This is a genomic window from Oxalobacteraceae bacterium OTU3CINTB1 (assembly GCA_024123955.1).
GTDB lineage: Bacteria > Pseudomonadota > Gammaproteobacteria > Burkholderiales > Burkholderiaceae_D > Rugamonas.
The window spans coordinates 2,016,636-2,939,381 of record CP099652.1; the positions used below are offsets into that span (position 1 = coordinate 2,016,636).

Annotated in this window: 796 protein-coding genes, 20 tRNA genes, 11 pseudogenes and 3 riboswitches (2 of these 830 running past the window's edge); of the genes and pseudogenes, 545 read left to right on the forward strand and 282 right to left on the reverse strand. The window is 64.0% G+C overall.

All coding sequences use genetic code 11. From position 1 onward, the window contains the following. Nucleotides 1-1,425: the 3' portion of a TonB-dependent receptor gene (locus NHH73_08745; GenBank protein ID USX28355.1), read on the forward strand. 927 nt of this gene lie to the left of the window's left edge; 1,425 of the gene's 2,352 nt are visible here — the last part of the coding sequence; its start codon lies beyond the left edge, outside the window; its stop codon occupies nt 1,423-1,425. Nucleotides 1,426-1,443: 18 nt separating this feature from the next. Next, nucleotides 1,444-2,625, forward strand: a complete 1,182-nt coding sequence (locus NHH73_08750) for a hemin-degrading factor (GenBank protein USX28356.1) — start codon at nt 1,444-1,446, stop codon at nt 2,623-2,625. Between the two features lie 98 nt (nt 2,626-2,723). Here the strand turns inward: NHH73_08750 and NHH73_08755 are convergent, their stop codons facing one another. Continuing rightward, nucleotides 2,724-3,917, reverse strand: a complete 1,194-nt coding sequence (locus NHH73_08755) for a glycerophosphodiester phosphodiesterase (protein ID USX28357.1) — start codon at nt 3,915-3,917, stop codon at nt 2,724-2,726. Next, nucleotides 3,917-6,325: a TonB-dependent receptor plug domain-containing protein gene (locus NHH73_08760; GenBank protein USX28358.1), complete on the reverse strand. Its 2,409-nt coding sequence runs from the start codon at nt 6,323-6,325 to the stop codon at nt 3,917-3,919. The genes NHH73_08755 and NHH73_08760 overlap by 1 nt, the downstream gene beginning before the upstream one ends. 130 nt (nt 6,326-6,455) lie before the next feature. Here NHH73_08760 and NHH73_08765 point away from each other — a divergent pair, with 130 nt between their 5' ends. Together NHH73_08765 and NHH73_08770 are read left to right on the forward strand one after the other, a co-directional pair. Continuing rightward, nucleotides 6,456-6,779: a hypothetical protein gene (locus NHH73_08765; GenBank protein ID USX28359.1), complete on the forward strand. Its 324-nt coding sequence runs from the start codon at nt 6,456-6,458 to the stop codon at nt 6,777-6,779. Nucleotides 6,780-6,786: 7 nt separating this feature from the next. Then, on the forward strand, nt 6,787-7,758 hold the full coding sequence (locus tag NHH73_08770) for a bile acid:sodium symporter (GenBank protein USX28360.1): 972 nt from the start codon (nt 6,787-6,789) through the stop codon (nt 7,756-7,758). Between the two features lie 71 nt (nt 7,759-7,829). Here NHH73_08770 and hslO read toward each other — a convergent pair whose 3' ends face one another. Together hslO and NHH73_08780 are read right to left on the reverse strand one after the other, a co-directional pair. Further along, nucleotides 7,830-8,783, reverse strand: coding sequence for an Hsp33 family molecular chaperone HslO (gene hslO, locus NHH73_08775; protein USX28361.1), 954 nt, complete (start codon nt 8,781-8,783; stop codon nt 7,830-7,832). Nucleotides 8,784-8,786: 3 nt separating this feature from the next. Further along, the gene (locus NHH73_08780; GenBank protein USX28362.1) at nt 8,787-9,311 is read right to left on the reverse strand and encodes a gamma carbonic anhydrase family protein; all 525 of its coding nucleotides are present in this window, start codon (nt 9,309-9,311) and stop codon (nt 8,787-8,789) included. A 160-nt stretch (nt 9,312-9,471) separates the two neighbouring features. On the opposite strand from NHH73_08780, the gene NHH73_08785 reads away from it, so the two are divergent. From NHH73_08785 to bamC, 10 genes are all read left to right on the forward strand, one after another. Next, the gene (locus NHH73_08785) at nt 9,472-10,356 is read left to right on the forward strand and encodes an alpha/beta hydrolase (GenBank protein ID USX28363.1); all 885 of its coding nucleotides are present in this window, start codon (nt 9,472-9,474) and stop codon (nt 10,354-10,356) included. A gap of 263 nt (nt 10,357-10,619) precedes the next feature. After that, nucleotides 10,620-11,633 (forward strand): threonine/serine dehydratase, encoded by a 1,014-nt coding sequence (locus NHH73_08790; protein USX28364.1) that lies wholly within the window; start codon nt 10,620-10,622, stop codon nt 11,631-11,633. Next, nucleotides 11,627-12,460, forward strand: coding sequence for a PHP domain-containing protein (locus NHH73_08795; protein USX28365.1), 834 nt, complete (start codon nt 11,627-11,629; stop codon nt 12,458-12,460). The genes NHH73_08790 and NHH73_08795 overlap by 7 nt, the downstream gene beginning before the upstream one ends. Before the next feature lie 120 nt (nt 12,461-12,580). Then, on the forward strand, nt 12,581-13,456 hold the full coding sequence (htpX, locus tag NHH73_08800; protein USX28366.1) for a protease HtpX: 876 nt from the start codon (nt 12,581-12,583) through the stop codon (nt 13,454-13,456). 73 nt (nt 13,457-13,529) lie between these two features. Further along, entirely contained in the window at nt 13,530-14,153 is a 624-nt protein-coding gene (locus NHH73_08805) for an L-threonylcarbamoyladenylate synthase (protein ID USX28367.1), read from the forward strand. A gap of 80 nt (nt 14,154-14,233) precedes the next feature. Continuing rightward, a complete protein-coding gene (locus tag NHH73_08810; protein ID USX29589.1) occupies nt 14,234-14,911 on the forward strand; it encodes a site-2 protease family protein in 678 nt (225 codons plus the stop codon). 7 nt (nt 14,912-14,918) lie between these two features. Next, a complete protein-coding gene (locus NHH73_08815) occupies nt 14,919-16,121 on the forward strand; it encodes a tryptophan--tRNA ligase (protein ID USX28368.1) in 1,203 nt (400 codons plus the stop codon). Between the two features lie 44 nt (nt 16,122-16,165). Further along, on the forward strand, nt 16,166-16,714 hold the full coding sequence (locus tag NHH73_08820) for a class I SAM-dependent methyltransferase (protein ID USX28369.1): 549 nt from the start codon (nt 16,166-16,168) through the stop codon (nt 16,712-16,714). Between the two features lie 84 nt (nt 16,715-16,798). Further along, nucleotides 16,799-17,674, forward strand: a complete 876-nt coding sequence (gene dapA, locus NHH73_08825; protein USX28370.1) for a 4-hydroxy-tetrahydrodipicolinate synthase — start codon at nt 16,799-16,801, stop codon at nt 17,672-17,674. Between the two features lie 121 nt (nt 17,675-17,795). Continuing rightward, a complete protein-coding gene (gene bamC / locus NHH73_08830; GenBank protein USX28371.1) occupies nt 17,796-18,986 on the forward strand; it encodes an outer membrane protein assembly factor BamC in 1,191 nt (396 codons plus the stop codon). 196 nt (nt 18,987-19,182) lie between these two features. On the opposite strand, the gene NHH73_08835 is transcribed toward bamC, so the two are convergent. The 9 genes from NHH73_08835 to NHH73_08875 form a co-directional block, all read right to left on the reverse strand. Next, nucleotides 19,183-19,431: a hypothetical protein gene (locus NHH73_08835; GenBank protein USX28372.1), complete on the reverse strand. Its 249-nt coding sequence runs from the start codon at nt 19,429-19,431 to the stop codon at nt 19,183-19,185. Between the two features lie 290 nt (nt 19,432-19,721). Then, entirely contained in the window at nt 19,722-20,198 is a 477-nt protein-coding gene (locus NHH73_08840; GenBank protein USX28373.1) for a hypothetical protein, read from the reverse strand. A gap of 19 nt (nt 20,199-20,217) precedes the next feature. Beyond that, nucleotides 20,218-21,339 carry a cupin domain-containing protein gene (locus NHH73_08845; protein USX28374.1) on the reverse strand — a complete coding sequence of 374 codons (1,122 nt, stop codon included), beginning with the start codon at nt 21,337-21,339 and terminating at the stop codon, nt 20,218-20,220. 90 nt (nt 21,340-21,429) lie between these two features. Beyond that, nucleotides 21,430-22,188, reverse strand: a complete 759-nt coding sequence (locus NHH73_08850) for an ABC transporter permease (protein USX28375.1) — start codon at nt 22,186-22,188, stop codon at nt 21,430-21,432. Between the two features lie 3 nt (nt 22,189-22,191). Beyond that, nucleotides 22,192-23,424, reverse strand: a complete 1,233-nt coding sequence (locus tag NHH73_08855; protein ID USX28376.1) for an ABC transporter substrate-binding protein — start codon at nt 23,422-23,424, stop codon at nt 22,192-22,194. A gap of 31 nt (nt 23,425-23,455) precedes the next feature. Then, on the reverse strand, nt 23,456-24,292 hold the full coding sequence (locus NHH73_08860) for an ABC transporter ATP-binding protein (protein USX28377.1): 837 nt from the start codon (nt 24,290-24,292) through the stop codon (nt 23,456-23,458). Further along, nucleotides 24,289-25,365, reverse strand: coding sequence for an acyl-CoA/acyl-ACP dehydrogenase (locus tag NHH73_08865; protein USX28378.1), 1,077 nt, complete (start codon nt 25,363-25,365; stop codon nt 24,289-24,291). The genes NHH73_08860 and NHH73_08865 overlap by 4 nt, the downstream gene beginning before the upstream one ends. A gap of 2 nt (nt 25,366-25,367) precedes the next feature. Next, complete coding sequence (locus NHH73_08870; protein USX29590.1) at nt 25,368-25,913, reverse strand: carboxymuconolactone decarboxylase family protein; 546 nt, start codon at nt 25,911-25,913, stop codon at nt 25,368-25,370. Between the two features lie 117 nt (nt 25,914-26,030). Continuing rightward, the gene (locus NHH73_08875; GenBank protein ID USX28379.1) at nt 26,031-26,969 is read right to left on the reverse strand and encodes an AraC family transcriptional regulator; all 939 of its coding nucleotides are present in this window, start codon (nt 26,967-26,969) and stop codon (nt 26,031-26,033) included. A gap of 147 nt (nt 26,970-27,116) precedes the next feature. Here NHH73_08875 and NHH73_08880 point away from each other — a divergent pair, with 147 nt between their 5' ends. Beyond that, nucleotides 27,117-27,659 carry a peptidylprolyl isomerase gene (locus tag NHH73_08880; GenBank protein ID USX28380.1) on the forward strand — a complete coding sequence of 181 codons (543 nt, stop codon included), beginning with the start codon at nt 27,117-27,119 and terminating at the stop codon, nt 27,657-27,659. A 9-nt stretch (nt 27,660-27,668) separates the two neighbouring features. Here the strand turns inward: NHH73_08880 and NHH73_08885 are convergent, their stop codons facing one another. From NHH73_08885 to NHH73_08900, 4 genes are all read right to left on the reverse strand, one after another. After that, nucleotides 27,669-28,661 carry a hypothetical protein gene (locus tag NHH73_08885; protein ID USX28381.1) on the reverse strand — a complete coding sequence of 331 codons (993 nt, stop codon included), beginning with the start codon at nt 28,659-28,661 and terminating at the stop codon, nt 27,669-27,671. Then, complete coding sequence (gene mutS / locus NHH73_08890) at nt 28,658-31,369, reverse strand: DNA mismatch repair protein MutS (GenBank protein USX28382.1); 2,712 nt, start codon at nt 31,367-31,369, stop codon at nt 28,658-28,660. Before mutS ends, NHH73_08885 begins: the two co-directional genes overlap by 4 nt. Nucleotides 31,370-31,513: 144 nt before the next feature. Beyond that, nucleotides 31,514-31,837 (reverse strand): type II toxin-antitoxin system RelE/ParE family toxin, encoded by a 324-nt coding sequence (locus NHH73_08895; GenBank protein ID USX28383.1) that lies wholly within the window; start codon nt 31,835-31,837, stop codon nt 31,514-31,516. Further along, on the reverse strand, nt 31,834-32,118 hold the full coding sequence (locus tag NHH73_08900; protein ID USX28384.1) for a type II toxin-antitoxin system Phd/YefM family antitoxin: 285 nt from the start codon (nt 32,116-32,118) through the stop codon (nt 31,834-31,836). The genes NHH73_08895 and NHH73_08900 overlap by 4 nt, the downstream gene beginning before the upstream one ends. A 172-nt stretch (nt 32,119-32,290) precedes the next feature. Between NHH73_08900 and NHH73_08905 the strand changes: the two genes are divergently transcribed. Beyond that, nucleotides 32,291-32,905: a glutathione S-transferase gene (locus NHH73_08905; protein USX28385.1), complete on the forward strand. Its 615-nt coding sequence runs from the start codon at nt 32,291-32,293 to the stop codon at nt 32,903-32,905. Nucleotides 32,906-32,921: 16 nt separating this feature from the next. Here the strand turns inward: NHH73_08905 and NHH73_08910 are convergent, their stop codons facing one another. After that, nucleotides 32,922-33,584 carry a TetR family transcriptional regulator gene (locus tag NHH73_08910; GenBank protein USX28386.1) on the reverse strand — a complete coding sequence of 221 codons (663 nt, stop codon included), beginning with the start codon at nt 33,582-33,584 and terminating at the stop codon, nt 32,922-32,924. A 125-nt stretch (nt 33,585-33,709) separates the two neighbouring features. Here NHH73_08910 and NHH73_08915 point away from each other — a divergent pair, with 125 nt between their 5' ends. Then, the gene (locus NHH73_08915; protein ID USX28387.1) at nt 33,710-34,666 is read left to right on the forward strand and encodes an SDR family oxidoreductase; all 957 of its coding nucleotides are present in this window, start codon (nt 33,710-33,712) and stop codon (nt 34,664-34,666) included. Nucleotides 34,667-34,689: 23 nt separating this feature from the next. Here the strand turns inward: NHH73_08915 and NHH73_08920 are convergent, their stop codons facing one another. Continuing rightward, on the reverse strand, nt 34,690-35,433 hold the full coding sequence (locus NHH73_08920) for an SDR family oxidoreductase (protein ID USX28388.1): 744 nt from the start codon (nt 35,431-35,433) through the stop codon (nt 34,690-34,692). Nucleotides 35,434-35,576: 143 nt separating this feature from the next. Here NHH73_08920 and NHH73_08925 point away from each other — a divergent pair, with 143 nt between their 5' ends. From NHH73_08925 to NHH73_08935, 3 genes are all read left to right on the forward strand, one after another. After that, nucleotides 35,577-36,494: an AraC family transcriptional regulator gene (locus NHH73_08925; GenBank protein USX28389.1), complete on the forward strand. Its 918-nt coding sequence runs from the start codon at nt 35,577-35,579 to the stop codon at nt 36,492-36,494. Between the two features lie 104 nt (nt 36,495-36,598). Continuing rightward, nucleotides 36,599-36,913 (forward strand): type II toxin-antitoxin system RelB/DinJ family antitoxin, encoded by a 315-nt coding sequence (locus NHH73_08930; protein ID USX28390.1) that lies wholly within the window; start codon nt 36,599-36,601, stop codon nt 36,911-36,913. Then, nucleotides 36,849-37,235, forward strand: a complete 387-nt coding sequence (locus tag NHH73_08935) for a type II toxin-antitoxin system YafQ family toxin (protein USX28391.1) — start codon at nt 36,849-36,851, stop codon at nt 37,233-37,235. Before NHH73_08930 ends, NHH73_08935 begins: the two co-directional genes overlap by 65 nt. 13 nt (nt 37,236-37,248) lie before the next feature. Here the strand turns inward: NHH73_08935 and NHH73_08940 are convergent, their stop codons facing one another. Then, nucleotides 37,249-38,163 carry a LysR family transcriptional regulator gene (locus tag NHH73_08940; GenBank protein ID USX28392.1) on the reverse strand — a complete coding sequence of 305 codons (915 nt, stop codon included), beginning with the start codon at nt 38,161-38,163 and terminating at the stop codon, nt 37,249-37,251. Between the two features lie 116 nt (nt 38,164-38,279). Between NHH73_08940 and NHH73_08945 the strand changes: the two genes are divergently transcribed. The 8 genes and pseudogenes from NHH73_08945 to NHH73_08980 all read left to right on the forward strand — a co-directional run bounded on the left by NHH73_08945 (nt 38,280) and on the right by NHH73_08980 (nt 49,046). Then, entirely contained in the window at nt 38,280-39,146 is an 867-nt protein-coding gene (locus tag NHH73_08945; protein ID USX28393.1) for an aldo/keto reductase family oxidoreductase, read from the forward strand. Nucleotides 39,147-39,265: 119 nt separating this feature from the next. Further along, complete coding sequence (locus NHH73_08950; GenBank protein USX28394.1) at nt 39,266-40,915, forward strand: sensor domain-containing diguanylate cyclase; 1,650 nt, start codon at nt 39,266-39,268, stop codon at nt 40,913-40,915. A gap of 214 nt (nt 40,916-41,129) precedes the next feature. Beyond that, nucleotides 41,130-41,600, forward strand: a complete 471-nt coding sequence (locus NHH73_08955) for a rhodanese-like domain-containing protein (GenBank protein USX28395.1) — start codon at nt 41,130-41,132, stop codon at nt 41,598-41,600. Nucleotides 41,601-41,646: 46 nt separating this feature from the next. Then, the gene (locus tag NHH73_08960; GenBank protein ID USX28396.1) at nt 41,647-42,594 is read left to right on the forward strand and encodes a serine acetyltransferase; all 948 of its coding nucleotides are present in this window, start codon (nt 41,647-41,649) and stop codon (nt 42,592-42,594) included. 16 nt (nt 42,595-42,610) lie between these two features. Next, nucleotides 42,611-42,909 (forward strand): annotated as a pseudogene (locus NHH73_08965) (helix-turn-helix transcriptional regulator). Between the two features lie 150 nt (nt 42,910-43,059). Then, entirely contained in the window at nt 43,060-43,992 is a 933-nt protein-coding gene (locus tag NHH73_08970) for a hypothetical protein (GenBank protein ID USX28397.1), read from the forward strand. A gap of 36 nt (nt 43,993-44,028) precedes the next feature. After that, entirely contained in the window at nt 44,029-46,008 is a 1,980-nt protein-coding gene (locus tag NHH73_08975) for a SufS family cysteine desulfurase (GenBank protein ID USX29591.1), read from the forward strand. Between the two features lie 98 nt (nt 46,009-46,106). Next, nucleotides 46,107-49,046: an EAL domain-containing protein gene (locus tag NHH73_08980; protein USX28398.1), complete on the forward strand. Its 2,940-nt coding sequence runs from the start codon at nt 46,107-46,109 to the stop codon at nt 49,044-49,046. Here the strand turns inward: NHH73_08980 and NHH73_08985 are convergent, their stop codons facing one another. Further along, nucleotides 49,047-49,802 carry an SDR family oxidoreductase gene (locus NHH73_08985; GenBank protein USX28399.1) on the reverse strand — a complete coding sequence of 252 codons (756 nt, stop codon included), beginning with the start codon at nt 49,800-49,802 and terminating at the stop codon, nt 49,047-49,049. A 138-nt stretch (nt 49,803-49,940) separates the two neighbouring features. On the opposite strand from NHH73_08985, the gene NHH73_08990 reads away from it, so the two are divergent. From NHH73_08990 to NHH73_09025, 8 genes are all read left to right on the forward strand, one after another. After that, nucleotides 49,941-50,846, forward strand: coding sequence for a LysR family transcriptional regulator (locus tag NHH73_08990; protein USX28400.1), 906 nt, complete (start codon nt 49,941-49,943; stop codon nt 50,844-50,846). A gap of 82 nt (nt 50,847-50,928) precedes the next feature. Then, the gene (locus NHH73_08995) at nt 50,929-51,984 is read left to right on the forward strand and encodes an alpha/beta hydrolase (protein USX28401.1); all 1,056 of its coding nucleotides are present in this window, start codon (nt 50,929-50,931) and stop codon (nt 51,982-51,984) included. Nucleotides 51,985-52,104: 120 nt separating this feature from the next. Further along, entirely contained in the window at nt 52,105-52,776 is a 672-nt protein-coding gene (locus tag NHH73_09000; protein ID USX28402.1) for a heavy metal response regulator transcription factor, read from the forward strand. Beyond that, entirely contained in the window at nt 52,773-54,212 is a 1,440-nt protein-coding gene (locus NHH73_09005) for a heavy metal sensor histidine kinase (protein USX28403.1), read from the forward strand. The genes NHH73_09000 and NHH73_09005 overlap by 4 nt, the downstream gene beginning before the upstream one ends. A gap of 87 nt (nt 54,213-54,299) precedes the next feature. Then, a complete protein-coding gene (locus NHH73_09010; protein USX28404.1) occupies nt 54,300-54,782 on the forward strand; it encodes a VOC family protein in 483 nt (160 codons plus the stop codon). After that, the gene (locus tag NHH73_09015; GenBank protein ID USX28405.1) at nt 54,779-55,192 is read left to right on the forward strand and encodes a YciI family protein; all 414 of its coding nucleotides are present in this window, start codon (nt 54,779-54,781) and stop codon (nt 55,190-55,192) included. The genes NHH73_09010 and NHH73_09015 overlap by 4 nt, the downstream gene beginning before the upstream one ends. Nucleotides 55,193-55,242: 50 nt before the next feature. Continuing rightward, nucleotides 55,243-56,055, forward strand: coding sequence for a YciI family protein (locus NHH73_09020; protein USX28406.1), 813 nt, complete (start codon nt 55,243-55,245; stop codon nt 56,053-56,055). Nucleotides 56,056-56,086: 31 nt separating this feature from the next. Then, complete coding sequence (locus NHH73_09025) at nt 56,087-57,343, forward strand: RNA polymerase sigma factor (GenBank protein ID USX29592.1); 1,257 nt, start codon at nt 56,087-56,089, stop codon at nt 57,341-57,343. Nucleotides 57,344-57,457: 114 nt separating this feature from the next. Here the strand turns inward: NHH73_09025 and NHH73_09030 are convergent, their stop codons facing one another. Further along, entirely contained in the window at nt 57,458-57,970 is a 513-nt protein-coding gene (locus NHH73_09030; GenBank protein USX28407.1) for a GAF domain-containing protein, read from the reverse strand. Nucleotides 57,971-58,196: 226 nt separating this feature from the next. On the opposite strand from NHH73_09030, the gene NHH73_09035 reads away from it, so the two are divergent. The 6 genes from NHH73_09035 (at nt 58,197) to NHH73_09060 (ending at nt 65,094) form a co-directional block, all read left to right on the forward strand. Beyond that, nucleotides 58,197-58,448: a hypothetical protein gene (locus NHH73_09035; GenBank protein ID USX28408.1), complete on the forward strand. Its 252-nt coding sequence runs from the start codon at nt 58,197-58,199 to the stop codon at nt 58,446-58,448. A gap of 84 nt (nt 58,449-58,532) precedes the next feature. Further along, nucleotides 58,533-59,639, forward strand: coding sequence for a ligase-associated DNA damage response exonuclease (locus NHH73_09040; protein USX28409.1), 1,107 nt, complete (start codon nt 58,533-58,535; stop codon nt 59,637-59,639). Beyond that, nucleotides 59,632-61,275 carry an ATP-dependent DNA ligase gene (locus NHH73_09045; protein ID USX28410.1) on the forward strand — a complete coding sequence of 548 codons (1,644 nt, stop codon included), beginning with the start codon at nt 59,632-59,634 and terminating at the stop codon, nt 61,273-61,275. The genes NHH73_09040 and NHH73_09045 overlap by 8 nt, the downstream gene beginning before the upstream one ends. After that, nucleotides 61,272-63,782, forward strand: a complete 2,511-nt coding sequence (locus NHH73_09050; GenBank protein ID USX28411.1) for a ligase-associated DNA damage response DEXH box helicase — start codon at nt 61,272-61,274, stop codon at nt 63,780-63,782. The genes NHH73_09045 and NHH73_09050 overlap by 4 nt, the downstream gene beginning before the upstream one ends. Before the next feature lie 50 nt (nt 63,783-63,832). After that, nucleotides 63,833-64,510, forward strand: coding sequence for a ligase-associated DNA damage response endonuclease PdeM (gene pdeM, locus NHH73_09055; GenBank protein ID USX29593.1), 678 nt, complete (start codon nt 63,833-63,835; stop codon nt 64,508-64,510). 158 nt (nt 64,511-64,668) lie between these two features. Then, complete coding sequence (locus tag NHH73_09060) at nt 64,669-65,094, forward strand: hypothetical protein (GenBank protein ID USX28412.1); 426 nt, start codon at nt 64,669-64,671, stop codon at nt 65,092-65,094. 93 nt (nt 65,095-65,187) lie between these two features. On the opposite strand, the gene NHH73_09065 is transcribed toward NHH73_09060, so the two are convergent. Beyond that, nucleotides 65,188-65,685 (reverse strand): pyridoxamine 5'-phosphate oxidase family protein, encoded by a 498-nt coding sequence (locus NHH73_09065; protein USX28413.1) that lies wholly within the window; start codon nt 65,683-65,685, stop codon nt 65,188-65,190. 213 nt (nt 65,686-65,898) lie between these two features. Here NHH73_09065 and NHH73_09070 point away from each other — a divergent pair, with 213 nt between their 5' ends. From NHH73_09070 to NHH73_09095, 6 genes are all read left to right on the forward strand, one after another. Next, the gene (locus tag NHH73_09070) at nt 65,899-66,537 is read left to right on the forward strand and encodes a PepSY-associated TM helix domain-containing protein (GenBank protein USX28414.1); all 639 of its coding nucleotides are present in this window, start codon (nt 65,899-65,901) and stop codon (nt 66,535-66,537) included. Between the two features lie 34 nt (nt 66,538-66,571). Beyond that, nucleotides 66,572-67,087 carry a DUF2271 domain-containing protein gene (locus NHH73_09075; GenBank protein USX28415.1) on the forward strand — a complete coding sequence of 172 codons (516 nt, stop codon included), beginning with the start codon at nt 66,572-66,574 and terminating at the stop codon, nt 67,085-67,087. A gap of 13 nt (nt 67,088-67,100) precedes the next feature. Continuing rightward, nucleotides 67,101-67,925, forward strand: a complete 825-nt coding sequence (locus tag NHH73_09080) for a DUF4198 domain-containing protein (GenBank protein USX28416.1) — start codon at nt 67,101-67,103, stop codon at nt 67,923-67,925. Nucleotides 67,926-67,965: 40 nt separating this feature from the next. Next, complete coding sequence (locus NHH73_09085; GenBank protein USX28417.1) at nt 67,966-69,003, forward strand: FAD:protein FMN transferase; 1,038 nt, start codon at nt 67,966-67,968, stop codon at nt 69,001-69,003. A 5-nt stretch (nt 69,004-69,008) separates the two neighbouring features. Next, nucleotides 69,009-70,370, forward strand: a complete 1,362-nt coding sequence (locus tag NHH73_09090) for a sulfite reductase subunit alpha (GenBank protein USX28418.1) — start codon at nt 69,009-69,011, stop codon at nt 70,368-70,370. 506 nt (nt 70,371-70,876) lie between these two features. Next, the gene (locus tag NHH73_09095) at nt 70,877-73,645 is read left to right on the forward strand and encodes a TonB-dependent receptor (protein USX28419.1); all 2,769 of its coding nucleotides are present in this window, start codon (nt 70,877-70,879) and stop codon (nt 73,643-73,645) included. Between the two features lie 105 nt (nt 73,646-73,750). Here NHH73_09095 and NHH73_09100 read toward each other — a convergent pair whose 3' ends face one another. The 6 genes from NHH73_09100 to NHH73_09125 all read right to left on the reverse strand — a co-directional run bounded on the left by NHH73_09100 (nt 73,751) and on the right by NHH73_09125 (nt 78,164). After that, nucleotides 73,751-75,058: a DUF2325 domain-containing protein gene (locus NHH73_09100; protein USX28420.1), complete on the reverse strand. Its 1,308-nt coding sequence runs from the start codon at nt 75,056-75,058 to the stop codon at nt 73,751-73,753. Between the two features lie 12 nt (nt 75,059-75,070). After that, nucleotides 75,071-75,403 (reverse strand): hypothetical protein, encoded by a 333-nt coding sequence (locus NHH73_09105; GenBank protein USX28421.1) that lies wholly within the window; start codon nt 75,401-75,403, stop codon nt 75,071-75,073. A gap of 93 nt (nt 75,404-75,496) precedes the next feature. Next, a complete protein-coding gene (locus NHH73_09110) occupies nt 75,497-75,694 on the reverse strand; it encodes a hemin uptake protein HemP (protein USX28422.1) in 198 nt (65 codons plus the stop codon). 171 nt (nt 75,695-75,865) lie between these two features. Next, nucleotides 75,866-76,663, reverse strand: coding sequence for a helix-turn-helix domain-containing protein (locus NHH73_09115; GenBank protein USX29594.1), 798 nt, complete (start codon nt 76,661-76,663; stop codon nt 75,866-75,868). Between the two features lie 297 nt (nt 76,664-76,960). After that, nucleotides 76,961-77,605, reverse strand: a complete 645-nt coding sequence (locus NHH73_09120; protein ID USX28423.1) for a response regulator transcription factor — start codon at nt 77,603-77,605, stop codon at nt 76,961-76,963. 91 nt (nt 77,606-77,696) lie between these two features. Beyond that, nucleotides 77,697-78,164 (reverse strand): universal stress protein, encoded by a 468-nt coding sequence (locus NHH73_09125; protein USX28424.1) that lies wholly within the window; start codon nt 78,162-78,164, stop codon nt 77,697-77,699. A gap of 406 nt (nt 78,165-78,570) precedes the next feature. On the opposite strand from NHH73_09125, the gene NHH73_09130 reads away from it, so the two are divergent. The 21 genes from NHH73_09130 to NHH73_09230 all read left to right on the forward strand — a co-directional run bounded on the left by NHH73_09130 (nt 78,571) and on the right by NHH73_09230 (nt 101,373). Continuing rightward, entirely contained in the window at nt 78,571-79,407 is an 837-nt protein-coding gene (locus NHH73_09130) for a protein phosphatase CheZ (protein USX28425.1), read from the forward strand. Continuing rightward, complete coding sequence (locus tag NHH73_09135) at nt 79,407-81,314, forward strand: chemotaxis protein CheA (GenBank protein ID USX28426.1); 1,908 nt, start codon at nt 79,407-79,409, stop codon at nt 81,312-81,314. The genes NHH73_09130 and NHH73_09135 overlap by 1 nt, the downstream gene beginning before the upstream one ends. Before the next feature lie 225 nt (nt 81,315-81,539). Continuing rightward, nucleotides 81,540-82,943 (forward strand): 3-isopropylmalate dehydratase large subunit, encoded by a 1,404-nt coding sequence (leuC, locus tag NHH73_09140; protein ID USX28427.1) that lies wholly within the window; start codon nt 81,540-81,542, stop codon nt 82,941-82,943. A gap of 32 nt (nt 82,944-82,975) precedes the next feature. Next, the gene (locus NHH73_09145) at nt 82,976-83,101 is read left to right on the forward strand and encodes an entericidin A/B family lipoprotein (protein ID USX28428.1); all 126 of its coding nucleotides are present in this window, start codon (nt 82,976-82,978) and stop codon (nt 83,099-83,101) included. A gap of 52 nt (nt 83,102-83,153) precedes the next feature. Continuing rightward, the gene (leuD, locus tag NHH73_09150) at nt 83,154-83,801 is read left to right on the forward strand and encodes a 3-isopropylmalate dehydratase small subunit (protein ID USX28429.1); all 648 of its coding nucleotides are present in this window, start codon (nt 83,154-83,156) and stop codon (nt 83,799-83,801) included. Between the two features lie 14 nt (nt 83,802-83,815). Next, nucleotides 83,816-84,886 carry a 3-isopropylmalate dehydrogenase gene (leuB, locus tag NHH73_09155; GenBank protein ID USX28430.1) on the forward strand — a complete coding sequence of 357 codons (1,071 nt, stop codon included), beginning with the start codon at nt 83,816-83,818 and terminating at the stop codon, nt 84,884-84,886. A 24-nt stretch (nt 84,887-84,910) separates the two neighbouring features. Then, entirely contained in the window at nt 84,911-86,038 is a 1,128-nt protein-coding gene (asd, locus tag NHH73_09160) for an aspartate-semialdehyde dehydrogenase (protein USX28431.1), read from the forward strand. Between the two features lie 215 nt (nt 86,039-86,253). Continuing rightward, the gene (locus tag NHH73_09165; GenBank protein USX28432.1) at nt 86,254-89,097 is read left to right on the forward strand and encodes a LysM peptidoglycan-binding domain-containing protein; all 2,844 of its coding nucleotides are present in this window, start codon (nt 86,254-86,256) and stop codon (nt 89,095-89,097) included. Between the two features lie 67 nt (nt 89,098-89,164). Further along, nucleotides 89,165-89,968, forward strand: a complete 804-nt coding sequence (gene truA / locus NHH73_09170; protein USX28433.1) for a tRNA pseudouridine(38-40) synthase TruA — start codon at nt 89,165-89,167, stop codon at nt 89,966-89,968. Nucleotides 89,969-89,982: 14 nt separating this feature from the next. Further along, a complete protein-coding gene (locus NHH73_09175) occupies nt 89,983-90,675 on the forward strand; it encodes a phosphoribosylanthranilate isomerase (protein USX28434.1) in 693 nt (230 codons plus the stop codon). Beyond that, nucleotides 90,659-91,906 (forward strand): tryptophan synthase subunit beta, encoded by a 1,248-nt coding sequence (gene trpB, locus NHH73_09180; GenBank protein ID USX28435.1) that lies wholly within the window; start codon nt 90,659-90,661, stop codon nt 91,904-91,906. The genes NHH73_09175 and trpB overlap by 17 nt, the downstream gene beginning before the upstream one ends. A gap of 29 nt (nt 91,907-91,935) precedes the next feature. Beyond that, nucleotides 91,936-92,733 (forward strand): tryptophan synthase subunit alpha, encoded by a 798-nt coding sequence (trpA, locus tag NHH73_09185; GenBank protein ID USX28436.1) that lies wholly within the window; start codon nt 91,936-91,938, stop codon nt 92,731-92,733. A 107-nt stretch (nt 92,734-92,840) separates the two neighbouring features. After that, nucleotides 92,841-93,107: a BrnT family toxin gene (locus NHH73_09190; GenBank protein USX28437.1), complete on the forward strand. Its 267-nt coding sequence runs from the start codon at nt 92,841-92,843 to the stop codon at nt 93,105-93,107. 10 nt (nt 93,108-93,117) lie between these two features. After that, nucleotides 93,118-93,384, forward strand: a complete 267-nt coding sequence (locus NHH73_09195; GenBank protein USX28438.1) for an antitoxin — start codon at nt 93,118-93,120, stop codon at nt 93,382-93,384. A gap of 140 nt (nt 93,385-93,524) precedes the next feature. Then, nucleotides 93,525-94,397 carry an acetyl-CoA carboxylase, carboxyltransferase subunit beta gene (accD, locus tag NHH73_09200; GenBank protein USX28439.1) on the forward strand — a complete coding sequence of 291 codons (873 nt, stop codon included), beginning with the start codon at nt 93,525-93,527 and terminating at the stop codon, nt 94,395-94,397. Between the two features lie 101 nt (nt 94,398-94,498). After that, on the forward strand, nt 94,499-95,788 hold the full coding sequence (gene folC, locus NHH73_09205; protein ID USX28440.1) for a bifunctional tetrahydrofolate synthase/dihydrofolate synthase: 1,290 nt from the start codon (nt 94,499-94,501) through the stop codon (nt 95,786-95,788). A 22-nt stretch (nt 95,789-95,810) separates the two neighbouring features. Further along, nucleotides 95,811-96,857: an SPOR domain-containing protein gene (locus NHH73_09210; GenBank protein ID USX28441.1), complete on the forward strand. Its 1,047-nt coding sequence runs from the start codon at nt 95,811-95,813 to the stop codon at nt 96,855-96,857. A gap of 15 nt (nt 96,858-96,872) precedes the next feature. After that, nucleotides 96,873-97,361 carry a CvpA family protein gene (locus NHH73_09215; GenBank protein USX28442.1) on the forward strand — a complete coding sequence of 163 codons (489 nt, stop codon included), beginning with the start codon at nt 96,873-96,875 and terminating at the stop codon, nt 97,359-97,361. Nucleotides 97,362-97,435: 74 nt separating this feature from the next. Then, nucleotides 97,436-98,962: an amidophosphoribosyltransferase gene (gene purF / locus NHH73_09220; protein USX28443.1), complete on the forward strand. Its 1,527-nt coding sequence runs from the start codon at nt 97,436-97,438 to the stop codon at nt 98,960-98,962. 56 nt (nt 98,963-99,018) lie between these two features. Then, entirely contained in the window at nt 99,019-100,263 is a 1,245-nt protein-coding gene (locus NHH73_09225) for a cystathionine gamma-synthase family protein (GenBank protein ID USX28444.1), read from the forward strand. Nucleotides 100,264-100,368: 105 nt separating this feature from the next. Beyond that, on the forward strand, nt 100,369-101,373 hold the full coding sequence (locus tag NHH73_09230; GenBank protein ID USX28445.1) for a beta-lactamase family protein: 1,005 nt from the start codon (nt 100,369-100,371) through the stop codon (nt 101,371-101,373). A gap of 175 nt (nt 101,374-101,548) precedes the next feature. Here NHH73_09230 and lexA read toward each other — a convergent pair whose 3' ends face one another. Then, complete coding sequence (gene lexA, locus NHH73_09235; GenBank protein USX28446.1) at nt 101,549-102,187, reverse strand: transcriptional repressor LexA; 639 nt, start codon at nt 102,185-102,187, stop codon at nt 101,549-101,551. Nucleotides 102,188-102,304: 117 nt separating this feature from the next. Beyond that, nucleotides 102,305-105,010, reverse strand: coding sequence for a DUF5695 domain-containing protein (locus NHH73_09240; GenBank protein ID USX28447.1), 2,706 nt, complete (start codon nt 105,008-105,010; stop codon nt 102,305-102,307). A gap of 160 nt (nt 105,011-105,170) precedes the next feature. Here NHH73_09240 and rpsF point away from each other — a divergent pair, with 160 nt between their 5' ends. From rpsF to NHH73_09275, 7 genes and pseudogenes are all read left to right on the forward strand, one after another. Next, nucleotides 105,171-105,563 (forward strand): 30S ribosomal protein S6, encoded by a 393-nt coding sequence (gene rpsF, locus NHH73_09245; GenBank protein USX28448.1) that lies wholly within the window; start codon nt 105,171-105,173, stop codon nt 105,561-105,563. Nucleotides 105,564-105,593: 30 nt separating this feature from the next. Beyond that, nucleotides 105,594-105,928: pseudogene (gene priB, locus NHH73_09250) on the forward strand (primosomal replication protein N). After that, nucleotides 105,915-106,205, forward strand: a complete 291-nt coding sequence (rpsR, locus tag NHH73_09255; GenBank protein ID USX28449.1) for a 30S ribosomal protein S18 — start codon at nt 105,915-105,917, stop codon at nt 106,203-106,205. Before priB ends, rpsR begins: the two are co-directional and overlap by 14 nt. Before the next feature lie 28 nt (nt 106,206-106,233). Then, nucleotides 106,234-106,686: a 50S ribosomal protein L9 gene (gene rplI / locus NHH73_09260; GenBank protein USX28450.1), complete on the forward strand. Its 453-nt coding sequence runs from the start codon at nt 106,234-106,236 to the stop codon at nt 106,684-106,686. Nucleotides 106,687-106,839: 153 nt separating this feature from the next. After that, nucleotides 106,840-108,225, forward strand: a complete 1,386-nt coding sequence (locus tag NHH73_09265) for a replicative DNA helicase (protein ID USX28451.1) — start codon at nt 106,840-106,842, stop codon at nt 108,223-108,225. Between the two features lie 116 nt (nt 108,226-108,341). Continuing rightward, nucleotides 108,342-108,968 (forward strand): DUF47 domain-containing protein, encoded by a 627-nt coding sequence (locus NHH73_09270; GenBank protein USX28452.1) that lies wholly within the window; start codon nt 108,342-108,344, stop codon nt 108,966-108,968. Nucleotides 108,969-108,986: 18 nt separating this feature from the next. Beyond that, nucleotides 108,987-110,000, forward strand: a complete 1,014-nt coding sequence (locus NHH73_09275; GenBank protein USX28453.1) for an inorganic phosphate transporter — start codon at nt 108,987-108,989, stop codon at nt 109,998-110,000. A gap of 27 nt (nt 110,001-110,027) precedes the next feature. Here NHH73_09275 and NHH73_09280 read toward each other — a convergent pair whose 3' ends face one another. Both NHH73_09280 and NHH73_09285 read right to left on the reverse strand, forming a co-directional pair. After that, nucleotides 110,028-110,522, reverse strand: coding sequence for a hypothetical protein (locus tag NHH73_09280; GenBank protein ID USX29777.1), 495 nt, complete (start codon nt 110,520-110,522; stop codon nt 110,028-110,030). After that, on the reverse strand, nt 110,519-110,929 hold the full coding sequence (locus tag NHH73_09285; GenBank protein ID USX28454.1) for a hypothetical protein: 411 nt from the start codon (nt 110,927-110,929) through the stop codon (nt 110,519-110,521). Before NHH73_09285 ends, NHH73_09280 begins: the two co-directional genes overlap by 4 nt. 101 nt (nt 110,930-111,030) lie before the next feature. Between NHH73_09285 and NHH73_09290 the strand changes: the two genes are divergently transcribed. After that, nucleotides 111,031-111,420, forward strand: coding sequence for a hypothetical protein (locus tag NHH73_09290; GenBank protein USX28455.1), 390 nt, complete (start codon nt 111,031-111,033; stop codon nt 111,418-111,420). Nucleotides 111,421-111,428: 8 nt separating this feature from the next. On the opposite strand, the gene NHH73_09295 is transcribed toward NHH73_09290, so the two are convergent. The 3 genes and pseudogenes from NHH73_09295 to ycaO form a co-directional block, all read right to left on the reverse strand. Continuing rightward, nucleotides 111,429-111,674 (reverse strand): hypothetical protein, encoded by a 246-nt coding sequence (locus tag NHH73_09295; protein USX28456.1) that lies wholly within the window; start codon nt 111,672-111,674, stop codon nt 111,429-111,431. 8 nt (nt 111,675-111,682) lie between these two features. Next, nucleotides 111,683-111,790 (reverse strand): annotated as a pseudogene (locus tag NHH73_09300) (AbrB family transcriptional regulator). A gap of 32 nt (nt 111,791-111,822) precedes the next feature. After that, the gene (ycaO, locus tag NHH73_09305; protein ID USX28457.1) at nt 111,823-113,547 is read right to left on the reverse strand and encodes a 30S ribosomal protein S12 methylthiotransferase accessory factor YcaO; all 1,725 of its coding nucleotides are present in this window, start codon (nt 113,545-113,547) and stop codon (nt 111,823-111,825) included. A gap of 156 nt (nt 113,548-113,703) precedes the next feature. On the opposite strand from ycaO, the gene NHH73_09310 reads away from it, so the two are divergent. The 3 genes from NHH73_09310 to NHH73_09320 all read left to right on the forward strand — a co-directional run bounded on the left by NHH73_09310 (nt 113,704) and on the right by NHH73_09320 (nt 115,660). After that, entirely contained in the window at nt 113,704-114,570 is an 867-nt protein-coding gene (locus NHH73_09310; GenBank protein ID USX28458.1) for a metallophosphoesterase, read from the forward strand. A gap of 8 nt (nt 114,571-114,578) precedes the next feature. Next, nucleotides 114,579-115,049 carry a GNAT family N-acetyltransferase gene (locus NHH73_09315; protein ID USX28459.1) on the forward strand — a complete coding sequence of 157 codons (471 nt, stop codon included), beginning with the start codon at nt 114,579-114,581 and terminating at the stop codon, nt 115,047-115,049. Between the two features lie 131 nt (nt 115,050-115,180). Then, nucleotides 115,181-115,660 carry a hypothetical protein gene (locus tag NHH73_09320; GenBank protein USX28460.1) on the forward strand — a complete coding sequence of 160 codons (480 nt, stop codon included), beginning with the start codon at nt 115,181-115,183 and terminating at the stop codon, nt 115,658-115,660. Between the two features lie 93 nt (nt 115,661-115,753). Here NHH73_09320 and NHH73_09325 read toward each other — a convergent pair whose 3' ends face one another. Then, nucleotides 115,754-116,659 carry an MBL fold metallo-hydrolase gene (locus tag NHH73_09325; GenBank protein USX28461.1) on the reverse strand — a complete coding sequence of 302 codons (906 nt, stop codon included), beginning with the start codon at nt 116,657-116,659 and terminating at the stop codon, nt 115,754-115,756. A gap of 243 nt (nt 116,660-116,902) precedes the next feature. On the opposite strand from NHH73_09325, the gene NHH73_09330 reads away from it, so the two are divergent. Next, complete coding sequence (locus NHH73_09330; protein USX28462.1) at nt 116,903-118,537, forward strand: GAF domain-containing protein; 1,635 nt, start codon at nt 116,903-116,905, stop codon at nt 118,535-118,537. 86 nt (nt 118,538-118,623) lie between these two features. Continuing rightward, nucleotides 118,624-120,834: an adenylate/guanylate cyclase domain-containing protein gene (locus tag NHH73_09335; GenBank protein ID USX29595.1), complete on the forward strand. Its 2,211-nt coding sequence runs from the start codon at nt 118,624-118,626 to the stop codon at nt 120,832-120,834. 131 nt (nt 120,835-120,965) lie between these two features. Here the strand turns inward: NHH73_09335 and NHH73_09340 are convergent, their stop codons facing one another. Next, the gene (locus NHH73_09340; protein USX28463.1) at nt 120,966-121,121 is read right to left on the reverse strand and encodes a hypothetical protein; all 156 of its coding nucleotides are present in this window, start codon (nt 121,119-121,121) and stop codon (nt 120,966-120,968) included. Here NHH73_09340 and NHH73_09345 point away from each other — a divergent pair. The 4 genes from NHH73_09345 to NHH73_09360 all read left to right on the forward strand — a co-directional run bounded on the left by NHH73_09345 (nt 121,120) and on the right by NHH73_09360 (nt 133,792). Next, the gene (locus tag NHH73_09345) at nt 121,120-127,173 is read left to right on the forward strand and encodes a YDG domain-containing protein (GenBank protein USX28464.1); all 6,054 of its coding nucleotides are present in this window, start codon (nt 121,120-121,122) and stop codon (nt 127,171-127,173) included. The two genes, NHH73_09340 and NHH73_09345, sit on opposite strands and share 2 nt — an antisense overlap. A 168-nt stretch (nt 127,174-127,341) precedes the next feature. Then, nucleotides 127,342-128,937 (forward strand): BamA/TamA family outer membrane protein, encoded by a 1,596-nt coding sequence (locus NHH73_09350; GenBank protein USX28465.1) that lies wholly within the window; start codon nt 127,342-127,344, stop codon nt 128,935-128,937. A gap of 18 nt (nt 128,938-128,955) precedes the next feature. Next, nucleotides 128,956-132,942 (forward strand): filamentous hemagglutinin N-terminal domain-containing protein, encoded by a 3,987-nt coding sequence (locus NHH73_09355; protein ID USX28466.1) that lies wholly within the window; start codon nt 128,956-128,958, stop codon nt 132,940-132,942. A 34-nt stretch (nt 132,943-132,976) separates the two neighbouring features. Continuing rightward, the gene (locus NHH73_09360; protein ID USX28467.1) at nt 132,977-133,792 is read left to right on the forward strand and encodes a FecR family protein; all 816 of its coding nucleotides are present in this window, start codon (nt 132,977-132,979) and stop codon (nt 133,790-133,792) included. Nucleotides 133,793-133,822: 30 nt separating this feature from the next. On the opposite strand, the gene NHH73_09365 is transcribed toward NHH73_09360, so the two are convergent. The 6 genes from NHH73_09365 to NHH73_09390 form a co-directional block, all read right to left on the reverse strand. Then, the gene (locus NHH73_09365; protein USX28468.1) at nt 133,823-135,097 is read right to left on the reverse strand and encodes an MFS transporter; all 1,275 of its coding nucleotides are present in this window, start codon (nt 135,095-135,097) and stop codon (nt 133,823-133,825) included. After that, nucleotides 135,094-136,302, reverse strand: a complete 1,209-nt coding sequence (locus NHH73_09370) for an SLC13 family permease (protein ID USX29596.1) — start codon at nt 136,300-136,302, stop codon at nt 135,094-135,096. The genes NHH73_09365 and NHH73_09370 overlap by 4 nt, the downstream gene beginning before the upstream one ends. A 58-nt stretch (nt 136,303-136,360) precedes the next feature. Then, nucleotides 136,361-137,062 carry a hypothetical protein gene (locus NHH73_09375; GenBank protein ID USX28469.1) on the reverse strand — a complete coding sequence of 234 codons (702 nt, stop codon included), beginning with the start codon at nt 137,060-137,062 and terminating at the stop codon, nt 136,361-136,363. 13 nt (nt 137,063-137,075) lie between these two features. Then, complete coding sequence (locus NHH73_09380) at nt 137,076-137,426, reverse strand: hypothetical protein (GenBank protein ID USX29778.1); 351 nt, start codon at nt 137,424-137,426, stop codon at nt 137,076-137,078. 152 nt (nt 137,427-137,578) lie between these two features. Further along, entirely contained in the window at nt 137,579-138,946 is a 1,368-nt protein-coding gene (locus NHH73_09385) for a sigma-54 dependent transcriptional regulator (protein USX28470.1), read from the reverse strand. After that, entirely contained in the window at nt 138,937-140,283 is a 1,347-nt protein-coding gene (locus NHH73_09390; protein ID USX28471.1) for a HAMP domain-containing histidine kinase, read from the reverse strand. The genes NHH73_09385 and NHH73_09390 overlap by 10 nt, the downstream gene beginning before the upstream one ends. 135 nt (nt 140,284-140,418) lie before the next feature. Here NHH73_09390 and NHH73_09395 point away from each other — a divergent pair, with 135 nt between their 5' ends. From NHH73_09395 to NHH73_09415, 5 genes are all read left to right on the forward strand, one after another. Continuing rightward, nucleotides 140,419-142,650 carry a heavy metal translocating P-type ATPase gene (locus NHH73_09395; protein USX28472.1) on the forward strand — a complete coding sequence of 744 codons (2,232 nt, stop codon included), beginning with the start codon at nt 140,419-140,421 and terminating at the stop codon, nt 142,648-142,650. Next, a complete protein-coding gene (gene cueR, locus NHH73_09400) occupies nt 142,647-143,039 on the forward strand; it encodes a Cu(I)-responsive transcriptional regulator (protein USX28473.1) in 393 nt (130 codons plus the stop codon). Before NHH73_09395 ends, cueR begins: the two co-directional genes overlap by 4 nt. A 42-nt stretch (nt 143,040-143,081) precedes the next feature. Further along, a riboswitch (cobalamin riboswitch) is annotated at nt 143,082-143,302 on the forward strand. 65 nt (nt 143,303-143,367) lie between these two features. Continuing rightward, nucleotides 143,368-143,964: a MotA/TolQ/ExbB proton channel family protein gene (locus NHH73_09405; protein USX28474.1), complete on the forward strand. Its 597-nt coding sequence runs from the start codon at nt 143,368-143,370 to the stop codon at nt 143,962-143,964. Between the two features lies 1 nt (nt 143,965). Beyond that, nucleotides 143,966-144,307: a DUF2149 domain-containing protein gene (locus tag NHH73_09410; protein ID USX28475.1), complete on the forward strand. Its 342-nt coding sequence runs from the start codon at nt 143,966-143,968 to the stop codon at nt 144,305-144,307. Beyond that, nucleotides 144,294-148,403, forward strand: a complete 4,110-nt coding sequence (locus NHH73_09415; GenBank protein ID USX28476.1) for a cobaltochelatase subunit CobN — start codon at nt 144,294-144,296, stop codon at nt 148,401-148,403. Before NHH73_09410 ends, NHH73_09415 begins: the two co-directional genes overlap by 14 nt. Nucleotides 148,404-148,422: 19 nt before the next feature. On the opposite strand, the gene NHH73_09420 is transcribed toward NHH73_09415, so the two are convergent. Then, nucleotides 148,423-149,184, reverse strand: coding sequence for a sulfite exporter TauE/SafE family protein (locus tag NHH73_09420; GenBank protein USX28477.1), 762 nt, complete (start codon nt 149,182-149,184; stop codon nt 148,423-148,425). Between the two features lie 136 nt (nt 149,185-149,320). Here NHH73_09420 and NHH73_09425 point away from each other — a divergent pair, with 136 nt between their 5' ends. After that, nucleotides 149,321-150,040 (forward strand): glutathione S-transferase, encoded by a 720-nt coding sequence (locus NHH73_09425; protein USX28478.1) that lies wholly within the window; start codon nt 149,321-149,323, stop codon nt 150,038-150,040. 25 nt (nt 150,041-150,065) lie between these two features. On the opposite strand, the gene NHH73_09430 is transcribed toward NHH73_09425, so the two are convergent. The 6 genes from NHH73_09430 to NHH73_09455 all read right to left on the reverse strand — a co-directional run bounded on the left by NHH73_09430 (nt 150,066) and on the right by NHH73_09455 (nt 155,060). Further along, nucleotides 150,066-150,266, reverse strand: coding sequence for a cation transporter (locus tag NHH73_09430; protein ID USX29597.1), 201 nt, complete (start codon nt 150,264-150,266; stop codon nt 150,066-150,068). 161 nt (nt 150,267-150,427) lie between these two features. Continuing rightward, nucleotides 150,428-150,712: a type II toxin-antitoxin system HicB family antitoxin gene (locus NHH73_09435; GenBank protein ID USX28479.1), complete on the reverse strand. Its 285-nt coding sequence runs from the start codon at nt 150,710-150,712 to the stop codon at nt 150,428-150,430. A 219-nt stretch (nt 150,713-150,931) separates the two neighbouring features. Beyond that, nucleotides 150,932-152,824 (reverse strand): PhoH family protein, encoded by a 1,893-nt coding sequence (locus NHH73_09440; protein ID USX28480.1) that lies wholly within the window; start codon nt 152,822-152,824, stop codon nt 150,932-150,934. A gap of 284 nt (nt 152,825-153,108) precedes the next feature. Beyond that, complete coding sequence (locus NHH73_09445; GenBank protein USX29598.1) at nt 153,109-153,531, reverse strand: peroxiredoxin; 423 nt, start codon at nt 153,529-153,531, stop codon at nt 153,109-153,111. A gap of 133 nt (nt 153,532-153,664) precedes the next feature. Beyond that, nucleotides 153,665-154,630, reverse strand: coding sequence for a formyltransferase (locus NHH73_09450; protein ID USX28481.1), 966 nt, complete (start codon nt 154,628-154,630; stop codon nt 153,665-153,667). A 28-nt stretch (nt 154,631-154,658) separates the two neighbouring features. Beyond that, nucleotides 154,659-155,060: an Mth938-like domain-containing protein gene (locus NHH73_09455; GenBank protein ID USX28482.1), complete on the reverse strand. Its 402-nt coding sequence runs from the start codon at nt 155,058-155,060 to the stop codon at nt 154,659-154,661. 205 nt (nt 155,061-155,265) lie between these two features. Between NHH73_09455 and NHH73_09460 the strand changes: the two genes are divergently transcribed. Then, nucleotides 155,266-156,498 (forward strand): pyridoxal phosphate-dependent aminotransferase, encoded by a 1,233-nt coding sequence (locus NHH73_09460; GenBank protein ID USX28483.1) that lies wholly within the window; start codon nt 155,266-155,268, stop codon nt 156,496-156,498. Between the two features lie 43 nt (nt 156,499-156,541). Beyond that, nucleotides 156,542-157,864 (forward strand): homoserine dehydrogenase, encoded by a 1,323-nt coding sequence (locus NHH73_09465; protein ID USX28484.1) that lies wholly within the window; start codon nt 156,542-156,544, stop codon nt 157,862-157,864. A gap of 207 nt (nt 157,865-158,071) precedes the next feature. On the opposite strand, the gene NHH73_09470 is transcribed toward NHH73_09465, so the two are convergent. The 10 genes from NHH73_09470 to NHH73_09515 form a co-directional block, all read right to left on the reverse strand. After that, nucleotides 158,072-158,404: a BON domain-containing protein gene (locus NHH73_09470; protein ID USX28485.1), complete on the reverse strand. Its 333-nt coding sequence runs from the start codon at nt 158,402-158,404 to the stop codon at nt 158,072-158,074. Nucleotides 158,405-158,611: 207 nt separating this feature from the next. Beyond that, on the reverse strand, nt 158,612-160,060 hold the full coding sequence (locus tag NHH73_09475) for a sigma 54-interacting transcriptional regulator (protein ID USX28486.1): 1,449 nt from the start codon (nt 160,058-160,060) through the stop codon (nt 158,612-158,614). Then, nucleotides 160,057-160,656 (reverse strand): hypothetical protein, encoded by a 600-nt coding sequence (locus tag NHH73_09480; protein ID USX28487.1) that lies wholly within the window; start codon nt 160,654-160,656, stop codon nt 160,057-160,059. Before NHH73_09480 ends, NHH73_09475 begins: the two co-directional genes overlap by 4 nt. A gap of 21 nt (nt 160,657-160,677) precedes the next feature. Further along, nucleotides 160,678-162,096: a HAMP domain-containing histidine kinase gene (locus NHH73_09485; GenBank protein USX28488.1), complete on the reverse strand. Its 1,419-nt coding sequence runs from the start codon at nt 162,094-162,096 to the stop codon at nt 160,678-160,680. 111 nt (nt 162,097-162,207) lie between these two features. Continuing rightward, nucleotides 162,208-162,765, reverse strand: coding sequence for a GNAT family N-acetyltransferase (locus NHH73_09490; GenBank protein ID USX28489.1), 558 nt, complete (start codon nt 162,763-162,765; stop codon nt 162,208-162,210). Then, the gene (locus NHH73_09495) at nt 162,762-163,103 is read right to left on the reverse strand and encodes a ribonuclease E inhibitor RraB (protein ID USX28490.1); all 342 of its coding nucleotides are present in this window, start codon (nt 163,101-163,103) and stop codon (nt 162,762-162,764) included. Before NHH73_09495 ends, NHH73_09490 begins: the two co-directional genes overlap by 4 nt. Nucleotides 163,104-163,113: 10 nt before the next feature. Then, the gene (locus tag NHH73_09500; protein ID USX28491.1) at nt 163,114-163,437 is read right to left on the reverse strand and encodes a nucleotidyltransferase domain-containing protein; all 324 of its coding nucleotides are present in this window, start codon (nt 163,435-163,437) and stop codon (nt 163,114-163,116) included. Further along, nucleotides 163,427-163,837, reverse strand: a complete 411-nt coding sequence (locus tag NHH73_09505) for a nucleotidyltransferase substrate binding protein (GenBank protein USX28492.1) — start codon at nt 163,835-163,837, stop codon at nt 163,427-163,429. Before NHH73_09505 ends, NHH73_09500 begins: the two co-directional genes overlap by 11 nt. Nucleotides 163,838-163,922: 85 nt before the next feature. Continuing rightward, nucleotides 163,923-165,407 carry a sensor histidine kinase N-terminal domain-containing protein gene (locus tag NHH73_09510; protein USX28493.1) on the reverse strand — a complete coding sequence of 495 codons (1,485 nt, stop codon included), beginning with the start codon at nt 165,405-165,407 and terminating at the stop codon, nt 163,923-163,925. 19 nt (nt 165,408-165,426) lie between these two features. After that, nucleotides 165,427-166,128, reverse strand: coding sequence for a response regulator (locus NHH73_09515; protein USX28494.1), 702 nt, complete (start codon nt 166,126-166,128; stop codon nt 165,427-165,429). A 227-nt stretch (nt 166,129-166,355) separates the two neighbouring features. On the opposite strand from NHH73_09515, the gene NHH73_09520 reads away from it, so the two are divergent. From NHH73_09520 to NHH73_09640, 25 genes are all read left to right on the forward strand, one after another. Then, a complete protein-coding gene (locus NHH73_09520) occupies nt 166,356-167,423 on the forward strand; it encodes a porin (protein ID USX28495.1) in 1,068 nt (355 codons plus the stop codon). Nucleotides 167,424-167,525: 102 nt separating this feature from the next. Continuing rightward, nucleotides 167,526-168,512, forward strand: a complete 987-nt coding sequence (locus NHH73_09525; protein ID USX28496.1) for a tripartite tricarboxylate transporter substrate-binding protein — start codon at nt 167,526-167,528, stop codon at nt 168,510-168,512. A 37-nt stretch (nt 168,513-168,549) separates the two neighbouring features. Continuing rightward, entirely contained in the window at nt 168,550-169,656 is a 1,107-nt protein-coding gene (locus NHH73_09530; GenBank protein USX28497.1) for an ABC transporter substrate-binding protein, read from the forward strand. Nucleotides 169,657-169,758: 102 nt separating this feature from the next. Then, nucleotides 169,759-171,534, forward strand: coding sequence for an iron ABC transporter permease (locus NHH73_09535; GenBank protein USX28498.1), 1,776 nt, complete (start codon nt 169,759-169,761; stop codon nt 171,532-171,534). Between the two features lie 27 nt (nt 171,535-171,561). Beyond that, nucleotides 171,562-172,635, forward strand: a complete 1,074-nt coding sequence (locus NHH73_09540; protein ID USX28499.1) for an ABC transporter ATP-binding protein — start codon at nt 171,562-171,564, stop codon at nt 172,633-172,635. A gap of 294 nt (nt 172,636-172,929) precedes the next feature. Further along, nucleotides 172,930-173,694: a beta-ketoacyl synthase chain length factor gene (locus tag NHH73_09545; protein USX28500.1), complete on the forward strand. Its 765-nt coding sequence runs from the start codon at nt 172,930-172,932 to the stop codon at nt 173,692-173,694. After that, nucleotides 173,687-174,472 (forward strand): 1-acyl-sn-glycerol-3-phosphate acyltransferase, encoded by a 786-nt coding sequence (locus NHH73_09550; protein ID USX28501.1) that lies wholly within the window; start codon nt 173,687-173,689, stop codon nt 174,470-174,472. Before NHH73_09545 ends, NHH73_09550 begins: the two co-directional genes overlap by 8 nt. Next, the gene (locus NHH73_09555) at nt 174,465-174,719 is read left to right on the forward strand and encodes a phosphopantetheine-binding protein (GenBank protein ID USX28502.1); all 255 of its coding nucleotides are present in this window, start codon (nt 174,465-174,467) and stop codon (nt 174,717-174,719) included. The genes NHH73_09550 and NHH73_09555 overlap by 8 nt, the downstream gene beginning before the upstream one ends. An 11-nt stretch (nt 174,720-174,730) precedes the next feature. Then, complete coding sequence (locus NHH73_09560) at nt 174,731-175,000, forward strand: acyl carrier protein (protein ID USX28503.1); 270 nt, start codon at nt 174,731-174,733, stop codon at nt 174,998-175,000. 5 nt (nt 175,001-175,005) lie between these two features. Then, nucleotides 175,006-175,551, forward strand: a complete 546-nt coding sequence (locus tag NHH73_09565; GenBank protein USX28504.1) for a hypothetical protein — start codon at nt 175,006-175,008, stop codon at nt 175,549-175,551. Next, nucleotides 175,544-177,313, forward strand: a complete 1,770-nt coding sequence (locus NHH73_09570) for an AMP-binding protein (protein ID USX28505.1) — start codon at nt 175,544-175,546, stop codon at nt 177,311-177,313. Before NHH73_09565 ends, NHH73_09570 begins: the two co-directional genes overlap by 8 nt. 1 nt (nt 177,314) lies before the next feature. Next, nucleotides 177,315-178,064, forward strand: a complete 750-nt coding sequence (locus tag NHH73_09575; protein ID USX28506.1) for a glycosyltransferase family 2 protein — start codon at nt 177,315-177,317, stop codon at nt 178,062-178,064. Continuing rightward, the gene (locus NHH73_09580) at nt 178,061-179,002 is read left to right on the forward strand and encodes an acyltransferase (GenBank protein ID USX28507.1); all 942 of its coding nucleotides are present in this window, start codon (nt 178,061-178,063) and stop codon (nt 179,000-179,002) included. Before NHH73_09575 ends, NHH73_09580 begins: the two co-directional genes overlap by 4 nt. After that, the gene (locus NHH73_09585; GenBank protein USX28508.1) at nt 178,989-180,554 is read left to right on the forward strand and encodes an aromatic amino acid ammonia-lyase; all 1,566 of its coding nucleotides are present in this window, start codon (nt 178,989-178,991) and stop codon (nt 180,552-180,554) included. Before NHH73_09580 ends, NHH73_09585 begins: the two co-directional genes overlap by 14 nt. Then, nucleotides 180,547-180,978: an acyl-CoA thioesterase gene (locus NHH73_09590; GenBank protein USX28509.1), complete on the forward strand. Its 432-nt coding sequence runs from the start codon at nt 180,547-180,549 to the stop codon at nt 180,976-180,978. Before NHH73_09585 ends, NHH73_09590 begins: the two co-directional genes overlap by 8 nt. Continuing rightward, entirely contained in the window at nt 180,975-181,583 is a 609-nt protein-coding gene (locus NHH73_09595; protein ID USX28510.1) for an outer membrane lipoprotein carrier protein LolA, read from the forward strand. The genes NHH73_09590 and NHH73_09595 overlap by 4 nt, the downstream gene beginning before the upstream one ends. Then, entirely contained in the window at nt 181,580-183,931 is a 2,352-nt protein-coding gene (locus tag NHH73_09600; GenBank protein ID USX28511.1) for an MMPL family transporter, read from the forward strand. Before NHH73_09595 ends, NHH73_09600 begins: the two co-directional genes overlap by 4 nt. Before the next feature lie 4 nt (nt 183,932-183,935). After that, nucleotides 183,936-185,171 (forward strand): tryptophan 7-halogenase, encoded by a 1,236-nt coding sequence (locus NHH73_09605; GenBank protein USX29599.1) that lies wholly within the window; start codon nt 183,936-183,938, stop codon nt 185,169-185,171. Further along, nucleotides 185,156-185,734, forward strand: a complete 579-nt coding sequence (locus NHH73_09610; protein USX28512.1) for a DUF3261 domain-containing protein — start codon at nt 185,156-185,158, stop codon at nt 185,732-185,734. The genes NHH73_09605 and NHH73_09610 overlap by 16 nt, the downstream gene beginning before the upstream one ends. A gap of 36 nt (nt 185,735-185,770) precedes the next feature. Continuing rightward, entirely contained in the window at nt 185,771-186,973 is a 1,203-nt protein-coding gene (locus NHH73_09615; GenBank protein USX28513.1) for a beta-ketoacyl-ACP synthase, read from the forward strand. Further along, a complete protein-coding gene (locus NHH73_09620) occupies nt 186,973-187,452 on the forward strand; it encodes a hotdog family protein (GenBank protein ID USX29600.1) in 480 nt (159 codons plus the stop codon). The genes NHH73_09615 and NHH73_09620 overlap by 1 nt, the downstream gene beginning before the upstream one ends. Then, complete coding sequence (locus NHH73_09625; protein ID USX28514.1) at nt 187,449-188,186, forward strand: 3-ketoacyl-ACP reductase FabG2; 738 nt, start codon at nt 187,449-187,451, stop codon at nt 188,184-188,186. Before NHH73_09620 ends, NHH73_09625 begins: the two co-directional genes overlap by 4 nt. Further along, a complete protein-coding gene (locus NHH73_09630) occupies nt 188,183-189,415 on the forward strand; it encodes a beta-ketoacyl-ACP synthase (GenBank protein USX28515.1) in 1,233 nt (410 codons plus the stop codon). The genes NHH73_09625 and NHH73_09630 overlap by 4 nt, the downstream gene beginning before the upstream one ends. Nucleotides 189,416-189,425: 10 nt before the next feature. Continuing rightward, nucleotides 189,426-189,872 (forward strand): excinuclease ATPase subunit, encoded by a 447-nt coding sequence (locus NHH73_09635; protein USX28516.1) that lies wholly within the window; start codon nt 189,426-189,428, stop codon nt 189,870-189,872. 12 nt (nt 189,873-189,884) lie between these two features. After that, the gene (locus NHH73_09640) at nt 189,885-190,493 is read left to right on the forward strand and encodes a 4'-phosphopantetheinyl transferase superfamily protein (GenBank protein ID USX28517.1); all 609 of its coding nucleotides are present in this window, start codon (nt 189,885-189,887) and stop codon (nt 190,491-190,493) included. Here NHH73_09640 and NHH73_09645 read toward each other — a convergent pair whose 3' ends face one another. Further along, nucleotides 190,494-191,381 (reverse strand): polysaccharide deacetylase family protein, encoded by an 888-nt coding sequence (locus NHH73_09645; GenBank protein ID USX28518.1) that lies wholly within the window; start codon nt 191,379-191,381, stop codon nt 190,494-190,496. 117 nt (nt 191,382-191,498) lie between these two features. On the opposite strand from NHH73_09645, the gene NHH73_09650 reads away from it, so the two are divergent. From NHH73_09650 to NHH73_09675, 6 genes are all read left to right on the forward strand, one after another. Beyond that, the gene (locus tag NHH73_09650; protein ID USX28519.1) at nt 191,499-192,221 is read left to right on the forward strand and encodes a class I SAM-dependent methyltransferase; all 723 of its coding nucleotides are present in this window, start codon (nt 191,499-191,501) and stop codon (nt 192,219-192,221) included. Nucleotides 192,222-192,361: 140 nt separating this feature from the next. Then, on the forward strand, nt 192,362-194,521 hold the full coding sequence (locus NHH73_09655; GenBank protein ID USX28520.1) for a TonB-dependent receptor: 2,160 nt from the start codon (nt 192,362-192,364) through the stop codon (nt 194,519-194,521). 9 nt (nt 194,522-194,530) lie between these two features. Continuing rightward, nucleotides 194,531-194,830, forward strand: a complete 300-nt coding sequence (locus tag NHH73_09660; protein USX28521.1) for a hypothetical protein — start codon at nt 194,531-194,533, stop codon at nt 194,828-194,830. Further along, a complete protein-coding gene (locus tag NHH73_09665; GenBank protein USX28522.1) occupies nt 194,820-195,089 on the forward strand; it encodes a hypothetical protein in 270 nt (89 codons plus the stop codon). Before NHH73_09660 ends, NHH73_09665 begins: the two co-directional genes overlap by 11 nt. Next, nucleotides 195,086-196,657, forward strand: a complete 1,572-nt coding sequence (locus NHH73_09670; protein USX28523.1) for a PepSY domain-containing protein — start codon at nt 195,086-195,088, stop codon at nt 196,655-196,657. Before NHH73_09665 ends, NHH73_09670 begins: the two co-directional genes overlap by 4 nt. A gap of 135 nt (nt 196,658-196,792) precedes the next feature. After that, the gene (locus NHH73_09675; GenBank protein USX28524.1) at nt 196,793-198,700 is read left to right on the forward strand and encodes an MFS transporter; all 1,908 of its coding nucleotides are present in this window, start codon (nt 196,793-196,795) and stop codon (nt 198,698-198,700) included. Nucleotides 198,701-198,781: 81 nt separating this feature from the next. Here the strand turns inward: NHH73_09675 and NHH73_09680 are convergent, their stop codons facing one another. The 4 genes from NHH73_09680 to NHH73_09695 all read right to left on the reverse strand — a co-directional run bounded on the left by NHH73_09680 (nt 198,782) and on the right by NHH73_09695 (nt 205,204). Continuing rightward, on the reverse strand, nt 198,782-199,750 hold the full coding sequence (locus NHH73_09680) for a lysophospholipase (GenBank protein USX28525.1): 969 nt from the start codon (nt 199,748-199,750) through the stop codon (nt 198,782-198,784). Between the two features lie 99 nt (nt 199,751-199,849). Further along, complete coding sequence (locus tag NHH73_09685; protein USX28526.1) at nt 199,850-201,418, reverse strand: response regulator; 1,569 nt, start codon at nt 201,416-201,418, stop codon at nt 199,850-199,852. After that, the gene (locus NHH73_09690) at nt 201,387-202,901 is read right to left on the reverse strand and encodes an AAA family ATPase (protein USX28527.1); all 1,515 of its coding nucleotides are present in this window, start codon (nt 202,899-202,901) and stop codon (nt 201,387-201,389) included. Before NHH73_09690 ends, NHH73_09685 begins: the two co-directional genes overlap by 32 nt. A 116-nt stretch (nt 202,902-203,017) precedes the next feature. Next, nucleotides 203,018-205,204 carry a diguanylate cyclase gene (locus tag NHH73_09695; protein USX28528.1) on the reverse strand — a complete coding sequence of 729 codons (2,187 nt, stop codon included), beginning with the start codon at nt 205,202-205,204 and terminating at the stop codon, nt 203,018-203,020. A 252-nt stretch (nt 205,205-205,456) separates the two neighbouring features. Between NHH73_09695 and NHH73_09700 the strand changes: the two genes are divergently transcribed. The 7 genes from NHH73_09700 (at nt 205,457) to NHH73_09730 (ending at nt 216,264) form a co-directional block, all read left to right on the forward strand. Next, entirely contained in the window at nt 205,457-206,671 is a 1,215-nt protein-coding gene (locus NHH73_09700; GenBank protein ID USX28529.1) for an efflux RND transporter periplasmic adaptor subunit, read from the forward strand. Nucleotides 206,672-206,686: 15 nt separating this feature from the next. Beyond that, nucleotides 206,687-209,830: an efflux RND transporter permease subunit gene (locus tag NHH73_09705; GenBank protein ID USX28530.1), complete on the forward strand. Its 3,144-nt coding sequence runs from the start codon at nt 206,687-206,689 to the stop codon at nt 209,828-209,830. A gap of 11 nt (nt 209,831-209,841) precedes the next feature. Next, a complete protein-coding gene (adeC, locus tag NHH73_09710) occupies nt 209,842-211,290 on the forward strand; it encodes an AdeC/AdeK/OprM family multidrug efflux complex outer membrane factor (protein ID USX28531.1) in 1,449 nt (482 codons plus the stop codon). A gap of 144 nt (nt 211,291-211,434) precedes the next feature. Continuing rightward, a complete protein-coding gene (locus tag NHH73_09715; GenBank protein USX28532.1) occupies nt 211,435-212,046 on the forward strand; it encodes a TetR/AcrR family transcriptional regulator in 612 nt (203 codons plus the stop codon). 98 nt (nt 212,047-212,144) lie between these two features. Then, entirely contained in the window at nt 212,145-212,852 is a 708-nt protein-coding gene (locus NHH73_09720; protein ID USX28533.1) for a fumarylacetoacetate hydrolase family protein, read from the forward strand. A 151-nt stretch (nt 212,853-213,003) separates the two neighbouring features. Beyond that, nucleotides 213,004-213,080 (forward strand) — tRNA-Pro (locus tag NHH73_09725). A gap of 181 nt (nt 213,081-213,261) precedes the next feature. Further along, nucleotides 213,262-216,264: a histidine kinase gene (locus tag NHH73_09730; protein USX28534.1), complete on the forward strand. Its 3,003-nt coding sequence runs from the start codon at nt 213,262-213,264 to the stop codon at nt 216,262-216,264. Between the two features lie 29 nt (nt 216,265-216,293). Here the strand turns inward: NHH73_09730 and NHH73_09735 are convergent, their stop codons facing one another. The 4 genes from NHH73_09735 to NHH73_09750 form a co-directional block, all read right to left on the reverse strand. Then, entirely contained in the window at nt 216,294-216,644 is a 351-nt protein-coding gene (locus tag NHH73_09735) for a BrnA antitoxin family protein (protein ID USX28535.1), read from the reverse strand. After that, nucleotides 216,628-216,897, reverse strand: a complete 270-nt coding sequence (locus NHH73_09740; protein USX28536.1) for a BrnT family toxin — start codon at nt 216,895-216,897, stop codon at nt 216,628-216,630. The genes NHH73_09735 and NHH73_09740 overlap by 17 nt, the downstream gene beginning before the upstream one ends. Nucleotides 216,898-217,236: 339 nt before the next feature. After that, entirely contained in the window at nt 217,237-217,953 is a 717-nt protein-coding gene (locus NHH73_09745; protein USX28537.1) for a PEP-CTERM sorting domain-containing protein, read from the reverse strand. A gap of 524 nt (nt 217,954-218,477) precedes the next feature. After that, a complete protein-coding gene (locus NHH73_09750) occupies nt 218,478-219,047 on the reverse strand; it encodes a PEP-CTERM sorting domain-containing protein (GenBank protein USX28538.1) in 570 nt (189 codons plus the stop codon). A gap of 265 nt (nt 219,048-219,312) precedes the next feature. On the opposite strand from NHH73_09750, the gene NHH73_09755 reads away from it, so the two are divergent. After that, nucleotides 219,313-219,492, forward strand: a complete 180-nt coding sequence (locus tag NHH73_09755) for a DUF3606 domain-containing protein (protein ID USX28539.1) — start codon at nt 219,313-219,315, stop codon at nt 219,490-219,492. A gap of 143 nt (nt 219,493-219,635) precedes the next feature. On the opposite strand, the gene NHH73_09760 is transcribed toward NHH73_09755, so the two are convergent. Together NHH73_09760 and NHH73_09765 are read right to left on the reverse strand one after the other, a co-directional pair. Then, complete coding sequence (locus tag NHH73_09760) at nt 219,636-220,049, reverse strand: type II toxin-antitoxin system HicB family antitoxin (protein ID USX28540.1); 414 nt, start codon at nt 220,047-220,049, stop codon at nt 219,636-219,638. 67 nt (nt 220,050-220,116) lie between these two features. After that, nucleotides 220,117-220,293: a type II toxin-antitoxin system HicA family toxin gene (locus NHH73_09765; protein ID USX28541.1), complete on the reverse strand. Its 177-nt coding sequence runs from the start codon at nt 220,291-220,293 to the stop codon at nt 220,117-220,119. Between the two features lie 227 nt (nt 220,294-220,520). On the opposite strand from NHH73_09765, the gene NHH73_09770 reads away from it, so the two are divergent. From NHH73_09770 to NHH73_09795, 6 genes are all read left to right on the forward strand, one after another. After that, entirely contained in the window at nt 220,521-221,477 is a 957-nt protein-coding gene (locus tag NHH73_09770) for a cupin-like domain-containing protein (protein USX28542.1), read from the forward strand. Nucleotides 221,478-221,642: 165 nt separating this feature from the next. Then, entirely contained in the window at nt 221,643-222,854 is a 1,212-nt protein-coding gene (locus tag NHH73_09775) for an ABC transporter substrate-binding protein (GenBank protein ID USX29601.1), read from the forward strand. 87 nt (nt 222,855-222,941) lie between these two features. Then, nucleotides 222,942-223,967: a LacI family DNA-binding transcriptional regulator gene (locus tag NHH73_09780; GenBank protein ID USX28543.1), complete on the forward strand. Its 1,026-nt coding sequence runs from the start codon at nt 222,942-222,944 to the stop codon at nt 223,965-223,967. A 77-nt stretch (nt 223,968-224,044) separates the two neighbouring features. Further along, on the forward strand, nt 224,045-225,412 hold the full coding sequence (locus NHH73_09785; GenBank protein ID USX28544.1) for a GH1 family beta-glucosidase: 1,368 nt from the start codon (nt 224,045-224,047) through the stop codon (nt 225,410-225,412). Nucleotides 225,413-225,436: 24 nt separating this feature from the next. Further along, nucleotides 225,437-227,974, forward strand: a complete 2,538-nt coding sequence (locus NHH73_09790; GenBank protein USX28545.1) for a glycoside hydrolase family 3 C-terminal domain-containing protein — start codon at nt 225,437-225,439, stop codon at nt 227,972-227,974. A 29-nt stretch (nt 227,975-228,003) separates the two neighbouring features. Next, nucleotides 228,004-229,335: a sugar MFS transporter gene (locus NHH73_09795; GenBank protein USX28546.1), complete on the forward strand. Its 1,332-nt coding sequence runs from the start codon at nt 228,004-228,006 to the stop codon at nt 229,333-229,335. Here the strand turns inward: NHH73_09795 and NHH73_09800 are convergent. From NHH73_09800 to NHH73_09810, 3 genes are all read right to left on the reverse strand, one after another. Further along, a complete protein-coding gene (locus NHH73_09800) occupies nt 229,332-229,796 on the reverse strand; it encodes a hypothetical protein (GenBank protein ID USX28547.1) in 465 nt (154 codons plus the stop codon). The genes NHH73_09795 and NHH73_09800 overlap by 4 nt on opposite strands. Nucleotides 229,797-230,201: 405 nt before the next feature. Continuing rightward, nucleotides 230,202-230,672, reverse strand: coding sequence for a DUF1854 domain-containing protein (locus NHH73_09805; GenBank protein USX28548.1), 471 nt, complete (start codon nt 230,670-230,672; stop codon nt 230,202-230,204). A 10-nt stretch (nt 230,673-230,682) separates the two neighbouring features. Next, nucleotides 230,683-232,956, reverse strand: a complete 2,274-nt coding sequence (locus NHH73_09810) for an ABC transporter ATP-binding protein/permease (GenBank protein USX28549.1) — start codon at nt 232,954-232,956, stop codon at nt 230,683-230,685. 332 nt (nt 232,957-233,288) lie between these two features. Between NHH73_09810 and cphA (NHH73_09815) the strand changes: the two genes are divergently transcribed. The 6 genes from cphA (NHH73_09815) (at nt 233,289) to NHH73_09840 (ending at nt 241,689) form a co-directional block, all read left to right on the forward strand. Continuing rightward, nucleotides 233,289-235,454, forward strand: coding sequence for a cyanophycin synthetase (gene cphA, locus NHH73_09815; GenBank protein USX28550.1), 2,166 nt, complete (start codon nt 233,289-233,291; stop codon nt 235,452-235,454). Between the two features lie 28 nt (nt 235,455-235,482). Continuing rightward, a complete protein-coding gene (gene cphA / locus NHH73_09820) occupies nt 235,483-238,053 on the forward strand; it encodes a cyanophycin synthetase (GenBank protein USX28551.1) in 2,571 nt (856 codons plus the stop codon). 105 nt (nt 238,054-238,158) lie between these two features. Then, the gene (locus NHH73_09825) at nt 238,159-239,622 is read left to right on the forward strand and encodes a catalase (protein ID USX28552.1); all 1,464 of its coding nucleotides are present in this window, start codon (nt 238,159-238,161) and stop codon (nt 239,620-239,622) included. A gap of 135 nt (nt 239,623-239,757) precedes the next feature. Next, the gene (locus NHH73_09830) at nt 239,758-240,885 is read left to right on the forward strand and encodes a M14-type cytosolic carboxypeptidase (GenBank protein USX28553.1); all 1,128 of its coding nucleotides are present in this window, start codon (nt 239,758-239,760) and stop codon (nt 240,883-240,885) included. Nucleotides 240,886-240,887: 2 nt separating this feature from the next. Continuing rightward, a complete protein-coding gene (locus NHH73_09835) occupies nt 240,888-241,352 on the forward strand; it encodes a CYTH domain-containing protein (GenBank protein ID USX28554.1) in 465 nt (154 codons plus the stop codon). 28 nt (nt 241,353-241,380) lie between these two features. After that, nucleotides 241,381-241,689: a hypothetical protein gene (locus NHH73_09840; protein USX28555.1), complete on the forward strand. Its 309-nt coding sequence runs from the start codon at nt 241,381-241,383 to the stop codon at nt 241,687-241,689. A gap of 21 nt (nt 241,690-241,710) precedes the next feature. On the opposite strand, the gene NHH73_09845 is transcribed toward NHH73_09840, so the two are convergent. Further along, the gene (locus tag NHH73_09845) at nt 241,711-242,982 is read right to left on the reverse strand and encodes a DUF2863 family protein (GenBank protein USX28556.1); all 1,272 of its coding nucleotides are present in this window, start codon (nt 242,980-242,982) and stop codon (nt 241,711-241,713) included. Nucleotides 242,983-243,210: 228 nt separating this feature from the next. Between NHH73_09845 and NHH73_09850 the strand changes: the two genes are divergently transcribed. After that, entirely contained in the window at nt 243,211-244,002 is a 792-nt protein-coding gene (locus NHH73_09850) for a hypothetical protein (GenBank protein USX28557.1), read from the forward strand. Nucleotides 244,003-244,071: 69 nt separating this feature from the next. On the opposite strand, the gene NHH73_09855 is transcribed toward NHH73_09850, so the two are convergent. The 9 genes from NHH73_09855 to NHH73_09895 all read right to left on the reverse strand — a co-directional run bounded on the left by NHH73_09855 (nt 244,072) and on the right by NHH73_09895 (nt 254,977). Further along, nucleotides 244,072-244,314, reverse strand: coding sequence for a LamG domain-containing protein (locus tag NHH73_09855; GenBank protein USX28558.1), 243 nt, complete (start codon nt 244,312-244,314; stop codon nt 244,072-244,074). Between the two features lie 218 nt (nt 244,315-244,532). Then, nucleotides 244,533-246,236 carry a DUF87 domain-containing protein gene (locus tag NHH73_09860; GenBank protein ID USX28559.1) on the reverse strand — a complete coding sequence of 568 codons (1,704 nt, stop codon included), beginning with the start codon at nt 246,234-246,236 and terminating at the stop codon, nt 244,533-244,535. Between the two features lie 15 nt (nt 246,237-246,251). Next, complete coding sequence (locus NHH73_09865) at nt 246,252-247,286, reverse strand: SIR2 family protein (protein ID USX28560.1); 1,035 nt, start codon at nt 247,284-247,286, stop codon at nt 246,252-246,254. 196 nt (nt 247,287-247,482) lie between these two features. Then, nucleotides 247,483-248,310, reverse strand: a complete 828-nt coding sequence (locus NHH73_09870) for an FRG domain-containing protein (GenBank protein USX28561.1) — start codon at nt 248,308-248,310, stop codon at nt 247,483-247,485. Nucleotides 248,311-248,506: 196 nt separating this feature from the next. Continuing rightward, nucleotides 248,507-249,211, reverse strand: coding sequence for a hypothetical protein (locus tag NHH73_09875; GenBank protein USX28562.1), 705 nt, complete (start codon nt 249,209-249,211; stop codon nt 248,507-248,509). Between the two features lie 305 nt (nt 249,212-249,516). After that, a complete protein-coding gene (gene acnA / locus NHH73_09880; GenBank protein USX28563.1) occupies nt 249,517-252,225 on the reverse strand; it encodes an aconitate hydratase AcnA in 2,709 nt (902 codons plus the stop codon). Between the two features lie 87 nt (nt 252,226-252,312). Next, nucleotides 252,313-252,831 carry a hypothetical protein gene (locus NHH73_09885; protein USX28564.1) on the reverse strand — a complete coding sequence of 173 codons (519 nt, stop codon included), beginning with the start codon at nt 252,829-252,831 and terminating at the stop codon, nt 252,313-252,315. Continuing rightward, nucleotides 252,831-253,829 carry an aldolase/citrate lyase family protein gene (locus tag NHH73_09890; protein USX28565.1) on the reverse strand — a complete coding sequence of 333 codons (999 nt, stop codon included), beginning with the start codon at nt 253,827-253,829 and terminating at the stop codon, nt 252,831-252,833. Before NHH73_09890 ends, NHH73_09885 begins: the two co-directional genes overlap by 1 nt. Before the next feature lie 158 nt (nt 253,830-253,987). Beyond that, nucleotides 253,988-254,977, reverse strand: a complete 990-nt coding sequence (locus tag NHH73_09895) for a malate dehydrogenase (GenBank protein ID USX28566.1) — start codon at nt 254,975-254,977, stop codon at nt 253,988-253,990. A gap of 248 nt (nt 254,978-255,225) precedes the next feature. Here NHH73_09895 and NHH73_09900 point away from each other — a divergent pair, with 248 nt between their 5' ends. The 7 genes from NHH73_09900 (at nt 255,226) to gltA (ending at nt 261,390) form a co-directional block, all read left to right on the forward strand. After that, nucleotides 255,226-256,089 carry a GntR family transcriptional regulator gene (locus tag NHH73_09900; protein USX28567.1) on the forward strand — a complete coding sequence of 288 codons (864 nt, stop codon included), beginning with the start codon at nt 255,226-255,228 and terminating at the stop codon, nt 256,087-256,089. 256 nt (nt 256,090-256,345) lie between these two features. Beyond that, complete coding sequence (gene sdhC / locus NHH73_09905) at nt 256,346-256,768, forward strand: succinate dehydrogenase, cytochrome b556 subunit (protein USX28568.1); 423 nt, start codon at nt 256,346-256,348, stop codon at nt 256,766-256,768. 1 nt (nt 256,769) lies between these two features. Beyond that, nucleotides 256,770-257,135, forward strand: coding sequence for a succinate dehydrogenase, hydrophobic membrane anchor protein (gene sdhD, locus NHH73_09910; protein ID USX28569.1), 366 nt, complete (start codon nt 256,770-256,772; stop codon nt 257,133-257,135). Between the two features lie 2 nt (nt 257,136-257,137). Next, the gene (gene sdhA, locus NHH73_09915) at nt 257,138-258,916 is read left to right on the forward strand and encodes a succinate dehydrogenase flavoprotein subunit (GenBank protein USX28570.1); all 1,779 of its coding nucleotides are present in this window, start codon (nt 257,138-257,140) and stop codon (nt 258,914-258,916) included. Nucleotides 258,917-258,925: 9 nt separating this feature from the next. Then, entirely contained in the window at nt 258,926-259,636 is a 711-nt protein-coding gene (locus NHH73_09920) for a succinate dehydrogenase iron-sulfur subunit (GenBank protein USX28571.1), read from the forward strand. Nucleotides 259,637-259,740: 104 nt separating this feature from the next. After that, on the forward strand, nt 259,741-260,022 hold the full coding sequence (locus NHH73_09925; protein ID USX28572.1) for a succinate dehydrogenase assembly factor 2: 282 nt from the start codon (nt 259,741-259,743) through the stop codon (nt 260,020-260,022). Between the two features lie 66 nt (nt 260,023-260,088). After that, on the forward strand, nt 260,089-261,390 hold the full coding sequence (gltA, locus tag NHH73_09930) for a citrate synthase (protein USX28573.1): 1,302 nt from the start codon (nt 260,089-260,091) through the stop codon (nt 261,388-261,390). A 58-nt stretch (nt 261,391-261,448) separates the two neighbouring features. Here the strand turns inward: gltA and NHH73_09935 are convergent, their stop codons facing one another. The 4 genes from NHH73_09935 to NHH73_09950 form a co-directional block, all read right to left on the reverse strand. Beyond that, nucleotides 261,449-261,637, reverse strand: a complete 189-nt coding sequence (locus NHH73_09935) for a helix-turn-helix transcriptional regulator (protein USX28574.1) — start codon at nt 261,635-261,637, stop codon at nt 261,449-261,451. Continuing rightward, nucleotides 261,634-262,053, reverse strand: a complete 420-nt coding sequence (locus NHH73_09940) for a hypothetical protein (GenBank protein ID USX28575.1) — start codon at nt 262,051-262,053, stop codon at nt 261,634-261,636. The genes NHH73_09935 and NHH73_09940 overlap by 4 nt, the downstream gene beginning before the upstream one ends. 88 nt (nt 262,054-262,141) lie before the next feature. Beyond that, the gene (locus tag NHH73_09945) at nt 262,142-262,474 is read right to left on the reverse strand and encodes a PilZ domain-containing protein (GenBank protein USX28576.1); all 333 of its coding nucleotides are present in this window, start codon (nt 262,472-262,474) and stop codon (nt 262,142-262,144) included. A 123-nt stretch (nt 262,475-262,597) separates the two neighbouring features. Beyond that, complete coding sequence (locus NHH73_09950; GenBank protein USX28577.1) at nt 262,598-263,005, reverse strand: hypothetical protein; 408 nt, start codon at nt 263,003-263,005, stop codon at nt 262,598-262,600. A 182-nt stretch (nt 263,006-263,187) separates the two neighbouring features. Here NHH73_09950 and NHH73_09955 point away from each other — a divergent pair, with 182 nt between their 5' ends. Together NHH73_09955 and NHH73_09960 are read left to right on the forward strand one after the other, a co-directional pair. Beyond that, nucleotides 263,188-263,583 (forward strand): hypothetical protein, encoded by a 396-nt coding sequence (locus NHH73_09955; protein ID USX28578.1) that lies wholly within the window; start codon nt 263,188-263,190, stop codon nt 263,581-263,583. A gap of 2 nt (nt 263,584-263,585) precedes the next feature. Continuing rightward, the gene (locus tag NHH73_09960) at nt 263,586-264,050 is read left to right on the forward strand and encodes a hypothetical protein (GenBank protein ID USX28579.1); all 465 of its coding nucleotides are present in this window, start codon (nt 263,586-263,588) and stop codon (nt 264,048-264,050) included. A 39-nt stretch (nt 264,051-264,089) separates the two neighbouring features. On the opposite strand, the gene NHH73_09965 is transcribed toward NHH73_09960, so the two are convergent. The 3 genes from NHH73_09965 to NHH73_09975 form a co-directional block, all read right to left on the reverse strand. Next, nucleotides 264,090-264,470 carry a BlaI/MecI/CopY family transcriptional regulator gene (locus NHH73_09965; protein USX28580.1) on the reverse strand — a complete coding sequence of 127 codons (381 nt, stop codon included), beginning with the start codon at nt 264,468-264,470 and terminating at the stop codon, nt 264,090-264,092. Between the two features lie 32 nt (nt 264,471-264,502). Further along, entirely contained in the window at nt 264,503-265,825 is a 1,323-nt protein-coding gene (locus NHH73_09970) for a leucine-rich repeat-containing serine/threonine-protein kinase (GenBank protein USX28581.1), read from the reverse strand. Between the two features lie 73 nt (nt 265,826-265,898). Beyond that, nucleotides 265,899-266,777, reverse strand: coding sequence for an MBL fold metallo-hydrolase (locus NHH73_09975; GenBank protein USX28582.1), 879 nt, complete (start codon nt 266,775-266,777; stop codon nt 265,899-265,901). A gap of 102 nt (nt 266,778-266,879) precedes the next feature. On the opposite strand from NHH73_09975, the gene NHH73_09980 reads away from it, so the two are divergent. The 7 genes from NHH73_09980 to NHH73_10010 all read left to right on the forward strand — a co-directional run bounded on the left by NHH73_09980 (nt 266,880) and on the right by NHH73_10010 (nt 276,045). Next, nucleotides 266,880-267,779 carry a LysR family transcriptional regulator gene (locus NHH73_09980; GenBank protein ID USX28583.1) on the forward strand — a complete coding sequence of 300 codons (900 nt, stop codon included), beginning with the start codon at nt 266,880-266,882 and terminating at the stop codon, nt 267,777-267,779. A gap of 266 nt (nt 267,780-268,045) precedes the next feature. Continuing rightward, complete coding sequence (locus tag NHH73_09985) at nt 268,046-270,898, forward strand: 2-oxoglutarate dehydrogenase E1 component (GenBank protein ID USX28584.1); 2,853 nt, start codon at nt 268,046-268,048, stop codon at nt 270,896-270,898. Nucleotides 270,899-271,009: 111 nt separating this feature from the next. Further along, nucleotides 271,010-272,269: a 2-oxoglutarate dehydrogenase complex dihydrolipoyllysine-residue succinyltransferase gene (odhB, locus tag NHH73_09990; protein USX28585.1), complete on the forward strand. Its 1,260-nt coding sequence runs from the start codon at nt 271,010-271,012 to the stop codon at nt 272,267-272,269. A 98-nt stretch (nt 272,270-272,367) separates the two neighbouring features. Beyond that, complete coding sequence (locus NHH73_09995) at nt 272,368-272,700, forward strand: PspC domain-containing protein (protein ID USX28586.1); 333 nt, start codon at nt 272,368-272,370, stop codon at nt 272,698-272,700. A gap of 3 nt (nt 272,701-272,703) precedes the next feature. Continuing rightward, nucleotides 272,704-274,134 (forward strand): dihydrolipoyl dehydrogenase, encoded by a 1,431-nt coding sequence (lpdA, locus tag NHH73_10000; GenBank protein ID USX28587.1) that lies wholly within the window; start codon nt 272,704-272,706, stop codon nt 274,132-274,134. 77 nt (nt 274,135-274,211) lie between these two features. Next, nucleotides 274,212-275,309 carry a cell division protein ZapE gene (zapE, locus tag NHH73_10005; protein ID USX28588.1) on the forward strand — a complete coding sequence of 366 codons (1,098 nt, stop codon included), beginning with the start codon at nt 274,212-274,214 and terminating at the stop codon, nt 275,307-275,309. Nucleotides 275,310-275,325: 16 nt separating this feature from the next. Continuing rightward, the gene (locus tag NHH73_10010; protein ID USX28589.1) at nt 275,326-276,045 is read left to right on the forward strand and encodes a hypothetical protein; all 720 of its coding nucleotides are present in this window, start codon (nt 275,326-275,328) and stop codon (nt 276,043-276,045) included. Nucleotides 276,046-276,073: 28 nt separating this feature from the next. Here the strand turns inward: NHH73_10010 and NHH73_10015 are convergent, their stop codons facing one another. Then, nucleotides 276,074-276,847 (reverse strand): serine/threonine-protein phosphatase, encoded by a 774-nt coding sequence (locus tag NHH73_10015; protein ID USX28590.1) that lies wholly within the window; start codon nt 276,845-276,847, stop codon nt 276,074-276,076. A 158-nt stretch (nt 276,848-277,005) separates the two neighbouring features. On the opposite strand from NHH73_10015, the gene NHH73_10020 reads away from it, so the two are divergent. From NHH73_10020 to pbpC, 11 genes are all read left to right on the forward strand, one after another. Then, nucleotides 277,006-277,206 carry a DUF465 domain-containing protein gene (locus tag NHH73_10020; GenBank protein USX28591.1) on the forward strand — a complete coding sequence of 67 codons (201 nt, stop codon included), beginning with the start codon at nt 277,006-277,008 and terminating at the stop codon, nt 277,204-277,206. A gap of 124 nt (nt 277,207-277,330) precedes the next feature. After that, nucleotides 277,331-279,304 (forward strand): ATP-dependent DNA helicase, encoded by a 1,974-nt coding sequence (locus NHH73_10025; GenBank protein ID USX29602.1) that lies wholly within the window; start codon nt 277,331-277,333, stop codon nt 279,302-279,304. Between the two features lie 387 nt (nt 279,305-279,691). Beyond that, complete coding sequence (locus NHH73_10030) at nt 279,692-280,297, forward strand: toll/interleukin-1 receptor domain-containing protein (GenBank protein USX28592.1); 606 nt, start codon at nt 279,692-279,694, stop codon at nt 280,295-280,297. A gap of 99 nt (nt 280,298-280,396) precedes the next feature. Beyond that, entirely contained in the window at nt 280,397-282,298 is a 1,902-nt protein-coding gene (locus NHH73_10035) for a tetratricopeptide repeat protein (GenBank protein ID USX28593.1), read from the forward strand. Between the two features lie 69 nt (nt 282,299-282,367). Further along, nucleotides 282,368-283,105, forward strand: coding sequence for a 5'/3'-nucleotidase SurE (gene surE, locus NHH73_10040; GenBank protein ID USX28594.1), 738 nt, complete (start codon nt 282,368-282,370; stop codon nt 283,103-283,105). Beyond that, complete coding sequence (locus NHH73_10045) at nt 283,102-283,977, forward strand: protein-L-isoaspartate(D-aspartate) O-methyltransferase (protein USX28595.1); 876 nt, start codon at nt 283,102-283,104, stop codon at nt 283,975-283,977. Before surE ends, NHH73_10045 begins: the two co-directional genes overlap by 4 nt. A gap of 99 nt (nt 283,978-284,076) precedes the next feature. Next, nucleotides 284,077-285,039 (forward strand): peptidoglycan DD-metalloendopeptidase family protein, encoded by a 963-nt coding sequence (locus NHH73_10050; protein ID USX28596.1) that lies wholly within the window; start codon nt 284,077-284,079, stop codon nt 285,037-285,039. Nucleotides 285,040-285,046: 7 nt separating this feature from the next. After that, nucleotides 285,047-286,069 (forward strand): RNA polymerase sigma factor RpoS, encoded by a 1,023-nt coding sequence (gene rpoS, locus NHH73_10055; GenBank protein USX28597.1) that lies wholly within the window; start codon nt 285,047-285,049, stop codon nt 286,067-286,069. Between the two features lie 131 nt (nt 286,070-286,200). Beyond that, nucleotides 286,201-287,538: a 23S rRNA (uracil(1939)-C(5))-methyltransferase RlmD gene (gene rlmD / locus NHH73_10060; protein ID USX28598.1), complete on the forward strand. Its 1,338-nt coding sequence runs from the start codon at nt 286,201-286,203 to the stop codon at nt 287,536-287,538. 99 nt (nt 287,539-287,637) lie between these two features. Then, nucleotides 287,638-293,400: an MG2 domain-containing protein gene (locus NHH73_10065; protein USX28599.1), complete on the forward strand. Its 5,763-nt coding sequence runs from the start codon at nt 287,638-287,640 to the stop codon at nt 293,398-293,400. Continuing rightward, nucleotides 293,397-295,562: a penicillin-binding protein 1C gene (pbpC, locus tag NHH73_10070; GenBank protein USX28600.1), complete on the forward strand. Its 2,166-nt coding sequence runs from the start codon at nt 293,397-293,399 to the stop codon at nt 295,560-295,562. The genes NHH73_10065 and pbpC overlap by 4 nt, the downstream gene beginning before the upstream one ends. Before the next feature lie 181 nt (nt 295,563-295,743). Here the strand turns inward: pbpC and NHH73_10075 are convergent, their stop codons facing one another. Further along, nucleotides 295,744-296,427 (reverse strand): Bax inhibitor-1/YccA family protein, encoded by a 684-nt coding sequence (locus tag NHH73_10075; protein USX28601.1) that lies wholly within the window; start codon nt 296,425-296,427, stop codon nt 295,744-295,746. Between the two features lie 279 nt (nt 296,428-296,706). On the opposite strand from NHH73_10075, the gene ndk reads away from it, so the two are divergent. From ndk to NHH73_10225, 30 genes and pseudogenes are all read left to right on the forward strand, one after another. Continuing rightward, entirely contained in the window at nt 296,707-297,114 is a 408-nt protein-coding gene (ndk, locus tag NHH73_10080; protein ID USX28602.1) for a nucleoside-diphosphate kinase, read from the forward strand. Between the two features lie 82 nt (nt 297,115-297,196). Next, nucleotides 297,197-298,369 (forward strand): 23S rRNA (adenine(2503)-C(2))-methyltransferase RlmN, encoded by a 1,173-nt coding sequence (gene rlmN / locus NHH73_10085; GenBank protein USX28603.1) that lies wholly within the window; start codon nt 297,197-297,199, stop codon nt 298,367-298,369. After that, nucleotides 298,369-299,196, forward strand: coding sequence for a type IV pilus biogenesis/stability protein PilW (gene pilW / locus NHH73_10090; GenBank protein USX28604.1), 828 nt, complete (start codon nt 298,369-298,371; stop codon nt 299,194-299,196). Before rlmN ends, pilW begins: the two co-directional genes overlap by 1 nt. A 13-nt stretch (nt 299,197-299,209) precedes the next feature. After that, on the forward strand, nt 299,210-300,229 hold the full coding sequence (locus tag NHH73_10095) for a DUF4115 domain-containing protein (protein ID USX28605.1): 1,020 nt from the start codon (nt 299,210-299,212) through the stop codon (nt 300,227-300,229). A 36-nt stretch (nt 300,230-300,265) separates the two neighbouring features. Beyond that, the gene (ispG, locus tag NHH73_10100; protein USX28606.1) at nt 300,266-301,537 is read left to right on the forward strand and encodes a flavodoxin-dependent (E)-4-hydroxy-3-methylbut-2-enyl-diphosphate synthase; all 1,272 of its coding nucleotides are present in this window, start codon (nt 300,266-300,268) and stop codon (nt 301,535-301,537) included. Nucleotides 301,538-301,558: 21 nt separating this feature from the next. After that, nucleotides 301,559-302,911 (forward strand): histidine--tRNA ligase, encoded by a 1,353-nt coding sequence (hisS, locus tag NHH73_10105; protein USX28607.1) that lies wholly within the window; start codon nt 301,559-301,561, stop codon nt 302,909-302,911. A gap of 61 nt (nt 302,912-302,972) precedes the next feature. Next, nucleotides 302,973-303,638, forward strand: a complete 666-nt coding sequence (locus tag NHH73_10110) for a tetratricopeptide repeat protein (protein ID USX28608.1) — start codon at nt 302,973-302,975, stop codon at nt 303,636-303,638. Nucleotides 303,639-303,698: 60 nt separating this feature from the next. Continuing rightward, complete coding sequence (gene bamB, locus NHH73_10115) at nt 303,699-304,835, forward strand: outer membrane protein assembly factor BamB (protein USX28609.1); 1,137 nt, start codon at nt 303,699-303,701, stop codon at nt 304,833-304,835. Nucleotides 304,836-304,839: 4 nt separating this feature from the next. Beyond that, nucleotides 304,840-306,186 (forward strand): ribosome biogenesis GTPase Der, encoded by a 1,347-nt coding sequence (gene der, locus NHH73_10120; GenBank protein ID USX28610.1) that lies wholly within the window; start codon nt 304,840-304,842, stop codon nt 306,184-306,186. Nucleotides 306,187-306,400: 214 nt separating this feature from the next. Then, entirely contained in the window at nt 306,401-306,637 is a 237-nt protein-coding gene (hfq, locus tag NHH73_10125) for an RNA chaperone Hfq (GenBank protein ID USX28611.1), read from the forward strand. A gap of 42 nt (nt 306,638-306,679) precedes the next feature. Continuing rightward, nucleotides 306,680-307,909 carry a GTPase HflX gene (hflX, locus tag NHH73_10130; protein ID USX28612.1) on the forward strand — a complete coding sequence of 410 codons (1,230 nt, stop codon included), beginning with the start codon at nt 306,680-306,682 and terminating at the stop codon, nt 307,907-307,909. Between the two features lie 17 nt (nt 307,910-307,926). Further along, nucleotides 307,927-309,213 carry an FtsH protease activity modulator HflK gene (gene hflK / locus NHH73_10135; protein USX28613.1) on the forward strand — a complete coding sequence of 429 codons (1,287 nt, stop codon included), beginning with the start codon at nt 307,927-307,929 and terminating at the stop codon, nt 309,211-309,213. Continuing rightward, nucleotides 309,213-310,130, forward strand: coding sequence for a protease modulator HflC (hflC, locus tag NHH73_10140; GenBank protein ID USX28614.1), 918 nt, complete (start codon nt 309,213-309,215; stop codon nt 310,128-310,130). The genes hflK and hflC overlap by 1 nt, the downstream gene beginning before the upstream one ends. Before the next feature lie 229 nt (nt 310,131-310,359). Next, on the forward strand, nt 310,360-311,520 hold the full coding sequence (locus tag NHH73_10145) for an ATP phosphoribosyltransferase regulatory subunit (protein USX28615.1): 1,161 nt from the start codon (nt 310,360-310,362) through the stop codon (nt 311,518-311,520). A gap of 4 nt (nt 311,521-311,524) precedes the next feature. Next, a complete protein-coding gene (locus NHH73_10150; GenBank protein USX28616.1) occupies nt 311,525-312,835 on the forward strand; it encodes an adenylosuccinate synthase in 1,311 nt (436 codons plus the stop codon). A gap of 12 nt (nt 312,836-312,847) precedes the next feature. Then, nucleotides 312,848-313,393, forward strand: a complete 546-nt coding sequence (locus NHH73_10155; protein USX28617.1) for a phosphoribosyltransferase — start codon at nt 312,848-312,850, stop codon at nt 313,391-313,393. Nucleotides 313,394-313,446: 53 nt separating this feature from the next. Beyond that, nucleotides 313,447-314,043, forward strand: a complete 597-nt coding sequence (locus NHH73_10160) for a MarC family protein (protein ID USX28618.1) — start codon at nt 313,447-313,449, stop codon at nt 314,041-314,043. Nucleotides 314,044-314,232: 189 nt separating this feature from the next. After that, nucleotides 314,233-314,697: pseudogene (locus tag NHH73_10165) on the forward strand (MCP four helix bundle domain-containing protein). Nucleotides 314,698-314,892: 195 nt separating this feature from the next. Next, a pseudogene (locus NHH73_10170) lies at nt 314,893-315,843 on the forward strand (methyl-accepting chemotaxis protein). A gap of 224 nt (nt 315,844-316,067) precedes the next feature. Continuing rightward, nucleotides 316,068-317,075, forward strand: coding sequence for a LacI family transcriptional regulator (locus NHH73_10175; protein USX28619.1), 1,008 nt, complete (start codon nt 316,068-316,070; stop codon nt 317,073-317,075). A 59-nt stretch (nt 317,076-317,134) separates the two neighbouring features. Further along, nucleotides 317,135-319,987, forward strand: a complete 2,853-nt coding sequence (locus NHH73_10180; GenBank protein USX28620.1) for a TonB-dependent receptor — start codon at nt 317,135-317,137, stop codon at nt 319,985-319,987. A 14-nt stretch (nt 319,988-320,001) separates the two neighbouring features. Further along, the gene (locus NHH73_10185) at nt 320,002-321,474 is read left to right on the forward strand and encodes a hypothetical protein (protein USX28621.1); all 1,473 of its coding nucleotides are present in this window, start codon (nt 320,002-320,004) and stop codon (nt 321,472-321,474) included. Next, the gene (locus tag NHH73_10190) at nt 321,471-322,757 is read left to right on the forward strand and encodes a sugar ABC transporter substrate-binding protein (protein ID USX28622.1); all 1,287 of its coding nucleotides are present in this window, start codon (nt 321,471-321,473) and stop codon (nt 322,755-322,757) included. Before NHH73_10185 ends, NHH73_10190 begins: the two co-directional genes overlap by 4 nt. After that, entirely contained in the window at nt 322,754-323,629 is an 876-nt protein-coding gene (locus tag NHH73_10195; protein ID USX28623.1) for a sugar ABC transporter permease, read from the forward strand. Before NHH73_10190 ends, NHH73_10195 begins: the two co-directional genes overlap by 4 nt. Next, nucleotides 323,626-324,456 (forward strand): carbohydrate ABC transporter permease, encoded by an 831-nt coding sequence (locus tag NHH73_10200; protein USX28624.1) that lies wholly within the window; start codon nt 323,626-323,628, stop codon nt 324,454-324,456. The genes NHH73_10195 and NHH73_10200 overlap by 4 nt, the downstream gene beginning before the upstream one ends. Nucleotides 324,457-324,530: 74 nt before the next feature. After that, the gene (locus tag NHH73_10205) at nt 324,531-327,617 is read left to right on the forward strand and encodes a discoidin domain-containing protein (protein ID USX28625.1); all 3,087 of its coding nucleotides are present in this window, start codon (nt 324,531-324,533) and stop codon (nt 327,615-327,617) included. 24 nt (nt 327,618-327,641) lie between these two features. After that, nucleotides 327,642-329,015 (forward strand): GH1 family beta-glucosidase, encoded by a 1,374-nt coding sequence (locus NHH73_10210; protein ID USX28626.1) that lies wholly within the window; start codon nt 327,642-327,644, stop codon nt 329,013-329,015. Further along, the gene (locus NHH73_10215; protein USX28627.1) at nt 329,008-332,808 is read left to right on the forward strand and encodes a hypothetical protein; all 3,801 of its coding nucleotides are present in this window, start codon (nt 329,008-329,010) and stop codon (nt 332,806-332,808) included. Before NHH73_10210 ends, NHH73_10215 begins: the two co-directional genes overlap by 8 nt. Before the next feature lie 9 nt (nt 332,809-332,817). Then, on the forward strand, nt 332,818-333,915 hold the full coding sequence (ugpC, locus tag NHH73_10220; protein USX28628.1) for a sn-glycerol-3-phosphate ABC transporter ATP-binding protein UgpC: 1,098 nt from the start codon (nt 332,818-332,820) through the stop codon (nt 333,913-333,915). A 72-nt stretch (nt 333,916-333,987) separates the two neighbouring features. Further along, complete coding sequence (locus NHH73_10225) at nt 333,988-334,935, forward strand: lysophospholipase (GenBank protein USX28629.1); 948 nt, start codon at nt 333,988-333,990, stop codon at nt 334,933-334,935. Nucleotides 334,936-334,941: 6 nt separating this feature from the next. Here NHH73_10225 and NHH73_10230 read toward each other — a convergent pair whose 3' ends face one another. Continuing rightward, nucleotides 334,942-335,967 carry a pirin family protein gene (locus NHH73_10230; protein ID USX28630.1) on the reverse strand — a complete coding sequence of 342 codons (1,026 nt, stop codon included), beginning with the start codon at nt 335,965-335,967 and terminating at the stop codon, nt 334,942-334,944. A gap of 9 nt (nt 335,968-335,976) precedes the next feature. Next, entirely contained in the window at nt 335,977-338,058 is a 2,082-nt protein-coding gene (gene uvrB / locus NHH73_10235) for an excinuclease ABC subunit UvrB (GenBank protein ID USX28631.1), read from the reverse strand. 114 nt (nt 338,059-338,172) lie between these two features. On the opposite strand from uvrB, the gene NHH73_10240 reads away from it, so the two are divergent. The 8 genes from NHH73_10240 to NHH73_10275 all read left to right on the forward strand — a co-directional run bounded on the left by NHH73_10240 (nt 338,173) and on the right by NHH73_10275 (nt 345,106). Continuing rightward, a complete protein-coding gene (locus tag NHH73_10240) occupies nt 338,173-339,375 on the forward strand; it encodes an aspartate/tyrosine/aromatic aminotransferase (protein USX28632.1) in 1,203 nt (400 codons plus the stop codon). 125 nt (nt 339,376-339,500) lie between these two features. Beyond that, nucleotides 339,501-339,576: transfer RNA gene (locus NHH73_10245), tRNA-Asn, on the forward strand. Nucleotides 339,577-339,738: 162 nt separating this feature from the next. After that, nucleotides 339,739-339,814: transfer RNA gene (locus tag NHH73_10250), tRNA-Asn, on the forward strand. A 178-nt stretch (nt 339,815-339,992) separates the two neighbouring features. Next, nucleotides 339,993-340,439 (forward strand): hypothetical protein, encoded by a 447-nt coding sequence (locus NHH73_10255; GenBank protein ID USX28633.1) that lies wholly within the window; start codon nt 339,993-339,995, stop codon nt 340,437-340,439. 444 nt (nt 340,440-340,883) lie between these two features. Then, a complete protein-coding gene (locus NHH73_10260) occupies nt 340,884-341,567 on the forward strand; it encodes a DUF3334 family protein (GenBank protein ID USX28634.1) in 684 nt (227 codons plus the stop codon). Nucleotides 341,568-342,031: 464 nt separating this feature from the next. Continuing rightward, nucleotides 342,032-344,221 (forward strand): TonB-dependent receptor, encoded by a 2,190-nt coding sequence (locus NHH73_10265; protein ID USX28635.1) that lies wholly within the window; start codon nt 342,032-342,034, stop codon nt 344,219-344,221. 143 nt (nt 344,222-344,364) lie between these two features. Then, nucleotides 344,365-344,440: transfer RNA gene (locus NHH73_10270), tRNA-Asn, on the forward strand. A 201-nt stretch (nt 344,441-344,641) separates the two neighbouring features. After that, complete coding sequence (locus NHH73_10275) at nt 344,642-345,106, forward strand: Hsp20/alpha crystallin family protein (protein USX28636.1); 465 nt, start codon at nt 344,642-344,644, stop codon at nt 345,104-345,106. A gap of 24 nt (nt 345,107-345,130) precedes the next feature. On the opposite strand, the gene NHH73_10280 is transcribed toward NHH73_10275, so the two are convergent. After that, on the reverse strand, nt 345,131-346,045 hold the full coding sequence (locus NHH73_10280) for a hypothetical protein (GenBank protein USX28637.1): 915 nt from the start codon (nt 346,043-346,045) through the stop codon (nt 345,131-345,133). A 128-nt stretch (nt 346,046-346,173) separates the two neighbouring features. Between NHH73_10280 and NHH73_10285 the strand changes: the two genes are divergently transcribed. The 4 genes from NHH73_10285 to NHH73_10300 all read left to right on the forward strand — a co-directional run bounded on the left by NHH73_10285 (nt 346,174) and on the right by NHH73_10300 (nt 352,682). Continuing rightward, nucleotides 346,174-347,013 carry a M15 family metallopeptidase gene (locus NHH73_10285; protein ID USX28638.1) on the forward strand — a complete coding sequence of 280 codons (840 nt, stop codon included), beginning with the start codon at nt 346,174-346,176 and terminating at the stop codon, nt 347,011-347,013. A 114-nt stretch (nt 347,014-347,127) separates the two neighbouring features. Continuing rightward, a complete protein-coding gene (tssM, locus tag NHH73_10290) occupies nt 347,128-350,889 on the forward strand; it encodes a type VI secretion system membrane subunit TssM (GenBank protein ID USX29603.1) in 3,762 nt (1,253 codons plus the stop codon). Beyond that, on the forward strand, nt 350,886-351,854 hold the full coding sequence (gene tagF, locus NHH73_10295) for a type VI secretion system-associated protein TagF (GenBank protein USX28639.1): 969 nt from the start codon (nt 350,886-350,888) through the stop codon (nt 351,852-351,854). The genes tssM and tagF overlap by 4 nt, the downstream gene beginning before the upstream one ends. A 39-nt stretch (nt 351,855-351,893) precedes the next feature. After that, entirely contained in the window at nt 351,894-352,682 is a 789-nt protein-coding gene (locus NHH73_10300) for an OmpA family protein (GenBank protein USX28640.1), read from the forward strand. A 14-nt stretch (nt 352,683-352,696) separates the two neighbouring features. On the opposite strand, the gene NHH73_10305 is transcribed toward NHH73_10300, so the two are convergent. From NHH73_10305 to tssJ, 3 genes are read right to left on the reverse strand one after another with little or no spacing between them, the layout of a single operon-like run. Beyond that, nucleotides 352,697-353,479: a DotU family type IV/VI secretion system protein gene (locus NHH73_10305; protein USX28641.1), complete on the reverse strand. Its 783-nt coding sequence runs from the start codon at nt 353,477-353,479 to the stop codon at nt 352,697-352,699. Then, nucleotides 353,476-354,834, reverse strand: a complete 1,359-nt coding sequence (tssK, locus tag NHH73_10310; GenBank protein ID USX28642.1) for a type VI secretion system baseplate subunit TssK — start codon at nt 354,832-354,834, stop codon at nt 353,476-353,478. The genes NHH73_10305 and tssK overlap by 4 nt, the downstream gene beginning before the upstream one ends. Before the next feature lie 15 nt (nt 354,835-354,849). Beyond that, complete coding sequence (gene tssJ, locus NHH73_10315; GenBank protein USX28643.1) at nt 354,850-355,434, reverse strand: type VI secretion system lipoprotein TssJ; 585 nt, start codon at nt 355,432-355,434, stop codon at nt 354,850-354,852. 167 nt (nt 355,435-355,601) lie between these two features. On the opposite strand from tssJ, the gene NHH73_10320 reads away from it, so the two are divergent. The 9 genes from NHH73_10320 to NHH73_10360 all read left to right on the forward strand — a co-directional run bounded on the left by NHH73_10320 (nt 355,602) and on the right by NHH73_10360 (nt 365,356). Next, entirely contained in the window at nt 355,602-356,186 is a 585-nt protein-coding gene (locus tag NHH73_10320; GenBank protein ID USX28644.1) for a hypothetical protein, read from the forward strand. A gap of 36 nt (nt 356,187-356,222) precedes the next feature. Continuing rightward, the gene (gene tssB / locus NHH73_10325) at nt 356,223-356,732 is read left to right on the forward strand and encodes a type VI secretion system contractile sheath small subunit (protein ID USX28645.1); all 510 of its coding nucleotides are present in this window, start codon (nt 356,223-356,225) and stop codon (nt 356,730-356,732) included. A 1-nt stretch (nt 356,733) separates the two neighbouring features. Further along, nucleotides 356,734-358,221, forward strand: a complete 1,488-nt coding sequence (gene tssC, locus NHH73_10330; GenBank protein ID USX28646.1) for a type VI secretion system contractile sheath large subunit — start codon at nt 356,734-356,736, stop codon at nt 358,219-358,221. A 33-nt stretch (nt 358,222-358,254) separates the two neighbouring features. Next, nucleotides 358,255-358,746 (forward strand): type VI secretion system tube protein Hcp, encoded by a 492-nt coding sequence (locus tag NHH73_10335; GenBank protein USX28647.1) that lies wholly within the window; start codon nt 358,255-358,257, stop codon nt 358,744-358,746. Nucleotides 358,747-358,838: 92 nt separating this feature from the next. Continuing rightward, entirely contained in the window at nt 358,839-359,318 is a 480-nt protein-coding gene (tssE, locus tag NHH73_10340; protein USX28648.1) for a type VI secretion system baseplate subunit TssE, read from the forward strand. Beyond that, nucleotides 359,315-361,939: a type VI secretion system ATPase TssH gene (gene tssH, locus NHH73_10345; protein USX28649.1), complete on the forward strand. Its 2,625-nt coding sequence runs from the start codon at nt 359,315-359,317 to the stop codon at nt 361,937-361,939. The genes tssE and tssH overlap by 4 nt, the downstream gene beginning before the upstream one ends. Before the next feature lie 12 nt (nt 361,940-361,951). Next, the gene (gene tssA, locus NHH73_10350; protein ID USX28650.1) at nt 361,952-362,830 is read left to right on the forward strand and encodes a type VI secretion system protein TssA; all 879 of its coding nucleotides are present in this window, start codon (nt 361,952-361,954) and stop codon (nt 362,828-362,830) included. Nucleotides 362,831-362,958: 128 nt separating this feature from the next. Next, on the forward strand, nt 362,959-364,689 hold the full coding sequence (locus NHH73_10355; protein ID USX28651.1) for a methyl-accepting chemotaxis protein: 1,731 nt from the start codon (nt 362,959-362,961) through the stop codon (nt 364,687-364,689). 28 nt (nt 364,690-364,717) lie between these two features. Next, nucleotides 364,718-365,356 carry a DTW domain-containing protein gene (locus NHH73_10360; protein ID USX28652.1) on the forward strand — a complete coding sequence of 213 codons (639 nt, stop codon included), beginning with the start codon at nt 364,718-364,720 and terminating at the stop codon, nt 365,354-365,356. On the opposite strand, the gene NHH73_10365 is transcribed toward NHH73_10360, so the two are convergent. From NHH73_10365 to NHH73_10375, 3 genes are read right to left on the reverse strand one after another with little or no spacing between them, the layout of a single operon-like run. Continuing rightward, on the reverse strand, nt 365,357-368,248 hold the full coding sequence (locus NHH73_10365) for a hsp70 family protein (GenBank protein USX28653.1): 2,892 nt from the start codon (nt 368,246-368,248) through the stop codon (nt 365,357-365,359). A 2-nt stretch (nt 368,249-368,250) separates the two neighbouring features. Next, entirely contained in the window at nt 368,251-370,116 is a 1,866-nt protein-coding gene (locus NHH73_10370; protein ID USX28654.1) for an Hsp70 family protein, read from the reverse strand. Further along, complete coding sequence (locus NHH73_10375) at nt 370,113-370,709, reverse strand: DUF2760 domain-containing protein (protein ID USX28655.1); 597 nt, start codon at nt 370,707-370,709, stop codon at nt 370,113-370,115. Before NHH73_10375 ends, NHH73_10370 begins: the two co-directional genes overlap by 4 nt. A 262-nt stretch (nt 370,710-370,971) precedes the next feature. Here NHH73_10375 and NHH73_10380 point away from each other — a divergent pair, with 262 nt between their 5' ends. After that, nucleotides 370,972-372,126 carry a PA0069 family radical SAM protein gene (locus NHH73_10380; GenBank protein ID USX28656.1) on the forward strand — a complete coding sequence of 385 codons (1,155 nt, stop codon included), beginning with the start codon at nt 370,972-370,974 and terminating at the stop codon, nt 372,124-372,126. Here NHH73_10380 and NHH73_10385 read toward each other — a convergent pair. Then, nucleotides 372,118-372,768 carry a gamma-glutamylcyclotransferase gene (locus tag NHH73_10385; GenBank protein USX28657.1) on the reverse strand — a complete coding sequence of 217 codons (651 nt, stop codon included), beginning with the start codon at nt 372,766-372,768 and terminating at the stop codon, nt 372,118-372,120. The two genes, NHH73_10380 and NHH73_10385, sit on opposite strands and share 9 nt — an antisense overlap. Nucleotides 372,769-372,880: 112 nt before the next feature. Next, nucleotides 372,881-373,795: a LysR family transcriptional regulator gene (locus NHH73_10390; protein ID USX28658.1), complete on the reverse strand. Its 915-nt coding sequence runs from the start codon at nt 373,793-373,795 to the stop codon at nt 372,881-372,883. Nucleotides 373,796-373,919: 124 nt separating this feature from the next. Here NHH73_10390 and NHH73_10395 point away from each other — a divergent pair, with 124 nt between their 5' ends. Both NHH73_10395 and maiA read left to right on the forward strand, forming a co-directional pair. Further along, a complete protein-coding gene (locus tag NHH73_10395) occupies nt 373,920-374,945 on the forward strand; it encodes a fumarylacetoacetate hydrolase family protein (protein ID USX28659.1) in 1,026 nt (341 codons plus the stop codon). Continuing rightward, the gene (gene maiA, locus NHH73_10400) at nt 374,942-375,589 is read left to right on the forward strand and encodes a maleylacetoacetate isomerase (protein ID USX28660.1); all 648 of its coding nucleotides are present in this window, start codon (nt 374,942-374,944) and stop codon (nt 375,587-375,589) included. Before NHH73_10395 ends, maiA begins: the two co-directional genes overlap by 4 nt. 26 nt (nt 375,590-375,615) lie before the next feature. Here maiA and NHH73_10405 read toward each other — a convergent pair whose 3' ends face one another. Genes NHH73_10405 through NHH73_10420 form a run of 4 tightly spaced genes read right to left on the reverse strand, consistent with a single transcriptional unit; the run spans nt 375,616 to nt 379,878 of the window. Beyond that, nucleotides 375,616-376,782: an ABC transporter permease gene (locus NHH73_10405; GenBank protein ID USX28661.1), complete on the reverse strand. Its 1,167-nt coding sequence runs from the start codon at nt 376,780-376,782 to the stop codon at nt 375,616-375,618. A 7-nt stretch (nt 376,783-376,789) separates the two neighbouring features. Next, nucleotides 376,790-377,947, reverse strand: a complete 1,158-nt coding sequence (locus NHH73_10410; GenBank protein ID USX28662.1) for an ABC transporter permease — start codon at nt 377,945-377,947, stop codon at nt 376,790-376,792. 27 nt (nt 377,948-377,974) lie between these two features. Further along, a complete protein-coding gene (locus tag NHH73_10415; GenBank protein USX28663.1) occupies nt 377,975-378,670 on the reverse strand; it encodes an ABC transporter ATP-binding protein in 696 nt (231 codons plus the stop codon). Next, nucleotides 378,667-379,878 carry an efflux RND transporter periplasmic adaptor subunit gene (locus NHH73_10420; GenBank protein USX29604.1) on the reverse strand — a complete coding sequence of 404 codons (1,212 nt, stop codon included), beginning with the start codon at nt 379,876-379,878 and terminating at the stop codon, nt 378,667-378,669. The genes NHH73_10415 and NHH73_10420 overlap by 4 nt, the downstream gene beginning before the upstream one ends. Before the next feature lie 191 nt (nt 379,879-380,069). On the opposite strand from NHH73_10420, the gene NHH73_10425 reads away from it, so the two are divergent. The 15 genes from NHH73_10425 to NHH73_10495 all read left to right on the forward strand — a co-directional run bounded on the left by NHH73_10425 (nt 380,070) and on the right by NHH73_10495 (nt 391,616). Beyond that, nucleotides 380,070-381,407: a hypothetical protein gene (locus NHH73_10425; protein USX29605.1), complete on the forward strand. Its 1,338-nt coding sequence runs from the start codon at nt 380,070-380,072 to the stop codon at nt 381,405-381,407. Between the two features lie 119 nt (nt 381,408-381,526). Beyond that, nucleotides 381,527-382,306, forward strand: a complete 780-nt coding sequence (locus tag NHH73_10430; protein USX28664.1) for a uracil-DNA glycosylase — start codon at nt 381,527-381,529, stop codon at nt 382,304-382,306. Nucleotides 382,307-382,447: 141 nt separating this feature from the next. Continuing rightward, the gene (gene iscR, locus NHH73_10435) at nt 382,448-382,924 is read left to right on the forward strand and encodes a Fe-S cluster assembly transcriptional regulator IscR (GenBank protein USX28665.1); all 477 of its coding nucleotides are present in this window, start codon (nt 382,448-382,450) and stop codon (nt 382,922-382,924) included. A 55-nt stretch (nt 382,925-382,979) separates the two neighbouring features. Further along, the gene (locus NHH73_10440) at nt 382,980-384,236 is read left to right on the forward strand and encodes an IscS subfamily cysteine desulfurase (GenBank protein USX28666.1); all 1,257 of its coding nucleotides are present in this window, start codon (nt 382,980-382,982) and stop codon (nt 384,234-384,236) included. 24 nt (nt 384,237-384,260) lie between these two features. Beyond that, entirely contained in the window at nt 384,261-384,650 is a 390-nt protein-coding gene (iscU, locus tag NHH73_10445; GenBank protein ID USX28667.1) for a Fe-S cluster assembly scaffold IscU, read from the forward strand. Between the two features lie 59 nt (nt 384,651-384,709). After that, nucleotides 384,710-385,030, forward strand: coding sequence for an iron-sulfur cluster assembly protein IscA (gene iscA, locus NHH73_10450; GenBank protein ID USX28668.1), 321 nt, complete (start codon nt 384,710-384,712; stop codon nt 385,028-385,030). Nucleotides 385,031-385,036: 6 nt separating this feature from the next. Next, a complete protein-coding gene (gene hscB / locus NHH73_10455; GenBank protein ID USX28669.1) occupies nt 385,037-385,555 on the forward strand; it encodes a Fe-S protein assembly co-chaperone HscB in 519 nt (172 codons plus the stop codon). Nucleotides 385,556-385,770: 215 nt separating this feature from the next. Continuing rightward, nucleotides 385,771-386,067 (forward strand): hypothetical protein, encoded by a 297-nt coding sequence (locus NHH73_10460; GenBank protein ID USX28670.1) that lies wholly within the window; start codon nt 385,771-385,773, stop codon nt 386,065-386,067. After that, nucleotides 386,064-386,474 carry a hypothetical protein gene (locus NHH73_10465; protein ID USX28671.1) on the forward strand — a complete coding sequence of 137 codons (411 nt, stop codon included), beginning with the start codon at nt 386,064-386,066 and terminating at the stop codon, nt 386,472-386,474. Before NHH73_10460 ends, NHH73_10465 begins: the two co-directional genes overlap by 4 nt. A gap of 13 nt (nt 386,475-386,487) precedes the next feature. Continuing rightward, complete coding sequence (gene hscA, locus NHH73_10470) at nt 386,488-388,368, forward strand: Fe-S protein assembly chaperone HscA (protein ID USX28672.1); 1,881 nt, start codon at nt 386,488-386,490, stop codon at nt 388,366-388,368. Between the two features lie 25 nt (nt 388,369-388,393). Continuing rightward, on the forward strand, nt 388,394-388,735 hold the full coding sequence (fdx, locus tag NHH73_10475) for an ISC system 2Fe-2S type ferredoxin (GenBank protein USX28673.1): 342 nt from the start codon (nt 388,394-388,396) through the stop codon (nt 388,733-388,735). Between the two features lies 1 nt (nt 388,736). Beyond that, complete coding sequence (gene iscX, locus NHH73_10480) at nt 388,737-388,931, forward strand: Fe-S cluster assembly protein IscX (protein USX28674.1); 195 nt, start codon at nt 388,737-388,739, stop codon at nt 388,929-388,931. Beyond that, nucleotides 388,918-389,829 carry an SAM-dependent methyltransferase gene (locus NHH73_10485; protein USX28675.1) on the forward strand — a complete coding sequence of 304 codons (912 nt, stop codon included), beginning with the start codon at nt 388,918-388,920 and terminating at the stop codon, nt 389,827-389,829. The genes iscX and NHH73_10485 overlap by 14 nt, the downstream gene beginning before the upstream one ends. A 24-nt stretch (nt 389,830-389,853) precedes the next feature. Beyond that, on the forward strand, nt 389,854-390,876 hold the full coding sequence (ltaE, locus tag NHH73_10490) for a low-specificity L-threonine aldolase (protein USX28676.1): 1,023 nt from the start codon (nt 389,854-389,856) through the stop codon (nt 390,874-390,876). Beyond that, nucleotides 390,873-391,616 (forward strand): rRNA pseudouridine synthase, encoded by a 744-nt coding sequence (locus tag NHH73_10495; GenBank protein USX28677.1) that lies wholly within the window; start codon nt 390,873-390,875, stop codon nt 391,614-391,616. The genes ltaE and NHH73_10495 overlap by 4 nt, the downstream gene beginning before the upstream one ends. A 27-nt stretch (nt 391,617-391,643) precedes the next feature. Here NHH73_10495 and NHH73_10500 read toward each other — a convergent pair whose 3' ends face one another. The 6 genes from NHH73_10500 to NHH73_10525 all read right to left on the reverse strand — a co-directional run bounded on the left by NHH73_10500 (nt 391,644) and on the right by NHH73_10525 (nt 396,837). Next, nucleotides 391,644-392,189: a DUF2721 domain-containing protein gene (locus NHH73_10500; protein USX28678.1), complete on the reverse strand. Its 546-nt coding sequence runs from the start codon at nt 392,187-392,189 to the stop codon at nt 391,644-391,646. 186 nt (nt 392,190-392,375) lie between these two features. After that, on the reverse strand, nt 392,376-394,520 hold the full coding sequence (locus NHH73_10505) for a prolyl oligopeptidase family serine peptidase (protein USX28679.1): 2,145 nt from the start codon (nt 394,518-394,520) through the stop codon (nt 392,376-392,378). 50 nt (nt 394,521-394,570) lie between these two features. Next, on the reverse strand, nt 394,571-395,089 hold the full coding sequence (locus NHH73_10510; protein USX28680.1) for an RDD family protein: 519 nt from the start codon (nt 395,087-395,089) through the stop codon (nt 394,571-394,573). Continuing rightward, a complete protein-coding gene (locus tag NHH73_10515) occupies nt 395,079-395,861 on the reverse strand; it encodes a DUF3106 domain-containing protein (protein ID USX28681.1) in 783 nt (260 codons plus the stop codon). Before NHH73_10515 ends, NHH73_10510 begins: the two co-directional genes overlap by 11 nt. Nucleotides 395,862-395,863: 2 nt before the next feature. Then, on the reverse strand, nt 395,864-396,271 hold the full coding sequence (locus NHH73_10520) for a DUF3619 family protein (protein USX28682.1): 408 nt from the start codon (nt 396,269-396,271) through the stop codon (nt 395,864-395,866). After that, nucleotides 396,268-396,837: an RNA polymerase sigma factor gene (locus NHH73_10525; protein ID USX28683.1), complete on the reverse strand. Its 570-nt coding sequence runs from the start codon at nt 396,835-396,837 to the stop codon at nt 396,268-396,270. Before NHH73_10525 ends, NHH73_10520 begins: the two co-directional genes overlap by 4 nt. A 549-nt stretch (nt 396,838-397,386) precedes the next feature. On the opposite strand from NHH73_10525, the gene NHH73_10530 reads away from it, so the two are divergent. From NHH73_10530 to NHH73_10545, 4 genes are all read left to right on the forward strand, one after another. Then, nucleotides 397,387-399,138 carry an acetolactate synthase 3 catalytic subunit gene (locus tag NHH73_10530; GenBank protein USX28684.1) on the forward strand — a complete coding sequence of 584 codons (1,752 nt, stop codon included), beginning with the start codon at nt 397,387-397,389 and terminating at the stop codon, nt 399,136-399,138. Nucleotide 399,139: 1 nt separating this feature from the next. Next, nucleotides 399,140-399,631 (forward strand): acetolactate synthase small subunit, encoded by a 492-nt coding sequence (gene ilvN, locus NHH73_10535; protein ID USX28685.1) that lies wholly within the window; start codon nt 399,140-399,142, stop codon nt 399,629-399,631. Between the two features lie 55 nt (nt 399,632-399,686). Continuing rightward, entirely contained in the window at nt 399,687-400,703 is a 1,017-nt protein-coding gene (ilvC, locus tag NHH73_10540; protein ID USX28686.1) for a ketol-acid reductoisomerase, read from the forward strand. A gap of 215 nt (nt 400,704-400,918) precedes the next feature. Next, nucleotides 400,919-401,614, forward strand: a complete 696-nt coding sequence (locus NHH73_10545; GenBank protein ID USX28687.1) for a PEP-CTERM sorting domain-containing protein — start codon at nt 400,919-400,921, stop codon at nt 401,612-401,614. Nucleotides 401,615-401,690: 76 nt separating this feature from the next. Here the strand turns inward: NHH73_10545 and NHH73_10550 are convergent, their stop codons facing one another. The 4 genes from NHH73_10550 to NHH73_10565 form a co-directional block, all read right to left on the reverse strand. After that, nucleotides 401,691-401,909 (reverse strand): hypothetical protein, encoded by a 219-nt coding sequence (locus NHH73_10550; GenBank protein ID USX28688.1) that lies wholly within the window; start codon nt 401,907-401,909, stop codon nt 401,691-401,693. Between the two features lie 208 nt (nt 401,910-402,117). Next, nucleotides 402,118-402,375, reverse strand: coding sequence for a hypothetical protein (locus NHH73_10555; protein USX28689.1), 258 nt, complete (start codon nt 402,373-402,375; stop codon nt 402,118-402,120). Nucleotides 402,376-402,377: 2 nt separating this feature from the next. Then, a complete protein-coding gene (locus NHH73_10560; protein USX28690.1) occupies nt 402,378-402,893 on the reverse strand; it encodes a YcxB family protein in 516 nt (171 codons plus the stop codon). Nucleotides 402,894-402,908: 15 nt separating this feature from the next. Next, complete coding sequence (locus NHH73_10565) at nt 402,909-403,802, reverse strand: prolipoprotein diacylglyceryl transferase (protein USX28691.1); 894 nt, start codon at nt 403,800-403,802, stop codon at nt 402,909-402,911. A 188-nt stretch (nt 403,803-403,990) separates the two neighbouring features. On the opposite strand from NHH73_10565, the gene NHH73_10570 reads away from it, so the two are divergent. The 4 genes from NHH73_10570 (at nt 403,991) to NHH73_10585 (ending at nt 408,292) form a co-directional block, all read left to right on the forward strand. Then, nucleotides 403,991-404,752, forward strand: a complete 762-nt coding sequence (locus NHH73_10570) for an SIMPL domain-containing protein (GenBank protein USX28692.1) — start codon at nt 403,991-403,993, stop codon at nt 404,750-404,752. 104 nt (nt 404,753-404,856) lie between these two features. Then, nucleotides 404,857-405,729 (forward strand): CDP-diacylglycerol--serine O-phosphatidyltransferase, encoded by an 873-nt coding sequence (gene pssA / locus NHH73_10575; protein ID USX28693.1) that lies wholly within the window; start codon nt 404,857-404,859, stop codon nt 405,727-405,729. Nucleotides 405,730-405,800: 71 nt separating this feature from the next. Continuing rightward, nucleotides 405,801-407,348, forward strand: a complete 1,548-nt coding sequence (locus NHH73_10580) for a 2-isopropylmalate synthase (GenBank protein ID USX28694.1) — start codon at nt 405,801-405,803, stop codon at nt 407,346-407,348. Between the two features lie 59 nt (nt 407,349-407,407). Beyond that, nucleotides 407,408-408,292, forward strand: a complete 885-nt coding sequence (locus NHH73_10585; GenBank protein USX29606.1) for a sugar kinase — start codon at nt 407,408-407,410, stop codon at nt 408,290-408,292. A 154-nt stretch (nt 408,293-408,446) separates the two neighbouring features. Here the strand turns inward: NHH73_10585 and NHH73_10590 are convergent, their stop codons facing one another. Both NHH73_10590 and bamE read right to left on the reverse strand, forming a co-directional pair. After that, nucleotides 408,447-409,259 (reverse strand): hypothetical protein, encoded by an 813-nt coding sequence (locus tag NHH73_10590; protein USX28695.1) that lies wholly within the window; start codon nt 409,257-409,259, stop codon nt 408,447-408,449. A 112-nt stretch (nt 409,260-409,371) separates the two neighbouring features. Further along, nucleotides 409,372-409,860, reverse strand: coding sequence for an outer membrane protein assembly factor BamE (gene bamE, locus NHH73_10595; GenBank protein USX28696.1), 489 nt, complete (start codon nt 409,858-409,860; stop codon nt 409,372-409,374). 167 nt (nt 409,861-410,027) lie between these two features. Here bamE and rpsO point away from each other — a divergent pair, with 167 nt between their 5' ends. From rpsO to udk, 6 genes are all read left to right on the forward strand, one after another. Then, nucleotides 410,028-410,297: a 30S ribosomal protein S15 gene (gene rpsO, locus NHH73_10600; GenBank protein ID USX28697.1), complete on the forward strand. Its 270-nt coding sequence runs from the start codon at nt 410,028-410,030 to the stop codon at nt 410,295-410,297. A 224-nt stretch (nt 410,298-410,521) separates the two neighbouring features. Continuing rightward, entirely contained in the window at nt 410,522-412,642 is a 2,121-nt protein-coding gene (gene pnp / locus NHH73_10605; GenBank protein USX28698.1) for a polyribonucleotide nucleotidyltransferase, read from the forward strand. A gap of 118 nt (nt 412,643-412,760) precedes the next feature. Then, complete coding sequence (locus NHH73_10610; GenBank protein USX28699.1) at nt 412,761-413,180, forward strand: DUF29 domain-containing protein; 420 nt, start codon at nt 412,761-412,763, stop codon at nt 413,178-413,180. Between the two features lie 2 nt (nt 413,181-413,182). Next, nucleotides 413,183-413,656 (forward strand): DUF29 domain-containing protein, encoded by a 474-nt coding sequence (locus tag NHH73_10615; GenBank protein USX28700.1) that lies wholly within the window; start codon nt 413,183-413,185, stop codon nt 413,654-413,656. Further along, nucleotides 413,653-414,096: a DUF29 domain-containing protein gene (locus tag NHH73_10620; GenBank protein ID USX28701.1), complete on the forward strand. Its 444-nt coding sequence runs from the start codon at nt 413,653-413,655 to the stop codon at nt 414,094-414,096. The genes NHH73_10615 and NHH73_10620 overlap by 4 nt, the downstream gene beginning before the upstream one ends. A gap of 209 nt (nt 414,097-414,305) precedes the next feature. Further along, a complete protein-coding gene (gene udk, locus NHH73_10625) occupies nt 414,306-414,947 on the forward strand; it encodes a uridine kinase (protein ID USX28702.1) in 642 nt (213 codons plus the stop codon). Between the two features lie 95 nt (nt 414,948-415,042). Here udk and NHH73_10630 read toward each other — a convergent pair whose 3' ends face one another. Next, on the reverse strand, nt 415,043-416,398 hold the full coding sequence (locus NHH73_10630; GenBank protein ID USX28703.1) for a PQQ-dependent sugar dehydrogenase: 1,356 nt from the start codon (nt 416,396-416,398) through the stop codon (nt 415,043-415,045). A 275-nt stretch (nt 416,399-416,673) separates the two neighbouring features. Here NHH73_10630 and NHH73_10635 point away from each other — a divergent pair, with 275 nt between their 5' ends. Then, a complete protein-coding gene (locus NHH73_10635) occupies nt 416,674-416,952 on the forward strand; it encodes a type II toxin-antitoxin system RelE/ParE family toxin (protein ID USX28704.1) in 279 nt (92 codons plus the stop codon). A 9-nt stretch (nt 416,953-416,961) separates the two neighbouring features. Further along, a complete protein-coding gene (locus NHH73_10640) occupies nt 416,962-417,228 on the forward strand; it encodes a HigA family addiction module antitoxin (protein ID USX28705.1) in 267 nt (88 codons plus the stop codon). 23 nt (nt 417,229-417,251) lie between these two features. On the opposite strand, the pseudogene NHH73_10645 reads toward NHH73_10640, so the two are convergent. From NHH73_10645 to NHH73_10695, 11 genes and pseudogenes are all read right to left on the reverse strand, one after another. Next, nucleotides 417,252-418,814, reverse strand: a pseudogene (locus tag NHH73_10645) (methyl-accepting chemotaxis protein). 177 nt (nt 418,815-418,991) lie between these two features. After that, a tRNA-Sec gene (locus tag NHH73_10650) sits at nt 418,992-419,087 on the reverse strand. A gap of 26 nt (nt 419,088-419,113) precedes the next feature. After that, entirely contained in the window at nt 419,114-421,069 is a 1,956-nt protein-coding gene (gene selB / locus NHH73_10655; protein USX28706.1) for a selenocysteine-specific translation elongation factor, read from the reverse strand. Continuing rightward, nucleotides 421,066-422,523, reverse strand: coding sequence for an L-seryl-tRNA(Sec) selenium transferase (selA, locus tag NHH73_10660; protein USX28707.1), 1,458 nt, complete (start codon nt 422,521-422,523; stop codon nt 421,066-421,068). The genes selB and selA overlap by 4 nt, the downstream gene beginning before the upstream one ends. Further along, complete coding sequence (gene fdhE, locus NHH73_10665) at nt 422,520-423,533, reverse strand: formate dehydrogenase accessory protein FdhE (protein ID USX28708.1); 1,014 nt, start codon at nt 423,531-423,533, stop codon at nt 422,520-422,522. The genes selA and fdhE overlap by 4 nt, the downstream gene beginning before the upstream one ends. Nucleotides 423,534-423,612: 79 nt before the next feature. After that, complete coding sequence (locus NHH73_10670; GenBank protein ID USX28709.1) at nt 423,613-424,287, reverse strand: formate dehydrogenase subunit gamma; 675 nt, start codon at nt 424,285-424,287, stop codon at nt 423,613-423,615. Further along, nucleotides 424,274-425,197, reverse strand: a complete 924-nt coding sequence (fdxH, locus tag NHH73_10675; protein USX28710.1) for a formate dehydrogenase subunit beta — start codon at nt 425,195-425,197, stop codon at nt 424,274-424,276. Before fdxH ends, NHH73_10670 begins: the two co-directional genes overlap by 14 nt. A 20-nt stretch (nt 425,198-425,217) precedes the next feature. Then, entirely contained in the window at nt 425,218-428,289 is a 3,072-nt protein-coding gene (gene fdnG, locus NHH73_10680; GenBank protein ID USX28711.1) for a formate dehydrogenase-N subunit alpha, read from the reverse strand. 231 nt (nt 428,290-428,520) lie between these two features. Beyond that, the gene (locus NHH73_10685; protein ID USX28712.1) at nt 428,521-429,453 is read right to left on the reverse strand and encodes a carbohydrate kinase; all 933 of its coding nucleotides are present in this window, start codon (nt 429,451-429,453) and stop codon (nt 428,521-428,523) included. A gap of 1 nt (nt 429,454) precedes the next feature. Next, nucleotides 429,455-430,666 carry an AGE family epimerase/isomerase gene (locus tag NHH73_10690; GenBank protein USX28713.1) on the reverse strand — a complete coding sequence of 404 codons (1,212 nt, stop codon included), beginning with the start codon at nt 430,664-430,666 and terminating at the stop codon, nt 429,455-429,457. Nucleotides 430,667-430,813: 147 nt separating this feature from the next. Next, the gene (locus tag NHH73_10695) at nt 430,814-431,878 is read right to left on the reverse strand and encodes a LacI family transcriptional regulator (protein USX28714.1); all 1,065 of its coding nucleotides are present in this window, start codon (nt 431,876-431,878) and stop codon (nt 430,814-430,816) included. Nucleotides 431,879-432,189: 311 nt separating this feature from the next. Between NHH73_10695 and NHH73_10700 the strand changes: the two genes are divergently transcribed. Genes NHH73_10700 through NHH73_10730 form a run of 7 tightly spaced genes read left to right on the forward strand, consistent with a single transcriptional unit; the run spans nt 432,190 to nt 443,705 of the window. Next, nucleotides 432,190-433,455 carry a sugar MFS transporter gene (locus tag NHH73_10700; protein USX28715.1) on the forward strand — a complete coding sequence of 422 codons (1,266 nt, stop codon included), beginning with the start codon at nt 432,190-432,192 and terminating at the stop codon, nt 433,453-433,455. Between the two features lie 37 nt (nt 433,456-433,492). Continuing rightward, complete coding sequence (locus NHH73_10705; protein ID USX28716.1) at nt 433,493-435,787, forward strand: glycoside hydrolase family 3 C-terminal domain-containing protein; 2,295 nt, start codon at nt 433,493-433,495, stop codon at nt 435,785-435,787. Between the two features lie 25 nt (nt 435,788-435,812). After that, nucleotides 435,813-437,144 (forward strand): mannanase, encoded by a 1,332-nt coding sequence (locus tag NHH73_10710; protein ID USX28717.1) that lies wholly within the window; start codon nt 435,813-435,815, stop codon nt 437,142-437,144. A gap of 10 nt (nt 437,145-437,154) precedes the next feature. Then, nucleotides 437,155-438,369, forward strand: coding sequence for a glycoside hydrolase family 27 protein (locus NHH73_10715; GenBank protein ID USX28718.1), 1,215 nt, complete (start codon nt 437,155-437,157; stop codon nt 438,367-438,369). 1 nt (nt 438,370) lies between these two features. Next, a complete protein-coding gene (locus tag NHH73_10720) occupies nt 438,371-441,883 on the forward strand; it encodes a hypothetical protein (protein ID USX28719.1) in 3,513 nt (1,170 codons plus the stop codon). Between the two features lie 11 nt (nt 441,884-441,894). Continuing rightward, a complete protein-coding gene (locus tag NHH73_10725; GenBank protein USX28720.1) occupies nt 441,895-442,641 on the forward strand; it encodes a GDSL-type esterase/lipase family protein in 747 nt (248 codons plus the stop codon). After that, nucleotides 442,641-443,705 carry a GDSL-type esterase/lipase family protein gene (locus tag NHH73_10730; GenBank protein ID USX28721.1) on the forward strand — a complete coding sequence of 355 codons (1,065 nt, stop codon included), beginning with the start codon at nt 442,641-442,643 and terminating at the stop codon, nt 443,703-443,705. Before NHH73_10725 ends, NHH73_10730 begins: the two co-directional genes overlap by 1 nt. Before the next feature lie 137 nt (nt 443,706-443,842). Here NHH73_10730 and NHH73_10735 read toward each other — a convergent pair whose 3' ends face one another. Further along, nucleotides 443,843-446,509 (reverse strand): TonB-dependent receptor, encoded by a 2,667-nt coding sequence (locus NHH73_10735; protein ID USX28722.1) that lies wholly within the window; start codon nt 446,507-446,509, stop codon nt 443,843-443,845. A 469-nt stretch (nt 446,510-446,978) separates the two neighbouring features. On the opposite strand from NHH73_10735, the gene NHH73_10740 reads away from it, so the two are divergent. The 31 genes from NHH73_10740 to ispF all read left to right on the forward strand — a co-directional run bounded on the left by NHH73_10740 (nt 446,979) and on the right by ispF (nt 479,348). Next, the gene (locus tag NHH73_10740; protein USX28723.1) at nt 446,979-448,316 is read left to right on the forward strand and encodes a sugar MFS transporter; all 1,338 of its coding nucleotides are present in this window, start codon (nt 446,979-446,981) and stop codon (nt 448,314-448,316) included. A 53-nt stretch (nt 448,317-448,369) separates the two neighbouring features. Then, a complete protein-coding gene (locus tag NHH73_10745) occupies nt 448,370-451,006 on the forward strand; it encodes a TonB-dependent receptor (protein USX28724.1) in 2,637 nt (878 codons plus the stop codon). A 27-nt stretch (nt 451,007-451,033) separates the two neighbouring features. Then, on the forward strand, nt 451,034-453,658 hold the full coding sequence (locus tag NHH73_10750) for a carbohydate-binding domain-containing protein (protein ID USX28725.1): 2,625 nt from the start codon (nt 451,034-451,036) through the stop codon (nt 453,656-453,658). Nucleotides 453,659-453,746: 88 nt separating this feature from the next. Beyond that, nucleotides 453,747-455,132, forward strand: coding sequence for an ABC transporter substrate-binding protein (locus tag NHH73_10755; GenBank protein USX28726.1), 1,386 nt, complete (start codon nt 453,747-453,749; stop codon nt 455,130-455,132). Continuing rightward, entirely contained in the window at nt 455,125-455,832 is a 708-nt protein-coding gene (locus tag NHH73_10760; protein ID USX28727.1) for a response regulator transcription factor, read from the forward strand. The genes NHH73_10755 and NHH73_10760 overlap by 8 nt, the downstream gene beginning before the upstream one ends. Beyond that, nucleotides 455,825-457,288 (forward strand): ATP-binding protein, encoded by a 1,464-nt coding sequence (locus NHH73_10765; GenBank protein ID USX28728.1) that lies wholly within the window; start codon nt 455,825-455,827, stop codon nt 457,286-457,288. The genes NHH73_10760 and NHH73_10765 overlap by 8 nt, the downstream gene beginning before the upstream one ends. Nucleotides 457,289-457,489: 201 nt before the next feature. Beyond that, a complete protein-coding gene (locus NHH73_10770) occupies nt 457,490-458,257 on the forward strand; it encodes a DUF2807 domain-containing protein (GenBank protein USX28729.1) in 768 nt (255 codons plus the stop codon). A gap of 31 nt (nt 458,258-458,288) precedes the next feature. Then, complete coding sequence (locus NHH73_10775; GenBank protein ID USX28730.1) at nt 458,289-458,897, forward strand: sel1 repeat family protein; 609 nt, start codon at nt 458,289-458,291, stop codon at nt 458,895-458,897. A 63-nt stretch (nt 458,898-458,960) separates the two neighbouring features. Next, entirely contained in the window at nt 458,961-459,941 is a 981-nt protein-coding gene (locus NHH73_10780; GenBank protein ID USX28731.1) for an NAD(P)H-quinone oxidoreductase, read from the forward strand. Nucleotides 459,942-460,049: 108 nt separating this feature from the next. Then, nucleotides 460,050-460,805, forward strand: coding sequence for a triose-phosphate isomerase (gene tpiA, locus NHH73_10785; protein USX28732.1), 756 nt, complete (start codon nt 460,050-460,052; stop codon nt 460,803-460,805). Nucleotides 460,806-460,960: 155 nt separating this feature from the next. Next, entirely contained in the window at nt 460,961-461,374 is a 414-nt protein-coding gene (secG, locus tag NHH73_10790) for a preprotein translocase subunit SecG (GenBank protein ID USX28733.1), read from the forward strand. 216 nt (nt 461,375-461,590) lie between these two features. Next, nucleotides 461,591-461,675 (forward strand) — tRNA-Leu (locus NHH73_10795). A gap of 174 nt (nt 461,676-461,849) precedes the next feature. Continuing rightward, nucleotides 461,850-462,209, forward strand: coding sequence for an NADH-quinone oxidoreductase subunit A (locus tag NHH73_10800; GenBank protein ID USX28734.1), 360 nt, complete (start codon nt 461,850-461,852; stop codon nt 462,207-462,209). A 3-nt stretch (nt 462,210-462,212) separates the two neighbouring features. Continuing rightward, nucleotides 462,213-462,689 carry an NADH-quinone oxidoreductase subunit B gene (locus NHH73_10805; GenBank protein USX28735.1) on the forward strand — a complete coding sequence of 159 codons (477 nt, stop codon included), beginning with the start codon at nt 462,213-462,215 and terminating at the stop codon, nt 462,687-462,689. A gap of 18 nt (nt 462,690-462,707) precedes the next feature. After that, nucleotides 462,708-463,298, forward strand: a complete 591-nt coding sequence (locus NHH73_10810) for an NADH-quinone oxidoreductase subunit C (protein USX28736.1) — start codon at nt 462,708-462,710, stop codon at nt 463,296-463,298. Between the two features lie 3 nt (nt 463,299-463,301). Further along, nucleotides 463,302-464,555 carry an NADH-quinone oxidoreductase subunit D gene (locus tag NHH73_10815; GenBank protein USX28737.1) on the forward strand — a complete coding sequence of 418 codons (1,254 nt, stop codon included), beginning with the start codon at nt 463,302-463,304 and terminating at the stop codon, nt 464,553-464,555. An 11-nt stretch (nt 464,556-464,566) separates the two neighbouring features. Beyond that, nucleotides 464,567-465,058: an NADH-quinone oxidoreductase subunit NuoE gene (nuoE, locus tag NHH73_10820; GenBank protein USX28738.1), complete on the forward strand. Its 492-nt coding sequence runs from the start codon at nt 464,567-464,569 to the stop codon at nt 465,056-465,058. Further along, nucleotides 465,055-466,350 carry an NADH-quinone oxidoreductase subunit NuoF gene (nuoF, locus tag NHH73_10825; GenBank protein USX28739.1) on the forward strand — a complete coding sequence of 432 codons (1,296 nt, stop codon included), beginning with the start codon at nt 465,055-465,057 and terminating at the stop codon, nt 466,348-466,350. Before nuoE ends, nuoF begins: the two co-directional genes overlap by 4 nt. A 22-nt stretch (nt 466,351-466,372) precedes the next feature. After that, entirely contained in the window at nt 466,373-468,697 is a 2,325-nt protein-coding gene (nuoG, locus tag NHH73_10830; protein USX28740.1) for an NADH-quinone oxidoreductase subunit NuoG, read from the forward strand. Further along, complete coding sequence (gene nuoH / locus NHH73_10835) at nt 468,697-469,782, forward strand: NADH-quinone oxidoreductase subunit NuoH (protein ID USX28741.1); 1,086 nt, start codon at nt 468,697-468,699, stop codon at nt 469,780-469,782. The genes nuoG and nuoH overlap by 1 nt, the downstream gene beginning before the upstream one ends. Before the next feature lie 12 nt (nt 469,783-469,794). Next, on the forward strand, nt 469,795-470,283 hold the full coding sequence (nuoI, locus tag NHH73_10840) for an NADH-quinone oxidoreductase subunit NuoI (protein USX28742.1): 489 nt from the start codon (nt 469,795-469,797) through the stop codon (nt 470,281-470,283). A gap of 82 nt (nt 470,284-470,365) precedes the next feature. Beyond that, nucleotides 470,366-471,010, forward strand: a complete 645-nt coding sequence (locus tag NHH73_10845; protein ID USX28743.1) for an NADH-quinone oxidoreductase subunit J — start codon at nt 470,366-470,368, stop codon at nt 471,008-471,010. After that, nucleotides 471,007-471,315: an NADH-quinone oxidoreductase subunit NuoK gene (gene nuoK / locus NHH73_10850; GenBank protein USX28744.1), complete on the forward strand. Its 309-nt coding sequence runs from the start codon at nt 471,007-471,009 to the stop codon at nt 471,313-471,315. The genes NHH73_10845 and nuoK overlap by 4 nt, the downstream gene beginning before the upstream one ends. 48 nt (nt 471,316-471,363) lie before the next feature. Next, a complete protein-coding gene (gene nuoL / locus NHH73_10855) occupies nt 471,364-473,490 on the forward strand; it encodes an NADH-quinone oxidoreductase subunit L (GenBank protein ID USX28745.1) in 2,127 nt (708 codons plus the stop codon). Nucleotides 473,491-473,521: 31 nt separating this feature from the next. Next, entirely contained in the window at nt 473,522-475,021 is a 1,500-nt protein-coding gene (locus tag NHH73_10860; protein ID USX28746.1) for an NADH-quinone oxidoreductase subunit M, read from the forward strand. A 19-nt stretch (nt 475,022-475,040) separates the two neighbouring features. After that, nucleotides 475,041-476,546, forward strand: a complete 1,506-nt coding sequence (nuoN, locus tag NHH73_10865; protein USX28747.1) for an NADH-quinone oxidoreductase subunit NuoN — start codon at nt 475,041-475,043, stop codon at nt 476,544-476,546. After that, entirely contained in the window at nt 476,546-476,851 is a 306-nt protein-coding gene (locus NHH73_10870) for a DUF2818 family protein (protein USX28748.1), read from the forward strand. The genes nuoN and NHH73_10870 overlap by 1 nt, the downstream gene beginning before the upstream one ends. 30 nt (nt 476,852-476,881) lie before the next feature. Continuing rightward, a complete protein-coding gene (locus tag NHH73_10875) occupies nt 476,882-477,436 on the forward strand; it encodes an NUDIX hydrolase (protein ID USX28749.1) in 555 nt (184 codons plus the stop codon). Between the two features lie 4 nt (nt 477,437-477,440). Continuing rightward, a complete protein-coding gene (locus NHH73_10880) occupies nt 477,441-478,136 on the forward strand; it encodes a hypothetical protein (protein USX28750.1) in 696 nt (231 codons plus the stop codon). Nucleotides 478,137-478,141: 5 nt separating this feature from the next. After that, a complete protein-coding gene (gene ispD, locus NHH73_10885; GenBank protein USX28751.1) occupies nt 478,142-478,846 on the forward strand; it encodes a 2-C-methyl-D-erythritol 4-phosphate cytidylyltransferase in 705 nt (234 codons plus the stop codon). 13 nt (nt 478,847-478,859) lie between these two features. Next, nucleotides 478,860-479,348, forward strand: coding sequence for a 2-C-methyl-D-erythritol 2,4-cyclodiphosphate synthase (gene ispF, locus NHH73_10890; protein ID USX28752.1), 489 nt, complete (start codon nt 478,860-478,862; stop codon nt 479,346-479,348). On the opposite strand, the gene NHH73_10895 is transcribed toward ispF, so the two are convergent. Then, the gene (locus tag NHH73_10895; protein ID USX28753.1) at nt 479,288-479,788 is read right to left on the reverse strand and encodes a DUF433 domain-containing protein; all 501 of its coding nucleotides are present in this window, start codon (nt 479,786-479,788) and stop codon (nt 479,288-479,290) included. The genes ispF and NHH73_10895 overlap by 61 nt on opposite strands. Nucleotides 479,789-480,179: 391 nt before the next feature. Here NHH73_10895 and NHH73_10900 point away from each other — a divergent pair, with 391 nt between their 5' ends. Then, entirely contained in the window at nt 480,180-480,482 is a 303-nt protein-coding gene (locus tag NHH73_10900) for a hypothetical protein (protein ID USX28754.1), read from the forward strand. Nucleotides 480,483-480,580: 98 nt separating this feature from the next. Here NHH73_10900 and NHH73_10905 read toward each other — a convergent pair whose 3' ends face one another. Continuing rightward, on the reverse strand, nt 480,581-481,834 hold the full coding sequence (locus NHH73_10905; GenBank protein USX28755.1) for an MFS transporter: 1,254 nt from the start codon (nt 481,832-481,834) through the stop codon (nt 480,581-480,583). A 102-nt stretch (nt 481,835-481,936) separates the two neighbouring features. Between NHH73_10905 and NHH73_10910 the strand changes: the two genes are divergently transcribed. Continuing rightward, entirely contained in the window at nt 481,937-482,545 is a 609-nt protein-coding gene (locus tag NHH73_10910; GenBank protein USX28756.1) for a TetR/AcrR family transcriptional regulator, read from the forward strand. Between the two features lie 114 nt (nt 482,546-482,659). Here NHH73_10910 and NHH73_10915 read toward each other — a convergent pair whose 3' ends face one another. The 5 genes from NHH73_10915 to NHH73_10935 form a co-directional block, all read right to left on the reverse strand. After that, the gene (locus NHH73_10915; protein ID USX28757.1) at nt 482,660-483,793 is read right to left on the reverse strand and encodes an IS481 family transposase; all 1,134 of its coding nucleotides are present in this window, start codon (nt 483,791-483,793) and stop codon (nt 482,660-482,662) included. 130 nt (nt 483,794-483,923) lie between these two features. Next, on the reverse strand, nt 483,924-484,925 hold the full coding sequence (locus NHH73_10920) for an FHA domain-containing protein (GenBank protein ID USX28758.1): 1,002 nt from the start codon (nt 484,923-484,925) through the stop codon (nt 483,924-483,926). After that, complete coding sequence (locus NHH73_10925) at nt 484,922-486,565, reverse strand: serine protease (GenBank protein ID USX28759.1); 1,644 nt, start codon at nt 486,563-486,565, stop codon at nt 484,922-484,924. The genes NHH73_10920 and NHH73_10925 overlap by 4 nt, the downstream gene beginning before the upstream one ends. A gap of 30 nt (nt 486,566-486,595) precedes the next feature. Beyond that, a complete protein-coding gene (gene ribA, locus NHH73_10930) occupies nt 486,596-487,249 on the reverse strand; it encodes a GTP cyclohydrolase II (GenBank protein USX28760.1) in 654 nt (217 codons plus the stop codon). A 137-nt stretch (nt 487,250-487,386) separates the two neighbouring features. Next, complete coding sequence (locus NHH73_10935) at nt 487,387-488,088, reverse strand: pirin family protein (protein ID USX28761.1); 702 nt, start codon at nt 488,086-488,088, stop codon at nt 487,387-487,389. Nucleotides 488,089-488,261: 173 nt separating this feature from the next. Here NHH73_10935 and NHH73_10940 point away from each other — a divergent pair, with 173 nt between their 5' ends. The 6 genes from NHH73_10940 to NHH73_10965 all read left to right on the forward strand — a co-directional run bounded on the left by NHH73_10940 (nt 488,262) and on the right by NHH73_10965 (nt 494,054). Then, the gene (locus tag NHH73_10940) at nt 488,262-489,194 is read left to right on the forward strand and encodes a LysR family transcriptional regulator (GenBank protein ID USX28762.1); all 933 of its coding nucleotides are present in this window, start codon (nt 488,262-488,264) and stop codon (nt 489,192-489,194) included. Between the two features lie 112 nt (nt 489,195-489,306). Then, nucleotides 489,307-490,317, forward strand: coding sequence for an HDOD domain-containing protein (locus NHH73_10945; GenBank protein ID USX28763.1), 1,011 nt, complete (start codon nt 489,307-489,309; stop codon nt 490,315-490,317). Next, on the forward strand, nt 490,310-492,481 hold the full coding sequence (locus tag NHH73_10950) for an EAL domain-containing protein (GenBank protein ID USX28764.1): 2,172 nt from the start codon (nt 490,310-490,312) through the stop codon (nt 492,479-492,481). The genes NHH73_10945 and NHH73_10950 overlap by 8 nt, the downstream gene beginning before the upstream one ends. 108 nt (nt 492,482-492,589) lie before the next feature. Further along, complete coding sequence (locus NHH73_10955) at nt 492,590-493,171, forward strand: YSC84-related protein (GenBank protein USX28765.1); 582 nt, start codon at nt 492,590-492,592, stop codon at nt 493,169-493,171. A 128-nt stretch (nt 493,172-493,299) separates the two neighbouring features. After that, nucleotides 493,300-493,665 carry a glutaredoxin gene (locus tag NHH73_10960; protein ID USX28766.1) on the forward strand — a complete coding sequence of 122 codons (366 nt, stop codon included), beginning with the start codon at nt 493,300-493,302 and terminating at the stop codon, nt 493,663-493,665. Next, nucleotides 493,665-494,054 (forward strand): DNA-binding protein, encoded by a 390-nt coding sequence (locus tag NHH73_10965; protein ID USX29607.1) that lies wholly within the window; start codon nt 493,665-493,667, stop codon nt 494,052-494,054. The genes NHH73_10960 and NHH73_10965 overlap by 1 nt, the downstream gene beginning before the upstream one ends. On the opposite strand, the gene NHH73_10970 is transcribed toward NHH73_10965, so the two are convergent. The 3 genes from NHH73_10970 to NHH73_10980 all read right to left on the reverse strand — a co-directional run bounded on the left by NHH73_10970 (nt 494,051) and on the right by NHH73_10980 (nt 495,698). Beyond that, complete coding sequence (locus tag NHH73_10970; GenBank protein ID USX28767.1) at nt 494,051-494,350, reverse strand: hypothetical protein; 300 nt, start codon at nt 494,348-494,350, stop codon at nt 494,051-494,053. The genes NHH73_10965 and NHH73_10970 overlap by 4 nt on opposite strands. A 17-nt stretch (nt 494,351-494,367) precedes the next feature. Continuing rightward, on the reverse strand, nt 494,368-495,399 hold the full coding sequence (locus NHH73_10975; GenBank protein USX28768.1) for a M4 family metallopeptidase: 1,032 nt from the start codon (nt 495,397-495,399) through the stop codon (nt 494,368-494,370). An 89-nt stretch (nt 495,400-495,488) separates the two neighbouring features. Continuing rightward, nucleotides 495,489-495,698, reverse strand: coding sequence for a DUF3820 family protein (locus NHH73_10980; protein USX28769.1), 210 nt, complete (start codon nt 495,696-495,698; stop codon nt 495,489-495,491). Between the two features lie 194 nt (nt 495,699-495,892). Here NHH73_10980 and NHH73_10985 point away from each other — a divergent pair. Both NHH73_10985 and NHH73_10990 read left to right on the forward strand, forming a co-directional pair. Next, nucleotides 495,893-496,669 (forward strand): annotated as a pseudogene (locus tag NHH73_10985) (MFS transporter). A 262-nt stretch (nt 496,670-496,931) separates the two neighbouring features. After that, complete coding sequence (locus tag NHH73_10990; GenBank protein ID USX28770.1) at nt 496,932-498,566, forward strand: ATP-binding domain-containing protein; 1,635 nt, start codon at nt 496,932-496,934, stop codon at nt 498,564-498,566. Between the two features lie 13 nt (nt 498,567-498,579). Here the strand turns inward: NHH73_10990 and NHH73_10995 are convergent, their stop codons facing one another. Further along, entirely contained in the window at nt 498,580-499,134 is a 555-nt protein-coding gene (locus NHH73_10995; protein ID USX28771.1) for a sugar O-acetyltransferase, read from the reverse strand. A 160-nt stretch (nt 499,135-499,294) separates the two neighbouring features. On the opposite strand from NHH73_10995, the gene NHH73_11000 reads away from it, so the two are divergent. From NHH73_11000 to sppA, 3 genes are all read left to right on the forward strand, one after another. Beyond that, nucleotides 499,295-500,077: a DeoR/GlpR family DNA-binding transcription regulator gene (locus NHH73_11000; protein ID USX28772.1), complete on the forward strand. Its 783-nt coding sequence runs from the start codon at nt 499,295-499,297 to the stop codon at nt 500,075-500,077. Between the two features lie 89 nt (nt 500,078-500,166). Then, complete coding sequence (locus NHH73_11005) at nt 500,167-501,630, forward strand: sodium:solute symporter (protein USX28773.1); 1,464 nt, start codon at nt 500,167-500,169, stop codon at nt 501,628-501,630. Nucleotides 501,631-501,662: 32 nt separating this feature from the next. Next, entirely contained in the window at nt 501,663-503,537 is a 1,875-nt protein-coding gene (sppA, locus tag NHH73_11010) for a signal peptide peptidase SppA (protein USX28774.1), read from the forward strand. A 57-nt stretch (nt 503,538-503,594) separates the two neighbouring features. Here sppA and NHH73_11015 read toward each other — a convergent pair whose 3' ends face one another. Both NHH73_11015 and NHH73_11020 read right to left on the reverse strand, forming a co-directional pair. Continuing rightward, the gene (locus tag NHH73_11015; protein USX28775.1) at nt 503,595-504,872 is read right to left on the reverse strand and encodes an ATP-binding protein; all 1,278 of its coding nucleotides are present in this window, start codon (nt 504,870-504,872) and stop codon (nt 503,595-503,597) included. Further along, entirely contained in the window at nt 504,872-505,606 is a 735-nt protein-coding gene (locus NHH73_11020; protein ID USX28776.1) for a response regulator transcription factor, read from the reverse strand. Before NHH73_11020 ends, NHH73_11015 begins: the two co-directional genes overlap by 1 nt. Before the next feature lie 287 nt (nt 505,607-505,893). On the opposite strand from NHH73_11020, the gene NHH73_11025 reads away from it, so the two are divergent. The 9 genes from NHH73_11025 to NHH73_11065 all read left to right on the forward strand — a co-directional run bounded on the left by NHH73_11025 (nt 505,894) and on the right by NHH73_11065 (nt 523,071). Further along, nucleotides 505,894-507,264 (forward strand): MdtA/MuxA family multidrug efflux RND transporter periplasmic adaptor subunit, encoded by a 1,371-nt coding sequence (locus NHH73_11025; protein ID USX28777.1) that lies wholly within the window; start codon nt 505,894-505,896, stop codon nt 507,262-507,264. Beyond that, a complete protein-coding gene (locus NHH73_11030; GenBank protein USX28778.1) occupies nt 507,264-510,383 on the forward strand; it encodes an efflux RND transporter permease subunit in 3,120 nt (1,039 codons plus the stop codon). The genes NHH73_11025 and NHH73_11030 overlap by 1 nt, the downstream gene beginning before the upstream one ends. Further along, the gene (locus NHH73_11035) at nt 510,380-513,679 is read left to right on the forward strand and encodes an efflux RND transporter permease subunit (GenBank protein USX28779.1); all 3,300 of its coding nucleotides are present in this window, start codon (nt 510,380-510,382) and stop codon (nt 513,677-513,679) included. The genes NHH73_11030 and NHH73_11035 overlap by 4 nt, the downstream gene beginning before the upstream one ends. Beyond that, the gene (locus tag NHH73_11040; GenBank protein ID USX28780.1) at nt 513,676-515,133 is read left to right on the forward strand and encodes an efflux transporter outer membrane subunit; all 1,458 of its coding nucleotides are present in this window, start codon (nt 513,676-513,678) and stop codon (nt 515,131-515,133) included. The genes NHH73_11035 and NHH73_11040 overlap by 4 nt, the downstream gene beginning before the upstream one ends. Before the next feature lie 147 nt (nt 515,134-515,280). After that, nucleotides 515,281-517,881, forward strand: a complete 2,601-nt coding sequence (locus NHH73_11045; GenBank protein ID USX28781.1) for a PAS domain-containing protein — start codon at nt 515,281-515,283, stop codon at nt 517,879-517,881. Beyond that, nucleotides 517,878-519,632, forward strand: coding sequence for a PAS domain S-box protein (locus tag NHH73_11050; GenBank protein ID USX28782.1), 1,755 nt, complete (start codon nt 517,878-517,880; stop codon nt 519,630-519,632). The genes NHH73_11045 and NHH73_11050 overlap by 4 nt, the downstream gene beginning before the upstream one ends. Before the next feature lie 90 nt (nt 519,633-519,722). Further along, on the forward strand, nt 519,723-521,861 hold the full coding sequence (locus tag NHH73_11055; GenBank protein USX28783.1) for a S46 family peptidase: 2,139 nt from the start codon (nt 519,723-519,725) through the stop codon (nt 521,859-521,861). After that, the gene (pnuC, locus tag NHH73_11060) at nt 521,861-522,538 is read left to right on the forward strand and encodes a nicotinamide riboside transporter PnuC (GenBank protein ID USX28784.1); all 678 of its coding nucleotides are present in this window, start codon (nt 521,861-521,863) and stop codon (nt 522,536-522,538) included. Before NHH73_11055 ends, pnuC begins: the two co-directional genes overlap by 1 nt. Beyond that, the gene (locus NHH73_11065; protein ID USX28785.1) at nt 522,535-523,071 is read left to right on the forward strand and encodes an ATP-binding protein; all 537 of its coding nucleotides are present in this window, start codon (nt 522,535-522,537) and stop codon (nt 523,069-523,071) included. Before pnuC ends, NHH73_11065 begins: the two co-directional genes overlap by 4 nt. 34 nt (nt 523,072-523,105) lie before the next feature. On the opposite strand, the gene NHH73_11070 is transcribed toward NHH73_11065, so the two are convergent. Further along, complete coding sequence (locus tag NHH73_11070) at nt 523,106-525,274, reverse strand: TonB-dependent siderophore receptor (GenBank protein ID USX28786.1); 2,169 nt, start codon at nt 525,272-525,274, stop codon at nt 523,106-523,108. Nucleotides 525,275-525,330: 56 nt separating this feature from the next. Beyond that, nucleotides 525,331-525,429: riboswitch (TPP riboswitch) on the reverse strand. A gap of 197 nt (nt 525,430-525,626) precedes the next feature. Here NHH73_11070 and NHH73_11075 point away from each other — a divergent pair. Next, nucleotides 525,627-526,115, forward strand: a complete 489-nt coding sequence (locus NHH73_11075) for an immunity 26/phosphotriesterase HocA family protein (GenBank protein ID USX28787.1) — start codon at nt 525,627-525,629, stop codon at nt 526,113-526,115. Here the strand turns inward: NHH73_11075 and NHH73_11080 are convergent. From NHH73_11080 to ompR, 3 genes are read right to left on the reverse strand one after another with little or no spacing between them, the layout of a single operon-like run. After that, a complete protein-coding gene (locus NHH73_11080) occupies nt 526,099-526,848 on the reverse strand; it encodes a hypothetical protein (GenBank protein ID USX28788.1) in 750 nt (249 codons plus the stop codon). The genes NHH73_11075 and NHH73_11080 overlap by 17 nt on opposite strands. After that, nucleotides 526,845-528,212, reverse strand: coding sequence for an ATP-binding protein (locus NHH73_11085; GenBank protein USX28789.1), 1,368 nt, complete (start codon nt 528,210-528,212; stop codon nt 526,845-526,847). Before NHH73_11085 ends, NHH73_11080 begins: the two co-directional genes overlap by 4 nt. Before the next feature lie 24 nt (nt 528,213-528,236). Further along, a complete protein-coding gene (gene ompR / locus NHH73_11090) occupies nt 528,237-529,004 on the reverse strand; it encodes a two-component system response regulator OmpR (GenBank protein ID USX28790.1) in 768 nt (255 codons plus the stop codon). Between the two features lie 245 nt (nt 529,005-529,249). Between ompR and NHH73_11095 the strand changes: the two genes are divergently transcribed. The 3 genes from NHH73_11095 (at nt 529,250) to NHH73_11105 (ending at nt 533,748) form a co-directional block, all read left to right on the forward strand. Beyond that, on the forward strand, nt 529,250-529,585 hold the full coding sequence (locus NHH73_11095) for a hypothetical protein (protein USX29608.1): 336 nt from the start codon (nt 529,250-529,252) through the stop codon (nt 529,583-529,585). 253 nt (nt 529,586-529,838) lie between these two features. After that, a complete protein-coding gene (locus tag NHH73_11100; protein ID USX28791.1) occupies nt 529,839-531,749 on the forward strand; it encodes a FapA family protein in 1,911 nt (636 codons plus the stop codon). Between the two features lie 130 nt (nt 531,750-531,879). After that, complete coding sequence (locus NHH73_11105; GenBank protein ID USX28792.1) at nt 531,880-533,748, forward strand: FapA family protein; 1,869 nt, start codon at nt 531,880-531,882, stop codon at nt 533,746-533,748. Between the two features lie 73 nt (nt 533,749-533,821). On the opposite strand, the gene NHH73_11110 is transcribed toward NHH73_11105, so the two are convergent. Continuing rightward, the gene (locus NHH73_11110) at nt 533,822-534,730 is read right to left on the reverse strand and encodes a LysR substrate-binding domain-containing protein (GenBank protein ID USX28793.1); all 909 of its coding nucleotides are present in this window, start codon (nt 534,728-534,730) and stop codon (nt 533,822-533,824) included. 82 nt (nt 534,731-534,812) lie between these two features. On the opposite strand from NHH73_11110, the pseudogene NHH73_11115 reads away from it, so the two are divergent. Next, nucleotides 534,813-535,598 (forward strand): annotated as a pseudogene (locus tag NHH73_11115) (sulfite exporter TauE/SafE family protein). On the opposite strand, the gene arfB reads toward NHH73_11115, so the two are convergent. Then, nucleotides 535,588-535,986, reverse strand: a complete 399-nt coding sequence (arfB, locus tag NHH73_11120) for an aminoacyl-tRNA hydrolase (GenBank protein ID USX28794.1) — start codon at nt 535,984-535,986, stop codon at nt 535,588-535,590. The pseudogene NHH73_11115 and the gene arfB overlap by 11 nt on opposite strands. Nucleotides 535,987-536,169: 183 nt before the next feature. Here arfB and NHH73_11125 point away from each other — a divergent pair, with 183 nt between their 5' ends. Further along, nucleotides 536,170-536,670, forward strand: a complete 501-nt coding sequence (locus NHH73_11125) for a chemotaxis protein CheW (GenBank protein ID USX29609.1) — start codon at nt 536,170-536,172, stop codon at nt 536,668-536,670. 20 nt (nt 536,671-536,690) lie between these two features. On the opposite strand, the gene NHH73_11130 is transcribed toward NHH73_11125, so the two are convergent. Genes NHH73_11130 through NHH73_11145 form a run of 4 tightly spaced genes read right to left on the reverse strand, consistent with a single transcriptional unit; the run spans nt 536,691 to nt 541,172 of the window. After that, nucleotides 536,691-538,664, reverse strand: coding sequence for an ATP-binding cassette domain-containing protein (locus NHH73_11130; protein USX28795.1), 1,974 nt, complete (start codon nt 538,662-538,664; stop codon nt 536,691-536,693). Between the two features lie 52 nt (nt 538,665-538,716). Further along, the gene (gene prmB / locus NHH73_11135; GenBank protein USX28796.1) at nt 538,717-539,604 is read right to left on the reverse strand and encodes a 50S ribosomal protein L3 N(5)-glutamine methyltransferase; all 888 of its coding nucleotides are present in this window, start codon (nt 539,602-539,604) and stop codon (nt 538,717-538,719) included. A 60-nt stretch (nt 539,605-539,664) separates the two neighbouring features. Continuing rightward, complete coding sequence (dapE, locus tag NHH73_11140; protein USX28797.1) at nt 539,665-540,798, reverse strand: succinyl-diaminopimelate desuccinylase; 1,134 nt, start codon at nt 540,796-540,798, stop codon at nt 539,665-539,667. Between the two features lie 20 nt (nt 540,799-540,818). Continuing rightward, the gene (locus tag NHH73_11145; protein ID USX28798.1) at nt 540,819-541,172 is read right to left on the reverse strand and encodes an ArsC family reductase; all 354 of its coding nucleotides are present in this window, start codon (nt 541,170-541,172) and stop codon (nt 540,819-540,821) included. Between the two features lie 189 nt (nt 541,173-541,361). Here NHH73_11145 and NHH73_11150 point away from each other — a divergent pair, with 189 nt between their 5' ends. Then, nucleotides 541,362-541,535 carry a hypothetical protein gene (locus tag NHH73_11150; protein ID USX28799.1) on the forward strand — a complete coding sequence of 58 codons (174 nt, stop codon included), beginning with the start codon at nt 541,362-541,364 and terminating at the stop codon, nt 541,533-541,535. Nucleotides 541,536-541,550: 15 nt separating this feature from the next. Here the strand turns inward: NHH73_11150 and NHH73_11155 are convergent, their stop codons facing one another. From NHH73_11155 to dapC, 3 genes are all read right to left on the reverse strand, one after another. Further along, complete coding sequence (locus NHH73_11155; protein USX28800.1) at nt 541,551-542,693, reverse strand: PilT/PilU family type 4a pilus ATPase; 1,143 nt, start codon at nt 542,691-542,693, stop codon at nt 541,551-541,553. Between the two features lie 63 nt (nt 542,694-542,756). After that, entirely contained in the window at nt 542,757-543,584 is an 828-nt protein-coding gene (gene dapD / locus NHH73_11160; protein ID USX28801.1) for a 2,3,4,5-tetrahydropyridine-2,6-dicarboxylate N-succinyltransferase, read from the reverse strand. 22 nt (nt 543,585-543,606) lie between these two features. Further along, nucleotides 543,607-544,821 (reverse strand): succinyldiaminopimelate transaminase, encoded by a 1,215-nt coding sequence (dapC, locus tag NHH73_11165; GenBank protein ID USX29610.1) that lies wholly within the window; start codon nt 544,819-544,821, stop codon nt 543,607-543,609. A gap of 188 nt (nt 544,822-545,009) precedes the next feature. On the opposite strand from dapC, the gene NHH73_11170 reads away from it, so the two are divergent. Next, a complete protein-coding gene (locus tag NHH73_11170; protein ID USX28802.1) occupies nt 545,010-546,851 on the forward strand; it encodes a DUF4153 domain-containing protein in 1,842 nt (613 codons plus the stop codon). Nucleotides 546,852-546,885: 34 nt separating this feature from the next. On the opposite strand, the gene NHH73_11175 is transcribed toward NHH73_11170, so the two are convergent. Continuing rightward, the gene (locus NHH73_11175; GenBank protein ID USX28803.1) at nt 546,886-547,860 is read right to left on the reverse strand and encodes a dipeptidase; all 975 of its coding nucleotides are present in this window, start codon (nt 547,858-547,860) and stop codon (nt 546,886-546,888) included. A 117-nt stretch (nt 547,861-547,977) separates the two neighbouring features. On the opposite strand from NHH73_11175, the gene NHH73_11180 reads away from it, so the two are divergent. Next, on the forward strand, nt 547,978-549,231 hold the full coding sequence (locus NHH73_11180) for a DEAD/DEAH box helicase (protein USX28804.1): 1,254 nt from the start codon (nt 547,978-547,980) through the stop codon (nt 549,229-549,231). A gap of 124 nt (nt 549,232-549,355) precedes the next feature. Here the strand turns inward: NHH73_11180 and NHH73_11185 are convergent, their stop codons facing one another. From NHH73_11185 to NHH73_11210, 6 genes are read right to left on the reverse strand one after another with little or no spacing between them, the layout of a single operon-like run. After that, complete coding sequence (locus NHH73_11185) at nt 549,356-549,706, reverse strand: translation initiation factor Sui1 (GenBank protein USX28805.1); 351 nt, start codon at nt 549,704-549,706, stop codon at nt 549,356-549,358. Then, entirely contained in the window at nt 549,703-550,683 is a 981-nt protein-coding gene (locus tag NHH73_11190; GenBank protein ID USX28806.1) for a nucleoside hydrolase, read from the reverse strand. Before NHH73_11190 ends, NHH73_11185 begins: the two co-directional genes overlap by 4 nt. Nucleotides 550,684-550,689: 6 nt before the next feature. Next, nucleotides 550,690-551,361 (reverse strand): hypothetical protein, encoded by a 672-nt coding sequence (locus NHH73_11195; GenBank protein USX28807.1) that lies wholly within the window; start codon nt 551,359-551,361, stop codon nt 550,690-550,692. Then, on the reverse strand, nt 551,358-552,338 hold the full coding sequence (locus tag NHH73_11200; GenBank protein ID USX28808.1) for an MlaD family protein: 981 nt from the start codon (nt 552,336-552,338) through the stop codon (nt 551,358-551,360). The genes NHH73_11195 and NHH73_11200 overlap by 4 nt, the downstream gene beginning before the upstream one ends. A gap of 21 nt (nt 552,339-552,359) precedes the next feature. Further along, nucleotides 552,360-553,148: an ABC transporter permease gene (locus NHH73_11205; protein USX28809.1), complete on the reverse strand. Its 789-nt coding sequence runs from the start codon at nt 553,146-553,148 to the stop codon at nt 552,360-552,362. Between the two features lie 52 nt (nt 553,149-553,200). Then, a complete protein-coding gene (locus NHH73_11210; protein ID USX28810.1) occupies nt 553,201-554,067 on the reverse strand; it encodes a LysR family transcriptional regulator in 867 nt (288 codons plus the stop codon). 115 nt (nt 554,068-554,182) lie between these two features. On the opposite strand from NHH73_11210, the gene NHH73_11215 reads away from it, so the two are divergent. After that, complete coding sequence (locus NHH73_11215; GenBank protein ID USX28811.1) at nt 554,183-555,586, forward strand: MFS transporter; 1,404 nt, start codon at nt 554,183-554,185, stop codon at nt 555,584-555,586. A gap of 122 nt (nt 555,587-555,708) precedes the next feature. Here the strand turns inward: NHH73_11215 and ribB are convergent, their stop codons facing one another. Continuing rightward, complete coding sequence (gene ribB / locus NHH73_11220; protein ID USX28812.1) at nt 555,709-556,371, reverse strand: 3,4-dihydroxy-2-butanone-4-phosphate synthase; 663 nt, start codon at nt 556,369-556,371, stop codon at nt 555,709-555,711. A gap of 95 nt (nt 556,372-556,466) precedes the next feature. Then, nucleotides 556,467-556,616, reverse strand: a riboswitch (FMN riboswitch). A gap of 98 nt (nt 556,617-556,714) precedes the next feature. Here ribB and NHH73_11225 point away from each other — a divergent pair. Both NHH73_11225 and NHH73_11230 read left to right on the forward strand, forming a co-directional pair. Then, nucleotides 556,715-559,561, forward strand: a complete 2,847-nt coding sequence (locus NHH73_11225; GenBank protein ID USX28813.1) for an insulinase family protein — start codon at nt 556,715-556,717, stop codon at nt 559,559-559,561. Nucleotides 559,562-559,614: 53 nt separating this feature from the next. Next, entirely contained in the window at nt 559,615-559,815 is a 201-nt protein-coding gene (locus NHH73_11230; protein USX28814.1) for a hypothetical protein, read from the forward strand. Nucleotides 559,816-559,825: 10 nt separating this feature from the next. Here NHH73_11230 and NHH73_11235 read toward each other — a convergent pair whose 3' ends face one another. Continuing rightward, complete coding sequence (locus tag NHH73_11235; protein USX28815.1) at nt 559,826-560,224, reverse strand: VOC family protein; 399 nt, start codon at nt 560,222-560,224, stop codon at nt 559,826-559,828. 135 nt (nt 560,225-560,359) lie between these two features. Here NHH73_11235 and NHH73_11240 point away from each other — a divergent pair, with 135 nt between their 5' ends. Then, the gene (locus NHH73_11240) at nt 560,360-560,815 is read left to right on the forward strand and encodes a hypothetical protein (GenBank protein ID USX28816.1); all 456 of its coding nucleotides are present in this window, start codon (nt 560,360-560,362) and stop codon (nt 560,813-560,815) included. Nucleotides 560,816-560,819: 4 nt separating this feature from the next. Here the strand turns inward: NHH73_11240 and NHH73_11245 are convergent, their stop codons facing one another. Continuing rightward, on the reverse strand, nt 560,820-563,258 hold the full coding sequence (locus NHH73_11245) for a TonB-dependent receptor (GenBank protein ID USX28817.1): 2,439 nt from the start codon (nt 563,256-563,258) through the stop codon (nt 560,820-560,822). Between the two features lie 275 nt (nt 563,259-563,533). Between NHH73_11245 and NHH73_11250 the strand changes: the two genes are divergently transcribed. From NHH73_11250 to NHH73_11260, 3 genes are read left to right on the forward strand one after another with little or no spacing between them, the layout of a single operon-like run. Beyond that, nucleotides 563,534-564,946: an NAD(P)-binding domain-containing protein gene (locus tag NHH73_11250; protein USX28818.1), complete on the forward strand. Its 1,413-nt coding sequence runs from the start codon at nt 563,534-563,536 to the stop codon at nt 564,944-564,946. 8 nt (nt 564,947-564,954) lie between these two features. Continuing rightward, on the forward strand, nt 564,955-566,472 hold the full coding sequence (locus NHH73_11255) for an aldehyde dehydrogenase (protein USX28819.1): 1,518 nt from the start codon (nt 564,955-564,957) through the stop codon (nt 566,470-566,472). A 19-nt stretch (nt 566,473-566,491) separates the two neighbouring features. Beyond that, nucleotides 566,492-567,367 carry an SDR family oxidoreductase gene (locus NHH73_11260; protein ID USX28820.1) on the forward strand — a complete coding sequence of 292 codons (876 nt, stop codon included), beginning with the start codon at nt 566,492-566,494 and terminating at the stop codon, nt 567,365-567,367. 18 nt (nt 567,368-567,385) lie between these two features. Here the strand turns inward: NHH73_11260 and NHH73_11265 are convergent, their stop codons facing one another. Further along, entirely contained in the window at nt 567,386-568,450 is a 1,065-nt protein-coding gene (locus NHH73_11265) for an AraC family transcriptional regulator (protein ID USX28821.1), read from the reverse strand. 176 nt (nt 568,451-568,626) lie between these two features. Here NHH73_11265 and NHH73_11270 point away from each other — a divergent pair, with 176 nt between their 5' ends. After that, nucleotides 568,627-569,826 carry a hypothetical protein gene (locus tag NHH73_11270; protein USX28822.1) on the forward strand — a complete coding sequence of 400 codons (1,200 nt, stop codon included), beginning with the start codon at nt 568,627-568,629 and terminating at the stop codon, nt 569,824-569,826. On the opposite strand, the gene NHH73_11275 is transcribed toward NHH73_11270, so the two are convergent. The 4 genes from NHH73_11275 to NHH73_11290 all read right to left on the reverse strand — a co-directional run bounded on the left by NHH73_11275 (nt 569,804) and on the right by NHH73_11290 (nt 574,240). After that, nucleotides 569,804-571,162: a diguanylate cyclase gene (locus NHH73_11275; protein ID USX28823.1), complete on the reverse strand. Its 1,359-nt coding sequence runs from the start codon at nt 571,160-571,162 to the stop codon at nt 569,804-569,806. The two genes, NHH73_11270 and NHH73_11275, sit on opposite strands and share 23 nt — an antisense overlap. 314 nt (nt 571,163-571,476) lie before the next feature. After that, nucleotides 571,477-572,670 carry a PLP-dependent aminotransferase family protein gene (locus tag NHH73_11280; GenBank protein USX28824.1) on the reverse strand — a complete coding sequence of 398 codons (1,194 nt, stop codon included), beginning with the start codon at nt 572,668-572,670 and terminating at the stop codon, nt 571,477-571,479. Between the two features lie 108 nt (nt 572,671-572,778). Then, complete coding sequence (locus NHH73_11285; GenBank protein USX28825.1) at nt 572,779-573,240, reverse strand: RidA family protein; 462 nt, start codon at nt 573,238-573,240, stop codon at nt 572,779-572,781. 112 nt (nt 573,241-573,352) lie between these two features. After that, nucleotides 573,353-574,240, reverse strand: coding sequence for a DMT family transporter (locus NHH73_11290; protein USX29611.1), 888 nt, complete (start codon nt 574,238-574,240; stop codon nt 573,353-573,355). A 217-nt stretch (nt 574,241-574,457) separates the two neighbouring features. Here NHH73_11290 and NHH73_11295 point away from each other — a divergent pair, with 217 nt between their 5' ends. Then, on the forward strand, nt 574,458-576,107 hold the full coding sequence (locus NHH73_11295) for a PLP-dependent aminotransferase family protein (GenBank protein ID USX28826.1): 1,650 nt from the start codon (nt 574,458-574,460) through the stop codon (nt 576,105-576,107). Nucleotides 576,108-576,200: 93 nt separating this feature from the next. Next, entirely contained in the window at nt 576,201-578,120 is a 1,920-nt protein-coding gene (gene htpG, locus NHH73_11300) for a molecular chaperone HtpG (protein USX28827.1), read from the forward strand. Between the two features lie 121 nt (nt 578,121-578,241). Here the strand turns inward: htpG and NHH73_11305 are convergent, their stop codons facing one another. From NHH73_11305 to kynU, 3 genes are all read right to left on the reverse strand, one after another. Further along, nucleotides 578,242-578,874 (reverse strand): CHRD domain-containing protein, encoded by a 633-nt coding sequence (locus NHH73_11305; GenBank protein USX28828.1) that lies wholly within the window; start codon nt 578,872-578,874, stop codon nt 578,242-578,244. 121 nt (nt 578,875-578,995) lie between these two features. Beyond that, nucleotides 578,996-579,880 carry a tryptophan 2,3-dioxygenase gene (gene kynA / locus NHH73_11310; GenBank protein ID USX28829.1) on the reverse strand — a complete coding sequence of 295 codons (885 nt, stop codon included), beginning with the start codon at nt 579,878-579,880 and terminating at the stop codon, nt 578,996-578,998. 10 nt (nt 579,881-579,890) lie between these two features. After that, nucleotides 579,891-581,141 (reverse strand): kynureninase, encoded by a 1,251-nt coding sequence (gene kynU / locus NHH73_11315; GenBank protein USX28830.1) that lies wholly within the window; start codon nt 581,139-581,141, stop codon nt 579,891-579,893. Nucleotides 581,142-581,770: 629 nt separating this feature from the next. On the opposite strand from kynU, the gene flhD reads away from it, so the two are divergent. The 17 genes from flhD to NHH73_11400 all read left to right on the forward strand — a co-directional run bounded on the left by flhD (nt 581,771) and on the right by NHH73_11400 (nt 596,566). Next, the gene (flhD, locus tag NHH73_11320) at nt 581,771-582,088 is read left to right on the forward strand and encodes a flagellar transcriptional regulator FlhD (protein ID USX28831.1); all 318 of its coding nucleotides are present in this window, start codon (nt 581,771-581,773) and stop codon (nt 582,086-582,088) included. Nucleotides 582,089-582,168: 80 nt separating this feature from the next. After that, nucleotides 582,169-582,714 (forward strand): flagellar transcriptional regulator FlhC, encoded by a 546-nt coding sequence (flhC, locus tag NHH73_11325; protein ID USX28832.1) that lies wholly within the window; start codon nt 582,169-582,171, stop codon nt 582,712-582,714. 62 nt (nt 582,715-582,776) lie between these two features. Continuing rightward, nucleotides 582,777-583,523 carry a class I SAM-dependent methyltransferase gene (locus tag NHH73_11330; protein USX29612.1) on the forward strand — a complete coding sequence of 249 codons (747 nt, stop codon included), beginning with the start codon at nt 582,777-582,779 and terminating at the stop codon, nt 583,521-583,523. 132 nt (nt 583,524-583,655) lie between these two features. Continuing rightward, nucleotides 583,656-584,516, forward strand: coding sequence for a flagellar motor stator protein MotA (motA, locus tag NHH73_11335; GenBank protein USX28833.1), 861 nt, complete (start codon nt 583,656-583,658; stop codon nt 584,514-584,516). Between the two features lie 53 nt (nt 584,517-584,569). Beyond that, nucleotides 584,570-585,529, forward strand: coding sequence for a flagellar motor protein MotB (motB, locus tag NHH73_11340; protein USX28834.1), 960 nt, complete (start codon nt 584,570-584,572; stop codon nt 585,527-585,529). A gap of 64 nt (nt 585,530-585,593) precedes the next feature. Further along, nucleotides 585,594-586,142: a chemotaxis protein gene (locus tag NHH73_11345; protein ID USX28835.1), complete on the forward strand. Its 549-nt coding sequence runs from the start codon at nt 585,594-585,596 to the stop codon at nt 586,140-586,142. A gap of 84 nt (nt 586,143-586,226) precedes the next feature. Next, nucleotides 586,227-586,592, forward strand: coding sequence for a response regulator (locus NHH73_11350; GenBank protein USX28836.1), 366 nt, complete (start codon nt 586,227-586,229; stop codon nt 586,590-586,592). A 39-nt stretch (nt 586,593-586,631) separates the two neighbouring features. Then, the gene (gene cheA / locus NHH73_11355) at nt 586,632-588,818 is read left to right on the forward strand and encodes a chemotaxis protein CheA (GenBank protein USX28837.1); all 2,187 of its coding nucleotides are present in this window, start codon (nt 586,632-586,634) and stop codon (nt 588,816-588,818) included. 32 nt (nt 588,819-588,850) lie between these two features. Beyond that, nucleotides 588,851-589,339, forward strand: a complete 489-nt coding sequence (locus tag NHH73_11360; GenBank protein USX28838.1) for a chemotaxis protein CheW — start codon at nt 588,851-588,853, stop codon at nt 589,337-589,339. 134 nt (nt 589,340-589,473) lie between these two features. Beyond that, nucleotides 589,474-591,210, forward strand: coding sequence for a methyl-accepting chemotaxis protein (locus NHH73_11365; GenBank protein USX28839.1), 1,737 nt, complete (start codon nt 589,474-589,476; stop codon nt 591,208-591,210). Between the two features lie 48 nt (nt 591,211-591,258). Beyond that, entirely contained in the window at nt 591,259-592,134 is an 876-nt protein-coding gene (locus NHH73_11370; GenBank protein USX28840.1) for a chemotaxis protein CheR, read from the forward strand. Between the two features lie 3 nt (nt 592,135-592,137). Beyond that, complete coding sequence (cheD, locus tag NHH73_11375) at nt 592,138-592,734, forward strand: chemoreceptor glutamine deamidase CheD (protein ID USX28841.1); 597 nt, start codon at nt 592,138-592,140, stop codon at nt 592,732-592,734. A 46-nt stretch (nt 592,735-592,780) separates the two neighbouring features. Continuing rightward, the gene (locus tag NHH73_11380) at nt 592,781-593,851 is read left to right on the forward strand and encodes a chemotaxis response regulator protein-glutamate methylesterase (protein USX28842.1); all 1,071 of its coding nucleotides are present in this window, start codon (nt 592,781-592,783) and stop codon (nt 593,849-593,851) included. Between the two features lie 144 nt (nt 593,852-593,995). Continuing rightward, complete coding sequence (cheY, locus tag NHH73_11385) at nt 593,996-594,385, forward strand: chemotaxis response regulator CheY (GenBank protein ID USX28843.1); 390 nt, start codon at nt 593,996-593,998, stop codon at nt 594,383-594,385. A 93-nt stretch (nt 594,386-594,478) separates the two neighbouring features. Next, nucleotides 594,479-595,696, forward strand: a complete 1,218-nt coding sequence (locus tag NHH73_11390; protein ID USX28844.1) for an HDOD domain-containing protein — start codon at nt 594,479-594,481, stop codon at nt 595,694-595,696. 54 nt (nt 595,697-595,750) lie between these two features. Continuing rightward, a complete protein-coding gene (locus tag NHH73_11395; protein ID USX28845.1) occupies nt 595,751-596,173 on the forward strand; it encodes a hypothetical protein in 423 nt (140 codons plus the stop codon). A 15-nt stretch (nt 596,174-596,188) separates the two neighbouring features. After that, a complete protein-coding gene (locus NHH73_11400) occupies nt 596,189-596,566 on the forward strand; it encodes a CCDC90 family protein (protein USX28846.1) in 378 nt (125 codons plus the stop codon). Here the strand turns inward: NHH73_11400 and panC are convergent. Genes panC through NHH73_11415 form a run of 3 tightly spaced genes read right to left on the reverse strand, consistent with a single transcriptional unit; the run spans nt 596,563 to nt 598,601 of the window. Next, nucleotides 596,563-597,402 carry a pantoate--beta-alanine ligase gene (panC, locus tag NHH73_11405; protein ID USX28847.1) on the reverse strand — a complete coding sequence of 280 codons (840 nt, stop codon included), beginning with the start codon at nt 597,400-597,402 and terminating at the stop codon, nt 596,563-596,565. The genes NHH73_11400 and panC overlap by 4 nt on opposite strands. Before the next feature lie 50 nt (nt 597,403-597,452). Further along, nucleotides 597,453-598,373: a segregation/condensation protein A gene (locus tag NHH73_11410; GenBank protein USX28848.1), complete on the reverse strand. Its 921-nt coding sequence runs from the start codon at nt 598,371-598,373 to the stop codon at nt 597,453-597,455. An 18-nt stretch (nt 598,374-598,391) separates the two neighbouring features. Continuing rightward, nucleotides 598,392-598,601, reverse strand: a complete 210-nt coding sequence (locus NHH73_11415) for a DUF3460 family protein (GenBank protein ID USX28849.1) — start codon at nt 598,599-598,601, stop codon at nt 598,392-598,394. 137 nt (nt 598,602-598,738) lie between these two features. On the opposite strand from NHH73_11415, the gene NHH73_11420 reads away from it, so the two are divergent. Next, a complete protein-coding gene (locus NHH73_11420; GenBank protein ID USX28850.1) occupies nt 598,739-599,641 on the forward strand; it encodes a DMT family transporter in 903 nt (300 codons plus the stop codon). A gap of 16 nt (nt 599,642-599,657) precedes the next feature. Here NHH73_11420 and NHH73_11425 read toward each other — a convergent pair whose 3' ends face one another. Further along, complete coding sequence (locus NHH73_11425; protein ID USX28851.1) at nt 599,658-600,593, reverse strand: LysR family transcriptional regulator; 936 nt, start codon at nt 600,591-600,593, stop codon at nt 599,658-599,660. Between the two features lie 153 nt (nt 600,594-600,746). Between NHH73_11425 and NHH73_11430 the strand changes: the two genes are divergently transcribed. The 4 genes from NHH73_11430 to NHH73_11445 all read left to right on the forward strand — a co-directional run bounded on the left by NHH73_11430 (nt 600,747) and on the right by NHH73_11445 (nt 607,637). Then, nucleotides 600,747-601,520 carry a putative hydro-lyase gene (locus NHH73_11430; GenBank protein ID USX28852.1) on the forward strand — a complete coding sequence of 258 codons (774 nt, stop codon included), beginning with the start codon at nt 600,747-600,749 and terminating at the stop codon, nt 601,518-601,520. Between the two features lie 82 nt (nt 601,521-601,602). After that, nucleotides 601,603-602,880 carry an MFS transporter gene (locus NHH73_11435; protein USX28853.1) on the forward strand — a complete coding sequence of 426 codons (1,278 nt, stop codon included), beginning with the start codon at nt 601,603-601,605 and terminating at the stop codon, nt 602,878-602,880. A gap of 44 nt (nt 602,881-602,924) precedes the next feature. Continuing rightward, nucleotides 602,925-606,548: a hydantoinase B/oxoprolinase family protein gene (locus NHH73_11440; protein ID USX28854.1), complete on the forward strand. Its 3,624-nt coding sequence runs from the start codon at nt 602,925-602,927 to the stop codon at nt 606,546-606,548. Nucleotides 606,549-606,572: 24 nt separating this feature from the next. Beyond that, nucleotides 606,573-607,637, forward strand: coding sequence for a porin (locus NHH73_11445; protein USX28855.1), 1,065 nt, complete (start codon nt 606,573-606,575; stop codon nt 607,635-607,637). A gap of 55 nt (nt 607,638-607,692) precedes the next feature. Here NHH73_11445 and NHH73_11450 read toward each other — a convergent pair whose 3' ends face one another. The 5 genes from NHH73_11450 to metG all read right to left on the reverse strand — a co-directional run bounded on the left by NHH73_11450 (nt 607,693) and on the right by metG (nt 613,843). Next, a complete protein-coding gene (locus NHH73_11450; protein ID USX28856.1) occupies nt 607,693-608,073 on the reverse strand; it encodes a hypothetical protein in 381 nt (126 codons plus the stop codon). A 146-nt stretch (nt 608,074-608,219) separates the two neighbouring features. Further along, a complete protein-coding gene (locus tag NHH73_11455) occupies nt 608,220-609,905 on the reverse strand; it encodes a PHB depolymerase family esterase (protein USX29613.1) in 1,686 nt (561 codons plus the stop codon). Nucleotides 609,906-610,533: 628 nt separating this feature from the next. Beyond that, the gene (locus NHH73_11460) at nt 610,534-611,043 is read right to left on the reverse strand and encodes a hypothetical protein (GenBank protein ID USX28857.1); all 510 of its coding nucleotides are present in this window, start codon (nt 611,041-611,043) and stop codon (nt 610,534-610,536) included. A 138-nt stretch (nt 611,044-611,181) separates the two neighbouring features. Next, nucleotides 611,182-611,661 (reverse strand): GNAT family N-acetyltransferase, encoded by a 480-nt coding sequence (locus NHH73_11465; GenBank protein ID USX28858.1) that lies wholly within the window; start codon nt 611,659-611,661, stop codon nt 611,182-611,184. Between the two features lie 13 nt (nt 611,662-611,674). Next, entirely contained in the window at nt 611,675-613,843 is a 2,169-nt protein-coding gene (gene metG / locus NHH73_11470; protein ID USX28859.1) for a methionine--tRNA ligase, read from the reverse strand. A gap of 133 nt (nt 613,844-613,976) precedes the next feature. Here metG and apbC point away from each other — a divergent pair, with 133 nt between their 5' ends. The 10 genes from apbC to NHH73_11520 all read left to right on the forward strand — a co-directional run bounded on the left by apbC (nt 613,977) and on the right by NHH73_11520 (nt 617,777). Further along, nucleotides 613,977-615,065 carry an iron-sulfur cluster carrier protein ApbC gene (apbC, locus tag NHH73_11475; protein ID USX28860.1) on the forward strand — a complete coding sequence of 363 codons (1,089 nt, stop codon included), beginning with the start codon at nt 613,977-613,979 and terminating at the stop codon, nt 615,063-615,065. 51 nt (nt 615,066-615,116) lie between these two features. Next, the gene (gene gltX / locus NHH73_11480) at nt 615,117-616,523 is read left to right on the forward strand and encodes a glutamate--tRNA ligase (GenBank protein ID USX28861.1); all 1,407 of its coding nucleotides are present in this window, start codon (nt 615,117-615,119) and stop codon (nt 616,521-616,523) included. Between the two features lie 83 nt (nt 616,524-616,606). Next, nucleotides 616,607-616,682: transfer RNA gene (locus NHH73_11485), tRNA-Ala, on the forward strand. 59 nt (nt 616,683-616,741) lie between these two features. After that, nucleotides 616,742-616,817, forward strand: a tRNA-Glu gene (locus tag NHH73_11490). A 129-nt stretch (nt 616,818-616,946) separates the two neighbouring features. After that, nucleotides 616,947-617,022: transfer RNA gene (locus NHH73_11495), tRNA-Ala, on the forward strand. Between the two features lie 44 nt (nt 617,023-617,066). Beyond that, nucleotides 617,067-617,142: transfer RNA gene (locus NHH73_11500), tRNA-Glu, on the forward strand. Between the two features lie 73 nt (nt 617,143-617,215). Next, nucleotides 617,216-617,291, forward strand: a tRNA-Ala gene (locus tag NHH73_11505). A gap of 22 nt (nt 617,292-617,313) precedes the next feature. Beyond that, nucleotides 617,314-617,389, forward strand: a tRNA-Glu gene (locus NHH73_11510). A gap of 184 nt (nt 617,390-617,573) precedes the next feature. Further along, nucleotides 617,574-617,649 (forward strand) — tRNA-Glu (locus tag NHH73_11515). Nucleotides 617,650-617,701: 52 nt separating this feature from the next. Next, nucleotides 617,702-617,777: transfer RNA gene (locus tag NHH73_11520), tRNA-Glu, on the forward strand. 65 nt (nt 617,778-617,842) lie between these two features. Here the strand turns inward: NHH73_11520 and NHH73_11525 are convergent. The 3 genes from NHH73_11525 to NHH73_11535 form a co-directional block, all read right to left on the reverse strand. After that, nucleotides 617,843-619,843 carry a S8 family serine peptidase gene (locus NHH73_11525; protein ID USX28862.1) on the reverse strand — a complete coding sequence of 667 codons (2,001 nt, stop codon included), beginning with the start codon at nt 619,841-619,843 and terminating at the stop codon, nt 617,843-617,845. 11 nt (nt 619,844-619,854) lie between these two features. Further along, a complete protein-coding gene (locus tag NHH73_11530; protein ID USX28863.1) occupies nt 619,855-620,145 on the reverse strand; it encodes a hypothetical protein in 291 nt (96 codons plus the stop codon). A gap of 93 nt (nt 620,146-620,238) precedes the next feature. Next, nucleotides 620,239-621,339 carry a hypothetical protein gene (locus NHH73_11535; protein ID USX28864.1) on the reverse strand — a complete coding sequence of 367 codons (1,101 nt, stop codon included), beginning with the start codon at nt 621,337-621,339 and terminating at the stop codon, nt 620,239-620,241. Nucleotides 621,340-621,568: 229 nt separating this feature from the next. On the opposite strand from NHH73_11535, the gene earP reads away from it, so the two are divergent. From earP to NHH73_11550, 3 genes are all read left to right on the forward strand, one after another. Further along, nucleotides 621,569-622,720 (forward strand): elongation factor P maturation arginine rhamnosyltransferase EarP, encoded by a 1,152-nt coding sequence (earP, locus tag NHH73_11540; protein USX28865.1) that lies wholly within the window; start codon nt 621,569-621,571, stop codon nt 622,718-622,720. Between the two features lie 130 nt (nt 622,721-622,850). After that, a complete protein-coding gene (locus tag NHH73_11545; protein USX28866.1) occupies nt 622,851-623,426 on the forward strand; it encodes an elongation factor P in 576 nt (191 codons plus the stop codon). A gap of 261 nt (nt 623,427-623,687) precedes the next feature. Next, nucleotides 623,688-625,286 (forward strand): amidase, encoded by a 1,599-nt coding sequence (locus tag NHH73_11550; GenBank protein USX28867.1) that lies wholly within the window; start codon nt 623,688-623,690, stop codon nt 625,284-625,286. Between the two features lie 12 nt (nt 625,287-625,298). On the opposite strand, the gene NHH73_11555 is transcribed toward NHH73_11550, so the two are convergent. Beyond that, nucleotides 625,299-626,048 (reverse strand): hypothetical protein, encoded by a 750-nt coding sequence (locus NHH73_11555; protein ID USX28868.1) that lies wholly within the window; start codon nt 626,046-626,048, stop codon nt 625,299-625,301. Nucleotides 626,049-626,277: 229 nt separating this feature from the next. Between NHH73_11555 and NHH73_11560 the strand changes: the two genes are divergently transcribed. The 4 genes from NHH73_11560 to NHH73_11575 all read left to right on the forward strand — a co-directional run bounded on the left by NHH73_11560 (nt 626,278) and on the right by NHH73_11575 (nt 631,459). After that, nucleotides 626,278-627,024, forward strand: a complete 747-nt coding sequence (locus tag NHH73_11560) for a gluconate 2-dehydrogenase subunit 3 family protein (protein ID USX28869.1) — start codon at nt 626,278-626,280, stop codon at nt 627,022-627,024. Continuing rightward, a complete protein-coding gene (locus NHH73_11565; protein ID USX28870.1) occupies nt 627,024-628,793 on the forward strand; it encodes a GMC family oxidoreductase in 1,770 nt (589 codons plus the stop codon). The genes NHH73_11560 and NHH73_11565 overlap by 1 nt, the downstream gene beginning before the upstream one ends. Continuing rightward, on the forward strand, nt 628,790-629,851 hold the full coding sequence (locus NHH73_11570; GenBank protein ID USX28871.1) for a c-type cytochrome: 1,062 nt from the start codon (nt 628,790-628,792) through the stop codon (nt 629,849-629,851). Before NHH73_11565 ends, NHH73_11570 begins: the two co-directional genes overlap by 4 nt. A gap of 309 nt (nt 629,852-630,160) precedes the next feature. After that, a complete protein-coding gene (locus tag NHH73_11575; protein ID USX28872.1) occupies nt 630,161-631,459 on the forward strand; it encodes a hypothetical protein in 1,299 nt (432 codons plus the stop codon). A 9-nt stretch (nt 631,460-631,468) separates the two neighbouring features. Here the strand turns inward: NHH73_11575 and dbpA are convergent, their stop codons facing one another. The 13 genes from dbpA to NHH73_11640 all read right to left on the reverse strand — a co-directional run bounded on the left by dbpA (nt 631,469) and on the right by NHH73_11640 (nt 648,993). Continuing rightward, nucleotides 631,469-632,908: an ATP-dependent RNA helicase DbpA gene (gene dbpA / locus NHH73_11580; protein ID USX28873.1), complete on the reverse strand. Its 1,440-nt coding sequence runs from the start codon at nt 632,906-632,908 to the stop codon at nt 631,469-631,471. Between the two features lie 90 nt (nt 632,909-632,998). Beyond that, complete coding sequence (locus NHH73_11585) at nt 632,999-633,223, reverse strand: hypothetical protein (protein USX28874.1); 225 nt, start codon at nt 633,221-633,223, stop codon at nt 632,999-633,001. 127 nt (nt 633,224-633,350) lie between these two features. Beyond that, on the reverse strand, nt 633,351-635,012 hold the full coding sequence (locus NHH73_11590) for an acid phosphatase (protein USX28875.1): 1,662 nt from the start codon (nt 635,010-635,012) through the stop codon (nt 633,351-633,353). Nucleotides 635,013-635,156: 144 nt separating this feature from the next. Beyond that, entirely contained in the window at nt 635,157-636,752 is a 1,596-nt protein-coding gene (locus NHH73_11595) for an ATP-binding protein (GenBank protein USX28876.1), read from the reverse strand. A gap of 4 nt (nt 636,753-636,756) precedes the next feature. Then, nucleotides 636,757-637,557: an alpha/beta hydrolase gene (locus NHH73_11600; GenBank protein ID USX28877.1), complete on the reverse strand. Its 801-nt coding sequence runs from the start codon at nt 637,555-637,557 to the stop codon at nt 636,757-636,759. Nucleotides 637,558-637,720: 163 nt separating this feature from the next. Beyond that, nucleotides 637,721-637,797: transfer RNA gene (locus NHH73_11605), tRNA-Met, on the reverse strand. A gap of 61 nt (nt 637,798-637,858) precedes the next feature. Further along, nucleotides 637,859-639,028 carry a class I SAM-dependent methyltransferase gene (locus NHH73_11610; GenBank protein USX28878.1) on the reverse strand — a complete coding sequence of 390 codons (1,170 nt, stop codon included), beginning with the start codon at nt 639,026-639,028 and terminating at the stop codon, nt 637,859-637,861. Between the two features lie 129 nt (nt 639,029-639,157). Next, nucleotides 639,158-640,174, reverse strand: a complete 1,017-nt coding sequence (locus NHH73_11615; GenBank protein ID USX28879.1) for a hypothetical protein — start codon at nt 640,172-640,174, stop codon at nt 639,158-639,160. A gap of 67 nt (nt 640,175-640,241) precedes the next feature. Further along, nucleotides 640,242-640,451 carry a hypothetical protein gene (locus NHH73_11620; protein ID USX28880.1) on the reverse strand — a complete coding sequence of 70 codons (210 nt, stop codon included), beginning with the start codon at nt 640,449-640,451 and terminating at the stop codon, nt 640,242-640,244. Nucleotides 640,452-640,506: 55 nt separating this feature from the next. After that, the gene (locus NHH73_11625; protein ID USX28881.1) at nt 640,507-641,094 is read right to left on the reverse strand and encodes a catalase; all 588 of its coding nucleotides are present in this window, start codon (nt 641,092-641,094) and stop codon (nt 640,507-640,509) included. 52 nt (nt 641,095-641,146) lie between these two features. Beyond that, nucleotides 641,147-645,001, reverse strand: coding sequence for an AAA family ATPase (locus NHH73_11630; protein ID USX28882.1), 3,855 nt, complete (start codon nt 644,999-645,001; stop codon nt 641,147-641,149). Continuing rightward, on the reverse strand, nt 644,998-646,236 hold the full coding sequence (locus NHH73_11635) for an exonuclease SbcCD subunit D C-terminal domain-containing protein (GenBank protein USX28883.1): 1,239 nt from the start codon (nt 646,234-646,236) through the stop codon (nt 644,998-645,000). The genes NHH73_11630 and NHH73_11635 overlap by 4 nt, the downstream gene beginning before the upstream one ends. 105 nt (nt 646,237-646,341) lie before the next feature. Further along, nucleotides 646,342-648,993 (reverse strand): diguanylate cyclase, encoded by a 2,652-nt coding sequence (locus NHH73_11640; protein ID USX28884.1) that lies wholly within the window; start codon nt 648,991-648,993, stop codon nt 646,342-646,344. 257 nt (nt 648,994-649,250) lie between these two features. Here NHH73_11640 and NHH73_11645 point away from each other — a divergent pair, with 257 nt between their 5' ends. The 6 genes and pseudogenes from NHH73_11645 (at nt 649,251) to clpB (ending at nt 659,507) form a co-directional block, all read left to right on the forward strand. Then, nucleotides 649,251-650,240 (forward strand): DUF2804 domain-containing protein, encoded by a 990-nt coding sequence (locus NHH73_11645; protein USX28885.1) that lies wholly within the window; start codon nt 649,251-649,253, stop codon nt 650,238-650,240. 40 nt (nt 650,241-650,280) lie between these two features. Beyond that, nucleotides 650,281-652,691: pseudogene (locus tag NHH73_11650) on the forward strand (acetate--CoA ligase family protein). Nucleotides 652,692-652,852: 161 nt separating this feature from the next. Beyond that, nucleotides 652,853-653,614, forward strand: coding sequence for a hemerythrin domain-containing protein (locus NHH73_11655; protein ID USX28886.1), 762 nt, complete (start codon nt 652,853-652,855; stop codon nt 653,612-653,614). A gap of 77 nt (nt 653,615-653,691) precedes the next feature. Continuing rightward, nucleotides 653,692-656,205, forward strand: coding sequence for a DUF349 domain-containing protein (locus tag NHH73_11660; GenBank protein ID USX28887.1), 2,514 nt, complete (start codon nt 653,692-653,694; stop codon nt 656,203-656,205). Beyond that, nucleotides 656,202-656,660: a molybdenum cofactor biosynthesis protein MoaE gene (locus tag NHH73_11665; GenBank protein USX28888.1), complete on the forward strand. Its 459-nt coding sequence runs from the start codon at nt 656,202-656,204 to the stop codon at nt 656,658-656,660. The genes NHH73_11660 and NHH73_11665 overlap by 4 nt, the downstream gene beginning before the upstream one ends. Before the next feature lie 246 nt (nt 656,661-656,906). Next, entirely contained in the window at nt 656,907-659,507 is a 2,601-nt protein-coding gene (gene clpB / locus NHH73_11670) for an ATP-dependent chaperone ClpB (GenBank protein USX28889.1), read from the forward strand. 154 nt (nt 659,508-659,661) lie between these two features. Here the strand turns inward: clpB and NHH73_11675 are convergent, their stop codons facing one another. Then, on the reverse strand, nt 659,662-660,453 hold the full coding sequence (locus NHH73_11675) for a helix-turn-helix transcriptional regulator (protein USX28890.1): 792 nt from the start codon (nt 660,451-660,453) through the stop codon (nt 659,662-659,664). A 106-nt stretch (nt 660,454-660,559) separates the two neighbouring features. Here NHH73_11675 and NHH73_11680 point away from each other — a divergent pair, with 106 nt between their 5' ends. Both NHH73_11680 and rraA read left to right on the forward strand, forming a co-directional pair. Continuing rightward, entirely contained in the window at nt 660,560-661,780 is a 1,221-nt protein-coding gene (locus tag NHH73_11680) for an MFS transporter (GenBank protein USX28891.1), read from the forward strand. Between the two features lie 37 nt (nt 661,781-661,817). After that, complete coding sequence (gene rraA / locus NHH73_11685; GenBank protein USX28892.1) at nt 661,818-662,312, forward strand: ribonuclease E activity regulator RraA; 495 nt, start codon at nt 661,818-661,820, stop codon at nt 662,310-662,312. Between the two features lie 68 nt (nt 662,313-662,380). Here rraA and NHH73_11690 read toward each other — a convergent pair whose 3' ends face one another. Together NHH73_11690 and NHH73_11695 are read right to left on the reverse strand one after the other, a co-directional pair. Beyond that, complete coding sequence (locus NHH73_11690; protein USX28893.1) at nt 662,381-662,617, reverse strand: hypothetical protein; 237 nt, start codon at nt 662,615-662,617, stop codon at nt 662,381-662,383. After that, nucleotides 662,614-662,871 (reverse strand): hypothetical protein, encoded by a 258-nt coding sequence (locus NHH73_11695; protein ID USX28894.1) that lies wholly within the window; start codon nt 662,869-662,871, stop codon nt 662,614-662,616. The genes NHH73_11690 and NHH73_11695 overlap by 4 nt, the downstream gene beginning before the upstream one ends. Nucleotides 662,872-663,047: 176 nt before the next feature. Here NHH73_11695 and rlmJ point away from each other — a divergent pair, with 176 nt between their 5' ends. Further along, the gene (gene rlmJ / locus NHH73_11700; GenBank protein USX28895.1) at nt 663,048-663,977 is read left to right on the forward strand and encodes a 23S rRNA (adenine(2030)-N(6))-methyltransferase RlmJ; all 930 of its coding nucleotides are present in this window, start codon (nt 663,048-663,050) and stop codon (nt 663,975-663,977) included. Between the two features lie 100 nt (nt 663,978-664,077). Further along, nucleotides 664,078-665,346 (forward strand): EAL domain-containing protein, encoded by a 1,269-nt coding sequence (locus tag NHH73_11705; GenBank protein USX28896.1) that lies wholly within the window; start codon nt 664,078-664,080, stop codon nt 665,344-665,346. Nucleotides 665,347-666,118: 772 nt separating this feature from the next. Here the strand turns inward: NHH73_11705 and NHH73_11710 are convergent. The 4 genes from NHH73_11710 to NHH73_11725 all read right to left on the reverse strand — a co-directional run bounded on the left by NHH73_11710 (nt 666,119) and on the right by NHH73_11725 (nt 668,413). Then, nucleotides 666,119-666,682 carry a helix-turn-helix domain-containing protein gene (locus tag NHH73_11710; protein USX28897.1) on the reverse strand — a complete coding sequence of 188 codons (564 nt, stop codon included), beginning with the start codon at nt 666,680-666,682 and terminating at the stop codon, nt 666,119-666,121. A gap of 9 nt (nt 666,683-666,691) precedes the next feature. Next, nucleotides 666,692-666,922 (reverse strand): hypothetical protein, encoded by a 231-nt coding sequence (locus NHH73_11715; GenBank protein ID USX28898.1) that lies wholly within the window; start codon nt 666,920-666,922, stop codon nt 666,692-666,694. Nucleotides 666,923-667,039: 117 nt separating this feature from the next. Then, entirely contained in the window at nt 667,040-667,765 is a 726-nt protein-coding gene (locus NHH73_11720) for an SAM-dependent methyltransferase (GenBank protein USX28899.1), read from the reverse strand. Between the two features lie 6 nt (nt 667,766-667,771). Beyond that, nucleotides 667,772-668,413 (reverse strand): Maf-like protein, encoded by a 642-nt coding sequence (locus NHH73_11725; GenBank protein ID USX28900.1) that lies wholly within the window; start codon nt 668,411-668,413, stop codon nt 667,772-667,774. A 136-nt stretch (nt 668,414-668,549) separates the two neighbouring features. Here NHH73_11725 and NHH73_11730 point away from each other — a divergent pair, with 136 nt between their 5' ends. Continuing rightward, complete coding sequence (locus tag NHH73_11730; GenBank protein USX28901.1) at nt 668,550-669,047, forward strand: YceD family protein; 498 nt, start codon at nt 668,550-668,552, stop codon at nt 669,045-669,047. Nucleotides 669,048-669,253: 206 nt separating this feature from the next. Further along, nucleotides 669,254-669,436, forward strand: coding sequence for a 50S ribosomal protein L32 (gene rpmF, locus NHH73_11735; protein USX28902.1), 183 nt, complete (start codon nt 669,254-669,256; stop codon nt 669,434-669,436). 39 nt (nt 669,437-669,475) lie between these two features. On the opposite strand, the gene NHH73_11740 is transcribed toward rpmF, so the two are convergent. After that, a complete protein-coding gene (locus NHH73_11740; GenBank protein USX29779.1) occupies nt 669,476-669,652 on the reverse strand; it encodes a hypothetical protein in 177 nt (58 codons plus the stop codon). Between NHH73_11740 and plsX the strand changes: the two genes are divergently transcribed. From plsX to NHH73_11870, 26 genes are all read left to right on the forward strand, one after another. Then, nucleotides 669,624-670,685, forward strand: a complete 1,062-nt coding sequence (gene plsX, locus NHH73_11745) for a phosphate acyltransferase PlsX (GenBank protein USX28903.1) — start codon at nt 669,624-669,626, stop codon at nt 670,683-670,685. The genes NHH73_11740 and plsX overlap by 29 nt on opposite strands. A 15-nt stretch (nt 670,686-670,700) precedes the next feature. After that, complete coding sequence (locus NHH73_11750) at nt 670,701-671,705, forward strand: ketoacyl-ACP synthase III (GenBank protein ID USX28904.1); 1,005 nt, start codon at nt 670,701-670,703, stop codon at nt 671,703-671,705. A gap of 129 nt (nt 671,706-671,834) precedes the next feature. Next, nucleotides 671,835-672,776, forward strand: a complete 942-nt coding sequence (gene fabD / locus NHH73_11755; GenBank protein ID USX28905.1) for an ACP S-malonyltransferase — start codon at nt 671,835-671,837, stop codon at nt 672,774-672,776. 48 nt (nt 672,777-672,824) lie between these two features. Beyond that, a complete protein-coding gene (gene fabG, locus NHH73_11760) occupies nt 672,825-673,571 on the forward strand; it encodes a 3-oxoacyl-ACP reductase FabG (protein USX28906.1) in 747 nt (248 codons plus the stop codon). Nucleotides 673,572-673,725: 154 nt separating this feature from the next. Continuing rightward, the gene (gene acpP / locus NHH73_11765) at nt 673,726-673,965 is read left to right on the forward strand and encodes an acyl carrier protein (protein USX28907.1); all 240 of its coding nucleotides are present in this window, start codon (nt 673,726-673,728) and stop codon (nt 673,963-673,965) included. A gap of 31 nt (nt 673,966-673,996) precedes the next feature. Then, nucleotides 673,997-675,244, forward strand: coding sequence for a beta-ketoacyl-ACP synthase II (gene fabF, locus NHH73_11770; protein USX28908.1), 1,248 nt, complete (start codon nt 673,997-673,999; stop codon nt 675,242-675,244). 173 nt (nt 675,245-675,417) lie between these two features. Continuing rightward, nucleotides 675,418-675,846, forward strand: coding sequence for a hypothetical protein (locus NHH73_11775; GenBank protein ID USX28909.1), 429 nt, complete (start codon nt 675,418-675,420; stop codon nt 675,844-675,846). Between the two features lie 106 nt (nt 675,847-675,952). Continuing rightward, nucleotides 675,953-676,528, forward strand: coding sequence for an RNA polymerase sigma factor RpoE (gene rpoE, locus NHH73_11780; GenBank protein USX29614.1), 576 nt, complete (start codon nt 675,953-675,955; stop codon nt 676,526-676,528). A gap of 90 nt (nt 676,529-676,618) precedes the next feature. Beyond that, nucleotides 676,619-676,957, forward strand: coding sequence for a sigma-E factor negative regulatory protein (locus tag NHH73_11785; protein ID USX28910.1), 339 nt, complete (start codon nt 676,619-676,621; stop codon nt 676,955-676,957). 233 nt (nt 676,958-677,190) lie between these two features. Continuing rightward, nucleotides 677,191-678,639 carry a Do family serine endopeptidase gene (locus tag NHH73_11790; GenBank protein USX29615.1) on the forward strand — a complete coding sequence of 483 codons (1,449 nt, stop codon included), beginning with the start codon at nt 677,191-677,193 and terminating at the stop codon, nt 678,637-678,639. A gap of 142 nt (nt 678,640-678,781) precedes the next feature. After that, nucleotides 678,782-679,030: a glutaredoxin family protein gene (locus NHH73_11795; protein USX28911.1), complete on the forward strand. Its 249-nt coding sequence runs from the start codon at nt 678,782-678,784 to the stop codon at nt 679,028-679,030. 184 nt (nt 679,031-679,214) lie between these two features. After that, nucleotides 679,215-681,008 (forward strand): translation elongation factor 4, encoded by a 1,794-nt coding sequence (lepA, locus tag NHH73_11800; protein ID USX28912.1) that lies wholly within the window; start codon nt 679,215-679,217, stop codon nt 681,006-681,008. Continuing rightward, the gene (gene lepB, locus NHH73_11805; GenBank protein USX28913.1) at nt 681,005-681,925 is read left to right on the forward strand and encodes a signal peptidase I; all 921 of its coding nucleotides are present in this window, start codon (nt 681,005-681,007) and stop codon (nt 681,923-681,925) included. Before lepA ends, lepB begins: the two co-directional genes overlap by 4 nt. Nucleotides 681,926-681,971: 46 nt before the next feature. Next, a complete protein-coding gene (locus NHH73_11810; GenBank protein USX28914.1) occupies nt 681,972-682,382 on the forward strand; it encodes a DUF4845 domain-containing protein in 411 nt (136 codons plus the stop codon). Between the two features lie 55 nt (nt 682,383-682,437). Next, a complete protein-coding gene (rnc, locus tag NHH73_11815; GenBank protein USX28915.1) occupies nt 682,438-683,247 on the forward strand; it encodes a ribonuclease III in 810 nt (269 codons plus the stop codon). A gap of 50 nt (nt 683,248-683,297) precedes the next feature. After that, on the forward strand, nt 683,298-684,200 hold the full coding sequence (gene era / locus NHH73_11820) for a GTPase Era (protein USX28916.1): 903 nt from the start codon (nt 683,298-683,300) through the stop codon (nt 684,198-684,200). 10 nt (nt 684,201-684,210) lie between these two features. Further along, nucleotides 684,211-685,113, forward strand: a complete 903-nt coding sequence (recO, locus tag NHH73_11825) for a DNA repair protein RecO (GenBank protein ID USX28917.1) — start codon at nt 684,211-684,213, stop codon at nt 685,111-685,113. Nucleotides 685,114-685,141: 28 nt separating this feature from the next. Continuing rightward, a complete protein-coding gene (pdxJ, locus tag NHH73_11830) occupies nt 685,142-685,900 on the forward strand; it encodes a pyridoxine 5'-phosphate synthase (GenBank protein USX28918.1) in 759 nt (252 codons plus the stop codon). Then, nucleotides 685,897-686,298, forward strand: a complete 402-nt coding sequence (gene acpS, locus NHH73_11835) for a holo-ACP synthase (GenBank protein ID USX28919.1) — start codon at nt 685,897-685,899, stop codon at nt 686,296-686,298. Before pdxJ ends, acpS begins: the two co-directional genes overlap by 4 nt. Nucleotides 686,299-686,450: 152 nt before the next feature. Continuing rightward, nucleotides 686,451-688,319: an excinuclease ABC subunit UvrC gene (gene uvrC, locus NHH73_11840; GenBank protein ID USX28920.1), complete on the forward strand. Its 1,869-nt coding sequence runs from the start codon at nt 686,451-686,453 to the stop codon at nt 688,317-688,319. 143 nt (nt 688,320-688,462) lie between these two features. Further along, nucleotides 688,463-689,044 carry a CDP-diacylglycerol--glycerol-3-phosphate 3-phosphatidyltransferase gene (pgsA, locus tag NHH73_11845; GenBank protein USX28921.1) on the forward strand — a complete coding sequence of 194 codons (582 nt, stop codon included), beginning with the start codon at nt 688,463-688,465 and terminating at the stop codon, nt 689,042-689,044. 115 nt (nt 689,045-689,159) lie between these two features. Continuing rightward, nucleotides 689,160-689,235 (forward strand) — tRNA-Gly (locus tag NHH73_11850). Nucleotides 689,236-689,314: 79 nt separating this feature from the next. Continuing rightward, nucleotides 689,315-689,390: transfer RNA gene (locus tag NHH73_11855), tRNA-Gly, on the forward strand. A gap of 53 nt (nt 689,391-689,443) precedes the next feature. Continuing rightward, nucleotides 689,444-689,519, forward strand: a tRNA-Gly gene (locus NHH73_11860). Nucleotides 689,520-689,573: 54 nt separating this feature from the next. After that, nucleotides 689,574-689,647 (forward strand) — tRNA-Cys (locus NHH73_11865). A gap of 17 nt (nt 689,648-689,664) precedes the next feature. Beyond that, nucleotides 689,665-689,740: transfer RNA gene (locus NHH73_11870), tRNA-Gly, on the forward strand. 73 nt (nt 689,741-689,813) lie between these two features. Here the strand turns inward: NHH73_11870 and NHH73_11875 are convergent. The 4 genes and pseudogenes from NHH73_11875 to NHH73_11890 all read right to left on the reverse strand — a co-directional run bounded on the left by NHH73_11875 (nt 689,814) and on the right by NHH73_11890 (nt 692,498). Next, a pseudogene (locus tag NHH73_11875) lies at nt 689,814-689,894 on the reverse strand (VapC toxin family PIN domain ribonuclease). Then, entirely contained in the window at nt 689,891-690,145 is a 255-nt protein-coding gene (locus NHH73_11880) for a type II toxin-antitoxin system Phd/YefM family antitoxin (protein ID USX28922.1), read from the reverse strand. Before NHH73_11880 ends, NHH73_11875 begins: the two are co-directional and overlap by 4 nt. A gap of 131 nt (nt 690,146-690,276) precedes the next feature. Further along, complete coding sequence (locus tag NHH73_11885) at nt 690,277-691,818, reverse strand: alpha-N-arabinofuranosidase (protein ID USX28923.1); 1,542 nt, start codon at nt 691,816-691,818, stop codon at nt 690,277-690,279. 395 nt (nt 691,819-692,213) lie between these two features. Next, complete coding sequence (locus NHH73_11890; protein USX28924.1) at nt 692,214-692,498, reverse strand: hypothetical protein; 285 nt, start codon at nt 692,496-692,498, stop codon at nt 692,214-692,216. A gap of 234 nt (nt 692,499-692,732) precedes the next feature. Here NHH73_11890 and NHH73_11895 point away from each other — a divergent pair, with 234 nt between their 5' ends. Then, nucleotides 692,733-693,179 (forward strand): hypothetical protein, encoded by a 447-nt coding sequence (locus NHH73_11895; GenBank protein USX28925.1) that lies wholly within the window; start codon nt 692,733-692,735, stop codon nt 693,177-693,179. On the opposite strand, the gene NHH73_11900 is transcribed toward NHH73_11895, so the two are convergent. Continuing rightward, nucleotides 693,107-694,159, reverse strand: coding sequence for a LysR family transcriptional regulator (locus NHH73_11900; GenBank protein USX28926.1), 1,053 nt, complete (start codon nt 694,157-694,159; stop codon nt 693,107-693,109). The genes NHH73_11895 and NHH73_11900 overlap by 73 nt on opposite strands. 141 nt (nt 694,160-694,300) lie before the next feature. Between NHH73_11900 and NHH73_11905 the strand changes: the two genes are divergently transcribed. Together NHH73_11905 and NHH73_11910 are read left to right on the forward strand one after the other, a co-directional pair. Further along, the gene (locus tag NHH73_11905; protein ID USX28927.1) at nt 694,301-694,741 is read left to right on the forward strand and encodes a MarR family winged helix-turn-helix transcriptional regulator; all 441 of its coding nucleotides are present in this window, start codon (nt 694,301-694,303) and stop codon (nt 694,739-694,741) included. 138 nt (nt 694,742-694,879) lie between these two features. Further along, nucleotides 694,880-695,851 carry an alpha/beta hydrolase gene (locus tag NHH73_11910; protein ID USX28928.1) on the forward strand — a complete coding sequence of 324 codons (972 nt, stop codon included), beginning with the start codon at nt 694,880-694,882 and terminating at the stop codon, nt 695,849-695,851. A gap of 2 nt (nt 695,852-695,853) precedes the next feature. Here the strand turns inward: NHH73_11910 and NHH73_11915 are convergent, their stop codons facing one another. Next, nucleotides 695,854-696,669: an alpha/beta hydrolase gene (locus NHH73_11915; protein ID USX28929.1), complete on the reverse strand. Its 816-nt coding sequence runs from the start codon at nt 696,667-696,669 to the stop codon at nt 695,854-695,856. A 92-nt stretch (nt 696,670-696,761) separates the two neighbouring features. Between NHH73_11915 and NHH73_11920 the strand changes: the two genes are divergently transcribed. After that, nucleotides 696,762-697,721, forward strand: coding sequence for an AraC family transcriptional regulator (locus NHH73_11920; GenBank protein ID USX28930.1), 960 nt, complete (start codon nt 696,762-696,764; stop codon nt 697,719-697,721). 103 nt (nt 697,722-697,824) lie between these two features. Next, complete coding sequence (locus NHH73_11925; GenBank protein ID USX28931.1) at nt 697,825-698,370, forward strand: nuclear transport factor 2 family protein; 546 nt, start codon at nt 697,825-697,827, stop codon at nt 698,368-698,370. Between the two features lie 67 nt (nt 698,371-698,437). On the opposite strand, the gene NHH73_11930 is transcribed toward NHH73_11925, so the two are convergent. Continuing rightward, nucleotides 698,438-699,088, reverse strand: a complete 651-nt coding sequence (locus NHH73_11930) for a glutathione S-transferase family protein (protein ID USX28932.1) — start codon at nt 699,086-699,088, stop codon at nt 698,438-698,440. Nucleotides 699,089-699,231: 143 nt separating this feature from the next. Here NHH73_11930 and NHH73_11935 point away from each other — a divergent pair, with 143 nt between their 5' ends. The 8 genes from NHH73_11935 (at nt 699,232) to NHH73_11970 (ending at nt 707,697) form a co-directional block, all read left to right on the forward strand. Next, entirely contained in the window at nt 699,232-699,795 is a 564-nt protein-coding gene (locus tag NHH73_11935) for a TetR/AcrR family transcriptional regulator (protein ID USX28933.1), read from the forward strand. A 468-nt stretch (nt 699,796-700,263) separates the two neighbouring features. Continuing rightward, nucleotides 700,264-700,518, forward strand: a complete 255-nt coding sequence (locus tag NHH73_11940; protein ID USX28934.1) for an AbrB/MazE/SpoVT family DNA-binding domain-containing protein — start codon at nt 700,264-700,266, stop codon at nt 700,516-700,518. A gap of 2 nt (nt 700,519-700,520) precedes the next feature. Then, nucleotides 700,521-700,883, forward strand: coding sequence for a type II toxin-antitoxin system PemK/MazF family toxin (locus tag NHH73_11945; GenBank protein USX29616.1), 363 nt, complete (start codon nt 700,521-700,523; stop codon nt 700,881-700,883). A 193-nt stretch (nt 700,884-701,076) separates the two neighbouring features. Beyond that, nucleotides 701,077-704,046, forward strand: a complete 2,970-nt coding sequence (locus tag NHH73_11950) for a histidine kinase (GenBank protein ID USX28935.1) — start codon at nt 701,077-701,079, stop codon at nt 704,044-704,046. Between the two features lie 47 nt (nt 704,047-704,093). After that, nucleotides 704,094-704,729, forward strand: a complete 636-nt coding sequence (locus tag NHH73_11955; GenBank protein USX28936.1) for a response regulator transcription factor — start codon at nt 704,094-704,096, stop codon at nt 704,727-704,729. Nucleotides 704,730-704,911: 182 nt separating this feature from the next. Then, complete coding sequence (locus tag NHH73_11960) at nt 704,912-705,820, forward strand: LysR family transcriptional regulator (protein ID USX28937.1); 909 nt, start codon at nt 704,912-704,914, stop codon at nt 705,818-705,820. Nucleotides 705,821-705,901: 81 nt separating this feature from the next. Next, a complete protein-coding gene (locus NHH73_11965; GenBank protein ID USX28938.1) occupies nt 705,902-706,858 on the forward strand; it encodes a sensor domain-containing diguanylate cyclase in 957 nt (318 codons plus the stop codon). A gap of 92 nt (nt 706,859-706,950) precedes the next feature. Further along, nucleotides 706,951-707,697, forward strand: a complete 747-nt coding sequence (locus NHH73_11970; GenBank protein USX28939.1) for an ABC transporter substrate-binding protein — start codon at nt 706,951-706,953, stop codon at nt 707,695-707,697. A 3-nt stretch (nt 707,698-707,700) separates the two neighbouring features. Here the strand turns inward: NHH73_11970 and NHH73_11975 are convergent, their stop codons facing one another. Then, nucleotides 707,701-708,789 (reverse strand): ionic transporter y4hA, encoded by a 1,089-nt coding sequence (locus NHH73_11975; protein ID USX28940.1) that lies wholly within the window; start codon nt 708,787-708,789, stop codon nt 707,701-707,703. Between the two features lie 233 nt (nt 708,790-709,022). Between NHH73_11975 and NHH73_11980 the strand changes: the two genes are divergently transcribed. Beyond that, on the forward strand, nt 709,023-710,237 hold the full coding sequence (locus NHH73_11980; protein ID USX28941.1) for an AraC family transcriptional regulator: 1,215 nt from the start codon (nt 709,023-709,025) through the stop codon (nt 710,235-710,237). Here the strand turns inward: NHH73_11980 and NHH73_11985 are convergent, their stop codons facing one another. Continuing rightward, entirely contained in the window at nt 710,238-712,364 is a 2,127-nt protein-coding gene (locus NHH73_11985; GenBank protein ID USX28942.1) for a beta-galactosidase, read from the reverse strand. It lies immediately after the preceding gene. Between the two features lie 528 nt (nt 712,365-712,892). Between NHH73_11985 and NHH73_11990 the strand changes: the two genes are divergently transcribed. The 3 genes from NHH73_11990 to NHH73_12000 all read left to right on the forward strand — a co-directional run bounded on the left by NHH73_11990 (nt 712,893) and on the right by NHH73_12000 (nt 717,411). Beyond that, nucleotides 712,893-714,083 (forward strand): DNA-binding transcriptional regulator, encoded by a 1,191-nt coding sequence (locus NHH73_11990; protein USX28943.1) that lies wholly within the window; start codon nt 712,893-712,895, stop codon nt 714,081-714,083. Nucleotides 714,084-714,216: 133 nt separating this feature from the next. Next, nucleotides 714,217-715,716, forward strand: a complete 1,500-nt coding sequence (locus NHH73_11995; protein ID USX28944.1) for a tryptophan 7-halogenase — start codon at nt 714,217-714,219, stop codon at nt 715,714-715,716. Between the two features lie 36 nt (nt 715,717-715,752). Continuing rightward, nucleotides 715,753-717,411 carry an alpha-L-fucosidase gene (locus NHH73_12000; protein USX28945.1) on the forward strand — a complete coding sequence of 553 codons (1,659 nt, stop codon included), beginning with the start codon at nt 715,753-715,755 and terminating at the stop codon, nt 717,409-717,411. Between the two features lie 12 nt (nt 717,412-717,423). Here NHH73_12000 and NHH73_12005 read toward each other — a convergent pair whose 3' ends face one another. Together NHH73_12005 and NHH73_12010 are read right to left on the reverse strand one after the other, a co-directional pair. Beyond that, nucleotides 717,424-718,269: a DUF1080 domain-containing protein gene (locus NHH73_12005; GenBank protein USX28946.1), complete on the reverse strand. Its 846-nt coding sequence runs from the start codon at nt 718,267-718,269 to the stop codon at nt 717,424-717,426. Nucleotides 718,270-718,396: 127 nt separating this feature from the next. Continuing rightward, on the reverse strand, nt 718,397-719,662 hold the full coding sequence (locus tag NHH73_12010) for an extracellular solute-binding protein (GenBank protein ID USX28947.1): 1,266 nt from the start codon (nt 719,660-719,662) through the stop codon (nt 718,397-718,399). 188 nt (nt 719,663-719,850) lie between these two features. Here NHH73_12010 and NHH73_12015 point away from each other — a divergent pair, with 188 nt between their 5' ends. Further along, nucleotides 719,851-720,177 carry an NIPSNAP family protein gene (locus NHH73_12015; protein ID USX28948.1) on the forward strand — a complete coding sequence of 109 codons (327 nt, stop codon included), beginning with the start codon at nt 719,851-719,853 and terminating at the stop codon, nt 720,175-720,177. Between the two features lie 207 nt (nt 720,178-720,384). Here NHH73_12015 and NHH73_12020 read toward each other — a convergent pair whose 3' ends face one another. Beyond that, the gene (locus NHH73_12020) at nt 720,385-722,616 is read right to left on the reverse strand and encodes an NADP-dependent isocitrate dehydrogenase (protein USX28949.1); all 2,232 of its coding nucleotides are present in this window, start codon (nt 722,614-722,616) and stop codon (nt 720,385-720,387) included. A 302-nt stretch (nt 722,617-722,918) separates the two neighbouring features. Between NHH73_12020 and NHH73_12025 the strand changes: the two genes are divergently transcribed. The 4 genes and pseudogenes from NHH73_12025 to NHH73_12040 all read left to right on the forward strand — a co-directional run bounded on the left by NHH73_12025 (nt 722,919) and on the right by NHH73_12040 (nt 726,503). Continuing rightward, complete coding sequence (locus NHH73_12025) at nt 722,919-723,647, forward strand: Crp/Fnr family transcriptional regulator (GenBank protein ID USX28950.1); 729 nt, start codon at nt 722,919-722,921, stop codon at nt 723,645-723,647. Further along, a complete protein-coding gene (locus NHH73_12030) occupies nt 723,644-725,341 on the forward strand; it encodes an ATP-binding protein (GenBank protein USX28951.1) in 1,698 nt (565 codons plus the stop codon). The genes NHH73_12025 and NHH73_12030 overlap by 4 nt, the downstream gene beginning before the upstream one ends. After that, a complete protein-coding gene (locus NHH73_12035; protein USX28952.1) occupies nt 725,334-726,155 on the forward strand; it encodes a response regulator in 822 nt (273 codons plus the stop codon). The genes NHH73_12030 and NHH73_12035 overlap by 8 nt, the downstream gene beginning before the upstream one ends. Before the next feature lie 168 nt (nt 726,156-726,323). Further along, nucleotides 726,324-726,503: pseudogene (locus tag NHH73_12040) on the forward strand (ornithine cyclodeaminase family protein). Nucleotides 726,504-726,513: 10 nt separating this feature from the next. Here the strand turns inward: NHH73_12040 and NHH73_12045 are convergent. Genes NHH73_12045 through NHH73_12075 form a run of 7 tightly spaced genes read right to left on the reverse strand, consistent with a single transcriptional unit; the run spans nt 726,514 to nt 731,523 of the window. Further along, nucleotides 726,514-727,479, reverse strand: a complete 966-nt coding sequence (locus NHH73_12045) for a hypothetical protein (protein USX28953.1) — start codon at nt 727,477-727,479, stop codon at nt 726,514-726,516. Nucleotides 727,480-727,525: 46 nt separating this feature from the next. After that, nucleotides 727,526-728,269 carry a hypothetical protein gene (locus NHH73_12050; GenBank protein USX28954.1) on the reverse strand — a complete coding sequence of 248 codons (744 nt, stop codon included), beginning with the start codon at nt 728,267-728,269 and terminating at the stop codon, nt 727,526-727,528. A 48-nt stretch (nt 728,270-728,317) separates the two neighbouring features. Further along, nucleotides 728,318-729,277, reverse strand: a complete 960-nt coding sequence (locus NHH73_12055) for a hypothetical protein (GenBank protein ID USX28955.1) — start codon at nt 729,275-729,277, stop codon at nt 728,318-728,320. Between the two features lie 60 nt (nt 729,278-729,337). Then, nucleotides 729,338-729,781 (reverse strand): hypothetical protein, encoded by a 444-nt coding sequence (locus tag NHH73_12060; protein ID USX28956.1) that lies wholly within the window; start codon nt 729,779-729,781, stop codon nt 729,338-729,340. After that, nucleotides 729,778-730,656, reverse strand: coding sequence for a curli production assembly/transport protein CsgG (locus NHH73_12065; protein ID USX28957.1), 879 nt, complete (start codon nt 730,654-730,656; stop codon nt 729,778-729,780). Before NHH73_12065 ends, NHH73_12060 begins: the two co-directional genes overlap by 4 nt. After that, nucleotides 730,653-731,090, reverse strand: coding sequence for a curli assembly protein CsgF (locus NHH73_12070; GenBank protein ID USX28958.1), 438 nt, complete (start codon nt 731,088-731,090; stop codon nt 730,653-730,655). The genes NHH73_12065 and NHH73_12070 overlap by 4 nt, the downstream gene beginning before the upstream one ends. Nucleotides 731,091-731,106: 16 nt before the next feature. Then, nucleotides 731,107-731,523, reverse strand: a complete 417-nt coding sequence (locus NHH73_12075; protein USX28959.1) for a curli production assembly/transport protein CsgE — start codon at nt 731,521-731,523, stop codon at nt 731,107-731,109. 226 nt (nt 731,524-731,749) lie between these two features. Here NHH73_12075 and NHH73_12080 point away from each other — a divergent pair, with 226 nt between their 5' ends. Then, nucleotides 731,750-732,082 (forward strand): SMR family transporter, encoded by a 333-nt coding sequence (locus NHH73_12080; GenBank protein USX28960.1) that lies wholly within the window; start codon nt 731,750-731,752, stop codon nt 732,080-732,082. A gap of 147 nt (nt 732,083-732,229) precedes the next feature. Here NHH73_12080 and NHH73_12085 read toward each other — a convergent pair whose 3' ends face one another. Then, nucleotides 732,230-733,252, reverse strand: coding sequence for a DJ-1/PfpI family protein (locus NHH73_12085; protein USX28961.1), 1,023 nt, complete (start codon nt 733,250-733,252; stop codon nt 732,230-732,232). A gap of 141 nt (nt 733,253-733,393) precedes the next feature. On the opposite strand from NHH73_12085, the gene NHH73_12090 reads away from it, so the two are divergent. The 9 genes from NHH73_12090 (at nt 733,394) to NHH73_12130 (ending at nt 742,430) form a co-directional block, all read left to right on the forward strand. Then, entirely contained in the window at nt 733,394-734,500 is a 1,107-nt protein-coding gene (locus NHH73_12090) for an S-(hydroxymethyl)glutathione dehydrogenase/class III alcohol dehydrogenase (protein ID USX28962.1), read from the forward strand. Between the two features lie 71 nt (nt 734,501-734,571). Further along, nucleotides 734,572-735,255: a transglycosylase domain-containing protein gene (locus NHH73_12095; protein USX29617.1), complete on the forward strand. Its 684-nt coding sequence runs from the start codon at nt 734,572-734,574 to the stop codon at nt 735,253-735,255. A gap of 153 nt (nt 735,256-735,408) precedes the next feature. After that, complete coding sequence (locus NHH73_12100; GenBank protein ID USX28963.1) at nt 735,409-735,984, forward strand: TerD family protein; 576 nt, start codon at nt 735,409-735,411, stop codon at nt 735,982-735,984. A gap of 150 nt (nt 735,985-736,134) precedes the next feature. Further along, nucleotides 736,135-737,193: an ATP-grasp domain-containing protein gene (locus NHH73_12105; GenBank protein ID USX28964.1), complete on the forward strand. Its 1,059-nt coding sequence runs from the start codon at nt 736,135-736,137 to the stop codon at nt 737,191-737,193. Beyond that, a complete protein-coding gene (locus NHH73_12110) occupies nt 737,190-738,380 on the forward strand; it encodes a phosphoribosyltransferase family protein (GenBank protein USX28965.1) in 1,191 nt (396 codons plus the stop codon). The genes NHH73_12105 and NHH73_12110 overlap by 4 nt, the downstream gene beginning before the upstream one ends. After that, nucleotides 738,358-739,110, forward strand: coding sequence for a hypothetical protein (locus tag NHH73_12115; GenBank protein USX28966.1), 753 nt, complete (start codon nt 738,358-738,360; stop codon nt 739,108-739,110). Before NHH73_12110 ends, NHH73_12115 begins: the two co-directional genes overlap by 23 nt. Then, the gene (locus NHH73_12120; protein ID USX28967.1) at nt 739,107-740,255 is read left to right on the forward strand and encodes a cysteine protease StiP family protein; all 1,149 of its coding nucleotides are present in this window, start codon (nt 739,107-739,109) and stop codon (nt 740,253-740,255) included. The genes NHH73_12115 and NHH73_12120 overlap by 4 nt, the downstream gene beginning before the upstream one ends. After that, nucleotides 740,248-741,201 carry an HpcH/HpaI aldolase/citrate lyase family protein gene (locus NHH73_12125; GenBank protein ID USX28968.1) on the forward strand — a complete coding sequence of 318 codons (954 nt, stop codon included), beginning with the start codon at nt 740,248-740,250 and terminating at the stop codon, nt 741,199-741,201. Before NHH73_12120 ends, NHH73_12125 begins: the two co-directional genes overlap by 8 nt. 5 nt (nt 741,202-741,206) lie before the next feature. Continuing rightward, entirely contained in the window at nt 741,207-742,430 is a 1,224-nt protein-coding gene (locus tag NHH73_12130; protein USX28969.1) for a TerD domain-containing protein, read from the forward strand. Nucleotides 742,431-742,434: 4 nt separating this feature from the next. On the opposite strand, the gene NHH73_12135 is transcribed toward NHH73_12130, so the two are convergent. From NHH73_12135 to NHH73_12145, 3 genes are all read right to left on the reverse strand, one after another. Beyond that, nucleotides 742,435-743,823, reverse strand: a complete 1,389-nt coding sequence (locus NHH73_12135) for a chemotaxis protein CheW (GenBank protein ID USX28970.1) — start codon at nt 743,821-743,823, stop codon at nt 742,435-742,437. A 3-nt stretch (nt 743,824-743,826) separates the two neighbouring features. Beyond that, nucleotides 743,827-745,914, reverse strand: coding sequence for a PAS domain-containing methyl-accepting chemotaxis protein (locus tag NHH73_12140; GenBank protein USX28971.1), 2,088 nt, complete (start codon nt 745,912-745,914; stop codon nt 743,827-743,829). Nucleotides 745,915-746,081: 167 nt separating this feature from the next. Then, the gene (locus tag NHH73_12145; GenBank protein ID USX28972.1) at nt 746,082-747,215 is read right to left on the reverse strand and encodes a DSD1 family PLP-dependent enzyme; all 1,134 of its coding nucleotides are present in this window, start codon (nt 747,213-747,215) and stop codon (nt 746,082-746,084) included. A gap of 96 nt (nt 747,216-747,311) precedes the next feature. Here NHH73_12145 and NHH73_12150 point away from each other — a divergent pair, with 96 nt between their 5' ends. Further along, entirely contained in the window at nt 747,312-748,223 is a 912-nt protein-coding gene (locus tag NHH73_12150; GenBank protein ID USX28973.1) for a LysR family transcriptional regulator, read from the forward strand. 9 nt (nt 748,224-748,232) lie between these two features. Here the strand turns inward: NHH73_12150 and NHH73_12155 are convergent, their stop codons facing one another. The 3 genes from NHH73_12155 to NHH73_12165 all read right to left on the reverse strand — a co-directional run bounded on the left by NHH73_12155 (nt 748,233) and on the right by NHH73_12165 (nt 750,123). After that, the gene (locus NHH73_12155) at nt 748,233-749,192 is read right to left on the reverse strand and encodes a sensor domain-containing diguanylate cyclase (protein ID USX28974.1); all 960 of its coding nucleotides are present in this window, start codon (nt 749,190-749,192) and stop codon (nt 748,233-748,235) included. Nucleotides 749,193-749,373: 181 nt separating this feature from the next. Beyond that, nucleotides 749,374-749,892, reverse strand: coding sequence for a hemerythrin domain-containing protein (locus tag NHH73_12160; protein USX28975.1), 519 nt, complete (start codon nt 749,890-749,892; stop codon nt 749,374-749,376). A 33-nt stretch (nt 749,893-749,925) separates the two neighbouring features. After that, on the reverse strand, nt 749,926-750,123 hold the full coding sequence (locus tag NHH73_12165; protein ID USX28976.1) for a hypothetical protein: 198 nt from the start codon (nt 750,121-750,123) through the stop codon (nt 749,926-749,928). Nucleotides 750,124-750,371: 248 nt separating this feature from the next. On the opposite strand from NHH73_12165, the gene NHH73_12170 reads away from it, so the two are divergent. The 5 genes from NHH73_12170 to NHH73_12190 all read left to right on the forward strand — a co-directional run bounded on the left by NHH73_12170 (nt 750,372) and on the right by NHH73_12190 (nt 758,194). Then, on the forward strand, nt 750,372-752,384 hold the full coding sequence (locus NHH73_12170; GenBank protein ID USX28977.1) for an ATP-binding protein: 2,013 nt from the start codon (nt 750,372-750,374) through the stop codon (nt 752,382-752,384). Between the two features lie 123 nt (nt 752,385-752,507). Continuing rightward, on the forward strand, nt 752,508-755,480 hold the full coding sequence (locus tag NHH73_12175; GenBank protein USX28978.1) for a DUF4982 domain-containing protein: 2,973 nt from the start codon (nt 752,508-752,510) through the stop codon (nt 755,478-755,480). 85 nt (nt 755,481-755,565) lie between these two features. Next, nucleotides 755,566-756,207, forward strand: a complete 642-nt coding sequence (locus NHH73_12180; GenBank protein USX28979.1) for a TetR/AcrR family transcriptional regulator — start codon at nt 755,566-755,568, stop codon at nt 756,205-756,207. A gap of 118 nt (nt 756,208-756,325) precedes the next feature. Then, nucleotides 756,326-757,171, forward strand: a complete 846-nt coding sequence (locus tag NHH73_12185; GenBank protein ID USX28980.1) for an oxidoreductase — start codon at nt 756,326-756,328, stop codon at nt 757,169-757,171. A gap of 21 nt (nt 757,172-757,192) precedes the next feature. Then, nucleotides 757,193-758,194, forward strand: a complete 1,002-nt coding sequence (locus tag NHH73_12190; GenBank protein USX28981.1) for an NADP-dependent oxidoreductase — start codon at nt 757,193-757,195, stop codon at nt 758,192-758,194. Nucleotides 758,195-758,201: 7 nt separating this feature from the next. Here NHH73_12190 and NHH73_12195 read toward each other — a convergent pair whose 3' ends face one another. The 3 genes from NHH73_12195 to NHH73_12205 are packed head-to-tail and all read right to left on the reverse strand — an operon-like array spanning nt 758,202 to nt 760,929. Beyond that, on the reverse strand, nt 758,202-759,536 hold the full coding sequence (locus NHH73_12195) for an MFS transporter (protein ID USX28982.1): 1,335 nt from the start codon (nt 759,534-759,536) through the stop codon (nt 758,202-758,204). A 40-nt stretch (nt 759,537-759,576) separates the two neighbouring features. Continuing rightward, nucleotides 759,577-760,233, reverse strand: coding sequence for a 4-carboxy-4-hydroxy-2-oxoadipate aldolase/oxaloacetate decarboxylase (locus NHH73_12200; protein USX28983.1), 657 nt, complete (start codon nt 760,231-760,233; stop codon nt 759,577-759,579). Nucleotides 760,234-760,257: 24 nt separating this feature from the next. Next, nucleotides 760,258-760,929, reverse strand: coding sequence for an RraA family protein (locus NHH73_12205; protein ID USX28984.1), 672 nt, complete (start codon nt 760,927-760,929; stop codon nt 760,258-760,260). An 87-nt stretch (nt 760,930-761,016) separates the two neighbouring features. Here NHH73_12205 and NHH73_12210 point away from each other — a divergent pair, with 87 nt between their 5' ends. Beyond that, nucleotides 761,017-761,913 (forward strand): LysR family transcriptional regulator, encoded by an 897-nt coding sequence (locus NHH73_12210; GenBank protein ID USX28985.1) that lies wholly within the window; start codon nt 761,017-761,019, stop codon nt 761,911-761,913. 23 nt (nt 761,914-761,936) lie between these two features. Here NHH73_12210 and NHH73_12215 read toward each other — a convergent pair whose 3' ends face one another. Both NHH73_12215 and NHH73_12220 read right to left on the reverse strand, forming a co-directional pair. Beyond that, nucleotides 761,937-762,683: a Crp/Fnr family transcriptional regulator gene (locus NHH73_12215; protein USX28986.1), complete on the reverse strand. Its 747-nt coding sequence runs from the start codon at nt 762,681-762,683 to the stop codon at nt 761,937-761,939. A gap of 91 nt (nt 762,684-762,774) precedes the next feature. Beyond that, on the reverse strand, nt 762,775-763,491 hold the full coding sequence (locus tag NHH73_12220; protein ID USX28987.1) for a succinate dehydrogenase iron-sulfur subunit: 717 nt from the start codon (nt 763,489-763,491) through the stop codon (nt 762,775-762,777). A gap of 311 nt (nt 763,492-763,802) precedes the next feature. On the opposite strand from NHH73_12220, the gene NHH73_12225 reads away from it, so the two are divergent. The 7 genes from NHH73_12225 to NHH73_12255 all read left to right on the forward strand — a co-directional run bounded on the left by NHH73_12225 (nt 763,803) and on the right by NHH73_12255 (nt 775,255). Beyond that, nucleotides 763,803-765,029 carry an efflux RND transporter periplasmic adaptor subunit gene (locus tag NHH73_12225; GenBank protein ID USX28988.1) on the forward strand — a complete coding sequence of 409 codons (1,227 nt, stop codon included), beginning with the start codon at nt 763,803-763,805 and terminating at the stop codon, nt 765,027-765,029. Nucleotides 765,030-765,040: 11 nt separating this feature from the next. Then, complete coding sequence (locus NHH73_12230; protein ID USX28989.1) at nt 765,041-768,373, forward strand: multidrug efflux RND transporter permease subunit; 3,333 nt, start codon at nt 765,041-765,043, stop codon at nt 768,371-768,373. Further along, entirely contained in the window at nt 768,370-769,794 is a 1,425-nt protein-coding gene (locus tag NHH73_12235) for an efflux transporter outer membrane subunit (protein USX28990.1), read from the forward strand. Before NHH73_12230 ends, NHH73_12235 begins: the two co-directional genes overlap by 4 nt. Nucleotides 769,795-769,949: 155 nt before the next feature. After that, nucleotides 769,950-770,504 (forward strand): PEP-CTERM sorting domain-containing protein, encoded by a 555-nt coding sequence (locus NHH73_12240; GenBank protein ID USX28991.1) that lies wholly within the window; start codon nt 769,950-769,952, stop codon nt 770,502-770,504. A gap of 81 nt (nt 770,505-770,585) precedes the next feature. Continuing rightward, on the forward strand, nt 770,586-771,821 hold the full coding sequence (locus tag NHH73_12245; GenBank protein ID USX28992.1) for a cyanophycinase: 1,236 nt from the start codon (nt 770,586-770,588) through the stop codon (nt 771,819-771,821). A 206-nt stretch (nt 771,822-772,027) separates the two neighbouring features. Beyond that, nucleotides 772,028-774,604 (forward strand): TonB-dependent receptor, encoded by a 2,577-nt coding sequence (locus NHH73_12250; protein USX28993.1) that lies wholly within the window; start codon nt 772,028-772,030, stop codon nt 774,602-774,604. A 105-nt stretch (nt 774,605-774,709) separates the two neighbouring features. Then, nucleotides 774,710-775,255 (forward strand): M23 family metallopeptidase, encoded by a 546-nt coding sequence (locus tag NHH73_12255; protein USX28994.1) that lies wholly within the window; start codon nt 774,710-774,712, stop codon nt 775,253-775,255. Between the two features lie 76 nt (nt 775,256-775,331). Here NHH73_12255 and NHH73_12260 read toward each other — a convergent pair whose 3' ends face one another. Beyond that, complete coding sequence (locus tag NHH73_12260; GenBank protein USX28995.1) at nt 775,332-775,838, reverse strand: MarR family transcriptional regulator; 507 nt, start codon at nt 775,836-775,838, stop codon at nt 775,332-775,334. A 22-nt stretch (nt 775,839-775,860) separates the two neighbouring features. Between NHH73_12260 and NHH73_12265 the strand changes: the two genes are divergently transcribed. Further along, nucleotides 775,861-776,583: a siderophore-interacting protein gene (locus tag NHH73_12265; GenBank protein ID USX28996.1), complete on the forward strand. Its 723-nt coding sequence runs from the start codon at nt 775,861-775,863 to the stop codon at nt 776,581-776,583. Nucleotides 776,584-776,591: 8 nt separating this feature from the next. Here NHH73_12265 and NHH73_12270 read toward each other — a convergent pair whose 3' ends face one another. Then, a complete protein-coding gene (locus NHH73_12270; protein ID USX28997.1) occupies nt 776,592-777,254 on the reverse strand; it encodes a DUF3313 domain-containing protein in 663 nt (220 codons plus the stop codon). A 173-nt stretch (nt 777,255-777,427) separates the two neighbouring features. On the opposite strand from NHH73_12270, the gene NHH73_12275 reads away from it, so the two are divergent. The 7 genes from NHH73_12275 (at nt 777,428) to NHH73_12305 (ending at nt 787,778) form a co-directional block, all read left to right on the forward strand. Then, nucleotides 777,428-778,045 (forward strand): TetR/AcrR family transcriptional regulator, encoded by a 618-nt coding sequence (locus NHH73_12275; protein USX28998.1) that lies wholly within the window; start codon nt 777,428-777,430, stop codon nt 778,043-778,045. Nucleotides 778,046-778,153: 108 nt separating this feature from the next. Beyond that, a complete protein-coding gene (locus tag NHH73_12280) occupies nt 778,154-778,399 on the forward strand; it encodes a hypothetical protein (GenBank protein ID USX28999.1) in 246 nt (81 codons plus the stop codon). Nucleotides 778,400-778,700: 301 nt separating this feature from the next. Continuing rightward, on the forward strand, nt 778,701-779,234 hold the full coding sequence (locus tag NHH73_12285) for a gluconokinase (GenBank protein USX29000.1): 534 nt from the start codon (nt 778,701-778,703) through the stop codon (nt 779,232-779,234). Nucleotides 779,235-779,324: 90 nt separating this feature from the next. Continuing rightward, nucleotides 779,325-782,414 carry a TonB-dependent receptor gene (locus NHH73_12290; GenBank protein ID USX29001.1) on the forward strand — a complete coding sequence of 1,030 codons (3,090 nt, stop codon included), beginning with the start codon at nt 779,325-779,327 and terminating at the stop codon, nt 782,412-782,414. Nucleotides 782,415-782,435: 21 nt separating this feature from the next. Next, nucleotides 782,436-783,800, forward strand: a complete 1,365-nt coding sequence (locus NHH73_12295; GenBank protein ID USX29002.1) for a GntP family permease — start codon at nt 782,436-782,438, stop codon at nt 783,798-783,800. A gap of 11 nt (nt 783,801-783,811) precedes the next feature. After that, a complete protein-coding gene (locus NHH73_12300; protein ID USX29003.1) occupies nt 783,812-786,859 on the forward strand; it encodes an SMP-30/gluconolactonase/LRE family protein in 3,048 nt (1,015 codons plus the stop codon). Beyond that, the gene (locus tag NHH73_12305) at nt 786,849-787,778 is read left to right on the forward strand and encodes an alpha/beta hydrolase (GenBank protein USX29004.1); all 930 of its coding nucleotides are present in this window, start codon (nt 786,849-786,851) and stop codon (nt 787,776-787,778) included. The genes NHH73_12300 and NHH73_12305 overlap by 11 nt, the downstream gene beginning before the upstream one ends. Nucleotides 787,779-787,803: 25 nt before the next feature. Here the strand turns inward: NHH73_12305 and NHH73_12310 are convergent, their stop codons facing one another. Beyond that, entirely contained in the window at nt 787,804-787,986 is a 183-nt protein-coding gene (locus NHH73_12310; GenBank protein ID USX29005.1) for a DUF3606 domain-containing protein, read from the reverse strand. A 268-nt stretch (nt 787,987-788,254) separates the two neighbouring features. Between NHH73_12310 and NHH73_12315 the strand changes: the two genes are divergently transcribed. Genes NHH73_12315 through NHH73_12330 form a run of 4 tightly spaced genes read left to right on the forward strand, consistent with a single transcriptional unit; the run spans nt 788,255 to nt 792,543 of the window. Continuing rightward, the gene (locus NHH73_12315) at nt 788,255-790,405 is read left to right on the forward strand and encodes a TonB-dependent receptor (GenBank protein ID USX29006.1); all 2,151 of its coding nucleotides are present in this window, start codon (nt 788,255-788,257) and stop codon (nt 790,403-790,405) included. 1 nt (nt 790,406) lies between these two features. Further along, complete coding sequence (locus NHH73_12320) at nt 790,407-790,703, forward strand: hypothetical protein (GenBank protein ID USX29007.1); 297 nt, start codon at nt 790,407-790,409, stop codon at nt 790,701-790,703. Nucleotides 790,704-790,712: 9 nt separating this feature from the next. Next, entirely contained in the window at nt 790,713-792,233 is a 1,521-nt protein-coding gene (locus NHH73_12325) for a PepSY domain-containing protein (protein USX29008.1), read from the forward strand. Next, nucleotides 792,226-792,543: a DUF3325 domain-containing protein gene (locus NHH73_12330; protein USX29009.1), complete on the forward strand. Its 318-nt coding sequence runs from the start codon at nt 792,226-792,228 to the stop codon at nt 792,541-792,543. The genes NHH73_12325 and NHH73_12330 overlap by 8 nt, the downstream gene beginning before the upstream one ends. A 16-nt stretch (nt 792,544-792,559) precedes the next feature. Here the strand turns inward: NHH73_12330 and NHH73_12335 are convergent, their stop codons facing one another. Next, a complete protein-coding gene (locus NHH73_12335; protein USX29010.1) occupies nt 792,560-792,742 on the reverse strand; it encodes a DUF3606 domain-containing protein in 183 nt (60 codons plus the stop codon). 170 nt (nt 792,743-792,912) lie between these two features. Next, complete coding sequence (locus tag NHH73_12340) at nt 792,913-794,082, reverse strand: ABC transporter substrate-binding protein (GenBank protein ID USX29618.1); 1,170 nt, start codon at nt 794,080-794,082, stop codon at nt 792,913-792,915. 212 nt (nt 794,083-794,294) lie between these two features. On the opposite strand from NHH73_12340, the gene NHH73_12345 reads away from it, so the two are divergent. Beyond that, nucleotides 794,295-795,386 (forward strand): porin, encoded by a 1,092-nt coding sequence (locus NHH73_12345; protein USX29011.1) that lies wholly within the window; start codon nt 794,295-794,297, stop codon nt 795,384-795,386. 181 nt (nt 795,387-795,567) lie between these two features. Here NHH73_12345 and NHH73_12350 read toward each other — a convergent pair whose 3' ends face one another. After that, the gene (locus NHH73_12350; GenBank protein USX29012.1) at nt 795,568-796,407 is read right to left on the reverse strand and encodes a helix-turn-helix domain-containing protein; all 840 of its coding nucleotides are present in this window, start codon (nt 796,405-796,407) and stop codon (nt 795,568-795,570) included. Between the two features lie 156 nt (nt 796,408-796,563). Between NHH73_12350 and NHH73_12355 the strand changes: the two genes are divergently transcribed. From NHH73_12355 to NHH73_12385, 7 genes are all read left to right on the forward strand, one after another. Next, nucleotides 796,564-797,229 carry a 3-oxoacid CoA-transferase subunit A gene (locus NHH73_12355; protein ID USX29013.1) on the forward strand — a complete coding sequence of 222 codons (666 nt, stop codon included), beginning with the start codon at nt 796,564-796,566 and terminating at the stop codon, nt 797,227-797,229. Next, complete coding sequence (locus tag NHH73_12360; protein USX29014.1) at nt 797,226-797,888, forward strand: CoA transferase subunit B; 663 nt, start codon at nt 797,226-797,228, stop codon at nt 797,886-797,888. The genes NHH73_12355 and NHH73_12360 overlap by 4 nt, the downstream gene beginning before the upstream one ends. Before the next feature lie 15 nt (nt 797,889-797,903). Then, a complete protein-coding gene (gene pcaF, locus NHH73_12365) occupies nt 797,904-799,106 on the forward strand; it encodes a 3-oxoadipyl-CoA thiolase (protein USX29015.1) in 1,203 nt (400 codons plus the stop codon). 97 nt (nt 799,107-799,203) lie between these two features. After that, nucleotides 799,204-800,070, forward strand: coding sequence for a branched-chain amino acid ABC transporter permease (locus NHH73_12370; GenBank protein USX29016.1), 867 nt, complete (start codon nt 799,204-799,206; stop codon nt 800,068-800,070). A 50-nt stretch (nt 800,071-800,120) separates the two neighbouring features. After that, complete coding sequence (locus NHH73_12375; GenBank protein ID USX29017.1) at nt 800,121-801,113, forward strand: branched-chain amino acid ABC transporter permease; 993 nt, start codon at nt 800,121-800,123, stop codon at nt 801,111-801,113. Beyond that, complete coding sequence (locus NHH73_12380; GenBank protein USX29018.1) at nt 801,110-801,868, forward strand: ABC transporter ATP-binding protein; 759 nt, start codon at nt 801,110-801,112, stop codon at nt 801,866-801,868. The genes NHH73_12375 and NHH73_12380 overlap by 4 nt, the downstream gene beginning before the upstream one ends. Next, the gene (locus NHH73_12385) at nt 801,861-802,562 is read left to right on the forward strand and encodes an ABC transporter ATP-binding protein (protein ID USX29019.1); all 702 of its coding nucleotides are present in this window, start codon (nt 801,861-801,863) and stop codon (nt 802,560-802,562) included. Before NHH73_12380 ends, NHH73_12385 begins: the two co-directional genes overlap by 8 nt. A 45-nt stretch (nt 802,563-802,607) precedes the next feature. Here the strand turns inward: NHH73_12385 and NHH73_12390 are convergent, their stop codons facing one another. Beyond that, a complete protein-coding gene (locus tag NHH73_12390; GenBank protein ID USX29020.1) occupies nt 802,608-803,129 on the reverse strand; it encodes a MarR family winged helix-turn-helix transcriptional regulator in 522 nt (173 codons plus the stop codon). 131 nt (nt 803,130-803,260) lie between these two features. Between NHH73_12390 and NHH73_12395 the strand changes: the two genes are divergently transcribed. The 3 genes from NHH73_12395 to NHH73_12405 are packed head-to-tail and all read left to right on the forward strand — an operon-like array spanning nt 803,261 to nt 806,476. Further along, nucleotides 803,261-804,313, forward strand: a complete 1,053-nt coding sequence (locus tag NHH73_12395; protein USX29021.1) for an aromatic ring-hydroxylating dioxygenase subunit alpha — start codon at nt 803,261-803,263, stop codon at nt 804,311-804,313. Further along, on the forward strand, nt 804,310-805,272 hold the full coding sequence (locus NHH73_12400) for a PDR/VanB family oxidoreductase (protein ID USX29022.1): 963 nt from the start codon (nt 804,310-804,312) through the stop codon (nt 805,270-805,272). The genes NHH73_12395 and NHH73_12400 overlap by 4 nt, the downstream gene beginning before the upstream one ends. Before the next feature lie 19 nt (nt 805,273-805,291). Then, nucleotides 805,292-806,476: an ABC transporter substrate-binding protein gene (locus tag NHH73_12405; GenBank protein USX29023.1), complete on the forward strand. Its 1,185-nt coding sequence runs from the start codon at nt 805,292-805,294 to the stop codon at nt 806,474-806,476. Nucleotides 806,477-806,539: 63 nt separating this feature from the next. Here the strand turns inward: NHH73_12405 and NHH73_12410 are convergent, their stop codons facing one another. After that, nucleotides 806,540-807,403: a MurR/RpiR family transcriptional regulator gene (locus NHH73_12410; GenBank protein USX29024.1), complete on the reverse strand. Its 864-nt coding sequence runs from the start codon at nt 807,401-807,403 to the stop codon at nt 806,540-806,542. 259 nt (nt 807,404-807,662) lie between these two features. Between NHH73_12410 and NHH73_12415 the strand changes: the two genes are divergently transcribed. Both NHH73_12415 and NHH73_12420 read left to right on the forward strand, forming a co-directional pair. Beyond that, complete coding sequence (locus NHH73_12415) at nt 807,663-808,928, forward strand: C4-dicarboxylate transporter DctA (protein ID USX29025.1); 1,266 nt, start codon at nt 807,663-807,665, stop codon at nt 808,926-808,928. Beyond that, nucleotides 808,925-809,956 (forward strand): porin, encoded by a 1,032-nt coding sequence (locus NHH73_12420; protein ID USX29026.1) that lies wholly within the window; start codon nt 808,925-808,927, stop codon nt 809,954-809,956. Before NHH73_12415 ends, NHH73_12420 begins: the two co-directional genes overlap by 4 nt. Before the next feature lie 18 nt (nt 809,957-809,974). Here NHH73_12420 and pcaD read toward each other — a convergent pair whose 3' ends face one another. Genes pcaD through pcaH form a run of 4 tightly spaced genes read right to left on the reverse strand, consistent with a single transcriptional unit; the run spans nt 809,975 to nt 813,868 of the window. After that, on the reverse strand, nt 809,975-811,237 hold the full coding sequence (gene pcaD, locus NHH73_12425) for a 3-oxoadipate enol-lactonase (GenBank protein USX29027.1): 1,263 nt from the start codon (nt 811,235-811,237) through the stop codon (nt 809,975-809,977). A 7-nt stretch (nt 811,238-811,244) separates the two neighbouring features. Next, entirely contained in the window at nt 811,245-812,624 is a 1,380-nt protein-coding gene (locus NHH73_12430; GenBank protein ID USX29028.1) for a lyase family protein, read from the reverse strand. Nucleotides 812,625-812,642: 18 nt separating this feature from the next. After that, nucleotides 812,643-813,164 (reverse strand): protocatechuate 3,4-dioxygenase, encoded by a 522-nt coding sequence (locus tag NHH73_12435; GenBank protein USX29029.1) that lies wholly within the window; start codon nt 813,162-813,164, stop codon nt 812,643-812,645. Between the two features lie 11 nt (nt 813,165-813,175). Continuing rightward, nucleotides 813,176-813,868, reverse strand: a complete 693-nt coding sequence (pcaH, locus tag NHH73_12440; GenBank protein USX29030.1) for a protocatechuate 3,4-dioxygenase subunit beta — start codon at nt 813,866-813,868, stop codon at nt 813,176-813,178. A gap of 145 nt (nt 813,869-814,013) precedes the next feature. Between pcaH and NHH73_12445 the strand changes: the two genes are divergently transcribed. Beyond that, nucleotides 814,014-814,787, forward strand: a complete 774-nt coding sequence (locus NHH73_12445; protein ID USX29031.1) for a helix-turn-helix domain-containing protein — start codon at nt 814,014-814,016, stop codon at nt 814,785-814,787. On the opposite strand, the gene NHH73_12450 is transcribed toward NHH73_12445, so the two are convergent. Then, a complete protein-coding gene (locus tag NHH73_12450) occupies nt 814,784-815,677 on the reverse strand; it encodes a helix-turn-helix domain-containing protein (GenBank protein ID USX29032.1) in 894 nt (297 codons plus the stop codon). The genes NHH73_12445 and NHH73_12450 overlap by 4 nt on opposite strands. Before the next feature lie 134 nt (nt 815,678-815,811). Between NHH73_12450 and NHH73_12455 the strand changes: the two genes are divergently transcribed. Both NHH73_12455 and NHH73_12460 read left to right on the forward strand, forming a co-directional pair. After that, on the forward strand, nt 815,812-816,981 hold the full coding sequence (locus tag NHH73_12455; GenBank protein USX29033.1) for a 4-hydroxybenzoate 3-monooxygenase: 1,170 nt from the start codon (nt 815,812-815,814) through the stop codon (nt 816,979-816,981). 223 nt (nt 816,982-817,204) lie between these two features. Further along, nucleotides 817,205-817,915 carry a Crp/Fnr family transcriptional regulator gene (locus NHH73_12460; GenBank protein USX29619.1) on the forward strand — a complete coding sequence of 237 codons (711 nt, stop codon included), beginning with the start codon at nt 817,205-817,207 and terminating at the stop codon, nt 817,913-817,915. 36 nt (nt 817,916-817,951) lie between these two features. Here NHH73_12460 and NHH73_12465 read toward each other — a convergent pair whose 3' ends face one another. Next, entirely contained in the window at nt 817,952-818,146 is a 195-nt protein-coding gene (locus tag NHH73_12465) for a hypothetical protein (protein ID USX29034.1), read from the reverse strand. A 204-nt stretch (nt 818,147-818,350) separates the two neighbouring features. Between NHH73_12465 and NHH73_12470 the strand changes: the two genes are divergently transcribed. Genes NHH73_12470 through NHH73_12480 form a run of 3 tightly spaced genes read left to right on the forward strand, consistent with a single transcriptional unit; the run spans nt 818,351 to nt 822,349 of the window. Further along, a complete protein-coding gene (locus tag NHH73_12470) occupies nt 818,351-820,594 on the forward strand; it encodes a TonB-dependent receptor (protein USX29035.1) in 2,244 nt (747 codons plus the stop codon). After that, nucleotides 820,594-821,556: a fatty acid desaturase gene (locus NHH73_12475; GenBank protein ID USX29036.1), complete on the forward strand. Its 963-nt coding sequence runs from the start codon at nt 820,594-820,596 to the stop codon at nt 821,554-821,556. The genes NHH73_12470 and NHH73_12475 overlap by 1 nt, the downstream gene beginning before the upstream one ends. A 4-nt stretch (nt 821,557-821,560) precedes the next feature. Then, nucleotides 821,561-822,349: a PhnD/SsuA/transferrin family substrate-binding protein gene (locus tag NHH73_12480; protein ID USX29037.1), complete on the forward strand. Its 789-nt coding sequence runs from the start codon at nt 821,561-821,563 to the stop codon at nt 822,347-822,349. A 129-nt stretch (nt 822,350-822,478) separates the two neighbouring features. Here NHH73_12480 and NHH73_12485 read toward each other — a convergent pair whose 3' ends face one another. Continuing rightward, nucleotides 822,479-823,444 carry an aliphatic sulfonate ABC transporter substrate-binding protein gene (locus NHH73_12485; GenBank protein ID USX29038.1) on the reverse strand — a complete coding sequence of 322 codons (966 nt, stop codon included), beginning with the start codon at nt 823,442-823,444 and terminating at the stop codon, nt 822,479-822,481. Between the two features lie 240 nt (nt 823,445-823,684). Here NHH73_12485 and NHH73_12490 point away from each other — a divergent pair, with 240 nt between their 5' ends. The 21 genes from NHH73_12490 (at nt 823,685) to NHH73_12590 (ending at nt 848,549) form a co-directional block, all read left to right on the forward strand. After that, nucleotides 823,685-825,247, forward strand: coding sequence for a flavin monoamine oxidase family protein (locus tag NHH73_12490; protein ID USX29039.1), 1,563 nt, complete (start codon nt 823,685-823,687; stop codon nt 825,245-825,247). Between the two features lie 27 nt (nt 825,248-825,274). Beyond that, nucleotides 825,275-825,775 (forward strand): RidA family protein, encoded by a 501-nt coding sequence (locus tag NHH73_12495; protein ID USX29040.1) that lies wholly within the window; start codon nt 825,275-825,277, stop codon nt 825,773-825,775. Nucleotides 825,776-825,804: 29 nt separating this feature from the next. Further along, nucleotides 825,805-828,192, forward strand: a complete 2,388-nt coding sequence (locus tag NHH73_12500; protein ID USX29041.1) for a TonB-dependent receptor — start codon at nt 825,805-825,807, stop codon at nt 828,190-828,192. 62 nt (nt 828,193-828,254) lie between these two features. Then, nucleotides 828,255-829,181, forward strand: coding sequence for a LysR family transcriptional regulator (locus NHH73_12505; GenBank protein USX29042.1), 927 nt, complete (start codon nt 828,255-828,257; stop codon nt 829,179-829,181). Between the two features lie 129 nt (nt 829,182-829,310). Then, entirely contained in the window at nt 829,311-830,153 is an 843-nt protein-coding gene (locus NHH73_12510; GenBank protein USX29043.1) for an ABC transporter permease, read from the forward strand. Between the two features lie 2 nt (nt 830,154-830,155). Then, on the forward strand, nt 830,156-831,019 hold the full coding sequence (locus tag NHH73_12515; GenBank protein ID USX29044.1) for an ABC transporter ATP-binding protein: 864 nt from the start codon (nt 830,156-830,158) through the stop codon (nt 831,017-831,019). 2 nt (nt 831,020-831,021) lie between these two features. Then, the gene (locus NHH73_12520; protein USX29045.1) at nt 831,022-832,260 is read left to right on the forward strand and encodes an acyl-CoA/acyl-ACP dehydrogenase; all 1,239 of its coding nucleotides are present in this window, start codon (nt 831,022-831,024) and stop codon (nt 832,258-832,260) included. Beyond that, the gene (locus tag NHH73_12525) at nt 832,257-833,372 is read left to right on the forward strand and encodes an LLM class flavin-dependent oxidoreductase (protein ID USX29046.1); all 1,116 of its coding nucleotides are present in this window, start codon (nt 832,257-832,259) and stop codon (nt 833,370-833,372) included. Before NHH73_12520 ends, NHH73_12525 begins: the two co-directional genes overlap by 4 nt. 13 nt (nt 833,373-833,385) lie before the next feature. After that, nucleotides 833,386-834,354, forward strand: coding sequence for a D-isomer specific 2-hydroxyacid dehydrogenase family protein (locus NHH73_12530; GenBank protein ID USX29047.1), 969 nt, complete (start codon nt 833,386-833,388; stop codon nt 834,352-834,354). Nucleotides 834,355-834,371: 17 nt separating this feature from the next. Beyond that, nucleotides 834,372-835,241 (forward strand): class II aldolase/adducin family protein, encoded by an 870-nt coding sequence (locus tag NHH73_12535; GenBank protein USX29048.1) that lies wholly within the window; start codon nt 834,372-834,374, stop codon nt 835,239-835,241. A 17-nt stretch (nt 835,242-835,258) separates the two neighbouring features. Continuing rightward, nucleotides 835,259-836,062, forward strand: a complete 804-nt coding sequence (locus NHH73_12540; protein USX29049.1) for a TonB family protein — start codon at nt 835,259-835,261, stop codon at nt 836,060-836,062. Between the two features lie 14 nt (nt 836,063-836,076). Then, nucleotides 836,077-836,880 carry a MotA/TolQ/ExbB proton channel family protein gene (locus NHH73_12545; protein ID USX29050.1) on the forward strand — a complete coding sequence of 268 codons (804 nt, stop codon included), beginning with the start codon at nt 836,077-836,079 and terminating at the stop codon, nt 836,878-836,880. A 1-nt stretch (nt 836,881) separates the two neighbouring features. Further along, nucleotides 836,882-837,304 carry a biopolymer transporter ExbD gene (locus NHH73_12550; protein USX29051.1) on the forward strand — a complete coding sequence of 141 codons (423 nt, stop codon included), beginning with the start codon at nt 836,882-836,884 and terminating at the stop codon, nt 837,302-837,304. 28 nt (nt 837,305-837,332) lie between these two features. Continuing rightward, nucleotides 837,333-838,346: an ABC transporter substrate-binding protein gene (locus NHH73_12555; protein USX29052.1), complete on the forward strand. Its 1,014-nt coding sequence runs from the start codon at nt 837,333-837,335 to the stop codon at nt 838,344-838,346. 33 nt (nt 838,347-838,379) lie between these two features. Then, nucleotides 838,380-840,884: a TonB-dependent receptor gene (locus tag NHH73_12560; protein USX29053.1), complete on the forward strand. Its 2,505-nt coding sequence runs from the start codon at nt 838,380-838,382 to the stop codon at nt 840,882-840,884. Beyond that, the gene (locus tag NHH73_12565) at nt 840,874-841,881 is read left to right on the forward strand and encodes an ABC transporter substrate-binding protein (GenBank protein USX29054.1); all 1,008 of its coding nucleotides are present in this window, start codon (nt 840,874-840,876) and stop codon (nt 841,879-841,881) included. The genes NHH73_12560 and NHH73_12565 overlap by 11 nt, the downstream gene beginning before the upstream one ends. A 32-nt stretch (nt 841,882-841,913) precedes the next feature. Further along, nucleotides 841,914-843,254, forward strand: a complete 1,341-nt coding sequence (locus NHH73_12570) for an LLM class flavin-dependent oxidoreductase (GenBank protein USX29055.1) — start codon at nt 841,914-841,916, stop codon at nt 843,252-843,254. 28 nt (nt 843,255-843,282) lie between these two features. Beyond that, nucleotides 843,283-843,864, forward strand: a complete 582-nt coding sequence (locus NHH73_12575) for a cysteine dioxygenase (protein USX29056.1) — start codon at nt 843,283-843,285, stop codon at nt 843,862-843,864. 32 nt (nt 843,865-843,896) lie between these two features. After that, nucleotides 843,897-845,516, forward strand: coding sequence for a rhodanese-like domain-containing protein (locus NHH73_12580; GenBank protein USX29057.1), 1,620 nt, complete (start codon nt 843,897-843,899; stop codon nt 845,514-845,516). A gap of 179 nt (nt 845,517-845,695) precedes the next feature. Then, complete coding sequence (locus NHH73_12585) at nt 845,696-847,414, forward strand: methyl-accepting chemotaxis protein (GenBank protein USX29058.1); 1,719 nt, start codon at nt 845,696-845,698, stop codon at nt 847,412-847,414. 109 nt (nt 847,415-847,523) lie between these two features. Then, the gene (locus NHH73_12590; protein ID USX29059.1) at nt 847,524-848,549 is read left to right on the forward strand and encodes an aldo/keto reductase; all 1,026 of its coding nucleotides are present in this window, start codon (nt 847,524-847,526) and stop codon (nt 848,547-848,549) included. Here NHH73_12590 and NHH73_12595 read toward each other — a convergent pair whose 3' ends face one another. The 4 genes from NHH73_12595 to NHH73_12610 form a co-directional block, all read right to left on the reverse strand. Then, nucleotides 848,550-850,637, reverse strand: a complete 2,088-nt coding sequence (locus NHH73_12595) for a TonB-dependent receptor (protein USX29060.1) — start codon at nt 850,635-850,637, stop codon at nt 848,550-848,552. After that, nucleotides 850,579-851,073: a hypothetical protein gene (locus NHH73_12600; protein USX29061.1), complete on the reverse strand. Its 495-nt coding sequence runs from the start codon at nt 851,071-851,073 to the stop codon at nt 850,579-850,581. The genes NHH73_12595 and NHH73_12600 overlap by 59 nt, the downstream gene beginning before the upstream one ends. Beyond that, nucleotides 851,070-853,469: a M1 family metallopeptidase gene (locus NHH73_12605; GenBank protein USX29062.1), complete on the reverse strand. Its 2,400-nt coding sequence runs from the start codon at nt 853,467-853,469 to the stop codon at nt 851,070-851,072. The genes NHH73_12600 and NHH73_12605 overlap by 4 nt, the downstream gene beginning before the upstream one ends. 144 nt (nt 853,470-853,613) lie before the next feature. After that, entirely contained in the window at nt 853,614-855,152 is a 1,539-nt protein-coding gene (locus NHH73_12610) for a carboxylesterase family protein (protein USX29063.1), read from the reverse strand. Nucleotides 855,153-855,335: 183 nt separating this feature from the next. Between NHH73_12610 and NHH73_12615 the strand changes: the two genes are divergently transcribed. Beyond that, nucleotides 855,336-855,704: a response regulator gene (locus tag NHH73_12615; protein ID USX29064.1), complete on the forward strand. Its 369-nt coding sequence runs from the start codon at nt 855,336-855,338 to the stop codon at nt 855,702-855,704. 61 nt (nt 855,705-855,765) lie between these two features. On the opposite strand, the gene NHH73_12620 is transcribed toward NHH73_12615, so the two are convergent. The 3 genes from NHH73_12620 to NHH73_12630 form a co-directional block, all read right to left on the reverse strand. Next, nucleotides 855,766-857,442, reverse strand: coding sequence for an alkaline phosphatase family protein (locus NHH73_12620; protein ID USX29065.1), 1,677 nt, complete (start codon nt 857,440-857,442; stop codon nt 855,766-855,768). A gap of 173 nt (nt 857,443-857,615) precedes the next feature. Further along, nucleotides 857,616-861,194, reverse strand: coding sequence for a pectinesterase family protein (locus NHH73_12625; protein USX29066.1), 3,579 nt, complete (start codon nt 861,192-861,194; stop codon nt 857,616-857,618). Nucleotides 861,195-861,222: 28 nt separating this feature from the next. Next, nucleotides 861,223-861,846, reverse strand: a complete 624-nt coding sequence (locus tag NHH73_12630; protein USX29067.1) for a VPLPA-CTERM sorting domain-containing protein — start codon at nt 861,844-861,846, stop codon at nt 861,223-861,225. Nucleotides 861,847-862,297: 451 nt separating this feature from the next. Here NHH73_12630 and NHH73_12635 point away from each other — a divergent pair, with 451 nt between their 5' ends. Beyond that, nucleotides 862,298-862,912 (forward strand): hypothetical protein, encoded by a 615-nt coding sequence (locus NHH73_12635; protein ID USX29068.1) that lies wholly within the window; start codon nt 862,298-862,300, stop codon nt 862,910-862,912. 246 nt (nt 862,913-863,158) lie between these two features. After that, the gene (locus tag NHH73_12640) at nt 863,159-864,205 is read left to right on the forward strand and encodes a GGDEF domain-containing protein (protein ID USX29069.1); all 1,047 of its coding nucleotides are present in this window, start codon (nt 863,159-863,161) and stop codon (nt 864,203-864,205) included. Nucleotides 864,206-864,219: 14 nt separating this feature from the next. Here the strand turns inward: NHH73_12640 and NHH73_12645 are convergent, their stop codons facing one another. Then, a complete protein-coding gene (locus tag NHH73_12645) occupies nt 864,220-864,963 on the reverse strand; it encodes a glucose 1-dehydrogenase (GenBank protein USX29070.1) in 744 nt (247 codons plus the stop codon). A 60-nt stretch (nt 864,964-865,023) separates the two neighbouring features. Between NHH73_12645 and NHH73_12650 the strand changes: the two genes are divergently transcribed. Next, the gene (locus tag NHH73_12650; protein ID USX29071.1) at nt 865,024-865,611 is read left to right on the forward strand and encodes a TetR/AcrR family transcriptional regulator; all 588 of its coding nucleotides are present in this window, start codon (nt 865,024-865,026) and stop codon (nt 865,609-865,611) included. Here the strand turns inward: NHH73_12650 and NHH73_12655 are convergent. The 5 genes from NHH73_12655 to NHH73_12675 form a co-directional block, all read right to left on the reverse strand. After that, nucleotides 865,608-867,065, reverse strand: a complete 1,458-nt coding sequence (locus tag NHH73_12655; protein ID USX29072.1) for a beta-lactamase family protein — start codon at nt 867,063-867,065, stop codon at nt 865,608-865,610. The two genes, NHH73_12650 and NHH73_12655, sit on opposite strands and share 4 nt — an antisense overlap. Before the next feature lie 206 nt (nt 867,066-867,271). Next, complete coding sequence (locus NHH73_12660) at nt 867,272-869,425, reverse strand: TonB-dependent receptor (protein USX29073.1); 2,154 nt, start codon at nt 869,423-869,425, stop codon at nt 867,272-867,274. Nucleotides 869,426-869,563: 138 nt separating this feature from the next. Further along, a complete protein-coding gene (locus tag NHH73_12665) occupies nt 869,564-869,884 on the reverse strand; it encodes a hypothetical protein (protein ID USX29074.1) in 321 nt (106 codons plus the stop codon). An 86-nt stretch (nt 869,885-869,970) separates the two neighbouring features. Continuing rightward, complete coding sequence (locus tag NHH73_12670) at nt 869,971-870,672, reverse strand: response regulator transcription factor (protein ID USX29075.1); 702 nt, start codon at nt 870,670-870,672, stop codon at nt 869,971-869,973. Nucleotides 870,673-870,698: 26 nt separating this feature from the next. Further along, entirely contained in the window at nt 870,699-871,106 is a 408-nt protein-coding gene (locus NHH73_12675; protein USX29076.1) for a hypothetical protein, read from the reverse strand. Between the two features lie 231 nt (nt 871,107-871,337). Between NHH73_12675 and NHH73_12680 the strand changes: the two genes are divergently transcribed. From NHH73_12680 to NHH73_12695, 4 genes are read left to right on the forward strand one after another with little or no spacing between them, the layout of a single operon-like run. Then, nucleotides 871,338-871,613 carry a XapX domain-containing protein gene (locus NHH73_12680; protein USX29077.1) on the forward strand — a complete coding sequence of 92 codons (276 nt, stop codon included), beginning with the start codon at nt 871,338-871,340 and terminating at the stop codon, nt 871,611-871,613. Next, nucleotides 871,613-873,541, forward strand: coding sequence for an amidohydrolase (locus tag NHH73_12685; GenBank protein USX29078.1), 1,929 nt, complete (start codon nt 871,613-871,615; stop codon nt 873,539-873,541). The genes NHH73_12680 and NHH73_12685 overlap by 1 nt, the downstream gene beginning before the upstream one ends. A 2-nt stretch (nt 873,542-873,543) precedes the next feature. Beyond that, complete coding sequence (locus NHH73_12690) at nt 873,544-873,954, forward strand: DoxX family protein (protein ID USX29079.1); 411 nt, start codon at nt 873,544-873,546, stop codon at nt 873,952-873,954. Then, nucleotides 873,941-874,597: a DUF1275 domain-containing protein gene (locus NHH73_12695; protein USX29080.1), complete on the forward strand. Its 657-nt coding sequence runs from the start codon at nt 873,941-873,943 to the stop codon at nt 874,595-874,597. The genes NHH73_12690 and NHH73_12695 overlap by 14 nt, the downstream gene beginning before the upstream one ends. On the opposite strand, the gene NHH73_12700 is transcribed toward NHH73_12695, so the two are convergent. Then, the gene (locus NHH73_12700) at nt 874,594-875,241 is read right to left on the reverse strand and encodes a response regulator transcription factor (protein ID USX29081.1); all 648 of its coding nucleotides are present in this window, start codon (nt 875,239-875,241) and stop codon (nt 874,594-874,596) included. The two genes, NHH73_12695 and NHH73_12700, sit on opposite strands and share 4 nt — an antisense overlap. Nucleotides 875,242-875,437: 196 nt before the next feature. On the opposite strand from NHH73_12700, the gene NHH73_12705 reads away from it, so the two are divergent. Continuing rightward, on the forward strand, nt 875,438-876,409 hold the full coding sequence (locus NHH73_12705) for a LysR family transcriptional regulator (GenBank protein ID USX29082.1): 972 nt from the start codon (nt 875,438-875,440) through the stop codon (nt 876,407-876,409). Between the two features lie 15 nt (nt 876,410-876,424). Here the strand turns inward: NHH73_12705 and NHH73_12710 are convergent, their stop codons facing one another. The 4 genes from NHH73_12710 to NHH73_12725 all read right to left on the reverse strand — a co-directional run bounded on the left by NHH73_12710 (nt 876,425) and on the right by NHH73_12725 (nt 882,327). Then, a complete protein-coding gene (locus tag NHH73_12710; GenBank protein ID USX29083.1) occupies nt 876,425-877,387 on the reverse strand; it encodes a tetratricopeptide repeat protein in 963 nt (320 codons plus the stop codon). 41 nt (nt 877,388-877,428) lie between these two features. After that, nucleotides 877,429-878,688 carry a D-amino acid dehydrogenase gene (locus tag NHH73_12715; protein ID USX29084.1) on the reverse strand — a complete coding sequence of 420 codons (1,260 nt, stop codon included), beginning with the start codon at nt 878,686-878,688 and terminating at the stop codon, nt 877,429-877,431. Nucleotides 878,689-878,696: 8 nt separating this feature from the next. Further along, nucleotides 878,697-880,589, reverse strand: coding sequence for a DUF885 family protein (locus NHH73_12720; GenBank protein USX29085.1), 1,893 nt, complete (start codon nt 880,587-880,589; stop codon nt 878,697-878,699). 160 nt (nt 880,590-880,749) lie between these two features. After that, on the reverse strand, nt 880,750-882,327 hold the full coding sequence (locus NHH73_12725; GenBank protein ID USX29086.1) for an FAD-dependent oxidoreductase: 1,578 nt from the start codon (nt 882,325-882,327) through the stop codon (nt 880,750-880,752). 116 nt (nt 882,328-882,443) lie between these two features. On the opposite strand from NHH73_12725, the gene bla reads away from it, so the two are divergent. After that, nucleotides 882,444-883,319 (forward strand): class A beta-lactamase, encoded by an 876-nt coding sequence (gene bla, locus NHH73_12730; protein USX29087.1) that lies wholly within the window; start codon nt 882,444-882,446, stop codon nt 883,317-883,319. Between the two features lie 30 nt (nt 883,320-883,349). Continuing rightward, nucleotides 883,350-883,895, forward strand: coding sequence for a hypothetical protein (locus NHH73_12735; GenBank protein USX29088.1), 546 nt, complete (start codon nt 883,350-883,352; stop codon nt 883,893-883,895). Nucleotides 883,896-883,926: 31 nt separating this feature from the next. On the opposite strand, the gene NHH73_12740 is transcribed toward NHH73_12735, so the two are convergent. The 3 genes from NHH73_12740 to NHH73_12750 all read right to left on the reverse strand — a co-directional run bounded on the left by NHH73_12740 (nt 883,927) and on the right by NHH73_12750 (nt 889,642). After that, the gene (locus tag NHH73_12740) at nt 883,927-884,652 is read right to left on the reverse strand and encodes a polysaccharide deacetylase family protein (GenBank protein ID USX29089.1); all 726 of its coding nucleotides are present in this window, start codon (nt 884,650-884,652) and stop codon (nt 883,927-883,929) included. Between the two features lie 20 nt (nt 884,653-884,672). Next, complete coding sequence (locus NHH73_12745; GenBank protein ID USX29090.1) at nt 884,673-885,308, reverse strand: PEP-CTERM sorting domain-containing protein; 636 nt, start codon at nt 885,306-885,308, stop codon at nt 884,673-884,675. Nucleotides 885,309-885,577: 269 nt separating this feature from the next. After that, nucleotides 885,578-889,642 (reverse strand): amino acid adenylation domain-containing protein, encoded by a 4,065-nt coding sequence (locus NHH73_12750; protein ID USX29091.1) that lies wholly within the window; start codon nt 889,640-889,642, stop codon nt 885,578-885,580. Nucleotides 889,643-889,783: 141 nt separating this feature from the next. Here NHH73_12750 and NHH73_12755 point away from each other — a divergent pair, with 141 nt between their 5' ends. Further along, nucleotides 889,784-891,283 (forward strand): AMP nucleosidase, encoded by a 1,500-nt coding sequence (locus NHH73_12755; protein USX29092.1) that lies wholly within the window; start codon nt 889,784-889,786, stop codon nt 891,281-891,283. Here NHH73_12755 and NHH73_12760 read toward each other — a convergent pair. After that, nucleotides 891,261-892,256: an SDR family oxidoreductase gene (locus NHH73_12760; protein USX29093.1), complete on the reverse strand. Its 996-nt coding sequence runs from the start codon at nt 892,254-892,256 to the stop codon at nt 891,261-891,263. The genes NHH73_12755 and NHH73_12760 overlap by 23 nt on opposite strands. A 180-nt stretch (nt 892,257-892,436) precedes the next feature. Here NHH73_12760 and NHH73_12765 point away from each other — a divergent pair, with 180 nt between their 5' ends. Then, the gene (locus tag NHH73_12765; GenBank protein USX29094.1) at nt 892,437-893,096 is read left to right on the forward strand and encodes a PEP-CTERM sorting domain-containing protein; all 660 of its coding nucleotides are present in this window, start codon (nt 892,437-892,439) and stop codon (nt 893,094-893,096) included. 47 nt (nt 893,097-893,143) lie between these two features. Here the strand turns inward: NHH73_12765 and NHH73_12770 are convergent, their stop codons facing one another. Continuing rightward, nucleotides 893,144-893,617: a hypothetical protein gene (locus NHH73_12770; GenBank protein USX29095.1), complete on the reverse strand. Its 474-nt coding sequence runs from the start codon at nt 893,615-893,617 to the stop codon at nt 893,144-893,146. Nucleotides 893,618-893,938: 321 nt separating this feature from the next. On the opposite strand from NHH73_12770, the gene NHH73_12775 reads away from it, so the two are divergent. From NHH73_12775 to NHH73_12860, 18 genes are all read left to right on the forward strand, one after another. Beyond that, nucleotides 893,939-896,644: a TonB-dependent receptor gene (locus NHH73_12775; GenBank protein USX29096.1), complete on the forward strand. Its 2,706-nt coding sequence runs from the start codon at nt 893,939-893,941 to the stop codon at nt 896,642-896,644. 79 nt (nt 896,645-896,723) lie between these two features. Next, a complete protein-coding gene (locus NHH73_12780; protein USX29097.1) occupies nt 896,724-898,079 on the forward strand; it encodes an MFS transporter in 1,356 nt (451 codons plus the stop codon). A 19-nt stretch (nt 898,080-898,098) separates the two neighbouring features. After that, the gene (locus tag NHH73_12785) at nt 898,099-899,052 is read left to right on the forward strand and encodes a glycoside hydrolase family 43 protein (GenBank protein ID USX29098.1); all 954 of its coding nucleotides are present in this window, start codon (nt 898,099-898,101) and stop codon (nt 899,050-899,052) included. 106 nt (nt 899,053-899,158) lie between these two features. After that, entirely contained in the window at nt 899,159-900,220 is a 1,062-nt protein-coding gene (locus NHH73_12790; protein USX29099.1) for a galactose mutarotase, read from the forward strand. Nucleotides 900,221-900,370: 150 nt separating this feature from the next. Continuing rightward, a complete protein-coding gene (locus tag NHH73_12795; GenBank protein USX29100.1) occupies nt 900,371-902,116 on the forward strand; it encodes a dihydroxy-acid dehydratase in 1,746 nt (581 codons plus the stop codon). 17 nt (nt 902,117-902,133) lie between these two features. Next, nucleotides 902,134-903,126 (forward strand): GguC family protein, encoded by a 993-nt coding sequence (gguC, locus tag NHH73_12800; GenBank protein ID USX29101.1) that lies wholly within the window; start codon nt 902,134-902,136, stop codon nt 903,124-903,126. Further along, nucleotides 903,123-904,691, forward strand: coding sequence for an aldehyde dehydrogenase (NADP(+)) (locus NHH73_12805; GenBank protein ID USX29102.1), 1,569 nt, complete (start codon nt 903,123-903,125; stop codon nt 904,689-904,691). Before gguC ends, NHH73_12805 begins: the two co-directional genes overlap by 4 nt. 63 nt (nt 904,692-904,754) lie before the next feature. Continuing rightward, nucleotides 904,755-905,522, forward strand: coding sequence for an SDR family oxidoreductase (locus NHH73_12810; protein ID USX29103.1), 768 nt, complete (start codon nt 904,755-904,757; stop codon nt 905,520-905,522). A 100-nt stretch (nt 905,523-905,622) separates the two neighbouring features. Continuing rightward, nucleotides 905,623-907,560, forward strand: coding sequence for a glycoside hydrolase family 97 protein (locus NHH73_12815; protein ID USX29104.1), 1,938 nt, complete (start codon nt 905,623-905,625; stop codon nt 907,558-907,560). 17 nt (nt 907,561-907,577) lie between these two features. Beyond that, a complete protein-coding gene (locus NHH73_12820) occupies nt 907,578-909,125 on the forward strand; it encodes an alpha-N-arabinofuranosidase (GenBank protein USX29105.1) in 1,548 nt (515 codons plus the stop codon). Between the two features lie 60 nt (nt 909,126-909,185). After that, entirely contained in the window at nt 909,186-910,211 is a 1,026-nt protein-coding gene (locus NHH73_12825; protein ID USX29106.1) for an arabinan endo-1,5-alpha-L-arabinosidase, read from the forward strand. Nucleotides 910,212-910,294: 83 nt separating this feature from the next. After that, on the forward strand, nt 910,295-912,646 hold the full coding sequence (locus tag NHH73_12830; protein ID USX29620.1) for a glycoside hydrolase family 127 protein: 2,352 nt from the start codon (nt 910,295-910,297) through the stop codon (nt 912,644-912,646). A 132-nt stretch (nt 912,647-912,778) separates the two neighbouring features. Next, entirely contained in the window at nt 912,779-913,753 is a 975-nt protein-coding gene (locus NHH73_12835) for an ABC transporter substrate-binding protein (protein ID USX29107.1), read from the forward strand. Nucleotides 913,754-913,765: 12 nt separating this feature from the next. Continuing rightward, entirely contained in the window at nt 913,766-915,331 is a 1,566-nt protein-coding gene (locus NHH73_12840) for a sugar ABC transporter ATP-binding protein (protein ID USX29108.1), read from the forward strand. Continuing rightward, the gene (locus NHH73_12845) at nt 915,328-916,383 is read left to right on the forward strand and encodes an ABC transporter permease (protein ID USX29109.1); all 1,056 of its coding nucleotides are present in this window, start codon (nt 915,328-915,330) and stop codon (nt 916,381-916,383) included. Before NHH73_12840 ends, NHH73_12845 begins: the two co-directional genes overlap by 4 nt. A gap of 11 nt (nt 916,384-916,394) precedes the next feature. Next, a complete protein-coding gene (gene yjfF, locus NHH73_12850) occupies nt 916,395-917,399 on the forward strand; it encodes a sugar ABC transporter permease YjfF (protein ID USX29621.1) in 1,005 nt (334 codons plus the stop codon). A 34-nt stretch (nt 917,400-917,433) separates the two neighbouring features. Continuing rightward, on the forward strand, nt 917,434-918,405 hold the full coding sequence (locus NHH73_12855) for a glycoside hydrolase family 43 protein (protein USX29110.1): 972 nt from the start codon (nt 917,434-917,436) through the stop codon (nt 918,403-918,405). A gap of 56 nt (nt 918,406-918,461) precedes the next feature. Then, a complete protein-coding gene (locus tag NHH73_12860) occupies nt 918,462-919,409 on the forward strand; it encodes a LysR family transcriptional regulator (protein USX29111.1) in 948 nt (315 codons plus the stop codon). Nucleotides 919,410-919,503: 94 nt separating this feature from the next. Here the strand turns inward: NHH73_12860 and NHH73_12865 are convergent, their stop codons facing one another. Then, nucleotides 919,504-919,842, reverse strand: coding sequence for a four-helix bundle copper-binding protein (locus NHH73_12865; GenBank protein USX29112.1), 339 nt, complete (start codon nt 919,840-919,842; stop codon nt 919,504-919,506). 188 nt (nt 919,843-920,030) lie between these two features. Between NHH73_12865 and NHH73_12870 the strand changes: the two genes are divergently transcribed. Continuing rightward, a complete protein-coding gene (locus NHH73_12870) occupies nt 920,031-922,451 on the forward strand; it encodes a penicillin acylase family protein (GenBank protein ID USX29113.1) in 2,421 nt (806 codons plus the stop codon). A gap of 84 nt (nt 922,452-922,535) precedes the next feature. Then, nucleotides 922,536-922,746: the start of a carbamoyltransferase gene (locus NHH73_12875; protein USX29114.1), read on the forward strand. The gene runs 1,490 nt beyond the window's last position; 211 of the gene's 1,701 nt are visible here — the first part of the coding sequence; its start codon is at nt 922,536-922,538; the stop codon falls past the right edge of the window.

Consider the following 922,746-nt stretch of genomic DNA (forward strand, 5'->3'; position numbering starts at 1 on the left):
CCGGCAGGCGCGACGCAGAACTCCAATACCGAGCGCACCCGCTACAGCGTCGAACACCGCTACACGCCGGCTAACAACCTGCTGTTCGACAAGCTCGAAACCAAACTGTATAAGCAAACCGCCTCGGTCGAGGACTTCACCAACGCCAACTACGTCACCGGCGGTCAGCCCTACATCCGCGACATCACCACCGGCTATTTCAACGATAGCAAGGGTCTCGCGTTTGACGCGGTGAAACAGTTGAACCCGTCGATCATGCTCGGCTACGGCGTGCTCTACGAGGAGCTGGAAAGCCGCCGTCCATGGCTGGAGGACCGCACGGTCGCGCGCACCGGCGCCCACCAGATCACGATGAAGAACCGCATGGCCGACATGGACACCGACAAGCTGGCCGCCTACGTGCGCGGCGAGTTCGGGTTCAACCTCGCCGGCCACCAGGCCACATTGACGCCGGGCCTGCGCGCCGAGCGCCGCGAGCTGACGCCTAAGAACCTGCAAAACTACCTCATCGCCGTGCCGAGCGCGGCGAAGGAAATCCGCGAGGAAAAGGACACCTTCGTCACGCCGAGCCTGAACTTTTCGGTCGAGCTGACCCCGCAGCTGAGCACCTACGCGCAATACACGCGCGGCACCCGCTTGCCGAGCGCGGCCGAGCGCACCGGCACCTACGACTCGTTCAGCTACACGGCCGCCGGCAACGCTTACGCCGTGCTGGGCAACCCCGACCTGAAAAAGGAAACCAGCAACGCCTTCGAGGTGGGACTGAAGGGCGCGCCGACGCCGGGTGTCGAGGTCAGCTTCTCGCTGTTCCACACCAGCTACGACAACTTCATCGAATACGCCGCGCAGGCGCCCGACCCGGTCAACTACCCGACCATCACGCAAGGCCTGTTCCGTCCGGAAAACGTCGGCAAGGCCAAGATCCGTGGCGGCGAAGTGAGCAGCCGCTTCGCGCTGGGCCAGTGGTGGCAACCGATGCAAGGCTACAGCCTGGCGCTGGCCGGCGGCATCTCGCGCGGCACGGCCGAAAACAAGGACAGCGGCAAAAAGGCCGAACTGGCCTCGGTGCAACCGTACAAGGCCAATGCCACGTTCGCCTATGACGACCCGGCCAAGCGCGGCGGCGGCGCCTTCATCGTCAGCACCGTGCGCGGCAAGCGCGCCGCCGCCGACGTGTTCACCAGCGCCACGACCGGCATGTTCGCCGTGCCCGGCTACACCGTCATGGACCTGACCGCGTACTGGCACATCAACCAGCACGCCACCGTCAGCGGCGGCCTGTACAACCTGGCCGACCGCAAGTACTGGGACTACGCCTCGTCGCGCAGCCTGGTCGCCGGCACCACGGCAGCCACCCTGGCCGACATCGAACGCCAGGCACGTCCGGGCCGCAACTTCGCCGTCAACCTCAAAGTCATCTACTAAACAACCCACGGAGCCAACATGAAACCTCACCATCGATTCACCCTGGCGCTGACCGGCGCCTTATTGTTCACCGCGTTGCCGGGCGGTGCCGCCAGCCTGGCCGAGCGCTGGGACAGCCTACGCGCCGAGCAGCCCAAGCTGGCCGCGCGCGACGCCGCCAAAACGCTCAGCGTCTCGGAAGCGGACCTGCTGGCGACGGGCATCGGCAAGACCGTCGTCCGCCTCAAGGAAGGCGACACCGTGCCGCGCGAAATCATGCGCCGCGCGCTGGACCTGGGCAAGGTGCTGGCGCTGACCCGCAACGAAAACGGCGTGCTCGAGCGCACCGGCGTCGCCAGCAAGCTCAAGTCTCAGGACGAGATTCTCGGTCTGGAAGAAGACAAGCAGAAGGAACGCGAAGCGCGCCTGCGCAACATCGCCGGCGGTTATCTGGGCGGCGAGATCGACCTGCGCTTCACCTTCGACAAATGGAAATACGCGTTCGCGGTGACGCAGCCGGGCAAGGACGGCGTCGTCTCGCGCAGCCTGCAATTCTTCGACGCCAGCGGCAACGCCGTGCACAAGCTGTACCTGAAAAACGACGCCGGCGTACCGGTGTTTGACAAGCTGGTCGCCGACTTCCGCGCGCCATCGCAAAGCGCCGACCTGAAGGTTGCCGCGCAACCGGTCAAGGCTGCCGAAAAGCCGGACAGCGCGATCGACGTCAAGGAATTCCAGCTGGCATGGAACGAAATCAACGACGTTCACCAGTTCAACCGTTTGTTGACGGAGTTCGGCGTCTCGCGCCAGCAAGCGATGCGCCTGGCGCCGGCCGGCGCCGCCACGCGCATCACGCCGCAAGCGGTACGCCAGCTGCTGGAAGAGACCGCAAAGCAAAAGATCGACATCATGGTCTTCCTCGGCAATGGCTCGACGATCCAGATCTTCAGCGGCAAGGTCGGCAAGGTCGCCGCCTCGCCGGGCTGGTTCAACGTGCTCGACCCGGAATTCAATTTGCACCTGCGTGACAGCGCCTTCGCCAGCGGCTGGGTGGTCAAGCGCGCCGGCATCACCTCGGTCGAATTCTACGACCACAACAGCGACCAGGTCGTCAGCTTCTTCGGCGTGCGCGAACCGAAGAAACCGCAGCCGGAAAGCTGGCTCAACATGACCGCCGCGTTGCCGAAAGCCGAAGACGCCGCCCGCCAAGCCAGCCGCTAACCCTGCGGGGGTCAAGTCTGTCATTCGGACACGGCCTCTACGGTGCGAGGGCTTTACAGTTAAGCTCGTGTCCGAATGTCAGACTTGACCCCGGGGTTTTAGGCACCGACGGCGGCGCGGCCCAGCGCGGGATCGTCGGTGAAGAAGCCGTCCAGACCGACGGCGATGTAGCGTTTCATTTCGGCGATCGAGCCGGCCTCGTTGCGCGCCTGCAAACTGCCGCCGTCGCGGAAATCGGCCGCCAGGAACTGGTTTTCGGGCCGGAATGTCCACGGTTCGACACGCAATCCTGCCTTGTGCGCATCGTCGACGAACGAGTTTGGCTCGGCCAGGCTGCCGTCCTTCTTCAGCGGGATGATCGAGCGCGTCGGCGGCGCCACGACGTCAGCGTATTGCGCGATGTCGCGCATGCCTGCCGGCGTGCACATCTGCGCGAAGGTGAGCTTGCCGCCGGCCGCCGCGACGTCCATCGGCCGCACGTCCTGGCCGATGACGAGCTGCATGATGCGCAGGTTGGCGCGCCGGCCCAGCTTGCCGCGCAGGTATTTCAGATTGGCGACCTCGAACGATTGGATCTCGACCGGGTTGCGGCGCGTGTAATCGTGCGCGTCCAGAATCGACAGGAAACGGTCCTCCAGCGGCAGGCCGACGCTGGCGAAATAGGTCGAGTGCTTCAGCTCCGGCACGATGCCGATGATGCGCCCGCGCGCCGCCGCCTCGGCCGCGACGAAGTCGATGATCTCCTCGAACGTGGCCACCTGGAACATGCCGTTGTACTGCGCGCTGCCCGGACGATAAGCCGGAATACGTTCGACCGCGCGCAGGGTCTTCAGTTCGGCCAGCGTGAAGTCGTCGACGAACCAGCCGTCGTGCGGCTCGCCGTCGATGGTCTTGCGCGTCTTGCGGCTGGCGAACTCGGGATGGCTGGCCACATCGGTGGTCTCGCTGAGATACGCCTCGTGCCGCGCCACCAGTACGCCGTCCTTGGTGCTGCACAGGTCCGGCTCGACATAGTCGGCGCCGTCCGCGATGGCCTTGGCGTACGATGCCAGCGTGTGTTCCGGCCGCAAGGCGCTGGCGCCACGGTGCGCGAACACCAGCGGCTTCTTGCCGCCGCCGATGCCGCCGGCGCCGACCGGCGCGATGCCCGGCAGGCCCGACTGGTCAGCCAGGCCGCCGCTCGCCGCCAGCGCCGACGATGCCGGCAACAGCAGCGAGGCGCCGGCCGTCAGCGCCGCCGTTTGGATAAAGCCCCGGCGCGACAGGCGCGAAGGTAAATAAAGTCTATTCATCAGAAGTCGGCCATCAAAGTCAGGAAGCCCTGACGCGGTGCGATCGGGAATGTATTGTAAGTCCCGCTGGCCGCGCCAACCACTACATTCAAGCTGCCTTCGCGGTCGGCCAGGTTGCTGATGTTGACGCGGTAGCGCGCGTTCTTGATCAAGCCGCCGTTGAGGAAGGGCAGCTTGCCCGACACGCCCAGGCTCATCAGGAAGTAGCTCGGCACCGACAGGTCGTTGGTGTAGGTCGCATAGCGCTTGCCGACATAGTCGCCGATCAGCTGGAACTCGGTGTCGGCGACAGTCAGCGTCGCGACCGTCTTGTTCATCCACTCCGGGCTGCCCGGCACGGCCTTGCCGGCGGTCGGCACGATGTCCTTGCCGTTGCGGTAGTTGTCCTGGTACTCCGAGCGGTTGTACGACAGTGCGTTGTACAAAGTGAACATGCGGCCGAAGTGCAAGGTGCCGGACAGGTCGATACCGTCGGTCTTGACGCTGCCGACGTTGGCCAGCACCGGATTGCCGCCGATGATGGACGAGATCACCGGCGTCGGGCTGATCTGCAGCAGGCGGTCCTTGAAGTTGACGTGGTAGACGTTGACCTGGCCGTCGATGGCGCTCAGCGCGCCGAGGTTAAGCTGGTGGCTGGTGCGCAGGCCCGCTTCATAGGTGATCGAGGTTTCCGGCTTGGCGGTGTCGCGGAACAGGTCGAACGCCTGCTGGCTCGCCAGGCTCCACGGCGACGCGCCGCCACCGCCATAGGTGACGAACTGGCGCATGTTCTTCTGCACGTTGACGAACAGTTGATCCTGCGCCGTGATGTCCCAGCGCGCGCCGATCTGCGGCAGCAGCCATTTCTTGGTGGTGATCTTGCCGACCGGCAGGGCGGTCGAGCCGTTGGCGATGGCGCCCACTTTAGGCTGCACCGGAAACTGGCCGTCGGCCCATTGCAGGCTCGACTTGAAGCCGGCTTGCAGCGCCAGGTCGTCGCGCACGCGCCATTCGTCCTGCACCGAAATCTGCGCGACCTTGTTGTCGATCTTGCTGCCGTATTGCGTGATCAGCGGATCGCTCGGACGGTCGTATGGCGAGCTTGGATTGTTGACGTCCAGCGCGTACCAGCGGCGGTAGGCCGACGAGCGGTTGCTTTCGAGCCAGAGGCTGGCCTGCAATTTGTGGTCGCCCAGTTCCGTGGTCAGACTCGACAGGTAGCCGCTGCGGTTGATGACGTATTCGGTGGTGCGCGTCGCGTAGCCGGAGTTGCCGAATACCTGTTTCAGGTTCTGGCCGGGGAAATACACCGCGAACAAGCCCGGCAGGCCGGCCACGCCGATCGGGCCGGCCACCACGCCGACGCCGTCGTCGTTGTGGTAGTAGATCTGGTTCGACCAGGTGGTCGATTCGCCCAGGTTCATGTCGAACTTGGCGTAGGTCAGCCAGTCGGTACGCTGGGCGTCGCTGTAGTAATTGCGGTAGTTGTTGCCTTCTGCGGCCGGGGTGGCGCCGGTTGGCGACAGGTAGGACACGGCTTGCTGGAAGTTCGGGTACAGGAAGGGACGGGTGTACGGCTGGAACTTCTCGGTGGCCGAGCGCACGGTGCTGTCCTCGTTCGGCTCGATCTTGTCCGAGTAGTTGACGAACAAGGTCAGCTTGCCCAGGCTCGACTGGTTGACGAACTTGGCGTTGAACTGGTCGCCACCCTGGCGGCCCTTGAAGTCCCAGGCGCGCTGCTCGTGGTGCACGCCGGAGATGTAGGCGCTGTTGCCTTCGCCGAAGGTGCCGGTGTCGTAGCGCAGGAAGGTGCGCGAGGTCTTGTAGCTGCCGACGGTCTGCTGCACCGCCAGGTTGCGCGTCTGCGAGGGATCGCTGGAGAAGGTCTCGATGGTGCCGCCCAGGTTGCTGGTCGACGCGGTCGACAGGTCGCCTGCGCCCGACGACAGAATCACGCTGCCGACGTTCTCGCTGATGACGGCGCGCTGCGGCGACAGGCCGTTGTAGTTGCCGTATTGCTGGTCGCCCAGCGGCACGCCGTCCATCGTGTAGCCCAGCTGCGGGCCGCTGAAGCCGTGGATGAACAGCGAGGTGTTTTGTTCGTTGTTGCCCCACGGGTCGGCGGTCTGGAAGCTCACGCCCGGCAGGGTTTGCAGCGCTTTCAATGGATTAATACCCGGCAGGATCTTCTGCATATCGCTCTTGGTCATCGCGACCGAGGAGCGGGTCTTGCGGGTGGCGATTTCCACGGTGGCCATCGGCGCGGCCGCTGCTGCGGCGGTGTCCACAGTATCGGCAGCGGCGGCGGTGGCTTCCGCGGCATTGGCCGGGGCGGCCATTTCAGCGACGGCGGCGGCAACGTTGGCGGCCATGGCCAGCATCGGGAAGCTCAGCGCGGCGAAGCACACTGCGGATAATTTCTTGTTCATGTTCTGCCTTGAAAACCGGTTAAAAGAGTTACAACAGGAATAGCAACGCTGCGCATGATAGTGATGGCGTGTTACCGGATGATGACCACCATGCGGTACACTGCCGTATGGAAATAAGAGGGAAGACACGATGCGCATACTTCTGATGCTGGCGTTGGCGTTGCCACTGGCCGGCTGTTACACGGTCAATCAGGCACGGCTGGGCAACTTCGTCACCGACACCGTCCAGCCCGGCATGCCGCTGGAGCAGGCAGTGGCGCGCATGCGGGTCGAGGGCTTTGCCTGCAACGCCAGCAGCGCCGGCACCGTGACGATCTGCACCCGCACGCAGGAACGGCTGATGCGCGGTGAGTGCGTCGAACGTGTCGATCTGATCCGCAGCCAGACGTCGGCCAAGACCTTGGGCGCGGTCGACATTCTGGAAGTCAAATGCGCCAAGCTCAAGATGTGGTAACCCAGCGATGACCCGTCCCAAATTCCTACCCGATAACTTTACCTTGGCGATGATCGTGACGATCGTCGCGGCCAGCCTGTTCCCGTGCACCGGCCAGGGCGCCGTCATCTTCAACGGCATCACCCATGCGGCGGTCAGCCTGCTGTTCTTCCTGCACGGGGCCAAGCTGTCGCGCGAGGCGGTGGTGGCCGGCATCACGCACTGGCGGTTGCATCTGCTGGTGTTGCTGTGTACGTTCGCGCTGTTCCCCTTGCTGGGATTCGCCCTCAAGCCGCTGCTGATGCCGCTGGTGACGCCGGACCTGTATCTGGGCATCCTGTTCCTGTGCATGCTGCCGTCGACAGTGCAATCGTCGATCGCCTTTACAGCGGCCGCGCGCGGCAATGTGCCGGCGGCGATATGCAGCGCGTCGGCGTCGAATTTGATCGGGATTTTCCTGACGCCGTTGATGGTCGGGTTGCTGACGGCGGCGCAGATGCAGGGTGGTTCGCCGTGGGAATCGGCGTTGCAGATCGCCTTGCAGCTGCTGTTGCCGTTTATCGCCGGGCAGGTCGCGCGGCGATGGATCGGCGCCTGGGTCGAGCGCAACAAGCCGCTGACGCGGATGGTCGATCAGGGCTCGATTCTGCTGGTGGTCTACACCGCGTTCAGCGAGGCGGTCGGGCAGGGGCTGTGGCACCAGCTGTCATGGGCGTCGCTGGGCGGGCTGATGTTGATTGACGTGGTGTTGCTGGGATCGGTGATGCTGATCGCCGCGCAGTTGGCCCGGCGTCTGGGATTCAGTCGCGAGGACCGGATCGCGATCGTGTTTTGCGGTTCGAAGAAGAGTTTGGCCAGCGGCGTGCCCATGGCCAAGGTGTTGTTCGCCGGCGGCGCGCTGGGCGCGGTGGTGTTGCCGTTGATGCTGTTCCATCAATTGCAATTGATGGTGTGCGCGGTGCTGGCGCAGAGATATGCCAGGGAGCCGGAAGTAAAGTAGGCTCCAACCCGCAAAGCCGGGCGGGGTCTGACCCCTTGGGGTCAGACCCCAGCACTGGGGTGCGGGTTTGACTAGTGCTTAACGTCGCTCGCCGGTATCAATGCCGCGACCGGCTCGTCACTGGCGAACAACTGCGCGCAATCGACCTTGTCGTAATCGTAATGCTGCCCGCAGAAATCGCAATTCACGCCAACGTGACCCTGTTCTTCCAGCACGCTGTCAACCTCCTCGCGCCCCAGCATCTTCAACATGTTGCCGACTTTTTCGCGCGTGCAGGTGCAATGGAACGACGGGCTCAACGGATCGAACACCCGAATCGTCTCTTCCCAGAACAAGCGCTGCATCAACACATCCACGGTCGTTTCCAGCAACTCCTGCTCCTTCAACGTCGAGCCCAGGATCACCGCCCGGTTCCACGTCTCCAGCGCATCTTCTTGCGTCAGCGGCTCGGCGCCGGCTTTGCCGCCATGGTCCGGCAGCTTTTGCAGCAGCAGCCCGCGCGAGACATTATCGTCGGCCGCCAGCCACAGCTTGGTATCCAGCTGTTCCGAGCGCAGCATGTAGTTTTCAATGACGGTCGCCACATCGTCGCCGTCCAGCGGCACGATGCCCTGGTACGGCTGCTGGCCCGGTACCTTGTCGGCCGGATCGAGCGTGATGATGAAGCGGCCCTTGCCGTTGGCGTTCAGCATAGCCGGCAACGTCGCGTCGTCGGCGATGACGGCGCCCTCGGCCAGCTTGGCGGTGGCGCGCAGACGCAGGTCGGCATCGCACTCGACCACCAGCAACTGCACCGGACCGTCGCCGTGGATTTGCATGATGATCGAGCCGTTGAATTTCAGGTTGGCCGACAGCAGCGCTCCGGCGGCGACCATCTGGCCCAACAGCTTCTTGACCGCAGGCGGGTAGTCGTGGCGCGACAACACCTCTCGCCACGTGGCCGAAATGTCGATGAACTCGCCGCGCACGGCGGCGTTCTCGAAGATGAATTTCTGCAGGACATCCGTAGTCAGGGTAATACTCATGTTTTATCCAATCTTTTTGAGTTGCGTCTTGAACAGCTGGCCGCGTTGCACATAGCTGTCGGCGCTGGCGAGCAGGCGCGCGGTATCCTCGGCGGTCAAGGTGCGCACGGCCTTGGCCGGCGAGCCGATGATCAGCGAATTGTCCGGAAATTCCTTGCCCTCGGTGACCAGCGCGCCGGCTCCGACCAGGCAACCGGCGCCAATCTTCGCGCCGTTCAGAATCACCGCCTGGATGCCGATCAGGGCGCCGTCGCCGATGGTGCAGCCGTGCAGCATGGCTTGGTGGCCGATGGTCACGTTCTTGCCCACGGTCAGCGGGTAGCCCATGTCCGTATGCATCACGGTGCCTTCCTGGACGTTGCTGTTCTCGCCGATGGTGATGCGTTCGTTATCGCCGCGCAAGGTCGCGCCAAACCACACCGAGGTGTTGGCCTTCAACGTGACTTTGCCCACCAGGGTCGCGCTGTCGGCGACAAATGACGATGCATCGATCTCTGGCGCGTGTTCGCCCAGTTGATAAATAGACATTGGAAACCTTCGGTTGAATGATGGGAACGGCGGGATGGCGCTATTTTACGCTTGCACCACCAGCGAACGGTCGTGCTATTATTTTGCTTTGCGGCCAGCAATGTACCGATATTGCGCCGACTCCGCCGTTTTCAAGCTGCCTGAGACAAGGACCAGAACCATGACGCTGACACCATCCCGCTCCGAATTCCTGACCATACGCGGTTTGCGCTGCCATTTGCATCACTGGGGCAGGGAAGGCGCGCCCAAGATCTTCATGCTGCACGGCTGGATGGACGTCGGCGCCTCGTTCCAGTTCGTCGTCGACGCCTTGAAGGGCGACTGGCACGTAATCGCGCCGGACTGGCGCGGCTTCGGCCTGTCCGACCGCAGCGGCGACGACACGTATTGGTTCCCCGACTATCTGGCCGACCTGGACGCGATCCTGCGCCATTATTCGCCGGACAAGGCGGTCGACATCGTCGGCCACAGCATGGGCGGCAACATTCTCGGCCTGTACGCTGGCGCGCGGCCGGAGCGCATCCGCAAGCTGGTCAATCTGGAGGGCGCCGGCCTGCGCGCCGCCAAGCCCGAGCAGGCGCCCGGCCGCTATGCCAAGTGGATGGATGGCCTGCTGGAAAAGCCGGAGCTGCGCACCTACCCGTCGCAACAGGCGGTGGCGGCGCGCTTGCAGAAGACCAATCCGCGCCTGAGCGACGAGCGCGCCGCTTTCCTGTCGCAGCACTGGTCTGCGCAGAACGAGCAGGGCGAGTGGGAAATCCTCGGCGACCCCGTACACAAGCAACAAGGCCCGCTGCCGTACAACGTCGACGAGGTGATGGCCTGCTGGAAGGCTATTACCGCACCGGTGCTGTGGGTCGAAGCCGATCAGACCAATATGTGGGACTGGCTCGGCTCGAAGCCGGGTGGGCAGGTCGAGCTGGAGCGCCGCCTCAGCTTTTTGCGCGACGTCACCCGCAAGATGGTGCACGATGCAGGCCATATGCTGCACCACGACCAGCCGGTCGAGCTTGCGGGGTACATCGAGGAATTCTTGACCACATGATCGGTAGTGCTTGCAAGCACATTGGTTCTTTGGCATGATTGACCGCATGAACCCGCATAACACCACCGTCACGAACCACCGCCACGTCGCCCCAGACGCTGGCCTGGCCGCGTTTGCCGGTTGCGGTCAGTCTTTCTCCATTATTCGAATTATTCAGGGTCGCTGAGCTGCGGCTGCGCCGGTGCTCGGCGCCCCAGTCCCAGCGCTTCCCCGCGCGCGGGCCGTGCCCGCGTCTTCCCCTGAATAGTTTAATGGAGCACCCAATGACGACATCCCACCCGTATCCCTCGCTGGCCCAGATCCGCGACACCGCCGCACGCCTGCACGGCAAAGTTCTGCATACGCCCGTCTGGCGCTGGCAAACCGGCGTCATCGAAGAACAATTCCCCTCCACCGAAGTCTGGCTCAAGCTGGAATTGTTTCAGAAAACCGGCACCTTCAAGCTGCGCGGCGCGCTCAATTGCATCGAGGCGCTGGACGCGGCGGCGCGTCAGCGCGGCGTGGTCGCCGTCAGCGCCGGCAACCATGCGATCGCCGTGTCGTACACGGCGCGGCTGGCCGGATGCAGCGCCAAGGTCGTCATGCCGGCCCACGCCAGCCCGGCGCGCATCGCTGCCTGCCGCGAGTTCGGCGCCGAAGTGCTGCTGATGCCGGACGTACACCAGGCGTTCGCGCGTGGACGCGAGATCGCGCGCGACGAGGGCCGCACCATGCTGCATCCCTACGACGGCGCGCTGACCGCTCAAGGCACCGGCACGGTCGGACTGGAACTGATGGCGCAGGTGCCCGATCTGGACGCAGTGGTGGTCCCGGTCGGTGGCGGCGGCTTGTGCGCCGGCATCGCCGCCGCAGTCAAGCAACTCAATCCGCGCTGCGCCGTCTACGGCGTCGAACCGTTCGGCGCCGACGCGTTGTACCGCAGCTTTGCCTCGGGCACGCCGGAGACCCTGGAACGGGTCGATACCGTCGCCGACAGCCTGGGCGCGCCGTATGCGATGGAATACAGCTTCAACGTCTGCCGCCGCTTCGTCGATGAGGTGGTGCGGGTTGACGACGACCAGATCTGCGAGGCTATGCTGTATCTGTTCCGCGACGCCAAGCTGGTGGCCGAGCCGGCGGCGGCGGTGGCGACGGCCGCGTTGTTCGGCCCGCTGCGCGAGCGGCTTGAGGGCAAGCGCGTGGCCTTGCTGGTGTGCGGATCGAATATCGATCCCGCGCGTTTTGCGCAGCTGCTATGCAGGGGCGCGCGCATCCGCGATACAATGACAGCATGTTAAAAGTCGATCTGCACTGCCATTCCAATGTCTCCGACGGCGTTCTCGCACCCGCCGCCGTGGCCGCCCACGCGCGCAAGGCCGGCGTCGACGTCTGGGCGCTGACCGACCACGACGAAGTCGGCGGCATTCCCGCCGCGCGCGCCGCCGCGAAAGAGCAGGGGATGCAATTTGTCTCCGGCGTCGAGATTTCGATCACCTGGGCCAATGAAACGGTGCATATCGTCGGTCTGCGCATCGACGAGACCAACGCTGCGCTGCTCAACGGCCTGGCGTGCACGCGCTCGGGCCGCGACAACCGGGGCCGTGAAATCGCGCGCCAGCTCGAAGCGGCCGGCATCAAGGGCGCCTACGAGGGCGCGCTGACCTATGTCGGCAATCCCGACCTGATGTCGCGCACGCACTTTGCCCGCTATCTTGTGGAAATCGGCGCCTGCGCCAATATTCCGGACGTGTTCAAGAAATACCTGTCCGAGGGCAAACCGGGCTATGTGCCGCATTGCTGGGCCAGCCTGGCCGATTCGGTCGAGTGGATACGCGGGGCAGGGGGCATCGCCGTCATCGCCCATCCGGGTCGTTATCGCTTCAGCCAGCTGGCCCAGGGCCAGTTGTTCGACGAGTTCAAGCAATTGGGCGGGCAGGCGATCGAGGTCGTCACCGGCAGCCATACGCCGGACCAGTATCCGGTGTATGCGCAGTTGGCGAATAGTTACGGTTTTCTCGCCTCGCGCGGGACCGATTTCCATGCGCCGGGCGAATCGCGTGTCGATTTTGCGTTGTTGCCGCCATTGCCCGCCAATGTCAAACCTGTTTGGCACGATTGGTTTTAGGCCTCGCCGGTAAAACCTACCGCTGATTACCGGCGGTAATTAATATTGCCATCTTGATTTTGCGTAAAGCCGGTCATACCTTATGATCTGGGCAAACTTGTCCGTACCGGAGAACAACCAATGAAACGCATCGTCCTGTTTATCGCCACCAACCTCGCCGTCATGCTGGTGCTGTCCATCGTGCTGTCGCTGCTGGGCATCGGCCGTCCGGGCGCGGGCGGCAACCTCGAAATGGGCAGCTTGCTGGCGTTTTCGCTGGTGGTCGGCTTCACCGGCGCGATCTTCTCGCTGCTGATCAGCAAGCCGATGGCCAAATGGTCGACCGGCGCGCGCGTGATCGAGACGCCGTCGTCGTCGACCGAGCTGTGGCTGGTCAACACCGTCAAGGCGCTGTCCGAACGCGCCGGCATCGGCATGCCCGAGGTCGCGGTCTACGACGGCGAGCCGAACGCCTTCGCCACCGGCGCCTTCAAGAACTCGGCGATGGTGGCCGTGTCGACCGGTTTGCTGGAAAACATGAACCGCGACGAGGTCGAGGCCGTGCTCGGCCACGAGGTGGCCCACATCGCCAACGGCGACATGGTCACCATGACGCTGATCCAGGGCGTGGTCAACACCTTCGTGGTGTTCCTGGCGCGCGTGGTCGGCTTCTTCGTCGACAAGGTGTTGCTCAAGAACGATCGCCAGGGCACCGGCATCGGCTACATGGCCACCGTGTTCGTCTGCGAGCTGGTATTCGGCCTGGTCGCCTCGCTGATCGTGGCCTGGTTCTCGCGCCAGCGCGAATTCCGCGCCGACGCCGGCTCGGCCAAGCTGCTCGGCAGCAGCGTGCCGATGCAGCACGCGCTGGCCCGCCTGAACGGCATGGAGCCGGGCGCCTTGCCGCAATCGATCGCGGCGGCCGGCATCACCAACCGCGGCGGCTGGGGCGCGCTGTTCTCGACCCACCCGCCTTTCGAGCAGCGCATCGCCGCCTTGCGTAGCGTACAATCCTGATCTTATTAATAGCGGCCTCGGCCGGCTTTAGTCGGTCACGACTTCAGCCAAGCCGGGGCCCTGCCAACCAACCATGAGTCAATTCTTCCAGGTCCATCCCGTCAACCCGCAAGCGCGCCTGATCAAGCAGGCGGCGCAGATTATCGACGGCGGCGGCATCGTTGCCGTGCCGACCGATTCCTGCTACGCGCTGGTCTGCCACCTGGACGACAAGGGCGCCGTCGAGCGCCTTCGGCGCATCCGCGGCATCGACGAGAAGCACCATTTGACCCTGCTGTGCCGCGACCTGAGCGAGATCGGCGTCTACGCGCGCGTCGACAACCGCCAGTTCCGCCTGCTCAAGAGCGCCACGCCGGGGCCGTACACCTTCATCCTCGAGGCGACCAAGATCGTGCCGCGCCGGCTCAGCCATCCGTCCCGCAAGACCATCGGCCTGCGCGTGCCGGAGAACCCGATCGTGCTGGCGCTGCTGGAACAATTGCAGCAGCCGCTGCTGGGCACCACCCTGATCATGCCGGGCGAGCAGGACGCGCTCAACGACGCCGACACCATCTGTGAGCGGCTGGGCAAGCAGATCGAGCTGGTCATCGACGGTGGCGCCTGCAGCATGGAGCCGACCACCGTGATCGACCTGACCGGTCCCGACGCCGAGCTGGTACGCCAGGGCCGGGGCGACGCCGCCTTGTTCGGACTCTGATTCTCCCTTTGCGACAAGGCAAGTGCGCCGGCCTTCGACGGCGCCCAAGATCACTTAGCAGCCTCTGGTAGAATCCCTCCATCATGGATATAGATAGCATCGTCCAGACCATCACGGTCTACGCCATTCCAGTTCTTTTTGCGATTTCCCTGCACGAAGCGGCACACGGCTATGTCGCCCGCTACTTCGGCGATCCCACCGCCGCCGATCAAGGCCGCCTGAGCATCAACCCGATGCGTCATATCGACCCGTTCGGCACGGTGCTGCTGCCGCTGGTCCTGAGCCTGCTGACCCTGCCGGCGCTGGGCTACGCCAAACCGGTGCCGGTCGATTACAACCGCCTGCGCAATCCGAAAAAGCAGATGGCCATCGTGGCGGCCGCCGGTCCCGGCGCCAACTTCGTCATGGGGCTGGGCTGGATGGTGCTGTGGGTGGTGCTGACGTTCGTGTTCCATGCCGACCAGGACGACTTCTTCATCCTGATGGCCAAGGCCGGTATCGGCGTCAACTCCGCCATGTTCGTGTTCAACCTGATTCCGCTGCCGCCGCTCGACGGCGGGCGCATCGTCACCGGCATCCTGCCGATGCCGCTGGCGCGCAAGTACGCCCAGATCGAGCGCTACGGCGTCTACGTCTTCATCGGCCTGATCCTGATGATGCAGTTCGGCCTGCTGACCGGCTTCCTCATCAGCGGCATGCATCTGGTGCAGACTGTTTTCCATTTGCTGGTGAAACCGCTGATCTTCCTTTTGGCTTAAGCACACCATGTACCCCGATCGTGTCGTCTCCGGCATGCGTCCGACCGGCTCCATGCACCTGGGCCACTACCACGGCGCGCTGAAAAACTGGATCAAGCTGCAGGCCCAGCAGCCGTGCCTGTTCTTCGTGGCCGACTGGCACGCGCTGACCACGCACTACGACGACCCAAGCGTCATCGAGCGCAGCACCTGGGAGATGCTGATCGACTGGCTGGCAGCCGGCATCGATCCGTCGCAGACGACCTTGTTCATCCAGTCGCGCGTGCCGGAGCACGCCGAGCTGCACCTGCTGCTGTCGATGGCCACGCCGCTGGGCTGGCTGGAACGGGTGCCGACCTACAAGGACCAGATCGACAACCTGGCCAACAAGGACCTGGCCACCTACGGCTTCCTCGGCTACCCGCTGCTGCAAGCGGCCGATGTGCTGATCTACCGCGCCAGCCTGGTGCCGGTGGGCGACGACCAGGTGCCGCATATCGAGATGATGCGCGAGATTGCGCGACGTTTTAATCACTTGTACGGCAAGGAAAAAGGCTTCGAGGAAAAGGCGGAAAAGGCCGTCAAGAAGCTGGGCAGCAAGCGCGCCAAGCTGTACTTGGAACTGCGCACCGAGTACCAGCAGGACGGCAAGGACGAGGCGCTGGAGCAGGCCAAGGCCATGCTCGACGACGCCCAGAACCTGTCGCTTGGCGACCGCGAGCGCCTGTTCGGCTATCTGGAGGGCAGCCGCAAACTGATCCTGGTCGAGCCGCAGGCGCGCCTGACCGCCGCTTCGCGCCTGCCGGGCCTGGACGGACGCAAAATGTCCAAGAGCTACGGCAACGCCATCGCGCTGCGCGAGGACAAGGACTCGGTCGCCAGGAAGATCCGCACCATGCCGACTGATCCGGCCCGCGTGCGCCGCACCGATCCGGGCGACCCGGCCCGTTGCCCGGTCTGGCAATTCCACCAGGTGTATTCCGACTCGCCGACCCAGGCCTGGGTGCAGCGTGGCTGCATGTCGGCCGGTATCGGCTGCATCGAGTGCAAACAACCCGTTATCGACGCCATCGTCAAGGAACAGGAACCGATGCACGAGCGGGCCCAGCAATATCTGGACGACCCGTCGCTGGTGCGCGCCATCGTCGCCGACGGCAACGACGCCGCCCGCCGCCTGGCGCAGGACACCATGCGCGATGTGCGCGAGGCCATGGGCCTGGCCTACACGTAGCGCTGGAAACTTTGTAACCCTTCGTAAATTCCGGTAAAGACATCATGAGCGATAACATCTCTTGCTGGGTGCGGCGCTACGCCCCCCTGATCCCTGGTGGCGAGGTGCTGGATCTGGCCTGCGGCAACGGCCGCCATACCCGCCATCTGGCCTCGCTGGGCCACTCGGTGGTCGCGGTGGACCGCGATCCGGAGGCGCTGGCGCTGGCGGCCGGCCCCGACATCACCACGTCCAACATCGACCTGGAGGAGGCGGGCGCCGCGTGGCCATTCGGTCCCGCGCGATTTGCCGGCATTGTGGTCACAAACTACCTGCATCGCCCGCTAACGCCCGCGATGATCGCCAGCCTGGCGCCGGACGGCGTGTTGATCTACGAAACCTTCGCAGAGGGTAACGCGCAATTCGGCAAACCGTCGAACCCGGATTTCCTGCTCAAGCCGGGCGAACTGCTGGACTGGGCGCGCGACCACGGCCTGCGCGTGGTCGCGTTCGAGGATGGCGTGGTCGATGCGCCAAAAACTGCCATGGTGCAACGAATCTGCGCCGTGAAGCCTGATTTTCCGCGCGTGGCGGCCCTGTTGCCGCCATTTTGAAACCCGATTTGTCGCCCCGAATGCACCATAAGCGCGGCTCATCGTCTACAATCGTCGTTTTAATACTTTATGCAGTGGTTTCCTATGATTAAGGGCAGCATAGTAGCAATCGTCACTCCGATGCACCCGGACGGCAGTCTGGACTTCGAGGGCCTGAACCGCCTGATCGACTGGCACATCGCCGAAGGCACGGACAGCATCGTCATCGCCGGCACCACCGGCGAATCGGCCACCGTCAGTGTGGAAGAGCACTGCGCCCTGATCAAGGCGACGGTCGCCCACGCCAAAGGCCGGATCCCGATCATCGCCGGCGCCGGCGCCAATTCGACCGCCGAAGCGATCAAGCTGACCCGTTTCGCCAAGGAAGCGGGCGCCGACGCCACGCTGCAAGTGGTTCCCTACTACAACCGCCCGACCCAGGAAGGCATGTTCCAGCACTTCAAGGCCATCGCCGAAGCGGTGGACCTGCCGGTAATCCTGTACAACGTGCCGGGCCGCACCGTCGCCGACATGAGCAACGAGACCATCCTGCGTCTGGCGGCCGTGCCCGGCATCGTCGGCGTTAAGGATGCGACCGGCAACATCGGCCGCGGCTACGACTTGCTGCGCCTGGCGCCGAAGTCGTTTGCCGTCTACTCCGGCGACGATCCGACCGCGATGGCGCTGATCCTCGGCGGCGGCGCCGGCAATATCTCCGTCACCGCCAACGTCATGCCGCGCGCGATGGCCGAGATGTGCGCGGCCGCGCTGGCCGGCGACATCCCGAAGGCGGTGGCGTTGAACAATCAAATGTTCCCGCTGCACCAGAAGCTGTTCATCGAGCCGAACCCGGTGCCGGTCAAGTGGGCGTTGGCGGAAATGGGCAAGATGCCGGCTGGCATACGCCTGCCGCTGGTGCCGCTGGGCGCCGATTGCCACGACGCGGTACGCGCGGCCCTGCGAGAGGCCGGCGTACTGTAAAACCCCGGCAGGCATGCGCGCGCCCGCGATGTTGCACGGGCGCGGCGGCTGCCTGAGCAACAAGCCCCGACTCGATCGGATCATATTTTGCTGCACTCCAGCTTCTTATAACAGTAACGACATGACTATTCGCAAGACAGCTTCTATTTCCTCGCAGCGCGTGCTGGTACTGGGCGCATTGATGGCCAGTTTGACCGGTTGCGGCATGATCAGCTCCGTCATCGGCAACGACAAGGTGGACTACAAGTCCGCCAAAAAGGCCAGCACCCTGGACGTGCCGCCGGATCTGACGCAATTGCAGAAGGATAACCGCTACTCGCTGCCGGACTCGAACAACGGCGTCGCCACCGCCTCCGGCTACAACGCCGCCAAGGGCGCGGCCGCCGCCGCCGGTGTCGGTCCTGGCGTGGTCGTGCCGGGCCAGCCGCTCGCCGGCACCGTGGTGCCGACCAGCGTCAACGATATCAAGGTCGAGCGCGACGGCAACCAGCGCTGGCTGGTGATCAAGCAGACGCCGGAACAATTGTGGCCGCAGCTGAAGAAGTTCTGGGAGGATTCGGGCTTCACCCTGGCGCAGGAACTGCCGACCGCCGGCATCATGGAAACGGAATGGAACGAAAACCGCGCCAAGATTCCGCAGGATTTCATCCGTAACACCATCGGCAAGGTCTTCGATTCGGTCTATTCGAGCGGCGAGCGCGACAAGTTCCGCACCCGCATCGAGCGCCGCGCCGACGGCGCCAGCGAGATCTACATCAGCCATCGCGGCGCCCAGGAAGTAGTCACCGGCGCCCAGAAGGAAAGCACGATGTGGACCCCGCGTCCGAACGATCCGGGCCTGGAAGCCGAATTCTTGGCGCGCATGATGAACAAGCTGGGCAACGGCGGCGAAGACACCTCGCCGGCCAAGACCGCCGTCGAATCGGCCATCGTCCAACCGCAGCACGCGTCGCTGGTCGGCACCGGCGCCGACCGTGCCGTGCAGGTGGACGAGGGCTTCGACCGCGCCTGGCGCCGGGTCGGCCTGGCGCTCGACCGCGCCGGCTTCACCGTCGAGGACCGCGACCGTACCAGCGGCACCTACTTCGTCCGCTACATCGACGACGCGACCGAAACCAAAGGCTTCTTCAGCAAGCTGTTCAGCTGGGGTTCGTCGTCGGAAGCCGATAAGGAAGCGCAACGCTATCGCATCTCGGTCAAGGCGGGCGCGGGCAACAGCAGCACCGTCACCGTGATGAACAATGCCGGCAAACCGGAAACGGGCCCGGTCGGCGATAAGATCCTGAACCTGCTGCACGAGCAATTGAAATAAGCTGCGATGGCAGTGGCGGCGCCGGATTGGCGCCGCCGTCTGAATATCCCGGAGAATATCCGGGCATAAAAAAACCGGTGCCACGCGCCGGTTTTTTTATATCTGCGGATAAATGGAGATTTCCATTGGACGCCAAAGCTTCAGGCGAAAAAAAACCCGCCGGCGCCAAAAGCGCTGGCGGGTTCTTCCTTACTGATTACTTCGAAGCAGCAGGTGCCGAAGCAGCTGGAGCAGCAGCGTCAGCAGCAGGAGCGGCTGGAGCAGTTGCGTCAGCAGCAGGAGCGGCTGGAGCGGCAGCGTCAGCGGCTGGAGCAGCTGGAGCAGCAGCTGGAGCAGCTTCTGGAGCCACTACTGGTGCTGGGGTAACGGTGGTTTCTTCTTTTTTCGAGCAAGCGGTCAGAGCAGCAACGGCCAGCAGGGAAACGATCAGCAGGGATTTTTTCATGAATTTTCCTTAGTAAATACAAAATTGAACACAGTGTTGCGATTAATAATTACCGGTAATTATCGCTCATTAGGTCGTCTTCGAAGGCTTTTCGTACCTGACATGGTGCCTGCCAGACAACGGAAACTTCCTAACCGAATATTATAGCGATTTTTACTGCGTCGCAATAGGACAAAGAGCCGTTCTCACAACTATTTTGCGGTATCGCAACATTTCGCTTTCGACTTCAGTTTAGGGAAGCCGGCCACTACCGGAGTTCGCTTCGAACACCGCATTTTACCCCTAACCGCTCAGAGTCCTGTTGAGTTTGCAAACATTCCGGGTCCTGATTCGTCCCAAATTGTAAGGAAACGTTCCAAAGGGGTCTTTATATCGGTTGGACCATCGAAAACTGCTTCACCACGGAAATGGTCTGAATGGAAACGCCGGACGATATGGATCTCGTCGGCAATACAGAACGAGTCGGTTAGTTGCCACAGCGACTGACTGGTGCGCCGAATCTCAATCGCATGGCCGTAATCCTTAACCAAACGCAAGAAACGCGGGGCGTCCCGCTCGATCACGCGGCCGTCGTGGGCGACCAGTTGCAGGCGGCCGCCACCCTTTAAAAAGCGGCGCAGCACCGCATCGGTGGCGCTGCCGCCCAGGTTCCAGATGGCGAAATCGGGATCGAACAGCCGCAGCGTGTGCTCGGCGCGGGCCAGGCAGGTGTCCAACTGCTCGACAAACCCGCCTTTCGTCGTAAAGGTAACTATTTGCCTTTCCATCGCGCCTCCGCCTGATTGATCAGCCTAGTTCGATCCAGCCGTCCTGATACCACGTGTACAGCGCGTCCATCACATCGTCGGATGCCGTCGCCAGCTCGGCGCCGGTCAGCGCGCGGTTGTTGGCGAGTAATTCCAGCGCCACCTTGTCGGCGCGGCCGACGCCGAACGATTCGCCATTGATGAACACGTGCTTGCCGCGATACAGCATCTGCGTCTTGCGCGACAGCGACAACCCCTTTTTCGCCGCCGCCTCGCCGAACTTGCCGAACGTCAGCGGTTTGGCCGGTCCGGTGAAGAACACGTTGTGCTTGGGCTCGGACATATATTCGCCCAGGAAGATCGTCACGTCCTCTTCGGTGAAGCGGACCTTGTTGATTTCCTCGGTGATCGTATCCAGCATGTGGCGCGGGATCTCGGCCGGCTTGGCGGTCGCCTCCAGCTCCGGATCGGCGTAGCGGCCCGGCAGGTCGATCGAATCGGCCATGAATTGCAGGAACGCCTCGCCCAGCTCCTGGTAGGACGGCGAGCGGAAGCCGATCGAATAGGTCTGGCAATCGCCGATGGCCACGCCGTCGTGCGCGTAGTGCGGCGGCAGGTACAGCATGTCGCCCGGATTGAGGACGAACTCCTCGTTCGGCTTGAAGTTGGCCAGGATCTTGAGCGGCAGGCCCTCGACCAGGCTCAGGTCCTTCTGCGGGCCGATGCGCCAGCGGCGCTGTCCCTGCGCCTGCAGCAGGAACACGTCGTAGGAATCGAAGTGCGGACCGACGCCGCCGCCGTCGGTGGCGAAGCTGACCATCAGGTCGTCGAGGCGGGCATCGGGAATGAAGCGGAACTGGCGCAGTAGGTCGTCGGCCTTGGCGTCGAACAGGTTGACGCCCTGGACCAGCAGGGTCCATTCCTTTTGCGTCAGCGGCGGCAGGTTTTCCAGCGGGCCGTGCTGCATCGACCATTCGCCGTCGACGGCCGCGATCAGGCGCGATTCGGCGTGGTTGGTCGAGGCCAGCTTGGTCAGTGCATCCAGGCTCAGCAGTGGCTTGAAGCCGGGGATGGCGTTACGGATCAGGAGTGGCTTTTTGTGCCAGTAGTCGCGCAGAAACTGCGCCGGCGTGATGTCGCCGAGGAGCGGTAATTTTTTCATACCGCATTATAAACCCGCACCCCAATCAGAGGGGTCGGACCCGATGGGTCCGACCCCGGCGGTCCGCGCCGTGCGGGTTGACGTGTGCGTTCAGCGTGTGTGCAACCAACGCGCATGCAGCCAGCGCGCCAGATAATCGAGCGCGAACCCCAGCACGCCGATCAGCACGATCGCCGCCATCAGTTCGTTGTAAGCCAAGCGGTCGCGCGCATCGAGTATGAAATACCCCAATCCCGCCGACACCCCCAGCATCTCCGCCGGCACCAGCACGATCCAGATAATGCCGATCGCCAGCCGCACGCCGGTCAGGATATCGGCCGTGATCCCCGGCAGCACCACCCGCAGCACGGTCTCCGTCCTGGTGGCCGATAAACTGCGCGCCAGCAGCAGCCAGTTCGGATCGAGCCGCGCCACGCCGGTGGCGGTGTTGAGCAAAATCGGCCAGACGGCGGCGAACGCCAGCAAAAAATACACCGGCGCGTCGCCGACGCCGAGCGTCATCACCGCCAGCGGCATCCACGACAGCGGCGACACCATGCGCAGCAGCTGGAACAGCGGCATGGCCGCCGCCGCGAAGCGCCGCGAACTGCCGACCAACACCCCAAGCGGCACGCCGATCAGCACCGCCGCCCCCAGGCCGTAACCGACCCGGCGCAAACTGAGGCCGATGTCGCGCCAGATGTCCGGCCCTTGCAGCAGTTGCAGCAGCGCGCGACCGGCTTCCAGCGGCGCGAAGGCCGACGCGATCGGCGTATCCTTTTCCAGCGCGACCACGCCGGCGTGCCACAGCACCAGCGCGACCGCGAAACCGAGCAGCGGCGAGCCGACGCGATTCACCAGATTCCCCATCCGTCAGACCGCCAGCACTTCGCTGCGCAGCAGGTTGGCCGGCAGGCCGAACGCGCCCGGACCGCCGACGGCGGCAATCGCCTTGCGCACGAAGCGGTCGTCGATCAAATCACGCGCGACGAACGACGGCTCCAGCTTTTGCAGGAAACCGGTGTCGCCTTCCAGACGCGTGGTCTTGAGCGCCTTGACCATCTGCTCCGTGTACGACGCGAACGGGAAGGGCTGGAAGTCGATGCGGCGCTGGTTCCAGTCCTTGTGGACGATGACGCCGCGCTTTTCGTAGTCGGCGTAGTCGGTCACGGTCAGCACTTTCGACAGCACCTGCAGCGCGTGCGGCGTGTAGCGGTGCGCGTCGCCGTTCGACAGCAGGCGCGCGGTGTCGATCTGGTTCGAACGTGTCCACAGCTGCGCCTTGACGATGGCGTTGGTCACGCGCTGCGCCCATTCTGGACGGGCGGCGATGTCGCGCTCGGACAGGAAGGTGACGCAGCAAGCGTGGTTCTTCCAGACGTCGCCGGAGAAGCGCAGCACCTTGCCGACGCCGTTGGTTTCCGCCAGCGCGTTGAACGGCTCGGCGACGATGAAGCCGGCGATCGATTTGCTGGCCAGCGCAGAGACCATCTCCGCCGGCGCCAGCACCACCAGATTGACTTCCTTCGGCCCGATGGCGCCTTCGCGGCCCTTGGCCACCACCGACAGCCCGGCCTTGGACAGGATCTGCTGCAGCAGGATGTTGTGGATCGAGTACCAGAACGGAATCGCCACCGTGCGTCCGCCCAGGTCGGCGACGCTGTTGATCTCCTTGGCCACCGTCAGCGCCGAGCCGTTGACGTGGTTCCACGCCACCACCTTGGCCGGGAACTTGGCGCCGTAGCGCACCGACATGGTGGCCGGCGACAGCAGGTGGATCACATTGACCTGGCCGGAGACGAAGGCCTCGATGATCTGGGCCCAGCTGCGGAACAGGCGCGGCGTCTCGGCCTGCAAGCCCTCGGCCTCGAACAGCTTGCGCCCGTGCGCCACCAGCAGCGGGGTGGCGTCGGTGATCGGCAGGTAGCCGATCTTGACCGGCTGGTCGTCGCCTTTCGGGCCTTGCTGGGCCATGGCGTCGCCGGCGAATAGCATCGGCGCGGCGACGCTGGCGCTACCGAGCGCGGACACGCGCAGGAAGTCGCGGCGCGTCATGCCGCAGTCGCAATCGGAGGCGGCGCAGATATGGTAAGGGTTTGCGGTCATGGAGGGCTTTCGGATAGTTTTGGAATTGTCGTCAGATGGTCGATTCGGTCGGCGGCGCGGCAGGCGCACGAACGTCCTGCAGCGCGGCGAGGATGCGCAACCGCAGCGCGCCGATCGCCTCGGTGTCGGCCAGGCGTGGATGCGGCAGGTCGACCTGCCATTCGTGCACGATGCGGCCCGGCTGGCCGCCCATCAGCACGATGCGGTCGGCCACCAGGATCGCCTCGTCGATGTCGTGCGTGACCAGCAGCACGGCGCTGTGCCAGCGGTGGACCACGTCGACCAACAGCGTTTGCATCTCGGCGCGGGTGATGGCGTCGAGCGCGGAAAACGGTTCGTCGGCAAACAGCAGCTCCGGCTGGCGTGCCAGTGCCCGCGCCAGCGCGACGCGTTGCGCCATGCCGCCGGACAGCGCGTTCGGGTAGCGCTTTTCGCTGCCGGCCAAGCCGACGGCGTCGATCGCGTCCTGCACGCGTCGCGCGTGGGCGTCTTTGGAGATCTTCGGCTGGTGCGCGAAATCGAGACCGAAGCCGACGTTGGCGGCGACGTTCAGCCATGGCAGCAGGCTCGCTTGCTGGAACACCAGCGCGCTGCGCGGACTCGGTTCGGTCAGCGGCGCGCCAAGGAAGGCGACCTTGCCGCGCGATGGACGCTGCAGGCCGGCCAGCACGCGCAGCAAGGTTGATTTGCCGCAGCCGCTGCCGCCGAGCAGGCAGACGATTTCGCGCGGACGCACCGCCAGCGTGATGTCGTCGAAGGTATGGCCGGCGCCGGGGTAGGCGAAACCCAGTCCCTCGGCTTGCAGCGCCAGGCCGGCGCCGGCGCCGGCGCCGCTGCGGGCGGCGTGGTTCAACGCGGCGTCGTTCATTTGGTGGACGCCGCGTGCTTGTCCAGCGCCGCCTGCAGTTGCGTGATGCTCGGCGTGATCACCGGGATGAAGGCCGCTTCGCGCCAGCGCCGCGCAAAGCCGTCCTGTTCCTGTTCCAGATAAGCGTGGCCGCCCTTGGCGTGCAGTTCCAGCGTCAGGGCCTGCTGCACCAGATCGGCCAGCGCGATGCGCAGCTTGAAGAGCGTCGGCGCGTCGGCGACGAAGCGGCCGTCGGCCACGCCGTCGAGCAGGTGCTGCGTGTGCAGCGTGAGCGCGTCGCGCGCGGCGGCGATGCGCTCGCCGAGTTGGCCGCGTCCCTTGGCGCCGTTGTCGAGCGTGCGCGCCGCGTGATCCAGGCCCGCGCGCGCCAGGCCGATCGACATTCCGCACTGCATGCCCAAGAAGGCTGGCCGCACGCGCGGCAGCCATTCCGGCGCCTGCGACGAGATGATGTTCTCCGGCGGGACCGCCACGCCTTCGAGCCGCACGGCGGCGGTGTTACTGCCCCGCATGGCGATCAGCTGCAAATTGGCGCTGCGCTGCACACCGCCGGCGTCGCTGGCGAAAGCCACCACCGCCGCCGGCGCGCCGTTGACCGGCGCCACGGCGGCGGCGGCGACAAAGCGCTGCGGCCGCAGGTTGGTGATCCACGCCAGCTTGCCGTTCAGGGTCCAGTTGCCGCTTTCCTTGGCGGGGCTGGCGTCGATCTGCAGCGGCTCCATCCCCGACAGGAATTTCATCGCGTTCGACAGGCCGGTGGCGCCGGCCAGCGTGCCGGCCATCAGCTCCGGCAGCAGGCGTTCGCGCAGCGCCGCGTTGGGGCTTTGCAGCAGGTATTCGATGAAACTACGCTGGCCCCAATAGACAAAGGCCGCCGTCAGCGAATGGCGCGCCACCTCGGCGATGCCGTCGATGGCGTCGCGCACGTCGCCGCCGCTGCCGCCAAGATGCGATGGCACGCCCGCCAGAAAGCAGCCCTGCGCCGCCAGCGCCGGCATGACCTGGTCCGCCAGTTCTTCGGATTGGTCGAGGGAGTCCGCGTGCAGCGTCAGCCAGTCGTAGAGGCCCGTCATCCTTACACCGCGCCCGGCAGATACGGTTGCAGCTGCGGATTGACCGGCGTGCCGGCCAGGCTGTTGGCGAAGTTGCACAAGGTGGCCAGGCTGATGCCGAGCACCACCTCCAGCGCCTGCTGCTGGTTGTAGCCGGCGTCGATGAAGGCCTGCAGCGCCTCGTCGCCGACGGCGCCGCGTTGGGCGATGACGGCGGTGGCGAAGCGGGCCACCGCGTCCAGCTTGGCATCGCCGGTGGCGGCGCCGGTTTGCAGCGCGCGCACGCTGTCGGCGTTCTGGCCGGCTTTTTTCAGCGCGATGGCGCTGTGGCCGGCGATGCAGAAATCGCAGCCATGGATGCGCGCGGCGGTGATCTGCACCACTTCGCGCTCGGCCAGGGTCAGGCTGGCGCGCGAATTGATGCCGGAGACGGTCAGGTAGGTTTCCAGCGCCACCGGCGCGTTGGCCAGCACGCCGATCAGGTTGGGCAGGTAGCCGTTGTTGGCGATGGCTTTTTCGACGAAGGCGCGGCTATCGGCGGGGGCGGTATCGAGCGTGTGCAGGGTCAGACGGGACGTGGTGGCTTTTCCTAAATGTTGACGTCATATTATCAGGCGCGCGCGCGATCGCCGCCATGTCCAAAAGTCGCGGTTTTTTGTTCAAACGTCTTTTTTGTTCAACCAAGTTCATACGGCCGCGCGCAGCTGGCGGCGGTAGGCGCCCGGCTGCTCGCCGACGATGCGTTTGAAGGCGCGCGTGAACGCCGCGTTGGACTGGTAGCCCACGTGGGCGGCGGCCTGCTCGACCGAGTCGCCGGCGTTGAGGCGCTGGGTGGCCAGCCGCATGCGCAGGCGCAGCAGAAACTGCGCCGGCGTCACCCCGCCGGCGCCGGTGAAGTGCTTGCAGAAGGCGGCGCGCGACATGTGCGCGGCGTCGGCCATGCGGGCGATGCTCCAGTCGTCGCCCGGCGCGTCGAGCATGCGTTCGAGCAGCGCCATGAACTCACCGCGCTGGGCCAGCGCCAGCAGGCCGGCGCTCAGTGCCTCGCGCTCGCTGGCGTGGCGGATCAGGTAAAAGAACAGCAGTTCGACCAGGCGCGCGATCAGCGGCGAGGGCCGTTCGGGATCGCTGCCGTTGATCGATTCGGCCTGGATCATGTCGAACAGCGCCGCGCTGTGGCCCAGGGCGGCGTCGCCGCTGCGGCACACCAGGTATTCGGGGAAGGAACCAATCACCATCGGACTGAGGGCGCCGCTGAAGCGAAAAAAGCCGCAGGCCAGGCCGGCGCCGTCGATGCCGGCGGACTCGCCGCCGCCGTCGTCACCGGCCAGCGGCAGCATCGGCTGTTTCGCCACCGGGGCGGCGGGGTCCGGCGAAGGGCTGAGGAAGTGCGCCACGTCGCTCATCAGGAACACGCCGTCGCGCGCGTGCAGGCGCAGCGCCGGCTGGCCGTCGATGTGCAGGTAGCACGCGCCCTGCAGCACCAAGTGGAAGCTGGCCATGGCGCGGCCGGCGGTCGACACGCGCCACGGCCCGCAGTAGCGGCCCACGTGCAGCGCGGCGGCGTCGAGCTCGATGCTGCCGAGCAGCCATTGGGCGAGTTTGTCGGAGGTGGCTTGTCGCATGGACACCATTGTAGGGCTTGCGCCGTGCAAGCGACGGAACCGAATCACATATCGTTATGCGGATTGCGCATGCGCCGTCCGGAGCGGCGCGGTCCCGCGCACGATTAAAGGTATAATCTGCCTGCTCATAACAGAAAGGAAATTCCAATGAAGATTGCCAAGAACACGGTCGTGACTGTGAATTACAAACTGTCCGATGCACAGGACAATCTGATCGAAGACGGCCGTCAACCGATGGTCTACCTGCACGGTGGCTACGAGAACACGCTGCCAAAAATCGAAGAAGAACTGGACGGCAAGGAAGTCGGTTACTCGTCGATCATCCAGATCGAGCCGGAAGACGCTTTCGGCGACTACGACGCCGCGCTGGTGAAGGTCGAGCCGCGCAACCGCCTGCCGGAGCCGCTGGAAGTGGGCATGCAGTTCGAAGGCATGCCCGACGGCGACGACGCCGACGAAGCGATGATTTTCACCGTCACCGACATCGCCGACGACAAGGTCGTTTTGGACGGCAACCATCCGCTGGCCGGCATGGCGCTGCGCTTCTCGCTCAACGTCACCGAAGTGCGTGAAGCGTCGGACGAGGAAATCGCCCACGGCCACGTGCACGGCGCCCACGGCCACCACCACGGTGACGAGGACGACGAAGGCGAAGAGGGCGACCACGTCGCCATCCACCCGATCCACTAAGCTAGTCGATCAAGGCGTCGTCTCGGCGCCGCCGCCCTTGATGGTGAACAGGGCGGCGGCGTCGGGATTGACGCGCACCTCGGCCGATTCCGCGGCCACGCTCAGATGTCCCACGTTGCCGCGCCAATCGATGGCCGGTTCGGTCCTGCCGGCTGCGCCGTTTTGGGGCGGGGCCTGGATCTGGGTGTCCACCAGCAGCACCTTCCCCTTGAATTTACCGGCCAGCGTCTTGATTTGACGGCGCGGCTCGGCAAAGCCGTCCTGTTTCGACTCGAAGCGCGGCAGCAGCGGAAATCCTTCCTCCTCCTGCAAGCCGATGGCGCCGTCCGAGAACAGCACCAAGCCGTGCATCTTCTGGCGCGCGGCCAAGGTGAAGAGGCGGTGCAGCCACGCGCGGTTGGCGACCAGGCGGTCCTCGTACTCGCTGTTGCGGCCCGCCTCCGGACGATAATGGTTGTTGTTCGCCGGTAGATTGATGGTGGCGAACAGCACCTTGCCGTATTCCCAGTGCGCGTTCTCGGCGTAGCTGCGGAACTTGGCGGTGCTCGACAAGCGTGACAGCTGGATGCGCTGCGCCCCCAGCGACTCGGGCTCGCCGTAAAACAGTTCGCGCAGGCGGTTCAGGCGTTCGATCGCGTTCGAGCGGCCGGCCGAATTGAGGCAGGCGCTCCAGTCGCTGCCGGCCAGCGACACCACCACCGGCGTGCCCGCGTCGTCCAGGATCGCGTGGCGCGCGGCGTACAGCTTGTCGCTGCAAGGTTCCTTGTCGCCCTTGATGCCGGTGGCGACGATGAACGCAGGATTGGATTGCATGGCGGCGGCGATGGCGCGCTTGAGGGGCGCCTCGTCGCTGCCGTTTTTGAATGGATGGCCGATCACCGCGAACTGGAAGCCCTTGCCGGCTGGTGCCGCGCGCGCGCGCGCGTGCGCCGGCGCGAGCGCCACCGCGACGCTGAGCGCAACGGTCAGCGCAAGGGCGAGCCTGGACGCGGCGCGCGTCATGCCTGCGCGGTCTCCGTCAGGCGCTTGAGTTGGTGCTTAAGCTGATACAAGCGGTCCAGCGCCTCGCGCGGCGTCAGCGCGTCCGGGTCCAGATCGTCGAGCGCGTCGAGCAGCTCGCGCATGGCCGGTGTTGGATTGCCGCTGCCATTGCCGTCGGCGGACGGCGACGTTTCCATAGGCTCGTCGTTGGCGTCGGTGGAGGGCGCCGCGAACAAATCCAGTTGCGGCGTGGCGTCGAGCGCCTGCGCCTCCAGCCGCGCCAGATGCTTGCGCGCCGCCTTGATCACGGTCTGCGGCACGCCGGCCAGCTGCGCCACCTGCAAGCCGTAGCTCTGCGACGCCGGGCCGTCCTGCACCGCGTGCAGGAACACGATGCTGTCCTTGTGCTCGACGGCCGACAGGTGCACGTTGGCCGCCGTCGGGTGGCTCTCCGGCAGCTGCGTCAGTTCGAAGTAGTGGGTCGCGAACAGCGAGAAGCTGCGGCTGGTGTCGATCAGGTGGCGCGCGATGGCCCACGCCAGCGCCAGGCCGTCGAAGGTCGAGGTGCCGCGTCCCACTTCATCCATCAACACCAGCGAATGTTCGGTGGCGCCGTTGAGGATCGCCGCCGATTCGGTCATCTCCACCATGAAGGTCGAGCGGCCGCCGGCCAGATCGTCGGTGGCGCCGATGCGGGTGAAGATGCGGTCGATCGGGCCGATGGTGGCGCTGGTGGCGGGCACGTAGCTGCCGACGTAGGCCAGCAACGTGATGAGCGCCACCTGGCGCATGAAGGTCGATTTACCGCCCATGTTCGGCCCTGTGATCAGCAGCAGGCGGCGCTCGTCGACGAAGCGGCAATCGTTGGCGATGAAGCGTTCGATCTGGTTCTCCACCACCGGATGGCGGCCCTCGACGATGTTGATGCACGGGCCGTCGACCAGCTGTGGCGCGCACCAGTTGTGGCGCAGCGCGTGGTCGGTCAGCGACACCAGCGCGTCGAGCTGCGACAGCGCCTTCGAGATCGTCTGCAGGCAGCCGATGAACGGCGCCAGGTCGGCCAGCAGCTGATCGTAGAGCATCTTCTCGCGCGCCAGCGCCTTGTCCTGCGCCGACAGCGCCTTGTCCTCGAACGCCTTCAGTTCCGGCGTGATGTAACGCTCGGCGTTCTTCAGCGTCTGGCGGCGGCGGTAATCGTCCGGCACCTTGGTGGTCTGGCCGTGCGTGACCTCGATGTAGAAGCCGTGCACCTTGTTGTATTCCACCCGCAGGTTGGCGATGCCGGTACGGGCGCGCTCGCGCGTCTCCAGGTCGACCAGGAACTGGCCGGCGTTCTCCGACAGCGCGCGCAGCTCGTCGAGTTCCGCGTCGAAGCCGCGCGCGAACACGCCGCCGTCGCGCACCATGTTGGCCGGCTCCGGCGCCACCGCGCGCACCAGCAGGTCCAGGCATTCCTCGGGCGAGGACAGGTCGCTATGGATCGCGTTGAGCAGGCCGTTCGGATCGGTCAGCGCGCGCTGCAAGCCGTGGCGCAGCGCCGGCAGCTGCTTGACGCCGTCGCGCAGGCTGGCCAGGTCGCGCGGACGCGCCGACAGCAGCGCGATGCGCGTGGTGATGCGTTCGATGTCCGGCACCTGCGCCAGGGTGTGCGACAGGCCGCCGGTGGCGTCGGCCTGCGCCAGCGCGGCGATGGCTTCGTGGCGCGAGCGGGCGATGCGCTGGTCGCGGCGCGCGTGGTGCAGCCAATAGCGCAGCAGGCGCGAACCCATCGCCGTGCGGCAGTGGTCCAGCAGCGAGAACAGGGTAGGGGACTCCTGGCCGCGTATGGTCTCGGTCAGTTCCAGGTTGCGCCGCGTGGCCGCGTCCAGGCCGATAAACTCACTCTCGGTTTCGGTGCTCAGGCTGCGCACGTGCTGCAGGCCGCGACCCTGGGTCGACTGGGCGTAGCGCAGCAGCGCGCCGGCCGCGCCGAACGCCGCGCCCAAACCGTCGGCGCCGAAGCCGGTCAACGTCGCCACGCTCAGTTGATCGAGCAGCGACTTGTGGCCGGTGACGACATCGAAGTGCCAGTCCGGCACGCGGTTGACATGGCAGCTGACGGCTTCCTCGAACAGGTCGGCGTTATCGCCGCGCAGGATCTCGGCCGGCGCGATGCGCTCCAACTCCTGCTGCATGCGGGTGTTGACGGTGCGGCTGTCGCCGGAGAACTCCATCAGCTTGAGCGAACCGCTGGCCAGCGACAGCCACGCCAGGCCGGCAGTGCACACCTTGCGCTGGCTGATGATGCACATCGCCAGCAGCGGGCGCTCGGCCTTTTCCGGCAGCAGGTCGGCATCGGTCAGGGTACCCGGCGTGACCACCCGCATCACCTTGCGCTCGACCGGGCCTTTGCTGGTGGCCGGATCGCCGATTTGTTCGCAGATCGCGCACGACTCGCCGATCTTGACCAGCTTGGCCAGATAGCCTTCCAGCGAATGGAACGGCACGCCGCACATCTTGATCGGTTGTCCGCCCGACGAACCGCGCGCCGTCAGCGTGATGCCGAGCACGCGCGCCGCTTTTTCCGCGTCCGAGTGGAACAGCTCATAGAAATCGCCCATGCGGTAGAAGACCAGCATGTCCGGGTACTCGGCCTTGATGCTTAAATATTGCTGCATCATCGGCGTGATTTTTTCTGTGGGACTGTTCTGGACGGCGGCGGCGTTGATTTCGTTGGGGACGGTGGTCATTGGTTCTTTTTCGGCGGTGCGATGAGTCTGGTTTTGCCGGGGCGTAACGCCCGTGGCGCGTAACCCGACATTCTACCGCTTTCGGGGGCGTGCTGACGGTTTCGTACCACTGGCTGAACTACTGACTGCGTGCCTTGACAGTACCTATGCGTTGAGCAGGCGGCGACGAATCAGACCTTCGAGATCGCGGCGCGTGTGGGCGATCATATGGACGTACAGCATATTGTCATCCCTGCGCTCGACAATGATGCGGTTTTGGCCGGCCAGCAGTTGGCGGTGGTTCGTCAAATGCAGGTCCTCAAGTTCAGGAACCAGGGTGCCCTTGTGGGGCCACTCTTTGAGCGAGTTCACCTCGGTCAGGATTTCTCGCGTCACCTTTTTGACAAACGCGGGAGATTCGTTCAATTTCAAATGTTCGCGGATGTCCTGTAAATCATTCAGCGCGTATTGGGTCCAGATGATTTTCATTTTTTCAGGCTGTTGTCGTCGTCCTCGGCTTCAAAAAGAGCGACAACAGCATCGTGATCGATTACTTTTCCTTCCTCTATCTGTTTTCTGCCAAGGGCGAGGATGCGGAGCATCGCAATCTGGTCTTGGGTCGCTTGATAGCTGACGGGATCTTGAACCACTGCCTGAACTCTGCCATTGACGGTGATGGCGACCGCGTCACGCGTTTCCAGCACTTGCTTGACCACGTCACTGGTGTTTGTCTTCAGGTAACTAATCGGGTGAATGTTCGAGAAATTCATGAGCGCCTCACGTGTTGGTGGCACATTTTACCATTCACCCTAAATTAGGTACTTAATTTGGCTCATGACTTCGCGTTCGTCAAGGGCACCGCCCAATTGCCGGACTTTCCTTATCGAACACCCGGTGTGCTATAAATCGAACGGTTCGAACACACAACGCAAAAGGAAACACATGACTATCCGGGTCCACCATTTAAACAAAAGCCGCTCGCAGCGGATCGTCTGGTTGCTCGAGGAGCTGGGACTGACTTATGAAATCGTGCGTTATCAGCGCGATGCGAAAACCAACTTCGCGCCGCCGGAGCTGAAGAAAATTCACCCGCTGGGCAAGTCGCCGCTGCTGGAGGACGACGGTGAACTGATCGAAGAGTCGGGCGCGATCGCCCAGTATCTGTGCGACCGCTATGGCGATGGACGCCTGCAGCCGGAGCCGGGATCGAAGGCCGCGTTGAAGCACTTGCAGCTGATGCATTTCGCCGAAGGCTCGGCGATGCTGCCGCTGCTGTTGCGCATTTATGTCTCGCGCCTGGGCGAGGGCGGCGCGCCGCTGCACGGGCGCATCGACGGCGAGATCGTCAGCTACTTCGATTATCTGGAGAGCATCTTGCAGCCGTCGGGCTACTTCATCGGCGACGGCTTGACCGCCGCCGACATCATGCTGAGCTTCCCGGTGATCCTCGCCACCCAGCAGCCGGAAGGGCAGCGCTGGCCGAAGTTGAAGGCCTTCGTCGACACCATCAAGGCGCGCCCGGCATGGCAGCGCGCCATGGCCGCCACCGAAGGCTAAGCGCAGTCGTTTCAAATCAGCCTGGCGACGCCAAACCGCGCAGCATCAGCGACAACGCCGTCGCCAGGTCCGTCTCGAACTGATACCGCAACGGCCGCAGCGCGGGCGCGGCCAGCACCTCTACCAGGGCGTCGCACGGATGGCTGAGCGGCCACAGCCCTATCATCAACGCCAGTGCCTGGCGAATGAACTCGACGTATCCCTCGACCGGTATCGACGGCTGACAGCCGTGCAACCGCCGCGCCACGTCCGCCGCCAACGCCAGCGTCCCTATCTTGAATGTCGCCAGCCTTTGCCCAGACACGTTATGTTCCAGGATGGTTGGCAAGATACTGAGCAGGCGGCACATGAGCGGAAAGGCTGCGCTGGACGCGGCGAACGCTTGCGCGATCTGGTCGACAGTGGCGCGCGGGGCGGCGGCGAGTCGTCCTTCCAGGTCGCACCGCCACAGTTCGGACTCCTCCTCCAGCAACGCCAGCAGCAGTTCCTCGCGGTTCTCAAAATACCGGTACACGTTCGACTTGGTCATCTGGGCCTGGCGCGCCAGCTCGTTCAGGCCGAGGTCGCGAACCTCCATGCCGCCGTGTAGCGCCGCCTTCGCGGTGGCCAGCAAATGCAGGCGGCGCTCCTCCTTTTGTTCCGGGCGGCGGGCGCGTTGAAACTGCTCTGATGTTGCCATAGATGTAATTCACCAAAAAAGTGGACGCGACTTCGCTCGCGACGATGCTTGACAAGAGACCGGTGGTCCTTTATATTCGAGACCACTGGTTCCTTATCTATTATATCCCACGTCGGAGTGTGCAAATGCCCAGCCCCCTTATGGTTCGTCCCGAACTTCTCAGCCTTGATTTGACCGGCAGGACCTACGTCGTCACCGGCGCCAATTCCGGCATCGGGCTGGTGACCGCGCAACAACTCGCCAAGCAGGGCGCTACCGTCGTGATGGGCGTGCGGCGCGTGAAGGAGGGCGAGCGCGTGGCCGACGAGATCCGGCGCGAGGTGCCCGCGGCCAGGCTTCCCGTGTACCAGCTGGAGCTGGGCGACCTGGCGTCGGTGCGCGCGTTTGCGGCCGAGGTCAACCGCCATCACCCGAAGCTGCAGGGCCTGGTCAACAACGCCGGCGTCATGAGGACCCCATTCGGCCACACCAAGGATGGCTTCGAGACGCAGTTCGGGGTCAACCACCTCGGTCACTTTCTGTTGACCAATCTGCTGACCGATGCCTTGAAGACCGGTGCGCCGTCGCGGGTGGTCAACCTGTCGAGCTACTACCACGAGTTCGCGATGGGCCGGAAGGGCGAGATCCACTTCGACGACCTGAACTACCATCGCCGCACGTTCGACACCTGGGAGGCATACGCCCAATCGAAGCTGGCCAATCTGCTGCACGCGCGCGAACTTGGCCGTCGCATGGCGGGAACGGGCGTCACCGCCGCCAGCGTCAATCCCGGGCTGGTGCGCACCAACCTGCTGACCATTCCTTTGCCGATGTGGCTGCAACGCCTGGTGGTGCTGCCGTTGTTGCGGCTGGCCGGAATGATCGAGCCGTGGGAGGGCGCGCAGACCAGCCTGCACGCGCTGCTGGCGCCGGAGGTGGCGGAGCAGTCGGGCGCCTACTACAGCCAGGTCGCCGGCTACAAGGATAAAGCCGCGCGCAAAGGAGGCTGGCCGCTGAGCTCGCCGAATCCGGTGGCGCACGACGACGCCGTCGCCGCACGCTTGTGGCGCGCCAGCGAGGCGTTGGTGCAGGAGCACTCATAGGCTATCAGGCAAAGGCGATATCCCTACCAGGCAAGCCGCGTCATTAGGTCGGCGTGGCCATCGTTGAAGTAGCCGCCGGTGGGTCCTAGCCCGTCCAGCGTGGCGAGCCTGACGACGATCGCCGCCGCCTCGTCGACCGACCTCGGCCCGCTGTGACCGTTCAAGTCGGTCGCCGTGTAGCCGGGGTCGGCGGCGTTGACCTTGATGCCCTCGGCGGCCAGTTCCTTGGCGAATTTCGCCGTGAACATATTGAGCGCGCTCTTCGAGGCGCAATAGCCGGCGGCCACCACCGGCCAGTAGGCGCTGGCCATGTCGAGCGTTGCCGTCACCGAGCCCAGGCCGCTGCTCATCATCACGATCCGCCCGGCGCCGGACTGGCGCAGCAGCGGCAGGAACGCTTGCGTGACGCGGACCGGGCCGAAGGTGTTTACGTCGAACATCGCCTGGATATCGGCGACGCTTTCCTCGCTGGCGGGCGGAAAGGCGCCCAGGCTGATGCCTGCATTGTTGACCAGCGCGTCGAGCTTGCCGGTTGCCGCGGTCAGCTGTGCCGCCGCCGCGCGCACACTAGCGTCGTCGGTGACATCGATCACGATCGGGAAGGCCTCGACGCCACCAGCGCGCAAGTCGGCCACCGCCTGCTCGCCGCGCGCGAGGTCGCGGCAGCCGACCCAGACCGAATAGTTTTGCTCGCCCAGTTGGCGGGCGATGGCCAGGCCGATGCCCTTGTTGGCGCCGGTGATCAGTGCAATGGATTTGGTCGACATGTGGTTCTCCTTGAAAGAAAGTCCCCCATTGTCGAAGCGATGCCGTCCGCGCGCATCCGCGATCGTCCCGCAAAGATGCCTGATCCTGCCAAAATCGCGCCGGCTTCGTTGCATTGCCATCCGGCCTGATGAATAATGCGCGGATGACCAGCCTCCTGAAAAAACTAAGCGCGCTGGCGGCCAGCCACGCCGTCGGCGACGAGACGCCGACGGCGATCCCTGGACTGACGATCTGGTCCAGCGACCGCTTGACCGAGCCGCGACCGGCGATGTTCGAACCCAGCCTGTATCTGGTGGTGCAGGGCACGAAACGCATGATCGTGGGGAGCAGCTCCTCAACGCTGGGACCGGGAAGCATGTCGGTGTCGGGCGTAGGCGTGCCGTTTACCGGGCAGGTGACCGCCGCCTCGCCGGACACTCCGTATCTGGCGCTGAAGCTGGACTTCAACGCCGGCGTGGTGGCAAGCCTGTTGTTCGATCTGCCAGCGCAGGGCGCGTCCGAGCAGCCCGCCGTTGTCAGCGGCGGTGTCGGCGACGACATCGTCGAACCGTTTTACCGCCTGACGCGGCTGCTATCGTCGCCGCGCGATATCGCGGTGCTGGCGCCCCTGGCCGAGCGCGAGCTGTACTACCGCGTCCTGCAGGGTGGCCTGGGCGACGCGATCCGGCGCAACGCCCAGGCCCACACGCGCTTTTCGCAGGTCAGAAGCGCCGTGGAATGGATTTGCGCCAACGCCACCGACGCCATGGGTGTGAGTCAGCTGGCCGCCGACGTGGGCATGAGCCCGACGTCGTTCCACCGGCACTTCAAGGCGGTGACCGGCCTTAGCCCGCTGGCATACCAGCGCCATGTGCGCCTGCTGCACGCAAGAAAGCTGCTCAACGCCGAGACAGGCAACGTCACGTCGGTCGCGTTCGAGGTTGGTTATGCCAGCGCATCCCAATTCAGCCGCGAATACGCCCGTATGTTCGGCTGTCCACCGGCGCGCGACACCTTCCGCGCCCGCCAGGCGGCGCTCAACGCGGCCGGTCTGAAAGACAATTCGGACGGCAGACGCTAGCGATAGGCCGCTGGACGCTTACTGAAAGGTGGTCTACACTTAGTTGTAGCTACATTGTGGCTACACAGCAAGATAGTTCAGGTGGTAACGATGAAGGAAATCATATGCTAACAGCAACCATACGCTCCCGGGTCGAGCCAGAGTTGAAGGAGGAGGCTACGAGGATACTGGAATCATGTGGCCTTGATTTGTCGACCGCGATTCGTCTTTTCCTTAACAATGTCGTGGTTGCGAAAGGGCTTCCTTTTGCTATTTCGCCGAACCCCACGACAGTCGCTGCGATGGAAGAAGCTCGGAAGCTTTCTGGCAGATTTAGCTCCCCTGAAGAGTTTTTTGATGAATTAGAGGGTAAAAATGCCAGCAAAGGAGGGTGGAAAAAAGTCTCCAAGCCCGACGCTGGCAAGCCTAAGCGCCGGTGACGAGCGGCTGAACCCCAAGGTCACGCAGCACGCAAGTGCGAGTCCGCCACGTATTTTTGACAGAACCAACGCCTTCAAAAAGGACTGGAATCGGCTTGCGTCGAGCGGACGCTACGACATGTCACGCCTTAAAACGGTCATGATGCATTTGATCGCGAATGAAGGTCCTTTACCTGCGGAATACGCGGATCATGCCTTGCTTGGGAAATGGCAGGACCATCGAGATTGTCACGTTGGCGGCGATTGGGTTCTCATCTATAAGCTGACGGAGGCGGATGTGATTTTTGTCCGCACAGGCACTCACAGCGATCTTTTTACGTGAGTTGTCGCGTGTGTTAATTTGCCGCGTCATCCGACCGGATAAAATCCACGAACGCGCGCAACGGCGCGGGCAAGTGGCGCCTGCCCGAATAGTATAAAAACGGTCCTGGGAAATCCGCCCACCAATCCCGCAGGATCGGCTGCAACTCGCCGGAGGCCATGTACGGCTCCAGCCACTCCTCGAACAGATAAATCACGCCGTGTCCCGCCACGGCCGCGCTCACCGCCAGGTCGAACACGGTCGGCGTGACGACCAGCGGCCCGCTCGGCTCGACCGTCAAGGTCTGGCCGTCGCGCGCGAATTCCCATGGATAGATGGCGCCACTGAGAAACTTGCCCCGCAGGCAGGCGTGTTGCAGCAGGTCGCGCGGGTGTTCGGGCACGCCGCGCCGCGCCAGATAGTCGGGCGCGGCCGCCACCGCGAAACGCTGCACGCGCGGCCCGATCGGGATGGCGATCATGTCCTGTTCCAGCCGCTCGCCGTAGCGGATGCCGGCGTCGCAGCCGCTGGCGACGACGTCGACGAAGTTATTGTCGATCACCACGTCCAGCACGATCTCCGGATAGGCGCGCATGAAGCGGTTGACCAGCGGCTGCAGGAAGAAGCGCGCGGCGCTGACCGGCACGTTGAGCCGCAGGGTGCCGCGCGGACTGTCGCGCAGCTCGTTGAGCACGTCGAGGGCGCCGGCCACCTGGCTCAGCGCCGGTTGCAGGCGCGCCAGCAACAGGGCGCCGGCCTCGGTCGGGGTGACGCTGCGGGTGGTGCGCAGCAGCAGCCGGATGCCGAGCTGGTTCTCCAGCCGCCGCAGCGCCTCGCTCAGCGCCGACGCCGATTGCCCGCCGGCGCGCGCCGCCTGCCGGAAGCCGCCGTGCTGGGCCACGAGCGCGAAAGTGGCCAGGTCGGCCATGGAAGGGTTCTCAGGTGTCATGTTCTCGATTGTGCGGAATTTCGTACAGCCCGTGCGGCATTGCCCCCATTATCACACGCTCGTCCTGCCGCTACCATGTGTCCATGCTTTTCCACATCACACACCAGGAGATCGACATGAGTAGTTATTCCCCATCCAGCGACCAGTTCACTCCCGCCAACAGCGGCATCCGCTTCAACCGCGTCGGCTACGGCGCCATGCAACTGGCCGGCCCGCACGTGTGGGGGCCGCCGAAGGACCGCGCCGCCGCCGTTGCCGTGCTGCGCGAGGCGATCGAACTGGGCATCAACCACATCGACACCTCGGATTTCTACGGCCCGCACGTCACCAACCAGATCATCCGCGAAGCCTTGCATCCGTATCGCGACGATTTGACCATCGTCACCAAGATCGGCTTCGTGCGCGGCGCCGACCAGTCATGGCTGACGGCGGCCTCGCCGCAACAACTGCGCGACGCGGTCCACGACAATCTGCGCAACCTGCAACTGGAGGCGCTCGACGTGGTCAACTACCGCGCCCCCGGCGTGCAAGGCCCGGACGGCTCGTCGATCGGCGAAGCCATCGCGGCGATGGTGCGTCTGAAGGAGGAGGGACTGATCCGCCATATCGGCGTGAGCAACGTCACCGCCGGACAGGTGGCCGAGGCGCGCTCGATCACGGACATCGTCTGCGTGCAGAACCAGTACAACCTCGCCCATCGCGGCGACGACGCGTTGATCGATACGCTGGCGGCCGATGGCATCGCCTACGTGCCGTTCTTCCCGCTGGGCGGCTTCTCGCCGTTGCAGTCCGACGCCCTGACCAGGGCGGCCGCCGCGCTGGGCGCGCAGCCGATGCAGGTGGCGCTGGCCTGGCTGTTGCAGCGCTCGCCCAACATCCTCGTCATTCCCGGCACCTCGTCGGTGGCGCACCTGCGGGACAACGTCGCCGCCGGCGCCTTGCGCCTTGACGCCGCCACCCTGGCGACCCTGGACGCCATGTGACGCCGGCTGTGGGAAATCCGACACAAAAATTACTTTCTGGAAAGTAATTCTGTTATGATCCCACGACGAGGCCCAACCCCCGCCGCGTTTTTACCCGTTAAAAATAGCCCAAGGGAAGTATGTCGCAGTCCACCATCAACGTGTCCGACCCCATCGCGCCGGCGCCCGCCGGCGCCGATGGCGGGGCGGGCGCGTCGAAACTGGTGCAGCTTGAAGGGAAAAAGCGGCCGATCCGGCGCGCCGCCTCGCTGTTCCTGGTTGCCATCCTGTGCGCCATCTGCGGCTTGCAGTTCGCCTACCGCAGCAACGCCCGCCAGACCCAGCTCGACGAGAGCGCCCGCGCCACCGTCAACATCGCCCGCGCGACCGCCGAGCACGCCGAGCGCACGATCGACATCGTCGGCTCGGTGCTGTTCGGCGTCGTCGAGCGCGTCGAGCGCGACGGCACCGGCCCGTCCAACTTCGCGCGCCTGCAGGCGCTGCTCCAGGCCCGCGTGGCGCAGACCAGCGGCCTGCAGGGCATCTTCGTCTACGATGAACACGGGCGCTGGGTGATCACCTCGCTCGACAAAGTCGATCCCGGCGCCAACAACGCCGACCGCCCGTATTTCCAGTACCACCGCACGCATGCCGGGCGCGGCGTCCACATCGGCACGCCGGTGCGCAGCCGCTCGTCCGGCCAATGGATACTGCCGGTGTCGCAGCGCGTCGACCACGCCGACGGCTCGTTCGCCGGCGTCGTGCTGGCCACCGTCCGCACCGACTACTTCCAGCAGTACTACAACGGCTTCGACATCGGCAAGGCCGGCGGCATCTTTATCGCGCTCGACGACGGCACCTTGATCGCGCGCCGGCCGATGCTCAACAACGTCATCGGCAGCAGCCTCAAAGGCGGCGCCGTGTTCACGCTGATCGACCAGGGCCAGGACAGCGGCACGGCGATGCGGGTGGCGCTGGTCGACAATGTCGAGCGCCTGTACAGCTACCGGCGCGTGCACGGTTATCCGCTGGTGATCGCCGCGTCGCTGTCCAAGGACGAAATCTTCGCGCAGTGGTGGACCGACACCTGGCGCCAATGCGGCGCGCTGGCGCTGCTGCTGGCCACGCTGGGCTGGCTGGGCACGCGCCTGATCCGCCAGATCAGCCTGCGCGACCATCTGGAAATCGAATTGCGCCACTCGCAAGCCGCCTTGCAGCACAGCGTCGCGCAGCTCGAGCTGCTGGCGACAACCGACCCGCTGACCGGCCTGAAGAACCGGCGCCACCTCAACGAGCGGCTCGAGAGCGAACTGGCGCGGGCGGCGCGCGACGGCCTGCCGGTGGCGCTGGTGATGCTCGACATCGACTTTTTCAAGCGCTACAACGATACCTACGGCCACCTGGCCGGCGACGCGTGCCTCAAGCTGGTCAGCGACGTCGTCGCGCGCGCCGCGCAGCGCACCGCCGACATCGCCGCGCGCTTCGGCGGCGAGGAGTTCGTGGTATTCCTGCCCAACACCGAACTGGCAGGCGCGCACGCCGTTGCCGAGGGCATTTGCGCGGCCGTGCGGGCGCTCGGACAGCCCCACCGCACCAGCGATTTCGGCGTCGTCACCATCAGCGCCGGGGTCGCCGCCTGCGTGCCGGTGCGCGGCGCCGGCTGCAGCCCGCTGATCGGCGTGGCCGACCGGGCGCTGTACGACGCCAAACACCGGGGCCGCAATCGCGTGTCCCCGCCGCTGAGAAGCGGCCACCATCCGCTGCCGCAGCCGGCCTGCGCCGACGCCTGAGCAAGCCCTCACAGATTCCCGCCACCCCGGCCGGCGCCCGCCGCGCGTCGTCCATCGACGGCATTTCCGTCGCATAGACGGTTTTCATCTTTGCGAAGTTGATTTTATTCGTTTTGTTTGACTTCGCCAAAACGTATATTTCATTCCGCAAGCCGTCTATCGCCATCAACGGCCGGCGGCTCGCCACCATTCCAAGCCATCATAAGGTCTCTCTATGTCAGTTGACGTCCTCTCGCCGGCGCTGCCTCCAGTGCTGGCATCGATCAAGGCCGATGCGGCCGCGTCCCAATTGCCGTATGCCGGCGGCGTCGCCCCGGCCGCCGCCTGGGAACTGTTTTCCACCAAGGACGTGCTGCTGGTCGACGTGCGCACCGGCGAGGAGCGCAAATTCGTCGGCCACGTGCCGGACAGCTTGCATGTGCCGTGGGCAACCGGCACCGCGCTGACGCGCAACCCGCGCTTCGCGCGCGAACTGGAAAGCAAAATCGGCGGCAAGGACAGCGTGGTCCTGCTGCTGTGCCGCAGCGGCAAACGTTCAGCGCTGGCGGCCGAGGCGGCCACGAAAGCCGGCCTTACCAACGTCTTCAACGTGCTAGAAGGCTTCGAGGGCGAGATCGACGCGCGCCAGCAGCGCGGCAAGGCCGACGGCTGGCGCTTCCACGGCTTGCCGTGGGTGCAGGACTAAACCGCGGCGTTCAACCAGCACTCAACCATATCCCGACGAGGACAGCGTGGCTACTTTCGACATCACCACCATCGTGCAATCGCTGCATGAGGCGCGCCACCGCTGGCGCCAGGAGCAAAGCCGCGGCAGCGAGCCGGGCGGGCGTGAATTCCCGTCGCGGAACGCGCTGGCGGCCATCATCGACAGCCTCAAGGGCGTGCTGTTCCCGATGCGCCTCGGCCCGCCGGACCTGCGCCAGGAAAGCGAGGACTTCCACGTCGCCCACGCGCTCGATGGGGTGCTGCACGCGCTGCTCAAGCAGGTGCGGCGCGAGTTGAAATACAACGCCGGCCTGCGTGGCGAACCGTTGCGCGTGGTCGATTCCAGCGTCGAGCACGACATCGACCAGGAGGCGCTGGGCGCCGTGCGCCGCTTCGCCGCCGCGCTGCCGGTGATCCGCTCGCTGCTCGACAGCGACGTCATGGCCGCCTACCAGGGCGACCCGGCCGCGCGCAGCGTCGACGAGGTGCTGCTGTGCTACCCGGGCGTGCTGGCGATGATCCACTACCGCATCGCCCACCAGCTTTATACGCTAGGCCTGACCTTGCTCGCCCGCATCGTCTCCGAGCTGGCGCACGGCGCCACCGGCATCGACATCCACCCCGGCGCGCGCATCGGCGCCGGCTTCTTCATCGACCACGGCACGGGCGTAGTGATCGGCGAGACGGCCGTCATCGGCGCCCGCGTGCGGCTGTACCAGGCCGTCACGCTCGGCGCCAAGCGCTTCCCGACCGACGCCGACGGCAACCTGCAAAAGGGCTTGCCGCGCCATCCGGTGGTCGAGGACGACGTCGTCATCTATGCCGGCGCCACGGTGCTCGGACTGATCACGATCGGCAAGGGCGCCATCATCGGCGGCAACGTCTGGCTGACGCACGACGTGCCGCCGGGCGGGCGCATCGCCCAGGCCGAGTCGCGGGTTGGCGCCTTCGCCAACGGCATCGCGGCGGCCTGAGCGGCGCGGCGGCCCCATGAACACCCTTGTGCGCAGCTTCGGCATCGGCGTGCGGCAACTGCGCGAGGCGCAGGGATGGTCGCAGGAACAACTGGCCGAAAACTCCAACCTGAACCGCTCGTATGTGGGCGAGATCGAGCGGGCCGGGTGATCGCCTCGCTGTTGACGGTGGAGAAGCTGGCGCTGGCGCTCAAGCTGACGCCGTCGGCCTTGCTGACGCGCGGCGAAATGGTCGGCGACGCCACCACCCCCGCGTCCATCCCCCCCGGGTCAGTGCCGACATTCGGACACAAGCTCGGCAGGCGAACGGATTAGTCCGTGTCTGAATGTCGGCACTGACCCCCGGGGTGGGGGGGCGATTGGTGGCGATAGCATGTTGAGCTGACTCATCAGTAACGCCATACTGGCCCGGTTATTTTCTGCATAACCTTATGTGTTTTTTCACCTTACTGAAATGGAGTCACGATGTCGGCAACTGTAGGCGGTACCACGGCGCTGGGCGATAACGCAGCACGGCAATTAGCGAACGCGACCAAGACCGTTCCCCAGCTCGAGACCATCAGCCCGCGCTGGCTGACGCACCTGCTGCAATGGGTGCCGGTGGAGGCGGGCATCTACCGGCTCAACAAGGTCAAGAATCCGGAAGCGATCAAGGTCACCTGCACCGCCCGCGAGCAAGAGAACCAGCTGCCGCGCACCTATGTCGACTACGAAGAAAATCCGCGCGAGTACTTCCTCAACGCCGTCTCGACCGTGCTTGACGTGCACACCCGCGTTTCCGATCTCTACAGCAGCCCGCACGACCAGATCAAGGAGCAACTGCGCCTGACGATCGAGACCATCAAGGAAAACCAGGAAAGCGAGCTGATCAACAATCCCGACTACGGCCTGCTGGCCCAGGTGACCGACGAGCAGCGCATCTTCCCGCTGACGGGCGCGCCGACGCCGGACGACCTCGACGAGCTGCTGACCAAGGTGTGGAAGGAGCCTGCCTTCTTCCTGACCCATCCGCTGGCGATCGCCGCCTTCGGCCGCGAGGCGACCCGCCGCGGCACGCCGCCGCCGACCATCAGCCTGTTCGGCTCGCAGTTCATCACGTGGCGCGGCATTCCGCTGATCCCGTCGGACAAGGTGCCGGTGGCCGACGGCAAGAGCAAGATCCTGCTGCTGCGCGTGGGCGACAAGCGCCAGGGCGTGGTCGGCCTGTTCCAGCCGGGCCTGCCGGGCGAGCAAAGCCCGGGGCTGTCGGTGCGCTTCATGGGCATCAACAATCATGCGATCTCGTCGTACCTGATCTCGCTGTACTGCTCGCTCGCGGTGCTGACCTCGGACGCGCTGGCCGTGCTCGACGACGTCGAGATCAACAAGTACCACGACTATCCGGACACTTATAAGTAAGCGCGCCACGTGAGCCTCCTTTCGCCCCCCATCTCCCTGCCGGCGGACCGCGCCGCCGGCGTTCCCGAACCGTCCGGCGCGCCGTTCGATCCGGCCGCGCTGGCGCGCCTGGCCAACGAGTTCTTTTCGGCGCCGCCGTTCGCCCGGCAATTGAGCGTGCCCGGCGTGCAGGCGCCGGCCAATATCGCGCCGCCCGGTTCGCCGCTGGTCAGCCCGGCCGGCTTCGGTCCCAGCGTGCCCGGCACGCCGATACCGCAGGGACAAATTCCCGGCACCAACCTGATTCCGGCGTCGCCGACCCAGGTGCTGTCGCTGGGTAACAGCGCGCCTGCGTTGTTGCCGGCCGCGCAAGCCGGCAACGGCGTGCCCGACAAGGCGTTCGGCGCGATTCCGGCGTACGAGCCGCGCAACGGTGGCGCCGTGCTTGGCGTTCCGGAAGGCGCCGGCAACGCCGGGCCGCCGGCCGAAGCGTCGTCGTACTATTTCCTGAGCGAGCGCTACGGCCAGCCTGGCGCCGCAACGCGGCAGGCGCCGGCGCCGTCGTCGCCTTTGCCGCAGGGCGCGCCGCCGTCGCCGCAAGGTTACACGCCATCGTTCCCGTCGCCGCAACTGCCCGCGAGTCCTTCGTTGTCGCCACCCGCCACCGGCTTGCCGGGCGCGTCCGCGCCGGCGGCGCCGTCGCCATCGTCGGCGCCGCAGTATTACTTCGTCGACGCGGTGGTGCTGCCGAGCGGCTACGTCACCCCGGCCAAGCCGGCGCCGCACGGCGGCGCGCCATTGGCCGGCGGCGACCGCCATCCGCCGTTCGACGTGCACGCCGTGCGGCGCGATTTTCCGATTCTTCAGGAAAAGGTCAACGGCCGCCAGCTGGTGTGGTTCGACAACGCTGCCACCACCCACAAGCCGCAGTCGGTGATCGACCGCATTGCGTATTTCTACGCGCATGAGAACTCGAACATCCACCGCGCCGCGCACGAGCTCGCCGCCCGCGCCACCGACGCCTATGAAGGCGCCCGCGAGCGCGTGCGGCGCTTCCTCAACGCGCCCGAGGTCAACGAGGTCATCTTCGTGCGCGGCACCACCGAGGCCATCAACCTGGTGGCCAAGAGCTGGGGCGGGCAGCACGTGGGCGAGGGCGACGAGATCATCGTCTCCAATCTCGAACACCACGCCAACATCGTGCCCTGGCAGCAGCTGGCCGCCGCCAAGGGGGCGCGGCTGCGCGTGATCCCGGTCGACGACACCGGCCAGGTGTTGCTCGACGAGTACCGCAAGCTGCTCAACGACCGCACCAAGATCGTCGCCGTCACGCAAGTGTCGAACGCGCTGGGCACGGTGACGTCGGTCAAGGAAATCGTCGAGCTCGCCAAGCGCGCCGGCGCCCGGACCCTGGTCGACGGCGCGCAGTCGGTCTCGCATATGCGCATCGACGTGCAGGACATCGGCGCCGATTTCTTCGTCTTCTCCGGCCACAAGCTGTTCGGGCCGACCGGCATCGGCGTGTTGTGGGGCAAGCGCGAAGTGCTCGAGGACATGCCGCCATGGCAGGGCGGCGGCAACATGATCGCCGATGTGACGTTCGACAAGACCGTGTTCCAGCCGATTCCCAACAAGTTCGAGGCCGGCACGGGCAACATCGCCGACGCCGTCGGGCTGGGCGCCGCGATCGATTATGTGACGCGCATCGGCATCGAGAACATCGCTCGCTACGAGCACGACCTGCTGGTGTACGGCATTCGGGAGCTGGGCGCGATCAAGGGCGTGCGGCTGATCGGCACGGCCGCCGACAAGGCCAGCGTGATGTCGTTCGTGCTGGCCGGCTACACTACGGAAGAGGTCGGTCACGCGCTCAACGACGAAGGCATCGCCGTGCGCACGGGGCACCATTGCGCGCAGCCGATCCTGCGGCGGTTCGGCGTGGAGACGACGGTGCGGCCATCGTTGGCGTTCTACAACACGTTTGACGAGATCGACCGCATGATCACGGTGGTGCGAAGGCTGGCATCGGCCCGCTAACGCTGGCACGTTAGAAAACGCTATCAAACGGCGCGGCGAAAATCCGGCAAAATAGATGTTCAATTTTGTCGAGCCGCGCCGATCCGGCCGGGCAGCCTATGCCGCAAACTCCCAAAGAATCGATACCGTTGCCGCACCAGGCGGCCGATATGTTCTGCCTGATGGTGCAGGAGATCAAGGAATGCGCGATCTTCCTGATGGACACGCGCGGCGTCATCACCAGCTGGAACCGCGCGGCCGAGGTCATGAAGGGCTACCGTGCCGACGAGGCCATCGGCGAGCACCTGTCGCTGCTCTACCGTGACGAGGACAAGGCGCGCGGCTGGGCCGACCACAACCTGGGCGAGGCGGCCAAGCATGGCTTCTACAGCGAGGAAACCTGGCGCAGGAAAAAAGATGGCAGCCTGTTCTGGGCGCACATCGCGCTGACCGGCTTGCGCGACGAACACAAGCAATTGGTGGGCTTCTCCAAGGTCACGATGGACCTGACGCGCCACAAGCTGTTGGAACAGTGCCTCGACGAAAAAGAAGAAAACCGCCGCATCATGACCGCCGCCAACGCCGGCACATGGAAGTGGGAAGCCGCCAGCCGCCGCCTGGAGTTGTCCCCCGCGCTCAAGCAATTGCTCGGCTACGACGCCGCCGGCCCGGCGCCCGACCCCGGCAACTGGCGCGCCCTGGTCGATCCGCAGGACGTGCCGGCCGTGCATGACAGGTTGCGCACCCTGATGACGGCCATGCCGGGGCAGCCGCTGACCCTGGAGGTGCGGCTGTGCCGCCAGGACGGCAACTGCCGCTGGTTCTTCGTGCGCGCCGACTGGACCAGCGATAGCGAGGGCCAGGGCGAGCTGACCGGCGTCTGCGTCGACATCCACGACATGCGCCTGCTGGCCGAGGAACGCGAGCGCCTGCTCAACGAACTGCAGGTGATGCGCCTGCGCTTTCGCGCCATCATCGACCAGATGCCGTCCGGCGTGTTCGTGGCCGAGGTGCCGTCGGGCAAGCTGCTGTATCAAAACCTGAAGGCCAGGCGCATCTTCGGCGCCACGCTCGAAGAGGTCGCCACCTATCATGACTACGCCCGCACCGACGTTCGCGATCCGGACGGGCGGCGCCTGCTGGCGCATGAGTTTCCCTTGGCGGAGGCCATCATCACGGGGCAGCCGGTGCCGGTGCGCGAATTGGTGTTCCACGTACCCGGGATGGCACCGCGCTACTTCCGCGTCGGCGCCACGCCGGTGCAGGCCGAGGGCGACGAGCGCCGCATGGCCGTGGCCGTGGCCCACGACATCGACGACCTGAAGCGGATGCAGGAATCGCTGCGGGCGGAAAAGGAACGCGCCGAGGTGACCTTGCGGGCGATTAGCAACGGCGTCATCACCACCGGCCTGGACGGCCGCATCGACAGCATGAACATTGCCGCCGAACGGCTGACCGGCTGGGGCCAACAGGAGGCGCGCGGCCTGCCGCTCGACCAGGTGCTGCAACTGGACGAGGAGCCGCCGGCAGAACTGGCTGCTCCGGCCGGTGCGGCCGATCCGTCGCCCGCGGCGCCGGGGTTGGACACCGTGCTGCGCTGCATGCGCGAAAACCGCCCGGTGACGTCGTCGGCGCCGGCGGTGTTGCGCTCGCGCAGCGGCAGCCGGCACACGATCGACTACGCGGCCGCGCCGCTGCAACTGCCCGACAACCGCACCGGCGGCGCCGTGCTGGTGCTTAACGACGTCACCGAGTCGCGCGGGCTGCTCAAGAACCTGAGCTACCAGGCCAGCCACGACGTGCTGACCGGGCTGGTGAACCGGCGCGAGTTTGGCGTGCGGCTCCAGCGCGCGCTCGACCGCACCGGCCAGCCGGGCGCCAGCGACAGCGCGCTGCTCTACCTGGATTTGGACCAATTCAAGATTGTCAACGATACCTGCGGCCACGCGGCCGGCGACGACCTGCTGCGCCAGCTGTCGGTGGCTTACGGCGCCCATGTGCGCGAGCGCGACACGCTGGCGCGCATCGGCGGCGACGAGTTCGCGCTGATCGTCGAGCATTGCACGGTGGAGGAGGCCATGGTGGTGGCCAACAAGCTGCTCGACACTACGCGCAACTTCCGCTACATCTGCAGCAACCAGGTGTTCCGGCTGGGCGTGAGCATCGGCCTGACGCCGCTCGACGGCGGCACCACCACGATGGAGGAAGCGCTGCGCCAGGCCGATCACGCCTGCTACATCGCCAAGGAGAGCGGGCGCAACCGGGTGTTCCTGCAACAGCGCGGCGGCGCCGAGATCGCCCAGCGGCGCAACGACATGTATTGGGTCAAGCGGCTCGGCGACGCCTTCCGCAACGACGACTTGCAGCTGTACTACCAGCCGATCCGCGCGCTTGGCGGCGCCGGCAACGGCGGCCTGCACTACGAGATACTGCTGCGCATGAAGGATGGCAGCGCCGGGCCGGTCGGCCCCACCAGCTTCCTGCCGGCGGCCGAGCGCTACGACATCATGCAGGAGGTCGACCGCTGGGTGCTCGACCGCAGCCTGGCCTGGCTGGAGCGGCATCCCGAACACGTCGACCAGCTGGAACTGTGCACCATCAACCTGTCGCAGCGGGCGCTGGCCGATCCGGGTTTCCAGCAGTACGCGGTCGGACGCATCCAGGCGGTCGGGGTGCCGGCCAACAAGCTGTGCTTCGAGATCACCGAGACCGGCGCCTTCGCCAACCTGCAGAACACGCTGTCGTTCGTGCTGGCGTTGCAGCAGCTGGGCTGCCGCTTCGCGCTCGATGATTTCGGCACCGGCATGGCCTCGTTCGCCTACCTGAAACAGCTGCCGGTCAATTATGTCAAGATCGACGGCTCCTTCATCCAGATGATGACCCGCAGCACGGTCGACTTCGAGATGGTGCGCTTCACCAACGACATCAGCCACATCATGGGGCGGCGCACCATCGCCGAGTTTGTCAATGACCAGGCTACGCTGGCCAAGCTGACCGAGATCGGCGTCGACTACGCCCAGGGTTTCATGCTGGGCGAGCCGCAGCCGCTCGACGTCTGACTAGATCTGCGCCAGGCCGCCATCGACGAACAGCTCGATGCCGTTGACGAAGCTGGCGTCGTCGGAGGCCAGGAACACCGCCGCCTTGGCGATCTCGTCGGGCTCGCCAACGCGGCCCATCGGAATCTGCGTGGCGAAGTAGTCGAGCAGGCCTTGCTGCTGGGCGGCGTCCGGCCCGGCCAGTTCCACCAGGCCCGGCGTCTTGATCGGACCGGGGCTGATGGTGTTGACGCGGATACCGCGTCCCTTCAGGTCAAGGATCCAGTTGCGGGCGAACGAACGCACTGCCGCCTTCGACGCCGCGTAGACGCTGAACGCCTCGGTGCCGGTGCTGGCGGCGGTCGAGCCGGTCAGTATCACCGACGAGCCTGCGCCCAGCAGCGGCAGCGCCGCCTGCACCGTGAACAAGGTGCCTTTGACGTTGCGGTTGAAGGTGTCGTCGAAGTGTTCCTCGGTGATCTGGCCCAGCGGCAGCATCGAGCCGCCGCCGGCGTTGGCCACCAGCACATCGAGCTTGCCGTGCTCGGCCTTGACGCGCTCGAACAGTGCGGTCAACTGCGCCGGGTCGGCCGAATCGACGCGCGCGCCGATCGCGGCCGCGCCGACGGCGTCGACGGCGGCGTCCAGTTCCGGCTGGCGGCGCCCGGTGATGTAGACGCGCGCGCCCTCGGCGGCGAAACGCTTGGCGACGGCCAGGCCGATGCCGCTGGTGCCGCCGGTGACCACTGCTACTTTTCCTTCGAGTTTCTGGGACATGATGTTTTCCTTTGCGTTGGGTTGCGGCCTGAAAGACCATGGAAGCAGTGTGCGGCCGAAACACCCCTGCGATAAGACAGGCTGGACGCATATGATTTATGCTCTAATTGCATATGACGATCAGCTTGGGCTTCGCAAATGAATAAATTGCTATGGATGCGCTGTTTTGTGCGCGTGGTCGAGACGGGCAGCTTTTCAGCTGTCGCCCGCGAGCTCGACATTGGCCAGCCCAACGTCAGCCGCCACATCGCCGCGCTGGAGGCGGACCTGGGGGCCTTGCTGCTGCACCGTTCGACGCGCCAGCTGGTGGTCACGGCCGAGGGACAGCGCTATTACACGCAAGCGCGGCAGGCGCTCGACCTGATCGCCCAGGCCGAGGCGGACGTGCTGGGACAGCACAATCCACGCGGCTTGCTGCGCGTGGCCTGCTCGCCGGCGCTGGGCACCGAAGTCATTACCCCCACCTTGCCGGCCTTTTTGGAACGTTATCCGGATATCGAACTCGAGCTGCGCGTGGACGACGGTTTTGTGGATCTGGTGGCCGAAGGCGTCGACGTCGCCATCCGGGGTGGCGAGCTCAAGGACAGCGCACTGCGCGCCCGCCGCCTGGGCAACTCGGAGCGCTTGTGCGTCGCCAGCCCGCGTTACGTGGCGCGGCACGGCGTGCCGGCAACGGCGGCCGACCTGGCGCGCCACGAGTGCATCGTCTACACGCTGCTTGGCGGCAGCGGCGCGTGGCGGTTGAGAGATGGCGAGGTCCATGTGCGCGGACGGCTGCGGGTCAACAGTCTGGATGCCGTACGGCGCGCCGCGCTCGTCGGACTCGGCATCGGCTACCTGTCGAGATGGATGGTGGACGACCACCTGCGCTCCGGCGCCCTGGTGGACGTATTGGCCGGGCACGCCCCGACGTTCTCGCCGGTCAACGCCGTCTACTCGGCGGCGCGCCTGCTGCCGCTGCGCGCCAGCGTGTTCATCGACCACATCGCCGGGGTATTCGCGGTCACGCCAGGCTTCGACGGCGTGGCGCCAGTCTTGCCTTAAGTAACGGAACGCGCCGCTGCGGGTTTTTGTCCCATGATGGAGTCTCGTGATTGTGCTTCATTAATCTGAAGGGGAGATTACTATGCGAAACATAACGATTGAACGGCGCGGCACGTCCCGGGCCGGGAGCGGCCGGCCGCGTTGGCGCGCCGCAGCCTTGGTTACCGCCGCAGCCCTTGCAGGCTCGTGGCTGGCCGTGCGCAACCGTGCCGCCAAGGCCGAGCGCGACAATCCGCCCGCGGGCCGCTTCATCGAGGTCGACGGCGTGCGCCTGCATTACATCGAACAGGGCGAGGGACCGGTGCTGCTGCTGTTGCACGGCACCGTGGTGACGGCCGACGATTTCCGGGCCAATGGGCTGTTGGACCAACTGTCGCGCTCGTACCGCGTGATCGCCATCGACCGCCCCGGTTTCGGCTATAGCGAGCGGCCGCGCGACACCAGCTGGACCCCGTGCGCCCAGGCGCGGCTGATGGCCGAGGCGCTGCGCCAACTGGGTGCCGACCGCTATCTGGTGCTGGCCCACTCCTGGGGCACGATGGTAGCGCTGGAGATGGCCCTGCGGGCGCCGGACAAGGTCCTCGGCCTGTTGCTGCTGTCGGGCTACTATTATCCGAGCGCGCGGCTCGACGTGCCGCTGGCCGCGATGCCGGCCATTCCCGTGCTCGGCGACCTGATGCGCTTTACCGTGTCGCCGCTGCTGGGGCGCCTGGCCTGGCCGCTTGCTGCCAAGGGCATGTTCAGCCCGAGCGAAGTGCCCGAATCGTTCCGCCGCGAGGACCCGTGGATGCTGCTGCGTCCCGTCCAGGTGCGCGCCACCGCCGACGAGGCGTCGCTGATGGTGCAGGCGGCCGCCGCGCTGGAGCAGCGCTACGGCGAGCTGCGCCTGCCGTTATTGATCATGGCGGGCAAGAACGACCGCGTGATCGATCCCGAGAGTCATTCGGCGCGGCTGCACAAGGACGTGCCGCACAGCGAGTTGACCTTGTTGCCCGACGTCGGCCACATGATGCAGCACCTGGCGCAGAACGAGATCGTCGCCGCCGCCAAGGACTTGGCCGAACGGGCAGGCATGTCGGCGTCGGCGGGGGTGAACGGCGCCGCCCGAGTTCTGCAGGAAGCCGCGCCGCCGATGTGACCGGACAGGGCGGCGTTGCCGGTTGCCGTCCGACAGCTTTGCATGATGTATCCTTGCCAGATGGTGCAAATGACGGATTTGTAATCCAAATCCGCCTTCGAACATCGGACAATGGGCGTCATGAAAATACTGGTGGTGGAAGACGAGCCCAAAGCGGGCGATTATCTGGTCAAGGGCTTGCGCGAATCGGGCTACGTGGCGGACCTGGCGCGCAACGGCGTCGACGGCCTGGCGCTGGCGCTGGGACACGACTACGACCTGATCGTGCTGGACGTGATGCTGCCCCAAATGGACGGCTGGGCGGTGCTGGGCAAGCTGCGCGAGCGCAAGCACACGCCGGTGCTGTTCCTGACCGCGCGCGACGATGTCGCCGACCGGGTCAAGGGGCTGGAGCTGGGGGCGGACGATTACCTGGTCAAGCCGTTCGCCTTTGCCGAGCTGCTGGCGCGCATCAAGACCTTGATGCGGCGCGGACCGGTGCGCGAGGCCGACGTGGTGCGCGTGGCCGATCTGGAGATCGACGTGCTGCGCCGCCGCGTCACGCGCCAGGCCCAGCGCATCGAGCTGACGGCCAAGGAATTCGCGCTGCTGCACCTGCTGGCCAAGCGCCAGGGCGAGGTGCTGTCGCGCACGCAGATCGCGTCGATGGTGTGGGACATGAATTTCGATTCCGACACCAACGTGGTCGATGTCGCGATCCGCCGGCTGCGCGCCAAGATCGACGATCCGTATCCGGTCAAGTTGATCCAGACGGTGCGCGGCATCGGTTATCTGGTCGAGGAGCGCGCGTGACGGTGGCAGGGACCGCGCCCGGGGCGCGCAGGCCGCGTCCGCTGTCGCTGACCTTGCGGGTGGCGCTGCTGCTGTCGGCGGTGGCGGTGGCGACCTTCCTGGCCGTCGGCGCCTACCTGTACCAGACCCTGGCCAGCCAGATGGCCGAGCGCGACGATATCGAGTTGATCGGCAAGGTGGCGCAGATCCGCCGCATCCTGGCCGAGCTGCCGTCGCCGCAGGCGATCGTGCAAAATCCCCGTCCGCTGACGGAGGCCCTGTTCGGCCACGACGATTTCATGCTCAGCGTCAGGAGCCCGGACGGCATGACCTTGCTGCGCACCTCGCTGACTTCGCGGCCGCTGCCGCAGGTCGAGCGCGTGCCGCCGAAGCAGCCCCTGACCCTGGCCGACGTGCACGACTGGACCCCGGCCATGGGCACCGGCCGCATGGTCAGCGCGGTCGGGCTGGTGGGCGCGGACGGCCAGCCGGTGCAGATCACCCTGGCGCGCGAGCGCTCGGACCGGCTGCGCATCATGCGCAATTACGCGGTCGACCTGTTCGTCGCCTTGTGCGTGGGTGCCACCCTGGCGGCCTTGCTCGGCTACGCCATCGTACGCCACAGCATGCGACGCTTGCGCTCGGTCATCGGCAAGGCCAACGACATCAACACCAGCCGCCTGAACACCCGCCTGTCGGTGGAGGATGCGCCGGTCGAGCTGCGCGAAATGGGGCAAGCCTTCAACGCCATGCTCGACCGGCTGGAGGACGGCGTGCAGCGGTTGTCCGGCTTTGCCGCCGACCTCGCGCACGACCTGCGCACGCCGGTCAACACCTTGATGATGGAGACCCAGGTGGCGCTGTCGCGTCCGCGTACGGTGCAGGAATACCAGGCGCTGCTGGCCTCCAACTTCGAGGAATACGAGCGGCTGGGGCGCATGATCGAGAACACGCTGTTCCTGGCGCGGGTCGACAACGCCCAGTTGGGCCTGCGGCGCGAATCGGTCGACCTGCGCGCCGAGCTGCAACGGCTCCATGACTATTTCGAGATCCTGGCCGACGATGTCGGCGTGCGGCTCACGGTCGAATCGCCGCAACTGCGGGCCGAGGCCGATCCGATGCTGTTGCAGCGCGCGGTGGGCAACCTGGTGTCGAACGCGATCCGCCACACGCCGGCCGGGGGCGAGGTGGCCTTGTCGGCGCGCGCTACGGCCGACGGCGTGGAATTGGCGGTCAGCAACACCGGCCCCGGCATCGCCGCCGAACATTTGCCGCATATCTTCGACCGTTACTACCGGGCCGATGCGGCCCGCTCGGACCGCGCGCACTCGGCTGGGCTGGGCCTGTCCATCGTGCGCGCCATCATGGAATTGCATGGAGGTAAGATCCGGGTCGACAGCGTGCCGGGCGCCAGCACGGTTTTTTACCTGTCGTTTGAAAAAACGCAAAATATTTAAGAAAAGCCGTCGATTTGGTTTGTGCTGCTTCGTCGTGGAGGTAGAGTGGGATGTCTCACTCGGTTCCACCACACTTAGGAGATCACTATGACTGCACAAGTAGAACCCGTCCCCCGCGACATGCATACGGTCACCCCGCACCTGGTCTGCGACGGCGCGGCCGACGCCATCGAATTCTATAAAAAAGCCTTCAACGCCGTGGAAACGGCCCGCATGCAGACGCCGGACGGCAAGATCATGCACGCGAGCGTGCGCATCGGCGACTCCCATGTGATGCTGGTCGACGAGTTTCCCGATTACGGCAGCGTCGGCCCCAAAAAACTCAATGGCAGCCCGGTGACCCTGCACGTCTACGTGCCGAACGTGGACCAGGTGTTCGAGCAGGCGGTCGCCGCCGGCGCCACCGTGCGCATGCCGGTGGAGAACCAGTTCTGGGGCGACCGCTACGGCCAGGTCGTCGATCCGTTCGGCCACAACTGGTCGATCGCCACGCACGTCAAGGACATGTCGCCGGAAGAGATGGGCGAGGCGATGCAGGCGATGAACCCTGAATGCGGGCCACAATCATGAGATTCATGATCATCGTCAAAGCCACCGAGGAGTCGGAAGCGGGCAAGATGCCAAGCACCGAATTGCTGACCGCCATGGGCAAGTTCAACGAGGAACTGGTCAACGCCGGCGTGCTGCTGGCGGGCGAGGGCCTGCAACCGAGCGCCAAGGGCGCGCGCATCCGCTACGAGGGCACCCAGCGCACCGTCATCGACGGGCCGTTCCCGGAGACCCGGGAGCTGGTCGCCGGCTTCTGGCTGATCCAGGTCAAGTCGAAGGAGGAGGCCATCGAATGGATGAAGCGCTGTCCGAATCCGTCCGACGGGCCGTCCGAGATCGAGATCCGCCAGGTGTTCGAGCTGGAGGATTTCGGCGACGCCGCCACACCCGAGGTCGTAGCGCAGGAAGAAGCCTTGCGCGCACGCTTGTGAAGCTGCTACCTTAGTATTCAACGACTACTAACATCTTCACAGGAGCAACAATGGAATTCATGGTACTGCGCCGCGCCAACCAGAGCACGGAGCGGGGCGAGCAGCCGCCGGCGCTCGAGCCGGGCGTTTTCCTGCGCCCCAGCACCGAGGCGGTGCGCCTGACGCGCCGCGACGGCGAGTGGCTGCAGAGCACCGGCCCATTTTCGCCCAAGGAGCTGGTCGCCGGTTTTACCCTGGTCGAGGCGGCCTCGCGCGAGGACGTCATCGAGCAGGTGCGCTGGTGGCCCCTGTTCGACAGCGGCGCGGTCTATGAAATCCGCGATCCCGGTTGCGTCGGCGGCTGCCACAGCATCGACGAGCGCGGCACGGTGCTGGGCAACATGCCGCAACGCGACGTCGCGCTCAAACGCTATGTGGTATTCCTGCGCTCGGACGTCGAGGCGGAGGCCGACCTGATGCCGCCGGCCGAAGTCATCGATCGCATGAACGAAACCAACGAGGCGGCCGTGCGCGAGCGCGTGCTGCTGGCCGGCGCCGGCCTGCGCGGCACCGGCACCGGCGCGCGCGTGCATTTCGCCAATTCGAAAACCACCGTGGTGGACGGCCCGTTCACGGAAGTGAAAGAGTTGATCGCCGGTTATTGGATGGTGCAGGCCGCCACCCGCGAAGAAGCCACCGCCTGGGCCAAGGCGTATCCGTATCCGCACCCGGGCGACCTGACCCTGGAGATCCGCGAGGCGTGCGAGCGCATCGAACACCAGGAATTCACCCCGGAGATGCGCGCCGCCGAGGAGCGCCTGCGCGCCGAACTGCTGGAAGCGGGCCTGCGCGGCGCCTTCAGCAAGAAGAACCGTGGCCTCTGACGTCGCCCGGATCGTCGAGGCGGTATGGCGGATGGAATCCGCCAAGATCATCGCCGTGCTGGCGCGCATGCTGCGCGATGTCGGCCAGGCCGAGGAACTGGCGCAGGACGCGCTGGTGCTGGCGCTGGAGCGCTGGCCCGAGAGCGGCGTGCCCGAGCAGCCGGCCGCGTGGCTGACCACCGTCGCCAAAAACCGCGCGCTGGACGTGCTGCGGCGGCGCCAGCTGCATCAGGAAAAGGAGCCGGCGCTCACCTACGAAATCGAAGGCACGTTGCAGGACGCCGCGCCCGACCTGGAGGCGGCGGTGGCCGACGCGCTGGAAAACGACATCGGCGACGATCTGCTGCGGCTGGTGTTCGTCGCTTGCCATCCGATTCTGCCGACCGACGGCCGGGTGGCGCTGACCTTGCGCCTGCTGGGCGGCTTGAGCACGGAGGAGATCGCTCGCGCCTTCCTGGTGCCGGAATCGACGGTGGCGCAGCGCATTGTGCGCGCCAAGCGCACCCTGGCCGAGGCCAAGGTGCCGTTCGAGGCGCCGCGCGCGCACGAGCTGGTCGAGCGGCTGGCGTCGGTGCTGCAGGTGGTCTATCTGATTTATAACGAGGGCTATTCGGCCAGTGCCGGCGCGGACTGGATGCGGCCGGCGCTGTGCGAGGAAGCGCTGCGGCTGGGACGCATCCTGGCCGAGCTGGCGCCGCAGGAGCCGGAGGTGCATGGGCTGGTGGCGCTGATGGAGATCCAGTCGTCGCGCGCCCGTGCCAGGGTGGGGCCGGGCGGCGAGCCGATACTGTTGCTGGAGCAGGATCGTTCGCGCTGGGACCAGTTGCTGATACGGCGCGGCTTGTCGGCGCTGGCGCGGGCCGAGCGAACCGGCCGGGGGCTGGGGCCGTATGGCGTGCAGGCGGCGATCGCCGCTTGTCATGCGCGGGCGCGGTTGGCAGGCGATACGGACTGGGGGCGGATCGCGGCGTTGTATGACGCGTTGTCGCAGCTGGCGCCGTCGCCGGTGGTCGAGCTGAACCGGGCCGTCGCGGTGTCGATGGCGTTCGGGCCGGAGGCGGGGCTGGAGGTGGTGGACGGCTTGCTGGAGGTGGCGGCGCTGAAAAATTACCATCTGCTGCCAAGCGTGCGCGGGGATTTCCTGGCCAAGCTGGGGCGCAATGACGAGGCCAGGGCGGAGCTGGAGCGCGCCGCGCAATTGACGCAGAACGAACGCGAGCGGACGTTGCTGCTGGCGCGCGCCGGCCAGCTGCGCATAAAGACCTCGGGGACACGTAGGGGGGATTAGGCGGAACGCCGTAATCCACCATTGTATGCGCTGCCGCAACGCATGCATGGCGGATTACGCTGCGCTAATCCGCCCTACGTGTTTCCGAGGTTTTTCCACGGCCAATGGCCGAGGTTATGCGTCCGTCAGCGTCGCTTCCAGCACCTTCACCAGCGCCTCGATGCCATCGGCATCGGTCCGGTCGAAACGGTTCGGCAGCGGGCTGTCCAGATCGAACACGCCGACGATTTCGCCGTCGGCGCCGCGCACCGGCACCACCAGCTCCGAGCGCGAGTTCACATCACAGGCGATATGCCCCGGGAACGCATGCACATCCGGCACGACAATCGATTTACCCTCCACCACCGTGGTGCCGCATACCCCGCGCCCCTTCTTGATGCGGATGCAGGCCGGCTTGCCCTGGAACGGTCCGAGCACCAGCTCGTCGCCCTTGAGGAAGTAAAACCCGGCCCAGTTCAAGCCCGGCATGCTGTTGAACACCAGCGAACTGAAGTTGGCGGTGTTGGCGATCAAGTCGCTCTCGCCGTGCACCAGCCCGGTCAGTTGCGAGCGCAGGTCGTCGAACATGGCGCGCTTGGCTTCCGGCGTGTCGGTGCTGTAGGCGGTGTCACTGAGGGTGAAAGTCATAATATTCTGATAATCAATTGTGTCGATTGAGGGTCCGCGAAGCGCGGGTAGGCTTCGGCCAAGCCGCTATGGTAGCCCAAGCGGGCAAGACGCGCAGCAGACCGTCCGCCCTCCTACGGTAATTTAGGCAGTCTCCGATGGCGCGTGCCTGCCATGCAGGCTACTCTTGTCGCAGTGCGTCACGACGTCCAGGGGCGCGTCTTTTACCAATTAAAACGGAAACTTTATGTCGACCAGAAAAAAGAACGCCGACTCACAGCGTCAGGGCAAGCCAAAAAATAATGACAAGCAAGAACAGCAGCAACAGCAACCACCACCACGACACACCGGCAGCGAGGGCGGACCTGTACAGCCAAGCCCAACTGTAAGAGGCCTCGACCTCGCCGCCATGCTGATGATAGGCGACGAACATGTCGTCATCAACGGCCAGGAAGACGACAACATCAGCTTCATGGCGGAGTTTATCGATCCCTCATGAAGGTGCGCTGCCTGACAGACGCGGGCATGGGACGGGCGACAGAATCGGCTATCGTGGCTAAACGCCGTTTTCTGAAAGCTGTTCATGTCCACATCCACATCAACGCCATCCGACTTGGTGGTCGTCCGTAAGGAAGGCCTGTATTGCGTGCCCGGCCAGTTCTACATCGACCCTTGGCGGCCGGTGGAACGCGCCGTCATCACGCACGCCCACGGCGACCATGCCCGGGGCGGCCATCAGCACTATCTGACGGCCGAGACGGGTGTGAACGTCGTGAAGTCGCGCCTGGGCCCGATCCACATCGAGGGCCTGGCCTATGGCGAGCGGGTGGTGCACAACGGCGTGACGATCTCGCTGCACCCGGCCGGTCACGTGCTGGGCTCGGCACAGGTGCGCATGGAGTACCAGGGCCAGGTGTGGGTGGCGTCCGGCGACTACAAGGTCGAGGCGGACAGCACCTGCACGCCGTTCGAGCCGGTGCGCTGCGATACCTTCATCACCGAATCCACCTTCGGCCTGCCGATCTACCAATGGCAGCCGCAGCAGGAAGTGTATGACGACATCAACGACTGGTGGCGCGCCAACGCCGAGCAGGGGCGCGCCAGCGTCATGCAGTGCTACAGCTTCGGCAAGGCGCAGCGCATCCTGAGCGGACTCGATCCCGATATCGGCCCGATCATCTGCCACGGCGCGGTGCAGACCCTGAACCAGGTCTACCGCGACGACGGCGTGTGGCTGCCGCCGACCGTCATGGTCGGCGAGGTCGACAAGCAGGCCATCGGCCGCGCCATGGTCATCGCGCCGCCGTCGGCCGCCGGTTCGCCGTGGATCAAGCGCTTCGGCGACTTCAGCGACGCCTTCGCCAGCGGCTGGATGCAGTTGCGCGGCGCGCGGCGCCGGCGCGGCGTCGATCGCGGCTTTGTGTTGTCCGACCACGCCGACTGGCCGGGACTGATGCAGGCGATCTCCGCCACAGGCGCCGAGCGCGTGATCGTCACCCATGGCTCGATCCCGGTGCTGGTGCGCTGGTTGCAGCAGCAGGGCTTGCAGGCCAGCGGCTTCGACACCGAATACGGCGACGACGAGGCCGACGAAGTCGCGGCCGCCGGCATTGCGGCGGACCCCGTGGCGACAGCCGCCGCCCGGTCGGATAACCCGGTCACCGCGACGGAAGGAGCCGCCGATGCGTGATTTTGCCCGTCTCTACGCGGAACTCGACGAAACCACCTCCACCAGCCGCAAGCTGGCGGCGTTGCAAGCCTACTTCACCAGCGCGGCGCCGCAGGACGCGGCCTGGGCGGTGTACTTCCTGGCCGGCGGCAAGCCGCGTCAGGCGGTGCCGACCAAGCTGCTGCGCCAGTTCGCCATCGAATACTCGGGCCTGGACGACTGGCTGTTCGACGAGTGCTACCACGCCGTCGGCGACCTGGCCGAGACCATCGCCCACATCCTGCCGCCGCCGAGCCAGCCGAGCGACATCGGCCTGGCCGACTGGATCGAGCTGGGCATCGCGCCGTTGCGCGGCGCCGCGCCGGAAGCGGTGCGCTCCGCGCTGCTGCTGTACTGGGACCAGCTCGACACGCGCGAGCGCTTCCTGCTCACCAAGCTGATCGGCGGCGGCTTCCGCGTCGGCGTGTCGCGCTTGCTGGTGACGCGCGCACTCAGCGCCATCGCCAACCTCGACAGCAAGCTGGTGGCGCAGCGTCTGATGGGCTGGACCGACGGCAGCGTCAGCCCGACGGCGGCCGGTTTCCTGCAATTGATCGCCGCCCATACGCCGGAGGAGCACGCGCAGCGCGGCGGCCAGCCGTATCCGTTCTTCCTGGCGCACGCGTTGCTCGACCGCGAACCGGCCTCGCTGGGAGAGTTGTCGGACTGGCAGGTCGAATGGAAATACGACGGCATGCGCGCGCAGCTGGTCAGCCGCGAAGGCCAGAACTGGCTGTGGTCGCGCGGCGAGGATTTGATCACCGAGCGCTTTCCGGAACTGGCCGCGCTGCGCCTGCCCGACGGCGTGGTGATCGACGGCGAGATCTTGATCTGGCATGGCGGCAACGCCCCGGCGCCGTTCGCCGACCTGCAAAAGCGCATGGGGCGCAAGCAGGTGTCGGCGCGCCTGCTGGGCGAACTGCCGGCCGTGCTGGTGGCCTACGACCTGCTGGAGATGGACGGCCGCGACCTGCGCGAGCTGCCGCAATCGGAGCGCCGGCGCATGCTCGAACAACTGGTGAGCATGCTGCGCGCGCAGCAGGCGGCGCCGCAGCTGCGCCTGTCGCCGCTGATCACGGCCGACAGCTGGGCGCATCTGGCGCAAATCCGCGAGGAATCGCGCGAGCGCGGCGTCGAAGGCATGATGCTCAAGGCGAACGACGCCAGGTACGGCGTGGGCCGCACCAAGAACGTCGGCACCTGGTGGAAGTGGAAGATCGATCCGTACAGCGTCGACGCGGTGCTGATCTACGCGCAAAGCGGCCACGGGCGGCGCGCCTCGCTGTACACCGACTACACCTTCGCCGTCTGGGAACAGGAAGATGGTGGCGAGCGCAAGCTGGTGCCGTTCGCCAAGGCCTATTCCGGCTTGACCGATGCCGAGATCGCCAAGGTCGACCAGGCCATCCGCAAGACCACGGTGGAAAAATTCGGGCCGGTGCGCAGCGTCACGCCCAGCATGGTGTTCGAGATCGGCTTCGAAGGCATCGCCAGCTCGCCGCGCCACAAGTCCGGCATCGCCGTGCGCTTTCCCCGCATCCTGCGCCAGCGCGACGATAAATCGATCGACGAGGCCGACACGCTCGACACGCTGAAAAGCCTGCTGGCCACATCATGAGCGGGCTGCCCGGCCCGGTGCCAGCGAAGCTCAAGACCACGGCGGCGGTCGCGCAAACGAAGGCGTGGTTCGCCACGCGCGGCTGGAGCGTGTTCCCGTTCCAGCGCGAGGTGTGGGCGGCGGCGGCGGCCGGCCAGTCCGGGCTGCTGCACGCCAGCACCGGCGCCGGCAAGACCTACGCGGTGTGGTTCGCCGCGTTGCAGCGCGCGGCGGCCGTGGCAAAACCCAAGGCGGGGCTGAAGGTGTTGTGGATCACGCCGATGCGGGCCCTGGCCGCCGACACCTTGCGGGCGCTGCAGGAGTCGCTGGAGGCGCTGCCAGGGCTTGCGGCCGGCGGCAAAACCGGCTGGCAGATCGAGGCGCGCACCGGCGACACCAGTTCCGCACAGCGCGCCCGCCAGAACAAGAAACTGCCCGACACCCTGATCACCACGCCCGAAAGCTTGACCCTGCTGCTCAGCAAGGCGGAGGCGGCCACCCAGTTCGCCCAGCTCGACATGATCATCATCGACGAATGGCACGAGCTGATGGGCAACAAGCGCGGCGTGCAGACGCAGCTGGCGCTGGCGCGCCTGCGCATGTGGAATCCGGCGCTGCTGGTGTGGGGACTGTCGGCCACGCTCGGCAACCTGGACCAGGCCAAGCAGGCCTTGATGGCGGACGGCGTGACCGTCGAAGGCCACGTCGCCAAGGAGATCCAGGTTGACACCTTGATCCCGGCTAACCCGTCGCGCTTTCCGTGGGGCGGCCACCTGGGCATTCAGATGCTGGGGCCGGTCATCGCCGAAATCGAAAAGCACGCGACCACGCTGGTGTTCACCAACACCCGTTCGCAGGCGGAGCTGTGGTACCAGCACATGCTGGAGGCGCGTCCCGACTGGGCCGGGCTGATCGCGCTGCATCACGGCTCGCTCGACAAGGAGGTGCGCGACTGGGTCGAGCAGGGCTTGAAGCAGGGGCAGCTGAAGGCGGTGATATGTACGTCGAGCCTGGACCTGGGCGTGGACTTCCTGCCGGTCGAGCGCGTGCTGCAGATCGGTAGCGCCAAGGGCATCGCGCGGCTGCTGCAGCGGGCCGGCCGCAGCGGCCATGCGCCGGGAAGGATCTCGCGCCTGACCCTGGTGCCGACGCAAAGCATGGAGCTGCTGGAGGCGGCCGGCGCCAGGCAGGCGGTGGCCGCGCGCGACATTGAAGCGCGGCCGGTGCCGGACAAGCCGCTGGACGTGCTGGTGCAGCATCTGGTGACGATGGCGCTGGGCGGCGGCTTCCGCTCCGAAGCGCTTTACCAGGAGGTGCGCACCGCGTGGTCGTACCGCAACCTGGGTCCGGAGGAGTGGCAATGGGCGCTCGACTTCGTGGCGCGCGGCGGCCAGACCTTGGCCGTGTATCCGGAATACCGGCGCGTGCTGCCCGACGAGGAGGGCGTCTATCGCATGCCGGACCTGGCGCTGGGGCGACGCCACCGCATGGGCATCGGCACCATCGTTTCCGACAGTTCGCTGCAGGTCAAATACCTCAGCGGCGGGCGCATCGGCAGTGTCGAGGAATCGTTCATCTCGCGCCTGCGCAAGGGCGACCACTTCCTGTTCGGCGGCCGCATCCTGGAATTCGTCCGCCTGCACGAGATGACCGCCTACGTGCGGCGCGCCACCGGCGTCAAGAAGGGCGCGGTGCCGCGCTGGCAGGGCGGCAAGATGCCGATGTCGTCGGAACTGGCGCACGCGGCGCTGGAGCAGTTGCGCCTCGCCACCCTGGGCCGCTACGAGGGGCCGGAGATGCAGGCGATCAAGCCGCTGCTGGAAATCCAGCAGCGCTGGTCGGCGCTGCCGACGCCGGACACCACCGTGGTCGAAAGCATGCAGAGCCGCGAAGGCCGCCACCTGTTCATGTTCCCGTTCGCCGGGCGCTCGGTGCACATCGGGCTGGCGTCGCTGCTGGCGTGGCGGGTCGGCAAGGTGACGCCGGTGACGTTTTCGATCGCCGTCAACGACTACGGCTTCGAGCTGTTGGCGCCGCAGGAGATCGATTGGGCCGCGCTGATCGCCGCAGGCGATGGTGCAAAGGTCGGCCTGTTCAGCACCGAGCATTTGCTGGAGGACGTGCTGGCCAGCCTGAACGCGACCGAGCTGTCGCAGCGGCGTTTCCGCGAGATCGCCCGCATCGCCGGGCTGGTGTTCCAGGGCTATCCGGGACAGCCCAAAAGCGCGCGCCAGTTGCAGGCGTCGTCGTCGCTGTTTTACGCGGTGTTCACCCAGCACGACGCTGGCAATCTGCTACTCACCCAGGCCCAGCGCGAGGTGCTGGAGCAGGAACTGGAATTGAACCGCCTGCGCGATACATTAGAGGCGTTGCAAGCACGCCAAGTCAGTTATCATGGAACCAAGCGGGCGACGCCATTCGGCTTCGCGCTGATGGTCGAGCGCTTCCGCGAAAAGCTCACTACCGAAAAACTGTCGGATCGCGTCGCCAGGCTGGTGCGCGAACTTGAAAAGGCGGCCGGACCATGACGATTGCAATCAGCAAGGCACAACAGATGGAAGAGGCCGGCGTCGCCGGCATGGCGGGCACCCTGGCCATCGGACTGGCGGGCGAAGAGGTACTGTTGTTGCCGGAGAAGGCGCTGTACTGGCCGCGCGAAAAAATGCTGATCATCGCCGATATCCACTTCGGCAAGGCGGCCTCGTTCCGGGCGCTGGGCGTGCCGGTGCCGGGCGGGACGACGGCGGCCAATCTGCGCGCGCTCGACGGCTTGCTGGCGCGGCACGCGGTGCGCGAGATACTGTTCCTCGGCGACTTCCTGCATGCCAAGGCGGCGCACGCCGAAGCGACGATGACGGCGATCCACGGCTGGCGCCTGGCGCGGCCGACGCTGAAGCTGACGGTGGTGCGCGGCAACCACGACGCCCATGCCGGCGACCCGCCGGCCCGGCTGGCCATCGACATGGTCGACGAGCCGCTGCGGCAGGCGCCGTTCGCGTTCTGCCACCATCCCGATCTGCTGGTGTCCGGCTACCTGATGGCCGGCCACGTGCATCCCGTGTACCGCCTGCGCGCCGGTTGGGACTCGCTGCTGCTGCCGTGCTTCCTGGTCGGCGAGGGCCGGGTGGTGCTGCCGGCCTTCGGCGCCTTCACCGGCGGCCACCCGGTGCTGCCGGAGCCGGGCGAGCGCTTGTTCGTCACCAGCGGCGACGCCGTGGTCGAGGTGCCTGTCAAACCGCTAGTCTTGCCGACCTAGCGGACCCAAGCGTTGTTGGGCGGCCGGCGACAGCTGTACAGGGAATGGTCCTACATTCTCTGCTGCGCGTGTCCTATATTTCGCCGTTATGCTGTGCACTACGATGACTCCACCTGTGTAGCAAGCGGGAATGACGACAATCATTCAGGGAGATGGTCATGGCGACTAATAAGAGGAGCGGTAATCAAGGCGGCGGTAATCAAGGCGGCGGTAACCAGGGCGGCAGTCGAGACAGCAAACAAGGCGGCAAGTCGGGTAGCGAGCAAAGCGCACCAAGAAAACGCGGTTTCGCGTCGATGGATCCGGAGCAGCAGCGCCAGATAGCGGCCCAGGGCGGCCGCGCCGCCCATCAAAAAGGGACGGCACACGAATTCACCTCGGAAGAGGCGCGCCGTGCGGGCGCGATGAGTCACAAGAACGATGGCAACAGCCAAAGCAGCAGCAGCGGCTCGCGCGGCGGCAACCAGGGCAGCGCGCGTGACGAGGATGACGGCGCAGATGCAGGCCGTGGCAGCGCTGGCGGAAAAGCCAGCCGTGGCGGCAGCCGTTCCGGTTCCTCGGGTAGCGCGGGCTCGAAATCTTAATCTACGCTTGATGTGCGGCTGGCGCCTTCTCCTCTGGGCCCCGGCCGTTTAGGACCTGCGGACGTCACGTCCGCAGGTCTTTTTTTATCGACACTACAGGCAGATCGTGGTGTGGCGGCCCATCGCCATCGGCGTGCGGCCGGTAATGGCGGCCGTGGCGATCTGCACCAGCTGTTTCATCTTGGTCGAGCCGGCGTCCCAATATTCTGCCGACTCGATGCGCACGCGGATCAGGGTCAGGTGCGGATCGTCGACGCCCTCGGGGAACCAGCTGCGCGCGGCCGCGTTCCACAGTTCGCGCGCCTTGGCGCGGTCCTTGAGCACGTAGGCGCGCCCGGAAATGGACAGGTAAAGGTTGCGCTCCGGATCGGAGTAGCTGATATTAACGCCTGGGTGCCGCGGCAGGTCGAGCATGAAGGCTGCCTCGTCCGAGGCGAAGAACCACAGGTTGCCCTCGTTGTCGATCTGCTGGGTGGTCAGCGGACGGCTGGTGAGCACGTGTTCCGCGTCGAAGGTGGTGAACATGCCGAAGCGCACATCCTTGATCTTGGCGGAGATGGTGTTGATCTGGTCTTGCGAATACAGCGGCATGATGCGCCTCCATGACAAAAGGATGATTCGGCCCAAGCTTACGCATCGTCCGGGACGCGGTCTGTACGCGCTCTCACGCTAGCGTGAAGCCAGTTTAACCAGCGAACTTTACACAGGCGTTACATTGGACAGGTTGACAACGCAAATGATAATTATTATCATTTGTGTTTGTGCCTGGCTCAAGGGCGCACTTTCACCGATCGAGGACATGATTTGAGCGCTCAACAAGCCAGCAATGCCAGCCGCGCGGTATGGCTGAAGAATCTGCACCAGTGGCACTGGATCAGTTCGGCTTTATGCCTGCTCGGCATGTTTTTGTTCAGCATTACCGGCATCACCCTGAACCACGCCTCGCAGATCGAAGCCAAGCCGGCGATCGTGCGCCAGCAGGCCACCGTGCCGGCGGCGCTGGCGGCGCAGTTGCGCGCCTACGCGGCCGAGCACGACGGCGCCAAGGAGCCGCTGCCGGCGGCCGCCGAACAGTGGCTGAGCGACACCTGGAAAGTGCAGGCCGGCGGCCGCGCCGCCGAATGGGCCGCCGACGAGGTCTACCTGCCGATGCCCAAGGCCGGCGGCGACGCCTGGGTGCGCATCGCGCTGGAGGACGGCGCGGCCGAATTCGAAAAGACCGACCGCGGCTGGATCTCGTGGTTGAACGATGTCCACAAGGGGCGCAACACGGGCGCCGCGTGGAACTGGTTCATCGATATTTTTGCCGGCGCCTGCCTCGTGTTTTGCATCACCGGCTTGCTGATCCTGAAGTTCCACGCCGCCAACCGGCCGTTCACGTGGCCCATGGTCGGGCTGGGTATTTTGATTCCATTTGTCATCGCTTTGCTGTTCATACACTAATTTTCCAACCTCTTTCACCTCGCACTGGGACTCCATGAAATTACGTTATTCCATCGCCTTGAGCCTGCCGCTGGCCAGCGCCTCGGCCATGGGCGCCGATCTGGCCCTCAAACTCGACGTGCCGCAATTGAACGTTGCCGAATACCACCGCCCCTACATCGCCGCGTGGCTGGAGAACGCCGACCAGAAAGTGGTGACCAACCTGGCCGTGCTGTACGACACCAAGAAGAAGGACAACGCCGGCACCAAGTGGCTCAAGGACATGCGCCAGTGGTGGCGCAAGACCGGGCGCGACGTCGAGATGCCGATGGACGGCGTCAGCGGCGCGACCAAGGCGCCGGGCGAAGTGTCGCTGACCTTCCCGGGCGCCAAGGCGGCGCTCGACAAGCTGCCGGCCGGTAACTACACCCTGTTGGTCGAAGCGGCGCGCGAGGCGGGCGGACGCGAAGTGGTCAAGGTGCCGCTGCAGTGGCCGCCGAAGGCCAAGCAGGACCTCAAAGGCCAGGGCAAGGAAGAGCTGGGCGCCGTGGTTGTACAACTGAAACCATAAGAAAGCAGGGGACATGTCCACATTCAAGAAATCGCTGGTCGCGCTGGCGCTGGCCGGCATCGCGCTGAGCGCGCACGCCCACAAGCCATGGCTGCTGCCGTCGTCGACGCTGGTCGAGGGCAAGGAAGCCTGGGTCACGATCGACGCCGCCATTTCGGAAGGCCTGTTCGATGTCGACCACCAGCCGCTCAAAGTCGACACGGTCGTCATCACCGGTCCCGACGGCGCCAAGCTGGAAAAGCAGAACGTCGCCAACGGCAAGATGCGCAACAGCTTCGACCTGAAGCTGCCGAAACCGGGCACGTACAAGATCGAGCTGGTGTCGAAGAACGTGTTCGGCAGCTACAAGAACGCGGCAGGCGAAATGAAACGCTTCCGTGGTACCGAGGAAACCCTGGCCAAGGACGTGCCGGCCGACGCGACCGAGGTCAAGCTCACCCGCACCGACAGCCGCCTGGAGACCTTCGTCACCACCGGCGAGCCGGACATGGCGGTCTTCAAGACCACGGGCGTGGGCCTGGAGATGGTGCCCGTCACCCATCCGAACGATCTGCGCGCGGGCGAAAAGGCGACCTGGCGTTTCCTGCTCGACGGCAAGCCGGCGGCCAACCAGGGCGTGAGCCTGATCCCGGGCGGCGTGCGTTATCGCGGCACCCTGGGCGAGATCCGCCAGAACACCGACGCCAAGGGCGAGCTGACGTTCACCCTGCCGGCGGCCGGCATGTACATGGTCAGCAGCAGCTGGCCGGCGGCCGCGCCGCAGGTGCAGGGCCAGCCGCCGCAGATGGCGCCGCGCCGCGCCAGCTACGCGGCCACCGTGGAAATCCTGCCGGAGTAATCCGGCAGGCGGCTCCACACTTAACGTCGACAAGGTCCGCATGCGCCGGGTTCTCCTGCCTCATCATATTTCCGACGACCCGGCGCCGGCCGACGGCGTAATCCGCGATATCGCCGGGCGCAGCATGGGCACCAGCTGGTCGGTGCGGCTGGTGGCCGCGCCGGCAGGCTCGCCCGGCCACCTTGCCCTCGACCATTTGCAGCATGGGCTGCAACAGCAGCTCGATGCCGTCGTGGCCGAAATGAGTCACTGGGAAACCGATTCCGACCTGGGCCGTTTCAACCGCGCCGAGGCGGGCAGCTGGCTGGCCTTGCCGCCGGCGTTTTTCGATGTGCTGTCGTTCGCGATGGGCGTGGCGCGCGATTCCGGCGGCGCCTACGATCCGTGCGCGGGCAGCCTGGTCAACCTGTGGGGCTTCGGACCTTACGGGCGTTTCGACCAACCTGAATTCGTTCCCCCTTCATCCGACGAGATCGCCATCGCGCGCAACCAGCTGGCCGCCGCCGGCGTGCGGCTCGAGCGCGAAGGGCGCAAGGCGCTGCAGCCGGGCGGCGTGCAGCTCGATTTGTCGGCGGTGGCCAAGGGCTACAGCGTCGACCGGCTGGCCTACTATTTGAAAACACAAGGTATCGAGCACTATCTGGTGGAGGTGGGCGGCGAACTGCGCGGCGCCGGCGTCAAGCCGGACGGCCAGCCGTGGTGGGTGGCGCTGGAGGAGGTGCACGATGCCCCCGCCGTGGAAGAACCGGCGTCGCTGGTGCTGGCGCTGCACGGCCTGGCGGTGGCCACCTCGGGCGACTACCGCCGCTACTTCGAGCTCGACGGCCGGCGCTATTCGCACACCATCGATCCGCGCAGCGGCATGCCGATCGCCAACGACCTGGCGTCTGTCACGGTGGTGCACGCGCAATGCATGGCGGCCGACGCCTGGTCGACCGCGCTGACGGTGCTGGGCGCCGAAGCGGGCCTGGCGCTGGCCGAACGCCAGGGGCTGGCGGCGCGCTTTGTCGCGCGCGACGCCGATGGCGGCTTCACCGAACACATGAGTTCCCATTTACGCGGCATGCTGGACGAATAACCCGAATGATCTGGACCGACGACCCGACCCGATTGATGCTGGTGGCAGGACTGGGCGCCAGCTATGGCCTGGTGTGCCTGTTGCCGTATCTGCGCCATCGCCGCAAGCGCCGGGCGGCGTTGCGCGCCAAGGCCGAGGCGGCGGCTGCCCCGGGATGGATCGTCGCCTACGCCAGCCAGACCGGCAACGCCGAGGCGCTGGCGCAGCAAACGCTGGCGACGTTGCGGCTGGCCGGCATCGCCGCCCAGTTGAGCGAACTGTCCGAGCTCGACGCCGACGATTTGCGCCGCGCCGAGCGCATCCTGTTCTTGGTCAGCACCTATGGCGAAGGCGACGCGCCCGACGCGGCGGCAGCTTTCGCCGGCCGCCTGATGACCACCGAGCTGCCACTGGCGCAGCTGCACTATGCGGTGCTGGCGCTGGGCGACAGCGCCTACGCCCAATTCTGCGGTTTCGGCCGGGCGCTGGACGCCTGGCTGGCCGCGCGCGGCGCGCAGAGCCTGTTCCCGCGCATCGAGGTCGACCGCAGCGCCGACGCTGCCATCGCGTTATGGCGGCAACAGTTGAGCCATCTGGCCGGCACCAGCGACGCGCCGGACTGGAGCGCCCCGGCGTTCGAGGATTGGACATTGCGCGCGCGCGCCGAGCTCAACCCCGGCAGCGCCGGGGCTCCGGTCTACCACCTGGAGCTGACGCCGCCGGGCGGCGTGTTGCCGGACTGGGAGTCGGGCGACCTGGTGCAGATCGCCGCGCCGGCCGAGCCGTCGCGTCCGCGCGAATACTCGATCGCGTCGATCCCGGCCGACGGCAGGGTGCATCTGCTGGTGCGCCTGCACAGCCACGACGACGGCAGCCACGGCGTGGCCTCCGGCTGGCTGACGCGCCAGGTCGAGCCGGGCCGGACGGTGCGGCTGCGGCTGCGCCAGCACCGCCGCTTCCGGCTCGAGGGCAACGCGGGCCGTCCTTTGATCCTGATCGGCAACGGCAGCGGCATCGCCGGCCTGCGCGGCCACCTCAGGGCCCGCGCGCTGGCCGGGCAGGGCCGCAACTGGCTGCTGTTCGGCGAGCGCAACAGCGCCCACGACTTCCATTACCGCGACGAGCTCGAGGCGATGCACCTGGCGGGACGGCTGGACCTGGACCTGGCCTGGTCGCGCGACGGCGGCACGGAGCGCTATGTGCAGGATCTGCTGCCGGCCCGTGCCGACAAGTTGCGCGCCTGGGTGGCCGACGGCGCGGCGATCTACGTCTGCGGCAGCCTGCAGGGCATGGCGGCCGGCGTCCATCAGGCGCTCGAGGCGATTTTGGGGAGTGTGGAACTGGATGCGTTGGTCGCCGAAAGGCGGTACCAGCGGGATGTGTATTAGCGATGTGGTACGACGGAAGCCATCCGGGCGGCGGGAGCGACCAAGTGGCCGCCGGCTTCCCGGGCGCATACAATGCGATACTTAGGTGACCGAAAAGCGCTCCCGGCGCGATGTTTATCGGCCGAAATCGTCATGTTGTTGTTGGGATATATATATCGATGTGGTAAAAACGCCACGCTTGCATATGGCTAAAGCGGACTTATGCAAAATAAAGTTTATTCTAAATAAAGGTCGCCTGAACAATCCACACTTCTCGCCGGTTTGCCTTATTGTTTCGCAAAATTGCCTTAAAACATCCCCTGTTTGTGACAAAGCCGTTACATAATCTTCGGTTGATGAGCAAGGAAGGTCCTTACGTACTCGTCGCCTAGCCTGATCCTTTTCCGTCCTGCGTAGCGGCCCCAGTGGCCCATTCCCGCGCCAGGCCTGTCTCGGCCGCAGAGCGCGAAGCGCACGCATTCACCTTGCTCATGGAGTTTATATAACCACATTACAGGGAGTAGTGAATGATTTTGCAAGAGAAAGTCGGCGCCCGTTCGGTACGCCTGGCACTCGCAGTCCTGGCCGGTACCGCCATGTTCGCAGGTCAGGCGTCGGCACAAGAGCAAGCCATCCAGAAAGTGGAAATCACCGGCTCGGCCATCAAGCGTATCAACGTTGAAGGCGCGCTGCCAGTTCAGCGCCTGAGCTCGGAACAGATCGCCAAGACCGGCGCCACCTCGGTCGCCGAACTGATCCAGGCCCTGCCGTCGATGCAAGGTTTCACCGTCGCCGCCATCGCGGCCGGCACCAACTCCGGCGGCCGCGTGTCCGCGTCCATCCACGACATCGGCGAAAGCTACACCCTGGTGTTGCTGAACGGCCGCCGCGTCGCCCCGCAAGGCTCGGGCTCCGCGATCAACCTGAACGCCATTCCGATGAGCGCGGTTGAGCGCGTCGAGATCCTGACCGACGGCGCTTCGGCCCTGTACGGTTCGGACGCCATCGCCGGCGTGATCAACTTCATCCTGAAGAAAAACCTGCAAGGCGGCAGCATCGAAGCGACCGCCAGCCAGCCCGGCCAAAGCCGCGCCGGCCAGTCGAGCAACTTCAGCGCCACCTACGGCTTCGGCGATCTGGACACGAACCGCTACAACATCTTGCTGTCGGCCCGCCATGACGAGAACAGCCGCGTCAAAGCGACCGACCGCGACTTCGCCAACAGCTCGTTCCTGCCATTCAGCTGGAACGGCCAGAACTACCTCCACGACCGTTCGAGCACCTCGGCCGTCCCGGCCAACGTCGCCGTGGCCTACCGCGACGGCCGCACCCCGACGTCGACCTCGTCGATCGGCTTCAATCCGTATCGCAACATCAACGGCCAGTGCGGCCCGATGAACCAGCCGCAGAAGAACAACACCGCCACCGTGCAGAACTGCGGCTTCGATTCGGCCGCCACGGTCGAGATCGTCCCGGCAAGCCAGCGCGACACCGCGTTCGCCAAGGCCACCGCCAAAGTCGGCGAAACCTTCGAAGTGTTCGCCGAGGCAGCCTACTCGCGCATGGACCTGACCGCCCGCATCGCGCCGAACACCGCGTCGATCGCGCTGGCCAAAGGTTCGCAGCTGTACAACAACTACGTGCGTCCGTACCTGACCACCGCGCAAGACGCCAACCTGTCGAGCGCCACGGCCACCTACCGCACCTACGACTGGGGCACCCGCGACAGCCAGACCATCACCGAGGCGAAGCACCTGGTGCTGGGCACCGAGGGCGAGATCGGCGCGTGGAGCGTCGGCGCCGGCCTGACCTGGTCCCAGAACTCGATCGACGAGCGCTATGAAGGCGGCTACGTCAAGAACGCCGAGTTCCGCAGCATGCTGGCCAACAACCAGTTCAACCCGTTCCTGGCCGCCGGCGCGCAAAGCGCAGCGACCAAGCAACTGATCGCCAATTCGGTGTTCAAGGGTTCGATCCGCGAAGCGTCGACCACGCTCAAGGGCATCGACTTCCGCGGCTCGCGCGAACTGATCCAGTTGCCGGCCGGCGCGGCCAACGTCGCCCTGGGCGGCGACTACCGCAACTACCACTACGAGCAAACTCCGAACGCGACCTCGTCGGACATCTACGGCTTCAGCGCTTCCCCGGCCTACGACATGGAGCGTAACAACTACGGCGCTTTCGCCGAGTTGAACGTACCTGTGATCAAAAGCATCGAAGTGACGGCCGCAGCGCGTTACGACACCATCGAAGCGGTTCAGAACCACATTGCCAACCGCGACATGGGCAACAAGGAATCGGCCAGCACCTACAAGGTCTCGGCCCGTTGGCAGCCGACCCAGTCGTTCCTGATGCGCGGTTCGTACGGCACCGGCTTCAAGGCGCCGTCGATGCTCGACATCGGCCAGCCACTGGTGGCGGCCGGCTTCACCGCCTCGCCATGGGAATGCCCGGCCAACCTCGCGGCGGAAAACTCGTCCTACTGCCGCGTTGGCAAGAGCCAGTACAACGTCCTGTCCGGCGGCAACGAGAACCTGCGTCCCGAGAAGTCCAAGCAATTCACCGTGGGCTTCCGTTTCGAGCCGACCTCGTCGTTCTACGTCCAGGCCGACCTGTGGGACGTGAAAATCCGTGATGCCGTCTCGGCGGTGTCGGAAGCGCAGATCTTCGCCGATCCGGTCCAGTTCCGCGACCTGTTCACGACCTTCGTGGAACCAGGCAGCGGCCAGACCTTGTGGGCCAAGAAAACGCTGTCGGTCAACATCGGCCAGACCCACAACCAGGGTATCGACTGGGAAACGACCTACCGTCACCGCTTCGGTTTCGGCAACCTGAGCACGACCCTGAACGGCACCTACCTGATCAAGTCGGACTACACCCGCCCGGGCACGAGCAACGATTGGGTCAACAGCATGAACTTCTTCGGTATCAACGATGCCGTGTCGTTCCGCCACGTGATCCGTCTGGCCACCACGCTCGACACCGGCGCGTTCTCGAACTCGCTGATCGCCAACTACCGCAACGGTTACACCGATGCGTCGGCGACGTCGTTCAACCTGGGTACGAACAAGAACGAAACCTTCCGCATCGAAGTGCCGTCGTACATGACCTTCGACTGGCAGGGCAAATGGCAAGCGACCAAGCAGTTCGGTCTGCGCGCCGGCGTGAAAAACATCGCCGACCGCAATCCACCGCTGTCGCTGCGCGCCTCGTCCGGCCACCAGATCGGCTACGATGCACGCTACGCCGATCCGATGGGCCGTACGTTCTACATGACCGGCAACTACACCTTCTAAGCCGGTTCGCCGCTTAGCAGCAAAAGCCCCCACCGGCGTTCAGCGCGGGTGGGGGCTTTTTTTATGGCGGGGAGGACTGGCGCGGCGGGATCGCGCCGTTCGGTGTTACGGCTCGGCGCCGGCCTGCTCCAGGCCGCGCGCCAGGCTCGAGATGCTGGGGTTGTCGATGAACACGCAGCGCGTGCCCGTGCGCTTGCAATAGTCCTTGACCCGCCAGTAGGCGCTGTGGCTGATGCAGCCGGTCTGGCAGATCACCAGGTCGGCCGCCGCCAGGCTGGCGTCGAGGCGGTTGGCGTTGTCCTCCAGGCCGCCGTCGTGGTGCGCGAACTGGGCGCCCTGTTGCTCGATCAGCTCGCGGTAGGTGGCGACGTTGCCCGAGCGTCCGCCGACGCACAGCACGGCCCGGTCGCTGAGGCGCAGCGGCATCTTCATGACATGCTCGACCACCTGGCGCGTTTGCTCCTGGATCGGCGCCGGCGGCTCGACGGCGCGCAGCGCCTCGGTCTTGAGCTCGGCGATCTGCTGGCGCAGCGCGCGCTCGCGCTCGTCCATCTGGGCCAGCCGCTCGGCCAGCCTGGCGCGCGTCTCCAGGCCCGGGATCGATTCCTTCAACTGTTCGAGTTCGGTGCGCAGCGAGTCGATCATGCTGTCCTTGCCCACCAGTTGCGCGCGCAGCTGCATCAGTTCCGTCGCGTGGCGCTCGGCGTCGGCGCTCTTGTCGGCCAGCAGGGCGGCGGCGCGCTGCTGGGCCTTGCCCAGGTCGTGCGTCAGGCGCGTGTTCTCGGCCAGGGTGGCGTTGAATTTGCCGATGTCGGCGCGCACGCAGGCGCCCGCCTGGTGTTGCACCATGTGCAGGTCGCGGCACATTTGCTCCTCGAGCTCGCTGCTGCAGCGCGGGTGCGTCAGTCCGGCCCAGAAGGCGCCGGCGACGTCGCCGTTGGCCACGGCGTTGCGCCACAGCTCGCCGACCTGCCCGGTCGTCTTGGCCGCGCGGAAGCGCAGCAGCACGGCCGCGTAGCGCCGCTCCAGTTCCTTTTGCAGCGCCTCGGACAGCCGGTTGCGACTGCCGCATTCGGTGACCGCGCCCACGTGCACTTCGTAATCATCGGCCACGACCTTGCCGCTGGTGACCTTGTCGACCAGCTTGCGCAACACGCCCAGCGGAAAGCCGACGCCGACCAGCGGGCAGTGGCAGGCGTGGCCGAGCTCCCACAAACGCCTGCGGCGCGAGGTTTGCGCGTCCGGTTCGCCGGCAAGGATGGCGGCGACGTTGTTGATGACCGGCTTGACGACTTGCCGGGCGGTTCGCGGGTCGGTGCCAGGCTGCGCTGGCGCCGGGGCCGGGTTCGCGGTGCCCAGCCGTGGCATGGCGGCGGCGACGATGGCCGCCAGCGGATCGTGTTTTTCGCACATCTGGTCGTCTCCTCAGACGGTGGCCGGCGTGCTGCGGGCGCGCGCCATGATGCGGCTGAGGAAGTTGGTCTTCTCCTGCTCGTGCATGCTGCGTTCGACCACCGTGGCCCATTGCTCGGACAATTGCTGACAAGTGGCGCTGAGCACCGGTGCCAGGTCCGGCAGGCCGGCCAGCGCCTTCAGGTGGCGTTCGATCACCGAGGCCAGCTTGACGCAGCCGCCAGCCGCGTCGCCGCCGGCCGTGTAGTGCGACATCAAATGCAGCACGGCGGACAACATCAGTTCTGGATTGTGTCCGCCTTGCGCGGGGGCGAGAAAAATCGGATTGCTACGGTCTATGGCCATCAAACGCTCCTGTCGGATTGGGAGTGCGGCTGGCGGTGTGGCTGGCGACTCGGGGAGTGGGCGCGGCGGCGCCCGGGGCAAAGATAAAAGGAATCAGGCGGTCAGGATCAGCTTGTTGAGCTGCGTGACGCGCAGACGGTAGACACGGCCGGCGTGTTCGATCTCGAGTTCGCGGCCACCCTCCATCAGGCCGGCGCTGTTGACGCGCTTGACGGGGGACACCGCCGAGGACACCACGGCGTGGGAAGGGCGGGCTGGCTGCGGCACAGGCATGGTCAGGGTGGTGGTCATCGTCGTTTCTCCTTTAAATAAGAATGATTCGTATTTGCATTCATTATTGTGGAAGGCGGGACGGAATGCAAGCCTTATTTGAAATGAAAGTGGGGGAGGTTGGCGGGCGAAAAAAAAGCCCGGCGGGGAAGCCGGGCCCAAGGCTGGGTGATTGCCCGAGATGGCCGGAGCCTACAGCGCGGCGAGCAGTTGGCCGGGCGTGACCGCCTCGCCCGCCTTGCTCTTGGCCGCGGCCAGTTGTTTGGCGCGGGTGCGCGACGGCGGCAGGCGCCGCAAGGTCTTGAGCGCCTCCGGATCCTTGATGCCGATGGTGCGCTGGTCGACGCTGATGAGGCCGATTTCGTTGAAGGCCGACAGCGTGCGGCTGACCGTCTCCAGGGTCAGGCCCAGGTAGCTGCCGATTTCGTGGCGGGTCATGCGCAGGTTGAACAGCTTGCTCGAATAGCCCATCTGCGCGAAGCGGTCCGCCAGCGACACCAGGAAGCGCGCCACGCGGGCCTCGGCGCTGAGCGCGCCCAGCATGCCGATCATGGCCTGCTCGCGCACCAGCTCGCGGCTCATGACGCCGTACATCATGTTTTCCAGTTCCAGGTGCACGCGGCCGAGGGCGGTGAGCTTCTTGAACGGCAGCAGGATCAGGTCGCAGTCCGACAGCGCCACCGCCTCCGACGAGTAGTGGCGGGTGTGGATGCCGTCGACGCCGAGCATGTCGCCCTTCATCGGGAAGCTGAGGACCTGCTCGTTGCCGAACTCGTCGATCAGCACCGTCTTGAGGAAGCCGGAATTGACGATGTACAGCGTGTCGAACGGCTGGCCGATCGTGTGGATGCGCTGGCCCGTCTTGAACTGCACGTGCTGGAACAGCAGTTCCTCGGTCGAGACCGAGACGGCCGCCGGGATGTGCAGCAGGTCGCAGACCTCTTTCAGGTTCGACCACAGTCGCCCCTGACGCTGGCGGCCTGCTTCCATCGACGAGGATTGCATCGTCGTGGTGGTGACTGGGCGAATTTCAGACGTTTGCGTTGACAGCATGTTGATCTCCTGATCAGGTAACTCTGTTCGTTGGGCCGGGGACGGCAAACCGCATGACATTTTGTACAGCAAATGTGCCGTATGGCATCTCGCTGCTTGGCATGTAGCCTTGCAGCATCAATCGTGTGGTTTCAGTATGCCAACAGAGGGAGGAGATAGATATCAGCAATGGCTGAATATGGGAGTAGGCGTCAGCGCACGGATGTAGGAGTACTCCTACTGCCCCGGCGTTTTTCAGGTTTTGAAGGGAGACAACAGGCGATGCGCCACGGCATATTGGACCATCTCCGAGAGCGAGTTCATGCCCATTTTTTGCATGATGCGGGTTTTATGCGTGCTGACGGTCTTGACGCTCAGGTGCAGGCTGTTGGCGATCTCGGTGATCGATTTTCCGGCCACCAACAACGAAAATACCTCGAATTCGCGGTCCGACAGCTGTTTATGCAACAGGCTCTCGTTGGGCATCATGATATTCAGCGCAAGTTGCTCGGCCACCTCGGTGCTGATGTAGGGCCGGCCGGAGGCGACCTTGCGGATCGCGCCGACCAGCTGGGTGCCGGCGCTTTCCTTGGTCAGGTAACCCTGGGCGCCGGCGCGGATGGCGCGCACGGCGTACTGTTCCTCTTCGTGCATGGTGAGGATCAGGATGGCCAGCTTGGGCGCTTCGGCCTTGATCTGGCGGATCAGGTCGACGCCGCTGCGCCCCGGCATCGACAGGTCCAGCAGCAGCAGGTCGAAGCCGCCCTGGCGCACGTGGCCGAGCACTTCGAAGCCGTCGATCGCCTCGCCCACGATATCGATGTCCGGTGCACCGTCGAGGATGCGCTTGAGACCCTCGCGCATGATGGTGTGGTCGTCCGCAATGACTATTCGAATCATAAAGAGGCTATCTCAGGTGACCTAAAGTAAATACTGTTGTGTTTGAATTAACCTTGCGATCTTACTATAGAAACCGCAGTCAGGCCGCATTTTATTTGTGGTCCGGCTCTTTGATCAAGCGATGCACCAGCACCGGGATGCGCGAGTGCGACAAGACCTTGTTGGTCACGCTGCCCAGCAGCAGTTGGCCCCAACCGCTGCGCCCGTGCGAGCCCATGAAGACCAGGTCGCACGCGTGGTTTTCCGCCACCTCGACGATGTTCAGCGCGGCGCTTTCCGAAAACGTTGTCAGCGCCTCGCAGCGGACGTTGCGGCGGGCGCAGGACTCGACCACGTCCTTCGTGTGCTCCTTGCCGGCGCGCAGCATGGCGGCGCGGTACTCGTCCTCGCTCGGATAGCTGGGCGGGATGATTTCCACGTAGATCGGGTATTGGTACTCTGGCGCGACGAACAGGACCAATACCTCGGCGCCAAGCTGTTCGGCCAGCGCAACGCCGGCGCACGCGGTTTTGCTCGACACGGCGGAGCCGTCGGTGGTGATCAGGATTTTGCGGTACATGGCGAGCCTCCTTGTTCAACGCGGCCTACCGCTTATTGTAGTCGCGAATTCCAGTATTGTTAGTAAGGAAAGACTTGATGTTTATCAAATAAAAGCGCAAATAAAAGCCTAGCGCGGCACCGCCGCCGGCCGCTTTAACACTTGTTCACAGTTGCTCGGCGGCTTTTTTGCACACAAGCATCACGTTTGTCTCTTTAATGCTCCCTTTGGCAATGTATCCGATGATAGTATCTCCAAATACAACGAAACACGGCTTTGAGACGGAGAACAGGGCAGTCGACCGACGCCGGCATTGAATATTTCCGTGTTGCCCTGCTACACTCGCATAAGTGCTTTTTATTGCCGAGCGTCATCAATACGCAGGGTTGAGGGCAGCAATTTTACAAATTATGGAGAAGCAGGGATTATGACCAACGCCGCTGATGATTTCGACGCATTATTTGAAGAAGTGTCCGCTCAGAGCAAGACCGCAGCGCCCGCTCCAGCGCCTGCCCCCGCACCAGCCGCCGCAGAAGACGACCTCGAAAGCCTGTTCGACGAGGTCTCGTCGTCGGCCGCCGCTGCCGCGCCGGCTCCGGCGCCGGCCCCGGTCGCTGCGGCCCCCGCTGCCGCTGCCGCAGAGGGCGGCGAGGCCGAGGAGGGCGGCGACAAGCCGATGTTCGAGCGCCTGGGCGGCATTGTGCGCCTGCTGCACGATTCGCTGCGCGAACTGGGCTACGACAAGGCGCTGACCGAGGCGTCGACGCAGATCAACGATGCCCAGGATCGGCTCGAGTACGTCGCCAGCCTGACTGAACAGGCCGCCAACAAGGTGCTCAACACGCTTGACGAGGGCATGCCCGAGCAGGACACCTTGTCGAAGAAATCCAAGGAAATGGAAAACCGCTGGGCCGACCTGTTTGCGGGCAAGCTCAGTCTGGACCAGTTCAAGCAGCTCGCCGGCGACTCGCAAGCCTTTGCCGTGGCCGTGTCGGCCGCCACCGAGGCCGAAAAAGCCCGCCTGCTCGAAATCATGATGGCCCAGGACTTCCAGGACATCACCGGCCAGCTCATCAAGAAGGTCGTGATCATCACCAAGACGGTGGAAAACGAACTGGCGCAGCTGTTGAAAGACAACGCGCCGCCTGCCGTACGCGAGAAAATCGCGCAAAAAGAAGTGTCCCTGATGTCCGGCCCATCGGCTCCGGCCGTGGCGCTGAACCAGGACAATGTCGACGACCTGCTTGCTGACCTGGGATTCTAATGGACGATATGCTGAAGGATTTCGTCGTCGAGGCGATGGATCTGGCGGTCAACGTTGAAGAGCACTTGCTGCGGCTCGAACGCGACCCCGACAACAAAGAGACGCTGAACGCGGTGTTCCGCTCCTTCCACACCATCAAGGGCGGCGCCGGTTTCATGGGCCTGCCGGCGATGGTGGCGGCCTGCCACCTCACCGAAAACCTGTTCGACGCGCTGCGCACCGGCGCCGCGCCGGTGACGCCGATCGCGATCGAGGCGGCGCTGCAGGCGTCCGGCTTCGTGGCCGACCAGCTCGCCGAACTGAACAACGGCGCCGAGCCGCACAGCCTGGCGCCGATGCCGCACGACCTGGAAGTGATCCTGACCGACGCCATCGAGGGCAAGACCGGCGCGTCCGCTCCGGCACCGTCGCCGGCCCCCGCGCCGGCAGCTGCGCCAGCGCCCGTCGCCGCCGCGCCGGCCGCCGTGGCCGCCGTGTCGATCACGTCCGAGGACGGCCTCGACTGGGAAGGCATGTATGAAACCGTGATGCCGGCCGGCAGCTACACCCGTCCGGCCGTCTCTGCCGCGCCGGTCGCTGCCGCAGCAGCGCCCGCCGCAGCAGCTGCAGCAGCGCCAGCCCCGGCCGCCGCCGCGCCGGCCGCCGTCGCCGGCACCGCCGTGGCCGCCCCGGCCAAGCGCGACGCGCCGGAAAAACGCGAAGAGCGTCCGCATGCCGCGCCGGCCAAGGAAGAGTCGATCCGCGTCGATGCTGTTAAACTGGATGCCTTGCTGGAAGTGGCGGGCGAATCGGTGCAGGCCGCCAACCAGGCCGCCGTGCTGCTGGAACGTCTGCTGCAATTCAAATTCGAGGGCCAGGCCCAGACCCTGATGGCCACCCTGGCGGAAACGCTGGAGCGGGCGTCGCGCTATTCGACCGAACTGCAGCGCGCCACCCTGGCGACGCGCATGCAACCGGTCGGCCGCCTGTTCCAGAAGTTCCCGCGCCTGGTGCGCGAGCTGGCCAAGGACCTGGGCAAGGACGTCGAACTGACCATCGAGGGCGCCGAGACCGAAGTGGACCGCGTGGTTGTCGACAGCCTGTACGATCCGCTGGTGCACATGCTGCGCAACTCGCTGGACCATGGCGTCGAGTCGCCGGAAGACCGGCTGGCGGCGGGCAAGCCGGCCAAGTCGTTCATCTCGCTCAAGGCATGGCAGGAAGCCAACAGCGTCATGATCGTGCTGCAGGACGATGGCAAGGGCATGGACCCGGTGGTGTTGCGCACCAAGGCCCAGCAGAAGGGTTTGATCAGCGAGTCCGCCAATCTGACCAACGACGAGTGCTTCCAGCTGGTGTTCCTGCCGGGCTTCTCGACCAAGGAAGTGGCCTCGAGCGTGTCCGGCCGCGGCGTCGGCATGGACGTGGTCAAGACCGCCGTGGAGAAGAACCGCGGCGCCATCCACATCGAATCGGCGCTGGGCAAGGGCACCAAGTTCGCCATCCGCCTGCCGATCGAGCTGTCGATCGTACCGACCATGCTGGTGTCGACCTCGGGCGCCGCGCTGGCGCTGCCGATGGCCGTGGTGCAGCGCGTGGTGGAATTGCCGGAAGTGTTCCTGGAAGTGGGCGGCGCCCCGGTCCTCAAGGACCAGGGCCGTCCGCTGCCGGTGCGTTCGCTGGCCGATGCGCTCGGCTACGAGAGCTGCCGCGAGAAGGTCGGTATTGTTGTCGCCGCGCCACAGCCGTATATTCTGGCGGTGGAAGCGGTCGACGGCACCGCCGACCTGGTCATCAAGCCGATGACCGCGATTACCGTCGAGGGCATCACCGGCACCGCGCGCTCGGCCGAGGGCGAACTGGTGCTAGTGGTGGGCCTATCGTTCCTGATGGACGGATGCAGGGGAAGTGTACGCATGGCGGCCTAGTCCAAGGACTTCGCCACAGACACCAAAAGCCTGCGTTCACGCAGGCTTTTTTTTCGTTTGAATTTTATTTGCAACAGCGAATTTTTAAAGGAGTCATAAAACGTGTATCGGTAGGCGGAACCGCATCGGCTCACGAGGCCGGATGGCGGCGGTCGCTATCGCATTGCACAATATGGCATAATCGAAGTGGATCACTCACACAGGCAGCAGCAGTAAGCACACATCATGATGAAGACGCTTTACGACAAACTCTGGGAATCCCACGTGGTCAAGGCCGAGGAAGACGGCACCACCATCCTCTATATCGACCGTCACCTGGTGCACGAAGTGACCAGTCCGCAGGCCTTCGACGGCTTGCGCGCCGCCAATCGCCAGCCGTGGCGCCTGTCGGCCAACCTGGCCGTGGCCGACCACAACGTGCCGACCACCTCGCGCGCCGACGGCATCGCCGACCCGGTCTCGCGCCTGCAGGTCGAAACCTTGGACAACAATGCCAAGTCCTACGGCATGACCTATTTCAACATGAACGACAAGCGCCAGGGCATCGTCCACGTGATCGGGCCGGAGCAGGGCGCCACCCTGCCGGGCATGACAGTCGTCTGCGGCGACTCGCACACGTCGACCCACGGCGCCTTCGGCGCGCTGGCGCACGGCATCGGCACCTCCGAGGTCGAGCACGTGCTGGCCACGCAAACGCTGCTGCAAAAGAAATCCAAGGCGATGCTGGTGCAGGTCGACGGCCCCTTGCCGACCGGCGTCACCGCCAAGGACGTCGTGCTGGCCATCATCGGCAGGATCGGCACGGCCGGCGGCACCGGCTACTGTATCGAGTTCGGCGGTTCGACCATCCGCGCGCTGTCGATGGAAGGCCGCATGACCGTCTGTAACATGGCGATCGAGGCCGGCGCGCGCGCCGGCATCATCGGCGTCGACGACACCACGATCAACTACGTCAAAGGCCGCCCGTTCTCGCCGGTGGGGCCGCACTGGGACCGCGCGGTCGACTACTGGCGCACCCTGCATTCGGACGCCGGCGCCAAATTCGACCTGGTCGTCACGCTCGACGCCGCCGAGATCAAGCCGCAGGTGACCTGGGGCACGTCGCCGGAGATGGTCACATCGATCGACGGCCGCGTGCCGGACCCGGACCAGGAAAAGGACAGCGTCAAGCGCGACGCGATGGAAAAGGCGCTGGTCTACATGAACCTCAAGCCGAACACGGCCATCGAGGACATCCGCATCGACAAGGTCTTCATCGGATCGTGCACCAACTCGCGCATCGAGGATTTGCGCGCGGCCGCCGCCGTGGTGCGCGGCAAGCAGCGGGCGTCGAACGTCAAGCTGGCGATGGTGGTGCCGGGTTCCGGCCTGGTCAAGGACCAGGCCGAGCGCGAAGGCCTCGATCGTATCTTCAAGGATGCCGGTTTCGAATGGCGCGAGCCGGGCTGCTCGATGTGCCTGGCGATGAACGCCGACCGCCTGGAACCGGGCGAGCGCTGCGCTTCGACCTCCAACCGTAATTTCGAAGGACGCCAAGGTCAGGGCGGACGCACCCATCTGGTGTCGCCCGCGATGGCCGCCGCCGCCGGTATCGCCGGCCACTTCGTCGACGTGCGCGCACTGCGCTGAATTTTTTTGATTGATACCACGAGTACACCAACATGAAAAAACTATTCGCCCTGTCCATCATCGCCTTGATCCTGACTGGCTGCAACACAGTCAACGGCTTCGGCAAGGACGTGAAAAAAGTCGGTGAGTCGCTGGAAGGCGCTTCGACCAAAAAATAACCGCAGTACGGCGGGCCGCGACGGTCCGCCGTCGCACAACCCGAACGAGATCATGGATAAATTTACGATATACGAAGGCCTGGTGGCCCCGCTCGACCGCGCCAACGTCGACACCGACGCCATCATTCCGAAGCAATTTCTGAAGTCCATCCATCGCACCGGCTTCGGCCCCAACCTGTTCGACGAGTGGCGTTACCTCGACCACGGCGAACCCGGTATGGACAACAGCGTGCGTCCGCTCAACCCGGACTTCGTGCTCAACGAGCCGCGCTACCAGGGCGCCTCGATCCTGCTGACCCGCAAAAACTTCGGCTGCGGCTCCTCGCGCGAGCACGCGCCGTGGGCGCTGGACCAATACGGCTTCCGCGCCATCATCGCGCCGTCGTTTGCCGACATCTTCTTCAACAACTGCTACAAGAGCGGCTTGCTGCCCATCGTGATTCCTGAAGCGCAGATCGATCATCTGTTCAACGAAGTCAAGGCCTTCCCCGGTTACCGTCTGGTGGTCGACCTTGAGCAGCAGCGCATTTCCACCAGCAATGGCAGCGTCTCCTATCCCTTCGAGATCGACGCCTTCCGCAAATACTGCCTGATGAACGGACTCGACGATATCGGCCTGACCCTGCGCCACGCCGACACCATCCGCGAATTCGAAGAGCGCCATCTGGCAAACCAACCCTGGTTGGCTAACGTCATCTAATCTCGAAAACTCACATGAAAATCGCAATCCTCCCGGGCGACGGTATCGGCCCGGAAATCGTCGCCCAAGCCGTCAAAGTCCTCAATGTGCTGGGCGAATCGTTCGAGCTGGAGACCGCCCCCGTCGGCGGCGCCGGCTACGCGGCCCATGGCCACCCGCTGCCGGACGCCACCCTGGCGCTGGCCAAGGCGTCCGATGCGGTGCTGTTCGGCGCCGTCGGCGACTACCAGTACGACACCCTGGAACGCGCGCTGCGTCCAGAGCAGGCCATTCTCGGCCTGCGCAAGAACCTGGGCCTGTTCGGCAACCTGCGTCCGGCCATTTTGTATCCGGAACTGGCCGGCGCCTCGACCCTGAAGCCTGAAGTCGTTTCCGGCCTCGACATCCTCATCGTGCGCGAACTGACCGGCGACATCTACTTCGGCCAGCCGCGCGGCGTGCGCGAATGCCCGGACGGTCCGTTCAAGGGCCAGCGCGAAGGTTTCGACACCATGCGCTACGCCGAAGGCGAAATCCGCCGCATCGCCCATGTGGCGTTCCAGGCCGCGCAAAAACGCGGCAAGCGACTGACCAGCGTCGACAAGGCCAACGTGCTGGAGACGTTCCAGTTCTGGAAGGACATCGTCACCGACGTCCACAAGGAATATCCGGACGTCGCGCTTGACCACATGTACGTCGACAACGCCGCCATGCAACTGGTACGCGCGCCGAAGAAATTCGACGTCATCGTCACCGGCAACATGTTCGGCGACATCCTGAGCGATTGCGCGGCGATGCTGACCGGTTCGATCGGCATGCTGCCGTCGGCCTCGCTCGACGCCAACAACAAGGGCCTGTACGAGCCGTCGCACGGTTCGGCGCCGGACATCGCCGGCAAGGGCATCGCCAATCCGCTGGCGACGATCCTGTCGGCCGCCATGATGCTGCGCTACACGTTCAACAAGAACGAACAGGCCGACCGCATCGAGACCGCAGTCAAGGCCGTACTGGCGCAGGGCCTGCGCACCGCCGACATCTTCGAGCCGGGCACCACCAAGGTGGGCACCGAGGAGATGGGCAACGCGGTAGTTAAAGCACTCGCATAAAAACTAAAGACAAGGAAGAGCAAAATGAAACTCGTAGGCTTGGTAGGTTGGCGCGGCATGGTTGGTTCGGTCCTGATGCAGCGCATGCAGGAAGAGGGCGATTTCGCCCACATCGAACCGGTGTTCTTCACGACGTCGAACCCGGGCGGCGACGCCCCGAAGATGGCGAAGAATGAAACCAAACTGAAAAGCGCGACCGACATCGACGAACTGAAAAAGTGCGAGATCATCATCTCGTGCCAGGGCGGCGACTACACCACCGAGGTGTTCCCGAAGCTGCGCGCGGCGGGCTGGAACGGCTACTGGATCGACGCCGCGTCGACCCTGCGCATGGAAAAAGACGCCGTCATCGTGCTGGACCCGGTCAACCTGCACGTCATCAAGGACGCGCTGGGCAAGGGCGTGAAGAACTACATCGGCGGCAATTGCACCGTGTCGTGCATGCTGATGGGCCTGGGCGGCCTGTTCCAGCACAACCTGGTCGAGTGGATGACCTCCATGACGTACCAGGCGGCCTCGGGCGGCGGCGCCCAGCACATGCGCGAGCTGCTGACCCAGTTCGGCACGATCAATTCGTCGGTCAAGGCGCTGCTGGACAATCCGGCTTCCGCGATCCTGGAAATCGACCGCCAGGTGCTGGCGACGCAACATGGTCTCTCTCCCGAGGAGACCAGGCAGTTCGGCGCGCCGCTGGCCGGCAACCTGATCCCGTGGATCGACAAGGACCTGGGCAACGGCCAATCGAAGGAAGAGTGGAAGGGCGGCGCCGAGACCAACAAGATCCTCGGCCTGGGCGCGGACTTCGGTTCCAAGGCGATTCCAGTGGACGGCCTGTGCGTGCGCATCGGCGCCATGCGCAGCCACTCGCAGGCATTGACCATCAAACTGAAGAAGGACGTGCCGATCGACGAGATCCACGACATCATCGCGTCCAACAACCAGTGGGTCAAAGTGGTGCCGAACACGCGTGAAGCGTCGGTCAAGGACCTGTCGCCGGCCGCCGCCACCGGCAGCCTGACGATCCCGGTCGGCCGCCTGCGCAAGATGAGCATGGGCGACGATTACCTGTCGGCCTTCACCGTCGGCGACCAGCTGCTGTGGGGCGCGGCCGAACCGCTGCGCCGCATGCTGCGCATCGTGCTGGATAAGTAAAAGCTACCGCGCAATCTTGGTAGTGGAAGGGGTTTTCTCTATGTGCTCTCATAGGGAAAACCCCTTTTTTTTCACCAAATTAGGCACAGACCTGACAACTCCTCATGTATCACTTGAGAAACGGCGTGCAAAGCTTGCATGCTCATGTGCATGGTGATATGTTGATATATCCGGGAAAGTAACATTTTCCCTCTGATAACCTACTGCCGCCCACTATGCCCTTCACCAATCGCACCAGCATCGTTTCGTTCGCGTTGAAAACACTCACTAGCGCGGTCGCCGGTGCGGTGTTGTTGTCCGCCGCCGCGAACGCCGCCGGACTTGGCAAGCTGACCGTCCTGTCGTCGCTGGGCCAGCCGTTGCGGGCGGAAATCGAACTGACCGCTGTCACCCCCGAAGAAGCCAGCGGTTTGGTCGCCCAACTGGCGTCGCTAGATGCCTTCCGTACCGCCAACATCGATTTCAATCCCGCGCTGAGCTCGCTGCGCTTCGAAGTGGAGCAGCGCAACGGCCGCCAACTGATCCGCGTCTCGTCGAGCCAGCCGGTCAACGAGCCCTTCGTCGACATGCTGCTGGAACTGAAGTGGACCGGCGGCCGCATGGTGCGCGAATACACCTTCCTGCTCGACCCACCGGACATGCGCTCGGCCAATTCGCCGCAAGTGGCCGCGCCGGTCGATCTGAGCCGCCAGGCCAACGCGCCGGCCGCGACCGCGCCGAACGCGCCGGTGGCGTCCGCGCCCGCCGCGACCCCTGCCGCGCCTTCGTCCACGGCACCGGCCCGCCCGCAACCCGCCAGGTCGACCGAGCAGTACACCGTTAAAAAAGGCGACAACCTCAGCCGCATCGCCAGCCAGGTCAAGCCGGGCGACATCTCGCTCGACATGATGCTGGTGGCGCTGTACCGCGCCAACCCGGAGGCGTTCTCCGGCAATAACATGAACCGCCTGAAGTCGGGCCAGATCCTGAAGGTGCCGGATTCGGGCGCCGTCCGCGCCATCGTGCCCGAGGGCGAGGCGCGCGGCGTGGTGGTCGCGCACGCGGTCGATTTCAACGCCTACCGCGCCAAGCTTGCAGGGCAGGTCGCCAACAGCACGCCGGCCAGGGAAGCGGAGACGACGCAAAACGTCAAGGGCAAGATCACCGCCAAGGTCGAGGAAAAACCGAACGCCGTCAACGAGGCCAAGGACAAGCTGACCTTGTCCAAATCGACCGCCACCGCGCCGGTCGCGGGCAAGACGGGCGTGGCGGCCGAAGAAAACATCGCCAAGCAAAAGCAGGTGGACGAAGCGGCCGCCCGCGTCAAGGAGCTGGAAAAAAACGTCAACGACCTCGAACAGCTGATGGCGGTAAAGAACAAGACCATCGCCGAGAAGCCGCCCGTGGCCGCAGCGCCTGTCGCCGCGCCGACGCCGACGCCGGCGCCAGCCGCCACCCCGGCCGAGGCGCCGAAACCGAAGCGCACCCTGGCCGTGCCGCCACGCAAGCCGGTCGAGCCGAGCTGGTACGAAGTGATGATGGAGAATATCCAGCTGGTCGGGCTGGCGGTCGCCGCCTTGCTGGCGCTGGTCTACGGCATCATCCTGGCGCGCCGCCGCAAGAGCAAGAAATTTGTCGTGGTGCCGGGCGAGATCGTCATGCCGCCCGACCCGACCACCCCGATACAGCCGTTCATCACCGAGGCCGGGGCCCAGAACGTCGACACCAGCAACAGCGTGTTCAACTCCAATTTCGCGCCATCGGCCAGCCAGCTCGACACCAACGAGGTCGATCCGGTGGCCGAGGCCGACGTCTACATCGCCTACGGCCGCGATGCGCAGGCCGAGGATATCCTCAAGGAAGCGCTGCGCACGAACCCCGAGCGCCATCCGGTTCGCCTGAAGCTGCTGGAAATCTATGCTACCCGCAAGGATGCGCGCGCCTTCGAAGGCCAGGCCTCCGAGCTGTATGCGCTGACGCGCGGCCAGGGCGAGGAGTGGGCGCAGGCGTCCGCGATGGGGCAGTCGATCGATCCGACCAATCCGCTGTACTCGGCGGCGCCTGACGGCGTCGGCGGCGTTGCCATGTCGGCCGCCGCCGTGCCGGTCGCGGCCGGCGCGGTGGCCGCCGCTGCCGCCGCCTCGGCGTATTCGGCCAACGATTTCGGCACCGGCGACGATTTCGGCGCCGAACCGCCTGCCGCCACCCGGAGCGGCCTCGATCTGGACCTGGGCCTGGATGCGGCGTCTGCCAAGGCCGACAGCGCGATGGACTTCGGCAGCGACCTGAGCGACATGGAAACGGCGTTGCCGCAACCGGCCGACGCGTCGGTATCGCCGGCATCGGTTGCCGCGCAATCGGACAACCTGATGGACTTCGACCTGGGCGACATGAATTTCGAACCGGTCGCCAGCGACAAGGCGCCGATCGAAATGCCGGCCCCGGCCCGTGAGGAGGCTGCCGACGATCCGTTCGATCTGGCCTTCGATGCGCCTGCCGCCTCCGCACCGGCGGCCGCTGCGGCGCCCGCCGACGACCCGAGCATGGACTTCAGCCTCGATCTGCCGGAAGACACGGCAGAGCCTGCCGAATCGGCCAAATCGGCGGAGCGCGTGCCGGCGGCCGGCACCGATCCGCTGGACCTGGACATCATGGGCTTCGACATTCCGGAAGTGCCGGCCCTGACCGAACCGCCGAAGGTCGATCCGAAGGCGGTAGACTTCGACGAGCCGCTGGAGTTGCCGGAAGACGCCGAATCGATCACGGCCGCGCCGGCGCCGGCGCGCGAGTTCGACCTGTCGGACATCAACCTCGATCTGGACAACGAATTCACCGGCGCGGCGGCAGGCGAGGGCGCGAAGGCGGAGTTGGCGGAACCAGCGGAGCCGGCAGCAACGCCGGCGCGCGACGACACCCTGTCGGCGCACCACATGGAGATGGACACCAAGCTCGACCTGGCCATCGCCTACCAGGAAATCGGCGACAAGGAAGGCGCGCGCGAGCTGCTGGACGAAGTGCTGCGCGGCGGCAGCGACGACCAGATCGCCAAAGCCAACGCCATGAAGGCGCAGCTGGGGTAAGCGGTGTCGGGTTGTCCGCGAGGTTGTCCGATATAATGCCAGCCTCAAACATCACCTCGGGCAGCAATTGAAACGGATAGCAATCGGCGTCCAGTACGACGGCACCGCCTGGCACGGCTACCAGAAACAGGAAGACGGCCACACGGTCCAGGACAAGCTGGAACAGGCGCTGGAAAAATTCGCCACGGTGCGCCTGGCCACCACCTGCGCCGGCCGCACCGACACCGGCGTGCACGCGCTCGAACAAGTGGTCCACTTCGACACCGACCTGACCCGCGACGCCCATTCCTGGGTGCGCGGCGTCAACGCCTTCCTGCCGCCGTCGATCGCCGTGCGCTGGGCCAAGGAGCTGCCGGGCGACCCGACGGCTAACGACTTCTTCCACGCCCGTTTTAGCGCCCGCGCCCGCACCTACCACTATGTGCTGTACAACAACCCGACCCGCTCGCCGTTGCTGGAAGGCCGCGCCGGTTTCTGCTTCCGCCCGCTCGACGTCGAACTGATGCAGCAAGCCGTGCAGCCGCTGCTCGGCTGGCACGACTTCACCGCCTTCCGCGCCGCGCAATGCCAGGCCAAGTCGCCGGTCAAGCTGATGCATGACATCCAGATCAAGCGCGTCGGCGAACTGGTGGTGTTCACCATCACCGCCAACGCCTTCCTGCACCACATGGTGCGCAACCTGGTCGGCTCGCTGGTCTACATCGGCACCGGGCGCGAAAAGCCTGAATGGCTAGGCCAATTGCTGGAAACCAAAGACCGCCACGCCGCCGCGCCCACTTTCATGCCGGATGGCTTGTACCTGGCTAAAATCGACTACGATCCCAAATGGGAATTGCCGCTGGAGACCACCAGCGCGCTCCCTTGGTTCTAAAAAGGAAACATTGCATGCCACGCACCCGACTCAAAATCTGCGGCCTGACCCGCGTGGAGGACGTGCAAGCGGCTGTGGCCGCCGGCGCCGATGCGATCGGTTTCGTGTTTTATCCGAAAAGCCCGCGCTATGTCACGCCCGAGCAGGCCGCCGCGCTGATCGCCGCCGTGCCGCCGTTTATTACCTGCACTGGGCTGTTCGTCAACGCCACGCCGGAGGAGGTGGCCGCCGTGGTGAAAGTGGCGCCGGTGTCGCTGATCCAGCTGCACGGCGACGAGACGATAGCCCAGTCGGCCGCCATCGCCGCCACCTGCGGGCGACAGTTCATGCGCGTGTTTCGCGTCAAACCCGACACCTTGCCGTCCGATTTGCTAGAATACGAACAACTATGCCGCGCCGCCAGTCCCCTGTTCACCAGTTTGTTGCTGGATACATATGTGGATGCCTACGGTGGCGCAGGAAAGGGTTTTGATTGGTCTCTCATTCCAAAAGATCTCGCGCCTCGGGTCGTTTTAAGTGGTGGCTTGAGCGTACACAACGCGACTGACGCGGTGGTCGGTGTACGCCCCTATGCCGTCGACATCAGCAGTGGTGTCGAAGCGTCCAAGGGGATCAAGGACGCCCGCAAGATCGCCGCCTTCGTCGCGGCGGTGCGGGCCGGAGATGACATGATTGAAAGCGAAACCCACCATGAAAGCACTACCTGAGATCGGCGCAGCCGCGCCCCTGTTCCACGCCAAAGACTACGAACTGCCCAACGCCAGCGGCCACTTCGGCCCCTACGGCGGCTCCTTCGTCGCCGAAACGCTGACCTACGCGCTGGCCGAGCTGAACCAGGCGTACGAGCGCTACAGCAAGGACCCGGAGTTCCTTGAGGAATTCCGCTATGAACTGAAGCATTTCGTCGGCCGTCCGTCGCCGATCTATCACGCCAAGCGCTGGTCCGAGCTGGCAGGCGGCGCGCAGATCTACTTCAAGCGCGAAGACCTGAACCACACCGGCGCCCACAAGATCAACAACGTCATCGGCCAGGCCTTGCTGGCCAAGCGCATGGGCAAGCCGCGCGTCATCGCCGAGACCGGCGCCGGCCAGCACGGCGTCGCCACGGCCACCATCTGCGCCCGTTTCGGCCTCGAATGCGTGGTCTACATGGGCAGCGAGGACGTCAAGCGCCAGGCGCAGAACGTCTACCGCATGAAGCTGCTGGGCGCGACGGTCGTGCCGGTCGAGTCCGGTTCCAAGACGCTCAAGGACGCGCTCAACGAGGCCATGCGCGACTGGGTCACCAACATCGAAAACACCTTCTACATCATCGGCACCGTGGCCGGCCCGCATCCTTACCCGATGCTGGTGCGCGACTTCCAGTCGGTGATCGGCGAGGAATGCCTGGTGCAGATGCCCGAAATGACCGGCCGCCAGCCGGACTACGTGATGGCCTGCATCGGCGGCGGTTCGAACGCGATGGGGATTTTCTACCCATATATCGACCAGAAGCAGGTGCGCCTGATCGGCGTCGAGGCGGCGGGCGAGGGGCTGGACGGCGTCAAGCACGCGGCCTCGCTGACCAAGGGCTATCCGGGCGTATTGCACGGCAACCGCACCTACCTGCTGCAGGATGAGAACGGCCAGATCATCGAGACGCATTCGGTCTCGGCGGGCCTGGACTATCCGGGCGTGGGACCGGAGCATGCTTACCTGAAGGATATTGGCCGCGCCGAGTACGTCTCGATCACCGACGAGGAGGCGCTCAAGGCATTCCACGATTGTTGCCATATCGAGGGCATCATCCCGGCGCTGGAATCGTCGCACGCGCTGGCGTACGCGGTGAAGCTGGCGGCCACCTTGCCGAAGGATCAGATCATTCTGGCCAACCTGTCGGGCCGTGGCGACAAGGACATGCACACCGTGGCGGAGCGGATGGGTTTGAACTTCAACTAATCCATCCAATAACCTTACCAAGGAAAACCATGTCCAGAATCGCACCAACCTTCGCCGCCCTGAAGGCGGCCAATAAAACCGCGCTCGTCACCTTCATCACCGCCGGCGATCCGGGGCCCGAGCATACCGTTCCACTGATGCACGCGCTGGTCGCGGGCGGCGCCGACATCCTGGAACTCGGCGTGCCGTTTTCCGATCCGATGGCAGAGGGCCCGGTCATCCAGCGCGCCTGCGAGCGGGCGCTGGCGTTTGGCGTCGGCATCCGCGACGTGTTCGAGTACGTTGCCGAGTTCCGCAAGACTAACCAGACTACGCCGGTGGTGCTGATGGGTTACGCGAACCCGATCGAGCGCATCGGCGCCGCCGCCTTCATTGCCAGATCGAAGGAAGTGGGCGCCGACGGCGCCATCGTGGTCGACTATCCGCCCGAGGAGTGCGAAGAGTTCGCCGCCGCCATGCGCGCGGCCGAGCTCGACCTGATCTTCCTGCTGGCGCCGACATCGACCGAGGCACGCATCCAGCAGGTGGCCAAGGTCGGCGGCGGCTTCAGCTATTACGTCTCGCTCAAGGGTGTCACCGGTGCCGGTAATATCGATACGGTGCAGGTGGCCGAGCGCCTGAAAGAAATCCGCAAGCACGTGCAACTGCCGATCGGCGTCGGCTTCGGCATCCGCGACGGCGCCACCGCGCGCGCCGTGGCCGAGGTGGCCGACGCCGTCGTCATCGGCAGCCGCATCGTGCAAGAGATCGAAAAGCACGGCAAGGAAGGTTCGGTTGCGGCCGTCGAAGCTTTCGTCCGCGACATCCGCAGCGCCCTCGACGCCTGACCGGTTTTAGAAGGCCGTAACACCCGCCGGCCGCTTGGCCACCATCAAATTCCGACCGCTCACCTTGATACATAGTTAAGTACTGACTATGTTGAAGGGGAGCGGTCGTGCGCTTTGAATGGGATGCCCGTAAGGCCAAAGCCAACTTTCGCAAGCACGGCGTGAGCTTTGAAGAGGCGCGCAGTGTCTTCAATGATCGCGACGCGAAGCTGGAATTCGATGACGACCATTCGGAACTTGAAGACCGGTTTCTCCTTATTGGGGTGAGCGAAAAAGATCGCGTACTTTTAGTGTCCCACTGCTACCGGTCGGGCGAGCTGGTGCGTATCTTTTCCGCGCGAAAAGCCTCCCCCAGCCGCCGACTAACGTATTAAGGTGAAAAAGATGCGTAAAGATGATTTTTCAAAGGCCATCCCCAATCCGTACTTTGAGCGGCTCAGCAAAGAAATTACATTCCGATTGGATTTTGATTCACTCGCGTACTTCGAAAAGCTGGGCGAACCCTACGGCATGTCCGCCGAGGACATGATTTTCCGGTACTTGCGGCACATGGCCGGTTCCGGCTATAAAGCTGATCTCGGTTTGCTAACCCTGGAGCAGCGCCGTGAACTGGAGTTGTCTATCAAAAAAGATCAGAAGGACGAGGTTTGATCGGAAGCCTGCTAGTAGGGGATTCCCTCTAAATCCGCGCGAATTCCATGACGAAAGCTAAAAATTATTGTATTGCAATGTTCGACAGGCGTACAAGAAACGGCTACACTTCGGCCACAAGTTAGCTGCAAGGAGAATTTATGAGTTGGTTGGAAAAACTGCTGCCCCCAAGAATCCAGCGTTCCGACGTTGCCGCCCGCAAGACGATGCCAGAGGGCCTGTGGGTCAAATGCCCATCGTGCGAAGCCGTCCTGTACCGCACCGATCTGGAATCGAACCTGCATGTTTGCCCTAAATGCGACCACCACATGCGCATCCGCGCGCGCGAACGCCTCGACAGCCTGTTCGACGCCGGCGGACGTTATGAAATCGGCATGGACACGCTGCCGGTCGATACGCTGAAGTTTAAAGACAGCAAGAAATACCCCGACCGCCTCAAGCAGGCGATGGAAGCGACCGGCGAGACCGACGCCATGATCGTCATGGGCGGCGCCATCATGAGCATGCCCGTCGTCGTGGCCTGCTTCGAATTCGAATTCATGGGCGGCTCCATGGGTTCCGTGGTCGGCGAGCGCTTCGTGCGCGGCGCGCAAGTGGCCCTGGAACAGAAAGTGCCGTTCATCTGCATCACCGCCACCGGCGGCGCCCGCATGCAAGAGGGCCTGCTGTCGCTGATGCAAATGGCGAAAACCACCGCCATGCTGACCAAGCTGTCCGAGAAGAAGCTGCCGTTCATCAGCGTGCTGACCGATCCGACCATGGGCGGTGTGTCCGCCTCGTTCGCCTTCATGGGCGACGTCGTCATCGCCGAGCCGAAGGCGCTGATCGGCTTCGCCGGCCCGCGCGTGATCGAAAACACCGTGCGCGAAAAACTGCCGGAAGGTTTCCAGCGCTCCGAGTTCCTGGTCACCAAGGGCGCCGTCGACATGATCGTCGACCGCCGCAAGATGCGCGAAGAAATCGCGCGCCTGATGGCCTTGCTGCAAAACCAGCCGGCCGAGGTTATTGCGTAACCTTATCGCATAGCCAATATTGCAGTTTCAATGCCCGGCACAACGGCGCGCAATCGGATATCATCCGGCCTGCGCGCCGTTGCCATTTTCAGAGTCTTATCATGTCGAACCTCCCAACCACTTTGCCCGCCTGGCTTGCGCTGATTGAATCGCGCCACGCCGAAACCGTCATCAACATGGGCCTGGACCGCGTCCTGGCCGTCAAGGAACGCTTGCAGCTGAGCTTTAGCTGCCCGGTCGTCATGGTGGCCGGCACCAACGGCAAGGGTTCGACCTGCGCCATGCTGGAATCGGTGCTGCTGCGCGCCGGCTACAAGGTCGGCCTGTACATCAAGCCGCACTTCCTCGACTTCAACGAGCGCGCGCGGATCAACGGCGACCTGGCCACCGACGAAGTGCTGGTCGACGCCTTCAACGCCGTCGAGGCGGCGCGCGGCGACATCCCGCTGACCTATTTTGAATTCACCACGCTGGCCATCATGAAGCTGCTGGCGGACGCGGGCATGGATGTCGTCATCCTGGAAGTCGGCCTGGGCGGGCGTCTGGACGCCGTCAACATCGTCGACGCCGACGTCGCCATCGTCACCAGCGTCGATATCGACCACACCGACTATCTTGGCGACACGCGCGAGAAGATCGGCTTCGAGAAGGCCGGCATCTTCCGCGCCGGCAAGACGGCAATCTGCTCCGACCCGGTGCCGCCGCAGTCGCTGATCGACCACGCCGAGGCCATCGGCGCCGACCTGTGGCTGATGGGCCGCGATTTCAACTATTCCGGCGACAAGCAGCAGTGGAATTATGGCGGCCGCTCGCAGCGCCGCAATTCGCTGGCCTATCCGAGCCTGCGCGGCGCCAACCAGATCCTCAATGCGTCCGCCGTGCTGGCCGCGCTGGAGGCGCTCAAGCTGGAATTGCCGGTCGGCGCGCAGGAAGTGCGCACCGGCCTGGTCACGGTGGAGCTGCCGGGCCGCTTCCAGGTGTTGCCGGGCCGGCCGACGGTGATCCTCGACGTCGCCCACAATCCACACGCGGCCTCGGCGCTGAACCAGAACCTGGGCAATATGGGCTTCCACCCGTACACCTACGCCGTGTTCGGCTCCATGCACGACAAGGATATCGATGGCGTCATCGCTGCCATGTCTGAGCATGTGGACCATTGGTGCCTGACCAATCTGCCGTCGCCGCGCGCGGCCAGCGCCTCGGAACTGGCCGCGAAGGTGCAAATTGTGCAACCGGAAAAATCCGAACGCACCATCAATATCTTCGACGATCCGGCCGCCGCCTTTGCAAATGCGATGAGCCGGGCCGGGGAGAATGATAGAATTGTGGTCTTTGGATCTTTCCTCACGGTCGCAGGCGTCATGGCGGCGAGAAAATCCTCACTCCATTGAACGCACAGGACTGAAATCACGCATGGGCTTGTTCTCGAAATTCGGTAAAAACAAGCAAGAGACCGCCGGTCAGGACAGCGGCTATTACACCAGCGCGGATGATCAAGCCGCAGGCGAGCGCGCACGCTCCAAGCGCGCCTCGTCGGCCGACGGTCCGGCCAACTCGCGCCGCGCCAAGGACCGCGAGGCGGACGATCCGGTGTTGCCGGAAAAGAAACGCGCGCGCCGCCGCCTGGTCGGCGCCATCGCGCTGGCGCTGGCTGTCGCCGTCGGCTTGCCGATGGTGCTCGATTCCGAGCCGCGTCCGCTCGCGTCCGATATAGAAATCAAGATTCCGGCCAAGGATAAGCCGGCCACCGCGCGCGCGTCGTCTGCCGCCGTCCCGGCAAGCGCAGCCCTCGACAGCAAGGAAGAAATCGTCGACGACGTCAAGCCGGGCAAACCCGCTGTCGCGGCGGTCCGCGCCGCGCCGTCGGCCGAGGAGGTCATCAAGGCCGACAACGCCCGGCAGGAAGCCGAAGCCCAGGCCGATCTGAAGGCCGAGGCCAAGGCCAAGGCGGAAGCCAAGGCCGAGGCGCTGGCCAAAGCCAAGGCCGAGCATGAGTCCAAGGCACGGGCCGAGACCGAGGCCAAGGCCAAGCTGGATGCCGAGCGCAAGCGCGAAGGCGAGCGCAAGCTGGCCGAGGCGAAGGCCGAAGCAAAAGCCAAGGCCGATGCCGAGCGCAAGCTGGCCGACGCCAAACCTGCCGCCAAGCCCGCTGCCGACAAGGCGTCCGAAGACGCGCGCGCGCTCGCCATTTTGGAAGGCAAGGGCGCGGCCAAGCCGACCGCTGCCGCCGAATCCGGCCAGAAATTCGTGCTGCAAGTGGCCGCGCTGAGCGACCAGGGCAAGGTGGACGAGCTGCGCAAGAAGCTGAAGGACGCCGGCATCAGCTCCTTCACGCAGAAAACGCCTTCCGGCGAGATCACCCGCGTGCGCGTGGGGCCGTTCACCAACAAGGAAGAGGCGGAAAAAGTGCGCGCCAAGCTGAGCGGCATGGGCCTGAGCGGCCGCCTGGAAACGGTGTGATCCAGGCCGCCTGACGTGACGATTTTCGATTATCTGGTGATCTTCGTGATGGTCACGTCGGTCATCATCAGCATGCTGCGCGGGCTGGTCAAGGAAGTGCTGTCGCTGGCCGGCTGGGTGGTCGCCTTCGTGGTGGCCAACGCCTACGCCGCCGCGCTGGCCGTGATGTTGCCGGCCGTGGTGCCGGGCGAGGTGTTGCGCCTGATCCTGGCCTTCATCGCGCTGTTCATCGGCGTACGCATTTTGATGGGGCTGCTGGCGATGGCGCTGGGCGCCTTGCTCGACGCCGGCGGCCTGAGCTTGCTGGACCGCCTGCTCGGCGCCGTGTTCGGCGTCGGCCGTGGCCTTGTAATCGTGCTGACCGCCGTCATCTTGTGTGGGATGACGTCGCTCCCACAACAGGATTTCTGGAAGGAGGCGTTGCTCAGTCCGTATGCCGAGACCGGCGCCCGGCTCGTCAAGACCTTCCTTCCCGCTGCGATGGCGCAGCATGTGAACTTTTGAATTGCACCACCGTTTTTAATCTGCGTCTTTAATCTGCGTCTTTAATCTGTATTACCCAGTCCAGGAGCACCATCATGTGTGGCATCGTCGGCGTCGTTTCCCATCAACCTGTCAATCAACTGCTGTATGACGCCTTGCTGCTGCTGCAGCACCGCGGCCAGGATGCAGCGGGTATCGCGACCAATCACAGCAGCATGTTCGCCATGCACAAGGCCAACGGCCTGGTGCGTGACGTTTTCCGCACCCGCAACATGCGCACCCTGCAAGGCAACTCGGGCATCGGCCACTGCCGCTATCCGACCGCCGGCTCGTCGAGCGAGGAAGAGGCGCAACCGTTCTACGTCAACGCCCCGTTCGGCATCACCCTGGCGCACAACGGCAACCTGACCAACTGGGAACAGCTCAAGCAAGAGATGTTCAAGAATGACCGCCGCCATATCAACACCGACTCCGATTCGGAAGTGCTGCTCAACGTGCTGGCCCACGAAATCCAGAAGGCCACCACCGGCATCTCGATCGACGCCGACACCATCTTCGACGCCGTCACCGTGCTGCACCGCCGTGTGAAGGGTGGTTACGCCGCCGTCGCGCAGATCGCCGGCGTCGGCCTGCTGGCGTTCCGCGATCCGTTCGGCATCCGTCCGCTGTGCCTTGGCATCAACGAAACCGAGCAGGGCGCCGAGTACCTGGTCGCCTCCGAATCGGTGGCGCTCGAAGGCATGGGCTTCCGCTTCCTGCGCGACGTCGCGCCGGGCGAGTGCGTCTTCGTCGATGCCGACATGCAGCTGCACAGCCGCCAGTGCGCCGACAATCCGTCGCTCAACCCGTGCGTGTTCGAATTCGTCTACTTGGCCCGTCCGGACTCGGTCATCGACGGCGCCTCGGTCTACGCCACCCGCCTGAAAATGGGCGAGTACCTGGCCGAGAAGATCAAGCGCGAATTCAAGGACGGCGAGATCGACGTCGTCATGCCGATTCCCGATTCGTCGCGTCCGGCCGCGATCCAGCTGGCGCTGGCGCTCAACGTCGAGTACCGCGAAGGCTTCATCAAGAACCGCTACATCGGCCGCACCTTCATCATGCCGGGCCAGGCCGCGCGCAAGAAATCGGTACGCCAGAAGCTGAACGCGATCGCCTCCGAATTCAAGGACAAGGTCGTGCTGCTGGTCGACGACTCGATCGTGCGCGGCACCACCAGCCGGGAGATCGTGCAGATGGCGCGCGAAGCGGGCGCGAAGAAAGTCATCTTCGCCTCGGCCGCGCCGCCGGTGATCTACCCGAACGTGTACGGCATCGACATGCCGACCCGCGACGAGCTGATCGCCTACGGCCGCACCACCGAGGAAGTTTGCCGCGAAATCACCGCCGACCACCTGGTGTACCAGGACATCGAGTCGTTGAAGCGCGCCATCTCGGATGTGAATCCGGAGTTGAAGAACTTCGAAGCGTCGTGCTTCGACGGCATCTATGTGACGGGCGACGTGTCGAAGGAATACCTCGACAAGCTGGAGTACGCGCGCCACAACCCGAAGGCCAAGACGACCCACGAGGACGCCGGCCGCTCGCAACTGAATCTGAATCTCGCGACCGCCGAAGGCTGATGTCGCGCCCGGTACGGTTCGCCGTACCGGGCTTTTTTTTTGACCATTCCAAGCATATGAACGATAAGAAACACTACGGTTTCACCACCACCATCCTGCACAACGACCGCCTGAAGGGCATCGAGCACGGCTCGCTGCACAAGCCGATCCACACCTCGGTCGCGTTCGGTTATAGCGACGCGCGCCAGCTGGCGTCCGTATTCCAGGGCAAGGAGCCGGGCTTCCGCTACGGCCGGCAGGGCAACCCAACGATCTCGGCGCTCGAGGACAAGGTCAACAAGATGGAGCAGGGCGTCGGCACCTTGTGCTTCGCCACCGGCATGGGCGCGATCGGCGCCGTGTTCCAGGCGCTGCTGCGCGCGGGCGACCATGTCGTCTCGTCGGCCTTCCTGTTCGGTAACACCAACAGCCTGTGGCAGACCACGATGGCGCAGGGCGTCGGCGTGTCGTTCGTCGACGCCACCGACGTCGCCAACGTCGAGGCCGCAATTACCGACCAGACCCGCATGGTGTTTGTCGAAACCATCGCCAACCCCCGCACGCAGGTCGCGGACCTCAAGCGCATCGGCGAGCTGTGCAAGGCGCGCGGCATCCTCTACATCGTCGACAACACGATGACCACGCCGTACCTGTTCCGGCCGAAGTCGGTCGGCGCCGGGCTGGTGGTCAACGCGCTGACCAAATCGATTGGCGGCCACGGCAACGCGCTGGGTGGCAGCCTGACCGACACCGGCGAATACGACTGGACCAAATTCCCGAACATCTACGAGAACTACAAGAAGGCCGCCCCGCTGCAATGGGGGCTGGCGCAGATCCGCGCCAAAGGGTTGCGCGATTTCGGCGCCTCGCTGGGGCCGGAGGCGGCGCACCACATCGCCGTCGGCGCCGAAACCTTGGCGCTGCGCATGGAGCGCACCAGCTCCAATGCGCTGGCGCTGGCCGAGATGCTGGAGGCGGACGAGCGCGTGGCCGCCGTCCACTATCCGGGCCTGGCATCGCACCCGCAGCACGGCATCTCGAGCGAACTGTTCCGCAAGCACGGTTCGCTGCTCAGTTTTGAATTGAAGGATGGGATCGACTGTTTCGACTTCCTGAACCGGCTCAAGCTGGCGATCCCGGCGTCGAACCTGGGCGACACGCGCACCTTGGTGATTCCGGTCGCGCACACGATCTTCTACGAGATGGGCGCCGAGCGGCGCGCCTCGATGGGCATCGCCGAATCGTTGATACGGGTATCGGTCGGCATCGAAGACACCGACGACCTGCTCGACGACTTCGCCTGCGCCCTGGAAGGCTGCTAAACCGATATGGGAATTTCGCGTTTCTGTTTGACGGTCGCGGTGCTGTTGTCCGCGTCCGCTGCGACCCATGCCGGCGCGCCCGCTACCGATGCTGAGATCATGGCCATGATCAAGACCCGCGTGGATGTCGACCAGGCCGGCACTGGCATGGTGGTCGGCATCATCGACGCGCATGGCAGCAGGGTGCTAGCGTACGGGAAACTGAGCGAGGGCGGCGCGCCCGTCGATGCCGATTCCGTCTACGAGATCGGCTCGATCACCAAGGTCTTCACCGCCACCTTATTGAGCGACATGGCGCGGCGCGGCGAAGTCGCTCTTGACCACCCCGCCACGCGCTACCTGCCGGTGAAGCTGCCTGCCGTCGGCGAGCGCCAGATCACGCTGGCCGATTTGTCTTCGCAGCTGTCCGGCATTCCCGGCATCCCGTCCAATCTGGCACCCAAGGACGACAACAATCCGTTCGCCGATTACACGGTGCCGCAGTTGTACGCGTTCGTGTCCGGCTTCACGCCAGCGCGGCCGGCTGGCGAGAAGTATGAGTATTCCAACGCCGGCGTCGGCCTGCTCGGGCACATCCTGACATTGCGTGCAAAGACGGACTACGAAACGCTGGTACGCCAGCGGATCACCGGCCCGCTGGGCATGAACGACACGGGCATTTCGCTGACGCCGGCCATGCGCCAGCATTTGGCGGTGGGCTACGGGATGCCGGGCATGCCGGCGGCCAATTGGGATATGCCGGTGCTGGCAGGCATGGGCGCGTTGCGTTCGTCGACAGCGGACATGTTGAAATTTGTGGGCGCGAACATGGGCTTGGACAAGTCGCCGCTATACGGCGCGATGCAGGCCACGCATCAGGCGCGCCATGCGATAGAGGGCAAGCCGGGCCAGTCGGTGGCGCTGGGCTGGCATGTCCTGGAGCAGAACGGCTCGCGCATCGTCTGGCACAACGGCGGGACCGCGGGCTACCGCACGTATATCGGGTTTGACGAAGTCACGCGGCGGGGCGTGGTGCTGATGTCGAACTCGCACACGGGATCGGACGACATCGCGCGGCGCGCGTTGAACAGCGCATTCCCGATCATCGTTCCCAAGCCCATGGCGATGTAAGTGCGTTGCGAAAAACTCTGACCACAAATCTAAAACACTTCTAAAACACGTAGGGCGGATTAGGCAAAGCCGTAATCCGCCATCAATGAGCCGTCGACGAAGCATGCATGGCGGATTACGCTTCGCTAATCCGCCCTACGTGTCTCCACGACTAACCGAGGGTTTCTTACCAAACTTAGTGCCAGCTGCGCATCAGGCCGACCGCCAGGCCTTCCAGCGCGAATTCGTCCGCCTCGGGGTCGACCTTGATGATCTTGAAGTCCGGGTTCTCCGGCAGCAGCTCGACCAGCGTGCCGGTCTTGCGGTAGCGCTTGACCGTGACGTCGTTGCCGATCCGCGCGACGACGATCTGGCCGTTCTTGGCGCTGTCGACCTTCTTTACCGCCAGCAGGTCGCCGTCCATGATGCCGGCGTCGCGCATCGATTCGCCGCGCACCTTGAGCAGGTAGTCCGGCTTGGACGAGAACATCGCCGGGTCGACGCTGTAGCTGGCCTCCAGGTTTTCCTGCGCCAGGATCGGCGAGCCGGCGGCCACGCGGCCGATCAGCGGCAACGACATCATCAGTGACACCGGCACCTTCGGCGTGGCTGGTTCGGCGTGCACGCCCAGCAGACGGATGCCGCGCGAGGTGCCGGCGGCGATTTCGATGGCGCCCTTGCGCGCCAGCGCCTGCAGATGCTCCTCGGCCGCGTTGGCGGATTTGAAGCCCAGTTCGTTGGCGATCTCGGCGCGCGTCGGCGGGAAGCCGGTGTTTTCGATGGCATCCTTGATCAGATTGAGAATTTGTTCCTGGCGTGCGGTGAGCTTGATCATGAGTGCAGTTGGGCCTGTGTATATAGACAGTCTGTATTTTTGTACAGTATGGCCCGCAATGCAAGGAAATTTGTTGTGTTCAGCGAAATAAAATGAAAAAAGTTCGTTCAACCACCTTCATCGTGGCTTCAACAGCACGCGCGTGGTCGCCGCCGTCAGCGGAATCTTGTAGCCCTCGCGCTCGGAAACCAGGCCCTGCGGCTTGAATCTGCCGCCCGGACTCTCGACCAGCAGCCGGGCCGCCGGCGTCGCAGCGGTGGCGGCTGCGAGCTCGAGCGTGATCGCGCCGCTAGTCGGGTCGAACGCCGCGCTGTCGATCTTGCCCGCCTCCAGGGTGATCCAGGCACGCGCCGGCGCCACAAACAGGCGCGTGCGCGCGCTGTCCCTGGGCGTGATCTGGACCGTGCCATTATTAGCCACTTTCATGTTGCCGCCAAAGCTGAGCCAGCCGAAGGTCGGGTCTTTCAGTACATAGGTGGCGGTCGCGTACGCGTGGCCGTAGAAGCCCATGCCGTAGTCGCCGCTGTAGGCGTCCCAGCGCATCATGTCCGGCCAGGCGTGGAAGGCGGCCGACGAGAAACCGTCGCGATCGATATTGGTGATGCCGCCCAGCAGCCCGCCGTAGGCCACGCGCAGCAAGTACAGGTCGCTCGGGTTGGCGCGGTAGGCGTCGAACAGCGGCACCGCGTTCAAGGTCGAGCCGTAATGGTGGATCTGGCGCTCGATGCGCGCGGTCTTGCCGCCATATAAGAAATCCCAGTAGCGGCGGGCGTTGCCGTTGTAGCCCCAGCTCGGAATCGCCGGGTCGTAGCCCAGGATCACTTCGCGCGTGATGTCGGCCTGCTTGGTGTAGCCGAAGTGGCGCATCCACGCGTAGACCTCGGCCTGGCCGGTCGAGTCCCACGCCATCTCGCTGCCGAAGGGGAAGGCCAGCGTGCGCCAGTGGTCGGCGCGCCGCTTCATCATCGCTTCCATGTCGGCCGCCTCGGCCGTCATGCCTTCGCGCTGCAAGTCTTTCAGGATGTCGAGGAAGACGTCGCCCTCCATCAGCCCGAACTGCGCGTACTCGGGCGCGTCGCGCACCATCGCCACCGTGGTCTGGTAGGCGCGCTGCAAGTACCAGCGCCAGTCGTGCGCGGTGACCAGGCCGACGTGGTTGCGCGCCAGCCGGTACAGCACCCAGTGGCCGATGGCGACGTGCGGATAGTTATAAGCGCGGCCCAGGTCGTCCGCGTTCTTCTTCGGCCATGAGGTCCAGGTGCTCCAGTCCGCTTTCTGGTTGTAGTAGCCGGGGAAGGCTTTCGGGTCGTAGTAGAACAGGCTCTTGCGCACGGCGCCTGCCTGCGGGCCGTCGGCCACCTGCAACTTGCCGACCACCGTCTCGTTGACCAGCCGTTCCAGCTTGGCCACCTCGGCCGCGTTGGGATTGTCGAGCTGCTTGCTCATGGCCGCCACCCAGCTGCCGCCGCCGCCTTCGTCGCTCATGCCGGAGATCCACACGCGCGGATCGTCGGTGACGATGCGCTTGGCGTCGCGGTCGTAGGTGAGGATGGCAGGCGCGCGGTTGAACGGATCTGTCTTGTCGTCGAACCATTGCTGGGTGGTGGAGAACTTGCCGAGGTCGGCCACCGTTTGCTCCAGCGGCTTGGTGACGAAGTAGCTGACCGTCTGCACGCTGCCATCGGCGTAGGCGATCGACAGGCGCGCCGGTCCCCAGCCGTTGCCGCGCACCGTGTAGCGTGCCCAGCCTTTGGCGCTCGACTTGACCGGCGCGACGGCCAGCGCGTTCTCGGGCGAACTGGTGATGCCGATGACTTTTTGCGGACTGTTGAGGAACAGCGTCGCCTCCAGATCGGTCGGCACCACGTAGCCGGGGATGCCAACCGCGACCGGGCGCTTTTGCGCGATCAGGGCGGCTTCGATGGCGCGGATCGACGGCGCCGTGGCGAAGCGCACGCCGATGTCGCGCCGCGCGCCCGCTTCCAAAGTGATGCTGGTCGGCGTGTTCCACTGTTCGCCGGCGTTCTTCCATTCGTTCTCGGCGTAGGCCTTGCTGGCGACGGTCCAGTCGTAGAAGCCTTCTGAGGTTTGCGCGCGCGGGCTGCGGTCGGTCAGCGGACGCCATGCTTCCAGCGGCGTGCGCCCGTCCGGCGTGACGATCAGCGCCGGACCCTGGCCGTTGAGGCGCGTCACCTGCACATAGCCGGCGTCGCGGCCTATATAAGGGTCGGCGAAACTGGCGCTGGCATGGGCCTGCTCCAGGTTGCGGTCGGTGATGATGTTGTCGAACACCATCGGCATGCCGAGGCCGCCGATTTCCACCGGCGCGTTCGACTTGTTAATCAACGTGAACCGCAGCACCAGCGCGCCGCCCTCGTTGAGCCAGCGCCGCTCCACCGTCAACGGCAGGTCCTTGCCCAGGCTGGCCGTGATGTCGGCCGCCGCCAGGACCTTGCCGCCGGCCTTCAGCGGCTTGATCGGTCGCCGCGCGGCGGACGAGGAGAATTCCTGCCAGGCCCCGGCGCCACCGCTGCGCAGGCGCAGGTTCAGGTCGCCGATGTGGGCGTAGCCGTCGTATTGACGCTCGGCCTCCCTCGGGCCGGGTGTGAAGTCGAAGCTGGGATCGGCGACCGGGTCGAGCCGGGCCAGCGTCTGGGTGTCAGTGCGCAGCGCCAGCAGAAACTGTTTGGTGCTGTAGGCCTTGGTGGCGATGTCGGGATGGCTGGGTTTGGCGGCGGCGGGGGCGGGCGCCTCGGCGGCGAGGGCTGGGCCCGTAATGAGGAAGGAAAACAGCAGAGGGGACAGCGCGCGGAAAGGTTGCATATCGAAATCCTGTTGGTTTTGCAAGATGTTAGCACTGTCGCGCGGCGGCGAAGGGGTAGATTTCCGCCCGAAAAGCTGATATAGTCGCGGGCTTACCTCTTCCCACACCTGTCTTGACGCCAGGGTGGGCTATATTTTCACAGTCCTTAAGGGAGTTTGCATGCGTCACTATGAAATAGTATTTATCGTCCATCCGGACCAGAGCGAGCAAGTGCCCGCCATGATCGAACGTTACAAAACCACCGTAACGACCCGCGGCGGCGCCGTGCACCGTGTTGAAGATTGGGGCCGCCGTCAGATGGCTTACTCGATCCAGAAACTGGCTAAAGCACACTACATCTGCCTGAACATCGAATGCGACAACGAGACCCTGGTCGAGCTGGAAACCGCCTTCAAATTCAATGATGCCGTGCTGCGTCACCTGACCGTCAAGATGAAGAAAGCGGAAACCGCTCCTTCGCCGATGATGAAGTCGGTACAACGTGAAGATGCAGCGAAATCGCATCGCACCGAAGCCCCAGCAGCTCCTGTTGCCGCCGCTCCTGCGGCCTAATTGTTGTAAAACCGAGCTGACACAGCTCCAGTGAATCAAAGCCAATTCATTGCCTTGATCGCCGAACGGGACGCCTTGCGCTATACCCCGGCCGGCATGCCGATCGTGAACGCTGTACTCCAGCACCGGTCGCAGCAGATGGAGGCGGGCATTGCCCGGTTGAGCGAATTCGAGATTTCCGCGGTTGCCGCGGGCGAGATCTCGGGCCGCTTCAGCCAGGCGCCACTGGGCGGGGTGTACCAGTTCACCGGTTTTCTCAACAAAAAGACACGCAACAGCAAAAGCCTGGTGTTTCACATCATTGATTTTAGTGCTGTCCCAGACAGCTCAATTTAGATACAGGAGCCTCAAATGGCATTCGGTAAAAAGTTCGACAAAAACAAGCTCAAGCTTAAAGAAAAGCGCAAGCAACAAAATCCACTGTTCAAGCGCAAGAAGTTCTGCCGCTTCACCGCCGCTGGCGTTGAGCAGGTTGACTACAAAGACGTTGATACCCTGAAGGACTTCGTCCAGGAAAACGGCAAGATCATGCCAGCACGTCTGACCGGCACCAAGGCGCACTACCAGCGTCAAGTTGACACCGCCATCAAACGCGCCCGCTACCTCGCGCTGCTGCCTTACACCGATCTGCACCACGCTTAATTGCGTAGTCTAATCCTGGAGAAAAACTATGCAAATCATTCTGTTAGAAAAAGTCGTCAACCTGGGCAACCTGGGTGAAGTCGTTAAAGTTAAAGACGGTTACGCACGTAACTTCCTGATTCCGCAAAAAATGGCCCGTCGCGCTACCGCGTCGGCTGTTGCTGAATTCGAAGTCAAGCGCGCCGAACTGGAAAAAGCTGCTGCCGCCAAACTGGCCGCCGCGCAAGCCCAAGGCGAGAAACTGAACGGCATGACCGTGAACGTTTCGCAAAAAGCTGGTGTCGACGGCCGTCTGTTCGGCTCGGTCACCAACTTCGACATCGCTGAAGCGCTGACCAAAGCTGGTTTCGCTGTAGAAAAAGCTGCTGTGCGCATGCCTACCGGTCCTCTGAAGACCGTTGGCGAGCACCCGGTGAGCGTTGCTCTGCACACCGACGTAGTGGTCGAAGTGACCGTTGCAGTCGTCGGCGAAGCAGCCTAAATTACTTGCACGGGCAGCAATGCCCGTTGTGTTGCTAATAACGCTTGCGATATTGGTAATAGTTGAAAAAAGCCGGGCTTGCCCGGCTTTTTTATCGCCAATTTTTTCGCGGTAACGCCTTGGCTGCCGCCCTAAGCGGGTATAATTCGCGCCATGAACACCCCCTCCGATCCGCAACTCGATTCACTCCGCGTCCCGCCGCATTCCATCGAAGCAGAACAGTCCGTCATCGGCGGCTTGCTGCGCGATAACCAGGCGTTCGACCGCATCGCGGACATGATGCATTCGGAAGACTTCTACCGCTATGACCACCGCATCATCTTCGAACAGATCGTCAAGATGATCAACGGCTCCAAGCCGGCCGACGTCATCACGGTGTTCGAAACATTGACGCAGATGGGCAAGGCCGAGGACGTCGGCGGCCTGGCCTACCTGAACGCGATGGCGCAAAACACGCCGTCGGCGGCCAATATCCGGCGTTACGCCGAGATCGTGCGCGACCGTTCCATCCTGCGCCAGCTGATCACCGTGGCCGACGAGATTTCCGGCCAGGCGTTCACGCCCCAGGGCAAGGAAGTCAAGCAGATGCTCGACGAGGCCGAATCGAAGATCTTCGCCATCGCCGAACAGGGCGCCCGCGGCGCCGCCGGCTGGCTGCCGGTGCAGCCGCTGCTGACCCAGGTGGTCGAGCGCATCGATGAATTATATTCACGTGACAACCAGTCCGAGATCACCGGCGTGCCAACCGGCTGGATCGACCTCGACCGCATGACCTCCGGCCTGCAGCCGGGCGACATGGTGGTCGTCGCCGGCCGTCCGTCGATGGGCAAGACCGCGTTCTCGATGAACATCGCCGAGAACGTCGCCGTCGAAGAGGGCCTGCCGGTCGCCGTGTTCTCGATGGAGATGGGCGGCGTGCAGCTGGCCATGCGTATGCTCGGTTCCGTCGGCCAGCTCGACCAGCACCGCCTGCGCACCGGTAAGCTCAACGACGAGGATTGGCCGCGCCTGACGCACGCCATCCAGAAAATGAACGACGCCCAGGTCTATATCGATGAGACCCCGGCATTGAACCCGATCGAGATGCGCGCCCGCGCGCGGCGCCTGTCGCGCCAGTGCGGCAAGCTCGGCCTGATCGTGGTCGACTACCTGCAGCTGATGACCGGTTCGACCCAGGGCGACAACCGCGCCTCCGAGATCTCGGAGATCTCGCGCTCGCTCAAGGGCCTGGCCAAGGAACTGCAGTGCCCGGTGATCGCGCTGTCGCAGCTGAACCGCTCGCTGGAGCAACGCCCCAACAAACGTCCCGTCATGTCCGACCTGCGCGAATCCGGCGCTATCGAGCAGGATGCGGACGTCATCATCTTCCTGTATCGCGACGAGGTCTACAACCCCGACTCGCCCGATAAGGGAACGGCCGAGATCATCATCGGTAAGCAGCGTAACGGCCCGATCGGCTCGGTGCGCCTGACCTGGATCGGCCAATACACCAAGTTCGGCAACTACGCCGGTAACCTGGCGCTGTACCAAGGCGACTAACACCGGCAACACCACTGGGTACGCCACAGCAAACAGGGCGTGCCCATCCTGACGCCGCCGGCGAATGCCGGAGGGCGGTCTGTAGCAGTAATCACGACTATGAAACGGAGAAAGACATGTTTGGACGCTTGATGCCCACCGAGGGCAAATTTTTTGACCTGTTCAATCAGCACGCCGACCTGTGCGTCAAAGGTGCAAAAGAGATGCTGGGGTTGATGTCCAACTTCGACGACCTGGAAAACCGCGTGCACGCCATCGAGAGCATCGAGAAACAGGCCGACAAGATCACCTACGCCACCGTCGACCTGCTGCACAAGACCTTCATCACGCCGATCGACCGCGACGACATCCACAAGCTCATCACGCGCCAGGACGACATCCTCGACCTGCTGGAAGACGCCGCCCAGACCGTCTCGCTGTACGACCTGCACTCGGTCACGCCGGAAGCCAAGCGCCTGGCCGAGCTGGTGCTCGCCTGCACCGAGAAGGTCAAGGAAGCCGTGGCGCTGCTGCACAACATGGACAACTCGCGCCAGATCGTTGCCATCTGCGAAGAGATCGACCGCCTGGAGTCGGACGCCGACCACGTCATGCGCGCCGCCATGTCCAAGCTGTTCCGCGACGAACCGGATGTGCGCAACCTGATCAAGATGAAGGCGATCTACGAAATTCTGGAAACCGTCACCGACCGTTGCGAGGATGTGGCCAACATCATCGAAGGCATCATCGTCGAAAACGCCTAATTACAAAAAGATCAGTCCATGAATACCATAACAATAAGCATCTACGTGCTGGGCGTGCTGATCGCGCTGGCCTTGGTGTTTGACTTCATGAACGGCTTCCACGACGCCGCCAACGCGATCGCCACCGTCGTCTCGACGGGTGTGCTGAAGCCGCAAACGGCGGTGGCCATGGCCGCGTTCTTCAATTTCGTCGCCATTTTCGTGTTCCACCAGTTGACCGTGGCCGCCACCGTCGGCAAGGGCACCATCGACCCGAGCGTGGTGGACCAGTACGTGATCTTCGGCGCGCTGGTCGGCGCCATCGTCTGGAACATCGTCACCTGGTACTACGGCATTCCGTCGTCGTCGTCGCACGCGCTGATCGGCGGCCTGGTCGGCGCTGCCGTGGCCAAGAGCGGCACCGGCGCGCTGATCTCGGCCGGCCTGATCAAGACCGTGGCCTTCATCGTGCTCTCGCCGCTGCTCGGCTTCATCTTCGGCTCGCTGATGATGTTGCTCGTGTCGTGGGTGTTCGTGCGCTCGACGCCGCGCCGGGTCGACAAATGGTTCCGCCGCCTGCAACTGCTGTCGGCCGCCTCGTACAGCCTCGGCCACGGCGGCAACGACGCCCAAAAGACCATCGGCATCATCTGGATGCTGCTCATCGCCGCCGGCTACTCGCAGGCCGGCGACGCCGAGCCGCCGCTGTGGGTGATCGTGTCGTGCTACACGGCGATCTCGTTCGGCACCTTGTTCGGCGGCTGGCGCATCGTCAAGACCATGGGCCAGAAGATCACCAAGCTCAAACCGGTGGGCGGCTTCTGCGCCGAGACCGGCGGCGCGATCACCCTGTTCACCGCCACCGCCCTCGGCGTGCCGGTGTCGACCACGCACACCATCACCGGCGCCATCGTCGGCGTCGGTTCCGCGCAAAAGATGTCGGCGGTGCGCTGGGGCGTGGCCGGCAACATCGTCTGGGCGTGGATCTTCACCATACCGGCGTCGGCCTTCGTCGCCGCGATCGCTTGGTGGGTGGGGCAGCACATCATGTAACGCGAAAGGGAGCCGAGGCTCCCTTTTTTATTGGACGCGGGACTGGGGCGGCTGCGCCGTCGTGGTCGACGATGAGTCGCCGCTGGCCGGACGGATGCGAAGCTCGTCGCCGACCCTTTGAATGTCGAGATCGATGTCGGCCCGGCCGTAGGCGATTTCAGGCGGGATAGGAATCGCTTGGGAATTGCCGCTTCGGAATGCTTTGGTGGTGTGGCGGCGCAATCGCCACAAGTTGGCGTCGCCACTAGGCATGGGCACGGGGTAATGGGATTGAGGAGGCAGTCCGACTTTTTCGTAAGCCTGCCGCACGCGTTCTTGTTGCTCAGCTTCCGGCAAGTCCGGCGGTAATTCAACGGTGGCTTTTTTGCCGTCTTTCGACTTCAGGACAAAGGTGTAGTCGTCCTCCGGTCGACGAGGGAAGAAATGACGAATGGCCAGCGCGAGAGTGATGGCGACCGCGATGGAACCAAGCATCCAAGAGAAAATCAGGAGCAGCCCATCGATAACCGAATCCCAGTTCATTTTTTGCCCCCTCGCGCAAAATCCACAAGAACCGCGATGCCCCAAAGTATAGCGCCGATAAGAATAGCGGTCCGTCCGCCATCGACGTTCGCAAAAAAACGATCGCCATCCGTAAGGCTTAGATACAAGCTGGTTGCCCAGGCGGAAAAACCTAGCCAAACCGTGACCTTGATCCATTGCGCGCAGTGATCTTCCCTGCGATCGAAGGATATGCGCTTGGAGGAACTCGCAGCGGTTCGATGCAGTTCCCTTGCTCGCGTGAGCGGCAGTAGCATGCCAAGCGACGCTGCACCGACTGTCGGGCCAATAAATGCGGCGGGGGCGGGATCGCTTAAGCTGCTGCGCATGAGAAATTCAAAAATAGCCATTACCCAAGGAAATGCCCATGTGAGGATTCTGGGTTCCATGATATTTATGCGAGGGTCGAGGTGTCCAATGTAAACCTTTATCCCCGGCGATGAGTTGATCTGCATTGCGGTAAAATCGATAACTTCTTGATGGGCTAAGCATGCAAAAAGTTGATTTCGGAACGTTGACCCAGTTGGCGCAGGCGTCCGCCGCGGTAGGCATACCTTGCAGCTGCAATCAGGCATCGCTGGCGGGTTGGCAGGCGTTGCCGATGACTCTTGAATTGGACCGCTTCGAGGACCTCGGCACGTTGATGGACGATCCGTACGATGAACCGACGTTCGTCGAATTCCATCCGAACGACACGCGCTACGAAAGCGAGGATGCGCCGATCGCGCCGCGCTACTATCCTTACAACCGCTGCACGGTGTCGCGCTGCATGAATTGCGGCCGCAACTATCTTCGTTACAACGAGGCCGGCGGTTATTTCACCGAGCTGCGCATCCGCGCATTGCAGCCCGACTTATTGGTGGACGCCGCGCTGCCTTGAGTGCCATTTCATGCGGGAGCCAGCCGCAAGGGCAGCGCCCACCGGATAACGATAGTCGTCAACAGTAGCATCGCGCCGGCACCGACCAACAGCGCGTCTGCGCCGAACTTCGCCGACACGCCGGCGACCGCCAGCGACAGTGGCGTGATGCCGGCCGATGCCAGCCCCAGCACGCTCATCACGCGGCCCAGCATGTCGCCGGGCACGCGACCTTGCAGCCAGCTTAGTACGCCGACATTGATGAAACCCGCCACCGCGCCGAGCCCACGCGCTCTATTTCAAGATCGATGTCGGTTCGTTCGAATGCAAGCTCCGTGGGAATTTCGACCGCTTGCGAGTCGCCATTTTTAAATGCTCTTGTCGTGTGCATGACCACCTCCCGTGCATTCTGTTTAGGGCATGTTACGCCGCGTCCGGCGCAAACAGCTTGTCGTAGGCGGCCAGCAGGCTTTGATGCAGGGCGCTGCCTTCGAAGTTCGGGCCCAGCGTCTCCAGGCCGAAGAAGCGTTCGGAACCGTCGAGCAGGGCCTCGGCCATCGCCAAGGTCTCGGCGCCGTACAGCAGCCCCAGCGCGCGGCGGAAGTTCTCCGGCTCCTCGAGCCTGACGATGCTCTCGATGCAGCGGTACACCAGCCGGCGTGGCCTGGGCAGGTCGCCATAATGGTGGATCCAGTTGCAACCCTCTAGCACCGCTTCCTCGTCGCCCACCACCAACGCCAGCAAGGTTTTCAGCTCGCCGATGCGCAGCTGTTTCCACGGCGTGCCGGCCGGCACCGCGAGGCCGAGGATTTCCCACACCGCCCGTTCGTCGTCCAGGTTGGAGGTCTGCAGCTCAACCAGCAAGGCGGTGCATTCCTGCACGCTGAGCTCGTGCAGGCGCGCCAGCAGCGGTCGCAGCGCGTTGCCGACGCTGTCGTTCTCCCACTCCAGGTCCTCGACCGGATGGATTTCGGAGAAGTCCGGCACCACGATGCGGCAGGTGTGGACGCCTTGCTCGTCGAAGTCGGCCACGTAGATATCCTTCCCCTCCGCGTGCAAGGCGTCGACCAGCCACCGGTAGTCCTCCCCGCTAGTGCTGCTGAAGTTCCAGTCGACGAACGGATAGTCCGAGGTGTCGCTCAGGAAGTCCCACGCGATCACGCCGCCCGCACCGAGGAAGTGCGCCTCCAGGTTGGCGGCGGCGTCGGTCTCGTCAGGGTCGAAGCTTGGCTCCGGGTAACCTTCGAGCGCGTCGAGCGACAGGCCCGGCGGCAGCCCGGCCAGCGCCCGTCCCAGTGCGATTTTCAGGCTCGGGTGCGCGCCGTAGCTGGTGATCACGCCCTGGTCTTTCGGATGGATCAGCGTGACGTTCATGACCGGGTATTTGCCGCCCAGCGAGGCATCCTTGACCAGCACGCCGAAACCGGCCGCGCGCAGCCCGGCGATGCCAGCCTCGATGTGGGGGAAGCGCGCGATGACGTCGTCCGGCACCTCCGGCAGGCACAGGCCCTCGCCGATCACGCGGAACTGGATGGCGCGCTCGAAGATCGCCGACAGCGCCTGCACGCGCGCCTCGTTGACGGTATTGCCGGCGGCCGTGCCGTTGCTGGCGTACAGGTTCCCGATGAGGTTGACCGGGATGTAGACGGTGGCGCTGTCGCGCAGGCGCTGGTAGGGCAGGGCACAGATGCCGCGCCCGGCGTTGCCGGAGTTGAGGTCGACCAGCACGCCGGCGTCGATGTCGCCGTCTGGATTGTAGAGCGCGTGCAGCTCGGGGTTGAGCAGTCCGGACGGCCACGAGCCGTCGGCGCTCGGCGCGAACCATCTCTCGCCCGGGTAGTGCACGAGCGCCGCTTCGCCGCGCGCGGCGCCCAGGTGGTAGCGGGTCCAGAAGTCGTGGGTGCCGAGCCGTTCGACGAACGCGCCGTAGGCGCTGGCGCGCGCGGCCAGTTCGGTCGCTCCCTTGCCGTGCGCGACCAGCAGCGGGCAGTCGTCGTCCTTGAGCTGCATCGACCAGATGCCGTGGACCTCGTGTATCGGCGTCGATTCTGTCAGCCGGAAGCGGCGCCTGGCCAGCGTGGCCTGCAAGCTGGCGATGGTGGTTTCGAGGGCGGAGTCTTTGCCCGGGATGGTGGTGTCAGTAGTCATCGTGCAATCTCTGTAGGGGAGTCGAGGCTGGCGCGATGGGGCAACCGCGCCGGCGAGGCTGAATGCATGGATGTTCCATCCCAGCTTACCACCGTCGGGGCCGCGATGTCGCAAATGCGCTATCATGCCGCCTTTTCCAAATTCACTCAGGCATCAATGACATTACTTCCGGGCAAGGCCCAGCGCGGCATGCGCCCCTCCCGGTTCCGGCAATACAGCGAGGCGCTCATGAACGCCGCCTTGCTCGGCGGACTGGTGGCGTCGTTGAGTTACCGCCTCGGCCTGCACGGCCGCCTCGGCGTGACCCGCTACGGCGTGGCGCTCCCCCCCGAACGCCGTTTGCCGCGCCCGCTCAAGATCGCCTTCGCCTCCGATTTCCATGCCGGCCCGCCCACCCACGCCGGCCTGTTCGACGCGCTGTTCAAGAGCATCGACGCCGAGCGGCCCGACCTGCTGCTGCTGGGCGGCGACTACGTCCACGGCCCGGCGCGTTACGCGGGCGCGCTGTGCGAGGCGCTGGCGACGTGCCATCCGCCGCTGGGCAAGTTGGCCGTGTTCGGCAACCACGACCTGATCACCGACCACGGCCTGCTCGAACGCATGTTCGCGCGCGCCGGGGTGGAGATGCTGGTCAACCGCGCGCACGCCTTGCCGGCGCCGTTCGACGGCGTGTCGGTGTGCGGCATGGACGATCCGTGGACCGGCGCGCCCGACGGCCACGCCACGTTCGCCGGCGCCGGCCCCACGCGGGTGCTGCTGATGCACGCGCCCGACGGCCTGCTGCGCCTCGACGGCCACCGCTTCGATGTCGGTTTCGCCGGCCACACCCATGGCGGACAAATCGCCACCGGCGACGGCACGCCGCTGGTGATGCCGCGCGGGCCGCTGTCGCGTTCCTTGCATTATGGGCGTTTCCCGCTGCGCGGTAACGGCGAGCTGATCGTCAGTCGCGGCGTGGGTTGCAGCGGTATCCCGGTGCGCATCAACGCCGATCCGGAACTGGTGATCTGCACTGTGCAATAATCGTTTGCATGAACAAGCCGATCCCCACCGTGGTGCTCACGCCGGAAGACCCCGGTGCCGCCGACGCCCTGGCGTTGATGGCGGAGCTGTCGACGGTGCTCGAGGAGATCACCGGCAGCAGCGGCAAGGCCTCGTTCGACGCCGACGACGTGCGCGGCCCGATGGCGTGTTTCGTGGTCGCGCGCGACGCCGCCGGCGTGGCCCAGGGCTGCGGCGCCTTCCGGCCGCTGGAGCCGGGCGTGGCAGAGATCAAGCGCATGTACGCGCGCCGCCACAGCAGCGGCATCGGCAGCGCCGTGCTGGGCTACCTGGAGCGGGAAGCGGTCGCGCTGGGCTACCAGGCGATCTGGCTCGAGACGCGCCTGGTCAACCGTCGCGCGGTCGATTTTTACACGGCGCGCGGCTACGCCCGCATCGCCAACTACGGCAAATACATCGGTAATCCGCTCGCTGTTTGCTTTGAGAAACAACTGCCGTGAAATTAACACGCAGGGCTTAGAAACACCTTACGTGTAAGTTTCGTCTTACAAGCCGAGGCTCCGTGCTCCGCTTCCGCGCCGTGCTGATCGGGTTCAGAATATGGCCTGTTTCGTCAAAGGCCAGAAAAACCATGCGTATCATCGATCAGCGTTACCTCTCCAGCGACAACCGCTATTCCACCCAGCCTTGCCTGCTCAGTATTCTCGAAGTCGACGACGCGCCGTCCACGCCGGCCGCGCTGGCGTCGCTCGACCAGCGCCTGCTGGCGATGCTGCCGGGCGTGCGCAGCCACGCCGGCCTGGTCGGCATGCGCGGCGACGACGTGCCGCAGATCGTGCGCGTGGTGCAGCAGGTGGCGTTGGAATTGCGCCGTCTGGCGCTCAACGAAGTGACGGTGGGTTTCGTCGGCGTGGTGCCGCGCATGCAGGGCCGCTACCGCCTGGTGCTGCCGTACGCGGCCAAGAACGCCGCCGCCCCGGCGCTGCGCATCGCCACGCAAATGGTCAGCGCGTTGCGCGCCGGCCGCGCCTTCAACCTGCCGGCCGCCGTGGCCCGGCTGCGCGCGCTGGCCGACCGCCGTTTGACGGCCCGCCCGGCGGTGGCGGCCTGATTTGTTGCGTGAGCGGCGGCGCACAGATGGCGGATTAGGCGGCACCCCGTAATCCGCCATCGGTGCGCCGTCCGCGAGGCGTCAATCGACCGATTACGATGCCCCGCCCAGCTCGATCTCCATCCCCTCGTAGGCCAGCACCACCTTCAGCCCGCCGAGCAGCGACGCATGGCGCGCCATCACGTCGGCGAACACCGCCTCCAGCTCATCGTCGCCGCGGGTCGGCTCGTGATGGGTGCAGTACAAGGTCCCGGCGCCGGTGCGCAGCGCCAGCGCGAACGCCGAGTCGAAGGTGCCGTGTCCCCAACCCCGCTTGGCGGGATATTCCTCCCTCGTATACGAACAATCGACAATCAGCGCGTCCACGCCCCGGGCCATGGTGTCGATGGCGGCGCTGCGCTCATGTATCCAGTGCTCGTAGGACGCGTGCTCCGGGTGGCCGTCCGGATGGATATTGTAGAAAGGCTCGTGGTCGCCGGTGAAAAACAGCGACTTGCCGTTGCACTCGATGCGATATCCCAGATCGGTCACCGGATGGTTCATCACCACGTTGTTGACGGTGGCGTCGCCCACCTGGATCGCCTCGCCCACCGTCAGCGTGTGGTATTCGATGGTCGCGTCCATCTGCGTTTCGCTAACCGGGAAATAACTATTTTGCAACTGCACGCCCATCACGTGTTCGATGCCGTTGCCGGTGACCGGGTCGGTGACGCCGTGCAGCCGCACCCTGCTGTCGCGCACGAACAGCGGCGTGAAGAACGGCAGCCCGTGGATATGGTCCCAGTGGCTGTGGGTGATGAAAATGTTGGCGTGGATGGCGGCGGTTTTGTTTTGGATTAAGGATTGCGCGAGCGAGAACAGGCCCGTGCCGCCATCGATAATGATCAGCGTGTCATCATCGGTGCGCACTTCGATGCAGGTGGTGTTGCCGCCGTAGCGCGCGGTGCGCGGCCCCGGCGAGGGGATGGAGCCGCGTACGCCCCAAAATCTGAATTTCATGCTCTATCCCTAGTGATTTTTTTGTCATTTTGCCCGTGCCGGCTGATTTTTTTGCCTTGCCACCAACGGCCGATGATAGCTTTTTTTTCCTGCGGGAGGGTGTAACAGAACAAGAAACAGCGCCGGAAAGCGGCAATTTTGCCGCACTGCACATTTCTCCATGTACAACAGCTTGCGCGGCGGCTACACTCGTCAGTGCGTCGATGCCAGTCACTTTCCTTAAACGGTAACAAAAAAACAATCATGCAAGAGTTGAATCCAACGCAGATTGCCCAGCGTCTCGACCAGTTGACGGAACTCAGCGTTGCGCTGGGCGGCACCCACGACACCGATGCGCTGCTGGAGCGTATCCTGATTGTCGCCAAAAGCATGACCAACGCCGACGGCGGCACCCTGTACCGGCCCAGCGCGGACAAGCGCTTTCTCGATTTCAATATCCTGTGGAACGACAGCCTTGGCATCCGCCAGGGCGGCGGCGACGGCGAGCCGGTCACCGCGCCGCCGATTGCGTTGTACGACGACGGTGGCGGAAAGAACCTGGCCTCGGTGGCGGCGTACGCGGCCCATTTCGGCGTCTCGGTCAATATCGAGGACGTCTACCAGGCGGACGTCTTCAACTTTTCCGGCATGGTCGATTTCGACCGCCAGCGCAACTACCATTCGCAATCGTTCCTGACGGTGCCGATGAGCGACCATGAGGGCGAGCTGGTCGGCGTGCTGCAACTGATCAACGCGCTTGACACCGAAACCGGCGCCATCCGCGCGTTCTCGCCCACCGACCAGCGCTTCATCGAGGCGCTGGCCGCGCAGGCGGCGGTGGCGCTGACGCACCAGCGCCTGATCCGCCAGCTCGAGGAGCTGCTCGAAGCGCTGGTCAACCTGATCAACATCGGCATCGACGAAAAATCGCCCTACACGGGGCGCCATTGCCAGTTCGTGCCGGAGCTGACGATGATGCTGGCCGAGGCCGTGCACGCCACCGAGACCGGCCCCATGGCCGGCTTCCGCATGACCGACGCCGACCGCAAGGAACTGTGGCTGGCCGGCCTGCTGCACGATTGCGGCAAGATCACCACGCCGGTGCACGTGGTCGACAAGGCCACCAAGCTCGAGACCATCAGCGACCGCATCACCACCATCGACACCCGCTTCGAGGTGCTGCTGCGCGACGCCGAGATCGCCGCGCTGAAGCAAAAGCTGGCCGCCGGCGGCGCCGCCGATCCCGCGCGGCTGGCCGCGATCGACGCCGAGCTGGCGCGCCGCCAGGCCATGCTGCGCGACGAGCGCGATTTCATCCGCTTCGCCAACGTCGGCGCCGAGGCCATGTCGGCCGCGCACCAGCAGCGCGTGCGCGAGATCGCCGCGCGCCGCTGGACCGGGCCGGACGGCATCGACAGCGATTTCCTCGACGCCGACGAGGTGCAGAACCTGACCATCCGCTCCGGCACCCTGACCGAGGCCGAGCGCAAGATCATCAACAACCACATCGTCGTGACGATCCGCATGCTCGAGGCGCTGCCGTGGCCCAAGCACCTCAAGAACGTGCCGGAGTACGCCGGCGGCCACCACGAGCGCATGGACGGCAAGGGCTATCCGCGCGGCCTGACCGGCGACCGGATGTCGGTGCAGGCGCGCCTGATGGCGATCGCCGATATCTTCGAGGCGCTCACGGCCAAGGACCGTCCGTATAAAAAGGGTAAGATGCTGTCGGAGTCGCTGCGCATCCTCGGCCAGTTCTCGCTCAACGGCCACATCGACCCGCACCTGTTCGACATTTTCATTCGCAGCAAGATCTACCTGGACTTCGCCCGCCGCAACATGGACGAGAAGCAGATCGACGTCATCGACGAAGCGCGGATTCCCGGCTACACGCCTTAGCCATTTCGCCTGAAGGAGCGCCCGTGCCACTGTGGAGCCGTTGGGCCAAAACGCTGCGCAAGTACGCTCCGCGCTGGCTGCCGGGCATGCTCATCACCGCGCTTGGCGCGGCCTATGCGCTGGGCTGGTACGACAACGGCACCGTCGCCCGCCTCGACAGCCTGATCGCCGGCGAGCGCATGAAGCTGCAGGCGCCGGTGCTCGACCCGCGCATCGTCATCGTCGACATCGACGGCAAGGCGCTGACCGAATTCGGCCGCTTCCCGTGGAGCCGCGACATCCAGGCGCGGCTGGTCTCCCGGCTGACCCGCCATTACAAGGTGGGCGCGGTCGGCTACGATATCTCCTTTCCCGAGCCGGACACCAGTTCCGGTTACGGCGTGCTGGAAAAACTGTCGGCGGGGGAGCTGAAGGACGTGCCGGCGCTGCGCCAACGGCTCGAACAACTGCGCCCGGCGATGGACTACGACGGCCTGTTCGCCGCCGCGCTGCAAGGCCAGCCGGTGGTGCTCGGCTTTAACCTGTCGCCGGACCAGGTCAAGGGCGCGCTGCCGGCGCCGCTGTTTACCGAGCAGGATTTGAACGGCCGCGAACTGCTGGCCTATTCGGCCGACGGCTACGAGGCCAACGTCGCGCCGCTGGCGCGCGCGGCCGCCGGCGCCGGCAGCTTCTCGGTGGTCACCGATCCGGACGGCATCGTCCGCACCGCCGGCCTGATCCAGCAGGTCGGCGCCGGTTACTATCCGTCGCTGTCGCTGGCCACGGCCGCCGTGTACCTGAAGGCGCGCGCCATCAAACCCTACCTCGACCGCGCGGTCGAGCGCATGTCGCAAAGCCAGCAGGCCAGCGGCGGCTACGATTTCCTGTCGCTGTTCCTGCCCGGCGGCCAGCGCCTGATCCCGGTGGGCGAGGCGATGACGACGGTGATCCAGTTCCGCGGCGGCGGCGGGCCGCGCGGCGGCGCCTTCCGCTACGTGTCGGCGGCCGACGTGCTGGCCGGGCGCGCCCCGGCCGCTCTGCTCAAGGGCGCGGTGGTGCTGATCGGCACCACCGCGCCGGGCCTGGTCGACCTGCGGGCCACGCCCGTCAACCCCGAGTTCCCCGGCGTCGAAATCCACGCCAACATCATCAAGTCCATCCTCGACGACCAGTTCAAGGCGCGGCCGTTCTACGCCATCGTGCTGGAGGCGGGGCTGATCGTGCTGGCCGGCCTGGCGCTGACGTTCGCGCTGCCGGCGCTGGCGCCGTTGCAGGCCATCCTGCTGGGCGCTGCCGCGCTGGGCGCCAGCATCGGCCTCAACTACTACCTGTACAGCGCGCGCGACCTGCTGTTCCAGCTGGCGATGCAGCTCATCGTCATTGCCGCCATCTTTGTCTTCAACGTGGCGTGGGGCTACTTCTTCGAGGTGCGCAAGGGCAGGGCGCTGGTGTCGCGCTTCGGCGAATATGTCGCGCCCGAGCTGGTGGCCGAGATGGCCGCCAATCCCGAACAATACAATATGGACGGCGAAAGCCGCGAGCTGACGGTGCTGTTCGTCGACGTGCGCGGCTTCACCACCATCTCCGAGGGCCTGACGCCGAAGGCGCTGCGCGAATACATCAACCTGTACCTGACGGCGATGTCCGAGGACATCCGCGACAGTCATCGCGGCACGCTCGACAAATACATCGGCGACGCCGTCATGGCGTTCTGGGGCGCGCCGGTGGCCTTCGCCGACCACGCCCGCCGCGCCGTCGCCACCTCGCTGCTGATGCAGGCCAGCGCGCAGCGCCTCAACGACGATTTCATCGCGCGCGGCTGGCCGCCGCTGAAAATCGGCATCGGCCTGAACACCGGCCTGATGCACGTGGGCGACATGGGCTCCAAGATCCGCCGCGCCTATACCGTCATGGGCGACGCGGTCAATCTCGGCGCCCGGCTCGAGGGCATCACCAAGGTCTACGGCGTCGGCATCGCGGTCGGCGCGGCCACCCGCGCGGCCGCGCCGGAGTTCGCCTACCGTGAGCTGGACCTGGTGCGCGTCAAGGGCAAGCGCGAGCCGGTCGCCATTTTCGAGCCGCTGGCGCCCGCCGGCGGGCTGGACGCGGCCACCGCCGCCGGACTGGCGCGCTGGCACGAGGCGCTGGCCGCCGTGCGGGCGCAACAGTGGGATAGAGCCATGTCAATAATTTCCGAGTTGCATGATCTATACCCGGATCACCGCCTGTACTCGTTATACACTGAACGCATCGCCTATTACCGGGTCCATCCGCCGGGCGACGACTGGGACGGCGTCACAACGTTCGAGACGAAGTAGTGCTATAAATGCAATAATAATGCGCTTGCAATGATCGTCCCCGCTGAGCGTCGCGCCATGCCACAGAAAGCGAGAAATACATGCTTATTAGCAAAAAAATGCCGGCGCCAAGTCCAAACCCGACTAAACTTCTAGTAATATTTGTTTCCTTCCGGATATTTCTCGGCGGGCTCCGCATGCCAGTTGGTTTTGATGTTCACCGTTCGATCCATCCATGACTTACCCGCCCACGGCGTCGTCACCGGCGCGGTGGGCTGACGACCAGCCCCGATAGAGGATGCCTTCATGACAGCAGATCTTGATTGCCAACGCCAGCGCCAACTTGTGCGCGCCGGCGCGCCGCTGCGGCGCGGGTTGCGGCGCAAGCTGCTGTCCGTCCTGGTGGCGGCCTGTTATGGCGGCGCGGCGCAGGTTCACGCCGCCCCCGTCAATCCGACCGTCGTGGCGGGCCAGGCCAGCTTCAATTTCCAGGGCAAGACGTATTCCATCACCAATACGCCCGGCGCCATCATCAACTGGCAGGGCTTCTCGCTCGGCGCCGACGAGGTGGCGCGTTTCATCCAGCAAAGCGCCGACAGCAAGGTCCTGAACCGCATCACCGGCCAGGACCCCAGCGTCATCCTGGGCTCGCTGCAATCGAATGGCAAGGTGTTCCTGATCAACCCGAACGGCGTGCTGTTCGGCGCCGGCTCGCGGGTCGACGTCAACGGCCTGGTCGCCTCGAGCCTGGCGATCTCCAACGCCGACTTCCTGGCCGGCAAAAACACCTTCGCCGGCGGCGCCAACGCGGGCAGGGTCGTCAACCAGGGCGCGATCACCACGCCGGGCGGCGGCCAGATCTTCCTGATCGCACCGTCGGTGGAAAACAGCGGCATCATTTCGTCGCCCAACGGCGACGTGGTGCTGGCGGCCGGCCACAGCGTGCAATTGTTCGATTCGCGCGATCCCAACGTGCAGGTGGTGGTGTCGTCGCCGGCCGACCAGGCGCTCAACCTCGGCAGCATCGTCGCCCAGGGCGGGCGCGTAGGCGTGTACGGCGCGCTGGTCAACCAGCGCGGCGCCATCAACGCCGACAGCGCCGTGGTCGGCGCCAACGGCAAGATCCTCCTCAAGTCCAGCCGCACCACCTTGCTCGAGGCGGGCAGCAGCACCAGCGCGCGCGGCGTGGCCGATGGCAAGTCGGGCGGCAACCTCAACACCGGCGGCGACATCGTGCTGCTGGGCGCGCAGGTCGGCCTGACCGGCAATGCCGTGGTCGACGCCAGTGGCGGCGCCGGCGGCGGCACGGTGCTGGTCGGCGGCGATTATCAGGGACGGGGCGACGGCAACACCGCGGCGCTGCCGAACGCGCAGCAAACCTATGTGGGCAGGGACAGCGTGATCAAGGCCGACGCCACCGGCCTGGGCGACGGCGGCAAGGTCATCGTCTGGAGCGACCGGGCCACGCAGGTGTACGGCGCCATTTCCGCGCGCGGCGGCGCGGCCGGCGGCAACGGCGGCTTCGTCGAAACCTCCGGCCATTATCTGGACATGCAGGGCAGGGTCGACACGCGCGCGCCGAAGGGCGCGACCGGCCGGCTGCTGCTGGACCCGAGCGACATCTACATCGCCAGCGACCTTGGCACCGCCACGGCCGCCGGCATGACGGGCGCCGTTTCGTGGAACACGCCGCCGAACAATAGCGGCGTGTTCCTGGAAACGGCGGCCGTGGCCGATTCGCTGCTGCTGACCAGCACCTTGCAGGGCGCGCTGGCGACCACCGACGTCACCGTCAGCACCGCCAACAGCGCCGGCACCGGCAGCGGCAAGATCAGCGTGCTCAGTCCCGTCACGTGGACCTCGACCCACGGCCTGACCCTGAACGCCGACGCCGGCATCGAGTTGAAGGCGTCGATCGACGGCGCCAACGCCTCGCTGCGCCTGAACGCGGGCGGCGACATCACACTCGCACAGCCGATCTCCATTTCCGGTGACCTGACCCTGAACGCCGCCAACAATATCGTCGCGCCACACGCCGTCTTCGTCGGCGGTACTTTCACGCTCGCGGGCGGCAAGTGGAAGCAGACCGGCGCCTTGCCCGCCTTCGCCGCCCGCGATTTCCGGCTCGACGGCGGCACCTTCGTGCGCGCCACGAGCGGCGACGGCAGCGCGGCCACGCCGTATCTGCTCGACGACATCTACGGCTTGCAGGGCGCCGGCGGCTTGCCGGCGTCGACATGGTTCAGCATCAACAAGGACATCGAGGCCGGCGGCACGGCCTACTGGAACGCGGGCCAGGGCTTCGCGCCGCTCGCCAACACCGATTATCCGTATGCCGGCACGTTCAACGGCAACGGCTACAAGATCAACGACCTGAGCATTAACCGCGCCGGGTCCAACAACGTCGGCCTGTTCTCGGTGCTGGGCGGCGGCACCATCAAAAATCTCAGCCTGGCCGATGGCAGCGTGCGCGGCGGCGTCAACGTCGGTGGCCTGGTCGGCAGCGTCGTTGCCGGCGCCGGCGGCATCATCGACAACGTCGGCTCGTCCGCCGCCGTCACCGGCGTGACCAACGTCGGCGGCGTGGTCGGCGACAACGGCGCGGCGCTCAGCAACGCCGCCGCCAGCGGCGCCATCACCGGACTGGCCGGCGCCAACGCCGCCAATATCGGCGGCCTGGCCGGCCGCAACCTCGGCGCCATCAGCGCCTCGTCGGCCAGCGGCGAGGTCAATACGACCGGCTTCGGCTACGCCGGCGGTTTGGTCGGCAGCAACGCCAACGACGGCAGCCGCGTCGGCAGCATCACCACCTCGCACGCCAGCGGCAACGTGACGTCGACCGGCGAGATCGTCGGCGGCCTGGTGGGCGACAACAACGGCGGCGTCATCGGCATCGCCTACGCCACCGGCAATGTGCAGGGCGGGCGAAACGTCGGCGGCCTGGCCGGCCGCAACAACCTCCTCAACGGGACCGGCGGCAGCATCGCCAACGTCTACGCCAGCGGCAATGTCAGCGGCAATTTGCTGGACTATAACCTGAGCCACGCCAACATCGGCGGGCTGCTGGGCGAGCTGTTCTCGGGCACGGTCAGCAACGGCTACAGCAGCGGCATTGTCAGCGACAGCGGGTTCTCCGGTGTCGGCGCCATGGTCGGGACTTTGGGCACGGGCAGCATGAGCAACGGCTACTTCAACGCCGATACGGCCGGCCTGCCTTATGACAGCGCCGGCATCGGGCTGACCGGCAAGCAGAACCGTCAGCAATCGAATTACGCCGGCTTCGACTTTTCCACCATCTGGCGCAATTACGACGGCCACACCGCGCCGATGCTCAAAAGTTTCCTGACTCCGAAAACGATCGCGGTCAGCGGCGGCGGCAGCGGCGTCACCAAGACCTACGACGGCGCCTCCGCCGCGTTCGCCGGCAGCGCCACCGGCGTGGTCGCGGGCATCAACGGCACCCTGGGCTACGACGGCGCCGTCAATGTCGGCAGCTACGACCTGGGCGGCCTGTGGTCGACCCAATACGACATCACCTACACCGGCGCCAGTCCGCGCCTGGTCATCCAGCCGCGCACGGTAACGGCCACCGTCACCGGCACCAAGACCTATGACGGCGTCGCCTATATGGAGCAAGCGGCGACCTACAGCTTCGGCAACCTGGTCGGCGGCGACACCTTGGGCGTCTCCGGGCTGGTCAGCTTCAGCGACAAGAACGCCGGCAGCGGCAAGGCGATGAGCGTGGCCAATCCCACCCTCACCAACAATGACTTCGGCAACTATGTGCTGGGCGGCGCCGTCGGTGGCAGCGGCAGCATCACCAAGGCATCGCTGGCGCTGTCGGGCCTGAGCGCCGTGTCGCGCCAGTACGACGGCACCTCCGCGGCACTGGTCGTCGGCATTGCGTCGGTGACCGGCATCAACGGCGACGATGTCGCGCTGGCCGGCGTGGCCGGCGGGACCGCGACCTTCAACAACAAGAACGTCGGCACCAATAAACCGGTCACGGTCAACACCGGCGGCTTGAGCCTGACGGGGGCCGACGCCGCCAACTATCTGCTGGTCGCGCCGTCGGACTTGAGTGCCGACATCACGCCGGCCACGCTGACGGCGTCCGGTTTTACGGCCAACAGCCGCGTCTACAACCTCGACTACGACAGCGCGACGCAATCCTGGGGACGCCGCGCCACCCTCGGCAACGGCGTGCTGGGCGGCGTGATCGGCGGCGACCAGGTCGCCATCGGCGGCACCAGCGCCAGCTTCGCCAACAAGAACGTCGGGACCGGCAAGAGCGTGACGGTCCACGGCATCACCTTGAGCGGCGCCGACAGTGGCAACTACGTGGTGGGCAACCTGCCGACCGGACTGACGGCCGACATCACGCCGGCCGCGCTGACGCTGACGCTGGCCCCGCGCGACTACAACAACAGCGCGGCGGGCACCCTGGCCGGCGCCACCCTGAGCGGCGTGCTGAGCACCCCCGGCGGCGCCGCCGACATCGTGTCGCCGGCGTCCAGCGGCGCCACGGCGAGTTACGTCGACAAGAACGCCGGCGCCGACAAGACGGTCACGTTGGGCGGCGCGCCCCTGTTCGGCTACGACGCCGGTAACTACATCGTGACGGCGGCCAAGGGTACCATCACGCCGCGCGCGCTGGCCACCTGGACGGCGACCGGCGGCGGCTTGTGGAGCGACGCCGCCAACTGGCAGGACGGCGTGGCGCCGTCGGCCGCCAACGTGCTGTCGGCGGCGCTGAACAACGCCGGCGGCATGGTCACCTACGACATCGGCGCCGGCGCCACCACGTTGACGTCGCTGCGCGCGAACGGGCAGGGCCTGAGCCTGACCGGTGGCGCGCTGACCCTGAACGGCACCGGCGCCGACGCCTCGTACGCCAATGGCGGCGGTCTGCTGCTGGGCGGCGGCGCGCTGGTGCTCAACGGCCACATGCAGATCAGCAATCTGGCGTTGAGCGGCGGTGTGCTGTCCGGCGCCGGCGGCGCCACCCAACTGGGCGTCGGCACCTTGTCGCAGAGCGGCGGCGCCATCGATATCGACGGCACGCTCACGGTGGGCAACGGCGGCGATATCGCCATCGGCAACGCGCGCGCGCAGGCCGGCATCACGCTCAATGCCGCGCAGGGCGGGATTACCCAGACCGGCGCGCTGGTGACCGACAGCCTGCACGCGCTCGCGGCCAACGGCATCGCGCTGACCAACGCCGGCAATCAGGTCGGCGCCTTCGAGGCTATCGTCAACGGCAACGGCAATATCGCGCTCAACAATACGGTGTCCAGCGGCGAGCTGGCGCTGGGCACCATCAGTACCAGCGGCAATATCATCATCGACAACCACGGCGGCATCCACACCACCGGCGACATCGCCGGCGCCGGTGGCCTGGTGTCGATCACCGCGCACAGCCCGATCACGGTCAACAACGAGATCAGCGCCGTCAACATCGTGCTCGACGCCAGCAGCGACATCAGGCTGGCCAATACGTCGGCGCTGAACGCGGGCGGAGCGATCGGCCTGAGCGCCGGCGACGGCATCGTGCTGGGCGGCAGGTTGAGGGTGCCCTCGAGCGGACGCATCACCGCCACGGCCGCCAGGGGCGATATCACCTCCCTGGAGGGCACCAACATCAACAGCAACGGCGCGCCGGTGACCTTGACCACCGTACAAGGTTCGATCGATGTGCCATCCCACATATTTGTCGGGCAGACGACGGCCACGCTGAATGACGGCGCCGCCGCTGCGGCGGCTGCCGCCGCCAAGGCCGCCGCCGATGCCGCCGCCAAGGCCGCCGCAGATGCCGCCGCCAAAGCCGCAGCCGACGCCGCCGCCAAAGCCGCAGCCGATGCCGCCGCCAAGGCCGCAGCCGATGCCGCCGCCAAAGCCGCAGCCGACGCCGCCGCCAAGGCCGCAGCCGACGCGGCAGCCGCCAAGGCTGCAGCCGACGCCGCAGCCGCGAAGGCCGCCGCCGACGCGGCCGCCAAAGCCGCAACCGACGCCGCCGCCAAATCGGACGCCGATGCGGCCGCCCAAGCCGCCGCCGACGCCGCGGCCAAGGCGGCAGCGGACGCCGCCGCCAAGGCAGCCGCCGATGCGGCCGCCGTGGTGGCGGCGACCCAGGGCCGTCCAGGCGAGCCGGTGGGGCAGGCGCTCAACGCCACGGTCAATGTGATCAATACGGTCGCCGCCACCCAGTCGCGGCCGGGAGGCACCGGCCGCGACACGGACCAGGCGTCCGACACCAAAAATGGCGGTACCGCGCCCGACAAGGAGCTGGCCGTCCGCAGCGGCGCCGCCGTCACGGCCGGCGAGAAGATCGACGTGGCCAAGAAAATGTATTGCAACTAATGCGGCCTGAAATCCAACACCCGCCACGGTGATTTAACAGTTGATACTTGCAAATCAGCATCATTCTCTGGCCGAACATGTTAACATCGGGGTGGTAACCCAGTTGTGGCGTGTCGAACAATTAACATTTCCCGCGACTGACAGCGACAAAAATTCAAAGAGCCAATAATGACCGATCGTTTTCCCTGCTTGCTAGCCAGCGCCCTGCTTGCCTTGACCGTGCCAACGGCCTGGGCGGAGGAGCCTGCGAGCGACAGCGCCGCCATTCGTTTCGATATTTCCCGCTTCGACGTGCAGGGCAATACCCTGCTGCCGGCGGAGCGGATCGAACCGTTGCTGGCGCCGTTCACCGGCAAAACGCGCGATTTCGGCGATGTGCAGCGCGCGCTCGAGGCGCTGGAGGGGGCCTACCATGCGCAGGGCTACAATGTCGTCACCGTCGAGCTGCCCGAACAGGAACTGAACCGTGGCGTGGTGCTGTTGCGGGTGGTGGAAACCAAAATCGGCCGGGTCGGCGTCAAGAACAACCAGTATTTCGACGAAGCCAACATCCGCCGCAGCCTGCCGGCGCTGCAGGAAGGGCGCACGCCGAACCTGCAGGCCGTGTCGGCCAACCTCAAGCAAGGCAACGAGAATCCATCCAAGCAGGTCACGCTCAAGCTGCAGGGCGGCGAGAAGGACGATGAAGTCGACGCCATGCTGGAGGTTAAGGACCAGCCCGTCTGGAAGGCGATGGCCAACGCCGACAACACCGGCACCGCGCAGACCGGCAAAACCCATCTGGGCTTCATCCTGCAAAACGCCAACCTGTTCGGCCTCGATCATGTGGCCTCGCTGCAATACACCACCTCGGCCGAGGAGCCGGGCCGGGTCAAGGTCTACGGCGCCGGCTACCACATTCCGCTGTACGCGCTGGGCGATTCGCTGGACTTCTTCGCCAGCTATTCCAACGTCGATTCTGGTACCGTGTCGGCCGGGCTGTTCAACCTGGCCGTCAGCGGCCGGGGCGCGGTCTACGGCGCGCGCTACAACCAGTCGCTGGCCAAGCGCGGCGAGTTCGACGCGCGCCTGACCTATGGCGTCGATGTCAAGGCCTTCAAGAACAACGTCGAACTGGTGGGGCAGCAAATGGGCAACCTCGGCAACGACGTCACCGTGCACCCGCTCAGCATCGCCTACACCGGCAACCTGCCGTTGGCATCGGGCGAGATCGGCGGCCAGGTCACCTTGCTGCGCAATATCTCCGGCGGCTCCAAGGGCGGCCAGCGCGACTTCACGCTGGCGCGCATCGGCGCCAAGGCCGACTACACCGTGCTGCGCCTGGGCGGCAGCGTGACGCGGGCGCTGGCCAACGACTGGCAGCTGCGCGCCATCGCCAACGGCCAATACAGCCGCGATGCGCTGATCCCGGGCGAGCAGTTCGGCGCCGGCGGCGCCACCTCGGTGCGCGGCTTCATCGAACGCGAAATCTCCAATGACAGCGGGGTCGCGGTCAACCTGGAGGCTTACACCCCCAACCTGTGCGGCCGCCAGGCCTGGAACTGCCGCCTGCTCGGCTTCGTCGACAACGCCTACATCAAGCGCAACCATGCGCTGCCGGGCGAACTGGAAAGCACGTCCATCGGCAGCGCCGGCGTGGGCGCGCGCTTGCTGCTGTCGACCTACGTCAACCTGCAACTCGATTATGGCCACGTGCTGCGCGCCGGCGCCACCGGCCGCGCCGACGCCAACCGCTTGCACCTGCGTTTGGGTCTTGCTTACTGAACGCCCCGAGAGACCACAATGAACAGTTACCGCACCCGCTCCAGCCGCCGTATCAGCCGCCAGCCGTCGTCCGCGAAACTGCGCCGCAAGGCGCTGGCCGTGCTGGTGGCGTCCGCCTTCGGCGCGGCCCAGGCCAATCCGGCGGCGCCAACCGTGGTGCATGGCGCGGCGAGCTTCAATCAGCAGGGCAACCTGTACTCGATCACCAACACGCCCAACACAATCATCGACTGGCGCAGTTTTTCGGTGAACGCGGGCGAGGTCACGCGTTTCATCCAGCAAAGTGCCGACAGCAAGGTCCTGAACCGCATCACCGGCCAGGACCCTAGCCGTATCCTGGGCTCGCTGCAATCGAACGGCAAGGTGTTCCTGATCAATCCGAACGGCGTGCTGTTCGGCGCCGGTTCGCGGATCGATGTCAACGGCCTGGTCGCCTCCAGCCTGGCGATCTCCAACGCCGACTTCCTGGCCGGTAAAAACACCTTCGCCGGCGACGCCAACGCGGGCAAGGTGGTCAACCAGGGCGCGCTTACCACGCCCAACGGCGGACAGATCTTCCTGATCGCGCCGGCGGTGGAGAACAGCGGCGTGATCTCGTCGCCGAACGGCGACGTGGTGCTGGCGGCCGGCCACAGCGTGCAATTGTTCGATTCGCGCGATCCTAACGTGCAGGTGGTGGTGTCCGCGCCGGCCGACCAGGCGCTCAACCTGGGCAGCATCGTGGCGCAGGGCGGGCGCGTCGGCGTGTACGGCGCGCTGGTCAACCAGCGTGGCACCATCAATGCCGACAGCGCCGTGCGGGGCGAACGCGGCCAGATCATCCTCAAGGCGGCCGGCACCACCATGCTGGAGGCGGGCAGCGTCACCAGCGCGGTCGGGGGCAATCTCAACACGGGCGGCGACATCCGCTTGCTGGGCGCGCGGGTCGGCCTGACCGGCAACGCCGTGGTCGACGCCGGCGGCGCGGCCGGCGGCGGCACGGTGCTGGCGGGCGGAGACTACCAGGGGAAGAATGCGGCGCTGCCGAACGCGCTGCAAACCTTCGTCGGGCGGGACGTGACCATCAGCGCTGATGCCGGCGCCAGCGGCGACGGCGGCAAGGTGGTGGTGTGGAGCGACGAGGCGACCCGCATGCACGGTTCCCTGTCGGCGCGCGGCGGCGCACGGGGCGGCAATGGGGGCCTGATTGAAACCTCCGGCCATTACCTTGATGTGGCGCGCGCGCGCGTGGACGCCGGCGCCGCGGCCGGCCAGGGCGGCAAGAACGGCACCTGGCTGCTCGATCCCTTCGACATCGCCATCATCAAGGATTCCAACCTCCAGACCCCGCTGTCGGATGTGGCCTCCTTCGACCAGGCCACCAGCGGCGTGACCGAGGTCGACTCCGGCGCCTTGAGCGGCGCCACCGCCAACGTGGTGTTGCAGGCGCAGCACGACATCACGTTCGGCGCGGCCGTCCACAACGCCAATAGCGGCGTTAGCCTGACGGCGCGGGCGGGCAACGACATCCGCGTCAACGCCGAGCTGGCGATGTCCGGCGAGATCCGGCTGACGGCCAACGACGACGGCGCCGGCACCGCGAGCGGCAGCGGCGCCGTGAGGATCGCCTCGCTGGGCGCCACCACCACCACGCTCGACAGCCGTGGCCACGCCATCTCGCTGGCCGGCCGCGCCGTTAACGTTGACGGCAAGGTCGATTCCGGCGCCGCCGGCACCCTGACACTCGAGGCCGCCAACGTGGCGCTGGGGGACAATGCCACCGTCACCGGCGGCGATATCGGCATCAAGGCCAATGCGCTGGCAGTGGGCGGCAGCGCCCGCATCAGCGGCCAGGGCAGTGGGGCCCAGGTGCTGATCACGGCGGCCGGCGATGTCAACGTCGGCACCGGCGCGAATGGCAACGGCAACGGCAGCGACGCGATGGCCGTGGGCGAATCCACGCTCAAGCAAATCGACAACGCCGACGTCACCATCGCCAGCGCCAGCGCCGATGGCGTGGTCGCGGTGAGCGGTTCGCTCGACCTGACCGGCTCAAGCGGGTACGTTCGCAACCTTACGCTGGGGTCGGGCCGCACCGGCAACGTGCTGATCGACGCTGCCACCCGCATCAACGGCACGCTGAGGTTGAGCGCGTTGGAGGTGAACGTCAACGCGGCGACCACGGCCGATACGGTAACGATCGTGGCCAACGCGATGGACCTGAACGCCAACGTCACGGCCAACCTGGCCAGCGTGCGGCCAGCCGCCGGCGGATACCACATCGAACTGGGCGGCACCGGCTGCGTCAACACGGTCAGCTGCCTGCTGGTGAAGGATATCCGCTATCTGAAGGCGCCGACCTTGGTGATCGGCAGCCGGAACGCCGAGCATAACGTGGCCGGCATTGCCGTCGCGGGCATCGCGACCACAGGTTCCCTGGCGGCGCAGCGGGACCCGGGCACCACGAGTATCGCCCTGTTGAGCAACGGCGGCGCCATCACGCAAACCGGCGCCATCAACGTCGAGAACCTGGCCGTCGCCAATGCAGGCGACATCACGCTGAACAACGCAGGCAACCGGGTGGTCAACCTGGCGGTCTCGCAACAGGGAGCCGGCAACGATTTTGAGTTGAAGAACAGCTTCAGCACGGCCATCGCCACATTGCGCGGTGCTGATCTGTACAGCATCAGCGGCATCGATACCGATGGCGACGTGACGCTGGACGTCAACGGCGCCATCACCACGGCCGGCGGCATGAATGGCACGCCCATCACCGCCAACCACCTGACGATGAACGCCACGGGTGGCATCGGCTCGTCGGCCGCGCCACTGCTGACCAAGGTTTCGCAACTGTCGGCGGTCAACCGCGCCGGCGGCGGCAGCACGGCGGCGATCAACATCGCCAATGTCAACAACACGGCGCATGCGGAAGCGTTGACGGTGACGAAGGCGCAGCAGTTTCCCTTCTTCGGCGACAACAACGGCGCGATCACTATCGATAATGCCGGTGCGATGCTGATCGCCGCCGCGCCGTCGTCGCTGGAGGAGGGCTTGTATGGCGTCAGGACCAATAGCGGCGCCATTACGCTGCAAACCCATAGCCCGTTGACCATCGAGGGGACGGTGAGTTCCTTCTCCGGCGATATCAGCCTGGCGGCTGGCGACAGCTATGATCCGAGCAATACGATGACCTTCGGTGACGCGGCCAGTGTGATCTCGTTTGGCGGCTCGGTGACGATGACTGCGACCACTTTCGCGCTTGGCGGCAGCACGGTGTTCGGCTCGAATGGCGGCTACACGCAGAATACTCATATGGCGCCGACGCCAACTCCGACGCCAACGCCAACTCCGACTCCGACTCCGACTCCGACACCGACGCCGACACCGACGCCGACGCCAACTCCGACGCCGACGCCAACGCCAACGCCAACGCCAACGCCAACGCCAACGCCAACACCGACGCCGACGCCAACGCCAACGCCGACACCGACACCGACACCGACACCAACGCCAACGCCTACGCCTACGCCGACGCCGACACCGACACCGACGCCAACACCAACGCCAACACCGACGCCAGAGCCGACGCCTACACCAGCGCCGACACCGACGCCAACGCCTACGCCTACGCCTACGCCAGAGCCGACGCCTACACCTACACCAACGCCAACGCCAACGCCAACGCCAACGCCAACGCCAACGCCAACGCCAACGCCAACCCCCACCCCAACCCCAACCCCAACCCCAACGCCAGTGTCGGCGGATATCTGCACCATCGCGCCAAACTCCGCGCTATGCCAGGTATTGTCGCCGCCCAGCGCGAGCGAGCCGGTCAAGCCAGTGTTGCTGGCGAGTACAGAAGTCATCAAGACGGTCACGCGCGCCGCGTCGACCCCGTCGCCAGGGCCGGACGATAAAACCGACGAACCATTGTCGAGCGAACCGAAGTCGCAAAGCAGCAGCACCACCACCACCGAAAACACCGGAAAACAAAATGCCCCTGCCAAGAAAACCTACTGCAACTAGGCGTGTTGCAACCCAAACCCTCCTCCAGGGTCTGATGCTGCTGGTGCTCTGCGGCGTGGTCAGCGCCGGTTGGGCCGCGCAGGTGGCCGGGACCATCACCCAGCTCAGCGGCCCCTTGCTCGCCAAGAAGGCCGATGGCGCGGTGCGCGTGCTGTCGCTGCGCTCGGAAGTGGAGAGCGGCGACACGCTGATGACGGAGAAAAACACCTACGCCTTGGTCAAGTTCATCGACAACAGCGAGATCACGCTCAAGCCGGGAACCACATTCAAGGTCGAGAACTTCGCCTTCGACGCCGGCAAGCCCGACGGCGACCAGGCTTCGTTCAGCCTGGTCAAAGGGGGGCTGCGCTCGGTCACAGGCCTGCTGGGTAAGCGCAACAAGGAAAAATTCTCGATGAAGACGCCAAGCGCCACCATCGGCATCCGCGGCACCACGTTCATCGCCGACCTGGTCGAGCCGTCGGCTGAAGAGGCGGCCGTGGCGCTGGCCGCGCGCGAGGCCTATTTGATGGCCAGCACGGCGTCGCTGGACGCGCTGGCGGCGCCGCTCAAGCCGCTGATGTTGGCGCAGGGACCGATGCCGCCGTCGCGGGCGAGCACCGCGCTGCCGCCGGGCCTGTATGTCAGTGTTATCGACGGCATGATCAATGTGAGCAATACCGGCGGCTCGCTGAATTTCAGCGCCGGCCAGTTCGGCTATACGCGCAACACGGTGGTGCCGCCAGTGATGGTGCCGAACAATCCAGGAATCAAGTTCACGCCGCCATCTACCTTCACCAGCAGCACGACCACCTCCGGTTCCGGCGCCAGCGCCACCAAATCGGCGGCGGTCGACTGCGAAGTCCGGTAGGCCAGCGCGCCGCAGGAACGGGGCGGGCCGCTAGCGCCCGCCGTCGCCGCGCTGCACCGGCATGAACGCCGCCAGCGCCGCCAGCGCGACCGCGCCGTGCAACAGATAAGTGACCGGATAGCCATAGCGCGTCACCAGGTAGCCTGCCACCACGTTGCTGGATGCCGCGCCCAAACCCTGCACCATCATCACCGCCGCCAACGCCAGGTTGAAGTGGCCGCTGCCGCGCGTCAGGCGCTCGACCAGGAAAGGCGTCAGGATGCCGAGCAGGCCGACGCCCACGCCGTCGAGCAGCTGCACCGGATAAATCATGGCGAAGTCGGCGTAGGCCCAGGCCAGCACGCCACGCAGCGGCAGGCTGAGCATGGCCAGCACCACCGCCACCCGGACCACATCGCGCCGGATGATCCAAGGCGCCGCCAGCGCGGCGGCGAGCGCCGCCAGTTGCGACACCATGGTGATCACCGCCGTGGTCTCGAACGGTTTTTGCATCTGCACCGCGAACTGCTGCGCGATCAGCCGCGCCAGCGGCGCGTTCCCAAAGTGGAACAGCAGCAGCGACACGCTTAACAGCAGCAGCGGCTTGTTGCGATACAGCGTGTGTAGCGGCGGCGCCTTGCCGCCGGCTTGTTCGCCGACGGTCTCACCGCCTGCCGCCAGGCCGCGCGCGGCCGCGTGATCGATCGTCCCCGGCGCGATCGCCAGCGTTGCGGCAATGGCGGCCACCGTCGTGACCAGCATCAGCGCCGCCACTCCGGGCAGGCCGAACCAGACGCTCGCGGCCCAGGTGCCGCCCAGCAGAACGATATTGCCGGCGTGGTTGTAGGCCTCGTTCTTGCCGAGTTGAGCGCCGAAACGGTCGGGACCCACCACGCCCAGCGTGATGCCGACCAGCGCCGGCATGATGAGTACACCCGCCACCGCCGCCAGCGCCTGGCTGCCGAACACCACCCAGCGCTCCGGCCAGGCGATACACAGGAAAGCGCCCAGCGTGATGAACGCCACGGGCAGCACGATCATCGCGCGCTTCTGGCGGCTGCGATCGGCCAATGCGCCTGCGGGCAGGCCGGCCAGCAGGCCGATCACGCCGCACGCCATCGCCAGCAGACCCAGGTCCATCGGACGCCAGCCTTTGGTGCTCAGATAGGCGTCCAGGAACGGACCGAGGCCGTCGCGCGCGTCGGCCAGGAAGAAGTTCAACATCGCCAACGCCATCAGGCTGGCGCCCGACGGCGCGTTGCCCGTGGTCGCGGTGCCCGCCGCGTTGCTGGCCGCGTCGGCGGACAGGGCGCGTGGCGCCGTCATGACCGCACCCACAGCAGCGCCAGCGCCGCCGCCAGACCGGCCGGCATCACGACCATGCCCAGCCTCAGGAAGCGCCATGCGCCCACGTGGAGGCCTTCGCGCCGGAGGGCCGTCAGCCACAAGATGGTCGCCAGCGAGCCGCTCACCGATAGATTCGGTCCAAGGTCGATGCCGATCAGGGCCGCCGCGCGCAGCGGGCCATCGGCGGCCACATGGTCCAGGGTGGCGGCGCCCAGCAGCCCGGCCGGCAGGTTGTTAAACAGGTTGCACGCGACGGCGAGCAGCGCGCCGGTGATATTGCCAGCTTGATCCGGCCAGCGCGCTTGCAGCGCCTGGAGCTGACCGGCCAGCGCCGCCACCACGCCGTGCTGCTGCAAGGCCTCGATCAATACGAACAGGCCGGCCACCATCAGCAGCACGTCCCACGACAGCGCGCGCAAGGTGGCCGTCGGCATGGCACGGGCACTGACGCTGACCAGCGACAGCGCGACCACCGCCGCGGCCAGCGTGACAGGACCGAGCGCCAGGCCGAGTGACGACGCCACCGCCAGCAGCAGCGCCGTGCCGGCCAGCGCGCCGACCGTCAGGCGGCCGGCCGTTGTCAGGTGCGGCACCTCGATGTCGCGCCGGATCGTTGTCGTCAGCTCCCCGCGCAGCAGCAAATACAGGGCGACGCCGGTGGCGACGATCGCGCCCAGCGATGGCAGCAGGAAGAGCGACAGCCATTGTCCCAGCGCGGGCATATGCTCGCCGAACATCACCAGGTTGGCGGGATTGGAGACCGGCAGCACGAAGCTGGCGGCGTTGGCGACGAAGGCGCAGATAAACAGATACGGCAGGGGTGGGGCGTCTACCGCGCGCGCGACCGCGTACACCGCCGGTGTCAGCACCACGGCGGTGGCGTCGTTCGACAGCAGCACCGTGACCACGGTGCCGGCCAGGTAGACCAGTAAAAACAGGCGGTGGCCGGAGCCGGCGGCGGCGCGCGCGGTGTGCGCCGCCAGCCAGTCGAAGACGCCGTGGCGGCGTCCCATTTCGGCCAGCAGCATCATACCGGCCAAAAACAGATACACGTCCCAGCCGCGCGCGGCGCCGCTGACGATGCTCGCCGGGTCGATCAGCTGGAACAGCGCCAGCGCCAGCACCGCCAATGTCGCCCATACCGCTTCGGGCACGCGCCAGGGTCGCAGCACGATGCCGGCCATCGTCAAGCCTGTGATGATCCACAATATATTTTCAGTCGCCACGCGGTGGGTACTCCGGTTACGGTTGATTGGCCGGCGGTGTGCCGGGTGGTGAAGGGCGCGCGGGCCGCGCAGGCATGTCACGGGTCGCCGCGCGCGCCGTCGACAGGTTGGCGCCGACCGTGATCGCTTCGAGGGAGATGCCGGCGGCGCCGCGCGTGCCGATGCCGGTGGCGGCGAATGGCTGGGCGGGCGCCAGCCGTGTGCGGACCAGGTCCGGGCGGAAGTAGATGATGTCGCCATTGGTGAGGATGACGCCATTGGCCTCGCCGCGCGGTCCGCGCAACAGCACGTCGATGGTACCCGCCGATTCCAGCCTTTGCAGCGGTAGTCGCGTCGCCGGCGGGGCGGGCGGGCCCGCAGGCTCGTCGCCGACGCTGGCGCCCGAAGACAGGTTGACCAGGGCGGCGGCACGGATCACGCCACCGTCGGCGACCTGGCCGATGACGCGCACCCGGTCGCCCGGCACGGCGGCGCCGCCGATTCGCGCGGCCACGTGCGGCGCGAACAGCACCACCGTGCCGTCGGCCAGGCGCAGGCCGTTCGGATCGCCGTAAGGGGTGTTCAGATAGCGCGCGATGACGCCTTCGGCCACCGGCGCGGGGGCGGTGGCCGAAGGAGCGCGCGTTGGCGGTGGTGGCGCCGCCCGGGCCTCGCCGAGGCAAAAGCCGGACAGCGCCACCGCCAGCGCCATGGAGCGTGTCAGCGAAGACGGTGGCATTGTCACGATGGTGTTACGGCTGGCCGACAGGCGGCGGTGCCTGGGTTCCCGGCGCCGGTGGCGGCGGCGTGTCGAGCGGCCTTTTACCCGCCGGACCGCGCGGCTTGGGTGGCGGTACAGGCTTGGCGGCGTTGCCCCGGCGGGCCTCCGCCGGTGGCGGCGGTGGCGGTGGCGCGTCCGCGCCCGGCGGTGGCGGCAAGGGTGCTCCCGGTGGTGGCGCCGGAGGCGCCGGCGGTGGCGGTGGTGGTGCAGGTTGGCCTGCAGGTGGCGGCGGTGGGGCCGGATCGGTTTGCGGCGGGGCGGCGGATGCGGCCGCAGCCAGCGACAGCGCGATGACCATCATCGGGTATTTAAGAACATTCATGACTATCTCCTTGTGTGATGTCGAGGGGTGGTAGTCATGACTATGCAGATAGCGTGCCAAGCCCGCGAGCCGCTGTTTGCGCGGCCGCGTACCCGGGGTGTCCGCTGGTGTTACACCCGGGTGTCAATGGAACGGACAGGTGTCCGGCAGCGCTACTCCATCCGGTATTGCGCCAGCTTGCGGTACAACTGTTGGCGCGACAGGCCGAGGCGCCGCGCGGCTTCGCTGCGATTGCCCGCCGCCGCGTCCAGCGCGCGGCGCAGCATGGCCAGTTCGACCTGCGCCAGCGCGCTTTCGAGCGTGCCATCCCAGTCGATGTCCGTGGCGGTGGTGGCGATCGTGTCGGCTGGCTTGCCGTCCGGGCGGCCGGCGCCCAGACCGAGGTGTTCGACCTCGATCAGGTCACCTTCGCTCAGGGCGATGGCGCGTTGTATCGTGTTGCGCAGTTCACGCACGTTGCCCGGCCAGTCGTGCGCCTCCAGTGCGCCCAGTGCCGCCTCGCTCAGGCGTTTTGCGTGGCCGGCGGCCCGTCCACGCAAAAAATGCGCGGCCAGCAGGGTGACGTCGCCCGCGCGTTCGCGCAGCGGCGGCAGCGTGATCGTGATGACCTGCAGCCGGTACCACAGGTCGGCGCGGAACGTGCCGGCGGCCACCTCGGCCTCTAGGTCGCGGTGCGTAGCGGCGACCACCCGCAGGTCGACCCGCTCGCTGTGGCGCGCGCCCAGCGGCGTCACTTCGCGCTCCTGCAGCACGCGCAGGATCTTGGCCTGGGTCGGCAGCGCCATGTCGCCGATCTCGTCGAGGAACAGGGTGCCGCCGTCGGCTTCCCGAAAGCGCCCGGGCCTGTCGCCGGTGGCGCCGGAGAACGCGCCTTTCACATGGCCGAACAGTTCACTCTCGAGCAGCTCGGCGGGGATTGCCGCGCAGTTGACGGCGACGAACGGTCCTGCGGCCCTGGCGCTGTTCTGATGCAATGCCTGCGCCACGAGCTCCTTGCCGGTGCCGGTCTCGCCCAGCACCAGCACCGAGTTGTCGCTGTCGGCGACCAGGCCGATGCGCTTGAAAATGGCGCGCATTTCCTCGCTGTTACTGAGCATCTGGTCGTCGGCCTGGATGCCGTCGTCCGCCGGCGTGCCAGGCGCCCCACGCGATGCCTGCGCGCCGGCCTTGAGCGCCCGGCCCAGCGCCATGGTCAGGGCGTCGCGTCCGAGTGGCTTGGTCAAATGGTCGAAAGCGCCCAGGCGCATCGCCTCGATGGTGTTGGAGCCGCTGGCGTAGGCCGTCAGCATCAAGCACGGCACGCCCGGCGCGATGGACGGCGCCGCGCGCAGGAAGGCCAGGCCGTCGTCGCCGGGCAGGCGCAAATCGACGATGGCGGCGGCTATCCCGCCTTCGGCCAAGGCGCGCAGCCCGGCCTCGCAACTGGCGGCCTGGCGCACGCCGTGGCCCAGGTCTTCCAGCGTCTCGGCCAGGGTGGCGCGGAACGCGGCGTCGTCGTCGATGATCAGGATCATGGCCATGGCAGCTCCAGTTCGATGCGGGTACCGCTGGCCTGCTGGTCGCCAAGCGCTACCTGGCCGCCGTGGGCCTGGATCACTTCGCGCACCACGGCAAGTCCCAGCCCGGTGCCGCCATCGCGGCCGGTGACGAGCGGATCGAACAGCGTGGCGCGCAGCGCGGGCGGCACGCCGCTGCCGTCGTCGGCCACCCACAGGCGCAGCACCGCGCCATCGCGCGCCGCGCCAAGCTGAATATGGCCACCGGCGGCGGTGTGGGCCAGCGCGTTCAATACCAGGTTGTCGATCACGCGTTCCATTTGTCCCGGGTCGAACAGCGCCGCGGCGCGCGCGGCCTCGTCGAGGCCCGGCTGCAGGTCGAGGCTGAGCGTCACGCCAAGATCGGCGGCCGCTTCTGCGTGCTGCCGGACGCGCTGTGTGAGCCAGTCCGCCATCGCCACAGGCGCGCGTTGTGGATGGAAGGAGCGCGTCAACGCGAGCAGGCTGGCCACCAGCGTTTCGAGCCGCTGTACTTGCGCCAGCGTGGTGTGCAGCGCCGCCTCCGTGCGCGCCTGGCGCCGCTCCGGCGGCGCCGCCAGGGCGTTGTCCACCTTCATGCGGATGGTGCCGAGCGGGTTGCGGATCTCATGCGCCAGGCCGGCCGCCAGGCCGCCCAGTGCGGCCATGCGCTCGCTGGCCACCAGCAGCGCCGACAGGCGTTGCGCCTCGCGTCCCCACCGCGTGAGCAGCAGGGCGAAGCCGGCGCCGGCCAGCACCAATGAGCCCAATAGCAAGCTGAGGGCCAGGATCAGATGCCGGAGCGCGCCATCGGCGATGGTCGCCACCCGGGTCAGGGTCCAGCCGGCGACGTTGGCGGCCACCGGGCAGGCGCTGTAGACGACCGCCTCGCGCAATCCCGGCCGCACCTCGTCGACGGCGGCGCTGGCGGCCAGCGCCTGCTCCGACAGCGCCGCGAGCCGGGGGGATTCGGCCGCCGGCACGTCGGTCTTGGCGCCGCTGCCGTCGTAGGTCGGGAAGGCGTAGGCGAACACGCCGCGCTGCCGGTCCCACAGGCCGCCCTCGACGCCGGCGTCCTCGCGCAGGGCCATGTCGACGATGGCGCGCGCCGTCGCGGTGTCGCCCGTGGCGCCGACGTCGATGCGTTCGCCGCCGGCGCGCATGATCTGGCACAGCACGGCGGCGCGCGCGCGGGCCGCCGGAATCTGCCAGTCGGCGCCCTGGCGGCCCAGTTGCAGCAGCAACCAGACCAATAGCAGGACCATGGCCGCGATGGCCGTCCAAAGCCACAGCAGATCGCGTTTTAACATTCCGCCCAGCGCCACATCGATCTTTCGTATCATGTTGATATGCCGATTGTAGCGGCAATCCCGGCGGTTTCCGTGCGCGACCGGACGCGCACCGCGAAAAAGTGCTTGACCTTCCAATCGTGGGATACTTGAAGCTAGCGTCCATAACCTGCCATTCGAGTGAACATCATGACTTCAACCGCTGAAAAAACAGTCTCGCAATCGATCAAAATCGAGGGCATGAGTTGCGCCTCCTGTGTCGGACGCGTGGAGCGCGTGCTCGCCGCCGTGGAGGGCGTCGACCAGGTCAGCGTCAACCTGGCCACCGAGATGGCGCGCGTGGAGTCGGCGCATCCGATCGATTTCGGCGTGCTGCAACAGGCGATCGACAAAGCCGGCTACCAGGCCAAGCCCGCACCGGCGCCTTTCGCTCCCGCCGCCCCGGCGGTGATCGCCCCCGGCGCCAGCGGCTACGCCGTGCTGCTCGCGGCGCTATTGTCGTTGCCGCTGGTGCTGCCGATGCTGCTCGAACCGGCCGGTGTCCATTGGATGCTCGACGGCCGCATTCAATTCCTGCTGGCGACGCCGGTGCAGTTCTGGCTCGGCGCGCGCTTCTACCGGGCCGGCTGGCTGGCCGCGCGCGCCCGCAGCGGCAATATGGATTTGCTGGTGGCGATCGGCACCAGCGCCGCCTACGGTTTGAGCGTCTACCAATTGCTGACCGCCACCTCCGCCATGCCGCATCTGTATTTCGAGGCGTCGGCCGTCGTCATCACGCTGGTGTTGCTGGGTAAATGGCTGGAGGCGCGCGCCAAGCGGCAGACCACGTCGGCGATCCGCGCGCTGCAGGTGCTGCGGCCGGAATCTGCGCGTGTGCGGCGCGGCGACCAGGATGTCGATGTGCCGATCGCGCAGGTGCTCCCCGGCGAGATGGTGGTGGTGCGGCCGGGCGAACGCATCGCCGTCGACGGCGTGGTGGTCGAAGGCGCCAGCCACGTGGACGAAGCGCTGATCACCGGCGAGAGCCTGCCCGTGGCACGCCACGCAGGCGATCGCGTGACCGGGGGCGCGATCAACGGCGAAGGCATGCTGCTGGTGCGCGTGACGGCGGTCGGCGCCGAAAGCACCCTGGCGCGCATTATCCGCCTGGTGGAGGACGCGCAGGCGGCCAAGGCGCCGGTGCAGCATCTGGTGGACCGCGTCAGCGCGGTGTTCGTGCCGGTGGTGCTGGTGCTGGCGCTGTTGACGTTGGTGGGCTGGTGGCTGGCGTCCGGCGATGGCGAGATTGCCATCATCAACGCGGTGGCGGTGCTGGTGATCGCCTGTCCGTGCGCGTTGGGACTGGCCACGCCCGCCGCCATCATGGCCGGCACCGGCGTGGCCGCGCGCCACGGCATCCTGATCAAGGATGCGGAGGCGCTGGAGCTGGCGCACCGCATCACCACCGTGGCCTTCGATAAAACCGGCACGCTGACCGAAGGAAAACCGTCGCTGGCGGTGTGCGAGCCGGTGCCCGGCACCATCGACAAAACGCGCCTGCTGCAGTTGGCGGCCGCGGTGCAACGGGGCAGTGAGCACGCGCTGGCCCGCGCGGTGCAGCAAGCCGCCGAAGGAGAATCGGCCGATGCGATGACCGCCGCCGACATCAGCGCCTTGCCGGGACGCGGCGTCGCCGCCACGGTCGACGGCATGCGGCTGATCCTCGGCAGCACGCGCCTGATGGCGGAGCAGGGCGTCGCGCTCACCGCGCTGGCGGCGCGCGCCGCCGAACTTGAACAGCAAGGATTGACCGTCTCGTGGCTTGCCGCGCAGTCGCCGCAACCGGCCCGCTTACTGGGTTTGCTGGCCTTCGGCGACCGTATCAAGCCGCAGGCCCGCGCCGCGATCGAAGCGCTGCACGCGCTGAATATCGAGACCGTGCTGCTCACAGGGGACAACCAGGGCAGCGCCGATCACGTGGGTGCGACGCTTGGCATCCAGCGGGTGATCGCCAACATGCTGCCGGCTGATAAAGCGGCCACCATCGGCGCCATGAAGCGGCATAACCAGTGCATCGCGATGGTCGGCGACGGCATCAACGACGCGCCGGCGCTGGCCGCCGCCGATGTCGGCATCGCCATGTCCGGCGGCACCGACGTCGCCATGCATGCCGCCGGCGTTACGTTGATGCGCGGCGATCCGGCGCTGGTGGCGGCCGCCATCTCGATCTCGCGCCGCAGCTATAGCAAAATCCGCCAGAATCTTTTCTGGGCTTTTATCTATAACCTGGTCGGCATTCCGCTGGCCGCCTTCGGCTTGCTCAACCCGATGGTTGCCGGCGCCGCGATGGCGCTCAGCTCCGTGAGCGTGATCAGCAACGCGCTGCTGCTGCGCCGCTGGAAGCCGCAGGCGCAACCGGCTGATGAAGGAGGGAAGGTATGAATATCGGACAAGCGGCCAGCGCCACCGGCGTCTCGGCCAAGATGATCCGCTACTACGAGAGCATCGCGCTGATTCCGCCGGGGCGGCGCAGCGAATCGGGCTACCGAATCTATGGCGAGAACGACCTGCACGCGCTGCGCTTCGTCAAGCGCGCTCGCACGCTTGGCTTCTCGCTCGACCAGATCCGCGACCTGCTGTCGCTGTGGCAGAACAAGGAACGCGCCAGCGCCGACGTGAAAAGAATCGCCCTCGGCCATGTCGAGGAGCTCAACCAGCGCATCGCCGAACTGACCGAAATGCGCGACACGCTGCAAACGCTGGCGCGCTGTTGCAAGGGCAATGACCGGCCCGATTGTCCGATTCTCCAAAGCCTCGCCGATCCGAAATAGCCTGGGCATCCCGGCGTATCTGTCCGGCCGTCCCGGAACCACGTATAATCGCCACGTTTTGGTGCCCGCGCGTCCGTCTGGATGCGCAGTTAAACGGGAAACATGGCGCTGGCCCAGCCAGCCAACATGTGCTGCCCCCGCAACGGTAAACAAGCGTCGTCGCCGACGACTATCCGCCTCGCTACACCACTGTGCTTTTGCATGGGAAGGTCAGGTGGATTTGCTTGCGAGCCCGGATACCGGCCAAAGAGGTGGAAGCGCCCAGGCGCTTCCTTTCAATCCGCTCACGGGGAGGTGAGTGGCTTGCTTCTGTCGCTGGATCATTCAAATGCCTAACCTGCCTGCCGACGCGGTCATCCGCTCGATCGAGACGCTGCTGTACTCCATTTCCAACGTGCTGTATTTGCCCGTGCTGGCGGGGATCGCCGCGCTGACCTTGTACATGCTGGTGTGCTTCGGCACCTTCGGCGCCGAATGGATCGAGCGCCGGCGCGGCGTGCGCATGCTGGTGGCGACCGCCCGCCACGACATGGCGGCCGTGCTGACCGCGCAGGAGGGCGAGCCGGGACTCGATGCGCGGCTCGAGCGCGTGGTGCAGCGCGCCGACGCCGCCGGCGTGCGCCGCCTGGACGGCGTGCGCTTTGTAGTGCGGGTCGGCCCGGCGCTCGGACTGATGGGCACCCTGATCCCGATGGGTATTTCACTGGCCGGTCTGGCGCAGGGCAATTTGCCGAAGATGGCCGAATCGATGACCACCGCCTTCACCGCCACCGTGGTCGGCCTGGCGTGCAGCGTATGCGCCTATGTTCTGAGCCTGGTGCGCGAGCATTGGCTGCGCAGCGACCTGACCGACATCGCCTACGCCGCCGAAACCATGCTGGCGACGCACGCGAACAAACCGCACCTGATGCGCGTGGAGGCCTGATATGGCGATGCGATTTATGAACCGCCACCGCTACAGCCGCATCGGCGAGCACACCGAGGACCCGCTGGCCGGCGTCGCCAACCTGTTCGACGCCAGCATCGTCTTCATCGTCGCCATGATGCTGGCGCTGTTCTCGGCCTGGAACATGATGGACCTGCTGGACCCCAATTCCGAAGTCACCATCGCCAAGAAGAGCGCGGACGGCCGCGTCGAGGTGCTGACCAAGAAGGGCGCCGAGATCACAGTGAGCCGCGTCAGCGACAAGCCGTTGTCCGGTTCCGGCAAACGCCTGGGCACCGCTTACCAGCTGCCGGACGGGAAGGTCGTGTATGTTCCGGAATAAGCGTTTTGGGACACTGGAAGTTGTTTTACTGCTGCTGATCTCCTTCTTCATCGTCGGCTACGTGCATTCGGCGCAGGCGCCGCGCACGCTGGCGCTGATGCTCGGTGACGTCGAGTCGCGGCCGGCGGTGCTGGCGGTGCGCGGATTGCAGGCGGAGCTCAAGGAGCTCAATGTCGTCATCCGCATCATTCCCAACAACGGCATGACGCAGGCCGACCGCAATGCGCTGGCCAGCGCCGATGTCGCGATCGTCAACGCCAAGGGCAGGCTGGCGATGGCGGGACTCAAGGATGAATTGCAGGCGCTGAGGAAGTCGCGTCATCCGGTGTTCGCCGTCGGCGGCGCCATCGACGACAGCATCCGCGAGATGGGCGTCCAGGACGACAAGACCATCCAGCAGTATCATAGCGAGGGCGGCATCGAGAACATGGGCAACCTGCTGCGCTATATCTTGCGCCAGCATTTCGGCGCGACGCTGGCGGTGTCGCCGGTGCACGCGATGCCGGACGTCGGCCTGTACGACGTCGCGGCCAACCGCACCTACAGCAGTTACGAGCATTATTTGCAGGGCTATGCCAACTACAAGACCGGCGCGCCGTGGATCGCGGTGCCGTTCTATCGCGCCAGCCTGGTGGCGGGGCAAACCTTGCCACTGGCGGCCATCGTCGCCCGGCTCGAAGCGAGTGGCTACAACGTGCTGCCGGTGTTCGGCTATCCATACGACGTGCCGCTGCGCTTCCTGCTCGACGAAAACGGCAAGAGCCGCGTGGAGCTGATCGTCGCGCTGGGCATGAAGGTCGGCGGCACCGCCAACACGGGCGCGCTGCTCGACAAGATCGGCGTCCCGGCAATCAACGCCATCACCTTGAGCCAGCACACCGCGGCGCAATGGCGCGAATCGAAGATCGGCCTCGATATCATCGAGCGCACCTGGCAGTTGGCCGGTGCCGAGATGGCCGGACTGATACAGCCGACGGTGGTCGCCAGCCGTGAACGCATCAGCGATGCGCAGACCGGGCTGGCCTACGTCGAGGAGACGCCGATCCCGGAACGGATCGAACGCCTGAACGAGCGCGCGGCCGCCTGGCTGGCCTTGCGCCAAAAGGCCAACGGCGACAAGCGCATCGCCATGATCTACTTTAACTACCCGCACGGTTCCGAAACCATCGGTGCGGCGTATCTGAACGTGCTGCCGGAGAGTTTGTGGCAGATCGTCCAGCGCCTGAAACGCGACGGCTATCAAACGGGTGATGCGCTGCCGGCCGGCGAGGGCGAGCTGCAAGGCGAGATCCAGCAGTGGGGCAATTACCCCGGCAAGTCCAAAGGCGACTACATGACGGGCCTGAAGCATCTGGCCGAGAGCGGCCAGGCGCTGCTGGTGCCGCTGTCAGACTACCAGGCATGGTTCGCCAAAATGCCGCAAACGCTGCGCGATTCCATCCTGGCGTCATGGGGCAAGCCTGAAAGCGCGCCGGTTCTGTGGCGCGACGCCAAGGGCGAGGCTTTCTTCGTCTATCCGGCGCGCCGCTTCGGCAATGTGCTGATGGCGCCGCAGCCGGGCCGCGCCTGGGAGCAGAACCTGGAGAAGCTGCACAACGAAGTGAGCATGCCGCCGAGCCACGAGTACATCGCCTTCTATTTGTGGCTGCAAAAGGGCTTCCAGGCCAACGCGGTGATGCACATCGGTACCCACGGCACGCAGGAATGGCTGACCGGTAAAGAGGCCGGCCTGTCCGAGGACGACCCGACCGAAGCGCTGATCGGCGCCATGCCGAATATCTATCCGTATGTGATGGATGACGTGGGCGAGGGCATACAGGCCAAGCGGCGCGGCATGGCCACCATCATCGACCACATGACGCCACCGTTCGATATCGCCGGCCTCAATCCCGACTTGCGCGAGCTTGGCGCGCTGCTTAACGACTACCGCGTGGCCGAACAAAAAAGCCCGCTGCTGGCGCGCAGCCATCTGCTGGCGCTGAACCGCGTCGCGTCCAAAAGCGGCGTATTGAAGGACATGAAAAAGACCGAGCTCAAAACCGAAGCCGATATGGAGGCGCTGGAAGAGTATCTGGACGATACCGGCAACAAGCTGACGCCTTTCGGCCTGCACACCTTCGGCGTGGCGCCGACTGCGGAGCGGCGCAACGCCACCGCGCGCGCGGTCGTCAGCCTTGATGCCGGCGCCAGCGCCGAGCAGAAAGCCAAACGCATCGCGCAGCTGGAGAGCGATATCGAGCGCAGCGCGGCGCTGGAGCTGGACCGGTTGATGGAGGCGCTGTCGGGCCGCTACATCCCGGCCGGCGCCAGCGCGGACCTGGTGCGCAATCCGGACGCGCTGCCGACCGGCCGCAATTTCTTCGGCCTCGATCCGTCGCGCATTCCCAGCAAGACCACTTACGAGGCGGGCGCCAAGCTCGCGCTGCAACTGGTCGACGACTACCGCAAACGCCATGGCGTGTACCCGGACAAATTGAGCATGAACCTGTGGGGCGTGGAGACCTCGCGCCACGAGGGCATCATGGAGGCGCAGGCGATGGCGCTGATGGGCGTGCGTCCGACCTGGGATGAACGCGGTCGCGTGACTGGCGTCGAAGCGCTCACTCGCAAGGAACTCGGACGTCCTCGTGTCGATGTCACCTTGATTTCGTCGGGCCTGTTCCGCGACCTGTTCGGCAACCTGCTGGCGTTGATGGACAAGGCGGCTCAATTGGCGCAACAACAGGACGATCTGGGCGCTGCCGCCGACGCCGGCCAGTCGGGCAACGTGATGCAGGAGCACAGCCGCAAGACCGCTGTCGCGTTGCAGGCGACCGGCATCTCCGCCGACGAGGCGCGGCGCATGGCGTCGGTGCGTATTTTCGGCGTGCCGAGCGGCGCTTATGGCACGCAGATCGAAAAACTGATCCCGCTGACGAACGCCTGGAAGAACGAAAAGGAAGTGGCGGACGTGTTCATCAACCGCATGAGCCATCCTTTCGGCGCCGGCTACTGGGGCGACGACAAGGCCAGTCAGGCAAACCCCGCACAGCGGCGCGAGTTGTTCAAGCAGGCCATCAGCGGCAGCAAGATCGCGCTGCACAGCCGGTCCAGCAACCTTTTCGCGACATTGGACAACGACGACTTCTTCCAATACCTGGGTGGCACCGCGATGGCGATCCGCAGCGTCGACGGCAAGACGCCGGAGGTGGTGGTGAGCGATCTGTCCAATCCGCGCAAGCCGGGCCACAAGACGCTGGAGCAGTACATGGGCCAGGAAATGCAGTCGCGCTATCTCAATCCAAAGTGGGCCGACAGCATGCTGAAGGAAGGGTATTCCGGCGCGCGCTACATCAACCGCGTGGTCGACTACCTGTGGGCGTGGCAGGTGACGGTGCCGGAAGTGGTCGACGGCAGCAAGTGGCAGCGCATGTACGACACCTACGTGGCCGACCGCCATGGCCTGAAAGTGCGTGAGCGCTTTGCCGCCAGCGGCAACCTGCGCGCGTACCAGGCCGTGACCGACCGCATGCTGAGCGCCATCGAGCGTGGATACTGGAAACCGGGCGACGCGGTGCGCGACAACCTCACGCGGCAGAACGCGCGGGCGATCAAGGACGCGGGCGTGTCGTGCAGCGCGGATTCGTGCAGCAAGGCGACGTTGAAGATCGCGCCGCAGTTCACCGGCCAGTTCGTGCCGAACGTCGGCTCGAATCCGGCGATCGCACGCGGGGCGGCGGCTGCCGGCCGCGCAGGCGGTTCGGCGCCGTCGGCGCAGCCGGTGGCGGCCGCGCCGGGGCAGCAGCAGGCCAACGACGCCGCGATGCAGGCCGCGCTGGCGGACCTGCAAGTGCTGCAAGCGAAGTCGCAGGAACTGCAACCGGTACCGGCGCCGCGCGCGAAAGCCAAACCGGCCGATCCGGCGCCGGCATCGTTTGCGAAAACCGAGCCTGCCGACGCCAAGGTAAGCGGGTTTGAGATGCGGACGCTGGCCGATCTGAGTCCGGCGCAGAAGACGGTGGGGACGCTGGCCTTGCTGGCGCTGGCCGCCGGGTTGGTGGGCGCCGGCTACATCGGACGGCGCAAGAAGCTGGCCAAGCTAAAGGAAATGCTCTGAGCGGGGGCGGCTAAGGACATCAACGGACAAACATCCAAACCGTCAACGCCGCGCCGACCACCACCACGAACCCACGCATCACCTTTTCCGGCAGGCGGTGGATCAACCACCCGCCGCACAAGCCGCCGGCGATCCCGCCGACGCACAGCGCCAGGGCCGCCGGCCAGCTAATCAAACCTGAGGTGGCGAATATCATGGCCGCCACCGCGTTCATGGCCATCGCCAGGACGTTCTTGGTGGCCGCCGCCATGCGCACTTGCTGCCCCGCGACGGTCAGCGCCGCCAGCATCAGGAAGCCGATGCCGCCGCCGAAGTAGCCGCCATAAATCGCGATACATCCCTGCGCCAGCACCAGCACCCAGCGCGGCATCGCACCAGCCGCGTGCAGCGGCTTTTTGCGGAAACTCCCCCATGCGAACACGCTGGTGGCGAACAGCACCAGCCAAGGCACCAGCCGCTCGAAGAACGACGCCGGGGTGTTCAGCAGCAGCACCGCGCCGAACACGCCGCCGATGGCGCTGATGATCAGCATCTGTCGGAACGTCAGCGGGCCGACGTCGCCCACCAGCTTTCGTCCCGCATAGGCGGAAGTAATCTGACTGGGGAACAGCGCGATGGTCGACGTCATGTTGGCGGCCAGCGGATTCAATCCGGCCAGCAGCAGGGCGGGGAAGGTGATGAACGAGCCGCCCCCGGCGAGCGCGTTTTGCACGCCGGCGAGGAATCCTGCGGCGGCGACCATCAGGACGATGTGCAGTTCAAGCGGTGGGACTGGCGGCATGGGCGGGAGACAGACATGGTTGATGTGGGATCGGGCGGAGTAGCAGTTTCCGATCGATTATAACCGTGGCCGCAAAAGCTTTCCGGGCGCCGGGTTCGTGCGACGGGCCCGCGCCGGTGGTGCTACGATATTTCGCATGACGACACCCTACCAACTCTATTACTGGGACGGCCTGCAAGGCCGCGGCGAATTCGTGCGGCTGGCGCTGGAGGAGGCGGGCATCCCCTACGACGATGTGGCGCGGCGCAAGAAGGGCGTGCCTGCGTTGATGGCAAGCCTGGACGGCGACAAAGTCGATCATCCGTCGTTCGCGCCGCCGGTGCTGCGCGCGGGCGATCTGCTGATCGGGCAGACGTCCAATATCCTGCTGTTCCTGGGCGCGCGGCATGGACTGGCGCCGCGCGCGGAGGCGGGGCGCTTGTGGGCCAACCAGCTGCAGCTGACCATCTCCGACATCGTCGCCGAGGCGCACGACACGCATCATCCGATCTCCACCAACAAATACTACGAGGACCAGAAGAAGGAAGCCAAGGCGCGCGCCAAGGACTTCAGGGAGACGCGCATACCGAAGTTCCTGGACTATTTCGAAGGTGTGGTGCGGCGCAATCCGGGGCGCGGCGGCTGGGCCATCGGCTCCCGCCTGACGTATGTCGATCTGTCGCTGTTCCAGCTGATCGAGGGTTTGCGCTATGCGTTTCCGAAGACGATGGCGAAGCTCGAACCTTCGTATCCCGGCCTGGTGGCCTTGCGCGACAAGGTGGCGGCGCGTCCCAATATCGCCGCCTATGTGGGCTCGAAGCGGCGCATCCCGTTCAACGAGGACGGCATCTTCCGCCACTACCCCGAGTTGGAATAACCCGGGGCTGGCGGGGCATGCCGAATCAGGCGGCGGCGGTGACCGGGTAGCCGGCGTCGGCGATGGCTGATTTCAGCGGCGCCAGCGCCGTGGCGCTGTCGATTTTGACGGTCTTGGTGGCCAGATCGACTTCGACCTTGGCGGCGGCGTCGATCGCCTGCACCGCCTTGGTCACAGCGCCCACGCAGTGACCGCAACTCATGTTTTCCACTTGTAGCTGATACATCGACTTCTCCTTCTCGGTTTCGATGATCATACTGTATGCCTTCCAATCGTGGGAAGGTCAAGGGAGTCCTGATGAGTCGGAACGTCGCTTGGCGGATTACGCTGCGCTAATCCGCCCTACGTGGTTTAGATTGACGCTTGTTGCCCGGGGAACGCTCAGAGTCAACCCTCCGGCGGATCGTCCAGCCTGGCCAGGTCGAGGCTGACCATGGCCCAGATGCCGTCGGCGTAATCCGGCTCGCGCGACAGGTGCTCCACTTCGGACGGTCTGATTTCAAACGATTTGCCCTGCTCGACCAGCTGGCCGACGTGGCCGTAGATGGCCTTGGTGGCGTTGCTCATCGCTTTGTCCACCGTCTCACCGGTGGTCACGCAGCCCGGGATGTCCGGGACGGTCACCCCGTATCGGCTGCCTTCACGCTTCTGGATCAGGATAGGAATGTCCATGGTCTTACCTCAGCTGTGGTCGGAAAAGGCGGGCGAAATCAATGACTTGGATGTCAGTGTTATACAGGATGCCACAGGATTCAAGAACTTTCGTGGATCAACACGCTTACTTGTGCCAACTTGTGCATAGGTTGGGTGGCAGAAACTGTTTGCGGAAAAAAGAAGCCCCGCCGGCATTGCTGCGGGCGGGGCTAACAGGTACCTGTTTATTCTACTACATTACAGCACGTCGCTGGCGTGATCGGCCAGGCGCGAGCGTTCGCCGCGCGCCAGGGTCACGTGGCCGCTATGCGACCAACCCTTGAAGCGGTCGACCACGTACGTCAGGCCGCTGGAGCCTTCGGTCAGGTACGGCGTGTCGATCTGCGCGATGTTGCCCAGGCAGAGGATCTTGGTGCCCGGACCGGCGCGCGTGACCAACGTCTTGACCTGTTTCGGCGTCAAGTTCTGTGCTTCGTCGATGATCAGGAACTTGTTGACGAAGGTGCGGCCGCGCATGAAGTTGAGCGACTTGATCTTGATGCGCGAGCGGATCAGATCCTGCGTTGCCGCGCGGCCCCATTCGCCACCGTCCGAATCGGACTTGTTGAGCACTTCGAGGTTGTCGTCGAAGGCGCCCATCCACGGCGACATCTTTTCTTCCTCGGTGCCCGGCAGGAAACCGATGTCCTCGCCGACCGGCACCGTCACGCGGGTGACGATGATTTCGTTGTAGAGCTTGGTCTCGAGCACTTGCGCCAAGCCGGCCGCCAGGGCCAGCAGGGTCTTGCCGGTGCCGGCCTGGCCGAGCAGGGTGACGAAGTCGCATTCCGGATTCATCAGCAAGTTCAAGGCGAAGTTCTGCTCGCGGTTGCGGGCGGTGACACCCCACACATTGTTCTTGTTGTGGCTGAAGTCGCGCAGGGTTTGCAGCACGGCGGTCTTGCCGTTGATCTGTTTGACCTGGCCGTAGAACGGCGCTTCGCCATTTTTCGGCTCCAGGAAGATGAACTGGTTGACCAGCAGCGACGGCACGAACGGACCGGTGACGCGGTAGAACGTCGCGCTCTGGCCGTTTTTATTTTCCTGCCACGATTCCAGGTCCTTGCCGTGCTTGGTCCAGAAGTCGTCCGGCAGCTGGACGATACCCGAGTACAGCAGGTCGGTATCTTCCATCACGTGGTCGTTGAAGTAGTCCTCGGCCGGCAGGCCCAGCGCGCGCGCCTTGATGCGCATGTTGATGTCTTTCGACACCAGCACCACCGGACGGCCTTCCTGTTCGGCCTCGAGCGAGCGCACCACGGACAGGATCTGGTTGTCGGCTTTGCCGACCGGCAGGCCCACCGGCAGGTCCGCCGTTTGCATGCGGGTCTGGAAGTACAGGCGGCCCTTGGCGTCCTTGTTGCCCAGCTTGGACAGCGGGATGCCGTTCTCGATGGCGTCGTCGTCGGTGTTGGACACCAGCGCGTCGAGGGTGCGCGACACCTGGCGGGCATTGCGCGCCACCTCGGTCATGCCCTTCTTGTGGTTGTCCAACTCCTCCAACGTCATCATCGGCAGGTAGACGTCGTGCTCCTCGAAGCGGAACAGCGACGATGGATCGTGCATCAGCACGTTCGTGTCGAGCACGAACAGCTTGGTGGTGCCGGTCTGGTCGGCGTGACGGCTGGTCGACGACTTGATCGCCACTTCATTGGCCTTGTGCTTGGCCGGGTGTGGCGCCTCGGCGGTGATCGGCGTGACCTTGCCGCGCGCGGCGGGCGCGGCGGGAACGGCCTTGGCCTTCGCGGCCGGCTTGGCGGCCACCGGTGCCGGGGCGGGTGTCGGCGTTGCTTGGGCGGCCTTCAACACGGCCGGCGCGGCCTTCAGCACAGCGGCCACGGCCTTCGATTTGGCGGTGGTTTTCGCTGGCGCCGCAGGTGCTGCCGGCGCGGCTTGGACGGCGACCGGCGCCGCCGCTCTGGATTTCGCTACGGGTACTGCTTTGACGGGCGCCGCCTTCTTCGGCGCGGGTGCCGGCGCAATCTCGGCGACCGCCGCAATGGCGGAAACCGGGCGCGGCCCTGTCGCTTTTGGATAATCTTTTGCCAACAGTAAAGTCGCTGGCTTACTAGGTAATTTTGGCAGTGGCATCAGGATCTCAATTGAAAAATAACTGGAGGAATCCGCCCATGGGACAAGCGCACGTTTCCAATGGAGGAAACGTTAGTGCCGGATGGGGTGGATGCTGGGTGGAACGGAATAGTAGACTGCCGACGGGCGCACATCCTGCCCGGAGAAAGTACCGCGTGGTGGCCGGCTGGCCACCATGTAGGGTGGGAAGAGTGACAGTGATGACTCAAAATGGTTAACAAAATGGCTGGATGCGCATGATTCTGCTACGGTTGAGCAACTCTGAAAGGCAACGCGCAAACCTGTTAAGCCTGACGCGCCACAAATTCCAGCACTTCATCGACGTGACCCGCTACCTTCACGCCTCTCCATTCTTTCACCAATTGACCGCTAGCGTCAATGACAAACGTGCTGCGCTCGACGCCACGGACGGTCTTGCCGTACATTTGCTTCATTTTCATGACGTTGAACTGCGCGCAGACCGCCTCGTCGGGATCGGAAATGAGCTCGAAAGGCAGGCCCAGCTTGGCTTTGAAGCCTTCGTGCGAGCGCAGCGAATCGCGGCTGATGCCGTAGATTTCGGTGCCGGCGGCCTGGAATTGTTCGTACAGATCGCGGAACGCCATGTTCTCGGTGGTGCAGCCGGGGGTATTGTCTTTCGGGTAGAAAAACAGCACGGTATGGCGCGCTGGCCGGCCCGACAACTGGAACGTCCGGCCGCTCGTCATGGGGGCGGAAAAGTCGGTAACTACGGGTTGGCTATCAGCCACTGGTTTTCTCCTGGAGATGGACATCGACAATATGAGGGCGAGTTTTCACCCTTCAAGACGGGCGGGCAAAGTAAATATTGTCCAACCTGGCCTAGGACCGCGCCCGCAGGCGCGCGTGCAGCTGCTCGGCCGTGATGGACGCGCCATCGGCGGTCAGGCTGGAAATCGTCAGCATGCGGCCGTCGCCGCAAACGCCAAAGATGCAATTATCCACTACGGTCAAGCCCGGTGGCAAACCGACGGCGACGACGTTGCCGAAATTGCCGGACAGGCGGGCGCGCCCGATCACGTAACGCACGCCGGCGATGTCGGTGAAGGCGCCGGGGTAGGGCGGCGCGGCGGCGCGGTGCAGATTGTAGACCTGCCGCGCCGGCTGGCGCCAGTCGATGCGGCCGTCCTCGGGCGTGCGCGGGCCTAAGCCGGCGGCCGCTTTGGGACCTGCTCTGACACCGTTGTGCAGGCGCGGCGCCGTGCCGTCGAGCAGCGACGGCAGCACGCGCCACAAGGTCTGCTCGGCCGCCACGGTGACCTTGACGGACACGTCGAATGCGGTGTCGTCGGGCAGGATCGGCACCTCCACCTGCGAGACGATGGCGCCGGCAAAGGGCTCGGACGTCAACTCGTGCAGGCTGGCGCCGGTGACGGTGGCGTCGTGCAGCACCGCCCACTCGACCGGCGCGGCGCCAGGAAACTCCGGCAGCAGCGAGCCGTGCATATTGTAGGCCGGGGCGACCGCGAGCAACTCCGCCGGCAGCGTGCGGCCGTAGTCAAAGCTGAACATCAGATCCGGCATGGCGTCGCGCACCTCTTCCAGCAAATCGGGCGATGCAACATCGTCGGGGGCGGTGCAGGGGATGCGTTCTTCACGGCACAGCGAGCGCACCGATTCGTCGTGGTTGTTTACGCCGGGGTCTTCATGGTGGGTGACCACCAGCGCAACGTCGACGCCGCCGGCCAGCAGCACCTTGATGCAACGTACGCCGAGCTTGCGGTGCGCGAAGACGACCGCGCGTTGACGGCGGTCGTGGTCGTTCGTGTCGCCGGCTGCGTCGCTCATGGCCGCGCGCCTTGTGGTTTCGGCCGGCTCAGGCGCCCGCCTTGCCGGAGTTGTCAGTGTTGTCAATGATCAGCGCCAGGGTGACCTTGCGGCCTTCGCCCATCAGGATGTTGTAGGTGCGGCAGGCGGCCTGGCTGTCCATGCATTCGACGCCGATGCGGCGCATCGTCAGCGCGGCCGTCAGGCGCGGGTGGATGAAGCGCTGTTTGACGCCGGTGCCGAGGATGACGACGTCCGGCGCATCGGCGCCGATGATGTCGAAATGCTCGGCGGTGAGGGATTCGAAGGTCGGCGCCGGCCAGGCGCGCGGCTCGGTTTCCGGCAGCACGATCAGGCTGTAGTTGTAGCGCTGGGCGTTGATCTCGACCCCGGTTTCATCGTAGCCGGTGACGGTTTGGTACTTTTTGGTATCGCTTGCGTGGAGCTTCATGGTGGTATCTGCTATTTGATGGCTTGTCTAAGCGTTATTAGTAGCATTGTAGCCTTTTTCAAGGGGCGCTTCGCCGTTTCGCCCCGCCAGAGGTTGATTAAACGGGTGGCTTTCGGCAGAATGGTTCTTTTCGCATTGCAGCACAGGCCGCCATCGCGTTTTTGGCAGGCCACAGCGGTTTGCCTCACCAAGACAGGATTTTATTTTGCGACCGATTCAAAAATCGAACAAACTGGCGGAAGTCTGCTACGAGATCCGCGGCCCGGTGCCGGAAAAAGCCCGGCAAATGGAAGAAGAAGGCCACAAGATCACCAAGTTGAATATCGGCAACCTCGCCGTGTTCGGTTTCGATCCCCCGGACGAGATCGTCCAGGATATGAAAATCAACCTGTCCAACGCGGCCGGCTACACCGATTCCAAGGGCATGTTCGCGCCGCGCAAGGCGGTCATGCACTACACGCAAGGCAAGAACATCGCCGGCGTGTCGATCGACGACATTTACCTGGGCAACGGCGCGTCCGAACTGATCGTGATGTCGATGAACGCGCTGCTCAACACCGGCGACGAGGTGCTGGTGCCGGCGCCCGACTATCCGCTGTGGACCGCCGCCGTCAGCCTGTCCGGCGGCACGCCAGTGCACTACATCTGCGACGAGCAACAGGATTGGTTCCCGGACATTGAGGACATCCGCCGCAAAATCAACTCGAACACGCGCGCTATTGTCGTCATCAACCCGAACAACCCGACCGGCGCGTTGTACCCGGTCGAGCTGCTGCAACAGATCATCGAGCTGGCGCGCCAGCACCAGCTGATCATCTACGCCGACGAGATCTACGACAAGGTGCTGTACGACGAGGCCGAGCACGTCTCGATCGCCTCGCTGGCCGACGACGTGCTGTTCGTCACCTTCAACGGCCTGTCGAAGAACTACCGCGCCTGTGGCTACCGTTCCGGCTGGATGGTGGTGTCGGGCGAGAAATCCCATGCGAAAGACTATATCGAGGGCCTCAACATGCTGGCCTCGATGCGCTTGTGCGCCAACGCACCGGGGCAGTTTGCGATCCAGACTGCGCTCGGCGGCTACCAGTCGATACAAGACCTGGTGGGACCGGGCGGGCGCCTGTTGAAGCAACGCGATCTGGCCTACAAGCTGCTGACCGATATTCCGGGCGTCACTTGTGTCAAGCCGAAAGCGGCGCTGTACATGTTCCCGCGCCTCGATCCGAAAATCTATCCGATTGCGGACGACCAGCAGTTCGCCTACGAATTGCTGGCAGAAACGAAAGTGCTCATCGTCCAGGGCAGCGGCTTCAACTGGATCGCGCCGGATCACTTCCGCGTCGTGTTCCTGCCGAACTCGGACGATATGACGGAAGCCTTTGGCCGTATCGCCAAATTCATGGAAGGCTACCGCAAACGCCACGGCGCCAGCTTCTAGCCTCCACGCTCCACCGAACCGCAGATCAATAGAAACGAATCATATGAAACCCATCAAAGTAGGCTTGTTAGGCGTCGGCAACGTCGGCTCCGGAACGTTCAACGTGTTGGAACGCAACCAGGAAGAAATCCGCCGCCGCGCCGGTCGCGGCATCGAAGTGGTCGCCGTCTCGGCCCGCAACCTCGAGCGCGCCAAGGAACGCACCGGCGGCAAGGTCAAAGTGGTCGCCAACCCGTTCGACATCGTCAACGATCCGGAAATCGACATCGTCGTCGAGCTGATCGGCGGCTACGACGAGGCCAAGGCGCTGGTGCTGCAAGCCATCGCCAACGGCAAGCACGTGGTCACCGCCAACAAGGCGCTGCTGGCTGTGCACGGCAACGAAATCTTTGCCGCCGCGCAGGAAAAGGGCGTCATGGTCGCCTTCGAAGCGGCGGTGGCCGGCGGCATCCCTATCATCAAGGCGCTGCGCGAAGGCTTGACCGCCAACCGCATCGACTGGCTGGCCGGCATCATCAACGGCACCACCAACTTCATCCTGTCCGAGATGCGCGACAAGGGCCTGGACTTCGCCACCGTGCTCAAGCAGGCGCAGGAACTGGGCTACGCTGAAGCCGACCCGACCTTCGACATCGAGGGCGTGGACGCGGCGCACAAGGCTACCATCATGTCGGCCATCGCCTTCGGCATTCCGGTGCAGTTCGACAAGGCGCACGTCGAGGGCATTTCGAAACTCAATGCGATCGATATCCGCTACGCCGAGCAACTGGGCTACCGCATCAAGCTGCTGGGCATCGCCAAGCGCGCCAAAGTCAACGGCGTCGAGGGCGTGGAACTGCGCGTGCATCCGACCCTGATCCCGAGCAAGCGCCTGATTGCCAATGTCGAAGGCGCGATGAACGCCGTGCTGGTGCAGGGCGACGCCGTCGGCGCGACCTTGTACTACGGCAAAGGCGCCGGCGCCGAGCCGACCGCCTCGGCCGTGATCGCCGACCTGGTCGACATCACACGCCTGGCCACGGCCGATCCGGAACACCGCGTGCCGCACCTGGCGTTCCAGCCGAACGCGATGACCAACATCGAGATCCTGCCGATGTCGGAAATCACCACCAGCTATTACCTGCGCATGAATGTCAGCGACCAGCCCGGCGTGCTGGCCGACCTGACCCGCATCCTGGCCGACGCGACCATCTCGATCGACGCCATGCTGCAAAAGGAACCGGCCGACGGCGAAACCAAGACCGACATCATTTTCCTGACACACCAGACGCAGGAAAAAAACGTGACGGCGGCCATCGCCAAGATGGAAGGCCTGTCGACCGTCTGCGGCAGCGTGACGAAGATTCGCCTGGAAAACCTGAGCTAAGGATCGCGAAGGGAGGGGAGTACGCCCGGATAATCGGTTCATATTGATTATCTGGCAATTCTTTAGGCAAAAAAAAGTCCGGGTAGCGTCTACGAACGCTACCCGGAAAAGGGTCAGTTACTAGGGTGGTGTTGCGGTACTACGGATACTTCTACTGCAAGGTTTTTACTGCGGGAAACTCTTACTGCTCAAATGCGGTGGTACTGCTTACTTCGAAGCGACGGTCAGTTCGCTTTTTACTTCCTTAACGCCAGGGACGGCCGATGCGACCTGAATGGCTTTGGTGCCAACTTCAGTGCTCGGGACGGCGCCGCTCAGCACAACCACACCGTCGGTGGTGGTCACGCCAATTTGTTTTTGATCGGCCAGGGAAGCCTTGATCTTGCTGGTGATTGCATCATCATTGGTGGCGGTGCCAGTCTTGGCGGCTCCAGCCATAGCACCTTCTTGCTGACCCGCTGCGAAGGCGGTACCAGTAGCTGCTGCAGCGGTGAGGGTAGCTGCAACCATCAGGCGGGCGATCAGTTTGGTAGTCATCATGATTTGCTTCCTTTACTCAAGTTTAGGTGAAACGTCTGTGACGTAATCCTATCCTTAGCAATCGGCGTGCCAGCTATTAAAAGCCTTTTAAAATCATGAGCTTATGAAGATATTTCCTAAAGTTAATTGTCAAATCGTGACGTTTACGTCTACATTCCGGCGATTTTGTCGTGAAATGGCGACAGCTTGCTGCCGCCATTTGGTAAGTCATTGATTTTTAAGGGGATCGTCTTGTCGCTCGGTGGCGACAAGGGTCGGGTCGGTGCGGAAAAGGCTGGCGTCGAGGTCGTATTTCTGTAACAGACGGTAGAACTCGGTCCTGTTGCGTTCCGCCAGGCGGGCGGCGTCGGCCACGTTGCCGTCGGTGAGTTTGAGCAGCTGGACCAGATAGTTGCGCTCGAAGCGCTGCTTGGCCTCCGTATAGCTGAGCACTTCCAGCGACGGCACGCGCAGCGCCCGCTGCACCAGCGACAATGGAATCAGCGGCGCCGTCGCCAGCGCACATACGTGTTCCACCACGTTATACAGTTGCCTCACATTGCCCGGCCACGAGGCGGTGGTCAGCGCCTCCAGCGCGTCCGGGGCGTAGCCGCGCACTGTTTTGCCGTATTTCGCCGCCAGGGTGTGCAGGAACTGGGTCGCCATCGGCGTGATGTCCTCGCGCCGCTGCGACAGCGGCGGCAAGGTCAGGGTGATGACGTTGAGCCGGTAATACAAATCCTCGCGGAACTGGCCTTCCAGCATGGCCGCGTCGAGGTCGCGGTGGGTGGCCGACAGGATGCGCACATCGACCGGCCGTGGAACATCCGAGCCCAGCTGGCGCACCACGCGCTCTTGCAGCACGCGCAGCAGCTTTACTTGCAGCAGCAGCGGCATATCGCCGATCTCGTCGAGGAACAGGGTGCCGCCGTCGGCCGCCTGCACCAGCCCCTCGCGGGCGCTGACTGCGCCGGTGTAGGCGCCCTTGACGTGGCCGAACAGCTCCGATTCGAGCAGCGCCTCGGGAATGGCGCCGCAGTTGACGGCGATGAAGGGCGCCTTGGCGCGGCGGCTGGCGCGGTGGATGGCGTTGGCCAGCAGTTCCTTGCCGGTGCCGCTTTCCCCGCGGATCAGGATGCTGGCGTCGGACGCGGCCACCAGCCGGGCCTCGGCCAGCAGCTCGTCCATGCGCTGGCTGCGGCTGATCAGGCCGGCGCGCCAGGCCTCGTCGCCGTTGGACGGACTGGCGGCCGGCGCCGACAGGCTCAGCGCCTGGGCGATGCGGTCCAGCAACAGCTTGGCGTCGAACGGCTTGGTCAGGTAGGCGTAAGCGCCCAAAGTGGTCGCCTCGATCGCGTCCGGGATGGTGCCGTGGGCGGTCAGCAGGATGACCGGCAGGGCCGGGTAGTTGTGGCGGATTTCCTGGAACAGCGACATGCCGTCGCGGTCCGGCAGGCGGATGTCGCTGATGACCAGACGAGGCAGCTCGATCGACATGCGCGCCAGCGCCGCCTCCGCGCTGCCGACGCCGGTGACCCGGTAGCCGTTGGCGGTCAGCCGCATCGATAGCAGCCGCAGCAGGTCGGCGTCGTCGTCCACCACCAATAAGTGGGCGCCCTTGCCGGCCGGGTTGCGGGCGGCGCCGGCGGCGGCCAGTTGGTCGTCGGCCGCGCTCATTTGATGATCCCTTGCGGCGCGCTGGCGGCCGGACGGACCGGCAAGGTGCGCTCGATGTTTTTCAAGCCCTCCACCATGTCGTTGAGCTGGTCGATGCGGCGCTGGCTATCCTTTTGCTGCGCCGCCAGCCGGTCCACATGCTCGGCCAGCCGGCGCGCCTCGGCGCAATTGCTCGACAGTACCAGCGCCAGCGGCTTGAAGGCCGCCGCCTCGCTGTCGGTGGAGTTGCCGACGCCGTCGAACAGCGTCTGCGCGCGGGCCAGGTCGCCGCCGCCGCGCGTGAGCATCAGCACCATGCCCATCTGCATGGACAGGCGCGGGCTGCGCGGCTGCTGGGTCAGGCCGCTCAGCTCCTTGAGCAGCTCGCCCTGGCTCATGCGCCGCAGCGACTGGTGATAGCTCAGCAGCGGCCCCACCTCGTCAAGCGGTGGCGGCGGCGGCGCCAGTTCCACCACCGGCGGCGGCGGTGGGGGCGGCTGCGGCGCGGGCGCCGGCTTGGGCTGGATTTGGGTGCAGGCGGCCAGCACCAGGCATAGCAGCACGCACAGCAGGCGCGCCGGCGCGCGGGAGGAAGCGGATTTTGCGTAAGGCATCATATTCACCATCGTGGGCGGACTTCAGTAAGGTAGTTCAATTCGGAAACGGGCGCCCTGGTCGGACGGCAGCAGTTGCAACACGCCATGGTGCGCGGCGATGTATTCCTGCACGATCGACAGGCCAATGCCGTTGCCGCGGCGCGCGCCGGGCGGCTGGCGCTGGCCCTGGTAAAACGGCTCGAAGATGCGCGCGGCGTCGTTCGGCGCCACGCCGGGTCCCTGGTCGGCGCAGTCGATCAGCAGCCGGTCGTTGCGTTCCTCGAGCTTGAAGCTGATCACGCCGCCCTGGGGGCTGAACCGCAGGGCGTTTGACAGCAGGTTGCCGATCGCCACTCCCATCTTGTCGGCGTCGACCGTGATCGGCCGCGCCTTGCCCTCGATGTTGACGGTCAGCTTGGCCGCCTGCCATTGCAGGCGCTGGCTGTCGATGGCGCGCGCGAGCAGGGCCGACATGTCGGTCTGCTCCAGGTGCAGGTGGTGGGCGTCGAAGGTGGCTTCGTTGTAGCGCAGCAGCGCTTCGATCTGCGACTGCAGCGCCGCCGTGTTTTGATTCAGTATACCGGCGATTTCGCGCTGGTTGGGCGATAACGCCCCGGCAACGCCATCTTCCAGCAGGGCAACGCCTTCGCGCAACGCCGCGAGCGGGGTCTTCAGTTCGTGCGAGATGTGGCGCAGGAAGCGGGACTTGTCCTCCTCCAGGTTCGAGAGGCGCTGGCGCAGCCAGTTGAGCTGCAGGCCGACGCGCTGCAGGTCGGCCGGACCACGCACCTCGATCGCCTCGTCGAAGCGGTTTTCGCCGAGCCGGTCGATCGCCGACTCGATCTGCGCCAGCGGACGCGACAGCCACAGGCCGAAGCCGCCGGCCAGCAGCGCGGCCACCACGATGGAGGCGATCACTTGCGCCTTGAGCACGGCGCGCCGCTGGTCGAGCTCGGCAAGCAGTTCGGTGTTGCGCAGTTCGACCTCCTGTTTGACCTCTTCGGCCAGCTGGGTGTTTATACGCGGCAACAACGCCAGTACTTTTTCCAGCGCCTGCCGGCGGGCGCTGGTGCGCGCGCGGGTCGGCATTTGCAGGATGTCCCAGGCTTGCTCGCCGGCCTGGCGCCAGGTGTCGAAGGCGATGTTGGGAGCATGGGGCAGGCCGCGCTGGACGGCGTCGAGCGCGGCGCGGGCCTCGCGCCAGGCGTCGGCGTAGCGCATGCGGAAGGCGGGATCGTCCAGCACCAGGTATTGGCGGGCGCTGCGCGTCATCGCCACGCTGCGCTCGGCCAGCTGCTGGGTGTTTTCGGTGAGCGCCAGCGCGTGGTGTCCGCTGTCGCGGCTGTGGAAGGCGAGACGGTCCAGCGTCCACAGCGCGTGCAGGGAGGCGGCACTCAGCAATACAGCAATCAACAGGAAGACGCCCAGCAGTAACTGGCGAAACGAGAGTTTCGAGAGCATCGTTGGTCGTATGGGAGAAATGCTGAATGATAGGCCAAACCGCGCCCGAGGTGTGTTTAATTGGAAATATTGCGGGGGCGGGCGCGGCGCGCGGGCGCCGGCCGCCACCGGTTAAGGGGCCTTGGTGTGTGTCGTCGCTTCCGCCAGGTCGCCGGGCGCCATCTCGAAGGTGGCCACATCGGTCTCGTACCAGCGCTCGATGCCCCTGAAGCGCATGCCGATGCGCCGCATGACGGCCGACGAGGGCAGGTTTTCCTGGCGGCAGACCGCACACAGCTCGCTGGCGCCCAGGCGCTCGAAGGCGAACCTTGCCATGGCCAGCGCCGCCTCGGTGGCGTAGCCTTTGCCCTGCTGGTCGGCGCGCAGGCGCCAGCCCAGCTCCAGCGGATTGCGCGGGTCGCGTTCGATATGTTGCACGGCGCCGGTGCCGACGGTCTCGCCGCTGTCGCGGGCGATGAAAACCCACCAGGCGTGCCCCAGCTCTGTCCACTTGGCCTTGTTGCGGGCGATGAAGGTGGCGGTATCCTCGGGCGTTTCCGGCCGCCCGGTGATGTAGCGCATCACCTCCGCATCGCCGTTAATCGAGCGCAAGCCGTCGAAGTGGCGGTCGTCCACCGGCTCCAGCCGCAGGCGCGCGGTGGTCAGAATGTTCGAGGGCGCCGCCGTCATGCCGCCGGGCCGACGTCCATGCCGTCGTAGGATTCGAGACCGTGCTCTTCGGCGAACTTGTAGAACTGCTGGTTGCGGGCGTGCAATGTGTCGACCGTGTGCTTCTCGACCTTCTCGATGTGCAGCCACCACAGCGCCGGCGCGTCGCCGTCGGGTTTGGAGTCGTAGATGCCGACGATCTGGTATCCCTGGGCTTTCAGCGGCGCCTGGACGGCCTCCAGCTTGGCCTTGTCGGCATCGGCGAAAAAGTAGCCCCACAACAGCGGCTTGTTGCTGTCCCACGGGGCGTTCTGTTTCATGTCGGCGAATAGCTCGACCATTTCTTCTTTGGTGATCATGTGTGTCTTTCTAGCGGCGATAAAAGGAGACGCCGGCGCGATGAATGTGGGCTAACAGTTCGGGATTGTCGATGTGGTCGCGGATCGACAAGTCGATCTTGTATGGTAGCAAAAGGTCGTCCAGATCGGTGTCGATCCTCAGCAACGACGGCAACGTGAGATCGGTCCCGACAAGGCAGAGATCGATATCCGATCCGGACTTGAAGTTCCCTTTCGCCCGCGAACCGTAAAGTATCACTTGCTCCACCTCGGGATAGGCCGCGAACACGCGTCCCATGGCGTCGATGACTTCACGCTTGAGTCCAAATATTTGCGGTGAATCTTTAGTCAGCATTGGCTAGCTCGGTCATTTTCTGCTCAAGGGTCTTGAACAGCGAAAAATAATTGTTGAGAATCAGGCGAGATATTTCATCTGCCGTTTCCTTGTTGTACGTATGCGCCGACTGATTCCGGCTTTTGATCATGCTCATCCAGATGTCGCCATCTTGGAGCAATCCCAACTCGCACGCCTCGCGCGTGGCATCCCGTGATCCATGGATCGCGTTATTCCCCTGATATTGCAGGTAGTCCTTCAAGACGTTCCATGCGAGTTCGTGCGTAAACTCGAAGGCCTTGATCAGCCCTTGCTGCTCAAGCTCGTTGAGCTGTCGCTGGTCGACGAACTTTTGGAGTTGCGACAGCGCGCGCCGATAGTTTGACAGGCGTTGCTGCCAGCGTACGTCCAACTCGCTCATAGTAGGCCTTTGTGAATCGCTGTGCGGTGGAAAACTCGATAGCGTCATTTTACCGCTACACGGTGGTTCCGTTGCATCGGCTTGTTCAGGGGCGTGCGAAGGTTACCGTCACCTTCAATCCCTTGCCGCCGGCCGCTTCGTCGAGCGCGATGGTGGCGCCGTGCAGGCTGGCGATGTCGCGCACGATGGCCAGGCCGAGGCCGGCGCCGCCGGGGTTGCGCTCCAGCGTGGCGGCGGCGCGGTAGAAGGGCGCGAACACGCGCTCGCGCTCGGCCGCCGGGATCCCGGGGCCGCTGTCCTCGACCTCCAGCGCGATGCCGCCGGCGTTCGGGCCCTCGGTCACGCGCAGCGCCACCTGGCCGCCGGCCGGCGTGTAGCGCAGCGCGTTGTCGACCAGGTTGGCGATCATCTCGTGCAGCAGCAACGCCTGGCCGCTGACGACGCAGTCGCGCTCCGCTTCCAGCGACAGGTCGATGTTCTTGGCCACGGCCGCCATCGCCATCTCCAGCCCGACTTGGCGCGCGACGTCGCGCAACGAGACCGGCTCCGCCTGCGAAGCCGCGCCATCGGCGTCGCCGCCATGCTCGATGCGCGCCAACGTTAGCAGCCGATTGGCCAGGTTGACGGTGGAGTCGGTGGTGGCGGCGATGCTGTGGACGATGTGGCGCAGCGCCGCCTTGGTCTCTTCGGGCGCCACGCCGGCGCGGTCGCATTCGCGCAGCGCCAGTTCGGCCTGCGTCTTGAGCACGGTGAGCGGCGTGCGCAATTGGTGCGAGGCGTCGGCGATGAAGCGGCGCTGGCTGCTGATTAATAGCTGCAGGCGCGAGCGCGAACTGTTCATCGCCGCCACCAGCGGCCGCACCTCCTTGTGCACCAGCGCCGGATCGACGTCCGATGAATCGTTCAGGCTGCGCGTTTCCACCGCGATCTTCAAGCGCATCAGCGGCTGCAGCACCAGCCGCACCGCGAACCACACCAGCAGCGCGAGCGCCAGCAGCAGTAAGGCCTGCCACGTCAGCGTGTCGAACAGGATCTGGTTCGACAGGCCGCGCCGCGCCTCCAGCGTTTCGCCGACCTGGATCAGCGCGATGCCGCGCATCGAGTCGTCGTACACCGGCTGCAGCAGCGCGGCGATGCGCACCGGCTGGCCGTTGTAGTTGGCGTGATAGAAGCGCACCAGCGCCGGATAGGCTTCCGAGCGCGGCACGTTGGCCGGCACCGCCGGCAGGTCGCCGTAGCCGGACACCGTCTCGCCGTTGATGCCGGTGACTTTGTAGTAGATGCGCCCCAGCGTGTCGGTCTCGAAGCTGTCGAGCGCGACGTAGGGCACGTCGGCCACCACCTTGCCGCCGACGATGGAGACGCGTTCGGCCAGCGCCCGGGTCGACGCCAGCAGCGAGCGGTCGTAGGCGACATCGGCCGCGTCCAGCGCGTTGTGGTAGACCGAGACGGTGTTGAGCGTGACCAGTGCCAGCAAGGGCCCCAGCAACCAGCGCAGCAACTGGCCGCGCAGGCTGCCCAAGGTGGCGCCGGGGCCGAAGCGTTTGGCAAGCCTGGTCAAGAGCGGCATCGGTGTGGGGCTCCGCGCGTCAGTCGGCGGCCAGCGCCGGACGCGGTTGCAGCAGGTAGCCGATGCCGCGCAGGGTGGTGATGATGGCGGCGTCCGGCGCGGCGATGTCGAGTTTTTTGCGCACCCGGTGGATATACAGCTCGATGGCGTCGATGTTGGCGTCGTCGGCCAGCGCGAACACTTCGTCGAACAGTTTTTCCTTCGAGACGGCGCGGCCGGCGCGCGTGATCAACGTTTCGAGCACCGCGTGCTCGCGCGGCGTCAGCGCCAGCGCGCTGCCGGCGTAGGTGAACATGCGCGTGACGGTGTCGAAACTGAGCGCGCCGCAGTGGTGCACCAGGGCCTCGTTGCCGACGCTGCGGCGCAGCAGCGCCTTGACGCGCGCCTCCAGCTCCGCCAGTTCGAACGGCTTGGCGAGATAGTCGTCGGCGCCTAGGTTCAGGCCCTGAACCCGTTCTTCGAGTCCGCCGCGCGCGGTGAGGATCAGCACCGGCGTCTGGCCGCGCGGCGCGGCGCGCGCGCGCAGGCGCTTGAGCACCTCCAGGCCGTCCATGCGCGGCAAGGTCAGGTCCAGGATCAGCAGCGCGTAATCCTGCGTGTGCAGCAGGGCGTCGGCGTCGGCGCCGTTGTCCGCGCATTCAACGGTCAGGTGGGCGTCGCGCAGCGCTTTGGCCAGCCAGTGCGATAGCTCGGTGTGGTCTTCAACTAACAGTATGCGCATAAATTCTTGCCATGGCGTAAAAATGGGTTCAGTGTAAGGCCAGAATCATCGTCGCCCGCGCGTTAAAAGGGAAGGCCTATCGGCTTTGTGGTGCGAGGACGACAGGAAATACCCTTCCTGAGGTAGTGAAAGGTAGGTGAAAGGTAATTGAAAGGATGCGACTTCTATAGTGGCACCCTGATCGCAAATATCAGGCATCACGAATAACTATATCCACTGGAGACACAATGAAAAAATCCCCATTCAGCCTCGCCATCCTGGCATTGGCAGCCGCCGCCGGCGGTGCCGCCCAGGCCCAATCGAATGTGCAAGTCTATGGTTTGCTGGACGTCGGCGTCGAAAATGTGAACAACGCCAGCGCCACCGGCGGCAGCAAGACCAGCGTCATCTCGGGCGGCATGAATACTTCGCGCTGGGGCATCCGCGGCACCGAGGATCTGGGCGGCGGCCTCAAAGCCGTGTTCAATCTGGAAGGCGGGATACTGATGGACACCGGCGCCCAGGACGGCGCGCTGTTCCGCCGCCAGGCCTACGTGGGCCTGGAAGGCGCCTTCGGCCGCGTGGTCGTCGGCCGCTCCTTCACCAGTGTCTACGACACCGTGATCAGCTACGATCCGATGGGCTTCGCACCGTATTATTCGTGGGCGACCACGGGACCGGCCACGGGTCCGAGCAAATATGGTTTCACGACCGGCTACGATAACCTGATCAAGTACAGCGGCACCTTCGGCGATTGGCGCTTCGGCGCCAACTACGCCGCCGGCGAGCAGACCACCGGCGTGGCCGACAGCGCCAAGATGGGCGCCACCGTCGCCTACAAGTTCGGCCCGGCCAACGTGATGGCCACGTATGAGCGCAACAACGGCAACACCGTGGCGGCCACCGGCAACCGCGATGAAAACACCGTGTGGCACATCGGCGCCAACTACGAAACCGGTCCGCTGAAATTCTGGGCCGTCATGCGCGACTACAACCTGACGGCCGGCCGCGCCGCGACCGCCGATGTCGAAGCCACCACCACCTGGGGCGGCGTCGCTTTCAAGCCTAACGAAGTCACCACGCTAACCGCGGCGGTCTACCACATCAACGTCAAGAACGTCGCCGCCGGCCGCGATGCCGATCCGACCATGTACGTGCTGCGCTACCGCTATGCGCTGTCCAAGCGCACCGACCTGCATGTCTCGGGCGCTTACGCCAAAGCCAAGAACGGCCAGCTCACCGGCTTGTCGCGCGACGACGCCGGCTTTGCCAACAGCCAGCGCGGCATCACCGCCGGCATGCAGCACCGCTTCTAAGCCGCTTCGCAACGAAGACCGGGCCGCGTCGATATTTTTCTGAAAGTCGACGCGGCCTGAAAGCGCTTTGAAAGCTTCACCGCTCTAAGATAACCATACAAGATGACTAAAGTTTTGCAGGCTTTGATTGCCGCGCTGTTTTTACTATGCGCGGTGGCGCGGGCGGCAAGCGTGGAGTGCATCGTCCCCTCCAAACCGGGTGGCGCGATGGACCTCACTTGCAAGCTGGCGCAAAAGGGCCTGCAGGGCTTGCAGGGTTTGCCCAATGCGCCCAAGCCGCCGCCGTCGGATATGCGGATCTCCTATCTGCCGGGCGGTATCGGCGCGGTGGCCTGGCATTCGCTGGTGTCGCAGCGGCGCCGCGCCGAGCCGAACACGCTGGTGGTGTTTTCCGGCGGCTCGCTGCTCAATCTGGCGCAGGGCAAGTTCGGCAAGGCCACCGCGAACGATGTGCGCTGGGTGGCCGCGCTGGGAACGGATTACGGCATGATCGCGGTGCGCGCCGATTCTCCCTACAAGACGCTGGCGGAACTGCTGGCGGCGTTGAAGAAGAATCCGCAGAAGGTGCTGATCGGCGTCTCCGGCACCATTGGCAGCCAGGACTGGCTGAAGATGGCGATGGTGTTCAAGACCGCGGGGCTGGATCCGAAGGTGCTGCGCTTCGTGGCGCTGGAGGGCGGCGGCGAGGCCTTCACGGCGATGCATGCCAATTATGTGCAGGTGGTGTCGGGCGACGCCAGCGAGGCGACGCTGTACGCGGCCGACGGCAACACCCGCGTGCTGGCGGTGCTGTCGGAGAAGCGCCTGCCGGGCGTGCTGGCCGGCGTGCCGACCGCGCGCGAGCAGGGTGTGGACGTGGTGTGGCCGGTCATCCGTGGTTTGTGGATGGGCCCCCAGGTGCCCGATGCGGTTTACCGGCAGTGGGTGGCGACCTTCGACCGCGTGCTGGCCGATCCGGGGTTCGCGCAGACCCGCGTGGCGTTGGGGTTGTATCCGTTCGGGCTGACGGGCGACGCATTGAAAGCTTATGTAACAAAGGCCGTAGACGATTACGGCAGGCACGCCGCCGAACTCGGTCTGGTGCGCTGATCACAAAAAAACTAATAAAACAATTGGAGACTAAAAAATGATGTTCAAGACCTCAGTGGCCGCCGCATGCGCGTCCCTCTCGTTCGCGCTGTTCGCAAGCTCCACCGCCGCCCTGGCGCAAGTGCCGGCCGGCTATCCGGCCGACTACCAGAAGATCATCGACGGCGCCAAGAAAGAGGGCAAGCTGGTGGTCTACGGCGCCACCGACAGCAAGGCCACCGCGCCGCTGATCAAGGACTTCAGCGCCCAGTTCCCCGGCATCACCGTCGAATACAACGACATGAATTCGACCGAGGTGTACAACCGCTTCATCTCCGAGGTGGCGGCTGGCGGCAACACCGCCGACGCGGTGTGGTCGTCGGCGATGGACCTGCAGATGCGCCTGGCCTCCGACGGCTACGCGATGAAGTACAAATCGGTCGAGGCGCCCAAACTGCCGGCATGGGCGATGTGGGACGACCAGGCCTACGGCACCACCTTCGAGCCGGCCGCCATCGTCTACAACAAGCGCCTGGTCGACGCCAAGGAAGTGCCGTACACGCACGCCGACTTCGCCAAGCTGATTCAGACGCCGAAGTTCAAGGACAAGGTCACCACCTACGATATCGAAAAATCGGGCGTCGGCTTCATGTTCATGACGCAGGACGCGCGTGAGAATCCGAAGTTCCTCGACATGCTCAACGCCTTCGGCGCCGCCAAGGTGCGCGTGCAGTCGTCGACCGGCACCATGATGGAGCGGATTTCCTCGGGCGAGAACCTGATCGGCTACAACGTGGTCGGCTCCTACGCGCTGGTGCGCGCCAAGACCGATCCGTCGCTCGGCGTGGTGCTGCCGAAGGACTATACGCTGGTGATGTCGCGCGTCCTGTTCATCAACAAGGCCGCCAAGAATCCGAACGCCGCCAAGCTGTGGCTGGACTACATGCTGTCCCACCGCGGCCAGACCATCATCGCCAACGATTCCAAGCTGTTCGCGATCCGCGCCGACGTCACCGGCGAGACCACCTCGGCGGAACTGATCAAGCAAATCGGCAAGGACAACGTCAAGCCGGTGCCGGTGCATCCGATGGTGCTGCAGTTCCTCGGACCGGCCAAGCGCATGGCTTTCCTCAAGCAGTGGAAAGAATCGGCCGGCAAGAAGTAAGCCGCCGAAGCAAACCTCTGAAGTAAGCGTCACCTTAGGTCCACCCAACGCCGCATTGAGGCGGGGTTGGGTGCCCGCACGCGTCTGAAAAACGGAATTCCTATGCAAACTATGACACTCCCCGGCTCCGGCCGGCGCAGCCTGAACTGGCCGCGCGGCGTGGTGGTGGTACTCGCCTCCATCGCCATCTTCCTGCCGCTGTTCCTGATCTTCTATCAAAGCTTTTTGAGCGCGCCGTTCTTCATGCCGGTCAAGGAGCTGGGCCTCGACGCCTACCGCTTCATCTTCGACGATCCCGATTTCACGATGGCGTTCAAGAACGCCTTCTTACTGGCCGTCGGCCTGGCCGCCATCGCCGTGCCGCTGGGCGGCATGCTGGCCTTCCTGATGATCCGCACCGACCTGCCGGCCAAAGGCTTCATCGCGCCGCTGCTGCTGGTGCCGATCTTCGTCTCGCCGATGGTGATGGGCTTCGGCTACGTCGTCTCGATGGGACCAGTCGGTTTCTATTCGTTGTGGGCCAAGGACATCCTCGGCATGGTGCCGTGGAATATCTACTCGTTCACCAGCATCGTGGTGATCGCCGGCCTGACCCACGTGCCGCACGTGTACCTGTACGCCTCGTCCGCGCTCAAGAGCCTGGGCTCGGACGTAGAGGAAGCCGCGCGCGTCGCCGGCGCCTCGCCGCTGCAGGTGATGTTCAACGTCTCGCTGCCGATGATCACGCCGGCGCTGGCGTATGCCGGCGTGCTGGTGTTCTTCCTCGGCTTCGAGGTGTTCGGCCTGGTGCTGGTGCTGGGCGACCCGGAGGGCCACATGGTGCTGGCCACCTATCTGTACAAGTTGACCAACAAAATGGGCACGCCGTCCTACCACCTGATGGCCGCCGTCGCCGTCTGCCTGGTGATGGTGACGATGCCGCTGGTGATGGTGCAGCGCCACCTGCTCAAATCGGCCAACAAGTTCGTCTCGATCAAGGGCAAGGGCGCGCGTTCGAAGCCGATGCCGCTGGGTAGCTGGAAGTGGCTGGCCTTCGCGCTGATCTTCGCCTGGCTGATGTTCACCATCATCATGCCGCTGTCGGGCATCGTGCTGCGCTCCTTCGTCCAGTACTGGGGCGAGGGCGTCAAGCTGGCCGAGGTGCTGACCTTGCAGCACTTCCGCGAGATCCTCGAGCAGCCGGCGCTGGTGCGCGGCATCGTCAACACGGTGCTGATCGGCGTGATCGGCGGCGCGCTGGCGGTGATCTGCTACAGCGCCATCGCGCTGGCGATGCACCGCAAGCCGGACGCCATCACCCGCTTCCTCGACTACAGCGTGCTGGTGCCGCGCGCCGTACCGGGCCTGCTGGCCGGCCTGTCGTTCCTGTGGGTGTTCCTGTTCGTGCCGAGCTGGCTCGATGGCATGTTGAAGGGCATGGACAACGGCGTGGCGCTGTGGCTCAGCGAGCACGCGATACCCCTGCTGCGTTCCGTGCGCTCGACCATCTTCGCCCTGTGGCTGGCGTATTCGGTGGTGTGGCTGGCCTACGGCATGCGGCTGATCTCGACCGCGCTGCTGCAGGTGGGCCCGGAGCTGGAGGAGGCGGCGCGCGCGGTTGGCGCACGGCGCGGCCAGGTCACGCGCGATGTCACGCTGCCGCTGGTCAAATACGGCTTGCTCGGCGCCTGGCTGATGGTGTTCCTGATCTTCGAGCGCGAATACTCGACCGGCGTGTACCTGCTCACGCCCGGCACGGAGGTGATCGGGGCGATGATCGTGTCGCTGTGGGCGAGCGGCTCCACGGATCTGGTGGCGGCGCTATCGTTCATCAATATCTCGCTGGTGGCCATCGGCCTGGGCATCGCCTTGCGCTTCGGCGTGAAGCTCCATAATTAATTAAAAAATATGAAACGAGACACCACCATGAATGAACTTACCGTCAACGATCTGCACCTGGACTACGGCACCGGCGCCCATGCCAATCAAATTCTGAAGGGTGTGTCGATGCACCTTCAGAAGGGCGAAGTGGTGGCGCTGCTCGGGCCTTCGGGCAGCGGCAAGACCACTTTGCTGCGCGCGGTGGCCGGCCTGGAAAGCGCCAAGCAGGGCACCATCGCCATCGGCGACCGCAATGTCTACGACGGCTCGAAGAACTTCGAGATGCCGGCCGAGCACCGCAACCTGGGCCTGGTGTTCCAGTCCTACGCGCTGTGGCCGCACAAGACGGTGTTCGAGAACGTCGCCTATGGCCTCAAGCTGCGCAAGATGGGCGCCAGCGACATCAAGGACAAAGTCGCCGACGTGCTGAAAAACCTGGGCCTGGGCCATCTGGCCGAGCGCTATCCGCACCAGCTGTCCGGCGGCCAGCAGCAGCGCGTGGCGATCGCCCGCGCGCTGGTCTACAACCCGCCGGTGATCCTGCTCGACGAACCGCTGTCGAACCTGGACGCCAAGCTGCGCGAGGAGGCGCGCGCCTTCCTGCGCGAATTGATCGTGCGACTGGGCCTGTCGGCGCTGATGGTGACCCACGACCAGGCCGAGGCCATGGCGATCTCGGACCGCATCCTGCTGCTCAATAACGGCAAGATCGAGCAGCAAGGCACGCCGCAAAGCATGTACGAGACGCCGGAGACGCTGTTTACGGCGGAGTTCATGGGCAGTAACAACCGCCTGCCGGCCAAGGTCGTGCAGCGCGACGGCGCGCTGGTGCGGCTCGACGTCAACGGCACCACCGTCACGGGCACCGCGCGTGGCGCCGGCGGCGGCGAGCCGTCGACCATCATCCGCGTCGAGGAAGTGAAGATCAGCCCGACGCCGGTGGACAACGCCATCGAGCTGCCGCTGCTGACCTGCATGTACCTGGGCGACCGCTTCGAATGCCTGTTCAAGAGCCCTGCGGGCGGCCCCGAGTTCGGCCTGCGCGCCTATTCCAAGTACAAGCTGGAGGCTGGTAACTATTGGTTGCAACTGCCTGTCGACAAGTTGTGGGTGTTCTAAAACGCCATCATCCATACTGATTTGGTCGACGAGAGGACGGGATCGCAGCGATGCGGCCCGTCTTTTTTTATGCGCGGGGCCAAACAACTGTGACATTTGGTGAGAAACTCGTCTGTAAGTTGCACAAAATTAGAGCGCAATCAACAAAAATGTTGCTTCTGAGATATTTTCCGCGCGGATTGTCCACGGCTGTCGTTTATAATTTTAAAAGTACGTCGGCCTGGCATTTGTCCGCTGCATGTGAGCGCGAGTTCGTACCTTCTTCTACCTCAGAACTCTGGATTATTTGTTAACATGCGCACTCATGGCGTCACTTTTTCAATCGTCAGCCACGCCGCATGGGCACCCGGCCTGACCACGCCGGAGGCTTGGGCGCAGTGGGCGCGCGCGCCGCACCGCATCGTGCCGGGCGAGGAACCCGTGGTCAAGGCGATGCCCGCGATGCTGCGGCGGCGGGCGGGATTTTTGGGGAAGATGGCGCTGGAAGTGGCCTACCGCTGCCTCGATGGACGCGGCGCGGAGTCGGGCGACGGTGCTGCCAACATCCCCACGGTTTTTTGTTCGCGCCACGGCGAAGTGTCGCGCGCGCTCGAGTTACTGAGCGATCTGGCGCGCGGCGAGGCATTGTCGCCGACGGCATTCAGCATGTCGGTGCACAACGCGACGGCCGGCCTGCTGACCATCGCTCGCAGCGACCGCGCCAACCACATCGCGCTGGCCGCCGGCGCGGCGACGATCGAACATGCGGTGATCGAGGCGTGTGGCCTGCTGGCCGACGGCGCGGAGATGGTGCTGCTGGTGGCTTCCGATTGCCAGCTGCCCGAATTGTTTTTGCCGTTCCAGGAATGCGAGGAGCAACCGCACGCGTGGGCATGGCTGATGAAGGGCGCCGCCGCCGGTGACACCGACGCCATCGCCTTGCGCTGGAGCGCCAGCGACGAGGCGCCGGCGTCCGGCATGCCCGGCGGCCTGGCGGTGGCGGCGTTTCACCTGGGCGGGGCAAGCCGGATGGAGCGCTGCGATGGCCGCATGCGCTGGAGCTGGAGCCGCGATGCTTGATGCGGCGCTGGCCCGGCTGTCGCTGTACTGGCGCGTGTTCGCCACAGGGTTGAGTTTTACGGTGTTCGGCGTTGGCGGGCTGCTGATGCGCGTCGTGCTGTTCCCGGTCTTGAACCTGGTGGTGCGGCGCAAGGAGCGGCGCGTGGCGGCGGCGCGCGGGTTGATACGGCTGGCGTTTCGCACCTACGTGGACATGATGCGCGCGCTGGGCGTGCTGCGTTACGAGGTGCGCGGTCTGGAAAAACTGGAGCGGGGCGGTTTGCTGATACTGGCGAACCATCCGACCTTGATCGACACCGTGTTCCTGATGGCCTTCGTGAAGAACGCCGACTGCATCGTCAAGGGCGCGCTGTGGAACAACCCGTTCACGCGCGGGCCGGTGCGGGCGGCGGGCTATATCAACAACGAGGGCGGGGCGGCGCTGGTGGACGATTGCATCGCTTCCCTGCGGCGCGGTAATAACCTGATCGTGTTCCCCGAGGGGACGCGCACGCCGGCCGATGGCGTCATCAGCATGAAGCGCGGCGCGGCCAATATCGCGGTGCGCGGCGCGCGCGCCATGACGCCGGTGCTGATCCGCTGCGACCCGCTCACGCTGGGCAAGGGCGAGAAGTGGTGGCGCGTGCCGCCACGGCGGGTATTGATACGGATAGACGTCCAGGACGACCTGGCGATCGAGACGTTTACGGGCAACGGCGCCAGCGAAGTGATGGCGGCGCGCCAGTTGACGGAATTTTTACAAGACTATTTTACCGGGAAGTACCAACGTCATGCTTGAACTGGAAGTGAAAGAACTGATCATCGAAGTGCTGCAACTGGAAGACATCACGCCGGACGATATCGACAGCGCCGCACCGTTGTTTGTAGAAGGCCTCGGACTCGATTCGATCGACGCGCTGGAACTGGGCGTCGCGTTGCAGAAGAAGTACGGCATCTCGCTGTCCGCCGATTCGGAGGACACCCGCCGCCATTTCGCGTCGGTACAGGCGCTGGCGTCGATGATCGAGACCCATAGAAAGAAATAAGGGAGCAGGACATGATAGCGTTGAATGACATGAGCAGGGACCAACTGCAAGCCTGGGTGATCGATCTGTTGGCCGACATGTTCGAACTCGATAAAGCGGGACTGACCGCCGATTCGAACCTGTACGCCGATCTCGATATCGACAGCATCGATGCGGTCGACCTGGCCGTCAAGCTCAAGCAACTGACCGGCAAGCGTTTGCAGCCGGAAGTGTTTAAGACCATCCGCACCATCGGCGACGTGGTCGACGCGCTGGCCGGCATGACGGAGCAGGCGGCTTAAGCGCGATGCCGATGACTGTATTGACGGCGGCGTTGACGCTGCTGTATCCGTTGGCGATCTGGCTGGGGCATGGACAAGTGGAGCCGCGTTGGCTGGCCGGCCTGCTGCTGCTGGCGGTGGCGACGCGCCTGCCCGCGCTCAAATTGAGCGGCGTCGCGCGCTGGTCGGTCGCGGGCGGCCTGGTGCTGGTCGCCTGCGCGATCTGGAGCAACCTGCTGCTGCCGTTGAAGCTCTACCCGGTGCTGGTGAACGCCGCGCTGCTGGCGGGCTTCGCCTGGAGCCTGACCACGCCGATGTCCGCCGTCGAGCGCATGGCGCGCCTGCGCGGCGAGGATTTTCCACCGCCGGCCCAGGCCTATATGCGCTCGGTCACGCAGGTGTGGTGCGTCTTTTTCGTGCTTAACGGCTTGATTGCGCTGGCGACCGCGCTGTGGGCCTCCGAGGCCGTGTGGTCGCTGTACACGGGCGTGATTTCGTATGCCCTGATGGCGATCCTGTTTGGCGCCGAGTATCTGGTGCGGATGCGTTTCAAGCGGCTGCACCATGTCTGACCGTATCGAGCATTTGTTTGCCGCGATGCGCGCGCGGCCTGCCGCCGGCATCGTCGGCTGGCGCGCGGGCGAGGGTGTCACCAACGGCCGGTTCCTGGCGCGCGCGCGGTCCTGGCACGCGCTGCTGCGCGGCCAGGCGGGGCGCGACTACGCCCTCTATCTGGAAGACAGCATCGAATTCGGCGCGGCGCTGCTGGGCGCCTGGCACGCCGGCAAAACCATCTGGCTGAGCGCCGACACGCTGGAAGCCACATGCGCTTCGCTGCGCGATTCGGTCGATGGTTTCCTCGGGGAGTTCCCGGCGCAGCTCGCGCCATTGCAGCCGTCGACGCTTGTGGACGACGGCGCCGACATGGGCGGCGCCCTCGATGCGAGCTTCCCCGCATTGGTGGTGTTCACCTCAGGCAGCACCGGCGCCGCGCAGGCGATTCCGAAAAAACTGACGCAAATGGCGAACGAGGTCGAAACGCTCGATCTGCTGTTCGGCGCGGCCGCGGGCGATGCCGCGATATTGGCGACGGTGTCGCATCAGCACATCTACGGCCTGCTGTTCAAGGTTTTGTGGCCGCTGACGTCCGGCCGCGCCATCCACGCCCTGAGCATTGCCTTCCCGGAGGCGCTCGCGCCCGCGCTGGCGGCCGGTCCGTGCGTGCTGATCGCCAGTCCGGCACATTTGAAGCGCTTGCCGGATCACCTGGACTGGCGTGGCGCCAAGGAAATGGTGCGCGGCGTCGTCTCGTCCGGCGGCCCGCTGGCGCCGGAGACCGCGTTCGCGACTGGCAGCCTGCTGGGCGAGGTGCCGGTGGAAGTCTATGGCAGCTCGGAGACCGGCGGCGTGGCCTGGCGCCAGCGCAGCATCGGCGCCGATGATTCGTGGCTGCCGTTTCCGACGGTGGCTTGGCGCCTTGGCGAGGACGACGGACTGGAAGTGCGCTCGCCGCACCTGCCCGACGACGCGTGGCTGGCGCTGGCCGACCGCGCCGAGCGGGCCACCCGCGATGGCGAACAGCGCTTCCTGCTGCGCGGGCGCAGCGACCGCATTGTCAAGATCGAGGAAAAGCGCATCTCGCTGAGCGCGATGGAAACGACGATCACCGGCACCGGCCTGGCCGCCGAGGCGCGCGTCATCCTGTGCGATCCGGCCGCCGGCGAACGCCAGCGGGTCGCCGCCTTCGTCGTGCCCACCGCCGCCGGCCGCGCGCTGCTGGACGCCGGCGGCAAGACCGCGCTGAACGCCCGCTTGCGCAGTGCGCTCACGGCGACGGTGGAACTGGTGGCCTTGCCGCGCCGCTGGCGCTACCTGGATCAGATGCCGGTCAACGCGCAGGGCAAGACCACGATGGCGGCCTTGCTGGTTCTGCTGGATAAGGACGACGGCGGCGCGGGTGCGGCAGGCGACGGCAATCGTCCGCGCCTGCCGCAGGTGCGCGAGCTCGAACGCACCAGCGACCGCGTGCTGCTGGAAGTGACGGCGCCGTCGAACCTTTATTACTTCGACGGTCACTTCGACGTCGCGCCGATTTTGCCGGGCGTGGTGCAGGTCGACTGGGCGATCCATTTCGGCCGCCAGTACTTTACCTTGCCGGCCATCTTCAAAGGCATCAACGCGCTCAAGTTCCAGCAGGTGATACAGCCGGCGCAGCCGGTGCGCCTGGAACTGCTGTATGACGCGGTCAAAGGCAACCTGCAATTCCGCTACGCGTCCGACGCCGGACAGCACTCCAGCGGCCGGGTCGTGCTGCTGGCGGGGAGTGGTGATTGATATGCTGAACTTCAAGCCATGCATCGTCGTCCCGGTCTACAACCACGAACACGCCATCGGCGCGGTGCTGGCCGGCCTGCTGCGCCACGACGTGCCGTGCATGCTGGTCGACGACGGCAGCAGCGCTGAATGCGCCGCCGTGCTGGACGCGCTGGCGCTGGCCAACCCGGATCGCGTGACCTTGGTGCGGTTGACGCCAAACCAGGGCAAGGGCGCGGCGGTGCTCAGCGGATTTCGCCGCGCGGCGGAACTGGGCTTCAGCCACGTGCTGCAAATCGACGCCGACGGCCAGCACCGGACCGACGACGCGCCCAAGTTCCTGGCGCAGGCGCGCGCCCGCCCGGAAGCCATCATCGCCGGCCATCCGGTCTACGACGAGTCGGTGCCGAAGGCGCGCCTGTACGGCCGCTACGCCACGCACATCTGGGTCTGGATCAATACGCTGTCGTTCGACATCAAGGATTCGATGTGCGGCTTCCGCGTCTACCCGGTTGCGCCGGTCAACGCGCTGGCCGCGCGCCACGCCATCGGCGTACGCATGAACTTCGACACCGACATCCTGGTGCGGCTGTTCTGGGACGGCCTGCAAGTGGTCAATCTGCCGACCCGCGTATCGTATCCGGCGGACGGCGTGTCGCACTTCCGCGTCTGGCGCGACAATGTGCTGATCACGTGGATGCACACGGTGCTGTTCTTCGGCATGCTGCCGCGCATTCCCAAGCTGCTGGCGCGGAAGTGGCGGACGCCGTGAGCGCGCGCAGTCTGCACTGGGCCGCGATCAACGAAATCAGTTTTGTCGCCGGTATGCGCTTCCTGTTCTGGGTTTGCCGCGTCTTCGGCCGCTGGCCGTTCCGACTTGTTCTGTATCCGGTGCTGGCGTGGTATGTGCTGACCAAACCCTTGCCGCGCGGCGCCTCGCGCGATTACCTGCGGCGTATGGCGCGTTTCAGCGGCCGCGCGCAGTTCGGCGTGATGCGTCACTTCGCCGCCTTCGGCGAGAGCATCCTGGACAAAATGCTGTTGTGGGGCGGCTTGTTCGACGTCGATAATGTCGCGCTGCACGGCGGGGAGCTGATCACCGACGCCGTGGCGCAGGGGCGCGGCGGCCTGCTGATCTGCGCCCACCTTGGGAACCTGGAGCTGTGCCGCGTGCTGTCGCGCCAGCGTCACGATATCAAGCTCACGGTGCTGGTGCACACCAAGCACGCGCAAGCCTTCAACGAGATGCTCGGCAGTCTGAATCCCGCCAGCCAGCTCAATCTGATGCAGGTGACGGAAATGTCGCCGGCTACCGCCATGTTGTTGTCCGAGCGCGTGGCGCGGGGCGAATTCGTCGTCATCGCCGGCGACCGCGTCCCCGTCTCGCACAATCCGCGCGTGGCGGTGGCGGACTTCCTTGGCGCGCCGGCCGCGTTCCCGGTCGGCCCCTATGTACTGGCCAGTATTTTGCAATGCCCGGTGTACCTGCTGTTCTCGATGCGCCGGGGCGCGCGTTCGGACGTGTATTTCGAACGTTTCCGCGACGCCGTGCGCATCCCGCGCAAGGAGCGCGACGCCGCGCTGGCGGCGCTGGCCGGCGACTACGCCAAACGGCTGGAGCACCACTGCGTGCTGGCGCCGCTGCAATGGTTTAACTTTTACGATTTTTGGCATTTACCCGAATTGGAGCGTTCCGATGTACCCCGCTGACACAGCCCGACCGAATAGCGCCGCGCGCACCGTGTGCTTCGATCAGCAGCGCCTGACGATCGAAGATATCGTCGATATCGCGCAAGGACGGGCGGCCGCCGCGCTGTCCGACGATTCGGCGTTCCGCGCCGCCATCGCGCGCGGCGCCGATTTCCTCGAGCGGCTGCTGCGCGAGGATGGCACCATCTACGGCGTCACCACCGGCTACGGCGATTCCTGCACCGTCACGGTGCCGCCGGAACTGGTGGCCGAGCTGCCGCACCACCTGTATACCTACCACGGCGTCGGCCTGGGCGAGTACTTCACGCCGCAGCAGACGCGCGCCATCCTGGCCTCGCGCCTGGCGTCGCTGAGCAAAGGCTATTCCGGCGTTAGCGTCGAGCTGCTGCTGCAGATTACCCGTCTGCTGGACGCCGGCCTGCTGCCGCTGATCCCGTCCGAAGGCTCGGTCGGCGCCAGCGGCGACCTGACCCCGCTGTCGTACCTGGCGGCGGTGCTGTGCGGCGAGCGCGAAGTGTGGCGCGACGGCGCGCAGGTGCCGGCCGCGCAGGCGCTGCGCGAAGCGGGCATCACGCCGCTGAAACTGCGTCCGAAGGAGGGGCTGGCGATCATGAACGGCACCGCCGTGATGACGGCGCTGGCCTGCATGGCTTACGACCGCGCCGACTATCTGGTCAAACTGACCACCCGCATCACGGCGATGGCGTCGTTCGCGATGGACGGCAACGCCCATCACTTCGACGAGGTGCTGTTCTCGGTCAAGCCGCACAGCGGCATGCAGCAGGTGGCGGCCTGGCTGCGCACGGACCTGCCGACCGACCAGTGGGAACGCAACGGCAAGCGCCTGCAGGACCGCTACTCGATCCGCTGCGCGCCGCACGTGATCGGCGTGCTGGCCGACGCGATGCCGTTCTTCCGCACCTCGATCGAGAATGAACTCAATAGCGCCAACGACAATCCGCTGATCGACGCCGAGAACGAGCGCGTGCTCCATGGCGGCCATTTCTACGGCGGCCATATCGCCTTCGCCATGGACGGCATGAAGAACGCCGTGGCCAACCTGGCCGACCTGCTGGACCGCCAGATGGCGCTGCTGGTCGACAGCCGCTACAACCATGGCCTGCCGGCCAACCTGTCCGGCGCCACCGGTCCGCGCGCGGCGATCAACCACGGTCTGAAGGCGCTGCAGATCAGCGCCTCGGCCTGGACCGCCGAAGCGCTCAAGCTGACCATGCCCGCGTCGGTGTTTTCGCGCTCGACCGAATGCCACAACCAGGACAAGGTCAGCATGGGCACCATCGCCGCGCGCGACTGCCTGCGCGTGCTGGAATTGACCGAGCAGGTGGTCGCCGCGCTGCTGATCACTGTGCGCCAGGGCTTCTGGCTGCGCTGCCAGGCCAGTCCGGAATTGCGGCCGCACGCGGCGCTGGCGGCGATGCAGGAGGCGCTGGCCGCCGACATCAAGGCGGTCGAGGAAGACCGCCGCCTGGAACCGGACCTGCGCCTGCTGCTGGAACGCATCCGCGCCAAATCATGGGACCTGTATGCGTAAGGCCAAGGAAAGCCGCTGGTTCGCGGAAGTGGAGATGCAGGTGCAGTTCTTCGACCTGGATCCGATGGAAATTGTCTGGCACGGCCGCTACGTCAAGTACCTGGAAGTCGTGCGCTGCGCGTTACTGGACAAGATAGACTACAACTACCCGCAGATGAAGGCATCCGGCTATGCGTGGCCGGTGGTCGACATGCAGCTGCGCTACGTCGGTTCGGCCGTATTCGGCCAGAAGCTCAAGCTGCGCGCCGATATCGTCGAGTGGGAAAACCGTTTGAAGATCGACTATCTGATCACCGACGCGGACACCGGCAAACGCCTCAACCGCGCCAGCACCACCATGGTCGCCGTCGATATCGCCACCAGGGAGATGTGCTTCGTGTCGCCGCCGGTGCTGTTCGAAAAACTGGGAATCGAGCCTGTATGAATAAAGTGAAAAGCGTTTTGCTGGCCGCCGCGCTGGCGACGTTCAATCCCGCGCAGGCCGCCGCGCCGGTCGCGAAAATCCAGGCCATGCTGGCCAAGCCACCCATCATGTGCGGCCGCTTCGACCAGACCAAGCAACTGGCCGGCATGAAAAAACCGCTCGCCTCTAACGGCCGCTTTTGCGTCGTCGCCGGCAAGGGCGTGTTGTGGCGCACCTTGCAGCCATTCCCGAGCACCCTGCGGCTGACGCGCGATGAAATCGTCAACTACCAGGGCGACCGCGTCGCCATGCGGCTGGATGCCAAAACCGAGCCGACGGTCCGCATGATCAACAACGTGCTGTTCTCGCTACTGTCCGGCGATCTGGGGCAGCTCGAAACGCTGTTTGAAGTCGACGGCACCGTCGACGCCACCAGCTGGAACGTGGCCCTGAAGGCGCGCCAGGCGGCGCTGGAAAAAGCCATCGGCACCATCAAGCTCGATGGCGGCGCCTACGTCAAGAACATCGTCATGAGCGAGGCGGGCGGCGACAAGACCAGCATCGTCTTCTCCGCCATCCAGACCGGCGAGTCGGCAATGACCAAGGAAGAGGCGGCGCTGTTTTGACGCGTACCAAAAAACTCGCGCTGTTATGGGCAGTGGTGGTGTGCCTGCTGCTGGGGCATAACGCCTATCTGTGGCTGGTGCAGCGCATCGTGCCGAACACCGACATCATGGCGCTGCTGCCGGTGCAGGAGCGCGACCCGGTGCTGCAGCAATCGTTCTCGCACATGGTCGATGCGGCGCAACAGCGCGTCATCGTGCTGGTTGGCGCCGCCGACTGGGAAGACGCCAAGCGCGCGGCCGACGCCTACAACGCTGTTCTGGCGCCGCGCAAAGACCTGTTCGAGGCCACCCGGATCGACGAAAAAACCCAGGGCGACTGGCTGTCGCTGTTCCAGCGCCATAGTCTGACCTTGTTGACGGCCCAGCAGGAGGCGCAATTGCGCGCGCAGCCGCCGCAGTTCTGGCTCGAGACGGCGCTGGGCAAACTGTATAGCCCCTTCGGCGGACCGAAACTGGGCTCGTGGCAGCAGGACCCGTTCGGCCTGTTCGCCGGCTGGGTGCAGGAGCGCGCGCAGGAGACGCCCGTGCGCCCGCGCGACGGCCACCTGTTTGTCGCCGATGCCCGGCTCCAGTATGTGCTGCTGCCGTTGACGCTCAAGGTGCCCGCGTTGTCGATGACCGCGCAGGAGACCGTGCTGCCGCTGCTCAAGCAGGCCGGCGACGCCTCCCGCAAGGCCGCGCCGCAGGCGGAGTTGATCCAGGCCGGCGTGATCCTGCACGCCGCCGAAGCCAGCGGCCAGGCCAGCGGGGAAGTGTCGACCATCGGCATCGGCTCGCTGCTCGGCATCATTCTCCTGATGTGGTTCGCCTTCCATTCCTTCAAGCCGATATCGCTGATCATGCTGTCGATCGGCATAGGCTTCCTGGGCGCCTTGTCGGTATGCTGGCTGGTGTTCGGCCAGATCCACTTGATGACATTGGTGTTCGGCGCCAGCCTGATAGGCGTGGCGCAGGATTACGGCATCTACTTCCTGTCCAACCGCCTGTCGGCCGACGAAAAACTCGATTCGCCGGCCTTGCTCAAGCGCCTGCTGCCGGGACTCGGACTGACCTTGCTGGCGGCGGTGATCGGCTATATGGGCCTGGCGTTGACGCCGTTCCCCGGCCTGCGCCAGATGGCGGTGTTCTCGGCGCTCGGCCTGGTCTTCGCCTGGTTGACGGTGGTGTTCTGGTTCCCCGCGCTGGTCGGCGCCCGCGCGCTCAAGGCGGGAGCGCTGGTGCGCGTGTACGGCGACGCGCTGCGGCGCTGGCCTGTGCTGCGCGTGAACCGCGCCACCCTGGCGGCTGCGGTGATCTTCGTGCTGGCGGCGGGCTACGGCATCAGCCGCCTTGGCGCCAACGACGATATCCGCCTGCTGCAAAATCCGCCGAAGCACCTGATCGACGACCAGATCAAGTTGAGCAAGCTGACGGACGCGCCGACGCCGGTGCAGTATTTCCTGGTGCGCGGCGCCTCCGCCGAAGAGGTGCTGCAACGCGAGGAAGCACTGAAGGCAAAGCTGGATAAACTGATCGTCGGCGGCGGCATCACCGGCTATCAGGCCGTGTCGAACTGGGTGCCATCGGCGCGCACGCAGGCCGCGCGCCGCGCGCTGATCGAACAGAAGCTGCTGGGCGACGACGGCCCTTTGCCAGGACTGGCCAAACAGACCGGCGAGGACGCGCAGTGGATCGCCGCGACCCGCGCCGGACTGCTGGCGGCCGGTACGCCTTTGACGCCTGAGGATTTCCTGAAATCCCCGGCCAGCGAGCCGTCGCGCCACCTGTGGCTGGGCGACACCGGCGGCGTCCACGCCAGCATCGTCGCGCTGCGCGGCCTTGGCAGGGCGGCGGTGCCGGAGGTGATGCGCGCGGCCGACGGCTTGCAAGGCGTGCAGTGGGTCGATAAGGTGGCGGAGATTTCCTCGGTGCTGGGCCGCTACCGCGAGAATATGAGCTGGGTGGTACTGGGCGCCTACGCGCTGGTGTTCGCGATGCTGTTCCCGCGCTATCGCGGCCGCACTTGGCGCGTGCTGGCGCCGACCGCGCTGGCCAGCGTTGCCACCCTCGCGATCCTGGGCTTCGCGTCGCAGAATCTGCAGCTGTTCCATGTTCTGGCCCTGTTGCTGCTGCTGGGCGTGGGCGTCGACTACGGCATCTTCATGCAGGAGCGGCCCGACAATCGGGGCAACGCGGCGTGGATGGCGGTGGGGATGTCGGCATCGAGCACGTTTTTGTCGTTCGGACTACTGGGCTTGAGCAAAACCCCGGCATTGCAGGCCTTCGGCCTGACGATGCTGCTGGGGATCGCGCTGGCCTGGCTGATCGTTCCCTGTTTTGGCACCATCAAAGAAAGCAAGCATGACTGACGCACTGACCATCGAAACCGTCGAAATTCTGATCGTCGGCGCCGGCCCGGCCGGTTCCGTCGCCGCCGCGCTGCTGCGCCAACAGGGCCGCCAGGTGCTGGTGATCGAGCGCGAGGAATTCCCGCGCTTCTCGATCGGCGAAAGCCTGCTGCCGCAAAGTATGGCCTACCTTGAACAGGCGGGCATGCTGCGGGCGGTGGTGGAGGCGGGCTTCCAGTTCAAGAACGGCGCCGCCTTCATGCGCGACGGCCAGTATACCGACTTCGATTTCCGCGATAAGCACTCGGAGGGCTGGGGCACCACCTACCAGGTGCAGCGCGCCCACTTCGACCACATCCTGGCGAAGGAGGCCGCGCGCTTCGGCGCCGAGGTGCGTCACCGCCACGAGGTCCTGAACATCGAGCTGGGTGAAAACGGCGCGCCGGCGCTGGTCACCGTCAAGAATCCCGACGGCGTGCAGTACCAGGTGCGCGCCGGCTTCATTCTGGACGCCAGCGGTTTTGGCCGCATCCTGCCACGTCTTCTGAAACTGGAGACGCCGTCCAACTTCCCGGTGCGCGGCGCCATCTTCACGCACGTCGAAGACGGCATACGCGGGGGCTTCGACCGCAATAAAATCCGCGTGACGGTGCATCCCAAACACGACAACGTCTGGTTCTGGACCATTCCGTTCGCCGGCGGCCGCTGCTCGCAGGGCGTGGTGGCGGAGACCAGCTTCCTGGACCGCTATGACGGCACGCCGACCGAGCGGCTGCAAGCGATCCTGGCGGAGGAGCCGTCGCTGAGCGCCTTGCTGGCGGACGCCAAGTGGGACACGCCGGCGCGCCAGATCGTCGGCTATTCGGCCAACGTCGAAAAACTGTGGGGACCTGGCTATGCGCTGCTGGGTAACGCCGGCGAGTTCCTCGATCCGGTGTTCTCGTCGGGCGTAACCATCGCCTTCAAGTCGGCCAGCCTGGCCGCCGCCGCGCTGCAACGCCAGTTCGCCGGCGAGACGGTCGACTGGCAGGCCGATTTCGGCGCGCCGCTGCGCAAGGGCGTCGATACGTTCCGTGTGTTTGTCGAGTCGTGGTACGCGGGCGGCTTCCAGAAGGTGATCTTCCACCAGAACCAGCAACCGGAAGTCAAGCGCATGATCTCCGCCATCCTGGCCGGCTACGCCTGGGATCTGAGCAATCCGTACGTCAAGGAGACCCCGCGCAGGCTGGCGGCGCTGGAGGCGCTATGCACGCCGCAATGATCTGGCACCGGACGCGCCAGGGGCTGCATCTGGCGGTGCTGGCTATTTTTGCGCTGCTGGCCGGCTGTGCCACCACGCCGCCGCCGCAGGCACGATTGGGGTTGAAGCTGCCGCCTGCCGCACTGGGGACGTCGATCAGCGTGCAGCAGCATTTGAAGGTGGAACGGGACGGCCGAACCGATGATCTGGATGTGGCGTTGCAGGTGGAACCGGACGCGATCGACGTGGTCGGCCTGGCGTTCGGCCAGCGCGTGCTGACCATGCGCTACGACGGCAAGGAGCTGACCTCCTGGCGCCATATGATGCTGCCCGCCCAGGTGCGTCCCGAGGACGTGCTGGAGGACATGCAACTGACCCTGTGGCCGGCCGAATCGATCGCCACCGCACTGCCGGCGGGCTGGCGCATCGCCGAGCAGGGCGCGACGCGCACCTTGTACCTCGAGAACGAGCCTATCATGCGGATTGTCTATAGCGGCGCCCCGCGCTGGAGCGGCACGGTGGTGTTGGAGAATCTGCGTTATCACTATAAGCTGACGATAGCGTTCGCGCAGGAAGGCCAATGAGCCCAATAAACCAAGCAGATCGACCGAGACGGTAGCATGTTGAATTTTTATCTGAACGCTTGCGGTATCATCTGCGCGCTAGGCGACAGCCATGCGCAGGTCAAGGCGCGCCTGTACGCGGGCGAAAGCGGCGTGGCGATGACCGGCGAATGGTCGCCCGGCCGCGAGCTGCCGCTGGGCCGCGTGCTCGCGCCACTGCCGCCGGTCGATCACTTGCCCGCGCGCCTGCGCAGCCGCAATAACGCACTGGCGCTGGCCGCGCTGGCGCAGATCCGGCCGGCCGTCGAGGCGGCGGTGGCGCGCTACGGCGCCGATCGCGTCGGTGTGGTGATCGGCACCAGCACCTCCGGCATCGGTGAGACCGAGCAGGCCATCCGCGACTACTGCGCCGATGGCGTGCTGCCGTCGCAGTTCGTCTACGATCCGCAGGAAATGGGATCGCCCGCCGTCATGCTGGCGCATGAACTGGGCCTGTCCGGCCCCGCCTACGTGCATTCGAGCGCCTGTTCGTCGAGCGCCAAGGCCATGGCCAGCGCGGCGCGCCTGATCAAGATGGGACTGTGCGACGCCGTGCTGACCGGCGGTGTCGATTCGCTGTGCACCTTTACGGTGGCCGGTTTCGCTTCATTGGAATCGGTCAGCGACGAGCAGTGCAACCCGATGAGCGTCAATCGCCACGGCATCAACATCGGCGAAGCCGGCGCGCTGTTCCTGATGAGCGCCGACGCCGGCGAAGCGGGGGAGGCGGGCGCGGTGGCCTTGCTGGGCTGGGGCGAGTCGTCGGACGGGCACCATATGTCGGCGCCCGATCCGGCCGGCGTGGGCGCGCGGCTGGCGATGACGCAGGCGCTGGAACGCGCCGGCCTTGACGCCGCGCAGATCGACTACGTCAACATGCACGGCACGGCGACGCCGCAGAACGACGCGATGGAGTCGCGCGTGATCGAAGCGCTGTTCGGCCTCGAGACGCCGGTCAGTTCGACCAAGCCTTTCACCGGCCATACCCTGGGCGCTGCGGCGGCGGTGGAAGCGGCGCTGTGCTGGCTGGCGATGCAGGACGATAATCCACAGGGCAGGTTGCCGCCGCATCTGTGGGACGCCGCCGCCGATCCGGCGCTGCCGGCGCTCAACCTGGTGCCGCTCGGCGCGGCGCTGGGCCGTCCCTTGCGCCGGGTGCTGAGCAGCTCCTTCGCCTTCGGCGGCTCCAACGCGGCGCTGGTGTTGGGGAGAATGGCATGATGGCCGACCCCATGCCCGACATCCGCACCTTGGTGCCGCACTCCGGCGCGATGGTGCTGCTCGAACGCGTGGTCAGCGCCGACGCGGACAATTTGTGCGCGGAGGTGCGCATCCATGCGGGCAGCGTGCTGGCGACCGAACAGGGCGTCGGCTCGTGGGTCGGCATCGAATATATGGCGCAGGCGATCGCCGCGCACGCGGGCTGGCTGGCGCGCCAACGCGGCGACGCCGTCAAGGTCGGATTTCTGCTTGGCTCGCGCAAGTACGATACCAGCGTGGCGTATTTTGCGCCGGGCAGCGTGCTGCTGGTGCATGTGCACCGCGTGCTGCAAGCGGAAAACGGCCTGGGCGCCTTCGATTGCCGGATCGTCCCGGCCGATGCCGACGATGCCGGCGCGGCCAGCCTGGCCACGGCCACGGTGACTGTCTTCCAGCCCGATAATGTCAATCAATTTCTCAAAGATGGAAACGTAGCATGAATCAGAACAAGTCCATGAGCGTGCTGGTGACGGGATCTTCCCGCGGCATCGGCAAGGCGATCGCGCTGCGCCTTGCGCGCGACGGTTACGACGTGGTGCTCCATTGCCGCAGCCAGCGCGCCGAAGCCGACGCGGTGGCGCTGGAGATCGAAGGTATGGGCCGCGCCGCGCGCGTGCTGCAGTTCGACATCGGCGACCGCGCCGCCACCGCCGCCGCGCTGGAGGCGGACATCGAACAACACGGCTGCTACTACGGCGTGGTGTGCAACGCCGGCGTGGCGCGCGACAACGCCTTCCCGGCCATGTCCGGCGAGGACTGGGACATCGTGCTGCAAACGAACCTGGACGGCTTCTACAACGTCCTCAATCCGTTGGTGATGCCGCTGGTGCAGCGCCGCAAACCGGGCCGCATCGTCACCCTGGCATCGGTGTCGGGCCTGATCGGCAATCGCGGCCAGGTCAATTACAGCGCGGCCAAGGCGGGCATCATCGGCGCCACCAAGGCGCTGGCGCTGGAGCTGGCCAAGCGCGCCATCACCGTCAACTGCGTCGCGCCGGGCCTGATCGAGACCGACATGATCGGCGACGTGCCGATGGACGAGGCGCTCAAGATGATACCGGCGCGTCGCGTCGGCAAGCCGGAGGAGGTGGCGGCCGCAGTCAGCTTCCTGATCGGCGAGGAATCCGGGTATATCACGCGCCAGGTCATCTCCGTCAACGGCGGGCTGGCATGAGCCGCCGCGTCGCCGTCACCGGCATGGCCGGCATCAGCCCGATCGGCAACGACTGGGCCGCTATTCGCCAGCGCCTGGGCGAGTTCCGCAACGCCGTCGTGCACATGGACGACTGGTCCGATTACGAGGGCCTGAACACGCGCCTGGGGGCGCCGGCGGCGCCGTTCGAACTGACCGAACGCTATAACCGCAAGGCCATCCGCAGCATGGGCCGGGTGGCGCTGATGGCCACGCGCGCCACCGAGCTGGCGCTGGCCGACGCCGGCCTGCTCGATCATCCGCTGCTCAAGGGCGGCGACCTGGGTGTGTCGTTCGGCTCCTCGGCCGGCACGCCGAGCGCCATCGGCGACTTCGGGCGCATGATGGAGGAGCGCACCACCAAGGGCATCAACGCCACCACCTACATCAAGATGATGTCGCACACGGCGCCGGTCAATATCGGCGTCTTCTTCGGCATCACCGGGCGCGTGATCACCACCTCCAGCGCCTGCACCTCCGGCAGCCAGGGCATCGGCTACGCCTACGAGGCTATCCGCGCCGGCAAGCAGCTGGCCATGGTGGCCGGCGGCGCCGAGGAGCTGTGCGCGACCGAGGCGGCGGTGTTCGACACCTTGTTCGCCACCAGCACCCGCAACGACGCCAGCCACACCACACCGCGTCCGTTCGATGCAGGCCGCGACGGCCTGGTGATCGGCGAAGGCGCCGGCTGCCTGATACTCGAGGATATGAACCATGCGCTGGCGCGCGGGGCGACGATCCACGCGGAACTGGTGGGCTTCGGCACCAACAGCGACGGCTGCCACGTCACGCAGCCGAATGCGGCGACGATGCAAAAGGCGATGCAGCTGGCGCTGGGCGACGCCGGTTTACAGCCGTCGGACATCGGTTACATCAACGCCCACGGCACCGGCACGCAGCAGGGCGACATCGCCGAATCGCAGGCGACGCTGGCGATATTCGGCGACAAGACGCCGATCAGTTCACTGAAAAGCTATATGGGCCACACGCTTGGCGCGTGCGGCGCGCTGGAGGCGTGGATCAGCATCGAGATGATGCGCGAGGGCTGGTTCGCGCCGACCATCAACCTGGAGCAGGTGGACGGCGAGTGCGCGCAACTGGACTACATCGCCGGCGAAGGCCGCGCGCTGCAATGCGAGTATGTGATGTCGAATAACTTCGCCTTCGGCGGCATCAATACATCCCTGATTTTTAAACGGTACGTTAAATAGGAAGACGACAATGAAAAAAACCATCGTTACCGCAGCCATGCTGGCTGTTTCGCTCTCCGCCTCGCTCTCCGCCTCGGCGGAAGACAAGATGATCAAGTTCCCTATCGCCGGCGCCATGGCCGCCAACGACGCGCAGCAGCGCCTGGGCGAAGCGGTGAAGTTCTATTTCGCCGACCAGCAGACGCCTAAAGTGGCAAGCAAGATCACCTCCGACAAGACCAGCCAGCGCACCAACGGCTTCGGCAAGTCCGCCGAAAAAGCCTGCAACTGGGTGTTCCTGTCGGCCATGCTGGCCTTGCAGAAGCGCGCCACCGAAGTCGGCGCGGACGCGGTGGTCAACATCGTCAGCAATTTCAAGGATCAGGAATTCGCCAGCCAGACCGAGTACGAGTGCGCGGATGGCGCCATCATGGCCGGCGTGGCGCTCAAGGGCGATTTCGTCAAGCTGGCCAAGTGATAGCCGGCGTTTATGAGTAAGGCGACGCTGTGGATGGTGGACGCGGACGCGGTGGCCGATGCCGATCTGCTGCGTTTCCGCGACTGGCTGTCGGCGGGCGAGTTGGCGCGCTATCAGCGCTTTGTCCGCGCGCAGCGGCTGCGCCAATTCGTGGTGGGCCGTGTTTTGCTGCGCAAGGCGTTGGGCCGCCTGCTCAACGTCGATGCACGGGATGTCCAACTGGAGGAGCAGGTCGGCAAGGCGCCGCTGCTGGTGTCGCCCGTCGCCAAGGGCCGCATGCCCGGCTTTAGCATCGCGCATAGCGGCCGCTGGGTCGCCTGCGCGGTGAGCGCGCAGACCGCCCTCGGGCTGGATATCGAGATGCGCGACGGCGGGCGCGACCTGGCCGCGCTGGCCGCGCAGACCTTCGACGCGCGCGAGGTGGCGCGCTGGGAGGGATTGCCGGTCGCGCGGCGCGTCGACGGGTTTTACCGCATGTGGAGCGAGAAGGAAGCGCGCTTCAAACTGGGTGAGGGCGCGGGCGGACATTACGTCGCCGTGCCGCATGACGAATTGTCGGTGGTGATATGCAGCGAATTGCCGCTGGACGAGGAGCCGAGGATCGAAGTGGTGAGCCTGTGATCACTGCCACAACCAGTTCCACAGCCCCGGCAGCTGCGGTTTGGCGTTCGGATTGCTGATGGTGCTGGTCAGCGCGGCGCGTTCCAGTTCGTCATGGTCGTCATAGAACGGTTTGGCCGCCAGCGGCACGTCGAGTTCACGCGCGACGTCGATCAGGATGTCCAGGTACTCCTGGATGTGGCGCGAGGTGTAAGTGTTCACGTCGTGGAAGGTGACGACGACCGGCGTGCTGCCGTCGACCACCGGCATGGCGCCCGCCGCCCAGCGCTTGCGCGTCTCGGCCAGGTGTTTCAGCATGTTCGAACGTTTATGCCAGCTGAAGTTGATGCCGTAGATTTTGCCGTCGTTGGCATTGAGGTCGGTCAGCAGCATGCGCATGCCGTGCTGGCGGTACGACTCCAGCGTCTCGGCGTCGTAGGCCCAGAACGGCGGGCGTACCAGCTTGGGCGCGACGCCGGTGATGCGGGTCAGGTCGTCGACCCCTGTTTGCATCGATTCGTCCAGCGTTTGTTTGCTCATGAAGCGGTGGTTCGAGTGGAACAGGGTGGCGCTGTGCAGCGCGACGACATGGCCTTCGTCGTATTCGCGCTTGATCAGCGCGCGGCCGACGTCCGTGCCGCCGCCGTGCCAGGCGCGGGTCTGGGTGAAGAACACGGCCTTGATGTTGTCCTGCAGCGGATTGCGGGCCAGCGTCTCGAGGATATGCACGGTGGGATTGTCGCTGTCGGCGGCGGCGGGGCCGTCGTCGAAGGTGAGCAGAAAACGCACAGGGGCCGGCGCGGGCGCGGGGACGGGAATGGCTTCGGACGCGTCCTGGCCTGCGGCGGTGGCGCTCAATAGCAGCAATGACAACGTTGCAAACAGCAGGCGGGGACGAAGGACTGACACGGGATTAACGCGGGATTAACGCGGGATAAACAAGCGACGAGGGACGACTATTGTACGTGAATTCACGTTGTCGCCGCGCATCCGAAATTTTATTAAACCAATGTAGATGAAGAGCTTATGAGCGCCAATTTCGATTTAATGCAGCCTTCCAGCGATCCCCATGTGCCGGAGACGGCGTTCGGCAAATGGTTCCTGCGCACCGAGACCTGGACCGTCCATGTGCTGGAGCGCGCGCTGGTGGACCTGGAGCGCATGATGCCGGCCGATCGGCGCGGCTACGACGTGGTGGCCGACGTGGGCTGCGGCTTCGGCCGCTCGTTGGGCAAGCTTCACCAGCGCTTCGCGCCCAAGCGCTTGATCGGCATGGACATCGATCCGGAGATGCTGCGGGAGTCGGCCAGGGAGATGGCGGCGTTGAATATCGAGGCCGACTTCATTTGCTGTTCCAGTTCGAACATCAAGCTCGAAGACAATTCGGTCGACCTGCTGTTCTGCCACCAGACCTTTCACCACCTGATCGACCAGGAGCGCGCGATCCAGGAGTTCTTCCGCGTGCTCAAGCCGGGCGGGGTGCTGCTGTTCGCCGAATCGACCCGGCGCTATATCCACTCGTGGATCATCCGCCTGCTGTTCCGCCATCCGATGGATGTGCAGAAGACGGCGCCCGAGTATCTGGCGATGGTGCGCGCGGCCGGCTTCGCGGTGCCGGATAGCGCGGTGTCGTACCCTTTCCTGTGGTGGAGCCGCGAGGACCTCGGCATCCTGGAGACCGCGCTGCGCATCAAGCCGAAGGCGGTGCGCGAGGAGACCTTGATCAATCTGGTGGGCGTCAAACCGTAGCCCCACAGCGCCCCGCGCACCCATCGTTTAATGTCGCATTCCATGTCAAATCGACAAAATTAACTTTGAATGTGAACGATTCTCATTTAATATTCATTGTTTTGTGAGAATAGTTCTCATTTCGACGAATAGGATGTGGGATGCGTATCAAAGTAATGGTATTGGCGCTGGCCGGGGTGGTGACTGGATGGCAGGTCGGGGCGGAGGAAGTGCCGGTGACCGCAGGAGGTGCGGTCGAGCAGGTGGTGATCTCCGGCGATAAACTCAGGCGCACGGAAATCGACAGCAGCGCCAGCGTCGGCGCGCGCAACCGGCGCCAGATCGCCGAGTCGGGCGCCGCCACCATCGAGGACGTGGCCGCGCAGATGGCCAACGTCGGCACCGCCGAGGGGCTGTCGATACGCGGCGTGGGATTGAGCGGTCCGACCGGCGGCGGCGGTCGCACCATCACGGTCGTCGTCGACGGCGTGGCGCAGGACGGCTTTGGCCAGGACATCGGCGGCATGAGCGTGTGGGACGCCGACCGCTTCGAGGTGCTGCGCGGGCCGCAATCGACCAACCAGGGACGCAACTCGCTGGCCGGCGCGGTGGTGGTCAGGACGCGCGATCCGTCCGACACCGCCGATTTCAGCTACCGCGCCAGCGCCGGCAACCAGAATTCGCACCGCGTGGCGGTGGCCGGCGGCGGCGCCATCGTCGATCAGGTGCTGGCGGGCCGCATCGCCTTCGAGCAGCGCCGCAGCGACGGCGGCACCTACGACCCGACCCGCGACGACCGCCGCTTCAACCACGACGACGGCTACACGCTGCGCGCCAAGCTGCGCGTGACGCCTTGGGGCGATCGTTATCAAGCTTTGATCACGCTGGTCGACGAGGAGCGCAAGTACGGCAGCCCGCATGTGGAAGCGGTGAGTTATCCAGCGTCGGCGCGCGTGAACCTGTCGAACGTGCAGCGCGACTCGGACAACCGCGCCCGCTCGGCGGCGCTGGAGCAGACCTTCCGCGCGGGCGGGGCCGATGTCACGCTGCTGACCACCTATTCCCACAACCGCTATACGCGCCTGTTCGACTACGATTCGACGGAACTGAACCAGGGCTACCGCACCGGCGAGAACATCACGCGCCAATGGACGCAGGAGGCGCGCGCCAACCTCGAGACCACGTTGTTCGGCCGCCCGCTCAAGGGCGTTGCGGGCCTGTACTACGCCAGCCAGCATTACGACTTCGACGACATGTTCGTGGTGCCGCTGTCGTACGTGCTGGGATTGACGGGGCAGTGCCGGGTGCAGGCGGTATGCGACGCGCAGTACGGCGCTGAGTTCATCAACCGCGGCAACCAGCAGGCCGACAGCATCCGCACGCGCGCCGTGTTCACGGAGTTCGACTATGTGATCGACAAACTGACCGTGACGGCCGGCCTGCGCTACGACGCCGAAAGCCAAAGCCGCGTACCTACCAGCGTGACGACCGGCACCTCGGCGCTGGCACGCACCGTTCTGGCGCGCCTGATCGCCGGCGGCGTTTTCGCGGCCGACGGCACGCAACATCTCGGCACGGACACCTCGGTGTGGCTGCCCAAGCTCGGTGTGCGCTATGCGCTGGCGCCCGCGTGGGTGGCGGGATTGACGGCGCAGCGCGGCTACCGCACCGGCGGCGTCAATTACAGCTATCAACGCGGCGCCAAGGCGTTCGAGCCAGAGTTCACCAACAACTACGAGGCCTCCCTCAAGGGGGCGCTCGACAACGGCCTGGCGGTCGCCCTTAACGCCTACCGCGTGGACTGGTCGGACCAGCAGGTCGATGTCGGCCGCAATTCGCTCGACACCTATTTCGTCAACGCCGGCAAGTCGCGCCTGCAGGGCCTGGAGGCCGAGGTGCGCGGCAGGGTGACAAAGAACCTGGAGCTGTTCGGCGCCGTCGGCGTGGCCAAGACGCGCTATATCGATTTTGTCTCGCCGCAGGGCGACTACACCGGCAACCGCTTCCCGGATTCGCCAAGGCAGACGCAGTCGGTCGGCTTCAGCTGGACGCCCGGCGGCTGGACGCTGAACGCCAACCTGGTGCACGCCGCTGGCAGCGATACGGGTCCGGAGAACATCGACCGCAACGATGGCCGCACGACGCTCGGGGCCAAGCTGTCCTACACCCTGGCCAACGGCGTGACGCTGTTCGCCACCGGCACCAACCTGACCGACCGCACCTACGTCGTCAACAACCGCATCCCGACGGTGACGGGCCGCTATAACGTCATTCTCGGCAACCCGCGCCAGTTCGCCTTCGGCGTGCAGGGTAGCATCTAAGGAGACATGATGAACTGGATCGGTATCGTGGTGGCGGCGCTGGCCGCGCTGTGTCTATATCTGGCCTCGCCGCACCAGGCCTTGTGGCCGGCCGCGCTGGCGCGCCGGTATTTTTTTCGCTGGCTGGCGGTGCCGCTGGCGGCCGGCGCCATCGCGGCGGCGGTGGCGGACTATGGCTTCTGGTGCGGCGTCTGCATTGCGCTGTCGGGTTTCATGGCGACGCTGGTGGTGCTGCCTTACGCCGACGCCTGGCTGCGCCGTCGCGGCAAACGCAACCAAGCCAAGCCGGGAGTGCGCCATGTGGGGTAAATCGACGGCCGCCGTGTTTCTTGGATTGCCGCTGGCGGTGGTCGTGGTGGGCATCTGCGCGCTGCTCAGCCAGGACCAGGCGCGCACCACGCTGCCATGGCTGCTGATGTTCTTCCTGTTCTGGATAGGCGCGATGACGATCGCCTTCCTTTTTCGCACCGGCCTGCGCGCGTGGCTGTGGATGGGCGGCGCCACCTTGCTCGGCTACGCCGTGCTGAATTTGTCGAAGGCCAGCGGCCTGTTAAGGATCGCCGGATGAAATCATCGACCCTGCGCACCTTCATATCGGTCCACACCTGGGTGGGGCTGGTGGCGGGCTTCGGCCTGTTCATCGCCTTCTATGCCGGCGCCATCACCTTGTTCCACTCCGAGCTGCACGCCTGGCAGACGCCTGTCGCGCAATCCGCTCCATCGGCGGCAGCGCCGCAGCCGCAGGTGCTGATCGACGCGGTGCTCGCCGCGCATCCGGAAGCGGGCAAGACGTTTTATGTAACCATGCCGTCGGCCTATGAGCCCGAGTTGGTGCTGACCGCCGGCGAGCGCCACTTTCGCCTCGACGCCGCCGGCAAGCTTGAGGAGTTCGAGGAGCGCTCGCACCTGATGGACTTCATCTACCGCCTGCACTACACGGCGGGCCTGCCGAACCAGCTTGGCCTGTACGTGCTGGGCGTGGTGTGCGTGCTGTATGGGCTGGCGCTGGTGAGCGGCGTGATTATTTACGCGCCCACTTTCGTGAAGGACCTGTTCGCGCTCCGGATAGGCAAGAACCTCAAGCGCATGTGGCAGGACGCGCACAACGCCATCGGCATCCTGTCACTGCCGTTCCACATCATGTATGCGTGGAGCAGCGCGATCCTGGCGCTGGGCCTGGTCCTGCTGGCGCCTTTCCAGTACCTGGTTTTCGACGGCAAGCTGCTTGCGCTGGTCGGCGCGGATATCAACGCCGCCGCGCCGCCGAAGCCGGCCGGGGTGGCGGCGCCGCTGCTGCCGGTCGCGCGGGTGCTGGCCGTCGTCGAGCGCGCGGCGCCGGGCATGGAGGTCAGGCAGCTGTTCTACCAGGAGGCCGGCGACGCCAACGCGCAGGTGCGGGTGACGGGCGACGTGCGCCAGAACACCGTGACGAGCAATTCTGCGGTGGTGCTCAACGCCAGCGCCGGCAAGGTAGGGCGGGTGCTGGTGCCGGAGAATTTCAGTCCCGGGATGCGCTTCCTGCGTAGTTTGCAGGCGCTCCATTTCGGTAGCTTCGGCCACGCGGCGGTGCAGTGGATGTACTTCATCCTCGGCATCGCCGGCGCCTTCCTGTTCTACAGCGGGAACCTGCTGTGGATCGAGTCGCGCCGCAAGCGCCTTAGCCTGGTGCAGCCGCGCAGCGGACGCTTGATGGCGCAAGCCACGCTGGGCGTGTGCCTCGGTTGCGTGGCGGGTGTTTCGGCCATGTTCGTGATGAACAAGCTGGCGCCGGCGGCGCCGGGGCAATTGCCATTGTGGGAGTCGCGCAGCTATTACGCCGTGTTCTGGCTGGCGGTGGTGTGGGCCTTCGCCCGGCCGCCGGCGCGCGCCGCCCACGAGCTGCTCATCGCGTGCGCCACGATCACCGTGGCCATTCCGCTGTCGCACTGGATAGCCACCGGCCTCAATCCGATGCTGGCGCTGATGCGCGGCGACGGCGTGACCGTCGGCGTGGCGGTGGTGGCGCTACTGGCTGCGGCCTTGTACTGGAAGATGGCGCGCGCGGTGCTCCGGCGCGGCCTGCACGGCGATCCGCACAGCGTCTGGTCGCTGCGCGCGCCACCGGCCAAACCGGCCATGGCGCGCCAAGCGGCTTAGGCGCTTCGCTGGCCGCGCCGGCTGTTTGATCTGGCTCACCACTGACTTCCATCACCGCATGCCGACGCGGGCCGGCATGCGGTTATAATCCGCTCAATCTTTCCGGAATTTCCAGATAGCAAGGATTTGCACGATATGAGCCAGCCCAATCAGTTTTCCCTGTTGACGCAACGCCGCTTCGCGCCGTTCTTCTGGACCCAGTTCCTGGGCGCCTTCAACGACAATTTGTTCAAGACGGCGCTGATCGTCATCATCACCTTCGACGCGCTCAGTTGGACCACGCTGTCGCCGTCCCTGATCACCAATCTGATTCCCGGCCTGTTCATCCTGCCGTTCGTGGTGTTTTCCGCCACCGCCGGCCAGCTGGCCGACAAATTCGACAAGGCCGGCCTGACGCGCTTCATCAAGTGGCTGGAGCTGGCCATCATGCTGGTGGCGGGCGTGGGCTGGATGACGCACACCCTGTGGCTGCTGGTGCTGGGCGTGGTCGGCATGGGCGTCCATTCGACCTTGTTCGGCCCCGTTAAATACGCGTATTTGCCGCAGCAGCTCAAGCCCGAGGAACTCGTCGGCGGCAACGGCGTGACCGAGATGGGCACCTTCGTCGGCATCCTGCTGGGCGAGATCCTCGGCGCCATCCTGGTGGTGCAGCAGCCCCACGGCATCATGCTGGAGGCGGGCGGCACGATCTTCTTCGCGGTGCTCGGCTTGATCGCCGCCTATCGCATTCCCAGCTCGCCGGCGCCGGTGCCCGACCTGAAGATCAACTGGAACTTCGTCAGCGAATCGATCCGCAATATCAATTACTCGCGCAAGAACCGCACCGTGTTCCTGTCCATGCTGGGCAACTCGTGGTTCTGGTTTTACGGCGCGCTGGTGCTGTCGCAGTTCCCGGTGTTCGCCAAGGACTACCTGCACGGCGACCATAGCGCCTTCGTGCTGCTGCTGACGGTGTTCTCGCTGGGCGTGGGCAGCGGTTCGCTGCTGTGCGAGCGCCTGTCCGGCCGCAAGGTGGAAATCGGCCTGGTGCCGTTCGGCGCGATCGGCCTGACGATTTTCGGCGTGGACCTGTACTTCGCCAGCCTGGCCTACGGCAGCGGCGTGGCCGCGCTGACGGCCGGTCCGCACCTGGACGCGATCGCGCTGCTGGCGCAGCATGGCATGTGGCGCATTCTGTTCGACATCCTGATGATCGGGCTGTTCGGCGGCTTGTTCATCGTGCCGCTGTTCGCGCTGATCCAGACCCGCTGCGACCCGCAACATATATCACGCACCATCGCCGGCATGAACATCCTCAACGCGCTGTTCATGGTGGCGGCGGCCGGACTGGCCATCGTGCTGCTGGGGCAGGGCTTCACGATCCCGCAGCTGTTCCTGGTGACGGCGCTGCTCAACGCGGTGGTGGCGATCTATATCTTCTCGCTGGTGCCGGAATTCCTGATGCGTTTCCTGGCGTGGATGCTGATCCACACCGTGCACCGCGTGCGCACCATCGACGCCGAGCGCATCCCGGCCGAGGGCGCGGCGGTGCTGGTGTGTAACCACGTCAGCTATGTCGACGCCATCGTCATCGGCGCGGCCAGTCCGAGGCCGATCCGCTTCGTCATGGATCACCGCATTTTCAAGCTGCCGCTGCTGGGGTGGATCTTCCGCACCGCGCGCGCGATTCCGATCGCGCCGGCCAAGGAGGACCCGTGGCTGATGGAGAAGGCTTACATCGATATCGCGCAGGCGCTGCACGAGGGGGATCTGGTGTGTATCTTCCCGGAGGGCCGGTTGACGCATGACGGTGAGATCAACCAGTTCAAGGGCGGTATCGCCAAGATCATCGAGCGCTCCAAAGTGCCGGTGATTCCGATGGCGCTGCGCGGGCTGTGGGGACATCTGCTAAGCCGCAATGGCGAGAACGTGTTCCAGCGGGCCTTCCGCAACGGCTTGCGTTCGCGGTTGGCGCTGGCGGTGGGGCTGCCGGTGCCGCCGCAGGAGGTCACGCCGGAGGGACTGCAGAAGCAGGTTTTGGACTTGCGCGGGGATTGGAAGTAGGGCGGATTAGCGCGTAGCGCGTAATCCGCCATGCTCCGTCGGCGGCGCTACGATTGGCGGATTACGCTTCGCTAATCCGCCCTACGTGGAACCGTGGCTAATCCGGCTCGACCAGCTTGCGATCGCGTCGGCGACCGCCGTGTCGCTTTCCGTCGACATCATCATCGATTGCATCGGCGGCAGGCCCGCGCGTGTCTTCTTGTAGAAGTGGTTCAGCGTCGGGAAGAGCGCCACTTCGGTTTTCAGCCCGCCGCGCCCGGCGCGCAGCGCCTCCGCATGCGCCGGCGGCACCGATTCGTCCCGCCCTCCCTGAACGATCAGCACCGGCTGCCGCACCTTCGCCAACGCCGCGACCGGATCGACGCGGTCGGCGCTGCGCAGGTAGGCGTGTCCCATTGCCGGCATCGTCGCCAGCATCGCCGTCGATGGATCGCGCGCCGCCTCGGGCGGCAACGGCATGCCGGCGCGGATCGCGGCCGCCGTGCGATCGAACAGCGTCATGTCCGGCGCCATGCCGGGCGGCGCCATCGCCGCGATCTGCGCCCGCATGACGGCGAAGATCGGCAACGCCGGGCCGGACAAACTCACCACGCCATCGATCATTTGCCCGTCCATGCCGCCGGCCAGCAGCGACGCCACCACCGCGCCCTCGCTATGGCCGGCGACGATGACGGGCCGCGCCCCGGCGCTTTCGCGCAGCAGCGCCAGGCCGGCGCTGGCGACCGCCACCCGCGTCAGGAAATCGACGTGGGAAGCGGCCAGGATCGCATTGATCGTCTGCGATCCGGTGCCGGGGCCGATCTTGGCCATCCGCAGCACGGCGAAGCCGCGCGCGCTCAACTGCCGCGCCAGATCCGCATACGCGTGCGGGCGCATGTTCATCGTCGGGTAGTTTCCGTCGACGTCGCTGAACAGCGAGCCTGGCACGATCAACACCGCGCCCACGGCGTCGCCATCGGACGGACTGAATCGGCAGGCGATCTTCACGCCGGCGACGGTGACGGCAACGTCTTGTTCTTTCGGCGCTGCGGCCGCGCTGCGGTTCGACATGGTCATTGCTCCTATCAGTGGAAGCGCCAGGAAGCCGCGGCGCTTCACGCTTGCCCCGCGCCGAGAACCCGCTGCGCATAAATAGCGGCGAGCGCCTGGTCAGCGCGCCGCTTGCACCTGCTCGCGGTTCTGGCGCGCGCCGGCCAGGCGGATGATCTGTTCCAGTTCCACCGGCTTGACCAGGTGGTGGTCGAAGCCCGCTTCCACCGTGCGGCGGCGGGCATCGCTCTGGCCCCAGCCGGTCAGGGCCAGCATCAGTATGCGTTCGGCGCCGGGACGCTGGCGGATTGCCCGCGCCGTCTCGTAGCCGTCCATGCCGGGCATGCCCAGATCCATGATGATCATGTCCGGCTGGTTCTCGGCGGTCATCGCCACGGCCGCCGCGCCGTCGTAGACGGTGCGCACGTCGAAGCCGTCGATCTCCAGCAGCGCCGCCAGCGAATCGGCGGCGTCGGTGTTGTCGTCGACTACCAGCACTTTCATTTTGCGGCCGTCCGCCGACGCGGCAGGGGAGACCAGCGGCACCGGCTCGCGCGCGCCGCTGTCGTTGACGATCGGCAGATGGATGACGAATTCGCTGCCCTTGCCGACCCCCTCGCTATAGGCGTCGACGCTGCCGCCGTGCATTTCGGCGAACTGGCGCGACAGGCTCAATCCAATCCCCAAGCCGCTGGAGAACTGGCCCACCACGGTGTTGCTTTGCTCGAACATGCGGAAGATGCGCGTGATCGCCTCGGCCTCCAGGCCGATGCCGCTGTCGCGCATCGAGACGGTCAGCGCGTTCTGCTCCACCACCGCGCGCACCACCACGTTGCCGCCCTGCGGCGTGAATTTGATCGCGTTCGACAGGATGTTGGCGAAGATTTGCACCACGCGCGCGTAGTCGGCGTTGAGCATGATCTCGCTGGTGGGCAGCTGCCAGGCGACGTGGATGCGCTTGGCGCTGGCCGCCTGCGCGCACAATTCGCTGACGTGGTTCATCACCGACGCCAGCGTGACCAGCTGGCGCTGCAGCTTGATCTTGCCGCTGGTGATGCGGGCGACGTCGAGCAGGTCGTCCACCAGGCGCGTCAGCAGGCGCACCTGGCGCTCGACCATGTCGCGGATGCGCGCCACCGGCGCGGCGTCCGGATACAGGTGCGTGAGCAGCGAGACCGAGGTGCGGATCGGCGCCAGCGGATTGCGCAGCTCGTGGCCCAGGCTGGCGAGGAACTCGTCCTTGCGGCGCGCGGCCTCGCGCACCTGGTATTGCTTGTTGCGTGCCCGTAACGTCGAATGCAGCGCGGTGATCAACGTCAAGGTGCGCACCGGCCGCTCGACCAGGGTCAGGTTGCCCAGTCCGGCCACGGCGCGGCGCACCGTCTGCGAATCGGCGCCACGATGGGTCAGCAGCACGATCGGCAGGTCCGACCAGTCGGGTTGGCGCGCCACCCACTCTTGCAGCAGCTTGAAGCCGCCCGAATCCAGCGCCTCCTCCACCGTCAGCACCGCGCCGGCGCCCAGTTCCAGCTGCGCGGCCAGGTCGGCCAGGGTCGGGCAGACGTGGCTGTCGATCTGCGCCATCGCCAGCACCTTGGCCGCCAGCGGCCCGTCCTGGCCGAACGGCGCGTGGATCAGGATGCGCGTTTCCATGGTGTCAGCCATGGGCGCCGTCGGCAGAATGGTCATGGCCGTGGCCGTTGCTGTCCCCGGTATAGGTCGGCACCCCGGTCAGTATGCCGTGGAAGTTTTTCAGCACCGCGCCGACCTTGATGCCGCCCTTGTCGACGCGGAAGCGGCGGATGGTGCGCTCGTGAGCGCTGCCGCGTTTCTTGAACACCGAGATCGCCTGCTGCACCTCGCCTTCCGCCTCGAAGTAGCGCAGCATGATGACATTGTCGGCGATGTAGCTGGCATCGACCGAGGTGGTCATGCCGGTGCCGATCATGCCCTGCTGGACGCCGACGATGATGCTGACCACGCCGCGCTGGCCCAGGTACGTCAGCAGCTCGTGCAGGTAGATGGTCAGGAAGCGCTCGTCGGGCACGGCGTTCAGGTAGCCGTTCAGGCTGTCGATGACGACGATGCGCACGCCGCGTTCGACCGCCTCGACGATCGCGTGCGAGAACTGGCCCGGCGCCAGTTCGGCCGGGTCGATTTGCTGTACTGTCAGCAGGCCCCTGTCGATGGCGCCGCTCAAGTCCATGCCCAGGTTGGCGCAGCGGTTGAGCATATTGTTGCGCGCCTCCTCGAACAGGAACATCGCGCTGGCTTCGCCGCGCTGCGCGGCCGCGTGGATGAACTGCGCCGCCAGCGACGACTTGCCGGTGCCCGGCGGGCCGGAGATCAAGGTGCTCATGCCTTCCTCGAGGCCGCCGCCGATCTGCTGGTCCAGCTCCGCCAGGCCGCTCGAGAGCTGGCGCCGCTGGCTTTCGACGCGCGTGCCGGCCGCCACCAGGCGCGGATAGACGTGCAAGCCGCCCTTGACGATCTTGTAGTCGTGGGCGCCGCCGTGGAAGGCGATGCCGCGGTACTTGACCACGCGCACGCGGCGCCGTTCGGCGCCGTAGGCCTGGTCTGCCAGCTCCAGCGTCAGCACGGCGTGCGCCACGCTGCGCACTTGCAGGTCGGTCGAGAGGGCGGTGCGGTCGTCGAGGAAAATGGTGGTGCAAGAGCGGCTGGTCAGGTACTGCTTGAGCGCGAGCACCTGGCGCCGATAGCGCAGCGGGCTTTCGGCCAACAGCTGCAGCTCCGACAAGGAGTCGAGCACCACGCGGCGCGGCTTGTATTTTTCGATCGCCGCGACGATGCGCTGGGTGGTCGTGCCCAGTTCGATCTCGGACGGATGGAAGATGGTGTATTGCTGGTCCGGATCGAGCGCGTTCTCGTTGGGGATGATTTCCTCGACCTGGATGCCGCTCATGTCCCAGCCGTGCGACTCCGCCACGCTGCGCAGTTCGACCGCCGTTTCGGCCAGGGTGATGTAGAGGACGGCCTCGCCGTGGCGCGCGCCCTCGTTGAGGAACTGCAGCGCCAGCGTGGTTTTGCCGGTGCCTGGTTCGCCTTCCACCAGATACAGGCGGTCGCGCGTCAGGCCGCCGGCCAGGACGGTGTCCAGGCCGGGTACGCCGCTGCTGAGAAATAGATTGGTAACGCTGTTTTGTGCTTCCATGTCTGAATCCGATGCCTTTGAGGTGCCTTAAATATTACCGGAAACAGGGAAAGAGGGGTTTTTGGTATGAAAGGTTGCGTACGCTAGCGAACAAAGCGCCGCGAGGCCGGCGCCGGCTAGCCGCGGGCCACGCGCTGCAAGCCCTCCTGCTTGTTAACATACATCGCGCGGTCGGCCCGCCCGAGTAGCATTTCAATATCCTGTGGGTCGTCAGGATGGTGGACGGCGATGCCGATGCTCGCGCCCAGTTGCACCGTGACGGTCTTGAGCGGATAGGGCCGGCGCAGCGCCGCCAGCAGCTTGTCGGCCGCCTCGCGGGCGTCCGATTCACAATGCAGCATTTCGACGATGACGATGAATTCGTCGCCGGCCAGGCGGCCGACGGTGTCGGTCTTGCGCACCGTCTGGCGCACGCGCTCGGCGAACTGGCGCAGCAGCTCGTCGCCTTCCTCGTGACCGTAGCGGTCGTTGACCTGCTTGAAGCGGTCGAGGTCGAGGAAGTAGACGGCGCAGCACTGGCGCGTGCGGTTGGCGCGCTGCAGCGCCTCGGTCAAGGTCTGCAACAAGGCGCGGCGGTTGGGCAGGCCGGTCAGGGTGTCGCGCAGCGCCATCTCTTCCATCGACGCGAACAGTTTTTTGCGCTCGCTGATATCGTGCAGGAAGGCGATGAACAGGTGGCCGCTGGCGCGCGGCACGTAGGCCAGCGAGATCTCGACCGGCAGTTCCTGGCAGTCGCGGTTGTGCAAGGTGAGTTCGACGCGGCGGTTGAGCACGGTGGTGTCGCGGGCCGCGCCGTGGGCCCCGGCGGCGCCGGCCTCGGCCAGCTGGCGCATGTCGCGCTCGTAGGCGCGGCGCAGCAGCGGCGGCAGCACCATCGCCGCCAGCGGCTGGCCGATCACTTCGGCGCGGGTCCAGCCCAGCAGCTTTTCGGCCTGGCGGTTCCAGTCCAGCACCACGCCGCCCGGATCGAGGGCGATGAAGGCGTCGTGCGCGTTGTCGAGGATGGCGCGCAGCTCGGCCGCGCGTTCCTGCAGCAGCCGCTGCGTGCTGTGCTCCTGCGCCAGCGCGCGCTCCAGTTGCAGGGCCTTGCGGGCGATCTCGCGGGTGCGCTCGCCGACCGTCGATTCGAGTTTTTCGTTGAGCGCGCGCAGCGCCGCCAGGTGCGCTTGTTCGTTGTCGAGCATGCGCGCCAGCGCGCTCGACAGCACCTGCACCTCGTGGAAGCTGTCGACCTGCACGATGGCCGGCAGGCCGCTGGCGCCGGGCGGCGCCGCCGAGCGCAGCTCGAGGTTGCGGCTGAGCGCGTTGAGTGGGCGCGTGTAGCGGCGTCCGACGATGGCGGCGGCGGCCGCCATCGCCAGCCCGAGGATGGCGCCGAGCAGCAGGATGCGGCGCTCGAGCGACCGCGCCGAGGCCAACGCCACGTCCTCCGGCTGGCGCACGATCACCGACCATGCCAGGGTGGCCGGGTCGCCCGCCTTGCCGGTCGCCGAGTAGCCGCTCAGGTAGCTGCGCCCGTCGGCCCAGGTTTCCCGGACCGCGCCGGTGGCGCCGGTGCGCGCCAGCCGCACGCTTTCGCTGTCGAGCTTGCGCTCCTCCATGCCCTTGGGGCCGAGGATGATGGTGCCGTCGGCGCGCACCACGAAGATGTCGGCCGCGTAGGCTTGGTCGGCCGGCGCCACGATGGTTTGCGCCATGCGCCGCGCCCAGCCCCAGCTCATGTGCACGCACAGCACGCCGCGCGCGCCGCCGTCGGCGCCGGTCACCGGGCCGGCGGCGTCGACGAAGCGCCACGGGTCCACGCTGGCCGGCAGTTTCTTGCCAAGCAGGACGGCGGGGTGGAAGTCGCCGGCGAACAGCTTGTCGCGCCCGCCAGCGAACCAGTCGCGCGCGCCGACGTCGGCGCCCTCGAGCATGCCCTGGGTGGCGGCGTAGACGCGCCCGTCCGGCGCGGCCAGGCCGATCCAGGCGTAGTCGGGGAAGGCTTTTTGCACGCTCTCGAGTACCGCGCGCACCTCGGCCGGCGAGTGGGCGTCGCGCACCTGCGGCAGGTCGGTCAGCAGCTGGACGTCGCCGACGGCTTTCTGCACCACGCGGTTGAGGGCGTCGCGCGTCTGCCACGACAGCTGTTGCAGGCGCTGGCCGGCTTCGCGCTCGGCGTAGTTGGAGCCGAAGTGCTCGACCAGGATCAGCAGCGAGAGCACCGTCAGCAGCACCGTGGCGCCGACACCCGCCGTCACCAAGGTGGTGAGCCGGGGTCTGGCGTGGCGCGGGCCTGAGCCGAGAACGGTTGACGTGGTCATAACGGCAAGTTTTCTACTGTGCGTCGGGACTGAAAGGTGACTGAAAGAAAGTAATTTTATTGTATCACCCGAAAGTTCGGATGGTTCCATTGTTATAGACAAATTCCCTCTGTGCAACCACAGTCCACCCGGGCGAGGCGTCTTAAAACCCCCTTAAAGTTGCTTTGCATAATTAAATGCTGGCTTGACATAGTTAGAATGATCGTTCATTCTATGGCTTGTGCTCATAATTTCTACAGAAAGTCCCAAGCCATGGAAGCTCTTTTCTGCAAACCGTCCCTGCGGACGGCCGGGGCAGCAGCCCTGATCACCGCCACCGTGTTCGTCTCCGGTTGCTCCAAATCCACGCCCGCAGCACCTCAAGCGCAGGTGGCGGAAGTGGGCGTTTTCAAGGTGGCGCCGCAAGCGCTGCAAATCACGACCGAACTGCCGGGCCGCACCGCCGCCTTCCAGGTGGCCGAAGTGCGCCCGCAGGTCAACGGTCTGATACAAAAACGCCTGTTCGTCGAGGGTGCCGACGTCAAGGCCGGCACCCCCCTTTATCAGATCGACCCGTCGCTGTACCAGGCCAGCGTCAATTCGGCCAAGGCGGCCCTGGCCAAGGCCAAGGCCAGCGTGCTGACCAGCGGCCCGAAAGTCTCCCGTTATAAAGAGCTGGTCGCCATCGAAGGCGTCAGCCGCCAGGATTACGAGGACGCCGTCGCCGCCGACGCCCAGGCCAAGGCCGATGTGGAATCGGCCGCCGCCGCGCTGGAAGAGGCGCAGATCAATCTGCGCTACACGCACGTCTACGCGCCGATCAGCGGCCGTATCAGCCGTTCGACCGTGACCCCGGGCGCGCTGGTGACCGCCAACCAGACCGACCCCCTGACCACCGTGCAGCAGCTCGACCCGATCTACGTCGACATCACGCAATCGAGCGAAGACCTGCTGCGCCTCAAACGCGACATGGAAAGCGGCAGCCTGAAACAATCGGGCCAGGCCAAGGTCACCCTGATGCTGGCCGACGGCACCAAGTATGCGCAGGAAGGCAAGCTGCAATTCTCCGGCGTCTCGGTCGACACCAGCACCGGCAACGTGGTGTTGCGCGCTTTGTTCCCGAATCCTAAAAACGATCTGCTGCCGGGCATGTTCGTGCGCGCGGTGGTGGAAGCCGGCGTCGACGAGCAGGCCATCGCCGTGCCGCAGCAGGGCGTGAGCCGCAACCAGAAGGGCCAGGCCACCGCGCTGGTGCTCAACCCGCAGGGCAAGGTCGAACAGCGCGTGCTGGTCACCAGCGGCACCCAGGGCGACAAATGGCTGGTCAAATCCGGCCTGGCCGCAGGGGACCTGCTGATCGTCGAAGGCCTGCAAAAAGTCAAACCGGGCGCGCCGGCCAAGGTGGCCGCTGCCGCTCCCGCCGCCGCACCTGGCGGGTCGGGCACACCTGCCGCCGCCGCCACGCCTGCCGCCAAAAGCGCGCACTAAGACAGGAGCCAGCTTATGTCACGCTTCTTTATTGACCGCCCCATTTTCGCCTGGGTGATCGCCATTGTGATCATGCTCGGCGGGGTACTCGCGATCATGGGACTGCCGATCGCGCAGTATCCGAGCATCGCGCCGCCATCGATCTCGATCTCCGGTTCCTATCCTGGCGCCTCGGCTAAAACCGTGGAAAACGCCGTCACCCAGGTCATCGAACAAAAGATGAAGGGTATCGACGGCCTGCGCTACATGAACTCCTCGAGCGATTCGACCGGCGGCATCAGCATCACGCTGACCTTCCGCAGCGGGACCAATCCGGACATCGCGCAGGTGCAGGTGCAGAACAAGCTGCAACTGGCCACGCCGCTGCTGCCTGCCGCCGTCACGCAACAGGGCCTGGTGGTCAGCAAGGCCACCAAGAACTTCATGATGGTGCTCGGCTTTATCTCCGAGGACGGCAGCATGAAGCAGGCCGACCTGGGCGACTATGTGGCCGCCAACGTCATCGATCCGATCAGCCGCGTCGAAGGCGTGGGCGACGTCACCGCCTTCGGTTCGCAGTACGCCATGCGCATCTGGCTCGATCCGGCCAAGCTGCAAAGCTATCAACTGACGCCGGCCGACGTCAGCGCCGCCATCACCGCGCAAAACACCGAGGTCTCCGCCGGTGAACTGGGCGGCCTGCCGGCCGCCAAGGGCCAGCAACTGAACGCCACCGTGTCGGCCCAAAGCCGGCTGCAAACCGCCGAGCAGTTTGGCGCGATCCTGCTGAAAACATCCGCCAGCGGCGCCACGGTGCACCTGCGCGACGTCGCCCGCATGGAACTGGGCAGCGAGAACTACGCCGTGCTGTCGCGCTACAACGGCAACGCCGCCACCGGTATGGCCATCAAGCTGGCCACCGGCGCCAACGCGCTCGATACCGCCACCGCCGTCAAGGCCAAGGTCGCGGAACTGGAAAAACTGTTCCCGCCCGGGATGAAGGCCGTCGTCGCCTTCGACACCACGCCGTTCGTCAAGATCTCGATCGAGGAAGTCGTCAAGACCCTGGTCGAGGCGATCGTGCTGGTGTTCCTGGTGATGTACCTGTTCCTGCAAAACTTCCGCGCCACCCTGATCCCGACCATGGCCGTGCCGGTCGTGCTGCTGGGGACCTTCGCCATCCTGTCGGTACTCGGATATTCCATCAACACGCTGACCATGTTCGCGGTGGTGCTGGCGATCGGCCTGCTGGTCGATGACGCCATCGTGGTGGTGGAAAACGTCGAGCGGGTGATGACGGAGGAGGGCTTGTCGCCGCTCGAGGCGACGCGCAAATCGATGACCCAGATCAGCGGGGCGCTGGTCGGCATCGCCATGGTGCTGTCGGCGGTGTTCGTGCCGATGGCCTTCTTCGGCGGCTCCACCGGCGTCATTTACCGCCAATTCTCGATCACGATCGTCTCGGCGATGGTGCTGTCGGTGATCGTGGCGATGGTGTTCACGCCGGCGCTGTGCGCCACCTTGTTGAAGCCTGTGCCGAAGGGCCACACGGCGATCAACACCGGTTTCTTCGGCTGGTTCAACCGCACGTTCGAAAAGAGCAGCCATAAGTACGAGGGCTTCGTCGGCAAGATCCTGAATCGCGGCGGCCGTTCGCTGGTGGTGTACGCGCTGATCCTCGGCGTGCTGGCCTTCGTGTTCATGCGCCTGCCGACCTCCTTCCTGCCGGAAGAGGACCAGGGCGTGCTGTTCACGCAGATCCAGCTGCCGACCGGCGCCACCCAGGAGCGCACGCTCAAGGTGATCGAAAAGGTCGAACAGCACTTCATGAACAACGAGAAGGAATCCGTGGCATCGGTGTTCGCGGTGGCCGGCTTCAGTTTCGCCGGTAACGGCCAGAACACCGGTATCGCCTTCGTCCGCATGAAGGACTGGTCGGAGCGCAAGGGCGCCGACCATGCCGTCGGCGCCATCGTTGGCCGCGCCATGGGTGCGTTCTCGCAGATCAAGGACGCGATGGTGTTCGCCTTCGCCCCGCCCGCGGTGCTGGAACTGGGTAACGCTTCCGGCTTCGATTTGCAGCTGCAGGACACGGGCGGCGTCGGTCACGAGGCCTTGATGGCCGCGCGTAACCAGATGCTGGGCATGGCCGCGCAGAGCAAGGTGCTGGTCGGCGTCCGTCCGAACGGCCAGGAAGACACGCCGCAGTACAAGATCACCGTCGACCAGCAAAAAGCCATCGCGCTGGGCCTGACCGTGGCCAACGTCAACCAGGTATTGAGTAACGCCTGGGGTAGCGCCTACGTCAACGACTTCGTCGACCGCGGCCGCGTGAAAAAGGTGTACCTGCAGGGCCAGGCCGAATCGCGTATGGCGCCGGAAGACCTGAAGAAATGGTTCGTCCGTAACGCCGACGGCGAGATGGTGCCTTTCTCGGCCTTCTCGACCGGCGAGTGGATCTTTGCCTCGCCACGCCTGGAACGCTACAACGGCCTGTCCTCGAGCGAAATCCTGGGCGCCCCGGCGCCGGGCCAGAGCTCCGGCACGGCGATGGCCGAAATCGAAGCCCTGGCGGCCAAGCTGCCGCCCGGTATCGGCTACGAGTGGACCGGCCTGTCGCTCGAAGAGCGCGACTCCGGCTCGCAAACCGTGGCGCTGTACGGCATTTCGATCCTGATCGTGTTCCTGTGCCTGGCCGCGCTGTATGAAAGCTGGTCGATTCCGTTCTCGGTGCTGCTGATCGTACCGCTGGGTGTGGTCGGCGCGGTGCTGGCGACGTTCCTGTTCAAATTGTCGAACGACGTGTACTTCCAGGTTGGTCTGTTGACTGTGGTGGGCCTGGCGGCGAAGAACGCGATTCTGATCGTGGAATTTGCCAAGGACCTGCAGGAGCAGGGCGTCGAACTGCGTGACGCGACCCTGCAAGCGGTGCGCCAGCGTTTGCGTCCGATTTTGATGACATCGATCGCTTTCGGTCTGGGCGTGCTGCCGCTGGCGATCAGCAGCGGCGCCGGTTCGGGCAGCCAGAACGCCATCGGTATCGGCGTGTTGGGCGGGATGCTGACGTCGACCTTCCTGGGTATCTTCTTCGTACCGCTGTTCTTTGTGCTGGTGCGCGGCTTCTTCAGCAAGAAGAAGGCCACGCCGCCGGCACCTACCTCGCACGTGGAGGCGCATTAATCATGAAAATCATGCATAAGTCTTTAATCACCATGGCCTCGCTGGCGCTGCTGGCCGGTTGCAGCCTGGCGCCCGTGTACGAGCGTCCGGCCGCCCCGGTGGGGCAGGCCTGGCCCGCCGGTGAAGCGTATAAAGGCGTGCCGCCGGCCGCCGCCGACGCCAAGCCGGTGTCGGAAATCCAGTGGCGCGAGTACTTCTCGGACGAACGCCTGCGCAAAGTGATCGAGCTGGCGCTGGCCAACAACCGCGATCTGCGCGTTTCGGCGCTCAACATCGAACGCGCCCGCGCCGAGTACAACATCCAGACGGCCGCGCTGCTGCCGAAGGTGAACGCGGGCGTCAGCCAGAGCGCCACCCGCACGCCGGCCAATATGACCGGCACCGGCGAAGCGGCCATCGTGCGCCAGTACAGCGGCGGGCTGTCGATGCCGTCGTATGAGCTGGACTTCTTCGGCAAGGTGCGCAACGCCTCCGAAGCGGGCTTGCAGACCTACCTCGGCACAGAGGAAGCGCGCCGCACGCAGCAAATCAGCCTGGTGGCCGAAGTGGCCAACGCCTATCTGACCTTGACGGCCGACCAGCAGCGTTTGACGCTGGCGGCGGAAACCTTGAGCAGCCAGCAGATCACCTATGATTTGAGCCGCAAGCGCTTCGAGAACGGCGTTACCTCCGGCGTCGACATGTACGACGCCGAGACCAGTGTGCAATCGGCCCGTAACGACGTCGCGACCTACACCGCGCAGGTGGCGCTGGACCAGAACGCGCTGAACCTGCTGGTGGGCGGCGCCGTGCCGGCCGACCTGCTGCCGGCCGACGAACTCAATCCGGTCACGCAACTGGCCGCGATTCCATCCGGACTGCCGTCCGACCTGCTGCGCAACCGTCCCGACGTGCAGCAGGCCGAGCGCACGCTGCGCGCCGCCAACGCCAACATCGGCGTGGCGCGCGCCGCCTTCTTCCCCAGCATTTCGCTGACGGCGTCGGGCGGCAGCGCGAGCCGCAACCTGTCCGGATTGTTCAAATCCGGTTCGGGCACGTGGAGCTTCGCGCCGCAAATCAACCTGCCGATCTTCGATGGCGGCGTCAATCGCGCCAATCTGAGTATCGCCAAGACGGACCGCGACATCTATGTGGCGCAGTACGAGAAGGCGATCCAGGTGGCCTTCCGCGAGGTGGCCGACGCGCTGGCCACGCGCGGCACCATCGACGAGCGTTTGGCGTCGCAGCAGGCGCTGGTGGACGCGGCCGAGAAGAGCTTCAAGATCAACGACGCCCGTTACCGCAAGGGCGCCGACACATATCTGAACGCGCTGGTGTCGCAGCGCGCGCTGTATTCGGCCCAACAGGGTTTGATCAGCACGCGCCTGAACCAGACCAGCAACGCCGTCACCTTGTATAAAGTGCTTGGCGGCGGCTGGCAACCCGAGGTTGCGCAACAAGGCAATCCTCCGCGCGGCTAGACTTCCGCAGGCGGGCGGTGGGTGTGGCGGCCATTTCGATGGCTGTTGCGCCCTCGCCGTTTCGACCCAAGGGTGGATTGACAAACCCCGTCGGCATCGCCACAGTTCCGCCCCCAGGCATAGAGAGAGACCCAAGGACACGACATGACTACCCCCGCAAAACGACGCACCGACCCGGAACGTGCGCAGAACCGCCGCAACCAGGTGCTGGAGGCGGCGGCCGTGTGCTTCGCGCGCAGTGGCTTTCACGGCGCCAGCATGTCCGAGATTTCGAAGCAGGCCGGCATGAGCGCCGGCCATATCTACAATTATTTCGACAGCAAGGACGCCATCATCATGGCGATCGTCGAGCGCGAGAGTGAATACGTTACCGGGCTGCTGGTCGACCTGCAGACGCGCGACGATCCCCTGCAGGCCATGATCGACGACGCGCGCCGTCATATCGACGAGACGCTCGATCCGCAGCCGTGGCACGTGCCGCTGGAGATGTACGCGGAGGCGTCGCGCAATCCGGCTATCGCCGCCAAACTGCAGGTGCACGAGGAGAACTCGCGCAGGCAATTGCGCCTGCTGGTCAAGGCGGGGCGTGAGCGCCGCAACCTGCCGGTGGACGACCATCTGGTCGACGGCCGCGTCGACACCATCATCTCGTACTTCCAGGGCTTGCCCATCCGCGCGCTGAACCGGCCGAACATGAACCGCGACGGTCTGGCGGAAGCCTTCCGCGTCGCGATGTCGGCGCTGTTGATGACCTGATCCGATCCAACGAATTTGTCTCGTAGTGTTTCCGGCCGAGCAGGCCGGTTTTTGTTGTTGTACCATGGCTGATCTCCCATTCCAGCCATCGGAGCATCATGACTTCCTACGTTATTCCCGCCCACGACATCGTCGGCCTGCCGGTCGCCGGTACCACCGATCTCTTTCCCGTTCGCCGCGTCTACTGCGTCGGACGCAACTACGCCGCCCACGCGCGCGAGATGGGCTACGATCCGGATCGCGAACCGCCATTCTTTTTCTGCAAACCCAATGACGCCCAAGCGCTGGTGCCGGTCGCGCCGGGGCAGGTGGTCGAGCTGCCGTATCCGCAAGTGACCAGCAACCTGCACTACGAGTGCGAACTGGTGGTCGCCATCGGCAAGGGCGGCAGCGACATCGCCGTGGAAGACGCGGCGCAGCACATCTTCGGCTACGCGGTTGGCCTGGACATGACGCGCCGCGATTTGCAGTTCAAGATGCGCGACGCCGGCCGGCCTTGGGAAATCGGCAAAGCCTTCGACTACTCGGCGCCGATCGGCGTGATCCATCGCGCCGCCGAAGCGGGCGACATCGGCCACGCCGCCATACAGCTGGACGTCGACGGCGTGACCAAACAGTCGGCCACCATCGACCATTTGATCTGGTCGATCAGCGAAACCATCGCCAATTTATCGACCTTGTTCGCGCTGGCGCCGGGCGACCTGATTTTCAGCGGTACGCCGGAGGGCGTGGGCGCCGTCGTGCGCGGCCAGACTTTGACCGGCAAGGTCGATGGCCTGTCCGGCATCGCCGTCAAATTGGTTTGAATTGTTTAGAGCAGGGCGTCGATGGCAGCCAGCGCGCCGCAGTGCGGGCAGGTCGGCGCCGGTTTCAATAGCTGGCGGGCGTCGTTGTTCAGCTGTGGCTCAAAGCAAACATGACAAATACTTAAAGTGGCTGCTATAATTGCGAATTCGTCGGGGCGTAGCGCAGCCTGGTAGCGTACGTGCATGGGGTGCACGGGGTCGGAGGTTCGAATCCTCTCGCCCCGACCAATAGAATCAAAGACTTAGGCCAATCTTCGGATTGGCCTTTTTCGTTTTGGAGTTTCGTGCTTTAAAGCGTCGTACGTGATAAACCGTCGCCGCCTCGAAGACGGCTAATGCTGGCTTGCTGTAAACTATTATCTTTTAGATACTTTCGTCGCATAGCATGCATTTCTTTCGAAACAGGTCGATGACTGTACTGTCGCCGCTGCGCCTGGGTGTAAAGCTGGCGATCAGGGCTGGCTGCACGCTGGCTGCCGCCGCTTTGAGCTTGGGTGGCGCATCGGCCAATGCTGCAGAGGCTTTGCCGTTCTGGCAGTCCAGCCTGTCGCACACGGCCTGGACCAAGCGCGACGGCGCGCCATCCGACGCCAGCGCCATTGTGCAGGACCGTACCGGCATGCTGTGGATCGGCGCCACGGACGGCCTGTTCCGCTTCGACGGCGTGCGCTTCGAACGCATCGACGAGATCGCCGGCAATAAGCTTACTTCGCCCAATGTCCACGCGCTGTCTCTGATCGACGATGCGTTGTGGGTAGGCTACGAGCACGGTGGCATCACCATCTTCAAGCAAGGCGCGGTGCGCCACTACGGCGAGGCGGAAGGCGTTCCACCAAGCGCCATAACGCAATTCGGCAAAACCTCCGACGGCATGCATTGGTTTTCCAGCGCCGCCGGCATTTATTGGCTGGACGGTGCGCAATGGCGTCATGTGACACCGGCCGACGGCTTGCCCCCGGATGATATGCCATCGTTAAACGTGCTGCACGATGGCAGTTTACTGGTGACCCACTTCAGCGGCCTGTATCGTAACGTTCCCGGTACGCACCGATTCCGGAAAGTGGGTGCTTTCGGAAGCATGCAGCGCAGTCAGGTGACCGACAACGGCGAAGTGATCGTTTTTAAATTCGGCGAGACCACACAGCTGTTCGAACCGGTGGCGGAAACACTGACGCCACTACGCCTGCCGCAACTCGACGTGCCGCCGTATAGCGTCCACCGTGACCGCCGCAATGCGTGGTGGATCGGCTCCGGCGACGGGATGCGCTTGTACACGCCCGACATGCAGTTGAAAAAGCAGTTCGTGGCCCCGCACGATTTCAGCTCGATGCGTGTGTTCAGGGCGCCGTTTGATGACCGTGAAGGCAACCTCTGGTTCATTAGTGAGAATGGACTGGACCGGATAAGGGAAACTCGGCTAACGGAGCAAGACATGCCGGCCTTTAGCACCGATTTCAGCATCACGACCGGGGCCGACGGGGAAGTGTGGATTAGTGCCCACTCGTCGCGCTATCCGGTTTTCCCGCCGACCTTCGCCGTGGCCGCGGACGGGCGCCGCATTGCCAGCGACATGTACTCCGCCACCGCCGGCACGCTTGCCGCGGACGGCACACTCTGGTTCGGCGATCCGCATTGGGTGTGGAGCTGGCGCCAGGGCGAGGCCAAGCGCTGGCCGCTGACTTCGGCGTTGCAACGGCGCCCTTTGCAGGCGCTGGCGATGGCGGACGACGGACGGCTATGGGTGTCCGCGGCGAGGCGCGGCGTGCATACCTTCAAGGATGGCGTCTGGCACGCTGGCGGCGGCCATGCCGCCTTGGCCGGGCGCAGTGCTGTATCCCTGCATGCGGACGGTCAAGGACGAGTCTGGTTCGGCTACACCGGCAATGCCATGGCGATGCTGCATCACGATAAAGTTCAGCAATTCGGTCCGGCCGAAGGACTGAGGGTGGGCAACGTGCTGTCCATTTTTAGTCAGCGCGGCACCCTCTGGGTTGGCGGGGATCAAGGGCTGGCGCACTTCCATGAAGGCCGCTTCGTTGCCCTCAACGACAGCGTCGGCAGACCTATCGCAGGCATCGCGGGCATTGTCCAGACCGCGCAGGGCGAGCTGTGGCTTCAGGCTTTGGGTGGCTTGATCCGTATCGGTGCCGCCGATCTGGCTGGCGTCTTGAAGGGCGGCCGGAACCAGGTCACCGTCGAGCGCTTTGACTACCTCGATGGCTACAGGGGAGAAACCCAGCAGGTGCGTCCGCTCAACACGCTCGCCGAGGCTGGCGACGGCCGCCTGTGGTACGCCACCTCCAGCAGCGTCGGCGCGATCGATCCACGCCGTATAGCCCGCAACGCGGTGGCGCCGACACCGCTGATCACCTGGCTCAATACCGACAGCAGGCGGCACGCTGCCGTCAACGGCATCGGCCTGCCCAAGCATACCCACAACCTGCGCATCGATTTCACAGCCGCCGTGTTGTCCATCCCTGAGCGCGCGCGATTCCGCACCCGGCTGATCGGACACGACCATGAATGGCGCGACGCCGGCGCCTTGCGCCAAGCCTTCTATACTAATCTCGGTCCCGGCGACTATCGCTTCGAAGTGATGGCCGCCAACGAGGACGGCTTGTGGAGCGTTGCCCCGGCAAGCCTGAGCTTCGGCATTGCGCCGGCGTTCTATCAGGCCACCTGGTTCAAGCTGGTCTGCGCAGCGCTGCTGGCCGGCACGCTGTATCTGCTTTACCTGTGGCGCCTGACCCTGATGACAGCGCGCGTAGTGGAACGCATGCGTGCACGCTTGGACGAGCGGGAGCGCATTGCGCGCACGCTGCATGACACGTTCCTGCAGAGCGTGCAGGCTTTGATCCTGCATTTCCACAGCATCAAGTCGGTCCTGCCGAAGGAGGACAAGGTGCAGCAACGTATCGACGACGCGCTCGACGCCGCCGATGCGGTGATCGAGGAGGGCCGTGAGCAGTTGATGGACTTGCGCTCCGACCATGCATGCCGGGTCAACGTGGTGCAGGCGCTGGAAGCGGCCGGGGCGGGGCCCTGCGCCCAGCACGGCGTCGCGTTCACGCTGCACGAGCGGGGCGCACGGCGCCCACTACGGGGCGATGTTGAGCACGAACTGGTCGCCATCGCCAGGGAGGCGATCGCCAACGCCCTTCAACACTCGGGCAGCAGCGACGTGGTGGCGCAATTGAGCTACGGCGCCGGCGAACTTGCGCTCGCGGTGAGCGATCACGGCGTCGGAATTGATGAGGCGGTGCGCAAGGCCGGGCAGCGCGAGCGCCATTGGGGACTACCTGGCATGCGTGAACGAGCCGCGCGGATCGGCGCAGAGTTGGCCATCCACAGCGCCCCCGGCGCCGGTACATCAGTGGTGGTGACCTTAAGCGCCAGACGGGCCTATTGTTAGATGCGCGGGCTGTTTCCCTTTTTACTTGCTCAGACTTTCAATTCCTCAGTCGAGTGAGTCCTGAGCCAGTCCGCCAGCGCGTCGTCGATTCTCGTCTGCCAGCCTGGGCCTGTTGCGCGGAAGCGGCTGACGATTTCCGGTGACAGGCGAATGGTGATGCGTTCTTTTACTGCGGCTTTTTGCGGCCCGCGCTCACCCGGCCTACGCTTCAAGGTAACGAGGTTTTCATAAGTCCCGTCGTCGAAGAACTCCTTCGCCGACTTCGATTGCCGAAAATCGCCAGCGGACCATTCCGGATTGTCTGGATCGCCAGCGATGCCGGCGTTGATCCGAGCATCCTCTGCCTTGGTTGGCAGAATGATTTTAGGCTTGGTTTTCATATTCCTTAACCTCCCTACGGTTAGCCTTTCGAAGGCTGATGATGCGCACAGCTGTTTCCCGGAGAGAGAAGACCATCACGTATAAGCGATTTCCGATCGGACCTGTTGAGACGAGCCGAGGTTCCAAGTAGTCGTAGCGGCTATCGATGCGAACGATAGCGTGCTCCCAGTCAAAGTCTTCCGCGATATCGAACCACACGCCGTGCTTGGCCACGTTCTGTGCCAGCTTTTTTGGATCATGCGTGTAGTTCATGGTTTATTGTATGCACGAATAAATTGGGTGTCAATCTATTCGTGCATACAAATAATTGTCTTCCGGATTCGTCTGGCTTGGCTTAACTTGGCAGCGTAGATGCATGGGGTGCACGGGGTCTGGGGGCGAATCCACTCGGCCCGACCGATAAAAACAGGGCTTGACGCTAAGATGGAGAAGGGCGATATCCTGCGCTTCGTGATATGCGAAGTGCGTTGTTGTCGGCAAACGGATCGCAGGCCCTCACGATATCTGTGCGCGCCATCTGCAAGACCTGAAGGAAGGGCCGGCGCGCGGATTGAAGCGGAATCTGGCCGAAGCCGACAAGGCAGTAACGCTTTATACGTTAGCCATAGCGCGCCTGCGCAACACTAGTCCGACAAAGCCCATGCCGATCATGAACATGCCGTAAGTGCCTGGTTCCGGCACGGGGGACACGCTTTGATCGACCGTCCAGGAGGCCGACGTCACCCGCCCGAGAAAGTGGGTTTGACCACCGAGGTTCCCTTGCCGATTCACCGCGAAGTGAGACTCCGTAAACAGATTGGACAATTCGCCGCCGAACGCACGCGGGTTCAAGAAGTCGCTGTCTGGCATGAACTGCTTCGAATACGAGGAAATGCTGGTACTCGCATCGATGTTATCGCCGGGATTGAGTTGGTTCTTGCCCCACGTGTCCATGCTGAGCCAATCGTAGCCATTAGGCTTGCCCAAAGTCAGGCTGTTTCTTATCGTTACATCAGCCGTTGCGCTGATGCCTTTCCAGCTGTACGTCACGTTACCGACGGTAACCGAGCCGATAAAGTTGTGGGAGGTGTCGTGACGCCAATCCAGCCCTTCCTCCTGTACGATATCCTGGAAGCCATCCAGGTCTAGGGTCATCGTCTGCGTAAAGGTCTGGCCTTTGAGGTTTTCACCCACGCCGAAAATGTTGAGACCATCGTATCCGTCGTACAGGATGCCCGTCGAACTGTAGGTTACCAGCGCCGCTTGGGCCGTACCCGCCACGAAACCGAGCACCGTAATCACCGCCATCTTTTTTAATGAATTGAACATAGATTCCATCCTGATAATGTAAAGAAGGCAATTTTATCATTTATGGTTTAATTTAATGAAATAAATTTAAGTTAATTTCATTATCGCCATAGCTGCGGACCGCTTGCTACATGACTTTCCCAATGCGGACGGGCAGCAAGATATCACGTTCCGAATACGCTACGATCATCGTCATCAGGATGAGGCACATGACCACGATTGCGATCTGGAATTTGCGTTTGCTTGCGGCACGGTGGCTCGCTATTGCTTCGGTGGAGGGGATGGACATTGTCTCAGATTGTTGTTTAAATTCTTCTCAAATTGTACAGCGGAAATTACAAGTGTCAAAACCATATCGCTGTTTTCGCTAGTAACCGCAGGTTGCTTTTGGCAATTTAGCGACATGGGAGGTAATCATGCCAACGTTGAGTAAACATCAGCCCGTGCTCCGGTATCTCCGGTCTCGATACCCTGTGGATCTTGCCGCCGGGGCATTGCACCGCGTTGGCAGCATTTTCAAGTTGCGCGGCCGGAGGGAACATCTCTTACGGCGCCTCTTTATTACGCTTCGCCGCATAGCCGAGTAAGCACAACCCGGCCAGAAGCATCGCGTACATCTCTGGCTCGGGCACTGGCGGCGGCTGTACAGCTAAAAAATCCGGCGCCACTACCGACCCTAAATAAAAGCTCTCGATCGGTGGCCGGCCGCCTTGGTAAGCAGGCGCGAACAGCATGTACGTGATGGGTAGCGGGTTGGCGGCGGGCGCCGCATCGGTAGTGAAAGAAAAGCCGGAAAGTGCATTCGTTTCGCCAACGCCGTTGAGTCCCCAGCCAAAGTAGGTGGCGGCAGGCGTAAGGTTTTCGTAGTTTGGGTTGACGCCGACGTAGGTATTGAAAACCCAATTGGCAGGACTGGTGAAGGAAATTGGGTGCAAGTCGAAGTTGGCTCCGTTACTTTTCACCAGCACCAACACCTCCGTCACCGGGTATTCCGATGCCGAAAGTTCGTAGCTGTAAGTGTAGAGCCCGTTTTCAAAGCTGACGGTACCGGTGAGGTCTGCCGCCGAGGCGCTGAACCAGGTGAAAAAAGCGAGTAGTGCAAATAGGCGTTTCATGACGGTCCCCTAGATAAGGTTGAACGATGTGCGACGAGGGCGCTCCGGTGTCCAAGCTTGACTGAAAGGAAAGCGCCCATCGAATATACATTGAATATTAAAATTACAATGATTATCTGCCCTGAGCTGTTGAGGGAAATCACGCCAACGACACAAACTTGCAAAGGGTTGCCGGCCGGCTCCGGTTGCACGCGTGTGCGCCAGATAACGGAATGAATCCGGTCACTGTGCAATCCTTCATGCACTATTATTTAAGGAGGAAATTATGAGCGATGATCTGGCCAACGCCGGCGCGCAAGACCGCGCCCGCATCAATGTCAACGAGACCCACGAAGTCACTTACTGGACCAAGGAACTCGGCGTTACCAAGGACCGGTTGCACCAATTGGTCAAGGAAGTTGGGCCGAGTGCTAAAGCTGTCCGCGAGAAGCTGGCTGCGGGCTAGCCTCCACAATCCGGTACGCGTAGCAGGCTTGCCATTTCGTCTGTGATGTCATCGGCGGCGCCGCCTTTTTGCCGTGCGTTAGAACGGTCCGGCGCCCCTCTCTTGACACGCTTTGCACGGAGTCCAGAAGAAGTTGCACCACGTCAAGCTACCGATAGCTCCAGCTTGCGGCCCAACGCGGCCATTGCTTCCTCGATGCGGTCAATGCGCGTGGTGTGCTTTAGATCGATCAGTCGGTTGACTTCTTGCCGTGTAGTGGCCATGCGTCTCGCCAGCTCAGACGGGATGATGTCCTGTTCGAGCATCTGATTGAGCAAGAGAATCTTGGCGACCACGCTCGCGGGCACCGGGATCAGACGATCACCTCGTTGTGGCGCCGATGGGGATGGGACTGTGCGCTTTTCATCGAAGTAGACCTCCATTGCGGCGAGCAAGACGTCCTTCGCCATGAAAAGCGCGTCGGCCTCGTCGTCTCCTTGTGTGATCGCTTCCGGAATGTCGCGGAAAGTGACAGTGATGCCAGCCGCTTCCGGTGTAAAGGTAGCAGGGTATTTCATGGAAAACTCCAGTAGGCTATGGATGCCGCAGTTGTGATCAGCGCTCCAAGCGCTTTACCAACCCGCCTCACTTCAGGTTGAGCTGTTTTTTTACGTTTTGGACAAGTCCGGTAGTTAGTTCTTTTGCCGGGTGCCTGGGCAGGAAGCTGGTCTTGCCGTTCAGTTTAACTTTGGTGTGGTTCCTACCCTCTTCGAAAGTCGCTCCGTTCTGCTTAAGCCACCTGACGAATTCACTCTGTTTCACAGGGTCCCCATTACTTGGCGGTGAACATAATGTAATCATAATTGATTACGGTGGCAAGCTGTTTTTTGCCGGCGTCTATCATTGAGTTACATCAGACGTTGTGTGCTCAGAACGAGCTTTCATGCCACATGGGATTTCGTGATGTCCGGCTGCCGGCACTAGCGAACAGTCACCCGCATGCGTTATGCTGCGCGGCATGTAAGACATCGGAATTCAAGGTAGGGGATATGTCAAAAGAGAAGAATCCGTTGACCGGCGCCGAGGTAACGCCGCCGGCGCGGATCAGCCCGCGTTCGCCGCCGCCGTTGCAGGCGTCGCGGCCCGCTACGCCGGAGGAAGCCGCCGCCAAAAGACAGGCGCGCGAGCAAAGGGATGCGGAGGTGCGCGGCGTCACGTCGATCCAGGAGATGCGTGACGCGATACGCAGCGCCGCACGCGCACTGCCGGCGATCGCCGAAGTGCCGCGCCTGCGCGCGCTCGATGCGGCGGCGTTTCGCGCGCGCGCCGCGCTAGGCCTGCCATTCCTGATCACGGGTATCGTCAACCGCTGGCCTCTGTGCGCGCTGTCGCCGCAAACGCTGCGCGACCGCTACAGCGAGGTGCAGGTGCGCGCCCGGGTAGGGGACTACATCAACACCGCGTTCGCGGCGGACCGCGCGATGCAGGATATGTCGATGGGCCAGTATCTCGACCTGGTCGACGAGGACACGCACGATCTGCCACCATACCTGGGCAATCTCGAGCTGCGCGAATTGAACAGCATGTGCCATTGGCCGACCTATTTCGACAAAATGGGACCGCCCCGTTTCTGGATCGGCCCGGCCCGCACGGTGACGCCGCTGCATTGCGACTACGACGACAACATCTTCGCGCAGATATGGGGCACCAAGCGGATTTTCCTGTCGCCGCCGCATCATGACGAGTTCCTGTACCCGAATGAGGCCAACGCCATCCTGTTCGGCTCCCCGTTCGATCCCGAGGCGCCCGATTTCGACCGCTTCCCGCTGGCGCGCCAGGCGACCATGATCGAGTGCGTCGTCAATCCGGGCGACATGCTGTACGTGCCGGCCGGCTGGTATCACCAGGTGCGCGCGCTGACGTTCTCGCTGTCGTCGAACCGGTGGGCCAGATCAATGCCGTTCGCCCTGAACGGCGACGCGTCCCTGCGGCGAAGCGACGCTTAACAAGCGTTGACACCCAAAATAAGAGGGTGATATATTCGTGTTTGTGAATTGGTAACGTTTCCAATCGTGTGCGGCGTGCCGGGCCACTTCGGCGTTCAAGGAGACTGGATGTTCAAGCATGGCAGGACATTGGAACGGGCGTGCGCCACCGGAGCTGTGGCTTTGATGGCGGTTGGTTTGATGGCGCCGACGGCGTCCTTCGCGGCGCCGGCCGGGCCGAAGGCGGAAGTGATGCATTGGTGGACCTCGAGCAGCGAGTCTGCCGCCGTGCGCAAATTCGCCGACGCCTACCGCGCCGCCGGCGGCGTTTGGGCCGATACGGCGGTCGCCGGCGCGGACCAGGCCAAGTCGGTGGCGATCAACCGCATCGTCGGCGGCAATCCGCCGACGGCCGCGCAGTTCAACACCACCAAACAATTCCGCGACCTGATCGACCAGGGTTCGCTCAACAACGTCGACGATATCGCGCTGCGCGATAAATGGGACCAGCTGATGCCGGCGCCTATCCTCGATGTCATCAAGGTCAACGGACACTTCTACGCGGCGCCGGTCGACATCCACATGTCCACCTGGATCTGGTACTCGAAGGCCGCGTTCAAAAAAGCCGGCATCGTCAAGGAGCCGGCCACGCCGGACGAACTGTTTGCCGCACTGGATAAGCTCAAGGCGGCCGGCGTGGTCGGCCTGGCGCACGGCGGCCAGCCGTGGCAGGAGAACATCCTGTTCCAGGCCATGCTGGCCAACGTGGGCGGCAAGGCGCTCTACCTGTCCGTGCTGCGCGACCGCTCGCCGCAGGCGATCAATTCCGAGGCGTTTAAAAAAGTGCTGCTGGCTTTCAAGCGGCTGCAGACCTACGTCGATCCCGGCTCGCCCAACCGTAACTGGAACGACGCCACCGCCATGGTGGTCAGCGGCAAGGCCGGGGTGCAGATCATGGGCGACTGGGCCAAGGGCGAATTCGCCGCCGCCAAACAAACCGCCGGCAAGGACTTCGGCTGCATCGCCGGTCTCGGTCCGAACGTGCCGTACCTGATCCAGGGTGACGCCTTCGTGTTCCCGAAAACGAAGAATCCGGAGACCGTCAAGGCGCAAAAACTGCTGGCGACGACGGTGTTGGCGCCGGCCGTGCAACTGGAATTCAACAAGCTTAAAGGTTCGCTGCCCATCCTCAGCAACGCCGACACCTCGTCGATGGATCTGTGCGCGCAGGCCGGCATGGCCATCATGAAGGACAAATCGCGCCAGGTGGGCATGATCGAAGTGCACCTGACGCCCGACCAGAACGGTGCGCTGCAGGATGTGCTGACGACTTACTGGAACACTCGCATGCCGGTCGAGAAGGCGCAGAAGAGCATCGCGGCGGCGCTGGCGGACTAGAAAGGGTTTGATTCGAGGCTGGCTTGTCACCGTCCCGGGCGATGCGGTATGCTGACCGCCGCATAGACTCTACGGATGAGGGAACTCGTGGCAACAATCAAAGACGTCGCCCGGCTGGCGGGCGTGGGGCTGGGCACCGCCTCGCGTGTGGTCAGCGGCAGGGGATCGGTGTCCAAGGCGACGCTCGAGAAGGTGCAAAAGGCCATCGTGGAGCTGGATTTCAGGCCCTCGCACGCGGCGCGTTCGCTGCTGTCGGGCAGCTCGCAGATGATCGGCGTCTACATCCCGTATTTGAGCGGGACGTTTTACACGCCGATCCTGCAGTCGATTTACACGGCGCTGCGGGCGTCCGGGTTGAACATGGTGGTCGCCTTCGGCGTCGGCGACGGCAACGAGCGGCAGCAGGCGATCGACGGCGTGAATTTCCTGATCGAGCGCGGAAGCGACGGTTTGCTCGTCATGAGCAATTCGCTGGAGGACGAGGACTTCGCGGCGCTCGGACCGTTCCAGTCGCGGGTGGCGGTGATCAATCACCGCTACGCCGGTATCGCCGAGCAGTGCTTCACGGTCGACCACAAGGCCGGCGGACGGCTGGCGGCGCGCACGCTGCTGGACAAGAAGCACCGCAAGATCGCCGTCATCGCCGGACGCGCCAGCGCGCCGGATAACCAGGAGCGCCTGGCCGGTTTCATGGCGGAGCTGGACGAGGCGGGCATCGACAGCGGCAAACTATGGGTAGACGACGGTAACTTCACGCCTGAAGGAGGATGGGCATGCGCCGAGCGGCTGCTGGCGTCGGGTCGGGAGTTCACTGCCGTCTTCTGCGCGAACGATGAAATGGCGGTCGGCGCTTTGTCGTTCTTCCAGCAGGCGGGTATCGCCGTGCCGGAGCAGGTGTCGGTGCTGGGTTACGACGACACGCACAGCGCGGCGTTCACTGCCCCGCGCCTGACCAGCGTCCATATACCGTGGAGCGAGATGACCTTGAATGGCTTGAACTACCTGCTGAACCGGTGCTACGAAACGGACCGGCCGGTCAAGCGCAAATACAAGCTGCACGTGACGGAGCGCGCCTCGCTGGCAAAGGCCCCTGCACGCAAAAGCACGAAATAACGGAGTGCGCGCTGGCCGCGCGCTCTTTTTTTGTAGTATATTGGAAACGATTCCATTTTCGGAGACGCGCGATCACCATGACTTCCACCGACTTGACCAAGGCGATAAGCCGCTCCGATTTCGAGGGCGATTTCCTGTGGGGCGTGTCGACGTCCGCCTACCAGATCGAAGGCGCGGCCGATGCCGGCGGCCGCGTGCCGTCGATCTGGGACACCTTCAGCGCGACGCCGGGCAAGGTGCGCGACGGCAGTACCGGCGCGGTCGCCTGCGATCACTATCACCGCTGGGAGGAGGACCTGGACCTGGCGCGGTCGATGGGGCTGAACTCGTACCGTTTTTCGATCGCGTGGACGCGCATCTTCAACGGCGTGGACGACCAGCCGAATGCCGAAGGGCTGGCGTTTTATTCGCGCCTTGTCGACGGCATGCTGGCGCGCGGCCTGCAGCCGTGGTGCACGCTGTACCACTGGGACCTGCCGCAGTATCTGCAGGATCAGGGAGGCTGGGCGCAACGCGCCACCATCGACGCCTATCTGCGATATGTCGATGTGATGACCAGGCACCTGGGCGACCGCGTCAAGCATTGGATCACCCACAACGAGCCGTGGTGCACTGCCATGCATGGCAACTGGGATGGCATGCACGCCCCTGGTAACAAAAGCTTGCCGCTGGCGCTACAGGTCTGCCACAACGTACTGGTGTCGCACGGTCTGGCCGTCCCGATCATCCGCGCCAATGTGCGGGATGCCAGGGTGGGTATCGCATTGAGCCTGCATCCGATCAAGCCTGCCTCCGACAGCGTTGCCGACCGGGAGGCGGTGGTGCGCCACGACGTGCTGCGCAACCGCTGGTTCCTCGATCCGTTGTATGGCCGGGGTTACCCCGAGCTGGCGTTGGCGCTGGTGGGCGAGGACGCGCCGGTCGTGCTGCGCGGCGATATGGAGGCCATCGCCGTCCCATGCGATTTCCTCGGCGTGAATTACTATTTCCCGGAAGTGGTCGCCGACGCGCCCGACCAGTACCCGCTGCGCACCGCAATCGTCCATCCGCGGGACCGCCAGCGCACCGACTTCGGTTGGGAGGTGTCGCCCCAAGGGCTGGTCGATTTGATGGCGCGCGTGGCGCGCGAGTACCCGACCGGTGATTTGTACGTAACCGAAAACGGCTCCAGCTACGACGATCATGTGGACGCCGATGGCGCCGTCAACGATACCGCCCGGCGCGATTACCTGATCCGCCATCTGGCGGCGGTGCGCGACGCGATCGGCGCCGGTGCCCATATCAAAGGCTATTTCGCCTGGAGCTTGCTGGATAACTTCGAGTGGTCGGAGGGTTATCTGCGCCGCTTCGGCCTGACCTATATCGACTACCCGACGCAGCGCCGCACCGTCAAGCAAAGCGGCCATTGGTACAGCGCCTTCGTGCGCGGCCAGAACGAACAATAAATCAATCACGGAGACTTGCCCCGAATGAAAACACGCCATAACCACATCCTGCGCCGCGCCGTCCTGGCCTCCATGCTGGCGCTGGGCGCCCACGCCATCGCCGCCGCTTCCGCTTCGACCCCGCTCACCGACTGGCCTCGCATCACCAGCGCCGTCAAGCAGGACAAAGCGATGGAAGCGCGCATCGCCGGCATCGTCGCCGGCATGACCCTGGCGCAAAAAGTCGGCCAGATGACGCAGCCCGAAATCAAGTTCATCACGCCCGAGCAGGTGCGCGAGTTCTACATCGGTTCCGTCCTCAATGGCGGCGGCAGCTGGCCGCAGGGGAACAAGTACGCCACCGCGGCCGACTGGGTCAAGCTGGCGGACGCCTACTACGACGCCTCGATGGGCACAGACATGAAGGTGAAGGTACCGGTCATCTGGGGCATCGACGCCATGCACGGCAACAGCAATATGTACGGCGCCACGCTGTTCCCGCACAATATCGGTCTCGGCGCCGCGCGCGACAAACAGCTGATCGAGCAGATGGCGCACTCGGTCGCCAGGGCGGTGCGCGCCACCGGTATCGACTGGGTGTTCGCGCCGACGCTGGCGGTGGTGCGCGACGATCGCTGGGGGCGCACCTACGAGAGCTTTTCTGAGGATCCCGCCATCGTCAAGGATTACGCCGGCGCCTACGTCAAGGGCCTGCAGGGCGACTTGAAAGGCGACGGCACCGTGGTCGCCACCGCCAAGCACTTCGTCGGCGACGGCGGCACGGCCGAGGGCAAGGATCGCGGCGTCAACCAGGCCACCAAGGCCGACATGCTCAACATCCACGCGCTGGGCTACTACCCGGCGCTGGAGGCGGGCGTGCAAACGGTCATGGCCTCCTTCAACAGCTGGAACGACCTCGAAGGCGGAATCGATCAGGGCAAGATGCACGGCAGTAAAGCGCTTCTGACCGACGCGCTGAAAACCAAAATGGGCTTCGATGGCCTGATCGTCAGCGACTGGAACGGCATCGCCGAGGTGCCCGGCTGCGCCGAGGATAGCTGCGCGCAATCGATCAATGCCGGTGTCGACATGATGATGGTGCCGGAACGCTGGAAAACCTTCATCGCCAACACCATCGCCCAGGTGGAGAAGGGCGAGATCCCGATGGCGCGTATCGACGACGCGGTCACCCGCATCCTGCGCGTGAAGCTGCGCGCCGGCCTGTTCGACGGCAAAAAGCCCTCGCAGAACCGCTACGCGGGCAAACAGGAAGCGTTGCAGGACCGCGCGCTGGCGCGCCAGGCGGTGCGCGAATCGCTGGTGCTGTTGAAGAATAATGGCGGCGTGCTGCCGCTGGCGCGCGGCAAAAAGATCCTCGTGGTGGGCAAGAGCGCCGACAGCATGGCCAACCAGTCGGGCGGCTGGTCGCTGACCTGGCAGGGCACCGACAACAAGAATAGCGACTATCCGATCGGCGACACCATCCTGGCCGGTATTCGCGACGCCGCCGGCAAGGACAATGTCACCTTCAGCGAAAACGCCACCGGTGTCGATGTCGGCAAGTTCGACGCGGTCATCGCCGTCATCGGCGAAACCCCTTACGCAGAGGGCGATGGCGACATCGGTCCATCGGACACGTTGCGCCTGTCCGGTCGCCATCCGGAGGACCTGGCGGTGCTGAAGGCGGTGGCCGGCAAAGGCAAGCCGGTGGTGACGGTGCTGGTGGCCGGCCGGCCGCTGTACGCCAACGACATCCTGAATCTGTCGGACAGCTTCGTCTCCGCCTGGCTGCCGGGCACCGAGGGCAAGGGCGTGTCCGATGTCCTGTTCCGCAAGGCGGACGGCAAGGTCAATGTGGACTTCCGTGGCAAGCTGTCGTTCTCGTGGCCCAAGTCGGCTTGCCAGTCGCCGCTCAATGTCGGCGATGCCGGCTACGATCCGTTGTTCAAGTTCGGCTATGGTCTGACCTATTCCTCCCCGGCCGGCCAGGCGACTGTGCCGATGCTGGACGCAAGCTACTCGCCGGGCGGCTGCGGCAAGAGCATGGCCATGCCGGTGTATAGCCCTGCGGACCGCGCCACCTATGCACTCTACGTGGAAAGCGGCGGCAAGAAGACCGCGCTCGGCGCGGACCTGAACGCGGTGTTCAATCTGCCCACGGTGAAGGTCGAGACGGCGCAGGTGAACACCCAACAGGATGCAAAAAGGCTAACTTGGTCCGGTCCTGCTAAACTGTCGGCGCAATCCGGCAAGGCCATGCCGATTCCCGCGATCGCCGGCACCGACGGCGCGCTGCAATTCGATACCATCGTCACCGGCGCCCCACAAGGGAAGGCCGGCATCTGGATGGAAAACGTGGAACTCGACGCCAGCGCCGTGTTCCAGCGCATGGCCGGCAAGGGCAAACAGACGGTGAAGATACCGCTGTCGTGCTTCAGCGCCAAAGGACTGAAACCCGACGCGTTGTCCACGCCGTTCGCCATATCGGCCGATGGACCGTTCGCGGCCAGCTTCGCCAACATTCAGATCGTCGGCGGCGCGGCCAGGGACAAGGACGCGTCGGCGTGCGGCGATTTTAAGTAAAAACATAAAATATATGAGAAAGAGCTAGCATGGAACCATTATCGAAAGCTGCCGGTGTGCCGGCCAGCCCGTCGCAGGCCAAGGGCAACACCGGCCCCCTCATCATCATCACGATCCTGTTCTTCATGTGGGGTCTGTTGACGGCGTTGAACGACGTCCTGATCCCGCACCTGAAGTCGATCTACACGCTGACCTATGTGCAGGCCATGCTGGTTCAATTCTGCTTCTTCGGCGCTTACTTCATCGTTTCGCTGCCCGCCGGCGCGTTGATCAAGCGGATCGGCTACCAGAACGGCGCCGTCGCCGGCCTGACCATCGCCGCCGCCGGCTGCGCGCTGTTCTACCCTGCGTCCACCAGCGGCTACGCGCTGTTCCTGTTGGCGTTCTTCATTCTGGCGGGCGGCATCACCATCCTGCAGGTGGCGGCCAATCCTTACGTGACGATCCTGGGCGACCCGCAGACGGCATCGAGCCGCCTGACCTTGACCCAGGCATTCAATTCGCTGGGCACCACGGTGGCGCCGACCTTGGGCGGCATGCTGATACTGGCCGGTGGCGTGATGAGCACCGCCGATCTGGCCAAGCTGCCCGCCGACCAGGTGGCCGCCTACTACGCCAACCAGGCAGCCAGCGTGCAAGGCCCGTATCTGGCGCTGGCCGGCGCCCTGCTGGTGCTGGCGATCCTGTTTGCGATGGCGCGCCTGCCGAAGATCGTCGACGCCGAACAACCGGCCGCACAGGCGGCGGACGGTGGGGGCTGGAAGCAGGTACTGCAGCATCGCCATCTGGTGCTCGGCGTGATCGGCATCTTCCTGTATGTGGGCGCGGAAGTCTGCGTCGGCAGCTTCCTGATCAACTACATCGGCGAGCCGCACATCGCAGGCCTGCCGGAACACCAGGCGGCGCCTTACGTCAGCTACTTCTGGGGCGGCGCGATGCTGGGCCGCTTCATCGGCTTCGCCGTCATGCGTTACGTCAGCCCGGGCAAGGCCTTGGCCTTCAACTCGGCGGCCGCGTTCGCGCTGCTGCTGGTGGCGATTTTCGGCAGCGGCCATACCGCGATGTGGGCGCTGCTGGGCGTTGGCCTGTTCAACTCCATCATGTTCCCCACCATCTTCTCGATGGCGCTGAACAAACTGGGGCCGTTGACGGGGCAGGGCTCCGGCTTGCTGTGCATGGCCATCGTCGGCGGCGCGCTGGTGCCGTTCGCGCAGGGCTTCCTTGCCGATACCGTCAACCTGCAGATCTCGTTCGTTGTGCCTGCGGCGTGCTACGTCTTCGTGCTGTACTTCGGTTTGAAGTACGCCGGCATGTATGCGGATGGCGGGGCCGACAAACCGGCCGCGCGGGCCGGGCACTAGGCGAGGGCACCCATCAGCTTCTGCATCGGGCTCAATGGGATCATTGCTTCCGGTTCTGCGACTTCCAGCACGACGTCATTGTAGGCGACGGGCCGGAGCGGCTCGATCTCGGTCGTATCCGAAAGCCGCGCTTCGTCCAGCATCTGCTGAAGCGCGGCGACATCTACCGAGTTGACCTTGGCCAGCAACGCGCCGTACTTGCGTACGTCCGCCTCGTTGGCCGCGATCTTGTCCGCCGGGCGCAGTGCGAGATTGATGCAGCCGAAAATGGCGAAGACGCCCAACAGCCATGCCGATGGCACCGTTAATCGGGCGGCGAGAGCGGCGACAGCACTGCTGCCGGCGAGCAAGCTGATCAAGGTCAGCGTGGTTTGCAAGCGCCGGTAGAAGCGGGCCGTTCGTTGGCATAGTCGCTGCGCATAACGCAGGTTGAACTTCAAATCTTCCTTGGTTTCATCCATGACTAGTTCCCTTTTTGTTTGGGACGCGGCACCGGCACGGGCATCGGCGGCGGCGCGGGTTTGCGCGGCTTGCGCTTCCGCTTAGGGGCCGGGCGTGGCGGCTGGTGCGACTTCGGATCGAGGAATTTCATTGTATGCCTTTCCGCAGCCGCCACCGGCGCACGATTACATCATGCAAGCGTTTTATGTTGGCGCATTGAGGCATGTCAGCGGGCAGAGGCCACCAGCGACAGTTGAAGATTCGGTAGCAAACGCCGGGGTCAAGTCTGACATTCGGACATGGGCTCTACCGTGCTGCGGCTTTACGGATAAGGTCGTGTATGAATGTTAGACTTGACCCCCGAGGGTTGTGCTGCGGCTTTACGGATAAGGTCGTGTATGAATGTTAGACTTGACCCCCGAGGGTTAGAGGAAGCGGTCGAGGATTTTTTTGCCGTGCTTGTCGAGCTCGCGCACGTCGCGGATCAGGTAGTGGATGCCGTGGATGTCGGAGATCAGCAGCGTGTCCACCGTCAGGCGGCGGATGTCCTCTTCTCCGCGCAGCACGAATTCGGTGTCGCCGCGGTCCGTTTCCACCGTCCAGGTGCACGGCGTGGCGAAGCCGGAGACATCGACGATGCGCGAGATCTCGGGCATGAATTCACGGCCCGCCAGCTCCTCCCGCACTAGGTCTCCGATTTCCTGCGGCAGGTCTTCGATGCGGTCGATCCATGCCACTTCCTTGCCGTCGCCGCTCACCAGCGCGATGCCGTCCTCCGGCGCTTGCACCGGGAAGGCGCGCACCGCCGCCACGCCTTCGTGGACGGCGCCTTCGCCCGTGGTCAGCACCAGGCGGCCGAAGGGATTGCGTACCAGTTCAAATTTTGTCGTCGTCATGTGGGTTCTCTTATTCCTTGCGGCCGCTGTCGTCCATGTCGGTGTCGACATTGCGCGCCTGCGCCTGATACAGGCGGTAGTAGGCGCCTTCGCGCGCCATCAGCACGTCGTGCGAGCCTTCTTCCACCACCACGCCGCGGTCCAGCACCACCAGGCGGTCGGCCTTTTGCAGGGTCGACAGGCGGTGGGCGATGGCGATCGTGGTGCGGCCTTTCACCAGGTTTTCCAGCGCGCGCTGGATTTCTTTTTCGGTCTCGGAGTCGACCGAGGACGTGGCTTCGTCGAGGATCAGGATCTTCGGATCGATCAGCAGCGCGCGGGCGATCGAGATGCGTTGGCGCTCGCCGCCGGACAGGCCCTGGCCGCGTTCACCGACCATCGAGTCGTAACCCTGCGGCAGGCGCAGGATGAATTCGTGCGCGTGCGCGGCGCGGGCGGCGGCGATGATTTCTTCGCGCGTCGCATCCGGTTTGCCGTAGGCCAGATTCTCGGCGATGGTGCCGAAGAACAGGAACGGCTCCTGCAGCACCAGGCCGATGTTGCGGCGGTAATCCGACACGGCGAACGAGCGGATGTCGACGCCGTCGAGCATGATGGCGCCTTCCGAGACGTCGTAGAAGCGGCAGATCAGATTGACCAGGGTCGATTTGCCGGAGCCCGAGTGGCCGACCAGGCCGACCATTTCGCCGGCCTTGATATCGAGGCTGATGCCGCGGTTGACGGCGCGGTTACCGTAGCGGAAGCCGACTTCGCGCAGGGTGATGTTGCCGTCGACCTTGGCCAGCTTGACCGGGTTGGTTGGCTCGGGCACCGACGAGACGTGATCGAGGATGTCGAAGATGCGCTTGGCGGCCGACGCCGATTTCTGCGTGACCGAGACGATGCGGCTCATCGAGTCCAGACGTCCGTAGAAGCGGCTGGAGTAGGCGATGAACGCCGACAGCACACCGACCGTGATATTCCCCTTCGAGACCTGGTAAATGCCGAACACCCAGATCACCAGCAGACCGAGTTCGGTCAGGAACGACACCGTCGGCGAGAACAGCGACCAGATTTTATTGAGTTTGTCGTTGACGGCCAGGTTGTGCTGGTTGGCGGTGCGGAAGCGCGCCGCCTCGCGCGACTCCTGCGCAAACGCCTTGACCACGCGGATGCCCGGGATGGTATCGGCCAGCACGTTGGTCACTTCGCCCCACACGCGGTCGATCTTTTCAAAGCCCATGCGCAGGCGGTCGCGCACCACGTGGATCAACCAGGCGATGAATGGCAGCGGCAGCAGGGTGAAGATCGCCAGCCACGGGTCGATCGAAAACAGGATCACGCCGGTCATGATGATCATCAGGCAGTCGGACGCGAAGTCGAGCAGGTGCAGCGACAGGAACACGCAGATCCTGTCGCTCTCGCTGCCGATGCGCGACATCAGGTCGCCCGTGCGCTTGCCGCCGAAGTATTCCAGCGACAGGCGCAGGAGGTGGTCGTAGGTTTCGGTGCGCAGGTCGGCGCCGATGCGCTCCGATACCAGCGCCAGCACGTACGTCTTGGCCCAGCCCAGTATCCACGCCATCACCGCCGAGGCGACCAGGCCGGACATGTACAGCGCCACCATCGAGGTGTCGACCGGTTTGCCGTTCTGGTACGGGATCAGCACATTGTCCATCAACGGGATGGTCAGGTAGGGCGGGATCATGTGTGCGCCGGTGCTGAGCAACATCAGCGAGAATCCCAGCGCGAGCTGGAATTTGTACGGCCTGGCGAAGCGCCACAGGCGGAACAGGGTCCACGTGGACGGCGGCGTGTAGATCACCTTGGTGCAGACCGGGCACTCCTCCTGGTCCGGTTCCAGCGGCGCCTTGCAGCTCGGGCAGATGCTTTTTTCTTCGACGATGACCGGCACGCCGGTGGCGTGGCTATCAAGATGCGCGGAGAACGCTTCCACCAGGCGGATCGCGTTGAGGTTCTGGCCCAAGGTGAAGCGCCACGCCGCAAGACGGCCGCCCCGGCCGATCAGCTCCAGGTGGCCGACGCCGGCGTGGTCGTGGTGTTTCAGGGTCAGGTCGTGCGAAAACGGCCACGATTGCCACTGTTCCTGCCCCGGCGCGCGCGCCAGCAGGCGCGTGGCGGTGACGACGATGACGCCCTTGGCGAAACGAAGTTGCTGATCCAGGTCAACCTCCAGGGCACTTACAACGTTTTCCTCTTTGGAAAGCTGTGCCTGTATCTCGGAACGCCAGCGTTCAGGAAGCTCGCCGAGGCTGGATACGTTGGAAAGTTGTTGGGTTGTCATCGTGCGGCTTACTCCGGGTCGAAAAATGGTGAAACTAGCATCGGCACTCTACAACATTCGCTTTGCCAATAAGGTGTTGCGGCTGGTATAAGTAATTATTTACGGTATTCTGTCATTGCATCAACAGTCGAGTCGGACATTTGACTCGCACCATAAATCCGGGCTTTTGTACTGGCGGCAAGTATAACGCACAGACATCCGGGTCGGTGGACGTGATGAACTTGGTCAAGCTACGGGGTGGGCCAAACAGGATTTGGCGGGAAGCGGTGGTACGGGTTTAAAATACGGCGCAGGCTGGCCACGGCTGATAACAAAGACACAAGAATAGAAACATGACCAAGAAGAAAGACATTGAAGTCCTCCGCGTAACCCATTTGCGCGGTCCTAACATCTGGACCTATCGCCCGGTGATTGAGGCGTGGCTGGATATTGGCGAACTGGAAAAGTATCCGTCGAATTTGTTGCCAGGCTTGTATGAGCGCCTCACCGCGATCCTGCCTGGCCTGATCGTCCACCGCTGCGGCGTGGGCGAGGTCGGCGGCTTCCTCGAGCGGCTGCGCGACGGCACTTATGCCGGCCACATCCTCGAACACGTGGTGCTGGAGTTGCAGAACCTGGCCGGCATGAAGACCGGTTTCGGTAAAACGCGCCAGATCGGCGAGGACACCGGCTTGTACAAGATGGCCTTCCGCACCCGCCAGGAACAGGTCGGCCGCGCCGCGCTGGAGGCGGGACGCGACCTGCTGATGGCGATGATCGAGGACCGTCCCTACGATTTGACGACCAAAGTGGCCGAGCTGACCGACATGGTCGAGTCGCTGTGCCTGGGGCCGAGCACCGCCAACATCGTCGATGCGGCCACCGACCGCAAAATCCCGTCGATCCGCCTGACCGACGGCAACCTGGTGCAGCTGGGCCACGGCGCCGCGCAGCGCCGCATCTGGACCGCCGAAACCGAACAAACCAGCGCCATCGCCGAAGGCATCGCCAGCGACAAGGACCTGACCAAAAGCCTGCTCGCGTCGTGCGGCGTGCCGGTGCCGGAAGGTGAACTGGTCACCAGCGCGGAAGCGGCATGGTCGGCGGCCGAGGACATCGGCGTGCCGGTGGTGGTCAAGCCTTACGACGGCAATCACGGTCGCGGTGTGTCGCTCAACCTGATGACGCAGTCCGACGTGGCCAAGGCCTATCACCTGGCGGCGCAAAAGGGCGGCAGCAAGAACGTCATCGTCGAACGCTTCATCCCCGGCGACGAGCACCGCCTGCTGGTGGTGGGCAAACGCCTGATCGCCGCCGCCGGTGGCGAGTCGCTGTGGGTCACCGGCGACGGCAAGCAGAATATCCTCGAGTTGTGCAATACGCAGATCAACACCGATCCGCGCCGCGGCGAAGTCGAGGACGCGCCGCTGGGCGTGGTCAAGCCGCACGAATCGGGCGAGATCATCCTGGAGCTGGAGCGCCAGGGCATGACGTGGCAATCGGTGCCGCTGGAAGGCCAGAAAGTCTTGATCCAGCCGAACGGCAACGTCGCCACCGACGTCACCGACCGGGTGCATCCGCAGGTCGCCGCGATGGCTACCCTGGCCGCGCGCGTGGTCGGCCTGGACATCGCCGGCATCGATCTGGTGGCCTCGGATATTTCGCGTCCGCTGCACGAGCAGGGCGGCGCCATCATCGAAGTCAACGCCAGCCCGGGTTTGCTGGCGCACCTCAAGCCGGCCAACGGCGAACCGCGCAACGTCGGCGCGGCGATCGTCGACCATCTGTTCGCAGAAGAGGAAAGCGGCCGCATGCCGATCGTCGGCATCACCGGCAAGCACGGTACGACCATGGCTTCGCGCCTGATCGCCTGGCTGCTGCAAATCAGCGGCAAGAAGGTCGGCCTGACCTGCGCCGATGGTTTGTTCGTCAACGGCCGACTGCTGCCGCGCGACGGCTTCAGCGACTGGGAAACCGGCGAGCGCCTGCTGTTGAACAAAAACGTCGAGGCGGCGGTGTTCGAATCGAGCGCGCGCATGATCCTGACCGAGGGCCTGGCGTACGATAAATGCGCGGTCGGCGTGGTCACCGACGTCAGCGATTTCGAGGAACTGGGCGAGTTCTATATCGACAGCGCCGACAAACTGTATGGCGTGCTGCGCACCCAGGTCGACGTGATCCTGCCGAGCGGCGTGGCGGTGCTCAACGCCGCCGACGAACAGGTGGTGGACATGGCCCGCCTGTGCGATGGCGAAGTGATTTTCTACGGCGTCGACGAGCACCTTGCGGCCATCGCCGGACACCGCCAGGACAGCGAGCGCGTGGTGTTCCAAAGGGCTGATTGCATCGTCATGGCCAAGGGCCACGACGAGGTGGCGAGCCTGCCGCTGTCGCCGCTGGTGCCGCCGGAAGCCGTGCTGGCAGCGATCGCCGCCGGCTGGGCGCTGGGACTGACGCCGGATTTGATCGGCGCCGGCCTGCGCACCTTCGATGCGAATCCGAAGCGCACCCATCACTGATAACTTCACTGAAAGAACACGAAGATTTATGGAAGTTCAACGTACCCGTGCCCTTCGCGGCCCCAATCTCTGGAGCCATCACACGGCGGTCGAAGTCATCGTCTCCTGTCCTCCCGAGGAGCAGTCGATCGCGCTGCTGCCAGGTTTCGAGCAGCGCCTGCATGCGCGCTTCCCGGCCATCGGCGCGCTGCGCACGACCGGCCGCGCCGACGACGTGCCGCTGGCCCGCGTGCTGGAAGTGGCGATCCTGAGCCTGCAGGCGCAAGCCGGCTGCCCGGTGACCTTCAGCCGCACCAGCGCTACCCTGGACGAGGGTATCTACCAGACCGTGGTCGAATATACCGAGGAAGCGGTGGGCCGCCTGGCCGTCACGCTGGCCGAAAACCTGATCAATTCGGCCCTGGCCGACACCCCGTTCGACCTGACCGGCGCGCTGAACGAACTGCGCGACCTCGATGAGGATGTGCGCCTTGGCCCGAGCACCGGCGCCATCGTCAGCGCCGCCGTCGCCCGCGACATTCCGATCCGCCGCCTGACCGAGGGCAGCATGGTGATGTTCGGCTGGGGTTCGAAACAGCGCCGCATCCAGGCCGCCGAGATGGACAGCACCAGCGCCATCGGCGAAGCGATCGCGCAGGACAAGGAACTGACCAAGAAGCTGCTGCACGCGGCTGGCGTGCCGGTGCCCATCGGCCGCTCGGTCGAGGATGTCGAAGACGCCTGGGCCGCCGCGCAGGAGATCGGCCTGCCGGTGGTGGTCAAGCCGAAGGACGGCAACCAGGGCAAGGGCGTCACCGTCAACGTGATGACCAAGGAACAGCTGGCGCAGGCCTTCAACACCGCGCGCGAATTCCGCGACGACATCATGGTCGAGCGTTATCTGCCGGGCCACGATTTCCGCCTGCTCGTCATCGGCAACAAGTTGATCGCCGCAGCGCGCCGCGATCCGCCGCAAGTGGTCGGCGACGGCACCCACACGGTGCGTGAACTGGTCAACATCGTCAACGCCGATCCGCGCCGCGGCAGCGGCCATTCGACTTCGCTGACCAAGATCCGCTTCGACGACATCGCGCTGGCGCGCCTGGCGCTGCAGGACCTGGACGCGGACTCGATTCCGGCCAAGGGCCAGCGCGTGATCCTGCGTAACAACGCCAACCTGTCGACCGGCGGCACCGCCACCGACGTCACCGACGACGTGCACCCGGAAGTGGCGGCGCGCGCGGTCGAGGCGGCGCAGATGATCGGCCTCGATATCTGCGGCGTCGACGTGGTGTGCGAAGGCGTGCTGCAACCGTTCGACAACCAGCGCGGCGGCGTGGTGGAAGTGAACGCCGCCCCCGGCCTGCGCATGCACATCGCGCCGTCGTACGGCAAGGGCCGCGCGGTCGGCGAGGCGATCGTCAACACCATGTTCGCGCCGGGCGAGAACGGCCGCATTCCCGTGGTGGCGGTCACTGGCACCAACGGCAAGACCACCACCGTGCGTTTGATCGCCCACCTGCTGACGGCCAGCGGCCTGCGCACCGGCATGACCAACACCGATGGCGTCTACATCGAAGGCCGCCAGACCGACAGCGGCGATTGCAGTGGTCCGCGCAGCGCGCGCAACGTGCTGCTGCATCCGGATGTGGACGCGGCGGTGTTCGAAACCGCGCGCGGCGGCGTGCTGCGCGAAGGCCTGGCCTTCGACCGCTGCCAGGTGGCCGTGGTCACCAACATCGGCAGCGGCGACCACCTCGGTTTGAACTACATCACCACGGTCGAAGACCTGGCGGTGCTCAAGCGCGTGATCGTGCAGAACGTCTCCGAAAGCGGCTTCGCGGTGCTCAACGCGGTCGATCCGATCGTCGCCGGCATGGCGGCCACCTGCCGTGGCAAGGTGATTTTCTTCGGCGCCGATCGTGGCCATCCGGTGATCGCCACCCATCGCGCGCAGGGCAGCCGCACCGTATACGTCGAGGACGGCCACATCGTCGCGGCCGAGGGCAAGGAGTTGAACAAGATCGCGCTGTCGCAGGTGCCGATCACCCGCAACGGCGCCATCGGCTTCCAGGTCGAAAACGTGATGGCCTCCGTGGCCGCCGCGTGGGGCGTGGGCATCAGCTGGGACGCGATCCGTCTCGGCCTGAAAACCTTCGCCAACGATTCGGACAACGCGCCGGGCCGTTTCAACGTGTTCGATTACAAGGGCGCGACCGTGATCGCCGACTACGGCCACAATCCGGACGCCATCCTGGCGCTGGTGCAGGCGGTGGAAACCATGCCGGCCAGGCGCCGTGGGGTGGTGATCTCCGGCGCCGGCGACCGCCGCGACCAGGACATCAAGCAGCAGACCGAGATCCTCGGCCGCGCCTTTGATGATGTGATCCTGTACGAAGACCAGTGCCAGCGCGGGCGGGTCGACGGCGAAGTGGTGGCGCTGCTGCGTTCGGGCCTGAGCGGTGCGCCGCGCACCTCGCACATCGAGGAGATCTACGGCGAGTTCCTGGCCATCGACACGGCGCTGGCGCGTTTGGGCGAGGGCGACCTGTGCCTGATCCTGATCGACCAGGTGGAAGACGCGCTGGCGCACATCGCCAAGCGCATCGCGGAGGTTTAACAGCAGCTTATTGCCTTTGGCTATCAAATCCATAGTTATTTATAGTTTTGAACTATGGGTTTGCCTCGTTACAATAGTCCCATACTATCAACGAGGAGCCAAAGCATGAGCCAGCCACCTATCACCACCGCATCGGGCATCCCGGTAGCAGATAACCAGAACTCCGTCAGCGCGGGCCGGCGCGGCCCGCTGTTGCTGCAGGACTTCCACCTGATCGAGAAGCTGCAGCACTTCAACCGCGAACGCATCCCCGAGCGCGTGGTGCACGCCAAGGGTTCGGGCGCCTACGGCACCTTCACCGTCACCCACGACATCACCAAATTCACCAAGGCCAAGCTGTTCTCGGCCATCGGCAAGCAGACCGAAACCTTCGTGCGCTTCTCCACCGTTGGCGGTGAGCGGGGCAGCGCCGACACCGAACGCGATCCGCGCGGCTTCGCGATGCGCTTCTACACGGAAGAGGGCAACTGGGACTTGGTCGGCAACAACACGCCGATGTTCTTCATCAAGGACGGCATCAAGTTCCCGGACTTCATCCACACGCAAAAGCGCGACCCGCAGACCAATCTGAAGTCGCCGACGATGATGTTCGACTTCTGGAGCAAGACGCCCGAAAGCCTGCACCAGGTGACGATGCTGTTCTCGGATCGCGGCACGCCGGACGGCTACCGCCACATGGACGGTTTCGGCAGCCACACCTTCAGCTTGATCAACGATGCCGGCGAGCGTGTGTACTGCAAATGGCACCTGAAGACCAGGCAAGGTATCAAGAACCTGCCCGCCGCCGAAGCGAGCCGCCTGGCCGGTGAGGACCCGGACTACGCGCAGCGCGACCTGTTCGGCGCCATCGCCGCCGGCGATTTCCCGCAGTGGGAAGTGAAGCTGCAAGTGGCCACCGAGGCCGAACTGGCCGCGTGGGAAGCGCGCACCGGCTGGAATCCGTTCGACCTGACCAAGGTATGGCCGCACAAGGACTTCCCGCTGATTCCTGTCGGCGTGTTCGAGTTGAACCGCAATCCGCTGAACTACCATGCGGAAGTGGAGCAGGCTGCGTTGTCGCCGTCGAACGTGGTGCCGGGCCTGGGCTACTCGCCGGACAAGATGCTGCAGGCACGCCTGTTCGCCTACCACGACGCCCAGTTGTATCGCGTCGGCACCAACCACCAGCATCTGCCGGTGAACGCGCCGCGCTGTCCTGTGCATAACCAGCAGCGCGACGGCGCCATGGCGATCGCCAACGGCGGTGCGGCGCAGAACTACCAGCCGGTCGAATCGAACGGCAGCAATCCGCAGGGCCTGGGCCACGGCGAACCGGCGCTGGTTCTGGACGGCGGCGCGGCGCGCTTCGACGGTCGCGGCCAGGAGGACGACTACACGCAGGCCGGTAATCTGTTCCGCCTGCTGCCGGCCGAGGAGAAGCTCAACCTGTTCAACAACATCGCAGGTCCGTTGAGCCAAGTGGACGCCGAGATCATCGCCCGCCAGCTGGGTCACTTCGACCAGGCCGATCCGGCCTACGGCGCCGGCGTGCGCGCCGCGCTCAAGGTCAAGGGTGTGAACGCCGACTGACCGGGCGCGCCGGCCTTCAACCCGCACGGCCAACCTGGGGTCGTACCCCAAGGGGTACGACCCCGCCCGGCCCTGCGGGTTTGGCTGCGTGACTGGTAAAATAGCGTCATCGGTATTCACTTATATTGGATCGACATGACCATCAAAATCAGCCAGAACTTCGACTCCGGCGCCATCGAGGTGCTGCGCGCCGACAGCGCCGCCACCATCGAACTAAACCTGCGCAAGGATTCGCACGCGGACATCCACCAGTGGTTCCATTTCCGCCTGCAGGGCGCGCGCGGCCAGCAGGTCACGATGCGCTTCCTCAACGCCGGCCAGGCCACCTACGCCAAGGGCTACGAGAACTACCAGGCCGTGGCCAGCTACGACAGCGAGAACTGGTTTCGCGTGCCGACCACCTTCGACGGCGCCGTGATGACGATCCGCCACACGCCGGACCTCGACAGCGTCTACTACGCCTACTTCGAGCCTTATTCGTTCGAGCGCCATCTGCGCCTGCTGGGCGAAGTGGCCGAGAATCCACTGGCGCGCGTTCTCGATCTGGGCAGCACGGTCGACGGCCGCGACATGAACCTGGTCGTCATCGGCAAGCCGGAAGCGGAAAAGAAAATCTGGTTCATCGCGCGCCAGCATCCGGGCGAATCGATGGCCGAATGGTTCATCGAAGGCCTGATCGATACGCTGCTGGACGACTCGAACCCGATCGCGCGCAAGCTGCTGCAGCGCTGCGTGTTCTACATCGTGCCGAACATGAACCCGGACGGTTCGGTGCGCGGCAACCTGCGCACCAACGCCGCCGGCGCCAACCTCAATCGCGAGTGGATGACGCCATCGGCCGAGCGCAGTCCGGAAGTGCTGTATGTGAAGCAGAAGATGCACGAGACGGGCATCGACATGTTCTTCGACATCCACGGCGACGAGGCGCTGCCTTACAACTTCGTGGCTGGTAACGAGATGCTGGAGAATTTCAGCGATGAGCGCCGCGCGAAACAGCAGGCCTTCATCGACCGCTACAAAAACGCCAGCCCGGACTTCCAGGACAAGGTCGGCTATGCGGCCAGCAAGTACAAGGAAGACATGCTGACCTTGGCGTCCAAGTATGTCGGCCACCACTTCGGATGCCTGGCGCTGACGTTGGAGATGCCCTTCAAGGACAACGCCGACCTGCCCGATCCGCACGTGGGCTGGAACGGTGCGCGCAGCGCGGCGCTGGGCGCGGCGATCCTGCAGCCGATCCTGCTGTCGCTGGACGATTACTGATCGTGGGCGTCGAGATCGAGCGCAAGTTCCTGGTGCGCGGCGACGCGTGGAAGAGCCTTGGCGAGCCGGTGTTTTTCCGCCAGGGCTATCTGTCGTCGCACAAGGATCGGGTGGTGCGGGTGCGCATCGAGGGCGAGCGGGCGGTGATGACGATCAAGGGCCGCAACGTCGGCGCCACGCGCGGCGAGTGGGAGTACGAGATCCCGATGGCCGACGCGGTCGAGCTGCTCGACGGTTTGTGCGAGCAGCCGCTGATCGAAAAATACCGCCGCCGCATCGACTTCGCCGGCAATGTGTGGGAGGTCGATGAGTTCCTCGGCGCCAATGCGGGGCTGGTGGTGGCGGAGATCGAATTGGGCTCGGAGGATCAAGTCTTCGACAAGCCGGAATGGGTGATGGAAGAGGTCACGGCCGACTTGCGCTACCTCAATTCAAGCCTGATTAGCCATCCGTTTTCGGCTTGGTAGCCGGCGGATTTTGGTCTAAGCTGGTGGGATGGACAGCGAAGTTTCAGCGCTGAAGGCGCATATCGATGCAATCGTGCCGACGTTAGCGACGAAGGCCGATATCGAGGTGTTGCGCGATGAAATGCACAAGATGTCCGCCGAAGGTTACCGCTGGATGGTGGCGTCGATGATCGGCATGTTCATCGGTTTCGGCGGTTTGTATTTTGCCGCCAACAGGTCGTTCGATGCGAGGCCGGCGGCGCAAGCGGCTACCCCAACAGTGCTGCAAGCGCCGCCCCAGCCGCCGGTTGTCATTTATCTCCCGCAGCCCCAAACTCAGCCGCAGTCTACAAAATAAAAAAGCCCCGAAGGGCTTTTTTTAATGGAAATGCTCGGTGCCGCTGGGCGCGTCTTCCGGCATTTCGGCATGCGCCAATTCCCCGACCGGGTCGGCGAACAGCGGCGCGCCGCAATCGTCGCAGAACTCGGCCACATAACGCTCGGCGTGCTTCTTGATCTGCGTGATGCCGGCCGCGTTCAGGTGCGCGACGATCTCTTCCACCGGCGTGACCGGCTTCTGCACTACACCGCCCGGACCGCCTTGCAGCGGACCTTCCGGCGGCGTGCCTTCCTCGTCTTCCTGTCCGTACAGCGGCCACACCACGCCGTAGATCACGTCCGGCGTCGAGCGCTGCGTGAAGGCCACGCGGTACTCGTCGATCTGGCCGTCGGCGTTTTCCTCGCCGAAGCCGGCGATCACCGCGCGCAGCTCCGACGGTTCGACCGCCAGGGTATGCGTCAGGTAGTGCACGGCGGCGCGGATCGACACCGGACGGATCAGCTTGTCCGCCTCGCGGCAGGCCATGTAGTAGGCTTCCGGCAGCAGCAGCTCGATGCCGCAGCCGGGCAGCAGACGGGTGACCGTCGGCGTGACCTGCTCGCGCCATTGCTCCAGCGCCGTGGCGCGCTCGTTGGCGAAGTTGCTTTGATTCGACGGCATCTGCCAGCGGAACAGCGGGGCGCCGGCCGGGGCCACGACCGCCACCAGCAGGTAGCGCGTGTCGGCCAGGAACGGCGCCGTCTCCGGCACCTTGGTGTCGGCCTTGAGCACCGTGCCCTTGATGGCGGCTTGCGCCAGCTTGTGCACCTTGCCGTAGGTTTCGACGTGGCTGCGCGGCAGCTGGTCGATCGAGAACAGGGTCGGCGACATCGCCATGCGGGTGCCGTCGGCCAGCAGGTGGGCGCTGAAATGCGCCGACAAGGTTTGCAGGATGTCGGCCGGAATCGCACCCGAGGCGATCGAGAAGCGGGTCCACGCCAGGATCGGCGCGGCCACCAGCAGCACGTCGTATTGCTTGGCCACGCCGTCGGCGGTGTCGATGGTGATGCTGCTCGATTCGCTGACCGCTTCGACGCCATCCATGAGCACGTCGTAGGCGTTCAAGTCTTCCTTGAACAGCGCGTTGAGCGTGGCGTCGATGGTGTCCTGGTGACCGGTCTTGAGGAGTTTCTGGAGCTGTGCATCGAGGTTGTGTTCCCACGACCGCTCTTCAAGCCGGCTGGCCGCCTGACCGACCGCCTGGGCGTAGGTGACAAGACGCTGGCTTTCGACAGACAATTTATGGGATGAATCTTTAGATGGACGACGCATAGCGCAATAAGAGTCTTATAAAATTAGTCAAAAAAATGGATCAGTCATGCAGATGATAACCCTTATGACACGTATTGTAGTTGATTCGCTCGGCTAACCCTTATTAGTTCGGGACAGGGCAGGGGAAATCAAGTGCGGGTCCGGTCGCCGGCGACGCGGATGGCAACGGTTGCTGCGGTTCTGATAACATGGGTACGGCCCTGTCCGGGGTCGATTCGTGGAGAATGCATGTTTAAGCGTACCGTACCGATCATCTGCGTGCTCGTCGCGGCAACAGCAAGCGCCGCGCCCCAGTATGTTAAATCCGATGATGACGCGACCGCGCGGATTCGCAGTTTGATCGTCGCCGGACGCTGCCAGGAAGCCGTCGACGCGCTCAAGGTTGGGGTGAAAGCGAAGCAGCGGGACGTGCTCCTGTTGGCCGGCACCATGTACGACGAGGGTGTGTGCTTGGCGTCCAACTGGGACAAGGCCGCGCGGCTGTACGTGCTTGCAGACGAGGCCGGCAACGGCTCGGGTATCCCGCGTCTGATCACCGGCTACGCCAAGGCCGGGCGCGACAACGGAATGGCGCTGTGGTGGCTCGCCAAGAGCAACGCCAGGACTTACTTTCCGCAGCAATGCGTCCCGCGCTCCGACCCCGACGCGGATCCGGACGGTTTCAATGGTGAGCTGGAAAGCATGCCGACCAGCCTCTTTCAGGGCTGCGTTTATCTAGCAGGCGTCGGCACCGAAGTGTTCACACAGGCGCAATATCCACCGGCGGCTTTGCGTCACGGATTGTGGGGGACGTACGTGATGAAGTTCAGCGCGAACGACGCGACGATCGCGTGGCGGCAGGATGGGGTGACGCAGGATACAACTCAGCGACGCGGCGGGCCGGACCTGGAAGACAAGGATTACCTGCTTACCTATCTAAAAGCAAAGGGGGCGTTCGCGCTTTCGCAATACAAGCGCCCCGATGGCCCCCTCGATCCCCGCTTGTTGGTCGAGAGAAGCTTCGTGTTCGATCTCAGATGAGGACCGCGAGCGACCACATGGCAGCTTGGGGCGGCTACGGCATGCCGGAAAATCCGCCCCTTGGGAAAGTTACGCAATCGCCAGGGCTGCGACCTGCCCGGCCGTCATGGCGCCGTTGTAGATACGAAAGTCGTCCACCTTGCCGGTGAAGTAGGGATCGGCCGGATACTGCAAGCGGGCGAGCCAGTTGCTCTCGGTGCTATCGAGGCGGGACGGCGCGCGCGTCATCGCCGTGTTGGTGCCGACCGAGCTGCCGTTCACGTACAAGGTCGCGGTCGAGCCCGACAAGGCAATCGCCACGTGTACACCCATCGTCCGCTCGCCAGCGGCGTCGGCGTCGATACCGTCTGGCTGCCGTAGCCGCCGTTGTTGGAGATGGTGAACGATAGGTCGCCACGGAAGGCGCGCGGTGTCAGGAACAGGTACTGCCGCATGGCGTTGCCGAAGTCGAACACGCGCTCCCAGTCGCGCGCAGCGTTCCAGTACACCTTGACGGCGATGGTTAGGCCACGATCAACGGGCGGCGAATGCTAGGCTTCTTGGTTCCGCCAAGCCCTTAGTACAGCTGAAAAGTCAATGTCAGCAGGATCAGTGGTCCAGTGCTTATAGAACGAAGCATCGTCACTAGCCGGTTTCGGATTCGGTACGTCTATTCGAATCCGAGTTGGCATGAGGACCGAGTCTCCAAGTAGTACGCATTCGCCTCGTCGAAGCGTCGAAAAGAGGCTTGCGACTCCTCTCACCGAGTCGGGCAATAGGCTCTTCACGTAAGACTGGTCCTCTGGATTTGAAATTCGAAGGCATAGGAAGCTATTGCACTGGGACAGTATGGTAGACGAAACCTCTCGAGGCCTTTGGCTGATGACGGTCAGGCTCACACCGTACTTACGCCCCTCTTTTGCAATTCTTTCGGCAGAGTGGCGGGCCGCTTCTGAAGCACTGTCGCGTTCGTTTAGATAAATATGGGCTTCGTCGGCAAAGACGGCAATTGGATGCCGAGTCTTGTTTACCCTCGTGTACCAGTAAGCGAAGTCAAATATGCAGCGGAGAATGAGAGAAATTACGGATCCGCGTACGTCAAAGGGCACAGGACTCAGATCAATGACGACTATCTTTTTCCGATCACCTTTCCGTTCACCGAGTAGACGACGGAAGAGATCCTCCATCGAGGCACTGGTCAGATACGTTTGTGGCTTGAAGATCAAGTCATACCGCCGGTCGTTAAGGCGCGAGTCAATTCGCATAAGCAACCGCGTAAACTGACCGAACAGTGGGCCCTGCTTGTCCTTTCCATTCGCACCGGGAACCATTTGCGTATCCAATTCCCGGAATTCTTTCAGTATTGAGTTGAAGTCGAAGAAGACGGGTGTGTCGATGGTTATCTTTGATATTCCAAGGTTCTTGTTCTCGTCGGGTATTTCCTTGGCTGATTGAAGCACTTCCTTGAACTTCGCTATCTGATTGGGAGCAGCTGACTCACTGCGATCCACCATTAGGCCAAGAAGTTCTTCCGAGTTCATCAGCCAGTATGGAAGTTCAAGTTTGGAGGCGGAAATGACGTCTACATCCTTCGAGAAGGCATCCGAATACTCGCCGTGGAGATCAAATAGCACAACGGTTGCTTGCTTAAAGTTGGAGACTTTTTGAAGCAGTGAGGCCACGGTCCACGACTTTCCTCCTCCGGTCTGCCCAAGTATGGCTGCATGCCTAGACAGAAAGGAATCAAGGTTGATTTTTGCCGGCTGATCGGGTTGCAGTGATAGTGCTCCAAGCGCAAAGTCGCCCTCGGCGTAGCTGGAGAACACAGAACTAACCAGTTGGGGTGACGCTGCAAACACTGGAGCGTTCACTGTCGGCAGCACATCAGTTCCACGCTCAAATTTGCCTGTGCTTTCGATGGTACCAACCGGAACAGTCACCAAGGCGCGAGAAGTCGGATCGAGAAGCAGGCCACCCGTAAGCGACGCTTCCTTTGATTCGCTCGCAGAGTACTTGCCCTCTTTCATGGTGATGCCAACCACCATGCAGAGCAGACTGGCCGCAGGAAGCGCCACAACTACGAAGGTTCCTGGTTGTCCGATCACCACCGGTACAGGCCCAGCTTCACTTTGCAGGTGTACCGTCATGTTATCAGGGACGCCAGCTTCACCGCTCTCGTCCGCCTTGTGATCTATCACGTTAACAAGAATCTCATCGCCAGATACGCCACAGACTTTGCCAATTTTGTATGTCATTTGTCTCTTCCTTGTTTAAAACGCTCGGGCAAAATGATCGAATTTCCACAGTGCCGTGGTGTCAGTCGTTTGTGTGGTTCTCGACCATGCGTGAGTTGGGAACGCGGCTGTGAAGGTCGGTAACGTCTTGAAATCATTAAGTCCTAGCGGATCAAAACCGCAGAGTGCGCTCAGTCGACACCTTCCGGCACGAAGCGCTGGCAACAAGATGTTTTGGTTTATGTGCTCGTCACCAAAACTAAAGCCGCAGCTGATGAGATATTTGCATTCAGTACCTATGGTGCGACTTGCGAGAGCGAAGAGTTGGTCATACGGAGGGCTGAGGGTGTCCATGACTTTTCGTCGCCGTGGCAGCACCATCGTACGCGCCAACGCAGGTGAAAGTGATGTGGGGTGCTGCTCCAGCACTTGCCCTCCCTCCGCGTACCAAGATAGCGAGCCATGCAATTTGATGAGTTTTACAATTAGGCCTGTGTGGGGTACGAATCGCTGTCCGTCACTATTTCCATGAACCTGTGCCAAGCGACCAATATCTAGGAAACTCGTTGTAGCGCCGGAGAAGCCATTCTCCAAGCGAACGCCAGCCAATGCTGCGGCAGTCTCCAACAGTACGTCATAATTTGTCGTGAATATCCAGACGGTGCTTGGCAACCCAAATGTCCTGCGCTTTAGACCTTTGAAGAATCTTATGTGATGCTGAAAGTCCGGAGACGCCACTGAGAGAAGCGACTGAACAATTAGCTGTCGTATTCGCACTTCCAGGTTGGTATATCTCGCGTCTCCGGAGTTGAGTGAATGAGCGATTGTCAAATCAGCGATTTCTTCGATATTAGGCGTTGCTTTTGCACTGTCATATGTTAGACCTGCAGCTGCCATTACAGCGGCGAAATCGGCTGCTTCACTAGGAGTAAGGCCGTCTACCACTTGGCGCGTCAACGTGGTCATTAACGGATACCCTGCCTGAAACGACGCCCCTGCTCCAAACAAGAAGCCAACTCCGTCTATGGACTGGTTCAGATTGGGTAGCAGCTGATCAAGGGTTAAGATCAAGAACGCCTCCAGTTATAAGATCAAGTAGCTCCAGTATGAATTCCGGCAATAGCACTGGAGATTGAGGCAAGTTACATTGCAAGGAATGCAGGGCAGCAATCCTGTCACGTAAAGTAGTGTCTAACTTGTAATCTTCTCACGTTTCGATCTCCGAGATAGATGGTGCAATAAGTAAGTCTAGCTATCTCTGGACCGGTCAGTCGATTTTATATCCTTTTCGTACTTCCATAGTCAGTGGGTCAAATGCCCAATGATGTTCCAATTCAAAGGCTAAGGATCTAGCCAGACCATCTAGCCCAGGAAATAACGTTGCGTTACTTATGTTCATCCGGTATAGATCGAGCATAGCTTCCCGTCTCATTTTTTTGGTATCTAGTACAAATTTTACGATACTGTCTGGCGGCACTATTGCTTCTACCGGTTCATTCAAAAGGCCGGGCATAATGAACGTTCCGCCTTGCGCAAGCAGTCGCTGGTTCATGTTGTGAGGTTCGCCGATTACGGCAATTCGAACCTGATTGGGGACGAAGTGCTCTTCGTATGCCCCTTCAACCCAGGGCCCAATGTCGTCACCGGTTATTGCCTGACTCGGCCTAAGTGTTCGATTTGGTCTGGAGTTGAGACCAGGTGGAAACGTAGCCCAGACTGCGGCATTGTCTGATGCATTCTCGAGAGCAAAAAATGCCGCGACAAATGGCGACCAAGAAAAGTCTAGCAGCCGGGTTGGTGCCCCATGATGTTGCATTAGCGCGAGCCACTCAAATGAGTCATTTGCTTTTGGGAGACTCGGTAAGAGGAGATGTGCCTTCCGCTTAAAAATTCGAAGTATGCGCAGTTCCTGCTTTGGCCAAGCATCTGCATGAACGCTGTGCAGCATTAAGTACCGGGATAATGAGCTGTAGAGAGGCCAGTTGGCGTTCGCCTGTCCACGGAATGCCCAGCTTTGAAAACGCTCTCCGGTAACAGCTACGCGGAACTCGTCCCAAGAAGAGATGTGCTCCACTACATACGCTGGATTTGTCATCGAATTTTCCTTTGCTCAGTTGAAGTGTGATTCAAGCTGCCGACGTGCGCCTCATAGCTGTACGTTTCGGCTAGTTGCCGCCGATGCGAGGCACCGTCTGAAATTGGCCGAATGCAGCTGTCAGTATCTGAAATGGCGGTTTGTTCATCTGAAAAATGCACTAATCTTTATTGTGGGCCGAAGACGCCCTTAGCATTTATCGGGAATCCAACCCGATATATTTCAAGAGTAGGCGCCCAAGCAATGTGGTTTGGGTCGGCTCTGTTTTCCAACTTTTTATGATTCTGTCGAATTCAGGGCCGCCCGTCTTGGAATCAATTCTCAACGGGCGAGTCAGAAGGCCAAGTGAGACGAGATGCTCAGTATAGTTGTCTTGCAACGCCTTGCGGTCTATCGTCTCCTGATCGCTCCCCAAGGTTGTTCGGATCGGAGCCAATATCGCAGCATGTTTGTTACGAAATTCATTATCGCCGTTTAGGGTACGATGGCTATAAAAACGTAGCCAAATGACCTCGATGTCGTTGATCTGGCTAAGAAGACGAAGCAGGTGTCTTGACTCTACGAATGAGACGCGATCCTCAGAAACACCGCTTGCCAATAGTGCGGCTAAGTATTCACGTCTTTCGTCTGTAATTGCCTGAGCTGCCTGACGGGCCGACTCTTCTAGCAAATCCGTAAAATTCTCGTCAGATAATTTGATCCGAATCGCGTCTTGATCGAGAGCGCTCAATCTATGTTCGAGCTTGCGGGCATAGTCGATCAAACGGTCCATGCGCTGCTTGGGGATGATAGACCCGGCTAATTCTGCAAGCAGCGAACCAGCAAATGGAACCATACCCAATGCAGACTTAGTTGCACTAACAACGTAGTCAGTGGCGTTTTCGTCTAACTTATCAGTCATCGTTTTCCTAGTTGGTGTATTAAGGTGATGCGGCCACTGATGCGCCTCACACGCAGTCGTTTTTGTGAAATTGCCCGCGTCTGCTTGTGCCCGAAAGTTGAGATTCGACCAGTGTACGACCGTTGTTGCTTTTCTCCTAATAAAAGGCGCTATCTAAACAAAATTTTTAATAAGCACGACACAGGTTTTCATTGAATTTACGTACTTCGAGATTCCACTCAAGATGACATGCCGGACGAAAAAAAACACCCTGCCGCCGAAGCGGACAGGGTGTTTTTTCGTGTGAAACTAGTTTCAGTCCTTGATTAAGCGGCCAGCAGCTGACGCAGCACGAATGGCAGAATACCGCCGTGCTTGTAGTAGTCGACTTCGATCGGGGTGTCGATACGCAGCAACACTTTGACTTCCTGGCTCGAACCGTCTGCACGGTGGATCACCAGGGTCGCCAGCTGTTGCGGCTTGATCTCGCCTTCCAGGCCCTTCAGGTCGTAGGTTTCATTGCCGGTGATGCCCAGCGATTCGACGCTGTCGGTGCCGATGAATTGCAGCGGCAGCACGCCCATGCCGACCAGGTTGGAGCGGTGGATACGTTCGAACGAACGCACGATCACGGCTTTCACGCCCAGCAGCTGGGTACCCTTGGCGGCCCAGTCGCGCGACGAGCCGGTGCCGTACTCTTCACCGCCGAACACCATGGTCGGGGTGCCTTCGGCAACGTACTTCATCGCCGCGTCGTAGATCGACAGCTGTTCGCCCGATGGCTGGTGGATCGTGATGCCGCCTTCGACCGCCGAACCGTCCGCTTTTGGCGGGATCATCTTGTTCTTGATACGCACGTTGGCGAAGGTGCCGCGCATCATGATCTCGTGGTTGCCGCGACGCGAGCCGTAGGAGTTGAAGTCCGCCTTCAGCACGCCGTTGGCCAGCAGCCATTTGCCCGCTGGACCGTCTTCCTTGATGGAGCCGGCAGGGGAGATGTGGTCGGTGGTGATCGAGTCGCCGAACACGCCCAGTGCGCGCGCGCCTTCGATGCCGGTGGCGACCGCTTTCGGGGTCATCTCGAAGCCGTCGAAGAACGGTGGCTCGGCGATGTAGGTCGACGCCGGCCAGTTGTACACTTGGCCTTCGGTGGTCGACACATGTTCCCACAGCTTGCCAGGGTTGCCCTTGACGTCGGCGTAGTTGGTCTTGAACACTTTCGAGTTCATCGCGAACTTCATCAGCTTGGCGATCTCTTTCGAGGTCGGCCAGATGTCGCCCAGGTACACGTCCTTGCCGTTGGTGCCCTTGCCGACCGGCTGGGTCATCAGGTCGACGGTCATGTTGCCGGCGATGGCGTAGGCCACGACCAGCGGTGGCGAGGCCAGGAAGTTCGAACGGATGTTCGGGTGGATCCGCGCTTCGAAGTTACGGTTACCGGACAGCACGGCCGACGCGACGATGTCGTTCGAGGTGATGGCGGCGTTCAGTTCCGGGGTCAGGTCGCCGGCGTTACCGATGCAGGTGGTGCAGCCGTAGGCGGTCACGCCGAAGCCCAGTTGCTCCAGGTATGGCAGCAGGCCGGCGGCGGTCAGGTACTCGGTGACCACGCGGGAGCCGGGCGCCAGCGACGACTTGATGTGCGGCGCGACGGTCAGGCCGGCTTCGACGGCCTTCTTGGCCAGCAGGCCCGCGGCCAGCAGCACGCTTGGGTTCGAGGTGTTGGTGCACGAGGTGATCGCGGCGATCAGCACGTCGCCGTTCTTTACGTCCACGCCGTTGGTGGTGGTGTAGGTCCTGGTCAGGTCTTCCGGCTTTTTGTTGAAGCCGTTTTCGGTGGTCGGTTTCGAGAACAGTTCGGTGAAGTTGTTTTTCACGTTGCCGATTTCGATACGGTCCTGTGGACGCTTGGGGCCGGCCAAGGATGGAGTAACACTCGTGAGGTTCAGTTCCACCACGCGGGTGTAATCGATGTCGCCGGCTTTCGATACGCCGTACATGCCCTGCGCCTTGAAGTAGGCGGCGAAGGCGTCGATTTCTGCCTTGGTGCGGCCGGTGCCTTCGAAGTATTCGATGGTGGCGTCGTCGACCGGGAAGAAGCCCATCGTCGCGCCGTATTCAGGCGCCATGTTGGCGATGGTGGCGCGGTCGGTGACCGACAAGGTCTCGGTGCCTTCGCCGAAGAACTCGACGAACTTGCCGACGACTTTTTCCTTGCGCAGCAGTTCGGTGATGGTCAGCACCAGGTCGGTCGCGGTGCAGCCTTCGCGCAGCACGCCGGTCAGGTTGACGCCGATGACGTCCGGGGTCAGGAAGTAGACCGGCTGGCCCAGCATGCCGGCTTCCGCCTCGATGCCGCCCACGCCCCAGCCGACCACGCCGATCCCGTTGATCATGGTGGTGTGCGAGTCGGTGCCGACCAGCGAATCAGGGTAGTACACGCCGGCCGCGTCTTTGTGCACGCCGCGCGCCAGGTATTCCAGGTTGACCTGGTGGACGATGCCGAAGCCCGGAGGCACCACGCCGAAGGTGTCGAACGCTTGCATGCCCCATTTCATGAACTGGTAGCGCTCGTTGTTGCGCGAGAATTCCAGCTTCATGTTCAGGTCCAGCGCGCCAGGCTCGCGGAAGTGGTCGATGGTGACCGAGTGGTCGACCACCAGGTCGACAGGGACCAGCGGTTCGATCTTCTTGGCGTTGATACCCATCTTGTAGGCGACGTTGCGCATCGCGGCCAGGTCGGCCAGCAGCGGCACGCCGGTGAAGTCCTGCAGCACCACGCGGGCGACGACGAACGGGATCTCGTCGGTGCGCTCGCCGGTCGGGCTCCAGTTGGCCAGCTGCTTGATGTGCTCTTCGGTGACTTTCTTACCGTCGCAGTTGCGCAGCACGGATTCCAGCACAACACGGATCGATACCGGCAGGCGGGAGATTTTGGCGCCCAGGCTCTTCTCCAGTGCAGGCAGCGAATAGAACTTCGCCTTCTTGCCCGAAATGTTGAAATCCTTAAGCGTGTTCAGAGTGTTGCGGGACATGACCTCTCCTTCAGTGGGTATCGTCTATTTGTTGAAGTGCTACGTTGTGCAAGCGCCCGTGCCGGCGCGCCCGTTTTGGAACCGGTGTTACTGGATAACGGTCTTGACGCTGGTCGGTTCCGCGTCGGAGGTGACGACCGGCTTCAATTGTTCGGCGTTGCGGCATTCGTTGGCCAGCTGGCGGTTCAGTTTTGAATCGAGCAGCATGCCCTTGGCTGGAATGCCGATCCAGATCAGGCCGTACAATTTGTTTTCGAAGCGGTTGGCGCCGGTGGTCGTACCCACGCGCGTCAGGCGGTGCAAGCGCTTCTTCCAGCGCAGCGCGATGTGCGCCTCGTCGGTGGTGTTGGCGTAGATCGTGACTTTGTTGCCAAGTTCGCAATCGAACTCGGTGACGGCCGAATCGGTGATGGCCGGTTCGTCGGCTTCCTCGTCGGGCGCCTTTGGCACGGCTTCTTCCACCGGCTTGGCGGCCTTCTTGGTGGATTTTTTCACGGCCTTTTTGACCGGGGTTTTGGTGGTTTCCGCTGCGGCGTGGGCGCCGGCGGCGAGGGACAGCGAGGCCAGCGCGAGGCTGCAGGCCATGAATAGTTTGGAGATCGACATCAGTTTGTTTCCAGTGGGTGGTCGGCGGGGTTCATCAGCGCGGCCACCGACTCGGGCAAGCTCAGCCCGGCCAGTTTGGCGCGCTGTAAAACGGTCCAATAATATCGGTAGCTGGCGCGGTCGTGCAAGCGCCCGTTCTGGGCGATCGGACCCCATTGCACGGCCGCCGCCTCCAGCAGGATGGCGGCCGCCTCGTTGACTTCGGAGAGGCGCGGCGTGAAGGTCTTGATGATCGGCTTGATCTGGTTCGGGTGGATGCTCCACATGCGCGTGTAGCCGAATTCGGCGGCGGCGCGCTGGGCGTCGTTGGCGGCGACGGCGGTGTCCTTGATCTCGGTGGTGACGTTATGCGAGGGCACCTTGCCGTGCGCGTGGCAGGCGGCCGAGATTTCCAGCTTGGCGCGCACCACCAGCGGGTGCGTGAACTGGCCCGGCGTGCGCATGGCCGCGCCGGGAATGGCGCCGTAGTGCGACGAGATGAAGTCCATGATGCCGAACGACAGGCACTGCACTTGCGGAATGGCGGCGATGTCGTAGGCCTGGCGCAGCGCGCCGTGGGTTTCGATCAGCACGTGGATCGGCAAATCCCGGCGGCCGGCCTTGGCGGCGTGCTGGTTGATCAGCGCGATGGCGTCGCTCACTTCCTGCGCGCCGTTCACTTTCGGCAGCACCAGGTAGGCCAGGCGCTGGGCGGCGGCGCAGATGATCTCGACGTCCTGGGCAAAGAACGGGCTGCCGACATCGTGCACGCGGGCGCCGATGCGGTTGAATTTGTTGTCGTCGGAGTTCAGCAGCTCGGCCACCAGGCGCGCGTGGGCGGCCTCGTTGCCGGCGCTGGCGCCGTCCTCGCAGTCGAGCGTGATGTCGAACAGCGGGCCAAGTTCTTGTTGCAGAGCGATCGATTTACGCATCAGCTTTTCGGCGCCGGCGTAGTGGTCGCAGGCCGGCAGCAGCAGCGGCTGGCGATTGCCCTGGAATAAAACCTCGGATGGGTGCATGCGGGTGTGGTCTGGAATGGCGGTTGGCTGAATGGCTGGTGCCTCGGGTAGGGCGGGTACGTCTGACAAGGGCGGAACAGACGCCGCGCTGCTCTCGGCAGCGCGGCGGGTGCGGCGGATCGGTGGTTTAACCGGTTCCACTTAGTGCACGAAGAGGATTACGGCAGCAGGTGCTTGACGCCTTCGCGCTCTTCGGTCAGTTCCTTCAGGGTCAGGTTGATGCGCTCTTGCGAGAAGGCGTCGATTTCCAGGCCCTGGACGATTTTGTATTCGCCGTTTTCGGTGGTGACAGGGAAGCCGAACATGGTGCCTTCAGGGATGCCGTACGAACCATCCGAAGGAACGCCCATGGTGGTCCACTTGCCGTTGGTGCCCAGCATCCAGTCGTGGACGTGGTCGATGGCGGCGTTGGCGGCCGACGCGGCCGACGACAGGCCGCGCGCTTCGATGATGGCGGCGCCGCGCTTTCCGACGGTCGGCAGGAACACGTTGGCGTTCCATTCCTGGTCGTTGATCAGGTCCTTGACGGCCTTGCCGCCGACGGTGGCGAAACGGTAGTCGGCGTACATGGTTGGCGAGTGGTTGCCCCACACGGTCAGCTTCTCGATGTCTTTCACGGCGGTGCCGGTCTTGGCGGCCACTTGCGACAGCGCGCGGTTGTGGTCCAGGCGCAGCATGGCGGTGAAGTTCTTGGCCGGCAGCGACGGTGCCGATTTCATGGCGATGTAGGCGTTGGTGTTGGCAGGGTTGCCGACCACCAGGACTTTAACGTTGCGCGAAGCGACGGCGTCCAGCGCCTTGCCTTGCACGGTGAAGATCTGGGCGTTCGCTTCCAGCAGGTCCTTGCGCTCCATGCCCGGGCCACGCGGACGGGCGCCGACCAGCACGGCGACGTCGACATCCTTGAAGGCGGTCATCGGGTCGGAGTGGGCGGTCATCTCGGTCAGCAGCGGGAACGCGCAGTCGTCGATTTCCATCATGACGCCCTTGAGCGCTTTTTGTGCCTTTTCGTCGGCGATTTCCAGCAGTTGCAGGATGACCGGCTGGTCTTTGCCGAGCATGTCGCCGTTGGCGATGCGGAACAGCAGAGCGTAACCGATTTGACCGGCGGCGCCGGTGACAGCAACACGCATTGGGGTTTTAGCCATGATGAATCTCCAAAGTGGGAATGAAAGTGTTCAAGTGTTCTTGATCGCGTTCTTAAATCCGGCCCGTTTCGGCCCGGGAAAACCTAATCCATAATGATACTGCAAATCCACAGCTTATAAACGCATGGCTGCGGAGTGTAGGCGCGTAACCAGCTTCTGTCAATCCTATCTTATGTCTTATATAAGACAGATAAGTTGTTGCCGGTTTTGCTGGACGGAAGTGGTCATTTGTGGTGAAATCTCGGTCTATGAATCCCGTCCCGCCCAATCCGAACAGCAGCAGCCCAGCCTCAAGTGCCGGTGGCGCAGCAGGATCGTCGGCGGGTTCGGCGGCATCGTCGCCGGCCGCTTCGACGACAGGCGCTTCGGGCGCGCCAGGCCTGCCGTCCGGCAGTTCGCCGACATTCTCCCCACTTTACCAGCAAATCAAGGCGCTGATAACTCAAAGCCTGCAATCGGGGGAGTGGAAACCGGGCGAATTGATTCCCAGCGAGGTCGAACTGGCCAACCGCTTCAAGGTCAGCCAGGGCACCGTGCGCAAGGCCATCGACGAGCTGGCCGCCGAGAACCTGGTCATGCGCAAGCAGGGCAAGGGCACTTTTGTTGCCACGCACCATGAGGCGCGCGCCCATTTCCGCTTCCTCAAGCTGCTGCCCGACGAGGGCGTGCCACACTATCCTGAAAGTAAGTTCATTGAAGTCAAGCGCATGCGCGCGCCCGCCGATGTGGCGCGCCTGCTCGACCTGAAGTCCGGCGACGCCGTCATTTTCATCAAACGCGTACAATCGTTCGACAGCGTGCCGACCATCGTCGAAGAGATGTGGCTGCCCGGCGTCACGTTCAAGGGATTGACCGCCGAGCGGCTGGTCGAATACAAGGGGCCGATGTACGGGCTGTTCGAGTCGGAGTTTGGCACTCGCATGATACGGGCGACCGAGAAGATCCGCGCCGTGTGCGCCGACGCCGGCGTGGCCGCGCTGCTGCACATCGCCCTCGACACGCCGCTGCTGGCGTCGGAGCGGGTGTCGTTCACGTACGGCGACAAGCCGGTGGAGCTGCGCCGGGGTCAGTATCTGACTGAACGTCACCATTACCACAATGAATTGAATTGAACTGAATCGAACCCAACGGGTGGAGCAGGAGACCCTGGGGCGCGAAAAGCGCGTCAGGTAGCGTACAACCAACCGTGCGTCACACCACGGTAGCATTGTTGCGCTGATAATACGTTGAGCTGCGGAAAGCGGCCGCCGGACTGTGTTGCAAAACACTATTTTAGTTATATGTAACAATAGATATTGGTTATCGGCGCGGAAATCGGCGAAAATCGCGGTCTAACCAATTTTTGTTTAAGCCTGAGGAGGTCTTGTTATGTCAGAAGCCGTAAGGGAAGTCCCTAAAAAAGAACGGCGGGAATTCCGTAATATCCATGTTACAGAATTGCTCAACTATCGCCAGCCCCTGGCCGCCATCGTCTCCATCCTGCACCGCATCAGCGGCGCGTTGATGTGCTTGCTGCTGCCATTCACGCTGTATTTGTTGCAAGAAAGCCTGCGTTCCGAGATTTCCTTCGCACACTATCAAGGCTTCATCACCTACCCGCTGGTCAAGTTGATCATCCTGGCGCTGTGCTGGGGCTACTTCCACCACTTCTGCGCTGGCGTACGCCACCTGGTGATGGACACCCACATCGGCCTGGACAAGGATTCGGCGCGCAATTCGTCGGCCGCCGTGCTGGTCATCAGCCTGGTCCTGACCGCGCTGGTCGCCCTGAAACTGTTTGGAGTGTTCTGAAATGGCTAACAATAACATCGGACCGAAGCGCATGGTCGTCGGCGCGCACTACGGCATGAAAGACTGGCTGGCGCAGCGCGTGACCGCCGTCGTCATGGTGCTCTACACCGCCATCCTGCTGATCGCCTTCCTGACCGGCCAGAACTTCACCTATGAAGGCTGGGCCGCGCTGTTCGCTCAGCAATGGTTCAAATTGATTTCCGCCGTGACCCTGCTCGGCCTGTTCTATCACGCCTGGGTCGGCATGCGCGACATCTGGATGGACTACGTTAAACACGTCGGCATCCGCCTGACCCTGCAAATGGCCACCGTACTGTGGTTGATCGCATGTGCCGTTTGGTCGGTACAGATACTCTGGAGTGTGTAATCGTGGCAGCTATTAAAACTGGAATTCCAACCCGCCGCTTTGACGCGGTAATCGTCGGCGCCGGCGGCTCCGGCATGCGCGCATCGCTGCAACTGGCCGAAGCCGGCCTGAACGTCGCGGTGCTGTCCAAAGTCTTCCCGACCCGCTCGCACACCGTGGCGGCGCAGGGCGGCATCGGCGCCTCGCTGGGCAACATGGCCGAGGACAACTGGTTCTGGCACATGTTCGACACCGTCAAGGGCGGCGACTACCTGGGCGACCAGGACGCGATCGAATTCATGTGCCGCGAAGCACCGAAGGTCGTCTACGAGCTGGAACACTTCGGCATGCCGTTCGACCGCAATCCCGACGGCACCATCTACCAGCGTCCGTTCGGCGGCCACACCGCCAACTTCGGTGAAAAAGCCGTGCAGCGCGCCTGCGCCGCGGCCGACCGCACCGGCCACGCGCTGCTGCACACCCTGTACCAGCGCAATGTCCGCGCCCGCACCCACTTCTTCGTCGAATGGATGGCGCTCGACATCATCCGTGACGCCGAAGGCGATGTCGTCGGCGTGGTGGCACTGGAAATGGAAACCGGCGAAACGATGATCCTGGAAGCGAAGACCACCATCTTCGCCACCGGCGGCGCAGGCCGCATCTTCGCCGCGTCGACCAACGCCTTCATCAACACCGGCGACGGCATGGGCATGGCGGCACGCGCCGGCCTGCCGCTGCAGGACATGGAGTTCTGGCAGTTCCACCCGACCGGCGTGGCCGGCGCGGGTGTCCTCATCACCGAGGGTGTGCGCGGCGAGGGCGGTATCCTGATCAACTCCGAAGGCGAGCGTTTCATGGAGCGTTACGCGCCTACGCTGAAGGATCTGGCGCCGCGCGACTTCGTCTCGCGTTCGATGGACCAGGAGATCAAGGAAGGCCGCGGCTGCGGTCCGAACAAGGACCACGTCATGCTGGACCTGCGCCACATCGGCGCCGAGACCATCGCCAAGCGCCTGCCGTCGATCCTGGAAATCGGCCACAAGTTCGCCAACGTCGACGCCACCAAGGAACCGATTCCTGTCGTGCCGACCATCCACTACCAGATGGGCGGTATTCCAACCAACATCCACGGCCAGGTCGTCACCCCTAACGGCGACGGCACGCAAAAGATCGTCAACGGCCTGTATGCGATCGGCGAATGCGCCTGCGTCTCGGTGCACGGCGCCAACCGCCTGGGCACCAACTCGCTGCTCGATTTGGTGGTGTTCGGCCGCGCGGCCGGCAACCACGTGGTCGCGTCGAACCTGAAGCAGAAGGAAAACAAGCCGCTGCCGAAGGATGCGTCGGACTTCGCGATGGACCGCCTGAACAAGCTGGAAACGTCGACCGGCGCGGAAAAAGTGCAGAACGTCGCCAACGACATCCGCGCCACGATGCAGAAGTACTGCGGCGTGTTCCGCACCGAAGCGACCATGCAGCAGGGCGCCAAGGAAATCATGGTGCTCGACGAGCGCCGCAAGCACGTCTCGTTCAAGGACAAGTCCAAGGTGTTCAACACCGCGCGCGTCGAAGCGCTGGAACTGGACAACCTGATCGAAACGGCGAAGGCGACGATGTTGTCGGCCGTGGCCCGCAAGGAATCGCGCGGCGCCCACGCCCACGACGACTTCCCGCACCGCGACGACGACAACTGGATGAAGCACACCCTGTGGTACTCGGCAGACAACCGCCTGGAATACAAAGCGGTCGTGACCAAGCCATTGACGGTTGATACCTTCAAACCGAAACCACGTACTTTCTAAGGCAAGACCATGGCACGCACAATCAAACTGAAAATTTACCGTTACGATCCGGACCAGGACGCCAAACCGTACATGCAGGACGTGACGGTCGAGCTGAAGGACACCGACAAGATGCTGCTTGACGCCTTGCAGCGCATCAAGTCCGACGTCGACGATTCGCTGGCCCTGCGCCGCTCGTGCCGCGAAGGCGTGTGCGGTTCGGACGCGATGAACATCAACGGCAAGAACGGCCTGGCCTGCACCACCAATTTGAACGAGCTGACCGAGCCTATCGTGCTGCGTCCGCTGCCAGGTTTGCCGGTGATCCGCGACCTGATCGTCGACATGACCCAGTTCTTCAAGCAGTACGATTCGATCAAGCCATACCTGATCAACGACTCGATCCGTCCTGAAAAGGAACGCCTGCAGTCGCCGACCGAACGCGAAGAACTCGACGGCCTGTACGAGTGCATCCTGTGCGCGTGCTGCTCGACGTCGTGCCCGTCGTTCTGGTGGAATCCGGACAAGTTCGTCGGCCCGGCCGGCCTGCTGCAAGCCTACCGCTTCATCGCCGACTCGCGCGACGAGGCGACCGGCCAGCGTCTGGACAACCTGGAAGACCCGTACCGCCTGTTCCGCTGCCACTCGATCATGAACTGCGTCGACGTCTGCCCTAAGGGTTTGAACCCGAACAAGGCGATCGGCAAGATCAAAGAGCTGATGGTACGCCGGGCGATCTAAAACGCTATCGCGGGCGGCCTTAGCGCCGCCCGTTTTACGTGTCCGTTCCTGTTTAGTAGTGGCGCTCCAGCACGATTGGCGCGCGCAGTGTAAAGTAGTGACCCATGACTGAACCGAACCAATCTGCGCACCAGTCCGACCCAGCCAACCGAGCGCGCCTGCGCTGGCGCTCACGCCGGGGTCTGCTGGAAAACGACATCATCCTCACCCGTTTTCTCGATGCGCATGAAACCGAATTGACCGACGAAGAAGTGGACGCGCTCACGCGGCTCCTCGATTTGTCGGACAATGCCCTGATGGATCTGGTACTGGCCCGTAAAGAGCCGGAAGGCGAAGTCGACCTGCCGCACGTGCATGCATTGCTGCAACGACTAAGACTGGCCTGAGACTACGAAGGCAACCAGAATTTTCGCGTTTTATTTACCTTCATCTCCCTAAAAAAGGAAGAGTCCATGAATATTTCTGACAACAAAGCCACCCTGTCGTTCTCCGACGGCAGCCCTTCGGTGGAATTCCCGATCTACAAGGGCACCGTGGGTCCCGACGTGATCGACATCCGCAAGCTGTACGCCGGCACCGGCAAGTTCACCTACGATCCAGGCTTCATGTCGACCGCCGCGTGCAACTCGACGATCACCTACATCGACGGCGACAAGGGCGAGCTGCTGTACCGCGGCTACCCGATCGAACAGCTGGCCGTGAACGCCGACTTCATGGAATCTTGCTACCTGCTGCTGAACGGCGAACTGCCGAACAGCGTGCAAAAGGACGAGTTCGTCGAGACGGTCACCAAGCACACCATGGTGCACGAGCAGATGCAATTCTTCTTCCGCGGCTTCCGCCGCGACGCGCACCCGATGTCGGTGCTGGTCGGCACCGTCGGCGCGCTGGCGTCGTTCTACCACGACTCGCTCGACATCAACGACGCCAAGCAGCGTGAAATTTCGGCCATCCGCCTGATCGCCAAAATGCCGACCCTGGTCGCCATGGCGTACAAGTACTCGATGGGCCAGCCGTTCATGTATCCGCGCAACGACCTGTCGTACAGCGCCAACTTCATGCGCATGATGTTCGGCAATCCGTGCGAAGAATACAAAGTCAACGACGTGCTGGTGCGCGCCCTCGACCGTATCCTGATCCTGCACGCGGACCACGAGCAGAACGCATCGACCTCGACCGTCCGTCTGGCCGGTTCGTCGGGCGCCAACCCGTTCGCCTGTATCGCCGCCGGTATCGCCTGCCTGTGGGGCCCTGCCCACGGCGGCGCCAACGAAGCCGCGCTGACCATGCTGAAGGAAATCGGCTCGGTCGAGAACATTCCTGCGTTCATCGAGCAGGTCAAGGACAAGAACTCCGGCGTCAAGCTGATGGGCTTCGGTCACCGCGTGTACAAGAACTTCGACCCGCGTGCCAAGCTGATGCGCGAGACCTGCTACGAAGTGCTGGAAGAGCTGGGCCTGCAGGACGACCCGCTGTTCAAGCTGGCGATGGAATTGGAAAAGATTGCGCTGAACGACGAATACTTCGTCTCGCGCAAGCTGTACCCGAACGTCGACTTCTACTCGGGCATCGTGCAATCGGCGCTGGGCATCCCTGTGTCGCTGTTCACCGGTATCTTCGCCATGGCCCGCACCATCGGCTGGATCGCCCAGTGGAACGAAATGATCGCCGATCCGGAACAGAAAATCGGCCGTCCACGCCAGCTGTTCGTCGGTTCGACCACCCGCGACGTCAAGCCGCTGGACCAGCGTTAATTTTCGCGTTTCGCAGCGAACAAAAAAACGGGCTTCGGCCCGTTTTTTTTCGCCCGTATCACGGCGTGAAGATGGTTTCGATCGTCTTGTCGAACAGCCGGGCGATGGCAAAGGCCAGCGGCAGGCTGGGATCGTAGCGGCCGGTCTCGATGGCGTTGACGGTTTGGCGCGAGACGGCAAGCTGGTCGGCCAGGTAGGCCTGGCTCCAGCCGCGTTCGGCGCGCAGTTCGCGGATCGTATTGTTCATCGGTCCATCTTCCAGCGACGAAACAGCCCGATCACCATCCACGCGCTGCCCATCACGCCCCACACCGCGAACATGCTCATGCGCGGATAGCCAGCGTTCTCCATGAAGCCGTACGTGAAAGTCACGGCCGCCGTGACGGCTGCGGCCAGCGCGAAGGTTTCCAGCATCACAATGCGTTGGTATTCGTCCATTCGTCCAACCTGGCGCGCGACCGCCCAGATCATCAGCAGAAATCCGATCATGGGACAGATCAGTACGGCGGTCTTGAACGGGCCAGGTTCCATGGCCGGGCCGTAGATGACCGACGGCACCAGCAGCGCGATGTAGACGGCGATGCTGCCGAAGAGCTCGCGCAAATAACGGGTTGCGGCCTTGCATTCCCCGGCTGAATACTTCGGTTCGATCGGACTACGCATTGTGTTCTCCCATGTGTAAAGTATGCTTTACATCTTAGGACGACAAAAATTCCATGTCAAGCAAACTTTACATCTTGATGGGGCGGCGTTAGGCGGGCTCTTGGAGCAGTTGACGGATGACGTCGACGCTGCCGTTGTCGAGCCGCAGGAATTGGACGCCGGTCTTGTAGCCTAACTCGGCATCGGGATCGCTGTAGACGACCTGACCCATCGCCAGCACTTTGTGGGCGCCGTCGCCCAGTTGCACCTGGAACGACACCGCGCAGTATTGCGCCAGCCGGATCTGGCTGGCCGTCTGCAGGCTGACGCCGCCCTGCGACAGGTCCAGCGTATGGGCCGGAAGGGTGGTTTCGTCGGTCATCGTCAGCGTGGCCGCATGACGGACCGGGTGGCGGCGCGTGACTCGTGGTTTCTGACTCATGGCGCAAACCTCGAATGGTGTAATGTCAATAAGACTATCAGAACTGCGTCGTGGACAGCAAGTTCTTCTCCGGCAACTGTGCGTCGCGGGGCAGGATCTGTGCGGAATTTTGCGGAGTAGTTCTTATTTCAGCTTGCGCCGGTCGGGCCGGACCACCAGCAGCCACCAGCACAGCACGCCCAGCGACAGTTGCGGCATGTTGAACAGGAACTTGCCTAGGGTAACGTCGCGCCGCTGCGGCCATGCCGCGTTGGCGGTCTCGACGATGATGTTGGTGTGGTACAGGCAAAGTCCCAGCAGGATCAGCGCGGCCACGCCCCACAAGACGGGCAGGCTGGTGACGCGATGGCGCAGCACGGCGGCGACCGGGTAGGCCAGCACACACGCGAAGACGTACGCGAACAGGTTGGGCATCAGGTTGGCCAGGTTGGCGTGCGGGAGGACGACTGGTACGGCGCAGATCGCCACGGCGAGCATGACGGCGATGACGGGGTGCGGGTGTTCGGGCCAGGAGTTGAAGCGGCTGATCATTGGGGCGGACGTGAAGGAAAAGGGCTCCATTGTAGGGGAAATGAAGAGGGCTGCGCGGCAACGGCCTCGTGCCCATGCGCTGGATGCAAAGGTCTGACCCAAGACAACAGTCGCCGATTGGTTGAACTTTGATAGTTGAGCTCAAGTCTAACTATTTTGATCATACAAATGTGGGTGCAACCATGGACTTCCTCATTGCAGAACCATTGATGCTTAAGTACGGCATCACGCCACAGCAGATTAACGAGTTGAAAGCCCTGGCAGCGAAACTGCCGGCAGATTTTGTTGATGGGACGCGCATGCCGATTCCTAAAATGCCCGGACTAAGTACCTCAGAATCCGAGTTGTTGATGGCTCGTATGCTCGACGCGATTGCGCCGTTGCTCGGCGTTCCGGTTGAGGACCCGTACTTGTTCGATGAATTGGGTTTGCCAACTATGCAGGAGTTGATGAGAACCGCTGATCAGCGCAAGGAAGGTGCGCGACAGCGGCGTCAGGGTTTCCGGCTTGGCCCGCTCAAGCCCTCGAGGAAAGACGCATCCGCCGATGAGTCTGAGACAAATCGTGAACATGTCTAATCATGGACTTGAATTGGCTGATTGCAGTGCGCAAAGCACTCACAGTTGTGGGTGCGCTGCAGCCATTCGCGAAGCGCGCGTGCGCGCTGTTGGCTCGCCTTTTCAATATCGATGTCTGGCGGGAAGGGGAGCGGCTCCGTAACGAAGCTGATGAGCTCCGGAATATGCATGTCTATGGCAAGGTCGTCTCGGAGTACGCTCGACAGATGAAAACCTCCGGCGGCAATAATGTGGAGGTCGATGCTTTAGTGGCCGCGTTGTTGCTGGCGAGATTACGAAGTTATATGCGTGCACGCGGGATCGTAGCGCTCAGAACGCCGCGCACGGTAAAAAGGCGCAGAGCAACAACGGTCATTCCCGCTGAAGGGGGCAGGTCCGAGCTTGGGGTTCCACCGGCTTTGATAGAGCGGCGGAATGCTGAGCGTCGCGCTCAGAAAACAGGCCGGGATGATGATGGTTTCGTGTAATGGGTTGAAGCAAGTGAGACGACGCAGTGGACCGTATCTCTACTTTTCCTGATCCAGCAACGCCTGAATTTCCGCGCGCTCCTTCTTGCTGACGTGGCCGCCGCGCAGGGCGGCAAGCACCAGCGCCTTGCCGGAGCCGGAGAAGGCTTTCTGGATCAGGTCTTTGAGCAGGTTGGTCTGGATCGAGTCCTGCTCCTGCGCGGGCGCGTAGATGTGGGCGCGCTGACTTTCGTCGCGCGTCAGCAGGCCTTTGGTGTGCATCACTTGCAGCAGGCGTAGCACGGTGGCGTAGTTCATGTCCGGCCGCGTTTCGAGCGCGGCGGCGTGTACCTGCTTGGCGGTGGCCGGGCCGAGCGCAAACAGCAGGCGCAACATCTCCAGCTCGGAGGCGGTCGGTTTAGGTGGGGCTACGGTGGTCATGGATGTAGAATAAAATATCTAGAACTTCTTGTCTAGTCTTCTTTGAGCGTGCGTAGTTGCGCTTCGATGTCGGCGAACAGTGGGCGCGCGGTGCTTTCCGCATCCAGACAGGCGTCGCGAAGTTGATGAAGGCGAGCGAGCGAGGGCTGTGCCGCCGCCGTGGCGTCGCAACGCTCGGCGAGCTCTTCCAGCAGGAAGCCGAAGGCCCGCACTTCGAGTCGTTGCAGCGGCAGTGCTTCAGGCGACGCGGGATCGTAGAACGAGGCTGCGCCGAAATCGCCCAGCAGGGTTCGACCGCGCCCGCAATGCATGATGTTGTGCCCGTACAGGTCGCCGTGCATAATGCCGCGCTCATGCAGTCGTGCTGCGGCGGAGGCGATGCCGTGGGCGATTTCCAGCGTGGACGCGAGGTCGAAGCGCTTGCCGCCATCGTAAATGTCACGCGTGCAGCTCTCCAGGCTTGGTGGGCCGGCCAGGTTGATGAATTCCGGATCGATCAGCGACATGACGAGACCATGCGCACCGTCCGGATGACGCTCCAGGTGGCCCAGCACCGGGATAAGGTTCGGATGCGCGCCGGCGCCGATGCACGCCGCCATCTCGCACAGCGGCGAGCCGTCGCTGGTCATGGCGCCTTTGAACAGTTTGACGGCGACGTCTTCCGTCGCGCCGTCGTGCCGGTAGTCCGCGCGGTGGATCACGCCCGATGCGCCTTCGCCCAGCTTTTGTTTTAACGTCAGCTGTTCCCAGCCGATGGCGGCGGACGGCGTGCCGGTCATCGCGACCTCGCGCTGTTCGCAGAACGGATTGCCTGCGTAAGCGAGCCAAGTCAAGCGGGGCAGGGCGGGCAGCCATGCGGGAAACTCGGTCAGCTGGTTGGCGGCGATGCGCAGCAGTTCGAGCCGGTGCAGTCGCGCCATGCTGGCGGGCAGGGCACGCAGACGGTTCCCGGCAAGCATCAACTTTTGCAGCGCCGGACGTTGCCCCAGTTCCTCCGGCAGTTCCGCGATCAAATTATCCGTCAGCACCAGCCAGCGCAATTGCGCTGGCAGCGACGTCGGCGCGACCGTGCGTATCCGGTTGGCCTTGAAGCCGACCATCGTCAGGGCCGGGCAAGCACCCAGCACCGCCGGCAGTTCGCTGAACTGGTTGTCGGAACAGAAGATGATGCGCAGCTTGTGCAGGCGGGGCAGATCGTCCGGCAGCGACGAGAGCGCGTTGCCGGACAGGTCGAGGATTTCCAGCGAGTCGGCCAGATCGAAGATTTCGCGCGGGAATTCGGTGAGGCCGCCGCGCATTTGCAGGCGCTGGACGCCGCTCAGGGCGCCAGCGCGCAACTGCTCTAGGGTATGCATGTCAGGTGGCGGTGAAGGTCAATGTTGAAGTTTATCACTTCACCGCCGCCCGCCGAGGGCGATTAGCCCCGGCTTACCACTTCATTTCTCCCTTGGCCACTTTGGAGCCGGTCTCGAGCGCAGCGTTCAAGCCAGCGTCCGGGTACAGTTCCTTCATGCGGGCGATTAGCGCGGCCGAGTTGGCTGCCTTGGCGGTTTCGGCTTCGAAACGGACCAGGTAATCGCGGGTGAAGGCGACGCTGTCCGGCGTCAGTGGGGCGCCCACTTTGAAATGGCCCGGCACGACGATCGCCGGCTTCAGCGAGGCGATGTGATCCAGCGTTGCCAGCCAGTTGTTGCGCGACTCCGCGCTTTGGGTATCGGCCGTCCACACGTGCAGGCCGTTGAAGACGACCACGCCGCCAGCGATCGCCTTGATCGACGGGATCCAGACATAGCTGCGGTCCGGCGTCGCGCCGTTCAGGCCTTCGATCTTCAGCGTTTCGCCTTCCAGCTTGATGGTGTCGCCTTGCAGCGGCTGCGGCACGATGATGCTCTTGGGCGCGTTGTCTTTCAAAATAGGCGACCAGTAGGCGACTTTGGCGTCCTTTTTCTTTTCGATCCCGGCGATGGTTTGCGGCGTGGCGACGATCTTGGCGTCCGGGAAGGCGGCGTGGATCACATCCAGGCCGAAGTAGAAGTCCGGGTCGCTATGGCTGACATAGACGGTGGTCAGGCGCTTGCCGCTGGCACGGATTTTCTCGACCAGCTTGATCGCTTCGCCGCGCGAGAACTGGGCGTCGATCAGCACCGCGTCCTTGGTGCCGGTCACCAGCACCGAGGCGACGGGGAAAATGGCGGCTTCGCCAGGATTGAATACGTCGAGCTTCAGCGGCGCGGCGGCGGCCGCGCCACCGACGGTTGCCGCCAGGGCTGCGGACATCAAAGTTTGCTGGATATTGAAGGTGCGCATGGTCGTCTTTCATGATGGTTTGAAGTGGACTCATCATAAATTTCTTTATCTGATGGAAAAACAGGGTAATCTGCACTTATTAATTGCATGGATCGAACGAATATGGATCGCATCACCGCCGCCAGGGTGTTCGTCGCCATCACCGAACGAGGCAGCATGATCGCCGCCGCCGACGCGCTGGACATGTCGCGCGCGATGGTCACGCGCTATCTGGCCGAGATGGAGGAGTGGGCCGGCGCCCGCTTACTGCACCGGAGCACGCGTCGCCTGAGCCTGACCGACGCCGGCGACGTCACCCTGGCACGCTGCCGCAAGCTGCTGGAGCTGGCCGGCGCGATGGAAGTGGCGGCCGAGGACGACGACTCGCCGAAGGGGCTGCTGCGCATCGCCTGCTCGCCATCGCTGGCGCATGCCGAGTTGTCCAGGGCGGTGACCGCATTCCTCAAGCGCTATCCGCGTACCTCGGTCGATCTGCAGGGTGGCAATCGGGCGGTGAATCTGGTCGAGCAGCGCATCGATCTGGCGTTGCGCATCACCAACGCGTTGGAGCCGAACCTGATCGCGCGGCAATTGGGACATTGCGATTCGGTGGTGTGTGCGGCCCCGTCGTATCTGGCAGAGCGCGGTGCGCCGCAGCGGGTCGAGGATCTGGTTGCCCACAACTGCCTGGCGTATACGTATTTCGGGCAGAGTCTGTGGCAGTTCACGCGCAAGGACGGTGAAGAGGTAACGGTGCCGGTTAGCGGCAATTTGTCCGCCAATGACGACCATATATTGCTCAAAGCGGCGGTGGAGGGTGCGGGCATCGCTTTGCAACCGCTGTACAGCGCTGGTCCACTGATCGCTGAAGGCAAGTTGGTCGCGTTGCTGCCGGACTACAAAACGCAGCAAATGGGCATCTACGGGATTTACACGTCGCGCCAGCATATGTCGCCGGCCTTGCGGGCGATGCTGAATTTCTTGCTCAATTGGTTCTCCCACACAAGCCTTGCAGGCACGTAACTTTGGGGTTGGGAATATGTAAATATTGCTTGCGGCGCGGCCCGCCGTGCGACTTAGGTGAAAATTAATACTGGCGCAATCGGTACATAAATGGTTGTTGCGATACAATACCGGTGCTATCATGAATGACCGTTTTTTGAACCACTGAAGAACTTTAGCCCTTCCCCACAACTTGATGTGCAATCCGCTAACCGGTCAGGCCGTGTCGCGGAAGGTTAGATTAACCCGCTAATTCCTCGCGAAGCGCGAAGAAAGGTGAGCAGCAAATGCAACAATACACGTCCAACTCCTACCTGTTTGGTGGGAACGCTCCGTACGTCGAAGAACTGTACGAGGCGTATCTCAACAACCCAGGTTCCGTGCCAGATAACTGGCGCTCTTACTTCGATGCCATGCAGCACGTGCCGGCCGTCGATGGCACCAACAAGCCAGACGTCGCTCACGCCTCCGTCATCGCCTCCTTCGCGGAACGCGCTAAATCCGGTCCTATCCGTACCGTCGTGGCCTCGGCCGACGCCGAAATGGGCCGTAAACGTGTTGCAGCTACGCAACTGATCGCCGCTTACCGCTACCTGGGTTCCCGCTGGGCCAATCTGGACCCGCTGCAACGCCAGGAACGTCCTGCCATCAACGAGCTGGAGCCGAGCTTCTACGGCTTCACCGATGCGGACATGGATACCGTCTTCAACATCAGCAACACCTATTTCGGCCCTGAGACCGCGACCCTGCGCGACTTGCTGAACTACCTGCGCGACACCTACACCCGTTCGATCGGCGCAGAGTACATGTACATCTCCGACCCAACCGAAAAGCGCTGGCTGCAAGAGCGCCTGGAGTCGATCCGTTCGACCCCGAATTTCACGGCGGAAAAGAAAAAGCACATTCTGGAGCGTCTGACCGCGGCCGAAGGCCTGGAACGCTACCTGCACACCAAGTACGTCGGCCAAAAGCGTTTCTCGCTCGAAGGCGGCGAGACCTTCATCGCGTCGATCGATGAGATCATCCAGCGCGCCGGCGAAAAAGGCGTGCAAGAGATCGTTATCGGCATGGCCCACCGTGGCCGTCTGAACGTGCTGGTCAACACCCTCGGCAAAGCGCCTAAGGAACTGTTCGAAGAATTCGAAGGCAAGCACGGCGACGACCTGCCGGCCGGCGACGTCAAATACCACCAGGGTTTCTCGTCCGACATCTCGACCCAGGGCGGTCCGGTTCACCTGTCGCTGGCGTTCAACCCGTCGCACCTGGAAATCGTCAACCCGGTCGTCGAAGGTTCGGTCAAAGCCCGTATGGATCGCCGCGGCGACCACTTGGGCAAGCAAGTGCTGCCAATCCTGGTGCACGGCGACGCCGCATTCGCAGGCCAGGGCGTTGTCATGGAAACGCTGAATCTGGCGCAGACCCGCGGCTACGGCACGGGCGGCACGGTGCACATCGTCATCAACAACCAGATCGGTTTCACCACCTCCGACCCGCGCGATGCACGTTCGACCATCTACTGCTCGGACGTCGTCAAGATGATCGAAGCGCCGGTGCTACACGTGAACGCCGACGATCCTGAAGCCGTGGTCCTGGCTTCGCAGATCGCGATGGACTACCGTCTCGAGTTCCAAAAAGACATCGTTGTCGACATCATTTGCTACCGCAAACTGGGCCACAACGAGCAAGACACGCCGGCGCTGACCCAGCCGCTGATGTACAAGAAAATCGGCACCCACCCAGGCACCCGCAAGCTGTACGCGGACAAGCTGGTTGCCCAGACCGTGATTCCAGCCGACGGCGGCGAACAGATGCAAGCCGCCTACCGCGACGCGATGGACGCCGGCAAGCACACTGTCGATCCTGTCATCTCGAACTTCAAGAACAAGTACGCCGTCGATTGGCTGCCGTTCCTGAACCGCAAGTGGACCGACTCGGCCGACACCGCCGTGCCGATGACCGAACTGAAACGCCTGGCCACCCGCATCACCACGGTGCCGGACGGCTTCAAAGTGCACTCGCTGGTCGAGAAAGTACTGGGCGACCGCGCCACCATGGGTCGCGGCGAACTGAACCTGGACTGGGGCATGGGCGAACACCTGGCCTACGCGTCGCTGGTCGCTTCGGGCTACGCAGTGCGCCTGACCGGTCAGGATGCCGGCCGCGGCACCTTCGTGCACCGTCACGCCGTGCTGCACGACCAGAACCGCGAGCGTTGGGATGCGGGCACCTACGTGCCGCTGCAGAACATCGCCGAAGGCCAGGCCCCGTTCACCGTCATCGACTCCGTGCTGTCGGAAGAAGCAGTGCTGGGCTTCGAATACGGTTACTCGACCGCCGAGCCAAACACCTTGACGATCTGGGAAGCCCAGTTCGGCGACTTCGTCAACGGCGCGCAAGTCGTCATCGACCAGTTCATCAGCTCCGGCGAAGTGAAGTGGGGCCGCGCTTCGGGCCTGGTCATGATGCTGCCGCACGGTTACGAAGGCCAGGGTCCTGAGCACTCGTCCGCGCGTCCTGAGCGTTTCCTGCAGCTGTGCGCAGACAACAACATGCAAGTCGTGCAGCCGACCACCGCCGCACAGATCTTCCACGTGCTGCGTCGCCAGATGGTGCGCCAGTTCCGCAAGCCGCTGGTCATCCTGACCCCGAAATCGCTGCTGCGTAACAAGGAAGCCGGCTCCTCGCTGAACGAACTGGCCAAGGGCGCCTTCCAGACCGTCATCGGCGAAGTCGACGAGAAAATCGATGCCAAGAAGGTCAAGCGCGTTGTCGCTTGCTCGGGCAAGGTCTACTACGATCTGGTCAACGCACGCAAAACGCGCGGCCAGACCGACACCGCCATCATCCGTGTCGAACAGCTGTATCCGTTCCCGCACAAGTCGTTCGCTGCCGAACTGAAAAAGTTCCCGAACCTGACCGAAGTGGTGTGGGCGCAGGACGAGCCGCAGAATCAGGGCCCATGGTTCCAGATTCAGCACAACATCTTCGAGAGCATGGACGCCGGTCAGCGCCTGGCATACGCCGGTCGCCCAGCGTCGGCATCGCCGGCCGTCGGTTACTACGACAAGCACTATGCCCAGCAAAAAGACCTGCTGGAAACGGCGTTCTCGAAGCTCAAAGGTTTCATCCTGACGAAATAAGCGTTCAGGGGCCGCGCGCTGGGTGCGGCCTCTCCTTACCTCACATAACTAACGGAGCGCCGCCTTGCTACGCGAGATGGCGCCGAAATAACAAATATACGGAGTTTTACAATGGCACAAATCGAAGTCAAAGTTCCTCAATTGTCGGAATCGGTCGCTGAAGCAACCATGCTGACGTGGCATAAAAAAGTCGGCGACGCAGTTGCGCGCGACGAAAACCTGATCGATATCGAAACCGACAAGGTCGTTTTGGAACTGCCCGCGCCCGCAGCCGGCGTGCTGATCAAGATCATCAAAGGCGACGGTAGCACCGTGGTCGCCGACGAACTGATTGCCGTGATCGACACCGACGCCGCAGCAGCCGCCGCCGCTCCGGTTGCCGCCGCCGCACCAGCCGCAGCGCCTGCCGCCGCCCCAGCACCAGCGGTCGCAGCCGCGACCGGTGGCAGCAAGGGCGATGTCGCCATGCCTGCAGCCGCCAAGATCCTGTCCGAAAAAGGCCTGAGCGCTGGCGATGTCGCCGGTTCGGGCAAAGACGGCCGCGTGACCAAGGGCGACGCCCTGGGCGCTTCGGCACCAGCCGCCACCCCGGCCGTTGCGCCACTGGCCGCAGCCGCCGCCAAGCCGGCGCTGCAACAGATCGCTTCGCCAAGCGTCGCCAGCCTGGGCGAGCGTCCGGAAGAGCGCGTGCCGATGAGCCGTCTGCGCGCCCGTATCGCCGAGCGTCTGCTGCAATCGCAATCGACCAACGCCATCCTGACCACGTTCAACGAAGTGAACATGGCGCCAGTGATGGACCTGCGCAACAAGTACAAAGACAAGTTCGAAAAAGAGCACGGCGTCAAGCTGGGCTTCATGTCGTTCTTCGTCAAGGCCGCCGTCGCAGCCCTGAAAAAGTACCCGATCATCAACGCCTCGGTTGACGGCAACGACATCATCTACCACGGCTACTTCGACATCGGTATCGCTGTCGGGTCGCCACGCGGCCTGGTGGTGCCTATCCTGCGCAACGCCGACCAGATGTCGATCGCCGAGATCGAAAAGAAAATCGGTGAATTCGGCGCCAAGGCCAAAGAAGGCAAGCTGACCTTGGACGACCTGACCGGCGGCACGTTCTCGATCTCGAACGGCGGCACCTTCGGCTCGATGCTGTCGACCCCGATCATCAACCCGCCACAATCGGCCATCCTGGGCGTGCACGCGACCAAGGACCGCGCTGTGGTCGAAAACGGCCAGATCGTGATCCGTCCGATGAACTACCTGGCAATGTCCTACGACCACCGCATCATCGACGGCCGCGAAGCCGTCCTGGGCCTGGTCGCCATGAAAGAAGCGCTGGAAGATCCTGCACGTCTGCTGCTGGACCTGTAATTCGCTTTTCGCCAGCGAACCCCGGAAGTTCGGGGTCGTACCCCGTACGGGGTACGACCCCAGACGTTGCTCTGCGGGTTTGAACTCTTGGGAGCTGTATGAGCGTTGCTGAAGAAATCAAGCGTTTGCACGAACTGCATCAAGCCGGCGCCCTGTCGGACGCGGAATTCGCGGCCGCCAAGGCGCGCCTGCTGGAGGCCGAACCCTACAAACCGGGCGACAGCATCGGTGAAGACATCACCCGCCTGCGCCGCTCGCGCACCGACCGCTGGCTGGGCGGCGTCTGCGGCGGCCTCGGTCGTGTCTCCGGCATCGAGCCGTGGATCTGGCGCCTGTTGTTTGTGATGTTCGTGCTGACCTTTGGTTTCGGCCTGGCGATCTACATTCTGTTATGGATTTTCGTTCCAGACGAAGAACTGATTGGAAAATAAAAAATGAGTAAACAATTTGACGTAGTAGTCATCGGCGCCGGTCCCGGCGGTTATATCGCCGCCATCCGCGCCGCACAACTGGGTTTCTCCGTTGCTTGCGTGGACGCATGGGAAAATGAAAAAGGCGGCCCGGCACCGGGCGGCACCTGCACCAACGTCGGTTGCATCCCGTCGAAAGCGCTGCTGCAATCGTCGGAGCACTTCGAGCACGCCGGCCACGCGTTCAAGGACCACGGCATCGATGTCGCCGGCCTGTCGCTGAACCTGCCACAAATGCTCAAGCGCAAAGACACCGTCGTCAAGCAAAACAACGACGGCATCCTGTTCCTGTTCAAGAAAAACAAGGTCACCTTCTTCCACGGCCGCGCCTCGTTCGCCGGCGCCGCCACCGCTGAAGGCTACCCGCTGACGATCTCGGCGCCTGCCAACGAGACCATCAACGCCAAGCAAGTCATCATCGCCACCGGTTCCAACGCGCGTGAACTGCCAGGCGCACCGTTCGACGAGCAACTGATTCTGTCGAACACGGGCGCGCTGGCAATCCAGGGCGTTCCTGCCAAGCTGGGCGTGATCGGCGCCGGCGTGATCGGCCTGGAAATGGGCTCCGTATGGCGCCGCCTGGGTTCGGAAGTGACCGTGCTCGAAGGCCTGCCAGTGTTCCTGGGCGCGGTCGACGAGCAGATCGCCAAGGAAGCCGGCAAGCTGTTCGCCAAGCAAGGCCTGTCGATCAACCTCGGTTGCAAGATCGGCGCGATCACCAAGGGTGATAACAACGTCACCGTGGTGTACGAGAACGCCAAGGGCGAGTCCATCACCTCCGTGTTCGACAAGCTGATCGTGTCGATCGGCCGCACCCCGAACACCAACGGCCTGGCCGCCGACAAAGTCGGCCTGTCGCTGGACGAGCGCGGTTTCGTGGCCGTCGACGACGACTGCAAAACCAATCTGCCGGGCGTCTGGGCGATCGGTGACGTGGTGCGCGGCCCGATGCTGGCGCACAAGGCGGAAGAAGAGGGCGTTGCCGTTGCCGAGCGCATGGCTGGCCAGCATGGCCACACCAACTTCAACACCATTCCTTGGGTCATTTACACCTCGCCGGAAATCGCGTGGGTTGGTCAGACCGAGCAGCAACTGAAGGCTTCGGGCGTTGCTTACAAGGCCGGCACCTTCCCGTTCCTGGCGAACGGCCGCGCTCGCGCGCTGGGCGACACTTCGGGCATGGTCAAGTTCCTGGCCGATGCGACCACCGACGAAATCCTCGGCGTGCACATCATCGGACCGATGGCCTCCGAGCTGATCTCGGAAGCGGTCGTGGCGATGGAGTTCAAGGCCTCGGCCGAAGACATCGCGCGCATCTGCCACGCGCACCCATCCTTGTCGGAAGCCACTAAGGAAGCGGCGCTGGCAATCGACAAGCGTACGCTCAATTTCTAAGCAGTAGCTACAGGCGGACTGCGGGCGGACTGCGGTCCGCCCGTTTTTGTTTGCGCCGCCCACATAGAATCGAACACATGAACGTCGAAGAGTTTTATCAGCAAGCGCTGGAACAGCGCAATTTCAAGGCCGACGCAGCCCAGCGCCGCGCCGTCGATCGTCTGCAGTTATGCTACGACGAATGGGTCGCGTACAAGGGCCAGCGCTCAAGCACGTTCAAGCGCCTGATCAACCGTCCCGACGTGCCCAAGGGCGTCTATATGTGGGGCGGGGTGGGGCGCGGCAAGTCGTTCCTGATGGACAGCTTCTATTCGGTGGTGCCGCTGGTGCGCAAGACGCGCCTGCACTTCCACGAGTTCATGCGCGGCGTGCACCGCCAGCTGGACGAGCTGACCGGCGTCGCCAATCCGCTCGACGAAGTGGCCAAGCGCATCGCCAAGAAATACCGTTTGATCTGCTTCGACGAATTCCACATCTCCGACGTGGCCGACGCGATGATCATGTACAACCTGTTGAAGGCGCTGTTCGACAACGGCGTGTCCTTCATCATGACGTCGAACTACGATCCGAGATTGCTGTACCCGGACGGCCTGCACCGCGACCGCATCCTGCCGACCATTGAATTGTTGTACGAGAAGCTCGACGTGATGAACATCGACGCCGGCATCGACTATCGCGGCCGCGCGCTCGAGCAGGTCGATTCCTACTACACGCCGATCAACGCCGAGACCGATCAGAAGCTGCGCGACGCCTACACCAGCATCGCCGAGACGGCCGACGAGGACCCGGTGGTGCGCATCGAGGCGCGCGAGATCCGCGCCTTGCGCCGCGCCGGCTCCATCATCTGGTTCGACTTCCACACCTTGTGCGGCGGGCCGCGGTCGCAGAACGACTATCTGGAAATCGCCAGCCGCTTCCATACCGTGATATTGTCCGGGATTCCGATGATGTCGGCATCGATGTCGTCGGAGGCGCGCCGCTTCACGTGGCTGATCGATGTATTTTACGACCAGGGCGTGAAGTTGCTGATGTCGGCCGAGGTCGAGCCGGAGGAGCTGTACACCACCGGCACCCTGGCCAACGAATTTCACCGCACGGTGTCGCGCATTGTCGAGATGCAGTCGCGCGAGTACATGGATAAGGAACAACGGGCCGCAGCCGGTTCGCTGGCCTGATGTCACAGGAAAGAATATGAGAGCAAGTTTGAAACCGCTGGGCGACATGATCGCCATCGCCGTGCTGGCCGCCGTGGCGGCCGTGGCTGTCCCGGCCGTGGCGCAGGAGGCGACGTCGGTGGCGCCGCCGTCGCATTCGGTCGAGGAGGCCGACGCCACCCTGGCCAAAGTGGCCAGGGAACGTGACGCCGTCAACGCCGAGTACGCGGCCCGCGAGGCGGTGTGCAACGAAAAATTCTTCGTCAATAACTGCCTGGACAAGGCCAAGGAACAGCGCCGAGCCGCGCTGGCCAACCTGCGCGTGCTGGAAGTGGAAGCCGAGCATTTCAAGCGCGCCGATTCGGTGGCGCGCCGCGACGCCGACCTGGCCGAGCGCGTGCGCAAGGACAACGAAGAGTTGGCCCGGCGCGAGGCCCTGCCGCCGAAGCCGGTCAAGGATGTGGACAGCAAGCCGGAACCGGCGCCGGTGAAAGGCCGCCGCGTGGCCGAACGCGAGGCCGATCACGCCGCGAAAATGAAACGCGAGGCGGCGGCGACGGCGGCCGGCGCCGACAAGCGCGCCGCCAACGTGGCCCGCTTCGAGCAGAAGAAGGTCGACGCCGAGCGGCGTCAGGCGGAAGTGGCCAAGCGGGTGGCCGAGACCGAGCGCAAGGTGTCCGCCAAGGTCGCTGCCGCGAAGAAGAAAGCGGATGCGGCAGCCGCAGCCGCAGCAGCGGCCGCGAAGAAGCAGCAATAGGGCAGCGCCGCCCCGGGTTGCCGGTGGCTCAACGGTTGACGGCTGGGACGGGTGCGACCAATTTGATGATCGCCATCGTGCAATTGTCGCCCTTGCCCTGGGCGCGCTCGGCGGCCTTGGCGATCAAGCGCTCGGCCGCCCGGCGCGGGGTGTTGCGCGCCACGGCCGCCGCCAGTTCCTGATCGGCGAAACACTGCCACAACCCATCCGAGCACAGCAAAAAAGAGTCGCCAAGCCGCAAGCCTTCATGCGTGCCCGACGTCACGAACGGCGCCTTGAAACCGTTCCCCAGCAGATTGTTGAGCAGCCTGGAACTGCGATGCGTCTTCGCTGCCTCCAGCGGTACCTTGTCGTTCTGCACCAGATGCTCGATATACGCGCTGTCATTGCTGCGTTCCACGCTGGTTTCGCCGCTAAAGCGGTACACGCGCGTTTCACCCACGTGCGCCCAGATCGCCTGACCGGCCGGCGTCAGCACCAGCAGCGCCAGCGCGCTGTGCGGTTCCGCGCTGGCGGCGATCGGATTCATTTTGATGACTTGATGGGCCTCCAGCACTATCGCGGCGAGCAACGCCTTCAGCCGGGGAATGCCGGGCACGTCGCCGGCACGGAATTCGTCGAACATATGCCGGCTCGTCAGCAGCGCCTGGTCCGGGCCGATGGCGCTCTGATTGCCGTCGGCCAGCACCGCCAGCACATAGCCGGGCGCGTTCGGCGACGTGAACAGGGCCACGCGGTCGTTTTGCTGCGGCCGGTTGCCGATGTGCTGGGCGGTGCCGGCTTCTATTTTATAAGCGCTCATATGGTTGACACTGTATCCTGACGGAGGGCTGAGCGGCGATATCGATCATTCTGTTGGCGGCGGGGCCGCCGTAGATTAAACTATGCACCGTGTCGCAGTTTGTTTGCAATACGTGTGTTGTTTGAGTGAAACTTTTGTGTGAGTAGAGACCTAGAAATATGACTGATGTACAAGATATCCAGCGTCGTCTGATCGAACTCGACGTCGAACACCGCGATCTGGACGCGGTGATCGACATGCTCACCCTGGACGGACACCACGATCAGCTGCAATTGCGCCGCCTGAAAAAGCGCAAGCTGCAACTGAAAGACCATATCACCCTGCTGAAAATGCAACTAGTGCCGGACGTGCCGGCTTAATGTCCCGGCTTCAGCTCGTGCCTCAACTAAGTATATTTTGACCGAACACCTTCCAACGCCTGCCGACACGCACGCGCCGGTCCCCGCCGACGCCACTCCCGCCGTCGTCGGCGCGACCCCAGACCTGCCCCCCGGCAAATACGATTCCGAGGTCGAGCGACTGTTCGGCGCCGGCGGACCGTTGGGTCCGGCTGTTGGCGACTTCAAGCCGCGCCGCTCGCAGACGGAAATGGCCAAGGCGGTCGCGGCCGCGATTTCCAGCCAGACCACGTTGATCGCCGAGGCCGGCACTGGCACGGGCAAGACTTTCGCCTATCTGGTGCCGGCGTTGCTGTGGGGCGGCAAGACCATCGTCTCGACCGGGACCAAGAACTTGCAGGACCAGCTGTTCCTGCGCGATATTCCGACCGTGCGCGCCGCCTTGCAGGCGCCGGTGTCGGTCGCGCTGCTCAAAGGCCGCTCGAATTACGTCTGCCATTACCATCTCGAGCGTACCCTGCAGAACGGCCGCATGACGTCGCGCGACGACGTCGGTCACCTGCGCGAGATATCGCGTTTCCTGAAAATGACCAGTTCCGGCGACAAGGCCGAGCTGGCGCGCGTGCCGGAAAACGCGCTGATCTGGAACCTGGTGACCTCGACCCGCGACAACTGCATGGGCGCCGAGTGCCAGTATTACCAGGATTGTTTCGTCATGAAGGCGCGCAAGGAAGCGCAGCAGGCCGACGTGGTGGTGGTCAACCACCACCTGTTCTTCGCCGACGTCGCGCTCAAGGATTCGGGCATCGCCGAACTGCTGCCGTCGGCCAATACCATCATCTTCGATGAGGCGCACCAGCTGCCGGACACCGCCACCTTGTTCTTCGGCGATACGTTTTCGACCTCGCAAATCCTGGAATTGTGCCGCGACGTGCTGGCCGAGGGCTTGTCGAACGCCCGCGACGGCGCCGATTGGGGCAAGGTCGTCACGGTGGTGGAGAAGGCCGCGCGCGACCTCAGGTTGACATTCCCGCAAGATATCGTGCGCCTGTCGCTGCCGCAGATCGCGCCGTCGAGCGACTTTTTCCCGGCGTTGCAGACGCTGAAGGACGAGCTGGACGGCATGCTGGCCGTGCTGGAAACCCAGGCGGCCCGCGCCGAAACGCTGGAACAATGTCGCCAGCGCGGCATCGAACTGGCGCAAAAATTGTCGTCCTGGAAATTCGATCCGAAGGCGCGCGTCGAAAAAGGCGAGGAGGCGGTGTTCTGGGTCGAGGCCTACGCGTCATCGTTGCAGCTGCATAAAACGCCTTTATCGATCGCGCCGATCTTCAACGGCCAGCGCGAAGGCGTGCCGCGCAGCTGGATTTTCACGTCGGCGACCTTGGCCGTGAAGAATGATTTCAGCCATTTCTCGGAACAAATGGGCCTGACGGACGAACCGTCGAAGACTTGGCCGAGCCCGTTTAATTACGAAGAGCAGGGCCTTTTATATGTGCCGCAGGGTTTGCCGGACCCGAATTCCATCGGTTATACCGACGCGGTGCTGGACCTGGCGCTGCCGGTGATCGAGGCGGCGGGCGGAAAAACTTTCCTTTTGTGCACGACTTTGCGCGCTGTGAAGCGCGCCGCCGAGCGCCTGCGCGACGAGTTCGAAAAGCGCGGCTTGCCGTATCCGCTGTTCATCCAGGGCGACAAGGGCCGCACCGAGTTGCTGGACCAATTCCGCAAGGCGGGAAATGGCGTGCTGATCGGTAGCCAGAGTTTCTGGGAAGGCGTCGACGTGCGCGGCGACGCGCTGTCCTTGGTGATTATCGACAAGCTGCCGTTCGCGCCGCCGGACGATCCGGTGCTGGCCGCGCGTATCGAGGTGATGGAAAAGCAGGGCAAAAACGGCTTCATGCATCACACCCTGCCGGAAGCGATCATCAATCTGAAGCAGGGCGCCGGCCGCCTGATCCGCGACGAAGGCGATCGCGGTGTGCTGATGCTGTGCGATCCGCGTGTGATTTCCAAGCCCTACGGCAAGCGGATTTGGCAGAGCCTGCCGTCCTTCAAACGCACCCGCGAGCAGGCGGATGCGGTCGCGTTCTTCCAAAACAAGAATACCGAAGAGTAACTTTCGGTATTTTTTCTCTTGCCCCAAGCGGGCGATCAAATCGATTTTCGTAGGGCGGATTAGCGCATCGCGCGTAATCCGCCAAGCTCCGTCGGCGGCTCATGGCGGATTACGCGCTGCGCGCTAATCCGCCCTACGGTCCGATATGTTCGGCCGGACCCTGATTTTTTTCAAAATCATGCCAGTTAATGGCGTGTTCTAGCCAATAACTGGCTTTAGAAGTGCTGCCGCCAACCATCGGACCTGCCGTCACCGAACCCATCTGCCAACACCGCAGCCCCAAGCCTTGCATATCGCACCCATTTGCGTTCGCGCAAAGTGGCTGATGAGCGGATTGTTAGAGTTGGTTAAGCGCTGTTCCCCTAAGGAGCAGGATCGGAGGAGGCCATGACTATCCGCCACGGCTGTTTTTTCAGCTATGCACACGGTCAGCACGCATACATGAGCAAGTTCAAAAACGATTTGATCGACGCTCTGAAATGTTATCTGGAACCCCACTTCGACAACGAAAACGAATTGTTCGTCGACAGTGAGCAACTCGGCGGAGGCGATGACCTGGACGAAAAAATCGCCAGGGCGATGTGTGAAAGCGTTTGCATGATTGTCATTTATACACCCAAGTACGAAGCCCATGCCTATACCCGGCGTGAGTTTGCAGCAATGCAACTAATTGAAAACGAACGCAAGAAATGGTACACGCTGCCAAGTCACCTGATCATCCCGGTCATCATGACCCAGCATCCCTTGAGTTTGCCGCCGCAGATTTCCGGGCCGGGCATGTATGTCGATTTTTCACGGTACACCCTGGCGAGCGGCGACTTGAAGACCAACCCGGAATTTTTGCCGGATATAAAAAAGATCGTTCTGCGGATCGCCCAGCACTACCACTACTTGAAACAGTGCACGCCGCCCGGGCATGACTGTGGTCGTTTTGTCATGCCGGACATTCCGCCCGAATGGCGCGCCATTCCTCCTCCCCACTTCCCTCGCTAAAGGTTTGTTATGGAAACCACATCATTGTCTTTGCCACCGCTCACAGCCAACGGCGAAGTGGTTACTTTCTATTCTTACAAGGGTGGGACGGGTCGCACGATGGCCTTGTCCAATCTGGCGGTATTGCTTGCAAGACAGCAAAATGCCACCACCCCGGTATTGATGATCGATTGGGACATGGAAGCGCCCGGCCTGCATCATTACTTCGAGCATGGCGAGGAGCGACCCGGCGTGCTGGAATTGTTCGAAGCTTGCCGCGAGCAACTACATCGGCGCCGCAAGGGGGCCGACGTGCTCGACGACGAGGAACTGGCGCACGAAGTGCTGGCGGCGGTCGGATGGGAGCAGTACGTCAGCCGGGTCGACCAGAGCAGCCAGTTGTACCTGATGCGCGCCGGCCGTTTCGACGATAGCTACGGCGAGCGGCTGGCGGCGATGCATTGGGACGATCTGTTCGACCGCTGCCCGGCGCTTTTCCGTTGCTTCGCCGACAAGCTCTCGCGCCACTTTCGTTACGTGCTGGTCGATTCGCGCACCGGCCGCACGGACACCGCCGGCATCTGCACCACTTTGCTGCCGCGCAAACTGGTGGTGGTGTTCACGCCCAACCGCCAGAGCCTGGAAGGGGTGCAGGCGCTGGTGACCCGCGCCACGGCTTACCGGCGCAGTCATGAGGATGAACAGCGGCCGCTGCTGGTCTACCCGCTGCCGTCGCGCATCGAAATGGGCGACAGCACGCAGCGCTCCCAATGGCGGCGCGGCGACCCGCAACATCATATAGTGGGCTACCAGCCGATCTTCGAGCGGCTGATGTGCGAGTGCTACGGCATGCAGCATGTGTCGCTGGACAGCTATTTCGACGAAGTCCAGCTGCAACAGACCCGCACCTTCGCCTACGGCGAGCAACTGGCGGTGCGGATGGACCAGGGCGGCGACCGTTTTTCGCTGACGCGCACCTTCGAGGCCTTCCTCGACTGGCTCGGCGCCGGCTATTTCCCGTGGCAGTCGAGCCGCGAAATCCATCTGCTGTCTGCCATCGAAGAGGCGCGGCAGGCGCTGGGGGAGGGCGGCGCCCGCGCCTTGTCGCAGCCGCTGGCGCGCGACCTCAACCTGCTGGGCGAGCTGTACCGCCGTGAAGGCAAGCTGCGCCAGGCGCTGGCCTGTTTCGAGGAAAGCCTGGGGCTGCGACAGCGGGGCATGGGCGACGACCATGTGGACACGCTGGTTAGTAAAAGCAATTTGGCCGCCGTGCTGCGCCAACAGGGGCGCCTTGACGAGGCGCAGTTCCTCGAAGAGTGCGTCGTCGAGGCGCGCGAACGCCTGCTGGGGGCGGAGCATCTCGACACGCTGGCCGCGCGCGCCAATCTGGCCGCCACCCTGGCCGAGCAGGGCAAGGGCGCCGAGGCGATGGACATCCAGGATGGCGTGCTGGATGCTTACCTGCGCATGCTCGGCTCCGAGCATCTGCTGACCCTGTCCTGCAAGGCGGCCCGGGCCGACCTGCTGTTCCAGCGCAGCGACCTCGACCAAGCCCGGCGCGAGCAGGAGCAGGTGCTCGCCAAGCGCAAGCGCTTGCTGGGCGCCGAGCACGCCGACACCCTGCGCAGCAAGACGGCGCTGGCCTGCACCTTGCTCGCGCAGAACGAGCAAGAGGAAGCGAGGGTGTTGTTCGACAAGGTCCTGCAGGCGCAGCTACGCCGGCTGGGGCCGGATCACGCGGACACCCGCAGGACCATGGAATTGCTCGACCATGTGCAACCGGGCCGATACGGCGCGCAGCGCGGTTCGCTGCCGGACGGCGGGCGGGACGGCGGGCGGGACGACTTCGCGCCGGTGCGCGAATTGCACCAGGACGCGGCGATGGACGACTACGACGATGCGCTGGGGCTGGCGCCCAATCCGCGCGCCGCCATGTCCGTCACCAATCCGCGCCCGCGCGCCAGCGACGACCTGCTGACGCTCGACGAGCAGCTCGCCAGCGGCCGGCCGGCGTCGCGCTAGCGCAAATTTATCTGGTTGCGACCGGGTCAGGGCGCGCAGTCCGGGCGTTGCTTCAGGTAAAATCTCTGTATGAGAATCCTGATCAGTAATGACGACGGTTACCTTGCGCCGGGCATCAACGCCCTGGCAGCCGCGCTCGCGCCGATCGCCGACATCGTCGTCGTGGCGCCGGACAGCAACCGTTCGGGCTCGTCCAATTCGCTGTCGCTGGACCGGCCGTTGTCGGTGCAGCGGGCCGCCAATGGTTTCTATTTTGTCAATGGCACGCCGACCGACTGCGTGCACGTGGCGCTGACCGGCGTGCTCGACTACCGGCCCGACCTGGTCGTCTCCGGCATCAACAACGGCCCCAACATGGGCGACGACACGCTGTATTCCGGCACCGTGGCGGCCGCCACCGAGGCCTATCTGTTCGGCATTCCGGCCATCGCCTTTTCCCAGGGCGCGTTCGGCTGGGAGCACATCGACGACGCCGCCCGTCACGCGCGCGACATCATCGAGCGCTATTATGAAACGCTGCCGCGTCCGTATCTGCTCAACGTCAACATTCCCAACCGGCCCTATGCGCAGCTGACCCAGGTGGTCGCCACCCGGCTGGGCAAGCGCCACCAGTCGGAACCGGTGATCCGCTCGCAAGACCCGCGCGGCAAGGAAATTTTCTGGATCGGTCCGCCCGGCGCGACCAGGGACGCCGGCGAGGGCACCGACTTTTTTGCCTGCGCCAACGGTCGCACCTCGATCACGCCGCTGCAGGTCGATCTGACCCATAAAACGCAACTCGCGGCACTGGAAAAGGGCCTGGCATGAGCGACAAACCCCGGACCTTTCCGCTGCCGCTGTCGTCGGTAGTGGACAAGGGCGCCAAGAAGACCACCCTGTTCGCGCCGGTAGCCACGCCGCAGACGGCGACCCAGAACGCGGCGCGCCACGTGCCGCCGCAACACGGTTATCCCGGGCCGCGTCCGGTGGCGGTGCCGTCCAAGGCCCACAGTTACGCGATGGAGCGGGCCCAGCCGGTGGTGGCGCCGGCCCCGCGCCAGAACCCGCTGGTGTCGGACGCGGTGCGCCGCGCCATGGTGCAACGGGTGGCAAAGCAGGGCGTCAAGGACAACGTCGTGCTCGGCGCGCTCGAAAGCGTGCCGCGCCATATGTTCATGGAGGAGGCGCTGGCCTCCCAGGCCTACATCGACGCCTCGCTGCCGATCGGCCACCAGCAAACGATCTCCCAGCCGTATATCGTGGCCCGCATGATCGAGGTGATGCGCAACGGCGGCCAGCTCAAACGGGTGCTCGAGATCGGCACTGGTTGCGGTTATCAGGCGGCGGTGTTGTCAAGAGTGGCGCAAGAGGTTTATTCTATCGAGCGCATCAAGCCTCTGCATGAGCTCGCCAAGCACAACTTGCGGCCTCTGCGTGTGCCGAATCTACGGTTGCATTACGGAGATGGTATGCTTGGCCTGCCGCAAGCGGCGCCGTTCGATGGCATTATCCTGGCCGCGGCCGGTTTGGAGGTGCCGCAGGCATTGCTCGAACAGCTTGCCATCGGTGGCCGGCTGGTGGCGCCGGTCGGCGCCCGCGCGCAGCGTCTGGAACTGATTACACGCATCGGCAAGAAGGAATGGACCAGCGAAACGCTGGAAGATTGCCATTTCGTGCCATTGCGTCCGGGCACGGTGTGATCGCGGTGTGATCGCGGTGTGACCGCGGTGTGACCGCGGTGTGACCGTTGAGCTGTCCGCATTGCGTCCGTACGCATCAAACTGAAATTTAAGATGAGAATGACAACTAAAAGTAATGTGCTCGTACTGAGCTTGGTGCTCGCTTTTCTGAGCGCCTGCAGCACCACCCCGAACCAGGCCCCGGTGATCGACCGTCCGGTGTCGACCCCGCCAGTGAAATCCGCCACGCCGAGCGAAACGGCACAAGTGTCGCGCGACGAGCGTGGCCTGTACACGGTCAAAAAGGGCGATACCTTGATCCGCATCGCGCTCGAATACGGTCAGAACTACCGCGATCTGGTGACATGGAACAATCTGGCCAACCCGAACGACATCAAGGTCGACCAAGTGCTGCGCGTGCTGCCGCCGGACTCCGCCGGTAACGGCAGTGGCGTCGAGACGGCCGCCGTCGCCATGCCGCCGACCGACAAGACGCCGCCGCCGGCGCCGGTGGTCAAGAAGACCGGTCCGAAAGGCGAAAAGCGTCCGTACACCGACGCCACCCTGGCCGAGCTGCAACGCGCCGACAATGGCAAGGAGGTCGCCGCCAACGGCGCGGCTGCCCCTGCCACGCCGGCGACCCCGGCGGCGCCGGTGGTGCGTCCGCCGGCGGCCCCGGCCCCCGCACCAGCTGGCGCGGCCGCCGCCGACGACGAGAAACTGAGCTGGATGTGGCCGTCCGAAGGCAAAGTCATCGCCACCTTCGACGAGGGCAAGAACAAGGGCGTCGACATCGCCGGCAAGGCCGGCCAGCACGTCGTGGCGGCCGGGGCCGGAAAAGTCATGTATGCCGGTAGCGGCATCCGCGGTTATGGTAATCTCGTTATTGTGAAGCACAGTAATAGCTTGTTGTCGGCCTATGCCCATAACCGCAGCATCGTGGTCAAGGAAGGCCAGACCGTGACCAAGGGACAAATGATTGCCGAGATGGGCGATTCGGACGCCGACTCCGTCAAGCTGCACTTTGAAATACGGCAGCAGGGCAAACCGGTGGACCCGTCAAAATTCCTGCCTAACCGCTAGCTGAGCCATGAAACATACGCCGCACGACCCAATGGATGACGACTCGGCCCCGGAAGATTTCCAGGACGAGTCGAACGATGATGAAGTCATCGACACCATGGATGGTGCGGACGGCGCCGGGGACGGCGGGCACCTGCCCGAGGTGCCGGCGGTGCTGGAGGTCGACGAACTGAAAAAGGTCCTTGCGGCCGAGCTGTCGACCGACACCACCCAGCACTACCTGAACCAGATCGGCACCCGGCCGCTGTTGACGGCGCCGCAGGAAGTGCACTACGCCACCCTGGCCAAGGCCGGCGACTTCAGCGCCCGTCAGACCATGATCGAGCACAACCTCCGATTGGTCGTGTCGATCGCCAAGCACTACATCAATCGCGGCGTGGTGCTGCTCGACATGATCGAGGAGGGCAACATCGGCCTGATGCGCGCCATCGACAAGTTCGAGCCCGAGCGCGGCTTCCGCTTCTCGACCTACGCCACCTGGTGGATACGCCAGAGCATCGAGCGCGCCATCATGAACCAGGCCCGCACCGTGCGCCTGCCGGTGCACATGGTGCGCGAACTGAATCAAATCCTGCGCGGCAAATACCATCTGGAAGCCCAGCACCACAACGGCAAGGACGCCACCGCCGAGGACATCGCCGAGCTGGTCGGCCGCCCGGTGGAGGAGGTGCAGGACATCCTGGCGCTGTCCGAGCACGCCACCTCGCTCGACGCCCCGCTCGACAACGATCCGCAATCGTCGCTGATGGACATGCTGCCCGGCGACAGCGAGGACAGTCCCGACGCCCGCGCCGAGCACCACGAAATGACGGTGCTGATGCGCGACTGGCTGACCAAGCTGCCCGACAAGCAGCGTATCGTCATCATGCGCCGCTTCGGCCTGGACAATGACGATCCCGCGACGCTGGAAACCCTGGCCGAGGAAATGGGCGTCACCCGCGAGCGCGTGCGCCAGATCCAGCAGGAAGCGCTGATCAAACTCAAACGGGCCATGGCCGCGCGCGGCGTGGTGCGCGATTCGCTGCTGTAGCCGCTGTTGTAGCCGCTGTTGTAGCCTTTTCCCTCTCCCCGGTTTTCCCCACCCGCGTTCTGCTATCATATTGGCCCCGGCGCTGGCCCGGCCGCCGGTCGGCCGCCATTCTTTCTTTAAAATTAAATCTTATGCAAGATATTATCCTCGACATCAAATCGCTCGACATGGACGCCCGTGGCGTCGGCCATTTGCAGAATGAAGACGGCTCGCAGGGCAAGGTGGTGTTTGTCGAGGGCGCCCTGCCGGGTGAGAAGGTCAGTTTTTACACCTTCAAAAAGAAGAAGAACTGGGAAATGGCGCGCATGACCGAACTGCATCACGAGTCGCCGATGCGGGTCACGCCCAAGTGCAAGCATTTCGACTACTGCGGCGGCTGCTCCATGCAGCATCTGGAGCCGACCGCGCAGGTGGCCATCAAGCAGCGCGTGCTCGAAGACAACCTGCGCCACATCGGCAAGGTCAAGCCGCTGACGGTGATGCGGCCGATGTACGGCCCGACCTGGGGCTACCGCTACCGCGCACGGCTGTCGGTGCGCCACGTGGCCAAGAAGGGCACGGTGCTGGTCGGTTTCCACGAAAAGAAGTCGGTGTTCGTCGCCGACATCGACAGCTGCGAGATCCTGCCGCGCCACGTATCGGACCTGCTGCTGCCGCTGCGCGCGCTGATTGGTTCGCTGTCCTTGTACGACCAGGTGCCGCAGATCGAAGTGGCGATCGGCGAGGGCGTCACCGCGCTGGTGCTGCGCATCATGGCGCCGCTGACCAGGGACGACGAGGCCAAGCTGAAAGCCTTCGCCGACCTGCACACGATTCAATTCTGGCTGCAAACCAAGGGGCCGGAGACGGCCGCGCCGTTCTATCCGCTGGACGACGACCTGCATTACCTGCTGCCGGAATTCGGCATCAAAATGCCGTTCAAACCGGTCGATTTCACGCAGGTGAACCACTACATCAACCGCGTGCTGGTGGGCAAGGCGTTGCGCCTGCTGGAAGTTCAGCCGCAAGACCGCGTCGCCGATCTGTTTTGCGGCCTGGGCAACTTCACCTTGCCGCTGGCGACGCAGGCGCGCGAGGTGGTCGGCATCGAGGGCAGCACCACCTTGTCGGAGCGGGCGCTGGACAACGCCAAGGCCAACGGGCTGTCGGAGAAGACCACGTTCTACACGCGCAACCTGTTCGAGGTGACGGCCGACGATTTGATCGCGCTCGGCAAATTCGACCGCATGCTGATCGACCCGCCGCGCGACGGCGCCATGGCGCTGAGCGAGGCGCTGGTGGCGTTGAGCCAGACGCGCGCGGACCTGCTGCCGAAGCGCATCGTGTATGTATCGTGCAGCCCGTCGACCCTGGCGCGCGACGCCGGCATCCTGGTCAACGCCGGCTATGTGCTCGACAAGGCCGGCGTGGTCAACATGTTCCCGCACACGTCGCACGTGGAATCGATGGCGGTGTTTAATCTGGCGTAATGTGCAGGGATGTATCGTAATGTTTATTTTGTAATGTTATTGACTTTGCCGTAGCCGTTTGCAACACTGGACTGATTCCACATAGCATCCGGAGTTGGCATGCGCCTTCTGTCCCGTCTTATCGGCATGGCTGCTTTCTGCAGCCTGCCGCTCGCCGTTTTCGCCCAAACCACCATCACCTCGTTTTCGCCAACAGGCACCGTCAAAGGCGTGCGCCAGGTGGTGGCGCGCTTCAGCGCACCCATGGTTCCGCTGGGCGATATGCGCCTGGCCGATCCCTTCACCGTCGATTGCCCGGAGCAGGGCAAGGGGCGCTGGATCGACGGTCAAAACTGGAGCTACGATTTCGACAGGGACCTGCCGGCCGGCGTGGCCTGCCGCTTCACCGCCAGGGGCGACGTCAAGGACCTGGGCGGCAAGCCGCTGTCCGGCGAGCGCGCCTTCGGTTTCGACACCGGCGGTCCCGCCATCGTCGAATCGCTGCCGTATGAAGGCAGCAACCGCATCGACGAACAGCAGATCTTCGTGCTCGGTCTCGACGCCCCGGCCAGCGACGCCACCGTCGCCGCCAACGCCTGGTGCCGCGCCGACGGCGTGCATGAAAAGATCGGCGTGCGCATCCTCGCCGGCGCCGAGCGCCAGAAGATCCTCGATTTGCGCAAGGACTTCGCCAACCGCTATCTGTCGCTGTACTTCAAGGCGCGCGGCGTGGTGTGGCGCGCGACGACGACGGTGCGCAGCAACCGGATCGAGAAGCTGCCCATCGTGGTGCTGCAATGCCAGCGGCCCTTGCCGGCGGAAGCCAACGTGGCGCTGGTCTGGGGCGCCGGCATCGCCGCCGACAGCGGCATCGTCACCGGCCAGGCGCAAACGCTGGCGTTCAAGACGCGGCCCGACTTCACCGCCAAACTCAGTTGCGAGCGGCTTGCCGTCAAGGGCGGCTGCATCCCCTTCCTGCCGCTGCAATTGCAGTTCTCCGCGCCGGTGCGCGCGGCCGATGCGTTGGCCGTCAGGGTGATCGCGCCGGGCGGTAAAGTCTTCAAGCCGCAACTGGACAAATACGATGCCAAGGCCGACGATGTCGCGCATTTGACCATCCCCGGGCCGTTCCCGGAAAACGCCAAATTGATGCTGTCGCTGCCGCCTGCGCTGAAGGACGACGCCGGCCGCCCGCTGATCAATCAACGGCGCTTCCCCATGGCGGTGCAGACCGCCGCGCAGCCGCCGCTGGTCAAGTTCCCGGCGCGCTTCGGCATCATCGAATCGAAGGGCGACCGCCTGCTGCCTGTCACCGTGCGTAATATCGAAGCCAACGTGGCCGGCCTGAAAACCGCGATCGAGGGCGCGTCCCTGCGCGTCAACGACGCCGGCACGCAGGAGCAGCAGGACCAGCAAATCATCTCCTGGCTCAAGCGCATGAGCTATAGCGGCAGCTGGCAACCGGGCGAACTGGGTGGGGATGCCTTGTACAAGCCCCTGCTGGCCGGCGCCGGCGGCGCCACGGCTGTGCAGCGCTTCACCATGCCCAAGCCGGGTGGCCGGCAGGCCTTCGAGGTGGTCGGCATCCCGTTGCGCAAGCCGGGTTTTTACGTGGTGGAACTGGCCAGCCCGCGACTGGGCGCGGCCTTGTCCGGCAAGCGCGAGACGGCCTACGTCAGTTCGGCCGCGCTGGTGACCAATCTGGTGGCGCACTTCAAGCGCGGCGCGCAGTCGTCGCTGGTGTGGGTGACGTCGCTCGACAAGGGCAAGCCGGTGCCGCAGGCGCAGGTGTCGGTGCGCGATTGCGCCGGCAAGCAGGTGTGGCAGGGCGTCACCAACGGCGATGGCGTGGCGCGCATCCAGCAGGAGCTGGCGGAGAGCGCGTGCGAGCCGCGCGGCGGCTTCTTTGTCAGCGCGCGCAGCGGCGGCGACATGACGTTCACCTTGTCCGATTGGGATCGCGGCATCGAGAACTGGCGCTTCAACCTGCCGACCGAAGGCGAAGGGGCCGACAACGTCATCGCCGCCACGGTATTCGACCGCACTTTGCTGCGCGCCGGCGAGACGGTGCATATGAAGCACTTCCTGCGCCGCCACGTGGAGCAGGGGATTGCGCTGGTCGGCGCGAACGATAAACTGCGCAAGCAGCGGGCCGCCTACGATACCCACCAGCTGACGGCCGAGGAGCGCAAGGCGCAGCCGTCGAGCATTTTCCTGGTCCACGAGGGCAGCGAACAACGCTACGAGTTGCCGATCGCCTGGAGTGCCAACGCCACCGCCGCCAACGACTGGGCCATTCCCGCCGACGCCAAGCAGGGCTGGTATCAGATGATGCTGGGCGGCCGCGTGGCCGGACGCTTCCGCGTCGAGCAGTTCCGGGTGCCGACCATGAAGGCCCTGCTGCAAGGACCGAAGACGCCCGCCGTGCAAGCCACGTCGGTCGACCTGGACGTGCAACTGAGTTACCTGTCCGGCGGTGGCGCCGGCGGCGCGCCGGTGCAATTACGCACGGTGGTGCAGGACAAGCAGGTGAGCTTCGAGGACTACGAGAACTTCACCTTCAGCAGCGGCGACGTCAAGCTCGGCGTCGAGCGCCAGTCGGGAGGCTTCGACGAGGACGAGGGCGTGTTCGACGAAGGCGGCGAGGGCGCCACCGAAGGCGCGGCGACCGGCTTCAAGACGCGCAACCTGACCCTGGACAAGGCCGGCGGCACCCGCGTCACGCTCGACCAGCTGCCCGCAGCCACGGTTCCGCACGAATTGATGGCGGAGATGTCCTATCAGGACGCCAACGGCGAGACCCTGTCGGTGGCCACGCGCATTCCCCTGTGGCCGTCAAACTATGTGATCGGCATCCAGCCCGATGGCTGGGTGATGAGCAAGGACGCGCTCAAGTTCCAGGTGGTGGTGCTGGACTTGCAAGGCAAGCCGGTGGCCGACGCGCCGGTGTCGGTCGACTTCTTCCAGCGGAATTCGTACGCCCACCGCAGGCGCTTGATCGGCGGCTTCTACGCCTACGAGAACAGTAGCGAAGTCAAAGCCATGGGCGCCGCCTGCGAAGGCCGCACCGATACCAAGGGACTGCTGATCTGCCAGGTCAAGGCGCCGGCGTCGGGTAACCTGATTCTGCGCGCGCAAACCCGCGACGGTGGACAGCACGTGGCCATGACCAACCGCGAGATGTGGGTCGCCGACGGCGACGACTGGTGGTTCAGCGCCACCGACAACGACCGCATCGACCTGCTGCCGGAGAAAAAACGCTACGAGCCGGGCGACACCGCCAGCTTCCAGGTGCGCATGCCGTTCCGCGAAGCGACCGCGCTGGTGACGGTGGAGCGCGAAGGCGTCATCGACACTTACGTGCGGCCGCTGACCGCGAGCGAGCCGGTGTTCACGATCCCGGTCAAGAAGGCGTACGCGCCGAACGTCTACGTCTCGGCGCTGGTGGTGCGCGGGCGCGTGGCGAGCGTGCAGCCGACCGCGCTGGTCGATCTGGGCAAGCCCGCCTACAAGCTGGGGATCGCGCCGCTGCGCGTGGGCTGGTCCGCCAATGAGCTGAAGGTGCAGGTAACGTCCGACAAGCAGGTCTACAAGGTGCGCGACAAGGCCGCCGTCAAAGTGAAGGTGACGCGCGCCGATGGCTCGGCGCCGCCGGCCGGCGCCGAGGTGGCGCTGGCGGCGGTCGATGTCGGCCTGCTGGAACTGATGCCCAACGCCAGCTGGGATCTGCTGGAGACGATGATGCAGCAGCGTAGTTTGCAGGTGCAGACCGCGACCGCGCAAATGCAGGTGGTCGGCAAGCGCCACTTCGGCCGCAAGGCCGTGCCGCACGGCGGTGGCGGCGGCAAGGGCGGCGGCCGCGAACTGTTCGACACGCTGCTGTTCTGGAAGGCGCGCGTGACGCTCGACGCCAACGGCGAGGCCTCGGTGGAGGTGCCGATCAACGATTCGCTGACGGCTTTCCGCATCGTCGCCATCGCCAACGCGCAGGCCGATTTGTTCGGCACCGGCCGCACGGAGGTGCGCAGCTCGCAGGATCTGATCCTGCTATCGGGCTTGCCAGCGGTGGTGCGCGAGGGCGACCGCTTCCGCGCCGGCTTCACCTTGCGCAATACGACCGATGCCGCCGTCAAAGTCACGCTGGGGGCGACCGCCGCCGGCAAGGCGTTGGCGCAGCAGCAGGTGGCGCTGGAAGCCGGAGAAGCGCGTGACGTCGGCTGGGATTACCTGGTGCCGCTGGGCGCGCAGTCGCTGGCCTGGGACGTCAGCGCAAGCATCGCTGGTGCGGCTGATGCCCCGGCTTCGCGCGACCGCCTGAAGGTCAAGCAGAAAGTCGTGGCGGCGGTGTCGTTGCGCACCACGCAGGCGACCTTGCTTCAGCTGGATCGCAAGCAAAGCATTCCGGTCAAGCTGCCGGAGGACGCCTTGCCGGGTCGTGGCGGCGTGCAGACGCAATTCGCCACCACGCTGGGCGGCGACATGCCCGGCGTGCGCGATTACATGAGCGCCTATCCTTACCGCTGCTTCGAGCAGGTGGCGTCGCGCGCGATCGCGCTGCACGATCCCGCCATGTGGCAGTCGGCGGTGGAGACGCTGCCGGCGCATCTGGATGCGAATGGCCTGGTCAAGTATTTCGCCGGCATGCAGTCGGGCAGCGACAGCCTGACCGCCTATGTGCTCTCGGTTTCGGACGAAGCCGGCTACGACATCCCGCCGGAGCTGAAGGCGCGCATGGAGTCCGGGCTGCTGGCCTTCGTGCAGGGTAAGGTGACGTTGTATTCGGCGCTGCCGACGGCCGATCTGGCGGTGCGCAAGATCGCCGCGCTGGAGGCGCTGTCGCGCTCAAGCGGAATCAAGGCCAGCGAGCTCGAATCGTTCACGATCGCGCCAAATTTGTGGCCGACGTCGGCCGTCATCGACTGGTATCTGATCCTGCGCCGCTCCGATAAGCTGCCGCGGCGCGCCGAACGGTTGGCCAACGCGGAACAGATTTTGCGTTCGCGCCTGAACCTCCAGGGCACGACGATGGGCTTCTCGACCGAACGCACCGACGACTGGTGGTGGCTGATGGCGTCCGCCGACAGCAACGCCAACCGGCTGTTGCTGGCGATGGCCGACAATCCCGCCTGGCGCGACGACATGGGCCGATTGGCGCGCGGCGCCCTAGGACGGCAACGCGCCGGACGCTGGGGTACGACCGTGGCCAACGCCTGGGGCGTGCTGGCGCTGGACCGCTTCGCACACAAGTTCGAGAGCCAGAAGGTGACCGGCACCGCCAGCGCGACCCTTGGACAGGCCAGCAAGAGCATCGCCTTCGGCGGCGACGCCAGCGGCGGCAAGGCCATGCTGCCATGGCCGCGCGGCGGCAGCGGCAACCTGGAACTCGATCACGCCGGCACCGGCAAGCCGTGGGTGACTTTACAGACCGTGGCGGCGGTGCCGCTCAAGGCGCCGCTGTCGAGCGGCTACAAGATCGCCAAGACCATCACGCCGGTCGAACAGGCGGTCAAGGGCGAGTGGTCGCGCGGCGATGTGTATCGGGTGCGGCTCGATCTGGAAGCGCAGTCGGACATGACCTGGGTGGTGGTGGACGATCCGATCCCGGCCAGCGCCACGGTGCTCGGTTCGGGATTGGGCCGCGATTCGGCCTTGCTGGACGCGGGCAACCGCCGCACCGGCTGGGTCGAACCTGCGTTCGAGGAGCGCACCTTCGAGGGCTTCCATTCGTTCTACCAGTTCGTACCGAAGGGGAAATGGAGCGTCGAGTACACAGTGCGGCTGAATAATGCCGGTCAGTTCAATCTGCCGCCGACGCGTGTTGAAGCGATGTACAGTCCGGAGATGTTCGGCGAGTCGCCGAACGCGCCGTTGAGGGTGAAATGAAAGGTGAAGTGAGATCGATCCTGCTGGTCACGCTGGCGCTGGCCGGCGCTGCGCATGCCGCCGGTCCGCAGGCGGCACAGACGCAGGACGTGCCGACGCCGGAGCAGGTGCGCGCCGACTACCGTTCGTCCGAGGCGGCGCTGCTGGACCGCCACGGCGAACCGGTGCAGTCGCTGCGCATCGACATGACGGTGCGCCGTCTGCCGTGGGTGGAGCTGAAGGATATCTCGCCCGCGCTGCCGGGGGCGATCTTGCAGGCGGAGGACCAGCGTTTCTATCAACACGATGGGGTGGACTGGAGTGCCGCCGCCAAGGCGGCCTGGGATAACCTGTTCCGCAGCCGTCCGCGCGGAGCGTCGACCATCACCATGCAATTGGCCGCGCTGCTGCATCCGGATCTGCGACCGAGCGCCAAGGGCCGCAGCTGGGGCCAGAAGTGGGACCAGATCAAGGCCGCGCGCCAGCTCGACGCCACCTGGAGCAAGCAGCAAATTATCGAGGCCTACCTGAACCTGGTGTCGTATCGCGGCGAGCTGCAAGGCGTTGGCGCGGCGTCGCGCATCCTGTTCGGCAAGGCGCCATCGGGCCTGAACCAGTCAGAGTCGGTGATACTCGCCAGCCTGCTGCGCGGGCCGTCGGCATCGCCCAAGACCGTCTCGCAGCGTGCCTGCGCATTGGGGCGCGAACTGAAGATGCCCGCAACCTGCAGCGACATCGAGCTGCGCATCCTGGTCGCGTTGGGGCGTCCGCAGTTGGCGGTCGATTTGCCGCCGGCGCCGCAGGTGGCGCAGCAGCTGTTGACCGGTGGCGGGCAGTCGGTCCGCAGCACCCTGGACGGGGAATTGCAGCGGTATGCGCAGACCGTCCTGCGCCAGCAATTGATGTCGCTTCAAGGTCGTAACGTCGACGATGGCGCGGTGGTGGTGCTCGACAACGCCAGCGGCGACATCCTCGCCTACGTTGGCAATGCCGGCGACGGCGAGGTCGATGGCGTGGCGGCGTTGCGGCAGGCCGGGTCGACGCTGAAACCATTTCTGTACGAGCTGGCGATCGAGCGCAAATTAATCACGGCCGCCTCGCTGATGGACGACACGGCGATCGATATCTCCACGCCGTCTGGACTGTACGTTCCGCAGAACTACGACAAGGATTTCAAGGGCTATGTCAGCGTGCGCACCAGCCTTGCCAGTTCGTTGAACGTGCCGGCCGTGCGTACCCTGGTGATGACGGGATTGGAGCGCTTCCACGAGCGGCTGCGCGACGTGGGGTTGAGCAGCTTGACCGAATCGGCCGATTTCTACGGCTATTCGCTGGCGCTGGGCTCCGCCGAAGTGTCGCTGCTGGAGTTGAGTAACGCCTACCGCGTGCTGGCCAATGGTGGGATGGCGGGGCCGGTGCGGCTGTCGTTGGCCGGTGCGGCGGGGCAGGCGCCGCGCCGTGTGCTCGATCCGAGCGCCAGCTTCATCGTCGGCGACATTTTGGCCGACCGGGGAGCGCGCAGCCTGACCTTCGGCTTGAAAAACGAACTGGCGACGACCTTCTGGAGCGCCGTCAAGACCGGCACCAGCAAGGACATGCGCGACAACTGGTGCGTGGGTTACACAGACCGCTACACGGTCGGCGTCTGGGTCGGCAATTTCGATGGCCAGCCCATGTGGGACGTCTCCGGGGTGACGGGGGCGGCGCCGGTGTGGCGCGATGTCGTCGATTATCTGCATCGCGGCCGGCCGAGCGGGGCGCCGAAAGCGCCGGCCGGCGTGGCGCGCCAGCAGATCGTGTATCAGCCGGCGCTGGAGACGGCGCGCGGCGAGTGGTTCCTGGCCGGGACGGAAAGCCCGGTCGTCGCGCTGGTCGGCGATGGGGGGAGGGCGCCGAAGATACTCTACCCTGGCGATACCGGGATTATCGCGCTCGATCCGGATATCCCGAAAAGTATCGAGCGGGTGTTTTTTCACGCTCAGGGCGGGCGAGGGCTGCGATGGCGGCTGGACGGCGCGGCACTGGGTGGGGCGGATCTGGACTACGCGTGGCACCCGGTGGCCGGCCAGCACGAGCTGGCGCTGGTCGATGATGAAGGCAAAGCCGTCGCCACGAACCGGTTCCAGGTGCGCGGCAACGCCGAGCGAGAACAAACTTCCACTGTTCCACGTAGGGCGGATTAGGCGGAACGCCGTAATCCGCCATCTTTGGGCCGCTGACTGCGCATGCATGGCGGATTACGCTGCGCTAATCCGCCCTACGTGGATCCGGTGGTCATTCGTGGTCCGCGGCCCCAGCGAGGAGGCGGCCCAATAAAAAAAGCCGGCACATGGCCGGCTTTTTGGATGCTGCTAACTGACGATCTTAATCGCGGCTACCGCCGGCGATACCCAGCAGCGACAACAGGCTGGTGAAGATGTTGTACACGTCGAGGTACAAACGCAAGGTGGCGCTGATATAGTTGGTCTCGCCGCCGTTGACGATCTGCTGCACGTCATACAGGATGTACGCGGAGAAAATCGCGATCGCCACCACCGAGATGACGATGCCCAGCGCCGGGATGTTCAGGAAGATGTTGGCCAGCGAAGCCAAAATCAGCACGATGACACCGGCGAACAGCCACGTGGCCATGCCCGAGAAGTCACGCTTGGACACCGTGGCAACTGTTGCCAGTACCGCGAACACCGACGCCGTACCGCCGAAGGCCGCCATGATCAGGAAGCCGCCGTTGGAGAAGCCCAGGATGCGCGACAACAAAGGCGTCAACATCAGACCCATGAAGAACGTGAAGCCCAGCAGCAGGGCCACGCCCACGCCGGATTCCTTGTTCTTTTCAATCGCCCAGATGAAACCGAAGGCGCCGGCCAGGAACACCAGGGCCATCAGACCGCCACCCAGCGGCAGGTGCAGGGACACGCCCAGCGCCGCGCCAAAGACGGTTGGGATCATCGACAGCGCGAGCAGCCAGTACGTATTGCGCAGCACGTTGTGCTGTACGGCACGGCGACTGCCTGCTGACAGATCGTAAGTTTTTTCCATATTAATCATAGTGCCTCCCTGAAGTGATTCGATTTACTGCTTGTTAAAAGCATAGCACGTACTAGCCAAAATACCCAAAAACATGTACCAAAAGCACTTAATCCGGGCTTAAACACACGGATCCGCGTCAAAACAGGGATTTTTCGCCCCGGAATGGGGCGTTAGCTTGCCCGCTGACATCCTTATCTGGTGCCCTTGCTCGGAATGTGGGGTGTTCTATGGTAAAATCAAAGGTTGATTGAGCTATCAATTTTGTTTTAAACCTTTCTTTTTATTGGAGTTTTTCAAATGGCAATCGAACGCACCCTGTCGATCATCAAACCAGACGCAGTTGCAAAAAACGTTATCGGCCAAATCTACAGCCGTTTCGAAGGCGCTGGCCTGAAGATCGTTGCTGCTCAAATGAAGCAGCTGTCGCGTGAAGAGGCTGAAGGTTTCTACGCTGCGCACAAAGAGCGCGGCTTCTTCAAAGACCTGGTCGACTTCATGGTCTCGGGCCCAGTCATGATCCAGGCACTGGAAGGCGAAAACGCCGTCCTGAAAAACCGCGAACTGATGGGCGCCACCGATCCTAAGAAGGCAGAAAAAGGCACCATCCGTGCTGACTTCGCCGACTCGATCGACGCCAACGCCGTACACGGTTCCGACGCTGTCGAAGCCGCTGCAGTTGAAATTGCCTACTTCTTCGGCAAGTAATCTGCGGTAAGTAATTCGTGTAATTCCCCGTTTCCGCCTCCGCGCGGAAACGGAGCTTTTTAGAACTGTTTTGAAACTGACTATGAACGCACCTCTGACCAACTTGCTGGACTTCGATCCCGCGCAGCTCATCGCTTATTGCGCCGAGTTGGGGGAGAAGCCGTTCCGCGCGAAGCAACTGCAACGCTGGATCCATCAATTCGGCGCGTCGGACTTCGACGCCATGACCGATCTGGCCAAGTCGCTGCGCGACAAACTGAAAACCCGCGCCCACGTCACCGCGCCCGCCATCATCAGCGACCACACGTCCACCGACGGCACGCGCAAATGGCTGGTCGACGTCGGCAACGGCAACGCGGTCGAAACCGTGTTCATCCCGGAAGAAAATCGTGGCACCCTGTGCATTTCCACGCAGGCCGGCTGCGCCGTCAACTGCCGCTTCTGCTCGACGGGCAAGCAAGGCTTCAGCCGCAACCTCAGCGTGGGCGAGATCATCGGCCAGCTGTGGATGGCCGAGTTCGAACTGCGCCGCACCAAGGGCATCGAGCCCGGTCCGAAAGGCGAGCGCCAGATCACCAACGTCGTCATGATGGGCATGGGCGAGCCGCTGCTGAACTTCGAGCCGACCGCCACCGCCCTCAAGCTGATGCTCGACGATAACGCCTACGGTCTGTCGCGCCGCCGCGTCACCTTGTCGACTTCCGGCGTGGTGCCGATGATGGACAAGCTGTCGCAGGAAGTGCCGGTGGCGCTGGCCGTATCGCTGCACGCGTCCAACGACGAGCTGCGCAGCAGCCTGATCCCGCTGAACAAAAAGTATCCGCTCAAGGAACTGATGGCCGCCTGCAAGCGCTATCTGGAATTCGCCCCGCGCGACTTCATCACCTTCGAATACTGCATGCTCGACGGCGTCAACGACTCCGACGAGAACGCCCGCGAACTGATCGCGCTGGTGCAGGACCGCCAGTTCGGCGTCAACTGCAAATTCAACCTGATCCCGTTCAATCCGTTCCCGGAATCGGGCCTGCTGCGCTCGAAGAACCCGCGCATCAAGGCCTTCGCCCAGATCCTGGTCGACGCCGGCATCGTCACCACCATCCGCAAGACGCGCGGCGACGATATCGACGCCGCCTGCGGCCAGCTGGCCGGCGAAGTCCAGGACCGCACCAAGGTGGCGCAGCGGATGGAAAAGATGGCCGAGTACCAGCAAAAGTTCGGCGCCAATTTCGGCAAGATCGTGGAGATCACTTCCTGATGACGCTCCTGGCGCAGCGTAGCCGGCGGCTTGTCGCGCTCGGGTTGATCCCGGCGCTGGCGGGGACGTTGGCCGGCTGCGCCTCGGGGCCGGAACGCGGCAACAGCGGCCAGGCCGAGCTGACCACCGCGTCGGACCAGACCAGCGCCCAGCGCAAGGTCGAGATCCGCATGCAGCTGGCGGTCGGGTACTACGAGCAGGGCCAGTACCCGTTCGCGCTCGACGAGGTCAAGATGGCGCTGCTGGCCGATCCGCAGTACGCCGACGCCTATGGCATGCGCGGCCTGATTTACCAGGCCATGGGAGAGAACGGCTTGGCCGAGGATAACTTTGTCCGCGCGCGCAAACTCGCGCCGGGCAATCCGGATCTGGCCAACAATTATGGTTCTTTCCTGTGCCAGAACGGCCGGGTGGCGGAGGCGATGCCACTGTTCGATACGGCGCTGGGCAACCGCAGCTATCGTTCGCCGGCGTCGGCCGCGAACAACGCCGGGTCCTGCGCGCTGAAGACCAAGGATTACGCCAGCGCGGAGCGTTATCTGCTGCAAGCCTTGCAGTTGACGCCCGACCTGCCGGCCACCAACGCCAATCTGGCGCGGGTATATTTTGAAAAGCGCGATTATGTGCGCGCCAATTTCTTCATTACCCGTCTGAACAAGGTGGCAAAGATGGAGAGCCTGACGGCCGATGTGCTGTGGCTCGGGATTAAGGTGCAGCATAAGGTGGGCGACAAGGGGGCTGAAGATGGTTGGGCGACGCAATTGCGCCGCCTCCACCCCGGCTCGACCGAATATGCTGCTTATCAACGTGGGGCGTTTGATGAGTGAGACAGGGATACCAATGAATTCAGAGTGGGCAGAACCGCCGAAAAAAGACCAGGGCAGCACCAGCCTGGCCACGCCCGGAGCACAACTGGCCGCCCAGCGCGAAGCGATGGGCATGTCGGTGGAACAGATCGCCGACCAGCTCAAGCTGGCGCCGCGCCAGGTCGTCGCGCTTGAAACGGGCGACTACGCCTCCTTGCCGAACATGGCGGTGGTGCGTGGTTTCGTCCGCGCCTACGCCAAGGTCGTCAAGCTGGACCCGACGCCGCTGGTGGCGATGATCGCGGTGATCTCGCCGACCAGCCCCGAGGCCGCGCCGCCGCGCACCCAACGGGCCGCCGAGTTTTCGGAGTCACGCTTCCCGCTGATGACCGACCGTTCGTCCGGCCGTGGCGGCTGGATCGTGGGCGCCGTGGTGGTGGCCGCCGCGTTGATCGGCGGCGGTGTGTACGCCTACCAGAGCGGGTTGATCTCGACCTCGATGTTCGAGCGCGCCAGCGGTGATTCCGCCGCCAGCGCCGTGACCGAGCTGCCCAAGCCGATCGATTCGACCATGCCGCTGGAGACCACCCTGGTCAAGCCGGGCCAGGAAACGGCGCCGCTGCAGTCGCCGAACGTGCCGCTGATTTCGGTGCCGCCGCCAGGCACGTCGACCAACCCGGCCGACGCCGCGAGCGCGCCTGCGGGCAGCGCCACCGCGCCAGCTGGCGCGACGACCACCACCACCACCACCACGCCAGCGACCGGCGCGCCGGCCGCGCAGGTGCTGCCGCCGGCAGCCGCTCCGGCCGCCGCCACCGGCACCCAGTTGGTGCTGGAAGTGACGGCCGATTCGTGGGTGGAGATTCGCCGTCCGGGCACCAAGCCGCTGATTTCGCGTCTGGTCAAGGCCGGCAGCACCGAGACCTTCGACATCAAGGATCCGGCGCTGCTGATCGTCGGCAAGCCGGATGGCGTGAAAGCGACCTTGGGCGGCGCGCCATTGGCGCTGCCACCGGTCGCCGGCGGGACGATCTCCCGCGTGAATATCAAGTAAATTGAGTCATTAATTAGCCAGCACGAGCAAACAGTCATGTCTTCTACGCAAACAGCTATTCCTTCGGGACCGTCGAACCGCCGCGCCAGCCGCAGCGTGCTGGTCGCGCACGGCCAGCGCAAGATCTGGGTCGGCGGCGACGCGCCCGTGGTGGTGCAGTCGATGACCAACACCGACACCGCCAACGCGATCGAGACGGCGATCCAGATCCGCGACCTGGCGCGCGCCGGTTCGGAGCTGGTGCGCCTGACGGTGGACCGTCCGGAGGCCGCCGAGGCGGTGCCGTACATCCGCGAACAGCTGGACAAGATGGACGTCGACGTGCCGCTGGTGGGCGACTTCCACTACAACGGCCACACGCTGCTGAACGATTATCCGGAGTGCGCCAAGGCGCTGTCGAAGTACCGCATCAATCCGGGCAACGTCGGCAAGGGCGCCAAGCGCGATACGCAGTTCGCGCAGATGATCGAAGTGGCCGCGCGCTACGACAAACCGGTGCGCATCGGCGTCAACTGGGGCAGCCTGGATCAGGCGCTGCTGGCGCGCATCATGGACGAAAATGCCGGCCGCGCCGAACCGTGGAGCGCGCAGGCGGTGATGTACGAGGCGCTGATCACCTCCGCCATCGAGAATGCCGTGCGCGCCGAGGAACTGGGCCTGGGCCGCGACAAGATCATCCTGTCGTGTAAAGTCTCGGGCGTGCAGGACTTGATCGCCGTCTACCGCGAGCTGGCCAAGCGCTGCGACTATCCGCTGCACCTGGGCCTGACCGAGGCCGGCATGGGCAGCAAGGGCATTGTCGCCTCGACGGCGGCGCTGTCGGTGCTGCTGCAAGAGGGCATCGGCGATACCATCCGCATCTCGCTGACGCCGGAGCCGGGCGGCGACCGCACCAAGGAAGTGGTGGTGGGCCAGGAGATTTTGCAGACCATGGGCCTGCGCAAATTCACGCCGATGGTGATCGCGTGCCCGGGTTGCGGCCGCACCACCTCGACCACCTTCCAGGAGTTGGCGGACAATATCCAGACCTATCTGCGCGACTCGATGCCGGAGTGGAAAAAGACCTATCCGGGCGTGGAGGCGATGAACGTGGCCGTCATGGGCTGCATCGTCAACGGTCCGGGCGAATCGAAGCACGCCAACATCGGCATCAGTTTGCCGGGCACCGGCGAATCGCCGGCGGCGCCGGTGTTCGTCGACGGCGCCAAGTTCGCGACCCTGCGCGGTGAGCGCATCGTCGAGGAATTCCAGGAAATCGTACTGAATTACGTCAAGAAGAACTACGGTAACTCCGTCGCAGCCGTTTAAAAAGAATTGAAGAAGATCGAAATGTCCGAAAACAAAAAAGCTGAAAAGATCACCGCCGTCAAAGGCATGAACGACATCCTGCCGACCGATTCGCATCTGTGGCAGCTGTTTGAAAACACCGCGCAATCGGTCGTGCAAAGCTACGGCTTCCAGCAGATCCGCACGCCGATCGTCGAAGACACCGCGCTGTTCAAGCGCGCCATCGGCGCCGTGACCGATATCGTCGAGAAGGAAATGTACTCGTTCACCGATTCGATGAACGGCGACGAGCTGACCCTGCGCCCGGAAGGCACGGCCGGCGCGGTGCGCGCGGTGATCGAGCACAATCTGGTCTACGAAGGCCCGAAGCGCCTGTGGTACACCGGCCCGATGTTCCGCCACGAGCGTCCGCAGCGCGGCCGCTACCGCCAGTTCTACCAGTTCGGCTGCGAAGCCGTCGGCTTCAACGGCCCGGACGTCGACGCCGAATTGATCATGATGTGCCGCCGCCTGTGGGATGACCTGGGCCTGGAAAACATCCGCCTCGAACTGAACTCGATCGGCGACGTCGAAGAGCGCGCGCGCCACCGCGTCGACCTGATCGCCTACCTGGAAAAGCACGAAGACATCCTCGACGCCGAAGCCAAGCGCCGCCTGCACACCAACCCGCTGCGCATCCTGGACACCAAGAATCCGGCGATGCAGGAGATGGTCAATGGCGCGCCCAAGCTGATGGAATACCTGGGCGAGGAATCGCTGGCCCACTTCAACGGCGTGCGCAAGATCCTCGACCACAACAACATCCCGTACGTGATCAACAACCGCCTGGTGCGCGGCCTCGATTACTACAACCGCACCGTGTTCGAATGGGTCACCGACGCACTGGGCTCGCAAGGGACCGTGTGCGCCGGCGGCCGTTACGATCCGCTGATCGCGTCGTTCGGCGGCAAGCCGACACCGGCCGTCGGTTTCGCCATGGGTATCGAACGACTGCTGGAGCTGATGAAGGAAGCCGGCGAGCCGGAACAGCCTAACCAGTGCGACGTCTACCTGGTGCACCAGGGCGAGGCCGCACAGCTGCAAGCCTTCGTGCTGGGCGAACGTATCCGCGACGCCGGCCTGGATGTCGTCATGCACGCCTCGACCGCCAACGGTCCTGGCAGTTTCAAGACGCAGATGAAAAAGGCCGACGGCAGCGGCGCCTCGTTCGCCGTCATCATCGGCGAGGACGAAGTGGCCAACCACACCGCCACCGTCAAGGCGATGCGCGCGGAGGAGGGCGACATGCAGCAATCGACGGTGCCGTTCGACGACGCCGTCGACTTCCTGGTCGACCAGATCACCGGCAGCGGCGACCACCACCACCACGTGCACGACGAGCATTGCAATCACTAACCGGTTGCACTAAGCGACGTTTTTTTAACGCATTCATTAATCCTCTAGCAGACGAACTGACATGGCATACGATCTCGAAGAACAAGAACAACTCGCTACTCTTAAAGCTTGGTGGGAAAAATACGGCAACCTGACCTCGTGGGTGCTGATCGCCTGCCTGGCCGCCTATTCCGCCTGGGCGGGTTGGAACTACTATCAGCGCAACCAATCGAACCAGGCCTCGGCGCTGTACGAAGAACTGCAAACGGCCGTGCAAGCCAAGGACAACGTCAAAGTGCTGCGCGCCGCCGGCGACATGGAGTCGAAATTCGGCAGCACCACCTACGCGCCGATGGCCGCGCTGGTGGCCGCCAAGAGCAGCTTCGACGCCAACGACGTCAAGTCGGCCAAGGCGCAGCTGCAGTGGGCGATCGACCATGGCGGCGACGAGTTCAAGGCCCTGGCCAAGATTCGCCTGGCCGGCATCCTGCTGGACGAAAAAGCCTATGACGACGCGCTGAAGGCGTTGTCGGGCGACGTGGCGCCGCAATTCGCCGGTGCCATCGCCGACCGCAAGGGCGACATCCTGGCCGCGCAGAACAAGATCGCCGAAGCCCGCGCCGCTTACCAGGCCGCGCTGGACGCGACCGACAAGAAGAACCCGGGCCGCCAGCTGATCCAGCTGAAGTTCGAGGCCATCGGCGGCTCCGTGCCGGCCGACGCCAAAGACGCCAAAAGCGCCGCCTAAATAAGTCATGCCGCAAGGGCGCCGCGGCGCCCGCTTAGCTCTCCAGATCAAGGTTAAAAAATGCGTATTACCGAAAAAGTTATTGCTGCAAGTGTGTTCGCGATGTTGGCCGGTTGTTCCTTGTTTGGCTCGAAAGACACCAAGAACCAGCCGGCGCCGCTGGTGGAGCTCAAGGGCGGCATGGTGCCCAAGACCGTTTGGAAGTACTCGATGAACAAGGCCGGCACCGCCGTCTTTACGCCGGCCGTCGTCGGCGAGAGCGTCTACGTGGCCGACGGCGACGGCGTGCTGGCGCGCCTGGACGCGGCCACCGGCAAGGAAGCCTGGCGCATCAAGACAGGCGTCGATCTGACCGCCGGCGTGGGCAGCGATGGTGAAACCATCGTCGTCGGCGGCAAAAAAGGCGTGATCCTGGCGTACGACGCCAACGGCAAGGAACTGTGGAAGGGCCAGGCCAGCAGCGAAGTGCTGTCCTCCCCGGTGGTGGGCGGCGGCGTGGTGGTGGTGCGCAGCGTCGACAACCTGATCACCGCGTACGACGCCAAGACCGGCGCCAAAAAATGGAACGTGACGCGCACCACGCCGGCCCTGACCCTGCGCAATGCGCCGGGCATGACGATCAACGGCCCTAACGTGTACGTCGCCCAACCGGGCGGCAAACTGCTGGTGCTGGCCCTGGCCGGCGGTCTGCAGCGCTTCGAACTGGTGGTGGGCGAGCCGCGCGGCGCGACCGAACTGGAACGGGTGACCGACATCGCCGGCACCCCGGTGATCTTTGAAAAAGATGTTTGCGCCGTGTCGTACCAGGGCCGCGTGGCCTGCTTCGACGCCACCACCGGCGCGCCGCACTGGAGCAAGCCGACTTCGTCCGACGTGGGCGTGGCGGTGGATCAGCGTTTTGTATTCGTCTCCGACGACAAAGGCGAAGTTGCCGCCTATAGCCGCGAAAGCGGCGGCAACGCCTGGAAGAACGACAAGCTGTCGTATCGCCGCCTGTCGACCCCCGTGTCGTTCGGCCGCGCTGTGGCAGTCGGCGACTACCAGGGTTACGTCCACTTCCTGTCGCGGGAAGATGGTTCGTACATAGGTCGTGCCGCGACCGACGGAAGCCCGATCCAATCGGACCCCGTCATCGCCGGCGCGAATTTGATTTTTCAAACCCAATCAGGGACAGTGACCGCTCTCGCGGTCGAGTAATACAATGAAGCCGGTAATCGCACTAGTGGGTCGACCCAATGTAGGGAAATCGACCTTGTTTAATCGTCTGACCCGCTCGCGCGATGCGCTGGTGGCGGACTTGCCTGGGTTGACGCGAGATCGTCACTATGGCGAGGGCCGTGTCGGCGAACGTCCCTTCCTCGTCATCGACACGGGCGGCTTCGAGCCGGTCGCCAAGGAAGGCATCATGCATCAGATGGCCAAGCAGACCAAGCAGGCCGTGGCCGAAGCCGACATCGTCGTCTTCCTGGTCGACGGTCGCCAGGGCCTGACGCCGCATGACAAAACCATTACCGACTTCCTGCGTAAAAGCGGCCGTCCGGTCATGCTCGTCGTGAACAAGTCCGAGGGCATGCGCTACACCGCCGTCGTCGCCGACTTCTACGAGCTGGGACTGGGCGAGCCTTACTCGATCTCGTCGGCCCACGGCGACGGCGTCGCCGACCTGGTGGAGGAGGCGCTGAACCTGGCCTTCGCCCAGCGTCCGGAAGACCCGGAGGAATTGGACAAGGCCGACCACGGCATCAAGATCGCGCTGGTGGGCCGCCCCAACGTGGGCAAGTCGACCCTGATCAACACGCTGGTCGGCGAAGAGCGCGTCATCGCTTTCGACATGCCAGGCACCACCCGCGATTCGATCGAGATTCCGTTCGAGCGCGAAGGCAAGCAGTACACCTTGATCGACACGGCCGGTATCCGCCGCCGCGGCAAGGTGTTCGAGGCGATCGAGAAGTTCTCGGTCGTTAAAACGCTGCAGTCGATCTCCGAGGCCAACGTGGTCGTGCTGATGCTCGACGCCCAGCAGGACATCTCCGAGCAGGACGCCCACATCGCCGGCTTCGTGCTGGAGACGGGCCGCGCGCTGGTGATCGCCGTCAACAAGTGGGACGGCCTGCGCACTGACGAGCGCGACGAGATCAAGATCGATATCGACCGCAAGCTCGACTTCCTGTCGTTCGCCAAGATGCACTTCATCTCGGCGTTGAAGTCGCAGGGCATCGGTCCACTGATGAAGTCGGTCGATGCGGCCTACGCCGCCGCCACGGCCAACTTGTCGACGCCGAAGCTGACCCGCGCGCTGATCGAGGCGGTGGAAAAGCAGGAGCCGCGCCGCAAGGGTTCGATCCGTCCGAAGCTGCGCTATGCGCACCAGGGCGGCATGAATCCACCGGTGATCGTTATTCACGGCAACGCCTTGGACGCCGTCGGCGAGCCCTACAAGCGTTACCTGGAAAAACATTTCCGGGACACGTTCCAGCTGGTCGGCACGCCGTTGCGCATCGAGCTGCGCACCGGTAAAAATCCGTTCTCCAAGACGCCGGCTAAATAAGAAAAAAATAAGAGAATTTTGGCGCTTTTGTACGGGACTCCCCTGCAAAAATTGTCAAAACAGGTTACAGTGGCTTAGAAGCACCATTCCCGGCGTGGCGAGCGGTGTTTCAGCGGAAATCATTTGACTTTCGCTGGGCCACGTACTTGAAATCGCACTTGAAATTAAGCGTTTCGCCTCCAATTCCAACACAACAACATAAAATGGAGCTGTTATGAGCAACAAAGGGCAACTGTTACAAGACCCATTCCTCAATGCCTTGCGCAAAGAGCATGTTCCTGTCTCGATCTATCTGGTCAACGGCATCAAGCTGCAGGGCCACATTGAATCGTTCGATCAGTACGTCGTACTGCTGCGCAACACCGTTACCCAGATGGTGTACAAACACGCCATCTCCACGGTAGTGCCGGCCCGCGCCGTCAATCTCAACATTGAATCCGAAGCGGAATAAGCGCTTGCATCTCGGCTTCTTTCCAACTTGCCTGACCGTCTTATGCGCGCAGCTCTAGTCGGTATCGATTTCGGTCAGGGCGACTTTGCCGCCAGCGTCGAGGAACTGCAACTGCTGGCCCGTTCAGCAGGCGCGGAGCCTGTCACGACGATCACGGCAAAGCGTTCCTCTCCTGACGCGGCGTATTTCGTTGGCAGCGGCAAGGCCGACGAGATCGGTCTGGCCGTGCTCGATCACGCCATCGAAATCGTCATCTTCAACCACGCGCTGTCGCCGGCCCAGCAACGCAACCTGGAAAAGCGCCTGCAGATCCGGGTGCTCGACCGTACCAGCCTGATTCTCGACATTTTCGCCCAGCGCGCCGCCTCCCACGAGGGCAAGCTGCAGGTGGAACTGGCGCAGCTGCAGCATCTGGCCACGCGCCTGATCCGCGGCTGGACCCACCTTGAACGGCAAAAGGGCGGTATCGGCTTGCGCGGTCCGGGTGAGACGCAGCTTGAAACCGACCGCCGATTGATCGGCGAGCGGGTCAAGGCTCTGCGCGCGCGCCTCGGCAAGCTGCGCAAGCAGCACGAGACGCAGCGCCGTTCGCGTGGACGCAGCCAGACGTTCTCGGTGTCGCTGGTCGGCTATACCAATGCCGGCAAATCGACCCTGTTCAACGCGGTGACCAAGGCTGGCGTCTACGTCGCCGACCAGTTGTTCGCGACGTTGGACACGACCTCGCGCCGCGTCTACATGGGCCAGGAAGTGGGCAACGTGGTGTTCTCGGACACGGTCGGTTTCGTGCGCGAGCTGCCGCACCAGCTGGTGGCGGCGTTCCGCGCCACGCTGGAAGAGACCATTCACGCAGATTTGCTGCTGCACGTCGTCGACGCCTCGTCGCCGGTGCGCATGGAGCAGATCGAGCAGGTCAACCTGGTGCTCAAGGAGATCGGCGCCGATCATATTCCGCAGATTTTGGTGTGGAACAAGATCGACGCGGCCGGCCTGGAGCCGTCTGTGGAAAGGGATGAATATGCTAAAATTTCCCGCGTTTTCCTCAGCGCGCGCACCGGCCAGGGCGTCGATTTGCTGCGCGAGGCGGTGGTCGAATGGGCCAAGGCGGCGCCCGGCGCCAGGCTGAACCAGGCCTACCCGACAGGCGACACAGAAGAATTCGAAGAAGCGGATCTGGCGGACGAAGGGGAGGCAGCCGACGGCGACGCCGACTCCATCTCCGACTCGGAAGCAGATAGCAGTCCCACCCCTAATCACGTTGGATCACACTGATGCGTGTCTCCTCAATTATGAAACGTCTTGGCCTCAAGCCGTCGCTGAACGATCCCCGCTGGGGCTCGGACAAGAAGGACGGCGAGCCGCAAGCGAACGAAGGCAAAAAGCCTGGCGAAGGCCCCCCCGACATGGAGCAGCTGTGGCGCGATTTCAATCAGCGCCTCAATAGCTTCTTCGGCCAGAAAAAAGGTCCCGACGGTCCCAATAACGGCGGCCCCGCCGGTCCAGGCGGACCGCGTCCCGATTCGGCAGGCATGCGCGCCACCGCCGGCGCGGTCGGCGTGGTGGCCTTGCTGATCTGGCTCGCCAGCGGCTCGTTCATCGTGCAGGAGGGCCAGACCGGTATCGTCTACACCTTCGGTAAAGTGAGCCACACCACCGGCTCCGGTTTCAACTGGCGCTGGCCGTATCCGTTCCAGCGCGACGAGACGGTCAAGGTCTCGCAGATGCGCATGATCGAAGTGGGCTACCGCGGCAACGTCAAGAACAAGCAGACCGGCGAATCGCTGATGCTGACCGACGACGAGAACATCATCGACATGCAGTTCGCGGTGCAGTTCAAGCTGAAGGACCCGGTCGCATGGCTGATGAACAACCGCGATGAAGAGGAGACGGTGCGCCAGGTCGCCGAGACCTCGATCCGCGAAATCGTCGGCAAGAACAAGATGGACTTCGTGCTGTACGAGGGCCGCGACAAGGTCGCCTTCGAAACGCAGCAGCTGATGCAGGTGATCCTCGACCGCTACGCCTCCGGCGTGCTGATTTCGAACGTCACGCTGCAGGCGGTGCAGCCGCCGGAGCAGGTGCAGGGCGCCTTCGACGACGCCGTCAAGGCCGGCCAGGATCTGGAACGCCAGAAGAACGAAGGCCAGGCCTACGCCAACGACGTCATTCCGAAGGCGCGCGGCTACGCTTCGCGTCTGCTGCAGGAGGCCGAAGCCTATCGCTCGATGGTCACCGAAAACGCCACCGGTAACGCGGCCCGCTTCAAGCAGGTGCTGACCGAGTACCAGAAGGCGCCGGGCGTGACGCGCGACCGCATGTATCTGGAAACCATGCAGCAGATTTATTCGAGCGCCAGCAAGGTGATGGTCGACGCCAAGAGCGGCAGCAATCTGCTGTATCTGCCGCTGGACAAACTGATCGCCCAGGCGGCGGCCACCGACGCCACGGCGGCGGCCAAGGCGGCGACGCCACCGGCGACGGCGACGTTGCCGTCGGAAGTCATGCCATCGGTTGAAGTAACCCGCCAGCGCGATTCGCGCTCGCGCGAGTCCGGACGTGACCGGGAGGGTCGTTAATGAATCGCATAGCTAGTTCCCTCATTGCTGTTTTCGTCGCGTTGCTGTTGCTGTCGTCGATGGTGTTCGTCGTTGACCAGCGCAAGTACGCGATCGTCTTCGCGCTGGGCCAGATCAAGGAAGTCATCCGCGAGCCGGGGCTGCACTTCAAACTGCCGCCGCCGTTCCAGAACGTGCTGTATCTGGATAACCGCATCCTGACGATCGAGTCGGCCGACGCCGAGCGCTTCATCACCGCCGAGAAGATGAACATCTTGGTTGACAGCTTCGTCAAGTGGCGCATCGGCCGCAACGAAGGCCAGGCCAAGCTGTATTACGTCACCTTCGGCGGCGACGAGACCCGCGCGCGCGACCGCATGTCGGTCATCGTCAAGGCGGCGCTGAACGAGGAAATCACCAAGCACACCGTGAGCGAAGTCATTTCGGGCAAGCGCGGGCAGGTGATGGAGGCGATCCGCACCAAGGTGGTCCAGGAAGCGGCGCAGATCGGCGTCGAGATCATCGACGTGCGCCTGAAGCGCGTCGAATATGTCGAGCAGATTAACAACTCGGTGTACGAGCGCATGAAGGCCGAGCGCCTGCGCGTGGCCAACGAGCTGCGTTCGACCGGCGCCGCCGAATCGGAGAAGATCCGCGCCGACGCCGACCGTCAGCGTGCCGTGATCCTGGCCGAGGCGTATCGCGAAGCGGAAACGATGCGCGGCGAGGGCGACGCCAAGGCGTCGGCCATCTACGCCGAGGCGTTCGGCCGCAATCCGGAGTTCTACAAGTTCTATCGCAGCCTGGAAGCGTACCGCGCCACGTTCAAAAACCATGGCGACGTGATGGTGATGGATTCGAGCTCGGACTACTTCAAGTACTTCAAGAGCTCGGGCACCGGCGGCGCGCCGTCGGCACCGGCGGCGCCGAAGAAGTAAACCCGGCAAGCTTAAGCGAGACGCCCGCGTCCCAGCTTAAGGGTCGTACCCCAAGGGGTACGACCCTGCATGGCAGTGCGGGTTAAGCCGGCAATCAGCCTCCGCAGAGCCAATTTTTCCCTCCCCCCACGCATTTTCGCGTAAAATATCAGGTTCGGCCCGCCGCTTTTATGGCAGCGCCACGTTCGCCGCATTATTCGTTTTTTAATTTTTCCGTATCCAGTTTCCCATGCCGAATTGGCTTTTGCCCGAGAATATCGCCGACGTTTTGCCGTCGGAAGCCCGCAAGATTGAAGAACTGCGTCGTCTGATGCTGGATAACTTCCGTCTATACGGTTACGAACTGGTCATGCCGCCGATGCTCGAGTACGTCGAATCGCTGCTGGCCGGCGCCGGCAAGGACACCGATCTGCGCACCTTCAAGCTGGTCGACCAGATCTCCGGCCGCATGCTGGGCATCCGCGCCGACATGACGACGCAGGTGGCGCGCATCGACGCCCACCTGTTGAACCGCGACTCGGTCACGCGCCTGTGCTACGTCGGCAGCGTGCTGCACACCCGTCCTTCGGGCCTGCACACCACCCGCGAGCCGCTGCAGATCGGCGCCGAGATTTATGGCCACGCCGGCCTGGAAGCGGACGCCGAGATCCTCGAGCTGTCGCTGGCCTCCCTGGCGCTGGCCGGTTTCAACGAGGTGCGGCTGGACCTGGCCCACGCCGGCGTGCTGCGCGTGATCCTCGACGGCGACGCCAACGCGGCCAGGGATGAAGCGGCGCTGTACGCGCTGCTGCGCTCCAAGGACGTGCCGGGCCTGCAGGCGATCACCGCCAGCTACGCGCCGCAGGTGCGCGAGGCTTTGCTGGCGTTGCCGAACCTGTACGGCGACATCGAAGTATTGAAAAAGGCGCGCGAGACGCTGCCCGATTTGCCGGGCATGTCCAAGGCGCTGGCCGAACTGGCCGCGCTGGCCGCGTCCGCGCTGGGCCGCGCCGAAGTGGCGATCGACCTGGCCGACCTGCGCGGCTACCAGTACGAAAGCGGCGCGATGTTCGCGCTGTATGTGCCAGGCTTGCCGAACGCGGTGGCGCGCGGCGGCCGTTACGATCACGTAGGCGAAGCTTTTGGCCGGGCGCGTCCCGCCACCGGCTTCTCGCTCGACCTGCGCGAGCTGGCGCGCCTGCTGCCCACGGCGGAACGCAAGCAGTCGATCCGCGCTCCGTGGGGCAACGCGCCTGAATTGAAAGAAAAAATCGCCGAGCTGCGCAAGTCCGGCGAAGTCGTGATCCAAAGTATGCCGGGTCACAGCAGCGAGCTGGACGAGTTCGAGTGCGACCGCGCTCTGGTACTCGACGATAGTGGTAGCAACTGGATTCTTAAAAACTTAGGTTAGTGTGATGTCAAAGAAAAACGCAAAGAACGTCGTCGTCATCGGTACCCAGTGGGGCGATGAGGGCAAGGGCAAGATCGTCGACTGGTTGACCGATCATGCACAAGGTGTGGTCCGCTTCCAGGGCGGCCACAACGCCGGCCATACGCTGGTCATCGGCGGCGTCAAGACCGCGCTGCAGCTGATCCCGTCGGGCATCATGCGTCCGGGCGTGGCCTGCTACATCGGTAACGGTGTGGTGGTGTCGGTGCCGGACGTGCTGCGCGAAATCGACAAGCTGGAAAAAGTCGGCGTCGAAGTCGCGTCGCGCCTGAAAGTGTCGGACGCCGCTCCCGTGATCCTGCCTTACCACGCCGCGCTGGACCTGGCCCGTGAAGCCGCCCGCGGCGAAGCCAAGATCGGCACCACCGGCAAGGGCATCGGCCCGGCCTACGAAGACAAGGTGGCGCGCCGCGCCATCCGCGTCGCCGACCTGCTGAACGAAAAGCGCTTCGCCGAAAAGCTGGCCGAGAACCTCGACTACCACAACTTCGTGCTGGAGCACTACCTCAAGGCCCCGCGCATCGAATACCAGAAAACCCTGGACGATGCGCTGGCCTACGTGCCGCGCCTGCGCCCGATGGTGACCGACGTTTCAAGCGCGCTGTACGCCGCGCACAAGGCCGGCGCCAACCTGCTGTTCGAAGGCGCGCAAGGCTCGCTGCTGGACGTCGACCACGGCACCTATCCGTTCGTCACCTCGTCGAACTGCGTGGCCGGTAACGCCGCCGCCGGCGCAGGCGTCGGTCCGAACATGCTGCACTACATCATGGGCATCACCAAGGCCTACACCACCCGCGTCGGTTCCGGCCCGTTCCCTTCGGAGCTGCCGACCGATGCCGGCGTTGGCCACCACCTGGCGCAAGTGGGCCACGAGTTCGGCACCGTCACGGGCCGCGCACGTCGCTGCGGCTGGTTCGACGCCGCGCTGCTGCGTCGCTCGGTGCAGATCAACGGCGTCACCGGCATGTGCCTGACCAAGCTGGATGTATTGGACGGCCTGGAAACGCTCAAGCTGTGCACTGGTTACACCATCGACGGCGTGGCCGTCGACATCTTCCCGTCGGGCGCAGAGGAAGCCGCGCGCTGCGTGCCGGTCTACGAAGAAATGCCGGGTTGGACCGAAAGCACCGTCGGCGCGAAATCGCTGGCAGCGCTGCCGGCCACCGCCCGCGCCTACATCAAACGTATCGAAGAGTTGGTCGGCGTGCCGGTCGACATGGTATCGACCGGTCCGGATCGTGAAGAGACGATCGTTCTGCGTCATCCGTTCGAATAATAAGGAATTAATATGAGCGATCCGCAATCGAACGAAAAACACCTGTGGGTGTCCTGGGACGAATACCACCGCCTGATCGAGCGCCTGGCGCTGAAGGTCCATGAATCCGGCTGGAAGTTCGACATGGTCCTGTGCCTGGCGCGCGGCGGCGTGCGTCCGGGCGACGTCTTCTCGCGCATCTTCGACGTGCCGCTGGCGATCCTGTCGACCAGCAGCTACCGCGAAGAAGCGGGCACCGTGCGCGGTGACCTGGACATCGCCAAGTACATGACGATGACCAAGGGCCCGCTCTCCGGCAAGATCCTGCTGGTCGACGACCTGGCTGATTCCGGCGTCACCCTGATCAAGGTGATGAAGCATTTGAAGGACAACTTCGAAGGCGTCACCGATGTGAAATCGGCCGTGATCTGGACCAAGGGCAGCTCGGCCTTCAAGCCGGACTATCAGATGGAGGAACTGCCGCACAATCCGTGGATCCACCAGCCGTTCGAGGACTACGACGGTCTGCGTCCGCATCAACTGGCGGCGTGGATCAAAAAAGGCGAAGCGGCTCAATAAGCTGTTCGACCAAGGGAGCTTCGGCTCCCTTTTTTATTCAATAAAAAAAACATATGACCCAAGACTTCTTCCAGACCTTCATTTTGCTGGTTCTCGTGACCGACCCTTTCGGGAACGTGCCGCTGTTTGCCAGCGTGCTCAATCCGGTGCCGCCGGCGCGCCGTTCGCGCATCGTGATTCGGGAATGCGCGATCGCGTTTGTGCTGCTGTTGATCTTCATGTTCTTCGGCCGCCACTTCCTGGCGGCGCTGCATCTGTCGGAGGTGGCGCTGCGCATCGGCGGCGCGGTGATCCTGCTGCTGATTTCGATCCGCATGATCTTCCCGCATCCGGACGGCGTGTTGGGCCGCACCGATGGCGGCGAGCCGTTCATCGTGCCGTTGGCGATACCCGCGCTGGCAGGTCCGTCGGCGCTGGCCACGGTGCTGCTGTTCTCCAGCGAGAGCACCGGCGAGGTGATGGTGCACGTGGCCGCGCTGGCGGCGGTGGCGGTGGTGTGGCTGCTGGTGTTCCTCAGCGCAGAGAAGCTGCAGAAGGTGCTCGGCCCGCAGGTGATGACGGCGTTCGAACGCCTCATGGGCCTGATCCTGACGGCGATGTCGGTCGAGATGCTGCTAAGTGGGATCCGGGAGTTCGTCAAGACCCTGTGAGTTTTGACGGCGGCCGCCGCGCCGTCGTCAGCGCACAACGATGTCGGGTTTTCCGTAGCCCGGACTTGCTAGTTAAATTTGTCAAATATATAATTCCCATGGGAAATTCTTCGACATTTAACAATTACGCAAGCGGTGCACATCGCGGAAGGCAGGCATATGAAAAACTTGAGTGTGAAAACGCGCATGATGGGCGGCTTCGGCATCCTGTTGGTTTTGCTGATCACCATTTCCATTCTCGGCATCGTGAGCTTGTACAAGCTGAAGGCGAGTCTGACGGAAATCGTTTATGTGAATAGCGTGCAAAGCACGCTCGCCGTGGAGCTTCGCGCCAGCCAGCAGGACCGCTTTATCGCCGTGCGCAATCTGGCGCTGCTCAACGACATGCCCTCGATGCAGCTTGAAGTGGACCGAATCCGCACGCAGGAACTGGCGTATGCCGACGCCTATCAAAAGCTGGGAAAAATCCTCGACGACGACGCCGAAACCACCGCGAAGGAGCGCGCCTTGTTCGCGTCGCTGAAAGACGTCGAGGCGGCGGCGATGCCGCTGTTTAAGCAGGCGACCGAACTCGGACTTGCCAATAAACCGGAGGAGGCGACCGCGCTGCTGATGGGCGAGCTGCGCGCCAAACAACGCAATTGGACGGCCGTGCTGACCGAGCTGCAGGCGCTGGAAGAGCAGGTCAACCGCGACAGCGGCGAGGAGGCTTCCGGTATGGCCGAGGTCTCGAGCAAACTGATTATGGCCATGGCGCTGGCGGCGATCGCGTTTGCGCTGGCCACCGGCGTGTGGGTGGCGCGCAGCATCCTGGGTCAACTGGGCGGCGAACCGTCGCTGGCGCAGGACGTGGCGCGCCAGATCGCCGACGGCAATCTGGAGGTCCACGTGCCGCTGCAAGGCGATAGCGACAGCTTGATGGCGTCGCTCGAATCGATGCGCAAGCAGTTGAACGGCATCGTTTCGGGCATCAAGGCGTCGGCCAATTCGATCGCCGTCGCGGCGGCGGAAATCGCCGAGGGCAATGCCGACCTGTCGCAGCGCACCGAGGAACAGGCGTCGTCGCTGGAGGAAACCGCGTCCAGCATGGAGGAGTTGACGTCGACCGTGAAGCAGAACGCGCGCAACGCGCTTGACGGCGACAACCTGGTGCGCAACGCGTCCGGCATCGCTGTCGCCGGCGGCGAGGTGGTGCAGCGCGTGGTCACCAGCATGAGCGACATCTCGCGCAGCTCGACCAAGATCACCGAGATCATTGCCGTTATCGAGGGCATCGCCTTCCAGACCAACATCCTGGCGCTGAACGCCGCCGTGGAGGCGGCGCGCGCCGGTGAGCAGGGGCGCGGCTTCGCGGTGGTGGCGAGCGAGGTGCGCACGCTGGCGCAGCGCAGCGCCACGGCGGCCAAGGAGATCAAGGATTTGATCCAGGCTTCGGCCGGCTACGTGGCCGACGGCGCCGGTTTGGTGGACGAGGCGGGACGCACGATGGACGATGTGGTCAAGGCGGTGACCACGGTGCAGCACATTATCGGCGAGATCGTCACGGCGTCGAACGAGCAAAGCGCGGGCATCGAACAGGTCAACCAGGCCATCGTCCAGATGGACGCGGTGACCCAGCAAAACGCCGCGCTGGTGGAGCAGGCCACCGCCGCCGCGCAGTCGATGGCCGACCAGGCGCAAAGCCTGCGCGACGCCGTCGCCCGCTTCATCGTGGCCGACGATGGCGCCGGCGTATCGATGTCGGCGCGCCGTCCTGTCAGGCCGTCGCGCGCGGTGCCCGCGCTTGGCATGAGCCGCTAGTTGGAAGTCGAACACCGGCGGGACGGCATCGCGCCGCCCGCTGCCTTCAGCAGCCCGCCGGGCCGATGCGCGCGATGGCAAACTTATAAAAAAGTCTTTACAGTGCGCGGCGAACGCGAGTAGACTTTTCAAAACAGAATGTAACCGGTTACATTTCCATTAAAGTAATCGGTTATATTTTTTGACGCTGATGTAACCGGTTACATTTCCCGAAAGCAGCAAGCATGGCGATAACGATCAAGGACGTGGCGCAGGAGGCCGGCGTGTCGGTGGCGTCGGTGTCGCGCGCGCTCAACGGCCACGCCAGCATCACCGACGATACCCGCAAACACATCCTGACGGTGGTCAAACGGATGCGCTATATGCCGCACGTCGGCGCCCGCAGCCTGACCACCAGCTTCACCAACACCATCGGCGTGCTGCTGCCGGACCTGTACGGCGAGTTCTTCTCCGAGATCATTCGCGGCATCGACGTCGCCGCGCGCGCCCGTGGCCTGCACCTGATGGTATCGAGCCTGCACGGCGACGCCGACGAGGTGGCGCTCTCGATCCGCGCCATGCGCGGCCGCGTCGACGGTCTGCTGGTGATGTCGCCGCATGTGGACGCGGCGCTGCTGTCCGATAACCTGCCCGAAGACCTGCCGATCGTTTTGATGAGCACCGCCGCCGGCGGCACGCAATACGCTTCCATCTCGTTCGATAACTACAGCGGCGCCTACGCCATGGTGGCGCATCTGGTGGGGCAGGGCTACAGGCGCATCGCCTTCCTCGCCGGCCCGGCCGGTAACTTCGAGGCGCAGGAGCGCTTGCGCGGCTATCACGCGGCGTTGGCCACGCTCGAGCCGAACGCGGTGGCGCAGGTGTTCGAAGGCGACTTCTCCGAGGAGTCGGGGCAGCGGGTGGGCAAGGCGCTGGCCGTCGCAGCAAACCGCCCGGACGCGCTGTTCGCGGCCAACGACATGATGGCCATCGGCGCGTTGCTGGAGCTGCGCCAGCAAGGACTGGAGCTGCCGCGCGATATCGCGCTGGCCGGCTTCGATGATATTCGTATTGCGCGGTACGTCAGTCCGGCATTGACGACCGTTCGAGTCCCGATCGCCGATCTGGGCGTGCGGGCGTTGGAGCGCCTGCATGCGCAAATCGGTCAGTCCGGGAACACGCCGGTGAGCGCGCAGACACTGGCCGCCGAGCTGGTGGTGCGTGCTTCGACGGGAGGTAGTCAGCAAAGTTAGTAGTAGCTTCATGCCTTGGTAGTACACACAAAAAAAGTACACAAAAACAGGAGACAACCATGAACAACACCCAACGGCATAAGCCGTCCCTACGCCTGTCCGCAATGGCCGCAGCATTGGCCGCAGCACTATTGACAGCCATCCCCGCGCACGCGCAACTGAGTAGCGCGACCATTCAGGGCCAGGTCACCAGCGGCGCGGCGCCGTCGGCCGGCAACGCCGTTACCGCCACCAACCAGTCGAACGGCTACGTCTACAACACTGTCACGCGCGCCGACGGCAGCTACGTGCTGACCGGCGTCGCTCCGGGCACCTACCAGATCAAGGTCGGTGAACAGACGTCCGAACCGGTGACCGTTAGCGTCGGCCAGACCAGCCAGGTCAACCTGGCGCTGCAAAGCGGCGTGCAGCAAGTGGTGATCACCGGCTCCGCGTCGCGCCGCGATGTGGCAGGCTCCGAGGTCGGCACCTCCGTCTCGCGCGAACAGATCGAGAAGCTGCCGCAGGTGACGCGCAATTTCCTGTCCTTCGCCGATCTGGCGCCTGGCGTGCGCTTCAGTGTCGACAACAGCGGTAACGTCAAGCTGCAATCCGGGTCGCAGAACCAGGACAACGTCAACGTCTTCATCGATGGCGTCAGCCAGAAGAACAACATCCTGCGCGGCGGCGTCTCCGGCCTCGATACCAGCCGGGGCAATCCCTTCCCGCAATCGGCCATCGCCGAGTACAAGGTGATCGCGCAGAACTACAAGGCCGAATTCGACCAGGTGTCGAGCGCCGCGATCACGGCGATCACCAAATCCGGCGGCAACGAGCTGCATGGCGACGCGTTCTGGGACCACACCGGCACCAATCTCACGGCCAAGGATCCGTTCCAGAAGGAGTCGGAGCAGAAGGGTATCGGCCGGCCAAAATCTTCACAGGACCAGTACGGGATGACCTTGGGTGGTCCGATCAAGCAGGATGTGGCGCACTTCTTCATCGCCTACGAGGGCAAGAAGATCGACAGCCCGCGCCAGGTGATCGCCCAGCGCACCGACTTGCTGCCCAACGCGGGCATCGTGCCATCGCTGCTGTCGCAGCAGGGTTCCGCCGTATCCAAGTTCAAGGAGGATCTGTTCCTGGTGAAGGTGGACGCGCAGATCGCCAAAAACCAGCGTGTGGAAGCGACCGCGCGCATCCGGCGCGAAACCGACATGATTCCCGAGGACGTGAAGTTGAGCGTGCCGGAGAATTCCCTCAATCGCAGCAACGACGAAGACCGCCTGGACTTCAAGCATGAGTGGAGCAACGATAACTTCCTCAACGAGGCCCGCATCGGCTACGAGAAGTACAGCTGGAACCCACATTCGAACGCCAGCACGCCGTACATCAAATACCAGGTTTCGCCCAGCAATACGGATAACAACGTCGTCGATGTGATCATTGTCGGTGGCTCGCCGAACAACCAGTTCCGCGAGCAAAGCGGCCTGCTGTTCCAGGATGATCTGACCTACACCGGCAAGAGCGGACACACGATGAAGACTGGCTTGAAGGTCAAGCACATCACCTATGATTTGTCCGGCACAGCGCGTGCCGTCGAAGTGCGTACCGAACGAATCGACACGGTGACAGGTCTGGCTAGCCTGATCCGGTCGCAGGAGCCGATTCCTGCGAACGGCGTGGAGTTCTCCAACAACCAGTACGGTATTTACTTCCAGGACGACTGGCAGGCAACGGACAAGCTGCTGCTCAATCTCGGCATGCGCTACGACTACGAAGACAATATGCTCAACGACAGCTACGTGACGCCGGCCGACCGCGTGGCGATCTTCGGCCGGCAAGATCCCCGGGAGGGGGCGCCCGCCGGTCAAACTTATTCCCAGTCGCTCGCCAAGGGCGGCGTCAACATCGGCGACTACATCAGCACCGGCAACAGCCGCAAGGCTTTCAAGAAGGCCTTGGCGCCGCGTCTCGGACTCTCTTATGACATCAAGGGTGACCGCGCGTCCGTGCTGTTTGCAGGTTGGGGGCGGGCATACGACCGCACCATCGCCAATCACGCCCTGGACGAAGCGCAAAAGAACGCGCAGACGGGTGGCGAAATCTGGATGATCAAGAACGATCACAAAATGGCTTATACCGACCAATGGAGCTTCGGCCTGCGCCAGGCATTGGGGATTTGGAACGGCGAGGCGGGCTACACCAACTCGCGCAGTCGCAACCAGTTCAACTGGTTCGGCGGCAACCGCGATGTCAACGGTGGGTGGGGCAACGCCAGCCCGATCGATCCGCTGTTCGATTCCATTCCAGGCTATCAGACACTGGTGCTCGGCGACTTTGTCTCGCAGGCGAAAACCGAGTCGGCTTATCTGAAAATGGACAAGCCTTACACCAAGGCTTCCACTTGGAGCCTGGGCGCGACATACACCTATAGCAAGGGCGAGACCACCAACAAGGAATGGACCAACGAGATTTTCAACTGGACTTATGGACGTTATGCCTCGGCCTGGAATCCATCAAGAGATGTCGAGCGTCACCGTCTGGTTGTCGCCGGCGTTTCCGATGGCTGGCTGCCGTGGGGGCTGATGTTATCCGGTAAGGTGACCTTGGGTTCCGGCCTGCCTTACCGCATCACCGATTGCTCGACCGGCTTCAATCAATGCGTGTCCGTCAAAGGCGATGGCGACCGGTTCCGCCAAGTGGATGTCGGGCTGTCGAAGGAGGTGGGCTTCCGCTTCGGCCGCGTGTCGCTGCGGGCCGACGTGCTCAATCTGTTCAACAGCATCAACTACGGCGGTTATGACGGCTGGGGCGGCGGCCCGGGCAATCCACAGAACCGGGTCGGGGGTGATAACAGAAATCTCGGCGTGCCCAACTCCATGGGCGGCCAGATGCGCACCCTGAAGTTCAGCGCGCGCTACGCGTTCTGAGGAGGCCCGTGTTCATGACCGTATTTTTCAAGCCTCGCGCCCTGCACGCCGCCGCCAGCTTGGCGTTCGCAGCTTCCGCCTTGTTCGGCGGCGCCGGCGGCGCGCAGGCGCGCGATGCCGCGCTGCCGCCGATGTTCGACGACCTTCAGCGCCGCACCTTCGACTTTTTCTGGGAAACCGCCAACCCGGCCAACGGCCTGGTGCCGGACCGCTATCCGACGCCGTCGTTTTCCAGCGTGGCGGCGGTCGGCTTCGGTCTGACCGCGTATCCGATCGGCGTCGAACGCGGCTACGTCACGCGCCAGCAGGCGCGCGACCGCGTGCTGGCCACGTTGCGTTTCTTCCGCGACGCGCCGCAGGGCGACGCCAAGGGCACGTCCACTAGCGGCTACAAGGGCTTCTTCTATCACTTCCTCGACATGAAGACCGGACTGCGGCACGACAAGGTTGAACTGTCGACCGTCGACACCGCGCTGTTCCTGGCCGGCGCGCTGTTCTGCCAATCCTATTTCGACGGCGACGATCCGGCGGAGAAGGAGATCCGCAAGCTGGCCGCCGAGATCTACGAGCGGGTCGACTGGACCTGGGCGCAAGCGCGCAAGCCGTCGATCGCGCTGGGCTGGCATCCCGAATCCGGCTTCATTCCCTACGATTGGAAGGGCTACAACGAAGCCATGCTGGTCTACGTGCTGGCGCTCGGATCGCCCACCCATCCGGTGCAGCCGGACGCCTGGAAGGCCTGGACCAGCACCTACCCGAATAGCCTTGAAGGAAAGGGCGACGCGGAGCATCTCGCCTATCCGTCGTTGTTCATCCATCAGTACAGCCATGTATGGATCGACTTCCGGGGCATCCGTGACGAGTACATGGGCAAGCGCGGATACGACTATTTCGAGAACAGCCGCCGCGCCACCTATGCGCAGCAGGCTTACGCGATCGCCAATCCCCTGCGTTGCAAGGGTTATGGCGCCAACGTCTGGGGCATCACCGCCAGCGATGGCCCGGTGGACAAGACACTGGACTACGGCGCCATCAAGCTGCCATTCCGCACCTACACGGCGCGCGGCATCGGTGGCCTGAAACACTACGACGATTGCACCCTGGCGCCGACGGCCGCCGCGTCGTCGCTGCCGTTCGCGCCGGAGATCGTGGTGCCGGCGGTGCTGGAGATGAAAAAGCGCTACGGCGACTGGATCTATGGGCGCTACGGCTTCCTGGACGCCTTCAATCCAAGCTTTGACTACGATATCCCCGTCTCGCAAGGACGCACGCTCAAAGGCAAGGGTTGGGTCGACAACGACTATCTCGGCATCGACCAGGGGCCGATCCTCGCCATGACGGAAAACTACCGCAGCGATTTTGTGTGGCGCGTGATGCGGGGCCACCCGGTGATTCGGCGCGGACTGGAACGCGCCGGCTTTACAGGTGGCTGGCTGAAGCAGCCGGAGAAGGTTAGCCCGGCAACAGAGATGGCGCCCGCCCAATGATGCGAGGTTTGTCACTGCGCCAATGCTTTTCGCACGCGATACTGCTAATGCTGGCCTGCGCCTTGCTGGCATCGTGCGCGCCGCGCAAGGAGGAGGGCGTTGTGCTGAAGTTTTGGGCCATGGGGCGCGAGGGCGAAGTCGTCACCGCGCTGATGCCGGAGTTCGAACGCACCCACCCCGGCGTGCGGGTCGAAGTCCAGCAACTGCCGTGGACCGCCGCGCACGAAAAGCTGCTGACCGCTTTCGCCGGCGACGTCATGCCCGACATTTTCCAGCTCGGGAACACGTGGGTGCCGGAGTTCGCGGTGCTGGGCGCGTTGCTGCCGCTGGACGCGCAAGTCGCCGCCTCGAAGCTGGTGACCCGGTCCGACTATTTTCCCGGCATCTGGGATACCAATATCGTCGACGGCAAGCTGTGGGGCGCGCCGTGGTATATCGACACCCGCGTGCTGTTCTACCGGCGCGATATGCTGGCACGCGCCGGCTACGCCAAGCCGCCGCAAACCTGGACCGAATGGATGAAGGCGATGAACGCCATCAAGCGCCGGGTGGGACCGGACAATTACGCGATCCTGCTGCCGAGCGATGAATTCGAGCCGTTGCTGGCGCTGGCCTTGCAGAACGATGAGCCGTTGCTGCGTGACGGTGGCCGCTATGGCAACTTCCGCAGCGCCGGTTTTCGCAGAAGCTTGCAGCTATACGCCGACATGTACGCGCAGAAGCTGGCGCCGATGAACCGCATCACCAACGTCTATCACGAATTCGGCATGGGCTACGTGTCCTTCTACATTTCCGGTCCCTGGAATATGGGCGAATTCAAACGCCGTCTGCCGGCCGATCAGCAGCAGCACTGGATGACGGCGATCTTGCCCGGGCCTTCCGGTCCGGCGGCCTCCATCGCGGGCGGTGCCAGCCTGGCGCTGTCGGCATCGTCCAAACATCCGCGCGAAGCTTGGCAATTGATCGAGTACCTGTCCCGCACCGATACAGCTGCGCGCTTCCACGAGTTGACGGGCGACCTGCCGCCGCGCCGCAGCAACTGGAGCGCGCCGCGCCTTGCCAACGATGTCTATGCGCAGGCGTTCAGGCAGCAGTTCGAGCGTGTGAAGCCGGCGCCCAAGGTGCCCGAGTGGGAACGCATCGCCACCGAAATGCGGCTGGTCGCCGAGCGCGTGACGCACGGCGAGCTGACGGTCGACCAGGCGGTGGCTTCGCTGGACGCGAAGGCCGACCATATCCTGGAAAAGCGCCGCTGGATGCTGGCGCGGAAGGAGGCGCGATGAACCCGCGCCGCGCCGCCTGGTGCTTCGCCGGCCCCGCGTTGCTGGTCATCGGCGTGTTCTTCTTCCTGCCGGTGCTGGCAGCGTTGGTAATGAGCCTTACCGACTTCGATATCTACGCGCTGGCAAATCTGGACAACCTGCGCTTCGTCGGGCTGCGCAACTACGCCGAGCTGCTGCAAACGCCGCTGTTCTGGCAGGCGCTCGGCAATACGCTGTACTTCGTCGTGGTCGGCGTTCCGCTGTCGATCGCCGCCTCGCTGGGGGCGGCGTTGCTGCTGAATTCCCGTCTCACCTGGTTCAAGGGGCTGTTCCGCACCGCCTTTTTCGCGCCAGTGGTGACGTCGCTGGTGGCGGTGGCGGTGATCTGGCGCTACCTGCTGCATACGCGCTACGGCATGATCAACCACGGCCTGGATCAATTGGGCATATCGCCTGTGGATTGGCTGAACGATCCCGATTGGGCGATGCCGGCGATTATCCTGTTCGCGGTCTGGAAGAACTTCGGGTACAACATGATCATCTTCCTGGCGGGCCTGCAAAGCATTCCCGACGATCTGTACGAGGCGGCGGGTCTGGACGGCGCCGGCATATGGGGGCAGTTCCGCTTCATCACCTGGCCGATGCTCGGACCGACGATGCTGATGGTGAGTATCCTGAGCATGTCGGGCTACTTCCAGCTGTTCGCCGAGCCGTACGTGATGACGCAGGGCGGGCCGGTACAGAGTACCGTCAGCGTGCTGTATTTCATGTACGAGCAAGGTTTCAAATGGTGGAACCTGGGCGCGGCGTCGGCGGTGGCCTTCATTCTGTTCGTGATCATGTTCGGCGTCACCTTGCTGCAACTGCGCTTTGCCAAGGGAGCGGACGCATGACCGCCTTCTCCTGGAAACCGCGCGCGCTGGCGCTCAACGCCGTGATGCTGGCCGCCGGCGCGCTCACTTTGTTCCCGCTGCTATGGATGCTGTCGGTATCGCTGATGGAGCCCGGCGAGTCGAGCGCGTTTCCGCTGCCTCTGGTGCCGCGCGCCGCGACCTTGCACAACTACCGCGAGCTGTTCACGCATGCCGGCATCGGCCGGTATCTGCTCAATAGTTTGCTGCTGTCGTGTGCCGCCACGGCATTGTCGCTGCTGTTTAACGTCAGCGCGGGATACGCCTTCGCCAAGCTGCAGTTCCGTGGACGCGACCGGATTTTCAAGGTCATGCTGGGCGCGTTGGTGATACCTAGCCAGGTGGCGATGCTGCCGCTTTTCCTCCTGCTGAAGTATCTGGGGCTGGTCAACACCTATGGCGCGGTGCTGGTGCCGGCGATGGCGGGGATCTTCGGCATTTTCCTGGTGCGTCAATACGCGCTGACGATACCCGATGCGTTGCTGGAAGCGGCGCGCATGGACGGCGCCAGCGAGTTCCGGATCTTCCGCGTGATCGTACTGCCGCTGCTAACGCCGATCCTGGTCACGTTGGGCATCTTCACCTTCCTCGGGACGTGGAACGACTTTATGTGGCCGTTGATCGTGCTGACCGATAAAGATCTCTACACCTTGCCTGTGGCACTTGCATCGCTGTCGCGCGAGCACGTTCAGGATAACGAGTTGATGATGGCAGGTTCGGTGCTGACCATTGTGCCGGTGCTGCTGTTGTTCCTCGGTTTGCAGCGATACTACATCCAAGGCTTGCTGGTGGGGAGCGTAAAGGGATGAGGCTCATACACCTTTTGGCTGCGGGCCTGGTCGCCGCGCTGATGTCGGCGGCTGTCGCTTCGGAGCCGCCGCGCGTGCTCGACGATTTTTCATCTGTCGACGCGTGGCAGGCGCAGGCCTCCGACGGCGTGCAGTCCACAGCCAGCGCCGCCGATGGCGGTTTGCGGCTTGATTTCGACTTCGCCGGCAAGGGCGGCTACGCCTTCGTGCGCCGCGCGCTGCCGCTGGACCTGCCGGAGAACTACGAAATCTCGTTCTACGTGCGCGCCGACGCGCCGGTGAATCATTTCGAATTCAAAATGACCGACGCCAGCGGCGATAACGTCTGGTGGTTCCCGCAGCAGAACTACAGCTTCCCGAAAGAGTGGCAACTGGTGCGCATCAAGAAGCGCCAGGTGCTGTTTGCGTGGGGGCCGACGAAGGACCGGGACCTCAAACGCGCCGACCGTATCGAGTTTGTGGTCAGCGCAGGCAGTGGTGGTGGCAAAGGGTCTGTCTACGTTAAACAATTGACGATGCGCGCGCTGCCGCGGGTACCGGATACGTGGCCAAAGCCGGTCGCGCAGGCTTCTTCCCACCTGGCCGGCGGAGCGGCCGCGCTGGCGGTCGATGGCGATGCGGGTACCAGGCGGGTTGGCACGAAGAGCAAAAGCGAGCCACAGCGCCTGACGATCGATCTTGGCTCGGAGCGCGAATTCGGCGGCTTGGTGCTGCACTGGCAGGGCCGCCGCTATGCCAGCAACTATGATATCGAACTGTCTTCGGATGGCAGACAATGGCGGTTGGCGCGCCGTGTCGTCGCGGGCAATGGGGGCGACGATCCATTGCGCCTGGCGGAGTCGGAAGCGCGATATATCCGTTTGGTGCTGCGCGACGGTCCGTCGTCGGCGTATGCGCTGGCGGAAGTCGAGCTGAAGGATCTGGCATGGGGGGCGACACCCAACCAGTTTCTCGAAGGCGTGGCGCGCGGCGCCCAGCGGGGATTTTATCCACGGGGCTTCTCCGGCCAGCAGCCTTACTGGACGCTGGTGGGCGTCGATGGCGGCGGCGATCACAGCGCGCTCATTTCCGAGGATGGCGCCCTGGAGGCGAAGCAGGGCGGATATTCCGTGGAACCCTTTGTCCGCGACGGCAACCGGCTAGTGACGTGGGCCGATGTGAAAGTGAGCCAAAGTTTGCAGGATGGCTATCTGCCCGTGCCGTCGGTACTGTGGCGGCATCCGGATTGGACGCTGTCCATCACTGCCGCCGCCGACGGCACGCCGGCTTCATCGCAACTGCTGGCAAAGTACGAGCTGAAAAACTTTGGCGCGACCGCGCGGCGCATGCAGCTGGTTTTGGCGGTGCGGCCGTTCCAGGTCAACGCGCCACGCCAGTTCCTCAATACGCCGGGCGGTTTCAGCGCCATCCACGATCTGCGGTGGGATGGCAAGACGATCACAATCAACGGCGATAGCAAAATCCATCCTTTGCAAGCGCCCGCCGGCGTGGCCTTGTCATCGTTCGATGGCGGCCTGCTGCCTGGCGCCTCTCCTGCGAAATCGGGCATGCGTAGCCTGCATGACGAAACGGGCATGGCCTCGGCGGCGATGACTTATGAGGTGGTGCTGCCCCCGCGCGGAAGCGTTGTGATTGGCGCGGTGCTGCCGATGGCGGGCGGCCCGGCGGCATTGACCATTCCTTCCGCCAGCAGGAACGCCGCCGCATGGTTGACGGAGCATCAGGAAGCGGCGGCGGCAGGGTGGCGCGACAAGCTAAATCGGGTCACACTGAAAGTGCCGGCGGCCGGTCAGCACATGGCCGACACCTTGCGCTCGTCCCTTGCGCACATGCTGATGACGCGGGAGGGACCATCGCTGCAACCCGGCACCCGCTCCTATCGGCGCTCCTGGATACGCGATGGCGCGATGATGTCGGAGGCGCTGCTGCGCCTCGGGCAGGCCGACATCGCGGCCGACTACCTCCGTTGGTATGCGCCATACCAGTTCGACAACGGCAAAGTACCGTGCTGCGTCGACCGTCGCGGCGCCGATCCGGTCCCGGAAAACGATAGTCACGGCCAGTTGATCTTCCTTGCGGCGGAGCTGTATCGCTACACGCAGGACAAGACCGCGCTTGCCGATGTGTGGCCGCGCGTCGATGCCGCCGCGCGCTACATGGAAACCTTGCGCCAGTCCGAACGCGGCGAGGCAAATCGTACGTCGGAGCGTCGCGCGTTCTATGGGTTGATGCCGGCATCCATCAGCCACGAGGGGTATTCGGAAAAGCCGATGCACTCGTACTGGGATGACTTCTGGGCTATGCGGGGCTACAAGGACGCGGTCCATATCGCCGCTGCACTCGGGAAGACCGATGACGGGCAGCGCCTCGCGCTGGCGCGCGACGAGTTTCGGCGCGACCTCTATGCGTCGTTGGACGCGGCAACCGTTGCTCACGGCATTGACTACCTCCCCGGTGCGGCGGAACTGGGCGACTTCGATCCCACGTCGTCGACCATTGCGCTGACGCCCGGCGGCGAGCAGCAGTTCCTGCCGCCTGCTTTGCTGCGGCCCACCTACGAGAAGTACTGGGACTTCTTCCTGGCCCGCCGCGATGGCCGAAAGGCGTGGGAGGACTACACGCCTTATGAACTGCGTAACGTCAGCGCCTTTGTGCGTTTGGGCTGGCGCGAGCGCGCGGCCGAGCTGCTGGATTATTTTTATGCCGACCAGCGTCCAGCAAAGTGGAACCAATGGGCGGAAGTCCTCGGCCGCGACATGCGCCAGCCGCGCTTTGTCGGCGACATGCCGCACGGCTGGATCTCGTCCGACTACATCCGCGCGGCGCTCGACTCGTTCGCCTACGAGCGGGAGGCGGATCAAGCGCTATTGCTGGCAGAAGGCGTGCCGGTGGACTGGCTGCGCGGAGAAGGCGTCGGCCTTCACGGACTGCGCACGCCGTACGGTCCGCTCAGCTACAAGCTGGCTGCCGCCGCCGGCACGCTCTCTTTAACTGTCGATGCCATGCAACGTAAACCTCCCGGCGGCGTGGTTTTCACCTGGCCGTGGGACACGGCGCCCGGCGAGGCCACGCTAAACGGCAAACCGGTGCCATGGAAAAACCGGCAGATCAGGATCGATAGCCTGCCGGCGGTGCTGAAAATGAATGGCGCATCGTTATAACTTCGAGATCACAAGGATCATCAAATGAGTAAATCCATCCAGTTTCCCGCCGACTTTTTGTGGGGGAGCGCGACGTCGGCGTATCAGATCGAAGGTTCGCCGCTGGCCGATGGCGCGGGGCCGAGCATCTGGCAGCGCTTCTGCGCGGTGCCGGGCAATGTGCGCGACGGCGACAACGGCGACGTCGCCTGCGACCATTACAACCGCTACAAGGAGGACGTCGCGCTGATGGTGAAGCTGGGACTGAAAGCCTATCGCTTCAGTGTGTCGTGGAGCCGCATCCTGCCGCAGGGGCGCGGCGCCGTGAATCAGGCCGGCCTGGACTTCTACAGCCGTTTGATCGACGAGCTGCTTGCCAACGGCATCGAGCCGATGCTCACGCTGTACCACTGGGATTTGCCCGCGGCGCTGGACGATCGGGGCGGCTGGCTCAATCCCGACATCGCCGACTGGTTCACCGACTATGCGCGGGTACTGTTCCAGGCCTTCGATGGGCGGGTCAAGTCGTGGGCAACGCTCAACGAGCCTTGGGTGGTCACCGATGGCGGCTACCTGCACGGCACCTTGGCGCCTGGCCATCGCAGCGTGCACGAGGCGGCGCTGGCCAGTCACAACCTGATGCGGGCGCACGGCAGTGCCGTCAAGGCCTATCGGGAAATAGGCAGGCATCAAATCGGCATCGTCGTCAATATCGAACCTAAATATCCGGCCAGCCAGTCGCAGGCCGATCTCGACGCCACGCGCCGCGCGGACGCCTACATGAACCGCCAGTACCTCGATCCGATCTTCCTCGGCGCCTATCCGCCGGAGCTCAAGCAGATGTTCGGCGAGGCTTGGCCTGACTGGCCGGCCGCCGACTTCGAGTTGATCGGCCAGAAGCTGGATTTCGTCGGAATCAACTATTACACCCGCAGCGTGGTGCGCGACGAGCCCTCCAATTGGCCGCTGAAAGTGGCGCCGGTCCGCCAGACCCAGGCCACCTACACGGAGACGGGATGGGAAGTCTTCCCGCAGGGGCTGACCGATACGCTGGTCAACTTCAAACGGCTGTACGGCGACACGCCGCTGTACGTGATGGAGAACGGTTCGGCGTTCTACGATCCGCCGCAGGCCGAGGGTGGTCGGGTGCACGATCCGCTGCGCGTCGATTGCCTGCGCAAGAATATGGGCGCCATCAGCGCCGCGCTGGAAGCGGGCGTCGATTTGCGGGGCTACATGGTATGGTCGCTGCTGGACAATCTGGAGTGGTCGCTGGGCTTCTCCAAGCGCTTCGGCATCATCCACGTTAATTTTGAAACGCAGCAGCGCACATTGAAAGACAGCGCCATGCTGTACGCCGATATCGTCGCCAGTAATGGCGCCTGTCTCAATCAAACAGCCGGAAAGCACCATGAATAATCGTTTAGAAAACACCTTTGCGCGTGAAACGCGACTGCTCTCCAACGGTAGCTTCACCACGCTGATCACGGGCGCCGGCGCTGGTTTCAGCCGGGTCGGCGACATGGCCTTGTCGCGCTGGAGCGGCGACCGCATCGAGGACGGCGAGGGCTACTTCATCTATCTGCGCGACACCGTCAGCGGCGAGGTATGGTCACTGGGCTTGCAGCCTGGCGGGCCGGGGGACGCGGTCAGGACTTCCGGCGGCGAGGCTGGCAGCTTCTGGATCGGCGTCTCGGCGCATGGCATCGCGGCCCACATGGAGATCGCCGTCGATCCCGCGCGTGACGTCGAACTGCGCAGCGTGGTGCTCAAGAATACCGGTTCGACCGAGCGTCATATCGAGGTGACCAGCTATCTGGAAGTGGTGTTGAATCGACAAGCGGATGAAGCCTCCCATCCGGCTTTCTCCAAATTGTTCGTGCAGACCGAGCATGACGCCGCCACGGGCGCCTTGCTGGCACGGCGCAGGCCGCGCGGCGAGGGCGATGCGGCGCTGTGGATGATACATGCCGCCGCCGGTGGCGCGGCTGCGGGCTTTGAGACCGATCGTACGCGCTTTGTTGGACGCGGACGGGAGCTGCGCTCGCCGGCCGGCATGGACGGAGAACTGTCCGGCACCGCCGGAAATGTGCTCGATCCGGCATTCAGCTTGCGCCGCGCGTTAACGCTGGCGCCGGGCGCGCACACCAGCGTGGCGTTTATCCTGGGTGCTGCAGACAGTCGCGAGAAAGCGCTCGCGTTGGCCGGCGGCCTGGAACCGGCGGATCGCGCGCCGATCAATGCCGCCCGCGCCGCCCAGCAGGCGCTGGAGCAACGACTGGGTTTGAGTTCGGACGAGGCGACCTATTTGCAGCGGTTGGCGGGTGCGATGCTGTATGGCGAGCCTGCGGTACGCGCGCCGCGCCATACCGCGCGTGAGATTGAAGCTTCCGCCGATATCGCTGCCGTTGTGTCGTCCTACGATCTTCCCGCCGGGCCGTTGGCTATCGCGTGGGTCGATGGCGCCGACGACGCCAATGCAGGTTTGCTGCTGCGTGCTCGCGCTTATTGGGCCGCACACGGATGGATGGTCGATCTTTTACTGCTGGATGGTGACGGCTCTTACAAGGATGCGGAAGGCGTCCATGTGCGCAAACCGGAAAGGTTCAACAAGCAGGATCTCGCCTTGATCGAAATGACCGCGCTGCTGGTCGTTCGCGGCAGGATGCCGGTGCTGGATGCCGATGTCGCCCCGTCCGCCGCCCAGCCGCCTGCCACGCGCACGACGGATCCGGATGGGCCGACGACGGTGCCCGGCCGCGCCGTGCTGCATCACTTCAATGGCTATGGCGGGTTCACAGATGCGGGCGACGAGTACGTCATTCGCATGGATTGGGACGCGACCAATGGATTGCGTCGTCCGCCGCTGGCCTGGACCAATGCCATCTCGAACGAGGAATTCGGTTTTCTCGTCAGCGAAAGCGGCTCCGGCTATACCTGGAGCCGCAACAGTCGCATTCACCGTTTGACACCATGGTCCAACGATCCGATACGCGATCCGCATGGCGAGGCGCTGTACCTGCGCGACGAGGACAGTGGCCAATACTGGTCACCGGTGCCCGGTCCGGCCCCGGCGCGCGCGGGATACGAGGCGGCGCACGGCTTTGGCTACACGCGCTTCAATCACTTCAGCCATGGCCTTGAGCAGGAAACGGTGATGTTCGTGCCGCGCCACGATCCGGTGAAGATTGTTCGCGTGCGGGTGACCAATCGCGACCCGGTTGCGCGCCGGGTGTCGATGTTCTCGTATCAGCGGCTGGTGCTGGGCGGTACGCCGGCCGAGAGCAGCCGTTTTGTTATCACGGAGTGGGATGCCTCGGGCGCGCTGCTGGCGACCAATCCGCTCGCCGGCCAGTTCGCCGACGGTGTTACGTTTGCCGCCGCGTTGCCGGGTGATGGCGCGACGGTGCATCACAGCGCCGACCGCGACGTCTTCATCGGCCAGCACGGCGACCTTGCCAAGCCAGCCGCGCTGGCCGCCGCACGATTGGATGGCGCGTCAGGCGCTGGCCTCGACCCATGCGCTGCGCTCCAGACGACGCATGAACTGGCGCCGGGTGCGACGCTGGAATGGGTTGTGCTGCTGGGCGAGACGCGGGAGCGCGCGACCGCGCTGGAATTGGTGGGACGCTACGCCGCGCCGGGTGCGGTGCAGCGGGCATTCGACGAGATCACTGCTTTCTGGCGCCACACCGTCGGCGCGGTACAAGTGAGCACGCCGGTGCCGGCCATTGATTTGATGCAGAACGGTTGGCTGGCCTACCAGAATCTGAGTTGCCGCATTTGGGGGCGCTCGGCGTTCTACCAGTCCGGCGGCGCATTGGGCTATCGCGACCAGTTGCAGGACTCGAGTGCGATGATCTATGCCCGCCCCGACTTGACGCGTCAGCAGATCCGTATCCATGCTGCGCACCAGTTTGTCGAAGGCGATGTCCTGCACTGGTGGCATACGGCGCCAATGGAACGCGGGCTGCGCACGCGCTTCTCCGACGACCTGCTTTGGCTGCCGTACGTCGCCGCCTTCTACATCAAAACCACCGGCGACTGGAGCGTGCTCGATGAAGTCGAACCATTCCTGACTGCGCCGCTGCTGGAGGAGGGCGAGGACGAGGTCTATCTGAAACCGTCGCTGTCGGGCGAAAGTGCCGTCGTCTACGAGCATTGTTGCCGCGCGCTGGACCGCTCGCTGACGCAGGGCGCGCACGGCTTGCCGCTGATGGGCACGGGCGACTGGAACGACGGCATGAACCGCGTCGGCCGCGAAGGGCGCGGCGAAAGCGTATGGATGGGCTTTTTCCTGTCGCGCATCATCAAGGATTTCCTGCCGATCTGCGAGCAGCGCGGCGATACCGCGCGCGTTGCCATCTACAGCGCCTACCACGATCATCTGGACCACGCGCTGAACGATGGCGGCTGGGACGGCGAATGGTATCGCCGCGCCTATTACGACAACGGTGCCGTCATCGGTTCCAAGGACAGCGACGAGTGCCAGATCGACGCGCTGGCGCAGGCGTGGGCTGTGATCTCCGAAGCGGCGCCGCCGGCACGCGCCGCGCAGGCGCTGGACGCGCTGGAGCAGCGGCTGGTGTCCGAGCAGGATGGTCTGATACGGCTGCTGACGCCTGCTTTCGTCAATACGCCCAACGATCCTGGCTACATCAAGGGCTATGTGGCGGGCGTGCGCGAAAACGGCGGCCAGTATACCCATGCCGCGTGCTGGGTGGTGCGGGCGATGGCCGAAGCGGGTCGTCGCGATCGCGCGGCGCGGCTGCTGGAGATGCTCAGCCCTGTGACCCATGCGCGCGACATGGCGGCGGTGGCGGTGTACCAGGTCGAACCGTATGTCATCGCGGCCGACGTCTATGGCGAGGCGCCGCACGTGGGACGCGGCGGTTGGACCTGGTACACGGGATCGTCCGGCTGGATGTACCGGGTGGGCCTGGAGTCGGTGCTGGGTTTCAGTATCGAAGGCGGGGACACGATCGTGATGGCCCCACGCATTCCGGACGATTGGCCGGAATTCAGTATCCGCCATCAGTTGCCCGACGGCGGCGGCAGCTACGAGATCAAGGTGCTTAATCCCGACCGTCGCGCCAACGATGTTGTTTCGGTGACCCTTGACGGCACGGCACTCGCGGCCGACGACGGTGTGGCGCGAATTCCGCTGCTGCGCGATGGCGCGGCCCACCGCGTCGAACTGGTGTTGGGTTGAGGGGAAGTCATGGCAGGAGTAGACATTCGCGGCATACGCAAGGGATTCGGCCAGCAGCCCATCCTGCGAGGCATAGACCTGAGCATCGCCGACGGCGAGTTCGTCGTATTCGTCGGGCCGTCCGGTTGCGGCAAATCGACCTTGCTGCGCACGATCTGCGGGCTGGAAACTGCCGACGAGGGCACGGTGAGCATCGGCGGGCGTGACATGACGCACGTCACGCCCGCCGCGCGCGGCATCGCAATGGTGTTTCAGAGCTACGCGCTGTATCCGCACATGACGGTATTCGACAACATGGGCTTCGCGTTGAAGATGGCGGGACTTTCGCGCGAAGAGATAAAAGCCAAGGTGGAGCAGGCGGCGGCCACGCTGCGCATCGAGCCGCTGTTGCAGCGCAAGCCCAAGGAGTTGTCGGGCGGCCAGCGCCAGCGGGTGGCAATCGGCCGCGCCATCGTGCGTCAGCCGGAAGTGTTCCTGTTCGATGAACCGCTGTCCAATCTCGACGCGTCGCTGCGGGTTCAGATGCGCATCGAGCTAAAAAACCTGCACCGCACCCTGCGCAGCACGATGATCTATGTAACCCATGACCAGGTCGAGGCAATGACCTTGGCCGACCGTATCGTGGTGCTGCGCGGCGGGCAAGTGGAGCAGGTCGGCGCGCCGCTGGAGCTGTATCAGAGGCCGGCCAATATGTTCGTCGCCGGCTTTCTCGGTTCGCCGGCGATGAACTTCCTGACCGGCGTGGTGGAGTTGTTGGCCGGGCAGGCGATGGCGGTGCGGCTGGCCGGCGGCGCGCTGGTGCCGATCGGCGCGCGCGACGGGCTCGTTCCGGGATCGCCGGTGTCGCTGGGCGTGCGCGCCGAGCACATGGCCCTGGCGCCCCCCGATCCGGCAGGCGGCGGCGTCGCCGGCATTCCGGTCACGGTGCAGGCGGCGGAGCTGCTCGGCGATGCCAGCTACATTTATTTGACACCGGACGGCGGCACGACCCAGTTGATCGCAAGGGCGGATGCCGAAGCGCGCTGGCAGGGCGGCCAGAGCGCCGTCGTACGCGTCGAGCAGGCGCGTTGGCACGTCTTCGACGCGCACGGACTAGCTATTTATTGAGCCTGGATCGTGCGACTTCGCTGGCGCCGTCCGGTATCATAGGCCTTACCGATACCGATCATGGAGTTGCGAATGCGCTGTAAATTAATGCTGTCATTGCTGGTGCTGTCCTTTGCCGCCCACGCGGGCAGTTACACCGAACGCGCTGTCACGCAGGCCGTCGCCGGCGGCACGCTGTATGGCACCGAGTTGATACCGGGGGGCGGCGCCAAGGTGCCGGTGGTGCTGCTGCACTCCGGTTCCGGCCCGACGGACCGCGACGGCAATAGCGAAGCGGCTTCGCTGCTCAATAATTCACTGCGCATGCTGGCCGAATCGCTGGCGCAGCAAGGCATTGCGACGGTGCGCTACGATAAGCGCGGCGTCGCTTCCAGCGCCGGCTTGGTCAAGGAGGAATCCGATCTGCGGCTCGATAGCTATGTCGACGACGCCGTGGTGTGGATGCGCCAACTGCGCGCCGACAAGCGGTTCTCGAAGGTGGTGATGGCGGGGCACAGCGAAGGCGCGCTGATCGCGCTGGTGGCGTGCCAGCGCGCCAAGGCGGATGCCTGCGTGTCGATCTCCGGCCCCGGCCACCCATTGGCCGACATCCTGCGTGACCAACTCAAGCCCAAGCTGCCGCCCGCGCTGGCCGGCGCAAACGAACGCGTACTGGTCGCGCTGGAGCAGGGCAAGGCGGTGGAGGATGTGCCGCCGGAGCTGATGATGCTGTACCGGCCGTCGGTGCAGCCGTATTTGATATCGTCCTTCAAGACCGATCCGCGCAAGGCGATCGCCGCGCTGAAAATGCCGGTGCTGATCGCGCAGGGCACGACCGACATCCAGGTCGCCGTGAAGGAGGCGCAGGCGCTCTCGGAGGCCGCGCCGTCGGCCAAGCTGGTGACCATCGAGGGCATGAATCACGTGCTGAAAATGGTACCCGCCGATCCCGCCGCGCAACGGGCATCGTATAGCGATCCAAATCTGCCGCTGGCCCCGCAATTGAGCGAGGCCGTGGCGGCGTTTGTCAAACAGCGCTGACGTAACTTAGCGGTCGCGCCGTTCGACCTTGCCGTCGGTGTGGCGGGCGAAGCGCGTTGGGTCGTCGCCGTGCACCGGGGCGCCGTCCGGCCACGGCCAGCCACCGAAGCCGGTCTGCCGGTAGTCTGCGTGGGCCTGGCGGATTTCCTGTTCGCTGTTCATCACGAACGGTCCCGATTGCACCACCGGTTCGCCGATCGGCCGTCCTTGCAGAATCAGGAATTGCGCCTTGCCGGCGGCGCCATTCACCAGCAGCAAAGGCGCATCGGTGCGCAAGTCGTTGGCGCTGCGCGATGCCAGTGGCTGGCCGCCAAGGCTGGCGCCTTCGCCGTCGAAATAATACAGTGCGCGTTTGGTGTCGGCACCGCGCGCGGGCGGCAGGGTCCATTCCGCGCCGGGCTCCATCGTCACCACCCAGATCGCGAGGTCGCTTTCCTCGGCGGCGGCCCAGGAATCCGGCGGCGGGGGCAGGGCATGCAGAGCCTCCACGCGACCGGCCACGCAAACCACCTCCGTGCGCGCGCCGTTGGCGTCGACCACGGTTTCCCGGGGAACGTCTTCGGACCACAGCATGGTGAAGTGCGGCTCGGCGAACTTGCTGCGGGCCGGCAGGTTAAGCCAAATCTGGAACAGTTCGAGCGGATTGCCGTCCTCCGTCTTCAGCAGCGGGAACATCTCCGAGTGGACGATGCCGCGTCCCGCCGTCAGCCACTGCACGTCGCCGGCGCCGAAGCGCGCCGCCGCGCCCAACGAATCGGCATGATCGATCAGGCCATGTCGGACGATGGTTACCGTCTCGAAGCCGCGATGCGGGTGGCCGGGAAAGCCCGGCACCTGTTCGCCGTGGTACATATTCCAGCCGTCGACATTCATGAAGTCCTGGCCCAGGCGGCGCCCCGCCAGCGAGGCGGCGGGACCGAACTTGCCGTCGCCCTTGGGGTAGTTGTCCACGTGGTGGACGCAAAACAGGAACGGGTCCATGGTCGCCCACGGGGAGCCCAATGGGCCGCTGCTTAAAATCGGATTCGTCATAGGTGCCAATCAGTTCGGGGTGGGCAGTGTGTCCGCGCCGGGCGCGCCGAACAGCTGCTGTTTGAGGCCATGCAGCTGGTCGCGCACCTGCGCGGCCTTTTCGAACTCCAGGTTCTTGGCGTGATCGAGCATCGCCTTCTCCAGGCGCTTGATCTCCTTGCTGATCTGCTTCTCGCTCATCGACTCGTACTTGGCCGCCTCCTGCGCTACCTGCCGGTTCTCGCGCGCGTCCTGCGGGCTATAGACGCCGTCGATCATATCCTTGATGATCTTGCTCACGCCGCGCGGCACGATGCCGTTGGCGGCGTTGAATTCGATCTGCTTGGCGCGCCGGCGCTCGGTCTCGCCGATGGCGCGTTCCATCGAGTCTGTCATGCGGTCGGCGTACAGCAGCGCCACGCCGTTGAGGTTACGCGCGGCGCGGCCGATGGTCTGGATCAGCGAACGTTCGGAGCGCAGGAAGCCTTCCTTGTCGGCGTCCAGGATCGCCACCAGCGACACCTCCGGCAAATCGAGGCCCTCGCGCAGCAGGTTGATCCCCACCAGCACGTCGAAGGTGCCGATGCGCAGGTCGCGCAGCAGCTCGACCCGCTCCACCGTCTCGATGTCGCTGTGCAGGTAGCGTACCTTGATGCCATGGTCGCTCAGGAATTCGGTCAGCTGCTCGGACATGCGCTTGGTCAGCGTGGTCACCAGCACGCGCTCGTTCTTGGCGACGCGGTCGGTGATCTCGGACATCAGGTCCTCAACCTGCGAACGGGCGGGGCGCACGATGATCAGCGGATCGACCAGGCCTGTCGGCCGCACCACCTGCTCGACCACCTGGTCGGCGTGCGTGTTTTCGTAGTCGGCCGGCGTGGCGGAGACGAAAATCGTCTGCCGCATCTTCTGTTCGAATTCCTCGAACTTCAACGGCCGGTTGTCCAGCGCCGACGGCAGGCGGAAGCCGTAGTCCACCAGATTGGTCTTGCGCGAGCGGTCGCCGTTGTACATGGCGCTCAGCTGCCCGATCAACACATGCGACTCGTCGAGGAACATCAACGCGTCCTTCGGCAGGTAATCGACCAAAGTCGGCGGCGGCTCGCCCGGCATGGCGCCGCTCAGGTGGCGCGAGTAGTTCTCGATGCCCTTGGTGAAGCCGATTTCGGCCATCATCTCCAGATCGAAGCGGGTGCGCTGCTCGATGCGCTGTTCTTCAATCAGCTTGTTCTCCTTGCGGAAAAACTCCAGGCGGTCGCGCAGTTCGAGCTTGATGCTCTCGATCGCGCGCAGCACGGTCGAACGCGGCGTGACGTAATGCGAGCCGGGATAGACGGTGAAGCGCGGGATCTTCTGCTTGACGCGGCCCGTCAGCGGATCGAACAGCTGGATCGATTCCAGCTCGTCGCCGAACATGTCGAGGCGCACCGCCAGCTCCGCATTCTCGGCCGGGAAGATGTCGAGCGTATCGCCGCGCACGCGGAAGGTGCCGCGGCCGAAATCGACCTCGTTGCGCGTGTACTGCATCTGGATCAGGCGCGCGATGATGTCGCGCTGCGAGACGCGGTCCTTCTGGCGCAAGGTCAGAATCATCTGGTGGTACTCGTTGGGATTACCGATACCGTAGATGGCCGACACGGTGGCGACGATGATGACGTCGCGCCGCTCCATCAGCGACTTGGTGCACGACAGGCGCATCTGCTCGATGTGCTCATTGATGGACGAATCCTTTTCGATGAACAGGTCGCGCTGCGGCACGTAGGCTTCCGGCTGATAGTAATCGTAGTACGAGACGAAGTATTCGACCGCATTCTCGGGGAAGAACTCGCGGAACTCCGAGTACAGCTGGGCGGCCAGCGTTTTATTCGGCGCGAACACGATCGCAGGACGGCCCTTGCGGGCGATCACGTTGGCCATCGTGTAGGTCTTGCCGGAGCCGGTCACGCCGAGCAAGGTCTGGAAGAACAGGCCGTCGTCGATGCCTTCGCACAGCTTGTCGATCGCCACCGGCTGGTCGCCGGCGGGCGGGAAGGGCTGGTGCAATTTGAACGGCGAATCCGGGAAGGTAATAACCGTTGCCTTAGGGGTATCTACTACTGGTAATTCAGCCATCGTGGTCCGACCTTTGTTAAAATAATGGCCTGCCAGCGGCCTGAAGTAGTTTTTTAAGGGGCGCTGTCTACGTTCATCCGCTGCGAAACGCTTCCAATCGAATCCAATCTTATCATGACGAATCCTAGCTTGTTCAGCGCCATCGACATGGCACCACGCGACCCGATCCTGGGTATCACCGAAGCCTTCAACGCCGACCAAAACCCAGCCAAAATCAATCTGGGCGTCGGCGTTTATTATGACGACAACGGCAAAGTGCCTCTGCTGTCTTGCGTACAGAAAGCGGAAGAAATCCTGATCGCCACGCCGGCCCCGCGCACCTACCTGCCGATCGAAGGCCTGGCTGCCTATGACAAGGCGGTGCAAGAGCTGGTATTTGGCGCCGACAGCGCGGTAATTCAAGAGAAACGTGCGATCACCGTGCAAGCGATCGGCGGCACCGGCGCGCTGAAGATCGGCGCCGATTTCCTCAAGCGCTTCGCGCCCGATTCGCAGGTCTACATCAGCGATCCAAGCTGGGAGAACCACCGCGCGCTGTTCGAAAGCGCCGGCTTCACCGTCAATAACTACGCCTACTACGATGCCGCCACCCACGGCGTCGATTTCGCCGGCATGCTGGCCGCGTTGAAGGCCATGCCGCGCGGCGCCATCGTGCTGCTGCACGCGTGCTGCCACAACCCGACCGGCGCCGATCTGACGTCGGCCCAGTGGGATGAAGTCATCGCGGCCGTCACCGGCGGCGGCCTGGTGCCGTTCCTCGACATGGCTTACCAGGGCTTCGGCGCCGGGATCGCCGAAGACGGCGCGGTGGTGCGCCGCTTCGCCGACGCCGGCGGTCCGCTGCTGGTGTCGAATTCGTTCTCGAAATCGTTCTCGCTGTACGGTGAGCGCGTCGGCGCGCTGAGCGTGGTCGCGGCCAGCGGCGAAGAGGCGAGCCGTCTGATGTCGCAGTTGAAGCGCGTCGTGCGCACCAACTACTCCAACCCGCCTGTGCACGGCGGTAAAGTGGTCGCCACCGTGCTGACCACGCCGGAACTGCGCCAGATGTGGGAAGACGAGCTGGCCGGCATGCGCGTGCGCATCAAGGAAATGCGCGAAGCCTTCGTCGAGAAGCTGAAGGCGAAAGCCCCCGCCCACGATTTCGCCTTCGTGCGCGACCAGGTCGGCATGTTCTCGTACTCGGGCCTGACCAAGGCGCAGGTCGAGCAACTGCGCGAACAGTCGATCTACGCGGTCGATACCGGCCGCATCTGCGTGGCGGCGTTGAATTCGCGCAATATCGACATCGTTATTGACGCCATCGCCAAAGTGCTCTAAACTCTTGCTTCTTCGGGTTGAGCAGTAGCTTGATCCGAGTGGCAACATAGAATGCCGTTGTAAGTTGCGCTGTTGGAAATCTTTCTTGATGGCGCGAACGAAACAGTATAAAATGTTGCCTCTAATCCCTGATAGCTCAGTTGGTAGAGCGACGGACTGTTAATCCGCAGGTCCCTGGTTCGAGTCCAGGTCGGGGAGCCAGAATTTAAAAGCCTCATGTTTTCTTGTAACGGTGAAGATCGTTGCGATGCGACATGGGGCTTTTTCCATTGGCGCGTCCGCTTGACGGTCCCGCGCCGGCGAAAATAGTTGCTTTTTGGGCTGGGCAAATCAAAGTTGAGCGGCTATAATTCTGGCCTCAATTCCCTGATAGCTCAGTTGGTAGAGCGACGGACTGTTAATCCGCAGGTCCCTGGTTCGAGTCCAGGTCGGGGAGCCAGAATTTAGCAGTATCCAAAAAGCCCAGCCTTTACCGGTTGGGCTTTTTGCATTTCGTCATTGATACCGCGATGATCCAGAGCGTATTGTTGGGGTTTGTTGAGCAGCGTCAGAAGTGCAAGGGGCTACGCGGACGTGCTCTGATTGACAGCCCCGAAATCGCACGCGATCATGCTTGAATGGCTGCTTCACCAGACAGGGATTTCGTCGACGCAAAGCTTGAGGCCGTAGAAAGCCGCATGGATGCCCGCGTCGCGTCCATCGAGTCCGCGCTTGCTGCATTTTCCGCGTTGATGCAAGAGCGGTCGCGTCACTTCGATGCCCGCATGGCGCGGGTGGAGATGACGATATCGGAAATAGGATCGGAAATACGGTCGTCAATGGCCGGTCTCAAAACCACCATCATCGTCACCGCCGTTGGTGCCGTTCTCGCGATCGTCTTGGGTGTTGCCGCGTTTAACGCGACGGTTTTGTCCGCGATGGTCGCCTCGTTTGAGGCTGGAAAGAGCACCTCGGCTGCGCAAGCCGAGGTCAAAAGACAAACCGAGGAAACGGCAGTGCTGCTCAACAGAATGCGCGAGGAGCTGGATTCGAGGCAAAGGCCTAACGATGCTGGCGGTAGGTAAGCCGTCAAGAGGCGCTGTCGCGACTGTCCGCAGACCTGCTGTGACCGCAGGGGCCGCGGGGTTGGGTAATGAACAGTGGCGTTGGTCCTAATGTTGTATTGTTGGCACGCACTCCTCGAGAGGTCTGGACGGATGCCTTTTTCCCGCTTGCCCAGCCACCGAAACGCAAAAAGCGTCGGCCTTCTAAATAAGTTACTGCTTCCTCCCCACTCCTCCGGGTTGCCGATTGGCGGTTTTGCATTTCGGCACTGAAATTTGATGTAAATGTGTGAATCAGGTGGACGGGAATCTTGCACCTCGGCATACTCAATAGTATTGATTTTATTTCGGCTACGGAATGGAAAGATGAGGTCGCCCGCTGGCTGAGCGAGGAGGCCATGTTTCGTTAGGCGCTGCACCATGACGCGGCGCCATCATCGACAAAAAGTAAATAGAGGTTGCCCCATGAGCGAAGAAAAGGATGTTGTGTACGGTACAGAAGATTTGTTGATGAGTTTGTGTAACTCGGTGGCCCGCGTGCTGAATGTTGCCACGCAAAGTAAAGTGAACTATTCCGGCATGGTGCAGCGGATCACGAAGACGGGTTTGAAGCCCGACATCGGTTGCTTCGTGATGTTCGACGGCGGCTTCACCGGCCTGGTGGTGCTGAACTTCGCCGCCGACACGGCAATGGAAATCTACGAGCGCTACATGCTGCACATGGGCATGCCGAAGTCGGAGCTGGCCAGTTCGCACACGTCGGACGAGGTGTCCAACATCATGGGCGAGCTGATGAACCAGATCGTCGGCGACTTCACCGGCAAGGTGCGGCGCGAGCTGCAGACCAACATCACGCAGAACCAGCCGAAGATGCTGGTGCTGACAAAGCAGGTGATGCTGAGCGTGGACACGCCGCTGGACCGTCCGGAAATGCGCCGCGTCACCTTCTACACCGAGAAGAACAACATCTTCTATCTGGAACTGGCGATCGACCGCACCGAGTTCATCAAGCTGTACGATTTCGATTCGGCCGAGCACGATCCGCAATCGCTGATCGACGACGCCTACAACACCGACAACGCGTCGACGCCGTCCCCGGTCGACGACGCAGACGACAACTCCGATCTGCTCAAGTCGCTGGGCATGTGAAGTGACCGCCGGCCCCGGCGGACGCCCGCCACGGCGCCGTTTGTGGGATTTTCAACACAGTTGCTGCGTGTAGAAGATGTAAATGCTTCGTGTTTTTTCGACATCGTTGTTGCAAGGCCGCCGCAAGGCGGCCTTTTATTATTCAGTTTCATCATAGTAGCCGCCGAATTTCTAACAGTTAATTCGACTATCGATATATTCGTCTTGCAATACATGGTATCAATGGCTGAAAATACCGCCTTTCTGCAAGTCGGTGCATTCTAGACATCAATCAAGATGCGGATGCGATCCTGTTCACGCTTTCATGGTGGAGAAACGGGGCGGTCCAGTTTTGCCGAAAGCGGCGCGCAAGCGGCCCGCTTGCGCCGCAATGGTCACGTCAGATGACCGTGCGGTGTCTATGAAAGAGAGAACAGGAGACGCTGTTTTTTACTCTTTGCATTACATTTAAATCGGGAAATTGAATGATCAAATTGTCTAAGATGCACAAGCGCCTGCTGGCGTTGAGCGCCGTTATGCCTATCGGTTCCGCCTTCGCCCAAAGCGTCGCGCCCGACGCGCAACTGGAAACCGTTGTCGTGACGGCCCAGCGCCGCGCCGAGAACATCAAGGATGTGCCGGTATCGGTCACCCTGCTGAAGGACGAGAAGCTCGACGTGCTGCTGTCCGGCGGCCAGGACATCCGCCTGCTGGCAGGCAAAGTGGCATCGCTGAACGTCGAATCGTCGAACGGCCGTACCTTCCCGCGCTTCTACATCCGCGGCTACGGCAACACCGACTTCAGCACCTTCGCCTCGCAGCCGGTGTCGCTGGTGTACGACGACGTCGTGCAGGAAAACGGCATCCTCAAAGGTTTCCCGATGTTCGACATGGCCGGCGTGGAAGTGCTGCGCGGCCCGCAAGGCACTCTGTTCGGCCGCAACACCCCGGCCGGCGTGGTCAAGTTCGAATCGGCCAAGCCGAACCTGAAACAGGTCGAAGGCTACTACAGCCTGTCGTGGGCCTCGCACAACACCGTCAACCTCGAAGCGGCCGCCAACGTGCCGCTGTCGAGCGAGTGGGCGATGCGCGTATCGACCTTGCGCCAGCACCGCGACGACTTCGTCGACAACACCTTCACCGGCGCCAAAGATTCGCTGGAAGGCTACAACGAACACGCCGAGCGCGTGCAGTTCCTGTACAGCCCGAGCACCACCTTCAACGCCCTGTTCAACGTGCACGCGCGTTCGACCACCGGCAGCGCGCGCCTGTTCCGCGCCAACATCATCAAGAAGGGCACCAACGACTTCGCCGATGGTTACAGCTTCAACCAGATCAGCACCAACGGCCAGAACGCCCAGGAGCTGAGCACCAACGGCGCCAACGCCCGCCTGACCTGGGACTTGGGTTCGGTCAAGCTGTTCTCGATCACCGGCTACGAAGGCGTTGACAAGTACTACAGCCGTGGCGACATCGACGGCGGCACGCCGGCCGGCCCGGGCTTCATTCCGTTCCAGGTCGAAACCGGTGGCGGACTGAGCGGCCTGCACCAGTACAGCCAGGAATTCCGCGTCGAATCGAAGAACGCGGGCCCGCTGAACTGGCAGACCGGCGTCTACTACTTCAAGGAAAGCGCTGACGGCTACAGCAACAACTACAACAGCACCACCGGCGCGCAAACCTCGCACCTGGCCAGCCATCAGACCAACAAGGCCGCGGCCGTGTTCGGCTCGGTGACGTACGACCTGGCCCAGGACCTGATCCTGCGCGGCGGCCTGCGCTACACCAACGACAAGAAGGACTTCTACACCGTGGAAGCCCAGAACGTGGTGCTGGCCGGCCCGCAATCGGTCGACGAGAGCAAGAGCAAAGCCAGCTGGGATCTGAGCCTGACGTACAAGATCAACCCGGACGTCAGCACCTACGCCCGCGTGGCCACCGGCTTCCGCGCGCCGAGTATCGCCGCCGCCTCGGCGTCGGTGCCGATCACCGTGGCCGATGCAGAAACCATCACCTCGTATGAAGCCGGCGTCAAGGCCGACCTGTTCAACCGCCGCGCGCGCGCTTCGTTCAGCGTCTACAACTACGAAGTGAAGAACCAGCAGCTGACCGTGGTTGGTGGCAACTCCAACGTCACCCGCCTGATCAACGCCGCCAAGACCGACGGCCGCGGCGTCGAAGCGGACTTCGAGGCGTTCATCACGCCGGCGTTCAAGGTCTCGGCGGGCGGTTCGTACAACTTCACCAAGATCAAGGACCCGAGCCTGTCCGTGGCCAAGTGCGGTTCGTGCACCGTGACCGATCCGCTCAACGCGGCCGGCCGCGTCGACATCAACGGCAACCCGCTGCCGCAGGCGCCGAAGTACATCCTGAACGCGACCGCGCGCTACAACTGGGCGCTGGAGAACGGCAACCTGTTCGTGCTGACCGATTGGTCGTATCGCAGCAAGATCAACTTCTTCCTGTACGAAGCCAAGGAATTCACCGGCAAGTCGATGGTTGAAGGCGGGCTGCGCGTGGGCTACAACTGGGATGGCGGCAAGTACGAAGTGGCCGCTTTCGCGCGCAACATCACCGACACCCAGCGCATCATCGGCGCCATCGACTTCAACAACCTGACCGGCATGGTGAACGAGCCGCGTCAGTTTGGCGTGCAGTTCAAGGGCGGTTTCTGATCGTTGAGTGGTACTCGTAGGGCGGATTAGCCGGCACGGCGTAATCCGCCATGAGCCGCCACCGGCATTCGTTGGATGGGCTGTATGATTTTTTCGTCTAGCCTAGACAGCTAGTAGTTGGCCGTATATAATGCGGCCTCTTTTCCCTGATAGCTCAGTTGGTAGAGCGACGGACTGTTAATCCGCAGGTCCCTGGTTCGAGTCCAGGTCGGGGAGCCAGAATTTAGTAGTATCAGAAAGCCCAGCCTTTACCGGTTGGGCTTTTTGCTTTGTGGAGCCGCACTGGACTATTTACCTTGACCGCATCAATTCTCACCGTGATGCCAACGTGGCTTTCTTTCGTTTGACGCAGATCAAACGCCGTGCCGGGTCGCTTCCTATCATATTGGCTTGTTCAACCACTATCCACAGGAGGATATTATGGCTAACAGTCTGATGCGTCTCGATCCGTTCCGCGACATCGCCCGCTTCGATCCCTTCCGCGATATGGATGAGTTGTTCCGTGACTTTTCGCCGCCGGTGTGGCGTCAGGAGCAGACCCAGCGTATGCGCATGGATGTGACCGAGACGGAGAAGGAATATACCGTCAAGGCCGAAATTCCCGGCGTGCAGAAGGAGGACATCAAGGTCGCGATCAACGGTAACCAGGTCTCGCTGACGGCCGAAATCAAAGAGGAGAAGAGCGCTGACGGTGGCGGTGCCGGCGGCACCGGCAGCGGCGGCACTTTGCGCAACGAACGCTACTACGGCCAGGTGCACCGCAGCTTTACGTTGCCGCAGGAAGTCGATGACGACCAGGCCGGTGCGCGTTATGAGAACGGCGTGTTGACGTTGACCCTGCCGAAAAAAGTCGGCACCGGCGGCAAACAGCTGACGATTCAATAACAGATTAAATAACCCGGGCCGGGATCAATTGGCCGGCGCGCGGCAGGTGGCGTCCGATTCCCAGCGACCGGAGCAGATGCGCGAGCGGCACAGCATGCCCTCGATCAGTCCGAGCTGCTTGCAGCGCGCCAGCAGGTCCGCCGTGCTGTCGCCCTCGCGGCGTTCAACGATGTCGCGGCTGCGTTCCGGTGCGACGGCGGCGGGCGTGCCCGCGTGCGCAACGAGCGCGGCGAGCAGTGCGACATCTGTGTCGTTGGCGGGCGCCGCCGCCTTGCCGCGTGATGCCGCAACGGCGGGCGTGACGCGCGGAGTCGCTGCGCTGGCGCTGCTGGCGCTGCTGTTGTATTTGCTGATGGCGCTGGCCGACCTTGGGTAGGCGGCGCCGACCGAGGCGACACGCGCCGTTTCGGCGGGCAAGGTCGCCGGCCCGGTCGTTGGCCTGCCGGCTGCGGCGGCGGACTGCGTGTAGGCCGTCGGACCGAGCTCGCGCGACGCCGTCGTTGTCGCCGCCATTGCTTGCGGTTCATTTCTATTTTGCGCCTGTCGCGGCGCTGGCTCGTTCACGATCGCCGCCGGCAGTTCCGCCGGATCGACGATCACTTCGCCCGGGTCCACGTGGGTGCTTTCCAACCGCGTGCGCGCCTGTATATTGTGGCCACTCCGCTCAAGCCCCGACAACGCGCGCGTGCTGCTATAGCTTGCCTTGAAACCGCCCGCTGGCGCGCTTTTCTCATGCATCAGCCATGCGATGCCGCACATTGCCAGCAGCAGCAAGCCCAAGCCCACAGTCCAACCGTCGATCGCCCAACTGGCGGCGCGCGCCGGCTTGGACGCGGGCAGCCGCGCACCGTGTTCCAGATGCGCGAGGATGCGCTTGGCGCTATCCGTCTGACCGCCCGGCGTTCCCATCAAGTCCGGTTTTCGTTTCGATGTGTCCACAATATTCCCTTCGAATTTGATCTGGTCTTTCACGTCGATCGCCGATCGGGCCTACGATGAAACGTTAGTGACCCGGTCGCTTGCCAGTGTCCATCCGGCGGCCCGACCTTGCTTTGACGGAGCGCACCATGTTTCTCTTTTCTGTGTTGATGTTTTTCGTGTTCGCCTGTGTTGGCGCCTGGCTGTTGCTGTTTCCGGCGGGACGCGACCTGATGGCTCAGTCGGCCAGCGCGATCGGGCGCCGTCTCGAGCAGCGCTTGCGGCGCGATTATCAACAAGGCACGCAACAGGCGTCGGCGCTGGGACGCGGCGCGCGCGGCGGCGCCGGTAGCGCATTGCGGTTCGTGCAAAGGCGCTCTCCGCTGATACTGGCTGCGTCCGTGCTGATGACGGTGCCGCCGTTGCTGGCGCTGATGCTCAGTGGGCGGGACATGCTGGGCGGTTATGACGGCGGCGTCCATGTCGCCAATGACCAGGTGGCCGATCTGCTGAAAGGCGAGCAACTGGTGACGCCGGCGCCGTTGCCGCCCGTGACATTCACGACGGCCGAGGTGACCTTGGTGCGGCCCATGCTCGACAGCGCCAACCGCAACTGGCAATTGCTCGACCCGGACTTTTCCCGCCGCATGCTGCTGGTGTTTCGGATCATGAAGGAGCGCCACGGTTACGACATGGCGATTCTGGAAGGCTACCGCAGCCCAGAGCGGCAGAACTCGCTGGCGGCGGCCGGTTCCAATGTCACCAACGCCAAGGCTTTCCAGAGCTATCACCAGTTTGGGCTGGCGGCCGACTGCGCGTTCCTGCGCGACGGCAAGCTGGTCATATCGGAAAAAGATCCGTGGGCGATGCGCGGCTACCGCCTGTACGGCGAGACGGCTGAATCGGTCGGCCTGACCTGGGGCGGACGCTGGACGATGATGGATTTCGGCCACACGGAGCTGCGCGTCCCCGGCACTGTGCGCAAATAAAACAGGGCGCGGCGTTCATTGTGCCCGCTCAAGCATTCGAAACATGATTGGTGGCAACATTGATCGGTCCGCCTTCCTTTCAAGCGCAGTCGTCCAAACCCCGACCGAACCATGATGCGAAAAATTTGGCACTTCCTGACCGATACCCGTCACCTGACGATTTTTGGTTTGGCCGCGATGGCGGCGATATTCTATTTAGGCGCACAAGTGCTGGAGCTTGCGCTGATCTGGGCGCTGGGCGCGACCGCCGTGATGCTGGCGCTGGCGGGCCTGGTCTGGCTGTGGCGATGGTCGCGCGCCAGGCGGGAGTCGGAGAAGCTGGCCGACGCCATCGGCACCAGGGCCGCGACCGAGGAGGCGCCGAAAGACCAGGCGGGCGCCGAGGTCAAGGCCATCCGCGAGAGCCTGCTGAAGGCCATCGAGACGATCAAGGGTTCCAAGTTGGGCATCGTCTCCGGCACGCGCGCCTTGTATGAGCTGCCTTGGTACATGATCATCGGGAATCCGGCCGCAGGCAAAAGCACCGCGATCACCAACTCCGGCCTGCAGTTTCCTTTCGCCGACGGCAAGGTGGTGCAGGGCGTTGGCGGAACCCGCAACTGCGACTGGTTCTTCACGCCGGACGGCATCCTGCTCGATACGGCCGGCCGCTACTCGGTCATGGACGAGCATCGCGCCGAGTGGTTCGGCTTTCTCGATCTGCTGAAGAAGTACCGCCGCCGCGCGCCGATCAACGGCATCCTGATCGCCGTCAGCATCGCGGAACTGCGCGGGGAGGATCCGGAGGCCGGCATCAAGCTCGCGCTCAGTTTGCGCAAGCGGGTGCAGGACTTGATCGAGCGGCTGGAAGTCTTCGCGCCGGTGTACGTGGTGTTCACCAAGGCGGACCTGATCGCCGGCTTCGACGAATTCTTCGCCAAGGCCGAACGCTCGGAGCGCGAGCGCGTGTGGGGCGCGACCATGCCCTACAAGCGCAACGCGACCAGCCAGCAGTTGATGGCGTTCTTCGACCAGAGTTTCCCGGAGCTGTGCGACGGCTTGAAGGAGCTTAGCCTGGCCAATATGAGCCAGCAGCGGCGCGAGCGCATGGAGCCCGGCGTGTTCACCTTTCCGTTGGAGTTCGCGACGATCAGGACGCCGCTGCGGGCGTTTCTCGCCACGCTGTTCGAGGAAAATCCATTCCAGTTCAAACCCGTGTTTCGCGGCTATTACTTCACCAGCGCGCTGCAGGAGGGCATGCCTGTCAGCGAGCAGTCGCACAGGGTCGCCAAGCGCTTCGCGCTGTCGGTGCCGGATGCGCAGGCCGTCGCCGGAGCGGGGCAATCGGGCTTCTTCCTGCAGAATCTATTCCGCAAGGTGATCTTCGCCGACAAGGACCTGGTGTCGCAGTACGCCAGCAAGCATAAGGTGCGGCTGACGTACGCCGCTTTCTTCGGCGCGGTGCTGCTACTGGGCGCGTCGCTGGGCGGGTGGAGCTGGTCCTATCTGGGCAATCGCCAGTTAGTCAGCAATGTGCAGGCCGATCTGGATAAGGTGATCAAGCTGCAGGACAAGCGGCTCGATTTGCAGTCGCGGCTCGAGGCGCTGGAGATACTGCAGGACCGCATCGAACAACTGGACAAGTACCGCGACGAGCGGCCATGGTCGCTGCGAATGGGCCTTTACCAGGGCGGGCTGCTGGAGCAGAAGCTGCGCGAGGAGTACTTCTCCGGTGCGCGGGAGGTGATGATCAAGCCGGTCGTCGCCAACCTGGAGACGCTGCTGTCCGAGATGAACACCCGCGCCGACGAATTGCAGGCGCCGGGCGCCGTCGCCGCGCAGCCGGTGGGCGAAGCCGCCGCTCCTCCCGTGGCTGCGGCCAGCCGCCAGTTTCAGCAAGCCTCCGCCGCCAACGTGGAAGACGCGTACAACGCGCTGAAAAGCTATCTGATGCTGGTCGATAAATCGCATGCGGAACCCAGCCATCTGAACGACCAGTTGACCCGCCACTGGCGCGTGTGGCTCGAAAACCACCGTGGCGCGATGCCGCGCGAGCAGATGATCCACAGCGCCGAACGGCTGATGACCTTCTACCTGGCGCAGATCGCCGATCCGTCGTGGCCCCGCGTGGAGCCCAAGCTGGCGCTGATCGACCAAGCGCGTGAGAATCTGAAGCGCGTGGTGCGCGGCATGCCGGCGCGGGAACGCGTCTACGCCGACATCCGTGCCCGCGCCAACACCCGCTTCCCGGCGATGACGGTGGCGCGCATGGTCGGCGAGCAGGATCAGGCGCTGGTCACCGGCAGTCATGCGATTGCCGGCGCCTACACCCGTGAGGCATGGGAGAAGTATGTGCAGGGCGCCTTCCGCGAGGCGGCCACGCGCGAGCTGCAAAGCGCCGACTGGGTATTGAAGACCGCCGCGCGCGACGATCTGACGCTGGAAGGCAGCCCGGAACAAATCGAGAAGGGCCTGACCGATTTGTACAAGGCCGACTACGCGCGCGAATGGCAGAAATTCGTGCAGGGCGTTACCATCGCCAATTTGAACGGTTTCGACGCCGCCGTCGTCGCCATGAACCGCCTGGGCGATCCGCAGTCGTCGCCGATATCGAAGCTGCTCACCACCATCTACCAGCAAACGTCCTGGGACAATCCGGCGGTGATGAGCACCGAGTTGAAAGAGGCGCAGTCGGGCTTCGTCAACTGGGTCAAGAACACCGTGATGCGGCGCGGGCCGTCGCAGATCAACGTCAATCTGCAGATGGACCAGACCCGCGTCGACAGGCCGATGGGCCCCATCGGCCGCGAGTTCGCCGGCGTCGGCAAGCTGGTCGCCGCCAAGGACAAGGATGCGTCGCTGATGCGCGCCTATATGGACACCTTGTCCAAGTTGCGCAGCCGTCTGAATCAGTTGAAGAACCAGGGCGATCCCGGTCCCGGCGCGCGCCAGTTCATGCAACAGACGCTCGAAGGCACGGGTTCGGAGCTGGCCGACGCGCTGCGCTACGTCGACGAGCAAATGCTGACCGGGATGAGCGACTCGCAGAAACAGGCGATCCGTCCCATCCTGGTGCGGCCGCTGATGCAGACTTTCGCGGTGCTGATCGTGCCTGTCGAAGCGGAGATCAACAAGACCTGGCTGGCGCAGGTCTACGAGCCGTTCCAGCAATCGCTGGCCAACAAATACCCGTTCTCGCCCAACGCCCGGATCGAAGCTGCCAGCTCGGAAATCGCACAGTTCTTCGGCCCCGACGGATTGATCGCCAAATTCGCCACCACCGCGATGGGACCCTTGGTACTGCGCCGGGGCGACGTGCTGGCGCCGCGTACCTGGGCCGATATGGGCATCAAGCTGGCCCCGCAGACTGTGGCGCGCTTCCCCGGCTGGATCGCACCGATCGGCGCCGGCGGCGTGGCTGCTTCCTCGGCCGCGGCGCAAACCGTGTTCCAGCTCCAGCCGATGCCGGCGCCGGGTACCCTGGAATACACCGTCGATATCGACGGCCAGCAGATCCGCTACCGCAACACCCCGGCGCAATGGACCAATATGGTCCACCCCAGCACCCAGGGCGTCTCCGGTGCGCGCATCACGGCGGTGTCGTTCGACGGCCGCAGCGTCGAGGTGCTCAATGAGCCGGGGCAGTTTGGCCTTAAACGCATGATCGACGCGGCGGCCAAGCAAAAGCGCGAAGGCGGCGTGTTCGAGCTGCGCTGGACCAGCGGCGCCATCACCGTGGCCATGGGCTTGAAGATCATCAGCAGTCCGGACGTCAAAGATAACGACAGCGCGCCGCAGGCGCAGGGCTTCCGCGGCAGGCGGCTGCCCGAAACCATCGTCGGCGCCCCAGCCGCCCCCGCAGCACCCGCTATCGCGGCCACTGGAGCACTACAATGAAACGTCTTCCACAGAATGTCCGCATCGGCTATTTCGGCAAGCTACCGTCCCGGGGCGACTTTATCAAGGCGACCAACAATCTGGCGCTGGCCAATCTGCTTGACGGCTGGCTGGCGGAGGTGATGAATCTGTTGAGCGCCGATCCACGCTGGAAGATCAACTACGACGCCATGCGCCCGTTGCAGTTCGCCTTTGTCGGCACGCGCAGCCGGCGCGCGATCGCCGGCCATCTGGCGGCCAGCAGCGACGCCTCGCAGCGGCGCTACCCGTTTTTGAGCATGACGGCCATTGAGATCGAATCGCCGCGCACCTTCCTTGCGCTGAGTCCCGTGGTTCTGGCGCCGCTGTGGAATGAGCTGGAACAACTGGCCGCCGATGTGCTGGATGCGGCCGATCCCGATCCCGCGCTGCAGGTCCTCGCGGCCACCACCTTCGATATCGAACCCGGCGCCGCCGAACACGAAATCGCGTTCGTCGATTTCCTCGACCGCCACAATATCGCCAGCCTGGAGGCGATGCTGGCTCGCGATTCGGCGCGCCGGATGATATTGGCCATCGGGCTGCTGCTGCAGCCGGTCCGGCGCAGCGCCGAGGCCCGGCTGGAAAAGAGCTTGGCGCTGCCATTGCCGCAGTCGGCCCGTCAACGCCATCTGGTGGCCGCGTTCTGGCTGGATTTGATCGCACCGTTCCTGCACCAGGCGGATTTCGAACTATGCGTGTTCATGGCCGATATCCGCGAGCAGCCATCGCTGGTGATCGGCTTTGGCGGCGCCGCTCCCGAAGCGCTGCAGGCCATCATCGATCCAGCGTGCGCCGCCGACCAGCAGATCAACTTCGATTATTCCGGCTGGGTCGATGAATTGATCGCCAGCGACGCGCGGGTGCAAAAGCTGTCCGCTTATCTGGAGCAGGGCCAGTTGTCGCTGCGGTCCGTCCAGGCGCTGTTCCACGAGACTTTCGTCTGATTTCTTTCACTTCGATTCCACACAAAGAGGAGCTTTTCGATGCGCCAGCGGACCATCTGGCCGGCGGTGATGCCGGCATTGTTATCGACATCGATCTACTGTGCGGCGCAGACCCCTGCGCCGGCCACGCCCAAACCCGGCCAGGTGCTGGTCAGCGGCTCGGTACCGGACGAGGCCAGCAAGGCGGCCATGCTGGCCCGCGTGCGCGAGCTGTATGGCCCCGAGCGCGTGGTCGACCAGGTGTCGATCGCGCCGGTGTCGCTGCCGCCCAACTGGAACGGGTATGTGCAAAAACTTATCGGCCCCAATCTGAAGTTGATCACCAAGGGCGAAATCAAGATCGACGGCACCAACGTCACCTTGCGCGGCGAAGTCGCCAACGAGGCGCAGCGCCAGCAGATCGCCAGCGACTTCGCCACCAGCCTCAATCCCAGCTACACGGTCAACAACGGCCTGCGTGTGAGCGCGGCGGAACAGAACCTGCTTGACCAGACGCTGGCCAAGCGCATCATCGAGTTCGAGAGCGGCAAGGCGACGCTGACCGAGTCCGGAAAAGGCATCCTGGACGAGATGGCGGCGGCGATGCAAAAGGTAAAAGGCAAGAAGGTGGAAGTGATCGGGCACACCGACAATGTCGGCCTGCGCGACAGCAACCTGGCCTTGAGCCACGCCCGCGCGCAGGCGGTGCGCAGCTATCTGGCCGACAGGGGTATCAGTCAGGAGATGGTGATGGTGTCGGGGCAGGGGCCGGATCGCCCGGTGGCAGAGAACAGCAGCGCCGACGGCCGCGCGCGCAACCGTCGTATCGAATTCCGCATCGCGCAGTAAAAAAACGCTGCCCCTCAGGGCAGCGTGATCGTCACATATGCCGGCCTTGGCGCCAGCTTGACCAGGTCCGCGTAGGCCGCCAGCGTGTTCTGCGTGTCGTGCGACAGCGAAGACTTCAACCCGATATACGCCGCCAGGCCGATCACCGAGAAGAGCGCGCACAGTGCCCACAACGGTGTATTGCTGCGCAGCTTGTTGACGATTTGGTCCGGCCGCTCCGCCTGCGGCGCGAAGCCCTTGCTCTTGCCCTGGATGTGCGCGATCTCGTCGCCGAGTCGCGCGGTCATGTAGGCTAGCTTGTCGCCGGCGTCGAGCGCGTACTTGCCGCGAAAACCGATCAGCAAACACATATGGAACACCTGCAGCGCCGGCAGCCTGGCGCCGCCGGTGCTACGCAGCGCTTCCAGCCGGTCGAAGAAGTGTTCGCCGGCCAGCTGGTCGCCGAAGATCACCAGTTGCAGCGGACGGCGCTCCCACGCGAAGCGCATCGGGAACTGCGAACCCAGGATGATTTCGTCGAGCGCGGCGCAGAACGCGTACTTGGCGTCGTCGATATCCTCGCCTTGCGCGCGCAGCTTGCGGGCCTCGCTGTCGAATTCCGCCAGGTAGGCGGTGATGGTGTCGAGGAAGGCTGCCTCGCCGGGGGGAGTGCTGCCGTTCTTCAGCATGAACAGCAGGTAGAAGCCTTCCTGCAACAGATCGAGCAGGGTTTGCACGTGGCCGTAGCCCGGCTGGATCTGCCGGCGCTGGCCGCCCATCAGCGTCGGGATCGCGCGGCGTTCGACTTGGGGCGTCATGCTGTCACCGCGATCAGGTTGATGCGCAGGTCACGTATGCCGCTCGGTACGTAGATCGAGATCGACTGCGCCTTGAGCATCTGCTCATACAGCATGCCTTTGCTTTCCAGCGCAAAGTAGTAGGTATCCGGTTGAACCGGAATCGCCGCCGGCACCTGCGGCGCGTGGGTGATTTTCACCCCCGGCATGGCCGTCAGCACGCATTTCTCGACGTCGTCCGGCGCGCCGGCCTTGACGCGCAGCGGCACGATCTCCACCAGCTCCAGCGCCGACAGCGAGGCGCTGACGGCCAGGTACAGCGTGGTGCGCTGGTCGATTTTTCCTGAATCGAGCTTGCCCAGGTGGTAGCTCGGCTTTTCTTCCGACAGCGCGATGGAGAAGTATTTGGTCGAGATCACGGTGTCGAGCAGATCGCGGATGATGTCGTCGAGACCTGAGAAGCACGACGCCATGTCGTCATGACGGTAGCAGGGCAGGTGGACCAGCGAGTACTGTTTGGAGTAGGTCATCAGCGCGCCGGCCAGCGCGAGCAGCGACTCGAACAGCCGCTCCGGATGCAGCTCGGGATTGCGCACGTAGTGCATCAACGACGCGGCCGAAGTGCTGACCGTATGCAGCAGCCAGAACGACGAGACGTCGCCGGAACGGAATTCGATGACGTTGCGGCTTGGCTCGCGCATATGGCCTTGCAAGGACTGCACCTTGGCCTGCAAGGCGTCCATCAGGCGGTCCAGCATCGCCTTCAGCGCGGGGGTACTGGCGATCGACAGGCCTGGCGGGATAAACGCAGGATCGGGTTCGAAACCGCCGGTGACCAAGCGGCGCAGCCGTATCACCGGCACGCAGTCGTAGGCGCCGAGCGGCTCCTGGTCGGACACCAGGCGCACCGATTTTTTCAGATAGCTGACCTCCGCGCTGACTGCGCGCGTGTACAGGTCCGGCGTTTCACTGGTGGTTTGGCGATAACGGGCCGCGGCATGCTGTTCATCCTTTTGCGGACCGTTCGGCGCTGCGTTGCCGCCACCCGGCGCCAGCGCGGGCAGGGCGGCGTACCAGGTCACTTCCTGCAGGTTTGGCGGCAGGGAGGACAGGTCGATCGCCACCGGCAGCGGTTCGCTCGACGGCGCGTCGACGATTTCGCCATCCTGGAAGATGATGGACAGCGCTTGCAGGCGCAGGCGATCGGCCTTTAACGCGTCGTGATCCCACTCGATGCGACGCACGCCCCACAGGTAGGGATGCAGCGCCCGCGCAGTCTGGTGCAGGCGCGCCTCGTGATACTGGTCCTGTTGCTGGAAGTGCTGTGGGCGCAGAAACACGCCTTCGCCCCACAGGACCTTGGATGGAATGCTCATGTTGACTCCTTCAGGTTATTGGCAGCGCACTGCCGCCAGAGGCTTGCCGGTTTCATTGACGGCCGTCGTTGCAAGCGCGCCCGCGCCGAGGCTCATCGCGCACGCGTGCAAACCAACGGTGATGCCGGCCTTCTCGGCTTCGGCTGCGGCGAACGAGAGGCGCCAGCGCCCCTCGGCCGGCGCCTGGAACAGGGCGACGACGGCGATGAAATACGCTTCCCGCGTGACCTTTTCGACGACCTCATAACGCTGGCCGGGAATTAGCATCACTTCTTTGACCTCCAGCAGATCGTTGCCGAGTAGTTCGCGTTCGGTTTGCGCGTTGAGGAACGCGTTGAAGTTCATTTGCTGGAAGGCTGCGGTCTGGCGCAGCTTGTAAATCCGCGTCGCCAGCGCCATCGGCTGCACCGCCTTGCCGGCGTTGAGGTTCGGCGCCGCGTGCAGCCGGATCGCCACATTGCGCGGCGGCTTTTGCGCGTCGGGCAGCTCCGGCGGCTTTTGGACGCCGGCGATTTGCAGCGCCGCGCCGGCGATGGAGCCGGCCGCGCAGCCTTGTAGCGCAAGCAGTCCCGCTATCACGATCGTAGTTGTTCCGTTCATGTTTTCTCCAGACGATCCATGCATTAGAGCGAAAGCGGCAGGGATCGAACTTGCGGCGGCGCAAGTAATTTGGAAGGGGATGAATAATTGATTAGACGCAACTACCGCTACCACCGTTCATGAATAATGGCTCTCTCGTATCTGGTTTCGCAAATAAGGAGAGAGTGATGAACATCGCAAGAACATGGTGGCCCTGCGTGGCGAGTCTGATCCTGTTGTCCGGCTGCGCGACCGACGGCGACATGGTCCGCACCAAAAAGCCGCAGGCGTCCACGCTGGAGCAGGCGCTGACCGACGCCGGCGCCGCGCTGACCGCTGGCGAAAGCGACAAGGCTCAGGGCATCCTGAAAGCCGCCGCCACCAACTACCCCGCCGACAAGGCGCCCTGGCTGCATATGGCGCAGATCAAATTCGACCGCGCCAGCTACGGCGAGGCGATCACCAACGCGCTGGAGGCGCTGCAGCGCGATCCGAACGACAAACTTGGCAACAGCATCGTCGCCGTCAGCGGCCTGCGTCTGTCGACCAAGGCGCTGTCGGACCTGAGCCGGCAAAACAATTTGAATGGCTCGCTGCGTTCGGAGGCGCAGGAGCTGGCCAAACTGCTGCGCGGAAGCTTGGGCGAGGACGTCCTGGTGCCCTCGTCGGCGGCGACGCGCAAACCCGCTCCACCCAAGAAGGCCACCGTGACGGCGCCCGCCAAGACCGGCAGCCAGACCAACAGCAGCGATCCTTTCGGCGGCTTGAAGTAAGCCGCTTTCCTCGTTCCCTTTTTTGATGGAGTTCGTATGGCAAATGGTGACAGTGTCCAAAAGCGACTGGCCAAAGTGCGGCCACCACGTGTGCAGATGACGTATGACGTGGAGATCGGCGATGCGATGGAAAACAAGGAGCTACCGTTCGTGGTCGGCGTGGTCGGCGATTTCGGCGGCAACTCGGAAGTGGAGAAGAAGCGCCTGAAGGACCGCAAGTTCGTGGGCATCGACAGTGACAACTTCGACGAAGTTCTGAGCGGCGTCGAGCCGGTCGCGCGCTTCAAGGTACCGAACCAGCTGGCCGGCGACGACACCAGCTTCAATGTGGAACTGCACTTCAAGGCGATGTCGGACTTCCGGCCGGAAGCCGTGGTGCGCCAAGTCGAACCGCTTAGCCGCCTGCTTGAAGCGCGCGGCAAGCTGGCGGACCTGCGCAACAAACTGGCCGGCAACGACAAGCTGGAGGACATCCTGAGCGAGGTCCTGAGCAGCACCGACAAGTTGGCCAAGCTAAAATCGGCCAAGCCGGCGAAGGGAGACTGACATGTCGGCACAAATCAACCCACTGCAGGAAGCCGCCGTCACGACCGAAGACGTCAACCTGCTGGACCAGATCGTCGAGCAGAGCAAGGTCGCCAAGTCGACGGTGGAACACGCGCGCGCCAAGGACATCATCTCGGAACTGGTCAGCCAGGTCCTGGACGGAACGGTGGTCATGTCGAACAACCTGTCGGCGACGATCGATGCGCGCGTCGCGGAAATCGACCGGCTGATCTCCAGCCAGTTGAGCGCCATCATGCACGCGCCGGCGTTCCAGAAGCTTGAACAAAGCTGGACCGGCCTGCATTACCTGGTCCAGAATTCCAATACCGGCCAGGGCCTGAAAATCCGCATGCTCAACGCCACCAAACGGGAATTGGTCAAGGATTTCCAGTCCGCGCTGGAATTCGACCAGAGCTCGATGTTCAAGAAGGTCTACGAAGAGGAATTCGGCACCTTCGGCGGCGCGCCCTACGCGGCGCTGCTGGGCGACTTCGAAATCTCGCGCCAGCCCGAAGACATGTACTTCGTCGAGCAGATGTCGCACGTGGCGGCGGCGTCGCACGCGCCGTTCATCGCCTCCGCCGCACCCGAGTTGTTCGGGTTGGAGAGCTACGGCGATCTGGGAAAACCGCGCGACCTGTCCAAGGTGTTCGATACCGTGGAATACGCCAAGTGGAAGGCCTTCCGCGAATCGGAGGACTCACGCTACGTCGGCCTGGCGTTGCCGCGCTTCCTGGGACGCCTGCCCTTCAATCCGGTCGACGGCACCACGGTCGAGGGCTTCAACTTCGTCGAGGAAGTGGATGGCACCGATCACCAGAAGTACCTCTGGTGTAACGCCGCCTATGCCTTCGGGGCCAAGCTGACCAAGGCTTTCGACGATTTCGGCTGGTGCGCCGCGATACGCGGCGTCGAGGGGGGCGGCTTGGTCGACGACCTGCCCACGCATACCTTCAAAACCGACGATGGCGAGGTGGCGCTCAAGTGTCCGACCGAGGTGGCCATCACCGACCGGCGCGAGAAGGAATTGAGCGACCTCGGATTCATCTCGCTGGTGCATTGCAAGAACACCTCCTACGCCGCCTTCTTTGGCGCCCAGTCGGCGCAGAAAGCGAAGAAATACAGCTCGGAGGCGGCCAACGCCAACGCCGTGTTGTCGTCGCAGCTGCAGTACATCTTCGCCGTGTCGCGCATCGCCCATTACATGAAAGCCATGATGCGCGACAAAGTCGGCAGCTTCGCCTCCGCGTCGAACGTCGAGGATTTCCTCAACCGCTGGCTGATGCGCTACGTGCTGTTGGACGACAACGCCAGCCAGGAACAAAAGGCGCAGTTCCCGTTGCGCGAGGCGTCGGTCCAGGTGCACGAGGTGGCGGGGCGTCCCGGCGTGTACCGCGCCGTGTCCTTCCTGCGCCCGCATTTCCAGCTCGACGAGCTGTCCGTTTCCCTCCGACTGGTCGCGGAGCTTCCGCAGTCGACCAATAGCTAATTCTTTTACCACAACCTCAGACTGGAGCATGCAATGGCAATCGACGTCTATCTTCAAATTGAAGGCATCAAAGGCGAGTCGACCGACGACCGTCACAAGGATTGGATCGAATGTAAATCGGTGACTTTCGGCGTCGACCAGCCGAAATCGGCCACCGCGTCCACCGGTGGTGGCCACACGGCCGAGCGCTGCGAACACCGCGATATCGTTTTTTCCAAACTGGCCGACCTGTCCTCGCCGATCCTGCTGCAGACCTGTTCCGCCGGCCGCACCATTCCGAAGGCCCGGATGGAATTCATGCGGGCGGACGCCCAGGGCGAACGCGTTAAGTACTTCGAGATCGAAATCGAAAATGTGCTGATCGGCGCCGTCTCGCCGGCGGTGCACGAGGGCGACATCCTGACCGAGGAAGTGGCACTGAAATTCTCCAAGATCAAGTGGCGTTATACGCAGCAAAAAATCACCGGCGGCGCCGGCGGCAACACTTCCGGCGGCTGGGATTTGGCCAGCAACCGCATCGTCTGACGATCCCCCCGGCGCCCGTCGTTTCGCGTTGCGGCGGCGCGCTTTTTTGGGCCAGGCCCGCCTGGCCTGGCCTTTTTTTATGAGGGCATCCGATGAATGGTTTTACACCAGGCCTGCTTGACCGTCTGCTGGGCGAGCAAGGCGCCAACTCGCCCCCGGGCCATGACCTGACGCTGGAACAACTGAAGGACTCCGTCGCGCGCGACCTGGAAGACTTGCTCAACACGCGTTGCGCGCTGTCCGACGAGTTATTGGAAGCATACCCGGAGTGTGCCGGCTCCATCGTCAACTACGGGTTGATCGACTTCGCCGGCATGTGCCTTAGCAGTAGCGAGGATCGCGCCCGCATTTGCGCCGCGCTGAAGACGGCGATCGAACGTCACGAACCGCGCCTGCGCAATGTGCAGGCATGGCTGGAGCGCGAAAACGGCTCCATCAACCGCGTCAGCTTCGCCATCAGCGCTACGCTGGCAGGGCTGCCGTTGACAGAGTCGGTCAACTTCGACGCGGTGCTTCAACCCTCATCCCTGCATTACTCGATCAACCGCAGCGCCCGCGGAGCCTGGACATGAATCTGAATCTCAAAACCCTGATCGGAAAGCTGAATGACACCACGCGCCTTGCCGCGACACGCGCGGCCAGCATCTGCGTGGCGCTTGGCCAGTATGAAGTGGAGGTCGAGCACCTGTTCCTGGCTCTGCTCGAGCAGGAACGCTGCGATGTGGTGCTGATCGCTCGCCAGTGCGGCGTCGGCATCGATACACTGGAGGCGGACCTGCATCATGAGGTCAGCCAGTTCAAGACCGGCAGCACGCGCACGCCGGTGTTTTCGCACCATCTGCCGCTGTTGCTGGAAAACGCTTGGCTGATCGCCTCCCTGGCGGCGCCGCAGCCGCATGGTATCCGGAGCGCGCACCTGCTGGTCGCGCTGTTGACCGACCCGGAACTGTCGCAGATCGCGCACCGCGCCTCCCCGGCGTTTGCCCGGATTCCGATCGATGAAGTCAAACATCGGCTGGATAAATATACCGGTGGCTCGCAGGAGGAAACGACCGTCGCCTCGATGGCCGGCGGCGAGGCACACGCGGCGGAAGCCGATACCGCTAGTCCGAACGCTCCCCGCACGCCGGCCCTCGACCAGTACACCACCAGCCTGACGCGCGTCGCCAGCGAGGGCAAGCTGGATCCTGTGATAGGCCGCGAGACCGAAGTACGCCAGATGATCGACATCCTGCTGCGCCGTCGCCAGAACAATCCCATTCTCACCGGCGAAGCCGGCGTCGGCAAGACGGCGGTGGTGGAAGGCCTGGCCCTGCGCATCGCCGCCGGGGACGTGCCGGCCGTGCTGCGCGGCGTGGAGATACGCACGCTGGACATGGGCCTGCTGCAGGCCGGCGCCAGCGTCAAGGGCGAGTTTGAAAACCGCCTGAAGAACGTCATCGACGAAGTCAAGCAAAGCCCGCACGGCATCATCCTGTTCATCGACGAGGCGCACACGATGATCGGCGCCGGAGGCGCGGCAGGACAGAACGACGCCGCCAACCTCCTGAAACCGGCCCTGGCGCGGGGCGAGTTGCGCACCATCGCCGCCACCACCTGGAGCGAATACAAAAAATACTTCGAGAAGGATGCCGCGCTGGCGCGGCGCTTCCAGGTCGTCAAGGTCGAGGAGCCGAGCGAGGAAATCGCCAGCGCCATGCTGCGCGCGATGACGCCACTGATGGAAAAACACTTCGGCATCCGCATTCGTGACGAAGCCGTGACAGAGGCGGTGAGGCTGTCGCATCGCTATATCAGCGGCCGCCAGCTGCCCGACAAGGCCGTCAGCGTGCTCGATACGGCCTGCGCCCGGGTCGCGCTGGGGCAAAGCGGTACGCCCGCGCTGCTGGAATCGGCGGCAAAGAGCATGGAGCGCATCGACGCCGAGATCAACGCCTTGCAGCGCGAAGATGGCGGCGAGAAGAGCGCCGATGCGGCGCGTCGCCAGCGCCTGCAGAAGCTGACCGACACCCGCGTAGCGCTGGCCGGGGAGCACGCGAAGAACGGCGATCGTTGGCAGCGCGAGCAGTCGATCGTCGCCGCCATCGCGCGTCTGCGTACCGGCGGCGACGGCGCCGGCGAGATCGGCGCGTTGAAGGCGCAGCTGGCGGTGCTGCAGGGCGAGACGCCGATGGTGCCGGTGGAAGTCGACGCCGCCACAGTCGCCGCCATCGTCTCCGGCTGGACCGGGATCCCGCTGGGGAAAATGGTCAAGGATGAAATCCGCACCGTGCTCAAACTGCAGGACGCGCTGGAGGCCCGCATCCTCGGCCAGCCGGCCGCCATCGCCGCCGTGGCGCAGCGTGTGCGCACCGCGCGCGCCAACCTGGACGACCCGAACAAACCCAAAGGAGTGTTCATGTTCGTCGGCCCCTCGGGCGTCGGCAAGACGGAAACCGCTTTGGCGCTGGCCGACCTGCTGTACGGCGGCGAGCGCAAGCTCCTGACGATCAATATGAGCGAATACCAGGAGGCGCACAGCGTCTCGGGCCTCAAAGGCTCGCCACCCGGCTATGTCGGTTACGGCCAGGGCGGGGTGCTGACCGAGGCGGTGCGCCGCAATCCGTACAGTGTGGTGCTGCTGGACGAAATTGAAAAAGCCCACCCGGATGTCACGGAACTGTTCTTCCAGGTCTTCGACAAGGGCGTGATGGACGATGCCGAGGGACGCGAGATCGACTTCCGCAACACCATCATCATCGCCACGTCGAACGCCGGCTCGGCGGCTGTGATGCAGGCATGCCTGAACAAGGAAACGCCGCCGACCGTGGATGAACTGGAGCAGCTGCTGCGGCCACAACTCGTCAAACACTTCAAGCCGGCCTTCCTCGGACGGCTCAAGGTGGTGCCGTACTACCCGATCCCGGACCAGGTACTGGTGCGCATCATCGGGCTGAAACTGGGCCGCATCGGCCAGCGCATCCGCGACCAGCACCACGCGGAGTTCAGCTATGACGAGGCGCTGGTCGACGCGGTGCTGGCGCGCTGCACGGAAGTCGATTCCGGCGCCCGCAATGTCGACCATATCCTGAACGGCAGCCTGCTGCCGGAGATCGCCGAGGCGGTGCTCGAGAAAATGGCGCAGGGCGCGGCTATCGCCAGGATCAAGGTCGGTGCCAGCAAGCAGGGCCAGTTCAAATACACTATCAAATAGCAAGGAGCCACCATGTTCAGCATCGCACAACTGCTGTTGCCCATCGGCGCGGATCAAATCTGCGGCGAGGACCTGTCCTTCAGCAGCGAAGTGGACGCCATCGCGCATGCGCGCACCTACGACGATCCCACCCTGGATCAGGGCGAGTGGGTGGCGGTGCTGAAGGAGGCGGACTGGCAGTTTGTCGGCAGCCGCTGCGCCGCCATGATCGAAACGAAAACCAAAGACCTGCGGCTGGCCGTCTGGCTGGCCGAGGCCCACGCCAAGACGCGCGGCCTGCGCGGCCTCGGTGACGGCTATGCTGTGCTGTCAGGGCTGTGCGAGCATTACTGGGACGGCTTGTATCCGCTGCCCGACGAAGGCGATTACGACCAACGCATCGGCAACCTGTATTGGCTGCTCACGCGCACCCTGGTGCTGGTCAGGGAGATGCCGCTGGACGATGGCGCGGCGCTGCTGCCGGATGCCCAATACTGCCTCGCCATGCTCGGTGAACTGGAGCGCGTGGTCGATCGGCGCCTGGGCGCCGACGGCCCGGGTTTCAGCGCAGCCAAAGACGCTTTGCAAACCCTGGTCACCGCCATCGCGCCAGCCGGTAGCGCGGCCTCAATGGCGATGGCCGGCGACGCCGCACCGGGCGCTGTCGGCCAAGGCGCGCCAGCGGCGCTGGGCGGGGCGGTACAGAACCGCGCCCAAGCCCTGGCGCAATTGCGTCTCGTGGCCGATTTTTTCCGCCGCACCGAGCCCCATAGTCCGGTGGCCTACCTTGCCGACAAAGCCGCCAGCTGGGGCGACATGCCGCTGCACGTCTGGCTGCGCGCCGTGGTCAAGGATCCGGGCGCCATCGCCGGCCTTGAAGAACTGTTGGGCTCCCAGCCCGGCGGCGAGTGATCGACGGGAGTATTCCCAATTTGTGGTTGTTGTAACGCAACGCTCAATCTTTCTCTCAGTGCTACAGATTTTGGTGAACAGTGCTAGCATGGGCCGTACATTCCAGATCCTTTCGCTAGGGGTTCGCCATGAACAACCTGAAAATCGGCACGCGTCTCGGCTTCGGCTTTTCGCTCATCCTGCTGTTACTGACCACGATGACCATCATCGGCATCATGCGCCTCAGTAGCGCCAGTGCGATGACCGACCATATGATCGACGTGAAAATCCGCGACCAGCGGTTGATTGCGGAATGGGGCAAGATCATCGAGGTCAATGCCGCGCGCACCTCGGGCGCCTGGATGGTTTCCGATCCGGCCGATCAGAAAAACCTGGAGGCGCTGATGGCCGCGTCGTCCGGACGGGCGACCAAGATCCAGGACCAGATCGGCGCCACCATCGAGGAAGAGGAACTCAAGCCGCTGTTCAAGCAGGTGCTGGACACGCGCAAAGTCTACACCGACGTGCGCAAGGCCGTTTTTGCCGCCAAGGCCAAGGGCGATCTGGAACTGGGCAAAAAGCTCTACGAAGGCGACCTGGCGCAAACCCGCACCAGTTATCTCGCCGCGCTAAAAACCTTCTCCGAGCGGCAGGCCGACCTGCTCGACGCCGCCGCCGTCCAGATTCGCGACCAGTACACCAGCGGCCGCACCTTGCTGGTGATGCTGGGCCTTGCCGCCATCGTCATGGGCGTCCTCGCCGCCTGGTGGATCACCCGCACGATCACACGGCCGATCAACGAGGCGGTCAAGGTCGCGGAAACCGTATCGTCCGGCGATTTGACCAGCGAAATCCAGGTGCACAGCAACGACGAGACCGGGCAGCTGATGAACGCCCTGAAAATCATGAACTCTAACCTGGTCAGCATCGTCGGCCAGGTGCGCAACGGCACCGACCTGATGGCCACCGCCTCCACCGAAATCGCCGCCGGCAATCAAGACCTGTCGTCGCGCACGGAGCAGCAAGCCAGCTCGCTGGAGGAGACGGCATCGTCGATGGAGGAATTGACGTCGACGGTGAAGTTCAACGCGGAGAATGCGCGCGAGGCCAATGCGCTGGCGATCAGCGCCGCCGAAATCGCCAGCCGTGGCGGCGCGGTGGTGGGCGAGGTGGTCAACACCATGGGCTCCATCAACGATTCGTCGCGTAAAATCGTCGAGATCATCTCGGTCATCGACGGCATCGCCTTCCAAACCAATATCCTCGCGTTGAACGCCGCGGTGGAAGCGGCGCGCGCCGGCGAGCAGGGGCGCGGCTTCGCGGTGGTGGCCTCGGAGGTGCGCAATCTGGCGCAGCGCTCGGCGTCGGCCGCCAAGGACATCAAGAGCCTGATCAACGATTCGGTCGAGAAGGTCTCGCAGGGCTCGGACCTGGTCAACAAGGCCGGGGAAACCATGAGCGAGATCGTCACCAGCATCAACCGCGTGACCCAGATTATGACGCAGATCAGCCATGCCAGCGAAGAGCAGAGCATCGGCATCGCCCAGGTCAACGATGCCATCACCCAGATGGACCAGGTGACGCAGCAGAACGCGGCGCTGGTCGAACAAGCCGCTGCGGCAGCCGAATCCATGCAGGAGCAGTCGGCCAAGCTGGCCGACGTGGTGAGCGTATTCAAACTGGATGGCTTGCAGTTGCCCGCGCCGGTGGCCGCGTCCAGCCGTGGCGCTCCGCGCATGCCCGTACGCCCGGCGCTGCCGCCGCGCCGCGCCAAATCGGCCGCTGTCGCCGCCGTTTCCGCGCCTGCCCGCAAGGCGGTCCCGGACGGCACGCGCAAGACGATCACCACCAACGACGCGGACGGCTGGGAAGAGTTCTAAGCAAGGCTGCGCTTCGGTACAATGGCATATGACCAGTACCGATGCCGCAACCTCCAATCCACGCAGCACCCGGGCGCTATGCCCCGCGTGTCTGCGGCCGCTGCCAACCTGCATATGCCGCTGGGTGGCATCGGTATCGAACCAGGTGGAGGTGCTGATCCTGCAGCATCCGATGGAGGTCGCGAACGCCAAGGGCAGCGCGCGTTTGCTCCATCTGAGTTTGTCCAACAGCCGCCTGGAATGCGGCGAAGCGTTCGAGCCGGATCGGTTGGGCGAGCTGCTCTCCGGCGATCGCCGCAACGTGCTGCTGTATCCGGAGACGGCCGACGACAAATCATTGGGACTGGCCACGCCGCAGGTGTTCGACCAGGATTGGCTCGGTGAACCGCAGCGATTGCGGCTGGTGGTGCTGGACGGGACCTGGCGCAAGAGCCGCAAGATGCTGTATGTGAATCCGCCGCTGCAAGCGCTGCCGCGGCTACCGCTGCGCGACACGCCGCCGTCGCATTACCTGATACGCAAGGCGCATCTGCCGGACCAGCTATCGACACTGGAGGCGACGGCGTACGCGCTGGCGCAACTGGAAAACGATCCGCGCAAATTCACTCCGTTGATCGACGCCTTCGACGGTTTCGTCGCCCAACAGGCCAGCTACGTGCGCCCCTGATCAGGCGATCAGCTTCAGGCCGGGCGGCAGCGATTCGCCCAGCATGCGTTTTTCTTCGGCCTGGTCGAGTTGCACCACCTCGCGCACCATCGCGCTCCAGTTGGCGGGAGCGCCGATCGCGGCGAGGCGCCGCAGGATCTCCGCCCGCAATGTCTCGTTGATGTCGCGGGCACGATCGCCCGTCATGCGCGCCAGATGGGCCGCCGCGAATCCGGCCGGCTCCACCTTCTTCCAGTCCAACGCCAGTATCTCACCCAGCCAATGCTCGACGACCGCGCTGTCGACGACATCGTGCGCGCTGCCGTGGAACGGCTGGCGCGCGCCGACGCGGCTCAATCCCCACAGGAAGCGCGCCTGCGCCGCTTCGGCCTTGCCGGCGTTCGCGGCGCCGGCGCGGGTCTTGTTGGCGCCTGCCTTGGCGGCAGCGCGGGTTGAGGCGTCGAGCTGCGACAGCATCCATGCGCCGATTTCGGCTTTGTAGTTGCCGGGTATGCGTTCGAGCGAGGCGCCCAGGCGCAGCATGTCCTCCTCGCTGCCGTTGACCAGCGTTTGCGGGCGCCGGCCGCGCTCCTGCGCGTCCGCCTGGACGTTGAAGGCGAAATCGTCGAGCACCCGCAACTGTGCTTCCACGCTCAAGCCGCCGGCCACGCGCCGCCACAGGGTCCACCACTCGGCGCAGACCTGGCTGTCCTTGTGGTGCTGGGCGCCGGCTTCGAACATCGCCCACAATTGTTCGATGCGCCACTCGTCGAGCGAATGGCCGAAGCCCGGACGCAGGCAGTAGCCGCTCAGATTGAGCCACGCGCGCTCGTGTTCCGACGACCGGCGGCGGCCCTTGGCGCGGTCGATCAGCGCATCGAACAAACGGCGCAGCAGCGTCGTGGCCCAGCTTTCGCGGCTGCCCAACAGGTGTTCGAGCTGCGCGCGCAGTTGCTTCACTTCCTTGACGTCGACCTGCAGCGCGCGGCTGCCGAAGATGCGGTCTATCTTGTCGATGGCCGCGTTCAGGCCCGCCGGCATCGGTGCATCCTGGTGGACGTTGGTGCCAACGTCGTCGGCCTCCGCGATGCCGGCGTCGCCGCGCAGCTGGAACTCCAGCAGCCAGCGCTGCGCGTCTTCGATCGCCACGCAATGCACTTCCAGCGTGCCGACTTCGCTCAGCGTGGTGGCCAGCTGCACCGGGATTTCCTTGCGGGCGTCGGCGGTGCCGCTGTCGCGCAGCACGGTGGCGATCGGCGGCAGCTGGACGTAGTCGTCCGGTTGCAATTCGACCAGTTCGCCGGCTTGCGGCGGAGTGGCGTCCGACGTCGACGACGCCAGATGGAAGCGTACCGGCCGCCCAAGCCGCAGCGCGAAGGTGCGCTCGGCCAGCAGGATTTCGCGGTTCTCGGCGCTGCCGCGCGGCAGGATGCAAACGGCGCGGCGCGGCTTGTCGGCGCGCTGTTCATCGTCCAGCAGCAGGAAGTAGCTGCGCGGCGACCCGCCGCCGATGACCGGCGCCTGGCCGGTTTGACCCAGTGCATAGGCCACGCCTCCACGCGCGACGGCGACATCGGGATCGTCGTTGTTCAGAACGCGCAGCGGAGCGCCACGCCAATTCGAGAGCACTTGCTCCAAACGTCGGGCCAGGGCGTCGGCGCGGAACACGCCGCCGTTCAGCAGCAATGTATCGGGAACCGGTATCGTCGCATGATCGTCCGCAGGCAGGCCCAATGCCTCGCGGGCCGCCGCCGCGTGCTGGCGCAGGAAGCCCGCCAGATGGCGGGTAATGGCTGCGTCGCTGGCGTAGGGCAGGCCGAACTCGATGATCGCGCCGCGCCCGCGCGTGGCCGGTTCGCGCGACGGATTCAATGGGAAGAAACCGTCCACCACCAGCGCCGCCACTTCGTCGCGGGTCAGCTCGGCCGAGCGGGAGCCGCCGATCAGGCGCGAGCCGGAACCGAGCAGGGTGACGGTGGCGCGCTCCGGCGCGTCCGCCGCCAGCAGCAGCTCCTTCGCCGCACGGCAGCGCTCCGCCAGTTGCGCCAGGCGACTGGACGACAGGCGTGGTGGCGGCGCGTCGCCATTTTGTGTAGCCGCCATGCGCGTTTCGACCAGGTGCGCCAAGGCCAGATCCATATTGTCGCCGCCGAGGATCAGGTGATTGCCCACGCCGATGCGGCTGATCTCCGGCTGGCCGTCGAGCATCCCGACCTTGATCAAACTGAAGTCGGTGGTACCGCCGCCGACGTCGCACACCAGCAGCAGGCGCGTCTCGGCCAGATCGGCGGCCAGCGTTGCACGTTGGCGGTACAGCCAATCATAGAAGGCCGCCTGCGGCTCCTCCAGCAAGCGCAGGCCGGACAGGCCAGCCAGGCGCGCCGCTTCAAGCGTCAGGGCCCGCGCGCCTTCGTCGAAGGAGGCGGGAATCGTCAGGACAATCTGCTGCCGCTCCAGCTGATGCGAGGGAAAGCGTGTGTTCCAGGCGGAGCGCAGATGCGAAAGATAGGAGGCGCTGGCTGCCACCGGCGACACTTTGGCCACATCGGCTTCGGATCCCCATGGCAGGATGGCGGCCGTGCGGTCCACGTTCGGATGCGACAGCCAGCTCTTGGCGCTGGAGACCAGACGCCCAGGCACCTGCGCGCCAAGTTTGCGCGCCAGGCGACCGACCACCACCTGCCGCAAGCCGGCCACGTCGTCCTGCAACCAGGGCAGTTGCAACTCGCCGTCCGCCAGCTCGCCCTCGGCCGGGTGGTAGCGCACCGACGGCAGCAGCGCGCCAGCGCCAACCTGGCCCGGCGCCACCAGCTGTTCGATGTCGAACAGCTGGATGTCGGCTTTGCCGGGCGCCGAATAGGCCAGCACCGTATTGGTGGTGCCAAGGTCGATGCTGACGATGTATTGACTCATGCTCAGGCGGCGATACTTTCGGTGGCGCCCGAGCGCACGTCGAACTCCACTTTCCAGCGCTGGCCGTCGTTGGCCACGGCCAGCAATTCGAGCGTGCCCGATTCGGTCGCCATCGCGTGCAGGCGCACCTGCACCACATCGCCGGCCTGACGGCCTTCCGGCGATAGCGTGGCCTGGATCTCGTTCAACTCGATCAGTTCCTCCGGACCCCAGAAGTCCAGCAGGTCGCCGATCTGGTCTTGCCGGCGCACGGAGGAGCCGAAGAAGCGGAACTGCACCGGCTCGCCGACGACCAGGCCAAACTCCTGGTTCGGCAGTTCGATCTCGCTGCCTTCCTCCATGCCGAACGGCGCCACGCACAGCGCCTGGATCGGCGGTTCCATGCCGGGGATGGCCGGCATCGACGACTCGATCGCCACGTAGTAGGCGCGCGCCGTGCCGCCGCGAATCCGCACGCCGCTGCCCCGGCGCACATAGCTGTAATAAGCCGCGCCGCGCGCGACCGCCAGATCCAGGTCGGCGCCGCCCAGCATGCGGGCCGGCTCCGCGCCTTCCATATATAGCCAGTCATTGAGCGTGCCCATGACGCGTTGCGCCAACAGCTCGGACTTGAACACGCCGCCGTTGAACAGCACCGCCGTCGGATGCAGGAAGGTGGCGTCGGCACTGTGCTTGCCGGCGTAGCCTTCGAGTTCGCTGGTGGCGCCCACCTGGCGTGCCAGGAACGCGGCGAGGTGTCGGGTGATGCCCGCGTCCTGCGCATACGGCAGGCCAAGCTGGGTCAGGCCCGCGCGCGTGCGCACGGCGGGACGTGCCGCCGCGTCCACCGCCGGGAAGAAGCCGTCGAGAATAAAGGTGGTCACCTCGTCACGTGTCAGCTCGGTGCGGATCGAGCCGCCGATCAGTTTCGAGCCACGGCTCGGCACCACGATAGGCCAGGTGTCGACGGTCGCATCGGCCAGCAGCTTTTCCTTGGCCGTACGGCAGCCGTAGGTCAGCGCGCGCATTTGCCAGGCGTCGAGCTGGGTGCCGTTGGCGGCCAGCTTGCGCGCCACCAGATGGGCCAGCGCCAAATCCATATTGTCGCCGCCGAGCAGAATGTGATCGCCCACCGCGATGCGGTGCGGCTCCAGGATGCCGTCGCGTTCCAGCACGGCGATCAGCGAAAAGTCGCTGGTGCCGCCGCCGACGTCCACCACCAGGATGATGTCGCCCGGGTTGACCTCTTTGCGCCAGCGGCCTTCGCTGCCCTGGATCCAGCTATACAGGGCCGCCTGCGGCTCCTCCAGCAAGGTCAGATTGGTGTAGCCTGCCGCGCGGGCCGCGTCGGCGGTCAGTTCGCGCGCGCCCGGGTCGAACGAGGCGGGAATCGTCACCGTCACGGCCTGTTCGCCGAACGGCGCCTCGGGGTGCGCCTGCTCCCACGCCTGGCGCAGGTGCGACAGGTAGCGGGTCGACGCCTCCAGTGGCGAGACGCGCGTGACTTCTTCCGGCGCGTCGTTCGGCAACAGGGCGCTGCGGCGGTCCACGCCCGGGTGGCTCAACCAGCTCTTGGCGCTGGAGACCAGGCGGATCGGCGTGGTGGCGCCACGGCTGCGCGCCATCTCGCCGGCCACGCCGGTTTGTTCTGCCGCCGACTGCTGCCACGGCAGGCTCAAATCGCCCGGCGCCAGTTCGTCGGCGTGCGGCAGATACAGGAAGGACGGCAGCAGCGCCAAGTCTTCCACCGTGCCTGGTGCGGTCAGTTGCGGAATCGCCAGCACTCCGTGCTGGGTTTTCTCGCCGTCGCTGGTGGTCAGGTCGACATAGGACAGCGCGCTGTGGGTGGTGCCTAGGTCGATGCCGATGGCGTAGCGTGGGTCGCTCATAATTCCACCTCCGCCGGTGCCAGGATGGCCGCGTCGTGCGCTTCGGCCAGTTTCGGCAGGCGCACGTTCGACGCGCGCCAGCCGCGATGGCTCAAGGCGCCGCGGAACGGCGCCTTGCCGACCACGTTGCCGGTCAGGCGCACGGCGCTGGCGTCGAAGCCTTCCTCCAGCACCACGCGGCTGCCTTCGGCCTCGCTGCGCACCGCTTCGATGGTGAAGTGCTCGCGCAGCACCTTGCCGCAGCCTTCGTGCACCACGCGCGCGGCGGCGCCGATGTCGGCGTCCGAGTAGGCGCTCAGGTTCTCCTGGGTGAAGTCGATCAGGCGCGCTTCGCGCTGGAACAGGCCAAGCAGCTGAAGCGCGGCGTCCGGCGTGGCGACGCGCAGCGTGACCGGGGCCGGGGCAGGCACGGGAGCCGGCGCGGGGACGGGAGCAGGTGCGGAAACCGGCGCGGCGGACGGCTGCGGCTCGCCGGCGGCGATGCGCGCCAGGCGGGCGGCGTACTCGGCGTCGGACAGCGCCCGGAAGAAGGCGCCGATGGCGATCGATATCCGGCTAAAAAAAGACGGCAACGGTTGAGTCGAATTGTTCATGTTTAGCTCGCGTAGAGTGAGCCGGGCCGCTGCCTGGGGCGGCAGCCTGGCGGAATGTGGGGTGGGGGCGCGCGTGGCGCGGGGAAAGTCTTCCCCCGGAAGCCCCGCATGATACCAGTTCGGGCGCGGGCGCCAAAGGCGCGAGGGCCGCACCGTTGATTTTTCGCTTGATATGGCCATTTGGAGCGCTTAGAATACTGGATATATATACAGTATTGGCGCAGTAGTGGCGATCCCCGCCCGGCGCCCGGCCCCAGCGATCATGAACCACGACGAAAACAACCAAGAGCACGTGATGCTGCCGCCGCCTTCGCTGAAGGCGCAAAAGGGCCGTGGCGCGGTATCGAACCTGCAGGGGCGCTTCGAGGTCAACGCGCGCGAAGCCTATGACGACGGCTGGGAGCGCGAGGAAGAGGAGGCGTCGCCGTGGAAAACCCAGGTCACCGACGAATATTGTAAATCGATTTTGAGCCGGAACGCCTCGCCGGACCTGCCGTTCAGCGTCTCGCTGAACCCGTATCGCGGCTGCGAGCACGGCTGTATTTACTGTTTCGCCCGTCCCACGCACAGTTATCTCGGCCTGTCGCCCGGCATGGACTTCGAGAGCAAGATTTTCGCCAAGGTCAACGCGCCGGAAATGCTGCGGCGCGAGCTGGCCAAGGCCGGCTACGAGCCCGAATCGATCGCGCTTGGCGTCAATACGGACGCCTACCAGCCCTGCGAGCGCGAGCGCAAGCTCACGCGCCGCGTGCTGGAGGTGCTGCAGGAATGCCAGCACCCTGTCGGCCTGATTACCAAATCGTCGCTGATCGAGCGCGATATCGACATCCTCGCGGCGATGGCCGCCAAACAGCAGGCCGGCGTCGCCATCACCTTGACGACGCTGGACCCTTCCATCTCGCGCACGCTTGAACCGCGCGCGGCGGCCCCGGCGCGCCGGCTGCGCACGATCCGCACATTGACCGACGCCGGCATTCCGGTGGCCGTCAGCGTCGCGCCCATCATTCCGTTCGTCACCGAGCCGGATATCGAGCGCCTGCTGGAAGCGGTCAAGGAAGCCGGCGCCGTTACCGCGCACTACACGGTGCTGCGGTTGCCATGGGAGGTGGCGCCGCTGTTCCAGCAATGGCTGCAGGCGCACTTCCCGGAGCGGGCGCAGCGTGTGATGAACCGCGTGCGTGAGATGCGCGGCGGCAAAGACTACGACAGCACGTTTGGCTCCCGCATGAAAGGCGAGGGCGTGTGGGCGGAATTGATACGGCAACGCTTCAAGATCGCCACCGAGCGCCTCGGGCTGTCGGGCAAGGGCAGCCGCTTTCACAGCATGGACGCGTCGCAATTCACCCGTCCGCTGGTGGTGCCGCCGTTGGGCGCGCGCGCCAAGCCGGCCAGCGAGGGCCAGTTGGATTTATTCTGACGGAACCGTAGGAGGAGGGGCGTTCAACGCGGCCAGGTGCCGTTCGATCTCGAAGACATGCTGATCGTGGCGGCCCAGTTCGCGCAGGGCATGCGCCAGGTGATTGAGGTAGTCGCTGTTCGGGCCGCTGGGGCCGATGGAGCGGGCGATGTGGCGCGCGATCTCCTGTTCGGACGCCTCGCCCAGGAAGGCCGTGTTGTCCGGCGTGGCAATGTAGACCAGGCCAACGACGCTGTCACTGTCACTGTCACTGCCACTGTCACTGCCGCTGTTACTGCCGCTGTTACTGCCGCTGTCGCCATCATCGAACGATATGGTCGTCGCCAGCCGCAAGTAGCCGTTCTTCTCGCGGTGGTCCAGGTGGGCGAACACCTCCGGCGTGACCAGGTAAGCCATGCCATGGCAAATGGCGCCCGCTTGCTCGATGATGGTGACCACGCGGCCCGGCGCTTCCGGCGTGCCGCGATGGTCATGCGAGCCTTGCCAAAAGCGGCGGGTCCAGTTGGTAATGCTGGCCGGACGGCGTTGCAGGTAGGGGAAGTCGGCCTTGTAGATCAGCGAGCCGTAGCCGAACAGCCAAACGCTGTGGTGGCCGTCAAACTGATCCATCATCTGGTTGATGGCGATGGTGTCTGCTGTCATGATCGATGCTGGTTTAGCGCCCGGCGGCTTCATTTTCGATATGCAAAATATTCATATACCGAAGCATACACACGCCGCATAGCGGGCGGTAGTGGGGAAAATGTAAGTTATCTTAAGCGAGCGGAACGTTCCACTCGTGCGCCGCGATGTACTCCCGCAGGAAGGCGACAAAACTCTCGGCCGCCGGCGACAACGCCCGCGCGTTGCGCGTATAGACAAAAAAACGACGCGTGAGCGCGGGATCGACCAGCTGACGCATCCGCAATCCATACAACTGCACCATTTTTTCCGCGTACGGCAGGCAGACGGTAATCCCCAGCCGCGCATGCACCATTGCCAGCGCGGTTGTCATGAAGGTCACCTCGTTGTAGGGGCTGAGCGACAGCTCGCGAAACGACACATGCATATCGCGCAGCAGCCGTTCGGTGAACTGCCCCTGCAAGGAAATGAAGGGAAAATCGTTGATGTCGGCCCAAGGGATGCGCTCGCGCGACTCCAGCGCATGCCCGGGCGGAAACACCACCACGAAGGGCATGTCGAACAGCGGCAGCGCTTCGATCTCGGTGTTGGCATCGCGCTCCGGGCCGATGCCGAAATCGGCCTCGCCGCTGAACACGCGCGCCGACACCTGCTCGACCGGGCTGTCGGCCAGCCGCACCTGCACGTCCGGATAACGGGCGGAATAGGCGGCGATGGCCTCGGGCAGCAAGGTGCACGAGAGCATCTGCGGCGCGGCGATGCGCACGATCCCCTGCTTGAGCGCCTTGCGGCTGGCGATGTCGGCCATCGCGCGGTCCAGATCCTGCAGCATCTTCTCGAACAACGGCGTCAGTTCGCGTCCCACCTCCGACAACTGCGTCTTGCGCGTGGTACGCTCGACGACACGCACGCCGAGCATCTGCTCGAGCTCCTTGATCTGGCCGCTGAGCGCCGATTGCGTCAGGTTGAGGTGGTCCGCCGCCAGCGTGAAACTGCCGGTTTTGGCCAGGGCGACCAGTGCCCGCATTTGCCGCAAACTTGGATTCATTGGAAAACCTGATAAATAGCGGGGAAAATACTGTTTGTATGATATCTGAGATTCGCATCTAATGTCGACAAACTGAATTGGAGGCAATTATGAAAATCGAACAAATTCACCATGGAGCTCAGGTATGAAGCTCGCCACATTAAAAGACGACAGCCGCGATGGTCGTCTGGTCGTGGTCAGCCGCGACCTGTCGCAATACCAGCTAGTGCCGAAGATATCGGCCACGCTGCAGCATGCGCTGGATCATTGGGACTTGGTCGCGGACCGGCTGGAGGCGGTGTACAACCTGCTCAACGCCGGCGACGCGGTCGACGCCAAACCGTTCGACCAGCAAGCCTGCCATTCGCCGCTGCCGCGCGCCTATCAATGGGCGGACGGCTCGGCCTACATCAACCACGTTGAGCTGGTGCGCAAGGCGCGCAACGCCGAGGTGCCGGCGTCGTTTTACACCGACCCGCTGATGTACCAGGGCGGCTCGGACAGTTTCATCGGCCCGCGCGATCCGATCTACGCGCTGTCGGAGGAGTGGGGCATCGACCTGGAAGCCGAGGTGGCCGTCATCACCGGCGACGTGCCGATGGGCGTGGGCGTGGCCGATGCCGGCAAGGCGATCCGGCTCGTCATGCTGGTCAACGACGTCTCGCTGCGCAACCTGATCCCCAATGAACTGGCCAAGGGCTTCGGCTTCTTCCAGTCCAAGGCGGCCAGCGCGTTCTCGCCGGTGGCCGTTACGCCGGACGAGTTGGGCCTCGACTGGACCGACAGCAAACTGCATCTGCCGCTGCTGGTCGACATCAACAGCAAGCCGTTCGGCAAACCGAATGCGGGCGAAGACATGACCTTCAGCTTCGCCCAGCTGGTGGCCCACGCCGCCGCCACGCGGGAGCTGGCGGCCGGCACCATCATCGGCTCCGGCACCGTCTCCAACAAGCAGGGCGGCCTACATGGGTCGAGCATCGACAACGGCGGCGTCGGATACTGCTGCCTGGCCGAGGTGCGCATGTACGAAACCATCGAGACCGGCAAGCCGCAAACGGGCTACCTCAAATTCGGCGACAGCGTGCGCATCGAGATGCGGGACGCGCAGGGCGCCAGCATCTTCGGCGCGATCGAGCAGACCGTCGCGCATTATGGGGAGCGTCGCCAATGAAGCTGTACACCTACTTCCGCAGTTCAGCCGCCTACCGGGTGCGGATCGCGCTCAATCTCAAGGGATTGGCGTACGAGGCGCAGCCGGTGCATCTGCTGCGCGACGGCGGACAGCATCTGGCCGACGCTTATCGCGCGGTCAATCCGTCCACGCTGCTGCCGACGCTGGAGGACGATGACGGCGCCGTCGTCGGCCAGTCGCTGGCGATACTGGAATATCTGGACGAGACGCGGCCGCAAACGCCCTTGCTGCCGGCCGATCCGGCGGGCCGCGCCCGCGTGCGCGCGTTGGCGTTGACGGTGGTGGCCGATACGCACCCGTTGGGGAATCTGCGTGTACTCAAGTACATCAAGGGCGAGATGGGGCTGACCGAGGAGGTCAAGCTGGCGTGGCATCGGCACTGGCTACGCAGCGGACTGGAGACGCTGGAAGCCCTGCTGGCCGGGGATGCGCGCACGGGTGTCTACTCGCACGGCGACACGCCGACGTTGGCAGATTGCTGTCTGGTGCCGCAGGTGTTCAACGCGCAGCGGTTCGAGGTCGATACGGCGCCTTTCCCGACCGTCATGCGCATCAACGCCGCCTGCGCCGCGCTACCCGCGTTCCAGCAAGCGCACCCGTCGCAGCAGCCGGACGCCGAGTAACGCATCTTCCAACGATTGGTCTAACGTCAAGCGGCGCGCAATGCATCGACAATCTTCATGCGCGCCGCGCGCAGCGCCGGCAGCACGCCGCCGATAAACCCCATCACGAGCGAAAACACCAGCGTCTTGACGACGATATCGGCCGTCAGCCTGAACCCGAACGCCAACTCGGAGAACGACTGAAAGTTCGTGGTCGAGAAAGAGATAAACTGCATCAGCGACGCGCACCCCAGCCCCAGCACGCCGCCCACCACCGCCAGCAGCATCGACTCCGCCAAAAACGCCGCGAGAATACTCCGCCGCTGAAATCCCAATGCCCTCAGCGTGCCGATTTCACCCACCCGGTTGGCGACCGACGCATACATCGTGATCGTCGCCCCGATCATCGCCCCGATCGAAAAGATCACCGACAAGATCAAGCCCAGCACGCTGATGAAGGTCGACAGCGCCTTCGACTGGTCCGCATAAAAAGTCTGCTCGCGCTTGGCGTCAAGGGTCAGGCGTTGATCGCCCTCGATATCCTTCCTGAAACCGTCGAATAGCGACGTGCCGGCCAGGCGCAGCACGACCGCCGAATAGGCCACCCGCCGGAACGCCGGCATCAGCTGATCGGCGTCGCCCCATACCTCCGAATCGAAGCCGCTGTTCCCGGCGTCGAACAATCCCACGACCGTCCATTCGCGCTGCCCGAAGCGCAGCGTCTCGCCGATGCCGGCGCCGGAGAAGCGCCGGGCGATGCTGGCCCCGGCGATGATCTCGGACGCGCCGGGCCGGAACATGCGCCCGGCCGTCAGCCTCACTTGCGGCCGCAGCGCCAGTCCGCGCTCGCCGATGCCGCGGATGATGACGTTGGACGGCTTGGCAGAACCCCGTTTGTTGAGCGAGATGAGCACCACCGTCTCGCGCGACAGCAACGGCCGGCCGTCGGCGCCCAGCGCGATGAAAGGGTGGCTCGAGACGATGCTGGCCTGCGCCCGTTCGACGCTGCTCTGCACCTCGGTGTCGGCGCTGCGCCGTATCAGCACCACGTTGTCGTACTCGCCGGTGGTCACCAGCGTGTTGCGCAAGCCTTCGTCGAGCATCAGCACCGTCGCGAACACGAACACCACCAGCGCCAGTCCGACGGCCGTCAGCGCCGTGGTCAGGCGGCGCGCCCACAGGTTGCGGGCGACGTAGAAGAGGGGAATCTTCATCGCATTATCATCCTATGCTCCTTAGCCCCTCGACGATGTTGACGCGGGTCGCCCGCAAGGCCGGCGCGATGGCCGCGACCAGGCCGATGGCCAGCGCCGCCAGTATCTGCTGGAGCACCGTCAACCGCGTCACCTCGAAGACTGGAAACAGGGTACCCATCACGTTCCCCAGGAAGGCGGCGAACGGAAACAGGATGACGATCCCCAGCACCGCGCCGAACAGCGACAGCAGCAGCGATTCGCCCAGGATCATCGCCGTCAGGAAGCCGGGGCCGAACCCCAGCGCCTTGAGCGTGGCGTATTCGCCCAGGCGCTCGCGCGCGCTCATGGCCATCGTGTTGGCCATCACCGCCGCGATGATCACGATCACGACGAACGACACCACGCGGATCGCCACCACGATCGCCTCCGACATCGATACGAAGCCGAGCTGGAAAGCCTTCTCCGTCTCGGTCAGCGTCTCGGCCAGCGAATTGCTGAATTCCTTGTCGATCGCCGCCGAGATGGCGGCGGCGTTTTCCGGCTCGTCGATCCGCACCACGTACACGCCAATCTGGTTGGCGCGGCGGGGCAGGGTCTTCTTGAGCGACTCGTTGACGTAGTCCCAGTGCAGGAACAGGGTCGCCGTATTGGTCGTGCTTTGCCTGCCGTCGAAGATGCCGCGCACGACCAGCTCCCAGTCCCCCGGGTAAATCGTGCCTTTGAGCGGAATGACATCGCCGACCTTGAATCCGAATTGGTCGGCCAGCTTGCGGCCGACGAGGGCGCCCTTGCGGTCGCGCAGGAATGCCGCGCGCTGGTCGTGCGGCAGCAGGTAGTCGGGGTAGATATCCAGATAGCTGGCGCCGGAGATGGCAAACTGCGCGAAGAAGTTTTTCGGGTCCTTGTAGGTGCCCTGGAACCAGTTGGCGTAGCCCACCCCGGCCACGCCGGCAACCGCGTGGATGCGGGCCTCGTACGACAGCGGCAGCGGAAACACCAGCGACGTCTTGTTGCGCGTGACCAGCGTGGTGTTGGAGGCGCCTTCCGCCCCGGCGTACCAGGCGTCGATGACCGTTTGCAGCAGGCCGAAGGCGAAGATCGCCACCACCAGCCCGAGTATCGTCAACGACGTGCGCAGTTTGTGGCGCAGGGAGTTTTTGACGATCAGCCGCAGGGTGTACATGGTGGCGTCCTGGCGTTCAAGGTGGGTTCATGCGCGCTGTGGTTCGTCGGCGAGCAGTTCGCCTTTTTCAAGGTGTACCAGGTTGCGGGCCTGCGCCGCCGCGTGCGCGTCGTGCGTGACCATGATGATGGTTTTCCCCAGTTGCTGGTTCAGTTGCTGGAGCAACGACAGGATCTCGGTGGCCGAGTGGCGGTCAAGGTCGCCGGTCGGCTCGTCGGCCACGATCAAGGTGGGATCGCTGACGATGGCGCGGGCAATCGCCACGCGCTGCTGCTGGCCGCCGGACAGCTCGTTCGGCGTGTGGTCCATGCGGTCGGCCAGGTTGACCATCTCCAAGGTCAGCGCCACTCTTTCGCGCCGCTCGCGCCGCGACAAGGGCGTCAGCAGCAGCGGCAGTTCGACGTTCTCGAACGCGGTCAGCACCGGCATCAGGTTATAGAACTGGAAGATGAAGCCGACGTTGGCGGCGCGCCAGGCGGCCAGCGCCGTCTCGCCCATGCCGGCGATATCGAGACCGGCGATGCGCAGCACGCCGCTATCCGGCTTGTCGATGCCGGCGATCAGATTGAGCAGCGTGCTTTTGCCGGAGCCGGAAGGCCCCATCAGCGCGGTGAAGGCGCCGGCCGGTATCGCCAGGCTGATATCGCGCAGCACCTCCACCACCTGGTCGCCACGGCGATAGGACTTGACCAGATGTTCGATCAATACCAGCGGCTCGCTCATTTCTTCGCCAACTTGACGGCCTGGCCGTCTTGCAGCTTGTGGTCCGGCGCCAGCACGACCTTGTCGCCCGGCTTCACGCCTTTGACCTCGACCAGTTCACCGATCTTGCGCCCTGCGGTGACCGGCACCCGTTTGACGCTGGCGCCGTCGGCGTCGAGCACGAACAGAGACGGCGTGCCGCCGCGCGTCACAATCGCCGCCGGCTGCACGGCGGTCACCGGCAGTTTGTCGGCCGGCGGAACGGCCTTCGACAGGAACGCGACCTTGGCGCTCATGTCCGGCAGCACGCGCACATCGCGCTCCTCGAAACGCACCTTGACCAGCAAGGTCGCCTTGCTGCGGTCCATGGTCGGCACCATGCGCGAGACGGTGCCGGCGAGGCGCAGCTCGGGGAAGGCGTCGAGCAGGATTTCCGCCGGCTGGTCGACGCGGATTTTGCTCAGGTTCGATTCGGAGACGTCTGCCTCCACCTCCAGCGTGTCCATATCGGCGATGGTGACCACCGCACCCTTGCTGTCGGCGGCGGAGGAGAAGGGCGTGATATTGTCGCCGACATTGGCGCTTTTGGTCAGGATCACGCCGTCGAAGGGCGCGCGGATCACCGTCTGGTCCACCGCCACCTGCGCCGCCTGCGCGTTGGCGCGCGCCGCCGCGATGGCGGCCTGATAGCCGGAGATGCTGGCCTTGGCCTTGTTCAGGCGCGCCTGCGCGGTATCGTAGGCCGAGGCGGCGATGAATTTCTGGTTCAGCAGTTCGGCCGCGCGCTGGAAGGCCGACTGCGCGTCCTGCAATTCTGCCTGGCCTTGTTCCAGGTTGGCCTGCGCCACCTTGACATTGGCCTGCGCCTGTCCCAGCGCCGCCGCGACGTCGCGGTTTTCCAGCCGCGCGATGACCTCGTCCTTTTTCACCTGCGAGCCTTCCAGCACGCCCAGCCACTCCAGCCGCCCGGTCGCCTTGGACGACAGCGCGGCTTTGCGCTGCGCCACCACGTAGCCGGTTGCGTTGAGCAAGGTGTAGTTTTGCGCCGGATAGGTTTGCGCGACTGCGACCACCTCCACGGTCGGCTTGCCTCCGAACACGTTCATGGCGACGGCGGCCACCAGCGCCACGGCCAGTATCAGCAGCACCATCCTGCCCCAGCGCCGGCGCGTTGGCCGCAGCCCGGCCGCCGGCCCCTTGGCCTCGCGGTCGATTTTCAAACGGGAAATATCGGGAGTCGCCAATCGGTAGCCTCAGCTGTGGTTCCATCAGTCGGCCATTGCCAACTTCGCCACCAGATAGTGGGGCAAGCGCGATTGAACCGCAAGCGGCGGGCGTATCTGTGTGTTCCGGTACATACTGCAAGCCTCCGGCTGTGACAGCATAACCTTTTTCAATTGTTCGGACTTTTATGACCACCATGCCGCGCGCCCAGCGCCCGCCAGCCGCCGTCGACGCGGCCACGCTCGCCTTGCTGAACGAACTGCAGAAGGACTCGTTCGACTACTTCGTCAACGAGGTCAACCCCGCCAATGGCCTGATCCGCGACAAAACCGCCGAAGTATGGCCGGCCAGCATCGCTGCCGTCGGCATGGCGCTAACCGTTTATCCGATCGGGGTCGAGCAGGGCTTCATGGAGCGCGCCGACGCCGTGGTCCGTACCCTGACGACGTTGCGGTTCTTTGCCAACAGCGAACAGAGCGAATCGCCCCGCGCCACCGGCTACAAAGGTTTCTACTACCATTTCATCGATATGAACAGCGGCGAGCGCGCGTGGAAATGTGAGCTGTCGAGCATTGACACGGCGCTGCTGATCGCCGGCGTGCTGACGGCAGCCGAATATTTCACGCAGGATACTCCCGACGAGAACGAGATCCGCGCGCTGGCCGACATGCTGTACCGCCGCGTCGACTGGCAATGGATGCGCGGGCGGGACAATCTGATCTGCCACGGCTGGAATCCTGAGAGCGGCTTCCTGCGCTGGCACTGGGAAGGGTATGACGAGGCGTTGATCCTGTACGTGCTGGCGCTGGGTTCGCCCACCTTCCCGATCGAGCGCGACAGCTACGACGCCTGGTGCCGCAGCTATGAGTGGAAGACGGTGTACGGCATCGACTACCTGTACGCGGGCCCGCTGTTCATCCACCAGATGTCGCATGTGTGGCTGGATTTGCGCGGCATCCGGGACGACTTCATGCGCGCGCACGATTCGGACTACTTCGAGAACAGCCGGCGCGCCACATACGTGCAGCAACAATATGCGATCCAGAACCCGCTGGGCTTCCCGGAATATGGCGAATTGTGCTGGGGCATCACAGCCAGCGATGGACCGGGGCCGGTCACGCGCCGTATTGACGGGGTGCAGCGAAAATTCTGGGACTACGTCGCGCGCGGGGTGCCGTACGGTCCGGACGACGGCACCCTGGCGCCATGGGCGGTGGCGGCGTCGCTGCCGTTCGCGCCGGAAATTGTCATGCCCAGCATCATCCACTATCAGGACATGCAATTGTGCGAGGCGAATCCGTATGGCTTCAAGGCCTCGTTCTCGACCGTGTTCTCGCACGGCCGGGTTGCATGCCAGCATTGGGTATCGCCATACCACTTCGGCATCAACGAGGGACCGACGGTGATCATGGTGGAAAACTATCTGCACGATTTCCCGTGGAACATCATGCGCGGCAATAGCTACCTGCAAACCGGCTTGCGCCGCGCCGGATTCGCGGGCGGGTGGCTGGACGAGGCGGCACGTAGGCCTTAAGAGGCGGAGCCGTAATCCGCCGTTGCATGCGTTTCGACGGCTCATGGCGGATTACGCGTCGCTAATCCGCCCTACGGTATTGCGGTATACTTCCGCCTTTCCCCCCGCCTCCATTTAGTATGACGATCCCCGCTTCCATTCTCGATGCGCTCTCCCGCGCCGATGCCTCGTGGCGCCCGTTGCTGATCGACGGCCTTAACGCGATGCAGGCCGCCACGCCCGGCTACCTCGCCCAGCTCGCCGACGACCTCTACCTGCCGACCGAACAACGCCTGTTCGCCGCCTTCGCGCTACCGCTCGATAAAGTGCGCTATGTATTAGTGGGGGAGGGACCGTACCCGCGTGAAGACAGCGCGACCGGCGTCTGCTTCATGGACGGCGCCGTCGGCAGCCTGTGGTCGAACGAAGAGGGCGGCGGCTTGTCCAAGCCGGTCAACAAGGCCACCTCGCTGCGCAACTTCATGAAGATGCTGCTGGTGGCCGATGGACAACTTGCGCTAGCCGACACCGGCGGCGCGGCAATGGCGGCGATTTCCAGCCTTGCGCGCAGCGGCGGCCGCACCCATATTCAAACCCTGCCCGAGATGCAGCAAAAGCTGACCGAGCAGGGTTTCCTGCTGCTGAACGCCTCGCTGGTGTTCCGCAGTCACGTGCCGCCGGTCAAGGACGCAAAAGCGTGGCTGCCGTTCTTCGAGACAGTCATGGCCGGCCTGGCGGCCGCGTCGCCGAACAAGCCGACCATGATTCTATGGGGGAAAATCGCGGAGTTGCTTAAAAAATTGCCCGTAATGAAAGATTTCCCGCAGATCACGGCCGAGCACCCGTACAACCTGAGTTTCATCGGCAATCCGGACATGCACGCGCTGTTCCAGCCGATGGGCTTGCTAAAAGGCAAGTAGAAGGCAATCAAGACCGGCCGGCCGAGGGGGCTCCCGGCAAACTTTCATAAAGTTTGGTATACTTGACTAAATCGATCAACTAATCAGGCTTTCAGTTGAGCAGTGGGGTCGATATTTTAACCTAGCTGAACCGAGGTAGTGATGCGTCTGACCACCAAAGGCCGTTTTGCTGTGACTGCGATGATCGATCTGGCTTTGCGCCAAGGCAAAGGCCCGGTCACGCTCTCAGGCATCAGCCAGCGTCAGGCGATCTCGCTGTCCTATCTGGAACAGCTGTTCGGCAAATTGCGCCGCCACGAGATCGTCGAATCGATCCGCGGTCCGGGCGGCGGCTACAGCTTGGCGCGCCGGGCCGACAAGGTCACGGTGGCCGACATCATCATCGCCGTCGACGAGCCGCTGGACGCGACCCAATGCGGCGGCAAGGAAAATTGCCACGGCGCCGACGCCGCCAGCGGCGTGCGCTGCATGACCCACGAACTGTGGGCCACGCTGAACGAAAAGATGGTTGATTATCTGGATTCCGTTTCGCTGCAGGATCTGGTCGATCAACAGAAGCAAAAGAATGCTGAACAAAACGTGGTCGTGATGGTCCGTAACCACGCCGCGCTGGGCTAAGTGAGCGTTAGGCGCTTTAGCTACTAATATAGACAGAGAAAACCGGAGTTACCAGATGAACGCCCCAGAAAAAAACCTCGCCGCAGTAAAGTTCCAGACCGCCCCGCATTTCCCGATCTACATGGACTACTCGGCCACCACGCCGATCGATCCGCGCGTCGCCGACGCCATGATTCCCTACCTGCGCGAGCAGTTCGGCAATCCGGCCTCGCGCAGCCACATGTACGGCTGGACGGCTGAGAAGGCGGTCGAAGAGGCGCGCGGCCACGTCGCCGCCCTGGTCAACGCCGACCCGCGCGAAATCATCTGGACCTCCGGCGCCACCGAGTCCAACAACCTCGCCATCAAGGGCGCGGCGCAGTTCTACAAGACCAAGGGCAAGCACATCATCACCGTCAAGACCGAGCACAAGGCGGTGCTGGACACGGTGCGCGAGCTGGAACGCGTCGGCTTCGAGGCGACCTACCTGGAGCCGCAAGATAACGGCCTGATCACCATCGAGCAGCTGACCGCCGCGATCCGCCCGGACACGATTCTTGTCTCGGTCATGCTGGTCAACAACGAAATCGGCGTGATCCAGCCGATCGACGAAATCGGTACCCTGTGCCGCTCGAAGGGCATCATCTTCCACTGCGACGCCGCCCAGGCGACCGGCAAGGTGGTTATCGACCTGCAAAAAACCAAGGTCGACCTGATGACCTTCACCGCCCACAAGACCTACGGTCCCAAAGGCATCGGCGCGCTGTACGTCTGCCGCAAGCCGCGCGTGCGCATCGAAGCGCAAATGCACGGCGGCGGTCACGAGCGCGGCCTGCGTTCGGGCACCTTGCCGACCCACCAGATCGTCGGCATGGGCGAAGCGTTCCGCCTGGCCAAGGTCGAGATGGACAGCGAAATCGCGCGCATCAAGTCGCTGCGCGACCGCCTGGCCAACGGCCTGCAAGAGATCGAAGAGACCTACATCAACGGCGACATGGAGCACCGCGTGCCGCACAACCTCAACGTCAGCTTCAACTACGTCGAGGGCGAATCGCTGATCATGGCCGTCAAGGACCTGGCCGTGTCGTCGGGTTCCGCTTGCACCTCGGCCTCGCTGGAGCCGTCGTACGTGTTGCGCGCTTTGGGCCGCAGCGACGAGCTGGCGCACAGCTCCATCCGTTTCACCATCGGCCGTTTCACGACGGAAGAGGATATCGACTTCGCCATCGACCTGATGAAGTCCAAGGTACACAAACTGCGTGAACTGTCGCCGCTGTGGGACATGTTCAAAGAAGGCATCGACATCAGCTCGATCCAATGGGCAGCCCACTAATTTTAAGATTACAGGAGCATCAAAATGGCTTACTCGGAAAAAGTGTTGGACCACTACGAAAACCCACGCAACGTCGGCGCCTTCGAAAAGGGCGATGACAGCGTTGGCACCGGCATGGTCGGCGCGCCGGCCTGCGGCGACGTCATGAAACTGCAAATCAAGGTTGGCGCCGATGGCCTGATCGAAGACGCGAAATTCAAAACCTACGGCTGCGGTTCGGCCATCGCATCGAGCTCGCTGGTGACCGAATGGGTCAAGGGCAAAACGCTGGATCAGGCGCTGGCCATCAAGAACACCCAGATCGCCGAAGAACTGGCGCTGCCACCGGTGAAGATCCACTGCTCGATCCTGGCGGAAGACGCGATCAAGGCAGCGGTTCTGGACTACCAGACCAAGCATCCAGTCGCGGCCTGACTGAACAAGTGAACTACGACGCCGTGCCCGCGCAAGCGGGAACGGTGCGGGAGAATTAAATGATCACCCTGACCGAAAAAGCAGCTAAGCACATCAACCGCTACATCGAACGTCGCGGCAAGGGCGTCGGCTTGCGTTTTGGCGTGCGCACCACCGGCTGTTCTGGCCTGGCGTACAAGCTTGAATATGTCGACGAAGTGGCGGCCGAGGACAGCGTCTTCGAATCGCACGGCGTCAAAGTGTTCGTCGATCCGAAAAGCCTGCCGTACATCGACGGCACCGAACTCGATTTCGCGCGCGAGGGGCTGAACGAAGGCTTCAAGTTCCACAACCCGAACGAAAAAGACGCATGCGGTTGCGGCGAAAGCTTCCGCATCTGATCGCCCATGCAAAATCACTTTGAGCTGTTCAATCTGCCGCAGAAGTTCGCCGTCGACACGGGGGCGCTCGACAGCGCCTACCGCGACGTGCAAAGCCGCGTCCACCCCGACAAATTCATCAACGCGACTGACGCCGAAAAGCGCGTCGCGATGCAATGGGCCACGCGCGCCAACGAAGCCTACCAGACCCTGAAAAATCCGCAGAAGCGCGCGCAATACATGTGCGAGCTGCACGGCGTCGATTTACAGACCGAGTCCAACACGGCGATGCCGATGGCCTTCCTGATGCAGCAGATGGAATGGCGCGAAGAACTGGGCGACGCCCGCGCCGGCAGGGACGCCGACGCGCTCGAAGCGCTCGACAAGCAGCTGCGCGCCGCGCGAAAAGAGCGCTTGGCCGAGATCGAGCAGCAGATCGACGCCGACGACTACGCGCAAGCCGCGCAAGGCGTGCGCGCGCTGATGTTTTTGGAAAAGTTTAAGGATGAGATAGAACACTCTTTTGCTGCGCTCGAAGACATTTGATCTTGGAGGAAGACCATGCTTGGCGATGTATGGAATTCCTTCACAGGTTACTTGGCGGTGCACGCCGATGCGTTGCATTCAATCGCTGAAATAGTCAAAGTACTTGGTGCAGTGGCGTCGTTTTATGCGCTGCTTAAATTGCGGCAAATAGAGCGGAGATACCTTTTTAAGCGACCATTCCCGGACTCATTGAGAACATCGACAGATCGTTGCGAGTGCTTAATGGCTATGCGGATGACCAAAGATTAGATGGCGCCGAAATTACTGCCGCGCTTAATAATTTGATGGCTGACGTCAAAGCGGTACGGCAACGCTCTGTTGGCGACTCTCGAAGCGCAGCAAGAGAATTTTTGAATTTCATGCGTCCCATGGGTTTCGAGCCTCGCTTCTGGCAACGGCAATCGATGCGTCAATTGACGCAGGACGAGTTATTTGAGATCTATGGTCTAGGCATTCGACTGATCCGGTTCCTTGAGAACGAATTGCGTGAGAAAAATTGGAGCAGCAGATGAGCGACAATAAATTTGACGATGCCGTGCTGAAGATGCTCAAATTAACCCATCTTGGCGTTTTGTCGTGGGTTAAGGAGTCGCCGCCCCAGGCGCTGATTGACTCCACAGACTCAGTCATATCGTCGTATTTTGAGTCCGAATATCATTCTAGAAAACTTGCGCTTTTTCATCAACGTCGCCGCAGGACTGGCATGGAAGAGTACTTGGCTAAAAATTCGCTAGTGGCGATGTTTAGCGAAGATGATAAGTGGGTCGAAATTGATAGATTGGTCTTGCTGCACGACGATGGAGAAATCGCATATTCATTCCCACCATCGCGGGTCGTGCGTGATCTTCTCCAAACTGTACGACATAAGACGTCCGGGATTGATCAATTCCTGGATGAGTTACTGAATACTGAGCCTTAAGGGCATGAATTAAATGGCACTTCTGCAAATTTCCGAACCGGGTATGTCGACCGCGCCACACCAGCATCGGCTGGCGGTGGGGATCGACTTGGGCACCACCAATTCGCTGGTCGCCACCGTGCGCAACAGCATTCCAGAAGTGCTGAACGATGAGGATGGCCGCCCGCTGCTGCCGTCCGTGGTGCGCTATCTGCCGAACGGCCACGCCAACATCGGCTACAAGGCGCAGGCCGCGCAGACCACCGATCCGAAAAACACCATCGTTTCGGTCAAGCGTTTCATGGGGCGCGGCCTGGCCGATATCGCCTACGCCGAGAACATGCCCTACGATTTCCAGGATACGCCCGGCATGGTGCAGTTGAAGACGATCGCCGGCATCAAGAGCCCCGTCGAAATCTCCGCGCAGATCCTGGCCACCTTGCGCCAGCGCGCCGAGGATTCGCTGGGCGACGATCTGGTCGGCGCGGTCATCACCGTGCCCGCGTACTTCGACGACGCCCAGCGCCAGGCCACCAAGGATGCGGCGCAACTGGCCGGCATCAATGTGCTGCGTTTGCTGAGCGAGCCGACCGCCGCCGCGATCGCCTACGGCCTCGATAACGGTTCCGAAGGCATCTTCGCGGTCTACGATCTGGGTGGCGGCACCTTCGATATCTCAATCCTGAAACTGAGCAAAGGCGTGTTCGAAGTGCTGTCCACCGGCGGCGATTCCGCGCTCGGGGGCGACGATTTCGACCACCGCCTGTTCTGCTACATCCACCAGCAGGAAAAACTCGCGCCGCTGTCCGACGAGGACACCGCCATCCTGATGGTGAAGGCGCGCGAAGCCAAGGAGCTGCTGTCGACCAAGCACGAAGTGACGGTCGACGCGATCCTGAACTCGGGCGAGGAGGTGCATCTGAAGATCACCGCCGAGACCTTCCAGGAGATCACCAAGCACCTGATCGCCAAGACCATGAGCGCGATTAAGAAAGCGCTGCGCGACGCCGGCGTCGATGCCGATGATGTTGATGGCGTGGTGATGGTCGGCGGTGCGACGCGCATGCCGCACGTGCAGCGCGCCGTCAGCGAGTACTTCCACACCATCCCGCACGCGAACATCGATCCGGACAAGGTCGTGGCCTTGGGTGCGGCGGTGCAGGCCAATCTGTTGGCCGGCAACCGCGCGCCAGGCGACGACTGGTTGCTGCTGGACGTGATTCCGCTGTCGCTCGGCATCGAGACGATGGGTGGCCTGGTCGAGAAGATCATCCCGCGCAATTCGACCATCCCTTGCGCCCGCGCGCAGGAGTTCACCACCTTCAAAGACGGCCAGACCGCGCTGGCGGTGCACGTGTTGCAGGGCGAACGTGAGCTGGTCTCCGATTGCCGTTCGCTGGCGCGCTTCGAGCTGCGCGGCATTCCGCCGATGGTGGCCGGCGCGGCGCGTATCCGCATCACCTACCAGGTGGACGCCGACGGCTTGCTATCGGTGTCCGCACGCGAGCTGCGCTCCGGCGTCGAGGCGTCGATCACCGTCAAGCCGGCCTATGGCCTGGGCGACGACGACGTCGCGCGCATGCTGCAGGATTCGTACAAGTCGGCCGATGTCGACATGGTCGCCCGCGCGCTGCGCGAAGAGCAGGTCGAGGCCGAGCGCATCATCCTGGCCACGCAATCGGCGCTGGACGAAGACGCCGCCCTGCTGTCGGACCAGGAACGCGCGTCGGTCGACGTCTTGATGAACAAGGTGCGCGATGTGATCGCCCAATCGCAGAACGGCGCCGCCGACCACCTGGCCGTCAAAGCCGCCGTCGAGGCGCTGGCCCACGGCACCGAAGAATTCGCGTCGCGCCGCATGGATCGCAGCGTGCGCAGCGCACTGGCCGGCAAGACGCTCGACCAGGTAGTTTAAGAACCCATCAGAACAGAGGTATCAAGTGCCACAAATCGTATTCCTGCCCCACGCAAAACTGTGCCCGGACGGCGCAGTCGTCGAAGCCGAAGTCGGTAAAACCCTGTGCGACATCATGCTGGAAAATGATATCCACATCGAGCACGCGTGCGAGAAGTCCTGCGCCTGCACCACCTGCCACGTGCTGGTGCGCGAAGGCTTCAATTCGCTGAGCGAAGCCAGCGAAACCGAGGAAGACCTGCTGGACAAGGCCTGGGGCCTGGAGGCCGTATCGCGCCTGTCGTGCCAGGCCGTCGTGGCGCAGGAAGACCTGGTCGTCGAAATCCCGAAATACACCATCAACCACGCCAGTGAAGGCGGACACTGATATGAAGTGGACGGACATCACCGCGATCGCGGAAGCGCTCTGCGATAAGCATCCGGACATCGATCCGCTGACTATCCGCTTCACCGATTTGCACAACTGGATCGTTCAACTCGAAGAGTTCGACGACGACCACACGCGCGGCGGTGAAAAAGTTCTCGAAGCGGTACAGCAGGCGTGGATCGATGAAGCAAAATAAGCCAAGCAAGCCAGCCAAGGCCGCGCCGGCCAAAATCGGCGCCACCGTCACCGGCGCCGACAACATGCCGGAAATCCGCGACGGCCAGACCGTCGCGCTGCTGCAGGAACTGCACATCCTGACCCGCGACGGCAAGATGAACCAGGACAGCCGCCGCAAGCTCAAACAGGTCTATCACCTGTACCAGTTCATCGAGCCGCTGCTGAAGGAAGTGCTGGCCGAGAAGGGCGACGTGTCGCTGGTCGACCACGGCGCCGGCAAGTCCTACCTCGGTTTCATCATTTACGACCTGTTCTTCAAGGCGCTGAACGACAACTCGCATATCTACGGTATCGAAACGCGCGAGGAACTGGTGTCACGCTCGCAGGAGCTGGCCAGGCAGTTCAACTTCCCGGGCATGTCGTTCCTGCCGCTGTCGGTGGCCGAATCGACCGAGTCCAAGCTGCTGCCGGACCGGATCGACATCGTCACCGCGCTCCACGCCTGCAACACGGCCACGGACGACGCCATCCAGTTCGCGTTGAAGAAGAAGGCCAAGTACATGGTGCTGGTGCCTTGCTGCCAGGCGGAGGTCGCGTCGGTGCTGAAGAAGAACAAGGGCCAGTCGCTGGGCAAGTCGGCGCTGACCGAGATCTGGCGTCATCCGATCCACACGCGCGAATTCGGCAGTCAGATCACCAATGTGCTGCGCTGCCTGCAACTGGAGGCGCACGGCTACCAGGTCAACGTGACCGAGTTGGTGGGCTGGGAGCACTCGATGAAAAATGAGCTGATCATCGCCACCTACAAAAACCTGCCGCGCCAGCGCCCCTCCGAGCGCTTGCGCGAAGTGCTTGAAACGGTCGGACTACAAGAAATGGGCAACCGCTTCTTCACCGAGCAGCTGGAAACACAATAAAACAAACGAAAGGGTGGCGGAACGATGAGTGATCTGAAAGAAAATTGGTTGGATCTTCGCAGCGACACCGTCACCCGCCCCAGCGCGGCGATGCGGGCGGCGATGCACGCGGCCGACGTCGGCGACGACGTCTACGGCGACGACCCCACCGTCAACCGCCTGCAGGAATACGCAGCCGATTTGTTCGGCTACGAGGCGGCGCTGTTCGCGCCCTCCGGCACGCAGAGCAATCTGCTGGCGTTGCTGGCCCATTGCGGTCGCGGCGACGAATATCTGGTCGGGCAGGAAGCGCATACCTACAAATATGAGGGCGGCGGCGCGGCGGTGTTGGGCAGTATCCAGCCGCAGCCGATCATCAATCAGGCCGACGGCAGCCTGGCGCTGGCCGACATCGCGGCCTACATCAAACCCGACGACATCCACTTCGCCCGCACCAAGCTGCTGGCGCTGGAGAACACCATCGGCGGCCGCGTGCTGCCGCTCGACTACCTGAAGCAGGCGACCACGCTGGCGCATGAACGCGGCCTGGCCACGCACATGGACGGCGCGCGCATCTGCAACGCGGCGGTCAGGCTGGGCGTGAGCCCGCGCGCCGCGGTGACTGGCTTCGATTCGGTCTCGGTGTGCCTGTCCAAGGGGCTGGGCGCGCCGGTCGGCTCCATCCTGTGCGGCAGCAAGCCGCTGATCAAGGAAGCCACGCGCTGGCGCAAGATGCTGGGCGGTGGCATGCGCCAGGCCGGCATGATCGCCGCCGGCGGCTTGTATGCGCTGGAGCACAACATCGCGCGCCTGGCCGAGGACCACGACAACGCCGCCTACTTCGCCGGCGAGCTGGCCAAGCTCAAAGGCATCCAGGTCAGCGCGCCGCAGACCAATATTTTCTACGTCGAACTCCCGGCCGACGCCTGTCGCGGCTTGAACGACGTATTGCAACTGACCCGCATCCGCGTGTCGATGGCGCCGCGCCTGCGCATCGTTACGCACATGGATGCGTCGCGCGACGATATCGATCGCGCCATTACCGTTTTTGGGGATTTTTTCGGATGACCGACAGCACCACAGATAACAGCCTTCGCCTGGCCAAGCGCCTCGCCGAGATCCTTCCCTGCTCGCGCCGCGAGGCCGAACTTTATATCGAAGGCGGCTACGTCAGCGTCGACGGCCTGTTGGTGGAGGAGGCCGGCGCGCGCGTGACCCTGGAGCAGAAGATCGAACTGGCACCCGACGCCACCTTGCTGGAGATCGTCCCGGTCACCATCCTGCTGCACAAACCGGCCGGCGCCAACGGCGGCGTGGGCAAGGACGGTTCGCCGGCCATGCATCTGCTTAACGCCGAATCGCTGACGCGCTCCGCGCCCGGCCAGCGCTTCCTCAAACGCCACCTGGTCAACCTGACCTTGACCACGCCGCTGGAGACCAAGGCCAGCGGGCTGCTGGTGTTCACGCAGGACTTCCGCGTCAGCCGCAAGCTGGTGGACGAGCAGGCGAAGATCGAGCAGGAGATCATCGTCGAAGTCACCGGCAAGATCATGGAAAACGGCTTGGCGCTGCTCAATCACGGGCTGCCATTCAATGGCAAGCCGCTGGCGCCGAACAAGGTGAGCTGGCAGAACGAGAACCGTCTGCGCTTCGCGGTGAAGAATCCCAAGCCGGGCCAGATTGAACATGTGTGCAAACTGGTTGGCCTGGGTGTGGTGTCGATGAAGCGCATCCGCGTCGGCCGCATCGCGATGAGCAGCCTGCCGCTGGGCGAGTGGCGCTACCTGCAGGACCACGAGCGCTTCTAGCCGTACGTTGCGCACGAACGGTGCCGCTCAGGCGCCGTGCGGCGCCGGCTGGTGGTGGCCGGTGTCTGGGCGCGGCTGTGCGCGCCGCTCGGCGCCTCCATGCGCCGGGCCAGCTTCGGGTTGTCCGTTGAACTCTTCCAGATCGGCCAGTTCGGCCTCGATCGGCCGCCGTATCATCAGGTTCTCCACGATGATGAGCGCCGCCGCCGGGATCACCAATAACAGGCCTACGATGATGCAGGGCGCGCCGATGAATTTGAGCCAGTCGAGCTTGAAGACGGCGTTCAGGCCGCTACATACCAGCGCCGCCAGCAACAGCATGGCTGCCACGGTACCGATGTTCGCCGAGTGCATCATATAAAACACGCGCTTCCGGTAAATCCCGATTTCCTCCTTGACGATCTCACGCCGCTTGCCTTCCAGTCCGGTGCGGAATGAATTGACCAGCTCGCGGTAGCGTGTATAGGCGGCCGAGTAGCGCTGCTGTAGCAGTTGCAGGAACAACCAGGCGGCAAACGCCAACGCGGCCGATGGTCCGACCGCCTCCATTACTTCCTTCAGTTCAAAATCCACGGTGTCACCTCAATGTCGCAATTGTTGTGGGTCAATGCGTGCGACAGGCCGTTCCTCCCGCCGCACGCGCGTTCAAGCATTAAAACGCAGCGTGGGGGAGGTGGCTATAGGACGGGCTCGTAGCGCCATGTCAGCTCGCTCCCACTGGGAGCGAGCCTGCGCGGACGGCTGCGCTATTTGCTGCGCTTAGGGCTGGCTTGCGGCGGTGTGTGACAAGATGAAGGCGTAGGTATCGGCCGATTCGGCATCCTGCTGGGCGCGCGTCGAGCCCATGCCGTGGCCGGCGTCGAAGTCGACGCGCAGCAGCACCGGCTTGCCGCTGGCGGTGGCCGTCTGCAGCCGCGCCGCCATCTTGGCCGGATGGAACGGCGCCACGCGCGGATCGGTCACGCCGGTCGTCAGCAGTACCGCCGGATACTTGGTGCCGTCGACCACTTGCTGGTAGCTGTCGATGCTCTTGAGCGCCTTGAGTCCGGCCGGGTCCGAGATCGCGCCCCATTCCGGTTCTTCCGCGTAGCCGTTCTGCTCGGCCACGTAGCGCAACGGGTTGTGCCAGCCCACGCCCGACACCACGGCCGCGAACAGGTCCGGACGCTCCTCCATCGCGCGGCCCATCGGGATGCCGCCGGCCGAGCGGCCGCCGATGGCCAGGTGCGCCGGCGCCGTGTAGTTGTTGGCTACCAGGTCCTCGCTGACGGCGATCAGGTCGCGCCACGTGTTCGGCTTGTTTTCCAGCTTGCCTGCGCGGTGCCACTCGCGGCCGAATTCGCCGCCGCCGCGCACGTTGGCGTAGCCGATGATGGCGCCCTGGTCGGCCAGCGCCAGCGCGCGACCGGCGAACGACGGCGTGTACGCGGCCGCGCCGTAGCTGCCGTAGGCCGAGATGAAGGTTGGATTCTTGCCGTCCATCTTCAGCCCCTTTTTGTAGATCAGGCTGTAGGGGATCTGCGTGCCGTCCTTGGCCTTGGCGTAGCGGCGCTCGGTCGTGTAGGCGCTGACGTCGATCGCCGGCTTGGGGGTGATGCCGGTGTCGGCCAGCGTGCCGTCCGCGCCCACGGCCCAGATGCCGGCCGGTTCGAGCCAGCCCGACAGGATCGTCAAGGCGCCCGGCGCGTCGGCGCTCGCTTCGATCGAACGCAGCGTGCCGTCGAAGGGCAGGGCGATGTCGGTCAGCTTGCCGTCGTTGCCGAGGCGCTGCAGGCGGCTATTGCCGCCGTCCATCGAGCGGATGTACAAGCCGTCCTGCGCGCGGGCGGTGCCTTCGAGCACCAGCGTCGACTCGGCCACCGCCTCGGTCGCCGTCGCCAGCGATGGCGCCTTGGCCGAGGTCTTCAGCAGCCTTCCGCGCGGATGGCCCTTGGTCGACAGCAGGTACAGGTCGTCGCCGTGCAGCTCGACGCCGGTCACTTCATCGTCGAAATCGGTGACCTTGGTCCACTTGGCCTTGCCCTTGAGGACGTCGGCGACCGGTGCGACATAAATGCGATGCTCCGGCCGCACGTCCATCAGCAACAGCACCGCGTACCTGGAGTGCGGGGCCGTGGCGATGTATGGCGCCTGGATCTTGTCGTACTGGACGGCCGGGTCGCGGCCGCGCTGCATCAGGATTGGATCCTTGGCCGGATTGGCGCCCAGCTTATGGAAGCGTACGCGCGCGTCCAGATAGCGCTCCGGCGTGTTGACCTTGCCGGTCAGCTGGTTGTAGAAGAAGCCGGAGCTGTCGTCGAGCCAGTTCGGATTGGCGCCTTGCGTGTCGGCGATGCGTTCTTTCAAGATCGCGCCGCTGCGCACGTCCATGATCTGCAGTACCGAATCCTCGCTGCCATCCTTGGACACGCCATAGACCAGTTTGCTGCCATCGGGCGACGGCTGCCACCAGTCGAGCGAATAGTGGCTGGACTTGGTGTCGAGCTTGGTCGGATCGACCAGCACGCGCTCCTTGCCCTGGGCATCGCGCACGAACAGCTTGAAGTTGTTGGCGCCAGCCGGGCGCTGCTGGTAGAAGATGCTGTCGCCGGCTTTCTGCACTTGCGCCGGCGCGGCCACGTCGCCCGACAATTGCTGGATACGTTTGAGCAGCACATCGCGCTTGGGCAGCGCGTCGAGCACGCCGCGTGCGTGCGCGTTCTGTTGTTTCAGGAAGGGCAGCCAGTCGGGGTCCTTGTCGTTCTCCATCCAGCGGTAGCGGTCGACGATGGCCTCGCCGAAGTAGGTGTCGGTGACCGGCACGACCTTGGCGACGGGGGCGGGTGGAACGGGCTTTTGCGCCAGGGCGGCGCTAGCGGTCAGGGCAAGGGCGGCCCCGTACATCAGGCGGACTAACTTGGTCATCTTATCTCCTAGTGGCGGAACGCTCATTCTGCCACAGAAGATTGCGACAATTATACCGCCGGCGCGGTCTTCTTTTTCTTTTCCGGCGGCGGCAGTTGCACCAGCCGGGTGCCGCTCAGTTTGTCGTGCAGGAATTGGCGGTCCTTGTCGAAAAACGCGGTAAGCGACCACAGCAAAATGCCGGCGCCGACCGCGCCCAGCGCCTGCCAGCGGTGCAGGTCCAGCGCCAGGCTGACGGCCAGCGCCGGCAGCACCCACATCCAGCTGAGCAGATACCGCACGGCGGCGGTTTTCGGCGGGACGTGCGCATGGCCGGGACGGACCAGCTTGAGGCGCCAGGTCTTCATCGCCAGGGTCTGGCCGTCGCGGCTCCACTGGTGGACGAAATACACGCCCAGCACCAGGAAGGCCAGCGCCTGGCGCATGTGCTCGACCAGCGGCGCGTGGCTGGCGCCGGTGATCATCTCAAAAATCAGGAAGGGGAGGAACAGCACCGCGAATCCCAGCAGGCACTCGTAGACCATCGAAATCAAGCGGCGCTTGATGGTCGGCGACGGGCTACTTTGCATTGTCGGCGGCCGGCGCCGGCGGCGCGGTCACTGGTGCGGCCGCTGCGGCCGGCGCGGTCGGCACGGACGCCGGCGCCGCGGCAGGGGCGGGCGCGGAGATCACCGGCGCGATGTTCGAGGCGTTCGGCAACGGACCGCCGGTGGCCGGATCGACCCAGGGAGGATGCGCCGTCGCCGCCGGGGCGGTCGCGCCGGCGGCGGCTGCCGTGCCGGTGACCGGCGCGCCCGGCTTGATCGGTGCCGGAAGTTTCATCTTGCTTTGCGAAGGGGTCGGCAGGTTGGCCAGCTGTTTTTTGCTTGGCGACTTGGCTGCCAGCGCTTTTTTCTCTTCCTCGGACAGCTGCTGGTAGGATTCCCACTGGGTCGATTTTTGCGACGGATCGAGTTTTTGCGCGCGGGCGAAATTCTGGCGCACCTGGCGGCGCTCCTCCGGCGTCATCCGGACCCACTCGCGCATGCGTTCCTGCACGCGCAACTGTTCGTCCGGCTTCATCGACGCGTAGCGCTTGCCGATGCCCAGCCACTTTTGCTTGCGGATGGGTTCCATCGCGTCCCACTCGCCGGCCAGCGGCTCGAGCGCCTGCTGTTGCGCCGGCGTCAGGTCTTTCCACTGGATTTTCTCAGGCGGGATCTCGCCATTGCTCACGGTCAGGGGGCCGGCAGCAAGCACGGGCGTACCGGACTGGTTGCCCATCCATATCGCCCCGGCCGCTGCTACCGCTACCACCGCCGCCGCAGCGACGCCCCATTTTGCCCGACCGCTCAATGCCATGCTTATTGCTCGCTCTGGGTCAGATACGCGTTAAAACCGTGGTCCAGGTAGGCGGACAGCGGCAATTCATCGGACAGGACGGCAGCATCGAGCTCGGCCAGATCGGCGATGCGTTGCTGTTGCTCGTATTGGTAGATGCCGGCCAGGCCGGCGACCAGCACCAGCATCGGCACGGCAACCCCCATGCGGCCCAGCCAGCCGAAGCCGCGGGACAGGAAGCCGCCGGAGGTGGCCATCTCGGTCCTGGCGACGCGCACGCTCATCGGCACCTCGACGTGGGCTTTTTTGCGGGCCAGCGCCAGCTTGCGCGCCTGCGCCAGCCGGTCCGTGGTCGACGCGGGCAAATCGTCCAGCCGCTCGTTGAGCGCGTGACGTACCTTGTAGGCGAAGTTCAGTTCATCGGTATTCATAGTTTAATTCCCTTGGCTTTGAGCGACTCGGCGAGAGTGTGTGTTGCGCGTGAGCAATGCGTCTTCACGCTCCCTTCGGAACATCCCATTGCTTCGGCTGTTTCAGCCACGTCCATATCCTGCCAATAACGCATAAGGAAGGCTTCTCGTTGACGTGCCGGAAGCTTTTGTACTTCCGCATCGATGAGGGCCAGCATTTGCTGGCGTTCGACCTTGTCGGCGCTCGATTCCGAGGCCTCGGTGCCTTCCTCGGCTGCATACGATTCCAGTATATCAAAGTCATCCCCGCCTTCTCCCGACGGCGCCATGCCCGAAAACAGGCTGACCCACGTGTTGCGCACCTTTTCGCGGCGGAAGTAATCGAGGATGGTGGTCTGCAGGATGCGCTGGAACAGCATCGGCAGCTCGGCGGCCGGCTTGTCGCCGTATTTCTCGGCGAGCTTGATCATCGCGTCCTGCACGATGTCCAGGGCCGATTCGTCCTTGCGTACCGCGTAGACGGCTTGTTTGAAGGCGCGCCGCTCGACGTTTTCGAGAAAGTCGGATAATTCTTTGTCTGTGGCCATGCGTTGGGTGAGGTACTGCCGGGATCACCGGCGATAGGCGCATAATTGCTGCTGATTGTTGTTGGTATGGCTAGCTGGCGGCGATTTGCGAACTGAGCGCATGCTAGCAAAAATCGGCATTCCTTGCACCGTTTTACGTCAAAACACCGGATTTTTGCACCGCCAACAAGCTTTTTACCGCTGTTTATCCAATTTGTCCTTGCTCAAACCGGTGCGCTAGGTGTACCGTATGGGACGCTTTGAACACCCCGAAGCTTTATGGTCTTGTCGCAGCAGGCACACAACGCCGCCATCGACACGACGCGCTTTCATATGTAGGCAGTTTGCTCTAACCCGTGCCACAAGCGCGAGAGGTACGCACAACCGCTACAGAAGGATCCGGCAGAACGATATTTGCGCTGAGCACCGCTTTGCACGCCACTACGGTTGGCGGAAGAGGCTGGTGTGACCGCATGACAAAGGGAAGCTGGGCAAAGCTGTAGGGGCAGGCATACTTCGCGAGGGAAGAGCATCCGATCAATCTCCAATGGACCTTGAAAGGAATGTTTCATGAACACCGAAGCATCGTCACAACAATCTGGTGGCCAAAACGGCCAACTCACCGGCGCGGAAATACTCGTGCGCTGCCTGGCGGAAGAGGGCGTGGAACACGTCTTCGGCTATCCTGGCGGAGCCGTCCTGTATATCTACGACGCCATCTTCAAGCAAGACAAATTCCAACACGTGCTGGTGCGTCACGAGCAGGCCGCGGTCCACGCCGCCGATGCGTACTCGCGCAGTTCGAACAAGGTAGGCGTCGCGCTGGTCACGTCCGGTCCGGGCGTCACCAATGCCGTCACCGGCCTTTCCACCGCTTACATGGATTCCATCCCCATGGTCGTGATCTCGGGCCAGGTGCCCAGCCACGCCATCGGCCAGGATGCCTTCCAGGAATGCGACACGGTCGGTATTACCCGTCCCGTGGTCAAGCACAATTTCCTCGTCAAAGACGTCAAGGATTTGGCGGAAACCGTCAAGAAAGCCTTCTTCATCGCCCGCACCGGCCGTCCAGGCCCCGTGCTGGTCGACATCCCGAAGGATATCTCGATGCACAAGACGACGTACTCGTACCCGAAAGAGGTCGAGATGCGGTCGTACAAACCGGTCGACAAGGGCCACTCGGGCCAGATCCGCAAGGCCGTCCAACTGCTGTTGCAAGCCGAACGTCCGATGATCTACACCGGCGGCGGCGTGATCCTGGCCAACGCCTCGCCCGAGCTCAACAAGCTGGTCGACAAGCTCGGCTTCCCGGTCACCAACACCCTGATGGGCCTGGGCGCCTACAAGGCCTCGAGCGAGCACTTCGTCGGCATGCCCGGCATGCACGGCACCTACGAAGCGAACATGGCGATGCAGCACTGCGACGTCCTGATCGCCATCGGCGCCCGCTTCGATGACCGCGTGATCGGCAACCCGAAGCACTTCGCCTCGCATCCGCGCAAGATCATCCACGTGGACATCGATCCGTCGTCGATCTCCAAGCGCGTGAAGGTCGACATCCCGATCGTCGGCAACGTCAAGGACGTGCTGATCGAATTCCTGGCGCAGCTCGACGCGACCGACGCCAAGCCGAACGCGCCCGCCGTCAAGGACTGGTGGAAGCAGATCAACGAGTGGCGCGGCAAGGACTGCCTGAAGTTCGCCACCTCGGACCTGGTCATCAAGCCGCAATCGGTGGTGCAGAAGGTGTGGGAAGTGACCAAGGGCGACGCCTTCATCACTTCCGACGTCGGCCAGCACCAGATGTGGGCCGCGCAGTACTATCCGTTCGACAAGCCCAAGCGCTGGGTCAACTCGGGCGGCCTGGGCACGATGGGCGTGGGCCTGCCGTACGCCATGGGCGTGCAGATGGCCAACCCGGACGCCACCGTCGCCTGCATCACCGGCGAAGGCTCGATCCAGATGTGCATCCAGGAGCTCGCCACCTGCAAGCAATACCATCTGACGCCGAAGATCATCATGTTGAACAACCGCTTCCTGGGCATGGTGCGCCAGTGGCAGCAGATCGACTACGGTTCGCGCTACTCCGAGTCCTATATGGATTCGCTGCCGAACTTCGAGAAGCTGGCCGAGGCCTACGGCCACGTCGGCATGCGCATCGAGAAACCGGGCGACGTCGACGGCGCGCTGCGCGACGCCTTCGGCATGAAGGACAAGCTGGTGTTCATGAACTTCATCACCGATCAATCGGAAAACGTCTGGCCGATGGTGAAAGCGGGCAAGGGCCTCTCTGAAATGCTGCTGGGTTCGGAGGACTTATAACATGCGACACATTATCTCTGTATTGCTGGAAAACGAAGCCGGCGCGCTGTCCCGCGTCGTCGGGCTGTTCTCGGCGCGCGGCTACAACATCGAAACGTTGACCGTGGCCCCGACCGAAGATCCGACCCTGTCGCGCATGACCATCGTCACCAGCGGCTCGGACGACATCATCGAGCAGATCACCAAGCACCTGAACCGCCTGATCGAGGTGGTGAAGGTGGTGGACCTGACCGAGGGTCAGCACATCGAACGCGAACTCATGCTCATCAAGGTGCGCGCGGTCGGCAAGGAACGGGAAGAGATGAAACGGACGGCGGACATCTTCCGCGGCCGCATCATCGACGTCACCGAGAAGACCTACACGATCGAACTGACCGGCGCCAAGAGCAAGCTCGACGCGTTCATCGATTCGATCGACCGCGCCTCCATCCTGGAGACGGTACGCACCGGCGGTTCCGGCATCGGACGCGGCGAACGCATCCTCAAAGTTTAATGGTACGACTCCAAAACCGTATCGCACCCCACATCAAAAATATTAAGGAATTATCATGAAAGTTTTCTACGACAAAGACGCCGACATCTCCCTGATCAAGGGCAAAAACGTTGCCATCATCGGCTACGGCTCGCAGGGTCACGCGCACGCACAGAACCTGAGCGATTCGGGCGTGAACGTCACCGTCGGCCTGCGCAAGGGCGGCGCCTCGTGGAACAAGGTTGAAAAGGCCGGCCTGAAGGTCGCCGAAGTGAACGACGCCATCAAGGCCGCCGACGTCATCATGATCTTGCTGCCGGACGAGAACATCGCCCAGGTCTACAACGAAAACGTCGCCCCGCACGCCAAGCAAGGCGCGGTGCTGGCTTTCGCCCACGGCTTCAACGTGCACTACGGCCAAGTCGTGCCACGCGCCGACCTGGACGTGATCATGGTTGCACCGAAGGCCCCGGGCCACACCGTGCGCGCCACCTACACCCAGGGCGGCGGCGTGCCGCACCTGGTCGCCGTGTACCAGGACAAGTCCGGCATCGCCCGTGACATCGCCCTGTCGTACGCCTCGGCCAACGGCGGCGGCCGCGCCGGCATCATCGAAACCAACTTCCGCGAAGAAACCGAAACCGACCTGTTCGGCGAACAAGCGGTTCTGTGCGGCGGCGCCGTCGAGTTGATCAAAGCCGGTTTCGAAACCCTGACCGAAGCTGGCTACGCGCCGGAAATGGCGTACTTCGAGTGCCTGCACGAGCTGAAACTGATCGTCGACCTGATCTATGAAGGCGGCATCGCCAACATGAACTACTCGATCTCGAACAACGCCGAATACGGCGAGTACGTGACCGGTCCGAAGGTTGTGACGTCGGCCACCAAGGACGCGATGCGCCAGTGCCTGAAGGACATCCAGACCGGCGAATACGCCAAGTCCTTCATCCTGGAAAACAAGGCCGGCGCACCGACCCTGATCTCCCGTCGCCGCCTGACCGCGGAGCATCCGATCGAAGAAGTCGGCGCGAAACTGCGCGCGATGATGCCTTGGATCGCCAAGAACAAGATGGTCGACCAGTCGAAGAACTAAGCTTTATGTTCTTCACGAAAAAGCCGGCGCGAGCCGGCTTTTTTTGCATTTGCGACACGGCGACGCTTATTTGCTGCGCCGCAGCGATTTAAGTAGACTTTTGTTTAATAGTATTTTTATAATTAGTTGCGAGATTTGAAATTCTCTCTCGTCGTGCGCGCGTGGCTTTCCGCGTCGGAAGCCGCCCGCTTTATCCACCTGATGATGGAGTAACGATGACAATGTTTAAATATTCAACGCTGGCCGCCACCGTCGCGCTGTGCCTGCTGTCCGCCACCGCCTCCGCCGACCCTGTCCGTATCACCTTCGACGCCGACGATCCGATCGGCGGGCTGGCCGAAGGCGAAACGCTGGGCAATCAATATGCCGCCTACGGCGTGACCTTCGCCCCCAATGCGTTCTCGGGTCCCGGCGGACCCTCCGGCAACTGGGCCACCAACACGGACATGACGATCGTATCGTCCGACGGCTTCGACGTTGGCGGCGTGGGCGCCCCGCCGCTGGTCAGCGGTAACGTCTTGCACAGCTTTTTCGGCTGGTATTTTGAAAACGGCGACCCCAGTTTTGCCGCTAACTTCAGCCAGGGCGTGACGTCATTCAGCATCGACTTCGCCGGCGTCTATATTCCGGAACATGTCGCCATCTACGCCTACAACGGCTCGACCTTGCTGGGCACGGCGAGCAGCGCGGTCGATACGGGCCAGTTCACGCTCAGCTTCAACAGCGCCACGCCGATCACAAGCGTTGTCATCAACAATGGCTCCTTTGAAGATTGGGTGGGGGTTGATAACATCACCTTTAACACGGCGGTGTCGGCCGTGCCGGAGCCGTCCACTTATGCCATGTTCGGCCTCGGGTTGGGCTTGCTGGGGCTGGCGGGGCGCAAGCGCGCGAACGGCGCCAAGCGGTAATTGGGCAGCTTCTTCATTGCGCAAAAGCCGGCGGGAGCCGGCTTTTTGCATTGCAACGCAAGATGATCCTGCGGAATTAAACCGGATCATCGTTATTTGGTTCTTTGTGAGGCATAGGCGCGTTGACGTAGACGGGCGACGAACCGCTAACTGGTTTCTTGATAACAGCGATGGCCAGCATTTCTTCGGTCAACTCGGGAATTTCCTCATACTCCTCAGGCTGGATCTCGTGGGCGTCGACGCCGGCCAGATCAGAGCCCAAGGGAGGGTGCGATACGGGATATTTCGCGTTCATTGGCTTTCCTCATACTGACTGGATCGAACGTGATCAGCATAAGGTTAGTGTAGGAAGATGAGGCGTAAACTTCAAGCGACGTCAGCAATCGGGGCAGACGTCGCGGATGTGTAATTTTCGGTCCGGCACCGACAGCAGGCATTGATCGGTGTCACTGGAACTGAATCGAAGAAGGCTGTGGCTTGAGTCCACTTCGATTTGGCGCTATTCAGAAAATTACACTGACAGCGACGATGAGAGCGATCCAAAACAACACCCCGATGAATGCGGCGGTTTCGCCGCTGAACACCACTTGCCCGTCTTCGCGCCACCACCATTCGAACGTTGTGATGTATCTCCGCGCGTTCCACTTGTCGACGCGCGCCTTGCCCAATGACAGCACCGGAATGACGACCCGGCCGGTGCCGTAGGCGAACGCTTCGATGCCTATCCGCACCAGTACTTCGCCGATGAAATCAAGCGCCATGGCTACCTCCGGATCATCGCCCTGAAGCGGGCGCGCTGATCGGCGCTCAACAGGCGGTAGGGGATGGGCATCGACGTATCGGCCAGCCGCACCAGGTAGCCGGTGGGGTTGGGGCGGACCTCGCGCACGTCGCGCCAGCTCCAGACCGAGGTGCCGCCGGCGCCGCTTCGTGTGATCTGCTGCTCGTCGATATCAATCGCGCTCGCGGCCGCATTGCGCACGCGCAGGTAGTACCACAGCGCGCCGGCCACCGTATCGGGCAGGCGCATCCTTTTTTTGCCCGACCGGTTGCTCGCCCACCGGAAATCAAGATATTCCCGCAACTGCAGCGTGACGCTAAGGCGGATTGGCACGGCGCTATCGGCTGCCGTGCCGGCCTGGCGCGTTAGCTCGGGGATGGACATATCCTCGTGCTCGATCGTGATCGTCGTCGTATCCGGCGGCGGCAGTTTCTTATGTTCGGCCATCTGCATGGCGACGGCTCTGCGGATGAAAGGCTTGGGGTGGCTGAACCACATGTCAGTTGTCCTCTCTCAGCTTGGATTGAGCAGCTTGTCATCGGCACTTTGCCGCTGGCCCAGCAGTACCGCGCCGACCAGTCCCAGCACGATCAACACGACGGCGATCATCTCCGCCTGCGTGGCCTTCATGCCAAGCACATCGAACACGGGATTGACGCGGATCTGTTCGATCAGCAGGCGCTCCACGCCGGCCAGTATCAGGTACACCGAAAACAGCCAACCGGTGCGGAACGGGTGCCGGCGCAGCGCCCACAGCACCACGAAGCACACCGCCGCCATCGCCGTCTCGTAGATCGGCGCCGGATACGCACCGGGTGCGGCGATCACTTGGCCGAAGATGTTGTTGTCGTAGGTTTGCGCCCAGAACCACGTCGGCAGCCAGTCCGGCTTGAGCGCCATATTGGCCACCGTGCCCCAGTCGCCGTCGCCCGACACCTGGCAGCCGATGCGCCCGACCGCATAGCCGATCATCATGGCCGGCGCCGCCGCGTCGAGCAGCGGGCGCACCGGCAGGCGCCAGCGCCGTACGCAAACCATGCCGGCCAGGGTGCCGACAATCAGCCCGCCGAAAATACTCAGTCCCGAGCGCGTGAAGATCATGCTCAGCGGATCGGCCATGAACTGGCCCGTGTGTTCAAGGATGTGGAACAGGCGCGCACCGGCCACGCCGGCGATCATCACCACCACCATGAAGTCGCTGACCACTTGTTGCGGCGGCACCTCGGCTCCCCGAACCCATGCCGCGCGGATCTTGCCTGAGCGGTACAGACGGGCCAGTTCGGCGTGGAAGCACGCTCCAGCCACCAAGGCGCCGAGCGCGACGAACAGCCCGAACGTCGCAAGCGGCAGCGGGATGTCGTAGCCGGTCAAGTCCTTGACCACATCGCCCAAAAATGGATATGACATTAGAGTCCTTCAACTTCGCGTTGATTCCCGATTCAATCTTGTCGAGATGTCATTCATGCACAGTCAATCACTCTAGCATAACTTTATGGCCCACCAGAAATGTTACAAACACTCACCATGTCTTACATGTGCCCCGGTTAAATTCAGGTAAAGTTCGCCTTGTCGTAATCTCAACTTTGGAGTCCGCAATGACCGTAATGAAAAATCTCGCCGCAGCCGCTGCCGTCTCCTTCGCGCTCGCCGCCCACGCCGCGCCGGCCGATGCGCTGCCGACCACCGGCACGCTGGTGGTGGTGCCGGCCTTCGGCGAAGTCAAACACGCCAACGATCAAGTCATTGCCACCCTGGCGGTCGAAGAGCAGGACAAGGATAAGGCCGCCGCCGCCTCGCGCGTCAACCAGAAGATGAAGCAGGGCCTCGACATCGTCAAGGCGGCCGATCCGCAAGCCAAGCTTAAAACACAGGGCTACTACACCTATCCCGTGTATCCGGAAGACCGTCCGCTGCCAAACGGCCAGATGCCGAAGCAGCGCGTGCCGACCGCGTGGCGCGTGGGCCAGTACCTGGAAGTGACCACCACCAGCCTCGACAAGCTGCCGAAAACCGTCGCCGCCGCCCAGAAGGTACTGACCCTGAACGGCCTGCAGTTCGGCCTGACGCCGGAAACGACCAAAAAACTGGACGACGAGCGCATCGCCGCCACCTATAAAAACCTGAACGAGCGCATCAACTCGATCGCCAACGCCATGGGCCGCAAGGTCGGCGACGCCGTGCTCGACACTGTCGACTTCGAAGGCTCGGGCAATTATGCGCAGGAACGCGCCTCAGCGCCGGCGCCGATGATGATGCGCGCCAAGATGGCTGACAGCGTCGACGTCGCCGAACCGAGTTTCGAGCCGGGCGAAACCACCTTGCAGATGCATCTCGTCGGCAAAGTGCGCTTCAAATAAGCAAAGTTGTGCAGAATAGGGGGATGGGGCGCCATCCCCCTTTTTTATTGTCGGCTCCTCTATAATGATGGCGCAGCAAGACCACATAATGAGAATGGAACCCTATGCCGAATTTTCCCCGCCGCCGCGCTAAAAACGTCGCCGCCCAAGCCAAACTGCCCAAGACGTCGCGCTTCAGCCGTTTTGCGCGCCGCGCCAGGGGCGAGGGCCTCGACAAGCCGCGTCACCGGGGGATTTACCTGCTGCCGAACGCCTTCACCACCGCCGCGCTGTTCTGCGGCTTCTACGCCATCGTCATGGCGATGAACCAGAAGTTCGAACATTCGGCCTGGGCGATTTTCATCGCCATGGTGCTCGACGGCCTGGACGGCCGCGTGGCGCGCCTGACCAACACCCAGAGCGAATTCGGCGCCCAGTACGACAGCCTGTCGGACATGGTGTCCTTCGGCGCCGCGCCGGCGCTGGTGATCTACGAATGGTCGCTGCGCGGCCTCGGCAAGCTGGGCTGGATCGCCGCCTTCGTCTACTGCGCCGGCGCCGCCTTGCGCCTGGCGCGTTTCAACACCAATATCGAGGTGGTCGACAAGCGCTTCTTCCAGGGGCTGCCGTCGCCGTCGGCCGCGGGGCTGGTGGCCGGCTTCATCCTGCTGATGGTCGACCAGGAGGTCTCCGGCCTGGAGCTGGACTGGATCTCGTGGGGCGTTGCCCTCTTCGCCGGCCTGTCGATGGTGACCAATGTGCCGTTCTACAGCTTCAAGGACGTCAACTTCCGCAAGTCGGTGCCGTTCATCGCCGTGTTCCTGATCGCGCTGGTGTTTGCGCTGGTGTCGATCGACCCGCCGAAGGTGCTGTTCCCGATCTTTATCGCGTATGGCCTGTCCGGCTACGCGGTGCTGGTGTGGCGGCTTGCGAAGGGCAAGCCGGTGAGCCTGATCCAGACCGAGATCGACAGCGACGATCCGAGCGAGCGTCGCTAACCGGGACTTCAACACACGGGCGGTAGGCCCTGGGCATTTTCAAGCAACGCAGCCACAGCAACGGAGCTACTATGAACAACTCATCCAACCGCCTGATCATCTTCGACACCACCCTGCGCGACGGCGAGCAATCGCCCGGCGCCTCGATGACCAGGGACGAAAAGGTCCGCATCGCCAAGCAGCTCGAACGCCTGCGGGTGGATGTCATCGAAGCCGGCTTCGCCGCCGCCTCGCAGGGCGACTTCGAATCCATCAAGGCGATCGCCTCGGTGGTGCGCGAATCGACCATCTGCTCGCTCTCGCGCGCCAACGACCGCGATATCGCCCGCGCCGCCGAGGCGCTGGCGCCGGCCGAACGCAAACGCATCCACACCTTTATCGCCACCTCCAATCTGCATATGGAGATGAAGCTGCGCATGCTGCCCGACCAGGTGCTGGAGCAGGCCAGGAACGCGGTGCGCTTCGCCCGCCAGCACACCGACGATATCGAATTCAGCCCGGAGGACGGCAGCCGCTCGGACGAGGACTTCCTGTGCCGCGTGCTGGAGGGCGTGATCGCAGAAGGCGCGACGACGATCAACTTCCCCGACACCGTCGGCTACGCGGTGCCGGAGATCTTCGGCGAGACCATTCGCCGCCTGCGCGAGCGCATCCCCAACTCGGACAAGGCGGTGTGGTCGGTCCACTGCCACAACGACCTGGGACTGGCGGTGGCCAATTCGCTGGCCGGCGTGATGATCGGCGGCGCGCGCCAGATCGAATGCACCATCAACGGCCTCGGTGAGCGCGCCGGCAACACCGCGCTGGAGGAGGTGGTGATGGCGCTGCGCACGCGCGGCGGCTACTACAACCTGGAATGCGGCATCGACACCACGCAGATCGTGGCGGCGTCGAAGATGGTGTCGCAGATCACCGGCTTCGCGGTGCAGCCCAACAAGGCCGTGGTGGGCGCCAACGCCTTCGCGCACGCCTCCGGCATCCACCAGGACGGCATGCTCAAGTCGCGCGAGACCTACGAGATCATGCGCGCCGAGGATGTCGGCTGGGCCGCCACCAAGATCGTGCTGGGCAAGCTGTCCGGCCGCAACGCCTTCAAGCAGCGCTTGCAGGAGCTGGGCATCGACCTGGAATCGGAAACGGAGGTCAACGCCGCCTTCATCCGCTTCAAGGAACTGGCCGACCGCAAATCCGACATCTTCGACGAGGATATTTTGGCGCTGGTCTCGGACGAGCAGCAGTCGCAGGAACGCGAGTTCTATCGGTTTTCGTCGCTGTCGCAGCAATCGAACACCGGCCAGACGCCGAGCGCCAGGGTGGTGTTCTTCATCGACGGCGAAGAGCACACCTCCGAAGGCAAGGGCGACGGCCCGGTGGACGCCACCGTCAACGCCATCGAATCGGAGGTCGGCAGCGGCGCCGAGCTGGTGCTGTTCTCGGTCAACGCCATCAGCACCGGCACCCAGTCGCAGGGCGAGGTGACGATGCGACTGTCGAAGGAGGGGCGCATCGTCAACGGCGTCGGCGCCGATCCGGACATCATCGTCGCGTCGGCCAAGGCCTACCTGTCGGCACTGAACAAACTGCACTCGAAGATCGAGCGTGTCAACCCGCAACCATGAGGTTTTGAGTGGCAAAAGATTTTGAAAAGCGTTTTGACATCGTTGCGCTGGGCGAGGCCATGGTGGAGTTCAACCAGGCCACACCAGGCGAAGCAAACTACCGCCAGGGCTTTGGCGGCGACACGTCGAACGCGGTGATCGCCGCCAGCCGGCAAGGCGCGCGCACCGCGTATCTGACACGCGTCGGTGAAGATGCATTTGGCGGGATGCTGCTCGACTTGTGGCGTGCCGAGGGTGTCGATATCAGCGCCGTCTCACGCGACGCCGATGCGCCCACCGGCCTGTATTTCGTCACCCACGGTCCCGATGGCCACGCGTTCAGCTATCTGCGCGCCGGCTCGGCGGCCAGCCGCATGCAGGCGCGCACGATGGATTTGAGCCTGATCGAATCGGCGCGCTGGCTGCATGTGTCGGGCATCTCGCAGGCGATATCGGCCGGCGCCTGCGACACGGTGTTCGCCGCGATCGACATTGCGCGCCGCGCGGGTGTAAAAGTGAGCTTCGATCCGAATCTGCGTCTGTCGCTGTGGCCTTTGGCGCGTGCGCGCGCCGTCATGGGCGCGACCATCGGCATGACCGATCTGTTCATGCCCAGCCTGGACGAGGCGGTAGCGCTGGCCGGCACCGACGATGTGGAGACGATGTTCGCGTGGTGCCGCGCGCAGGGTGCGCGGTCGGTGGTGTTGAAGACGGGCCCGAAGGGCGCGTGGTATGCGGAAGAGGGCGAAGCGCCGCGATTGGCCGAAGGCTATCCGGTACGGGCCGTGGATGCGACGGGAGCGGGGGATTGTTTCGATGGCAGCCTGCTGGCGCGCCTGGCGGCGGGGGATGCGCTGGGCGACGCGGTAAGGTACGCCAACGTTAGCGCCGCGCTTTCGACGCAGGGACATGGCGCCGTGGCGCCGATACCGAGCGCCGCGCAAGTGCGCGCGGCGCTGGCATAAAATGCCGGCCAGCGGCAATGCCGCCTGGCCGGGCTGTTCACAAAACCAAGCTCCATTCTGGAGACACGTAGGGCGGATTAGGCGAACGCCGTAATCCGCCATGCATGCGCCATCGGCGGCTCATGGCGGATTACGCTACGCTAATCCGCCCTACTTAAAAGCGCACCTTGAGGTAGGCCGCCGGTCCGTTCAAACGAATATTCACCGCCAGATCGTCGCGTTCGCGGCGCAGGCTGATCTTCGATGCGCTGTACTCGGCCACCACGCCCACCATCGGCGTCACATACCATTCCACGCCGACGGCGCCGCCATAAATATGGCCCTGGATATTGCCGCTATTCTTCTTGATCCCGTTGGCATCCGCATACATGCGCACCTGCGGCGAGAACTGATGGCGCCAGCCCAGTTCCACCAGCGGCGCATAAGCGCTTTCATTCTCCGAATAGCGCGCATTGCCGCTAATGCCGTTCAACACCCCATTCGCGGTGCCATCGATGCGCGCGCGATAGTAGGCCGCGCCCACGCCCACGCCAAACACGTCCGCGCCGCTGCCCAGCCACCACTTATATGCGACATTGGCCAGGTCCAGCTTCAGCTTGGCGTTAAGCTTGCCGTTGCCCGTCAGCGGCAACCCGTTGATGTTGGTGCTGCCGGTCAGGCCGGGGTTGTACTCTTTATCGTAGCGGTAGTAATCGAAGTCGAAACCGTGCGAATCGCCGATCAGCACGCTCGCTTTAGCGCGCGGCAAGGTCACGTTATCGGATTTGTAGGTGCCGGTGTCGATGCGGCCATAGTTGGTGTCGCCTTCGACCTTGATGCGCGGTTCGGTGTAGAAGGCGCCGACGGACAGGCTGGCGCGGTCCAGCGCCGGTGATGGTTCCGCCCAGGCCATCGCGGTGGCTGTGCTCAGCGCGATAAGCGTGGCTGCATAGATTGCGTGGCGTGCGGAAGGCGTACGTAAAGACATGAATTCTCCGAAGTGGGTTGCGTTTTGATATGGAGAAATCATAGCAACCGCGAGAAACATTTCACGTCGGCGCACTTCTTTGGTGCGCGTGGGACTGCTCCTACCAAGCGGGTTAGCGCAGCCAGCGCGGTTCGCGTTCCTCGTCGGGCCCGTTGACGAGGGCCTGCACCACGCCGTTGCGGTCGAACTGCACGTCCATCAGCGAGTTCCACACATCGCTTTCCTTATAGCGGTATTGCCAGACGTCGCCGTCGACGCTGTAGTAGCGCACCTGCTTGGAAGGGCGGCCGAGGATGCCCAGCACGCTGTCCTTGGTGTCGCGGCCGATTTTGATGGTGCCGAACTTGGCGTTGGTCAGCACCTGCTCGTACGAGACCAGCCGATCGTCCGGGCCGATGCGCGCCATCCAGGTGTACTGGCCCAACGGCCCCATGGCGTATTCGAGCATCGTGTCGGGTCCGTTTTTATAGATGCCGGTGGGCCGGCCCAGCTTGGATTGAACCACTTGGGTGCTGTCGCCCGGCGCCGGCGGCGGGCCGAACATCGTGGCGCAGCCGGTCAGGACGCCGCAAAAAGTTGCCATAACGAACAGTGTTTTCATGTCGCAGCTCCAAATAGAGGAGGGAAGATGACAAATTGTAGCCAAGCCGGGATACACGCGGCGCTTTTTCCGCTATACTTTCGGGTCTGGTCTTCGGACCGGTTTTTTTTGAAGTTCACGGTGTGCAGGGTTCAGACTCCGCGCACCGCATGTTAAAGGTAAATATCATGACCGTAGAAAACATCAACAAAGCCGCGATCATCGCGGACAACGCCCGTGGTCAAAAAGACACCGGCTCGCCAGAAGTGCAAGTTGCACTGCTGACCGCACGCATCAACGAACTGAACGGCCACTTCAAGGCCCACAGCAAGGATCACCACTCCCGTCGTGGTCTGATTATGATGGTTAACCGTCGTAAGAGCCTGCTGTCGTACCTGAAGGGCAAAGATGCAACCCGTTATCGCGATCTGATCGCTAAACTGGGCCTGCGTAAGTAATATTTGCGTCATCCGGCTTAATCGAAATGCCTGCGCCAGTTTGTCTGTCGCGGGCATTTTGTCATTTTCGCGGGTGAAAACTTGCTAGGCGGAACTTGGTCTTGGCAGTGCAGCATGGAATTCCTGTTTTTTTAGCAAGTGTAGCAAAGACGGCGGGTATGCCGTCTGTGGTGAGGTGAACGACAGCCCCTGAAAATCTGTCGGCAAATAGAAAGGGATTACCCATGTTTAACAAAGTTACGAAAACCTTCCAGTACGGCCAACACACCGTGACCCTGGAAACCGGCGAAATCGCTCGCCAGGCATCCGGCGCGGTGATGGTGTCGATCGAAGACACCGTCGTGCTGGCAACGGTTGTGGCACGCAAAGATGCCAAGCCAGGTCAGGATTTCTTCCCGCTGACCGTCGATTACGTCGAAAAAACCTACGCTGCCGGTAAAATCCCGGGCGGTTTCTTCAAGCGCGAAGGCCGTCCTTCGGAAAAAGAAACGCTGACGTCCCGTCTGATCGACCGTCCTATCCGTCCGCTGTTCCCTGAAGGCTACCTGAACGAAGTGCAAGTCATCATTCACGTGCTGTCGGTCAATCCTGAGATCGACCCGGACATCGCCGCCATGATCGGCGCATCGGCCGCCCTGTGCGTGTCGGGCGTGCCATTCAACGGCCCGGTCGGCGCCGCGCGCGTCGGCTACGCCAACGGCCAGTACATCCTGAACCCGACCGTCGAACAGCTGAAGACCTCGCAGATGGACCTGGTTGTCGCCGGTACCGAAACGGCCGTGCTGATGGTCGAATCGGAAGCCCAGCAGCTGTCCGAAGAAATCATGCTCGGCGCCGTCGTCTTCGGCCACACCGAAATGAAAGCGGTCATCGACGCGATCCACGAGCTGGTGCGCGACGGCGGCAAGCCGGAAGTCGAATGGGTTCCGCCAGCGAAAAACGAAGCCCTGATCGGCCGCGTGACGCATTTCGCCGCCAGCAAGATCAACGAAGCCTACCAGACCAAAGACAAGCAAGAGCGCACCGCCAAGCTCAAGGCCGCCACCAGCGAAGTGCTGGCCGACCTGTCCGCTGAAGCGGCCGCCGCCGGCGCCGCGCCGATCGATTCGGCCGAAGTGAACAACATCCTGTTCGACATCGAAGCGAAAATCGTCCGCACCCAGATCCTGGACGGCGAGCCACGCATCGACGGCCGCGACACCCGCACCGTGCGTCCGATCTCGATCCGCACCTCGGTGCTGCCGCGCACCCACGGCTCGGCCCTGTTCACCCGCGGTGAAACGCAGGCGCTGGTCGTCGCCACCCTGGGCACCGCCCGCGACAGCCAGAAAATCGACGCGCTGATGGGCGAGTTCACCGACTCGTTCATGCTGCACTACAACATGCCACCGTTCGCCACCGGCGAAACCGGCCGCGTCGGTACGCCGAAGCGCCGCGAGATCGGTCACGGCCGTCTGGCCAAGCGCGCGCTGATCGCCGCGCTGCCTGCACCGGAAGAGTTCAGCTACTCCGTGCGCCTGGTGTCGGAAATCACCGAATCGAACGGTTCGTCGTCGATGGCTTCGGTCTGCGGCGGCTGCCTGGCGCTGATGGACGCCGGCGTTCCAATGAAAGAGCACGTCGCCGGTATCGCGATGGGCTTGATCAAGGAAGGCGGCAAGTTCGCCGTGCTGTCGGACATCCTGGGCGATGAAGATCACCTGGGCGACATGGACTTCAAGGTCGCCGGCACCCGCAACGGTATCACCGCGCTGCAGATGGACATCAAGATCATGGGCATCACCAAGGAAATCATGCAAGTGGCACTGGCGCAAGCCAAGGAAGGCCGCGAGCACATCCTGGGCGAAATGCAAAAAGCCATGCCGCACGTGAAAACGGAACTGTCCGATTTCGCGCCGCGCCTGATCACCATCAAGATCAATCCTGAGAAGATCCGTGACGTCATCGGCAAGGGCGGCGCCGTCATCCGCGCGCTGACCGAAGAGACCGGCACGCAGATCGACATCAGCGACGAAGGCGTGGTCACCATCGCCTCCGTCGACGCCGCCGCCGGCCAGGAAGCCAAGCGTCGCATCGAAGAGCTGACCGCCTCGGTCGAAGTGGGCAAGACCTACGACGGCGTGGTGTTGAAGCTGCTGGACTTCGGCGCGATCGTCCAGGTCATGCCAGGTAAAGATGGTCTGCTGCACATCTCGCAAATCGCCAACGAGCGCGTCAACGCCGTTGCCGATTACCTGAAAGAAGGCCAGGCAGTGCGCGTCAAGGTTCTGGAAACCGACGACCGCGGCCGCCTGAAGCTGTCGATGAAAGCAGCCGCTGAAGAAGCGGCCGCCGCAGCAAACTAATCCACGACTAGTCCGCTAAAACCGCGCCCTGTGCTTGCACACGGCGCGGTTTTTTTTCGTCTTGAACTTTTGATCATGGCGCCGGTCCAACTCCAGGTGTGCGGTTGGAGGAGGTGGCATGAGCACGCTTTACGACGAAGATGTTATCGCTTGGGCCGATCAGCAGGCGGGGTTGCTGCGCTCGGGGCAGTGGGGGCGACTGGATATCGACAACATCGCCGCGGAGATCGAGGATGTGGGCAAGAGCGAAAAACGCGCGTTTTGCCATCGCATGGCGGTGCTGGTCGAGCATCTGATCAAGTGCCGCTATCAGCCGGACCGATGTGGCTCCAGCTGGATTAGAACGATCCGTGAGCAACGGGCGCAGGTGCGGAAGTTACTGCGCCACACCCCCGGTCTACGCAAACTGATGACGGATCCGGACTTTGCGGAAGACGTCTGGCGCGATGCGGTGATTCTCGCCGTCAAGGAGGCCGCATTGGACGATTTGCCGGAGTTTAGCCCGTGGACACTGGACGAGGCATTGCAGGAGGATTAGCAATGGGTACGCTGTATGACGATGATGTGGTTGCCTGGGCCGAGCAGCAGGCCGCACTGATACGCACGCGCCAGTGGTCGCTGGTTGACGTCGACAACATCGCCGAGGAGATCGAGGATGTGGGCAAGAGCGACAAGCGCGCGTTGCGCAATCATATGGTGGTCTTGCTGGCGCATTTGTTGAAATGGGCCTATCAACCCGTCCGGCGCGGAGGAAGTTGGACTCGAACGATCGGCATGCAACGCTCAGCCATCGAAGATGCGCTTGAAGATAGTCCAAGCCTTCGAGGGTTGCTCGAGAACCCCGCCTGGCTGGCAACGACTTACCAGCGCGCTGTCCGGGGTGCTGAACATGAAGCAGGGCTAAAGAATCTGCCCGCTGAGCTACCTTGGAAGCTCGGCGAGGTGATGGACTTTGACTTCTTTCCGCCGCCAGCGGCGTCGACCGCTGAATCGGGCCACAAGGGGCGATCATGAGCATCCGCTACGAAGACGACGTTGCCGCCTGGGCTGAGCGACAGGTGGCGCTGCTGCGGGCGCACCGCTGGGACCTGCTCGACGTCGAGGGTATCGCCGAGGAGATCGAGGATATGAACATCAGCCACCGGCATCAACTGGCCCATCGCATGACAAAGCTATTGGGACATTTGCTCAAGTGGCGGTATCAGCCGGCCCGACGCGGCGCCAGCTGGGAATGCACCATCCGCAATCAGCGCGACCGGATTGCCAAGCTACTTCATCGCATGCCAAGCCTCAGGCGCTTGTTTGGTAGCGAAGAGTGGCTGGTCGAAGTGTGGGAGGACGCGCTTGAACTTGCCGTCCACGAGGCGCATCTGGAAATCGCCGATTTACCGGCCGCGATGCCCTGGAGCGTTGAGCAGGTGTTGTCGCAAGATTATCTGCCCGAGACGAACTAATGGCTGACTGATCGGGAGTTTAAAAATGAGCAATTGATATGAGGACAACGTCATCGCATGGGCTGAGCAGCAAGCCTCGCTTCTTCGCGCCGGTCTATGGTGCGAGTTGGCCGCCATAGGCCTGCGAAGGCCTGGCCGGATCGCCGAATGCTTCATTTTGGAATCAGCCAGCCACTGTCGGTTCGCTCGCGGTTCCGGTATCATTCGGCATGAATAAGATTTCTTCCCATCCTTTTGTCATTGGTGTCGCCGGCGGAAGCGGCAGTGGCAAGTCAACAGTATCCCAGCAAGTGCTCGCGTCGTTCGGCGCCGAGATGGTCTCGGTTGTCATGCAGGACGACTACTACTGCGACCAATCCCATCTCACACCAGAAGTCCGCCGCCAGCAGAACTATGATCATCCTCAGGCCTTCGACTGGCCTTTGCTGGTGCAGCACGTCAAAGCCTTGCGTAATGGCGAAGCGATCGAGATGCCCGAGTATGACTTCACGCAGGACAATCGCTCCAACCGGACCATTCCAGTCAAACCGGCCCCGGTCATCGTTGTCGAGGGCCTGTTCGCCTTGTATGACGCGGACTTGCGCAAAATGATGTCGCTGAAGATTTTTGTCGACACCGCCTCCGACGTGCGCTTCATCCGCCGCCTGCAAAGGGATATCAACGAACGCGGCCGCTCGGTCGAAAGCGTCGTCGGCCAGTATCTGGAGACTGTGCGCCCAATGCACAAGCAATTCATCGAGCCAACCAAACGTCACGCCGATGTCATTATTCCGCATGGCGCAAACGGTCCCGCCATCGATGTGATCACCACCAAGGTGGCCAGCGTCATCGGCCAGCTGAAGCGGTCCTGAGTCGAACAGAGCAGCAAGCCTCGCTTCTTCGCGCCGGTCGATGGTCCCAACTGGATATCGACAACATCGGCGCCCGAACAGCGGCGCGTCACGAATTACTTGCCGTCGTATGTCACACGGAAAATGCGTCCGCCGAAGTCATCAGATACCAGCATCGAACCGTCGGCCAGGGTGACCACATCGACCGGGCGCGCCACCACTTGCTCTCCGCGCAAGAAGCCATCAATGAACGCCGTATCGCTGACAACCTTGCTGTCATATAAGGTAATCAAGCGCACGCTGTAACCGCTTTTGGTGGTGCGGTTCCACGAGCCGTGCTCGGCGATATAGACGTTGTTGCGGTAGGCCTCCGGGAATTGCTTGCCAGTGTAGAACGTCAAGCCCAGCGGCGCCACGTGCGGCCCCAGCTTGGCGACCGGCTCGACAAATTCCTCGCAGCTGCGGCCCTTGGCGAAAGCCGGGTCCGGCACCACGCCGCCGTGGCAGTACGGGAAACCGAAATGCAGGCCGGCCTTGGGCGCGATGTTGAGCTCGCATGATGGCGTGTTGTCGCCCATCTCGTCGCGGCCGTTATCGGTGAACCACAGCGCCTTGGTCGTGGGATGGAAAGCGAAGCCGACCGTATTGCGGATGCCGCGCGCATACTCCTCCAGCCCGCTGCCGTCGGCGTTCATGCGGTAGATCTTGGCGTGCTTGGTGTCGTCGGTATCGCAAATGTTGCAGGGCGCGCCCACTGGAATATACAGCTTGCCATCCGGACCGGCCTTGATGACCTTTTCGCCATGCCATTTGTCGTTCGGCAGATCGACCTTGACCACTTCGTACGACGGCTTTTGCGCGTAGCGCTTGTCGATGTTGTCGAAGCGGATCACGCGGCTGATCTCGCCGACGTACAGCGCGCCGTTGAGCAGGGTGACGCCGATCGGATTTTCAAGCCCGGAGGCGATGGTGACCACCTCTGCGCTCTGCTTGTCGCCGCGCGGCACTAGCGCATACACCTTGCCGGCCTTGCGGGAGCCGACATAAACGATGCCGCTGTCGGACACGGCCATGCTGCGCGCCGCGTCGACCTGGCTGGCGTAGACGCTGATGCTGAAACCTTTAGGCAGCTTGAAGCCGCTCAGGTCGATGCCGTCGGGGGCGGGGGGGGCCTTGGCGGCAGCCGCAGGCGCGGCGGCAGCCAAAGTGGTCGCGGCGGCTGCAAGGATCGGTTTATTGGCGCTGGCGGCGATATAGTCTGCCAACAGCGCGATCTGCGGCGCACTCAGCGCGGGCGACCAGGCCGGCATATTCTTTTCCGGAACGCCCTTGCTGATCACCTTGATCAGGTTGGCTTTGGTCGGCTCGCCGTGCAGCCAGGTGTGCTTGCCCAGGGTCGGACCGATGCCGCCCTCCATCTTGACGCCATGGCAGGCGGCGCAATTGGCCTGATATAGTTTTTCAGCGGCCACAGACGGTGCCGCGGCGTAAGAAGCGAAAGAGGTGAAGGCTAGAGTGATAGCGGCGGCGGGAAATGCGATCTTTTTCATAGTTATCCCAGGGTCAACGAAGCCGTATTGTGCCATTTATTGCGTGTTGAACGTCATCGGAGTCATCAATTCTGCCCTGACAATGGCAACGCTATCGTCGGCGCTTAAGCTTAGTTAGCATCAAACCGTTCGGGTGAATTCCGCACTATCGTCGAATGAATCGTTTGTAAATCCTCGTCAGGTGGGGTATTTTTATTATGATTCGTTCCTTCGCGAGTAGGGACACGGAAAAGCTGTTTACGAGGCGAACTGTGCTGCGCCTGCGCCACATCGAGAAGGTGGCGCGACGAAAACTGTTGATGATTGACGCCGCGACGACCTTGAACGAGCTAGGCTCCGTACCTGGTAATCGACTTGAAACTCTAGCCGGCAGGCGGCTTGGCCAACACAGCATTCGGATCAACGATCAGTGGCGTATTTGCTTTCGATGGCGTAATGGCGATGTCTACGATCTTGAGATCGTCGACTATCATTAGGAGCAGGTAATGGATACCAGAGCAGAGGAAATTCACCCTGGCGAAATTTTAAGCGAGGAGTTTATGCGACCTCTCGGTCTGACAGAGATAGCGTTGGCATCGGAGCTGGACATGCCCGTTGCCCAACTCAACGCTCTAATCTCCGGGACAAGTCCTGTCACCGAGCGCGTGGCCAATAGTCTGGCCACGTATTTCAAAGTATCCGCCCGATTTTGGTTGAATCTTCAGGCCGATTACGACGCCCGGGTCGCAAAAGACTCGCTACAGCTGGATTAGCGCAATTTCAGCGTCGGGCCACGAGACGGCGCGGCGTCCAACTTGAACACGCTGACCAACTGCGCCAGATGACCAGACTGGCCTTGCAAGGCATCGGCCGCAGCGGCCGCCTGTTCCACCAGCGCCGCGTTTTGCTGCGTCACCCCGTCCATCTCGACGATGGCCTGGTTGATCTGCTCGATGCCGGCTTCCTGCTCGCCGCTGGCGGTGGCGATCTGTCCCATGATGTCGCTCACGCGTTGCACGCTGGCGACAATTTCGGTCATCGTGTCGCCGGCCTGTCCCACCAGCTTGGCGCCGTCGTCGATCTTGCCGACCGAGTCGCCGATCAGCTGCTTGATGTCCTTGGCGGCGCTGGCCGAACGCTGCGCCAGGTTGCGCACTTCCGACGCCACCACCGCGAAGCCACGGCCTTGCTCGCCGGCGCGGGCCGCTTCCACTGCCGCGTTCAGCGCCAGAATGTTGGTCTGGAAAGCGATGCCGTCGATCACCCCGATGATGTCGACGATGCGGCGCGACGAGGCGCTGATCGAATCCATCGTCGTTACGACCTCGGCCACCACGCCGCCGCCGCGCACCGCCACCGAGGCGGCGCTGGCCGCCAGCTGGTTGGCCTGGCGCGCGTAGTCGGTGTTTTGCTTGACGGTCGAGGTCAGCTCTTCCATGGACGAGGCGGTCTCCTCCAGCGAGCCGGCCTGCTGCTCGGTGCGGGTCGACAAGTCCATATTGCCGCTGGCGATCTCGTTCGACGCGGTGGCGACGGCGTCGGTGGTATTGCGCACTTCGCCGACAATGGCGGCCAGCCGGTCGCGCATCGCGGCAATGCTGAACAGCAGGCTGGAGCGGTCGTTGGCGCGCAGCGCCACATCCACGGTCAAATCGCCGGCGGCGATGCGGTCGGTGATGCCGGCAGCGTAATCGGGCTCGCCGCCGAGCTGGGTCAGCAGCGAGCGCGTGATCAGCCAGCCCAGCAGGAGCGCCACGGCGATCGAGGCCAGGGACAGGGTCAGGATGGTGATGACGGCCGCTTCGCTGCGCCGCTGTATGCCGTTGCCGATCTCATCGATGGAGGCTTTCTGGCGCTCGGCGAGCGCCTCGATGCTGCCCACGTACGCATCGCCGGAGGGCACGAATTTTTGCGCGATGATGGCGTTGGCCTGCTCGATGTCGCCCTGCGCCTTGGCGTCGAACGCCGCCTTGCGGTGGCCCTGGTAGATCGCGCGGTTTTCCAGCGCTTTGGCGAACAACTCTTTGGCGCGCGCATCGATCAGCAGCTTGCCGATTTGCTCCTGCGCGCCGCCCACCCGCTGGGACGCGCGGGCGATGCCGTCTTCGAAGAACTTTTGCGTCTCCGGGTCACTGGTCTTGGCGGCGGCCTGCGCGCGCTGCACGTTCGCTTCGATGATGCCTTTCCATTCCGTGACCAAGCGCTCGGTCTGGAGCTGTTGCTCGAGCAGGTTGGTGGTGTCGGCGGCGATGCTGCGGATGGTCAGTTCACTGGCCACGGAGATCGTCAGCAACAGCAATAAGGCGGCGCCGAAGCCCACCGCCAGCCGCTTGCCGACCTTCATCTTGGAAAAAATCATTTGTGCTTCCTTACATTAAAGCAGGTCCTTGCGACCAATTTACAACAGGTCCAACATTTTATTATTGACAACACCTGTTTCTTAGACGTAATTTTACACGTTATTTGTGCGGGACGTACCTACGTAGTTTCACGTGCGCTCGCGTAGCAGCGTGGTGGAGGCAGGAGGGAGGGGAAATGGCGGAAGGCAGTAGGAGTCGAACTTACAGGAGAGCGTCTGACGCCCCCCACCGGGTTTGAAGCCCGGCCCCATCACCGGATGAGATTGCCTTCCGTGGTGCGTTATCGGCGCTGTCGTCGTTATTGCGCGCTGAACGACCAAGCCGCGTTGGGCCTGATCAGGTGGACGTTGCCGACGCGCCGAGTATAGCCGACACGATCGAAGAACTCCAAGATTTGAATCGCGCGCTTGCGTCCCAGCCCGGTGGCGTCGCGGAACGACGAGGCTTGCACTTCAGGCAAGGTCGCCACCAACTCCGCCAGCTCGGCCAGCGGTGCCGGATGGTAGAACAGATCCGGCACCAGCTGGCTGATTTCGCCGGTCTTCGACAGTTTAAGCAGCAGACGCCGCACCTCGGCTTCCGGCAACCCGTGCTGGCGCTCCAGATCGCGCACCCATGGCGGATCGAAGCGGCCCGCGTGCAAGGACACCAGCAGCGGTTGGACCAGCGTCTGTTCGGCCTCGCTCAGTTCCACGCTGTGGCTGGGCAGATGCAGGCTGCGGCCGCGCTGCCTGATTTGCCCGGCGCCGGTCAGCGCCTCGACCAGGCGGCTCCACAGCCGGTCCTCCATCTCCGGCGCGACGATGCGCTTGAGGCGCCACAGCTCCGGTCCCGCCTCGTCGGGCGCACGCGCGTGGAATTCGGACAGGCCGGCGAGGATGCGCGCCTCGAGCGCCGCCACTTCGGCCGCCGCGATCAGCAGCGCGTCGCCGCCGGACAGCGCCACTTCGACGGTTCCCGGCGGCGCCACGATCTCGCTCACCGGCAGTTGCGACAGCCGCACCAGCATCGACATGCGCAGACCCAGGGGGCTACGCGCCAGCAGGGCGCCGATGCCGCCAGCGCCGCGGTCTTGATCGTGATCCCGATCCTGATCCTGATCCCGATCGTGATTGCGATCGATGAAATCGGCCAGCGCCCGCAGCCAGTCCAGCCGCGCCGCGCTGCGCCGCTTGCGCGCCGGTCCGAAGGGATCGAGCACCACGCCGCCGCCGATGGTGGCGGTGGCCTGGGCGTTGCGGACCACAAAGCGATCGCCCGGCACCGCGTGCACCGGCGCGTCGAGCACCAGCTGCGCGCGGCCTGTGCCGCCCGGCGCCAGCGTCTCGCCGTCCAGCGGCACGATGTTGGCCACATGGTGCGCCGCGCCCAAATGCAGATGCAGCGGCGACCATGGCTTCAGGGTGACGCCGCTATCCGGCGTCAACGTCAGTTCGACGTCGATGCGCTCGGAGCACGCCGCGAGGTCCGGCGCGACGATCCAGCTGCCGCGCGCTATCTCGTCCTTCGATACGCCGCTCAGGTTGAGCGCCAGGCGTTGGCCGGCGCGGCCGATGTCGGCGGCGCGGTTTTGCGCGTGGATGCTGCGCACCCGCATCTGCCGCTCGCCCGGCGCCAGTTGCAGCGTGTCGCCCACGCGCACGCTGCCCGCCAGCGCGGTGCCGGTGACGATGGTGCCCTGGCCGGACAAGGTGAACACGCGGTCGACGCCGAGGCGGAACAGGCGGCGTTCATCGCCGGCCGGCAGCGCCGTCGCCAGCGTCGCCAGATGCGCCAGCAGCGCCTTCACGCCGGCGTCGCCTGCGCTGGTGGCGTTGGTGCGGAAGATTTGCGCACCGGCGAAATCGGTGTTCGCCAGCAGCGCCTCGATGTCGGCTTCAACGCGCGCCAGTTGCTGCGCGTCGGCGCGATCGATCTTGGTCAATGCCACCGCGCCCCGCCGCACGCCAAGCAACCGCAAAATGGCCAGATGCTCCAGCGTCTGCGGCATGATGCCGTCGTCGGCGGCGATCACCAGCAGCGCGGCGTCGATGCCGGTGACGCCGGCCGCCATCGTGCGGATGAATTTTTCGTGACCGGGGACGTCGATGACGCCGAGGATGTCGCCATTGGCCAGCGGCGCGTAGGCGTATCCCAGCTCAATGGAAATGCCGCGCGCCTTTTCTTCCTTCAGGCGGTCGGTGTCGACGCCCGTCAGCGCGCGCGTGAGCGTGGTTTTCCCATGGTCGATGTGACCTGCCGTGCCGACGATCATGCGGGCGTGTGCCTCAACAGAGGCAGTTGTTCTGTAAAGCGCTGCTGCTGGTGGTGGTCCAGGCAGCGCAGGTCGAGCCACAACGCGTCCTGCGAGACGCGGCCGATCACCGGCAGCGGCAGCGCGCGGAGGCGCTGTTCGAGCACGCCCAGCGCGTTGCCGGTGCGGACCGTCGGCGCGGCGCGCACCACCAGGCCGTGGCTGTGCAACTGATCGACGGGCAGGGCGCCGCTGCCGATCTGGCTCATCATCGCTTCCGCGCTCACCGTGTAGCCCGCGCCCAGCGCGTCCTGCAGCAGCGGCAGGATGGACTGCGCCTGTTCGCGCATGGCGGCGGCGGGACGCGTCAGCAGCTTCAGGGTGGTCAGGCGCTCCGGCAGCAGGTCCGGCGCGCGGTACAAGGCCAGCACCGGCTCCAGCGCGGCCAACGTCAGTTTGCCGACGCGCAGCGCGCGCTTGAGCGGATTCTTTTTGATCTGCGCGATCAGGTCCGCGCGGCCGACGATGATGCCGCACTGCGGACCGCCCAGCAGCTTGTCGCCGCTGAACGTCACCAGGTCGGCGCCGCCGGCGATGGTTTCGCGCACCGTGGTCTCGTGCGGCAGGCCGTATTGTTCGAGATCCACCAGGGTGCCGCTGCCCAGGTCCACGGCGGTCGGGATATTGTGCTTGCGCGCCAGTGGCGCCAGTTCCGGCAGTTCCACGCTTTTGGTGAAGCCGGTGATCGCGTAGTTACTGCAATGGACCTTCATCATCAGCGCGGTCTGGGGGCCGGCCGCTTCGGCGTAGTCCTTCAGGTGCGTGCGGTTGGTGCTGCCCACTTCGCGCAGCACCGCGCCGGCGCGCGTCATGATGTCGGGGATGCGGAAGGCGCCGCCGATTTCCACCAGCTCGCCGCGCGAGACGATCACCTCGCGGCCCTGCGCCAGGGTGTTCAGCATCAGCAGGACGGCGGCGGCGTTGTTATTGACGATGGTCGCCGCTTCGGCGCCGGTCAGTTCCAGCAGCAGTTCCTCGACCAGGTTGTCGCGGTCGCCGCGCTTGCCGGTGTCGATGTCCCATTCCAGGTTCATCGGCCAGCGCAGCGCCTCGGCCACGGCCTGCACGGCGCTGTCGGGCAGCAGCGCGCGTCCCAGATTGGTGTGCAGGACGGTGCCGGTCAGGTTGAAGACGGGACGCAGCGGCGAGCGGTTGGACTCGCGCAGGCGCGCCGCGAGCATCGTCAACAGCATGGGAATGGAGGTGTCGGTGGTGGCCGGCGCGTGGCCGGAACCATCGCGCGCCGCCAGCAGCAGGCCGCGCAACTCGGCCAGCAGCGCGCGCGCCGCCTCCGTCGTTTGCGCGCGGCCGTATTCGGCGACCAGCGCCTCGCAGCCGGCATCCGACAGGATCAGATGCACAGCCGGCAGGTGGATCGCGCCGGCAGGTTTCACCGGATTGGCTGGGCCGTTCATGCGGCGTTGAACCACAGCAGCGGGTTGCCGCTGGCGCGGGCGTAGCCGGCCTCGCCGACCAGCAGGTCCAGTGTCAGGCTGGCCAGATCGTCGGCCAGCGGTTCGACGTTGAAGTCGTGCTCCTGGTTGAAGATCTTGCGGTAGGTTTTGCAGTCCTCGCAGGTCTCGGCACGCGCCACCTTGCTTGGGTCGTTGGCCTTGTTGATCGGCGCGGAGTCGCTCGCCACCACGTCTGCCTTGTCCTCGGCCGTCTCCAGGCTTTGGTAGGCGATCTTGGAGGTGTGCTCGCAACATGAGCACTTGACCCGCACCATGTGCCATTCGCTGGCGCAGGCGCTGCAATGCAGGTAGCGGTAGCCTTGCGACTGCCCGCCGATGCGGATCACGCTGGCCACCGGGTGCGAGCCGCACACGGGGCACAAGGTGTTGGTCACCAGCGGCTGCACCGCAGGGGAGTCGAGCTGGCTCGCGCGCATCGCCCACACCACCTGCAGCGCGGCGGCGACAAACGGTGCGTGCAGCGGATCGACGCCTTCGGTCACTTCGGCCAACACAGCGTCGGCGCAGCCTTCCAGTTGGGCGGCATCGAGTTCGCGCAGCTGCGCCAGCACGCCGGCCATCTGCGGCTGCTCTTTCGCCAGCGGTTCGAGTCGATCGAGGATGGCTGTGAATACGGTGCGCCACGAGGCGGGACGGGTGCCGCTGACCGGCAGCGGCGGCATATTGTGTTCGAGCGACAGTGCTATCTCCGCAGCGTCGGGCAGTGCGAAAATCTCGGCCGGCAGCGACGCGGCGACGGCGGCCTGCGCGTCGACCAGCGCCGCCATCAGTTGCAGGTAGCCCTGCATCGATTCGGCGACGGGAATTCCGGTGATTTCATTGTTTGCCAGCTGGCGCAGACGGGCCGCGCGCGCGGTGAACAGGCTGCGTGCTTGCGGCAGCAGCAGGCGCGGTATGGCATTGTGATCGAGCGATTCGATTTCGCCCGGTTCAAGCAGACGTTGTACCAAAAGATGTCTCCCAGTTTGCCGGCGGCGCTTTTGATCTTGGCCGCCGGCTTGGGAACTATTTTAATCCCAAATTGATAAATCAATCGCGCGGCTTGTTTGTGCTCCGCGCGACTTCCTCGAACCAGCGCGGATGGTGCTTGCGCGCCCACCCGTAGGTGACCGTGCCGCGCACCATCGCGCCGATGGAACCCTTGATCCAGAAGCCTGCGTAGATGTGAACCACTATTGAGCAAATGATCACAAAAGCGCAGAACGCATGCAGCAACGCGGCAAAGCGCACCACGTCGATCGGGAAGTAGAACGCGAAGTACGCGCGCCAGATCACGATACCCGACAACAGCAGGCCAAGCATGCAAAGGATCAGCACATAGAACAGCACTTTCTGGCCGGCGTTGTAGCGGCCGACCCGAGGCAGCTTTTCTTCGCGGTTGCTCACCACGTCGCCGGCCTGCTTGAGCCACTGCGTGTCGCCTTTTTCAAAGCGGTTGTGGTGCCAGAAGCGCACCACCAGCAGCGCGAACGAGGCGAACATCAGTATCCCGAAGAAGGGATGCAGGATGCGCGTCCATTGGCCGCCGCCGAGGAACACCGCCATCCACGCCGTCGCCGGATGGAACATGGCCAGGCCGGACACCGTCAGCACGATAAAGCAGATGGCGGTGACCCAGTGGTTGCTGCGTTCATTCGGCGTGTAGCGTTCGATCAGCGGATTGCCGTCCTTGTCACGCAACGGTTTGTTTTCAGGTGTGCTCATTTCTGTTCTCCCTGATCCGGTTGGCCTCATGCAAAGCCTCGGCTTCCTCGTCCCTGCTGACCTCATTCGGACCGACGCGCGAATAGTGGAACCATCCCGCCAGCGCCGTCGCGGCGATGCCGGCCAGCGCGAGGGGCTTGGTCAAGCCCTTCCACAAACCGACCATCGGGCTGATGCTCGGATTCTGCTTCAGCCCATGGTACAACGGCGCCTTGTCGGCGTGGTGCAGCACGTACATCACGTGCGTGCCGCCGACACCGGCCGGATCATACAGGCCGGCGTTGGCGTAACCGCGCGACTTCAGGTCCTCGATGCGATCGGCCGCATGCACCTTCATGTCTTCCTTGGTACCGAAGACGATGGCGCCGGTCGGGCAGGTCTTGACGCAGGCCGGCTCCTGGCCGACGGCCACGCGGTCCGAGCACAAAGTGCACTTGTAGGCGCGGTCGTCCTTCTTGGAGATGCGGGGCACATCGAACGGGCACCCGGCGACGCAGTAGCCGCAGCCGATGCAGTTCTCCTGATGGAAATCCACAATGCCGTTGGTGTACTGGACGATGGCGCCCGGGGCCGGACAGGCCTTCAGGCAGCCCGGGTCCTCGCAGTGCATACAGCCGTCCTTGCGGATCAGCCATTCGAGGTTGCCGTCGTTACTCTCATACTCCGAGAAGCGCATCACGGTCCAGGATTGCGGCGTCAGGTCGAGCGGGTTGTCGTACACGCCGGTGGTTTCGCCGACGTCGTCGCGCAAGTCGTTCCATTCCATGCAGGCGGTCTGGCATGCCTTGCAGCCGATGCACTTCGAGACGTCGATCAGCTTGGCCACGGTGCCCGTGGCAGGCGTGCGCGCCACCGGCGTCTGCACCGTGGTGGCCGACATTCGTTTGATATCAAGTGATTGTAAAGCCATGTTTTATTCTCCTCGGGCCGTCATGCTTTTTCCACCTTCACCAGGAACGACTTGAATTCCGGTGTCTGTGAATTGCCGTCTCCAACCGTCGGCGTCAGGGTGTTAATCAGGTAGCCCGGTTTGGTGACTCCCTTGAACCCGAAGTGAATCGGCAGTCCGACCTGGTGGGTCTTCTTGCCGTCGATGGTCAATGCCTTGATACGCTTGGTCACCACGGCCTTCGCCACGATGTGTCCGCGCTTGGAACTGACTTTGACACGGTCGCCGTGCGTCACGCCGATCTCCTTGCCGAGGTCTTCGCCGATTTCGACGAATTGCTCCGGCTGGATGATCGCGTTCAGGCGCGCGTGCTTGGTCCAGTAGTGGAAGTGCTCCGTCAGACGGTAGCTGGTCGCCACGTGTGGATACTCGTTCGCCTTGCCCAGCTTCGCCCTGTCGCCCGGGAACATGCGGCCGGCCGGATTGCTGGTGGCGCGCGGGTTATTCGGGTGCATCGGGTTGTGGCCGATCGGCGTCTCGAATGGCTCGTAGTGCTCGGGGAACGGACCTTCGGCCATGGCGTCGCGCGAGTAGAAGCGCGCCACACCCTCGGCCAGCATGATGAAGGGACCCATGCCGTTTTCCGGCGGTTCGTCGGCCTTGAAGTCCGGTACGTCCGCGCCGGCCCAATTGGTGCCATTCCAGCCGATCAGCTTACGGGTCGGATCGAACGGTTTGCCCTTGGTGTCGCACGAGGCGCGGTTGTACAGCACGCGGCGGTTGGCCGGCCAGGCCCAGGCCCAGTTCAGCGTGTTGCCGATACCGGTCGGGTCGCTGTTGTCGCGGCGTCCCATCTGGTTGCCGGCGGCGGTCCAGGAACCGGCGAAGATCCAGCATCCGCAGGCGGTGCTGCCGTCGTCGCGCAGTTGCGCGAAGCCGGCCAGCTGCTCGTTCTTCTTCAGGATGACTTTCGTCGGGTCCTTCGGATCGGTGAGCTCCTTGAGCGCCTTGCCGTTGAACTCCATCGCGATTTCCTCCGGCTGCGGGCTCAGAGGCTGGGCGTAGTTCCACGTCAGGTTGACGATCGGGTCGGGGAATTTGCCGCCGTCGGTCTGGTACATCTTCCTGATGCGCATGAAGATGCCGGACATGATCTCCAGATCGCTCTTGGTCTGGCCGGGGCCTTCGGCGCCTTGCCAGTGCCACTGCAGCACCCGCGAGGAGCTCACCAGCGAGCCGCGTTCCTCGGCGAAGCAGGTGGTCGGCAGGCGGAACACCTCGGTCATGATCTTGGTGGGATCGACCTGGTGGAACTCGCCGAACGGACGCCAGAACTCCGCCGTTTCCACGGCCAGGGGGTCCATCACCACCAGGTACTTCAGCTTCGACAGCGACTCGGTGATCTTCTGCTTGTCCGGCGCCGACGCCAGGATGTTGAAGCCCTGGCAGATGTAGCCGTTCATTTTCCCCTGATGCATAAGCTCGAAGGCCTGCATCATGTCGTACGGCTTGTCGAGCTTCGGCAGGTAGTCGAACGCGTAGTTGTTTTCCTCGGTGGCGGCGTCGCCCCACCAGGCCTTCATGAATGAGACCAGGAACTTCTTGGCGTTGCTGTAGTAGCTAAGCTGGTTCGGACGCAAAGGCTTGAGCGCCCGCTTGGCCGTATAGGCTTCCCAATCCTGTTCCGCCTCGCCGGGCAGGGTCAGGTAACCGGGCAGCATATTGGTCAGCAGACCCAGGTCGGTCAGGCCCTGGATGTTGGAGTGGCCGCGCAGCGCGTTCATGCCGCCGCCGGCGATACCGATATTCCCCAGCAGGAGCTGCACCATCGCGCCGGTGCGCAGGGTTTGCGCGCCGGTCGAGTGCTGGGTCCAGCCCAGGGCGTACAGGATGGTCGCGGCGCGTCCGGGGACTGCCGTCGACGCCAGCATCTCGGCGACCTTGTGGAATTTCTCCGGCGGCACGCCGCAGGCTTTCTCCACCATCTCCGGGGTGTAGCGCGAGTAGTGCTTCTTCATCAGCTGGTACACGCAGCGCGGATGCTCGAGCGTCGGATCGATCTTGGCGTAGCCGTCGTCGCCCATCTCGTAGTTCCAGCTGCTCTTGTCCGCGTACTTGCCGGTCGCCTCGTCGTAGCCCGAATACAGGCCGTCGGTGAAGGAGAAGTCCTCGCGGACGATGAACGGCATGTCCGTGTAATTGCGGACGTACTCGTGCTGGATTTTGTCGTTCGTGAGCAGGTAATTAATGACCGCGCCCAGGAATACGATGTCCGAGCCGGTGCGGGTAGGGACGTAATAGTCGGCTACCGAAGCGGTTCGGGTAAAGCGCGGATCGACCACCACCAGCTTGGCGCCACGATGCGCCTTCGCTTCCGTGACCCATTTGAATCCGCAAGGGTGTGCTTCAGCGGCGTTTCCGCCCATGACCAGGATGACATCCGCGTTCTTGATGTCTACCCAGTGATTCGTCATCGCACCACGTCCAAATGTCGAGGCAAGACCTGCCACCGTCGGACCGTGTCATACACGTGCTTGATTGTCGAATGCCAGCATGCCCAGACTGCGCATGGTTTTATGGGTTAAGTAGCCTACTTCGTTGGAGCCGGCCGACGCGCACAGCATGCCGGTCGTGGTCCAGCGGTTGACGGTTTTGCCGTCGGCGCTCTTCTCGATGAAGTTGGCGTCGCGGTCTGCCTTCATCAACTTGGCGATGCGCGTGAGCGCGTCATCCCAGGCGATGGGGCTCCATTCCGTGGCGCCCGGGGCGCGGTATTCCGGCACCATCAAGCGATTCGGCGAGTGGATAAAGTCGATCAGGCTTGCGCCTTTTGGACACAGCGTGCCGCGGTTGACCGGGTGGTCGGCATCGCCTTCGATGTGGATGATTTTGGCGGTGGCGTTTTTGGCGCCGTCGCCCAAACCGTACATCAGGATTCCGCAGCCTACGGAGCAGTAGGGGCAGGTGTTGCGGGTTTCGGTGCTGCGCGCCAGCTTGTACTGCCGGACTTCGGCCAGGGCCGTTGCCGGCGCAAAGCCGAGGAGCGCGATGCTCGAACCCGCGATGGTTGCGCCAGTCACCCGAAGGAACTGTCGCCTGGACATCTGGTTCATGGAAAGCCTCTCAGTTGGAACAAAGACTTTCCGAGTGTAGCACCGGAAAAACATTTATGTTCGCACTGACACGGGTCAAATGTTGGGTTAACGCCAGTGCCGCACTTTTGATATAGCTCAAAGAATAATGTTTTAACGGCTTGTTGAAGGAAGATGATTAATTTGCTACGACATGCGTCGGATCGCGCCGTGCCGGCGTATCCGACTCACGTGTCAATAAGCTAACGCGGCTCAGACGCCGACAGTCGATGGCAGCAGCGCTTCGATCGCCGCCAGCGACGGCGGCGAGGCGCCGGCCGCCAGGCACGCCGCCGCGCCGGCGGCCACTGCGAAGCGCAGGTGCTCCAGCGGCACGCGTTCGGGGTGGTGCATCATGCTGTACGCGAGCGCCGCGATGCTGGCGTCACCCGCGCCGACCGAATCGATCACGGTGATGCGCGGCGCCGGCAGCGCCCATTCCTCGCCGCCGATGTGCAGCGAGGCGCCGTCGCCGCCCTTGGTGTACAGATAGGTCGCACCCGGATTCCAGCTGCGCAGCGTGGCGAACGCGGTCTCGATGTCGTCGCTGCGGAACAGGCCCGCCAGATCCTCCTCCGACACCTTGACCACGTCGGCCAGCTCCGTCATGCGGCGCAACGTGGCGTCATAGCGCTCGTCCATCAGCAGCCGGTAGTTCGGATCGAAGCTGATGCGCACGCCGTCCAGTTTGAGCTGTTCGGCCAGCGCCACCAGCTTGCCGGCCAAAGGCTGGCGCGCCAGGCTGATGCCGCCGAAGTGCACCCATTTGCAGTGCGCGCGCCAGCCTTCGGGCAGCAGCGAGGCGTCGAAGTGCAGGTCGGCGCTGTCGTCGCCGACGAAGAAGTAGGCCGGTGGATCGGTGCGGTGCACGATCGCCAGCAGCGGCGATTTCGCGTAGCGCTGCAGGAAGCGCATGTCGAGGTTGGCCGCGACGCTGGCGCCGTGCAGCGCGTCGCCGAAGACGTCGATGCTGATGGCGCCGGCGAACGCGGTCGGCACCTCCAGCTTCGCCATTGTGCGCGCCACGTTCCAGGTCGAACCGCCGACCTGGCTAAGCCAGCGCTGTGGATTCGGCTGGTCGCCGTCCTGCACGATCATGTCGGTCAGCGCTTCGCCCGCCGCGACAAACAAAGGGAAAGTCGCCATCTCAATCCTTCTTCAATACGTTCAGCACTTCGTAGCAGGCGCCCATGGTGTGGTAATCCACTTTGCCGGCCGGGCTTTTCTCGTCCGTCAGCTTGCTGTTGTCGGCGCCGAGGATGCGGTACCACGCGCCGTATTGGTGATCAACGAAATGCTCCCAGCTATAGGCCCAGATCTTGTCGTACCAGGTCCAGTAGCTTGCCTCGCCGGTGCGGGCTCCCAGCAGGGCGGCGGTGGCCAGGCTCTCGGCCTGCACCCAGAAGTATTTGAGATCGTCGCAGATGCTGTCGTCCGGCCCGAAGCCGTAGTAGATGCCGCCGTGCTGCGCGTCCCACGCCTTGTCCATCGCCGCGTTGAACAGCTCCACGGCGCGCGGCAGCAGCCAGTCCTTGCCGCCTTCCAGCTGGTCGCCATGGCGTTCCAGCAGCAGCAGCAGCTTGGCCCATTCGGTCAGGTGGCCCGGCTGGTAGCCCCACGGACGGAAGATATTGCTCTTGTCGTGACGGTTGTATTCGGTGTCGACCGACCAGTCGGCGTGATAGTGTTCCCAAATCAGATTGTCTGCCAGCGCGGCCTGGCGTTGCGTGATGTTGCGTGCCAGTGTTTCGGCGCGCAGCAGGAAGGCGCGCTCGCCGGTCGCTTCGAAGGCTGCGATCAGCGCCTCGCAGGCGTGCATGTTGGCGTTTTGGCCGCGATACGCGTCCAAGGTCGACCAGTCGGCGCTGGCCTCGTCGGCGTACAGGCCGTATTTGGCGTCCCAGAAGCGTTGTTCCATCAACGCGAAGGTTTCGTCGATCCATGCGCGGGCTTCGGTTTCGCCGGCCATCAACGCGTGGCTGTAGGCGAGCAGCACGAAGGCCAGGCCGTAACAGTGGTTGGTGCCGTCGGTGACGCGGCCTTCGCCGTTGTTCCAGTCCAGCTGCCACGCATAGCCGCCGGTTGCCGGGTTGCGGTGGGCGGCGCGCAGGAAGGCCAGGCCGTGGCGCAGGCGCTGCTGGTCTGCCGCCTCGCCGAACTGGCGCCACGCCATCGCGTGCGTGAAAATGAAGCGCGTGCTGCTGACCAGATGGCGCGTGTGGCTATCGTAGACGGTGCCGTCATCCTTGTAGAAGTGATAGAAGCCGCCGCTCGAGTCCACGCAACGGCTGTCGTAAAACTGGCGGGTATGGCGGATGTGGTTCAGCAGCGTTGCGCGGGATTGAAAATCTGGTACCATCATTGGGTCCGTTGTTGGTTCGTTGTTGGTTGATAGGCAGGGCGCTTTTTACGGCTGCCCGGTGTTATATTTTCAGGCGCGCGCAGGCCCCGCATCGGCGCGGCGCCAATCCCGATTGTTGCGCGATCTTCCTCGGTCTGGCTGGATTCAGGCGGCGGCCACGCTGCCTCCTTTGCCCTGCGGCTTCTGCACCCGCCAGCCGTCGAACACCGTGCTGGCCCGTACCACCAGTTCCACCGGTGCGATTTTCTCGACCGGCTCGTTATGCGGGCCATTCAACAGCATCTCAACACCCAGCGCGCCGAGCGCCTTCTTATCGATGCGCAGCGTCGTCAAGGGGCGATGTCCCAGCACGGCGGTCGAAATATCGTCGAAACCGACGATGGCGATGTCGTGCGGGACCTTCAATCCCCTGGCCAGGCAGCAGCGCATCGCCACCAGCGCGGCGCTGTCGTTGTAGCAGAATACGGCGTCGGGCGGATGGGGCAGGGCGAGCAACTGCTCCATCGCCTCCCATGCGCCGGTTTCCAGGTCGACGCCGTCCGGCAGGCCCGCTTCCAGACGCGGGTCGGCCAGGATGCCTTCTTCGAACAGCGCCTGGCGGTAGCCGCGTGCCCGCTCGCGAATACTGTAATGCGACAGCGGACCTGAAATGAAGCCGACCCGCGTGCGGCCGGTGTCGATCAGGTGTTTGGTCGCCAGATAGCCGCCCATCATATTGTCCGGATTGACCGAGCTGTAACCGCGCAGCTTCATATCGATCAGCACCAGCTGCTTGCCGGTCGAGCGCAGGGCGCTCAGTGTTTCGGGCTCGAAGAAGCCGGCGCAGACGATACCGTCAGGCGCATGCATGCGTATCTGGTCGATTAATCCATCGGCCGGGCCGACCGCCATGAACGACAGCACGATGCCCTGCTTGCGGCAGGCTTCCTCGGCGCCGTGCAGCACCGGCGAGTAGAAAGGGCTGCTCGAGGCGGTGTTGTGCTGGCGGTGCAGCAGGAACGTCAGGCGGCGCAAGCGCTTCGGGCGCAGTTTGCAAAAGTCGTAACCGAGGTTGCGCGCCGCCTCCAGCACCATCTGGCGCGTGGCCTCGGTCAATCCCGGTTCGTTTTTCAGTGCGCGTGAAATGGTCCCCGCCGACACGCCGGCCACGCGTGCGATATCGCGTATCGTCACTCCGGTGGTCGCCGCGCTATTTGTGGAATCGCCCATCTCAGTCTCCAAATCTCTCATGAACCGGCTCGCGGCGGTGCCGTCGGCGGGTTTCTGGTATGGATGCAGTCTTGCATAATCGTCCAGCCACGGTCAAACGACACGTCGACTTTCCCGAAAAGTTTAGCGCAATTTACTAAACACGCGGTTTTTAGCCGTACGCTGCGGCGCAACACGCCGTATCGCCTGGCATCGCGTGTTTAGTGAAGGCGGCTAAACTGCGCCCCAAATGCGCTTGCTATTTGACCCTTGGCCGTTGCCGATGCAGAATCTTTTCATTAATATAAAAACCATCCAAGAGGAGACAGCTGATGGAGCACGTTGCACCGGCGACTTTGAGTACCCACGACCATGCGCGTCAGGGAGGGAGCAACACCTTCCCGATGATGATCATCACGCTGCTGTTCTTTATGTGGGGTTTGATAACCTCGCTGAACGATGTCCTGATTCCCCACCTTAAATCGATTTATACGCTGACGTACGTGCAGGCGATGCTGGTGCAGTTCTGCTTCTTCGGCGCTTACTTCATCGTCTCGCTCCCCGCCGGTATGTTGATCAAGCGCCTGGGCTACCAGCGCGGCGCGGTCGCCGGCCTGGTGGTCGCCGCCATCGGCTGCGCCATGTTCTATCCCGCCTCGATGGGCGGCTACGCGCTGTTCCTCCTGGCCTTGTTCGTCCTCGCCGGCGGCATCACCATCCTGCAGGTCTCCGCCAATCCCTACGTTGCGGCGCTGGGCGCGCCGGCCACCGCGTCGAGCCGCCTAACCCTGACGCAGGCGTTTAATTCGCTCGGCACCGCGATCGCTCCGGCGCTGGGTGGTTTCCTGATCCTGTCCGAAGGCGTTCCGGCCGTCGCCAACATCGTCAAGACCAAGGCCGAGGAAGCCGCCACAGTGCAGGGACCATATCTGGTGCTGGCAGCCGCCTTGCTGGCCATCGCCATCCTGTTCGCGCTGGTGCGCCTGCCGAAGATCGTCGATGCCGAGGAAGCCAGCGCCTACACGCTGGACAAAAAAGTGACATCGCACCGCCACCTGGTGCTGGGCGCGATCGGCATCTTCCTGTACGTCGGCGGAGAGGTCAGCATCGGCAGCTTCCTGATCAACTTCCTGGGCGAGTCCAACATCGCCGGCATGTCGCACGGCGCGGCTGCCAACTACGTCAGCTTTTACTGGCTTGGCGCCATGATCGGCCGTTTCATCGGCTTCGGCGTGATGCGCTACGTCAGCCCGGGCAAGGCCCTGGCGTTCAACTCGGCCGCCTCCATCGTGCTGCTGCTGACGGCGATCTTCTCGCACGGCGCGCTCGCCATGTGGGCCGTTATCGCGGTCGGCCTGTTCAATTCCATCATGTTCCCGACCATCTTCAGCATGGCGCTGTACAAACTCGGTCCCCTGACCAGCCAGGGTTCGGGCATCCTGTGCATGGCCATCGTCGGCGGCGCGCTGGTGCCGTTCGCGCAAGGCCTGCTGGCCGACACCATCGGCCTGCAGCTGTCGTTCTTCGTGCCGGCGGCCTGCTATACCTTTATCCTCTACTACGGCCTGAAATATGCCGGTATGTATTCCAGCCGTTGATTTTTGATTTCGCCTTCCATAATAAAGAGAGACAGCCATGAATTCCGAACTCAATCTGCGTCCGCTGGCCATCGCGCTGGCGGTGGCCGCAACGCTTGCCGCCGCTACCATCGTCACCGTGGCGACCGCGCTGCCGTCCTACGCCGCCGGACAAGAGGCAAACGGGCCTGCCGAACCGGCATCCAAGCCCTGGCTGGACAAGTCGCTGGGTGCCGACAAGCGCGCCAGGCTGGCGCTGGAGGCCATGACCCAGCAGGAAAAACTGAACTGGGTGCTGGGTTACTTCGGCGCCGACTTCGTCCCCAACAAGACCAAGAAGCATCCGGCCGCGCTGCCTTTCTCGGCCGGTTACATTCCGGGCGTGCCGCGTCTGGGCCTGCCGGCGCTGTTTGAGACCGACGCTGGTCTGGGCGTGGCCACGCAACTGAGCAAAAACCCGCGCGAGCGCACCTCGCTGCCTTCCGGTCTGGCCACCACCGCCACCTGGAACCGCGACCTGGCCTACCAGGGCGGCGCCATGATCGGCCGCGAGGCGCGCGCCTCCGGCTTCAACGTGATGCTGGCCGGCGGCGTGAACCTGCTGCGCGAGCCGCGCAACGGCCGTAACTTCGAATACGCCGGCGAAGACCCGCTGCTGGCCGGCACCATGGTGGCGCAGCAGATCAAGGGCATCCAGTCGAACAACTTGATCGCGACGATGAAGCACTTCGCCGTCAACAACCAGGAGACCGGCCGCTTCGTGCTCGACGCCCGCCTGGACGACGCCAGCAACCGCATGTCCGATCTGCTGGCGTTCCAGTTCGTGCTCGAACAGTCCAATCCCGGCTCGGTCATGTGCTCGTACAATCGCCTGAACGGCGTCTACGCCTGCGAAAACGACTACTTGCTCAACCAGGTGCTGAAGAAGGACTGGGGCTTCAAGGGCTATGTGATGTCCGACTGGGGCGCCGTCCACAGCACCGTGGAATCGGCCAACAGCGGCCTGGATCAACACTCCGGCTGGGAGTTCGACAAGTCGGCCTACTTCGGCGGCGCGCTGGAGGAGGCGGTTGAAAACGGCCACGTGCCGCAGGCGCGCCTGGACAACATGGCGTACCGCATCCTGTGGGCGATGTTCGACAAGGGCGTGGTCGATAATCCGGTCAAGGAAGGCGGCGCCATCGATTTCGACGCGCACAAGCAGGTGAGCCAGGCCGACGCGGAGGAGGGCATCGTCCTGCTGAAGAACACCAGCAGCGTGCTGCCGCTCAAGGCCGGCGCCAAAAAGATCGTCGTTATCGGCGCCCACTCGGATGTCGGCGTGCTGGCTGGCGGCGGCTCGTCGCTGGTGTATCCGGTCGGCGGCAATGCGGTGCCGGGCATCGAACCCACCATCTGGCCGGGTCCCGTGGTGTACCACCCGTCGTCGCCGCTGAAGGCGATCAAGGCCCGCGCCGGCGGCGCCAAGGTGGTCTACAACGACGGCAAGGATGCCGCCGCGGCGGCTAAGGAAGCGGCCGACGCCGATGTCGTCATCGTCTTCGCGCAGCAGTGGGTGGGCGAGGCGCTCGATGCCGTGTCGCTGTCGCTGCCGGACAACCAGGATGCGCTGATCGCCGCCGTCGCCAAGGCCAATTCGAAAACCGTGGTGGTGCTGGAGACCTCCGGTCCGGTGCTGATGCCGTGGGTCGACCAGACCGCCGCCGTGGTGCAGGCTTGGTACGCCGGCAGCGGCGGTGGCGAGGCGATCGCCCGCGTGCTGTATGGCGAGGTCAATCCGTCCGGCCACCTGCCGGCTACCTTCCCGGTCTCCGAGAGCCAGCTGCCGCGTCCAAAACTGGACGGCGATCCGAAGAAGGACCGCGAGCGCTTCACCGTCAACTATCACGAAGGCGCGGCGGTCGGCTACAAGTGGTTCGACGCCAAGGGCCTCAAGCCGCTGTTCCCCTTCGGTCATGGCTTGTCGTACACGCAGTTCTCGTATTCCGGCCTGGCGGCCAGCGAGAAGGACGGCAAGCTGCAACTGAGCTTCAAGGTCACCAACACCGGCGCCGTCAAGGGCAAAGACGTACCGCAGGTGTATGTATCGCCGGTAGGCGTCAAGTGGGAAGCGCCGAAGCGCCTGGCCGGCTGGGACAAGGTCGAACTGGCGCCGGGCGAGAGCAAGGACGTCAGCGTGACGGTCGATCCGCGCCTGCTGGCCATGTATGACGGCAAATCGAAGACCTGGCGTGTCGCCAGCGGCGGCTACAAGGTGTTGCTGGCGCATGACGCGGGTGATGCCAAGGCCGCCAGCATCACCGTGCAGCTACCGAAGCAGACTTTGAACGTCGCAGGCAAGCCAACCAAGTAACCTCCATAAAAAGAAAGAACGAGACATGAAACAACTTTACAAATTCTGCGCCACCGCGTTGATGATCAGCGCATGCGGCATCGTTTCCGCAGCCGATGGCGCGGCTGTCGGCAAAGGCGATTTCGTCAGCGCCAAGAAGACCCACTTCGCGCGCAAAGGCCAGGCCTACTATATCGTCGGCGCCAACTTCTGGTACGGCGGCTACCTCGGCGCCCCAAAAGGCGTGGGCGAGCGCGCCCGCCTGCTCAAGGAACTCGATAGCATGCGCGCGATCGGCATCAACAACCTGCGCGTGCTGGCCGTCTCCGAGAAGACCGATATGAAAAGCGCCGTCAGTCCGGCGACCACCGCCAAGCCGGGCGAGTACGACGAGAACCTGTTGGTCGGCCTGGACTTCCTGATGGCCGAAGCGGCCAAGCGCGATATGACGGTGGTGCTTTACCTGAATAACTTCTGGCAGTGGTCGGGCGGTATGACGCAGTATCTGAACTGGTTCGAAGGCACGCCGGCGCTGGACCCGAACGTGACCAAGGACTACGACGACTATATGAAGAAGAACGCGCGTTTCTACGTCAACGCAGCCGCGCAAAAAGAATACCGCAACGTGATCCAGAAGATCGTCAAGCGCGTCAACACCATCACCGGCAAGCCGTACTCGGAAGACCCGATCCTGATGTCGTGGCAGCTGGCGAACGAGCCTCGCCCAGGCAACGGCAACGCCACGCCTGAAGAGAAAAAGGCCTACATCAAGTGGATCGACGAAACCGCCGGCTATATCCATAGCCTGGACAAGAACCACATGGTCAGCAGCGGCAGCGAAGGCCTGGCCGGCTCCGCCCAGGACGCGCAGCTGTTCCTCGATTCGCACCGCACCAAGAACATCGACTACCTGACCTACCACCTGTGGCCGAAAAACTGGGGCTGGTTCGATTCCAAGGACCCAACCGGTTCGTGGGACGGCGCCATCGCCAAGAGCCGCAACTACCTGACCTCGCACATCGACCTGGCCAGGAAGCTCGACAAGCCTATCGTGCTGGAGGAATTCGGCCTCGATCGTGACGGCGCCTCGTTCAGTATCAAGGCCACGACCAAGATCCGCGACCGCTTCTACCGCGAAGTATTCGACTTCGTCTACGATGGGGCCAAGAAGGGCGATCCGATCGCCGGCTTCAATTTCTGGGCCTGGGGCGGTGCCGGGCGCGCGGCCAACGCGGATTACTGGTGGAAGCCGGGTAACGACTTCGTCGGCGATCCACCGCAGGAAGAGCAGGGCCTGTACTCGGTGTTCGACTCGGACACCAGCTCGCTCAAGCTGATCAAGGAATACGCCGACAAACTCAATTCCATCAAACGCTAAGGGGCCGCACATGAAACGTATCATGCCAAGCATGTTGGCGCTGGCTGCCTGCGCCTTCGGTTTCAACGCCCACGCCCAGAAGTTCGACGGGGTGGCCGATACGCCGCAGATGGGTTGGAACAGCTGGAATACCTTCGCCTGCGATATCAACGAGCAGCTGATCAAGGACACCGCCGATGCGATGGTCAAAAATGGCTTGAAGGACGCCGGCTATCAGTATGTGAACATCGACGATTGCTGGCACGGCAAGCGTGACGAGACGGGGGTTATCCATCCGGATAAGGAGCGCTTCCCGTCCGGTATGAAGGCGCTGGCCGATTATGTCCACAGCAAGGGCCTCAAGATCGGGATCTATTCGGACGTCGGCGCCACCACTTGCGGCGGCCGTCCCGGCAGCCGTGGCTACGAATACCAGGATGCGCGAACCTACGCCTCCTGGGGCATCGACTACATCAAGTACGACTGGTGCGACAGCAAGGGCTTGAACGCGGTTGGCGCCTATACCACCATGCGCGACGCCATCCGCGCCGCCGGCCGGCCGATGTTGTTCAGCATTTGCGAATGGGGCGACAACAAGCCCTGGGAATGGGCCAAGGACGTCGGCCACTCGTGGCGCACCACCGGCGACATCCACATGTGCTTCGATTGCGAATTCAGCGAGGCATCGTACTCGCGTTGGGGCGTGCTGCAGATCCTCGACAAGCAGGCGGGCCTTCGCGTGCATGCCGGTCCGGGTCACTGGAACGATATGGACATGCTGGAAGTGGGCCGTGGCTTCACCGAAGACGAGGACCGCACGCACTTCGCTGCCTGGTCGATGCTGGCGTCGCCGCTCATCCTCGGCAACGACGTGCGCAAGATGTCCGAGGCCACGAAACGCATCCTCACCAACAAGGCGGTGATCTCCATCAACCAGGACAAGCTGGGTATCCAGGCGTGGCGCTTCCTGCAGTCCGGCCATTTGGAGTATTGGGCCAAGCCGCTGGCCAACGACGAGTGGGCTGTGATGATCCTGAACCGCAGCGACGAGGCCAAGCCGGTGACGTACCAGTGGTCCAGCTCCCGCATCAACGACGATGCGAACAAGCGCGTGCTCGATACCACCAAGACGGTCTTCAACTGGACCGACGCCTTCACCGGCAAGACCGGAGACACCGGCAAAAAACTGGAGAGCAAACTCGCTCCGCATGGCGTGATCGTTTTGCGCCTGAAGGCACGGAGCTGAAATGAAGCGCACGATGACTGTGGCGGCGTTGGCCGCGATGATGTGGTCCGGCGCCCAAGCCGGCGACCAGTGGGGGCCCTATAACGCTGAATTCCCGGCCGCCAGCGATGGCTTGCTGAAGAAGGTCAAGCAGGTCGATATCTTCTCGTCGTCGATGGCGGGCAGGGTGCAGCCGTTCGGTTTGAGCGGCTGGTTCAAACCGTCGGAGCCGGCGCCCGGCCGCACCCTGATCGCGGGCGTCGCCGGCGCGCAGGCGGGGCCCGGCTGGTTCGTGTGCAGTGTGGACGGCGCATTCGCTTTTTGCGGCTATGGCCTGGAAGTGGTCTCGCCGCTGAAACTAGCGTCGAACGCCTGGGTGCACCTGGCCGTCAGCTATGACGGCAAACAAATCACCTTGTACGCCAACGGCAGCGCCGTCGCCCGGCAGGACGCGGTGCTCAATGCCGAGGACTTCAAGCCCGCCCCGGTCACGGACCTTGCACAGACCACGCCGATCGACGACTTCGGCGCCCGGATTTCGCTGGGCCCGCGCAGCAAGGCCGCGACAGGCTACGCCGGGCGGATCGCCGGTTTCACCGTCACCGCCACGGCGCTGGACGAGGGCGCGATACGCGCGACGGCGGCCGCGCAGCCAAACGATGCACTGATCAATTTCGAATCCGGTAGTCCATCGTGGCCGATACAGGTAAGGCAGATGTACGGCCAGGTCGCGCCGCAGGACCCGTGGACCTTGCCAAAATCCGGTTCGCCGCTCCAGGAGCCGAAAGCCAAGCCGGCCTATGGCGGTCCGGCGCTGGTGCAGAAGTATGCCAATCTGTGGACCATCAAGTCGTGGAAGCTGCAGGCCGCGCCCGAGATAAGCGCCAAGCCGGAGCACATTTCGTCGGCCGGCTTCGATGCCGCCGGCTGGTATCAAACCACCACGCCAGGCACGGTGTTGACCACGCTGGTCGATCGCGGCGTCTATCCGGATCCCGATTACGGCCTGAATAACATGGCCATTCCGGAATCGCTGAACAAACAGGATTACTGGTATCGCACCTTGTTCCAGCCACCCGCAGGCTTCAAACAGGGGCAGCGTTTGTTCGTCACCTTCAAGGGCGTGAACTACGAGGCGGAAGTCTGGATCAATGGCCGCAAACTCGGTGGCATGAAGGGCGCCTTCGTGCGCGGCACCTTCGACATCAGCCCCTATCTGAAGCTCAAGGGCGAGAACGTCATCGCGGTCAAGGTCTCGCCGCCGCCGCATCCAGGCCTGCCGCAGGAAGAGTCGATTGCGGCCGGCGCCGGCGAAAACGGCGGCACTTTGGCGCAGGATGGCCCGACCTTCATCGCGTCCGAGGGTTGGGACTGGATTCCATCGGTCCGCGACCGCAACACCGGCTTGTGGCAGGACGTGGAGCTGCATGCCACGCGCGACTTTAAACTGGGCGACGCCCAGGTGATCACCGCGTTGCCGAGGGCCGACAACAGCGTGGCCGACGTCAGCATCGAAGTGCCGGTCTCGAACTTATCGAAGTCGGCGCAGCGGGTGACCGTACGCGCGACGATCTCGCGCCGTGACGGTGGCATGAAGCCTGTCCATGTGAGCAAGACCGTCAGCCTGGCGCCGGGGGAGCACGGCGTGCGTTTCACGCCGGCCGATTTCGCCGCGCTCAAGCTGAAGAATCCTAAACTGTGGTGGCCAAACGGCTATGGCGCGCCGGATCTGCATGAACTCAAGCTCGAGGCGCTGCAGGGCACGCAGTTGTCGGACCAGGCCAGCACCCGCTTCGGGGTGCGCGCGGTGACGTACGAACTGTCGCTGGTCGACCAGAGCGGCCATCTGCGCCGCGTGGAAGCCGATTTCACCAAGGGCCGTGAACTGGGCGTGCGCATCACCGACGGTCGCCACCAGTCCATCAAAAAGCTTTCGGATAACAATTGGGCCACGGGCCTGCGGCCGGAGGCGGAAGGCACGGCTGCCATCCGTCCGCTGGAGGAAACCACGCTCAGTCCCTTCCTGGTCATCAAGGTCAATGGCGTACGCATCGCGGCGCGCGGCGGCAACTGGGGCACGGAAGACTGGCGCAAACGCATCGACCGCGAACGGCTGGAGCCTTATTTCCGCCTGCACCGGGACGCCAACGTCAACATCATCCGCAACTGGGTGGGGCAGAACACCGAGGAGAGCTTCTTCGAACTGGCCGACGAATACGGCCTGATGGTGTTGAACGACTTCTGGGCCTCGACCCAGGATTACAACCTGGAGCCGCAGGACGTCAACCTGTTCATGGAAAACGCGCGCGATGTGGTCAAGCGCTACCGCAACCATCCGTCGGTGATCATGTGGTTCGGCCGTAATGAGGGCGTGCCGCAGCCCGTGCTGAACGAGGCGCTGGAGGCGATGATCTATCAGCTCGACGGCACCCGCTGGTACAGCGGCAGCTCGAACCGCGTCAACCTTCAGAACAGCGGCCCGTATAACTACCAGACGCCTGCCAGCTACTTCACCGAGCACGCCAAAGGCTTCTCTGTTGAAGTGGGCACGCCGTCGTTCCCGACGATCGAGGCGATCAAGGCGGCGGTGCCGTCGACCGACCAGTGGCCGTTGAGCGACACCGTCACGTATCACGACTGGCACCCTGACGGCAACGGCAGCGTCAAGAGCTTCAACGCGGCGATGGCGACTGGTTATGGCGCGCCCGATTCGCTTGCGGACTTCGAGCGCAAGGCCCAGATGTTGAACTACGAAAGCCACCGCGCCATCTTCGAAGGCATGAACGCGGGCCTGTGGCGCCAGCACAGCGGCCGCATGCTGTGGATGACGCAGCCGGCCTGGCCGAGCACCATGTGGCAGATTCTCAGCCACGACTACGATACGCACGGCGCCTTCTACGGCGTGAAGAGCGCGGCGGAGCCGGTCCACGTGCAAATGAACCTGCCCGATTATCGGCTCATGGTGATCAACAACCCGGCCGCCGCGCTGAATGGCGCCACGCTGTCGTACGCAGCCTACGACGTCCAGGGCAAGCTGCTGGCCGGCGGCGACAAGCCGGTGACGGTGGCGCCGGTGAGTACGTCGGAACCCATCGACGCCGGCATCGCCGCCTTGCTGGCGCAGTACAAGCTGATCGTGCTCAAACTGGTGCTCAAGGACGCTGCTGGCAAAGTGCTGTCGCAAAACGCCTATTGGCCGAGCAGCACCTTGGCCGGCCAACAGGGCTTGAACCAGCTGGCGACGGTGCCGCTGGAGCTGGCCGCGCGCTGGACCTCCGCCGCTGTGCGGGGCGAACGGCAGTTGGAGGTTACAATGCGCAACGGCGGCGAAGTGCCTGCCCTGAGCGGTAAACTGACCTTGTTCAATGCGGACGGCGAGAGGATACTGCCGGTGTATTTTTCGGATAATTATGTAGCGCTGATGCCGGGCGAGAGCCGCACCGTGACCGTCACGTTCAAGAGCCAGGGCGCGGTGCGCCTGGATCTGCGTGGCTGGAACGTGTCGCCGCAATCGCTGCAGGTAAGCGCGCAATGAAAGGATTCAAGATGAAGAAGTCGCTGATCTCCGCAGTCGTCGCCGTCGGCCTGCTGGCCTTGTCCAGCGCCCCGAGTTACGCCGATGCGGCCCTGAGCCCCTCTGCATGCAGCACCACGCCTGCGCCGCGCAAAATCGAGTATCCGTGGATGTCGGTGGCGCGCTGGCACCAGATGTTCAACGAGGACGTCGCGGTGGCCGATGCCGGCAACGTCGATCTGCTGTTCGTCGGCGACTCCATCACCGAAGGCTGGAACCAGCAGATCTGGGACAAGTCCTTCGGCGCATGGAAGGCGGCCAATTTCGGCATCGGCGGCGACCACACCGGCAACGTGCTTTGGCGGCTAGACAACGGCCACGCCGAAAAGCTGCATCCCAAGCTGGTGGTGCTGACTATCGGCGTGAACAATTTCTTCCATTGTAATGCCGCCCCGGACGACGTGTTCGAAGGCGTGCAGGCGGTTGTCAAGAAGCTGCGCGCGCTGTACCCGGACGCGAAGATCCTGCTCAACGCCGTGCTGCCCTACGAGCAGTCGGCGCAGAGCCCGAAGCGGCAGCAGATCATTGAGTTGAACCGCAAGATAGCGACGCTGGGTGATGGCAAAACCATCATCTTCAAGGATTACGGCGCGCGCTTCCTGCTGTCGAACGGCGACATGTCGTCCGAGGTGATGGGCGACTTCCTGCACCCGACGCCCAAGGGGTATCAGATCTGGTCCGACGCGATGCTGCCGGATATACAAAAGCTGATGAAGTAATGAGCGGCGCCCGACGCCGTATCACCGGCGGCGCGGCATTGGTTGCCGCGCTATGGGCCCACGCCCCGCTGGTCGCGGCGGCGTCGATAACGGCCACCGATCGCCACGTCGCCCGGATGGGCCGAACCGATATCAACGCCGACGGCGTGGTGCGGTTCGGCTATCCGGGCGTTAGTTTTTATCTCAACTTCGAGGGCACGCGCCTCAGCGTCGAGGCGGAGGCCAGCGGCGAGAACAGCTACCTGGACGTGATCGTCGACGGCGTCGCGCGCAAGGTACGGCTGGCGTTCGGCAGGCAGACTGTCACCCTGGTCGACGGCGCCTCCGGCGGCAAGCACTCGGTGCAAATCGTCAACCGGTCCGAGACCTGGCATGGCACCGCCGCGCTGCTGCGCTTCGACACCGACGGTATATGGAACGCCGCACCCGTCCTCCCGCAACGCAAAATGCTGATACTGGGCGATTCCGTCACTTGCGGTGAGGCGATCGACCGCGTGGCAGGAGCGAAAAAGGATCCGTCCTGGTGGAACGCGCGTTCCTCTTACGGCATGCTGATGGCGCGCGAGTTGCGCGCGCAGGTGCAGCTGGTCTGCTACGGCGGACGAGGCTTGATACGCACATGGGACAACAAGACCGACGAACTGAATCTGCCGGACTATTATCAGCTGGCGATCCCGGACCGGAAAACGCCGGCACGCTGGAACCAGCGGGATTACCGGCCCGATGTGATACTCAGTGTGATCGGGACCAACGATTTCAATGGCGGGATTCCGGACCGCGAGCAATATGTGGGCACCTACGTGCGGTTCGTGCGGACGATACTGAAAGATCATCCGCAGGCGCGGATCGTGTTGACCGAGGGCGGTTTGGTGACCGGCGAGAAGAGGGCGGCGCTGATCGAATATATCGCCGAGACGGTAAAGCGGGTGGGGGACAAAAGGGTGCGCGCGATCGCGTCGAAGCCCTATTCGGGCGATGCGGATGATGGGCATCCGACCAGGGAGCAAACCGTCAATATCGCCAACGATTTGCTCCCGCAGGTACGTTCCGTCATGAGTTGGTGAGTGTTTGGGCCGCCGACGGAGCTTGGCGGATTACGCTGCGCTAATCCGCCCTACGTGTCTCCGTCTTAACTGGTATGTGATAAACCGAGGAGACACGTAGGGCGGATTAGGCGGAACGCCGTAATCCGCCAAACGCCTTAGTAGCTCGCGCCGACCCGGAACCCGAACATGCGAGGCTGTACGAAATTGGCCTCCATGAACCCACCAAACACCGAATTGCCGCTCAACTTCGCGTGGCTGTTCGAGATGTTGCGAACATACAGCTCCGCGTGCCATTTGTCTTCCGGCGCCTCCAGCCGCACCGACGCGTCGCCCATCGCATACGCCTTCTGATAACGGCCGATGTGAGCGAACTCCGAATTGAGCATGTCGAAGTAAGCCTTGTCGCGCCAGTTCACCTTCACGTACGGGATCACCTTGTAGCCGTTTTCAAACCCGAACTCCTGCGAGAAGTTGATGTTGAACTGGTACTTCGGCGTGTTCGGCAGGTGGTTGCCGTCGATGTTGGCCAGGCGGCGTCCCAGCAAGGTCTTGTCCGGACCGTTGTAGGCGGTCGGGCAGGCCGGCAGGCCCAGTTCCACGCGCACGTCGCACTGATAGTCGTCGCTGTACGAGTTGTAGTCGTGGATGCTCGAGTTGATGAACGCGAAACCGCCGCCGATACGGCCGCCGCGCCATGGCCTGTAGTCCCATTCCAGTTCCAGGCCCGGGATATTCACCTTGCCGACGTTGATGGTGCGCCAGCCTTCATACACGTCGCACTTCGGCTGGTCGGCCGGGCAGGGCAGGCCTGCCGAAGGAATGATCTGGTTGATGAAGTAGGTGCCGGTCACCTGCATGTCCTTGTACTTCATGAAGAACGCGGTGGCCGAAAGGCTCAAACGGTTGTCCAGGAATTTACCCTTGAATCCCAGTTCATAGTTGGTGACGGTCTCCGGCTCGTAAGGCAGGAACGTCTCGACGCCAGGTTTGCCGTCGGCGCACAGGCGGTAGTTGCAGCTGTCGGTCTTGTCGGCGAAGCCGCCGGCCTTGTAGCCGGTCGACACGGAGGCGTACACCATCTTGTTGTTGTCCAGTTGCTTTTGCAGGCCGGCGCGCCACGTCACTTTTTTCCATTCCTGTTTATGGTCGTTCGAGGTCGGCGCGCCGTACAGGTGGTATGCCGCCACGCTGCCGCCCATTGCCGGCGTCAGGTCGGTGCCGTCGTGGACGCGGAAGCCGGGCGTGCCGGGCGTGCCTTGCGAATATAGGCCATTGTAGTAGGCCGAGTTGCCGATCCAGTTGGCGCCATAGACCTTGCCGCCCTTATCCTCTTTGCTGTCGATGCTATAGCGCGCGCCGAGGGTACCCGTCCACGTCGGGATGAACTTCCAGTCGGCTTGGGCGAAGACCGCCTTGGCGTCGACCTGGCGGTTAGGCTGGTTATACAGCACGCTGCCGACATCGCCGTACGGCTTCTGGATGGTGTTGGTCTGCTCGTAGTCGATGCGGTTACGCTCGTGCATCCAGAACAAGCCGCCGACATACTGCACATTGCCCAGCTGCTGCTTCAACTGCGCCTCGTGCACGGTCGACAGGTAGCGCGAGTCGAGCGTGCGGTGGAAGGAGTCGGTCAGCGGCCACGTGCCCCAGTTGCCATCGGCCGAATTCGGATACGCGCCATTGATCTGGAACGGCGCCGCGTGCTGCATGCCCAGATCGTCGTCGGTGATCTGCGAGCGGGTCTGGTCGGCGACCTGGAAGGTGTAGTCGAAGTTGGTGTGGTCGTTGATATTCCAGTTGATCCCCGTGCGCAGCGTCTTGATACTCAGGTCGTTCTGTCCGGGGACGTTGACGTTGATGTCCCACTTGCCCTGTCCGGGGCCGCAGGCGTAGCGGGTGCCGGCGGTGGCGTCGCAATCGCGGAAGGTGGCGCCGCCAGCGCCGGAATCCTGGAACTGCTCGTACGACGCCTTGGCCGTGATGTCCTTGTTGATCTTCAGGAGACCGGTCAGGCGGCCGGCCCATTCGTCCTGGTTGGTGTAGTAGTCGCTCGGGCCGATCACGCGGTTGAAGCGCTGGTCGACATCCGGCTTGCCGTTCGGGACCCAGCCCAGGGCCGGCGCGTTCGCTTCGCTCAGATCGCGCGTCTGGTTGGCGTAGCCGTCGCGCTTGACCTTCATGAACGTCGCGCGCAACGCCAGCGCGTCGTTGACGACGATATTCTGCACCACGGAGATCTGCTTCTTGCGGTAGTTGCCGATGTCGATATCGGCCCTGCCGTAGTTGCCCGTCCAATCCGGCTTGGCCGGAATCACGTTGACGCTGCCGCCGGTGGAGTTGCGGCCGAACAGCGTGCCTTGCGGGCCGCGCAGCACCTCGACCTGTTCCAGGTCGAACATCAGCGCCTGCGCGCCTTGTGGCCGCGGCGAGTACATGCCGTCGACATGGAAGCCGACCGCCGGATCGCCGGTCTCGGTGAAGTTGGTGGAGGTGATGCCGCGTATGGTGATCTGGACGGCCGAATCCTCGCCGGTGTTTTCGATCACGACGTTGGGCATCTCGCCGCTCAGGTCCGACAGGCTGGTGGCGCCCTTGCGCGTCAGTTGCTCCTGGCTGAGCGCCGCGACCGCGAGCGGGGTGCGCAGCAGCGAGGTGGAGTAGCGGGTCGCGGTGACGCGCACTTCCTGGATCTGGTCCGGATTGGCCGACGAAGCGGCGGGTGCTGCGGTCTGGGCCTCGGCGGTGGCTGCGGTCGCGGTGTCGGTCTGGGCCTGGGCACTCAACGTCATGAACGAACAAGCGCTGGCAACGGCCAGGCTCATGAGAGTACGTCTTGTGGGGTGCAACATTGTCTGTCTCCTCGATGTTTTTGGAATTATGGAAAGCGCCAGCGCCGCAGGTTGTCGGATACGGCTTAGCTTCCTGGCAATCCGGAGTATCGATGCGGAAATTTCGAGGGTCAAATGAAACTAAATTTGAAACCGATGTTTAACAAACTTTACTAAACACACAATATTTTGGTGTTTTTTGGTTACCGTGGCTGTGAGGACACAAGGCTGTAATTTCCCAAACTGTTTTGTAAAGATTTGCAAGCTTGCATTGCTTAGCGACGCGGCGCGGAAGGGGCGGAGCGTTGGCTTTGTAAAGAAATGTAAGCGGTCTCACCGGTGGAAAACGCGATTTTCTAATAAAAACAACGGCTTAGCGATGATTGAGGCGGCGCTGGCATGACTGGTATTGCACTGGTAGCATGACTCATCGATAACTTGGGGGAGCCCCATGCAAATGAGTGTGAACACAACGGAACAGCGGCCCCGCGACTCGTCGCGAACGGTATTGGTCGGCATGCTGTTCGTCGGCCTGCTGTTCTTCATTCTCGGCTTCGTCACCTGGCTGAACGGATCGCTGGTGCCCTTCCTCAAGATCGTCTGCGGCCTGAACAACTTCCAGGCGCTGTGGGTCACGTTCGCGTTCTACATCGCCTACACGGTGATGGCGCTGCCGGCCGCCGCCGTGCTGGGCCGGATCGGCTACAAAAAGGGCATGACCCTCGGACTGGGCATCATGGGCGCCGGCGCCTTGCTGTTCATTCCGGCGGCGCGCAGCACGCATTACGAGCTGTTCCTGGCGGCGCTGTTCACGCTGGCCACCGGCATGACCTTGATGCAGACGGCCATCAATCCCTACATCGTCCAGATCGGCGACCGCGACAGCGCGGCCATGCGCATCAGCATCATGGGCCTTTTCAACAAGGGCGCCGGCGTGGTCGTGCCGCTCGTGTTCAGCTCGCTGATGCTGGCCGATATCGACAGCTTCTCGCACACCGCGCTCGCCACCCTGGAGCCGGCCGCGCGCGACGCCATGCGCGCCACGCTGGCCGAGCGGCTGGTGTTCCCCTACGCCTGCATGGCCGCCGTGCTGTTCGTCATCATGGTGTTCATCCATTTTTCCAATCTGCGCGACATTCCGCCCGAAGCTGACGACGCCGCCGCCAACGTCGAGCGCACCGGCGTACTGCAATTCCCGCAGTTGGTACTGGGCGCGCTGGCCCTGTTCGGCTACGTCGGCGTCGAGGTGATCGCCGGCGACACCATCGGCCTGTACGGCCACGAACTGAACGTCGCCAACTTCGGCGTGCTCACGTCCTACACGATGGTGTGCATGGTGCTCGGCTACATCGTTGGCGTGGTGGCGATCCCGCGCTACCTGTCGCAGAAGGGCGCGCTGCTGTTGTCGGCGCTGCTCGGTCTGGCGCTGACGGTCGGTGTCGCAACCGGCTCCAGCCAGTCGAGCGGCATCGCCCAGGTGCTGCTGGGCTGGTCCGGCGTGCCGCTGGTGCCGGACACGGTCATGTGCCTGGCGCTGCTGGGACTGGCCAACGCGCTGGTGTGGCCGGCCATCTGGCCGCTGGCCCTGCAAGGCCTGGGACGCTACACCGCCGCCGGTTCGGCCGTGCTGGTGATGGCCATCTCCGGCGGCGCCGTGCTGCCGCTGCTGTATGGCCGCCTGTCCGATGCATCCGGTCCGCAAGCGGGCTACTGGCTGATGCTGCCTTGCTACGCGATGATTCTCTGGTACGCCGCGAGCGGCCACAAAATCCGCAACTGGCGTGGCGCTGGAAGTGTGTGAAAACGGTATATCGAAGCGGTTCCTTTTTTGAGTAGAAACAGGAGAATCAAATAATGACGACCACCACCAAGCCGCTGTTGAAGAAGCAGCTGTTACCCAAGCTGATCGTGCTGGCGCTGGCAAGCGCTTTCGCACCGCATTTGTACGCCGCCGCCGCTGACCAGGCGGTGGCGCAGGCCGCCGAGGCCGCGCCGGCGGGCGATCCGGCCGTGGTCGAGGTCAAGGGCATCCGCGAACGCCTCAAGCGCAATCTGGCCGAGAAGCGCGATTCGGGCAACGTGATCGACACGGTGACGGCGGAGGAGGTGGGCAAGTTCCCGGACAAGAACGTGGCCGATTCGCTGCAGCGCGTGCCCGGCATTTCGGTCGACCGCACCTGGGGCGAGGGCCGCGACATCTTCGTGCGCGGCACCGACAAGAACCTGAACTTGACGCAGCTGAACGGCCAGGCCGTGGCCTCGGGCTACTGGTGGAAAAACGATTCGCAGAGCCGTGGCTTTAACTACGACATCCTGGCCTCGGAGCTGGTCGGCAGCATCGACGTCTATAAAAGCCCGTCGCCCGACCTGGACGAGGGCAGCATCGGTGGCCTGGTCAACGTCAAGACCCGCAAGCCGTTCCAGCTGAAGCCTTTCGTGGCGCAGGTGTCGGCGGAAGCGACCTACAGCGAACTGCCGAAGAAAACCGATCCGCAGTTCTCCGGCCTGCTCAGCTGGACCAACGAACAGAAAACTTTCGGCGCGCTGGTCGCCGTGAGCCAGCAAAAGCGCACGATGCGCCGCGACGGCCTGGAAAACTTCACCGACACGACCAAGTACAACATCGTCGACCAGAACGGCGCGGTCACGCCGGGCGCCTACGCGTCGTGGGGCGGCGGCACGCCGATCTTCCGCCAGGACCGCGAACGCACCACCGGCAACATCACCCTGCAGGCGCGCCCGAACGCCAACACGGACATCTCGCTGAACTACATGAACTCCGACATGAGCATGGACAACAGCAACCAGAACTACCTGTGGCAAGCGGGCGGCCTGGTGGACGCCAAGGGCAATATCGCCGTCACCGATCCGCGCTTCATCACCACCTCGGACGGCACCAAGGCGCTGGTGGGCGGCACCGTGGGTCCGACCAACGGCGTATCGTTCGAGCCGATCTTCCGCCAGTCCTATGTCAAATCGCAGGTGCTGGACCTGGAAGGCACCTACGATGGCGACAACTGGAAGTTCCACGGCCAGGCCGGCACCACCAAGGGCTCCGGCGGCAGCGACCATGACCGCAATTTCTGGTTCACCGGGAATACGCGCGCCACGTTCAACCTGGCGCCCGACACGTACGAGATCAAATACCTGGATATGAATCCGCTGGATCCGACCAAACTGACCTTGCAAAGCACGCGCGACTGGATACGCCGCATGGAGACCAAGGAGAACTACGCCCAGGGCGATCTGACGATAGACCTCGATAACGCCTTCTTCAAATCGATCAAGGTCGGCGTCAAGCTGCGCGACACCAAGGTGCAGAACCGCCGCACCATCGGCACCAATGGTCCCGGCAATCCTGGCTGGGAAACGCTGACATTGGCCGACCTGTCGACCGGGCCGTCGCCGCTGATCTCGCAGGAGGCGGCCAGCGCCGGCTCGCTGACGCAGTACGCCTGGGTCGATGACGGGCTGGCGTCGTCGCGGGGCTTCGCGATGTTCGACAAGGGCATGGTCTACGCCGAGGCGAAGGGCGAGTACTACCGCATCAAGGAGAAGATCTACGCCACCTACGTCCGCGCCGACTTCGCGGTGGGGCAGTGGCGCGGCGACTTCGGCGCGCGCCTGGTCAAGACCGACCAGACCTCCGAAGCCTACCAGGACCTGAACGGCAACGGCAACTACGTGTTGGGCAGCGTCTCGCGCACCTACAACGATGTGCTGCCCAGCCTTAACGCGGTCTACTCGGTGAACAAGGATTTGCTGGTGCGCGGCGCCGTGGCGCGGGTGATGGCGCGTAATACCTACAGCGATTTGAGCGCCAGCACGGAAGTCAGCGGCACCACCAACGCCGCCACCGCCGGCAATCCTTTCCTCAAACCTTACCACGCCAACCAGGCGGAGATCGGCGCCGAGTGGTACTACGCCGACGCCTCGCTGCTGTCGGCGACGCTGTTCGCCAAGAAGCTCGATACCTTCGTCTACACGCAAAGCGCGCTGGAAAACGTCGGCGGCGTCACCCGCTCGGTCACGCGGCCATACAACGCCGGCAGCGGACAGACCGTCAACGGCCTGGAACTCCAGTGGCAGCAGGTGTTCGGCAGCGGCTTTGGCGCCGTCGTCAACTACACCTTCACCGACGCCAAGACCGGCGCCAACGCCAACGGCCAGAAGCTCAATGTGATCGGTAACTCGCGCAACCAGGCCAATGTCAGCGGCTTCTTCGAAAAGGGCGGTTACAGCGCGCGGCTGTCTTACAACTACCGATCCAAATCCTACGGCGGCCTGAATGAGGGCGGCCAGGATGTCACCAGCGCCTACGGCCAGTGGGACGCGTCGGCCAGCTGGGACGTGACGCCTAAAATCAGCTTGTACCTGACGGCGGTGAATATCGGGAATGAACTGATACGGACCAATACCACCGACGGCCTGCCGGTGGGCGTGTATGAGAACGGCGCCCGGTATAGTGTCGGCGTCAAGGCAAAGTTTTAATCGTTAATCGTCACCCAGGGGAGTGGAATGCTGAATCGGAAAACGGCCGGCGGTATCGGATTGGCGTCACTGTCATTGTCGTTGTTGATGTCGGCGATGCCGGCCACGCTGGCGCGGGCGGCGGAGGCCGCGCAATCGGGCAAGCCGGCCGTGGCGCGGGAGTCGGCGCCTGCCAGCGCTTCCGCTGCCGCTGGGGCTAATCTGCGTCTGCGCTGGGAGCTGGAGCGCAATGAATTCACTTCCCAGGCGCCGGGCGGCATCACGCATGCGCGTTTCATCCTCACCAATCTGGATAAGGCCCCACTGCCGCCGCAAGGCTGGTCGCTTTACTTCAACTGCATGGACGGCGTTGCGACCGGACCGCTGGCCGGCAATCTGACGGTGGAGAAGGTCGCGGGGGGCTTTTACCGCATCCGTCCCGCCCCCGGGTTCGCCGGCGTGGCGCCGGGCCAGACGTTGAATGTGCCGTACATCCATCCCAACCTGGTGATCAAGCTGGCGAAGGCGCCGGCCGGCCCCTATCTTGTCTACGACAGCGCGCCCGGTGTTGGCCATAACATCGTGGACTACCAACTGCTGCCAGTCGAGCGCCACGAACAACTGGACAAGGGCGGCAGCGGCGCCAAGCCCGTCGTCACGCCGCAGGACACCTACCGCCGCAACGCCAATGCCGATCTTCTGCCGGCGCAGGCGCTGCCCCCGTTGTTCCCGACGCCGCTGCGGCTGGAGCAGGGCCAAGGCAGGCTGCGGGTGACCGCGCAGCCGAAACTCATCGCGCCGGCCGCATTGAAAACAGAGACCGCCTTCGCGCGCTCGCTGTTTTCGCCGGCCTTGCCGGTTGCCGGCACCCACACCGGCTCCGGCGCGCCTGATCTGCGCCTGAGCGTCGGCGCGGTCGCCGGTCAAACTTCGCCGGAGGCCTACAGCCTGACCATCAAGGCGGATAGCGGCATCGCCATCGTCGGCAACAGCGCGGCAGGCGTGGCCTACGGATTGCAATCGCTGCGCGACCTGATGCCTTTACCTGGCGCGGGCACCGGCGGCATCGATCTGCCGGAGTTGACCGTCGTCGACGCGCCACGTTTTCCGTATCGCGGTTTCCAGTTGGACGTCAGCCGCAACTTCCACACAAAACAGACCGTGTTCAAGCTGCTGGACCTGATGGCGCGCTACAAGCTCAATACCTTCCACTTCCACTTGACCGACGACGAAGGCTGGCGGCTGGAGATCGCCGGCCTGCCGGAGCTGACCGGCATCGGCGCGGTGCGGGGCCACAGTGCCAAGCCGGGCCTGCGCCTGCAACCGGCCTACGGCTCCGGCGCCAATCCGGACAACGCCACCGGCACCGGCTACTACACCCGCGCCGACTACATCGAGATACTGCGCTACGCGGCGGCGCGGCACATCGACGTGATTCCAGAGATCGAGATGCCGGGCCATGCCCGCGCGGCGGTGCAGGCGATGGAGGCGCGCTATCATCGCCTCAAGGCCGCCGGCAACCGCGACGCGGCGAAATACCTTCTGAATGACTTCGAGGACAAATCCGTCTACAGCTCGCCGCAGCATTACAACGACCATGTGATCAATCCCGGGCTCGAATCGAGCTTCACGTTCATCGAACATGTGGTTGGCCAGGTCGCCGCGCTGCACCGCGAGGCCGGCGTCAAGCTGCGCACCATCCACGTCGGCGGCGACGAACTGCCGCACGGCGCATGGGAAAAATCGCCGGCCAGCCTGGCGGTCATGAAACAGAAAAAGCTGGAGACCGTCGCCGATCTGTGGGACTACTTCTACGACCGCGTCGACGTCATCCTGCGCAAGCAAGGGCTGTTCGCCTCCGGTTGGGAGGAGATGGCCGCGCGCGCCACCATGCTGCGCGGGCAGCACAAGCTGATTCCGAACCCCCGCTTTACGCAGCGCGGCTTCAGCGCCTACGTCTGGAACAACACCGAGGGCGCCGAGGACTTTGCCTACCGTTTGGCCAACGCCGGCTACGACATCGTGCTGGCGCCGGTGACCAAGATGTATATGGACATGGCCTACAACCCCAATCCCGAGGAGCCGGGCGTCAACTGGGGCGACTACGTCGAGCTGGATACGGTGTACGACTTCATCCCGCTGGACTACCTGAAGAACGCCGCCAAGCCGCTGCCCGGCAAGGATGCGCTGACCGATTTCGGCAAGCGCCGCGTGCGTGGGCTGGAAGCGACTTTATTCACCGAGACGGTGCTGACTCCGGACCGCATCGACTATCTGGTCATGCCGCGACTGCTGGCGATGGCCGAACGCTCCTGGGCGCCGGACCCCACCTGGGCCACGGAAAACGATCCGGACAAAGCCGCCGTGCTGCACCGCGCCGCATGGTCGGGGTTTGTCAATACGCTGAGCCAGCGCCTGCTGCCGCGTCTCGACCTGGAAAAAACGGGCGTCAATTACCGCATCGCGCCTCCCGGACTGCTGGTCGAGGGCGGCCGGGTGTTGGTCAACCACGTCCTGCCGGGCATCCAGATGCGCTATACCGTTAACGGGGCGTCGCCGGACGCCAACAGCAAACCGGTGACGGGACCGATAGCGGAGAAGGGCGTCATCCAGGTTGCCGCCTTCGACCGCAACGGCCGGGCGGGGTTGGCGGCGCGCGTGGAAAACCGCTAAATCACCGGGTTGACGATCCGTCCCCGGTGGCGATCATCTCCGCTATAATCATCCCACTGTTTTTTCAGGATGATGAGTGATAGCGTCGATGGAAAAAGTACTCCCGCCCCGGTTAGGCCGGTTACGATTTCGTTCGAGCGCGCGCCGCGCACCCGCCATCCGCGCATTCACGTTCGGCCTGTTCGCGACGATGGCCGGCGCCGCCAGTTGCGGTCCCTTGCCGCCGATGCCGCAGGTTTCGCCGGGCCCACCATCGGCGCAAGCCCCCGCCAACACCTTGCAAGTGCTGCACTGGTGGACCTCCGCCAGCGAGCGCAAGGCGGCGGACTTGCTGGCCGCGCGCATGGCCGACGAAGGACTGGCGTGGAAGGACGCCGCCATTCCCGGCGGCGCCGGCATCGGTGCCGGCAAGGTGCTCAAGGGCCGCGTGCTGGCCGGCGACGCGCCGCAGGTCACGCAGATCATCGGCGCCTCGGTCGCCGAATGGGCCCAACTGGGACTGCTGCTCGACATCGACAGCGTCGCCAGCGCCGGCGACTGGAAAGGCTTCATGTTCCCAACGGTCCAAAAGTTGATCCAGCACCGCGGCCATGTGGTGGCGGCGCCGCTAGGCATCCACCGCGTCAACACCTTGTACTACAACCGCGCACTGTTCGCCCGGCTCAAACTTGCGCCGCCGCGCACCTGGGCCGAATTCGAGGCGACCGCGCGCAAGCTCAAAGCCGCCGGGGTGGCGCCGCTGGCGCAGAGCACCGAGTCGTGGCAGGTGGCCGCGCTGTTCGAGAATCTGGTGCTGGCCGAGAGCGGGCCGGAGTTCTATCGCGAGCTGCTGGTCAAGCGCAGCCCGGCCGCCGCCGCCGACCGCCGCACCGCCGAGGCGCTGGAACGGCTGCGCATCGTCAAGGGCTGGATCGGCCGCGAGATGGAAGAGCGGCCTTGGCCCGAGGTGGTGCGCTATTTCGCGCGCGGCGAGGCGGGCATGATGATCATGGGCGACTGGGCCAAGCCGGAGCTGGCCGAACGCGGCATGACGCTGGACGAGGACTACGGCTGCGCCGCCGCCCCGGGAACGGCCAGGTATCACCTCTACAGCGTCGACACGCTGACCATGTTTGCCGGCGACCAGCGCCACATACCGTCGCAGGAGAAGATGGCGCGCCTGCTGGTGTCGCCTTCGGTGCAGGCCGATTTCAACGCGCTCAAAGGCGCGGTCCCGGTGCGGCGCGACGCCGACCCTGCGCGCATGGACGGCTGCGCGCGCGCCTCGTGGACCATCTTCGCGCAGGGGACGGCGGTGCAGGCTCCGAGCCTGGTGCACCGCATGGCCTCCGACGAGGCCAGCCGCGACGCCATCATCGCCGAGGTGCACCGCTATTTTCTCGACGACAGGGCCACGCCGGCGGAGGCGCAGCGCCGTCTCGGCGCGCTGTTCCGACTGTTCAACCTCAGAAGCCAAGGAGCCCCCGGTGCGTAAGATACTGATCGTGGATGATGACCAAAAAACCCGCGTGCTGCTCAAGACCTATCTGGAGAAGAACCAGTACGAGGTGATTTTGTCGCACAACGGCGAGAGCTTCCTGGCCGAGCTGCACGCGCACGGCGACGAGCTGTCGCTGGTGATCCTCGACGTCATGCTGCCGGACACCGACGGCTTCGCGCTGTGCAAGCAGGTGCGCCAGCGCTCCAACGTCGCCATCATCATGCTCACCGCCAGCTCCGACGAAACGGACCGCATCGTCGGCCTGGAACTGGGCGCCGACGACTACATCGCCAAGCCATACAGCCCGCGCGAGCTGCTGGCGCGCATCAAGGCCATCCTGCGCCGCAGCGCGGCCGAGCCGCCATCGGCGCGTTACTACCGGTTTGTCGGGTTTACGCTGGACCTGAAGGAGCGCAAGGTGGTCGACCGCGACGGCAATCCGGTGGTGCTGACCGGGCTCGATTTCCAGCTGCTCAAATACTTCGCCGAGCATCCGGGCGTGATCCTCGACCGCGGCGTGTTGTGCGAGGAGACGCGCGGGCGCGATGCCGGCCCGCTGGACCGCTCGCTCGACGTCCAGATCAGCCGCCTGCGGCTGCGGCTCAACGACGACGGCAAGCAGCCGGCCCTGATCAAGACGGTGCGCGGCGCCGGCTACGTGTTCTCGGCCGATGTCAGCGTCTCGCATGCCTAGACGCCTGCCCGCGCTGTTGGACAAGCTCCTGCCGCAATCGCTGCTGGGGCGACTGACCCTGGTGATGGTGGCGGGACTGCTGGTGACGCAGCTGGCCGCCAGCATGATCTGGGCCACCCAACTGCGCGCCAAGTCCCAGGTGGAGGCGCAATCGGCGTCGCAGTACGTGGCGCACAGCGCGTCCGGCGCGATCCGGTTCTTCCGCAGCCTGCCGGCCAACTACCGCCTGCTGCTGATCCAGCAATTGCGCGAGATGGGTGGCACGCGCTTTTTCGTCAATCTCAATCGGGCCTACGTGCCGGTGACGCAAATCGCCGAGCATCCGCTGGCGCGCAGCGTCATTGACACCGTCGGTGCGACGCTCAAGAACGATCTGCCGCATTCCCCCGCCTTCCACCTGGCGTTCGCGTGGCCGGATCAACTGGTGGTGTCGGAAAACGACGTTCACCTGAGCGACCTGCCGGACGCCTGGGTGCAGCACGTCCTGCTGCTGCAGCCGGACCCCGCGCCCATCCTGGTCATCCAGACCGAGATCGAACCTGGCAACTGGCTGTACATGGCGGCGCTGATGCCCAATCCGTATTTTTTAAGTACTAACGATCCGCTGGCGTGGGACCGGCTTGCGCTGCAAGGGCTGTCGCTGGCGGCCGTGCTGCTGCTATGCCTTTTGGTGGTGCGCTGGATCACGCGGCCGCTGGCGGCGCTGTCGGAAGCCGCCGCCGCCTTCGGCAACGGCCAGGACGACCGCGCGACGCCGCTGCCGGAGACGGGCAGCCGGGAATTCATCAACACCGCGCGCGCCTTCAGCGCCATGCGCGAACGCATCCAGCGCTACATCGAGGACCGCGACCGGCTGTTCATCTCGATCTCGCACGATTTGCGCACCCCGATCACGCGCCTCAAGCTGCGCTCCGAACTGCTCGACGACGAAGCCCTGCGCAACGAATTCGAGGAGGACCTCGATGAACTGGACATGATGGTCAAGGGCGCGCTGCAATGCGTGAAGGACAGCGACATCCACGAGAACCCGGCCGAGGTCAAGCTGGACGCCTTGCTGGGACGCCTGGTGCGCAGCGCGCGGCTGGCCGGGCACGAGGTGGGCTATCGCGACAGCGGGCTGTCGGTGCGCGCCAAGCCGCTGGCGCTCAAGCGGGCCATCGGCAACCTGCTCGACAACGCGCTGTTCTACGGCGACCGCGCCGAGATCGACGTGCGCGGCGCGCCTGGCGCGGTGGCCATCGCCGTGCGCGATCACGGTCCGGGCGTGCCGGAGGAGGCCTTCGCCAGCCTGTTCCAGCCCTATGTGCGGCTCGAGCACGGCCGCGAGCAGAACGACGGCGGCATGGGCCTGGGGCTGGGCATCGCCCGCAGCATCATCGAAGCGCACGGCGGCGAGCTGATACTGGAAAACCACCCGGAAGGCGGCCTGAACGCGACCATCCGCCTGCCGGCCTGAGCAACGCCAGGCGCCCACCGTCGCCCATTCCCTATTTTCGACGCCCGGTCGCCGTTTTGTGCAGTTCATCGCAATCCGGGCCGGCGTCGCGCCAGCGATTGATATAGTCACCACCCACATCATGGGCGGTTGGCGGCCGCCTCTATTGTTGCTATATTCGCCACTATCAGCTTGCTTAAAAAATACCAGAGGATTGAAATGATGACGAAGCTTTTCCAGTTTGGCCTCCTGTTTGCCGCGCTCTGTTCGCTGTTTGCCCGCGCCAGCGCCGCCGAGGAGAGCGAAACGCGCGTCGTGACAATCGACGCGCGCGTTGTGCGCGTCAAGCTCGACGGCGTGATCGACGTCAAGATGCGCCAGGGCGACACGCCGTCGCTGCGCATCACCGGAGACAAGCGCGACATGGATAAGTTGAACGCGGCGCAAACCGGCGACACCTTGTACCTGGACAGCAACAGCGGCCGTGGCGTCAAAGTGGGGCGGTCCAGTACGCGCGCCGAGCTGACCCTGCCAAGTTTGCGCCAGGTGATCTGCGAGGGCGTCGGCACCACCGACATCAGCGGCTTCAGCGGAGACGAGCTGGAGTTGACAATGGACGGCGCCGGCAACATGAAGGCGGTGGTCGACTACAAGGTTCTCAAGGCCAATCTGGGCGGCGTCGGCAAGATGCACCTGCTGCTAGGCGAGAACGAGAGCGTCGAGCTCGACTTGCGCGGCGCCGGCTACATCACCCTTGGCGGGCGAAGTAAATTGCTCAAGGCCACCTTGGGCGGGTTGGGCGGACTCAACGCGCAGCAGTTCCAGGCGGAGTCGGTTAACGTCGACCTCAGCGGCCTGGGCAACGCCACCGTCCACGCCAAGACCAGCGCCACATTGAACCTGAGCGGCCTTGGATCGGTCATCGTCTATGGCAAGCCCCTGAACCGCAACGTCACCGTTGACGGCCTGGGCAAGGTAAGTTGGAAATAAGACCAAATAAACGTACCCACTTATACGCGACATGAAAAAATTCATACTAGCGATAGGTCTCGCACTTGCTCTGCAACAGAGTGCGATGGCTGGATTCGCCGAAGGCGCCACCGCCTACAACAACAAAAACTACGCGGCGGCCTTAAAAGAGATCGCCCCCCTGGCCAAGGCCGGCAACGCGGACGCCCAGCACCTGTTGGGTTTGATGTACTACATGGGCCGTGGCGTCAAGCAAGACTACAAGCAGGCGCTGAGCTGGCACCGCAAGGCGGCGCTGCAAGGCAAGGCCGACGCGCAATACGTGGTCGGCGCCATGTACTACACCGGCAACGCCGTGATCCAGGACCACAAGCAGGCGGTCGGCTGGTTCCGCAAGGCGGCCGAGCAGGGGCATCCGGACGCGCAGCAGGTCATGGGGCTGATGTACCGTTACCAGATGGCGGGCATGCCGCAGGACAACGTGATCGCCTACATGCTATGGAACCTGGCGGCGGCCAAGGGGTCGGCCAACGCCGCCGAGCAGCGTTCGGCCGTGGTCAAGCACATGACGCAGGAGCAGCTGGAAGAAGGGCAGGCGTTGTCGGCCGCCTGGAAGCCTAACACGCCGCTGCCGACCAAATCGCGCACCGGCGGCGGATAGTTGTCAAAGCAAACAACGAATTGGCGTCTGGCGTACAATCGCGGTTTTGTCCGGAGATGCCCCATGCGCGCGATTGAAATCACCCAGCCCGGCCCGGCCGATGTGCTGAAACTGTGCGAACGCCCGATGCCTGTCGTGAAGGCGGGCGAGGTGCTGATCAAGGTCCACGCGGCCGGGGTTAATCGCCCGGACGTGTTCCAGCGCATGGGTAATTACGCGCCGCCGCCGGGCGCTTCCGATCTGCCAGGCCTGGAAGTGGCCGGCGAGATCGTCGACGGCGACCTCGATTACACCACCCTCGACATCGGCGACCAGGTCTGCGCGCTGGTGCAGGGCGGCGGCTACGCCGAATACGTCGTCGCGCCGGTTGCCCAGTGCCTGCCTATCCCCAAGGGCTGGAGCATGCTGGAGGCCGCGTCCATCCCCGAGAACTATTTCACCGTGTGGAGCAATGTCTTCGACCGCGCCCAGCTGAGCGCCGGCGAGACCCTGCTGGTGCAGGGCGGCACCTCCGGCATCGGCGTGGCGGCGATCCAGCTGGCGTCGGCCATGGGCCACCGCGTGTTCGCCACCGCCGGCAGCGACGACAAGACCGCCGCCTGCGTCAAGCTTGGCGCCGAACGCGGCATCAATTACAAGACCGAGGACTTCGTTGAAATCGTCAAATCGCTGACCAACGACCGGGGCGTCGATGTGATCCTGGATATGGTCGGCGGCGATTACGTGCCGCGCGAGATCGCCGCGCTGGCCGACGATGGCCGCATCGCGCTGATCGCCACCTTGAGCGGCGGCAAGGCGACCGTGGATCTGGGCCAGGTGTTGCGCCGCCGACTCACCATCACCGGCTCGACCTTGCGTCCGCGCTCGGTGGAGTTCAAGGGCGCGATCGCCAGGAACCTGCTGAAAAAGGTGTGGCCGATCATGGCGGCCGGAAAAATCAAGCCTGTGATCCATACGGTGTTTCCGCTGGAGCAGGCCGCCGCCGCGCATGCGCTGATGGAGAGTAGCAGCCATGTCGGTAAGATCATGTTGCAAGTAATTTAATGATACTGCTTGGTGTTTTTGCAATTTTCACCGGCCCCGCGCCGCCGGCTGGTTTGACCCGCCCCCTGCCTCGCGTTAAAATAGCGGGTTATTGAATTTTAGGCTACTATGCGACGCAAACTCGTCATCGGCAATTGGAAAATGAACGGCAATCGCGCCGCCAACACGGCATTGTTGTCCGGCGTCGTGGCCGGCCTCAAGGACGATGGCGTCCCGCGCGCCGATTGCGCGGTCTGCGTGCCGGCCCCTTACCTGGCCCAGTGCCAGGCCGAGTTGCAAGGCACCCCGGTCGCCTGGGGCGGACAAGACCTGTCGGTCCACGCCAGCGGCGCCTATACGGGTGAGGTGGCGGCCGGCATGCTGGTCGATTTCGCTTCCACCTACGTGCTGTGCGGTCATTCCGAGCGTCGCGCCTACCACAACGAAAGCAGTGAACTGGTGGCGCAGAAGGCCCTCGCGGCGCTGGCGGCCGGCCTGACCCCGGTCATTTGCTTCGGCGAGACGCTGGAGCAGCGCGAAGCGGGCACCACCGAGTCGGTCATCTGCGGCCAACTGCAGGCGGCGCTCGACGTGATCCCGGCGGGCGAGCTGACCAAGGTCGTGCTGGCATATGAGCCGGTCTGGGCGATCGGCACCGGCAAGACGGCCACGCCGCAAATCGCTCAAGACGCCCACCGCTTCCTGCGCGCGCGCCTGGAACAAAAGAACGCCGAGGCGGCGGCCACCGTGCAGATTCTGTACGGCGGCAGCATGAAGCCGGAAAACGCGAAAGAATTGATGGCGCAGCCCGATATCGACGGCGGCCTGATTGGCGGCGCCGCGCTGAAGGCGGTGGATTTCCTTGGAATCGTCCACGCGGTCTAAAAGTCGCGGCCCAAGTGTTGCGTAACTGCCGCACTGGTAATCGGGTGGTAATCACGCGATGGTAAAAAAAGCCTGTTGCTAGCTTTATGTTGATGGCTAAGAAGCAGGCGCGAAACAAAACGATACAAAACTATTTAATCTTTGAATGGAATAACATGAGCAGCTTCTTCAACCTGGTAGTCATCGTGCAAGTCGTTTCGGCCATCGCCATTATCGGCCTGGTCTTGCTGCAGCACGGCAAAGGCGCCGACATGGGCGCGGCCTTTGGTTCGGGCGCTTCGGGCAGCTTGTTCGGCGCGACCGGTTCGTCGAACTTCATGTCGAAGGCGACCGGCATCGCCGCGGCGATCTTCTTCAGCGCCACCTTGGCGCTCGCCTATATCTCGACCCAGAGCCACAGCACGGTCAGCGGCGGTGTGATGGACAAGGCGCTGCCAGCGGCGCCAGCCCCGGCGCCGGCAACCGGCGCGGCGGCGATCCCGACCGCACCGGCAGCCGCGCCAGCTCCGGCCGTACCTGCTCCAGCCGCTCCGGCGCCGGCAGGTCCTGCAGGATCGATCCCGAAGTAATATAATTATGGTTGGAATGGCGCGGCGCACCATCGGCCGCGCGACTTCTGCCAATTGTTTTGGCAGAAGTTACGTTAGTTTTAGAAGTGACTCCGGTTGCCCCGGCCGGAAAATCAATCGGGTGATCAAAGAAGTAAAGATTTATCGTTTTTCTCCTTGTTTTACCGCAATACGCATTAACAACAGCGTGAAAACAAAGTAGAATAGCGGCCTTATGCCGACGTGGTGAAATTGGTAGACACGCTATCTTGAGGGGGTAGTGGCGAAAGCTGTACGAGTTCGAGTCTCGTCGTCGGCACCAGAAATATATAGAGGCCAGCAAGGGATAGTGTGTACCTGAGCTGGCTTTTTTACGAGGATGTGTCGTTCGATCCTGGTCTAAGTTGTACGATTGGGGCGAACGTTAAGAGAGCACCGCAGAACACCGCAAGTCCTCGCAGTCCCTAACCGATCGTTCAATTTAAGCTCATCAATCGTGAACCTCGAAAATTATCTCCCCGTTCTGTTGTTTATCCTCGTCGGTCTCGGCGTAGGGATCCTTCCCCAGGTGTTGGGCCATGTACTCGGTCCGAACAAGCCTGACGCGGCAAAACTCTCCCCGTATGAATGCGGCTTCGAAGCGTTCGAAGACGCGCGCATGAAATTCGACGTGCGTTACTACCTCGTCGCTATCCTCTTTATTTTGTTCGATCTGGAAACGGCATTCTTCTTCCCATGGGGCGTCTCCGTGCGCGAACTGGGCTGGAACGGGTTCCTGGTGATGATGAGTTTCATCGCTGAATTCGTCGTCGGTTTTTGGTATATCTGGAAGAAAGGTGCCCTTGATTGGGAATAAGCCATGGCTATTGAAGGCGTATTAAACGAAGGTTTCATCACCACCTCGGCCGACAAGCTGATCAACTGGGCGCGTACGGGTTCGATGTTCCCGATGACGTTCGGTCTGGCTTGCTGCGCGGTCGAAATGATGCACGTGGGCGCTGCCCGTTACGACATGGACCGCTTCGGCGTGGTGTTCCGTCCCTCGCCACGTCAGTCCGACGTGATGATCGTGGCCGGCACGCTGTGCAACAAGATGGCGCCGGCGCTGCGCAAGGTCTACGACCAGATGCCGGAACCGCGCTGGGTCATCTCGATGGGCTCGTGCGCCAACGGCGGCGGCTACTACCACTACTCGTACTCCGTGGTGCGCGGTTGCGACCGCATCGTGCCGGTGGATGTCTACGTGCCGGGCTGTCCGCCAACGGCCGAGGCTCTGCTGTACGGCATCATGCAGCTGCAAAACAAGATCAAGCGCACCAACACGATCGCACGCTAAACGAGGCCGCTTCAGAAGATGACTACACAATTAGAACAACTGCAAACCGCCCTCGGCACTGCCCTGGGCGATCGCGTTAGTATCGCCGTCGCGCTGGGTGAGGTCACCTTGACCGTCAAGTCCGCCGACTACTACGGCGTGATGCAAACGCTGCGCGACGACAAGTCGCTCGGCTTCGAACAACTGATCGACCTGGCCGGCGTTGACTACCTGAACTACGGCGACGGCGCCTGGGACGGCCTGCGTTTCGCGGTCGTCGTGCACCTGCTGTCGATCCAGCACAACTGGCGCGTGCGCGTGCGCGCGTTCTGCTCGGACGACGAAATGCCGCTGCTGCCGTCGCTGGTGCCGCTGTGGCGCGCCGTCAACTGGTACGAGCGCGAAGCGTTCGACATGTTCGGCATTCTGTTCGAAGGCCACAACGACTTGCGCCGCATCCTCACCGACTACGGCTTCATCGGCCATCCGTTCCGCAAGGACTTCCCGGTGTCGGGCTATGTCGAAATGCGCTACGACCCCGAGCAGAAGCGCGTGATCTATCAGCCGGTCACCATCGAGCCGCGTGAAAACGTGCCGCGCGTGATCCGCGAAGAAAATTACGGGAAGTAAAAAATGGCTGAAATTAAGAACTACACCCTGAACTTCGGTCCGCAACACCCGGCCGCGCACGGCGTGCTGCGCCTGGTGCTGGAGCTGGACGGCGAAGTGATCCAGCGCGCCGACCCGCACATCGGCCTGCTGCACCGTGGCACCGAGAAGCTGGCGGAGCAGAAGACCTACCTGCAGTCGGTGCCGTACATGGACCGTCTGGACTACGTCTCGATGATGTGCAACGAGCACGCCTACGTGATGGCCATCGAGAAGCTGCTGGGCCTGGAAGTGCCGCTGCGCGCGCAATATATCCGCGTGATGTTCGACGAGATCACCCGCATCCTGAACCACCTGATGTGGCTGGGCGCGCACGCGCTCGACGTCGGCGCGATGGGTCCGTTCCTGTACGCGTTCCGCGACCGCGAAGATCTGTTCGACTGCTACGAAGCGGTGTCGGGCGCGCGCATGCACGCGGCCTACTACCGTCCGGGCGGCGTGTATCGCGACCTGCCGGACTCGATGCCGCAGCACAAGCCGTCGATCATCCGTTCGGACAAGGCCATCGCCAACCTGAACGAGAACCGCCAGGGCTCGCTGCTGGACTTCATCGAAGACTTCACGCGCCGTTTCCCGACCTATGTCGACGAATACGAAACGCTGCTGACCGATAACCGTATCTGGAAACAGCGGACCGTCGGCATCGGCGTGGTCGCGCCGGAAGACGCGCTGGCGATGGGCTTCACCGGCGCCATGCTGCGCGGTTCGGGCATCCAGTGGGATCTGCGCAAGCACCAGCCGTACGAAGTGTACGACCTGATGGACTTCGATATTCCGATCGGCACCAACGGCGACTGCTACGACCGCTACCTGGTCCGCGTCGAGGAATTGCGCCAGTCGAACAAGATCATCAAACAGTGCGTAGAATGGCTGCGCAACAATCCAGGTCCGGTCATCACCAGCAATCATAAAGTCGCGCCTCCGGGCCGCGTCGACATGAAGACCAACATGGAATCGCTGATTCACCACTTCAAGCTGTTCACCGAGGGCTTCCACGTGCCGCCGGGCGAAGCGTACAGCGCGGTGGAGCATCCGAAGGGCGAGTTCGGCATCTATCTGCTGTCGGACGGCGCCAACAAGCCATACCGTATGAAGCTGCGCGCTCCCGATTACGCCCACCTGCAGGCGCTCGACGAAATGGCGCGTGGACACATGATTGCCGACGCCGTGACCATCATCGGTACGCAAGACATCGTGTTCGGCAGTATTGACCGCTAAAAGGTAAAAGTATGTTGTTATCAGAGCAGTGCTTAAAAAAAATCGATCGCGAGTTGGCCAAGTACCCGGCCGACCAGCGCCAGTCGGCCGTGATGGCCGCGCTGGCCCACGCCCAGGTTGAACTGGGCTGGATCTCGCCCGAAACCATGCAGGAACTGGCCGACTACATCCAGATGCCGGCGATCGCCGTGCAGGAAGTGGCGACTTTCTACAATATGTACAACCTCAAGCCGGTCGGCACGCACAAGATCACCGTGTGCACCAACCTGCCATGCGCGCTGTCGGGCGGGGAGCGCGCCGCGCACCACCTGAAGCAAAAGCTGGGCATCGACTACCGCGACACCACCGCCGACGGCAAGTTCACGTTGATGGAAGGCGAGTGCATGGGCGCCTGCGGCGACGCACCGGTGATGCTGGTGAATAACCATCGCATGTGCAGCTTCATGTCGAACGACAAAATCGACGGTCTCGTCGAGGAACTAAGCGGGAACACTACGAAATGACGTCACTCCACAATCGTCACATCGACCCTGTCATTCTGGCCGGCCTGGACGGCAAAAACTGGCACCTGGAAGATTACGTCAAGCGCGGCGGCTACAGCGCCCTGCGCAAGATCCTCGAAGAGAAAATCACCCCGGAACAAATCATCGCCGACCTCAAAGCGTCGTCGTTGCGCGGCCGTGGCGGCGCGGGTTTCCCTACCGGCTTGAAGTGGAGCTTCATGCCACGCCAGTTCCCGGGCCAAAAATACCTGGTCTGTAACTCGGATGAAGGCGAGCCTGGCACGTTCAAGGACCGCGACATCATGCGTTACAACCCGCATGCATTGATCGAGGGCATGGCCATCGGCGCCTACGCCATGGGCATCACGGTGGGCTACAACTACATCCACGGCGAGATCTTCGAGGTCTACACGCAGTTCGAGGACGCGCTGGAAGAGGCGCGCGCCGCCGGCTTCCTGGGTGACAAGATCATGGGCAGCGAGTTCAGCTTCCAGCTGCACGCGCACCACGGTTACGGCGCCTACATCTGCGGCGAAGAAACCGCGCTGCTGGAGTCGCTGGAAGGCAAGAAGGGCCAGCCGCGCTTCAAGCCGCCTTTCCCGGCTTCGTTCGGCCTGTACGGCAAGCCGACCACCATCAACAACACCGAGACCTTCGCCGCCGTCCCGTTCATTCTGAATATGGGCCCGGAAAAGTACCTCGGCATGGGTCGTCCGAACAACGGCGGTTCGAAGATCTTTTCGATCTCGGGCGACGTTGAATTGCCGGGCAACTACGAAGTCCCGCTGGGCACGCCGTTCGCCAAACTGCTGGAACTGGCAGGCGGCATGCGCGGCGGCAAAAAGATCAAGGCCGTCATCCCTGGCGGCTCGTCCGCGCCGGTGATTCGTGGCGAACTGATGATGAACACCGACCTGGACTACGACTCGATCGCCAAGGCTGGTTCGATGCTCGGTTCGGGCGCCGTCATCGTCATGGACGAGACCCGTTGCATGGTCAAGGCGATGGAACGCCTGGCGTACTTCTACTTTGAAGAGTCGTGCGGCCAGTGTACCCCTTGCCGCGAAGGCACCGGCTGGATGTACCGCATGATCCACCGCATCGAAAACGGCCAGGGCCGTCCGTCGGACCTGGACGTGCTGAACTCGATCTGCGACAACATCCAGGGCCGCACCATTTGCGCGCTGGGCGACGCGGCGGCCATGCCGATGCGCGCGTTCATCAAGCAATTCCGCGAAGAATTTGAATATCACGTCGAGCACAAGCATTGCTTAGTGCCCGCTTACATCTAAGCTGCGTCAGGTAACGATCACCATGGTTGAAATCGAAATAGACGGCAAAAAAGTCGAAGTCCCTGCTGGTAGCATGGTGATGGACGCCGCCAACAAATTGGGAACCTACATTCCGCACTTCTGCTATCACAAGAAATTGTCGATCGCCGCGAACTGCCGCATGTGTCTCGTCGAAGTGGAGAAGGCGCCTAAGCCTTTGCCAGCATGCGCTACGCCGGTCTCGGCCGGCATGATCGTGCGCTCCGCGTCGGACAAGGCCGTGCAGGCACAGAAGTCCGTGATGGAATTCCTGCTGATTAACCACCCGCTCGACTGCCCGATCTGCGATCAGGGCGGCGAATGCCAGCTGCAGGATTTGGCTGTCGGCTACGGCAAGGGCGATTCGCGCTACGAAGAAGACAAGCGCGTCGTCGTGCCGAAGGATGCCGGTCCGCTGGTGTCGATGCAAGAGATGGCGCGCTGCATCCAGTGCACCCGCTGCGTGCGTTTCGGCCAGGAAGTGGCCGGCGTCATGGAGCTGGGCATGATCGGCCGTGGCGAACACTCGGAAATCACCGCCTTCGTCGGCCAGACCGTCAACTCGGAAATGTCGGGCAACATGATCGACCTGTGCCCGGTTGGCGCGCTGACGTCGAAGCCGTTCCGCTACAGCGCCCGTTCGTGGGAACTGTCGCGCCGCAAATCGGTGTCGATGCACGACGGCCTGGGTTCTAACCTGATCGTTCAGGTCAAGAACGGCAAGGTCATGCGCGTGCTGCCGCTGGAAAACGACGCTGTCAACGAGTGCTGGATCTCGGACAAGGACCGTTTCGCCTACGAAGGCTTGAACACCGATGACCGTCTGACCCAGCCGATGCTGAAGCAGGGCGGCGAATGGAAAGAAGTGAGCTGGCAGACCGCGCTGGAATACGTGGCGCACGGCCTGAAAAACATCAAGCACGAACACGGTGACAAGGCGCTGGCTTCGCTGGCGACGCCGCATTCGACCCTGGAAGAACTGCACCTGCTGCAAAAGCTGACCCGCGCCATGGGCTCGGACAGCGTCGACACGCGTCTGCGCCACAGCGATTTCTCGCTGGGCGACGTGACCCCTTGGCTTGGCATGAGCATCACCGAATTCGGCGCCTTGAACCGCGCTTTCGTGATCGGCTCCTTCCTGCGCAAGGATCACCCGCTGCTGGCGACCCGCCTGCGTTCGTCCGTCAAGAACGGCGCCAAGCTGTCGATCCTGAACGCGACCGACGACGACCTGTTGATGAAAGTGGCGAACAAGATGATCGCCGCGCCGTCGGAGTGGCTGTCGGCGCTGTCGCAAGTGGTGGTGGCTGTCGCCAAGGCCAAGGAAGTGTCGGCGCCTGCCGGCTTCGAAGGCATAGAGGCGTCGGACGCCGCGACCGCGATCGCCGCGTCGCTTGTCTCCGGTGAAAACAAAGGCGTCTTCCTGGGTAACGCGGCAACGCAGCACCCGCAAGCCGCCGCGCTGCACGCCGCCGCGCAATGGATCGCCGAACAAACCGGCGCCAAACTGGGCTACCTGACCGAAGCCGCCAACACCGTCGGCGCCTACCTGGTCAACGCCAACGGCGCCACGGCTCCTGCCTTCACCGAACCTAAGCAAGCTTACATCCTGCTGAACGTCGAGCCGGAACTGGACGCCTACAACCCGCAAGCCGCTGTCGCCGCGCTGAAAAAAGCCGAGATGGTCGTCGTCATGTCCGCCTACAAGCATGGCATGGACTACGCCGACGTGCTGCTGCCGGTGTCGCCATTCAGCGAAACCTCGGGCACCTTCGTCAACTGCGAAGGCCGTCCGCAAAGCTTCAACGGCACCGTCAAGCCGCTGCTGGAAACCCGCCCTGCGTGGAAAGTGCTGCGCGTGCTGGGTAACATCCTCGGCCTGGCCGGTTTCGACTACGACACCTCGGAAGCGATCCGCGACGAAGTGGTGACTGCCGATTTTGCCGCCCGCTTGAACAACACGAGCAAGCAAACCGTCGTGGCGTCCAACTTTGCCGGTTCGATCGAGACCACCGGTACCGAGCGTATCGCCGACGTGCCGATCTACTTCGCCGACGCCGTTGTGCGCCGCGCCGAGTCGCTGCAGAAGATGGCCGATTCGGCTGCGCCTAAAGCGCACCTCTCGACCGTTCTGGCGCAGCAGCTGGGCGTCGCCGCCGGCGACACCGTCAAGGTCACGCAAGGTTCGGGCAGCGCCATTTTGGTGGCCGCCGTCGATGCAAGCCTGCCAGCGAACGCCGTGCGCGTCGCAGCGGCCCATCCATCGACCGCCGCACTGGGTGGCATGTTCGGTCCTATCACCGTTGAAAAAGCAGGGGAGGGTAAATAATGGCTCTGCCTGAATTCGTCACTACATTGTATGACCTGGGCGCCACCAGCCCGATCGCGCCGGTATGGCCGATCGTCTGGACGATGATCAAAATCGTCCTGGTGCTGCTGCCGCTGATGGGCCTTGTCGCCTACCTGACCTTGTGGGAACGTAAGTTCATCGGCTGGATTCAAATCCGCGTCGGTCCGAACCGCGTCGGTCCCATGGGGCTGCTGCAGCCGATCGCCGATGCGCTCAAGCTGCTGTTCAAAGAAATCATCATGCCGGCGAAGGCCAACCCAGGCCTGTTCGTCATCGGTCCGATCATGACCATCATGCCGGCGCTGGCCGCATGGTCGGTGGTGCCATTCGGTCCGGAAGCGGTGCTGGCCAACGTCAACGCCGCCTTGCTGCTGCTGATGGCGATCACCTCGATGGAAGTCTACGGCATCATCATCGCCGGCTGGGCGTCGAACTCGAAGTACTCGTTCATGGGCGCGATGCGCGCCTCGGCGCAGATGATTTCCTACGAAATCCCGATGGGCTTCGTATTCGTCGTGATCCTGATGGTTTCGGGTTCGCTGAACTTCGGCGACATCGTCGCCATGCAGCAGCGCGGCATGATGGCCGACCACGGTCTGAACATCCTGTCGTGGAACTGGCTGCCGTTGCTGCCGCTGTTCGTCGTCTACCTGACCTCCGGCCTGGCCGAAGCGAACCGCCATCCGTTCGACGTGGTCGAGGGTGAGTCGGAAATCGTCGCCGGCCACATGGTCGAGTATTCGGGCATGGCCTACGCCATGTTCATGCTGGCCGAATACGCCAACATGATCCTGATCGCGACCGTCGGTTCGATCATGTTCCTGGGCGGCTGGTCCGCACCGTTTGCCTTCCTCGAATTCTGGGGCGGTTTCGGCGGCTTCTTCTGGCTGTTCGCCAAGGCGTTCTTCCTGGTGTCGGTCTTCATCTGGGTGCGCGGTACCTTCCCACGCTACCGCTACGACCAGATCATGCGTCTGGGCTGGAAAGTGTTCATTCCTCTGACGCTGGTGTACCTGGTGTTCGTGGCCGGCTGGATGCAGACATCCTGGAATATCTGGAAGTAAGGACAAGAGAAAATGGAACGATTAAAAGACTTCTTCGGCAGCTTCATGCTGGCCGAATTGATAAAAGGGATGGCGCTGACGGGCAAGTACATGTTCTCGCGCAAAATCACCGTGCAGTACCCGGAAGAGAAGACGCCGATGTCGCCGCGCTTCCGCGGCCTGCACGCGCTGCGCCGCTACCCAAACGGCGAAGAACGCTGCATCGCCTGCAAACTGTGCGAAGCGGTGTGCCCGGCGATGGCCATCACCATCGAATCGGAACAGCGTGACGACGGTTCGCGCCGCACCACGCGTTACGACATCGATCTGACCAAGTGCATCTTCTGCGGTTTCTGCGAAGAGTCCTGCCCGGTCGATTCGATCGTCGAGACGCACGTGCTGGAGTACCACGGCGAGAAGCGCGGTGATTTGTACTACACCAAAGAGATGCTGCTGGCCGTTGGCGATCGCTATGAAAACCAGATCGCCGAAGCCCGCGCAGCCGACGCTCCTTACCGCTGACGACAGGCGGGCCAATGGTGAAGTTTGCCGGTCCGCCGCACAGTGGTGCCGATAATAAAACTGTACGTCTCTTGGGTTAGTTATGGAATTTAAAACTGCTTTGTTCTACGCCTTCTCAGCCATCATGGTATTGGCTGCGACGCGCGTTATCACGGCCCGCAATCCGGTGCACGCAGCGCTGTTCCTGGTGCTGGCGTTCTTCTCGGCCGCCGGTATCTGGATGCTGCTCGAAGCCGAGTTCCTGGCCATCGTGCTGGTGCTGGTCTATGTCGGCGCCGTCATGGTGCTGTTCCTGTTCGTGGTCATGATGCTCGACATCGACACCGACAAGATGCGCGAAAACTTCTGGGGCTACCTGCCGATCGCGTCGTTCGTCGGCGTCATCATCGTGCTGGAAATGGCCGCCGTGCTGTGGCGCTCCTTCCTGTCGTTCGACCAGCAGGCCGTCAGCGCCGGCAACATCGGCGGCACCAAGGAACTCGGTATCCTGATCTTCACCAAATATGTCTACGGCTTTGAAATCGCAGCGGCGATCCTGCTGGTCGCGATTGTCGCGGCAGTGGCGCTGACGCTGCGCAAGCGTAAGGACACCAAACATTTCGACCCGGCAGACGCTGTCCGCGTCAAGCGCAACGACCGTCTGAAGATCGTCAAGATCGACGCGGTGCGTCCACGCGTGGACGTGGCGCCAGCCGCCGGTTCGGCCGAAGCAAAGGAGACCCCATGACTTTATCGCTTGCTCACTACCTCGTTCTTGGCGCGATCCTGTTCGCGATCTCGATCGTGGGTATTTTCTTGAATCGCAAGAACATCATTATTCTGCTGATGGCCATCGAATTGATGCTGCTGGCGGTGAACATGAACTTCATCGCGTTCTCCCACTATCTGGGCGACGCGGCCGGGCAGATCTTCGTTTTCTTCATCCTGACCGTGGCGGCTGCCGAATCGGCAATCGGCCTCGCGATTCTGGTGGTGATGTTCCGTAATCTGGACACCATCAATGTGGAAGACCTGGATAGCCTTAAGGGTTAATCCCGCGGCTTTAGTTCTAATCTCGAAAAATAACGATTAAGGTTCATCATGGCGGGTACTCTTCTTAACCCTAACCTCCTGCTAGCCGTACCACTGGCGCCGCTGGCCGGCGCTGCGGTGGCGGGTTTGTTAGGAACCAAATTCTTTGGCAACGTTGTCGGTCGCAAGACTTCGCACACCGCGACCATCCTCGGCGTGCTGGTCGCGCTGATCCTGTCGGTGATGACGCTGAACGATGTGCTTAACGGCGCGACGTTCAACGGCACCATCTACCACTGGATGACGGTGGCGGGCGTGAAGTTCGAAGTCGGCTTCCAGATCGATTCGCTGTCGGCGATGATGATGTGCGTGGTGACCTTCGTGTCGCTGATGGTGCACATCTACACCATCGGCTACATGGCGGAAGACGAGGGCTATAACCGTTTCTTCGCCTACATTTCGCTGTTCACGTTCTCGATGCTAATGCTGGTCATGGCCAACAACTTCCTGCAGCTGTTCTTCGGCTGGGAAGCGGTGGGCCTGGTCTCGTACCTGCTGATCGGCTTCTGGTACACCCGCCCAACAGCGATCGTGGCCAACATGAAGGCGTTCCTGGTCAATCGCGTCGGCGACTTCGGCTTCATCCTCGGTATCGGCCTGCTGCTGGCCTACGCCGGCACCATGAACTACCAGGAAGTCTTCGCCAAGAAGGAAGCGCTGGCGATGTTGACGCTGCCGGGCACCGACTGGATGCTGCTGACCGTCGCCTGTATCTGCCTGTTCATCGGCGCGATGGGTAAATCGGCGCAGTTCCCGCTGCACGTCTGGCTGCCTGACTCGATGGAAGGCCCAACCCCGATTTCGGCACTGATCCACGCGGCGACGATGGTTACCGCCGGTATCTTCATGGTGTCGCGCATGTCGCCGCTATTCGAACTGTCGGACACCGCGCTGTCGTTCATCCTGGTCATCGGCTCGATCACCGCGCTGTTCATGGGCTTCCTGGGCATCATCCAGAACGACATCAAGCGCGTGGTCGCTTACTCGACGCTGTCGCAGCTGGGCTACATGACCGTGGCACTGGGTTCGTCGGCGTACTCGGTGGCCGTGTTCCACCTGATGACCCACGCGTTCTTCAAAGCGCTGCTGTTCCTTGGCGCCGGTTCGGTCATCATCGGTATGCACCACGACCAGGACATCCGCAACATGGGTGGTCTGCGCAAGTACATGCCAATCACTTGGATCACTTCCTTGCTCGGTTCCCTGGCGCTGATCGGTACGCCGTTCTTCTCGGGCTTCTACTCGAAGGATTCGATCATCGAAGCTGTGCACGAGACCACGATCTGGGGTTCGGGCTTCGCCAACTTCGCCGTGCTGGCAGGTGTGTTCGTGACCGCGTTCTACTCGTTCCGCATGTACTTCCTGGTCTTCCACGGCAAGGAGCGTTTCGGCCAGGCCCACGCCCATGGTCACCACGATGCGCACCACGCACACGATGCGCATGCGCCTAAAGCCGCCCATGGCGCCGATCCGGCCGCACACGGCCACGATTCGGACGCGCACCACGAAGAGGAAGAGGACGACCACGCACACCACGGCCTGGAGCCGGGTCAGAAGCCGCATGAATCGCCATTCGTGGTCTGGTTCCCGCTGGTCATGCTGGCCATCCCGTCGGTGCTGATCGGTTACTTCACGATCGCGCCTATGCTGCACGGCGACTTCTTCAAGGACGTCATCTTCATCGGTGAAAACCACAAGGCGATGGAAATCCTGGGCGAAGAGTTCCACGGTCCGCTGGCCATGGCGATCCACTCCCTGACGTCGCTGCCACTGTGGCTGGCGATTGCAGGCGTGGCGACGGCGTACTACTGCTACATGATCAATCCACGCGTACCGGCATGGTTCTTCGCCAAGTTCAAGGCCATCCACACCCTGTTGGACAACAAGTACTACATGGACAAGTTCAACGAAGTGGTGTTCGCCGGTGGCGCGCGCTTGCTGGGTAACGGCCTGTGGAACGTCGGCGACAAGACCCTGATCGACGGCCTGCTGGTCAACGGCAGCGCCAAGGTCGTGAACTGGTTCTCGAAGCTGACGCGTTTGGGGCAGACTGGTTACATCTACCACTACGCTTTCGTCATGATCCTGGGCATTCTGGGGTTCCTGGTCTACTTCCTGCCGTTTTGGCACGCTTAATTAGCTGATACGCAAAGAGATAACGATAACCATGATGCAGTCAACTATATCTACCTTACCTCCGTACCTGAGCCTGGCGATCTGGCTTCCGATTGTGTTCGGCCTTCTGGTGTTAGCCGTCGGCCGTGACACCAACGCGGCGCTGGTCCGCGTCGGCTCGCTGATCGGCGCGATCGTCAGCTTCGCCGCGACCATCCCGCTGATCACGAACTTCAACAACGCCGCACACGGCATGCAGTTCGTCGAAAAATCGCCCTGGATCGAGACGTTCAACATCTACTACTCGCTGGGCATCGACGGCCTGTCGCTGTGGTTCGTGCCGCTGACGGCATTCATCACCGTGATCGTCGTGATCTCGGCCTGGCAGGTGATCCAGAAGCGCGTCGCGCAGTACATGGGCGCCTTCCTGATCCTGTCCGGTTTGATGATCGGCGTGTTCTGCGCGATGGACGGCCTGCTGTTCTACTTCTTCTTCGAAGCGACCCTGATCCCGATGTACATCATCATCGGCGTGTGGGGTGGTGAGAACCGCGTGTACGCATCGTTCAAGTTCTTCCTCTACACCTTCTTCGGCTCCTTGCTGACCTTGGTCGCGATCATTTACCTGTACCGCGTCACGGGTACCTTCGACATCCTGACCTGGCACCTGACGCCGTTGACGATGCGAGAGCAGATCTTCATCTTCATCGCCTTCTTCATGGCCTTCGCCGTCAAGGTTCCGATGTTCCCGGTCCACACCTGGCTGCCGGACGTCCACGTCGAAGCGCCAACCGGCGGTTCCGCCGTGCTGGCCGCGATCATGCTGAAGCTGGGCGCCTACGGTTTCCTGCGTTTCTCGCTGCCGATCACCCCGGACGCGTCGCACTACCTGTCGGGCTTCGTGATCACGCTGTCGCTGATCGCCGTGATCTACGTCGGCCTGGTCGCACTGGTACAGAAGGACATGAAAAAGCTGGTTGCCTATTCGTCGATCGCGCACATGGGCTTCGTCACCCTGGGCTTCTTCATCTTCAACGCCATCGGCGTACAGGGCGCGATCGTGCAAATGATCTCGCACGGCTTCATCTCCGGCGCGATGTTCCTGTGTATCGGCGTGCTGTATGACCAGGCGCACTCGCGTCAAATCGCCGACTACGGTGGTGTCGTCAACAAGATGCCGAAGTTCGCCGCGCTGTTCATCTTCTTCTCGATGGCTAACTGCGGTCTGCCTGCGACTTCCGGCTTCGTCGGCGAGTTCATGGTGATCCTGGGCGCCGTGCAGTACAACTTCTGGATCGGTTTGCTGGCCGCGACCGCGCTGATCTTCGGTGCAGCCTACTCGCTGTGGATGGCCAAGCGCGTCATCTTCGGCAAAGTGACCAACCACCATGTGGCCGCGCTGGTCGATGTCAATGGCCGCGAGTTCTTCATGCTGGGTGTCCTGGCGATCGCGGTGCTGGTCATGGGTCTGTACCCGGCGCCATTCACCGACACGATGCAAACCTCGGTCGCCGACCTGCTGACGCATGTCGCAAAAAGCAAGCTGCCTTAAGAAAAACGGAAACGCATAAATGACTACACCTATTCCACAAGAGGCGTTCAATCTCGCACCGGCGTATGCCGAGGTGACGTTGATCATTGGCGCCTCGCTACTCCTGCTGGTGGACATGTTCCTGTCCGAGTCCAAGCGGTCGATCACTTACGTGCTGTCGCTGGCGATCCTGGCCATTTTGGCCGGTATCACCTTCGCCGACTTCAGCGCCGGCACCACCGCGTACACCTTCAACGGCATGTACGTCAACGATCCGATGGCGAACCTGCTCAAGCTGGCCACCTACGTGGCCGTCGCATTGACGCTGGTGTATTCGCGCCAGTACGTCACGCAGCGCGGCATGATGAGCGGTAACCTGGGCGGCGAGTTCTACGTCCTGGCGCTGTTCGCGATGCTGGGCCAGATGGTCATGATCTCGGGCTCGAACTTCCTGACGATCTACCTGGGCGTCGAATTGATGTCGCTGTCGCTGTACGCGCTGGTCGCGCTGCGCCGCGATAACCACAAGGCCACCGAAGCGGCGATGAAGTACTTCATCCTTGGCGCGCTGGCATCCGGTTTCCTGTTGTACGGCATCTCGATGCTGTACGGCGCCACCGGCACGCTGGAAATCAGCAAAGTGGCCGCCGCCGTCGCAGCGGGCACCATCAAGCCGACCATTCTGGTGTTCGGTATCGTGTTCCTGGTCGCCGGTCTGGCGTTCAAACTGGGCGCGGTGCCGTTCCACATGTGGGTACCGGACGTCTACGAAGGCTCGCCAACGGCAGTGACCCTGCTGTTGGGCGGCGCGCCGAAGATCGCCACCTTCGCGATCTGCATCCGCCTGCTGGTGGAAGGCCTGCTGCCGATGGCGTTCGACTGGCAGCAGATGCTGATGGTCCTGGCCGTGCTGTCGCTGGCCATCGGTAACCTGACCGCTATCGCCCAGACGAACCTGAAGCGCATGCTGGCTTATTCGACCATCGCGCAAATCGGCTTCGTGCTGCTTGGCCTGCTGGCCGGCGTGGTCGGCACCACCGACCGCACCGGCATCGCCGCAGCTTACAGCGCGTCGATGTACTACATCCTGACCTACGTGCTGACCACCGTCGGCAGCTTCGGCCTGTTGATGCTGTTGTCGCGTTCCGGCTTCGAAGCCGAAAACCTGAACGACTTCAAAGGCCTGAGCAAGCGCAGTGGCTGGTTCGCGGTCGTCATGACGATCTTGATGTTCTCGCTGGCCGGCGTGCCGCCGATGATGGGCTTTGCCGCCAAGTTCTCGGTGCTGAGCGCCGTGCTGGGTACCGGCCAGATCTGGCTGACCGTGGTCGCGGTGATGTTCTCGCTGATCGGCGCGTTCTACTACCTGCGCATCGTTAAACTGATGTGGTTCGACGAGCCGACCGACACGGCGCCTATCGTCGCCCATGGCGACATGAAGTTTGTCCTCAGCCTGAATGGTCTGGCCATCGTGGTCCTGGGCATCCTGCCAGGCCCGCTGCTGGCGATGTGCGTGAAGGCCATGCAAGCGACCCTCGCCACCTGATGGATGTATCCGTCGCAAGCTGGTTGGTGATCGCGATAGCTATCGCGGCTGCCAACCTGCCTTTTTTCAACGACAAGGTATTCGCCCTGATTCCGGCCACGTGGCGGCGCAAGCCGCTGATCATGCGGCTGATCGAAATGGTGGCGCTGTACCTTGTCGTTGGCTTCCTCGGCTTCGCCCTGGAAGGCCGCATCGGCACCCGCTTCCCCCAGACCTGGGAGTTCTACGCGATCTCCGGCTGTCTGTTCCTGGTTTTCGGCTTCCCCGGATTCATCGCGCGCTACCTGCGCAAGCACCGCGACTGATACACTAGCGGCTTCAATCAAGGAGCCGACATGTCGACACTGACAGAAACCCGCATCGACGGTGCATTGGTCTACGACGGCCACTTCCTCAAAGTCCAACGCGACACCATAGAACTCCCCGACGGCAAACGCACCGGCCGCGAATACATCCTGCATCCCGGCGCGGTGGTGATTTTGCCGCTACTCGACGACGGCAAGGTGCTGCTCGAGCGCCAGTACCGCTATCCGCTGCACGACGTGTTCATCGAATTCCCGGCCGGGAAAATCGATCCGGGCGAAGATCCGCTGGCCAGCGCCAAACGCGAGCTGGAAGAAGAAACCGGCTACACCGCCACCGACTGGCAGTTCGTCAGCAAGATCCACAACGCCATCGCCTATTCGGACGAACATTTGGACCTGTATCTGGCGCGCGGCTTGACGCTGGGTGAGCAAAAGCTGGACGACGGCGAGTTCCTCGAACTGTTCACCGCCACCATCGACGAACTGCTGCAATGGGTGCGCGAAGGTAAAGTCACCGACGTCAAAACCATCATCGGCGCGTTCTGGCTCGATAAGCTGCGCGCCGGCGACTGGAAGCTGGACTAAAGACATGAAGCCGGCGGCGCTGATCCTGTTGTGCTGCGGCGCCGGCGCCGGCGTTACGCAGGCGGCCGAGCGCACGCCGTTCCAGATCCGCTGCGAGGACACGATCAGCAAAACCATCTCGGTGCTATCGACGAAGACCAATGGCTTCACGATTAACAACCAGCTGCCTTACCGCGCGTTGACGCTAAAAACCGGCAGCATCGACGGCCGTAGCGAAACCCTGGGCCTGACCGTCACGCGCGCGCAGTATGCCGCTACGATGGGCGGGCCGATTTTGCAGGACAAGGTGAGCGGCTATGAATGCGTGGCGCCGCGCGTGGAGATCAAGTTGAACTACTCGCCGGTGCTGATTTATGTCGGCAACGAGTTCGTGCCCGGCAGCTGCGGCTACAACACGATCCTCGAGCATGAACAGCGCCACCTTAAAGCCTACATGGACAATCTGGCGCGGGTCGAAAAGGTGGTGCGCGATGCGCTGAACCGCCGCTTCGAAGGCAAGCCGTTGTACGCGCCGTCCGGCACCGCGCAATCGGCGCTGCAGCACGAGATCAACAGCCAGTGGATGCCGTTTATTCAGGCCGAATTCGACAAAGGCAAGTCGGAGCAGGCTAAAATCGATACCCCCGCCGAATACGCGCGCCTGGCCGATACCTGCAATGGCGAGATCCGGGAAATCGTTCAGCGCAGGCGCAGAAGATAAAGAAGATGACAGCACACACCGATACACCGCGCTATTTCGCGCTGCTGCCCGCCGCCGGCGTCGGCGCGCGCATGGCGGCCGATGGACCCAAACAATACCTGACGGTCGGCGGCAAGCCGATGCTGCGCCACGCCGTCGACGCCTTCCGCGCCAGCGATCTGGTGGCGCACGCCTACGTCGTCGTCAGCGCGGCGGACGGCCAGATCGACGCCGTGCTGCCACCGGACTTGGATGGTGTCACGGTGCTGCGCTGCGGCGGCGCCACGCGCATGGACACGGTGCTCAACGCCTTGCGCGCGCTGGACGGTATCGTGGCGGACGCGGATCTGATCATGGTGCACGACGCAGCGCGTCCCGGCCTGACACCGGCGTTGATCGCCAAACTGATTGAAGGAGTTGGCGACTATGCCGCCGGCGGCCTGCTGGCGCTGCCCGTTGTCGACACCGTCAAGCGCAAGGCGGGCGCCGACGTCGCCACTGTGCCGCGCGACGGCCTGTGGTTGGCGCAGACGCCGCAGATGTTCAGCTACGCGTTGCTGCTGCGGGCGCTGGGCGGCGCGCCGGACGCCAACGCCATCACCGACGACGCCAGCGCCGTCGAGATGCTGGGCATGTCGCCACGGCTGATCGAAGGCCACCCACGAAATTTGAAAGTCACGCTGCCGGCCGACATCCGCATCGCCGAGATGTATCTGGCCGCCGACGAATAACCAAGGAAACCACATGACCAAACTCCCGTTCCGCATCGGCCAGGGCTACGACTGCCACGCTTTGGTGGAAGGCCGCAAGCTGATCATCGGCGGCGTCGACATCCCGCACCACGTCGGCCTGCTTGGCCATTCGGACGCCGACGTGCTGCTGCACGCGATCACCGATTCGATCCTGGGCGCGGCCGCGCTGGGCGACATCGGCAAGCACTTTCCGGATACGGACGTGCAGTTCAAGGGCGCCGATTCGCGCACCTTGTTGAAGGAAGCCGCGCGCCGCGTGGTGGCCACCGGCTACAGCGTCGGCAACGTCGATTGCACCATCATCGCCCAGCGTCCGAAAATGGCGCCGCACATACAGTCCATGCGCGCCAACATCGCCGAAGATCTTGGTCTCGACATCAGCCAGGTCAACGTCAAGGCCAAGACCAATGAGAAGTTGGGTTATCTGGGCCGGGAAGAGGGCATCGCGGCCGAATCGATCGCGTTGCTGATATCTTCGTAAAATAAAGTGAGCTGATTTTCCAGTACGCCGGCTGCCGTTTTTCGCGGTACTCCCGGAAAATCGCGCAGGAATTCTTCCATGGTTTTGCCGGCCAGAAGATAGTCGAACATGCGTTTGATTGGCACACGCGTATTCTTAAATACCGGCATTCCGCCAAGAATGTCGGGTTCCATCTGCACCAGCGGCGTCTTTGATTTCATGGACGCCAGCACCTCTGGATCAAACGGATCGGTGGGCGAGGTGCGAGGCGGGATGACCCGGCCCTTGAACCGATGGACTGGCTCGGTGAAGTAGCGCGGGTCATATTCGGGACAATCCTCGTCGATTTCGATATCGTCGTAGTTGTGAGGCATCACATCCATCCAGCTAGCGGGCTCTTCGGATGAAGTGTCGTACTTCTCGTCGACTTGCCCGTCTAAAAGAGATGATTCGTATTTCATCGTTTTGCTCCGTGTACGTAATGGAAACCACCCAGTTATGGAAAGATCCAATGGCGTTGTATCTGCGTTCGCTGTAGGTGAGGCTCGTATCTTCCGTTGAGTAACAATTATCTTCCAGCACAGCGGGCGCATCCGCAAAATCCAGCCCATGCTTGCGCAGGTTGCTTTTGCGTTTGGCCTCGTCCCAAGTGTAGGTGGTCATGTTCAGTGTAGTAGCTTGAGGATATCCTTCAAGCGGCACTGAATAAAAAAAGCCAGGCTGCCAGGACGTCTCTCGACATCCTGCGCCCGGCTTTCTCATCGGTCCTTCGACCGGATCAATGGTGTGTGTTTATTGTCATGCTTGCGGAAAACGATCTGCTACCATGGCGGTTTTTCAGCAAGGATGACCATGGCGCGCGATATATATGCTTACCGGCAGGTGGCGGTGCACTCGGTGCAGCGTGGGGGCGCGGTTGAAATTCATCCGGTGCCGGGACAGGCTTTCTCGCCGGAGCTGGCGGTGCAGTGCTCGCGGCGGATGAGCGATACGTCCTTGTATCCGCTGGGGACTTGCTTTTTGCTGGATGCCAAGTTGACTGATCGTCAGGGGGGCACGCCGTATCTTTTCGCTTGGCACGGCGATGACATCAAGGTGTTGTCGGCCAAGGAGACCAAGGCCTTTTTGGCGGAGTTCAGGCGTGGCAGGATTTAGGTGGGAATGCATGCGCCGCCGACGGCGCATGCATGGCGGATTACGCGCTGCGCGCTAATCCGCCCTACGTGTTTCCTGATTTTCGCATCGGCATGTGGTCAGTGCACGGCGTGCAGTTTGCCTGACGGCTTGCCGTCGTCCTCGCCCCACTTGGCGATGACCGCCGCCATCGCCACGGCGAATACGCCGCCGACCACCATCGCGCTCGATACGCCCAGATGGTCGACCGTCACGCCACCGACCAGCGCGCCGCTGGCCAGCGAGATCTGCGCGGTGGCGACGAACACGGCGCCGCCACTTTCCATCGCATCGGGTGCGGCGCGGAACATCCACGTCTGCACAGAGATCGGCATCATGCCGAAGGCCAGGCCCCAGATCACGATCAGCGCCGTGGCGCCCAGCAGCGAGGTACCGATCAGCGGCAGCGCGGCTGCCGACAGACCCATCACCAGGCCGGTGACGATCATCGACATGCGCACGCTGCGCGCCACGGTCCATCCGCCGATCAGGTTGCCGACGAAGCCGGCCGCGCCATAGGTCAGCAGCAGGGCGCTGATGGTGGTCGCGTTCAGGTCGACAACTTGGCTCAGGAATGGTGTGACATAGGTGTAGGCGGCGAATTGGCCGATGAAGATCAGCAAGGTGGCCAGCATGCCGAGACGCGCCTTCTTCACGCGCAGCAGCGCCGGCAGTTGCGCGAACGTCAGCGACTGCGTCGTCGGCAGGCGGGGCAGCAGCCACATCTGCGTCAGCAGCACCAGCACGGCGACCGCACCGGCCGCGTGGAAGGCCACGCGCCAGCCGACCAGTTCACCGATCAGCGCGCCGGCCGGTACGCCGGCCACCGTGCCCAGCGAGATGCCGGCGAAGATGATCGAGGTCGCCCGCGTCGCATATTCGGGCGGCACCAGCCGGTTGCCCAGCGCACCGCCGATGGCCCAGAAGCCGCCGACGCCAATGCCGAGCAGGGCGCGGCCGATCAGAATCACGATGAACGAATCCGACAACGCCACCATCAGATTGGAAACGATCAGGGTGGCCGTCAGCCCCCAGATTACATAGCGGCGGTCGGTCTTGCCGACGCCGATGGTCACCAGAATGGCGGCAAACGCGGCCACGATGCCGGGGATGGTGACCATCATGCCGGCCATGCCTTCGGTGACCTTCAGCTCGGCGGCGATCGACGGCAGCAGGCCGACCGGGAGGAATTCCGTCGTCACGAGCGCGAACGAGCCGACGGCGACGGAAAGCACGGCCAGCCAGGCGGCGCGGGTGGGGGCGGTGGCGGCCGGCAGTGACGCCGACGCCTCGCCAGCAGGCGGCAAGGCCTGTGCGGTGGAGGTAGATTGCATGGAATAGTCCCAGGTTGAAGTAAAAATGCTTGAGTTTTTTACTGATCGGTTCATAATGACGGTTGGAGATCACGTTGTCAATATAATTTTTAACCGATCGGTATGAAAGAATCTACTGCAGCAGCCCGCAAGACGGGCCGTCCGCGCACTTTCGATGCTGAAACCGCGCTGGACAAAGCGATGAAGGTGTTCTGGGAGAAGGGTTACGAGGGTAGCTCGCTGCCGGAACTGACCGAGGCGATGGGCATGAACCGGCCCAGCTTGTACGCCGTGTTCGGCAACAAGGAAAACCTGTTCCGCCTGGCGCTGGACCGGTATGGGGCGACGCACGACCCGCTGTTCAACGCGGCGTTGAAAGAGCCGACCGCGCGCGCCGTGGTTGAGCATTTCTTGCGGGGCAATGCCGATGCGCAGACCGAGACCGACAAGCCGCACGGCTGCCTGGTGATCAACGGCGCGTTGGCGTGCAGCGACGATGCGCTGCCTATCCGTAATTCACTGATCGAGCGCCGGGCGGCGAGCGAGGAAAAGCTGCGCGAGCGTTTCGAGCGGGCCAAGGTCGATGGCGATTTGCCGGCCGACAGCTGCTCGGGGCAGATGGCGCGCTATGTGATGACGGTGTCGAACGGCATGGCGGTGCAAGCCGCCGCCGGTGCGACACGCGAACAGTTGCAGGGCGTGGTCGATCAGGTGTTGCGCGGTTGGCCGTGATGCCAGCGTTTAACCCGCACAGCGGCATACATGGGGTCGTACCCGATGGGTGTTTTGCCGGGACACATGGGTAACACTTGTCGGGAGACATAGGTTACACATTGAGTTTCGATATTATCCTGATTTTCTAGCGTCGATGCTTCGAATTCGATGATGGCAAAAGTAGACATCGAAGACGCCATCGGTGGCGGTGGGTGCCACCGCCACCAATTCGTTACGTAGTCCTTCCCCGATGAAGTGAAGCGTCGAATGGTACGAGATGTATCCCTTTGCGCCGACCTTGCGGACGGGATGTCTGGTGTCGTATTCGACCTCCGGCAGCACCGACGGCAAGGCTCGTCCACTTGGCCTGTAACGGCTGATTGGTGGCTGTTGTCCGAGCGCCTCGTGAGGTCGGACTAGGTTATAGCGTTCCCGCCAGGTGTCGAACTCGCGTTGGCACTCCGCCAGTGAGTTAAATCCCCGGCGTGCGAGCAATTCAAGCTTGAGTGTTCGGTGAAAACGTTCGTCTTTGCCTTGAGTTTGGGGATGGTATGGTCGGCTATGTCCAATTCGAATCCCCAGCCGGATAAGCCACGTCTCAAGCTGCGATAGCCCGCCGCGCCCGGAGGTTCCCCACGGTGCCCCGTTGTCAGCAGTGATACGCTCGGGAAGCCCATAGCGTTCAAAGGTGGTGGTCATGGCTTGGCGCACCGTGCTTCCACGCTGATCGCCGCAGGCCATAAGGCACAGCCCAAAGCGAGAGTGGTCATCGAGGATCGTGAGTGGATGGCAGCGTCCTGCCTGGATATCGGTAAGCGCAAAATGTCCCTTGAAGTCCATTTGCCACAACAGGTTTGGCGCCACGTGTTCGAATCGCTGAACCGGGATGCTTTCCTTAATTGGCGCGCCAACAACCCGGCATCCATGCCGACGCAGAATCGCATCAATTGTACTGTGATGCGGTTTTATCGACTGCGGCAGTAACGCTGCTAGCTTGCGTGGACCCCAGCACGGGTACTGTACGTGCAGACTCAATACCAGAGCATCGAGCTCGGGAGGGGAGGTTCTTGGTGAGGTGTGCGGCCGACGAGTCTGATCCTGGAGACCGTCTTGGCCCTCGTGTCTACACCGCTCCAACCATTTGTAGGCAGTCTTCCGACTGATTTCGAAGCGACGGCACAGTGCAGCCAGGTTGACGCCGGGCTGAGCCGCGAGCAACACAAATTCCAGTCGGGAAGACATGGGGGTGGACTCCTTCCAAGGCATTGCACGCTCCTGTTGGTTGCGATGCAATCATCATAAAAGGTGTTACCCATGTCTCCCGACAAGTGTTACCTATGTATCCCGGCTATACACCCGATGGGTACGACCCCGCCTTACCGGGTTACTGATTGGCTCACTCGGCGCTGGCGTCATCGTCGTCATCGTCCGTTTCGTCCACGCCGTCCTTGACGCCGCGCGCCCGCGCGGCATCGGTGTCGGCCTTGAGCCCGGCCGCGTTGCTCATGAACTGGTCCACGCTGCGGTCGGCGCTGTGCTTGACCTCCGGCGGTAACAATACCGACATGTAGAGCTCGTCCGACAAGCGGCCCGTGCCTTGCAGGTTGGCCATCAGCATCAGGCCGGCGCCGACCAGCATCATGATCGTCGCGGTGGTGGCGAACTGCCTCGTCAAATGCGGCTTGATCGTCTTCAGGTGGAAGAACAGCATTCCGCAGACGATCGCCAGGCTGACCAGGTTGCCATAGCGCGTGAACGCTTCGGCCGACCACGCATACGCCATGGTGCTGCTGGCCGCGCGCCAGATGCCCACCGCCGCCAGGCCGCTGCCCAGGATGAACAGATGCCGGCCCATGCGCGCGTGGCTGCCGAACAGGCGGTTGGCCAGCGCCCACACGCCGCTCCACAGCAAGCCCGCGGCCAGGCTGGATGCAAGCACCAGCAGATAACGGATCAGCGCAAACGGTTCGACATCGGACAGCCATGTCTCCAGACAGCTGAAGACGGCAATCAGCACCAGGCCGATGGTGGCTGGCGTCGCGCCTTCCCAGCCGTGCATGGTGGTGTCGGCAATTTCGGCCGGCACCGGGAAGTCGGCGGCGCGGATGCGTAGGCGGGTGTGGCCGAGGCGCACGACCGTGTCGCCGCCCAGCACCACATCGGTCTGGCGTTTGCCGCGCGCGTAGGTGCCGTTCTTGCTGCCGAGGTCTCGCAACACCAGCTTTTCCCGCGCGTCATCGAGGTCGACGATGGCATGCGCGGCGGCGCTGTGGGCGTCGTCGAGGATGACGTCGTTGTCGTAGCTTCGGCCGAGACGGATCGGCAAAGTATCGGCCTTGTGCCGGTGCAGCACGTCGCCGTTGCGGGCGAGGATTTCGACGAAGTAGGGGGCAATCATTGCGCGCCTCCCGTGGCCGGCTTGGCCGGCGGCGGGGCGGGGATAGCCGCCTTGCCGGCGGCTCCGCTGGCCGGCGTCGTCGTCGACGGCTTGCCCGCCGCTTTCACGGCCGGAGCGCGCGCGGGCACAGGCGCACCCGCCGACGCCAGCGACAGCGATTCGAGGAATACGCGCGACACGCGCATGCCGTTGTCGTACGAAACGCCGCGCGCATCCAACCGGCTTTGCAGGCTCATCAACCCTTGATCGGTGGTGGCCGTCAGCAGCGCGAAGTCGTACAGGCCGGCGAATTTGCGGTAGGCGCGCACGCACAGCACGGCACGCAGCGGCAGGGTCTTGTTCTTGACGAACTCTTCGGTGCAGTTGGGACCGGTCAGGCGGGTGTCCTTGTTGCTGCCGAAGTGCTCGTTCTTGAACGAGGCGCTGGCCAGCTGCGCGAAGCGCAGCTTGTCGAGGCCGGCGCTACGGATGAACTGGTGGCGGATGCTGAGCTGCCCGGTTTGCAGCGAGCCGCTGACGAAGATCGCCGACTCCATCGCGCAACTGGCGTCGTCGACCGTGAACGGCTTGTCGGCCTTGACGTTGGAGCGGCCCCAGCAGCGCATCTGCTCCGATTCGCGCACCGGCACCTGGTACGGTCCCATCGGCTTCAGGCTAAGCGGGCTCGATAGCAATTGATCGACCATCGCGCGCTGATGGCTCAGCAGCTGGCCGGCCACCACCGACGTGAAATCGGCCGGCGCCTTGGCTTGTTGCTCGACCTTGCGCAACAGGTCCTGGGCGAAGCGGGCCGGCACCAGGAAGCTGACCAACTCGCCATCGAGCCGCTTGGAGACGTTGACGCCGGCCACCGAGCCGTCGACCGTCACGCTGGGGCCGCCGCTCATGCCGGAGTTGATCGGGCCGGTAAACATCAGCTGGTCGTAGAAGCTGCGGGCGATGACGCCGTTATAGGCGCCCTCGGAAATGGCGAAGCCCAGATCGAGCGGATTGCCCATCGAGTACAGATACTGGCCCTGCGTCAGGCGCGCCAGCTGGTCCGGCATCTTGAAGAAGCCGGTGCCGTTGCGGTTGACGCGCAGCACCGCCAGATCGTGCAACACGTCGACCGCCAGCAGCTCCACATTGCCGCGCTGGCCGCTGGTGTCGACCCATTCGCCGACGTAGGTGTCCGGATCGAGCGCGAACTGCGACACCACGTGGTAGTTGGTAACGACGAGGTTGCTGGTGCCGATCAAAAAGCCCGAGCCAACGGAAGACTGCGTGCGGCCGCTTTTCAGCAGCGAGCGCACCTGCAGGATGTCGTTCTTGGCCGACGCATATAAATGCTGGGCCGCGCTCGACGGCGGCGGCAGCGGCGCGGTATCTGCCGCCGCAGTGCCGGCAGCGGACGGGTCGGCCGAATCAGGCGGGGCGGGCGGGGACGGCTGCGCGGCCGGTAGCTGCTTGCCCTTGGCCGGCGTGGTGGCGGTCGTTGCAGTGGTGGTCGCTGCCGTCGCGGTCGTGGTCGCCGCTGCGGTGGCCGCGTTGGCGGCGGCTGCCAGCGTCGGCGCAGCGGGGGGCGAGGTGGTGGAGGCGGCCAGCGCGCCAGCGCAGGCCCCGGTCAAGGCGATGGATGTGGCAAGCGCTGTGAATTTCATGCAAACCTTAGACTTATTCTATCGGCAACCTCAGAGCGCGCCATCTTCCACGGCGGCGGGCGTCAAAGGCGTCATCATATGGCCCAGCTTGGCAGCTTTGGTGTTCAGATAATGCTGGTTGAACGCATTGCGGTTGACGAGCAGTGGTACGCGCTCGGCCACCTCGATGCCAAGTTTGGTCATGGCATCAATCTTACGCGGATTATTGGTCATCAGGCGCAGGCTTTTAACGTCGAACTGGGCCAGCATCGGCTTGACCAGCCCGTAGGTGCGCTGGTCCGGTTTGAAGCCCAGCTGCTCGTTGGCCTGGACCGTGTCGGCGCCGGCCTCTTGCAGGCGATAGGCGCGGATCTTGTTGATCAGGCCGATACCGCGGCCTTCCTGGCGCAGGTACAGCAGCACGCCGCGGCCTTCGGCGGCGATCTTCTTGAGCGCGCCTTCCAGTTGGGCGCCGCAATCGCAACGTTGCGAGAACAGCACGTCGCCGGTCAGGCACTCAGAGTGCACGCGTGCCAGCACCGGCTCGCCATCGCCGATATCGCCCAGCACCATGGCCAGATGTTCCTTGCCGGTGGCCTTTTCGACAAAGGCGTGCAAGGTGAACTGTGCCCAGGGCGTCGGCAGGGCGCACGAAGTCATGTAGTCCAATTCGTCTTTTGCCGGTGTTTCCGCGCTCTGCAACATAGCTATGCTCTTCAAATATTGATGATGTAATAAAGTAAAAAAGGCGCGCCGGGCTGTTCGAACAGACCCGGCGCGCCCTTCATCATACCAAAACTGGCGAAAAATTATTTTAGGCCAGCCTTTCCCATGGGGAAGGGTTAACTTGGTAAATCAAACACCAGCACTTCGGCATCGGTTGCCTGTTCCAGCGTCACAAGGTTTTCCTCGGTCAGCTTGAGCGCGTCACCGCCTTTGAGCGCGGTGCCGTTCACGGTCACGTCGCCCCGGATCACATGGACGTAGGCGATGCGGCCTTTGCCCAGCTCGTGTTTCAGGTTGTCGCCGGCAGCCATGATCGTCGCATAGATCGCGGCATCCTGATGCACCAGCACCGAGCCTTCGCGGCCATCGTTCGAAGCGATCAGTCGCAGCTGGCCTTGTTTGCTCTCCGGCGTGAAGTGCTTTTCCTCGTAGCTTGGAGGAATGCCGGCCTGACCTGGCTGGATCCAGATTTGCAGGAAGTGCACCTGGTCCTTTTGCGAACCGTTGAACTCGCTGTGACGCACGCCGGTGCCGGCGCTCATGCGTTGAACGTCGCCGTAATGCAGCACCGAACCGGTACCCATGCTGTCTTTATGCTCCAGCGCGCCGCTCAGCACGTACGAAATGATCTCCATGTCGCGGTGGCCGTGGGTGCCGAAGCCCTGGCCGGCTTCGACCTGGTCTTCGTTGATCACCAGCAGCGGGCCGAAGCCGACGTGTTTCGGATCATGGTAGCTGCCGAACGAGAAGCTGTGGCGGGAATTCAACCAGCCATGATTTGCCAGACCGCGTTCTTCACTTTTACGAATTTGCAACATGATGAGCTCCGTTTCTTCGATTGTTTTCAAGGTTGTGTTCAGCTGATGTGCGATAATTTTGAAGGCTGTTTCGCTGTTTCTTTAACTATCGCCGCATCCATGAATCACAGTATAGACCCCGGATTCCGGATTAAAAAACGGAAAATTTACCCCTCTACTATCGAAAAAATCGAATGCTCAGATTAAGCCTCGAAGCGCTGCAAATCGTCGACGCCATCGACCGTCGCGGATCGTTCTCGGCCGCCGGCAAGGAGTTGCACCGCGTACCGTCGACCATCTCTTATACGGTCGGCAAACTGGAGGACGACCTGGGCGTCCAGGTGTTCGAGCGCAACGGCCCGCGCGTGGTCCTGACGGCGGCCGGCGTCGAACTGTTGAAAGAAGGGCGCTACCTGCTCAAGGCCGCGCAGGACCTGGAGCACCGGGTGCGGCGCGTGGCGTCCGGCTGGGAGACCGAGTTGGCGGTGGGCATGGATTCGATGTTCTCGCCCTGCATGTTCTTGGAGGACATCAACGCCTTCTACGAGGTCGCCCAGCAAACCCGGCTGCGCGTGGTGAAGGAGACGCTGTCGGGCGCCTGGGAGGCGCTGCTGGACCGCCGTGCCGACCTGCTGGTGGGCGTGGCCGGCGACGGTCCGGCCGGCGGCGGCTATGTCTCCGAGCCGATCGGCAAGGTCGAGTTCGTCTTTGCGGTGGCGCCGTCGCACCCGCTGGCCGCCGTCGACGGCGCGCTCGGCCGCGTGCATTTACAACAATACCGGGCCGTCAGCGTTGCCGATTCGGCCCGCCAACTGGCGCCGCGCACCGTCGGCCTGCTGCTGGGGCAGGATACCCTGACCGTGCCGGACATGAAAACCAAGCTGCAATTCCAGCTGGCCGGCACCGGCTTCGGTTTCCTGCCGGAGCCGTGCGCGCGCGCCGCCATCGACGCCGGCCTGCTGGTGGAAAAACAGGTCGAGGAGCCGAAGCCGGCCGAAACCTTCTACCTGGCCTGGCGCAGCGGCGAGCATGGCGCCGCGCTGAACTGGTGGATCGCCCGCATGCGGAAGCCGGGCCTGTTCGAGCGCTTGCTGCGTCATTTACCCCACCACACGCAATCCGTTTGATGCAGAACAGGAAACCGTGGGCGAAAGCGTCACTCGGCGTGACAATGTTGACCGAGGCCAACTGTTTCGGAGTACCATAGCAGCATAACTGACTGTTTTTGCTGGATCATGTATGACCGCCCTGATTGCCATCCCGCCTGTATTCCTGCACCCGCTGGCCGACCGCAACGGTCAGCCCGGCGCGCTGCTGTTCGACGCCGGCGTTTTTGAGCAACCCGATCAGTCCGAACTGCCGCCCGCGTTGCCGGATGCCATCGTCGATGTGTTGCGCGACGTGGCGGGCGGCAGCATGGGGTGTTTCTACCGCGCCGGCCTGAGCGCCGCCCTCGGCACATTACTGGACCAGGCGGGCTGGAAAAAAATGCCCGTCGAGAAGCTGCACCGCGCCGACGCTGAACTTGGCAGCGCCTTGCCGTCCAGCGTGGCGTGGATCGAGGGCGAATGGTTCCTGGCGCCGCCGTCCAAGCCGGTGGGCAGCCAGGTCGCCTCGCGCGCGCTGGCGCTGCAGCTGGTGCAACTGGTGTCGGCCGACGCCGACACCCACGAGATCGAAGCGCTGCTGCGCCAGGACCCGACCCTGTCGTATCACCTGCTGCGGCTGGTCAATTCGCTGGGCATGGGCGCCGGCCGCCGCGTCACCAGTTTTTCGCAGGCGATCCTGATCCTGGGGCGTTCGCAGCTGCGGCGCTGGCTCAACCTGATGCTGTTCTCGTCGCGCGAGGGCGACCAGCGCTCGCCGATGCTGCTGGCGCGGGTGGCGGTGCGGGCGCGTGCAATGGAATTGCTGGCGCGGGATGCCGGCCTGGGCAAGGCGCAGCAGGAGCAAGCGTTCATGGTCGGCATGTTCTCGCTGCTGGGCGTGCTGTTCGGCCTGTCGCTGCCCGAGGTGCTCAAGCCGCTGACGATGAGCGAGGCCGTGCAGCAGGCGCTGCTGGCGCACGAGGGCGAGTTGGGCGAGCTGCTCGGCGTGGTGGAGGCGGCCGAACGCGACGATCACGCCGCGCTGGCCGGGCGTCTGCAAGCGCTGCAGATTGACACCGGCAATTTCAACCAGGTCGCCGCCGACGCGTACTTATGGATGCAGACGGTCGCATCCGGCAAGGCGGGCAAACCCAATGTTTGACGCGATAGAGCGTTGTCTGGCGCTGAGCCAGCGGGCCCGCGGCGAGCAGGGCGAGGCGCTGGCGCTCACGCTGGCGAGCCTGGAGGCGGCGCTGGTCGAGACGCGCGCGGCGATGGCGCCGTCGGTCGATGCCGACGACCACGCGGTGCTGGAACTGGACCTGACCGGCTACCTGACGGCCTGGAGCCCTGGCGCGGCGCAGATGTTTGGCTACAGCGCCGACGAGGCGCTGGGCCAGCACGTGCTGTTCCTGTACGCCGAGGATGACGACGACGGCGCCATCGCCGAGCTCAGCGTCGAAAACGGCGGCGAGCCGGGCGGCGAGGCCGGCGCCACCGCCGAGGTGCGCCGCCGCAAGAAAAACGGCGAGATCATCTGGGTGCGCATGCACATTTTCCTGCGCCACGACGACAGCGGCGAGCCGGTCGGCATGCTGGTGCGGCTCGCCGGGGTGGGCGAGGCGCTGTCGGCGGCCGACAAGATCACCTTGCATGCGCGCATCATCGAGGATAGCGACCAGGGCGTGCTGATCACCGATGCCAACGAGCGCATCGTCTCGATCAACTCGTCCTTCACGCGCATCACCGGCTACACGCCGGAGGAATCGATCGGCAAGACGCCGGACCTGCTGCGCTCGGGCGTGCACGACGCCGAGTTCCGCGCCAAGGTGCGCGCGGCGATGCAGGGCGCCGGCCCCTGGCGCGGCGAGATCATCGGCAAGCGCAAGAATGGCGAATTGTTCCCGCAATCGGTGACGATCAGCGTGGTGCGCGACGGACGCGGCAAGATCAGCCACACGTTCTCGCTGTTCTCCGACATCAGCGAGCACAAGGACGCGCAGGCGCGCATGCAGCGCATGGCCAACTACGACACGCTGACCGGCCTGCCCAACCTGTGCTTGCTGACGCAGCTGGTCGGCCAGGCGATGACCGAGAACCGCCGCTCGCAGGAGTACGGCGCCATGCTGGTGATTGAAATCACCCGCGTCGGCGCCATCAGCGACACGCTCGGCAACGACGTCGGCAACGAGCTGCTGTGCGAGATCGGGCGTCTGTTCCGCTCGGTGCTGCGCGAGGCCGACGTGCTGGCGCGGCTCGACGGCCACAAGTTCGCCGTCGCGCTGCTGCACATCGAAAAACGCGAACACGCCGCCATCGTCGCGCAAAAGCTGCTGGCGGCGCTGGCCGCGCCGATCCGTATCGACGTCCACAGCCTGCAGGTGGGCGCGCATATCGGCATCACCGTCTACACCGAGGACGGCACCGACGTGCCGACCTTGATCCGCTACGCAGACGTCGCCATGAACAAGGCGGCGCAGAACATCGAGGCCGACTTCCTGTTCTACAGCGAGGAAATGAACCAGCGCGCCAAGGAGCATTTGCGGCTCGAGAGCGAGCTGCGCCAGGCGCTCGTCAACGACGAGCTGTTGCTGTATTACCAGCCGAAGGTGAGCCTGCGCAGCGGCCGCATCGTCGGCGCCGAGGCGCTGCTGCGCTGGCGCCATCCGGTGCGCGGGCTGGTTTCGCCGGGCGTGTTCATTCCGGTGGCAGAGGAGAGCGGGCTGATACTCGACCTTGGCACCTGGGTGCTGGAGCAGGCCTGCCGCCAGATCCGCGACTGGCGCGAGGACAATCTTATTATGCCGCCGGTTGCCGTCAACCTGTCGGCGCGGCAGTTCGACAGCCAGCTGCCGCAGCGCATCGCGGCGGTGCTGGAGCGCTATGGCGTCCAGCCGGACCAGATCAACCTGGAAATCACCGAGAGCCTGCTGGTGCGCGGCACCGACAACGTCATCGCCATCATGAACGAGCTGGTGGCGATGGGCATGTCGCTGGCGCTGGACGACTTCGGCACCGGCTATTCGAGCCTGGCCTACCTGAAGAAATTCCCGATCAGCACCTTGAAGATCGACCGCTCGTTCGTGGTCGGCTTGCCGTATGAAGAAAACGATTGCGCCATCGCGCGCGCGATCGTGACGATGGCGCAGCAACTGCGCCAGGAAATCGTCGCCGAGGGCGTGGAAACGGTCGAGCAGATGAGTTTCCTGCGCGAGCTGGGCTGCGACCAGTTGCAGGGCTACCTGTTCAGCCAGCCGGTGCCGGCGGTGGAATTCGCTGCCATGTTGCGCGAAGGCAAGCGATTGGCGTTCGGCACGCGGGCCTAGTCCACTGTCGCGCACCTGAGACACGGCGAGTTGGCACGTTTTTAATAAAGGTGCCAAAATCGGACTGCTATTTTGGCAAGCTGGCTCACTATTCTTCAGGAGACTTCTATGCAAAAACGTACATTTCTGATGCGCGCTACCGCCGCCGTCGCTTTCGCGGGGCTGGCCCTGGGCGGATGCACGACCACCACCACCGATGCCAAGTCCGATCCGGCCGCCGTCAAGACCGAGATCGAGCGCGGCTCCTACGATACCCTGGAGCGGCTGTACAAGGAGGTCAAAGGTTCGCGCGAGCTGGTGCGCAAGGCCAATGGCGTGCTGGTGTTCCCCCGCGTGTTGGCGGCGGGGCTGGTGGTGGGCGGCGAATATGGGCGCGGCGTGCTGCGCGCGGGCGGGCAGACGGCCGACTACTACAGCATGACGTCGGTGTCGGTCGGTTTCCAGGCGGGCGCGCAGTCGAAGGCCGTGGTGATGCTGTTCATGACCAGGGAAGCGCTGGATAAATTCCGCAATAGCAAAGGCTGGACGGCGGGTGTGGATGGTTCGGTGGCGCTGCTCAAGGTGGGCGCCAACGGCGAGATCGACACCACCACCGCTACCGGCCCGGTGCAGGCGCTGGTGCTGACCAACGCGGGACTGATGGCCAACCTCAGCCTGGAAGGCACCAAGGTCACCAAGCTGGCGCTGTAACGGGATTGTTTATAAATCCCACGCGGGGGATATGTGGGCCTTGCCCGCTAATCCACCCGCACGGAAAACGCTGGCTCTTCGCGTCCGTACCGGCTACGCTTGCGGTTTTCATGACTACGAGGAACACGATGAGTCGTAACATCCTGGACGAAGCCCACATCCATCCCGCCATCCGCGCACCCATCAGCGACTATCGCCGCGACCTCATCGCCGAAGTCCAGGCCGCCATTGCCGCCAACAGCGTCGTCGTGGTTGGCATGGGGCTCAATCCTTTCCCCCGCAAAGCCCGCCAGATCCTCGACGCCAACGGCACCCCCTATAAATACCTCAGCTACGGCAACTACTTCTCCGAATGGCGCCCGCGCACCGCGTTGAAGATGTGGACCGGCTGGCCGACCTTCCCGATGATTTTCGTCAAGGGCGTGCTGATCGGCGGCGCCACCGATTTGCAACGGCTCATCAAGAGCGGCGAGTTCGCGACGATGGTGGCGTGATGCTGACCTTGCCGCTACGTTTGCAGCCCGGCGACGACCTGCGCGGCGCGGTGGTCGCGGCCTTGCTGGCCAGCGGCCACCAGGCCGGCTTCGTGCTGCAAGGGATAGGCAGCCTGAGCGTGGCGCAACTGCGCTACGCCGGACAGCCGCAAGCGACGGCGCTGCACGGCGACCTGGAAATCCTGACCCTGGCCGGCTCGATCGCGCCGGACGGCGCCCACCTGCACATGTCGGTATCCGACGCGCGCGGGCAGGTGTCCGGAGGGCATGTCGCCCCGGGTTGCGTGGTGCGCACCACGGCCGAATTGCTGCTGGCCTTGCTGCCGGAGCGGCGCTTCACGCGCGAACACGACCCGCTCACCGGTTACCCGGAACTGACAATCGACTAGTCGGGATCGACCTCGTCGTTGATCTTCTCGGTCAACGCCCGCAATTGTTCCGGCACCGCATCCAAGTGGTAGCGCACGGTGTGGGCCTGCCGGCCCTCGTCGACCTCCAGGTCGTACTGGAAATCCCAGGACTTCGGCTCGCTCTTGACCAGCTTTTCCGGCAACGCGAAAAAGTCGCAGGCCTGCACCAGCTGCTGCATTTGCTCGGCCTGCTCATTCGGCAGCTGCGCCAGATCGATGGTGCGCGTTTGCGCCCCGGCCGGTCCGGCGAAGCCGCCTGTACATCGCAAAGTCATCCGCATCGTGCTTCCTTTCAAATCACACCGACCAGCTTCCATGCTGCCCGCACGGCGTGTTGTTCCTTCGAATCGGCCCCATACAGCAGCTCGGCGGACTGCATCGTCGCCTTGGCCATGTCCGCAAAGCTCGCGTTGGACGTCAGCAAGGACAGCGACTTGTACCAGATCGGCCCGGCCTTGTCCCAGGAGTTGCCCTTGAGCGCGATGCAGGCCGCGTAGAAGGCATGGTTGGGAATGCCCGAGTTGGTATGGACGTCGCCGTCCTCGATATAACCGGCCATCGTTTTAGGTTGGTCATCGCCGGACCAGGTAAGTTCCTTGTTGCCCGGATCGGCCATCGAACGCAGGGCCTTGCCGACGGTCGGTCCCATGATGCCGGCGCCGATCAGCCAGTCGGCCTGGTCGCTGCTCTGCTTGAGTTTCCATTGCTTGACCATGCTGCCGAACACGTCGGAGATGGATTCGTTGAGCGCGCCGCTCTGGTCCTCGTAGACCAGGCCGCCGGGCACGGCGTTCTGCGTCAGGCCGTGGGTCAGCTCGTGGGCGATCACGTCGATGGCGCCGGTAAAGCCCATGAACAGTTTGCCGTCGCCGTCACCGTAGACCATTTGCTGGCCGTTCCAGAAAGCGTTGTTGAAATTCTTTTGATAGTGGACGGTCGAATCGAGCCGCACGCCCTTGTCGTCGATGGAATTGCGCTTCAACACCTCGAACAAGAAATCGTAGGTGGCGCCGGCGCCGTCGTAGGCCTGGTTGACGGTCGCGTCGCTGCTGGCCTTGGCCCCTTCGCCGCGCACCAGCTTGCCGGGCAGGGCGCTCTTGTTCTTGCCGTCGTAGACGGTGCGGCGTTTTTCGCCGGTGGTGGTGATGCCGAAGGCGGCGGTCGTCGGCGTCGCGACCGAGCGCTGGCCGCGCAAATGCGCCGACAGCTCGGCCTGGTCCAGGAGCAGGCAGCGCTCGTGTTCATCGGTCGTCTCGTCGGCCAGCAGGCGCAGCATTTTCGATGAAATGATGAAGCAAGTACAGCGATACGGGTGGTGCGCCATGGGCAATCTCCTCTGTGAGCGATAAACGACTTTATACACGGAATCCAAATTGTCCGATGTCACCTATTGCAACGGAGAAGGCACTGACGTCAGCGCCGCAGCGGATCGAGCAGGGCGCGCAAATCGTTATGGTCGAGCTCGTACATCAACGCGATCAGCGTCCCCAGTTCGCCGGACGGAAAGCCCTCGCGCGCGAACCAGCCGAGGTAATGGCCGGGCAGGTCGGCGATCTTGCGCCCCTTATATTTACCGTAAGGCATTTCACGCGTCAGCAACAGCGCGAGTTTTTCTGAATTCATTTCGGAAAGGATGGAGGAAGTCGGCAGCCCGCCATGATAAATCACTCCGGGGTCAGGTCCACCATTTCTACACGAGCTCAAGCTATACCGACTTATATTTGCGCCACAAGCAAATATCTTCTACCCTTTCGTGTCTTTTTCTCAGCCGCGAAACCCCGGATACTGCATGACATTAACTTTTAAGGAGTGAAGTCATGCCACTTGCCTTGCTGGCGCTGACCATCAGCGCGTTCGCCATCGGCACCACCGAATTTGTCATCGTCGGCCTGTTGCCGACCATCGCCACCGATCTGGGCGTGAACCTGCCGTCGGCCGGCCTGCTGGTCAGCCTGTACGCGCTGGGCGTCGCCGTCGGCGCGCCGGTGCTGACCGCGCTCACCGGCAAGCTGCCGCGCAAGACGCTGCTGGTCTCGCTGATGGTGCTGTTCACGGCCGGCAATCTGCTGGCCTGGAAAGCGCCCAGCTACGAATCGCTGGTGATCGCCCGCATCCTGACCGGCCTGGCGCACGGCGTATTCTTCTCGATCGGCTCGACCATCGCCACCTCGCTGGTGCCGAAGGAAAAGGCCGCCAGCGCGATCGCCATCATGTTCACCGGCCTCACGGTGGCGTTGGTGACCGGCGTGCCGCTCGGCACCTTCATCGGCCAGCATTTCGGCTGGCGCGAAACCTTCCTGGCGGTCTCGGCGCTGGGTGTGGTCGCGTTCATCGGCAGCCTGCTGTTCGTGCCGTCGACGATCCAGCACAGCAAGCCTGCCTCGCTGCTGCAGCAGGTCAAGGTGCTCGGCGAGCCGCGCCTGCTGCTGGTGTACGCGATGACTGCCGTCGGCTACGGCGGCACCTTTATCGCCTTCACCTATCTGGCGCCGATTCTGCAAGAGATCTCCGGCTTCAGCGCCGGCGCGGTGGGGCTGGTGATGCTGGTGTACGGCGTCTCGGTCGCGGTGGGCAACATCTGGGGCGGCAAGCTGGGTGCTGGGCGCCTTCGGCCTGACCGTGCTCAGCGGCCGCCTCGACCGGCTCAATCCGCACCAACAAGCGGCGGGCGAAGCCAAGCGCGCCCGCGTCGCCGCCCACTAATACTCCATGGATACTCCGGGGTCAGGTCCGCCAATTCTACACGTGCTGGTCCGTATGAGCGCTATTACGCAGAGCTCGTGTAGCAATGGCGGACCTGACCCCGGATCTGTTTTACAATGTTTTTTTCATTGACGGCAGACCCGCCCATATTTCATGGCTCATCTTCATCCTACCGGCTGGCAAGAGATGGCCGTCACCGGCACCGCCGCCCGCGAGATCGAGACGCTGACCTATCTCGACGCCACACTCGCCAGCGCTCCCTATCGCATCTATCACGGCGTCCACTGGACCAATGTCGAGAACGGTTTCTCGGCGTACGGCGAGATCGACTTCATCATCGTCGCCCCCAACGGGCGCATGCTGCTGATCGAGCAGAAGTCCGGTTTCCTCAACGAGACGCAGGAGGGCCTGGTCCGCAACTATGAAGGCAAGCCGCGCAAGGTGGCCAACCACATCATGCGTTCGATCAAGGGCTTGACCGAGCGCTTCGGCGGCGAGGTCTCCATCGATTACCTGCTGTACTGCCCCGACTACACCGTACGCAACGCGAATCTGGCGGGCATCGATCCGCGTCACATCATCGACGCCACCAGCAAGGACCGCCTGGCGCAAGTGGTGCGCGACATCCTGCCCATCACCGATCCCAAGCCCGGCGAACAATTCGACAAGGTCACGCGCTTCCTCGGCAACATGCTGAGCCTGCGGCCCGATCCCAGTTCGATGATTGGCAACGCCGCGCAAATGGTCGCGCGGCTGTCCGGCGGCCTGGCGACCTGGGCGCGGCGGCTGGAATTTACGCCGTTCCGCCTGCACGTGGTGGGCACCGCCGGCAGCGGCAAGACCCAGCTGGCGCTGGCCGAATATTCCGCCGCCATCGATGCCGGCCTGTCGCCGCTGTACGTCTGCTACAACCGGCCGCTGGCCGACCATATCGAACGCCTGGTGCCGCCCGGCGGCAAGGTCGCCAGTTTCCACATGCTCAGCGACGCCTTCATGCGTGCCCAGGACCAGGTGCCCGAGTACGGCGCCCCCGGCGTGTGGGAAGAGATCGAGGCGAAGATGACGGCCTCGCCACTGCCCGGGGAGTGGCGCTACGACGTGGTGATCGTCGACGAGGGCCAGGATTTTTCGCCGGCCTGGCGCGATATCCTGCTGCGCATGCTCAAGGACGACGGCCGGGCGATCTGGCTCGAGGACCCCAACCAGAACCTGTACGGCCGCGCGATGGTGCCGCTGCCGGGCTGGGTCACGCTGCATTCGAACACCAATTACCGCAGCCCGCGCCAGATCGTCGATATGCTGGCCTCGATCGGCGCGACCACCTCGCCGGTGGAGGCGGGCAGTCCGTTCAAGGGCGCCGATATCGAGGAGTTGATGTATCCGGAAGGCGATACCGAGGCGATGCTGGCGCAAACCCGCAAGGCCGTCACCTTGTGCCTGGGCGCCGGCTTCGCGCGCCAGGATATCGCCATCGCCTCGTTCCGCGGGCGCGAAAAGTCGGCCATCCTCAACCTGGACAAACTGAGCGATGCCCACACCTTGAAGTCGTTCACCGGCGTGTATGACTTGTTCGGCAACCCCGAGTACCGCGAAGGGGGCTTGCTGGCTGAGTCGGTCTACCGCTTCAAGGGCCAGTCGGCCCCGGCGGTGATCTTCACCGAGATCGACTTCGCCGAGATCGACGACCGGGTGCTGCGCAAGCTGTTCGTCGGCATGACGCGCGCCAGGCTGAAGCTGGTGCTGGTGCTCAGCGAGCGCGCCGAGCAGCAGTTGCTCGACCGGATGTGACCCGCCCCCGCGCTCAGGCGGAGCGCGGCCGCGCCGGATTGCCCATCACCGTCACGCCCGGCGCCACGTCGCGCGTGACCACGCTGCCGGCGCCGATCAGCGCGTCGTCGCCGATGGTCACACCAGGCATGATCAGCGCGCCCGCGCCTATCCACACATTGCGGCCGATGCGGATCGGACGCCCGAACTCCAGCCCTTGCGCCCGCAGCGCCGGCTCGCGCGGGTGGTCGGCGGTGAGGATTTGCACGCCAGGGCCGATTTGCGTCATGTCGCCGATCTCGACTTGCACCACGTCCAGGATCACGCAGTTGAAGTTTAAAAACACGCCGTTGCCGACCTTGATGTTGTAGCCATAGTCGACGTGGAACGGCGGGCGGATCACCACGCCTTCGCCGAGGCCGCCGAGGCGCTCGACCAGCAAGTCACGGTGCTGCGCGGGTGTCAAGCCAACGCTGCGGTTGTAGCGTTCCATCCAGTCGCGCGCGGCCGCTTGGTCGGCCTGAATCTCGGCGTCGGTGGCGTTATAGAAGTCGCCGGCCAGCATTTTCTGTTTTTGCGTTTGTTCCAATTTCGTATCCTTTATGCATAAACGTGCATGAACGTGCACTAACGTGGATGCGAAGATACGCCAATCTCCTCGCCAATGCAACGGTTTTACGCACATTCGGCGCGTTGAAAGGCGACGATTGTCGATTGTTTATGCACGTTTGTGCGTGTTATCATGACGCATGAACCCAATTCTCCCTCTCGAACGGCGCGCCGCCATCGCTCAGCGGCTGGCCGACGGCCAAACGGTTTCCGCCGCCTTGCTGGCGGCCGAATTCGCCGTCTCCGAAGATGCCGTGCGGCGTGATCTGCGCGCGCTGGCGGCGGAGGGACTGTGCCAGCGCATCTATGGCGGCGCCATGCCGACCTCGGCGGCGGCACAGCCGATCGCGGTCAGAAAACAGACCGCGCAGCGTCAGAAGGCGGCGCTGGCGCGCGCGGCGGCGGCCACGGTCGAGCCCGGACAGCTGATTTTTCTCGACTGCGGCAGCACCAACCTGCTCATCGTCGAGTTTCTGAGGGACGGCCTGGACTTGACGGTGGCCACCAATTCCATCGACATCGCCGCCGCCGTGCTCAAGCGCGCCGATCTGCGGCTGATCCTGGTCGGCGGCGTGGTTACGCCGGCGCTGGGCGGCAGCGTCGACGCCGGTGCCATCGCCGCGGTATCGGGCATGAATATCGACCGCCTGTTCCTCGGCGCGTGCGCGATCGCCGCGTCCACCGGCGTCAGCGCCTTCGACCCGGCCGACGCCCAGTTCAAGCGGGCGCTGGTCGCCGCCAGCGCCAGGATCACGGTGCTGGCCACCAACGAAAAGCTCGGCGCCAGCGCGCCATTCCGCGTGGCGCACATCAACGGCATCAGCGGCTTCATCCTCGAGCATGATGTGCCCGACGCGGCGCTCCAGCCGCTGCTGGAAGCGGACGCCGTGGTGTCCAGAGCGGGACCATGGGAAGCGGCGTGATTCGCCAGCAGGCGTAAGGTCCCGCACGGGGAAGTGGGCCGGGGTGTATATTGGCGGCGATTTGAATTACTTGCCGCTGGATAATCCTTATGTCTGCTGTCACGCTGTTTTGCCTGGTTTTCGCTTACTTCGCTTTATTGCTGGCGGTCGCCTGGCGCACCTCCCGCAACGCCACCAACGACAGTTTCTTTATCGGTAATAAAAGCAGCAACTGGATGCTGGTGGCGTTCGGCATGGTCGGCACCACCCTGAGCGGCGTCACCTTCGTCAGCGTGCCCGGCGCCGTGGGGCGCGACGGCTTCGGCTATTTGCAGGTGATCCTCGGCTACGTGCTCGGCTATATCGCCGTCGCCACCATCCTGCTGCCGCTGTATTACCGCCTCAAGCTGACCTCGATCTATCACTACCTCGATGTCCGGCTCGGCAAGCGCTCATATCAGAGCGGCGCCGCTTTTTTCATCCTGTCGCGCACCTTGAGCGCGTCCGCCCGGCTCTATCTGGTCGTCAACATCCTGCAGATCACCATCCTCGACGACCTGGGCGTGCCATTTTGGCTGACCACTCTGGTGATCCTGGGCATGATCTTGCTGTACACCTACGAGGGCGGCGTCAAAACCATCGTCTGGACCGACACCTTGCAAACCACCGGCATGGTGCTGGGGCTGGTGGTCTGCGTCGGCTGGCTGTTGCACGCCATGAACCTCAGCCTGCCCGAGAGCCTGGCGCGCATGCAGGCCCAGGGCCTGACCCACGTGATCACGACGTCGGTCGACAGTCCCGCCTATTTCTGGAAACAGGTGCTGGCCGGCTTCTTCATCGTGCTGGCGATGACCGGCATGGACCAGGAGATCATGCAGAAGAATATCTCCGTCAAGACCTTGCGCGACTCGCAAAAGAACATGCTGATGCTAACGGTGATCCTGTCCGCCGTGCTGGTGCTGTTCATGTTCCTCGGCGGCCTGCTGTACCTGTACGCGCCGACGGTGGGGCTGACGGCCAGCGGCGACAAGATCTTCCCGGCGGTGGTAATGGGCCACATGCCGGCGGCGCTGCAACTGATTTTCTTCATCGGCCTGGTCTCGGCGCTGTTCCCCAGCGCGGACGGGGCGATGACCGCGCTGACATCCACCTTTTGCATCGATATCCTCGGCGTGCAGCGCCGCACCGATCTGGCCGAAGCGGCCAAGGTACGATGGCGTCATCGCGTCCATCTGGGCTTCTGCGCGCTGTTCCTGTTGCTGGTGCTGATGTTCAAATGGATAGACAACGCCAGCATGGTGGGGCTGGTGCTGAAGCTGACCGGCTATACCTACGGTCCGTTGCTGGGCCTGTTCGCCTTCGGCATCCTGACCCGCCGCGCGGTGCGCGACCGCTGGGTGCCGCTGGTGGCACTGGCCGGTCCCGCGCTGTGTTACATCGTCGACGTTAATCAGAAATTACTATTTGGTAACTATCGTTTGGGCCTGGAATTGCTTATCATGAACGGTTTGCTGGTGTTTGGAGGCTTGCTCCTTATTTCCGTACCGGGACAGCGCAGGCCGCATGAAGTATGATCTTGTAAATTACGCAATCACTTGGAGTGTCAATGGCCCGATCACCGTTTTCCTATATTCGTAGCGGCTTCGCTTTCTTCTGGCGGGCGCTCGACGCCGGCCGCCGCACGATCCTGAACCTGCTGTTCCTGGCGCTGCTGATCGCGTTGGCCTACGCCATCTTCGGCGGCGGCTTCAAACCGCTGGGACCGAAGACCACACTGGTGCTGGACCTGAAAGGGCAACTGGTCGAACAGTCCAGCGTCAGCGCGCGCGAGGCGCTGGTCACCAGCGCGCGCGGCGGCGAAACGCTGAAGATGATCCAGCTGCGCGACGTGCTTACGGTGCTCGACACGGCCGCCAAGGATCCGTCGATTGGCGCCGCCGTGCTGCTGACCGACGAAATGGAAGGCGGCGGCCAGGCCATGCTGCGCGAAGTGGCGGCGGGCCTGGACCGCTTCAAGGCGTCCGGCAAGAAGGTGGTGGCCTGGGGTTCCAGCTACGACCAGCGCCAGTATCTGCTGGCCGCCCATGCCAACGAGGTCTATATGCACCCGATGGGCATGGTGCTGATGGAGGGTTTCGGCCGCTATCGCAACTACTACCGCGACGCCCTCGATAAAGTCGGCGTGACGGTCAACCTGCTGCGCGTGGGCACCTACAAGAGCTTCGGCGAGCCGTATATCGCCAACGGCCCGTCGCAGGCGGCCAGCGAGGCGGAATCGTATCTGAACACCGCGCTGTGGACGTCCTACACCAATGACGTCGAAAAGGCGCGCAGGATGCCGCAGGGGCAGATCATGAAGAACATCAACGACCTGCCGGCCAAGGTGGCCGCGCTCAATGGCGACATGGGCAAGCTGTCGCTGTCGGACAAGCTGGTCGACGGCCTGAAAACCCGCGATGAAATCCGCCAGATGATGATCAATCGCGGCGCGCTGGACCTCGACGGCAAGAGCTTCCGCCAGGTCGGCTTCGACGAATACCTGGCGCGCGCGCCGCACAAGCTGACCGGCGACGCTGTCGGCGTGATCGTGGCGCAGGGCGAGATCAGCGACGGCACCGCCGGTCCCGGCGCCATCGGGGGCGATTCGACCTCCAAACTGATACGCGCGGCGCGCGAGGACAACGGCATCAAGGCCATCGTGCTGCGGGTCGATTCGCCCGGCGGCAGCGCCTTCGCCTCGGAGCTGATCCGCCGCGAGCTGGAATTGACGCGCGCCGCCGGCAAGCCGGTGGTGGTCTCGATGGGCAACGTGGCCGCTTCCGGTGGTTACTGGATGTCGATGGCGTCCGACGAGGTGATCGCCGACGCCAACACCATCACCGGTTCGATCGGCGTGTTCGCCATCCTGCCGACCGCCGACAAGGTGATCGACAAGCTGGGCATCCACACCGCCGGCCAGCCGACCACCTGGCTGGGCGACGCCGGCAATCCATTGCGTCCGCTCGATCCGCGTTTCGCGCAGGTCATCCAGGGCAGCATCAACCATATCTACGCCGAGTTCACGACCCGCGCGGCCAAGGCGCGCAAGACGACGCCGGAAAAAATCGACGCGGTGGCGCAGGGCCGTGTATGGACCGGCGCCCAGGCCAAGGAGCGCGGGTTGGTCGATACGCTGGGCAGCTACAACGATGCGTTGAAGTCGGCGGCCAAGCGCGCCAGCCTTGGCGGCGATTTCCGCGTGGTGTATATCGAGCGTGAAACCAGCAAGTTCGATCGCATTGTCGATATGCTGGGCGGTTCGGCGGCGCAGGCGGTGGCCAAGGCGATCAGCCAGCAGGTGAATCTGGGCGTGGCGGCCAGCACCGGTTTGCCGCCAAGTGCGGCGACCGGCATTGCCAAGGATCTGGGCTGGTTGTCCGAATTGACGGCGTCGCGCAAGCCGTTCACCGCGATCACGCACTGCCTGTGCGAGTCGCCATAATTGATTGACGTTGTCGTCGGCGCTTGTGCGGGCCGCCGACGTTTTATGCGCTATTCTTTATGCTTTACCCGATGCCAGCGGTAACGTGATCTCGAAACCGCTCCGCCCATCGGCCATCAACACGCAACGCGCCTCGCCGCCATGGCGGCGCGCGATTTGCCGCACCAGCGCCAATCCAAGCCCCGCGCCACTGTTGTCCCGCGTATTGCGGCGGCGATAAAACGGCTCGAACACCCGTTCGAATTCCGCTTCCGGCACGCCCGGTCCGTTATCCCACACCGTCAGCCTGGCCGTGCCGCCGTCATTCGCGATGCTCACATTCGCCGGCGGCTTGCCGTGCCGGTGCGCGTTCTCCAGCAGATTGCGCAACAAGCGTCGCAGCAGGCGCGGATCGCCCTGCATCACGGCCGATTCCCCATCGAGCACCGCTTCGTCGTAGCGTGCGCATTCCTCCGCCGCCAGTGCCAGCAGGTCGATTTCCTCCAGGGTGGTGTCGTCGACCACGGCCCCCAGCCGGCTGGCCAGCAGGATTTCGTCGAGCAGTTCATTGAGTTCGGCGATGTCCTGTTCCAGGCCGGCGCGGCGCTTGGCGTCGACGCCGTCCTTGATCAACTCCAGCGCCAGGCGGATGCGCGCCAGCGGCGTGCGCAATTCGTGCGAGGCGTTGGCCAGCAGCGTCTTGTGGGCGCCGACCAGCTGCTCGATCTGGTCGGCGGCGCGGTTGAAGCTGAGCGCCAGCCGCGCCACTTCGTCCTTGCCCTCGACCTGCACGCGTGCCTTCAGGTCGCCGGCGCCCAGCAAGTCGACACCGTGCTGCAGGCGCTCGAGCCGTTTGGTCAGCCCGCGCACCAGTGGAAAGGCGGCGATGCCCAGTCCCACCGCCAGCAGCATCAGCGCGTTGTTGAGCATTCCCCTTGGGCGCGCGAAGCCCAGCGGCTCGCTCGACAGCAGCTTGCGGCCGTCGGGCAGCCGCACAAACGATTCCGGCGGCGGTCCGGTGATGCCGCGCTGGCGCCAGTGGCGCGCCGGGATCTGCTCGCCGACCACCGCCAGCGCCCTCCAGTCGCGGGTGTAGAGCGTCATGTGCGCGTTCAGGCCCCTGGCCACGTTCTCCAGCGCCGCCTGCTGCTGCGCGCGCGGCGCGTCCGGCGGCGCCAGCACGTTCTGCATCACCCGCGACAAGGTGACGTTGGAGCGCTCCAGCGGCCCGCCGCTGCGGCTCCACACCTGCTTCACCGCCAGCGAGAACAGCAACAGGATGATCAGGATCGCCGCGTAGAAGCGCAGGTACAGGCGCGGCAGCCCGACGCCGATGCCGAAGTTCGGGCGCTTCATCAATCCTGCACCTTGGCGAACAGGTAGCCGGCGCCGCGCACGGTAATGATGCGGCGCGGTTTTTTGGGGTCGTCTTCGACGGCGGCGCGGATGCGCGACATGTGGACGTCGATCGATCGGTCGAACGCTTCGATCGGTTCGCCCTTGAGCAGTTCCATCAGGCTGTCGCGCGAGAGCACGCGCCCGGCGTGGCGCGCCAGCACCAGCAGCAGGTCGAACTGGTAGGCGGTCAGTTCACAGGGCACGCCGTCGATCCGGGCGGAATGCGAATCGGGATCGATCTCCAGCCGGCCGAAGCGCAGGAATTCGCCGCGCCCGAGCGTTCCCGCCCCGCGCGGCGCACTGTCCAGATGGCCGAGATCGACCCGGCGGCGCAGAATGGCGCGCAGGCGCGCCAGCAGCTCGCGTGGCTCGAAAGGCTTGGGCAGGTAGTCGTCGGCGCCCATTTCCAGGCCGACGATGCGGTCGATGGCGTCGCCGCGCGCGGTCAGCATCAGCACCGGCACGTCCGAGACGGCGCGCGCCTGGCGGCAGACCTCCAGGCCGTCCATATCGGGCAGCATCAGGTCGAGCACCACGGCGTCGACCTCGCCGGCCCCGATGTGGCCGACGGCCGTGCGGCCATTGGGCGCATGCGTGACGCGGAAGCCGGATTGGCTCAGGTATTCGGTGAGCATCTCGGCCAGGCGGGGATCGTCCTCCACCAGCAGTATGCGGTCGTTTGTCGTATTCATGCGGTTCATTCTACGGACAGGCGCGCGGCTTCACAAGGTTGGGCGGCCGCCGCCATGTACCAGGTCTCAAAGGTGCAAGTGTGCTGTTTCAGCATGTCGCGGGAATGTCAAACCCGTAAAGAAATGTAAAGCGGGATGAACGCTTCGTGGGGAAATCGTCAGTTTTGTAGCGAGTTTGTAACCCGGGGTTGCAGGCCCCTGACAGGCAAGGGTGCATATGCTAGAGTCCACGCATCAACCGCCATGGTGTTTTTGCCATGGACACGCAAGCCTCTAAAAGGATAACAATGGATTCGCAAGCCACGCCGACTCAGAACGTCAACCCACCGAAGCGCAGCCGCCGCAGTAAAGTCGTCGGCGGCGTGATCGCTGTCGCCGCGATGGCGGCGCTGGGCGGCCTGGCATGGTATCTGACCCACCAGCCGGCGCCGACGGCGGCCGGCGGGCCGCCGGGTGCCGGCGGTCCGGGAGGCCCCGGCGGGCCCGGTGGCCCGGGAGCGGGCGGCGGCCGGCGCGGCGCGCCCGCAACCACCGTTGGCGTGGCGACGGCGCTCAAGGTCGACATTCCGGTGACCCTCGATGCGCTGGGCACCGTGACCGCCGCCGCCACCACCACCGTGCGGCCGCAGGTATCGGGCATTTTGCAGAAGGTGCTCTTCAAGGAAGGCCAGATGGTCAAGGCCGGCCAGGTGCTGGCGCAGATCGATCCGCGTCAGTTCGAGATGGCGCTGCTGCAGGCCAGCGGCCAGCGCCAGCGCGACGAGGCGCAGCTGGAAAACGCCAAACTGACGCTCCAGCGCTATCAAACGCTGCTCAAGCAGGACTCGATCGCCCGCCAGGACGTCGATACGCAGGCGGCGCTGGTCAAGCAGCTCGAAGGCACGGTCATGACCGACCGCGCCGCCGAGGGCACGGCCAAACTCAATCTGGGCTACACCAAGGTGATCGCGCCGATTACGGGCCGGGTCGGCCTGCGCGTGGTCGATATCGGTAACCTGGTCGGCTCCGGCGACGCCACCGGCATCGCCGTGATCACCCAGCTGTCGCCGATCGACGTGGAATTCTCGATTCCGCAGGACAGCGTTCCGGGCGTGATGCAGCGCGTGAACGAGGGCGCCGCGCTGCCGGCGCTGGCGCTGGACCGTACCCGTACCAATACCCTCGACAGCGGCAAGTTCGCGGCGATGGACAACCAGGTCGATACGCAAACCGGCACCGTCAAGGCCAAGGCGCGCTTCGACAACGCCAAGTCGAACCTGTTCCCGAGCCAGTTCGTCAACGTGCGCCTGGAACTGCGTACCATCAAGGATGCGATCATGGTGCCGGTGAACGCCGTGCGCCATGGCACCAAGGGCGATTTCGTCTGGGTGCTCAAGGACGACAAGAGCGTCACCATGCGCAGCATCACGCGCGGCGAGGCGACCGTCGACAGGGTGCAGATCGCCAGCGGCCTGCAAGCGGGCGAGCAGGTGATCACCGAGGGCGCCGACCGCCTCAAGGAAGGCGCCAAGGTGACCTTGCCGGGCGCCGGGGCCGGTCGCCGCGCGCATGGCGCTGGTGCTGCCGGTGCCGCCCCTGGCACGCCGGCCGCCGCCGACGCCGCGTCGGCGCCGCCCGCCGAGCGCCGCCACCGTAAAGAACAGGGCGCGGCACAATAATGAGTCCATCCGCTCCATTTATCCAGCGGCCGGTGGCGACCTCGCTGCTGATGCTGGCGATCGTGCTGGCCGGCCTGGTCGGCTTCAAGTTCCTGCCGCTGTCGGCGCTGCCGCAGGTCGACTTCCCCACCATCCAGGTGCAAACGCTGTACCCGGGCGGCAGTCCGGAGGTGATGGGACAGACCGTGACGGCGCCGCTGGAACGCCAGTTCGGCCAGATGGCGGGCCTGCAGCGCATGAGTTCCACCAGCGCGGCCGGCGTCTCCATCATCACGCTGCAATTCGGACTGGGACAGACGCTGGAGGTGGCCGAGCAGGAAGTGCAGGCCGCGATCAACGCCGGCTCCTCGTTGCTGCCGACCGATTTGCCGGCGCCGCCGATCTACGCCAAGGTCAATCCGGCCGACGCGCCGGTGCTGACCTTGGCCATCACCTCCGACACGATGCCGCTGACCGAGGTGCAAAATATCGTCAACACGCGCCTGGCGCTGAAGATCAGCCAGGTCTCCGGCGTCGGCCTGGTGACGCTCAGCGGCGGCCAGCGTCCGGCGGTGCGGATCCAGGCCGACACCAACGCGCTGGCGTCCTATGGCCTGGGCCTGGACACCTTGCGCACGGCGATCACCGCCGCCAACGCCAACGGCGCCAAGGGTAGTTTCGACGGCCCGACCCGCGCCTACACCATCAACGCCAACGACCAGCTGGTGGCCGCCAAGGACTACCAGAACCTGATCCTGGCGTACAAGAACGGCGCCCCGGTGCGCCTGGCCGACGTGGCGCAGGTGGTCGACAGCGCGGAAAACGTGCAGCTGGGCGCATGGTCAGGCAACAAGCAGGCCATCATCCTCAACGTGCAGCGCCAGCCTGGCGCCAACGTCATCGCCACTGTCGATGCCATCAAGGCCCGCCTGCCGGAGCTGGAGGCCGGCCTGCCCGGCGCCATGAAGCTGGAGGTGCTGAGCGACCGCACCACCGGCATCCGCGCCTCGGTCACCCACGTCGGCATGGAGCTGGTGCTGGCGGTGCTGCTGGTGGTGCTGGTGATCTTCGCCTTCCTGCATAGCATCCGCGCCACCGTGATCGCCAGCCTGTCGGTGCCGATCTCGCTGATCGGCACCTGCGGCATCATGTATCTGCTCGGGTATAGCCTGAACAACCTGTCGCTGATGGCGCTGACCATCGCCACCGGCTTCGTGGTCGACGATGCGATCGTCATGATCGAGAATATCGCCCGCTACATCGAGGAGGGCGAGACGCCCATGGCAGCCTCGCTCAAGGGCGCCAAGCAGATCGGCTTCACCATCATCTCGCTGACTGTGTCGCTGATCGCGGTGCTGATACCGCTGCTGTTCATGGGCGACGTGGTGGGCCGGCTGTTCCGCGAGTTCGCGATGGCGCTGGCGATCACGATCCTGATCTCCGCCGCGGTGTCCTTGACCCTGGTGCCGATGATGTCGGCGCGCTGGCTGAAGGGCCACGGGGAAGAGCAGCCGAGCCGTTTCGCCGTGCGCTTCCAACAGTTCTTCGACTGGGTGATTGGCCATTACGACCGCGCGCTGATCTGGGTGCTCAAACACAGCGGCCTGACCTTGCTGGTGGCACTGGCCACCTTGCTGTTGACGGTGCTGCTGTACGTGGTGATCCCTAAAGGGCTGTTCCCGACCCAGGACACCGGCCAGTTGCAGGCGCGCCTGGAAACCGGCAAGGCCGTTTCCTACGCCAGGATGGCCGAGCTGCAGCAGCAGGCCGCCCGCCTGGTGCTGGAAGACCCGGACGTGGCCACGCTCAGTTCCGTGGTCGGCGTCGACGCCGCCAACAACACCATGCTCCATACCGGCAGCATGCTGATCAACCTGAAGCGCGAGCGCACCGGCAACCAGCAGGAGACCATGGAGCGCCTGCGCAACCGCGTGGCGACGATCCCAGGCCTGACCTTGTATTTGCAGCCGACCCAGGATTTGACCATTGACGCCGAAACCGGGCCGACCCAGTTCCGCGTGTCGATCGAAGGCGCCGACAACGCCTCCGTCAACGAGTGGGCAACCAGGCTGGCGGAGCAGATGCGCACCAAGAAGGAGCTGCGCAACGTCGTCTCGGACGTCGGCGCCAGCGCCAACGCCGCCTACATCACCGTCGACCGCGATACCGCCTCGCGCCTGTCGGTCACCGCCGCCTCGATCGACGACGCGCTGTACAGCGCCTTCGGCCAGCGCATCGTCTCGACCATTTTCACCGAAACCAACCAATACCGCGTAATCCTGGAGGCGAAAAGCGACGACATCACAACGCCGCAGGACCTGGGCAACCTGCAACTGCGCACCGGCTCCGGCAAATCGACGCCGCTGTCGGCGCTGGCGACCATCAGCGAGCGCGCGGCGCCTTTGCAGGTGACGCACGTGGCGCAGTATCCGGCCACCACCCTGGGCTTCGATACCGCGCCGGGCGTCTCCCTTGGCACGGCGGTCGACAGCATCAAGCAGGCCGCCGCCGAGATCAAGTTCCCGCCGTCGGTGACGTTGACCTTCCTCGGCGCGTCCGGCGCCTACCAGGCCTCGCTGTCCAACCAGCTTTGGCTGATCCTGGCGGCGGTGGTGTGCGTCTACATCGTGCTGGGCGTGCTGTATGAAAGCTATGTGCACCCGCTGACGATTTTGTCGACGTTGCCGTCGGCCGGCGTCGGCGCCTTGCTGGCGCTGTGGATCAGCGGCCAGGACCTGGGCGTGATCGGCATCATCGGCATCATTCTGCTGATCGGCATCGTCAAGAAGAATGCGATCATGATGATCGACTTCGCCATCGAGGCCGAACGCGAGGGCGGAAAGCCGCCGCGCGAGGCGATCCACCAGGCCGCGCTGCTGCGCTTCCGTCCCATTCTGATGACGACCCTGGCCGCGCTGTTCGCCGCCGTGCCGCTGATGCTGGGCTGGGGCGAGGGCGCCGAATTGCGCCGCCCACTGGGCCTGGCCATCTTCGGCGGATTGATCGTCAGCCAGCTTCTGACCCTGTTTACGACGCCGGTGATCTACCTGGGCTTCGATAGCCTGGCGCGCCGCTTCGGCGGCGGCAAGCCGAATGCGCCGGCGGCCAAACCCGCGCCGGCCGAAGGCGGTGCGCTGTGAACCTGTCGTCGCCCTTCGTTAAACGGCCGATCGCCACCGTCCTGCTGACGATCGGCATCGCGCTGGCCGGCATCGGCGCGTTCTTCGTGCTGCCGGTGGCGCCGCTGCCGCAGGTCGATTTCCCCATCATCACGGTCAACGCCAACCTGCCGGGCGCCAGCCCGTCGACCATGGCCAGCAGCGTCTCGACGCCGCTCGAGCGCCATCTGGGCGTGATCGCGGGCGTCAATGAAATGACGTCCAGCTCCAGCACCAGCTCCGCCAATATCACCTTGCAGTTCGATTTGAACCGCAACGTCGACGCCGTGGCGCGCGAGGTGCAGGCGGCGATCAACGCCAGCCGCGTCGACCTGCCGGCCACCTTGCGCAGCAATCCGACCTACCGCAAGGCCAACACCTCCGGCTCGCCGGTGATGATCCTGGCGCTGACGTCCAAAACGCGCACGCCGGGCCAGATTTACGATGCCGTTTCCAACACCGTGCTGCAACGCCTGTCCCAGGTGACCGGCGTCGGCGACGTGGAACTGGGCGGCGGCTCGCTGCCGGCGGTGCGGGTCGAACTCAATCCCTATGCGCTGAACCGCTACGGCCTGTCGATGGAGGATGTGCGCGCGGCGATCCAGGCCACCAACGCCAACCGCCCGCGCGGCGCGCTGCAAGGTCAGGGCCGCCGCCTGCAGATCTACACCGAGTCGGCCAACGCCAGCGGCGGGCGCAACGCCAGGGACTATCAGGACCTGGTGGTCGGATGGCGCAACGAGACGGCGATCCGCCTCAAGGACGTGGCCGAGGTGGTCGACGGGGTCGAGGACGTGAACAATCTGGGCCTGTTCAACGGCCAGCCGGCGATCGTCGTGCTGATCCGGCCGCAGGCGGGCGCCAACGTGATCGAGACGGTCGACAGCGTGCGCGCGCAGCTGCCCGCGCTGCAGGCGCAGATGCCGCCCGACGTCAACGTCGCCATCGCCAGCGACAGCACCAACTCGATCCGCTCGTCGCTGCACGAGATCGAGGTCACTTTGATCATTTCGATCCTGCTCGTCGTGCTGGTGGTGAGCGTCTTCCTGCGCAACCTGCGCGCCACCATCGTGCCGGCTGTGGCCACGGTGGTGTCGCTGCTGGGCACCTTCTGCGTGATGTACCTGCTCGGCTTCAGCCTGAACAACCTGTCGCTGATGGCGCTGACGGTGGCCACCGGCTTTGTCGTCGACGATGCCATCGTGGTGCTGGAAAACACCCAGCGCCATATCGAGGCCGGCATGGACCGCCTGTCGGCGGCGCTGCTCGGCGCGCGCGAGGTGGGCTTCACGGTGCTGTCGATCAGCCTCTCGCTGATCGCGGTGTTCATTCCGCTGCTGTTCATGGGCGGCCAGTTCGGGGCGCTGTTCAAGGAGTTCGCCATCACCCTGTCGGCGGCGGTGATGATTTCGCTGGTGATCTCGCTGACCACCACGCCGATGATGTGCGCCTGGCTGCTCAAGCCGGACCAGCATGGGAAACCGCCGGGCCGCGTGGCGCGCTTTTTCGAGGCCGGCTTCGACCGGGTCCTCAAAGGCTACGAACATAGCCTGGACTGGGCGCTGTCGAGCGTCTGGCTGGTGATGCTCAGCCTCGTGTTCGTGATCGGCCTGAATGTCTATCTGTTCGCGGCCATTCCCAAGGGCGGCTTTCCGCAACAGGACACGGGCCAGATCAGCGGCGGCATCCGCGCCGACCAGAGCATTTCGTTCCAGGCCATGCAGGGCAAACTGCGCCAGCTGGTGAACATCATCAAGGACGATCCCGATGTCGCCACCGTGGTCGGCTTCACGGGCGGGCGGCGCGCCGGCGGCGGCTTCATGTTCATCAACCTGAAGCCGGCCAGCGAACGCACCGTGGCGGGCAACGCCGTCATCGCGCGCCTGAGGCCCAAGCTGGCCAGGGTGACGGGCGTGACTTTGTTCCTCAGTCCCGTGCAGGATTTGCGCGCGGGCGGACGCTCGGCCAACGCCAACAACCAGTACACGCTCAAAAGCGACAACGAAGCCGATTTGAAGAAATGGGCCACCCGTCTGGCGGACGCGATGAAGGCCAGGAAGTCGATGGTCGATGTCGACAGCGACCAGGCGGAAAACGGCGTCGAAACCTTCGTCACCGTCGACAAGGACAGCGCCTCGCGACTGGGCGTGTCGGCCAAGGATATCGACAACGCCTTGTACAACAGCTTCGGGCAACGCCAGGTGGCGACCATCTACGGTGAGGTGAACCAGTACCACGTCATCATGGAGGTGGCGCGCGACTACAGCAGGAGCCCGGAATCGCTGAAGGACGTCTACGTGCCGTCGAAGGGTTTGCCCGCGCCCACCGCCAGTAACCCGAGCGGCGCGCCGACGGTCGCCGCGACGGCGACGACGACGGCCGGCGCGACCACCGCCGGCGCCGGCGCCAGCGCCAGCACGGCCACCGCCGCCAACGTCGCCGCGCCGGCGGTCCGGGACGCGTCGTCCGGTTCCGCGCTGAGCACCACGGCCACCACCATGGTGCCGCTGTCGGCGATGGCCAGGTTCGCGGAAAGCTCGACGGCGACATCGATCAACCACCAGGACGGCGAGCTGGCGACGACCATCGCCTTCAACCTGGCCGACGGCGCCAGCTTGTCCGACGCCACCGCCGACATCGCGGCGGCGGAGGCGGAGATCGGCATGCCGAACAATGTGCGCGGCAGCTTCGCCGGCGCCGCCAAGACGGCGCAGGACAGCAACAAGTCGCTGCCGCTGCTGATCCTGGCCGCCATCGTGGTGATCTACATCGTGCTCGGCATCCTGTACGAAAGCCTGGTCCATCCGGTGACGGTCCTCACCACCTTGCCGTCGGCGGGCGTGGGCGCGGTGCTGGCGCTGCTGATCTTCAAGATGGAGTTCTCGACCATCGCCCTGATCGGCATCTTCCTGTTGATCGGCATCGTCAAGAAGAACGCCATCCTGATCATCGACTTCGCACTGGAGGCGGAGCGCTCACGCGGCCTGTCGCCGCTCGAAGCGGTGCGCGAAGCCTGCCTGCTGCGCTTCCGTCCCATCCTGATGACGACACTGGCCGCCGCCCTGGGCGCGCTGCCGCTGGCGATAGGCTTCGGCGAGGGCTCGGAGCTGCGCCGGCCGCTGGGCGTGGCCATCATCGGTGGCCTGATCGCCAGCCAGTTGCTGACGCTTTTGACCACGCCGGTGGTCTACATCCTGATGGACAAGCTGCGCCGCCGCGGTCCGTCCGAAGAACAATTAAGCAAAATTCACAGCGACCCGTCGCCGAGCACACCATGAGCACATACGCACCAACCATCATCCGTCCGGCGCCGCGCCATCGCGCCATCGCGCTGGCCGTCCTGACCCTGGCGGCGCTGGCGACCGCCGGCTGCGCCGTCGGTCCGGCCTACAAGCTGCCGGAGACGCCGTCGCCGGCGGCCTTCAAGGAAACCGCCACCGATGCCGAGAAGGCAGCCGCCGGATGGACCGCCGCCGCGCCGGCCGACACGCTCGAACGCGGGCCGTGGTGGCAGTTGTTCGGCGACCCGTTGCTGAACCAGCTGGCCGACAGCATCGAGGTCTCGAACCAGAATGTCGCCATCGCCGCCGCCAACTACGCGCAGGCGCGGGCGCTGGTCGGCGAGCAGCGCGCCGCGCTGTTCCCGGCGGTCGATTTGAACGGCAGCGCCACCCGCTCCGGTGGCGGCGGCAACACCCAGAACATCAGCCAGTACCGCGCCAACATCGGCGGCAGCTGGGAGCCGGATATCTGGGGCAGGCTGCGCGCCGGCACCAACAGCGCCCAGGCCAGCCTGCAGGCCAGCGCCGCCGACCTGGCGGCCGCCCGTTTGTCCGCACAGGGCGAGCTGGCCACCAATTACTTCCTGCTGCGCCAGGCCGACGCCGAAAAAGCGCTGCTCGACGCCACCACCGAGGGCTACGAGCGCGTGCTGCAGATCACGCAGAACCGTTTCGACGCCGGCGTCACCACCAAGTCGGACCTGCTGCAGGCGCAAACCCAGTTGGCCAACGCCCGCATCGACCAGGTCACGCTGGTGCAGCAGCGCGCCACGCTCGAACACGCGATCGCGGTCCTGCTGGGCAAGGCCGCCAGCGATTTCGCGCTGGCGCCGGCGCCGTGGAATGTGACGGTGCCCGACGTGCCGGCGGGCGTGCCTTCGACCTTGCTGCAGCGCCGTCCGGACATCGCCTCGGCCGAGCGCTCGGTGGCCGCCGCCAACGAGCAAATCGGCATCGCGCGCGCCGCCTATTTCCCCAGCCTGAACCTGACCGGCTCCTACGGCTTCGGCTCGAACGCGGCATCGGGCCTGTTCAACGCCTCCAACAGCTTGTGGTCGTTGGGACTGTCGGCGGCGCAGACGCTATTCGACGCCGGCGCCACCAGGGCCCGCGTGGCCGGCGCCGAAGCCTCGCGCGACGCCGCCATCGCCCGCTACCGCCAGACGGTGCTGACCGCGTTCGCCGACGTCGAAAACCAGCTGTCGGCCACCAGGGCGCTGGCGCAGCAGCAGGACTTGCGCAGGATCGCCTCCGAGGCGGCCGACCAGGTGGAGGTGCAGATGCTGAACCGCTACCGCGCCGGCCAGGTGGGCTACACCGATGTGGTGACCGCGCAGACCACGGCGCTGAACGCGCGCCGCGCGCTGGTGCAATCGCAGGCCGACCGCCAGACCACGGCGATCGCATTGATCCAGTCGCTGGGCGGCGGCTGGCATTCCGCAAGCGACTAAGGCGGTGGAGGGGCGCGCCCGCTTGGTTTTTGGGCGCGACCTTTGTATAATCATCTGGCAAGATGTAGACAAAAACCACATTCCCTGCTGCCCGCATCCTTTGTTGTGTAGCAGGCGGCGGGGCCCGACGGTTGGTTTAATGCCACGATGACGAAACGCCCGCTTTCCAACGCCCCAACCCCGCCGCTCGCTGTCGTCGATAGCGCGCCGGTGCGTTCGTCCGTCGCGCCGGTGACGGTGGTGGGCATCGGCGCCTCGGCCGGCGGCCTCGATCCGATCTGCGAGTTCTTCGTGGCGGTGCCATCCTCCAGCGGCCTGGCCTACGTGGTGGTGCAGCATCTCGACCCGGTACAAAAGGGCATGTTGCCCGAATTGCTGCAGCGTGTGACGCCGATGAAAGTGCTCGAGGTGACCGACGCCATGCCGGTCGAAGCGGACCATGTCTACGTGATTCCGCCCGACCGCGACCTTGGCTTCGACGATGGCCGGTTCGCCGTGCTGCCATCGTCGGGACAACGCGGCTTTCGCTTGCCGATCGATAGCTTTTTCCGCGCGCTGGCCGAACATGGCCGCGAGCGAGCGGTCGGCATCGTCCTTTCCGGCATGGGCGTGGACGGCACCCAGGGGCTGGCGGCGATCCGCGATAACGGCGGCCTGACCATGGCGCAGCCGCCCGGGTCGGCCCGTTTCGATCCGATGCCGCGCAGCGCCGTCGACGCCGAGGTGGTCGACATCGTCGCGCCGCCTGCGGAGATGCCGGCGCATATCGCCGAATGGCGCGGCGGGCACGAAGGCGGCTTGCCGGCGCAGGCGTCGGCACAGCGCGAGGCCCTGCAGCAGTTGTTCCAGCTGCTGCTCAAACAAACCGGCGCCAACTTCTCCGACTATAAACTGAGCACCGTCATGCGCCGCATCGAGCGCCGCATAAAGCTGTGCCAGTGCGCCTCGTTGGGTGCCTACGTTGGCCACATGGCCGCCAATCCGGCCGAAGTCGAGCTGCTATTCAAGGAACTGCTGATCGGCGTGACCAGCTTTTTCCGCGATCCCAAGGTGTGGGAATACCTGATGGCGAGCGCGCTGCCGCAACTGCTGGCGGAACACCCCGACGGCGCCGCCTTCAAAGCGTGGGTGCCGGCCTGCTCGACCGGGCAGGAGGCGTATTCGCTGGCGATCGCGTTCAACGAGGTGCTCGAACGGCTGCGGCCCGCGGCGCGCTACACGCTGCAAATTTTCGCCACCGACCTTGACGAAGACGCCATCGACCGCGCGCGCCAGGGCGTCTTCAACGCCGCCATCGAGGCCGACGTCTCGAGCGAACTGCTGCAGCGCTACTTCATGCCGGCCGAGAAGGGCGGCTACCGGATCCGCAAGGACGTGCGCAACACGATCATTTTCGCGTGCCAAAACATCATTTCCGATCCGCCGTTCACCAAGCTCGATATCCTTTGCTGCCGCAACCTGCTGATTTATTTCACCGCCAAGCTGCAGGAACAACTGATCCCGCTGTTCCACTACGCGCTCAAGACCGGCGGCCTGCTGATGCTCGGCAGCGCCGACACGCCCGGCCACTTCAACGAACTATTCGCGCCGATGACCGGCGCCGGCCGTATCTACCGGCGGCTGGACGCTTCCACCCACCGCGTGGCCAACTACTTCCCCACGCGTGTCAACAGCGTGTCGATTCCTTCTGTTAGCGAGCCTATCAACCCATCCATGAACGGAAATCTTCAAACCCAGGTCGAGCAGCTGCTGCTGAAGAAGCACGCGCCGGCCGCCGTGCTGCTCAACGTCCATGGCGACATCCTGTACATCCATGGCCGCACCGGCGCCTACCTGGAGCCGGCCGCCGGCAAGGCCAATTGGAACATCCACGCGATGGCGCGCGACGGCCTGCGCCACGAACTGACCGACCTGCTCAAACGCGCCTCGCAGAGCGAAGAGATGATTGCCGTGCGCGGCCTGATTCAGCGCGACGCGGCCGGAAAACCGTCGCAGGCGCTGGACCTGACGGCGGAGGCGATGCCCGATTCGGGACCGCTGTCGGGCACCGTCATGCTGACCTTCTCCACCTTGCCGCTGCCGCCGGAAAAGCGCCGCTCGCGCTCCGCCAACCCGCAGGTGCTGGAGCTGGAGCAGCAACTGGCGCAGGCGCGCCTGGAGATCCAGGCCGTGCGCGACGAGATGCAGGCCTCGCGCGAGGAGCTGAAGTCGGCCAACGAGGAGCTGCAGTCGACCAACGAGGAGCTGCAATCGACCAACGAGGAGCTGACCACCTCCAAGGAGGAGATGCAGTCGCTGAACGAGGAACTGTACACCGTCAACGCCGAGCTGCAGTCGAAGGTGGACGATCTGTCGCTGGTCAACGGCGACATGAAAAATCTGCTCAATAGCACCGACGTGGCGACCATTTTCCTCGACAACAAGCTGCGCATCCGCCGCTTCACAGACCAGACCACCCAGATCTACAAGCTGATACCGAGCGACGTGCAGCGGCCGCTGGGCGACATCGTCAACGACCTGCAGTATCCGGAGCTGGAGGCCGACGCGCAGGAAGTGCTGCGCACGCTGGTGTTCTGCGAAAAGCAGATCCCCACGCGCAGCGGCGGCTGGTACACGGTGCGCATCATGCCGTATCGGACGGTGGAAAACGTGATCGACGGCGTGGTGGTCACCTTCATCAACATCACCGAATCGAAACTGCTGGAGGCGCAGCTGCGGTCCATGCAAAAAGGTCCTGGGCCGGCATGAACAAGCGCCAGCGCCCCGAACTCGATCCCGACCGGCTACGCTATGTGGCCGAGCAGGCGGTTGCGGCGCTGGCCAAGACCGGCCGTCCGCCGCCGGCCGACGCCGACAGCGAGACGCTCAAGCGCTGGCACGAGCTGCAGGTGAGCCAGATCGAGCTCGATATGCAGAATGTGGCGCTGGCCGAGGTCCAGACCGAGCGCGATCTGGCCGAGGCGGCGCGCGAGCATTACGCGGCCTTGTACGACCAGGCGCCGGCCGGTTACCTGTCGCTCAATCCTGAAGGCCGCATCACGCGCGCCAACTACGCCGCCGGCGATTTGCTGGGTTGCCGCCGTGAGGAGCTGCCCGGCCGGTCGTTCGAGCAGTTCGTGGCGCCGCAGGCGCAGGCTGGCCTGCGCCGGTTCCTGGCCGAGCTGCTTGTCAGCGGGCGGCGCGGGGTGCTGGAGGTGCCGCTGTTTGCCGCACAACGAGGCGACGCGCAGCGCCGGGTGCACATCGAGGCCAATCTGGACACCGGCGCGCGCAAGTGCCGCATGATCCTGACCGATATCGGCAGCGCAGATGCCCGCGAGACCGCGCGCCGCCGTGCCTTCCAGGTGATCGACAGCATGGGCGAGGGTGTGATGGTGTGCGACGTCGAAAAGCGCATCGTCTTCGTCAATCCCGCCTTCACCGCGCTCACCGGGTATCCGGTGGAGGAGGCGCTGGGCCGCGATCCGCGCTTCCTGGGCCGGCCCGGCGCCCATCCCGTGGGTTACCACGCGGAGGCGATGCGTTGCCTGTGCACCTATGGGAAATGGCAGGGCGAGGTGTTCAACCGCCGGCGCGACGGCGTCCCTTACGTCGCTGCGATGTCGTTGACGGTTATCCGGGACGAGAACGGGGCCATCAGCCATTTCATCGGTGTGTTCTCCGACATTACGGCGCGCCAGCGCGCCGAGGCCGACCTGCTGAAACTGTCGCGCGAGCTCGATGGGCGGGTGGCGGCGCGCACCGCCGAGCTGACCGAGGCGAACCGGCTGCTGATGCTGGAGGTGGCCGAGCGCAAACGCACCGAGGCTGCGTTGCACGAGTCGCGCGACCAGCTGCGCAAACTGGCCGAGCACCTGGAGACGGTCAAGGAGGATGAGCGCAAGCGCATCGCCCGCGACATCCACGACGAACTGGGACAGAACCTGCTGGCGCTGCGCATCGACATTTCCATGCTTAGCGCCCGCACCGGCGAGCGGCACGCGCGCCTGCACCGGCGCGTCAACGGGGTGCTCGAGAATATCGACACGACGATCCGCAATGTGCGCGGCATCATGAACGAATTGCGCCCGGCGGTGCTGGACCTGGGCCTGCAGGCGGCGATGGAGTGGCAGGCCGCCGAATTCCGCAAGCGCAGCGGCATGACCTGCGCGCTCACCTTGCCCGACGAGGCGACCTTCGCGACGATCACGTCGGACATGGCGATCGTGCTGTTCCGCGGCATGCAGGAAGCGCTGAGCAATGTGCGCCGCCACGCCCACGCCAGCCATGTCGACATCGAACTGGCGGTGCGCGGCGGGCGCCTGGTCTTCAATGTGGCCGATAACGGCATCGGCATCGCGCCGCACCAGCGAGGCAAGAGCGAGTCCTTCGGCTTGATCGGCATGGCGCAGCGGGTGGCTGCGCTGGGCGGCAGCTTCGAGATCGGGCAGTATGTGCCGGACGGCGGCTGCAAGCTGACCTTGGGCTTCGACCTGCCGGAGGAAAGCGGTGCCGGTTAGCTGCGCTGGTGGCGGCGCCGGATGCGCAAAAAGCATTTTCAGCCATCCGCATAAGGAATATACTGCCGGACTCAATCAGGGGCTTTTATCTTGTTAAAATATCTAGTGCTGCCGGCCGCTATCCTCGGCGCGGCGGCGGCTCACGCCGACGAAGGGCAGTGGCAGCCATACCAATTGCCGCAGCTGAAATCCGAACTACAACGTATCGGCATCACCATCCCGGCCGAAAAGCTGGCCGACCTGTCGAAGCATCCGATGAGCGCCATTGTCGCGCTGCCGGGATGTTCGGCGTCGTTCGTGTCCGACGCCGGCCTGGTGGTCACGAACCACCATTGTGCTTATGGCGCCATCCAGCGCAACGCGACGCCGGAGCACAACTACATCGTCGACGGCTTCCTGGCCAGGACCCGCGCGCAAGAGCTGCCGGGCGGCCCGAATTCGCTGGTGTACGTGACCGACAAGGTGGAAAACGTCACCGCCCGCGTGCTCAAAGGCGTGACGTCGTCGATGAGCGGCAAGCAGCGCCACGATGCGGTGGACAAAGCCGTCAAGGCGCTGATCGCCGAATGCGAAAGCGACAAGAGCTACCGCTGCTCGGTGCCGGCCTTCCATCGCGGGCTGGAATACTACCGCATCCGCCAGATGATGATACGCGACGTGCGTCTGGTCTACGCGCCGCCCGACATGATCGGCAACTACGGCGGCGACGTCGATAACTACGAATGGCCGCGCCATACGGGAGACTTCGCGTTCCTGCGCGCCTACGTGGGCAAGGACGGCCGTCCGGCCGATCCGTCGCCGGACAACGTACCCTATCGGTCGAAGGATTTTCTGGTGCTGTCGGCCGAGGGACTGAAGAATGGCGACCCGGTGCTGCTGGCCGGCTATCCGGGCCGCACCAGCCGCTACAAACTGCCGTCGGAAATCCGCGCCGCGCGCGATGTCGGCTATCCTGCCCGCGTGGCCGAAATCCAGGCCGATCTCGACGTCATCGCGGCCGCCACCAAGGGCAGCCCTGCTGCCGAAGTGCGCTACGCCAGCGTCGCCAAAGGCCTGAACAACGTGATGAAGAAATCGCAGGGCCTGATGGACGGCTTCGCGCGCAAGGACATCGCCGCCGTCAAGGACGTGCAGGACGCGGAGTTCCGCGCCTGGTACGCGGCGCAGAAGGACGTGTCGAAAACGCTGCCGGCCGAACTGGACGCGGTGATCGCGGCCGATATCGCTTTGAGCGATGAGGAATTCGGCTATAGCGTCGCCACCACCGGCGATCTGCTGAAAAGCGCCAACACGCTGCACCGCCTTGCGCTGGAAAGCGCGAAGCCGGACGCCGAGCGCGAAACCGGTTTCCAGCAGCGCGACGCCACCTTCATCAAGGCGCGCCTGAACCGTCTGGAGCAGTCGTACGTGGTCGAGGTGGACCAGGCGCGTTTCGTGGCGTCGCTGCGGCGCTACGCCGGGCTGCCCAAGTCCATGCACGTGGCGGGCCTCGATCCGCTGCTGCCTGCGCCGGAGGCGGTGCCGGCGATGTATGCGAAGACGCGGCTGGGCGACACCGCCACGCGGCTGGCGTGGATCGGCAAGGACGCCGCCGCCGTCAAGGCCTCGGATGACCCGTTCATGCAACTGGCCGCGAAGCTGGACGACGCGGCGCAGTCGCTCAAGGAGCGCCGCAAGGAATTGGACGGCAATCTGGAGCGCGTGATCCCGCGCTACATGGAGGCCGTCATCGCGTGGAAGAAATCGCAGGGCAAGCCGGTGTACCCGGATGCCAATGGCACCTTGCGCGTGACCTACGGCACCGTGGCGCCTTACTCGCCGCGCGACGGCATCAGCAAGGGGCCGTTCACCACCGTCGAAGGCATCGTCGAGAAGCATACAGGCAAGGATCCGTTCAACGCGCCGCAAAAGCAGCTCGACGCCATCAAGGCCAAGCGCTACGGGCGGTTCAAGGATCCCATCCTGGGCACCGTGCCGGTCGACTTTTTGAGCAGCGCCGATACCACCGGCGGCAACTCCGGTTCGGCGGTGATGAACCGCAGGGGCGAATTGATCGGCCTGAACTTCGATTCGACCTACGAGTCGATCACCAAGGACTGGTACTTCGATCCCGCCATCACCCGCGCTATCCATCTGGATATCCGGTATATGCTGTGGGTGATGAGCGAAGTCGATCACGCCGACAACGTGCTCCAAGAGATGACGATCAAATATCCGGCGAAAAAATAATGCACGAATTATCGGTTCTGTTGGGGTACCTGAATTTGCCGCTGCATCTGGCGGTATTCGCCACGACCCCGTTGGAACTGGTGTCGTTCATCCTGGCGGTGGCCACTGTGTGGCTGAACATCCGCCAGAGCCATTGGGCCTGGCTGTTCGCCATCATCTCGTCGGCCACCTACGGGCTGGTGTTCTACGGCTCGCGGCTGTACGGCGACATGGGGCTGCAACTGGTGTTCATCAGCGTTTCGTTTTACGGCTGGTACCAGTGGTTGCACGGGGATGAGCGCCACGAACGGCTGGCGGTCACCGCGCTCGACGCGCGCGGCCGCTGGATCGCCGTGGCGGCGTGGCTGGCGGGCTTTGTGCTGCTGGCGTGGTTCCTCAAGACCTATACCGATACCGACGTGCCGCGCTCCGATGGCTTCCTGACCGCCGGCAGCCTGGTCGGACAGCTGCTGCTGTCGCGCAAGAAGATCGAGAACTGGCACGTCTGGATCGTTGTCGATGTGCTGTACGTCGGGCTGTATTTGCACAAGCACTTGATGCTGACGGCGATCTTGTACGCCGTTTTCGTCGGCATGGCGGTGGTCGGCCTTCGCACCTGGCAGCAGTCGGCCGGCATGGGGGCGGGCGGTGGCGATAAAGGCGACCAGACCGGCGGCCGCAGGCTGGTGCTCGAATGACATCGGCGGGGTTGCCGCAACGCGTGGCGATATTGGGGCCGGCTTCTTCGGGCAAGACCACCTTGGCGGCCGCTTTGGCCGAGCGCCATGGGACGGTTTGGGTGCCGGAGTATTTGCGTGAGTTCGTCGATGTGCAGGGACGGGTGCCGGTGGCTGCGGACCAGTTTTATATCGCCAGTACGCAGCGTGAACGCGAGAACGCGTCGGCGCAACAGGCATACAAGTATCTGTTCTGCGACACGGCGCCGCTGATGACGGCGATCTACAGCCGTCATTATTTTGGCGGCATCGATGACCAGTTGGCGCGGCTGGCCGACGAGCACCAGCGCGACTATGCGCTCACGGTGGTGACCGCGCCCGATATTCCATGGGTCGCCGATGGTTTGCAGCGCGAGTGCGAAGAAGTCAGCGTGATCATCAACCGAATGTTGATGGAGGAGTTGGCGGCGCGCCGGATACCTTATGTGCTGGTAGCCGGCGATCCGCAGCAGCGGTTGGCGCAGGTGGAGCGCTTGTTGAGCGCGACGCCGTGATCCGCCATCGCCGATCCACCTGCGGCTATAGGCGTTACAGGTCGAACTGGGCCGACACGCGGAACGTGCGCGACGCCCCCGGCATCAAATATCCACCCAGATCCTGCGTCACATCGCGCCAGTAGAACTTGTCCAGCGCGTTGTTCACGCTGGCGCGCAAGGTCGTCGATACACCGCCGATGCGCGTGGCATACGACGCCCCCAGGTTCAGCACGTGGTAGCTTGGCACGAACACCTGGTTTTCCGGATCGAACGCCTTCTTGCCCGAGTACTGCCAGTTCGCGTTCAACTTCAGGCCTTCAATCTGCGGCACCGCGTAATCCGCATACACCGACGATTTGAAAGCGGCGACGTTGGTCACGCGCTTGCCGTCCAAACTGGCCAGGCCCGTACCGCTTTGCCGGGTATTGAGCGCGGTGGCCGAAACGCCGACCGTCAGCTCGCGCGTGGCGCGGCCGTTCAACGCCATTTCCAGACCGCGGTTCTGGGCTTCGCCATTACGCACGAAGAACCTCTGCGCATCGGTGTATTCCAGGCCTTTGCGAATCTCGAACAGCGCGATAGTGGCGCTCAGGTCCGGCCGGATGTCGGCCTTGATACCGACTTCCACCTGCCTGGACTTCGACGGCGTCAGCGCCCGGCCTTCGTTTTCGGTCTGCATCGGCGCGATGCCACCAAGCTCCAGACCCTGCGCGTACGAGGTGTAGAGCGAGACGTTGGGACGCAGGCTGTACACCAGCGCCACATTCGGCAGCCAGAAACCAACGTCGGTATTCGCATCCGGCAGCATGACATTTTTGTCATTGGGCCCCACGTACTCCACGCGTCTGACTTGAACATAGCGTGCGCCCGCGTGCAGTTTCAGCTGCGCGCTCAAACTGACGATATCCTGCGCGAACAACGAGCGCTCGTTGCCGTGGCGGCGTTCGAAGGCGGGGGAGTTGACATCGCCGCCCACCGGCGCAACCACTACCGGCCGGTAGATGTTGCTACGGCCTGATTCCGTGTAAATGTAATCGCCCCATTTTTCGCTGTTCTTCTGGAACGACGCGCCGCCGGTGAATTCATGCGCCAGAGCGCCGGTGGCGAAGCGGCCCTGCACCAGCGCCTGCACCGTCAGCGGCGATTTCTTCTCGCCCAGGCTGACGTAGTTATAGACGTCGTAGTCGCCGTTGGCGCAGTAGCCGGGGTAGAAATTGGGACCGCAGCCATAAGGGAAGGCGGTGTAGTCGTCGCGCTTGAAGTGGTGCTGGTTGGCGCTGACCGTAGTGCTCCAGTCGGACGAGAACTTGTATTCGAAGCGCGCGCCGATGTTGCTGGTGGTGGTTTCCACCGGACGGCTCCACGGTTGATTGTTCAGCATCGTGTCGGCGTCGACCACCGGCAAGGTGGTATTGTCCAACAGCTGGAAGCCCGGCGCGGTCAGTTGGGACTTGCGCTGGTAGTCGGCGTCGATCTGCAGCAGCGCCTGCGGCGAGATGCGCCAGTCGAAGGCGGCGGAGACGAACTTGCGGTTGCCGTCGGCACCCTTGATATAGGAGCGCAGGCGCTCGCCGGCGACATTGACGCGGTAGCCGAAACGGTCGTCCTCGAAACGCCCGCCGACATCGACGGCGCCGTACAGGGTGCCGCGCTCGCGCGCCTCCAGAACGACGGTGCGCACCGGGGTGTCGGTCGGCCGCTTGGTGACGTAGTTGACGATGCCGCCCGGCGCCGAGACGCCGGCCTGCAGGCCGGACAGGCCTTTGAGCACTTCCAGGCGCTCCTTGTTCTCCAGCGGGATCTGGGTGTCGCCGGGGATGACCATGCCATCCTTGCGATAGCTCGACGCGTTGTCGAGCTTGAAGCCGCGGATCGAGAACTGCTCGGCATAGCCGACGGCGTTGTACGAGTCGCTCAGGCTGGCGTCGAATTTGGCGGCGTCGGTGGTCGAGCGGATTTGCAGGTCCAGCATCTGTTGCGACGTCAACACGCTGACCGAAGCCGGCGTTTCGAGCAGCGGGGCGTTGCCGAAGCCGGCGACCGAGGCGGTGTTGGCGCGCACTTTGGTGGCGCTGACGATGACCTCCGGCATGGACTGCTCAGCGGCGGCCTCGGCCGCAGCGTCAGTGGCGACGGGGGTGTCGGCAGCGATGGCGGCGCCGGAAAATGCGTGGAACACCGCCAAGGCGATGACCGAAACTGCGAAATGTGGTGTGGACATGTCTGCTCTCTACTTGTTCTCGGCTGGAAGCCGCGAGGAGAGCCATCAAAGGAGGGGAGAACTACTTTGCGCTTTCCTTCGCTGGCATTATCCAGATCAGGTACGAAGGGTATCTCTCACCCGGAACAAAATGCCCAGGACCCCTAGCGAGCCGGCAGTGTATCACACTCGTTACGGTGGCCGGCGCGCGCGCAGTGGCGTGCGACACAATTTGCGGCGCGCCGATACACTTTGGATTTGCGCCGCACGGCGCCAATGAAGCAGTCACAGCATATGTGGAGGCGGCGGTATGTCCTGTTCGTCAGTGCATTTCGGCGCCACTTTGCTGGTTCGTGCTAGCGAAAGGAGTGGAATGAGGCAGTCGTATCATGAAGGAAGCTGGTTTGCGGTGCCGTTGCTCGACGGTGGCTACGGCTGGGGGCTCGTCGCGCGCTTGTCGCCGGGCAGCAAGATCATGCTGGCCTATCTGTTCGGGCCCAAGCTCGACAGGATACCGTCGATCGAAGAACTCAACACCCTGCAGCCGCAGGACGCCGTCAAGGTGCTGCGCGTGGGCGATATGGCGCTGGCCAGCGGTCATTGGCGCGTGCTGGGCGAGGCGGTGGACTGGAATCCGGCGCTGTGGCCGATGCCGCAGTTCCTGCGCCGCGCCGACGCGCTGAAGCGGGCCTGGCGCGTGACCTATTCCGACAACGATCCAAGCCGTTCCGAGCGGGAAGAATCGGTGCCCTACGATACGCCCGGCCTGGAGGCCGATTCGCTGTACGGCTACGGCTCCACCGAGTTGTTGCTGACCAAGCTACTGGAGTCGCGCGAGCATCCGATCAACCGGAGCAACTGACGTTCCACGCGGCGTATTCGCCACGGTGCTTGCGCACGGCGACCGTGGCGACAGTGTCGCGGTCGCTTTCAAACACCAGTCCGAACATCACCGGCGCGCCCGCCATCGCGGCCGCCGGTTTCAGCGCGGCCAGCCGGAAGGTCAGGGCGCGTTGTCGCGCGCAGCCGGAGTTGCCGGCAAACAGCAGACGCGCGCGCAGTAGCAGCTCGCGGTGCTGCCACAGCAAGGCCACCGCATCGGCCTGCGGCAGTGCCTGATCCATCAATACCGTATATCTGGCCGCGTGGCATGGAATGTTGGGTTGCGCCAGCCACACGTACCACTGCGGCGCCTCGGCGGCGTCGCTCCAGCGTTCGCCGCTTGGTTTGGCGGCGTCGTAGACAAAACTGGAGCGGATCTGGCGGCACAGCTCCGGCGCCGAGCGGCGCGGCGCAGAGTCGACGCGGGCGATCACGTGCCATGGCTTGCCGCGCTGGCGTTCGATCTCGAACGCGGGGGCGAACAGCGGCGCGGCGCCCCACGGCCGTTGCGGTTGCGCCGCGTTGCGGGCGCGGAAAAATTCATCGAAGGATTCCCGCTCCTCGGCCGTCGGCGCGCGTTGTTCGATACGCGGCTTGGCCGCCTTGTCAGGCCCGGAGCCGGTGCCGGCTTTCACGGGCGCCGCCGCGCCGGCGCTCGGCGCGGCCAGCAACGCCGATAAAAACGCGCTCGCAAAAATGGTCAGCCGCGTCATACCGCCTTCATCGCGATCTGGATCACCAGGCCGCCGCCTTCCCGGTTGCTCAAGGTTAGCTCGGCGCCGTGGCGCAGCAGCACGCGGTCGACGATCGCCAGTCCCAGTCCGGCGCCGTTGGCCTGGCCGCGCGCGGCGTCGAGCCGGGTGAAGGGCTTGAGCAGTTGTTCGATCTGGTCGTCCGGCACGCCGCAGCCATGGTCCCCCACCTCGATGACGACGCGCCTGGACGCGCCCACGCCTTTGACGGCGCATTGGATATCGATCTCGGTGATGTCGGTGTCCGGTGTCTTGCCATAGCGGCGCGCGTTTTCGACCAGGTTGTTGAATACGCGTTTCAGGTCGGTGCCGTTGCCCATCACGTGGGCGTCGGCGGCGATGGCGGTGGTCACGCGCACGTCCTGCAAACGTCCGGCTTCGTGCGCGGTGTCGGCCAGCAGTTCGCTGATGTCGACGTTGGTGAAGCTCGACGCCTCGGTCGGTTTGGCGTAGTCGAGGAACTGGCCGATGATGGCGTCCATCTGGCCGATGTCGGACTGGATGCCTTCGCGCGCCTCGGTCGACAGATTGGCCATTTCCACTTCGAGCTGCATGCGCGCCAGCGGCGTGCGCAAATCGTGCGAGATGCCGGCCAGGATCACGGCGCGGTCGGATTCGACCTGCTGCAGCTGGTCGACCATCTGGTTGAAGCTGCGGTTGGCCTCCATGATTTCGGCCGGGCCGCTTTCCGGCAGCGGGTCCGGCCGCTTACCCTGCGCGAAGGCGCGGGTGGCCTTGGTCAGGCGCCGCAACGGCAGGTTGATCAGGCTGGAGATGAAGGCCGCGCCAAGCAGCGACACCACCGACACCACGCTGGCCCAGCCCAGCCACTGGATGCCGGTCAGGCCGCGTATGCGTTCGCGTTCGAGCATCAGCCAGTATTGGTCGTCGTCGATCTTGAAGCTGACCCAGAAGCCGGAGACGCCGTTCACCTTGGCCGAGAAGCGCGTGTCCGCGCCCAGCTTGGCCTTGACCAGTTTTTGGATGTCGGGCATCAGCGCGTTCTTCGGCGGCGGTTCGACCTTGTCGTCCTCCTCCAGCGGGAACACGCGGATGCCCTCGTTCGACACCAGGTCGAACAGCAGCTCGCGCCGCAGTTCGGGCGCCGAGTGGGTGAGGGCGGCGTGGGTGATGGTGACGACCGAGATCACCTGCGCGGAGATCTGCTGTACCTGCGGCTCGTGCTGCACCACGCTGATCATGCCGACCCACGCGGTCATGCTGGTGGTCGTCAAGGCGCCGAGCAGGAAGAAGGTGCGCCAGAAAAGGCCGCTTTTCATGCTGGCCAGCCGAAAAGCGAAACGGAACTTCGAAAGAGACTTCATGCGCATCTTCGCGGTTGTCGCGACTTAGCGCGGCTGCCCCTCCGGGATGAACACATAGCCCAGGCCCCAGACGGTCTGGATGTACAGCGGGCTCGATGGATCGGGTTCGATCAGTTTGCGCAGGCGCGAGATCTGCACGTCCAGGCTGCGGTCGAACACTTCGTATTCGCGCCCGCGCGCCAGTTCCATCAGCTTCTCGCGCGACAGCGGCTGGCGCGCGTGGCGGGCGAATACTTTGAGCACCGAAAACTCGCCGGTGGTCAGCGGCACCGTCTCGCCGTTTTTCTTCAGCGTGCGCGTGCCGAGGTCCAGGACGAACTGGCCGAACTCGAACGATTGCGGCGTTTCCGACGGCGCGCCGGGGATTTCGTCGGGACCGCGGCGGCGCAGCACGGCGCCGATGCGGGCCACCAGTTCGCGCGGGTTGAACGGTTTCGGAAGATAGTCGTCGGCGCCCATTTCGAGGCCGACGATGCGGTCCACGTCCTCGCCCTTGGCGGTCAGCATAATGATCGGCGTCTGGTCGCCGGCGCCGCGCAGGCGGCGGCAAATCGACAAGCCGTCCTCGCCGGGAAGCATCAAGTCCAGCACCAGCAGGTCGTAGCGCTCGCGCAGCCACAGCTTGTTCATGGCGGTCGCGCTTTCGGCGGTGAAGACGTTGAAGCCCTGTTCGGTCAAGTAGCGCCGCAGCAGATCGCGCAGACGAACGTCGTCGTCCACTACCATGATCTTGGCTTGATGGCCATGCTGGTTGGCGGAGTTGTTGCCGGATTCAGTCGTTGTGCTAGTCATTTGCTCTGTCAGAATTGTCTTATTGATGTTGCTATGGTAACGTCATATCCGCTTTGCGAAAACGTCTGTGACGACCCATTACAAAGTGTTACAAACTTTACCCAATTGGTCTTACCCCCTCGGTTAAAGCATCATACACTTCAAGCACGGATTCAGCTTTTAGGAACATCATGTTCATCGATCACAAAAAAATACACGCGGCAGCAAGCGCATCTTTTTGCGTTCGATCCTCCATGGGTTCGCTATTGCTGTGCTGCGGTTTGTTGGGAGTGGGGCACGCCTATGCCGAGCCCGGTGACGGGCCGCGACGAGATGATAATCGTCCTCAGCAGGTGCAAATCCAGCGCCAGGCCGAGCCGCGCCAAGCCGATCCGCGCCAGGCGGACCAGCAGCGCCAGGCGGAGCAGCGCAATAACTATGAGGCACGTGCTGAAGAGCAACGCCGCGCCATGCAGGAAGCCAGCCGCAACGCCGAGATGAACCGTCGCGTCGGCCGCCTGACGCCGGACGAGCGTCGCGATCTGCGCCGCCAAATCAACGAAGTGGGCCAGGATATTTACGCCAATCCGCCACGCCGCTAAGCATCGGCCGGGATCGCACCGGCCGTGCTCCATTTCTTCCTGCCTTTCTTGGTTTTTCCTCCGTCCGCACGCGTCCACCGCGCTGTTCAGGCTCTTTTGACGCGAAAAATAGCAAATCGCTATTGATGTGTGACAATAACATTACAGTTGTAGAGCTTTTACTACGAATATCGCTATCTTTTTCTTTGTCTGTGTGTAATATTAATTAATTGCACGCAATGCCCTTCGGCCGCGTGACGCCTGGAGGAAAATCGTGGTTCAAGACGTTGCTCCCGCAGCGCCCTTTCCCGTTGACGAGCCATCGGCTCCCGACGCCGGCCTGCCTATTGGTTTGGTCCGCAGAGCCGACGGCGTTTATATCGATGTCGGCCTGCCGCAGCCGGCGCTGATCGCCGCGATGAATCAGGTATTCCGCAGCGGTTATTACCTACCGGGCCTCAATTATCCGCTGATGATCAAGGCGCTGTACGGCGTCGGCCCCGATCTGGGCGCGGCGCAGGCGGTGCGCCTGTGCGACGACGTGCGCCTGTTCGACCCGCTGCGCGTGCCGTTGTACAAAAATCCCAAGATGGGGCACGGCTACGCCGAATACTACTTCGAGCCGCTGTATCTGGACGAGGAGGTGCTCCCCGACGGCACCGTGATCCCGGAGCGCCAGACAAGCCTGGACGTCGACGAATTCGTCGCCGACATGTGGGGCAAGGGCATACGGTTCGGTATCGAGGTGGCGGCGGTGGTGTCGGCGATGGCGGCCGCCAAGCCGGATCGCATCACCTTCGCCACCGATCTGGAACCGGAGCCGGGACAGAACGCGACCGTGATGGAGGTGTCGTCCGATCTGCACCGCAGCGACGCCCCTAAAGCGCGCGCCGACGGCCGCATCGATCTGCAAAGCTTCCAGAACCGCTTCCCCCAAATCAAGGCGAATGTCAGGCTGCTGAAAAAGGTGCCGGCGGTGCCCGGCCAGCCGGGTTTCGACCTGTCCGGACGCATGACGGCGCCGGAACCGCCGCAGGACCTGACCTTGCGCTTCTATGCCGGCGACGGCACCGAGGCGCAAACCCTGGAGGATGGCGAATATCTGGTGTCCACCCGCGAGGGCTTCCTGAGCGTGGATGCGAAGTCCAACCGCATTTCCATCACCGATAAAATCGTCAGCCTGGAAGGCGTGAGCGGACGGACCACGGGCAACCTGCAGCTGGCGGGCGCCTACGAGGAATACGGCGACGTGCAGGAGCAGCGCGACGTCACCGGCGGCGACATCACGGTGCACGGCAACGTCTACGGAAATATCCATTCGCGCGGCGGCGTCGTGGTGCTGGACCAGAACCTGGTCAGCGGCAGCGTGCAGAACGCGCTCGGCTCGATCAGCATCGCCGGCGTGGCGTCGAATTCGGTGATCCACTCCAGCGGCGGCGCGATCACGATAGCGCGCGCCGAGAATTGCGTTATCTCGGGCAGCAGCGTCAGGATCGACGAGGCCTCCAATTGCGAGATCATCGGCGACGAGGTGGTGATCTCGGTGGCCGAGGGCTGCGCCGTGGCCGGCCGCAACGTGGAAATCGAAAGCGCCGGGCCGCGCCGCCGCACCGAGATGCTCATCCACGTGCTGGTGCGCGACGTCAAGCGGTTCGACGAGGAGATCGCCGAACTCGATGCGCGCGTGGCCGATTTCGCGCAGATCATCCTCACCGCCGAGCAGGAAGCCGCGCGCATCGCCGCGCTGCCCGACGTGCGCCGCTATCTGGCGCTGGCGGTCAAGCTGCGCACCCAGGAGCTGACCCTGACCCCCGAGCAGGGCCAGTTCCTGCGCAAGATCGCCGGCGCGGTGGCGACCGAGATCCAGGCGATCGAGCAGTTGAAGAAGGAGATCCAGGCCGCCCAGACGCAGCAAACGCTGTTGCGGGACCGGCTGGCGCGGGTGATCGAGCAGAAGGTGGCGGCGGCCGGCGTGGCGCGCTGCGGCCTGCACATGGTCAGCGGCGAGACCACGGTGCGCACCATGCCTTTCGCGGCAGACGGTGCGTCGTTGACGCTGCTGTCCCCCAAGGAGATCAAGCAGCGGCTGCGCGGCACGCCGAACGGCGGCGAGATGCTGTTCTGCGACAGCGCCGGATCGCTCGATTGGCACCTCGACCCGCGCGCGCGCAGCTCGGCGGAATAGGGCCGGCTGGGCGGCCGCCCTTGCGCGCAGCAACGCGCGCGCACAATGCCGTGCGTTCATGCTAATCTACAAATAATATTAAAAAAGTGAAGGGGCGCCGGCTCCGACGTACATCTTTGTGGGGACTACCGTGTCAGACGACGCAACGACGCTGGAACAAACTGCGGAAGGTGATTTGCCCGCGGCGATCGTCAAGCGCGATGACGGCATCTATTTCGATGCCGAGGCGACGGCGGTATCGTGCGTCGCCGCCGTCAGCCAGGTTTTCCTCGGCGGAGCCTACTTCGCGGGCCTCGACTACGCCGTCTTCACCAGAATGCTGTACAACTGCGGTCCCGAGCTGCCGGCCAACCTGGCCGGCAAGCCGCTGCTGCGCTTCGCCGACAGCATCGAGCCGTTCCACACCGTGCGCCGCGCCCTGTACAAGACCGTCAAGGTCATCGCCGGCGAGGCGGAATACTATTTCGAGCCGGTGTTCTTCGAGATCCCCGATATGCCGCCGCAACCGGCGCGCCTGAAGTTCGATGAATTCGTCGCCGACATGTGGGGCAAGGGCATCCGCTTCGGTATCGACGCGCCGGCCGTGCGCGACGTCATCGTCACCGGGCGCCTGGCGCGCACCATCGTCGCGCGGCGGCTCAACGTCGTGCCGGGGCGCGACGCTACCATCGTGGAAGTATCGCGCGACATCCACCGCAGCAACGCGCCGCGCGAGACGCCGGACGGCAAGCTCGATCTGCAGACCTTCCAGAACCGCTTCCCGCAGGTCAAACCCAACGTCAAGCTGCTGCGCAAGGTGCCGCGCACGCCAGGTGTGCGTGGTGTCGAATTGTCCGGCGCCGTGCTGGAACCGCCGGTGCCGCGCGATATCGAACTGACCTCCGTGGCCGGCGCCGGGACGGTGATTGAAAACCTGCGCGACGGCGAGTACCTGGTGTCGGCCGTCGAGGGATTCCTCAGCGTGGAACCGGGCAGCAAGCGCATTTCGATCGGCCCGAAGATCATCAGCCGGGAAGGGGTGAGCGCGCGCACCACCGGCAATCTGCAGCTGACCGGCGAGTACGAGGAATTCGGCGACGTGCAGGACCAGCGCTCGGTCGATGGCGGCAACATCACCATCCACGGCAACGTCTTCGGCAATATCAGCTCGCGCGGCGGCGACATTGTCCTGAACCGCAACCTGATGGGCGGCACCGCCGTCAACGCCGACGGCGCGATCCGCGTGAAGGGCGTGGCGTCGGGCGCCGTGCTGCAGACCAAAAGGGGCGAGGTGTCGCTGGCGCGCGCCGAGAGCTGCATCATCTCCGGCACGCGGGTGGTGATCGGCGAGGCAAGCAACTGCGAGATCATGGCCGACGAGGTGATCATCAAGGTGGCCGAGGGCTGCGCGATCGCCGCGCGCAAGATCGAGATCATTCATGCCGGCCCGCGCAAGCAAAGCGAGATGCTGCTGTACACGCTGGTGCCGGACATGACTAAGTTCGACAGCAAAATCGCCGAGCTGCTGCCGAAGGTGTCGCACGCGCTGCGCGATGCCGAGCAACGCAAGGCGGAAATGGACGCCATCACCGGCCAGCCGGATGTGCGTAATTATCTGAACCTGGCGACCCGGGTGCGCAAGCGCGAGGTGATACTGACAACGGAGCAGGAGCCGCTGTTCCACAAGATGGCGACGACGGTGGGACCGTCGCTGCGCGCGGTCGCCAGGATCTCGCTGGCGATCAAGGCCGCGCTAGCGCAGCAGGAGCAGGCGCAGGAAGAGGTCAACCAGGTGCAGCGCGAGAAAAACGCGTTGATGAACGGCTCGCGCTGCACCGTCCACATGCTGACCGGGGACGTATTGGCGCGAACCATGAGTTTCGTGCCGGACGGCCCGCCGCCCTACGACCGGCCGGCGAAGGAACTGAAAGCCAAGGTACGCGGCGCCGACGCCGGCATGACAAAAATCTTTTTTGGCCATGTAGGCCCGATCAACTGGGCGCCACCCGGCAACACGTGAATGACGCGGTATCCGGGAACACGTAGGGCGGATTAGCAAAGCGTAATCCGCCATGCACGCTCCGTCCGCGCCTCTAACCACGCCGCAATACCGCGACCAACTCCCGCACATGCAGGGGCAAGGCCGCATGATCGCGCACGCAGATCAGCAGCTTGCGATCCGCCCAATCGTCGTTCAACGCCACCACCCGCAGCGCCTCCAAATCCGCGCTACGCCGCGCGGCCATCTCCGGCAATATCGCCACACCGGCGCCGCTGGCAACCATCCTGCAAACCGCCTCGAAGCTGCGCAACCGGATCTTGCAATGCATCTTGCGCCCCAGCCGCGACGCCTGCTCGGCCGCGTACTGCTGCAAAGCGCTGTCGCCCGCCAAGCCGATGAAATCCTGATCCAGCGCATCGGCGAACAGCACGCCGCGCGGTTTGCCGCGCCCTTTGCCGATCCGCTGGGCCAGCGGATGTTTGCGCGCCATCACCAGCACCAGGGGATCGTCACGGAACGGCAAGGTTTGCAGCGCCGCGCTGTCGACGGCATCGGTGACGATGCCGATATCGGCGGCGCCGTCGGTGACGGCCCGCACGATGTCGCGGCTGAGCCTTTCCTCCAGATCGATGCTCAAGTGCGGGTGGCCGGACAGGAAGCCGGCCAGCGCCTCCGGCAGGAATTCGGTCATGGCCGAGGTATTGCACAGCAGCCGCACCTGCCTTTTCAGGCCCGACCCGAATTGGGCGAGGTCCGCGCGCATGTCGTCCAGTTGGCGGGCGATGGCGCGCGCGTGATGCAGCAGCGCGCGTCCGGCCTCGGTTGGCTCGGCGCCGCGCCGTCCGCGCTCCAGCAGCGCCAGGTTCAAGCTTTCCTCCATGCCGTGGATGCGGGCGCTGGCCGAAGGCAGCGACAGGTGCGCCAGCTTGGCGCCGGCGGTGATGCTGCCGCTTTCTGCGATGTGGACGAACAATTTAAGGTCGATCAGGTCGAAGCGCATGGTTCAGCCTACGGATAATGTGAAGTCACGCTAAGTATATTCCACATTCCCAGGCAAGCCGCCGGAGTGCAGAATAGCCCCCATGAATACATCGATAGTTTTTATCGCATTGGTTTTTGTGCTGGCCGGCCTGGTGAAAGGCGTCACGGGAATGGGCCTGCCGACGGTGGCGATGGCCTTGTTGACATTGACGCTGCCGCCGCTGGAAGCGGCGGCGCTGCTGATCGTGCCTTCGGCTGTGACGAATGTATGGCAGCTGGCCACCGGGCCGGCGCTGTATCCGCTCTGGCTGCGCATGCGGACCTTGCTGGTGGCCGTTTGCGTGGGTACGGCGGCGGGCGGATGGCTGCTGTCGTCGCCACCGCCTCCGTAAGACTTTGTCGCTTCCGGCGCGGCGGGCATGTCCAGCGGCGCCTGGGCCTCGGTGGTGCTCGGACTGGCACTGGCTGCCTACGGCGCGCTGGGTTTGAGCGGCTGGCGCGGACGCGTGGCGCCGCGCGCCGAGCCGTGGGCCGGGCCGCTGGCCGGTGCCGCCACGGGTGTGCTGGCCGGCATAACGGGAGTCTTCGTCATGCCGGTCGCTCCCTATCTGCAAGCGCTCAACCTGGAAAAGGACGATCTGGTGCAGGCGCTGGGATTGGCCTTCACCGTGTCGACCTTGGCGCTGGCCGTGGTGTTGACCTGCCGCGGAAACTGGCAGGTGTCGGCCGCAGGGGGATCGGTGCTGGCGCTGCTGCCCGCCGGCGCGGGCATGCTGCTGGGGCAGTGGCTGCGGGACCGCATGCCGGCTGCGGTATTTCGGCGTTGCTTTTTTATTAGCCTGCTGGCGCTCGGCGCCCACCAATGCCTGCGCGTGGCTATAGGGTGACTTTGCCGCGCAGCTGTTTGCGCTCGCCGTCTTTGGTTTTTCCATCCAGCCGGCGGCGCTGCGAGCCGCGGGTCGGCTTGGTGGCGCGCCGCACGGTGGGCAGCACCGCGATGCTGTCGACCAGTTCCTGAAGGCGCCGCAGGGCGTCCTCCTTGTTGGCTTCCTGGCTGCGCGACTGCTGCGCCTTCAACACCACCACGCCGTCCTTGGTGATGCGGCTGTCGCGCATGGCCAGCAGGCGCTCCTTGATATGCTCGGGCAGCGAAGACGCTACGATATTAAAACGCAGGTGCACCGCGCTGGAGACCTTGTTGACGTTTTGTCCCCCCGGTCCCTGCGCGCGGATCGCACTGAGCTCCACGTCATTCATATCTATTAAATTCGTCATTGGATTGGTCGCGCTCTTTGTCTCATTGTAGCAAACGGCCGCCGGCCGCCGGGCTAACGTTGATGCCAATCAATCCCGCACCAGAAGCGCGCGGTTAGGATGATTCATGCCTGTTACCGCACGTCAATAGACGAAAGGATGATCATGATTCTCTCGAAGATGCAAGCCCTGAATGCCAACGCCATGAACAACGGCGCGCGCTCGACCGACACCGGAGCGCAGCAGTATCTCGTGTTCCGGCTCGGCGGCCTGGATTATGCGCTGGACTTTAGCAAGGTGCAGGAACTGCGTCCGCTGAAGGAGCTGGAACGCTTCGCCTCGGACGGCGAGATTATCAGCGGCGTGGCCGTGTCGCGCGGCGTGATCATGCCGATCGTCGATATGCGCATCGCTTTCGGCCCGCGTCCGCCGGCGCACGATCCGCTGACGGATGTGATCATCCTCAAACTGTCGACCTGCGTGATGGGGATGGTGGTCGATGGCGTGACCGATATCGTGTCGTTGACGCTTGACGAGCTGCTGCCGATACCCGGCACCGGCACCGTCGCGGGCGGCGGCACGGCCCCGCCGGTGGATTACCTGCTGGGCCTCGGAGAGGTCGACGGGCGCCGCCTGATCGTGGTCGACATCGACAGGCTGATGTCGATCCGCAAAGTGCCGGTGGGCGCCCGCCAGGCCGCCTGAAGCTCGCGGTCAGGGATTGATCAGGCCAGCGCTTCGAGCTGCTCCTGCAATTCCAGCCATTCCGCTTCCAGCTGGCCCAGGTCCTTGGTGAAGAAGCTTTGATCGGCCAGCAGCTGTTTCAGCTTGGCCTTGTTGGCCGCTTCGTAGATCGAAGACTCGCCCAACTTGGCATCCACTTCGGCTTTTTGCGCGCTGCGCTTGGCGATTTGATCGTCCAGGCGTTTGATCTTTTGCTCCAGCGGCTTGCGCAGCGCGGCCAGGCGCTGACGGTCCTCGGCCTGCTGGCGCTTCTGGTCCTTGCTGGCGGCCGGCGCAGCGGCTGCCGTTGGCGCGGCCACCGGCGAAACCACCGGGAAGTCCGTCTTGTTGGCCTTGCCGGCGGCGGGCAGCACGTCGGTGCCTTTCCCCAGCTTGGTCTTGAACAGCCAATCCTTGTAGTCGTCCAAATCGCCGTCGAACGGCTGCAGCTTGCCGTCGGCGACGATGATGAATTCGTCGGTGGTGGCGCGCAGCAGGTGGCGATCGTGGGAGACCACGACCAAGGTGCCTTCGAACTGCGCCAGCGCTTCGGTCAGCGCCTCGCGCGTTTCCAGGTCCAGGTGGTTGGTCGGTTCATCGAGCAGCAGCAGGTTGGGGCGCTGCCAAACGATCAGCGCCAGCGCCAGGCGGGCCTTTTCGCCGCCGGAGAACGGCGCGATCGAGCTGGTCACCATGGTGCCCGGGAAGTTGAAGCCGCCCAGGAAGTTGCGCAGTTCCTGTTCGCGCACGGTCGGGGCGATCTTGGCCAGGTGCCACAGCGGCGATTCGTCGTGGCGCAGCATCTCCACCTGGTGCTGGGCGAAGTAGCCGATGTTAAGGCCCTTGCCGATGGTGGCGTCGCCGGTCAGCGGCGCCAGTTCGCCGGCGATGGTCTTGATCAAGGTCGATTTACCGGCGCCGTTCACGCCCAGCAGGCCGATACGCTGGCCGATCTGCAGCGAGAACTTGATGTTGTTGACGATCGTTTTGTGCGTGATGTCGCCGGTCGCTTCGTCTTCGATCTTGTAGCCGGCGTTGACGTCTTCCATCACCAGCAGCGGATTCGGAGCGCTGAGCGGCTCGCGGAACTCGAACGAGAATTCGGCGGCGGCGCGCAGCGGCGCCAGTTCTTCCATCTTGGCCAGCGCCTTCATGCGGCTCTGCGCCTGGCGGGCCTTGGAAGCCTGCGCCTTGAAGCGGTTGACGAACGATTCCAGGTGGGCGCGCTTGCGCTGCTGCTTTTCCAGCGCGCCGGCGGCCAGGATCATCTGCGCCGCGCGCTGACGTTCGAACGACGAGTAGTTGCCCGAGTAGCGTTTCAGCTTGCGCTCGTCGATATGCACCACCACGTTGACCACTTCGTCGAGGAAGTCGCGATCGTGGGAGATGATCAGCAGGGTGCCGGCATAGCGTTTGAGCCAGTCTTCCAGCCAGATGATCGCGTCCAGGTCCAAGTGGTTGGTCGGTTCATCGAGCAGCAGCAGGTCGGAAGGGCACATCAGCGCCTGCGCCAGATTGAGGCGCATGCGCCAGCCGCCGGAGAAGCTGGCCACCGGCTGCTGCATCTGGTCGAGCGTGAAGCCCAGACCGAGCAGCAGCTGTTCGCCGCGCGACTGCACGGTGTAGGCGTCGGCGTCGGCCAGCGCGCTGTAAATTTCGCCGATGGCGATGCCGTTTTCCGACGATTCGGGTTCCGACTCGAGGCGTGCCAGTTCCGCTTCCAGCTTGCGCAGGGTGACGTCGCCGTCGATGGCGTAATCGAGGGCCGCGCGGTCCAGCGGCGGCGTTTCCTGCGCCACGTAAGCGACGCGCCATTTGGCCGGGAAGTCGATTTCGCCCTGGTCCGGGTGCAGCTCGCCGCGCATCATCGCGAACAGGCTCGATTTGCCGGCGCCATTGGCGCCGATCAGGCCGATCTTGTCGCCCGGGTTCAGTGTGACATCGACTTGTTCCAACAGCGGCTTGGTGCCGCGCATCAGACTTACTTGTATAAAGCGGATCATTGGTTCTTGTACTTTAAAGAGGGTGTTACAGCTTCAGCTGGTCGGCGGTCAGCAGGAAGACCATGTCGTCGCCGGCGCTGGTGGTGAGCCAGGTCAGGCCCAGGTGGCCGAAGGCCGCTTCGGCGAATTCGCGCTCGTTGCCGATTTCGACGATCAGGATGCCGTCATCGGTCAGGCGGTCGGCGGCGCCGGCGACGATCTTGCGCACCAGGTCCATGCCGTCGCTGCCGCCGTCGAGGGCAATCTGCGGTTCGGCCAGGTATTCCTTCGGCAGCTTGGACATTGAGCCCGAATTGACGTACGGCGGATTGGTGATAATCAGGTCGTACTTCTTGTCCGGCACATTGGTGTACAGGTCGGACTGGATCAGCGTCAAACGGTCTTCCAGCTTGTAGGTGGCGACGTTTTTCTTCGCCACTTCCAGCGCGTCGGCCGAGATATCGACCGCGTCGACCTGGGCGTCGGGGAAGGCATCGGCCAGCATGATGGCCAGGCAACCGGAGCCCGTGCACAGTTCCAGGATGTTGGCGATGTTATCCGGCTGGTTCACCCATGGCGCGAAGTAGTCCGGGATCAGTTCCGCGATGAAGGAGCGCGGCACGATGGTGCGTTCGTCGACGTAGAAGCTGTAAGTGCCCAGCCACGCCTCGTTGGTGATGTAAGCGGCAGGCACGCGGTCGACGGTGCGGCGGTCGATCACCGCCAGCACGGACGCGACTTCCTCCGGCAGCAGGCGCGCGTCCAGGAACGGCTCCAGCTTGTCCAGCGGGAGCTTGAGCGTGTGCAGGATCAGGTAGGCCGCTTCGTCGAAGGCCTCTACGCTGCCATGGCCGAAAAACAGCTGTGCGGCGTTGAAGCGGGTGACGGCGTAGCGCAACAGGTCGCGCGGCGTGGTGAAGGGAGTCGTGTTCATGGTTATCTCGGTAAAACGGTAATCGGTTCGCGCACGCCGCGCGGGCAGCCGGCCGGTGAATCAGGCCAGCAGGTTTTCCAGTGTACGGCGATAGATATTCTTCAGCGGATCGACAAAACGCAGCTCGATATGCTCGTCGATCTTGTGGATACTTGCGTTGGGAGGCCCGAATTCTATCACTTGGGGGCAGATCTGAGCGATAAAGCGTCCATCCGAGGTGCCGCCGGTGGTCGACAGTTCGGTGTCCACGCCGGTTTCGGACTTGATCGCCGCCGACAGCGCGTCGCTCAGGGTGCCGCGCGGGGTCAGGAACGGCAGGCCGCTCAGCGCCCATTTCAGGTCGTAATGCAGATCGTGCTTGTCGAGGATGGCGTGCACGCGGCGCTTGAGTTCCTCGTGGGTGCTGGCGGTCGAGAAGCGGAAGTTGAAGTCGATGACCATCTCGCCGGGAATGACGTTGTTCGCGCCCGTGCCGCCGTTGATGTTGGACATTTGCCAGGACGTCGGCAGATAGTACTCGTTACCCGAGTCCCAAACCTCGGCCACCAGCTCGGCCAGCGCCGGCGCGGCCAGGTGGATCGGGTTCTTGGCCAGTTGGGGGTAGGCGATGTGCCCTTGCACGCCCTTGACCGTCAATTTACCCGACAGCGAACCACGGCGGCCGTTTTTGATCACGTCGCCCAGCGTTTCGTTGGAGGTCGGCTCGCCGACGATGCAGTAGTCCAGCGTCTCGCCGCGTTCCTTGAGCATATTGCAGACGATGACGGTGCCGTCGGTGGCCGGGCCTTCCTCGTCGCTGGTGATCAGGAAGGCGATCGAGCCTTTGTGGTCGGCGTGGGCGGCGACGAACTCCTCGCAGGCGACGACGAAGGCGGCGATCGAGGTTTTCATGTCGGCGGCGCCGCGTCCATACAGCTTGCCGTCGCGGTGGGTCGGGGTGAAGGGCTGCGAGCGCCATTGCTCGACCGGGCCTGTCGGCACCACGTCGGTATGGCCCGCGAACACCAGCAGCGGCGCGGTCGTGCCCTTGCGCGCCCACAGATTGGTTACCCCGCTCGATTCGATCACCTCGCAGACAAAGCCCAGCGGCGACAGCAAATCGATCAGGTGCTGCTGGCAGCCCTTGTCGTCCGGAGTGACAGAGGAGAGGGCGATCAGTTTTTCGGTCAGCGCCAGGGTCTTGGAAGGTGTCATGATGGAGGTAATAGTGGAAATCAGAGATTGAAAATTTGCTTGTACTGGGCGTCGGAGAAGCTGACGGCGAACGTGCCGTCCTTGTCCAGCACCGGGCGCTTGATCACCGAAGGGTTTTCCAGCATCAGCGCGATGGCCGATTCGTTATCCACGATCGAGGCCTTGCGCTCGTCGGAAAGCGCGCGCCAGGTCGTGCCTTTTTTATTCACCAGCACATCGCGCGACAGGTGTTTGAGCCAGCCGGCGACGATTTCGCGGGTCAGTCCCTGCTTCTTGAAGTCGTGAAAGGTAAACTCCTGCTGCTGGTCGGCCAGCCATACGCGGGCTTTTTTGACGGTGTCGCAGTTGGGGATGCCGTAAAGGGTGGTTTTCATGTGCGTGCGGTGTCGGGCGAAAGGCCGACAGAATACCATGGGCCGCAGGTGGAGGATACGGCGCCGCGCCGCGCGGATGCCACGCTGGTATAACAATTTGATATTGCTACTTATCGAATTGGCATTGGCGGTCGGCCGATACGCTGCCTAATATGGATCGGTTGTCGTACAACTACCAGGAGCCGTGGGATGGAATTGCCGAACAAGCCGACCAAAGAACAGATCCGTCAGTATATGAGCGAGCGGTTGACGCAACAGTGCTCGCCGCCGTCGAGCGGGGATATCCGCCGGCAGCTTGGTTGGGGTTTGGTGCCGTCCGTCGATGATTGCGTTCCGCCGGCCGACCCGCAGCCACGTCGCTGACCCGGGGTGTCCGTGTCAGGTGTTGAGCGTGAACTCGGTGAAGGACGCCTCGTCGGGAGGCGTCTTGGCCTCCGGTTCGGCCTTGGCGGCTTTGCTGTCGGGGCCATTATTCAGTAGCCACAGCAGGTTGGTGGCCGAATCGGCGTTGGCCAGCGCTTCCTCCTGGCTGATCAAACCATCCTGCACCAATTTGAGCAAGGCCAGTTCGAACGACTGCGAGCCGGGCGACAGGCTTTTCTCCATCGCTTCCTTGATCTGGCCGATGTCGCCTTTTTCGATCAGGTCCGAGATGTAGCGGGTATTGACCATCACTTCCACCGCCGCCGTGCGCGTGCCGCCGTTGATCGAGCGGACCAGCCGCTGCGAAACGATCGCCTTGACCGTCGACGACAGGTCCTGCAGCAGCGCGGCGCGGTTTTCGATCGGGTAGAAACTGATAATACGGTTTAGCGCGTTATAGCTGTTGTTGGCGTGCAGGGTGGCCAGCACTAGATGGCCCGACTGCGCGTAGGCCAGCGCCGCCGCCATGGTCTCCTTGTCGCGGATCTCGCCGATCAGGATGCAGTCCGGCGCCTGGCGCATCGAATTGCGCAGCGCGGTGGCGAAATCCTTGGCGTCGTTGCCGATCTCGCGCTGGTTGACGATCGACTTCTTATTCTTGAACAGGTACTCGATCGGGTCTTCGAGCGTCAGGATGTGGCCCGAGCGCAGTTCGTTGCGGTAGTCCAGCATCGAGGCGATGGTGGTCGACTTGCCGGAGCCGGTCGAGCCGACCAGCAGCAGCAGGCCGCGCTTTTCCATGATCAGGTCCGACAGCACCGGTGGCAGTCCCAGATCGGCCAATACGGGGATGGAGGCGGGGACGAAGCGGAAAACGGCGGAGATGGAGCCGCGCTGCTTGAAGGCGGACAGCCGGAAGCGGCCCAGGTTTGCCACCGATACGCCCATATTGAGCTCATTGGTGGCCGCCAGTTCGTCCATCTGCGCCGGAGAGGCGATTTCGGCCAGCATGGATTCGATGTTGCCCGGTTCGAGCTTCTGCTGGTTGATGGGAATGAGGTTGCCGTTGATTTTGATGTGTACCGGCGAATTCACCGCGAAGAACATGTCCGACGCGTTTTTTTCCTTCATCAGCTGGAACAGGCGGTCCATGGCCATGATGCGCTCCTCAAAATCACAGGCGTGCGGGTGCCGGCATGCCGGCACCCGCCGGGGACGCGTTTAGATACCGCGCAGCAGTTCGTTGATGCCGGTCTTGGCGCGGGTTTTGGCGTCCACGCGTTTGACGATGACGGCGCAGTACAGCGAGTACTTGCCGTCTTCCGATGGCAGGTTGCCCGAGACGACCACCGAACCGGCAGGCACGCGGCCGTAAGTCACTTCGCCGGTGGCGCGGTCGTAGATCTTGGTCGATTGGCCGATGTACACGCCCATCGAGATCACCGAATTCTCTTCGACGATCACGCCTTCGACGATTTCCGAACGGGCGCCGATGAAGCAGTTGTCTTCGATGATGGTCGGATTGGCTTGCATCGGTTCCAGCACGCCGCCGATGCCGACGCCGCCGGACAGGTGTACGTTCTTGCCGATCTGCGCGCACGAACCGACGGTGGCCCAGGTGTCGACCATCGCGCCTTCATCGACGTAGGCGCCGATGTTCACGTAAGAAGGCATCAGCACCACGTTCTTGGCGATGAAAGAGCCACGGCGCGCAACTGCCGGCGGCACCACGCGGAAGCCGCCCTTGGCGAAATCTTCAGGCGTGTAGTTGGCGAACTTGGTCGGTACCTTGTCGTAGAACTGCATGGTGCCGTCGGAAGGCATGACCACGTTGTTCTCCAGGCGGAAGGACAGCAGCACGGCCTTCTTGACCCACTGGTTGACAACCCAGTCGCCGCTGGTTTTTTCGGCCACGCGGATGGTGCCGGCGTCCAGGCCCGCGATCACGTGCGAGACGGCGTCGCGCAGTTCGGCGGCGCCGTTGGCCGGGTTGATGTTGGCGCGGTCTTCCCATGCCTGGTCGATGATTTGCTGGAGTTGTTGGGTCATGATTTGCTCAATTATGTGGTGATTATTTGTTGATGGACTTGCAGAATTGGACGATGCGCCGGGCGGCTTCCAGGCCTTCCTCCGTTTCGGCGACGAGCGCCATGCGGATGCGGTTGCGGCCCGGATTGGCGCCGTGCGCGTCGCGCGCCAGATAGCTGCCCGGCAGTACCGTGACATTATATTCGGCGTACAGGCGCTGCGCGAATTCGGTGTCCGACAGGCCGGTGCGGCTGACGTCCGCCCACAGGTAGAAGCCGGCGTCCGGCAGTTCCACCGTCAGCACCTCTTGCAGCAGCGGCGTGATGGCGTTGAATTTCGCGCGGTATTTTTCGCGGTTCTGTTCGACGTGGGTTTCGTCGTTCCAGGCCGCGATCGAGGCAGCTTGCACGGAAGGGCTCATGGCTCCGCCGTGATAGGTGCGGTACAACAGGAATTTTTTCAGCACGTCGGCGTCGCCTGCCACAAAGCCCGAGCGCATGCCCGGCACATTGGAGCGCTTCGACAGGCTGCTGAACACCACCAGGCGCGCGTAAGGCGTCTCGACCGTCGACAGGCCCAGGATGTGGGCCGCTTCCAGCGCGCCCAGGGGCGCTTGCTCGCCGTGGAAAATCTCCGAGTAGCACTCGTCGGCGGCGATGATGAAGTTATAGCGCTCGGACAGGGCGAACAGGTTCTCCCAGTCGGTCAGTGTCAGCACGGCGCCGGTCGGATTGCCCGGGGAGCACAGGAACAGCAGCGACACGCGTTCCCAGACCGAGGCCGGGATGCTGTCGTAGTCGCAGCCGAAATTGCGGGCCGGGTCGGAGTTGACGAAGTACGGCTCGGCGCCGGCCAGGTAGGCGGCGCCTTCGTAGATCTGGTAAAACGGGTTGGGACACACCACCAGCGACTTGGCCGCCGGATCGATCACCGTCTGCGCCAGCGCGAACAGCGCCTCGCGCGAGCCGTTCACCGGCAGCACCTGGGTGGCCGGATTCAGGGCCGGCAGGCCGTAGCGGCGCTCCAGCCAGCCGGCGATGGCGCCACGCAGCGCGTCCGAGCCGATGGTGGTCGGGTAGTTGGCCAGGCCGTCGATATTATCGATCAGCGCCTGCTGGATGAAAGCCGGCGTCGGATGTTTGGGTTCGCCCATGCCAAGGCTGATCGCCTTGTGGCTTGGGCTGGCGCTGACCTGCGAAAACAACTGGCGCAGCTTTTCGAACGGATAGGGTTGCAGCTTTTCGAGATGTGGATTCACGTGGCGGACCGGGTGCGGATCGTTGAAAAAGGAACGGCGTAGGTCAGGCATTATAGCGCCTATGGCGCGCCCGGGTCATTCGCGGCCTGGCCGCTTTGTCATCAGTGCCAAACAGTTAACATGGCGGGATTGCCAATCATGCGATACTCGTCGCATTGACAGCACACACAGTAATAAGAGGACGAATCATGGAGCTTTCGGCGGTGGAGCGGGACGAGATGGCGCTCGGTACAAGCGTCAGCCGGCGTGTGATGGCCGCGAGGCTGATCACGGGACTGCTGCAGGGCGTGCTGCTGTATTGGCTTTACCGCGCCGGCAAGGATGGCGTGTGGCCGGCCACGGCCCCGTATTTGGCGGTGCCGTTGATGATGCTGGCGCTGTTCCTGCCGGTGCTGCTGGTGTCCAGCATCGGCCATATGCCGGCGCGCAAGGCTGCGGCCTGGCTGGCGACGGCGTCGCTGGTCATTCTAGCGATGGCGCTGCACGACGCCTGGCGCGGCCACCATGGCTACCCGATGTTCGATAATTGGGCGGAGCGGCGCGTCTACTCGCCGTCGCAGATACTGGCGCTGTGCAGCGTTCCGTTTTTCTTCATTGCGCAGTCGCTGGTGCTAGCCGGCGTCCATGATCGACGCCGGGTGGCCGGTTACGGTACCTATTTCGAAATCGCGTGGAAGCTCGGCGTGCAGCTGTTGTTTTCGGTGTTCTTCGTCGGCGCGCTGTTCATGGTGCTGTTCATGGGTGGCGCGCTGTTCAAGTTGATCAAGTTGACCTTTCTCGAGGAGCTGCTCAGGGAGGCTTGGTTCAATCTGCCGGTGGTCTTCACCGCCTTTTCGTGCGCCATGCACATCACCGACGTGCGGCCGGCCATTGTGCGCGGCATCCGCACGTTGCTGCTGGTGCTGATGTCGTGGATCTTGCCGGTGGCGGCGATCATCGTCACCGGCTTCCTATGCAGCCTGCCGTTCACCGGCCTGCAGGCGCTGTGGGAGACGCGGCATGCCACGTCCGTGCTGTTGTCGGCAGTGGTGGTGCTGGTAGTGTTGATCAACGCCGCGTTCCAGAACGGGGAGGCGGTGGCCGGCGTCCAGACGATCGTGAGACTGAGCACACGCGCGGCCTGCATCCTGATCTTCCCGCTGACCGTCATCGGCATCTACGCGCTCGCGCTGCGGGTGGCGCAGTACGGCTGGACCACCGACCGCATCATCGCGGCGGCCTGCCTGCTGGTGGCCAGCTGCTACGCGATCGGCTACGCGTGGGCGGCGTATCAATACGACACCTGGCTGCGCCCCCTCGCGGCCGTCAATGTCGCGGCGGCCTTCTTGACGATCGCGGTGATGCTGGCGCTGTTTACGCCGATCGCCGATCCGGCGCGCATATCGGTCAATAGCCAGATGGCGCGGCTCGAGAGCGGCAAAACGGCGGTCGGCAAGTTCGACTTCCGCTATCTGCGCTTCGAGGGTGGGCGCTACGGCAAGGAAGCCCTGGAGCGGCTGAAACTGTGGTCCACCGGCTCCGACGCCGCATCGGTACGCCGGGAGGCCGCGCTGGTGCTCGCGCTGGCCGACAATCAGCGCTGGACCGGCATCAAGCTCGCGGCGGTGCCGATCTCGGTCGAGGAAAATGTCACCGCGTGGCCTGCGGGGGCCAAGCTGCCCGCCAGTTTTGTCTCGCAGAAGTGGGAGGCGGTCGTCGACGAAGCCAAGCCAGATTGCCTGAACAGCAAAAAGGGCCGCTGCGACGGCTTCATGATCGATATGACCGGCGATGGCATCGACGAAGTGCTTCTAATCGACGTCGGTAGCGGCGACAACGCGCTGATGGCCCAGCGCCCCGATGGCAGTTGGGCTTTGATCGGCACCATCAACTATCAATATTCGCGCTGCAAACCTCTGCTTGAAAAACTCAAAGCCGGCACCTTTAGCGTGGTTGAGCCCAAGGCTCGGGAACTGGAGGTCGCCGGTCAGCGAATAGGGCTGACCATGCTCCCCGTGTCGCCGGAAGCCGGCTGTAAGGCGATCAAGTAGCGCGGCCGCCTAGCGAGTCAGCCGCAGTGCTAAGTCAGCGTTGCGCCTGGCGCCATACCTGCTGGGCCACGCGCATCATGTTGCGGCCCATGACCAGGGCGGTGTCGGCGTCGCTCATGCCGACGTTGCGCAGCGCGGCGGCCAGTTCGCGCCACACTTCCGGCGGGGTGAAGGTTGGCGGTTTGTCGGCGCGGTACCCGGCCGATGCCGGCCACCAGTGGGCCGGATCGAATTCGCCCGGCGGCGTATCGTCCAGGCCCGCCTGCTGGAAGCACAGATCGAGGCCGATGCCGGCGTGCGCCACCCCTACCAGATCGGCGATATAGGCGACGTGGCGTGCGACGTCGTCCGCTCCAGGGTTGTCGGCGCCGACAAACCACGACAGGCCCGACACGCACACCACACCGCCGGTTTCGGCGCAGGCGCGGATTTGCTCGTCGGTGACGTTGCGCCCATGCGGAACCAGTGAGTAGGCGTTGGTATGGCTGAAAATCACCGGCTTGGACGACGCCGCCATGATATCGAGGCTGCACATGCGGCCCGTGTGCGAACAATCCATCAGTATGCCGGCATCGTTGATGGCGGCCACCATGCTGTGTCCGAGGGGCGTCAGGCCGCGCGGCAGGTCGTGGCAGCCGTCGGCCACAGTGTTGTTGCGGTTGTAGGCGAGGTGGATCTGGCGCACGCCCAGCTCCGCGTAAAGCGCCACCATCTCCGGCTGGTCCAGCAGCGGCATGGCGCCTTCGAGGTCGAAGGTGATGGCCATGCGGCCGTCGGCGGCCGCCTTGATGATGTCGTCCACGCTGGAGACCAGCGTATAGCGTTCCGGTTCGGCGGCGATGGTGGCGCGGTAGCCGGCGATCACGGACATGACCTGCGACACCGGATTCATATCGCCCCCCACGTTCAACGAGACATAGTTCACGCCGGCCGCGTGCAGCTTGCGCACGGGCGTGAAGTCGGCGTGCGGGTGCTGCGGAAGGCAAACGTGGGCGTCCCAGTTGATCATGGTGTTTTCTTTGTCGAAAAGCTCACTCTACCCGAGAACGGCGCCGCGTGCCAAGGGCTGGCGCTGCCGCATGCTTTATACTGTCGGCCAATTCACACGCTTACTTCATAGGCCAACATGTCATTTGCTTCGCTGGGCCTTGCTCCCTCCCTGATCAACGCGGTCACCGAAATCGGCTATCTGGAGCCGACGGCGATCCAGAGCGCCGCCATTCCCGCCATTTTGCGTGGCGAAGACGTGCTGGGCGCGGCGCAGACGGGTTCCGGCAAAACCGCAGCCTTCGCGCTGCCGCTGCTGCAGGCGTTGCTGGACAACCGCAGCGGTCCGCGCCAGCTGCATGGCCTGATCCTGGTGCCGACCCGCGAGCTGGCGGCGCAGGTGGGCGAATCGGTGCGCAAGCTGGCGTCACACCTGTCGATGCAGGTGAAGGTGTCGATCGTGTTCGGCGGCGTGTCGATCAATCCGCAAATGATGGCGCTGCGAGGCGGCGCCGACATCGTCATCGCCACGCCTGGCCGGTTGCTGGACCTGATCGACCATAACGCGTTGAAGATATCGCGCACGGCGATGCTGGTGCTGGACGAGGCGGACCGCCTGCTGGACCTGGGCTTCAGCGAGGAGTTGAACCGGATACTGGAGCTGCTGCCGAAGCAGCGCCAGAACCTGTTTTTCTCGGCGACGTTCCCGCCGGCGGTGCAGGCGCTGGCCGACAGCATGCTGAATCAACCGACCCGTATCGAAGTGCTGTCCGAGCCGTTGAGCAAGCCCGATATCGCCCAGCGCGCGATCATGGTCGACGTGTCGCGCCGTACCATGCTGCTCAAGCATCTGATCCAGGAGCAAAAGTGGAGCAGGGTGCTGGTGTTCGTCGCCACCAAGTACGCGGCGGAACACGTGGCCGACAAATTGAATCGCAACGGCATCCGCGCCGGCGCCTTCCATGGGGAATTCAGCCAGGGTGCGCGCACCGAGGTGCTGGGCGATTTCAAGGCCAGCCGCCTGCAGGTGCTGGTGGCGACCGACGTCGCCGCGCGCGGCATCGACATCGCGCGCCTGCCGGCGGTGGTCAACTACGACTTGCCGCGTTCCGCCGTCGACTACACCCACCGCATCGGCCGCACCGGCCGCGCCGGCGAGAGCGGTGTGGCGATCAGCTTCGTCAGCGCCGAGACCGAGCAGCATTTCCGTTTGATCGAGAAGCGCCAGGATATTCTGCTGCCGCGCGAGCGGGTCGCCGGCTTCGAACCGGTGGAGACGCTGCCCCCGCCGGCGGCCGGTTCGGTCACCGATACGGTCAACGGCGGCATCAAGGGCAAGCGCAAGAGCAAGAAGGACAAGCTGCGCGAAGCGGCTGCCCGTGAAAGCGACTAATTAGGTGGTACCAAAGTTTTCTAAATCACGTAGGGCGGATTAGGCGGCACGCCGCAATCCGCCAAGCGTTGCCCACGGCTCATGGCGGATTACGCTACGCTAATCCGCCCTACGGAATTCAACATCAGCCGCCGGTGCGTTTGGGGTTGTGGCCCTGTTTTTTCAGCGTTTCCATCACCAGGTCGCAGTGATCGCCCTGGATCTCGATCACGCCATCCTTGACGGTGCCGCCGGAGCCGCAAGCACCGCGCAGCTGCTTGCCCAGCAGGGCCAGGGCGATGGCGTCGAGCGCCAGCCCCTTGACCAAGGTGACGGTTTTGCCGCCACGTCCCTTGGACTCACGCGACACCTTGACGTTGCCGTCGCCCGCTGGCTTGGCTTTGGCGGCCGTCTTGCAGACGCAATCGGCCAGCGGCTTGCCGCAATCGGGGCAGATGCGGCCCGTCTCGGTCGAATAAACGAGGCGGGTGCTCATGGCTTGTCCTCCAGCAGTCGCGGCATCAGGATGTTGAAGAAGCGTTTTTGATCGGACGCCAGGCAGACCGCCGCATTCGGCTTGCCCGCTTCCTCGCGGGTGTAGCCGTCGTCGCTGACGACGATGCGCAGCTGCGTGGTGGGGCACGTTGCGGGATCGATCAGCCACGTCACCGGCACCACGTCGAACAGCGACGGCATATTGCTCGACCAGGGCTGGTAGGCGTCGATCCACTGGTGGTACATCAGCGCCAGCGCGTCCGTGACGGGCGAGCCGTGGCCGAGCAGCGCGTTGCGCTCCACTTCATCGAGGCGTATCTGCGTCGAGTCGAGCGGCATCATCACGATCGGCACGCCGGATGTGAACAGCTTTTGCGCGCCGCCGATATCGGAGGCGATGTTGTATTCCTTGTCCGCGGGCCGCGCCGGCACGTACTGCGATTTGCGGTAGCCGGCGCGCACCGAGCCGCCCATCATCGCCACCTGTTTCAGCTTGCCGAAAGTGGCGGGGTCGCGCTCGATGGCGGCGCCGACGTTGGTCAGCGGGCCAAGCGCCAGCAGCGTGATCTGGCCGGGCTGTCGTTTGATCTGATCCAGCAGGAAGTCCACCGCCGCCACCTTGGCCGGCAGCGTGCCGCGCCGGGCGTAGCGCGCCTGCGTGAACGGCTGTGGATTGCCGGTGCTGGCGATGCCCTGTGCGACAGGGATGCCGGAGTGGCCCGTTTCGCGCAGCATGCGCTCCAGCAGCTGCGCGCGTAGCGCGGTGTCGCCCCACGCGGTGGTGATGCCGACGATCTCGATCTCCGGGCTTTGCAGCAGCAGCGCCAGCGCGAAGGAATCGTCGATGTCGTCGCCGATGTCCATGTCGACGATGACCTTGATCTTGTCGGCGGAATGGGCCGGCGGCGCCAGCATGGCGCACGACAGCGCGATTATGGAGAGCAGGCCGCGCAGCGGTCGGGATAGGGAATAAGTCATTCGTAATCAGGTTTTATTGGTGATCAGGTCGATGCGGCGTTTGATGCGCTGGGCTTCGGCGGCGTCTCCGGCTTGCTCGGCGCGCATGGCCTGCACGCCCAGCCACGCCAGCAGCGGACGGCGCCAGCCTTGCGCCGATGCGGTTTCCACGGCGTCTGCCAGCACCGCCGGCGTGGCCTTGTTCGCGCGCAGCAGCACGCCGGAGGCGACCAGTTTAGATAGCGGGTCCGCGATCGCCTGCGCGGCGCCGGCGGCGGCCGTGTCGGTGGAGGCCAACGCTACCGGCTGGTGCTGCGCGGGCAGCAAGGCTGCATCGGCGGCGCCGGCGCGGCCGGAAAGATAGGCGGCGTAGGCGCGGTCTGCGGGGCTGGCGTCCGCCGCCAGCTTGTCGAAACCGGCGCAGTCCTCGAAAACGAGCGACGCCACGCGGGCGGCGCAGCGTATCAATTCGGCGCGGATGATCAGATCGACCTTGCCGGTGCTGCCCAGCGCGTCGCGGGCGCGTTTGTATTCGGCTTCCTCGACGCGGGCGTTGCCGGTCATGTAGGCGGCGGTGGAGCGCTCTATCGAGCTTTGGGCGTTCATTTGCCAGTCCGGCACCGGCGGGTTGTTGCCGCAGGCGGCCAGCAGGGCGGCCACGGACATGGCGGCGGCGATCAGCGGAGCGGTACTTTTCATGGCAGTTTAATCTCCGTATCGCGTTTGAACGGCCATTTCTTATTGATTTCGTTGACCAGTTGTTCGACCCGCCGCAGGCTGCTTTCCACCTCCGCGCGTAGCGTGCCCAGATCGGCGGTGGCTTCCTTGGCGTTGGCGCCGACGGCTTGCGCCTCCACCAGCACCGCGTCCATCTTTTTCAGGCTGTTGCGGGCGTCGGCCAGCAATCCGTTCAGCTGGACGATGGCGGCCTGCGCATCGGTCACCACGCCTTGCGGCCCGAAGACCTGGGTGTCCGCGTGGCCGATCAGGCTATCGGCCTTGGTGGCCAAAGCGTTGACCGTGACCAGCAGCTTGTTGGCGCGCTCGGTCAACTGCTGCGCATTTTTGTCGTCGCCTGCGATCAGTCCCATGGCGCCGGACGGTCCGTTGAGTTTTCCGGTCACGCCCTGGATGTTGGCCAGGCTGGCAGCGAGCGCGGAATTTTCCGCCGTTAGCGTGTTGAGGTTTTCCAGCAGGTCGCGCGCCGTGGCCAGCAGGCGCGGAATTTCGGCCCCCGGGTCGCCCACCAGCAGCGCGCGCGCTGCCCCTTCCTCCAGCGGCGGGTCGGCCGGAATGCCGGTGAACGCGCGCAGCTTGGCGCCGCCCACCAGCCCGCGCTCCAAGGTAAAGATGCTGGACTTGCGCAGCCAGTGCGCGTCGTCGCGCGGCACATCGACGACGATGCGGGCCTTGCCTTCCTTGCTCAATTCGATGCGGCGCACACGCCCGATCGGGAAGCCTGCGAAGGTGACGTCCATGCCGACGACAACGCCCTCGGAGTCGTCCGCCTCCAGGAACAGCGTTTGCGTTGATTCGAAGGCGCCGCGCGCGTACAGCAGATAGACCGCCGCGCCGGCCACCAGCAACACCATGATCACCAACAGCACTGCGGCTTTGAATTCGGCGTTGCGCACGGGCGGCGCGGTGTGGGTTGTTTGGGTTGGTTGTTCAGTCATGGTTTTTCGGGCTAACGCCGCTTAATAGTAGTTGCCCATCAATGAGGCCACTTCGATGAGGAGGATCATGGCGAACAGCCGCACCATGTCCGACAGGCCGTGCGTGACCTTGACGCGGTAATTGCCGCCGAAGTAGAACGAGGACGCCATCGGAATCAGGCCGACGGCAAAGCTGAAGAACACCACCTTCAGCACCAGTATCAGCGTGACGGCGGGGTTGAATACCTGGCCGACCACGCGCGTGTAGCCGGTCAGCGCCCAAGGCGTGAAACCGTACAACGTCAGATAGGCCAGGATCAGGGTCAGCACGCAGCTGACGGCGGCCAGCATCCAGACGGCGAAGACGCCGGCGGCGACGCGCGGGAAAAATTCGCCACTCAGTTCCTGCACCGTGGCGACGGTACCGGTGCCGCGCCCTTGCGAGAACTCCAGGCCGGCCGGTAAAGTGGTGCGCAAGGCGACGAAGGCGGCGGCGGTCAATGGAATCAGCTCCAGCACCAGCACCCGGACCACCATCTCCAGCGCGAAGCGCGACAGGCCGTAGCTGAGCGAGGTGACCACCACGATCCGGATCAGCACCAGGCTGACCAACGCGGACAACACGCCGAACCACGCCAGGTTGGGCACCGTGTCGGCCACCAGATGGCGCGCCAGCACGGGGCGGTTGGCGCGGCCGTAGGTGGCCGGCGTGAGTGCCACGGAGAGCATCAGCACCGCGAACTGCGCCAGCCGCCACCACGTCTGCAGCCAGTCCACCGCGCCATGGTGGAGCCGTTGCAATATGGATGGAGTCGATGCTTGTGCGTTCATGTTGGCATCTTAGCACCGGGACGGCGTGCGCAGGTGTTCGTCATGGTCTTCCTTACGCCGGCGGGAAGCTGTCGATGATGGCGTCGGCGGCGGCGCGCACGCGCGCGCTGCGACTCAAATCGCTGTGCATCACCAGCCAGACGTCGTAATGGTCGACCCGGTCCGGCCAGATGCGCGTGAGCTGTGGATCGCCGTCGGCCATGTGGCAGGGCAGTTCGGTCACGCCCATGCCCTTGCGCGCCGCCTCCAGCAGCATCAAGCCGCTATTGACCTCGATCGCGACGCGGGCATTGGTGATCGGCTCCAGGCAGATTTTCTCCCGGTGGCGCGGCGCCACCGCGTTTTGGTAGATCACAATGTCATGGCCCGCCAGGCCGTTGCCCGGTATCGGCATGCTGCGCTGCTTAAGATATCCTTGCGTGGCGTACAAACCCATGCTGCGTTTGGTGAGATGGCGCGAAATCAGGTCAGGGCTGGTCGGTTTGAGCGTGCGCACGGCCAGGTCGGCCTCGCGGCGCGTCAGGCTGGTGATTTCGGTGCCGGTGCTGAGGACGATGCGGATTTCCGGATGCGTCTCGTGCAGGCGGCGCATGGCGTCGATGACGAAATGGCTCGCCATCGTGTCCGACGTGGTCACGCGCACCACGCCGGAGAGACGGTTGTCGATGCCCTGCATTTCGCGCTGAAACCGCAGCGCCGCCTGCTCCATCGATTCGGCGGCGGTGACGGCCAGTTCGCCGGCCGGCGTGGCCATGTAGCCGGAGGGCGTGCGCAGGAACAGGCGCGCGCCCAGCGAATCCTCCAGCGCATTGAGACGCCGGCCGACGGTGGCCTGGTCGATATTGAGTTCTCCGGCGGCCGCGCGCAGCGTACCTTTGCGGTAGATGGCGAGGAAAATCCTGGCGTTGTCCCAGTCCATGGTCGGTCGGCCCGTCGATTGGAATGCATTTTTGCATCGGAGCGCCGATATTATGCGTATTTACTGCATCAGGCAAGCGGCCTAAGATGGATCGAATCTCGTTGAAGGACGCTCCATGACTACTCAATGCACCACCGGCCCGGTTGTTACCGCGCCCACCCGCCAGGTCCCCCCGCTGCTGATGCTGATGACGCTGGCCATCGGCTTTGTGATGGCGATGATCGATGTCACTGCGGTCAACACCGCCTTGTCCGATATCTCGGTCAGTTTGTCGGTGCCACTTACCGGACTGGTTTGGGTAGTGGACGGCTACACGCTGACCTTCGCCGCGCTGCTGCTGGCCGGCGGCGCGCTGGCGGACCGCTTTGGCCCGAAGAACGTCTATCAGGGCGGCCTGAGTGTTTTCATACTCGGTTCGGTGGCGTGCGCGCTGGCGCCGAGTGGCAATGCGCTGGTCGCCGCGCGGCTGCTGCAGGGGGCCGGCGCCGCGCTGTTCATGCCTAGTTCTCTCAGCCTGCTGACGCACGCCTACGAGGATCAGGGCACGCGGGCGCGGATGCTGGGCACCTGGTCCGCAATTGTCGGGTGCTCGGCGACCGCCGGTCCTCTCGTTGGCGGTTTGCTGGTCCATGCATTCGGCTGGCGCAGCGTTTTTTGGGTGAATGTGCCGATCGGCCTGGCCGGCATCGTGCTGACGCAGATGCTGGCGCCGGCCACGCCGCCGCATAGGCGCGCGTTGTCGATGTTGAGCCATGCGCTCGGTGTGGCGGCGCTGGCTGCGTTGAGTTTTGTGCTGATCGAGGGGCCGGTGCTGGGCTGGATGTCGGTGGCGGTGCTGGCGGCGGTTGTCGCCGCTGTGGTGTGCGGGGCGCTGCTGGTGGTGCGCGAGCGCACCGGCGCGCATCCGCTGCTGCCGCGCGCCTTGTTCGATACGCCGGCTTTTGCGGCGGCCAATGGGGTCGGGTTCCTGATCAACTTTGCGGTGTTTGGGCAGTTGTTTTTGCTTAGTCTATATATCCAGCAGGGCGGGGCCGACGCGCTGGACACTGGATTGAAGCTGATACCGATGATGGGGGCTTTCGCCATCGGAAATTTGACATCGGGTGCGATTGTGTCGCGGGTGGGTACGCGGCCGCCGATGTTATATGGTCTGCTGGTGGGGTTGGGGGCGGCGCTGGCGATGCTGGCCGGGCTGTCGCCGCAGACGCCTTATTGGTTGCTGGTGCTGGGGACTATCGTGATGAACGTCGCCATCGGGATCGCGATTCCGGGGATGACGGCGACGGTGATGCTGGTGGCGGGCAAGGCGCATGCCAACAGCGCCGCCGCCGCGTTGAACGCCAATCGCCAGATCGGCGCGCTGGTCGGCGTGGCGATGATGGGAACCGTGTTGCACGTGACGGGGGATTGGGCGTGGCGTTTGCCGGCGGCTTTCGCGCTGGTGTCGGCGGCTTACGCGGTCGCCCTGACCCTGGTGTATTTCTATGTGAAGCCGTTGAGTTCTCGTGGAGACACGTAGGGCGGATTAGCGAAGCGTAATCCGCCATGCATGTGCCGTCGGCGGCTCATAAAATGGCGGATTACGGCGTTCCGCCTAATCCGCCCTACGTGTCTCCGTCGTATATCATCTACCGTTGTGGATCAGACGTCACGATTCTTGCGCCACTCGATCATCTCCGCGATCGTCAGGATCGGCATCGCATGCAGCTCGGCGAAGCGTTCGATCTCGGCGCCGCGCATCATCGTGCCGTCCGGGTTCATCAACTCGCACAGCACCGCCGCCGGCTGAAGGCCGGCCATCGTGGCCAGGTCCACCGAGCCCTCGGTATGGCCTTTGCGCGCCAGCACGCCGCCCGGCGTCGCCCGCAACGGGAACACGTGCCCGGGATGCACCAGATCCCCCGGCCGCGCATCGGCGGCGATGGCCGTGCGGATCGTCGTCACGCGGTCGGCCGCGGAGACACCGGTGGTGACACCTTCGCGCGCTTCGATCGACACGGTGAAGGGCGTGCCGTATCGGCTGCCGTTGTCGGCGGCCATCGGCGGCAGCTCCAGCGCGCGCACCTTGTCGGCGCTCAGGCACAGACAGACGATGCCGCTGCATTCACGGATCATCAACGCCATCGATTGCACGGTGATTTTTTCGGCGGCGACGATCAGGTCGGCCTCATTCTCGCGGTCGAAATCGTCGAGCAGGATCACCGGCACGCCGGCGCGCATGGCCTCCAGAGCGGCGGCGATGCGGCCTTCCAGATCATCCGAAACAAGGGAGTAGGGGGATACTGCGGATACTTGGTCAAACATGGTGGAACGCTCCTCGCAATAGCGAAAAACGCAACAGGGCAAGCGAATACGCGCTGCCCGCCGCACCGATCGCTCGGGCGGCAGGCCGCGTCACCGCACATCTTCTTTCATCCGGACTATACCGTCGGCCCTGGAGTCGCACCAGATCTGCTGACCCTTTCCAATCGGCCGGAAAGGCGCTCGCGGGCTTGGCCATCGCTGGCCTTACCGCCGGTGGGGAATCGCACCCCGCCCCGAAGACGTAAGTTGGCGCCTGCCGGCCGGCAGGCGAACGAGGATTTTAGCCCAAATTAAGATTTTCAGTGTAAGGTGGCTTTTTCCGATTTTTTAGACTGTCTGCCGAATGAAATTGATTAAATTGCAGGTGCTGTCCGGGGCGTTGTTGTTGTCGTTTTCCTTCCTGGCGCAAGGCCAGGGACAAGTAGGGGGGCAGGGCAAGGAGCCCCCGCTCAAACTAAGCGACGTGCTGCCGATCGGACCCCAGGTCAAGGTTGGCAAGCTGGCAAACGGCCTGACATATTATGTGCAGAAGAACGCGCGACCCGAGAAGAAGCTGGAACTGCGGCTGGTCGTCAAAGCCGGTTCGATCCTGGAGGACGACGACCAGCAAGGCCTGGCCCACTTCACCGAGCATATGGCCTTCAACGGCTCCACCAATTTCAAGCGCAACGAGCTGGTATCGTATCTGCAGTCGATCGGGGTCAAGTTCGGCGCCGATTTGAACGCGTATACCAGCTTCGACGAAACCGTCTACATCCTGCCGATACCGACCGATAAAAAGGAGACCGTCGAGCAGGGCTTCCAGGTGCTGGAGGATTGGGCGCACGGCCTGTCCTTCAACAACGCCGACATCGACAGCGAACGTGGCATCGTGCTCGAGGAGCTCCGCATGGGCAAGGGCGTGGACGACCGCATGAACAAGGTGGTGCTGCCGAAGGTGCTGAATGGCTCGCGCTATGCGCAGCGCATGCCGATCGGTAAGGAAGACATTATCAAGAGCTTCAAGTACGACGCCATCAAGCGCTTCTACCGCGACTGGTATCGTCCGGACCTGATGGCGGTGGTGGTGGTCGGCGATATCGAGCCGGAAGCGGCGCAGAAGCTGATCGAACAGCATTTCAGCAAATTGAAGAATCCGGCGAATCCGCGTCCGCGCGAATATGCCAGGATTCCGGAACGCCAGGAGTCGGAGGGCATCGTCTTCACCGACAAGGAAGTCAGCAACAACTCCGTTTATATCCGCTATCCGATCCAGCCCTGGCCGGCCGGGGTGACGCTGGCCGACTATCGCCAGAAGCTGATCGAAAACCTGTACAGCTTTATCCTCAGTCAGCGCATGTACGAGTTGACGCAGCAGGCCAATCCGCCGTTCCTGCAAGGCGGCAGCGGCATGAACAAGATCGTGCGCGGCTACCGTTCATTCGGCGCCGGCGCGGTGCTGGGCAAGGGCGGCGTGACGCCCGCCATCAACGCGCTGGTGGAAGAGGATGAGCGTGCCCGCCAGTACGGCTTTACCGCCTCCGAAGTGGAACGGGCCAAGAAAGGCATCCTGCGCACCTACGAGAATCTGTACAACGAGCGTGACAAATCCGATTCGTCCGGCTACGCGGCCGAATATATCCGCCATTTCCTCGAAGACGAAACCATCCCGGGCATCGCCGCCGAATACCGCTATGCGCGCGAGCTGATTCCGGAGATCTCGCTGTCGGAGGTGAATGCGGCCGTCAAGGTGGCGATCCCGGACAACCAGAGCAAGCTGGTGATCTACACGGGCGTCGACAAGCCCGGCGTGGCGACACCGAAGGCGGCCGACCTGGTGGCGATCGCCAACGCGGCCGAGAAAATCAGCGTCAAGGCGCAGGAGGAGAAGGTCTACTCGAACCAGCTGATGCCGGTCCTGCCGAAGCCGGGCACCATCGTCAAGCAGACCTTCAATGAGAAGATCGGCACCACGGAGCTGGTGTTGAGCAATGGCGTCAAGGTAGTGCTCAAGCCCACCGACTTCAATAACGACCAGGTGATGATGGCGGGCCTGCGCTACGGCGGCTGGTCGCTGTTCGACGACAAGGATGTCTTCGCGGCCCACTACGCGAGCAGCATCGTCGGCCAGATGGGCATATTGAATTACACGCCGAACGACGTGGTGAAGGTCCTGGCCGGGAAAAGCGTCAGTTCCCAGGCCAGCGTCAGTTCGCTCAACGAGTCGGTGTCCGGCGGTTCCGGCAGCGACGATATCGAGTCGATGCTGCAGCTGGCCTATCTGCAGATGACGCAGCCGCGCAAGGATGCCGCCATCTACAGCGCCTATGTGGACCGCCAGCGCGAACTGGCGCAAAACAATATGGCGCGGCCGGAGTCGGTGTTCTACGATACGATCACCGCGACCATCTACAACAACAGTCCGCGCGTGCTGCGCGCGGCCAAGCCGGCCGATTTCGACCAGCTGTCGCTCGATCGCGTGATGGAGATCTACAAGAGCCGTTTGTCCAGCGCGCGCGATTTCACCTTCTTCATTGTCGGCAGCTTCGATGTGGAGAAAATCAAGCCGCTGGTCGCGACCTACCTGGCCAGCCTGCCGACCGGCGAGATTCCGGTGGCCTTCAAGGATGAAGGTGTGCGTCCGGTGCGCGGCGTGGTCAAGAAAGAGGTGCGCGCAGGCGCCGATCCGAAGAGCACCATTTCGCTGTCGTTTACCGGGGAGGCCAAATACTCGCGCGAGGAGCGCATGCGCATGCAGGCGCTGATCGAGGTGCTCAACATCAAACTGATCGAGGTGCTTCGCGAGAAGATGGGCGTCATCTACAGCGGCGGCATGAACGGCTCGCTGAACCGCCTCCCATACGGGAACTATTCGATCAGCGCCAACCTGCCTTGCGCGCCGGAGAACGTCGAGAAGGTGATTGCCGCGACCTTTGCCGAGATCGAGAAAATCAAGCAGGACGGCGCCGACGAGGCGGACCTGAACAAGGTCAAATCCGCCTGGCTCAAAGGGTATCAAAAGGGCATGCGCGAGAACGGCTACTGGATGGCGTCCCTGCAAAATGCCTTCTTCAACAACAGCAATCCCGAGGACATCCTCAAGTACGAGGAGCGCGTGCAGGCGCTCAAGCCGTCGGATCTGAAGGAGGCGGCCAAGCGCTACTTCGACATGAATAATTACGTCCAAGTGGTGCTGTACCCCGAGAAGTAAGCTTGGCGCCTGTTACACTGGAGGCTCGTACCCACCCGATGTAGAGGTAAATCATGGCAAAGAAAAAGGAAGAGCTGGATCCGGAAACCCTGGAGTTGATCAACTGGTGTATCGAGGTTGAGGGTTTCCTTGTCAAAGGTGGCGCGACAGTGGAACAGGCGCAGGATCACATCGAAGAGCAGGTGGAATGGTTCACCGACCAGTTCTATGACGGCCTGACGCCCGAGGAAGCGGCCAAGGAGGCTTTGGCCTGAGTATTTTGTATTAAAGACCCACGGCGTCGTGGCACACGACGCCCAGTTTATTCCCCTCCGGGTCGCGGAAGTAGGCACCATAGTAGTTGTCGTGGTACTGCGGACGCAGTCCCGGAGGCCCTTCGCATTGGCCGCCATGCGCCAGTGCCGCCGCGTGGGCGCGGTCGACCGCCTCGCGCGATGGCGCCATCAGGGCGATCATCTGGCCGTTGCCGCATCCCGCCGGCTGGCCGTCGTACGGTTTGCCGATGATGAACAGCGGCCTTCCACCTTCGGCCGGCATCCACGCCGCCCACGGCTTTGCCGGATCGCTGAAGCGCAGGCGCGTGTCAAGCGTCTCCATCACCGCGCCGTAAAATCCGAACGCCGCTTCAAAATCGTTGGTGCCGACGTAGACATGCGATAGCATTCGTTCCCCACGGTTGAGTATCAATTCGATAATTATATACGTGAGGAAACGAGCTTTCAGCGGCGCGCCAGAAGATCGCCGGGCCGTTTATGCTTTAATAGACTAAATGGCAAATAAACCGGCGCGGGGGATGCGATGACGAGTGGACCTCTTTTCAGGATGGCCGCGACGGCCGCGTTCACCGCCACGGTGGCGCTAGCCGGAGCGCCGATGACGGCAAGCGCCGCGCCGTTGCGGGGCGATCATCCGTACATCGGCCTCTGGAAAATCACGCTGCCCGACGGCGCATGCAGCGAGACCTACCGCGTGCGGGCCGACGGCAGCACGCTGGTGTTCAGCCACGAGGAGGTGGCCGAGTCCACCTTTGTCATTGCCGACCAGCCGGACAAGCAGGGCTTCTATAAGTCGGTCGACACCCTCGTCAAGGATAACGGCAAGCCCGATTGCGCCGGCCAGATCACCAAGCCGGGGCGTTCGGTCACCAACTACCTGCTGTTCCATCCCGGCGGCGACATGTTCCTGATGTGCGTGGAGCGCAGCATGGAGCGCTGCATCGGCCCCTTCGTGCGAGTCAAGGGCAGCGCCATCTGAAGGCCTACAGGCTGCCCCTTAACTCCAGCGAGACGGTGCGCGGCGGCGTGACGATGGCGTAGGGCAGGCCGAATGGCTTGGTTTGGCCGTCCAGCGTGTGCACATACTGTTTGTCGAACAGGTTATTCACCAGCAGGGCGATGCCGAATTTGCCGTTGGCGTTGTCCCAGCCGAGGCGGAAGTCGGCCTTGCTGCGCGCCTCGCCGGTGCGGAAGGCCGGCGCGTCCAGGCATTGCAGCGCGCGCGTGTCGTCGTTGCAGCGCGCCTTGCTCTGATAGGTACCCTGCAGGGTGGTGCTGATCCGGCCACCCAGCGCCTCCCAGCTGGCGTTGACGCCGCCCATGCCGTTGAAGGTGGGCGTGCCGACCGTTTGGCCCGACAGGTCCAGCACCGCGCCGCTGTCGTCGGTGGTTCGGTAACGCTTATAGGTCTGGTCGATCAGCTCCAGTCCCGCGAACAGCGTCAGGTTCGGCGATACCCGTATGCGGCCATCGAGATCGAGGCCCTTGGCCTGCTGGTCGCTGTTGACCACATTGTAGGTCGGTATGGGGCCGGTGCCGCCTAGTTTGATGTCCTGCAGGTTCTTGAAGCGGTAGGCGAACACGGAGCCGTTGAGCGTGGCCTTGATCGAGGGGGCATACAGCTTGAATCCCAGTTCCAGATTGGTCATTTTCTCCGGATCGTAGCTCGGGTCGCGCTCTTTGGCGTTGGCCGACGCCGCATTCGGCGGCGTAAAGACATTGAAACCGCCGGCCTGGTAGCCTTTGGACAGGGATGCGAACAGCAGCAGGTCCGGCGTCAATTTATGATCCAGCACCAGGCGCGGGCTCCAGTCGGTCCAGCTTTTGGTCGAATGGACCGGCGTCGCCGCCAGTAGCCCGGCCGCATAGAAGATCTGGTTCGACGGCAGCGCGGAGGCGTTCAGCCCCGCCAGGGGACCGTAGGTGTTGAGCAGGGCGTCCAGCGCTGCCGACTCGCGCCCCGGCACGTGCCACTCCATGTTCTTGCGGTCGCGGCTCCAGCGCAGGCCCAGGGTCAGGTTGGTGGACGGCGTGGCGTGCCAGATCACGTCCTGGTAGACCGAGAAGGCGCGTGTGCGCAGGTAGTTGTGGGTGGTTTCGCCCCACGGAAAATTCGACGAGGCGTCGACCCCGGGAATGCCGGCCTGTCCCAGCGCGCCGAACAGGTTTGCCAGGTCGGCGTTGCCGCCACCGAGCAGGCTGACGTTGTCCAGGGTCGCTGTATTGAGCAGGGCGGTCGAGGATTGCCGCTCGCGGTTGTCGTAGAAGCTGGCGCCGGCGATCCAGTCCAGGTGCTCGGTCTTACCGGACAGCTTGAATTCCTGCTGCCAGTTGTAGGCCTTCTTTTGATCCGTGTTCGCCAGGGAGAAATCGCTGCGCGCGGTGCCGTCGTTGTCGGTCAGGTTGTAGGTGGAGAAGGTGCGGTAGGCGGTGATCGAGCGTAGCGTGAGGCCGCCCAGCGGCAGTTCGGCGCGCAGGCTGGCGCCATCGAAGGTGCGGCGCTCGCTGCCGCCGGTGTCGTTCTCCAGCGGCGCCTTGCGCGGATCGACGAAGTTGGCCACATAGGCGGCGTCGTAGGCGCCCGTGAAGCCGGCGAACGGCAGCGCCGGGTCCTTGACGACGCCGAAAGCCGGCCAGCCTTTCTGGCGCAGCTGCTCGTGTTCCACGGTCAGGTTCAATGTGGCATCGCCCGTCTTGTGCTTGAGCGAGAGCCGCGCGGCCCCGGACTTGTCGCCGGCGGTACGCTCGCCGGTGGTGGCGTTACGCACCCACCCGTCGCTTTCGGCACGCACGAAGACCAGGCGCGCCGCCGTGTTGTCCGCCAGCGGCAGGTTGACCATCGCATCCGCATTGACGCGGCCGTATTCGCCGACTTTCAGGTGGCCGTTCATGTCGAACGTCTGATCCGGCTCGTTGGTGACGACGGAGATCGCGCCGGCGGCGCTGTTACGGCCAAACAGCGTCCCTTGCGGCCCCTTGAGCACTTCCACGCGCTGGATATCGATGAAGTTCATCAGCGCGCCGCCGGTCTTGCCGGTATAGACCCCGTCCACATAGATCCCGACCGGCATGTCGGTGCCGATGCCGAAGTCGCCCGCCTGCACGCCGCGTATGCCGAAGATCGGCTGCGTGGGCTGGGTCGCTTCCACCTCCAGGCCGGGAAGATAGCCGTTCAAATCGCCGAGGTTCTTGGCGCCGAGGTTGCGGATGTCCTTGGCCGTTACGACCTCCATCGAGATCGGCACCTCCTGCGCCGATTGCGACCGCGATTGCGCGGTGACGACCACCTTCTGTATGTCGTCCTGCGCCAGCGCGCCGAGGGGCACGGCGGCGGTGCCGGCAAATGCCACGGCGATGCTGCGCGCCAGCGTGCGCGAGGCAACGTTGCGGTGGGACGGCGGCTGTTTTTCGTTTGTCTTCACGATATCTCCCGTTGTTATGTTTGGTCTTATGGATTGGTCTTTTTTTAAGTTTCTGTCATCGAATGTAGTCGCGCGCCGTGCCGGCAAAGGGGCCGGATCGGACACCGGAGGACGCCGGTATGGCCAAACAGGCCCCGGTGTTGCGTGACCGCCCGAACGGCGGCGTTGGCCGGAAATGCTCCCTGCCTGTCCCTTTGGCCCCCGTGCGGCGGCCACTTTGTTTGCACAATGGGTTCGCACAATGGGTTCGCACAACACAACGACAGGAGACCAAGATGGGACAAGAACGGGTACAAGAGCGGACAGACCAGATTATTGATTGCGGCAACGCCGTCTGCGTGATCGGCGCGGGGCCCGGCGGCCTGTCCGCCGCGCGCGCCCTGAAAGGAATGAAGCTGCCGTACGAGCAGTTCGAGCGCCACTCGGACGTTGGCGGCATCTGGGACATGCACAATCCCGGCAGTCCGATTTACGAATCGGCGCACTTCATCTCGTCGCGCGACCTGTCGGGCTTCATCGGTTTTCCGATGCCGAAGTCCTATCCCGACTATCCGACCAACCAGCAAATATTAAGCTATGTGCGCAGTTATGCCGATGCCTTCGGCCTGCGCGAGGCGATCCGCTTCAATAGCCCGGTGCGGGACGTGCGCAAGGAATCAGACGGCAAGTGGGTGGTGACCATGGGCGACGGCGGCCGGCGTCGCTACCTGGCCGTCATCTGCGCCACCGGCTGCAACTGGGACCCCAACATGCCCGAGATCAAAGGCCATTTCAACGGCGAGATACGCCACTCGGTCACCTTCAAGAGCAGCGATGAATTCAAGGGCAAGCGGGTGATGATCGTCGGCGCGGGCAATTCCGGCGCGGACATCGCCTGCGACGCCGCCACCCGCGCCGACAAGGCTTTCATCAGCATGCGGCGCGGCTACCACTTCATCCCCAAGCATTTGTTCGGTCTTCCCGCCGACCAGGTGGGCGAGAGCGGCCCGCCGCTGCCGATCTGGATCGCGCGGCCGGTCATGAGCGTGCTGCTGAAAATGTTCACCGGCGATCTGACTCGCTTCGGCCTGCCCAAGCCGGATCATCGCCTGTTCGAGAGCCATCCGCTGCTCAACTCCCAGTTGCTGCACAATCTTCAGCACGGGAACATCGCGGTCAAGCCGGATATCTCGCACTACGACGGCGACGACGTCGTCTTCAAGGACGGCAGCCGCGAGGCGCTCGATCTGGTGATCTACGCCACCGGCTACAAGTGGAGCTGCAAATACGCCGGCGAATACTTCGAGTGGCGCGGCGGCAGGCCTCAGCTTTACCTGTCGATGTTCAGCCGCGACCACCGCAACCTGTTCGGTATCGGCTATGTCGAAACCAACTCCAGCGCCTACAAGCTGTTCGACACCGAGGCCTTCATGATCGCCGCCTACCTGCGCGACCAGCTGGACAACCCCGGCAAGGCCAGCCCTTTCGACGCGCTCATCGCCAGCGACGATCCGGATCTGTCGGGCGGACTGAAATTCGTCAAGTCGCAGCGGCACGAGGTTTATCTAGAGGCGCACGCGCTCAAGTCGTATCTGAAGCGTCTGCGCAAGAAAATGGGCTGGCCGGAATTGAGCGAGTCCTATTACGACAATCTGCGCACCAGCGTGGCGGCCGCGCGGTCGTCGGCCGGCTTGCGCGCGGCGGCTTAAGGACGGACATGGATAAGACTTTGCAGTACTACCGAGGACGGGCCGCCGGCCTCGATTTCGAAACCCGTGCGCTGATCGGCGGACGCTTCGTCGAAGCCATCTCCGGCAATCGCCTGGACACCGTCAATCCCGCCAACGGCGCCCACCTGGCGAGCATCGCCAGCTGCGGCGAGGCCGATGTGGACTTGGCGGTCGCGGCGGCGCGGCGCGCCTTCGACGATGGCGGCTGGTCGCGGGCGTCGCCCAAGCATCGCAAAAAGGTGCTGCTGCGATTGGCGGACCTGGTCGAGGCCAATCTGGAAACGCTGGCGCTGATGGAGAGCCTGGACTCGGGCAAGCCGATACGCGACGCGCTGTCCGCCGACCTGCCGGACATGATCGAGAGCCTGCGCTGGCACGCCGAGGCGGCCGACAAACTGTACGACCAGGTGGCGCCGACCGCGCCGGACGTGGTGGCGATGATCGTGCGCGAACCGATCGGCGTGGTGGGCGCGGTCCTGCCATGGAATTTCCCGCTCTACCTGGCGGGATGGAAGATCGGCCCCTCTCTCGCCAGCGGCAACTCGATCGTGATCAAGCCCGCCGAACAGACCACCTTGACCGCGCTGATGCTGGGCCGCCTGGCGCTGGAGGCGGGCATTCCCGATGGCGTTCTCAATATCGTGCCGGGTTATGGCGAGACCGTGGGCCAGGCCATGGGCCGGCACCGCGACATCGACTGCGTCAGCTTCACCGGTTCGGGCGAAGTGGGGCGGCTGTTCCTGAAGTACTCGGCCGAGTCCAACCTGAAGCGGGTGGTGCTGGAATGCGGCGGCAAGAGCCCTGCGCTGGTGCTGGCCGACGCCTTCGATTTGCCCCGTGTGGCGCAGCAGGTCGCCACTGGCGCGCTATTTTGCCAGGGTGAGAATTGCAGCGCCGGTTCGCGCCTGATCGTCCACCGCTCGCGCAAGGACGAGCTGCTGGAGGAGGTCAAGCGCGCCTTCGACGAGTGGATTGTTGGCGACCCGCTCGATCCGGCCACCCGTGTCGGCGCATTGATCGAGCCTGGACACATGCAACGTGTGCTGGGGTATATCGCCGGCGGCCGGGAGCAGGGCGCGCGGCTGGTGCACGGCGGCGCCCAGGTGCGCCTGGACAGCGGCGGCAGCTTTGTCGAACCGACCATTTTCGACGGCGTGCTGGCGTCGATGACGATCGCGCGCGAGGAGATATTCGGTCCTGTGCTGTCGGTGATGGCGTTCGACGACCTGGCGCAGGGCGTGGCCATTGCCAATGACACCAGCTATGGCCTGGCATCGTCGGTCTACACCAGCAATCTGGATTCGGCGCACGGGGTGGCCAAGTCGATCCGCGCCGGCACCGTGTCGATCAACTGTTTTTCGGAAGGCGATACCGGCGTGCCGTTCGGCGGCTACAAGGAATCCGGCTTCGGGGGACGCGAAAAATCGCTGCTGGCGCACGACCAGTACACCGAGACCAAGACCATCTGGATGCAGCTGGGCGCGGCCGGCCATAAAAACAACTAACACCACAAGAGGAATACATATGGCGATAACAACCAACGCCGGCCGGGAGGGGCGCGTGGCCCTGGTCACCGGCGGCGCGGGCGGCATCGGGCGGGCGATCTGCCGTGGCTTCATCGAGCGTGGCATCAACTGCGTGCTGGCCGACCGCGACCAGGCGGCGCTGGACCGGGCGACGGCGGAGCTGGGGCCGGGGGCGGTGGGTGTGCGGGTCGACCTGGACGACTTGAATAAACTGCCTTCCTTGCTGGCATTTATCCAGGAGCGCTTCGGCCGGCTCGATATCCTGGTCAACAATGCCGCCATGACGGGAACGGGGCATTTCGAGGAGCGCTCGGTCGATCACATCCTGGCGGAGTTGAATATCAACCTGCTGTCGCCGATCGTGCTGACCCGATTGGCCTTCGGCGACTTGCAGCGCGCCGGTGACGGCCGGGTGATTAATACCGTGTCGTTGGGCGGTATCTTCCCCTTGCCGGAAACAGGTATCTACTCGGCCACCAAGTTCGGCCTGCGCGGCGCCATGCTGTGCCTGGGCCTGGACCGCGAGCGGCACGGCGTGCATGTCGGCAGCGTGCTGCCATCGGCGACCGAGACGCAGATGCTGATGCGCGAGGCGATCGACGGCGGCAACACGCTGCAGTTCATGGATCCGCCGCAGCAGCCGGAGGATGTCGCCCGCCAGGTCATGCGGATGCTCGACAGCCCATGCCTGGAGCGCTATCCGCGTGTCAGCGAGTCATGGACGGTCAGGCTGGCGATGCTGGTGCCGAACATGCTGCCCAAGCTGATACCGCTATTTCGCAAAAAAGGGGTGCGCGGCCATGCGCGCTATCTGGAGTCGCTACGCCGGCGCGGCCTGGTGGTGCTGCGCGCCGGAAAGTGGGATCTTCCCTGACGGTCGTGGGCCTGCATTTTAATCCGCCCGCTCCGGTATCAGCAACCGCGGGGCGGGCACGCCTTGCCTTATCTGGTTGGGCAGGATGCCGGACCAGCGCTTGAAAGCGCGGCGGAAGTTGCGGGCGTCGGTGAAGCCGGTCGCCATCGCGATATCCACCAGCGGCATCGCGCTGCGCCTCAGCAGATCGAGCGCGCACTCGTAGCGCACCTGGTCCACCAGCCGCTGGTAGGACGTGTCCAATTCGGCCAGGCGGCGGCGCAGCGTGCGCTCGCTCATATTGAGCGCCGCTCCGGTCTGCGCCAGCCCGGGCATCTCGTCAACGGAGGCGCGCAGCACGTTCATGATCGATTCCACCAGGTCGTTGCGCGGCTGGCCGATCGACAGCAACTGGTCGATCTGCGCCTGCAGGCTTTCCTGCATAAAGCTGTCATGCGTCGGCAGGGGGCAGTGGTACCAGGACATGTCGCAGATCAGGCGATTCAGGGGCGCGTTGAACACCACCGGGCAGCGGAAATATTCGCTGTAGGCGCTGGCGTAGGCCGGGCGTGGATAGCGCAGCTCGAGCCGCGACGGGCGCACGTGCGAGCCCACCATCGCGCGCGCGACCTCCACGCCGCTGACGAAAATCTCCTCGATAAAAAACGGTTCCAGTTCCGGATCGTGGAAGCGGGTGGCCGCTTCGATCATGAAATTGCGCTCGTCGATGACGGCCAGTTCGTTGATGACCAGGGTACCGGCCGCGCGTTGATACTTGATCAGGTAGAGCAGCGCCTCGCCGAGGGTGGGGCAGGTGAGCATGCCCAGGCCGGGCAGGCCAAAGCACACCACCGTTTGCCGCGCGCCGGTGGCGATGCCCATGGCCGCATCGCCCCAACGCTGCATGGCGCGCCGCACCAGCATGCTGGTTTGACGGTAGGAGACGCGGAACCCGGCGTCGCGCAGATTCTCCGGCGTGAATCCCAGCCCCTTGCACAGCCTTTCGACCGAATGGCCGCGGCTTGCCAGCAGTTGCAGAACCTGCCGTATCACATGGGGCGGAACGTCGGCTTCGGCGTCGGGGAGGTGGGGTTTTGCCGGCATGGGCCAATCCTTCAAGTTGATGAACGAGGCTAGCACAGGATCTACGGGCCGGCGCGTCGATGCGCACTAAATGGCCGCCGGAGTGTCGTTTTTGGCCGCTTCGGCCCCGTCCTTCGTGGCATCCGTCGTATGCTTCAATCACGGCAAATCGTGCCGCCATCACCCATGGACCAGCGATGACCACCATACCCGCAGCGCCCCTGCCCGATATCGACGCCGCGGCGGCGAAAACCACCACCGGTTCAACCCTGATACTGTCTTCCGCGTGGGCGCTGGGCATCGGCGGCACCACCATGATGCCGCTGCTGGTGACCAACACGATGGCGCGGCTGCACTTCGACGAGGGCCAGGCCACCTTGATGACCGGCGTCGAAATGGTCGGCATGCTTGCCGGCTGCATCCTGCTGCCGCCGATGGCGCGCCGCTGGCCGACCCGATGCACGGCCGTGTCGCTGGTGGTGCTGGCGCTATGCCAGATGCTCACGGCGTTGACGCTGTCTACACCGCTGTTCGGGGCGCTGCGGCTGGTGGTCGGCGTCTGCGAAGCGCAGATGATCGTCATGGTCGGCATTTGCCTGGCCTGCCACCGCGACGCCGAACGTTTATGGGGCGTGGTGCTGCTGCTATCAGGGCTGGCCGTTGCCGGCGTGTTCACGCTGGTGTCGCTGCTGCCGGATGTGGCGGCGGGCGACGGCATCTGGATCGGCCTTGCGCTGCTGGCGGTGGTGCTGGGCGTGGCGGCCGTGCGCATACCGGCGCTGGTGCCCGTTCGCGCGCCGCCGCCCGACGAGCCGGGAGTCGGCCGGCGCCGCGTCGGCGCCGGCGTATGGCTGGCATGGGGAGTGTTTGTCGGCGTCTACAGCGTGCAAGCCGGCGTGTGGGCGGTATCGGCGCTGCAGGGCGAGCGTATCGGCCTGTCGCTGCCGACGATAGGGACGTTGCTGGCGGTGTCGTCGCTGCTTGGCTTCTTCGGCGCGGTGGTGCCGGCGATACCGGCGCTGGCGGCCCGGCGCGGACTGACCGTCATGGGCGCGCTGCTGGTGATGTTCGCGTCGGTCGCCTGCTTCTTCACCGCCGATGGCGTGGTGCTGTTCTTTGCCGGCCAACTGATGTTGAACATGGCGTTCTACGCCATCATGGCGGTGCTGAACAGCTTCATCTCGGCGCAGGACCGCGACGGCAGCTTGCTGTCGCAATCGGTGGTGGTGACGTTTGCCGCGGTGGCGGTGGGCACCGTCGGCGCCGGAGAGCTGTTCCAGGACGCGGGCGGCGTGGGGGTGATTGTGTTCTCGATGCTGGCGCTGGCCGTCAGCGTGCCGCTCGGATTGAAGGCGTTGAGGGGCCCGGGCCGGGTCAGCGCATCACCAGCGCTTTGACCGCTTCCAGCGCGGCGCCGCCGGTGCCGGTCGACCGCACCTGATTGCGGCCGCCTTCCTTGGCGACGTACATCGCCCGGTCGGCGGCGACAAACAGCGATTCGGTGTTGTCCAGTTGATGCGGGTGGATGGTCGCCACGCCGATGCTGACGGTCAGCCACTGCGACGTCGTCGAGCGCGGGTGCGGAATGCCCAGCGATTCGATGTGGGCGCGGATCGCCTCTGCCATCATGGCGGCCGTCTCGGCGCCGGTTTCGGCGAACAGCAGCACGAATTCCTCGCCGCCGTAGCGCGCCGCCAGGTCGGTGGGACGCAGCGCGTGCGAGGCGATGGCGGCCGCCACCCGTTGCAGGCAGGTGTCGCCGGCCGGGTGGCCCAGCGTGTCGTTGTACAGTTTGAAGTGGTCGACGTCGAGCACCACCAGCGACAGCGGCTGCCCGCTGCGCATGGAGCGCTGCCACTCCTTCTCCAGGAAGCTGTCGAAATGGCGCCGGTTGGCGATCTGCGTCAGCGGATCGACCATGGCGGCGCGCTGCAGCGCGTCCTCCGATTGCTTGTGATGCGTGATGTCGTGCAGCAGCCCGATGAACAGCGGCTGGCGCAGGTACATCGGCGTCAGCGTCAGGTCCATGCACACCGAACTGCCGTTGCGGTGGCGGATGATCACCTCGCGCGTGCCGTGGCTGTGCGCCATCTCGGGCGAGGCAGCATAGCGTGCGAAGTATTCCAGGTACTCCTGCGCCACCAATGGGTTGAGCAGTTCCGAGATCGCGCGGCCGGCCAGCTCGTTCTCCTGGTAACCCAGGTGTTTGTCGCAGGCCGGATTGGTGAACTGGATGCGGCCGTCCGCCTCGATGATCAGCAGGCCCTCGGCCATGCTGTTGACGATGGTGCGCAGACGCTCGGCCTGTTCTTCCTGGGTTTCGCTGTTGCTGCGGATTTGCAGCTGCGTGCGCACGCGCGCGCACACTTCGGCCATGCGCAGCGGCTTGCCGATGTAATCGACGGCGCCGATGTCGAAGCCGGCCACCACGTCGTCGGTGTCGGTCCTGGCGCTCATGAAGATGACGGGAATGCGCTGCGTGGAAGTATGGCTTTTGAGCTGGCGGCAGGTTTCCAGGCCGTCCATGCCGGGCATTACCACGTCGAGCAGTATCAGGTCCGGATGGACGCGGCGCGCGATCTTGAGCGCGCGCTCGCCGGAGGTGGCGACAAAGGTTTGATAACCCTGTTCGACCATCAGCTTGCGCAGCACGGCGAGATTGTCCGGCGCGTCGTCGACGATCAGGATGGCGGCATCGCGCCGCGTGGACAATCCGGAAATCACGGGGTTCATTGCGCGTCGCCTTTAACCTGGTGGGTTGTTTCGGCATGGGGCCACGATCGCGCGGGTGGGTGGCGCAAGGGGCGAGCTGGGGAAGTTTGTACACGCATGAACAAAGGCTTGCCTTACCAAGTGACTATCAATCAAATGATACCGCGTTGCCCGCCTGATATGTAAACATTCAGCGCATGAATTTGGAAGAATGCTTCAAGCTTGAAAGCGACGCCGACCCAATGCGCGGAAGGGACCGTGCTTTTTTTTGTGGGGATGACAAGAAGGGAGTGTGGGCGGCGGACGCCGCCCACGGGATGGTGCAGGGAGCGTCTTTAGATCTTGGCGGCGATCAGTTTGCCGAGAATCTCGATGCCGGTGCGGATGCGTTCCGGCGGCACGGTCACGAACGACAGGCGCAAAGTGTTGGTTTCCGGTTCGTTGGCATAGAACGGCGAACCCGGTACGAAGGCGACCTTCTGGGCGATCGCTTCGTCCAGCAGCTTCATGGCGTCGATGTGCTTCGGCAGCGTGACCCAGATGAACATGCCGCCTTCGGGCTTGGTCCACTCGACGCCGGCCGGGAAGTACTGGGCCATCGCGTCCAGCATGACCTGGCACTGGTTGCCGTACAGGGTGCGGATTTTCGGGATGTGCCGCTCGAGGAAGCCATCCTTGATCACTTCATGCACCACCATCTGCGTCAGCTGCGAGGTGTGCAGGTCGGCGGCCTGCTTGGCCAGTTCCAGGCGGCGCACCAGCGGCAGCGGGGCCACCACGTAGCCCAGGCGGATGCCCGGCGTCAGCACCTTGGAGAAGGAGCCCATGTAGATCACGCCTTCGGGATTCATCGCCACCATCTTCGGCAGCGGATCGCCCTTGTAGCTCAAGGCGCCGTACGGATCGTCCTCGATCAGCGGCAGGCCCAGACGGGCGCAGGTCTCGACCAGTTCCAGGCGGCGCTCGACGGACAGGGTGCGGCCGGTCGGGTTCTGGAAGTTCGGCAGCGCGTACAGCAGGCGCGCGCCGGCGGCGACCGGGTCCAGCGACGACGGCACCAGGCCATGTTCGTCGGTGTCGACCGATTTGAATTCCGGGCGGTAGACCGAGAAGGCCTGCAGCGCGCCCAGGTAGGACGGGGTCTCGACCAGCACGCGGCTGCCTTCGTCGATCAGTACTTTGCCCAGCAGGTCCAGCGCCTGCTGCGAGCCGGACGTCATCAACACCTGTTCAGGGATGATCCGGGCGCCGTTGGTCGACAGCGAATCGGCGATCCACTGGCGCAGCGGCAGGTAGCCGTCGGTCGGGCCGTACTGCAGCGCCACTTTGCCGTTGGTCTCGAGGACCTTGTCGAAGGCGATCTTCATTTCGTCGACCGGGAAGGTCAGCGGCGACGGCAGGCCGCCGGCGAAGGAGATGATCTCGGGCTGCTGCGTGATCTTCAGGATCTCGCGGATGAAGGACGATTGCAGCTGGTCGGCGCGTTCGGAGAAGCGCCACTGGATCGGGTTCGGGTTTTCGATTTTCATACATGTCTCACTCAATGTGTGCCCCGGCCGAAGACGGCCCGGCGATTCAACAAGCGCGCTTGTGGCGGCTTTTATAAAAGGAACGGCGCCGGATAGGACGCCGCCCGCTTACGCGACTTCCGCGATCAGTTCGATTTCGACGCAGGCGCCAAGCGGGATTTGTGCGACACCAAAGGCCGAGCGGGCGTGCTTGCCGGCGTCGCCGAAAACTTCGCCCAGCAGCTCGGAAGCGCCATTGGTGACCAGGTGCTGTTCGGTAAAATCAGGGGTGGAGTTCACAAGGCTCATCAGCTTGACGATGCGGCGCACGCGGTTCAAGTCGCCGCCGACGGCCGCCTGCAGGGTGCCGATCAAGTCGATGGCGATGGCGCGCGCGGCCTGCTTGCCTTCGGCCGTGTCGATATTCTTGCCCAACTGGCCCACCCACACGCTGCCGTCGGCGCGTTTGGCGATGTGACCCGAGATGAACACCGTGTTGCCGGTTTGCGCGTACATGACGTAGGCGGCGGCCGGGGTGGCCGGTGCGGCCAGGGTGATATCGAGCGCTTTCAGTTTTTCGTAGACAGACATGTGCTTATCCATATAGTAAGTGGGCAGTAATTCGGTGGGGCTGTAGACCGATATTGTACTCTTGAGACAGGCGATGCCCGCAATTGAGCAAAAATCAGAATACTCCACGGTTTTAGCCGCGTTTCACCTGCATTTTGCGGCCGACGCCCACCGTGGCGATGACGGCGATTGCAAATATCACGGTCGGCCACTCCAGCGCCTCGCCCAGGACCACAGCCGCGCCGAGCAGCGACAGGAAGGGCTGCACCAGCTGCACCTGGCCGACCCGCGCCACGCCGCCCAGCGCCATGCCGCGATACCAGAAGAAGAAGCCGATGAACATCGAGAATACCGAGACGTAGGCGAAGCCGGTCCACGCGGCCGCGCCGGCGGCGGCGATCTGGCCGGCTTCGCGCCAGCATAGCCAGCCGACCACCGGGAGCAGCACCGGCGCGGCCAGCACCAGCGCCCAGCAGATGGTTTGCTGCCCGCCCAGCGTCTGCGACAGGCGTCCGCCGGCGGCGTAGCCCATGGCCGCCAGCAGCACGGCGGCGAAAATCGCAAGGTCGGCCGGATGCAGGCCGCCGCCGCTCTGGCGCAGCGCGAAGCCGGCCACCAGCGCCGAGCCGCACATGGCCATGATCCAGAAGCCGGCCGAGGGCTTTTCGCCGCCCAGCAGGGCCGCGAAGACGGCGGTGGCCAGCGGCAGGATGCCGATCAGGACCGCGCCGTGGGCGGCGGGCAGCGAGCGCATGGCGATGGAGGTCAGCCACGGGAAACCGATCACGCAGCCGGCGGCCACCATCGCCAGCGGCGCCAGGGCGGCGCGCGGCGGCAGCGGCGCGCGCTTCCATAGCAGCCAGGCGCCGGCGAGCGCTGCGGCGACCAGCGCGCGGGCCAGCGCGACGAACATCGGCGACAGGCCGGCGGCGGTCCCCGTGTCGCCGGCGGCGCCGACGGCGAGCCGGGTGAAGGGCAGGGTCAGGCTGAAGATGGCGACGCCGATCAGGCCAAGCAGCATGCCGGCCGTTTCATCGCTGAAGCGGTCCAAGCGGGAGGCGCCTTGCGTGGAAATCGGCGCGACGACGGCGGGCGGGGCGCTATGGGTGACGATGCGGGTCATGCTGGCTCCAATGGACGTGCTTTGTTTTATTGGGTCTACGGGTGTATCCTACGGTACAAAACCCAGTACAGTGCCAGTACACTTTAAACTTAATTTCTCATACTGTGACGGTGGGATGACCAATACACGAAAACGCACCTCGCTTCTAGGAGCCGCCGCCTCGGCCGCAGCCGAGGCGGTCAACGAGGCCCTGGCGGCTGCCCACGCCCGCGCGTCGGCCGCCGCCGCACCCGGTCCGGCGGTGGCCTCGGTGCCGGCGTCCACCGGCCTGGCGCCGGCGCGCGCCGTGCGGACGTCCAAGCCCAGGCCCGCCGCCGGACCGTTGGTCGGATTGCTGTCGCGCGAATCGGGCGAGACGCTGATCGACCAGATCGTGCGCTCGGTGGCGGCGCGCATCGACGACCGCCTGCTGCGGGGCGGGTCGCGCATGCCGTCGATCCGCGCCTTCGCGGCGGCGCACGGCGTGTCCGCCTTCACGGTGGTGGCAAGCTACGACAAGCTGGTGGCAACCGGCTACCTGGAGTCGCGCCGGGGCGCCGGCTTTTTCGTGCGCGAGCGGGCGCCGATGGCGCTCAACGCCAGCGGGGGATCGGCGGCGCCGGCGGAGATGCCGGCCTCCCGCTCCCGCCTGGACACCAAGCCGATCGACGTGGTTTGGCTGGTGCGGAACATGTTCCGCCAGATGCCGCACCATCAGATGCCCGGTTCCGGCGTGCTGCCGCCCGAATGGCTGGACGGCACCGCCATCGCCAATGCGCTGCGCGCGGTCAGCCGCCAGAATCCCAATCTGTTGGTGAGCTACGGCCTGCCGCAGGGCTTCCTGCCGCTGCGCCAGCAACTGCAGCACAAGCTCGCGGAGCTGGAAATCGCCGCCGCGCCGGAGCAGATCGTCACCACCGCCGGCGTCACGCAGGCGCTGGACATGGTGGCGCGCGAGTTCACCCGTCCCGGCGACACCATCTTCGTCGACGATCCGGCCTGGTTCCTGATGTTCGGCTCCTTCGCCGCGCTGGGCGCCAATGTGATCGGCATCCCGCGCCTGGCCGACGGCCCGGATATCGCCCGTCTGGCCGAACTGGCGGCGATCCACAAGCCCAAGCTCTATATTATTAACTCGGTGCTGCACAACCCCAGTTCGACCTCGCTGTCGGCGGCCAAGGCCTTCCAGGTGTTGCGGCTGTCGGAGGAGCACGACTTCATCATCGTCGAAGACGATATCTACTGCGACCTGCACCCCGGCAGCGCGGTGCAGCCGGCCACGCGGCTGGCGGCGCTGGATCAATTGCAGCGGGTGATTTACCTGGGCGGCTTTTCGAAGACGATGGCGGCCAACCTGCGGGTCGGCTTCATCGCCACGTCGGCCGAGCGGGCCGAGAGGCTGGCGGACCGCAAGATGCTGTCGACCCTGACCACCAGCGATATCGGCGAGCGGGTGGTCTATAAAGTGCTGTCCGAGGGCTCCTACCGCAAGCACGCGGACCGGGTGCGCACTCGGCTCGACGGCATCCGCGCCAAGGCGGTGCGGCAGATGGAGCGGGTCGGCCTGAAAGTGGATGTGGCCTCGCCGGCCGGGATGTTCGTCTGGGCGGACGCCGGCTGCGACACCAGCGTGCTGACCGAACGCGCCATGGCCGCCAACTTGCTGCTGGCGCCGGGCAGCCTGTTCTCGCCGGCGCAACTGCCGTCCACCCGCATGCGGCTCAATGTGGCGGCGATGCAGGAACCCGGCGTGTGGCAGTTTCTGGAGCAGCAGTTGGGAAAATAGCAAGCTGCTCTTGAAAACCATTTTATAATCCCCACTTTCGCCAGACCCGTGCGACTTCGCGCACGTACACTAAGACTATTAGAGGCTCTAAAAATGGCAGATAACGATAAGCAAACCCTTGGTTTCCAGGCTGAAGTGAAACAGCTGTTGCAGCTGATGATCCACTCCCTGTACTCGAATAAAGAGATTTTCCTGCGCGAGTTGATCTCGAACGCGTCCGACGCGGCCGACAAGCTGCGTTTCGAGGCGATCAACAACGATGCGCTGTACGGCAACGACCATGACCTGAAGATCAAGGTATCGTTCGACAAGGCCGCCCGCACCATCACCATTTCCGACAACGGCATCGGCATGAGCCGCGACGAGGCGATCTCGCACCTGGGCACCATCGCCAAATCGGGCACCAAGGAATTCTTCGGCAAGCTGTCGGGCGACCAGCAGCAGGACGCGGCCCTGATCGGCCAGTTCGGCGTGGGCTTCTATTCGGGCTTCATCGTCGCCGACAAGATCACCGTCGAAACCCGCCGCGCGGGCGCCGAGGCGTCCGAGGGCGTGCGCTGGGAATCGGCCGGCGAGGGCGATTACTCGGTCGAACAGATCGAAAAGACCGGTCGCGGCACCGACATCATCCTGCACCTGCGCGAAGGCGAGGACGAACTGCTGTCGTCGTGGAAGATCAAGTCCATCATCCGCAAATACTCCGACCATATCTCGCTGCCGATCGTGATGCAGAAAGAGGAATGGGACGACGAGAAGAAGGAAACCGTCGTCAAGGACGAATTCGAGACCGTCAACCAGGCCAGCGCGCTGTGGGCGCGCAGTAAATCGGACATCACCCCGGAGCAGTACGAGGAATTCTACAAACACGTCTCGCACGACTTCCAGGCGCCGCTGGCGTACACGCACAACCGCGTCGAGGGCCGCAGCGAATACACGCAGCTGCTGTACATCCCGGCCAAGGCGCCGTTCGACCTGTGGGACCGCAACAAGCGCGGCGGCATCAAGCTGTACGTCAAGCGCGTGTTCATCATGGACGACGCCGAGCAGCTGATGCCGGCCTACCTGCGCATGGTCAAGGGCGTGATCGACTCGGCCGACCTGCCGCTGAACGTTTCGCGCGAGATCCTGCAGGAGTCGCGCGACGTCAAGGTAATCCGCGACGGTTCGACCAAGCGCGTGATCGGCATGCTGGAGGAGTTGGCCAACGCCGAAGAGCAGGAGAAGAAGGACAAGTACGTCACCTTCTGGAAGGAATTCGGCCAGGTGCTCAAAGAGGGCATCGGCGAGGACGCGACCAACAAGGACCGTCTGGCCAAGCTGCTGCGCTTCGCCTCGACCGCCAACGAGAACGACGAGCAAAGCGTCTCGCTGGAGCAGTATGTCGCGCGCCTGAAGGAAGGCCAGGACAAGATCTACTACGTCACGGCCGATAATTATGTCGCGGCGAAGAACAGCCCGCACCTGGAGATCTTCCGCAAGAAGGGCGTCGAAGTGCTGCTGCTGACCGACCGTGTCGATGAGTGGATGCTGTCGTTCCTGACCGAGTTCGAAGGCAAGGAGCTGGTATCGGTGGCCAAGGGTGGCCTGGATCTGGGCGCGCTGGAAGACGAGGAAGAGAAGAAAGAGCACGAAGAGACCGAAAACTCGTACAAGGATTTGGTCGGCAAGATGAAGGAAGCCTTGTCGGACAAAGCCAAGGACGTGCGCGTGACGTTCCGCCTGACCGATTCGCCGGCCTGCCTGGTGGCGGACGAGCATGAGCTGTCGGGCAACCTGCTGCGGATGCTGAAGGCGGCGGGGCAGAGCGCGCCGGAGTCCAAGCCTATCCTGGAGATCAATCCGAACCACCCGCTGGTGACGCGCTTGAAGTATGAGGAATCGGGCACTTTGTTTGGTGACTGGGCAAACATCCTGTTCGACCAGGCTTTGCTGGCCGAGGGCGGTTCGCTGAGCGATCCGGCCACGTTCGTCAAGCGTCTCAATGAGATGCTGTTGAGCGGCGCAAGCAAGTAAGCGCAAGAGTTGCTGTAGATCCACGTGGGGCGGATTAGGCGGAACGCCGTAATCCGCCATGCATGAGCCGTCGCCGGAGCATGCATGGCGGATTACGCTTCGCTAATCCGCCCTACGTTTTTTAGACGTTGTTTTGTTTGATCGAATTTTTCGAGCGTCGCCTTGCCAGCAGCAGCATCGCCGGCAGTCCTATCCCGAGCAGGGCGATGCTTTCCGGCTCGGGTACGGCCGCCACCACTAGCGCGGGCGTGTAGAAGCCGCGTATCTCGCCGTTCGGATAGGCCGAGGTATGAATGTTGAAATACGCCAATCCATTGTTGAGCCCCGATTCAAGCGCCGCTTCCGCGAACGCCGTGCTGCCCCCAAACCGACTGAGGAACGCCGGATTCCAGGTGCTGGCCAACAGCGTGTTGTAGCTGTTGCTGTAGGCGCCATTGGTCACACCCAGCGGGAAGCCACTCAGCGTGGGGACTTCCGTGGCGACGCCGGCCACGCCCTTGAACGGCGCGTCCGTGCAGCAGTGCAGGTGCGCGGCCGTGGTGCCGCTGCTGAGACTGCTGAATGCGACGTTGATCTCCAGGATATGGGTGTCGGGGTCGAACTTCAGCACCGTCGCGCCGATGCCGGGCGCGTTGTTGGGCGGCGCTTCCTGCGTACCAGTCAGAATAGCTGTGTAGTTGGCGGCGTGCGCGGCCGTGACGGCGGCCAGCAGAAGCCCGGCGGCGGCCGCGTAGTTGCGGATACGTTGTTTCATCTTTATTCCCTCCGTTGTTATCGATGTGTTGTTAGGCGCCTTTTTGTTAGAGCGCGCGCGCCGGAGGGAGTTCCGCGTGTCGATGGGGTTTTTAGGCTGGCATGGCCGTGCGCCTGGGCGGTTATAAGGCGGTGCGCAGCGCGAACAGTTCGGGGAACAGCACCACGTCGAGCATCTTGCGCAGGTAGCTGACGCCGGCCGTGCCGCCGGTGCCGGACTTGAAGCCGATGATGCGCTCGACCGTGGTGACGTGGCGGAAGCGCCAGAAGCGGAACGCCGTCTCCAGGTCGACCAGCTTTTCGGCCAGCTCGTACAGCGCCCAATGCCTAGATGGGTCGCGGTAGACCTCCAGCCACGCGTTCTGCACCGATTCGTCGGCGGCCGTCGGCAGGGTCCAGTCGGCATTGAGCCGTTCGGCCGCGATCGGCAGACCGTTGCGGGCCAGTAGCTTGACCGCTTCGTCGTACACCGAGGGGGCGCGCAGGGCCTTGTCGAGCACCGCGAAGGCGTCCGGCGCGGTGGTGTGGACGTTCAGCAGCGCGGCGTTCTTGTTGCCGAGGATGAACTCGATCTCGCGGTACTGATACGACTGGAAGCCGGACGAAGCACCCAGATACGGGCGGATCGCCGTGTATTCGGGCGGCGTCATTGTCGCCAGCACGTCCCAGGCGTGCACCAGCTGGTCCATGATGCGGGCCACCCGCGCCAGCATCTTGAAGGCCGGCGCCAGGTCGTTCGATTGTAGATGCGCGCGCACGGCGTGCATTTCGTGCAGCATCAGCTTCATCCACAGTTCGCTGGTCTGGTGCTGGACGATGAACAGCATCTCGTTGTGGTTGGGCGACAGCGGGTGCTGGGCGTTGAGGATCTGGTTCAGGCCCAGATAGTCGCCGTAGCTCATCGAATTGCTGAAGTCCATCTGCGCGCCGTGCCATTCGGCGTCGCCGGCGCTGTCTGGGCTGGCGTGCATCGGGCAGCCACCGGCCGCCGGTTTTTGTTCTGTCATGATGATCCCGTCAGGTGACGGCGCCGCGCTTGGCGTCGACGTCGTAGTCTTTGCGGTCGAGGATGTCGCGCAGGATCTCGACCGCGTCCCATACTTCGGTATAGCTGGTGTACAGCGGCGTGAAGCCGAAGCGCATGATGGCCGGTTCGCGGTAGTCGCCGATGACGCCGCGCGCGATCAGCGCCGACATCACCGCGTAGCCGTGCGGGTGCGTAAAGCTGACCTGGCTGCCCCGGCGCGCGTGCTGGCGCGGCGTGACCAGTCCCAGCGGGTGGTTGGCGCAGCGCTGCTCCACCAATTCGATGAACAGGTCGGTGAGCGCCAGCGATTTCTCACGGATCGCCGCCATCGACGTTTGTTCGAACACCTCCAGTCCGCTCTCGACCATCGCCAGCGACACCACCGGCTGCGTGCCGCACAGCGCGCGGCCGATGCCGTCGGCCGGTGCGAAGTCCGGCGCCATGGCGAACGGCGCGGCGTGGCCCCACCAGCCCGACAGCGGCTGCGTGAAGCGGGCCTGGTGCCGGCGCGGCACCCAGATGAAGGCCGGGGCGCCGGGGCCGCCGTTCAGGTATTTATAGGTGCAGCCGACGGCCAGGTCGGCGCCGTCGCCGTTCAGGTCGAGCGGCACCGCGCCGGCCGAATGCGCCAGGTCCCAGACGATCAGGGCGCCGGCCGCGTGGGCCAGGGCGCTGGCGGCGCGCATGTCGTGCTGGTAGCCGGTGCGGTAGTTCACATGGGTCAGCATGACGACGGCGGTGTCGGCGCCAATGGCGGCCGGCAGCTCCTCCACCGAGTCGACCAGCTTGACGGTGTAGCCGCGGTCGAGCCAGCTGCTCAGTCCCTGGGCCATATAGATGTCTGTGGGGAAGTTGGAGCGTTCGGTAACGATTACGCGCCGGCTCGCGGAGGCCGGCTCGCCGGCCTGCATGTGCAGCGCGGCGGCCAGCGCCTTGAACAGGTTGAGCGAGGTGGTGTCGGTGACGACGACCTCGTCCGGGCCACCGCCGATCAGCGGCGCCAGCCGGTTGCCCAGCCTTTTAGGCAGGTCGAACCAGCCGGCGGTATTCCAACTGCGGATCAGATCGTGTCCCCATTCCTGCGCGATGACGTGCTGGGCGCGGGCGAGGGCGGCCTTCGGTCGGGCGCCCAAGGAGTTGCCATCCAGATATATCACGCCGGCCGGCAGATCGAAGCGTTCGCGCAGCGGCGCAAGCGGATCTTGCGCGTCGCGTTGCAGGCAGTCATTGCGAGTTGTCATTACGTCACTTTCCTGTGAGTCGGTTGATGCTTTAGGCTTAAACAAGTTGCCTGATACGCCAGTGTAACAGGAAAAACCGCCGGTTTTGCTGAGCTGACGGCGTTTGCCGGCATCCCGCCATGCCCGGCAAACCCGCATGGATGCTGGCTTGGCGGGCGATTCCAAAACTATTTTCAATCTTTTTTAAAAAAATTCAAAAAAACCCTAAAGTTCCGCAGAGCGCTGCCGTTACCAGATTCATGAAGCGCGTAAAAGTCAGTAAAACGGGCTTCAGCTTGCAAAGATGTAGTCGAAAATAATTTAAAATTTTTCTGTGGAAACCCTAAAGTTCCCGAAAAAGCTGCCGTAACCGGGTTAGATGTAGCAAAAAAGAGTCGCCATACGAACATTTTTTTCGTGTCATGACAGGACTTTTTTGAAGATCTCACGCCATAAAATTTCCACGCCGCAAGGGCGTAGAGCCTCGATCCCAGTGTGTTTGTCAGACAAACACGGACGGGTCGCGTTCGCTATTGCCTGACGCAAAATACGGAAGACCTCCTCTACTCGTATTTTTGTTGCTCCCGCAGAATGTATCTCAATGGAAACGCAATTGTGTTCCGCAGTGAAACAAATACTGGGAGATGGAAATGACCGCAAACGATATGATGGCTGAAATTCGCGACGCTAACCTGAGCTACCTGATGCTCGCGCAGCAGATGATCCGTGCCGACAAAGTCACCGCGATCTTCCGTCTTGGCATCGCCACCGAAATCGCCGACCTGATCGAAGGCATGAGCAACGCTCAAATCCTCAAGCTGGCAGGCGGCAACATGATGCTGGCCCGCTTCCGCTTCGACGACGGCGCCATCCTGTCGATGCTGACCAGCCATAATAAAGACCGTTTCCTGGCGCAGTCGCACGCCGCCATCCTGATGGCCGGCCAGGCTGTCGAAGAAATCGCTTAAGCCACTGGTACCGCGGCGTACCGAACGCCACCGCATCGCAAAGCGCATTACCATCATATAGACAGCCGGGAGCAGGGATCATGACCAAGAAAAGCGTAGTGTCTGAAGCACAAGAAATTCAGCTTGCGATTGAACTGATCCAGCTGGGCGCGCGCCTGCAACTGCTGGAAACCGAAGTGTCGCTGTCGCGCGAGCGCCTGCTCAAGCTCTATAAAGAGCTGCGCGGCGTGTCGCCACCGAAGGGCATGCTGCCTTTCTCGACCGACTGGTTCCTGACCTGGCAACCGAACATCCATTCCTCGCTGTTCATCAACATCCATAAATTCCTGGTCGACCACGCCGGCGCCACCGGCATCGAAGCGGTCATGAAGGCCTACAAGCTGTACCTCGAACAAATGCCGCCGGAAGCGGGCGAAGAGCCGTTGCTGTCGCTGACCCGCGCCTGGACCCTGGTGCGCTTTTTCGGCAGCAAGATGCTGGAACTGGCCCCTTGCGGCAAATGCCAGGGTAAATACGTGGTCAACTGCATGGACCTGAACGGCAGCTATGTCTGCGGCCTGTGCCACATGCCTTCGCGCGCCGGCAAGACCAAGAAGTCCCGCGACGCCGACGCCCTGGCCGCGTGACCCGCCACATTCCCCAATCGTCCTACCTTCAACGCATCGTCCGCGCGCCCGCCGTGCGGGCCTTGCTGATCCAATGCGGCGCCGCGCCGCTCAGCCTCGGCCTGGTGTACCTGCTGGCCACGTTTCACTTCCCCGTCGATTACCTGACCGTCGCCGTCGTGCACGGCCTGGTCGCCGCCGCCATCACGTGGCTTGCGGGGCTGGCCGTGTGGTGGCGCGCGATCGAATTCTTTTTCCCGCTGGCGGTGTTGGCGGCCTTGTCGCTGCGGCTGCCGCCGTGGCTGTTCCTGGCGGTCTTCCTTGTGCTGTTGGGCCTGTACTGGTCGACCTTCCGCACGCAGGTTCCTTATTACCCGTCGCACCCGGCCGTGTGGGATGCGGTGCGCCAGCAGTTGCCGCCGCCACGCGGGGTTGGAGACGACAGTGGCCGTCCCCTGCGCGTGATCGACATCGGCAGCGGACTGGGCGGGTTGGTGATGTACCTTGCGCGCGCGCGGCCGGATATCGAGTGCGTCGGCATCGAGCTGGCGCCGCTGCCCTGGTTATATAGCAAGGTGCGCGCGGCAATGACCGGCAGCCGCGCGCGCTTCCTGTTCGGCGATTACGAGCGCCTCGATTTCGGTCAGTTCGATCTGGTGTTCGCCTATCTGTCGCCGGCCGCGATGGGCGGTTTATGGCGCAAGGCGGAGGCCGAAATGTGTCCTGATGCCATACTTATAAGCTATGAATTTGCAATCGACGCGCGAGCGCCGGATCAGACCATTCTTGCCACAGACGACAACGCCGCGCTCTATAAATGGTACTTTTAAGCATCATTTGGCGTTAATCACTTGCTCGGCCACCCCCGGACACGTTATTGTAGTTCTACACGTAAATTTATTGAAATCGGGCCCGCGGTAGTTGACATTTAGGCCTTGTTTCACTATGGGGAGTCAGGTCACTTGTTAGTCATAATTGGATATGTGGTGGTGCTGCTCGGCGTCTTCGGCGGCTACGCGATGGGCGGCGGGCACCTGGCCGCGCTGTTCCAGCCGCTCGAGCTGGTGATGATCGGCGGCGGCGCGGTCGGGGCGTTCATTGTCGGTAACAACGGCAAGACCCTCAAGTCCACCTTGGCCGCGCTGCCCACCCTGTTCAAGGGCTCGCGCTACACCAAAGACTTATATATGGAGCTGATGTCGCTGCTGTTCGACGTCCTCTCCAAGGTCCGCAAGGAAGGCTTGATGTCGATCGAAGGCGACATCGACAGTCCGGAGCAAAGCCCGCTGTTCAGCAAGTATCCGAGCGTGCTGGAAGACCATCACGTCGTCGAATTCATCACCGATTACCTGCGCCTGATGGTGTCGGGGAATATGGACGCGTTCCAGATCGAGAACCTGATGGACAACGAGATCGAGACCCACCACCACGAGGGCGCCGCGCCCGGCCACGCGATTGCCCGGCTGGGCGACGGCATGCCGGCGTTCGGCATCGTGGCGGCGGTGATGGGCGTGGTCCACACGATGGAAAACGTCGGCTTGCCGCCGGCCGAGCTGGGCATCCTGATCGCCCACGCGCTGGTCGGCACCTTCCTCGGTATTTTGCTGGCGTATGGTTTCGTCGGTCCGCTGGCCAGCCTGCTCGAGCAGAAACTGGAAGAGTCGACCAAGATGTACCAGTGCGTCAAGGTCACCCTGTTGGCCAGCCTGAACGGCTACGCGCCGGCACTGGCCGTCGAGTTCGGCCGCAAGGTGCTGTACTCGACCGAGCGTCCGACCTTCGGCGAGCTCGAAGACCACATCAAGAAATCGAAGTCGAAGTAAGCCCGGGATGAAACGCGCTACTGGAATCATGTTGGACTCTGTGAGGAATCGTCATGGCTGAAGAAGGCTTACGGCCAATTATCGTCAAGCGCATCAAGAAGCACGGCGGCGGCCACCACGGCGGCGCGTGGAAGATCGCGTATGCCGACTTCGTGACCGCAATGATGGCGTTCTTCCTGCTGATGTGGCTGCTCGGTTCGACCTCCAAGGGCGACTTGAAAGGCATTTCGGACTACTTCAAGACGCCGCTGAAGGTGGCCATGCAGGGCGGCTCGGGCAGCGGCGACAGCTCGTCGGTGATCCCCGGCGGCGGCAAGGATTTGACCCGCAAGGACGGCCAGGTCGCCGCCAGCAGCGATCCGAGCGCGCAGAAAAAGGTCAACATCAACGCCGCGCGCGCCGCCGTCGAGGCCGAGGATGCGCAGCGCCTGAAGTCGCTGAAGGACAAGATCGAGACCGCCATCGAAACCAATCCGGTGCTGGTCAAGTATAAGAACCAGTTGCTGCTCGATATCACGACCGAGGGCTTGCGGATCCAGATCGTCGACGAGCAGAACCGTCCGATGTTCGCGCTGGCCAAGGCCGATTTGCAGTCGTACACGAAAGAGATTTTGCACGAGATCGGGTTTGTGCTCAACGATGTGCCGAACCGCATCGGCCTGTCGGGCCACACCGATTCGACGCCGTACATGAGCGAGACCGGCTACAGCAACTGGGAATTGTCGGCCGACCGCGCCAACGCCTCGCGGCGCGAACTGATCGTCGGCGGCATGGCCGACGCCAAGGTGCTGCGGGTGGTGGGGCTGGCCTCGGCCGCCAACCTGGACAAGGCCGATCCGTTCAATCCGATCAACCGCCGCATCAGCATCCTGGTGATGAACAAGCGGACGGAAGAGAGCGTGATCCGCGACGGCGGGCGCCAGATCGAGGTTGGCGCCGAGGAGGAAGCGGCCGGGGCGGCCGCGGCGGCGCCGGCGGCCGCGGCGCCGAGCGGGCCGCCGGTCCGCAAATAAGGGTTGAAAAGATAGTGAAGCACGGCGTAAAGCGCGCAGCGCAGAGTAGAACATAGAGAATTTTATGACGAGAAAAAAAATCCTTGGGTCGCATGTAAAACGCCTGCTGTCGGGCGTGTCTGACCACGGGCGCAAGCATTTAACCGAGGTCGAGACCGATTTGCTCCAGACCCGGCTGCTGCTGGAGGAGGCCATCGAGAAGCTGTCGTTCAACTTCATGGCCATCCATCAGACGGTGGAGGCCGAGCAGGCCACGATCCAGCTGCTGCTCGACGGCGGCATCGCCTCGCCCGAGCAGCGCGCGCAGCTGCAGGCGCTGCAGGGCCAGGTGGGCGGCTACGTCAACGCCGCCATCACCAGCCTGCAATTCCAGGACATGACGAGCCAGCTGATCGACCGCACGCTCAAGCGCGTCACCGGCCTGCGCGAGTTCCTCGGCACCCTGGGCGCGCACGGCGCCGAGATGCTGCCCGAGAGCGACAACGAGGAAATCGTCGCCCTGCTGGGCAAGGTCAGCATGGCGCTGGCGATACAGAGTTTGGAACTGCGCAGCGTGTTGCGCAAGGCAGTAAGTCAGCAACACCTCGAGAGCGGCGACATCGAATTGTTTTAAGGGTCGGCAGACCCCCGCTGAACACCGATTGTTTTAAAAAAAATTGGACGCGAGCGTCCAGCATTGATAAGAGTGAGAACCAAGATGGCCAAGACAATACTTGCAGTTGATGATTCCAGTTCCCTGCGCCAGATGGTGGCGTTCAGCCTGAAAGCCGCCGGTTACCTGGTGGTGGAAGCGGTGGACGGCCAGGACGGCCTGGAAAAAGCCAAGCTGCAAAGCGTCGACCTGGTGCTGACCGACCAGAACATGCCGCGCATGGACGGCCTGCAGCTGATTGCGCTGCTGCGCGAGCTGCCGACCTACGCCAAGACCCCGATCCTGATGCTGACCACCGAGTCGTCCGACGAGATGAAGGCCAAGGGCCGCGCGGCCGGCGCCAACGGCTGGCTGGTCAAACCGTTCGATCCGCAGCGCCTCATCGAGGTAGTGAAGAAGGTCATCGGCTGATAAGGCGCGAGCAATGAGCGAACTTTACGGAGTATCACCATGACCATCGACATAAGCCAGTTTTTCCAGGTCTTCTTCGATGAGGCCGAGGAACTGCTGGCTGAAATGGAGCGGCTGCTGCTGGCCGTGGACATCGCCGCCCCCGATGCCGAGGATCTGAACGCGATCTTCCGCACCGCGCATTCCGTCAAGGGCGGCGCCTCCACGTTCGGCGTGACCGACATGACGGAGGTCACGCACATCCTCGAGACCCTGCTCGACCGCATCCGCAAGGGCGAGATGGCGCTGACGTCCGAGCACGTCGACGCCTTCCTGGCCGCCAAGGACATCCTCAAGATGCAGCTCGACGGCCATCGCCTCGGCAGCACCGTCGACCAGGACGCCGTCGGCGACGTGCGCATGATGCTGCAGTCGCTGACCCAGGACGTGCCGGTGGTGGCGCTGTCGCCGGTGGCGCCGGCATTCAACGCGACCGAAGCGAAGGTGGTCGACCACAGCGGCGGGCGCCGCTACCGGCTCGAGCTGCCCGTGATGGTGCACCGCGAGGTGACCGCGCTCGGCGCCGAGCTGGGATTGATGGGCCACGTGTCCATCACGCCGCTCGACAAGGACCGCAACGCGATGGTGGTAACCACGCACGAGAGCCTCGACGACATCATCGCCATCTGCTCGTTCGTGCTCAATCCGGACGACATGGTGGTGACCGAATTGCCGGCGCTGAGCGACAAGCAGGCGCGCATGGAAAACGCCGAGCGCTCGAAGGTCGAGAGCGACCTCGGTTACGGCTTCTTCGACGAAACCGAATTGCATCCGCCGATGGCCGGTGGCGGCCAGGGCTACGGCTTCTTCCAGCCGCTCGATGAGATCCGCGCCAACGCCAAGGAGGGCAACGACGACGCCAACGGCTACGGCTTCTTCCAGCCGGTCGAGCAGATCCGCGCCGCCGCCGGCATCGTGATCGAGGCGGCGCCGACGCCGGCCGTGGCCGAGGAACAGGAAAAGAAGGCCGCCAAGGAGAAGGGCGCGTCGGCCGGCGCCGAATCGTCGTCGATCCGCGTGTCGATCGAAAAGGTCGACCAGCTAATCAACCTGGTGGGCGAGCTGGTGATCACGCAGGCGATGATCGAACAGCGCGTCGACACGCTCGATCCAATGGCGCACGAGCGCCTGCTCAACAGCGTCAGCCAGCTGACCCGCAACACCCGCGATCTGCAGGAAGCGGTGATGTCGATCCGCATGATGCCGATGGACTTCGTGTTCTCGCGCTTCCCGCGCATGGTGCGCGACCTGGCCGCCAAGCTGGGCAAGAAGGTCGACTTCATCACCAACGGCGCCGCGACGGAACTGGACAAGGGCCTGATCGAGCGCATCGTCGATCCGTTGACGCACCTGGTGCGCAATTCGATCGACCATGGCATCGAGATGCCGGACGTGCGCCGCGCGGCCGGTAAAAGCGAGTCGGGCCGGCTGTTCCTGTCGGCCTCCCACCAGGGCGGCAACATCATCATCGAGGTATCGGACGATGGCGGCGGCTTGAACCGCGAGCGCATCCTCGCCAAGGCCGAACAAAACGGCCTGCCGGTCAGCGACACGATGAGCGACGCCGAAGTCTGGCAGCTGATCTTCGCGCCCGGCTTCTCGACCGCCGAAACGGTGACCGACGTCTCCGGCCGCGGCGTCGGCATGGATGTCGTCAAGCGCAACATCACCGCCATGGGCGGCGTGGTCGACATCCGCTCGGCCAAGGGTTTCGGCACCACGATTTCGATTTCGCTGCCGCTGACGTTGGCGATCCTCGACGGCATGTCGATCCGGGTCGGCGAGGAGGTCTACATCCTGCCGCTGGGCTTTGTCATCGAGTCGCTGCAGCCGGTGGCCGACGACGTCAAGGAAATCAGCGGCAAGGGCCGCGTCATCAAGGTGCGCGGCGAGTACCTGCCGCTGGTGCCTTTGTACCAGATGTTCGACATCACGCCGCGCTTCACCGATCCGACCCAGGGTATCGTGGTCATCATCGAGACGGACGGCCGCAAGGCGGGCCTGTTCATCGACGACCTGGTCGGCCAGCAGCAGGTGGTGGTCAAGAACCTGGAATCGAATTACCGCAAGGTGGCCGGCATTTCCGGGGCCACCATCCTGGGCGACGGCGGCGTGTCGCTGATTCTCGATGTCGCCGCATTGATACGCTCGTCGCGCCAGCTGTCCGACGAACAGATTTTCTCCTGACCCGAACCACGCAACATAGATAGGAAACCATCATGGCAGACGTACTAACCACAGGCGCAAACGAGATCGCCGGCCACGAATACCTGGCGTTCACGCTGGGCTCGGAGGAATACGGCATCGACATCCTCAAGGTGCAGGAGATCCGCGGCTACGAAGTGGTCACCCGCATCGCCAACGCGCCCGAGTTCATCAAGGGCGTGATCAACCTGCGCGGCATCATCATCCCGGTGGTGGACATGCGCATCAAGTTCAACCTGGGCGAGCCGGTGTACGACCAGTTCACCGTCGTCATCATTTTGAACATCAGCGGCCGCATCGTCGGCATGGTGGTCGATTCGGTGTCCGACGTGACCACCCTGACGCCGGAGCAGGTCAAACCGGCGCCGGAAATGGGCACCGCCTTCAGCTCCGACTACATGATCGGCCTGGGTACGATCGACGAACGCATGCTGATCCTGGTGAACATCGACAAACTGATGTCGAGCGCCGAGATGGGCTTGATGGAACAACTGGCGGCCTAAAACTTGCCCCCGAAGCGGCCAGTAGCCGGCCGCGGAAGCGCCCCACAGAGGGCGTGCCAAACGACTATAACGATCATCGGCCTGGTAGTACCGTTCCGGCGACTTACGCACAGATAGCATAGGGGAGAAACAACATGAATTTACGCGATTTCACCATCGGTACACGGCTGCGCATCGGCTTCGGCGGCATTTTGCTGATCCTGGTGGCGATGGTCCTGATGACCAACTACCTCAACTTCAGCAACAAGAGCAAGCTGACCACGGGCCTGGAGCTGAGCACCGCCAAGAACCTGCAGGCGGCGGCGATGAAAAGCTCGATGCTGGAAACCGGCATCGCCATGCGCAATATCGGCCTGCAATCGGACGTGAGCCTGATGCAGAAGGAAGAGCAGAAGGTCAAGGACCAACGCGCGCGCTATGACAAGGCGGTCGCCGACCTCAAGGCGCTGGGCCTGAACGACGACGAGAAAAAGGTGCTGGGCGAGATCTCCAAGCTCGACGCCGACACCGACAGCGCCTTCAAGGAGGCGATCGGACAAGTGCTGGCGTTTAACAGCGAAGGCGCGGCCAAGGTCATTTCCGGCCGCATCGATCCGCTCAACCAGCAAACGCTGACGCAGATTAACAAACTGGTCGACATGCAGCAGGCCGACGCCGCGCATGTGATGGAAGGTTCCGTCACCGCCGACCGTTCGCTGATGTTCGTGTTGTTCGGCCTGGGCGCGGTGGCCGTGGCCCTGGGCGTGGTCTTCGCGGTGGTGATCACCCGTTCGATCGTGGTGCCGCTATCGGGCGCGGTGGCGGTGGCCCAGCGCGTGGCCTCGGGCGAGCTGACCTCCGACGTGCGGGTCGAGGGCAAGGATGAAACGAGCGAATTGCTGCAGGCGCTGCGGGACATGAACGACAGCCTGGCCAAGACGGTGGGCGAGGTGCGCAGCGGTACCGAACTGATTACCACGGCGTCGCACGAAATCGCCGCCGGCAACGCCGACCTGTCGTCGCGCACCGAGTCGCAAGCGAGCTCGCTGGAGGAGACCGCGTCGTCGATGGAAGAATTGACGTCGACCGTCAAGCAGAACGCCGACAACGCCCGCCAGGCCAACCAACTTGCGGTGACCGCGTCGTCGGTGGCGGAGAAGGGCGGCAGCGTGGTGTCGCAGGTGGTCGAGACCATGGGCTCGATCAAGGCCAGTTCCAGCAAGATCGTCGACATCATCGGCGTGATCGACGGGATCGCCTTCCAGACCAACATCCTGGCGCTGAACGCGGCCGTGGAAGCGGCGCGCGCCGGCGAGCAGGGTCGCGGCTTCGCGGTGGTGGCGTCGGAAGTGCGCAATCTGGCGCAGCGCTCGGCCGGCGCGGCCAAGGAGATCAAGGAATTGATCGGCGATTCGGTCGACAAGGTCGATGCGGGCAGCCGCCTGGTCGACGAGGCCGGGCAGACCATGGACCTGATCGTGACGTCGATCCGCCAGGTGGCCGACATCATGGGCGAGATCACCGCCGCCACGCAGGAACAAAGCAACGGCATCGAGGAAGTCAACCAGGCCATCACCCAGATGGACGAGATGACGCAGCAAAACGCCGCGCTGGTCGAAGAGTCGGCCGCCGCCGCCGAGAGCATGCAGGAGCAGGCCGAGTTGCTGGCGAAGGCGGTCAGCGTGTTCAAGCTGGCCGACGATGTCGGCCTGCGCCGGCCGGCCGCCGCCATCGCCGCGCCGCCGGCGGTCAAGCGCGCCGCGCCCAAGCCGGTTGCCGCGCCAACCGCAGCGGCGGTAGCGGCGCCGGCCAAGGCCAAGCCCAAGGCGCCGTCGGCGCCGAAGAAACTGACCACCTCACAGACCAGCGGCGACGAGTGGGAAGAGTTTTAAATCTTAGTTCTAAAGACAGCATCAGCGCAGTAAACCAAGGAATACCCCATGCCGCATACTAAAGACACCGTCAAAGAGTTCGATTTCAACGCCAAGGATTTCGAACGTGTTCGCGGCCTCATCTACAAACGCGCCGGCATCTCGCTGGCCGACAGCAAGCAGGAAATGGTCTACAGCCGCCTGGCGCGGCGGCTGCGCGCCACCGGCATCGCCTCGTTCGCCAAATACCTCGACGACCTCGAGGCCGGCCGGCTGGGCGAGGAGTGGGAGTCGTTCACCAACGCGCTGACCACCAACCTGACGTCGTTCTTCCGCGAGGCGCATCACTTCCCGCTGCTGGCCGAGCATGTGAAGAACAAGCGCGAGCCGCTCACCATCTGGTGCTCGGCCGCCTCCACCGGCGAGGAACCGTACTCGATCGCGATGACCGTGTGCGAGGCGTTCAACACGCTGACGCCGAACTGCCACATCATCGCCACCGACATCGACACCAATGTGCTGGCCCACGCCGAAAACGGCGTCTACACCATGGACCGGCTCGACAAGATGTCGCCGGAACGCTCGCGCCGCTTTTTCCTTAAAGGCAAGGGCGACCGCGAGGGCATGGCGCGCGTGCGCCCCGAACTGCGCAATATGATCACGTTCAAGCCGCTCAACCTGCTGGCCGACGGCTGGCCGATCAGCGGCCAGTTCGACGTCATCTTTTGCCGCAACGTCATGATTTATTTCGACAAGCCGACCCAGCGCAAGATCCTGTCGCGCTTTGTCCCATTGATGAAGCCGGACGCCTTGCTCTTCGCGGGCCATTCGGAGAATTTCCTCTACGTGTCCGAGTCGCTCAAACTACGCGGCAAGACGGTGTACGAGTTGGACGATCAACACCGCGGCGCCGCTCCGAAAAGCGGCGCGACCAACACGAGATAACACATGGACTTAGAACAATTTGCCACGAACGTGTATTTCGACCGCACGTTCGATTGTGAAGCCGCCAAGATATTGCCCGGCGAGTATTACTTCACCAACAAGGATATGCTGATCGTCACCGTGCTCGGCTCGTGCGTGTCGGCCTGCATCCGCGACCGGGTCACCGGCCTGGGCGGCATGAACCACTTCATGCTGCCCGACGGCGGCGGCGACGGCAGCCCGGTCTCGGCCTCGGCGCGCTACGGCACCTACGCGATGGAGATATTGATCAACGACCTGCTCAAGGCCGGCGCCAAGCGCGAGAACATGGAAGCGAAAGTGTTCGGCGGCGGCGCCGTGCTCAAGGGCTTCACGGCGATCAATGTCGGCGAGCGCAACGCGGCCTTCGTGCTGAGCTTCCTCAAGACCGAGAAGATCCGCGTGGTGGCCGAGGACTTGAACGACATCCATCCGCGCAAGGTGTACTTCTTCCCGCGCACCGGCAAGGTGCTGGTCAAGAAGCTGATGCAAACCCATAACGACACCCTGGCCAAGCGCGAAATCGAATACGCCAGCCGCCTCAAGAAGGCGCCGGTCGGCGGCGAGATCGATCTGTTTTGATAGTCACCGCAGTAGATAGAGGGCCAGGCCCGGAAAGTAGTATTTTATGAAGATCAAAGTCCTCATCGTCGACGACTCCGCGCTGATCCGCAGTGTCATGAGCGAGATCATCAACAGCCAGGCCGACATGGAAGTGGTGGGCGTGGCGCCCGATCCGCTGGTCGCGCGCGAATTGATCAAGCAGACCAATCCCGACGTGCTCACGCTGGACGTCGAGATGCCGAAGATGGACGGCCTCGATTTCCTGGAAAAATTGATGCGTTTGCGCCCGATGCCGGTGGTGATGGTATCCTCGCTGACCGAGCGGGGCTCGGAAATCACGATGCGCGCGCTGGAGCTGGGCGCGGTCGATTTCGTCACCAAACCGAAAATCTCGATCCAGGCGGGCATGCGCGAGTACACCGACCTCATCACCGACAAGATCCGCGCCGCCGCCAAGGCCCGCGTGCGCGCGCGCGTGCTGCCCCAGCCCGGCGCCGAGGGCCAGGCGCCCTTGCCGCAGCTGCGCAACCCGCTGACGTCGTCGGAAAAACTGATCATCATCGGCGCCTCCACCGGCGGCACCGAGGCGATCCGCGAATTCCTGATGCAGATGCCGTCGGACTGCCCCGGCATCCTGATCGCGCAACACATGCCCGAAGGCTTCACCCGCTCGTTCGCCAAGCGGCTCGACAGCCTGTGCAAGATCTCGGTGCAGGAGGCGGCCGGCAACGAGCGGGTGCTGCCGGGCCACGCCTACATCGCGCCTGGCCACTCGCACCTGTACCTGACCCGCAGCGGCGCCAACTACATGACCCGCATCGACCAGGCCGATCCGGTCAACCGCCACCGGCCGTCGGTCGACGTGCTGTTCCGTTCGGCGGCGCAGGCGGCCGGCAAGAACGCGGTCGGCGTGATCCTGACCGGCATGGGCAAGGACGGCGCGGCCGGCATGCTGGAGATGCGCACCGCCGGGGCGTATAATTTCGCCCAGGACGAGGCCAGTTGCGTGGTGTTTGGCATGCCGCGCGAGGCGATCGCCGTGGGGGCCGCCCACGAGATCGGCGCGCTGCAGGCGCTGCCGGGCATGGTGCTGGGCCACTTGGCCGCGCATGGCGCGCGCGCCTTGCGGGTGTAATTGACAAGAACCGGCGCTAAATGTGTCGCCGGTGACGTATTACTGCTACTTTGTTCGCCTTAGAGCAACGAAAATGCTATCCTACAACTTGATGGAAATTGTAGGCATTATTCACAACCGCGTAGAGAATCAACGGAGTAATTCATGGCTGATCCAAAGATGAAATTTTTAGTTGTTGACGATTTTTCGACGATGCGCCGCATCGTCCGGAATCTGTTGAAAGAACTGGGTTATGCCAATGTCGACGAGGCGGAAGACGGCGTGATGGCGCTGGCGAAGCTGCGCGCCGAATCGTTCGACTTCGTCGTATCCGACTGGAACATGCCGAACATGGACGGTCTGACGATGTTGCAGAACATTCGTGCCGACCCGGCGCTGGCCAAGCTGCCGGTGCTGATGGTGACTGCCGAGGCGAAGAAGGAAAACATCATCGCCGCCGCCCAGGCCGGCGCCAACGGTTATGTGGTCAAACCGTTCACGGCCGCCACGCTGGACGAGAAACTGAACAAGATCTTCGAAAAACTCGGCGCTTGATGATGGTTTAAGCAGCAAGGCGGCGCCGTCACGGCGCTGTCCCGCCCGTAGTCCGCGCTTGGCGCGCGGCCGCGGGGTTCACCCCTCATAGCCATGCACCAGACCAATTTCCTCGTTCGTGAGCCGTTGTTGGATGCCAAGCAGCGGGTGGTCGGCTATGAATTGTCCTGGCAGCAACAGCGCGCCGCGCCGGCGTCGACGCCGGCCGATCTGGAGTTGCTGGTTGATTTCGTCGCCGCCCAAATGGTCGACGAGGACAACGGCGGCAACTGGCTGCTGCGCGACAAAATCCTCTTTTTAGAAGCCGTGCCGGCGATGCTGTCGACCGATGCGTTGCATCGCCTGCCGCCGGAGCGCACGGTGCTGTCGCTCAAGGCGGCCGCGCTGGCCAATCCCGATACGCTGGCGGCGGTGCAGGCGCTGCGCGCCGGCGGTGTCGGCATCCTGTTGCGCGAGGCCGACCTGGCGCGCAGCGGGGCCCGCTTGCCGACCCTTGCTTCGTACGTCGAGGTGCGCTTTTCCGGCACCGACGTCGCCACCCAGGCGCGCACCTACGCCGCCTTCAAGCAATCGACGGTGGGCATGATCGCCCGGCCGGTCAGCAACTGGGCCGACTTCGACGCCTGCGCCGCGCTGGGGTTGAACGCCTTCGTCGGCAAGCTGCACCTGACGCCACGCACCAGCTCGCTTTCGGGCGGCATGAATCCGGCGCAGACCATCATCATGCAGCTGATGCAGATGGTGCGGCAGAACGCCGATGTCGGCCAGATCGAAACCGTCCTCAAGCATGACGCCACCGTGTCGTACAAGCTGCTGCGCTTCATCAACTCCGCCGGTTTTGGCGCGGGGCGCGAGGTGCAGTCGATCCGGCAGGCGCTGGCGTTGCTGGGTTATACGCCGCTGTACCGCTGGCTGACTTTGCTGTTGGCGACGGCCAGCACGTCCGGCTATTCGCCGGTGCTGCTGGAGACGGCGGTGGTGCGCGGACGCCTGGCCGAGCTGCTGGGGCAGGCCGCACTGGGCAAGAGCGAGGCCGAGAATATCTTCGTCGCCGGCATGTTCTCGCTGCTGGACCGGCTGCTGGGCATCAGCATGAAAGAGGTGCTCGCCAACATTCAGTTGTCGGACGATGTAGTCACGGCATTGCTGACGCGCGGCGGCAAATACGGACCCTATCTGGCGCTGGCAGAGGCTTGCGAGCTCAATTCCGACCTGGTCGCCTCGCTGGCGGCGACGCTCAAGCTGAGTCCGGAAGACGTCAACACCGCGCACCTGTCGGCGCTGGCATGGGCGCAAAGCGTGGCCGCGTAGCGCTCTTTAAGCTGGCGCAAACGCGGGCTTGATATCTTTAGTGCGCGCGTTGACATGGCCGCGCCGCAGGTCGAAGATAAACGGATGAACGCGAACTCCGACAAGGATTACATCGATGCCAAGAGCGACGCCATCCGTGCCGGAATGGATGGGCGGCTGGGTGCGTTCGAGGCGAATGTGAATGCGAAATTTGCCGAGGTAAGTGGGAAATTCGCCGAGGTGAGTGGTAAATTCGCGGCCGTGGACGCGAGCTTAGCCCAAGTGAGGACTGAAATTAAAGAGTCGGCCGAGCGCGTGACTTTCCAGATGGTCAAATGGATGGTCGGCATATTCATCGCCACGCTGACTATTTTCTTCAGCTCGATGGTGTTTTTGCTGAATACCGCGATTCCAAAGTTGCAAGCCCAACCGATGCAGACGGTACAGCCCATTGTCATCCAGTTGCCACCAATGCCGGTGGCGCCTGCCCGACCTTGATAAACGGTGCCGACAATGAACGCCAATTCAGAAAAAGATTATATCGATGCCAAAATCGAGTCGGTCCGGGCCGGTATGGGCGGCAGGCTCGACGCGTTCGAGGCAAATGTGAATGGCCGATTCGCGGAGACAAACGCTAAGATCGATCAACTCGGCGCGGATCTGCGCAAGGAAATTGCGGAATCCAGCGCGCGGATGGTGCAATGGATGGTCGGTATCTTTCTCGCGTCCATGGCTATCTTCATCACGGTAATGACCTTCGTGCTGAACAACGCCGTGCCCAAAGCGGCGCGTGCCGCGCCGCCGCTTCAGCCGATGGCGCCGGTGATCATCCATCTTTCACCGCAGGGTGTGACCACCGCGCCGCCCCCGGCGGTCCAGCCCCAGCCTTAAATCTCCAGATTGTCGATCAGGCGGGTCGAGCCCAGCTTGGCGGCGGCCAGCACCACCAGCGGCGCGCCTTGCGCCAGGTCGCCGGCGCTCGGCGGCTGCAAATCGCTGCGCTTGCGGATCGACACGTAGTCCGGCTTCCAGCCGCGCTTGGCCAAATCCTCCATCGCCTTGTGCTCGACCTGGAAGATGTCCAGGTGGCCGGCGCGCATTTCGTTGGCCACGTAGTTCAGGCTTTGGAACAGCGCCGGCGCCTCCGCCCGCTCCGCTTCCGACAAATACATATTGCGCGACGACAGCGCCAGGCCATCGTCGGCGCGGTAGGTTTCGGCGCCGATGATCTCGGTCGGCAGCGCGAACTGGCGCGCCATGTTGCGCACCATCATCAGCTGCTGGTAATCCTTTTTGCCGAACACGGCCACCTTCGGCTGCACGCACGAAAACAGCTTGAGCACGATGGTGGTCACGCCGGTAAAGAAGCCCGGACGGAATTCGCCTTCGAGCGTGTTTCCCAGGTCGGCTGGCGGATTGACGCGGAACTCCTGCGGCTCCGGATACAAGTCCTTCTCGGTCGGCGCGAACAGCACATAGACGCCTTCCTTCTCCAGCTTCTCGACGTCGGCCTGGAAGGTGCGCGGATACTTGTCGAAGTCCTCGTTGGGGCCGAACTGCAGGCGGTTGACGAAGATCGATGCGACCACCGGATCGCCATGCTTGCGCGCCAGGCGCATCAGCGACAGGTGGCCCTCGTGCAGGTTGCCCATGGTCGGGACGAAGGCGGTGCGCAGTTGACCGCTCAGTTGGTCGCGCAGTTCTTCAATGGTGGTGATGATTTTCATAACATGTTCGCTATCAGCGTAAAAGGGAATTCGGTTAGCGCGGGCCGGGTTCAGGCGGGCGAATAGGCCAGGCGCACGTAGATGGGGGCGAACGGCTCGGCCTGGGTGATCTCGATCAGCGTCTCCTTGGCCAGCTCGAGCAGCGCGACAAAGTTCACCACCACCACCGGCACGCCGCCGGCGATGTCGAACAGGTCGGCGAACTCGACGAAACGGCTCGATTGCAGGCGCCGCAGGATGCCGGTCATGTGCTCGCGCACGGACAGCTCCTCGCGGCTGATCTTGTGGTGCTGGGTCAGCTTGGCGCGCTTGATCACGTCCAGCCAGGCCTGCTGCAGGTCGATCGGCGCCACCTCCGGCCAGGTCGGCACCAGGCTTTGCTCGATGAAGATCTGGGTGCGCACGAAATCGCGGTCGACCTGCGGGATCGCGTTCAGGTCGTAGGCGGCCAGCTTGATCTGCTCGTATTCCAGCAGGCGGCGGACCAGCTCGGCGCGCGGGTCGTCGTGTTCGATCTCCAGGTCCGACGGCCGCTGCGGCAACAGCATGCGCGACTTGATCTCGATCAGCATCGCCGCCATCAGCAGGTACTCGGCGGCCAGCTCCAGGTTCGACAGGCGGATCTGGTCGACATACTTCAGGTATTGCAGCGTCAGCTGCGCCATCGGAATGTCGAGGATGTTGAAGTTTTGCTTGCGGATCAGGTAGAGCAGCAGATCGAGCGGCCCTTCGAAGGCGTCGAGGAAGATTTCCAGCGCGTCCGGCGGAATGTACAGATCGTTGGGCAGCTTGAGCAGCGGCTCGCCGTAGAGGCGGGCGAGGGCGGCCACTTCCGATGTCACGGCGGCGGCCGCTTCGGCGACCTCCGGCGACACGGGGGCTTCCGCAGCGGCGTCGCCGTCGGCGGTTACCGCCGGCGGCGGGGTTGGCGCCTCGCCGGCCGGCTGTTCAGCCGTATCGTCTGGCAACATCCGTGCCGCCCCAAGTCCTTAGACTTTGTTCTGGTAGACGTAAGCTTGTTGCTTGACGGCCGACTCGAGCTGGCGTTCCTGCTCGTCGAGCGACAGCGGCGCCTTGTCCCACAGCAGCGCGCGGCCCAGACGTTGTCCTTCTTCGATCGCCGGATTCTTTTCCTTCAGCGACTTGATGAACAAGGTGTGGTCGGATTCGTACATCGAATGTTGTTTAGAGAATTTCATATAGTCCAAGTGAGTGGCTCAGCAATGGGTATTTTACCGCGACGCGGCACCGACGCGGTAATTCTATCGCCGCCGGCCACGCAAAGTGGCGGAATCGGGTATGCTCAAAGGGCTAATGTTGCAAAGATATAACTAAAATGACCGCACGCCTGAGCCCCAAAACCATCTTCCTGCTGACCCTGCCACCGCTGCTGTGGGCCGGCAACGCCATAGTCGGCCGCCTGGTGCACGACATGTTGCCGCCGGTGTTATTGAATTTCCTGCGCTGGGCGATCGCCCTGCTGATCCTGCTGCCGCTGGCCGGCCCGGTGTTCCGCCGTGACAGCGCGCTGTGGCGTCATTGGAAGCAGTACGCCTTGTTGGGATTGATGGGCATTGGGCTGTACAACACCTTTCAATACATGGCCCTGCAAAGCTCGACGCCGATCAACGTCACCCTGGTCGCCTCGGGATTGCCGGTATGGATGATGCTGACGGGCCGGCTGTTCTTCGGCGTGCCGGTCACTGGGCGCCAGATGGCCGGCGCGGCGCTGTCGATCGCCGGCGTGCTGGTGGTGCTGGCGCGCGGAGAGTGGCGGCACGTGCTCGAGCTGCGGCTGGTGGCGGGCGATTTGTTCATGATCCTGGCCACCATCGCCTGGTCGTTCTACAGCTGGATGCTGATGCGCACCCGGGAGCCGGCGGCGATCCGCGCCAACTGGGCCAGCTTCCTGGCGGCGCAGGTGGCGTTCGGCGCGCTGTGGTCGGGCGGTTTCGCGCTGGGCGAGCAGTGGCTGGGGGCGATTCCCGTGCAGTGGAGCTGGTGGCTGGCCGCCGCGTTATTGTATGTCGCGATTTTCCCGGCGGTGATCGCGTTCCGCTGCTGGGGCGAGGGCGTGCAGCGCGCCGGGCCGGCCATCGGCGCATTCTTCGTCAATCTGACGCCGTTGTTTACCGCGCTGCTGTCGTCGGCCTTTCTGGGCGAGGCGCCGCATGCCTACCACGCGATGGCGTTCGTGCTGATCGTCGCCGGCATTGTGACCTCGGCGCGCAAGGGTTAGCCGGCGTGGCCGGGAGTCAGCCGAGCGATTTGATGTAGCGCGGATCGACCTGCGCGCAGTAGGTGGCGCAGGCGTGGCGGGCGGCGTTGGCCGCCGCGTGCACCAGCATTTCGGCGTTGGTGTGGAAGCACAGCGAGACGATGATCGATGGCGGCTCCGGCTGCACCGGCAGTTCGATGAATTCGCCGCTCTCCAACGACGACACCACGAACAGGCTGGGAATCGCCGCCACGCCATAGCCATCCTTCACCAACTGGACGATCGCCGCCACCGACGGCGAACAGGTGATGCGCGTCTGCTCCAGCGGAATCATCGCCAGGTTGGCCATCTTACTGACGATTTCCTCCAGCGCGCGCTGCGGCGCGGTGCCGCGTCCGAAGGTCAGGATCGGCAGCTGCAGCAAGCGCTGGTTCAAGCCCTCCTTGCGCGTGTCGAGCAGCCCGCGGCGCGCGATCCAGTGCAGCGGATAGACCGCCAGCGCCTCCGACACGATGTCGTTGCTCTCCACGCCCTCGACCTGTATCACCAGATCGAGCTCGCGCGCCCGCAGCCGGCGCTCCAGCACATTGCTGATATCGACCGCCAGATCGACTTCAAGCTCCGGATACAACACATTGAGCTGCCGGATGTACTGCGCCAGCCAGCTGTGGACCACCGATTCGATCACGCCGAGACGCAAACGGCCGCGCACCGCACTATCTTTGTGCGCCGCCGCCTGCAGCCTGCGGGTGGCGTCGACCACCGCTTTCGCGTGCCCCAGCAGGTACTCGGCGTTGGCCGTCAGCCGGAAGTCCTTGCAGCTCCGATCGATCAACTCCGTCTGCAATTCCTCCTCTAGCGACTTGATGCGCAACGAGATCGCGGCCGGCGTGGCATGCAGCGCGCGGGCCGTGGCGCGGAAGCTGCGCAGCTGCGCCAGCGCGACAAAGGTTTCGAGGAATCGGGTATTCATGGAACAAGAATACCTTAACCGTATGCACCGGGATAGCGCACAGCGATAAGAAAAACTATACAACAACAGCAAAAATAACTAGATAGCATGAAGGCATATTCAAGTTTATTCTGAACTCATGCAGTTTTTATACGACTAGTGAGCGAAACGACCATGACTCCTCTTGAACTCCGACACAAAGTCCGCAGCGGCGAATTCCGCTTGCCCACTGCGGGATATTGCGGCGACTACGCCCAAGCCAACCTGGTGATCCTGCCGCAGGCGCACGCCGACGCCTTTTTGCTTTTCTGCCAGCGCAACCAGCGCGCCTGTCCGCTGCTGGCGGTCGGCGAACCCGGTCAGTGGAATGTCGCCAGCCTCGGCGCCGACATGGACCTGCGCAGCGACACGCCCGGCTACAACGTCTACCGCGATGGTGTGCTGTCGGCGCAAACGGCCGCGCTGCACGACCTCTGGCGCGACGATCTGGTGGTGTTCGCGATCGGCTGTTCATTCTCGTTCGAACAGATGCTGATGGACGCCGGCATCCCGCTGCGCCACATCGCGCAGCGCCGCAACGTCGCCATGTACCGCACCAATATTCGCAACCGGGCCGCCGGCCCGTTCGGCGGCGAGATGGTGGTGTCGATGCGGCCGATGAAGGCGGCCGACGCCATCCGCGCGATCCAGATCACCAGCCGCTTCCCGGCCGTCCACGGCGCGCCGATCCATCTGGGCGATCCCGCGCTGATCGGCATCGCCAACCTCGCTCAACCCGACTATGGCGACGCGGTCGAGGTGATGCCCGACGAGATCCCGGTTTTCTGGCCGTGCGGCGTCACGCCGCAGGAGGCCATACGCCACGCGCGCATGCCGCTGGTGATCACCCACCAGCCGGGCTACATGCTGGTGACGGACATACGCAACGCCTCGCTAGCCGCATTCTGACTTAAACAACATGGCAAGTCCCCGCTATCGGGTCCGCACAGGCACCCGGGGGACCGCCGCATTCTAAAAAAGGGAGAGCACGATGAACACAAAAGTAGCCAGCACCAGCCAGCCGGAAGGATATTTCGCCTGGTTCCACGCCTTGACCAGCAAGGAGCGCCGCACCTTCTGGAGCTGCAAGATCGGTTATGCGCTCGACGCGATGGACACGCAGTTCCTCAGCTTCGTGATCCCGACCCTGATCGCCACCTGGGGCCTGTCCAAGGGCGACGCCGGCTTGATCGGCACCGTCACCTTGCTCACCTCCGCCGCCGGCGGCTGGATCGCCGGCATCATGTCGGACCGTATCGGCCGCGTCAAGACGCTGCAGATCACCATCCTGTGGTTCGCCTTCTTCACCGTGTTGTGCGGCTTCGCGCAGAACTTCGAGCAGCTGCTGTGGGCGCGCGGCCTGATGGGCTTTGGCATGGGCGGCGAGTGGACCGCCGGCGCCATCCTGATCGGCGAGGTGATACGCGCCAAGGACCGCGGCAAGGCGGTCGGCATGGTGCAGGCGGGATGGGCGCTCGGCTGGGGCATGTCGGCCTTGCTGTATGCGTTGATGTTCTCGCTGCTGCCGCCGGAATGGGCATGGCGCTCGCTGTTCCTGCTGGGGATACTGCCGGCGCTGTTCGTGATCTTCATCCGCCGCTTCGTCGATGAACCGGAGGTCTTCATCGCCGAGCAAAACAAGGTGCGGGTGAACAGCGAGGAGCGCGTCAAGTTCACCGCCATCTTCGCGCCGAAGATGCTCAGCGTGACCATTCGCGCCGTGCTGCTGACCACCGGCGCCCAGGGCGGCTACTACGCCATCACCACCTGGCTGCCGACCTTCCTCAAGACCGAGCGCCATCTGACGGTGCTGGGCACCGGCGGCTACCTGGCGATGGTGATCGTCGGCTCGTACGTCGGCTACATCGTCAGCGCCTTCCTGACCGACTACCTGGGCCGCAAGAAGAATTTCATCCTGTTCGCCACCGGCTCGATGTGCATCGCCCTGGCCTATACCCGGCTGCCGGTGACCGACAGCGTGATGCTGTTCCTGGGATTCCCGCTCGGCTTCTGCGTCTCCGGCGTTTTCAGCGGCATGGGCGCTTTCCTGACCGAGTTGTTCCCGACCTCGATGCGCGGCTCCGGCCAGGGCTTCAGCTACAACATGGGCCGCGCCATCGGCTCGCTGTTCCCGCTGATGATCGGCTTGAGCAGCAACTCCATGGCGCTGGGCGAGGCGATCGGCGTCTTCGCCGGCACCGCTTACGGCGTGATGATCCTGGCGGCGCTGACGCTGCCCGAAACCGCCGGCAAAAAGCTCGAATCCTGACCCATAAGCTGATTTCACCGTACAAAAGATCAAAAGGCATCGACATGAAAAACGACATTCCAACCCAAAAAATGCTGTGGCAATTCTGGGTCGACCGTGGCGGCACCTTCACCGACATCGTCGCCCGCCGTCCGGATGGCAAGCTGGTGACCCACAAACTGCTGTCCGAATACCCGGAGCGCTACGACGATGCGGTCACCCAGGGCATGCGCGACATGCTGGGCTTGCAGACCGGCGATCCGCTGCCGTCCGACCGGATCGAAGTGATCAAGATGGGCACCACCGTCGCCACCAACGCGCTGTTGGAGCGCAAGGGCGCGCGCACGGCCCTGGCCATCACGCGCGGTTTCGCCGACCAGCTGCGCATCGGCTATCAGGACCGCCCGAACATCTTCGCCATGCACATCGAATTGCCGGACCTGATCTACGAGGAAGTGATCGAGATCGATGAGCGCGTCGGCGCCCATGGCGACGTGCTGCAAGCGCCGGACGAGGCGCGGCTGCGCGCACAGTTCGCCGCGCTGCGCGAAAAGGGCATCGCCGCCATCGCCATCGTCCTGATGCACGCCTACCGCTATCCCCGGCACGAGCTGCGCCTGCAAGCGCTGGCCGAGGAGGCGGGCTTCACGCAGATCTCGGTCAGCCACCAGGTCAGCCCATTGATGAAGATCGTCGGCCGTGGCGACACCACGGTGGTCGACGCCTACCTGTCGCCGGTGCTGCGCGACTACGTCTCCCGCGTGTCGGCCGACACGGGAGACACGCGCATCATGTTCATGCAGTCGAACGGCGGCCTGACCGACGCCGGCCGCTTCCAGGGCAAGGACGCGATCCTGTCCGGCCCGGCCGGCGGCATCGTCGGCGCCGTCAAGAGCTGCGAGGCGATCGGCCTGAAACAGGTGATCGGCTTCGACATGGGCGGCACCTCGACCGACGTCGCCCACTACGACGGCGCCTACGAGCGCGTGTTCGAAACCGTGGTGGCCGGCGTGCGGGTACGCGCGCCGATGATGCACATCCATACCGTGGCGGCGGGCGGCGGCTCGATTTGCAGCTTCGAGAACGGCCGCTTCAAGGTGGGGCCGGAATCGGCCGGCGCCAATCCTGGACCGGCCAGCTACCGCAAAGGCGGCCCGCTGACCGTCACCGACTGTAACGTCATGCTGGGCCGCATCCAGCCGGAGCACTTCCCGCACGTCTTCGGCCCGAATGGCGACCTGCCGCTGGACCGCGACGTGGTGGTGCGCGCCTTTGGCGAACTGGCAGCGAAGATCGAACGCGAAACCGGCACGCGCCTGTCGCCATCGGCCGTCGCCGATGGCTTCCTGGCGGTCGCCGTCGATAATATGGCGCAGGCGATCAAGTCGATCTCGGTGGAGCGCGGCTATGACGTCAGCCGCTACGCCATGTGCTGCTTCGGCGGCGCCGGCGGCCAGCACGCGTGCCGCGTGGCCGACGTGCTGGGCATGACCAAGATCGCCATCCATCCGTTCGCCGGCGTGCTGTCGGCCTTCGGCATGGGACTGGCCGACATCCGGGCCATGCGCGAGGGCGCCGTCGAGCAGCCGCTGACCGCCGCCACGCTGGCGGCGCTGCAACCGCAATTGGCGGAACTGGCGCGCCAGGCCCACGCCGACCTGCTGGTGCAGCAGGTGGCGCCGGACGATATCCGGGTCGAGCTGTGCGCGCGCCTCAAGTACCAGGACAGCGACTCGGCCTTTGTCATCGCGCTGGCCGGCGTCGAGGAGATGGCGGAGGCGTTCGCGGTGCTGTATCGCGGACGCTTCGGCTTCGTCATGGAAGGCCAGCCGCTGGTGATCGAATCGGTGTCGGCGGAGGCCATCGGGGCCGGCGACGGCGCCGACTTCGTCATCGAGGTGCCGGCCTCTGTTGCCGCCGATACCGGCTCCGGCCGCGTCTACAGCTACGTCGACGGCCAGACCGTGCCGATCGCGCTGCACGTGCGCGCCGAACTGGCGGTCGGCAGCCGCGTGGCCGGCCCGGCGCTGATCCGCGAGGAGATCGCCACCACCGTGGTCGATGCCGGCTGGAGCGCCAGCGTGCTGCCGGACCGCACCTTGCTGCTGGAGCGCAGCGGCGCCGCCGGCAGCGCCCACAAGATGACCACCGCCGCCCATCCAATCCACCTGGAGATCTTCAACAACCTGTTCATGGCCATCGCGCGCCAGATGGGCACCACGCTGGAGAACACCGCCTACTCGGTCAACATGAAGGAGCGGCTGGACTTCTCCTGCGCGATCTTCGACCGCGACGGCAATTTGATCGCCAACGCGCCGCACATCCCGGTCCATCTGGGGTCGATGAGCGACAGCGTGTTGTGCGTGATCCGCCAGCACGCCAAGACCATGGCGCCGGGCGACGCCTATGTGCTCAACGTGCCATACAACGGCGGCACCCACCTGCCGGATATCACCGTGGTGTGCCCGGTGTACGGCGAGACCGGCTGGGGCGCGCCGCTGTTCTACGTCGCCGCGCGCGGCCACCACGGCGATGTCGGCGGCATCACGCCCGGCTCGATGCCGCCCAATAGCACCACCATCGAGGAGGAGGGTGTTTTGCTCGACAACGTCAAGATCGTCGACAAGGGCGTGTTCCTCGAGCCGCTGGTGCGGGGCCTGTTCGCCGCCGGTCCCTGGCCGAGCCGTAATATCGACCAGAACATCTCCGACTTGATCGCCCAGCTGGGCGCCTGCGAGACCGGCGCTAACGAACTGCTGAAGGCCGTGTCGACCTATGGCGAAGACGTGGTGCTGGCCTACATGGGCCACGTGCAGGACAACGCCGAGGCGGCGGTGCGCAAGGCCATCATCGGCTTGCGCGACGCCAGCTTCGCCTACGAGATGGACGACGGCGCGGTGGTCAAGGTCAAGCTGACCATCGACCATTTCAGCGGCGGCGCGATCGTCGACTTCAGCGGCACCAGCGGGCAGCGGCCGACCAACTTCAACGCGCCGCTGTCGGTGTGCAAGGCGGCGGTGTTGTACGTGTTCCGTACCTTGATCGACAGCGACATCCCGATGAACGAGGGCGTGCTCAAACCGCTCAAGCTGATCATCCCGGAAGGTTCGATGCTCAATCCGCGCTATCCGGCCGCCGTGGTGGCCGGCAACGTGGAAGTGTCGCAGACCGTCACCGACGCGCTGTATGGCGCATTGGGCGTGATGTCGGCGTCGCAGGGCACGATGAACAACTTCACCTTCGGGAACGACGAGCACCAGTACTACGAAACCATCGCCGGCGGCTCCGGCGCAGGGCCCGGTTTCAACGGCACGGCGGCGGTGCAGACGCATATGACCAACTCGCGCATGACCGATCCGGAGGTGCTGGAGTGGCGCTTCCCGGTGCTGGTCGAGACGCACGCGATCCGGCGCGGCAGCGGCGGCGCGGGCAAACACCACGGCGGCGACGGCGCGCTGCGGCGCATCCGCTTCCTCGAGGCGATGACCGCCAACATCCTGGCGGGCCACCGCCGCGTCGCGCCGTTCGGGCTTGAGGGCGCGCAGCCGGGGGCACTGGGACGCAACTGGGTCGAGCGCGGCGACGGCGCTATCGAGGAATTCGGCGCCACCCACACCACGGACATGCAAACCGGCGACGTCTTTGCCATTGAAACGCCGGGTGGCGGCGGCTTCGGTTCAAAACAATAACGAGTCAATCATAGGGAGTCCACAATGAAAAAAACCATGCTGGCGCTGATGCTCGGTGCATCGGCGGCGACGGCAGTCGCCCAATCGAATGTGACGGTGTACGGCATCGTCGACATGGCGCTGGTGCGCGAAAGCGGCGGCATCGCCACCACCACCAAACTGACCAGCGGCGTCGAGGCGGGATCGCGGCTCGGCTTCAAGGGCACGGAGGATCTGGGCGGCGGCATGTCGGCCGTCTTCCTGCTGGAGAACGGCTTCCAGTCCGATACCGGGGCAATGGGGCAAGGCGGCCTGCTGTTCGGGCGCCAGGCCTACGTCGGCCTTCAGACCCGATCTGGCACGATCACCCTGGGGCGCCAGTACACGCCGCAGTATCTGGCCGTGGCCACGGTCGATCCGTTCGGCTCCGGCACGGCGGGCGACACCAAGAACCTGATGGCGTCGACCGGCAACAGCGCCAGCCGCATGGACAACGCGATCAAGTATGTGTCACCGGCGTTTGGCGGGGTCACGGTGGAATTGGTGTATGGTGCTGGCGAAGTATCCGGCGACAGCGCGGCCGGCCGCCAATTGGGCGGATCGCTGATCTACAATCGCGGCGCGTTCACCATGCGGCTGGCGACGCACCATCGCGACAACGATACGGCCACGCTGAAAAACACCAGCGCCGCCAATAATACGGTGCTGACGGCGTTGTACGACGCCGGCTTCATGAAGCTGCACGGCGCCTACGGCATCGACAAGGGTTTGAACAGCGCGCTGCCGCGCAACCTGGCCAATCCGTTCGGCTACGCGGTCGCGCCCACGCCGAGCACCGACAGCGACGTGATGCTGCTCGGCGTGACGGTGCCGCGGGGGAGTGGGGTTTGGCTGGCGTCGTACATCCGCAAAAACGACAAGACCAACTTCAATCAAGACGCGCAGCAGTTCGCTGGCGGGTATCGCTACTACCTGTCGAAGCGCACCGATTTGTACGGGGTGTACGCTTACATCCGCAACAAGAACGGCGCCGGATACACGGTGGGCAGCGCCATCGAAGGCGGGACGGGCAACCGGGGCGTCAACCTCGGCATCCGCCACGTTTTTTAACAGCGGTGGGGGATGGCCGGACAATGCCGGCCATCCCCACGTGCCGTCACGCACATTAGCGTTTGATGGTTTTGGTATCGCAGCCCTCGGCGCTTGCGGTGCCGCTATGCGTCGGCGCGGTCGCGTGGCCGTCGGTATGGCCCTGGGCGCAATCGGCGTTCACTTTGGACTGCTGCATCGCCTTGTCGGTCTTGCGCTGGGCGTTGCGCGGCGTCGCGGTGTTTTGGGTGTTGCTGTTGTTTTGCATGGCGGTCGCGTTTTGCTCGCCACTGTTATTGGTGCTCTGGCCCACGGTGGGCGTGCCGGTGTTGCTGGTGCCCGCGGCCGTGGCGGACTGGCCGGTTGGCGTGGTGGACTGGCCGGTCGGCTGGGTCTGCGCGAACACGCTCGCGCTCATGCACATTGCGGCAATCATGACGGTCAATTTGGTGTTCATGGGTGACTCCTCGTTATTCGTTGAATGGAGACCCATTTTTTCACAGCAAGCTGAGCTCTTGCGTAGGACGATTCCTCGCGTCATGGTCGGAATCGACGCGTCAAAAATGCCGTCCCGCATGCTGCTGCGGGACGGCAAGTTAATGCTTATGGGCAGCTACCGACGATATAGTAGCCAGGACCGGTTTGCGCCAGCGTCCGCGTGTAAAAGATGCTGTACAAGCCCAGCACTTGGTCCGACCCGTTGGCCAGCGCATAGCCTGCGACCTGGTGCGCGCGGCCGGCCTTCACATGCGCGTAGTTGTTAGCGGTAACCGTCGTGCACGCAAAGCCGGAAGGCGTGGTGACGCTCACCGGCGCCGACAGCGCGCTCTCGCCGTCCGGACCGACCGCCGAGACGGTAAAGCTGTACGTGGTGCCGGCGGTCAGGCCGGTGGCGCTGTAGGTCAGCGTGGTCACCGGCGTGGCCGTCACCTTGACGCCGTTGCGGTAGACGTTGTAGCCGGTGGCGCCGTTGACGGCGTTCCAGCTCAGCGGTACTGCGGTGGCGCTCGGGCTACCGGCGCTCAGGCCCGACGGCGTCGACAAGGTCGGTGCATTGCCAACCAGGAATTGCGGAACCGCGCAGGCGGCGGACGTCTGGCCGAGGGTGTCGGTGGCGGTGACGGTGCCGCTGTAGTAGCCGTTGCTCAGGTTATACGTCTTGCTGAAGCTCGGGCCGCTGCCTGCCGCGTTGTCGTTGACCGCGGTCGGTCCGCTCAATGCCACGGTGTAATTCGTCACGCTGCCGGGCGAGGTGGCCGCACCGGTGATGGTGGCGCTGGTGGCGCTGATGACGTTGGCGGAGCAAGCGGTGACGGTCGGGCCGGCGACCGTCGAGACGCGCATGTTGTTCTTGTACCAGAAATCCATGACGAATTCCGGGTAGTCGACTTTGGTGGCGTCAACGTAGTTCATGTTCTGGCCGCCAGCGCCCGCCGGCCACGAATGGCCCATGCCGGTCACGGTGATTTCGTGCGTGCGCACCTTGCCGTTGCTGTCGCGGTATTGGATGTTGCTGCCGCCGCCAGGCACCGTCGTTGCCGCGTCCGCCTTGAAGGTGCCGCCATACACCTGGCGCATCGCCGCCGCGCCCAGCGGGCCGTAGGCCTGCCCCACGGTGTAATCCATGGTGCCCCAGATGGTGCCGGCAATTTGCGTGGAGAACTTGCTGGCGCTGCTGCCGGCCATCGCCTTGCATTTGCCGGCGGCCGTTGCGGCGGTATAGCCCGACGGTACGGCGCCGATCTGCAGGGTCGTGGTGCCAGGTGTGGGGCCGGCGTTGATGCCGATACCAGCGAACACATCCGGCGCCAGGCAGCCCAGCGCCATCGTCTCGCCGCCGCCCGAGGACAGGCCGGTCACATACACCTGGTTGGGGTCGATCGCGTATTTCGGATCGGCGACAAAGCGGTTGACGACGTCGAGCAGGACCGCGTCGTGGCCGCTGGTGCGGTTGTGGTTGGTGCTGGCGTAGTCCCAGCAATGGTTCGCGTAGACGTTGCCGGGGGCGTTGGGCGCGATGACGACGGCGCCGTATTTGTCCGCCACCGCCTTCCAGTTGTAGCCGCCGTCGGTGCCGCTGTTGATGACGTCGTTGGTGGCGGTTTGCTGGCAGCCGTGCAGCACCAGCACCAGCGCCCGTTTGCCGGCCAGGGTCGGTTGCGATGCGGGCCAATAGAAGTAGCCGGTCAGTTGCCCGCCATTGACGGTGTCGTTGGCCCAGCTTTGCTGGCTGCTCCATGTGCCGGGCCCGGCCGTAGCGGCATGGGCCATGCAGGCGGACCCCAGCATAATGGTGGCGGCGAGTGCCTGCGATACCAAGCGTTTGATGTTGATTGCCATGATTCCGTGTCTCCGTTATGTAAGTAATTCCCGCATCCGATGAGGTCGGGTGAAGAAAATAGTAGTGCAAAAAAATCGGCTTACAAGCACCCCAGTATTTCTACTGTTGTGTCCGTGATTCGCTTCTGCGAGCGATGTAAGATAGCGAGGTCAGACCCACGCGCGCGCCCCCGCCGCAAGCCGGTACGGCAGCGTTCGCTAGACTTTCGCGTGGGAGGGGATGACTATCGAAATGATGGTGAAACCGCGTCCGGCGACACCTGCATCACGATGAATTCGCCGCTTTTGCGCAAACGACATCGTCGCCACGCATGCCCGGCCTCGCTTCTCTCTACAGCTTTGACATAGATCAAAAGAATTTAGTTCCGCGAGAAAATGGTGTCGATGCACATTTTTTTGGGCGGCGCGCGGCGCATGCGTTCGCGGCGCCTCGTCAGGGACCTGACTTGTTGGAGTTAGTGCGGAAGCGCGACCTTCATGGCTCGGCGGAGATGCGTGTTAGCGGGTTGTTGCAGCCCGCCAGTCATGGCGGGCCATAAGGCAAAAAATCAAGTTTGATGGCCTTTCGTTACGCGCCTCAACGGCTGCGTGAAGTCTCGCTCTGATCCGACTTGTTTTTGTTTTTAGACTGTTGCTGTTTGCTGCGGGTCGACGAGGTGGTGCCGTCCTGGCGGCCGCTGCCGCTTGTGCCGCTGGCGCTGCTACCGCTGCTGCCGCTGCCCGAGCCGCTGGCGCTGCCGCTGCCGTACTGGTCGGTGCTGGACGAACCGCCCGTCGAGCCGGATTGTCCCGTGGTCGAGCCGCCCGACTGGCTGCCGGTCATGCCGCCGCTGCCGGCCGACTGGCTGCCGGCCGAGCCGCTGCCGGTGCCCGATTGCGTGCCGCTGCCGCTGCCGGTGCTGCTGCCGCCGCTGCCGGTCTGGCCGCTGGTGCCGCCGGTGCCGCCGGCGCCGCCGCTGCTACCGGTGGTGCTGGTGCCACCCGTGCCGCTGGTGCCGGTCTGGCCGCTGCTGCCTGCGCCGGTTTGCGCCACGGCCGCCGCGCTCATCAGGATTGCGATGGTCAACGCTGCAAATTTGGTTTTCATGTTTGCTCCTCATTTAGGTTTTAGGAGTCTTCATTTTTTCACAAGGGGGCGGCGAAGCGAGTAGGAGAGTCGCTTGCGCAGAGGTCGGATTTGTGGAAGCCGCTTTGCGAGCAAACGCTGTAATGATTGGAAGAAAATTCAGTAGCGCAACGAGCGGCGCATCACCAGCGGCGGGGTTTCCATCGGATTGGCATGCGAATACTCGAGCTCTTCCGCCAGTTCGAATTCGTAGGCGGCGTAAAAGTCGATCAGCTTGGGCTGATCGGCACGCACCGCCAGGCGAACCTCTTCCACGCCGCAGGCCAGGCCGTGATGGATCACGGCTTCGAGCAGGTGCTGCGACAAGTTGCTGCCCCGGTAGCGCGGCAGCACGCCCATGCGGCAGATTTCCCAGACGTCCGGGTCGGCGTCGAGCGGCAGCCAGCGCACCGAGCCTACGGGCTCGTCGTCGACCAATAAAACAAAACCGCCGCCGTCGCGCAGATGGTCTGCAACGACGACGGCGGTTTCGCGGTGTCCGCTGGAGGTGACGCTGACCTTGCCGGCCCACGCGGCGCGCGTGAGCTCGGCAATCAGTTTGGCATCTTCTTCCGTCGCTTCACGCACTACGATGTTCATGCCTGGACTGTCCTTAACGGATGCGCATGCCTGGCTCGGCGCCCGGCCACGGATTCAAAATATAGATGCCCGGATTGGCCTTCTCGTCGGCCGCCGAGGCCGCCAGCACCATGCCTTCGGACACGCCGAACTTCATTTTGCGCGGCGCCAGGTTGGCGACCAGCACGGTCAGCTTGCCGACCAGCTCTTCCGGCTTGTACATCGACTTGATGCCGGAGAAAACGTTGCGGTGGCGGCCTTCGCCGACGTCCAGGGTCAGGCGCAGCAGCTTGTCGGAACCGTCGACGTGTTCGCAGTGGACGATTTTGGCGATGCGCAGATCGATCTTGACGAAGTCGTCGATCTTGATCTCCGGCGCCAGTTCCTCGATGCCGGTGGCGGGCGCCGGGGCGGCCGCGGCGCCGGCGGCGGCAGGCGCCGAGGCGGTAACAGCGGCGGTGGCAGCGGCAGGGGCGGCGGCGTCCGGTTTCGGGGCGTCGAACAGCTCTTCGATCATCTTGGCGTCGACGCGGGTCATCAGGTGGCTGTAGGCGCCGATGGTACGGCCCAGCATGGCTTGCGAGACGGCGCCGCTGGCGACATCGGTATCGGCCCACACCAGCTTTTCGTCGTTGAGGAACTTGGCGACGTTGGCGGCCACACCCGGCAGCACCGGCGACAGCAGTATCGTCAGCTGGCGGAACAGGATCAGCGCGGCGGTGCAGACGTCGTGCAGCTCTGCAATCTTGGCTTCATCCTTGGCCAGGATCCACGGCTTGTTCTCGTCGACATACTGGTTGGTGATGTCGGCGATTTCCATGATTTCGCGCAACGCCTTGCCGAACTCGCGCGCCTCGAAATTGGCGGCGATGCTGGCCTGGCGTTCAACGCCCTCGGCCGTCACCAGCGCGCGCTTGATCCAGCCCTGCGCGCCCTCGGACAGCGAGCCGGCCAGCTTGCCGTCGAATTTCTTGGCGATGAAGCCGGCGCAGCGGCTGGCGATGTTGACGTACTTGCCGATCAGGTCGCTATTGACGCGGGCGACGAAGTCTTCGCCGGTGAAGTCCAGGTCTTCCACCTTCGAGTTGAGCTTGAAGGCGATGTAGTAGCGCAGCCATTCCGGATTCATGCCCAGGTTCAAATAGCGCAGCGGCGAAATGCCGGTGCCGCGCGATTTGGACATTTTTTCGTTGTTGACCGTCAGGTGGCCGTGCACGTTGACCTTGAGCTTGTCGATCACCGGATGGCCGGCGAACTTCAGCATCGCCGGCCAGAACAGCAGGTGGAAGGAGACGATGTCCTTGCCGATGAAGTGGATCTGCTCGGTGGCCGGGTCGTTCAACAGTGCGTTGAAGTCGATGCCCTGCTTCTCGCAATAGTTTTTCAGGCTGGCCAGGTAGCCGACCGGCGCGTCCAGCCAGACGTAGAAGAACTTGCCCGGCGCGTCCGGAATCGGGATGCCGAAGTAGGGCGCGTCGCGCGAGATGTCCCAGTCGGCCAGCTTCTCGCCGGACTCGCCCAGCCATTCGCTGACCTTGTTGACCATTTCCGGCTGTAAACGGCCGGGCGTGTTCAGCCAGTCCTTGAGGAATTCATAGCAGCGCGGATCGGACAGTTTGAAGAAATACTGTTCCGAATCCTTCAGGACCGGCGTGGCGTTGGTGAACACCGAGAACGGATTGATCAGTTCGGTCGGCTGGTAGGCCGCGCCGCACACTTCGCAGTTGTCGCCGTACTGGTCCTTGGCGTGGCAGACCGGGCACTCGCCCTTGATGTTGCGGTCGGCCAGGAACATGCCTTTGACCGGGTCGTAGAAGCGCGGCACGATCTTGGTCTGGATCAGGCCGGCGTCGCGCAGCTTGCGGTAGATGCCTTGCGACAACTCCACGTTTTCCGGCGAGTCGGTCGAGTACCAGTTGTCGAAGGCGATGTGGAAGCCGTCGAGGTACTGGGCGCGGCCGGCGGCGATCTTGGCGACGAATTCCTGCGGCGTGATGCCTTCCTTTTCGGCGGCGATCATGATCGGCGTGCCGTGGGTGTCGTCGGCGCCGACAAAGTGCACCGTGCGCGGCAGATCGCCATCGCGCTGCATTCGCTGGAACCGGACCCAGATGTCGGCCTGGATGTACTCCATCATGTGGCCAATATGGAAAGCGGCGTTTGCGTAGGGCAGGGCAGTGGTGACGAACAGCTTGCGGGTCATGGTTGATGCACTTTGTGGGTGGAAAAGGAGCATTTTAACAGTGGAAGCGGCAAGCGGTCACTCCGGCAATGGGGCGCGGCCGGTAATTATGGCGCGATGCGCTAAAATGGTCGCACATTTCACGGAGAGTCACATGAGCATTACTGTAGAAGACGTCAAGGCGGCGCTGTCCAAAATCATTGATCCAAATACAACGAAAGATTACGTCAGCGGCAAGGCCGTCAAGAATTTGAAGGTCGACAACGGCGATATCTCCCTCGATATCGAGCTCGGCTATCCGGCCAGGAGCCAGGTCGACAGCATCCGCGCCAGCGTCATCGCCGGCCTGAAGGCGGTGCCGGGCGCGGGCAACATCAGCGTCGGCGTGTCGACCAAGGTCATCCCGCACACGGTGCAGCGCGGCTTGAAGCTCATGCCGAATGTGAAAAACATCATTGCCGTAGCCTCCGGCAAGGGCGGCGTCGGCAAATCGACCACCGCCGTCAACCTGGCGCTGGCGCTGGCCGCCGAGGGCGCCTCGGTCGGCCTGCTCGACGCCGACATCTACGGCCCGTCGCAGCCGATGATGCTGGGCGTGTCGGGCCGTCCGGAAACCAAGGACGGCAAATCGATGGAGCCGCTGGAAAACCATGGCGTGCAAGTGTCGTCGATCGGCTTCCTGATCGATCCGGACGAGCCGATGGTGTGGCGCGGCCCGATGGTCACGCAGGCGCTGCAGCAGTTGCTGGAGCAGACCAACTGGCGCGACCTGGATTATTTGATCGTCGACATGCCGCCCGGCACCGGCGACATCCAGCTGACCTTGTCGCAAAAGGTGCCGGTCACCGGCGCCGTGATCGTCACCACGCCGCAGGACATCGCCTTGCTGGACGCGCGCAAGGGCCTGAAGATGTTCGAGAAGGTCGGCATTCCGATCCTCGGCATCGTCGAGAACATGAGCACGCACATTTGCTCGAACTGCGGCCATGCGGAGGAAATCTTCGGCGCCGGCGGCGGCGCCAAGATGTGCAAGGACTTCAATGTCGAGTTCCTCGGCGCGCTGCCGCTGACGATGGCGATCCGCGAGCAGGCCGATTCCGGCAAGCCGACGGTGGTGGCCGATCCGGACGGCCAGGTCGCCGCCATCTATAAAGACATCGCCCGCAAGATCGCGGTGCAAGTGTCCGAGAAGGCCAAGGACATGACCAGCAAGTTCCCGAGCATCGTCATCAAGAACGATTAAGGCGGCGACGAGGTAAAATAGCTGCTTTTACATCTCAGCTTTCTTACCTCGATGACCACACCAGCCACGCCAGTCCGTACCCGCTTTGCTCCCAGCCCGACCGGCTTCCTCCACCTCGGCGGCGCCCGCACGGCGCTGTATTCGTGGGCTTTCGCCCGCCACTTCGGCGGCACCTTCGTGCTGCGCATCGAGGATACCGACCTGGAACGCTCCACGCCGGAAGCCGTGCAAGCCATCATCGAAGGCATGGAATGGCTGGGCCTGAACCACGACGAAGGCCCGTTCTACCAGATGCAACGCATGGACCGCTACCGCGAGGTGGTGGGCCAGATGCTGAGCGCCGGCACCGCTTACCACTGCTACTCGTCGCCGGAAGAAGTCGAAGCGATGCGCGAGCGCATGCGCGCGGCCGGCGAAAAGCCGCGCTACGACGGCACCTGGCGTCCCGAGCCGGGCAAGACCTTGCCGGCGATTCCGGAAGGCCGCAAGCCGGTGGTGCGCTTCAAGAATCCGCTCGACGGCGAAGTGACCTGGGACGATTTCGTCAAAGGCACCATCACCATCGGCAACAAGGAATTGGACGATCTGGTCATCGCCCGTCCGGACGGTACGCCGACTTATAACTTCTGCGTGGCCGTCGACGACTGGGACATGCAGATCAGCCACGTGCTGCGCGGCGACGACCACGTCAACAACACGCCACGCCAGATCAACATCCTGCGCGCGATCGGCGCGCCGCTGCCGCTGTATGGCCACCTGCCGATGATACTCGGCTCCGACGGCCAGAAAATGTCCAAGCGTAAGGACGCCGTCAACGTCATGGAATACCCGGCGCAAGGTTATCTGCCGGAAGCGATCCTGAATTACCTGGCGCGCCTGGGTTGGAGCCACGGCGACGATGAAGTATTTTCGATGGAGCAGGTGATCGCGTGGTTCGACGGTTCGCACCTGTCGAACTCGGCCGCGCAGTTCAACATCGAAAAGCTGAACTGGCTCAACAACCACTATATCAAGCAGGCCGACAACGCACGCCTGGCTGAGCTGGCCAAGCCGCGCATGCTGGCGGCAGGCGCCGAGTTCGATGGCGCGCCCGATCTGCCGGCCGTGCTGGCGCTGATGAAGGAGCGCACCAACACTGTCAACGAACTGGCCGACGCGGCGATGCTGTTCTACCGCACGCCGCAGCCGGACGCCGCGCTGCTGACCCAGCACCTGACCGACGCCGTCAAGCCGGCGCTGGCGCAGTTCGCCGACCGCTGCAAGACGGTGGAGTGGAGCAAGGAAGCCTTGGCCGCGATGATCAAGGAAGTCTTGGCCGCGAACACGTTGAAGATGCCGCAGATCGCCATGCCGCTGCGTTTGATCGTCACCGGTCAATTGCAGACACCGGCCATCGATGCGGTGTTGCAGATCTTCGGCCGCGAGGCGATTGTTGCGCGTCTGGCGAAATTTCTCTGAGTTTGAATTAAAACCGGAGCAAAGTTGCAAAAGGGTATTTGCATAGTGCGGCTTCTTTGCTATACTCTTGTTTCTGCGCCAACGGGGGTATAGCTCAGCTGGGAGAGCGCTTGCATGGCATGCAAGAGGTCAGCGGTTCGATCCCGCTTACCTCCACCAAGAAACTTTGGTGATTGTTGAAAATGCGCAGAAACGTAGTGGCAGTTTGGTTGTTCGCGGTCCCCATCGTCTAGAGGCCTAGGACATCACCCTTTCACGGTGAGTACGGGGGTTCGAATCCCCCTGGGGACGCCAAGTTGTAAAGTAGCAGAGTTGTAGTTGACGTTGTTTGTACTGATTTGTTTGATGTTTGGCTTCATGCTGGATAGATACAAGTAGTGAAAACAAAAGTCGCGCAAGCGGCTTTTATTATTTCTGCGCCCGGGGGGTATAGCTCAGCTGGGAGAGCGCTTGCATGGCATGCAAGAGGTCAGCGGTTCGATCCCGCTTACCTCCACCACTGCGCGGAGATGATAGTGACGACGTAGTAACCGTAGCGCCAAGGTCCCCATCGTCTAGAGGCCTAGGACATCACCCTTTCACGGTGAGTACGGGGGTTCGAATCCCCCTGGGGACGCCAGCTTTGCCAGGCTGACGAGTAGTAGAAGAGGTAGTTGCAGCACCGTAGTACGACAGAAGACTTTCTGCGCCCGGGGGGTATAGCTCAGCTGGGAGAGCGCTTGCATGGCATGCAAGAGGTCAGCGGTTCGATCCCGCTTACCTCCACCATTAGCGCAGAGAGCACCGACATGTCCCCATCGTCTAGAGGCCTAGGACATCACCCTTTCACGGTGAGTACGGGGGTTCGAATCCCCCTGGGGACGCCAGCATTTGATTCGATGACGAAGCCGCCTTGCGCGGCTTTTTTGTATTTGTGCCGTCGCTTTTGCCCGCGCTTGCCTTGGTGGGTGTGCGTTGCCGGGCTGCCAATCTTGCGGGAATCTCGTGCAAAAACAAGGGTTTGCTATTGCGTTCGATGAATTTGACTGCTATGATTCGCGCCTTGGAAAAGTCCCCATCGTCTAGAGGCCTAGGACATCACCCTTTCACGGTGAGTACGGGGGTTCGAATCCCCCTGGGGACGCCAGGATTTTTCCAGTTTTACCAGTAGTTTAGGTCGGCAACACGGACAGATTTCTGTCCCCATCGTCTAGAGGCCTAGGACATCACCCTTTCACGGTGAGTACGGGGGTTCGAATCCCCCTGGGGACGCCAAACAAGCAGTATGCAAAAAGCCGCCTCGCGCGGCTTTTTGCATTGTCCGGCGCGTTTTCAGTGCGTCACCATTGGAAGGTCGGATACTGCGGCGGCATCGTCGGCGAGATCTGGTACCACGGCCCGGTGCGTGGCATATTCCACGGCGCCCGCGCCAGCTCCAGCCCGAACGGTTCCATGCCGCCCGCCATGAACGGCGACAGCATGCCTTGCTGCGCCATCATGCCCTGCGGCGCCATCATGCCGGCGATCACCGGCTGCTGCATGGCATGCGCCTGCGGCGTCACCGCCGGCTGCTGCACGGCTTGCCCGGCCGGCGTTTGCAGGCCGACCGCCACCAACACATCCGGCATGCCGAAACCGGTGCGGCTCTGGTCGCCCAGGCTGACCCGGCGCGCGCTGGCGCGGAGGATCTGGAACAGCCGCTCGACCCGCTCGGCGCCGCGCGCCTTGTACTGCGGCGTCTGGAAGTCCGGGTGGTGCGCCAAGACCAGCGCCGCCAGGCCGGTGATATGCGGCGTCGCCATCGAGGTGCCGTCCCAGGCCGCAAAGTTATTCGGCGGCACGCAGGAGGTGATCGCCACACCCGGTCCGCATACGCCCACCTGCGGTCCGAAACAGCTGAACTTGGCGGTGAAATAGCCGTAGGCGTCCACATTGGCATCGAGCGTCTGCGCGTGGTAGCTATCGACCGGGAACTCGTCGAGCTTGCCGATGGCGGCCACCGCCAGCACGTTCGGCGACGAGGCCGGGTATTGCACCGGACCGCCGGAGTTGCCGGCCGCGACGATGCAGGCGATGCCGGACCGCTTGGCGCGCAGGATTTGCTGCTCCAGCGCCTCGGACACCTCGGCCCCGCCCAGGCTCAGGTTGACGACATCGATCTGCTTGTCGATGCAGTACTCGAGCGCGTCAATCAACTGGCTGACCTGGCCGCCCGGGAACAGCTTGCACGCGTGGACCTCGGCGTCGGGCGCGAAGCCGCGGATGCCGGAAGCGATGTCGGCCGCCGCGATGACGCCGGCGCAATGGCTGCCGTGGCCCATCGTGTCCTGGTCCCAACCTTCGGGATTGGTCTTCTTGTTCATCACGTCGAAGCCGGCCTTGATGCCGCGCAGATTGTCGTGTGACGTGGCCGCGCCCGAATCGACGACGGCGATCTTGACGCCCTGGCCGCGGTAGGCGCCCGGCAACTGGTCGAGCCGCATCGCCTTCTGCCCCCAGCCGAGCGCGCGCTGGCGTGGAAAGCCCGCCAGCGCCGGCCAGTCCGACAGCGCGCGCAGCGCCACCACGTTGGCCTCGTCGGTGCTGATGTCCGGATCGCGCTGGTAGAAGCTCCAGTAATCGGCCTTGGGTTTGACGTACAGGCCGGTGATCGACTCCGGCGTCTCGCCGAACAGCGACAACGTGACCTGGCCGTTGGCGTCGGTCTTGCCGCTGGCCGGCATCATGCCGCCGAACAGCGATACCTCGGCGTCGGCCTGCGGCGCGCCGTCCTTGCCGATCACGCTGATGACGGCATTGACGACCGGGCCGCCGCCGCCGGGCATGACGCCGGTCACCATTTGCGGCTGGCGAAACGCGGGCTCCATCAAGGTCAGGTGCTGGTCATGCTCGACCAGCAGCCGGCCCTGGCCCTGCTGGTGCAGCAGGGCCGCCTTCTGTTCCGTCATGCGTGCCACCAGCACGCCCTGGCTGCCGCCCATGCCGTCGGCCAGCGCGCCCAGCACCGATTTGGGACCGACCGTGTCGACCACCTCGATGTCGGCGCTGTTGCGCAGCGCCTGTTCCAGCGTGGCGAACTGCAGCGGCTGGAAGCCCAGCGTTTGCAAGCCCTCCGGCACCTGGCGCGGGGCGACGACGTATTGTTTTTTGCGCGAGCCGATGGCGCGGCCGACGTTCTCGGCCCGGCTGTCGGCCGCCCGCGCGGCATTGCCGTCGCCGGCGCCGGTGGTGGTGGTGGAGGTGGCGCCGCTTCCTTCGGTACTGGATGCGGCCGCCGGCTCGCCGCCGCTTGATGTGGACTCCGGCGGCATCGGTGCGCCGCCGTTGGGATTCTTGGGCATGTGGATTCCTTTCAAATCGGCCCGGCCGCGCCGCTGTCGAACATCGACAGCGGGCGGTCCGGTTCTATCGTGAATTGGTGGGTGGGGGCGCTGGCGTCGCGGAACTGCCGCTGGAGCCGCTGCGCGGTGTCTTCGCTGATTTCCAACACGGCGGTGTGCGGCTGTCCGCGCGGGCCGATCAGATCGATCACGGTGATCTCGGGATCGGTTTCGGCCAATGCGAGGAAGTCCGTCAGCGGCGTGCCGCCGCCAGCGTGGATCAAATACCTGGCCTTGCCTGGCGCGGTGTGCGCGTGGCTCATGGGTTTCTCCTCAAAGCAGCGCCCTCCGCGGCCGGGGCCGTCGGAGGGCAAGAACGGCGTGCGGCGCCGTCGCCTCAGCGTGTCAGTGCGGCGTCAGTGCAGCGTTTGCTGACCGCCGTACATTGCGCCGTTGCCGCCTTGCTGCTGGGCCAACTGTGCCAGTTGGGCTTGCTGCGCGGCTTGCTGGGCGTAAGCGGCCATGACCGGATCGGCGCCGAAAGGCAGCATGCCGCCCAGTTGCCCGGCGATACCGCCGATGGTATTGCCCATTCCCGCGTTGCCGAACGCGCCGCCGATGGCGCCGCCCAATGGCTGGGCGACGTGCTTGATCAGGTTGCCGAACCATCCCCCTTGCGGCATCATTCCCTGTGGATCCTGCATCTGCTGCATCTGCTGCATCTGTTGCATCTGGGCCTCCTGCATGGCGTAGGCCTGCGCCATCGGATCTGCGCCGAACGGCAACATGCGCGAACCGCCTATGCCGCTGTTGCCGGGAGGGAGGCCGGTGAAGGTGTTGGGGAAGCGGTTGCGCCACAGATTGGCCAGCCAGCCGGTGCCGCCAGAGCCCGGAGTCGGTCCGATGAGACTTTGAGGCTGCATCTGCGCTTCTTGCAGCGCCTGCTGCATATAGGCCATCGACATCGGATCGGCGCCGAACGGCAGCATGCCGCCCAACTGGCCGGCGATGCCGCCGATGGCGTTGCCCATGCCGGCGTGACCGAAGGCGCCCCCGATCGCGCCGCCCAACGGCCGCGCCACGTGCTTCACCATATTGCCGAACCAGCCTTGCGCCGACAGGTCGCCGGGTTGCATCATTTGTTGCGGCATCATCTGTTGCTGCTGTAATTGTTGTTGTAGCTGGAGTTGTTGCAGCTGTTGTTGCTGCGCTTGTTGTGCGTAGGCGGCGCTGACGGGATCGGCGCCCAGTGGCAGGAAGGAGCCGCCGATGCCGCCGGCCAGCTGGCCGATCTGGTTGCCCAGCTTGGCGTTGCCGAACAGGCCGCCGATGCCGCGCCCGATCAGGCCACCCAGCGGGGCGCCGAACATGCCACCGAGGAAGCCCATCGGCGCCAAGCCACCCATCTGGCCCATTGGCCCCATCTGGCCCATCGGCCCCATCTGACCCATCTGACCCATCTGGCCCATTTGTTGCGGCGCTAGTTGTTGTCCATAGTATTGTTGAAACTCATTCATGACATCTCCTTGTTATTGATTCGTTTGTGGATTGCGTTGGTTCCAGCACCAGCGCGCCGCCACCAGGCGCGACCTTTTATTGTTCTCCGTCGTTCTGCAAGCGCGCGTTGAGGAGGTCCTGGGCTGGAAGGAATTGGACCTGCGGCGCGAGGCGAAGTTTTGGTATTCTTGGTTCCCTTCGTACGTTAATCAGGTATCATCCAGCCTCATTTTTAAACCGTCCCCCATCATGACTTTGCGCAGCCTCGATCTCTTTTGCCGTGTCGTCGACAACTACGGCGACATCGGCATTTGCTGGCGCCTGGCCCGCCAGTTGCGGCGCGAGCACGCGCTCGACGTGCGGCTCTGGGTGGACGATCTGGTCAGCTTCCGGCGCCTGTGTCCGCAGGTGGCGCTCGACGCCGACAGCCAACTGATCGACGGCGTCACCGTGCGCCACTGGCGCGACCAGGACGGTATCTACGACGCTGCCGACGTGGCCGACATCGTCATCGAGTTCTTCGCCTGCGACATCCCGCCCGGCTACATCGCCGCGATGGCCGAGTGCACGCCGCGTCCGGTCTGGTTCAACCTGGAAGGCTTGACGGCGGAGGAGTGGGTCGAAGGCTGCCATCGGCTGACGTCGCCGCATCCGCGCCTGCCGCTGACCAAGCATTTCTTTTTCCCCGGCTTTACCGACAAGACCGGCGGCCTGCTGCGCGAGGCGGCGCTGGAACCCGAGCGGCTGGCGTTCCAGTCGGACCCGGCGGCGATGGCCGCCTTCCTGGGCGGGCTGGGCGTGACGCCACGCGAACAGGCCGCGATCAAAGTGTCGCTGTTCTGCTATCCGCACGCGCCGGTCGCGGCCTTGTTCGACGCCTGGCGGCAGGGCGGCGAGGCCATGGTTTGCCTGGTGCCCGAAGGCGTCGCCGCCGAGGCGGTGCAAGCGTTCCTCGGCGGCCCGGCCACGGCGGGCGCGGCCGCCACGCAAGGCGCGTTGACGGTGCGGGTGCTGCCGTTCGTGCCGCAGCCCGACTACGACAAACTGCTGTGGGCCTGCGACCTGAACTTCGTGCGCGGCGAGGACTCCTTCGTGCGCGCCCAGTGGGCCGGCAAGCCGTTTGTCTGGCACATCTATCCGCAGGATGAGAATTTGCACCACAAGAAGTTGCGCGCCTTCCTGCAACGCTACGCCACCGCCTTGCCAGCGCTGGAACAATTTGCATTGGAGTGGAACGGCGCGCCGACGGCCGGCGGGCAGGGCGATGGAACGGCCCTGTGGCGCGCCTTCCACGCGGCGATGCCGCAAATGGCCGCGCGCGCGGAAGAATGGCGGCAACAGATGTTGGCCAACGGCGATCTGGCCGCCAACCTGATGCGTTTCGCCGGCAGCTTGAGATAGGCGTCGCGGGAAAAGCCGGGTATAATGCCGGGTTAATCTCGCACATTTTTACTGGATCAACCGTGAGCTGACGGCTTTTGGCCCGGCGACAGATGATTTTTACGCAACCTACTTTTTACGTACACTCCCTATGAAACCTGCAAAAGAAATTCGTGTTGGCAATATCATCATGGTCGAAGGCAAACCATTCATCGTGCTGCGCTCCGATGTGAACGGTTCGAGCCGCACGGGCTTCACGTACAAATGGAAGATGAAGAATCTTCTGACCAACAGCCCGCTGGAAAACGTCTTCCGCGGCGACGACAAGTTCGACGTGGTCGTGCTGGACAAAAAGCCGGTGACCTATTCGTACTTCGCCGATCCGCTGTACGTCTTCATGGACGCGGACTACGAACAGTACGAAATCGAAGAAGAGAACCTGGGCGACGCGCTGAACTACCTGAAAGACGGTATGGAATGCGAAGCCGTGTTCTACGACGGCAAGGCGATCTCGGTTGAACTGCCAACCACCATCGCGCGCCAGATCGTGTACTCGGAGCCTGCGGTCAAGGGCAACACTTCGGGCAACGTCCTGAAAGAAGCCAAGATCGAAAACGCCATCGAATCGAAGCAGCACACCGTTCAAGTGCCACTGTTCGTGAGCCAGGACGACGTCATCGAGATCGACACCCGCACCAACGAATACAAGCGCATCGTTCGCAACTAAGTTTGTCACTTAGTTCGTTACCGGTTTCGATCCGGATGCGCCAATAATCGCCGAACATCGGCGATTTTGTGGCAAAAAAGCACGCCCGCGGCAGCCGGCGTGCTTTTTTTATGCCTAAAAGTAGGTCAAATGCAATTAATTGCTGAAATAGAAGTAATTTTTGTGGTGGTGGTGACAACGCGCTGATATATTAATGCGACGCAACAAATTTTGCGTATTGGTGATCGCCGGATCATCAGGGTTACCATTCACGAGGACGGTATGGATCGCAGGCAGTTCGTTCGAATCGGCGTCGCGGCGGGCGCCGCCGGCGCAACCCGGGCCCAGGCCGCGCCTGCGGCGGCCGGCAAGCATGCCGGCGGCATTCTCGACGCCGGCGTGCGCGAACAACAGCAGATGATGGAGGCCGGCAAGCTGACCTCGCACGCGCTGACGTCGCAATACCTGGCGCGCATCCGCACCATCGACAAGGCCGGCCCGCGCATCAACGCCATCATCGAAATCAACCCGGAGGCGCTCAAGATCGCGCTCGAGATGGACCGCGAGCGCCACCTGAAGCGCGTGCGCGGCCCGCTGCACGGCATTCCGGTTCTATTAAAAGACAATATCGCCACCGGCGACCGCATGAGCACCACCGCCGGCTCGCTGGCGCTGTCGAACGTGCGGGCGGCGCGCGACGCCCACGTCGCCGCGCAATTGCGCGCGGCCGGCGCCGTCATCATCGGCAAGACCAACCTGAGCGAATGGGCCAATATGCGCTCGACGCATTCGGTCAGCGGCTGGAGCGCGCGCGGCGGACTGACGTTGAATCCGTATTCGCTCGACCGCAACTGCAGCGGTTCGAGCTCCGGCTCCGGCGCGGCCATCGCCGCCGGCCTGGCCACCCTGGCGGTGGGCACCGAGACCGACGGTTCGATCGTTTCGCCGGCGTCGATCTGCGGCCTGGTGGGCATCAAGCCGACCCTGGGACTGGTAAGCCGCAGCGGCATCATCCCGATCGCCCATTCGCAGGACACGGCCGGCCCGATGGCGCGCAGCGTGGCCGACGCCGCGCTGATGCTGGCGGCCATCAGCGGCGTCGATCCGAAGGACCCGATCACCAGGGAAGGCGCGGGCAAGGGCGGCGACTACACGGAATCGTTGCGCACGGGCGGGCTGGAAGGCGCGCGCATCGGCGTGGCGCGCAACTTCTTCGGCGAGAACGCCGAGGTCGACGCCGTCATCGAAAAAGCACTGGCCGAGCTGCGCGCGCAGGGCGCGGTGCTGATCGAGACCGAGGTGCCGAACGCGAACAAGTACGGCGAGACCGAGACCGAGGTGATGCTGTACGAATTCAAGGCCGACCTGGCCGCTTACCTGAAGGAGTACGCGCCCAACGCGTCGGTGGCCAACATGGCCGACGTCATCGCCTTCAACCAGAAACACCGCCAGCAGGAGCTGCCTTACTTCGGCCAGGAGCAGCTGGAGCGGGCGCAGCAGAAGGGCGGGCTCGACACGCCCGCCTACCGCGAGGCGCTGGCCAACAACCACCGCTACGCGCGCGCCGAGGGCATCGACCGCGTGATGCGCGAGCACCGGCTCGACGCGCTGGTGGCGCCGACCGGCGGCCCGGCGTGGCTGACGGACTTCGTCAACGGCGACCATTTCACCGGCAGCTTCTCGTCGCCGGCGGCGGTGGCGGGCTATCCGCACATCACCGTGCCGGCCGGGTATGTGCATGGCCTGCCGGTCGGGCTGTCGTTCGTCGGCGCCGCCTACAGCGACGCGGCGCTGATCCGCATGGCCTACTCGTACGAGCAAGCCACCCTGCACCGGCGCGCGCCGCAGTTCCCGCCCAGCGTGTCGCTGGCGGTCAGATAAGTTATCGCAGCGTTATTTGAGGAAGCGCAGGGTCGGTTCGATGTTGCGCTCCTGCAGGTGCCGGACGATTTGTTCGATCGAAGCGTCCTTCAGTAGCAGCCCGTTGTCGTCGCCACGCGGGTTGACCATGGCTGCCGGCATCGGCGCTGGCGCTGGCGTTGAGGCCTCGCCCGCATCCAGCGGCTTCTGCAGCACCGCGAGCGCGTGTTCCAGCTCGGCGCCGGTGATGCCGCGCAGTCCCTCCAGAAACGCCACCTGCGCCGTCAGCGGCGGCGCCATCTCCAGCCCCAGCTCGTCAGCGAACGAGGCGCCCATGCCCGGATTGATGAAGGCCGCCCACAGACCGCCGGGCTGGTGTATGCATGGCGGCAATTCGACCGCCGCGTTGTCGAGCTCAAGCGGCTGTTCAGGAAAGTAAGCCTGGTGCAGCAAGGCTTTCAGCTGTTGCAGGCGGGCCGCCGGCACCGGCTTTTCCAGCGACAGCCACAAGCCATAGCTGTCGCCGCCCGAAACGCTGACCGCCGGCGCTGGCAACCCGAGTTCGGTTTGCAGCGCGTTGGCGGTGGCGCACAGTTGACTCCAGTGTTCGTCGCCGGGGCGCTTGACGAAGTTGATCACTAGCGCGCGTGCCATGCCCTCGGCGTCCGCCAGGTCGACGGCCATGCCCAGCTCGCCGCGCAGGTGGCGCTCGAGATCGGCGTCGGGGTAGCGCCGGTCGTTGGTTAAATACAGACGCCGCAGCTCCGCAATCAGCTTGTGCATCGCTCTTCCTTTCCTGTTTTCATCGTCCCGCATTATCCATCTTTTCAGCGTGCATGTTTTTAAATGATCGCCGGAAAACCTGTGGCGTGGGCGGCCACACTCCGCTTCTTTTTTGCTGGCGTTGTCGCGGTTTCAATCGGAACCGGCGTCGCCGGCTCATACAATTTAACGATGCGGCCGCGCCACGTTTAGCTGGCGCGGTCTCCCCAGACACTCAGCAGGAGGCCCGATGACAAAAATTTCCAGACGAGGATTTTTCAAACTGGCCGGCGGCGCCACCGCCGCGCTGACCCAGGCGCCGGCGCTGGTCGCGCAGGCGGCGCCGGCGCCAACGCCGGCCGCCCACTCCGGCGCGGCGCTGTTTTTCAACCCCGACGAGATGCGCTGGATCGAGGCGGCCACCGAGCGCCTGATTCCCGAGGACGACAACGGCCCCGGCGCGCGCGCGGCTGGCGTGCCGGTGTACATCGACCGGCAACTGGCCGGCGCGTGGGGCGCCGGCGAGCGCTTGTACCGCAGCGGTCCCTGGCAGCCGGGTGACGCCAGCCAGGGCTATCAATTGCCGTTCACGCCGGCAGAGCTGTTCCGCAACGCGCTGCGCGGCGCGCGCGAAGAGCTGCAGGGCCGCAAGCAGGGCGCGTTCGAAACGCTGCCCGGTCCGCGCCAGGATCTGTATCTCGAATCGCTGCAAAACGGCAAGCAGGATCTGCACGGCGTGCCGGCCCATGTGTTTTTCGAATCGCTGCTGGCGCTCACCATCGAGGGCTACTTCAGCGATCCGGTCTACGGCGGCAACAAGGACATGGCGTCCTGGAAGATGATCGGCTTTCCCGGCGCCTACGCCAGCTTCTACGACCTGGTCGACCAGCATGGCGTGGCCTACACGCGCGCGCCGATCAGCATGGGCGACAACGGCGCCGGTGTCATCCACCTGCATCCCGTGTCCACGCAGCACTCCGGCAAGCGGGGGGCGTGATGGCGACCAAACTGGCGGAGGTGGACGCGGTGCTGGTCGGGGTCGGGCTGGTGGGCACCATGCTGGGACGCGAGCTGACGCGCGCCGGCCTCAAAGTGGTGGGCCTGGAACGCGGGCGGCCGCAATTCACGGTGCCTGATTTCCAGGGACCGCAAATGCATGACGAGCTGCGCTACTCGGTGCGCAAAGGACTAATGCAGGACAACACCAAGGAGGCGGTGACGTTCCGCAACCGGGCCGACCAGGTGGCGCTGCCGATCCGACGTTGGGAAAGTTTTCTGCCGGGGACGGGGCTGGGTGGCGCGGCGGTGCATTGGAACGGCCAGACGTACCGCTTCCAGGACAGCGATTTTCGCATGCGCAGCCTGACCACCGAGCGCTATGGCGCGCGCTTTGCCGATCCCGGGCTGACGATACAGGACTGGGGCGTGACGGCGGCCGACATGGAGCCGCATTACGACCGCTTCGAGTATCTGCTTGGCGTCAGCGGCTTGGCGGGCAACATCGGCGGCAAGAAAATCGCAGGCGGCAATCCGTTCGAGGATGCGCGCCGGCGCGGCTATCCGACCCCGCCCATGAAGGAGCCGTACGGTTCGGCGCTGTTCCGCAAGGCGGCCGCGCAGCAGGGTTACCATCCGTTTCCGCAACCGTCGTCCAACCTGAGCCAGCCCTACACCAATCCGGAAGGCATGCAGCTGAGCACGTGCATGTTCTGCGGCTACTGCGAACGCTATGCCTGCGAGCACTACGCCAAATCGTCGCCGCAGACGATTCTGCTGCCGGTGCTGCTCAAGGACCCCCACTTCACCTTGCGCACGCAGGCACAGGTGCTGCGGATCAATCTGAGCAAGGACAAACGCCAGGCCACCGGCGTCACCTACGTCGACGCGGCCGGACGCGAGTTCGAGCAGCCGGCAAAGCTGGTCGTGCTGGGCTCGTTCGCCCTCAACAACGTGCGCATGCTGTTATTGTCGGGGATCGGTACCCCGTACGATCCGCGCAGCGGCCAGGGCACGGTCGGGCGCAACTACGCCTACCAAACCATGAGCTCGGTGCAGGTGTTCTTTGACGAAAAGACCAACATCAATCCCTTCATGCGCTCGGGCGCCTGCGGGACGGTGATCGCCGATTTCGTCGGCGACAATTTCGACCACGGGCCGCACAAGTTCATCGGCGGCGCCTATGTCGGCGAGGTGATGACCAACGGCCGTCCGATCGAGTTCCATCCGACGCCGCCGGGCACGCCGTCGTGGGGCGGCAAGTGGAAAAGCGCCGTGGTTCGCCACTACAACCACACGTCGGTGCTCAACGTTCACGGCAGTTCGATGGCGCACCGCGCGAACTACCTCGACCTCGACCCGACCTACAAGGACGCGTGGGGGCTGCCGCTGCTGCGCATGACGTTCGACTTCCCGGCCAACGATTTGCGCATGTCGGCCTACGTCACGGGCAAGGCGGTCGAGATCGGCCGCGCGATGGGCGCGCGCCAGGTCAACGGCGCCGGGCGCAAGGGGCCTTACACGGTCACGCAATATCAGACCACCCACAACACCGGCGGCACGGTGATGGGCGCGGACCGCAGCACCAGCGTGGTCAACTGCTATTTGCAGAGCTGGGACGTGTCCAACCTGTTTGTGATCGGCGCCTCCAACTTCCCGCAGAACGCGTCCTACAATCCAACCGACACCGTTGGCGCGCTCGCTTATATGGCGGCCGAGGCCATCGTGCAGCGCTACCTGAAGTCGCCCGGCCCCATGGTGCAGGCATGAACGCCCGGCGTTGGTTGTTTGCCGGCCGGTGCCTGGTGTTCGCGTGCGCAGTGGCCGCGCTGGTCGCCTTCCTGGCGTTGTTGGCGATGCCGGCGCTGGCGCGGCAGGCGCCCGCGCCGGCACCCGCTGCGCGGCCGGCACCGCAGCAATTACAGCAGCCCCGGCAGCCCCAGCAGCCCCAGCAGCAAGCCCGGCAGCCGGCCTCGGCCGAACGCGGACGGCAGCTCGCCGAGCAGGGCGCCGACGGCGTCACCGCGTGCATCAGCTGCCATGGCGCGCAGGGCGAAGGCAACGCTGCCGCCGGTTTTCCGCGTCTGGCGGGCCAGCCGCCGTTTTATCTGGAACGGCAGATGAGCGCCTTCGCGGATGGCCGCCGCGACAACCCGGTGATGTCGCCGATCGCCAAGGCGATGACTGCGCAACAGCGCCTCGACAGCAGCGCGTGGTATGCCAGTGTCGACCCGGCCAAGGCGGCGGGCGCGCAGCCGGGCGCCGTCGCCGCCAAGCGGGACGCCGCACGGCAAAAACGCGCGCTGGCGCTGGCCAACCAGGGCGACGACAAACTCCAGGTGCAAGCGTGCATCAACTGCCACGGCCCCAACGGCGCGGGCGAGGCGCCGGCCTATCCCTACCTGGCCGGCCAGCATGCCGCCTATTTGACGGCGGCGATGGCCGAATGGAAGAGCGGGGCGCGCAAGACCGATCCCAGCGGACAGATGCCGACCATCGCAGCGCGCCTGGGCGAGCAGGATGTCGCTGCCCTGGCCGCTTTTTATGCAGCGCAGACGGCGCAGGCGCCGGCGTTGCGGACCAATGTCGCCGCCGGTTCCGTCGCGCGGCCGGCCGTGGCGGCGCGGGCCGACGCCTCCGGTCCGCGCGCGGGCGCAGCCGCGCCGCAAGGCGTGGGTACCGAGCAGGGCGCCCCGCTGACGGGCGGCAACCAGGGCCAGGGTGGCGGCGGTGGCGCGCAAGGCAACCAAACGCAGCCGTCCGGGCAACCGGCCCGATCCTCGCAGGAACCGGCCCGCAACCCGCCGCCGCCGACGCAGCGTCGCTGAGTATGGTAGGCGACGCCGCCACGGGCCACGTCGCCGACGCCGCCGGCGTCGCCTACGGCTACAAGCTGGGTTCCCGTCTGCCGCTGGGCGTGCTGACGGCGTTGCTGCCGCGCGCGGAGCGGCGCTAACAAATTTTCCTGGCTCAATTTAGTTTGGGCAATCGGCGTGTCGCATTGATCTGCCTCAAGCTGTTGACTGATGCGGTTCATGGTTGCGTCGAGCCCGCGCCCCACACTCAAGGCATGTCCGATCGCGGTGGCCGCCCGAACGCCGCCGCGACCGGTTTCTCATACTCATCAGGAGAAAAGAATGCCATCCATCATTGCAAGCCCGGCGCCACAGCCGGCACGGTGCGCCGCGCGGTTTTTGTCGGGCCTGCTGGTGGCGCTGCTGAGCGTTAGCGCGGCGGCCACGGCGCAAGACGCGCAGCAGCTTGATGCGGAATCAACCAGTGCGCACCCCGCGCCGGCCTTGTACCGGGTCATCGTGCTGCACCCGGGGACGCTCCTGACCAGCCTACCTCGCATCAATTCCAACGATCAGGCCGCCTTCGGACTGGAAACCGCCGAAGGCCAGCGCGGCTTCTTTTATGACGGCACCCGGGTCCGCGATATCGGCACGCTCGGCGGCCCGATCACCTGGGTCCAGGGGTTGAACGACGCGGGACAGATCGTCGGCCGGTCCTACCTCACGTCAGAGAACCACCGCGCCTTCGTCTGGGATGCCGATGGCGGCATGATCGATCTGGGCGCGTTGCCGGGGCACGGCGAATCGGATGGCGCAGCCATCAACAACCACGGCGTGGTCACGGGAACTTCCTGGGCCAACGGACCCGTGCCGCCGCATGCGTTCCGCTGGAGCGTGGGGGACGGCATGGAGGACCTGGGCGCGTTCGGCACCGGCTTCGAAGGCATCTCGTTCGGCGATGCGATCAACGACGCCGGGGTGATCGGCGGGGCGTCGGACCAGCCGGGCGGGCGGCGCCACGCGTTCGTCTGGCGGCGCGAAACGGGGATGGTCGACATCCACACGCTGGCAGAGGGCGATTCGTCAGCAGGTGTGGTGGGTGCCGGTGGCGAGGTCGCCGGGAACTATGTGTCGTTGGCCGGGGAGACCGCGCTCATCCGCGCTTTCCTGTGGACGGCGGCCACCGGCATGCGGGACTTGGGCACGGCCGGCGGTAGCGAGTCGATTGTCACGGCGATGAACGACCATGGCCGCATCGCCGGCCTGATCAACTTTCCGGATGAGGGCCAGCACGCGATGTCGTGGACGCGCGCCGGCGGCATGGTCGATCTTGGCACGCTGGGCGGGGCGGCTTCGATCGCGTTCGACGTCAACAACAAGGGGCAGGTGGTCGGCAGGTCGCGCGACGCGTCGGGCCAGGATCGGGGATTCCTCTGGACCGCGCAAGATGGGATGATCGATCTGAACAAGCGGCTGCGCAACGCGCCGGCCGGATTGGTGGTTGGCTCGGCGTTGGCGATTTCCGACAACGGCGCGATCGTGGCCGAAGCGAGCGCCGGGATGGTGCTGCTCAAGCCGTGCTGCGCCGACCGGCCGCGCGGCGAACCGGCGCAGGCGCCGGCGCCGGCGCCTGCGCGCTAGCCGGACGGCTTACGCCTCGATGAAGCGCATCTTGAAGTTGCGGCCCTTGATGGCGCCGAAGTCGCCGCCCAGCGGATTGTTCTTGCTGAGGCGGTCGAACGCTTCGTAGGCCACGCGGCGGTCGATCGCCACGTAGGTCTGGAACTCGAACACGTTGATCTTGCCCACTTGTTCCTTGCTCAGGCCGGCGTCGCCGGTCAGCGCGCCCAGCAGGTCGCCCGGACGCAGCTTGTCCTTCTTGCCGCCCGAGATCACCAGGGTCATCATCGGCGCCGGATCGACGCCGTAGTCGTCGCCGTCCAGGCTATCGAGGTCGAACCACTCGGCCTTCGAACCCTGGTATTCCTCGATCAGTTTGACCCATTTCTTTTCGTTGGGCGCGCACAGCGACAGCGCCAGGCCTTTTTCGCCGATGCGTCCGGTGCGGCCGACGCGGTGGATGTGCACCTCGGTGTCCTTGGAGACGTCGACGTTGATCACCGCCTCCAGATTCGGGATGTCGAGGCCGCGCGCGGCGACGTCGGTTGCCACCAGCACCGAGCAGCTGCGGTTGGAGAACAGCACCAGGATCTCGTCGCGCTCGCGCTGTTCGAGTTCGCCGAACAAGGCCAGCGCCGAGAAGCCCTTGGCGCGCAGGTCGTCGGCCAGCTCGCGGCACTGCACCTTGGTGTTGCAAAAGGCGATCGCCGACGCCGGCTTGTAGTGCCCCAGCAGCTTGCCGACGGCGGCGGTGCGCTGGTCGAAGCCGATCTCGAAGAACAGCTGTTCGATCTTGCTGTTGTCGTGCTGCGCCTCGACGGTCACTTCGACCGGATCGGCCAGGAAGGAATCGGTGGCGCGGCGGATGTCGTCCGGATAGGTGGCCGAGAACAGCAAGGTCTGGCGGCGCTTCGGACAGGCGCTGACGATGCCGGCGATTTCGTCGTAGAAGCCCATGTCGGTCATGCGGTCGGCCTCGTCGAGCACCAGGGTCTCGACCTTGGTCAGGTCCAGCGTATTGCGGCCCAGGTGGTCGCGCACGCGGCCCGGGGTGCCGACAACGATGTGGGCGCCGTGTTCGAGCGAGGCGATTTGCGGGCGCATCGGCGAGCCGCCGGTCAGCACCAGCACCTTGACGTTGCCGGTGCTGCGCGCCAGCCGGCGCAACTCGTTGGCCACCTGGTCGGCCAGTTCGCGCGTCGGGCACAGCACCAGCGCCTGCACGGCGAACCAGGCTGGATTGAGCTTGGCCAGGATGCCGATGCCGAAGGCGGCGGTCTTGCCGCTGCCGGTCTTGGCCTGGGCGATCAGGTCGCGTCCGGCCAGCACCGACGGCAGGCTTTGCGCTTGGATGGTGGTCATCGACTTGTAGCCGAGCGAGTCGAGGTTGGCGAGGAATTCGGCGGTCAGCGGCAGGCTGGCGAAGGCGGTATTGTCGCCATCCGGCGTGGTGGTGTCGGGGGAGGTCATGATGTCAGGCCTGTTCAAAAAGGACGTAAGCACAGTCTAACAGGCTCCGTTCCGGCCCTGATGCTGTGTGCGGTGGTGATTGGGTGAAGCTTAGTTTGGCGCCCACACCGGCAAACCGGTCAGGTCCAGGGATTCGTCGCGGACCCAGACCGGCAAGCCGCTGGCGTCGGTCGGTTCGAGCAGTTCGAGTTGTTCCTGCTTGAGCTGCGCGCGCCTGGCGCGGGGCGCCGGTGGACGCTTCGCTTCCGGTTCGAGCGGCGCGGCCGGGCTGAAACCGGGCAGGTCGAACGTAGCGTTATCTTTTTTATCTCTCATTTCAAAATCTCGTGCCCACGGCGCCATCGAAAATGCGCCGCTCAAAACAAAAGCCCGGCTGCAGGAGTCGGGCTCAGTGAGGTAATAACCGCGATTGTAGCATACCCACGCGGCCCCAAGGGGAATCTCAGCGGAAGCTCAAGGCCCCCGTCAGGTCGCCCGGCGGCGGCGCCTGGCGCGCCGCGAAGGCCTCGTTGCGCACCTTCAGCCCTTGCAGCAGCGGCAGGTCGTGCAGGCGGGTGATGAAGCGCAGGATCGACGTGGTGTCGTAGAAGCTATGGTCGACCTGGCCCTTCTTGGCGAACGGCGACACCACGATGGCCGGAATGCGCGAACCCGGACCCCAGCGGTCGCCCTTGGGCGGCGCCACATGGTCCCACCAGCCGCCGTTCTCGTCGAAGGTGATCACGATGACCATGTCCTTCCACTGGGGGGATTTTTTCAGGTGCTCGATGACGTTGGCGATGTGGGCGTCGCCCGATTCGATGTCGGAATAGCCGGCGTGCAGGTTCAGATTCCCTTGCGGCTTGTAGAAGGTCACGGCCGGCAGCTTGCCGGCGATGGCGTCGGCGATGAATTTGTTCGAGATCGGACTGTCGCCCATGCCGGCGTCGCGCAGGTGCTCGGCGCGCGCGGCGGTGCCCGGCGCGAACTGCTGGAAATAGTTAAATGGCTGGTGATGGTACTGGAAGTTGGGCTTTTCGCCGCCGCCGCGCGCGTCGAGCGCAGCCTGCCACGCGCCGCCGTACCACGCCCAGCCGACCTTCTTGGCCGACAGCAGGTCGCCGATGGTGTCGTAGGTTTGCGGCGGCAGGGTGCCGGCGTCGTCGGGATCGGCCAGCAGCTTGTCGCCACCGGCGGCAGGGCGGATGTAGCTCGGCTGGTAGGGCGGCGCCATGGTGTTGACCGCGTAGCCGTCCGGCGTGATGGCGCCGTTGTTGACGTAGAGCGGCATGCCGTCCATCGCCGACGCCGGGCTGTCCTTGGTCACGCTGAGCCGCATGCCGGTGGGGCCGTCGTCGAGCACCGCGATCTTCTTTTTGGCGGCGGTCTGCGGCGCGTTGAAGTACTCGGGCGTGCGGCCGGTGATCAGGAACTGGTGGTTCAGGTAGGAGCCGCCGAAGGCCGCCATGAAGAAGTTATCGCACAAGGTGTACTGCTCGGCGATCTTCCACAGGCCGAGATTTTTGCTGGTTTCGCCGTAGTAGCCCATCACCATGCCGCCGGTGTTGCCCCACGCGGCGAAGCCGTCGTTCTTGCCGCCGTTGATCTGCATCTGGTTCTGGTAGAACAGGTGCCACAGGTCGCGCGTGATGACCGCCTCGGGCAGCGGCTTGCCTTCGACGTCGGCCAGTTTGAACGGCGCGTTCGGCAAGTCCTTGATGTCGTCTTCCTTCAGCACGTATTTCTTGCCGCCGATGTCCTGCGGCGTGGGCACCATGCCGCCCCAGATTTTGGGCAGCGCCGGCAGCACGGCGCCGTTGCGGTCGCGCTGTTGGCAGGCGGCTGCCGGCGCGGCCGACAAGGGCGCCGCAGTGCCGGGGAAGTTGGCGAACAGGTTGTTGAAGCTGCGGTTTTCCAGGTAGATCACCACCACGTTCTTGACGTTGGCCTTGAGTTTGGCGTCGAGCGAGCCCTTGACCGGCAGCCTGACGGGCGCGGCCTCGCTCAGGACGGGCAGGGAAGTGGCCAGGCCGGTCGCGGCGGCGGCCTGGAAGATGCGGCGGCGCGCCGGGTTGGCGGGTGCGTCCTGCTGCGCTTGCGTTTCGACCGGGTCCGTATTCTTCACTATGCCTCCTGAGCTGCCAAAAAGCATGATTGTGGCATTTGCAGGGGCAAATGAATATGTCGGAATGTAAAAATACCTTCGGGGGTCAAGTCTGACATTCGTACACGCCCTCGTCAGTAATAATGTTCAGCACGTGTCGGAATGTCAGACTTGACCCCCGACGTTTGGCATTAACGGCCGAAGTTGCTGGTCCAGTTTCATGAAATCCAGCGGCTTGGTGAAGTGCAGGTCGAAGCCGGCGTCCCTGGCGGCCTGCTTGTCCGATTCCTGGCCCCAGCCGGTCGCGGCGACCAGCGCGATTTCGCAGCCCCACGGCTCGCTGCGGATCTTCCGCGCCAGATCGTAGCCGTTCATGTCCGGCAGGCCGATGTCCAGGATGGCGGCCTGCGGAAGCGACTCGGCGATCGCGCGCAAGGCCTGCTGCCCATTGTTGGCGACGATCGTCCTGTAGCCCAGCATTTCCATCGCCGCCGCCAGCGTCTCGGCCGCGTCGACATTGTCGTCGACGATGACGATGCTCGCCGCGAGGCTGCTAGTTGCGGGCGGCGGCGGCGGTTCCTCTTCCACCGCGTCCGCTGGCGGCTCGATCAAGGGCAGGCGGACCGTGAAACAGCTGCCATGGCCGACACCGGCGCTGTGCGCCGAGACCTCGCCGCCATGCAGCGCGACCAGGCCCTTCACCAGCGACAGGCCGATCCCCAAGCCGCCCTGGGCGCGGTCCAATGCCGGCGTCAGCTGCGAGAACATGTCGAAAATATTGCCGAGCTGGTCCGCCGGGATGCCCATGCCGTCGTCGATCACCTGGATCACCGCGCTGCCGTCGGACACGTGCGCGACCAGTTCGATATAGGCGCCCCGGTGGCTGTATTTGCTGGCGTTGTTGAGCAGGTTGGCGACGATCTGCGTCACCCGCGCCCGGTCGACGTTGCCCCACATCGCGCCGGCCGGCAGATCGATGCGCAGCGACTGGCCGGCCGCGTGGATCGATGACATCGCCTCTTCGACGGCGAACTTGAGCGTCTGCGCCAGGTCGGCCGGTTCCAGCCGCAGGTCGATCTTGCCCTGGCTGATGCGCGATACGTTCATCAGGTCGTCCACCAGCCGCGTCATTTGCGCGACCTGGCGCGTCAGCACCCCCAGCTCGCGCCCCGACGGCGGCGCGTCGGCGCCGCGCAATTCCATGGTGGCGATGACGTTGGCCATCGGTGCCAGCGGATTGCGCAGCTCGTGCGCCAGGGTGGCGAGGAATTCGTCTTTGCGGCGGTCCTCGGCGGCCATGGCGCCGTTGGCCTGGCGCAGCCGGGCCTGCGCCAGTTCCAGGTCGTTGGTGGCCGCCTCCGCCTTGGCGCGCGCCGCCAGCAGTTCCCGCTCGTAGAGCTTGCGATCGGCCGCCATCAACAGCGCGATTTCATCCTGCACCACGCCGTTGCGCTCGCGCCGGATCGCGCTCAGCATCATCGGGATGCGCCGTCCGTCCTTGTGCAGCAGGTCCAGCTGGACCTCGGACACCGAGCCTTGCATTTGCAGCAGCGGCGTCCAATGTGTTTGCAAGAACACGCGGGCGCCCATGGGCATGAGGTCGGGAAATCGCTTATGGCCGATCAGCTCGGCCAAATCGTAGCCCAGCCAGCGCGACACGGTGGCGTTGGCGCGCAGCAGCGTGCCGTGTGGCGCGGCGATCAGCAGGCCGCACGGCGCGTCCTCCCACAGGTCCCAGGCCGAACTGCGGCGCTCGCGCATGGGGTCAGCGCAGCCCGGCCAGATAGGCGCGCATGGCGTCGATACTGGCGGCGGGCGCGCTCAGGTGCGGGCAGTGCCCGACGTTCTCGATCATCGCCAACTGGCTGCCGGGAATGGCGCGGTGGATGAAATCGCCCACTTCCTTCGGGGCGATCAGGTCGTCGGTGCATTGCAGGATCAGGGTAGGGGTGGTCGACTTGGCCAGGTCGGCGCGGTGGTCCGACAGGAAGGTGACGCGCGCGAAGTGCTTGGCAATGTCTGGATCGGTGCGGCAAAAGCTGTTGGTCAGTTCCACGCCCAGTTCCGGCGTGTCGGGCGCGCCCATGATGGCCGGGGCCATGTTGCTCGACCAGCCGAGGTAATTGCTCTCCATCGTGTCGAGCAGGTCGTCGATGTCCGCGCGCGAGAAGCCGCCCCGGTAGTTCTCGTCGTCTATGTAGCACGCGGACGGGCCCACCATGATTTGCGCGGCGAACTTGGACGCCGCCACGTTGGAGGCGAGCAGACCGATCATGGCGCTGACCGAGTGGCCGACGAAGACCACCGGCCCGGCCGCATAGTGGTCGACGATCTCCAGCAGGTCGTCGGCGTAGCCTTGCAGGGTGGAATATTTGGTTTTGTCGTAGGCCAACAGGTCCGAGCCGCCGCTGCCGACCAGATCGAATAACACCAGCTTGTACTGGTCCTGGAAGGCTGGGACCAGATGGCGCCACATGCTTTGGTCGCAACCGAAACCGTGGACCAACACCATGGTCGCGTCGCCATCGCCATGGACGTTGATATTGTTGCGGGTTTTCAGCTGCATAGAATTTTTGTCCAGGACATTGATGTCGCTTTGGCAAGCTCAAGAGTGGCAAGGATATCATCAAACGCGCAAGGCTAGCGACGAGATAGTCGTGGCGCGCGGGTCGATGCTGAAAACGGAAAAGCCGTTGATTCCTTTGCAAGAATCAACGGCTTTTTGAATTTGGTTGCGGGGACAGGATTTGAACCTGTGACCTTCGGGTTATGAGCCCGACGAGCTGCCAGACTGCTCCACCCCGCGTCTGAGGCCCAAATTATACACAGGCCTGACTCGATCCGCAAGGGCCAATATTTTCTCCGGCTTACGCGGCGGCCAAACGCCACAGCGACGTCACCTCGGCGGCGCGCGCCGCGTGCAGCGGATCGGTCGTGTCGGCCGCGCGCGGATGCGTCGGGCGCACGTCGTGACGGTCGAGCACCTTGAGGCCGGCGGCGGCGATCCACGCCATCAGCTCCTCGCGCGGACGCAGGCCCAGGTGCTCGGCCAGGTCGGAGAGGATCAGCCAGCCTTCGCCGCCCGGCGTCAGGTGGTCGGCCAGGCCGGCCAGGAAGCCGCGCAGCATGCGGCTGTCGGGATCGTAAACGGCGTATTCGATGGGCGAGCTCGGCCGTGCGGGCACCCACGGCGGGTTACACACCACCAGCGGCGCGCGGCCTTCGGGGAACAGGTCCGTTTGCAGCAGTTCGACTTGGCCGTCCAGATCGAGGCGCGCCAGGTTTTCGCGCGCGCAGCTGAGCGCGCGCGGGTCCTGGTCGGTGCCGATCACGCGGGCGACGCCGCGCTTGGCCAGCACCGCCGACAGCACGCCGGTGCCGGCGCCGATGTCATAAGCCAGCTTGACGCCGGCCGGCAGCGGCGTATTGGCCACCAGCTCGACGTATTCGCCGCGCACCGGCGAGAACACGCCGTAGTGCGGGTGGATGCGTGCGTCCAGCGCAGGAATCTCGACGCCGGTGCGGCGCCATTCGTGGGCGCCGATCAGGCCAAGCAGCTCGCGCAGCGAGGCGATGAACGGTTCTTCGAAGCGGCCGTAGGCTTCGTTGCAGGCCAGTTGCACATCCGGCGCGCGGCGCAGCGGGATGGTATAGCCGGCGTCGAAGGGGATCAGCAGCATGGCCAGGGTGCGGGCGCGCTGCGATTGCGCCTGGCGGTGAAGGTGGAACGCTTCGGTCGGCGTGGCCGGAGCCTTGGCCGGCTTGGCTTTTTTGGACGGTTTGCCTTTGACGTCGGCGCGGCGGGCCAGCGCTTGCAGCAGCTGGCGGGCGTTCTGGAAGTCGCCGCGCCACAGCAGGGCCGTGCCTTCGCAGGCCAGGCGGTAGGCGACATCGGCGTTGGTGCGGTCGTCGGCGATCATCACGCGCTTGGGCGGCGGCATGCCGGCCTCGGAGCGCCAGCGCGCGGAGCATTGCACGCCGTTTTCCTCCCAGTGTATCTGCTGCGGAATCGGGGAGGAGGGAGTTTGTACGGGCATGTCAGGCAATCGGTAAAGAAGCGGCTAGGCGGATGTAATGATGAGAAAAAAACAAGCACAAAAAACGCCGGGGATGCGTATCATCCCTGCGGCGTTTCCGTGTGTCGAGGCGCTTATTATACTTGGCGGTCAGCTGGCGGCGGTGCCGGCGCCTTTGCCGTCATCGGCGGCGACGGTGGCGGGCGGCGCCGAGTCGGCATCGGCTGCGGCCAAGGCGGCCGGTTTGGCCGCTTCAACCGCCGGATCGACGGCGCCGGACGGGCCGCCGGTCACCTTGTCGGCGGCGCCGGCCTGGCCGCCATACGCGGCGGCCGATTTGGCCTGGTCGGCCGGGGTCGGCGCGGTGTAGGTGTTGGTGCTGGCTTCCTTGCTGTCGACCAGATTGAGCAGCCGCAGCGAGAGGCTGCGCAGCGCGTTGCGGTCGACGGCGTCGCCGTTTTGGCTACCGTCGTCGCCGGTGGTGGACAGCGCCGATTGAAGATCGCGGCCGATCAGCTGGAACAGGTCCGCCAGGGTGCCGGCGAAGTCGATGTTCGGCAGCTGGACGCTCGGCAGGTCGACCGTTTGCGGCTTGTTGCCGGCCTTGTCGCCGGCGCGGTCGTTGGCACGCTCGCTGGCGTTGTTGCCAATCTTGTCGGCCTTGGGCGCGTTGCCGCCGGTGGTTTGGCTGGCGGCTGCGTCGAGCTGGTACTCGTATTTGACTTCGACCTCGAAGTCGAACTTGCGGCCGTCGGCGGTGGTGATCGTGCCCTTGCCGATGAAGTGCGCGCTGTCGTTCAAGCTGAAGGCGGCCAGCGAGCGGGTACCGTTGGGCCCCGAGCTTTGCTGCACGCCGAGCGCGTAGCTGGACGAGGCGTCCAGGCTGGCCGAGTCGAAGTCGATGGTGGCGCCTTTGGCGTCGTCGCCGAACAGGGCCTGGGTGAAGCTGTTCATCAGGTCTTCGGCGAAATCGACGGTGGCGGTGCCGACCGAGGCGACACGTTTTTGCATGTCCAGCGCGTTGCTGGACAGGGAAAGCGGCGAGGACGCTGCGCTGTTGCTCTTTTGCGTGGCGGGCGTGCCGGTGGTCTTGCCGTCGTTTTGCGGCGTGGCGGCAGTGTAGGACGCCGGCAAAGCACGGGCGCCGAGTGCGGAGAGAGTGGACATGGCAGTTTCCGTTTAGTAATACTTATATAACGGTCGTCCGCCGGAAAACTTGAGGGCCGACCGTCTATTAGTGGTGGTGGGTCCAGCCTTCAGGCGCCGCGAGGTAGGACGCGACCGCGTCTTTTTGGCCGATGGCGTGGTGTTTTACCTCGCCGCAGGCGCAAATGCCCAGGTAAGGCTGGATGTGCGAACAGGCCGAGACTTTCTGCAGGCGGACTTGTACCGCCTTGGCGCACTTGGCGCATTTGAAGGTGAGGGTGCGTGGTGCTTTTAACATGATTGATTCCGGAAGCGGGAGGCGAAGGCGGGATTTTATCACTCGCCTGCGGCTCTTATGCATAGACATTCAGCGCGGGCTGAGACACCGGTTCGGCGCCGTAAGCGCGGCGCATGCGCTCCGATGCGGTCGATTGCGTTTGTTGCCCGGTAGCGCCTGTCGCCTCCTGTGACTGCTGCTGCGCCAGTTCCGCGCGGGCCTGGGTTTCCATTTGCTGCGCCTGGGCGGCCACGGCGCGGTCGGGGCCGGACGGCCCGGCCGGCGCCAGCGCCGCCGCCTGGATGGTCGCCGCGCGGGCGATGGTTTCCTCGGGCGTGCCGCCGGGCGAGGTGTCGATCTGCACTTCGCCGCCGATAGCGTAATTGACGCCATTCGGGCCGCGCTGATAGGTATAGGACGCGCCGGAAACGGCCAGGCCGCCGGCCGCCGCCAAATGCGCCTGCCCGTGCTGGCGCACCTCGGCGTCGCGCGCTTTGAGCTCGTCAATCAGTTTCAGTGCTTCGGGTGTCAGCGTGGTGGTGGAGGCGCCACCGGTGGCGGCGGTCCTGGAATCGACCGGCGCGGACGCATCCTCCCGCGACCGGGGCGCTGCGCGCTCGGGCGGCTGGATCGCGGAACTGGTTGATATGGCGCCAATGCTCATGAAAGTCGCTTCCGAACTGGAGCACTAATAATAGCAAATTGTGGCGCCACCCTTACATAACCGTGATGGTGCTGCGGCCGCCGGCGGACGGCTGCACCAGGATCTTGGTGGCGATCCGCTCCGTCATCTCCTGCACGTGGGAGATGACGCCGACCTTGCGACCCATGGCCTGCAAGCCGTCCAGCGCATCCATGGCGACGCGCAGCGTTTCCGCATCGAGGCTGCCGAAGCCTTCGTCGATGAACAGCGATTCGACCCGCACCCGGTTCGACGACAGCGAGGCCAGTCCCAGGGCCAGCGCCAGCGACACCAGGAACGATTCGCCGCCCGATAGCGAATGCACGGAGCGCATTTCGCCGCCCATGTCCTGGTCGCGCACCAGTAGTGCCAGCGAAGGGCTGGCCGGATTGTTGATGCGTTCCAGTTGATAGCGCCGCGCGAGGTGGTTCAGGTGGGCGTTGGCGTAGCCGAGAAGTACGTCCAGCGTGAACTGCTGCGCGTAGTTGCGGAACTTCTTGCCGTCGGCCGAGCCAATCAAATCGCTCATGCGCGACCAGCGCTGTTCGATTGCTTCCTGTTGTTCGATTTCCACCAGCATCGCCTGCGATTGCCGGCGCTTGGCGTCGTCCTGCGCCAGCGCCAGTTGCAGCGCGGTCGCGGCATCGTGGACGGCTTTACGTTCGGCCATCAGTTCATTGAGGGCTGAGGCAAGGGCGGCGACCGGCGAGTCCGGGAGGTCGGGAATATCGGCCGGATCGGGCGTTTCGTCTTCCGTCGTCACCGTCTTGGGCATGCGGGTTGGCGGCGCCGACAACTGGTGCTGTTCGCGCTGGCGTTGACGTTCCTTCAAAACGGTGACGGCGTTGTCGGCGGCGCGGTCGATGGCTTGCAGCGCGTCGCGCCGGGCGTCGATGTCGTCGGCGGTGTGGGCGAGCAGGGCGTGCAGCTGGTCGAGATCGCGCAGATGATGTTCGTCGTCGTCGGCGGGCTGGCGCTGCTGGAATGCCGCCAGCCAGTCTTCCAGATTCCTGGCGGCTGCCGTGGCGGCGTCGCGCAACGCGGCAAGACGATGGCCGGCTTGCGCCAGCGCCTCGTCCAACCTTGTTCTGGTTTGCGTGGCCTGCTGGACCGCCTGCTGGCGGCTGGATAACTGCGACCTGGCGCCGTCGATGGCGGTGAGGAGCGCCTGTTCGACTTCGCGCACTTGCTTGCCGCCCCATAGTTCCATGCGCTGCTCCTGCATGGCGCGCAGCGCGGCGTCGGCGACGTTCCAGGCTTCGCGGGCGCCGAGCGCGTCTTGGCCGGTCTTGGCCAGGGCATCGTTCAAGCCTTTCAGCTCGACGTCGATGGTGGCCATGGCGGCGCTGCGCTCATCGTAGGCGGCGCGCTGTGCCAGCCACTGCTTGCTTTCGGCCTGGCGCGCCGCGTGGAAGCGGGCGGGCCCGGTTTTCCAGTCGTCCTTCCATTCGTCGCTTGGGATGTCGCCGCCGCTGAAGGCTGCGTCCAGGTCCGACAGCAGCGCGCTCAGTGTCAGCGCGACTTCGATGCGCTGGTCTTCGAGCGCCTTGTATTCTGTATTGGCCAGTGCCAGCGCGGTCTGCGCGCTTGACGCCACACCTTGCAGACGCGCGTGCTCCGCCGACGCCACATCCCAGGCCGATTGCGCCTGGTCGCGGGCATTGCGGGCGGCGTGCAGCGCGCGTTCCTGCCGCTCGGCCGCTTGCAGGGCCGTACGGGCAGCCTCCAGTTCGGACGTGAACCAGTCGGTGCGCTCGGATTCCGCCGGCAGTTCGGACGGCGAGACGCCGGCGGCTGCGACCAGCGGGTGCGCGCTCCACGCCGCGCGTATTTTTTCCAGTGCCTGCTGCACGCCACGGCCTTCGGTCGTCAGCACTTGCAGCTGATCCAGGCTGGCCTGCACGGTCGCGCGTTGGGCGGCCTGCCGATTGACGTTGGACTCCATTTGCCGGCGGCAGCGGTTGACTTCGTCCTGCAGCCCGCCGAGCATCGCCTGCAGCGGTCCGTCGTTATGGCGGTAGGGGTGTTCGTGCGCGCCGCACACCGGGCAGGGCGTGTCGTCTTCCAGCGAGGCCCGCAGCGATTCGACGTTCTCCGCGCACGCGGCCTCCGCCAGCTTCAGCGAGCGCTCGGCCTGCGAGAAGGCGCCGAGAATGGCGATGTTTTCCTGCTGCGCCGCCGCCAGTTGCTGTTCGGCCGCCTCCATCGCCTGCCGCAGTTGCGCCGACTGCGCCGAGATCTGCGCGCCGCGCTGCTGGCGGGCTTCCAGCTCTATCCATATTTTTTCGGCGCCGGCCAGCAGGTCGCGGCGCTGCTCCCCGCCGCTGCGCGTCGCTTGCAACTGCTCGGCGGAGAACGCGGCCAGCGCCTGTGCGGCGTCCTGGCGCCGGGCCTCCAGCGTTTGCAGCACGGCGTTCGAGGTCGCCAGCTTGGCGCTGGCGTCGGCCTCTTCGTCGCGGTGGGCCTTGGCGTTGCGCTGCACGCGGGCGACCGCGTTGCCGAGTTTTTCCGCCTGCGACGCGGCCTGGCCGGCCTGCACAAACAGCACGTCCCAGCGCTCCCACGATTGCGCCAGGGTTTTCCACTGTTTGTGCTGGCCCAGCCAGGTGACGCCGGCCGTTTGCTGCGCGTCCAGGCGCACGCGCTCGTCCTGCTTGGACTGCATCGCCGATTTGGCGGCGGCATCGGCTTGCTCGGCCTTTTCGCATGCGGCGGACGCCTGGCGGTAGGCCGGCAACATCGCTTCGATGCGCGCATCCAGCGCCTTGGCCTGGTCGAGCAGCGGCGCGGCGGCGCGTTGGGCGTTCTCCGCTTCCAGCAGTTGCGTGGCGGCCTGCGTGTGCGCGGCGTCGGCGCGTTCCAGTTCCAGCGCTGCCTCGGCGGCCGCCTGGGTGCTGGCGGCGATGGCGGCCTGGGTGGCGGCGATGTCGGCGTCGATGCGGCGGATGTCGTCGGCCAGCGGGCGGGCCGGCTGCACGGCAAGGATGCGGGCGAGGGCGCTGCGCCGGGGCGCGGACGCCTGCACGTCGGCGGCGGCCAACTCGCTGGCCTGCTGCGCGGCCAGTTCGTCTTCCTTCAGTTTTTCCGCCTGCTTGTGCCAGCGCAGTTCCTGCTCCAGCTCCGCCTTGCGCTGCTCCAGCCCTTGCAACGCTTCGGCGGCGGCGTGGCCTTGCGCCTCGATCTCGCCACGCTGCTCGGCGCTGAGCGGCTTCTGGTCGGCCAGGCGCGCGTTCAGTTTTTGCAGCGCCAGTTGCTCCACCTTGGCGCGTTCGAACGCGCGCATCGAGATTTCGGTGTAGATGGTGCTGCCGGTCAGGGTCTCCAGCAGCTCGCCGCGCTCGTTGTCCTCGGACTTGAGGAAGGCCGAAAACTCGTTCTGCGCCAGCAGCACGGCGCGTGTGAACTGTTCGAACGACAGGCCGATGCGCTTCTCGATTTCCGCCTTCACTTCGGTCTTGGTGCCGCCGACCGGTTGCAGCGCCGGCAGCAGGAGCAAGGACATCACGGTCGGCTGCAACGCGCCTTCGGCTTTGGTGCGCGAGCGCCGCACGCTCCAGCGCGCGCGGTAGGAGGCGCCGTCGTTGCCGACGAAATCGACTTCCGCATAGCCTTCGGCAGTGCCCCGGCGCAGCAGTGTGCGGGTGTCCTGGGTGGAGACGGTTTCGGCGCCGACGTCGGTGAGGTAGTTGCGGCCCGCGACCTTGAGCAGGCGCGGCGTGGCGTCGTACAAGGCCAGGCAAAGCGCGTCGAGCAGCGTGCTTTTGCCGGCGCCGGTCGGGCCGCTGATGGCGAACAGGCCGGTGGATGCGAGCGGTTCGCTTTCGAAGTCCACGCCGAATTCACCGGCCAGCGAGGCCAGGTTCTTGCCGCCGATTTTCAGGATTCTCATGGCAGCATCAACTCCGCGAACGCGCTCAGTTGTTCGGACGGGGCGTCGTTGCCGAAGCGCTGCTGATAAAGCTGGCGGAAGATGTCGTCCGGCTTGAGCTGCTCCAGCTGGTCGAGCGTCATCACGTCGCTGTCGATGGACGACGCGCGCGCGGCGCTGGACGTTTCGATCTTCGCCAGCCTTACCGGCTTGCCTTCCAGCGCGGCTTCGATGCGCGAGCGCAGGCCGGGTTCCGGCGCGTCGAGCCGCACGCGCACCTCCAGGAAGGGTTGCTGGTCGGGCGGGGCGTCCGCCACGTCCAGCGCCGCCAGTTCTTCCAGCACCTGCACCAGCGGCGCCGGTTTGGCCGGGACGCGCAGCAACTCCACCGCGCGCGGGACGTGGATAGCCGTGATCCCGGCAACCGCCGCGCCGTCGATATCGATACGCAGGATCTGGTGCTTGTAGCCGACTTCCGCGAATGACAGCGGTATCGGGCTGCCGCAATAGCGGATGTGATCCTGCTTGCCGACCGCCTGCGCCAAATGGAGGTGGCCCAGCGCCGCGTAGGCGATGGCGGGGTCGAAGATCCCCGCCGGCAGCATCTCTGTGCCGCCGATGACGATGCGGCGTTCGGAGTCGTTGGACATCTGGCCGTCGACCATGTGGCAGTGGCCCATCGCCAGGATCGCCTGGCCGTCCCGGCGCTTGGTCAATGCCAGTTCCAGCGCCTGTTTGTAGAGCAGGGCGATGCCGGCCAGGTAGGGGTCGGCCGCGCCTTCGTTGTCTTGGGCGGCCGGCATTCTTGGCACGTCGCCGGGACGCAGGAACGGCACGGCCAGGCACCAGGCCTCGACCGCTCCGCCGCTGCCGGTCAGCGGCAGCACCAGCGATTCGATGTCGATGGCGCCGTCGGCGCCGCGCTGCACGGCGCCGACCACGCGGGTGCCGTGCGCCTCCAGCAGCGGGCCGGGAGCCTCCAGGCGGCCCGGCGAGTCGTGGTTGCCGGCGATGACGATCAGGTTCAGGTGCGGCACCCGTTCCTTGGCCCGCTGCAGGAAGCGGTACAGCTGCTTTTGCGACGCCGACGACGGATTGGCGTTGTCGAAGATGTCGCCGGCGATCAGCAGCGCATCGGCGCGTTCGCTGACGACGGTGTCGAGCAGCCAGTCGAGGAAACGCTGGTGTTCGTAATGACGTTCGAAATTATGCAGGGATTGGCCGAGATGCCAGTCGGAGGTGTGCAGCAGACGCATGGAGATGTGTAGTGGAAACAGCAAAAAGCAGCAAAACAGCCGGGAAGCGCACAATATAGCGCAAGACGGCCGGGCACGAGTTGAGAAATGATGAGTCGGCGGTTTTTACAGTGGTTTTTCGGCCGGCGCAGTGTCCGTGCGGAAGGTGTTGCGGCCGGCCTGCTTGGCCTCGTACAGCAGCATGTCGGCGCGGTTCAGCAATTCCGCCGGCGTGATGTCCTCGCCTTGGTAAAAGGCAAGTCCGATGCTGGCCGACACCGACACCACCGTCCCGCTCAAGTCGAACGGCGCCTGCATCACGCCGACGATCTTGGCGGCCAGCGCGGCGGCGTCTTCCACCCGGTGAATGCGCTCCGTGATGACGGTGAATTCGTCGCCGCCCAGCCGCGCGATGGTGTCGCTGGCGCGCATCGCGTGGGTCAGGCGCGCCGAGAAGATCTTTAGCAGCGCGTCGCCGACGCTGTGGCCAAAGGTGTCGTTGACCGGCTTGAAACGGTCGATATCCATGTACATCACCGCCATCATGCCGCCGCTTTCGCGGCTGGCCGCCATGCTCTCGTTAAGCTTTTGCAGGAAGCCGGCGCGGTTGGTCAAACCGGTCAGCGCGTCCACCTGCGACAGTTTGAGCAGCCGCTGTTTTTCGTTCTTTTGCGCCGTCACGTCCTGGCGCATGACGTGAAACCCCATCACCGTGACATTGTCCTCGTCGCGCTGCGGGATGTAATCGACTTCGAAGGTGCGCTCGGCGGGGCCGCTGCTGTCGTCCTCCTCGAACGTCAGCGCCTCGCCGGCCAGCACGCGCTGGATGTAGGGCGCCAGCACCGCGTAGCGCTCCTCGCCCATGGTTTGCCGGATGGTCTTGCCCAGCACCGCCAGGCCGCCCCGGTTAAATTCTCGTTCGTAGGCGATGTTATGGAAGCGGTATACCTCCTCGTAATCGATGTAGGCCACCATCGCCGGCAGCGTATCGGTGATGGTGCGCAGCCGCGCCTCGCTCTCGCGCAGCGCCATGACCGATTTGCGCACGTGGGTGATGTCGTCGACCGTGCCCACGTAGCCGTACACCTGGCCGTCGACGATCATCGGCGCGGCCTTGAACGAGATCCAGATCATCATGCCGTCCGGATGGATGCAGCGCAGCGTGTCCTGGTGCGGCAGCCGCGTTTTGACCATGCGCCGCAAGGCCGCCTTGAGCACCAGGCGGTCGCCCGGATGGACTGCGCTCAGCCAGGCGTCGCCCAGCGCCTCGTCGCGCCGCAGGCCGGTGATGAATTCGAAGGTGCGGTTGACGTAGGTGCATTTGCCGGTGGCGTCGGCGCGGATCAGGCCCAGGGGCGAGGCGTCGTTGACGGCCGCCAGCTCCGCCTGGTTCTTGCGCATCGCCAGCTCGGCCTCCTTGTGCGGCGTGATGTCGCGCGTGGTCACGGCCACGCCGTTGTCGATCGCGACAATCTGGCGGTGCAACCAGCGTTCGCCGGACGGTCCGGCGCCGGGTTCTTCGCGTTCGACCTCCTCCTGCAGCGGCCGGCCGGTGGTCATCACCTGCTTGAATTTCTCCACCACGCCGCCGCTGTGCAGATGCGGGGCCACCTCGCGCAGCGGCCTGCCCTTGATCTCCTGGCCATGGTAGCCCAGCCGCGCGGCGGCCGATTCGTTCAGGTCGGCGATGACGAAGTCGGTGATGTCGCCGCCGGACCCGCGCCGCGCCTTGAGCAGGTACAGCGCATCGAGGCTGGCGTCGGCGGCAGCGCGTAGCAGCAGCTGGGCTTCGGCCACCTGCCGCGCGCTGTCGCGCACGCGCCGCGCCTGGCGCATCAGCAGCCCGGCCACGGCCAGCACCAGCAGCGACGCCACCGTCACCGCGCCGAAGTACAGCGCGCGCCGTTTGGCGAAACCGGCCATCGCGCTGGGGACCGGATTGCCCACCGCCGCCATCAGCAGATAGCGCGGCATCTCGGCGTAGCCGTAGATGCGGTCGACGGCGTCGAACGGCCGCTTGAGCACCAGTTCGTCGGCCGGGCGGGTGGGGCTGCGCGGCACCACGCGAAAGTCGATGGCGTCGCCGATCATCATCTGCTCGTCGACGCGGGCGGTGGCCAGGCCGTTTTCGCGGCTGAGCAAGATCACCGCGCCGCCGCTGTCGACGCTGACGCGGTCGTAGTCGTCGACCAGGTCGGCCGGGTCGAGCAGCGCCAGGACCACGCCGGCGAACCGGCCGCCCGGCCCGTCGAGGCGGCGCGAGATCTGGATTTGCCATTTGTTGGTGCGCGCCTCGACCACCGGCGTGGCGACCACCGCGCGTTGCTCGGCGCTGGCGGCATGGCTCTTGAAGAAGGCCTGGTCGCGCAGGCCCGGCGCGAAATAGCCGTTGCTGCTGTCGACCACCTTGCCGGCGGCGTCCAGGCGCGCGAACGGCAGATTGAATTTGGTGGGCATCAGGGTATCGAGCATGCCGTTATTGTTGGTGAATTCGGCCAGCCGCAGCGCGCCGCCCGACTGCTCGAATTCGAGCTTGAACAGCTGCGTGGCGTGGTCGGTCTGGCGCAGCAGATGGTTGGCATGTTCGGCCAGCGTGTGCGCCAGCGATTGACTATGCAGCACGGCCTCGAAGCGGGCGCTTTTCTTTTCCTGCCGCACCTGGTACAGCACCGCCGACCACATGAGCGCGAGCACCAGCAGCGCAAAGGCCGGCAACAGCATCGAACGATGCGGTGTGGGTAGTGAATCGGGTGTCGGGCTATCTGTGTGTGCGGTCATCGAGTCAGCTGTAGCGGGACGGAGCGCCATGAGTGGATATTCTGCACGGAAATACGGGCTTTGTATCCCGTTTCCTGTTGGCGCCGCCAAAAAAAATGCATTCCGTTCACAGGTGGTATTCATTTCCTTATTAAAATAGCGGCTGATAAATGGCGGCTGATTCGGTCGCCACTCCCGTCCGCGCTTGTCCGCGAAGGAATAAACTTGATCGAAATGATAACGCAGCCGATGGGCCCAGCCACCTTGCGGGGCGTGGCATGAGCCTGCCCGCCGCGCCCGCCGGCCTGGTCGGGCCCGACGGCCAACCGCTGCTTGGCCGCTACGCCGGGCAGACCGGTCCCATCGACTGGACCCGTCTGGCCGCGCCGTTCGCGCGCGGGCGGCTGTGGCGGCGCTTCCATCACAAGCGCTGGCACTACGTGGCGCTGTGCACCGAGCGGATTTTCTGCGCGGTCGCCATCGTCGATCTGGGCTGGGCCTGCACCGCGTTCGCCTATGCGTTCGACCGCAACGACGGCGACATGCTGGCCAATTTTTCGCAGGACGGCCTGCCCGGCCGGTCGGCGCGGCTGGCCGACCACGCCGGCGGCGACAGCTGGTTCCGGCAAGGGAGCAACCGGATCGCCATCGACAGCGATGGCGAGGGCCGCTACGAGCTGTCGCTGCGCTGCGACTTCCTGGAGATCGACGCCGCGTTCGGCCCGGGCGGCTCGCCGTTGCTGCTGGCGACGGGGCCGGTGGCGCGCGGCTCGGTGCACGCGACGCAAAAGTCGTCCGGCATGCCGCTGACCGGCGAGGTGCGCACCTGGCGCGAGGATTATGACCTGGCCGGCGGCGTGGCCAGCTTCGATTATTCGAACGGTTTGCTGGCGCGCGAGACCGCGTGGCGCTGGGCCTCGGCCCATACGCTGGAGATGGGTTTCAACCTGCAGGCCGGCTATTTTCGCGGCCACGAAAACGCGCTGTGGCTCGATGGCGAGTTGCATGCGCTGGCGCCGGCCCACTTCCTGTACGATAGCAGCGATCCGCTGTCGCAATGGCATATCTTCACCGAGGATGATTTATTGGAGCTGTACTTCACGCCGGAGGGCGCGCGCCGCGACAACAAGAAAAAGCTGTTCGCGGCCAGCCGGTATCTGCAGCCGGTCGGCACTTTCAGCGGCTGGGTGCGCAGTGCGCCGGATCAGCCAAAACGCATCGTCACGCAGATGATGGGCGTGACCGAGGACCACGCTTCACGCTGGTAATTCACGCCGGTAAGCCATAGCAAACCTGGGAACGCCCGCCATGAGCATCAGGAATCTCGACCGACTGTTTCAACCGCGCTCGGTGGCCGTGATCGGCGCGTCGGAAAAGCCGGACCGCATCGGCACGCGCGTGCTGGACAACCTGCTGCAGGGGGCGTTCCTCGCCGGTGGCGGGGCGGTCTGGCCGGTCAATCCCAAGTACGCGCAACTGCGCGGCATGCCTTGTTACGCCAAGGTGTCGGCCTTGCCGGCGGCGCCGGACCTGGCCATCATCTGCACGCCGCCGACCGGCATTCCCGGCGTGATCGCCGAACTGGGCGCGCGCGGCACCAAGGCGGCCGTCGTCATGACCGCCACCGACGGCCGTTCCGGCACGCTGCGCCAGGGGATGCTGGACGCCGCCAAGCCGCACCTGCTGCGCATCCTCGGGCCGGGCAGCGTCGGCGTGCAATCGCCTGCGCTGGGCCTGAACGCCAGCTTCAACCACCTGCCGGCCGGCGACGGCAAACTGGCTTTCGTTTCGCAATCCGGCGCGCTGGCGGCGGCCGTGCTCGATTGGGCGGCGTTGCGCGGCATCGGCTTCTCGCGCTGCATCGCCATGGGCGAGAGCGCCGACGTCGACTTCGGCGACCTGCTCGATTATCTGGCCGCCGACAACAGCACCCACGCGATTTTGCTGAGCATCGAGCAGGTGAGCTCGGCGCGCAAGTTCATGTCGGCCGGGCGCCTGGCCGCGCGCGGCAAGCCGGTCATCGTGCTCAAGGTCGGCGCGATCAAGCACCCGGCGCCGACCTGGTGTTCGACGCCGCGATCCGCCGCGCCGGCATGCTGCGGGTGCAGTCGACCGAGGATTTGTTCGACGCCGTCGAAACCCTGGCGCGGCGCCGGCCGCAGCGCGGCGAGCGGCTGGCCGTGCTGACCAACAGCGGCGGGCTGGGACTGATCGCGGCCGACGCGCTCGATAGCGGAGGCGCGCGGCTCGCGCCGTTGTCGGCCGAGTCGCTCAAGCAGCTGGCGCAGGCCGGCGCGCCGCCCGCCAATCCGGTCGACCTGCTGGCCGACGCGCCGGTCGAACGCTACACGGCCGCCGTCGAGACCTTGCTGCGCGAGTCGCAGGCCGACGCGCTGCTGTTCCTGCACGCGCCGACGGCGATGGTGTCGAGCCGGTTGATCGCCGAGGCGGTGGCGCCGCTGATGCGCTCGGTCGGCAAGAACGTGCTGTCGTGCTGGCTCGGCGGCAGTTCGGTGACGGCCGCGCGCCAGGTCTTCGCCGACGCCGGCCTGCCGACGTACGACACGCCCGAGAAGGCGGTGCACGGCTTTGTGCAGATCGCCCAGTACCGGCGCAACCAGGAGCTGTTGATGGAGGTGCCGGCCGGCCTGCCGACCACCTCGGCGCCGGAGCGGGCGGCGGCGCGTTCGCTGGTCGCGGCGGCGCTGGCGGCCGGCCGCGCCGAATTGTCCGACGAGGACGCGCGCGCGCTGCTGGCCGCCTACGGCATCGCGCTGGCCACGCCGCGGCAGGCGGCGCTGTCGGGCCACACGCTGGCGGCGGCGCGCATCCAGATCGGCGCCGATCCGGTATTCGGGCCGGTGGTGTTTTTCGGCCAGGGCGGCATCGCCGCCGATGTCGCCGCCGACCGCGCGGCCGGCCTGCCGCCGCTGAACATGGTGCTGGCGCGCGACATGGTCGGGCGCACGCGCGTGGCGCGCCTGTTGGGGTATGGACCGGGGCAGACGGCGGCCGACGCCGACGCCATCGTGCGCACCGTCGTGCAGGTGGCCGACATGGTGACCGAGCTGCCGGAACTGGCCGAGCTGGACCTCAATCCCTTGCTGGCCATCGGCGGCGCGGTGATGGCGCTGGGCGCGCGGCTCAAACTAAGGTCTGAATCTGCGCCGCGCAGCAGGACAACGTTGGCGATCCGGCCCTATCCGCAGGAGCTGGCGCAGGACGTTGCGTGGGACGGCGGCCAGATCCTGCTGCGGCCGATCCGGCCCGAGGACGGCCCGCAGCACCAGGCCTTCTTCCACGCGCTCGATCCGGACGACGTGCGGCTGCGCTTTTTCTCGGCCATGCGCGAGCTGCCGCCGGCCCAGCTGGCGCGCCTGACGCAGATCGACTACGACCGCGCGATGGCCTTCATCGCTACCCGCAACGGCGCCGACGGCATGCCGGAAACCCTGGGCGTGGTGCGGGCCGTCACCGATCCCGACAATCAGCACGCTGAATTCGCCATCATCGTGCGCTCCGACCTGAAGGGGAAGGGACTCGGCTATATCCTGTTCGGCAAACTGGTCGACTACTTCCGCGCCAACGGTACTGCTGAGATCGTCGGCGACGCGTTGTCGGAGAACCTCGGCGTGCAAAAACTGGTGCGCCAATTCGGCGGTGTGGTATCGGCGCATCCAGAACCCGGAATGGTGCGTCTCCAACTGCCTTTGCGATAGTGTTAGTTATCCGGTTGATATATATTTGCTGTTCCAAATGAAAGAAAACGCGGGGTCCTGTTTGTTCTAGCTCAAGGCGTCCGTGTCGGGTTTATTTACACTTTCACTTCCGCCCTTGCCGCCCATCCCGGGTGAGCGCAACTTTAGTCTTGGGAGTCAGAATGTTAACGGCCACATATACCCTGGTAGCGCTGTCGGTCGAACAGTCCAGCGTTCGCCTCAGTTTGTTATCTTTTCAAAAGTATGTGCGCTCGACGCTGATGCAGCAGAACAGCATAACCCTGTCCCAGCTGGAATACGCGTGCGAGAACCTCAATAGCCTGTATCAGGCCTGCCATTGGCGCAAGACCGAGATGTACCTGATCCCGGCGCTGCGCGACACGACCGAGCGCGCCGACGCGCTGCTCGACGAGCTCAACCATTTGAACCAGGCCGCGCTGGCCGCCATCCGCACCTTGCAGGAGCGCATCGGCATCATCGCCGACGTGCGCGACTTCCGGGTCGAGCAGGTGTGCGAGAGCATCGAGACCTGCTGCACGTCGCTGCTCAAGCGGCTCGAGAAAGAAGAGCAGGAACTGTTTGCCATGGCGCGCGGTCTGATAGGAGGGGAGACCTGGTTCTCCATCGCCAACCAGCTGATGATGCACGACAAGCACCTGGAGGAGATGAAACGTTCCGGCGTGGCGCTGGGCGACCAGGCGCCGCCGGCCGTGGCGGCCAAGGCCAAGGCCAAGGTGGAGGCGCAGGGGCAGCCGAACGGGCTCCGGCGCGCCGCCAACAGCCGCATCGACGACGCCCCGATCAACATCCCGGGCCTGCAAGCGTTACCCACGGTGCAGCTCGACGATGCCGACGCGGGATCGGCCCCGGCCCCTCTATATAGCGCCCGGCAGCAGCCGCTGGACGATGTCATAACGAAATAGCCGCCAAATAGCACGCGCCTCGGGCAAATTTCCCCTGCTTTGCTATGATGGTGGTTTTCTCCATCACATAGCGCACCATGTTCGATTTCATCTTCAAGCGCACTACCGACCAGCCGGCAGCCGCCGCCGCTCCCGCCGCACCGGAGCAGGCCGCCGCCGCTGCGTTATCGGCCAGCCGCCGCGACGAGCAGGCGCAACGCGCCGCCGCGCTGGCCGGCGATGAAGCGGCCGCCGTCGAGCTGATTCTCCAAAGCGAATTCGCCGGCGTGCGCCTGGCCGCGGCGGAGCATGTAAAGTCGCAGCCTTACCTGGAGCAGGTGCAGCAGGCGATGCGCAACACCGACCGCCGCGTCGCCAAATTGATGCAGGGACGGCTCGACGCCATCCGCTACCAGCAGGCCGAATTGCAAAAGGCGCAAGCCTGCCTCGACCTTGCCAACCGCCTGCTGCAGGACGAAAAATTGACGCCGAACCAGGTCGCCGAGCTCGATCGCCAATGGAAGATCACCTCGGCCGTGCCGGAGCTGGCCGAGCCGTACGACGCCGCCCGCGCCGCGCTGGCGGCACGCCTGGAGGCGCAGGTCAACCTGCAACGCGCCATCATCGATGCCATGGCCGCCGTGCGCCAGCTGCCGGCCACCGGCCTGGCGCTGGAGGAGGCGACGCAGGCGCTGGAACGCCACGCGGCCGCGCTGGCCGAATACCAGCAGGCGCCCGAGCACAACGCGCTGCCCAAGCATTTGCTGAGCGACTTCGCGCAGGCGGTCGAGCAGGCGCGCGCCGCGCTGTCGGCCGCCGCGCAGCGTGCGGCGCAGCCGCAGCCAGCCTCGGCGCCTGTCGCCGAGCCGGAAGCGGCCGACGCCATTGCCACCGATGCCGCCGCCGGCGCCGGCGCCTCTGGCGAGACGGCGCCGACCTCCGGCGCGCAGGCTCAGCCGAAGCCGGCAAAAGGCCCCAAACCCGCCAAGCCCGCGCAGCCGCCCAAAGAAACCGACAAGAAATTCCTTGAAACGCTGGACGCGCTGGAAGCCGCGCTCGAGCAAGGCTCGCTGCACGATGCCGCCGAGCACGATAAATGGTTGAAAGAGCACAAAACCCGCCTGACGCCGGCGCAGACCGATAGGCTGAACCACGTCCGCGCCGAGCTCAAGCGCCTGGGCGACTGGGCCCGCTGGGGAGGCAACGTCTCGCGCGAGGAACTGGTCAAGGCGGTGGAGGAACTGCCGGCGCTGGGCTTGCCGATGAGCGAGCTGGCCAAGAAGGTCGGCAGCATGCGCGAGCGCTGGAAGTCGCTCGACACCGTCTCCGGCCACGCGCCGAAAAGCTTGTGGGAGCGGTTCGACGCCGCCTGCACCACTGCCTATGCGCCGGCGGCGGCCCATTTCAAGCAATTGGCCGACGAGCGTCACGCCAATGCCGCCAAGGCGCAGGTGCTGATCGACGAGACCCATGCGATGGCCGCGGCCGCCGCCGGTGAAAACGCGGACTTGAAGAACGTCGCCGCCGCCGGCCAGCGCCTGCGCCAGGTATGGGGCCGTCTGGGCACCATCGACCGCAAGGAAAAGCGCAAGCTTGACCAGGCCTTCGACAAGGCGCTGGCGCAAATGCTGGCGCCGCTGTCCGAGCAGCGCAAGATCGAAACGGCCAAGCGCGAACAACTGATTACCGAGGCCGAGCAGTTGCAGCCGACGGACCGCCACACGCTCGACAAGCTGCGTGGTTTGCAGGAGCGCTGGCAGGAGCAGGCCAAGGCGCTGCCGCTCGAGCGCAAGGTCGAGCAGGCGCTGTGGCAGCGTTTCCGCGCCGCCTGCGACGCGATCTTCGCCAAGCGCAAGGAAACCGCACACGCTGCGGATCACGAGCGCAAGGAGCATCTGCACGCGCGCGAGGCCATCTGCAAGGAACTGGAAACGGCCACCTTCAGCGGTGACGACAAGGCGCAACTGGCGGCCATCGCCAAGACGCTGCGCGACGCCGCCGCCGCGTGGAACGCGTCCGGCACCGTGCCGCGCGCGGCCGAAGCCAAGATCGGGCAGCGTTACCAGGCCGCCGTGGCGGCGGTGCAGGGGCAGGCGGAGGCGATCAAACGGCGCGCCGGCGCCGCCCAGGCCAACGCGCTGCGCGACAAGCTGCGGCTGTGCCAGGCGCTGGAGGCCGCCATCAGCGGCATCGACGGCGCCGGCGCCGACGGCATCGACGCGGCCGAATGGCAAGCCCGCTGGGCGGCCTTGCCGCCGCTGGCCACCGAATACGAGCGGGCGCTGCACGGGCGCTTCACGGCCGGGCTGGCCGCTTTGGACGGCAAACGCGAGGCCTACGCCGCGCTGCTGGAGCGCAACCGTTCCAAGCTGCTTGACGAAGTGCTGCGGCTGGAGATCGTCGCCGGTGTCGACAGCGGGGCCGAGTTCGCCCGCGAGCGCCTGAAAATGCAGGTCGAGGTGCTGCAATCGTCGCTCAAGTCCGGCCAGAAGCCGCTGACGGCCGCCGCCGCGTACCTGCAGTTGTGCGCGATGCCGGCCCTGGCCGACGCCCGCACCGCCAGCCGCATCGAGCAGCTGTTCCGCCGCATCGGCGCCTCGGAGCGCGCATGAGCTTGAATGAAGTACGTATTCAAACGGAGGATTTCGATCTGAGCACCGAGGTGGCGGCCTTGCGCGCCACCAATCCCAAGGTTGGCGCGATCGTCACGTTCGTCGGCGTGGTGCGCGACCTGAACGAGGGCGCGACGGTGGCGGAGATGGAGCTGGAGCATTATCCGGGCATGACCGAGCAGTCGATCGGCGCCGTTATCGAGCGGGCAAAGCGCCGTTGGCCGACGTTCGGCGCGCTGGTGATCCACCGGGTGGGGCCGCTCAAGCCGCTCGATCAGATCGTGCTGGTGGCGGCGACCGCCGCGCATCGCGGCGAAGCGTTCGCGGCTTGCGAATTTATCATCGATTATTTGAAGACCGAAGCGCCGTTCTGGAAGAAGGAACAGACGCCGGAGGGCGCGCGGTGGGTGGATGCCCGCGTCAGCGACGATGCCGCCCTGGCGAAGTGGCAATAGCCATTCATACGTTGTTGGCGGCTCGCCGGTGGCGGATTACGCTCCGCTAATCCGCCCTACGTGGCTCTACATGATTCAACGGTCCCGGTGCAATCGAATTACTTCGGCTCCACGTAGGGCGGATTAGCGCGAAGCGCGTAATCCGCCACCGAGCCGCCCACACCGTCGCCGGAACGCCGGCCCGCCCTTGAAAACCGCATATATAACACTATCTATCCGATAACTTAAATATATCGGAGCAATTCCATGCGGCAAGACAAACTCACCACCAAACTCCAGGAAGCCCTGTCGGACTCGCAGAGTCTGGCCGTGGGCAACGACAACCAGTACATCGAGCCCGTGCACCTGCTGACGGCCCTGCTGAACCAGGACGACGGCAGCGCCCGCTCGCTGTTGCAACGTGCCGGCGTCAACGTCGGCGGCCTGACCAAGGCGCTCAAAGCCTCGCTCGACCGCCTGCCGAAAGTGTCCGGCACCGGCGGCGACGTGCAGGCCAGCCGCGAGCTGGTCTCGGTGCTCAACCTCGCTGATAAAGAGTCCCAAAAACGCGTCGACCAGTTCATCTCCAGCGAGATGGTGCTGCTGGCGCTGGCCGACGATAAATCCGACGCCGGCAAGCTGGCGCGCGAAAACGGCCTGTCCCGCAAGTCGCTGGAAGCGGCCATCGACACCGTGCGCGGTGGCGCCAAGGTCGATTCGCAGGAGGCCGAAGGCCAGCGCGAAGCCCTGAAAAAGTACACGCTGGACCTGACCGAGCGCGCCCGCGCCGGCAAGCTCGATCCCGTCATCGGCCGCGACGACGAAATCCGCCGCGCCATCCAGGTGCTTCAGCGCCGCAGCAAGAACAACCCGGTGCTGATCGGCGAACCCGGCGTCGGCAAGACCGCCATCGTCGAAGGCCTGGCGCAGCGCATCGTCAACAACGAGGTGCCCGAGTCGCTCAAGGGCAAGCGGGTGCTGGCGCTCGACATGGCGGCGCTGGTCGCCGGCGCCAAGTATCGCGGCGAGTTCGAGGAACGCCTCAAGGCCGTGCTCAAGGAACTGGCCATGGACGAGGGACAGACCATTGTCTTCATCGACGAGATGCACACGATGGTCGGCGCCGGCAAGGCCGAGGGCGCAATGGACGCCGGGAACATGCTCAAGCCAGCGCTGGCGCGCGGCGAGCTGCATTGCGTCGGCGCGACCACGCTGGACGAATACCGTAAATATATCGAGAAGGACGCCGCGCTGGAGCGCCGCTTCCAGAAGATCCTGGTCGACGAGCCGACCGTGGAGGCGACCATCGCCATCCTGCGCGGCTTGCAGGACAAGTATGAGCTGCACCACAAGGTCGCCATCTCCGACGCAGCCATCATCGCGGCGGCCGAGCTGTCGCACCGCTATATCACCGACCGCTTCCTGCCCGACAAGGCGATCGATTTGATCGACGAGGCGGCGGCCAAGATCAAGATCGAGATCGATTCCAAGCCGGAGGTGATGGACAAGCTGGAACGCCGCCTGATCCAGCTGAAGATCGAGAAGGAAGCCGTCAAGAAGGAGAAGGACGAGGGCTCGCGCCGCCGCCTGGACCTGATCGAGGAAGAGATTGTGCGCCTGCAGCGGGAGCTGAACGACTTCGAGGAAATCCTCAAGGCCGAGAAGGCCGTCGTGCAGGGCAGCACCCATATCAAGGAAGAGATCGAGCGCATCAAGCTGCAGATGGAGCAGGCCACGCGCGAGAGCAATTGGCAGAAGGTCTCGGAGCTGCAATACGGGCGCCTGCCGCAACTGGAGGCGGAGCTGAAGCAGGCCGAGACGGCATCCGCCAACGGCGTGTCGCTGGAGAAGAACACGCCGGCCAAACAGAAGCTGCTGCGCACCGAGGTCGGTGCCGAGGAAATCGCCGAGGTGGTGTCGCGCGCGACCGGCATTCCGGTGTCGCGCATGATGCAGGGCGAGCGTGACAAGCTGCTGCACATCGAGGAGAAGCTGCACGAGCGCGTGGTGGGCCAGGACGAGGCCATTTCCGCGGTGTCGGATGCGATCCGCCGTTCGCGCGCCGGCCTGTCCGATCCGAACCGGCCGTATGGTTCGTTCATGTTCCTGGGGCCGACGGGCGTCGGCAAGACCGAGCTGTCGAAGGCGCTGGCCGGCTTCCTGTTCGATACCGAGGAATCGATGATCCGCATCGACATGAGTGAATTCATGGAGAAGCATTCGGTCGCCCGCCTGATCGGCGCGCCGCCGGGGTATGTCGGTTACGACGAAGGCGGTTACCTGACCGAGGCGGTGCGCCGCAAGCCGTACAGCGTGATCCTGCTCGACGAGGTGGAGAAGGCGCATCCGGACGTGTTCAACGTGCTGCTGCAGGCGCTCGACGACGGCCGCATGACGGACGGGCAGGGGCGCACGGTGGACTTCAAGAACACCGTCATCATCATGACGTCCAACCTTGGCTCGCACAAGATCCAGGCGATGGAGGAGTCGGACCCCGGCGTCGTCAAGCTGGCGGTGATGGCGGAGGTGCGGTCGCACTTCCGGCCGGAGTTCATCAACCGTATCGATGAAATCGTCGTGTTCCATGGTCTCGACGAGAAGAACATCGGCGCCATCGCCAAGATCCAGCTGGCGATCCTGGAGCAGCGTCTGGCCAAGATGGAGATGACCTTGACGATGACCGACGCGGCGCTGCACAAGATCGCCGAGGCGGGCTACGATCCGGTGTATGGCGCGCGGCCGCTGAAGCGGGCGATCCAGCAGCAGATCGAGAATCCGCTGTCGAAGCTGATCCTGCAGGGGCGTTTCGGGCCGAAGGACACGATCCACGTCGATGTCGACAACGGTGAGCTAGTGTTCCGCGCCTGATCTTGGACACGTAGGGCGGATTAGGCGGAACGCCGTAATCCGCCAATGCGTGCGCCGTCGAAACGCATGCATGGCGGATTACGCTGCGCTAATCCGCCCTACGTGTATCCGTGGTTTTTCCGCGATGTATCCGCAGCGTATCCAAGGCGCGCTTCTAACGTTGGTCGAAAAACGCTGACGGGCTATTTCCAAACGTCTTCTTGAACATCGCGGAAAACGCCGACTGGCTGGCGTAGCCCAACTCCGCCGCCACCTGCGACAACGGCACGCCGCGCGCGATCAACGGCGCGGCGTGCGCCAGCCTGACCTGCTGGCGCCACTGCACGAAACCCATTCCGAGTTCTCGTTCGAACAAACGGCTCAACGTCCGGTCCGACGCGCCGACCTGGCCGGCCCACTGCTGCAACGTCAGTTCGGCGCCGGGATCGGCGATCAGCGCATCGCACAGCGCCCGGAGCCGTTTGTCGGCCGGCAGCGGCACGCGAATCGGGCGCACCGCGCAGCGCGGCAGCTCGTCCAATATCATCTCCCCCAACAATTTCTCGCGGTTCGATCGCTCATGCTGGTCGTGCTGTTCCAGCGCGGCGATCAATTCGCGCAGCAGGCTCGATACCTCCAGCACCTTGCAGTCATCGCCGGGGAAAGGCGAGCGGCTGGCGTGCACGCACAACGGCCGCATGCGCGAGGGTTCGAGCACCGTGACGGCGTGCACCACATCGGGCGCGATCCAGATCGCCCGCTGCGGCGGCACGATCCAGCTGCTGTTGTTGGCCGTCACGCGCATCACGCCCTGCATCGCATAAGTGAACTGGCCCCACGGATGGTGATGCGGCAGCAGGTTGGCGTCGGCCGGCAGGTCGCGCCCCGACATGGTCAACGGGCGCTCCGGCGTTGGATCGTCGCGATCCGAGTCGAAGTGTGTGTGGGTGACGATGGGAAGGCGCATGGAGTCGACCTGATGGCGTAATCGCGACAAATGTTGTCGCCCTATCTTAAACCAGACTCCCGATAATTGCTTACACTTTGGTTAATAATTGACAGAGGAGAGCTTAATGAGTGAAACGACACTGCTGCGCCAGGATGCCAAGGTCATCACCTTGGTCGGACTGGCGCACGGAACCTCCCACTTCTACCACGTGATCCTGGCCGCGCTGATCCCCTGGCTGAAACCCGAATTCCACCTCAGCTACGCGGAACTGGGCCTGCTAATGACGGTCTTCTTTGCCGTCTCCGGCGTCGGCCAGGCGATGGCCGGCTTCGTGGTCGACCGCTTCGGCGCGCGCGCGGTCCTGTTCAGCGGCATCGCGCTGCTGGGCCTGTCGGCGGTGATGCTGGCCGGCGCGCACAGCTACGCCCAGTTGATGGCCGGCGCCTTCCTGGCCGGCTGCGGCAACTGCGTGTTCCATCCGGCCGACTACACCTTGCTCAACCAGCGCGTCTCCAAGGCCCGGCTGGCGCACGGCTTCTCGGTGCACGGCATCAGCGGCAATATCGGCTGGGCGCTGTCGCCGCTGTTCCTCACCTTTGTTGCGGCCCGCACCGACTGGCGCACCGCCTTGCTGAGCGCCGCGCTGCTGCCGCTTGCGGTGCTGGCGCTGCTGCTGTGGAACCGCCACGCGCTGCGGCCCGAACCGCTGGCTAAGCCATCCGCCGCCGGCGCGCCAGCCCCCGCCGGCGCCCTCGATTTCCTGCGCCTCAAAGTGGTATGGATGTGCTTTGGTTTCTTCCTGATCTCGGCCGTCGCGCTGGCAGGCATCCAGACCTTCGCCGCCACCAGCCTGGTGAGCCTGTACGGCATGTCGCTGCAATGGGCGACCTCGGCTTACACCTGCTTCATGTTCGCCTCGGCCGCCGGCACGTTGTACGGCGGCTTCCTGGGCGCCGGCAGCCGCCAGCATGATCGCATCATCATGCTGGCCTTCGCCGGCGCGGCCGTGCTGGCGCTGGTGCTCGCCGCCGCCGTGGTGCCGGCGTGGATGGCCGTCGTGCTGATGGGGATGATCGGCCTGGTCACCGGCATCGCCGGGCCGTCGCGCGATCTGATGATACGCGGCGCGGCGCCGGCCAACGCCACCGGACGCGTGTTCGGCGTCGTTTATTCGGGGCTGGACTGCGGGCTGGCGCTTGGCCCGTTGCTGTTCGGCGCGCTCATGGATGGCAATCATCCTGCCGGCGTGTTCGTTCTCATCGGCGTGTTCCAGGCGCTGGTGATCGTCACCACCGTCGGCGTCGGCAACAACAGCCGCGTGGTCGGCGTCCCCAAAACAGCATAGAATTGGCTCCATCCCAATTCAGCCGCGAGGTAAGACGATGAGCTTTGCCACCACCGATTTGTGCGACGACAACTCCAATCTGTTGGAGGACGGGCGGCTCGCCGTGCTGCCGCCGGTGTTCCGGCACTTCGGCAAGCATGTGCGGTTCTCCGGGCGCGTCACGACCCTGAAGGTGCACGAGGATAATGCGCTGGTGCGGGCGACGCTCGAAACGCAAGGTGATGGCAACGTGCTGGTGATCGACGGCGGCGGCAGCCTGCGGCGGGCGCTGGTGGGCGGACAACTGGGCTTGCTGGCGCAGGATAACGGCTGGGCCGGCATCGTCGTCGACGGCTGCATTCGTGACACCGATGAAATCAACGCCTGCGAGATCGGCGTGCGCGCGCTCGGCGCCCATCCGCAAAAGAGTAGCAAGAAGGGCGCCGGCGAGCGCAACCTGCGGGTCCACATCGCCGGCGTCGCGGTCAATCCGGGCGACTGGATTTATGCCGACGCGGACGGCATCCTGGTGGCGCAGCAAAAACTGGCTTGAAAGCGGGGGCGTCGCGCTCTGGACAGGCGGAAAAAAAGCCCCGGTCGGGGCTTTCTGCTGGCTCGCGCTCAAGCCTTGGGATGGGTCTTCTGCAGGTGCGTGTCCAGATGCTTGCGCAGACGCTGCTGGAAGATGGTGGCGTCGTCGATGGTGCCCATGTCGTCGTCCACTTCCATCAGGTGTGTCTGATAGCCCTCCGCGAACGAGACGCTAGCCTCGACCTCGCCTTGTTTCTCCGACAGGGAGTGACCCTGCACGGCACCAAGAATGTTCCCCTGGTCGTCGGTGATAATGGTCATTTTCATACCATGCCTCCGCCTTGTAAGTTGTGAAAGGCGCCACCGATGCCGCGATTGTGTATCTGCACGAAATAGGTGGCGTTGCCGTTGTTTTCCTTGCGCTTGGCCTGCTCGTCGGCGACGTGGACCGCACCCTGGTTGGGTGCTTTCACATCGGCCGACGCGAACTGCGTGCCGCGGTCGCCAGGAAAGCTGTAGCTCCAGAACGCCGTTTCCCCCGGCGCCAGGAAGGTCAGCGGGCCTACATTGTTGAATGACATGATCTCCTCCAAAAAGTGCGTCGCACCGGCAAATGCCCGAGCGGCCATTCCATCTTAATCACCGCTACCGAGCTCGCTTTGATGCAAACGATGTGGGGCCTTTTTTGTCCGTGGCGGCTTTCTAGTGGATAATGCGGGATTGTGATGCACCATTTATTTTAGGAAGTCCCCAAGCTATGTTGAGTTACCGCCACGGCTTTCACGCTGGCAATCACGCCGATGTATTGAAGCATTTCGTGACCATCCAGCTGATGCAGTATCTGAACCAGAAAGATACCGCGTACAGCTACATCGACACGCACTCCGGCGCCGGCGTCTACGCGCTCGACGGCACGTTCGCGTCCAAGAACGCCGAATACGACACCGGCATCGGCCCGCTGTGGGAGCGCACCGACCTGCCGGCGCCGCTCAAGGAATACGTCGACCTGATCAAGGCGATGAACCCCAGCGGCAAGATGCGCTACTACCCGGGTTCGCCGTACATCGCCGACCAGGTCGCCCGCGAGCAAGACCGTCTGCGCCTGTTCGAGCTGCACCCGGCAGATTCGAAACTGCTGGCCGACAATTTCCGCAAGCTCGACGAGCACGCCGCGCAGCAGGGCATCCGTCCGACCACGCGCGGCAAACGCGTGCTGGTCACCCGTGGCGATGGTTTCCAGGCGCTCAAGGCGCTACTGCCGCCGCCGTCGCGCCGGGCGCTGGTGCTGATCGACCCGCCGTACGAAGACAAGATGGACTACAAAAAGGTCAAGGACACCTTGGCCGAGGCGCTGGGCCGTTTTCCGACCGGCACTTACGCGGTCTGGTATCCGCTGCTGCAGCGCATGGAATCGCGCCAGTTCGCCGACAAGCTCAAGCAGTTGCCGTGCAGCGACTGGCTCAACGTCGTACTGACCACGCACACGCCGATGCCGGACGGCTTCGGCCTGCACAGCAGCGGCATGTTCATCCTGAATCCGCCTTACACGCTCGAGCCGATGCTCAAGGAAGTGATGCCGTGGCTGGTCAAGGCGCTGGCCAAGGACAGCGGCGCCAAATTCACGCTCGAGAGCGGCAAACCGACTTCTACGCGCAACACTCCCGCGCGCCGTCCTGTTACTCGATAGAAAAATGTTGTCAAGACGGTAGGTGCGGGGTAGTCTGGCGGTTAGCGGGTCGCTCGCTGAGATAGCGACCCGGATAATGCCATCGCAGATTGGGAAATGAATGATGACAGCCCCGGAGCTGCCGACGTCCAAGCTTGCGGACAACTTCTTTCTGGCCCGCCAGCCCATCCTCAACCGGGGGCAGCGGCTGGTCGGCTATGAACTGCTGTTTCGCGACGCGCACACCAATAACGCCGCCAATATCACCGACCAGGCCGAAGCGACGGCCACAGTGATCGCCCACGCGTCGGAGCTGGGCATGGGCCACGTGGTCGGCGACCAGATGGCCTTCGTCAACGTCGACGGCGTCGGGCTGATGAGCGATTTCATCCGCTTTCTGCCCAACGACAAAGTCATCCTCGAAATCCTCGAAACCGTCAAAGCCACGCCGGACGTGCTCGACCGCATCCGCGAGCTCAAGCAGGCCGGCTTCCGCTTCGCGCTCGACGACGTCATCGGCGCGACCGAGGACGTGAAACAGTTGCAGGCGTTGTGCGACGTCATCAAGGTCGACATCCAGGACATGCAGCCCGGCACCTTGCCGGCGCTGGCCCGCGTGCTGAAGAACCCCAAGCAAAAGCTGCTGGCCGAAAAGGTCGAAACGGTCCAGGAATTCCGTCAGTGCATGGATCTCGGCTTCGAGTATTTCCAGGGATATTATTTCGCCCGTCCGGTGATCTTGAGCGGAAAGAAGATCTCGCCGTCGCAGCGCAGCGTGCTGCATCTGCTGGAGCTGCTCGATGCCGATGCCAGCAGCCACGAGATCGAAAGCAGCGTCAAGCACGACGCCTTGATCACGTTGAATTTGCTGCGGCTGGTGAACACGCCGGCGGTCGGCACGCGTTACCGCATTAATTCCGTGGGGCACGCGCTGATGGTGCTGGGCCGGCGCCAGCTCAAGCGCTGGCTGCAGATTTTGCTGTATGTGAAGGGGGCGGGGGCGCAGGAGTTCACGTCGCCGTTGCTGCAGCTAGCCACCACGCGCGGCAAGACGCTCGAGCTGATGGTCGAGCATTTGCGGCCGGGGCAGCGGGTCAGCGCCGATATCGGCTTCACTGTGGGCGTGATGTCGTTGATGGACACCTTGTTCTCGATCCAGATGCGCGACGTGCTCGAGAGCGTGAACGTGCTCGACGAGGTGAGGGCGGCGCTGCTGCATCGCGGCGGCGACTACGGCAGCATGCTCAGCCTGATCGAGCACATCGAGCACGGGCGGGAAGGGCAGGTGCTGGCGCAGATGCTGAGCCAGATGTCGCTCAGGCCGTCCGATCTGTACGCGATACAGCTGGCCGCGATCGAGTGGGTGACGGAATATACGCGCGGGTTTTAGCTGTGGCCACTTCGGCTACCTGGACCACTAAAACACGTAGGGCGGATTAGGCGGAACGCCGTAATCCGCCATGGCGTGCGCCGCCAGCGATGGGGTCAAGTCTAACATTCGTACACGAGCTGATCACTAAGGAGGCGGTGTTGAGCAGAAAGGTATTGCGCATCAAGATGGTAGTACTGGCGTGCGTGGCCGCCGCCGCGCTGACCTATTGTTCACTGCTCGTGCCCGGACGCGTCAGCGCGGTCTGCTCCAACCTGGGCACGCCAGTCTATTGTCCTGTGATCGCGTATGGCTTTCCGCTACCGTTTGTCGCCGACAGTAGGGTGACGTCACCGGTCGGCTCGGTAGCAAGGGATCCCTTGTCATTGCTGGTCGGTCAGGATGAGGTTTTGTGGCCCCAACTCGCTCTCACCGCATTGTTTTGGCTGCTCGGGGTGGTGATTGGCAGCTTGATCTGGCTGCGGAGGGGCGGAGCGATACCTCGTAAATGTTGAGGGCGTCTCCGAATGTCAGACTTGACCCCGTGCTCGGGTTGGAGCGCTTGGGAGGACAATAAAACTTTCTATCTGCAGGGGCCTGCGGGGTCACATGTGGACGCCCAAGGAGGTGGGCTCATCGGCGGTGTGGTCCTGCGCATGGCGTGGAATGACAAACTGATTATCGGCTGCAGGTAAAAGAAGCAGCTCAAGCGTGGAATGAGTTATGAGTTGCGGTCGGTTCGCTATCGTGGAGGGGCTGGCGTGGTGATTCGCTGACACACATGCGTGGCGGATTACGCTTCGCTAATCCGTCCTACGTGTTTCCCTAATTTGGCTTGGCTTCGTTTGGACGCTGGTTTGGACGGAACGACCGCTCTTCTGGCCGGAGCGGCTTTTGCGGTTGCTGTCTGGCCGACAGCAGCTTTTGCGGAAATTTTTTTGGCTGAAGATGCCGCAGGCTTTGCGGCGTCGGCAATGCTTGTTGCAGTAATGGCAGGCGCGTTTAAATCATCGGCGGTCTCGCTTGCATCGGTCCACGGAAGGAAGTTTGGCAGATCGATACGGGCTCCGTTTTTCGCGACAACCGATAGCTCAAGCGTCATTCCGAGGGATTTTAAAAATCGGCGTAATGTGGAGACGTAAGTATCCGCACGGTTTTCGAGTTGCGAAACGGCGTTCTGGTTGATGCCTAGCTTTTTTGCCACCTCAGCCTGAGTTTTTCCCACGGCTTTACGAAAATCGGCGAGAGTAGCGGCGTAGGTCAGCATTTCTGCGATCTTTTTGTTGGAAAGATCGGCAATTTTGGCTTGACGGTCCGCCGGTAGGCTTTGGATGACGTCCTCTATATTTCTGCCCATGTCTATCTCCTATTTCTTCCTCTTTGCGGATTTGGTTTTTGCTTTTGCAGTCTCGGCAACCCTTAGCCGTTCCAAATGTTGGTCATAGCGTTTATTTGCCTTTCTTAATAAATCCTTGTAAAACTTATTTTCATCGACCCCTTGCTTGTCGGCTGCCACCAAGATGATGGCGTTCCGATCATCGAATTCGGAATCGAACTCGTCGTGGAACGATACGTTCCATACTTTAGATTCGGCCAATTATCATCTCCGCGTGATATCACGTCAAGCTGATTTTCTGGTGTCGGTGTTGGCTGTTCCATTTCGGCCGCCCCATGCTTCGCCAGCTATTTCATTGTCCTTACCTGCCGCATTTAGTTATTGCGCCAGCAGCAGGAACACCGTCGGTTTCTTGTGGAAGTCCGGCGCCTTGGCGCTTTTCCATTGCGCGGCCGCCATCGTGCGTATCGTTTCCGATGCCAGGCTTAGATCCGTTGCCACGCAGACCAAAGTCGATGGTGAGCACGCTGCCACCAGCGCTTCCAGCATCGCCGCGTTGCGGTACGGCGTTTCGATAAACAGCTGCGTTTGCTTTTCCTTGCGCGAACGGCTCTCCAGCTCTTTGATGCGCGTGGCGCGCTGCGCGGCGTCGGTCGGCAGATAGCCGTTGAACGCGAAGCTCTGTCCGTTCAGGCCGCTCGCCATTACTGCCAGCAGCAGCGACGACGGCCCCACCAGCGGGCGCACCGGAATATTGTGCTGATGCGCCAGCCGCACCAGGTCGGCGCCGGGATCGGCCACCGCCGGCACGCCGGCCTCGGACACCAGTCCGCCATCGCGGCCCGCCAGCAGCGGCGCCAGCAGGCCGGCCAGCGCGGCCGCCGGCGTGTTGACGTTCAACTCGGAGATGGTGATTTCCTGCAGCGGCTTGGCCAGCGGGTGGTTGGCGTTGACCAGCTTGAGGAAGGCGCGCGCGGTCTTGGCGTTCTCCGCCACGAAGTAATCCAGTTGCGAGGTGATCTGCTGCACCTGTTCGGGCAGGACGGAGGAGAGCGCTTCAGTCTCGCCCAAGGTATTCGGTATTAAAAAGAGGGTGCCGGGCATATCAATCTAGGTGTTGTGTGATGAAGTGTTGAAAAAGGAGACGCCAATCTTGCGCAGCATGCCTGTCAGCGCGATCAAAGGCAAGCCGGTGAGGGCGGTCGGGTCGCTGCTGTCGATGCGTTCGAGGATGGCGATGCCGAGCGCTTCGTTCTTGGCGCTGCCGGCGCAGTCGTACGGCTGTTCGATGCGCAGGTAGGCGTCCAGCTCGGCGTCGGGCAGGTCGCGGAATTTGACGACGGTGCGGATGTCCTCCACTTGCGCGGCGGCGGCAGGATCGCCCACGCGGCCGTCCCAGACGCACAGCGCGGTGTGGAACACCACCTCACGGCCGCGCATCTTTTGCAACTGCGCCAGCGCGTTGGCGTGGTTGCCCGGCTTGCCAATCTGCTCGTCGTCCAGCGTGGCGACCTGGTCGGAGCCGATGACGATACAGCCCGGCAGTTTGGCGGCCACGGCGGCCGCCTTTTCGCGTGCCAGGCGCAGCGCCGTGGCGCTCGGGGTTTCGCCGGCGGCGGGCGCCTCGTCGATGTCGGGCACGGCAACCTCGAACGGCAGTTGTAGCCGTGATAATAATTCCTTGCGATAGGCCGAACTGGAGGCCAAAACGAGCCGTTGTGCGGCGATTTGAGCGGTTGCGCTTGATGTCATAGGGGGAATGTTATATGCTCTGTCGCCGGCTTGAACAGCGACGGAAAAAGACGAAAAACAGGAAAAAGCCGCGCAGGCTTTGACTTGGTGCCGAAAACCCTGTTATTATCGCAGGTTTTCCGGGGAATTTTCTGTAATGAATGCTATTGTCATCGACGCTTTTGAGTTCTGTCGGAGCAACGGCAGCCAGCAAGGCGTGACGCCTGTTGCTGAAATGACCCGCCTGACCAAGGATTGTGCCGATACCTCGGGCACTATCACCTGGAAGGTCGAAGGAGGCACCGGCAAGATGGGCTTCCCGCAGTTGAAGCTGTCGGTCGCCGGCACCGTGCAATTGGTCTGCCAGCGCTGCCTGACCCCATACGCTCACACCATCGATTCGTCGACGCTGTTGATGCTGGGTAAGGACGATCAGCAGGCGGATGAAATCGAAGAAATGATCGACGACGAAACGATCGACGTGATCGTCGGTAGCCGCACCATGGCGGTGGCGGATCTGGTGGAAGACGAAGCGCTGCTGGCCCTGCCGCATACGCCGAAACATGATGTCTGCCCCGACAACGCCCTGCTGGACAAGGCGAAGAGCGAGAAGATCTCGCCGTTCGACGCCCTCAAGGGCCTCAAATCCGAATAAGTACCGAACAAGTAGTACAGAACAAGTAGTACGTAAAGTACGTGCCACGCACGTGTTGTAGTCGAGTATGGCAAGTCAGTAGGGCAATGTAGTAAATCTCAGTTTAACTATGCCGGTTCCGTTTTGCCGGCAGGATACTCGATTCGCATGTATTTGCTGGTCGAATGTGTTAAAATTTTAGAACTTATGTATTAGGAGTCATTAACATGGCAGTTCAACAGAACAAGAAGTCCCCTTCGAAGCGCGGTATGCACCGTTCGCACGATTTCCTGGTAGCTCCACAACTGGGTATCGAGCCAACCACCGGTGAAACCCACCTGCGTCACCACATCAGCCCTAACGGCTTTTATCGTGGCCGTAAAGTCCTGAAAACCAAAAACGACGAGTAATCGACGCTTTTGCTGGACCCGGAAATAGGCGGTGCTGTCTTATGAAGCATCGCTTTTTCTTTTTTCATCGGCTGCAATCCTCTTTTGCACACCGTCATTTTGAAACGCGTAGACCTGGGTTTCAGTGGTCCGCCGCTTGCCGCAGCTTGCCCAGACAAGGGCTGGAGCGTGGTACTGAATCAAAACAATGACAATCAAAATTTCTATCGACTGCATGGGCGGAGATCACGGTCCATCGGTCACCATCCCCGCAGCTATATCCTTCGTCAAACGCGAATCCGAGGCTGAACTGATTTTGGTCGGTTTGGAAGACGTTATCCGCGCAGAATTGAAAAAACATCACGCCGACGCGCATCCGCGCCTGTCCGTCGTGCATGCATCCGAACAAGTCACCATGGACGACCCTTTGGAAGTGGCGCTGCGCCGCAAGAAGGATTCGTCGATGCGCGTGGCCATCGAGCAGGTCAAGGGCGGCAGCGCCCAGGCTTGCGTCTCGGCCGGCAACACCGGCGCGCTGATGGCCGTGGCGCGCTACGTGCTCAAGACCATGACCGGCGTCGACCGTCCGGCCATCTGCAGCATCATGCCGAACCAAAAGGGCGGCCCGACCTACATGCTGGACCTGGGCGCCAACGTCGATTGCGAACCGCATCACCTGCACCAGTTCGCCATCATGGGGTCGGTGCTGGTCTCCGCCATGGAAAACATCGAGCGCCCGACCCTGGGCCTGCTCAACGTCGGCACCGAGGACATCAAGGGCAACGACGTGGTCAAGGCCACCAGCAAGCTGCTGCAGGCCGACCACGAGCGCGGCGCGCTGAACTTCTACGGCAACGTCGAAGGCAACGACATCTTCAAGGGCACCACCGATATCGTCGTCTGCGACGGCTTCGTCGGCAACGTCACCCTGAAAGCGGTGGAGGGTGTGGCGCGCTTCTTCGCCGACACCGTCAAGACCGAATTCAAACGCACCCCGCTGACGATGCTGAGCGCCTTGCTCGGCCGCGGCGCGCTCAACAACATCAAGGCACGCCTGTCGCCGTCGCGCTATAACGGCGCCAGCCTGCTTGGTTTGCGCGGCCTGGTGTTCAAGAGCCACGGCGGCGCCGACGCATATTCTTTCGAGTGGGCGATCAAGCGGGCGTATGATGCTGCAAAAAATGATGTGTTGCCGCACATTTCGACGTTAATCGCCGAACTCATGCCACGCAACACGGAAACCCCGGAAGTACCAAGCTCAACTATTTAGTGGATGGTAGACGGCATGACTTTGTACAGCAAAATAATCGGCACCGGCAGCTATCTGCCTGAGCGGCGTGTCACCAACCAGGATCTGACCGATCAGCTCGCCGCGAAGGGCATCGAGACTTCGGACGAGTGGATCGTCAGCCGCAGCGGCATCTCGGCGCGCCACTTCGCCGAGCCGGGCGAGAAGTCGTCCGACCTGGCCGTCAAGGCCGCCAAGCGCGCGCTCGACATGGCCGGCTTGCAACCCAACGATATCGACCTGATCGTCCTGGCCAGCTCGACCCCCGATTTCTTCGGCAGCTTCCCGAGCACCGCCTGCATCGTCCAGCAAAAGCTGGGCATCACCAACAACGGCGCGGCCGTCGACGTGCAGGCTGTCTGCAGCGGCTTCGTCTACGCGATGTCCACCGCCGATGCTTTCATTCGTTCCGGCATGAACAAGAACGTGCTGGTGATCGGCTCGGAAGTGTTCTCGCGCATCCTCGATTTCAACGACCGCACCACTTGCGTGCTGTTCGGCGACGGCGCCGGCGCCGTGGTGCTGACCGCGTCGCAAGAACCGGGCATCCTGGCGACCGCGCTGCACGCGGACGGCCGCCATTCCGGCATCCTGTGCATGCCCGATTCGTTCGGCGGCGCGGTGGCCGGCGAGGCTTACCTGTACATGGACGGCCCGGCGGTGTTCAAGCTGGCCGTGTCGGTGCTGGAGAAGGTGGCCCACGAGGCGCTGGAAAAAGCCGACATGGCGCAGGACCAGATCGACTGGCTGATTCCGCACCAGGCCAACATCCGCATCATGAACAGCACCGCCAAGAAGCTGGGACTGCCGCTGGAGAAGATGGTGGTGACCGTCGATCAGCACGGCAATACCTCTGCCGCGTCGATCCCGCTGGCGCTGGACGCCGCCGTGCGCGACGGCCGCGTCAAAAAGGGCCAGAACATCATGATGGAAGGTGTCGGCGGCGGCTTCACGTGGGGCGCCGTGCTGGCCCGCATCACCGACGACCTGGGCGCCCGCTAAGGCTCCGGCTTGTTCTTGCGCGTAAATTAGAATTAGAACTCTAACGGGCTCTACGGTAGTGGTGCGGTCATCATTGCATGCTAGCGTAGCGGCCAATTAACGAGATCAATCAATGAGATGGATGACGTAATGACTAAATTTGCTTTTGTATTTCCAGGCCAGGGTTCGCAAGCGATCGCGATGATGGACGGCTTCGCCGGCAACCCGGTGGTGGCGCAGACCATCGCCGAGGCATCGGACGCGTTGAACTTCGACCTGGGCAAACTGATGGCCGAAGGTCCCAAGGAAGAGCTGGATCTGACCACCAATACCCAGCCGGTGATGCTGACCGCCGCCGTCGCCACCTACCGCGCGTGGATCGCCGCCGGCGGCCCGGTGCCGTCGGTCGTCGCCGGCCACAGCCTCGGTGAATACTCGGCGCTGGTCGCCGCCGGCGTGATCGCCTTCAAGGACGCGGTGCCGCTGGTGCGCTTCCGCGCGCAAGCCATGCAGGAAGCCGTGCCGGTCGGGCAGGGCACGATGGCCGTGGTGCTGGGCCTGTCGGACGACGACGTCCGCGCCGCCTGCGCCGAGGCGGTCGCCGCCACGCCGGGTTCGGTGGTCGAGGCGGTCAACTTCAATGCGCCGGCCCAGGTGGTCATCGCCGGCGAAACCGCCGCCGTCGAGCGCGCCTGCGAAATCGCCAAGGCCAAGGGCGCCAAGCGCGCCATGAAATTGCCGGTGTCGGCGCCGTTCCATTCGTCGCTGCTCAAGCCCGCTTCGGACCGCCTGCGCGACTACATGGCCGACCTGAACTTCTCGGCGCCGCAGATCGCGCTGATCAACAACGTCGACGTCGCCGTGCTCAACGATCCGGCCGCCATCAAGGACGCGCTGGTGCGCCAGGCCGCCGCGCCGGTGCGCTGGGTCGAGACGATGCAGAAAGTCGCCGCCGAAGGCATCACCCAGGTGGTCGAATGCGGCCCGGGCAAGGTGCTGATGGGCTTGACCAAGCGCATCGACGCCGCCCTGGTGGGCGACGCCATCACCGATCAGGCTTCGCTGGACCGCATCTTGACCTCGCTCAAGTAAGCGGCAAGCCAAATCAAAGACACTCGTTATTTACGTAGAAGGACAACCATGAATTTAGCAAATCAAGTCGCGCTGGTCACGGGCGCATCGCGCGGCATCGGCAAGGCCATCGCGCAAGAGCTGGCCCGCCAGGGCGCGCGCGTGATCGGCACCGCCACCACCGAGGCGGGCGCCGAGGCGATCAGCGCCTACCTGGCCGAGTTCGGCGCCGAGGCGGGCAAGGGCATGGTCCTGAACGTGACCGATGCCGAGCGCTGCGCGGCCGTCATCGACGAGATCGGCAAAACCTTCGGCGCCGTCGGCATCCTGGTCAACAACGCCGGCATCACGCAGGACCAACTGGCCATGCGCATGAAGGACGAGGAATGGGACAGCGTCATCGCCACCAACCTGACGTCGGTCGGCCGTTTGTCGCGCGCGGTACTGCGCGGCATGATGAAAGCGAAAACTGGGCGTATTATTAACATCACTTCGGTGGTGGCGTCGTCGGGCAATCCAGGCCAGATGAACTATGCCGCCGCCAAGGCCGGCGTCGAGGGCATGGGCCGCGCGCTGGCGCGCGAGATCGGCAGCCGCAACATCACCGTCAACAGTGTGGCGCCGGGCTTCATCGACACCGACATGACCAAGGCCCTGGGCGAAGAGCAACACGCGGCGCTGCTGACGCAGATTCCGCTGGCGCGCCTGGGCAAGCCGGAGGACATCGCCGCGGCGGTGGCCTTCCTGGCGTCGCCGCAAGCGGCCTATATTACCGGTACCACCCTGCACGTGAACGGCGGTATGTACATGAATTGATGGGTTTGGGCATGATTAAAATGCCGATTCCCGTCTTTTACCAGTGATTTCGAAAGAGTTTGCAGTAATTTAGCGGCAGACATCGAAATTAGTTTTTCAGTGCGCAAACCTGATAAAATGCGCGCTTTCCGTAACAAACAAATGGAGCCATAACATGTCGGATATCGAACAACGCGTTAAGAAAATCGTCGCTGAGCAACTGGGCGTCGCCGAAGCAGACATCAAAATCGAATCCTCGTTCGTCGACGACCTGGGCGCTGACTCGCTGGACACCGTCGAGCTGGTAATGGCCCTGGAAGACGAATTCGAAATGGAAATCCCTGACGAACAAGCAGAAAAGATCACGACCGTACAGCAAGCGATCGACTACGCTACTGCACACGTCAAGGCCTGATTTACCGCCCGATCGACTTTAGGAGAATCGCTTGAGAGGTTCTAAAAACCGTCGTGTTGTCATTACCGGCCTGGGCGCCGTTTCCCCGATCGGCAACAACGTTGCCGACACGTGGGCGGCGGCGCTGGAAGGCAAATCCGGTATTGCCACCATCACCAAGTTTGACGCGCAAGCTTTCAGTACCCGTTTTGCCGGTGAAGTCAAAGGCTTCAACATCGAGGACTACATCACGGCCAAGGAAGCCCGCCATATGGATACGTTTATCCATTACGGCATGGCGGCCGGTATCCAGGCCGTGCAGGATTCGGGCGTGGTCGTGACCGAAGACAACGCCGATCGCATCGGCGTCATCATCGGTTCCGGCATCGGCGGCCTGCCGATGATCGAAGAGCAAAAGGAAGACTACGACAAGCGCGGTCCGCGCCGTATCTCCCCGTTCTTCGTGCCGGCCTCGATCATCAACATGATCTCCGGTAACCTGTCGATCAAGTACGGCATGCGTGGCCCTAACCTGTCGATCGTGACGGCCTGCACCACCGGTCTGCACTGCATCGGCGCCGCCGCTCGCCTGATCGAGTACGGCGATGCCGACGTGATGGTGGCCGGCGGCGCGGAATCGACCATATCGCCGCTGGGCCTGGGTGGTTTCGCCTCGGCCAAGGCGCTGTCGTCGCGTAACGACGATCCGGCCACCGCGTCCCGTCCATGGGACACGGACCGCGACGGTTTCGTGCTCGGCGAGGGCGCCGGCGTGATGGTGCTCGAAGAGTACGAGCACGCCAAGGCGCGCGGCGCCACGATCTACGCGGAATTGCTCGGCTTTGGCATGAGCGCCGACGCGTATCACATGACCTCGCCGTTGGAAGACGGCGCCGGCGGCAGCAAGTCGGCGCAAGCCGCGTTGCGCAACGCCGGTGTCAACCCCGACCAGGTGCAGTACGTGAACGCGCACGGCACTTCGACGCCGCAGGGCGACGTGGCCGAGGTGCAGGGCATCAAGCGTACCTTCGGCGACCATGCCAAGAAGCTGGTGGTCAATTCGACCAAGTCGTTGACCGGCCACCTGCTGGGTGGCGCCGGCGGTCTGGAAGCGGTGTTTACGGTCCTGGCGGTCCACCATCAGGTGTCGCCACCGACCATCAACATCTTCAACCAGGACCCCGCGTGCGACCTGGACTTCTGCGCCAATGTCGCCCGTCCGATGAAGATCGAGTACGCGCTGAAGAACTCGTTTGGGTTCGGCGGCACCAACGGCAGTCTGCTGTTCGGTAAAATGTAAAAAAGTTTGACTTCGCGTTGAACTAAATCCGGGCTCACCTGGTCCAACCAAAGTGAGCGAGGATTCGGCGCTGGCATTCGCCAGCGCCAGAATTGCCCAGCCTAGCGCTGGCGCTTCCAAGCTGTGTTGTTTCCCCCTATTTTTTTGTGTACGCGTTTTGTGGTGCTGCCGTCATGTCGATTGCGGTGTCCGTCATCATTCGCCCATCGGCCGGCCTGCGTCTGTTGCATGCCGGGCTGTGTAGTTGCGTGACGATGTCGGGCGCCGTCTGTCCGGGCGTGTTGGCGCCGCTGCTGTGTGTGTTGGCCGGCGTGCTCGGCTGGGTAATGGGGCGTCCCTGCGGTTTCGCGCTGCAGCTTGATATATCGGGTGTCGGCCGGTTTCGGCTGGCGGTATACCAAGAGCCAGGGACGATTCTGCGCCTGCTGGATGGGTCGACCTTGTGGCCGGGCATCTTGTTGTTACGCCTGGGTGGCGATGACGGCAAGGTGCGGTGGGTGCTGGTGCTGCCCGATGGTGTAACGCGGCCTGAGCTGCGTGCGCTGTCGCTGGCGTGCCGTTCCGTTGCTGGACGCACTGAAATAAAAACGCCAACACTGTGAACTTCTTGCAGCGGGCTAACTCTATAGCATATATGACTATAAGATTTGGCGATGCTGCAGGCCACTGAGGAATGCAGGAGTGACGACAGAACGTGAGTGTGACCAGATGCTGGTCGACCGGGTCCGGGCCGGTGACAAGCAGGCGTTTGACATGCTGGTGGCGAAGTACCAACGCCGCCTGATGCGCTTGCTGTCACGTATCGTACACGACCCGGCCGAGGCTGAAGATGTGGTACAAGAGACGTTTATCAAGGCGTATCGGGCGTTGCGGCATTTTCGCGGCGACTCCGCCTTCTACACGTGGCTGTACCGCATCGGCATTAATACCGCCAAGAACTTCCTGGCGACGCAGGGCCGCCGTACGCCCACGTCGACCGAAGCGGACGCGGAACAAGCGGAAGCCTTTAACGATGGAGAGCATTTACGCGACATTAATACGCCGGAATCCATGCTGGCAAGTAAGCAGATCGCGCAGACGGTCAATGCGGCGATGGATGCCTTGCCTGTGGATTTGCGGACCGCGATCGCCTTGCGCGAGATCGAGGGATTGAGCTATGAGGAGATTTCAGACATCATGGCCTGTCCCATCGGTACGGTCCGCAGCCGCATATTCCGTGCCCGCGAAGTCATCGCCGAAAAATTGAAGCCTTTACTGGACATGCCGATTGACAAGCGCTGGTAAGGCAGTAATGATGGCAATTGTTGTTGGCGTCCGGAAAGTGTCGGCTAGGCGGCACCAGGGCGGATGTGTTTTAAGATGGCGGGATACGCGATGGATACCCAGAAAAGACTGCACGAAAACATCTCGGCGCTGGCCGATGGTGAACTGCCGCACAGCGAACGGGAGCTGGCATTCGCCGCCCTCGACACTGCGGACGGGCAGGCGGCCTGGCGCGCTTACCATCTGACCGGCGACGTGCTGCGCGATGAGGCCGACGGCACCCTCAGCGATGGCTTCAGCGCGGCGCTGGCGGAGCGTCTGGCCGCCGAGCCGGCCCTTGAGATTTCCCCGTTCACGTCCGGCGCCGGCGATCCGGCCGCGCCGCCGTTCGACGCCCCACCGCCGTCCGAGGACTATCCGGAATCGCGGGCCGACGTAATTCTGCCTTAAGCCAAAGGCCGTCACATACTCTTATAATAACTTTGGGCAAGCTGGCGGGCGACTTTTCGCTTACCATGTATGCTAACCACCCATAACGCCTGGCGCTACTGGGTGGTTAAACGCATCCAAGAACTTTATAGAGACCGATACTTTCCATGAAAAACAATATCACTGCTGGTAGTAAAACTCTTTCCGCGCTGCTCATCGGCGCAAGCGTATGGATGTCTCCGGCCCTGCTGGGCATGGCGCCCGCCGTCGCGGCCGCGCCGGTCACCGGCGCCGTGCTCGGCTTGCCCGATTTCGCCGACCTGGTCGACAAGGTCGGCCCGGCGGTGGTCAATATCCGCACCACCGAGGTGGTGAAGCAGGGCGGCCGCGGCGAGGAGCTCGGCGACGAGGAAATGCAGGAATTCCTGCGCCGCTTCTTCGGCGGCGCCATTCCCCAGCCCGGTCCCGGCGGCAAGGCCACGCCTCCGGGCAGGGGCAATCCGCGCGGACGCCGCCAGGCGCCGGAAGAGCCGGTCCAGCGCGGCGTCGGCTCCGGCTTCATCCTGTCGGCCGACGGCTATGTGATGACCAACGCCCATGTGGTCGAGGGCGCCGACGAGGTGTTCGTCACCCTGACCGACAAGCGCGAGTTCAAGGCCAAGGTGCTGGGCGCCGACGCCCGCACCGACGTCGCCGTGCTGAAAATCGAGGGCGACAAGCTGCCGTTCCTGATCATGGGCGACTCGGACAAGATCCGCGTCGGCGAATGGGTGATCGCCATCGGCTCCCCGTTCAACCTGGAAAACACCGTCACCGCCGGCATCATCTCGGCCAAGCAGCGCGACACCGGCGACTACCTGGCGCTGATCCAGAGCGACGTGGCCGTCAATCCCGGTAATTCGGGCGGCCCGCTGATCAATATGCGTGGCGAAGTCATCGGCATCAACTCGCAGATCGCCACCCTGTCCGGCGCCTACAACGGCATCTCGTTCGCGGTGCCGATCGACGAGGCGATCCGCGTTTCCGAGCAGCTCAAGAAGTCGGGCAAGGTCACGCGCGGCCGCATCGGCGTGCAGATCGGCGAAGTGAGCAAGGAAGTGGCCGAATCGCTGGGCTTGAAGAACGCACAGGGCGCTGAAGTGTCGCTGGTCGAGCCGGGCGGTCCCGCCGACAAGGCCGGCATCAAGTCGGGCGACATCATCCTGAAGTTCAACGGCGCGGCGGTGACCCGCTCGTCGGACCTGCCGCGTTTGGTGGGCGGTACCGCCATCAACAGCAAGGCGACCGTGACGGTTTGGCGCAAGGGCCAGCAGATCGACCTGCCGGTGGTGGTGGCCGAGCTGGAGGCGGAGAAGGGCGCCAAGGCATCCAAGGGCAAAGGCAAGGGCAAGGGTAAGCAGGCCGAGCCAGAAGCGCAAGGCAAACCCAACGCGCTGGGCCTGGTTGTCAGCGATTTGACGGCGGACCAGAAAAAGGCGCTGGGCGTCAGCGGCGGTGCGGCGGTCGAATCGGCCGAGGGCGTGGCTTCGCGCCTGCAGGAGGGCGACGTGATTCTGCAGTTGAACAACAGCGAGATCAAGGACGCCAAGCAGTTCAACGCGTTGGTGGCCAAGCTCGATCCGAAGAAGCCGTCGGTGCTGCTGGTGCGCCGTGGCGAGGCGACGCAGTTCATTTCGTTGCGGCCTAGTTCGACGGCCAAGTAAGCGCAACCACGGCAACACGTAGGGCGGATTAGCGCAGCGTAATCCGCCAATGCATGCGTTTCGACGGCGTATGCATTGGCGGATTACGGCGTTCCGCCTAATCCGCCCTACGTGCCCCCAATTCGGACCCGATAGCCCGTCCATGCTTTTCACCCTCTACTCCCGTAGCTATTGCCACCTCTGCCAGGACATGCTGGACGCTCTGCTGCGCCTGCAAACGCCGTCGCGCCCGTTCACTGTTGACGTGATCGACATCGACACCTCGGACGACCCCACCTTGCTGGCCCGCTTCGACGAGCTGGTGCCCGTGCTGTACGCCGACCTGTCCCAGCCCGAGCTGTGCCACTACTTCCTCGACGAGCCACGCGTACTGGCATTGCTCAATAAATAAGCAAAAAATGCCGCATTGCAGAAGTCGGCCTTTCCCCTCTGAAATCCGGTAAAATGCGGGGTTAGCTACATTAGGCGCTCGCCAGGGCATTCCAGCCCCGCTCGGAGCGCTTTTTTTGTATTGCGCACAGGATGTAAGTTCCACGCGCGCCCGTCGTCTCACCCCCGTTTTTGAATATTTGTTAATGAACAACATACGCAATTTTTCCATCATCGCCCACATCGACCACGGTAAATCGACCCTGGCAGACCGCATCATTCAACTGTGCGGCGGCTTGTCCGACCGCGAGATGGAGGCGCAGGTGCTCGATTCGATGGATCTGGAGCGCGAACGCGGCATCACGATCAAGGCGCAGACCGCCGCGCTGCAATACAAGGCGCGCGACGGCGTGGTCTACAACCTGAATTTGATCGACACCCCCGGCCACGTCGACTTCTCGTATGAAGTCTCGCGCTCGCTGTCGGCGTGCGAAGGCGCGCTGCTGGTGGTCGACGCCTCGCAAGGCGTGGAAGCCCAGACCGTGGCCAACTGCTATACCGCGCTCGACCTGGGCGTCGAAGTGGTGCCGGTGCTCAACAAGATCGACTTGCCGAACGCCGATCCGCCGACCGCGATCGCCGAAATCGAAGACGTGATCGGCATCGAAGCCGGCGACGCGGTCCATTGCTCGGCCAAGACCGGCCTGGGCGTCGAAGACGTGCTTGAGTCGATCATCGCCAAGGTCCCGCCGCCGAAGGGCGACCCGGACGCGCCGCTGCAAGCGCTGATCGTCGATTCCTGGTACGACCCGTACGTCGGCGTGGTCATGCTGGTGCGCGTGATCAACGGCACCTTGAAACCTAAAGACAAGATCAAACTGATGGCGACCGACTCGCTGCAGCTGGTCGAGGACGTCGGCATCTTCGCGCCGCGCTCGGTCTCGTTGCCGCAGCTTTCGGCCGGCCAGGTGGGCTTCATCATCGCCGGCATCAAGGAATTGAAGGCCGCCAAGGTGGGCGACACCGTCACCCTGGCCAACCGTCCGGCCGCCGCGCCGCTGCCGGGCTTCAAGGAAGTCCAGCCGCAGGTGTTCGCCGGCCTGTTCCCGGTCGAGGCCAACCAGTACGACGCGCTGCGCGACTCGCTGGAAAAGCTCAAACTGAACGACGCCGCGCTGATGTACGAGCCGGAAGTGTCGCAGGCGCTGGGCTTCGGCTTCCGCTGCGGCTTCCTCGGCCTGCTGCACATGGAGATCGTCCAGGAGCGCCTGGAGCGCGAATTCGACATGGACCTGATCACCACGGCCCCGACCGTGGTGTACGAGGTCGTCATGCGCGACAACAGCATCCTGAAGGTGGACAATCCATCGAAGATGCCGGAACCGACCAAGATCAACGAGATCCGCGAGCCTATCGTCACGGTCAACCTGTACATGCCGCAAGAATACGTCGGCTCGGTGATCACCCTGTGCATCGGCAAGCGCGGCGTGCAGATGGACATGGCCTACCACGGCCGCCAGGTCAAGCTGGTGTACGAGATGCCGATGGGCGAGATCGTGCTGGACTTCTTCGACAAGCTGAAGTCGACCTCGCGCGGCTACGCCTCGATGGACTACGAGTTCAAGGAATACCGCGCTTCCGACGTCGTCAAGGTCGACATGCTGATCAACGGCGAGAAGGTCGACGCGCTGGCCATCATCGTGCACCGCTCCAACTCGGCCTATCGCGGCCGCCAGGTGGCCGCCAAGATGCGCGAGCTAATCCCGCGCCAGATGTTCGACGTGGCGATCCAGGCCGCCATCGGTGTCAACGTAATCTCGCGTGAAAACGTCAAGGCCTTGCGCAAGAACGTGCTGGCCAAGTGCTACGGCGGCGACATCAGCCGGAAGAAGAAGCTGCTCGAGAAGCAAAAAGCTGGTAAAAAACGCATGAAACAAGTGGGCTCGGTCGAGATTCCACAAGAGGCATTCCTGGCAATCTTACAAGTGGACGATAAATGAACCTGCAAGTGATCTTGGGTAACTTCGCATTAATCCTGTTCGTGCTGATGGTCATCACGGGCGTGATCTGGTTCCTCGACGTGTTTTACCTGGCCAAACAGCGCCGCGCCGCCGCCAACCGCGCGCTGGCCGAGTACGACGCGCGCAACGCCAAGCTGACCGCCGACGGCATCAAGGTCGACAACACCGGCAACCGCGCCGCGATCGAGGCCGGCATCCTGCGCCAGCCGGTGTGGATCGAGTATTCGGGCAGCTTCTTCCCGGTCATCGCGCTGGTGTTCTTCCTGCGCTCGTTCCTGTACGAGCCGTTCAAGATCCCGTCGTCGTCGATGGTGCCGACCCTGCTGGTGGGCGATCTGATCTTGGTGAACAAGTTCACCTACGGCATCCGGCTGCCTGTGCTCAACCAGAAAATTATCCAGATCAACGATCCACAACGCGGCGACGTGATGGTCTTCAAATATCCGCGCGACATGAGCCAGGATTACATCAAGCGCGTGGTCGGCGTGCCGGGTGATAAGATCACGTATGCCAACAAGCGCTTGACGGTCAACGGCGTGGAAATCAAGTACACCGCGCTGGACGATTACCTGGACGACGAGCGCCTGGTCTACAACAAGCAGTACCAGGAAGGCCTGACCGGCGTCACCCACCGCATTCTGAACAACGAACGCGCGCCGACGTTGAACCCGGCCGAAGTGCAGCAGTTCCCGTTCAAGGACGAGTCGTGCACCTACACCTATGACAGTTTCACATGCACGGTTCCGAAGGGTAACTACTTCATGATGGGTGATAATCGCGATAACAGCCTCGACAGCCGCTACTGGGGCTTCGTTCCTGATAAGAACATTGTTGGAAAAGCATTCTTTGTCTGGATGAACCTGGGGAATCTGCGCCGCATCGGCAGCATCCAGTAATCGCCGGCAGGGTTGTTGAGCGCAAGGCGGGCCGAAAGGGACTAACATGCAATCAGTTCGTCAGCACGGGAAGCATGCAAGGCAGCAGGGTATTTCGCTGGTGGGACTGATTCTGCTCCTGGCCGTACTGGGCTTTGTCGGCGTGCTGGGGCTGAAGATCGTGCCCACCTACACCGAATACCGGGCGATCCAGAACGCCATCGTCACGGCCAAGTCCGTTGGCGGGAATTCGGTGGTCGAGATCCAGAAGGCGTTCGACGCCAGCGCCACGACCGGGTACATCAGCTCGATCAACGGCCGCGATCTGGTCATCGGCAAGGAAAACGGCGAGATGGAGGTGAGTTTCGCTTACGAAAAGAAAATCCCGCTGGTCGGACCGGCCAGCCTGCTGCTCGAATACCAGGGCACGACCGCCAAGTCCGGCCTGCCGGCGGCGACGGCAAAAATCGATCAATAACGCCAGCCGATTAATTTAAAGCGTCGAGACGACGTCACACAGAACCGATCAAACAATGAATCTTCAGTTATTGCAAAACCGTTTAGGCTATACGTTCCAGGATGCCGGCCTGCTGCAGCAGGCCTTGACGCATCGTAGCCACAGCAGTTTGCATAACGAGCGGCTGGAGTTCCTGGGCGATTCGATCCTCAACTGCGTGGTGGCGTCGATCCTGTACGAGCGTTACGTGGCGATCGACGAGGGCGACCTGTCGCGCCTGCGCGCCAACCTGGTCAAGCAGCAGTCGCTGTACGAAATCGCCCAAAAGCTGGAGCTGTCGCAGTTCCTGCGCCTGGGCGAGGGCGAGTTGAAATCGGGCGGTTTCCGGCGTCCATCGATCCTGGCCGACACGCTCGAGGCGCTGTTGGGCGCCATTTTTTTGGATGGCGGCTTCAACCCGGCGCGCGACGTGATCCGCGCCTTCTACATCCCCATCCTCGACACCGTCGACCCGCAGACCCTGGGCAAGGACGCCAAGACGCTGCTGCAGGAATTCCTGCAAAGTAAGAAGATTTCGCTTCCGCTGTACAATGTGGTGGCCACCCATGGCGCCGCGCACAGCCAGGAATTCGAGATCGAATGCCTGGTGCCCAAGCTGGGCATCCAGGTCTACGGACGCGGCGGCAGCCGCCGCGCCGGCGAACAGGCCGCCGCCAAGCTGGCGCTGGAAGTGGCCGAGCAGGCGTTGCTGAAGACCCCGGCCGCCGGCCGCAAGGCCAAGCCGCGCGCCGCCCAGCTCAAGCTGGCCGGCATCGCCACCGTGCAGGGCGAGGCCGCTGCAGATCAGCCGGCCGCGGCCGCGCCGGCCAAGGCGGCCAGCAAGTAACCGCCGCAGCATTACACGAAGCGCACCACCATACTCTGAAGCGATATAGCATGACTACCGAAACGATCCCCGCCAACTTCCGTTGTGGCTATATCGCCATTGTCGGCCGCCCCAACGTGGGCAAATCGACGTTGATGAACACGCTCATCGGCGCCAAGGTCAGCATCACCTCGCGCAAGGCGCAGACCACGCGCCACCGCATCACCGGCATCCAGACGCATGACGACGCGCAGTTCATCTACGTCGACACGCCAGGCTTCCAGACCCGCCACGCGAACGCGCTCAACAAAACGCTCAACAAGACCGTCACCAATACGCTGATCTCGTCGGACCTGATCCTGTACGTGATCGAGGCGGGCACCTTCGGCCCGGCCGACCAGCAAGTGATGGACTTGCTGCCGTCCGAAGTGCCGGTGATCCTGGTGATCAACAAGGCCGACAGGGTCAAGGACAAGGCGGTGCTGCTGCCGTTCGCCCAGCAAGTCGCGGCCAAGTTCAATTTCGCCGCCATCGTGCCGGTCTCGGCCAAGCTGCGCTTCCAGCTTGACGGCCTCGAAAAAGAGATCAAGAAATTCCTGCCGGAGAACCAGCCGATCTTCGGACCGGACGACATCACCGACCGCAGCGAGAAATTCCTGGCGTCGGAGATCGTGCGCGAAAAACTGTTCCGCTTCGTCGGCGACGAGCTGCCGTACACCAGCACCGTGCTGATCGAGCAGTTCGAGCAGGAGGGCGACTTGCGCCGTGTGTTCGCCGCCATCCTGGTCGAGCGCGACACGCATAAGTCCATGATCATCGGTAACAAGGGCGCGCGCCTGAAAGAAGTGTCGACACAAGCGCGGCTGGACATGGAAAAACTGTTCGGCGGCCCGGTCTACCTGGAGATCTGGGTCAAGGTCAAATCCGGCTGGGCCGACAACGAAGCGGGTCTGCGCGCCTACGGCTACGAATAAAAGAGGACCGATGTCCAACACCACGCACGACGCCGAGGCTGATGCCGATAGCACGGCCGAACCGCGACAGGCAGCGCCTGCCGTGGAGCGTGGCGTAGTGCCCGCCATAACCCCTGCGCCGGCGCCCGTGGTGGTTGCCACCCCGGCGACGCCCGCAACGCCCCCCAAGCGGCCCCGCGCGCCGTCGCGCGAGCGCACCTTCGGCACCAAGGTCGCCGGCCAGCCGGCCTTCGTCCTGCACAGCTATCCCTACAAAGAAACCAGCCTGATCATCGATCTGTTCACGCGTGACTTCGGCCGCGTGGCCTTGATCGCCAAGGGCGCCAAGCGGCCGCACTCGCAGCTGCGCGGGGTGCTGCAAACCTTCCAGCCGCTGTCGTCGAGCTGGGTGGGCAAATCCGAGCTGCGCACCCTGACCGACGCCGAATGGGTTGGCGGCATGCTGCCGCTGGAAAAAACCGCGCTGCTGTGCGGCTTCTATCTCAACGAACTGCTGGTCAAGCTGCTGGCGCGCGACGACGCCCATCCGGCCTTGTTCGACCACTACGTCGCCACGCTCAATCAACTCGCGCACAACGAACCTGCGCCCATCGTCTTGCGAAAGTTCGAACGGGCCTTACTTAAAGAGACGGGGGTCTCGGCCGACCTGTCGCGCTGCACCGCCACGCGCGCGCCGGTGCGGGCCGACGTGGTCTATGTGGTCGATCCGGAGCGCGGTCCGCGTCCCGAGCGCGCATCCGACCAGTCGCCGCGCGTGGCCGGCAAGACCTTGATCGACATGGAGCGCGAAGACTACCAGGACGCCGCCACGCAATCGCAGAGCAAGCAGCTGATGCGCTTCCTGCTGGCGCACCACCTGGGCGGCGCGCCGCTGAACACGCGCCAGATATTGATCGACCTGTCGCAGTTGTAAAACAATCATAATTACACGGTAAAGACAAATGAGCTACCTGCATCCTTCCGGCACCATCATCGACCTTGGCGTGAACATCGACCACGTCGCCACCTTGCGCAACGCCCGCGGCACCATGTATCCGGACCCGATCCGCGCCGCGCTGCTGGCCGAGCAGGCCGGCGCCGACTGCATCACCCTGCACCTGCGCGAAGACCGCCGCCACATCAAGGATGCCGACGTCATCGCGCTGGCGCCGCAACTGCTCACCCGCATGAACCTTGAGGCCGCCGTCACGCAGGAGATGATCGACTTCGCCTGCCGCATCAAGCCGGCCGACGTTTGCCTGGTGCCGGAAAAGCGCACCGAGGTCACCACCGAAGGCGGCCTCGATGTCGTCACCCACTTCAACGCCGTGCAGGCGGCCGTCAAGCAGCTGCAGGCCGAGGGCATCCGCGTCAGCCTGTTCATCGACGCCGACGAGGCGCAGATCGCCGCCACGGCGGACATCGGCGCTCCGGTCATCGAGCTGCATACCGGCCGCTATGCCGACACCGAAGGCGCCGAGCAGGCGGCCGAACTGGAACGCATCAAGCGCGGCGTGCTGTTTGGCGTCTCCAAGGGCTTGAAGGTCAACGCCGGCCACGGTCTGCACTACACCAACGTCCAGGCCATCGCCGCCATTCCGGATATCGCGGAGCTGAACATCGGCCACGCCATCGTCGCCCATTCGGTGTTCGTCGGCTGGGAGAACGCGGTGCGCGAAATGAAGGCCATCATGGTCTCGACCCGGCTGGGGGCGCGGTGATCTACGGCATCGGCACCGATATCTGCAAAATCCCGCGCATCGAGGCGGCGCTGGCGCGCCACGGCGACCGCTTCGCGAAAAAAATACTGGGACCGCAGGAGATGGAGAAGTACCTGGCGCGCAAGGCCAAGAACCCCGTGCGCGGCATCCGCTTCGTCGCCACGCGCTTCGCTGCCAAGGAAGCCTTCGCCAAGGCCATCGGCCTCGGTATCCGCATGCCGATGACGTGGCCGGCCGCGCAGATGCTCAACGCGCCGAGCGGCAAGCCGATGATCGTGTGCAGCGGCGTACTGAAAGAATTCATGGACAAGAACAAGCTGACGACGCAGGTGACGGTCAGCGACGAGTCGGAATACGCCGTCGCATTCGTCATCGTGGAACAGAGCGACGGGGATTAAGCGCCAATCTGAATCACGTAGGGCGGATTAGCGCAGCGTAATCCGCCAATGCGTGCGCCGTCAGCGGCTCATAGATGGCGGATTACGGCGTTCCGCCTAATCCGCCCTACGTGGATCAGTGGCCCGCGTGGCATTATCAATCGAGACAAGCAATGACCGAAGTCGCACCAATCGTAAAAACGCCCGACCCGCGCGAACAAGTGCTGGCCACCGTGGCCAAGCTGCCCAACCTGCCGGGTGTGTACCGCTATTTCGACGCCGAGGACAAGGTTCTCTACGTCGGCAAGGCGCGCGACCTGAAAAAACGCGTCTCCAGCTACTTCCAGAAGAATATCGCCAGCCCGCGCATCGCCATGATGGTCGAACGCATCGCCCGGCTGGAAACCACGGTCACGCACAGCGAGGCCGAGGCGCTGATCCTCGAGAATAATTTGATCAAGGCGCTGGCGCCGCGCTTCAATATCCTGTTCCGCGACGACAAATCGTACCCGTACTTGAAGATCACCGGCGGCGACTCGCCGCGCATGGTCTACTACCGCGGCGCGGTCGACAAGAAGAACCAGTATTTCGGCCCGTTCCCCAGCTCGTGGGCGGTCAAGGAATCGATGCAGATCCTGCAGAAGGTGTTCCTGATCCGCACCTGCGAGGACAGCGTCTACTCCAATCGCACGCGCCCCTGCCTGCTGCACCAGATCGGCCGTTGCAGCGGCCCGTGCGTCGATTTGATCAGCAAGGAAGACTATAAGGTCGACGTCGAAAACGCCGCCCGTTTCCTGCGCGGGCGCCAGAGCGAAGTGATGGAAGACCTGGAAAGGAAAATGCACGCCTACGCCGCCGACCTCAAATTCGAGCAGGCCGCGTCGGTGCGCAACCAGATCCAGTCGCTGTCGCGCGTGCTGCACCAGCAAAGCATGGAAACCACCGGCGACGCCGATGTCGACATCATCGCCGTGCTGGTGCAGGGCGGTCGCGCCTGCGTCAACCTGGCCATGGTGCGCGGCGGCCGCCACCTGGGCGACCGCGCCTATTTCCCGAACCACATCGGCGACGCCGCCGCCATCGCGGAAGACCCTATCGAGGTCGAGGTGCTGGCCGCCTTCCTGGTCCAGCACTACACCGAGAAATTCATCCCCGGCACGCTGATCCTGAATATCGAATTCGACCAGCCGGCGCTGATGGTCGCTTTGCAGGAGCAGTGCGGCCACCGCATCAACCTGATCTTCCAGCCGCAGGACCAGCGCCGCAAATGGCTGGAACTGGCGCAGAAGGGCGCCGAGATTTCGTTGGCGCGCCTGCTGTCGGAGCAGGGCTCGCAGCAATCGCGCACGCGCGCGCTGGTCGAGGCGCTGGCGCTGGAACCGGAGGATGTCGATCTGCTGCGCATCGAATGCTTCGACATCTCGCATACGCAGGGCGAGGCGACGCAAGCCTCGTGCGTGGTGTTCCACCACCACCAGATGCAGAACGGCGAATACCGCCGCTACAACATCAACGACATCACGCCCGGCGACGATTACGCGGCGATGCGGCAGGTGCTGTTCCGCCGCTACGAGAAGGTGGCCAACGGCGACGGCGTCATGCCCGACGTGGTGCTGATCGACGGCGGCAAGGGCCAGATCGAGATGGCGCGCCAGGTGTTTGCGGAACTGGGGCTGGATATCAGCCTGATTGTCGGCGTGGCCAAAGGGGAAGGGCGCCGCGTCGGCCTCGAGACCCTGATGTTCGTCGACGGCCGCGCGCCGCAGGAGCTGGGCAAGGAATCGGCGGCGCTGATGCTGGTGGCGCTGATCCGCGACGAGGCGCACCGCTTCGCCATCACCGGCATGCGCGCCAAGCGCGCCAAGACGCGCCAGACCTCGCGGCTGGAGGAAATCGAGGGCATCGGCGCCAAACGCCGCCAGCGCCTGCTGGCGCGCTTTGGCGGCCTGCGGGGCGTGGTCAACGCCAGCGTCGAGGACCTGAAGCAGGTTGAAGGCATCTCCAGCGCGCTGGCCGAGGAAATCTACCGCCAGTTGCACTAGCGGCGGCGAAGGTGGCGATGAGGCTCCGGGCGATGAAGCCCGGGGCAAACGTGCTGGTTTAATGTGCGTCGGCAAGGTAGACTAGCGGCGCATACAAAATAGTCACAGCGAAAATATTCACACCAGCACTTTCACCCAAGCCTATGCCTTTCAATATACCGATACTGTTAACCTGGTTGCGCGTCGCGCTGATTCCGCTGGTGGTGGGCGTCTACTATCTGCCGACGACGATGCTGCCGGTGGCCGATCAAAACCTGGCGGCCACGCTGGTGTTCATCATCGCCGCCGTCACCGACTGGTTCGACGGATTCCTGGCGCGCCGCTGGAACCAGACGTCGGCCTTCGGCGCCTTCCTCGATCCGGTGGCCGACAAGTTGATGGTGGCGGGGGCCTTGCTGGTGCTGGTGCAGCTGGACCGCGCCAACGCCGTGCTGTCCTTCGTCATCATCGGGCGCGAGATCGCCATCTCGGCGCTGCGTGAATGGATGGCGCAGATCGGCGCCTCCAAATCGGTCGCCGTCAGCTCGCTGGGCAAGATCAAGACCACCGCGCAAATGACCGCCATCCCGCTGCTGCTGTACCACGACGTGCTGTTCGGCGCCGTCGACACGCAATTCTGGGGCGCGCGCCTGCTGGAGATCGCTGCCGTGCTGACGGTGTGGTCGATGTTCTACTACCTGCGCCTGGCATGGCCCCTGATCAAGGAAAAAGCGGGCACGTTGTAGGGCTGCATGCAGGAACGAAATAAACTATTTCAATCTTTTTTATTCAGCAAAGTTTTGACCATTGACAGCCGGCACAGATACTCTATAATGCTGGCCTGTTGTTGCTGATGACGACGCGGGAGTAGCTCAGTTGGTAGAGCGCAACCTTGCCAAGGTTGAGGTCGAGAGTTCGAGACTCTTCTCCCGCTCCAGTTTGATGGAACGACAAGCGTCAGAAAAAAGTAGGACTAGAATTAGCAACAGCTTGCTGCTATGATGTTGGACTCCGATGCGGGAGTAGCTCAGTTGGTAGAGCGCAACCTTGCCAAGGTTGAGGTCGAGAGTTCGAGACTCTTCTCCCGCTCCAGTTTCCCAGAAGCTGGCCGGTGCGGTAAAAAGTAGTAAAAACGTAACTCCAATGCGGGAGTAGCTCAGTTGGTAGAGCGCAACCTTGCCAAGGTTGAGGTCGAGAGTTCGAGACTCTTCTCCCGCTCCAGAATTTCGGATCGCAGCGCGTAACCCGCTGCCTTCTTAGTCAAAAGTTTCCTCTGGCGAGGTAGCAAAGCGGTTATGCAGCGGCCTGCAAAGCCGTGTAGACGGGTTCGACTCCCGTCCTCGCCTCCAGACAATTTGAACTCCAAGCGGGAGTAGCTCAGTTGGTAGAGCGCAACCTTGCCAAGGTTGAGGTCGAGAGTTCGAGACTCTTCTCCCGCTCCAGTATTGAAGAAGGGCAGCCACGTGGCTGCCCTTTTTGCGTCATGCCCTGTACCAGGTCGGTGCTTTCCGCCTATGCCGTCACATTGTTGTCGGCCTTGCCCCAGCGCGCCTTACGCAGCTCGGACACCACGTTAGTATCCAGAACAAACTTCATGAGAAGTCAGCTGGCCGGGTCTCGATGGCCGCGCACGGCGGTTCAAACTCGATGTCGGCACCGTCCGGCATGGCCAGCGCATCAGCGATGTTACGCCGCTGCTTGGTGAGCCGCTGATAGTCCTCAAAGGTCATCAGCACGTGGGCAGGTCGACCCCGATCCGTGATAACTACCGGTCCGTTCCTCGTGGCACGTTTGGCCTCGCTCGCGCCTTTGTTGAATTCGCGGCTCGAAATGGTGGTAATGGTCATGGCTTCATTCCGAATGTTGCGTGATGCAGTGACGTTACTACATCGAGCGCATGTCTTCAATTGGGTATGCGGTGGTTGATTCGCCGGCCATCCCGGACACTGGTGCGCGCAGGACGGCCGGGATATCGGGTTTAACCCTCGACCGCGACCACCACCACCGCCTTGGCGGGGATCTTCAGGCTCAATTTGCCATCGACCGCTTTCGCGGCGAACGGCGCCGGCTTGACCGCATCCTTTTGCTTGAAGGTATTATGCGCGTCCATCGCCGCCGCCGTCAGCACCTGGCCGCTGACGCCGGACACCTGCTGTCCGGCGACAGCGACCGCCACGTCCGACGCCTCGTGCGGGTTGGTGTTGACGATCGCCAAGTATAGCTTGCCGTCCCTGGCGCGGGCCGCCGAGGCGCTGATGCCCGGGATGCCGGCCGTGCCGGCCTTATACTCGACATTGCCGCTCAAGACCACCGGCAACGAGGTCGCGTCCTGGAACGGCACGTACATTTTGAAGGCGTGGTAGGTCGGCGTCAGCAGCATCTTGTCCTTGTCGGTGAGGATCATCGCCTGCAACACGTTGACCATCTGCGCGATATTCGTCATCGTGACCCGGTCCGCGTGGGCATGGAAGATGTTGAAGTGCAGCGCCGCGACCACCGCGTCGCGCAGCGTGTTTTGCTGGTACAGGAAGCCGGCGTTGGTGCCTTTTTCCACGTCATACCAAGTGCCCCATTCGTCGACTAGCAGTCCGATTTTCTTCTCCGGATCGTTCTTGTCGAGCGCGGCGACATTTTCCTTGATTTGCGTGTCGATCTTCAAGGCGGCCGCCATGGTCGACATCCATTCCTTCTCCGGGAAGCCCGTGGCCGCGCCCTTGACTTCCCACTGGCCGGTCGGGATGGTGTAGTAGTGGAAGCTGATGCCGCTGGTGCGGCCCTTCAGGGTGCGGCTCAACACGTCGCTCCATTTGCCGTCCGAGTGGCCGCCGCTGGCGATCATTTTCGGGCGGTGCTGCGACGGCGCCCGCAGGAAGGTTTCATAGTTACTGTACAGGTTGGCGTAATACTCCGGCGTCATATTGCCGCCGCAGCCCCATGCTTCGTTACCAACGGCGAAGAAATCCACCTTGAACGGTTTGTCGCGGCCGTTCTTGCGGCGCAGTTCGGCCAGGGTGGACTTGCTGTCGGAGGTCATGTACTCGATCCACTCCGACATTTCCTGCGGGGTTCCCGTGCCGAGGTTGCCGTTCACATAGGTGTCGGCGCCCAGCATTTCGGCCAGATCGAAGAATTCGTGGGTGCCGACCGCGTTGCTTTCTTCCACGCCGCCCCAGTTGGTGTTGACCTTGACCGGACGCTTGTCGCGCGCGCCGATACCGTCCCGCCAGTGGTATTCGTCGGCAAAGCAGCCGCCCGGCCAGCGCACCAGCGGAACGTGCAGTTCCTTCAGCGCGCCGACCACGTCGTTGCGCCAGCCCCTGGTATTCGGGATGTTGGAGTTGGGGCCGACCCACATGCCTTCGTAGATGCCGGTGCCCAGGTGCTCGGCGAACTGGCCATAGACATTCTTGTTGATGACCGCACCAGGCTTGGCCGGATCGATGCTGATGGTCACGTCCGCGAATACCGGCGCGGCCGCCAGCATCGCAAGCGCCAGTACGCTGCTCTTCACTACACTCATGTCTTCTCCATTTTTGCAATTTTTGTGGTGCCGGTCCGGCTTCGCTTGCGGAGCGGGGGAGGGGCCTCCCTGTCCAGCAAACCGGCCGAGTGTAGCCCAAATATTTTGGCATTTGTATGCGCTGGAATGTGCTGCCGCTCGCCATGCCAGCGGTTCTGCAAGGCTTGTACTAGTACTCGTGCGGATTTTGTTATGGCGCGCTTCAGAGGCAGCGGTTCGGGACGGCCACCGCCTGTGCGCCAGCGGACGCGCCGCCGTCGCGGCGCGTCGAATGCAAAAAAGTGCAGTATCAATGCGATTATTTGCAACTTGTAATTTTTTCGCCGTTTGCGTTAGTTCGATCATAAAAAAAGGCAGCCGCTGTGGCTGCCCTTTATACGGATGGCGCGGACCGCTCAGGCGGTGACGTTGATGTGTTGGCCGGTGGTCGGATTGGGGCTGGCAGCCGGCTGGTTCACCACGGGAAGCAGTTGCTCTTCCTGGACGCCACGCGCTTTTAGCAATTCTGCGAAGGTGGTCGGCAGTCCGGGCACCGGCTTGGGGAGCGGATGGTCGGTATCCAGCGAGGCATAATAGGCCGCGTTAGGGCTGCCGGCCCACCCCGCGCCTGCCGATTTGCCTTGCGCCTGCATGTCCCGGATCCAGGCGGTGCCCGAGTTACTGATCGTTAGTGTGGTCATGTCGTTCCTTTGCTGTTTGGTTGAGGAAATAATCGATAGTTGCTCGTTGACTATACGTATTCGACGAACCCGTTTCGATGCTCATCTGCACAAGACAGTGATGGCGAAACTGGAACAATCGATGTGCGCGGATTGTCCCGTTTCCGACTATGGTGTAGTGCGTACGGGCCGTCGTCATGTCGCCTGCGGTCCTCTACAATCGCCGCCATCGCATACCAACCACAGGGATCATCCATGCACAAGTTGATACAACTGCGCGAAGCCGGCGCCGGCGCGGAGGAAATCGGCGCCATTCTTGCGCCCGACGTCGTGTTCCACAGCCCGATCCTGTCGCGCAGCGTCATCGGGCGCGACGCCGTGGCGAGCGCCATGGTGGGCGCCATCGCCGTGCGCGAGGGCCACTACGTCACCGAAATGTCGGACGGTAAAGTGACGCTGTTGGTGTGGCGCGGTACGGTCGATGGTCTGCCGCTCGACAGTTTTGAAATGCTACTGCACGACGACGCCGGTCTGGTGGTCGAGCGCAGCGTCGCCATGCGGCCGTTCGCCTCGCTGCTGGCGTTCCGCCAGGCTTTCCACGAGCGGATGAAAGAGGTGCTGGACCCCGCTTACTTTGCGTTGCCGTCCACGTCCACGTCGGCGTCGGCGGGGCCGTCGAACGCTTCTCGCGGCAAGGACTGATACAGCGCCGTGAACCAGTCGATGAAGGTGCGCAATCGCTGCGGCATGTGGCGGTTGGGCCGGAACGCGATGGACACCGGGCGTGGCGGCGCGGCGTACTCGCGCAGGATTTGACGCAACTGGCCGCGTGTCACAGCGGGACGCAAGGTGTACTCCGACGCGCTGACAATGCCCAAGCCGGCCACGCCGCAGGCGAGGTAGGCATCGGCGTCATCGACAAAGACCGTATGCGCCATCGGCACTTGCTCCAGCCTTTGGTCGACGGTGAATTCCCAGGGGCGGCTTCGGCCACCATGGTCCCACACATAGCCGACGCCGACATGCCCGGCAAGATCGGCCACGCTGCGCGGCTCGCCGCGCCGCAGCAGGTAGTCCGGCGAGGCGCAGGTGATGCGCGTCACCTCGCCAATATGTTTGACGACCATGTTGGGATCATCGCTGGCGCCGACCCGGATCGCACAGTCGACGCCGGCCTCGATCAGGTTGACGCGGCGGTCCGAGATGGCCAGTTCGATGTCGATCTGCGGATAGCGCGCGATAAAGCCCGGCAGCGCAGGAATCAGCACGCCTTTCGCCATCGCGCCCGGCAGGCTGACCTTCAGCCGTCCGCGCGGCCCCTGCCGGGCGCCGGCGGTCGCCTCCATGTCGTCGATCTCGCCCAGCACCCTGGCGCACCGCTCGTAGTAGGCGCGGCCCTCGTCGGTGAGAGTGACATTGCGGGTGCTGCGGTTGAGCAGGCGCACCTTCAGGCGCGCCTCCAGCGCCTGCACCATGCGCGACACCGACGCCGGCGGCAAGTGCAGCGCCTCGGCCGCGCGCACGAAGCTGGCCGCGTCGGCCACCCGCACGAACACCTCCATCGTCGCCAGCCGGTCCATCAACGCGGTGCGGCCGTGGCAATGCGGCGGGCCGGGCCAGGGGATGACTTTGAAGGCAGGAGGATGACAGTGTCCACAAAATATCCGCGCGTCGTCGTTCAAGGGGCCTTATTTTACCTGTTTGTGTGTAATTGCACACCTAAATTCCCGGCCGGTGCGGATTTCTGCGGCACACAGGCGCCGGCGCGGCGGCTGCGGTACACTGGCATCCGCACCGACCATCCTGTTATCGATAGAAACGCCATGACCAAGCCACCCGCCAAGCCACTCGCCATTTTGGACTGCAATTGCCTCACCGTGCGCCAGGCCGCGCGCGCGATCTCCTCGGTGTATGACCGTCACTTGGCGCCGACGGGTTTGAGTTCATCGCAATTCAGCATCCTGGCCGCTATCCACGAGCGGCGCGACATGCCCGTGCAGGAGCTGGCCGACGCGCTGGTGATGGACCGGACCAGCACGGTGAGGGCGCTGCAACCGCTAACGCGCGACGGCTACGTCTTGCAGCAGCCCGACCCCGCCTATCCGCGCAAACTGCTGCTGTCGCTGACGGCGGAGGGCCGCGCCACGTACAAACAGGCGCGCAAGTACTGGCAGGCGGCACAGGCGGAGTTCGAAGCCGGCGTCGGCCCGGCGGAGGCGGCGGCATTGCGCCAGCAACTGGCCGCCTGGAGTCGAAAACCGTAGACTTTGAACGTGCAATAAGCCTGCAATAAGCCTGCAATAAGCGCGCGATCGGCGCGGCTCGCCGCTTGACAGCGGCCGCCGCGCGTTTTACTATCCGCTTAATCTATCTATCGATAGATAGTTAACCAAAGGACTATCATGACGATCAATCACTCCACGACATCCCGCCGCACCTTGCTCGGCTCCCTGGCCGGACTGGCCGCCCTGACCGGACTTGCCGCCGTCGGCGGCCAGGCCGCAGCCGCGACGGCCAAGCCGACCAAGCCGACGCCACCGGCCCGACTCACCTCCAGCACCTTGACGCTGAACGACGGCACCACGCTGTACTACAAGGACTGGGGCAGCGGCCCGGCGGTGGTCTTTAGCCACGGCTATCCGCTGTCGTCGGACGCCTGGGAATACCAGATGCTGTTCCTGATGCAGCAGGGCTACCGCGTCATCGCCTGCGACCGCCGTGGCTTTGGCCGTTCGAGCCAGCCTGCCGGCGGCTACGACTACGACACCTTCGCCGACGACCTGGCAGCGCTGATCGACGCGCTCGACCTGAAGCAGGTCACGCTGGTGGGGCACTCGATGGGCGGCGGCGAGGTGGCGCGCTATATCGGCCGCCACGGCCAACAGCGCGTGGCCCGTGTGGCGCTGGTGGCCGCCGTTACGCCGTTCCTGCTGCAAACGCCGGACAATCCGGGCGGCGCGCCGAAAGCGCTGTTCGACACCTTCCGCGCCGCCGTGCAGGCCGACCGTTCGCAGTGGAACCGGGACGTGACCATGCCTTACTACAGCTACAACCGCGCCGGCACCAAGGTGTCGGAAGGGGTGCGTGAAGACTACTGGCGCCAGGGCATGAACACCGGCGTACTGGCCGCCTATCACGCGATCACCGCGTTTTCCGAAACCGACTTCCGCGCCGACCTGAAAAAAATCCGCGTGCCCACCCTGGTGGTGCACGGCGACGACGACCAGATCGTGCCGCTGGAAATTTCCGGCAAGTTGACGGCGCAACTGGTGCCCAACGCCACGCTGAAGGTGTACGAGGGCGGTTCGCACGGCCTGTTGATCACGCAGAAAGACCGGTTGAACGGCGATTTGCTGGCCTTCCTGCGCTCCTGATCCTACAGCCCGCCGACGCTGCCGACCGCGCCCAGGATGCTGTTGGCGACTTCGGCGGGATGCGAGATCAGCGCCACGTGGCTGGCGCCGCCGATGGTGCTGACGCGGGCCTTGATCTGCGCCGCCTCCGCCTGCTGGAAGGCACCGGGGATGATGCCGTCGGCGTCGCCGTACACCCACCACGACGGCTTGGTTTTCCAGGCGGCGGTGGCGACCTTATCGTCCAGCACATGGTTGAAGATCGGGCCCTGCACCGACGCCAGCACGGCGCGCTCCGCGGCCGGCACGTCCGGCGCGAAGCTGGCCGCGAAGGTGGGCGCGTCGAGCGACAGATAGCCGGCGCTATCGACCACCAAGCCCTTTTGCCAGGCGCCCGCCGGGTAGGGCCTGGTGATATCGTTGATCGACTCGCCGTCGCCGGGGGCGAAGGCGGACACGTACACCAGCGCCGCCACCTTGCCGTCATTGCCCGATTCCGTAATCACCGCGCCGCCATAGGAGTGGCCCACCAACACCACCTGGCCGCTTTGCGCGGCGATGGCGCGTCGCACGGTGGCCGCGTCGTCGGCCAGCGACTGGCGCGCCAGTTGCACCGCGACGACCTTTAGCCCGCGTTGTTGCAGCAGCGGGATCACCTTGGACCAGCTCGAGCCGTCGGCCCAGGCGCCGTGCACCAGCACCACGGTGGTGGGTTTGATCTCGGCCGGCGCGGTGGCGGCGACGGCGTCTGAACCGCCGCAGCCGGAAAGCGACAGGGGGCCTGCCAGCGCGGCCAGCGCGAGCGCGATCGCGCCCAGGGGTTTGCGTAGTTGTTTCATGAAGTATTCCCGAAAATGAAGATGAAATTGAAAGTGCCGCGGCGATGGACATCATAGGCAGGCCCCGTCGGCGCGACCATGATGCGGACACCGTGGTTCATGCCCCATCGTCCGAAACGGCGGGCGTGCCGTCGGCCGATGCCGACCTGCTGTCCCAAGTGCTGACGCAGGTGCGCCTGCGCGGTGGCGCCGTCTACAGGGCCGAGCTGGGCGCGCGGTGGGCGTTGCGCTTTCCCGCCGGCGCCGCGCATTTTTACTATGTCGAGGAGGGCGCGGCGTGGCTCCATCTGGACGGACGCGCGCCGTTGCCGCTGGCGCGCGGGGATCTGCTGCTGTTGCCGCACCGGCAGCAGCACACACTGAGCAGCTGCGCGTTGGTCGCCGCCGCCGACATCGAACCGGTTGACCGTGCCCATTTTGGCGCCGACCGCCGTACGTTGCGCGCGGGACGGGGCGGGGCGGCGTCCCGGCTGATCGGCGGCCAGTTCCACTTCGACGGCGACGCGGCGGCGGCCGTCGCGGCTGGGCTGCCATCCACGCTGCACCTGCCCGTTGAGGGCGCCGCCGTCCCGCCGTGGCTCGACGCCATCACCCGTTTTCTGCTGCTGGAGGCCGATGGCGGCGGCCCCGGCTCGGCGCTGATGGTGTCGCGGCTGGTGGACCTGTTGGTGATACGGGCGCTGCGCGGATGGGCCGAGGGCCAGCCCCGACATCCGGGCTGGGTTGCCGGATTGTCGGAGCTTCGGCTGGGCCGGGCGCTGCGCGCCATCCACGCCGAACCGCATCGCGGCTGGACGGTGCAGGCGCTGGCCGAGCTGGCCGGCATGTCGCGCTCGGCGTTTGCGGAACGCTTCACCACGGCGGTGGGCAAGGCCCCGCTGCAATACGCGCAGCACTGGAAGCTGACGCTGGCGCATGAAATGCTGGTGCAGGGCGCGCCGGTCGGCCAAACGGCCTGGCGCAGCGGATACGCTTCGGAGGCCGCGTTCAGCCGAGCCTTCACGCGCCATTTTGGCTATGCCCCGAGCACGGTGCGCGGGCGACGCGCTTGACTGAGTGTGCAATTGCACATATGATCGAACCAGACTATCAGGCGGAGCACAACGTACCCGGCACCCGATGGCTCTTTTCAAAATATATCTTCAAGGAGTTTCCATGCAAGCTTTTCCTTCCGTCGCGCGCGTCAGCCAAGTGGATGCCGCCGACCGCGCCAGCGCTGTCGATTTCGTCAACCGCGTCAACTGGCTGTTTGAGACCTGGGACGTGGAAGGCATGATCGACGCCTTCCTGCCCGACGCCGTGGCCTACCACTTCCACGGCACCATCAGCGGCCACGCTGAGATCCGCCATTTCTTCGAACACGATTACCCGTATCTGATTCCGGGCGTGAGCCGCCATGCGACCAATCATATTGTCGATGCGGATGGCGATGGCGTGCAGGTGCGCTATCACAATCTGCTGGTGCGCCACGCTTCGCCGCAGGATGCACCCGCACTCGGCGCCGGGCAGGTGATGACCAGCCACGACGGCCTGCCGGCCATCTGGCTGTATTCGCCGATGCGCGACCGCCTGGTCCGCACGGCCGATGGCTGGAAGATCGCCGAGCGCTATATCGGCGGCTCGACCACCAATGCCGCGCTGACGCCGGCCGATACCTCGGCGGCGGCCTTTGAAGGACTGATGCCGGTCCTGCCTGCCTGATAAGGGACGGGGCCCGGGCGGCACATCAGGCGGCATGAAAAGGGAGTCCCACGGGACTCCCTTTTTTTTATTGTCCGCTGCGGTTTTTCACGCTCGGACGCTCCGCCACCGTCGCTTGCCAGGCTTTCAGCGCCGGGTACTCGTCCGTGACCGTGATGCCGACGAAGGCCGCGTGCAGCAGCGCGCAGTACACGGTGATGTCGGCCATCGAGAATTGCGCGCCGGCCAGATAGGGCGTCTTGGCCAGGACGCCGTCGAAATAGCGCATGCCGGTCTTGAATTTCTCCAGTTGGCGCCCGCCCCATTCCTTGCGGCCGGCCCAGTCGGGACTCTTGTGGGCCTCCAGCGTGGCGCCCAGGCCCGGCGTGGCGTAGTGGAAGTAGCCGCCGATGCCATCGATCATCCAGTCGTCCGCGCGTTTCTGCATCATGTGGACCATGGCTTTTTCACGGGGCGTCTTGCCGGTCAGGACCGGGTTGCCATCGAGGTTGTCAAGGTACTCGGTGATCGCCACGCATTCGGCAATGTGGGTGCCGTCGTCCAGCTCCAGCACCGGCACCACGCCGTTTGGATTCTTGGCAAGGAAGGGCGGTTGCTTGTGCTCTGCCGCAATCAGGTCCACCGGAATGAAGGTGAACAGCTGGTCGATGCCTTTTTCGGCGAGCACGATGCGGATGCGGGCCGGATTGGGGAAGCCGGGGGTGTCATAGATTTTCATATTCAGCTTTCTGTGAGTCTACCTTTCGGTAGATAGAGTAAAATGAACGACAGAGACGCCTTCCGGAGTTGTCTATCTATCGATAGGTAGATAATAGCGCCGGCAGTTTTGTCGCGTCAAGCGAAACTTTTCCAGGATCAGGTATGGCAAGCGATAAAAAACAGGAAGTGATGATGGCGGCAAGGCTGATGGTGCAGGCGCGGGGCTACAGCGCGCTGAGCTTTCGCGACCTGGCGGAGGCGGTCGGCGTCAAGAGTTCCAGCATCCATTACTATTTCCCGACCAAGGGGGATCTGGGCGCCGCATTGGCGCGCCAGTACACCGAGGAGTTCATGGAGTACCTGACCGGCCTGCAACAGCAGGGACTGGACTGGAAAACCTGCCTGGACAAATACGCCGACGTGTTTCGCGAAACACTGCTGCGCGAAAACCGCATGTGCATGGCGGGCGTGCTGGCGGCAGAGCGGCCCGGCCTGGCGCCGGAGGTAAGGGCGGAAGTCGAGCGCTTCACCGAGCAGATCGTCGGCTGGCTGGCGAGTGTGCTGGCGGTGGGGCATCCGCGCATGGACGCCGAGGCGGTGAAGGGCCGCGCGTTCGCGGTCTTCTCCGCGATTGAAGGCGCGCAGCTGGTGGCGCGTGGCTGCGACGACGTGTCGGTCTTCGACAGCACCCTGGCGGCTTACCGCGTGGCCGGTCTGTTGCCGTAAACGCGGCTGTTGTTTGTTTGATGCAGCAAATTGAGCGTCTCGTGTTACATTTGCTGTTCCCTACATCAATTCGGCATCTCTCAACGCCCAAAATTGTTATCGATAACTTTGTCGTCGATGGATATTTCGGCACTAGATCAGCCTTTTTTTACCGTAAATTATTATCGATAACAATGAAGAAAAATGATCGAGGGAACTCAGCATTTCTAACTGTAAGGAGACATATCGACAACCAACCCGTTCAGGGCGTCAAGCGGCAAGGACCGTAAGCGCCCGCCCATCGGCGCATCAAGCTGTGTGCCGCGATAACCTCGGCACTGCTGCTCATTTCAAGCCCGTGGGCGACGGCCGTCCCGGTGCGGTAGCGCCGGTCCAGCCATCGCGGTGCCGACATGCAAGCACCTGTCTTGCGATACGTTGACACGGGTCCGGTCGCGTATATACTTGTAGATACAGACGGAGGATGTGATGGCCAAGCCAATTAATCTGACTATTCAACAATGGGGCAATAGCCTGGCAGTGCGCATTCCGGCGGCGATCGCGCGATCAGCGCATTTTTCGGTGGGTCAGCCGGTCGAGATGGTGCTCGATGAGGCCGGCGTTACGGTCCGGGCCGTGGGGCAGCCGAAGTTATCGCTGGCCCAGAAACTTGCATTATTCGATCCGGCCATCCACGGTGGCGAAGTGATGGAAACGCGGCCTCTGGGTATCGAGGAGATGTGATGGTGGCCAGGAAGATCTGGTCGCCAGAGCGGCGCGATATCATCTGGATCGATTGTAATCCCCAAGCAGGCCGCGAAATGAAGGATTTCCATCCGCTGCTTGTGCTTTCCCCCAAGGCATTCAACGAGCGTACCGGCATTGTCATCGGACTGCCGGTGACTACTGCCGCCTACAACGACGCCAATCCGTTTGCGATACGATTTGTCGGCGCGACCGGAGTTGTCAGCTATATTCTCGCGCACCAGCCGAAGTCATTCGACTGGAAAAGCCGGGGAGGTAAAGCACATCCGATGAAACAGGCGCCGGAAAGCATATTTCTTGAGGCTTGCGATGCGCTGAACCAGATTGTCGCTATCGGCCCATAATCACGACCCGACGCTGCGTCGTGACGGGGGGCATTGAGCTTAGACGGGCTATGCTGTAATCTGTTGCTTTTTGGTTACTAAGTATGCCGCCAGTATGAGTTTCCCGTCGCCCGCTCCCTTGGCCGGCCCGCCATCCGCGCGCCGGCATCGCGCCCTGTGGGCGGCGGCGGTCTTTGCGGTCACGGCCACGACGATGGCCACGACATTGGCCACGACGACGGCCACGACGGCCACGACGGCCGCCGCCGAGCCGCCGCCGTTCTGGCGCACCAACCTGTCGCACAAAGCCTGGACCAAGCAGGACGGCGCGCCGTCCGACGCCATGGCGATGGTGCAGGACCGCGCCGGCATGCTGTGGTTCGGCGCGTCGGACGGCCTGTTCCGTTTTGACGGCGTGCGCTTCGAACGGCTCGACGATTTCGCCGGCAATAAGCTGCTGTCGCCCAACGTGCGCTCGCTGGCCTTGTCCGGCGACGCGTTGTGGGTGGGCTACGCGCACGGAGGCATTTCCGTGTTCGAGCATGGGGCGGCGCGGCACTACGGCGAAGCGGAGGGTGTGCCGCCGAGCGCCATCCTGCAAATCGCCCAGAGCGGCGACGGCACGCGCTGGTTTTCCAGTCCCGCCGGCATCTACCGGCTTGACGGCATGCGCTGGCGCCGGGTGTCGCCGGCCGACGGCGTGCCGCCAGGCGACCAGCCGACCTTCAACGTCCTGCCCGACGGTGGACTGCTCGTCACGCATCTCGATGGCTTGTATCGCCAGATCCCCGGCACCCACCGATTCCGCCAGGTCGACGGCTTCGGCAGCATGCAGCCGAGCCAACTACTGCCCGACGGCAGGGTGAGGGTGTTCCGCTTCGGCGTGCAGCCACGCATTTTCGACCCGGTGTCGGAGACTTCCGCGCCGCTGGTTTTGCCCGATGTCGGCGTCATGCCCTACAGCGTGCACCAGGACCGCCGCAACGCGTGGTGGATCGGCCCCGGCGACGGCATGCGGGTCTACACGCCGGACTTCGCGTTGAAGAAACGGCTGCCGGCGCCCAACGGTTTTAGCGCCAGGCGCGTGTTCACCGGCCCGTTCGACGACCGCCAGGGCAATCTCTGGTTCATGACGGAGAACGGCGTCGATCGCATACGGGAAACCCGGTTGTCGGTGCAGGATATGCCGGCCGGCAGCACCGATTTCAGCATCACCGCCGGCGCCGACGGCGAGGTCTGGATCAACAGCCACTCGTCGTTGAACGCGCTCTCGCCGCCGACCTTCGCCATCGCGGCCGACGGGCGCCGCATCGCCAGCACGATGGAGTCGGCCACCGCCGGCGTGCTCGCCGCCGATGGCACGCTCTGGTTCGGCAACGTCCACGCGCTGTGGAGCCGGCGCAATGGGGTGGTGCGGCGCTGGGCGCTGCCGCCGGCCTTGATCCAGCAGCCGGTGCAGGCGCTGGCGATCGCCGCAGACGGCCGGTTGTGGGTGTCGATCATGCGGCGCGGCGTGCACACTTTCAAGGACGGTGTCTGGCGGGCCGGCGGCGGCCACGCCGGGCTGACCGGGCGCGACGCCACCTCCCTGCACACCGACCCCCGGGGACGGCTCTGGCTCGGCTACGCCGGCAATGCCATGGCGATGCTCGACCAGGGAAAAATCCGGCGCTTCGGCGCTGCAGACGGCCTGGGGGTCGGCAACGTGCTGGCTATGTTCAGCCGCCGGGGCACGCTGTGGGTCGGCGGCGACCAAGGCCTCGCCCGCTTCCACAATGGGCGCTTCGTCGCGCTCGACGACAGCAGCGGCCGGCCGTTCGCCGGCGTCTCCGGCATCGTGCAGACGGCGGCGGGCGATCTGTGGCTGCACGGGCTCGATGGCTTGGTCCGGATCGGCGCCGCCGACCTGGCCGCCGCGACGGCATCGGACGGTGAAGGTGGTAAAACCGGCCGGGTCGCCGCCGAACGTTTCGACCATCTGGACGGCCACGAGGGCGTGCCGGCCCAGATGCTGCCGCTCGACAGCCTGGTCGAAGCCGGCGACGGCCGCCTGTGGTACGCCACCTCCGGCAGCGTTGGCGTGGTCGATCCGCGCCGCATCGCCCGCAACCCGGTGGCGCCGACGCCGCTGATCACCGCGCTCACCGCCGACACGCAACGCTACCGCGCCGCCCGCGGCCTTGGCCTGCCGAGGCACACGCACAACCTGCGCATCGACTTCACCGCCGCGGTGTTGTCGATTCCGGAACGGGCGCGCTTTCGCACCCGGCTGGTCGGACAGGACCACGCCTGGCGCGACGCCGGCGCGCTGCGCCAGGCCTTCTACACCAACCTCGGTCCGGGTGATTACCGGTTCGAGGTGATGGCCGCCAACGAGGATGGTCTCTGGAGCGCCGCGCCGGCCAGCTTGGCGTTCAGCATCGCGCCGGCGTTCTACCAGACCTTCTGGTTCAAGCTGGCGTGCGGCGCGCTGCTGGCTGCCGGCGCGTATCTGCTGCACCGGCGCCGGCTGGACAGCCTGACGGCGCGCGCGGTCGAACGCATGCGCGCGCAGCTCGAGGAGCGCGAGCGCATCGCCCGCACCCTGCACGACACCTTCCTGCAAAGCGTGCAAGGCCTGATCCTGCGCTTCCACAGCATCAAGAACGCACTGCCGAAGGACGATGCGGCGCATGCGCGCATCGACGCCGCCCTCGACGCCGCCGACGCCGTCCTCGACGAGGGGCGCGACCAGTTGCTGGACCTGCGCGTCCACCATGCCTGCCGCGACGATCTGGCGCCGGCGCTGGCGACCGCCGGCGGCGCAGCGTGCGACGAGCGCGGCGTGGCTTTCTCGCTGCATGAGCGCGGCGAGCAGCGCGCGCTGCGGGCCGACGCCCAGGACGAGCTGTACGCCATCGCCAAGGAGGCGATCGCCAACGCGCTGCGCCATTCCGGCAGCGCCACCTTGGCCGCCGAGCTGTCTTACGGCGCGGCCGCCTTTACGCTGGCCATCCGCGACCAGGGCAAGGGCTTCGACGTCGCGCCGGGTGCGCCGCCGGCCGCGCAGGACGGGCGCCATTGGGGCCTGACGGGCATGGCCGAGCGCGCCGCGCGCATCGGCGGCGCGCTGCGGCTCGAGAGCGCGCCCGGCGCCGGCGCCACCGTCGAGGTGTCGCTGCCGGCGGCGCTGGCCTACCGGTAACGGCGCGCTTGTGTCAGAATGGGCGCTCCCACTTGCCGACGGTTTTTATGAGCGCCTTCAAGCCGCTGCCGATCACGATCCTGAGCGTCGATGACCACCCGCTGTTCCAGCAGGGCATCGCCAGCGTCATCGCCACCGAGCCTGACCTGTATCTGGTCGGCCAGGCCGCCAGCGGCGCCGAAGCGATCGCGCTGCACCGGGCCCTGCGTCCGGCCGTCACCTTGATGGACCTGCAAATGCCCGACATGGGCGGTGTCGAGGCCATCGCCGCCATCCGCGCCGAGTTCCCCGCCGCGCGCATCGTCGCGCTCACCACGCTCGAGGGCGACTGCCACGCGGCGCGCGCCATCATGTCCGGTGCGGTCGGCTACGTCTTCAAGAGCGCGGTGCGCAAAAGCCTGCTCGAGACGGTGCGCCACATCCATGCGGGCGGCCGCAGCATCCCGCCGTCGCTCGAATCGGCGATGACCCATACCCGCAACGGCACGGTCGTCACGGCGCGCGAGGTGGACGTGCTCAAGCTTGTCGCGCGCGGCAACACCAACGCGGCCATCGCCGAGACGCTGGGTATCTCGAGCGAAACCGTCAAGGGCTACATGAGCAACATCCTGCTCAAGCTGCAGGCGCGCGACCGCGCCCACGCGGTGATGATCGCGCTCGAGCGGGGCATCCTCGGCCTGTGAGGCCGGCCACGCTGCCCTGCGCCGGCCCGATGGTGCCGGCGCCGTCGTGGCCCCCCATTTCAGGGGGGTAATCCGGCGCCATCTGCGCGGTGCGCCATCCCGACCGGAGGAAAATCAGGCAAGCTGGTCGCTACTACGCTACTACGCTACTACGACGACTTTCAACGGGGACGGCCTTGGCAATGGACCAGATACATCTCATGCGCGTGTTTGTCGCGGTGGGCGAACAAGAGAGTTTTTCCGGCGCCTCGCGGCGGCTCGCGCTGTCGCCGGCGGCGGTCACGCGCGCCGTCTCCGCGCTCGAGGCGCGCCTGGGCGTGACGCTATTGCTGCGCACCACGCGCAACGTGCGCCTGACGGAAGCCGGGCAGCGCTACCTCGACAACAGCCGCGAGATCCTCGCCAGCATCGAGGAGGCGGGGCGGGCCGCCGCCGGCGTCAACGCCGCGCCCAAGGGGCGCCTGTCGGTCACGGCGTCGGTCTTGTACGGCAAGTCCTTCGTCGTGCCCTGCGTGGTCGAGTTCCTCAAGCGCTATCCGGAGGTCGAGGTGCTGGCCCATTTCCTCGACCAGAACGTCAACTTCGTCGACGAGGGCATCGACGTGGCCGTGAAGATCGGCCCGCTGCCCGATTCGAGCCTGAAGGCTTTGCGCGTCGGCCAGGTACGGCGCGTGCTGTGCGCCTCGCCGGAGTATCTGGCCAGGCATGGCGTGCCGGACCATCCGGGCGAGCTGCAGCGCCATACCGTGATCGCGGCGGCCGGCGTGTCGCCCGGCGTGGAATGGAAGTTCGGCGGCGCCGGCGAGCCGACCACGGTGCGGATGAAGCCGCGCCTGACCGTCACCAGCAACGACGCCGCGATCGAAGCGGTGCTCGCCGGCCTGGGCATCTCCCGGCTGCTGTGCTACCAGGTGGCCTCTGGCCTGGCCGAGGGGCGCCTGCGCATCATCCTGGCCGATTACGAGGAGGCGCCGTGGCCGGTGCACATCCTGCACCGGCATGGCACGCTGGGCTCGTCGAAGGTGCGCCACTTCATCGACCTGCTGGCCGCTTCGCTGCGCGCGCATCCGTACATGAACCACCACGCCTGAAATTGCGTTCTCTTTCGGTAGCGTTGCCCCATGAGCTGTTTTGCGGGCACAATGCGCTGTGTTCGCTAACTTCCTTCAATCATGAAATTGACTCTTCCCGGCGCCGATTCGGCCGCCCCCGCCGATCACGGCGTCTATCGCACCTTGCTTGAATCGACCCGCGCCATTCCCTGGCGCATCGACTGGGCCACGATGAGCTTTAGCTATATCGGCCCGCAGATCGAGGCGCTGCTCGGCTGGAGCCAGTCCAGCTGGCTTTCGGCCAACGACTGGATCGAGCGCATCCATGAGGAGGACCGGCAAAAGACCGTCGATTTCTGCATCGCCCAGTCGCAGAAGGGCGTTGACCACGAGGCAGACTATCGCGCCCTGACCAGCGACGGCGGTTACGTCTGGATCCGCGACGTGGTGCACGTGGTGCGGCGCGAGGATGGCAGCGTCGATTCGCTGGTCGGCTTCATGTTCGATATCACCGAGCGCAAGCAGGCCGAGGACAAGATCGTGCAACTGCAGCGCGAGCTGGAAGTGCTGTCCTACCGCGACAGCCTGACCAACGTCGCCAACCGCCGCATGTTCGACACCCTGTACCCGGTAGAGTGGGCCAAGGCGCGCGCGACCGGCGAGCCCTTGTCGGTGGTGGTGGTCGATATCGACTATTTCAAACAGTACAACGACCACTACGGCCACGTGCAAGGCGACGAGTGCCTGCGCCGCGTGGCCGGCGCGCTCGACGCCGGCGCCTCGCGTTCGCGCGACCTGTGCGCGCGCTTCGGCGGCGAGGAGTTCGTGCTGCTGCTGCCGGCCACCGACGCCGCGTCGGCCCGCAATGTGGCCGAGCGCTGCCGCAAGCTGCTGGCGCAGAAGGAGCTGCCGCATGCCCGCTCCGGCGTCGGCCGCGTGGTCACCGTCAGCATGGGCGTCGGCACCATCGTGCCTGGCGCGGGGGACGATGCCGACGTCTTCCTCGACCGGGTCGACCGCCGCCTGTACCAGGCCAAATCCTCGGGACGCGACCGCATCTCCGACGTCGAGGCCTGAGCCCGCATTTCAGTTATTCCAAAACTTGCCGTTATAGGGGAAGGGGAAAAAACAGGGCGATAGACGGCATGAGGATTCGAGCGGCACTTTGCATGATCATTTTGGCCACGGCTAATCCCGCCATCGCTGTCAAACAGGAAGCGGCCACAGCAACCGCCACGCCGGCGGTGACGCTGCGCATCGCCACCGAACGCATGCCGCCATCGAGCATGGTGGTGGACGGCGTGATGACGGGCCGGGAAACCGACAAGATACGCGAGCTGATGGCGCGCACCGGCACCGCATACAAGCTTGAACTTTTGCCATGGAAACGGGCTTACGTCAACGCCCTGACCAACGATTACGCCTGTGTTTATTCAACGACGCGCACGCCGGAGCGGGAGCCGTTGTTCAAATGGGTCGGCGCGACCGACTTTGCCGAATGGCAGCTGTGGGGCCGCGTCGATTCCGGGTTCGCGTTGAAAACCCTGGAGGACGCGCGCCGGCTGCGCATCGGCACCGCCAACGGCGACGCGCGGGATGAGTTCCTGCGTAGTCGCGGGTTCACCGTCGAGCCGGTCAACGAAGACATGTTGAACGCGCAAAAACTCTTAATGCGTCGTATCGACCTGTGGGCGGTCAGCGTGCGCAACGGCACCAAGGGGCCGCGCGGGCTGACCGGGTCAGAGGTGGCGCCGCTGCTATCGTTTCACAGGGTACAGGTCTATTTGGCGTGCAACAACTCGGTGCCGGACGCCCTGATCGAGCGGCTCAACGCCGCCGCCGCCGAGATGTGGCGCGACGGCACGATGGAACGGATCGGCCGCAAGTACGAGAACTGGGCGCCGCCGGGCAAGTGACGCCTAGGGCACCACCGTCACGAACAAATACACCGCGAAGATCATCAGCAGCACCGTGCCCTGCATGATGGTGGTGCGGCCGCTGCCCAGCGACAGCGAGGTGACGATGATCGACAACAGCAGCAACACGGTCGACTTGACGTCGATGCCCAGGGTCAGGGTCCAGCCGTTGACCAGCGACACGATCGCCACCGCCGGAATGGTCAGGCCGATGCTGGCCAGCGCCGAGCCGAGCGCCAGGTTCAAACTGGTTTGCAGGCGGTTGGCGCGCGCCGCCTGATAGGCGGCAATGCCTTCCGGCAGCAGCACCACGGCCGCGATGATGATGCCGACCAGGGCCTTGGGCGCGCCCATCTTCACCACCGCCGCCTCCAGCGCCGGCGACAGCGATTTGGCCAGCAGCACCACCCCGCCCAGGCACACCAGCAGCAGCGCGCCGCTCCACCAGGCCAGCCTGGCCGGCGGCACCGCCGCGTGGTCGTCCGCGCCGCCGCTGGCGGGCAGGAAGTAATCGCGGTGGCGCACCGTCTGCACGAACACGAACGTGCCATACAACACCAGCGAAACCACGGCGATGAAAATCAGCTGGCTGCCGCTGTAGAACGGTCCCGGCGTGGTGGTGGTGTAGTTCGGCAGCACCATCGTCAGCACCGAGATCGCCGCCAGCGTGGTCAGCGCCGCCGACACGCCGCTCAACGTGAAGGTTTGCTCGCCATGGCGGCTGCCGCCGGCCAGCAGGCAGATGCCCACCATGCCGTTGAGGATCAGCATGACGGCGGCGAACACGGTGTCGCGCGCCAGGCCGGTGGTCTCGGCGCCGCCGGCGATCATCAGCGACACGATCAGCGCCACCTCGATCGCGGTCACCGCCACCGCCAGCACCAGGGTGCCGTAGGGCTCGCCGATCTTGTGCGCCACCACCTCGGCGTGGAACACCGCAGCCAGCACGCCCCAGAACAGGCCGATGGCCAGCACCACCAGATAGGCGCCGCCCAGCAGCTCCTGGGCGCCGAGCGCCTTGCCGGCCAGTGCCAGCCAGCCGACCACGGGTCCGGCGATGGCCCAGGCGGGCAGGGTGGTGGATATTTTCATGGGCGGCTCATCGGAAAATGGTGAAGGGAAGGCGGACGATTTATTGCCAGCGCGTTAATTTTACCCGATGAACCACTGCGGCACCCGTCCCGGTCGCGTTGGGCATACGGGGACCGTTGTGGCGGAAATGCGCCACTGTGTTCCACAGTCGCCGTGCTGGCGGACTGAACTGCTATGATGCGAGCGCACACCCGCCTAGAGGTGTAGCTTTAAGAGACCAGAGACATATCGCAATGCACGATTTCTACAAGAGGGCGCTGATCGCGCTCCTGCTGCTGGTGGCTGCCGACGCCCTGCTGGCGGGCTTTTTCGTTTATCGGAGCTATCCGACCTTGTCGCTGTTGCCGGGGAAGCAGGACGACGCCCGCTGGCATTACCGCACCTACTCGGACCAGGCGACGGCGGGAAGCTCGTCGGTGCGCATGCCGGCGCCGTCGCGCGAGCGCATGCGCTTCGACTTCAAACTGACCGACAAGGCGCTATTCCCCTACGTCTCCACCGAGCTGGCGCTGGACGACAAGAACGGCAAGCCCGCCCATATGGACTGGTCGAAATACACCACCATCAGTTTCCTGGCCAAATGCTCGCCGGCCAATACGATGTCGTTGGTCATTTCCACCTATGACGCCAAGGTGTCGACGGTGGGCAAGCCCGAGACCTACCGTTCGCCCGGCAGCTATTTCTCGTGCAACGGGCAGGGCGTGCCGGTGTCGCTGGACATGACCCGCTTCACGATGCCGCAGTGGTGGTTCGAGCAGATGAAACTGGACTTGTCGGAGCAGGGCTATACGCTGGACGGCGTGTCGAAACTCGCTTTCGGGACCGCTCCCTTCAGTCGCCGCAACGTCGATTCCTACTTTGAGGTGAGCGAGGTCACCTTGCACGGCCGCGATTACCGCTATTTGATCGCGCTGGCGGTGCTCACCCTGGCCAGCTGGCTGGGCTTCGCCGTCTGGTTTTTCCGCGGCCAGGCGCGTGCGCTGATCGCCAACCGGGATACCCAGATACAAAAGGATTTGCCGCTGGTCGCCTACCGCCAGTTGACCCTGGAGCCGTTCAAGGACAAGGAGAAGGCATCGGTATTGCGCTTCATCGCCACCAACTATGCCGACCAGGGGTTGGACCTCGAAGGCGTGGTGGCCGGAACCGGCGCCAACCGCAACAAGGTCAACGAATTGCTGAAGGCCGAACTGGGCATGACCTTCACCAGCTACCTGAACAAGCTGCGGCTGACGGAGGCGGCCAGACTGCTGGCCGAGCAAAACAGCGCGGCGGTGGCGGAAATCGCCTACTCGGTCGGCTACGGCAACGTCTCCTACTTCAACCGGTTGTTCAAGGAGGAATACGGCTGCACGCCGAAAGCCTTCCGTGCCATGTCCACCCAACAAGACACGACGCCCGCCGGCACGCCGCAAGCCGGCCGCCCCGAACAGAAGGCCGGCGGGTGATTACTTGCCGTCTTCTTCGACGATGGCCACTTCCCACGGTGCCAATGTCAGCTTTTCGCCGGCTGCCACGCGCCGTGTCGCCAGCAGCTCGGTGCCGGCCTTGCGCGGGTAGTTGAAGCTGACCTCGGCGCCGCTGTAGTTGAAGTAGTAGTGCACCGCCCGCTTGAAGGCGTTGGTGCCGCTGCGGGTTTGCACCCCTGGCGGCAACTGCTGGTCCGGTCCCAGCATGCCCAGCTCCCGCAGCGACGATTGCAGCACCGCCTTTTGCAGCTTGTCCGACAGATAGGTGCCTTCATACACCACCTTGCCCGCGCCGAACCGGTTGGACGTGATGGCCGGCCAGCGGCCGAAGAAGGCATGGTCGTACCAGGCCAGCGCCTTGGCCGTGTCCAGTTGCAGGAATTCGGCCCAGTGCTTGACCTGGTTGTCGGCGCCCGCCTGGAACGGGTCGCCCTTCAAAGCCAGCGGCTGCGCCAGGTTGGAGAATTCCTGGTAATGGAAGCCGAGCGCCTCGCGCAGCGGGCCCGGCGCCATGGTCCAGCGCACCGCCGCGTTCTCGTTGACAAAGCCGCTCTTGAAGGTCATCACGACGTGGCCGCCCTTGCGGATGTAGTCGGAGATGCGCTTGAGCAGCGCGTCGTCGGCCACATACAGCGACGGCACCACCAGCAGTTTGTAGGACGAGAAATCCTCGGTATCGTCGAACACGAAGTCGGTGCCGACATTCATGTCGTACAGCTGGCGATGCAGCTGGCGCACCAGAGAACCATAATCGGCCTTGGTACCGCCGCCGCCCCATTGCGATTCCTTGGCGAAGGGCATGTCGTTGAGGGCGTTGAGCGAGTCGCGGCTCCACAGGATGGCGACGTCGTTCCTGATCTTCATGTTGACCAGGCGCGCGCCGATCTTTTTCAGCTCCTGCCCGGTGCGGCGCATCTCGGCGTAGGCGCGGTTCGGTTCCAGGTCGTGCGACAGCACGCCTTTCCAGTACGTTTCCTGGTTGGCGTGGACCGACGCCCAGTGCCAGTACTCGACCATGTTGGCGCCGTTGGACAGGTGGGTGTAGACATCCTGGCGGAACTGGCCGTCATACGGTGGATACTGGAACGACGAGCTCCAGTCGGTCGTTTGCGCGTTGGTCTCGGTCACCAGGAAATTGCCGCGCTTGAGCGAGCGCGTGAAGTCGGCGTCGAGGGTTTGGCCGGCGCCGTTGTAGTACTCGCGCGGGCCCCAGTTGTAGACGTTCACGGCCGGCATGTCGAGCTTGCGCGACACCGCCACCTCGTTGACGTCGCCGTGCATGGAGCCGGCGAAATCGTGGGTGACGAACTGGCGCGGCGAGGCGCATTCGCGGATCAGCGCGGTCTGCCATTGCAGGAAGTCGGTCACGCGCATCTGGCCCCAGCGCGACCATTCGAGCTTGTAGCCGGTGCTCTGGGCGCCGTCCGGGCGCGGCAGGTCCACCCAGCTGTGCAGGTCCTGGCCCCAGTAGTTCAGGAACCAGGCCTTGCTGAGCGCTTCCGGCGTGCCGAATTTCTTTTCGAGGTAGTGCTGGAAGCGGACGAAGACGTCGTCGTTGGCGGCGCCGTAGGTGCCGGTTTCATTGTCCACCTGCCAGCCGATGACGTTCGGATTGTCCTTGTAGCGGGTGGCGATTTTGCGGATCAGGCGCTCGGCGTAGAAGCGGTAGGCCGCCGAGTCGGTGTTCATGTTCTGGCGCATGCCGTAGGTGTTTTGCGCGCCGTTCAACTTGCGGGCCAGGATTTCCGGGTTCTGCTTGGCCATCCAGGCCGGAATCGAATAGGTCGGCGTGCCCATGATGACCTTGATCCCGGCTTTGGTCATGGCGTCGATGACGCGGTCCATCCACGCGTACTCGAAGCGGCCGTCCTCCGGCTCCCACAGGCTCCACGTCGATTCGCCCAGGCGCACCACGTTGAAGCCGGCGGCCTTCATCATCGCCACGTCCTTTTCCAGCCGCTCGTAGGGCATGTACTCGTGGTAGTAGGCGGCGCCGTACAGCACGGTGGGGAATTCGGGCGGCGTGGCCTGCGCGGCGGCCGGCGCGTGCGGCGCGGCCGCGAGCACGCACGACAGCGCGCAGCAGAGGAGGGTACGTTTCAGCATTCGGTGTCTTCCTGATTTGTTTTATCGATGGCGCTCAACGCGCTAACAAGGCGGGCGCGCGCCTATTGGGCCATGGACGGGCCTGGTGCGCAATTACAAAATTCACCGGCGGGCGCAATGATTTGTCGGAACGCGGGCGCTGCGCAATTTCATGTTCCGCATTGACGAATATTGCAATTGCTGCATGGCGGCGCTGATTCCACAATGTGTCATCAAACCCGTTTGTGTTTGTCTGCCTCTCCAAAGGCACTTTAGGGGCGGCTTCGGCCGCCCCCTTTTTTTTCCTACTTAAGCTGCTGGGGAGGCCCGATACGCCGCTAAACAGCCCGTTCTAGCACTTCTTGCAGAACTTCTCGTACTTTTTGCACCGTATTAGTAATCCTTTTACGGTCGTTAACCGCGCTCCGGGGCCGGCTATATGCTGGACTCACTTCGCCACGGCTTCGCGCCGGGGGCAGCGAAGGATTTATTGACCGAGGCGCTGCCATAAAGCGCCCGGATAAAATCTATAAACCGGAGACAAAGACCATGACTGCGAAAGTACGTCGGATTGCCTTGCTGTTTAATGCGAATAAGAGTTTCGATCGAGAAGTAACCGCCGGTATTGCCGCCTACCTGGGCAGCACGCGGGCGGCCTGGGACTTGTTCCTGGAAGAAGATTTCCGGCTGCGCCTGTCCGGCATAGAACGCTGGCAGGGCGACGGCATCATCGCCGATTTCGACGATCCCGCCGTGGCCGAGGCCTTGTCGCACTGCAGCGTGCCTGTCGTCGGCGTCGGCGGCTCCTACGCCAACCCGGCCGACTATCCCGTCGGTGTTCCCTACGTTGCAACCGACAATTACAAGCTGATTAAGATGGCGCGCGACCACCTGATCGACGTCGGCCTTTCCCGCTTCGCCATGTTCAGCCTGCCCAAGACCAAGGAGAACCGCTGGGCGCAGGAGCGCGAAAACGCCTTCCTCAGCCTGATGCGGCAAGACCGGATGGAAGCCGAGATCTTTCATGGCAGCGAGACCTGCGCCTCGTCCTGGGAAGAGTCGATGCGCCTGCAGATCGACTGGCTGCGCAGCCTGCCCAAACCGGTCGGCATCATCGCCGTCACCGACGCGCGCGCGCGCCAGCTATTGCAAGCCTGCATCATCGCCGGCATCGAGGTGCCGGAACAAGTGGCGCTGATCGGCATCGACAACGACCCGATGGTGCGCATGCTCACCCGGATACCGCTCAGCTCGGTGATCCAGGGCGCGCAGGAAATGGGCCGGACCGCCGCCCACCTGCTGGACCAGATGCTGCACGGCGTGCGCCTGCCGGACACCCGCATCCAGGTGGCGCCGGCCGGCATCAACATCCTCGCCTCCAGCGAGCACCAGCGGATCAGGCATCCACAGGTGATGCGGGCCTGCCACTTCATCCGCCAATACGGTTGCCAGGGCATCAAGACCCAGCAGGTGGCCGAACACGTGGGCGTGTCGCGCTCGTCGCTGGAAGCGTACTTCCGCGAGGAGCTGGGCTGCAGCGTGCACGACATGATTCTGCGCTTCAAGCTCGACGCGGCCAAGGCCGGGCTGGAAGGCGGCGAGCGCAGCATCGCCGACGTCGCGCTGGTCTGCGGCTTCACCTCCACCCAATACATGCACCTGGTATTCAAGCGGGAGCTGGGCTGCACGCCGCGCGCCTACCGCGACCGCGTACTCGGCGAGAGCATGGAGGCGGCCTGAGGCTTCGATGGCGTTAATAACGTTAATGGCTTTGGTGGATATCGTTCCCCCTGTTCGCGGTTTTGGTAATTGCCGCATGCTACGCTTGCTTGCACAATGTACTTTTTCAGTCACCGATTGCAAGGGGTAGGGCATGGATGCGGCATACAAGAGCGCCTATCGGCGCATCGTGGTGGTCGGCGGCGGCGCGGCCGGCTGGATGGCGGCCACGGCACTGGCCACCGCGCTGCCGGGCAGCGCGGTGGAGTTGGTCGAGTCGGAGGAAATCGGCATCATCGGCGTCGGCGAGGCGACTTTTCCTTCCATCCGCGCCTTCCACAAGATCCTCGGCATCGACGAGGCCGAGTTCTTGCGCGCCACCAATGGCACCTACAAGCTGGGCATCGAGTTTTGCGACTGGCGGATGCAGGGCGAGCGCTATTTCCATACCTTCGGCGATTTCGGCGCGCTGGCCGGTCCGCAGTCCCTGTGGGGCCAGCACCGGCGCCTGGGCGACGCCGGCCTCGGCGCGCTGGGCGAGCAATGCCTGCCCAGCGTGATGGCCCGCGAGGGGCGCTTCCACGTGCCGCCCGAACAGGGGCAATTCTTCAACTACGCCTACCACTTCGACGCCGTGCTGTACGCCGGCTTCCTGCGCACGATGGCGCTGCGCAAGGGCGTGCGCCGCACCGAGGGCCGCATCGTCGACGTGGAGCGCCGCGCCGACGGCGGTGTCAGCCGGTTGCGGCTGGCCGACGGCCGGGTGGTCGAGGGCGACCTGTTCATCGACTGCTCCGGCTTCGCCTCGCTGCTGCTGGGCCGCACCCTGGAAGAACCCTTCGTCGATTTCAGCCACTGGCTGCCGGTCGACCGGGCCTGGGCGTGTCCGACCGAGCGCAGCGGCACCGCGCTGGCGCCGTACACGCGCGCGACGGCGCTGGAAGGCGGCTGGGCGTGGCGCATCCCGCTGAGCAACCGCACCGGACATGGCCATGTATTCGCCAGCCGCCATATCGACGAGGAGCGGGCGCTGTCGCAGTTGCTGGCGCAAATGGACGCGCCGGCGCTGGCCGAACCGCGCCTGCTGCGCTTCACCACCGGCCACCGCGCGCGCTTCTGGGTGCATAACGTGGTGGCGCTGGGCTTATCTTCCGGCTTCCTGGAGCCGTTGGAATCGACCAGTATTTTCCTGGTGCAGAGCGGCCTGGGACGGCTGATCGAAGCGCTGCTGCCGTGCACGGTGCCAGACGCGCGCGCTCTGGCCGGCTACAACACCGGCATGGTGCGCCAGTTCGAGCGCGTGCGCGACTTCATCATCCTGCACTACCGCCTGACGGCCCGTCGCGACAGCGCGCTGTGGCGCACAATGGCGACGATGGAGCTGCCCGACACGCTGGCGTTCAAGATCCACGCGTGGCGCCAGACCGGCGCGCTGCACCAGTACGGCGACGAGGGCTTCGACGCCACCAGCTGGCTGGCGATCCATGCCGGCATGGGGCACTGGCCAGAGCATGCCGACCCGGCGCTGCGCGAGGTGGCGCCCGAGGCGGCGTTGCTGGGACTGCGCCAACGGCGCGCCGGCATCGCCGCTACCGTTGCGGCCATGCCCCGCCATGAAGATTATTTGCGCGCCGTGCTGGCGCAGCGCGCATAGAGATACACCCATAAAAATACAACCGGAGGAGACACGATGAAGCGTAGGGATTTGTTGAAGCACATGGGCGCGGCCATTCCGGCGGTGGCCTTGTCCGGCGTGGCGCGCGCCGCCGACGCGCTGACGACAACGCCGCCGGGCGCCATCGCCGCCGGCCCGTTTTCGCCGGACTGGAATTCGCTGGAGAAGTACCAGACTCCGGACTGGTTCCGCAACGCCAAGTTCGGCATCTGGGCCCATTGGGGCCCGCAGTGCGAGCCGGAGTTCGGCGACTGGTACGGCCGCATCATGTACGAGGAGGGCAGTGATCCCTACCGCTACCACGTGCGCAAGTACGGCCACCCGTCCAAGTTCGGCTTCAAGGACATCATCCACCAGTGGAAGGCCGAGCAATGGAACCCGGACGAACTGGTGGCCTTGTACAAGCGCGCCGGCGCGAAGTACTTCGTGGCGCTGGCCAACCACCACGATAATTTCGACCTGTACAAAAGCAGCTACCAGCCGCAGTGGAATTCCACCGCAATGGGCCCGCGCAAGGACTTGATCGGCGGCTGGAGCAAGGCCGCGCGCGCCAACGGCCTGCGCTTCGGCGTCAGCGTGCACGCGGCGCACGCGTGGGCCTGGTACGAGACGGCGCAGGGCGCCGACAAGAACGGCCAGTACGCCGGCGTCCCCTACGACGGCAAGCTGACCCGCGCCGACGGCAAGGGCAAGTGGTGGGAGGGGCTCGACCCGCAGGCGCTGTACGCGCAGAACCACGCGCTCAGCAAGTCGGGCGGCGACGGCGGCGTGCAGCACGAACAGTGGCACTGGGGCGGCGGCGCGTCGATTCCCGACCAGGCCTACAACGACAAGTTCTTCAACCGCACGCGCGAGCTGATCGACAACTACGATCCGGACCTGGTGTACTACGACGATACCGTGCTGCCGCTATGGCCGTTCAGCGACGCCGGCCTGCGCCTGGCGGCGCACATGTACAACCGCAGCATCGCGCGCAAGGGCAAGCTGGAGGCCGTGGTCAACGGCAAAATCCTCAATGCCCAGCAGCGCCGCAGCATGGTGCTCGACATTGAACGCGGCCAGAGCAACAAGATTGAAGCGTTGCCGTGGCAAACCTGCACCTGCATCGGCAACTGGCATTACGACCGGCGCGTGTACGACAACAAGGCCTACAAGAGCGCGCAAACGGTGGTGCATACGCTGATCGACGTGGTCAGCAAAAACGGCAACCTGCTGCTGAGCGTACCGGTGCGCGGCAACGGCACCATCGACGAGCAGGAGCGCGCCATCGTCGAGGAGATCGGCCGCTGGATCGCCGTCAACGGCGAGGGCATCTACGATACCCGGCCATGGGCGATCTTCGGCGAGGGACCGGTGGCGGCGGACGCCGGCGCGCCGATGTCGGGCGCGGGCTTCAACGAGGGCAAGGGCAAGCCGTTCTCGGCCGCCGACATCCGATTCACGGCCAAGGGCGAGAGCGTGTACGCCTTCCTCATGGGATGGCCGGAGGCGGGCAAGCTGGCGATCCAGGCCATGGCCAGCGGCGGACCGCACCTGGCGCGGCCGGTCAAGCGCGTGGAGTTGCTCGGCAGCGGCGTGGCGCTGGCGTTCCGCCAGACCGCCGAGGGACTTCAGGTGACGTTCCCGGCGGACCGCCCGGCACTGGCCTACGCCAGCGCGCTGAAGATCAGCTAGCGATCCGCGGGATCAGCCGGGTTTTTTATCCGGCGCTGGTGGGGGAACGGGCGCGCCCAACTTCCGTACCTGGATATCCTTGAAAAACGCCTCGGCGCCTTCGGACTGGATCGAGAATTTGCCGCGCGTGAGCGGAATCAATTTGCCGTCCACCAGCTGACGCGAATTGGTCATGCGCAGCACCTCGTGGCCGTTGACGATGTGGACCAGCGTCTTGCCGTCGGCGATGACTTCCATCGTGTTCCATTCGCCGCTCGGCTTTTCGAAATTGCCTTTCTTCAGGATGCGCGCCTTGATGTCTTTGCGCAGCGGCAGGGACGGCTCGTAACGGTAGAATTTCCAGTCGCCCTGGTTGGCGTCGCCGACATGGGCGTCGACCGTCACGCCATCGAGGCTGTGGTAGTCGGCGCAGTCGCCTTCCTGCAGCTGGAACTCGTGGCTGCGCATCCAGTGTCCGTCCTGCGCGCCTTCCTTGCCGACGGCGTAGTACAGCAGGCCGCTGTCGCGCATCACGTTCTCGCGCGGCGGCCACTTCTTGACGCCCCATTTAAATTCGAATTTCAGGTGAAAGTTTTCGTACTCGTCCAAGGTCGAGACGCTGCCCCATTCCTCGCCGGACACGCGCAGCATGCCGTCGACCACGGAAAACACGCGGCGCGGGTCGTTGTCCACCCCGCGCACCGAAGTCGGCGTCTTCATGCCGTCGGTGGTCGGCTGCATGCTGACGTAGGTGCTCCAGCCGTTCAGGTCCTTGCCGTTGAAGAGCGATTTCCAGGGACCGGCGTCGGCCGCCGACGCCGCGCAGCTCAGCGCGAACACGGCACCGAGCAGGGCGCTTTTGGTGAACAGGTTTTTCATATCGTTTCGTCTCCTTTTTTGGAAAAAAACGAATCTATCACGGGGCGCCGGGAGCGTGCCCGAAAAAGTGGTGATTGCCGATTTCGTTATAAAAATCTCCGAATTTCGACAGTGGCGCATGCGCCGTTCAAGGCGGTTTTTTAGGCTCGCCCGCCTCTGCGATCGCCTCGTCGATGTAACGCACCGCTTGATCGGTGTCGTGCGGCGGCTTCAGGAAGCGGCGCAGGCCCTCGTACGCCGGACCGACCAGTTCGGCCTTGGCGTCGCGGTCGAAGAAGTAAGTCAGTCCGGCGGCGGCGCGCCACACGCGGCTTGGCGCGTCGCCCAGCCAGATCGGGCGCGGATCGGCGGCCACCTGCGCCGACAGCGTCTGGTCGGCCACGGCAATCTTGCGCATGGCGCCGGTCTCGGCCAGGAAAGCGAGGAAGCGGTTGCGCGCGCGCGGATTCAAGCCCCGCGCCGGCAGCACCAGCACATCGATCGGCGCCTCTTCGTAGGTGGGCATGCCCGGCGAATAGTTTGGGAAGCCGAAAAAGCCCATGTCGGCCGCGATCGCGGCGGGGAACCTGGAGGCGACGAAGCTGCCCGATAGCATCATGCCGACGCGGTCGCGGTACACATTGGGCATGACGCGCTCCGGCTCCTGTTCCATTGTCGCGTCGAGAAAATACCCCTTGCGCAGCAGGCCGCCCCAGACATCGAACACCTGCCGCACCTGCGGACTGTCGAAGCGGGCGTCGCCGCGCACCAGCTTGCGATGGAACTCGATGCCGTTGATGCGCAGGTTCAGGTAGTCGAACCAGCCGGCCGCCGGCCAGCCGCTCCTGGCGCCGACCGCCAGCGGCGTCACGCCCGCCGCCTTCAAGCGTTCGCAGGTCCGCAGGAACTCGGCCCACGTGGCCGGCGGGCGCAGCCCCAGACGCTCGAACAGCGGCTTGTGGTAGACGAAGCCCCACACGTAGTAGTACAGCGGAAAACCGTAGACGGCGCCGTCGATGCGCGTGCCGTCGAGGGTGGCGGGCGAGAATTTCTTTCTCTTCAGCAGCGCGACCAGGTCGGCGTCGAGCGGGGACAGCAGCTTGTTCCTGGCGGCGTCGCCGAGGCGCTCGCCCGCGTACCAGAACGCCAGGTCGGCCCGCCCGGCGCGCAGGCGGGCCGTGAAGCCGCGTTTGTATTCCTCTTGCGGATAGCCTTGGTGGATGATCTGGATGTCCGGATTGGCGGCGGCGAACGCATCGATGATGCCGACCCAGGTGGTGCGCTGCGGCGTATTGGAGACCACGTAGTCGATCACCAGGTGCTCGGTGGGGGCGCCAACGGCGGCCGGGGCCGGCGCTACAGCCAAACACAGCAGCACCCATGCCAGCCAGCCCCGGTTGCGTAGTGCGGGCAATCGGGCGAGGCCTGGAAGCGGGGAGGGATGCATGAATAAAGTGTGTCCGCGAAGGCTCTCGCTGTCAACTCCGGCGAGTGTGTTGTAGAGTCTGCTTGTGGCAATGATGGTTATACTGCAATGACTATGTGGACGCCGTATTGGCGGCGACATCACATCCATTCCCTAATACCGAGAGGATATAACGAATGATTTACGAATTACGGGTCTACCACTGCGCCGCCGGCCGCCTGCCGGCTTTGCACAAGCGATTTTCGCACGTGACCCTGCCGCTATTTCTGAAGCACGGCATCGAACAGGCCGGCTTCTTCACCACTGTCGTCGGCCCCAGCAACCAGACCTTGACCTACTTGCTGAAGTGGGAAAGCCTGGCCGAGCGCGAAACAAAGTGGAACGCCTTCGCCACCGATCCGGAATGGTTGGCCGCGCGCACCGCGTCGGAGGCCGATGGCATCATCGTCGAGCGCATCGATAACTCGTTCCTGGAGCCGACCGCGTATTCGTCGGTGCGCTGACGGTCGTCCCCGGCTCGGCTACCAGCGGTAGCTGACCGATCCGATCGCCTTGCGCGGCTCGCCGCGTGCGCTGTCCCAGCTGTAGTTGGCATAGTCGGAGCTTTAGAGCGGGCGAGGGAGCGCCGGCATAAAAAAGGGAAGCCCATGGGCTTCCCTTTTTGCTGTAACGGCGCGGCGCCAGGCGCCGCGTCATTCACAAGCCGATCGTCAGATGCTGTCCAGCGCCGCGTTGAAGCTGGCGCTAGGACGCATGATCGCTTCGGTCTTGGCCGGGTCCGGATAGTAGTAGCCGCCGATCTCGGCCGGCTTGCCCTGCACATCCTTCAACTCGCCCACGATCTTGCCTTCGTTCTCGGCCAGCGCCTTGGCCAGCGGCGCGAAGTGCGCTTGCAGTTCGGCGTCGTCGGTCTGGGCGGCCAGGGCCTGGGCCCAGTACAGCGACAGGTAGAAGTGGCTGCCGCGATTGTCCAGCTCGCCGGTGCGCGACGATGGCGATTTGCTGTTGTCGAGCAGCTTGCCGGTCGCCACGTCCAACGTCTGCGCCAGGATCTTGGCCTTGGCGTTGCCTTCCTTGATGCCCAGCTCTTCGAGCGAGACCGCCAGCGCCAGGAATTCGCCCAGCGAATCCCAACGCAGGTGGTTTTCCTCGACCAGCTGCTTGACGTGCTTGGGCGCCGAACCGCCGGCGCCGGTCTCGTACATGCCGCCACCGGCCATCAGCGGCACGATCGACAGCATCTTGGCGCTGGTGCCCAGTTCCAGGATCGGGAACAGGTCGGTCAGGTAGTCGCGCAGGATGTTGCCGGTCACCGAGATCGTGTCGAGGCCGCGCGAGACGCGTTCCAAGGTGTAGCGCATGGCGCGGGTCTGCGACATGATGTGGATGTCCAGGCCGCTGGTGTCGTGGTCCTTGAGGTAGAGCTGGACCTTTTTGATCACTTCGGCTTCATGCGGACGGTAGGTGTCGAGCCAGAACACGGCCGGCATGCCGGACTGGCGGGCGCGCGTGACGGCCAGCTTGACCCAGTCGCGGATCGGCGCGTCCTTGACCTGGCACATGCGCCAGATGTCGCCCGCTTCCACGGTCTGGGTCAGCAGCACTTCGCCCGTGTCGAGGTCGGTGATGTTGGCGATGCCGCCTTCGGCCACTTCAAACGTCTTGTCGTGCGAGCCGTATTCCTCGGCCTGTTGGGCCATCAGGCCGACGTTGGGCACCGTGCCCATGGTGGTCGGGTCGAAGTTGCCGTGCCATTTGCAGAAGTTGATCATCTCCTGGTAGATGCGGGCGAAGGTCGACTCCGGCATGACCGCCTTGACGTCGGCGGTGCGGCCGTCGGCGCCCCACATCTTGCCGCCGATGCGGATCATGGCCGGCATCGAGGCGTCGACGATGACGTCGTTGGGCGAATGGAAGTTGGTGATGCCCTTGGCCGAATCGACCATGGCCAACTTGGGACGGTGCTCCAGGCAGGCGTGCAGGTCCTTCATGATCTCTTCCTTCTGCGACGAAGGGAGCTTGTCGATCTTGTCGTACAGGTTGACCATGCCGTTGTTGACGTTCACGCCCAGTTCCTCGAACAGCTTGGCGTGCTTTTCGAACGCGTCCTTGTAGAAGATGCGCACGCAGTGGCCGAACACGATCGGGTGCGACACCTTCATCATCGTCGCCTTGACGTGCAGCGAGAACATCACGCCGGTCTTGTAGGCGTCGTCGATTTCCTTCTCGTAGAACGCCAGCAGGGCCTTTTTGCTCATGAACATGGAGTCGATGATCTCGCCGGCCTGCAGCGCGACCTTCGGCTTGAGCACGATGGCCTTGCCCGAGGCGGTGATCAGTTCCATCTTGACGTTGCGGGCCTTGTCCAGGGTGATCGACTTTTCACCGTCGTAGAAGTCGCCGCCGTGCATGTGCGAGACGTGGGTGCGCGATGCCTGGCTCCATTCGCCCATCGAGTGCGGGTGCTTGCGGGCGTATTCCTTGACCGCCTTGGGCGCGCGGCGGTCGGAGTTGCCTTCGCGCAGAACCGGGTTCACGGCCGAGCCGGTGCACTTGCTGTAGCGCGCCTTGAGGGCTTTTTCCTCGTCGGTTTTCGGGTCTTCCGGGAAGTCGGGCAGGGCGTAGCCCTTTTCCTGCAGTTCGCGGATGGCGGCCTGCAACTGGGCCACCGAGGCCGAGATGTTCGGCAGCTTGATGATGTTGGCTTCCGGCTTGAGCGTCAGGGCGCCCAGTTCGGCCAGGGTGTTGGGCACTTTTTGTTCTTCGGTCAGGAATTCCGGGAATTCGGCCAGCACGCGGGCGGCGACGGAAATATCTTTGGCGATAACGTCGACGCCGGCCGGCGCGGTGAACTTTTTGATAATCGGTAGCAGGGAATACGTCGCCAGCAATGGCGCCTCGTCAGTCAGTGTGTAGATGATTTTTGACTTTTCTGTTGACATGTCATTCCCTTGTATACGGTAGTGTAGTTAATGATCCCGTTCCGGGTCGGGCAGGATAGTCTGCGCAAACCCGGAGCGGGTGGTGCGTTGGCGCGGTCGCCATTTTCACTCAAGCGCTTATTTTAGGACAATACGGGCGGAGATGGGCGGAAACCCCTGCAAAGGACGGGGTCGCCAGGGCATTTTTTGCCGTTTCAGCGGCTGGCCGGGTGCCGGCGGCCCGGATGTGCTATTGTGCGGCACGGTCATCGTTCACCGTCCCCGCAGCCCGCCTAGTTGACGACTGGATAACGAATGTTTCCATGCGTCTCAACGACCCGAACCAAAACCACCTGCTGTCCGCCCTACTGGAGTCCGATTTCGCGCGCCTGTCGCCGCACCTCGAACCCATCATGATGCGGCTGGGCGACGTGCTGTACGAGTCCGGCGGACAACTGCAACATGTTTATTTCCCAACATCGGCCATCGTTTCCCTGCATTATGTGCTGGAGAACGGCGGCTCGTCCGAGATCGCCGGCGTCGGCAACGAAGGCATCCTGGGCATCTCGTTGTTTATGGGCGGGAATACAACGCCAAGCCGCGCGGTGGTGCAAACGGCCGGCCACGGCTACCGCCTCAAGTCGCATATCCTGATGGAGGAGTTCAACCGCGCCGGTCCCGTGATGCGGCTGCTGCTGCGCTACACGCAGGCGTTGCTGACGCAGATGTCGCAGACGGCCGTCTGCAACCGCCACCACACGGTCGAGCAGCAACTGTGCCGCTGGCTGCTGCTCACGCTCGACCGCTTGCCGGGCAACGAATTGACGATGACGCAGGAATTGATCGCCAACATGCTGGGCGTGCGCCGCGAAGGTGTCACCGTCGCCGCCGGCAAGTTGCAGGAGAACGGCTACATCAGCTACCGCCGCGGCCATATCACCGTGCTCGACAGGGTCGGCCTGGAGGCCGAGGTGTGCGAGTGCTACGACGTCGTCAAAAAGGAATTCGCGCGGCTGATGTCAGACGTGCGGCAACGCCAGGGATCCCAATGAGCCAGAACAAGACCGACGCGCCGCTGCTCAAGGCCGACGCCTTGCAGCAGGCCATTTTCAAGAGCGCCAATTTTTCCTGCATCGCCACCGACGCCCAAGGCGTCATCCAGCTGTTCAACGTCGGCGCCGAGCGCATGCTCGGTTATAGCGCGTCGGAGATGGTGAACCTGACCACGCCGGCCGGCATTTCCGACGCCCAGGAGATGATAGAGCGGGCCGAGGCGCTGAGCCTGGAGCTGGGCACCACCATCCGCCCGGGCTTCGAGGCGCTGGCGTTCAAGGCCTCGCGCGGCATCGAGGATGTGTATGAGCTGACCCATGTGCGCAAGGACGGCAGCCGTTTCCCCGCCATCGTCTCGGTCAGCCCGTTGCGCGACGGCGACGACAAGATCATCGGCTATTTGCTGATCGGCACCGACAACACGGCCCGCAAGCAGGTCGAGGCGGCGCAGGCCGTGCTCGACGCCCGCCTGCGCGAGCAGCAATTGGCGCTGCAGGAGACCAACGTCGAGCTGGAGGCTGCGCGCGCCGTGGCCGACAAGGCCAACCGGGCCAAATCGGAGTTCCTGTCGAGCATGAGCCACGAATTGCGCACGCCGCTCAACGCCGTGCTCGGCTTCGCGCAGCTGCTGGCGTCGGACAAGCCGCCGCCGACCCCTTCGCAGCTGCGCTCGATCGACCAGATCCTCAAGGGCGGCTGGTATCTGCTGCAACTGATTAACGAAATCCTCGACCTGGCCATGATCGAATCGGGCAAGGTGACGATGTCGCAGGAATCGATGGGCTTGTCCGACGTGCTCAAGGATTGCGAGGCGATGGTCGGGCCGCAGGCGCAAAAGCGCGGCATCCGGCTCGTGTTCAGCCCGATGGCGCGGCCGTTCTTCGTCCACGCCGACCGCACCCGCGTCAAGCAGGTAATGATCAACCTGCTGTCGAACGCCATCAAATACAACCGCGTCGGCGGCAGCGTGACGGTGACCTGCGCCGAAGGCAGCGACGGCATGGTGCGCGTGAGCGTGGTCGACACCGGCGCCGGCCTGAGCCAGGAGCAGATCGTGCACCTGTTCGAGCCGTTCAACCGCCTTGGCCAGGAGGAGGGCGGCGAGGAGGGCACCGGCATCGGCCTGGTGGTCACCAAGCAACTGGTGGAGTTGATGCACGGTTACATCGGTGTCGACAGCACGGTCGGCGCCGGCACCACGTTCTGGGTCGAGCTGGCCGCCAGCGACGAGCCGGTGCTGGAGATGGCCGCGTTCGACACCAGCACCTATATCGATGCGCAGGTCATCTCGGCGCCGCGCACCTTGCTGTATGTCGAGGACAATCCGGCCAACCTGAACCTGGTCGAGCAGCTGATCACGCGCCGTCCCGACCTCAAGCTGCTGACGGCGATCGACGGCTACGCCGGTATCCAGCTGGCGCGCACCTACCAGCCGGACGTGATTCTGATGGACATCAACCTGCCCGGCGTCAGCGGTTTCGGCTGCCTGAAAATTCTGCAGGAAGACCCGACCACCGCCCACATCCCGGTGATGGCGCTGTCGGCCAACGCCATGCCGCGCGACATAGAAAAAGGCGTGGAGGCCGGTTTCTTCCGCTATCTCACCAAACCCATCAACGTGGCCCAGTTCATGGACGCATTGGACCTGGCGCTGGCGTTTGCCGCCGCCCATAAGGAAGTGCACCATGATTGACGCCAACCAGATATTAAACGCCAGTATTCTGATCGTCGACGATCAGGAGGCCAACGTCATGCTGCTCGAGCGCATGCTCGACAACGCCGGCTACACCCGCGTCACCAGCACGATGGATCCGTTCGCCGTCGGCGCGCTGCACCTGGCCAACCACTACGACCTGATCCTGCTCGACCTGCAAATGCCGGGCATGGACGGCTTCGAGGTGCTCGAAGCGCTCAAGTCGATCGAGCCCGACGGCTACGTGCCGGTGCTGGTGGTGACCGCCCAGCCCGGCCACAAGCTGCGCGCGCTGCAAGCCGGCGCCAAGGATTTCGTCGCCAAGCCGTTCGAGCTGGTCGAGGTCGAGACGCGCATCCACAACATGCTCGAAGTGCGCCTGCTGCACCGCCAGCTCAACCGCTATAACCAGGAGCTGGAACACCAGGTGATGCAACGCACGGCCGAGCTGCGCGCCAGCGAGGCGCGCTTCCAGCGCTTCGCCGAGCTGTCGAGCGACTGGTACTGGGAGCAGGACGCCGAAGGCAAGCTCAGCCACTGGTCGGGACCGGTGATGGACATGGTCGGCATCGGCGCCAGCGCCGCCGACGGCTGGGACGTGGCCGAGCGCGCGACCCTGGAAGCCAACATCGCCGAGCGCAAGCCTTTCCTCGACTTCGTCTACCGGCGCACCGCCGGCAACGGCAGGGTGCAGTATCTGCAGGTCAGCGGCGAGCCGATGTTCGACGAGGCCAGCCGCTTTGTCGGCTACCGTGGCGTGGGGCGGGATGTGACGGCGATGGCGGCGATGTTCGGCGCGACGGCTGACCGCTGACCTGGAAATGCCACGGAGCCATGCGTGCGCCGCTGGCGGCTCATGGCGGATTACGCTACGCTAATCCGCCCTACGTGAATTAGAGGAATGCCGATGCTGCTGCCAAGTGAATCATCGCTGACCGACGCGCTGCCGTTTCCGTTGCTGATACAGTCGTTGCGCGACGCCATCGCCGCCGGCTGCCTGAAGAGCGAGGACATACGGGGCGACCTGGCATCGCTGACGCGTGGCCAGGTCCCCGGCCGAACATCGCTCGAACAACGCACCGTCTTCAAGGCTGTCGGCACCGCGCTGGAAGACCTCGCCGCCGCCAAGCTCGCCTTCGGACAGCTCCGCGTCGCAACGTAACGCCGCGCACTCAGTGCTGATAAATCCCGGCGCTGTTGCCGCTGCCCGTCTGCGTGATGCCGGCAACAAAACCCTCACCCATTTGCGTGATCCAGGCCGTGTTCGGCATCGTATAGGCGACGCCGGTCTGCATCGTGGCGGCCGTGTTGAGCGAGCCCGTCTGGCTGATGGCCGACACGTTCGACCCGACGGTCTGGCCGACGGTGGCGGTGTTGGCGTTCCCCGTTTGCGTCGTCTCCGCGCCGCCGGACGCACGGATGTCGATGACCGCCAGATTGCCTGCGCCGTCCTGGTTGATATGGGCTTCGGTCGCGAAACCGGTCGAGGTCATGCTGCCGCGCGCCTCGTTGCCGATGCCGGTCTGGCGGATGCCGATTCCGGAATAGAAGGCATCGTCGTACGTGACGGTGGCACGGTTGCCCGTGCCTTCCTGGTAGATCGGCATGCCGGCGTAGCCGGAATGGGTGCGCCTGGTGGTGATGACATTGTCTGACCCGTACTGGCTGGGGCGGAAGCTGAGCGGCCCCGAGGCCTCGGCCCGGTCATCGATGACGTTGCGTTCGCCATGCTGCTCGACCCGGATCGTCGATTCGTACACGCCATTCTGCAACAAGCTGACGATGTTGCCGGTGCCGGACTGGTTGAGGTAGGCAAAGCCGAAAAAGCCGCCCTCATGATGCTGCAAGGTGAGCTGGTTGGCATCGCCCAGCTGACTGATCTCGACGATCATGCGCGGCGTTTCGCTCATCAGCACGCCGCCGGTGCGGCTGGCCGGGTCGCCGATCACGTTGTTGTTGCCCGTTTGAACGATGGAGACGGTGGCTCCTTCGGACGATCGCTGTTCGACGTAGGCTTGATTGCCGGTACCCGTTTGCGCGACGGCGGCGGTGGTGGGCTCTTGTGCGAACGCGGCGGGGCCGGCCAGGGCCAAGGCCAGGGACAGGCCGAAGGCGACGGTGAATGTTGGATGGTTCATGATAGCTCCTTGATGCGATGAGAAAAAAGGGGGCGACGCCGGTGGTTCAATGCTGGTGGATGCCTGCGCGGTGGCCGTTGCCTGTCTGCGTGGTGGCGGCCGAGAAGCCGTCGCCGGTTTGGGTGATCCATGCGGTGGTGACCATCGTGTTGGTCTGGCTGGCGGTGGCCTGGTTGCCCATGCCCAGCTGGCGGATGTCGACGAACGAGTAGTCGGCCCGGTCGTGGGTGACCGCCGCGCGGTTGCCGATTCCTTCCTGCGTCACGTCCGGCCCGCCAAAGCCGGACCAGCTGCGCGCCAGGCTGATCACGTTGTCCGAGCCGGTCTGCGAGGCGTCGAAGCCGAAAGCCAGGATTTCGGTGCCAGCCACGTCGATCAGGTTGCGCTCGCCGGTTTGTTCGATGCGCACCACCGACTCGTAGGCGCGGCTCTGCTGGATCCTGGCGAAGTTGCCGTTGCCGGTCTGGTTGACGAAGGCGAGGTCGAAATCGCCGGTGAGCTGTCCGAACGCCGCCTGGTTGTTGTCGCCCAGCTGGTTGACGATGATCCGCATGCGATTGGTGTCGCGCTGCAGGATGCCGCCGGCCCGGCTGCCCGGGTCGCCCACTTTGTTGTCGTTGCCGTTCTGCGTGACGGTCACCTGCGATTCGCTGGTGACCTGGTGCTGCTCGATGTAGGACTGGTTGCCGACACCGCTTTGCGTGATGGCGGCGCTGGCCTGATCCTGCGCGGACGCGCTGGACGCGGCCAACAGCAAAACGGCGGCGCCTGTAAACATTGCGGACTTCATAGCGGCTCCTTGCAGTGAAAGGGAAAGGGGCGGAGGCGGTGGGGGCGCTCAATGTTGATAGATGCCGGCCGAATTGCCGCTGCCCGTCTGGGTGATGCTGGCGACGAAGCCCTCGCCGATCTGCGTGATCCAGGCGGTGTTGGCCAGCGCCGTTGGCGACGCGGGCAAGCCGGTTTGCGCGATGGACGCCGTATTGAGGTTGCCGCTCTGCAGGATGGTCGACTCGTTCAGGTACCGGCTTTGACTGACCGTCGCGATGTTTTGGTTACCGGTCTGCGTGATCGTCGACACGGTCTGGTTGCCGTCGAGGTTGGCGGTGGCCTGGTTGTCGTTACCGGTCTGCGTGATGAACAAGGTGGTCGACAGCGTAGCGCTGTGGTTGACCGTCGCCCGGTTGTCCATGCCCTGCTGGTTGATGCTGGAGAAGGACAAGAACGCGTTGTCCTGGTTGACCGTCGTGCGGTTGCGATCGCCCTGCTGGCTGATGATCGGTCCCGAAAAACCGGACAGCGTGGTGGCCACGTTGACGAGGTTGTCGGCGCCCCGTTGCGTGATCGTGGCGCCGGTGGCAAGACTTTCTGCGTTGCGGCTGTCGATCGTGTTGCGCTCGCCTTGTTGCACGATGGTGTCGGCCGATTGGAACACGCTGTTCTGCAACACGGTGGCGACGTTGCCGACGCCGGACTGCTCGACCCGCGCGAGATTGCGGTCGCCGATGGTTTGCTGCAGCGTGAATGCGTTGTTGTCGCCCGTTTGGGCAACGGTGATGTCGGAGCCGTTCACATCGCGTTGCAGGATCCCGCCGGACCGTGCGGTCGGATCCCCCACGGTGTTGTCGTTGCCGGATTGCGTGATGGCCACGACGGCGTTGCTGGCGCGATGCTGTTCGGCATAGGCCGAGTTGCCGCTGCCGGTTTGGGTGAGCGTGGCGGTGTTGGCGAATTGCGCGGAGGCGCTGGACGCGGCCAGCAACAGGCCGGCGGCGATGGTGGACAGTGCGTAGTTCATGATGGCTCCTTTCTAGTGGTAAAACAATGGCGGAGGGGGTTCCCGATTTGACGGAGGTCGTCAATGCTGGATCACGGTGACGCGTTTGCCGTCGCCGTTCTGCGTGACGCGGGCGCTGGCGTCGTGGCCGTGCTGTTCGATGCGCGCGCTGTTGGCGTTGCCGTGCTGATCGACAAAAGCGCTGTTGCCGGCGCCGTCCTGGACGACGGTGGCCTGGTTGCCCTTGCCGACCTGCTCGAGCTCGACGGCGTTGGCGGCTCCTGCCTGCACCACCTTCGCCGTGTTTTGCCGGCCGCGCTGCGAGGCCGACAGCCTGTGTTCTCCGCCGCGCTGGTCGGCCGCGATCGTATTCATGGTGCCGTGCTGGCCGACCGTGGCCAGCGAGCCGCCGCTCAGCAAGCCGCCGGACGGCAACTCCGCGCCGGCCAGATCGCCGGCCGTGCACAAGCCCGGGCCAAGCAGTGCCGCGAGCAGGGCCATCGCTATCCTCAGACGGGCGCTCATGGCATCCCTCCTGTTGGGTTGTAGCGGGTATCGTGATCGGTGGCATAACGCTGCACCACCGCATCGGACCAGCGCGCCGGGTCCTGCAACGCCCAGTGGCCCTCGCGCACGCCCTGGACGATCAGATGGGCCACGCCGGCCTCGATCGCCTCGTTCACGCACAGCTGGGTTGGTTCGTTGCGCGTCATGCCGGCCTCCAGTTCCAGCAAATCCTTGACGTTGACGAACTTGAACACGCTCGGATGCACTTCATAGGCGTAGACGGTCTTGGTGGTCGACACGCTTTGCAGGATCTGGCCGCTGCGGATATCGATGGTGCGCAAGCTGACCGTGACCTGGTCGACCCGGTACTGCGTGCTGACGCCGATGCCGAGAAAGCGGGCGCCGGCGCCGCCGGTGCGCACATTGCTTTCGAACGCGGTGATGCCGCCCTCGATCAGCACCGACGCCGCCAGCAACGGCGGAATCTGCACCGCCGGAGTGCCGGCCGGCTGCGGCATTTCCAGCGCGCGCACGATCTTGCGTTCTGTCAGCAGGTTTTGCAGGTTTTCGCGTTCGACCGGAATGAACCAGCCCGATTCCTTGAGCGCCTTGATCAGCATCGACGACGCGCCCTGCGTGACGGCGGTGGAGAACGAACTGTCCGGCGCCGGCTTGTATTGCCCGGTCTGGTCCCGGATGCCGTACACGGCCACCGCCACCTTGCCTTTGGGCGGCGGCAGCTTGCGCAGGTCGCCGGTGGCGACGGTCGACGGTGTCAGTTGCGCGTCCTCGCGCGCGACCGACGGCGGGTGGGTGAGGGCGCAGCCGGACGACAGCAGCAAGGTCCCGACCGCCACGGCAAGCGGCGCGGCGCGACGCATCACGCTGTTCATTGCGCCACCTCGAACGAGGTCGAGGCGCCGGTCGCCTTGTCGGTGGTGGTGATGCGCAGCATGCCGCCGCCCAGGTCGACCACGTTGATGGTGAAGTTTTGGGTCGAGAACGTGCCGGGCACGAGCTTGCCGTCGGCGCCGGTCAGCTTGGAGGTGGCGGCGGCGGCCAGTTGACTGAGCACGGTGCGTTCGAGCGTCTGGTTGAACTGTGCCAGCGGCGACTGGTCCAGCATCGAGCGCCCCAGGCCGTCCTTGCCGACGTGCTTGTTGGTGGCCGTCGCCGTTGCCAGCAGATGCTGGCCATTGGCCGGGTAGCCGCCGAACGCCGGATTGACCGGCTGGTAGACGATGTCCGAGGCACCGGCGCCGCCGGCCACAAACAGGGCAAGGCAGGCGGCGGTGCAGGCATGGCGTGGAGATCGGATGATGGGCATGGCTCGCTCCTGGTGGTCAGAATTCATCGGGGGCCAGGTCGGCGTCCTGGATCAGTTTGCGTTCGACGTCGGTTTGCAGCACGGTTTGCCAGACCGCCTCGGCCGCGTTTTCGCTCAGCGAACGGATCGCCGCGCGGGCCGGCGGCAGGCGGGTTTGAAACACGCGGCGCTGCGCGAAGCCTATCCACACCTCGCTGCCCAGGCGCGCGGACGGACGTTCGTTGATCGACAGCGTGTAGTGCTCGCTGCCTTCCTTGTCGCGCCAGGCGGCAAGAAAATACTGTGAAAAATCGTGGCCGGCGATGGTGACGGTCTGCACGGTCACCACGCCCGCCGCCGGTTCGGGCTCGGGATCGGCCGCCGTGGCGGTTGCGCTCCAAACGCCGCCCAACCCTAATAAGGTCGCGGCGATGACGATGTGACCAGTTGACATGTGAGCTCACTGAGAGTGGGGCGGCGGAAGGTGTGAAGTCCAGTATAGGAGCCGGGTTCCCTCGCAAATTTGATGGCGATCATGCGGGCTCGTCGCGAGCCATCAAGAAGGTGGTCTCAATTTGTACGGCGGAAATTGCTTGATTTGCGCACAGCCCGGTTGGTTTGAACAGACTGGTTTCGACGGCGAAACTTATGCATACTGGCCACTCAACAGGAGGTGCACAATGAACAAATGGCTGATGCTGGGCATTGCAATCGTCGCGGAAACCATCGCGACATCGGCGCTGAAGTCGAGCGAGGGCTTTTCCAAACTGGTGCCGTCGGTAGTCGTGCTGGTCGGCTATGGCGTGGCGTTTTATTTTCTGTCGCTGACCTTGCGTTCGATACCGGTGGGCATCGCGTATGCCGTATGGTCGGGCGTGGGCATCGTCCTCATCACGGCGGTCGGCTGGGCATTCTTCGGTCAAAAGATGGATGCGCCGGCGCTGATAGGCATGGCGTTGATCATCGCCGGCGTGGTGATCATGAACGTGTTTTCAAGCGCGGGCGCACACTGAGCCGCGATTCGGGGCGGTTAAATTCACGAGGAAACACGTAGGGCGGATTAGCGCAGCGTAATCCGCCAATGCATGCGCCGTCGGCGGCTCATAGATGGCGGATTACGGCGTTCCGCCTAATCCGCCCTACGTGTCTCCGTTGATTTGTCAATTGCCCGGGCCGACGCCGGTGGTGGCGAATCGTTCCCTGTATAACTTTGGCGTGATGCCGAGCTTTTTCTGGAACACGCGCCGCATGTGCGCTTCGTCGCTGAAGCTGGCGCGCGCGGCCACCGTCTTGATCGGCAGCGCCAAATCGGCCAGCAGCTGCGTGGCGCGCTCGAAGCGGCATGCCTCGATGAACGCTTGCGCGCTCACGCCCACCTCCTGCTGGAACACGCGCGTGAAGTGCCGCTCGCTCATCATCGCCCGCTGCGCCAGCTGGGCGACCGACAGCCGCTGGTGCAGATTGTCCAGTATCCAGTTTTGAATATCGCGGATGTTGGGCTTGGCCGTCCGCTCGCTCAGCAAATGCGCGCTGAACTGCGACTGGCCGCCCGGCCGCTTCAGATACACCACCATTTCGGTCGCCACTTCCAGCGCCAGGTCGCGGCCGAAATCCTCTTCCACCAAGGCCAGCGCCAGGTCGATGCCGGCTGTCACGCCCGCCGATGTCCACAGATTGTCCGAGCGAATGAAAATCGCATCGGCTTCGACTGATATCGCGGGAAACTCGGATTGCAGCCGGTCGGCCACGCTCCAGTGCGTGGTGGCGCGTTTGCCGTCCAGCACGCCGGCGGCCGCCAGGAAAAACGCGCCCGAACACAAGGCCGCCAGCCGCTTGAGGCGCGGCGCCGAGGCCGCGACCCAGTCCACGATGTCCGTGCCAGCCGCCAGCGCCGCCTGGATGTGGCGGGCGCCGACGACGATGGCGTCGTCCGGCAGGGCCAACGGGCTGAGCGCCTTGGTGGCGTCCAGCGACATCAAGGTATCCGAGCGCACCGGGCCGATCGCGGTCGAGGCGATGCGCACGTCGTAGCCGGGCGGGCGGCCACGGCGTTGCAGGTGGAGGTTGGCGTACTCGAAAACGGACATCGGTCCGATCGCTTCCATCGCCTTGAAGCCGGGATAGACGATGATGTCGACGGTCCTGGCGACAGTCCTGGCGGCCGTCGCTGGCTTGGCGTTCATGTGTTGGTGGTCACTGTTGGTCCTTAAAATCCGGTCATTATGGCATCATTTCCAGCCATTCTCGTCCGTGCGGGGGCGCTACGCCCGGGGCTGGCGTCACAATGGCGTGTTCCACTATTGCCTTTTGACGGGAACCTGACCATGAAAACCAAAGCTGCCATCGCATGGCGCGCCGGCGCGCCGCTGACCATCGAAGAAGTCGACCTGCAAGGCCCCAAGGCCGGCGAGGTGCTGATCGAGCTGAAGGCCACCGGCATTTGCCACACCGATTACTACACGCTATCCGGCGCTGATCCGGAAGGCATCTTTCCCGCCATCCTCGGCCATGAGGGCGCCGGCATCGTCGTCGATGTCGGCCCCGGCGTCAAGACCCTGAAAAAAGACGACCACGTGATTCCGCTGTACACGCCGGAATGCCGCGAGTGCAAGTTCTGCCTGTCGCGCAAAACCAATCTGTGCCAGGCGATCCGCTCGACCCAGGGCCGCGGCCTGATGCCGGATGCCACCAGCCGCTTTTCGCTGGACGGCAAGCCGTTGTTCCACTACATGGGCACGTCCACTTTTTCCAACTACATCGTGGTGCCGGAAATCGCGCTGGCCAAGATCCGCGAAGACGCGCCGTTCGACAAGGTGTGCTATATCGGTTGCGGCGTGACCACCGGCGTGGGTGCCGTGCTGTTCTCGGCCAAGGTGGAGGCGGGCGCCAATGTCGTCGTGTTCGGCCTGGGCGGCATCGGCCTGAACGTGATCCAGGCGGCGCGCATGGTCGGCGCCGACAAGATCATCGGCGTCGACATCAACCCGGCGCGCCAGGAGATCGCGCGCAAGTTCGGCATGACGCATTTCATCAATCCGAACGAGGTCGAGAACGTCGTCGACAGCATCGTGCAACTCACCGACGGCGGCGCCGACTACAGTTTCGAGTGCGTCGGCAACACCACGCTGATGCGTCAGGCGCTCGAGTGCACGCACAAGGGCTGGGGCAAGTCCTTCATCATCGGCGTGGCGGCGGCGGGGCAGGAGATTTCGACCCGGCCGTTCCAGCTGGTCACGGGCCGCGAGTGGCGCGGCTCGGCCTTCGGCGGCGCGCGCGGCCGCACCGATGTGCCGAAGATCGTCGATTGGTATATGGAGGGCAAACTTAATATCGACGACCTGATCACGCACCGGCTGCCGCTCGAACGCATCAACGAAGGTTTCGATTTGATGAAGAGCGGGGAGTCGATCCGCTCGGTGGTGCTGTACTAATATAGTACGACGGCGGCCTGTGCCGCAGCGTAGAATTGGCATCTTTTGCTGAGGACAAGGATGTCATCGTGATGCGTTTCGCGTACAAGACCGTGTTGGCGATGTTCCTGCTGGCGGCGGCCTATCTGGGGCTAGTCGCCGTCTGGGCCTCGGCATCCTTCAATGCCGTCATGGAGGCGGTGCCGGCGCCGCCCATGATGCCGCTTTCCGCGCGCCAGACCACCATCCTGTTGCGGGTCGAGGATCCCACTTTCTTCCAGCATGCCGGGGTGAGCCTGGCCGAGGGGCAGGGCGTGGCCACGATCTCGTCGGCGGTGGCGCGCGACCTCTATCTGTCCGACCGGCCGCTGTCCGGCGTTTCCGGCGTGTTGCAGCGCTTTTACAGCCGCGTGTTCGATTGCTGCAAGAAGTTCGACCTTGGCCGCGACGTCATGGCGTTCGTGTTGAACGCGAAACTGCCCAAACGTAACCAGCTCGCGCTGTATGTGGCCGACGTCTACATGGGCAGCCAGGACGGCAAACCGGTCATCGGGCTGCCGCAGGCGTCCGCCACTTACCTTGGCAAGCCGCTCGACGAGCTCAGCGAGCCGGAATTCGTCGGCCTGGTAGCGATGATCAAGGCGCCCAACCAATACCATCCGATTTCTCAGCCCGAGCAGCACGCCGCCCGGGTGGCGCGCATCCAGGCATTGCTCGATGGAAAATGCAAGCCGGATGGCTGGTTCGATACCGTTTACGACGCCTGCGCCCAGTAGTTAAGGTAAGATCGATTTAAAGATTATATTCGGACAGTATTGATTTTCGCGCAAATGTCGCCACATACTTGGGGATGAAATTTAAAGGCCGTTCCGAGACATGGTGTCGCGGGGCGCATGTTAATAATTTGAAACTTTAAATGGGAGACCTGTATGGCGATCAGTTTGCAAAAAGGCGGTAACGTCAACCTCAGCAAGGAAGCACCCGGCCTGACCAAGGTCGTTATCGGCCTGGGCTGGGATCCGCGCGCCACCGACGGCGCCGCGTTCGACCTCGACGGCAGCGCCTTCATGCTCAAAGCCGACGGTAAAGTGCGCGGCGATAGCGACTTCATCTTCTACAATAACCTCAAATCGACCGATGGCTCGCTGGTCCACAACGGCGACAACACCACCGGCCAGGGGGACGGCGACGACGAGACCCTGACCGTCGACCTGTCCCGCGTGCCGGCCGAAATCGACCGCCTGTCCTTCTGCGTCACCATCCACGAAGCCGAACAGCGAAAGCAAAACTTCGGGATGATCGGCAAGGCCTTCATCCGCTGCCTGAACGCCAACGGCAACGCCGAACTGGCCCGCTACGACCTGTCGGAAGATAGCTCTGTGGAAACGGCAATGATCTTCGGCGAGCTGTATCGCGCCGGCGCCGAGTGGAAATTCAAGGCTGTCGGCCAGGGCTTCAAAGGCGGCCTCGGTCCGCTGGCGCGCTCGTTCGGCGTCAACGCTTAACACCCAGTACCAGCTTCCAATCCGGCGCCGGTTGTGCGCCGACCGTGAAAACCGGGAGGCCTTCGTCTCCCGGTTTGCTCGTGCGCGCAAGGTCTATGGCCGCGCCCGCTGTACACGCTGTTTTTCACCATCGATCGACATGAGGATTGCATGAGCATTGATTTGAGCGCGCCCGAGCGGGTTTTGCGCGTCTGGTATAACAGCGCCTTCTCGTCCATCGCGAACGTGCTCACGCTGATCCGCGAGGCCGACCACGCCGGCCGGTTCCATACCATTTACACGCACCCGCACGCGCATACCGCGGCGGCCGGCGCCGCGCACGAGTTCCACCTGGAGCCGAAAGGCTTGACGGCGGCCGACTATGTCGACTGGTGCCTGGAATTTTGCCGCGAGCACAAGGTCGACGTGTTCGCGCCGGCCAAGCACGCCTCCGCGCTGAGCGCGGCACGGGGCCGCTTCCTCGAGCATGGCGTGCGGGTGCTCAGCGCCGCCGCCTCCGACAAGCTCGACATCATCGACGACAAGGCCGCCTTCTACGCCGGCGTCGATCTGCCGCTGGCGCCGCCGCCCGAGTTCCGCATCTTCAAGGACATCGACCAGTTCGAGGCCGCCCACGCCGAGCTGCGTCCGCTGCACAAGGAGCTGTGCGTCAAGCCGGCGCGCTCGGTCTACGGCCTCGGCTTCAGCGTGCTGGACGAGGAGCGCAGCAGCGCCGCGCTGTTGCTGGCCGGCTCCAGCTACCGCATCGGCCTGGGCGACCTGCGCCGTGGCTTGGCGGAGCTGGACACCTTCCGCACCATGCTGCTGATGGAATACCTCGACGGCTACGAATACAGTGTCGATTGCGTCGGCGCCAATGGCCACCTGGTCACGGCGGTGGCGCGCAAGAAGCTGCCGCAGCCCGGCCACGGCCAGGTGATCGAGGTGCGCGCAGACATCGTCGAGTCGTGCGCCAAGCTGGCGGCTGATTTCGGCCTGAGCGGCATGTTCAACGTGCAGTTCCGCGAAGGCCAGGGCAGCCTGCGCCTGCTGGAGATCAACGCGCGCGCCTCGGGCGGCATCGGCATGGCTTGCCTGGCGGGGCCGAACCTGCCTTACCTGGCGCTGACCAGCTTTGTCGACGGCCATGAAGGGTTCACGCCCGAGCAGCTGGCGGTGCGCGACGGCATGCGCGTGGGCGAACTGGGCACGGCGGTGGCATTGCCATGAACGGGCCATCGCCATTTTTAGGCACCGTCGAGGTGGAACTGCCGACCGGGACGCTGGAACTGCGCGTCACCGGCAGCGAGTTTCCTCCCGACAGCCTGCTGGGCTTTGCCGCGCGCGATAACGCCAAGCGCGGCTTCCTGTTCCTGAGCAAGGTGCTGGGCAAGCATTGGCCGGTCACGCCGCAGCGCATGGCCGAGATCCACGAGAGCCTGGCGGCCGGCGTGCCGGAGTTGCCGGGACCGGTCGTGTTCATCTCGATGGCGGAAACCGGCATCGGCCTGGGACAGGGCATGTTCGAGGCGTGGCAGCGCGCCCATCCGGACCAGCCGGCGCTGTTCCTGCACACCACCCGCTACCGGGTCGGCAATGAGCCGCTGATCGAATTCGAGGAGGCGCACAGCCACGCGCCGCGCCAGTTCCTGCACTGGCCGGCCGATCCGGCGCAGCGCGAGTTGTTCGCCGGCATGCGCTCGCTGGTGCTGGTCGACGACGAGGCCAGCACCGGCAACACCTTCGTCAACCTGTTGAACGCTTGCCGCCAGGTACAACCCGGGGTAAAGCCGACCCTTGGTCACCTGCATCTGGCGGTAATCACCAATTTCATGGGCGAGCAGGGCGTCGAAGCGTTGGCGCAGCGTTGCGCGTTGCCGATGACGGTGGGCGCTTGCCTGCACGGCAGCTATCGCTTCACCGCAGGCGCGATGGAATCGGGCGCGGCGCCGGCGCAGCGTTTCGACGCCGACGCCGAGCGTGGCGCCAGCGACCAGTTCGGCCGTCGCGGCCGCACCGCGCCGCTGCGCCTGCCGCAGGTATTGGTGTCCGGCCTGGCCGCCGACATCGGCGCCGGCCAGAAAGTGCTGGTGCTCGGCACCGGCGAGTTCATGCATGCGGCCTATGCGCTGGGCGCCGGGCTGGCGCGCGACGGCGTCGACGTGCTGGTGCAGTCGACCACGCGCTCGCCGATCCGCCGCTGGGGCGCGGTGGCACATACGCTCGCGTTCGCCGACAACTACGGCGAAGGCATTCCCAATTTTTTGTACAACGTCGCCCCCGGTCAGTACGACCATGTTTTCATCTGCCACGAGACGCCGCCCAACGCCGCGTTGTTCGAGCTGGCCGCGCTGCTCAAGGCGCGTCTGTTCCATTTTAAGAGTGAGGCCCTGATTGAAGAAATTCCTGTTTGCTGACCTGGACGACACACTGTTCCAATCGCTGGAAAAGTGCGCCGGGCGCGACGACCTCGAACCGGCGGCCGTGCTCAAGGACGGCGTCGCCTGCTCGTTCACCACCGCCGGCCAGCGCGCGATGTTCCAGTTCATGAATGACGGCATGACCATCATTCCCGCGACCGCGCGCAACCAGGACGCCTACAGCCGCGTCAAGCTCGACTTCACCAGCTACGCGGTAATCAACTACGGCGGCGTGGTGCTGCTGCCCGACGGCAGCGCCGACCGGTCCTGGCTCGAACGCATGCGCCCGGCGATGCTGGCCGCGCAGGACGGCCTGGCCGAGCTGGGCCGCCTGATCGACGCCTACGTCGAGGCCGCGGGCCAGAGCAGTCGCACCCGCATCGTTGAGGATTATTCGATTCCGTTCTATCTGCTGATCAAGGACGCCGACAAGATCGCCGCCAGGCTCGAGCCGATCGAGCGCGAAGTGGTGATTCCGTGGCTGGAGGCGCGCGGCCACGACTACTTCGTCCACCGTAACGCCAACAATCTGGCCATCCTGCCCAACGCGCTGAACAAGTCGCACGCGGTGGCCTACGTCACCGAGCTGCTGCGCGCCGAGCATGGCCCCATTTTGACCTTCGGCATCGGCGACAGCCGTTCGGACGCGCGCTTCATGGCCGCTTGCGACTACGCCATCGTGCCGCGCGGCACGCAACTGGCCGGGGTCGCCCTGGAGCCGCTATGAATTTCAGCGGCAGCTACCACGGCGACGATGTGCGCTTCCTGCTCAAGCCGCTGGCGCTGACCTCGTTCGTCGATGTGCCCGACAAGGAACGCCTGATCCAGTCGGGCCAGCGCCATTACAGCGAGATGCTGTCGCGCGAGTCGCTGCCGTCGCCGCGCTACCTGGACGTGTTCGGCCAGGCCTGCACGGCCAACCTGGAGCGCATGGCGCGCGACTGCGTGAGCCTTGCCGGCCTGATCGCCCGCCGCCGCGCCGGGCCGGTGACCCTGGTCTCGCTGGCGCGCGCCGGCACGCCGGTGGGCGTGGTGCTCAAGCGTCTGCTCGGCAGCGTGTTCGGCCGCGAGGTCGCGCATTATTCGCTGTCGATCATCCGCGACCGCGGCATCGACCAGGTCGCGCTGGAATACATCCTGGCGCAGGGCCACGCGCCCGAATCGATCGTCTTCATCGACGGCTGGACCGGCAAGGGCGTCATCGCCGGCGAGCTGCACGCCAGCATGGCGGTGTTCAACGCGCGCCACGGCTGCGCCATCGACAGCGGCCTGTACGTGCTGTCCGACCTGGCCGGCGTGGCCGCGCGCGCCGTCGGCCACGACGATTACCTGATTCCTTCGAGCATTTTGAACGCCACCGTGTCGGGCCTCGTCAGCCGCTCGATCCTGAACGACGAGATCGGCCCGGAAGATTTCCACGGTTGCGTGTACTACGCCGAGTTCGAACCGCAGGACCAGTCGCGCGTGTTCGCCGACCGCCTGGTCGACCTGGCGCAACAATGGGCCGAAGGGCCGGCCGCCATCGACGCGGTCATCGGCCCGGCCAGCGAACCGGCCGGCGCGACCACCGCGTTGGCCGAACTCGCCACCGAGACCGCGCGCGCGACGGCGGCGCGCGTCTCGCGCGACTACATGGAGGCGGCCATGCGCGTGCACGGCGTCGCCGACCGCAACCTGATCAAACCCGGCCTGGGCGAAGCCACGCGCGTGCTGCTGCGGCGCTCGCCGGACAGGCTGATCGTGCGCGACGCGGCCAGCGCCGACGTCGCCCATTTGCTGGTGCTGGCACGCGAAAAAGACGTGCCGGTGCAACTCGATCCGGAGCTGCCATACCAGGCCGTTTCCATCATCAGGAGTATCGCCGATGGTTAAGACACCAGGGGCTTCGCTGTACGTGCCGGCGACCCATAAATATCTGATGGACGTCGCCAGCGGCACGCGCCTGGGCAATGTCCGCTCGCTGATCATGTGCACCGAGGACGCGGTCGCCGACCGCGAGCTCAGCTACGCCTTGTTCAACCTGTCGCTGGTGCTGGCCAACATGCCGGCGGAGAGCCAGGCCGAGCGCTTCGTGCGGGTGCGCAACCTCGACGTGATGGCGCGCGTGCTGGCCATGCCCGGCGCCGACAAGCTGACCGGCTTCGTCATCCCCAAGGCCACCCAGTACAATCTGCCGATGTACTGCAACCTGGTGCGCGACACGGCCCACGCGCTGATGCCGACCCTGGAGACGGCCGAGGTGTTCTACGATGCCGAGATGCACGCGCTGCGTCATCTGATCGGCTCGCCCGGCATCCGCGAGCGGGTGGTGGCGCTGCGCATTGGCGGCAACGATCTGCTGGCGCTGCTGGGCTTGCGCCGGCCGCGCAACATGACGATCTACCGCACGCCGCTGGGGCCGGTGATCGGGCGGCTGGTGACGACCTTCCGGCCGCACGGTTTTGCGCTGACGGCGCCGGTGTTCGAGCATCTGGACCTGCCGGAGTTGCTGGCCGAGGAGGTCAACGAGGACCTGGCGCACGGCATGGTCGGCAAGACCGCGATCCATCCGAGCCAGATCGAGCCGATCGAAAGCCATTACCGCGTCTCTGCCAGCGACCTGGAGGAGGCCTCCGCCATTCTGCGGCCGGACAGCCCGGCCGTGTTCGCGATGAACCAGTCGATGTGCGAGGTGGCCACCCATCGCGCCTGGGCCGAGAGCACGCTCGAACGCTCGCGCCTGTTCGGGTCGCATCCGGGCCAGGCGCAGAAGCAGGAGCAAGAGTCGATGCAGGCCGCAACTTCGCCAGTGTTAACGAGTCAAACCATTCTGAGGTGATCGAAATGAAGCAATTCTCGCGCGGACAAAAGAGCAAGCTCGACGACCTGGGCTGCGGCCAGGCGTTCAATGTCGATGTGGAACTGAAGCTGGGCGGTACCAGCGCCGACGTCTCGTGCTTCGGCCTCGACGCGTCGGAGCGGCTGTCGGACGACCGTTACATGGTGTTCTACAACCAGCTGGCCAGCCCGGGCGGGGCGGTCAGGCTGACCATCGCGGGCGACCGCTCCAGCTTTGCCGTCAACCTGGCGGCGCTGCCGGAGTCGATCGCCAAGCTGGTGTTTACCGCCGCCATCGACAGCGGCGCGATGCGCTCGCTGAGCCAGGGCAGCGTGACGGTCGGCGGTGTGGCGCAGTTCCCGCTGGCCGGCGCCGACTTCCAGGATGAGAAGGCGGTGATAGTGGCCGAGCTGTATCGCAAGGACGGGCTGTGGCGCTTTGGCGCCGTGGGGCAGGGCTTCAATGGCGGTTTGTCGGCGTTGCTGACGCACTTCGGCGGCAGCGAGAGCGCGTCGTCGTCGGCCTCCGCGCCGTCACCGGCGCCAGCGCCGGCGGCTGCGACGCAGCCCAAGGTGTCGCTGTCGAAGATCACGCTGGAGAAGCGTGGCGACAAGATCTCGCTGGAGAAATCGGCCTCGCGCGGTTTCGGCCGCATCCACGTCAATTTGAACTGGAATCGTTCGGGCGCCGTGGCGCCGGTGGAGAAGGGGGGCTTCCTGTCCAAGCTGACCGGCGGCCTGCGCCCGTCCAAGGGGCTGGATCTGGATCTGGCCTGCATGTTCGAGCTGAACGACGGCTCCAAGGGCGTCGTGCAAGCGTTGGGCAACAGCTTCGGCAACTTCGACGGCAAGCCGTACATCCAGCTGGAAGCCGATGACCGCACCGGCGCCAATGTCGATGGCGAAAATCTGACCATCAACGGCCAACGTTTCGACGAGGTCAGGCGGGCGTTGATTTTCGCGTTCATTTACGAAGGTGCGCCGAACTGGGCCGCGACCGATGGCGTGGTCACGATCAATGTGCCGGACCAGCCGCCGATCGAGGTACGGCTGGACCAGGGCGCCAGCCAGCGCATGTGCGCCATCGCGATGATCGAGAATATCGGCGGCAAGCTGCAGGTGACCAAGCTGGTCGATTACATCGTGCCGGAAGGCGGCAAGAGCATGCACGAGGTTATGGATCGCAAGTACAACTTCGGCATGAAGTGGGTGGCGGGCAGCAAAGGTTGATTGCCTAACGATTCGCCAGGTCGATCGTGCGGTAACTGACCTGATCGCTACCCTCGCCGGTGGTGATGAATTCCACCGGACCGGCGCCGGCCAGCGCCATCCGGTACAGCCAGCCGGTGTGCGGCGGAATCAACAGCAGCACGTGGCGCACCACGTACCCCGCGTACCCCTCTGGCCCCTTCACCACGATAATCCGCGCAGTGGGCCTGGCCGACGACGGCTCCGGCCCGCTGCGCAGATCCACCAGCCGCACCGCTTGTCCGCGCCATTCGATATTGGCAGCCAACGCCTCCAGCCCATCCATGTGCTCGGCCCGCAGCGGCAGGATCTCTTCCATCGCGTCGATCGGCGCCGCGCACGCCTGATCGGTCTGAAAAACGATATAGGCGCCCGGGTTGGCGCGCTGCGCCTCGCGTTTGTCCTGTTCCGGCGCGGCGCTCTTGCTGATGCTGGCCTCGGGCGTGCTGGCGAACAGCAGCGCCGTGTCGATGACCCGCACCTCCCCGGCGCCTTCCTCGAAAAAGGTAGCGGCGATGCCGCCGTCCGACACGGCAGCGCCGGCGACCGTCAACGACCGCAGTTCGATCGCCTCGCGCACCAGCAAGCCGAGCGTCAGGCCTTCGCGTTGCACGATGGCGAGCAGCTTTGCCTGTGCGGTATCCGGCTGGCCGAGCAGGGCGCCCAAGTTGATCACCGGAATGGTACGGTCGCGCCATTTGCAGTAACGGTTGCTGCCGGCCGTGCCGATCGCAAGCAGTTCGGGCAAATGGATCACCTCGGCCAGCTCGGCCGCCGGCAGCGCCACCCGCACATCGCCCACCGCCAGCAGCGCGCTCAGCACCTTCTCGTCTCCCTGCTGCGCTTGATGGACCGATGGGGCCGCCTCGGCCCCGTCGTCCCCGTTGGATTCATGCCAGGCCGACGCCAGCGCGATCAAGCGGCCGACGTCGAGGATGCTGAGCACCAGGCCCATCTCCGCCGACTTGACGACGGTGTGAAATACTTCCTCGCTGTCGTCGTCGTGATGGACCTGCGACAAGGCCTGCGGCGCGACATCGGTCAAGCCACGGATGCTGTCGACCTTCAGGCCGATGGTGCGCCGGCCGTCGCTGAGCATCATGACCCGTTCGGCGACCTCCACATCCGCTTGCGACGCGCCCAGTTCGACCCAGCGCGCCAGGTCGACCACCGGCACCAGCCGCCCGACGTGCTCGGCCACGCCGCACAGCGCGCCCTGGCGGCGCGGCAGGGCCGTCAGCGCGCCCTTGGCGGGGATGGCCTGCAGCACGGCGTCGATGGCCACGCCGATGTTGACCGCGCCCACGGCCGCCACCGCCAGCCGCACCGCGCCTTCGGCCGGCGCCGACGCAGACACCGATTCCATGGCCGTCATGCCTTAGCGCTCCGTCGCCATGTTCTCGAGTTCCGTCAGCAACGACGAGGCGTCCTGCGTCGCGGCCGCCTGCGCCGAGGTCGACGCGTGGATCTGGTCGATCGACGCGCTGGTCTTGGCGACCGACTGCACGATGCGCTCGAACGCCGCCTCGACGTCGCCCGACAGGCGCGTGCCTTCGCCGACCCGGTTGACGGTTTCGTTGATCAGCTTGGCGATCTCGCGGGTGGCCAGTGCCGACTTTTCGGCCAGCTTGCGCACCTCGTTGGCGACCACCGAGAAGCCGTAGCCGTGCTCGCCGGCGCGCGCGGCCTCGATCGCGGCGTTGAACGCCAGCAGGTGGGTCTGGCCGGCGATGTCGCTGATGGTGTCGATGATTTCATGCACCGCGCCCGACGATTGCTGGATGGCGACGATCGCCTCGCGGGAGCGCGCCAGCAACTTGCTGCCGTCGGACGCCTCCGACTGGGTCTGGCCGGCCAGGCCGGCGCTGTGCTGCGAGCCCTGCGCGATGCCGGCGATCGACAAGGTCAGTTCGCCCAGCACGCCGGAGATGGCCTTGACCTTTTGCGTGACCATTTCCTCGCGGTTGACCTGCTCGGTTACGTCCATGGCGAACTTGACCACCTTGTAGGCCTTGCCGTTGATGTCGAGGATAGGGTTGTAGGTGGCCAGGATCCAGATCTTGGCGCCATGTTTGCCGACGCGCTTGAAGCGGCCCGACTGGAACTCCCCCTGGCCGAGGTTGGCCCAGAAATTGCGGTACTCGGCGCTCTTCACCAGCTCGCCGTCGCAGAACATGCTGTGGTGCTGGCCGATGACTTCCTCTTCGACATAACCCATGGTGCGCAGGAAGTTCTCGTTGGCCGAGAGGATGTTGCCGCGCATATCGAACTCGATGACGGCCTGCGAGCGGCCCAGCGCGTCGAGCTTGCCCTTGGTCTCGGCGCTGAGCATTTTTTGCGTGGTGATGTCGGTGGCGAACTTCACCACCTTGACCGGCTTGCCGTCGGCGTCGAAGATCGGGTTGTACGATGCCAGGATCCATACCTCCTTGCCCGCTTTGGTGACGCGCCGGTATTCGCCGGCGTTGAACTCGCCGCGTCCGAGGCGCTCCCAGAACGCCATATACTCGGGCGAGTGGCTGAACGCGGGATCGCAGAACATGCGGTGGTGCTGGCCGCGCACCTCGTCGAGCGTGTAGCCCATCACGTCCAGGAAGTTGTCGTTGGCCGACAGCACCTTGCCGTGCAGGTCGAACTCGATGACCGCCTGGACCCGGTCGACCGCCTGGTTCTTGCCTTCGAAATTGGCGTTGCGCATTTTCTCGGCCGTGATGTCGGTGGCGAACTTGACCACCTTGAACGGCTTGCCGTCGGCGCCGAAGATGGGGTTGTAGGTGGCCTGGATCCAGATGGCGTTGCCTTGCTTGCCGATGCGCTTGAATTCGCCGGCATGGAATTCGCCCTGGGCCAGCTCCGCCCAGAAGCTGCGGTACTCGTGCGACCGGCTGTAGGCGCCCTCGCAGAAGATCGAGTGGTGCTTGCCGACCACCTCGTCGCGCTCGTAGCCCATGGTCTTGAGGAAGTTGTCGTTGGCGTGCAGGATGCGGCCCGTCAGGTCGAACTCGATCTCCGCCTGGGCGCGGTCGACCGCCATCATCTTGCCCTCGAAGTCGGCGTTGCGCAGCGTTTGTTCGGTGATGTCGGTGGCAAACTTGATCACTTTGAACGGATTGCCGTCGGGACCGATGACGGGATTGTACGACGCTTGCAACCATATCGGCCTGCCGCTTTTGTGCAGGCGCATGTATTCGCCGCTGCTGGGGTGGCCCGCCGCCAGCTCCAGCCACAGGTTGCGGTACTCGTCGGATGCGGCGAACTCGGGCGTGCAAAACATCCGGTGGTGCTTGCCAACGATCTCGTCCAGGCTGTAGCCCATGGCGTCGAGGAAATTGCGGTTGGCGTGGGTGACATTGCCGGCAAGATCGAACTCGATCAGCGCCTGGCTGCGGTTGATGGCGTCGAGCACCGACATGGCAATGCTCAACCGTGAATCACAAGTGCCGATCTCTTCAATAGAACTGTGCATGATTACCTAACCTGTGGAAACTGCTGGAGAAGGCTAAGTGTAGCCGTGAAGAAACCTTCAGGGCGAGCAAAAGGCAACGGAGTTTTGCCGGCGGGGCCACTTGCGTTGCTATCGCGCGTCATTTCTCCTCCCGCAAAACAATCCTTCTGCAAGTGATGGGGGCAACGTTACCAGCCATGCAAGCGCGGCCATGGGACCAGGCCGCCATCGCCGCTCAGCGCCTGGTATTGCGGATATTGCGCGCCGGTGGCGCAGGCGTGATTGGGCAGGATGCGCAGCTGGGTGCCGATCGGAAAGCGCGACGCGATATCGCCATCGACGCCATCGCGCAGCGACAGGATGCCGTGCTCCTGGTTGGCGCCGCTGAGCACATAGCCGGCGATCGGCGTGCCGCGCACGTCGCACACCTGGCCGTAGCCGAAGTCCTGCTTCTGTTTTTGCGTGCCGCGGTCGCGGCTCATCGCCATCCAGCCGGCATCGACGATGGCCCAGCCTTTGTCCTGCTGGTGGCCGATTACCGTGGTCAGCACGCTTAGGGCGACCTCATCCATTGAACACACCCCGATGTTGTGCATCACCAGATCGAAGAACACGTACACGCCGGCGCGCACCTCGGTGACGCCGTCGAACGACTGTGCCGACAGCGCCGTCGGCGTCGAGCCGATGCTGACCGCCGCGCAGGGCAGGCCGGCGGCGCGCAGCCGTTCGGCCGCGACGACGCAGGCCTTGCGCTCCTGCTCGGCGATGGCGATCAGCTTGTTTTGGTCGTCGAGGTCGTAGCTGGAACCGGCGTGCGTCATCACGCCGCCCAGCAGCATGCCGCCTTCATGCAAATGGCGGCCGACGTCGAGCAAGGTGGCGAGCTCGGGGCGGATGCCGGAACGGTGGCCGTCGCTGTCGATCTCGATCCAGACTTCGAACCGCATGTCGTGCTGCTTGCCAAAGCGCACGATGATTTCGGCCGAAGCCAGGCTGTCGGTGATGATTTTCAAGTCGCAACCGCGCCGGCGCAAGGCCATCGCCTGCGCCAGCTTGCTGCCGACCATGCCGACCGCGTACAGGATATCGGTGGTGCCCGCTGCGAAGAAATGCTCCGCCTCGAGCAAGGTGGAGACCGTAATGCCGCGCGCGCCGGCGGCCAGTTGCATGGCCGTCACAGGCTCGCTCTTGCTGGTTTTGACATGCGGACGGAAGTTGACATGCATCGTGTCCATTTTCTCTTGCATGCGCGCGATGTTGCGCTGCATGCGCGGGACGTCGATGATGGCCGCAGGCGTGTTGAGTCCGGTAAGCGCCGACATATTTTCTCCTTGATGAATGAAACCAAGCGTCTAATGTAAATCCTATTCATCAACCTGTGTTTAAATGGAAAGCAATCAAAGCTTAAGAAAAATTGAATGATCAAGATCGAAGACCTGCGCTTGATGGCGACCCTGGCGCGCAGCGTGTCGCTCAGCGAGGCGGCCCGGGCGCTTAACGTGACACCCTCGGCGCTGTCGATGCGCTTGCGCGGCCTGGAGCGGGAGCTGGGCCTGCCGCTGGCCACGCGCACTGCGCGCATGCTGACCTTGAGCGCGGACGGCGAGGTGCTGGCGCAGGAGGCGGCCGCGCTGCTGTCGCGCCTGGAGCAATTGCCCGACCTGTTCGAGCGCGGCGCCCAGAGCGTCAAAGGCAAGCTGCGGGTGGCGGCGCCGTTCGGCTATGGACGCCAGCACATCGCGCCGTTGATCGTGCGGCTGGCGCGGATGTACCCCGAGCTCAACGTTCAACTGGACTTGCGCGAGACGCCCTGGCCCGAGCGCGCCGAGGCCGATATCGTGTTCCACATCGGCAGCGTGCGCGACTCGTCGTGGGTGGCGCGCACCATCGCCGACAACGCGCGCTGGGTGTGTGCCAGCCCGGCCTATATCAAAAAGCATGGCGAGCCGCGCACTCCGCGCGAGTTGTTGACGCATCCGTGCATTTGCATCCGGGAAAATGACGAGGACGTCACCCTGTGGCATTTCAGGCGGGAAAAGGGTGCGGCCGACGGCCGCTTTGGCGCGCGCGAGTCGGTCCGCATCCATCCGGCGATGGAAAGCAACGACGGCGGCACGGCGCGCTATTGGGCGGAGCAGGGGCTGGGACTGGTGCTGCGTTCGCAATGGGATGTGGCGGAGGCGGTGCGCAGGGGCAAGCTGGTGAGGGTGCTTGAGGAATGGCAATTCGATGCCGCGCCGATACTGATTCTTGTGGCATCTAGTAAAAACCTGCCGTCGCGGGTGCGAACGGCATTCGACTTCTTTGTCGATGCACTGCGCCCGGCGTGAAGCTTGCCGCTATTTCTTGGCGGCTTTGATCGCGTACATCCGCGCATCGCCGTCGGCCAGCAGCGCTTCGATCTGCCGGTGCGCGGATGGTTCGAATTCGACCAGTCCGCAGGAAAACGCCAGCGCGTAGCCGCGTTGGGCTTCCGTGTTGTACCGGTCGATGACGTCGGTAAATTTGTCGATCACCATTGCCGCGTCGGCCTCTCCGGCGCTGGTCAGCAGCACGACGAATTCGTCGCCGCCAAGTCGGGCGAACAGGTCGGTGTTGCGGAAGGTCTTGCGCATGGCGTCGGAGAAGGCAACCAGCGCGCGGTCGCCCTCGGCGTGGCCGAAGGTGTCGTTGATGGGCTTGAAGCCGTCCAGATCGAGGAACGCCAGCGTCGCCGGCGCGCCCTGCCTGGCGCAAAAATTAAGGCTGTATTGCGCCATTTGCATGAAGCCGCGGCGGTTGGAAATGCGGGTCAGCTCGTCGGTGGTGGCGGCCTGGAAGGCGGTGAGTTCGTCCTCGACCATGGATGCCAGGTCGCGCAGTGCGACGGCGTCGTCCTCGTCGAATTCGTGCGGCACGGCATCGATGATGCACAGCGTGCCGATTTTGAAGCCGCCGGCCGAGCGCAGTGGGCAACCGGCGTAGAAACGGATATGCGGCGCACCGGTCACCAGCGGATTGTCGGCGAAACGCGGGTCGGCGAGCGTATCGCAGATAAGAAAGATATCGTCACCGAGGATCGCATGGCCGCAAAAGGAAATATTGCGCGGTGTTTCGCTGGCCGGAAGGCTTTCGTTCGATTTGAACCATTGACGGTTCTCGTCGATGATGCTGACGAGCGCGATGGGCACGCGGAACATGCGCTTGGCCATGCGCGTGAGGCGGTCGAACCGTTCCTCCGCTGGTGTGTCGAGGATGTTCATCGAGCGCAGCGCGGTCAGCCGGCTGGCTTCATTGGCGGGCGTGGCAGGTGCTTCCAACCGGGTCTCCTGACGATGTGGTGCGGCTTGTGCCGATTCTACACAAGCGACTATCCGTCAGCCAGCGCGGCTACCAAAAGTGTTGCTAAGTGTTGCTATATGGCACGCCGCCCCGGCTTGCAGGAAGCGGGGGCGGCGTCGGCCCCGAAGGGCGGGTTGCAGCGCGTATCAGTGCGTATGCTTAGTGCGGCAGGGAAGGCATCGGAAGTTCGATTTCTTCCTTGCGGGCGGCGATGGCTTCGCCCAGCGCTGCCATGTCGAGCTTGGCTTTGCGCGCCTTCGGGAACATTTCCTTTTCTTCTTCCTCGACGTGGTGCTCGATATATTCCGACAGTACCTTCACCTTGGCGTCGTACAGGTCGTCGCCCGGTTCCATTTCCAGGATTTGCGCTATCAGGTCCTTGGCGGAAGCGTGCTCGACGGTTGCCTCGTCGACCAGATCCTCGGCGTCGCCGCTGGCTTCGCGCACGGCGGTGTAGAAGATCTCTTCCTCGGCCGTCGCGTGTTTGGTCAGTTCCAGGCAGATCTGGGTAGCGAGTTTCTTTTTGCTAGCCGTCGAACGGTCGCTCAGGTTCTCGTATTTTTCAAACAGTTCCTTGACGTTTTTGTGATCCTGCGTCAGCAGTTCGATAGCGTCGATGGAATCGGTGCTTTGTGGCGCGCGTGGCGCCTTGCTCTTGGTGGTGGTCGTAGTGCTCATATTGTTTGCCTCGTATCGGTAAGGGTGGGGAGATTATTTCGATTTCGAGCCGGAGGAAGACTTGCCGGCGGCCGGTTTTGCCGACGATGCGCCGGCCGATGACTTGCTGCCGGAGGTGGCGGACTGGCTGTTGCCTTTGCCGGTGCTGCTGTTGCCGGAGTTTTTGGCGGTGCCGGTTTCTTCCACCTTGCTGTTGCCGCCGTTTTTGCCGCCTTGGGTTGGTTTGCTCATCATTGTCTCCTGGATGGTTCGATGTGAATCGGATTGTTGTAACCTGAAGTTAGCAATGGAAAAGCTTTGCTATGGGAATATAGTAGGCGCGCGCTCTACAATTCCCTGTAGGAGTGTTGCCTGTGTCCGTGTAGGCCGCGTCGCCCATTAGTTTGCCGACGGCGAATGCTACAATCTTGGTTACTTTCCCTTCAATATCCGGGTTCGCCATTTGGGGCTTGGGACCAGCATTCCGTATAGAAATTCGCATGACGCTCGATACCTCCCTGATTGTGCAGTCCCTGCCATTTGCCATCCTGGTGCTCGACGCGACGCCGGACTTTGTCATTCGCCAAGCATCCGATGAGTACCTGGCGGCAACCTTGACCAAGCGTTCCGATCTGATCGACCGCCCGCTGTTCGAGGCGTTCCCCGCATCGGGCGCGGACGCCGACGGCCCCGCGCGGCTGCGCGCGTCGCTGGAGCAGGTGCTCGCCACCGGGCGTACGCACGCGATGGAGGTGCAGCGCTATGACGTGCCGGACCGCGATGGCGACGGCTTCATCGTCAAGTATTGGCTGCCGACCAATATCCCGGTGCGCGGCGAGGACGGCCGCGTGCGCTCAATCCTGCACCGTGTCTACGACCTGACGGCGATCCTCGCCAGCGAGGACGGGCAGGGCCTGGGCAGCCAGCCGGCGCACCTGACGCGGTCGTTGCAGGACTTGCGCCAACTGGCCGAACTGATGCGCGAGGGCGAGGGCCGGCGCCGCAACGCCGAGGCGCGCGCGACCGAGGCCGGCGAACGGCTCGAACTGGCCGTCGCCGCTGGCGAGCTGGGCACGTTCTACTGCCCCATGCCGCTGGGGAAGATCTTCTGGAACGACAAGTGCAAGGAGCATTTCTTCCTGCCCCAGGACGCCGAGATCGACTTCGACGTCTTCTATAGCCGCATCCATCCAGACGACCGCGAGCGTACCCGCGCGGCGGTCGACGCCAGCGTGGTGGACAAGAAAGGCTACGACGTCGACTACCGCGTGCTGGCGCCGGACGGACGAGAGCGTTGGCTGCGCGCCAAGGGCCGCACCTATTACGACCGTGACGGCGCGCCGACGCGCTTCGACGGCATCACCATCGACATCAGCGACACCAAGCGCATCCAGGACGAGCTGGCGCGCAGCAACCAGCAGAAGGACGACTTCCTGGCCATGCTGGCGCACGAGCTGCGCAACCCGCTGGCGCCGATCACGGCCGCCGCCGATCTGCTGGCGATGGCGCCGCCGGACCCGGCCCGCATCGCCCGCATGAGCGAGGTGCTGTCGCGCCAGGCGCGGCACATGTCGGCCATGCTCGACGACCTGCTCGACGTCTCGCGCGTAACGCGCGGCGTGGTCGAGCTGAACAAGACCGTGATCGACTGCAAGCAGGTGGTCGCCGCCGCGCTGGAGCAGGTCAACCCGCTGATCGAGACGCGCGGCCACAAGGTGAGCACGCAGATCACCTACGAGCAGGCGCAAGTGGTCGGCGACGAAAAACGGCTGGTGCAGGTGCTGGCCAATCTTCTCAACAACGCGGCCAAGTACACGCCGGCCCGGGGTGCGATCGAGCTGGCGCTGCGGGTCGACGGCGGCGAGGTGGTCGTCACGGTGGCCGACAACGGCGCCGGCATCGCCACGGATTTGCTGCCGCATGTGTTCGACCTGTTCGTGCAAGGTGCGCGCACGCCGGACCGGGCGCAGGGCGGTCTCGGACTGGGACTGCCGCTGGTCAAGAGTTTGGTCGGGCTGCACGGCGGGCGCGTGGCCGCCAGCAGCGGCGGCCCCGGCGCCGGCAGCGTGTTCGAGGTGCGGCTGCCGCGCCATCAGGTCGCCGATGCGGGCGACGGCGCCACGGGCGGCCTGGCGCCGCAGTCGGGGAAGGCGTTGCGCATCGTGGTGGTCGACGACAACGCCGACGCCGCGTGGACCCTGGCCACCTGCCTGCGGGCGGTCGGCCACAGCGTCGAGGAGATGACCAACCCGCGCGCGGCGCTGGCCATCCCGGCGGACCGGGTGCCCGACGTGTTCCTGCTCGACATCGGCATGCCCGACATCGACGGCCACGAACTGGCGCGCCGCCTGCGCGGCCAGCCGCACACCGCGGGTACGCGGCTGATCGCCGTCACCGGCTATGGCAACATCGAGGAAAAGGCGGGCGGCAAGGGCGACTTCGACCGCTACCTGGTCAAGCCGGTTAATTTCGGCAAGTTGATGCAGCTACTGGAAGATGTGATGACGACGTAAGGCCAGCGCTTTGCTCAGCTTGTTGATCAATGCGCGCGGAAGGCTTTTAAGAGGGATCTAAAATGCTAAGATTTTAGTGATGGTCCGCTTTATCTGGACGCATCCCCATCACTGAAAGCGCATATGACCCGTCGACGTTGCCCGGCCACGACCCTGCCGGCGTTTCTGATCACCTGCTGCATCGCGCTGCCGCTCCCGGTACTGGCCGAACGCCTGACCTACAACTTCAATGCCGACTGGCGCCTGGCCGTCGCCGATCCGGCCGAGGCGGCGAAAGCCGATTTCGACGACCAGGCCTGGAAGCCCGTGACCCTGCCGCGCGCCTGGAACGAGGACGACGCCTTCGCCAGGGACATCGTCGACCAGTCGACCGGCGTGGCCTGGTACCGCAAGCGCTTCATCCTGCCGGCGGGGGCGCGCGGACAAAAGGTGTTCCTGGAGTTCGAGGGCGCGCGCCAGGCGGCCGAGGTGTACGTCAACGGCAAGCGCATGGGCTTGCACGAGAACGGCATCAACGCCTTCGCCTTCGACATCACCGCCGCGCTGGTCGACGGCGAGAACACGGTGGCGGTGCGCACCGATAACAGCTGGGACTACCGCGAGAAGGCCACCGGCCAGCGCTATCAATGGTCGGACAAGAACTTCAACGCCAACTACGGCGGCCTGTCGAAGAACGTGCGACTGCATGTGACGGACAAGCTGTATCAGACCTTGCCGCTGTATTCGAGCTTGGGCACCACTGGCGTCTATGTGTACGCGAGCGACTTCGATATCCCGGGACGCCGGGCGACGGTGACCGCCGAAGCGCAGGTGCGCAACGATTATGCACAGCCACGCAGCTTTACCTACGAGGTGCGCATACGCGACCGCGAAGGCCGGCAGGTGGCCGCTTTCGGTTCGCCGGTGCAGACGCTGGCGCCAGGGGCTATGACGGTCGTCAAGGCCAGCGCGCCGGTCAAGGGCTTGCATTTCTGGAGCTGGGGCTACGGCTACCTGTACGACGTGCGGACCATCCTCAAGGTCGACGGCAAACCGGTCGACGATCTGGTGACGCGCACCGGTTTCCGCAAGACCGGTTTCGCCGACGGCATGGTCAAGCTGAACGACCGCGTGCTGCAGATGAAGGGCTATGCGCAGCGCACCTCCAACGAGTGGCCGGCGGTCGGCATGTCGGTGCCGGCCTGGCTGAGCGACTACGGCAACGGTCTGGCGCTGGCCAGCAACGCCAACCTGATACGCTGGATGCACATCACGCCATGGAAGCAGGATGTCGAATCGCTCGATCGTCTGGGGCTGATGCAGGCGATGCCGCCGGGCGATTCGGAGGCCGACGTCACCGGCCGGCGCTGGGAGCAGCGCATTGAGGCCATGCGCGACGCGATTGTCTACAACCGCAATAGCCCGAGCATTATCTTCTACGAGAGCGGCAACCGCGGCGTGAGCGAGCCGCACATGCTGGAGATGAAGGCGCTGCGCGACCAATTCGACCCACACGGCGGCCGCGCTTCCGGCAGCCGCGAGATGCTCAGCGCGCGCCTGCAGCAGGTGGCTGAATACGGCGGCGAGATGCTGTACGTGAACAAGAGCGCGCGCATCCCGATGTGGGCGATGGAGTATTCCCGCGACGAGGGCGCGCGCAAGTTCTGGGACGATATGACGCCGCCATTCCACAAGGACGGCGACGGTCCGCTGTACAAGGGGCAGGACGCCAGCGTCTACAACCGCAACCAGGACACGCACGCGATCGAAAACGTCAAGCGCTGGTACGACTACTGGCGCGAGCGGCCCGGCACCGGCACGCGCGTGTCGTCGGGCGGCGTCAATATCGTTTTCTCGGACAGTAACACCCACCATCGCGGCGCCGAAAATTACCGCCGCAGCGGCGAGGTCGATGCGATGCGCATTCCCAAGGACGGCTTCTACGCGCACCAGGTCATGTGGGACGGCTGGGTCGATGTCGAGAAGCCGCGCGCCCATATCGTCGGTCATTGGAACTACGCCCCCGGCACCACCAAGGCGGTGACGGTGATCTCCAGCGCCGACAAGGTGGAGTTGCGCTTGAACGGCAAGCCGCTTGGGCAAGGGCGCCAAAGCGAACGTTTTTTGTTCACCTTCGACGACGTCGCGTGGCAGCCGGGCGAGCTGAAAGCGGTGGGCTTCGACGCCGCCGGCAAGCAGGTGTGCGAAGCCGTGCTGGCGACGGCCGGCGCTCCGGCCGCGCTTAAACTCACGTCGATCACGTCGCCGTCCGGCCTCCAGGCCGACGGCGCCGACCTGGCGCTGGTGCAGGTGGAGGTGGTGGACGCACAGGGCCGCCGCAATCCCGTGGCGCTGGATACCGTCAGCTTCGATCTGCAAGGGCCGGCCGAATGGCGCGGCGGCATCGCGCAGGGACCGAACAACCACGTGCTGGCCAAGACCTTGCCGGTCGAGGGCGGCGTGAACCGGGTGCTGATCCGCAGCGCCACGCGGGCCGGTAAAATCGTCGTACGCGCCACCGCGCCCGGTTTGGCGGGCGCCGAACTGGCGCTGGACTCACTGCCGGCGGCGTCGGTCAACGGTTTGTCGAAGCGTTTGCCGGGCACGAACCTTCCCGTGTATCTGGAGCGCGGGCCGACACCGGCCACGCCGTCGTACAAGGTAACGCGGGTGGCCGTGCGGCCGGCGTCGGCCGAAGCGGCCAGCAACGCGGCCGATGTCGCCAACTCCTACGACGATGACGAAACCACCAGGTGGGTCAGCAAGCCGGGGGAGGGCGCGCCGTCCATCACCTACCGGCTGGCGCAAGCGGCCACCTTGAGCGAGATCGCGATGAAGCTGTCGGGCTGGCGCGAACGCAGCTACCCGCTCAGGATTTCCGTCGATGGCGAAGTGGTTTTCTCCGGCATGACGCCGAAAAGCCTGGGCTATGTGACCTTGCCGCTCAAGCCGCGCCTGGGCAGCGTGGTCAAGGTGGAGCTGAACGGCGTCGCCGAGGAGGGCAACGCCGTCAAGATGACGGAGGTGGCGAACCAGGCGATCGTCGACACCGGTGCCAACACCACGCCGAAAGGGGTGTTGTCCATCGTCGAAATCGAGTTTTACCGGGCCCCGTGAAGCGGGTATCCCGATGTCGTGCCGCCGCCCGCGCAAGCGCAGTTCATCAAAATAACCTGCTTGGCGCTTTTCCTCAAAGTGGTATATGATGATCGTCATGCAGAAGGAAAAATCGACCAAAGCGGCGGCGAAAGCCAAGGCGCCACAGTTGCGTGCGACGCAGGCGCGCAAGGAAGTGACGCACGAGCGCATTGTGGACGTGGCCGCGCGGGCGATACGCCGCAGTGGTTACGACGGCACCGGGGTGGCCGACATCATGAAGGAAGCCGGCCTGACGCACGGCGGTTTCTACGCGCACTTCGCCTCGCGTGAGGCGTTGCTGGCCGAGGCGGCCGACCGCGCCCGCGCCGAGGCGCTGGGATGGACGGCCCAGGTCTTCGAGGCCGCGCCCAAGGGGCAGGGCTTGCAGGCGTTGATTCAGGCGTATCTGTCGGACGAACATTTGAACGGCGTCGAACGTGGCTGCGCGGTGTCCGCGCTGGGCTCGGAGATGCACCGCCAGGCGCCCGAGGTGCGGCACGTGGCCACCCAGCACATCCAGCAGTTGATCGATATCGTGGCAAAACAGATACCGGAGGGCGGCGATCGCAGTGCCCACGACGAGGCGATGGTGAGGATCAGCGCAATGGTCGGTACGGTGGTGCTGGCGCGCGCGGTGGACGATCCGGCGCTATCGAAATCGCTGCGCGAGGCGGCGTTCAAGTATTTTTCACCGGTGGATGACTGAAGGTCGACCACCAGCCGGCGGCCGTTACGGCCGTTTTTTTTAAACAGTAATATGACGATCATCATATTTTATTTTCGCACCAGCCGTCCAGCAATGGGCACACAATGAGGGAATCACCATGAACAGCAAGATTGCAATCGTTACCGGCGCCTCGTCGGGCATCGGCGAGGCAACGGCCCGGTTGCTGGCCCAAGTCGGCTATCAAGTCTACGGCACCAGCCGCAAGGGTACATCGGCATCGCAGCACGGGTTCGAGATGCTGGCGCTGGACGTCACCAGCGACGAATCGGTGGCGGCGCTGGTGGCCGAGGTGATGCGGCGGCACGGGCGCATCGACCTGTTGGTCAACAACGCCGGTTTCGGCGTGGCGCCGGCGGCGGCGCAGGAGAGCAGCATGGAGCAGACGCAGGCCATTTTCGATACCAACTTCTTCGGCCTGGTGCGGATGATGCGCGCGGTGCTGCCGCACATGCGCCGCCAGCGCGAGGGACGCATCCTGAACATCAGTTCCGTGCTCGGGTTGGTGGCGATACCGTATGCGGCGCTGTATTGCGCCACCAAGCACGCGGTCGAAGCCTATTCGGAGTCGATGGACCAGGAACTGCGCACCCAGGGCGTGCGCGTGTCGCTGATCGAGCCGGCGTATGTGAATACGCCGTTCGACGCCAACCAGTTGCAGGCCGACGCCCAGCTGCCTGAATATCGCGCACTGCGCGCTTCGCTGGCGGACTTCGTGAAGCAAGCGATGGCGAAGGCCGACCGCCCGGAGGTGGTGGCCGAGACGGTGCTGAAAGCGGCGCGCGACACGCGTCCGAGGGTGCGCTACACGGCGGGTGCGGTGGCCGCGCGCCTGCGGGCGCTGCGACGGTTCGCCCCGGCCGCGCTGGTGGAGGCGGCGATACGCAAGGATATGAAGCTCGATGCGCAGCCGGCGGTGGGCCCTGTCGCCGCCGTGCTGGAATAAAAACGATCATCGGAGAGAGACATGAAGGCATTCATTATTGACCGTTACGGCAAGGCCGATGTGGTGCGCGCCGGCGAAATGCCCGAGCCGGAGCTGGGCGCCGACGACGTGCTGGTGCAGATCCACGCCGCCAGCGTGAACCCGCTGGACCTGAAAATCCGCGATGGCGAATTCAAACTGCTGCTGCCGTATCGCATGCCGCTCATCCTCGGCAACGACATGGCCGGCGTGGTGGTCCGGGTGGGCGCGGGCGTACGGCGCTTCAATGTCGGCGACGAAGTGTATGCGCGGCCCGACGACAACCGCATCGGCACGTTTGCCGAATACATCGCGATCAAGGAGGATGCGCTGGCGCTCAAGCCGAAGACGCTGACGATGGAACAGGCGGCGGCGATGCCGCTGGTGGCCCTGACCGCGTGGCAGGCGCTGGTCGAAAAAGGCCATTTGAAGAAGGGACAGAAGGTGTTGATACACGCCGGCACCGGCGGCGTGGGGACGGTCGCGATCCAGCTGGCCAAGCATCTGGGCGCCACGGTGGCGACGACCGCCAGCGTGGCCAACGCCGCCATGCTCAAACAGCTGGGCGCCGATATCGTCATCGACTACAAGAAGGATGATTTCTCGCTGCGGCTGCGCGACTACGATCTGGTGCTCGATTCGCAGGGCGGGGTGACGCAGAAAAAATCGCTGGGCGTACTCAAGCCCGGTGGGAAAGTCGTCGGCATCGCCGGGCCACCTGACCCCGACTTCGCCAAGGCGCGCGGCCTGAACGCGCTGGTGGGGCTGGTCATGCGCATGCTCAGTTACGGCATCCGCAGCAAGGCCAGGGCGGCCGGCGTCAGCTACTCCTTCCTGTACATGCGCGCCAGCGGGGAGCAGCTGCGGCAGCTCGCGGAACTGGTCGACGCCGGCGCCATCCGCCCGGTGATCGACCGCGTGTACCCGTTCGCGCAGACCATGGAAGCGTTGGCATACGTCGAAACAGGCAGGTCGAAGGGGAAGGTCGTCATCAAGGTACGATGACCCGGGATTACTGACGCAACTTCAACGGCTCCGAAATCGTCAGCACCACCAGGAAGGTGAGGCACGATATCGCGGCCATGAAGCCGAACACATAGTCCCAGCCCAGGCTATCGAGCAGCATGCCGACGATCCACGGGGTGGCGGCGCCGCCCAGTTGTCCGCCCATGTTCACCACCGCGTTCGCGGTGGGGAATTTCTCCTTTGAGACGAACGCCATCGGATACACCATGTAGGCGGAGTAGCCTATGCTCAGCAAGATCCCGGTCAGGAACAGCAGGAAGCCATAGGTGACCGGGTCTGCCGGCGCGTTGATCAAGACGTACATCATGATGGCCGTCGACGCTGCGGAAATCAGCATGCCCGGTTTGCGGCGCTTGTCGAGTACACGGTCGGCGAACAGGCCGCCGAGGATGTTGCCGACCACCGCGCCGACCCAGGGCGCCGCCGCCACAAAGCCCATATTCATCACCGAGAAGTTCTTGACCGTCAGCAGATACGTCGGTATCCATGCCAGCAGCACGCTGGAAATACCCAACTGGCAGCAGTAGCCCAGCGCGCAGCCGATGATGTTCCACGATTTGAGCACGCCGCCGGTGGTGTCCAACACCTTTTCGTCGCGCACGCGTATCAGTTTGTCGAGCCATGGAATCGGTTTCGACGCGGCGCCCTGGCTGCGGCTATTGCCGCCGACGCCATCGTCGGTGATGCACGCCAGTTCCGCGCTGTTGACGAAGCGGCTCTCCGATGGCTGGTTGGCGACCAAAAAATACCACAGCACCGACAGGAAAATGCCGGGAATGGCGAACAGGATGAACACCTCTTTCCATCCCCATGCGGCGATGATCGCGGCGCCGAGGATGGGCGTAATCACCGGACCGAATTTGACGGATGACAGGAAGATGCCGGTGGCCGTGCCTTTTTCACGCGCCGGGAACCAGTTGTTGATGGTGGAGGTGACGCCGATCGGCAGTGGTCCTTCGGCCACGCCCAGCGCGAGGCGGCAGACTTTCAACGCCAGGAGGGAACCGACCATGCCGGTCAGCCCGGTGGCGATCGACGTCAGTATCATCGAGATCGTGAACACCTTGCGGATACCGAACCGCGACAGCAGCCAGGCCGATGGCAGCTGCGCCAGTCCGTAGGCGATCAGGAACAGGCTGACCAGGCCACCGGCTTCGGTATTGGTCATCGCAAATTCCTTGCGCAGGAAAGGCAGGGCGACGCCAAGGTTGGCGCGGTCGGCGGCGGCGATGGTGTAGATGACGAAGAACAGCGCGGCGACGAACCAGCGGTATTTCGTTGGACGAACGGTGCCCTCCACCGACATGGATTTGCTATGCATGATGTCTCCTGGTTTGTTGTGTTTTTATGGATCGCTGGGATTAGCGCAAATTCAGGCGCTGCAACGTCTCGGCAAGGTCCAGTAGATCGACGGTCGTGGCGCCGTTTCTGATCCGCTCGCGGTAGGCCGCTTCCTTTGCTTCGCGGGCGCGGCCCGCCGCGAGCACCGCGTCCGCGTCCTTGCGCGCCACGACCACCAGGCCGTCCTGGTCGCCGATGACGATGTCGCCCGGCTGGATTTCCACGTCGCCGATAACGACGGGGACGTCGATGCGGCCCGGCTGGTGCTTGCCGGTGCCCTTGATCGACAGGCCGCGCGCGAACACGGGGAAGCCGGCGGCGATGATGGCGGCGGCGTCGCGCACGGCGCCGTTGATCACCAGTCCCGCAAGGCCCATCTTCAAGGCCTGCTCGGTGAAGACGTCGCCCCAAACACCGGCTTCGAGGAATCCCTTGGCGTCGACCACCAGCACGTCGCCCGGCCTGGCCTTGAGCATGGCGTAGTGCAGCATCAGGTTGTCGGCGGGGCGGGCGTCGACCGTGAAGGCGGGACCGGCGACGCGCATGGCGGCGTCGATGGGTTTCATGCCGCTGTCGAGCGCACCTTTGCCGCCCTGGGCTTCGTGCACGGTGGCGGCGCCGAGCTCGCGCAAGCCGCGCAGGGTATCGAGACTGATATCGGGACTGATCTGGCTCATGGTGGGTGTCTCCTTTTCGTTGGTTTATGTTTGGGGCTGGCGTTGCAGCGTGTGATAGCCGAAGCGGCGGCGCGCTTCGCAAAGCGGCATGCCGTCCAGCGCGGCGGCGACGATGCGTTGTTCGATCTGCTGCATCGATAGCGCGCGCCCGATTACTTCGCATGCTCGAGCGGCGGGGACGACGACAACCCCATCCTGGTCCGCCACCACCAGATCGCCGGCGACGACGCGGATGTCGCCCAGGGTGACGGCGCCGCCGACGGCGTCGACCTGCACGCGGTCTTTGCCGGTGCGCATGAAGCGGCCGGCCGCGTACAGCGGGTAGCCTGCTTGGTCGGCTTCGGCGGTGTCGCGGCATACGCCATTGACGACGGTGCCGGCGATGCCGCGCCTGGCGGCGATCTGGCTCATGATCCCGCCCCAGACGGTGCAGTCGGTCCGGGCGCCGTTATCGAGCACGGCGACCGCGCCGGCCGGCATGTCGTCGAGGTAGTCGCCCACGGTTCCGGGGACGCTGGTGTCGACCGGCGCGAAGCGCACGGTGAAGGCGATGCCGACGATGTGCTTGGGACCGGCGATGGCGTGGATGCCAGGTGCGCTGCCGGGCAATTTGAAGAAATCGAGCGCGTCGGATATTTCGGCGGTCGTCAGGCCGCGTGCCTGCGCCAGCAATTCGGCGGTGATTGGATGGCTCATTGTTGTCTCCTTGTTGACCATGCAAGGAGTTTTATATAAAGTGATTTAGATATCAAACATCGATTATTGAGTCTAGGATCAATAAAAATGAACGTAAAGACGATGCGGTACTTCTGCGAAGTGGTGGAGGCGGGTAGTGCTGCCAATGCCGCCGAACGCCTGTTTGTCGCGCCGACCGCCATCAGCATGCAGCTGGCGCAGTTGGAGTCGCAGCTCGGGGGAGAGTTGTTCGACCGCTCGCGGCGGCCGATGGCCCTGACGGACCTTGGGAAATTCTTCTACCCGCGCGCAAAGGAGCTGCTGCAGCAGATGTCGCGGCTCGATAGCGAGGCGCGCGGCATCGCCACCGGCAGCGGCGGCTGGCTGTCGATCGGATTCACGCGTTCGGCGACGTTCTCGCTGCTGCCCCGCGTGATACGGCGGTTTCGCGCGGCGTATCCGCAGGTGCAGCTCGACCTGGTGGAGGCGCTGTCCGAATACCAGCCGGCGCAATTGCGGCAAAACCGAATCGATGTAGGATTGTCGCGTTTCATCGGCGACTTCGAGGCGCCGGACGATCTGACGCACGCGGTCAAGCTGGATGATCCACTGGTGGCTGCGCTACCGGTCCATCATCCGCTGGCGCGACGCAAATCGCTGACGGCAGCGGCATTGGCCGAGGTGCCGTTCATCCTGTATCCGAAAGATCCGCTCAGCCCCTTCGGGCAGCAGATCGTGGCGATATTGAAGGCTGCCGGCGGCGCCGAGCCGAAGGTCGCATATGGCGCGGTGGAGATCTACACCGCACTGGCGCTGGTGAGCGCGGGGCTGGGCGCGACCCTGGTGGGGCGTTCGATCGCCGACAACAAGCGCAACGACGTTGCCTTCATCCCGGTGCGCGATATCCATTCCAGCACCACGGTGGTGGCGGTCACGCGCAACGGCGAAAGCAGTAAATTAGTCGCCGCCTTCCTGGACATCGTCCGCCAGAGCGAAAGCCCGTAAACGGTCCGGCTCGATGCTGTCTTCTATGAAGAAATGGCGATGGCCCGCAGGGCATCGGCGTCGAGTAACTCGATGCGGCGGTTCTGGACTTCCAGCAGGCCGGCCGCGCGGAACTGCGTCAGTTGACGGCTCACGCTTTCCAGCGCGAGACCCAGGTGGGATGCGATGTCGTCGCGCGACATGCGCAGTTCGAACGCCGCCGCCGGCGGCTCCGGCGCCTGGTGGCCGGTTGCCAGGTCCATCAAAAAAGCGGCCAGCCGCTGCGGCGCCTTGGCGTTGCCGAGCAATAGCATGTTGTTCTGCTGCCGCGCCAGCTCGGTGCCGAACAGCGCGTGAAAGCGCAGCAGCAGGGCGCTGCGCTGTTGTATCAGGCTGGTGAGCATCGCGTACGAGATTGCGCACACCGTGCTGTCGCACAGCGCGACGGCGTCGCAGCAGTAGGTGTGCGATGACAGCGCGTCGAGGCCGAGGAGTTGTCCCGGCAGGTAGAAGCCGAGCACCTGCGGGCGGCCGTCCGGCATCGGCCGTTCGGCTTTGATCTGTCCGCTTGCGACGATAAACACATGCTCGAGCGGCATGCCGCACCGGTAGAGGCGTTCGTGCCGCTTGAGGTGCTGGCGGCGCGCAACCGTATGCTCAAAACTGTGCAGTTCCAGGGAATCGAGCCCCGCCGGCAGGCAATGCTCGCGGGTGGGACAGTCGCGGCAGGTGAAAGATAAGCCCGCGCCGGGTTGTTCGGCGCGGGATACTGCTGATGTGGACGGCAACATATGTATGACCTGAGGCAAAGTATGGCTAGCCTAGCAAGTCTGAAGTCAAAAAAAATTGATCTGGGTCAAAATCCTCCCGTTTCGCGCACGACTAAATCATGCGCCGCACCAGCAAATCGCGGATCTCGCTGATCGCGGCGGCCGGATTGAGTCCCTTGGGACAGACGTCGGTGCAATTCATGATGGTACGGCAGCGAAACAACCGATAGGCGTCGCTCAGATCGTCGAGCCGTTCCGACGGCGTGCTGTCGCGCGTGTCGGCGATGAAGCGATAAGCCTGCAACAGCCCGGCCGGGCCGACGAAGCGGTCCGGGTTCCACCAGAACGTTGGGCAGGCGGTCGAGCAGCATGCGCACAGGATGCACTCGTACAGGCCGTTGAGTTTGTCACGGTCTTCCGGCGATTGCAGGCGCTCGCGGTCGGTCGGCGGATCGTCGTTGACCAGGTAGGGCTTGATCGAGTGGTACTGCTTCCAGAATTCGCTCAGATCGACGATCAGGTCGCGCACCACCGGCACGCCCGGTAGCGGGCGCAGCACGATGGGCTGGCGTGTGGTGGCGATCGGGGCCACGCATGCCAGGCCGTTCTTGCCGTTGATGTTCATTGCATCCGAGCCGCACACACCCTCGCGGCATGAGCGGCGAAAGGAGAGGCTGTCGTCGACGTCGGCTTTGATATGCATCAGCAGATCGAGCACCATCGTGCCCTTGTAGCCGGCCTCCACGATGTAGTCCTGCATGCGCGGTGGCTCACCGGTGTCGGGGTCGTAGCGGTAGATTTTCAGGTGTACGGGGCCGTTTTGCGGCATAGGTCTCTCCCATTTGAACTTGTTGCCAGCGCCGTGCGCGCGCCTGTAGATCCTCGCTTGAGGTGTGATGGATATTCTGTCATGGGGTAGGCGCAGCGGTGTAGGACTGGCGCTCGGTGAGACGTAGGCAGCGAAATGGCAGCTTTTTCGGCTTTTTCCGAACGATGTAGTCCTTTTGACCGTTAAAGTTGATGACAGGCCAATTTTTTTTTGTCAGAATTCAACGACTTGATTTAGTATCAATTCACCAGCAACCAACCACCAGCAACTCACCAGTCACTTAGCGCTTGTCACCATTTTTGGAGTCAACGATGGAAATTCTGGCCGTACTGTCACGCTCGCATTGGGCGAAAACTTCCTTCATGTGCGGCCTCGTGCTCACCTTGGCGGCCTGCGGGAAGGGCGATGACGGCGGCCAGCACGCCGGCGGTCCGCCGCCGGTGTCGGTGGCGCCGGCGGTCCAGCGCGAGGTGCAGGAGTTCGACGAGTTCACGGCCAGGCTGGAAGCGCCGGACACCGTCGAGATCCGCTCGCGCGTGGCCGGCATGCTGACCAAGGTGCATTTCCGCGAGGGCGAGGTGGTCAAGAAGGGCGACCGGCTGTTCACCATCGATCCGCGCCCGTTCGCCGCCGAGGCGGCGCGGCTGGAGGCGCAGCTGCTGGCGGCGAAAACCCAGGGCGAGCTGAATAAAACCGAATTGGCGCGCGCCGAACGACTGGTGTCGGTGCGCGGCGTCAGCCAGCAGGAAATCGACCAGCTGCGCGCGGCGCTGGCGAGCGCCCAGGCCAACGTCAAGGCGGCCGAGGCGGCGCTGGTGCAGGCCAGGCTCAATCTGGAGTTCACCAACATCACGGCGCCGGTCACGGGACGCACTTCGCGCGCCAACATCACCGAGGGTAACCTGGTCAGCGTCGGCGATCCGGTGCTGACGACGGTGGTGTCGAGCGACCGTGTGTACGCCTACTTCGACGCCAGCGAGGCGATCTACCTGAAATATATGCGCTCGTCGCGCGAAGGCTCGCGCGGCTCGTCGCGCGATACGCCCAACAGCGTGCGCCTCGGCCTGGCCAACGAGGAGGGCTTCCCGCACGAGGGCAAGATGGACTTCGTCGACAACCGCCTCAATCCGGCCACCGCCTCGATGCGCGGCCGCGCGGTGTTCGACAACAAGGACGGCCTGTACACGCCCGGACTGTTCGCGCGCCTGCAGCTGGTCGGCAGCGGCAAGTACACCGCGACGATGGTGCTGGACCGCGCCATCAGCACCGACCAGACGCGCAAGGTCGTGCTGATCGTCGGCAAAAACAACATCGTCGACCAGCGCGAGGTCAAGACCGGCGCGCTGATTGGCGCCATGCGCGCCGTCACCGGCGTCAAACCCGGCGAACTGGTGATCGTCGACGGCCTGCTGCGCGCCATGCCCGGCGCGCCGGTCACGCCGCAGCAGCTCAAGGTCGATGACAAGGGCGTGCCGATTCCGGCTGCGCCACCCGGTGCTCCCGGTGCTCCGGCCGCCCCCGCCGCCGCCAAGAGCTGAGGGGCGCACGCATGGATATCTCACGGTTTTTCATTGATCGTCCGCGCTTCGCCACCGTTCTTTCGCTGTTCATTTTCCTGGTCGGCGTGCTGGCCATTTTCCAGCTGCCGATTTCGGAGTATCCGGAAGTGGCGCCGCCGCAGATCGTCGTGCGCGCGCAGTTCCCGGGCGCCAATCCGCGCGTGATTTCGGAAACCGTGGCCGCGCCGCTGGAAGAGCAGATCAACGGCCTGGAAAACATGTTGTACTTCGAAAGCCGCGCCACCGCCGACGGCAGCATGGCGCTGACGGTCACGTTCAAGATCGGCACGGTGCCGGAGCAGGCCGAGACGGCGGTGCAGAACCGCATCAACCGCGCCTTGCCACGGCTGCCGGAGATCGTCCGCACCATCGGCGTGACGACCGAGAAGCAGTCGCCCAACCTGACCATGGTGGTGCACATGGTCAGCCCCGACAACAGCCACGACGCGCTTTACCTGCGCAACTACGCCAACCTGAATGTGCGCGACGATTTGCTGCGCATACCGGGCATGGGATCGGTGCTGCAATTCGGCGCCGGCGACTACGCGATGCGCGTGTGGCTCAATCCCCAGCAATTGTCGGCGCGCGGTATGACCGCCGGCGACGTGGTGTCGGCGATCCGCGAGCAGAACGCGCAGGTGGCTGCCGGCGTGGTCGGCTCGCCGCCGGCGCCGGACGACACGGATTTCCAGTTGCAGGTCAATGCGCAGGGCCGCCTGATCACGGAAGAGGACTTCTCCAACATCATCGTGCGCAGCGATCCGGCCAACGGCGCGGTGGTGCGCGTCAAGGATATCGGCCGCGTCGAGATGAGCGCCAGCACCTTCTCGCTGCGCAGCCTGTTGAATAACAAGGAGGCGGCGGCGATCGCCATCTTCCAGGCGCCGGGATCGAACGCGCTGCAACTGTCGGACGACGTGCGGGCGACGATGGCGCGCCTGAAGGCCAACTTCCCCAAGGGTGTCGACTACAGCATCGTCTACGATCCGACGCGCTTCGTACAGACGTCGATCGAAAAAGTGGTGCACACCTTGATCGAGGCGGTGCTGCTGGTGGTGCTGGTGGTGATCATCTTCCTGCAGACTTGGCGCGCCTCGGTGATTCCGCTGCTGGCGGTCCCGGTGTCCATCGTCGGCACCTTCGCGGTGCTGCTGTTGCTCGGTTATTCGATCAACACACTGACCTTGTTCGGGCTGGTGCTGGCGATCGGTATCGTCGTCGATGACGCCATCGTGGTGGTGGAAAACGTCGAGCGCAACATCGCCGACGGCCTGACGCCGCACGACGCCACGGTGAAGGCGATGAACGAGGTCAGTGGGCCGATCATCGCCATCGCGCTGGTGTTGTGCGCTGTATTCATTCCGCTGACCTTCGTGCCCGGCCTGTCCGGCCAGTTCTACAAGCAGTTCGCCGCCACCATCGCCATTTCGACCGTGATCTCGGCGTTCAATTCGCTGACCTTGTCGCCGGCGCTGGCAGCGCTGCTGCTGCGGCCCCACGACGCGCCCAAGGACCGCCTCTCGCGCGGCATGGACAAGGTGTTCGGCCGCTTCTTCCATTGGTTTAACTGCATGTTCCAGCGCCGCAGCGCAGCGTATAGCCGGGGCGTCACCGGTCTGCTGGGGCGCAAGTCGCTGGCGCTGGTGGTGTACGGCGTGCTGCTGCTGCTCACAGGGCTGCTGTTCACGCGCATCCCGAGCGGCTTCGTGCCGGCGCCGGACAAGCAGTACCTGATCGGCGTGGCGCAGCTGCCGGCCGGCTCCTCGCTGGCGCGCACCGAGAAGGTGATCCGCGACATGAGCGACATCGCGCTCAAGGTGCCGGGCATCACCGATTCGATCGCCTTCCCGGGCTTGTCGATCGCCGGCTTCTCGGCATCGCCGAACGAGGGCATCGTCTTCTTCGGCCTGGCGCCGTTCGACAAGCGCACCTCCGGCGACCTGTCCAAGGATGCGATCCTTGGCAAGGTCAATGGCGCGATCCAGCAGATCCAGGGCGCGCGCATGTTCGTGGTGCCGCCGCCGGCCGTCGACGGCCTCGGTAACGCGGGCGGCTTCAAGGTGCAGGTGCAGGATCGCGGCAGCCAGGGGGAGCAGGCGCTGTACGGCGCCGTTTGGGGCGTGCTCGGTCAGATCTACGGCAATCAAAAGTCGAGCATCGGCACGCCGTATTCGACCTACGACATCAACGTGCCGCAGCTGTTCGCCGACGTCGACCGTACCAAGGCCAAGCAAATGGGCGTGCCGTTGCAGGATATCTACGACACCTTGCAGATCAATCTGGGCTCCTTGTACGTGAACGACTTCACCCGCTTCGGCAAGACCTACCAGGTGGTGGTGCAGGCCGACGCGCCGTTCCGCTCGCGCGCCGACAGCATCGCGCGGCTGGAGACGCGCAATTCGGCCGGGCAGATGGTGCCGCTGAGCTCCGTCATGCAGGTCAATCCGACCTTCGGTCCGACCCGCGTGACACGCTACAACGGCTTCCCGTCGGCCGACATCAACGGCGCCGCCAACCCGGGCTTCTCGAGCGGGCAGTCGGAGGCGGAGATCGAACGGCTGGTCAAGACCCTGCCGCGCGGTATGTCGTACGAGTGGACCGACCTGGCCTACCAGGACCGGCTGACGCGTTCCGTGACCTTGCCGGGGCTGGACATCAAGATTCCGACCCTGGGCGCGGTGCTGTTCCTGTCGGTGGTGCTGGTGGTGCTGGTGCTGACCGCGCAATACGAGAGCTGGAGCCTGCCGCTGGCGATCATCATGATCGTGCCGATGTGTATTCTGTCGGCGTTGTTCGGCGTGTGGCTGTCGCACTTTCCGCCGTTCGGCCAGGCGGGGGATTTGAATCTGTTCACGCAGGTGGCACTGGTGGTGCTGGTCGGCCTGGCGTGCAAGAACGCGATTCTGATCGTGGAATTCGCCAAGGAGCTGGAAGAGCAGGGCAAGCCGATGGTGGATGCCGTCATCGAAGCCTGCCATCTGCGTCTGCGGCCGATTTTGATGACGTCGATCGCCTTCTGCGCAGGCGTGATACCGCTGATCCTCGGCAGCGGCGCGGGCAGCGAGATGCGCCGCGCGATGGGGATCGCGGTTTTCTCCGGCATGGTCGGCGTGACCTTGTTCGGGATTTTCCTGACGCCGGTGTTCTACGCTTTGCTGCGCAAGGGTACCGAGAAACGTCGCGCCCACGCGGAAGAACTGCGGAGAGAGATCGACGCCGCCGCGCATCCGTTCCATGCCGGTGTCGATGATGCCGGTCCCGCCGGGGCGCCCGCCGCGCACAAGTCACCATCGGCGCACGAGCCACGCAAGGAGGACTTATGATCACGTCGCGCCGCATGGCGTCCCTGCGTCCGGCCGGCCTGGCCATCGCTGTGTCGCTGGCGCTGGCGGCTTGTTCGAGCGCGCCGCCCGCCAGGCATTTCGAACCTGTGCTGGGCGCCGGCTTCACCAACGCGCCGGCCAGCGCCAAGGCCGAGGAACCGGTCAGCCAGTTCTGGCGCGGCTTTAACGATCCGCTGCTCGATAGCCTGGTGGAGCGGGCGCTGTCGGCCAACACCGACGTGCGCTCGGCCGCCGCCAGCCTGCGCGAGGCGCGCGCGCTGAACCGCTTCGCCGACGCCAATCTGCTGCCCAGCATTGGCGTGAACGCGGGCGCCGCGCGCATCCGCGGGCCGAACGACGCCGGCGTCGTCAGCACCACCAACAACTACTCGGCCGGTCTGGATGTCAGCTGGGAGGCCGACCTGTTCGGCCGCCTGGGCGACGCCCGGCGCGCGGCCGAGGCCAATGTGCTGGCCGGCGCGGCCGGCGTGCGGGCGGCGCAAGTGAGCGTGGCGGCCGAGGTGGCGCGCAACTACTTCGACTTGCGCGGCTTGCAGGAGCAGTTGCGCGTTGCCGTGTCCTCGCTGGAGACGCAGAACGAGGCGCTCAAGCTGGTGGACGCGCGGCTTGATGTCGGCCGTGGCACGGCGCTCGACAGCGAACGCGCGCGGGCGCTGGTGAAATCGACGGCCGCCAATATCCCGGCGCTGGAATCGGCGCTGATACGCACGCGCTACCGCATCGCGGTGCTGTGCGGCCAGCAGCCGACGGGGCTGGACGCGGAGCTGGAGCCTGTGAAACCTTTGCCCGGGTTGCAGGCGGTCGAACTGTCGGCGATCGGCTCGCCGGCGGCGCTGCTGCGGCGTCGTCCCGATATCCAGCTGGCCGAGGCGCAGGTCAGCGCGGCGGCGGCGCAGGTGGGCGTGGCGCGCAGCGCGCTGTTCCCGCAAATTGTGCTGGGCGGGACGTTGGGACAGAACGCCCAGCATCTGAGCGAACTGGCGAAAGGACCGGCCTATGTCTACAACCTGGGGGCGCAACTGACATGGAATTTGCTGGACTTCGGGCGTATCCGCGCGCAGATCGCCGCCGCCGACGCGCGCAACGACGGGGCGATGATCGCCTATGAGCGCGCGGTGCTGACGGCGCTGGAGGAGACCGAGGGCGCGCTGGCGGCGTACACGCGCAGCCAGCGGCAGGCGGCGCTGCTGTACGAGGCAGCGCAGTCGTCGGAGCAGGCGGCGCTGATCGCGCGCGAGCGCTTCGCGGTCGGCTCCACCGATTTCCTCACGGTGCTCGACGCCGAGCGCGAGCTACTGACGGCGCGCGACAGGCTGGCGCAATCGCAGGCGGGAGCGGCGACCACGCTGGTGGCGGTGTACAAGGCGCTGGCGGGTGGATGGGAAGTACCGAGCCAATAAAGTGTGACGCGCACCCATGTTTTTTTTACATCGAACGATTTGACGGCACAAGTTAGTTATACAATTACTACGCGTTGTGTACCCAGTCTTCTGAGTTCGATCGTAATTATTTACGGGGAAAAATCATGCCAAGGTTAAATTATGTACGGCGTCTGATGGCGCTTGTGATTGTGACTGCGGCAATGGGTTTTGGCATGGCGAAAGCAGAGGGAATCAGTCCTGTTCCGTACCAACTGCTGATACATACGGAAGACATCCCGAATTTTGACGAAAGAGGTTCCGCGAGTAATGTGGTGTGGGACTTTTACGTTGGGTCCGGCGCTTCAATTACCAGCCTCAAGTGGGATGTGAACGTGACGAGTTATGCCGGCAGCTACTTGTCCGAAATGAAAATCACCTTCAGCGATTCACTGGGCACGGGCGTCACTTTCACGCCCGGCGACGGCGATGATTTTGACGGGACAGCAGATTACGCGGGCTTCCAGAATCTGGGCGACCTGGGACAGATTTTTGCAGTGGGTGCCGATGGCATTTTGCGCGTCGAGTTTCATGACGGATTCAAGGACCTTGCGTTTGACGAACCGGAGGGCAGGTGGAACTACGGCACGCTGTCCGTTGGTGTTTCTCCCGTGCCCGAACCACCTGTCTTTGCGATGATGCTGGGTGGGTTGTTGTTGGTCTCGGCCGTTGTCAAGCGGCGTCGCTGTTAGAACCCGTATTTTCAAATTTCCAGCAAATAGTTGTTCCCGAAGAGTGGCCAGTTCCTCAACGATCGCTACCGGAGTTCTAAAATGTTGACACGCATTTTCCATCAGTGGCTCATCCGGGTTTTTTCAAAGCAAGGCGCGATAATACTCGCGATGGCATCGGGTTTTTTTGCCGGTCCCGTACATGCTGGAGCGACGTTCGAACCCGCGAAACCGATTCCGCTCTATTCCTATTTCACAACGGGTGATGTGAATGCCGTGGTGACAGCGCCATCGGTCCTTCCGACGCCATCATTTGTACTGATGGGTGGAGGTCCCGATGTCGATCCCGCCTTTCGATGGTTGATCCAACGGGCCGGCATCACACCAGGTACCGGAGGGCGGTTCGTGGTCATTCGGGCCACCGGAACGGAGGCTTATAACCCTTATATATTTTATAGCGATGAGACGTTGTCGACCTCTAAGACGATCGCCGACTTGTGGGTGGGCGGCGCCTCGCTGGGCCTGACATCGGTGGAGACGCTGGTGATTCCGAGTGTCAAAGCGGCGAATAGTCCGGCCGTCAATGCCATCCTGGCGAAGGCCAACGTCGTGTTCATCGCCGGCGGGGATCAGAGTCAGTACATCCGTTTTTGGAAAGGTACGGCGCTCGAACAGACCTTGAAGACATTGATGCAGAAAAATGTCCCTGTCGGTGGCACCAGCGCGGGGTTGGCAGTGCTGGGGCAATTCGATTATTCGGCGCTCTATAAATCCGCTACGTCGGAAGCGTCGATGCTCGATCCTTACTCCAAGGACATCACGTTCGACCCAAATCCCTTGAGCCTGCAAGGCGGCTTTATCGCACCGCCAGCATTGGCAAATATGATTTTCGATTCGCACTTCGACAGCCGCGATCGGATGGGGCGCTTTATCACCTTTATTTCAAGAATAGTGGCGCCGACGGTAACGCCGGGCGGCACCTTCGGATGCATCGGCGGCGTGCTGCCCGCATCGTCCAGCGGCAATACGACCGCGCGCGGCATCGGCATCGGCGTCGAGACCGCATTGCTGGTCCAGGGAAATGGCAACGGGAATCCTGTTACTGCGAAACGGGTCACCAACGTTTCGACAACAACGGAAAGCGCTGTGTATTTTGTCCGTCCCTCTGTCGCGCCAAGTGTATGCAAATCCAAAACACCCCTCACAGTCGCCAATGTCGAAGTAAAAAAGCTGGCGGACTCGAATACGGTCTTCAATATCACCGACTGGACAGGCGTACCACTGTATAAACAGTTGGACGTCACCGCCGGCGTGTTATTCCCTGCGGACTGGTACTGAGGGCGCGCGCCGATTGACGCCGCTTGCGGGGAACACGGAAGTTTTAAAACGATCACCTGGGAGGGAAGTGAATGCCATATGAGCGCGGGGACCGGCCGGTTCCAAAGTGTATCGCCATAAGAATACTGGAGGCCTTCGGCCGCACGGCCACGGCCGGTTTGCTGGCCACGCTAGCCGTTCCGGCCGCCGCGCAAGATGCGCCACCGATGCCAAAGGTTGAAATAACCGGCTCCTCGATCAAGCGCATCAATGCCGAAACCGCGTTGCCGGTGCAATTGATTACCCGTGCAGACATTGAGAAAAGTGGGACCACCACGGCGGCTGAACTGCTGTCGAAGGTGTCCGCCAACGCGGCGGCGCTGACCGACGGCGCCAGTTTCAGCGACATTGCCGGACAGCGCGGCTTCAACGGCGCCAACCTGCGCGGCATTGGCGTGTCGTCAACGCTGGTGTTGCTCAATGGCCGGCGCCTGGCCAACTTTGCCTCCCCGGGCGGCAACGCCGGCGTCGACCTGAACGCGATCCCGTCGGCGGCGATCGACCGGGTCGAAGTGCTCAAGGACGGCGCCTCGGCCATTTATGGCACGGATGCGATCGGCGGCGTGATCAACTTCATCACGCGCCGCAATTACGAAGGCGCCGACGCCAGCGCCTACTACGCCGACACCCAGCATGGCGGTGCGCGCAAGGCGATGGCAACCTTGTCGGGCGGCATCGGTAATCTGGCGACCGATCGCTACAACGTAATGGGCGTGTTCGATTACCAGGACACGGGCAGCCTGCGCTCGTCGCAGCGCAGCTGGATCGGTTCGGCATACCAGCCCGATATCAATCTCGATTCGGGCAGTTCGAACACCTTTCCCGCAAACTTCCGCCGCACGCGCGCCAACGGCACCACCGCCACCGGCCCCCGGATGAATCCGAGTGCGCCGGCCTGCAATCCGCCGGCAACTGTTTATGCGCCGGAGAGCTTCGTCGGCGCGGCTGCCTGCATGTACGATTACATGCAGGACACCGAACTGTTCCCGGATTCGAAGCGCGTGTCGCTGCTCACGCGTGGCCAGTTCGCGCTCGACAAGGACACAACCTTGTACGGTGAATTGCTTCTCAACAAAACGTCGACCACTTACCGCATCAGCGCATTGACCATCTCCGGCGAGATTTATCCCCTGGCCGGGCAGTATTATCCCCACGCGCTGGTGACCACCAATAAAACGCCGCTCAACGTCAATATGCGCCTGACCGAAGGCGGGCCGCGGACCAACGACATCGATGCGACGGCCACGCGCATGGTGCTCGGCGGCAAGGGGATTGCGCTGGGCTGGGACTACGACATGGCGCTCAATCACAGCGTCAACAAGGTCGACGACCAGTATGTCGATGGTTACGTCAAGACGACGATGTTCGATAATGCTTTCGCGTCCGGGATCATCAATCCCTTCGGACCATCCGGCCCTGAGGGGCTGGCCCTGCTGGCCGCCGCCAAGGTCAACGACCTGGCGCGCCACTCGCGCGGCACGACCGACTCGTTCGATGTGAAGGCCACGCGCGACTTGTTCGAGATGGCTGGCGGCAGCGCCGCCGTCGCGCTCGGCGTTGAGTACCGGCGCGAAAAGATGGCGTTTACGCCGTCCGCATTGCTGATGGCGGGGGAAATTCGCGGCGAAGGCACGGCCACGCCGTTTTCCGGCGGACGCAACGTCAAGGCCGCTTATGTCGAGTTCAACCTGCCGTTGCTGGCCAGCCTCGAGGCGCAGTTGGCGCTGCGCCACGACCGCTACAACGATGTCGGTTCGACGACCAACCCGAAGGTCGGCGTGCGTTGGAATCCGATCAAGCAGTTGGTGGTGCGCGGCTCGTACGGCACCGGCTTTCGCGCGCCATCGCTTGCCGACCTGTACAGTCCGGTGCGGCTGGGCCAAGCCAACGGCATCTACAACGACCCGCTCGGCTGCATCAAGGTCGGGGCGATCGACAACACCGAAAATCCCGATTACTGCGGCCTGCAACCGGACAAGCTCAGGGGCGGCTCGTCGCAGCTGCGCCCGGAGGAGTCGAAGCAGTATTCGCTGGGCCTAGTGCTCGAACCGCATCGCGACATCACGGCAACGCTGGACTATTGGCGCATCAAAAAAACCGATGTGATTGTCTCGCCGGAAGGGTCTTACTTTAGCGACCCGGTGCGCAATGCCGCCTACATCATCCGCGGCGAGCCAGACCCGGCCCTGCCAGGCATACCGGGACCGATTCTGTCGATCGATTCGCGCCTGCGCAATATCGGCGCGCTGGAAACATCGGGCATCGACCTGGGCTTCAACTGGCGCTCGCCGGCCACCAACCTGGGTCGAGTGGGTGTCACGCTCAACGGCACCTATGTGTTCGACTACAAGACGCGCGAGGCGGCCGACGGCCCCGATATCAGCGCGCTGGGCGTCTACACCAACGACCAGGTCATCCAGCGCTGGCGCCATACGGTGAGCCTGGACTACGACCGCGGGCCGCTCAGCGTGACTTTGCAGCAAACCTTCCTGAGCGGCTATCGTGACCAAAACCTGTTGGCCGATGGGACGGTCCATCGCGTCGATTCTTATTCCTTGCTCGACCTGACCGGCGCGTACCAAATTTCGGCGGCGCTAAAGCTCAGGGCAGGGATCAAGAACCTGCTCGACAAGAATCCCCCGCGCTCGAACCAGTTGTTCAGTTTTTCGGTCGGTTACGATCCCAGTTATACCGATCCGCGCGGACGCCAGTTCTACACCGCGCTGGCGTACGCGTTCAGATAGCCCGCACCGGGGAGGCGGCCGTCAAGTGGGCCGCGATGCCATGGTCTGGCAAAGCGGCCGTTCGCCCCCATCTGATCGGTTTCCCCTGAACATAACGAAACCGACATGCGGATTTTTCTACGCGCGCTTGTGATTGCCGTGGTCCTGATCCTGGGTACGGCTTTGCTCGAGCCTGTCGTCGAAAGGGCGCTTTATCCGATGCGCCTGGCGGCGATGCCCAAGCCCATTGCGCTTCCGGTGCCTGTCGAAGGCGTGCGGGCGCGTGCGCTGCGCGACACCTGGGGTGGCGCGCGTAGCGAGGGACGCAAACACCAGGGTATCGACATCTTCGCCAGGCGCGGCACCCCCGTGCTGTCGAGTACCGAAGGCATTGTGCTACGGGCCGGCAGCAACCGGCTCGGCGGCCTGGTGGTGTGGGTGATGGGGCCGGGCGGTCAGCGTCACTACTACGCCCACCTGGATCGCCATGCGCACGTGGAAACTGGCATGCGCATCGAGGCCGGCCGGGTTCTGGGTTACGTCGGCGATACCGGCAACGCCAAAGGCACGCCGCCGCATCTGCACTATGGCGTGTACGACGTTGGCGGTGCGATCAATCCGTATCCGCTACTGCGCGCTGAGCGTCTTACGGCCGGGATCGTGTCCGAATGATAGACTTGCCCCTCCGGCCTGTGATGAATCGTAGAATCAATTCAAGCGTCACGCTTTTACGAGCACGGAGGCGCTGCTAATCCGCCCGACGTGTCTCCGCAGGTTCGACGCGTTCGAGGTTCGCTCTCACGCGCTGTAATAGCGCCAACAATTGCGCGCATTCTTCATCGCTCATGCCGTCCACCGCGAGGTTCGATACCTCCGCCCCCAAGGCTTGCAAACCTTGAATCACCGTCAAACCTTCTTCGGTGAGCCGCAGCCGCGCGCTGCGCCGGTCGCTCTCGTCGACCTGCGCGTCGAGCAGGTTCTTCTCGCGCAGCCCCCGCATCAGACGCGCCAGCTGCGCCTTGTCACGTCCCGAGTGCGCCACCAGCTCGCTTTGGCTGGCGCCCGGATGCCTGGCGAAAAAGCCCAGCACCTTGTATTCCATGTGCGTGAGCTCGTGCCCGGTGTCGCGCAGGCTGCGCAGCTGCATCGACCGGTACATATGCATGAGCGTGTGGATCGCGTCAAAAACGGCCTCGGCCGGACCGCTGCCAAATTGGTTGACAACGTTAACTTGTTTCTGTAGATTGGAGGACATTGTCAACTAAAAGGTGATTTGCATGAATGATAAACGACTACAGCGTGTCCGTCACGAACTCAAGGCGCGCGAAGTGACGGTCAGCGCGGTGAAGCAGCTGGCGCCGAATTTCGTTAGCGTAACATTCAAAGGCGAGAGCCTGCACGATTTCGTCTCGTTGTCGTATGACGATCACGTCAAGTTCATCCTGCACGACGCCGCCGGCGAGCGCGTGATGCGCGACTATACGCCGCGCCGCTACGACCGCGACGCCCGCGAGCTGACCCTCGAATTCGCGCTGCACACCGAGGGTCATATGACCGATTGGGCGCGCCAGGCGCAGGTCGGCCAGCAGGCCGTCATCGGCGGACCGAAGGGATCGATGATCATCCCGGACGATTACACCTGGCAGATCCTGGCCGGCGACGCCACCGCCTTGCCGGCGATCCGCCGCCGCCTGGACGAGCTGCCGGCGTCCGCCGAGGTGCTGGTGCTGGTCACCGGCGAGGAAGCCGCTGCGTTGGAATTTGCCAGCCCCGCGCGGCTGCGCGTGCAGCATGTGCCGACGCCGGACGATATCGTCGCCGCCTTCCGCGCCATGCAACTGCCCGAGGGCGACGGCTTTATCTGGTGCGCGGGCGAGGCGCAGATGGCCAGGCAGGTGCGCGATATCCTGTTTGTCGACAAGGGCTTTTCGCGCGAGGCGGCGCGCATTTCGGCGTACTGGAAGAAGGGCGCGTCCGCCCATCACGAGAACCTCGAATAATCCCGCTATTACTGGAGCTGGGCTAGCAGGGCGTCGGCGCCGTTGCGCACCCCGGCTTTCGAGGCGTCCATCAGTCCCAGGCTGGCGCCCAGGTTATACGGCCCCGGATACTGCTTGGTGACATAGGCGTTGACCAGCAGATTGGTCGAGGCGTCGAACAGTTCAACCGCGTACATCACCGACCCGGTGAAGGCGCCTTCCTTGCCGCGCGCCGCCTGCACCAGGTTATACGGCGCGCCGGCCAGGTCGAAGCGCGACGCCGTGCTCAGAAAACGCGTGCTTGATTTTGCGCCCGTCAAGGTCAGCTTGAGGCGCAGCGTATGCCGGCCGGGATCGCGTGTGAGGTTGAAGCGGCCGCGCAGCTTTGCTTCGAATTCGCTCTGCATATAAGTCGCCAGCGCAGTCTTGTCCTCCTCCGTCACTTCTTCAAACTGGCTGTCCTGGCCGCGATACACCACCACCGGATCGACGATGATGCTTCTGTAGTCGCGCAGGTTCACCTGCGTGGCGTAACTGTAGGGGATCCGTCCCGACCGGTCGTCGAGGTTGGGCCGCAGCTGGCCGGATGACGCCAGGCCGCCGTAGGGAGCCGGTTGGGTGGAGGCGCAGCCGGCCAGCGCCAGACAGGTGGCGATCAACAGGGGCGGGGCGGATTTGAGCGATGTGGTCATAGAAGTGCCTTTGTGAGGAGAGTTTGTGATTAAAACTGAACCAACATGTACAGTATTGACGCGCGGCTGAACAGGTGTCAAGCAAAAAATTGCCTGCAAAGCGAACTGTGGAGTCTGTTAATCCAGTTGGACATGCAATAAAATGTACTTTCAGGTTTCGTTATGGGATTCGAATGAAAGTACGTACGGAGGCGCGCCGCCAGGCAATCATCGAGGCGGCGGCGGAGCTTTTCCAGGAGGCGGGCTACGAGGGCGCGTCGATGAACGAGCTGGCCAAGCGCTTGGGCGGTTCGAAGGCGACGCTTTACGGTTACTTCCCGTCGAAGGAGGAGCTGTTCGGCGCCGTCGTCAGGACCGTCGCCACGGCGCAGTTGTTCGACGCGACGCGCGAGCTGGCGGCCAATGTGGTCGGCCGCACCGCGCTGGAGATGGCACTGATCCACTTCGGCGAGCGCATGCTGCACGTGCTGACCAACGACAAAAAAGCCGTTGCCGTCTATCGGATGGTGGTGGCCGAGGCGGGGCGCTCGGACGTGGGCCAGCTGTTTTACGACGCCGGACCGAGCGAGTCGATCACGGCGCTGGCGTCGGTGCTGGAGGCGGCCATGCAGCGCGGCGAGATCCGGCGCGCCGACGCGCGCGTGGCGGCGCTGCAGTACACGGCGCTGGTGACGGCCGAGGTGACCGCGCGGATCTTCCAGCAGGACCCGCCGCCACTGGCGCTCAGGGAGATTCAGCAGATGGTGACGCGCGCCGCTGATTTGTTCTTCGCCGGTATGACGCCACGATGACACAGCCATAGTAAAAAATGATGTGGCTAAATTGCCCAAAGTGAGCGAACGCACGCACCCGTCTGGTGCAACAAGCGCACAATAGCCCTCTTATTGAAGGAGATTGTCATGTCCAGTAGCCACACTTTTCGTCCCGATCTGGTGTCGTCGGAAATCGTCAAAACCGGCATCGAGCTCGCGGATCGGGAAGGGCCGGACAGCGCCGCCGCCTACCTGAGCGAGCGCGGAGTGCTGGAACCGGTCATCAACCGGGTGATCGCCGAGCCGGCGCATCGCCGCAACATGGGCCGACTGCGCGGCAGGGACGACAGTCTGCTGGCGGAAGAGGCTTCGCGGTACAAGTTCATCCGCTGAATCGCCTGCCCGCACTGTTGAAGCATCTGTTGCGGGTGCGCCACGACCATGTTGCACCGCCGCGTGGCTGTTTCGCCGGGGCTGTATGCCCTTCGATAGGGACTCGCGTGCTGCGATGCAATATTAATAATCCTTTACAAAACTCTACGTTGCGCTAGAGTTCACCTATCGATGATAACGCTAACTTCATGTTGGCCGACATCTCCAGATAAATTCCCATATCAGACAAGCGATAGCGCCCCCATTCAGGCGCTTCACTTGGAACTGAAATGATAGCGCTAACTTTAACTTGGAGAGATGGATGGAGAGTTCCCGCAGCCCGCAAGACAGTGCGATACGCTGGGTCGTCATGGGCGTGAGCGGTTGCGGCAAGAGCACGATCGGCCAGGCGCTGGCAACCGCGCAAGGCGTCGAGTTCGTCGAGGGCGACCAATTCCATCCGGCGGCCAACGTCGCCAAGATGTCGGCCGGCCACGCGCTGACAGACGACGACCGTGCCGATTGGCTGCTGGCGTTGCAGGCGAAGGTGGCCGAGGCGCGCCGGGCCGGCATCGGACTGGTGCTCTCCTGCTCGTCGCTGAAGCGCCGCTATCGCGACCTGCTGCGCGTGGGCGACCCGGCGCTGCGCTTCGCCCATCTGAGCGGGGCGCGTGACCTGATCGCCGACCGCATGCAAGCGCGCGTTGGACACTACATGCCGCCGTCGCTGCTGGACAGCCAGTTCAGGGACCTGGAACCGCTTCAGGCCGACGAGGCCGGAATCACCTTGGCCATTACGGCGCCGCCAGGGCAACTGGTCGCGCAGATCTTGGCCAGCGAGGGAGCGGCGGAATAAAACAGCAGCAAAGCGCAGGAAAAATCGAACACGCAGCGGACCGTCAGCAGTACCGCGCAAACAATTACAGACTAAAAACCGGAGACTAAAATGACTACACCTACACGTAACACCATCATGCGCCTGGCCGTCGCCAGCGCTTGCAGCTGGATCGCCTTGTCGGCTCAGGCCCAGGTTCAGGCGCAAGCCCAGGCCGGGGCTCAAGCCGAAGCTCAAACCCAAACCCAAACCCAAACCCAAACCCCGGCGGCCGGCGCCGAAGCGCAGCAAGGCGCCACCGCGCAGGACAACGCTCCGGTGGCCGCAGCCGCGGCGCCTGCCGCGCCGGAAGCGGCGGCGCCGGTGGAGAACGTCGTCACCGTGTCCGGTTCGCGCATCGCCGCGCGCGGCTTCACGCAGCCGACGCCGACCACAACCCTGAGCGCCGACGACCTGGCCAAAGGCGCGCAGCCGAACATCTTCAACAGCATCGCCGAACTGCCGGCGCTGCAGGGCAGCACCGGCCGCACCACCAGCACCAACAGCACCAGCAGCGGCGTGCAGGGTCTGAGCTCATTGAGCCTGCGCGGCCTGGGCGCGATCCGCACCCTGACCCTGCTCGACGGCCAGCGCGTGGTCGGCGCCAACGTCACCGGCGTGACGGACGTCAGCCAGTTCCCGCAACTGCTGATCAAGCGCGTGGACGTGGTGACCGGCGGCGCCTCGGCGTCGTATGGCTCGGACGCCATCGGCGGCGTCGTCAACTTCATCACCGACAAGCGCTTCCAGGGTTTCAAGGCCAATGTGCAGGGCGGGATGACCACCTACCACGACGACAAGAACGGCACCTTGCAGGCCGCGTGGGGCAAGTCCTTCATGGACGACCGCCTGCACGTGCAGGTCAGCGGCGAATACGGCCGCCAGAAGGGCATCGAGTCGCCGGGCTTCGGCGAGGTGGGTCCGAACGGCCGTACGTGGTATCAGAACCCGGCCTTCCAGGTCCGTCCGCTGTCGCAAACCAACGACGGCAAGCCGCAGTACTATTCGGTGCTGCACGCGCAGCAGTACCAGTACGCCAAGTATGGCCTGATCACCAACGGCCCGCTGCAGGGCACGGCCTTCGGCGACAACGGCCAGCCGTACAAATTCAATTACGGTTCCAACGGCGTGCCGACCGGCACCGGCTCGGTGACCGGCTGTATCAATCCGCTGTGCGTCGGCGGTGACTTGAGCGGCAGCGTCGGCGCCGGCACCAACCTGGCGATGGACCTGACCCGCCAGGTGGCCTATACGCGCGTCGGCTTCGACATCAACCCCGATCATGAGATCTACATGACGGCCAATTTCGGCAAGGTGAAGTCGGCCTTCTCGCCGAATCCCGGCGCCGCCAAAAACGCCAACCTGACCGTCCAGTGCAGCAATCCCTACCTGCCGGCGTCGATCGCCGCCGCTTGCGCGGCCAATAACATCACCAGCTTCCAGTACGGGACGGCCAACGCCAACTTCCCGGAAAATATCAACGTCCACCCGACCCGCCAGATGGAGCGCGTGGTGGTCGGCGGCACCGGCAAGTTCCAGTTGATGGGCAAGGAATGGTCGTATGACGCCTACGCCGAACATGGCGCCAACAAGACCGACATCATCGTCAACGACATGACGCTGAATGCCCGCTACAACGCCGCCATCGACGCCGTGCGCGGCCCTGAGGGCACCATCGTCTGCCGCAATCCGGTCGCCGCCGCATCCGGCTGCAAACCGCTCAACATCATCGGCAACAACCCGATCGACGCGGCCACCTGGTCCTACATCGCGCCGGAAAACGGTCCGCGCCAGCACACCCGCCAGACGCAGGATGTCGCCAGCGTGAACTTCAGCGGCGAGGCGTTCGAGTCGTGGGCCGGCCCGATCGCCGTGGCCACCGGCGCCGAGTACCGCCGCGAACACTATAAAGTCACCGGCGACCCATATGGCAACGGCATTTTCCCGGACAGCCAGAACACCGCGCAGTATCCTGCCGATCCGCTGCTGAATACCACCGTCGGTAACAACTGGTACGCGGGTAACTACCACAACGCCCAGGGCACGTACAACGTCAAGGAAGCGTATGTGGAGCTGAACGTGCCGGTGCTGAAGTCCGCCACCTGGGGTGAGGCCAATCTGAATCTGGCCGACCGCCATACCAAATACAGCACCTCCGGCCATGTGGAAAGCTGGAAGGTGGGCGCCAACTGGAAGACCGGCATCGACGGCCTGCGCCTGCGCGCGGTGACGTCCAAGGATGTGCGCGCGCCGAATCTGAGCGAGCTGTATGCGGCGCAGGTGGTGGTCAACAACGTGGTCGCCTATCAAGGCAACACGATCGGCATCCAGCAGCGCACCGTGGGTAACACCAACCTGCGTCCGGAGATCGCCCGCAACAGCACCGCCGGTATCGTGTTGACGCAGCCATCGTGGGCGCCGGGCTTCAGCGCCTCCATCGATTACTTCGACATCAAGGTCAAGGGCGTGATCTCGGCGCTGACCGCGCAGCAGGAAGTCGATCTGTGCGCGGCCGGCAACCAGGAAATCTGCGGTGCGATGGTGCTCAACAGCCCTGTGGCGACCAATAACTATGTGACGGTGCAGGCGTTCAACCTGGCGTCGCTGCACGTGAAAGGCTACGACATGGAGGCCGCCTACCGCATGAATCTGAAGGATCTGGGCCTGCCTGGCCGCCTGACGTTCCGCGGACTGGTTACCCGCAACATCAGCTTCCTGACCGATCCTGGCGTCGTCGGCACGATTCCTTCGGAGGGCGCGGGCGCCAACCTGGCCTTCGGCGTCAGCCAGGGCACGACGCCGAAGTGGAAAGGCTTGGCCTCGCAGTCGTGGGATACCGACAAATACAGCCTGACCTTGACCGAGCGCTGGATCAGCAAAGGCGTCTACAGCAATGAGTTCATCGAGTGCCAGACCAATTGCCCCGTGTCGACGACGATCCACCCGACCATCTTCAACAACAAGATGAAGGGTGCGTTCTACGTCGATCTGGGTGGCTCGTACAAGCTGGGTGACAAGACCACCGCCTACTTCAAGATCGACAATATCGCCAACGTCGATCCGGAGCCGGCGCCGCAGGCCAACCTTAGCTACGGCATCAACCCGCAGCTGTACGATGTCCTCGGCCGCGTGTACCGCGTCGGCGTCCGCTACAACTTCTAACCTTCACGCCAAGGCGCGGTTATGAACATTACCAGTCCGTTGGCGGCGCTGTTCGGCGTCACGCCAGCCGTCTGGGGCATGCTGGCCGTCGGCTTGTCCGTCGGCCTGCTGACCCTTTTGATCGCCTGGGGCAAAGTGCAGCCGCTGCTGGCGTTCGTGGTGGCCGCGCTGGTGGCGGCGCTGCTGCTCGGCATGCCGCTGGAGAGCATTCCCAAATCGATCGACAAGGGCATCGGCGACCTGCTTGGATCGCTGATCGTCATTGTCTGCCTGGGCGCGGTGTTCGGCAAATTAATCGCCGACAGCGGCGCCGCCCAGCGCATCGCCAGTTATCTGATCGGCGTATTCGGTTCGGCGCGCATGCCCGTGGCGCTGACCCTGACCGGCTTCGTGGCTGGTATTCCCCTGTATTACAACGTCGGCTTCGTGCTGCTGGTGCCGCTGGTGTTCTCGCTGGTGTACCAGAGCGGGCGGCCGGCGGTGGCGCTGGCGATACCGCTGCTGGCCGGACTGTCGATCGCGCACGGCTTCCTGCCGCCGCATCCGTCGCCGACCGCGCTGGTGGCGCAGTTCCATGCCGATATGGGCCGCACGCTGTTCTACGGGATGATCGTCGCCATACCGACGCTGATCATCGCCGGTCCGATCTTCGCGATGACGCTGAAGCGCATCCACAGCGAGCCGGCGCCGATGTTCCGCGCCGGGCTGCTGGAGGAGGCGCAGCTGCCGGGCGTTTTCAACAGCTTCGCCACCGCGCTGCTGCCGGTCTGGCTGCTGGCCGGCGCCACCGCGCTGACCATGGTGCCCACCGAGGATGCGGCGCTGAAATCGGTCATCAACTTCATGGCCAATCCGATGATCGTGATGTTGATCGCGCTGGCCGTGGCCCTGGTGACGCTGGGACTGGCGCGCGGTAAAAGCCTGCCGGCGCTGATGTCGGGCGCGCAGGACGCCTTGCGCGACATCGCGCCCATCCTGCTGGTGATCGCGGGGGCGGGCGCGCTGAAACAGGTGCTGGTCGATTCGGGCGTCAGCGGGGAGTTGGGCCGGCAGCTGGGCGGCCTGCCGGTGCCGTCGCTGGTGCTTGGCTGGCTGGTGGCGACCCTGATACGTATCTGCCTTGGTTCGGCCACCGTGGCGGGACTGACGGCGGCCGGCATCGTCGCGCCGCTGGTGGAAAGCTCGGGTATCGATCCGAGCCTGATGGTGCTGGCGATCGGCGCCGGCAGTTTGATGTGCAGCCACGTGAACGATTCCGGATTCTGGATGTTCAAGGAGTACTTTGGCCTGTCGCTGAAGGACACCTTCCGCTCGTGGACTTTGATGGAGACGCTGGTTGGCGTCTTCGGGCTGATTTTCGTGTTGCTCCTATCGATCTTTATCTAAGGACTAAGCAAATGAAATTATCTTTAACGCGGCTGCTGATGGCGACCGTGGCGATGCTGGCCGTCCCGTTGCAAGGTGCGCAGGCCGCACCGGCCGCGCCGGCCTCGGTTTCCGTTTATCAGACCATGCCGGACGACGCGCAGGCCGTCAAGGTCCAGGCCACCGGCGACGGCCGCACCGACGACACCGCGGCGATCCAGAAAGCCATCGACAGCGCGGCGAACAAAGGCGAGGGCGGCGTGGTGTTCCTGCCGTCGGGACGCTATCGCATCACGCGCACCATCCTGATTCCGCTGGCGGTGCGCCTGTACGGCGTCGGCGCGACGCGGCCGGTGCTGGTGCTGGGCGAGCGCACGCCCGGCTTCCAGAAAGGCGTCGCCAACATGGTGGTGTTCACCGGCGGCGACCAGTACACGGTCGGCAAGGTGCCGGTTCCGGTAGCGAGCGCGGTGCCATTCAGCGAGAAGGTGCGCGACGCGAATTCGTCGACTTTCTATTCGGCGATGAGCAATGTCGACTTTGAAATCGGCGACGGCAATCCGGCGGCGGCGGCCGTGCGACTGCGCACCGCGCAGCACTCTAACCTGAGCCACATCGACTTCCATATCGGCTCCGGGCTGGCCGGTATCTACCAGGTCGGCAACGAGGGCTTCAACCTGAAGTTCTACGGTGGACGCTACGGCATCCTGTCGGAGAAGACGTCGCCGGCCTGGCAGTTCACGCTGATGGATTCGACCTTCGAGGGCCAGCGCGACGCCGCCATCCGCGAGCACGAAGCCGGCCTGACGATGATCAACGTCTCCATCCGCAATACCAAGGTGGGCATCGAGATCGACCGGGGTTACGGCGATTGGTTGTGGGGTAAGGATGTGCGCTTCGAGAACGTGTCGAAGGCGGCGATCATCATCTCGAACGAGGACAACGTCTACACCCAGGTCGGTTTCGACAACGCGGTCGCGCGTAATACGCCGGTATTCGCGCAGTTCCGCGACAGCGGCAAGAAGATCGCCGCGCCGGGGGCGATCTACCGCGTGGGTGAATTCAATTACGGCCTGATGCTGCGAGGCGTCGGCAGCACCGGCAAGTTCGGGACCAATTCCAAAATTGCGCCATTGAGCGCCATGCCGGCCGCGCCCAAGCGTGTGCTGCGCGCGCTGCCGCCAACCACGCAGTGGGCCAATGCCCGCGCCTTGGGCGCGAAAGGCGACGGCCAGACCGACGATACGGCGGCGATCCAGAAAGCCATCGACAACAACCGCGTGGTGTACCTGCCGCTGGGCTTCTACATCGTCAACGATACCATTCGCATGAAGCCCGACACCGTGATCGTCGCGCTGCATCCGGGCTTGACGCAGCTGGTGCTGCCGAATGGCTCGCCGCTGTACGCCGGTGTTGACGGACCCAAGGCGCTGCTGGAGAGCGCCAAGGGCGGCGACGCCATTGTCTCCGGCTTTGGCCTGGCGACCGGCGAAGTCAATCCGCGCGCGGTCGGCCTGCTGTGGAAGGCCGGCGAGCACTCGCTGGTCGACGACATCCGCATCCAGGGCGGTCACGGCACGCGGCTTTACGACGGCGTGCGCCGCGATCCGTATCAAAAACGCGCCGACTTCGATCCGACCGCGCATTGGGATCGGCAGTATCCGAGCATCTGGGTAACCGATGGCGGCGGCGGTACCTTTGTCGCGGTCTGGTCGCCGAGCACCTTCGCGCAGGCTGGGTTCTATGTCTCGGACACCAAGACGCCGGGCCGCGTCTACGAGCTCTCCGCCGAGCACCATGTGCGCGCCGAGATCGTGCTCGATAACGTGGAAAATTGGGAGTTCCTGGCGCCGCAAACGGAGCAGGAGGTCCGCGACGGCATGGACGCGGTATCGCTGGAAGTCCGCAATTCGCGCAATATCCTGTTCGCGAACTATCACGCCTATCGCGTCACGCGCTCGATCAAGCCGGCGCCGGCCGCCGTGAAGATGACCAATTCCAGCGATATCCGCTTCCGCAATGTGCACGTCAACGGCGAGAGCGGCTATGCGACCTGCGACGACAACGGTTGCGACACCTATCTGCGCGCCAGCAAATTCCCGTTCGAGAACGCGCTGCTGGATGTGACGCACAAGCTGGAGGTGCGCGAACGCGAGTTCGCGATGCTGGATATCGTCGCCAATCCGGTGACGCCGCCGGCCAACCCGATTAAAGTGGAAAAGCTCGAGGAAGGCTTCTATTCGATCGCCGGCGGCGTGGTCGACGCCAAGGGCAAGCTGTATTTCGTGGACCGCCGCTTCCAGCGAATCTATAGCTGGTCGAAGGACAAGGGGCTGGTGGTGGTGCGCGACGCGCCGCTCGACCCGATCAATCTGGCCATCGACAACAGCGGCGCGCTGATGGTGCTGTCGTCGCACGGCTTCGAGGGCACCGTGTATTCCTTCCATCCGGATCGCCCGGCTGGCGAGGTAACGGTGATCAAGCCGACCCCGTTGAAGGCCCGTCCGGACGCCAAGACCGTGGTGCCGGTCAACTTCTGGCAGAACGGCGAGTTCCGCGACCAGCTCAATCCCGAGACCTATGAGTTCACCACGCTGGCCGAGATGTTCGCGCGCGACGTCGCGCTGCCGAAAAAGCGCGAGTATGTGTCGCCGGACGGCACGCTGGTGCTGCCGGCCTACCGCATGTTCCAGCAGGGGCAGCCGAATCATCTGGGCTGGCGCTTCTCGGACTCGCTCGATACCCATGGACTGGTGTCGGCCGGGCGTAACGGCCGCGTGGTGTTCACCAACGGCTCGGAGAACCGCACCTTCAGTGGCGTGATCGGCACCGGCGGCGGCATCACCGATCTCAAATTGGCGGCCAATCGCGGCGGCGAGAGCGCGGCCGTGGATGCGGCGGGCAATGTGTATGTGGCCAACGGCCAGATCTTCGTCTATGCGCCCGATGGCAAGGAGATCGGCCGCATCGATGTGCCGGAACGCCCGCTGCAACTGATCTTCGGCGGCGAGGGCGGACGCACGCTGTTCATACTGACCCACCGCGCGCTGTACGCGACCGGAGGCTTGAATGCTCTCTAAGAAATCGTTATGGGCCTTGGTGCCCGCGTTTTTACTGGCCTGCGCGCAGGCGGCCGCCCAGCAGCCGGCCGCGCAGTCGACCACACAGCCGACCCACATTCTGTGGCCGGACGGCGCGCCGGGATCGGAAAAGCGCCACGGCGAGCCGGAGACGGTGCAGAACACCTACGTCAGCAACATCCACGATCCATCGCTGACGGTGGTCAAGGCCGACCCGCGTCACGCCAACGGCGCGGCGGTCATCATCGCGCCAGGCGGCGGGCATCGCATGCTGGTATGGATGAACGAGGGCATGGTGGCGGCGAAGTCGCTGAACCGCGTGGGCGTGACCGCCTTCGTTCTGAAGTACCGGCTGGCGCGCGACCAGGGCTCGAACTATAGCATCGAGAACGACGGCGCCGCCGATCTGCGGCGCGCGGTGCGCTGGGTGAGGGCGCACGCGGCGGAATTCGGCGTCGATCCGAACCGGCTTGGCGTGATGGGATTCTCGGCCGGCGGCGAGCTGGTGTCGCTGGTGGCCGACAATCCGGCGCCGTCACAATCGTCCGGCGCGAAAAAGGACGCGGTCGACCAGCAAAGCGGGCGGCCCGACTTCCAGGTGCTCGTGTATCCGGGACCACTGGGCGTGCCGGCGAAGGCGGTGCAAAACGCGCCGCCGGCCTTCATCGTCGCGGGATCGGCGGACAAGTGCTGCGGGCCGCCGGCGGTGGCGCTGTATCAGCAGCTGGTGGCGGCCGGCGTGTCGGCGGAACTGCATATGTATGCGGACACCGACCATGCGTTCAACATGGGACAGCGTTCGGAGCGGCTGTCCGACGTGCATTGGCCTGATCGCCTGGCCGACTGGCTGGCCGACAGCGGCTGGCTGGTGCCGCACGGTGGCAAGGCGCCGCAAGGGGTGCCATCGCCGGCGCAATAACGATTCAGTGACGCTGGGCTGATGCTCAGGCGGAGAGTCGCCTGCGCACTTCGTAGACGTTCCGCCCAACTTCGCGCACGACTTCCAGCAGCTTGGCCGGCGGGACATCGAATTCGTCGGCCCAGTAGCGCACAGCCTGTGTGAGCTTGGGATTGATGGTGGTCTGGAAGCGGAAATCCGCAGGGACGGAGGGTTGTTGTGGCTGCATGATGTTAAATAAATGGTATCGGGTGTCACAATGGTGGCAGCGATGCGCCGCTTCTACAGTGCATTACCGCACTTATGTCGGTAAATCGCGCGCTTGACCAAACAGAAAGATTTCCTGATAATGGTAATCATTCTTATTTGCAAGCCACGCGCGTCAAGGCGCCAGCCAGCACACCATCTGCCCACCGATCGCCGGCGATTTCCTCGGATGTCTTCTTAGACCATGTTGGTCGGTACGGGCGGTTCCATGTACCGGAGAGCCAAGCGCTGTGAAATCCCTGAATCCCACGTTGTATCCCCGCGCGCGCCTGCCTGGCGCGATCATCGCCATCGTCGCGGTCTTGTCGGCGCCACAGGTCTCGGCCCAAGTGGCGGCGCAGGCGGCCGACGATGCCGCCGTGCCGGCGGTGCTGGTGTCGGCCTCGCGCTCGAACATCGCCGCCAACCAGGCGCCGCAAACGGTGGTCATCATCAAGCAGGAAGAGATCGAGCGCCAGATGGCGATTTCCGGTAATTCGTCCGACGTGTTGAGCAGCGTGCTGCCGTCCTATACGCCCAGCCGCGGCAAGATGAACGGCTCCGGCGAGACGCTGCGCGGCCGCACGCCGCTGCTGCTGGTAGACGGCGTGCCGCAATCGAATCCGATGCGGCCGACCGGACGTGAGGCGCACACGATCGACTATTCGATGGTCGAGCGGATCGAAGTGGTGCAGGGCGCGAATGCGATCAATGGCCTTGGCGCGACCGGCGGCACCATTAACATCATCACCAAGCGCCCGGAGAAGGGTGCGTTCAACCAGTCGATCGACGTGCAGTCCACGCTGCCGACCAGCGATGTCGGTTCGGAGACGGCCAGCTACAAGACCGCTTATCGCCTGGATGGCCGCAACGACAAGTTCGAATACCTGTTCGCGCTGTCCTATGAGGATCAGGGCCTGTACCTGGACGGCAAGGGCCGTTCGATCGGCACCGACAACACCCAGGGCGATTTGATGGACTCGCGCACCTACGATGTGCTGGCGAAGCTGGGCTACTGGATCGACGACGACCAGCGCCTGCAGGCTTCCGTCAACCGCTACAAGATCAAATCCAAGGCCGGCTACCTGGCCGTGGCGGGTGACCGCGCGCGCGGCATTCCCACCACTTCGATCGAGGGCACCCCGCCCGGCATCGCGCCGTGGAACGATGTGTGGACTTCGAGCCTGAGCTACCGCCACGCCAATCTGGCGGGGATGGAGCTGTCTGCGATGGTGTTCAACCAGGAGTTCGAGGGCCTGTTCGGTGCGGACATCTCGGCCACCTTCCAGGACCCGCTGATCGCGCCAAGCGGCACGCTGTACGATCAATCGCGCTCGGTCGCCTCCAAGTACGGCAGCAAAGTGGGGTTGAGCCGCGACGATCTGCTTAACGGCCGCCTGAAGCTGACCGTCGGTTTCGACACGCTGTTCGACAAGGGCAAGCAGGATCTGTATCTGACCAACCGCACCTACGTGCCGCAATCGGAATACCGCAACCTGTCCTTGTTCCTGCAGGGGGAATACAAGCTGCTCGATACGCTGACGATGCACGCCGGCGTACGCAAGGAGAAGGCCGATCTGGAGATCGACACCTACCGCACGCTGGCGCAGTACCGCCGCGTGCTGGTCCAGGGCGGCACCATCGATTTCAACGAGACGCTGATGAACGCGGGGCTGGTGTGGAATCCGGTCAAGGACGTGTCGCTGTTCACCAGCTACTCGGAGGGCTTCGGCATGCCGGATATCGGCCGCGTGCTCCGCTCCATCAACACAGCCGGCCAAAGCGTGGCCAACATGCGCGACCTGCAGCCGATCCTGACCAAGAGCGTGGAAGTGGGCGGGCGCTATCATAGCGGCGCCTGGGATCTGGATGCGAGCCTGTTCCGCTCCGATTCGGATTTCGGCACGCGCGTGGTGCCGATCAACGGCGCCTTCATGATGGCGCGCGAGAAGACGCGCATCGAGGGCGTGGACCTGAGCCTGGGCCATCGTTTCACCAAGGCGCAACGCGCCAAGCTGTCCTACGCCTATACCAAGGGCCGTTACGACAGTGACGAAAACGGTACGCTCGACGCCAAACTGGATGGCTTGAACGTGGCGCCAAATCGCCTGATCGCCACCTGGAGCGCGGACTGGAACGGCAAGTTCTCGACCTTCGTGCAGGGGCAGCACGCTTTCAGCCAATCGTTCGACGATCCGGCCAAGGATTTCGGCGGGTACACGCTGGTCGACGCGAGCGCCAACTACAAGCTCGGAAAAAACGGCGAACTGCGCCTGTCGATGGCCAACCTGTTCGACCGCAGCTACATCACGTACTACTCGCAAAGCGCGCTGGTGGAGCCTAAGCGCTACTTCGCGGGTCGCGGCCGCACCGTGAGCCTCGGCTACGCGCTGCGGTTCTGATATGTCCGATCAGCGCCATGGCCGCCTGCCGCGCGCCGCCGTCACAGCACTGCGCGTGCTGGGCGCGGTCGGCGGCGGCTATGCGCTGACGGCGTTGAGCGTGGCCGTCGGCGCGGTGGCGCTGTCCCGCGCAGGCATGCCGCGCTCCGAGGCGGTGGCGGTGGCGGCGATGCTGGGCTTTGTGCTGTATCTGGGGCTGCTGCTGTGGGGCTTCAGCGTGCGCAACGTCGGCCGCCTCTGGCTCGCCTTTGCCGTCGGCGCGGCCGCCGTGTGGGCGTTATGGCGCTTGCTGGACTAAGGGTGCGGGATGGGCGATACCTTCACTAAATCGATGGCGGCATTGCACACATGGGCGGGCGTGACGATCGGCGCCCTGTTGTTCGCTATCTTCTGGATGGGGACATTGAGCGTTTTCAGTAACGAGATCGATCGCTGGATGCTGCCGGACACGCGCCTCGAGGTCCGTAACGCGGCGGCGGCGCCTTCGCTGGACAGCATCGCGCAGGCGGTTGTGCCCAGCGTGCCGGCCGGCGCGCGGCAGTGGCGCGTCGACCTGCCGACTGCGCGCATGCCGGTGATGGAGTTCTCCTATCGCGGCGCCGACGGCGTGGAACACGGCCGCCTGCTTGACCCGTCCAGCTACGCTTTCCTGCCGCCGCAAGGCTCGGCCGGCGCGAGCGGTTTCATCGTGCCGTTCCACTATCACTTGCATCTGAACTGGATGGAGGTCGGCAAATGGCTGGTGGGCGTGGCGGCGATGACAATGCTGGTGATGCTGGTGTCCGGCGTGATCGTCCACAAGAAAATCATCGCCCAATTTTTCACCTTCCGTCCGCGCAAGCGCCTGCAGCGCAGTGCCCTGGACCTGCACAATCTGACCGGCGTGCTGGCTTTGCCGTTTCATTTTGCGATCGCCTTGTCTGGCCTGATCATCTTCATGACAATCTATTTTCCGCAATCGTATTACGGCGCGTATGGCAGTACCGCCAAGGACAAGGCCGCGTTCACGGCCGAGGCCTACGGGCGCTACACCCGCAAACCGGCCAAAGCGCCGGGGACCCTGGCGTCGCTGGATGCCATGCGTGAACGCGCGGAGCGGGAGTGGCGGGGCGGGCAGCCGTATTTTGTGCGTGTGTGGAATCCGGGCGACGCCAACAGCTATGTCGAATTGCGCCGCTCATATGCCCACGACATGACGATGAACCTGGACCAGATCTATTTCGACGCCGCCACCGGCGAAGTGCTGGAGCGGTTCGAGGCCGGCCCGGTGATGACGGTGCAGCGCTTTTTCTCGGGTTTGCACTTCGTCCGTTTCGAGCGCTGGACCTTGCGCTGGCTGTACTTCTTCGGTGGCATTTCCGGTTGCGTGATGATAGCGACCGGCTTTTTATTCTGGCTTGAGGGGCGCCGCGCGAAACATGCGAAGCACGGACTGGCCGGGGTGGCGGTCGTGGAGGGCCTGACCATCGGCAGCGTGACCGGTATTTTGCTGGCGACATTGGCCTTCTTCGTCGCCAATCGCTTGCTGCCGGCGGATGCGGGCTACGCGGACGTGGACCGCGCGGGGATGGAAATGCGCGTGTTCTATCTGGTCTGGGTACTGGCGTTTTGCCACGCATGGTGGCGGCGGGCGTGCGCATGGCGCGAGCAGCTGTGGGCCATCGCCGGGCTCTGTGTGCTGGCGGTGGGGGCGAACTGGGTGACGACCGGCGCACATGTGCTGAAGGCTTTGGCGCAAAGCCAGTTCGCCGTCGCCGGCATGGATTTGGGATTGTTAGCCACCGCTTTGCTGGCGCTGATGGCACTGAGGAGTATCAAGCGTGCTTGAATTGCTGACCATGCTGGGCGCGGCGGCGATGTCGTATGTGGCATTCGCGTGGCTGGCGCTGTCGCAGGCGGGACACTGGCGTGCGCTTCCAGGCAACGCCGATCAAACCGCGCCGGCGGCCGATGTGCTGCGGCGGTGGCGCTGGTGGGCGGCGTGTCTGCTGGCCTGCGCTTACGCGCTTTGCCTGTGGGGCCACGGACCAAGTTTCGGGACCGTGTTGTGGGTGCTGCTGTCGGCCGTCGGCGCGATGGCGGTGGCCTTCACGATTAGCTGGCGCGTACGTTGGCTGCGCGTGCTGGCTTTTCAGTAAATAGCCACTGTCGAACTTACGTCGACAGGCGCTTGCGGACTTCGAGCAGGTTGCGGCCCACTTCGCGGACGACTTCGAGCAGCTTGGATGGCGGCACGTCGAACTCGCTCGCCCAATAGCGCACGGCCTGCGTCAGATTCGGGTTGATCGTATGTTGGCAGCGGAAATCCGCTTCGTTGGCGTTTTGGTATGCTTGCATGATGTCTCATTTATTGATAGTGGGACGTTAATCAAATGGCACCGATTGCGTTGTCCTGCATTGCTATAACGCATGGTGATTCGATCCGGATGACAAGCTGACGCAAAAAAGTTGGGATTTCCGTGTGGCGGATTTGGCCGGGCCACTCCGCCACACGTATCGGATGCGGATTATTTGCCCGGATCCTTCTGGTTCGCGAACTGGTCGAACTCCACGTTGTAAACCTCATTGCCGATCTTTTCGACCTTGCGCACATAGACCGTCTGCACGATATCCCGCGTTTGCGGGTCGATCGAGATCGGGCCGCGAGGGCTATTGAGCTTGATGGTCTTGAGGACCTCCATGGCCTTGTCGCCGTCGATTTTGCCATTCAGCTTGCGGGCCACTTCATAGATCGCGGCCATGCCGTCATACGCCGCCACCGCCATGAAGTTCGGGCGGCCGCCGTTTGGATTGGTGGCCGCAAAGCTTTTCAGGAACGCCGCGTTTTCCGGCGACTTGTGCGCGGCCGAATAATGGAAGGTGGTGATCACGCCCAAGGTGGCGTCGCCCATCGCCGGCAGCACGTGGTCGTCGGTCAGGTCGCCGGTGGCGATGACCTTGATGCCCGCTTCGGCCAGGCCGCGCTCGCGATAGCCCTTCATGAAGGCGATGCTTTGTTCGCCGGCCGGCACGAAGATGAACACCGCATCCGGCTTGGCGTCCTTGATGCGCTGGATGTAGGGCGCGAACTCCGGGTTGCGCAGCGGGACGCGGATCGATTCGGTCACCGTGCCGCCGCCCTTGACCAGTTCATTCTTGAACGCTGTTTCGGCATCGATGCCGGGACCGTAGTCCGCCACCAGGGTGACAACCTTCTTGATCTTGTTCTTCACCGCCCATGTCGCCATCGGCGCCGAGATCTGCGGCAGCGTCATGGAGAAGCGGGTGATGTAATTGGACTTGGTGGTGATGATCGACGTGGCCGCGTTCATGATGATCATCGGCTTCTTGGCCTGTTCCGCGATCGGCGCCACTGCCAGCGCCTCCGGCGTCAGGCCGAAGCCGGCAAGGAAATCGACCTTGTCGCGTACCACCAGCTCCTGCGCCAGGCGCTTGGCGATTTCCGGCGACGGGCCGGTGGTGTCCTTGACGATGATCTCGATCTTCTTGCCGGCCACAGTGGCGCCGTTCTGCGCCATGTAAGCCTTGATACCGCCTTCCATCTGCTTGCCGTAGTCGGCGAAGGGGCCCGAGAATGCGGCGATCACGCCGACCTTGATGGTGTCCTGCGCCCGCGCCAGCGGCATGGCGGCCAGGGTGATGGCCGCTAGTGTCGCAATATTTACAAATTTTTTCATCGTCATGCCGGTCTCCTGTCTGGTTCTGTTTTTGTCTATGTGGGGGCGATGCGAAGCGCCATGTCGCGGCCATTTTAGTGCCGTTTTGTCGAGGCATCGCTGCCGTTCTGTTTCTTGACAACGCCCCGCGACAATCATAGTATCCAATTTATGTGCGATTAACAACCTATTGTTCGATAATCGCACATCCAATAAAATAACAGGAGACAGTAATGAAAAACAGTATCCGTTGCGCCGTGGCGCTTCTGGCAGGCATGGGCGCATCCGCAGCGATGGCGCAATCCAATGTGACCGTGTACGGCTTGCTCGACACCGGCCTGGTTCACGTCACCAACGTCAATGCCGCCGGCGATTCCGTGACCAAGATGCCTTCGTTGACAGGGTCCTTCCCGTCGCGCATCGGCTTCCGCGGCGTCGAGGATCTGGGCGGCGGACTGCAGGTGGTCTTCACGCTGGAATCGGGCCTGGCGCTCGACACCGGCACCAGCCAGCAGGGCAACCGCCTGTTCGGCCGCCAGGCGTCGGTGGGATTGAAGGGCGCCTTCGGCACCGTGACCCTGGGACGCCAGATCAACATGACCTATATCGCCGGCCAGAAGGCCGACGTGATGGGACCGAACCTGTTCGCGATCGGCAGTATCGATCCGTATCTGCCGAACGCGCGCAGCGACAACGCCATCGGCTACCTGGGTAACTTCAATAACTTCGTGGTGGGCGCCACCTACAGCACCGGGCGCGATTCGTCGGCGGCCGGCGGTCCGGCAGCCACCGGCTGCGCCGGCGAGGTGCCGGGCAATTCGAAGGCCTGCCGCCAGGTCACCGCGTTGTTCGGCTATGAGTTGCCGGCTTACGGCTTGAATGCGTCCTACGACATCCTGTACGGGAACACCGGCGCGGCCGCCGGTTTGACGAGCAGCGACAACAGCGACAAGCGCATCACCGTCAACGGCTACTTCAAAGTTGGCGAGGGCAAGATCGGCGCCGGCGTGGTCGATCGCACCACGCGCGCGGTGACCGGGCTGACGGAATCGGAGCTGTACTTCCTGGGGGCGAGCTATCCGGTTACGCCACTGACGACGCTCGATGCGCAGGTGGCCAAGCGTGATGTGAAGAACAGCAGTGCGGATGCGACCTTGCTGGTGGCGCGCTTGACCTATTACTTCTCGAAGCGGACCGCCGTTTATGGCGGTATCGGCCGCATGAAGAACAGCGGCTTGTCGGCGATTGCGCTCGATGCCGGCGGCACCGTTGGCGTGGGCAAGACGCAGAATGGTGTGATGGGCGGTTTGCGCCACAACTTCTAAGGCGGCATTGGCGGCTTGTGGCGGATTACGGCGTTCCGCCTAATCCGCCCTACGTGGAACCGTGGTATGCGTTGGCCGGCATTCAACGTGGCATGCGGCCGGCGATATATCGCGGAGACACGTAGGGCGGATTAGCGTAGCGTAATCCGCCATTCCGGCGTCACCACAGGCGCGTGACGAACTACGGCAGCAGAATCGCCAACTCCTGCGCGCCGCGCAGCAGCACCGGCAAAAACTCCTTCTCCAGCTGCTTGACGCTGACCCGGGCCGCTTGCGCGCCCACGTTCAGCGCCGCCAGCACCTGGCCGGAGGCGCCGCGCACCGGCACCGCGATCGAGCGCAGACCCAGCTCCAGTTCCTCGTCGTTGATGGCATAGCCGTCACGGCGCACGTCGGCCAGGATCTCGCGCAAACGCTTCTGGTTGACGACCGTGTTCTCGGTCATCGCGCGCAGTTTGGTCCTGGCCAGATACTGCTCCAGTTCAGCGCTCGGCAAGTGCGCCAGCATCACGCGGCCGAGCGAGGTGCAATAGGCCGGCAAACGGCTGCCCGTGTTGAGCGCCACCGACATCACACGCGAAGTGGACGCGCGCGCGACATACAGCACTTCGCCGTCCTCCAGAACCGCCATCGAACTCGATTCATTCAGCGTGCGGCTGATGTCGTTCAGGTAGGGCTGGGCCGACACCGTCAACGGCGTCGACGACAGATAGGAGTAGCCCAGCGTGAGCACCTTGGGGCGCAGCGAAAAATTATTCAGCTCCGCGTCCACATAACCCAGTTCACGCAGCGTGTGCAGGCAGCGGCGTACCGCAGCGCGCGGGATGCCCGTTTTCTGACTGATGTTGGCGATGGTCTGCGGCTTGCGCGAATCGCTGAAGGCCTGCACCACGGCCAAACCCCGTGCGAGTGAGGTCATGAAACTGGGATCGGTCATCGCGTCTATCTGTTCGGCGATGGTCGGTTCGCGCTCGTCATCCTGCCCGGCGGCGCTGGTATCGGTGGTGGTGGCTTTTGACATGGCGTGATTTTAATGCAGACGGTGGATTTAATTGGCGTTTTTTCTTGACCAAGGCAGGCGCAAGTTCTACACTGGCTGTGCGGTAATCAATCATTAGTTCGATTATCGCACACGAAGCGACGAATCATCAAGGCAGCGAATCATCAAGGCAGAGATATGATCGATAAAACTTTTGAATCACTGGAGCGCGCGGTGGCCGATATCCATGACGGCGCGACCGTCATGATCGGCGGCTTCGGCAACGCGGGCATGCCATCGGCGCTGATCGACGCGCTGATCGCGCAGGGCGCGCGCGAGCTCACCATCGTCAACAACAACGCCGGCAACGGCGAAACCGGGCTGGCCGCGCTGCTCAAGGCCAAACGTGTACGCAAGATCATCTGCTCGTTCCCGCGCCAGGCCGACTCCCAGCATTTCGACGCGCTGTACCGCGCCGGCGAGATCGAACTGGAACTGACCCCGCAGGGCAACCTGGCGGAGCGCATCCGCGCCGCCGGCGCCGGCATCGGCGGCTTCTTTACGCCGACCGGCTATGGCACGCTGCTGGCCGAGGGCAAAGAGACGCGCCTGATCGACGGCCGCCACTACGTGCTCGAATCGCCGATCCACGCCGACTTCGCCCTGATCAAGGCACTGCACGGCGACCGTTGGGGCAATCTGGTCTACCGCAAAACCGGCCGCAATTTCGGCCCCATCATGGCGATGGCCGCCAAGGTCACCATCGCGCAGGTGCGCAAGGTGGTTGCGCTGGGCGAAATCGATCCGGAAGCGATCGTCACGCCGGGCATTTTCGTTCAACGCGTCGTCCAGGAGGCCGCATGACTAACCGATACACGCGCGACCAGATCGCCGCCCGCGTGGCGCAGGACATCCCCGAAGGCGCCTACGTCAACCTTGGCATCGGCCTGCCGACCAAGGTGACCCGCTACCTGCCGTCCGAACGCGAGATATTCCTGCACAGCGAGAACGGCCTGCTGGGCATGGGGCCGCCCCCCGTGCCGGGCGAGGAGGACGAGGACCTGATCAACGCCGGCAAGGAGCCGGTCACGCTGCTGGTCGGCGGCGCCTACTTCCACCATGGCGATTCGTTCGCGATGATGCGGGGCGGCCATCTGGACGTGTGCGTGCTGGGCGCTTTCCAGGTGTCCGAAAAGGGCGACCTGGCCAACTGGCACACCGGCGCGCCCGACGCGATACCGGCGGTCGGCGGCGCGATGGACCTGGCCATCGGCGCCAAGCAGGTGTTCGTGATGATGGACCATCTGACCAAGACCGGGGAGAGTAAAATCGTCGGCCGGTGCACCTATCCGCTGACCGGCGTCGCCTGCGTCAATCGCATCTATACCGACATGGCGGTGCTGGATGTCACGCCGGAAGGCCTGTCCGTGCGCGAGATGGCGCCCGGCTTGACCTTTGAAGAGCTGCAGGCGGCCACCGGCGCCAAGCTGCTGCCACCGCCAACCGCCAACAACAGAATTTAATACGAGGATCGAAACATGAACGAAGCTTATATCTGCGACGCGGTCCGCACCCCGATCGGACGCTACGGCGGCGCCCTGAAGGATGTGCGTGCCGACGATTTGGGCGCGGTGCCGCTGCGCGAACTGATGAAGCGCAATCCCGGCGTGCAGTGGGACCAGGTGGATGACGTGATTTACGGCTGCGCCAACCAGGCGGGCGAGGATAACCGTAACGTGGCGCGCATGTCGGCGCTGCTGGCCGGACTGCCGGAGCAGGTGCCAGGCACCACGCTGAATCGCCTTTGCGGCTCCGGCATGGATGCCGTGGGCACGGCTGCGCGCGCGATCCAGGCGGGCGACGCCTGCCTGATGATCGCCGGCGGCGTCGAATCGATGACGCGCGCGCCTTTCGTCATGGGCAAGGCCGATTCGGCCTTCTCGCGCAGCGCCTCGCTGCAGGACACGACGATGGGCTGGCGCTTCGTCAACAAGAAGATGAAGGAAGCCTACGGTACCGACACCATGCCGGAAACGGCGGAAAACGTCGCCGAGGATTTCGGCGTCAGCCGGGCCGACCAGGATGCGTTCGCGCTGGCGAGCCAGGAACGCGCCGCCACCGCGATCGCCGCAGGGGTCTTCGAGCGCGAGATCGTGCCGGTGTCGATCCCGCAGAAGAAAGGCGATCCGGTCGTGTTTGCGCAGGACGAGCATCCGCGCGCGACGACCATGGAGGCGCTGGCCAAACTCAAAGGCGTGGTGCGCCCCGATGGCAGCGTGACCGCCGGTAACGCGTCCGGCATCAATGACGGCGCCTGCGCGCTGTTGATCGCCAGCGGCGACGCCATGCAAAAGCACGGACTGAAGCCGTTGGCGCGCATCGTCGGCATGGCCACCGCCGGCGTTGCCCCGCGCGTGATGGGCATCGGTCCTGTGCCTGCGGTGCAAAAGCTGCTGCGCCAGACCGGACTGACGTTGGAGCAGATGGACCTGATCGAATTGAACGAAGCATTTGCCGCGCAAGGCCTGGCCGTGCTGCGCGAACTTGGTTTGAGCGCCGACGATCCCCGCGTGAACCCCAACGGCGGCGCGATCGCGTTGGGCCATCCGCTGGGCATGAGTGGCGCGCGCTTGGTCACCACCGCCACCTATCAGTTGCATCGCACCGGTGGCCGCTATGCGCTGTGCACCATGTGCATCGGCGTGGGGCAGGGCATCGCGATGATCATCGAAAAGGTGTAAAGCCGCTTTGATTTAATGCAGTTAAAAGTGCGGGAGACAAAATGAACAAGCAAAAAAATGGCGCCAACGAGCGCCTTGCGTATCGACGGAGGCAGCCATGCTAGCGAATCTGGCCGGCGTGCTGTTTGACGGCATCGCCTATGGCAGCCTCCTTTTCCTCATCAGCGTCGGCCTGTCGGTCACGATGGGGATGATGAACTTTATTAACCTGGCCCACGGCGCGTTCGCGATGTTGGGCGGGTATGTCAGCGTGATGCTGCTGTCCCGCCTCGGCGTGCCGTTCCTGGCGTCGCTGCCGCTGGCGTTCATCGCCTCCGCCGTGGTGGGGCTGGTGCTGGAGCGGACGCTGTACCGCCGCCTGTACAAGGCCAGCCACCTCGATCAGGTGCTGTTCTCCATCGGCCTGACCTTCATGTCCGTGGCCGCCGCCACCTTCTTCTTCGGACCGACGCAGCAGCCGGTCACGCTGCCGGCCTGGCTGCACGGACAGGTATCGTTGTTCGGCCTCGATGTCGGCGCCTACCGGCTGTTCCTGATCGGTATCGTGGTGCTGATCACCATCGCGCTCGGACTGCTGATCGAGCGCACCCGCTTCGGCGCGCAGATCCGCGCATCGGTCGATAACCAAACCGCGTCGGCGGGCCTCGGCATCAACGTCAGCCTGGTGTTCAGCCTGACCTTCGCGCTGGGTTCCGGCCTGGCCGGCTTGGGCGGCGGGCTTGGCATCGACGTGCTGGGCCTCGATCCGACCTTCCCGATAAAGTACATGGTCTACTTCCTGCTCGTGGTGGCGGTGGGTGGCGCCGGCACCATCAAGGGGCCGCTGCTGGCCGCGCTGATACTGGGCGTGTTCGACGTCGCCGGCAAATACTACGTGCCTGAAATCGGCGCCTTCGTCATCTACGCGCTGATGGTGGTGCTGCTGATCGTCTTCCCGGCTGGCCTGGTAAGGAGGAAAGCATGAACGCCTTTACCGAAACCGCAGTTCAACCTGTTCCAGTCGCAAAGACCGTCATGACGCCACTACAGAAACGCCAACTGAACCTGCCGAACGACCGCTGGAAGCCGCTCGAAATCGTCTTCTGGCTGATGCCGGTGGCCGCGTACTTCTTCTTTCCCGGCTATCTGGTGTTGATCAGCCAGATCATGATCATCGGCCTGTTCGCGCTGTCGCTGGATCTGATCCTCGGCTACGCCGGCATCGTCTCACTGGGGCATGCCGCATTCTTCGGCCTTGGCGCCTACACCGCCGGTTTGCTGGCGGTGCATGGCTGGGGCGAGCCGTTGAGCGGCCTGCTGGCCGGCGCTGTGGTGGCGGGCCTGTTCGGCTTCGTCACATCGTTCCTGGTCGTGCGCGGCCAGGATTTGACGCGGTTGATGGTCACCATGGGCATCTGCCTGATGCTGCACGAAGCGGCCAACAAGGCGTCCTTCATCACCGGCGGCGTCGATGGCCTGTCCGGCATGATGGTCGGTAAGCTGTTCGGCGTGTTCGAATTCGATTTGAACGGAACGGTGGCCTTCTGGTACAGCTTTGCCGTGCTGTTCATCCTGTTCGTGGTGCTGCGCCGCGTGGTCAAGTCGCCGTTCGGTCTGAGCCTGATCGGTATTCGCGAGGGCGTGCGCCGCATGCCTTCGCTGGGCGTCAACGTCAACCGCCGCCTGATCGCCATTTTCACCGCGGCCGCTGCCATCGCCGGCGTGGCCGGCGCGCTGCTGGCGCAGACGACGCAATTCGTCGGACTCGATGCGCTGGGCTTCCCGCGCTCTGCCGAACTGCTGATCATGCTGGTGCTGGGCGGGGCCGGGCGCCTTTACGGAGCGCTGATCGGCGCCGCCGTGTTCATGGTCGCGCAGGATTACATTTCGGGCCTCAATCCGGCCTACTGGCAGTTTTATATCGGCCTGTTGCTGGTACTGATCGTGCTGTTCGCGCGCGGCGGCATCCTCGGTGGCCTTGAGAGGATCGCCCAGCGTTTCAAACCATCCCGTAAGGAGCAGGCATGAGCCAGGACACTACACTGCGCACCGAGGGCCTGGGCAAGCGCTGGGGCGGATTCGTCGCCAACAGCGACGTGACCCTGACCTTCAAACCCGGCGCGCGCCACGCGCTGATCGGCCCTAACGGCGCCGGCAAGACCACCTTCATTAACCTGCTGACCGGCGGCTTCATGCCCAGTAGCGGCAAGGTCTATCTGGGCGGCGAGGATATCACCAACCTGCCGCAGCATGAGCGGGTACATCGCGGCATGACGCGCACCTTCCAGCTCAACACCCTGTTCGCGGGCATGACGGTGCTGGAATCGGTGGCGCTGGCCGTCAGCGAGCGTCGCGGCTTGCAGTCGGTCTGGTACAAGACGGTGGAAAACCATCCCGACGTCGTCGACGAGGCGATGGCGCTGCTGGCCACCCTGAAACTGACCGACCAGGCCAATAGCATCACCCGCAGCATGGCTTACGGTAAGCAGCGGCTGGTGGAGATCGCGCTGGCGCTGGCGACCAAGCCGCGCATCCTGCTGCTGGACGAGCCGGCGGCCGGCATTCCTTCGGCCGAGAGCAAGGAGCTGTTCGAAGTACTGTCACAACTGCCGCGCGATGTGACGGTGCTCTTCATCGAACACGATATGGGGCTGGTGTTCCGCTTCGCCGACCGCATCACCGTGATGGTGGGCGGGAAGGTGCTGACCGAAGGCACGCCGGAGGAAATCGCGGCGGACCCGCGGGTGAAGGAAGTGTATCTGGGGGAGGCCGAACATGCGTGAGTTACTGGCGCTCGATAAAGTCACCGCCGGCTACGGCGAGTCCATCGTGCTGGAAGATGTGTCGTTTACGATGAATGAAGGCGACAGCCTGGCGCTGTTGGGCCGCAATGGCGTGGGTAAAACCAGCCTGCTGGTGACGTTGATGGGATTGACGCGGCTGCACGGGGGCGGTATCCGCTGGGACGGCAACGACATCGCGCGCATGCCGACGCACAAGCGCTCGCGCTCGGGGCTTGGCTGGGTGCCGCAGGAACGCCATATGTTCCCGTCGCTGACAGTGGAGGAGCACTTGACCGTGGTCGCGCGTCCCGGTCCGTGGAATCTGCAAAAGGTCTATCAGATCTTTCCGCGCCTGTTCGAGCGCCGCGGCAACATGGGCAACCAGTTGTCCGGCGGCGAGCAGCAGATGGTGGCGATCGCGCGCGCGTTGATGACCAATCCGCGCATCCTGCTGCTCGACGAGCCGATGGAAGGCCTGGCGCCGATCATCGTGCAGGAGTTGGTGCGCGTGATCCGCAAGCTGGTCGAGGAGGAGGGCATGTCGGTGATCGTGGTCGAGCAGCATGCGCGCCTGGCGCTGTCGCTGACCAAGCGCGCCATCGTGCTCGATCGCGGCCGCATCATTCACGACTCGGACAGCGCCAGTTTGCTGGCAGACGGCGACAAGCTCGATAGACTGGTTTCGGTCGCCTGAGTCTCGCTTTGCAGGCGCGCCATCGCGGCGCGCCTTTTTTATTCGTTATGTTTTGTAGACGCCGACGCCGACGGTCGATGCCGATGCGGGGGCGGGGGCGGGAGCGGTCAAAGGCGCCCGGCTTTGCTCATTGTTTTCCTGTACCAGCTTGGTCAACAACTCCATGAACTTCAGCTGTTCTTCGCTGCTCAGCGGCGCCAGAAGACGGCGACGCAGACGTTGCGCGCCAGGGATCATATCGTCCAGCAGCTGCTGGCCGGCCCGGGTGATGGTCAGAGCGCGCTGGCGACGATTGGTCGGAATGACTTTGCGCTCCAGCAGGCCCTTTTCCTCCAGCCGCGCGCACACGGTGGCGCCGGTGGAGGTGTCGATACCACTGCTGGCCGACAGCGAGACCTGGTCGATGCCTGGATTGCCGGCGAGGTTGCGCAGCATCGCGTACTGCACCGGCGTCAATTCGCCGCCCATCTCGTCGTAGAAAATCGACACCGATATCTGCTGCGCGCGACGCAGCAAGTGCCCTGGATGCTCATATAAATTGGTCAGAGTGCTTTCGGTTTCTGGCATGGCGTATTCTCTGCTTGTGCGGCGCAATACAAAAAGAATTGGGCCTGGGTGTTTACTTCCGCGTTTTCCGGTCTATACTTTACGATATTCAGTACACTGAATGTTAAGCTGAAAACCAATAAGGAGACAAGATGTATCCAAAAAACACCTGGTATGTGGCTTGCACACCCGACGAGATCGACGTCAAACCGCTGGGCCGCCAGATCTGCGGCGAGAAAATCGTTTTTTATCGTGGCGCCGAGGGCAAAGTGGCGGCGGTGGAGGATTTTTGTCCGCATCGCGGCGCGCCGCTGTCGCTGGGCTTCGTGCGCGAGGGGCAGCTGGTCTGCGGCTACCACGGCCTGGAGATGGGCTGCGACGGTAAGGTGATCAGCATGCCGGGCCAGCGCGTGCGCGGCTTCCCCTGCATCCGCAGCTATCCGGTGGAGGAGCGCTATGGCTTCATCTGGGTCTGGACCGGCGACAAGGAGCTGGCCGATCCGGCGCTGATCCATCATCTGGAATGGGCGGACAATCCGGAATGGGCTTACGGCGGCGGCCTGTATCACATCCAATGTGAATACCGTCTGATGATCGATAACCTGATGGACCTGACGCACGAGACCTACGTCCACGCGTCGAGCATCGGCCAGAAGGAGATCGACGAGGCGCCGGTCAACACCCGCGTCGAGGGCGAGGAAGTTGTCACCAGCCGCTATATGGAGAACATCATGGCACCGCCGTTCTGGCGCGCGGCGCTGCGCGGCAACGGCCTGGCCGACGACGTGCCGGTCGACCGCTGGCAGGTCTGCCGCTTCACGCCACCGAGCCATGTGATGATCGAGGTGGGCGTCGCACACGCGGGCAATGGCGGCTACGACGCCGATCCGAAGTTCAAGGCGTCGAGCATCGTGGTCGACTTCATCACGCCGGAGACGGAGACGTCGCACTGGTACTTCTGGGGCATGGCGCGCAGCTTCAAGCCCGAGGACAAGGAATTGACGGCGACCATACGCGAAGGGCAGGGCAAGATCTTCGCCGAAGACCAGGAGATGCTGGAGCTGCAGCAGCAGAACATCCTGCGCCATCCCGACCGCAAGCTGCTGATGCTGAACATCGACGCCGGCGGCGTGCAGTCGCGCCGCCTGCTGGATCAGTGGATGGAGAAGGAGAACGCGCAGCAGAAGCCGGAGCAGGCGGCATGAGCGCCGGCCTGCTGAACGTCCGGGTCGAGCGCCGCACCAGCGAGGCGGAGGATATTTGCAGCTATGAGCTGGTCAGCGCGGATGGCGCGCCGCTGCCGGCCTTCAGCGCCGGTTCGCACATCGACGTGCATGTGGGACCGGACCTGGTGCGCCAGTATTCGCTGTGCAATCCGCCGCACGAAACCCACCGCTACCTGATCGGTGTATTGCGCGATCCGGCGTCACGCGGCGGCTCGCAGGGCATGCATGAAAAGATCCATGTCGGGGCTTCGCTGACCATCAGCGCGCCGAAAAACCACTTTCCCCTGGTGGACGCAAAACGCAGCCTGCTGCTGGCCGGTGGTATCGGTGTGACGCCCGTGCTGGCGATGGCGGAGGCGTTGTCGGCGCAGGGCGCGGACTTCGAGATGCATTACTGCGCGCGCTCGCCCGAGCGCACCGCCTTCCGCGAGCGCATCGCCGCCTCACCGTTCGCCGCGCAGGTGCACTTCCACTACGATAGCGGCGCGCCCGAACAAAAACTCGACCTGGCGGCGCTGCTGGCGGGGTTGGATCGCGAGACCCACATCTACTTCTGCGGCCCGACCGGCTTTATCGACTACGTGAAGGCGGCAGCCGCCGCGCAGCAGTGGCCGGAGGCGCAGCTGCACCTGGAGTACTTCGGCGCGGCCGCCGTCGATACGGGCGGCGACCGGGCCTTCGAAGTCAAACTGTCGTCCACCGGCGCGAGTTACAGTGTTCCCGCCGGCGTCACCGTGATGCAGGTGCTGCGGGCCGCCGGCGTATTTGTCGCGGCTTCCTGCGAGCAGGGCGTGTGCGGCACCTGCCTGACACGCGTGATCGAAGGCGTACCTGATCACCGCGATCTGTATTTGACCGAAGAAGAACAGGCAGCCAACGACCAGTTCACCCCTTGCTGTTCCCGTTCCAAAAGTCCGACCCTCGTGCTCGACCTATAAAAAACAAGAAGGAGACACCATGTCACACAATATCAATACGCATCGCCGTCACATCCTGCTGGGCGCGGCCGCCTTGTCCGCCGGCGTGCTGCCGACTGTCGCTGCTGCGGCCGAGCCGTTGAAGGTGGGTCTGATCGTGCCGATGTCCGGACCGTTCGCCTCCACCGGCCGCCAGATCGAGGCAGCCGTCAGACTGTTCATGCAGCAGAACGGCGCCACCGTTGCCGGGCGCCAGATCGAAATCATCCTCAAGGACGACGGCGGGGTGGCGCCGGATGTCACCAAGCGTCTGGCGCAGGAACTGGTCTCGCGCGAGAAGGTGCAGGTGCTTGCCGGCTTCGGCCTGACGCCGCTGGCCTTCGCCGCCGCGCCGGTGGCCACGCAGGCCAAGGTTCCCATGATCGTGATGGCCGCGGCGACGTCGGTGATTCCGCAACGCTCGCCGTACATTGTGCGCACGGGCTTTACGCTGGCGCAGGTGACCGCGCCGATGGCGCAGTGGGCCGCCAAGAACAAGATGAAAACCGTGGTGACGCTGGTGAGCGACTATGGTCCCGGGCTGGACGCGGAGAAGGTGTTCGTCAAGGATTTCAACGAGGGTGGCGGCAAGGTGGTGGAAAGCTTGCGCGCGCCATTGCGGAATCCGGACTACGCGCCGTTCCTGGCCAAGGTGAAGGACTTGAAACCGGACGCGCTGTTTGTATTCGTGCCGTCGGGCGAGGGCGCGGCGGTGCTCAAGCAGTTCACCGAACGAGGTCTGGCCGGCGCCGGCATTCGCTTGATCTGCACCGGCGACGTGCTGGACGACGATCTGATGGCGAGCATCGGTCCGGCCGTAGCAGGTGTCGTCAGCAGCCATCATTATTCGGCCGCGCATCCGTCGGCGGAGAACAAGGCGTACGTCGAGGCGTTCGGCAAGGCGAACAAGGGAATGCGACCAAACTTCCACTCGGTCGGCGCCTATGACGGCATGCATCTGCTGTATGCGGCGCTCAAGAAGACCTCTGGCGACAGCAGCGGCGACAAGCTGCTGGCGGCGATGAAGGGCATGGAATGGACCAGCGTGCGCGGTCCGGTCAGTATCGATGCCGGCACCCGCGATATCGTGCAAACAGTTTATATCCGCAAAGCCGAGGCTAGCGGCGGCTCCTTCTTCAACGTGGAGTTCGACAAAGTCGATAAAGTGCGCGACCCGGGCACATGATTCGTTGCTGATCCACGTAGGGCGGATTAGCGCAGCGTAATCCGCCAAGAGCCGCCAAGATAATCACAACTCGTTCAGTTGCGCGTGCAGCTCCTCGATCTTGACCAGGCGCTGGCGGCCGGCCTGACCGGTCTTGTCGATCAATTGCGACGCCAGCACGTGGCACAGCGCCATCACCGCCGCATGATTGTCCAGCGGGGTGGCGCTGCCCGTATCGCACTTCAACACCCAGGTGGCGCCAAGGTCGCTGTGATTCGACGAATCGGTGATCAGCATCGTCTTCACGCCCGCCCGGCTGACGGCGGCGACCAGCGCGCCCAGTCCGGGCGTGCGCCGGCGCAGGCCGAACACGATGAAAATATCGTTCGGCTGCAGTCCCACCAGATACTCCGCCATCGTTTCGCCTGATACCGGAAGTAGATACACGTTGCTTCGAAACTGGATGAACTGCCAGCGCAGGTACGCGGCAAAAAAATAGTTGTTTCGTTGACCGAACACGCGCACCTGCCGCGCCTTGGCGATCGCGGTGCCGACTTCACCCACCTGTGTCGCCGACATGCCCGCGAAGGTGCGCTGGATGTTTTGCACGCTGGCCGACACATGGCGATCGAACGGACCGCCATCCTTTCCTCCCTCGTCCGATTCGCGGCGATCCATCAAATACAGCGGCGAGCCCCAATCCTTGCCTTCGCGCGCAAGACGGCGCATCTGGTCGTAATTCTCATACCCCAGTCGATGAACCAGCCGCGTCATCGTCGCATTGGACACCCCCGCCATGCGCGTCACCTCCGAAGCCGAATAGCTGGCCAATTGTCCGGGCGACTCCAGTATCACATTCGCCAGGCGCTTTTCGGCCTGCGGCAGCTGGTCGAGATGCTGCTTGATGGTGGTCGAGAGGCTGTCTATGAAAGGAGTTTTTTTTGTCATCGATCGCATTCCAGGAAAAGCGCGTAAGGATCACCCGCCGCAGCGCCAATATACACCGCCCCGGCGTTTGCGGTTGTCGGCGGAATGCGACTAACGCCGCGCCTATTTCGATGCAAGCGACAGGAAAATGTTGACGCTTGATGAAAAACGATTTTCAATGAATTGAGAGGTGAAAAAGAATTATCAGCGGTCGGGCAGGCCTGGCAAAAGAAACCAAAGGTAGTTTTGTGCGTGTTGAATAAATAGCGAGGGATCAGCAATGCGGTTTTTCAAATCACTGTTTGGCCAGATCATCGTCGCGATGTGCGCGGGCATATTGCTGGCGGTGTTCTACCCGGATATCGGCCGGAGTCTCAAGCCGCTGGGCGATGGATTCATCAAGTTGATCAAGATGATCGTTCCGATGATCGTGTTTTGCGTTGTCGTGCAGGGCATCCACGGCGCGGGCGAATTGCGCAAGGTTGGACGTGTGGGCCTGAAGGCCCTGATCTATTTCGAGGCGGTGACGACGGTCGCGCTGTTGCTGGGTATCGTGTTCGCTTACGTCTTCCATCCCGGGGCTGGCATGAACATCGATGCCGCCACGCTCGACGCCAGCTCGCTGACCAGCTATGTCGATAACGCCGAGGGCGTGCGCAAGGCCGGCCTGGCCGAATTCATGCTCAAGCTGATCCCCACCACCGTAGTCAGCGCCTTCACCTCCGGCGACGTGCTACAGGTGCTGTTGTTCTCCATTATATTCGGCTGCGCCCTGTCGCTGATCGGCGAGAAGGCGCAGCCGGTGGCGACCCTGATCGACGGCCTCGCCACCGCCTTCTTCAAGTGCATGTCCTTCATCATCAAGCTGGCGCCCATCGGCGTGTTCGGTGCGATCGCCTTCACGGTCGGTAAGTATGGTATCGGCTCGCTCAAGCAGTTGGCCATGTTAGTGCTGCTGTTCTACGGCGCGGTGATCGTGTTCGTGTTCGTCATCCTTGGCGCCATCCTGCGTGCAGCTGGCTTCAACATCTTCAAGCTGATCGGCTACCTGCGCGAGGAACTGCTCATCGTACTGGGCACCGCTTCCTCGGACAGCGTGCTGCCGCAGGTGATGCGCAAGCTGAAGTTCATGGGCATCAAGGATTCGACCGTTGGATTGGTTATCCCGACCGGCTACTCCTTCAATCTGGATGCGTTCTCGATCGACCTGACGCTGGCCGCCGTATTTATCGCGCAGGCCACCAACACGCCGCTGGCGACGGGCGATCTGCTGTCCATCCTGGCAATCGCGCTGATCACTTCCAAGGGCGCGCACGGCGTACCCGGTTCGGCCATCGTGATCCTCGCGGCCACCCTGACGGCGATACCCGCCATTCCGGTGGTCGGCCTGGTGCTGGTGCTGTCGGTCGATTGGTTCATCGGCATCGCGCGCGCGGCCGGTAATTTGATCGGCAACTGCGTGGCGACCGTGGTGGTGGCGGTATGGGAGAAGGATATCGATCGCGAGCGGGCGCACGCGGTTTTAAATGGAAAGGAAAAAGCATGAAGAAATCGTTTTTTGCGCTGGTGGTGTTGGCGGTGTTGGCTGCCAGCGGCGTGGCGCAGGCGCAGTCCGGGGTTACCGTTTATGGCAACATCGATCTGGGCATATCCAAGAAAACCGGCGGCGCGCTGACCGAGGGACGGCGCGATAACAACCGGCTTGGCTTCAGGGGCGTGGAGGACCTGGGCAACGGCTTGAAGGCCTTGTTCCAGCTTGAGATACGCTACGACCCGGATATCGGGGCTGTCGAAGGTGTATCGCGTCCGCTATTCCAGGGGCAGAGCCGCGTCGGTCTCCAGGGCGATTTCGGCACCGTGCGGATCGGGCGCGGCTTGACCGCCTATCAGGACTCGAACGTGGCGTTCGAGCCGTTTCGGGGCACGCCCAGTACTGCCGGTTTTGAAACCGACTTGATGGTGGCGGGTTACAACAGCCAGCCGCTCGACCCTGCCGGGTCGTCGGCAAATCGTTTTTCCAATGCGGTGTTTTATAACTCGCCGGTGGTGGGTGGGTTGCAGCTCAACGTCACCGTCGCCAGCAAGGAGGCGCTTGGCAATCCGGTGCTGATCGGGCGCGGGACGGCGGCGGCTCCGCAGTATCCGGCCAATTCGAAATTGAACAGCAATCCGTATTCCGCCACCCTGGTGTACAAGGCGGGCATGTTCGGGGCGATGCTGGCGTCGGAACGCAATGCCGCCGAAACCCGTTTGTGGTCGGTGGCGGCGTCGGTTCAGCCCAGGCGCGATCTGAAGCTGATGGCTTCTTACCAGAGCCAGGACCAGGATCATACCGTTGCCGTCAATTCGGTGACGAAGGCCTGGGTGGTGGGGGCGAATCTGGATATCGGCCCCGGAACGCTGTTGGCCGGCTATGGCCGCAAGTCGCCGGATGGCATGGAGCCGACCAAACAGATCGGGGTGGGGTACGAATACAACCTGTCGACGCGGACGTTCTTGTATGCCGATGCGTCGCAGCGCAAGACTGCGACGTCGGTTAACTTTTATGGTGTGGGCATACACCACCGGTTTTAAGCTGCCTCCCCGGCTGGTCTAAAGTTCCGCGATGAACGAGCGGACCGCCTGGCTGAAGGCTGACGGCTGCTCGATGTAGCTCAGGTGGGAAGCGTCGCGGAGTATCGCCAGCTTTGCGCCGGGGATGCCGTCCACCAGTGTTTGCGACATCTCGATTGGCGTTCCCTGATCCAGTTCGCCAGCGATCACCAGGGTTGGAGTCTGGATCGCCGTCAGGCGCGCGGTCGTGTCGACGGTGCCGACGGCGTTGCAGCAGCCGGTGTAGCCGACGGCGTCGGTCGAGACCACGCGGCGGCGGAAGCGGGCGACCGTCGCCGCGTGCTCGGCGCGGAAGCCATCGTGGAAGTAGCGTCCCATGACGGCGTCGGCGATCGCCTCGATGCCGCTCTCGTTCACCGTGGCGATACGCTGATTCCAGGCGTCGCGCGCGGCTTGCGGATAGCCGGAAGTGGTATTGGCCAGCACCAGCGCGCGCACCAGCGCCGGGTGGCGCAGCGCCAGTTCCTGCCCCACCATGCCGCCCATCGACAGCCCTACCCATACCACCGGTCCGGTATCGAGTTCGCGCAGCAGTGCGGCCGCGTCGTCGGCCAGATCGGCCATTGCGTACGCTCCCGCCGGCGACTCCGAACTACCATGGCCCCGGTGATCGTAGGCGATGACGCGGCTATCCTCCGACAGCTGATTCGCCAAGCCGTCCCACATCGTCAAGTCGCAGCCGATGGCGTGGCTTAGCACGACGGTGTGACGGGGCGCCTTGCCGTTGCGCGGCTCGCGCACAGTGTAGTGCAGCGATGGCCGGCTGCCTGTGCGGCCTTCGCGGCCTGCGCCGGGGTGGCTGGCGTAGGCGGGGGCCGCAGGTTCCAGCTCGTAGCCGATCTGCGAGCCCACCTCGCGCAGGATTACCAGCGCATGCGTGAAGGCGGTGTTCGCCGCCGGCACGCCCGCGTAAATGGCCGATTGAATCAGCACTTCCTTCAGTTCGTCCGGCGTCAGGCGGTTGGTTTCGTCGCCCAGCAGCGCTGCGCGCACGTGAAGATCAAATTCTTCCCAACGGCCCAGGGCGATGGTGATGGAGAGGACAATGGCGCGGCGGGTTTTTTGTTCAAGACCCGGACGTCCCCAGATCTCGTTCCAGGCGAAACGCGTAATCAGGTTCTGGAAATCGGCATTGAAGTTGTTCGCGTTGCCGAGTGACCGGTCCACCCAAGCATCGCCCAGGATGGCGCGGCGGTTGTTCAGGCCACGTTCGAAGTCGTGGTCGATGGGATCGTAGCTCATGGTGTCTTCACTTGTGGTTGAGCGAGGCGATATCGCCCCGCAGGCTTTGCAGCTGTTTTTGCGCAAGCCGTTGTGCCGGCGCGGTGGCGGCGACCGGATCGAACAGCGTGCGCAGATGCGCCATGTCGACGTGGGCGCGCAGCTTGTCGTCCTGTTTCACGGCTTCCTCCAGTACGTCGGCGAGGTGGCGCTGGCTTGACAGCGCCTCGCCGGTCATTTTTTCCAGCAGCGCGTGCGCCGCCTGCTTGCCGATCGTGGCAGCCAGATAGGCCGATGCCGCCTCGGCGAACACCAGCCCTTGCAGCGCATCGATATTGCGCAGCATGCGCGCGCTGTCGATGTGCAGGCCGGCGAAGGCGTCGTTCAGCGCTTGCAGCGCGCCGTGGGCGCTCAGGAACAGGTTGGGCCACTCGGCGAGTTCCGCCTGCCAGTTGCCCAGTCCCCGCTCATGCTGCTGGCCCATGCTGGCCAACAGCGCCGCCGCGTGCTGCGGCGTGCGCGTGGCGGCGGCCAGGGCGATCATCGCCGACACCGGGTTGCGTTTGTGCGGCATGGCCGACGAGCCGCCGCGCCCATTGCCGGATGGTTCGGCCAGTTCGGCGATTTCGCCTTGTGCCATCAGGCTCAGGTCCGTGGCCAGCTTGCCCAGGCTACCCGACAACACCGCCACTTCCAGGCCCAGACGCACCCACTCGTCGCGCTGCGTGTGCCAGGCCGCATCGGCCACCTTGAGTTTGAGCGCGGCGGCGACACGGCCGGCGACCGCCGGACCTTGTTCTCCCATCACCGCCAGGGTGCCGACGGCGCCCCCCAGTTGCAGCTGCAGCGCGCGCGATGCGCTGTCGCGCAGGCGCAGGCGCGCGCGCACGAGGGGCGCCAGCCAGCCTGTCAGCTTGAAACCGAAGCTGGTTACCTGGGCCGGTTGCATCAGGGTGCGCGCCAGCACCGGCGTTGCCAGGTGCCGCTCAGCCAGTTCCAGCAGATGCCCGGTCAGGTCGTGCAGGCCGTCATCGAGCAGTTGCAGCGCGTCGCGCGTGGCCAGCACCATGGCGGTGTCGATCACGTCCTGGCTGGTGCTGCCCCAGTGGACCTTGCCTGCGGCTTCCGCGTCGTACAGCGCCACGGTCTTGGTCAATTCCTTGACCAGCGGGATGGCCAGGCTGCCGGCGCGGCGGCCGGCGCTGATGATGGCGGGGATGTCGTAAAGCTGCGCGTTGCAGACGCCGGCGATCGCGCGTGCGGCGGCGGGTTCCATCAGGCCTTCATCCGCCTGGGCCTGCGCCAGCGCTTCCTCGAAACGGAACATCGCCTGCACGATGGCCGCGTCGTCAAATACGGCGATCATGTCGGTGGTGGTCAGGAAGCTGTCGAAAATCGATACACTCACTGCGGCTCCAGTTCAGGTTCAAACATAGTCGAAGAAGGCGGTTTCCTGTTCGCCCTGCATATGGATGTCCCAGCGGTACTGGCCATCGGCGGTTTTCGCCGCGAGCAGGGTGGGGCGGCGCGCCGCCGGAATTTGCTCAAGTATCGCCGATTCCGCCAGTCCGGCGTCGTCTTCCAGGAAAACGGCGGTGAACTGGTGCTTGACCAGGCCGCGCGCGAACACGGTGATGTAAGCCAGCGGCAGGCCCGGTGCCTGCGGGATGGCGGACAGGCGCAGGGTGAACTCGCCCTGGTCGCCGCTCGGCACGCGGCGGAAGCCCGCCAGTGGCTGCGACGCTTCCGCATCGGCTGCCGCCGGCTGCCAGGCTTCGATCTGGGCATCGTTGATCGCCACGCCGTCGCCGTCGTAGATGGTGCCGCTGATGGTGATGGCATCGGCCGGCTTGGCGGCGTCGCTGAGATCCACCGCCCATTGCCACGCCGCGTGCGAGAACGGGCCGATGGTCTGCGAGGTGGTGATCGGTTTTGCTGGATTGGTCATGTCGGTTCCCTTCAGATGCCGGTTGGCGTGGCGTCGCGGCCGCGCAGCACGATGTCGAATTCATAGCCCAGCATTTCGGCGCCGACCGTGTGCTCAAGGCTGAAGCGCGAGACCAGGCGCTGGCGCGCGGCCAGGTCTGGAATGCTCTGGAAGATCGGATCGTAGTCGAATAGCGGATCGCTGGGGAAGTACATCTGCGTGACCAGCCGCTGCGCATAGACGTTCCCGAACAGCGAGAAGTGGATGTGTGCCGGACGCCAGGCCTTGTCGTGGTTCCCCCATGGGTACGGGCCGGGCTTGATGGTGACGAAGCGGTAGCGGCCATCGTCGTCGGTCATCATCTTGCCCCAGCCGTTAAAGTTGGGGTCCAGCGGCGCGTTGTGCTGGTCGCGCTTGTGGCGATAGCGGCCGGCCGCGTTGCACTGCCAAACTTCCAGCAGCGAGTTGCGTACCGGTTTGCCGTCTTCATCGAGCACGCGGCCCGTGACGACGATCTTCTCGCCCAGCGGTTCCGATTCTCCGTGCGCGGTCAGGTCCATGTCGTTCGGCAGCAGGATGCGCGGCGATGGCGCGATATTCTGCGTCACCGGGACCGGCGCGACGATGCGCAGCGCCGGCTGCACTGGCCCCCGCTTGGCGGTCGATTTATATTCTGGGTAAATCAGCTCCGGATAGACGCCGGGCGCGATAGCATCGAATTTCACTGCTGTCTCCTGAGGTGGGTGCGGTGGTTGTTCTGTAGCTGATGGTACGAAAGTGGGCTTGCCGTCACAAGCGGCTGGGGGCGTGTTATATTCGCTAAACGCACAATTTGTGCGCATATCGCCCAAATTGCCATTTTTCTTCGTTATGAGCACTGAAAACGACGCGCCAGCCAAGCGCGACATGATCGCCGGCCTCGAGAAAGGCTTGCAGGTGATCGAGGCGTTCGACCAGGAGCGCGGCCGCCTGAGCATCGCTGAAGTGGCCGAGCGCACCGGCCTGACGCGCGCGGCGGCGCGGCGCTACCTGATCACGCTCACGCATCTTGGCTATATGCGACATGAGAACAAACTGTTTTCGCTGACGCCGATGGTGCTGCGGCTCGGCCAGTCCTACCTGCATTCGGCGCGCCTTCCGCGGTTGGCGCAGCCGCTGTTATACCGGCTCGCCTATTCGGTGGGGGAGGCGGCATCCGTCGGCGTGCTCGATCACGATCAGTTGGTGTGCGTGGCGGCTGTCAGCGCCGGTCAACTGGTATCGGCGACCCTGCAGCCGGGGACGCGGGTGCCTGCGTGGTGCACCGCGAACGGCCGCATGCTGTTGGCCAGCCTACCGCAGGACCAGTTGGACGCCTTTCTGGTCCGGGTACGGCCGGAGCAGATCACCGAGCATACGATTGTCGGCAAGGAGCGCCTGGCGCTGGAGATTGCGCGCGCCCGGGCGCAGGGCTATGCGCTGGTGGACCAGGAGCTGGAGCTGGGACTGCGCACGATGGCTGTCCCGTTGAAGAATTTTCGCGGCGAGGTGGTGGCGGCCATGAACATCAGCGTCCACGCGGCGCGCATGCCGCTCGACCAGATGGTGGAGCGCTGCCTGCCTGCGCTGATCAAGATGCAGGTGGAGTTGAACGCTTTGCTTTAGTCGTTTTTGCGGAATTCCTTGGGCTTGAGGCCCATGCGCTTCTTGAACAGGCGGCTGAAATAGGCCGGATCCTGGAATCCCAGTTCGTAGGCGATGCTGGCGATGCTGGCCGGGACGTAAGTCAGTTTGCGGCAGGCCTCCAGCATCAGCCGGTCCTGGGTGATGTCGAACGCCGATTTGCCGGACAGCTTGAGACACAGGCGGTTCAGGCGCACCGGCGACGCCTTGAGCACATCGGCATACTGGCCGACCTGCCACTGTTCCTTGAAATGACGCTCCACCTCCGCCCTGAAGCGGCTGAACAACTCAAAGTCTCCCCGGCCCGACTGGTCGGCAAAGCGGTGGTCGGCCTGCACCCGCACCAGCAACAGCAGGGCGGCGCGCGCCAGCCACTCGAGCATCAGCGTGTGGCCGTACTGTGGCCACGCCGCTTCGGCCAGCAGCTGTTGCAGCAGCGCCTCCAGACGGGCGCGCGCCTCCGGCAGTCCCGTCAAGTCGATCGCAAGCGGTTCGACGAACAGCGGGGAATACAAATCCCCCTGGTTGTCGGCCGCCGAGAAAATCACATTCTGGTCCACCGTCAGCACGTAACCCTGCGCCTCCGGCGAAAAATCGAAGCCGTGCACCACCGACGGATGGATCGTCAAAACGGCGGGGCCGCGCCGCTCCCAGAGCGTGTCGTTGACGCTGGCGCGCACTTCGCCCCCGAATAAAAAAAGTACCTGAAATAGTCCCGGGTGTGTGTGGTTGTCGATATGCCAGTCGTACCTGCGGCTGCGCGTTTCGATCAGCTCTATATGCACGAATTCGGCGTTTTCAGTACGGGTTTGTTCGCCGTAGAGGGCAAACTTGGGTATCTCGGCGCGTGGCTCTTGGGCTGGGGAGGGCATGGTGTGGAATCCGCTGTTTGTCTAAATAGTACAAGTTTTATGCCGTTTCATCCATTTTTTTTGGGAGCTGGCGGCGCTACGATGGCGTCAGTGATTTGATCAATAAGTCAAACGTACACACATCGGAGACAACCATGCGTACCCAAGTAGCCATCATCGGCGCCGGCCCGGCCGGCCTGCTGTTATCCCATTTGCTGCACCTCGACGGCATCGAATCGATCATCGTCGAAACCCGCTCCCGCGCCGACATCGAGGCGACCATCCGCGCGGGTGTGCTGGAACAGGGCACGATGGATATCCTGAACGATTCCGGTGTCGGAGAGCGCATGCGCAGCGAGGGCGCGCTGCACGAAGGCTTCGAACTGGCTTTCGGCGGCAAACGTCACCGCATCGACCTGATGGGATTGACCGGTAAGGCCATCACGGTCTACCCTCAGCATGAGGTCATCAAGGACCTGGTGGCGGCGCGCCTGGCCGCCGATGGCCAGATCTTCTTCGAGGTGAGCGAGGTCGTGCTGCACGGCGTCGATACGCTGACACCATCCGCGACCTTCGTGCACAAAGGTGAGGCGCGCTCGATCGAGGCCGACTTCGTCATCGGTTGCGATGGCTATCATGGCGTCAGCCGCCCTGCGATGCCGGAGCAGGAGCAGCGCAAGAACTTCCAGCGTATATATCCATTTGGCTGGTTCGGCATCCTGGTCGAGTCGGCGCCATCGTCCGAGGAATTGATCTACGCGCAGCACGAGCGCGGCTACGCCCTTGTAAGTACGCGATCGCCGACGGTGCAACGCCTGTACTTCCAGTGCGATCCTTCCGATAATGTCGACAACTGGTCGGACGACCAGATCTGGGCGGAGCTGCACGCGCGCCTGGAGAACCACGACGGCTGGAAGCTCAACGAGGGCAAGATCTTCCAGAAAAATATCATCGGCATGCGAAGCTTCGTATCGACGCCGATGCAATCGGGCCGCTTGTTCCTGGCCGGCGATTCGGCCCACATCGTGCCGCCGACAGGCGCCAAGGGCATGAACCTGGCCATCTCCGACGTCAAGCTGCTGGCGCGGGGCCTGGAGCAGTTCTACACAAAGGGCAGCGAAGAGCGCCTCGCAAGCTACAGCGACGATGCGCTCAAGCGCATTTGGCGCGCCGAGTATTTTTCGTGGACGATGACGCGGCTGCTGCACACCTTCGCCGAGGCGACGCCGTTCGAGCGCGAAATGCAGCGCGCGGAGCTGGAGAATATCGTGACCTCGCGCGCGATGGCGACGGCGCTGGCGGAGAACTACGTCGGGGCGTTTTGAACCCGGGTAGGAATACAAGAGAGACCGCGTAGGACTGGGATGACAAAGTGCTATGTTCCTAGCCTACATAAGGCTCCTACGCGCTCCTATGAGCTAGCGCACATAGCGGAGATATAGTGTATCCATCAGGTCGGCAACGATCTACCGGAATAAAACACACTATAAGAGGCTCGCCATGCAACAAGCTACTCACACCACCGCTACCGGCAACGCAGTACTGGCAATGCACGCTGTTACCCCTGCCGCTGCGCCGTCGCCCGCCATCAGCATCATCGGCGCACAGCAGAATGAACTGCTGCGGGCCCTGTCGCGTGAGGAACTGGTTAGCTTGTTCGACCACCTGGAGCTGGTGCCCCTGACCGCCGGCAAACACCTGTTCGACTTCGGCGACAAAATGGAATACGCCTTCTTCCCGACCAATGCCATCGTCTCGCTGCAGTATGTGACGGAAGACGGCGGCGCGACCGAGATCGCGGTTGTAGGCCGTGAAGGTGTGGTCGGCGTGTCGATGTACGAAACCGAACGCGCAAATTGTTCGGCAGTGGTGCAGAGTGCCGGTTACGGCTATCGCATCAAATCGGCCGTGCTGCGCGAAGCCTTCTTCAGCGGCGGCGCACTGGCGCAGCAACTGATGCGCCATACCAGCGCGCTGTTCGCCCAACTGGCGCAAACGGTGGCCGGTGTCCGTCACGGCAGCATCGAGCAGCGCCTGTGCCGCTGGTTGCTGGAGCGTCTGGACCGCTCCACTTCCAACGAACTGAAAGTGACGCAGGAGATGATCGCCAATATGCTGGGCGTGCGCCGCGAGAGCATCACCTGCTCGGCCGGCAAACTGCAGGAGGAAGGCTTGATCGAATACCGTCGCGGCACCGTCACGGTTCTGGACCGCAGCGGCATGGAACGTCGTGCCGGCGGTTGCTACGTCGCCGCGTAACAGGTCCTCAACCAGTACCTCCCCGCTTCAAACCTCTTAGTGCAGATACCTCGGCGCATGCTGGAGCTGATCCAGCTTGCGCTGCACCAGGCAGTACCAAGCCATCGCCCATTTGGACGCCAGCATCGATTCCTCCACCGTCGGCGCGGACATGGTCCGCTGAACCGCCATCATCTGGCGATGTAGGGCGCGCGCGGCGGGCGTGTGTTTGGGGGCTTTTGAAGTATCCATGGGTCTTATTGTGGCCTCGTCCCACAACTCCGGCTGTGCGGTGTACCACGTTGGCGCACAGCTACTTTCTTTTCCAATTTTCTTCTAAGCAAGCGCGTTTATCTTCCTTTCCCAGTCTTTTCCGGGTCTATATACTGTTTTCTCATGGTATAGGCTGCTTAATAAGGAAAAATGATGGGGAAGAGGGATTTTCGGGTCGCTGTCGTGTTGTCGGCTGGGGTCATTGCCGGCGCTCAGGCGCAGACCGCAACGCCTCCGCAGGACGGCGACCGGATAGAAAAAGTGGAGGTCACCGCGACGCGTTCGGCCAGCGCGGTCGATGTGCAGCAGGTGCCGGCGGCGATCACCGTGCTCAAACCGGACAATCTGACCAAATATGGCCTCGGCAGCCTGACCGATATCGCCAGCCTGGTGCCGGCGATGTCGGTGCAGGAGCAGGGACCGGGTATCAACAACATCACGATGCGCGGGTTGGTTGTGCGCGGCATCGTCCCTTCCGAAGTGCAGGACGCGTCGCTTGTCGCGGTGTACATCGACGACATGCCGGTGACGCTGAAGTCGTCCAATCCGGACCTGAAGGTGCTGGATCTTGAGCGCATCGAGGTGCTGCAAGGCCCGCAGGGTACCCTGTTCGGCGCCGGCGCGATGGCGGGCGCGGTCCGCCAGATCACCCAGAAACCCGATGTGACCGATTTATTCGGCTCGGTGGAGGCGGTCGGCTCCAGCACATCCAAATTTGGTGGTGGAAATCACAACCTGCGCGGCATGGTCAACCTGCCGCTGAAAAACGATGTGCTGGGACTTCGTCTGACTGCCTACACGGGCGACGACTCGGGCTACATCCGCAACCAATACAACGGCGCCGTCACCAACGCTGTCTCCACCAACCAGGGACGGGCGGCGCTGCGCTTGAAGGCTTCGCGCGATCTGGTGATCGACGCCAGCGTCACCGCGTCCAATGTCAAGGCGGGTGTCAACGACGCTTACGGCGATCTGGCGCCGTACACCACCTTCGCGCTGATCCCGCAGACCAGCAACGACAAACTGCAGCTGTATAACGTTGGCGTCAACTACGATTTGGGCGGTGCGCAGCTGGTTTCGTCGACCTCCTACCTGCATCGCGACACGCTGTACGTGACATCGGCGCAGTATCCGGCGACGGCGTTTATCTTCGGCGGACAAAATCTGCTGATGCAGGCCGCCTACACGATCGGCAACAAGGTCGATGACTTCGCGCAGGAGTTCCGCGTCAATTCCAAGGGTGAAGGCCCGTTCAAGTGGACCGCCGGCGCTTTCTTCGAGAAGGGCAAGCGCAATACGCTGCAGGACGAGCCGACTGTCGGTTTCGATGCGCGCTACGCCGAGACCCGCAATTTTCCCGGCTATAACTCGCAGACCAACGAACTGGCTTTCAATCCGGACGATTTCTTCTCTGGCGCGCAAAACACCAAATCGCGCCAGGCCGCGCTGTTCGCCGAAGCGACGTACACCGTTTGGGAAAAGCTGGACCTGACGGCCGGCGTGCGGCTGTTCCGCGGCACGCAGGACTTCGATCTGCGTTTCAGCGGCTTGTTCGGCAATCTGGTCGGCGCCACGCCGGCCGCGCCGGTCGGGCAGCCGACCCTCAGCAACAGCAGCGCGACGTCGAAAGGCGCCAATCCGCGTTTCGTCGCCGCCTACCGTCTCGATCCAGATCACACGCTTTACGCCTCGGCGGGCAAGGGCTTCCGCTATGGCGGCAACAACCAGCCGGTGCCTTTCAACTTCTGCGGCATCAACGCGCCCACCACGTTCGAACCTGACAGTCTGTGGAACTACGAGGTCGGCTCGAAAAACACGCTGCTGAATCATCGTATGACGTTCAACGCCAGCGCCTATGTGATCGAATGGAAGGACGTACAGGTGTTCAACCGCCTGCCTTGCACTTACTACTTCACGCAAAACGCCGGCAAGATCCGCAGCGAAGGACTGGAACTGGAAACTGCCTTCAAGCTGACGCGCCGCGCATCGGTGGGATTGAGTGCCGCCTACAACCACGCCTACGCTACGCGGACTGTCGTCACCGGCATCGCAGCCCAGAACATCCCCGAAGGCAGCCGCGTTCCGTATGCGCCGCGCCTGTCGGCCACCGCCACCGCCAGCTACAGCATTCCGGTGCGCGGCACGGACGAAGTGGGCGTCTCCGCCAGCTACGCGTATCGCGGCGACGCCTACACCAACTTCGCGCCGGAGCAGGGAAGTTATGCGCGCATTCCGTCGTCGAACACGGTCAACGCCACGGTGACGTACAAGACCGGCGCCTACGAGGTTGGCCTGTTCGGCACCAACCTGACCAACGGCGCCAAGGTGAGCGACGTGGTACCCAACACCATCGCCATCCAGCCTGGTAATCTGGTGTACATGGCGCGTCCCCGCACCGTGGGCCTGCGCGTTAAAGCGAGATTCTGATGCTGAAGCAGCGGCCCTCCGAGTATATCGATGCGCATCAGCGCGGCGAGGTCGCTGCGGAACGGGGTCGCTTGCTTTGGCTGGGCGAGTGGCCGACGTGGGTGCTGATCGCCGTTATCCACGGCGGCTGGCTGCTGACGCTTGCATATTGGCGTGAGATCGGTACCGTGCCCGCGACGTTGCTGATGATTTGGTGGTGTGCGTGGTACATGTCGCTGCAGCACGAACTGATACATGGCCATCCCACCCGCTGGCCGGCGGTGAACCGCCTGTTCGGCTATCTGCCGCTGGCGGTGTGGTACCCATATGGCCTTTATCGCGACAGCCATCTGCGCCACCATAACGACTTTCACTTGACGATGCCTGCGCTGGACACCGAGAGCAACTACGTCGCACCGGCGCGGTGGGCGGAAATGAATAAGCCCTTACGCGCGCTGCACTGGTTTAACAAGACTTTTTGGGGACGCATGCTGGTCGGTCCGGCGCTGGCCGTCACCGGCGCCTGGGTCGAGGCGGTGCGCGAACCGCTGCGGGGCGAATGGCGCAATGTGCCGATGTGGCTGACCCATGTCGCCGTGCTGGCGGCGATGTTGTGGTGGGTGCGGTCGGCCTTCGGCGTCGAGCCTCTGTATTATCTGCTGGCGATCTCGTATCCGGCGCAATCGCTGGCGATGGTGCGTTCCTACTATGAGCACCGGCCTGCGGCGGATCACAAGCAGCGCATCGTGCTCAATGAAGCCGGTTTCGTTTGGCGGGTGCTTTTCCTGAACAATAATCTGCACCTGGTCCATCACGACCTGCCTTCGGTGCCGTGGTATCTGCTGCCGCGCGTCTACAGGGCGCGGCGGCTGGCTTACAATACGCGCAGTGGCGGTTTTCATGTCCAGGGTTATGGACGGTTGATGCGCCGTCTCGGTTTCGGCGCGATCGACGCGCCGGTGCATCCCCATATGCCGGATTAGTTAAATGACCTGGATTGCCGCTCTGCCGATGTACAACGTCTCCGAGCGGCTTGGACAGGCCTATGAAGGGCTGCTTGCCGCGCTGGCGGAGGAGGCCGGGCAGGTGGTTTCGCTGGCATCGCCTTCGGACCTGCCGGCGTTTTGGCGGCAGCGGGATCTGCTGCTTAGCCAGACTTGCGGTTATCCCTATATGACCCAGTTGCGGGGCAAGGTGACATTGGTCGCCACGCCCTGCTACGATTTCGCCGGGTGCTCCGGTAGCGATTATTCGAGCGTCATCGTGGTGCGCGAGGGTGCGGAGGTCGATGTGCTGACCGATGCGGTCGGGCTGGTCGCGGCGATCAATGATTCGAGTTCCAATAGCGGGATGAATGTGCTTCGCCATGCGGTGGCGCCGCTGGCGCGGGGCGGGCGGTTCTTCGGTAAGGTGATTCAGTCGGGGAGCCATGCCGCCAGCGTGCGCATGGTGCGCCAGGGCGCGGCCGATATCGCGGCGGTGGACTGCGTCACGTGGGGGTATCTGGCGCGGGAGGATTCAGGGGCGGTGAGGGGGCTGAAGGTGCTACGGTATTCGGTGGCGTCGCCAGGTTTGCCGTTGATCGCGGGTGGTGGGGTGGAGGAGGCGTTGGTGGTGCGGCTGCGCGGGTCATTGTTGCGGCCGAGTGCGCGGGTGCGAGCGTTGATGGAGGTGTTAAGTATTCGCGGCTTCGAATATCGTGACGACGCCGATTACGCGCGGATTCTCCAGCTTCAAACGGAGGCCGAGACGGCGGGTTATCCGGGAATCACGTAGGGCGGATTAGCGTAGCGTAATCCGCCAATGCATGCTCCGTCGACGGCTCATAGATGGCGGATTACGGCTTCGCCTAATCCCGCCCTACGTGTCTCTGTGGTTGTTCAAACGTTCAGGTGCGCGGGTACTTTACTTCGTGCCGCGCCACAGCGGCACCGCTGTCGCATCCAGCTTGCGCGGCAGCAGACCCTCGCCGTAAAACGCGTCGGCGATGCGCTGCTGCTCGCCCAGCGCGTCCTTCTGCACCAGCCGCACATCATAGCTGCGCCGGCTATTGGCCAGTTCCACCGTCTTCGCATCCAACCCCCACGCCGGTGCCAGCAACTCCGCCGCCTCCTTCGGCGATTGCTTGACCCATTTGCCGGTCTTGCGCAAAGCTTCAAAAACCACCGCCAGCACGTCCGAACGCGCCTCCGCATAGCTGCTCGACGCCAGGTAATAGCGCTGATAGTCGGCGATGTTGCGGCCATCCGCCAAAATCTTCACCGGCGACTGCCGCTGCACGCCAGCCAGATACGGGTCCCAGGTCACCCAGGCCGCAACACTGCCACGCTCGAACGCCGCGCGGCCATCGGCCGGCGTCAGGTAAGCCGGTTCTATGTCCTTGAATCGCAATCCCGCCTTGTCCAGCGCCGCGATCAGCAGGTAGTGGCTGCCCGCCGCCTTGGTCAGTGCGATCTTCTTCCCCTTCAAATCCGCCACGGTTGCATACGGCGCGTCGGCGCGCACCACGATCGCCTGCGCGGACGGCGACGGCGCCTCCTGCGCGAAATAGGTCAGCTGCGCGCCGGCAGCCTGCGCGAATACCGGCACCGTATCCGCGACGTCGGCGCTTAAATCCACGCCGCCGACATTGAGCGCTTCCAGTAGCGGCAGGCCGCTGGAGAACTCGTGCCAACTGACCTTGACGCCCAGCGGCGCGAGATCCTGTTCCAGTTGGCCGCGTACTTTGAGGATGGTGAGCAGGGTGGAAGACTTCTGATAGCCGATGCGCAGCGTCGATGGTTTTTGCGCCAACGCCGGCAAGGAAGCCAGCGGCAGCAAGGATGTCAATGCAAACAGGGATAGCACGGTACGGCGGCGCGGGGTGAACATGAAGACTCCGGAAGTTGGTTATCTTTCGATTGTAGGTCGCGTGTCACGGTCCCCGGAACGAATGGTTTCGCGTTTGGATATAGCGTCGGCACATATCGCCCACGTAAATACATTATTCTCAAAATTCATATTTCAATATGATAAACAATTAGTTTCTACATAATTATCCGCGTCATAAGATCGCTCCAACTTGACCAATTCGTGGAGCTACTAATGACAGTATCGCGTCGGAACTTCCTCATGCAGCTTGCTGCGACCAGCGGCTACGCCGCAGCCACCGCCGCCATGACGACCCTGGGTTTAGGCGCGCCGTCGATCGCGGTGGCCGGCCAAACCACCGGTTTGCAACTGGCTCCCGGTTCGGGAAAGGGCTTGCGCGTGCTGGTGCTGGGCGCAGGCATTGCCGGCCTGGTGTCGGCCTACGAGCTGCGCAAGGCTGGCTATGAGGTGCAGGTGGTGGAGGCGCGCGAGCGCGTCGGCGGTCGTAACTGGACCATACGCAACGGCACCCGCATCGAGTACGAAGACGGCACCACGCAGACCGCCGAATTTGAGCCGGACCACTATTTCAACGCGGGGCCGGCGCGTTTGCCCAGCCATCATCAGACCATCCTGGGCTACTGCCGCGAGTTCGGTGTCGAGTTGGAGGCGGAGGTCAACACCAGCCGCAGCGCCTATTTTCTGCCGGATCCTGCCAAGGGCGGCCAGCCGATCCAACTGCGCCGCGCCATCAACGATGCGCGCGGCCATATCTCCGAGCTGCTGGCCAAGTCGGTCAACCGCGGCGCGCTCGATCAAGAGCTGAGCGTTGACGACCGTGCGCGCCTGGTCGAATTCCTGAAGGTTTATGGCGACCTGACCCCAAAGTCTGAGTTCAAGGGCACCGAGCGTTCCGGCTACAAGGTCTTTCCGGGATCGGCGGAGCAGGTGGGCGAACGCCAGGAACCGTTGTCGCTGGAGGCCTTGCTCCACCCCGACCTCTGGACGTCGTTGATTTTCGACGAGCTGCTGATCTTCCAGCCGACGATGCTGCAACCGGTCGGCGGCATGGATCGAATCCCCCACGCCTTCTACGAGCGGCTGAAGGATGTGGTGCGGCTGAATACAGAGGTCAAGGCTATCCGCAACAAACCGGCGGGCGTCGATGTGACGGTGCGCGACCGCGCCAGCGGCACTGTGCAGGTGCTGTCGGCCGATTTCGCTGTCACGACTTTCCCTTTGCCGGTGCTGGCGCTGGTCGACACCAATTTCTCGCCGGAGGTGAAAGCCGCGATCTCCGGCGTTCACTACGACACCGCCAGCAAGATCGCCTGGCAGTCGCGCCGCTTCTGGGAAACGGATACCCATATCTATGGCGGCATCTCCATCGTCAAGCACGAAACGGCGCTGATCTGGTATCCCAGCGGCGGTTTTCACAAGGCCACCGGCGTACTGGTTGGCTGCTACAACATCGGCCAGGCCGCGCGCGACTTCACCGCCAAATCCCTGGCGGCGCAATTTGCGTCCTCTCGCGGCGTCATCGACCGCGTGCATCCGGGACGCGGCGCCGAACTGCAACGTCCAGTCAGCGTGGCCTGGCACAAGGTGCCTTACAGCCTTGGGTCGTGGGTGCACTGGGCCACGCCGGCGGAGAAGGAATACACGTTACTGAATAAGCCGGAGGGGCGCGTCCACTTCGCCGGCGAGTACCTGAGCCAGATCGGCGCATGGCAGGAGGGTGCCGCGCTGTCGGCCCACCATGCAATCGCCGCCATCGCACACCGCGTTGCCACCGGCGCTACCTTCGCCAAGCGCGCCGCCTGATTTCTTTTTACATCGAGAGAGCACACCATGAAAACCACCGCTAAAGTATTGTTTGCAAGCCTGTACTTGTCCACCGTCGCCGCCCAGGCGCAGCAGATCAAGCGCACGCCCATCCCCAATTCCAATTTCCCCATCTCGGTCGCCGTCACTGTGCCGGCCAACGCGGAAACCATCTATTTCAGCGGCGTGCTGCCGGATGTCGCCGACGCCACCGCGCCGAAAGGAACGCCGGCCGCCTATGGCAATACCGAGACGCAGACCGCGTCGGTGCTGCGCAAGCTGCAGTCCGCGCTCGCGGCCGAAGGGTTGTCTTTCGGCGATGTCGTCTCGCTGCGGGTGTTCCTGGTGGGCGATCCGAAGCTGGATAACAAGCTTGATTTCAGCGGGCTGAATACCGCCTTCGGCCAGTTCTTTGGTACCGCCGCGCAGCCGGCCAAGCCGGCCCGCACCGCCTTGCAGGTCGCAGCGCTGCCGCTGCCCGGCGCCCTGGTGGAGATCGACCTGGTCGCCGCCCGCGTCAAGCCATAACTTTTCATATCCTTCAGGAGCTGAACCGCATGAATCAACCATCATCGATCCGACCACGTCTTCTTCCCTTAGCATTGGCAATCTCGCTGTTATACGCAGCCGCGTCGCCGGCCATGGCCGCCGAAGCCGAACCCGAAGCGGCGGCGCTGGCCGCCGCCGTCGTGCAGGACGTCGTCGTCACCGGCACCCGCGACCTTCAACGCTCGGCCGGCGAAAGTCTCAGTCCCATCGATGTGATCAGCGCCAAGGATTTGCAGCGCACCGGCCAGACCGATTTACGCGACGCGCTGGTCAAGCTGCTGCCGTCGATCAACCGGCTGGCGCAGACCGGCGACGCCGCTAACCTGACCAGCGCACTGACCTTGCGCGGGCTCAGTCCCAATCACGTTCTGCTGCTGGTGAATGGCAAGCGCCGTCACACTTCTGCCAACATTACTGCCGATGCAGGCTCGCAGCAGGGCGCCACGCCTGTCGACATCGACCTGATACCGGTCAGCGCCGTCGACCATATCGAGGTGCTGCGCGACGGCGCGGCGGCGCAATACGGGTCCGACGCCATCGCCGGCGTGATTAACGTCATACTCAAGTCGTCGAGCCAGGGCGGACGCCTGACCGCCACCACCGGCGAATACTACAAGCACGACGGCTTCACGCTGGGCGGCGCGGCCGATATCGGCCTGCCGCTCGGCGCGGACGGTTTCCTGCATCTGAGTGCGGAATACCGACGGCATGAGCACAGCATGCGCAGCGGCGCCGACGAGCGAACCGGAACTTTTGTCAACCGTACGCTCGGCGACCCGCAGATCCGCCGCGAATCGTTCGGCGCCAACGCGGGCATCGTGGTCAGCAAGGATGTCGAGATGTACGCGTTCGGTACCGCCGCCCATCGCACAGGCGGCAGCTATCAGAACTACCGGCTGCCATCGCGGCTGCCGCAGGTGCATCCCAACGGCTTCAGCCCCATCGAAACCAGCAACGAGACCGATGCCGCGCTGACCGCCGGAGTGAAAGGTACCGACCTGGCGGGGTGGCGCTGGGACCTGAGCGCCAGCTACGGCATCGACAACGTCAAGATCAACATGGTCGATTCCGCCAACACCGATTTGTACGCCGCCACCGGGGTCACGCCCACCAGCTTCCATCTGGCGCAGTACAAGAATATCCAGCAAAGCGCGAATGCGGATCTGGCGCGCTCGCTCGATACCGGCTTTCTGCCATCCTCGTTGAGTGTGGCGCTGGGCGCGGAATTTCGCCGGGAGAGTTATGAGGTGGGGGCGGGCGACGATGCTTCTTACTTCGGCAGCGGCTCGCAGGCCTTGCCTGGACTGTCCCCGGTCAGCGCCGGCAAGCACTCGCGCAATATCGGCGCCGCCTATGTCGATTTCTCGACCAAGTTGACGAGCCAGTGGGAGGCCGAACTGGCCGGCCGCTATGAGCACTACAGCGATGCCGGCAGCACACGCAACGCCAAGGTCTCGACGCGCTATGAGTTCAGTCCCCGCTTCGCGGTGCGGGGTACCGCCAGCACCGGCTTCCGCGCGCCGTCGCTGGCACAGGCGAATTACACCAGCCTCGCCGTCTCGCCCACAACGGCCGGCGGCCAGCTGGCCGTCAATTCGGAGGCGGCTCGCAAACTGGGCGCCCTGGCGCTGCGGCCGGAGAAGTCGCGCAGCTTCAATCTGGGCCTGGTCGCCGAGCCGATAGAGAATCTGCATGTGACGGTGGATGCCTATCGTATCCTGATCCGCGACCGGATCGTCCAGGGTGGCACCTACACCGGCCAGGCGGCGATCGATGCGCTGACGGCGGCCGGCATCAGCTTGCCGGCCGGGCTGTCTTCGGTCAGTGCCAGCTACTACGCGAACGGTGTCGACACGCGCACGCAGGGGCTTGATTTTGTCGCGGGCTACCCCACCAACCTGGGAACCCTGGGCCGCGTCGACTGGGACTTCAGCGCCAACATCAACACGAGCAAGGTCACCAAGGTTGCCAACGACGGCAACGGACAGACCCTGCTCAACGCCCAGCAAGTCGGTTACCTGACCACTGCCACGCCCAAGAACAAGCTGATTATCGGTGGCGTCTGGACGCTGGACGACTGGAGCGTCAGCCTGCACGCCACTCGTTACGGCAAGACCGCCACCGAAGCGACTTTCTATTCGGGACCGAATATCTACTCGACGACGGTGTTCAACCACATAGAGAACAAGCCGAAGACGCTGACCGATCTGGAATTGCGCTACGCGGTGACGAAAAAGCTGCAAGTGGCCGCCGGCGCGACCAACCTGTTCGACGTCTATCCGACCAGGGTGCCGCCCATCAGCCGGTATCTGGGCGTGTATCAGTACGATACGGCGGCCGCGCAGATACCGTTCAATGGCGGCTATTACTACGTCAGGGCAAACTACAAGTTCTGATTAGGAGGTAATATGGCGTCTGTTTTTGCAGGGTTTAACTTGATACATACGTCGATACTTACATGAAAATAGATGACATCAGTGCGTTCGTGGCGGTGGTGCGCAGCCAGTCGGTCAGCGCCGCCGCCGAAACGCTGGGGCTGACGCAGTCGGCGATCACGCGCCGCGTGCAGAACCTGGAGCAGGAGCTGGGCGTGGAACTGCTCGACCGCAGCGTCAAGCCGCCCAAACCTAGCCTGATGGGCAAGCAGGTGTTCGAGCAGTGCGGAAAAGTGCTGCTGGAAGTCGACCGCCTGCGCGACCTGGTGCAGATGGACCAGGCGCCCACCGGCGTATTCCGCATCGGTGTCATTCAAACCATCGGCGACGTGGTGCTGCTCGATACGCTGCAAAATTTGAACCGCACCTTCGACGGCTTGCATACGGAGGTGACGTCGGGCTGGGGTTCGCAGTTGGTCGAGCGGGTCGCCAACGCGGAGATCGACGCCGCCGTGGCGCTGTTCCCGGCCACGAAAGTGCTGCCCGAAGGGCTGCGCGGGCGCACGCTTGGCCGAATTGAGCTGGTGATCGTCGCGCAGAAGGGCGCCATGCCCAAGCGCAGTTACAAGCTGCGCGACATTTTCAGTACCGGCTGGGTGCTCAATCCGGACGGTTGCGGCTTCCGCGCCGGGCTGGCGCGCGCATTGATGGAGCAGGGGCTGTCGTTCAAGATCAATCTCGAGACCTTCGGCACCGACCTCCAACTGGGCTTGGCCGCCAGTGGACTGGGACTGGGACTGATGCCGCGTCCCATACTGGAGCGCAGCCGCCACCGCGCGCAGCTCGATATCGTTAACGTGGTGGACTTCAAACCGGTGCTGGATATCTGGCTGGTGCAGCCTTTGCAGCCAGGCCCAGTGCAACATGCGATTGATTTCTTCGCGCAGGCGGTGCAGCACGCGTTCGCCGAAGCGCCGCTGAAGGCGGTGCCCAAGGTCGCCTCCCGCTAGTTTTTAATTATTCCTGAAAATCATATATCAATAGTCGAAACAATTAGTTTTGACATAATCATTTGCTACCTATACTAGATTTCAACGGCTCGAAAAGCCTTCGAATCCTCAGCATAGGGAAGCAAAGACATGTCGGTTTCAACTCCTGCCTACGGCGGCGCGACAGTACCAGTATCCTCAGATACCGCGCCCGCTAAAACCAAGCCTTCCGTTTTGCTCTCCGTGCTGCGGCGCGCCGCCAGCCCGCTGGTGCTGCTCGCGCTGTGGGAGGCGGCCTCGCGCACCGGCTTTCTGCCCGAGCGCGTGCTGGCGGCGCCGTCGCAGATCTTCGTCACGCTGGGCGAGTTGATCGCCTCCGGTGAAATGGGCAGCAACGTATGGGTGTCGCTGCATCGCGTCGTTACCGGCCTGTCGGTGTCGCTCACCTTGGGCACCGCGCTGGCGCTGATCGCCGGCCTGTCGCGCCGGGGCGAAGTGGCGGTCGATTCGACCATGCAGATGGCGCGCACCTTGCCTTTCCTCGGCCTGGTTCCGCTGTTCATTCTGTGGTTCGGCATCGGCGAGTTCACCAAAATTGCGCTGATCGCCTTCGCCACCACCTTCCCGATGTACCTGACGCTGTATAGCGGCATACGCGGCATCGATTCCAAGCTGGTGGAGGCGGCGCGGCTGTTCGGCTTGAGCTACCCGCAGTTGATCGTCCATGTGATCCTGCCCGGCGCCTTGCCATCCTTCCTGGTAGGCCTGCGCTATTCGCTTGGCGTGAGCTGGCTGTCGCTGGTGGCGGTGGAGCAGATCAACGCCACGGCGGGCCTGGGCTACCTGATCAACAACGCCCGCGACTTCATGCGCACCGACGTCATCGTCGTCTGCCTGCTGGTCTACAGCCTGCTGGGCCTCGCCACCGATCTGCTGGTGCGCGCCATCGAACACTATGCGCTGGCCTGGCGTCCGACCTTCATCAAGGACTGAGCATGCAAACCATCCAACTCGATCTGCCAGGGACCGGCATCTCCGCACGCAACGACGGCGCCTCCAGCTTCCGCCCCGAAGCGCCGGTCGCGCCGCGTACCCCGGTGCAGGCACGCTTGCTGAGCAAGCACTTCGGCCCCAACGTCATTCTCGACCAGCTCAATCTTGACATCCGTGCCGGCGAATTCGTCGCGCTGCTGGGCCGCAGCGGCTCCGGCAAGACCACGCTGCTGCGCGCACTGGCGGGATTGGACCGCATCACCTCCGGCACCCTGGAGGTGCCGCAAGCGCGCGCCGCCGTGTTCCAGGAGCCGCGCCTGATGCCGTGGAAGCGCGCCTGGCGCAACGTCACTTTGGGATTGAAGATCGACCAGCCGCGCGAACGCGCGCGGCGGGCGCTGGCCGAAGTGGGGCTGGATCACCGCGAGAACGCCTGGCCGGCGACGCTGTCCGGCGGAGAAGCGCAGCGCGTGGCCCTGGCCCGGGCGCTGGTGCGCGAACCGCAATTGCTGCTGCTCGACGAGCCGTTTGCCGCGCTCGACGCGTTGACCCGCATCCGCATGCACCAGCTGATCCTGTCGTTGTGGCGCCAACACCGGCCGTCCGTGCTGCTGGTGACGCACGACGTCGACGAGGCGGTGCTGCTGGCCGACCGCGTGCTGGTACTGGAAAAGGGCCGCATCGTCTCGGACATCGCAATCGCCCAACCGCGTCCCCGCAGCGCGGAGCGGCCGGAGTTCCAGCGGGTTCGCGCCCAACTGCTGCAATTACTGGGCGTGGAAGCCGATGCTCCGGCGCCAGCGCCCGAGCCGAAAGTCCAGGCGCCGGTTCACACGCCATTCAACTTCAGTAACTTCTCGATCTGATCATGACCACATCCGTCCTTCGCCTGCCCGTCATAGATCCCGCCCATCAGCTGGACAGCCCGGAATTCGCCGCGCTGCTGGAGGGCCTGAGCGCCGAATTCGCGGCCACCGCCGAACGGCATGATCGCGACGGCAGCTTCCCGCACCAAAATTTCGAACGCCTGCACGAACTAGGTCTGCTCGGCCTGACGGTGCCGCGCGCCCTGGGTGGGCTGGGCGCCAGCCTGGCGCAGACGACGCGCGTGGTTGCCGCCGTGGCGCGCGGCGAGCCGTCCACCGCGCTGGTACTGACGATGCAGTATCTGCACCACGCGTCGGGCCGGCAGTCGAAGTGGCCGCCGCACCTGCTGCACCGTGTCGTCGAGGAGACTCTGCGCGACGGCGCGTTGATCAACGCGCTGCGCGTGGAGCCGGAACTGGGCACGCCTGCACGCGGCGGCCTGCCCGCGACCACGGCGCGACGCACACCGGAGGGGTGGCGCATCAGCGGCCGCAAGATCTATTCGACCGGCATACCGCGTCTGACCTGGCTGGGCGTTTGGGCCCGCAGCGACGATCCGGAACCGCTGGTCGGCAGCTGGCTGGTGCGCCGCGACACACCGGGCATCACAGTTATCGAAAACTGGGATCACCTGGGCATGCGCGCCACCGGTAGCCACGAGGTGGTGTTCGACGACGTGCTGGTGCCGCTCGATCATGCGGTGGAAGTGGCGCCGGCCGGTGCCGCGCCGGATCTGGATGCCTCGCTGCTGCTGTGGATGTCGGTGCTGCTGTCGGCGATCTACGACGCGGTGGCCCGCGCGGCCCGCGACTGGCTGGCGGCGTGGCTGGAAGAACGCGTGCCGGCCAATCTCGGCGCGCCGCTCTCGACGCTGCCGCGCTTTCAAGAGGCGTTGGGCCAACTGGATGCCTGGCTGTTCTCCAATCGGGTGCTGATTGATGCCGCCGCCAACGGCGCGGTGCCGCCGCAGGACGCCTTCCGCATCAAATACCTGGTCACGAACCAGGCTATCCAGGTAGTGGAAAAGGCGATTGAATTAAGCGGAAACCCCGGCCTGTCGCGCGCCAACGCGCTGCAGCGTCACTACCGCGATGTGCTGTGCAGCCGTATCCACACGCCGCAGAACGACACCATTTTAGTCAACAGCGGCAAGGCGGCTTTCGCCGCGCGCGCCGCCAGCAAAACCTCATCGTCCGGCGTGGCCGGCATTTCATCCATCACTGCAAAGGAAGCATCATGAGCATCGAATTCATCGGCTTTAGCGCCACCCAAGAAGTATCCGAAACCGTGCTGCCGCAGGGTTCCGTCGTCAACAAGAGCTTCCTGGGAGCGGTGGCCCGCGCCCACGAATACGCCGGTTTCGACCGCGTGCTGGTCGCCCACAGCAGCGCCTCGGTGGACGGCTTCCAGGTCGCCTCCTATATCGCTTCGCAGACGCAGAAGCTGGGCATCCTGCTGGCCCATCGCCCCGGCTTCGTGTCGCCGACGCTGGCGGCGCGCCAGTTCGCGACGCTGGACCATTTCAGCGACGGCCGCCTGGCGGTCCACGTCATCAGCGGTGGCGACGACACCGAACAGCAGCGCGATGGCGACTTCCTTGACCACGACCAGCGCTACCAGCGCACCGACGAATACCTGGACGTGGTCCGCAAGACGTGGACCTCGCAAGGGCCGTTCGACCACGAGGGCCCGATCTACCGCTTCAAGGGGCAGAACGCCGGCGTGCGCCCGCTGAACAACCAGCACATACCGGTCTACTTCGGCGGCTCGTCCGAGGCGGCCATCGAAGTCGCCGGCAAGCATGCGGACGTGTACGCGCTGTGGGGCGAGTCGCTGGCCCAGGTGGCGGAGACGATCGCCCGCGTGCGGGCCGCCGCCGCCAGGCATGGCCGCGCCGACAAGATCCGTTTCAGCCTGTCGCTGCGCCCCGTGCTCGCCGCGACCGAGGATCAGGCCTGGGCCAAGGCCGACGCCATCCTGGCCACCGCCACCGAACGCGTAAAGGGCAATGTCCATTTCAGCCAGCGCCCGCAGCAACCGCAGAACGCCGGCTCCCAGCGCCTGCTCGATACCGCTGCGCAGGGCAGGGTGGTCGACGAGCGCCTGTGGACCGGCATCGCCGCGCTGACCAAGGCGGCCGGCAATTCCACCGGCTTGGTGGGCACGCCGGAACAGGTGCGCGACGCGCTGCTCAAGTACTGGGAACTGGGCGTGACCACCTTCCTGATCCGTGGCTTCGACCCGATCCAGGACGCGCTGCAATACGGCCGCGAGCTGATTCCCCTGGTGCGCGCGGCGGTGGCCGAACGGGAAGCGTTGCAGGCCGGCGAACCTTCGCGCCTGGCCGCCTGATACGGAGCAGTCGATGACCCAGACCACCAGTCTAAATAGAGCCAACATCATTGTCGCCAGCCAGTTCGACGCCAAGGTCAACGCCTTGTTGGCCCAGCGTACGGGCCTGGCCGTGCGCGACGTCCCACCGGGTCCGCTGACGGCACTGCCGCAAGGCGCCGACGTCCTGTTCGCGCTGCCCGCGCCGAAAGGCCAGACGCTGTTGCAGACACCCGCGCCGGCCGGCTGGAACGAGGTGCGCTGGGTGCAACTGGCCTCGGTCGGCATCGATTACTACCCCGATTGGCTGTTCGACGGGCCGGTGGTCACCTCGGCGCGCGGCACCGCCTCGGTGGCCATCGCCGAATACGTGCTGGCTGCGATCTTCACAGCCGCCAAGCATATTCCGGAAATCTGGCTGGAGCAGGCCAGCGACTGGCGCCGCCTGTCGCTTGGCCTGGTGCAGGGGACGACGTTGGGGCTCTACGGCTTCGGCTCGATCGGCCAGGCGCTGGCGCAACGGGCGCTCGCGCTGGGAATCAAGGTGGTGGCGCTGCGCCGCTCCGACGCGCCGTTCGGTGTCGAAGGCGTCGAGCGGGTCGACTCGCTCGATCAACTGGTGGCGCGCTCGGATCATCTGGTGCTGGCGGCGCCGTCGACCGCCGAGACACGCCACGCCATCAGCCGCGCCGCGCTAGCCCATGCCAAACCCGGTCTGCACCTGATTAATATCGCGCGCGGCAACCTGGTCGACCACCAGGCGCTGCTCGACGCGCTCAACGAAGGCAAGGTGGCGTTGGCGACACTGGACGTGACCGACCCCGAGCCCCTGCCGGCCGGCCATGCGTTCTACGGCCACCCGCGCGTGCGCCTGTCGCCGCACATTTCGCCCAGCACCGATCAGATCGTGCCGGCGCTGATCGACAAGTTCGTGCTGAACCTGGACCGCTTCCGCAGTGGCGAACCATTGACCGACGTGGTCGACACCGCGCGCGGCTACTGAACCTTTAAGGAACCACTATGAGCAGCTCCTCACCACTTTACTCGGCGCCCCTGTCGCGGCCACACCTGCGCCAAGTCGGCAAGAACACGCCGCGTCCGGCGATCTACGCCGCGCCGCGCGACGCCAATGGCGCCATCATCTTCGCCGAGCCACCACCGCCGCCGACTATCGAAGCCCAGCGCCAATATCGCAAAGAGCGCCTGGCCGTCTCCTTCCGCCTGTTTGCGCGCTATGGCTACGACATGGGCGGGGCGGGGCACATCACCGCGCGCGATCCTGAATTCCCGGACCATTTCTGGGTCAATCCGGCCGGCGTCTATTTCGGCCACATTCGCGTATCGGACCTGATCCTGGTCAGCCACGACGGCAAGGTCGTCGAAGGCGATGGTCTCCTGAACCGCGCCGCGTTCGCGATCCACTCGGAGCTGCACAAGGCGCGGCCGGACGTCATCGCCGCGGCCCATTCGCATGGCTTGTATGGCAAGGCGTTCGCTGCCCAAGGCAGGCTACTCGACCCGCTGACCCAGGACTCCTGCGCTTTCTACCAGGACCACGCGATCTTCTCGGACTTCAGCGGCGTGGTGCTCGATTCGAGCGAGGGCGAACGCATCGCCGCTACTTTGGGGCCGCGCAAAGCGGTGATCCTGCAGAACCACGGCCTGCTGACTGTAGGCGCGTCGGTGGAGTCGGCGGTGTGGCGCTACATCGCCTTCGAAAACGCCGCCCAGGCGCAGTTGCTGTCCGAGGCGGCCGGTCCGACCAAGCCGATTCCGCACGAGGTGGCGTTGCACACGGCCGGCCAGATCGGCTCCGACGCCGGCGGCTGGTTCAGCTTCCAGCCGTTATGGGACGTGATCACGCGCGAAGAGCCCGACCTGTTCGACTAATCAAAGGAGGACCATCAATGTCTAGCGCCACACTGTCAGTTAATGACGCATACCAGACCGACCAGGTTGACGCAGTAGCGTTGAGTGCTGGATTCGCCACTTCCTACCTGAACGCAGCAGCGGCCAAACCGGCCGGCTGGCTGCGCAGCCCCGGCGCCGCCGGCACGGTGCTGGTGCATGGTGCGGCGCTGCTGGCCATCTGGAGCTTCTCCAGCGCTGTCGTTAAACCTGCGGTGACGCCGCCGGTGGTGGAGTTGATCCGATTGCAGCCGGAGCCCAAGAAAGAACTGGCGCCGCCAAAACCGGAGCCGGTGAAGGAAAAACCGGTGCAACTGGCGCCGCCCAAACCGGTGGCCCAGCCCTTGCCCACGCCGAAGACGGTGGAGACTTCGGCCGAGAAAGCCGAGACCTACACGCCGCCCGCGCCGCCGGTACAGGCAGCGCCCATCGGGCCGGTGACGCCCGTGGCGCCGGCGCCGCCGCAGCCGCCAGCTCCCGCGCCGGTTGCCGCCGCGCCCAGGCAAATCAGCACCGAAGGCATTCCGACCGATTATGTGAACCAGGTCTACTCCCGTATCAACAGCAATGCCGATTATCCGCGCGAAGCGAAGATGCGCCGCCAGCAGGGCAAGGTCGGCTACCGCCTGACCCTCAACCCGCAGGGCGCGCTGATCTCCTTCGATATCCAGCCGTCCGGCGTGGAAGCGCTGGACGAGGCGGCGCGTGACGCGATTCGGCGCGCGGCGCCATTCCCCCGGTTGCCCGATCTGGGCGGCAGCACTTATCTGCTGGCCGGGAACATCGTCTTCAAAATTAACTAGTCAAGGAAAACGCCATGAGTGCTACCCAAGTTGTCGCCCAGTCTGTCGCCCATCTCTCGCCGTTGCAGCTGTTCGAGCAGGCCGACTTTATCGTTAAATCCATCATGGTGGTGCTGGTGCTGGTGCTGGCGTCGCTCGCCAGCTGGGGCGTCATCATCGACAAGATGTTGCGCTTTTCTCGCCTGCGCCGACATGCCATCGCCTGGACCGGCGCGCTGGCGGGACAGCGCTCGCTAACGCGGCTGGCGCAGGCTCTCAAGCAAAATACGCAGGACCCGTTCGCGCGCATCTATCACGCCATCGTCGACGAGTGGAATACCAGCCATCGCCAGCATCTGCATGTCGACGCGGCGGGTCGCGACAGCCTGAAGGAACGCATCAACCGCGTGGGGCAGATCAGCAGCAATGTCGAGGTGGAGGAACTGCAAAAAGGCTTGTCGATACTGGCGACGGTCGGCTCGGTCGCACCCTTCGTCGGCCTGTTCGGTACCGTGTGGGGCATCATGAACGCATTCCAGGGCATCGCCGCCAGTAACAGCACCAGCCTGGCCGTGGTGGCGCCGGGCATCGCGGAGGCTTTGTTCGCCACCGCGCTGGGCCTGGTGGCCGCGATTCCCGCCGTCGTCGCCTACAACCGTGCCTCCGGTGACTTGAACAGTTACGCCGCCCGCCTTTCCACCCTGGTCGGACTGGTGGAGGTGCAGCTGTCACGCCAACTGGAAGCGGGGGAGGCGTTGGTGGAGACTATCGAGGCCGCGCCGGCCAAGGCCGACCGCGCCGCACGCAACATCACGCCGCTGGCGGCGCAGGGAGTCTGACATGGGCGTTCGTTTATCTTCAGGTCCGGCACACCGGCCAGGTCCGGTCAGCGATATCAACGTCACGCCGCTGGTCGATGTCATGCTGGTGCTGCTGATCGTGTTCATGGTGGCGGCGCCGATGATGACGGCCGGCGTCAAGGTCGATCTGCCGACTTCCAGCGCGAAGCCGCTGGAGGAGCCCAAGCCGCCTATCGTCGTCAGCATCGACGCCAGCGGCACGGTCTTCGTCAACCAGACCGCCGCCACGCCGGACACGCTGCTGCCGCTGATGGCGCAGGAGGCCGCCGGCGACAAGGAGCGCCGCATCCACCTTCGCGGCGATCAGGCGCTGGCCTACGGCCGCATCGTCAAGACCATGGGAACCCTGAACGACGCCGGCTACGCCCGCATCGCGCTGGTTTCGGAAGCGCCCGCGCCCTAAACACCTACAAATCAAAGAGGCTGGAAAAATGGATTCGATCACTTCGAAGGGCGACGCTCGCCGTCAATTTCTGCGCCGGAGCGCGCGATTGGGCGCCGGCGCCGGACTGGCCGCGCTGCTGGGCGGCTGGAGCAACACCACACGAGCGGCGGCGGCACAACTGCGCGACACCACGCTGCGGGTAGGTACATACAAGGGTGGCGACTCCTACTACTTCAACGAAGCGGGCGTCGCCGCAATCCCGTACAAGACTGCACTGGCAGAATTCGCGGCCGGGAACCTGATCGTCGAAGCACTGGCGTCGGGCTCCCTGGATTTCGGCTCCATGAGCGAAATCCCGCCTATCTTCGCCGCCGCCAGTGGCACGCCGCTGAAGGTGATCGCCGTGCTGCGCGGAGACGTCAACAACCAGGTGGTGCTGGTGCCGAAAAACTCGCCCATCACCGATCCGGCGCAGTTCAAGGGCAAGCGCATCGGCTATGCGCGATCGACCACCTCGCACTACTTTCTGCTGCAGCTGTTGAAAGAGAACGGCCTTGGTTTCAAGGACATCCAGCCGGTCGCACTGCCTCCGCAGGACGCCTTCGCCGCGTTCAAGAGCGGGCAGCTCGATGCGTGGGTGATTTACGGCCTTGTGGTGGAACTGGCCAAAAGCCAGGAAGGCGCGCGCGTGCTGCGCACGGCCGACGGCTACCTGTCCGGGAACTACGTCATCAGCACCTCGCCGCAGGCGATAGCCGATCCGCTCAAGCATGCAGCCATCGGCGACTACCTTCAGCGTGTGGCCAAGGTTTACGACTGGATCAACCGCAATCCGAAGCCGTGGGCTGTCAAGAGCGGCCAGATTGCCGGCGTGCCGCCGCAGTTCTTCCTCAACCAGGCGACCCAGCGCAGCCAGCCCTACAAGCTGGTGGCGGTGGACGACGTGGCAATCAAGTCGCAGCAGCAGGTGGCCGATGTGTTTTCCGATGCCGGCCTGCTGGCGCGCCGCGTCGACGTCAAACCAATCTGGGACCGCAGCTTTGCCAAGTACCTCGCCTGATCAAAAATACATAACGACATAGGGAATCAACGCATGCAGCACTATAAGAACAATCAGCCAAAATTGAAGACCCTGCGCCTGGCGCTGCTGGCGGCCGGCCTGCTGGGAGGCATGAACGCCTTGGCGCAGACCAGCGTCGGCCAAGTGCAGGACGTGGTGGTCACCACCGGTGTGCGCGGCGAAGCCCGCACCGTGGCGGACAGCCCGGCGCCTATCGACGTGATCAGCGGCGAGCAGTTGATCCATACCGGCCGCGCGGAATTGGCCGAGGCCTTGGGCCGGCTGCTGCCGTCGTTTAACTTCGGCACCAACCAGGCGGGCGTCAACTCGGTGGTGCGGCCGGTCAGCAACCGTGGCCTGGGGCCGGCCTACACGCTGGTCCTGGTCAACGGCAAGCGCCGTCATAATTCTGCGCTGCTGACCAATGGCGGCGGCGATACCAGCGGCGTCAACGCGATCGATCTCGATACCATTCCACTCAGCGCCATCGACCATATCGAAGTGCTCAAGGACAGCGCGGCCGCGCAATACGGATCGGACGCGGTGGCCGGGGTGGTCAACGTCATCCTCAAGACGGGTAACCACGGCGGCCAGATTTCGGCCAGCTACGGGGAGTTGAAGAGCGGCGCCGGCGACCTGTCGAACAAGAAGCTGGAGGGCGACGTCGGCTTCGCGCTCGGCGACGACGGCTTCGTCCATATCGCCGCCGCACTGCGCAAGCGCGGACAGTCCTGGAATAACTTCCCGTCGACGAACCTGGTCGCGTATTCGCCCGCGTCGAATCCCAAGAACGCCAGCTGGAACCGCGACGGCGCGCACAACGGCGATCCGGGCATCGAAGCCTACGACCTGGCCTTCAACGCCGAGAAGCCATTCAACAAGGACATCACGCTGTACGCGTTCGGTACCGCCGGCACCCGCAACACGGTGGCGGGAAATAACTTCCGCCGTCCCAACGGGCTTGCGACAATAGCGCAGGTCTACCCGGACGGTTACTTCGCGCTGAATAACATGAGCGCCTTCGACTTCCAGCTGAACGCCGGCGCGCGCGGGCGCGCAGCCGGCTGGAACTGGGATATCAGCACCGGCTACGGCAAGAACCGCGCGCGCCAGTACAGCAACCTGACGCTCAATCCCTCGTTGGGACCTGCGTCGCCGACCAGCTTCGATAACCTGGCCGTTTATCAGTTCGAACAATGGACCACCAACGAGGACTTTACGCGCGCCTTCGACATCGGTCTGAAAAAGCCGTTGCAGTGGTCGTGGGGCCTGGAGCAGCGTGTCGAGCGCTTCACCACCTATGCCGGCGATCCCCTGGGTTACATCAACGGCGGCTACATCTTCAAACCCGGCGACCAGGAAGGCAATCCGAATGTCGGCAAGCCGGCCGCCGTCGGCGCGCAGGCCGGCGTGGCGCTGTCTCCTGCCGACGCGACCAGCATCCAGCGCACAGTGCTGGCGATTTACAACGATATCGGCTTCTATCCCGTCGAGAACCTGTTCGTCGATGGCGCGGTGCGCGCGGAGCACTACAACGACAGCGCTGGCAACACCGCGAGCGGGAAAATCAACAGCCGCTACAATTTCTCGCCAAAGTTCGCGGTACGCGGCACCGTCGGTTCCGGTTTCCGGGCGCCGTCGCTGACGCAATCGGGCTACTCCCAGACCGACAACCGCACCAACATCAATCCCGTCACCGGGGTGGTTGAACCCAGCCTGTCCAAACTGCTGCGCAACGATTCGGCGCTGGCACGTCAGTTCGGCGCGCGCGATCTCGATCCGGAGAAGTCGGTCAATTTCGGCTTAGGCCTGGTGCTCAAGCCGGCCGATAATATCAACATTACGCTGGACGGCTACCAGGTCAAGGTCAAGGACCGCATCATCCGCACCGGCTACATGTTCGGCCCGGCCTTCGCGCCGACACTGGTGGCCGGGGGATTGACCGGCACCGAATGGGTGCAGTACTTCGCCAACGGCGTCGATACCCGCACGCGTGGCGCCGACCTGGTGGCCGACATCACCAGCGACTACGGCAGCTATGGATTGGTGCGCTGGGGCGCGGCCGTCAACTGGAACCGCACCACGATCACCAACATCAAGGCGACGCCATCGGAAATCACAGCTCTGGGCGCCAATCCGGGCGGCAGCTCGGTGTGGTTCGGTTACTCGGCCGGCGGCGGCATTGGCGATCTGACGGCCACGCCGAGGACCAAGCTGATACTGTCGGCGCGCTGGTTTATCGGCCCGGTGGAGGCGAACCTGCAAACCACCCGCTACGATTCGTCCACCTGGCAGACCACTGCCGATCGCGCCAGGGACTATCACTTCGGCGCCAAGTGGTTGACCGACCTCGATGTCAGCTACGCCGTCACCAAGCGCGCCAGGCTGGTGGTGGGGGCGGCCAACCTGTTCGACACCAAACCGGATCGCAACGGTCCGGGCGACGCCAATTCCGGCAGCAGCGGCTTTGTCTACGGGCCCGCGCCATTCGCGCCGAGCGGCGCCTACTACTACGGCAAGGTCACCTATGACTTCTGATCCCAATCGTATCCGGCGCTTGCTGGCGATGCTGCCGGCGGCCGCGCTGCTGGGCGCCTGCGGCAAGGCAGGCGATGCCGGCGGGGCGGCAAGCAGCGGCGCCCCGGTCCCGGTCGACCTGTCCAAGGTCACCGTGGTGCTGGGCGACCAGGTCAAGCTGCTGCGCACCAAGGCGGAAGCGGCCGGCGTGCTTACGGACGTGCCTTACAAGATCCAGTGGGCCAGCTTCCAGGGCGCCGCGCCGCTGTTCGAGGCGGTGGTGTCGGGCGACGTCGACACGGCGATGGCTGCCGATACGCCGGCGCTTGCGGCGGCGGCGGGAGGCGCGCGCGTCAAGGTGGTGGCGGCCAGCGTGTCGTCGCCGACCGGCGTGGCGATACTGGTGCCCGCCGGATCGCCGATCAAGTCGGTGGCCGACCTCAAAGGCCGCAACGTCATCGTCTCGTCTGCGCGCGGCAGCGTCGCGCATTACCTCCTGTTCGGCGCGCTGCGCGAGGCAAGCTTGAAACCGGACGACGTCACCACCGGCTTCCTTTTGCCGAGCGACGCCGCCGTCGCCTTCTCCAGCGGGAAGATCGAAGCGTGGGCCACCTTCGGCACCTACCAGGCCAACGCGGAGATTCACGGTGCGCGCGTGTTGCGCGATGGCGTGGGCATCAATTCCGGCATCGGCGTGATCGCCGCGTCGGATGCGGCGCTGGCCGATCCGGGCAAGCGCGCCGCATTGGCCGATGTGTTGCGGCGCCTCGCGTTATCCAATGCCTGGGCCAATGTGCACCCCAAGGAATACGCCGAAGTGTTCCAACGCCTGACCGGTTTGCCGGCCGATGTGGTCAAGTTGGTGGTCGATCGCGACCGCCCGCAGCTACGCCCTGTCGACCAGCGGATCGTCACGCAGCTGCAGCAGGTGGCCGATACATTTTTCGAAGCGAAGCTGTTTCCACGCCGGGTCGATGCCAGCCGGCTGGTTGACACCACACTTTTCCGTCCGGCTTAACTCACTTTCCATTCCAGATCAGGAGCATCGTCATGACTACACCACAAGCATCGCGCCAACTCAAACTCGGTTTCATCCTGCACGGCGTTGGCCCGGGTTGGGGCGACTGGCGCCATCCGGATGCCGATCCAGGCGCCAGCACCAATATCGACTTCTACCTGCGCCAGGCCAAATTGGCGGAGCAGGGCAAGTTCGATTTCCTGTTCGTGGCGGACAGCGTCCACATCACCGAGAAGTCCAGCCCGCACTACCTGAACCGCTTCGAGCCGCTGACCATCCTCTCGGCGCTGGCCACCGCCACCAGGAATATCGGACTGGTTGGCACGCTCACTGTGAGCTACAGCGAGCCATACACGGTCGCCCGGCAGTTCGCATCGCTGGACCATATCAGCAAAGGACGCGCCGGCTGGAACGTGGTCACGTCCTGGCTGTCGGGCAGCGCCGAGAACTACGGCAAGCCGACGCATCCCCCGCACGAGGTGCGCTACCGGATCGCCGCCGAGCATCTGCAAACCGTGCAGGGGCTGTGGGATTCATGGGAGGACGACGCACTGGTGCACGACAAGGCCAGCGGCCGGTTCATCGACCCCGACAAGCTGCACACACTGCACCACCAGGGAGAGTTCTTCTCGGTGCGCGGTCCGCTGAACATCAGCCGTTCGCCGCAAGGGCAACCGGTGATCTTTCAGGCCGGCGCCTCGGAGGACGGCCGCAATTTCTCGGCGCGCCACGCCGAGGCTTTCTTCACCGAGGGATCGAGCTTCGAATCGTCGCAGGCCTATTACGCGGATATCAAAAAGCGCGCCGCGGCCTTCGGCCGTCCGGCCGCCAAGCTGGCCGTGCTGCCGGCGTTGCGCGCCATCGTCGGCGAAACCGAGGAGGACGCCCAGCGCCTCTACCAGGAAGCGGTGGCGTTGATCCGCATCGAGGATGCGCTGGTGGCGCTGGCGCGTTCCTTCAACGAACATGACCTGGCCCAGTACCCGCTGGACGGTCCGTTCCCTGACATCGCCCAATACGGCGCCGAGAGCAACCGCAGCGCTTCCGAGCGCATCGTGCGTACCGCGCGGGAGGAAAACCTGACCTTGCGGGAGACCGCGCTGCGCTACGCCAGCCCGCGCAAGGAGTTCGTCGGCACCGGGGTGCAGGTGGCCAACGCCATCCAGAACTGGTTCGATGGCGGCGCCGCCGACGGGTTTATACTGTTCGAGTCCCTGCCGCGACAGCTCGACGCGTTTGTGGCCGAGGTGGTGCCGGTGCTGCAGCAGCGCGGCCTGTTCCGCCGGGACTACCAACACGCCACCTTGCGCGGCAACCTCGGACTGGACGTGCCGGAAAACCGCAACACCGCCGCGCGCCGCCAGGCCGCCTGACAGGAGCCATTTGGATGAGGAGACTTAGATGAGCGCATCACCTGGTTTTGAAACGCCGGCCCGCCTGCGGCATTTCGTCGAGGCGCTGGACGCCCTGCTGGAGCAGGGCCATGAAACGGACGAAACGCGCATCGTCGCGCGGGGCTCCGAACTGTTGCGCGAACTGGTCGCCCATGACGACTGGTTGCCGCAGCAGGCCGCGTTGCCGGACCCGCAATACTATCGTCAGTATCTACTTTACCGCGATCCGGCGGCGCGGTTCTCGGTGGTCAGCTTCGTCTGGGGACCGGGTCAATCGACGCCGATCCACAACCACACGGTATGGGGTCTCATCGGCTTGCTGCGCGGGGCCGAGATCTCGCAGGACTACCGCCGCCGCGCCGATGGCGTGCTCGAAAAAGTGGGCGAGCCGCAGCGGCTGGAAACCGGCGTGGTGACGGCCGTGTCGCCAACGCTGGGCGATATCCACCAGGTCTTCAACGCCTATGACGACCGCATTTCGATCGGCATCCACGTCTATGGCGCCGATATCGGCGCGGTGGACCGCAGCGTCTTCACGCCGGAAGGCGCGGTCAAGCCGTTCCGGTCCGGCTATGCCAATGCCGCCTGATCGCCACACACAATCCAAGGAATCCGAAAGCCATGACTAAAAACCCGCTCCAAACCGGCCTGCTTGGCGTCCCTTACCGCAGCCCGCAGCAGGTGCGCGAAGACCTGTTGGCGCGTCGCGAGATCGCGCTGCTCGACGTGCGCGAGGAAGACCCGCACGCACAGGCACACCCGCTGTTCGCCGCCAACCTGCCGTACGGCCGCATCGAACTCGATGCCTACGCCAAGCTGCCGCGCCGTGATGTGCCCATCGTCGTACTGGATGGCGGTGAGGGCCTGGCCGTATCCGCCGCCAGCCGCCTGCGGCAGTTGGGCTACACCGACGTCTCGCTGCTCGCCGGAGGCGTCGCAGGCTGGCAGGCCGCCGGGGGCGAATTGTTCCGCGACGTGAATGTGCCCAGCAAAGCCTTCGGCGAACTGGTGGAGGCGAAGCTTCACACGCCATCGCTGTCGGCGCCGGAGGTGAAGGCGCTGATCGACGGCGGCAAGGATATCGTCATCCTCGATGCGCGCCGTTACGACGAGTACCAGACCATGAGCATTCCCGGCAGCTTCAGCGTTCCCGGCGCGGAGCTGGCGCTGCGCGCGCGCGAGCTGGCGCCGAACCCGAAGACACAAATTATCGTCAACTGCGCCGGCCGCACCCGCAGCATCATCGGCACGCAATCGCTGATTAACGCCGGAATTCCCAATCCGGTTGCTGCGCTGCGCAACGGCACGATCGGCTGGACTTTGGCGCGCCAAAAACTGGAACACGGCCAGTCGCGAAGCTATCCGCCGGCGTCCGATAACAACCGCCTGACCGCCGCCGACGACGCCAGATCGCTGGCTGACCGCACCGGTGTGCGCCGCCTCGATCGCGCGGGACTGGACCAACTGCGGGCCGACGCCGCCCGCACCACCTATCTGTTCGATGTGCGCGGTCCGGCGGAATTCCGCGACGGCCGCCTGCCTGGCTTCCGCTCCGCGCCGGGAGGCCAGCTTGTGCAGGAGACCGAACAGTTTGCGCCGGTGCGCGGCGCCCGCATTGTGCTGGCCGACAGCGACGGTGTGCGCGCCAACCTCACCGCGCATTGGCTGGCTCAAATGAACCACGAGGTCTATGTGGTCGACGGGCTGCAAGCCGCCGACTTCAATGTGGCGGAGGCATGGACCGACGAACTTCCGCCGCATCCCGAAGTACGCGAGATCGGCACGGAGGCACTTGCGCAATGGCTCGCCGAGGCGCCGGAGGAAACGGTGCTGCTGGACTTCACCTCAGGTGTCAATTATCAAAAGCGTCATATTCCCGGCGCATGGTTCGCGCTGCGCTCCGAATTGCCGGCGATCGTATCTAAGCTTTCGCCCGGCGCCAAACGGTTTGTGCTCACCTGCGGCAGCAGCCTGCTAGCGCGTTATGTCGCCGGCGACCTGCACGCGCTGACCGATCTGCCGATACGCGTACTGACCGGCGGGACGACGGCATGGGCCGCCGTCGGACTGCCGCTGGAAGAGGGGCCGACGCGCCTGGCCTCGCCGCTGATCGACCGCTATCGCCGGCCTTACGAGGGAACCGATAATCAAGACGCGGCGATGCAGGCCTACCTGGATTGGGAGTTTGGCCTGGTCGAACAGCTCGCACGTGACGCCACACACGGGTTTGTGGTTTTCTGACTAATCTTCCTTGCAACAAGCGCAACGCGATGCGTCACTTAATGGATGCATGCGTTGCGTTTTGGTTGCGGCGCAGCGTAAATTTCCTCATTGTTGTCTTGTGGTAACAGGGTTCCGGTATACTTAAATGTAGCCGAGCAACAATCGAATCTTTTAACACTTTTATGAGAAAAGTCACCATGACTATTACCAAGCGCTTGATTCTGACCCTGTCATTGGCGCTACTCGCGCTGATCTTTGTCGGCTTCACCGGCCTGAATCAGTTGTCGCGCGCCCAAGCGCGGCTGGACCTGGTGCAAACCCGTTTAGTCCCGAGCATCGCTGGCCTGAACGAGGCCAAAGGCTACCTCGCCGACAGCCGCCTGGCCGGCTATCGTCTCTCGGTGTTCTCCAACCTGACGGATAAAACGGCGCTCGACAAGGCGTACAACGAGGCCCACGCCAAGTTCGATACCGTCATCGCGACGTATGAGAAAGAACGCATCTTCGACGACACCGACCGCAAGCTGCTGGAGGCCGACAAGGCCAACATGGCAGCCTATCGCCAGGCGCTGATCCCGTTCCTGGCCGGCGCCCACGCCGGCGACATGGATGCGGTGCGCGCCACGCTGATGCCCGGCACGCCGCTGGCCGTGACGGCCGGCGCGCTGAAAAAAGGCTTCGACGACCACATCGCCTATAACAATAAGCTGAGCGACGATATCCGTACCGAGAGCGGCGCAGCGTATTCCTTCGCTTTCCGCCTGATGCTGTCGGTGATCGTGCTTGGCCTGCTGGTGACCGGCGCGCTGGCATGGCAGCTCTATAGCATCATCAAGAGCAGCCTTGAAAGCATCCGCAGCACCCTGGTCAATGTCAGCCAGACGCTGGACCTGACCCAGAAAATCCCGGTCCAGCGCATGGACGAAATCGGTCACACCGCGGTCGCCTTCAACAAGCTGCTGGAGCAGATCGCCGGCGTGATCGACACCGTGCGCGCCGCCACCAGCGCGGTCGGCACGGCCTCGCAGCAGATCGCATCGGGCACCGGCGACCTGTCGAACCGTACCTCGTCGCAGGCGGCCTCGCTCGAGGAAACCGCCGCCAGCATGGAGCAATTGACGTCCACGGTCGGCCAGAACGCCGATAACGCGCGCCAGGCCAACCAGCTGGCACGGTCGGCTTCCGACGTCGCGGCGCAGGGCGGCAGCGTGGTCGAGCAGGTCGTCGTGACCATGGGTTCGATCAACGAATCGTCGCGCAAGATCGTCGACATCATCTCGGTCATCGACGGCATCGCCTTCCAGACCAACATCCTGGCGTTGAACGCGGCGGTCGAAGCGGCACGTGCCGGTGAACAGGGCCGCGGCTTCGCGGTCGTGGCGACCGAAGTGCGCAATCTGGCGCAGCGTTCGGCGGCGGCGGCGAAAGAGATCAAGGCGCTGATCGACGACTCGGTCGAAAAAGTCGGTTCCGGCACCAAGCTGGTCGAGCAGGCCGGTTCGACGATGAACGAAGTCGTCTCCAGCATCAAGCAGGTGACCGACATCGTCGGCGAAATCAGCGCCGCCACGCAAGAGCAGAACGATGGCATCGCCCAGGTGCACCAGTCGATCACGCAGATGGACGAGACCACGCAGCAGAATTCGGCCTTGGTGGAGCAGACCGCTGCCGCCGCGCAGACCCTGCGCGACCAGGCGGATGCACTGGAGCGTGTGGTCAGCGCGTTCACGATCGGCGCGCAGCAGGTTGGCTACACGCCGCCGCCGGCGCGCCCCGCCGTGCGCAGCGCGCCGGTGGCGAAGAAGCTGCCTCCGAAGCCGGTTGTAAAGGCCGCCGCCAAGCCATTGGCGTCCCCTGCGCAGAAGGCCAAGACCACCGCTGCCGCGACGTCGAGCGGCGAGTGGGAAGAGTTCTGACCGGGGTAGGCTTTTAATTTGGCGGACGACGTGATTTTGTTGTCCGCGCTACAATCGGGAACCAACGCGCCACCTTGCCGTGGCGCGTTTCACGTTCTGGAGGGTAGCCATGAATCACAATCGTTTAGGAAAATCAGGTTTGCGCGTGCCGGAGCTCAGTTTTGGCACGGCGACTTTTGGAGGGGGCAACGACTTCTTCAAAGCCTGGGGCAACACCGATGCCGGCGGCGCTACGCGCCTGATCGATGTCTGCCTTGAACACGGCGTGTCGATGTTCGACACCGCCGACGTTTATTCGGATGGCCTGGCCGAGGAAGTGCTGGGCCAAGCCATCAAGGGCAAGCGCAATCGCCTGCTCATCTCCACCAAAGTCACGTTCCCCACCGGCGACGGCGCCAACGATTTCGGCTCCTCGCGCCAGCATTTGATCGATGCCGTCGACAAGTGCCTGAAGCGGCTGGGCGTCGAGCATATCGACCTGCTGCAGCTGCACGGCCAGGACGACAACACCCCGGTCGAAGAGACGCTGTCCACCTTGGACCAGCTGGTCCGCGATGGCAAGGTGCGCTACATCGGCGGCTCCAATTTCTCCGGCTGGCACATGATGAAATCGCTGGCGGTGTCGGACCGCTACGGCTATCCGCGCCACGTCGCCCACCAGGTCTACTACTCGCTGCTGAACCGCGACTATGAATGGGAGCTGATGCCGCTGGCCGAGGATCAGGGTGTCGGCGCGATGGTCTGGAGTCCGCTGGGGTGGGGCAAGCTGACTGGCAAGATCCGGCGCGGGCAGCCCGCCAAGCCGGGCACCCGCGCGCACGATATCGCCGGCACCGGCCCGCATTTCGAGGACGAGCGCCTGTTCCGCATCATCGACGCGCTGGACGTGGTGGCCGAACAAACCGGCAAGACCGTGCCGCAAGTGGCCCTGAACTGGCTGCTGGGGAAGAAGACCATCTCCAGCGTCATCATCGGCGCGCGCGACGAACAGCAACTGATCGATAACATCGGCGCCACCGGCTGGCGTTTGAGCGCGGAGCAGAACGCGTTGCTGGAAGCGGCCAGCGACGTGTCGCCGGCCTATCCGGTGTGGCACCAGCGCGGCTTCCCGATGCTGAACGAGCGCGCGGGTTGATTAGAAGGTTTTGATCAGCGTCGCCCGCAGCGAGCGCGATTCGATGGGGTGGAAGTGGATGTCGGTCACCGGCTCCGCTTCGCCCTTCAACTGCGAAGCGTAGTAGTAATCGATGGCGGAATCGCGGCGGTTGGTCAGGTTGAACGCCTCCAGTTCCAGCGACAGGTCCCTGGCGATCTTCCAGCCCAGCCGGCCGTTCAAGGTCATGCTGGAATTGGAGCGTACGCTGTTATCCTCGATCAGCGGACGCGGACCGAAGTAGCGCAACTTCAGCGAGCCGGAAAACGGCCCGCCATTATCTACCGTCACCGCCAGCTGGCCGGTGCCCTCGATCGCTCCGGCGATGCGGTTGCCATCCGCCGCATCGCCGCGTGTGCGCGCACGCGCATAAGCCAAATCCAGATCGACCGACAGCCATTTGAGCGGCTTGTAGTAGTTCGAGAATTCCACGCCGTAGCGGCGGCTTGGCGGACCCGCCTCGGTGGTGCCGGCGTCGCCGACGAAGGTCAGCTCGGAATCGAAATCCAGACGATACAACGACAGTGACGATTGAAGGCCTGGCAGCCAGGTGCTGCGCGCACCCAGTTCCATGCCGCGCGACCGCACCAGCGGCGAGACTTTGTCCGTCGCCAGCCCGGTCTTCGGATCGATGCGGATCGTGGTGCCGCGTGCGTCGTTGCTGTGGAACCCAGTGCCGATATTGGCGTACAGCTCGGCCGTCTTCCACGGTCCGTAGATAACACTCAGGCTGGGGCTGACGAGGTGGTCGTTGGCAGTGCCGGAATTGGCCGCCAGGTCGCTGCCGACATCGAAGCGGTAGCCGTCGATACGCGCGCCCGCGACCGTGCGCCAGGCGTCGTTCCAGCGCGTGCTGTTCTCGGCAAACATCCCTGCGCTGGATTCGACGATGTGGTCCTTTCGCGTGGTGGAAATCCGCTGGCGCGCCTGCGTGTTGTACAAACCATTGAAGATATTATCGATCTGCAGTTGCAAACCGACGGTGGTTTCGCTGTTCCAGCCGTCGCCGTGCTGGTGCCAGCTGTGGCTCGCATTCAGGCCGCTGGTCACCCGCTTGTCCGGTTGCGCGAACTGGTCGCCCCGCACCGGATCGTCCATGAAGTAAGTGAAGTTGGAGAACAGATCCAGCTGGTTGGCGATGATGTAGGCGTTGACCTTGGAGGAGCTGTCCTGCGTCGTGCGGCGCCATGCGCCGGAGAGGCTGTAGCGGTGCGCCGCGCCGCCGTCGGTCGGGTCGATGGCGCCATAGCGGCCGATCTGGCCGTCGCGCACAGCACGCAGCGGGATCTGGTCGGTGGCGTTCCAGTCCGCGCGATACGCCATCAGGCTGACATTGAAGCCGTTGTTGGCGTAGCCTTCGCTGTAGCGCAGCACGGCGTTGAGCTTTTGATAGTTGTCCGGGTTTTCATACGGGCCGTCGTTGTGCAGCACTTCCAGCGCGTACAGCAGGCTGCCGCGCGGCAGTTCCACGGAATCCGCGAGCAGCGCGCGTCCATAGCCGTTCTGGCCGGCCGAGACGCTCGCCAGGCCTTGCGTCAGCCGGTTCGCGTACACCACCGACGCCGTGCCGGCGGAGGCGAAGTCGCCTTCCTCGGCGGAGTAGGGGCCTTTTTTGTAATCGAGCCGCACCGCCAGTTCCGGTATCAGGAAATTGAGATCGGTCCAACCCTGGCCGTGAGCGTGGCTGCGCTGGTTGACGGGCATGTCGTCGACCGTGGTGCGCAGGTCGGTGCCGTGGTCCAGATTGAAGCCGCGCAGGTAAAACTGGTTGGCCTTGCCCTCGCCGCTATGCTGGCTGACGATAAGGCCTGGCATTGCTTCGAGCAGTTCGCCGGGACGGTAGACGGTGCGCGCGGCCAGCTCCTTTTGCGACACGCTGCCCGCGCTGGCCGCATCGGCCAGGCCAAGCTGGTTGGCGCGCGAGCCGTCGATGGTCACTCTTTGCAGCAGGTCGTCGGCGTGGACAGGAGACTGGAAGGCGATCGCCGCCAGCATCACGGGAAGCAGCCGCTTAGCGGGCGGTTTGATCGATGCTGTCTTGATCGAAAATGAGGGTTTGGATGGCGCCATCTGTTTGCAGGTTCACTGTATTCTTTTGCGAAGGCAGGAAGTCTATCAGCAGGGCGTTGTGAATGCGAGTGCCGGGTTTGAGTTTCGTGCCGGCGATCTCCTGGAAGATGACGACGCTGTCGGCGTCCGCTTTCACGCCGACCCATTGCAGCGGCAGGCGTTTGTTATCCGGACCGGCAAGCTGGAACTGCTTTTCGACGTAGCGGCGCAGCGGCTGTTCGCTGTCCGCCTGGCCCAGGTCGAAACTGCGGCCGTACAGATTGGTGAGCAGGGTGGAGACGTCGTGCGACGTGTAGGTGTGCACGATCTCCGTATTGCCGGTGCGGTCGTTGTAGCTGATATCGGCTATGCCCATGTGAAAATTATGGGCGCCGGCCACCGTGCAGGCGAGTGCCAGCACGGCGGCCGTCAACGAGCGTAAGGCGCGCAGCGTCATTCGCCCGCCGCGTCCTTATGGTCATCTTCCTTGCCGTCTTCTTTGCCGGTGGACTTGTCGCCTTTGGTTTTGAGCGGCGTATTAAAGTCGCGCATCAGGTTGTTGCGGTCACGTTGGGTCTTGAACAACTCCACGCGCGACTGCGTCAGCTTGCGCGGCCAGGCGTTGTTGCTGGTGTCGATATCGGCGGTTTCCCAATACGGGTCCTGCACCAGGCCGACCATCGGCTCGTCGGTGACGATCAATTTGGTGATCTTCTTCGGCGAGAAGCGCCATACTTCGGCTGGAACGCGCTCGATGTACTTCTTGCCGCTCTTGAGTTCAATTTCCAGCACCAGCGGCATGACCAGGCCACCGACGTTCGAGAAGTCCACCAGGTACAGGTGCTTGCCCTGATCGAGCAGCTTCTTCTCCCATGGCTCCAGTTTTTCGATCGCCTCGGCGTAGCTGTTGCGGTCCTTGTTGGTGACGGTGAATTCGTCATGCTCGTTGTAGAAGTCCTTGAGCTCCGGATGGCTGTCCAGGCGCTTGGGCATCGTCTTGTTCAACTGCTGCGACACCGAAACCGGCTCCGCCTCTTTCTGCGCCTTCTTCCAGGCCTTTTCCTTTTCCGGGTCCTTGGTGCTCACGCCGTATTCGCTGATGCCGTCGACGCTGATGTCCACCGCGTCGGTGGTATAGAACCAGCCGCGCCAGAACCAGTCCAGATCCGTCCCGGAGGCGTCTTCCATCGTGCGGAAGAAATCGGCCGGGGTGGGGCGCTTGAACTTCCAGCGGCTGGCGTACTCCTTGAAGGCGTAGTCGAACAACTCGCGTCCCAGGATGGTCTCGCGCAGGATATTGAGCGCGGTGGCCGGTTTGGCGTAGGCGTTGTTCCCGAACTGAAGCAGCGACTCCGAGTTGGTCATGATCGGCACCTGGTTCTTGCTGCGCATGTAGTCGACGATGTTGCGCGGCTCGCCGCGGCGCGACGGGTAGTTTTGTTCCCACGCCTGCTCGGCCAGATACTGCACGAAGGTGTTCAGGCCTTCATCCATCCAGGTCCACTGGCGCTCATCCGAGTTGATGATCATCGGGTAGTAGTTGTGGCCCACCTCGTGGATGATCACGCCGATCAGGCCATACTTGGTCTGCTGCGACCAGGTCAGCGCGCCGGTCTTTTTGTCCTTGGTCGGACGCGGGCCGTTGAACGAGATCATCGGATATTCCATGCCGCCCACCGGGCCGTTGACGGAGATCGCCGCAGGGTAGGGATAGTCGAAGCTGTACTTGTTGTACTGCTCGATGGTATGGATGATGGCCTGGGTGCTGTACTGGCCCCACAGTGGATTGCCTTCCTTCGGATAGTAGGACATCGCCATCACGTTGGTGCCGTCCTTCTTGTAGCCTTGCGCGTCCCAGATGAACTTGCGGCTCGACGCCCACGCGAAGTCGCGTACGTTGGCGGCCTTGTAGTGCCAGGTCTTGGTGGCGGTGCTGACGGATTTCTCGGCCTTCTCCGCTTCCTCCTGGGTGACGATGAGCACCGGCTTGGTGGCGGTCTTCGCCTTGGCCAGGCGGTCGCGCTGCGCTGCGCTCAGTACCTCGCCGGGATTTTGCAGGTCGCCGGTGGAGGCGACCACGTGGTCGGCCGGCACGGTCAACTGCACGTCGTAATCGCCGAATTCCAGCGTGAACTCGCCGGCGCCCAGGAACTGCTTGTGCTGCCAGCCCGTCACGTCGTAGTAGGCGGCCATGCGCGGGAACCATTGGGCGATCTCGAACAGGTCGTTCTTGTCTTCCTCGAAGCTCTCGTAGCCGGACCGCCCGCCGAGCACCTTCTGCTCGTTGATGTTGTAGGACCAGTCGATATTGAAGGCGTAGCTCTGGCCCGGCTTCAAGGGCGTCGGCAGGTCGATGCGCATCATCGTGCGGTTGATGACGTATTTCAGCGGCTGGCCGCCAGCGCTCACGCTCTTGATCTTGAAGCCGCCGTCGAAGTCGCGGCCAGCCAGTACGCCGCGCAGGCCTTCGAACTTGTAGCTGTCGTCAGGCGTCGCCGGCTTGGCCCACGCCTCGCGCGACGGCTGCGTCATCATCAGACGCGCGTCGGAGTCTTTTTTGTAGATGTTCTGGTCCAGCTGCACCCACAGGTAGCTGAGCGTATCGGGAGATTTGTTGTGGTAGCGGATTTGCTCGCTGCCGGTGAGCGAGCGTTTGGCTTCGTCCAGCGTCGCGCGGATGGTGTAGTCCGCGCGCTGCTGCCAGTAAGCGGCGCCAGGGGCGCCGGAGGCGGTGCGGTAGGTGTTTGCGCTGGGGAGAACCTCGTCCAGCTGGCGGAACTTGTCATCGAAAGGCTCCGCCGCAAATGCGGATACCGTAAAGCAAATGGCGACGAAGCCGAATGTTTTGCGCATATTCTGTGTTCCTGATCTTAGTCAGAAGAAAAGGAACTAGTGTATAGCAAGTTTTCAAAGTATCACCGGCAGATACAATAAAATACAATCGATGATACGGTTTATATTATTTACTTAAACCGTCTTCGTCGCCGCCCGCGCCGGTCAGTGCTTTTTCTGCATCTCGGCGTCCTGGAACTGGAAGCGGGCGTCGTCGGTGGCGGTGACGGCGCGCGACGTCGCGTCCAGGTGCATCAGGCGGGAACCCGCGCCGTTGCTCGCTTGCGGCCATTCCGGCAGGCCAGCGCCATTCGGATTGCCGGTCTTGATGAAGTTGGCGAAGTAGCCTTGCATCACGGTCGACAGCGCGCGGTCGTCGCCGGTCCATGCATACACTTTATTCAGGTTCAGGTTACCCAAGGCGTATTCGATTTCGGCCGAGTGGGCGGCGCCGGGGTCGCCGGGACGCGGGCGGCTGTAGTAATAACGATACACCGGTTTGCCGCTGGTGCGCGCGTGCGTGTCGATCCACTTCCAGGTGCCGTAGACAATGAAGCCGTCGCTGGCCAGGTCGGTCGCCGCCTGCTTCACGTCGCCGGGGTAGGCGACGCGCGCGGCGCCGGCCCGCTCGCCGTAGAATTTTTTCAACGCGGCGTTGAAGTTTTCCTCGGTTGGCTCGGCGTCTTCCAGCACCCGTTTATAGTCGCTCTCGTGCGAGTTCCAGCCGGCCAGCAGCGGCACTTTGGCCTGTTCGCCGGCGGCGTACATCGCGCCCGGTGCGCGTGGCAGGACATAGCCGTCCTGCGTCGCGCTGAACCAAGGGGCTCCAGGCTGGCGCAGCGTCTCGAGCAGCTGCTGCGCCGGCAGCGCGCGCAGCGCGGCCAGGGTCGGCGCGCCGATCTTCTCGGCGAAGGCGGCGCCGGTCTTCTCAGCCTCGGCCAGCGGAGGAGGCGGGTGCATGCCGAGCAGCGAGCCGCTTTCGCCGATGGCGCCGGCGATCAATCCCTTCGACAGCGGCGTAATCATCTGCGCGCTGACCGACCAGGAGCCGGCCGATTCGCCGGCGATCGTCACGCGCGCCGGGTCGCCACCAAAGGCCGCGATATTATTCTTGACCCATTTCAGCGCCGCCGCCTGGTCCATCAGGCCGTAATTGCCGGATGCCTTGTGGGGCGACTCGGCGCTCAATTCCGGGTGCGCCAAAAAGCCGAACACGTTGAGGCGGTAATTGACGGTCAGTGTGACGATGCCCTTGGCGGCCATGGACTCGCCGTCGTAGCGCGGCTCGGAGCCGTCGCCGGCGGCAAAGCCGCCGCCGTAGAAGTACACCAGCACCGGCAGCTTCTCCTTCGGCGATTTGGCCGGCGTCCAGACGTTCAGATACAGGCAGTCTTCGCTCACGCCATCGGAGCGGAACACCATGTCGCCGAACAGCGGCAGCTGCATCGCGCGCGGGCCGAAATGGTCCGCTTTGCGCACGCCTTTCCACTTCTGCGCCGGCTGCGGCGCCTTCCAGCGCAAATCGCCCACCGGTGGCGCGGCGAACGGAATGCCTTTATAGGATGTCACGCCGGACGCCTCCAGCGTGCCTTGCACCACGCCGGTGGCGGTGGTGGCGCGCGGCGCGCTGGACGTCGCGGCGTACGCTGTGAGTGAAGAGGCGAAAACGCCGGAGGCGATCAGCAGCAAACCGAATTTATTCATGTCTTTTTGGGTCAAAAAGGAAGGAGTGGCAACTATAGCTGGAAGCCCTTCCATTGGCGAACGATTTTCGATTTCGCGACCGTCGGCCAAGGTGCGCTAGCGAACATACATTGCGTTTAGGCATTGTTAGGATGGCTTATCGAGCTCATCGAACTCATCGAACTCATCAACAAAGAGGTAAACATGGCAAACGCAAAACAGGTACTGGTCGTCGACGACAACGTCGATGTGGTGGAGTCGTTATCGGCGCTGCTGCAGTGCCACGGCTACGAGACGTCGGCCGCGCATAACGGCTACGAGGCCTGCGACTCGGTGCGCGACGGCATGCCGAAGGCGATCATCATGGATTTGGGGATGCCGTGGATGGACGGTTTCGGCGCGGTGCGGGCGATTCGCCGCATGCCAGGCACGCAGGCCTTGCCGATTATTGCGTTGAGTGGCTCCGCCGACAGCGACTCGGCGCGCAAGGCGATGGCGGCCGGCTTCAGCCACCATTTTTCGAAGCCGCTCAATTTCGAGCATTTGAATCAGTACCTGGCCAGCCTCAATTAAAGCAGAGATACGTAGGGCGGATTAGCCGGAACGGCGTAACCCGCCACGAGCCGCCCGCAGCTTAACGCAAGGTCTCGGTCAGAACCCGGCCTTCGGCGCCGGACGGCGGCCGAACGCGCAGGATGTTGGCGAGGGTCGGCGCGATGTCGACAACTTCCGCATACTGGCCGTAGTTGCCCGGCTTGATCCAGCGCTTACCCATGATCAGCAACGGCACATTGGTGTCGTACGCGTACGGCGAGCCGTGCGTGGTGCCGGTGTCGCCGTAGCCGAAGTACCAGTATGGCTTGGTGATCACCATCAGGTCGCCCGATGATTCACGGTTCCACGCCCGGCGCATCAAGGTGGCGATGCGCGTGCCTTGCACGGCGCCGCTCTCGAACTGCGTGCGGGTAAAGACGTCCGCGATGCCTTTTTGCTGCAGCAGGAATTGCGCGGCGGCGTTTTCCACGTCCGCGCGGCGCAGGCCGCTCTTGTCGATCTGCGCGTAGTCCAGGTGGATGTTAGGCAGCGACCATGCGGTCAGCAGCTTGGCGCCGCCGAATTTATCCGACAGATACTGGCCCATATCCTTCATCAGCTGATCGCCCTTGATGCGCTGCGCGTCCAGATGGCGCGACTGCGAGAATTCGGCCGTGTTGGCGAATCCATGGTCGGCCGTCAGCACCACCAGCACATTGTCCATCCCCACCCGTTTGTCGAGGTAGTTGAAGAACTGCCCCAGCATGCGGTCGACCCGCTGCAGGTGGTCGTGCGACAGCTTGCTCTCCGGGCCGAAGGCGTGGTTGACGTAATCGTGCGCCGACAGGCTCACGCCCAGCAGGTCCGGCACCCCGGACGGATTGCGCCCGAGGTTTTCGCCTTCGATCGCGGCCCGCGCGAAGTCCAGCGTCAGCTGGTCGAGGAACGGACCGGTTTTCAGGTTGTTGTAGTAGCCGGAATCGACCTGGCCGCTCTCGCTGTAGTAGGTGTAGGGCAGGCGGTTGTGGCCACCCGGCTTGGCCGGGGTCAGTTCCTCGCTGGCGTCGCCGGCGTAGGCCGCTTCCGGCAGCAGCGGCGCCCACGCCTTGCCGTAGTAGCGGTCCTGCGGCTTGGTCGCCTGGTACGCCTGCACCCACGCCGGGTGCGACTTCATATAAAAGGTGCTGCTGGCGAAATTGCCGGTTTGTTCCATGTACATGTACGCGGTGCCGGTTTTACCGGCCAGCAGAATCGCGCCACGGTCCTTGCCCGAGACGGCGACGACCTTGCTGCGGTCGCCCGTGGCGTAGCGCAGCTGGTCGCCCAGCGTGTCGACCCGCAGCCTGGTCGGCGCGGTGCCGTCGCTCGGATCGGTGTGCTCGCCGATGTAGGTGTAGTTGGTGTCCTCGGTGCAGTACACCGATTTTTTGGTGACCGGATCGATCCAGTTATTGCCGATGATGCCGTGGACGTAGGGGTAGGCGCCGGTCAGCACGGCGCTGTGGCCGATCGCGGTGACGGTCACGCCGTGCGCCTGGTGCGCGTTGCTGAACGACGCGCCCTGGTCCAGCAGGCGGCGGAAGCCGCCCTCGCCGAATTGGTCGCGGTAGCGCTGCACCTGTTCATTCGGCAGCCCGTCGATCACCAGCACCACGACCAGCTTGGGCTGGGCGTTGGCGGTGGTGGCCTTGGCGGCCGGCGCGGCGATGGCGCCGGCGTGTAAGGCGAAACAGGCACTCGCGATCGCGAGTACGGGCAGGGACAATTTCTTCGTCATGTTGGTTCGTCGTCAGGTGGGAAGGTTAGCAAAAGCGTTTGGCGAAACCGCATAGCCTATCATGCGCCCCGGTATGCTACATCATTCTTATGACGATGACGTGACAGGATTGAAGGCCGGGCTGCATCGAGCCGCGTGCCTTCAATCAGCCGCTGGCGGCAATCCCCCGACCGCTATGGCTGCGGGTCCCAACCCGCGCCGCCGTTCCAGGCGGAGAATACCAACGCGCGGTTGGCGAAACCGGCGGCGACATCCGATGCGCTCAATTGGAAGCCGCTTACGCGCGCAGCCAGGTTGACCGGATCGCCGGCCAGGGTGGTGGTTCCGTATTCGCGCCAGCCGCTGGCCGCCGTCGGGGTCACCGGATTGGGGGCAGGCTGGCCGTTAACACCCGCGCCGGCCCATCCCGCAGCGGCGACGTGGGTATCCATTCTGGTGTTAATGAAGGCGATGTTGTCCCACGTGGCGGTGCCGCCGGGACTGCGCGCCAGCCAGGTGGCGCCGTCCGGCACGTCGCCGTGCAGCGGGCCCGGACCGGGACCGTGCGTCAGGCGGCTGTTCAGAAAGACGAAACCCTTGTCGGTGGCGTTGGGCACGCGCGCTTGCAAAATGTAGCCGCCGCCGGTGGCGCTGGTGGTATCGCCGACGGAGCGGATTTCGCTTTCCTCGAACAGTGCCGCGCGGCTGCCGCCCCAGATGAAGTCCACGTTACCTGCGACCAGGCTGCGGTAGAACCAGGCGTAGCCCTTCAGGTTCAAGGTATCCTGTTCGCTGAAGAAGGCGGCGTTCTTCACCACCAGCCGGCCGTTGTCGCTGTTGAAGTAGATCGTCTCCGCCTGGGCCGAGATGGCGCTCGAGCGCAGCGTCGTGTTGCGCAGCGTGAGCGTGTCGAGGGTCAGCATGTCCGCCGCTTCCACCAGCATCACCGAGCGTCCGCCCGATGTCGCCGGGCTGTCGGGCGACTGGCTGCCGCCGGTGCCGCTATTCAGGCTGTCGTAATTGGTGTACTGGATGACGGCTCCGTCGCGGCTTTCGCCGACGATGGCGACGTTGTTCTTGCCTCGAAGGTAAAGCAGTTCCGTGTAGGTGCCGTTGCGCACCGTGATGGTCAGCGGATCGTCGGCCGCCACATCCTTCATCGCATAATTGAGCGCCGCCTGCACGGTGGCGAAGTCGGCGTCCTCGGTGGCGCCCACGGTCACGCCGGCGCTGCCCGGCGCCGGTCCCGCCGCGCGGGTGGTGAACGACCAGTCACCCAGCTTGCCGATGCCGACGAACGGAATGCCGCCCAGCGAGGCGCCGGTGAACACGCCGTTGGAGATGGCGACATAGTACTCCGTGCCGTATTCAAGCTTGTTGCTATGCGGTTTGATGGTTGCCGTGTTGCCGCTGATGGTGATCGGCGTGGTGTTGACCTTGCGGACCGCCGCCTGTCCGGCGTAGCCCAGCGTATCGGTCTCGCCGGACAGGCGGATGACATCGACCAGCGCGTCGTCGGCCTTGCGGAAGATGCGGATGCTGCCGCCCGCGCCCAAGGTCGGCGGGGTGTCGAAGGTCAGCTTGAGCGCGGCGTCGACGTGGGCCCATGGCGCGGCGGCCGCCGGCTGCGTGGCGCCGTTCAGCGGGTAGGCTTGCGACGGCTGCACGAACTGCGGGCTGATGGTGGCCGCGATGGTCCGCTGCAGCGTGGCGTCCGAGCCGCTGGTGACGGTGATGGTGGCGGTACCCGCGCCGACCGGCGTGATGGTCAAGGTACCGCCGCTGCTGGCGACGGCGGCCACGCCAGGCTTGCTGGAGGTGGCGGCGAAGGTGTCCGCCGTGCCGTCCGGCTTGACGGCGTTGACGTTGACGGTGAACGGCGTGTCGCCCACCTCGGCGATGTAGTTCAGCGAGGCCGGATTGAGCGTCAGCTGCGCGGGCTTGAGCGATGGATCGCCGATGCGCACGTCGTCGATCTGGAACGACTTGTTGGTGGTGTACAGGCCGACCAGGCCGCGCTCCGCGAACGACGCGTCGGTGACGGTGCCCAGCGCCTCGCCGTCCAGGTAGACTGTCAGCGAGGTGCCGATCATCTCGAAGCGCACCGTGTAGAACTGGGCGTCCATCAGGATAGGCTTGCGCGCCTGTTTGGGCCGCGACAACGTGGCGTTGAGCATGCGCGCGATCTCCACCTGCGTGGTGGCGCTGGAGTTCTGCACATTCAGGCCGGCGCCGTACCAGTTGGCTGCGTCCTTGTAACGGGTGATCAGATACAGCTGCTTGTTGCCGGTGGTGCTGTTGGTCATCGGCTTGATGCGCGCCTCGACGTAGTAGTCCGCCGACGGCACCGCGCTCAACGCGGTTGGCTTGAGCAGGGCCAGCACGCCGCCGGTGGAGGCGGCGGTGTACTGCATCACCATGTTGGTCGCGCCGATGCTCTCGGCCTTGACGCTGAAGCTGCCGTTGGCGCCGGCGACCGGCAACAGGTTCCAGTTGGCGGTCCCGCCGCTCTGGAAGTCGTCGCAGAAGTAGAGGCCCGACGGCGGGCAGTTCAGCGTGACGGTGGTGTCGGGCGTGACATCGCCGCTGCCGTTGATGGTGGTCGTCAGCTTGCCGCCGCCGGCCTGCGCCAGGGCGTTGGCCTTGACCAGCGCCAGTGGACGCGCCGCATACGCATACGGCGCGGCGAAAGCGACGCCGTTCGGCACCGAGCAGCCGGCCAGCGCGGCGCCGTTGAGCGTCGATCCGGTGTCCTTGAAGGCGCCGGGGATGGTGCCGCCTATCGGTTCGATGACGTCGTCGCAGCGAACCGGCGTACCTGGGGCGCCGGCGATGTCGAACACATTGTTATGCGACAGGACCTGCGAAGCGTGGCCCACGCCGATCGAGTATTCGTGCGGGTACGCCGGGTTCGCCTTGCTGCCGACGAAGTAGTTGTTGAACATGTGGATCTGGCCATAGCGCACACGTGGCGCGCGGCTGACGATGTCGCGGAAGACGTTGTTGCTGAAGCTGACGCGCAGCTTGCCCGTGTCGGCCGGGTCGTTGTCGCTGGAGCCGATCAGGTTGTTTTTCCGGTGCTGGCCGAAGACGTTGTACGACACCGTCACATAGTCCGACGCCTTGGTGATGTCGACCGCGCCGTCGTGGCACTGCTTGATCTGGCCATTCTCGATCGGCAGCTTATCGTCGGTCATGGCGCCGTCGGTGAAGGTGTTGTGATCGATCCAGACGTGATCCGAGGTGGTCACGCCGATGGCGTCGAAGGCCGAATTCCAGTTGCCCAGGGCGCCGTCGTTCGGGTCCCAGATCGGGCCGACGTCGCAGGGATTGACGATCTTCAGGTTGCGCACGATGATCTGGGAGACCCCGGCGACGACGATATGGCCGTTGACGATGCCGGCGCCCGCGCCTTCGCCGATCAGGGTGGTGTTGCTGGGCAGGCGTATCAGGCCCCGGCTGGCCTGGTCGCCGGTGTTCGCGTATGGAACGCCTTCGCTCATGTCGATGGTCCCGCGCAGTTTGACGATCTTGGGAGTGGCGGCGCCGCGCCGCAGCGCCGCCAGCAGCTCGGCGCGATTGGTGGCGGTGTAGATCTGCGCCGGGATCGCGGCGGAACCGCCGATGGTGCCGCCGGCCTGGCCGGCGAAGCCGTCGGCCGGCGCGGTGTGCAGCGCGGGATCGATGGTGGCGGCGCCGGCTGCCATCAACGACAGCAGAATGGGGAGTGAACAGGACAGGCGTAACGCCGCCCTGAAGCGTGTCAGTTTCATGTGAAGCTCCTTGTTTGGGCGGGCGTTGTTAGCGTGCCGGGGTATCGGTATCGGTACCGGTTTTGCTGCCACCCGCGCGGCGGCGGGCCAGCATGCCGATGCCTGCCAGGCCGGCCATCATCATCCAGGCGGTGGCGGGTTCCGGCACCGCCGTCACCGGTCCCTGCAAGGTGATACCGGTGGTCAGCGCGCTGAAGTCGCCGTTCCACGTCACGCCGGACAGGTCGATCGAGATGGTGTGGCCATTGACGATGTTGAGGACCGGCGCGCCGCTGGTGGTGCCGGCATCGAGCACGCTGAAGCCGACGATGGGCGCGGCCAGGCTGGCGCCGAAATCGAAGGTGGCGCTGTAGGCGCCGGCGGGGAGGGCGCCGTTGTTGAAGATGGTCAGGCGGCCGTCGGGCGCGAAGTCGAACCCCAGCAGGTAGTCGCTGGTGAGGAATTCGGTTCCCGGCTCGATCGGATCGAGTCCGCTGACATTGCTGCCCGCTTCATCGGCGAACAGGTGGTCGGCGCCCAGCATGCCGCCGGGTTGACCGTTGTAGCTGGCGGTGATGATGGCGTTGTGCAGCGGATCGGCGGCCGCGTGCGCGGCGCCGGCGGCCAGCGCAAAACATGCGGCGGCCACGGCTTTTTGTAATGAGGTGTGCATTTTGTCTCCAGATATTGAGTTCAACAACGCCGGTCTTTGCCGGTCGCCGGTCGGCACACCTCGCGTATGCCGTGCCACCGCGAGGAGGGCGCAGGAAGCGCCGAGCTCGTGGTTGGTCAAAAATCTGTCGTAAAGGACGTGCAGCCCCGAAGCTCTGGCACTGGATGGCGATGTAAATTTGCCAATTCCTCAAGCCAATTCTACGGTGGTCTGACCAATCCCGCAAGGTGGACTGGCCAATAAAACAACATCGCCCGCCATGCTGGAAATTGGCGCTATGAATAGAAACTATAACAATCTCGTTGTGATAAATTCTGACGATGATGGGCTGAATTTTTCGTGCGAAAAATCAACTATTTGGGCTCGCGGGCCGCTAAAAATGGTGCTTGTTGGTAAATTTCTTGTTAAAATCGTGCTGTGAGGAATCTCCCAACAGGAGTCGATGATGATTATGATAAATGCCATAGGTGGCGCCACCCGGTTTGCAGCAGTTGTTGCAGAGGCGGCGCTCGACCCAAACAAAAACCGTGATCCATCGAACGAGCCGCAAAGCTTCGAACTGAATGCTTCCGTGGCCTCGTATCTCTCGCTGCCTGGCTTTAACGCGCCGACGCAAGTCGATTCCAGCGAGGCCAGCAACACAGTCAGCGCCGCCGAGAAGGCCAGCGCCATGGTCAAGGCCGTCACGGAGTCGGATGACACCGGCCTGAAAGAAGCGCTGAAACAATTTGACGACGGCCTGAAACGCCTGGCCATGCGTCCGGAAACCCAGATCTTCCAGGCCAAGTACGGCTTGGACAACGGCGCCCAGGAAAACCTGGTGTCGCCGGACCCGTTGCCGGGCGTGAGCGAAGACGGCGTGCTGGGCGTCAGCAGCAAGGAACATGCTGCCGCCGACATCAACAACGACGGCAAGATCAGCGAAGATGAACGCCGCCGCTATCAGCTGCCGATCACCTACCGCAGCAGCGAGCGCTCGACCGATGCGCTGGTCGACGGCCCATCGGCATTCTCGCTGACCGAAGCCAATCGCGCCTATGGCGTGGTGGCTGCGGCGCTGGCCTGATTTCACACTGTCAGTATCCATAAAAAAGGCTTTGCCGTCGTGGCAAAGCCTTTTTTTTCGCGGGTGCGCCCTTGAGGCACAAGGACGCGATCCGATTGTGATCTGATGGGACTCATCTCCAAGCATGGTATGCTGATCGTCGAAGTGGCGAACCACTGGCGGGCGGCCGAAAAGAGCAAGCGCGAAGCGATCGAGGAAGCCTCCGTAAAAATATAAAAAAACCAAAGAGACGACTGACCACCTTTTATGCCTGAATTAGAGAAGATGTTTGGCGGCCGGCTGGCCTGGGTGTCGGCGCGCCGCAAGCGCAGCAAGGAAGAAGTCATCCTGTTGTTGATGTGCGCATTGAGCATACCGAGCATCCTGCCGTTCGGTATCTACCGGCTGCTGCAGGGCAGCTGGATCTCCGCCGCCGTCGATCTGGCGCTGGTGGCGGCCATGCTGGCGGTGATCGTCGATGTCTGGCGCACCGGCCGGTACAAGGCCGCCAGCCTGGGGGTGACGCTGTTCTATTCGGCCGGCATGCTGGCCACCATCCACCTGCGCGGCCTGTCGCTGGTGTACTGGGTCTATCCGACCATGATCGCCGCCTATTTCATGCTGCGTCCCGCCGTGGCGCTGGCGATCAACAGCGTGTCGATGCTGGTGCTGGTGGCGATCCTGACGCGCGAGCTGGCTTTGCTCAACCTGTTCACGGTGGTGGTGACCATTTCGCTGGTCAACCTGTTCGCCTACATCTTCTCGTATCGCACCGGCTTGCAGAACCAGGAACTGCATACGGAGGTCGAGCGCGACTTCCTGACCGGCGTGGGCAACCGCCGCGCGCTGGATGGCAAGCTGGAAGCCTATGCCGCCGAACGCAGGCCGCATCCGGGATCGTGCCTGCTGCTGCTCGACCTCGACCACTTCAAGCAGGTCAACGACCGACACGGGCACGCCGCCGGCGACAAGGTGCTGATACGCCTGTGCGAATTGATGCGCAACCATACCCGCTCCTCGGACCAGATCTTCCGCTACGGCGGCGAAGAATTCGCCATCATCGCCACCGGCGCGGGCCTGGGCGCCGCCAGCCGCCTGGCCGAAGGCCTGCGCGCGGCGGTCGCCGAGGAACCGCTAATCGAAGGACATCCGATTACCGTGTCGATCGGCGTGGCGGGCATGGACAAATCCAGCACGCCGGAGGATTGGCTGATGCGCGCCGATAAAATGCTGTACGCCGCCAAGCAGGGCGGCCGCAACGCGGTTCGGGTGGACAACCACTCGGCGCCGGCGGCGAACACGCAACGGGTATAAAACCGCCGGGCTGCCTAAACCGCGGTCACGCCGCCATCGACAAACAGTTCATGTCCAGCGACAAAGCTGCTTTCGCTTGATGCGAGGAAGAGGACTGCTCGCGCCACTTCGTCGGGCTCACCCAAGCGCCCGAGCGGAACGCTTTGATTCAGTGCTTTTTCGACTTCCGGTTGCGCGTCGAGGTAGCTCCGTATCATGCGTGTTTCTGTTCCACCAGGCGAGACCACGTTCACGCGGATGCCCCGCTCCTTCAGGTCAGTGGTCCAGCTTCGGGCGAACGAGCGCACCGCCGCCTTGCTGGCGTTATACAGGGGCTGGCCGGGCAGCCCTTTACTGGCAGCCACGGAACCGTTGAGGACGACGGCGCTTCCCGCCGCCATCAGCGGCAATGCTTTCTGCACGGTGAACAGCACGCCCTTCACATTGACGTTGAAGGTCGAGTCGAAAAGCGTATCGTCGATCGTATCGAGCGGGGCGGCCTCGTAAATGCCCGCATTGGCGAACACGACGTCGACCCTTTGGTGATCGTGCTGGATCCGTTCGTAAAGCCGGGCGACATCGGCGGCCTTGCTGACGTCACCTTGCACGCCGACCGCCCCGTGGCCGATCTCTTTCACGGCCTCGTCCAGCAGTTCTTGCCGGCGCCCCGTGATGTACACGTGCGCTCCTTCGATGGCGAAAAGTTTCGCCGTTGCGAGGCCGATGCCATCGCTGCCGCCCGTTACAACGACCACCTTGTTGTCAAAACGTTTCATCATTTCTACCCTTTTTCAGTAAATGGAGGATTGCTCCACTTATAATATGGAGGTATCCTCCGTTTGACAAGCAAAAAAAGGAAAATTGTGAGTGATGAACCTGCCCTCAGGGCCGACGCGCAAAAAAACCGCGAACTGATCCTTTCTGCCGCCGAGCAGCTTTTCCTGGAAAAAGGAGCGGATGTTGCGCTGGAGGAGGTTGCCAAGCGCGCAGGCGTCGGTATCGGGACGCTGTATCGCCGCTTTCCCACGCGTGAGGCGCTTTTGGCCGCTACCAGCAATGAGCGTTTCCTGTCGCTGGCGGAGACCAGCCGTGCCCGCGACCCGGCACTCGCGCCAGGCGAGGCGCTCCGCGCTTACCTTGAGGAGCTTGCCAGGAACACGAGCATTTACCAGAGCCTTGCCGCGTCGATCGGGACTGTTATCCAATGCGGCACGCCCGGATGCCATGCGATCACCGCGGAAGGGCATCGCCTGCTTCAGCGTGGACAAGCAGCAGGCGCCATCCGCCCCGATGTCACTTTCGACGACTTCATTTACGTGTTGACCGCCATTTCGATCGCAATCGAAAACGACGGTTCATCGAAGTCACGGATTGGACATCTGGTGGACTTGTTCCTGAATGGTATAAGCGTTAAAGCTGCGGATTAGCGGGCCACATCCGGCTCCAGCGCAGGGATGATGGCCGCCAGCAGGGCTTGCGGCTGATAGTTCATTCGCTCAGGCGTCAGCCCAAGCCGCACCAGCACCAATCCCCTGGAGGGGACGATGGCGATGGCCTGGCCGTCGTGGCCCAGCATCCAGAAGGTATCCGCCGGGAGTTTGAACGGCAGGTCGGGGTTTTGTCCCGGCGGCGTGGCGCCTTGCGGTCCGTGGCGCCAGACCTGGCCCTGGCCGTATTGGCCGCCCGACGCCGGCGCCGGCTGCCGCATGGACTCCACGAAGCCGGCCGGCAGCATGCGCTTGCCCTGCCAAACGCCGTCTTGCAGCAGGAACTGGCCGAAGCGCGCCCAATCGTGGGTGCTGGCGAACATATAGCTTGAGCCAACCAGGTTGCCGCGCGCGTCGGCCTCGATCAAGGCGCTGCTCATGCCCAGCTGCGCGAACAGCCGGTCGTGCGGCAGCGACAGCACGGCCGCCGATGCCGGACCGTTTTTGGCCGGGAGGGCGCCTTCATTCCCGGTGGCGCCGGCCGCGGCGCGCTGCCAGATGCGCGACAGCAGCAGCGCGGTGCCGCTCGAATCGTTCCATAGTGTGCCCGCCGGCTGCACCAGGGGTTGGGCCGCCGCGTAGGCCGCCATGTCGGGCTGCAGATACAGCATGCGCGTCAGGTCGGAGACGCCGCCATAGGTCTCGTCGAACGCCAGACCGCTGCTCATCGCCATCAGATGCGTCAACGCGATCTGCGAGCGGCCGTCCGCGCCCGCCGGCCAGAAGCCGCTTTGTTGCGGCGACAGTTTGCCTTCCGCGATTTGCATCCCCACCAGGGCGGCGTTGACGGTCTTGGTCAGCGACCAGCCCAGCAGCGGCGTGCGCAGCGCGAAGCCGTCTCCGTAGCGCTGCGCCACCAGCCGGCCGCGATGGATCACGGCGATGCCGCGCATGCCGGGCCCGGACAGCGTGTCCTGGTTCACCAGCGCCTGCACCGCCGGCGCGGTTTCCGCCATTGAGCCTGTCGGCCACGGCACGCTGGGCGACGGCGACCAGATTTTGATCGGCACAAAATTATAGAGCGAGGCTCGTTCTATGTCGCCATCGGGGACCACGGCGCAGCCGGTGCCGGGACGGTAGACGGCGACGCCGCCGCCGATCACGCCGAACAAGTCGGCGCGCACCACCTTGCGCTGCTGGTCGATCCTAACTTCCAGGTGTTCGAGTATCGGATGGCCGGGTGCCTGGACGTCTTGCGCCAGCACGCCCGCGCTATCGCGGCCGGCGACAAAAACGTTGGAACAGACGGTTTTAGCGGCGTAGGCGGCGCCGATGCGCAGCAGCTCCGGCGGATTGGCGATCACCGCCCACGCGGCAGCGGCCAGGATGATCAGGATGACGCCGATGGCAAGCAGCGATCGGACCAACAGCCGGGGGAATGCGCGAGACGCCATCTACACCCTTGCCGTCGAGGTCCGGCGAGTGTTGCGGTGATCACAACCATCACAACGATCAAAATAAGGGCAGGGCATGTCATCTTCCGCGTAAGGCTTCGCGTTGATTATGCCTACATCGATTGCGTAATACAACGGGCACACGCTGGCGCACACGAAGAAATCGAGGCCGGCGCCGGTGTTGCTTCCGGCGCCAGCGCTCATGGTCAGAAGCTGGTCGACAGGCCGGCGTACAGCGTGCGGCGCGCGCCGTACTGCGGCGCGCCGACGCCGACGCCGGAGCCGTCGCGCAGCAGGTAGGATCGGTCGAACAGGTTGATCACCGCCAGCCGCCCCTCGACATTGCCGACCGGGGTGTTTTTCCAGTCATGCGTGAGCGTCAGGTTGGCCGTGACATAGCCGGGCAGCGCGCCCGAATTCGGCGCGCCGCCGTCCGGCGTCATGCGCAGGCCGCTGCCGTACAGGACGTCGCCGCTGACCTGCGAGTCGCCGAAGTGGTAGTGCGCGCCGCCCGAGACGGTGTAGGTCTGGTCATGATCGACAAAGATATAGTGGTTGGAGATGTACGCCAGTTCGTCGGGCGCGAACAGCGACTGGCCGGAGGTGATGTTCTGCGCCTTGGCCTTCTGCGACGTCACGTTCAGGAAGGCGCCCCAATCCTTCTCGCTGTAGACCGCCGACAGTTCCAGTCCCTTGGCGTAGCCGCGATCGTAATTAAACGGCGACAGGATCAGCGCCTGGCCGAACTGTCCCTCGTCGAGCATGTTGTGGATCTTCTTGTAGTAGGCGTCCGCCGTCACCGTCAACTGCTCGTTGAATTTGTGGCTCAGGCCCGCGTCGAAGTAGTTGGTGCGTTCGGCCTTGACGTTGTCCGACACCGGCACTTGCGGAGCGTTCGAGGTGCCGGCGTACTTGTCGATGCTGGACTGCGCGGCCAGCTCCTGCGGTGGCGGCGTGAAGTAGCGCGAATAGCCGGCGTGCAGCGAAGTGTCCTTGGCCACCTGGTAGGCCAGGTTCACACGGGGACTCCATTGATGCTCGTTGATGAAGGCCGACACCTTGTCGTAGCGCAGGCCGTAGTTCAACGTCAGCGGCCCGGCGATATGCCACTCATCCTGCAGGTAGATGCTCGACAGTTTGCCGATCTGGCTGCTGTTATCGACGATGGTGCGCGGATCGGTGCCGGCCTGCGTGCCGTCGGCGTTCATGTCGAACACGGAGACGCTGTTGTCGCTGTGCGTGTTCTGGCGCGAGTAGGCCAGGCCGGTGCGCACGGTGTGCGTGTCGTTCAGCTTGTAGCTGGCGTCGAACTGCACGCCGCTGGAGGAGTTCGAGCGCAGGGTGTTCGAGCCGACGCCGTTGTAAACCAGATCCCCCACCGGGTCAGGCGTGTAATGCAGCTCGGAGTATTGATGGAAGGCCGAGACCTGGTAATTCAGGTCGCCCAGGCTCTTTTGCAGCGACAGCACCAGGAAGCGGTTGACCTCCCGCTGGCGCTCGTCGAGCCGGGACGACGGCAAGCTGTTGGTGCCGGCGGCGGCGTCGCTTTGGGCGGTGAGCGAAAACGCCGGCGCCTGGTCGGGGTTGTTCGGGATCTGGAAGCGGCCGTTATAGGTGCCGAACATCAGGCCCAAACGGGTCTGGTCGTCGAGGAACCAGGACAGGCTGCCGAACGATTTGGCCTGCTTGGTTTCGTTGTGGATGGCGTCGCGGGTCGGCAGCGGGTTTTCGATGCCCATTTTATTGGTCAGATAGCTGCCCGACAGGTAGTAGTTGAACGCGCCCTGGTTGCCGAAGAATTCCGCGCTTGGCGCGACGTAGTCGTTGCTGCCCACCAGCACGCCGACACGGCCGCCCGATTTGCCCGTGCCTTCCTTGGTCTGGATGTCGACGATGCCGGCGGTGCGCAGGCCGAATTGTGCCGGCAGCGCGCCGGTGATGAAATCGGTCTGCTGCACAAAGCGGGTATCGATCGACTGGCCGAAGCCGGTGATACTCTCCGGCAGCTGCACGCCGTTGACGCGGTACTGCACGTTGGCGTGGTCGTCGCGCACGTGGATCGAGCCGGACGCCTTGGAGTCCTGGGCCACGCCGGGGAGGCGCAGCAGCACTTCGTTGAACGGCGTGTTGTCGCCCTGGCCCAGTTGGTCGATCATGTGGCGGTCGATCGAGTAAACGGTGGTGCCGACGTTGGGCGAGAGGTCGATGCGCGCGCTTTTCAGGTGGGCGATCACGTCGACCTGCTGCATCGGCGCGGGGGCGCCGTCGGCGGCAGCGCTGTCCTCTGCGTGGGCATGTGAAGCGTAAAAGGCGGCGGCCAGCAGCAGTGGCAGGGTGCGGAGTTGTGGAGTGCGTTGCATGTTCAATCCTTGAATGTTCGGGCGCGTGAGGCCGCCGGCCTGCCGCTACGTATCGAGGCAAATCGAAACGTGTCGGGCAGGCGCGCGGCTGCGCAAATGCGCGCAATGGGGCGTTACGGTTGGTACGGTGACGTCAGGTCAGGAGAGAACAGCGAAAGGCGGGGCGTGCGAAGGGGGAGTGAGGTAGCCGGCGCTGGCGATCCAGGCCTGGCGCGGCAGCGCGGCGACGGCGTAGGTGACCACCGAGGCCACCGGAACCACCTGCGCCGGTGGCGGCGGCGCGCCGAACGGCATGTCGGTGATTTCGCACGCCGCGCAATCGGTTTTGTGGTCGTCGGTGTAGGCGTGCGTATGCGACACCGCCCCGATCAGTTGCAGCGCCAGGAACACCAGCACGAAGAACATCACCACGCGCTGGTAGCGCGTGTTGCGATGTTGTGTGGCCGGGGAGAGCGTCATTGCGTGCATAGCCGCGATTTTACAGGGCTTATGCGCAAACAGACAACGCCTATTCGCTTTACCCGCCCATCGTGGAGGGCGATGGCCTAGTGCTGACTATGGACGCTGTCGCCGACCAGCCCCCGGCGCGTGGCCAGCACCACCGCGTGGGTGCGTGCCGTTGCGCCAAGCTTGTCGAAAAGGCCTTTGACGTGCGTCTTGACGGTGCCGACGCCGATTCCCAGTTCGCGCGCGATGGACTTGTTGCATTGGCCTTGCGCCAGCAGCTGCAGCACGTCGGTTTCGCGGCTGGTCAGGCCGATGCGGGTAAAGCTGTCGGCCACGCAGCGGCTCAGGTCCGCGCTCAGGTAGCGCATGCCGCGGCTCAGCGAGCGCACCGCCGACAGCAGCTGGTCGGCCGGGCTGTTTTGCAGCAGGTAGCCGTGCACGCCGGCCATCATCGCCGTGCGCACCTCCCACTCGCGGTCCAGCTGCGTGACGATCAATACCTTGGGCAGTTGTTCGAGCTGGCCGTGCTGGGCGTCGGCGCGGCGGCGCATGAGTTCCAGCGCACCTTTGTGGTCGAGGACGACGACGTCGGCACCGCAGTGCAGCGCGTCGTCCGGGACGGTGGCGCTCCTGACCGAGACATCGGCGCCGGCGCCGAGCAGCGCGGCCAGGCCGGCGTTGACGATGGCGTCCGCGTGCGCCACCAGCACATTGATTTTTTCGCCCTGATGGAGGATGGCGGCGGTCCCATTGCTACCTCCCACGGCCATCTGCGGCCAGGTTTTGCTATCGAGTCGCATGTCGTTACTCCCAAATGAACGTCTGACTAAAATCGGTTGTGGTCCGCCGGGCTGGCCGGCAGCACCAGCCGCCGCCGGCCGAACAGCCGCGCGTCCGCCGCGTAGGCGCCTGGCCCCAGCAGCACCAGCGCGGCGGCCGTAAAAGCGCCGACGATGCACGGCGAGGCTTGCGACCAGCCGGCGTGGCCAAGGCAGAACAACTGGCAAAGCGAGGCGACGGCGCCCGCCACCGGTGTCAGCATGCCGAGCACCAGCAGCACCGCCAGCAATACCGAAAACAAGGCCGCCAGGCCGTTCGGCAGCAATGTCTGCCACCACGGCGCCACTTCGGTGAACAGCGTTTCGGACAGCAGTTGCAGCGCCACGGCCAGCCGCAATAGCAGCAGGCCGACGCCGGCGCCGCCGCGCGGAAAACTGGTACTGAATCCACGCATGTCTGTCGGCCCCCGCTGGTTTGCATTTCTGGCAGCCAGCTTAAGCTTTTTCGAGGCTTTTGCCACGCCCCGATCCGGGGTGGAGGACATACCTAGATCGGGGTATGTTCAAACCCCACCGTCTGTGACATTGTTCGGGCAACATCACCGCCGCCCCGCGCGTCCCTGGCACAAAGGCAGGGGCGCGGCATGCGGTTCAGGGAGTACAGTTTTAGCTTTAAGGAGTCAGCCATGAAGATTTACATCGTCTCGATTGCCACCGGCCTGCTGGTCGGCATCATCTACGGATTCTTGAACGTACGCTCGCCGGCGCCGCCGGTCATCGCGCTGGTCGGCCTGCTGGGCATCCTGCTCGGCGAACAGGTACCGCCGTTGCTGCGGCAGCTATGGCAACCGCAGCAAGCGCAGGCCAAGCAGGTGTCGTGGATCGAAGACCACGTCAAGCCGCATTGCTTCGGCCAGCTGCCAGGCGCGCAGCCTGAAGATCAAACGAAAAGGAAAGCATAATGACCCCCATCACCCACAGCAGTCCCGACCTGATTTTGCACCGCGGCCTGTTCACCACCCTTGACCGCTCCAACCCGCACGCGGAGGCGGTGGCCATCAAGGACGGCCGCTTCACCCATGTCGGCCGCGCCAACGAGATCATGGCGCTCGCCGGTCCGGCCACGAAGGTCATCGACCTGCAGGGCAAGCGGGTGCTGCCTGGCCTGATCGACAACCACTGCCACATCATCCGTGGCGGCCTGAATTTCAACCTGGAGCTGCGCTGGGACGGCGTACGCAGCCTGGCCGACGCGATGGAAATGCTCAAGACGCAGGTGGCGATCACGCCGGCGCCGCAGTGGGTGCGCGTGGTGGGCGGCTTCACCGAACACCAATTTGCCGAGAAGCGCCTGCCGACCATCGCCGAATTGAACGCGGTGGCGCCGGACACGCCGGTGTTCATCCTGCACCTGTACGACCGCGCCTTGCTGAATGGCGCCGCCCTGCGCGCCGTCGGCTACGACAAGAACACGCCGGCCCCGCACGGCGGCGAGATACTGCGCGACGCCGCCGGCAATCCGACCGGCCTGCTGCTGGCCAAGCCCAACGCCGCCATCCTGTACCAGACCCTGGCCAAGGGGCCGAAGCTGCCGCTGGAATACCAGGTCAACTCGACCCGCCACTTCATGCGCGAACTCAATCGCCTCGGCGTGACCGGCGCCATCGACGCCGGCGGCGGTTTCCAGAATTATCCCGAGGATTACCAGGTGATCCAGCAGCTGTCGGACGCCAAGCAGCTGACGATACGCCTGGCCTACAACCTGTTCACGCAAAAGCCGACGCAGGAAAAAGAGGACTTCCTCAACTGGACGCAAAGCGTGACCTACCAGCAGGGCGACGACTACTTCCGCCACAACGGCGCCGGCGAGATGCTGACCTTCTCGGCGGCCGACTTCGAGGACTTCCGCCAGCCGCGTCCCGACATGCCGGACAATATGGAAGACGACCTGGAAGGCGTGGTGCGGGTGCTGGCGCAGAACCGCTGGCCGTGGCGCATGCACGCCACCTACGATGAAACCATCAGCCGCGCGCTGGACGTGTTCGAGAAGGTCAACCAGGACATCCCGCTGGCGGGTCTGAACTGGTTCTTCGACCATGCCGAAACCATCTCCGACCAGTCGATCGACCGCATCGCCGCGCTGGGCGGCGGCGTCGCCGTGCAGCACCGCATGGCTTACCAGGGCGAATACTTCGTCGAGCGCTACGGCCACGGCGCGGCCGAAGCCACGCCGCCCGTCAAGAAGATCCTGGAAGCGGGCGTGAAGGTCTCCGCCGGCACCGACGCCACCCGCGTCGCCTCGTACAACCCGTGGGTGTCGCTGGCCTGGATGATCACCGGTAAAACCGTGGGCGGCATGCAGCTGTACCCGCGCGCCAATTGCCTGGACCGCGAAACGGCGCTGCGCATGTGGACCGAGAACACCACCTGGTTCTCGAATGAAGTGGGCAAGAAGGGCCGCATCGAAGTGGGCCAGCTGGCCGACCTGATCGTGCCGGACAAGGATTTCTACGCCTGCGCGGAAAGCGAGATCTCCGATATGAGCTCGCGCCTGACCATCGTCGGCGGCAAGATCGTCTACGCGGCAGGGGAATTCGCCAGCTACGACGAGGCGCCGCCGCCGGCCATGCCCGACTGGTCGCCGGTGCGCCGCTTCGGCGGTTACGCCGGCTGGGGTGAACAGATTGGTAACAACCGCGCCGCCCTCAAGGAGCTGGAACAGCGCAAGCGCCAGCAGGCGCAGTTGCGCGAGCAGCAGGCCGCCTGCGGCTGCGCCAAGCAGTGCAATGTGCACGGCCACCAGCATGCCACGGCGTGGACCAGCAAGCTGCCGATCGCCGACCTGAAAAGCTTCTGGGGCGCGCTGGGTTGCGCCTGCTGGGCGGTGTGACGATGGCCTTCCCAGCATTTTTGCGCGCGCCGTGGGTGCGCTGGTGTGGCCTGTTGCTGCTGTGCTCCGCGTATCTGCAGGGCGGCATCGACAAGCTGACCGACTTTGGCGGCGCGGTCGCCGAGATGCAGCACTTCGGCGTGTCGCCGGCCGCGCCGATGGCCGCCGTGGTGATCGGCGGCGAGATCGGCGCCTCGCTGATGATACTGGCCGGCTTCTACCGCTGGCTGGGCGCCGGCTACCTGGCGGTGTTCACCCTGATGGCCACCTTTATGGCCAACCGCTTTTGGGAGGTGACCGGGCCGGCGCGCTTTATGGCAGAAAACGGCTTCTTCGAACATTTGGGCTTGACCGGCGCGTTCGTGCTGGTGGCCTGGTACGATATTCAGAAAGGTAAGGATGGAACGCGGTGATATCAAACAAGGCGTCACGCTCGGCTTTTTAGCCGGCTACGTCGACACGCTGGGCTTTATCGGCCTGTTCGGATTGTTCACGGCGCACGTGACGGGCAACTTCGTGCTGATCGGCCGTTCGGTGGTGCAGTCGGCGCCGGAGATCTTCCTCAAGCTGCTGGTGTTCCCGGTGTTCATGCTGTTCGTGGCGATCGCCCGGCTGCTGATCCTGCGCTGGCAACGCACCGGCGGCAAGCAGCTGCGCAACAGCTTCCTGACGCAGTTGCTGCTGATGGTGGCGACGGTGGCCTGCGCCTCGCTGGCCGCGCCCATCGTCTCGGCCGACGCGCCGCTGAGCATGGCGACCGGCATGCTGTGCGCCGGCGCGATGGCGGTGCAGAACGCCTACGGCAAGCTGCTGCTGGGTAAATCGGCGGCCACCACCGTCATGACCGGCAACGTCACGCAACTGGTGATCGATCTGGTGGATTCGGCGCGTGGCGATCCTGACGCGATGGGCCGGTGCAAGAAGCTGGTCTGGCCGGTGCTGGCGTTCGCGCTCGGTTGCATGGGCGGCGCGCTGGCGTTTATCGCGGTCGGTTTCAACGGCTTGCTGTTGCCGTGCGCGCTGCTGTTGTGGCTGGCCGTGGCCGCCGTCGACTAAATCGTCGTAATACTGATAATGCCGCGCTTGAGGGCGATCGTCACCGCATGGGTACGGTCGTTCGCGGCCAGTTTGGCCAGCACGTTTTTCATGTGCGCCTTGACGGTCTCCTCGGAAATCGACAGGTGCTCGGCGATGCGGCGGTTCGAATTGCCGCCGGCGGCGTGATTGAGCACTTCCATTTCGCGCGGGCTCAGCGGGCCTTGGCCCATGTGCTGGGCCAGTTCCATGGCGATTTCCGGCGGGATGCGGCGCTGGCCCATGTGGACGCCGCGCACGGTGTCGAGCAATTCGCGCCGCAGGGTACTTTTCAGCAGGAAGCCGCTGGCGCCGCCTTGCACGGCGCGCAGGATCTGGGCGTCGCCCTTATAAGTGGTCAGCATGATGATGCGCGCGCCGCTGTGTTCGCGGCGGATGTGCTGTAGCGCCGTCACGCCACACATTTCCGGCATGGCGATGTCCATGATGGTGACGTCCGGGCGCAGCGCCTCATAGCGCTCGATGGCCTCGCGGCCGTTGTTGGCCTCGCCGACCAGGCGCATGTCGTCCTGGCTGGAGATGGCCTCGCCAAGGCCGGCGCGCAGCAGCGGATGGTCGTCGACGACCAGCACAGTGATGGGGCGGGGTGCGTTGCTGAGTTCCATGTTGTAGGAGGCAATCTTCCAATTAGCAGGATTTAACCCAGGAATTTATACGACTTTGGGCGCTCGCGCCCGGGGTGTGCCATTGTGGTGTGCAATGCAACACAAAGTATGCACTTTAGCAAAAAATGGCACAATAGCTCTTCCGACAAATGTCTTTTGCACTTTCCGCAAACGGCCGTCACCGGGGGAGAATTGAATGATCGATGCCTTGCATTGCCTGATCGCAGTGGTCGAGCACCGCAGCCTGTCGCGTGCGGCGGTGCAGCTGGAGATGGCCGTGTCGTCCGTCTCGCGCAAGCTCGACGCGCTGGAGGCGCAGTTGGGCGCCCGGCTGCTGGTGCGCAGCTCGCGCCACGTGGTGCTGACCGACGCCGGCGAGCGATTTTTACCCCGCGCCCGGAATATCCTGGCCGAGTTGGCCGAAGGGCAGGCGGCGGTGCAGGAGACTGAAAGCGAGCCGCGCGGCCTGTTGACGGTCACCGCCCCGGCCGGTTTCGCCCGGCTGCATGTGGCGCCCGCCCTCGCGACGTTTTTGCGCCGCTATCCAAGGCTGGAGGTCGATTTACACGTCAGCGACAGTGTCGTCGACCTGGCCTCGCGCCGGGTCGATGTGGCGGTGCGCGCCGGCGTGCTGCCCGATGGGGATCTGGTGGCGACGCGGCTGGCGCCGAACAACCGCGTGGTCAGCGCCAGCCCGGCGTATCTCGCGCGTCATGGCTGGCCGGCGTCGCCCGAGGATTTGCTGAACCACCAGTGCCTGTCGATGGTGGGCAAGTCGCCGCGCGCGTGGTGGCGTTTCGACGGCGTCAATCAACACCAGCCGCTGGACGTGAGAAGCGCGCTGCGCTGCGACGACACGGATACGCTCATGCAAGCGGCTATAGCGGGGGCGGGACTGGTTCACCTGGCCAACTGGATGGTGAGCGACGCGATCGTGGCCGGTAAGCTGGTGCCCGTGTTTCCGATGGCGCCGCTGCAACGGGGAGGCCCGTCAGCCAAGCACGATCCGGCCGAATCGGCGATCCACGCCGTGCACATGCCGGGCCGCTCCAACCAGGCCAAGTCGCACCTGTTGATCGATCATTTGCGGGAATATTTCGGCGATCCGCCGTATTGGGACTTGGCCATGGAGGCCGCCAGGGCGGGCGAGCGCCGCGCCCCGGCTTAACTACCGATTAACTGCTTAATTCCACTCGTCGCTGCCGCCACCGGCATCGGCGCCGCCGGAATCGTCCCAGCCGCCGCTGACGCCGAAGTCGTTGCCGCCCATGTCGTCGTTCTGCACGATGTTGCTCTGCGCCGGATCGTCATAGACGATGTCGCTGCGTCCCTGGTCGTTGGCGGCGTTGCCGCCATTCTCATGGCCGCCCGTGAACTGGCGGGCGATCGCCTCGCCGGCCACCAGGCCCGCGCCCAACGCCGCGCCGGTCGCCAGGCCGCCCATAATGCGCGAACCCATGCCGTTACCCTGTGGTTGCTGGCCGTAGCCCGGACCGTATCCCTGCTGCGGATAACCGCCGCCGGGAGGATAACCCGGAGGCGTGCCGCCCGGATTGAAGCCCTGGCCACCCTGGTTAAATCCGCCGCCGCCCATGCCGCCCGCGCCGCCTTGCTGCGCGCGGCGCGACATGAAGCGCGAGGCGATAAAAATGAAGCCGACCAGCAGGCCGCCCATCAGCAGCACCGTGCCCCATGGGATGCCGCCGCCGCTGGAGCCCGAACCGGCGCTGGCGCCGTTGGCGTAGCCGCCGCTGTTATAGCCGGTCTTCTCGGCGGCTGGTTTGTGCTGCGTGTAATTTTCCTTCGGCTTGGCTTCGCCGGTGGCGATCACGGCGCGCAGCTTGCTGACGGCGGTGGCGTCGACCTTGGGCAGGCCGGGCGAGAGGCGTTCGGCCGTCTCCAGCGACTTTTGCGCGGCCGCGAACTTGCCTTGTTTGGCCAGCAGTTCGGCTTCGACGAAGTGGGCTTTGGCGCTGTTGGGGTGCTCCTTGAGCACCTGGTCCATCAGCGCCTGCGCTTCGGTGAATTTTCCCGCTTCGGCGGCGACGTAGACATCGTGTACGGTGGGAGCAGCCGCAAAGACCGGCGCCGCCAACGCCATCGCGCCGGCCAGCAAAGCGATGCTTGCTAAGGATTTTGTCTTCATGGTCGATCTCCAGTTGGAACTACTCTGATAATGATGGCAGTTTAGGCCATTTTCAAGGGGACGGCGGTGCGCTGCGCCACAGAGCGCAGATTGGCTTCGACGGTGGCGGCGACGATGTCGGCGGTGGCGGCCGACAAGGTCCAGCCCAGGTGGCCATGCCCGGTATTGTAGAAAACGCCAGGCAGCCTGCCCTGGCCGACGCGCGGCATCAGGTTGGGCATCATCGGCCGCAACCCCGCCCATGGCGTGATGTTGCGCGTGGAGACGCCGGGGAAGCGCTGCCGCACCCAGTCGACCAGCGGGACGATGCGGTCGGCGCGGATGTCGCGGTTGAAGCCATTGAATTCGGCCGTGCCGGCGACGCGGAAGCGGTGCTCGCCCAGCCGGCTGGTGACCAGCTTGGCGGCGTCGTCCTCCAGGCTCACCGTGGGGGCGGCGGCGCGGCTGGCGTCGTCGTCCAGGTGGACGGTGATCGAATAGCCCTTGACCGGGTAGACGTTGACCCGGTCGCCCAGCATGGCCGCCAGTTCGCGGCTGGCGGTGCCGGCGCAGATCACCACGCCGTCGTAGACGCCGATGTCCGGCACGCCGTCCTGCAGCACGCTGACGCAGGCGCCGCGCGCGTCCGCGCTCAGGCCCACCACCTGCTGGCCGAAGCGCATGCGCACGCCGAGCCGCTGCGCCGCCTGCGCCAGGCCGGTGGTGAATTTGTGGATGTCGCCGGAGCTGTCGCTCTCGGTGTAGTGGCCGGCGTAGTAGTCGCCCGCGAGCGTGGGTTCGATCGCGCGCATCTCCTCGGGCGTGACGGTGCGCCGATGCACGCCGCCCTGCGCCAGCAGCAGCGAAACGTCCTCGCCGTGTTCGAAGTCGGCGCGGTCGCGGTAGATGTGCAGGATGCCGGCGCGTTTGAGGTCGAAGTCGATGCGCTCCTCCTCGGCCCAGCTGAACAAATGCGCGCGCGCCGCCACCGCCAGTTTGGCGATGGCGATGGTGTTTTCGCGGTAGTCCGGCATGGCGGAGATGAACTCCGCCAGCCAGGACAGCTTGTGCCAGCTGGGCTTGGGGTTGAGCAGCAGCGGCGCGTCCTTGCGCAGCATCCACTTCAACCCCTTGGCGACGGTGGCGCTGTGGTTCCACACCTCCGCGTTTGAGGCCGAGAGCTGGCCGCCGTTGGCGAACGAAGTCTCCATCGCCGGATAGCGGTGGCGCTCGAGCAGCGTCACGCGCAGGCCGCGTTTGGCCAGCGCGTAGGCGGTGGTCACCCCGGTGATGCCGCCGCCGATGACTGCGATGGTCTTCATGGCGTGGATCAGGCCTTTTTCAAGCCCGCGATGTAGCGGTCGATGACCGTCGGCAGCACCGTCAGCGGCACGCCGCAGCTTTGCACCAGCGCGTCGTTGAAGCCGGGCAGGTCGAACTTCGGTCCCAGTGCGGCCTTGGCGCGTTCGCGCTGGCGCAAGATCTCGTTGTGGCCCACCTTGTAGCCGCAGGCCTGGCCTGGCGACACCGTGTAGCGGTCGATTTCGCTGGTCATGGCCTGTTCGCCACGGCCGGTGCTCTCGACCAAGAAGCGGATCGCCTGTTCGCGCGTCCACTTCATCGCGTGCATGCCGGTGTCGACCACCAGGCGGCAGGCGCGGAACTGCTGCGCCTGCAGGTAGCCGATCTGGCTGAACGGATCGTTGACGTACAGGCCGAATTCGTCGACCAGCTGTTCGGCGTACAGCGCCCAGCCCTCGACGAAGGCGTTGAAGCCCATCAGCGAGGAGATCAGCGGCAGCTCGCTCTGGTGCTCAGCGAGGTAGGCGCCTTGCCAGGCGTGGCCCGGCAAGCCTTCGTGCGCGGTCAGGGTGGCGATTTCGGACTTCGGCCACAAGGTGGTCGATTTCAGGTTGATGTAATAGATCGCCGGGCGCGAGCCGTCCAGCGAGGCGAAGTTCATGTAGCCGAGCGGCGCGCCCGACTCGATATCGATCGGCACCCGCCGCACTTCCAGCGGCGCCTTCAGGTTCATGTTCGAGATCTTCGGCATCAGCGCGCGCACGGCTTCGACGCGGTCGTTGCAGTAGGCGATCAGCTCCTCGCGGCCCTTGTCGTTGTCGGCGTAGAAGCGCTTCGGGTCCTTCGACAGCGACAGCAGGCGCGCGCCCACGGTGCCTTGCGTGATGCCCTGCGCCTTGAGGATGGCGTCGATGCGGGACTGCAGCATCTTGTTTTGTTCCAGGCCGACCGCGTGGACCTCGCGTGGATTGAGGTTGGTGGAGGTGCCCAGGTGCAGCGCCCACTCGTAGTACGCCGCGCCGTCCGGCAGGCGGTGCACGCCGGCGACGTCGGTGGCCTTGGCGGTGGCGCGGGTGAAGGTGGCGATCTGGCGCTCCAGCGCCGGATAGACCTGGCTTTCCACCAGCGCCATGACGCGCGCGTTCCAGTCGCCGGCGATGCCCAGCTTTTGGGTGCGCTCGGTCAGCGAGGTGACCAGCTTTTGCTGCGCGATCGCGGTCTTGCGGTAGTCCTGCAACTGGGCCAGCGCGGTGCGGGCGATGAAGTTCGGCGGCAGGATGCCGCGCCCGGCCTGGTCGGCGATGCGGGTGCTTTCCTGGTCCAGCATGCGCGCCATGCCGGTGACGCGCTCCAGATAGGCCTCGGCGTCGGCGGCGTCGGCGATCTGGTGCTGCGAGTGCAGGAATTCCGGGATGCGCGTGACCGCGCCGTCCTGCTGCGTGACCGGGAAGGGCGAGGTGCCGCCATTGAAACCGGCGGCGGCGCCACCGAAGGAGAAGCGCAAGCCCTCCAGGCCCTCGTTGGCGGCGTAACGGATGGTGTCGTAGCGGATCTGGGCGTCGGCGCCCAGCTTGGCGCGGTCGATGGCGGACAGGCGCTTGAGCATCGATTTGACCTGGCCGGCCCAGGCGGCGTCGCCGGAACGGCTGAGGTTTTCCAGCTGCGACTTCAGGCCGGCGCGCTCGCCCTTGTCCAGGCCCAGCGAGGTGGCGGTTGTTGGCGACAGACGCAGGATTTCCTCGGCGAAACTATCGATTAGTTGGGTGAAGCGGGCGTCGCCGGGGGCCGGCGACGCAGGTGTTGACGCCTGCGATTGCGCCCGCGCCAAACCGGGCAGCAAGGGCAGGGCGCCGACGGCGGTGGCGGAAAGGGCGGACAGCAGCAGGTCGCGGCGGGTGAAGTTCTGGGACTTGTTGCTCATAACATCCTTTTATTGTTTGTTGTTAATGCGGGCGGGCGTGGCAGGCGAGCGTTGTCGATCATGCTCATCGCAGGGCGGCCGGCGCGACGAAGACCATAGCGCGCCAGCCGGAAAATTGTCAATGAGTATCGTGTGCCGGCCTAGCCGGGTTAAGGCAAATTTAATGCTCGGCAGAATTAAATGGCGTGGTGCCGTGCCCCGCCGGTGTCGTGCCCGTCAGATCTTGCGGAAAGCGCAGCTGGAAGCGGTCGATCAGCTCGCGCAGCGCGTCCAGTTCCTGGCGCGGCAGGGCCAGCGCCACGTGCATGTCCGGGCGGATCAGGTAGGCGGCGTCCTCCAGCAGGCCGGCCTCGCCGGCGGTCTCGGTCCAGGGCCAGGCGTGCAGCGACAGGTGCAGCACCTGGGCGGCGGCGGCGAGCAGCGGATCGGTTTGTCCGTAGACGTGCAATTGCCAGCCCAGGCTGCGCAGCGGGGAGAAATTGTCGCCGCCGTCGGGCTGCGGCACCCACGGCAGGCGGTCGCCGCCGATGATCTCGCCCGCGCGTCCGCCGCTGAGCAAGCTGTCGGGATAGTGGATCTGCACTTGCGACGCCGTCTTGAACAGGGTGCGGCGCGCGGCGCTGAAGCCGGTCAGCATCGGGAACACATGCGGTACCAGCCAGTTGCGCAACAATTGCCCGCCCGCGCCCTGCGACACCACCAGCTGGAAGGCGCGGTCGGTGGTGGAGACCAGCTTGCGGGCGAAGGTGAGCCGTTCGGCCTGGTAGGTGTCGAGCAGCGCGCCGTGGGCGCCCGCCTGCAACACCTGCGCCAGCTTCCACGCCAGGTTGATGGCGTCGCCGATGCCGGTGTTCATGCCCTGGCCGCCGGCCGGGCTGTGGATGTGCGCGGCGTCGCCGGCCAGGAAGCAGCGGCCGACGCGGAATTGCGACGCCACCCGGTGGTGCACGCGGTAGGTGGAAAACCAGTTGAGCTGTTCGACCTTAATGCCGAGCAACGGTTCCAGCACGGGCCGCACGTCCTCGAAACTGGCTTCGGGTTGGCCGGGAGCCGGCTCGGGCATGATGCCGATCAGCCGCTGCATGCCGCGCGAGCGCACCGGCAACATCAGCGCGAAGGTGTTGGCGCCAAGGTGGCCGACCAGGTCGACATTGGGCGGGCCTTCGGTCTTGACGTCCGCCACATAATAGAGATGCTCGTAGGTGCCGCCGGCGAAACCGACCTGGAGCGACTCGCGCACGCGGCTGTGGGCGCCGTCGCAGCCGCACAGGAAGGCGGCGTTGCAGGCGATGCGCTCGGCGCCCCGCTGCAGCACCGCGCGCACGCCCCATTCGTCCTGCGTGAACGATTCCAGTTCCGTGTTCCAGTCGACCTCCACGCCCAGCGCGCGCAACTGCTCGACCAAAAATCGTTCATGATCGTCCTGCGGGAATGCCAGCACGAAGGGGTAGGGGCTGATGCCGGCGCCGACATCCTTGAGTGGCAACTGGGCGATATCGTGGCCGTCCTCGCGCAAATGTAAGGCGTCGATGCGGATGCCGAGATCGACGACGGCGTCGGCAAAACCCAGCTGGCGATAGAATTCGAGCGTACGCGCATGCACCGCCATCGCCCGGGAAGCCTGGCCAGGGCCGCTGTTTTTGTCGATGATGCGCACCGCGACGCCATGCCGCGCCAGCCGCAGGGCGAGTACCAGGCCGGTGGGTCCGGCGCCGACGATGAGAACTTGGGGAACCATCAAGCCAGTCTACCTGCGTGGGCGAATGCGGCGCGCGCAATTGGCGATGGCTTGTTGGGTGAATTGGTATTATATTGGTCAATATTGTAATTCCTCACCACCCAACTTTGTCTCATATGACCCATTCCGCCACCCGTCGTACCTTGTTGCTGGCACTCGCAGCGACCCCACTTAGCCGCGCCTACGCCGCACCAACGGCGATCATGCCACCCGATATGCGGCTGGTCCGGTTGGAGGCCGCATCCGGCGGGCGCCTGGGCGTGGCCGCGCTTAACACCGCGAACGGGCGCCAGCTGCTGCACCGTGGCGATGAGCGCTTTCCGTTCTGCAGCACGTTCAAGATGATGCTCTCGGCGGCGGTACTGGCGAAGGAGCCGTCGGTGCTGCAACAGACCATCCGCTACGAGAAGGCCGAGCTGGTGGCGCATTCGCCCATCACCGAGCAGCATCTGGACGGCGGCATGAGCATCGAGGCGCTGTGCGCCGCCACCATCCAGTACAGCGACAATACGGCGGCCAACCTGCTGATCCGCCACTTGGGCGGGCCCGAGGAGGTGACCGCCTACGCCCGATCGATCGGCGACCGCCAGTTCCGCCTGGACCGCTGGGAAACCGCGCTCAACAGCGCGATTCCCGGCGATCCCCGCGACACCACCACGCCGTCGGCGATGATGGCCTCGCTGCACAAGCTGACCCTGGGCGAGGCGCTGCCGCCGGTCAAGCGCAAGATCATGATCGATTGGCTGATCGGCAATACCACCGGGGCCACCCGCATCCGCGCCGGCGTGCCGTCTAGCTGGACGGTGGGCGACAAGACCGGCGCCGGCGATTACGGCACCATCAACGACATCGCCATTCTGTGGCCGCCGGGCAATAAACCGCCGATCGTGCTGGCCGTTTACCTGACCCAACCGGGCAAGGACGACAAAACGCGCCCCGAAATCCTGGGGCAGGCGGCGAAGATTGTCATCGATGCGTTCAAGGTCGGCTAAACTACGGCCCTTAACACTAGTGGGCCACCCATGACGAACAAAAAACAGCCGCCAGCCAAAAATCCTGCCGAGGCGCCGGTGGGCCGCGCGCCCAATCCCTTCCTCAACGCCGAGTTGTATTCCCGCATGCGCGACTACACCGAGCGCGACGCGGCGTTCTCGAAGGAGTTGAAGGCGATCGGCGAGAGCGGCGCAGGCAAGCGCAGCACCGACGCGCGCAAGGCGCCGTCGCTGGCGGTGCTGCGCGGCGTGGTCAAAAAGGGCTTGCCGCTGTGGACGATGCTGGACCGCATCGTCGAAGGTGTCGAAAGCGGCTTGTGGGAACCGTGGCTGACCGCCTACGGTTTCGAGCTGCGCGGCGTCAATTACGCCAAGACGGGCGAGCGCAACGCGCGGCTGGCGCTGGATATCAGCCTGGGTTCGAAGGCGCACACGGCGTTCGCCAACGCCGGCGTCGGCAACTGGCGCAGCCTGGTGGTCGAGGATTGCGCCCAGGTGCAGATCGACAAGCCGACCGAAAAGGCGCCGGCCAAGGCCCACGCCATCTTCTTCCTGGACGCGCCGGCGGCAGGCTAAGGCGCGCTCGCGTCAGGGGCGCCGGCTTACCTTACTTGTCCCACTCGAGGTGGACCACCTTGTAGCCGCTGTCCTTGAGCAGCTTGAGCAGCGAAGGCAGGGCCTTGACCGTCGGACCGTTGGCGTCGTGCATCAGGATGATGCCGCGGCCGGTTTTGGCCAAACTCTCGGTCAGGCGTGTGGTCAGGATTTCGGTCGTGTCTTCCAGCAGCCAGTCGTTGATGCCCAGATCGATCGACATCACGGTGATGTTGCCGGCCTTGAGTGCCGCCAGCATCGTTGGCGTTTCTTCCAGATACGGGAAACGGTAGGCCGGCGCGGACACGCCGAACGCGGCCTGGTAGGCGGCCTGGTTCTTGCGCAGGTCGTCGAGCTGCTGTTGCGCGCCGAGCTCGGACAAATGCGCGTGCGTGTTGCTGTGCAGGCCGGCCGAGTGGCCTTCGGCGACGACGCGCCGCGCCAACGCCGGCGAAGTCACCAACTTGTCGCCGATCATGAAGAACGTCGCTTTCACGCATTGGTCGGCCAGCGCCGCGAGCACGGCGGGCGTGCCCGACGGTTCCGGTCCGTCGTCGAAGGTCAGCACGACCTCGCCTTTTTCCAGCGGCAGGGCGGTATGCTGGTGCGCGCCGTACAGCGCGCCGTCGCGTGGCAATTTGATGGTGCGGCTGGTGCCGAGCTTGCCTGTGCCGCAGTCGGCGGCGAGGACGGGGGCGGCCAGCGTGGCCAGCGCGCCCATTGCAATGAGCTTTACCACTTTTCCGGCGAAATCCACTTTCAGGCGGCGTGCTTGCGGCGGCGGGCCATACCAGATACCAGTGCAAGACCGGCCAGTACCATTGCGTAGGTTTCCGGCTCGGGCACGACGGCGATGTCGGCTGCGGACCCTTCGATCAGCGCGGCCGGGGCGAAGATATCTTCGTAGCCGCCGGTCCACACGCCGGAGCCGACGGAGATCGCGTGCTTGCCAAAGAAGCCGCTGGTCCAGGTGGCGTTGGCGTCAACCGCCGAGCCGGTTAGCCAGTACGTGCCGGCGCCGAGCGTCCAATTCAGCCCGGCGAGCGAGGCGTCGTTTTGCACGCCGGCCAGTTCACGAGAAAACAGTACTTTGCCCGATGGCAGATCGGCCGCGAATTCGTCGCTGGCGGACGCCATGATGCCAACGATCAGCTTACCCTTGCCGCTGGCGTTGCTGATCGCAGTCTGGATCGAGGTGATCGTCGTCGCGGCGGACAGGTCGAAGCGGATCGCATGGCTTTGTCCGTAGGTATTGCCGTTCGCATCGACGCCATTGTCGAGCGCGAGCGGTGAAATGAAGGGGCCGAAACTGTCCAGGATGACTGCGGCGTTGGCAGGGCCGGCCAGCAGGCCGGCGACGAGCATGGGGGCCGCGAGTAGACTTTTGAGTGACATGGAGAATCTCCTAATTCAAAAAAAGTAAAAAAAGCACAACACCATTATTACATGCTTACTTATTAATTGAAATCATCAAATTTCCCGTGTCGTTAAATAGTCGCGTGGAGGATTAACACATTTGCCTCCATAGTGTCGCACAGTCCCGCATGCGGAAGTAAAGTAGACAGCATAACACTATTGTGACTATTGTTTTGCAATGTTATCGGCCGTAGGCGGCGGCCCGGGTCGCAAATATGTCGCCCGGCAGCCCGTGCCCAAGTGAGGGATCATGGCTGGATTTTGGGCGCCGGCGCCGGTGCCGCCGGGCAGCCGGACCAGTTGCCGTTGGCGGGGATATGCTCGCCTTTCATGACCAGGGTCAACGCGCCGAGACGGGCGTTATCCCCTACAACGGCGCTGTACAGCACAGCGCTGCGCGGTCCCAAATAGACGCGCGCGCCGATGGTCACCGTGTCGATTTTCATCACCCGGTCCTCGAACAAATGGGTCTGCGGACAGGTAAGGGCATTGAGTTCGCTGTAATCGCCGATGCGCACGCAATCGAACTCCGTGATGTCGGTGGTATCCAGATAAACGCCTTTGCCGATTTTTGCGCCCATCAGGTTAAAGGCCAGCGGCAGCCACGGCGTGCCGCGCAGGTAGCGCATGAAGTTGGGCACGGCGATACCCTCATAGAGATTGGTGACGCCCTCGGACAGCCAGACGAACGGCGTCCACATCGGCGCCGAGCGCTTGCGGTAGCGGCCGATCAGTATCCACTTGAGCAGCGCCACGAACACGTAGTTGCCGACGCCGTAGACCAGCCCCGCCAGGGTCAGGTCCCAGATCACCTCCGCCCAGCGGCCCGCGCCTGCCGCCGGCATTACCTCCATCACCAGGGTGTAGCCGACCGCGATCACCAGCGCGTGCGGCGCGACGATGCGGAACGCTTCGATCAGGCCACGCCCGAGCCGGCGCATGGGCGAAGGGTGGAATGTCAGCGATTCCGGATAGCCGCTGGTCTGCTCGCGCGCGGGCAAGTTGATCGGCGGGGAGCCGAGCCAGGTGTCGCCGCTGCGCACGCGCGCGTTGTCCGGGGCGCGCGAATGCACGCCGATCAGCACCCCCTCGGGCAGCACGGTGCCGTCGGGGATGTAGGCGCCATTGCCGACGAAGCTGCGGTTGGAGATCACCGTCGGCTGCATCGTCATCCAGCCGCCGTCGATTTCCTCGTCGCCCAGCATGACCGCATCGGCGATGAAGGTCTCGTCGCCCAGGGTCAGCATGTCCGGCACCACGCCCAGCGCGGTGGAGATCTCGGCGTCCTTGCCGACCTTGGCGCCCAGCAGGCGATACCAGTACGGCGCGAATACCGTGGCGTAAATGCCGTGCAGGACCTGCAGGCTCGATTCCTGGATCTGGCTGACCAGCCATTTGGCGCAGTAGGTGTTGCTGTGCACCGCGAAGCGGCCCGGCTTCAGTTTCGGCAGCACGGTCCAGCGGATCCCCGCCGACAGCAGCGCCGTGAGCAGGATCAGCACCGCGCTGGCCGGGAACGCCAGCAGGAAGTAGCGCAGCAGGCGGATGCCCATGCCGTCGCCCTGGATCGCCGGCATCACGCCGGCTTCATCGAACCAATCGATCAGCACAAAGCTCGGGAATACCGGCATGAAGAACAGCGTGACGATCAGCAGGATGCCGGCGACGAAGAACAAGCCTTCGCCCAGGCTGCGCGCGCGTGTCAGCTCTGGGCGCGGCGGCAGGCGCGCGGGATCGAAGGCGCCGGCGTCGCGCGCCGGCGAGCCTGCAAACATGCGGCCCGCCGGCACGCGGGCGCCATCGCCCAGCGCCGACTGGCCGTCCAGGTGGCCCTGCGCTTCCACATGGGTGTTCCCTTCGAGGATGGCGAAGGAGCTGACGCAGGCGTCGCGCTCCAGCGTGATTTGCCCCAGGCGCAGCACGCCGCGTTCAACGCGGGCGTTTTCGAAATTGACGGCGTTGCCGATGCTGGCGTTGTCGGCGATGGTCAGCAGATCGGGCGCGCGCACGCTCATCGAGCCGATCGTGACGTCACGGCCGATCTTCGCGCCCAGTGCGCGCAGCCACCAGGCGTTGAGCGACGAACCACTCAACAGATACGCCGGCGCGGCTTCGACCAGGCGGTCGGCCAGCCACCAACGGTAGTAGGTCAGGCCCCACAGTGGATAGTCGCCGGCCTTGATGCGGCCCGCGATCAGCCATTTGCCGCCGATGGCGATGGCGAACTCCATCACCGTCGCCAGCAGGAACACGCCGACCGAGGCGGCGATGGCGCGCTTGACCGAATCGCCCGGATCGCCGGTGAAGAAGTGATAGGTGAAGAATGGCGCCAGCCACTGCGCCATGCGCAGCGCCACCAGCGCCGGCATCACCGCCGCCTGGGCCAGACCGCAGGTCCAGCGTTTGACGGCGGAAGGTGGCGTCCACTCGGCTTCTTCTTTGCTGGCGCTGTGTGCCTGGCCGAGCACCTGGGCGATCTTGCCGACTTCGCGCTGCTGGTAGATGTCGCGCACGGTCACGTGGGCGTAGCGCGGATCGGCGCGCAGGGCCGAGGCCAGGCGCGCGGCGAAGAACGAGTGGCCGCCAAGGTCGGAGAAGAAATCGGCGTGGCGCAGTATCGGCTGGCCGGGGAACAGTTTGGCCAGCGCGGCGAACAGCGCCTCCTCGGCCGGCGTTTCGGGCAGGTCGGAATCCTCGCCGCCGCCAGCCGGCGCGGTGCTGAGCGGGGCGGCCTTCAGTGTTTTGCGGTCGATTTTGCCGGAGGTCAGGCGCGGCATGGCGTCCAGGATTTCGTAGCGTCCCGGGACCATGTAGGGCGGCAGCTTGTCAGCCAGGCCGGCGCGCAGGGCGCGCGGGTCCAGGGTCGCAGTCGATCCGGCGCCGGCTTCGGCGACCAGGTAGGCGACCAGCTGGTCGATGCCGTCGTCCTTGCGCAGCAGGACCGCCACGGTGCCGACGCCGTCGGCATGCGCCAGCAGCGCCTCGATCTCGCCCAGCTCCACCCGGAAGCCGCGTATCTTGACCTGATCGTCGGCGCGGCCCAGGCATACCACTTCGCCGTCGGCGGCGATGCGCGCCAGGTCGCCAGTGCGGTACAGGCGCTCGTCATGGCGGCCGGTGGACCAGGGATTGGGCAGGAATTTTTCCGCCGTCAGGTCGGGGCGCCCAAGGTAGCCGGCCGCCAGTCCGGGGCCGGTGATGCACAACTCGCCGATTTCGCCGCGCGGCAGCAGGCGCAGGGGCGCGCCCGGCGCGGCATCGGGATTGGCCTCGATCACCAGCAGGCCGTAGTTGGGCAGCGGCGTGCCGATGGTGACCGGATGACCCGAACGCAGGCGCGCCAGGCTGGCCGACACCGTCGCCTCGGTCGGGCCGTAGGTGTTGAACATCTTGCGGCCATCGCGCGACCAGCGTTCGACCAGCGATTCCGGACACATCTCGCCACCGAGGTTGATCAACCGCAGGCTCGGCACGTCCTGGTTGAACAGCGCGAGCAGGGTGGGGACGGCGTGCAGCACCGTTACCTGGTGCTGGTCCAGCATGCGCGGCAGCGTTTCCGGGTCGCCGCTGATCTCCTTGGGGCCGATCCACAAGGTGGCGCCGGCCAGATAGGCGATCCAGATCTCCTCGAACGACATGTCGAAGGCCACCGAAAAGCCTTGATACACCTTGTCGGCGGCCGTCACGCCCAGCACCGCGTTTTCGCTGCGCAGGAAGTGGCAGATACTGCGCTGGGTGATTAAAATGCCTTTGGGCTTGCCGGTGGAGCCGGAGGTGTAGATCACGTACGCCGGCAGGTCGGGCGAGACCTCGCCGCGCCGCGCCGCCGGCGGGTTGGCGGCGTCCAGCAGCGCCTCCGCCGTCCACACCGGGCGGCCGATGCCGGCCAGGCGCGGCGCAAAGGCGGCGCAGGTCAGCACGCCGGCGCCGTCGGCGTCGTCCAGGCACACTTGCAGGCGGTCGACCGGGGTGTCCTCATCCACGGGCAACCACGCCGCGCCGGCCTTGGCGATGCCGGCCTGCAGCACTAGCAACGCGATCCCGCGCGGCAGCCACAGTCCGACGATCTGGCCCGGCCGCACGCCGGCCTCGATCAGGCGTCCGGCCACCAGATCGGCCTGCGCATCGAGCTCGCGGTAGGTGAGTTGTCGGTCGCCGGCGATCAGCGCGATCTGGTCGGGCGTGCGGCGCGCGGTCGCCTCCAGCAGGTCGGCCAGGATCTCCTCGCGCAGCAGTTCGCCTTGCTGGTGACCGTAAAGAATGTCTGCGTGCGTTTGTGGAAGCGTAAGGCTGGGTGTTGCTGGCTGGTTCATGCTCAAACTTTATTAGTGGCGTGCTCTCATTGTACGGTACGCCTGTATCTTCCTCGATGGGAAGAATGCAAGTTCTGCTTACAGCCTTTACAATAGGAAATAAGAACCCCTGATTCATTCGCCGTTTCAAAAAGGAGTCGCATGTTACCGAACCGTCCTCATATCGCCCCGATGCAATTTGACGATCCGATTGCCGCTTACGAACAGGTTCTGGCCATTTATGACGCCAACATCGCCCACCTGCGCGATGCCATGAAACGCTTTGTCGCCGGCGAAGACCTCGGCGAGCACGTCCGCGCTTGCTATCCCTTCGTCCGAGTCCATACCGATACCGTGGCCCGCGCCGATTCGCGGCTGGCCTTCGGTTTCGTCGCCGGTCCCGGCACCTACGAAACCACCTTGACGCGGCCGGACCTGTTCGCCCGCTACTATCAGGAACAGTTCCGCCTGCTGCTCAAGAACCACGGCCACCACCAGCAGGTGCGGCTGGAGGTGGGCACCAGCGCGCAGCCGATCCCGATCCATTTCTCGTTCGCCGAGCACGAGCACATTGAAGGCAGCATGACGGCCGAACGGCGCCTGTTGATGCGCGATGTCTTCGATTTGCCGAATCTTGCCGCGATGGACGATGGCATCGCCAACGGCACCCACGAACCGCCGCCGGGCGAAGCGCATCCGCTGTCGTTGTTCACGGCGCCGCGCGTCGACTACTCGCTGCAGCGGCTGCGCCATTACACGGGCACCTCGTGCGAGCACTTCCAGAAGTTCGTGCTGTTCACCAATTACCAGTTTTACATCGACGAATTCGTCAAGCTGGGCCACGAGTTGATGGCGGCGGCCGGGCCGGAGCACGACTACATCGCCTTCGTCGAGCCGGGCAATATCGTCACGCGCCGCGTCGGCGAGTCGGTGCAGGCGGTGGACGCGCTCGGCGCCGCGCTGCCGCGCCTGCCGCAGATGCCTGGCTACCACCTGATCCGCGCCGACGGCACCGGCATCTCGATGGTCAACATCGGCGTCGGTCCGGCCAACGCCAAGACCATCACCGACCACATCGCCGTGCTGCGTCCGCACGCCTGGCTGATGCTGGGCCACTGCGCCGGCCTGCGCAACACGCAGGAACTGGGCGATTACGTGCTGGCGCACGGCTATGTGCGCGAGGATCACGTGCTCGACGAGGATTTGCCGCTGTGGGTGCCGATTCCGCCGCTGGCCGAGGTGCAGGTCGCGATCGAAGCGGCGGTGGCCGAGGTGACCCAGCTGACCGGACACGACCTCAAGCGAATCATGCGCACCGGCACGGTGGCCAGCACCGACAACCGCAACTGGGAATTGCTGCCACAGCGCACGCCCGAGCGCCGCTTCAGCCAGAGCAGGGCGATCGCGCTGGATATGGAAAGCGCCACCATCGCGGCCAACGGTTTCCGTTTCCGGGTGCCGTACGGGACCTTGCTGTGCGTCAGCGACAAGCCGATGCACGGCGAAATCAAGCTGCCGGGCATGGCCAACAAGTTCTATCGCGACCGTGTCGACCAGCACCTGCGAATCGGCATCCGCGCCGTGGAAATGTTGCGCGACCTGGGTGTGGATCGTTTGCACAGCCGCAAACTGCGCAGCTTCACCGAGGTGGCGTTCCAGTAAGGTCGTGGGCCGGGGAACGTCGGCGCAAAAGCTGCGCGCCGATCGCGGCGATTACCACTACGGCCCCCAGCGCAATGGCCTTCTGTGCCGTTCGAGCGGGAGGGCGTTGGCCGCTGTGGATGCCACTCGCTCCGGCGGGTGGCGTATAGAGGCTGCCGGTGGTGTCGCCGGCCGGCTCCGCCCGCTGCGACCATGCGTTCATAAACCGGTTCATCAGCGAGGCGGCGAGGGGGCTGGCCAACTGGCCGAGCTGAAGCAGCAGCGCCGGCATGCCGATCACCGTGGTGTCGCGCGGATGCTCGGCCAGTTTAACGATGGCCGCAGCCACTTTTTCCGGCGCCAGTGCGCCCGGTGGGTACTTCAGTCTGGCGCCAGTGTAATTCGCTGCATGGGAGACGCCCGGCGTATCGACAAACGTCGGATAGACGTCGCAAATATGGTTGTTCGGATAATCATGTGATTCCGCCCGCAACGCGGAGCTGAAGCCGCGCAGGCCGAATTTGCTTGCCGCGTATGCGGCCGCGTACGGCGAGGTCACGAATCCGCCAGCCGAAATCATGTTCACCCAAATGCCGTGCCCTTGTGCCCGGAAGATCGGCAGCACCGCGTGCGCGTCGTTCATATGGCCGATCAGATTGGTCTCGACCACGCGTCGGTGGTCATCGATCGGTACGTCCAGGTATTTGCCGACCGCGCCGATGCCGACATCGCTGAACCACAGGTCGATTCCGCCCAGGGTGTCGCGCGCCTGGGCGGCGAAGGTCGCCACGGCGGCGGCGTCGGTAACGTCGACAACGCCAATCTCGGCGTTGCCACCGGCCTCGCGGCAGCGCCGGGCGATGTCTTCGAGGCCTTCCTTGCCGCGCGCGCCGAGTATGAGATGGGCGCCTTGGCGGGCGAACGCGATCGCCGTGGCGGCGCCGATGCCGCTCGACGCGCCAGTGATGACGACCCGAAGATTGCTATGTTTCATACGCCTCATCCCGAACTGGTGGAGAACAGATCCATCCTCGCACGGAGCGCCGGACGACAGCGCCACCTTGCCTCGCTGCAAACTGCCTCGTTGTGGATTTGCCGGGACGCTTGCAAAATCACGTGCTACTATCGCAGCCGCTTTACGATGCAAAATGACAATAATATTTTTGGAGAACTCATGAACTTGAAAACGCTGACCGCCAACGCGCTCTTCGCCTGCGGTGCCATCCTGTCCATCCACGCCCAGGCCGTCACAGTGGATTTTGAAGACGTGCCGGCCTACACCGACGTCGATTTTTCCTCGAACGGCTTCGATTTTAGCCTGGTCGGCGATGGCGCCGCCGTCACCTCCACCGGCGCCTTCTGCACCCCGCAGTGTCCGGACAACGGCACCCGGTATTTCGTCGCGCCATATGGCCCGGAGACCACATCGCTGACAATGACGAAGACCGGTGGCGGCTTGTTCGGCCTGTCCAGCTTTGACGGCGCCGGCGCCTTCAACTTCGGCGAAGGCTCCAATTCCATTCCGAATCAGATCGACGTCACCGGCGTGCTCGCGGGCGGTGGAACCGTGTACCAATCCTTCCAGATCGATAAATCGACAGCCAGTAACGGCGGTCTCAATTTCACGTCGTATGCCTTCTCGTCGGGCTTCACCAACCTGGTGTCGGTCCGCTTTAGCAGCAGCGGCAGCGAGTGGGCCGAGTACAATGGTTTTTCGGTCGATAACATCAACGCCACCGCCGTCAGCGCCGTTCCCGAAGTGGAAACCTACGGCATGCTGCTGGCGGGACTGGGCGTGATGGGCTTCGTCGCGCGCCGCCGCCGCCAAGCCTGAATCGGTTCAGGCGCCGAGCCGGCAGCGGTCCTGGACAGGATCGCTGTCTATTCGGTTTGCGATCGCGTCGCCAGCGCCACGATCGCGGCGCCGGCGGCGACGATCAGCAGGTCTTCAATCAGCCCGCTGCGGGTTTGACCGATACTTGACATCGCCCGCTTGCGGCCCGCGAGCGTCAGATAGGCGAGCGGCACGGCGGTTGCTACAGCGACCGCCGCACCAGTTTTCTCCTTGCCCTCCGGCGCGAGGGCCGCGCCAGCGATACCGGCGCTCGCCACCCTTGCCAGCAGTCCCAGAAAGACGGTGCGGTCAGGCGCCGTTTTCATCTTGTCGCCCAATAGTTCGCCCGCCCCCATAGCCAAGGCACCGTACTTGAACAGTGGCCGATCCAGAAGTACCAATTTTCCCGTGGTGTGACGGTTCGCCAGGCGTGCGGCCGAAAGGGTGGCCATCGGCGTCATCGATCGCGCGCTGGCAACGGCGCCGATCAAAGCGGAAGGAAGCAGGCTGCTGAGTTTCATTTTGTTACTCCTGGTTGGTGATGCTGGTTGACTCTGGTATCCGGTGATGAAAAAAGTCTAGCATCAGCGCCGTCTGCCACGGCGCACGGGGCAACTGTCGTCCATCGCGTTGCGTGCGGTAAGCCACCATACGGATCAGCTCGTGTCCGAATGACAGACTTGACCCCGGTCGATTTTCGGTATCGATACCTTTTTCGGTATCAAAAACCCGAAAAAATTGATTGGTTTGTTTTTTGCCCAGCCCCTAAGATGAAATCCGAAAGTTGCACCCAGCGTGGCAACTCTCTAATAAAACAGATAACAGACAAACACTGGAGACCTATGAACTACCTCACATCCGGGACTTGCGAGTCCCAGGCGAAGCATCGCCTCGTCCTCAAATCCAGCGTTGCAGTACTGGCCGCGGCCGGCCTCCTGAGCGCCTTCCCGGTTTTGGCACAAGATACTTCGGCGGCTCCAGCCGTCACCGCACCGGCCGCCGCTGAATCCCCGGCCGCCGCCGCCGTCGACACCACGCCCGCACCCGCAGCCGTTGTCACCGTGACCGGCGTGCGCCGCGCCGCGCAAACCGCGCAGAAGATCAAGCAGGATTCGGACAACGTTATCGATTCGATCGTCGCGGACGATATCGGCAAATTCCCGGACACGAACGTGGCCCAGACCCTGGCGCGCGTCAGCGGCATCCAGGTGCGCCGCGACGCCGGTGAAGCCAATACCGTGCTGATTCGCGGCTTGCCCGGCATTGCCACCTTGATCAATGGCCGCGAGATGTTCACCACCACCGGCCGCTATATCAAACTGGCCGACATTCCTTCGACCATGCTGCAACGCGCCGACGTCTACAAGTCGCAGAGCGCCGACCAGGTGGAGGGAGGCATCGCAGGCGTGATCGACGTGCGCACCAACCGTCCGTTCGACTTCAAGGACTTCACCGCCAGCGCGCAGGTCGGCGCCAAGAACAAGGACAAGGCCAAGGCCACCGATCCGGAATTGTCCGGCATGGTGTCGAACCGCTGGAAAACCGGCATCGGCGAAGTGGGGGCCTTGTTCGGCGTGTCGTCGATCAAGGACCGCTTCCAGGAGGAGCGCGCGTTCCAGACCTTCCCGATCGATAAAAGCTTCGCCGCGCCCAACCTGACCGGCCCCGATCTGGTTGGCCTGCAGGACGTTCACGGCCAGCGCAAGCGCCAGGCCGCGAACTTCGCGCTGCAGTGGAAGCCGAACGCCGATCTGGAAGTGTATGCCGAGGGCCTGCATTCGGTGTTGAAAAACACCGAGGAGACCGATTTCTTCGTCGGCCTGCCATGGGCGACGTCCGCCGACCAGATCAAGGTCACCAAAATCCCGGGCACCAACCAGACCGACACCATCACGTCGACCAACGCGTTCACCATCCTGTCGACACAAGGCCGTGAGAATACCAGTACCGCTTCGCAGTATGCGGTCGGCGCCAACTGGCGCGTTGCGCCGGGCCTGCGCGCGACCACCGAGCTGGCGACAACGCGCAGCAAATTCGATTGGGTCAATCCGATCCTCGACACCAGCCTCAATGTCGAAAACGTGTTCGTCAAGACCAACGTCAACGGCGGCGCGTTCGTCCAGTATCAGAGCCCGGCCCTGAACGATCCAAGCAAGATCTTCCTGTCGCAGTTCTTCGACCGCTACGGCATGGATCGCGGCAAATCGACCGACTGGCGCGGCGACGTGACCTACTCGCCTGAGGCGGACGGTTTCTTCAAGGAGTTTAGCGGCGGCCTGCGTCTCAACGAGCGTACCGCCAGTTCGATCAAGTCGTTCGAGGGCAGCGTGCCGACGCCGGCCGGCATCGCCATGTCCAGCATTCCGGGCCTGTCGTGCAGCACCACGGAGTTCTCCGAGAACTACGGCACGCCGAAGTGGTCGACGCCTTGCGCCGGCTATTTGATTAACAATACGTCGGTGATCCGCGCCGCCGCCACCGGCAACGCCGCAGCCAGGGCGCTCGATCCGGCCTCCCGCTTCTCCAACAAGGAGAAGAACTACGCCTTGTACGGCAAAGCGAAGGTCGGTTTCGACCTGGGCCAGTTCCCGGTCGATGGCGTGGTCGGCGTGCGTGTGACCAAGACCGACTCGGATATCGAGGCTAACGACAGTGTCGATGGCGTGCTGGTGCCGACCTCCAAGGACTCGTCCAACACCGAAGTGCTGCCGAGCGCGAACTTCAAGCTGGAATTGCGCAAGGACTTGCTGGCGCGTTTCGCCTACGCGAAGACGATGACGCGGCCGGACTTCGGCCAGCTCAACCCCGCCACTGCGTACATCAAACCGAACGGCACCACCAACGTGGCGACGGCGAGCGGCGGCAATTCGGACTTGAAGCCATTCACCGCGCAGAACTTCGATACCTCGCTCGAGTGGTACTTCGCGCCCACCGGTTCCATCAGCGGCACGGTGTTCCGTCATAACTTTGACGGCTACATTATGAACCGTGTGATATCGGAGACGTTCCAGGGCATTCCTTACAATACGACCCGGCCGTTCAATACCGACAAGGGCCACCTGCAGGGCGTCGAACTGGCCTACCAGCAGTTCTATGACGGCTTGCCTGGCTGGTTGAGCGGCTTCGGTTTGCAGGCCAACGTGACCTACAGCGAAGGCGGCGTGACCGCGTCCGAGAACAAGGACATCGAAGGCAAGCCTTTCGCGGGTATGTCGCGGCTGTCGTACAACATCGTGGCGCTGTACGAGAAAGAGGGCTGGTCAGCGCGCCTGGCGTACAACTGGCGCTCGAAATTCGTCGACACCTATGCGGATACCCCCGACAGGAACAACCCGAACCTGGTGCCGAAAGATTTGATCGTCAAGCCGATGTCGTCGCTCGATGGCTCCCTGAGCTACAAGGTCAGCGATCACGTCACCGTCAACCTGACCGGCACCAATCTGTTGAACTTCAAGTTCCAGGACTACTGGTCGGATTCGAAGATCTTCCCGCGCGATACGCGCCGTTATGATCGCACGGTGGGCCTGTCGATGAACTTGAAGTATTAAAAGTTGAACTCTTGATGTCACCACGTCGTTAAAAACTATCCCGCTTTGGCGGGATAGCTGCATTTTTAAGAGGCTGTAAATGTCGAATCAAAAATTATCGCTGTTGGAAAAAGTGGGCTTTGGCGCCGGTGACATGGCGCTGAACGTGGTGATTTCGTCGATGATGTTGATCATCACGTTCTTCTACACCGATATCTATGGACTGAAAACCTCCGACCTGGCCTTGCTGTTCCTGGTCGTCAAATTCGTCGGCGCCATCGCCGACCTGGTGGTGGGCCAGCTCACCGACCGCTATGCCAGCGCGCGCATGGGCCGCTATCGCCCCTGGCTGCTGCTGCTCGCCGTCCCTTACGGCATCAGCGTGTTCTTCGTCTTCACCACGCCCGACTGGGGCTACGACGCGAAACTGATCTGGGCCTATTCGACCTACATCATCATGACCATCATGACCTCCGGCGTCGGCGTGGCGTATATCTCGCTGCCGAGCAGCCTGACCAACGATCCGCAAGAGCGCCTTTCGGCCAACGGCTACCGCCTGTTCTTCGCCAAGGTCGGCGCCTTCATGGTGACGGTGGTGGTGCCCGTGCTGTCGGAGCGTTGGGGCGGCGGCAACGCTGCCACCGGCTACCAGGCGGCGATGGCGGTGATGGCGGCGATGGGCGTGGCGCTGTTCCTGTTCTGCTTCTTCACCACCAAGGAGCGCGTGATCCACGTGGTGCAGCGCCAGTCGCTGTGGACGCAGCTCAAGCTGCTGCTGCAAAACGACCAGTGGCTGATCCTGTGCGGCGTGTGCGTGACCGGCACCATCGGCTACGTGCTGCGCGCGACGGCGGCCATCTACTACGTCAAATATTATCTTGGCGGCGGCACCGCCACCGTGGCCACCTTCCTGTCGATCGGCGTGGTCGCCGCGATCCTGTCGATGGTCGCCTCGACCTGGATCACCAAGTTCTATTGCAAGGTCAAGCTGTTCCGCTGGAGCCAGATCGCCGTCGGCGTGATCAGCGCCGCGATCTACTTCTTCGTCAAGCCGGGCGACATCATGCTGGCGTTCGTGCTGTACTTCGTGCTGTCGTTCGTGGTGGACTTGCACGCGCCGGTGTTCTGGTCGGCCATCGCCGAGACCATCGACTACGGCCAGGTCAAGACCGGCAAGCGCGTATCGGGCTTCGCTTTCGGCGGTATCTCGGTGTGCCAGAAGGCCGGCATGGGCGTGGCCGGCGCGCTGGCCGGCGGCCTGCTGACGTATTTCCAGTATCAGCCGAACCACGAGCAGACCGCGTTCGCGCTGCACGGCATCGTGCTGATGATGACCCTGATTCCCGGTTTCTTCCATACCCTGATGGGACTTTTGATGTTCAAATACCGGGTGACCGACGAGTATTACACGGAAGTGAAGAAGCAAATGGGAGCCGATTCTTATGTGGCAGTCTAATTTTTTGGAAAACGAAGCAATGGAAAGCAAAGACGTACTGCAGCCGCTGATCGAACAGCGCGCCGATCCTTTTATCATCCGCCACAGCGACGGCTATTACTACTTTACCGCCTCGGTGCCGCAGTACGACCGCATTGAGCTGCGCCGCGCGACAACCATCGCCGGCCTGGTCGATGCCGAGAAGGTGGACGTCTGGTTCAAGCCGGAGACCGGCATGTACAGCGAACTGGTTTGGGCGCCGGAGATCCACTTCAACCAGGGCGCCTGGTATGTCTACTTCGCCGCCGCGCCGAGCCGCGAGATCAAGTACAAGTTGTTCCAGCACCGCATGTACGCGATCCGTAACACCAACGCCAACCCGCTGGAAGGCGAGTGGGAGTTCATGGGCCAGATCGACACCGGCATCGACACCTTCTGCCTCGACGCCACCACCTTCACGCACAATGGCCAGTTGTACTACCTGTGGGCGCAGAAGGACGTCGCCATCGAGGGCAACTCCAACCTGTACATCGCGCCAATGAAGACGCCGTGGCAGCTTGGCGGCCCGCCGGTCATGCTGAGCAAGCCGGAATTCGACTGGGAGATCCGTGGTTTCTGGGTCAACGAGGGCCCGTCGGTGCTGAAAAAGAACGGCAAGATCTTCATCAGCTATTCGGCCAGCGCCACCGATGAGAACTACGCCATGGGCCTGCTGTGGGCGGACGAAAATGCCGACCTGCTGGACCCTGCCTCGTGGACCAAACTGAAGGAGCCGGTGCTGCAAACCTGCTTCGAGCACGGCGTCTACGGCCCGGGACATAACAGTTTCACCATTGGCGATGATGGCGAAACTGTCATGTTGGTTTATCATGCAAGGACCTACACCGAGATTATCGGCGACCCGCTGTGGAATCCCGACCGTCATACCTATGTCAAGCCGCTCAAGTGGGACGGGCAGGGCATGCCGGTCTTCGGAAAGCCGTCGATCGCTTAACTTCGGTCCGTGCGGCCGGTCGTGCGCGACCGCCTAAGAATAATCGCGGCGGCCGGTGGGTTCATTCCCCCGGCCGCCGACTCATTTGAAAGCTGAAAGTCCTATCATGCAAGCTTCGATCACTGAATCCCCGTTCGGCCAAATGGCCGACGGCCGCGACGTCACCCGCTACACGCTGACCAACGCCAACGGCATGGTCGTCAAGATCATCAACCTGGGTGGCGCCATCACCGAAATCCATGTGCCGGACCGCAGCGGCACGCTGGCCGATGTCAATTGCGGCTACGACGATGTCGCCGCCTACATGGGCGAATCGCATTACTTCGGCGCGTTGATCGGCCGTTACGGCAACCGTATCGCCAACGCCCGTTTCACGCTCGACGGCGAAACCGTTGCGCTGGACGTCAACAATGGCGCCAATCACCTGCACGGCGGGACCGACGGCTTCCACCGCCGCCTGTGGACCGGCGAAACCTTCACCACCCCGAATTCGGCCGGCCTGATACTGAGTTACGTCAGCGCCGATGGCGAGCAGGGTTATCCCGGGAATCTGGAAGTCACCGCCATCTATGAGCTGCGCAACGATAACGAATTGCGTATCGCCTTCCACGCCATCACCGACAAGGCGACGCCGGTCAACCTGACCAACCACGCTTATTTCAACCTGGCCGGTAAGGGCGATATCCTGGGCCACGAGTTGACCATCGTGGCAGACGCCTACACGCCGATCGACGATGCGCAGATCCCGCTGGGCGATCTGCCGCCGGTCGCGGGCACGCCGTTCGACTTCCGCACGCCGCACGCGATCGGCGAGCGTATCGACCAGGATGACGAGCAATTGCGCAACGGCTTTGGCTACGACCATAACTTCGTGCTGAAAAAATCGCAGCCGGGCGCGCTGGAGATGGCGGCCCGCGTGCGCGATCCGGCCTCGGGCCGGGTGCTGGAGGTGTGGAGCCAGGAGCCGGGCATCCAGTTCTACAGCGGGAATTTCATGAATGACAAGATGGCCGGAAAAGGGCAGATCTACAGCTATCGCAGCGCCTTCTGCCTCGAACCGCAGCATTTCCCGGATTCGCCGAATCGCCCCGACTTCCCGTCGACGATACTGCGTCCGGGCCAGGAATACTCAACGGTAATGGCTTATCGCTTCAGTACCGACGCCTGATCCGCTCGCCGCAACCCGCCGATACCGTTTTTGATATCGAAGTTGATTAATAATTTATTGGAAAGATATCTCAGTCCATCTTAGTATGCTTTATCGATGCGGGGGCATGACATTCACGTTCCCGCACAGGAAAATACTGAGGAGAAATGCATGTCTGACAATGACAACAAGAAGGTAAAGCTGCGCTCCGCCGAATGGTTCGGCACCCAGGACAAAAACGGTTTCATGTACCGCAGCTGGATGAAAAATCAGGGCATTCCTGATCACGAATTCCAGGGCAAACCGATCATCGGCATTTGCAACACGTGGTCCGAGCTGACCCCTTGCAACGCCCACTTCCGCAAACTGGCGGAACACGTCAAACGCGGCATCCTCGAAGCCGGCGGCTTCCCGGTCGAATTCCCAGTATTCTCCAACGGCGAATCGAATCTTCGTCCAACCGCCATGTTGACCCGTAACCTGGCCAGCATGGACGTCGAAGAATCCATCCGCGGCAATCCAATGGACGGCGTCGTCCTGCTGGTCGGCTGCGACAAGACCACGCCGGCACTGTTGATGGGCGCCGCCTCGGTCGACATCCCGACCATCGTTGTCACCGGCGGCCCGATGCTGAACGGTAAACTGAACGGCAAGAACATCGGCTCCGGCACTGCCGTCTGGCAGTTGCACGAGCAGGTCAAGGCCGGTGAACTCAGCATGCACGACTTCCTCGCGGCCGAAGCGGGGCACTCCCGCTCCGCCGGTACCTGCAACACGATGGGCACGGCGTCGACGATGGCCTGCATGGCCGAATCGCTGGGCACTTCGCTGCCGCACAATGCCGCCATTCCAGCCGTCGACGCGCGCCGCTACGTGCTGGCGCACATGTCCGGCATGCGCATCGTCGACATGGTCAAGGAAGACCTGAAGCTGTCGAAGATCCTGACCAAGGAGAATTTCGAGAATGCGATCCGCGTCAACGCCGCCATCGGCGGTTCGACCAACGCCGTGATCCACTTGAAAGCCATCGCCGGCCGTATTGGCGTCGATCTGGAACTGGAAGACTGGACCCGCGTCGGCCGCGGCATGCCGACCATCGTCGACCTGCTGCCGTCGGGCCGCTTCCTGATGGAAGAGTTCTACTATGCTGGCGGTTTGCCTGCCGTGATCCGCCGCATGGGCGAGGGCAAGCTTCTGCCGAACCCTAAGGCGCTGACCGTCAACGGCAAGACCATCTGGGAAAACTGCCAGGACGCGCCGATCTACGACGACGAAGTGATTCGTCCGCTGGAGAAGCCGCTGCTGAAGGATGGCGGCATCTGCATCCTGCGCGGTAACCTGGCGCCGCGCGGCGCCGTGCTGAAGCCATCGGCGGCAACGCCTGAACTGATGCAGCATCGCGGCCAGGCCGTGGTGTTCGAGGACTTTGAACACTATAAGAGCCGCATCATCGATCCGGACCTGGTGGTCGATGCGAACTCGGTGCTGGTGATGAAGAACTGCGGCCCGAAAGGTTATCCGGGCATGGCAGAAGTTGGGAACATGGGCCTGCCGCCTAAATTGCTGGCGGCCGGCGTCAAGGACATGGTCCGCATCTCCGACGCCCGCATGAGCGGCACCGCCTACGGCACCGTCGTGCTGCACGTGGCGCCGGAAGCGATGGCCGGTGGCCCGCTGGGCATCGTCAAAGATGGCGACTGGATCACTCTGGATTGCGCAGGCGGTTTGCTGAACCTGGAAATCTCGGACGCCGAAATGGCCGAACGCCAGGCCGCGCGCGTGCCGGGCAGCGCGCCGGGTCCGAAGACCGGCTACCAGCAGCTCTACATCGAACACGTGCTGCAAGCGGATGAAGGTTGCGACTTCGATTTCCTGGTGGGGAATCGTGGTTCGGCAGTTCCTCGTCATTCGCACTAATGAAATTCGGAGATACCATGTTACTCGTACAATTCAAGAACGAACAAGGCGCGCGCCAGATCGGTGTGCTGGAACAAGACACCATCCGCGTCATCGAAGGCTACAGCACCACCTACGCGCTGGCCCAGGATGCGATCCGCAAGTCGAGCGGACTGGCCGCATTGGTTGAGAAGTCTGTCGGCAGCGCGACCGCTTCGTTCGAAGCCGTCGCCGCCGCCGGCCGCCTGCTGGCGCCACTGGACCACACCGACGACGCCCATACCTACGTCACCGGCACCGGCCTGACCCACCTGGGCAGCGCCGACACCCGCGACGCCATGCACAAGAAAATCGGCGGCGACGTCGAAAGCCTGAGCGACTCCATGAAGATGTTCCGCATGGGCGTCGAAGGCGGCAAGCCGGCCGCAGGCGAAGCCGGTGTGCAGCCGGAATGGTTCTACAAGGGCGACGGCTCGATCGTGGCCGCCAGCGGCCAGGACCTGAGCATGCCCGATTTCGCGCTCGACGGCGGCGAAGAGCCGGAAGTGGCCGGCCTGTACGTGATCGGCGACGACGGCCAGCCTTACCGCGTCGGCTACACCATCGGTAACGAATTCTCCGACCACGTGACCGAGCGTCAAAACTACCTGTACCTGGCGCACTCCAAGCTGCGCGCCTGCGGCCTTGGCCCGGCATTGCTGGTCGGCGAAGCGCCGGCCAACATCCAGGGCACGTCGCGCATCTACGACGTGGACGGCAAGGTGCGTTGGGAGAAGGCCTTCTTCAGCGGCGAACAGAATATGTCGCACACCATCGGCAACCTGGAACATCACCACTTCAAGTACCCGCTGTTCAAGCGCCCAGGCGATGTGCATATCCACTTCTTCGGCACCGCCACCCTGAGCGTGGCCGATAACATCGTCGTCAAGCCGGGCGAAACGTTCGAGATCGATTCGCCGCAGTTCGGCCCAGCCTTGCGCAACAAGCTGACCGTGTACAAAACCGAAGTAGCGAAAGTTAAAACCTTATGATCATCACCGGCGATTCGCTGATTGGCGGCCAGGCCGTCAAAGGCACCGGCGCCGCTTTCCGCGCCTACAATCCATCGCTGCAGCAGTCGATGGACCCTGAATTCACGACGGCGGACGTCAATCAGATCGACCAGGCTTGTCGCCTGGCCGAAGCGGCGTTCGACACTTTCCGCTCGCTGAGCGACGAGAAGCGCGCCGTGTTCCTGGAAACCATCGGCGAACAAATCATGGCCCTGGGCGATCTGCTGGTGGAGCGCGTGATGGCCGAAAGCGGCCTGCCGCGCGCCCGTGTTGAAGGTGAACGTGGCCGCACCGTCGGTCAGTTGAAATTGTTTGCCAACCTGCTGCGCGAAGGCTCTTGGAACGACGTCCGCATCGACAAGGCGCTGCCGGAGCGCGCGCCGCCGCGTCCCGATATCCGCATGCGCATGATCGGCCTCGGTCCGGTCGCCGTTTTCTCGGCCAGTAACTTCCCGCTGGCGTTCTCCGTCGCCGGCGGCGACACCGCGTCGGCCTTTGCGGCCGGCTGCCCGGTGGTGCTGAAGGCGCACTTCGCCCATCCCGGCACGTCGGAACTGGTTGGCCGCGCTGTCGTCAAGGCCGTTGAAATCTGCGGCCTGCCGGCCGGCGTATTCGCGCTGCTGAACGGTGTGGGCAACGACATCGGCCAGCAGGTTGTGCGTCATCCGTCGATCAAGGCGGTCGGATTCACCGGCTCGCGTGGCGGTGGCCTCGCGTTGATGGCGGTGGCCGCTGCGCGTCCCGTGCCGATTCCGGTGTACGCCGAAATGAGCTCGATCAATCCTGTTTTCCTGCTGCCGAAGGCGTTGGCCAGCCGCGCCGAGGATTTGGCCGCCGGCTTCTCCGCCTCGCTGGTACTGGGCGTGGGCCAGATGTGCACCAACCCGGGCCTGGTGATCGGTATCGCCGGCCCGGACCTGGACCGCTTCAAGGCCGCTGCATCCAAGGCTCTGGAAGGCGGCGCCGCCTGCGCCATGCTGTCGCCGGGTATCGCCGGCAGCTACAAGCGCGGCATCTCGCAACTGGCCGACAACGCCGACGTCAACACGCTGGCGCTGGCGCCGCAGTCGGAAGGCAAGGCCGCTCCGGCGCTGTTCGACACGAGCAGCGCGGCGTTCCTGGATCAACACGTGTTGTCCGAGGAAGTATTCGGCCCGGCCTCGCTGGTCGTGGCGTGCAAGGACATCGCTGAAATGCGCCAGATCGCTGAAGAACTGGAAGGCCAACTGACCGCCACCTTGTTGATGGACGAAGCGGACCTGGACGCAGCGCAGCAGCTGCTGCCGGTGCTGGAACGTAAAGTCGGCCGCATCCTGGCCAACGGTTATCCAACCGGCGTGGAAGTATGCAGCGCCATGGTCCACGGCGGCCCGTTCCCGTCGACGTCCGATGGCCGCAGCACTTCGGTCGGCACCGGCGCGATCACGCGTTTCCTGCGTCCTGTCTCGTACCAGAACCTGCCGCAGCCGCTGCTGCCGCAAGTGCTGCGCGACGAAGGCGGCGCGCCTTGGCGACGCCTCGAAGGTGAATTGAACCACAAGTGATTGTGGTGGCTGTACCGGCCCCGCCACGGCGGGGCTTTCGTCTATAAAAATAACGGAGATTGTATGACCCAATTGGCTAAATTCGCCAGCCTGCGCGGCAAGCGCGTGTTCATCACCGGTGGCGGCACCGGCATCGGCGAGGCGATGGTGATTTCCTTCGCCGAGCAGGGCGCAAAAGTCGCCTTCGTCGACATCGCCCGCGACGCCAGCCTGGAGCTGGTTCGCCGCGTCAAGGAAGCCGGCTACCCCGAGCCGGAATTCCGCGTTTGCGACATCACCGACATTCCCGCCTTGCAGTCCACGATGGCCGAATTGGCCGGCATCATCGGTTCCTTCGACATCCTCGTCAACAACGCCGCCAACGACCAGCGCCACGCGACCCAGGACGTCACCGTCGATTATTGGAACGAGCGTATCGCCATCAACCAGCGCCCGATGTTCTTCACCTGCCAGGCTGTCTTCGAGGGCATGAAGGAAAAGGGCGCAGGCTCGATCATCAACGTCGGCTCGATCTCGTGGCAGGTCAAGAATGCCGGCTATCCGGTGTACGCCACCTCGAAGGCGGCGACCCATGGCCTGACCCGTGGCCTGGCGCGCGAATTCGGCGCCCACGGCATCCGCGTCAACACCGTCACGCCGGGCTGGGTGATGACCCAGCGCCAGATCGACCTGTGGCTGGACGAAGCGGGCGAGCAGGATATCAAGCGTAACCAGTGCATGCCGACAAAGCTGATGCCACAGCATATCGCGTCGATGATTTTGTTCCTGGCCGCCGACGACGGCGCCATGTGCACCGCCCAGGAGTTCATCGTCGATGGAGGATGGGTATAAGTAGTGACGTAGTAGAAGCACCAGCAACACCGTTCGCCGCCCCGGAGACACCACCCTTAGAGGTGGCGGGGCTACATAACCCTAAAAAATTGGTGAGAACATGGTGAATAGATTTATCTCCGCGGTCGCGGTGGGCGCCACAGCCGCGTCCACCGCCTTCGCGGCTTCCCCTGGCGCGTTGACGAGCCCCGACCGTCACATCAGCGTCCAGCTGAATGCGGCGCCCGGCAAACCCCTGACCTACACCGTCTCCCGTGACGGCAAACCGGTGCTGCTGGCATCCGAACTCGGTCTGCAACTTCAAGGCGCCGATCTGGCTGGCGCGTTGACCATCGCCGCCAGCTCCAAGGTCGGCACCGTCACCGACAAGTACCAGATGGCCACGGGTAAAAAGCGTGACATCACCTACAGCGCCAACGAACAAACCTACTCCGTGCAGAACGCGAAGAAGCAGAAGATGGACATCGTCTTCCGCGTGTCGAACGACGGCGTCGCCTTCCGCTACATCGTCGCCGAGCCGTCGCTGCCACGGAAAAAACTGATCCAGGAACGCACAACGTTCGCGCTGCCGGCATCGGCCAAGGCCTGGCTGCAGCCGATCGCCGTCGCGCAGACCGGCTGGGGGCGGACCAATCCTTCCTACGAAGAGCACTATCAGATGGACATCCCGGTCGGTACGGTCTCGCCGTCGCCGGCCGGTTGGGTGTTCCCGGCGCTTTTCAAGGCCGGCGACAACTGGCTTGCGATCTCGGAGGCGGGCATGGACGGTAGCTTCCAGGGCTCGCGCCTGGCGCCGGACTCCAAAGGCGGAAAGTACAGCATCGGCAACCCGATGAAGGAAGAAGTCTATCCCGATCGCGGTCTGCTGGCCGACGTCGAAGGCACACTGACTTCACCATGGCGCCTGATGGCGGTTGGGTCGCTGGCGACCGTAGTTGGATCGACACTGGGTACCGACCTTGCGGCGCCGGCGATCGCCTTCGACAGGCAACTGGTCAAGCCGGGCCACGCTTCCTGGAGCTGGGCGCTGCTGAAGGATGACGCCACCGTCTACGACGTGCAGAAGAAGTTCATCGACTACGCCGCCGACATGAAGTGGGACTACACCCTGGTGGACGCCGATTGGGACCGCAAGATCGGCTACGAGAAAATGAAGGAACTTGCCGACTACGCCGCGACCAAGAACGTCGGCGTGCTGGTTTGGTACAACTCGTCCGGCCCATGGAACGCGACCGAGTATTCGCCGAAAAGCAAATTGCTGACGCACGAGCAGCGCGTGGCCGAGTTCAAGCGCCTGCGCCAGATGGGCGTCAAGGGCGTCAAGATCGACTTCTTCAATGGCGACGCGCAGTCGATGATCGCCTACTACGTCGATATATTGAACGACGCGGCAACCGCCGGCCTGCTGGTGAACTTCCACGGCGCCACGCTGCCGCGCGGCTGGACCCGCACCTGGCCCAACCTGATGACGATGGAGGCCGTGCGTGGCTTCGAGTTCACCACCTTCGAGCAGGCCGACGAGAACAAGATGCCGACGCACGCGGCGATGATGCCGTTCGCCCGCAACCTGTTCGACCCGATGGATTTCACGCCGATGGTGTTCGGCGACATCCCCAAGATCAAGCGCACCGGCAGCAATGGCTTCGAGCTCGCGACATCGGTGCTGTACGTCTCCGGCATCCAGCACTTCGCCGAAGTGCCGGAGGGGATGGCGACCGTGCCGGCCTACGTCAAGGGCTTCCTGCAAGAGCTGCCGCGCAGCTGGGACGACAGCCGCCTGGTTGACGGCTTCCCCGGCAAATACGCGGTTGTTGCGCGCCGTGCCGGCGACACCTGGTACATCGCCGGCATCAACGCCACCGAATCCGCCAAGGCCCTGACACTGGACTTGTCCTTCGCCGGTGGCAAGCAAGGCACGATCATCGCCGACGGCGAAGAGGGCGAACGGAGTTTTAGCCAGCGCAGCATCGCTGCCGGCAAAAAAGCAGCAGTAACCATCAAGCCGCATGGCGGCTTCGTGATGACAATAAAACAGTAATCAGGAGATTGACAAATATGAATCACATCAAACGTGGTGTTCTCACCCTGTGCATGCTCGCTTCGGGCGCCGCATTCGCCGCGCCTGTCGGCGTGACGATCGATACGACCAAGCCCGGTCCGGTCATCAACAAAAACATCTACGGCCAGTTCGCAGAGCACCTGGGCACCGGCATCTACGAGGGCATCTGGGTCGGTCCGAAGTCGAAGATCCCGAACGTCAACGGCTGGCGCAAGGACGTTGTCGGCGCGCTCAAAGCCATGCACGTGCCGCTGGTGCGCTGGCCGGGCGGCTGCTTCGCCGACGAATACCACTGGCGCGACGGCATCGGCGCGCGAGAGAAGCGTCCTGTGAAGGTCAATACCAACTGGGGCGGCGTCGAGGAAAACAACGCCGTCGGCACCCACGAATTCTTCGAACTGGCCGAGCAGCTTGGCGCGGAGACCTACGTCAACGGCAATCTGGGCACCGGCAGTGCGCAAGAGATGTCGGAATGGGTCGAGTACATGACCTCCGACAGCAAATCGACGCTGGCGGAACTGCGCCGCAAGAATGGCCGCGACAAGCCGTTCAAGGTCGACTACTTCGCCATCGGTAACGAGGCCTGGGGCTGCGGCGGCAACATGTCGCCCCAACACTACGCAAACCTGTACAAGAATGTCGAAACCTTCCTGCGCGCTCCACCGCAGTATCGCCCGAAGATGATCGCCAGCGGCGGCAACGACCATGACCTGACGTGGACCGAAACCTTGAGCAAAGAGCTCAAGAAGCAGACCTACGGCATCAGCTTCCACTACTACACCATCCCGACCGGCCAGTGGGAAGTGAAGGGGATGGCGACCGGCTTCAAGGAAGACCAGTGGTTCTCGACCCTGTCCAACACGATCAAGATGGATGGCTTCATCAAGAACAATACGGCGGTGATGGACAAGTACGACCCTGAGAAAAAATTGGGCTTCCTGGTCGACGAGTGGGGCACCTGGTACGACGTCGAGAAGGGCACCAACGCCGGCTTCCTGTTCCAGCAAAACACGCTGCGCGATGCGGTGGTGGCGGCGCTGAACTTCAATATCTTCCACGACCACGCGGATCGCGTGCGCATGACTAACATCGCGCAGATGGTCAACGTGCTGCAGGCGATGATCATCACCGACAAGGACAAGATGGTGCTGACGCCGACGTACCACGCGTTCCAGATGTATGTGCCATTCCAGGACGCGACCTCGCTGCCGCTGAAGTTGACGAACAATCCGCAGTATTCGTACAACGGCAGCAGTATTCCAGAGATCAGCGCTTCGGCCGCGCGCGCCAAGGACGGCAAGCTGTATCTGGCGCTGGTCAACACCAACCCGACCAAGGAAGCGGAAATCGCCGTGGACGTGCCGGGCCAGGCCATCAAGTCGGTCAATGGCCGGGTGCTGACGTCCGCCGCGATGGATACGCATAACACCTTCCAGTCGCCGGAAGCGATCAAGCCGGCGCCGTTCAGCGCCACCGCCGGCGCCGATGGCAAGCTGACGGTCAAGATCCCGGCCAAGGCCGTTATCGTGGTCGCGGTGGAGTAAGTTGTAAGCCCGCGAGGCCATGCCGGTGGCTTGGTCTCGCATCGTTAATCGAGGTTGTAGATGAAGTATATTTTTTCGACGATGGCTCTGGTGTTGGGCGTGGCCGGCCTGTCGGCCTGCACGGCCAAGGAAGTCAGCGTGCACGATCCGGTGATGGCCAAGGAAGGCGATACCTATTACGTCTTCAGTACCGGGCCGGGCATCACTTTCTACAGTTCGACCAATATGAAGGACTGGAAGCCGGAAGGTCGCGTGTTCAAGGATCAGCCATCTTGGGCCAAACGCGCCGCACCGACTTTCGACGGCCATATCTGGGCGCCGGATGTGCAGTTCCATAACGGTAAATACTATTTATATTATTCGGTTTCCGGCTTCGGTAAAAACACGTCGGGGATAGGCGTGACCGTCAACAAGACGCTCAATCCGCGCTCCCCGGACTACCGCTGGGAAGACAAGGGCATGGTGTTGCAGTCGGTGCCGCTGCGGGACGACTGGAACGCGATCGATTCGAACATCATCGAAGATGAAAAAGGCGTGGCCTGGATGTCGTTCGGCTCCTTCTGGAGCGGACTGAAACTGGTCAAGTTGAACGACGCCTGGACCGGGTTGGCCGAGCCGCAGGAATGGCATTCGATCGCCAGCCGGACCGCCAACGTCGACGCGCCGGCCGGCACGGATGCGGGGCCGGGCGAGATCGAGGCGCCGTTCATCTTCAAGAAGAATGGCTACTACTATTTGTTCGCATCGTTCGGCCTTTGCTGCCGCAAGGGCGACAGCACCTACAACGTCGTCGTCGGCCGCTCGACATCGGTGACCGGTCCTTACATCGACAAAAAAGGTGTGGATATGATGAAGGGCGGCGGTTCGCTGTTGATCGCCGGCGACAAGGACTGGAAGGGCCTCGGCCACAACAGCGCTTACACGATGGACGGCAAGGACTATCTGGTGCTGCACGCCTACGAGACCGCCGACAACTACCTGCAAAAGCTGAAAATCATGGAAATGAAATGGGACGCGAAAAGGTGGCCGACGGTTGACCAGGCCGACTTGAACAAGTACCGCAGCACGCAGCTGCCGCCGAAATAATGGCCGCGGCCATCCACAAGCCGGCGCGCCGGCGCACCTTGCGTTACGCCGCCAGTGCGATGGCGGCAGCGGCGGTTGCGCCGATGGCCGGCGCCGCGACGCGCGCTGGCGCCGCCGTGCCTGCGCCTGACAAAGCGCCTGTGCGCCTGTTCCCGCTGTCGGCCGTGCGCCTGACCGCCAGTCCCTTCCTGGAAGCCCAGCAAACGGACCTGCGCTACATCATGGCGCTGAATCCGGATAGGCTGCTGGCGCCATTCCTGCGCGAAGCCGGCCTGACACCGAAGGAGGCCAGCTACGGCAACTGGGAATCGACGGGACTCGATGGCCACATGGGCGGCCACTATCTGACGGCGTTGTCGCTGATGGCCGCCTCCACCGGCGACGGGGAAGTGCTCAAGCGGCTGAATTACTTTGTGGCGGAACTTAAGCGCTGCCAGGCGAGCAATGGCGATGGCTACATCGGCGGCGTGCCAGGTGGCGCTGCGGCGTGGCGCGATATCGCGCAGGGCAAACTCCAGGCCGACGGCTTCTCCGTCAACGGCAAATGGGTCCCGTGGTACAACCTGCACAAGCTTTACGCCGGCCTGCGCGACGCCTACGTCTACACCGGCAACGAGGACGCGCGCGCGATGCTGATCGCGCTGTGCGACTGGACCGTCGGCCTGATTTCGCACCTGAGCGACGAACAGATGCAGAACATGCTGCGCTGCGAGCATGGCGGCATGAACGAAGTGCTGGCCGACGTCTCCGAGATGACCGGCCAGAAAAAATACATGGACCTGGCGATCCGCTTTTCGCACCAGGCCATCCTGCGCCCGCTGGAGGATGGCAAGGACCAGTTGACCGGCCTGCACGCCAATACGCAAATCCCGAAAGTGATCGGCTTCAAGCGCATCGGCGACATCACCGGCCGGCGCGACTGGCAAAAAGCCGCGCAGTTCTTCTGGCAAACCGTGCACGATCACCGCACCGTCGCCATCGGCGGCAACAGCGTCAAGGAGCACTTCCACGACCAGAATGACTTCTCGTCCATGATCGAGGAAGTCGAAGGCCCCGAGACCTGCAATACCTACAATATGCTCAAGCTCACCGGGCTGCTGTTCCTCGGCGACGCCAAGGGCAGCTACGCCGACTACTACGAGCGCGCGCTGTACAACCACATTCTGGGCTCGCAGCGCCCGCACAGCGGCGGCTTTGTCTACTTCACGCCGATGCGGCCGAACCACTACCGCATGTATTCGCAGCCGCAGCAGGGCATGTGGTGCTGCGTGGGCTCGGGCCTGGAGAGCCACGCCAAGTACGGCGAGTTCATTTACGCGCATCGGGGCGACAACCTGTATGTCAACCTGTTCATCCCTTCGACCTTGAACTGGCGCGAGCAGGGCGTATCCCTCCGCCAGTCCAACCGCTTCCCGGATGAAGGCGGCAGCACCATCACGGTCAAGGGCAACAAGACCTTCACCTTGAAGATCCGGTATCCGGAGTGGGTGGCGCCGGGTGCGCTGCGCGTCGCCGTCAACGGCAAGCAGGTCGCGGCCAGCATCGGCGCCGACCGTTATGTCAGCGTCCGCCGCCAATGGCGCGACGGCGACAAGGTCGATATCGCATTGCCGATGAAAACCCGGCTCGAACAGATGCCGGACAAATCCAATTACTACGCGGTCCTGCATGGCCCCGTCGTGCTGGCGGCCAAGACCAACCCGTTCCCTGACGAGAAACTGAACTTCCTGGCCGACGACTCGCGCATGGGCCATATCGCCTCCGGGCCGGTAGTCCCGTTGCAGGCCGCGCCGGTGCTGGTCGACGACAGTCCTTCGTTCGAGGGCCGCTTCAAGCCGGTGTCGGGCAGGCCGCTGACGTTTGTCGCTCCCGGACTGGTCGAGGGCAAGAACGGCAAGGAGGCCACCACCTTCGTGCCGTTCTTCCGCGTGCACGAATCCCGCTACATGGTTTATTGGCCGTATTCGACGGCGGCCGATCTGGCGGCTACGCGCGCCAAAGCCGCCGAGGACGAGAAGGCGCGGCTTGAACTGGACGCGCGCACCATCGACCAGGTGGCGCCGGGTGAGCAGCAGCCGGAATCGGACCACTTTTTCAAGGCCGAAGGCGGCGAATCCGGTTTGGCCAAGGGGCGCCGCTGGCGGCATGCGAAAAGCTGGTTTAGCTATGACCTGACCGACAAAAAGTCGGAAGCCCGCACTTTGCTGCTGACATACTCGAAAGCGGATGCCGGGCGCAGGTTCGATATCCTGATCAACGGCCAGTTGCTGGCCGAGGTCAAGCTGGACGCCACGGCGCCGCAGGAACTCTATACGGTGGATTACCCGATCCCGCCGGCGTTGGTTGCAGCAGCGGGCGGGAAGCTGGTGGTGAAATTTGTGGCCCGTAATGGCTCGGCGGCCGGTGGCTTGTACGGCTTGCGCCTGCTGCGCTGAGCTATTACTTCCGCAGTTGAACCGATATCGGAATCGATATCGTAGTTGACCAAAATATCATTGGATAGATATTTGTGTTTCTCATAGTATATGATCAATAAGTAGTTAAAAATCTAATCTGGAGACCTTGCTATGACATGCAATCGCAGAACCGTACTCAAAGCCGGCGTAGCTGCTGCCATCGTCGCCGCCTTCGGTAGCGTCGGCCCGGCCTTCGCCGCCAAACCGCTGGTGATCGGCTTCTCGCAAGTCGGCGCCGAGAGCGAATGGCGCACCGCCAATACCGTCTCGATCAAGGACGCGGCCAAGAAAGAGGGCATCACCCTCAAATTCGCCGACGCCCAGCAGCGCCAGGAAAACCAGGTCAAGGCGATCCGCTCCTTCATCGCCCAGCGTGTCGATATCATCGCCTTTTCGCCGGTTGTCGAATCGGGCTGGGATACCGTCCTGCGCGAAGCCAAGGCCGCGAAAATTCCGGTCATCCTGACCGACCGCGCCGTCAACGTCACCGACCCGTCGCTGTACGTGACCTTCATCGGTTCCGATTTCGTCGAAGAGGGCCGCCTGGCCGCGCGCTGGCTGCTGGAACGCGCCAAGAAGACGCCCGACGCCACCTTCAACATCGTCGAGCTGCAGGGCACCGTCGGCTCCGCGCCGGCGATCGACCGCCAGAAGGGCTTCGCCGAAGTCATCGCCGCCAATCCGAAGCTGAAGATCATCCGCTCGCAGACCGGCGACTTCACCCGCACCAAGGGCAAGGAAGTGATGGAAGCCTTCCTTAAGGCCGAGGGCAAGAAGATCAACGTGCTGTACGCGCACAACGACGACATGGCCATTGGCGCGATCCAGGCGATCGAGGAAGCCGGTATGAAGCCGGGCAAGGACATCCTTGTGATTTCGATCGACGGCGTGCGCGGCGCCTTCCAGGCGATGGTGGCCGGGAAGATGAACGTGACCGTCGAATGTAATCCGCTGTTTGGCCCACAACTGATGCAGATCGCGCGCGACGTCGCCGCCAACAAGCCGGTACCCAAGCGCATCACGGTGCAAGAGGGCGTGTTCCCGGCCGAGGTGGCGGCCAAGGAATTCCCGAACCGTAAATACTGATAGCCTCCCGCGATGAGTACATTAGCGCAAGCCGCGTTGTCGACAGCGCCGGTGCTGGAGCTGCGCGGCATCAGCAAAGCCTTCCCCGGCGTACAGGCCTTGAGCGGCGTGGCGCTGAACCTGTATCCGGGCGAGGTCCACACGCTGATGGGGCAGAACGGCGCCGGCAAATCGACCTTGATCAAGGTGCTGACCGGCGTGTATGCGCCGGACCAGGGCGAGATCCTGCTCGATGGCCAGGCGATCTATCCGACGTCCACGCTCGATGCGCAGAACCTCGGCATCAGCACCGTTTATCAGGAAGTGAACCTTTGCCCGAACCTGTCGGTGGCGGAGAACATCTTCATCGGCCGCTATCCGCGGAAGTTCGGCGGGATCGACTGGCGCGGCATGCAACAGCAGGCCACCGAGCTGCTGGAGCGGATGCGGATCCGCATCGATGTCACCATGCCGCTGGCCCACTATCCGCTGGCGATCCAGCAGATGGTGGCGATTTCGCGCGCGTTGCTGGTCTCGGCCAAGGTGTTGATCCTCGACGAGCCGACCTCCAGTCTCGACGAGAAGGAAGTCGACCTGCTGTTCAGCGTTTTGCGCGGCCTGCGCGAGCAGGGCATGTCGATTTTGTTCGTCACACACTTCCTCGACCAGACCTACGCGATCTCCGACCGCATCACCGTGATGCGCAACGGCGAACGCGAAGGGGAGTACGCCTGCGCCGATCTGTCGCGGCTTGAACTGGTGAATAAAATGGTCGGCGCGCCGGCCGCCGCCACGCCGGACGCCGCACCCGCGTCGCCGGCCGCAAGCAATGATGCGATCGCCGCCGCGCCATCGAAACTCAAGGCGTTCCTCAGCGCGCGTGGCCTTGGCCGCAAAGGCGCGCTGGCGCCGATGGATATCGAGCTGCGCGAGGGCGAGCTGCTTGGCTTGGCCGGTTTGCTGGGCTCCGGCCGCACCGAGGCCGCCCGCCTGCTGTTCGGCGCCGACAAGGCCGACAGCGGCGCCATCTCCATCGACGGCAAGGAGCATAGCTTCAATTCGCCGCGTGACGCCATCGCCGCGGGCATAGGCTTCTGTTCCGAGGATCGCAAGCACGAAGGCGCGATCCTCGACCTGTCGGTGCGCGAGAACGTCATTCTGGCTCTGCAAGCCCGCATGGGGTTGACGCGCGCGATTCCGCTCAAACGCCAGCAGCAACTGGCGGAAGAATATGTCAAGGCGCTCGGCATCAAGACCGCCAGCATCGAGACGCCTATCGGCACGCTCTCCGGCGGCAACCAGCAGAAGGTGTTGCTGGCGCGCTGGCTGGCGACCGAGCCGAAAATGCTGATCCTGGACGAGCCGACTCGCGGCATTGACGTGCGCGCCAAGCAGGAGATCATGGATTACGTGGTCAAGTTGTGCCGCAAGGGCATGTCGATCCTGTTCATCTCGTCCGAGCTGCCGGAGGTGCTGCGTTGCAGCGACCGTATCGTGGTCATGCGCGACCGTAAAACCGGCGGCGAGTATCCACGCGGCGCGCTCGATGAAACCTCGGTCTTGCACGTGATCGCGGCGGAAGGAGCGCACGCGAAATGAGCGGAATGAACCAAATGAGCATCGTGCGGCATCCACTTTTCCGTCCCCTGGCGGCGCTGGCGATCCTGCTGTTGATCGACCTGCTGCTGATTCCCGGCTTCTTCCACATCGAGATCAAGGACGGCCACTTGTACGGCAGCTTGATCGACATCGCCAACCGCGCGGCGCCGCTGGCGCTGGCGGCCATCGGCATGACCCTGGTCATCGCCACGCGCGGCATCGACATCTCGGTCGGCGCGGTGGTCGCCATCAGCGGCACGGTCGCCTCGATGCTGATCGGCGGCACCATGGTGATGAACAACGGCGTGCCCGAATACGTCGCCAATACGCCGATGGTGTGGGCGCTGTGCGCGGCCATGGGCGCTGCGCTGTTGTGCGGCGCGTGGAACGGCGTGCTGGTGGCTGGCCTTGGCCTGCAACCCATCGTCGCCACTTTGATCCTGATGGTGGCGGGGCGCGGCCTGGCGCAGCTGATGACGGATGGCCAGATCGTCACCGTCTACTACGAGCCATTCTTCTTCCTCGGCAGCGGGTATCTGTTTGGCCTGCCGTTCTCGCTGTACATCGTCGCCGCCGTCTTCATCGTGACCTTCCTGTTGATGCGCAAGACGGCGCTCGGCCTGTTCATCCAGTCGGTCGGCATCAACCCGGTGGCCGCGCGCCTGGCCGGCTTGAAGACCGCGACCCTGATCTTCTTCGTCTACCTGTTCTGCAGCGCCTGCGCCGGACTCTCCGGCCTGATGATCAGCGCGAACATCAAGAGCGCGGACGCCAACAACGCCGGCCTGCTGCTGGAACTGGACGCCATCCTGGCCGTTACCCTGGGCGGCACCTCGCTGGCGGGCGGTAAATTCAGCCTGGCCGGCAGCGTGATCGGCGCCTTGATCATTCAAACCCTGACCTACACCATCTATTCGCTCGGTCTGCCGCCGGAGGTGAACATGGTCGTCAAGTCGGTGGTCGTGTTCCTGGTCTGTATTTCGCAGTCGGCAGAATTCAAAAACATGTGGCGCCGTGTCTTCCCGGCCCGCTCGAAGGGAATCGCAACATGAGCGCAACCGTCATGACCGGCGCCGCCGCCGGGGACAAACCATCACGTCCGCGCAGCTTGACATCGTCGCCGTATTTCACCTCCCTGGTGACGGTCATGCTGCTGGCGGTGCTGCTGGTTGCCGGCGGCGCCGCCTATCCGGGTTTCCTGTCGCTGCAGGTGATGTTCAACCTGTTGATCGATAACGCCTTCCTGCTGGTGATCGCGGTCGGCATGAGTTTTGTGATTCTGTCCGGCGGCATCGACCTGTCGGTCGGCTCGGTGCTGGCGCTGACGACGATGATCTCGGCCTGGCTGCTGCAAACCTGGCATGTGCCGCCGCTGCTGGTGATCGCGATCTCGCTGGTGCTGGGCGCCGGCTTCGGCGCGGTCATGGGCGCCATCATCCACTACTTCAAGCTGCAACCGTTTATCGTCACCCTGGCCGGCATGTTCCTGGCGCGCGGCCTGTGCTACCTGATCAGCATCAACTCGATCACCATCGAAGATCCGTTCTTCGTCGCCATGTCGCAAACGCAGATTCCTGTGCTGGGCGGCTTCCTGTCGCCGGGCGCGCTGATCGCGCTGGCGATGCTGGCCATCGCCATCTACGTCGCGCACTGCACGCCGTTCGGCCGCGCCATCTACGCCGTCGGCGGCAACGAGCAGTCGGCGCTGATGATGGGGTTGCGCGTGGCGCGCACCAAGGTGCTGATCTACGCGTTCAGCGGCTTTTGCGCGGCATTGGCCGGCGTGCTGTTCTCGTTCTACATGCTGTCCGGTTACGGCCTGCATGCGCAAGGCACGGAGCTGGACGCCATCGCGGCGGTGGTCATCGGCGGCACCTTGCTGACCGGCGGTTACGGCTATGTCGCCGGCGCGCTGTCCGGCGTGCTGGTGCTCGGAACCATCCAGACGCTGATCGCCTTCGACGGCACGCTCAGCTCGTGGTGGACCAAGATCGTCATCGGCGGTCTGCTGTTTGTATTCTGCGTTGTCCAGCGCCTGATGGCGATCGGCGCGACGGCTAAAAAATAAGATATCACTGGAGAGAGCTTTGAAAACAAAACTGATGAAATTTGCCGCTATCGCAGCGGCGGGGATGGCTTTTGCCGCGATTAACAGCGTAAACAGCGCGCAGGCGGCGAACCCGATGTTCCCGAAACTGTTCACGGCCGATCCGTCGGCGTATGTCGACGGCGGCACGGTCTACCTGTACGTCGGCGTCGACAGCGCCGCGGTCACGGACAAGGACTATGTGATGAAGGAATGGCGCGTCTACAGCAGCTGCGACATGAAGAACTGGAAGGATCTCGGCTCGCCGCTCAAGCCGTCGGCCTTCAAATGGGCGATCGGCAAAGTGGACGCCTGGGCCGCCGACGTCACCAAGCGCAATGGTAAATACTACTTCTATTCGACCGTCGATCACGCGACCATCCCCGGCCGCGCCATCGGCGTGGCCGTCTCCGACAAGCCGGAAGGCCCGTTCGTCGACGCGCGCGGTTCGGCGCTGGTCACCAACAACATGACACTGGAAGCGCCGATCGCCTGGGACGATATCGATCCGGGCGTGTTTGTCGACGACGACGGCCAGGCGTATCTGTACTGGGGTAACACGGTGCTCAAATATGCCAAGCTCAAACCGAACATGACCGAGTTCGATGGCCCGATCCACACCGTGGGCATGGACCGCTTCACCGAGGCGCCGTATATGCACAAGCACAAGGGCGTGTACTACCTGTCGTATTCGCGCGACTTCCCGGAGACCACCGCCTACATGATGTCGAACAGCCCGATCGGCCCGTGGAAGTTCGGCGGCGTGATTATGGAGAAGAACGCCAAGGTCAAGACCATCCACCAGGCGATCGTCGAATTCAACGGCAAGAACTACATCTTCTACCACAACGACAAGCTGCCCACCGGTGGCGAGTATCGCCGCTCGGTGGCGGTGGAGGAGTTCCAGTACAACGCCGACGGCACCATCCCGTTCATCAAGCAAACCAAGGAAGGGCCTGCGGCCAATCCTAGTTCGGCTTGCAAGTGATATTGAAATGATGGGTTTTGATGCAAAATCAATACCCATCGTGATATCATTTTCCTATGGATACTAATTCGAACTGGTTCCTGCGCGCGCGCCTCAAAACGCGCCAGCTGCTGCTGCTGATCGCGCTGGACGAACAACGCAACATCCACCGTGCGTCGGAAGATTTGCACATGACGCAGCCCGCCGCGTCCAAGCAGCTCAAGGACCTGGAGGAGATGCTCGGCGTGCAGCTGTTCGACCGTCTGCCGCGCGGCATGGAGCCGACCATTTACGGCGAAACGATGATACGCCACGCCCGCATGGCGCTGACCAGCCTCTCGCTGGCGCACGAGGACATCGTCGCCATCAAGGCCGGCTTGACCGGGCAGGTGGACATCGGCACCATCATGACGCCGGGGATCTCGCTGCTGCCGCAGGCGATCACGCGCACCAAGCAGGCCTCGCCGCGCCTGCGCATCGGCGTCGAGATGGAGCAGTCCAACATCCTGCTGGAGCAGTTGCAGCGCGGCCGGCTGGATTTCATGATCGGCCGCATACCCGAGCGTCAGAGCGCGCAGGGGCTGGCCTACGAGGAGCTGGGCGACGAGCCGGCGTGCGCGGTGGTGCGTCCCGGCCATCCGCTGCTCAAGGCGCGCAACCTCCAGCTGCGCGACATCGCCGGGCAGCCGTGGATACTGCCGCCGCAGGGCAGCATCCTGCGCGCGCGCTGCGAGTTGATGTTCCGCCGCGCGGGCCTGGAAGTGCCGGGCAACGTGGTCGACACCACGGCGGTGCTGCTGATTAAACCGCTGCTGCAGCAGACCGACGCGCTCAATGTGATGCCGATCGCGGTGGCCAAGTATTACGAGTCGCAGGGGGTGCTCAACATCCTGCCGATCGAGCTGCCGTGCCGCATGGACGCTTTCGGCATCATCACGGTGGACGGCCATTTGATGTCGCCGGGCGCGGCGCTGCTGCTGCGCTACGTGCGGGAAGTGGCGAAAGACATCTACCAGATCGCCTGACCCACTAAGTTAAAGCGGTTTTCGTAGGGCGGATTACGCTGCGCTAACCCGCCCTACGTGATTCAGATGAGCGCTGAAGTTAGCGACATTACGCTCAGGCGGCCATTTTTGCCATCTCGCGGCACGAGTGCTCGCACACTTCGCAGGCGCGCAGGCACTCCTCCATGCCATCCAGGTCGCGGCAGCTCAGGGCGCAGGCGTGGCATACCTCGGCGCAGACGCCGCACAGGCGCTCGGCGAACGGCGAGCCGCTCAGCTGCAAATTGGCCGACAGCTCGCACACGGCCGCGCAATCGAACATCAGCCGCAGGTGGTCCGGCGCGACGTGCCGCCCGCCCATCTGCAGGCAGTGCGTCATCGCGGTCTGCAGGCAGGCCTGATGACAGTTGGTGCAGGCGTCGATACAGTCCTGCATGTTGGTCACGGTATCCATGGCGCTCCTTTCTCTTCCGGGTTGTCTAAAACTCCATGGTAGGCCGCCGCGGGGGAGGCCTCTGTGCGCGGACTCTCTTTATGGATTGCCGATCTGATATCGAAGAAGTGTAAGTTCGTGGCCCCCGATTGCCTGCGGAGTGGATTCTCTGGCACTATTGCCGGATTGATCTGATTTCCGGGAATGGTATGCAAAAGAGCAGGCTGACGGTGTGGTCCAGGCGGATCTTGTTGGTGGCGGTGGCGTTGCTGGTCCTGGCGCTGTTGGCGGCATGGTTGTATTTGCGCGGTAGCCTGTCCCAGTTGGACGGCACGCGGCAGGCGGCGCTGCTGGAGACCACCGCCAGCGTCGCGCGCGACGAGCGTGGCGTGCCGGTGATCAGCGGCGGCAGCCGGCTCGATGTGGCCTACGCCACGGGTTTCGTGCACGCACAGGAGCGCTATTTTCAGATGGATTTGCTGCGCCGGGCCGCGGCAGGCGAGTTGTCCGAACTGTTTGGCGCGCGCGCGCTGCCGGTGGACAAAGCGCGCCGCTTCCACCGCTTCCGCGCCCGCGCCGACCTGGCGTTCAAGTCGCTGCCCGCGCCGGACCGCGCGCTGCTGGAGCGCTACGCCGCCGGCGTCAACGCTGGCCTTGGCGCGTTGAGCACCAAGCCGTTCGAGTATGCGCTGGTGGGCATGCCGCCGCGCGCCTGGGCGGCCACCGATTCGCTGCTGGTGATCTGGGCCATGTATTTCGACCTGCAAGGGAGCCTGCTGCCGCGCGAACTGTCGCGCGGCTGGCTCGCCGAGCATGCGTCGCAGGAGCAGCGCGCCTTCCTGGCGCCGGAATCGACGCAGTGGGACGCGCCGCTCGACGCCGACAACGTGCCGGGCGAGCCGCCACCGATTCCGGCGGCGGCGCCGGCGTGGTGGGGCAAACCAGGAACGGCCGGCACCGCGCCGTTGTCGAAAATGGCGTTCGCGCCTTTGCCCGCCGAGATGCTCAATACCGTCGGCAGCAACAACTGGGCGGTGGCGGGCAGCCGCAGCGACAGCGGCGGCGCCATCGTGTCCGACGATATGCACCTGGGCATCCAGCTGCCCGGCATCTGGTACCGCGCGGCCTTGCAGTTCCCGGACGCGAAGGGCGGCCAGCGCCGCGTGGTCGGCGTCACCTTGCCCGGCACGCCGGTGGTGGTGGCCGGCAGTAACGGCCATGTGGCCTGGGGCTTCACCAACAGCTACGGCGATTACCTGGATCTGATCGCGCTGGAAGCCGATCCGGCCAGGCCCGGGCAGGTGCTCACGCAGGCCGGTTGGGAGACGCCGTCCGTGCACGAGGAGACGATACTGGTCAAGGGCGCGCCGGCCGAGACGCTGGCGGTGCGCGAGACCTCGCTCGGCCCGATCCGCGAGGCGATGGGCCGCAGCTACGCGGTGCATTGGACCGCGCACACGCTGGCCGCCGTCAACGTCAATGTCCAGAGGCTGGAAGGGGCGGATACGCTCGACCAGGCGTTGGCGATCGCGCCGACGCTGGGCATCCCGGCGCAGAATTTCGTCGGCGGCGACGACAAGGGCAATATCGGCTGGACCGTCGCCGGTCCGCTGCCGCGCCGCGCGCCGGCCGGCGTGGAGATCACCTATCCATTGGCCGCCGACGACAAGGCCGGCGTGTGGGATGGCTGGCTGGCGCCGGCCGAATATCCGAAGGTGGTCAATCCGGCCGGCGGCCAGCTGGCCACCGCCAACAGCCGCCAGCTGGCCGGCGCCGGCGCGGCGTTGATCGGCGATGGCGGCTTCGATCTGGGCGCGCGCACCCACCAGGTGCGCGAGGACCTGACGGCGCTGGGCGCCAAGACCGACGTCAAGAAGGTCTACGCCATCGCGCTGGACGACCGCGCGGTGTTCCTGGCGCCATGGCGCAAGCGGGCCATCGCCGCGCTCGACGGCAAGGCGGTCGCCGACCATCCGCGCCGCGCCGAGGCGCTGGCGCTGCTGAAAACAAGTTGGACCGGCAGGGCCAGCGTCGACTCGGTGGGCTACCGCATCACGCGCGCCTACATGTACGCGCTGTACGACATCCTGTTCGAAAACGCCGACCAGCAGATGGCCGCGATCGACCCCAAGGCCAGCATGGCGGCCATCAGCGCGCGCTGGCCGGTGATGCTGGCGCGCCTGCTGGACGAGCAGCCGCCAGGCTGGCTGCCGCCGCAGTTCGCCGACTGGCAGGCCTTGCAACTGACTGCGCTGGACCGTGTGATCGCCGACCTGACCAAGGACGGCAAGCCTTTGTCGGAGGCCACCTGGGGCAAGCGCAATACCGCCGCCAGCGCCCATCCGATGGCGTCGGCGCTGCCGTTGGTGGGCCGCTTCCTGAAGGTGGCGCCGGACATGCTGGCCGGCGACCAGCACATGCCGCGCGTGGCCGGGCCGACATTCGGACAGTCCGAGCGCATGACGGTGACGCCGGGGCGCGAGCAGGAAGGCATCTTTAATATGCCGGCCGGCCAGAGCGGCCATCCCTTGTCGCCGAATTTCCTTGGCGGCCGCGAGGATTGGCTCAGCGGGCGGGAGTCGCCGCTGTTGCCGGGACCGGCGAAGCATACGCTCACGTTCGTAAAGTAGAGGCAGAACTAACCCGGCATCCCGACGCTCTAACCTGCAGGACGCGGCGCGCGGTGCGTTGCGTCCCGGCACGGGGAGGCGGCGATGGAAGACGAACCGGTGGTGTTGGGCATAAACCGAACGCAGGACGCCAGCGCTTGCCTGCTGCGCGGTGCGACCCTGCAGTGGGCGATACAGAAGGAGCGGCTGAGCCGCGTCAAGCATCACTGGGGCAGGCCGGGCGACCTGCGCGATTTTTACGCGGCGCGCCTGCCGGGACTGGACGCGCCGGTCGACGTGCTGGTCGAATGTTACT

Coding starts and splice junctions, on each gene's coding strand:
- NHH73_08750 (USX28356.1), top strand. CDS start 1,444: ATGAAACCTCACCATCGATTCACCCTGGCGCTGACCGGCGCCTTATTG.
- NHH73_08755 (USX28357.1), bottom strand. CDS start 3,917: ATGAATAGACTTTATTTACCTTCGCGCCTGTCGCGCCGGGGCTTTATC.
- NHH73_08760 (USX28358.1), bottom strand. CDS start 6,325: ATGAACAAGAAATTATCCGCAGTGTGCTTCGCCGCGCTGAGCTTCCCG.
- NHH73_08765 (USX28359.1), top strand. CDS start 6,456: ATGCGCATACTTCTGATGCTGGCGTTGGCGTTGCCACTGGCCGGCTGT.
- NHH73_08770 (USX28360.1), top strand. CDS start 6,787: ATGACCCGTCCCAAATTCCTACCCGATAACTTTACCTTGGCGATGATC.
- hslO (USX28361.1), bottom strand. CDS start 8,783: ATGAGTATTACCCTGACTACGGATGTCCTGCAGAAATTCATCTTCGAG.
- NHH73_08780 (USX28362.1), bottom strand. CDS start 9,311: ATGTCTATTTATCAACTGGGCGAACACGCGCCAGAGATCGATGCATCG.
- NHH73_08785 (USX28363.1), top strand. CDS start 9,472: ATGACGCTGACACCATCCCGCTCCGAATTCCTGACCATACGCGGTTTG.
- NHH73_08790 (USX28364.1), top strand. CDS start 10,620: ATGACGACATCCCACCCGTATCCCTCGCTGGCCCAGATCCGCGACACC.
- NHH73_08795 (USX28365.1), top strand. CDS start 11,627: ATGTTAAAAGTCGATCTGCACTGCCATTCCAATGTCTCCGACGGCGTT.
- htpX (USX28366.1), top strand. CDS start 12,581: ATGAAACGCATCGTCCTGTTTATCGCCACCAACCTCGCCGTCATGCTG.
- NHH73_08805 (USX28367.1), top strand. CDS start 13,530: ATGAGTCAATTCTTCCAGGTCCATCCCGTCAACCCGCAAGCGCGCCTG.
- NHH73_08815 (USX28368.1), top strand. CDS start 14,919: ATGTACCCCGATCGTGTCGTCTCCGGCATGCGTCCGACCGGCTCCATG.
- NHH73_08820 (USX28369.1), top strand. CDS start 16,166: ATGAGCGATAACATCTCTTGCTGGGTGCGGCGCTACGCCCCCCTGATC.
- dapA (USX28370.1), top strand. CDS start 16,799: ATGATTAAGGGCAGCATAGTAGCAATCGTCACTCCGATGCACCCGGAC.
- bamC (USX28371.1), top strand. CDS start 17,796: ATGACTATTCGCAAGACAGCTTCTATTTCCTCGCAGCGCGTGCTGGTA.
- NHH73_08835 (USX28372.1), bottom strand. CDS start 19,431: ATGAAAAAATCCCTGCTGATCGTTTCCCTGCTGGCCGTTGCTGCTCTG.
- NHH73_08840 (USX28373.1), bottom strand. CDS start 20,198: ATGGAAAGGCAAATAGTTACCTTTACGACGAAAGGCGGGTTTGTCGAG.
- NHH73_08845 (USX28374.1), bottom strand. CDS start 21,339: ATGAAAAAATTACCGCTCCTCGGCGACATCACGCCGGCGCAGTTTCTG.
- NHH73_08850 (USX28375.1), bottom strand. CDS start 22,188: ATGGGGAATCTGGTGAATCGCGTCGGCTCGCCGCTGCTCGGTTTCGCG.
- NHH73_08855 (USX28376.1), bottom strand. CDS start 23,424: ATGACCGCAAACCCTTACCATATCTGCGCCGCCTCCGATTGCGACTGC.
- NHH73_08860 (USX28377.1), bottom strand. CDS start 24,292: ATGAACGACGCCGCGTTGAACCACGCCGCCCGCAGCGGCGCCGGCGCC.
- NHH73_08865 (USX28378.1), bottom strand. CDS start 25,365: ATGACGGGCCTCTACGACTGGCTGACGCTGCACGCGGACTCCCTCGAC.
- NHH73_08875 (USX28379.1), bottom strand. CDS start 26,969: ATGCGACAAGCCACCTCCGACAAACTCGCCCAATGGCTGCTCGGCAGC.
- NHH73_08880 (USX28380.1), top strand. CDS start 27,117: ATGAAGATTGCCAAGAACACGGTCGTGACTGTGAATTACAAACTGTCC.
- NHH73_08885 (USX28381.1), bottom strand. CDS start 28,661: ATGACGCGCGCCGCGTCCAGGCTCGCCCTTGCGCTGACCGTTGCGCTC.
- mutS (USX28382.1), bottom strand. CDS start 31,369: ATGACCACCGTCCCCAACGAAATCAACGCCGCCGCCGTCCAGAACAGT.
- NHH73_08895 (USX28383.1), bottom strand. CDS start 31,837: ATGAAAATCATCTGGACCCAATACGCGCTGAATGATTTACAGGACATC.
- NHH73_08900 (USX28384.1), bottom strand. CDS start 32,118: ATGAATTTCTCGAACATTCACCCGATTAGTTACCTGAAGACAAACACC.
- NHH73_08905 (USX28385.1), top strand. CDS start 32,291: ATGACTATCCGGGTCCACCATTTAAACAAAAGCCGCTCGCAGCGGATC.
- NHH73_08910 (USX28386.1), bottom strand. CDS start 33,584: ATGGCAACATCAGAGCAGTTTCAACGCGCCCGCCGCCCGGAACAAAAG.
- NHH73_08915 (USX28387.1), top strand. CDS start 33,710: ATGCCCAGCCCCCTTATGGTTCGTCCCGAACTTCTCAGCCTTGATTTG.
- NHH73_08920 (USX28388.1), bottom strand. CDS start 35,433: ATGTCGACCAAATCCATTGCACTGATCACCGGCGCCAACAAGGGCATC.
- NHH73_08925 (USX28389.1), top strand. CDS start 35,577: ATGACCAGCCTCCTGAAAAAACTAAGCGCGCTGGCGGCCAGCCACGCC.
- NHH73_08930 (USX28390.1), top strand. CDS start 36,599: ATGCTAACAGCAACCATACGCTCCCGGGTCGAGCCAGAGTTGAAGGAG.
- NHH73_08935 (USX28391.1), top strand. CDS start 36,849: ATGCCAGCAAAGGAGGGTGGAAAAAAGTCTCCAAGCCCGACGCTGGCA.
- NHH73_08940 (USX28392.1), bottom strand. CDS start 38,163: ATGACACCTGAGAACCCTTCCATGGCCGACCTGGCCACTTTCGCGCTC.
- NHH73_08945 (USX28393.1), top strand. CDS start 38,280: ATGAGTAGTTATTCCCCATCCAGCGACCAGTTCACTCCCGCCAACAGC.
- NHH73_08950 (USX28394.1), top strand. CDS start 39,266: ATGTCGCAGTCCACCATCAACGTGTCCGACCCCATCGCGCCGGCGCCC.
- NHH73_08955 (USX28395.1), top strand. CDS start 41,130: ATGTCAGTTGACGTCCTCTCGCCGGCGCTGCCTCCAGTGCTGGCATCG.
- NHH73_08970 (USX28397.1), top strand. CDS start 43,060: ATGTCGGCAACTGTAGGCGGTACCACGGCGCTGGGCGATAACGCAGCA.
- NHH73_08980 (USX28398.1), top strand. CDS start 46,107: ATGCCGCAAACTCCCAAAGAATCGATACCGTTGCCGCACCAGGCGGCC.
- NHH73_08985 (USX28399.1), bottom strand. CDS start 49,802: ATGTCCCAGAAACTCGAAGGAAAAGTAGCAGTGGTCACCGGCGGCACC.
- NHH73_08990 (USX28400.1), top strand. CDS start 49,941: ATGAATAAATTGCTATGGATGCGCTGTTTTGTGCGCGTGGTCGAGACG.
- NHH73_08995 (USX28401.1), top strand. CDS start 50,929: ATGCGAAACATAACGATTGAACGGCGCGGCACGTCCCGGGCCGGGAGC.
- NHH73_09000 (USX28402.1), top strand. CDS start 52,105: ATGAAAATACTGGTGGTGGAAGACGAGCCCAAAGCGGGCGATTATCTG.
- NHH73_09010 (USX28404.1), top strand. CDS start 54,300: ATGACTGCACAAGTAGAACCCGTCCCCCGCGACATGCATACGGTCACC.
- NHH73_09015 (USX28405.1), top strand. CDS start 54,779: ATGAGATTCATGATCATCGTCAAAGCCACCGAGGAGTCGGAAGCGGGC.
- NHH73_09020 (USX28406.1), top strand. CDS start 55,243: ATGGAATTCATGGTACTGCGCCGCGCCAACCAGAGCACGGAGCGGGGC.
- NHH73_09025 (USX29592.1), top strand. CDS start 56,087: ATGGAATCCGCCAAGATCATCGCCGTGCTGGCGCGCATGCTGCGCGAT.
- NHH73_09030 (USX28407.1), bottom strand. CDS start 57,970: ATGACTTTCACCCTCAGTGACACCGCCTACAGCACCGACACGCCGGAA.
- NHH73_09035 (USX28408.1), top strand. CDS start 58,197: ATGTCGACCAGAAAAAAGAACGCCGACTCACAGCGTCAGGGCAAGCCA.
- NHH73_09040 (USX28409.1), top strand. CDS start 58,533: ATGTCCACATCCACATCAACGCCATCCGACTTGGTGGTCGTCCGTAAG.
- NHH73_09045 (USX28410.1), top strand. CDS start 59,632: ATGCGTGATTTTGCCCGTCTCTACGCGGAACTCGACGAAACCACCTCC.
- NHH73_09050 (USX28411.1), top strand. CDS start 61,272: ATGAGCGGGCTGCCCGGCCCGGTGCCAGCGAAGCTCAAGACCACGGCG.
- pdeM (USX29593.1), top strand. CDS start 63,833: ATGGCGGGCACCCTGGCCATCGGACTGGCGGGCGAAGAGGTACTGTTG.
- NHH73_09060 (USX28412.1), top strand. CDS start 64,669: ATGGCGACTAATAAGAGGAGCGGTAATCAAGGCGGCGGTAATCAAGGC.
- NHH73_09065 (USX28413.1), bottom strand. CDS start 65,685: ATGCCGCTGTATTCGCAAGACCAGATCAACACCATCTCCGCCAAGATC.
- NHH73_09075 (USX28415.1), top strand. CDS start 66,572: ATGAAATTACGTTATTCCATCGCCTTGAGCCTGCCGCTGGCCAGCGCC.
- NHH73_09080 (USX28416.1), top strand. CDS start 67,101: ATGTCCACATTCAAGAAATCGCTGGTCGCGCTGGCGCTGGCCGGCATC.
- NHH73_09085 (USX28417.1), top strand. CDS start 67,966: ATGCGCCGGGTTCTCCTGCCTCATCATATTTCCGACGACCCGGCGCCG.
- NHH73_09090 (USX28418.1), top strand. CDS start 69,009: ATGATCTGGACCGACGACCCGACCCGATTGATGCTGGTGGCAGGACTG.
- NHH73_09095 (USX28419.1), top strand. CDS start 70,877: ATGATTTTGCAAGAGAAAGTCGGCGCCCGTTCGGTACGCCTGGCACTC.
- NHH73_09100 (USX28420.1), bottom strand. CDS start 75,058: ATGTGCGAAAAACACGATCCGCTGGCGGCCATCGTCGCCGCCGCCATG.
- NHH73_09105 (USX28421.1), bottom strand. CDS start 75,403: ATGGCCATAGACCGTAGCAATCCGATTTTTCTCGCCCCCGCGCAAGGC.
- NHH73_09110 (USX28422.1), bottom strand. CDS start 75,694: ATGACCACCACCCTGACCATGCCTGTGCCGCAGCCAGCCCGCCCTTCC.
- NHH73_09115 (USX29594.1), bottom strand. CDS start 76,663: ATGGAAGCAGGCCGCCAGCGTCAGGGGCGACTGTGGTCGAACCTGAAA.
- NHH73_09120 (USX28423.1), bottom strand. CDS start 77,605: ATGATTCGAATAGTCATTGCGGACGACCACACCATCATGCGCGAGGGT.
- NHH73_09125 (USX28424.1), bottom strand. CDS start 78,164: ATGTACCGCAAAATCCTGATCACCACCGACGGCTCCGCCGTGTCGAGC.
- NHH73_09130 (USX28425.1), top strand. CDS start 78,571: ATGACCAACGCCGCTGATGATTTCGACGCATTATTTGAAGAAGTGTCC.
- NHH73_09135 (USX28426.1), top strand. CDS start 79,407: ATGGACGATATGCTGAAGGATTTCGTCGTCGAGGCGATGGATCTGGCG.
- leuC (USX28427.1), top strand. CDS start 81,540: ATGATGAAGACGCTTTACGACAAACTCTGGGAATCCCACGTGGTCAAG.
- NHH73_09145 (USX28428.1), top strand. CDS start 82,976: ATGAAAAAACTATTCGCCCTGTCCATCATCGCCTTGATCCTGACTGGC.
- leuD (USX28429.1), top strand. CDS start 83,154: ATGGATAAATTTACGATATACGAAGGCCTGGTGGCCCCGCTCGACCGC.
- leuB (USX28430.1), top strand. CDS start 83,816: ATGAAAATCGCAATCCTCCCGGGCGACGGTATCGGCCCGGAAATCGTC.
- asd (USX28431.1), top strand. CDS start 84,911: ATGAAACTCGTAGGCTTGGTAGGTTGGCGCGGCATGGTTGGTTCGGTC.
- NHH73_09165 (USX28432.1), top strand. CDS start 86,254: ATGCCCTTCACCAATCGCACCAGCATCGTTTCGTTCGCGTTGAAAACA.
- NHH73_09175 (USX28434.1), top strand. CDS start 89,983: ATGCCACGCACCCGACTCAAAATCTGCGGCCTGACCCGCGTGGAGGAC.
- trpB (USX28435.1), top strand. CDS start 90,659: ATGAAAGCACTACCTGAGATCGGCGCAGCCGCGCCCCTGTTCCACGCC.
- trpA (USX28436.1), top strand. CDS start 91,936: ATGTCCAGAATCGCACCAACCTTCGCCGCCCTGAAGGCGGCCAATAAA.
- NHH73_09195 (USX28438.1), top strand. CDS start 93,118: ATGCGTAAAGATGATTTTTCAAAGGCCATCCCCAATCCGTACTTTGAG.
- accD (USX28439.1), top strand. CDS start 93,525: ATGAGTTGGTTGGAAAAACTGCTGCCCCCAAGAATCCAGCGTTCCGAC.
- folC (USX28440.1), top strand. CDS start 94,499: ATGTCGAACCTCCCAACCACTTTGCCCGCCTGGCTTGCGCTGATTGAA.
- NHH73_09210 (USX28441.1), top strand. CDS start 95,811: ATGGGCTTGTTCTCGAAATTCGGTAAAAACAAGCAAGAGACCGCCGGT.
- purF (USX28443.1), top strand. CDS start 97,436: ATGTGTGGCATCGTCGGCGTCGTTTCCCATCAACCTGTCAATCAACTG.
- NHH73_09225 (USX28444.1), top strand. CDS start 99,019: ATGAACGATAAGAAACACTACGGTTTCACCACCACCATCCTGCACAAC.
- NHH73_09230 (USX28445.1), top strand. CDS start 100,369: ATGATCAAGACCCGCGTGGATGTCGACCAGGCCGGCACTGGCATGGTG.
- lexA (USX28446.1), bottom strand. CDS start 102,187: ATGATCAAGCTCACCGCACGCCAGGAACAAATTCTCAATCTGATCAAG.
- NHH73_09240 (USX28447.1), bottom strand. CDS start 105,010: ATGCAACCTTTCCGCGCGCTGTCCCCTCTGCTGTTTTCCTTCCTCATT.
- rpsF (USX28448.1), top strand. CDS start 105,171: ATGCGTCACTATGAAATAGTATTTATCGTCCATCCGGACCAGAGCGAG.
- rpsR (USX28449.1), top strand. CDS start 105,915: ATGGCATTCGGTAAAAAGTTCGACAAAAACAAGCTCAAGCTTAAAGAA.
- rplI (USX28450.1), top strand. CDS start 106,234: ATGCAAATCATTCTGTTAGAAAAAGTCGTCAACCTGGGCAACCTGGGT.
- NHH73_09265 (USX28451.1), top strand. CDS start 106,840: ATGAACACCCCCTCCGATCCGCAACTCGATTCACTCCGCGTCCCGCCG.
- NHH73_09270 (USX28452.1), top strand. CDS start 108,342: ATGTTTGGACGCTTGATGCCCACCGAGGGCAAATTTTTTGACCTGTTC.
- NHH73_09275 (USX28453.1), top strand. CDS start 108,987: ATGAATACCATAACAATAAGCATCTACGTGCTGGGCGTGCTGATCGCG.
- NHH73_09280 (USX29777.1), bottom strand. CDS start 110,522: ATGAACTGGGATTCGGTTATCGATGGGCTGCTCCTGATTTTCTCTTGG.
- NHH73_09285 (USX28454.1), bottom strand. CDS start 110,929: ATGGAACCCAGAATCCTCACATGGGCATTTCCTTGGGTAATGGCTATT.
- NHH73_09290 (USX28455.1), top strand. CDS start 111,031: ATGCAAAAAGTTGATTTCGGAACGTTGACCCAGTTGGCGCAGGCGTCC.
- ycaO (USX28457.1), bottom strand. CDS start 113,547: ATGACTACTGACACCACCATCCCGGGCAAAGACTCCGCCCTCGAAACC.
- NHH73_09310 (USX28458.1), top strand. CDS start 113,704: ATGACATTACTTCCGGGCAAGGCCCAGCGCGGCATGCGCCCCTCCCGG.
- NHH73_09315 (USX28459.1), top strand. CDS start 114,579: ATGAACAAGCCGATCCCCACCGTGGTGCTCACGCCGGAAGACCCCGGT.
- NHH73_09320 (USX28460.1), top strand. CDS start 115,181: ATGCGTATCATCGATCAGCGTTACCTCTCCAGCGACAACCGCTATTCC.
- NHH73_09325 (USX28461.1), bottom strand. CDS start 116,659: ATGAAATTCAGATTTTGGGGCGTACGCGGCTCCATCCCCTCGCCGGGG.
- NHH73_09330 (USX28462.1), top strand. CDS start 116,903: ATGCAAGAGTTGAATCCAACGCAGATTGCCCAGCGTCTCGACCAGTTG.
- NHH73_09335 (USX29595.1), top strand. CDS start 118,624: ATGCTCATCACCGCGCTTGGCGCGGCCTATGCGCTGGGCTGGTACGAC.
- NHH73_09345 (USX28464.1), top strand. CDS start 121,120: ATGACAGCAGATCTTGATTGCCAACGCCAGCGCCAACTTGTGCGCGCC.
- NHH73_09340 (USX28463.1), bottom strand. CDS start 121,121: ATGAAGGCATCCTCTATCGGGGCTGGTCGTCAGCCCACCGCGCCGGTG.
- NHH73_09350 (USX28465.1), top strand. CDS start 127,342: ATGACCGATCGTTTTCCCTGCTTGCTAGCCAGCGCCCTGCTTGCCTTG.
- NHH73_09355 (USX28466.1), top strand. CDS start 128,956: ATGAACAGTTACCGCACCCGCTCCAGCCGCCGTATCAGCCGCCAGCCG.
- NHH73_09360 (USX28467.1), top strand. CDS start 132,977: ATGCTGCTGGTGCTCTGCGGCGTGGTCAGCGCCGGTTGGGCCGCGCAG.
- NHH73_09365 (USX28468.1), bottom strand. CDS start 135,097: ATGACGGCGCCACGCGCCCTGTCCGCCGACGCGGCCAGCAACGCGGCG.
- NHH73_09370 (USX29596.1), bottom strand. CDS start 136,302: ATGGCCGGCATCGTGCTGCGACCCTGGCGCGTGCCCGAAGCGGTATGG.
- NHH73_09375 (USX28469.1), bottom strand. CDS start 137,062: ATGCCACCGTCTTCGCTGACACGCTCCATGGCGCTGGCGGTGGCGCTG.
- NHH73_09380 (USX29778.1), bottom strand. CDS start 137,426: ATGAATGTTCTTAAATACCCGATGATGGTCATCGCGCTGTCGCTGGCT.
- NHH73_09385 (USX28470.1), bottom strand. CDS start 138,946: ATGGCCATGATCCTGATCATCGACGACGACGCCGCGTTCCGCGCCACC.
- NHH73_09390 (USX28471.1), bottom strand. CDS start 140,283: ATGATACGAAAGATCGATGTGGCGCTGGGCGGAATGTTAAAACGCGAT.
- NHH73_09395 (USX28472.1), top strand. CDS start 140,419: ATGACTTCAACCGCTGAAAAAACAGTCTCGCAATCGATCAAAATCGAG.
- cueR (USX28473.1), top strand. CDS start 142,647: ATGAATATCGGACAAGCGGCCAGCGCCACCGGCGTCTCGGCCAAGATG.
- NHH73_09405 (USX28474.1), top strand. CDS start 143,368: ATGCCTAACCTGCCTGCCGACGCGGTCATCCGCTCGATCGAGACGCTG.
- NHH73_09410 (USX28475.1), top strand. CDS start 143,966: ATGGCGATGCGATTTATGAACCGCCACCGCTACAGCCGCATCGGCGAG.
- NHH73_09415 (USX28476.1), top strand. CDS start 144,294: ATGTTCCGGAATAAGCGTTTTGGGACACTGGAAGTTGTTTTACTGCTG.
- NHH73_09420 (USX28477.1), bottom strand. CDS start 149,184: ATGCCGCCAGTCCCACCGCTTGAACTGCACATCGTCCTGATGGTCGCC.
- NHH73_09425 (USX28478.1), top strand. CDS start 149,321: ATGACGACACCCTACCAACTCTATTACTGGGACGGCCTGCAAGGCCGC.
- NHH73_09430 (USX29597.1), bottom strand. CDS start 150,266: ATGTATCAGCTACAAGTGGAAAACATGAGTTGCGGTCACTGCGTGGGC.
- NHH73_09435 (USX28479.1), bottom strand. CDS start 150,712: ATGGACATTCCTATCCTGATCCAGAAGCGTGAAGGCAGCCGATACGGG.
- NHH73_09440 (USX28480.1), bottom strand. CDS start 152,824: ATGCCACTGCCAAAATTACCTAGTAAGCCAGCGACTTTACTGTTGGCA.
- NHH73_09445 (USX29598.1), bottom strand. CDS start 153,531: ATGACGAGCGGCCGGACGTTCCAGTTGTCGGGCCGGCCAGCGCGCCAT.
- NHH73_09450 (USX28481.1), bottom strand. CDS start 154,630: ATGAGCGACGCAGCCGGCGACACGAACGACCACGACCGCCGTCAACGC.
- NHH73_09455 (USX28482.1), bottom strand. CDS start 155,060: ATGAAGCTCCACGCAAGCGATACCAAAAAGTACCAAACCGTCACCGGC.
- NHH73_09465 (USX28484.1), top strand. CDS start 156,542: ATGAAACCCATCAAAGTAGGCTTGTTAGGCGTCGGCAACGTCGGCTCC.
- NHH73_09470 (USX28485.1), bottom strand. CDS start 158,404: ATGATGACTACCAAACTGATCGCCCGCCTGATGGTTGCAGCTACCCTC.
- NHH73_09475 (USX28486.1), bottom strand. CDS start 160,060: ATGAGCGCGGCCGACGACCAACTGGCCGCCGCCGGCGCCGCCCGCAAC.
- NHH73_09480 (USX28487.1), bottom strand. CDS start 160,656: ATGATGCCTTACGCAAAATCCGCTTCCTCCCGCGCGCCGGCGCGCCTG.
- NHH73_09485 (USX28488.1), bottom strand. CDS start 162,096: ATGCTCTCGAAACTCTCGTTTCGCCAGTTACTGCTGGGCGTCTTCCTG.
- NHH73_09490 (USX28489.1), bottom strand. CDS start 162,765: ATGACGGCGGCGCCCTCGAACATTCTGACCACCGCGCGCCTGCGGCTG.
- NHH73_09495 (USX28490.1), bottom strand. CDS start 163,103: ATGATCACCAAAGAAGAAATGGTCGAGCTATTCGCCGACATGAAACAG.
- NHH73_09500 (USX28491.1), bottom strand. CDS start 163,437: ATGCTGACTAAAGATTCACCGCAAATATTTGGACTCAAGCGTGAAGTC.
- NHH73_09505 (USX28492.1), bottom strand. CDS start 163,837: ATGAGCGAGTTGGACGTACGCTGGCAGCAACGCCTGTCAAACTATCGG.
- NHH73_09510 (USX28493.1), bottom strand. CDS start 165,407: ATGCCGCTCTTGACCAGGCTTGCCAAACGCTTCGGCCCCGGCGCCACC.
- NHH73_09515 (USX28494.1), bottom strand. CDS start 166,128: ATGCGCATACTGTTAGTTGAAGACCACACCGAGCTATCGCACTGGCTG.
- NHH73_09520 (USX28495.1), top strand. CDS start 166,356: ATGAAAAAATCCCCATTCAGCCTCGCCATCCTGGCATTGGCAGCCGCC.
- NHH73_09525 (USX28496.1), top strand. CDS start 167,526: ATGACTAAAGTTTTGCAGGCTTTGATTGCCGCGCTGTTTTTACTATGC.
- NHH73_09530 (USX28497.1), top strand. CDS start 168,550: ATGATGTTCAAGACCTCAGTGGCCGCCGCATGCGCGTCCCTCTCGTTC.
- NHH73_09535 (USX28498.1), top strand. CDS start 169,759: ATGCAAACTATGACACTCCCCGGCTCCGGCCGGCGCAGCCTGAACTGG.
- NHH73_09540 (USX28499.1), top strand. CDS start 171,562: ATGAATGAACTTACCGTCAACGATCTGCACCTGGACTACGGCACCGGC.
- NHH73_09545 (USX28500.1), top strand. CDS start 172,930: ATGCGCACTCATGGCGTCACTTTTTCAATCGTCAGCCACGCCGCATGG.
- NHH73_09550 (USX28501.1), top strand. CDS start 173,687: ATGCTTGATGCGGCGCTGGCCCGGCTGTCGCTGTACTGGCGCGTGTTC.
- NHH73_09555 (USX28502.1), top strand. CDS start 174,465: ATGCTTGAACTGGAAGTGAAAGAACTGATCATCGAAGTGCTGCAACTG.
- NHH73_09560 (USX28503.1), top strand. CDS start 174,731: ATGATAGCGTTGAATGACATGAGCAGGGACCAACTGCAAGCCTGGGTG.
- NHH73_09565 (USX28504.1), top strand. CDS start 175,006: ATGCCGATGACTGTATTGACGGCGGCGTTGACGCTGCTGTATCCGTTG.
- NHH73_09570 (USX28505.1), top strand. CDS start 175,544: ATGTCTGACCGTATCGAGCATTTGTTTGCCGCGATGCGCGCGCGGCCT.
- NHH73_09575 (USX28506.1), top strand. CDS start 177,315: ATGCTGAACTTCAAGCCATGCATCGTCGTCCCGGTCTACAACCACGAA.
- NHH73_09585 (USX28508.1), top strand. CDS start 178,989: ATGTACCCCGCTGACACAGCCCGACCGAATAGCGCCGCGCGCACCGTG.
- NHH73_09590 (USX28509.1), top strand. CDS start 180,547: ATGCGTAAGGCCAAGGAAAGCCGCTGGTTCGCGGAAGTGGAGATGCAG.
- NHH73_09595 (USX28510.1), top strand. CDS start 180,975: ATGAATAAAGTGAAAAGCGTTTTGCTGGCCGCCGCGCTGGCGACGTTC.
- NHH73_09610 (USX28512.1), top strand. CDS start 185,156: ATGCACGCCGCAATGATCTGGCACCGGACGCGCCAGGGGCTGCATCTG.
- NHH73_09615 (USX28513.1), top strand. CDS start 185,771: ATGTTGAATTTTTATCTGAACGCTTGCGGTATCATCTGCGCGCTAGGC.
- NHH73_09620 (USX29600.1), top strand. CDS start 186,973: ATGGCCGACCCCATGCCCGACATCCGCACCTTGGTGCCGCACTCCGGC.
- NHH73_09625 (USX28514.1), top strand. CDS start 187,449: ATGAATCAGAACAAGTCCATGAGCGTGCTGGTGACGGGATCTTCCCGC.
- NHH73_09630 (USX28515.1), top strand. CDS start 188,183: ATGAGCCGCCGCGTCGCCGTCACCGGCATGGCCGGCATCAGCCCGATC.
- NHH73_09635 (USX28516.1), top strand. CDS start 189,426: ATGAAAAAAACCATCGTTACCGCAGCCATGCTGGCTGTTTCGCTCTCC.
- NHH73_09640 (USX28517.1), top strand. CDS start 189,885: ATGAGTAAGGCGACGCTGTGGATGGTGGACGCGGACGCGGTGGCCGAT.
- NHH73_09650 (USX28519.1), top strand. CDS start 191,499: ATGAGCGCCAATTTCGATTTAATGCAGCCTTCCAGCGATCCCCATGTG.
- NHH73_09655 (USX28520.1), top strand. CDS start 192,362: ATGCGTATCAAAGTAATGGTATTGGCGCTGGCCGGGGTGGTGACTGGA.
- NHH73_09660 (USX28521.1), top strand. CDS start 194,531: ATGAACTGGATCGGTATCGTGGTGGCGGCGCTGGCCGCGCTGTGTCTA.
- NHH73_09665 (USX28522.1), top strand. CDS start 194,820: ATGTGGGGTAAATCGACGGCCGCCGTGTTTCTTGGATTGCCGCTGGCG.
- NHH73_09670 (USX28523.1), top strand. CDS start 195,086: ATGAAATCATCGACCCTGCGCACCTTCATATCGGTCCACACCTGGGTG.
- NHH73_09675 (USX28524.1), top strand. CDS start 196,793: ATGAGCCAGCCCAATCAGTTTTCCCTGTTGACGCAACGCCGCTTCGCG.
- NHH73_09680 (USX28525.1), bottom strand. CDS start 199,750: ATGTCGAACCGCAGCGCGGCCGCAGCGCCGAAAGAACAAGACGTTGCC.
- NHH73_09685 (USX28526.1), bottom strand. CDS start 201,418: ATGACCATTCTGCCGACGGCGCCCATGGCTGACACCATGGAAACGCGC.
- NHH73_09690 (USX28527.1), bottom strand. CDS start 202,901: ATGGAAGCACAAAACAGCGTTACCAATCTATTTCTCAGCAGCGGCGTA.
- NHH73_09695 (USX28528.1), bottom strand. CDS start 205,204: ATGACCACGTCAACCGTTCTCGGCTCAGGCCCGCGCCACGCCAGACCC.
- NHH73_09700 (USX28529.1), top strand. CDS start 205,457: ATGGAAGCTCTTTTCTGCAAACCGTCCCTGCGGACGGCCGGGGCAGCA.
- NHH73_09705 (USX28530.1), top strand. CDS start 206,687: ATGTCACGCTTCTTTATTGACCGCCCCATTTTCGCCTGGGTGATCGCC.
- adeC (USX28531.1), top strand. CDS start 209,842: ATGCATAAGTCTTTAATCACCATGGCCTCGCTGGCGCTGCTGGCCGGT.
- NHH73_09715 (USX28532.1), top strand. CDS start 211,435: ATGACTACCCCCGCAAAACGACGCACCGACCCGGAACGTGCGCAGAAC.
- NHH73_09720 (USX28533.1), top strand. CDS start 212,145: ATGACTTCCTACGTTATTCCCGCCCACGACATCGTCGGCCTGCCGGTC.
- NHH73_09730 (USX28534.1), top strand. CDS start 213,262: ATGACTGTACTGTCGCCGCTGCGCCTGGGTGTAAAGCTGGCGATCAGG.
- NHH73_09735 (USX28535.1), bottom strand. CDS start 216,644: ATGAAAACCAAGCCTAAAATCATTCTGCCAACCAAGGCAGAGGATGCT.
- NHH73_09740 (USX28536.1), bottom strand. CDS start 216,897: ATGAACTACACGCATGATCCAAAAAAGCTGGCACAGAACGTGGCCAAG.
- NHH73_09745 (USX28537.1), bottom strand. CDS start 217,953: ATGTTCAATTCATTAAAAAAGATGGCGGTGATTACGGTGCTCGGTTTC.
- NHH73_09750 (USX28538.1), bottom strand. CDS start 219,047: ATGAAACGCCTATTTGCACTACTCGCTTTTTTCACCTGGTTCAGCGCC.
- NHH73_09755 (USX28539.1), top strand. CDS start 219,313: ATGAGCGATGATCTGGCCAACGCCGGCGCGCAAGACCGCGCCCGCATC.
- NHH73_09760 (USX28540.1), bottom strand. CDS start 220,049: ATGAAATACCCTGCTACCTTTACACCGGAAGCGGCTGGCATCACTGTC.
- NHH73_09770 (USX28542.1), top strand. CDS start 220,521: ATGTCAAAAGAGAAGAATCCGTTGACCGGCGCCGAGGTAACGCCGCCG.
- NHH73_09775 (USX29601.1), top strand. CDS start 221,643: ATGGCGGTTGGTTTGATGGCGCCGACGGCGTCCTTCGCGGCGCCGGCC.
- NHH73_09785 (USX28544.1), top strand. CDS start 224,045: ATGACTTCCACCGACTTGACCAAGGCGATAAGCCGCTCCGATTTCGAG.
- NHH73_09790 (USX28545.1), top strand. CDS start 225,437: ATGAAAACACGCCATAACCACATCCTGCGCCGCGCCGTCCTGGCCTCC.
- NHH73_09795 (USX28546.1), top strand. CDS start 228,004: ATGGAACCATTATCGAAAGCTGCCGGTGTGCCGGCCAGCCCGTCGCAG.
- NHH73_09800 (USX28547.1), bottom strand. CDS start 229,796: ATGGATGAAACCAAGGAAGATTTGAAGTTCAACCTGCGTTATGCGCAG.
- NHH73_09805 (USX28548.1), bottom strand. CDS start 230,672: ATGACGACGACAAAATTTGAACTGGTACGCAATCCCTTCGGCCGCCTG.
- NHH73_09810 (USX28549.1), bottom strand. CDS start 232,956: ATGACAACCCAACAACTTTCCAACGTATCCAGCCTCGGCGAGCTTCCT.
- cphA (USX28550.1), top strand. CDS start 233,289: ATGACCAAGAAGAAAGACATTGAAGTCCTCCGCGTAACCCATTTGCGC.
- cphA (USX28551.1), top strand. CDS start 235,483: ATGGAAGTTCAACGTACCCGTGCCCTTCGCGGCCCCAATCTCTGGAGC.
- NHH73_09825 (USX28552.1), top strand. CDS start 238,159: ATGAGCCAGCCACCTATCACCACCGCATCGGGCATCCCGGTAGCAGAT.
- NHH73_09830 (USX28553.1), top strand. CDS start 239,758: ATGACCATCAAAATCAGCCAGAACTTCGACTCCGGCGCCATCGAGGTG.
- NHH73_09840 (USX28555.1), top strand. CDS start 241,381: ATGGACAGCGAAGTTTCAGCGCTGAAGGCGCATATCGATGCAATCGTG.
- NHH73_09845 (USX28556.1), bottom strand. CDS start 242,982: ATGCGTCGTCCATCTAAAGATTCATCCCATAAATTGTCTGTCGAAAGC.
- NHH73_09850 (USX28557.1), top strand. CDS start 243,211: ATGTTTAAGCGTACCGTACCGATCATCTGCGTGCTCGTCGCGGCAACA.
- NHH73_09855 (USX28558.1), bottom strand. CDS start 244,314: ATGGGTGTACACGTGGCGATTGCCTTGTCGGGCTCGACCGCGACCTTG.
- NHH73_09860 (USX28559.1), bottom strand. CDS start 246,236: ATGACATACAAAATTGGCAAAGTCTGTGGCGTATCTGGCGATGAGATT.
- NHH73_09870 (USX28561.1), bottom strand. CDS start 248,310: ATGACAAATCCAGCGTATGTAGTGGAGCACATCTCTTCTTGGGACGAG.
- NHH73_09875 (USX28562.1), bottom strand. CDS start 249,211: ATGACTGATAAGTTAGACGAAAACGCCACTGACTACGTTGTTAGTGCA.
- acnA (USX28563.1), bottom strand. CDS start 252,225: ATGTCCCGCAACACTCTGAACACGCTTAAGGATTTCAACATTTCGGGC.
- NHH73_09885 (USX28564.1), bottom strand. CDS start 252,831: ATGTCGATCTCCAAACTATTCATGGCCTGCAGCCTCGCGCTGGCCTCG.
- NHH73_09890 (USX28565.1), bottom strand. CDS start 253,829: ATGCACCCATCCGAGGTTTTATTCCAGGGCAATCGCCAGCCGCTGCTG.
- NHH73_09895 (USX28566.1), bottom strand. CDS start 254,977: ATGGCTAAAACCCCAATGCGTGTTGCTGTCACCGGCGCCGCCGGTCAA.
- NHH73_09900 (USX28567.1), top strand. CDS start 255,226: ATGAATCCCGTCCCGCCCAATCCGAACAGCAGCAGCCCAGCCTCAAGT.
- sdhC (USX28568.1), top strand. CDS start 256,346: ATGTCAGAAGCCGTAAGGGAAGTCCCTAAAAAAGAACGGCGGGAATTC.
- sdhD (USX28569.1), top strand. CDS start 256,770: ATGGCTAACAATAACATCGGACCGAAGCGCATGGTCGTCGGCGCGCAC.
- NHH73_09920 (USX28571.1), top strand. CDS start 258,926: ATGGCACGCACAATCAAACTGAAAATTTACCGTTACGATCCGGACCAG.
- NHH73_09925 (USX28572.1), top strand. CDS start 259,741: ATGACTGAACCGAACCAATCTGCGCACCAGTCCGACCCAGCCAACCGA.
- gltA (USX28573.1), top strand. CDS start 260,089: ATGAATATTTCTGACAACAAAGCCACCCTGTCGTTCTCCGACGGCAGC.
- NHH73_09935 (USX28574.1), bottom strand. CDS start 261,637: ATGAACAATACGATCCGCGAACTGCGCGCCGAACGCGGCTGGAGCCAG.
- NHH73_09940 (USX28575.1), bottom strand. CDS start 262,053: ATGCGTAGTCCGATCGAACCGAAGTATTCAGCCGGGGAATGCAAGGCC.
- NHH73_09945 (USX28576.1), bottom strand. CDS start 262,474: ATGAGTCAGAAACCACGAGTCACGCGCCGCCACCCGGTCCGTCATGCG.
- NHH73_09950 (USX28577.1), bottom strand. CDS start 263,005: ATGATCAGCCGCTTCAACTCCTGGCCCGAACACCCGCACCCCGTCATC.
- NHH73_09955 (USX28578.1), top strand. CDS start 263,188: ATGGACTTCCTCATTGCAGAACCATTGATGCTTAAGTACGGCATCACG.
- NHH73_09960 (USX28579.1), top strand. CDS start 263,586: ATGGACTTGAATTGGCTGATTGCAGTGCGCAAAGCACTCACAGTTGTG.
- NHH73_09965 (USX28580.1), bottom strand. CDS start 264,470: ATGACCACCGTAGCCCCACCTAAACCGACCGCCTCCGAGCTGGAGATG.
- NHH73_09970 (USX28581.1), bottom strand. CDS start 265,825: ATGCATACCCTAGAGCAGTTGCGCGCTGGCGCCCTGAGCGGCGTCCAG.
- NHH73_09975 (USX28582.1), bottom strand. CDS start 266,777: ATGCGCACCTTCAATATCCAGCAAACTTTGATGTCCGCAGCCCTGGCG.
- NHH73_09980 (USX28583.1), top strand. CDS start 266,880: ATGGATCGCATCACCGCCGCCAGGGTGTTCGTCGCCATCACCGAACGA.
- NHH73_09985 (USX28584.1), top strand. CDS start 268,046: ATGCAACAATACACGTCCAACTCCTACCTGTTTGGTGGGAACGCTCCG.
- odhB (USX28585.1), top strand. CDS start 271,010: ATGGCACAAATCGAAGTCAAAGTTCCTCAATTGTCGGAATCGGTCGCT.
- NHH73_09995 (USX28586.1), top strand. CDS start 272,368: ATGAGCGTTGCTGAAGAAATCAAGCGTTTGCACGAACTGCATCAAGCC.
- lpdA (USX28587.1), top strand. CDS start 272,704: ATGAGTAAACAATTTGACGTAGTAGTCATCGGCGCCGGTCCCGGCGGT.
- zapE (USX28588.1), top strand. CDS start 274,212: ATGAACGTCGAAGAGTTTTATCAGCAAGCGCTGGAACAGCGCAATTTC.
- NHH73_10010 (USX28589.1), top strand. CDS start 275,326: ATGAGAGCAAGTTTGAAACCGCTGGGCGACATGATCGCCATCGCCGTG.
- NHH73_10015 (USX28590.1), bottom strand. CDS start 276,847: ATGAGCGCTTATAAAATAGAAGCCGGCACCGCCCAGCACATCGGCAAC.
- NHH73_10020 (USX28591.1), top strand. CDS start 277,006: ATGACTGATGTACAAGATATCCAGCGTCGTCTGATCGAACTCGACGTC.
- NHH73_10030 (USX28592.1), top strand. CDS start 279,692: ATGACTATCCGCCACGGCTGTTTTTTCAGCTATGCACACGGTCAGCAC.
- NHH73_10035 (USX28593.1), top strand. CDS start 280,397: ATGGCCTTGTCCAATCTGGCGGTATTGCTTGCAAGACAGCAAAATGCC.
- surE (USX28594.1), top strand. CDS start 282,368: ATGAGAATCCTGATCAGTAATGACGACGGTTACCTTGCGCCGGGCATC.
- NHH73_10045 (USX28595.1), top strand. CDS start 283,102: ATGAGCGACAAACCCCGGACCTTTCCGCTGCCGCTGTCGTCGGTAGTG.
- NHH73_10050 (USX28596.1), top strand. CDS start 284,077: ATGACAACTAAAAGTAATGTGCTCGTACTGAGCTTGGTGCTCGCTTTT.
- rpoS (USX28597.1), top strand. CDS start 285,047: ATGAAACATACGCCGCACGACCCAATGGATGACGACTCGGCCCCGGAA.
- rlmD (USX28598.1), top strand. CDS start 286,201: ATGCAAGATATTATCCTCGACATCAAATCGCTCGACATGGACGCCCGT.
- NHH73_10065 (USX28599.1), top strand. CDS start 287,638: ATGCGCCTTCTGTCCCGTCTTATCGGCATGGCTGCTTTCTGCAGCCTG.
- pbpC (USX28600.1), top strand. CDS start 293,397: ATGAAAGGTGAAGTGAGATCGATCCTGCTGGTCACGCTGGCGCTGGCC.
- NHH73_10075 (USX28601.1), bottom strand. CDS start 296,427: ATGATTAATATGGAAAAAACTTACGATCTGTCAGCAGGCAGTCGCCGT.
- ndk (USX28602.1), top strand. CDS start 296,707: ATGGCAATCGAACGCACCCTGTCGATCATCAAACCAGACGCAGTTGCA.
- rlmN (USX28603.1), top strand. CDS start 297,197: ATGAACGCACCTCTGACCAACTTGCTGGACTTCGATCCCGCGCAGCTC.
- pilW (USX28604.1), top strand. CDS start 298,369: ATGACGCTCCTGGCGCAGCGTAGCCGGCGGCTTGTCGCGCTCGGGTTG.
- NHH73_10095 (USX28605.1), top strand. CDS start 299,210: ATGAATTCAGAGTGGGCAGAACCGCCGAAAAAAGACCAGGGCAGCACC.
- ispG (USX28606.1), top strand. CDS start 300,266: ATGTCTTCTACGCAAACAGCTATTCCTTCGGGACCGTCGAACCGCCGC.
- hisS (USX28607.1), top strand. CDS start 301,559: ATGTCCGAAAACAAAAAAGCTGAAAAGATCACCGCCGTCAAAGGCATG.
- NHH73_10110 (USX28608.1), top strand. CDS start 302,973: ATGGCATACGATCTCGAAGAACAAGAACAACTCGCTACTCTTAAAGCT.
- bamB (USX28609.1), top strand. CDS start 303,699: ATGCGTATTACCGAAAAAGTTATTGCTGCAAGTGTGTTCGCGATGTTG.
- der (USX28610.1), top strand. CDS start 304,840: ATGAAGCCGGTAATCGCACTAGTGGGTCGACCCAATGTAGGGAAATCG.
- hfq (USX28611.1), top strand. CDS start 306,401: ATGAGCAACAAAGGGCAACTGTTACAAGACCCATTCCTCAATGCCTTG.
- hflX (USX28612.1), top strand. CDS start 306,680: ATGCGCGCAGCTCTAGTCGGTATCGATTTCGGTCAGGGCGACTTTGCC.
- hflK (USX28613.1), top strand. CDS start 307,927: ATGAAACGTCTTGGCCTCAAGCCGTCGCTGAACGATCCCCGCTGGGGC.
- hflC (USX28614.1), top strand. CDS start 309,213: ATGAATCGCATAGCTAGTTCCCTCATTGCTGTTTTCGTCGCGTTGCTG.
- NHH73_10145 (USX28615.1), top strand. CDS start 310,360: ATGCCGAATTGGCTTTTGCCCGAGAATATCGCCGACGTTTTGCCGTCG.
- NHH73_10150 (USX28616.1), top strand. CDS start 311,525: ATGTCAAAGAAAAACGCAAAGAACGTCGTCGTCATCGGTACCCAGTGG.
- NHH73_10155 (USX28617.1), top strand. CDS start 312,848: ATGAGCGATCCGCAATCGAACGAAAAACACCTGTGGGTGTCCTGGGAC.
- NHH73_10160 (USX28618.1), top strand. CDS start 313,447: ATGACCCAAGACTTCTTCCAGACCTTCATTTTGCTGGTTCTCGTGACC.
- NHH73_10175 (USX28619.1), top strand. CDS start 316,068: ATGGCGATAACGATCAAGGACGTGGCGCAGGAGGCCGGCGTGTCGGTG.
- NHH73_10180 (USX28620.1), top strand. CDS start 317,135: ATGAACAACACCCAACGGCATAAGCCGTCCCTACGCCTGTCCGCAATG.
- NHH73_10185 (USX28621.1), top strand. CDS start 320,002: ATGACCGTATTTTTCAAGCCTCGCGCCCTGCACGCCGCCGCCAGCTTG.
- NHH73_10190 (USX28622.1), top strand. CDS start 321,471: ATGATGCGAGGTTTGTCACTGCGCCAATGCTTTTCGCACGCGATACTG.
- NHH73_10195 (USX28623.1), top strand. CDS start 322,754: ATGAACCCGCGCCGCGCCGCCTGGTGCTTCGCCGGCCCCGCGTTGCTG.
- NHH73_10200 (USX28624.1), top strand. CDS start 323,626: ATGACCGCCTTCTCCTGGAAACCGCGCGCGCTGGCGCTCAACGCCGTG.
- NHH73_10210 (USX28626.1), top strand. CDS start 327,642: ATGAGTAAATCCATCCAGTTTCCCGCCGACTTTTTGTGGGGGAGCGCG.
- NHH73_10215 (USX28627.1), top strand. CDS start 329,008: ATGAATAATCGTTTAGAAAACACCTTTGCGCGTGAAACGCGACTGCTC.
- ugpC (USX28628.1), top strand. CDS start 332,818: ATGGCAGGAGTAGACATTCGCGGCATACGCAAGGGATTCGGCCAGCAG.
- NHH73_10225 (USX28629.1), top strand. CDS start 333,988: ATGCGCTGTAAATTAATGCTGTCATTGCTGGTGCTGTCCTTTGCCGCC.
- NHH73_10230 (USX28630.1), bottom strand. CDS start 335,967: ATGACGAATCCGATTTTAAGCAGCGGCCCATTGGGCTCCCCGTGGGCG.
- uvrB (USX28631.1), bottom strand. CDS start 338,058: ATGGCTGAATTACCAGTAGTAGATACCCCTAAGGCAACGGTTATTACC.
- NHH73_10240 (USX28632.1), top strand. CDS start 338,173: ATGACGAATCCTAGCTTGTTCAGCGCCATCGACATGGCACCACGCGAC.
- NHH73_10255 (USX28633.1), top strand. CDS start 339,993: ATGGCTGCTTCACCAGACAGGGATTTCGTCGACGCAAAGCTTGAGGCC.
- NHH73_10260 (USX28634.1), top strand. CDS start 340,884: ATGAGCGAAGAAAAGGATGTTGTGTACGGTACAGAAGATTTGTTGATG.
- NHH73_10265 (USX28635.1), top strand. CDS start 342,032: ATGATCAAATTGTCTAAGATGCACAAGCGCCTGCTGGCGTTGAGCGCC.
- NHH73_10275 (USX28636.1), top strand. CDS start 344,642: ATGGCTAACAGTCTGATGCGTCTCGATCCGTTCCGCGACATCGCCCGC.
- NHH73_10285 (USX28638.1), top strand. CDS start 346,174: ATGTTTCTCTTTTCTGTGTTGATGTTTTTCGTGTTCGCCTGTGTTGGC.
- tssM (USX29603.1), top strand. CDS start 347,128: ATGCGAAAAATTTGGCACTTCCTGACCGATACCCGTCACCTGACGATT.
- tagF (USX28639.1), top strand. CDS start 350,886: ATGAAACGTCTTCCACAGAATGTCCGCATCGGCTATTTCGGCAAGCTA.
- NHH73_10300 (USX28640.1), top strand. CDS start 351,894: ATGCGCCAGCGGACCATCTGGCCGGCGGTGATGCCGGCATTGTTATCG.
- NHH73_10305 (USX28641.1), bottom strand. CDS start 353,479: ATGACGCCCCAAGTCGAACGCCGCGCGATCCCGACGCTGATGGGCGGC.
- tssK (USX28642.1), bottom strand. CDS start 354,834: ATGAGCATTCCATCCAAGGTCCTGTGGGGCGAAGGCGTGTTTCTGCGC.
- tssJ (USX28643.1), bottom strand. CDS start 355,434: ATGAACGGAACAACTACGATCGTGATAGCGGGACTGCTTGCGCTACAA.
- NHH73_10320 (USX28644.1), top strand. CDS start 355,602: ATGAACATCGCAAGAACATGGTGGCCCTGCGTGGCGAGTCTGATCCTG.
- tssB (USX28645.1), top strand. CDS start 356,223: ATGGCAAATGGTGACAGTGTCCAAAAGCGACTGGCCAAAGTGCGGCCA.
- tssC (USX28646.1), top strand. CDS start 356,734: ATGTCGGCACAAATCAACCCACTGCAGGAAGCCGCCGTCACGACCGAA.
- NHH73_10335 (USX28647.1), top strand. CDS start 358,255: ATGGCAATCGACGTCTATCTTCAAATTGAAGGCATCAAAGGCGAGTCG.
- tssE (USX28648.1), top strand. CDS start 358,839: ATGAATGGTTTTACACCAGGCCTGCTTGACCGTCTGCTGGGCGAGCAA.
- tssH (USX28649.1), top strand. CDS start 359,315: ATGAATCTGAATCTCAAAACCCTGATCGGAAAGCTGAATGACACCACG.
- tssA (USX28650.1), top strand. CDS start 361,952: ATGTTCAGCATCGCACAACTGCTGTTGCCCATCGGCGCGGATCAAATC.
- NHH73_10355 (USX28651.1), top strand. CDS start 362,959: ATGAACAACCTGAAAATCGGCACGCGTCTCGGCTTCGGCTTTTCGCTC.
- NHH73_10360 (USX28652.1), top strand. CDS start 364,718: ATGACCAGTACCGATGCCGCAACCTCCAATCCACGCAGCACCCGGGCG.
- NHH73_10365 (USX28653.1), bottom strand. CDS start 368,248: ATGAGTCAATACATCGTCAGCATCGACCTTGGCACCACCAATACGGTG.
- NHH73_10370 (USX28654.1), bottom strand. CDS start 370,116: ATGAGCGACCCACGCTACGCCATCGGCATCGACCTAGGCACCACCCAC.
- NHH73_10375 (USX28655.1), bottom strand. CDS start 370,709: ATGAACAATTCGACTCAACCGTTGCCGTCTTTTTTTAGCCGGATATCG.
- NHH73_10380 (USX28656.1), top strand. CDS start 370,972: ATGAACCACGACGAAAACAACCAAGAGCACGTGATGCTGCCGCCGCCT.
- NHH73_10385 (USX28657.1), bottom strand. CDS start 372,768: ATGACAGCAGACACCATCGCCATCAACCAGATGATGGATCAGTTTGAC.
- NHH73_10390 (USX28658.1), bottom strand. CDS start 373,795: ATGAATCCAAGTTTGCGGCAAATGCGGGCACTGGTCGCCCTGGCCAAA.
- NHH73_10395 (USX28659.1), top strand. CDS start 373,920: ATGAAGCTCGCCACATTAAAAGACGACAGCCGCGATGGTCGTCTGGTC.
- maiA (USX28660.1), top strand. CDS start 374,942: ATGAAGCTGTACACCTACTTCCGCAGTTCAGCCGCCTACCGGGTGCGG.
- NHH73_10405 (USX28661.1), bottom strand. CDS start 376,782: ATGAAGATTCCCCTCTTCTACGTCGCCCGCAACCTGTGGGCGCGCCGC.
- NHH73_10410 (USX28662.1), bottom strand. CDS start 377,947: ATGTACACCCTGCGGCTGATCGTCAAAAACTCCCTGCGCCACAAACTG.
- NHH73_10415 (USX28663.1), bottom strand. CDS start 378,670: ATGAGCGAGCCGCTGGTATTGATCGAACATCTGGTCAAGTCCTATCGC.
- NHH73_10425 (USX29605.1), top strand. CDS start 380,070: ATGCCGCGCGCCCAGCGCCCGCCAGCCGCCGTCGACGCGGCCACGCTC.
- NHH73_10430 (USX28664.1), top strand. CDS start 381,527: ATGACGATCCCCGCTTCCATTCTCGATGCGCTCTCCCGCGCCGATGCC.
- iscR (USX28665.1), top strand. CDS start 382,448: ATGCGTCTGACCACCAAAGGCCGTTTTGCTGTGACTGCGATGATCGAT.
- NHH73_10440 (USX28666.1), top strand. CDS start 382,980: ATGAACGCCCCAGAAAAAAACCTCGCCGCAGTAAAGTTCCAGACCGCC.
- iscU (USX28667.1), top strand. CDS start 384,261: ATGGCTTACTCGGAAAAAGTGTTGGACCACTACGAAAACCCACGCAAC.
- iscA (USX28668.1), top strand. CDS start 384,710: ATGATCACCCTGACCGAAAAAGCAGCTAAGCACATCAACCGCTACATC.
- hscB (USX28669.1), top strand. CDS start 385,037: ATGCAAAATCACTTTGAGCTGTTCAATCTGCCGCAGAAGTTCGCCGTC.
- NHH73_10465 (USX28671.1), top strand. CDS start 386,064: ATGAGCGACAATAAATTTGACGATGCCGTGCTGAAGATGCTCAAATTA.
- hscA (USX28672.1), top strand. CDS start 386,488: ATGGCACTTCTGCAAATTTCCGAACCGGGTATGTCGACCGCGCCACAC.
- iscX (USX28674.1), top strand. CDS start 388,737: ATGAAGTGGACGGACATCACCGCGATCGCGGAAGCGCTCTGCGATAAG.
- NHH73_10485 (USX28675.1), top strand. CDS start 388,918: ATGAAGCAAAATAAGCCAAGCAAGCCAGCCAAGGCCGCGCCGGCCAAA.
- ltaE (USX28676.1), top strand. CDS start 389,854: ATGAGTGATCTGAAAGAAAATTGGTTGGATCTTCGCAGCGACACCGTC.
- NHH73_10495 (USX28677.1), top strand. CDS start 390,873: ATGACCGACAGCACCACAGATAACAGCCTTCGCCTGGCCAAGCGCCTC.
- NHH73_10505 (USX28679.1), bottom strand. CDS start 394,520: ATGACCAAGTTAGTCCGCCTGATGTACGGGGCCGCCCTTGCCCTGACC.
- NHH73_10510 (USX28680.1), bottom strand. CDS start 395,089: ATGCAAAGTAGCCCGTCGCCGACCATCAAGCGCCGCTTGATTTCGATG.
- NHH73_10515 (USX28681.1), bottom strand. CDS start 395,861: ATGGCATTGAGCGGTCGGGCAAAATGGGGCGTCGCTGCGGCGGCGGTG.
- NHH73_10520 (USX28682.1), bottom strand. CDS start 396,271: ATGAATACCGATGAACTGAACTTCGCCTACAAGGTACGTCACGCGCTC.
- NHH73_10525 (USX28683.1), bottom strand. CDS start 396,837: ATGGCCACAGACAAAGAATTATCCGACTTTCTCGAAAACGTCGAGCGG.
- NHH73_10530 (USX28684.1), top strand. CDS start 397,387: ATGAACACCGAAGCATCGTCACAACAATCTGGTGGCCAAAACGGCCAA.
- ilvN (USX28685.1), top strand. CDS start 399,140: ATGCGACACATTATCTCTGTATTGCTGGAAAACGAAGCCGGCGCGCTG.
- ilvC (USX28686.1), top strand. CDS start 399,687: ATGAAAGTTTTCTACGACAAAGACGCCGACATCTCCCTGATCAAGGGC.
- NHH73_10545 (USX28687.1), top strand. CDS start 400,919: ATGACAATGTTTAAATATTCAACGCTGGCCGCCACCGTCGCGCTGTGC.
- NHH73_10550 (USX28688.1), bottom strand. CDS start 401,909: ATGAACGCGAAATATCCCGTATCGCACCCTCCCTTGGGCTCTGATCTG.
- NHH73_10555 (USX28689.1), bottom strand. CDS start 402,375: ATGGCGCTTGATTTCATCGGCGAAGTACTGGTGCGGATAGGCATCGAA.
- NHH73_10560 (USX28690.1), bottom strand. CDS start 402,893: ATGTGGTTCAGCCACCCCAAGCCTTTCATCCGCAGAGCCGTCGCCATG.
- NHH73_10565 (USX28691.1), bottom strand. CDS start 403,802: ATGTCATATCCATTTTTGGGCGATGTGGTCAAGGACTTGACCGGCTAC.
- NHH73_10570 (USX28692.1), top strand. CDS start 403,991: ATGACCGTAATGAAAAATCTCGCCGCAGCCGCTGCCGTCTCCTTCGCG.
- pssA (USX28693.1), top strand. CDS start 404,857: ATGCCGAATTTTCCCCGCCGCCGCGCTAAAAACGTCGCCGCCCAAGCC.
- NHH73_10580 (USX28694.1), top strand. CDS start 405,801: ATGAACAACTCATCCAACCGCCTGATCATCTTCGACACCACCCTGCGC.
- NHH73_10585 (USX29606.1), top strand. CDS start 407,408: ATGGTGGAGTTCAACCAGGCCACACCAGGCGAAGCAAACTACCGCCAG.
- NHH73_10590 (USX28695.1), bottom strand. CDS start 409,259: ATGTCTTTACGTACGCCTTCCGCACGCCACGCAATCTATGCAGCCACG.
- bamE (USX28696.1), bottom strand. CDS start 409,860: ATGAAAACACTGTTCGTTATGGCAACTTTTTGCGGCGTCCTGACCGGC.
- rpsO (USX28697.1), top strand. CDS start 410,028: ATGACCGTAGAAAACATCAACAAAGCCGCGATCATCGCGGACAACGCC.
- pnp (USX28698.1), top strand. CDS start 410,522: ATGTTTAACAAAGTTACGAAAACCTTCCAGTACGGCCAACACACCGTG.
- NHH73_10610 (USX28699.1), top strand. CDS start 412,761: ATGAGCACGCTTTACGACGAAGATGTTATCGCTTGGGCCGATCAGCAG.
- NHH73_10615 (USX28700.1), top strand. CDS start 413,183: ATGGGTACGCTGTATGACGATGATGTGGTTGCCTGGGCCGAGCAGCAG.
- NHH73_10620 (USX28701.1), top strand. CDS start 413,653: ATGAGCATCCGCTACGAAGACGACGTTGCCGCCTGGGCTGAGCGACAG.
- udk (USX28702.1), top strand. CDS start 414,306: ATGAATAAGATTTCTTCCCATCCTTTTGTCATTGGTGTCGCCGGCGGA.
- NHH73_10635 (USX28704.1), top strand. CDS start 416,674: ATGATTCGTTCCTTCGCGAGTAGGGACACGGAAAAGCTGTTTACGAGG.
- NHH73_10640 (USX28705.1), top strand. CDS start 416,962: ATGGATACCAGAGCAGAGGAAATTCACCCTGGCGAAATTTTAAGCGAG.
- selB (USX28706.1), bottom strand. CDS start 421,069: ATGATCGTCGGCACGGCAGGTCACATCGACCATGGGAAAACCACGCTC.
- selA (USX28707.1), bottom strand. CDS start 422,523: ATGAACGGCCCAGCCAATCCGGTGAAACCTGCCGGCGCGATCCACCTG.
- NHH73_10670 (USX28709.1), bottom strand. CDS start 424,287: ATGAGCACACCTGAAAACAAACCGTTGCGTGACAAGGACGGCAATCCG.
- fdxH (USX28710.1), bottom strand. CDS start 425,197: ATGGCTTTACAATCACTTGATATCAAACGAATGTCGGCCACCACGGTG.
- NHH73_10685 (USX28712.1), bottom strand. CDS start 429,453: ATGGCGACTTTCCCTTTGTTTGTCGCGGCGGGCGAAGCGCTGACCGAC.
- NHH73_10690 (USX28713.1), bottom strand. CDS start 430,666: ATGGTACCAGATTTTCAATCCCGCGCAACGCTGCTGAACCACATCCGC.
- NHH73_10695 (USX28714.1), bottom strand. CDS start 431,878: ATGGGCGATTCCACAAATAGCGCGGCGACCACCGGAGTGACGATACGC.
- NHH73_10700 (USX28715.1), top strand. CDS start 432,190: ATGGAGCACGTTGCACCGGCGACTTTGAGTACCCACGACCATGCGCGT.
- NHH73_10705 (USX28716.1), top strand. CDS start 433,493: ATGAATTCCGAACTCAATCTGCGTCCGCTGGCCATCGCGCTGGCGGTG.
- NHH73_10710 (USX28717.1), top strand. CDS start 435,813: ATGAAACAACTTTACAAATTCTGCGCCACCGCGTTGATGATCAGCGCA.
- NHH73_10715 (USX28718.1), top strand. CDS start 437,155: ATGAAACGTATCATGCCAAGCATGTTGGCGCTGGCTGCCTGCGCCTTC.
- NHH73_10720 (USX28719.1), top strand. CDS start 438,371: ATGAAGCGCACGATGACTGTGGCGGCGTTGGCCGCGATGATGTGGTCC.
- NHH73_10725 (USX28720.1), top strand. CDS start 441,895: ATGAAGAAGTCGCTGATCTCCGCAGTCGTCGCCGTCGGCCTGCTGGCC.
- NHH73_10730 (USX28721.1), top strand. CDS start 442,641: ATGAGCGGCGCCCGACGCCGTATCACCGGCGGCGCGGCATTGGTTGCC.
- NHH73_10735 (USX28722.1), bottom strand. CDS start 446,509: ATGAGCCTGGCCGTTGCCAGCGCTTGTTCGTTCATGACGTTGAGTGCC.
- NHH73_10745 (USX28724.1), top strand. CDS start 448,370: ATGACGACCACCACCAAGCCGCTGTTGAAGAAGCAGCTGTTACCCAAG.
- NHH73_10750 (USX28725.1), top strand. CDS start 451,034: ATGCTGAATCGGAAAACGGCCGGCGGTATCGGATTGGCGTCACTGTCA.
- NHH73_10755 (USX28726.1), top strand. CDS start 453,747: ATGGAAAAAGTACTCCCGCCCCGGTTAGGCCGGTTACGATTTCGTTCG.
- NHH73_10765 (USX28728.1), top strand. CDS start 455,825: ATGCCTAGACGCCTGCCCGCGCTGTTGGACAAGCTCCTGCCGCAATCG.
- NHH73_10770 (USX28729.1), top strand. CDS start 457,490: ATGACGAAGCTTTTCCAGTTTGGCCTCCTGTTTGCCGCGCTCTGTTCG.
- NHH73_10775 (USX28730.1), top strand. CDS start 458,289: ATGAAAAAATTCATACTAGCGATAGGTCTCGCACTTGCTCTGCAACAG.
- NHH73_10780 (USX28731.1), top strand. CDS start 458,961: ATGCGCGCGATTGAAATCACCCAGCCCGGCCCGGCCGATGTGCTGAAA.
- tpiA (USX28732.1), top strand. CDS start 460,050: ATGCGACGCAAACTCGTCATCGGCAATTGGAAAATGAACGGCAATCGC.
- secG (USX28733.1), top strand. CDS start 460,961: ATGAGCAGCTTCTTCAACCTGGTAGTCATCGTGCAAGTCGTTTCGGCC.
- NHH73_10805 (USX28735.1), top strand. CDS start 462,213: ATGGCTATTGAAGGCGTATTAAACGAAGGTTTCATCACCACCTCGGCC.
- NHH73_10810 (USX28736.1), top strand. CDS start 462,708: ATGACTACACAATTAGAACAACTGCAAACCGCCCTCGGCACTGCCCTG.
- NHH73_10815 (USX28737.1), top strand. CDS start 463,302: ATGGCTGAAATTAAGAACTACACCCTGAACTTCGGTCCGCAACACCCG.
- nuoE (USX28738.1), top strand. CDS start 464,567: ATGTTGTTATCAGAGCAGTGCTTAAAAAAAATCGATCGCGAGTTGGCC.
- nuoF (USX28739.1), top strand. CDS start 465,055: ATGACGTCACTCCACAATCGTCACATCGACCCTGTCATTCTGGCCGGC.
- nuoG (USX28740.1), top strand. CDS start 466,373: ATGGTTGAAATCGAAATAGACGGCAAAAAAGTCGAAGTCCCTGCTGGT.
- nuoH (USX28741.1), top strand. CDS start 468,697: ATGGCTCTGCCTGAATTCGTCACTACATTGTATGACCTGGGCGCCACC.
- nuoI (USX28742.1), top strand. CDS start 469,795: ATGGAACGATTAAAAGACTTCTTCGGCAGCTTCATGCTGGCCGAATTG.
- NHH73_10845 (USX28743.1), top strand. CDS start 470,366: ATGGAATTTAAAACTGCTTTGTTCTACGCCTTCTCAGCCATCATGGTA.
- nuoK (USX28744.1), top strand. CDS start 471,007: ATGACTTTATCGCTTGCTCACTACCTCGTTCTTGGCGCGATCCTGTTC.
- nuoL (USX28745.1), top strand. CDS start 471,364: ATGGCGGGTACTCTTCTTAACCCTAACCTCCTGCTAGCCGTACCACTG.
- NHH73_10860 (USX28746.1), top strand. CDS start 473,522: ATGATGCAGTCAACTATATCTACCTTACCTCCGTACCTGAGCCTGGCG.
- nuoN (USX28747.1), top strand. CDS start 475,041: ATGACTACACCTATTCCACAAGAGGCGTTCAATCTCGCACCGGCGTAT.
- NHH73_10870 (USX28748.1), top strand. CDS start 476,546: ATGGATGTATCCGTCGCAAGCTGGTTGGTGATCGCGATAGCTATCGCG.
- NHH73_10875 (USX28749.1), top strand. CDS start 476,882: ATGTCGACACTGACAGAAACCCGCATCGACGGTGCATTGGTCTACGAC.
- NHH73_10880 (USX28750.1), top strand. CDS start 477,441: ATGAAGCCGGCGGCGCTGATCCTGTTGTGCTGCGGCGCCGGCGCCGGC.
- ispD (USX28751.1), top strand. CDS start 478,142: ATGACAGCACACACCGATACACCGCGCTATTTCGCGCTGCTGCCCGCC.
- ispF (USX28752.1), top strand. CDS start 478,860: ATGACCAAACTCCCGTTCCGCATCGGCCAGGGCTACGACTGCCACGCT.
- NHH73_10895 (USX28753.1), bottom strand. CDS start 479,788: ATGAAATACGAATCATCTCTTTTAGACGGGCAAGTCGACGAGAAGTAC.
- NHH73_10900 (USX28754.1), top strand. CDS start 480,180: ATGGCGCGCGATATATATGCTTACCGGCAGGTGGCGGTGCACTCGGTG.
- NHH73_10905 (USX28755.1), bottom strand. CDS start 481,834: ATGCAATCTACCTCCACCGCACAGGCCTTGCCGCCTGCTGGCGAGGCG.
- NHH73_10910 (USX28756.1), top strand. CDS start 481,937: ATGAAAGAATCTACTGCAGCAGCCCGCAAGACGGGCCGTCCGCGCACT.
- NHH73_10915 (USX28757.1), bottom strand. CDS start 483,793: ATGCCTTGGAAGGAGTCCACCCCCATGTCTTCCCGACTGGAATTTGTG.
- NHH73_10920 (USX28758.1), bottom strand. CDS start 484,925: ATGATTGCCCCCTACTTCGTCGAAATCCTCGCCCGCAACGGCGACGTG.
- NHH73_10925 (USX28759.1), bottom strand. CDS start 486,565: ATGAAATTCACAGCGCTTGCCACATCCATCGCCTTGACCGGGGCCTGC.
- ribA (USX28760.1), bottom strand. CDS start 487,249: ATGTTGCAGAGCGCGGAAACACCGGCAAAAGACGAATTGGACTACATG.
- NHH73_10935 (USX28761.1), bottom strand. CDS start 488,088: ATGTTGCAAATTCGTAAAAGTGAAGAACGCGGTCTGGCAAATCATGGC.
- NHH73_10940 (USX28762.1), top strand. CDS start 488,262: ATGCTCAGATTAAGCCTCGAAGCGCTGCAAATCGTCGACGCCATCGAC.
- NHH73_10945 (USX28763.1), top strand. CDS start 489,307: ATGACCGCCCTGATTGCCATCCCGCCTGTATTCCTGCACCCGCTGGCC.
- NHH73_10950 (USX28764.1), top strand. CDS start 490,310: ATGTTTGACGCGATAGAGCGTTGTCTGGCGCTGAGCCAGCGGGCCCGC.
- NHH73_10955 (USX28765.1), top strand. CDS start 492,590: ATGCAAAAACGTACATTTCTGATGCGCGCTACCGCCGCCGTCGCTTTC.
- NHH73_10960 (USX28766.1), top strand. CDS start 493,300: ATGAGTCGTAACATCCTGGACGAAGCCCACATCCATCCCGCCATCCGC.
- NHH73_10965 (USX29607.1), top strand. CDS start 493,665: ATGCTGACCTTGCCGCTACGTTTGCAGCCCGGCGACGACCTGCGCGGC.
- NHH73_10970 (USX28767.1), bottom strand. CDS start 494,350: ATGACTTTGCGATGTACAGGCGGCTTCGCCGGACCGGCCGGGGCGCAA.
- NHH73_10975 (USX28768.1), bottom strand. CDS start 495,399: ATGGCGCACCACCCGTATCGCTGTACTTGCTTCATCATTTCATCGAAA.
- NHH73_10980 (USX28769.1), bottom strand. CDS start 495,698: ATGAATTCAGAAAAACTCGCGCTGTTGCTGACGCGTGAAATGCCTTAC.
- NHH73_10990 (USX28770.1), top strand. CDS start 496,932: ATGGCTCATCTTCATCCTACCGGCTGGCAAGAGATGGCCGTCACCGGC.
- NHH73_11000 (USX28772.1), top strand. CDS start 499,295: ATGAACCCAATTCTCCCTCTCGAACGGCGCGCCGCCATCGCTCAGCGG.
- NHH73_11005 (USX28773.1), top strand. CDS start 500,167: ATGTCTGCTGTCACGCTGTTTTGCCTGGTTTTCGCTTACTTCGCTTTA.
- sppA (USX28774.1), top strand. CDS start 501,663: ATGGCCCGATCACCGTTTTCCTATATTCGTAGCGGCTTCGCTTTCTTC.
- NHH73_11015 (USX28775.1), bottom strand. CDS start 504,872: ATGAAGCGCCCGAACTTCGGCATCGGCGTCGGGCTGCCGCGCCTGTAC.
- NHH73_11020 (USX28776.1), bottom strand. CDS start 505,606: ATGAATACGACAAACGACCGCATACTGCTGGTGGAGGACGATCCCCGC.
- NHH73_11025 (USX28777.1), top strand. CDS start 505,894: ATGGATTCGCAAGCCACGCCGACTCAGAACGTCAACCCACCGAAGCGC.
- NHH73_11030 (USX28778.1), top strand. CDS start 507,264: ATGAGTCCATCCGCTCCATTTATCCAGCGGCCGGTGGCGACCTCGCTG.
- NHH73_11040 (USX28780.1), top strand. CDS start 513,676: ATGAGCACATACGCACCAACCATCATCCGTCCGGCGCCGCGCCATCGC.
- NHH73_11045 (USX28781.1), top strand. CDS start 515,281: ATGACGAAACGCCCGCTTTCCAACGCCCCAACCCCGCCGCTCGCTGTC.
- NHH73_11050 (USX28782.1), top strand. CDS start 517,878: ATGAACAAGCGCCAGCGCCCCGAACTCGATCCCGACCGGCTACGCTAT.
- pnuC (USX28784.1), top strand. CDS start 521,861: ATGCACGAATTATCGGTTCTGTTGGGGTACCTGAATTTGCCGCTGCAT.
- NHH73_11065 (USX28785.1), top strand. CDS start 522,535: ATGACATCGGCGGGGTTGCCGCAACGCGTGGCGATATTGGGGCCGGCT.
- NHH73_11070 (USX28786.1), bottom strand. CDS start 525,274: ATGTCCACACCACATTTCGCAGTTTCGGTCATCGCCTTGGCGGTGTTC.
- NHH73_11075 (USX28787.1), top strand. CDS start 525,627: ATGAGGCAGTCGTATCATGAAGGAAGCTGGTTTGCGGTGCCGTTGCTC.
- NHH73_11080 (USX28788.1), bottom strand. CDS start 526,848: ATGACGCGGCTGACCATTTTTGCGAGCGCGTTTTTATCGGCGTTGCTG.
- NHH73_11085 (USX28789.1), bottom strand. CDS start 528,212: ATGAAGTCTCTTTCGAAGTTCCGTTTCGCTTTTCGGCTGGCCAGCATG.
- ompR (USX28790.1), bottom strand. CDS start 529,004: ATGACTAGCACAACGACTGAATCCGGCAACAACTCCGCCAACCAGCAT.
- NHH73_11110 (USX28793.1), bottom strand. CDS start 534,730: ATGCGCTTCGACCTGATCGACCTTAAATTGTTCGTCCACATCGCAGAA.
- arfB (USX28794.1), bottom strand. CDS start 535,986: ATGACGAATTTAATAGATATGAATGACGTGGAGCTCAGTGCGATCCGC.
- NHH73_11125 (USX29609.1), top strand. CDS start 536,170: ATGAACAACGGCGCGCGCTCGACCGACACCGGAGCGCAGCAGTATCTC.
- NHH73_11130 (USX28795.1), bottom strand. CDS start 538,664: ATGCGCGGCACCAAGCCGCTGTTGGAACAAGTCGATGTCACACTGAAC.
- prmB (USX28796.1), bottom strand. CDS start 539,604: ATGAACACGACTCCCTTCACCACGCCGCGCGACCTGTTGCGCTACGCC.
- dapE (USX28797.1), bottom strand. CDS start 540,798: ATGACACCTTCCAAGACCCTGGCGCTGACCGAAAAACTGATCGCCCTC.
- NHH73_11145 (USX28798.1), bottom strand. CDS start 541,172: ATGAAAACCACCCTTTACGGCATCCCCAACTGCGACACCGTCAAAAAA.
- NHH73_11150 (USX28799.1), top strand. CDS start 541,362: ATGGAATTGCCGAACAAGCCGACCAAAGAACAGATCCGTCAGTATATG.
- NHH73_11155 (USX28800.1), bottom strand. CDS start 542,693: ATGGCCATGGACCGCCTGTTCCAGCTGATGAAGGAAAAAAACGCGTCG.
- dapD (USX28801.1), bottom strand. CDS start 543,584: ATGACCCAACAACTCCAGCAAATCATCGACCAGGCATGGGAAGACCGC.
- NHH73_11170 (USX28802.1), top strand. CDS start 545,010: ATGGAGCTTTCGGCGGTGGAGCGGGACGAGATGGCGCTCGGTACAAGC.
- NHH73_11175 (USX28803.1), bottom strand. CDS start 547,860: ATGATCAACTGGGACGCCCACGTTTGCCTTCCGCAGCACCCGCACGCC.
- NHH73_11180 (USX28804.1), top strand. CDS start 547,978: ATGTCATTTGCTTCGCTGGGCCTTGCTCCCTCCCTGATCAACGCGGTC.
- NHH73_11185 (USX28805.1), bottom strand. CDS start 549,706: ATGAGCACCCGCCTCGTTTATTCGACCGAGACGGGCCGCATCTGCCCC.
- NHH73_11190 (USX28806.1), bottom strand. CDS start 550,683: ATGACTTATTCCCTATCCCGACCGCTGCGCGGCCTGCTCTCCATAATC.
- NHH73_11195 (USX28807.1), bottom strand. CDS start 551,361: ATGAAAAGTACCGCTCCGCTGATCGCCGCCGCCATGTCCGTGGCCGCC.
- NHH73_11200 (USX28808.1), bottom strand. CDS start 552,338: ATGACTGAACAACCAACCCAAACAACCCACACCGCGCCGCCCGTGCGC.
- NHH73_11205 (USX28809.1), bottom strand. CDS start 553,148: ATGAACGCACAAGCATCGACTCCATCCATATTGCAACGGCTCCACCAT.
- NHH73_11210 (USX28810.1), bottom strand. CDS start 554,067: ATGGACTGGGACAACGCCAGGATTTTCCTCGCCATCTACCGCAAAGGT.
- NHH73_11215 (USX28811.1), top strand. CDS start 554,183: ATGACTACTCAATGCACCACCGGCCCGGTTGTTACCGCGCCCACCCGC.
- ribB (USX28812.1), bottom strand. CDS start 556,371: ATGTTTGACCAAGTATCCGCAGTATCCCCCTACTCCCTTGTTTCGGAT.
- NHH73_11225 (USX28813.1), top strand. CDS start 556,715: ATGAAATTGATTAAATTGCAGGTGCTGTCCGGGGCGTTGTTGTTGTCG.
- NHH73_11230 (USX28814.1), top strand. CDS start 559,615: ATGGCAAAGAAAAAGGAAGAGCTGGATCCGGAAACCCTGGAGTTGATC.
- NHH73_11235 (USX28815.1), bottom strand. CDS start 560,224: ATGCTATCGCATGTCTACGTCGGCACCAACGATTTTGAAGCGGCGTTC.
- NHH73_11240 (USX28816.1), top strand. CDS start 560,360: ATGACGAGTGGACCTCTTTTCAGGATGGCCGCGACGGCCGCGTTCACC.
- NHH73_11250 (USX28818.1), top strand. CDS start 563,534: ATGGGACAAGAACGGGTACAAGAGCGGACAGACCAGATTATTGATTGC.
- NHH73_11255 (USX28819.1), top strand. CDS start 564,955: ATGGATAAGACTTTGCAGTACTACCGAGGACGGGCCGCCGGCCTCGAT.
- NHH73_11260 (USX28820.1), top strand. CDS start 566,492: ATGGCGATAACAACCAACGCCGGCCGGGAGGGGCGCGTGGCCCTGGTC.
- NHH73_11265 (USX28821.1), bottom strand. CDS start 568,450: ATGCCGGCAAAACCCCACCTCCCCGACGCCGAAGCCGACGTTCCGCCC.
- NHH73_11270 (USX28822.1), top strand. CDS start 568,627: ATGACCACCATACCCGCAGCGCCCCTGCCCGATATCGACGCCGCGGCG.
- NHH73_11275 (USX28823.1), bottom strand. CDS start 571,162: ATGAACCCCGTGATTTCCGGATTGTCCACGCGGCGCGATGCCGCCATC.
- NHH73_11280 (USX28824.1), bottom strand. CDS start 572,670: ATGAAAATCGAAAACCCGAACCCGATCCAGTGGCGCTTCTCCGAACGC.
- NHH73_11285 (USX28825.1), bottom strand. CDS start 573,240: ATGTCTGTCTACGAAAAACTGAAAGCGCTCGATATCACCCTGGCCGCA.
- NHH73_11290 (USX29611.1), bottom strand. CDS start 574,240: ATGCTGCTTGGCCTGATCGGCGTCGCCATCTTCAGCCTGACCCTGCCC.
- NHH73_11295 (USX28826.1), top strand. CDS start 574,458: ATGACCAATACACGAAAACGCACCTCGCTTCTAGGAGCCGCCGCCTCG.
- htpG (USX28827.1), top strand. CDS start 576,201: ATGGCAGATAACGATAAGCAAACCCTTGGTTTCCAGGCTGAAGTGAAA.
- NHH73_11305 (USX28828.1), bottom strand. CDS start 578,874: ATGAAACAACGTATCCGCAACTACGCGGCCGCCGCCGGGCTTCTGCTG.
- kynA (USX28829.1), bottom strand. CDS start 579,880: ATGACAGAACAAAAACCGGCGGCCGGTGGCTGCCCGATGCACGCCAGC.
- kynU (USX28830.1), bottom strand. CDS start 581,141: ATGACAACTCGCAATGACTGCCTGCAACGCGACGCGCAAGATCCGCTT.
- flhD (USX28831.1), top strand. CDS start 581,771: ATGACCGCAAACGATATGATGGCTGAAATTCGCGACGCTAACCTGAGC.
- flhC (USX28832.1), top strand. CDS start 582,169: ATGACCAAGAAAAGCGTAGTGTCTGAAGCACAAGAAATTCAGCTTGCG.
- motB (USX28834.1), top strand. CDS start 584,570: ATGGCTGAAGAAGGCTTACGGCCAATTATCGTCAAGCGCATCAAGAAG.
- NHH73_11345 (USX28835.1), top strand. CDS start 585,594: ATGACGAGAAAAAAAATCCTTGGGTCGCATGTAAAACGCCTGCTGTCG.
- NHH73_11350 (USX28836.1), top strand. CDS start 586,227: ATGGCCAAGACAATACTTGCAGTTGATGATTCCAGTTCCCTGCGCCAG.
- cheA (USX28837.1), top strand. CDS start 586,632: ATGACCATCGACATAAGCCAGTTTTTCCAGGTCTTCTTCGATGAGGCC.
- NHH73_11360 (USX28838.1), top strand. CDS start 588,851: ATGGCAGACGTACTAACCACAGGCGCAAACGAGATCGCCGGCCACGAA.
- NHH73_11365 (USX28839.1), top strand. CDS start 589,474: ATGAATTTACGCGATTTCACCATCGGTACACGGCTGCGCATCGGCTTC.
- NHH73_11370 (USX28840.1), top strand. CDS start 591,259: ATGCCGCATACTAAAGACACCGTCAAAGAGTTCGATTTCAACGCCAAG.
- cheD (USX28841.1), top strand. CDS start 592,138: ATGGACTTAGAACAATTTGCCACGAACGTGTATTTCGACCGCACGTTC.
- NHH73_11380 (USX28842.1), top strand. CDS start 592,781: ATGAAGATCAAAGTCCTCATCGTCGACGACTCCGCGCTGATCCGCAGT.
- cheY (USX28843.1), top strand. CDS start 593,996: ATGGCTGATCCAAAGATGAAATTTTTAGTTGTTGACGATTTTTCGACG.
- NHH73_11390 (USX28844.1), top strand. CDS start 594,479: ATGCACCAGACCAATTTCCTCGTTCGTGAGCCGTTGTTGGATGCCAAG.
- NHH73_11395 (USX28845.1), top strand. CDS start 595,751: ATGGCCGCGCCGCAGGTCGAAGATAAACGGATGAACGCGAACTCCGAC.
- NHH73_11400 (USX28846.1), top strand. CDS start 596,189: ATGAACGCCAATTCAGAAAAAGATTATATCGATGCCAAAATCGAGTCG.
- panC (USX28847.1), bottom strand. CDS start 597,402: ATGAAAATCATCACCACCATTGAAGAACTGCGCGACCAACTGAGCGGT.
- NHH73_11410 (USX28848.1), bottom strand. CDS start 598,373: ATGTTGCCAGACGATACGGCTGAACAGCCGGCCGGCGAGGCGCCAACC.
- NHH73_11415 (USX28849.1), bottom strand. CDS start 598,601: ATGAAATTCTCTAAACAACATTCGATGTACGAATCCGACCACACCTTG.
- NHH73_11420 (USX28850.1), top strand. CDS start 598,739: ATGACCGCACGCCTGAGCCCCAAAACCATCTTCCTGCTGACCCTGCCA.
- NHH73_11425 (USX28851.1), bottom strand. CDS start 600,593: ATGAATACCCGATTCCTCGAAACCTTTGTCGCGCTGGCGCAGCTGCGC.
- NHH73_11430 (USX28852.1), top strand. CDS start 600,747: ATGACTCCTCTTGAACTCCGACACAAAGTCCGCAGCGGCGAATTCCGC.
- NHH73_11435 (USX28853.1), top strand. CDS start 601,603: ATGAACACAAAAGTAGCCAGCACCAGCCAGCCGGAAGGATATTTCGCC.
- NHH73_11440 (USX28854.1), top strand. CDS start 602,925: ATGAAAAACGACATTCCAACCCAAAAAATGCTGTGGCAATTCTGGGTC.
- NHH73_11445 (USX28855.1), top strand. CDS start 606,573: ATGAAAAAAACCATGCTGGCGCTGATGCTCGGTGCATCGGCGGCGACG.
- NHH73_11450 (USX28856.1), bottom strand. CDS start 608,073: ATGAACACCAAATTGACCGTCATGATTGCCGCAATGTGCATGAGCGCG.
- NHH73_11455 (USX29613.1), bottom strand. CDS start 609,905: ATGCTGGGGTCCGCCTGCATGGCCCATGCCGCTACGGCCGGGCCCGGC.
- NHH73_11460 (USX28857.1), bottom strand. CDS start 611,043: ATGAAAACCAAATTTGCAGCGTTGACCATCGCAATCCTGATGAGCGCG.
- NHH73_11465 (USX28858.1), bottom strand. CDS start 611,661: ATGAACATCGTAGTGCGTGAAGCGACGGAAGAAGATGCCAAACTGATT.
- metG (USX28859.1), bottom strand. CDS start 613,843: ATGACCCGCAAGCTGTTCGTCACCACTGCCCTGCCCTACGCAAACGCC.
- apbC (USX28860.1), top strand. CDS start 613,977: ATGAGCATTACTGTAGAAGACGTCAAGGCGGCGCTGTCCAAAATCATT.
- gltX (USX28861.1), top strand. CDS start 615,117: ATGACCACACCAGCCACGCCAGTCCGTACCCGCTTTGCTCCCAGCCCG.
- NHH73_11525 (USX28862.1), bottom strand. CDS start 619,843: ATGCCCAAGAATCCCAACGGCGGCGCACCGATGCCGCCGGAGTCCACA.
- NHH73_11530 (USX28863.1), bottom strand. CDS start 620,145: ATGAGCCACGCGCACACCGCGCCAGGCAAGGCCAGGTATTTGATCCAC.
- NHH73_11535 (USX28864.1), bottom strand. CDS start 621,339: ATGAATGAGTTTCAACAATACTATGGACAACAACTAGCGCCGCAACAA.
- earP (USX28865.1), top strand. CDS start 621,569: ATGACTTTGCGCAGCCTCGATCTCTTTTGCCGTGTCGTCGACAACTAC.
- NHH73_11545 (USX28866.1), top strand. CDS start 622,851: ATGAAACCTGCAAAAGAAATTCGTGTTGGCAATATCATCATGGTCGAA.
- NHH73_11550 (USX28867.1), top strand. CDS start 623,688: ATGGATCGCAGGCAGTTCGTTCGAATCGGCGTCGCGGCGGGCGCCGCC.
- NHH73_11555 (USX28868.1), bottom strand. CDS start 626,048: ATGCACAAGCTGATTGCGGAGCTGCGGCGTCTGTATTTAACCAACGAC.
- NHH73_11560 (USX28869.1), top strand. CDS start 626,278: ATGACAAAAATTTCCAGACGAGGATTTTTCAAACTGGCCGGCGGCGCC.
- NHH73_11565 (USX28870.1), top strand. CDS start 627,024: ATGGCGACCAAACTGGCGGAGGTGGACGCGGTGCTGGTCGGGGTCGGG.
- NHH73_11570 (USX28871.1), top strand. CDS start 628,790: ATGAACGCCCGGCGTTGGTTGTTTGCCGGCCGGTGCCTGGTGTTCGCG.
- NHH73_11575 (USX28872.1), top strand. CDS start 630,161: ATGCCATCCATCATTGCAAGCCCGGCGCCACAGCCGGCACGGTGCGCC.
- dbpA (USX28873.1), bottom strand. CDS start 632,908: ATGACCTCCCCCGACACCACCACGCCGGATGGCGACAATACCGCCTTC.
- NHH73_11585 (USX28874.1), bottom strand. CDS start 633,223: ATGAGAGATAAAAAAGATAACGCTACGTTCGACCTGCCCGGTTTCAGC.
- NHH73_11595 (USX28876.1), bottom strand. CDS start 636,752: ATGCGCGAGCGCCGCAGTTCGGCCTGGGACCTGTGGGAGGACGCGCCG.
- NHH73_11600 (USX28877.1), bottom strand. CDS start 637,557: ATGCAGCTGAAAACCCGCAACAATATCAACGTCCATGGCGATGGCGAC.
- NHH73_11610 (USX28878.1), bottom strand. CDS start 639,028: ATGCCCGTACAAACTCCCTCCTCCCCGATTCCGCAGCAGATACACTGG.
- NHH73_11615 (USX28879.1), bottom strand. CDS start 640,174: ATGTCCACTCTCTCCGCACTCGGCGCCCGTGCTTTGCCGGCGTCCTAC.
- NHH73_11620 (USX28880.1), bottom strand. CDS start 640,451: ATGTTAAAAGCACCACGCACCCTCACCTTCAAATGCGCCAAGTGCGCC.
- NHH73_11625 (USX28881.1), bottom strand. CDS start 641,094: ATGAGCATTGGCGCCATATCAACCAGTTCCGCGATCCAGCCGCCCGAG.
- NHH73_11630 (USX28882.1), bottom strand. CDS start 645,001: ATGAGAATCCTGAAAATCGGCGGCAAGAACCTGGCCTCGCTGGCCGGT.
- NHH73_11635 (USX28883.1), bottom strand. CDS start 646,236: ATGCGTCTGCTGCACACCTCCGACTGGCATCTCGGCCAATCCCTGCAT.
- NHH73_11640 (USX28884.1), bottom strand. CDS start 648,993: ATGACCGCACACACAGATAGCCCGACACCCGATTCACTACCCACACCG.
- NHH73_11645 (USX28885.1), top strand. CDS start 649,251: ATGAGCCTGCCCGCCGCGCCCGCCGGCCTGGTCGGGCCCGACGGCCAA.
- NHH73_11655 (USX28886.1), top strand. CDS start 652,853: ATGTTAACGGCCACATATACCCTGGTAGCGCTGTCGGTCGAACAGTCC.
- NHH73_11660 (USX28887.1), top strand. CDS start 653,692: ATGTTCGATTTCATCTTCAAGCGCACTACCGACCAGCCGGCAGCCGCC.
- NHH73_11665 (USX28888.1), top strand. CDS start 656,202: ATGAGCTTGAATGAAGTACGTATTCAAACGGAGGATTTCGATCTGAGC.
- clpB (USX28889.1), top strand. CDS start 656,907: ATGCGGCAAGACAAACTCACCACCAAACTCCAGGAAGCCCTGTCGGAC.
- NHH73_11675 (USX28890.1), bottom strand. CDS start 660,453: ATGCGCCTTCCCATCGTCACCCACACACACTTCGACTCGGATCGCGAC.
- NHH73_11680 (USX28891.1), top strand. CDS start 660,560: ATGAGTGAAACGACACTGCTGCGCCAGGATGCCAAGGTCATCACCTTG.
- rraA (USX28892.1), top strand. CDS start 661,818: ATGAGCTTTGCCACCACCGATTTGTGCGACGACAACTCCAATCTGTTG.
- NHH73_11690 (USX28893.1), bottom strand. CDS start 662,617: ATGAAAATGACCATTATCACCGACGACCAGGGGAACATTCTTGGTGCC.
- NHH73_11695 (USX28894.1), bottom strand. CDS start 662,871: ATGTCATTCAACAATGTAGGCCCGCTGACCTTCCTGGCGCCGGGGGAA.
- rlmJ (USX28895.1), top strand. CDS start 663,048: ATGTTGAGTTACCGCCACGGCTTTCACGCTGGCAATCACGCCGATGTA.
- NHH73_11705 (USX28896.1), top strand. CDS start 664,078: ATGATGACAGCCCCGGAGCTGCCGACGTCCAAGCTTGCGGACAACTTC.
- NHH73_11710 (USX28897.1), bottom strand. CDS start 666,682: ATGGGCAGAAATATAGAGGACGTCATCCAAAGCCTACCGGCGGACCGT.
- NHH73_11720 (USX28899.1), bottom strand. CDS start 667,765: ATGCCCGGCACCCTCTTTTTAATACCGAATACCTTGGGCGAGACTGAA.
- NHH73_11725 (USX28900.1), bottom strand. CDS start 668,413: ATGACATCAAGCGCAACCGCTCAAATCGCCGCACAACGGCTCGTTTTG.
- NHH73_11730 (USX28901.1), top strand. CDS start 668,550: ATGAATGCTATTGTCATCGACGCTTTTGAGTTCTGTCGGAGCAACGGC.
- rpmF (USX28902.1), top strand. CDS start 669,254: ATGGCAGTTCAACAGAACAAGAAGTCCCCTTCGAAGCGCGGTATGCAC.
- plsX (USX28903.1), top strand. CDS start 669,624: ATGACAATCAAAATTTCTATCGACTGCATGGGCGGAGATCACGGTCCA.
- NHH73_11740 (USX29779.1), bottom strand. CDS start 669,652: ATGCAGTCGATAGAAATTTTGATTGTCATTGTTTTGATTCAGTACCAC.
- NHH73_11750 (USX28904.1), top strand. CDS start 670,701: ATGACTTTGTACAGCAAAATAATCGGCACCGGCAGCTATCTGCCTGAG.
- fabD (USX28905.1), top strand. CDS start 671,835: ATGACTAAATTTGCTTTTGTATTTCCAGGCCAGGGTTCGCAAGCGATC.
- fabG (USX28906.1), top strand. CDS start 672,825: ATGAATTTAGCAAATCAAGTCGCGCTGGTCACGGGCGCATCGCGCGGC.
- acpP (USX28907.1), top strand. CDS start 673,726: ATGTCGGATATCGAACAACGCGTTAAGAAAATCGTCGCTGAGCAACTG.
- NHH73_11775 (USX28909.1), top strand. CDS start 675,418: ATGTCGATTGCGGTGTCCGTCATCATTCGCCCATCGGCCGGCCTGCGT.
- rpoE (USX29614.1), top strand. CDS start 675,953: ATGCTGGTCGACCGGGTCCGGGCCGGTGACAAGCAGGCGTTTGACATG.
- NHH73_11785 (USX28910.1), top strand. CDS start 676,619: ATGGATACCCAGAAAAGACTGCACGAAAACATCTCGGCGCTGGCCGAT.
- NHH73_11790 (USX29615.1), top strand. CDS start 677,191: ATGGCGCCCGCCGTCGCGGCCGCGCCGGTCACCGGCGCCGTGCTCGGC.
- NHH73_11795 (USX28911.1), top strand. CDS start 678,782: ATGCTTTTCACCCTCTACTCCCGTAGCTATTGCCACCTCTGCCAGGAC.
- lepA (USX28912.1), top strand. CDS start 679,215: ATGAACAACATACGCAATTTTTCCATCATCGCCCACATCGACCACGGT.
- lepB (USX28913.1), top strand. CDS start 681,005: ATGAACCTGCAAGTGATCTTGGGTAACTTCGCATTAATCCTGTTCGTG.
- NHH73_11810 (USX28914.1), top strand. CDS start 681,972: ATGCAATCAGTTCGTCAGCACGGGAAGCATGCAAGGCAGCAGGGTATT.
- rnc (USX28915.1), top strand. CDS start 682,438: ATGAATCTTCAGTTATTGCAAAACCGTTTAGGCTATACGTTCCAGGAT.
- era (USX28916.1), top strand. CDS start 683,298: ATGACTACCGAAACGATCCCCGCCAACTTCCGTTGTGGCTATATCGCC.
- recO (USX28917.1), top strand. CDS start 684,211: ATGTCCAACACCACGCACGACGCCGAGGCTGATGCCGATAGCACGGCC.
- pdxJ (USX28918.1), top strand. CDS start 685,142: ATGAGCTACCTGCATCCTTCCGGCACCATCATCGACCTTGGCGTGAAC.
- uvrC (USX28920.1), top strand. CDS start 686,451: ATGACCGAAGTCGCACCAATCGTAAAAACGCCCGACCCGCGCGAACAA.
- pgsA (USX28921.1), top strand. CDS start 688,463: ATGCCTTTCAATATACCGATACTGTTAACCTGGTTGCGCGTCGCGCTG.
- NHH73_11880 (USX28922.1), bottom strand. CDS start 690,145: ATGACCATTACCACCATTTCGAGCCGCGAATTCAACAAAGGCGCGAGC.
- NHH73_11885 (USX28923.1), bottom strand. CDS start 691,818: ATGAGTGTAGTGAAGAGCAGCGTACTGGCGCTTGCGATGCTGGCGGCC.
- NHH73_11890 (USX28924.1), bottom strand. CDS start 692,498: ATGACCACACTAACGATCAGTAACTCGGGCACCGCCTGGATCCGGGAC.
- NHH73_11895 (USX28925.1), top strand. CDS start 692,733: ATGCACAAGTTGATACAACTGCGCGAAGCCGGCGCCGGCGCGGAGGAA.
- NHH73_11905 (USX28927.1), top strand. CDS start 694,301: ATGACCAAGCCACCCGCCAAGCCACTCGCCATTTTGGACTGCAATTGC.
- NHH73_11910 (USX28928.1), top strand. CDS start 694,880: ATGACGATCAATCACTCCACGACATCCCGCCGCACCTTGCTCGGCTCC.
- NHH73_11915 (USX28929.1), bottom strand. CDS start 696,669: ATGAAACAACTACGCAAACCCCTGGGCGCGATCGCGCTCGCGCTGGCC.
- NHH73_11925 (USX28931.1), top strand. CDS start 697,825: ATGCAAGCTTTTCCTTCCGTCGCGCGCGTCAGCCAAGTGGATGCCGCC.
- NHH73_11930 (USX28932.1), bottom strand. CDS start 699,088: ATGAAAATCTATGACACCCCCGGCTTCCCCAATCCGGCCCGCATCCGC.
- NHH73_11935 (USX28933.1), top strand. CDS start 699,232: ATGGCAAGCGATAAAAAACAGGAAGTGATGATGGCGGCAAGGCTGATG.
- NHH73_11940 (USX28934.1), top strand. CDS start 700,264: ATGGCCAAGCCAATTAATCTGACTATTCAACAATGGGGCAATAGCCTG.
- NHH73_11950 (USX28935.1), top strand. CDS start 701,077: ATGGCCACGACATTGGCCACGACGACGGCCACGACGGCCACGACGGCC.
- NHH73_11955 (USX28936.1), top strand. CDS start 704,094: ATGAGCGCCTTCAAGCCGCTGCCGATCACGATCCTGAGCGTCGATGAC.
- NHH73_11960 (USX28937.1), top strand. CDS start 704,912: ATGGACCAGATACATCTCATGCGCGTGTTTGTCGCGGTGGGCGAACAA.
- NHH73_11965 (USX28938.1), top strand. CDS start 705,902: ATGAAATTGACTCTTCCCGGCGCCGATTCGGCCGCCCCCGCCGATCAC.
- NHH73_11970 (USX28939.1), top strand. CDS start 706,951: ATGATCATTTTGGCCACGGCTAATCCCGCCATCGCTGTCAAACAGGAA.
- NHH73_11975 (USX28940.1), bottom strand. CDS start 708,789: ATGAAAATATCCACCACCCTGCCCGCCTGGGCCATCGCCGGACCCGTG.
- NHH73_11980 (USX28941.1), top strand. CDS start 709,023: ATGCACGATTTCTACAAGAGGGCGCTGATCGCGCTCCTGCTGCTGGTG.
- NHH73_11985 (USX28942.1), bottom strand. CDS start 712,364: ATGCTGAAACGTACCCTCCTCTGCTGCGCGCTGTCGTGCGTGCTCGCG.
- NHH73_11990 (USX28943.1), top strand. CDS start 712,893: ATGACTGCGAAAGTACGTCGGATTGCCTTGCTGTTTAATGCGAATAAG.
- NHH73_11995 (USX28944.1), top strand. CDS start 714,217: ATGGATGCGGCATACAAGAGCGCCTATCGGCGCATCGTGGTGGTCGGC.
- NHH73_12000 (USX28945.1), top strand. CDS start 715,753: ATGAAGCGTAGGGATTTGTTGAAGCACATGGGCGCGGCCATTCCGGCG.
- NHH73_12005 (USX28946.1), bottom strand. CDS start 718,269: ATGAAAAACCTGTTCACCAAAAGCGCCCTGCTCGGTGCCGTGTTCGCG.
- NHH73_12015 (USX28948.1), top strand. CDS start 719,851: ATGATTTACGAATTACGGGTCTACCACTGCGCCGCCGGCCGCCTGCCG.
- NHH73_12020 (USX28949.1), bottom strand. CDS start 722,616: ATGTCAACAGAAAAGTCAAAAATCATCTACACACTGACTGACGAGGCG.
- NHH73_12025 (USX28950.1), top strand. CDS start 722,919: ATGCGTCTCAACGACCCGAACCAAAACCACCTGCTGTCCGCCCTACTG.
- NHH73_12030 (USX28951.1), top strand. CDS start 723,644: ATGAGCCAGAACAAGACCGACGCGCCGCTGCTCAAGGCCGACGCCTTG.
- NHH73_12035 (USX28952.1), top strand. CDS start 725,334: ATGATTGACGCCAACCAGATATTAAACGCCAGTATTCTGATCGTCGAC.
- NHH73_12045 (USX28953.1), bottom strand. CDS start 727,479: ATGAACCATCCAACATTCACCGTCGCCTTCGGCCTGTCCCTGGCCTTG.
- NHH73_12050 (USX28954.1), bottom strand. CDS start 728,269: ATGAAGTCCGCAATGTTTACAGGCGCCGCCGTTTTGCTGTTGGCCGCG.
- NHH73_12055 (USX28955.1), bottom strand. CDS start 729,277: ATGAACTACGCACTGTCCACCATCGCCGCCGGCCTGTTGCTGGCCGCG.
- NHH73_12060 (USX28956.1), bottom strand. CDS start 729,781: ATGAGCGCCCGTCTGAGGATAGCGATGGCCCTGCTCGCGGCACTGCTT.
- NHH73_12065 (USX28957.1), bottom strand. CDS start 730,656: ATGAACAGCGTGATGCGTCGCGCCGCGCCGCTTGCCGTGGCGGTCGGG.
- NHH73_12070 (USX28958.1), bottom strand. CDS start 731,090: ATGCCCATCATCCGATCTCCACGCCATGCCTGCACCGCCGCCTGCCTT.
- NHH73_12075 (USX28959.1), bottom strand. CDS start 731,523: ATGTCAACTGGTCACATCGTCATCGCCGCGACCTTATTAGGGTTGGGC.
- NHH73_12080 (USX28960.1), top strand. CDS start 731,750: ATGAACAAATGGCTGATGCTGGGCATTGCAATCGTCGCGGAAACCATC.
- NHH73_12085 (USX28961.1), bottom strand. CDS start 733,252: ATGAACGCCAAGCCAGCGACGGCCGCCAGGACTGTCGCCAGGACCGTC.
- NHH73_12090 (USX28962.1), top strand. CDS start 733,394: ATGAAAACCAAAGCTGCCATCGCATGGCGCGCCGGCGCGCCGCTGACC.
- NHH73_12095 (USX29617.1), top strand. CDS start 734,572: ATGCGTTTCGCGTACAAGACCGTGTTGGCGATGTTCCTGCTGGCGGCG.
- NHH73_12100 (USX28963.1), top strand. CDS start 735,409: ATGGCGATCAGTTTGCAAAAAGGCGGTAACGTCAACCTCAGCAAGGAA.
- NHH73_12105 (USX28964.1), top strand. CDS start 736,135: ATGAGCATTGATTTGAGCGCGCCCGAGCGGGTTTTGCGCGTCTGGTAT.
- NHH73_12110 (USX28965.1), top strand. CDS start 737,190: ATGAACGGGCCATCGCCATTTTTAGGCACCGTCGAGGTGGAACTGCCG.
- NHH73_12120 (USX28967.1), top strand. CDS start 739,107: ATGAATTTCAGCGGCAGCTACCACGGCGACGATGTGCGCTTCCTGCTC.
- NHH73_12125 (USX28968.1), top strand. CDS start 740,248: ATGGTTAAGACACCAGGGGCTTCGCTGTACGTGCCGGCGACCCATAAA.
- NHH73_12130 (USX28969.1), top strand. CDS start 741,207: ATGAAGCAATTCTCGCGCGGACAAAAGAGCAAGCTCGACGACCTGGGC.
- NHH73_12135 (USX28970.1), bottom strand. CDS start 743,823: ATGACGGCCATGGAATCGGTGTCTGCGTCGGCGCCGGCCGAAGGCGCG.
- NHH73_12140 (USX28971.1), bottom strand. CDS start 745,914: ATGCACAGTTCTATTGAAGAGATCGGCACTTGTGATTCACGGTTGAGC.
- NHH73_12145 (USX28972.1), bottom strand. CDS start 747,215: ATGTCGGCGCTTACCGGACTCAACACGCCTGCGGCCATCATCGACGTC.
- NHH73_12150 (USX28973.1), top strand. CDS start 747,312: ATGATCAAGATCGAAGACCTGCGCTTGATGGCGACCCTGGCGCGCAGC.
- NHH73_12160 (USX28975.1), bottom strand. CDS start 749,892: ATGAGCACTACGACCACCACCAAGAGCAAGGCGCCACGCGCGCCACAA.
- NHH73_12165 (USX28976.1), bottom strand. CDS start 750,123: ATGAGCAAACCAACCCAAGGCGGCAAAAACGGCGGCAACAGCAAGGTG.
- NHH73_12170 (USX28977.1), top strand. CDS start 750,372: ATGACGCTCGATACCTCCCTGATTGTGCAGTCCCTGCCATTTGCCATC.
- NHH73_12175 (USX28978.1), top strand. CDS start 752,508: ATGACCCGTCGACGTTGCCCGGCCACGACCCTGCCGGCGTTTCTGATC.
- NHH73_12180 (USX28979.1), top strand. CDS start 755,566: ATGATGATCGTCATGCAGAAGGAAAAATCGACCAAAGCGGCGGCGAAA.
- NHH73_12185 (USX28980.1), top strand. CDS start 756,326: ATGAACAGCAAGATTGCAATCGTTACCGGCGCCTCGTCGGGCATCGGC.
- NHH73_12190 (USX28981.1), top strand. CDS start 757,193: ATGAAGGCATTCATTATTGACCGTTACGGCAAGGCCGATGTGGTGCGC.
- NHH73_12195 (USX28982.1), bottom strand. CDS start 759,536: ATGCATAGCAAATCCATGTCGGTGGAGGGCACCGTTCGTCCAACGAAA.
- NHH73_12200 (USX28983.1), bottom strand. CDS start 760,233: ATGAGCCAGATCAGTCCCGATATCAGTCTCGATACCCTGCGCGGCTTG.
- NHH73_12205 (USX28984.1), bottom strand. CDS start 760,929: ATGAGCCATCCAATCACCGCCGAATTGCTGGCGCAGGCACGCGGCCTG.
- NHH73_12210 (USX28985.1), top strand. CDS start 761,017: ATGAACGTAAAGACGATGCGGTACTTCTGCGAAGTGGTGGAGGCGGGT.
- NHH73_12215 (USX28986.1), bottom strand. CDS start 762,683: ATGTTGCCGTCCACATCAGCAGTATCCCGCGCCGAACAACCCGGCGCG.
- NHH73_12220 (USX28987.1), bottom strand. CDS start 763,491: ATGCCGCAAAACGGCCCCGTACACCTGAAAATCTACCGCTACGACCCC.
- NHH73_12225 (USX28988.1), top strand. CDS start 763,803: ATGGAAATTCTGGCCGTACTGTCACGCTCGCATTGGGCGAAAACTTCC.
- NHH73_12230 (USX28989.1), top strand. CDS start 765,041: ATGGATATCTCACGGTTTTTCATTGATCGTCCGCGCTTCGCCACCGTT.
- NHH73_12235 (USX28990.1), top strand. CDS start 768,370: ATGATCACGTCGCGCCGCATGGCGTCCCTGCGTCCGGCCGGCCTGGCC.
- NHH73_12240 (USX28991.1), top strand. CDS start 769,950: ATGGCGCTTGTGATTGTGACTGCGGCAATGGGTTTTGGCATGGCGAAA.
- NHH73_12245 (USX28992.1), top strand. CDS start 770,586: ATGTTGACACGCATTTTCCATCAGTGGCTCATCCGGGTTTTTTCAAAG.
- NHH73_12250 (USX28993.1), top strand. CDS start 772,028: ATGCCAAAGGTTGAAATAACCGGCTCCTCGATCAAGCGCATCAATGCC.
- NHH73_12255 (USX28994.1), top strand. CDS start 774,710: ATGCGGATTTTTCTACGCGCGCTTGTGATTGCCGTGGTCCTGATCCTG.
- NHH73_12260 (USX28995.1), bottom strand. CDS start 775,838: ATGTCCTCCAATCTACAGAAACAAGTTAACGTTGTCAACCAATTTGGC.
- NHH73_12265 (USX28996.1), top strand. CDS start 775,861: ATGAATGATAAACGACTACAGCGTGTCCGTCACGAACTCAAGGCGCGC.
- NHH73_12270 (USX28997.1), bottom strand. CDS start 777,254: ATGACCACATCGCTCAAATCCGCCCCGCCCCTGTTGATCGCCACCTGT.
- NHH73_12275 (USX28998.1), top strand. CDS start 777,428: ATGAAAGTACGTACGGAGGCGCGCCGCCAGGCAATCATCGAGGCGGCG.
- NHH73_12280 (USX28999.1), top strand. CDS start 778,154: ATGTCCAGTAGCCACACTTTTCGTCCCGATCTGGTGTCGTCGGAAATC.
- NHH73_12285 (USX29000.1), top strand. CDS start 778,701: ATGGAGAGTTCCCGCAGCCCGCAAGACAGTGCGATACGCTGGGTCGTC.
- NHH73_12290 (USX29001.1), top strand. CDS start 779,325: ATGACTACACCTACACGTAACACCATCATGCGCCTGGCCGTCGCCAGC.
- NHH73_12295 (USX29002.1), top strand. CDS start 782,436: ATGAACATTACCAGTCCGTTGGCGGCGCTGTTCGGCGTCACGCCAGCC.
- NHH73_12300 (USX29003.1), top strand. CDS start 783,812: ATGAAATTATCTTTAACGCGGCTGCTGATGGCGACCGTGGCGATGCTG.
- NHH73_12305 (USX29004.1), top strand. CDS start 786,849: ATGCTCTCTAAGAAATCGTTATGGGCCTTGGTGCCCGCGTTTTTACTG.
- NHH73_12310 (USX29005.1), bottom strand. CDS start 787,986: ATGCAGCCACAACAACCCTCCGTCCCTGCGGATTTCCGCTTCCAGACC.
- NHH73_12320 (USX29007.1), top strand. CDS start 790,407: ATGTCCGATCAGCGCCATGGCCGCCTGCCGCGCGCCGCCGTCACAGCA.
- NHH73_12325 (USX29008.1), top strand. CDS start 790,713: ATGGGCGATACCTTCACTAAATCGATGGCGGCATTGCACACATGGGCG.
- NHH73_12335 (USX29010.1), bottom strand. CDS start 792,742: ATGCAAGCATACCAAAACGCCAACGAAGCGGATTTCCGCTGCCAACAT.
- NHH73_12340 (USX29618.1), bottom strand. CDS start 794,082: ATGAAAAAATTTGTAAATATTGCGACACTAGCGGCCATCACCCTGGCC.
- NHH73_12345 (USX29011.1), top strand. CDS start 794,295: ATGAAAAACAGTATCCGTTGCGCCGTGGCGCTTCTGGCAGGCATGGGC.
- NHH73_12350 (USX29012.1), bottom strand. CDS start 796,407: ATGTCAAAAGCCACCACCACCGATACCAGCGCCGCCGGGCAGGATGAC.
- NHH73_12355 (USX29013.1), top strand. CDS start 796,564: ATGATCGATAAAACTTTTGAATCACTGGAGCGCGCGGTGGCCGATATC.
- NHH73_12360 (USX29014.1), top strand. CDS start 797,226: ATGACTAACCGATACACGCGCGACCAGATCGCCGCCCGCGTGGCGCAG.
- pcaF (USX29015.1), top strand. CDS start 797,904: ATGAACGAAGCTTATATCTGCGACGCGGTCCGCACCCCGATCGGACGC.
- NHH73_12370 (USX29016.1), top strand. CDS start 799,204: ATGCTAGCGAATCTGGCCGGCGTGCTGTTTGACGGCATCGCCTATGGC.
- NHH73_12375 (USX29017.1), top strand. CDS start 800,121: ATGACGCCACTACAGAAACGCCAACTGAACCTGCCGAACGACCGCTGG.
- NHH73_12380 (USX29018.1), top strand. CDS start 801,110: ATGAGCCAGGACACTACACTGCGCACCGAGGGCCTGGGCAAGCGCTGG.
- NHH73_12385 (USX29019.1), top strand. CDS start 801,861: ATGCGTGAGTTACTGGCGCTCGATAAAGTCACCGCCGGCTACGGCGAG.
- NHH73_12390 (USX29020.1), bottom strand. CDS start 803,129: ATGCCAGAAACCGAAAGCACTCTGACCAATTTATATGAGCATCCAGGG.
- NHH73_12395 (USX29021.1), top strand. CDS start 803,261: ATGTATCCAAAAAACACCTGGTATGTGGCTTGCACACCCGACGAGATC.
- NHH73_12400 (USX29022.1), top strand. CDS start 804,310: ATGAGCGCCGGCCTGCTGAACGTCCGGGTCGAGCGCCGCACCAGCGAG.
- NHH73_12405 (USX29023.1), top strand. CDS start 805,292: ATGTCACACAATATCAATACGCATCGCCGTCACATCCTGCTGGGCGCG.
- NHH73_12410 (USX29024.1), bottom strand. CDS start 807,403: ATGACAAAAAAAACTCCTTTCATAGACAGCCTCTCGACCACCATCAAG.
- NHH73_12415 (USX29025.1), top strand. CDS start 807,663: ATGCGGTTTTTCAAATCACTGTTTGGCCAGATCATCGTCGCGATGTGC.
- NHH73_12420 (USX29026.1), top strand. CDS start 808,925: ATGAAGAAATCGTTTTTTGCGCTGGTGGTGTTGGCGGTGTTGGCTGCC.
- pcaD (USX29027.1), bottom strand. CDS start 811,237: ATGAGCTACGATCCCATCGACCACGACTTCGAACGTGGCCTGAACAAC.
- NHH73_12435 (USX29029.1), bottom strand. CDS start 813,164: ATGACCAATCCAGCAAAACCGATCACCACCTCGCAGACCATCGGCCCG.
- NHH73_12445 (USX29031.1), top strand. CDS start 814,014: ATGAGCACTGAAAACGACGCGCCAGCCAAGCGCGACATGATCGCCGGC.
- NHH73_12450 (USX29032.1), bottom strand. CDS start 815,677: ATGCCCTCCCCAGCCCAAGAGCCACGCGCCGAGATACCCAAGTTTGCC.
- NHH73_12455 (USX29033.1), top strand. CDS start 815,812: ATGCGTACCCAAGTAGCCATCATCGGCGCCGGCCCGGCCGGCCTGCTG.
- NHH73_12460 (USX29619.1), top strand. CDS start 817,205: ATGCACGCTGTTACCCCTGCCGCTGCGCCGTCGCCCGCCATCAGCATC.
- NHH73_12465 (USX29034.1), bottom strand. CDS start 818,146: ATGGATACTTCAAAAGCCCCCAAACACACGCCCGCCGCGCGCGCCCTA.
- NHH73_12475 (USX29036.1), top strand. CDS start 820,594: ATGCTGAAGCAGCGGCCCTCCGAGTATATCGATGCGCATCAGCGCGGC.
- NHH73_12480 (USX29037.1), top strand. CDS start 821,561: ATGACCTGGATTGCCGCTCTGCCGATGTACAACGTCTCCGAGCGGCTT.
- NHH73_12485 (USX29038.1), bottom strand. CDS start 823,444: ATGTTCACCCCGCGCCGCCGTACCGTGCTATCCCTGTTTGCATTGACA.
- NHH73_12490 (USX29039.1), top strand. CDS start 823,685: ATGCAGCTTGCTGCGACCAGCGGCTACGCCGCAGCCACCGCCGCCATG.
- NHH73_12495 (USX29040.1), top strand. CDS start 825,275: ATGAAAACCACCGCTAAAGTATTGTTTGCAAGCCTGTACTTGTCCACC.
- NHH73_12500 (USX29041.1), top strand. CDS start 825,805: ATGAATCAACCATCATCGATCCGACCACGTCTTCTTCCCTTAGCATTG.
- NHH73_12505 (USX29042.1), top strand. CDS start 828,255: ATGAAAATAGATGACATCAGTGCGTTCGTGGCGGTGGTGCGCAGCCAG.
- NHH73_12510 (USX29043.1), top strand. CDS start 829,311: ATGTCGGTTTCAACTCCTGCCTACGGCGGCGCGACAGTACCAGTATCC.
- NHH73_12515 (USX29044.1), top strand. CDS start 830,156: ATGCAAACCATCCAACTCGATCTGCCAGGGACCGGCATCTCCGCACGC.
- NHH73_12520 (USX29045.1), top strand. CDS start 831,022: ATGACCACATCCGTCCTTCGCCTGCCCGTCATAGATCCCGCCCATCAG.
- NHH73_12525 (USX29046.1), top strand. CDS start 832,257: ATGAGCATCGAATTCATCGGCTTTAGCGCCACCCAAGAAGTATCCGAA.
- NHH73_12530 (USX29047.1), top strand. CDS start 833,386: ATGACCCAGACCACCAGTCTAAATAGAGCCAACATCATTGTCGCCAGC.
- NHH73_12535 (USX29048.1), top strand. CDS start 834,372: ATGAGCAGCTCCTCACCACTTTACTCGGCGCCCCTGTCGCGGCCACAC.
- NHH73_12540 (USX29049.1), top strand. CDS start 835,259: ATGTCTAGCGCCACACTGTCAGTTAATGACGCATACCAGACCGACCAG.
- NHH73_12545 (USX29050.1), top strand. CDS start 836,077: ATGAGTGCTACCCAAGTTGTCGCCCAGTCTGTCGCCCATCTCTCGCCG.
- NHH73_12550 (USX29051.1), top strand. CDS start 836,882: ATGGGCGTTCGTTTATCTTCAGGTCCGGCACACCGGCCAGGTCCGGTC.
- NHH73_12555 (USX29052.1), top strand. CDS start 837,333: ATGGATTCGATCACTTCGAAGGGCGACGCTCGCCGTCAATTTCTGCGC.
- NHH73_12560 (USX29053.1), top strand. CDS start 838,380: ATGCAGCACTATAAGAACAATCAGCCAAAATTGAAGACCCTGCGCCTG.
- NHH73_12565 (USX29054.1), top strand. CDS start 840,874: ATGACTTCTGATCCCAATCGTATCCGGCGCTTGCTGGCGATGCTGCCG.
- NHH73_12570 (USX29055.1), top strand. CDS start 841,914: ATGACTACACCACAAGCATCGCGCCAACTCAAACTCGGTTTCATCCTG.
- NHH73_12575 (USX29056.1), top strand. CDS start 843,283: ATGAGCGCATCACCTGGTTTTGAAACGCCGGCCCGCCTGCGGCATTTC.
- NHH73_12580 (USX29057.1), top strand. CDS start 843,897: ATGACTAAAAACCCGCTCCAAACCGGCCTGCTTGGCGTCCCTTACCGC.
- NHH73_12585 (USX29058.1), top strand. CDS start 845,696: ATGACTATTACCAAGCGCTTGATTCTGACCCTGTCATTGGCGCTACTC.
- NHH73_12590 (USX29059.1), top strand. CDS start 847,524: ATGAATCACAATCGTTTAGGAAAATCAGGTTTGCGCGTGCCGGAGCTC.
- NHH73_12595 (USX29060.1), bottom strand. CDS start 850,637: ATGGCGCCATCCAAACCCTCATTTTCGATCAAGACAGCATCGATCAAA.
- NHH73_12600 (USX29061.1), bottom strand. CDS start 851,073: ATGACGCTGCGCGCCTTACGCTCGTTGACGGCCGCCGTGCTGGCACTC.
- NHH73_12605 (USX29062.1), bottom strand. CDS start 853,469: ATGCGCAAAACATTCGGCTTCGTCGCCATTTGCTTTACGGTATCCGCA.
- NHH73_12610 (USX29063.1), bottom strand. CDS start 855,152: ATGAATAAATTCGGTTTGCTGCTGATCGCCTCCGGCGTTTTCGCCTCT.
- NHH73_12615 (USX29064.1), top strand. CDS start 855,336: ATGGCAAACGCAAAACAGGTACTGGTCGTCGACGACAACGTCGATGTG.
- NHH73_12620 (USX29065.1), bottom strand. CDS start 857,442: ATGACGAAGAAATTGTCCCTGCCCGTACTCGCGATCGCGAGTGCCTGT.
- NHH73_12625 (USX29066.1), bottom strand. CDS start 861,194: ATGAAACTGACACGCTTCAGGGCGGCGTTACGCCTGTCCTGTTCACTC.
- NHH73_12630 (USX29067.1), bottom strand. CDS start 861,846: ATGCACACCTCATTACAAAAAGCCGTGGCCGCCGCATGTTTTGCGCTG.
- NHH73_12635 (USX29068.1), top strand. CDS start 862,298: ATGATAAATGCCATAGGTGGCGCCACCCGGTTTGCAGCAGTTGTTGCA.
- NHH73_12640 (USX29069.1), top strand. CDS start 863,159: ATGCCTGAATTAGAGAAGATGTTTGGCGGCCGGCTGGCCTGGGTGTCG.
- NHH73_12645 (USX29070.1), bottom strand. CDS start 864,963: ATGATGAAACGTTTTGACAACAAGGTGGTCGTTGTAACGGGCGGCAGC.
- NHH73_12655 (USX29072.1), bottom strand. CDS start 867,065: ATGGCGTCTCGCGCATTCCCCCGGCTGTTGGTCCGATCGCTGCTTGCC.
- NHH73_12660 (USX29073.1), bottom strand. CDS start 869,425: ATGCAACGCACTCCACAACTCCGCACCCTGCCACTGCTGCTGGCCGCC.
- NHH73_12665 (USX29074.1), bottom strand. CDS start 869,884: ATGACGCTCTCCCCGGCCACACAACATCGCAACACGCGCTACCAGCGC.
- NHH73_12670 (USX29075.1), bottom strand. CDS start 870,672: ATGCGACTCGATAGCAAAACCTGGCCGCAGATGGCCGTGGGAGGTAGC.
- NHH73_12675 (USX29076.1), bottom strand. CDS start 871,106: ATGCGTGGATTCAGTACCAGTTTTCCGCGCGGCGGCGCCGGCGTCGGC.
- NHH73_12680 (USX29077.1), top strand. CDS start 871,338: ATGAAGATTTACATCGTCTCGATTGCCACCGGCCTGCTGGTCGGCATC.
- NHH73_12685 (USX29078.1), top strand. CDS start 871,613: ATGACCCCCATCACCCACAGCAGTCCCGACCTGATTTTGCACCGCGGC.
- NHH73_12690 (USX29079.1), top strand. CDS start 873,544: ATGGCCTTCCCAGCATTTTTGCGCGCGCCGTGGGTGCGCTGGTGTGGC.
- NHH73_12695 (USX29080.1), top strand. CDS start 873,941: ATGGAACGCGGTGATATCAAACAAGGCGTCACGCTCGGCTTTTTAGCC.
- NHH73_12700 (USX29081.1), bottom strand. CDS start 875,241: ATGGAACTCAGCAACGCACCCCGCCCCATCACTGTGCTGGTCGTCGAC.
- NHH73_12705 (USX29082.1), top strand. CDS start 875,438: ATGATCGATGCCTTGCATTGCCTGATCGCAGTGGTCGAGCACCGCAGC.
- NHH73_12710 (USX29083.1), bottom strand. CDS start 877,387: ATGAAGACAAAATCCTTAGCAAGCATCGCTTTGCTGGCCGGCGCGATG.
- NHH73_12715 (USX29084.1), bottom strand. CDS start 878,688: ATGAAGACCATCGCAGTCATCGGCGGCGGCATCACCGGGGTGACCACC.
- NHH73_12720 (USX29085.1), bottom strand. CDS start 880,589: ATGAGCAACAAGTCCCAGAACTTCACCCGCCGCGACCTGCTGCTGTCC.
- NHH73_12725 (USX29086.1), bottom strand. CDS start 882,327: ATGGTTCCCCAAGTTCTCATCGTCGGCGCCGGACCCACCGGCCTGGTA.
- bla (USX29087.1), top strand. CDS start 882,444: ATGACCCATTCCGCCACCCGTCGTACCTTGTTGCTGGCACTCGCAGCG.
- NHH73_12735 (USX29088.1), top strand. CDS start 883,350: ATGACGAACAAAAAACAGCCGCCAGCCAAAAATCCTGCCGAGGCGCCG.
- NHH73_12745 (USX29090.1), bottom strand. CDS start 885,308: ATGTCACTCAAAAGTCTACTCGCGGCCCCCATGCTCGTCGCCGGCCTG.
- NHH73_12750 (USX29091.1), bottom strand. CDS start 889,642: ATGAACCAGCCAGCAACACCCAGCCTTACGCTTCCACAAACGCACGCA.
- NHH73_12755 (USX29092.1), top strand. CDS start 889,784: ATGTTACCGAACCGTCCTCATATCGCCCCGATGCAATTTGACGATCCG.
- NHH73_12760 (USX29093.1), bottom strand. CDS start 892,256: ATGAAACATAGCAATCTTCGGGTCGTCATCACTGGCGCGTCGAGCGGC.
- NHH73_12765 (USX29094.1), top strand. CDS start 892,437: ATGAACTTGAAAACGCTGACCGCCAACGCGCTCTTCGCCTGCGGTGCC.
- NHH73_12770 (USX29095.1), bottom strand. CDS start 893,617: ATGAAACTCAGCAGCCTGCTTCCTTCCGCTTTGATCGGCGCCGTTGCC.
- NHH73_12775 (USX29096.1), top strand. CDS start 893,939: ATGAACTACCTCACATCCGGGACTTGCGAGTCCCAGGCGAAGCATCGC.
- NHH73_12780 (USX29097.1), top strand. CDS start 896,724: ATGTCGAATCAAAAATTATCGCTGTTGGAAAAAGTGGGCTTTGGCGCC.
- NHH73_12785 (USX29098.1), top strand. CDS start 898,099: ATGGAAAGCAAAGACGTACTGCAGCCGCTGATCGAACAGCGCGCCGAT.
- NHH73_12790 (USX29099.1), top strand. CDS start 899,159: ATGCAAGCTTCGATCACTGAATCCCCGTTCGGCCAAATGGCCGACGGC.
- NHH73_12795 (USX29100.1), top strand. CDS start 900,371: ATGTCTGACAATGACAACAAGAAGGTAAAGCTGCGCTCCGCCGAATGG.
- gguC (USX29101.1), top strand. CDS start 902,134: ATGTTACTCGTACAATTCAAGAACGAACAAGGCGCGCGCCAGATCGGT.
- NHH73_12805 (USX29102.1), top strand. CDS start 903,123: ATGATCATCACCGGCGATTCGCTGATTGGCGGCCAGGCCGTCAAAGGC.
- NHH73_12810 (USX29103.1), top strand. CDS start 904,755: ATGACCCAATTGGCTAAATTCGCCAGCCTGCGCGGCAAGCGCGTGTTC.
- NHH73_12815 (USX29104.1), top strand. CDS start 905,623: ATGGTGAATAGATTTATCTCCGCGGTCGCGGTGGGCGCCACAGCCGCG.
- NHH73_12820 (USX29105.1), top strand. CDS start 907,578: ATGAATCACATCAAACGTGGTGTTCTCACCCTGTGCATGCTCGCTTCG.
- NHH73_12825 (USX29106.1), top strand. CDS start 909,186: ATGAAGTATATTTTTTCGACGATGGCTCTGGTGTTGGGCGTGGCCGGC.
- NHH73_12830 (USX29620.1), top strand. CDS start 910,295: ATGGCCGGCGCCGCGACGCGCGCTGGCGCCGCCGTGCCTGCGCCTGAC.
- NHH73_12835 (USX29107.1), top strand. CDS start 912,779: ATGACATGCAATCGCAGAACCGTACTCAAAGCCGGCGTAGCTGCTGCC.
- NHH73_12840 (USX29108.1), top strand. CDS start 913,766: ATGAGTACATTAGCGCAAGCCGCGTTGTCGACAGCGCCGGTGCTGGAG.
- NHH73_12845 (USX29109.1), top strand. CDS start 915,328: ATGAGCGGAATGAACCAAATGAGCATCGTGCGGCATCCACTTTTCCGT.
- yjfF (USX29621.1), top strand. CDS start 916,395: ATGACCGGCGCCGCCGCCGGGGACAAACCATCACGTCCGCGCAGCTTG.
- NHH73_12855 (USX29110.1), top strand. CDS start 917,434: ATGAAATTTGCCGCTATCGCAGCGGCGGGGATGGCTTTTGCCGCGATT.
- NHH73_12860 (USX29111.1), top strand. CDS start 918,462: ATGGATACTAATTCGAACTGGTTCCTGCGCGCGCGCCTCAAAACGCGC.
- NHH73_12865 (USX29112.1), bottom strand. CDS start 919,842: ATGGATACCGTGACCAACATGCAGGACTGTATCGACGCCTGCACCAAC.
- NHH73_12870 (USX29113.1), top strand. CDS start 920,031: ATGCAAAAGAGCAGGCTGACGGTGTGGTCCAGGCGGATCTTGTTGGTG.